The organism is Streptosporangium sp. NBC_01810 (genome assembly GCF_035917355.1).
GTDB lineage: Bacteria > Actinomycetota > Actinomycetes > Streptosporangiales > Streptosporangiaceae > Streptosporangium.
The window spans coordinates 4,973,301-5,889,463 of the sequence record NZ_CP109070.1; the positions used below are offsets into that span (position 1 = coordinate 4,973,301).

At 69.3% G+C, this 916,163-nt stretch carries 844 protein-coding genes, 2 tRNA genes, 3 rRNA genes, 1 other RNA gene, 9 pseudogenes, 2 CRISPR repeat arrays and 2 riboswitches (2 of these 863 cut by a window edge); of the genes and pseudogenes, 311 read left to right on the plus strand and 548 right to left on the minus strand.

Annotated elements, in window-relative coordinates; genetic code table 11:
• Positions 1-965, plus strand: the 3' portion of a protein-coding gene (locus tag OIE13_RS21690; RefSeq protein ID WP_326639485.1) for an IS1182 family transposase. It extends 607 nt beyond the left edge of the window; the window shows 965 of its 1,572 coding nt (coding positions 608-1,572); the start codon falls outside the window, past its left edge; the stop codon is at positions 963-965.
• An 84-nt stretch (positions 966-1,049) separates the two neighbouring features.
• Here the strand turns inward: OIE13_RS21690 and OIE13_RS21695 are convergent, their stop codons facing one another.
• From OIE13_RS21695 to dxr, 4 genes are all read right to left on the minus strand, one after another.
• Positions 1,050-1,892 carry a GNAT family N-acetyltransferase gene (locus OIE13_RS21695; RefSeq protein ID WP_326646992.1) on the minus strand — a complete coding sequence of 281 codons (843 nt, stop codon included), beginning with the start codon at positions 1,890-1,892 and terminating at the stop codon, positions 1,050-1,052.
• A 56-nt stretch (positions 1,893-1,948) separates the two neighbouring features.
• Positions 1,949-3,568: an alpha/beta hydrolase gene (locus OIE13_RS21700; protein ID WP_326636931.1), complete on the minus strand. Its 1,620-nt coding sequence runs from the start codon at positions 3,566-3,568 to the stop codon at positions 1,949-1,951.
• A gap of 403 nt (positions 3,569-3,971) precedes the next feature.
• On the minus strand, positions 3,972-5,138 hold the full coding sequence (gene ispG, locus OIE13_RS21705) for a flavodoxin-dependent (E)-4-hydroxy-3-methylbut-2-enyl-diphosphate synthase (RefSeq protein WP_326636929.1): 1,167 nt from the start codon (positions 5,136-5,138) through the stop codon (positions 3,972-3,974).
• A gap of 35 nt (positions 5,139-5,173) precedes the next feature.
• Positions 5,174-6,358 carry a 1-deoxy-D-xylulose-5-phosphate reductoisomerase gene (gene dxr, locus OIE13_RS21710; RefSeq protein WP_326636927.1) on the minus strand — a complete coding sequence of 395 codons (1,185 nt, stop codon included), beginning with the start codon at positions 6,356-6,358 and terminating at the stop codon, positions 5,174-5,176.
• A gap of 193 nt (positions 6,359-6,551) precedes the next feature.
• Here dxr and OIE13_RS21715 point away from each other — a divergent pair, with 193 nt between their 5' ends.
• On the plus strand, positions 6,552-7,658 hold the full coding sequence (locus OIE13_RS21715; protein WP_326636925.1) for a trypsin-like serine peptidase: 1,107 nt from the start codon (positions 6,552-6,554) through the stop codon (positions 7,656-7,658).
• A gap of 79 nt (positions 7,659-7,737) precedes the next feature.
• Positions 7,738-8,784: a trypsin-like serine peptidase gene (locus OIE13_RS21720; protein WP_326828628.1), complete on the plus strand. Its 1,047-nt coding sequence runs from the start codon at positions 7,738-7,740 to the stop codon at positions 8,782-8,784.
• A 99-nt stretch (positions 8,785-8,883) separates the two neighbouring features.
• Here OIE13_RS21720 and OIE13_RS21725 read toward each other — a convergent pair whose 3' ends face one another.
• Complete coding sequence (locus tag OIE13_RS21725; RefSeq protein ID WP_326636921.1) at positions 8,884-10,311, minus strand: aldehyde dehydrogenase family protein; 1,428 nt, start codon at positions 10,309-10,311, stop codon at positions 8,884-8,886.
• A 223-nt stretch (positions 10,312-10,534) separates the two neighbouring features.
• Here OIE13_RS21725 and OIE13_RS21730 point away from each other — a divergent pair, with 223 nt between their 5' ends.
• Positions 10,535-11,170: a TetR/AcrR family transcriptional regulator gene (locus OIE13_RS21730; RefSeq protein ID WP_326636918.1), complete on the plus strand. Its 636-nt coding sequence runs from the start codon at positions 10,535-10,537 to the stop codon at positions 11,168-11,170.
• A 21-nt stretch (positions 11,171-11,191) separates the two neighbouring features.
• On the opposite strand, the gene OIE13_RS21735 is transcribed toward OIE13_RS21730, so the two are convergent.
• Positions 11,192-12,658 carry a PucR family transcriptional regulator gene (locus OIE13_RS21735; RefSeq protein WP_326828629.1) on the minus strand — a complete coding sequence of 489 codons (1,467 nt, stop codon included), beginning with the start codon at positions 12,656-12,658 and terminating at the stop codon, positions 11,192-11,194.
• A 90-nt stretch (positions 12,659-12,748) separates the two neighbouring features.
• Here OIE13_RS21735 and gabT point away from each other — a divergent pair, with 90 nt between their 5' ends.
• A complete protein-coding gene (gene gabT / locus OIE13_RS21740) occupies positions 12,749-14,101 on the plus strand; it encodes a 4-aminobutyrate--2-oxoglutarate transaminase (protein ID WP_326636914.1) in 1,353 nt (450 codons plus the stop codon).
• Between the two features lie 245 nt (positions 14,102-14,346).
• The gene (locus OIE13_RS21745) at positions 14,347-14,589 is read left to right on the plus strand and encodes a hypothetical protein (RefSeq protein WP_326636912.1); all 243 of its coding nucleotides are present in this window, start codon (positions 14,347-14,349) and stop codon (positions 14,587-14,589) included.
• 134 nt (positions 14,590-14,723) lie between these two features.
• On the opposite strand, the gene OIE13_RS21750 is transcribed toward OIE13_RS21745, so the two are convergent.
• Both OIE13_RS21750 and OIE13_RS21755 read right to left on the minus strand, forming a co-directional pair.
• On the minus strand, positions 14,724-15,950 hold the full coding sequence (locus OIE13_RS21750) for a saccharopine dehydrogenase family protein (RefSeq protein ID WP_326636910.1): 1,227 nt from the start codon (positions 15,948-15,950) through the stop codon (positions 14,724-14,726).
• 180 nt (positions 15,951-16,130) lie between these two features.
• Positions 16,131-17,168, minus strand: a complete 1,038-nt coding sequence (locus tag OIE13_RS21755; protein WP_326828630.1) for an ABC transporter substrate-binding protein — start codon at positions 17,166-17,168, stop codon at positions 16,131-16,133.
• Between OIE13_RS21755 and OIE13_RS21760 the strand changes: the two genes are divergently transcribed.
• Positions 17,152-17,550, plus strand: coding sequence for a hypothetical protein (locus tag OIE13_RS21760; RefSeq protein ID WP_326828631.1), 399 nt, complete (start codon positions 17,152-17,154; stop codon positions 17,548-17,550). The genes OIE13_RS21755 and OIE13_RS21760 overlap by 17 nt on opposite strands.
• Positions 17,551-17,655: 105 nt before the next feature.
• Here the strand turns inward: OIE13_RS21760 and OIE13_RS21765 are convergent, their stop codons facing one another.
• The 3 genes from OIE13_RS21765 to OIE13_RS21775 all read right to left on the minus strand — a co-directional run bounded on the left by OIE13_RS21765 (position 17,656) and on the right by OIE13_RS21775 (position 22,088).
• A complete protein-coding gene (locus OIE13_RS21765; protein ID WP_326636906.1) occupies positions 17,656-19,161 on the minus strand; it encodes a CoA-acylating methylmalonate-semialdehyde dehydrogenase in 1,506 nt (501 codons plus the stop codon).
• A complete protein-coding gene (locus OIE13_RS21770) occupies positions 19,158-20,456 on the minus strand; it encodes an aspartate aminotransferase family protein (protein ID WP_326636904.1) in 1,299 nt (432 codons plus the stop codon). Before OIE13_RS21770 ends, OIE13_RS21765 begins: the two co-directional genes overlap by 4 nt.
• Positions 20,457-20,576: 120 nt before the next feature.
• Positions 20,577-22,088: an MFS transporter gene (locus tag OIE13_RS21775; RefSeq protein WP_326636902.1), complete on the minus strand. Its 1,512-nt coding sequence runs from the start codon at positions 22,086-22,088 to the stop codon at positions 20,577-20,579.
• A gap of 54 nt (positions 22,089-22,142) precedes the next feature.
• Here OIE13_RS21775 and OIE13_RS21780 point away from each other — a divergent pair, with 54 nt between their 5' ends.
• From OIE13_RS21780 to OIE13_RS21795, 4 genes are all read left to right on the plus strand, one after another.
• Positions 22,143-22,907 (plus strand): TetR/AcrR family transcriptional regulator, encoded by a 765-nt coding sequence (locus OIE13_RS21780; protein WP_326636900.1) that lies wholly within the window; start codon positions 22,143-22,145, stop codon positions 22,905-22,907.
• Between the two features lie 76 nt (positions 22,908-22,983).
• Positions 22,984-24,609 carry a PucR family transcriptional regulator gene (locus OIE13_RS21785; RefSeq protein ID WP_326636898.1) on the plus strand — a complete coding sequence of 542 codons (1,626 nt, stop codon included), beginning with the start codon at positions 22,984-22,986 and terminating at the stop codon, positions 24,607-24,609.
• A gap of 9 nt (positions 24,610-24,618) precedes the next feature.
• Positions 24,619-25,014 carry a cupin domain-containing protein gene (locus OIE13_RS21790; RefSeq protein ID WP_326636896.1) on the plus strand — a complete coding sequence of 132 codons (396 nt, stop codon included), beginning with the start codon at positions 24,619-24,621 and terminating at the stop codon, positions 25,012-25,014.
• Between the two features lie 599 nt (positions 25,015-25,613).
• Positions 25,614-27,077, plus strand: a complete 1,464-nt coding sequence (locus tag OIE13_RS21795) for a phosphodiester glycosidase family protein (protein WP_326636894.1) — start codon at positions 25,614-25,616, stop codon at positions 27,075-27,077.
• Between the two features lie 158 nt (positions 27,078-27,235).
• Here the strand turns inward: OIE13_RS21795 and rrf are convergent.
• From rrf to OIE13_RS21810, 3 genes are all read right to left on the minus strand, one after another.
• Positions 27,236-27,352, minus strand: a 5S ribosomal RNA gene (gene rrf, locus OIE13_RS21800).
• A gap of 130 nt (positions 27,353-27,482) precedes the next feature.
• A 23S ribosomal RNA gene (locus tag OIE13_RS21805) occupies positions 27,483-30,608 on the minus strand.
• Positions 30,609-31,016: 408 nt separating this feature from the next.
• Positions 31,017-32,540, minus strand: a 16S ribosomal RNA gene (locus OIE13_RS21810).
• The 16S, 23S and 5S rRNA genes sit together here, the layout of an rRNA operon.
• 547 nt (positions 32,541-33,087) lie before the next feature.
• On the opposite strand from OIE13_RS21810, the gene OIE13_RS21815 reads away from it, so the two are divergent.
• Entirely contained in the window at positions 33,088-34,308 is a 1,221-nt protein-coding gene (locus tag OIE13_RS21815; RefSeq protein WP_326828632.1) for an AI-2E family transporter, read from the plus strand.
• A gap of 9 nt (positions 34,309-34,317) precedes the next feature.
• Entirely contained in the window at positions 34,318-35,046 is a 729-nt protein-coding gene (locus OIE13_RS21820) for a DUF6597 domain-containing transcriptional factor (protein WP_326636890.1), read from the plus strand.
• 6 nt (positions 35,047-35,052) lie between these two features.
• Here OIE13_RS21820 and OIE13_RS21825 read toward each other — a convergent pair whose 3' ends face one another.
• The 3 genes from OIE13_RS21825 to OIE13_RS21835 form a co-directional block, all read right to left on the minus strand.
• Positions 35,053-35,499, minus strand: coding sequence for a PhzF family phenazine biosynthesis protein (locus OIE13_RS21825; protein ID WP_326636888.1), 447 nt, complete (start codon positions 35,497-35,499; stop codon positions 35,053-35,055).
• Between the two features lie 43 nt (positions 35,500-35,542).
• A complete protein-coding gene (locus OIE13_RS21830; protein ID WP_326636886.1) occupies positions 35,543-37,558 on the minus strand; it encodes a carbohydrate binding domain-containing protein in 2,016 nt (671 codons plus the stop codon).
• A gap of 110 nt (positions 37,559-37,668) precedes the next feature.
• The gene (locus tag OIE13_RS21835) at positions 37,669-38,472 is read right to left on the minus strand and encodes a cellulose binding domain-containing protein (protein WP_326636884.1); all 804 of its coding nucleotides are present in this window, start codon (positions 38,470-38,472) and stop codon (positions 37,669-37,671) included.
• An 862-nt stretch (positions 38,473-39,334) separates the two neighbouring features.
• Between OIE13_RS21835 and leuE the strand changes: the two genes are divergently transcribed.
• Complete coding sequence (gene leuE, locus OIE13_RS21840) at positions 39,335-39,988, plus strand: leucine efflux protein LeuE (RefSeq protein ID WP_326636882.1); 654 nt, start codon at positions 39,335-39,337, stop codon at positions 39,986-39,988.
• Here the strand turns inward: leuE and OIE13_RS21845 are convergent.
• Positions 39,969-40,316, minus strand: coding sequence for a luciferase domain-containing protein (locus OIE13_RS21845; protein WP_326636880.1), 348 nt, complete (start codon positions 40,314-40,316; stop codon positions 39,969-39,971). The two genes, leuE and OIE13_RS21845, sit on opposite strands and share 20 nt — an antisense overlap.
• Positions 40,317-40,608: 292 nt before the next feature.
• Between OIE13_RS21845 and OIE13_RS21850 the strand changes: the two genes are divergently transcribed.
• Complete coding sequence (locus OIE13_RS21850; protein WP_326636878.1) at positions 40,609-41,262, plus strand: VC0807 family protein; 654 nt, start codon at positions 40,609-40,611, stop codon at positions 41,260-41,262.
• A 222-nt stretch (positions 41,263-41,484) separates the two neighbouring features.
• The gene (locus OIE13_RS21855; RefSeq protein WP_326636876.1) at positions 41,485-42,114 is read left to right on the plus strand and encodes a DedA family protein; all 630 of its coding nucleotides are present in this window, start codon (positions 41,485-41,487) and stop codon (positions 42,112-42,114) included.
• Here OIE13_RS21855 and OIE13_RS21860 read toward each other — a convergent pair.
• Entirely contained in the window at positions 42,051-42,284 is a 234-nt protein-coding gene (locus OIE13_RS21860) for a lipocalin-like domain-containing protein (RefSeq protein WP_326636875.1), read from the minus strand. The genes OIE13_RS21855 and OIE13_RS21860 overlap by 64 nt on opposite strands.
• Positions 42,285-42,586: 302 nt before the next feature.
• On the opposite strand from OIE13_RS21860, the gene OIE13_RS21865 reads away from it, so the two are divergent.
• From OIE13_RS21865 to OIE13_RS21880, 4 genes are all read left to right on the plus strand, one after another.
• Positions 42,587-43,417 (plus strand): DMT family transporter, encoded by an 831-nt coding sequence (locus tag OIE13_RS21865; RefSeq protein WP_326636873.1) that lies wholly within the window; start codon positions 42,587-42,589, stop codon positions 43,415-43,417.
• An 11-nt stretch (positions 43,418-43,428) separates the two neighbouring features.
• Positions 43,429-44,652, plus strand: coding sequence for a glycosyltransferase (locus OIE13_RS21870; protein WP_442811524.1), 1,224 nt, complete (start codon positions 43,429-43,431; stop codon positions 44,650-44,652).
• A 183-nt stretch (positions 44,653-44,835) separates the two neighbouring features.
• The gene (locus tag OIE13_RS21875; RefSeq protein WP_326636871.1) at positions 44,836-45,561 is read left to right on the plus strand and encodes a DUF998 domain-containing protein; all 726 of its coding nucleotides are present in this window, start codon (positions 44,836-44,838) and stop codon (positions 45,559-45,561) included.
• A 122-nt stretch (positions 45,562-45,683) separates the two neighbouring features.
• Complete coding sequence (locus OIE13_RS21880) at positions 45,684-46,616, plus strand: acyl-ACP desaturase (RefSeq protein WP_326636869.1); 933 nt, start codon at positions 45,684-45,686, stop codon at positions 46,614-46,616.
• A gap of 59 nt (positions 46,617-46,675) precedes the next feature.
• On the opposite strand, the gene OIE13_RS21885 is transcribed toward OIE13_RS21880, so the two are convergent.
• The gene (locus OIE13_RS21885; protein ID WP_326636868.1) at positions 46,676-47,947 is read right to left on the minus strand and encodes an ATP-binding protein; all 1,272 of its coding nucleotides are present in this window, start codon (positions 47,945-47,947) and stop codon (positions 46,676-46,678) included.
• 1,048 nt (positions 47,948-48,995) lie between these two features.
• Between OIE13_RS21885 and OIE13_RS21890 the strand changes: the two genes are divergently transcribed.
• Entirely contained in the window at positions 48,996-49,547 is a 552-nt protein-coding gene (locus tag OIE13_RS21890) for a RidA family protein (RefSeq protein ID WP_326636865.1), read from the plus strand.
• A 150-nt stretch (positions 49,548-49,697) separates the two neighbouring features.
• Here OIE13_RS21890 and OIE13_RS21895 read toward each other — a convergent pair whose 3' ends face one another.
• Positions 49,698-50,915 carry an MFS transporter gene (locus OIE13_RS21895; RefSeq protein WP_326828633.1) on the minus strand — a complete coding sequence of 406 codons (1,218 nt, stop codon included), beginning with the start codon at positions 50,913-50,915 and terminating at the stop codon, positions 49,698-49,700.
• Positions 50,916-51,130: 215 nt separating this feature from the next.
• Between OIE13_RS21895 and OIE13_RS36780 the strand changes: the two genes are divergently transcribed.
• The gene (locus OIE13_RS36780; RefSeq protein WP_442816074.1) at positions 51,131-51,307 is read left to right on the plus strand and encodes a hypothetical protein; all 177 of its coding nucleotides are present in this window, start codon (positions 51,131-51,133) and stop codon (positions 51,305-51,307) included.
• Here OIE13_RS36780 and OIE13_RS21900 read toward each other — a convergent pair.
• The 4 genes from OIE13_RS21900 to OIE13_RS21915 all read right to left on the minus strand — a co-directional run bounded on the left by OIE13_RS21900 (position 51,232) and on the right by OIE13_RS21915 (position 54,896).
• Entirely contained in the window at positions 51,232-52,365 is a 1,134-nt protein-coding gene (locus tag OIE13_RS21900) for an acyltransferase family protein (RefSeq protein WP_326828634.1), read from the minus strand. The genes OIE13_RS36780 and OIE13_RS21900 overlap by 76 nt on opposite strands.
• A gap of 785 nt (positions 52,366-53,150) precedes the next feature.
• On the minus strand, positions 53,151-53,363 hold the full coding sequence (locus OIE13_RS21905; protein WP_326828635.1) for a DUF397 domain-containing protein: 213 nt from the start codon (positions 53,361-53,363) through the stop codon (positions 53,151-53,153).
• A 14-nt stretch (positions 53,364-53,377) separates the two neighbouring features.
• Positions 53,378-54,229, minus strand: a complete 852-nt coding sequence (locus tag OIE13_RS21910) for a helix-turn-helix domain-containing protein (protein ID WP_326828636.1) — start codon at positions 54,227-54,229, stop codon at positions 53,378-53,380.
• A gap of 334 nt (positions 54,230-54,563) precedes the next feature.
• Positions 54,564-54,896, minus strand: coding sequence for a hypothetical protein (locus OIE13_RS21915; RefSeq protein WP_326830338.1), 333 nt, complete (start codon positions 54,894-54,896; stop codon positions 54,564-54,566).
• Here OIE13_RS21915 and OIE13_RS21920 point away from each other — a divergent pair.
• Positions 54,828-55,238, plus strand: a complete 411-nt coding sequence (locus OIE13_RS21920; protein WP_326828637.1) for an ATP-binding protein — start codon at positions 54,828-54,830, stop codon at positions 55,236-55,238. The genes OIE13_RS21915 and OIE13_RS21920 overlap by 69 nt on opposite strands.
• Positions 55,239-55,451: 213 nt before the next feature.
• Here OIE13_RS21920 and OIE13_RS21925 read toward each other — a convergent pair whose 3' ends face one another.
• Positions 55,452-56,054 carry an ATP-binding protein gene (locus OIE13_RS21925; RefSeq protein WP_326636849.1) on the minus strand — a complete coding sequence of 201 codons (603 nt, stop codon included), beginning with the start codon at positions 56,052-56,054 and terminating at the stop codon, positions 55,452-55,454.
• Positions 56,055-56,379: 325 nt separating this feature from the next.
• On the opposite strand from OIE13_RS21925, the gene OIE13_RS21930 reads away from it, so the two are divergent.
• Positions 56,380-57,996 (plus strand): hypothetical protein, encoded by a 1,617-nt coding sequence (locus OIE13_RS21930; RefSeq protein ID WP_326636848.1) that lies wholly within the window; start codon positions 56,380-56,382, stop codon positions 57,994-57,996.
• 104 nt (positions 57,997-58,100) lie between these two features.
• Here OIE13_RS21930 and OIE13_RS21935 read toward each other — a convergent pair whose 3' ends face one another.
• Positions 58,101-58,676, minus strand: coding sequence for a GNAT family N-acetyltransferase (locus OIE13_RS21935; protein WP_326828638.1), 576 nt, complete (start codon positions 58,674-58,676; stop codon positions 58,101-58,103).
• A 106-nt stretch (positions 58,677-58,782) separates the two neighbouring features.
• Positions 58,783-60,018, minus strand: coding sequence for an NAD(P)/FAD-dependent oxidoreductase (locus tag OIE13_RS21940; protein ID WP_326828639.1), 1,236 nt, complete (start codon positions 60,016-60,018; stop codon positions 58,783-58,785).
• A 571-nt stretch (positions 60,019-60,589) separates the two neighbouring features.
• Here OIE13_RS21940 and OIE13_RS21945 point away from each other — a divergent pair.
• The 3 genes from OIE13_RS21945 to OIE13_RS21955 all read left to right on the plus strand — a co-directional run bounded on the left by OIE13_RS21945 (position 60,590) and on the right by OIE13_RS21955 (position 65,161).
• Positions 60,590-61,285 carry a hypothetical protein gene (locus tag OIE13_RS21945; RefSeq protein ID WP_326828640.1) on the plus strand — a complete coding sequence of 232 codons (696 nt, stop codon included), beginning with the start codon at positions 60,590-60,592 and terminating at the stop codon, positions 61,283-61,285.
• A gap of 369 nt (positions 61,286-61,654) precedes the next feature.
• Entirely contained in the window at positions 61,655-64,501 is a 2,847-nt protein-coding gene (locus tag OIE13_RS21950) for a PEP/pyruvate-binding domain-containing protein (protein WP_326828641.1), read from the plus strand.
• Positions 64,502-64,624: 123 nt separating this feature from the next.
• The gene (locus tag OIE13_RS21955; RefSeq protein WP_326636837.1) at positions 64,625-65,161 is read left to right on the plus strand and encodes a phosphotransferase; all 537 of its coding nucleotides are present in this window, start codon (positions 64,625-64,627) and stop codon (positions 65,159-65,161) included.
• Here OIE13_RS21955 and OIE13_RS21960 read toward each other — a convergent pair.
• Positions 65,136-65,618: a substrate-binding domain-containing protein gene (locus OIE13_RS21960; RefSeq protein ID WP_442811522.1), complete on the minus strand. Its 483-nt coding sequence runs from the start codon at positions 65,616-65,618 to the stop codon at positions 65,136-65,138. The two genes, OIE13_RS21955 and OIE13_RS21960, sit on opposite strands and share 26 nt — an antisense overlap.
• Positions 65,619-65,620: 2 nt before the next feature.
• Here OIE13_RS21960 and OIE13_RS21970 point away from each other — a divergent pair, with 2 nt between their 5' ends.
• Both OIE13_RS21970 and OIE13_RS21975 read left to right on the plus strand, forming a co-directional pair.
• Positions 65,621-65,806: a hypothetical protein gene (locus OIE13_RS21970; RefSeq protein ID WP_326636835.1), complete on the plus strand. Its 186-nt coding sequence runs from the start codon at positions 65,621-65,623 to the stop codon at positions 65,804-65,806.
• A 295-nt stretch (positions 65,807-66,101) separates the two neighbouring features.
• Complete coding sequence (locus tag OIE13_RS21975) at positions 66,102-68,030, plus strand: propionyl-CoA synthetase (protein ID WP_326636834.1); 1,929 nt, start codon at positions 66,102-66,104, stop codon at positions 68,028-68,030.
• A gap of 28 nt (positions 68,031-68,058) precedes the next feature.
• Here OIE13_RS21975 and OIE13_RS21980 read toward each other — a convergent pair whose 3' ends face one another.
• The 8 genes from OIE13_RS21980 to OIE13_RS22015 all read right to left on the minus strand — a co-directional run bounded on the left by OIE13_RS21980 (position 68,059) and on the right by OIE13_RS22015 (position 77,386).
• Complete coding sequence (locus OIE13_RS21980; RefSeq protein ID WP_326828642.1) at positions 68,059-69,048, minus strand: N-acetylglucosamine kinase; 990 nt, start codon at positions 69,046-69,048, stop codon at positions 68,059-68,061.
• 5 nt (positions 69,049-69,053) lie between these two features.
• Positions 69,054-69,941, minus strand: a complete 888-nt coding sequence (locus OIE13_RS21985; protein WP_326636830.1) for an alpha/beta hydrolase — start codon at positions 69,939-69,941, stop codon at positions 69,054-69,056.
• A gap of 189 nt (positions 69,942-70,130) precedes the next feature.
• Positions 70,131-71,525 (minus strand): NAD(P)/FAD-dependent oxidoreductase, encoded by a 1,395-nt coding sequence (locus tag OIE13_RS21990; RefSeq protein WP_326646989.1) that lies wholly within the window; start codon positions 71,523-71,525, stop codon positions 70,131-70,133.
• Between the two features lie 200 nt (positions 71,526-71,725).
• Positions 71,726-72,547 (minus strand): ABC transporter permease, encoded by an 822-nt coding sequence (locus tag OIE13_RS21995; protein WP_442811743.1) that lies wholly within the window; start codon positions 72,545-72,547, stop codon positions 71,726-71,728.
• Between the two features lie 73 nt (positions 72,548-72,620).
• Positions 72,621-73,472 (minus strand): ABC transporter permease, encoded by an 852-nt coding sequence (locus OIE13_RS22000; RefSeq protein ID WP_326636826.1) that lies wholly within the window; start codon positions 73,470-73,472, stop codon positions 72,621-72,623.
• 42 nt (positions 73,473-73,514) lie between these two features.
• Positions 73,515-74,756 carry a polyamine ABC transporter substrate-binding protein gene (locus OIE13_RS22005; protein ID WP_326636825.1) on the minus strand — a complete coding sequence of 414 codons (1,242 nt, stop codon included), beginning with the start codon at positions 74,754-74,756 and terminating at the stop codon, positions 73,515-73,517.
• A gap of 7 nt (positions 74,757-74,763) precedes the next feature.
• Complete coding sequence (locus OIE13_RS22010; protein WP_326636824.1) at positions 74,764-75,903, minus strand: ABC transporter ATP-binding protein; 1,140 nt, start codon at positions 75,901-75,903, stop codon at positions 74,764-74,766.
• Between the two features lie 25 nt (positions 75,904-75,928).
• Positions 75,929-77,386 (minus strand): gamma-aminobutyraldehyde dehydrogenase, encoded by a 1,458-nt coding sequence (locus tag OIE13_RS22015; RefSeq protein ID WP_326636823.1) that lies wholly within the window; start codon positions 77,384-77,386, stop codon positions 75,929-75,931.
• A gap of 193 nt (positions 77,387-77,579) precedes the next feature.
• Between OIE13_RS22015 and OIE13_RS22020 the strand changes: the two genes are divergently transcribed.
• Positions 77,580-78,074, plus strand: coding sequence for an Lrp/AsnC family transcriptional regulator (locus OIE13_RS22020; protein ID WP_326636821.1), 495 nt, complete (start codon positions 77,580-77,582; stop codon positions 78,072-78,074).
• 4 nt (positions 78,075-78,078) lie between these two features.
• Here the strand turns inward: OIE13_RS22020 and OIE13_RS22025 are convergent, their stop codons facing one another.
• The 3 genes from OIE13_RS22025 to rlmN form a co-directional block, all read right to left on the minus strand.
• Entirely contained in the window at positions 78,079-78,780 is a 702-nt protein-coding gene (locus OIE13_RS22025; protein ID WP_326828643.1) for a DivIVA domain-containing protein, read from the minus strand.
• Positions 78,781-78,843: 63 nt separating this feature from the next.
• Positions 78,844-79,893 carry an ATP-binding protein gene (locus tag OIE13_RS22030; protein ID WP_326828644.1) on the minus strand — a complete coding sequence of 350 codons (1,050 nt, stop codon included), beginning with the start codon at positions 79,891-79,893 and terminating at the stop codon, positions 78,844-78,846.
• A 377-nt stretch (positions 79,894-80,270) separates the two neighbouring features.
• Positions 80,271-81,395, minus strand: a complete 1,125-nt coding sequence (rlmN, locus tag OIE13_RS22035) for a 23S rRNA (adenine(2503)-C(2))-methyltransferase RlmN (protein WP_326636815.1) — start codon at positions 81,393-81,395, stop codon at positions 80,271-80,273.
• Between the two features lie 72 nt (positions 81,396-81,467).
• On the opposite strand from rlmN, the gene OIE13_RS22040 reads away from it, so the two are divergent.
• Positions 81,468-82,550, plus strand: a complete 1,083-nt coding sequence (locus tag OIE13_RS22040) for a suppressor of fused domain protein (protein ID WP_326636813.1) — start codon at positions 81,468-81,470, stop codon at positions 82,548-82,550.
• A 6-nt stretch (positions 82,551-82,556) separates the two neighbouring features.
• Here OIE13_RS22040 and OIE13_RS22045 read toward each other — a convergent pair whose 3' ends face one another.
• The 6 genes from OIE13_RS22045 to OIE13_RS22070 all read right to left on the minus strand — a co-directional run bounded on the left by OIE13_RS22045 (position 82,557) and on the right by OIE13_RS22070 (position 87,828).
• Positions 82,557-83,330: a phosphatidate cytidylyltransferase gene (locus OIE13_RS22045; protein WP_326636812.1), complete on the minus strand. Its 774-nt coding sequence runs from the start codon at positions 83,328-83,330 to the stop codon at positions 82,557-82,559.
• Between the two features lie 125 nt (positions 83,331-83,455).
• Entirely contained in the window at positions 83,456-84,013 is a 558-nt protein-coding gene (gene frr / locus OIE13_RS22050; protein WP_326636811.1) for a ribosome recycling factor, read from the minus strand.
• A 276-nt stretch (positions 84,014-84,289) separates the two neighbouring features.
• Complete coding sequence (gene pyrH / locus OIE13_RS22055; RefSeq protein WP_326636809.1) at positions 84,290-84,985, minus strand: UMP kinase; 696 nt, start codon at positions 84,983-84,985, stop codon at positions 84,290-84,292.
• A gap of 122 nt (positions 84,986-85,107) precedes the next feature.
• A complete protein-coding gene (gene tsf / locus OIE13_RS22060; protein ID WP_326636806.1) occupies positions 85,108-85,941 on the minus strand; it encodes a translation elongation factor Ts in 834 nt (277 codons plus the stop codon).
• Positions 85,942-86,049: 108 nt separating this feature from the next.
• Positions 86,050-86,991 carry a 30S ribosomal protein S2 gene (rpsB, locus tag OIE13_RS22065; RefSeq protein ID WP_326828645.1) on the minus strand — a complete coding sequence of 314 codons (942 nt, stop codon included), beginning with the start codon at positions 86,989-86,991 and terminating at the stop codon, positions 86,050-86,052.
• 228 nt (positions 86,992-87,219) lie between these two features.
• A complete protein-coding gene (locus OIE13_RS22070; RefSeq protein WP_326636802.1) occupies positions 87,220-87,828 on the minus strand; it encodes an ArsR/SmtB family transcription factor in 609 nt (202 codons plus the stop codon).
• A gap of 103 nt (positions 87,829-87,931) precedes the next feature.
• On the opposite strand from OIE13_RS22070, the gene OIE13_RS22075 reads away from it, so the two are divergent.
• Both OIE13_RS22075 and OIE13_RS22080 read left to right on the plus strand, forming a co-directional pair.
• Positions 87,932-89,194, plus strand: a complete 1,263-nt coding sequence (locus tag OIE13_RS22075; RefSeq protein ID WP_326636800.1) for an MFS transporter — start codon at positions 87,932-87,934, stop codon at positions 89,192-89,194.
• A 399-nt stretch (positions 89,195-89,593) separates the two neighbouring features.
• On the plus strand, positions 89,594-90,379 hold the full coding sequence (locus tag OIE13_RS22080; RefSeq protein WP_326828646.1) for a murein hydrolase activator EnvC family protein: 786 nt from the start codon (positions 89,594-89,596) through the stop codon (positions 90,377-90,379).
• 104 nt (positions 90,380-90,483) lie between these two features.
• Here the strand turns inward: OIE13_RS22080 and OIE13_RS22085 are convergent, their stop codons facing one another.
• The 4 genes from OIE13_RS22085 to OIE13_RS22100 all read right to left on the minus strand — a co-directional run bounded on the left by OIE13_RS22085 (position 90,484) and on the right by OIE13_RS22100 (position 93,245).
• On the minus strand, positions 90,484-91,194 hold the full coding sequence (locus tag OIE13_RS22085) for a DNA-processing protein DprA (protein ID WP_326830308.1): 711 nt from the start codon (positions 91,192-91,194) through the stop codon (positions 90,484-90,486).
• 339 nt (positions 91,195-91,533) lie between these two features.
• Entirely contained in the window at positions 91,534-91,974 is a 441-nt protein-coding gene (locus OIE13_RS22090) for a GntR family transcriptional regulator (RefSeq protein WP_326828647.1), read from the minus strand.
• Between the two features lie 193 nt (positions 91,975-92,167).
• A complete protein-coding gene (locus tag OIE13_RS22095; protein WP_326828648.1) occupies positions 92,168-92,368 on the minus strand; it encodes a DUF397 domain-containing protein in 201 nt (66 codons plus the stop codon).
• 10 nt (positions 92,369-92,378) lie between these two features.
• The gene (locus OIE13_RS22100; RefSeq protein WP_326828649.1) at positions 92,379-93,245 is read right to left on the minus strand and encodes a helix-turn-helix domain-containing protein; all 867 of its coding nucleotides are present in this window, start codon (positions 93,243-93,245) and stop codon (positions 92,379-92,381) included.
• Between the two features lie 159 nt (positions 93,246-93,404).
• Here OIE13_RS22100 and OIE13_RS22105 point away from each other — a divergent pair, with 159 nt between their 5' ends.
• From OIE13_RS22105 to OIE13_RS22185, 17 genes are all read left to right on the plus strand, one after another.
• Positions 93,405-93,614, plus strand: a complete 210-nt coding sequence (locus tag OIE13_RS22105) for a hypothetical protein (RefSeq protein ID WP_326828650.1) — start codon at positions 93,405-93,407, stop codon at positions 93,612-93,614.
• A 443-nt stretch (positions 93,615-94,057) separates the two neighbouring features.
• The gene (locus OIE13_RS22110) at positions 94,058-94,228 is read left to right on the plus strand and encodes a hypothetical protein (protein ID WP_326828651.1); all 171 of its coding nucleotides are present in this window, start codon (positions 94,058-94,060) and stop codon (positions 94,226-94,228) included.
• Positions 94,225-94,440 carry a hypothetical protein gene (locus tag OIE13_RS22115; protein ID WP_326828652.1) on the plus strand — a complete coding sequence of 72 codons (216 nt, stop codon included), beginning with the start codon at positions 94,225-94,227 and terminating at the stop codon, positions 94,438-94,440. Before OIE13_RS22110 ends, OIE13_RS22115 begins: the two co-directional genes overlap by 4 nt.
• Positions 94,427-94,741 carry a hypothetical protein gene (locus OIE13_RS22120; protein WP_326828653.1) on the plus strand — a complete coding sequence of 105 codons (315 nt, stop codon included), beginning with the start codon at positions 94,427-94,429 and terminating at the stop codon, positions 94,739-94,741. Before OIE13_RS22115 ends, OIE13_RS22120 begins: the two co-directional genes overlap by 14 nt.
• A 353-nt stretch (positions 94,742-95,094) precedes the next feature.
• The gene (locus OIE13_RS22125) at positions 95,095-95,736 is read left to right on the plus strand and encodes a type II toxin-antitoxin system antitoxin SocA domain-containing protein (protein WP_326828654.1); all 642 of its coding nucleotides are present in this window, start codon (positions 95,095-95,097) and stop codon (positions 95,734-95,736) included.
• Positions 95,733-96,101: a type II toxin-antitoxin system PemK/MazF family toxin gene (locus OIE13_RS22130; protein ID WP_326828655.1), complete on the plus strand. Its 369-nt coding sequence runs from the start codon at positions 95,733-95,735 to the stop codon at positions 96,099-96,101. Before OIE13_RS22125 ends, OIE13_RS22130 begins: the two co-directional genes overlap by 4 nt.
• A gap of 152 nt (positions 96,102-96,253) precedes the next feature.
• Complete coding sequence (locus OIE13_RS22135; RefSeq protein WP_326828656.1) at positions 96,254-96,490, plus strand: hypothetical protein; 237 nt, start codon at positions 96,254-96,256, stop codon at positions 96,488-96,490.
• Between the two features lie 173 nt (positions 96,491-96,663).
• Positions 96,664-98,139 (plus strand): hypothetical protein, encoded by a 1,476-nt coding sequence (locus tag OIE13_RS22140; protein WP_326828657.1) that lies wholly within the window; start codon positions 96,664-96,666, stop codon positions 98,137-98,139.
• The gene (locus OIE13_RS22145; protein ID WP_326828658.1) at positions 98,136-99,338 is read left to right on the plus strand and encodes a hypothetical protein; all 1,203 of its coding nucleotides are present in this window, start codon (positions 98,136-98,138) and stop codon (positions 99,336-99,338) included. Before OIE13_RS22140 ends, OIE13_RS22145 begins: the two co-directional genes overlap by 4 nt.
• Positions 99,335-101,281: a hypothetical protein gene (locus tag OIE13_RS22150; protein WP_326828659.1), complete on the plus strand. Its 1,947-nt coding sequence runs from the start codon at positions 99,335-99,337 to the stop codon at positions 101,279-101,281. Before OIE13_RS22145 ends, OIE13_RS22150 begins: the two co-directional genes overlap by 4 nt.
• A gap of 424 nt (positions 101,282-101,705) precedes the next feature.
• Positions 101,706-102,911: a Fic family protein gene (locus tag OIE13_RS22155; protein ID WP_326828660.1), complete on the plus strand. Its 1,206-nt coding sequence runs from the start codon at positions 101,706-101,708 to the stop codon at positions 102,909-102,911.
• Positions 102,912-103,012: 101 nt separating this feature from the next.
• The gene (locus OIE13_RS22160) at positions 103,013-103,177 is read left to right on the plus strand and encodes a hypothetical protein (RefSeq protein ID WP_326828661.1); all 165 of its coding nucleotides are present in this window, start codon (positions 103,013-103,015) and stop codon (positions 103,175-103,177) included.
• Positions 103,178-103,294: 117 nt separating this feature from the next.
• Positions 103,295-103,930, plus strand: coding sequence for a DUF433 domain-containing protein (locus tag OIE13_RS22165; protein WP_326828662.1), 636 nt, complete (start codon positions 103,295-103,297; stop codon positions 103,928-103,930).
• A 42-nt stretch (positions 103,931-103,972) separates the two neighbouring features.
• Positions 103,973-104,314 carry a DUF5615 family PIN-like protein gene (locus tag OIE13_RS22170; RefSeq protein WP_326828663.1) on the plus strand — a complete coding sequence of 114 codons (342 nt, stop codon included), beginning with the start codon at positions 103,973-103,975 and terminating at the stop codon, positions 104,312-104,314.
• Positions 104,315-104,514: 200 nt separating this feature from the next.
• Positions 104,515-104,799, plus strand: a complete 285-nt coding sequence (locus OIE13_RS22175; protein ID WP_326828664.1) for a hypothetical protein — start codon at positions 104,515-104,517, stop codon at positions 104,797-104,799.
• A gap of 176 nt (positions 104,800-104,975) precedes the next feature.
• On the plus strand, positions 104,976-105,389 hold the full coding sequence (locus tag OIE13_RS22180) for a hypothetical protein (protein WP_326646703.1): 414 nt from the start codon (positions 104,976-104,978) through the stop codon (positions 105,387-105,389).
• A complete protein-coding gene (locus OIE13_RS22185; protein WP_326828665.1) occupies positions 105,389-105,979 on the plus strand; it encodes a hypothetical protein in 591 nt (196 codons plus the stop codon). The genes OIE13_RS22180 and OIE13_RS22185 overlap by 1 nt, the downstream gene beginning before the upstream one ends.
• A 112-nt stretch (positions 105,980-106,091) precedes the next feature.
• Here OIE13_RS22185 and OIE13_RS22190 read toward each other — a convergent pair whose 3' ends face one another.
• The 13 genes from OIE13_RS22190 to OIE13_RS22250 form a co-directional block, all read right to left on the minus strand.
• Entirely contained in the window at positions 106,092-106,703 is a 612-nt protein-coding gene (locus tag OIE13_RS22190; RefSeq protein WP_326828666.1) for a hypothetical protein, read from the minus strand.
• A gap of 202 nt (positions 106,704-106,905) precedes the next feature.
• The gene (locus OIE13_RS22195; RefSeq protein WP_326828667.1) at positions 106,906-107,268 is read right to left on the minus strand and encodes a hypothetical protein; all 363 of its coding nucleotides are present in this window, start codon (positions 107,266-107,268) and stop codon (positions 106,906-106,908) included.
• Positions 107,265-107,846, minus strand: coding sequence for a hypothetical protein (locus tag OIE13_RS22200; RefSeq protein ID WP_326828668.1), 582 nt, complete (start codon positions 107,844-107,846; stop codon positions 107,265-107,267). The genes OIE13_RS22195 and OIE13_RS22200 overlap by 4 nt, the downstream gene beginning before the upstream one ends.
• A gap of 178 nt (positions 107,847-108,024) precedes the next feature.
• Positions 108,025-108,771, minus strand: a complete 747-nt coding sequence (locus OIE13_RS22205) for an N-acetylmuramoyl-L-alanine amidase (protein ID WP_326828669.1) — start codon at positions 108,769-108,771, stop codon at positions 108,025-108,027.
• A 2-nt stretch (positions 108,772-108,773) separates the two neighbouring features.
• Positions 108,774-109,076, minus strand: coding sequence for a hypothetical protein (locus OIE13_RS22210; RefSeq protein WP_326642845.1), 303 nt, complete (start codon positions 109,074-109,076; stop codon positions 108,774-108,776).
• A gap of 65 nt (positions 109,077-109,141) precedes the next feature.
• Positions 109,142-109,546 (minus strand): hypothetical protein, encoded by a 405-nt coding sequence (locus OIE13_RS22215; protein WP_326646697.1) that lies wholly within the window; start codon positions 109,544-109,546, stop codon positions 109,142-109,144.
• Entirely contained in the window at positions 109,539-111,308 is a 1,770-nt protein-coding gene (locus tag OIE13_RS22220) for a hypothetical protein (protein WP_326828670.1), read from the minus strand. Before OIE13_RS22220 ends, OIE13_RS22215 begins: the two co-directional genes overlap by 8 nt.
• 85 nt (positions 111,309-111,393) lie before the next feature.
• Positions 111,394-112,473, minus strand: a complete 1,080-nt coding sequence (locus OIE13_RS22225; protein WP_326646694.1) for a phage distal tail protein — start codon at positions 112,471-112,473, stop codon at positions 111,394-111,396.
• Positions 112,474-112,488: 15 nt separating this feature from the next.
• The gene (locus OIE13_RS22230; RefSeq protein ID WP_326828671.1) at positions 112,489-113,190 is read right to left on the minus strand and encodes a hypothetical protein; all 702 of its coding nucleotides are present in this window, start codon (positions 113,188-113,190) and stop codon (positions 112,489-112,491) included.
• Entirely contained in the window at positions 113,191-113,661 is a 471-nt protein-coding gene (locus OIE13_RS22235; RefSeq protein ID WP_326642853.1) for a hypothetical protein, read from the minus strand.
• Positions 113,662-113,771: 110 nt separating this feature from the next.
• Positions 113,772-114,239, minus strand: a complete 468-nt coding sequence (locus tag OIE13_RS22240) for a hypothetical protein (protein WP_326642855.1) — start codon at positions 114,237-114,239, stop codon at positions 113,772-113,774.
• Between the two features lie 8 nt (positions 114,240-114,247).
• Positions 114,248-114,496: a hypothetical protein gene (locus tag OIE13_RS22245; protein WP_326642857.1), complete on the minus strand. Its 249-nt coding sequence runs from the start codon at positions 114,494-114,496 to the stop codon at positions 114,248-114,250.
• A gap of 34 nt (positions 114,497-114,530) precedes the next feature.
• Positions 114,531-119,150, minus strand: a complete 4,620-nt coding sequence (locus OIE13_RS22250; RefSeq protein WP_326828672.1) for a hypothetical protein — start codon at positions 119,148-119,150, stop codon at positions 114,531-114,533.
• 119 nt (positions 119,151-119,269) lie between these two features.
• Here OIE13_RS22250 and OIE13_RS22255 point away from each other — a divergent pair, with 119 nt between their 5' ends.
• The gene (locus tag OIE13_RS22255; RefSeq protein ID WP_326828673.1) at positions 119,270-119,557 is read left to right on the plus strand and encodes a hypothetical protein; all 288 of its coding nucleotides are present in this window, start codon (positions 119,270-119,272) and stop codon (positions 119,555-119,557) included.
• Positions 119,558-119,933: 376 nt separating this feature from the next.
• Here the strand turns inward: OIE13_RS22255 and OIE13_RS22260 are convergent, their stop codons facing one another.
• The 17 genes from OIE13_RS22260 to OIE13_RS22340 all read right to left on the minus strand — a co-directional run bounded on the left by OIE13_RS22260 (position 119,934) and on the right by OIE13_RS22340 (position 132,762).
• A complete protein-coding gene (locus OIE13_RS22260) occupies positions 119,934-120,470 on the minus strand; it encodes a hypothetical protein (RefSeq protein WP_326828674.1) in 537 nt (178 codons plus the stop codon).
• Positions 120,470-120,958, minus strand: coding sequence for a phage tail tube protein (locus OIE13_RS22265; protein ID WP_326828675.1), 489 nt, complete (start codon positions 120,956-120,958; stop codon positions 120,470-120,472). The genes OIE13_RS22260 and OIE13_RS22265 overlap by 1 nt, the downstream gene beginning before the upstream one ends.
• Positions 120,955-121,191, minus strand: a complete 237-nt coding sequence (locus OIE13_RS22270) for a hypothetical protein (RefSeq protein ID WP_326828676.1) — start codon at positions 121,189-121,191, stop codon at positions 120,955-120,957. The genes OIE13_RS22265 and OIE13_RS22270 overlap by 4 nt, the downstream gene beginning before the upstream one ends.
• Positions 121,191-121,514, minus strand: a complete 324-nt coding sequence (locus OIE13_RS22275; protein ID WP_326828677.1) for a hypothetical protein — start codon at positions 121,512-121,514, stop codon at positions 121,191-121,193. The genes OIE13_RS22270 and OIE13_RS22275 overlap by 1 nt, the downstream gene beginning before the upstream one ends.
• A gap of 65 nt (positions 121,515-121,579) precedes the next feature.
• Positions 121,580-121,993 (minus strand): hypothetical protein, encoded by a 414-nt coding sequence (locus tag OIE13_RS22280; RefSeq protein ID WP_326828678.1) that lies wholly within the window; start codon positions 121,991-121,993, stop codon positions 121,580-121,582.
• Positions 121,990-122,382 carry a hypothetical protein gene (locus OIE13_RS22285; RefSeq protein ID WP_326828679.1) on the minus strand — a complete coding sequence of 131 codons (393 nt, stop codon included), beginning with the start codon at positions 122,380-122,382 and terminating at the stop codon, positions 121,990-121,992. The genes OIE13_RS22280 and OIE13_RS22285 overlap by 4 nt, the downstream gene beginning before the upstream one ends.
• A gap of 3 nt (positions 122,383-122,385) precedes the next feature.
• Positions 122,386-122,778 (minus strand): DUF6093 family protein, encoded by a 393-nt coding sequence (locus OIE13_RS22290; RefSeq protein WP_326828680.1) that lies wholly within the window; start codon positions 122,776-122,778, stop codon positions 122,386-122,388.
• A complete protein-coding gene (locus tag OIE13_RS22295) occupies positions 122,775-123,401 on the minus strand; it encodes a hypothetical protein (RefSeq protein ID WP_326828681.1) in 627 nt (208 codons plus the stop codon). Before OIE13_RS22295 ends, OIE13_RS22290 begins: the two co-directional genes overlap by 4 nt.
• A 13-nt stretch (positions 123,402-123,414) precedes the next feature.
• Entirely contained in the window at positions 123,415-123,750 is a 336-nt protein-coding gene (locus OIE13_RS22300) for a hypothetical protein (protein WP_326828682.1), read from the minus strand.
• A gap of 64 nt (positions 123,751-123,814) precedes the next feature.
• Positions 123,815-125,134 carry a hypothetical protein gene (locus OIE13_RS22305; protein ID WP_326828683.1) on the minus strand — a complete coding sequence of 440 codons (1,320 nt, stop codon included), beginning with the start codon at positions 125,132-125,134 and terminating at the stop codon, positions 123,815-123,817.
• Positions 125,135-125,137: 3 nt separating this feature from the next.
• A complete protein-coding gene (locus tag OIE13_RS22310; protein WP_326828684.1) occupies positions 125,138-125,326 on the minus strand; it encodes a ribosomal-processing cysteine protease Prp in 189 nt (62 codons plus the stop codon).
• A complete protein-coding gene (locus tag OIE13_RS22315) occupies positions 125,323-126,063 on the minus strand; it encodes a hypothetical protein (RefSeq protein ID WP_326828685.1) in 741 nt (246 codons plus the stop codon). The genes OIE13_RS22310 and OIE13_RS22315 overlap by 4 nt, the downstream gene beginning before the upstream one ends.
• A gap of 321 nt (positions 126,064-126,384) precedes the next feature.
• Positions 126,385-128,187 carry a VG15 protein gene (locus OIE13_RS22320; RefSeq protein WP_326828686.1) on the minus strand — a complete coding sequence of 601 codons (1,803 nt, stop codon included), beginning with the start codon at positions 128,185-128,187 and terminating at the stop codon, positions 126,385-126,387.
• Positions 128,188-128,193: 6 nt separating this feature from the next.
• Complete coding sequence (locus OIE13_RS22325) at positions 128,194-129,621, minus strand: phage portal protein (protein ID WP_326828687.1); 1,428 nt, start codon at positions 129,619-129,621, stop codon at positions 128,194-128,196.
• Between the two features lie 7 nt (positions 129,622-129,628).
• Positions 129,629-131,353: a terminase large subunit gene (locus OIE13_RS22330; protein ID WP_326828688.1), complete on the minus strand. Its 1,725-nt coding sequence runs from the start codon at positions 131,351-131,353 to the stop codon at positions 129,629-129,631.
• Positions 131,334-131,831, minus strand: a complete 498-nt coding sequence (locus tag OIE13_RS22335) for a phage terminase small subunit P27 family (protein WP_326828689.1) — start codon at positions 131,829-131,831, stop codon at positions 131,334-131,336. Before OIE13_RS22335 ends, OIE13_RS22330 begins: the two co-directional genes overlap by 20 nt.
• 10 nt (positions 131,832-131,841) lie before the next feature.
• Positions 131,842-132,762, minus strand: coding sequence for an HNH endonuclease (locus OIE13_RS22340; protein WP_326828690.1), 921 nt, complete (start codon positions 132,760-132,762; stop codon positions 131,842-131,844).
• 254 nt (positions 132,763-133,016) lie between these two features.
• Between OIE13_RS22340 and OIE13_RS22345 the strand changes: the two genes are divergently transcribed.
• The gene (locus OIE13_RS22345) at positions 133,017-133,364 is read left to right on the plus strand and encodes an HIRAN domain-containing protein (RefSeq protein ID WP_326828691.1); all 348 of its coding nucleotides are present in this window, start codon (positions 133,017-133,019) and stop codon (positions 133,362-133,364) included.
• 278 nt (positions 133,365-133,642) lie between these two features.
• On the opposite strand, the gene OIE13_RS22350 is transcribed toward OIE13_RS22345, so the two are convergent.
• The 32 genes from OIE13_RS22350 to OIE13_RS22505 form a co-directional block, all read right to left on the minus strand.
• Positions 133,643-133,915, minus strand: coding sequence for a hypothetical protein (locus OIE13_RS22350; protein WP_326828692.1), 273 nt, complete (start codon positions 133,913-133,915; stop codon positions 133,643-133,645).
• A gap of 15 nt (positions 133,916-133,930) precedes the next feature.
• A complete protein-coding gene (locus OIE13_RS22355; RefSeq protein WP_326828693.1) occupies positions 133,931-134,083 on the minus strand; it encodes a hypothetical protein in 153 nt (50 codons plus the stop codon).
• 441 nt (positions 134,084-134,524) lie between these two features.
• Entirely contained in the window at positions 134,525-134,848 is a 324-nt protein-coding gene (locus OIE13_RS22360; protein ID WP_326828694.1) for a hypothetical protein, read from the minus strand.
• A gap of 27 nt (positions 134,849-134,875) precedes the next feature.
• Positions 134,876-136,867 carry a hypothetical protein gene (locus OIE13_RS22365; protein WP_326828695.1) on the minus strand — a complete coding sequence of 664 codons (1,992 nt, stop codon included), beginning with the start codon at positions 136,865-136,867 and terminating at the stop codon, positions 134,876-134,878.
• A 62-nt stretch (positions 136,868-136,929) separates the two neighbouring features.
• Positions 136,930-137,940: a right-handed parallel beta-helix repeat-containing protein gene (locus tag OIE13_RS22370; protein ID WP_326828696.1), complete on the minus strand. Its 1,011-nt coding sequence runs from the start codon at positions 137,938-137,940 to the stop codon at positions 136,930-136,932.
• Positions 137,941-137,985: 45 nt separating this feature from the next.
• Positions 137,986-138,627: a phage tail fiber protein gene (locus tag OIE13_RS22375; protein ID WP_326828697.1), complete on the minus strand. Its 642-nt coding sequence runs from the start codon at positions 138,625-138,627 to the stop codon at positions 137,986-137,988.
• A 143-nt stretch (positions 138,628-138,770) separates the two neighbouring features.
• The gene (locus OIE13_RS22380) at positions 138,771-138,956 is read right to left on the minus strand and encodes a hypothetical protein (RefSeq protein ID WP_326828698.1); all 186 of its coding nucleotides are present in this window, start codon (positions 138,954-138,956) and stop codon (positions 138,771-138,773) included.
• A 30-nt stretch (positions 138,957-138,986) separates the two neighbouring features.
• The gene (locus tag OIE13_RS22385) at positions 138,987-139,244 is read right to left on the minus strand and encodes a hypothetical protein (protein WP_326642921.1); all 258 of its coding nucleotides are present in this window, start codon (positions 139,242-139,244) and stop codon (positions 138,987-138,989) included.
• A gap of 300 nt (positions 139,245-139,544) precedes the next feature.
• Positions 139,545-140,018, minus strand: coding sequence for a hypothetical protein (locus tag OIE13_RS22390; protein ID WP_326646667.1), 474 nt, complete (start codon positions 140,016-140,018; stop codon positions 139,545-139,547).
• Positions 140,015-140,941: a phage antirepressor gene (locus tag OIE13_RS22395; RefSeq protein ID WP_326646666.1), complete on the minus strand. Its 927-nt coding sequence runs from the start codon at positions 140,939-140,941 to the stop codon at positions 140,015-140,017. The genes OIE13_RS22390 and OIE13_RS22395 overlap by 4 nt, the downstream gene beginning before the upstream one ends.
• 188 nt (positions 140,942-141,129) lie before the next feature.
• Positions 141,130-141,393: a hypothetical protein gene (locus OIE13_RS22400; RefSeq protein ID WP_326646665.1), complete on the minus strand. Its 264-nt coding sequence runs from the start codon at positions 141,391-141,393 to the stop codon at positions 141,130-141,132.
• Positions 141,390-141,647: a hypothetical protein gene (locus OIE13_RS22405; RefSeq protein WP_326646664.1), complete on the minus strand. Its 258-nt coding sequence runs from the start codon at positions 141,645-141,647 to the stop codon at positions 141,390-141,392. The genes OIE13_RS22400 and OIE13_RS22405 overlap by 4 nt, the downstream gene beginning before the upstream one ends.
• Positions 141,648-141,743: 96 nt before the next feature.
• Positions 141,744-141,917 (minus strand): hypothetical protein, encoded by a 174-nt coding sequence (locus OIE13_RS22410; RefSeq protein WP_326646663.1) that lies wholly within the window; start codon positions 141,915-141,917, stop codon positions 141,744-141,746.
• A gap of 26 nt (positions 141,918-141,943) precedes the next feature.
• Positions 141,944-142,477, minus strand: a complete 534-nt coding sequence (locus OIE13_RS22415; RefSeq protein WP_326646662.1) for a hypothetical protein — start codon at positions 142,475-142,477, stop codon at positions 141,944-141,946.
• Positions 142,474-142,677: a hypothetical protein gene (locus OIE13_RS22420; RefSeq protein ID WP_326646660.1), complete on the minus strand. Its 204-nt coding sequence runs from the start codon at positions 142,675-142,677 to the stop codon at positions 142,474-142,476. Before OIE13_RS22420 ends, OIE13_RS22415 begins: the two co-directional genes overlap by 4 nt.
• Positions 142,677-142,988, minus strand: a complete 312-nt coding sequence (locus tag OIE13_RS22425; RefSeq protein WP_442811729.1) for a DUF7352 domain-containing protein — start codon at positions 142,986-142,988, stop codon at positions 142,677-142,679. Before OIE13_RS22425 ends, OIE13_RS22420 begins: the two co-directional genes overlap by 1 nt.
• The gene (locus OIE13_RS22430) at positions 142,988-143,419 is read right to left on the minus strand and encodes a hypothetical protein (protein ID WP_326646657.1); all 432 of its coding nucleotides are present in this window, start codon (positions 143,417-143,419) and stop codon (positions 142,988-142,990) included. Before OIE13_RS22430 ends, OIE13_RS22425 begins: the two co-directional genes overlap by 1 nt.
• Entirely contained in the window at positions 143,419-143,859 is a 441-nt protein-coding gene (locus tag OIE13_RS22435; protein WP_326828699.1) for a hypothetical protein, read from the minus strand. The genes OIE13_RS22430 and OIE13_RS22435 overlap by 1 nt, the downstream gene beginning before the upstream one ends.
• 278 nt (positions 143,860-144,137) lie before the next feature.
• Complete coding sequence (locus OIE13_RS22440) at positions 144,138-144,404, minus strand: hypothetical protein (protein ID WP_326828700.1); 267 nt, start codon at positions 144,402-144,404, stop codon at positions 144,138-144,140.
• Positions 144,405-144,529: 125 nt separating this feature from the next.
• The gene (locus OIE13_RS22445; protein WP_326828701.1) at positions 144,530-144,691 is read right to left on the minus strand and encodes a hypothetical protein; all 162 of its coding nucleotides are present in this window, start codon (positions 144,689-144,691) and stop codon (positions 144,530-144,532) included.
• A 32-nt stretch (positions 144,692-144,723) separates the two neighbouring features.
• Positions 144,724-145,623 (minus strand): hypothetical protein, encoded by a 900-nt coding sequence (locus OIE13_RS22450; RefSeq protein ID WP_326828703.1) that lies wholly within the window; start codon positions 145,621-145,623, stop codon positions 144,724-144,726.
• Between the two features lie 193 nt (positions 145,624-145,816).
• A complete protein-coding gene (locus tag OIE13_RS22455) occupies positions 145,817-146,239 on the minus strand; it encodes a phosphatase domain-containing protein (RefSeq protein WP_326646652.1) in 423 nt (140 codons plus the stop codon).
• On the minus strand, positions 146,236-146,595 hold the full coding sequence (locus OIE13_RS22460) for a DUF6221 family protein (protein ID WP_326646651.1): 360 nt from the start codon (positions 146,593-146,595) through the stop codon (positions 146,236-146,238). The genes OIE13_RS22455 and OIE13_RS22460 overlap by 4 nt, the downstream gene beginning before the upstream one ends.
• Entirely contained in the window at positions 146,592-146,888 is a 297-nt protein-coding gene (locus tag OIE13_RS22465; RefSeq protein WP_326646649.1) for a hypothetical protein, read from the minus strand. The genes OIE13_RS22460 and OIE13_RS22465 overlap by 4 nt, the downstream gene beginning before the upstream one ends.
• The gene (locus OIE13_RS22470; protein WP_326646648.1) at positions 146,885-147,268 is read right to left on the minus strand and encodes a hypothetical protein; all 384 of its coding nucleotides are present in this window, start codon (positions 147,266-147,268) and stop codon (positions 146,885-146,887) included. Before OIE13_RS22470 ends, OIE13_RS22465 begins: the two co-directional genes overlap by 4 nt.
• Positions 147,255-147,494, minus strand: a complete 240-nt coding sequence (locus OIE13_RS22475) for a hypothetical protein (RefSeq protein WP_326646647.1) — start codon at positions 147,492-147,494, stop codon at positions 147,255-147,257. Before OIE13_RS22475 ends, OIE13_RS22470 begins: the two co-directional genes overlap by 14 nt.
• On the minus strand, positions 147,491-148,015 hold the full coding sequence (locus OIE13_RS22480) for a hypothetical protein (RefSeq protein ID WP_326646646.1): 525 nt from the start codon (positions 148,013-148,015) through the stop codon (positions 147,491-147,493). Before OIE13_RS22480 ends, OIE13_RS22475 begins: the two co-directional genes overlap by 4 nt.
• 76 nt (positions 148,016-148,091) lie before the next feature.
• Positions 148,092-148,337 (minus strand): hypothetical protein, encoded by a 246-nt coding sequence (locus OIE13_RS22485; protein WP_326646645.1) that lies wholly within the window; start codon positions 148,335-148,337, stop codon positions 148,092-148,094.
• Positions 148,338-148,448: 111 nt separating this feature from the next.
• Complete coding sequence (locus OIE13_RS22490; protein WP_326646643.1) at positions 148,449-148,901, minus strand: DUF6283 family protein; 453 nt, start codon at positions 148,899-148,901, stop codon at positions 148,449-148,451.
• A gap of 203 nt (positions 148,902-149,104) precedes the next feature.
• The gene (locus OIE13_RS22495) at positions 149,105-149,317 is read right to left on the minus strand and encodes a hypothetical protein (RefSeq protein ID WP_326646641.1); all 213 of its coding nucleotides are present in this window, start codon (positions 149,315-149,317) and stop codon (positions 149,105-149,107) included.
• Positions 149,318-149,550: 233 nt separating this feature from the next.
• Positions 149,551-149,967: a hypothetical protein gene (locus tag OIE13_RS22500; protein ID WP_326646639.1), complete on the minus strand. Its 417-nt coding sequence runs from the start codon at positions 149,965-149,967 to the stop codon at positions 149,551-149,553.
• 64 nt (positions 149,968-150,031) lie between these two features.
• Positions 150,032-150,412 (minus strand): hypothetical protein, encoded by a 381-nt coding sequence (locus OIE13_RS22505; RefSeq protein WP_326646638.1) that lies wholly within the window; start codon positions 150,410-150,412, stop codon positions 150,032-150,034.
• A gap of 155 nt (positions 150,413-150,567) precedes the next feature.
• Between OIE13_RS22505 and OIE13_RS22510 the strand changes: the two genes are divergently transcribed.
• On the plus strand, positions 150,568-150,852 hold the full coding sequence (locus OIE13_RS22510) for a hypothetical protein (protein ID WP_326646637.1): 285 nt from the start codon (positions 150,568-150,570) through the stop codon (positions 150,850-150,852).
• A 27-nt stretch (positions 150,853-150,879) separates the two neighbouring features.
• Here the strand turns inward: OIE13_RS22510 and OIE13_RS22515 are convergent, their stop codons facing one another.
• From OIE13_RS22515 to OIE13_RS22590, 16 genes are all read right to left on the minus strand, one after another.
• Positions 150,880-151,104 (minus strand): hypothetical protein, encoded by a 225-nt coding sequence (locus tag OIE13_RS22515; RefSeq protein WP_326646636.1) that lies wholly within the window; start codon positions 151,102-151,104, stop codon positions 150,880-150,882.
• Positions 151,101-151,736 carry a helix-turn-helix domain-containing protein gene (locus OIE13_RS22520; RefSeq protein ID WP_326646635.1) on the minus strand — a complete coding sequence of 212 codons (636 nt, stop codon included), beginning with the start codon at positions 151,734-151,736 and terminating at the stop codon, positions 151,101-151,103. The genes OIE13_RS22515 and OIE13_RS22520 overlap by 4 nt, the downstream gene beginning before the upstream one ends.
• Complete coding sequence (locus OIE13_RS22525; protein ID WP_326646634.1) at positions 151,729-152,088, minus strand: HIT family protein; 360 nt, start codon at positions 152,086-152,088, stop codon at positions 151,729-151,731. Before OIE13_RS22525 ends, OIE13_RS22520 begins: the two co-directional genes overlap by 8 nt.
• Entirely contained in the window at positions 152,081-152,344 is a 264-nt protein-coding gene (locus tag OIE13_RS22530; RefSeq protein WP_326828704.1) for a hypothetical protein, read from the minus strand. Before OIE13_RS22530 ends, OIE13_RS22525 begins: the two co-directional genes overlap by 8 nt.
• 30 nt (positions 152,345-152,374) lie before the next feature.
• The gene (locus OIE13_RS22535) at positions 152,375-153,283 is read right to left on the minus strand and encodes a hypothetical protein (RefSeq protein WP_326828705.1); all 909 of its coding nucleotides are present in this window, start codon (positions 153,281-153,283) and stop codon (positions 152,375-152,377) included.
• 73 nt (positions 153,284-153,356) lie between these two features.
• Positions 153,357-153,716: a hypothetical protein gene (locus OIE13_RS22540; protein WP_326642966.1), complete on the minus strand. Its 360-nt coding sequence runs from the start codon at positions 153,714-153,716 to the stop codon at positions 153,357-153,359.
• 40 nt (positions 153,717-153,756) lie between these two features.
• Positions 153,757-154,146, minus strand: a complete 390-nt coding sequence (locus OIE13_RS22545; protein WP_326642968.1) for a hypothetical protein — start codon at positions 154,144-154,146, stop codon at positions 153,757-153,759.
• Positions 154,143-154,688, minus strand: a complete 546-nt coding sequence (locus OIE13_RS22550; protein ID WP_326828706.1) for a hypothetical protein — start codon at positions 154,686-154,688, stop codon at positions 154,143-154,145. The genes OIE13_RS22545 and OIE13_RS22550 overlap by 4 nt, the downstream gene beginning before the upstream one ends.
• A 139-nt stretch (positions 154,689-154,827) precedes the next feature.
• Positions 154,828-155,112 carry a hypothetical protein gene (locus tag OIE13_RS22555; protein WP_326828707.1) on the minus strand — a complete coding sequence of 95 codons (285 nt, stop codon included), beginning with the start codon at positions 155,110-155,112 and terminating at the stop codon, positions 154,828-154,830.
• A complete protein-coding gene (locus OIE13_RS22560; protein ID WP_326828708.1) occupies positions 155,109-155,285 on the minus strand; it encodes a hypothetical protein in 177 nt (58 codons plus the stop codon). Before OIE13_RS22560 ends, OIE13_RS22555 begins: the two co-directional genes overlap by 4 nt.
• Entirely contained in the window at positions 155,282-155,485 is a 204-nt protein-coding gene (locus tag OIE13_RS22565) for a hypothetical protein (RefSeq protein WP_326828709.1), read from the minus strand. Before OIE13_RS22565 ends, OIE13_RS22560 begins: the two co-directional genes overlap by 4 nt.
• Positions 155,486-155,705: 220 nt before the next feature.
• Entirely contained in the window at positions 155,706-156,203 is a 498-nt protein-coding gene (locus tag OIE13_RS22570; RefSeq protein ID WP_326828710.1) for a hypothetical protein, read from the minus strand.
• Between the two features lie 19 nt (positions 156,204-156,222).
• Entirely contained in the window at positions 156,223-156,630 is a 408-nt protein-coding gene (locus OIE13_RS22575; protein ID WP_326642980.1) for a single-stranded DNA-binding protein, read from the minus strand.
• Between the two features lie 2 nt (positions 156,631-156,632).
• Entirely contained in the window at positions 156,633-158,234 is a 1,602-nt protein-coding gene (locus OIE13_RS22580; protein ID WP_326642982.1) for an AAA family ATPase, read from the minus strand.
• Positions 158,234-159,058, minus strand: coding sequence for a hypothetical protein (locus OIE13_RS22585; protein WP_326642984.1), 825 nt, complete (start codon positions 159,056-159,058; stop codon positions 158,234-158,236). Before OIE13_RS22585 ends, OIE13_RS22580 begins: the two co-directional genes overlap by 1 nt.
• Positions 159,059-159,628: a hypothetical protein gene (locus OIE13_RS22590; RefSeq protein WP_326642986.1), complete on the minus strand. Its 570-nt coding sequence runs from the start codon at positions 159,626-159,628 to the stop codon at positions 159,059-159,061.
• 165 nt (positions 159,629-159,793) lie between these two features.
• Between OIE13_RS22590 and OIE13_RS22595 the strand changes: the two genes are divergently transcribed.
• Positions 159,794-160,042: a hypothetical protein gene (locus OIE13_RS22595; protein WP_326828711.1), complete on the plus strand. Its 249-nt coding sequence runs from the start codon at positions 159,794-159,796 to the stop codon at positions 160,040-160,042.
• 5 nt (positions 160,043-160,047) lie between these two features.
• Here the strand turns inward: OIE13_RS22595 and OIE13_RS22600 are convergent, their stop codons facing one another.
• From OIE13_RS22600 to OIE13_RS22775, 36 genes are all read right to left on the minus strand, one after another.
• Positions 160,048-161,085 carry a hypothetical protein gene (locus OIE13_RS22600; protein WP_326828712.1) on the minus strand — a complete coding sequence of 346 codons (1,038 nt, stop codon included), beginning with the start codon at positions 161,083-161,085 and terminating at the stop codon, positions 160,048-160,050.
• Positions 161,082-161,981 (minus strand): WhiB family transcriptional regulator, encoded by a 900-nt coding sequence (locus OIE13_RS22605; protein WP_326828713.1) that lies wholly within the window; start codon positions 161,979-161,981, stop codon positions 161,082-161,084. The genes OIE13_RS22600 and OIE13_RS22605 overlap by 4 nt, the downstream gene beginning before the upstream one ends.
• Before the next feature lie 189 nt (positions 161,982-162,170).
• Positions 162,171-162,449, minus strand: coding sequence for a hypothetical protein (locus tag OIE13_RS22610; protein ID WP_326828714.1), 279 nt, complete (start codon positions 162,447-162,449; stop codon positions 162,171-162,173).
• Positions 162,442-163,548, minus strand: coding sequence for a hypothetical protein (locus tag OIE13_RS22615; RefSeq protein WP_326828715.1), 1,107 nt, complete (start codon positions 163,546-163,548; stop codon positions 162,442-162,444). The genes OIE13_RS22610 and OIE13_RS22615 overlap by 8 nt, the downstream gene beginning before the upstream one ends.
• A gap of 127 nt (positions 163,549-163,675) precedes the next feature.
• Complete coding sequence (locus tag OIE13_RS22620; protein WP_326828716.1) at positions 163,676-164,512, minus strand: hypothetical protein; 837 nt, start codon at positions 164,510-164,512, stop codon at positions 163,676-163,678.
• Positions 164,509-164,934, minus strand: a complete 426-nt coding sequence (locus OIE13_RS22625) for a hypothetical protein (protein ID WP_326828717.1) — start codon at positions 164,932-164,934, stop codon at positions 164,509-164,511. The genes OIE13_RS22620 and OIE13_RS22625 overlap by 4 nt, the downstream gene beginning before the upstream one ends.
• A gap of 8 nt (positions 164,935-164,942) precedes the next feature.
• Entirely contained in the window at positions 164,943-165,113 is a 171-nt protein-coding gene (locus tag OIE13_RS22630) for a hypothetical protein (RefSeq protein WP_326828718.1), read from the minus strand.
• Positions 165,110-165,274, minus strand: coding sequence for a hypothetical protein (locus OIE13_RS22635; RefSeq protein WP_326828719.1), 165 nt, complete (start codon positions 165,272-165,274; stop codon positions 165,110-165,112). The genes OIE13_RS22630 and OIE13_RS22635 overlap by 4 nt, the downstream gene beginning before the upstream one ends.
• Positions 165,271-165,519, minus strand: coding sequence for a hypothetical protein (locus OIE13_RS22640; protein ID WP_326646608.1), 249 nt, complete (start codon positions 165,517-165,519; stop codon positions 165,271-165,273). The genes OIE13_RS22635 and OIE13_RS22640 overlap by 4 nt, the downstream gene beginning before the upstream one ends.
• Entirely contained in the window at positions 165,516-165,707 is a 192-nt protein-coding gene (locus OIE13_RS22645) for a hypothetical protein (protein ID WP_326646607.1), read from the minus strand. Before OIE13_RS22645 ends, OIE13_RS22640 begins: the two co-directional genes overlap by 4 nt.
• On the minus strand, positions 165,704-166,261 hold the full coding sequence (locus tag OIE13_RS22650; RefSeq protein WP_326646606.1) for an HAD domain-containing protein: 558 nt from the start codon (positions 166,259-166,261) through the stop codon (positions 165,704-165,706). Before OIE13_RS22650 ends, OIE13_RS22645 begins: the two co-directional genes overlap by 4 nt.
• Entirely contained in the window at positions 166,254-166,589 is a 336-nt protein-coding gene (locus tag OIE13_RS22655) for a hypothetical protein (protein ID WP_326828720.1), read from the minus strand. Before OIE13_RS22655 ends, OIE13_RS22650 begins: the two co-directional genes overlap by 8 nt.
• A complete protein-coding gene (locus OIE13_RS22660; protein ID WP_326643015.1) occupies positions 166,582-167,007 on the minus strand; it encodes a hypothetical protein in 426 nt (141 codons plus the stop codon). The genes OIE13_RS22655 and OIE13_RS22660 overlap by 8 nt, the downstream gene beginning before the upstream one ends.
• Positions 167,004-167,711, minus strand: coding sequence for a hypothetical protein (locus OIE13_RS22665; RefSeq protein WP_326828721.1), 708 nt, complete (start codon positions 167,709-167,711; stop codon positions 167,004-167,006). Before OIE13_RS22665 ends, OIE13_RS22660 begins: the two co-directional genes overlap by 4 nt.
• Positions 167,708-167,878: a hypothetical protein gene (locus OIE13_RS22670; protein WP_326828722.1), complete on the minus strand. Its 171-nt coding sequence runs from the start codon at positions 167,876-167,878 to the stop codon at positions 167,708-167,710. Before OIE13_RS22670 ends, OIE13_RS22665 begins: the two co-directional genes overlap by 4 nt.
• Positions 167,875-168,522, minus strand: coding sequence for a hypothetical protein (locus OIE13_RS22675; protein WP_326828723.1), 648 nt, complete (start codon positions 168,520-168,522; stop codon positions 167,875-167,877). Before OIE13_RS22675 ends, OIE13_RS22670 begins: the two co-directional genes overlap by 4 nt.
• Before the next feature lie 90 nt (positions 168,523-168,612).
• Positions 168,613-168,966, minus strand: coding sequence for a hypothetical protein (locus tag OIE13_RS22680; RefSeq protein ID WP_326828724.1), 354 nt, complete (start codon positions 168,964-168,966; stop codon positions 168,613-168,615).
• 80 nt (positions 168,967-169,046) lie between these two features.
• Positions 169,047-169,259, minus strand: a complete 213-nt coding sequence (locus OIE13_RS22685; protein WP_326828725.1) for a hypothetical protein — start codon at positions 169,257-169,259, stop codon at positions 169,047-169,049.
• A 159-nt stretch (positions 169,260-169,418) separates the two neighbouring features.
• Positions 169,419-170,927: a DNA methyltransferase gene (locus OIE13_RS22690; RefSeq protein WP_326828726.1), complete on the minus strand. Its 1,509-nt coding sequence runs from the start codon at positions 170,925-170,927 to the stop codon at positions 169,419-169,421.
• Positions 170,924-171,622, minus strand: a complete 699-nt coding sequence (locus tag OIE13_RS22695) for an HNH endonuclease (protein ID WP_326828727.1) — start codon at positions 171,620-171,622, stop codon at positions 170,924-170,926. The genes OIE13_RS22690 and OIE13_RS22695 overlap by 4 nt, the downstream gene beginning before the upstream one ends.
• Positions 171,619-172,041, minus strand: a complete 423-nt coding sequence (locus OIE13_RS22700) for a hypothetical protein (protein ID WP_326828728.1) — start codon at positions 172,039-172,041, stop codon at positions 171,619-171,621. Before OIE13_RS22700 ends, OIE13_RS22695 begins: the two co-directional genes overlap by 4 nt.
• Positions 172,038-172,988 (minus strand): hypothetical protein, encoded by a 951-nt coding sequence (locus OIE13_RS22705; protein WP_326828729.1) that lies wholly within the window; start codon positions 172,986-172,988, stop codon positions 172,038-172,040. The genes OIE13_RS22700 and OIE13_RS22705 overlap by 4 nt, the downstream gene beginning before the upstream one ends.
• A complete protein-coding gene (locus OIE13_RS22710) occupies positions 172,985-173,149 on the minus strand; it encodes a hypothetical protein (protein WP_326828730.1) in 165 nt (54 codons plus the stop codon). Before OIE13_RS22710 ends, OIE13_RS22705 begins: the two co-directional genes overlap by 4 nt.
• Positions 173,146-173,562 (minus strand): MerR family transcriptional regulator, encoded by a 417-nt coding sequence (locus OIE13_RS22715; protein ID WP_326828731.1) that lies wholly within the window; start codon positions 173,560-173,562, stop codon positions 173,146-173,148. The genes OIE13_RS22710 and OIE13_RS22715 overlap by 4 nt, the downstream gene beginning before the upstream one ends.
• The gene (locus tag OIE13_RS22720) at positions 173,562-174,353 is read right to left on the minus strand and encodes a hypothetical protein (RefSeq protein ID WP_326828732.1); all 792 of its coding nucleotides are present in this window, start codon (positions 174,351-174,353) and stop codon (positions 173,562-173,564) included. The genes OIE13_RS22715 and OIE13_RS22720 overlap by 1 nt, the downstream gene beginning before the upstream one ends.
• Positions 174,346-174,735: a hypothetical protein gene (locus OIE13_RS22725; protein WP_326828733.1), complete on the minus strand. Its 390-nt coding sequence runs from the start codon at positions 174,733-174,735 to the stop codon at positions 174,346-174,348. Before OIE13_RS22725 ends, OIE13_RS22720 begins: the two co-directional genes overlap by 8 nt.
• Positions 174,732-174,986: a hypothetical protein gene (locus tag OIE13_RS22730; protein ID WP_326646582.1), complete on the minus strand. Its 255-nt coding sequence runs from the start codon at positions 174,984-174,986 to the stop codon at positions 174,732-174,734. Before OIE13_RS22730 ends, OIE13_RS22725 begins: the two co-directional genes overlap by 4 nt.
• Complete coding sequence (locus OIE13_RS22735; protein WP_326646581.1) at positions 174,983-175,291, minus strand: hypothetical protein; 309 nt, start codon at positions 175,289-175,291, stop codon at positions 174,983-174,985. Before OIE13_RS22735 ends, OIE13_RS22730 begins: the two co-directional genes overlap by 4 nt.
• Positions 175,284-175,643 (minus strand): hypothetical protein, encoded by a 360-nt coding sequence (locus OIE13_RS22740; protein ID WP_326828734.1) that lies wholly within the window; start codon positions 175,641-175,643, stop codon positions 175,284-175,286. Before OIE13_RS22740 ends, OIE13_RS22735 begins: the two co-directional genes overlap by 8 nt.
• Positions 175,640-175,975, minus strand: a complete 336-nt coding sequence (locus OIE13_RS22745) for a hypothetical protein (protein ID WP_326828735.1) — start codon at positions 175,973-175,975, stop codon at positions 175,640-175,642. Before OIE13_RS22745 ends, OIE13_RS22740 begins: the two co-directional genes overlap by 4 nt.
• Entirely contained in the window at positions 175,972-176,373 is a 402-nt protein-coding gene (locus tag OIE13_RS22750; protein ID WP_326828736.1) for a hypothetical protein, read from the minus strand. Before OIE13_RS22750 ends, OIE13_RS22745 begins: the two co-directional genes overlap by 4 nt.
• Positions 176,370-176,762 (minus strand): hypothetical protein, encoded by a 393-nt coding sequence (locus OIE13_RS22755; protein WP_326828737.1) that lies wholly within the window; start codon positions 176,760-176,762, stop codon positions 176,370-176,372. The genes OIE13_RS22750 and OIE13_RS22755 overlap by 4 nt, the downstream gene beginning before the upstream one ends.
• 76 nt (positions 176,763-176,838) lie before the next feature.
• Positions 176,839-177,048: a hypothetical protein gene (locus OIE13_RS22760; protein WP_326828738.1), complete on the minus strand. Its 210-nt coding sequence runs from the start codon at positions 177,046-177,048 to the stop codon at positions 176,839-176,841.
• 13 nt (positions 177,049-177,061) lie between these two features.
• Complete coding sequence (locus OIE13_RS22765; RefSeq protein WP_326828739.1) at positions 177,062-177,196, minus strand: hypothetical protein; 135 nt, start codon at positions 177,194-177,196, stop codon at positions 177,062-177,064.
• On the minus strand, positions 177,193-177,378 hold the full coding sequence (locus OIE13_RS22770; protein ID WP_326828740.1) for a hypothetical protein: 186 nt from the start codon (positions 177,376-177,378) through the stop codon (positions 177,193-177,195). Before OIE13_RS22770 ends, OIE13_RS22765 begins: the two co-directional genes overlap by 4 nt.
• The gene (locus OIE13_RS22775; protein WP_326828741.1) at positions 177,378-177,635 is read right to left on the minus strand and encodes a helix-turn-helix domain-containing protein; all 258 of its coding nucleotides are present in this window, start codon (positions 177,633-177,635) and stop codon (positions 177,378-177,380) included. Before OIE13_RS22775 ends, OIE13_RS22770 begins: the two co-directional genes overlap by 1 nt.
• A 228-nt stretch (positions 177,636-177,863) precedes the next feature.
• Between OIE13_RS22775 and OIE13_RS22780 the strand changes: the two genes are divergently transcribed.
• Positions 177,864-178,451, plus strand: a complete 588-nt coding sequence (locus OIE13_RS22780; protein ID WP_326828742.1) for a hypothetical protein — start codon at positions 177,864-177,866, stop codon at positions 178,449-178,451.
• 27 nt (positions 178,452-178,478) lie between these two features.
• Here the strand turns inward: OIE13_RS22780 and OIE13_RS22785 are convergent, their stop codons facing one another.
• The 19 genes from OIE13_RS22785 to OIE13_RS22875 form a co-directional block, all read right to left on the minus strand.
• Positions 178,479-178,814, minus strand: a complete 336-nt coding sequence (locus tag OIE13_RS22785) for a hypothetical protein (protein WP_326828743.1) — start codon at positions 178,812-178,814, stop codon at positions 178,479-178,481.
• Positions 178,815-179,117: 303 nt separating this feature from the next.
• Positions 179,118-180,758: a recombinase family protein gene (locus tag OIE13_RS22790; protein ID WP_326828744.1), complete on the minus strand. Its 1,641-nt coding sequence runs from the start codon at positions 180,756-180,758 to the stop codon at positions 179,118-179,120.
• Positions 180,759-180,767: 9 nt separating this feature from the next.
• Complete coding sequence (locus OIE13_RS22795; protein WP_442815991.1) at positions 180,768-181,382, minus strand: DNA-processing protein DprA; 615 nt, start codon at positions 181,380-181,382, stop codon at positions 180,768-180,770.
• The gene (locus OIE13_RS22800) at positions 181,379-183,016 is read right to left on the minus strand and encodes a YifB family Mg chelatase-like AAA ATPase (RefSeq protein WP_326828745.1); all 1,638 of its coding nucleotides are present in this window, start codon (positions 183,014-183,016) and stop codon (positions 181,379-181,381) included. Before OIE13_RS22800 ends, OIE13_RS22795 begins: the two co-directional genes overlap by 4 nt.
• Before the next feature lie 50 nt (positions 183,017-183,066).
• Positions 183,067-183,420, minus strand: a complete 354-nt coding sequence (locus tag OIE13_RS22805; protein ID WP_326636792.1) for a YraN family protein — start codon at positions 183,418-183,420, stop codon at positions 183,067-183,069.
• A 197-nt stretch (positions 183,421-183,617) separates the two neighbouring features.
• On the minus strand, positions 183,618-183,941 hold the full coding sequence (locus OIE13_RS22810) for a DUF2469 domain-containing protein (RefSeq protein ID WP_030511723.1): 324 nt from the start codon (positions 183,939-183,941) through the stop codon (positions 183,618-183,620).
• Positions 183,942-183,980: 39 nt separating this feature from the next.
• Entirely contained in the window at positions 183,981-184,667 is a 687-nt protein-coding gene (locus OIE13_RS22815) for a ribonuclease HII (protein ID WP_326636777.1), read from the minus strand.
• 64 nt (positions 184,668-184,731) lie between these two features.
• Complete coding sequence (gene lepB / locus OIE13_RS22820; RefSeq protein ID WP_326636776.1) at positions 184,732-185,325, minus strand: signal peptidase I; 594 nt, start codon at positions 185,323-185,325, stop codon at positions 184,732-184,734.
• Positions 185,322-186,200 carry a signal peptidase I gene (gene lepB, locus OIE13_RS22825; RefSeq protein WP_326828746.1) on the minus strand — a complete coding sequence of 293 codons (879 nt, stop codon included), beginning with the start codon at positions 186,198-186,200 and terminating at the stop codon, positions 185,322-185,324. Before lepB (OIE13_RS22825) ends, lepB (OIE13_RS22820) begins: the two co-directional genes overlap by 4 nt.
• A 152-nt stretch (positions 186,201-186,352) precedes the next feature.
• The gene (gene rplS / locus OIE13_RS22830) at positions 186,353-186,706 is read right to left on the minus strand and encodes a 50S ribosomal protein L19 (RefSeq protein WP_326636772.1); all 354 of its coding nucleotides are present in this window, start codon (positions 186,704-186,706) and stop codon (positions 186,353-186,355) included.
• A 329-nt stretch (positions 186,707-187,035) separates the two neighbouring features.
• A complete protein-coding gene (gene trmD, locus OIE13_RS22835) occupies positions 187,036-187,827 on the minus strand; it encodes a tRNA (guanosine(37)-N1)-methyltransferase TrmD (RefSeq protein ID WP_326636770.1) in 792 nt (263 codons plus the stop codon).
• Between the two features lies 1 nt (position 187,828).
• Complete coding sequence (gene rimM / locus OIE13_RS22840; RefSeq protein ID WP_326636768.1) at positions 187,829-188,344, minus strand: ribosome maturation factor RimM; 516 nt, start codon at positions 188,342-188,344, stop codon at positions 187,829-187,831.
• Between the two features lie 93 nt (positions 188,345-188,437).
• Positions 188,438-188,680, minus strand: a complete 243-nt coding sequence (locus tag OIE13_RS22845; protein WP_326636766.1) for an RNA-binding protein — start codon at positions 188,678-188,680, stop codon at positions 188,438-188,440.
• Between the two features lies 1 nt (position 188,681).
• Positions 188,682-189,149 (minus strand): 30S ribosomal protein S16, encoded by a 468-nt coding sequence (rpsP, locus tag OIE13_RS22850; RefSeq protein ID WP_326636764.1) that lies wholly within the window; start codon positions 189,147-189,149, stop codon positions 188,682-188,684.
• Positions 189,150-189,987: 838 nt separating this feature from the next.
• On the minus strand, positions 189,988-191,547 hold the full coding sequence (gene ffh / locus OIE13_RS22855; RefSeq protein WP_326636762.1) for a signal recognition particle protein: 1,560 nt from the start codon (positions 191,545-191,547) through the stop codon (positions 189,988-189,990).
• An 85-nt stretch (positions 191,548-191,632) separates the two neighbouring features.
• Positions 191,633-192,193, minus strand: coding sequence for a GTP-binding protein (locus OIE13_RS22860; RefSeq protein WP_326646988.1), 561 nt, complete (start codon positions 192,191-192,193; stop codon positions 191,633-191,635).
• Between the two features lie 13 nt (positions 192,194-192,206).
• Positions 192,207-192,665, minus strand: coding sequence for a DUF742 domain-containing protein (locus OIE13_RS22865; protein WP_442811521.1), 459 nt, complete (start codon positions 192,663-192,665; stop codon positions 192,207-192,209).
• Between the two features lie 24 nt (positions 192,666-192,689).
• The gene (locus tag OIE13_RS22870; RefSeq protein WP_326646986.1) at positions 192,690-193,103 is read right to left on the minus strand and encodes a roadblock/LC7 domain-containing protein; all 414 of its coding nucleotides are present in this window, start codon (positions 193,101-193,103) and stop codon (positions 192,690-192,692) included.
• 43 nt (positions 193,104-193,146) lie between these two features.
• Positions 193,147-196,158 carry a sensor histidine kinase gene (locus tag OIE13_RS22875; protein WP_326636759.1) on the minus strand — a complete coding sequence of 1,004 codons (3,012 nt, stop codon included), beginning with the start codon at positions 196,156-196,158 and terminating at the stop codon, positions 193,147-193,149.
• A gap of 678 nt (positions 196,159-196,836) precedes the next feature.
• Between OIE13_RS22875 and OIE13_RS22880 the strand changes: the two genes are divergently transcribed.
• From OIE13_RS22880 to OIE13_RS22900, 5 genes are all read left to right on the plus strand, one after another.
• Entirely contained in the window at positions 196,837-197,820 is a 984-nt protein-coding gene (locus tag OIE13_RS22880; RefSeq protein ID WP_326636757.1) for an ABC transporter substrate-binding protein, read from the plus strand.
• A complete protein-coding gene (locus OIE13_RS22885; protein WP_326636755.1) occupies positions 197,817-198,605 on the plus strand; it encodes an ABC transporter permease in 789 nt (262 codons plus the stop codon). Before OIE13_RS22880 ends, OIE13_RS22885 begins: the two co-directional genes overlap by 4 nt.
• Positions 198,605-199,396: an ABC transporter permease gene (locus OIE13_RS22890; RefSeq protein ID WP_326636753.1), complete on the plus strand. Its 792-nt coding sequence runs from the start codon at positions 198,605-198,607 to the stop codon at positions 199,394-199,396. Before OIE13_RS22885 ends, OIE13_RS22890 begins: the two co-directional genes overlap by 1 nt.
• 9 nt (positions 199,397-199,405) lie before the next feature.
• The gene (locus tag OIE13_RS22895; RefSeq protein WP_326636751.1) at positions 199,406-200,188 is read left to right on the plus strand and encodes an ABC transporter ATP-binding protein; all 783 of its coding nucleotides are present in this window, start codon (positions 199,406-199,408) and stop codon (positions 200,186-200,188) included.
• Positions 200,189-200,313: 125 nt separating this feature from the next.
• Positions 200,314-201,318, plus strand: coding sequence for a methyltransferase (locus OIE13_RS22900; RefSeq protein WP_326828747.1), 1,005 nt, complete (start codon positions 200,314-200,316; stop codon positions 201,316-201,318).
• Between the two features lie 377 nt (positions 201,319-201,695).
• Here the strand turns inward: OIE13_RS22900 and OIE13_RS22905 are convergent, their stop codons facing one another.
• From OIE13_RS22905 to OIE13_RS22930, 6 genes are all read right to left on the minus strand, one after another.
• Positions 201,696-202,235, minus strand: a complete 540-nt coding sequence (locus OIE13_RS22905) for a GTP-binding protein (RefSeq protein ID WP_326636747.1) — start codon at positions 202,233-202,235, stop codon at positions 201,696-201,698.
• Between the two features lie 7 nt (positions 202,236-202,242).
• Positions 202,243-202,644 (minus strand): DUF742 domain-containing protein, encoded by a 402-nt coding sequence (locus tag OIE13_RS22910; protein ID WP_442811519.1) that lies wholly within the window; start codon positions 202,642-202,644, stop codon positions 202,243-202,245.
• Between the two features lie 9 nt (positions 202,645-202,653).
• Entirely contained in the window at positions 202,654-203,076 is a 423-nt protein-coding gene (locus OIE13_RS22915; protein ID WP_030906232.1) for a roadblock/LC7 domain-containing protein, read from the minus strand.
• Positions 203,073-205,979 (minus strand): sensor histidine kinase, encoded by a 2,907-nt coding sequence (locus tag OIE13_RS22920; RefSeq protein WP_326828748.1) that lies wholly within the window; start codon positions 205,977-205,979, stop codon positions 203,073-203,075. Before OIE13_RS22920 ends, OIE13_RS22915 begins: the two co-directional genes overlap by 4 nt.
• Before the next feature lie 194 nt (positions 205,980-206,173).
• Positions 206,174-207,580, minus strand: coding sequence for an aminobutyraldehyde dehydrogenase (locus OIE13_RS22925; protein WP_326636742.1), 1,407 nt, complete (start codon positions 207,578-207,580; stop codon positions 206,174-206,176).
• A 34-nt stretch (positions 207,581-207,614) separates the two neighbouring features.
• A complete protein-coding gene (locus OIE13_RS22930) occupies positions 207,615-208,754 on the minus strand; it encodes a glycosyltransferase (RefSeq protein WP_326636740.1) in 1,140 nt (379 codons plus the stop codon).
• 257 nt (positions 208,755-209,011) lie between these two features.
• Between OIE13_RS22930 and OIE13_RS22935 the strand changes: the two genes are divergently transcribed.
• Positions 209,012-209,620: a TetR/AcrR family transcriptional regulator gene (locus OIE13_RS22935; RefSeq protein WP_326636738.1), complete on the plus strand. Its 609-nt coding sequence runs from the start codon at positions 209,012-209,014 to the stop codon at positions 209,618-209,620.
• On the opposite strand, the gene OIE13_RS22940 is transcribed toward OIE13_RS22935, so the two are convergent.
• The 4 genes from OIE13_RS22940 to OIE13_RS22955 are packed head-to-tail and all read right to left on the minus strand — an operon-like array spanning position 209,614 to position 213,407.
• Positions 209,614-210,639: an ABC transporter ATP-binding protein gene (locus OIE13_RS22940; protein WP_326636736.1), complete on the minus strand. Its 1,026-nt coding sequence runs from the start codon at positions 210,637-210,639 to the stop codon at positions 209,614-209,616. The genes OIE13_RS22935 and OIE13_RS22940 overlap by 7 nt on opposite strands.
• A complete protein-coding gene (locus OIE13_RS22945; RefSeq protein WP_326636735.1) occupies positions 210,639-211,412 on the minus strand; it encodes an ABC transporter permease in 774 nt (257 codons plus the stop codon). The genes OIE13_RS22940 and OIE13_RS22945 overlap by 1 nt, the downstream gene beginning before the upstream one ends.
• Positions 211,405-212,286 (minus strand): ABC transporter permease, encoded by an 882-nt coding sequence (locus OIE13_RS22950; RefSeq protein ID WP_326636733.1) that lies wholly within the window; start codon positions 212,284-212,286, stop codon positions 211,405-211,407. The genes OIE13_RS22945 and OIE13_RS22950 overlap by 8 nt, the downstream gene beginning before the upstream one ends.
• Complete coding sequence (locus tag OIE13_RS22955) at positions 212,283-213,407, minus strand: polyamine ABC transporter substrate-binding protein (protein WP_326828749.1); 1,125 nt, start codon at positions 213,405-213,407, stop codon at positions 212,283-212,285. The genes OIE13_RS22950 and OIE13_RS22955 overlap by 4 nt, the downstream gene beginning before the upstream one ends.
• A 313-nt stretch (positions 213,408-213,720) precedes the next feature.
• Between OIE13_RS22955 and OIE13_RS22960 the strand changes: the two genes are divergently transcribed.
• Positions 213,721-214,686: a hypothetical protein gene (locus OIE13_RS22960; protein WP_326636729.1), complete on the plus strand. Its 966-nt coding sequence runs from the start codon at positions 213,721-213,723 to the stop codon at positions 214,684-214,686.
• Between the two features lie 26 nt (positions 214,687-214,712).
• Positions 214,713-215,672 carry an SIS domain-containing protein gene (locus OIE13_RS22965; protein ID WP_326636727.1) on the plus strand — a complete coding sequence of 320 codons (960 nt, stop codon included), beginning with the start codon at positions 214,713-214,715 and terminating at the stop codon, positions 215,670-215,672.
• A 52-nt stretch (positions 215,673-215,724) separates the two neighbouring features.
• On the opposite strand, the gene OIE13_RS22970 is transcribed toward OIE13_RS22965, so the two are convergent.
• From OIE13_RS22970 to OIE13_RS23060, 19 genes are all read right to left on the minus strand, one after another.
• The gene (locus OIE13_RS22970; RefSeq protein WP_326636725.1) at positions 215,725-216,135 is read right to left on the minus strand and encodes a DUF742 domain-containing protein; all 411 of its coding nucleotides are present in this window, start codon (positions 216,133-216,135) and stop codon (positions 215,725-215,727) included.
• A 2-nt stretch (positions 216,136-216,137) separates the two neighbouring features.
• Complete coding sequence (locus tag OIE13_RS22975; RefSeq protein ID WP_326636723.1) at positions 216,138-218,822, minus strand: nitrate- and nitrite sensing domain-containing protein; 2,685 nt, start codon at positions 218,820-218,822, stop codon at positions 216,138-216,140.
• A gap of 279 nt (positions 218,823-219,101) precedes the next feature.
• Positions 219,102-219,692, minus strand: a complete 591-nt coding sequence (locus OIE13_RS22980) for a GTP-binding protein (protein WP_326636721.1) — start codon at positions 219,690-219,692, stop codon at positions 219,102-219,104.
• The gene (locus OIE13_RS22985) at positions 219,673-220,035 is read right to left on the minus strand and encodes a DUF742 domain-containing protein (RefSeq protein WP_326636719.1); all 363 of its coding nucleotides are present in this window, start codon (positions 220,033-220,035) and stop codon (positions 219,673-219,675) included. The genes OIE13_RS22980 and OIE13_RS22985 overlap by 20 nt, the downstream gene beginning before the upstream one ends.
• A 38-nt stretch (positions 220,036-220,073) precedes the next feature.
• Positions 220,074-220,496, minus strand: a complete 423-nt coding sequence (locus tag OIE13_RS22990) for a roadblock/LC7 domain-containing protein (protein ID WP_442811518.1) — start codon at positions 220,494-220,496, stop codon at positions 220,074-220,076.
• The gene (locus tag OIE13_RS22995) at positions 220,493-223,336 is read right to left on the minus strand and encodes a sensor histidine kinase (RefSeq protein ID WP_326828750.1); all 2,844 of its coding nucleotides are present in this window, start codon (positions 223,334-223,336) and stop codon (positions 220,493-220,495) included. The genes OIE13_RS22990 and OIE13_RS22995 overlap by 4 nt, the downstream gene beginning before the upstream one ends.
• Before the next feature lie 247 nt (positions 223,337-223,583).
• Complete coding sequence (locus tag OIE13_RS23000; protein ID WP_326636715.1) at positions 223,584-225,860, minus strand: [protein-PII] uridylyltransferase; 2,277 nt, start codon at positions 225,858-225,860, stop codon at positions 223,584-223,586.
• A 3-nt stretch (positions 225,861-225,863) separates the two neighbouring features.
• Positions 225,864-226,202, minus strand: a complete 339-nt coding sequence (locus tag OIE13_RS23005) for a P-II family nitrogen regulator (RefSeq protein WP_030906290.1) — start codon at positions 226,200-226,202, stop codon at positions 225,864-225,866.
• Positions 226,199-227,512, minus strand: coding sequence for an ammonium transporter (locus OIE13_RS23010; RefSeq protein WP_326636711.1), 1,314 nt, complete (start codon positions 227,510-227,512; stop codon positions 226,199-226,201). The genes OIE13_RS23005 and OIE13_RS23010 overlap by 4 nt, the downstream gene beginning before the upstream one ends.
• 385 nt (positions 227,513-227,897) lie before the next feature.
• Complete coding sequence (locus OIE13_RS23015; protein WP_326636709.1) at positions 227,898-228,836, minus strand: sigma-70 family RNA polymerase sigma factor; 939 nt, start codon at positions 228,834-228,836, stop codon at positions 227,898-227,900.
• A gap of 211 nt (positions 228,837-229,047) precedes the next feature.
• A complete protein-coding gene (hutI, locus tag OIE13_RS23020) occupies positions 229,048-230,220 on the minus strand; it encodes an imidazolonepropionase (RefSeq protein WP_326636707.1) in 1,173 nt (390 codons plus the stop codon).
• Complete coding sequence (locus OIE13_RS23025; RefSeq protein WP_326636705.1) at positions 230,217-231,578, minus strand: formimidoylglutamate deiminase; 1,362 nt, start codon at positions 231,576-231,578, stop codon at positions 230,217-230,219. Before OIE13_RS23025 ends, hutI begins: the two co-directional genes overlap by 4 nt.
• Complete coding sequence (locus OIE13_RS23030) at positions 231,566-232,729, minus strand: allantoate amidohydrolase (RefSeq protein ID WP_326830309.1); 1,164 nt, start codon at positions 232,727-232,729, stop codon at positions 231,566-231,568. Before OIE13_RS23030 ends, OIE13_RS23025 begins: the two co-directional genes overlap by 13 nt.
• Positions 232,730-232,866: 137 nt before the next feature.
• A complete protein-coding gene (locus tag OIE13_RS23035; protein WP_326636703.1) occupies positions 232,867-233,547 on the minus strand; it encodes an SDR family oxidoreductase in 681 nt (226 codons plus the stop codon).
• Positions 233,548-233,725: 178 nt separating this feature from the next.
• On the minus strand, positions 233,726-234,550 hold the full coding sequence (locus OIE13_RS23040; RefSeq protein WP_326636701.1) for a MurR/RpiR family transcriptional regulator: 825 nt from the start codon (positions 234,548-234,550) through the stop codon (positions 233,726-233,728).
• Between the two features lie 259 nt (positions 234,551-234,809).
• Positions 234,810-236,465 carry a urocanate hydratase gene (hutU, locus tag OIE13_RS23045; protein WP_326636699.1) on the minus strand — a complete coding sequence of 552 codons (1,656 nt, stop codon included), beginning with the start codon at positions 236,463-236,465 and terminating at the stop codon, positions 234,810-234,812.
• A 587-nt stretch (positions 236,466-237,052) separates the two neighbouring features.
• Positions 237,053-237,466, minus strand: coding sequence for a hypothetical protein (locus tag OIE13_RS23050; RefSeq protein ID WP_326636697.1), 414 nt, complete (start codon positions 237,464-237,466; stop codon positions 237,053-237,055).
• Positions 237,467-237,473: 7 nt separating this feature from the next.
• Entirely contained in the window at positions 237,474-238,226 is a 753-nt protein-coding gene (locus OIE13_RS23055; RefSeq protein ID WP_326636695.1) for a hypothetical protein, read from the minus strand.
• Between the two features lie 39 nt (positions 238,227-238,265).
• Positions 238,266-238,985, minus strand: a complete 720-nt coding sequence (locus OIE13_RS23060; RefSeq protein WP_326636691.1) for a FadR/GntR family transcriptional regulator — start codon at positions 238,983-238,985, stop codon at positions 238,266-238,268.
• A gap of 64 nt (positions 238,986-239,049) precedes the next feature.
• Here OIE13_RS23060 and OIE13_RS23065 point away from each other — a divergent pair, with 64 nt between their 5' ends.
• The 8 genes from OIE13_RS23065 to OIE13_RS23100 all read left to right on the plus strand — a co-directional run bounded on the left by OIE13_RS23065 (position 239,050) and on the right by OIE13_RS23100 (position 248,714).
• Positions 239,050-240,417: a glutamine synthetase family protein gene (locus OIE13_RS23065; protein WP_442816075.1), complete on the plus strand. Its 1,368-nt coding sequence runs from the start codon at positions 239,050-239,052 to the stop codon at positions 240,415-240,417.
• Positions 240,414-241,766 carry an aldehyde dehydrogenase family protein gene (locus OIE13_RS23070; protein WP_326636687.1) on the plus strand — a complete coding sequence of 451 codons (1,353 nt, stop codon included), beginning with the start codon at positions 240,414-240,416 and terminating at the stop codon, positions 241,764-241,766. Before OIE13_RS23065 ends, OIE13_RS23070 begins: the two co-directional genes overlap by 4 nt.
• A gap of 5 nt (positions 241,767-241,771) precedes the next feature.
• Complete coding sequence (locus tag OIE13_RS23075; protein ID WP_326636685.1) at positions 241,772-242,536, plus strand: 3-oxoacyl-ACP reductase; 765 nt, start codon at positions 241,772-241,774, stop codon at positions 242,534-242,536.
• A gap of 119 nt (positions 242,537-242,655) precedes the next feature.
• The gene (locus OIE13_RS23080) at positions 242,656-243,351 is read left to right on the plus strand and encodes a gamma-glutamyl-gamma-aminobutyrate hydrolase family protein (RefSeq protein WP_326636683.1); all 696 of its coding nucleotides are present in this window, start codon (positions 242,656-242,658) and stop codon (positions 243,349-243,351) included.
• A 78-nt stretch (positions 243,352-243,429) separates the two neighbouring features.
• Positions 243,430-243,528, plus strand: a riboswitch (glycine riboswitch).
• 2 nt (positions 243,529-243,530) lie between these two features.
• A riboswitch (glycine riboswitch) is annotated at positions 243,531-243,615 on the plus strand.
• 40 nt (positions 243,616-243,655) lie between these two features.
• Positions 243,656-244,747: a glycine cleavage system aminomethyltransferase GcvT gene (gcvT, locus tag OIE13_RS23085; protein WP_326636681.1), complete on the plus strand. Its 1,092-nt coding sequence runs from the start codon at positions 243,656-243,658 to the stop codon at positions 244,745-244,747.
• Positions 244,744-245,133 (plus strand): glycine cleavage system protein GcvH, encoded by a 390-nt coding sequence (gcvH, locus tag OIE13_RS23090; RefSeq protein WP_326636679.1) that lies wholly within the window; start codon positions 244,744-244,746, stop codon positions 245,131-245,133. Before gcvT ends, gcvH begins: the two co-directional genes overlap by 4 nt.
• 70 nt (positions 245,134-245,203) lie before the next feature.
• Positions 245,204-246,580, plus strand: a complete 1,377-nt coding sequence (locus tag OIE13_RS23095) for an L-serine ammonia-lyase (protein WP_326636677.1) — start codon at positions 245,204-245,206, stop codon at positions 246,578-246,580.
• A gap of 385 nt (positions 246,581-246,965) precedes the next feature.
• The gene (locus OIE13_RS23100; protein WP_326636675.1) at positions 246,966-248,714 is read left to right on the plus strand and encodes a hypothetical protein; all 1,749 of its coding nucleotides are present in this window, start codon (positions 246,966-246,968) and stop codon (positions 248,712-248,714) included.
• A gap of 224 nt (positions 248,715-248,938) precedes the next feature.
• Here OIE13_RS23100 and OIE13_RS23105 read toward each other — a convergent pair whose 3' ends face one another.
• A complete protein-coding gene (locus OIE13_RS23105) occupies positions 248,939-249,577 on the minus strand; it encodes a DUF6286 domain-containing protein (protein ID WP_326636674.1) in 639 nt (212 codons plus the stop codon).
• Between the two features lie 149 nt (positions 249,578-249,726).
• On the opposite strand from OIE13_RS23105, the gene OIE13_RS23110 reads away from it, so the two are divergent.
• On the plus strand, positions 249,727-250,920 hold the full coding sequence (locus OIE13_RS23110) for an amino acid deaminase/aldolase (protein WP_326636672.1): 1,194 nt from the start codon (positions 249,727-249,729) through the stop codon (positions 250,918-250,920).
• A gap of 233 nt (positions 250,921-251,153) precedes the next feature.
• Here the strand turns inward: OIE13_RS23110 and OIE13_RS23115 are convergent, their stop codons facing one another.
• On the minus strand, positions 251,154-251,627 hold the full coding sequence (locus OIE13_RS23115) for a hypothetical protein (RefSeq protein WP_326636669.1): 474 nt from the start codon (positions 251,625-251,627) through the stop codon (positions 251,154-251,156).
• A 90-nt stretch (positions 251,628-251,717) separates the two neighbouring features.
• A complete protein-coding gene (locus tag OIE13_RS23120; protein WP_326636667.1) occupies positions 251,718-252,050 on the minus strand; it encodes a DUF3618 domain-containing protein in 333 nt (110 codons plus the stop codon).
• 110 nt (positions 252,051-252,160) lie between these two features.
• On the opposite strand from OIE13_RS23120, the gene bcp reads away from it, so the two are divergent.
• The 7 genes and pseudogenes from bcp (at position 252,161) to OIE13_RS23150 (ending at position 259,584) form a co-directional block, all read left to right on the plus strand.
• Positions 252,161-252,625: a thioredoxin-dependent thiol peroxidase gene (bcp, locus tag OIE13_RS23125; protein WP_326636665.1), complete on the plus strand. Its 465-nt coding sequence runs from the start codon at positions 252,161-252,163 to the stop codon at positions 252,623-252,625.
• Positions 252,626-252,996: 371 nt separating this feature from the next.
• Positions 252,997-253,137, plus strand: a pseudogene (locus OIE13_RS36785) (HNH endonuclease); the annotation flags it as partial.
• 28 nt (positions 253,138-253,165) lie between these two features.
• Positions 253,166-253,238: transfer RNA gene (locus tag OIE13_RS23130), tRNA-Leu, on the plus strand.
• A 686-nt stretch (positions 253,239-253,924) separates the two neighbouring features.
• Positions 253,925-255,124 carry a sensor histidine kinase gene (locus tag OIE13_RS23135; RefSeq protein WP_326636661.1) on the plus strand — a complete coding sequence of 400 codons (1,200 nt, stop codon included), beginning with the start codon at positions 253,925-253,927 and terminating at the stop codon, positions 255,122-255,124.
• A gap of 118 nt (positions 255,125-255,242) precedes the next feature.
• Positions 255,243-255,908 (plus strand): response regulator transcription factor, encoded by a 666-nt coding sequence (locus tag OIE13_RS23140; RefSeq protein WP_326646983.1) that lies wholly within the window; start codon positions 255,243-255,245, stop codon positions 255,906-255,908.
• Positions 255,909-256,298: 390 nt separating this feature from the next.
• Complete coding sequence (locus tag OIE13_RS23145) at positions 256,299-257,072, plus strand: ABC transporter ATP-binding protein (RefSeq protein WP_326636659.1); 774 nt, start codon at positions 256,299-256,301, stop codon at positions 257,070-257,072.
• Position 257,073: 1 nt separating this feature from the next.
• Complete coding sequence (locus OIE13_RS23150; protein ID WP_326636657.1) at positions 257,074-259,584, plus strand: ABC transporter permease; 2,511 nt, start codon at positions 257,074-257,076, stop codon at positions 259,582-259,584.
• A gap of 147 nt (positions 259,585-259,731) precedes the next feature.
• Here the strand turns inward: OIE13_RS23150 and OIE13_RS23155 are convergent, their stop codons facing one another.
• Positions 259,732-260,001, minus strand: a complete 270-nt coding sequence (locus tag OIE13_RS23155; protein ID WP_326636655.1) for a hypothetical protein — start codon at positions 259,999-260,001, stop codon at positions 259,732-259,734.
• Positions 259,998-260,747, minus strand: coding sequence for a toxin glutamine deamidase domain-containing protein (locus tag OIE13_RS23160; RefSeq protein WP_326636653.1), 750 nt, complete (start codon positions 260,745-260,747; stop codon positions 259,998-260,000). The genes OIE13_RS23155 and OIE13_RS23160 overlap by 4 nt, the downstream gene beginning before the upstream one ends.
• 108 nt (positions 260,748-260,855) lie before the next feature.
• Between OIE13_RS23160 and OIE13_RS23165 the strand changes: the two genes are divergently transcribed.
• On the plus strand, positions 260,856-261,104 hold the full coding sequence (locus tag OIE13_RS23165) for a hypothetical protein (RefSeq protein ID WP_326636651.1): 249 nt from the start codon (positions 260,856-260,858) through the stop codon (positions 261,102-261,104).
• Positions 261,105-261,269: 165 nt separating this feature from the next.
• Complete coding sequence (locus OIE13_RS23170; RefSeq protein ID WP_326636650.1) at positions 261,270-261,890, plus strand: hypothetical protein; 621 nt, start codon at positions 261,270-261,272, stop codon at positions 261,888-261,890.
• A gap of 94 nt (positions 261,891-261,984) precedes the next feature.
• Here the strand turns inward: OIE13_RS23170 and OIE13_RS23175 are convergent, their stop codons facing one another.
• Both OIE13_RS23175 and OIE13_RS23180 read right to left on the minus strand, forming a co-directional pair.
• Positions 261,985-262,308, minus strand: coding sequence for a hypothetical protein (locus tag OIE13_RS23175; RefSeq protein ID WP_326636649.1), 324 nt, complete (start codon positions 262,306-262,308; stop codon positions 261,985-261,987).
• Between the two features lie 811 nt (positions 262,309-263,119).
• A complete protein-coding gene (locus tag OIE13_RS23180; RefSeq protein WP_326830310.1) occupies positions 263,120-263,779 on the minus strand; it encodes a class I SAM-dependent methyltransferase in 660 nt (219 codons plus the stop codon).
• Here OIE13_RS23180 and OIE13_RS23185 point away from each other — a divergent pair.
• Positions 263,681-263,953, plus strand: a complete 273-nt coding sequence (locus OIE13_RS23185; protein WP_326828752.1) for a hypothetical protein — start codon at positions 263,681-263,683, stop codon at positions 263,951-263,953. The two genes, OIE13_RS23180 and OIE13_RS23185, sit on opposite strands and share 99 nt — an antisense overlap.
• Before the next feature lie 67 nt (positions 263,954-264,020).
• Here the strand turns inward: OIE13_RS23185 and OIE13_RS36790 are convergent.
• From OIE13_RS36790 to OIE13_RS23200, 4 genes and pseudogenes are all read right to left on the minus strand, one after another.
• Positions 264,021-264,170: pseudogene (locus OIE13_RS36790) on the minus strand (glycosyltransferase family 2 protein); the annotation flags it as partial.
• Positions 264,122-264,811, minus strand: a complete 690-nt coding sequence (locus OIE13_RS23190) for an arylsulfotransferase family protein (protein ID WP_326830311.1) — start codon at positions 264,809-264,811, stop codon at positions 264,122-264,124. The pseudogene OIE13_RS36790 and the gene OIE13_RS23190, both read right to left, overlap by 49 nt.
• A 1,080-nt stretch (positions 264,812-265,891) precedes the next feature.
• Positions 265,892-267,208 carry a radical SAM/SPASM domain-containing protein gene (locus OIE13_RS23195; protein WP_326828753.1) on the minus strand — a complete coding sequence of 439 codons (1,317 nt, stop codon included), beginning with the start codon at positions 267,206-267,208 and terminating at the stop codon, positions 265,892-265,894.
• A gap of 148 nt (positions 267,209-267,356) precedes the next feature.
• Positions 267,357-267,518: a hypothetical protein gene (locus tag OIE13_RS23200; RefSeq protein WP_326828754.1), complete on the minus strand. Its 162-nt coding sequence runs from the start codon at positions 267,516-267,518 to the stop codon at positions 267,357-267,359.
• 152 nt (positions 267,519-267,670) lie between these two features.
• Between OIE13_RS23200 and OIE13_RS23205 the strand changes: the two genes are divergently transcribed.
• Positions 267,671-268,492, plus strand: a complete 822-nt coding sequence (locus OIE13_RS23205; protein ID WP_326636638.1) for an XRE family transcriptional regulator — start codon at positions 267,671-267,673, stop codon at positions 268,490-268,492.
• On the opposite strand, the gene OIE13_RS23210 is transcribed toward OIE13_RS23205, so the two are convergent.
• The 9 genes from OIE13_RS23210 to OIE13_RS23250 form a co-directional block, all read right to left on the minus strand.
• Positions 268,449-269,156 (minus strand): HAD family hydrolase, encoded by a 708-nt coding sequence (locus OIE13_RS23210; protein WP_326636637.1) that lies wholly within the window; start codon positions 269,154-269,156, stop codon positions 268,449-268,451. The two genes, OIE13_RS23205 and OIE13_RS23210, sit on opposite strands and share 44 nt — an antisense overlap.
• A gap of 233 nt (positions 269,157-269,389) precedes the next feature.
• Complete coding sequence (locus OIE13_RS23215) at positions 269,390-270,610, minus strand: helix-turn-helix domain-containing protein (RefSeq protein WP_326636636.1); 1,221 nt, start codon at positions 270,608-270,610, stop codon at positions 269,390-269,392.
• 54 nt (positions 270,611-270,664) lie between these two features.
• Entirely contained in the window at positions 270,665-270,820 is a 156-nt protein-coding gene (locus OIE13_RS23220; RefSeq protein WP_326636635.1) for a hypothetical protein, read from the minus strand.
• A 76-nt stretch (positions 270,821-270,896) separates the two neighbouring features.
• Positions 270,897-272,642: a molybdopterin-dependent oxidoreductase gene (locus OIE13_RS23225; RefSeq protein ID WP_326636633.1), complete on the minus strand. Its 1,746-nt coding sequence runs from the start codon at positions 272,640-272,642 to the stop codon at positions 270,897-270,899.
• 67 nt (positions 272,643-272,709) lie between these two features.
• Entirely contained in the window at positions 272,710-273,318 is a 609-nt protein-coding gene (locus tag OIE13_RS23230) for an XTP/dITP diphosphatase (protein ID WP_326636630.1), read from the minus strand.
• Complete coding sequence (gene rph / locus OIE13_RS23235; protein ID WP_326636628.1) at positions 273,315-274,031, minus strand: ribonuclease PH; 717 nt, start codon at positions 274,029-274,031, stop codon at positions 273,315-273,317. The genes OIE13_RS23230 and rph overlap by 4 nt, the downstream gene beginning before the upstream one ends.
• A 5-nt stretch (positions 274,032-274,036) precedes the next feature.
• Positions 274,037-274,789, minus strand: a complete 753-nt coding sequence (locus OIE13_RS23240; protein WP_326636626.1) for an MBL fold metallo-hydrolase — start codon at positions 274,787-274,789, stop codon at positions 274,037-274,039.
• 114 nt (positions 274,790-274,903) lie between these two features.
• Positions 274,904-275,725: a glutamate racemase gene (gene murI, locus OIE13_RS23245; RefSeq protein WP_326636625.1), complete on the minus strand. Its 822-nt coding sequence runs from the start codon at positions 275,723-275,725 to the stop codon at positions 274,904-274,906.
• Between the two features lie 196 nt (positions 275,726-275,921).
• Complete coding sequence (locus OIE13_RS23250; protein WP_326636623.1) at positions 275,922-276,713, minus strand: thioesterase family protein; 792 nt, start codon at positions 276,711-276,713, stop codon at positions 275,922-275,924.
• 439 nt (positions 276,714-277,152) lie between these two features.
• Between OIE13_RS23250 and OIE13_RS23255 the strand changes: the two genes are divergently transcribed.
• Positions 277,153-278,961: a DUF3352 domain-containing protein gene (locus OIE13_RS23255; protein ID WP_326828755.1), complete on the plus strand. Its 1,809-nt coding sequence runs from the start codon at positions 277,153-277,155 to the stop codon at positions 278,959-278,961.
• 232 nt (positions 278,962-279,193) lie between these two features.
• On the opposite strand, the gene OIE13_RS23260 is transcribed toward OIE13_RS23255, so the two are convergent.
• The 6 genes from OIE13_RS23260 to clpS all read right to left on the minus strand — a co-directional run bounded on the left by OIE13_RS23260 (position 279,194) and on the right by clpS (position 282,250).
• Positions 279,194-280,141, minus strand: a complete 948-nt coding sequence (locus tag OIE13_RS23260; protein ID WP_326636619.1) for a PLP-dependent cysteine synthase family protein — start codon at positions 280,139-280,141, stop codon at positions 279,194-279,196.
• Positions 280,142-280,342: 201 nt separating this feature from the next.
• Positions 280,343-280,621: a MoaD/ThiS family protein gene (locus tag OIE13_RS23265; RefSeq protein ID WP_326636617.1), complete on the minus strand. Its 279-nt coding sequence runs from the start codon at positions 280,619-280,621 to the stop codon at positions 280,343-280,345.
• A gap of 88 nt (positions 280,622-280,709) precedes the next feature.
• Positions 280,710-280,865, minus strand: coding sequence for a hypothetical protein (locus OIE13_RS23270; protein ID WP_326636615.1), 156 nt, complete (start codon positions 280,863-280,865; stop codon positions 280,710-280,712).
• Between the two features lie 37 nt (positions 280,866-280,902).
• On the minus strand, positions 280,903-281,319 hold the full coding sequence (locus OIE13_RS23275; protein ID WP_326636613.1) for a M67 family metallopeptidase: 417 nt from the start codon (positions 281,317-281,319) through the stop codon (positions 280,903-280,905).
• A 9-nt stretch (positions 281,320-281,328) separates the two neighbouring features.
• A complete protein-coding gene (locus OIE13_RS23280) occupies positions 281,329-281,853 on the minus strand; it encodes a DUF2017 domain-containing protein (RefSeq protein WP_326636611.1) in 525 nt (174 codons plus the stop codon).
• Between the two features lie 109 nt (positions 281,854-281,962).
• Positions 281,963-282,250: an ATP-dependent Clp protease adapter ClpS gene (gene clpS / locus OIE13_RS23285; protein ID WP_030906445.1), complete on the minus strand. Its 288-nt coding sequence runs from the start codon at positions 282,248-282,250 to the stop codon at positions 281,963-281,965.
• A gap of 52 nt (positions 282,251-282,302) precedes the next feature.
• Between clpS and OIE13_RS23290 the strand changes: the two genes are divergently transcribed.
• From OIE13_RS23290 to OIE13_RS23300, 3 genes are all read left to right on the plus strand, one after another.
• Positions 282,303-283,580 (plus strand): nicotinate phosphoribosyltransferase, encoded by a 1,278-nt coding sequence (locus tag OIE13_RS23290; protein WP_442811741.1) that lies wholly within the window; start codon positions 282,303-282,305, stop codon positions 283,578-283,580.
• A 4-nt stretch (positions 283,581-283,584) separates the two neighbouring features.
• On the plus strand, positions 283,585-284,160 hold the full coding sequence (locus tag OIE13_RS23295) for a nicotinamidase (protein WP_326636605.1): 576 nt from the start codon (positions 283,585-283,587) through the stop codon (positions 284,158-284,160).
• Positions 284,161-284,358: 198 nt separating this feature from the next.
• Positions 284,359-284,988 carry a hypothetical protein gene (locus OIE13_RS23300; protein WP_326636603.1) on the plus strand — a complete coding sequence of 210 codons (630 nt, stop codon included), beginning with the start codon at positions 284,359-284,361 and terminating at the stop codon, positions 284,986-284,988.
• Positions 284,989-285,070: 82 nt separating this feature from the next.
• Here the strand turns inward: OIE13_RS23300 and OIE13_RS23305 are convergent, their stop codons facing one another.
• The 6 genes from OIE13_RS23305 to OIE13_RS23330 all read right to left on the minus strand — a co-directional run bounded on the left by OIE13_RS23305 (position 285,071) and on the right by OIE13_RS23330 (position 292,277).
• Entirely contained in the window at positions 285,071-286,822 is a 1,752-nt protein-coding gene (locus OIE13_RS23305) for a DEAD/DEAH box helicase (RefSeq protein ID WP_326636601.1), read from the minus strand.
• Positions 286,823-286,967: 145 nt separating this feature from the next.
• Positions 286,968-287,849 (minus strand): hypothetical protein, encoded by an 882-nt coding sequence (locus OIE13_RS23310; RefSeq protein ID WP_326828756.1) that lies wholly within the window; start codon positions 287,847-287,849, stop codon positions 286,968-286,970.
• 98 nt (positions 287,850-287,947) lie between these two features.
• Complete coding sequence (locus tag OIE13_RS23315; protein WP_326828757.1) at positions 287,948-289,336, minus strand: MFS transporter; 1,389 nt, start codon at positions 289,334-289,336, stop codon at positions 287,948-287,950.
• Complete coding sequence (locus tag OIE13_RS23320; protein ID WP_326636595.1) at positions 289,314-290,198, minus strand: zinc metalloprotease; 885 nt, start codon at positions 290,196-290,198, stop codon at positions 289,314-289,316. The genes OIE13_RS23315 and OIE13_RS23320 overlap by 23 nt, the downstream gene beginning before the upstream one ends.
• A 135-nt stretch (positions 290,199-290,333) precedes the next feature.
• Positions 290,334-290,585, minus strand: coding sequence for a DUF3039 domain-containing protein (locus tag OIE13_RS23325; RefSeq protein WP_030906465.1), 252 nt, complete (start codon positions 290,583-290,585; stop codon positions 290,334-290,336).
• 105 nt (positions 290,586-290,690) lie between these two features.
• Positions 290,691-292,277 (minus strand): MFS transporter, encoded by a 1,587-nt coding sequence (locus OIE13_RS23330; protein WP_326636591.1) that lies wholly within the window; start codon positions 292,275-292,277, stop codon positions 290,691-290,693.
• Positions 292,278-292,429: 152 nt separating this feature from the next.
• Here OIE13_RS23330 and OIE13_RS23335 point away from each other — a divergent pair, with 152 nt between their 5' ends.
• Complete coding sequence (locus OIE13_RS23335; protein WP_326636589.1) at positions 292,430-293,068, plus strand: TetR family transcriptional regulator; 639 nt, start codon at positions 292,430-292,432, stop codon at positions 293,066-293,068.
• A 102-nt stretch (positions 293,069-293,170) separates the two neighbouring features.
• Here the strand turns inward: OIE13_RS23335 and OIE13_RS23340 are convergent, their stop codons facing one another.
• The 5 genes from OIE13_RS23340 to OIE13_RS23360 all read right to left on the minus strand — a co-directional run bounded on the left by OIE13_RS23340 (position 293,171) and on the right by OIE13_RS23360 (position 298,800).
• Positions 293,171-293,749 (minus strand): YqgE/AlgH family protein, encoded by a 579-nt coding sequence (locus tag OIE13_RS23340; protein WP_326636587.1) that lies wholly within the window; start codon positions 293,747-293,749, stop codon positions 293,171-293,173.
• Positions 293,750-293,892: 143 nt separating this feature from the next.
• Positions 293,893-295,305 (minus strand): NAD-dependent malic enzyme, encoded by a 1,413-nt coding sequence (locus tag OIE13_RS23345; RefSeq protein ID WP_326636585.1) that lies wholly within the window; start codon positions 295,303-295,305, stop codon positions 293,893-293,895.
• Between the two features lie 193 nt (positions 295,306-295,498).
• The gene (locus OIE13_RS23350; RefSeq protein WP_326636583.1) at positions 295,499-296,443 is read right to left on the minus strand and encodes a tetratricopeptide repeat protein; all 945 of its coding nucleotides are present in this window, start codon (positions 296,441-296,443) and stop codon (positions 295,499-295,501) included.
• A 45-nt stretch (positions 296,444-296,488) separates the two neighbouring features.
• Positions 296,489-298,156, minus strand: coding sequence for an acyl-CoA mutase large subunit family protein (locus OIE13_RS23355; RefSeq protein WP_326828758.1), 1,668 nt, complete (start codon positions 298,154-298,156; stop codon positions 296,489-296,491).
• A 113-nt stretch (positions 298,157-298,269) separates the two neighbouring features.
• The gene (locus OIE13_RS23360; RefSeq protein WP_326636579.1) at positions 298,270-298,800 is read right to left on the minus strand and encodes a MarR family winged helix-turn-helix transcriptional regulator; all 531 of its coding nucleotides are present in this window, start codon (positions 298,798-298,800) and stop codon (positions 298,270-298,272) included.
• 342 nt (positions 298,801-299,142) lie between these two features.
• Here OIE13_RS23360 and OIE13_RS23365 point away from each other — a divergent pair, with 342 nt between their 5' ends.
• Both OIE13_RS23365 and OIE13_RS23370 read left to right on the plus strand, forming a co-directional pair.
• A complete protein-coding gene (locus OIE13_RS23365) occupies positions 299,143-300,516 on the plus strand; it encodes a hypothetical protein (protein WP_326828759.1) in 1,374 nt (457 codons plus the stop codon).
• Between the two features lie 55 nt (positions 300,517-300,571).
• The gene (locus tag OIE13_RS23370; RefSeq protein WP_326828760.1) at positions 300,572-301,249 is read left to right on the plus strand and encodes a DUF4230 domain-containing protein; all 678 of its coding nucleotides are present in this window, start codon (positions 300,572-300,574) and stop codon (positions 301,247-301,249) included.
• Positions 301,250-301,352: 103 nt separating this feature from the next.
• On the opposite strand, the gene meaB is transcribed toward OIE13_RS23370, so the two are convergent.
• On the minus strand, positions 301,353-302,297 hold the full coding sequence (meaB, locus tag OIE13_RS23375; RefSeq protein ID WP_326636573.1) for a methylmalonyl Co-A mutase-associated GTPase MeaB: 945 nt from the start codon (positions 302,295-302,297) through the stop codon (positions 301,353-301,355).
• Entirely contained in the window at positions 302,294-303,481 is a 1,188-nt protein-coding gene (locus OIE13_RS23380; protein ID WP_326636571.1) for an acetyl-CoA C-acetyltransferase, read from the minus strand. Before OIE13_RS23380 ends, meaB begins: the two co-directional genes overlap by 4 nt.
• 85 nt (positions 303,482-303,566) lie before the next feature.
• On the opposite strand from OIE13_RS23380, the gene mce reads away from it, so the two are divergent.
• Positions 303,567-304,028, plus strand: coding sequence for a methylmalonyl-CoA epimerase (gene mce, locus OIE13_RS23385; protein WP_326636569.1), 462 nt, complete (start codon positions 303,567-303,569; stop codon positions 304,026-304,028).
• A 158-nt stretch (positions 304,029-304,186) separates the two neighbouring features.
• Positions 304,187-305,467, plus strand: a complete 1,281-nt coding sequence (locus OIE13_RS23390) for a DivIVA domain-containing protein (RefSeq protein WP_326636567.1) — start codon at positions 304,187-304,189, stop codon at positions 305,465-305,467.
• A 461-nt stretch (positions 305,468-305,928) separates the two neighbouring features.
• Here OIE13_RS23390 and OIE13_RS23395 read toward each other — a convergent pair whose 3' ends face one another.
• From OIE13_RS23395 to OIE13_RS23410, 4 genes are all read right to left on the minus strand, one after another.
• On the minus strand, positions 305,929-306,720 hold the full coding sequence (locus OIE13_RS23395; protein ID WP_326636565.1) for an alpha/beta fold hydrolase: 792 nt from the start codon (positions 306,718-306,720) through the stop codon (positions 305,929-305,931).
• Positions 306,721-306,883: 163 nt separating this feature from the next.
• A complete protein-coding gene (locus tag OIE13_RS23400) occupies positions 306,884-307,597 on the minus strand; it encodes an alpha/beta hydrolase (protein ID WP_326636563.1) in 714 nt (237 codons plus the stop codon).
• A 34-nt stretch (positions 307,598-307,631) separates the two neighbouring features.
• Complete coding sequence (locus tag OIE13_RS23405; RefSeq protein WP_326636561.1) at positions 307,632-307,952, minus strand: ATP/GTP-binding protein; 321 nt, start codon at positions 307,950-307,952, stop codon at positions 307,632-307,634.
• Positions 307,949-308,251 (minus strand): 3-hydroxyacyl-CoA dehydrogenase NAD-binding domain-containing protein, encoded by a 303-nt coding sequence (locus OIE13_RS23410; RefSeq protein ID WP_326828761.1) that lies wholly within the window; start codon positions 308,249-308,251, stop codon positions 307,949-307,951. Before OIE13_RS23410 ends, OIE13_RS23405 begins: the two co-directional genes overlap by 4 nt.
• A 186-nt stretch (positions 308,252-308,437) precedes the next feature.
• Between OIE13_RS23410 and OIE13_RS23415 the strand changes: the two genes are divergently transcribed.
• From OIE13_RS23415 to OIE13_RS23440, 6 genes are all read left to right on the plus strand, one after another.
• Positions 308,438-308,878 carry a hypothetical protein gene (locus OIE13_RS23415; RefSeq protein WP_326636557.1) on the plus strand — a complete coding sequence of 147 codons (441 nt, stop codon included), beginning with the start codon at positions 308,438-308,440 and terminating at the stop codon, positions 308,876-308,878.
• Complete coding sequence (locus tag OIE13_RS23420) at positions 308,875-309,228, plus strand: winged helix-turn-helix domain-containing protein (RefSeq protein ID WP_326636555.1); 354 nt, start codon at positions 308,875-308,877, stop codon at positions 309,226-309,228. Before OIE13_RS23415 ends, OIE13_RS23420 begins: the two co-directional genes overlap by 4 nt.
• Positions 309,225-310,103 (plus strand): ABC transporter ATP-binding protein, encoded by an 879-nt coding sequence (locus OIE13_RS23425; RefSeq protein ID WP_326636553.1) that lies wholly within the window; start codon positions 309,225-309,227, stop codon positions 310,101-310,103. The genes OIE13_RS23420 and OIE13_RS23425 overlap by 4 nt, the downstream gene beginning before the upstream one ends.
• The gene (locus OIE13_RS23430; protein ID WP_326636550.1) at positions 310,100-311,254 is read left to right on the plus strand and encodes an ABC transporter permease; all 1,155 of its coding nucleotides are present in this window, start codon (positions 310,100-310,102) and stop codon (positions 311,252-311,254) included. The genes OIE13_RS23425 and OIE13_RS23430 overlap by 4 nt, the downstream gene beginning before the upstream one ends.
• A 145-nt stretch (positions 311,255-311,399) precedes the next feature.
• Complete coding sequence (gene nucS / locus OIE13_RS23435) at positions 311,400-312,059, plus strand: endonuclease NucS (RefSeq protein ID WP_326636548.1); 660 nt, start codon at positions 311,400-311,402, stop codon at positions 312,057-312,059.
• A 1,062-nt stretch (positions 312,060-313,121) separates the two neighbouring features.
• Positions 313,122-313,727: a TetR/AcrR family transcriptional regulator gene (locus OIE13_RS23440; RefSeq protein WP_326636546.1), complete on the plus strand. Its 606-nt coding sequence runs from the start codon at positions 313,122-313,124 to the stop codon at positions 313,725-313,727.
• Between the two features lie 117 nt (positions 313,728-313,844).
• Here the strand turns inward: OIE13_RS23440 and OIE13_RS23445 are convergent, their stop codons facing one another.
• Together OIE13_RS23445 and OIE13_RS23450 are read right to left on the minus strand one after the other, a co-directional pair.
• Positions 313,845-314,162 carry an STAS domain-containing protein gene (locus OIE13_RS23445; RefSeq protein WP_326636544.1) on the minus strand — a complete coding sequence of 106 codons (318 nt, stop codon included), beginning with the start codon at positions 314,160-314,162 and terminating at the stop codon, positions 313,845-313,847.
• A 257-nt stretch (positions 314,163-314,419) separates the two neighbouring features.
• On the minus strand, positions 314,420-317,575 hold the full coding sequence (locus OIE13_RS23450) for a S41 family peptidase (protein ID WP_326828762.1): 3,156 nt from the start codon (positions 317,573-317,575) through the stop codon (positions 314,420-314,422).
• Positions 317,576-317,641: 66 nt separating this feature from the next.
• On the opposite strand from OIE13_RS23450, the gene OIE13_RS23455 reads away from it, so the two are divergent.
• Positions 317,642-318,232, plus strand: a complete 591-nt coding sequence (locus OIE13_RS23455) for a cob(I)yrinic acid a,c-diamide adenosyltransferase (protein WP_326636540.1) — start codon at positions 317,642-317,644, stop codon at positions 318,230-318,232.
• A 71-nt stretch (positions 318,233-318,303) separates the two neighbouring features.
• On the opposite strand, the gene OIE13_RS23460 is transcribed toward OIE13_RS23455, so the two are convergent.
• The 25 genes from OIE13_RS23460 to thrC form a co-directional block, all read right to left on the minus strand.
• On the minus strand, positions 318,304-318,717 hold the full coding sequence (locus OIE13_RS23460; protein ID WP_326636539.1) for a DUF2550 domain-containing protein: 414 nt from the start codon (positions 318,715-318,717) through the stop codon (positions 318,304-318,306).
• A gap of 44 nt (positions 318,718-318,761) precedes the next feature.
• A complete protein-coding gene (locus tag OIE13_RS23465; protein ID WP_326636537.1) occupies positions 318,762-319,178 on the minus strand; it encodes a F0F1 ATP synthase subunit epsilon in 417 nt (138 codons plus the stop codon).
• Between the two features lie 68 nt (positions 319,179-319,246).
• Positions 319,247-320,674: a F0F1 ATP synthase subunit beta gene (gene atpD, locus OIE13_RS23470; RefSeq protein WP_326636535.1), complete on the minus strand. Its 1,428-nt coding sequence runs from the start codon at positions 320,672-320,674 to the stop codon at positions 319,247-319,249.
• 1 nt (position 320,675) lies between these two features.
• Positions 320,676-321,575, minus strand: a complete 900-nt coding sequence (locus tag OIE13_RS23475) for a F0F1 ATP synthase subunit gamma (RefSeq protein ID WP_326636533.1) — start codon at positions 321,573-321,575, stop codon at positions 320,676-320,678.
• 3 nt (positions 321,576-321,578) lie between these two features.
• Positions 321,579-323,228, minus strand: coding sequence for a F0F1 ATP synthase subunit alpha (gene atpA / locus OIE13_RS23480; protein ID WP_326636531.1), 1,650 nt, complete (start codon positions 323,226-323,228; stop codon positions 321,579-321,581).
• A 23-nt stretch (positions 323,229-323,251) separates the two neighbouring features.
• Positions 323,252-324,061, minus strand: coding sequence for a F0F1 ATP synthase subunit delta (locus OIE13_RS23485; protein ID WP_326636529.1), 810 nt, complete (start codon positions 324,059-324,061; stop codon positions 323,252-323,254).
• The gene (locus OIE13_RS23490; protein ID WP_326636527.1) at positions 324,061-324,609 is read right to left on the minus strand and encodes a F0F1 ATP synthase subunit B; all 549 of its coding nucleotides are present in this window, start codon (positions 324,607-324,609) and stop codon (positions 324,061-324,063) included. The genes OIE13_RS23485 and OIE13_RS23490 overlap by 1 nt, the downstream gene beginning before the upstream one ends.
• 31 nt (positions 324,610-324,640) lie before the next feature.
• Entirely contained in the window at positions 324,641-324,865 is a 225-nt protein-coding gene (atpE, locus tag OIE13_RS23495; protein ID WP_326636525.1) for an ATP synthase F0 subunit C, read from the minus strand.
• A gap of 64 nt (positions 324,866-324,929) precedes the next feature.
• On the minus strand, positions 324,930-325,718 hold the full coding sequence (gene atpB / locus OIE13_RS23500) for a F0F1 ATP synthase subunit A (RefSeq protein ID WP_326636523.1): 789 nt from the start codon (positions 325,716-325,718) through the stop codon (positions 324,930-324,932).
• 67 nt (positions 325,719-325,785) lie between these two features.
• Positions 325,786-326,001: an AtpZ/AtpI family protein gene (locus OIE13_RS23505; protein ID WP_326636520.1), complete on the minus strand. Its 216-nt coding sequence runs from the start codon at positions 325,999-326,001 to the stop codon at positions 325,786-325,788.
• A 71-nt stretch (positions 326,002-326,072) separates the two neighbouring features.
• The gene (locus OIE13_RS23510) at positions 326,073-326,498 is read right to left on the minus strand and encodes a hypothetical protein (protein ID WP_326636518.1); all 426 of its coding nucleotides are present in this window, start codon (positions 326,496-326,498) and stop codon (positions 326,073-326,075) included.
• 152 nt (positions 326,499-326,650) lie between these two features.
• The gene (locus OIE13_RS23515; protein WP_326636515.1) at positions 326,651-328,039 is read right to left on the minus strand and encodes a glycosyltransferase family 4 protein; all 1,389 of its coding nucleotides are present in this window, start codon (positions 328,037-328,039) and stop codon (positions 326,651-326,653) included.
• Positions 328,040-328,096: 57 nt separating this feature from the next.
• A complete protein-coding gene (gene glyA / locus OIE13_RS23520) occupies positions 328,097-329,362 on the minus strand; it encodes a serine hydroxymethyltransferase (RefSeq protein ID WP_326636513.1) in 1,266 nt (421 codons plus the stop codon).
• Between the two features lie 244 nt (positions 329,363-329,606).
• A complete protein-coding gene (locus tag OIE13_RS23525) occupies positions 329,607-329,987 on the minus strand; it encodes a hypothetical protein (RefSeq protein ID WP_326636511.1) in 381 nt (126 codons plus the stop codon).
• A gap of 42 nt (positions 329,988-330,029) precedes the next feature.
• Positions 330,030-332,225 (minus strand): hypothetical protein, encoded by a 2,196-nt coding sequence (locus OIE13_RS23530; RefSeq protein WP_326828763.1) that lies wholly within the window; start codon positions 332,223-332,225, stop codon positions 330,030-330,032.
• Positions 332,226-332,353: 128 nt separating this feature from the next.
• Positions 332,354-332,485 carry a hypothetical protein gene (locus OIE13_RS23535; protein ID WP_326636507.1) on the minus strand — a complete coding sequence of 44 codons (132 nt, stop codon included), beginning with the start codon at positions 332,483-332,485 and terminating at the stop codon, positions 332,354-332,356.
• Positions 332,482-333,165 (minus strand): L-threonylcarbamoyladenylate synthase, encoded by a 684-nt coding sequence (locus tag OIE13_RS23540; protein ID WP_326636505.1) that lies wholly within the window; start codon positions 333,163-333,165, stop codon positions 332,482-332,484. The genes OIE13_RS23535 and OIE13_RS23540 overlap by 4 nt, the downstream gene beginning before the upstream one ends.
• A 97-nt stretch (positions 333,166-333,262) precedes the next feature.
• Complete coding sequence (prmC, locus tag OIE13_RS23545; RefSeq protein ID WP_326636503.1) at positions 333,263-334,117, minus strand: peptide chain release factor N(5)-glutamine methyltransferase; 855 nt, start codon at positions 334,115-334,117, stop codon at positions 333,263-333,265.
• Positions 334,118-334,125: 8 nt separating this feature from the next.
• A complete protein-coding gene (gene prfA / locus OIE13_RS23550) occupies positions 334,126-335,178 on the minus strand; it encodes a peptide chain release factor 1 (RefSeq protein WP_326636501.1) in 1,053 nt (350 codons plus the stop codon).
• A 108-nt stretch (positions 335,179-335,286) separates the two neighbouring features.
• Entirely contained in the window at positions 335,287-335,505 is a 219-nt protein-coding gene (rpmE, locus tag OIE13_RS23555) for a 50S ribosomal protein L31 (protein ID WP_030906633.1), read from the minus strand.
• A gap of 205 nt (positions 335,506-335,710) precedes the next feature.
• Positions 335,711-336,355 carry a response regulator transcription factor gene (locus OIE13_RS23560; RefSeq protein WP_326636495.1) on the minus strand — a complete coding sequence of 215 codons (645 nt, stop codon included), beginning with the start codon at positions 336,353-336,355 and terminating at the stop codon, positions 335,711-335,713.
• Positions 336,356-336,367: 12 nt separating this feature from the next.
• Positions 336,368-337,687 (minus strand): sensor histidine kinase, encoded by a 1,320-nt coding sequence (locus OIE13_RS23565; protein WP_326636493.1) that lies wholly within the window; start codon positions 337,685-337,687, stop codon positions 336,368-336,370.
• Between the two features lie 132 nt (positions 337,688-337,819).
• The gene (gene rho, locus OIE13_RS23570) at positions 337,820-339,895 is read right to left on the minus strand and encodes a transcription termination factor Rho (RefSeq protein WP_326636491.1); all 2,076 of its coding nucleotides are present in this window, start codon (positions 339,893-339,895) and stop codon (positions 337,820-337,822) included.
• 467 nt (positions 339,896-340,362) lie between these two features.
• A complete protein-coding gene (gene thrB / locus OIE13_RS23575; protein ID WP_326636489.1) occupies positions 340,363-341,340 on the minus strand; it encodes a homoserine kinase in 978 nt (325 codons plus the stop codon).
• Positions 341,341-341,607: 267 nt separating this feature from the next.
• On the minus strand, positions 341,608-342,666 hold the full coding sequence (thrC, locus tag OIE13_RS23580; protein ID WP_326636487.1) for a threonine synthase: 1,059 nt from the start codon (positions 342,664-342,666) through the stop codon (positions 341,608-341,610).
• A 235-nt stretch (positions 342,667-342,901) separates the two neighbouring features.
• Between thrC and OIE13_RS23585 the strand changes: the two genes are divergently transcribed.
• A complete protein-coding gene (locus OIE13_RS23585) occupies positions 342,902-344,473 on the plus strand; it encodes a glycosyltransferase (RefSeq protein WP_326636485.1) in 1,572 nt (523 codons plus the stop codon).
• A gap of 44 nt (positions 344,474-344,517) precedes the next feature.
• Here the strand turns inward: OIE13_RS23585 and OIE13_RS23590 are convergent, their stop codons facing one another.
• Both OIE13_RS23590 and OIE13_RS23595 read right to left on the minus strand, forming a co-directional pair.
• Positions 344,518-346,266: a glycosyltransferase gene (locus OIE13_RS23590; protein ID WP_326636482.1), complete on the minus strand. Its 1,749-nt coding sequence runs from the start codon at positions 346,264-346,266 to the stop codon at positions 344,518-344,520.
• A complete protein-coding gene (locus OIE13_RS23595) occupies positions 346,263-347,402 on the minus strand; it encodes a glycosyltransferase (RefSeq protein ID WP_326636481.1) in 1,140 nt (379 codons plus the stop codon). The genes OIE13_RS23590 and OIE13_RS23595 overlap by 4 nt, the downstream gene beginning before the upstream one ends.
• Before the next feature lie 211 nt (positions 347,403-347,613).
• Between OIE13_RS23595 and OIE13_RS23600 the strand changes: the two genes are divergently transcribed.
• The 4 genes from OIE13_RS23600 to OIE13_RS23615 are packed head-to-tail and all read left to right on the plus strand — an operon-like array spanning position 347,614 to position 353,525.
• Complete coding sequence (locus tag OIE13_RS23600; protein ID WP_326636478.1) at positions 347,614-348,087, plus strand: hypothetical protein; 474 nt, start codon at positions 347,614-347,616, stop codon at positions 348,085-348,087.
• On the plus strand, positions 348,084-349,808 hold the full coding sequence (locus OIE13_RS23605; protein ID WP_326828764.1) for a glycosyltransferase family 2 protein: 1,725 nt from the start codon (positions 348,084-348,086) through the stop codon (positions 349,806-349,808). Before OIE13_RS23600 ends, OIE13_RS23605 begins: the two co-directional genes overlap by 4 nt.
• Entirely contained in the window at positions 349,808-351,730 is a 1,923-nt protein-coding gene (locus OIE13_RS23610; protein WP_326636475.1) for a glycosyltransferase family 2 protein, read from the plus strand. The genes OIE13_RS23605 and OIE13_RS23610 overlap by 1 nt, the downstream gene beginning before the upstream one ends.
• Before the next feature lie 58 nt (positions 351,731-351,788).
• Complete coding sequence (locus OIE13_RS23615) at positions 351,789-353,525, plus strand: glycosyltransferase (RefSeq protein WP_326828765.1); 1,737 nt, start codon at positions 351,789-351,791, stop codon at positions 353,523-353,525.
• Positions 353,526-353,683: 158 nt separating this feature from the next.
• On the opposite strand, the gene OIE13_RS23620 is transcribed toward OIE13_RS23615, so the two are convergent.
• From OIE13_RS23620 to OIE13_RS23645, 6 genes are all read right to left on the minus strand, one after another.
• Positions 353,684-354,490, minus strand: coding sequence for a polysaccharide deacetylase family protein (locus tag OIE13_RS23620; RefSeq protein WP_326636471.1), 807 nt, complete (start codon positions 354,488-354,490; stop codon positions 353,684-353,686).
• 238 nt (positions 354,491-354,728) lie between these two features.
• Complete coding sequence (locus OIE13_RS23625) at positions 354,729-356,021, minus strand: homoserine dehydrogenase (RefSeq protein ID WP_326636470.1); 1,293 nt, start codon at positions 356,019-356,021, stop codon at positions 354,729-354,731.
• A gap of 60 nt (positions 356,022-356,081) precedes the next feature.
• Positions 356,082-357,464 carry a diaminopimelate decarboxylase gene (lysA, locus tag OIE13_RS23630; protein WP_326636468.1) on the minus strand — a complete coding sequence of 461 codons (1,383 nt, stop codon included), beginning with the start codon at positions 357,462-357,464 and terminating at the stop codon, positions 356,082-356,084.
• Positions 357,465-357,604: 140 nt separating this feature from the next.
• The gene (locus tag OIE13_RS23635; protein ID WP_326636466.1) at positions 357,605-358,417 is read right to left on the minus strand and encodes a neutral zinc metallopeptidase; all 813 of its coding nucleotides are present in this window, start codon (positions 358,415-358,417) and stop codon (positions 357,605-357,607) included.
• Positions 358,418-358,460: 43 nt separating this feature from the next.
• Positions 358,461-359,117: a DALR anticodon-binding domain-containing protein gene (locus OIE13_RS23640; RefSeq protein ID WP_326636464.1), complete on the minus strand. Its 657-nt coding sequence runs from the start codon at positions 359,115-359,117 to the stop codon at positions 358,461-358,463.
• 294 nt (positions 359,118-359,411) lie between these two features.
• Positions 359,412-361,319 (minus strand): glycosyltransferase, encoded by a 1,908-nt coding sequence (locus OIE13_RS23645; RefSeq protein ID WP_326636462.1) that lies wholly within the window; start codon positions 361,317-361,319, stop codon positions 359,412-359,414.
• Between the two features lie 71 nt (positions 361,320-361,390).
• On the opposite strand from OIE13_RS23645, the gene OIE13_RS23650 reads away from it, so the two are divergent.
• Both OIE13_RS23650 and treS read left to right on the plus strand, forming a co-directional pair.
• Positions 361,391-363,049, plus strand: a complete 1,659-nt coding sequence (locus OIE13_RS23650) for an asparagine synthetase B family protein (protein WP_326636460.1) — start codon at positions 361,391-361,393, stop codon at positions 363,047-363,049.
• A gap of 475 nt (positions 363,050-363,524) precedes the next feature.
• On the plus strand, positions 363,525-365,222 hold the full coding sequence (treS, locus tag OIE13_RS23655) for a maltose alpha-D-glucosyltransferase (protein WP_326830312.1): 1,698 nt from the start codon (positions 363,525-363,527) through the stop codon (positions 365,220-365,222).
• 41 nt (positions 365,223-365,263) lie between these two features.
• On the opposite strand, the gene OIE13_RS23660 is transcribed toward treS, so the two are convergent.
• The 3 genes from OIE13_RS23660 to OIE13_RS23670 all read right to left on the minus strand — a co-directional run bounded on the left by OIE13_RS23660 (position 365,264) and on the right by OIE13_RS23670 (position 368,883).
• Positions 365,264-367,543, minus strand: a complete 2,280-nt coding sequence (locus OIE13_RS23660; RefSeq protein WP_326828766.1) for an ABC transporter permease — start codon at positions 367,541-367,543, stop codon at positions 365,264-365,266.
• Between the two features lie 102 nt (positions 367,544-367,645).
• Positions 367,646-368,386 carry an ABC transporter ATP-binding protein gene (locus tag OIE13_RS23665; RefSeq protein WP_442811740.1) on the minus strand — a complete coding sequence of 247 codons (741 nt, stop codon included), beginning with the start codon at positions 368,384-368,386 and terminating at the stop codon, positions 367,646-367,648.
• Positions 368,386-368,883, minus strand: coding sequence for a PadR family transcriptional regulator (locus OIE13_RS23670; RefSeq protein WP_326646980.1), 498 nt, complete (start codon positions 368,881-368,883; stop codon positions 368,386-368,388). Before OIE13_RS23670 ends, OIE13_RS23665 begins: the two co-directional genes overlap by 1 nt.
• Before the next feature lie 140 nt (positions 368,884-369,023).
• On the opposite strand from OIE13_RS23670, the gene OIE13_RS23675 reads away from it, so the two are divergent.
• The 6 genes from OIE13_RS23675 (at position 369,024) to OIE13_RS23700 (ending at position 375,278) form a co-directional block, all read left to right on the plus strand.
• Positions 369,024-370,280: an ABC transporter substrate-binding protein gene (locus tag OIE13_RS23675; RefSeq protein ID WP_326828767.1), complete on the plus strand. Its 1,257-nt coding sequence runs from the start codon at positions 369,024-369,026 to the stop codon at positions 370,278-370,280.
• Positions 370,281-370,382: 102 nt separating this feature from the next.
• Positions 370,383-371,702 carry an ABC transporter substrate-binding protein gene (locus OIE13_RS23680; protein ID WP_326828768.1) on the plus strand — a complete coding sequence of 440 codons (1,320 nt, stop codon included), beginning with the start codon at positions 370,383-370,385 and terminating at the stop codon, positions 371,700-371,702.
• 12 nt (positions 371,703-371,714) lie between these two features.
• On the plus strand, positions 371,715-373,196 hold the full coding sequence (locus OIE13_RS23685; RefSeq protein ID WP_326636450.1) for an ABC transporter permease subunit: 1,482 nt from the start codon (positions 371,715-371,717) through the stop codon (positions 373,194-373,196).
• Positions 373,193-374,068: a carbohydrate ABC transporter permease gene (locus OIE13_RS23690; RefSeq protein ID WP_326636448.1), complete on the plus strand. Its 876-nt coding sequence runs from the start codon at positions 373,193-373,195 to the stop codon at positions 374,066-374,068. The genes OIE13_RS23685 and OIE13_RS23690 overlap by 4 nt, the downstream gene beginning before the upstream one ends.
• A gap of 82 nt (positions 374,069-374,150) precedes the next feature.
• A complete protein-coding gene (locus OIE13_RS23695) occupies positions 374,151-374,828 on the plus strand; it encodes a uracil-DNA glycosylase (RefSeq protein ID WP_326636447.1) in 678 nt (225 codons plus the stop codon).
• A 99-nt stretch (positions 374,829-374,927) separates the two neighbouring features.
• Positions 374,928-375,278: a hypothetical protein gene (locus OIE13_RS23700; protein WP_326636445.1), complete on the plus strand. Its 351-nt coding sequence runs from the start codon at positions 374,928-374,930 to the stop codon at positions 375,276-375,278.
• 88 nt (positions 375,279-375,366) lie between these two features.
• Here the strand turns inward: OIE13_RS23700 and OIE13_RS23705 are convergent.
• Positions 375,367-376,186 (minus strand): annotated as a pseudogene (locus OIE13_RS23705) (deoxyribodipyrimidine photo-lyase).
• 171 nt (positions 376,187-376,357) lie between these two features.
• On the opposite strand from OIE13_RS23705, the gene OIE13_RS23710 reads away from it, so the two are divergent.
• Complete coding sequence (locus OIE13_RS23710; RefSeq protein ID WP_326828769.1) at positions 376,358-377,269, plus strand: MerR family transcriptional regulator; 912 nt, start codon at positions 376,358-376,360, stop codon at positions 377,267-377,269.
• Between the two features lie 137 nt (positions 377,270-377,406).
• Entirely contained in the window at positions 377,407-377,931 is a 525-nt protein-coding gene (locus OIE13_RS23715; RefSeq protein WP_326636441.1) for a sigma-70 family RNA polymerase sigma factor, read from the plus strand.
• 207 nt (positions 377,932-378,138) lie between these two features.
• Here OIE13_RS23715 and treZ read toward each other — a convergent pair whose 3' ends face one another.
• The 4 genes from treZ to OIE13_RS23735 form a co-directional block, all read right to left on the minus strand.
• Entirely contained in the window at positions 378,139-379,866 is a 1,728-nt protein-coding gene (treZ, locus tag OIE13_RS23720; RefSeq protein ID WP_326828770.1) for a malto-oligosyltrehalose trehalohydrolase, read from the minus strand.
• A gap of 3 nt (positions 379,867-379,869) precedes the next feature.
• Positions 379,870-382,374, minus strand: coding sequence for a malto-oligosyltrehalose synthase (gene treY, locus OIE13_RS23725; protein WP_326828771.1), 2,505 nt, complete (start codon positions 382,372-382,374; stop codon positions 379,870-379,872).
• Complete coding sequence (gene glgX / locus OIE13_RS23730) at positions 382,367-384,472, minus strand: glycogen debranching protein GlgX (RefSeq protein WP_326828772.1); 2,106 nt, start codon at positions 384,470-384,472, stop codon at positions 382,367-382,369. The genes treY and glgX overlap by 8 nt, the downstream gene beginning before the upstream one ends.
• 117 nt (positions 384,473-384,589) lie before the next feature.
• A complete protein-coding gene (locus OIE13_RS23735) occupies positions 384,590-388,090 on the minus strand; it encodes a BTAD domain-containing putative transcriptional regulator (RefSeq protein ID WP_326828773.1) in 3,501 nt (1,166 codons plus the stop codon).
• Between the two features lie 230 nt (positions 388,091-388,320).
• Between OIE13_RS23735 and mscL the strand changes: the two genes are divergently transcribed.
• Both mscL and OIE13_RS23745 read left to right on the plus strand, forming a co-directional pair.
• Positions 388,321-388,749 carry a large conductance mechanosensitive channel protein MscL gene (mscL, locus tag OIE13_RS23740; RefSeq protein WP_326636430.1) on the plus strand — a complete coding sequence of 143 codons (429 nt, stop codon included), beginning with the start codon at positions 388,321-388,323 and terminating at the stop codon, positions 388,747-388,749.
• Between the two features lie 141 nt (positions 388,750-388,890).
• On the plus strand, positions 388,891-389,553 hold the full coding sequence (locus tag OIE13_RS23745; RefSeq protein ID WP_326636428.1) for a hypothetical protein: 663 nt from the start codon (positions 388,891-388,893) through the stop codon (positions 389,551-389,553).
• Between the two features lie 404 nt (positions 389,554-389,957).
• On the opposite strand, the gene OIE13_RS23750 is transcribed toward OIE13_RS23745, so the two are convergent.
• The gene (locus tag OIE13_RS23750; RefSeq protein WP_326636426.1) at positions 389,958-390,557 is read right to left on the minus strand and encodes a TetR/AcrR family transcriptional regulator; all 600 of its coding nucleotides are present in this window, start codon (positions 390,555-390,557) and stop codon (positions 389,958-389,960) included.
• A gap of 55 nt (positions 390,558-390,612) precedes the next feature.
• Here OIE13_RS23750 and OIE13_RS23755 point away from each other — a divergent pair, with 55 nt between their 5' ends.
• Positions 390,613-391,416 (plus strand): SDR family NAD(P)-dependent oxidoreductase, encoded by an 804-nt coding sequence (locus OIE13_RS23755; RefSeq protein ID WP_326636424.1) that lies wholly within the window; start codon positions 390,613-390,615, stop codon positions 391,414-391,416.
• A 420-nt stretch (positions 391,417-391,836) separates the two neighbouring features.
• On the opposite strand, the gene OIE13_RS23760 is transcribed toward OIE13_RS23755, so the two are convergent.
• Positions 391,837-393,420 (minus strand): peptide chain release factor 3, encoded by a 1,584-nt coding sequence (locus OIE13_RS23760; RefSeq protein ID WP_326828775.1) that lies wholly within the window; start codon positions 393,418-393,420, stop codon positions 391,837-391,839.
• A 251-nt stretch (positions 393,421-393,671) separates the two neighbouring features.
• Here OIE13_RS23760 and OIE13_RS23765 point away from each other — a divergent pair, with 251 nt between their 5' ends.
• The 5 genes from OIE13_RS23765 (at position 393,672) to OIE13_RS23785 (ending at position 403,156) form a co-directional block, all read left to right on the plus strand.
• On the plus strand, positions 393,672-394,433 hold the full coding sequence (locus OIE13_RS23765) for a PP2C family protein-serine/threonine phosphatase (protein ID WP_326636421.1): 762 nt from the start codon (positions 393,672-393,674) through the stop codon (positions 394,431-394,433).
• Positions 394,434-394,721: 288 nt separating this feature from the next.
• Positions 394,722-395,333: a hypothetical protein gene (locus tag OIE13_RS23770; RefSeq protein ID WP_326636420.1), complete on the plus strand. Its 612-nt coding sequence runs from the start codon at positions 394,722-394,724 to the stop codon at positions 395,331-395,333.
• Positions 395,334-395,346: 13 nt separating this feature from the next.
• Positions 395,347-397,458: a flotillin family protein gene (locus OIE13_RS23775; protein ID WP_326636419.1), complete on the plus strand. Its 2,112-nt coding sequence runs from the start codon at positions 395,347-395,349 to the stop codon at positions 397,456-397,458.
• On the plus strand, positions 397,455-402,620 hold the full coding sequence (locus OIE13_RS23780; protein WP_326828776.1) for a DNA repair ATPase: 5,166 nt from the start codon (positions 397,455-397,457) through the stop codon (positions 402,618-402,620). The genes OIE13_RS23775 and OIE13_RS23780 overlap by 4 nt, the downstream gene beginning before the upstream one ends.
• 173 nt (positions 402,621-402,793) lie before the next feature.
• A complete protein-coding gene (locus OIE13_RS23785) occupies positions 402,794-403,156 on the plus strand; it encodes a DUF488 domain-containing protein (protein ID WP_326636416.1) in 363 nt (120 codons plus the stop codon).
• Positions 403,157-403,224: 68 nt separating this feature from the next.
• On the opposite strand, the gene OIE13_RS23790 is transcribed toward OIE13_RS23785, so the two are convergent.
• Complete coding sequence (locus tag OIE13_RS23790) at positions 403,225-403,830, minus strand: helix-turn-helix domain-containing protein (RefSeq protein WP_326636414.1); 606 nt, start codon at positions 403,828-403,830, stop codon at positions 403,225-403,227.
• Between the two features lie 80 nt (positions 403,831-403,910).
• Here OIE13_RS23790 and OIE13_RS23795 point away from each other — a divergent pair, with 80 nt between their 5' ends.
• Positions 403,911-404,288: a hypothetical protein gene (locus OIE13_RS23795; protein WP_326828777.1), complete on the plus strand. Its 378-nt coding sequence runs from the start codon at positions 403,911-403,913 to the stop codon at positions 404,286-404,288.
• Positions 404,285-405,115, plus strand: coding sequence for a phosphoribosylaminoimidazolesuccinocarboxamide synthase (locus tag OIE13_RS23800; protein WP_326636410.1), 831 nt, complete (start codon positions 404,285-404,287; stop codon positions 405,113-405,115). The genes OIE13_RS23795 and OIE13_RS23800 overlap by 4 nt, the downstream gene beginning before the upstream one ends.
• A 42-nt stretch (positions 405,116-405,157) precedes the next feature.
• On the opposite strand, the gene OIE13_RS23805 is transcribed toward OIE13_RS23800, so the two are convergent.
• The gene (locus OIE13_RS23805) at positions 405,158-405,961 is read right to left on the minus strand and encodes a PP2C family protein-serine/threonine phosphatase (protein WP_326636408.1); all 804 of its coding nucleotides are present in this window, start codon (positions 405,959-405,961) and stop codon (positions 405,158-405,160) included.
• An 84-nt stretch (positions 405,962-406,045) separates the two neighbouring features.
• On the opposite strand from OIE13_RS23805, the gene OIE13_RS23810 reads away from it, so the two are divergent.
• The 3 genes from OIE13_RS23810 (at position 406,046) to OIE13_RS23820 (ending at position 409,840) form a co-directional block, all read left to right on the plus strand.
• Positions 406,046-407,989 (plus strand): N-6 DNA methylase, encoded by a 1,944-nt coding sequence (locus tag OIE13_RS23810; RefSeq protein ID WP_326636406.1) that lies wholly within the window; start codon positions 406,046-406,048, stop codon positions 407,987-407,989.
• A 25-nt stretch (positions 407,990-408,014) separates the two neighbouring features.
• Complete coding sequence (locus OIE13_RS23815; protein WP_326636404.1) at positions 408,015-408,908, plus strand: serine/threonine-protein kinase; 894 nt, start codon at positions 408,015-408,017, stop codon at positions 408,906-408,908.
• A 77-nt stretch (positions 408,909-408,985) separates the two neighbouring features.
• Positions 408,986-409,840, plus strand: a complete 855-nt coding sequence (locus OIE13_RS23820; protein WP_326636402.1) for an MBL fold metallo-hydrolase — start codon at positions 408,986-408,988, stop codon at positions 409,838-409,840.
• 30 nt (positions 409,841-409,870) lie between these two features.
• Here the strand turns inward: OIE13_RS23820 and ctaD are convergent, their stop codons facing one another.
• Positions 409,871-411,571: an aa3-type cytochrome oxidase subunit I gene (ctaD, locus tag OIE13_RS23825; RefSeq protein WP_442811512.1), complete on the minus strand. Its 1,701-nt coding sequence runs from the start codon at positions 411,569-411,571 to the stop codon at positions 409,871-409,873.
• Positions 411,572-411,846: 275 nt separating this feature from the next.
• On the opposite strand from ctaD, the gene OIE13_RS23830 reads away from it, so the two are divergent.
• Both OIE13_RS23830 and OIE13_RS23835 read left to right on the plus strand, forming a co-directional pair.
• Complete coding sequence (locus tag OIE13_RS23830; protein WP_326636399.1) at positions 411,847-413,214, plus strand: NAD(P)/FAD-dependent oxidoreductase; 1,368 nt, start codon at positions 411,847-411,849, stop codon at positions 413,212-413,214.
• An 85-nt stretch (positions 413,215-413,299) separates the two neighbouring features.
• Entirely contained in the window at positions 413,300-414,448 is a 1,149-nt protein-coding gene (locus OIE13_RS23835) for an NAD(P)/FAD-dependent oxidoreductase (protein ID WP_326636397.1), read from the plus strand.
• A gap of 498 nt (positions 414,449-414,946) precedes the next feature.
• On the opposite strand, the gene OIE13_RS23840 is transcribed toward OIE13_RS23835, so the two are convergent.
• Positions 414,947-415,108, minus strand: a complete 162-nt coding sequence (locus tag OIE13_RS23840) for a hypothetical protein (RefSeq protein ID WP_326636395.1) — start codon at positions 415,106-415,108, stop codon at positions 414,947-414,949.
• 123 nt (positions 415,109-415,231) lie between these two features.
• Between OIE13_RS23840 and OIE13_RS23845 the strand changes: the two genes are divergently transcribed.
• Both OIE13_RS23845 and OIE13_RS23850 read left to right on the plus strand, forming a co-directional pair.
• Positions 415,232-416,998: a PD-(D/E)XK nuclease family protein gene (locus OIE13_RS23845; RefSeq protein WP_326636393.1), complete on the plus strand. Its 1,767-nt coding sequence runs from the start codon at positions 415,232-415,234 to the stop codon at positions 416,996-416,998.
• Positions 416,999-417,214: 216 nt separating this feature from the next.
• A complete protein-coding gene (locus tag OIE13_RS23850; RefSeq protein WP_326636391.1) occupies positions 417,215-419,896 on the plus strand; it encodes a calcium-translocating P-type ATPase, PMCA-type in 2,682 nt (893 codons plus the stop codon).
• Between the two features lie 1,668 nt (positions 419,897-421,564).
• On the opposite strand, the gene OIE13_RS23855 is transcribed toward OIE13_RS23850, so the two are convergent.
• Together OIE13_RS23855 and OIE13_RS23860 are read right to left on the minus strand one after the other, a co-directional pair.
• Positions 421,565-421,639: transfer RNA gene (locus OIE13_RS23855), tRNA-Arg, on the minus strand.
• Positions 421,640-421,744: 105 nt separating this feature from the next.
• Positions 421,745-422,905: a C40 family peptidase gene (locus tag OIE13_RS23860; RefSeq protein ID WP_326636389.1), complete on the minus strand. Its 1,161-nt coding sequence runs from the start codon at positions 422,903-422,905 to the stop codon at positions 421,745-421,747.
• A gap of 171 nt (positions 422,906-423,076) precedes the next feature.
• On the opposite strand from OIE13_RS23860, the gene OIE13_RS23865 reads away from it, so the two are divergent.
• Positions 423,077-423,466 carry a response regulator transcription factor gene (locus tag OIE13_RS23865; protein WP_326636387.1) on the plus strand — a complete coding sequence of 130 codons (390 nt, stop codon included), beginning with the start codon at positions 423,077-423,079 and terminating at the stop codon, positions 423,464-423,466.
• A 77-nt stretch (positions 423,467-423,543) separates the two neighbouring features.
• Here the strand turns inward: OIE13_RS23865 and OIE13_RS23870 are convergent, their stop codons facing one another.
• Positions 423,544-426,342 (minus strand): ATP-binding protein, encoded by a 2,799-nt coding sequence (locus OIE13_RS23870; RefSeq protein ID WP_326828778.1) that lies wholly within the window; start codon positions 426,340-426,342, stop codon positions 423,544-423,546.
• A 262-nt stretch (positions 426,343-426,604) separates the two neighbouring features.
• Here OIE13_RS23870 and OIE13_RS23875 point away from each other — a divergent pair, with 262 nt between their 5' ends.
• Positions 426,605-427,225, plus strand: a complete 621-nt coding sequence (locus tag OIE13_RS23875) for a LysE family translocator (protein WP_326636386.1) — start codon at positions 426,605-426,607, stop codon at positions 427,223-427,225.
• Between the two features lie 145 nt (positions 427,226-427,370).
• Here OIE13_RS23875 and OIE13_RS23880 read toward each other — a convergent pair whose 3' ends face one another.
• The 4 genes from OIE13_RS23880 to OIE13_RS23895 form a co-directional block, all read right to left on the minus strand.
• A complete protein-coding gene (locus OIE13_RS23880) occupies positions 427,371-428,582 on the minus strand; it encodes a hypothetical protein (RefSeq protein WP_326828779.1) in 1,212 nt (403 codons plus the stop codon).
• A 31-nt stretch (positions 428,583-428,613) separates the two neighbouring features.
• On the minus strand, positions 428,614-429,000 hold the full coding sequence (locus OIE13_RS23885; protein ID WP_326636382.1) for a Rid family detoxifying hydrolase: 387 nt from the start codon (positions 428,998-429,000) through the stop codon (positions 428,614-428,616).
• A 31-nt stretch (positions 429,001-429,031) separates the two neighbouring features.
• Positions 429,032-429,649, minus strand: a complete 618-nt coding sequence (locus OIE13_RS23890; RefSeq protein ID WP_326828780.1) for a hypothetical protein — start codon at positions 429,647-429,649, stop codon at positions 429,032-429,034.
• A gap of 419 nt (positions 429,650-430,068) precedes the next feature.
• Positions 430,069-431,592 carry an N-acyl-D-amino-acid deacylase family protein gene (locus OIE13_RS23895; protein WP_326636378.1) on the minus strand — a complete coding sequence of 508 codons (1,524 nt, stop codon included), beginning with the start codon at positions 431,590-431,592 and terminating at the stop codon, positions 430,069-430,071.
• 204 nt (positions 431,593-431,796) lie between these two features.
• Between OIE13_RS23895 and OIE13_RS23900 the strand changes: the two genes are divergently transcribed.
• The gene (locus OIE13_RS23900; protein ID WP_326828781.1) at positions 431,797-432,726 is read left to right on the plus strand and encodes a discoidin domain-containing protein; all 930 of its coding nucleotides are present in this window, start codon (positions 431,797-431,799) and stop codon (positions 432,724-432,726) included.
• 24 nt (positions 432,727-432,750) lie between these two features.
• Here OIE13_RS23900 and OIE13_RS23905 read toward each other — a convergent pair whose 3' ends face one another.
• Together OIE13_RS23905 and OIE13_RS23910 are read right to left on the minus strand one after the other, a co-directional pair.
• Positions 432,751-433,281: a hypothetical protein gene (locus tag OIE13_RS23905; protein WP_326636372.1), complete on the minus strand. Its 531-nt coding sequence runs from the start codon at positions 433,279-433,281 to the stop codon at positions 432,751-432,753.
• 362 nt (positions 433,282-433,643) lie between these two features.
• Positions 433,644-434,213: a hypothetical protein gene (locus OIE13_RS23910; RefSeq protein WP_326636370.1), complete on the minus strand. Its 570-nt coding sequence runs from the start codon at positions 434,211-434,213 to the stop codon at positions 433,644-433,646.
• On the opposite strand from OIE13_RS23910, the gene OIE13_RS23915 reads away from it, so the two are divergent.
• The 4 genes from OIE13_RS23915 to OIE13_RS23930 all read left to right on the plus strand — a co-directional run bounded on the left by OIE13_RS23915 (position 434,212) and on the right by OIE13_RS23930 (position 436,284).
• A complete protein-coding gene (locus OIE13_RS23915) occupies positions 434,212-434,394 on the plus strand; it encodes a hypothetical protein (RefSeq protein WP_326636368.1) in 183 nt (60 codons plus the stop codon). The genes OIE13_RS23910 and OIE13_RS23915 overlap by 2 nt on opposite strands.
• A 103-nt stretch (positions 434,395-434,497) precedes the next feature.
• Entirely contained in the window at positions 434,498-435,718 is a 1,221-nt protein-coding gene (locus OIE13_RS23920) for a helix-turn-helix domain-containing protein (RefSeq protein WP_326636365.1), read from the plus strand.
• Between the two features lie 96 nt (positions 435,719-435,814).
• Positions 435,815-435,967 carry a hypothetical protein gene (locus OIE13_RS23925; RefSeq protein WP_326636363.1) on the plus strand — a complete coding sequence of 51 codons (153 nt, stop codon included), beginning with the start codon at positions 435,815-435,817 and terminating at the stop codon, positions 435,965-435,967.
• Positions 435,964-436,284 carry a hypothetical protein gene (locus tag OIE13_RS23930; protein ID WP_326636361.1) on the plus strand — a complete coding sequence of 107 codons (321 nt, stop codon included), beginning with the start codon at positions 435,964-435,966 and terminating at the stop codon, positions 436,282-436,284. Before OIE13_RS23925 ends, OIE13_RS23930 begins: the two co-directional genes overlap by 4 nt.
• A gap of 108 nt (positions 436,285-436,392) precedes the next feature.
• Here the strand turns inward: OIE13_RS23930 and OIE13_RS23935 are convergent, their stop codons facing one another.
• Complete coding sequence (locus tag OIE13_RS23935; RefSeq protein ID WP_326636359.1) at positions 436,393-439,992, minus strand: DUF4153 domain-containing protein; 3,600 nt, start codon at positions 439,990-439,992, stop codon at positions 436,393-436,395.
• Positions 439,993-440,127: 135 nt separating this feature from the next.
• Entirely contained in the window at positions 440,128-440,817 is a 690-nt protein-coding gene (locus OIE13_RS23940; RefSeq protein ID WP_326636357.1) for a response regulator transcription factor, read from the minus strand.
• Between the two features lie 210 nt (positions 440,818-441,027).
• Between OIE13_RS23940 and OIE13_RS23945 the strand changes: the two genes are divergently transcribed.
• From OIE13_RS23945 to OIE13_RS23975, 7 genes are all read left to right on the plus strand, one after another.
• Entirely contained in the window at positions 441,028-441,873 is an 846-nt protein-coding gene (locus tag OIE13_RS23945; RefSeq protein WP_326828782.1) for an arylamine N-acetyltransferase family protein, read from the plus strand.
• 293 nt (positions 441,874-442,166) lie between these two features.
• A complete protein-coding gene (locus tag OIE13_RS23950) occupies positions 442,167-443,792 on the plus strand; it encodes a serine/threonine-protein kinase (protein WP_326636353.1) in 1,626 nt (541 codons plus the stop codon).
• Positions 443,789-445,750, plus strand: a complete 1,962-nt coding sequence (locus tag OIE13_RS23955) for a hypothetical protein (RefSeq protein WP_326828783.1) — start codon at positions 443,789-443,791, stop codon at positions 445,748-445,750. The genes OIE13_RS23950 and OIE13_RS23955 overlap by 4 nt, the downstream gene beginning before the upstream one ends.
• Entirely contained in the window at positions 445,743-447,314 is a 1,572-nt protein-coding gene (locus OIE13_RS23960; RefSeq protein WP_326636349.1) for a serine/threonine-protein kinase, read from the plus strand. The genes OIE13_RS23955 and OIE13_RS23960 overlap by 8 nt, the downstream gene beginning before the upstream one ends.
• An 80-nt stretch (positions 447,315-447,394) precedes the next feature.
• The gene (locus tag OIE13_RS23965; protein WP_326636347.1) at positions 447,395-447,526 is read left to right on the plus strand and encodes a hypothetical protein; all 132 of its coding nucleotides are present in this window, start codon (positions 447,395-447,397) and stop codon (positions 447,524-447,526) included.
• On the plus strand, positions 447,523-447,858 hold the full coding sequence (locus OIE13_RS23970; RefSeq protein WP_326636345.1) for a hypothetical protein: 336 nt from the start codon (positions 447,523-447,525) through the stop codon (positions 447,856-447,858). The genes OIE13_RS23965 and OIE13_RS23970 overlap by 4 nt, the downstream gene beginning before the upstream one ends.
• Before the next feature lie 247 nt (positions 447,859-448,105).
• Positions 448,106-448,297, plus strand: coding sequence for a hypothetical protein (locus OIE13_RS23975; RefSeq protein ID WP_326636344.1), 192 nt, complete (start codon positions 448,106-448,108; stop codon positions 448,295-448,297).
• Positions 448,298-448,429: 132 nt separating this feature from the next.
• Here the strand turns inward: OIE13_RS23975 and OIE13_RS23980 are convergent, their stop codons facing one another.
• Both OIE13_RS23980 and OIE13_RS23985 read right to left on the minus strand, forming a co-directional pair.
• The gene (locus tag OIE13_RS23980) at positions 448,430-448,741 is read right to left on the minus strand and encodes a DUF3817 domain-containing protein (protein WP_326636342.1); all 312 of its coding nucleotides are present in this window, start codon (positions 448,739-448,741) and stop codon (positions 448,430-448,432) included.
• Positions 448,742-448,770: 29 nt separating this feature from the next.
• Positions 448,771-449,598: an SURF1 family protein gene (locus OIE13_RS23985; RefSeq protein WP_326636339.1), complete on the minus strand. Its 828-nt coding sequence runs from the start codon at positions 449,596-449,598 to the stop codon at positions 448,771-448,773.
• Positions 449,599-449,730: 132 nt separating this feature from the next.
• Between OIE13_RS23985 and OIE13_RS23990 the strand changes: the two genes are divergently transcribed.
• Positions 449,731-449,907: a hypothetical protein gene (locus OIE13_RS23990; protein ID WP_326636338.1), complete on the plus strand. Its 177-nt coding sequence runs from the start codon at positions 449,731-449,733 to the stop codon at positions 449,905-449,907.
• A 209-nt stretch (positions 449,908-450,116) separates the two neighbouring features.
• Entirely contained in the window at positions 450,117-450,392 is a 276-nt protein-coding gene (locus tag OIE13_RS23995; RefSeq protein ID WP_326636337.1) for a hypothetical protein, read from the plus strand.
• Here OIE13_RS23995 and OIE13_RS24000 read toward each other — a convergent pair.
• Positions 450,326-452,161: a gamma-glutamyltransferase family protein gene (locus OIE13_RS24000; RefSeq protein ID WP_326636336.1), complete on the minus strand. Its 1,836-nt coding sequence runs from the start codon at positions 452,159-452,161 to the stop codon at positions 450,326-450,328. The genes OIE13_RS23995 and OIE13_RS24000 overlap by 67 nt on opposite strands.
• Positions 452,162-452,292: 131 nt before the next feature.
• Here OIE13_RS24000 and OIE13_RS24005 point away from each other — a divergent pair, with 131 nt between their 5' ends.
• From OIE13_RS24005 to OIE13_RS24020, 4 genes and pseudogenes are all read left to right on the plus strand, one after another.
• On the plus strand, positions 452,293-453,420 hold the full coding sequence (locus OIE13_RS24005; RefSeq protein ID WP_326828784.1) for a sensor histidine kinase: 1,128 nt from the start codon (positions 452,293-452,295) through the stop codon (positions 453,418-453,420).
• Positions 453,417-454,064 (plus strand): response regulator transcription factor, encoded by a 648-nt coding sequence (locus OIE13_RS24010; protein ID WP_326636334.1) that lies wholly within the window; start codon positions 453,417-453,419, stop codon positions 454,062-454,064. Before OIE13_RS24005 ends, OIE13_RS24010 begins: the two co-directional genes overlap by 4 nt.
• Positions 454,065-454,154: 90 nt before the next feature.
• Positions 454,155-454,793, plus strand: coding sequence for a Uma2 family endonuclease (locus OIE13_RS24015; protein WP_326828785.1), 639 nt, complete (start codon positions 454,155-454,157; stop codon positions 454,791-454,793).
• Positions 454,794-455,078: 285 nt separating this feature from the next.
• Positions 455,079-456,104, plus strand: a pseudogene (locus tag OIE13_RS24020) (IS701 family transposase); the annotation flags it as partial.
• 39 nt (positions 456,105-456,143) lie between these two features.
• On the opposite strand, the gene OIE13_RS24025 reads toward OIE13_RS24020, so the two are convergent.
• On the minus strand, positions 456,144-458,078 hold the full coding sequence (locus tag OIE13_RS24025) for a recombinase family protein (RefSeq protein WP_326828787.1): 1,935 nt from the start codon (positions 458,076-458,078) through the stop codon (positions 456,144-456,146).
• A 516-nt stretch (positions 458,079-458,594) separates the two neighbouring features.
• On the opposite strand from OIE13_RS24025, the pseudogene OIE13_RS24030 reads away from it, so the two are divergent.
• From OIE13_RS24030 to OIE13_RS24060, 7 genes and pseudogenes are all read left to right on the plus strand, one after another.
• Positions 458,595-458,777 (plus strand): annotated as a pseudogene (locus OIE13_RS24030) (IS701 family transposase); the annotation flags it as partial.
• Positions 458,774-458,968 (plus strand): hypothetical protein, encoded by a 195-nt coding sequence (locus tag OIE13_RS24035; protein WP_326828789.1) that lies wholly within the window; start codon positions 458,774-458,776, stop codon positions 458,966-458,968. The pseudogene OIE13_RS24030 and the gene OIE13_RS24035, both read left to right, overlap by 4 nt.
• 83 nt (positions 458,969-459,051) lie before the next feature.
• Positions 459,052-460,884, plus strand: a complete 1,833-nt coding sequence (locus tag OIE13_RS24040) for a B12-binding domain-containing radical SAM protein (RefSeq protein WP_326828790.1) — start codon at positions 459,052-459,054, stop codon at positions 460,882-460,884.
• Positions 460,885-460,920: 36 nt separating this feature from the next.
• Positions 460,921-461,826, plus strand: a complete 906-nt coding sequence (locus tag OIE13_RS24045) for a pantoate--beta-alanine ligase (RefSeq protein WP_326828791.1) — start codon at positions 460,921-460,923, stop codon at positions 461,824-461,826.
• Positions 461,823-462,962 carry a glycosyltransferase gene (locus OIE13_RS24050; protein ID WP_326636323.1) on the plus strand — a complete coding sequence of 380 codons (1,140 nt, stop codon included), beginning with the start codon at positions 461,823-461,825 and terminating at the stop codon, positions 462,960-462,962. The genes OIE13_RS24045 and OIE13_RS24050 overlap by 4 nt, the downstream gene beginning before the upstream one ends.
• Before the next feature lie 93 nt (positions 462,963-463,055).
• Entirely contained in the window at positions 463,056-464,384 is a 1,329-nt protein-coding gene (gene hisS, locus OIE13_RS24055; RefSeq protein WP_326636321.1) for a histidine--tRNA ligase, read from the plus strand.
• Between the two features lie 29 nt (positions 464,385-464,413).
• A complete protein-coding gene (locus OIE13_RS24060) occupies positions 464,414-465,637 on the plus strand; it encodes an ATP phosphoribosyltransferase regulatory subunit (protein ID WP_326828792.1) in 1,224 nt (407 codons plus the stop codon).
• Here the strand turns inward: OIE13_RS24060 and OIE13_RS24065 are convergent.
• Entirely contained in the window at positions 465,616-466,446 is an 831-nt protein-coding gene (locus tag OIE13_RS24065) for an NAD(P)-dependent oxidoreductase (RefSeq protein WP_326828793.1), read from the minus strand. The genes OIE13_RS24060 and OIE13_RS24065 overlap by 22 nt on opposite strands.
• Before the next feature lie 539 nt (positions 466,447-466,985).
• On the opposite strand from OIE13_RS24065, the gene OIE13_RS24070 reads away from it, so the two are divergent.
• Together OIE13_RS24070 and OIE13_RS24075 are read left to right on the plus strand one after the other, a co-directional pair.
• Positions 466,986-468,197, plus strand: coding sequence for a sulfite exporter TauE/SafE family protein (locus tag OIE13_RS24070; protein ID WP_326828794.1), 1,212 nt, complete (start codon positions 466,986-466,988; stop codon positions 468,195-468,197).
• Between the two features lie 100 nt (positions 468,198-468,297).
• Positions 468,298-469,710 (plus strand): SEL1-like repeat protein, encoded by a 1,413-nt coding sequence (locus tag OIE13_RS24075; protein WP_326828795.1) that lies wholly within the window; start codon positions 468,298-468,300, stop codon positions 469,708-469,710.
• Between the two features lie 88 nt (positions 469,711-469,798).
• On the opposite strand, the gene ald is transcribed toward OIE13_RS24075, so the two are convergent.
• Positions 469,799-470,914 (minus strand): alanine dehydrogenase, encoded by a 1,116-nt coding sequence (gene ald / locus OIE13_RS24080; RefSeq protein WP_326636311.1) that lies wholly within the window; start codon positions 470,912-470,914, stop codon positions 469,799-469,801.
• 73 nt (positions 470,915-470,987) lie between these two features.
• Positions 470,988-472,382 (minus strand): aspartate aminotransferase family protein, encoded by a 1,395-nt coding sequence (locus OIE13_RS24085; protein WP_326636309.1) that lies wholly within the window; start codon positions 472,380-472,382, stop codon positions 470,988-470,990.
• Between the two features lie 293 nt (positions 472,383-472,675).
• Here OIE13_RS24085 and OIE13_RS24090 point away from each other — a divergent pair, with 293 nt between their 5' ends.
• The 5 genes from OIE13_RS24090 to OIE13_RS24110 all read left to right on the plus strand — a co-directional run bounded on the left by OIE13_RS24090 (position 472,676) and on the right by OIE13_RS24110 (position 479,479).
• Entirely contained in the window at positions 472,676-474,022 is a 1,347-nt protein-coding gene (locus OIE13_RS24090) for a M20/M25/M40 family metallo-hydrolase (RefSeq protein ID WP_326636307.1), read from the plus strand.
• 268 nt (positions 474,023-474,290) lie between these two features.
• Entirely contained in the window at positions 474,291-476,084 is a 1,794-nt protein-coding gene (locus OIE13_RS24095; protein ID WP_326636305.1) for a substrate-binding and VWA domain-containing protein, read from the plus strand.
• Between the two features lie 80 nt (positions 476,085-476,164).
• Positions 476,165-477,991 (plus strand): substrate-binding and VWA domain-containing protein, encoded by a 1,827-nt coding sequence (locus OIE13_RS24100; RefSeq protein ID WP_326636304.1) that lies wholly within the window; start codon positions 476,165-476,167, stop codon positions 477,989-477,991.
• Positions 477,991-478,722 carry a hypothetical protein gene (locus OIE13_RS24105; protein ID WP_326636303.1) on the plus strand — a complete coding sequence of 244 codons (732 nt, stop codon included), beginning with the start codon at positions 477,991-477,993 and terminating at the stop codon, positions 478,720-478,722. Before OIE13_RS24100 ends, OIE13_RS24105 begins: the two co-directional genes overlap by 1 nt.
• Positions 478,723-478,732: 10 nt before the next feature.
• Positions 478,733-479,479, plus strand: a complete 747-nt coding sequence (locus tag OIE13_RS24110) for a PspA/IM30 family protein (RefSeq protein WP_326636301.1) — start codon at positions 478,733-478,735, stop codon at positions 479,477-479,479.
• Positions 479,480-479,549: 70 nt separating this feature from the next.
• On the opposite strand, the gene OIE13_RS24115 is transcribed toward OIE13_RS24110, so the two are convergent.
• On the minus strand, positions 479,550-480,074 hold the full coding sequence (locus OIE13_RS24115; protein WP_326636300.1) for a cysteine dioxygenase family protein: 525 nt from the start codon (positions 480,072-480,074) through the stop codon (positions 479,550-479,552).
• Between the two features lie 75 nt (positions 480,075-480,149).
• Between OIE13_RS24115 and OIE13_RS24120 the strand changes: the two genes are divergently transcribed.
• The 3 genes from OIE13_RS24120 to OIE13_RS24130 all read left to right on the plus strand — a co-directional run bounded on the left by OIE13_RS24120 (position 480,150) and on the right by OIE13_RS24130 (position 482,096).
• Positions 480,150-481,016: a LysR family transcriptional regulator gene (locus tag OIE13_RS24120; protein ID WP_326636297.1), complete on the plus strand. Its 867-nt coding sequence runs from the start codon at positions 480,150-480,152 to the stop codon at positions 481,014-481,016.
• 126 nt (positions 481,017-481,142) lie between these two features.
• Positions 481,143-481,787, plus strand: coding sequence for a LysE family translocator (locus OIE13_RS24125; protein ID WP_326828796.1), 645 nt, complete (start codon positions 481,143-481,145; stop codon positions 481,785-481,787).
• A gap of 87 nt (positions 481,788-481,874) precedes the next feature.
• On the plus strand, positions 481,875-482,096 hold the full coding sequence (locus OIE13_RS24130; RefSeq protein WP_326636293.1) for a type II toxin-antitoxin system HicB family antitoxin: 222 nt from the start codon (positions 481,875-481,877) through the stop codon (positions 482,094-482,096).
• Here the strand turns inward: OIE13_RS24130 and OIE13_RS36795 are convergent.
• The gene (locus OIE13_RS36795; protein WP_442811511.1) at positions 482,018-482,539 is read right to left on the minus strand and encodes a cytidylyltransferase domain-containing protein; all 522 of its coding nucleotides are present in this window, start codon (positions 482,537-482,539) and stop codon (positions 482,018-482,020) included. The two genes, OIE13_RS24130 and OIE13_RS36795, sit on opposite strands and share 79 nt — an antisense overlap.
• Positions 482,540-482,565: 26 nt before the next feature.
• Entirely contained in the window at positions 482,566-483,045 is a 480-nt protein-coding gene (locus tag OIE13_RS24140) for an NUDIX domain-containing protein (protein ID WP_326828797.1), read from the minus strand.
• Between the two features lie 256 nt (positions 483,046-483,301).
• On the opposite strand from OIE13_RS24140, the gene OIE13_RS24145 reads away from it, so the two are divergent.
• Positions 483,302-483,862: an NUDIX hydrolase gene (locus tag OIE13_RS24145; RefSeq protein ID WP_326636288.1), complete on the plus strand. Its 561-nt coding sequence runs from the start codon at positions 483,302-483,304 to the stop codon at positions 483,860-483,862.
• A gap of 155 nt (positions 483,863-484,017) precedes the next feature.
• Here the strand turns inward: OIE13_RS24145 and OIE13_RS24150 are convergent.
• The 3 genes and pseudogenes from OIE13_RS24150 to OIE13_RS24160 all read right to left on the minus strand — a co-directional run bounded on the left by OIE13_RS24150 (position 484,018) and on the right by OIE13_RS24160 (position 486,601).
• Positions 484,018-484,649: pseudogene (locus tag OIE13_RS24150) on the minus strand (mycothiol-dependent nitroreductase Rv2466c family protein).
• 811 nt (positions 484,650-485,460) lie between these two features.
• On the minus strand, positions 485,461-486,279 hold the full coding sequence (locus OIE13_RS24155) for a phosphotransferase family protein (protein WP_326636286.1): 819 nt from the start codon (positions 486,277-486,279) through the stop codon (positions 485,461-485,463).
• 28 nt (positions 486,280-486,307) lie between these two features.
• A complete protein-coding gene (locus OIE13_RS24160; RefSeq protein ID WP_326636284.1) occupies positions 486,308-486,601 on the minus strand; it encodes a winged helix-turn-helix transcriptional regulator in 294 nt (97 codons plus the stop codon).
• Positions 486,602-486,814: 213 nt separating this feature from the next.
• On the opposite strand from OIE13_RS24160, the gene OIE13_RS24165 reads away from it, so the two are divergent.
• Positions 486,815-488,023 (plus strand): cysteine desulfurase-like protein, encoded by a 1,209-nt coding sequence (locus tag OIE13_RS24165; protein WP_326636282.1) that lies wholly within the window; start codon positions 486,815-486,817, stop codon positions 488,021-488,023.
• 151 nt (positions 488,024-488,174) lie between these two features.
• Here OIE13_RS24165 and OIE13_RS24170 read toward each other — a convergent pair whose 3' ends face one another.
• Positions 488,175-488,441, minus strand: coding sequence for a DUF397 domain-containing protein (locus OIE13_RS24170; protein WP_326636280.1), 267 nt, complete (start codon positions 488,439-488,441; stop codon positions 488,175-488,177).
• Between the two features lie 128 nt (positions 488,442-488,569).
• Between OIE13_RS24170 and OIE13_RS24175 the strand changes: the two genes are divergently transcribed.
• Positions 488,570-488,956, plus strand: a complete 387-nt coding sequence (locus OIE13_RS24175; RefSeq protein ID WP_326636278.1) for a VOC family protein — start codon at positions 488,570-488,572, stop codon at positions 488,954-488,956.
• A 301-nt stretch (positions 488,957-489,257) separates the two neighbouring features.
• On the opposite strand, the gene OIE13_RS24180 is transcribed toward OIE13_RS24175, so the two are convergent.
• From OIE13_RS24180 to OIE13_RS24195, 4 genes are all read right to left on the minus strand, one after another.
• Positions 489,258-490,004 (minus strand): SDR family NAD(P)-dependent oxidoreductase, encoded by a 747-nt coding sequence (locus OIE13_RS24180; RefSeq protein ID WP_326828798.1) that lies wholly within the window; start codon positions 490,002-490,004, stop codon positions 489,258-489,260.
• 93 nt (positions 490,005-490,097) lie between these two features.
• Positions 490,098-491,423 (minus strand): FAD-binding oxidoreductase, encoded by a 1,326-nt coding sequence (locus OIE13_RS24185; RefSeq protein ID WP_326636274.1) that lies wholly within the window; start codon positions 491,421-491,423, stop codon positions 490,098-490,100.
• A 49-nt stretch (positions 491,424-491,472) separates the two neighbouring features.
• Positions 491,473-492,402 carry a decaprenyl-phosphate phosphoribosyltransferase gene (locus OIE13_RS24190; protein ID WP_326828799.1) on the minus strand — a complete coding sequence of 310 codons (930 nt, stop codon included), beginning with the start codon at positions 492,400-492,402 and terminating at the stop codon, positions 491,473-491,475.
• A 23-nt stretch (positions 492,403-492,425) separates the two neighbouring features.
• Positions 492,426-493,358 (minus strand): DUF3068 domain-containing protein, encoded by a 933-nt coding sequence (locus OIE13_RS24195; protein ID WP_326636270.1) that lies wholly within the window; start codon positions 493,356-493,358, stop codon positions 492,426-492,428.
• Positions 493,359-493,559: 201 nt separating this feature from the next.
• Here OIE13_RS24195 and OIE13_RS24200 point away from each other — a divergent pair, with 201 nt between their 5' ends.
• Positions 493,560-494,768, plus strand: a complete 1,209-nt coding sequence (locus tag OIE13_RS24200) for an acyltransferase family protein (RefSeq protein ID WP_326636268.1) — start codon at positions 493,560-493,562, stop codon at positions 494,766-494,768.
• 64 nt (positions 494,769-494,832) lie between these two features.
• Here the strand turns inward: OIE13_RS24200 and OIE13_RS24205 are convergent, their stop codons facing one another.
• A complete protein-coding gene (locus OIE13_RS24205) occupies positions 494,833-496,716 on the minus strand; it encodes a hypothetical protein (protein WP_326636266.1) in 1,884 nt (627 codons plus the stop codon).
• Positions 496,717-496,794: 78 nt separating this feature from the next.
• Here OIE13_RS24205 and OIE13_RS24210 point away from each other — a divergent pair, with 78 nt between their 5' ends.
• The gene (locus OIE13_RS24210; protein ID WP_442811510.1) at positions 496,795-497,583 is read left to right on the plus strand and encodes a methyltransferase domain-containing protein; all 789 of its coding nucleotides are present in this window, start codon (positions 496,795-496,797) and stop codon (positions 497,581-497,583) included.
• Here the strand turns inward: OIE13_RS24210 and OIE13_RS24215 are convergent.
• The 7 genes from OIE13_RS24215 to OIE13_RS24245 form a co-directional block, all read right to left on the minus strand.
• Positions 497,564-497,887, minus strand: a complete 324-nt coding sequence (locus OIE13_RS24215; RefSeq protein ID WP_326636263.1) for a hypothetical protein — start codon at positions 497,885-497,887, stop codon at positions 497,564-497,566. The two genes, OIE13_RS24210 and OIE13_RS24215, sit on opposite strands and share 20 nt — an antisense overlap.
• Entirely contained in the window at positions 497,884-498,846 is a 963-nt protein-coding gene (locus OIE13_RS24220) for a DUF3068 domain-containing protein (protein WP_326636262.1), read from the minus strand. The genes OIE13_RS24215 and OIE13_RS24220 overlap by 4 nt, the downstream gene beginning before the upstream one ends.
• Complete coding sequence (locus tag OIE13_RS24225; protein WP_326828800.1) at positions 498,843-503,039, minus strand: alpha-(1->3)-arabinofuranosyltransferase domain-containing protein; 4,197 nt, start codon at positions 503,037-503,039, stop codon at positions 498,843-498,845. Before OIE13_RS24225 ends, OIE13_RS24220 begins: the two co-directional genes overlap by 4 nt.
• On the minus strand, positions 503,036-504,355 hold the full coding sequence (locus OIE13_RS24230) for a glycosyltransferase family 4 protein (protein WP_326636258.1): 1,320 nt from the start codon (positions 504,353-504,355) through the stop codon (positions 503,036-503,038). Before OIE13_RS24230 ends, OIE13_RS24225 begins: the two co-directional genes overlap by 4 nt.
• A 403-nt stretch (positions 504,356-504,758) precedes the next feature.
• Positions 504,759-506,432 (minus strand): hypothetical protein, encoded by a 1,674-nt coding sequence (locus OIE13_RS24235; RefSeq protein WP_326636256.1) that lies wholly within the window; start codon positions 506,430-506,432, stop codon positions 504,759-504,761.
• Between the two features lie 123 nt (positions 506,433-506,555).
• Entirely contained in the window at positions 506,556-508,769 is a 2,214-nt protein-coding gene (locus tag OIE13_RS24240; protein WP_326636254.1) for an acyl-CoA dehydrogenase, read from the minus strand.
• Between the two features lie 218 nt (positions 508,770-508,987).
• A complete protein-coding gene (locus tag OIE13_RS24245; RefSeq protein ID WP_326636252.1) occupies positions 508,988-510,118 on the minus strand; it encodes a hypothetical protein in 1,131 nt (376 codons plus the stop codon).
• A 288-nt stretch (positions 510,119-510,406) separates the two neighbouring features.
• Between OIE13_RS24245 and OIE13_RS24250 the strand changes: the two genes are divergently transcribed.
• From OIE13_RS24250 to OIE13_RS24260, 3 genes are read left to right on the plus strand one after another with little or no spacing between them, the layout of a single operon-like run.
• On the plus strand, positions 510,407-510,544 hold the full coding sequence (locus tag OIE13_RS24250; RefSeq protein WP_326636250.1) for a hypothetical protein: 138 nt from the start codon (positions 510,407-510,409) through the stop codon (positions 510,542-510,544).
• 22 nt (positions 510,545-510,566) lie between these two features.
• On the plus strand, positions 510,567-510,728 hold the full coding sequence (locus tag OIE13_RS24255) for a hypothetical protein (protein WP_326636248.1): 162 nt from the start codon (positions 510,567-510,569) through the stop codon (positions 510,726-510,728).
• Between the two features lie 19 nt (positions 510,729-510,747).
• A complete protein-coding gene (locus OIE13_RS24260) occupies positions 510,748-511,875 on the plus strand; it encodes a S1C family serine protease (protein ID WP_326828801.1) in 1,128 nt (375 codons plus the stop codon).
• A 139-nt stretch (positions 511,876-512,014) separates the two neighbouring features.
• Here the strand turns inward: OIE13_RS24260 and OIE13_RS24265 are convergent, their stop codons facing one another.
• The gene (locus OIE13_RS24265; RefSeq protein WP_326636245.1) at positions 512,015-513,085 is read right to left on the minus strand and encodes a polysaccharide deacetylase family protein; all 1,071 of its coding nucleotides are present in this window, start codon (positions 513,083-513,085) and stop codon (positions 512,015-512,017) included.
• Between the two features lie 368 nt (positions 513,086-513,453).
• On the opposite strand from OIE13_RS24265, the gene OIE13_RS24270 reads away from it, so the two are divergent.
• Together OIE13_RS24270 and glpK are read left to right on the plus strand one after the other, a co-directional pair.
• A complete protein-coding gene (locus OIE13_RS24270) occupies positions 513,454-514,281 on the plus strand; it encodes an MIP/aquaporin family protein (RefSeq protein WP_326636244.1) in 828 nt (275 codons plus the stop codon).
• Between the two features lie 72 nt (positions 514,282-514,353).
• Positions 514,354-515,871, plus strand: a complete 1,518-nt coding sequence (gene glpK / locus OIE13_RS24275; protein WP_326636242.1) for a glycerol kinase GlpK — start codon at positions 514,354-514,356, stop codon at positions 515,869-515,871.
• 151 nt (positions 515,872-516,022) lie between these two features.
• On the opposite strand, the gene OIE13_RS24280 is transcribed toward glpK, so the two are convergent.
• Both OIE13_RS24280 and OIE13_RS24285 read right to left on the minus strand, forming a co-directional pair.
• Complete coding sequence (locus tag OIE13_RS24280; protein ID WP_326636240.1) at positions 516,023-516,391, minus strand: roadblock/LC7 domain-containing protein; 369 nt, start codon at positions 516,389-516,391, stop codon at positions 516,023-516,025.
• Between the two features lie 153 nt (positions 516,392-516,544).
• Positions 516,545-517,459 (minus strand): hypothetical protein, encoded by a 915-nt coding sequence (locus OIE13_RS24285; RefSeq protein WP_326828802.1) that lies wholly within the window; start codon positions 517,457-517,459, stop codon positions 516,545-516,547.
• A 479-nt stretch (positions 517,460-517,938) separates the two neighbouring features.
• Here OIE13_RS24285 and OIE13_RS24290 point away from each other — a divergent pair, with 479 nt between their 5' ends.
• Entirely contained in the window at positions 517,939-518,304 is a 366-nt protein-coding gene (locus OIE13_RS24290) for a hypothetical protein (RefSeq protein ID WP_326636236.1), read from the plus strand.
• A 206-nt stretch (positions 518,305-518,510) separates the two neighbouring features.
• On the opposite strand, the gene ssrA is transcribed toward OIE13_RS24290, so the two are convergent.
• The 5 genes from ssrA to ftsE form a co-directional block, all read right to left on the minus strand.
• Positions 518,511-518,895, minus strand: a transfer-messenger RNA (tmRNA) gene (gene ssrA / locus OIE13_RS24295).
• Positions 518,896-519,369: 474 nt separating this feature from the next.
• Positions 519,370-521,259, minus strand: a complete 1,890-nt coding sequence (locus tag OIE13_RS24300) for a penicillin-binding transpeptidase domain-containing protein (protein ID WP_326636233.1) — start codon at positions 521,257-521,259, stop codon at positions 519,370-519,372.
• Positions 521,256-521,723, minus strand: coding sequence for an SsrA-binding protein SmpB (gene smpB, locus OIE13_RS24305; protein WP_326636230.1), 468 nt, complete (start codon positions 521,721-521,723; stop codon positions 521,256-521,258). The genes OIE13_RS24300 and smpB overlap by 4 nt, the downstream gene beginning before the upstream one ends.
• A 121-nt stretch (positions 521,724-521,844) precedes the next feature.
• Positions 521,845-522,753, minus strand: coding sequence for a permease-like cell division protein FtsX (gene ftsX, locus OIE13_RS24310; RefSeq protein WP_326636228.1), 909 nt, complete (start codon positions 522,751-522,753; stop codon positions 521,845-521,847).
• A gap of 31 nt (positions 522,754-522,784) precedes the next feature.
• On the minus strand, positions 522,785-523,474 hold the full coding sequence (gene ftsE / locus OIE13_RS24315; RefSeq protein WP_184939289.1) for a cell division ATP-binding protein FtsE: 690 nt from the start codon (positions 523,472-523,474) through the stop codon (positions 522,785-522,787).
• A 236-nt stretch (positions 523,475-523,710) separates the two neighbouring features.
• On the opposite strand from ftsE, the gene OIE13_RS24320 reads away from it, so the two are divergent.
• Positions 523,711-523,899, plus strand: a complete 189-nt coding sequence (locus tag OIE13_RS24320) for a hypothetical protein (protein WP_326636222.1) — start codon at positions 523,711-523,713, stop codon at positions 523,897-523,899.
• A 75-nt stretch (positions 523,900-523,974) separates the two neighbouring features.
• Here the strand turns inward: OIE13_RS24320 and prfB are convergent, their stop codons facing one another.
• Complete coding sequence (gene prfB, locus OIE13_RS24325; protein ID WP_326636220.1) at positions 523,975-525,093, minus strand: peptide chain release factor 2; 1,119 nt, start codon at positions 525,091-525,093, stop codon at positions 523,975-523,977.
• A gap of 65 nt (positions 525,094-525,158) precedes the next feature.
• Between prfB and OIE13_RS24330 the strand changes: the two genes are divergently transcribed.
• Positions 525,159-526,268 carry a hypothetical protein gene (locus OIE13_RS24330; RefSeq protein WP_326636218.1) on the plus strand — a complete coding sequence of 370 codons (1,110 nt, stop codon included), beginning with the start codon at positions 525,159-525,161 and terminating at the stop codon, positions 526,266-526,268.
• A 197-nt stretch (positions 526,269-526,465) separates the two neighbouring features.
• Here OIE13_RS24330 and OIE13_RS24335 read toward each other — a convergent pair whose 3' ends face one another.
• Positions 526,466-531,346, minus strand: coding sequence for an NAD-glutamate dehydrogenase (locus OIE13_RS24335; protein ID WP_326828803.1), 4,881 nt, complete (start codon positions 531,344-531,346; stop codon positions 526,466-526,468).
• Positions 531,347-532,182: 836 nt separating this feature from the next.
• Here OIE13_RS24335 and OIE13_RS24340 point away from each other — a divergent pair.
• Positions 532,183-533,721 carry an FAD-binding oxidoreductase gene (locus OIE13_RS24340; protein WP_326828804.1) on the plus strand — a complete coding sequence of 513 codons (1,539 nt, stop codon included), beginning with the start codon at positions 532,183-532,185 and terminating at the stop codon, positions 533,719-533,721.
• 116 nt (positions 533,722-533,837) lie between these two features.
• Here the strand turns inward: OIE13_RS24340 and OIE13_RS24345 are convergent, their stop codons facing one another.
• From OIE13_RS24345 to OIE13_RS24365, 5 genes are all read right to left on the minus strand, one after another.
• Positions 533,838-535,820, minus strand: a complete 1,983-nt coding sequence (locus tag OIE13_RS24345) for an acetoacetate--CoA ligase (RefSeq protein WP_326636212.1) — start codon at positions 535,818-535,820, stop codon at positions 533,838-533,840.
• Between the two features lie 159 nt (positions 535,821-535,979).
• Complete coding sequence (locus OIE13_RS24350; RefSeq protein WP_326646977.1) at positions 535,980-536,714, minus strand: HAD family hydrolase; 735 nt, start codon at positions 536,712-536,714, stop codon at positions 535,980-535,982.
• Between the two features lie 228 nt (positions 536,715-536,942).
• Positions 536,943-537,575: an HAD family hydrolase gene (locus tag OIE13_RS24355; RefSeq protein WP_326636211.1), complete on the minus strand. Its 633-nt coding sequence runs from the start codon at positions 537,573-537,575 to the stop codon at positions 536,943-536,945.
• 159 nt (positions 537,576-537,734) lie between these two features.
• Positions 537,735-538,241: a DUF6912 family protein gene (locus OIE13_RS24360; RefSeq protein ID WP_326636209.1), complete on the minus strand. Its 507-nt coding sequence runs from the start codon at positions 538,239-538,241 to the stop codon at positions 537,735-537,737.
• 137 nt (positions 538,242-538,378) lie between these two features.
• On the minus strand, positions 538,379-539,023 hold the full coding sequence (locus OIE13_RS24365; RefSeq protein WP_326828805.1) for an HAD family hydrolase: 645 nt from the start codon (positions 539,021-539,023) through the stop codon (positions 538,379-538,381).
• 81 nt (positions 539,024-539,104) lie between these two features.
• Between OIE13_RS24365 and OIE13_RS24370 the strand changes: the two genes are divergently transcribed.
• Positions 539,105-540,307 carry an acyl-CoA dehydrogenase family protein gene (locus OIE13_RS24370; RefSeq protein ID WP_326828806.1) on the plus strand — a complete coding sequence of 401 codons (1,203 nt, stop codon included), beginning with the start codon at positions 539,105-539,107 and terminating at the stop codon, positions 540,305-540,307.
• Between the two features lie 539 nt (positions 540,308-540,846).
• On the opposite strand, the gene OIE13_RS24375 is transcribed toward OIE13_RS24370, so the two are convergent.
• Complete coding sequence (locus tag OIE13_RS24375; protein ID WP_326828807.1) at positions 540,847-541,608, minus strand: hypothetical protein; 762 nt, start codon at positions 541,606-541,608, stop codon at positions 540,847-540,849.
• An 82-nt stretch (positions 541,609-541,690) separates the two neighbouring features.
• Between OIE13_RS24375 and OIE13_RS24380 the strand changes: the two genes are divergently transcribed.
• A complete protein-coding gene (locus OIE13_RS24380; protein ID WP_326636201.1) occupies positions 541,691-546,151 on the plus strand; it encodes an HAD-IC family P-type ATPase in 4,461 nt (1,486 codons plus the stop codon).
• A 54-nt stretch (positions 546,152-546,205) separates the two neighbouring features.
• Positions 546,206-546,331: a hypothetical protein gene (locus OIE13_RS24385; protein ID WP_326636199.1), complete on the plus strand. Its 126-nt coding sequence runs from the start codon at positions 546,206-546,208 to the stop codon at positions 546,329-546,331.
• Positions 546,332-546,477: 146 nt separating this feature from the next.
• Here OIE13_RS24385 and nagZ read toward each other — a convergent pair whose 3' ends face one another.
• The 5 genes from nagZ to OIE13_RS24410 all read right to left on the minus strand — a co-directional run bounded on the left by nagZ (position 546,478) and on the right by OIE13_RS24410 (position 550,203).
• Positions 546,478-547,842, minus strand: coding sequence for a beta-N-acetylhexosaminidase (gene nagZ / locus OIE13_RS24390; RefSeq protein WP_326636197.1), 1,365 nt, complete (start codon positions 547,840-547,842; stop codon positions 546,478-546,480).
• Positions 547,843-547,928: 86 nt separating this feature from the next.
• Entirely contained in the window at positions 547,929-548,186 is a 258-nt protein-coding gene (locus tag OIE13_RS24395; protein ID WP_326636196.1) for an HPr family phosphocarrier protein, read from the minus strand.
• A gap of 183 nt (positions 548,187-548,369) precedes the next feature.
• Positions 548,370-548,825 (minus strand): PTS sugar transporter subunit IIA, encoded by a 456-nt coding sequence (locus OIE13_RS24400; RefSeq protein ID WP_326636194.1) that lies wholly within the window; start codon positions 548,823-548,825, stop codon positions 548,370-548,372.
• 42 nt (positions 548,826-548,867) lie between these two features.
• Positions 548,868-549,104 (minus strand): glucose PTS transporter subunit EIIB, encoded by a 237-nt coding sequence (locus tag OIE13_RS24405; protein WP_326636193.1) that lies wholly within the window; start codon positions 549,102-549,104, stop codon positions 548,868-548,870.
• Positions 549,105-549,168: 64 nt separating this feature from the next.
• The gene (locus OIE13_RS24410; RefSeq protein WP_326636192.1) at positions 549,169-550,203 is read right to left on the minus strand and encodes an SIS domain-containing protein; all 1,035 of its coding nucleotides are present in this window, start codon (positions 550,201-550,203) and stop codon (positions 549,169-549,171) included.
• A gap of 160 nt (positions 550,204-550,363) precedes the next feature.
• Here OIE13_RS24410 and OIE13_RS24415 point away from each other — a divergent pair, with 160 nt between their 5' ends.
• The 3 genes from OIE13_RS24415 (at position 550,364) to OIE13_RS24425 (ending at position 553,259) form a co-directional block, all read left to right on the plus strand.
• Positions 550,364-551,104, plus strand: coding sequence for a GntR family transcriptional regulator (locus tag OIE13_RS24415; protein WP_326636191.1), 741 nt, complete (start codon positions 550,364-550,366; stop codon positions 551,102-551,104).
• A gap of 51 nt (positions 551,105-551,155) precedes the next feature.
• A complete protein-coding gene (locus tag OIE13_RS24420; RefSeq protein ID WP_326636190.1) occupies positions 551,156-552,523 on the plus strand; it encodes a PTS transporter subunit EIIC in 1,368 nt (455 codons plus the stop codon).
• Positions 552,524-552,749: 226 nt separating this feature from the next.
• On the plus strand, positions 552,750-553,259 hold the full coding sequence (locus OIE13_RS24425) for an Rv3235 family protein (protein ID WP_326636188.1): 510 nt from the start codon (positions 552,750-552,752) through the stop codon (positions 553,257-553,259).
• A gap of 46 nt (positions 553,260-553,305) precedes the next feature.
• Here the strand turns inward: OIE13_RS24425 and secA are convergent, their stop codons facing one another.
• Entirely contained in the window at positions 553,306-556,119 is a 2,814-nt protein-coding gene (secA, locus tag OIE13_RS24430; RefSeq protein WP_326636186.1) for a preprotein translocase subunit SecA, read from the minus strand.
• A 337-nt stretch (positions 556,120-556,456) separates the two neighbouring features.
• Here secA and OIE13_RS24435 point away from each other — a divergent pair, with 337 nt between their 5' ends.
• Complete coding sequence (locus OIE13_RS24435) at positions 556,457-557,644, plus strand: winged helix-turn-helix domain-containing protein (protein ID WP_326636184.1); 1,188 nt, start codon at positions 556,457-556,459, stop codon at positions 557,642-557,644.
• A gap of 105 nt (positions 557,645-557,749) precedes the next feature.
• Here OIE13_RS24435 and OIE13_RS24440 read toward each other — a convergent pair whose 3' ends face one another.
• From OIE13_RS24440 to mtrA, 6 genes are all read right to left on the minus strand, one after another.
• On the minus strand, positions 557,750-558,454 hold the full coding sequence (locus OIE13_RS24440) for a response regulator transcription factor (RefSeq protein WP_326636182.1): 705 nt from the start codon (positions 558,452-558,454) through the stop codon (positions 557,750-557,752).
• A 94-nt stretch (positions 558,455-558,548) separates the two neighbouring features.
• Entirely contained in the window at positions 558,549-559,190 is a 642-nt protein-coding gene (gene hpf, locus OIE13_RS24445) for a ribosome hibernation-promoting factor, HPF/YfiA family (protein ID WP_326636180.1), read from the minus strand.
• Positions 559,191-559,709: 519 nt separating this feature from the next.
• Entirely contained in the window at positions 559,710-560,414 is a 705-nt protein-coding gene (locus OIE13_RS24450) for a ComF family protein (RefSeq protein WP_326636178.1), read from the minus strand.
• A 105-nt stretch (positions 560,415-560,519) separates the two neighbouring features.
• Positions 560,520-562,319 carry an LpqB family beta-propeller domain-containing protein gene (locus tag OIE13_RS24455; RefSeq protein WP_326636175.1) on the minus strand — a complete coding sequence of 600 codons (1,800 nt, stop codon included), beginning with the start codon at positions 562,317-562,319 and terminating at the stop codon, positions 560,520-560,522.
• Positions 562,309-564,045 (minus strand): MtrAB system histidine kinase MtrB, encoded by a 1,737-nt coding sequence (mtrB, locus tag OIE13_RS24460; protein ID WP_326636173.1) that lies wholly within the window; start codon positions 564,043-564,045, stop codon positions 562,309-562,311. Before mtrB ends, OIE13_RS24455 begins: the two co-directional genes overlap by 11 nt.
• A gap of 24 nt (positions 564,046-564,069) precedes the next feature.
• Positions 564,070-564,747: an MtrAB system response regulator MtrA gene (gene mtrA / locus OIE13_RS24465; RefSeq protein WP_326636171.1), complete on the minus strand. Its 678-nt coding sequence runs from the start codon at positions 564,745-564,747 to the stop codon at positions 564,070-564,072.
• Between the two features lie 619 nt (positions 564,748-565,366).
• On the opposite strand from mtrA, the gene OIE13_RS24470 reads away from it, so the two are divergent.
• The 5 genes from OIE13_RS24470 to OIE13_RS24490 all read left to right on the plus strand — a co-directional run bounded on the left by OIE13_RS24470 (position 565,367) and on the right by OIE13_RS24490 (position 570,631).
• Positions 565,367-566,410: a glycerophosphoryl diester phosphodiesterase membrane domain-containing protein gene (locus OIE13_RS24470; protein WP_326636169.1), complete on the plus strand. Its 1,044-nt coding sequence runs from the start codon at positions 565,367-565,369 to the stop codon at positions 566,408-566,410.
• Positions 566,395-567,066, plus strand: a complete 672-nt coding sequence (locus OIE13_RS24475) for a DUF4129 domain-containing protein (RefSeq protein WP_326636167.1) — start codon at positions 566,395-566,397, stop codon at positions 567,064-567,066. The genes OIE13_RS24470 and OIE13_RS24475 overlap by 16 nt, the downstream gene beginning before the upstream one ends.
• Entirely contained in the window at positions 567,063-568,238 is a 1,176-nt protein-coding gene (locus OIE13_RS24480; RefSeq protein ID WP_326636165.1) for a DUF4350 domain-containing protein, read from the plus strand. Before OIE13_RS24475 ends, OIE13_RS24480 begins: the two co-directional genes overlap by 4 nt.
• Positions 568,239-568,339: 101 nt before the next feature.
• Positions 568,340-569,263: an AAA family ATPase gene (locus OIE13_RS24485; RefSeq protein WP_326646976.1), complete on the plus strand. Its 924-nt coding sequence runs from the start codon at positions 568,340-568,342 to the stop codon at positions 569,261-569,263.
• 3 nt (positions 569,264-569,266) lie between these two features.
• The gene (locus tag OIE13_RS24490; protein ID WP_326828808.1) at positions 569,267-570,631 is read left to right on the plus strand and encodes a DUF58 domain-containing protein; all 1,365 of its coding nucleotides are present in this window, start codon (positions 569,267-569,269) and stop codon (positions 570,629-570,631) included.
• A 98-nt stretch (positions 570,632-570,729) separates the two neighbouring features.
• Here the strand turns inward: OIE13_RS24490 and OIE13_RS24495 are convergent, their stop codons facing one another.
• Positions 570,730-571,725 carry a stage II sporulation protein M gene (locus OIE13_RS24495; protein ID WP_326636161.1) on the minus strand — a complete coding sequence of 332 codons (996 nt, stop codon included), beginning with the start codon at positions 571,723-571,725 and terminating at the stop codon, positions 570,730-570,732.
• A gap of 116 nt (positions 571,726-571,841) precedes the next feature.
• Here OIE13_RS24495 and OIE13_RS24500 point away from each other — a divergent pair, with 116 nt between their 5' ends.
• On the plus strand, positions 571,842-572,939 hold the full coding sequence (locus OIE13_RS24500; protein WP_326828809.1) for an RDD family protein: 1,098 nt from the start codon (positions 571,842-571,844) through the stop codon (positions 572,937-572,939).
• A gap of 134 nt (positions 572,940-573,073) precedes the next feature.
• Here the strand turns inward: OIE13_RS24500 and OIE13_RS24505 are convergent, their stop codons facing one another.
• Complete coding sequence (locus tag OIE13_RS24505; protein WP_326828810.1) at positions 573,074-574,456, minus strand: LVIVD repeat-containing protein; 1,383 nt, start codon at positions 574,454-574,456, stop codon at positions 573,074-573,076.
• Between the two features lie 237 nt (positions 574,457-574,693).
• Complete coding sequence (locus tag OIE13_RS24510) at positions 574,694-576,187, minus strand: LVIVD repeat-containing protein (RefSeq protein WP_326828811.1); 1,494 nt, start codon at positions 576,185-576,187, stop codon at positions 574,694-574,696.
• Between the two features lie 412 nt (positions 576,188-576,599).
• Here OIE13_RS24510 and OIE13_RS24515 point away from each other — a divergent pair, with 412 nt between their 5' ends.
• Positions 576,600-577,253 (plus strand): DUF305 domain-containing protein, encoded by a 654-nt coding sequence (locus OIE13_RS24515; RefSeq protein WP_326636153.1) that lies wholly within the window; start codon positions 576,600-576,602, stop codon positions 577,251-577,253.
• Between the two features lie 162 nt (positions 577,254-577,415).
• On the opposite strand, the gene OIE13_RS24520 is transcribed toward OIE13_RS24515, so the two are convergent.
• Complete coding sequence (locus OIE13_RS24520) at positions 577,416-578,657, minus strand: adenosylhomocysteinase (protein ID WP_326636151.1); 1,242 nt, start codon at positions 578,655-578,657, stop codon at positions 577,416-577,418.
• Between the two features lie 92 nt (positions 578,658-578,749).
• Positions 578,750-580,177 carry an adenosylhomocysteinase gene (ahcY, locus tag OIE13_RS24525; RefSeq protein WP_326636148.1) on the minus strand — a complete coding sequence of 476 codons (1,428 nt, stop codon included), beginning with the start codon at positions 580,175-580,177 and terminating at the stop codon, positions 578,750-578,752.
• Positions 580,178-580,397: 220 nt separating this feature from the next.
• Between ahcY and OIE13_RS24530 the strand changes: the two genes are divergently transcribed.
• On the plus strand, positions 580,398-580,739 hold the full coding sequence (locus OIE13_RS24530; RefSeq protein WP_326636146.1) for a MerR family DNA-binding transcriptional regulator: 342 nt from the start codon (positions 580,398-580,400) through the stop codon (positions 580,737-580,739).
• Positions 580,740-580,813: 74 nt separating this feature from the next.
• Complete coding sequence (locus tag OIE13_RS24535; RefSeq protein WP_326636144.1) at positions 580,814-582,286, plus strand: Fic family protein; 1,473 nt, start codon at positions 580,814-580,816, stop codon at positions 582,284-582,286.
• A 54-nt stretch (positions 582,287-582,340) separates the two neighbouring features.
• Here the strand turns inward: OIE13_RS24535 and OIE13_RS24540 are convergent, their stop codons facing one another.
• The 5 genes from OIE13_RS24540 to OIE13_RS24560 form a co-directional block, all read right to left on the minus strand.
• A complete protein-coding gene (locus OIE13_RS24540) occupies positions 582,341-583,270 on the minus strand; it encodes a cation diffusion facilitator family transporter (RefSeq protein ID WP_326636142.1) in 930 nt (309 codons plus the stop codon).
• Positions 583,271-583,318: 48 nt separating this feature from the next.
• A complete protein-coding gene (locus OIE13_RS24545; protein ID WP_326636140.1) occupies positions 583,319-584,428 on the minus strand; it encodes an SIS domain-containing protein in 1,110 nt (369 codons plus the stop codon).
• A complete protein-coding gene (locus OIE13_RS24550) occupies positions 584,425-584,598 on the minus strand; it encodes a Trm112 family protein (protein ID WP_326828812.1) in 174 nt (57 codons plus the stop codon). Before OIE13_RS24550 ends, OIE13_RS24545 begins: the two co-directional genes overlap by 4 nt.
• A gap of 4 nt (positions 584,599-584,602) precedes the next feature.
• The gene (locus tag OIE13_RS24555) at positions 584,603-585,958 is read right to left on the minus strand and encodes a phosphomannomutase/phosphoglucomutase (protein WP_326636136.1); all 1,356 of its coding nucleotides are present in this window, start codon (positions 585,956-585,958) and stop codon (positions 584,603-584,605) included.
• Between the two features lie 130 nt (positions 585,959-586,088).
• Positions 586,089-586,457, minus strand: a complete 369-nt coding sequence (locus tag OIE13_RS24560) for a DUF3499 domain-containing protein (protein ID WP_030907363.1) — start codon at positions 586,455-586,457, stop codon at positions 586,089-586,091.
• Between the two features lie 457 nt (positions 586,458-586,914).
• On the opposite strand from OIE13_RS24560, the gene OIE13_RS24565 reads away from it, so the two are divergent.
• A complete protein-coding gene (locus OIE13_RS24565) occupies positions 586,915-587,370 on the plus strand; it encodes a metallopeptidase family protein (protein WP_326636133.1) in 456 nt (151 codons plus the stop codon).
• Between the two features lie 101 nt (positions 587,371-587,471).
• Here OIE13_RS24565 and OIE13_RS24570 read toward each other — a convergent pair whose 3' ends face one another.
• The 4 genes from OIE13_RS24570 to OIE13_RS24585 all read right to left on the minus strand — a co-directional run bounded on the left by OIE13_RS24570 (position 587,472) and on the right by OIE13_RS24585 (position 595,079).
• Positions 587,472-588,887 (minus strand): DUF5719 family protein, encoded by a 1,416-nt coding sequence (locus OIE13_RS24570; protein ID WP_326636131.1) that lies wholly within the window; start codon positions 588,885-588,887, stop codon positions 587,472-587,474.
• Complete coding sequence (locus OIE13_RS24575) at positions 588,884-591,766, minus strand: glycosyltransferase family 2 protein (RefSeq protein ID WP_326636130.1); 2,883 nt, start codon at positions 591,764-591,766, stop codon at positions 588,884-588,886. Before OIE13_RS24575 ends, OIE13_RS24570 begins: the two co-directional genes overlap by 4 nt.
• Positions 591,767-592,042: 276 nt before the next feature.
• Complete coding sequence (locus tag OIE13_RS24580) at positions 592,043-592,303, minus strand: WhiB family transcriptional regulator (protein ID WP_037969494.1); 261 nt, start codon at positions 592,301-592,303, stop codon at positions 592,043-592,045.
• Between the two features lie 226 nt (positions 592,304-592,529).
• A complete protein-coding gene (locus tag OIE13_RS24585) occupies positions 592,530-595,079 on the minus strand; it encodes a hypothetical protein (RefSeq protein WP_326828813.1) in 2,550 nt (849 codons plus the stop codon).
• A 298-nt stretch (positions 595,080-595,377) separates the two neighbouring features.
• Here OIE13_RS24585 and cofD point away from each other — a divergent pair, with 298 nt between their 5' ends.
• On the plus strand, positions 595,378-596,343 hold the full coding sequence (cofD, locus tag OIE13_RS24590; RefSeq protein WP_326636124.1) for a 2-phospho-L-lactate transferase: 966 nt from the start codon (positions 595,378-595,380) through the stop codon (positions 596,341-596,343).
• Positions 596,340-597,659, plus strand: coding sequence for a coenzyme F420-0:L-glutamate ligase (locus tag OIE13_RS24595; RefSeq protein ID WP_326636123.1), 1,320 nt, complete (start codon positions 596,340-596,342; stop codon positions 597,657-597,659). Before cofD ends, OIE13_RS24595 begins: the two co-directional genes overlap by 4 nt.
• Before the next feature lie 146 nt (positions 597,660-597,805).
• Here OIE13_RS24595 and OIE13_RS24600 read toward each other — a convergent pair whose 3' ends face one another.
• From OIE13_RS24600 to OIE13_RS24620, 5 genes and pseudogenes are all read right to left on the minus strand, one after another.
• A complete protein-coding gene (locus OIE13_RS24600) occupies positions 597,806-598,615 on the minus strand; it encodes a hypothetical protein (RefSeq protein WP_326636121.1) in 810 nt (269 codons plus the stop codon).
• 120 nt (positions 598,616-598,735) lie between these two features.
• Entirely contained in the window at positions 598,736-599,878 is a 1,143-nt protein-coding gene (tgmC, locus tag OIE13_RS24605) for an ATP-grasp peptide maturase system methyltransferase (protein WP_442815997.1), read from the minus strand.
• A gap of 178 nt (positions 599,879-600,056) precedes the next feature.
• Positions 600,057-600,407 (minus strand): annotated as a pseudogene (locus OIE13_RS36800) (MvdC/MvdD family ATP grasp protein); the annotation flags it as partial.
• Positions 600,408-600,622: 215 nt separating this feature from the next.
• The gene (locus OIE13_RS24615; RefSeq protein ID WP_326636110.1) at positions 600,623-600,835 is read right to left on the minus strand and encodes a DUF397 domain-containing protein; all 213 of its coding nucleotides are present in this window, start codon (positions 600,833-600,835) and stop codon (positions 600,623-600,625) included.
• On the minus strand, positions 600,814-601,644 hold the full coding sequence (locus OIE13_RS24620; RefSeq protein WP_326636108.1) for a helix-turn-helix domain-containing protein: 831 nt from the start codon (positions 601,642-601,644) through the stop codon (positions 600,814-600,816). Before OIE13_RS24620 ends, OIE13_RS24615 begins: the two co-directional genes overlap by 22 nt.
• A gap of 396 nt (positions 601,645-602,040) precedes the next feature.
• Between OIE13_RS24620 and OIE13_RS24625 the strand changes: the two genes are divergently transcribed.
• Both OIE13_RS24625 and OIE13_RS24630 read left to right on the plus strand, forming a co-directional pair.
• Positions 602,041-602,379 (plus strand): hypothetical protein, encoded by a 339-nt coding sequence (locus tag OIE13_RS24625; protein ID WP_326636106.1) that lies wholly within the window; start codon positions 602,041-602,043, stop codon positions 602,377-602,379.
• On the plus strand, positions 602,376-603,104 hold the full coding sequence (locus OIE13_RS24630; protein WP_326636104.1) for a hypothetical protein: 729 nt from the start codon (positions 602,376-602,378) through the stop codon (positions 603,102-603,104). The genes OIE13_RS24625 and OIE13_RS24630 overlap by 4 nt, the downstream gene beginning before the upstream one ends.
• Before the next feature lie 243 nt (positions 603,105-603,347).
• Here OIE13_RS24630 and OIE13_RS24635 read toward each other — a convergent pair whose 3' ends face one another.
• The gene (locus OIE13_RS24635) at positions 603,348-603,602 is read right to left on the minus strand and encodes a hypothetical protein (protein ID WP_326636102.1); all 255 of its coding nucleotides are present in this window, start codon (positions 603,600-603,602) and stop codon (positions 603,348-603,350) included.
• A gap of 131 nt (positions 603,603-603,733) precedes the next feature.
• Complete coding sequence (locus OIE13_RS24640) at positions 603,734-604,168, minus strand: RRXRR domain-containing protein (protein WP_326636100.1); 435 nt, start codon at positions 604,166-604,168, stop codon at positions 603,734-603,736.
• A 367-nt stretch (positions 604,169-604,535) separates the two neighbouring features.
• Here OIE13_RS24640 and OIE13_RS24645 point away from each other — a divergent pair, with 367 nt between their 5' ends.
• Positions 604,536-604,928, plus strand: coding sequence for a hypothetical protein (locus OIE13_RS24645; protein ID WP_326636098.1), 393 nt, complete (start codon positions 604,536-604,538; stop codon positions 604,926-604,928).
• Between the two features lie 130 nt (positions 604,929-605,058).
• On the opposite strand, the gene OIE13_RS24650 is transcribed toward OIE13_RS24645, so the two are convergent.
• On the minus strand, positions 605,059-607,674 hold the full coding sequence (locus tag OIE13_RS24650; protein WP_326636096.1) for a bifunctional FO biosynthesis protein CofGH: 2,616 nt from the start codon (positions 607,672-607,674) through the stop codon (positions 605,059-605,061).
• 221 nt (positions 607,675-607,895) lie between these two features.
• On the opposite strand from OIE13_RS24650, the gene OIE13_RS24655 reads away from it, so the two are divergent.
• The gene (locus tag OIE13_RS24655) at positions 607,896-608,096 is read left to right on the plus strand and encodes a hypothetical protein (protein WP_326636094.1); all 201 of its coding nucleotides are present in this window, start codon (positions 607,896-607,898) and stop codon (positions 608,094-608,096) included.
• 203 nt (positions 608,097-608,299) lie between these two features.
• On the opposite strand, the gene OIE13_RS24660 is transcribed toward OIE13_RS24655, so the two are convergent.
• The 4 genes from OIE13_RS24660 to OIE13_RS24675 form a co-directional block, all read right to left on the minus strand.
• Positions 608,300-609,394, minus strand: a complete 1,095-nt coding sequence (locus tag OIE13_RS24660; protein ID WP_326636092.1) for an NDP-sugar synthase — start codon at positions 609,392-609,394, stop codon at positions 608,300-608,302.
• Positions 609,395-609,411: 17 nt separating this feature from the next.
• A complete protein-coding gene (locus tag OIE13_RS24665; protein ID WP_326636090.1) occupies positions 609,412-610,533 on the minus strand; it encodes a glycosyltransferase family 4 protein in 1,122 nt (373 codons plus the stop codon).
• Between the two features lie 90 nt (positions 610,534-610,623).
• The gene (locus tag OIE13_RS24670) at positions 610,624-611,622 is read right to left on the minus strand and encodes a lysylphosphatidylglycerol synthase transmembrane domain-containing protein (RefSeq protein ID WP_326636088.1); all 999 of its coding nucleotides are present in this window, start codon (positions 611,620-611,622) and stop codon (positions 610,624-610,626) included.
• 28 nt (positions 611,623-611,650) lie between these two features.
• The gene (locus OIE13_RS24675) at positions 611,651-612,490 is read right to left on the minus strand and encodes a class I SAM-dependent methyltransferase (protein ID WP_326636085.1); all 840 of its coding nucleotides are present in this window, start codon (positions 612,488-612,490) and stop codon (positions 611,651-611,653) included.
• A 203-nt stretch (positions 612,491-612,693) separates the two neighbouring features.
• Between OIE13_RS24675 and OIE13_RS24680 the strand changes: the two genes are divergently transcribed.
• A complete protein-coding gene (locus tag OIE13_RS24680) occupies positions 612,694-613,890 on the plus strand; it encodes a lysylphosphatidylglycerol synthase transmembrane domain-containing protein (RefSeq protein WP_326828815.1) in 1,197 nt (398 codons plus the stop codon).
• Positions 613,891-613,912: 22 nt separating this feature from the next.
• Here the strand turns inward: OIE13_RS24680 and OIE13_RS24685 are convergent, their stop codons facing one another.
• The 5 genes from OIE13_RS24685 to OIE13_RS24705 form a co-directional block, all read right to left on the minus strand.
• Entirely contained in the window at positions 613,913-614,977 is a 1,065-nt protein-coding gene (locus OIE13_RS24685) for a glycosyltransferase family 4 protein (RefSeq protein ID WP_326636082.1), read from the minus strand.
• Complete coding sequence (locus OIE13_RS24690; RefSeq protein ID WP_326636081.1) at positions 614,978-615,916, minus strand: glycosyltransferase family 2 protein; 939 nt, start codon at positions 615,914-615,916, stop codon at positions 614,978-614,980.
• 56 nt (positions 615,917-615,972) lie between these two features.
• Positions 615,973-616,566, minus strand: coding sequence for a permease-like cell division protein FtsX (locus OIE13_RS24695; RefSeq protein ID WP_326636079.1), 594 nt, complete (start codon positions 616,564-616,566; stop codon positions 615,973-615,975).
• Positions 616,524-616,946, minus strand: coding sequence for a permease-like cell division protein FtsX (locus OIE13_RS24700; RefSeq protein ID WP_326636077.1), 423 nt, complete (start codon positions 616,944-616,946; stop codon positions 616,524-616,526). Before OIE13_RS24700 ends, OIE13_RS24695 begins: the two co-directional genes overlap by 43 nt.
• Positions 616,947-618,265: 1,319 nt before the next feature.
• Complete coding sequence (locus OIE13_RS24705) at positions 618,266-620,530, minus strand: hypothetical protein (RefSeq protein ID WP_326636075.1); 2,265 nt, start codon at positions 620,528-620,530, stop codon at positions 618,266-618,268.
• A 276-nt stretch (positions 620,531-620,806) separates the two neighbouring features.
• On the opposite strand from OIE13_RS24705, the gene OIE13_RS24710 reads away from it, so the two are divergent.
• The 5 genes from OIE13_RS24710 to OIE13_RS24730 all read left to right on the plus strand — a co-directional run bounded on the left by OIE13_RS24710 (position 620,807) and on the right by OIE13_RS24730 (position 628,287).
• A complete protein-coding gene (locus OIE13_RS24710; RefSeq protein ID WP_326646975.1) occupies positions 620,807-622,153 on the plus strand; it encodes a hypothetical protein in 1,347 nt (448 codons plus the stop codon).
• A 156-nt stretch (positions 622,154-622,309) separates the two neighbouring features.
• A complete protein-coding gene (locus OIE13_RS24715; RefSeq protein ID WP_326636073.1) occupies positions 622,310-623,932 on the plus strand; it encodes an LCP family protein in 1,623 nt (540 codons plus the stop codon).
• 449 nt (positions 623,933-624,381) lie between these two features.
• The gene (locus tag OIE13_RS24720; protein ID WP_326636071.1) at positions 624,382-626,415 is read left to right on the plus strand and encodes an acyltransferase family protein; all 2,034 of its coding nucleotides are present in this window, start codon (positions 624,382-624,384) and stop codon (positions 626,413-626,415) included.
• 100 nt (positions 626,416-626,515) lie between these two features.
• Complete coding sequence (locus OIE13_RS24725) at positions 626,516-627,565, plus strand: glycosyltransferase (RefSeq protein ID WP_326828816.1); 1,050 nt, start codon at positions 626,516-626,518, stop codon at positions 627,563-627,565.
• Entirely contained in the window at positions 627,550-628,287 is a 738-nt protein-coding gene (locus OIE13_RS24730; RefSeq protein ID WP_326636067.1) for an acetoacetate decarboxylase family protein, read from the plus strand. Before OIE13_RS24725 ends, OIE13_RS24730 begins: the two co-directional genes overlap by 16 nt.
• Positions 628,288-628,348: 61 nt before the next feature.
• Here OIE13_RS24730 and OIE13_RS24735 read toward each other — a convergent pair whose 3' ends face one another.
• Genes OIE13_RS24735 through OIE13_RS24745 form a run of 3 tightly spaced genes read right to left on the minus strand, consistent with a single transcriptional unit; the run spans position 628,349 to position 631,960 of the window.
• On the minus strand, positions 628,349-629,581 hold the full coding sequence (locus OIE13_RS24735; RefSeq protein ID WP_326828817.1) for a hypothetical protein: 1,233 nt from the start codon (positions 629,579-629,581) through the stop codon (positions 628,349-628,351).
• Positions 629,571-631,175 carry an N-acyl-D-amino-acid deacylase family protein gene (locus OIE13_RS24740; protein ID WP_326828818.1) on the minus strand — a complete coding sequence of 535 codons (1,605 nt, stop codon included), beginning with the start codon at positions 631,173-631,175 and terminating at the stop codon, positions 629,571-629,573. Before OIE13_RS24740 ends, OIE13_RS24735 begins: the two co-directional genes overlap by 11 nt.
• 20 nt (positions 631,176-631,195) lie before the next feature.
• Positions 631,196-631,960 carry an IclR family transcriptional regulator gene (locus OIE13_RS24745; RefSeq protein ID WP_326636061.1) on the minus strand — a complete coding sequence of 255 codons (765 nt, stop codon included), beginning with the start codon at positions 631,958-631,960 and terminating at the stop codon, positions 631,196-631,198.
• Between the two features lie 106 nt (positions 631,961-632,066).
• Here OIE13_RS24745 and OIE13_RS24750 point away from each other — a divergent pair, with 106 nt between their 5' ends.
• The 13 genes from OIE13_RS24750 (at position 632,067) to OIE13_RS24810 (ending at position 646,695) form a co-directional block, all read left to right on the plus strand.
• Positions 632,067-633,578, plus strand: a complete 1,512-nt coding sequence (locus OIE13_RS24750) for a M81 family metallopeptidase (RefSeq protein WP_326636059.1) — start codon at positions 632,067-632,069, stop codon at positions 633,576-633,578.
• 134 nt (positions 633,579-633,712) lie between these two features.
• Positions 633,713-634,921 carry a sugar ABC transporter substrate-binding protein gene (locus tag OIE13_RS24755; protein ID WP_326828819.1) on the plus strand — a complete coding sequence of 403 codons (1,209 nt, stop codon included), beginning with the start codon at positions 633,713-633,715 and terminating at the stop codon, positions 634,919-634,921.
• Positions 634,922-634,942: 21 nt separating this feature from the next.
• Positions 634,943-636,802, plus strand: a complete 1,860-nt coding sequence (locus OIE13_RS24760) for an ABC transporter permease subunit (RefSeq protein ID WP_326636056.1) — start codon at positions 634,943-634,945, stop codon at positions 636,800-636,802.
• A gap of 1 nt (position 636,803) precedes the next feature.
• Positions 636,804-637,571 (plus strand): SDR family NAD(P)-dependent oxidoreductase, encoded by a 768-nt coding sequence (locus OIE13_RS24765; RefSeq protein ID WP_326636054.1) that lies wholly within the window; start codon positions 636,804-636,806, stop codon positions 637,569-637,571.
• A gap of 13 nt (positions 637,572-637,584) precedes the next feature.
• Positions 637,585-638,883 (plus strand): aspartate aminotransferase family protein, encoded by a 1,299-nt coding sequence (locus OIE13_RS24770; protein WP_326636052.1) that lies wholly within the window; start codon positions 637,585-637,587, stop codon positions 638,881-638,883.
• Complete coding sequence (locus OIE13_RS24775; protein ID WP_326636051.1) at positions 638,880-640,088, plus strand: enolase C-terminal domain-like protein; 1,209 nt, start codon at positions 638,880-638,882, stop codon at positions 640,086-640,088. Before OIE13_RS24770 ends, OIE13_RS24775 begins: the two co-directional genes overlap by 4 nt.
• Positions 640,088-640,858 (plus strand): SDR family NAD(P)-dependent oxidoreductase, encoded by a 771-nt coding sequence (locus tag OIE13_RS24780; RefSeq protein ID WP_326636049.1) that lies wholly within the window; start codon positions 640,088-640,090, stop codon positions 640,856-640,858. Before OIE13_RS24775 ends, OIE13_RS24780 begins: the two co-directional genes overlap by 1 nt.
• The gene (locus OIE13_RS24785; RefSeq protein WP_326636047.1) at positions 640,858-642,363 is read left to right on the plus strand and encodes a M81 family metallopeptidase; all 1,506 of its coding nucleotides are present in this window, start codon (positions 640,858-640,860) and stop codon (positions 642,361-642,363) included. Before OIE13_RS24780 ends, OIE13_RS24785 begins: the two co-directional genes overlap by 1 nt.
• A complete protein-coding gene (locus OIE13_RS24790; protein WP_326636045.1) occupies positions 642,360-643,406 on the plus strand; it encodes a class I mannose-6-phosphate isomerase in 1,047 nt (348 codons plus the stop codon). The genes OIE13_RS24785 and OIE13_RS24790 overlap by 4 nt, the downstream gene beginning before the upstream one ends.
• Positions 643,403-644,299: an SMP-30/gluconolactonase/LRE family protein gene (locus OIE13_RS24795; RefSeq protein WP_326636044.1), complete on the plus strand. Its 897-nt coding sequence runs from the start codon at positions 643,403-643,405 to the stop codon at positions 644,297-644,299. The genes OIE13_RS24790 and OIE13_RS24795 overlap by 4 nt, the downstream gene beginning before the upstream one ends.
• A 2-nt stretch (positions 644,300-644,301) precedes the next feature.
• Complete coding sequence (locus OIE13_RS24800) at positions 644,302-645,333, plus strand: zinc-dependent alcohol dehydrogenase (protein WP_326646974.1); 1,032 nt, start codon at positions 644,302-644,304, stop codon at positions 645,331-645,333.
• A gap of 20 nt (positions 645,334-645,353) precedes the next feature.
• Positions 645,354-646,448, plus strand: coding sequence for a zinc-binding dehydrogenase (locus OIE13_RS24805; RefSeq protein ID WP_326636042.1), 1,095 nt, complete (start codon positions 645,354-645,356; stop codon positions 646,446-646,448).
• A 19-nt stretch (positions 646,449-646,467) separates the two neighbouring features.
• Entirely contained in the window at positions 646,468-646,695 is a 228-nt protein-coding gene (locus OIE13_RS24810; protein WP_326636040.1) for an alcohol dehydrogenase catalytic domain-containing protein, read from the plus strand.
• A 156-nt stretch (positions 646,696-646,851) separates the two neighbouring features.
• On the opposite strand, the pseudogene OIE13_RS24815 reads toward OIE13_RS24810, so the two are convergent.
• The 8 genes and pseudogenes from OIE13_RS24815 to OIE13_RS24850 form a co-directional block, all read right to left on the minus strand.
• A pseudogene (locus OIE13_RS24815) lies at positions 646,852-647,591 on the minus strand (MBL fold metallo-hydrolase).
• 120 nt (positions 647,592-647,711) lie between these two features.
• Positions 647,712-648,587 carry a sugar kinase gene (locus OIE13_RS24820; protein ID WP_326636035.1) on the minus strand — a complete coding sequence of 292 codons (876 nt, stop codon included), beginning with the start codon at positions 648,585-648,587 and terminating at the stop codon, positions 647,712-647,714.
• A gap of 13 nt (positions 648,588-648,600) precedes the next feature.
• A complete protein-coding gene (locus OIE13_RS24825; protein ID WP_326646972.1) occupies positions 648,601-649,482 on the minus strand; it encodes a glycosyltransferase family 2 protein in 882 nt (293 codons plus the stop codon).
• 195 nt (positions 649,483-649,677) lie between these two features.
• Entirely contained in the window at positions 649,678-650,445 is a 768-nt protein-coding gene (locus OIE13_RS24830) for a CDP-alcohol phosphatidyltransferase family protein (protein ID WP_326636033.1), read from the minus strand.
• Positions 650,423-651,463, minus strand: a complete 1,041-nt coding sequence (locus tag OIE13_RS24835; protein WP_326636031.1) for an iron-containing alcohol dehydrogenase family protein — start codon at positions 651,461-651,463, stop codon at positions 650,423-650,425. Before OIE13_RS24835 ends, OIE13_RS24830 begins: the two co-directional genes overlap by 23 nt.
• 5 nt (positions 651,464-651,468) lie before the next feature.
• A complete protein-coding gene (locus OIE13_RS24840; protein ID WP_326636030.1) occupies positions 651,469-652,203 on the minus strand; it encodes a phosphocholine cytidylyltransferase family protein in 735 nt (244 codons plus the stop codon).
• A 106-nt stretch (positions 652,204-652,309) separates the two neighbouring features.
• Positions 652,310-652,933, minus strand: a complete 624-nt coding sequence (locus tag OIE13_RS24845) for a DUF5941 domain-containing protein (RefSeq protein WP_326636029.1) — start codon at positions 652,931-652,933, stop codon at positions 652,310-652,312.
• A 201-nt stretch (positions 652,934-653,134) separates the two neighbouring features.
• Complete coding sequence (locus tag OIE13_RS24850; RefSeq protein WP_326828820.1) at positions 653,135-654,856, minus strand: CDP-alcohol phosphatidyltransferase family protein; 1,722 nt, start codon at positions 654,854-654,856, stop codon at positions 653,135-653,137.
• A gap of 155 nt (positions 654,857-655,011) precedes the next feature.
• Between OIE13_RS24850 and OIE13_RS24855 the strand changes: the two genes are divergently transcribed.
• Complete coding sequence (locus OIE13_RS24855; RefSeq protein WP_326636025.1) at positions 655,012-656,424, plus strand: bifunctional cytidylyltransferase/SDR family oxidoreductase; 1,413 nt, start codon at positions 655,012-655,014, stop codon at positions 656,422-656,424.
• A gap of 56 nt (positions 656,425-656,480) precedes the next feature.
• Here OIE13_RS24855 and OIE13_RS24860 read toward each other — a convergent pair whose 3' ends face one another.
• Positions 656,481-657,500 (minus strand): glycosyltransferase family 2 protein, encoded by a 1,020-nt coding sequence (locus tag OIE13_RS24860; RefSeq protein ID WP_326646971.1) that lies wholly within the window; start codon positions 657,498-657,500, stop codon positions 656,481-656,483.
• A gap of 66 nt (positions 657,501-657,566) precedes the next feature.
• On the opposite strand from OIE13_RS24860, the gene OIE13_RS24865 reads away from it, so the two are divergent.
• From OIE13_RS24865 to OIE13_RS24885, 5 genes are all read left to right on the plus strand, one after another.
• On the plus strand, positions 657,567-659,069 hold the full coding sequence (locus OIE13_RS24865; RefSeq protein WP_326636023.1) for an LCP family protein: 1,503 nt from the start codon (positions 657,567-657,569) through the stop codon (positions 659,067-659,069).
• Positions 659,070-659,078: 9 nt separating this feature from the next.
• Complete coding sequence (locus OIE13_RS24870) at positions 659,079-659,309, plus strand: hypothetical protein (protein ID WP_326636022.1); 231 nt, start codon at positions 659,079-659,081, stop codon at positions 659,307-659,309.
• 321 nt (positions 659,310-659,630) lie between these two features.
• Positions 659,631-660,026, plus strand: a complete 396-nt coding sequence (locus OIE13_RS24875; RefSeq protein WP_326636021.1) for an STAS domain-containing protein — start codon at positions 659,631-659,633, stop codon at positions 660,024-660,026.
• 231 nt (positions 660,027-660,257) lie between these two features.
• Complete coding sequence (locus tag OIE13_RS24880) at positions 660,258-660,488, plus strand: hypothetical protein (protein ID WP_326636020.1); 231 nt, start codon at positions 660,258-660,260, stop codon at positions 660,486-660,488.
• A 2-nt stretch (positions 660,489-660,490) separates the two neighbouring features.
• Positions 660,491-660,973, plus strand: a complete 483-nt coding sequence (locus tag OIE13_RS24885) for a Clp protease N-terminal domain-containing protein (RefSeq protein ID WP_326636019.1) — start codon at positions 660,491-660,493, stop codon at positions 660,971-660,973.
• 171 nt (positions 660,974-661,144) lie between these two features.
• Here the strand turns inward: OIE13_RS24885 and OIE13_RS24890 are convergent, their stop codons facing one another.
• From OIE13_RS24890 to OIE13_RS24905, 4 genes are all read right to left on the minus strand, one after another.
• Complete coding sequence (locus OIE13_RS24890; protein ID WP_326636018.1) at positions 661,145-662,482, minus strand: Dyp-type peroxidase; 1,338 nt, start codon at positions 662,480-662,482, stop codon at positions 661,145-661,147.
• A 22-nt stretch (positions 662,483-662,504) separates the two neighbouring features.
• Positions 662,505-663,446, minus strand: a complete 942-nt coding sequence (locus OIE13_RS24895) for a hypothetical protein (protein ID WP_326828821.1) — start codon at positions 663,444-663,446, stop codon at positions 662,505-662,507.
• A gap of 137 nt (positions 663,447-663,583) precedes the next feature.
• The gene (locus OIE13_RS24900; RefSeq protein WP_326636014.1) at positions 663,584-664,117 is read right to left on the minus strand and encodes a hypothetical protein; all 534 of its coding nucleotides are present in this window, start codon (positions 664,115-664,117) and stop codon (positions 663,584-663,586) included.
• 232 nt (positions 664,118-664,349) lie between these two features.
• On the minus strand, positions 664,350-665,513 hold the full coding sequence (locus OIE13_RS24905; RefSeq protein ID WP_326636011.1) for an acyl-CoA dehydrogenase family protein: 1,164 nt from the start codon (positions 665,511-665,513) through the stop codon (positions 664,350-664,352).
• Between the two features lie 163 nt (positions 665,514-665,676).
• Here OIE13_RS24905 and OIE13_RS24910 point away from each other — a divergent pair, with 163 nt between their 5' ends.
• On the plus strand, positions 665,677-666,978 hold the full coding sequence (locus OIE13_RS24910; protein ID WP_326646970.1) for a UDP-glucose dehydrogenase family protein: 1,302 nt from the start codon (positions 665,677-665,679) through the stop codon (positions 666,976-666,978).
• A gap of 785 nt (positions 666,979-667,763) precedes the next feature.
• Here OIE13_RS24910 and OIE13_RS24915 read toward each other — a convergent pair.
• Positions 667,764-667,868: a DUF397 domain-containing protein gene (locus tag OIE13_RS24915; protein ID WP_442811508.1), complete on the minus strand. Its 105-nt coding sequence runs from the start codon at positions 667,866-667,868 to the stop codon at positions 667,764-667,766.
• A gap of 187 nt (positions 667,869-668,055) precedes the next feature.
• On the opposite strand from OIE13_RS24915, the gene OIE13_RS24920 reads away from it, so the two are divergent.
• Entirely contained in the window at positions 668,056-668,340 is a 285-nt protein-coding gene (locus OIE13_RS24920; RefSeq protein WP_326636010.1) for a hypothetical protein, read from the plus strand.
• Between the two features lie 15 nt (positions 668,341-668,355).
• Entirely contained in the window at positions 668,356-671,106 is a 2,751-nt protein-coding gene (locus OIE13_RS24925) for a DNA methyltransferase (RefSeq protein WP_326828822.1), read from the plus strand.
• Positions 671,107-671,266: 160 nt separating this feature from the next.
• Here the strand turns inward: OIE13_RS24925 and OIE13_RS24930 are convergent, their stop codons facing one another.
• The 7 genes from OIE13_RS24930 to OIE13_RS36810 all read right to left on the minus strand — a co-directional run bounded on the left by OIE13_RS24930 (position 671,267) and on the right by OIE13_RS36810 (position 676,725).
• A complete protein-coding gene (locus OIE13_RS24930; protein ID WP_326636007.1) occupies positions 671,267-671,503 on the minus strand; it encodes a DUF397 domain-containing protein in 237 nt (78 codons plus the stop codon).
• Positions 671,488-671,676, minus strand: coding sequence for a Scr1 family TA system antitoxin-like transcriptional regulator (locus OIE13_RS36805; protein ID WP_442811507.1), 189 nt, complete (start codon positions 671,674-671,676; stop codon positions 671,488-671,490). Before OIE13_RS36805 ends, OIE13_RS24930 begins: the two co-directional genes overlap by 16 nt.
• A 100-nt stretch (positions 671,677-671,776) precedes the next feature.
• On the minus strand, positions 671,777-673,426 hold the full coding sequence (mctP, locus tag OIE13_RS24935) for a monocarboxylate uptake permease MctP (RefSeq protein WP_326636006.1): 1,650 nt from the start codon (positions 673,424-673,426) through the stop codon (positions 671,777-671,779).
• Positions 673,423-673,851 carry a DUF3311 domain-containing protein gene (locus tag OIE13_RS24940; RefSeq protein ID WP_326828823.1) on the minus strand — a complete coding sequence of 143 codons (429 nt, stop codon included), beginning with the start codon at positions 673,849-673,851 and terminating at the stop codon, positions 673,423-673,425. Before OIE13_RS24940 ends, mctP begins: the two co-directional genes overlap by 4 nt.
• Before the next feature lie 138 nt (positions 673,852-673,989).
• Positions 673,990-674,175: a CstA-like transporter-associated (seleno)protein gene (locus tag OIE13_RS24945; protein ID WP_326636003.1), complete on the minus strand. Its 186-nt coding sequence runs from the start codon at positions 674,173-674,175 to the stop codon at positions 673,990-673,992.
• Positions 674,172-676,349, minus strand: coding sequence for a carbon starvation CstA family protein (locus tag OIE13_RS24950; protein ID WP_326636001.1), 2,178 nt, complete (start codon positions 676,347-676,349; stop codon positions 674,172-674,174). The genes OIE13_RS24945 and OIE13_RS24950 overlap by 4 nt, the downstream gene beginning before the upstream one ends.
• Before the next feature lie 121 nt (positions 676,350-676,470).
• Entirely contained in the window at positions 676,471-676,725 is a 255-nt protein-coding gene (locus OIE13_RS36810; protein ID WP_326635999.1) for a DUF3311 domain-containing protein, read from the minus strand.
• 162 nt (positions 676,726-676,887) lie between these two features.
• Here OIE13_RS36810 and OIE13_RS24955 point away from each other — a divergent pair, with 162 nt between their 5' ends.
• From OIE13_RS24955 to OIE13_RS24965, 3 genes are all read left to right on the plus strand, one after another.
• Positions 676,888-678,420 carry a sodium:solute symporter family protein gene (locus OIE13_RS24955; RefSeq protein WP_326635996.1) on the plus strand — a complete coding sequence of 511 codons (1,533 nt, stop codon included), beginning with the start codon at positions 676,888-676,890 and terminating at the stop codon, positions 678,418-678,420.
• Between the two features lie 80 nt (positions 678,421-678,500).
• Complete coding sequence (locus tag OIE13_RS24960) at positions 678,501-679,034, plus strand: SigE family RNA polymerase sigma factor (protein WP_326828824.1); 534 nt, start codon at positions 678,501-678,503, stop codon at positions 679,032-679,034.
• Positions 679,031-679,333: a hypothetical protein gene (locus OIE13_RS24965; protein WP_326635992.1), complete on the plus strand. Its 303-nt coding sequence runs from the start codon at positions 679,031-679,033 to the stop codon at positions 679,331-679,333. The genes OIE13_RS24960 and OIE13_RS24965 overlap by 4 nt, the downstream gene beginning before the upstream one ends.
• Before the next feature lie 114 nt (positions 679,334-679,447).
• Here OIE13_RS24965 and purE read toward each other — a convergent pair whose 3' ends face one another.
• Both purE and OIE13_RS24975 read right to left on the minus strand, forming a co-directional pair.
• Positions 679,448-679,951: a 5-(carboxyamino)imidazole ribonucleotide mutase gene (gene purE / locus OIE13_RS24970; protein WP_326635990.1), complete on the minus strand. Its 504-nt coding sequence runs from the start codon at positions 679,949-679,951 to the stop codon at positions 679,448-679,450.
• Between the two features lie 75 nt (positions 679,952-680,026).
• Positions 680,027-681,184 (minus strand): 5-(carboxyamino)imidazole ribonucleotide synthase, encoded by a 1,158-nt coding sequence (locus OIE13_RS24975; protein ID WP_326635988.1) that lies wholly within the window; start codon positions 681,182-681,184, stop codon positions 680,027-680,029.
• A gap of 461 nt (positions 681,185-681,645) precedes the next feature.
• On the opposite strand from OIE13_RS24975, the gene OIE13_RS24980 reads away from it, so the two are divergent.
• Positions 681,646-682,179, plus strand: coding sequence for a GtrA family protein (locus OIE13_RS24980; RefSeq protein ID WP_326635986.1), 534 nt, complete (start codon positions 681,646-681,648; stop codon positions 682,177-682,179).
• Positions 682,180-682,312: 133 nt separating this feature from the next.
• On the opposite strand, the gene OIE13_RS24985 is transcribed toward OIE13_RS24980, so the two are convergent.
• The 9 genes from OIE13_RS24985 to OIE13_RS25025 all read right to left on the minus strand — a co-directional run bounded on the left by OIE13_RS24985 (position 682,313) and on the right by OIE13_RS25025 (position 689,587).
• Entirely contained in the window at positions 682,313-683,590 is a 1,278-nt protein-coding gene (locus OIE13_RS24985) for an ATP-binding protein (RefSeq protein WP_326635984.1), read from the minus strand.
• Between the two features lie 3 nt (positions 683,591-683,593).
• Positions 683,594-684,262, minus strand: coding sequence for a response regulator transcription factor (locus OIE13_RS24990; RefSeq protein ID WP_012888073.1), 669 nt, complete (start codon positions 684,260-684,262; stop codon positions 683,594-683,596).
• A gap of 251 nt (positions 684,263-684,513) precedes the next feature.
• On the minus strand, positions 684,514-684,996 hold the full coding sequence (gene bfr / locus OIE13_RS24995; protein ID WP_326635967.1) for a bacterioferritin: 483 nt from the start codon (positions 684,994-684,996) through the stop codon (positions 684,514-684,516).
• Positions 684,997-685,011: 15 nt separating this feature from the next.
• A complete protein-coding gene (locus OIE13_RS25000) occupies positions 685,012-685,215 on the minus strand; it encodes a (2Fe-2S)-binding protein (protein ID WP_326635965.1) in 204 nt (67 codons plus the stop codon).
• 171 nt (positions 685,216-685,386) lie between these two features.
• Complete coding sequence (locus tag OIE13_RS25005) at positions 685,387-686,004, minus strand: MBL fold metallo-hydrolase (RefSeq protein ID WP_326635964.1); 618 nt, start codon at positions 686,002-686,004, stop codon at positions 685,387-685,389.
• Positions 686,001-687,086: an S-(hydroxymethyl)mycothiol dehydrogenase gene (locus tag OIE13_RS25010; RefSeq protein WP_326635963.1), complete on the minus strand. Its 1,086-nt coding sequence runs from the start codon at positions 687,084-687,086 to the stop codon at positions 686,001-686,003. The genes OIE13_RS25005 and OIE13_RS25010 overlap by 4 nt, the downstream gene beginning before the upstream one ends.
• 83 nt (positions 687,087-687,169) lie before the next feature.
• Positions 687,170-688,174, minus strand: a complete 1,005-nt coding sequence (locus OIE13_RS25015) for an adenylate/guanylate cyclase domain-containing protein (protein WP_326635961.1) — start codon at positions 688,172-688,174, stop codon at positions 687,170-687,172.
• A gap of 36 nt (positions 688,175-688,210) precedes the next feature.
• The gene (locus OIE13_RS25020; RefSeq protein WP_326635959.1) at positions 688,211-688,729 is read right to left on the minus strand and encodes a PH domain-containing protein; all 519 of its coding nucleotides are present in this window, start codon (positions 688,727-688,729) and stop codon (positions 688,211-688,213) included.
• A 33-nt stretch (positions 688,730-688,762) separates the two neighbouring features.
• A complete protein-coding gene (locus OIE13_RS25025; protein ID WP_326635958.1) occupies positions 688,763-689,587 on the minus strand; it encodes a biotin--[acetyl-CoA-carboxylase] ligase in 825 nt (274 codons plus the stop codon).
• A 152-nt stretch (positions 689,588-689,739) separates the two neighbouring features.
• Between OIE13_RS25025 and fdhD the strand changes: the two genes are divergently transcribed.
• Positions 689,740-690,627, plus strand: coding sequence for a formate dehydrogenase accessory sulfurtransferase FdhD (gene fdhD, locus OIE13_RS25030; protein ID WP_326635957.1), 888 nt, complete (start codon positions 689,740-689,742; stop codon positions 690,625-690,627).
• A gap of 77 nt (positions 690,628-690,704) precedes the next feature.
• Here fdhD and OIE13_RS25035 read toward each other — a convergent pair whose 3' ends face one another.
• The 3 genes from OIE13_RS25035 to OIE13_RS25045 all read right to left on the minus strand — a co-directional run bounded on the left by OIE13_RS25035 (position 690,705) and on the right by OIE13_RS25045 (position 695,796).
• Positions 690,705-693,341: a phosphoenolpyruvate carboxylase gene (locus tag OIE13_RS25035; RefSeq protein ID WP_326635955.1), complete on the minus strand. Its 2,637-nt coding sequence runs from the start codon at positions 693,339-693,341 to the stop codon at positions 690,705-690,707.
• 65 nt (positions 693,342-693,406) lie between these two features.
• Complete coding sequence (locus tag OIE13_RS25040) at positions 693,407-695,038, minus strand: hypothetical protein (RefSeq protein WP_326635954.1); 1,632 nt, start codon at positions 695,036-695,038, stop codon at positions 693,407-693,409.
• Positions 695,014-695,796 (minus strand): ABC transporter ATP-binding protein, encoded by a 783-nt coding sequence (locus OIE13_RS25045; RefSeq protein ID WP_442811738.1) that lies wholly within the window; start codon positions 695,794-695,796, stop codon positions 695,014-695,016. The genes OIE13_RS25040 and OIE13_RS25045 overlap by 25 nt, the downstream gene beginning before the upstream one ends.
• A 107-nt stretch (positions 695,797-695,903) precedes the next feature.
• Between OIE13_RS25045 and OIE13_RS25050 the strand changes: the two genes are divergently transcribed.
• The 5 genes from OIE13_RS25050 (at position 695,904) to OIE13_RS25065 (ending at position 700,908) form a co-directional block, all read left to right on the plus strand.
• Positions 695,904-697,508, plus strand: a complete 1,605-nt coding sequence (locus OIE13_RS25050) for an acyl-CoA carboxylase subunit beta (RefSeq protein ID WP_326635949.1) — start codon at positions 695,904-695,906, stop codon at positions 697,506-697,508.
• Positions 697,505-697,711 carry an acyl-CoA carboxylase subunit epsilon gene (locus tag OIE13_RS36815; RefSeq protein ID WP_442811505.1) on the plus strand — a complete coding sequence of 69 codons (207 nt, stop codon included), beginning with the start codon at positions 697,505-697,507 and terminating at the stop codon, positions 697,709-697,711. Before OIE13_RS25050 ends, OIE13_RS36815 begins: the two co-directional genes overlap by 4 nt.
• 101 nt (positions 697,712-697,812) lie before the next feature.
• On the plus strand, positions 697,813-698,766 hold the full coding sequence (locus tag OIE13_RS25055; protein ID WP_326635947.1) for an NYN domain-containing protein: 954 nt from the start codon (positions 697,813-697,815) through the stop codon (positions 698,764-698,766).
• Between the two features lie 217 nt (positions 698,767-698,983).
• Positions 698,984-700,405 carry an AlkA N-terminal domain-containing protein gene (locus OIE13_RS25060; protein WP_326635945.1) on the plus strand — a complete coding sequence of 474 codons (1,422 nt, stop codon included), beginning with the start codon at positions 698,984-698,986 and terminating at the stop codon, positions 700,403-700,405.
• Complete coding sequence (locus OIE13_RS25065) at positions 700,402-700,908, plus strand: methylated-DNA--[protein]-cysteine S-methyltransferase (protein WP_326635943.1); 507 nt, start codon at positions 700,402-700,404, stop codon at positions 700,906-700,908. Before OIE13_RS25060 ends, OIE13_RS25065 begins: the two co-directional genes overlap by 4 nt.
• A gap of 191 nt (positions 700,909-701,099) precedes the next feature.
• On the opposite strand, the gene OIE13_RS25070 is transcribed toward OIE13_RS25065, so the two are convergent.
• The 12 genes from OIE13_RS25070 to OIE13_RS25125 all read right to left on the minus strand — a co-directional run bounded on the left by OIE13_RS25070 (position 701,100) and on the right by OIE13_RS25125 (position 712,325).
• The gene (locus OIE13_RS25070) at positions 701,100-702,044 is read right to left on the minus strand and encodes a hypothetical protein (RefSeq protein WP_326828825.1); all 945 of its coding nucleotides are present in this window, start codon (positions 702,042-702,044) and stop codon (positions 701,100-701,102) included.
• Positions 702,041-702,661, minus strand: coding sequence for a hypothetical protein (locus OIE13_RS25075; RefSeq protein WP_326635940.1), 621 nt, complete (start codon positions 702,659-702,661; stop codon positions 702,041-702,043). The genes OIE13_RS25070 and OIE13_RS25075 overlap by 4 nt, the downstream gene beginning before the upstream one ends.
• Positions 702,662-702,879: 218 nt before the next feature.
• On the minus strand, positions 702,880-705,852 hold the full coding sequence (locus OIE13_RS25080; RefSeq protein ID WP_326828826.1) for a hypothetical protein: 2,973 nt from the start codon (positions 705,850-705,852) through the stop codon (positions 702,880-702,882).
• A gap of 52 nt (positions 705,853-705,904) precedes the next feature.
• Positions 705,905-706,312, minus strand: coding sequence for a pilus assembly protein TadG-related protein (locus tag OIE13_RS25085; RefSeq protein ID WP_326635937.1), 408 nt, complete (start codon positions 706,310-706,312; stop codon positions 705,905-705,907).
• A gap of 191 nt (positions 706,313-706,503) precedes the next feature.
• Entirely contained in the window at positions 706,504-706,911 is a 408-nt protein-coding gene (locus tag OIE13_RS25090) for a TadE/TadG family type IV pilus assembly protein (protein ID WP_326635936.1), read from the minus strand.
• Positions 706,908-707,288 (minus strand): TadE family protein, encoded by a 381-nt coding sequence (locus OIE13_RS25095; RefSeq protein WP_326635935.1) that lies wholly within the window; start codon positions 707,286-707,288, stop codon positions 706,908-706,910. Before OIE13_RS25095 ends, OIE13_RS25090 begins: the two co-directional genes overlap by 4 nt.
• A 169-nt stretch (positions 707,289-707,457) precedes the next feature.
• On the minus strand, positions 707,458-707,700 hold the full coding sequence (locus OIE13_RS25100; RefSeq protein ID WP_326635933.1) for a hypothetical protein: 243 nt from the start codon (positions 707,698-707,700) through the stop codon (positions 707,458-707,460).
• A 2-nt stretch (positions 707,701-707,702) separates the two neighbouring features.
• Positions 707,703-708,638 (minus strand): type II secretion system F family protein, encoded by a 936-nt coding sequence (locus OIE13_RS25105; RefSeq protein WP_326635932.1) that lies wholly within the window; start codon positions 708,636-708,638, stop codon positions 707,703-707,705.
• Positions 708,631-709,518 carry a type II secretion system F family protein gene (locus tag OIE13_RS25110; protein ID WP_326635931.1) on the minus strand — a complete coding sequence of 296 codons (888 nt, stop codon included), beginning with the start codon at positions 709,516-709,518 and terminating at the stop codon, positions 708,631-708,633. Before OIE13_RS25110 ends, OIE13_RS25105 begins: the two co-directional genes overlap by 8 nt.
• Positions 709,515-710,816 (minus strand): CpaF family protein, encoded by a 1,302-nt coding sequence (locus OIE13_RS25115; RefSeq protein ID WP_326635929.1) that lies wholly within the window; start codon positions 710,814-710,816, stop codon positions 709,515-709,517. The genes OIE13_RS25110 and OIE13_RS25115 overlap by 4 nt, the downstream gene beginning before the upstream one ends.
• Entirely contained in the window at positions 710,813-711,622 is an 810-nt protein-coding gene (locus OIE13_RS25120) for a hypothetical protein (protein ID WP_326635927.1), read from the minus strand. The genes OIE13_RS25115 and OIE13_RS25120 overlap by 4 nt, the downstream gene beginning before the upstream one ends.
• A gap of 1 nt (position 711,623) precedes the next feature.
• Positions 711,624-712,325: a hypothetical protein gene (locus OIE13_RS25125; RefSeq protein WP_326635925.1), complete on the minus strand. Its 702-nt coding sequence runs from the start codon at positions 712,323-712,325 to the stop codon at positions 711,624-711,626.
• Positions 712,326-712,956: 631 nt separating this feature from the next.
• On the opposite strand from OIE13_RS25125, the gene OIE13_RS25130 reads away from it, so the two are divergent.
• A complete protein-coding gene (locus OIE13_RS25130) occupies positions 712,957-717,504 on the plus strand; it encodes an FtsK/SpoIIIE domain-containing protein (RefSeq protein WP_326635923.1) in 4,548 nt (1,515 codons plus the stop codon).
• Between the two features lie 154 nt (positions 717,505-717,658).
• Complete coding sequence (locus OIE13_RS25135; protein WP_326635921.1) at positions 717,659-718,660, plus strand: ABC transporter substrate-binding protein; 1,002 nt, start codon at positions 717,659-717,661, stop codon at positions 718,658-718,660.
• Between the two features lie 73 nt (positions 718,661-718,733).
• Here OIE13_RS25135 and OIE13_RS25140 read toward each other — a convergent pair whose 3' ends face one another.
• Entirely contained in the window at positions 718,734-719,006 is a 273-nt protein-coding gene (locus OIE13_RS25140; protein WP_030907662.1) for a WXG100 family type VII secretion target, read from the minus strand.
• A gap of 173 nt (positions 719,007-719,179) precedes the next feature.
• On the opposite strand from OIE13_RS25140, the gene OIE13_RS25145 reads away from it, so the two are divergent.
• The 3 genes from OIE13_RS25145 (at position 719,180) to OIE13_RS25155 (ending at position 723,196) form a co-directional block, all read left to right on the plus strand.
• A complete protein-coding gene (locus tag OIE13_RS25145; RefSeq protein WP_326635916.1) occupies positions 719,180-719,302 on the plus strand; it encodes a hypothetical protein in 123 nt (40 codons plus the stop codon).
• A 129-nt stretch (positions 719,303-719,431) separates the two neighbouring features.
• The gene (locus tag OIE13_RS25150) at positions 719,432-721,186 is read left to right on the plus strand and encodes an acetyl/propionyl/methylcrotonyl-CoA carboxylase subunit alpha (protein ID WP_326635914.1); all 1,755 of its coding nucleotides are present in this window, start codon (positions 719,432-719,434) and stop codon (positions 721,184-721,186) included.
• Between the two features lie 666 nt (positions 721,187-721,852).
• On the plus strand, positions 721,853-723,196 hold the full coding sequence (locus OIE13_RS25155) for a hypothetical protein (protein ID WP_326635913.1): 1,344 nt from the start codon (positions 721,853-721,855) through the stop codon (positions 723,194-723,196).
• A gap of 73 nt (positions 723,197-723,269) precedes the next feature.
• On the opposite strand, the gene OIE13_RS25160 is transcribed toward OIE13_RS25155, so the two are convergent.
• From OIE13_RS25160 to OIE13_RS25215, 12 genes are all read right to left on the minus strand, one after another.
• The gene (locus tag OIE13_RS25160; RefSeq protein ID WP_326828827.1) at positions 723,270-723,521 is read right to left on the minus strand and encodes a hypothetical protein; all 252 of its coding nucleotides are present in this window, start codon (positions 723,519-723,521) and stop codon (positions 723,270-723,272) included.
• A gap of 252 nt (positions 723,522-723,773) precedes the next feature.
• The gene (locus tag OIE13_RS25165; protein ID WP_326635910.1) at positions 723,774-724,253 is read right to left on the minus strand and encodes a TIGR00725 family protein; all 480 of its coding nucleotides are present in this window, start codon (positions 724,251-724,253) and stop codon (positions 723,774-723,776) included.
• Between the two features lie 132 nt (positions 724,254-724,385).
• A complete protein-coding gene (locus OIE13_RS25170; RefSeq protein ID WP_326635909.1) occupies positions 724,386-725,252 on the minus strand; it encodes an aldo/keto reductase in 867 nt (288 codons plus the stop codon).
• Positions 725,253-725,353: 101 nt separating this feature from the next.
• Positions 725,354-725,554 carry a hypothetical protein gene (locus OIE13_RS25175; protein WP_326635908.1) on the minus strand — a complete coding sequence of 67 codons (201 nt, stop codon included), beginning with the start codon at positions 725,552-725,554 and terminating at the stop codon, positions 725,354-725,356.
• A gap of 89 nt (positions 725,555-725,643) precedes the next feature.
• Positions 725,644-726,494: direct repeats of the CRISPR family, unit length 37 nt; unit sequence GTTGCGATCCTCACCGACCCCGGAGGGCCGGTGCTGG.
• 281 nt (positions 726,495-726,775) lie between these two features.
• The gene (gene cas2 / locus OIE13_RS25180; RefSeq protein ID WP_326635906.1) at positions 726,776-727,066 is read right to left on the minus strand and encodes a CRISPR-associated endonuclease Cas2; all 291 of its coding nucleotides are present in this window, start codon (positions 727,064-727,066) and stop codon (positions 726,776-726,778) included.
• 1 nt (position 727,067) lies between these two features.
• Complete coding sequence (cas1c, locus tag OIE13_RS25185) at positions 727,068-728,090, minus strand: type I-C CRISPR-associated endonuclease Cas1c (protein ID WP_326635904.1); 1,023 nt, start codon at positions 728,088-728,090, stop codon at positions 727,068-727,070.
• Positions 728,083-728,727, minus strand: a complete 645-nt coding sequence (gene cas4 / locus OIE13_RS25190) for a CRISPR-associated protein Cas4 (RefSeq protein WP_326635902.1) — start codon at positions 728,725-728,727, stop codon at positions 728,083-728,085. Before cas4 ends, cas1c begins: the two co-directional genes overlap by 8 nt.
• The gene (gene cas7c / locus OIE13_RS25195) at positions 728,718-729,596 is read right to left on the minus strand and encodes a type I-C CRISPR-associated protein Cas7/Csd2 (RefSeq protein ID WP_326635900.1); all 879 of its coding nucleotides are present in this window, start codon (positions 729,594-729,596) and stop codon (positions 728,718-728,720) included. The genes cas4 and cas7c overlap by 10 nt, the downstream gene beginning before the upstream one ends.
• Positions 729,593-731,410 (minus strand): type I-C CRISPR-associated protein Cas8c/Csd1, encoded by a 1,818-nt coding sequence (gene cas8c / locus OIE13_RS25200; protein ID WP_326635898.1) that lies wholly within the window; start codon positions 731,408-731,410, stop codon positions 729,593-729,595. Before cas8c ends, cas7c begins: the two co-directional genes overlap by 4 nt.
• On the minus strand, positions 731,410-732,033 hold the full coding sequence (gene cas5c, locus OIE13_RS25205) for a type I-C CRISPR-associated protein Cas5c (RefSeq protein WP_326635896.1): 624 nt from the start codon (positions 732,031-732,033) through the stop codon (positions 731,410-731,412). Before cas5c ends, cas8c begins: the two co-directional genes overlap by 1 nt.
• A 56-nt stretch (positions 732,034-732,089) precedes the next feature.
• The gene (cas3, locus tag OIE13_RS25210) at positions 732,090-734,342 is read right to left on the minus strand and encodes a CRISPR-associated helicase Cas3' (protein WP_326635894.1); all 2,253 of its coding nucleotides are present in this window, start codon (positions 734,340-734,342) and stop codon (positions 732,090-732,092) included.
• Positions 734,343-734,433: 91 nt separating this feature from the next.
• Complete coding sequence (locus OIE13_RS25215; protein ID WP_326635026.1) at positions 734,434-735,447, minus strand: IS630 family transposase; 1,014 nt, start codon at positions 735,445-735,447, stop codon at positions 734,434-734,436.
• Positions 735,448-735,792: 345 nt separating this feature from the next.
• Between OIE13_RS25215 and OIE13_RS25220 the strand changes: the two genes are divergently transcribed.
• Positions 735,793-735,933 (plus strand): VOC family protein, encoded by a 141-nt coding sequence (locus OIE13_RS25220; RefSeq protein ID WP_326635892.1) that lies wholly within the window; start codon positions 735,793-735,795, stop codon positions 735,931-735,933.
• Positions 735,934-736,024: 91 nt separating this feature from the next.
• Positions 736,025-742,745: direct repeats of the CRISPR family, unit length 37 nt; unit sequence GTTGCGATCCTCACCGACCCCGGAGGGTCGGTGCTGG.
• Positions 742,746-743,285: 540 nt separating this feature from the next.
• On the opposite strand, the gene OIE13_RS25225 is transcribed toward OIE13_RS25220, so the two are convergent.
• Entirely contained in the window at positions 743,286-744,584 is a 1,299-nt protein-coding gene (locus OIE13_RS25225; RefSeq protein ID WP_326635890.1) for a hypothetical protein, read from the minus strand.
• A gap of 189 nt (positions 744,585-744,773) precedes the next feature.
• Between OIE13_RS25225 and OIE13_RS25230 the strand changes: the two genes are divergently transcribed.
• The 6 genes from OIE13_RS25230 (at position 744,774) to OIE13_RS25255 (ending at position 751,150) form a co-directional block, all read left to right on the plus strand.
• The gene (locus OIE13_RS25230; protein ID WP_326635889.1) at positions 744,774-745,250 is read left to right on the plus strand and encodes a hypothetical protein; all 477 of its coding nucleotides are present in this window, start codon (positions 744,774-744,776) and stop codon (positions 745,248-745,250) included.
• A gap of 54 nt (positions 745,251-745,304) precedes the next feature.
• A complete protein-coding gene (locus OIE13_RS25235; RefSeq protein WP_326635888.1) occupies positions 745,305-745,682 on the plus strand; it encodes a hypothetical protein in 378 nt (125 codons plus the stop codon).
• On the plus strand, positions 745,666-745,977 hold the full coding sequence (locus OIE13_RS25240; protein WP_326635886.1) for a hypothetical protein: 312 nt from the start codon (positions 745,666-745,668) through the stop codon (positions 745,975-745,977). Before OIE13_RS25235 ends, OIE13_RS25240 begins: the two co-directional genes overlap by 17 nt.
• Positions 745,978-746,173: 196 nt before the next feature.
• Positions 746,174-749,551 (plus strand): pyruvate carboxylase, encoded by a 3,378-nt coding sequence (locus OIE13_RS25245; RefSeq protein ID WP_326635885.1) that lies wholly within the window; start codon positions 746,174-746,176, stop codon positions 749,549-749,551.
• A gap of 317 nt (positions 749,552-749,868) precedes the next feature.
• Entirely contained in the window at positions 749,869-750,012 is a 144-nt protein-coding gene (locus tag OIE13_RS25250; protein WP_326635883.1) for a hypothetical protein, read from the plus strand.
• 574 nt (positions 750,013-750,586) lie between these two features.
• Positions 750,587-751,150 carry a histidine phosphatase family protein gene (locus tag OIE13_RS25255; RefSeq protein ID WP_326828828.1) on the plus strand — a complete coding sequence of 188 codons (564 nt, stop codon included), beginning with the start codon at positions 750,587-750,589 and terminating at the stop codon, positions 751,148-751,150.
• 109 nt (positions 751,151-751,259) lie between these two features.
• Here OIE13_RS25255 and OIE13_RS25260 read toward each other — a convergent pair whose 3' ends face one another.
• The 3 genes from OIE13_RS25260 to OIE13_RS25270 are packed head-to-tail and all read right to left on the minus strand — an operon-like array spanning position 751,260 to position 754,647.
• Entirely contained in the window at positions 751,260-752,891 is a 1,632-nt protein-coding gene (locus tag OIE13_RS25260) for a pyruvate, phosphate dikinase (protein WP_326635880.1), read from the minus strand.
• On the minus strand, positions 752,888-753,532 hold the full coding sequence (locus OIE13_RS25265) for a transcriptional regulator (RefSeq protein WP_326635879.1): 645 nt from the start codon (positions 753,530-753,532) through the stop codon (positions 752,888-752,890). The genes OIE13_RS25260 and OIE13_RS25265 overlap by 4 nt, the downstream gene beginning before the upstream one ends.
• Entirely contained in the window at positions 753,529-754,647 is a 1,119-nt protein-coding gene (locus OIE13_RS25270; protein ID WP_326635878.1) for a TetR/AcrR family transcriptional regulator, read from the minus strand. Before OIE13_RS25270 ends, OIE13_RS25265 begins: the two co-directional genes overlap by 4 nt.
• 92 nt (positions 754,648-754,739) lie before the next feature.
• On the opposite strand from OIE13_RS25270, the gene OIE13_RS25275 reads away from it, so the two are divergent.
• Both OIE13_RS25275 and OIE13_RS25280 read left to right on the plus strand, forming a co-directional pair.
• Positions 754,740-754,922 carry a hypothetical protein gene (locus tag OIE13_RS25275; protein ID WP_326635877.1) on the plus strand — a complete coding sequence of 61 codons (183 nt, stop codon included), beginning with the start codon at positions 754,740-754,742 and terminating at the stop codon, positions 754,920-754,922.
• 185 nt (positions 754,923-755,107) lie between these two features.
• Entirely contained in the window at positions 755,108-755,944 is an 837-nt protein-coding gene (locus OIE13_RS25280) for an alpha/beta fold hydrolase (RefSeq protein ID WP_326635876.1), read from the plus strand.
• Between the two features lie 498 nt (positions 755,945-756,442).
• On the opposite strand, the gene OIE13_RS25285 is transcribed toward OIE13_RS25280, so the two are convergent.
• The 5 genes from OIE13_RS25285 to OIE13_RS25305 form a co-directional block, all read right to left on the minus strand.
• Positions 756,443-757,330: a VOC family protein gene (locus OIE13_RS25285; RefSeq protein WP_326635875.1), complete on the minus strand. Its 888-nt coding sequence runs from the start codon at positions 757,328-757,330 to the stop codon at positions 756,443-756,445.
• Between the two features lie 54 nt (positions 757,331-757,384).
• Complete coding sequence (locus OIE13_RS25290; protein ID WP_326635874.1) at positions 757,385-758,569, minus strand: hydroxylase; 1,185 nt, start codon at positions 758,567-758,569, stop codon at positions 757,385-757,387.
• 398 nt (positions 758,570-758,967) lie between these two features.
• Positions 758,968-759,579 carry a TetR family transcriptional regulator gene (locus tag OIE13_RS25295; protein ID WP_326635873.1) on the minus strand — a complete coding sequence of 204 codons (612 nt, stop codon included), beginning with the start codon at positions 759,577-759,579 and terminating at the stop codon, positions 758,968-758,970.
• 170 nt (positions 759,580-759,749) lie between these two features.
• Positions 759,750-759,962: a hypothetical protein gene (locus OIE13_RS25300; protein WP_326635872.1), complete on the minus strand. Its 213-nt coding sequence runs from the start codon at positions 759,960-759,962 to the stop codon at positions 759,750-759,752.
• Positions 759,963-760,077: 115 nt separating this feature from the next.
• Entirely contained in the window at positions 760,078-761,244 is a 1,167-nt protein-coding gene (locus OIE13_RS25305) for a Rieske 2Fe-2S domain-containing protein (RefSeq protein ID WP_326635871.1), read from the minus strand.
• A 316-nt stretch (positions 761,245-761,560) separates the two neighbouring features.
• Between OIE13_RS25305 and OIE13_RS25310 the strand changes: the two genes are divergently transcribed.
• On the plus strand, positions 761,561-763,015 hold the full coding sequence (locus OIE13_RS25310; RefSeq protein ID WP_326828829.1) for an MFS transporter: 1,455 nt from the start codon (positions 761,561-761,563) through the stop codon (positions 763,013-763,015).
• A 161-nt stretch (positions 763,016-763,176) separates the two neighbouring features.
• Here OIE13_RS25310 and OIE13_RS25315 read toward each other — a convergent pair whose 3' ends face one another.
• Positions 763,177-764,676 (minus strand): MFS transporter, encoded by a 1,500-nt coding sequence (locus OIE13_RS25315; protein ID WP_326635868.1) that lies wholly within the window; start codon positions 764,674-764,676, stop codon positions 763,177-763,179.
• Between the two features lie 583 nt (positions 764,677-765,259).
• Here OIE13_RS25315 and OIE13_RS25320 point away from each other — a divergent pair.
• From OIE13_RS25320 to OIE13_RS25330, 3 genes are read left to right on the plus strand one after another with little or no spacing between them, the layout of a single operon-like run.
• Entirely contained in the window at positions 765,260-765,502 is a 243-nt protein-coding gene (locus tag OIE13_RS25320; protein ID WP_326828830.1) for a hypothetical protein, read from the plus strand.
• Positions 765,483-767,027 carry an FAD-dependent oxidoreductase gene (locus OIE13_RS25325; protein WP_326828831.1) on the plus strand — a complete coding sequence of 515 codons (1,545 nt, stop codon included), beginning with the start codon at positions 765,483-765,485 and terminating at the stop codon, positions 767,025-767,027. Before OIE13_RS25320 ends, OIE13_RS25325 begins: the two co-directional genes overlap by 20 nt.
• Complete coding sequence (locus tag OIE13_RS25330) at positions 767,024-767,395, plus strand: nuclear transport factor 2 family protein (RefSeq protein WP_326635863.1); 372 nt, start codon at positions 767,024-767,026, stop codon at positions 767,393-767,395. The genes OIE13_RS25325 and OIE13_RS25330 overlap by 4 nt, the downstream gene beginning before the upstream one ends.
• A gap of 183 nt (positions 767,396-767,578) precedes the next feature.
• Here OIE13_RS25330 and hsaA read toward each other — a convergent pair whose 3' ends face one another.
• The 4 genes from hsaA to OIE13_RS25350 all read right to left on the minus strand — a co-directional run bounded on the left by hsaA (position 767,579) and on the right by OIE13_RS25350 (position 772,645).
• Entirely contained in the window at positions 767,579-768,814 is a 1,236-nt protein-coding gene (hsaA, locus tag OIE13_RS25335) for a 3-hydroxy-9,10-secoandrosta-1,3,5(10)-triene-9,17-dione monooxygenase oxygenase subunit (protein ID WP_326635862.1), read from the minus strand.
• 245 nt (positions 768,815-769,059) lie between these two features.
• Positions 769,060-770,094 carry a ferredoxin--NADP reductase gene (locus tag OIE13_RS25340; protein ID WP_326635861.1) on the minus strand — a complete coding sequence of 345 codons (1,035 nt, stop codon included), beginning with the start codon at positions 770,092-770,094 and terminating at the stop codon, positions 769,060-769,062.
• Positions 770,091-771,779, minus strand: coding sequence for an FAD-binding protein (locus OIE13_RS25345; protein ID WP_326635860.1), 1,689 nt, complete (start codon positions 771,777-771,779; stop codon positions 770,091-770,093). The genes OIE13_RS25340 and OIE13_RS25345 overlap by 4 nt, the downstream gene beginning before the upstream one ends.
• Entirely contained in the window at positions 771,776-772,645 is an 870-nt protein-coding gene (locus OIE13_RS25350; RefSeq protein WP_326635859.1) for an alpha/beta fold hydrolase, read from the minus strand. The genes OIE13_RS25345 and OIE13_RS25350 overlap by 4 nt, the downstream gene beginning before the upstream one ends.
• Before the next feature lie 250 nt (positions 772,646-772,895).
• Between OIE13_RS25350 and OIE13_RS25355 the strand changes: the two genes are divergently transcribed.
• Positions 772,896-773,501, plus strand: coding sequence for a flavin reductase family protein (locus OIE13_RS25355; protein WP_326828832.1), 606 nt, complete (start codon positions 772,896-772,898; stop codon positions 773,499-773,501).
• A 16-nt stretch (positions 773,502-773,517) separates the two neighbouring features.
• Here the strand turns inward: OIE13_RS25355 and OIE13_RS25360 are convergent, their stop codons facing one another.
• Positions 773,518-774,408, minus strand: a complete 891-nt coding sequence (locus OIE13_RS25360) for an IclR family transcriptional regulator (RefSeq protein WP_326635857.1) — start codon at positions 774,406-774,408, stop codon at positions 773,518-773,520.
• Between the two features lie 579 nt (positions 774,409-774,987).
• On the opposite strand from OIE13_RS25360, the gene OIE13_RS25365 reads away from it, so the two are divergent.
• Positions 774,988-776,184: a pentapeptide repeat-containing protein gene (locus OIE13_RS25365; RefSeq protein ID WP_326635856.1), complete on the plus strand. Its 1,197-nt coding sequence runs from the start codon at positions 774,988-774,990 to the stop codon at positions 776,182-776,184.
• Between the two features lie 840 nt (positions 776,185-777,024).
• Here the strand turns inward: OIE13_RS25365 and OIE13_RS25370 are convergent.
• Positions 777,025-777,927, minus strand: coding sequence for a hypothetical protein (locus OIE13_RS25370; protein ID WP_326635855.1), 903 nt, complete (start codon positions 777,925-777,927; stop codon positions 777,025-777,027).
• A gap of 55 nt (positions 777,928-777,982) precedes the next feature.
• Positions 777,983-778,384 carry an ATP-binding protein gene (locus OIE13_RS25375; protein WP_326635854.1) on the minus strand — a complete coding sequence of 134 codons (402 nt, stop codon included), beginning with the start codon at positions 778,382-778,384 and terminating at the stop codon, positions 777,983-777,985.
• A 211-nt stretch (positions 778,385-778,595) separates the two neighbouring features.
• Between OIE13_RS25375 and OIE13_RS25380 the strand changes: the two genes are divergently transcribed.
• Together OIE13_RS25380 and OIE13_RS25385 are read left to right on the plus strand one after the other, a co-directional pair.
• Complete coding sequence (locus OIE13_RS25380) at positions 778,596-779,459, plus strand: helix-turn-helix domain-containing protein (protein ID WP_326635853.1); 864 nt, start codon at positions 778,596-778,598, stop codon at positions 779,457-779,459.
• A 17-nt stretch (positions 779,460-779,476) separates the two neighbouring features.
• Positions 779,477-779,707: a DUF397 domain-containing protein gene (locus OIE13_RS25385; protein ID WP_326635851.1), complete on the plus strand. Its 231-nt coding sequence runs from the start codon at positions 779,477-779,479 to the stop codon at positions 779,705-779,707.
• Between the two features lie 89 nt (positions 779,708-779,796).
• Here OIE13_RS25385 and OIE13_RS25390 read toward each other — a convergent pair whose 3' ends face one another.
• Both OIE13_RS25390 and OIE13_RS25395 read right to left on the minus strand, forming a co-directional pair.
• Positions 779,797-780,132, minus strand: a complete 336-nt coding sequence (locus OIE13_RS25390; RefSeq protein ID WP_326635849.1) for a hypothetical protein — start codon at positions 780,130-780,132, stop codon at positions 779,797-779,799.
• A 65-nt stretch (positions 780,133-780,197) separates the two neighbouring features.
• A complete protein-coding gene (locus OIE13_RS25395) occupies positions 780,198-781,592 on the minus strand; it encodes an NAD(P)H-quinone dehydrogenase (RefSeq protein WP_326635847.1) in 1,395 nt (464 codons plus the stop codon).
• 153 nt (positions 781,593-781,745) lie between these two features.
• Between OIE13_RS25395 and OIE13_RS25400 the strand changes: the two genes are divergently transcribed.
• From OIE13_RS25400 to OIE13_RS25415, 4 genes are all read left to right on the plus strand, one after another.
• Positions 781,746-782,198: a gamma-glutamylcyclotransferase gene (locus OIE13_RS25400; RefSeq protein ID WP_326635846.1), complete on the plus strand. Its 453-nt coding sequence runs from the start codon at positions 781,746-781,748 to the stop codon at positions 782,196-782,198.
• Between the two features lie 62 nt (positions 782,199-782,260).
• Positions 782,261-783,832 (plus strand): IS1182 family transposase, encoded by a 1,572-nt coding sequence (locus OIE13_RS25405; RefSeq protein ID WP_326639485.1) that lies wholly within the window; start codon positions 782,261-782,263, stop codon positions 783,830-783,832.
• 307 nt (positions 783,833-784,139) lie between these two features.
• Entirely contained in the window at positions 784,140-784,943 is an 804-nt protein-coding gene (locus OIE13_RS25410) for a purine-nucleoside phosphorylase (protein ID WP_326635845.1), read from the plus strand.
• A gap of 181 nt (positions 784,944-785,124) precedes the next feature.
• On the plus strand, positions 785,125-786,780 hold the full coding sequence (locus OIE13_RS25415; protein WP_326635843.1) for a phospho-sugar mutase: 1,656 nt from the start codon (positions 785,125-785,127) through the stop codon (positions 786,778-786,780).
• A 104-nt stretch (positions 786,781-786,884) separates the two neighbouring features.
• On the opposite strand, the gene OIE13_RS25420 is transcribed toward OIE13_RS25415, so the two are convergent.
• From OIE13_RS25420 to OIE13_RS25485, 14 genes are all read right to left on the minus strand, one after another.
• On the minus strand, positions 786,885-787,640 hold the full coding sequence (locus OIE13_RS25420) for a heme ABC transporter ATP-binding protein (RefSeq protein ID WP_326635842.1): 756 nt from the start codon (positions 787,638-787,640) through the stop codon (positions 786,885-786,887).
• On the minus strand, positions 787,637-788,746 hold the full coding sequence (locus tag OIE13_RS25425) for a FecCD family ABC transporter permease (RefSeq protein ID WP_442811503.1): 1,110 nt from the start codon (positions 788,744-788,746) through the stop codon (positions 787,637-787,639). The genes OIE13_RS25420 and OIE13_RS25425 overlap by 4 nt, the downstream gene beginning before the upstream one ends.
• Complete coding sequence (locus OIE13_RS25430) at positions 788,743-789,720, minus strand: heme/hemin ABC transporter substrate-binding protein (protein WP_326635840.1); 978 nt, start codon at positions 789,718-789,720, stop codon at positions 788,743-788,745. The genes OIE13_RS25425 and OIE13_RS25430 overlap by 4 nt, the downstream gene beginning before the upstream one ends.
• A 611-nt stretch (positions 789,721-790,331) precedes the next feature.
• Entirely contained in the window at positions 790,332-791,075 is a 744-nt protein-coding gene (locus OIE13_RS25435) for a hypothetical protein (RefSeq protein WP_326828833.1), read from the minus strand.
• Positions 791,076-791,108: 33 nt separating this feature from the next.
• A complete protein-coding gene (locus OIE13_RS25440; RefSeq protein WP_326635835.1) occupies positions 791,109-792,188 on the minus strand; it encodes an adenosine deaminase in 1,080 nt (359 codons plus the stop codon).
• Between the two features lie 178 nt (positions 792,189-792,366).
• Complete coding sequence (locus tag OIE13_RS25445) at positions 792,367-792,720, minus strand: cupin domain-containing protein (RefSeq protein WP_326635834.1); 354 nt, start codon at positions 792,718-792,720, stop codon at positions 792,367-792,369.
• Positions 792,721-792,758: 38 nt separating this feature from the next.
• On the minus strand, positions 792,759-793,352 hold the full coding sequence (locus OIE13_RS25450; protein ID WP_326635832.1) for an AMIN-like domain-containing (lipo)protein: 594 nt from the start codon (positions 793,350-793,352) through the stop codon (positions 792,759-792,761).
• A gap of 341 nt (positions 793,353-793,693) precedes the next feature.
• Entirely contained in the window at positions 793,694-794,974 is a 1,281-nt protein-coding gene (locus OIE13_RS25455) for a thymidine phosphorylase (RefSeq protein ID WP_326635831.1), read from the minus strand.
• A 2-nt stretch (positions 794,975-794,976) separates the two neighbouring features.
• Positions 794,977-795,375 (minus strand): cytidine deaminase, encoded by a 399-nt coding sequence (locus OIE13_RS25460; protein ID WP_326635829.1) that lies wholly within the window; start codon positions 795,373-795,375, stop codon positions 794,977-794,979.
• Positions 795,375-796,664, minus strand: coding sequence for an ABC transporter permease (locus tag OIE13_RS25465; protein WP_326635827.1), 1,290 nt, complete (start codon positions 796,662-796,664; stop codon positions 795,375-795,377). Before OIE13_RS25465 ends, OIE13_RS25460 begins: the two co-directional genes overlap by 1 nt.
• Complete coding sequence (locus tag OIE13_RS25470) at positions 796,661-797,800, minus strand: ABC transporter permease (RefSeq protein WP_326635825.1); 1,140 nt, start codon at positions 797,798-797,800, stop codon at positions 796,661-796,663. Before OIE13_RS25470 ends, OIE13_RS25465 begins: the two co-directional genes overlap by 4 nt.
• Positions 797,797-799,347, minus strand: a complete 1,551-nt coding sequence (locus OIE13_RS25475) for an ABC transporter ATP-binding protein (protein ID WP_326635823.1) — start codon at positions 799,345-799,347, stop codon at positions 797,797-797,799. The genes OIE13_RS25470 and OIE13_RS25475 overlap by 4 nt, the downstream gene beginning before the upstream one ends.
• A gap of 124 nt (positions 799,348-799,471) precedes the next feature.
• Positions 799,472-800,539 (minus strand): BMP family lipoprotein, encoded by a 1,068-nt coding sequence (locus OIE13_RS25480; RefSeq protein ID WP_326635821.1) that lies wholly within the window; start codon positions 800,537-800,539, stop codon positions 799,472-799,474.
• Between the two features lie 371 nt (positions 800,540-800,910).
• A complete protein-coding gene (locus OIE13_RS25485) occupies positions 800,911-802,161 on the minus strand; it encodes a M20 family metallopeptidase (RefSeq protein WP_326635820.1) in 1,251 nt (416 codons plus the stop codon).
• Positions 802,162-802,694: 533 nt separating this feature from the next.
• Here OIE13_RS25485 and OIE13_RS25490 point away from each other — a divergent pair.
• Positions 802,695-804,146: a peptide ligase PGM1-related protein gene (locus OIE13_RS25490; RefSeq protein WP_326828834.1), complete on the plus strand. Its 1,452-nt coding sequence runs from the start codon at positions 802,695-802,697 to the stop codon at positions 804,144-804,146.
• Here OIE13_RS25490 and OIE13_RS25495 read toward each other — a convergent pair.
• Positions 804,105-804,317, minus strand: a complete 213-nt coding sequence (locus OIE13_RS25495) for an SCO4848 family membrane protein (RefSeq protein WP_326635816.1) — start codon at positions 804,315-804,317, stop codon at positions 804,105-804,107. The genes OIE13_RS25490 and OIE13_RS25495 overlap by 42 nt on opposite strands.
• Positions 804,318-804,410: 93 nt before the next feature.
• Between OIE13_RS25495 and OIE13_RS25500 the strand changes: the two genes are divergently transcribed.
• On the plus strand, positions 804,411-805,628 hold the full coding sequence (locus tag OIE13_RS25500) for a D-alanyl-D-alanine carboxypeptidase family protein (protein WP_326828835.1): 1,218 nt from the start codon (positions 804,411-804,413) through the stop codon (positions 805,626-805,628).
• Positions 805,629-805,724: 96 nt separating this feature from the next.
• Here the strand turns inward: OIE13_RS25500 and OIE13_RS25505 are convergent, their stop codons facing one another.
• From OIE13_RS25505 to OIE13_RS25515, 3 genes are all read right to left on the minus strand, one after another.
• The gene (locus OIE13_RS25505; protein WP_326635813.1) at positions 805,725-806,645 is read right to left on the minus strand and encodes a YihY/virulence factor BrkB family protein; all 921 of its coding nucleotides are present in this window, start codon (positions 806,643-806,645) and stop codon (positions 805,725-805,727) included.
• 86 nt (positions 806,646-806,731) lie between these two features.
• Positions 806,732-807,736 carry a tryptophan--tRNA ligase gene (trpS, locus tag OIE13_RS25510; RefSeq protein WP_326635811.1) on the minus strand — a complete coding sequence of 335 codons (1,005 nt, stop codon included), beginning with the start codon at positions 807,734-807,736 and terminating at the stop codon, positions 806,732-806,734.
• A gap of 14 nt (positions 807,737-807,750) precedes the next feature.
• Entirely contained in the window at positions 807,751-809,064 is a 1,314-nt protein-coding gene (locus OIE13_RS25515; protein WP_326635809.1) for a hemolysin family protein, read from the minus strand.
• A gap of 121 nt (positions 809,065-809,185) precedes the next feature.
• Between OIE13_RS25515 and galE the strand changes: the two genes are divergently transcribed.
• Entirely contained in the window at positions 809,186-810,145 is a 960-nt protein-coding gene (gene galE / locus OIE13_RS25520; protein ID WP_326635807.1) for a UDP-glucose 4-epimerase GalE, read from the plus strand.
• A 119-nt stretch (positions 810,146-810,264) separates the two neighbouring features.
• On the opposite strand, the gene OIE13_RS25525 is transcribed toward galE, so the two are convergent.
• From OIE13_RS25525 to OIE13_RS25535, 3 genes are all read right to left on the minus strand, one after another.
• Positions 810,265-811,104 carry a hypothetical protein gene (locus OIE13_RS25525; RefSeq protein ID WP_326635805.1) on the minus strand — a complete coding sequence of 280 codons (840 nt, stop codon included), beginning with the start codon at positions 811,102-811,104 and terminating at the stop codon, positions 810,265-810,267.
• A 215-nt stretch (positions 811,105-811,319) separates the two neighbouring features.
• On the minus strand, positions 811,320-812,297 hold the full coding sequence (locus OIE13_RS25530; protein WP_326635803.1) for a malate dehydrogenase: 978 nt from the start codon (positions 812,295-812,297) through the stop codon (positions 811,320-811,322).
• A 101-nt stretch (positions 812,298-812,398) separates the two neighbouring features.
• The gene (locus tag OIE13_RS25535; protein WP_326635801.1) at positions 812,399-814,816 is read right to left on the minus strand and encodes a protein kinase domain-containing protein; all 2,418 of its coding nucleotides are present in this window, start codon (positions 814,814-814,816) and stop codon (positions 812,399-812,401) included.
• A gap of 243 nt (positions 814,817-815,059) precedes the next feature.
• On the opposite strand from OIE13_RS25535, the gene OIE13_RS25540 reads away from it, so the two are divergent.
• The gene (locus tag OIE13_RS25540; RefSeq protein ID WP_326828836.1) at positions 815,060-816,619 is read left to right on the plus strand and encodes a sigma factor-like helix-turn-helix DNA-binding protein; all 1,560 of its coding nucleotides are present in this window, start codon (positions 815,060-815,062) and stop codon (positions 816,617-816,619) included.
• Positions 816,620-816,727: 108 nt separating this feature from the next.
• Here OIE13_RS25540 and OIE13_RS25545 read toward each other — a convergent pair whose 3' ends face one another.
• The 3 genes from OIE13_RS25545 to OIE13_RS25555 form a co-directional block, all read right to left on the minus strand.
• Complete coding sequence (locus OIE13_RS25545; protein WP_326635797.1) at positions 816,728-817,942, minus strand: NADP-dependent isocitrate dehydrogenase; 1,215 nt, start codon at positions 817,940-817,942, stop codon at positions 816,728-816,730.
• Between the two features lie 113 nt (positions 817,943-818,055).
• Complete coding sequence (locus tag OIE13_RS25550) at positions 818,056-818,346, minus strand: DUF3017 domain-containing protein (protein WP_326635795.1); 291 nt, start codon at positions 818,344-818,346, stop codon at positions 818,056-818,058.
• 34 nt (positions 818,347-818,380) lie between these two features.
• Entirely contained in the window at positions 818,381-819,502 is a 1,122-nt protein-coding gene (locus OIE13_RS25555) for a citrate/2-methylcitrate synthase (RefSeq protein WP_326635793.1), read from the minus strand.
• A 181-nt stretch (positions 819,503-819,683) separates the two neighbouring features.
• Between OIE13_RS25555 and OIE13_RS25560 the strand changes: the two genes are divergently transcribed.
• On the plus strand, positions 819,684-820,337 hold the full coding sequence (locus OIE13_RS25560; RefSeq protein ID WP_326635791.1) for an FHA domain-containing protein: 654 nt from the start codon (positions 819,684-819,686) through the stop codon (positions 820,335-820,337).
• A gap of 374 nt (positions 820,338-820,711) precedes the next feature.
• Here OIE13_RS25560 and OIE13_RS25565 read toward each other — a convergent pair whose 3' ends face one another.
• From OIE13_RS25565 to purN, 4 genes are all read right to left on the minus strand, one after another.
• Complete coding sequence (locus OIE13_RS25565; protein WP_326635790.1) at positions 820,712-821,572, minus strand: bifunctional methylenetetrahydrofolate dehydrogenase/methenyltetrahydrofolate cyclohydrolase; 861 nt, start codon at positions 821,570-821,572, stop codon at positions 820,712-820,714.
• A gap of 13 nt (positions 821,573-821,585) precedes the next feature.
• Positions 821,586-821,768 (minus strand): hypothetical protein, encoded by a 183-nt coding sequence (locus OIE13_RS25570; RefSeq protein WP_326635788.1) that lies wholly within the window; start codon positions 821,766-821,768, stop codon positions 821,586-821,588.
• A 162-nt stretch (positions 821,769-821,930) separates the two neighbouring features.
• Complete coding sequence (purH, locus tag OIE13_RS25575; protein WP_326635787.1) at positions 821,931-823,475, minus strand: bifunctional phosphoribosylaminoimidazolecarboxamide formyltransferase/IMP cyclohydrolase; 1,545 nt, start codon at positions 823,473-823,475, stop codon at positions 821,931-821,933.
• A gap of 46 nt (positions 823,476-823,521) precedes the next feature.
• Positions 823,522-824,142, minus strand: a complete 621-nt coding sequence (gene purN, locus OIE13_RS25580) for a phosphoribosylglycinamide formyltransferase (RefSeq protein WP_326635785.1) — start codon at positions 824,140-824,142, stop codon at positions 823,522-823,524.
• A gap of 79 nt (positions 824,143-824,221) precedes the next feature.
• On the opposite strand from purN, the gene OIE13_RS25585 reads away from it, so the two are divergent.
• Complete coding sequence (locus OIE13_RS25585) at positions 824,222-824,632, plus strand: hypothetical protein (protein WP_326635783.1); 411 nt, start codon at positions 824,222-824,224, stop codon at positions 824,630-824,632.
• A 244-nt stretch (positions 824,633-824,876) separates the two neighbouring features.
• On the opposite strand, the gene OIE13_RS25590 is transcribed toward OIE13_RS25585, so the two are convergent.
• The 5 genes from OIE13_RS25590 to OIE13_RS25610 all read right to left on the minus strand — a co-directional run bounded on the left by OIE13_RS25590 (position 824,877) and on the right by OIE13_RS25610 (position 829,912).
• Positions 824,877-826,538, minus strand: coding sequence for a cell division protein PerM (locus OIE13_RS25590; protein ID WP_326635781.1), 1,662 nt, complete (start codon positions 826,536-826,538; stop codon positions 824,877-824,879).
• A 378-nt stretch (positions 826,539-826,916) separates the two neighbouring features.
• The gene (gene sucD / locus OIE13_RS25595; protein ID WP_326635779.1) at positions 826,917-827,792 is read right to left on the minus strand and encodes a succinate--CoA ligase subunit alpha; all 876 of its coding nucleotides are present in this window, start codon (positions 827,790-827,792) and stop codon (positions 826,917-826,919) included.
• Entirely contained in the window at positions 827,792-828,973 is a 1,182-nt protein-coding gene (gene sucC / locus OIE13_RS25600; protein WP_326635777.1) for an ADP-forming succinate--CoA ligase subunit beta, read from the minus strand. Before sucC ends, sucD begins: the two co-directional genes overlap by 1 nt.
• Before the next feature lie 210 nt (positions 828,974-829,183).
• A complete protein-coding gene (locus OIE13_RS25605) occupies positions 829,184-829,591 on the minus strand; it encodes a cobalamin B12-binding domain-containing protein (RefSeq protein ID WP_326635776.1) in 408 nt (135 codons plus the stop codon).
• A gap of 150 nt (positions 829,592-829,741) precedes the next feature.
• On the minus strand, positions 829,742-829,912 hold the full coding sequence (locus OIE13_RS25610) for a hypothetical protein (RefSeq protein WP_326635775.1): 171 nt from the start codon (positions 829,910-829,912) through the stop codon (positions 829,742-829,744).
• 4 nt (positions 829,913-829,916) lie between these two features.
• Here OIE13_RS25610 and OIE13_RS25615 point away from each other — a divergent pair, with 4 nt between their 5' ends.
• From OIE13_RS25615 to OIE13_RS25625, 3 genes are all read left to right on the plus strand, one after another.
• Positions 829,917-830,042, plus strand: a complete 126-nt coding sequence (locus OIE13_RS25615; RefSeq protein ID WP_326635773.1) for a hypothetical protein — start codon at positions 829,917-829,919, stop codon at positions 830,040-830,042.
• Positions 830,043-830,266: 224 nt separating this feature from the next.
• The gene (locus OIE13_RS25620) at positions 830,267-831,157 is read left to right on the plus strand and encodes a hypothetical protein (RefSeq protein ID WP_326635771.1); all 891 of its coding nucleotides are present in this window, start codon (positions 830,267-830,269) and stop codon (positions 831,155-831,157) included.
• A gap of 207 nt (positions 831,158-831,364) precedes the next feature.
• Positions 831,365-832,327 carry a hypothetical protein gene (locus tag OIE13_RS25625; protein ID WP_326635769.1) on the plus strand — a complete coding sequence of 321 codons (963 nt, stop codon included), beginning with the start codon at positions 831,365-831,367 and terminating at the stop codon, positions 832,325-832,327.
• Positions 832,328-832,509: 182 nt separating this feature from the next.
• Here the strand turns inward: OIE13_RS25625 and pcrA are convergent, their stop codons facing one another.
• On the minus strand, positions 832,510-834,771 hold the full coding sequence (gene pcrA / locus OIE13_RS25630; RefSeq protein ID WP_442811502.1) for a DNA helicase PcrA: 2,262 nt from the start codon (positions 834,769-834,771) through the stop codon (positions 832,510-832,512).
• Between the two features lie 118 nt (positions 834,772-834,889).
• On the opposite strand from pcrA, the gene OIE13_RS25635 reads away from it, so the two are divergent.
• Complete coding sequence (locus OIE13_RS25635; protein WP_326635767.1) at positions 834,890-835,609, plus strand: PIG-L deacetylase family protein; 720 nt, start codon at positions 834,890-834,892, stop codon at positions 835,607-835,609.
• Here the strand turns inward: OIE13_RS25635 and OIE13_RS25640 are convergent.
• From OIE13_RS25640 to OIE13_RS25660, 5 genes are all read right to left on the minus strand, one after another.
• Positions 835,573-836,490 carry a CPBP family intramembrane glutamic endopeptidase gene (locus OIE13_RS25640; protein ID WP_326635766.1) on the minus strand — a complete coding sequence of 306 codons (918 nt, stop codon included), beginning with the start codon at positions 836,488-836,490 and terminating at the stop codon, positions 835,573-835,575. The genes OIE13_RS25635 and OIE13_RS25640 overlap by 37 nt on opposite strands.
• A 176-nt stretch (positions 836,491-836,666) precedes the next feature.
• On the minus strand, positions 836,667-836,945 hold the full coding sequence (locus tag OIE13_RS25645) for a WhiB family transcriptional regulator (RefSeq protein WP_326635764.1): 279 nt from the start codon (positions 836,943-836,945) through the stop codon (positions 836,667-836,669).
• Between the two features lie 220 nt (positions 836,946-837,165).
• Complete coding sequence (locus OIE13_RS25650; protein ID WP_326635762.1) at positions 837,166-838,635, minus strand: glutamate--cysteine ligase; 1,470 nt, start codon at positions 838,633-838,635, stop codon at positions 837,166-837,168.
• Between the two features lie 64 nt (positions 838,636-838,699).
• The gene (locus OIE13_RS25655; RefSeq protein ID WP_326635760.1) at positions 838,700-839,338 is read right to left on the minus strand and encodes a response regulator transcription factor; all 639 of its coding nucleotides are present in this window, start codon (positions 839,336-839,338) and stop codon (positions 838,700-838,702) included.
• Between the two features lie 175 nt (positions 839,339-839,513).
• Positions 839,514-840,728 carry an ATP-binding protein gene (locus OIE13_RS25660; RefSeq protein ID WP_326635758.1) on the minus strand — a complete coding sequence of 405 codons (1,215 nt, stop codon included), beginning with the start codon at positions 840,726-840,728 and terminating at the stop codon, positions 839,514-839,516.
• Positions 840,729-840,870: 142 nt separating this feature from the next.
• Between OIE13_RS25660 and OIE13_RS25665 the strand changes: the two genes are divergently transcribed.
• The 10 genes from OIE13_RS25665 to OIE13_RS25710 all read left to right on the plus strand — a co-directional run bounded on the left by OIE13_RS25665 (position 840,871) and on the right by OIE13_RS25710 (position 851,185).
• Positions 840,871-842,541 (plus strand): PspC domain-containing protein, encoded by a 1,671-nt coding sequence (locus OIE13_RS25665; protein ID WP_326635756.1) that lies wholly within the window; start codon positions 840,871-840,873, stop codon positions 842,539-842,541.
• On the plus strand, positions 842,531-842,737 hold the full coding sequence (locus OIE13_RS25670; RefSeq protein ID WP_326635755.1) for a hypothetical protein: 207 nt from the start codon (positions 842,531-842,533) through the stop codon (positions 842,735-842,737). The genes OIE13_RS25665 and OIE13_RS25670 overlap by 11 nt, the downstream gene beginning before the upstream one ends.
• Before the next feature lie 209 nt (positions 842,738-842,946).
• Positions 842,947-843,522 (plus strand): CGNR zinc finger domain-containing protein, encoded by a 576-nt coding sequence (locus OIE13_RS25675; protein ID WP_326635754.1) that lies wholly within the window; start codon positions 842,947-842,949, stop codon positions 843,520-843,522.
• A gap of 433 nt (positions 843,523-843,955) precedes the next feature.
• On the plus strand, positions 843,956-844,399 hold the full coding sequence (locus OIE13_RS25680; RefSeq protein WP_326828837.1) for a VOC family protein: 444 nt from the start codon (positions 843,956-843,958) through the stop codon (positions 844,397-844,399).
• 6 nt (positions 844,400-844,405) lie between these two features.
• Positions 844,406-845,338 carry a pyridoxamine 5'-phosphate oxidase family protein gene (locus OIE13_RS25685; RefSeq protein WP_326635752.1) on the plus strand — a complete coding sequence of 311 codons (933 nt, stop codon included), beginning with the start codon at positions 844,406-844,408 and terminating at the stop codon, positions 845,336-845,338.
• A 164-nt stretch (positions 845,339-845,502) separates the two neighbouring features.
• Positions 845,503-845,925, plus strand: a complete 423-nt coding sequence (locus tag OIE13_RS25690) for a nuclear transport factor 2 family protein (protein ID WP_326635750.1) — start codon at positions 845,503-845,505, stop codon at positions 845,923-845,925.
• Positions 845,926-846,029: 104 nt separating this feature from the next.
• A complete protein-coding gene (locus OIE13_RS25695) occupies positions 846,030-846,530 on the plus strand; it encodes a (2Fe-2S)-binding protein (protein WP_326635748.1) in 501 nt (166 codons plus the stop codon).
• The gene (locus OIE13_RS25700; RefSeq protein WP_326828838.1) at positions 846,527-849,097 is read left to right on the plus strand and encodes a xanthine dehydrogenase family protein molybdopterin-binding subunit; all 2,571 of its coding nucleotides are present in this window, start codon (positions 846,527-846,529) and stop codon (positions 849,095-849,097) included. The genes OIE13_RS25695 and OIE13_RS25700 overlap by 4 nt, the downstream gene beginning before the upstream one ends.
• Complete coding sequence (locus OIE13_RS25705; protein ID WP_326635744.1) at positions 849,094-849,975, plus strand: FAD binding domain-containing protein; 882 nt, start codon at positions 849,094-849,096, stop codon at positions 849,973-849,975. Before OIE13_RS25700 ends, OIE13_RS25705 begins: the two co-directional genes overlap by 4 nt.
• Positions 849,976-850,300: 325 nt before the next feature.
• Positions 850,301-851,185 (plus strand): SRPBCC family protein, encoded by an 885-nt coding sequence (locus OIE13_RS25710; RefSeq protein ID WP_326635742.1) that lies wholly within the window; start codon positions 850,301-850,303, stop codon positions 851,183-851,185.
• Here the strand turns inward: OIE13_RS25710 and OIE13_RS25715 are convergent.
• The 4 genes from OIE13_RS25715 to OIE13_RS25730 all read right to left on the minus strand — a co-directional run bounded on the left by OIE13_RS25715 (position 851,179) and on the right by OIE13_RS25730 (position 853,840).
• Complete coding sequence (locus OIE13_RS25715) at positions 851,179-851,478, minus strand: hypothetical protein (RefSeq protein ID WP_326635740.1); 300 nt, start codon at positions 851,476-851,478, stop codon at positions 851,179-851,181. The genes OIE13_RS25710 and OIE13_RS25715 overlap by 7 nt on opposite strands.
• A 29-nt stretch (positions 851,479-851,507) precedes the next feature.
• On the minus strand, positions 851,508-852,020 hold the full coding sequence (locus OIE13_RS25720) for a GtrA family protein (protein ID WP_326828839.1): 513 nt from the start codon (positions 852,018-852,020) through the stop codon (positions 851,508-851,510).
• A gap of 327 nt (positions 852,021-852,347) precedes the next feature.
• A complete protein-coding gene (locus OIE13_RS25725; protein ID WP_326635736.1) occupies positions 852,348-853,259 on the minus strand; it encodes an SDR family oxidoreductase in 912 nt (303 codons plus the stop codon).
• Complete coding sequence (locus tag OIE13_RS25730; RefSeq protein WP_326635734.1) at positions 853,256-853,840, minus strand: TetR/AcrR family transcriptional regulator; 585 nt, start codon at positions 853,838-853,840, stop codon at positions 853,256-853,258. Before OIE13_RS25730 ends, OIE13_RS25725 begins: the two co-directional genes overlap by 4 nt.
• Before the next feature lie 556 nt (positions 853,841-854,396).
• Between OIE13_RS25730 and OIE13_RS25735 the strand changes: the two genes are divergently transcribed.
• The 6 genes from OIE13_RS25735 to OIE13_RS25760 are packed head-to-tail and all read left to right on the plus strand — an operon-like array spanning position 854,397 to position 860,781.
• Positions 854,397-856,100, plus strand: a complete 1,704-nt coding sequence (locus OIE13_RS25735) for an ABC transporter substrate-binding protein (protein ID WP_326828840.1) — start codon at positions 854,397-854,399, stop codon at positions 856,098-856,100.
• Entirely contained in the window at positions 856,087-857,016 is a 930-nt protein-coding gene (locus tag OIE13_RS25740) for an ABC transporter permease (RefSeq protein ID WP_326828842.1), read from the plus strand. Before OIE13_RS25735 ends, OIE13_RS25740 begins: the two co-directional genes overlap by 14 nt.
• Positions 857,013-857,999 (plus strand): ABC transporter permease, encoded by a 987-nt coding sequence (locus OIE13_RS25745; protein WP_326635729.1) that lies wholly within the window; start codon positions 857,013-857,015, stop codon positions 857,997-857,999. Before OIE13_RS25740 ends, OIE13_RS25745 begins: the two co-directional genes overlap by 4 nt.
• Positions 857,992-859,026: an ABC transporter ATP-binding protein gene (locus OIE13_RS25750; RefSeq protein ID WP_326635726.1), complete on the plus strand. Its 1,035-nt coding sequence runs from the start codon at positions 857,992-857,994 to the stop codon at positions 859,024-859,026. The genes OIE13_RS25745 and OIE13_RS25750 overlap by 8 nt, the downstream gene beginning before the upstream one ends.
• Positions 859,023-859,922: an ABC transporter ATP-binding protein gene (locus tag OIE13_RS25755; protein WP_326828843.1), complete on the plus strand. Its 900-nt coding sequence runs from the start codon at positions 859,023-859,025 to the stop codon at positions 859,920-859,922. Before OIE13_RS25750 ends, OIE13_RS25755 begins: the two co-directional genes overlap by 4 nt.
• 10 nt (positions 859,923-859,932) lie before the next feature.
• Complete coding sequence (locus tag OIE13_RS25760; protein ID WP_326635723.1) at positions 859,933-860,781, plus strand: alpha/beta fold hydrolase; 849 nt, start codon at positions 859,933-859,935, stop codon at positions 860,779-860,781.
• On the opposite strand, the gene OIE13_RS25765 is transcribed toward OIE13_RS25760, so the two are convergent.
• From OIE13_RS25765 to OIE13_RS25775, 3 genes are all read right to left on the minus strand, one after another.
• Positions 860,768-861,730 carry a LysR family transcriptional regulator gene (locus OIE13_RS25765; RefSeq protein ID WP_326635721.1) on the minus strand — a complete coding sequence of 321 codons (963 nt, stop codon included), beginning with the start codon at positions 861,728-861,730 and terminating at the stop codon, positions 860,768-860,770. The two genes, OIE13_RS25760 and OIE13_RS25765, sit on opposite strands and share 14 nt — an antisense overlap.
• 427 nt (positions 861,731-862,157) lie before the next feature.
• Complete coding sequence (locus OIE13_RS25770) at positions 862,158-862,391, minus strand: DUF397 domain-containing protein (RefSeq protein WP_326635719.1); 234 nt, start codon at positions 862,389-862,391, stop codon at positions 862,158-862,160.
• Complete coding sequence (locus OIE13_RS25775; protein ID WP_326828844.1) at positions 862,388-863,257, minus strand: helix-turn-helix domain-containing protein; 870 nt, start codon at positions 863,255-863,257, stop codon at positions 862,388-862,390. The genes OIE13_RS25770 and OIE13_RS25775 overlap by 4 nt, the downstream gene beginning before the upstream one ends.
• Positions 863,258-863,564: 307 nt before the next feature.
• On the opposite strand from OIE13_RS25775, the gene OIE13_RS25780 reads away from it, so the two are divergent.
• The gene (locus tag OIE13_RS25780; protein WP_326828845.1) at positions 863,565-864,179 is read left to right on the plus strand and encodes an ATP-binding protein; all 615 of its coding nucleotides are present in this window, start codon (positions 863,565-863,567) and stop codon (positions 864,177-864,179) included.
• Between the two features lie 211 nt (positions 864,180-864,390).
• Here OIE13_RS25780 and OIE13_RS25785 read toward each other — a convergent pair whose 3' ends face one another.
• Positions 864,391-865,098: a PaeR7I family type II restriction endonuclease gene (locus OIE13_RS25785; RefSeq protein WP_326635715.1), complete on the minus strand. Its 708-nt coding sequence runs from the start codon at positions 865,096-865,098 to the stop codon at positions 864,391-864,393.
• Between the two features lie 172 nt (positions 865,099-865,270).
• Here OIE13_RS25785 and OIE13_RS25790 point away from each other — a divergent pair, with 172 nt between their 5' ends.
• Positions 865,271-866,953, plus strand: coding sequence for an Eco57I restriction-modification methylase domain-containing protein (locus tag OIE13_RS25790; protein WP_326635714.1), 1,683 nt, complete (start codon positions 865,271-865,273; stop codon positions 866,951-866,953).
• A gap of 219 nt (positions 866,954-867,172) precedes the next feature.
• Here the strand turns inward: OIE13_RS25790 and OIE13_RS25795 are convergent, their stop codons facing one another.
• The 3 genes from OIE13_RS25795 to OIE13_RS25805 all read right to left on the minus strand — a co-directional run bounded on the left by OIE13_RS25795 (position 867,173) and on the right by OIE13_RS25805 (position 871,345).
• Entirely contained in the window at positions 867,173-868,318 is a 1,146-nt protein-coding gene (locus tag OIE13_RS25795; RefSeq protein WP_326646966.1) for an RNA polymerase sigma factor, read from the minus strand.
• A gap of 8 nt (positions 868,319-868,326) precedes the next feature.
• A complete protein-coding gene (locus tag OIE13_RS25800) occupies positions 868,327-868,734 on the minus strand; it encodes a YciI family protein (RefSeq protein ID WP_326635713.1) in 408 nt (135 codons plus the stop codon).
• 205 nt (positions 868,735-868,939) lie between these two features.
• Positions 868,940-871,345: an FdhF/YdeP family oxidoreductase gene (locus tag OIE13_RS25805; protein WP_326635712.1), complete on the minus strand. Its 2,406-nt coding sequence runs from the start codon at positions 871,343-871,345 to the stop codon at positions 868,940-868,942.
• 299 nt (positions 871,346-871,644) lie between these two features.
• Here OIE13_RS25805 and aroQ point away from each other — a divergent pair, with 299 nt between their 5' ends.
• On the plus strand, positions 871,645-872,106 hold the full coding sequence (gene aroQ, locus OIE13_RS25810; protein WP_326635710.1) for a type II 3-dehydroquinate dehydratase: 462 nt from the start codon (positions 871,645-871,647) through the stop codon (positions 872,104-872,106).
• Positions 872,107-872,161: 55 nt separating this feature from the next.
• Here the strand turns inward: aroQ and OIE13_RS25815 are convergent, their stop codons facing one another.
• Positions 872,162-872,542: a dihydrofolate reductase family protein gene (locus tag OIE13_RS25815; RefSeq protein ID WP_326635708.1), complete on the minus strand. Its 381-nt coding sequence runs from the start codon at positions 872,540-872,542 to the stop codon at positions 872,162-872,164.
• Positions 872,543-872,658: 116 nt separating this feature from the next.
• On the opposite strand from OIE13_RS25815, the gene OIE13_RS25820 reads away from it, so the two are divergent.
• Positions 872,659-873,165 carry a helix-turn-helix domain-containing protein gene (locus tag OIE13_RS25820; RefSeq protein ID WP_326635707.1) on the plus strand — a complete coding sequence of 169 codons (507 nt, stop codon included), beginning with the start codon at positions 872,659-872,661 and terminating at the stop codon, positions 873,163-873,165.
• Positions 873,166-873,183: 18 nt separating this feature from the next.
• Entirely contained in the window at positions 873,184-873,747 is a 564-nt protein-coding gene (locus tag OIE13_RS25825; protein WP_326635705.1) for a PIN domain-containing protein, read from the plus strand.
• Positions 873,748-873,974: 227 nt separating this feature from the next.
• Here OIE13_RS25825 and OIE13_RS25830 read toward each other — a convergent pair whose 3' ends face one another.
• On the minus strand, positions 873,975-874,532 hold the full coding sequence (locus OIE13_RS25830) for a dihydrofolate reductase family protein (protein WP_326828846.1): 558 nt from the start codon (positions 874,530-874,532) through the stop codon (positions 873,975-873,977).
• Positions 874,533-874,715: 183 nt separating this feature from the next.
• Between OIE13_RS25830 and OIE13_RS25835 the strand changes: the two genes are divergently transcribed.
• The 3 genes from OIE13_RS25835 to OIE13_RS25845 all read left to right on the plus strand — a co-directional run bounded on the left by OIE13_RS25835 (position 874,716) and on the right by OIE13_RS25845 (position 883,260).
• Positions 874,716-878,894 (plus strand): bifunctional nitrate reductase/sulfite reductase flavoprotein subunit alpha, encoded by a 4,179-nt coding sequence (locus OIE13_RS25835; protein WP_326828847.1) that lies wholly within the window; start codon positions 874,716-874,718, stop codon positions 878,892-878,894.
• A 371-nt stretch (positions 878,895-879,265) separates the two neighbouring features.
• Complete coding sequence (locus tag OIE13_RS25840) at positions 879,266-882,106, plus strand: bifunctional glycosyltransferase/CDP-glycerol:glycerophosphate glycerophosphotransferase (RefSeq protein ID WP_326635702.1); 2,841 nt, start codon at positions 879,266-879,268, stop codon at positions 882,104-882,106.
• Positions 882,103-883,260 carry a glycosyltransferase gene (locus tag OIE13_RS25845; RefSeq protein WP_326828848.1) on the plus strand — a complete coding sequence of 386 codons (1,158 nt, stop codon included), beginning with the start codon at positions 882,103-882,105 and terminating at the stop codon, positions 883,258-883,260. Before OIE13_RS25840 ends, OIE13_RS25845 begins: the two co-directional genes overlap by 4 nt.
• Before the next feature lie 95 nt (positions 883,261-883,355).
• On the opposite strand, the gene OIE13_RS25850 is transcribed toward OIE13_RS25845, so the two are convergent.
• The 4 genes from OIE13_RS25850 to OIE13_RS25865 form a co-directional block, all read right to left on the minus strand.
• Positions 883,356-884,399, minus strand: coding sequence for a sulfotransferase family protein (locus OIE13_RS25850; protein WP_326635698.1), 1,044 nt, complete (start codon positions 884,397-884,399; stop codon positions 883,356-883,358).
• Between the two features lies 1 nt (position 884,400).
• The gene (locus tag OIE13_RS25855) at positions 884,401-885,411 is read right to left on the minus strand and encodes a sulfotransferase family protein (RefSeq protein WP_326635696.1); all 1,011 of its coding nucleotides are present in this window, start codon (positions 885,409-885,411) and stop codon (positions 884,401-884,403) included.
• Positions 885,412-885,436: 25 nt separating this feature from the next.
• Positions 885,437-886,450: a CDP-alcohol phosphatidyltransferase family protein gene (locus OIE13_RS25860; protein ID WP_326828849.1), complete on the minus strand. Its 1,014-nt coding sequence runs from the start codon at positions 886,448-886,450 to the stop codon at positions 885,437-885,439.
• Between the two features lie 199 nt (positions 886,451-886,649).
• Complete coding sequence (locus tag OIE13_RS25865) at positions 886,650-890,060, minus strand: bifunctional glycosyltransferase/CDP-glycerol:glycerophosphate glycerophosphotransferase (RefSeq protein WP_326635693.1); 3,411 nt, start codon at positions 890,058-890,060, stop codon at positions 886,650-886,652.
• A gap of 441 nt (positions 890,061-890,501) precedes the next feature.
• Here OIE13_RS25865 and OIE13_RS25870 point away from each other — a divergent pair, with 441 nt between their 5' ends.
• The 3 genes from OIE13_RS25870 to OIE13_RS25880 all read left to right on the plus strand — a co-directional run bounded on the left by OIE13_RS25870 (position 890,502) and on the right by OIE13_RS25880 (position 896,120).
• Positions 890,502-891,980, plus strand: coding sequence for an NAD(P)/FAD-dependent oxidoreductase (locus OIE13_RS25870; protein WP_326635691.1), 1,479 nt, complete (start codon positions 890,502-890,504; stop codon positions 891,978-891,980).
• 163 nt (positions 891,981-892,143) lie between these two features.
• A complete protein-coding gene (locus OIE13_RS25875) occupies positions 892,144-894,996 on the plus strand; it encodes a bifunctional glycosyltransferase/CDP-glycerol:glycerophosphate glycerophosphotransferase (protein ID WP_326635689.1) in 2,853 nt (950 codons plus the stop codon).
• Positions 894,993-896,120: a glycosyltransferase gene (locus tag OIE13_RS25880; protein WP_326635687.1), complete on the plus strand. Its 1,128-nt coding sequence runs from the start codon at positions 894,993-894,995 to the stop codon at positions 896,118-896,120. The genes OIE13_RS25875 and OIE13_RS25880 overlap by 4 nt, the downstream gene beginning before the upstream one ends.
• A gap of 143 nt (positions 896,121-896,263) precedes the next feature.
• Here the strand turns inward: OIE13_RS25880 and OIE13_RS25885 are convergent, their stop codons facing one another.
• Entirely contained in the window at positions 896,264-897,742 is a 1,479-nt protein-coding gene (locus OIE13_RS25885) for a hypothetical protein (protein ID WP_326635685.1), read from the minus strand.
• 247 nt (positions 897,743-897,989) lie between these two features.
• Here OIE13_RS25885 and OIE13_RS25890 point away from each other — a divergent pair, with 247 nt between their 5' ends.
• The gene (locus OIE13_RS25890) at positions 897,990-898,832 is read left to right on the plus strand and encodes a polysaccharide deacetylase family protein (protein WP_326635683.1); all 843 of its coding nucleotides are present in this window, start codon (positions 897,990-897,992) and stop codon (positions 898,830-898,832) included.
• Here OIE13_RS25890 and OIE13_RS25895 read toward each other — a convergent pair.
• The 3 genes from OIE13_RS25895 to OIE13_RS25905 all read right to left on the minus strand — a co-directional run bounded on the left by OIE13_RS25895 (position 898,736) and on the right by OIE13_RS25905 (position 902,686).
• A complete protein-coding gene (locus OIE13_RS25895) occupies positions 898,736-900,052 on the minus strand; it encodes an acyltransferase family protein (RefSeq protein ID WP_326635681.1) in 1,317 nt (438 codons plus the stop codon). The two genes, OIE13_RS25890 and OIE13_RS25895, sit on opposite strands and share 97 nt — an antisense overlap.
• Before the next feature lie 192 nt (positions 900,053-900,244).
• The gene (gene guaA / locus OIE13_RS25900; RefSeq protein WP_442811736.1) at positions 900,245-901,816 is read right to left on the minus strand and encodes a glutamine-hydrolyzing GMP synthase; all 1,572 of its coding nucleotides are present in this window, start codon (positions 901,814-901,816) and stop codon (positions 900,245-900,247) included.
• Between the two features lie 36 nt (positions 901,817-901,852).
• A complete protein-coding gene (locus OIE13_RS25905) occupies positions 901,853-902,686 on the minus strand; it encodes an SDR family NAD(P)-dependent oxidoreductase (protein ID WP_326635676.1) in 834 nt (277 codons plus the stop codon).
• Between the two features lie 147 nt (positions 902,687-902,833).
• Between OIE13_RS25905 and OIE13_RS25910 the strand changes: the two genes are divergently transcribed.
• Positions 902,834-903,580 (plus strand): SDR family NAD(P)-dependent oxidoreductase, encoded by a 747-nt coding sequence (locus OIE13_RS25910; protein ID WP_326635675.1) that lies wholly within the window; start codon positions 902,834-902,836, stop codon positions 903,578-903,580.
• An 84-nt stretch (positions 903,581-903,664) separates the two neighbouring features.
• Here the strand turns inward: OIE13_RS25910 and OIE13_RS25915 are convergent, their stop codons facing one another.
• Complete coding sequence (locus OIE13_RS25915) at positions 903,665-905,200, minus strand: DUF885 family protein (RefSeq protein WP_326828850.1); 1,536 nt, start codon at positions 905,198-905,200, stop codon at positions 903,665-903,667.
• Positions 905,201-905,530: 330 nt separating this feature from the next.
• Positions 905,531-906,925 carry a pyridoxal phosphate-dependent decarboxylase family protein gene (locus OIE13_RS25920; RefSeq protein ID WP_326635671.1) on the minus strand — a complete coding sequence of 465 codons (1,395 nt, stop codon included), beginning with the start codon at positions 906,923-906,925 and terminating at the stop codon, positions 905,531-905,533.
• 427 nt (positions 906,926-907,352) lie between these two features.
• Between OIE13_RS25920 and OIE13_RS25925 the strand changes: the two genes are divergently transcribed.
• The gene (locus OIE13_RS25925; protein ID WP_326635669.1) at positions 907,353-907,889 is read left to right on the plus strand and encodes a hypothetical protein; all 537 of its coding nucleotides are present in this window, start codon (positions 907,353-907,355) and stop codon (positions 907,887-907,889) included.
• Between the two features lie 315 nt (positions 907,890-908,204).
• Positions 908,205-909,029 (plus strand): helix-turn-helix domain-containing protein, encoded by an 825-nt coding sequence (locus OIE13_RS25930; protein WP_326646965.1) that lies wholly within the window; start codon positions 908,205-908,207, stop codon positions 909,027-909,029.
• Between the two features lie 166 nt (positions 909,030-909,195).
• On the opposite strand, the pseudogene OIE13_RS36820 reads toward OIE13_RS25930, so the two are convergent.
• The 3 genes and pseudogenes from OIE13_RS36820 to OIE13_RS25940 all read right to left on the minus strand — a co-directional run.
• Positions 909,196-909,483, minus strand: a pseudogene (locus OIE13_RS36820) (RloB domain-containing protein); the annotation flags it as partial.
• A 78-nt stretch (positions 909,484-909,561) separates the two neighbouring features.
• Positions 909,562-910,827 (minus strand): AAA family ATPase, encoded by a 1,266-nt coding sequence (locus tag OIE13_RS25935; RefSeq protein WP_326635667.1) that lies wholly within the window; start codon positions 910,825-910,827, stop codon positions 909,562-909,564.
• 604 nt (positions 910,828-911,431) lie between these two features.
• Positions 911,432-912,997, minus strand: coding sequence for a succinic semialdehyde dehydrogenase (locus OIE13_RS25940; protein ID WP_326828852.1), 1,566 nt, complete (start codon positions 912,995-912,997; stop codon positions 911,432-911,434).
• 89 nt (positions 912,998-913,086) lie between these two features.
• Here OIE13_RS25940 and OIE13_RS25945 point away from each other — a divergent pair, with 89 nt between their 5' ends.
• Positions 913,087-915,237, plus strand: coding sequence for a beta-propeller domain-containing protein (locus OIE13_RS25945; RefSeq protein ID WP_326828853.1), 2,151 nt, complete (start codon positions 913,087-913,089; stop codon positions 915,235-915,237).
• 146 nt (positions 915,238-915,383) lie between these two features.
• Here the strand turns inward: OIE13_RS25945 and OIE13_RS25950 are convergent, their stop codons facing one another.
• A protein-coding gene (locus OIE13_RS25950) for a glycerol-3-phosphate dehydrogenase/oxidase (protein ID WP_326635662.1) crosses the window boundary here: on the minus strand, positions 915,384-916,163 show its final stretch. The gene runs 963 nt beyond the window's last position; the window shows 780 of its 1,743 coding nt (coding positions 964-1,743); its start codon lies beyond the right edge, outside the window — the gene reads right to left on this strand; it ends in the stop codon at positions 915,384-915,386.

The following is a 916,163-nucleotide window of genomic DNA, read 5'->3' on the forward strand; positions in this document are numbered from 1 at the left end:
AGCAGGCGCGGGACACACTGGTCGACGCCCTGGTCACCGACGCCCTTAATCTCATCGCTCACGTGCCCGGCCAACCGCTCGGCGAGACGGCGGCAGGCGCCCTCGGACTGCTGGCACTGGTCGCAGGACAAGACGTCGAGCCCGCCGACGGCTCCGACGGCCGATGGCGGATCGCCCGGCGCACCGCCCACGACCGCATCGTGTCCACGGTCGACCCCGAGGCCCGCCACATCCACAAGAACCGCACCCGCCACCAGGACGGCTTTCGCGCACATGCCGCGTTCGAGCCCGAGGCGGGGCTGTTCACCGAGGTCGCCCTCACCGCGGGCAGCGGCGCGGACAACCACGAGGCCGCCGTCGCCCGAAGCCTCCTCGCCGGCGACGACGATGCCCTGACGGTACTGGGCGACACCGCCTACGGCACCGGCGACCTGCGACAGACCCTCCAAGCCGACGGCCACACCCTGGTGATCAAGCCGCCGCCGCTACGCCAAGCCGTCCCCGGCGGCTTCACCACCGACGATTTCCAGGTCGACACCCAAACCGGCCGCGTCACCTGCCCGGCAGGCCACACCAAAACCCTCGGCCGCCCGCTGGCAGGTGGTAACCGCCAGGCCCAGTTCAAGATCCTGTGCCGCACCTGCCCACTGCGCGAACGCTGCACCACGTCCAAGACCGGACGCACCTTCAACGTCCACCCCCACTATGACCTCCTCAAAACCGCCCGGCAGCAGGCCGCCACCAGTCAGCGATGGCAGCAGGAGTACCGCCGCTGGCGACCACCCGTCGAACGCGCCATCGCCTGGCTGGTCGCCAAAGGCAACCGTCGCGTTCCCTACCGCGGCGTCCTCAAGAACAACATCTGGCTCCACAACCGCGCTGCCGCACTCAACCTCCGCCGCCTCATCAACCTCGGACTCACCCACACAGGCGGCGCCTGGGCACTGAACCCCGCCACTGCATAAGCCGCCGGGGCGCCTGCTCCGCGCCGATATCCACTCAAACCAAGATCTTCAGTGCACTTCTAGGGCTCCGGGTCGGGGCGGAGCTCAGAAGAGCACGGACATGAAGGTGCCGACCTCGACGAAGCCGGCCCTGCGGTAGGCGGCCCTGGCCGGGGCGTTGTAGTCGTTGACGTACAGCGAGACCAGCGGCGCGAAGTAGTCGAGCGCGTGCTTGACCACCGCGGCCATCCCCGACACCGCGTGGCCGCGGCCGCGCAGGTCGGGGTGGACCCAGACGCCCTGGATCTGGCAGGCGTGCGGCGTCACCGCGCCGATCTCGGCTTTGAAGACGACCCTGCCGCCCTCGATGCGGGCATACGACCTGCCGATCCTGATCAGCTCGGCGACCCGGGAGCGGTAGAGGGCTCCCCCGTCCCCCAGTTCGGGGGAGACACCCACCTCCTCGGTGAACATCGCCACGCAGGCCGGCAGCAGGACGTCGAACTCGTCGGGCCGGACGCGGCGCACCAGCGGGTCGGCCGGGAGGGGCGACGGCTCAGCGGTCACCATGAGCGGCTGCGCCCAGCGGATCGCGCGGGCGCCCCCCCAGTACGGTTCCAGCCGTTCCCAGAGCACCTCGACCGCGTCGGCAGGGCCGACGATCGAGGAGCAGCGGCGGCCCTGCTTGCGCGCGCGCTCGGCGAAGGCGTGGACGGCGTCCGTGCCGGCGTTGACCGGAACCAGATTCGCCCCGGCGTAACAGAGGGAGGTCAGACCACCGCGCGGCCCGAACCCCCACATCTGGCCACCGAGTCTGGCCGGATTGAGCCCAACCGAACGGACCCTGGAGGCGACGAAAACGTTACCGACGGGGTCGATGTCGAGAAGCGCCAGGACCTCGTCTCGATCGTTGTCGTCGAGCACGCGCGACGCCGTTGTGCGCAGCATCACGTGCTCAGCCTACGCGACCCCCTCGATTTTGGCAGGAACCAACACAGAGCATCTCATCTACCTGCTGGATCGACTCTCCTCACCGTGTGCCCGGCGGGCACGTGGACGGACGCGGGTGCGATCACCGGCACCGGCACCGGCCTGCCGGGGCAGCGGGCGTCCGGGGTGCCGGAGTCCTGCCGTGCTCTACCGGGCAGAGTGCCGTCCCTCAGGTAGGCGACCAGGCGGCGGTCGACACAGGCGTTCCCGTTGAACGAGATCCCGTGGTTACCGCTGGACACGGCCAGCAGCCGGGAGCCCTGGAACAGGGTGCGCATCCGCAGCGCCCCGGCGTACGGGGTGGCGGCGTCGCGCTCGCCCTGGATCAGCATGACCGGCGGCAGCCTGGTGCTGTCGTGCACCCGCACGGGGGTGCCTCCCTGCACGGGCCAGAACGCGCACGGCGCGTTGTACCAGGCGTTGGGCCAGGTGAGGAAGGGCGCCCTGACGTTGGCGCTGGTCATGTCCGTCCGCCAGCGTGCCCAGTCGCGCGGCCAGGCGGCGTCGCGGCACTGCACCGCGAGGTAGACGGCGTAGCTGTTCTCATCCTTGGCGTCGTTCTCCGCGTGCTTGCGATACGCGCTGAGCAGGGGTGCCGTCTCCCCCTTCTTGACGTAGGCGGAGAAGGCCTTGGCCAGCTGCGGCCAGACGGCGTCGGAGTAGCCACCGACGGTGTAGACGTCGTCGAGTTCGCTGGGGCCGACCACTCCCGCCGCGGGGCGGCTGCCCAACCGGGCACGCATGGCGTCCCAGGCGAAGGAGACGGCCTTCTCGGTGGCGCCCAGCCGGTAGACCGGATTGTGGCGGGCGGTCCATTTCAGGAATTCCCGGTGCCTGCTCTGGAAGGCGATGCTCTGGCTGAGGTTCGAGCGGTACCAGACGCCGCGCGGATCCACCACGCTGTCCAGGACGAGCCGGCTGAGCCGGCCGGGGAAGAGCGTCGCGTAGACCGCGCCGAGGTAGGTCCCATACGAGTAGCCCAGGAAGCTGATCTTCGATTCGCCGAGCGCCGCTCTGATCGAGTCCATGTCCCTGGCGGAGTTCTCCGTGGTCATGTGGGGCAGCATCCAGCCCCACCGTTCGCCACACGCCTGGGCGTACTCGCGGGCCCGGTCGATGAGCACGCTCTCGTCGCGCCTGGTGCCCGGCACCTGGTCGGGGCGGGGCGCCTTGTAATACTCCGCGGGATCGACGCAGCTCAGCGCGGGCTCGCTGGCCCCCACCCCGCGCGGGTCGAAGCCGATCACGTCGAACCGGTCGGCCAGGCCGCCGGGAAGCCCCGCCACGACGCCCTTGACCAGTTCACGGCCGGACGCCCCGGGACCGCCCGGATTGACCAGCAGCGAGCCGAGACGGTCATGGGTGGCCCGCCCCCTGATCCGATTCAGGGCGATGTTGATGGTCTGGTATGGGTTGTTGTAGTCAAGCGGCACCCTCAGCGTGGCGCACTCCACCCGGCTGTCCGCCCGCTGCGCGGGGACCGGCGGCACCACCCCGGGCACCGAGATCCCGCCGCCCTCGCAGGGCCCCCAGAGCAGCCCCTCCCTCTCCTGGGCCACCGCCCCCTGCGGCATTCCCACCGCGGCTGCCAGCATCGCGATGCTCGCGGCAATCCCGCCGACCCTCTTCTTCACTGTGCGATCCCCCTACTCGTACGGCAGAGGCGATGGTCTCCCGGGGGCGGCGTGATCCACCCGGGACACAACCGGATATCTAGCAAAGTGTAGTCAAGTGATTGCCAAGTGTAACGATCCTGGGTCGGGAGCGCTGCCGGACAGGGCGACAGAAGAGCACAAACGACCACAGATGCCGATAAAGGCCGAAAAAGACGGAAAGGAGCGATACCGCGCCACCCGCCGAAGGAACACCCCGCGACAGGTACGCCCGATCCCCGCCACCGCGGGATCCGCCGGGAAGGACCTAGCGACGTTCCTCACCGGAAGTACAGATCCACCTCGGTCCTGGCATCAGGAAGGCAGGCCCGACAATCTCGGTTTCCCCGCAGCGCGTTCGCAACCTCTGCTGAGGAACGGAACACTAGCCGACGACGACCTGGGGACCCGTGGTGTCGTCGTCGAGATCGATCTCCACGCCCATCTCCTCGGCGAGGCGCAGGGCCTCCTCGATCAGGGTCTCCACGATCTGCGACTCGGGGACGGTCTTGATGACCTCGCCCTTGACGAAGATCTGGCCCTTGCCGTTGCCGGAGGCGACACCGAGGTCGGCCTCGCGTGCCTCACCCGGGCCGTTGACGACGCACCCCATCACCGCGACGCGCAGCGGGACCTTCAGCCCCTCCAGCCCCGCCTGGACCTGCTCGGCCAGGGTGTAGACGTCGACCTGGGCGCGCCCGCAGGAGGGGCAGGAGACGATCTCCAGACCGCGCTCGCGCAGGTTGAGCGACTCCAGGATCTGGTTGCCGACCTTGACCTCCTCGACCGGCGGGGCGGACAACGACACCCGGATGGTGTCGCCGATCCCCTCGGCGAGCAGCGCCCCGAAGGCGACAGCGGACTTGATCGTGCCCTGGAAGGCCGGGCCCGCCTCGGTGACGCCGAGGTGAAGCGGGTAGTCACACCTGGCGGCGAGCAGGCGGTATGCCTGGACCATCACGACCGGGTCGTTGTGCTTGACGGAGATCTTGATGTCGCGGAAGCCGTGCTCCTCGAAGAGCGAGCACTCCCAGAGCGCCGACTCCACCAGCGCCTCGGGGGTGGCCTTTCCGTACTTCTGGAGCAGACGGGGGTCGAGCGAGCCGGCGTTGACGCCGATCCTGATCGGCACGCCCCGGTCGGCGGCGGCCCGCGCGATCTCACCGACCTTGTCGTCGAACTTCTTGATGTTGCCGGGGTTGACCCGGACCGCCGCGCAGCCCGCCTCGATCGCGGCGAAGACGTACTTCGGCTGGAAATGGATGTCGGCGATCACCGGGATCTGCGACTTCCTGGCGATGATCGGCAGCGCGTCGGCGTCGTCCTGCGAGGGGACGGCGACCCGGACGATCTGGCAGCCCGAGGCGGTCAGCTCGGCGATCTGCTGGAGCGTCGCGTTGACGTCGGCGGTGACCGTGGTGGTCATCGACTGGACGGAGACCGGCGCGTCCCCGCCCACCGGGACGGAACCGACCATGATCTGACGAGATATGCGCCGCTCGGCGATCGGCCTGGTCCTTACGGACGGGATTCCGAGAGCAACAGAAGTCATTTTCAGCCCTTGAAGAGTCGACGACGCTCACCAGTCTAGGCAGTCCCAGTGAGCTCCCGTGCCCGTATGCGTGCCCAGGAGTCGGCATTCAGCACCTCGGCCACCGAGTCGGCCTCGGTGACACTGTGCTCGGAGACTACCGAGGCCACGGTATCGACGATGCCGAGGAACGGCAGGCGTCCGGCCAGAAAGGCCTCGACGCAGACCTCGTTGGCGGCGTTGTAGACGGCCGGTGCCGTGCCGCCGGCCGCGCCGACGTGGCGGGCCAGCGCGACGGCGGGGAAGGCCCCGTCGTCGAGCGGCTCGAACGTCCAGGTGTGTGCGGTGGTCCAGTCGACCCCGGGTGCGGCGTCGGCGACCCGCTCGGGCCAGCCGAGGGCCAGCGCGATGGGCAGGCGCATGTCGGGCGGGCTGGCCTGGGCGATGGTCGAGCCGTCGACGAACTCGACCATCGAGTGGATGACCGACTGCGGGTGGACGACGACGTCGATGCGCTCGAAGCCGATGTCGAAGAGCAGGTGCGCCTCGATGACCTCCAGGCCCTTGTTGACGAGCGTGGCGGAGTTCACCGTGATCATCGGCCCCATCGACCAGGTGGGGTGGGCGAGGGCCTGCTCGGGAGTCACCTCCGCGAGATCCGCGCGCGACCTGCCGCGGAAGGGCCCGCCGCTCGCGGTGACGACCAGGCGGCGCACGGCGGAGGCGTCGGGGCCCGTGGGACCCGCCGCCCACAGGCACTGGGCCAGCGCGGCGTGCTCGGAGTCGACCGGGATCAACTGGCCGGGCTTGGCCAGGCGCTTGACCAGCGGCCCTCCGACGATCAGTGACTCCTTGTTGGCGAGCGCGAGCACCCGGCCGGCCTCCAGCGCGGCCAGCGTGGAGGTCAGTCCCAGCGCGCCGGTGATGCCGTTGAGCACGACGTCGGCGGGCCAGGAGGCGGCCTCGGCCACCCCTTCCCGACCGGCCAGCACCTGCGCGTCCACCCTGCGCGCGGCCAGGGCCTCGCGCAGTTCCGGCACCGCGTCGGGGTCCGCGACGGCGACCACATCGGGCCTGAACTCGGCCGCCTGCCCGGCCAGCAGGTCGATCCGGCCACCGTAGGCGGCCAGCGCCGCCACCCGGAACCGGCCGGGGTTGCGGGCGATGACGTCGAGGGACTGGGTCCCGATGGACCCGGTCGAGCCGAGCAGGACGACGGAGCGGACGGTGTCTGGCTGCACCGTCCCATTCTCCCGGCTCGGGCCGCGCTGTCGAATCGGCCACATCCACACGGAAATCTGTTAGGCGTGAAACACACGATAAAAAGCGATATTTAAGTCCAAATTTAGTCATATCAATAGTCGCAAACCTTGAGAAATGCGTATGTACGGCGCACTAGCTTCCCGGAACAGCAACGGGCCTCGGGAGGTACATATGCGACGCACAACACGGCTCATCCCTATTCTCACCGCCGTCGCGGGAAGCACCCTGCTCACCGCGACGATCGCGCACGGCGCCACGGGCACGGGCGCCACGGGCACAGGCACGGCGGGCACGGGCACGGATGGGGGCGGGGGTGTCACCGCGGCGCGGGCCGTTCCCCATCCGGTCGAGAAGGAGGCGGCCGACACCAAGGCGGAGCAGCGAACCGTCCAGCGCTACTGGACGGAGGCGAAGATGGAGGCGGCACAACCACTCGCCACCCTCATCCCGAAGAAGGACGGCGCCCGCCTCACCGCGGCGGCGATCATGGCACAGGCCGCGGCCGATCCCGTCTCCGTCCCCGCGACCGTGCCGAACGGCGACACCGTCACGGCCACCGAAATGGCCGACAGGGGCTCGGCGGCCGTCCGCGCCTCCACCGGCGCGCCGTGGACCCGCGGCGGGGCGATCGCCAAGACCGCCGGCCGGGTGTTCTTCACCTACCAGGGCCGCAACGCCTCGTGCTCGGCGAACGCGGTGACGAGCGAGAACAGGAGCACCGTGATCACCGCGGGGCACTGCGTGCGGATGGGCGGGGCCTTCCACAGCAACTGGGTGTTCGTACCGGGATACGAGAACGGCAACCGGCCCTACGGCACGTGGGTGGCGACCACGCTCTACACCACCCCGCAGTGGAACAACACCGAGGACATCAACTACGACGTGGCCTCGGCCGTGCTGGCCCCGCTGAACGGCAGATCGCTGACCGACGTGGTCGGCGGCCAGGGCGTCTCCTTCAACCAGTCGCGCCGGGCGCAGATGCACTCCTTCGGCTACCCGGCGGCCGGTCCTTACGACGGTTCCAAGCTGGTCTACTGCGCCGGACGAGCCTTCGACGACTTCCTGATGTCCCGCGACATCGGACTGAACTGCAACATGACCGGCGGGTCGAGTGGCGGCCCCTGGTTCCTCGGCTTCAACGAGAGCACCGGCCTGGGCACCCTGAACTCGGTGAACAGCTTCAAGTACGACTTCGCGTCCGGCTGGATGTTCGGCCCGTATTTCGGCACCGACGCGCAGGCCGTCTACGAGGCCGCCCAGACAACCGGCGCCCCCTGAGATTCACCGAGCACCCGACGGACCCGAATGCCCTAAAAGTAATCACAGAGATACTCTCCGTAGTGCAAACTCGGGTCTCATGACCTCAAGCCTCCCCCTGCTTGCGGCCGCCCCGCTCGTCGCCGGGCTGCTGAGCGCCCCGACGACCGGCGTGACGGCCACCTGGCAGACGGCCGCCGAGCCCGGGCGGCGGGCCGTGAACATCCCCGCCCACCCTCTCACCGCGAAAGTCGCGGCGTCCGGCATGCCGGACGTCGTCGAGCACAGGACCGCTCCCACCGCGTCGGAGCGGAAGCGCGTGCTCGGCTACTGGACCCCCCGCCGGATGGCCTCGGCGCTCCCGGTCGACCGGCTCTCGAAGGCCACCGGGTTCCTCGGACGCCTCTTCGCCCGGGCCGGCCGGGGGGTCACCCCCCACCGGAGCCCGAACGGCGCCGCCGCACGCACCTCCGGCGCCCGCTGGACCTCCGGCGGGATGGTCGAACGCACCACGGGGCGGGTGTTCCTGACCATCAAGGGCAGCGACTTCGTGTGCTCGGCGAGTTCGGTCAGGAGTGCCAACAGGGATCTGGTCGTGACCGCCGGTCACTGTGTCAAGGACGGTGCCGGCGCCTGGGCCGACAACTGGACCTTCGTCCCCGGCTACTCCCAGGGCCGTCGCCCGTACGGGCAGTACACCGCGCGCCGCATGTTCGTCGCGGGTCCCTGGTCGCGCGGCGGGGACGACAGCCACGACATCGGCATGGTGGCGGTCAACACCGATGACGGCAAGCACCTCGGCGACGCCGTCGGTGGTCAACAGATCGCTTTCGGCACCCCCAGAGGGCACCTCACCAGCGGTTTCGGCTTCCCCGCCGACTCGCCCTACGACGGTGAACACCTGGTCTACTGCGCGGACACGCTCCGCGACGACCCGAACGGGCAGACCGGCGACCAGGGGATGCGCTGCGACATGACCGCCGGATCCAGCGGGGGCCCGTGGCTGAGCGGCTTCGACGCCTCCACCGGCCGCGGCACGATCGTCTCGGTCAGCAGTTTCAAGTACAGCGACGACCACCGCACCATGTACGGCCCCTACTTCGGCGACTCGGCCAAGGATCTCTATACCGTGGCCGGAACGTCGTGACACCGGCAGGAGCAGGGCCCGCGTCCCCGGTGGGAGGAGCGCGGGCACGCGGGGCGAGATGATCGCCGGGCTCACAGAACCGGGCTCATTGAGCCGGGCTCACAGGGTCAGGCCGGTGAGGACCATGACCTTCTCGTAGGTGAGGTCGGCGATGGCCGAGCGGATGCCCTCGCGGCCGACGCCCGAGTCCTTGACCCCGCCGTAGGGCATCTGGTCGGCACGGTACGACGGCACGTCACCGATGATCACTCCACCGACCTCAAGCTCCCGGTTGGCCCGGAAGGCGGCATCGAGACTGCGGGTGAACACCCCGGCCTGCAGGCCGTACTTGGAGTCGTTGACCGCGGCGAACGCCTCGTCCACTCCGGACACCGTCTGGACGATCATCACGGGGCCGAAGACCTCCTCACAGGAGACCTTGGCGTCGGCGGGCACGTCGGCGAGAACCGTCGGCGCGACGGTCGCGCCGTCGCGGGTGCCGCCGGTCAGCAGACGGGCGCCGGCCGCGACGGCCTCATCGACCCACTGTTCCACGCGTTCCGCGGCCTCGACGGACACCAGCGGGCCCACCTGCGTCTTCTCGTCGGCGGGGTCACCGACGACCAGGGCCTCGACGGCCGGGAGGAGCCTGGCCACGAAGTCGTCGTGCACCGACGCCTCGACGATCACCCTCTGGACGGCGATGCAGCTCTGACCGGCCTGGTAGTTGGAGAACAGGGCGATCCGCGAGGCGGCCCAGTCGAGGTCGGCGCCGGCGAGCACGACCGCGGCGGCGTTGCCGCCGAGTTCCAGGGTCACGTGCTTGCGCGGGACCTGCTCCAGGATCGCGTACCCCACGGGGGCCGATCCCGTGAAGGAGACGACAGGCAGGCGCGGGTCCTCCACCAGCCCTCCGGCGCGGTCGTTGGGCACCGGGAGCACCGAGAACATCCCCTGCGGCAGGTCGGTCTCGGCCAGGATCTCGCCCAGGACCAGCGCGGAGACCGGCGTCGCCGGGGCGGGCTTGACGACGATCGGGGCACCGGCCGCGATCGCCGGGGCCACCTTGTGCGCCACCAGGTTGAGCGGGAAGTTGAACGGGGTGATGCCCAGGACCGGGCCGTGCGGGACACGCGAGATGTAGGCGAGGCGGCCCGCGGAGGCGGCCTCGGTGTCCAGGCGCATGGTCTCGCCGCTGAGGCGGCGGGTCTCCTCGGCCGCGAACCTGAAGGTGGAGATCGCCCGACCGACCTCGCCGCGGGCCCAGAAGATCGGCTTGCCGTTCTCCTCGCTGATGAGACGGGCGATCTCGTCGGCGCGCTCGGCCAGGCGGCGCGAGACGTGCGCGAGGGCATCGGCGCGCACGTGGATCGGGAGCGCGGCCGCCTCCTTCCGCACGGCCGCCGCGGCGGCTACGGCCTCCTCGACCTGGTCGGCGGTCGGCACGGAGCAGACGGCGACGACTCGGCCGTCATGCGGGTTGGTCACGGTGAGCTCGGCGTCACCCGTGGCGGGGCGTCCGGCGAGCCAGAAGGGGCGCACGTCCATACCTCGACGCTATGTCACCGGCGCGGGCACGGCCTTACTCCACTCCGCACAAGAGCCCCGCACCGGTACACCTTTCCGGCCAATAGTTCATCTAGTTCATCCACCCCGGCCCTGCACCAAAAAGAGGGGCATTTGAGGATATTCCTTACATGCCGCCGGTTTAGATGATCTTCGCCGTGGCTAAGTCACCGGATGGACACTCAGAGCGGAAGGGCGTGGGCGCATGACCTCCTCGGCGCCGCGCGGCCTTCAGGGCGCCTATCTCCTCGGTGAACGGGCCTCCCACGACGAACTGCGTGCGAAACTGCTCGACGTCGCCAGCCAGTTGCTGGTCACCATCGGCCCGGAGAGCCTGTCGATGCGCCGCATCGCCACCGAGGCGGAATGCTCGACGACGGTCATCTACACCATGTTCGGCAGCAAGGAGGGCCTGGCCGAGGCTCTTTACCTGGAAGGCTTCGAGCGCTTCCGGCGGCGCCTGGAGGCCGTGTCACCGCGCAAGGACGCCCTGGAGCACCTCATCGCACTCGGCCCCGTCTACCGGGAGGCCGCGCTGGACGAGCCCGGCTACTACGCCCTGATGTTCGAGCGCGCGATCCCCGGCTTCGTACCGAGCGAACGGGCCAGGACCCTGGCCCGCGCGGCACTGAACATCGTCGACCGAGTGATCTCCGACTGCATCTCGGCCGGATACATCGTCCCCACCCAGCCCAGGAAGATCGCTGACGCCGTGTGGGCCGCCGCCCAGGGCGCGATCAGCCTGGAACGTGCCGGACACCTGCGCGACAGCAGCACCTACGACACGGTCACCTACGCCGTCCTCTCCCGCTACCTGGTCACCGACCCCTGCCGGAAGTGACCGGCTCACCGGGTGGGCCCGTCACCCGGCGACGGCCAGGGCGATCCAGAGTTCGGCGCGGGCCGCCGGGTCGTCGAGATCACGGCCGACGAGTTCGGCGACCCGGCGCATGCGGTAGCGCAGGGTGTGCCGGTGCACCCCGAGCCGCTGCGCCGCCGCGTCCCAGTGGCCGTTGCAGTCCAGGTAGACCCGCAGGGACTCCAGCAGGTCGGCGCGCGAGCCGTACTTTCTGAGCGGGGCGAGCAGAGCCGAGGAGAACGCCGCCGCCGCGCCGGAGTCGAGCAGGGCGAGCAGTCCCTGGCCCGCCAGGTCGGCGAAGCGCATCACCGGCACCGCGCCGCGCCTGGCCGCGGCGAGCGCCCGGTCGGCCTGGTCGAGTCCGGTACGTAGATCGTCGAGGCCCACGGAGTCGCCGACCCCGACGGGGCCGTGCTCGCCGAGCGCCGCGGCCACGGCACCGGCCCCCGAGGCCGGGACGAGCAGGACCACCCGGTCACCGTCGGCGGCCGCGAACGCCTCGCCCGCGGTCTCCAGCACGGCCTCCGGCTCACCGGCGCAGGCGAGGACCACCAGGGGGCCTGCGGGAAGCCGCTCCCCCAGCCGCTCCAGCGTCTCGCACCCGGCGTCCGGCTGCCCGGCCAGCAGCAGCCGCAGCACCGCCGAGCGGACCCGGCGCTCGGCGGCCAGGTGCTCCCTGCCGTGCTCGACGGCGAGCGTCAGCAGGGATCCGGCGGCGTTGACCACGGTGTGCGCGACCGGGGTGAAAGGCCGGCCGAGGCCGACGGCGAGGAATCCCCTGACGCGGCGGGCCCCGAACGGTTGCACGATGACGTTCTCCTTGGGCGAGGAGAGTGCCACGCTCGCGGGCGCGCCACGGTTGCTGACCTTTCTCAGCCGCTCCAGCTCGGGGCCGAGGCCGTCGGCGGCTCCAGCCGACCCCCTGCCCGCCGCATGCCGCACGCCCCCCGCCTCGTCGAGCAGGATCGCCCAGCCGTCCAGCTCGCGGGCCAGCCGGTCGATCACCGCGCGAGGCCCCTCGGGGCGCAGGGCGGCGCGGGTGAGGCGGCCCTGGGCGGCGAAGGCGCGGCTGAGCTCGTCGTACTGCTCCGCGGCGAGCAACTCGCTGACCGCCTTGCCGATGGCGACGAACGGGGTGTCGCGCGGCACCTCAAGCAGCGGCAGCCCCGCCCGCGTGGCAGCCTCCACCAGTTCCCCGGGGATCGTCTCGTGCCCGAGCCCGACACCGAATCCGAGGCCGGCGACTTCCCTGCCGACCAGGCGCTCGACGTAAGGCCCGGCGTTGCCCGCGTCCAGGCGCATGCCCGTGGTGAGGACCAGCTCCCCACCTTCAAGAAAGGGGGTGGGATCCTCCAGCTCGCTGACCGCCACCCATCGCACCGGCCGGTCGAGCGCGTCCCCTCCGGCGAGCACGCCGAGCCCGAGCGGCGGTCGTCGTACGACGGTGCGCAGCGTCGGCGCCACACCCACCCCCATTTTGTACGTTACGTCCAGTGTCCCCCATCAATTTTGCCATAGTGCATCATCGGCACACCGACATCCGCGACATACCTTCACATCATGAGCACCGTCACCGAGGGCGGCCCCTCGCTTCCGCAGGAACGCCGCATCGTCACCGAGATCCCCGGCCCGAAGTCCCGTGAGCTGTTCGCACGTAAGCAGGCCTCGGTACCACCGGGTATCGGCACCACGCTGCCCGTCTTCGTGACGCATGCCGGAGGCGGTGTCGTCGTCGACGCCGACGGCAACTCCCTGATCGACTTCGGTTCCGGCATCGCGGTGACCAGCGTCGGCAACGCCGCCCCGCGCGTCGTCGAGCGGGTGCGCAAGCAGGTCGCCGACTTCACGCACACCTGCTTCATGGTCACACCGTACGAGTCGTACGTGCAGGTCGCCGAGAAGCTCAACGAGATCACCCCGGGCGACCACGAGAAGCGCACCTTCCTGCTCAACAGCGGCGCCGAGGCCGTGGAGAACGCGGTCAAGGTCGCCCGCCAGGCCACCGGCCGCCAGGCGGTCGTCGTCTTCGACCACGGCTACCACGGCCGGACCCTGCTGACGATGACGCTGACCGCCAAGAACATGCCGTACAAGCACGGCTTCGGCCCGTTCGCCCCCGAGGTCTACCGGATGCCGCTGGCCTACCCGTTCCGCTGGCCCACCGGCCCGGAGAACTGCGCCGAGGAGGCCGCCGCCCAGGCGATCGACCAGATCGCCAAGCAGATCGGCGCGGAGAACGTCGCCGCCGTGGTGATCGAGCCGATCGCGGGCGAGGGCGGCTTCATCGAGCCCGCCAAGGGCTTCCTGCCGAAGATCGCGGAGTTCTGCCGGGAGAACGGCATCGTCTTCATCGCCGACGAGGTCCAGACCGGCTTCTCCCGCACCGGCGACCTGTTCGCCTGCGAGGACGAGGGCATCGTGCCCGACATCATCGTCACCGCCAAGGGCATCGCGGGCGGCCTCCCGCTGTCCGCGGTCACCGGCCGGGCCGACCTCCTGGACAGGGTTCACGTGGGCGGGCTGGGCGGCACCTACGGTGGCAACCCGCTCGCCTGCGAGGCGGCGCTGGGCGTGCTGGAGACCATCGAGGCCGACGACCTGACCGGAAAGGCCCGCCGCATCGGCGAGACCATGCTCCCCCGGCTGCGCGCCATGGCGGAGCGGAACCCGATGATCGGTGACGTACGCGGCCGGGGGGCCATGATCGCCATCGAACTGGTGGTCCCCGGCACCAAGGACCCGCACCCCACGGCGGCGGGCGAGATCGCCAGGAGGTGCCACGCCGAGGGCCTGCTCGTGCTGACCGCGGGCACCTACGGCAACGTGCTGCGCTTCCTGCCACCGCTGGTCATCCCCGACCACCTGCTGGAGGAAGGCCTCACGATCCTGGAGAAGGCCATAAGCGAGGTCTGACGGTTTAGACCCCACCAAATAGGGCACCCGGCTTGATGCTGAGTGCCCTATTTGCCGTTATACGGCCTGCATGTAGGCCGTGATTTAACCACCGCTTGACACCTACCACAGCGATCACGGGCCGTGACCGCGTTATAACGGTTCCGATATGAAAGTGCGCGATCACGACAGGGAACGTGTCGACATCCTCCCCACGGCCGAGCCGCGGGAGAGAACCAGGGGTCTCCACGCTGGAGGGATTTAAGATGAGTTGGCGGCCGGCTGGCACGGCACACGTCACGATGACCTTCGATCCCGAGGGACTGACCCGCCCCCAGTGCGAGGGCGACGCCTGCGTGGCCTGTCACAAGAAGTGGCCCCGCCCGCGCATCAGGATCGGCCGCCTTCCCGATGGCAACGCCCTCTTCGCCTGCCCCGAGTGCGCCGAGGCACTGCTGCCGCAGCAGGACGACACCCACTCCCTCCCCCGGCGCGTGGCCTTCTCCTAGGGCTCCGCCCGGCCGGAACAGCCGGCACAGCCGGAACGGCGACGGCCAGGAAGGGGACGCCTCACTCTCCCGGCTCGTCCCTCGCGGCCTGTCGGGGCGCAGCCGGAACGGTGGTCAGAAGGGGACCCGGTGCGTCAGGCCGACAGGAGAGCGGGGGTGGCCTGGTCGCGCATGCCCCACGGAGAGCCGTAGGCATTGAGCAGTTCCAGGAAGGGCACCGCGTCGAACGCCTCGGGGCCGAGCACCCCGGTGCCCGACCAGGCGCCGGTGGCCAGCAACTCCAGGGCGACCACCGGGTGCACCGCCGTCTGCCAGACCACGGCCTGGCAGCCGTACTCCCGCATCGACCACTCGTTGTCGACCACGTGGTAGAGGTAGACCTCGCGCGGCTCCCCGTCCTTGCCCACGCCCTTCACCCAGGTCCCGGCGCAGGTCTTGCCCCGCATCCGGTCACCGAGCGTGGCCGGGTCGGGGAGGCTGGCCGCGACCACGTCGCGCGGTGAGGTCTCGACCCCGCCTACCTTGATCTTGCCCACCCGATCCAGGCCCAGCTTGTGCAGGGTCTTCAGGACTCCGATGAACTCCTCGCCGAGACCGTACTTGAACGTCACCCGCCTGGCGTCGATGTAGCGCGGCACGAGGAGCACCTCCTCGTGCTCGACGTTGACGCACTCGACGGGCCCGATCCCCTCGGGGAAGTCGAACACCTCGGGCTCGCTGAACGGCTCGGTGGTGTGCCAGTCGCCGTCCTCCCAGATCACCGGCGGATTGAGGCACTCCTCGATGGTCGTCCAGATGGAGAAGGTCGGCGCGAAATCATAGCCCTCGACCACCAGGTTGGAGCCGTCGCGGACACCGATCTCCTCGATGCTCTCGAAGAGGTGCTCGGCGGCGTAGCGCGCGAACACGTCGGCCAGCCCCGGTTCCACCCCCATGCCGACCAGCGCCAGCCCGCCCCGCTCCCGCCATGCCTCGCCGAGGGCGAACTGCTCGTCGCCGAGCTTCACACCGGTCAGCTCGTACGGTCTGCGGGGATGGGGGCGCGACAGCGACATCGCCATGTCGAGGTAGCGGGCTCCGGCGTTGAGCGCCGCCTCGAACAGGGACATGGTGAAGCGGGGGTCCACCGCGTTGAAAAGCACATCGCAGCGGTGCTCGGCGAGGGCGGCCTCGACCGCCGCCCGGTCGGAGGCGTCCAGCTCGATGGCGCTGAAACGCGGATCCGCGATCCTGGCCACGACGGCGGCGGCCCGGTTCTGTTGAGAGTCGGCGACCACGATGTGTTCGAAGAAATCTCGGCGTGCGGCGATCGGGACGACGGCGGAGCCGACGCCGCCCGCTCCAACAAGAAGGATTCTCATGGCGGCTAGCCTACCCACTGACTGGTCGACCAGTCGACATTAAGAGCATGATTTTCCCACTGAATCCATCGCCAAAGACGATCAAAACAACGAAAATCGAAGCCCGTTACCGGAAATGCAGACATAGCAGATCGGGCCGGCCCGCACATCGCGTTCCGCCCCCGACGGCCGTGCGTGGCCTCAGCCGGAGATCTCGGTCTTTCCGGGCTCTGCGGACGTCAGGAGCTTCTTCCAGCGTTCCGCCCAGTCGGCGTAGTCGGTGCACTCCCCGCCCAGGCCGCCGCAGTCCCTCGCCGGGCGAGCGGCGAAGAGGACGTCGCGCAGCCGGCGGTTGTCACGCACCTGGTAGACCTCGCACATCCGGCGACCGCGCCCGTCGCACGCCTCCGGGTTGGCCGGGGCGAGACCGGTCCAGGCCGCGGCGGGGCGCTGTGCCCGCGCCGAGCTCATCCAGCTCAGCCACCGGTAGGCGCAGTTCGGGCTGGCGGGCCTGGCCGCGAGCATCCACGAATCGACCCACCCCGTCGCCGGGACCCCCTTCAACGCCTTCATCGGCCGGCCCGCGCGCCGGAAGAGGTCCAGGTGGTAGGGCAGGACCTGGGCGATCCGCACCTGCTCCGCCGACAGTGCCCTGACCAGGTCGAGCGAGCCGTCCCAGTAAACCCGGTCGGCCCCTTCGCCCTCGGCGAGAAGCCTCACCGCGGCGTCGAGCTGGGCGGGGGTGAGCTGGAACGGATCCTTGATCTTCAGCTGGGGGCGCGTCTCCCTGAGGGCGAGCGCGGCGTCGGCGATGCTCAGCGGGCTGTTCCTGATCGCCGCCGAGGCCTTCCCGTACAGGGCCAGGGGCCCCTGCGGGCCGTTCCCCTCGCGGATCACCTGGTTCACCCCCCACAGGTAGGGGATGCCGTAGACCTTGCCGTCCTCGCGCAGGCCGGGCAGCTCGCGCAGGCGCTTGGGGATCCGCCTGTAGTCCGCGACCAGCGCGGTGTCGAGCGGCGCCACCTTCCCCTGCGCCACCAGCAGACCGGCCAGGTCGGGGGCGGCCGAGAGCACGTCATAGCCGCCCCGGGCGAACCTGGCCGCCATCTCCTCGCTGGTGCGGACCCGGTCCAGCTTGACGACGCAGCCGCTCTCCCGCTCGAAGGGCGCCAGCCAGTTGACCCGCGAACTGGCCCCGCCGTACTCGACGTACCCCTGGAACGTGAGCACCTGGAGCACGCCCTCGCCCTTGCCGATGGACGCCGACGGCGCTGGGCTGGAGGTTGCGGCGGAGGTCGCCCTGGACTCGGAGCCCGGCGTCGCGACGGGAGCGGCGGAGGGCGTGCCGGAGGGCGTGGGGCTCCGCACCGGCCGGGTCGCGCTCGCGGCCCCCACCTGGGTCAAGGTTGCGAGCACCAGGCCGCCCGCCCCCAGCAGTGTCCCGAGGCGTGCGCGACGAAACCTGTCCCTGCCCACGAGGCCCACGAGGTTTCCTCCCGACGTCGCCACCGATCTGCCCGGGAGCCTACCGGCCATCCCCGGCCTCCGCGGTCCGTTGGACGTGCGTGACCCGGCCCCCCTGCGGTTCCCGCAGGCCGGGCACGCGCCGGGGCACGTGTGAGGCCCGCGCCCCGGCAGGAGGGGCGCGGGCCTCACGGTTCAGGGGCCATCGGCCGTCGACGACACACCTGGCCAGGCGGAGCCGGCCCGTCGGTGGTCGGTACAACTAGCCGTTGGTGGGGAAGCCGAGGTTGACGCCGCCGTGGCTCGGGTCGAGCCAGCGGGAGGTGACGACCTTGCCCCGGGTGTAGAAGTGCACGCCCTCGGTCCCGTGGACATGGGTGTCGCCGAAGAGCGAGGACTTCCAGCCGCCGAAGCTGTAGAAGGCCATCGGCACCGGGATCGGCACGTTGATGCCGATCATGCCGACCTCGACCTCGTTCTGGAAACGCCGGGCCGCGCCGCCGTCGTTGGTGAAGAGCGCGGTGCCGTTGCCGAACTCGCCGCCGTTGATCAACTCCAGGCCCTCCTCGTACGAGGAGACCCGGACGATCGCCAGAACCGGACCGAAGATCTCCTCGGTGTGAACCCGCGAGCCGGCCGGCACGTGGTCCAGGACCGTGGGCCCCAGCCAGAAGCCGGGGGCCTCCTCGGCGGCGGCGCCGCCCAGGACCGGGGTCCTGCGGCCGTCCACGACGAGCTTCGCACCCTCGGCGACGCCCAGGTCCAGATAGGAGACGACCTTGTCGCGGTGGACCTCGGTGACGAGGGGCCCCATCTGGGAGGACGGGTCGTCGCCGGGACCGACGGTCAGCTCCGAGACCCGGGAGACGATTCTGTCGACCAGCTCGTCGCCGACCGGGTCCACGGCCAGCACGACGGAGATCGCCATGCAGCGCTCACCGGCCGAGCCGAAGCCCGCCGACACTGCGGCGTCGGCGACCAGGTCGAGGTCGGCGTCGGGCAGCACCAGCATGTGGTTCTTGGCGCCGCCGAGCGCCTGGACCCGCTTGCCGTGACGGGTGCCGGTCTCGTAGACGTACCTGGCGATGGGCGTGGATCCGACGAACGAGATCGCGCGCACGTCCGGGTGCTCCAGCAACCGGTCCACCGCCGTCTTGTCGCCCTGGACGACGCCGAAGACGCCGTCCGGCAGCCCGGCCTGCTTCCAGAGCGAGGCCATCAGCAGCGATGCCGAGGGGTCCTTCTCCGACGGCTTGAGGATGAAGGCGTTGCCCGCGGCGATCGCGATCGGGAACATCCACATCGGCACCATGGCCGGGAAGTTGAACGGGGTGATCCCGGCGACCACGCCCAGCGGCTGGCGGATCGAGTAGGAGTCGACCCGGGTGGAGACGCCCTCGGAGAAGCCGCCCTTGAGCAGGTGCGGGATGCCGCAGGCGAACTCCACGACCTCCAGGCCGCGAGCGACCTCGCCCAGCGCGTCGGAGTGGACCTTGCCGTGCTCGGCGCTGATCAGCGCCGCGATCTCGTCGCGGTGGGCGTACATCAGCTCGCGGAAGCGGAACAGCACCTGCGAGCGCTTGACCAGCGAGGCGTCCCGCCAGGCGGGCCAGGCCGCGACGGCGGCGGCCACGGCCGCGTCGACCTCGTCCACCGAGGCGAGGTGGACCCGCCCCGTGACCTCTCCGGTCGCGGGGTTGAAGATCTCGGAGGTGCGACCGGAGCCCTCGACGGGGCTCCCGCTGATCCAGTGGGTGACGTTCTTCACGAGACGACCTCGGCATTGATGGTTTCGAGTACACCGACGATGATTCCGAGGCCTTCGGCGGCCTCCTCCATGGTCAGGGTGAGCGGCGGGGCCATACGGAGCACGTTGCCCCGCAGCCCGCCCTTGCCCGCCAGCAGGCCGGCCTTCCTGCTCTCCTCCATGAAGCGGTTGGCGAGCGCCGGGGAGGGCTCGCCCGTCGCCGGGTCGACCAGCTCGACGGCGAACATCAGCCCCCTGCCGCGGATGTCGCCGACGACCGGCAGGCGCGGCGCGGCCTCGCGGAGCCCATCGATGATCAGGGCGCCGGTCCTGGCGGCGGAGGCCTGCAGGTCGTGGTCGAGAACGTAGTCCAGGGTGGCGTTGGCCGCGGCCATGGAGAGCGGGTTGCCGCCGAAGGTGGCCAGCCCGACGGCGTGGAGGTTGTCCATCAGGTCACCGCGGGCGACGACGCCGCCCACCGCGAAGCCGTTGCCCAGCCCCTTGGCGAAGGTCATCATGTCGGGCGTGACGCCGTGGTTCTGAATACCGAAGAAGGCCGAGCCGGTACGGCCCCAGCCGGTCTGCACCTCGTCGGAGATGAACAGGATCCCCTCGGAGTCGAGGACCTCCTTGTAGGCGGCGAACAGCCCGTCGGGGGCCATGGTGAAGCCGCCCACACCCTGGATCGGCTCGGCGATCAGCGCCGCCACGTCACTGGAGACGGCGGTGGAGAGCACGTGGCGCAGGTCGTTGACGCAGGCCTCGATGTAACCGGCGTCGGACAGACCGCGGAACTGGGTGAGGTGCCGGTCGGCTCCGTGCAGGAAGTGCACGTTCAGCGGCGACAGCGAGCTGTTCTTCCAGGAGCGGTTGCCCGTGACGCCGATCGTGCCGAAGGAGCGGCCGTGGTAGCTCTGCCGCATGGCGAGCACCTGGTCGGACCTGCGCGCGTAGGTCGCCAGCAGCAGCGCGGTCTCGTTGGCCTCGGTACCGGAGTTGGTGAAGAAGACCTTCGCGTCCTGGATGCCGGAGAGCCTGGCGATCTTCTCGGCCAGCTCGACCTGGCCGCGCAGCAGGTAGACGGTGGAGGTGTGCACGACGCCGGTGGCGAGCTGCCGCTCCACGGCCTCCCGCACCTCGGGCACGTCGTACCCGATCATGTTGGTCAGGATGCCCGCGAAGAAGTCAAGGTAGCTCTTGCCCGACGCGTCGACTACCCGGTTGCCCTTGCCCGAGACGATCTCGATGGGCTCGTCGTAGTAAAGGGCCAGCCAGTTGGGCATTACCGCGCGATGGCGCGCAAGGAGGTCCGACATACATCGAGTATCGCCGCTCGGAGCCACCTACTCATACCATCAACATGTCGTCAGATAGTCACCAAACCCATCACACTGTCAGATCAGCGCGCCCACGTCGCCGAGCCGGCCAAACCCCCCTCAGCCCTCAGCCTTCACCAGGTCGGTGTCCGAAACGGCCGTGGCCACAGGTGCGGGCCGCAGCACCAGGAACGCCAGCGTGGCGGCGGCCAGGGTGAAGGCGAGACCCACCCAGGAGCCGAACGACATGGCGGAGACGAACGCCTCGCGCGCGGTCCCGATCACCCCCGGATCCCCCAGCCTCAGCGCCTCCCCGATCGACCTCCTGGCGGCGGCCGGGGCGTCCGCGGGCATCGACGAGGTGTAGACCCCGGCCAGCACGCTGCCCAGCACGGCGATGCTCAGCGCCATGCCGACCTGCTGGACCGTGTCGTTGAGCGCCGACCCGACACCGGCGTGCGCGGGCGGTACCGCGCCCATCAGCGTCGCGTAGGCCGCGGGACCCGCCAGCCCCCCGCCGACTCCCATGAGCATGAGACCGGTGATCAACGTGCCGTACCCGGTGTCGGCGGTCATGAAGGCGAGTACCCCGAAGCCGGACGCCATCACGGCGAGGCCGACGGCGACCAGCACCCGGTTGCTGACCTTCTGTCCCAGCCCGGCGCCGACCCCGTTGAACAGCGCGGCGGCCACGGCGTACGGCAGCAGCGCGAGACCGGCCTGCATGGGACCGTAGCCCAGCACGAACTGCAGGTACTGGGTGAGCATCAGCAGCAGCGCGCCCGTGCCGAACGACATCAGCACGATCGAGAACGAGGCGCCGCTGAAGTTCCGGTCGCGAAACAGCTCCAGCGGGAGCATCGGGTGGTCCGACCTGAGCTCCCAGATCACGAACGCCCCCAGCGCGACCACCGCCACACCCGCGGCGGCCAGCGACTCCGCCGAACTCCAGCCCGCCGTCGGCGCGGAGATGACCACGTAGACCAGTGCGCTCATGCCGACCGTGGACAGCACCACGCCGACCGGGTCGAGCCGCCTGGCCGGACCGCGTGACTCGGGCATCAGCAGCACCGCCGCGATGACGGCGACGATCGCGACGGGCACGTTGAGCAGGAAGATCGATCCCCACCAGTAGTGTTCCAGCAGGAAACCGCCCAACGTGGGACCGGCGATCACACCGACCATGGCCACCGCGCTCCACGCGGCGATCGCCTTACGGCGCTCCTCCTCGTCGAAGACGGTGATCAGGATCGACAGGGTGCTCGGCATCAGGATGGAGCCGCCGACGCCCATCAGCGCGCGGGCGCCGATCAGGTGCCAGGGTTCGGTGACCAGCACGGCGACCAGCGAGGCGCCGCCGAACAGCACCAGGCCGATGATCAGGAAACGCTTACGGCCGTAACGGTCCGACAGGCTGCCCGAGGTGAGCAGTAGCCCGGCGAAGACCAGGACGTAGGCGTCGATGATCCACTGAATGTCCGCGGGAGTGGCTCCCAGGTCGACCATCAGGGCCGGGATGGCCAGGTTCAGGACCGTGTTGTCCACCACCAGGACCAGCAGGCTCAGACAGAGCACTCCGAGGATCCACCAGCGCCTCGGATCGCGTTCGACTCGTACAGCGTTCGATTTCACTCGCACACTGTACGACAAGCTCGTACGGCGTACTACCAGATTTATGCTTGAAGCGTGAAACAGCACTTCAGCTCCGTCTGGACACGCGAGCCGCGCACCACCAAGAGCCCGGGGCTCGGCCGCGCCCAGATCGTGCGAGAGGCGATGGCACTGCTCGACAGCGAAGGGCTGGACGCGCTGAGCATGCGCCGCCTGGGCGCCAGGCTCGGCTCGGGGGCCACCAGCATCTACTGGCACGTGGCCAACAAGGACGAACTGCTGGAACTGGTCCTCGACGAGGTCTACGGCGAGCTCACGGTCCTGGACGTCCAGGAGACCACCTGGCGCAACTCCGCGGCCTCCTTCGCCTACAGCATGCGCCAGATACTCTTCACGCACCCCTGGGTGATCAACCTCATCGGGACCGTCCCCGGCATCGGCCCCAACGCGATACTGCTGATGACCCGGCTGGTCGCCACCTTCGACCACGCCGGCTTCCGCGGCCTCGACCAGGACTACGCGGCCTCGACGCTCATGGCCTACGTGGCCGGGGTCACCACGCCCGAGCTCTCCTGGCGGACCATGATGGAACGGACGGGCCTCGACTCCAACGAGCTGAACTCGGCACTCCAGCCGGCGGTGGAGAAGGCCGCGGCCGGCCACCCCGATCTGGCCGCCCGCTACATCGAGTTCAGGAACATCGACGTCGACACCACCAGGGCACTCAACTTCGAGTTCGGCCTTACCTGCCTCCTCGACGGCCTGGAGGCCCGGCTGAACCGCGCGGCCCAGGCTCCGGCGCCGACCCGCGAAGACGGTGTCGCGGGCCCGTTGTCGTAAGGACACGGACGGGAGGTAAGCAGCATGTAAATGGGGGGCCATACGTACTTACAATCTGATCAGATACTCTCTGTGGGTGCTCCCTACTGTCGCCGACGTCCTCGCCCTGGACACCGTCCGCCGGGGCAATCCACAGGTCGTAGCGGGGGCCGACCGGTTGGACAGCCGGGTGCGCTGGGTGCACGTGGGCGAGGTCACCGATATCGCCCACCTGCTACGCGGGGGCGAACTCGTGCTCACCACCGGTATAGCCCTCCCTGACGACCCCGGCAAGCTCGCCAACTATGTCGCCGAACTGGCCGCCGTGGGCGCGTCAGGGCTGATCGTGGAGCTGGGCCGCAAGTTCATCGGGGAGTTACCCCATGCCGTGATCAACGCCGCCGAGGTGCACGGCCTGCCCCTGGTGACCCTGGCCATGGAGACGCCGTTCGTGCAGATCACCGAGTCGGTGCACGCCCGGATCATCGACATCCAGCTGGAGGAGCTCCGCGCCTCCGAGCAACTGCACGAGGTCTTCACCGAGCTGTCGGTCGAGGGCGCCTCCCCCGCCAGGGTGCTCGGCCAGGTCACCCGGCTGTCCGGGCGCCCCGCGATGCTGGAGAACCTTGCCCATCAGGTCCTGGCATGCGACACCGCCGGGCACGACACCGGCACGCTACTGGCCGGCTGGGAGACCCGCTCCCGCGCGGTGGCACCCCAGCCGCGCACCGCCTACGACGCGACCTCCGGCTGGCTGGTCACCGTGGTCGGCGCCCGGGGGCAGGACTGGGGCCGTCTGATCCTGCTCTGCGACACCGAGCCCAGCCCGCGCGACATCGTGCTCGCCGAACGCGCCGCGACCACCCTCGCCCTGGGCCGCCTGCTGGAACGCCACCAGGAGTCACTGGAACGTCAGGCACACGGCACGATCATCACCGGAATCCTGACCCACGCGTACGCGGACCCGGAGGAGGCGGCGGCCCGCGCCCGCGCGGTCGGCGTGCCGCTCACCGGTCGCAGGCTCATGAGCGTGGTGCTGCGTCTGACCGAGGCGGCGGAGAAGCCGCTGGACGGCCAGGAGCAGCTCGCCCAGCTCGCCGAGCTGGGCGACACGGCCGCCGCCGCCTGCCGCGAGGCCCGCCTTCCCGCCCTGATCGGCGCCCTGGACCAGAATCGGGTCGGTGTCCTACTCCCCCTGCCACCGCGTGTCCTCCCCGAGTCCGCGCTGACCTTGCTCGCCGACCACCTGCGCGGGGCCTTCACGACCCCCTTCGTCCTCGCCGCCGGCTCCGTGGTCGAGTCGGTCCGCGACGTGCGGCGGAGTTTCCTGGAGGCCGAGCAGGTCGCCGACGTGGCCGTCAGGCAACCTGACGGCCGCGCTTTCTACCGGCTTCCCGACCTCCGGCTGAGGGGCCTGCTCCACCTCCTGCGTGACGACGCCCGGCTGCAGACCTTCGCCGAGCGCGAGCTTGGCCCGCTGCTCGCCCACGACGCCCAGCGCGGCGGCGATCTCACCAGGATCCTCCGGGTCTACCTCAACGCGGGCCGTAACAAGGCCCTCGCCGCGCAGAGAGCGCATCTGTCACGCCCCGCCTTCTACGACCGTCTCCACAGGTTGGAACGCGTCCTCGACACCGATCTGGACGATGTCGAGTCCTGTCTCTCCCTCCATGTCGCCCTTCTGGCGCTGGAATCCTTTCGGAGAGACAATCCCCGCCCCTGAAAGGTCCCCATGCCCGAGATTCTCGTCCCCGAGCCCGCCGACCTGACCCGGATGATCACCGCTGCCGGGGCGTTCTCCGTCCCCACCGGTGACGTACAACTCTCACCCGACGAGCTGGAACCCGACCAGATCCTGGCGGGCTCCCCGCGCGTTTCGTCCATCGAGCTGTGGTCCTCGCCGGACGGCAAGCAGAGCCGGGGCATCTGGGAGATCACGCCGGGGACCGTGGGCGATGTGGAACGTGACGAGATGTTCGTGGTTCTGTCCGGCCGCGCCACGCTGGAGGTCGACGGGGGTGCCGCCCTCGAACTCGTCCCCGGCTCGGTCTGCCTGCTCGCCGAGGGGGCCAAGACCGTCTGGATCGTCCACGAGACCCTGCGCAAGGTGTATCACAGCATGGGCTGACAGGATCACGGTCGTGGGTCGTACGGAACCTTGGTTCCGTACGACCCACGGCTGTCCGCCCGTTCACCGCGGTCACCGCTTTCCGCGGCGACCGTGTGCGGTGATCTGTCTTTTCCGGGCCTACTGAACCGACTTCGTACTTGAACCAACTGTGTCTGCACTAACCGTGTCTGTCGGATGCGATGTCCATCTGAACGGGGTCATCTGCGCAGATGTGGAGATCCCAGCGGCGCGGACGCGTCAGGATCGCCCCAAGGATGACACCGAGGATCACGCTTGCGATGATCACGATGAGAATGCTCAGCCCCATGACGGCTGCCTCTCGGAAAGATGTGCCGCTTGATCTGAGGAAATGCGGCCTACTGCACCGTAGCGTCGCATTCTCGCTGTCGCAACGAAACGGCCAGGGACTAATCCTTATTGACCAGGACCGTTGACCCGGTCGGGACCGTCACGGGCAGGTGAATTCTCCTGCAGGCAACACGATCTTGCGTGAGTAGCGACACTTTCTTGGGATGTTTCGCGTGTTTCGCTCCCCTTGCCCCGTAGATCTCGGCACGATGGTGCACGAACTCTGAGACCAACGGGGAGAGATATACATGTCGCGACGTCTTGTCGCCGGATTCACGGCCCTGGCACTCACCGCCACAGCGATTCCCGCTGAGGCCGAACAGGCGAGTTCGGGGTTTCCCTCCTCCGCGTTCCCACTGGGTGTGAGCATGGCCACGGTGAAAAACCAGCAGCGTGTGGCACCGGGCATTGATCTTTTCAGCGTGAAGCACGGCAAGTCCACCCAGGGCTGGACAGTCTCCGCCCTCATGCCCAACAGCCACGACAACGGCCGCCTGGACACCGCTCAGACGGTCGCCGAGGCCGTGGAGGCGGCGGGGTTCACTCCCAGCATCCTGCGGATCATGCAGCCCGCCGCAGCGGACGCCCCGGCCGTGGAGCGATACATGGTCAGGATCGGCCTGTGGTCATTCGGCAAGCGAGCCGAGGCCGACAAGGTCGTGAAGGAACTCAAGGAGCAGGGCATCCGGGCCAAGACCGACTATCTCGGCGACGACGGCACCGAGACCACCGGCCCATGGGACATGCGCGTGCTGATGATCGACTCGAAGGTGTTCAAGGGATCCTTCAAGACAAGCGTCGGCAAGAGCGTGGCCAAGCGCGAGAGCACCGGCTCGATGTCGAAACTGACCGGCGCCATCGCCGGGGTCAACGGCGGCTTCTTCAACATCCACACCGCCAAGGCCCTTCAGGGCGACCCGGTCGGTGTCTCCGTGGTGGGCGGCAGGCTGCTCAGTGAGGCCGTGCCCGGACGCAGCGGCCTCGTCATCACCCAGGGCCGCAAGGCCCGGATCACCGAGCTGCGGACCCAGGTCACCGCGATCTCCTCAGACGGTACGAAGGCCGAGGTCAACGGCATCAACCGGGCCGCCGGAACCGACGAGCTCGTCCTCTACACCGAGGAGTTCGGCAGCAAGACGGCCACCGACGGCGGCATCGAGGTCGTCATCGACGCCCAGGGCCAGGTCGTCAAGGTCCGCCAGGCCGGCGGCATCGTCGCCCGGGGCACCTCCGTGCTCCACGGCACCGGCCTGGCGGCCGTCTGGCTCCAGGAACACGCACAGGGGACATGGATGAAGCTGGACACCAAGGTCATCGACCTGCGGACGCAGCGGGCGATACCGCTCACCCCGGATACCTACATCATGGGCGGCGGGGTCGGGCTGGTCCGGAACGGCCGGGTGCGCATCACCGCGGCGGCCGACGGACATGCCTCGATCAACATGATGCTCCGGCGCCACCCACGCACGATGGTAGGTGTCAACAAGTCGGGCGGGCTGATCCTGGCCACAGTCGACGGACGCAACCCGGGTATCTCCGTGGGGGCCTCGATGGTGGAGGCTGCCCAGCTGATGCGGTGGCTGGGCGCCAAGCAGGCCATCAACTTCGATGGCGGCGGCTCCAGCGTGATGGTCGTCGGCCACAAGCCCGTCAACCGGCCCTCGGACGGCGCGGAGCGGACCGTGGGCGACGCTCTCTTCATCACGCCCTGACAGCCAATGGTTCAACGGAGAAGCCCCGGTCCTTGTCGGCCGGGGCTTCTCTCACTTCTCGGTTCTTGATTCTCAAGCGAGCCCCTCCTTTTCGGGGCTTCCCCTGGAAAACATGAAGGCCCCCACCACGAATGGTGGGGGCCCTCACATGAAAAATTGTCCGGCGGCGACCTACTCTCCCACACCGTCCCCGGTGCAGTACCATCGGCGCTGAAGAGCTTAACTTCCGGGTTCGGAATGTAACCGGGTGTTTCCCCTTCGCCATAACCGCCGTAACTCTATGAAACACACAAACACTGTTTGCTGTTTCAGAATTGCATAGTGGACGCGGGCAAGACCTTGATCTGGCGCTGCTCCGGACCCGGCGAAGGGACAGAGCGCTGCACAGATCAAGCATGTTGCTTTGTGGTCAAGTCCTCGGCCTATTAGTACTGGTCAGCTCCACACATTACTGCGCTTCCACTTCCAGCCTATCAACCCGGTCGTCTACCGGGAGCCTTACCCCCTCACAGGGTGGGAGACCTCATCTCAAGGCGAGCTTCCCGCTTAGATGCTTTCAGCGGTTATCCCTTCCGAACGTAGCCAACCAGCCGTGCTCCTGGCGGAACAACTGGCACACCAGAGGTTCGTCCGTCCCGGTCCTCTCGTACTAGGGACAGCTCCTTTCAAGTCTCCTGCGCGCGCAGCGGATAGGGACCGAACTGTCTCGCGACGTTCTAAACCCAGCTCGCGTGCCGCTTTAATGGGCGAACAGCCCAACCCTTGGGACCTACTCCAGCCCCAGGATGCGACGAGCCGACATCGAGGTGCCAAACCATCCCGTCGATATGGACTCTTGGGGAAGATCAGCCTGTTATCCCCGGGGTACCTTTTAGCCGTTGAGCGACGGCGCTTCCACATGCCACCGCCGGATCACTAGTCCCAGCTTTCGCTCCTGCTCGACCCGTCGGTCTCACAGTCAAGCTCCCTTGTGCACTTACACTCGACACCTGATTGCCAACCAGGCTGAGGGAACCTTTGGGCGCCTCCGTTACTCTTTAGGAGGCAACCGCCCCAGTTAAACTACCCACCAGACACTGTCCCTGATCCGGATCACGGACCGAAGTTAGACGTTCAAAACGACCAGAGTGGTATTTCACCAATGACTCCACCACCACTAGCGTGATAGCTTCACCGTCTCCCACCTATCCTACACAAGACGTTCCAAACGCCAATGTCAAGCTATAGTGAAGGTCCCGGGGTCTTTCCGTCCTGCTGCGCGTAACGAGCATCTTTACTCGTAGTGCAATTTCGCCGGGTCTGCGGTTGAGACAGCGGGGAAGTCGTTACGCCATTCGTGCAGGTCGGAACTTACCCGACAAGGAATTTCGCTACCTTAGGATGGTTATAGTTACCACCGCCGTTTACTGGCGCTTAAGTTCTCAGCTTCGCCACACACGTGCGACTAACCGGTCCCCTTAACGTTCCAGCACCGGGCAGGCGTCAGTCCGTATACATCGTCTTACGACTTCGCACGGACCTGTGTTTTTAGTAAACAGTCGCTTCCCCCTGGCCTCTGCGACCCCCACCAGCTCAGAGTGCAAGACTCATCACCAGCGAAGGCCCCCCTTCTCCCGAAGTTACGGGGGCAATTTGCCGAGTTCCTTAACCACAGTTCACCCGATCGCCTTAGTATTCTCTACCTGACCACCTGAGTCGGTTTAGGGTACGGGCCGCCACGACACTCACTAGAGGCTTTTCTCGGCAGCATAGGATCACCCACTTCGCCACAATCGGCTCGGCATCACATCTCAGGATACATGGACCGCGGATTTACCTACGATCCTCCCTACATGCTTACCCCAGGACTACCATCGCCTGGGCTGGGCTACCTTCCTGCGTCACCCCATCGCTTACCTACTACCAATTCAGGCCAGGCGTTCACCCTCACCCCAAACCCGAAGGCTCGGAGGGGTTAAGGACCCTTAGTATCACTGGATTCAGTATTGGCGCATCGTAGCGGGTACGGGAATATCAACCCGTTGTCCATCGACTACGCCTGTCGGCCTCGCCTTAGGTCCCGACTTACCCTGGGCGGATTAGCCTGCCCCAGGAACCCTTGGTCATCCGGCGCAGAAGTTTCTCACTTCTGATTCGCTACTCATGCCTGCATTCTCACTCGCACAGCCTCCACAGCTGGATCACTCCGCTGCTTCACCGGCCGCACGACGCTCCCCTACCCATCCACACACCTAAACCACAAAGGCTCAGTATACGTGTGAATGCCACGACTTCGGCGGTGTACTTGAGCCCCGCTACATTGTCGGCGCAGAATCACTTGACCAGTGAGCTATTACGCACTCTTTCAAGGATGGCTGCTTCTAAGCCAACCTCCTGGTTGTCACTGCGACTCCACATCCTTTCCCACTTAGCACACGCTTAGGGGCCTTAGTCGGTGGTCTGGGCTGTTTCCCTCTCGACTACGGAGCTTATCCCCCGCAGTCTCACTGCTGCGCTCTCACTTACCGGCATTCGGAGTTTGGCTGACGTCAGTAACCTTGTCGGGCCCATTAGCCATCCAGTGCTCTACCTCCGGCAAGAAACACGCAACGCTGCACCTAAATGCATTTCGGGGAGAACCAGCTATCACGGAGTTTGATTGGCCTTTCACCCCTAAACACAGGTCATCCCCCAGGTTTTCAACCCTGGTGGGTTCGGTCCTCCACGCGGTCTTACCCGCGCTTCAACCTGCCCATGCCTAGATCACTCCGCTTCGGGTCTACAGCATGCGACTCAAACGCCCTATTCAGACTCGCTTTCGCTACGGCTCCCCCACACAGGTTAACCTCGCCACACACCATAACTCGCAGGCTCATTCTTCAAAAGGCACGCAGTCACATCACAAACACTCCGAAGAATGTTTACGCTCCTACGGCTTGTAGGCACACGGTTTCAGGTACTATTTCACGACCCCTCACCGGGGCGCTTTTCACCTTTCCCTCACGGTACTTGTTCACTATCGGTCATCAGGGAGTATTTAGGCTTACCAGGTGGTCCTGGCAGATTCACACAGGATTTCTCGGGCCCCGTGCTACTTGGGATCCCCTCCAACAGTCCAACCGATTTCGCCTACCCGACTCTCACGGTCTACGGCGCCACTTCCCAGAAGCTTCGGCTATCGAAAGGATTTCTTACTGTCCGGAGGAACGGCAGCCCCTCCCAGAGGGTCCCACAACCCCGTAAACGCAACGCCTGCCGGCTATCACACGCCTACGGTTTAGCCTGATCCGCTTTCGCTCACCACTACTCACGGAATCACTATTTGTTTTCTCTTCCTACGGGTACTGAGATGTTTCACTTCCCCGCGTTACCACCAACCGCCCTATACATTCAGGCGGAGGCAACACCACATGACTGGTGCTAGGTTTCCCCATTCGGACATCCCCGGATCAAAGTCTGGTTGGCGACTCCCCGGGGCTTAACGCAGCCTCCCACGTCCTTCATCGGCTCCTGATGCCAAGGCATCCACCGTGTGCCCTAAAAAACTTGGCCACAAAGATGCTCGCGTCCACTATGCAAATCTCAAACAACAAACAGCGACCAGACCAGACCCGCCACCAACACCCACCCGGGTCGCACCCACGGTGCGCCACGAACGAGCCGGTATGACAGATGATCGGTCCCGCATGAGGCCCAAACAGACAGCAAGCCCGCCGCAAGCGGGCCCACCTCAAAGTCCGTTTCCTCAGGACCCAACAGTGTGTTCACCCCAGCGAAACCCCGCAACCGCCGTTCCCACTCCCCGGCTCCGAAGAACCAAGGCGGTACTAACCGATCAGCGATCCCGCCGAACCGAATAGCCAGCGCTCCACTAATGAGCGCGCCGTGTGCAGAACATACGCCTGCAGACACGACCTGAACCACGACCACCCGAAGACGACCGCAGCCGATGCTCCTTAGAAAGGAGGTGATCCAGCCGCACCTTCCGGTACGGCTACCTTGTTACGACTTCGTCCCAATCGCCAGCCCCACCTTCGACCGCTCCCCCCAGACAAGCTGGTTGGGCCACGGGCTTCGGGTGTTGCCGACTTTCGTGACGTGACGGGCGGTGTGTACAAGGCCCGGGAACGTATTCACCGCAGCGTTGCTGATCTGCGATTACTAGCGACTCCGACTTCATGGGGTCGAGTTGCAGACCCCAATCCGAACTGAGACCGGCTTTTAGGGATTCGCTCCACCTCACGGTATCGCAACCCTCTGTACCGGCCATTGTAGCATGTTTGCAGCCCAAGACATAAGGGGCATGATGACTTGACGTCATCCCCACCTTCCTCCGAGTTGACCCCGGCAGTCTCCAATGAGTCCCCACCACCCCCGAAGGAGCGTGCTGGCAACATTGAACAAGGGTTGCGCTCGTTGCGGGACTTAACCCAACATCTCACGACACGAGCTGACGACAGCCATGCACCACCTGTCACCCAGTCCGAAGAGGCACCCATCTCTGAGTGTTTCCGGGCGATGTCAAGCCTTGGTAAGGTTCTTCGCGTTGCGTCGAATTAAGCAACATGCTCCGCCGCTTGTGCGGGCCCCCGTCAATTCCTTTGAGTTTTAGCCTTGCGGCCGTACTCCCCAGGCGGGGCGCTTAATGCGTTAGCTACGGCGCGGAAACCGTGGAAGGTCCCCACACCTAGCGCCCAACGTTTACAGCGTGGACTACCAGGGTATCTAATCCTGTTCGCTCCCCACGCTTTCGCTCCTCAGCGTCAGGTAAGGCCCAGAGAACCGCCTTCGCCACCGGTGTTCCTCCTGATATCTGCGCATTTCACCGCTACACCAGGAATTCCGTTCTCCCCTACCTACCTCTAGCCAGCCCGTATCGAATGCAGACCTGGAGTTAAGCCCCAAGCTTTCACACCCGACGTGACAAGCCACCTACGAGCTCTTTACGCCCAATAATTCCGGACAACGCTTGCGCCCTACGTATTACCGCGGCTGCTGGCACGTAGTTAGCCGGCGCTTCTTCTGCAGGTACACGTCAACTTCGTCCCTGCTGAAAGAGGTTTACAACCCGAAGGCCGTCATCCCCCACGCGGCGTCGCTGCGTCAGGCTTTCGCCCATTGCGCAATATTCCCCACTGCTGCCTCCCGTAGGAGTCTGGGCCGTGTCTCAGTCCCAGTGTGGCCGGTCGCCCTCTCAGGCCGGCTACCCGTCGTCGCCTTGGTAGGCCGTTACCCCACCAACAAGCTGATAGGCCGCGAGTCCATCCCCAACCGAAAAACTTTCCACACCCACCCGATGCCGGGAGGTGTCGTATCCGGTATTAGACCCAGTTTCCCGGGCTTATCCCAGAGTCAGGGGCAGGTTACTCACGTGTTACTCACCCGTTCGCCGCTCGAGTACCCCGAAGGGCCTTTCCGCTCGACTTGCATGTGTTAAGCACGCCGCCAGCGTTCGTCCTGAGCCAGGATCAAACTCTCCAAACAATGTCTGAACAGTTGCTCCCGGCTGAAAGCACCCATCTCACATGATGGATGTTCAACCAAAGGAATCCGTCCTCCCACCCCAAAGGGCAGGTCGGACAGGGTTGTGCTTCATGCACTGGCTTTTAACACACTGTTGAGTTCTCAAGAAACGGACGCGTACACCGTCGTCCGCGGACCCGCCTTCGCGGTGTCCCAGACTTCAGGGCGTTCCATTCCGTGTCACCATCTTATCGGATCTGCCGGGCTTGTGTCAACTTGCCGATTTTCCGACCATCGACTCCAACCCGCCGAATCCGCTAGGATTGCGACCACCCTGTTTCCAGGGCAACCCCTCTAACTTACTCCAACATCCGCTTGTCGTCCAATCGGATGCCGTCGTGACGCACGCGTCCCAACGAAGGGAGATGATCAGAAGGAGGGTCCCGAGGCTCTGGCGATCTCCGCCAACCCCCTCGGGCCTGTGAACTCTATGTACGCCACCGGGTCCCGTCAAATCGAAGCGTGCCCTATGCGGACGTGTTTTCCGCCCGTTGGGTAGAGACTCGATATGACGGACCAGAGAGTGTTGCCCAGGGCACTCGTCGTGCTTCTCTGCACCGCAGGTGCCGTGGTCACCCTCGCGGGCATCAAGGAAATCGACTCGATCGTCGGACCGATGCTGCTGGCCCTGGTCCTGGTGCTGGCGGTCTCCCCGGTCAGAACCCGGCTCCACAGGCACGGTGCTCCTGGGTGGGTACTAGTCGCCGTCCCCCTGGTGATCGTGCTGCTGGTACTCCTGGGCATGGTGGCGATCCTGACCGTGGCGATCGCACAGACGGCGGTCCTCGTGCCCACCTACGACAAACAGTTCAACCAGCTCGTTCACGAGGCCCAGCAGCTGGCGGCCAGGCTCGGCATCGGCACACAGCAGATAAACGAGGCGATCAGTTCCTTCTACCCCGGAAAGATCATCGCGTTTGCACAGGAAGTCCTCAGCGGGCTGGTGGGGGCGTTCTCCAGCTTCGTTCTGATCGTCGTCCTGCTCCTGGCCATGTGCCTGGACGCGCAGGCGTTCTCCCGGATTCTCGCCATGGGGGCGGCGCACAGGCCCCTACTCGTCAATGCGCTTCATCACTTCAGCCGTGAGGTCCGCCGTTATCTTCTGGTCTCGACGGGGTTCGGGCTGATCTGTTCCGTGCTGGACGTGGCCGCGCTCTGGATTCTCGACGTACCGCTCCCCCTCCTCTGGGGCGTGCTGGCACTGATCACCAACTACGTTCCCAACATCGGCTTCGTGCTGGGACTGCTGCCGCCCGCCCTGCTCGGCCTCCTGTCAGGCGGGCTCGAAACCATGATCTTCGTGATCATCGCCTACATATTGATCAACTTCGTGGTGCAGTCGCTGATACAGCCCAAGTACCTCGGCGACGCCGTCGGCCTGTCCACGACTCTGACCTTCATCTCGCTCATCCTGTGGACGTTCCTGCTCGGCCCGCTGGGCGCGCTGCTGGCCATCCCGCTCAGCCTGCTGGCCCGCGCGCTGCTGATCGACAGCGATCCCGACGGCGAGTGGGCCGCCGCTCTCATCTCCGGGAACGTCCCCGAGGACGAGCAGCCGGCGGTAGGGCAGGACCAGGAAAAGCCCTCAGACCAGCGGGATCAGGAAAAACCCTCGGACAAGCAGGATCAGGAAAAACCCTCGGAGAAACAGGGGCAAGAAAAGCCCTCGGACAGGCAGGATCAGGGAAAGCCCTCGGACAAGGACGGGAGAGGATCTCCTCCGCCGTAGCCTGAGGCCATGTATCGCGAGTGGGCCCCGGACTCCCGCATCGCCGCGCGGGTGGCCTGCGTGTGGATCAATGAGGCGACCACCGTCATGGCCACGGGCACGACCCAGCTGGTCGTACCCGACGGCTGTGTGGATCTGATCTGGGGTCCGGGGGGAGCACAGGTCGCGGGTCCCGACACCGGCCCGAAAACCGTCCGGATGTCGCCAGGCGACCGCTACATCGGGATCCGGTTCAGGCCGGGCGCGGCGGGCGGGGTGTTCGGCGTGCCGCTCGACAGCCTGCGTGACCTGCGGGTACCGCTGTCCGAGCTGGAACCGCTCAGGGAACTGTCCGAGCTGGCCCCTTGCACGGGGCGTCCGTCGGAGCCGGTCGCCGCCGTCGTACAACGGGCTCTGGCCGTACGACTGCGCGCGGCGTCCAGACCCGATCCCGCCGCGTCGGCGATCGCCGCGGCACTGCTGGCGGGGCGGAGTGTCAGGGAGGTGGCCTGGGATCTGGGGCTCGGTGAGCGGCAGCTTCTGCGCCGGTCCCTGCGGGCTTTCGGGTACGGCCCGAAGACGCTGCAGCGGGTGGTCAGGTTCCAGCGGGCACTGCGGCTGGCCAGGCGCGGCGTCGCGGCGGCCGAGGTCGCCGTGGCCAGCGGGTACGCCGACCAGGCCCATATGGCGAACGAGGTGCGGCGGCTGGCTGGGATGCCCTTGGGCCGGCTGATCGGACGGTCGGACGACGGGTACTAGGGGGATTCAGACGATCTCCATCGCCACCGCTCCGCCACTCACCCGGCTCCGGCCGTCAGCCGAGGCGATCGAGACCTTCAGTGTGCTGGGCCGCCCCATGGCCACTCCCTGGATGACCGTGAACTCCGAGGAGCCGGAGCCGATGGTGCGCAGGTAGCCACCGAAGGCGGCGGCCGCGGCCCCGGTGGCCGGGTCCTCCACGACGCCCCCGACAGGGAACGGGTTGCGGGTGTGGAACCGCTCGTCGTTCTCCTGCCAGAACAGGTTCACCGTCGTCCAGTCCTCGCGGATCATCAACGCCTTCAGCCGCTCGTAGTATCCGACCTCGGCGGCGACGGCGAGCATCTCCTGGTCGGAGAGCCCGGCCGCGTCGAGGACGATCCCGGCGGGGTTTCCCCCCTCGGGATCATGAGTGAAGGCCGTGTAGCGCAGGATTTCCACAGTGTTCGTCACACCTACCTACCCTAACCGCCTAACCCATCACAGTGGTGACAGGTTAGGCGGAGGCCGGAACGGGCTTCAGGGATGGTGGTTCCTCGGGAGCGTCAGGCGCTTTAAAGACGCGGCGCGCCCATGGCAGCGCGAGCACCAGGATCGGCAGGAGCACGATGGAGCCCTGGGACCAGAAGACATGCAGGCTCCGCCAGGTGGCGGAGTCGAACTGGGTCATGTAGAGGTAACCGAACGCCGCCCAGAAGGACACCCCGATGATGGCCGGCCAGGCAAAACGGGTCGGACGGGCGACCAGGAACGGCATGAACCACAGGAGGTACTGCGCGCCGAGCCTGGGAGTGGCGACCATGAAGGCGATCAGCAGCGCCGTGGTGAGGTCGACCGGGTCGGCGCGGCGCCACAGGAAGGCGGTCACCAGCAGGGTGACGTAGACCAGACGGGTGCCGAAGGTGGCGATCGCCTGGTTCAGATCGTTGACGCCGTGCATGAGGATGGCGCTGTAACCCCACTGGCCGACGATCGGGCGAACGTCCTGGATCACCCGAATGACCTCGGGGATCTGGCTCAGCGAGGTGCCGGCGAAGATCGGCAGGGTGACCAGGAAGAAGATCGGCGCGATGCCGGTGGCCACGAACGCCACGACGCGGGCGCGGAAGGTGGGCAGCAGCAGGAGCATGCCGGGGATGAGCCAGATCGGCCAGCTCTTGGCGCAGAGCGCCAGGCCCATCAGCAGCCCCGCGAACAGGGCACGACGCAGGGACTGCCGGTCGCCGGGGCGCGGGGTGAGCGCCCTCCGGACCACGCCGGTGGAACCGGTGGCGTGCCGTACGGCACCGGGCAGGCCGCGGAACGCGACGCTGCCCCGCACCAGCGCGACCACGTCGGTCCGGATACCGGGCCGGTCGGGGTCGCCGGGCCCCCGGGCGACGACGAAGGCGGCGACGCCGAAGACCAGGGCGACCGGCTCGACCTGGCCGTGCACAGAGGCGACCAGGATGGCCAGCGGGTTGCAGGCGTACTGGAAGGCGCGCAACGACGCCTTGGAGCCTCCGGCGAGCTTGCCGACCAGCGGGATCAGCGCGATGTCGGCGACCACGGTGACCAGGCGCCCGCCGATCTCCCAGGGGATGCCCAGCCAGAGCAGGAAGCCATAGACGTAGGGGATGGTCGGCAGGAAGTGCCAGCCGCCGTTGCTCCCCAGGACGGGATCCTCACGGTTCAGGACCGCCTCGCCGGCGGGTTTGAAGCTGTTCACGAAGTCGACCGGCTGCCAGGTGTCCATCGCCGAGGTGGTCATGATGAGCACCCTGAAGACGATTCCGACCCCCAGCACGGCCAGCAGTGAGGGCCGCCAGCCCTTCCACTGTGCGACCAGGGCGAGCACGACACCTGTGACGAGGATGAACCCCGTGAGAATTGCGTAGTCCATGACGGCCCCTAGCCTGCCGGACCCCACCCCCAACCAGCCACCCAGTCCCCAAAACGAGACCTCTCTGCCAGTTTTGGCGACCCTGGGGATCCAGGCCGTCACGACGAGCGACCACCGCGCGTCGCGAACCACTCCAGGCTTGAGAGGGTGTACCCGCCCCGTGAGACCGGACCCCCTGAGACCGACCCATGAGACCGGACCCCCCGAGACCGACCCATGAGACCGCCCCGTGAGACCTGCGGACGCGGAGGGGGAAACCTCGCCGGTGAACGAGGTGGACAGCTGGGTGTAGGACGACGGCGAGGACCCCCAGGTGCTGGGGTCGGTCCCGCCGGTTCCGGTCGCGCCGAGGAAGACGTAGCCGCCCCTGACCCAGGCCGACAGGGTGTAGGCCGAGGACGGTCTGACGCTGACCGTCTGCTGGCATCGGGCGGTGTCGTTCCCTGCCGGGGTGGCCTGTAGCGCTTTGGTCCCGCCGTGTACGGGCGAGGAGACGGTCGTCACGCCCGAGGAGGACGAGCAGGTCCAGCCGCTCAGCCCGTCCTCGAAGCCCGGGTTCGTCGCGATGTTGGCCGCGTGGGCCGGTGTCGTGGCGAGCATCGTCCCGCCGAGCGCCGGCACGGCGGCCACGGCGAGTTTCCTGAGGTGCATCCGATTACCCCGCAAGGATTTCCAGGAGGGTGTCGTGGGGGGTACGACCCGCGCCCCGGGTGGGGTACGGGCCGTACGGATCGCACGGCTTAGAAGCCGGCGGTGACGCGGGTGAAGTCCCAGTCGGACTGAGCGATGCCGCTGCAGTTGGAGACCACGCCGCCACCGGGCAGGGTCGGTCGCGGTTGACCGCCCAGTAGGCGAGGCGGGTCAGGCCCTTGGACTTGGCCCAGTCTCGGATCTGGGTCCAGGCCGCCACCGTGGTCAGCTCCTGCTGGTCGGACAGACCGTTCATGCCGGAGATGCCCATCCGGGCGTACGCCTGCGCGTCGGTCCAGCCGTTGGCCGCCTTCAGCGCGTTCTTCAGGCCCTCGGAGGCGTTGACGGTGTCGGTGTAGATGTTGGAGGCGCCGAAGTCGAACGGACAGGGAGATCGAGGAGTTGGTGGTGCCGGTGACCGACGGGGTACCGGGCGCGCCCGGGGTGCCGGGGTTGGTGCCGCCGCCGCAGGCCGCGCCGTTGAGCGTGCAGTTGGACGGGGTGGCGCCGCCGGGGCTGCCGTTGAAGCCGAAGCTCGCGGTTGCGCCGGGCGCCAGGGTGCCGTTCCAGCCGACGTTGGTGAAGGTGAAGCGCTGCCCGCTCCGGCTCATCGACGCGTCCCAGAAGGAACCGATGTTGGCCCCGGCGGGCAGGTCGAAGGCGACCGACCAGCCGTTGATCGTGGTGGTGCCACCATTGGTGATCGTGTACTTGCCCTCGAAACCGGCCCCCCAGTCGGAGACCTTGGTGAAGACAGCGGTGGGGGATGCGGCCTGGGCGGGTAGTGCGACCGTCATCGCCAGGACGCGGGCCGCCAGGGCGACGAGAGAACGAGCGATGGCGCGTAATTTCACGTTAACCTCATGCGTTCTGTGGGGGGGTGTGACCGTACGGCCCGCGCCACGCGGGGAGGTGCGCGGGCGCGAACGTGGGTGCGTGCCGTACGGCGAGATGGGCGCGGTCCCGCCGTGCTGAGGCCGTTCCGTTGATCAGCGTGGGACGCCGGGGAGCGCCGGGCTCACCGAGTCGTGGGTGCCACTGCCGTCGCACGCGCCGGGCATCGCCGACCGGCGGATGGGACCACGGCGACGGCGGCGCCGAGAGCGGTCGGGGCGGGAGCGCCAAGCATGGCCGGGACGGGAGCACCGGGCATGGCCGGGACGAGAACGCCAAGCATGGCCGGGACGGGAGCACCGGGCGCGGGCAGGGCGCGGCGGGGGTTTGCAACCGCAGTCAGGACGAGGAGGGGAAAGGTGCGCCGCATGATCGCTCCCATGGACGTGGAACCTGGGGGGCGAGGCGTCCGGACGGTCGGACCTTCGGTTGCGACGGCTCACGCCGCCGAGTTTTCGCAGCTCATGATCTGGTCACAGGGGGCGCACGAGCCAAGGGCACCCCCATTCGACACTTCTTTTAGGAAAGTTTCCTAAGAGTTGTCGTGATCGTAGCCTTGACATGGTCCTGCCACAAGACCCAAAAACATCGGCCGCCGCCCTATCGGGCAGGAACGGTCCAAAGCGCGCACAGGGCACGCGACGGAACACTCGGCGATCACCCCGGCAGCCGTTCCCCGGCACGGCTTCGGCGTCCGGCACGGCTTCGGCGTCCGGTACGGCGAGATGACCCCATCCGCTGACCATCGGACCTGCGGAATGGTAAGGAATCTCCTGGCGGTACGGTAGCGATGCATCCCATAACGCCCCCTGGAGCACCACCATGTTCTTCGGCATCACCGACATCTGGACCTATGTGGTCGGCGCCTTCTTCATCATCCTGCTGCCCGGCCCGAACTCGCTGTACGTACTCACCACCGCCGCCCAGCGTGGGATACGCCAGGGGTACCGAGGGGTCATGGGGGTGTTCCTCGGCGACACCGTCCTGATGGTGCTCGCCGCGGCGGGGGTCGCGTCGTTGCTGAAGTCGACGCCGATCCTGTTCAACGTCGTCAAGTACGCCGGGGCGGGTTACCTGGCGTGGATCGGGTTCCAGATGCTGCGGGGGGCCTGGCGTTCACGGCGCTCCCCCGAGAGCGCGCGGGCGATGCCCCCGGAATCGGAGCGGACCGCGGAGAGCCCCTTCCGCAAGGCCCTGGTGATCAGCCTGATGAACCCGAAGGCGATCCTGTTCTTCGTCTCGTTCTTCATCCAGTTCGTGGACCCCGCCTACGGCACCCCCGCGCTGTCGTTCCTGATCCTGGGCGGGATCTGCCAGCTGTTCAGCGTGCTCTACCTGTCTGCACTGATCTTCGGCGGGACGTTCCTGGCCGGCCAGTTCCGGTCCCGCCGCGGCATGTCGACGGCACTGCGGACGGGCGTGGGCGCGCTCTTCATCGGCTTCGGCGTGAGGCTGGCTACCGCGACCCTTGGTTGACCTTGATCGCGACGCTGACGAGTGAGAGGAACAGCTCGGCGTCGGCCCGGCCCTCGATGGTCATGGCCACCCACCCGGCGTCGGCGCCGGGGGTGACCCGGTGGCAGTCGGTGAGCACCCGGGCCCACCGGTCGATCACGTCGGTGGTGAGGAGCAACTCCGCGGTGTGATCGCCGGACATCCTGACGATCTCCCTGCCTCCGGACCGGAATCCCAGCCCCCTGCGGGTGCGTTTCAGCGCCAGGTCGGGCCAGCCGATGAGCTGGGCCGCCACATTCGCAACGCCCTCGGTGGAACGGCGGGACGCGCGCGTGCTGAGCACTGCCATGCTCTCATCGTCGCGGACCGGAGCCGATCGGGAAAGCTTCCGTTTCTCAACCGTTACCGGAAAAGTGATCCTCTTCATTAATTGTAATAATTCACACTTCCTTCATACCCGATTGAGCTGGTAAAAGGCGGTTTTCACGAGAAGGTGGGCCTCGCTCAGATACGGTGAGCAGCCGGTGAACAGCCGGAGACGGCAATCTCCGCGATCGCCCTCGACATTCCCGGCATGCGTACGTCGTGCCGGGGTAGGCGCGAACGTCCAGCGCCCACCACCGCACCAGCCGTGGAGCGTCATGAGCCATCAGCCCATCGTCCTCCCCCGCCTCGCCGCTCTGGCCAGACAGGCGGCGCCGAGGCTGCTGGAGGGCGTCGTCGCCCCCCTGGCCGTCTTCTACGCCGCGCTGGCCGTCCTCGGCCTGCGGGGTGCGCTGGTCGCCGCGGTCACCTGGGTGTACGCGGGAGTGGGGTGGCGGCTGGTCCGGCGGATTCCCGTGCCCGGGACGATGATCCTCGCCGTCATCGCGATCACCGTCCGGGCGCTGCTCGGGTTCTGGACCGGGAGCGCGGTGCTCTACTTCCTCCAGCCCGAACTGGGGACGATCTGCATCAGCATGGTCTTCCTCGCCTCGGTCCGGCTCAACCGCCCACTGGTGCAGCGGCTGACCCTCGACTACATCCACCTGCCGTCGGCTGTGCTGAAACACGAGCGGGTCCGCCGGTTCTTCGCCCGCATCACTTTGCTGTGGGCCTTCGTGCTGCTGGCCAACTCCGCGGTGAGCATCTGGCTCCTGCTCCACGAGCTCCACGAGTCGATCGGCACCTACCTGCTGGTCCGTACCTCGGCCGTGGCCGTGATCAGCGGCCTGGCCGTGGCCTTCTCGCTGTACGCCTTCCGCCGGGTGCTACGCCGCCTGCACTACGATCCCCTCGCCGTCCCGCCCGCCTAGGAACGCGCCGTCCCGGCAGCGGTCCCCCGACGAAAGTCGGAGATGAGGGGGGCCATTCGGATGATGTGACCGGCTCCGCCCGGTTCCTAGGGTCGATGTGACGGATTTCGTGGTGATCTCAGGGACATGACCGGAGACCTCGGGGGTTCTCCCGGATACCCGGGGATCACCGGGGTGTCAGCGTTCCGTGCGAGACATCCCCGCCCCCGACTGGAGCCCGGCGTGACACAGGCAATCCTTGACACTCTGCACGATGCGATGGCATCTCCCTGGATCTATCTGGCACTGTTCGCGCTGGCGTTACTCGACGGGTTCTTCCCCGTGGTGCCGGCGGAGACATCCGTGATCACCGCCGGGGTGTTCGCCGCCGCCACCGGCGCGCCCGACCTGCCGCTGGTCATCGCGGTGGCCGCGCTGGGCGCGTTCGCGGGCGACCACATCTCGTACGCCATCGGGCGCGGCGCCGGCAACCGGCTGCGCAACGGCAGGCGCAGCCGCAAGACGTTCGCCTGGGCGGAGCGGGCACTGGCGGAGCGGGGCGGCCTGATCCTCGTGGTGGCCCGCTACATTCCGGGTGGCCGGACCGCCTGCACCCTCACCATGGGCGCGGTCGCCTACCCTCGGCGCTCGTTCGCCCTCTTCGACGCGGTGGCCGCGCTGTCCTGGGCGCTCTACTCGGGACTGATCGGCTACGTGGGCGGCGTGGCCTTCGAGAACGACCCGTTCAAGGGCCTGCTGCTCGGTCTGGGAATCGCCGTGACGATCACCGCCGTGGTCGAGGCCGTCCGCTACCTGCGCCGGCATCGAGTCCCGGCGGAGCCGCAGGCGAGCCTGGTCACCTCCGGTGACTGACGGCGGACCGGGACGGCGAGGCTCGACCGGCGCGCGATGGTCACGCTCATGCGGCCGTCGGGGGTGTAGCAGAGCAGCCCCACCGCGTCGGTGCCGATGGGGTGCGAAACCCTGCCCACGGCGCTGACGATCCGCCACTCGACCAGGCGCCAGGCACCCACGAGATCCATGCCCGCGAAACTACGAAAAGAGAATCCGGCTAGGGGCGTCTCCGAACCTTGACCGGGCTTTTCCGGGCCGGAACGTCTGTTCCCCGCTGCGGGTTTCCCGGTCAACGTTCGGTATGGGGCCACTAGCAACAGCCCCGATGCGAATCCCGGGGAATTCCCTGCGAAGTCAGGGTAAACCCCGATGGCTCCGGTGTCTCCTTCCACGGGACGCTTCCAGTGTTCATCGCGAGACCCTAACCGGACGCCTCCCAGAGGCGATCCGGTCATCTCGCCGTGGCTTCATCTGGTTGGGAGGAGTGCGCATGACTGTGCTGGCGGCCGGCCTGGCGTTGCTGGGGTCACTGTTCTTCGCACTCGGCGCCGCGCTGCAGCAGTTCGAGGCGGCGAGCACGTCCCGTGCCGTGCTGAGGCAGCTTGTCCGACGCCCCAGATGGCTGCTCGGCGGCCTGGCCATCGCGGCGGGCACGGCCCTGCACGTCGTCGCGCTGAAGTACGGCCCGCTCACCGTGGTCCAGCCGATGGGCGTGGCCAGCCTCCTGTTCGCCCTGCCCTGTGCCGCCGCCCTGCAACGTCGCAGACCCCGGCCGGGCGAGCTGGCCTCCGCGGCGGTGATCGCGATCGGGCTGATCGGCCTGGTGCTGGTCGTGCCCGACCACGGCGGCGACCCACACCTTGGCAGCGGGGCGGCGGCGGCCCTGCTCGCGGGGGCGGCCGCCGCCGCCCTGGCGCTGTGGGCCGCGTCCAGATACGCCTCACCCGCCGCGAGAGCCTGCCTGCTCGCCATGGGCGCGGGCGTGCTGTACGGCGCGACCGCCACGCTCACCCGTGTCCTGGTCGACGGCGACGGGGAGTTCTGGTTCCTGCTCGCCGTCCCGATACCCGCCCTGATCGCACTGGCCCTGCTCCAGCGCGCCTACGCCGTCGGCCACTTCGGCGTCGCCTTCGCCGCCCTCCAGGTGTCCGACCCCCTCACCGCCGTCGTCTTCGGCGCCCTCCTGCTCGGTGAACCACTGCCGACCGGCGTGGCGGCGGTGCTCACCGCACTGGCGGCGGCGGCGCTCACCGCCGCCGGAACCGTCTCACTGGCCCGTACCACCCCGATGTCCCCATCGCACGACGCGATAGCACGATGAACGGAGTCTTGATGGCCATGCCGTCCGCCACCGCCCTGCCGATCCCCGCGCGGGCCCCCGCCATCCTTCCCACCCGGCCTCGCCGGGTGCTGATCGCCACCGACACCTACCCACCGGACGTGAACGGCGCCGCCTACTTCACCCACCGGCTGGCCCGGGGCCTGGCCGAGCGGGACAACGAGGTCCACGTGGTGTGCGCCTCGGATTTCGGGCCGGCCAGGACCGAGCAGGTGGAGGGGGTGACCGTGCACCGGCTGCGCTCGGCGCCGACGCTGGTCCACCCGACCATGCGGCTCGCGGTGCCGACCCGGCTGGACCGGCTCATCAGCGAGATCTCCCCTGACGTGGTCCACACGCAGGGGCACTTCATCGTCGGCCGCGCGGCGATCTCCGCCTCCCGGCGTGCCGGCATCCCCGTCGTGGCGACCAACCATTTCATGCCGGACAATCTCTTCCAGTTCGCGCACATCCCCGAACGGCTCCGCACCAAAGCGGGCGCGCTGGCCTGGAAGGACTTCAACCGGGTCTTCTCCCGGGCGGACCATGTCACCACGCCCACCGGCATCGCGGCGGGACTGCTCACCGCGAAGGGCTTCGGCCCGCCGGTGGAGCCCGTCTCCTGCGGCATCGACCTGGCGAGGTTCCAGCCGCGTGCCGAGCCGAAGGCGTGGGCGCGCGGGGCTTTCGGCCTGCCCGATCGGGACACGATCCTGTTCGTCGGCCGGTTGGACGAGGAGAAGCGGCTGGACGAGCTCATCCGCGCCCTGCCGCACGTGCTCAACGGCGCCGACGCGCAGATCGCACTGGTCGGTACCGGTGGGCAGCAGGCCTCGCTCGCCAGGCTGGCCGACCGGATCGGGGTCGGCGACCGGGTGACCTTCCTCGGGTTCGTACCGGACGAGGCTCTGCCCCAGGCGTACGCCGCCGCCGACGTCTTCGCCATGCCGGGCGTCGCGGAGCTGCAGAGCATCGCCACGCTGGAGGCCATGGCCACCGGCCTGCCGGTCGTCGCCGCCGATGCGATGGCCCTGCCGCACCTGGTACGGCCCGGCGAGAACGGCGGCCTGTTCTCACCGGGCGATGTCCAGGAGCTGGCACGGCACCTGACCACGCTGCTCGCCTCCCCCGGACTGCGCGCCTCGATGGGCGCCGCGAGCCGTGCCATCGCGCTGACCCACGACCACCATGCCTCCCTGGCCAGGTTCGAGGCGATCTACCGGGAGGCGGCGCGGTGACCCCTCGAAACGAACTCCGGGGCGGGGCGCCGGGAGCCTGGGCGACGAACTCCGCGGTGATCTACCAGGACATGGCGCGGTGAACTCCGGGGCTGAGCACCGGAGGCGATCCAATGAACTCCGAGACGATTTATCGGGAGGCGGGGCGATGAACTCCACAGCGACTCACCGTGAGGCGGCGCGATGAACGAGAACCCGTCGTCCCGGCTGCCGGGCGTGGCCGGTCCGTTGCTCGCCCTGGCCGCGATGGGCTACGCGCACATGGTCTCGGCAGGCGCGGTGAACCCGACGAAGAGCCTGGTCAGCGAGTACGCACTGCGCGGCGACAGCGCCTGGGTGATGGCCGGCGGCACGATCGCCCTGGCCATGGGCTGCCTCTGGGTCGCCTACCTGCTGGCCCGGGTGGACCCGGTGCGCGGCGCCGCGGCGCGCGCACTGTTCGTCGCCTCGGCACTGGGACTCCTGCTCACCGCCACGTTCCCCACCGACGCGGCGCCCGGTGTCACCTCGATCGGCGGGGAGATCCACCGCTGGTCGGCTGCCGTGGTCTTCACCGCGCTCCCCTGCGCGGGGTGGATGCTCGGCCGCCGGTCCGGGAGCCGGGCACTGGCGGGGGCCGCTGTCGCCTCCGTGGTGCTGCTGGCCTGGTTCCTGGCCGCCCACCCGGGCTCGCTGATCTCGGATCTGATCGGCGGCCCCGACCACTACGGCCTGGCGCAGCGCCTGCTGCTGCTCGCCGAGATGACGCTGGTCTTCCTCGCCGCCCTGCGATCAGGACACCGGGAGGGCGACGGCGTGACCGGTCGCCTCGACCACCGGAAGCCGGGGAACGACCGGGGTGTGACGGTTCCCATCCAGCCCGGCCCGGACGATGCCAGGCGCCCTCACCAGCCGATAGGCCTCGGCTGACGACAAATCCCCTCCCTCCGATCGCTCACGAGCGAGCAAATGAGACGTGTCGCACGTACCCGGCAAGGTCTTACCTACGCTAACGTAGGTTACGGTTGCGTAGTCTTTGAGGGAGAGGCCTGATGCGAAAGTTCAGTGAGACCGAGCTGCTGCTCGAGCTTGAGCCCGTCGTCGCGGGGGAGCTGGACCGGCACCACAAGGTGGCCAAGGAGTGGTTCCCGCACGAGTACGTGCCCTGGTCGGAAGGCCGGAACTACGACGGCCTCTTCGACGGGGACGCCTGGGACGAGTCAGACACCAAGATCCCCGAAGAGGCTCGCGTCTCCCTCATCGTCAACCTGCTGACCGAGGACAACCTCCCCAGCTACCACCATGAGATCGCCACGACCCTGGGCCGCGACGCGGCATGGGGCACCTGGGTCCACCGCTGGACCGCCGAGGAGGGCCGCCACGGCACCGCCATCCGCGACTACCTGACGGTCACCCGCGCGGTCGACCCGGTCGCGCTGGAGCGGGCCCGGATGGTGCACATGAGCGAGGGCTTCAGCAACTCCTACGAGGGCGTGCTCGCCTCGGTCGCCTACGTCTCCTTCCAGGAACTGGCCACCCGCATCTCGCACCGCAACACCGGCAAGGCCTCCGAGGACCCGAACTGCGAGCGCCTGCTCGCCAGGATCGCCGCCGACGAGAACCTGCACATGCTCTTCTACCGGAACCTGCTCAACGCGGCCTTCCAGCTCGCCCCGGACCAGACCATGCGCGCCGTGACCGACGTCGTCACCACCTTCCAGATGCCCGGCACCGGCATCGATGGCTTCACCCGCAAGGCCATGACCATCGCCAACGCCGGAATCTACGACCTGCGCCTGCACATGGACGACGTCCTGCAGCCGGTCCTGCGCCAGTGGGACGTCTTCAACATGAAGGAGTTCGGCCCCGAGGGTGAGAAGGCCCGCGAGGAGCTCTCCGAATTCCTCGACCGCCTGGAGACCACCGCCTCCCGCTTCGTCGAGCGCCGCGAGGCCCGCCGCGCCCGCCAGGCCGCCGGCCTCTGACACCGTCCCGCCCAGAGGGACCGCCACGCGGCGGTCCCTCTCCCCCACTGTGCTCCGCGTCAGAGTCGCAGCCGCCAGAGCGCACTGACCGGCAACGCCTTCAACCTGGGACCGAAACTCAGGGACTGATCGCCGGTGTAGAGGACGACCCCCGCCGCGAACGCGTCGCCCGTCTGGCGTTCCAGCAGACGAAGGCCGCGAAAATCGCCACTCCTGACCGTGGCGCTCGCCTTGACCTCGACACCGGCGACGCGTCCGTCGGCTGTCTCAAGCACAGCGTCGACCTCCACCTGGTCCTTGGTGCGGTAATGAAAGAGCCGGACTTCTTCTTCCGCCCAACTGAGCTGCCGCGCCAACTCCATCAGGACGAAGCCCTCCAGGAGCGGTCCGAAGAGATCCCCCCCGGATGCCAGCCTGTTCTCGTCCAGCCCGAGAAGATACGTGGCGATCCCCGAGTCGGCACACGCGACTTTCGGAGTCCCGATCGTTCTGGTCGCCAGGCTGCTCGACCACGCGGGAACCCGCTTGATGAGGAAGATCTCTTCACAGAGATCCAAATATCGTTGTGCCGTTTTGGCCGAGACACTCAGGTCTGAAGCCAGATTCGCTGTTACCAGCAACTGCCCTGTCCGGGCCGCCACGAGCTGGAGCAGCCGACGTAGATCGACAGGATTTGAGATATCGGACAGATCCCGGATGTCTCGCTCGATCAACGTATTGACGTATGAAGCGAGAAAACGGCGTCTGCGCCGGGGGTCGGGGCGAGCGACCGCCTCAGGAAACCCGCCTCTAGCGATGCGCAGGGCCAAGGCGCGCCGGCTTTCACCGGGCAGGCGCGGAAGCGGGCCGTCCGCCAGATGAAAGACAGAATCCACGAAATCGTCTGCTCCGCCATCGATCTCTCCCTGTGAGAAGGGCCAGAGTTCGATCGTCTCCATCTGCCCGGGCAGTGCGTCGGGGAGAGATTTCAAACCGAGCACCCTCGCCGACCCGGTCAGCAGGAACCGGCCCGGGCGGGAGTCGGTATCCACCTGATACTTGATGGAGCTCAGAAGTTCCGGCGCGTGCTGCATCTCGTCGATGACGAGCAGACCTGAATGCTCTACGAATGTGTTCGGATCTTCCTGCGCGGCGGTGAGGTTCTCCGGACGGTCCAGGCTCCGAGTGAACGAACTCTCCCTAGAGCCCGCGATGAGAGCGGCCAGCGTGCTCTTTCCCGACTGCCGCGCTCCGTTGATCAGCACTACTCGGGTGTCGGCGAGCGCCTCACGAACCAGGCGCTCGGCATTACGACTGACCACCCTTCCGAGTGGCGTGACCAGCTCAGACATGCTCCAATCGTGCCACCATGATGACTGATCAGACGAGCATTTCATGTCCGATCAGCCGCATGATCCGCGTCCCATTGAACACACAAGTCACATCCGATCAGCCACACAACCAACGCCCCACCAAACGCACAAGTCACATCCGATCAGCCACACAACTCACATTCCATTGAACACACAAGTCACATCCGATCAGCCACACAATCCACGTCCTGCTGAACGCACAAGTCGTGTCCATTTGGACGTGTTTTCCCTAGCGTGAGGACAGGGGCGATCGCCGTCCATCCCAGACCCTCGCAGCAGGTGGAGAGCCCATGCCGTAGCAGCTTGGGTTTGCCCTGTTTCGTGGTGACACGCCGATTAAGGTCCTACCTTGGCCGGCGCGATCGCTTCAGACTCTGCGGGTGGCTGAACGGGTTCACGTACGTGAGATCGATGACGATGAAGGCAACCGGCTGCTGCGGATCGTACGGTGGGCCGGCCGGGCGGCGACTGGAGATGGTGATCGCGCCGGCCTGGCAGGCGGCGTCGGCGGTGTCGGGTGGGGTGCTGCCGGCGCCGGGCCAGCCTTAGCGTACTGATGATCAAAGGTCAACGTTACGCAGAACGCGCCTGTCACTGCAGGTCATAGGCATGATCGCGTGTCACGTCGAGCTTTCAGGTTCAGCAATCCTCTGCCAACAACCCCTAAAAGATCTTGGCTCACAGGCCTTGACTACAGCCCCGTAGCGGACAAACACTCTTCCCAAGAGTTTCAGATCTGCCGATGTGCCGGATTCGGGCAACCGAAATAACGGCCAGGAGGTCTTGGCATGGGTACGAGTCACACCAATGACTACTTACGGGTTCCCGGCTCGTCCGAGACGGTGCTGCTCTCCCCCCAGTGAGCAGCAAATCATTTTCACTCTCGTTTCTCACGAAGATTAGATTCGCCTGCGCTTTTAAATGCAGCGCAGCGCGTGTTGCGATGGTCGCCCCCTGGCTTTTTCCCCGCTGCCCATAGGAGCCGACGTCCAACAACAACACCCCTCACCACAGGAGATGCGCAAAGATGAGCTCTCAGAGCGAGTTGAACTCAAATGACGCCCTACTCAACAGCGGAGCAGTCCGCCGCCGCCTCCTGACCGGCGTCGGCGCTGCGGGAGTAGCCGCTGTCGCCAGCCAACTCGTCACCCCCGACGCGTCGGCAGCCGCGGCGTCGTCGTCCAGACGCACCGATCTCTTCTACTACTGGAAGTCCCAGCAACGTTCCCTCGGCTACTCCCAGGGCGTCCAGGTGGACAACACTCTGTGGCTATCGGGTACGGCGGCCCTCGACACGGATTTCAACCCTGTATCCCCCGGCGACCTGGCCGCTCAGATGCAATTCATCTACCAGCGCATCAAGGAGAGCCTGGCCAAATACTCCCTCGATTTTCGCCATGTCGTGCGCGAGAACATGTACGTAACCGATACATCCGCCTTGATCAACGCCTTGCCGTATCGCAAGAGCATCTACGCTAACGGGCCGTTCCCGACCTCGACGACAATCCAGGTGAGCCAGCTACTTCTTCCCGGACTCATGATTGAGATCGAGGTGACCGCTTGCCGGGCACTGCCTTGAAGCCCGGCACGAACCCGAACTACTGAGCCGATCATAAGTTCTGGGACTTTTGAGAAGATCGGAAGGCGCGTCGGCCCTGCTGGAGTGGCAGGCGGACCACCTGGACCTCCGGAAAATCTCAATATTTATGATCGCCTCAGTAGGCATGCCTCAGGCGGCTGGAGCCAGTTCGCGAGGCTGTGAGCGTTGGGTGGCGGGCCTCAGGGTTCGGAGGAAGATCAGGATGAGCACGGCCGCCAGGCCGGTGGTGATCGGCGGGACCAGGAAGGCCAGGGCCTCGCCGAAGCGGTCCACGAGCTGACCGGCCACGGCGGCGCCGGTCGCGATGCCCAGTCCGATCGCACCGGTGAGCCAGGTGAACGCCTCGGTCCTGACCTCGCTGGGCACCAGGGCCTCGACCAGCGTGTAGCCGGTGATCACGGCGGGGGCGATGACGAACCCGGCCAGAGCGGCTCCGCCATACAGCATGGGGATGGAAGTGGCGAGCGTCAGGACGGCCGTGGCTGCGGAGAGCAGTCCGACGCCCGCCACGAGACGGATCGGGGCAACCGCCCGCCAGCGGACGACGCCGTAGAGGATGCCGCCGACGAAGCTGGCCCCCGAGAAGGTCGCGTAGATCGGCCCTGCCGCTCCGGCCTGGCCGAGTGCGGCGGTGTAGGAGGTGACGCCGACCTGGAGACTACCGAAGACGGTGCCGATGGCGACGAAGGCACCCGCGAGCACGGCCACCCCCCGCAGCCGGAGCACTCCGCGCTGGGCACGGACCCGGACCGGCATCGGCTCGGGAGCGCCCTTGCCGACCAGGGCGAACAGCAACGTCCCGGTCACGATCATGACCAGCGCCAGCAGCAACGCCCAGACCGGTGAGAACCCGGTCGAGATGGCCACCAGCAGCACCGGGGCGAGGGTGAAGGTCAGCTCATCGGTGATGGACTCCAGGGCGAAGGCCGCATCGAGCCTGCCGGAGCCGCCGAGCATGTGCGCCCAGCGGGCCCGGACCATCGAACCGATCTGCGGCACCGAGGCACCGACCAGTGCCGCGACGACCACCAGCGCCAGGGCCGGAGCATGGGTGGAGGCGAGCAGGAGCAGCGTGCCCAGCGCGGCGGCATGCAGGCCGACCTGCGGGAACAGCACCTTCGCTTGACCGTACCTGTCGGCCAGCCGCCCGGTCTGCGGACCGGCCAGCGCCGCCGCCACTGCGGCGGCGGCAGCGGCGACACCCGCCACGCCGTACGAGCCGGTGGACCACTGCACGAGCAGCAGGATGCCGAGCTGGAGCATCGCGTACGGCAGGCGCGCGAGGAACGCGGGAACGAGGAAGCGCCACGCTCCGGGGGAGCCGAGCACGGCAAGGTACGACTTCAACAGATCTCCGTCCAACATCCAGACGGAAACCCCGCCCGGCTCGGGAGCCCACCGGGGGTGGTGGGCTTCGACCGGGGTGATACCGCTTTCGCGGCCGCCGAGCGGTCATTGCATGCGTCCTGTGGAACGCAACAATCACCTAGCCTATGCCACGGACCGGCCCTCCTCCTTCGCACCCCGGCCAGATGAGCGCGGACATCGAGCGCACCAGCGACATGCGGAGACTCCTCGCGCTCCTCGCGGCGCAGACCGGAGGGCTACTCAACCTCAGTCGGCTCGGGTCCGAACTGAGCATCTCCACACCTACTGTCCGCAACTACGTGGAGATCGGGGTAAGGAGCCGTTTCAACCGGGGTGCCAGCGGACGTTCGACCGCGATGTTGATGGCGTAGGCCGCCAGACACATCAGCACCAGCATCCCGACCAGCAGCACATGCCGCTGCACGATGTCACCGAGCCGGTCGAAGATAATGAAGCCGACGTGCGCGTGGATCAGGTACAGCGGGTAGGTCAGGGCTCCGGCGATGGCGAACCAGGGGCGGCCGAGCCGCTGGGTGACGCGGAGCGAGACGAGGAACATCACGATGAAGATCGCGACGATGACGGCCACCACGACGGCACTCTCGATCTCGGTGTGGTAGCGGGTGCCCACCTTGCCGGCGAACTCGATGCCCCGGTAGACGGCGTTGCCGAAGGAGATCAGGACGATCGCGCTGAGCTGCCAGGACGGGCCGAACCGGTAGACCATGCACAAGGCCATACCCGCGATGAAGTAGTGCGAGAACTGCGACTGCACCACCAGGTCGGCCAGTGAGTGGACCGAGGCGGGCAGCAGTCCGCTCTGCAGCAGGAAGGTCAACGCCAGCCAGCCCCACAGCACCCCGATGACCCGGCCTCGGGTGATGCCGATCCAGGCGAGCACGAAGATGAGCGCGTAGAACCTGATCTCGGCCCACAGCGTCCAGTAGACGACGTCGACGTTGGGGATGTCGGGCAACGAGTTGAACATCGTCAGGTTGGCGAGGTACTGCACGAGCGTGACGGGGTACTTGCCCATACCCAGCGTGACCGAGACCAGCGCGGTGATCGTGACCGCGACCCAGAAGGCCGGATAGAGCCGGACGATCCGCGAGACCAGGAAGGCTCCCGGCCGACGATCCCAGGCACTGAGCAGCACGACAAAACCGCTGATCATGAAGAACATGTCCACGCCCAGGTAACCGAACCTGGCGATCTCACCCGCGACGGGGAATTCGACCTTGCTCATGCCACCCGCGTACGCGGAGAAGACGTAGTGGTACACCACCACCGAGACGGCCGCGGTGATACGGAGTGCGTCGATTTCGTAGAGCCGGTCACGCCGCGGGGTGCGATGCCGCTCGGTCTCCGAAACCGGGCCGGAGGAACTGTCACTCTCCGCAGCCGCGCTTCGAAAGGGGGGATGATCCACTTTACCTCGGTCGCTAAACGTTAACTCCCCGTACAGGTAATCGAAGGGCAACCCCGGACCCGACACCGCCTGGACAGTTCCCCCACGCCTACCGATATCAATGAAACACTTTGCCATATCCGCCAGGGATGCGCCGACAATCGGCAGCTTTCAAGGATTTAGTCACCATTAATGGCAATTATCGGGTAGACACAAAACCTGGAACTAGATCATTGTTCGAGGGCGCCACGATCCCTGCCCCGCACGCCGGTTGATCATTCTCAATATTCGGATATCCGTTATATGCAGATGACAGGACCGAAAAAAACCGAAAGGTTATGGTCCATCCGGTGAACCGGCCTGGCCTCGATGCCCTCCCGCGCAAGCCGGCTGTTCGACTTCATGGCCACCGACATCACAGGTGGGTCCGATTCTGTCGGTCCCGCCTGCCACTCTTTCGCCAATCGATTTCTCGCCGTCAGGCAACACAAGGAGGTGTTCGCGGTGAGCACGAGTCTTTCGGCACGTCTTCTGGACGCGCTCGGCGATGACAGGAAGCACACGGCGCTGGTGGTGCAGGCCAGGTATCAGCCGGTCGGCGGTGCGGGCAACATCGTGATGCCCCGCATACAGCTCGGACCGCTCCGACTCTCCGACCTTCCGCTCCAATCCGGCCTCATTGCGGGACCCCGTCGCGGTACACGCCGTACCCGACAACCGCGCTCCAGTCCGGCCCCAGGGCCGGTCCTCCGGGCCAGCCTTGTTGCGGCTCAGAGGCCCCATCACGGTCTCGAGACCGGTCTCATTCATGCATTTTGAACGGTCTCGCCGCTCTTGAGTCCGGAGATGAACACGCTCCACTGACTCGGCCGGAAGATCAACGTGGGTCCTTGGGGGTGCTTGCTGTCACGCACGGCTACATATTCGCCGAGAAAAGCGACCTGAACGCATTGACCGTTCGAGCCGCTGAGGCTGCTGGTCCGCCACTCGACACGGGAAAGATCAAGTTCCTTGTTCACTCCCGCACCTCCTCTCAGTTCACGTCTGCGAGCGCACGAGCCAGGAGGTCGCGGCTCTCATCTGGGGTGGCTGCTATGGCCTGGAGGTGCTTGAACATCAGATTATATCGTCTTATGTCTTTCTCGCTGTCCAAAAAGAGGTCTGTTGTGCTCGCCTCGATATAGATGACATCATGCACGTCCTGAGCAAACCGAAGGATGACGAATGATCCATGCATCCCCGGATGAACACCGACTCCGAACGGGATCACCTGCAACGTCACATGGGATTGTTCGCTCTCGTTGAGCAAGCGCTGCAGTTGCTCACGCATAATCTCGGGGCTACCGACACGACGGCACAGCACCGCTTCATCGATGATCGCCTCAATGGTCGGCAACGGATCGCGCTTGGCCTGGCGAGCCATGCGGGCCGCCACCCGGCTTTCGACCTCTGCTGCCGGTAATTCCGGAGCGCCAGCTGGGATCGCCGTCCGTGCGTACGCCTCGGTTTGCAGCAGGCCCGGGACGAACGACGATTCGTAGTTGAGCACCCCTGCCGCCTCCCTCTCGAACCCGATATAGGTGGCGTACTGATCGGGCAGATTCTCCGAGGCGACTCGCAGCCAGTGCTCCTCCTTGGCCAGCTTCAAGATCGCGATCAGGTCGTTTTGGTGATCCTCCGGCACGCCATACACGTTGAGCAGCGCACGTAGCGTCCGCACCTGAGGTTTCGCCTGGGCCATCTCGATGCGGTACAGGGTGGCACGGTTGATCTCAGTGGCGTCGGCTACTTGCTCGCGGGACAAGCCTGAGCGCTCTCTGAGTTGTCGTAGTTCCATTGCGAGCCGTCGCAGGCGAGCGGTTGGAGTCTGTCGCCGTTGAGTCATGCGGCAAAGAGTAGCGGGATCGTCGCGGTCGGTGTCTACGCAACATGTTGCGTACGCTCCGTAACTTATGCATCATTTTGTGTTACCAACACGCCGCACCCCTTCACGGTAGGCAACCGAATCGATACAGATGGTCAAAGGGATCAAGCTCTCGCCATCTGAGCTCCAGACGAGGCGATCGATCAAACGTCTCGCTACCTCCCCGCTCGGGCCGACCGAGCCGACGAAGGGCAGGATCGGTGACAACACCGGATACGGAACAGCAGTTCATTCACCTGATGGAGTTGGGCTGGGAATTGAACGAGCTTGGGTTCGACTCCGTGGTCCGGCTCTCTCACGGTCGGGAGCCGAGCATGGAGATCTTCTTGTCGCCGGATCGCAGGCTCGCGGCCAGGCAGCACGGCCCCACCTCAGCCTTCACCCGGATCCGAAGCCGCCATCGGGGTGCTCGGACCAGGGCATGGGCCAGGGGAGTCTTCAAGCAGATCGTGCAGGTAGCGCGATGAGCACGCTCGGGCTGCTCGGGCAGATCGAGCTTCCCGCGTAGGTCGCCGCCGTCCCGCAAGCTCGCAGCTACGTCCGTGACCTGCTCGACGGTGTGGGCCACCCGTACGCCGACGACGCGCTGCTCCTGCTCACCGAGCTGGTCACCAACTCGGTGCGTCACTCCGACTCAGGCCGTACCCCCGACGGCCGGATCACCGTAGCCGTCGCCCATCACAATGGAACGCTCCACATCGACGTCATCGACGCCGGATCCAGCACCGGACAGCGCCCCCGGGTCTGCCCGGACACCGACCTCGACAGCGGCGGCGGACGCGATGTGGATCGCGCTGCTGTATGGACTCCTGCGATAGCGACGGGAGGTGGTCTGCGCGCCACCTCACCCACGATGCCCGCCGAGGATGATCTTCCGCATCCCGATCTCATTCAGGTAGCCCCATCCCGGTCTTCAGGACCGGTCTCATTGCGGCCGTGCCGAAGAACTCGTCGGCCTCTTGGCGCATGAGTTCATGGTTCACGCGCGGGAGCCGACGGTGGCGGGCGACCAACTCCTCCGCGGTCAGGCGCCGTCGGCGAGGCAGTGGCCGGAGCTCGGCGGCCTCGGTGTCGTCGCGAGTGATCGTGTCCCGGGGGCCTGGGTCGACACCCCCGTACGGCGCGGGACGGGACGGTATCTCGGCATCCCCGCCGTCAGGTCCCCCGGAACGCCCCTGTCGGGTCACGTACGCGCCGTGCGGATCCGGGAGTACGCGGGCGGCTGCCGGGGCACCGCGTCCAGGTCGTGCCGGGCGAACGGCAGAGCCCAGCGGCCGAAGACGACCTTCCCCCTGGCCGGTGACCGGTAGTGGCCCCACTCATCGGTGCAGACGCCGACGAGCAGCAGGCCCCGGCCGCTCTCGTCGTCCTCTCCGGCCTCGGCGAGCCGGGGTTCGCCGTCGCAACTGTCCCAGACCTCCGCGAACAGGCCCACGGTGGTGAGGCGGAGGCGCAGCACGATCGGGTACGGTTCGTCGGCCTGCGAGCAGGCGCAGGCGGCCAGGGGATGCGGGCAGGCGTAGCCGTCCGGGGCATGCGGGACGGCGGTGGCCTTGATGGCGTTGGTGGTCATCTCCGAGACGACCAGGACGCAGACATCGGAAAGCTCCCGCAGACCCCACCTGCGCAGCTGCGTGCGGGTGAAGTCGCGGGCCTGGGAGGCCGCGGCCGGCTGCGCCGCCAGTCGCAGCTCGGCCGCGTCCAGGGACAGGTCATCGGGGGCGCCCAGATCAGGGTGAAACGGTGAGTACATCGGTCCCGGCCGTTCGACGGGGAGCACGGTCATGAGATGGCTCCAGAGAGGTTCAACGGAGATTCGGTCACGCGTCCCCGGCGCAGATAGGGACGCCCCGCCCGAGCTGTGAGATCACGCGAATCCAACGGCTCCGGCGTTGTCTCAACCCTCCTGCGCGGAGCGTGCCGGAAACAGGCGACGAGACCACGTCTGTTCGTCACTGTCGGAGCTCAAGTCACTCCGTACAGCGAGGGCGTTGCAAGGATCGGCGATCTGGCCGCTGATTTCTGCACTCTGCCGTCACCGAACGTGATCGACCAGTAACGTTCGGCCCGAAGAATCGCCACCGGAGGACCCGCCGGGAGGGGCCGAGCCGATGCCACGTGCACCGCGCAGCGTCAAGCAGCAGATGGACATCTTCAGCGCTGAGCTCCGTGAGCGTGGTTGCACGTGGGCCGAGGTCGCAGCTGAATTCCAGCGGCGTTGGCACCTGAACTCCCGCCAGGGCTTCCGGGAGGCGCATCGACTCACACAAGCCAAGGTCTGCCATCTATGGAACGAGTACTGGCCGAACGAGCCACTGACGACCCGCAAGCTCGGGTCGTGGGAGGCCTGGCCCGGCCCCACCGGCAACGAGCCGCCGATCGCCGGTCTGAACCGGCTGGCCCGTATCTATCAATGCCGCACCGCCGACCTGGTCGACGGTGAAGACCACCGCGATGCCGACGAGCACAACGCCCCGGCCACCCGACTCCGGGGGCGGGAACTGGTGGCCGCGGGAGCCGCGGGCAGCCTCTGCCGCGAAGATATCCAGGGGGTGCTGGCGGCCCTGCCCGCCGGACCCGCGCCCGCCGGACCCGCGCCGGTCGGGACGAGCCGCGAGGAGGAGTACGACGCCCTCGTACGGGCTCTCGCCCAGTGGGCGGCGTCCATGAATCGGCGCGACGTGCTGGCCCTGGTCAGGGCCGCGGCGGCCGCGGCGGCGGCCTCTCCGCTGCTGGACCGGCTGAACGACGACGAGCTCGACCGGCTCGCCCTGATCGCCGCCGAGCCGTCCCGGGTGGACGAGGCGACGGTCGACCACATCGACGCGGTGTTGCACCACTGCATGCGCCAGGAGGACCGCCTCGGCCCCCAGTCGGTGCTGGGGACCGTGCTGGCCCAGCAGCACCTGGTGCGGTCGCTGATCCCGGCCGCGTCGACGGACGAGGTGCGCGAGCGGTTGCTGTACCTGCTGGCCAACATCTGCCGGTTCACCGCCTGGGTACTGTTCAATCTCAACGACTTCAACGGGGCGAACTACTACTACGAGCAGGCCAAGTCTGCCGCGCACCGGGCCGACAACGACGCGATGAACAGCTTCGTCCTGGCCAACTGGTCGCAGCTGGCCACCTGGCAGGGCGATCCCCGCCAGGGTGTCGAGCACGCTCTGGGCGCGCTGGCCTGGGGGCAGCGGGCCGGTAGCAAACTGCTGGTGTCGTACGCGTGTGACGTGGGTGCTCGCGCCTACTCGGCGGTGTTGCGCCGCTCGGCCAAGACCGATCGTCACAAGGACCACGCCCGGTGCATGAGGAGCCTGGACCAGGCCCTTCGCGAGCTCGGCCACGCGGGTGAGGGGGATGTGGGGAGCAAGCTGCTCTACTTCTACGGCGACGGGCAGCATCTGTCGACCAAGACCAAGTGTCTGCTGGACATGGGCGACGCCCAGACCGCGGTCGAGATGGCCGCCCGGTCCCTGACCCAGATCGACCCGGCGTTCGTCCGTAACCTGGCGTTCAGCCGCCTGGACCTGGCGCGCGGGTACCTGCGGCTGCGCGCCATCGACGAGGCGTGCGAGCAGATCGGCGAGGCCGCCCGCCTCACCTGCCGGAACACCTCGCCGCGGCTGGCCCGCTCGGTGGTGGAGGTCCGCGAGACGCTGAATCCGTGGGCGAGGACCCGCCAGGTCGCCGCCCTGGACGAGAAGCTGCACGCCCTCCAGCTCATCGCCTGACGAACCGGCTGACGAACCGGCTGTCCAACGGCTGACGAATCAGCCGACCAGTCGCCTGTCCAATCGGCTGACGAATCGGCTGACGAGTCGCCTGACGAACCGGCTCACCGGCGGCGTGCCGTGGGCACCTTCTCCAGCACCAGGATGTCGAAGACCGGGGCGGGGATCGGCGGGTCCAGCAGTTTGTGGGACACCTTCCGCCATCCCCACCGCCGGTAGATCGCCTGGGTCCGTGCGGCCCTGGGCTGCACCGACAGTGTCGCCCGCTCGGCACCGGATCCGGCGATCAGCTCGTCGTGGATCCGGTGCCCGATCCCGATGCCGCGCCAGCCGGGCAGCACGCCGTAGTCGATGACGGCGAACGTCCTGGTCCCGGTCTCGGTCGCGAACTCCTCGTCGACCGGTTCGGCCAGCCCGGTCCACCAGCGGGCGTCGGCGGGCAGCAGGTATCCGTACCCGAACCCGACGAACTCGGGGCCGGATCGCGCGGTGGTCAGCCGGAATCCGGGCCGGTCGACCAGCTTGGGAAAGTAGCAACGCTGGTTGGCGAACTCCGCGTCGTTCCCGCTGAAGGGCGGCAGTGAGAACACCGCCTGATAGAGGTCGCAGATCGTCCCGGACAGCGCGAGCGACTCCCGGCGGCCGCGCGTCTCTATGATCATGTTTTCGGTGGGGGCCATGCCCGCCTCCTCGCCTCCTTCGAACCGCCTTCCCTTGGGGCGGTTTCTTACCCGTGGACGGGCGGGGCAGCCGCCCCGGTTCCCGTGCCGAGGGCGAGGCGGCGGGTCAGACTTTCGTGACGTCGGTCAGCGGTACGGAGAGGTCGGCGAGCCGGTCGGGGCTGACTGTCGCACCGCTGCGGATCAGATCCTGTGCCGGTGCGATGCCCTCGTCCCACTGGTTGACGTGCATGCCCGCCACGACGCGCCCCTCGGCGAGCCAGAAGGCGTGGAAGGCCCCCGCCTCCAGGTCCCCGCGGATGACCACGGAGTCGTATCCGCCGGGCGCGAACCAGCCGGAGAACTCCATGCCGACGTCGTACTGGTCGGTAAAGAAGTAGGGCGGCCGGTCGTGGACGACCTGCCTGCCGAGCATGGCCTTACCCGCGGTCAGGCCCCCGTTCAGCGCGTTGGCCCAGTGCTCGACGCGGATGCGGGTGCCGTACAGGGGGTTGAACGCGTTCGCCACGTCACCGGCGGCGTAGACGTCGGGGTCGTCGGTGCGGAGGGACTCGTCGACGACGATCCCGTTCTTCACCGTCAGGCCGGCCCGCTCGGCGAGTTCGGTGTTGGGGCTCACGCCGACACCGACGATCACCACGTCGGCCGCGATCTCCTCCCCGTCGTCGATGGCAACCGCGGTGACGCGTCCGGAGCCCAGCAGCCCGGTCACCTCGCGGCCGAGCCGCAGGTCGACGCCGTGCCGCCGGTGCACGTCGGCGAAGAAGGCCCCCAGTTCGGGGCCGAGTGCGGCGTGCAACGGCACCGCCCTCGGCTCGACGATCGTCACCTCGCAGCCGTACTCCCTGGCGGCCGCGGCGGTCTCCAGCCCGATCCAGCCCGCGCCCACGACGGCCACCCTGCCTCCGCCGCGGATCGCCTCACGCAACCGTTCCGAGTCGTCGAGGCTGCGGAGGTAGTGCACGCCGTCCAGGTCGGCGCCGGGCACGGTGAGGCGGCGCGGTGAGGCGCCGGGAGCGAGGAGCAGCCTGTCGTACCGGATACGCCGCCCGTCGTGGAGTTCCACCTGGTGCGCGGCCCGGTCGAGGTCCGTCACGCGGCGTCCGAGCAGCGGTTCCACCGAGTTGTCGGCGTACCAGCCCTCGTCGTGGACGTAGACCTTGGCCTTCTCCTCCTTGCCGAGCAGGTAGCCCTTCGAGAGTGGGGGGCGCTCGTACGGCAGCTCGGTCTCGGCTCCGATCAGCGTGATCCGGCCCGAGAAGCCCTCCTGGCGCAGGGACTCCGCCGCCTTGGCCCCGGCCAGGCCCGCTCCGACGATGACGAACGTCTGCTCGGTAGTCATGTTCCCCTTCCTATCCGATTCCCACGCCGGTTCCAACGATCGCGAGAAGCCCGGTTCCCGTGCGTCGGGACGGAGGGCGGGGTCGACGGCCGACCGGCCTCGGGGCGGGGCATCGGAGTGGCGGGCGCCGGGGGACCCTCCGGGGAAACGCACAACCGGTTCCCGGCCCCGGTACGGGATTGAGCACGCTTGTCGGAACACGTCCCCAAAACGGACGGTAAATCAGCGAAAGAAGCGCGGCCGGGACACGATCCACTTACTCTCGGGAATTCACAAGAAAGGCATGCGAGCCGCCTGCCGGAAAAACACGCCGATCCTCCATAATCCCTTTCGTGCATGTCACACTGGGTTCCCTTGTGACCGGGCCAGGTATGCGGAATCACAGGCGGCGAGGTCGCGCAAGGCTTCCAGTCGATTACCCGAGGAAATTTTCGTTTACCCTGCCGGAAACCAGATTCCGCACTCCAGGAAAGGGGGGCCTATATATTTCCTACGCCATCAAGCTCGCACCGTGGACGGGAATGCCTATGCCCCGGCCCGCGGCGCGCCGTTTTGATAAGGAGCATGCCGCATGCCATTGAAGCGACGATTCGCCCGAGCCACGGTCAGCTGCGCGTTCGCGGCGGCCGCCGTCCTGAGCCTCGGAGCCTTCTCACCCGTCCCGCCGACCTCCCCGGACGGCTCGCCGGCCTCCACGGTCCAGCCGGCCTCCCCGGACGGCTCACCGACCTCCATGATCCAGCGGGTCGACCCGCCCCCCAGGCCCACGGCACGCGCCCTGACCGCCGACGAGATTCGCAGGAGGGGGCTGGACAAGTACATCGACATGTCCCTCCAGCAGGAAACCCCTCCCCGGATCGTCGACACCAACCAGGGCAAGTTCGCCAGCGGCATCCTGTCGCCCGCCAGGCAGTTCTCCAACACCTCCAGTAATTTCACGTCGGGCTGCTGGTACCTGACCACCACGTACGGGGCCCCCGGTCGCAACGGGGCCGCTTATCACACGTGGTGCGGCAACGGCGCCCAGGTCACGTACACCTCGGCGAGCTGCACGGGGAGCACCAACCTTCCCAGCTACATGTACGAGGGCTGCCAGAACATCCAGGCGTACGGGGTCGGCTGGAACGTCTGGGACGTCACGGACGGATGGCGTTTCTGCACCTCCTACAACCCCTACACGGGCGTGTGCTCCTCCCGGGCATACCCGTGGCAGAAGAACCGCTACGGGGCGAACGGCCAGGTCTGGCTCCTCGGATGGGGTGGCTAGGGACCGACTCCCGAACTCGCGTTTCGCGGCGGCGCCGGCCTCACCAGGCCGGCGCCGCCGCCGTGTCATCTCCCGGCTTCCCCGGCATCCCCGGCATCCCGGCATCCCGGCTTCCCCGGCTTCCCGGCTTCCCCGGCTTCCCGGCTTCCCGGCTTCCCGGCTTCCCGGCTTCCCGGCTTCCCCGGCATCCCCGGCGTGCCGGTGACGGACCCGGCGCGCGAACCCCGAGCTCCTTGAGCGTCGGCGGGACGGGCATGACGAGTCCTGGCCTGGCGGACGCGACAGATAATTCATCACTTGTTGATTTATTGGCCTCTCCGGCCTAATGTTGCAGCACGCATCAGACGCAGCGACGCAGGGAGCGGCCCGATGGACGGCATGGAGCGTGACCGGCCGGCCGACGACATCCCACCCACGACGCCTCCGGCACGGCCCCCGCTGCCTCGGGGAGACGTGCCCCCACCCCTCATCCTGAAATTTGAGGACATCGGGGCGGAGATGTTGCCGCTGGTCGGTGGCAAGGCGGCCAATCTCGGCGTGCTGACCAGCGCCGGGCTCCCCGTTCCCCCGGGCCTGTGCGTCACCACCGAGGCCTACCGCAGGGTCACCGAACGGACCGCCCTGAAGGACGTGCTCGCCGCGCTCGCCACCACGCCCGCCGGGGACATCCCCGCCCTGAACGCATTGGCCGCGAAGGCCCGCGGGATCGTGCTCGCCGCGCCGGTCCCCGACGACATCGCGGACACGGTGAGGGGCGGCGCGAACGGCCCCGTCGCGGTCCGCTCCTCCGCGACCGCCGAGGACCTGCCGCACGCCAGCTTCGCCGGACAGCAGGACACCTACCTCAACATGATCGGCGCCGACGCCGTGCTGGACGCGGTCCGGCGGTGCTGGGCCTCGCTCTGGACCGACCGGGCCGTCGCCTACCGGGCCGCGAACGGTATCGGCCACGGTGCGGTGCGCCTGGCGGTGGTCATCCAGAAGATGGTCCAGTCCGAGACGGCCGGGGTGATGTTCACCGCCAACCCGGTCACCGGGCGGCGGCACGAGGCGGTGATCGACGCCAGTCCCGGTCTCGGCGAGGCGGTGGTCTCCGGCGCGGTCAACCCCGACCACTTCGTGGTCGACACCGCCACCGGCCGGATCACCGAGCGCCGCCTGGGAGACAAGCTGGTGGCCGTACGGTCACTGGCGGGCGGCGGCGTCGAGCACGTCGAGACCCCCGCGGACCCCGTGGAGAGCGCCTGCATCACCGACGCGCAACTGGGGGCGTTGGCCGAGCTCGGCGACCGGGTCGAACGGCACTACCGGACACCTCAGGACATCGAGTGGGCGATCGACGCCGCCGGAGTCCTCTGGCTGACCCAGGCGCGCCCCATAACCACCCTCTACCCGATCCCCCACCACGCGGAGTCGTCCGGAGGTCCCGTGCCCGGCGACACCCGGATCTACTTCTGTTTCAGCCTGGCCCAGGGGCTGTACCGGCCGATCACCCCCATGGGCATGTCGGCCTTCAGGCTGCTGTCGTCATCGGTGTTCGAGATGCTGGGGACGCCGGTGGCCGACCGGCTGGCCGGCGCCCCGCCCGTCACCGAGGCGGGCGGTCGGCTGTTCTTCGACGTCACCGGCCTCATCCGCAGCCGGGTGGGCCGGGTGGCCTTCCCGAAGGTGCTCGACGTGATGGAGGCCAGGTCCGCGAAGGTGCTGCGCGGACTGTTCGACGACCCCCGGTTCGGCGTCATCCAGCCCTCGCTCCGGCCGCCCCTGCGCCGGGCGGTCAGGATCGCGGCCCGCTTCCACATCCCGCGGCGCGCCGTGCGGGCCCTGCGCGCCCCCGCCTCGGCGCACCGGGACGTGGAGCTGCTCCGGGAGCGTCTGCGGGGGCGGCTCCCGGCACCGCGGGGCGCCACCCCGGCCGAGCGTCTCGACCATGTCGAGCGGATGCTGGGCGGCCAGATCTTCCCGCTGCTGCCGACCATCGCCCCGGCCGCCGCCGCCGGGTTCGCGATGCTCGGCCTGGCCGCCCTGGTGCTGGGCGACCGGGTCAGGCCCGATGAGCTGGAGACGGTGCTGCGCGGGCTCCCGCACAACGTGACCACCGAGATGGACCTGGCACTGTGGCGGCTGGCCACCCGCGTCCGCGAGGACGGCGAGGCCGCCTCCCTGCTGCTGGGCGCCCCCGCCACCGAGCTGGCCGAGCGCTTCCACGCGGGAACACTGCCCGGCGTGCTGGGAAGTGGTCTGGCGGACTTCCTCTCCGTCTACGGCGTCAGGGCGGTCGCCGAGATCGACCTCGGGCTGCCACGCTGGTCAGAGGATCCGACCCACATCATCGGCGTCCTCGCCAACTACCTGCGGCTGGAGGATCCCGCCCTGGCCCCCGACGCGCTGTTCGCCAGGGGTGCCGCCGAGGCCACGCTCATGATCAAGACCTTGGGCGGGCGCGCCGGAGGACTGCGTGGGCGCCTCGTCCGATTCGCGCTCGGCCGGACCCGCGCGCTGGCGGGCCTACGCGAGATGCCCAAGTACGTCATGGTGACCGCCCTGGCCGCGATGCGGGCCGAGCTGCTGGCCGTCGGTGCCGAGCTGGCCTCCCGGGGCCTGCTGTCCCGCGCCGACGACGTCTTCTTCCTGACCTTCCGCGAGGCCAGGGCGGCCCTCACCGCCCCCTCCTCACGGGAGGCCGGCGCGCCCACGGCCGACGGTGACAGGCCGACGCCCGCCCCCGCCCCGGCGGAGGCCGGCGCGCACCCGTCCGAGGTGGCCGTACGACCCGCACTGGGAGATCTCGTGGCGCGGCGACGTGCGGAGGCCGCCCGCGAGCTGCGCCGCAGGCACGTCCCCCGCGTCCTGCTGTCGGACGGCACCGAACCGGAGGCCATCGCCGTACGGGCACCGGTGGACGGCGCGCTGACCGGCACCCCGGCTTCGGCGGGCACCGTCACCGGCCGCGCCAGGGTCGTCCTCGACCCGGTCGGCGCGCACCTGGAACCCGGGGAGATCCTGGTCTGCCCCTCCACCGACCCCGGCTGGACCCCGCTGTTCCTAACCGCCGGCGGCCTGGTGATGGAGATGGGCGGCGCCAATTCCCACGGCGCCGTGGTGGCCCGCGAGTACGGCATCCCGGCCGTCGTGGGCGTGAGCGGGGCGGCCAAGCACATCGTCACCGGCCAGGAGATCACCGTCGACGGCGCCTCCGGCGTCGTCACCACCTGACCGGCGGCTCAGGGCCCCTGCCGGATGAGAGGGGGAGCCGGGCCTGGATTCCGCGCCACCAGATGGAATGATCGTGAGAAGCCGTGGCATTCTCGCGGCCGGCGGGGACGAAGAAGATCACATGTGGTGCACGACGTCACCGACACCGATCTGGTGCTTCAGCGACTGCACGGGCCGACGATGCTTGAGGCGTTGCGGCGGCGGCCCCGGCGGACGACGGCGTACGGCCGGCTGCTCGGCGAGCTTCACCACACGTTGCACGCGGTCACCGCGCCCGACTGGCTCCCGCGCCGGTTCGCCGGCGAATCGGATCACCGGGTGTTGCACCTGGATCTCCACCCGGCCAACGTCATCCTCACCGACCGCGGACCGAGTGTCATCGACTGGTGCAACGCCGCCGCCGGGGATCCCGCGGCGGATGTGGCTCAGACCCTGGTGCTGGTGGGGAGCAGTGACGTGCCGGGGTTCGTCGCCCGGCTTCGCAGGCGTGCCCTCCTGCGGGCGTTCCGGCGTGAATGCCGTATCGATCCGGCATCGCGCACCGCCGAGGTCATCACGGCGCGCCTGGCGGACCCGAACATCACCGCGACCGAGGCGGCGCGACTACACGACCTGTGCCACAGCACCTCGGCCGTCAAGCGGGGTACGGCGTGGCGGTGACGCCCTCGCGGCCGGGCCGGCGGCGCCGCGGCACCCGACCGATCGTCCGGTCGCTCGAATCCCGTACGACCAACTCCGGTTCGAAGACAACCTGGCGGTGCTGGTGGCTGCTGTCCTCGGTCACCTCCTCGATGAGCAGCTCCGCCGCGGTCCGGCCGAGTAACTGCCGGGGCCGGCGGACCGAGGTGAGCGGCACCGCGGCGGCGGCCGCGAAGTCGATGTCGTCGTAGCCGACGATCGCGAACTCCTTCGGAATCCGCACCCCCGGCGGGTCCTGGTCCTCAACGAGCCGACCCGTGGCGTCGACATCGGCGCCAAGGCCGAGATCCACGCGCTCGTCAACGAACTCACCGCTGCCGGTGCGGCGGTCCTCATGGTGAGCAGTGACCTGCCGGAGCTGCTCGGCGCGAGCGATCGGATCGTCGCGACGCCGACTGATCCACCCCCTGAGGAGCAATCATGAAACGCACCACCATATCCACATTGGCCATCGCAGGCGTGCTCACCCTCGGCCTGAGCGCGTGTTCGGACTCCACCACAGCCGAGGGCGGCAAGCCGTGGCCGGCAGGCTTCGGCAACGATCACGCCGCCGACCGGGCCGCCGACCGGGCCGACGCCCTGGTGAGCCGCGAGGAGCGATCGTGAGGGCGAGATCCGCCGCTTCGGCAACCGTTACCACCTCTACGGCACCAGCTACGGCTGCGGCTACGAGTGGCAGCGTCCCGGCGCGCCGTTCTGCGGTTTCCGGTCCTACAGCTCCACGGACCTGGTGCACTGGAACGACGAGGGTGTGGGGCATCACTGGGCGCTCGGGGCCGGGAACCGGGTAGCCGAGCTGAAGGCGGTCGCGGAGCTGCTCGACATCGAGTTCCGCGAGCTGCGGGTATGAGACCGGAGGGGGGCCTCGACCGGGCGCCTGCGGGGGGAGCATGATGGCCTGATGTCGTACGCTGACGCGTTTGCCCGCAGTATCACCGACCCGGAGGACTTCTGGGCGGAGGCCGCCGAGGCGGTCGCCTGGAGCAGGCCCCCGCGCGAGGTGCTGGACGCCGGGGCTCCGCCCTTCTACCGGTGGTTCCCCGACGGGGAGCTGAACACCTGCCACAACGCGCTGGACCGGCACGTCGAGGCGGGCCACGGCGACCGTCTCGCGCTGATCCACGACAGCCCGGTGACCGGTACCGGCAGGCGCTACACGTACGCCGAGCTGCGTGACGAGGTCGCCAGGTTCGCCGGGGTGCTGCGCCACCTCGGGGTGGAGCAGGGCGACCGGGTGGTGGTCTACATGCCGATGGTGCCGGAGGCGGTGATCGCCATGCTGGCCTGCGCGCGGCTGGGGGCCGTGCACTCGGTGGTGTTCGGCGGATTCGCGCCCAAGGAGCTGGCGGTCAGGATCGACGACGCGCGCCCCAAGGTGGTCGTGTCGGCCTCCTGCGGGATCGAGCCCACCCGCGTGGTGCCGTACAAGCCGATGCTCGACGCCGCGCTCGACCTGGCCGGGCACCGGCCCGCGCACTGTGTGATCCTCCAGCGCGAGCAGGCTCCGGCGGAGCTGGTGCCCGGGCGGGACGTCGACTGGGCGAGCGCTACGGCCGAACCCGCCGAGTGCGTGCCGGTGAAGGCGACCGACCCGCTCTACATCCTCTACACCAGCGGCACCACCGGGCTGCCGAAGGGCGTCGTACGCGACAACGGCGGGCACGCGGCGGCGCTGCTGTGGAGCATGGCCAACGTCTACGACATCGCCCCCGGCGAGGTGTTCTGGGCGGCGTCCGACGTCGGCTGGGTGGTCGGGCACTCCTACATCGTGTACGGGCCGCTGCTGCGGGGCGCCACGACGGTGCTGTACGAGGGCAAGCCGGTCGGCACCCCCGACGCGGGCGCGTTCTGGCGGGTGATCGCCGAACATCGGGTGAACGCGCTGTTCACCGCGCCGACCGCGTTCCGCGCCATCAGGAAGACCGACCCGGAGGCGGCCCTGCTGCGCGACCATGACATCTCGTCGCTGCGGACGCTGTTCCTCGCCGGGGAGCGCCTGGACCCCGACACCTACCACTGGGCCGTGGAGAAGCTCGGCATCCCGGTCATCGACAACTGGTGGCAGACCGAGACCGGCTGGCCCGTCGCGGCCAACCTGCGCGGCCTGGAACCCATGCCGGTCAAGCCGGGCTCCCCCACCGTGCCCGTCCCCGGCTACGACGTGCGCGTGCTGCGGGCCTCGGGCGCCGAATGCGCCCCCGGCGAGGAGGGGGCGATCTGCATCCGGCTCCCGCTCCCGCCCGGCACCCTCCCCACGCTCTGGCAGGACGACGAGCGCTATGTGAAGTCCTACCTGTCGGCCTTCCCCGGCTACTACCTGACCGGCGACGGCGGCTACCTCGATGAGGACGGCTACCTCTTCGTGATGGGCCGCACCGACGACGTGATCAACGTGGCCGGGCACCGGCTGTCGACGGGGTCCATGGAGGCGGTGCTGGCCGCGCACCCGGCGGTGGCCGAGTGCGCGGTGATCGGGGTCGCCGACGAGCTGAAGGGGCAGGTCCCGCGCGGCTTCGTGGTGCTGAAGAGCGGGGCTTCGGTCGATCCCGAGACCCTGCGGGCCGAACTGGTCCTGGCCGTCCGCGAGCAGGTGGGCGCGGTGGCGGCGCTGAGACAGGTGGACGTGGTCCCGGCGCTGCCGAAGACCAGGTCGGGGAAGATCCTGCGCAAGACCATGCGCGGCATCGCCGAGGGCATCGACGAGCCCGTCCCCTCGACCATCGAGGACGCGACGGTGCTGGACGTGCTGCGCCCCATCGTCGGGCGCGGCGCCACCACCCGGGACGACCGGGACGCCGACCCCCTCCGCTCGGGCTCCGGCGACGGCTGATAGGCCGGCCCCGGCCGGGCCGCCGGGATCAGTCGCCGGAGACGATGCGGGCGTGAAGCAGCGCGGCGGCCGCCGGGTCCCAGCCGAACGCCTCCCGCCCGGCCAGCCATGCCGCCGCACCCGCGCCGTCACCCGCCAGGACCGCCGTGGCCCCCAGCTTCTCCCGTACGGCGGAGCCGACAGGTCCCTCGCCGGTCAGCACGCTTCCGGCCAGCACGATCGGGCTCGTCTCGCCCGCCGGGCGGACCTCGGCCACCGTCTCGCAGAGCAGCCTGGCAGCGGTGGAGGCGATCTCCAGGGCGGCGGGGTCGCCCTCGTCCGCCGCCCGGCTGACGAGCGGGGCGAGCCTGGCCAGCTCCAGCGTGGGCCGCGACTGCGCGCGGACCACCAGCCTGATCGCCGGCGCCCGTGTCTCCTCCGTCGCCTCCTCCGCCGTCCCCCCGGCCTTCCCCTGCGGGAGCGGCTCGCCCTCCAGCAGGGCACCGATGACGAGGCGGGTCAGCGTCCCGCCCGCGTCGCCCCGGCTGAGGGCGCGGGCGGCGGCGCGGGCCGCCTGTCTGCCCAGCCAGAACCCCGAACCCCGATCGCCCAGGAGCCAGCCGAGCCCGTCGGCGATCATCACGGGCTCGCGGTCCTCGATCCTGGCGGCGATCGCCCCGGTCCCGGCGATGAGCACGGTGCCGCGTGGCTCCGCCGTACCGGCGGCGAAGGCGATGCCCAGGTCGCCGGTGAGCCGGGGCCGGGCGCGCAGGCCGGCCGAGGCCCACATGGGGGCGAACACCAGCCGGTCCAGCGCCCCGGCGCCCGCCATCCCGATGACCGCCCCCGCCACCAGGCTCGGGTCGACTCCGCGCAGGGCCTGCCGCAGAGCCAGGCCGATGTTGGCGACGGCGACGGCATTGCCGTGTGCCGCGGGGTTCCCGCCCCCGGCCGTGCCGTATCCGGCCCGCCGACCGCCGGAGTCGATCAGGAGCGCGCGTGAGGACGTCCCGCCGATGTCCAGGCCGAGGACGTACATCGCGTTCAGAGGTGCTCCCCGAAGAACTTGGCGACCGCCTCGACCGCCCGGGTGACGTGCGGCTCGGTGTCGTAGAGGTCGATGTGGAGCCTGGTGTCCAGCCAGACGAGCCTCTTGGGATCGTCCATCCGCCGGTACGCCTCCTCCGCTCCCTCCGGGGAGCAGAGGCGGTCGACCACGCCGTGCACGATCAGCCCCGGCTTGGGCGACAGGAAGTCGGCGCCCGTCATGTTGTCCAGGGTGATCAGCTCGCGGAGGGAGGCCCTGGTCACCGCGTTGCTCCAGTGCGCCGAGGCACCTCGGGAGGTGCCGTAGTAGGCGAACGGCTCGTCGCCCGGCATCGCCGCCTCCCCCTCCCCCGCCACCGCGGGCAGGTACTCCACCTCACCACCCAGGTCCTGGCGCTCCAGCACCCGCGTGAAGGAGGCCAGCGCCTCCTGGTACCCGGAGGGCGACATCCCGGCGCGTACTCCGTAGGGGTTGCTGTACGCCCCCGCGATGCCCGCGAACGCCTTCACCCGGGGGTCGAAGGCGGCGAACCTGAGCGCGTAGCCTCCGCCGAGGCAGATCCCGACCGCGCCGATCCTGGCGCCGTCCACCTCCGGCCGGACTCGCAGCAGCGAGACCGCGGCCCGCAGGTCCTCCAGCTTTCCCTGCGCGTCCTCGTGGTTGCGTGGCTCGCCACCCGACTCGCCCCAGTTGCGGTGATCGAAGGCCAGCGTCACATATCCCGCTCCGGCCAGCCTGGACGCGTACAGGCCGGTGACCTGGTCCCGGGTGCCGGTGAACGGGCCGGTGAGGACCAGGGCGGGATGCGGGCCCGGCGCCGCCGGGATCCGCAGGTCGCCGGCGAGGGTGACCCCGCCGACGGTGAACTTCACCTTTTCGGACATGCTTCAAGTCTGTACGTCCCGCACGGCGGAAGCCAGCGGTTCCGTCGGCCGGCCCCGTCACGGCCCCGTCACGGCCCCGTCACGGCCCCGGCCGGCGGGGCTCCATCGGCCATTCCCCGCCCTGGCCGGCGGCGGTTCCGTCGGCCATCCCCGTCCCCGGCCGGTGTGGGCAGGGGACGGGGACGTCCCCTAGGAGTCGAACCCGAGGCCCATCCGGTCCAGGGTGCGCAGCCAGAGGTTGCGGCGGCCCTCGTGCAGGTCGGCCTGGGCGATCGACCAGCGGGTCATCTGGATCCCGACCGAGCGGACCGGCTCGGGCGGGAACGGGACGGGCTTCTCCTTGACCATCCGCAGCTCGGTCCGCTCGGTCCGCTCGCCGCTGAGCAGGTCGAGCATGACGTTCGCTCCGAACCGGGTCGCGCCGACGCCCATACCGGTGTATCCGGCGGCGTAGGCCACGCGCCCGCCGTGCGACCGGCCGTAGAAGGCGCTGAACCGGCTGCAGGTGTCGATGACCCCGCCCCACCTGTGGGTGAAGCGCAGCCCGGACAGCTGGGGGAAGGTGGTGGAGAAGTGTTCGGCCAGCTTGACGAAGGTCTCGTCGCGCTGCTCGTACTCGGGCTTGATCATGCCGCCGTTGTAGTAGACCGCGTCGTAGCCGCCCCAGAGGATCCGGTTGTCCTCGGTCAGCCGGTAGTAGTGGAACTGGTTGGCCGCGTCCCCCACCCCCTGCCGGTTGTGCCAGCCCACCGAGGCCAGCTGGTCGGCGGAGAGCGGTTCGGTCATCAGCGCGTAGTCGTAGACCGGCACGAGGAAGTGCTTCAGCCGCCGCAGCAGCGGCTGGAACACCCCCGTGCCGAGCGCGACGTTGCGCGCCCTGACCATGCCGTTCGGGGTGAGCAGGTCCAGGCTCGTCGGAGTGTCCTTCATGGTGCGTACCGGCGTGCGCTCGTAGATGCGCACGCCCACCGAGAGGCAGGCCGTTCTGAGCCCCCAGGCCAGCCGGGCGGGGTCGAGCATGGCGCAGCCGTCACGCTCCCAGTGGCCACCGATGTAGGTGGGCGAGTTCACCTCCGCCCGGACCTCTTCCGCGTCGAGGACGTCGAAGCGGGTGCCCAGCTCGCGGGCGATGTCGAGGCTCCGGTTCATCTCCTCCAGCTGCCACGGCTCGGCGGCCACGTGCAGCTCGCCGGTGCGCTCGTAACCGCAGTCGATGCCGTACCTGGCGATGGCCTCGCCGAGCTCGTCGAGGTTGTCGACGCCGAGGCGTTCGAGCGTGGAGATCTCCTCGGGCCAGCGCTCCAGCCCGTTGGCGAGGCCGTGGGTGAGCGTGGCCATCGCGAAGCCACCGTTGCGTCCGGAGGCGGCCCAGCCGATCCTCCGTCCCTCAAGCAGGACGACGTCGAGCGACGGGTCGCGTTCCTTGGCCATCAGGGCGGTCCAGAGCCCGGAGAATCCTCCGCCGACCACTGCCAGGTCGGCGCTCGTTTCACCGAAGAGCCGCGCCAGCGGCTCGGGTTTCGCCGCACTGTCGAGCCAGTACGGCTTGCGCTCCGCATCAGCAAGAGCCTTCAGCGGATCCACAAATCTCACTTCCCTACGTGAGTCAGATTATCTTTGTGTGTATCGCGTGGTCGTGAAGATCACGCGCGGGTTCCCCCCGCCTGATTCCGATCTCGCCTCCCTGTTCTGTGCCGTGGATGTCGTGCGGTGGATGTCCTTGCCGGCATCCGGATACACCGAAGCCCCGCGCCACCCGGTGAGGGCACGGGGCTTGACGGCGGCTAGGTGCGGCGGCGCGCGTTGACCGTGTTGACCACGGCGATGGCGACGCCTACTGCGAATATAAGCGTCCCGAGGATGTTGACCTGAGGCGGCACCCCGATACGGGTGGCACCCCAGATCCACAGCGGGAACGTCTGGGTGGCACCGCTGGTGAACTGGGTGATCACGAAGTCGTCGATGGAGAGCGCGAAGGCCAGCAGCGCGCCGGAGACGACGCCGGGCAGGATCATCGGGAAGGTGATCCGCCAGAACGTCGTCCAGGTGGACGCGCCCAGGTCGCGTGCCGCCTCCTCGATCGACCGATCGAGCCCGATCACCCGGGCGCGCACGGTGATCGCCACGAAGGAGAGCGAGAACAGCACGTGCGCGATGACCACCGTCGCGAAGCCGGTCTGCACACCGGCGCTGATGAACAGCGAGAGCAGCGAGGCGCCCATGACGAGCTCGGGTGAGGCGATCGCGGCGAACATCACCAGGTTGGTCGCGCCCTGCCCGCGGAAGCGGTAGCGGCCCAGGGCCAGGCCCATGAGCGTGCCGATCAGCGTCGTGATCACCGTGGCGAGCACGGCGATCTTGAGTGAGTTGAGCACTGCCGTGACCAGCTCGGGATACTCGTCCAGGCGGCCCCACCACTTGAGGGTGAAGCCCTGCCAGGTCACGTTCGACTTGCTCTGGGTGTCGTTGAAGCCGAACACGATCATGACGGCGATCGGCAGGAACAGCCAGGCGATGATCAGCCAGACGTAGACCCGGAGCAGCCGGTCACCCAGCCGCCTCGTGTTCAGCGGGGACCTCCGCCCGGCGGGCGCAGGGGCGTCCATCCCGTTCACGACATCGGGTGCGCCGGTGCTCACGGTCGCTCACCGTTCCTGGTCCGGCGGAGGGTGTCAGGGCTCATCGGGCCGCCGCCTCCAGGACGTTCTCGGTGCCGAGCGCCTTGGCGTAGGCGAAGATGCCGATCAGCATCGCCGCCATCAGCGTGAACGACAGCGCGGCGGCGGTCGGGTAGTCGTTGTTGACCAGATACTCGGTCTGGATGATGTTGCCGATCATCGTGTTCTCCGGACCGCCGAGGATGCCCGCGTTGACGTAGTCCGCGGTCATCGGGACGAACGTCATCAGCACTCCGGCGAACACGCCGGGCAGTGAGAGCGGCAGCACGATCTTGGTGAACGCCTCGTGTCTGGCCGCGTACAGGTCCTGGGCGGCCTCGACCACCTTGGGGTCCACCCGCTCCAGTGCGACGTAGATCGGCAGGATCATGAACGGCAGGTAGTTGTAGATCAGGCCGCCGATCACCGCGAACGTCGTCTGCAGCACGTGGAAGTCGTCGGGCAGCAGCCCCGCCGATTTCAGTGGCCCCAGCAGCATGCCGTCGTCGGCGAGCAGGAACCGCCACGACACGGTGCGCAGCACGAACGAGACGAAGAACGGCAGCAGCACCAGCAGCAGGTAGGTGGACTTGCGGTTGCCGCCCTTGAAGGCGATCCAGTAGGCCATCGGATAGGCCAGCGCGATAGAGACGACGGTCGCGACCAGACCGTACCCGGCCGAGCGCAGGAACTGGGTCTGGTACTGCGCCAGGGCGTCGCCGTACACCGAGAAGTTGAACGTCTGGACGAACCCGTTGACCACGTCGCCCTCCTGGGTGGAGACCGAGGCCATGAAGACCATCGGCACCACCAGGAAGATCGCCAGCCAGAGTCCGCCGGGCAGGATGAGCAGGTAGGGGGCGAGGCGCTTCACCGGCCGCTTGCCCCTTCCCGTCTGGTTCGCTCTCTCATCGGCCTAGCCCTGCGTGATCGGCTGGAAGATGTCCTCGAAGATCTTCTCCTCCGCCGGGCTCAGCTTCTTGTACGACCGCAGCTTGGCCATGTCCGCCTCCGAGGGGAAGATCATCGGGCTCTCGGCGATCTGCTCCAGCGCCGCCTTCTCCTTGCCCGTGGCCTTGGCGGCGTCGGCGAGGACCAGGTCCTTGGCGGAGGAGACCGGCGTGATGTAGTTGATGGACTCGACCAGCATCGTGGCGATCTTCGGCTGGTAGACGTAGTCCATGTAGGTCAGCGCGTCGACCGGGTTCTGCGAGGTCTTCGGGATGCACAGGTTGTCCGTCCAGATCGTGCCGCCCTCCTCGGGCACCACGAACCTCAGGTCCTTGCCCTCGGCGACCTGCTGGAAGATGTCGCCCGACCAGGCCATGGTGATCCAGATGTCTCCCCTGGCGAGGGCGTCGACGTAGTCGTTCTCGTAGTACTTGCGCACCAGACCCGCATCGCGCTGCTGCTTGAGCTTCTCCCCCGCCTTCTTCCAGTCGGCCTCGGTCGAGGTGTCGGGGTCGATGCCCAGGGCGAACATGCCGAAGTTGGCGACCTCCTGGGTGTCGAGCATCATGCCGACCTTGCCCTTGTACCTGGGGTCCCAGAGGTCGGCGATGCTCTTGACCTCGTCCACGTACTTGGGGTTGTAGGCGATGCCGGTCAGGCCGCCCGCCCACGGGATCGTGTGGGCGTTGTTCGGGTCCCAGGTGGGGTTCTTGGACACGGAGCTGGCGTTGGCGGCGAAGTTCGGCAGCTTGGCGTGGTCGAGCGGGACGAGGTAGCCCAGCGCGATGGCCTTGGACAGCTGCAGGCCGTTGGTCAGCACCATCAGGTCGTAGCCGATGTCGTTGTTGGCGGCGAGCAGCGGCTGGATCTTGCCGAAGAACGTGGGGATGTCCTGGATGGCCTCCGTGTAGGTCACCTTGATGCCGGTGTCGGCCTCGAACATCTCCAGGGACGGGTATCGCTTGCCGTCCTTGTCGATGTAGAGCGGCCAGTTGGCGAAGCGCAGCGTGCCGTTCTTCTTCTTGGAGCCCCAGTATTCGGCGACGGCGTCCTTCTGGGGCGCCTCCACCTTCTTGCCCTGCACGCCGCAGGCGGTGAGGGCGAGAGCGGCGGCCGACATCCCACCCAGGCGGAGGGCGTCACGGCGGGTGACGGAGCGGCTCTGCGTCATGCCACGCAGGAAGGCGGGGTTCGTGCGGGGATCCATAGCGTGCTCAACTTCCGATCGCATACGAGTGGTGCGGCTGCCACGACAGCCACACGGCGTCGCCACGCTCCGCCGTACTCGTGCTGTCGAGTGCGTTCTGCTGGAAGACGGTCACCTCTGCCCCCTGGGCCAGGCTGACCGTGTAGGAGTTGTAGAGCCCCAGGTAGACCACCTCTGAGACGACGCCTCGTACGACGCTGAGGTCTCCGGTGGGCTCCTCGGTGGAAATACCGATCTTCTCCGGGCGCACCGTGATCGCGATCGGTTCCCCGGCCGTGAACGATCCGCCCTCGGCGAGCACCTGGTCCTCCTCGCCCAGCTTAAGCACCGCGAAACCGGATTGGAGACGGTCGACGGTGCCGTTGAGCAGGTTGGACGTGCCGATGAACCCGGCCACGAAGGCGGTCGCGGGCCGCTCGTAGATCTCTCTTGGGGTGCCGAGCTGCTCGACCATGCCGTCGTTCATGACCGCGATGCGGTCACTCATGGTGAGCGCCTCGCTCTGGTCGTGGGTGACGTACACGAAGGTGATGCCGACCTCGCGCTGGATGCGCTTGAGCTCGATCTGCATGGCCTGGCGGAGCTTGAGGTCGAGGGCGCCGAGCGGCTCGTCCAGCAGGAGCGCGCGGGGGTTGTTGACCAGGGCCCTGGCCAGGGCGACCCGCTGCTGCTGGCCTCCGGACATCTCACGAGGACGGCGCTTCTCGCGCCCGGTGAGGTCGACGATCTCCAGGATCTCGCCGACGCGGCGCTTGATCTCGGCCTCGGCGACCTTCTTGCGCCGCAGGCCGAAGGCCACGTTCTCCCAGACGTTCATGTGCGGGAAGAGGGCGTACGACTGGAAGACCATGTTGACGTCGCGCTTGTTGGGGGGGACGTCGGTGACGTCCTGGCCGTGCAGCCGCACGTTGCCCCGCGACGGATCCTCGAACCCGGCGATCATGCGCATGGTGGTGGTCTTGCCGCAGCCCGAGGGGCCGAGGAGGGAGAAGAACTCCCCCTCGGCGATCGTCAGGGTGACGCCCCTGACCGCCTGGACGACCTCTCCGTGGGAGACATACTCCTTGACGACCCCGTCGAGTTCGATCGCGGGCACTTGGGGCGAGCGGGCGGCGGCCGCCTCCGCGCCCACCTGGATTTTGGTCATGCCAGGCTTATCCCTCTGTTCGCGGCTATTCGCCGATGTAGTGCATGACGTGCTTGACGCGAAGGTAGTCGTGCAAGCCAAAAACGGACAAATCCTTACCATAACCGGAGTGCTTGAAGCCTCCGTGTGGCATTTCTGAGACGAATGGGATGTGAGTGTTTACCCACACCACACCAAAATCAAGACGATTCGATACCCGCATCGCCCGACCGTGGTCGGAGGTCCACACCGAACCCGACAGGCCGTACTTGACGCCGTTGGCCTTGGCCACCGCGTCCGCCTCGTCGGAGAAGGCCTGGACCGTGATGACCGGCCCGAACACCTCGTTCTGCACCATCTCGTCGTCCTGCCTAAGGCCGTCGACGACCGTGGGGGCGAAGAAGTAGCCCCGCTCGCCGACCCGGTTCCCGCCGGTCAGGACCTTGGCGTGACCGGGAACCCGGTCGATGAAGCCGGTGACACGGGTCAGCTGGTCGGCGTTGTTGAGCGGGCCGTACAGGGCCTCCGTGTCGGAGAGGTCACCCGTCACGGTGCTCGCCACCGCCTCGGTGAGCGCGGCCGTGAACTCGTCGTGGACGTCCTCGTGGACCAGCACGCGGCAGGCCGCGGTGCAGTCCTGGCCGGCGTTGTACAGGCCCGCGGTGGCGATGGACTCGGCGGCGGCCTTGAGGTCCTTGACATCGTCGAACACGATGACGGGCGCCTTGCCGCCCAGCTCCAGGTGGACCCGCTTGAGGTCCTCGGCTGCGCTCCTGGCCACCGCCATACCGGCACCGACGGAACCGGTGATCGCGACCATCGACGCGGTCGGGTGGCCGACGACCAGCGCGCCGGTCTCCCGGTCGCCGACGACGACGTTGAAGACGCCCTTCGGCAGGACCTCGCCGAGGATCTCGGCCAGCTTGACCGTGGAGACGGGGGTGGTGTCGGAGGGCTTGAGCACGACGGTGTTACCCGCGGCGAGCGCCGGGGCGATCTTCCAGACCGCCATCATCATCGGGTAGTTCCACGGCGTGACCTGACCCACCACACCGATCGGCTCGTGCCTGATGACCGAGGTGTGCTCGGCGAGGAACTCACCGGAGGTCGGGCCCTCCAGCGTGCGTGCGGCGCCCGCGAAGAAGCGGAAGTGATCGGCCGCGACCGGGGTCTCGTCCTCGGCCATGCGGGCGCGCGGCTTGCCGGTGTTGAGGCACTCGGCCTCGTTCAGCTCCTCGGCCCGCGCCTCGATCGCGTCGGCCACCTTGAGGAGCAGATTGGCACGCTCGCCCGGGGTGGCCCGGCCCCACGACTCGAATGCGGCGGCAGCGGCGGCGTAGGCCGCGTCGACGTCCTCCTGGCCGGAGACGGGGGCGCTAAGGTAGGCCTCTCCGGTGCAGGGGTCGATGACGTCGGAGAACCTGCCGCTCCTGGCCTCCACGAGCTCGCCGTTGACGTAGTTTCTCAGGCGGGGGAGCTCAGGGGTATCAACCGGGGTGGTCACCGTCGGCCTCCTATGGATCGGGGCTGAGTTGTCGCGACTCTTACAGAGCAAGAACCGTACGACAAGGGATTTCGTTGTTAAGATACCAAATTGCTACGAAATCGCTTGACAGGCAGCCCGAAACTGACAACATGTCACATCGGACCCGCAACATGACGGAAACAGCCCCGCAACATGACGCCAGGGAGCGCGGATGACGACGCCGCCCAAGGTACGCCGCGACAACGACGCCAGGCCAGGACCCGTCGTCCTCGACGAGATCTCCAAGCAGATCATCGAACAACTGCAGGGAGACGGACGCAAGCCGTACGCCGCCATCGGCAAGGCCGTGGGGTTGTCCGAGGCCGCGGTACGCCAGCGGGTCCAGCGCCTGATCGACGCGGGGGTCATGCAGATCGTCGCGGTCACCGACCCGCTGACCCTGGGCTTCTCCCGCCAGGCCATGATCGGCATCAAGTGCGAGGGTGATCTGGAGATCGTGGCCGACGAACTGTCGGCCATAAAGGAGATCGACTACGTGGTGCTGACCGCCGGGTCGCTCGACATCATGGTCGAGGTCGTCTGCGAGAGCGACCAGCACCTCCTGGAGATCCTTGGCAAGATCCGGGCCACCCCCACGGTCCGTGCCACCGAGACCTTCGTCTACCTCAAGCTTCACAAGCAGACCTACTCCTGGGGCACCCGCTGACAACTCAACGGCCGGGATGGGCCTCCAGGACGCCCGCCAGGTCGGCGAGGAACCCGTCGACCTCGCTGACCGCGTAGCCCGGCCTCAGCATCACCGTGGCGAACCTCACTCCGCGCACGTCATCGGGGGTGAGGGGCCGGTCGATGGTGCCGCGCAGGGTGGCCGCGACCCGGTTGAGGAAGGCGTCGACCTGGTCCTCGTTGTAGCCCATACCGAGCCGCCCGGGCCTGAAGGCGACCCGCTCGACCCGGGCGGCGTGCTCCTCGGCCTCGTCGGCGCCGAGCGGCTCCGGTGACCCACCGGCCACCGGCTCCCGGTCAACCGCGCCGGGATACCGGGTCTCGATCGCGCCGAGCGGCTCCGGTGACCCACCGGCCACCGGCTCCCGGTCAACCGCGCCGGGATACCGGGTCTCGATCGCGCCGAGCGGCTCCGGTGACCCACCGGCCACCGGCTCCCGGTCAACCGCGCCGGGATACCGGGTCTCGATCGCCACGATGAAGGCCTCCAGCGCGAAGTCGACGGCGATCTCGTGGTAGCCGCCGGGCTTCGCGCGGAAACGGGCGTCGCGGATCTCGTCCGCGGTGATCGGCTCCCCCTCCGGGGCGCCCCTGCCGAGGGTGCCCTCGATCCGGCGGACCAGCAGATCCACCTGATCGGGGTCATATCCCGTACGTACCCCGAGAACCCGTGGAAAGTGGTTCAACCCCGCGTCCTTTCGCCTCTCGCCCATTGGCCTTTCAGCCGACGACCTCCATTCTGCTGGGAATTACCGGCTAAAAGCGACCTCCCAGAGGGCGCTCACCGGCATGGCGCGCATGCGGTCGCCGAACGGGAGCGTCTGTGCGCCCGTGTAGAGGACGATTCCCACCGCGAAATCGTCGCCGAGCCGATTCGCGAGGTGCCGCAGTCCCTTGAAGTCGTCCGGTCGCACCGTCGACGACGCCTTCACCTCTATCCCGACCACGCGCCCCTGGCGATTCTCCAGGACGACGTCGACCTCCGCCTTGTCCTTGGTCCGGTAGTGGAACAGCTCCACGCGTTCGTCGGACCATGTGAGCTGGCGAGCCAACTCCATGAGGACGAAGCCCTCCAGGAGCGGGCCGAAGGCGCCCTCGGGACGCACCAGACTCCTGGAATCCGCCCCCAGGAGGTTCGCCGCGATCCCAGAATCGACGAATGCCATCTTGGGCGTTCCGGTCGAACGGCTGCCGAGGTTGCGTGACCAGGCGGGGATCCGCTTGATCAGAAAGACCTCTTCCAGCAGGCCAAGGTAACGCTGGACCGTGCTCGCGGAAAGCCCGATCCCGTTGCTCAAGGACCCGGGAACCAGTAACTGGCCCGACCTGGCGGCCAGTAGCCGGATCAGAGCCCGCATCTCCGAGGTCCGCTCGATCTCCGCCAGCTGACTCACGTCACGCGCGATGAGATCCGCGACGTACGAGTCGAGGAATCGCTCCCGTCTGCGGATGTTGGGACGTGAGACCGCCTCGGGAAACCCACCCCGGACCAGCCGTTCTGCGTACTCGGCACGGCTGACCCCGGAAGTATGGTGAAGATTTTCAGGCTCGGCGAAGATGGCGTCCACGAATCCGTCGGCCGTGCCGTCGATCTCGCCCTGCGAGAAGGGCCACAGCTCGATGGTCTCCATCCGGCCAGGCAACGCGTCGGGAAGCCCCCGGAGCCCAAGCACGCGTGCCGATCCGGTCAGCAGATATCGGCCCGGCCTCGGATCGGTGTCCACCTGTTCCTTGATGGCGAGCAGCAGCTCGGGGGCTCGCTGGATCTCGTCGATGACCATGAGTTCGGGGAATTCCACGAAACCGGCGGGATCGATGAGCGCGGTCTGGTGACAGGATAGCCGCTGGGTTGCTGACAGAATGGTCGCTACTTTGATAGCAGATTGGTCGCCGACTTGCTGACAGGCTGGTCGCCGGTGACGCGGCAGGATCGCCGTCGATGGAGTGGTGCGGTAGTCGCCGCTTTGTGGGATGCCGGTCGATGTGGGGGTGGTCGCGACGAGGGGAACGGGTGGGAATCCGGACGAGCCATGCCGGGCCGGTTGGCGATGCGGAAGGAGTGTGGGGCGGCCGGGGAGCGCCGCCCGGCCAGGAGGGGCCGGGCGGCGGTCGGCGCCTCAGCGGGCGCAGCCGTAAGGAAAACCTCAGCGGGCGCAGCCGTAAGGAAAAGGGGAGGTTACTCGGCGGCGGCGAGTTGGCCGCAGGCGCCGTCGATCTCGCGGCCGCGGGTGTCACGGACCGTCACCGGCACGCCGTGGAACTCCAGGCGCCGGACGAAGGCCCGCTCGTCCGCCGGCCGGGAGGCGGTCCACTTGGAACCCGGGGTCGGATTGAGCGGGATCAGGTTGACGTGCACGAGCTTGTTCTTGATCAGCTTGCCGAGCAGGTCGGCCCGCCACTCCTGATCGTTGATGTCCTTGATCAGCGCGTACTCGATGGAGACGCGGCGCTTGGTTCTGGCCGCGTAGTCCCAGGCCGCGTCGAGCACCTCGGCGACCTTCCACCGGGTGTTGATCGGCACCAGGGTATCGCGGAGCTCGTCGTCGGGAGCGTGCAGCGAGAGCGCCAGCGTCACCGGAAGCCCCTCCCCGGCGAGCTTGCCGATCGCCGGGACCAGACCGACCGTGGAGACGGTGATGCCCCGGGCGGAGATACCCAGGCCGTCTGGAGCGGGCTCGACCATACGGCGGACGGCGCCGACCACGGCCTTGTAGTTGGCCAGCGGCTCGCCCATGCCCATGAAGACCACGTTGCCGACCCGCCCGGGGCCGCCGGGAACCTCGCCGGCCGCCAGCGCCCGCGCCCCGGCGACGACCTGCTCGACGATCTCGGCGGTGGTCATGTTGCGGGTCAGGCCCGCCTGGCCGGTGGCACAGAACGGGCAGTTCATGCCACAGCCCGCCTGCGAGGACACGCACATGGTCGTGCGGTCGGTGTAGCGCATGAGGACCGACTCGACCAGCGCGCCGTCGAAGAGCCGCCACAGCGTCTTACGGGTGGTGCCGGCGTCGGTGGTCATCTCCCGGACGGAGGTCAGCAGGCTGGGGAAGAGCGCGGCGGCGAACTTCTCCCTGGCCGCGGCCGGAAGGTCGGTCATCAGCGCGGGATCGCCGTTGAGCTTCTCGAAGTAGTGCCGGGACAGCTGGTCCGCGCGGAACGGCTTCTCGCCCAGCTCGGCGACCGCCGCCCGGCGCTCGGCCATGGTCAGGTCGGCCAGGTGGCGGGCGGGCTTGGCCCGGCGCGGCGCCACGAAGGTGAGCTGGCCGGGTACGGGAGTCCCGGACGGGCTGGCAGTCGACACGTCCAATGCCTTCTCTCGACGGTTACGCGAATACTCGAAGCGGTGCCCGACCGTAATCTAGAGTCCGGAGGTATGGCGACAAACCGCCCCACGGGAGAACAGGGAGACGGCGTCGAGGTCGTACTCACCGACGTCAATCCCTACGGGAGCCGCACCCTGGTGGTCGAACGCGACGAGACTTCCTCGGTAGCTTACCTGTGCGGGTCGCGAGGAAAGGTGCACGGAGCCGTCTGGCTGGCCAATCATGGCCCCGCCCCTGAGAGACTCGACCCGGACCGGCTGAACTCCGCACTGCCGCCGATCTCCCCCCGGGCGAACACCCGGCACCCTGACGGCAGAGGCCCCCTGGGCACGCTGCGGGCGCTGTGGTTCGAAGAGGGCGACGGCGTCGCCCTGTACGAGAACGACGAGCTGCTGGCGGTCATTCCCGGGTGGGCGGACATGAGCAGGGGAATGCCCGGCTACTCTCGTGACGCGTTGGGCGAGTCCCCGTTCGCCTGGTCACTGCGGGAGGCCCACGACACACTGGCCGCACGGATCGCCAAGGCCCGCGCCTACTGGGAGTGGCGCGGCGGCGACGGCGCCTGGGCATCGTTCCAGCAGTTCGTGATGGGCCACCTGGACCGCAGGGTCGGCACCGCGGGCCGGTTCTGGGACGCCGGAGGCGAGCGGATGCCCACGGTGGGCATCACCGAACGACCACCGGAGCGGGGCAGGGAGCACACGATCCTTTCCACCGTCGGGATGAGCTGCCAGCGGATGCCCACCGTCGAGCAGTACATCGACCGGCCCGACGCCTACGCCCGGGTGGAGCTCGCCGTCGCCTCATCCGGCGACGCCCGCGACGCGGCCCGGCTGTTCCTGTGGCTGGGACAGTACCCGTGGCACTCGGTCACCTGGCTGGGCCACGGCCACACCGCCAGGTGGTACCACCGGCCGGAGACCTTCCCGCTCGGCTCCGCCTACGGCGGGGTCATGATGCTGACCGGGATGCCCGGGCTGCCCGACCTGTCAGGCTTCTCCTTCGGCGGGGACTCCGTCCAGTGGCTCTGGCTCATCCCGATCACCCCGGACGAGCTACACCTGGCCTCGGCCGAGGGCTACCGGGCGGTGCTTCCGCGCCTGTCGGCCACCCGGCTCACCGAGGCGGGATGAGCCTCTTCACACCAGCAGGGTGAGTAGCACCCAGACCGGAATCAGCGTGACGACGAGGGAGTCGAGGCGGTCCATCATGCCGCCGTGGCCGGGGAGCACACTGCTCATGTCCTTGACGCCGAGGTCGCGCTTGATCACCGACTCGACCAGGTCACCGAGCGTGGCGAAGACCACCACGACCGCGCCGAGGAGAACACCCTTCCAGATGTCGTCCTTCAGCAGCCACGCCACCAGCCAGCCGCCCACGGCCATGCAGGCCAGCGCCGACCCGGCGAAGCCCTCCCAGGTCTTCTTCGGGCTGATCGTCGGGGACATCTTGTGCTTACCGAGGGATATTCCGGCGAAATATCCACCGATGTCACTCGCAACCGTGGTGGCGATGAAGACGACCACCAGGTCCGCACCCTTGATCGGGTGAGCGAGAAGCAGCGCCACGAACCCGGCGAGCAAGGAGGGGTAGACGACGACCAGGATGGTCGCGGTGATGTCACGGACGTAGTTCTCGGTGCCCAGAAGCATCCGCCAGACCATCAGCACGAGCACGGTCATCGCGAAGACGCCGACCAGCCAGGCGGCCCCGCCCCAGTAGGCGCCGGTCAGCATGGCGGCCGTGCCGACCAGAACCGGGATCAACGGAATCCTGATGTCCCTGGTCTCGAACGACCGGACCAGCTCCGTCACTCCGACACCCACCGCCGCGATCACCACGACAAGGAAGAGCTCCTTTACGTAGTAGAGGGAGGCGATGACCGACACCGCCAGGGCGAGACCTACCGCCACCGCAGCAGGAAGATTCCGGCCGGTACGGCTACTGCCCGCCGCAGGTTCCACAGGGGGTCCTACTTTCATACATACACAAAATCCTTGTCCCGCACGGAGTGCCCGCGCGGGACAAGGATCATGGCTCAAACCTCAAGCAGCTCGGATTCCTTGTGCTTGAGCAGCTCGTCAATCTTGGCGACATGCTTCTGGGTGAGGTCGTCGAGCTCCTTCTCCGCCCGGCGCACCTCGTCCTCACCGGCCTCGCCATCCTTAATCATCTTGTCCAGGGTCTCCTTGGCATTACGACGAATGTTACGGATGGAGACCTTGGACTGCTCCGCCTTGTTCCTGGCGACCTTGATGTACTCCTTGCGGCGTTCCTCCGACAACTCGGGGAAGGCCACCCGGATCACCGCCCCGTCGTTACCAGGGTTCACACCGAGGTCCGAGTTGCGGATCGCCTTCTCGATCGCGGCCATCGAGCTCTTGTCGAAAGGCTGGATGATGACCATGCGCGCCTCGGGCACGTGGAACGAGGCAAGCTGCTGAATGGGGGTGGGCGTCCCGTAGTACTCAGCGCTGATCTTGTTGAACATCGACGGGGTGACCCGACCTGTGCGGATGCCGGCGAAGTCTTCCTTCGCCACCGACACGGCCTTGTCCATCTTTTCCTCGGCTTCGAGGAGAGTTTCGTCGATCACAGCGGCTCCCTGTCTTCTCGGTCACTCACCATCCTCGCTCACTTCGCGGGACGCTCCTACCTCGCGTACCACTCCGCTCGCTACGTCGGGCTCGCTCCCTGTCTTCTGGTCGCTCTCCGCTCCTCGCTCACTTCGCGGGACGCTCCTACCTCGCGTACCACTCCGCTCGCTACGTCGGGCTCGCTCCCTGTCTTCTGGTCGCTCTCCGCTCCTCGCTCACTTCGCGGGACGCTCCTACCTCGCGTACCACTCCGCTCGCTACGTCGGGCTCGCTCCCTAATGTGCCGGACTTACCAGCGTGCCGATCTTCTCACCGCGCACGGCCCGCAGGATGTTGCCCTCCCCCATGAGGTCGAAGACCACGATGGGAAGGTTGTTGTCCATGCACAGACTGATGGCGGTGGCGTCCATGACCCCCAGCCCCCGGGTCAGCACCTCACCATATTCGAGGTGGTCGAACCGGACGGCATCGGGACTCTTTCGCGGGTCGGCGTCGTAGACGCCGTCCACCTGGGTGCCCTTGAGCAGAGCCTCGGCGCCGATCTCCAGCGCTCGCTGCGCGGCGCAGGTGTCGGTGGAGAAGAACGGCGAGCCGAGCCCCGCCCCGAAGATGACCACGCGGCCCTTCTCCAAGTGGCGGATAGCGCGGCGGGGCAGGAACGGTTCGGCGACCTGCTGCATGGTGATGGCCGTCTGGACGCGGGTGTCGATACCCCGCTTCTCCAGGAAGTCCTGGAGGGCCAGGCAGTTGATGACCGTGCCGAGCATGCCCATGTAGTCGGCCCTCGCCCGGTCCATCCCGCGCTCGGAGAGGGCGGCACCCCGGAACATGTTGCCGCCGCCCACGACGACCGAGACCTGGACGCCACCTCGGACGGCCTCGGCGATCGAGTCCGCGAGGTGACCCACGACGGCCGGGTCGATGCCCAGCGGCTCGCCGCCGGCGAACGCCTCACCGGACAGCTTCAACATCACCCGCTTCCAGCGAAGCGGATCCGAGTACGAAGAAACCGCCGACGTGGCGGGTCCTGGATTCTCCTGCACGGCGGCGGCCTCCTCGTTTGGTGCTCTACGTGAAGAGCGGGTGTCTGGAATTAGGCCTGGCCGACCTTGAAGCGGACGAAGGCCTGGACCTTGACACCATTCTCGTCCGCGAACTTCGCGACGGACTTCTTGTTGTCCTTGACGAAGGACTGCTCAAGAAGGGTGAAGTCCTTGTACCAGCCGTTGACGCGACCATCGACGATCTTGCCGATGGCGGCCTCGGGCTTGCCCTCCTCGCGGGTCATCTCCTCGAAGAGCGCGCGCTCCTTCTCGATGACGTCGGCCGGGACCTCGGCGGGGCTGAGGTACTTCGGCGCCATCGCGGCGGCGTGCTGCGCGATGTCCTTGGCGACGTCGGCGTTCGGGGTGTCGAGCTGCACGAGCACGCCGACCGCAGGGGGAAGCTGGGGGTCGGTCTTGTGCATGTAGGAGCCGATGAAACCGCCCTCGAGCACGGCGAACCTGCGGATCTCGATCTTCTCGCCGAGCGCGGCGTTGGCCTCGTCGAGGTGCGTCTTGACGCTCTTGCCGTCGAGCTCGGAGTCGAGCAGCGAGGGCACGTCGGTCGGCCTGGAAGCCAGGATGTGCTTGACCACCTGGGCCGCGAGCTCCTGGAAACGCTCACCCTTGGCGACGAAGTCGGTCTCGCAGTTGAGCTCCAGCAGCGCGGCCGCGGAGTCGCCGTCCTGCTCCAGGGCGACCAGGCCGTTGGAGGCGGTACGAGCCTCACGCTTGCCGACGTCCTTGGCGCCCTTGAGGCGGAGGAGCTCGACCGCGCGGTCAAAGTCGCCCTCGGACTCCTCAAGAGCCTTCTTGCAGTCCATCATGCCGGCGGCGGTCAGCTCACGAAGCCGCTTGACGTCGGCCATGTTCACGGAAGCCATTGTCTTTTCCTCGTGGGAATCGTCGTGGATCGGGTGGGTGCCCCCAACTGAGCGACACCCACCCGGAAGGGTCTTGCGGGTCGTACGGCGGACCGTACGAGAAAGGACCTAGTCCTGCTTCTCAGCGCTCTCGGTCTCGACCTCGGCCTCGACCTCGACCTCGGCGGGAGCCTCAGCAGCCGCGGCCTCGGCAGGGGCCTCCACGACCTCGACCTCGGCCTCGGCGGCCGGGGCGCTCTCGGCCTCAGCAGCGGGGGCGCTCTCGGCACTGCCGGCCAGCAGCTCCTGCTCCCACTCGGCCAGCGGCTCGGCGCCACCGGCGACGGCCGGCTTGTCGTCGCCACGGCCCGCACCGGCGCGGGCCATGAGGCCGGCGGCGACGGCGTCGGCGACGACGCGGGTCAGCAGGCCGACGGCGCGGATGGCGTCGTCGTTACCCGGGATCGGGTAGTCGACCTCGTCGGGGTCGCAGTTGGTGTCAAGGATGGCCACGACCGGGATGTGAAGCTTGCGAGCCTCGCTGATCCCGATGTGCTCCTTCTTGGTGTCGACGACCCACACGGCGCTGGGAATCCGGGACATGTCCCGGATGCCGCCGAGGGTGCGCTCAAGCTTCTCCTTCTCGCGGCGGCGCATGAGGAGCTCCTTCTTCGTGAGCCCCGAGGCGGCCACGTTGTCGAAGTCGAGCTCCTCCAGCTCCTTCAGGCGCTGGAGCCTCTTGTGCACGGTGGAGAAGTTGGTGAGCATGCCACCCAGCCAGCGCTGGTTGACGTACGGCATGCCGACGCGGGCGGCCTGCTCGGCGATGGCCTCCTGGGCCTGCTTCTTCGTGCCGATGAACATGATCGTGCCGCCGTGCGCGACGGTCTCCTTGACGAAGTCATAGGCCCTGTCGATGAAGGCCAGCGACTTCTGAAGGTCGATGATGTAGATGCCGTTGCGCTCGGTGAAGATGAAGCGCTTCATCTTCGGGTTCCAGCGACGGGTCTGGTGGCCGAAGTGCACGCCGCTTTCGAGCAGCTGTCGCATGGTGACGACGGGGGTGGACATTAATTGTCCTCCAGATCGGAGCGCCTATCTCTGGGCGCTGTTCTCGGTTGGCCGCGACAACCTGCGGCTGTCGCCCTGATGCCCCGAACCGGATCCAGCCGGGCTCTCACCCGGACCGAGGGATCTCGCTTCTTGACGGGGCATGCGAAGTCGGCCCATGACTCATGGGCCATCAAAAATTGTACCCGCAACCGAGCCTCTCCCTGACCTCCGGGCGTCAAGCACCCCCTACCCGTCACTGGGCAGGCCGTGTGGCCGGCGCCGGGCCCGAGGAAAGAGATTGACCTGCGCCTCGGCGATCCGAGCCCCTGACGGAGCGTCCGCCCGGGCCCTGACGGTGGTCTTGTAGGGGGCGAGCAACTCGTCGATCCGCTCGTTCAGCCACTTCAGCTCATCGGCGTCGACCAGCAGAACGGCACGATGAAACACCGCCGCCTCGCGCCACTCCCGGGACTCCCGCTCCATGTTCTCCAGGGCCCGTCTCACCTCGTCCGCCGCCTGGTCCCGCAGGGCCTTGATCAGGAACTCCTTGGCGCTGCGCACGTCCGGGCCGTCGTCCGGATCGGGGGTGACGCTCAGGCCCACGGAGCTGGAGCGCCACAGCCGTTCCCTGCCGTCGCCGCGCGCGGGCGCGTCCTCGACGAAGCCGTACTTGGCGAGCATGCGCAGGTGGTAGCTGGCCGCGCTCGGCGTGACCCCGACGACCTCGGCGACCTCGGTCGCGGTGCAGGGCCCCTCGGCATGGAGTCGGTTCAGGATCGCGAGCCGCGCGGGGTGGGCCAGCGCGCGCATCGCCGTGGGGTCGGTGAGGGACCTGTGCTTCCGTACCTCGGTCATGTGCAGACCGTACCCATTCCAAATATGAAGTATTGCCTTCATAACCATGAAGGGTTACCTTCACAGTTATGAAGTGTTCCCTTCACACCTTCCGGAAAGCGACATGACCTCCGCGCTCCAGCCGGTGCCGCTCAGGAGACAGCGCGACTACCGGCTCCTGCTCTCCGCCCGTGCCGTCACCGAGACCGGCGCCGAGGTCTCCCGGCTGGCGGTGCCGCTCACCGCCGCCGTCCTGCTCGGCGCCTCCCCCGCCCAGATGGGCGTGCTCACCGCCGCGACCTCGCTGCCCTACCTGCTGATCGGGCTCCAGGCGGGTGCCCTCGCCGACCGGCTGAGGCGGCACCGGCCGGTCATGGTCACCTGCGACCTGGTCTCGGCCGCCGCCATGGCCACCGTCCCGGCGGCCTGGATCACCGGGCTGCTGACCGTGCCGTGGCTGATCGCGGTGGCGTTCGTGGTCGGCACCTGCTCAGTGATCTTCAGGGCGGTCAACTTCCCGCACCTGGCCACCGTGGTCCACGAGAGCCAGCGGACCGAGGCGCTCGCGGGTTTCCAGTCGGCCTTCGCCGTGGCGAGCGTCGGTGGCCCCGGTCTCGCCGGGCTGCTCGTCCAGCTGATCACCGCGCCGTTCGCGCTCCTGGTCGACGCGGCGTCGTTCCTGCTCTCGGCGTTCCTGATCCGGCGGATTGGCGCACCGGAGACCCACACGCCTGCTCCCCCACGCGGCATGTGGACCGAGATCCGCGAGGGCCTGGGCATTGTGGCCCGGCACCCGGCGCTCCGCGCGCTCTGCGGAAGCGGGGTGACGATCAACTTCTTCGGCGGCGTGTACATGGCGCTGTTCGTGATCTACGCGCTCAACGTGCTCGACCTGCCCGGAGGCCTGGTCGGCGCGATCACCGCCTGCTTCGGCGTCGGCGGCCTGCTCGGCGCGGCCGTCGTGCCACGCCTGACCAGACGGTTCGGCGAGAACCGGGTGCTGGTCTACGCCGCCCTGCTCTTCCCCGTCGACTACACGGTCGCGGCGCTCGCCGGCGGCCCGGCGTGGCGCAGCCTCCTGTTCATGTCCGCCAGCGCGGTGACCTCCGGTGTGGCCGTAGTCGCCTTCGCCGTCTGTATGGGCGCCATCACCTTCCGCGAGACCCCCGCCGAGCTGCGCGGCCGGGTCAACGCCACGATGTCCTTCATGATCCAGGGCATCCTCACCCTCGGCGGCCTGGCCGGTGGCCTGCTCGGCGAGCTGCTGGGGCTCCGCCCGGTGCTGTGGATCTCCGCGGCCGGGGTGCTGACCACGATCGCGTGGATCGGCCTCTCCCCACTCCGCCACTCCGCCGACACTTCGACAGAACGATCCTCCGCACCTTGAACGCGATGTCCACCGCGCGTCCTCTCCACACGCGTCCCCTCCACATGTGTCCCCTCCACACGCGTCCTCTTCACACCACGAATGTGATGCCGTTCTGGTCGCAGGCCCAAGGTCCGGCGCGAGAGGCCGTTCCCAGACGGCGCGGCCGTCTCACCACCAGGCGGGCGGGTGCCCGCCGTTCCCCGGAGGTGGGCTCGGCCCCCACCTCGGCTGCCGGTTCGGCTGCCGGTTCGGCTGCCGGTTCGGCTGCCGGTTCGGCTGCCGGTTCGGCTGCCGGTTCGGCTGCCGGTTCGCGAACGCGTTCTTCGACCACGCGATTCCTGCACACCCTCGGCCGCCTATCCACAGAATCCCGTTCGGCCGGTATCCGTCTCACCACCGGCCCGCATGCTCACAGGCATGAAACCCTTCTACGCCATGGGACTGCGAGCCGTGCTGTGCTCGCTGATCCTGGCCGCTCCGGCAGCCGGCGCCCACCGCGCGACCGCCCCCGGGTCCCCCGGCGGAGAGACCGGCCGCACAGGTTCCTCCGGCGGAGAGACCGGCCGCACAGGTTCCTCCGGCGGAGAGACCGGCCGCACAGGTTCCTCCGGCGGAGAGACCGGCCGCACAGGTTCCTCCGGCGGAGAGACCGGCCGCACAGGTTCCTCCGGCGGAGAGACCGGCCACGCGGGTGCCCCCGGCGGGGCGGGGATGACCCGCCCGGGCCGGGCGCCCGCCCCCTCTCCGCTCTGGGGATGGCCGCTCACCGGGCGGCCACGGGTGCTCAGGGACTTCGCGCCACCGGCGCAGCCGTGGCTGGCCGGCCACAGGGGCGCCGACCTCGCCGCGTCACCCGGAGCCGAGGTGCGCGCCGCGGGAGCCGGAACGGTCGGTTACGCGGACCGGCTCGCGGATCGGGGAGTGGTGACCGTCCTCCACTCCGGTGGCCTGCGGACGACCTACCTGCCCGTTCAGCCCTCGGTGCGGCGCGGGCAGGCGGTGGCGACCGGCGAGGTGATCGGCGTCCTCCAGGACATCCCCGGGCACTGCCCCACCGCCTGCCTGCACTGGGGCCTGCTCCGCGACCGCGCCTACCTCGATCCCCTGCTCCTCCTCGGCCACGGCCAGGTCCGCCTGCTCCCCCTGTGGCCCGGTCAGAACTCCCCTCCGCGATCGCCCGCGACGGTGATCGCCAACGGATGACGATCACTAATGGGCGTGCCGACGCTCGTCCCGGGCCGGCCCGGCACCGAGGCGACCGCCTCCCCTGCGGGGGAACAGGCACACCCGGCCCGGCCCGGAAAAGGCTATCCGCCTGAAGGACGATCGGAGCGGAGGCGCCAGCCCCGGGAGACACGCTCGACATAGCCCGCGGCGGCCAGGCCGCCGAGGCAGGAGAGCACGGTCTCCAGGTCGACGCCGGCGGCGACGGCTATCGTCGCCGGGCCCACGCCGATCCGGGTGGGCATGGCCTCGACGACCTTCCTGGTCTCCGGGTCGAGCCGGTCACGGGGGAGCACCGGCCCGCGCGCCTCGGGGGCCAGGTCGGCGCCCATCGTTCCGGCAAGCTCGATCACCTCCTCGGCACCGGTGACGCAGACGGCCCTGCCCTGGCGGATCAGCCGATGGCACCCCGCCGAAGCCTCCGAGGTCACCGGGCCCGGCACCGCGGCCAGATGCCGGTTGAGCGCGATCGCGTGCCCGGCGGTGTTGAGCGCCCCGCTGCGCACCGCGGCCTCGACGACCACCGTGCTCCGTGACAGGGCCGCGATGAGGCGGTTTCTGATCAGGAACCTCGGCCGGGTCGGGTGCGCGCCCATGGGGCACTCGCTGACCAGCACCCCCTGCTCCCGAACGGCCGCGAACAACTGCTGGTGCGCGCTGGGATAGGCGACGTCGGCGCCGCAGGCGAGCACGACGACCGTCGGGGCCTCACAGGCGAGCGCACCGCGGTGGGCGGCACCGTCGATACCGTAGGCACCGCCGGATAGTGGTGCTGTAATGCGGGACGTGATGATTCAGGGGTGGCGGGATTTAGTTTCCCGATCGAGTTTCCGCAAAGTGGACGTACGACAGAAGGGCACATAAAAACCAACAAAACATGCCATTAAGTCGCAGGAATTTTGTGCATACAAAAACCGGACAGGCGTAGTGACATTAGGCGATGATCCGATTACGCTACAGAACCCTGTAGGTCATCACCTGGCCCGCAAGGAATGACGCCGCATCGTCAGCCAGTTCACTTCCGAGGCGAGACGGCGGCGATGCGGCTCAGCGAGGAAAGGCGGGCCACCCCGACAGTCATGTTGCCGGGGTGGCCCTCCCCCGGGGAGCAGTCGACTCGTGCTCCCCGAGTCTTAGGTACCCTCCGCCTCTGGATAGATATCAGACGGTACAGCGAGCCGTACCCGATCCGAGGGAATGACCTCGGGCTCCCCTTCCGGGTGTTCGACGACAAACACCGGCACCCCTGGCGGGAGATCCCACTGGCTCCGCTCTTGCGGGGTCGGCATGCGTGAGGTGACGTGGGCGCCCGCCGGCAGCGTCATGATGCGTATCTTCCAGTCGCTACGCACTCGCGTCCCCGAGCCTCTCTGCGTGACCACCAGGCCCTCGTTGCGAAGCACGCTGAGCGCGTCCCGCACGGTGTCGCGACCCAGATCGTAGATCTGCCCTAGACGTCCCTCGCTCGGCAGTTTCTCCCCGGGACCATACTCCCCCCGCTCGATGGCATCTCTCAGCAGGCTGGCCAGCCATTGGTAGAGCGCGTCAGGGGAGGGCTTGTCGATCACGATCATGAACTTAGGGCCAAGGATGGCGACCCTAAGTTGTGGCCCTAGGGCCACAACTTGATACCGACACATGGCACTGATAGGGGGACACTTCGCCTACCGTGCGCCCCCCTCAAACACGACCTACACTCGATCGTGGGTTGAATGCACGCAGAAGCCCCCCAGTGCTCGCACTGGGGGGCTTCTGCCGCGAAGCACGCTAGTCGAACTCGCCCGCCTTCACTCCGGCGATGAACATCTGCCATTCGTGCGCGGTGTAGCTCACGCGAGGGCCCCCGGGGTCCTTGCTGTTGCGGAGCACGCGTCCGCCGTCGCTCAGGTCGGCCACGTCCACGCAGCCGTCGTTCGGCCCCGAGAAAGAGCTCTTACGGAACTGAAGATCGTTTTGGGTTGAATCCACGTTCCCCGCCTTACTGTTTCAGTTCGTCCATCAGGGACGCCACGTAGCGGATCGACTCCTCAGGCGAGGCGGCCGATGCCTTAGCGCGGCTGTGAGTGAGGGTATAAGTTTCCAGGTCCTCCTCTGCCTCCAGATACATAGATTTGGTGGCCGTCTCCAAGTAGACGATGGAACGGTGCAAGTTTCCAGGGAAGTGAAGGAAGATGAACGGCCCCGTGATCGCGGCATGCGCGCCGGCCGCGTCGGGCAGCACCTGCATCGTGATGTTGGACCAGCCCGCCATCTCCAGGATGAAGCGCAGCTGCGCCATCATGACTTCCGGGCCACCAACCAGCTTCCTCAGGGCAGCTTCGTCGATGATCGCCCACAGGCATGGCGGGCTCTCCTGCCTGAGGATCTTCTGCCGCTCCATCCTTGCGGCGACTCGGCGGGCGATGTCTGCTTCGTCGGCCTCTTCGGCGAGTACCTGGCCGCCTCGGAAGACTGCCGCCGCGTAGTCGGGGGTCTGGAGCAGGCCGGGCACCAGGACGCTGTCGTAGGTCCATATCTCGCGGGCGCCGGCTTCGAGTCCCGCGAGCGGGCCGCGGAAGATGCCCTCTTCCTCGTAGTCGCGCCACCAGCCCTTGACTCGTGAGCCGCGGGCGAGGCCCAGGACGTACTCGCGTTCGTCCTCGTCGGTCACTCCGTACAGGTCGAGAAGCTGACGGATCGTGGCGAGGTTCGGTTTGGTCTTGTCGTTCTCCAGGCCGTACAGCCAGCCGCGGGACCTGTCGAGTTCGGCGCCGACCTGCTCGGTCGTGAGGCCCGCTTCTTTTCGGTGCCGGATGAGTTCGGCGCTGAGGGCGCGGCGCTGAATGGTGGGGCTGCTGCCGCTCACGGCGATCCTCCTTGTGGCTGCTGGTGAGCGCATCATACGGCTCTGTGACCGGGACGGAGGGGACAAATCTGGCGGCAAAAAATTTGTCACAAGGATTGTGTTGAAAAACTTAGGGCCACAAGTCAGTATGAGGAAACCATCACCCGTAGTGAGGTCTCCATGACGCTCGTGGAAGATCCTGTAGCTCGCCTACAGAGGCACTACCCCGACTGGACCTTCCTCCGGTCCGGCCTCGGACGCATCTGGGGACTCCGCAACGAAAGCCCCAACTACGCCATGCAACAAGCAGGAGCCGTCGCGATGCTGGGCGCCGACACCTGCGAGGACCTGGTCCCGCTGCTCGAAGAGCAGAAGCAGATCAAAGCGTGACCGGCGCCCCTTCCCCGGAAGTGCCTGCCACCTATCGGCGGATATTCCCGCCCGTGTCGCGGGTGGCAGTCCGCCCGGCGTCGTTGCCGTCGGACCCGGGGGAAGACCATCCCGGAATCCCGAGGTGCAGCAAGTGCCAGGCACCGATCGCTAAGCAGGTCACCGCATACGGGGACCTGTGGGTCAACTCACGCGGCTTCGGCCAGTGCACACAGGGCGGCCTGCACACCCCGCCTCCCTAAGCCGCCTGGCTGCCATGCGCATGGCAGCCAGGTCAAGGGAAGGCCCCGGCCTCAAGCGTCGGAGGGTGCAGGGCCGGGGCCTTCCCCCTCAAGCTCCGGCGGATGGTGCGGTGCTCCCCTGCCGGGATCCGGTCTCTGCCTGGCGTCGACTCCGGGCAGAGACCGGAGCCACCTCGGACAGTAGACGCAAAGGAGAAAGCGTTGAGCGAAAACAACGCGGAAGCCCTGGCCGACGCTCTGGCCGAAGCGCTCGCCGCCCAGCAAGAACTCGTGGCTTTCACCTCCAGCCATCGCCGGCCGACCTCCGACGAGATGCTCGCGTGGATGCGGGAGCACTCGGACCTGATGCGCCAACCCGAGGAGCGTCCATGACTGTCTTCCAGCCTGGCGATGTCGTCGTCTCACCAGACACCGGCCACACCTGGTGGGTGCACGGCCATATCGGCATGGAGTTGCACCTCACCAGCGCCACCGGAGTGTGCGCGTCCATTCCGGACGCTGAGCAGCGCTACGGGGACCTGGTCCTGCGCTACCGTTCCGCCGCCGACCACCGGCCCGTGAGGAGCAACGGTGAGCACGCCTGACGGCCAAACCGGCACGCCCGCACCGGCGACCGAGTACGGCGTCCGGTGGACGCGCAGCCCCGGCCACAAGCCAACCGTGATCCCCAGCACCGACGCCCACGCAGCCGCACAGCGTGCCCGCCGAGTCCGAGCCCAGCAGCGGGTATTCGGCAACATCGCCGACGCCATCGCCGTCTACCGGGTGGCCGGCGGGGAGTGGACCATCCTGCTGCCGACCTACGCCGACGCCCTCATCGAGGACTTCCAAAAGCGGCTGCGAGAGCAGCCCGAACACGCCCCCGACGACCAGCCCAACCCCTGAAACGCAGAAGACCCCCAAGCTCCCGGCTGGGAGGGGATTCACCCACTGCGGCCCGGCCGGGCACACCGAGGCCCCGTCGCCCATCTCACCGGGCGGCGGGGCCCTCATTTTTGGCAGCGTCAACTTCATCGGAGCAACAGGACAACCACAGCGGGCTGCCCCACGTCTAACGAACTGGTCCGAAGATGTCTATTCACCCAACTCCCACCAATGGGATGTGAAAAAGTAGGCAAACGGCGACACCTCTGACCAGGTAAAACTCAATAGTTAAGCTGGCCTATCGGGGGCGATAGTGGCCATACCGACCCCCCGAAGGTAGCGTGATGAGACGAGCTGAAAAGCAAGGAGGGATCATGGACATGCCGTCCCAGCCCTCCGACCCCTTGGTTGCATCCGTGCTGGCAGTCCTCAAGGCTGCCCGCGAACAGAGATGCGAGATCAACAAAACCAAGCTGGCGAAACTGCTCTATCTGATCGACCTGCAGGCTGTGGAAGACGGCGGCGTACAGTTCAGCGGCGCGACCTGGCGGTGGGACAACTACGGCCCCTACGACCGGGCAATCATCGACGCTGAGATGGACCTCGCTACCAGCGACATCATCGATCGCGTCGACAACCGGGCCAACGACGGCCAATGCGCGCTGACCCTCACGATCGAGATCGACGACCCGCTGCCTTCTCCGCTAATGGACATCGTCCGTCAAGTCGTTCGTGAGCATGGCTGCAAGTCCGCAACCGCCCTCAAGCAGCTGTCCTACGACACGCCTCCCATGATTGAGGCGCAGGCCGGCGGTGAGCGTGGCGTACTGCTGGACCTCAGCCGGGTACGGCGCCGCAAGCAGTTCCAGGCGATGCTGATGCGAGCCAAAGCTAGGAGGGCTTCCCGTCCGGTCCAGCAGCGCGACCCCGACGTGGGCGAGCAGTTGCTAGCCGAGCTGGCGCTCAGCGCTGAGTCGATCCGTCGGGCCAACGAGAAGGTACTAGGCGACCGGTGACGCCCCCCATCCGCAAGGGTGGCGTCTACTGGGTCTCCGATGGTTCCTTGAGACTGCCCCCTGAAGACAAGCGTGAGATCAAGCCCAAGCGCCCCATCATCGTTGTCAGCGGTGATGGCACCAACCAAGACGCCAACTGGCCAACTGCGCTGGTCATCCCTATCTCAACATCAACAACGTCAAAGACGGAGTTTTGCCTGCAACTTGGCGCCACGGTGGCCAACCTGCCTAGGAAGGGGTGGGCGCGCGTGGTAGCTGTTCAGCCGCTGGCTAAGACCGATATCCAGGACTTCATGGGGATGCTACCTGCGCAGATGGTGACATTGTTGGAAGAAAATCTCTTCACCTACATGAGCGCTGGCTGAGTGGCCGAGGATCAAACCCGTGGCTTGAAATGCGATAAGGCGCCTCGCTCCACATCGGAGCGGGGCGCCTTCGTGTATCCGGTAAGACGCCTGCCGCTACCAGATTTTACAACCAGGTTGTATTGATCTTCGTGGGCTGATAAACAAGGGCAGTGAAGGACGATCTGGAGGGAGTCAGCGACCAGATGCTCGCCGATCAACTCCAGGCAGCCGCCGATCGCGTCGAAGACGGAGAAGCGGCTCGCATCCTGCGAGGCAAACTGATCGACGAAGCGGGCCGACGGGACTGGAAACAGGAAGACATCGCCAAGCTAGCCAGAGTGAAACAGCAATCCATCTCGAAGCGGCTCAAGAAGAAACAAGGCCGCGAGCACGACACATCTGAATAACCCCAACGCGCCCCGAGCCGACGCACCAACGTCGACCCGGGACGACTTGATCCACCAGACCCCACTGCTAAGGGCAAGTCTGAGAGGACCCAATGCGCCACGATAGTGCTGCGTTGCTGGTCAGCGGTAGCCCCGCTGATCTTTTACCCGTATTTCCGCCGATCCCCTCATGGGTGCCCGACGTGGTGGCCGCTCTCGTGATCGGCCTCGGCGTCATCGCCACGCTTTTCGCCCTCTGGGAGCTCCGCAAGGGCGCCAAGGCACTCATCCGTAAGGCAAAGACCAGCAAGACCCCGGGAGAGGACCTCCTCACCTGGGTCGCCGCCGCCATCGCGACCGGCGTCTCCGCTCAGGGAATGTGGCGGTTCGCCGGCGACATCCTCGGCTTCGACGGCCCGCTACGGCTGCTGCTCTTCGCCTTCATCGAAGTCGCCATGTTCACCAGCGCCGTCCGTGCCCGCCGCAACATGCGGGAGAACTTCTCGGCGGGCATCGACGGCCTGGCCGTGTGGGTCCTCACGTGCCTGTCGGCGGTCCTGTCGTGCATGGACGCCCGCAGCATCCCCGAGGCCATCTTCCGCCTCGCCGCTCCTCTCGTGGCCGCGTGGTTGTGGGAGCGCGGGATGGCGATCGAGCGGCACCGCGCCACTGGGCGTCGACGCATCCACTGGCGCATCACCCCCGAACGGGTCCTGGTGCGCCTCGGCCTGGCGGAGGCACAGGACCGTACCGCGGAGGAGGTCGACGCTCAGCGCCGCCTCACCAAGGTCGCGCTGGCCGCGAAGAAGGCCCGCGCGTTGGAGCAGGCAGGCAAGACCGGCTGGAAGATGCGCCGCGCCATGGCCCGCCTGGAGGGCGCCCTCGACGCCGCCATGCAACACACCGTGCTCGCCCGCGACGAGGCACTACAGCGGTCGCTCCTCGACGGGGTCACCACCGCCTACAGTGCGCCGAGCCTCATGAAGCTGCCCCCGGTCGCGGCGTGGGCGCACCTCGACCACCCGGCGGTGACCGGCGCCGCTCGCCACAGCGAGGCGGTGGTGCTGGCCGAGGAGACTCGCCGGCTGACCGAGGCGATCCTCTCTGAGCGTGGCCACGACCGGGAAGTGTCCGCGGCGGTGACCTCGATGGCTGCGCTCATCACCGGCCGCCACCTGGCGCCGGACGCGACCGCCACCGGGCCTCTGGTGGCGCCTGAGGTGGCGCAGCAGGTAGCGGCCCGGGTGGCGCCCGCGATGACGCTCGTCCCGCCGATTCCCTTCCAGCTGGGCGCCGAGAGCCCCTTGGCCGCTACCTTCGGCGCCACCGACGACGCCACCTCAGGCGCCACTGCCGAGCAGGTGGCGGACGAGATAGCGGAGGCGGAGGCGAACGAGGTGATCGCCCGGCTCCGCGACGACCTGTCCGACGATGAGAGCGCCACCAGCGACGCCACCGAGACCGCCACCCCCGGCGCCACCCAGGCGATGCGGCGCTACTGGGAGCAGGAAACCACCGCGGGCCGTCTCCCGTCCGGCGCCGAGCTCGCCCGGGTGGGCGGCTGCGTCAGCAGCTGGGGCCGGGCGAAGCGCACCGAGTGGCTGGAGGCGATGGACGGCCGACGCCGCCGGGCGCTGCTCGCCCAGGACGCGAAGAAGGCGACGGCGTGACGCACTCGATCAACGACGAGCCGGCCGGGCGGGTCAGTGTCCCCGCCCAGCCGGTCGACCGCCCTGCCCCCGCTGCCCCCGTGGTCTCTGAGGGGGCCGCGCGCCCGGCCGCCGAGCCGGGCGAGGCCTCGCCCGGCCGCGCCCTGGCCCCGGTCGGGCTGATCCTGGTCATCACCGGCGGCACCGCCTCCTGGTCTCTGCTCGGCCCGTGGCCGACCGCAGGTCTGGCCGTGGGCGGCCTGGTCGCGGTCGGCGCGGTGGTCCGGTGGCGTCAGGGCGCCCGTCCGGCTCTGCCCGCAGGTCGGCCGCCGGGCTGGACCTGGTCGGCGCCGTCACCGCGCAGCGCCGGACGGCCCCGCCTGTCGAGGCCTTCGATGTCGCCCGCCCGTCCCCGCTCCGGCCGGACGCCCCAGGGCGGGCAGACCGGTCGGAGCCCGGCGTCCGCGGTGTGGAGGAACTTCCGAGCGGCCGGGCGCCCGGCCCGTGCGGCGCGGCCGCCGGTGCCCGCCCGGCCGCGCGTCCCTGACCCCCGGCCGCCACGGCGCCGCCCCAAGGGCAAAGCACCGCAGGTGAGCCCGTACGGGTGGGCCTGGTGGGGCCGCGGCGCCGCCGCCGTCACCCTCACCCCGCTCGCCCTGATCCTGCGGGGGAGCACCGAACTGGTCCGCGCGCTGGAGCCGCCGGAGCAGCCCGCCCCGGCGCCCGCCGCTACCGCGCCGAGGCCGAAGAAACCCAAGCAGAAGAAGCCCTCAACCGCGCCTGCGCCTGCGGCGCCTGTCCCTCGGCCGGGGCCCGCGATCCCCCGGCCCACCGCCGCCGCATCCACCACCAGCAGCTCGTCAAGGAGTACCACCATGTCGTCGGGGAACATCATCGCCGCCTCCGAGGCGCTGCGTGACTACATCGGGGCGTTCGTCCCGCAAACCGCTGCCGACATGACCGACTTCGTCGCCGACCTGCATGAGGTCTTCACCGCGCTCGACGAGTCGCTCGCCAGCGTCAGTGCCCGCTTCAGCGACGAGGAGCCGGTGCACCCCGTCGTGGTCGATCACCTGGGCGAGCTGCGGAGCATGGTCAGCGCCCTGGTCGACGTCGCCGCCGACGCCGGCCCGATCTTCAAGCAGGCGCACGAGGCCGACCTGGAACGCCTGGACAACCCGCGTCCGAACGAGCAGAAGATGGACCACTCCCAGCAGTGAACGACGACTGGACGCGCCCGCTGCTCATGGCGGGTGCCCTCTACGCTCTGGCCGGCATCGTGTCGATCACCGGCGCCGCGCTCATGCAGTTGGCGTGGGTGACGGTCGCCGCGGCGGCCGGGGTCGTGGTCGCGCTCGCCGTGCGCGAGGCCAGCGTGGCCGCCATGGCCTACGCCGTGGCGGTCATCGCCGCGGCCGGGGCATGGCTGGCCTACACCGTGATCGACTCGCCCTGGACGGCGACGGCGATGACCTCCTGGGCGATCGCGACGTGCTCGCTGGGCCCGATCTACCCGGCGATGCGCGTCTACCGCGCCCGGCTCGCCGCGCGCACCGAGGCCGAGCGGGAAGAGGCCGAGCTGCGAAGACACAGCAGCGAGTGGGTGCGGCTGTGGGCCCGCGCCGGTGTCAAAGGGCTGGCCGAGACCGGCCGCCAGGAGACCCGCGCCGGGCTGAGGATCTACATGGACCTGCCCGAGGACGGCAAGGTCGGCCTGGCCGCCATGGACCGGGCCTGCGGCTCGGTGGAGATCGCCCACGGCAACCTTCGCCGCGGCGCGGTCAGCGTGGAGGAGGGCGAGCTCGCCCACCAGGTGATCGTGCACGTCTCCGCGATCGACATCCTGGCCGAAACGATCCCCATCCCCGACGACGTCACCCCACGCACCGGCGACCAGCCGTTCGGCGTCGGCCGTCACGAGGACGCCGAAGAGACACTGCTGAACCTGGACAAGCACCTGATGATCGTCGGCATCACCGACGCGGGCAAGAGCAACCTGACCAACGTGGTCATCAAGGAAGCCGGCCGGATGGTGGACACCCTCATCTGGGTGATCGACCCCAAGGGCGGCCGGATGGCCTCCCCCTGGCTCCAGGCGTGGCTGGCCGGGCACGCGGACCGGCCCGTGATCGACTGGGTGGCCACCACCCCAGCCGAGTGGGACCTGATGCTCAACGCGGCCGAAGCCATCCGGGCGGCCCGCGCGGAAGCCCGGATCGGCGGCGAGAAGGTCACCGCCTCGGCGACCTGCCCCCGCATCCTGATCGTCATCGACGAGATCGCGGACGTCGTCGCGTCCCGGGCCACCCTGAAGAAGATCAAGGATCTCGTGCGGAAGGGACGCAGCGAGGAGATCAAGCTCGCGATGATCGGCCAGAGAGGCACGGTCACCATGTTCGGCGACGGCGACACGAAGAGCCAGATCGGCAACGTGATCGGCCTCGGCGTCGCCCGGGTCTCCGACGGGCAAGCCGTCTTTCCCGATGACCACACCATCGCCCGCAGCCTGGCGCGCATGCAGCACCCGGGCTGCATGTACGTGAAGGCCGGGCTGCTGTCGCGGCCGATGCCGTCCAAGGGCTACCGCATCGAGTACAACCAGATCCCCCTGTTCGCCGCCGCCCTGGCCGACCTACGCCCCGGGTTGGATGAGCTGTCGGCGGCCGCGGCCGGTGACGCTTACGCCCAGCGGTGGGAGTGGGAGCGGTGCGGCCACCTGGTCGGCGCCCGCGCCGCCTCGGCGGCCGCTGACGTCCCCGCCCCGGCTCGCTCCGGAGGCGGCGGGGTGCCAGACGGGCCGGTCGACGACGCCGCGGCGTTCGCGGGCTTGGTGTCCCGGCTCGGCCCCACGGTGCCGCCGATCCTGTCGGCCGTGGAGGGAATCTTCGAGGCGCTCGGCGGACCGGCCCGGCTGCACACGCGGCTCATCTTGGAGCAGCTCCCGCCCGGGGCCGGGGCCGGGCTGACCGCCCGGCGCTTGGGGATGCTGTTGGGCGCCCTCGGCGTCAGCCCCGTCGACGCGTGGGAAGAGCCCGACGGGACGCGTGGCCGCGGCTACCGGCGCGAGCACCTGGCCGCCGCCCGCACCCGGATCGAGACCGGCCAAGCGGTGCCGGCCGAGGTGTACGCCTGGCCCGGTCAGGCCGACCGGAGCCCGTCATGATCCGTGGCGAGACCCGTGCACGCCCACGGATCGACACGTGTCGATCACACGTCCTCCCACGGATCGACCTGCCCCCTGAACTGCGCGGATCACGTGTCCCACGGATCACACGGGTACGGCCGCACGACGCCCGGCACGCCTGAAAGCGCCGTTCGCGGCCCGTGCCGATGGCACCCGTGCGATCCGTGGCGCCGCGACCCGCTCACCCCGCCCCGCCGTGCTGCGCCTGTGCGGCTACGGCTGCGCGGCCACCGTGATGTTCGCGATCCCGGGCACCCTGTAGCCCTTATGCCAGCCGATGCCGCGCCCCGAAGAGGCGTAATTCAGGGACCGAGCTGGGGACTATCGAGGGGACCAGAGAAGGAACCAACAGTTCACTACAAAGATACTTTGACTTGGGAAAACAGGGGACTATGATCGGGCCATGAAGCGCTCCTACGAGGAGTCACACCCTTGGCTCAAATTCCGCCTGGACATTGAGACCCTCGACCACGAGACCTGGATGTTGCTCGGAGAAGCCATCTCTAAGTGCGAACACATCGCAGGCGTCCCCCTCCAGCCTGAAGTGGCTAGGGAGCTCAACTCGATCTATCTCGCCAGAGGCGCTCACGGAACCACGCAAATCGAAGGCAACACGCTCTCCGAGGAAGAGGTCCGAAAGGTCGTCGATGACAAGCTGGGCCTGCCGTCGTCACAGGCCTACCTTGAGCAAGAGGTCAAGAACGTCGTCGACGCCTACAACCTGATCGTTAACGACGTCGCCCACGGACGATCACTCAACCTCACACCCGATCGGATCGCCGAGTTCAACCGGATGGTGTTGCGTGATCTCCCCGCCGAGGAGAATGTCGTTCCCGGTGAGATCAGTCTCAACAACGTGATGGTCGGCAACTCCTACCGCGGCGCTCCCCGCGAGGACTGCGTCTATCTGCTCGACCGCCTGTGTGACTGGCTACAGCAACTCAGTGTCGATGCATGGAAGCATGAGCAGTACCGGCAGCCCGTCGCCATCCTCTCGGCCATCATGGCCCACCTGTACCTTGCCTGGATCCACCCGTACGGCAACGGCAACGGCCGGACCGCGCGGCTGATGGAGTTCCAGATGCTCGTGAAAGCTGGTGTGCCCACGCTGGCCGCTCACGTCATGTCCGACTTCTACAACCGGACTCGCGGGGAGTATTACCGGGTGCTGGCAGCTACCAGCCGGGAGCGAAACCATCCGATCGAGAAGTTCATCAAGTACGCCCTGCAGGGCTTTGTCGATGAACTGCGAGAGCAGATCACGACAATTCGTAGCCATCAGCTCGGTGTGATGTGGGTGAACTACGTCTATGAGATGTTCCATGACAAGAACACGCCGGCGTGCATCCGGCAGCGCAAACTGCTGCTTGATCTGCCCACGGACCGGATCACTGCCCGCGCGAAAGTGCAGGATGTATCGCCTGACATCGCTCGGGCCTACGCAGGGCATACGCCCAAGTTGGTCAGCCGGGACCTCAACGCACTTCACAGCATGGGGCTTGTGAAACTGGATCGTCGAGGGGTGCGGCCGAACGTTGAACTGATGCAGGCGTTCCTGGCGCTGCGAGCAGAACCCGAAGATCCCAATCATCAATCTGACGTCGCGTAACCGGCCGGAGTGACCCGCACCCCCGTCGCCCCTGCCCTTCGGGGTGGGGGCGTTGCTGTGTCTGCCTGCGAACGATCAGCGGCCGGGGCCAGCATGGCGGCATGGACACCGAGCTGAGCGCCGCGATCAGCGCGCTGCCCCGCCTCGACCGTGACGCCGCCCTGGCCCGGCTCGCCCTCGCTGCGGGTGGGACGCGGGAGGATGCGGCAGCCATCTTGAACCCCTCAACATTGGCCACAACAGGACACCTGGCGCCCCAGATGTAGGTAAACCCGAAAGAAGTCAACAACGTCTCATAACCGTGAAATTACTCCTCAGTGCTCCTAGGAGACCGCTAAGGTCCACGGTTACGATCGAGTTAAGAGCGGCGACGAGGAGCAGACATGGCTGACGCCAACGCACAGCTACTCGCCATACCGGACAAGCGGGCTGCCAAGCTAGCCGGGATCTCGATAGCGAGACTGCGGTATTGGGAGAAGGTCGGCCTGGTAGTGCCGTCCATCCGCAGCCGGGTCAGCGCCCGCAACACGGTCCGCTTGTACAAATTCGGCGATCTGATCGAACTCCTCGTTGCGGCACAGCTGCGCACGGACAAGGAGATGACACTCCAGCGCATCCAGAAGATCGTCAAGAAGTTACGGGCCCGAGGGTACGCCGCCCCGCTACGCGAGTTGCCGTTCGCGGTCGTGGGCGATGAGATCTATTTCCAGCACCCTGACGGCACGTGGGAGGGCGACCTCCAGCCGTATCAGATCGTGATGCACCGAGTGCTCAACCTCGAACCGCTACGCGCCCGCATCGGCAAGGCGACTGAGCGAGACTCAGACTGTGTCGGGAAGATCGTCAAGGTTCGCGGAGTGCACGCCAGCAACCCGGTCATTGCAGGCACCCGCGTCCGCGTATCGACCGTTCAGGCATTCCTCGATGCTGGATATGACGTCGCCGGGATCCTTGAGGAGTATCCGTCGCTGACGACCGCCGACATCGAAGCAGTACGACAGTACGCCGTAGCTTCTTAACGCCCGCCTTCAACCCCCCGGCGGTTTTTGTTGCGTTTTTTCTTGGACAATGACGTCCCAATCAGTGTCGGCCGGATGCTTCGCCGACAGGGGCACACCTGGTGGACGGCGGATAATGCCCACCTCGCAGGCGATAAGGATGATGTTCTGACCGGCTACGCCGATGACCATCGTGCTGTTCTCGTCACCTTCGATAGGGAGTTCACGCAGCGGCGACGGCGGAACTCTATCGGCCAGCACGTGAAGCTTCGCTGTGTCGAGCCGCAAGCTGCCGACGTATTGGAGACGCACCTCGACGAGGTGGTGGAACTGCTGCGGGGGCGTGAGCACGTCACTATCAAGGTGTCCAAGGACGGTGTGGTGCCAGACAGCGACTGGCAGTGATCTCTGCGCAGACACACGCATCAGCTCCCGCCCCAGGGCGGGGGCTTTCTGCTGTCCCATACTGTCCTGTTATGACCTGCAACCCGTGAGGCGTGTGGGACGTCTTGTGATCGTTGGTCCCGGCTCAGGCGACGGGGAGCCGGGGCCCTAACCCGGGCGATGTCCTGACACGCCCGCACCGATCTGCCTACCGTGGACGTATGACCCCCGATGGCTTAGAGACAGTCACCTACATCACGCCGCGAGGCAGCAAAGTCACGCTGCCCTTCCTCACCGTCGAGCAGCGAGACGCCGCGGTTGAGAACCTATCCCCGGCAGCCCCCCCTCCCGAACCTGTGACGGCGGCGAAGGGGGACACCTGCTCCAACTGCGCAGGGGCGGGCGGGTACAACGAGCAGCGGGAGCAGAAGACCGCGGGCGGCGGCACTGTCGTCGTCGAGGTGTGGGTGTCCTGCCGGCCGTGTAAGGGCAACGGCACCCGGTAGAGCCGGGCGCACGAAGAACGCCCCGCTGCCCTCCATGTCGAAGGACGGCGGGGCGTTCAGGTGTGCTCCAGTCCCCGGGGTTGCGGGGAGATCCTACGGGGTGCCGGTCCTGGGGCTCCAACCTTTTGCATACCCGCCCCTATGCAAGCCGCCTCACATAGTGCATAGTGATAGCTATGCAGACGTCGACGGTGACCAACCCCCTCGCACTCGACATCGAGTGGCGCGGCGGCATCAACCCCCTCCACGAAGCGTTCGACGCGTCCCGCGTCGCCGCCCTCACGGCCAGCATGGAAGCCAACGGCTGGGACGGCCCTCCGATCGTGTGCGACCGGGCGCTACGCGACGCCGGCCAGGACCAGGCGTACACCGGCAGCCACCGCATCGAGGCATGGACCGACGTCCAGGACGACACCCAGGCGCCGATGCCATGCGCCTACATCGAGGACATCTGCGACCGGCACGACATCGATTGGTCCGCCCTGCTGGACGACGCCGACGGCAACGGCTACGACGCGGTCATGGCAGCGATCATGCTGCTCCCCGCCGACGTCTGCGAGGCGTACGGCCTCGACGCCGGAGGTCTCTGATGTCGACCGACCCCACCACCCAGGGCTATGAGGCCGACCCCGCCGACGTCGAGGCGCTGCTCGACACCGCGATCAGCGACGCCCTGGAGGAGCCCGACCCTCTCATCCGCTACACCCTCCTGACCAAGGACTTGGTCCTCTACGAGGCACTGGTGGGCCGGATCGCCGCAGAGCGGGCACGCGCGGCGGCGGCCATGTGGTCGCCTGGCGGCATGTCCTATGCGGCGATCGGCGATGCCCTCGGTATGTCCCGCTCGCGTGCCCAGCAACTCGTAGAGCGCGGCAGACCGTTCCCCATCAACCGAATCTCCAAGGAGCCCGCCATGACCGCCACCACCACCTACGAGATCCTCGCCAGCGACGGCAGCGAGGAGGACGGGATCCCCGCCTGGATGATCGTGGATGACACCGACTGCCTGCTCGCCGGAGTTGAGTGGAAGGACGGCGACAGCATCGACGACGCCATCGCCCGGTTCACCGAGGCGGGCGAGCTGCCCGAGGGGGCACGACTGGAGCGTCAGGAGCGCATGATCGACCCGTACCCGTGGCAGCCCTCCGGATACGCCTACCGGTGGACCATCACCGCCTAACTCTCCACCGCAACGCGAGAGCCCCGCTGCTTCGGAAAACGGCGGGGCTCATCCCCGCGTGCGCGGGGCCGCCACTCCCCTGCTGGGAAGTGGCGGCGCTCTCGTGTGTGATCTACGGGGCGGGCGTTCCGCTCGGCGTCGCGGTCGGCGTGGGAGTCGCGGTCGGGCTCGGCGTGGCCACCGGGGCGCCGCCCTTCTTGCAGTTGCCCGTCTTGAAGACTGCGGGGTTCGGGTCGACGTCGGTGCAGGTGTACTGCTTTCCGCCGGGAATGCCGAGGGCTGCGAGGTCGAGGGTGATGTACTTGAGCTCCGAGGCGTCCTGCCCGTCCTTGCCATCGACGCCGTCGAGGCCATCCTTACCGGGGGCGCCGGGCTTACCGGTCTCGCCCGGAGCGCCGGGCCTACCGGCGGGACCCTGCGGGCCGGTCAGGCCCCGCTCACCCTGCGGGCCCTGAGGACCTCGCGGGCCGGTCTCCCCCTGCGGGCCGGGGCCGGCCACCGTGCTCTGCCCCTGGGTGGCCTGCTTGGTCCACCACACCTTGACCTCGGTGGGCTTGCACTTGGTGGTGGCGTTGACGAGCCGCACGTAGCCGGTGCTCTTGGCCTTGCACGCGTAGATGAGGTCAGCGGCCGACGTCTGCGCCGCTGAGGCGGTGGTGACGCTGGACAGGCCGACCGCGAGGATCGCGGTGGCCGCGATAGCGAGAGGCGTACGGAGACGCATGAGAGAACTCCAGGGAAGGAAGGGAAAGCCGTGGCGCGGCCCAACCACCGTGGCAGGAGGGAACGATCCACGAGGAACAAACCAGGGCATGAGATGAAAAAGAGATACGCCCCCGCCGCCCCGAAGGACGACGGGGGCTCCCCAACTACCATCTGCTGCCATCTGCTGCCATCTGCTGCCAGATTGGCAGTTCCCGCCCTGGTCAGGCCGCCAGATCGTAGGCGTTGCGAGGCTTCGACGTCTGCCGGATAAACAGCGCCACCGCGAGACCGATGAACGTCATCAGCGGCGCCGTCTGCTCCGGGGTGGCATCCCACCCGAACGTCACCGCCAGCGAGATAGCAGCCTGAGCGAAGCCGAGGATGGCGCCCTTGATCGACCCGCCGTTGTCGAGGCTCTTCGTGGCGAACGCCACCCAGATGCCCGCGGCGGCGAGCACCACCGCGTTGATCACCGCGACCTGTGCGTCCGACCACGGCAGGAAGAACGCGGCAACGAGCTGCACACCGGAGGCGGCGAGGGAAGCCCACAGGGCGGGCTCACCCGTCAGGTCATCCCTGGTCACGCCTGCTCACCCTCGGACGCGTCGCCCTCGCCGGGCGCCGAGGTCTCGTCCTCGACGTCGCCCGCCACCAGCTTGATCGTGGCGGTCCCCGCAGGCACCACGTCGATCGCCTCGGTGACCTCCAGGCCCAGCGACGTGATGCGGGCGGTCAGCACCGCCGACCCCGGGGCGCCGGAGACGACCGTGCACGAGCGGGTGTCCTCCGACACCGAGAGGGTGGCGGCGCTCTCGGGGGCGATGCTCCACTCGATGTTCTCGACGGTGTCGTACCCGGCGGCGTCCTCGGTGTCCGCCGTGTACGTGACCTGCTGACCAGTGTTGAGCTGCATGTTCTCTCCTTCAGAGGTTTCGGCGGGGATGCCGGAGGCCTCGTCGACGACCAGGCCATGGGTGAGATGGATTCGGGTGGTGCCGAACACGTACGCGGCGAGACCATCCGCGAGTCGGCGGATGCTCTCCTGCACGGCCCGCTCGCTGACCTGCCGGTCCACTCCCGGCAGCAGGGTCAGCGGGCCATGCAGCACCGCAGCGGCTTGGAGGGCGGCGGCCCTCGCCTGAGCACGGTCGGTCAAGGGCATGGGGGCGACCTCCAACGAGCAACGGCCGCCCGGACGCGGGCAGCAAAAAGCCCCGGCCAACAGGTCCGGGGCGTGAGGGGATCCCGCCGCGGCGGCGGGTCCGGGGAGCGTTCGACGAGGAGCTCCGGGCGGTGCGGGTCGGCACGTCTCAGCAGCAACTGCAACAGGGCCGCCTCGATCACGCCGACTTCTCGGGCGGTGTCCACGACCAGGCCGACTCCCAGGTGGCCTCGTCCACCCTGCCGGTGTCCGGCAGGCCGACAGCGCGCTGCCAGGCCCGGCATACGCCCCGCGACTGCGGGCCGTACCAGCCGTCGACGTCGATCGTCCAGCCGCGCTTCGCCAACCGGGCCTGCCACGCCTCGACGTCGGCGCCCCGCATCATCGGGTCGCGGAGCTCCAGCAGCCGGCCGGGCCACAGGGCGACACCGTCTCGGACGACGACCTTGATGGGCTTCTCCGCAAGCTCGTCGACCGGCATCCCGGCCTTGACCCACGCCCGGAGCACCGACCCCGGGCAGGAAGTCGCGTACCGGTCCCCGTGGCACAGCTGCAGGAGCTTCCGCTCGGCACGCCGGCAGGACTCCTCATACAGCCGCCGGATCGACTTCTTCGCCGCCGGGGTCGGGTTGTTGGTGCCGATGAACGCCACCGAGATCCCGGTCTGGTTGTGGCCGGGGCAGTGCGCGCCCACGACGGTCCAGCCGCGGCCCTCGTAGACCGTGCCGTCCTCGTCAACGAGGAAGTTATAGCCGATGTCGTTCCACCCGTTGGTATCCATGTGGAAGTCCTGGATGGCCCTGACCAGCTGGCTTTTCGCCCCGGCGGTGTGGTGGACGAAGAACTCGGTCCGCTGCCCCCAGGTGACGGTGTAGCGGCTGCGGGGCGGACGAGCACCCCACTTCTTGCGGGGGATGATGTCCATGGTCAATCCTCTCTGCGCTGGTCGAGAGTGACGGCGAGCGTGTTCTCCACGCGCTGCACGGACCGCTCGACACGGTCCACCGCGTCACGGGCGCTATGGCCACCGTTTGGCAGGAGCTGCGCCTCTATGGCCTCCAGCCGGGCCATCACCCCAGGACGGGCCGGAACCCCGGGGCGGGCCGGTTCGCCCTTCCAGTCGTCCAAGGCGTCGTGGCCTTTCTTGATGAGGGCGAGGAACTTGAAGACGACGGCGCCACCACCGGCCAGGACGGCTAAGGCCACGCAGATGGCAAGAATGTCGGTCACACAGGGGCTCCGTTTCCAAAGGGGTCAGATGGCGATAAATGGCCGGATCCGCCGGACGGCACGTCTTAGGTGGCGATGAGGGGTGCTGCACGCAGAGACGACAGCAGCAGGTCGAGCGCGACCTTCGTGCCGGCGGCGTCGGCACGAAGCGCGTTGATCACTACGGCGTCGCTGCCGGACGCGCTCCCCGAGGTGAAGTTCGGCGGGTTCGCAACCGCGATGCCCTGCGGGAACGGCGGGGTGATCAGCTCGTGTACTACGCCGCCACTGTCCTTCCAATACGGGTCGCCGCCGGACGCGAACAGGTGCCCGCCACCGGCGGGGGTGGGCGGCGATGCCATGTTGCCGATCTTCCAACCCGCAGACGCCGACGTGAGCGGCGACTGCTGGCGAAGCAGAGCGCGGAGCTCGTCCACCTCGGCGCGCAGCTGGCGAATCTCAGCGGACAGGTCGCCGGGAAACTTATCCACCGGTCACCTCGATTCCTTCGAAAATCAAGTCGGCTTCTTCCTTGCCGGACTCGCGGGAGGTCGGGGTAACGCCGATGCCGATGATGCGCCGCACCCGGCTGTGGGGAAGGTGCCATTCGTTGTTCAGAAAGATCCGAGCCTGATCGCCCAGGCTGTTGGGGGTGAACGTCGGCTCAGCGCCCAAGGCGACGGTGATGGAGTCCACGCGCAAAGCGCCCGGCGCGGTCGCCGCCCAGTACGCCGCGTAGTCCTCCAAAGTCTGCTGCTCGATGACCGACGAGTAGGTGAGGGTGCGGTCGATGCGCGGCCAGCCCGCCGCGAGATGCGCCTCCGCCACATGGGGGTCGGACATGAGCGGCACACTGCTGGTCGAGGCGTCAGTTGAGATGCTGCTTCCGCGGGCACGCCACGAGGTGGCGCCACGCAGCGCGTCGACCTGCTCACCCAGCTCAAGGATGTCGCCGCCGTTCGGGCTGTCAACGAACACATGGGCGACCGCATCCGATCCGAGCGTGGGGTAGCCCCACACCCAGTGCCGCTCCAACCCGGCGGGTCCGGCGACGATGTTGATGGCCCATTCGAAGCCGGACTCGACCTGTGCGAGCTCGGTCAGCCGTTGCCCGTAGGTGGCCTCGTTCGCGGCGTAGGTGCGGTCCTGGGGCACGCCCGAGCTGCCGCTCTGGAGGGCGAGGTTGAGGCTGGCGTGCGGCTGCCCCTGCATGTGCTGCAGCAGGCTGCGGGCGATATCGATCTGGTCCTCGGAGACGAACTCCAGCGCCTCCTGAAGCTCAACATGCAGCAGGTAGGCATCCATCGTGGATCCGCGCAATTGGATCGCCGGAGTGCCGCGGCGGGACCGGGACAGCTGCGTGGCGGTGATCCAGTACTCGCCCCAGCAGACCCCGCCCCGGTAGACCTCACACGTGATGACGCCGGGGCCGATGGACAGGTCCGTGATGCCGCCCACGCCTTCCTCATCGCGGGGGATGACCCGGGCGACCCGGGCGGCGACTTTGCGGGACGGGATCGGGATCGTCGCGCTGAACGTGCCCGGCTGGAGGATGCGCTTGTCGAGGCTGACGCCTCGCAGATCCAGGTCGTCCAGGTAGGTGCCGTCCCACCTGCGCAGCACATACCGGTACAGAGCGGATCCGCGGCCCGGTGTGAACGGCGGAGGCGGCTCCGGGGCAGGCCCCGCGTCGCCCTCTGCGAGGCTGATTGAGACGCCGACCCCGTACCGCTCCCCCGCCGGAAGGGAGAGCGTGAAGGACTTCGCGCCGGTCGACGTGCTGGAGGCGATCTGCTTGGACGCCGCCGCAGACGTGAGCAGGTCACCGCTTTGCCGGCTGCCGCGCAGCGCGTACCCCGGCGGCGGCGTCCAGGTGACGGTGCCGGTGATGCCGCCGGTGATGGCTCCCGCACGGATCTCCAGGTGCGTGGCCGAAGCTGCGGTGACCGGCGGGGTCACCACTTCGCCGGCGAACGTGATCACGGTAGCGACCTTGGGGGGGATGGTGGTGGAGGCGTCCCGGACACAGATGATGTGGACGATGCCGTCAGCGTTGACCGGCTGGGAGAAGCTGAAATTCGAGGACTCGCCGCCGGTTGCGGTGCGCCGCCACACCCGAGTCGCAAGCTCATCGTCAGGGTTGCGGCTGGCCATCGTTGTCCACCCGCTCGCGGACACCCCGGACAGGCCCGAGTCGCCGAAGTAGACGGCGATCAACACATCGCCCTCGACAACCCCGGACGGTTTCGTCACGCTGATGGTGGGCGCGGTTGCGGAGCCGATCGACTGAGAGCGCACACTGATCGCCACGACTCACCCCCAATCGGGTCGTCGCAGGTCAGATCCAGGCGTCCCGGTACAGGAAGACGGCCCCTCGGCCGCCGCCAGAGCCGGTGGTGTAGGTGATCGGGTTGCTGCCTCGCGCCAGCACGAAATCGCTCACTGGGGCTGAGGCGCCGGTCAGGGTGGACATGACGCTGACGCCGCCCACGGTCGCGTTACCGTCCGCCGTCTCGATCAGCAGCCGTTCCCCGTCGGCGAGGGTCAGCGAGAACGCCAGGGTGCGGCCCGTCGCGGAGTTCGCCAAGGTCGGGTTCGTTGCCGGCCCGTCCAGCCTGATGACTGGGTGGGTTGAGATGTTGCCCGCGTTGGCCAAGGCTGTGACGACCCCGACCGGGACATCCACACCCGTGCGTGCCAGGGCGTAGCGGCGCGGGTCCGCGCACGCGATCAGCACCGACACCGTCGGCAGACCTGCGTTGTAGTCGCCGTCCATGGACACGGCGCGGTCAATGACCTGGCCGTACGCAAGCTGCGGATCCCCGTGCCCGCGGATGACCAGCGGCAGCGGTGTTTCGTCCTCGGGTAGGCCGGTGACGGCGTCGATCTGCGTCAGCAGGTCATCGATCAGCGTCGGATCCGTGGCCGAGTTGGGTTGCAGGCGGATCGTGACCAGGCGCTGCTGGGCGAGTTTCCGCCCGTCCCACGCCCCGTGCTGGGCGGGTCTGGACACGTTGAGGTTGTCGACGCCCGGCAGACTCCGCCACCCGTCGACCGGCACCAGCACCCCGATGTCTGTGCCAGCTCCCCACAGGGTGGTGAGAGCCCACTCGACCTGTCCCGGCTGGGTGATCTGGTCGCCGGGCAAAGGTGGCACAGCGGCTACGAGAGTCGGGAACTCATCTTCGGTTTCGAACGCCGCCAGGGTGAAGTTCTGCCCATAGGCCAAGGTCAGCGGCGGGAACTCGTCTGAGGTCTCGAACGCTGCCAGGTACAAGTTCGCGTTCGGGGTGACCACCTGCAGCGGCGGGAACTCGTCTGCGGTCTCGAACGCGAGCAGATGCAGGTTGACCTGCAGCGTGTAGCGGCCCTTGACGACGATCGGGCGGTTTGGTCTGGTGCGGCCTAGGCGAGCCACCGGCCACCGCCTCTCTTACCAGGACGCGGCGCGGTGGACAGCAGCGGTGGACAGCACAGGGCGGCGCCCTGCAGGGGCCGGGAGGGAGGCGACGGCGACGGTGATCCCGTGCCGGTAACCGACCGTCAAACTGGCGGTGAAGTTGACTGTGCCCGTCGCCACGTTCGAGGTGAGAGCCTTGACCGCCAGGGACGCCATGGTGTTTCCACCGGCCTGCTGGTCGCTTTCCTCGCTGTACCCCGGCGGCGGCGTCCAGGTGCCGGCCTCAAAGTCGGGGTAGGCGGCAGCCCACCGCAGCTCCAGGTCGCTGGATCCTGCCGGGGTAATGCCCGGGGTGGGGGCGGTCGCGGAGAAGGCGTCGTTGCCGGTCTGCGCAACCACCGGCGTCGTGATGTCCGCTCCGACAATGGCCGCGATCGCCACACATCCTCGACCGGCCGAGTTTTGCGTGAAGGTGTAGTTCGCCGGCTCGGAGCCGCCTGCGACTTTCCACCACACTTTGCTTCGTAGGTCGAAGCTGCCGCCGCTGCCGCGGGTAGCCAGTGACTGCCAGGTGGCGCCCCCGGTAGGGGTGCCCATATTGGCCAGCGTGCCCTCGTCCGTGCTGTGGAACGCGATCAGGATGTCGTCTGCCGCCGTGCCCGCCGGTTTGGTGATGTTGCCTGAGCCGGTGGCATTGAGGGTGCCCGTCGCCACCGCCCGCAATGCGGCAGGCACCTATGCCCGCTCGAAAAACATGGTCGCCCTCACACTGACCGTGTCAACGGCGGTGAAGCGCAGCACGAACCCGTGGTCGGGGGCGCAGTCAGGGGTGTCGCCGAGCGGGATGTCGTACAGGAGGGTGCCGCCGTTCGGCGACAGTGGGATCTCCCCGATGACGGTCAGGACGGTCGGCTCGGTCGTCCAGTTCCGGGCGGCCGTGACGCCGTGCGCAATGGTTCGCCCGTACACCTGAGCTGGGGTCACGGAGGTGGAGTTGGTGCCGGGCGCGTTGGTGGCCCACGTGCAGTAGCACAGCTCGCAGACGACGGAGGCGTCCGTGGCATCCACACCGGTGAACCCCCACCACACCTTCTTCAGGTCGAGGCCGAACGCCTCCCCTGACTTGATGCCGAGCACGCTCTTAGCGGTACTCGCGACGAGAGAAACGGCGGCGCCGGTAACGACGCTGTATCCAGCCTTGGCCACAATCGGCCCCCTTACATGCGAAAACCCCGCACGCTGGCGGGGTCGAAAAGACGAAAAGAGGGGTGCATGCAAAGGCCCGGAGGACATCCCTCCGGGCCTTCCGTATGTCACTAGGCGACCTGCCCCAGGTGGGCTCGACGCCAAATCCCATCCGTATGTGGAGTGATTGAAAATACTCCGTCGGCGGTGGTGTACTGCTGGCCGAAGTAACGCAGTAGCAGAGCCAGATCGTCGCTGGCCCGGTAGATCAGCAGCCCTTCAGCGGTGAGGGTGGTTTCCGTCCACTCCAGCGGGTTGATCAGCCACCCCGACTTGCCGGGCGTGCTCACCAGCTCGGCGAACGACACCACCTCGATGGCCTGGCCGCCCGCCGAGTAGCCAGGCCCAGAGGACTCCCCGGCGTCCCATGGAGCCGCCCCATAGGCCGGGGAGGTCTGGGAAAAGTTCGGGGTCACCGACCCCGTCCACAAAGCCCCCACGAACACTCCCGGGGTGGTGTCTCCCAGGTCGAGGGTGAGGTTGCCGTTGTGCAGCTGGACCTGAGGGTCCACGAACACGGCATCACGCGTGAGCGCCACAGCGTCTCCTAAGGCAAGTTGATGTTGACGTGCTGGCGTTCACGCCCGCGGGCGGTTTCACGGATGACGTCGTTGCCGAGCTGGTCACGACGCCGCTGCCAGCGGGTGCCGTCCTCGGTTCGGCCCTCCACCACCTGGTCGCGGGTCACCCACGTGCGATCACCCACAACCACGTCCGCGGTGCGGCCCTCGCCGAGCGGAGCACCGCCGCGTAGCCACGCCCCGAACGGGCCATCGACATCGGGATCCCAAGGCATGGCGAAACCGCCCCTCCTGCTCGTGAAGGGGCGGTTAGCCGCGCCCTGAAATACGCATCGCGACCTGGGCCGCGAACTGATCAATGTCGGCTTCGGAGCGGACCGTCATGCCGTTGAGCGCGACCAGCGGGCCACCGCCCGACGACCCGCCAGACGAACCGCCCTGCCCGGCCTGACCACTGGGCGCCGCACTGGACCCGCTGGACGACCACGACGGGGACGACTGAACTGGCTTGGACACGCGCGACCAGTTGACGCTGCCGCCCAACATCGCCACCCCGGCCGTACCCCTGGCTGCCCCCTTGATCTCAGTCGGCGGCGGCTGCTTCAACGCTTGCGTGCTCCTGACCGCAGACAGCGCCGTCCCGCCGCGGGGCGAGCGCTCATCGCCCTTGGATCCGGTCGACCCCTTGGATGAGCTCCCACCGCGGGGGCTGCGCTCGTCGCCCTTGGACCCCGCGTTGCCCTTGGCGTCGGCGGCGGACGCCGCGGCGGAGATCGCCTCACCCAGCAAGGTCACCGCATCCGTCAGCGGAGGCACCTGCACGGCGATGACCTCACCCCACCCGGTCACCTCACCAGCGAGATGCCCGGCGATCTCCCCCACACCGGCCAGCGACTGGGTGAGGGTGCCGGCGTCTCCGAGAGTCGCGTCCAGGGTGGACGTGGCCCCGCCGAGACCAGCGGTCAGGTCCATGGTCGTGGTGTCCAGGGAGGAGCGAAGCGCACCAATACCGGTCACGGTGACCATGGCCCCACCAGCCGGCATCGGGATACCACCTCCGCCGGTCGTGGACCCGCCCGCGGTGTTGACGGCGACGTGTTCGGGCACCACCGCCATCCCCATGATGCCCGCAGCCTCCTGCAGGATCTGCAGGCCACGGTCACGCTTCCCAGAGGACAGCGGAATATATGCCTCCATGCCGGCCTCGCCGAACACGACGTCAGGCCCAGACCGGCCGGAAATCATGTACGGGGAACTGGCGATCATCGCTGCGGGATTCGACCCCAGAGACCGAATGCCGCCTGAGGCCATGTACTGGCGGCCGTCAGTGTTGTAGATACCGCCGTACGCCCTCGGCGCTGCCGGCGCCCTAATGCCGATGGGAAGTTCCAGCTTGATGCCGAGGAGTTGCTTCGCGAAGGCGTACGCCTTGTCCAGCGCAGCCTTGGTATCCAGTTCGATCTTGACTTGCTTGTCCTTGAGCTTGGCCAGCTCATCCTTGAAGTTCTTCGAGCCGGTAGTCGCTTTGTCCGCCATCTCCCGGGAGATGCCAAACTTCTCGGCCAGCTCATACACCCGGTCCCGGGCTTCCTTCGAGGAGCCGGCCAGCTCGAACAGCTTCGGCAGTTGCTCCGCGACCGCGATCGTCGCATCACCTGTGCGGCCGGACAATTTCTCCTGGGCGTCCGCGCCGGTCGCGACCTTTTCCAGGTAGCCGCCGAACGCTTCGCGCGCCAGTATCACAGCGTCGCGTTGCTTATCGGTCATCCGGGAGTTGATCTCAAGCTTGCCGGATGATGCCTCAACCGCCGCAGCGGCGTCCTTGTAGGCGGTCTCCACATTCCGGATCGCCTGCATGTAGTCCGTGCGGGCGCTGAAGGTGTCCATGGAGGACTGGAACCCATCGAGGCGCTGCTTGGCCTCGTCGATCCCACCGGCAGCGGTAGCCGACGCCGTCCCGGCTGCACCGACAGCCTGGGTGTACTGAGGGAAAACCTCCTTCAGCTTTTCAACTGGGACGCCCATCGCCGCGGCTTCCTTCGCAAGCCGCGTGAACGCCTGCTCGGCCTCGCCAGCCCGCCCACTGGAGACCAGGTTGGCGAGCTCCTGATCCATGAATCCGATCTTCTCGGCACTCTTGTCAAACTCCGTCGTGCCGAGCGTCACCACGTTCATCAAACCCAGGTAGCTGGTCTTGAATCCCTCCAACGGCCCGGGGTTGGCGAGACGGCTGACTGCCTCCCGGAACGACTCGCTGCTGTCACCAGCACGGCCAAGGGCCTCATCCCACGAGTCGACGTCCTTGACGACCGTGTCGAGCGAGTCGCCCCACTGCTCAGCCAGCTTGCCGCTGAGCTGCCCGGTCGTCGCGAACTCGGACATCTCCTTCGACATTCCGCCGAGCTTCGTGTCCAGCCCATTGAGATTGCTGTCCAACAAACCAAGCGCGCTGGTCACTGCGAGCACACCGCCAGCAGCACCAGCAGCCTGGCCAAGGCCAGCGAGTTTGCCCTTGTTTCGATCTGCGGCGGCGCCGGCCTTGTCAATGCCGCCGCTGAGGCTCTGCCAGAACCCCGCGGCAGCGGACACCGCCTGGTAGCCCTTGACGGCGACCACCACGGCGGCAATGGCGATTGCCGCCGCCTGGATCTGGCCGGGGCTCATCTTGCTGAGCACCTCGGCCAGCAAGACGAAGGCGCCAATCTTGATGGTGGCACCCAGCTTGGCCGCTGCGAAGATCGCCGCAACGCCCTTGGCGATGGCCTCGACCTGCTCCGGGCTCATCTCGGCGAGCTTCTCCGACAGGGTGACGAGGAAGTCCAGGGCGCCCGCTCCAGGCCCGGCTCCGGCTTCGAGGATCTTCCCAGCAAAGGTGGCGATATTGCCGAGGACCTCACCGACCTTCGGCCCGTTCGTCTGCACATAGGACATGAACGCCTCGAACTCAGGGCTGCCCTTGAGGTTCTGCCCCCAGTCTTCGAAGCCCTGAGTCATGTTCTCAAGCCACGTCATGAGCTGATCGGTGTACGGGAGGAAAGCCTGGATGATCCCAGCCAGCCCGCCCGCCACGTTCCCAGCAGCGGTGCCGAGCCCCTCGATGGCGCGAGGAGCCTGCTCAGTCAGGTCATCAAAGAAGGACGTCCACTGCTCGCTCTTCAGGCCTTCGTTGGTCTTCTTGATGAGCTCGTCGAACGCCTTCGCCGACGCCTTAATCAGCGGGGTGCCGGTCTTCATGCCCGTGCTGAGCAGGTCCATACCAGACCTGATCACCGGGAAGACGTCAGGCTGCAGCGACTGCTGCCAGTCGACGTACTCGTCCTTGAACGCCTTGATGTCCTTCGCGAGCGCCTTCTCCTGCTTGCTGAGCTTGGCAAACGCGTCAGTGAGGCCACCCGCGCCACCGCCGCCACCGGCAGACGCCATGGCTGCCTGCTGCTGCAGATGCAGCAGCTTGAGCTGCCGTTCAGCGTCGGCCACCTTGTCCTGTGCGGCCTTCAGGTCCTCCTGAGATCGCTGGTACTCCTTGGTGCCCTTGACCCCAGCGGCGTTTGCTACGGCCGTGTCCTTGCGGGCCCGCTGGGTCTTGACCTCCTGCTCGCGTGACCGCTGGTGCGCCTGCTCCACGCCGAGCATGGCCCGCTCGATGTCAAGGGCGGACGCGTCCGGATCGGCCTGGAGCTCGGCGAGCCGGGCCTCGGCCTCGCGCACCGCGAGGGCCGCGTCCTTCTGGCTGAGGATCGACCTCTCCAAAGAGAAGTTGAGATCTTCGAGGGCCCTGCGCCCGGCCTCACGCGCCCTAGTGAGGTCCTCCTGGGCCTGGCGCTCGTCCTTCTGGGCATCCGCGAGCCGCTTCTCCGCTGCCTCCAGTTGGAGGGCCTGCTGCGCTGCCTGCGCCGCAGACTGACCAGCCCCGCCTGTCGCCCCGCCAGCGGCCTTCGCGGCGCTCTCCTGTGCCGTCAGAGCCTCGTTGATCCGGCCAAGGGAGGGGACGGCGACCGCTGCGAATCCGGCCGCTCCCAGGCCTGCGGCAGCGAACGCGCTACCGAGGGCGGTCACACCAACCGCGATCGTCGTTACCGCAGGCAGGGCAGCCAGAGCCGCCCCTACCAGGGCGATGCCCGCCAGTGCGCCACCGACGTTAGCGTCCACGCTGATATTGGCGCTCTTGCCGCTGAGGCGTGAGACCTCTGCGTCGATCGCAGACAGCTCCGACAGCGCGGCGCCGGCGTCCGCGCGAATGTCGATCGTCGCGGACCTGTCCAGTCGCGACAGTTCCCGCTGAATGGCGGAAATTTCCGCCATGGCGGCGCCAGCATCCACGTCTATGCCGATGCGCTGGGCCGCGAGCGATTCCAGGCGGGAACGCAGCTCGGCAACCTGGCGCTGCGCAGGTGTGGAGTCAGCATCGATGGGAATCTTCGGCAGGGATCGGGCTGCCTGTTCAACCTGGCTGCGTAGACGCTCAGCGAACGTCCGGTCCGCCTCGATGTCGATCGTGACCGTCCGGTCGTCGATCCGCTGCATCTCCCGGGCGACGGACTCCAGGTCCGTCAAAGCATTACCGATGTCAGCGCGCACATCGAAGGACGCGCCATCCTCCAACGCCCGCAGTTCCTGCTGGAGAGCGGCCATTTCGATCAGCGCGGCGCCGGCGTCGATGTCGACACCGATCTCCTTCTGTGAGAGTGCCTCCAACTTCGCCCGAAGCGCCGCAACCTTGATTTCGGCTGGCTTACTGTTGGCGTCAATCTCGATCTTCGGGAGCTTCTTGACCGCGTCTTCGAGCTTCTTACGCATGCCCGTCGCGAAACCCGACGTCTCCGCCAGCTTCCTGTTCAGGCCCGACAGGTCCCGTCCGGCGGCCTTCGCTCCCGCCTCAAACGCGGCGATATTCAGCCTCAGCCGAACCGAAACGGAACGATCCGCCACAACGACTCACCCCGCTCCGCTGGTCACAAATCGAGTCGTTTCGGCCGCAAACCACACCAGGGGCGTGGCATCATCGCGAACGGATCGGGGGGTCCTGCCAGCAGACTTAGGAGCCCGCAGTGGCCTTGAATCAGTCCCTTGCCGTACTCATGGCAGTGGGTATCGGTGGTTTCCTCGCGTGGCGGCTATTCGTGGTGATCACGACGCGAGCGAAGAAAGCCGCTGGGCTTGGGCCCGCCGATCTACAAAGCCGCCTGAACCGGACGTTCAACGGCGCACCGCAGGTGACGTGGAAAATCCGCGGCGGCGGCATCTATCTGGAGAACCTGATCGCCGCCGCCACGTCCCGGGGCTACCGCTTCGTCACCGAAAACGGCGGGGTGGCAATTTTCGAGCGCACCAGCTAGCAATCGCAGCTCTTCTCGACGTGCCGCAGCAACGCACCCGGCCGCTTCACCTTCTGCTTATCCGCTTCGTCTTGCGCCCTGATCAGGGCGTCGCACGCCTGGCAGCGAGCCGACGCCGGCACGTGGTACCGGTGCGCCGGGCGCCCGTTCGCCATGGCAGTGGTCTCACTCAGAGGCAGCCCGCACGGGCCTGGGCACCGCTCCGCCTGCTCTTGCAGGTAAGCGGTGTGCAGGGCCACGTCTTCGTCGGTCCACTCCGGCTCCCGTGTGGTGACGGAGCGGACCAGACGGCCTTGCTTGTAGTGGTGCCGCGTGATCTCCCTCGGCTCGCGGCCGAGCAGCCTGGACCGCGGGATGCGGTAGGCGTGAGCCAGCGCTAGCTCCTCTTGGAGCTGCGGAGAATCTCGGAGGCGGCCACGGAGGAAGGGACGTCGAACTTCCTGCGGTTGAGGTAGAACACCGTCGACCACAGGGCGTCCCACTGGCCCTGGGTGAGCATCTCGTCGACGAGTTCCTCAACCTCGGGGACACTCATCTGTGGGTCCACGCAGCACGCAGCTACGGCGGCGATGGGCCCCGTCTCCATGTTGTAGGCGTTGCCCTCTTCCCGGTCTTCTGTCCGGGGCGGGTGCTTGGCCATCAGGGACGTCCACTTGCCCTTCGGCAGCGCCCGCAGGCGGAACACGGTGACATCCGCCTGCATTTCCTGACGCAGGTCCTCGATCGCCTCAGCGAGCTTGATCTCCTCCGGCGTCCGGCCGGCGCTGGCCAGAGTGCCCGGGTTCGGCTTGGCCCGCTCCTCGTCGAGCTGCCGCTCCAGATCCTCGAACTCAGCCTGAAGGGATCCGAGGTAGAGCGGGACGAGCTTCTCGGGCAGGCGGGCCTTCGACTTGATATCGGCGAATGTGGACACTACGCCGCCACGGTGGAGTCGATGCTGTACGTGGACGACGCGAACATCTTGATCGCGAACTTCTCGTACGACTCACGCTCGACCGGCAGCTTGCGCCGCTCACCGCAGGTCACGCCGAAGACGTCCACCTTCTGCCCGGCCGCCCACGCGGTGGTCGCAGCGATGCCGGTACGCACCGCCAGGTAGCCCACAGTGCCGCGGACCATGACCGACCACATACGGTCCGAACTCGGCGAGGAGTCTCGGTACCCGGTCAGCTCGATGTTCGCCTTGATGCGCCCCGGCCCCTCAAAGTCCTGGACAGACGCGAGGGTGGGGCCCATCACCACACCCTCATCGAACTCGATGCTCAGGCCGTCGTCGGTGAGGGTGTTCTCCAGGATGACCCCACCGGCTGCGGTCAGCTCGGCCACAATGGGGGCGGTGATGCTCGCCACGGCGGGCACGAACACGACCTTGGTGTTGCCGTCGGTCAAAATCTGACTCATCGACCTGCTCCTTCAACGCTCTGGGCAGGCCGGGAGGCCGCCTTCCTCGTGGTCGTGGGATTGCTGGACTCGTCCGGCGGGGCGGGCTCAGTAGGGAGCTGGGCGGACTTGACGCCAGGCTCAGGAACGGGGCCGATCACGGTGTAGCCCTCGCGGCCCTGCCAGAACGGCAGCGCCGACTCGTCGATCTCGATCTCGCGGGTGGCCGGATCCTGGACCAGGTAGCGGCCCATCAGTGGCGCTCGTAGATGAAGGTGACGTCCGCGGTGGCCGACCATGTCAGGGAGATCAGGCCATCCGCCGAGTCGATGTACTCCCTGAGCACCAGGAGCGCCTTGGTCGCCCCTGCAGCCACAGTGATCACCGGGTCCGGGTTGGGCTGACCGTAGGAGTTGTTACCGACGACGGGGATGGTCAGGGTGATCGAACCGACGCTGCCGTTGATGACGCGCAGGACGGTGTTGGTGTCGTAGTTGAGCTTGTCGCCGGACGCGGCGGTCCGCGGCGTCAGGATGGTGCCTGCGGCGCTGATCGCCTCGGCGGTATAGGTGGCCACGCGGGCTCCTTTCGGGCATGAAAAAAGCCCGCACGGTGACGGGCTGGAACGGGTGAAAGGTGAGGTTAGGCCGCGTCGCTGCGACTCACGTACTGGGCCGTCGCGAAGAACAGCCCGGTGGATTCGTCGTCCCTGCGGACAGGCTGTGAACCCTCCTCGACCGTGGGCCACACGCGGCGACCGGACACGACGGGGACAGCGGTGAGCAGCGCGTACGCGACCTTGTCCGCCATCCACTGCGCATGGTCAGGGGTAGAGCCGACAGAGGTGATTTGGTAGCGGAGCTCGTCCGGGCCGTTGTTGGCGAGAGTGCGGTTGAATCCCGACTTGATACCGCTGTCGGGGTACATGACCGCGTACGCCGGCACAGCGTTCGCGGCGGCCTGCGCCCAGAAGATCTTTCGTTCAGGTGGAACCGCGGCCTGCATCATCGCGATCAACGCGGTGATGAGCGGGGCGGACGCAAGAGGCGAGCTCACGATAGGAACCCGTCGGCGATCTTCTTTGCGGCTGCCGCGAACTGCGCTTCAATGCCCGTCGTCGCTCGCGCACCATCAAGGTGAGGCGGCTGGTTGACGCTGCCGTACTCGAAGCCGCGCCCCATGCCGCCCTGCGGCATCGCGGACTCAGGGCCAACCTCCCAGTCAGGGCCGTCGAGCGCGTACTTCTGCTCGGCGGTGATCGCCCGCGGGTAGTGCGGACCGTGCGGCAAAGCGGTCACTCGGGCGTTCCGTCGCCAGTCGCGCTGCAACTTCTCAGCGAACTTCTTGGCCACCGGATATGCCTTCTCGGCTGTCCGCTGGGCGGAGTCCTCAATCTCGTGCGGGAGCTTCAGCAACTCGGAGAAGTCCAGCTCAGCATCAGCCATGATTCACCCCTCCTTGTCCTCGACGAGGATCCGCCGAGCGGTAGATGTGCCGGACAGGGCGATGGCGATGACTTCGAGCGGCCGGCCGATTAGCCACGCGTCATCGCTGGCGGTGATGGTCAGCCGGTCCCCCCGCTGGATCTCCGGAGAGGCGTCCCACGGCAGGACGGCGACGTACGCGCCGAGCGCGACCTCCCGCTCTCCCCATTCGGCTTCACGCTGGGTGCGGGGTTTGACCCGGCACACGCCCGTGTAGACGGTTTCCCACGGCTGCTCAAGCTGACCGGTCGTCTGGTTGAGCACCGGTTCGCCGTCCTTGCGCTCCACCGTGCAGGTGTCTCGCATGAGCCGTAGGGCTGCGGCTCGTCCCTGGGCGAGGACCCCGTCGACGCTCACCCCTGCCTCACACTGAACGCTCCCGCGCGATAACGGCGCAGGGCGTCCTTGTGATCGGTGTTGAGCCGGGCACTGCCGACTGTCTCCGTGGCATAGGTGACGGTGTAGTCATCGATGGATTCGGACCGCAGACCTGCGATGTTGGTGACGTTGGTGGTGGCCAGGTCCAAGACGATGTCCATGATGTCGTCGGGGACCGAGGTGTGGCCATGGGAGTAGGTGAGCCGTACGCGAGGAGCCCACACGCCGAGTACCCGGCTCCATGGCCAGCCCATGAGGCGGGTGGCGCCGTAGGTGGGGTAGCCGCGGGTCAGTTCGTCGCCGAGCCTGATGTAGTCGGTCCCTGCTGTCAGGGTTAGTTCGAAGCTGCCGAAGTCCGCCAGCTCCACCACGGTCAGCGGATGGGTGCCGTCTACGACCAGAGGTCTTTGCGGGACTCTCAACACTCTGTCGCCGCCGGCGACCTCGATGGTGTCGTTGGCGACGAGAGTGATGGTCTGCCGGGTGTATGCCCGCACCCTGGCCGAGGCCCGCCGGATGGCGACCTCGGCCTGCGCCGGGTTGAGGCTCCGCCCGAGATGGGCTTCCAGGTCGGCCACGCTCGCCAGCGGAGGGAAAGACACGGGCGGTCTCCCCTCAGGCGGCGATCTCTTCGAGGCGCTTGAGCAGGGTGGAGCGCGGCCTGTCTTTCGTGGACTCGGCTTCGATGGCTGCCCGCGCCCGGTCGGGGTCGTCTCCGACCCATGCGAGAACCTCCGCGGCGGTGCCGTCGATGTTCAGCAGGTCAGACCTTGCCGGCGGCTCGTCCGGATCGGGTGCAGGCTTGGGCGGTTCGCCGTCGACCAGCCGCACCGGCGCCCCACAACGGAGCAGATGAGCCGCCAGGCTGCCCTTGATTTCCAGCCCTTCCGGGATCCGGAGCATCCGTAACTCGAAGTACGTTTCGAATGCCTGGTCAGCGATGACGCGCATCGGTCAACCCCTCTCTTCTGTCCCGCCCAGGCCGCACACGTCGGCCCGGGCGCGACAAGATCCGTTAGGAGGCGGAGTGCTCGATGACGACACCGCGCTTGAACAGGGCCGCGTCGTTGTTCGCGAGCGAGTCCGACGGGACGCCGTAGTCGCCGACCCAGGACCACGAGGTGGACAGGGTCTGCTGCAGGCGGTCGGTCGGCGGGCGAACGATCAGCGCGACGTCCACACCCGGGACGGGGCTGACCATGGTGATGTCGGGCACGTCTTCCACACCGGTCCCGCCGAGCATGTTGCCCATGTTCTCGAACGGGGCCGCGATAAGCGCGCCGCCGCCGAGCACGATCGGGCGGTGCACCTCGACACTGGTTCCGTCGGTGCCGGACGCCACGGTGGGGCACTCGTTGTTGCGGACCCAGTCGATACCGCCGAACCGGCCGATGGACAGGTCGGTGTAGATCGGGGAGTCGACGCGCCCCTGGAGCGCGGCCTTGAACTCGGAGTCGTCGAACAGCTGGCTTTCGGTGTCCGGGTCGATGTGGGCGACGTAGTAGCCGCCGAGGGTGGGCACGTTCATCTTCCGCAGGCGGGTCACCGCAGCGCGGAACAAGGCGAACGTCGCCTTGTCGCCCGTACCCAGGTCGAAGGCGCTGTCGTTGCCGGTGCCACCACGCACGGAGAACGGCGCGTTCGCCGCGACCACGTAGTCTCCCTGGACGTCCACGCGGGTGGTGCCCAGGGTGAGCGTCCGGGTTGAGGTGTCCACACCGGTGACAGTGTTGGCGACGCCCTCGATGCTGACGGTCAGCGGGTTCGACGCCGACACCGGGGTGGGAACGCCATTGACCAGGACATGGGTGAAGCCGTTGGTGGACTGCACCTGCATGCTGGTGTCGGTGGTGGCGGCGGTGCGGCACCAGGTCCGGCCTCCCGCGTACGCGGCGTACAGCTTGTTGCGGGCGATCTGGTTGATGGACTGGCCGGCGTTGATACCGAGGGTCTGCACGTCGGCGATGTACTTGGACTGCAGCGCCATCGCGGAGTACAGCATGTTGGTGTCGACGGCCTGGCCGTACTGGTCCATGGTGACGGACCACTGCTCGATGCCGTACGTGGCGGCGGAGGTGTCCGACCCGGTGATCGCGGTCGTCGCGGGCGCCAGCAGACCCTTACGGGTGAACGTCTTGGTGTCACCCATCCCGGACGTCCATGGCTCGCTATCCGCGATTGCCGGGAAGATGAACTCCGGCTTGAGCGCGTCCAGGAACACCCGGTCGAGGATGCCGTTCTGCAGCATCGCCCGGATCAGCGCGGGCACGTTGGACCGCACGTCGTGGCGGCCGAGGTCGAACCAGGCCCGCGGGCGGGCGGTCAGCGTGGTCATGAGTTACTCCTGTGTGATTTCGATGGACACGAGGTCCGGATGCTGTCGGGCGATCTCTTCGAGCCCGAGCAGCGCGGTTTGAGTGATGGCCGACACGGCAGCGCACACGCGGCCCTGCACTGCATGGCCCTCGTGTCCGTCGACCTCGATGGAGGTGTGTCCGTCACCCAAGCGGGCACGGATGTGGATCACGAACGGACCCGCACACCCAGCCGGGCGAGTTCGGCGTCCACGGTGGCCTTGTCTGCGGTACGGAAGTCCACCGGCCCGGGCTCCTTGCGCGGCCCCTGGCCGGGGTCCGGCTTCGGGGCAGGCTTAGACCTCTTCTGGGTCGGCTCCGGCTCTGAGACCTCTTCCGGCTTACGCCAGTGCGGCTTACGCTCCAGCAGGTCATCAAGGTCAGCCTTGATCCGCTCGACGTCGATGTCTCCGTCGTCGGAGACGTATACCGTCAGGTCGCCGATCGCATCAGCGTCGGTGGGATCACGGAACGTCGCCGACGCGATGGCCTTGATCTCGGACTTCACAGCGCGCTCTGTCGCAGCCTTGGCGCGGGCCTCGGCCTGCTCCGCCCTCGCGGCGAGCTTTTCGGCCTCGGTCTTGTTCGCCTCTTCGAACTTGGCGACCTTCGCTTCGGCTGCCGCGGCGCGCTTCTTCGCTTCGGCGGCTTCTTTCTTGGCGTCCGAAGCTTCCTTCTTGGCTCTGTTGCGTTCGGCGCGGGTCTCCGCGAGCGCCTTCTTGCCTGCGTCACCGAGTCCGTCGTCGGACGTGTCGTCCTCAGCTTCGGTGGTCGAGTCGGCGGCGATCTCTTCGGTTTCCGTGGTGTCGGTGTCGCCGGTCTCCTCGGACGTCGCGTCCTCGTCGTGCCGGTGAAGGTCGAACCACGGGTTGATCAGGATGGACGTCGCGTCCATCTCAGTGGGTGCCATCGCGGCAAGCCCTTTCATCGGGTGGGTAAGTTGGCGCCGATGCGCCGATCCCGCCGGTTGACGGGAAGTCTTAGGCATGCGAAAGCGCCAGGTTGGACGCCGGAGGTCAAGAAGCGTCGAGGCCCATGATTCGGCGGGCCCGGCGATGGAACTCGTCCTCAGCGGCGGATGGCGGGTTCACATCCAGGAAGTGGAGGTTGTAGTCAGACGGGGTCGGGCGCCCCTCGGGGGCGAAATCAGCGTCAGCGAGATGCCGCTCCACCCACTCGTCATGCATGGCGGCGAGAGCCCGCAAGCGTGCGATGCGCTGAGCGCTGGGCTTCACCGGAGCCATTTCACTCCTGCCCATTCCGTGTCCAGCATGGTGCGCTTGCCGATCCACGAGTCCGCGCCGGGCGTGCGCCCGACCTGGCCAATTTCGAGTGCGGTCGGGAAGTTGTCATCGCCGAACTCCAGGGTTCGGCCGCGCTCCACGATCTCCTCAGCGGCCTCAATTTCGCTGTTGAGCCGGGTGATGGACGCTGCCAGTTCAGAATCTCCTGGCGTGTCGAACTCCTGCGCCTGCAACTCCCATAAGTCCTCCTTCGACGACCACACGGTGGTGTCGAGGGCTTCTATGATCGCCTCGGCTGAGTCTGCGTCCGCGAAGTCGTAGCCCGACCGCGACCAGGCGTATCCGCCGACGTCGATGTTGGCGTGCAACTCGATGCGTTCCACGCCCGACTCGACGTACCAGGACTCCATCGCGGCGTTGAACTCCCGCGCGAACCCCTGCCCCTGTACGGAACTGTCCAGCTCAAGCTTGGCGTGCTCAACGAAGATCGCGCCGTCGTAGTCCCGGTGGAACACGCGCAGGAACTCGCCAACCTCAGTGCCATCCGGGCCATGGACGGCGCCCCACACCTCGACCTTGTTGTTCAGGGGGAAGACGCGGAAGACGTTGACGTCCAACCCTGCATATGAGCCGTTGACCTGTGCGGGAATCGCCGCTTTGATGTCGTCCTCCCGATTGGCCGCCTCGCGGTAACTGTTCGGGATGAGATCGCTGATGCTCGGGCGAGGCGTAGCGACCCTCGGGGCGTTGGGAGCGTCGGCGGCCACACGCTCAGGCGCTGCCTGGGAAGCCTGCTGTGCGACAGGCTCAGGAGCCTGTGTCACCCGATCCCGGGCCGCCGCAGTCCTTCGTGTACTCGCACCGTCCAGGTAACCGAACTGCCTCAGTCGGCGGATGGCCTCGTCCCTGTCGCCGCCAGCGTCAGCGATGAGCTGCTCAGGCATCGGCCTGACCGCCGACTTACGTTTGGACGTGGAGCCCATCTTTCGGCCGGCGACTCCGCGGCGGGATGTACCCTCCGTGGTCACCAGACGACCGCCGACGGTTTGCATGCCACGACGGGCGTTGACCACCTGGCCGAGGTCCGCGCCGAGCCGAATCGCCTCAGCACCACCAACGGTGAACGCCTTGGCCTGCTCCTCTGGCGTCATCTGCGCGAACAGTTCCTCGGGGGCAGGAGGCCGCTCGTCACCCGCGCGTCGCGGCACCATCGTGCAGTCGCAACGCTCGTGCCTGAGGAACCCTGTACTCCAGGAGTACTCCCGCCCGGCGAGGATGATGCACCGCCCGCACGCGGGCAGCGACACATGCCGCACGTACGTCACCCAGCCGCGATTGGCGACCATGCCGACCTGATCAGCAGCCCGGGACGCATCAGAAATCTCGGTGTCGACGATGCGCGTCAGCGACGCCAGCCCAGACAGCAGGGCACTCTGGTCATCAGCGCCCGTCGCGAGGAGGCCGAGGGTACGGAGCGCGGGCTGCATAAGCAGGGACGTGAGCGCGCGACCGTCCGCAGCGACACCGGCGAATGCCGCCGGGTTCACACCCCCGACCGGCGGGATGCCCTGCTGCACGGCGAGCGCCTCAACGTACGGCTGGGAGAGCGCCGCCGCAGTGGTCTGGCCGAGGATGAGCACGCGCAGCATCGCCGCGAGTTGCCCGACCCACGAGTCCACCACCGCGGCAGGCTCGACCTCAGACCACAGTGTCTGCGCCTGCTCGACTGCCTGGCGGGCGATCGTCTGCTGTGCCTGGTAGTGGTCCGCCGCGATCTGCTCGACGGACACCGGCGATCACCCCACGAGTTCGGGTTCCGGCACGGGTTGCTGCTCAGTGTCCTCACGTGGCGGCTTCGGCCCGGACAGGGCGGCCAGGTCGCCAGCCATGACCCGAGCGAACGCGTTCTCGGCCGCCTTCTCGTCCTCGTCTTCCATGCGGTCGATCTGGACCTGCGTGTAGCCAAGATCCTCGCGCGTCTGCCGAAGAGGGATGATCTTCGCCGTGTGCAGTTTCATCGCCGCGTCCGCCTTCTGAGCGACCGTTGGTGTTGACGCGTCCCGCCACAGCGTTTCCAGGTTCCCTGCCTGCTCTGGAACCTCGCCGTCACGGACCAGCAGCACCAGCCGCATGACCCGCTCCCAGGATCCGCCGAACGCCCTCTGCTTGCGCTCCGAGCGCTTCACCAACCGGCTCTCGTCGGAGCGGATCGCGTCAGCGGAGGCGGGGTTGTCGGTGGCGTGACCCAAGAACCGCGACGGCAGACCGGCCAGCGATGCGACCAGCATGGCCAGCAGCTTCAACGTGTCGTGGAAGTTCGACAGGTTCGCCTCGGGGAACTGGCCGAGTTCGACACCGTCGTCCTTCTTGTTCTTCGCGATCGCCCAGATCCGGCCCGCGATGCGCTTCAGCGCCGAGATAGGGCGGCCGGTCTCGTCCTCGAAGTCCTCGGGGCCGACGCCGATCGCATACCGGCGCGGGATCGCGTGAAACTCGCCGCTGATCATCATGTCCGTGGCCATCTTGCAGGCCGCGTCACTGATGGAGATGATCGGCTTCAGCTCCGACACCCCGCCGGTCCGCTTCAGGCGCGGCCGGTTCACGATCGGCTCGACCAGGACCTCGCCCAGCATGTGGTCGTCGCGCTCATAGTCTGGGTCTTCGACCCAGTCGCCCTTGGGGCCCTTAACGAACCAGACAGTCGCATCCGGCACGTACAAGGTGGCGTGGTCGACCTTGCCGTCCGCGTCCTCCTCACACCACCGCTTCACCGCCGCGATGACCTTCCGCGTGCGGGGATCCCGTTCGGCGTACACCTCCAGCGGCGACTCCACCGTGATGATCGGCGTCCGCTCGTCATCGGAATTCGCGCCCACGATCGCGTAGGCGCGCTTCATCACGAGCGCGTCGACATGACCCTGCTGCGACTGCTCGTCCATGCCGTTGGCCTGCCAGATCCGCCACAGCTCCGCATCCGCGTCCGCCTGCCGCCCGAAGCGAAACCCCTCGACGTCCAGGCGCTCCTCGACCGAGTCCACGACCAGGCGAGGCCACTCGATGACGACCTGGCGGACCCGGTCGTCCAGCTCCTGGATCAGCTCCGGAGCCATGTACGACAGCGGCTGCTCGCCCTCGTAGTACTCATCCAGCCGCCGGAGATCCTTCAACTCCTTGTCGTGACACTTGACGAGGTGGGTCAGCCACTCCAGCTCAGAGCGAGCCATACGCACCTCATCTCATGACGATCACCTTGGAGGAGCGGTTGGACTTCTTCGGCCGACGCACGTACCCATCCAGGCCAGTCACGCAGGCCTGAATGCCATCGATGCGGGTCACGGCCTGCTGCCGGTTCGGCTTCACCGGCCGGATGTTCTCGTTGTCGTCGGTCTTCACTTCGACGCAGGTCGCCATCCACCGCGCGATGGGGTTACCGCCGTGCCGTACGACCGTCTGGCCGAGTTGCCGCTCCAGCTCCTTACACGCCGGCGACAAGCCGAGCCAGGTCTGATTGACCGGCACCACCTCGACACCCTTGAGGTCACCGTCGAGTTCCTGCACCAGCTGCCCGGCGAACATGCGGTCGTAGCCGACGCGCTGCATGTCGAAGAACCGGCAGTCCTCAAGCGCCCGGTCCTTGACCACCGAGTAGTCGATGACATCGCCCTCGGTCAGCTCCAGCCAGCCCTCGCGAGCCCATTGCCGAAGTGGAACCTGCATCTTGCGTTCCAGGTCATCGACGCGTTCCTCGGGCAGCCAGAACCGCCACAGGAACTCCAGCTCCGCGCCGGGCTGCTGCGACTCCACGCCGACCCACCAAGCCGACAGGTCAGAGACCGCCGACAGGTCCAGGCCTGCCCATGCTCTGCGGCCTTTGAGTTTCTCCCGCTCGACCATGCCCGCGTTGGCATCCCACTGGTTGATGTCCAGCCAGCGGGTCGTCTCCCGCATCCGCAGGTTCAGATGCAGGCGACAGAACGTCGGGTAGTAGCTGGGGGTTGAGCGGGCCTTCTCGGCTTCACGCCGGAAGTACGCTATGGTCGGCGACTTCCCGAGCCCAGGGTTGGCTTTGCGCCAGGTGGCTTCGGCGAACGGGTCGTCGTCCTTCTCCGCAGCCCAGATCACGCCGTAGTGCGCCGCGTCCATCACCACGCGCCCGGACACCTTGCGGGTGTACTCGTGCTTCTCGTCGTAGATGGTGCCCGGCTCGGCCTCGTCCGCGGTGGTGATGAAGATGACCAGCGGCTGGTCTCGCGCACCCGTACCGGTTTCGATTGCTTCGACCAGGGCGCGACGGAGCTTCAGCGTGTGAACCTCGTCGACCACACCGCCGGACACGTTCAAGCCGTGGGCGGTCTCCGCAACCCTGGACAGGGCGCGGAAGATGCCTCCGGTCTTCGGGACCTTGATGACCTCAGACAGCGGCTCCACGCGGGAGCGCGCGACCTTCGACGTCATCACCATCCGTCGGGCGTCGTCGAACACCCTGCCGGCCTGGGCGGTGGAGCCCGCCGCGGCGTACACCTCAGCGCCCATCTCGCCATCGGCGAGCAGCAGCACGTTCGCCACCGCCGACGACAAGGTTGACTTGCCGTTCTTCCTAGGAATCTCGATCCACACGGTGCGGATGACCCGCACCACCCGGTCGGCTTCCTCGTCGTAATGCACCCAGCCGAACACCGGCGCGAGCACCCACACGACCTGCCACGGGTCCAACCCCTGACCGATACGCAGCGGCTGCCCGGCCCAACGCCCCTTCGTGTGCTTGAACGACGCCAACGCCTTGAGCGCCTTCTGCGCCCGCCCGACGTCGAACCAGGCGCCCGGGTGCTCATCCGCCTGGAACGCCACGACCAGCGGGCGAACCGCTTCGGCCTCCTGGATCTGCTCCTCGGTCAGGCCAAGCTCAAGCAGCGCCTCGCGAGGAACCGGCAGCGTTTCAGTCGAAGGGGTCGTCATCGACGTCGCCATCCCCTGGGGGTTTGATCCCCGCACGGGCCGACGGTGAGAGTCCGAGCTCTCGGACGTAGACCTTCAGTTGCGCCCGGTACTGCGACACGATCGTGGTGGCGCCGTTCTTCTGCCAGCCACGCTCGCCCTCCAGCAGGAGGCCGTTGGTGGACAGTTCACGCTCGCACTGGTCGATGCGGGCGACGCAGACGCAGTAGTCCTGCAGCACGGTCACGTCCACCTCGGCTAAGCCGGCGGTGTACTTGAGGACGGGCACGATGCGGCGCCACTCCCGGCGTGCGACTTCGCGCGCCCGGCGGTTGAGCGCCTGCTGCGCCTTATCGGAGACGACCGGAAACGTATCGCTCCAGTCCGGCTCGTCGAGGTCCGCCTTGGGCAGCACCACGCCCATTTCGACAGGTCGCTTGCCGGGGTTGCCCTCGCGGACCACAGCCAGCGGAGGCCGCTTACGGTGAGAGTCGGCCATGGTCCACCTCCTATCCAGTCAAGACGAAGCGCTCGTCGTCGAGTCGGTCGCCCTTTGCGGTGTTGCACACCAGGTGCGCAAGCTGCACGTTCGAGGGATCGTGAGCGCCGCCCTTGGTGAGCGGGATCACGTGGTCGAGGCTCGGGCTCATCGGATCCGGGTAGAGCGTCTTCGGATCGACCGGCTTATCGCAGATCCCGCACACCCATTCGTCGCGCTCGGCAATCTCACCGAAGCGGACCGGGACGCCCGTCGAGGCCGCTTTCCTCAGTGCACGTCGGCGGTGGTACGCCTCACGTCGCTTGTCACCCCACGGCTCGCGAACTTCCTTGCCGGCGGCCCGGTACAGGCGATGAGAGTGGATCTTCCCGTGGCGTTCACAACAGCAGCGCTGCCGCTTGTGCTTGGGCTGGAATTCGACATCGCACTCTTTGAGAGCACAGCGACGCATCGGCAATGGCTCTGCGAGACGCGCCCCGCGTGCGATCTCTCCGCATCGCAAAGAGCAGTACTTCTTGCCCGTTCGATGCAGGACGACACCGCAGTTCGCACACTGCGCGAGCGGTGGAGTGGGCACACCCGGATGTGCTGCACCCCAGGCCCTGCATCGGCCTGAACACCAAAGCGGGATCGGGCCCGTCACCCGAACGGGAATCTGAGCGCTACATCCTGCGCACACGACGATCTCGGGCCTTATCCGCCGAAGCGGCGGAGCGCACCCATCACATGAAAGGCGCTGGCGTCCAGGGTGGACAGGAACAGCGTGGCCGCATTTCGCGGTACGTGATCTCGTGGCAAGCAGGGCGGCGACGTCGGCGAAGTGAACGTGAGCTTTGGGCTCGTCGTCGAACCGCGCTTCACACTGATGGCCGTCGATGTCGCGGTATCGCACTCGAATGATGCCGTCGCCGGAACGCTTGGTGCTGGGCATTGAGGAGAACTCCTGAGGAATGCGAAAGCCCCGGCGCTCAGGAACGCCGGGGCTTTCTACCTGCGGGGATCAGCCGCAGGGTGCTCATGGGATTAGAAGTTGATCTTCGCGCAAGTTCGTTTGGCTGCGGCGCGGGCAGTTCAGCTCTCCCACGGTCCGCTAGAATCGGACATAGGGGACATTTCCCCACCCCTGTGCTGGGGTGCTGATCCGATTCGCCTGACATGTCGATCGTGTGCTGCTTTGCTCAGCGCATGCATGTCGAATACACGGCGGTCAAGCTGAGGGGCGCCAAGTACAAGGGCGACAAGGTCAAGTACATCAAGCCCGGTAGTGAACTGGTCTTGCGTCGCGACTTGAACAACATCTACGACACCAACGCTGTGCTCGTGCTCGGCGTTGTACCGAGCGAGGGTGTGGAGCCGGCCCCTCTCGGTTACCTACCGAAGGGGCTGGCATCCAAGCTCGCACCGCAGATGGATGCGGGGCGTACGTTCAACGCCGTGTACGTGGGTGGTGCGGAGGACTTCACCCCGTACCTGATGGTGCTGGCTGCTGGGGATGGGGAGGAGTTGAAGCTGACCAGGATGAAGCACCGCTGAGTCAGGCTGCTGCTCACCCGTGTTTCGTCATCCCGCGGTGTGAGCTTGAGCGGTGTGAGCTTGAGCGAGGTGGTGTGCTGCTGCTTCCCACAGAGCGGGGATGGTGGTCACCTGGGGGACAGTGGCGTCTGGGTAGCCGGTGCCTTGCGGGTCGTAGTAGGCGAGAGGCCGGCCGCTGTCAAAGCAGTCCGAGCAGCCCAGCCCTACGCCTCCGTCTTCGTCACCCACCAGGTGGAAGCGGGGATTGAGTAGGGCTGCGATGAGGGGATTCGTGTCAGTCATCGGTCACCTGCTGGCGGGGTCCAGCCGAGTTTGATCAGAGCGTCACGTGCCCCATCCGGCATGGACACCAGCAGCTCGACTTCCTTGGCGCCGAGCTGTGTCACCTCGACGGTGGACATGGCGAGCTCGACCTGTACCCGGGGGATGCGGCCCGCCTGGTACTCGACGGATATGGCGCGTACGCCGTGGCTGATGTCGTGGTCGTCGACTTCGATGCGGGGGGACCACGGGTGTTCGCCTGGGAGGACGGCGACCTTGTGCTTGGGCATGGGGTTCCTCGGGGGTCAGGAGGTGATGATGCCCGTGTTGGCGAGCACCAGGAAGAACACGCCGGCGCAGAAGAGGGCGGCGACCCATAACTTCTGAATCACGGCGACGACGACAGCGGCGCCGAAGCTGATGAGGGCGAGGAGAGTGAACAGGCCGTGGACGCTCAAGGTGATCTCCAGTTTCCTGGGATGATTACGAACGGTAGCCGTTTCGGGTTATCCCGCCGGTGACGAGTTGTACCGAGAGTGATCAGTGGGCGTTCCAGCCGCCTCGCTGAGAGTCGATCGCCTGAGTCGCCTTGCCGTGGCACGTGGCGCAAAGGCCCCGTCCGCGCGTCGGGTCGTTGGGGTTGAGCCCTTGCCGTACGAGTTCCTTGCGGTCGATCGGCCAATGGTCAGCGACCGTGCTCGGCGCCCCGCACAGGCGGCAGGAGGGTTCCCGGCGAAGCACCGCGTCCCGGAACTCCGACCTGTGGCGTGACCCGTAGCCTCGGCTGGATGCGCTGCCTCTCAGCTTCTCTGCCTCGGCCTTGCATTCGGCACACCTGCCGCCTGGGGTGAGGGCAGGGCATCCGCTCGTAGGACACACAGAGAGAGCCTTGTGCGGCATCAGGTGTCCATGATGGTGATCCACCCGTGGATGGCGGGCTCGGTGTCTTCGCCCGCTTCCACCACGATCTTGTAGTACCAGGCGCCTGGGTGCTGGGTGACAGCGGTGGGGATGCGGATCCTTACGTGGCCTTGTGCCGCGTCCACGATGGTGAGCCCGTCGCCTTCAGCGAAGGTGTGGGCCGCCACGTCATCGTCGTCCACGTGCGTGTTGGTCTTGATAACTGCCGTGACCGTTGCCGAGGTCAGGTTGGCCGGCTCATCGCCTGAAGTGACCTGCCACGTGCGGGAGGTATCGGCGCCCTGGGAAAGGGGGACGTTCACGATGGACGGGGACGGCATACGCACCTCCTAGATCAGGCGTCCGCCATAGGCAGGGCTGGTGACGGAACCGCCGAGCGGGGCATCCACCAGGGATCCGCCGTACCCGGCAGGCAGGAGAGAGCCGCCAAGGTTGGTGATGTCGCCGGGGCTTGTGTCGCCGACGGTCGCCTGGGCGGTGGGGAGTGCGTAGCTGGTGCCGGTCGCGTGTGAGACCCGGCGCGCGGTCGCTGCGGCGGCTACGGCGAGGACGGCCCGACTGGTGGCCGAGGCGGTCTTGCCGGTGCTGCTGGCCGCCCAGGGCGTAGCGGTGGCGGTGGCGTGGGCTGCGGCCAGGTGTGCGGCCACGGCGTGGCTGTACGGGATTGTGTGGGCCCGGCTGGTGACCGGAGTGGTCTTGGCCGCCTGCGCGGTGGGCGCGCTCAGGGTGTGGCACCAGGCGGTGACGGGGCGGCTGATGATCTGCGAGTGGTAGCCGTAGGCCAGGCCGTAGCAGGCGCCGGTGACCGCGGTACGTTTCCCGGCCGTGGTGTGAGTGCTGGCCTGCAGCAGACACCAGGTAGCTGAGCTGATCGTCTTGGCCGTGGTGGAGCTGGCCGCGGCGGCGGCGTGGGCGCGGGGTACGGCGCGGACGGTCTTGGTCGTGGTGGCGTGAGCGGTCGGCGCGGTGTGGCAGGTTCCGGTCACCGTGACCGGGACGGTCTTCCCAGTGATCGCGTGCGCCCACACGGTGGTCGGCGACACCCCGGAAGCGGCGACCGTCTTGGACGCGGCCCCATACGCCCACCCGGCTGCGCTGCAGGAGGCGGTGACGGACCTGGTGATGACCTGCGAGTGATACGCCCACACCGCGGCGTAGGACGCCCCGGCCGCCGGCGCGGACTTGGCTGCCGTGCCGTAGGAGACCGCCAGCGTGGAGACGGTGCCGGCCGCGGTGACCGTCTTGGCCGCCGAGCCGTGGGTGCTAGCGGCCGAGGTGGCTGCGCCTGAAGCGGGCACGCTCTTGGTGGCCGCCGAAGACGCCCCGGCCGCTACAACGGACCTGATAGACGCGGGTGCGGACTTCGCCGCTGTCGCCGTCGCTGTCGCCGTAGCCGTGCTCGCGCCGGTGGCCGGCGCCTGCTTGGCGGCTACAACGGACGTTACGACGGCCGTCGTGCTCGCCCCCGCCGCGGGGACGCTCTTGGACGCCGAGGCGCGGCCGACCGTACCTGCTGAGCAGACCGCGGTGACGTTGACGGTCTTGGATACGGCGACGGCCGCCGCGGCGGCGGCGGAGCAGGCCGTGGTGGCGCTGACGGTTTTGGCCACCGTGGCGGACGTCGTGGCGGCCGACCGGGCGGAGGCGGTGACAGCGGTCCCGCCACCGCCGGCCTGAGGAGGCTGGATCGCGAGGAGGAACGACACGTTGTCGCGTGACCCGGCCAGCGTCGCCGTGAAATTCCCGGTCGCCCCGGTGACGGTTTGGGGGGCGGTGGCGATGGCGGACGCAGCGTCGGCTCCGCCGGACGACAGCAGGTCCGTGCGCTCGGTCAGGCTGGTGGGGTTGGTGGCGCACGCCCACGACACGTCGCCCACGAGCTGGTTGTCGTCGGTGGCCACGGCGGCGACGATCAGGCAGTCCGCCGCCGTGGTCGTGATGCTCGCGCAGGCAGGGTGGCCGTCGGCGGTGGCCTGGGCGCGGGAGGCGTGGACCGGAGTGGTGGTGTCGGCGCCGATGACGCCGACCATCGACCCGGCGCACGAGTCCGTGAACCCTGACCAGGTGTAGCCCGATGGCTCGGTGGTGCCGTCGGTGACCTTGTGCTCATAGACGCCCGCCCAGAACGTCGTCGAGATCGAGCCAGAGGCGACGAGCTCCCACCCGGACGGCACCGTGGTCGGCGCGGTCGAGGCGCCGCCGTTGCCGACCAGGGCGTACAGGGTGTCGCCGGTGGCGGTCCCGGGCGGTTTGGCGATCGTTGTGGAGGTGGTGGTGGAGGTGCCGCCGAGGCCTGCGGCGCGGAAGGTAGGGGCGGCCACGTCATGCCCCCTCACACCTCAGGTCGCGGGCGCAACCACTCCGACCGGCTCCTAGCGAAAGGTCAGGGAGCGCAGGTGAGATTGGCGTACCCGAGTGCCGCACCTGTGACTGTGTTGTCGCAGTGCACGACGTTTCCGGTGGTGGAGGGGTCGTGGACGTAGAAGCCGCGGCCCGGCCCCTGCACGTCGGCGACGTTGCCGGTGAAGACGTTGTTCAGGCCCCAGTTGCCGAGCCCGTTCTTGGTGAGGTTGCGGTGGTGGGTTTCATATCCGTTGAGCAGGCTGTGAGCGCCGGTGTTCCCGACGATGGTCCAGCTGTTGCCTTTGGCATCCACCCAGGAGTCGGCGCCTTCCTCGGTCTGTCCGGCCCCGTCCATGAAGTTGCCGGACACGACGCCGTCCGACGTGCCCTCCTTGATGTCGATCGCTTCGGCGGTCGTGTCGTAGATCGTGTTGCCGACGATGGTGTTGCGGTCGGAGCGGTCGGGCTGCCCGCCGGTCAGCACACCCCAGTTCGCGTCCGAACTGCCGATGTAGACGCCCTCGCCGAACTTTTCCCTGCGGTTCCCGGTGTCGTGGATCGTGTTGCCGGTGACGAGGCTGTCGACGGTGTGGGAGCGCAGGTGGATGCCCTCGTCGCCTACCCCGTGCACCGTCAGGGCCTCGATGGTGACGTGCTCGGCGGCGTCGACGATGACGCCCTTCTGCGCGTCGGCGACCGTGAAGCCGTACAGGTGCCACCAATCCGCACCGTCCAGGTGCAGCCCGTACCCGCCGGTGATCCCGTCGTTGGTGAGGACAGCCGCCGAGGACCCGCACAGCCAGATCGGCTCCTCAGCCGTGCCCGGGGTGGTCGCGGTCCAGTTCCCGTCGTAGGTGCCATCCTCCACGCTGATCACGTCGCCCGGCTGGGCGGCGGCCAGCGCGGCGGCGAGCTGGCCGGGCGTGGCCACGGTGACGGTCGGCGGCGGGCACTCCGAGTCCGCGCGAGCGGGGCTCGGCGAGGCGACGGCGGAGACGATGAGCACCAGTACGGCGGCGATGGCGAGGCGGCGGATGCGCGGCAACGACACAGAGCGTCCTTCGAGGGTGTGGTGTGGCTGGTGATGGGGGTGGCGCTAGATGCCAGTGTTGTCGAGCACCAGGGCGTCGATGGCGACGGTGATGGTGCCGTCCGCGCCAAACGTCTCTGGGATGACCTTCTGGAAGAACAGCTCGCCCTGCCCCGTCACGTTGACGGAGGAGCCACCCAGGGTGGCGGACACGTCGAACGTGTCGGTTGTGGCGGACACGACGTAGTAGATGGTGCCCTCGGTCAGCCCGGTTGGGAGGCTCTCGCCGAGGACGTTGAACACCATGACGCGGTCGCCGTCGGCGAGGCCGTGGCCGGCGGATTGGATGGCGTCGGAGGTGATGCCCGCCGTGTCGACCGTTCCGAAGCCCTTCACCGTGGAGTTGATGGGGGCGTAGCCGCGGTAGTTGCCGGAGTTCGCCGACGAGGCATTCCAGAACGTCAGGAACGCATAGCTGCCCGCGGGGACCGGGATGGACAGGGCGCCGGAGTTCGACTTCTGCCCCCCGGAGGCAGCAGCCCAGGTGACGGCCTGGCGGGCGTAGGAGCCGCCCGTGGCCTCACCAGAGTTGGCGTCGGCGCCTGTTCCGGGATCCGTGACCGTGTGGGCGCCGATGTGCGTTATCTGGGTTGCGGACTCGTCGAGGGCATCGAGCATGACGTTCTTCGCCGCGATGTTGAACGGCATGGCGAAACCTCCTACGGGCATACGGAAAGGGCCGTCCGGTGGACGGCCCTTCAGGTCAGGTCAGGGTGGGGACGGCGGAGTAGTCCTCGCCGGGGATCTTCGCGACCCGGTCAGCGGTCTCCCAGCGTTCGACGACGTAGCGGTCACGTCGTCACCGTACCGACAGCGGCGGCGTCCGCAAGCCCCCGCTTGTGTCCCTCCGCAGCGCAGTCGTACGCGTCCTCAGCAGCGCACAGCAGCAACGCCACACAGTTGACGCGGTCCTCTTCAGAGGCTTGGCGGAAGCCTTCGATCCACTCGCGGGCGCGCTGGCGGAGATCAGTCGACATGGGCGTACTCCCTGGGGGACGGGAAGGGGGTCAGATGTCGTTCTCGTAGAAGATCTGCGCCTGCCGCAGCAGCCCGAGGACCTTGTAGTGCGGGAGGCTCCCGCCGGGCATCGCGCAGAACATCTGCGTCTCACCCTCATGCTCATCAGCCATCGACACAGCGACCCCGGCGACGACGTAGTCCGTGATCAGCTCATGGTCTGGCGCCAACTCGAACGCCCGCACGACCGCTTCGATCGCGGCGCGAAGCTGAGCATCCGCTTCGTGCTGCTCAGGCGTGAGAGGCACTGGCCCTCCCGGTCAAAGGTCGTGTGCGCAGTGGGCGCACGCCGTGATCTGGGCAGGGTCGGTCTCCGTGAGCAGGTCGGCGGCGGCCGGAGGAAGGATTAATCGCGATCCGGCCAGTTCCAGTCATCGTCTCCGGCGGTGCCCTCGGGTGTCATGAAGCTCCATGGGTTCGGTGGTGGTGCCAGGCGGGCGGCCCAGGAGGCCGCGTCTCGAATGAGGAGGCCGAAGCCGCCCGCCCGGGTGTTGCTCGGTCCGGCCAGACCAGATGTGGACCTGCATGGCCGGACCGAAGATCACGAACTACTCGACGCTGGCCGACTCCCACGGATCAGGACCCTCATGGCGGCCTCCCTCGATCACCCTCAGGCCCGGCGTGATCTCGGAGCCGCCGACGTACTCAGGCTCTTCCTCGTCGTCCTCACCAGCGAGGGCGTACGAGCCGCACATGCGAAGCAGGTTGCGCACGATGGCCTTGGTTTCAGCGTTGGTGAACTTCGACGGGGCGCGCTCCAACTGGAGTCCGAGGGCAACCCACGCGTGGTTGGCGCCGGACTCTCGCAGGTGCTTGGCGCCGCAGTCGCCGTGCCACCACCGGAAGAAGATCTTCGTGATGATCTCGCCCTCGACCGGAGGCTGACCGCAGCCAGGGCACGCCGTGGCGCGGCCTTCGCTCTTGTACTCGACCGTCTCGCCAGTCGGGTCGGTGTAGCGGTTGAGGCGGGCAGGGATCGGCCCCTTGGACTCGCTGACAGAGAGGGTGACGTCGCTGTTCACGCGACACCTCCGAGGGGCTTGCGAAGGGAACCGGTCTCGTCGAGGCGCTTCACGGCCCGGTCCCACGCCCATCCGTCGCCGGGCGGGGTGAGGCGGGAGGAGTAGCTGATCCGCAGGTTGCCGTTCTTGTCCTCGTACTCGGTTTCCTTCTCCCGGATGAAGTCCCGGTCGGTGGCGAAGGACTTGGGGCGGTTGTTGCGGATCGTGTTGCCTCGGCAGATGAGGCCGATCTCGCCGAGGAAGTCGAAGACGTCCTTCTGGAGGATGCGGATCCCGAGGTTCTGAATCGACCACGCCTTGAGCTTGTTCGCGAAGTCCGACAAGGTCATGAGCCCGTCGGCGGATCGGTGGTGGTCAGCGGCGGCGGCCTTCGGCCCGAGGATCTGGATCTCTTCCTCGGCGGCCTCACGTCCGGCGGCCTCGATCATGCGGGCGGCGTGCTCCCTGTCGGCACGAGCAGCCTCAAGCTCGGCGCGCTCCTCGGCTTCGTACCACTGGCGAGCGAGGTCCTTGCGGCTCAACTGCTGGCGGTACTGCCCGGTCTTGCGGATCGACGGGATCACATCGTGGAACACCCATCGCTGGAAGCGCTCGACCTGATCCTTGACAGCGGGGTTCTTGATCCGGCCAACCTGGCGCTGTCCGATCAGCCGGTAGAAGCCGGGTTCCTTCGCGTGCCAGACGGTCTGCTCGCCGCCGGGGGTACTGGCTAGAAAGTACCCCTTCTCATCCTCGTCGAGGTTGGCCAGCATGTTGCTGGCGTCTCGGTTGCCGAGTGCCTTGGCGAGGCCCGGCGCGTTGACGATGAAGCTGTCGCCAACGATGGTGATCTCCAGATGGAACTCTCCGTTGTCGAAGATCTGGAGTTCCTGATTTTCACCCCGGTTGTCGTCCTCGGGGTTGAAGGAAGTACCGTTGTGCACTGTCGATCTCCTACGTGGATCGGCCATACCCCGGGACGGCTACCACCGTCGCCGGGGTTCTTCGTGTTGAAGAACTGTCGTTCTAATTCTACCAGTCGGACCCGCTATGGACTGGGCTGAAAACGGCTTAGCGGGCATTTCGAGTGGGCGTTTTGTACACCGAAACGGATCAGCGGCAGGCAGATCGCTCAGTCTTCGGTGCCGCGCACCCAGTCCACGAACTCCGACCTCCACACAGCCTGTCCCCCGTCGAGCAGCCCGAGCGTTTCCATGCTGCGGGCGCCGTTGTTGGCGGAGAAGATCATGCGGTGACCGCCGTCCTCGTCGATGCTGGTTCCGACGAGAACGAACTTGTCAGGCATGCCGCCACCGGGGATCTCCCCCGCCTTAATGGCTTCCGCCAAGGCGTGGGAGATCCGCTCGCTCAACGCGTCAGCGTCGGCTGTGCTCACTCATCCCTCCCGTAGACGGAGTCGCGGGCCTTGCGCAGGGACCGGATGATCCGGTTGATGCCTTCGCGGTCGAGGGTGGCGTGCCAGCCGTAGAACAGCCCTTCGGGGTTGTCCGGGGTTCCGCCGTCTTCCAGCTTCATCTCGCTGCTCTGGTTGATCGTGGCGATCTGCACGTGCCCGGTGTCGCCGGGCCACCAGCTGACTTCGGTTCGTAGTCCGGTCCCGGCGATGCAGTCGGTGTTCTCCTTGGGCATCTTGCCCTCCTTGTCATCTCGACGGTGCGCATCTCGCGCGGTTGGAGCGCTGCCATCACGGCAGCGCGGATCCGCTTTCGCGGAAGCTCTTGGGGGTCAGCGGAGGGTGAGGCGTCGGATGGAGTCAGCCTCGTACACCAAGGGCCGCCCGGTCGTCTGCACGGTGATCCTCGGTACGGGCGCCACCTCGACGTCCACCAGGTCGTCTGGGCGCCACCGCTTGATCCACGCCGCGACCTCGCGGACGCTCCCCGGTGTCAGGACGGTCATCGTTCGTTCACCGCCATCCACTCGGCTCACCATCCTGGTGGGCGGTCTGGTCGGGCTCTCTTCAACACCTCAGCGTCGCTCTGGACGATCTGTAGCCCGTGCTCGTCGACGTCGACCTCGCGGCGCGCTCGCCAGAGCTTCAGCAGCTTCACGACTCCCCCACGGCGCGGCACTGCGGGGTGCCGTGCGAGACGTATTTGGGTGGCCAGGAGATACCCGAGCTGCCGGTGCACCTCCAAGGCCTCCATGATTGTGACTGTGTTCTCACAAACGCTGGCGGGTCCGGAGATCACCATGGTGACTTCCGAGCCGTCGAGCCGGGAGTCAACCAAAATATGATTCCCCAGCTCGTTGACGAAGGAGCATTCCGTCCGTCGCGCACCTCGGGCGGCCGGCTCGCCAGGCGCGGCTTCCTCACGGATGACGGTGTCCGACATGTTGACCGTCACCAGTTCGCTCTGGCCCATCTTGAGCGCGGTGTGCAGCCGGGTCCAGGCGTCGGCGGCTTTGCTGGTGGGCGTGTCTGCGAGGACACGCCAAGCACGGCGGAGGACGTTCACGGCGTGTCCATGTCTTCGACGACGTACACCAGGAGCGCCCGGCAGATAGCCCGGTCCCGATGCCGCATCAAGTCGGGGTCGGCCCGATCGAGGACGGTGATCGTAGGGTTGTCGCCCTCGGTCACGTACAGGAGCGCGGGGCCGGGCGGGAGCGTGATGGTGCGCAACGCTTCCTCTACGGAATCGGCGTGGATGGCCATCAGCCCTGCCCCTGCCCCTCACCGCTGGGCACCTCGTACAGGTGCCAGACGAGCCCTTCCGGAGTGCGGGCGGTGGTCCCCCACCAGCGTGCCCCCTCGGGCAACGGGTGACCGGTGCCGAATACCTGGAACGTCCGCTCGATCTCCGTGCCGTCGAGACGACGACCTTCTGCCCAGAACTCCACGAGATGCTGAGCCTGCGGTCCAGCGCCGAGACGTGCGGCTTCCACGTGAACCGGGTTCCCGCCGAGCTTGAACCCCTGCGGCCGGTCGTTCACGACCACCTGGTAGCGGAGCATGCAGCGGGCCATCACGCGTCGTCCTCGGAGCGGTCCCGATGGAGTTTCGGCCACCCAGCGGTCAGCTTCCCCGCGTCACGGTGATGAGGCAACTCGCCGAGCAGCCGCATGGCCACATCCACGATCGTGCCGCCACCTTGAGCGGCGCCGTCGGGGAAGTTGTCGTACACGTACTCGGCGAGGCGTGCCAAGTCCCGCAGTGCGTCCGCGTTGCCCGACACCGGCTCTTGCGGCGCTGCGGGTTCTGCGTACCGGTCTACGACCTCGACCGTTTCCGGGGTCACGAGCACCGCGCGGGCTCCGCACTCCTGCTTGAAGTGCTGCCACCGGTCGAACTCTTCCTCGGTGGTCGGCGCGTCGTACTGGTCCACGACGAGCGCGAACGGCTGCTCAACAACCTCGCCGACGACAACATGAGGCAGGGGAAAGATCTGAATACGCATCAGGCGTCCACCTCGCCGATGAGCGAGGCCAGCGCTTCCGGTGTGAGAGGGCGCCCGCACACCTTGCAGTCGGGATCCCACACCATCGGACCGTCGCCCTCCGCGAGGCCATGGCCCTGCGGGTTGAGACAAGAACACAGCGAAGGATCGGCAGGCTCAGGGGCGGGATCGAACCTCTCGGCGAAGTCCTCAGCCGAGCACCAGATGAACCGGCCGCCACCGAGGTAGACCACGTAAGCGCCGGTCGGGACGCTAGCGACACCGGACCACGTGGGCAGGAACACCCCCGACGCTGAGGGGATGGACCCGAGGCGGCGCAAGGTACTGGCGTGTTCGCTGAGCTTCAGCATCCACTCGTGAACGTCGGCGAAGTTGTGCTCTGTGACGAGCGCGGCTTCCAGCGGCTGGGGCTTGGTCTGGTACCGGGATGCGGTGAGCATGGTTGATCTCCATGGGGGGTTTCGGGGGGTTGTGTGGCCCGACCGCAACACCCCCCGGTCGGAGCGGTCGGGCCACGGTGCGCGGCGAGCCGTCGCTTGGGGGCTCCTGCTCAGCGTCGCGCTGCACACCCACCCCACAGGGAGGGTGCGCGTTCTTGGTGGGGGCTGGCACCCTCGCGCAAGGACCAGCCCCCAGAGGCTCGACGCGCGTACGGGGAAGTCCACGCGGAGCCAGCGCACCCTCGCCAGAGGAGCGCGATCGGGAAATCTAAAGGAATCTAGGCCGCAGCTGCGCGGGGAGCCTTACGGGCCCGCCGCCACTCATCGCGCTCTTCCGGTGTCGGCAGAATCCTCAACCCCAGGTTCTTCAGCGCGTCGATCGTCGACAAATCCCAGAAGTCGTAGAACACGACCCGACCGACCTTGCCGACCTTCCGCGCCTTGTACCGCGCCGGCCAATCCCGGAGCGTCGACCACTCCCGGCCGAGTTCCTCTGCGGCTTCCTGCAGGGCGATCGGGTCGAGGCGCTCTTCGTCGGCGTGCACGGGATCACCTCCCGGGCAGCAAAAAGCCCCCGACACCTAGGGTGTTCGAGGGCTGGCAAGGTCAAGCTTCGAATCAAAGTGTCGCAAAACATGGTCAGTTAGGCAAATAGCGGCGCGCCGAAACGTCAGCCGGTGGGCGCAGCGACCGCGAGCCACTCCGCGACGGTCAATCCCAAAGCCTCTTTCGGCACGTCAATCGGCAGCAAGAACGGGACGACGTAGAAGCCGCCGTCAGCGCGCGGCATGACGTCGGCGACATCACCGAGGCAGGGAGGGGAGGTGGCCATGACGGACCATTCTCTCCTGCCCCTCCGACGCTTCAAGCCCGCCGAGCCTCGGTGTCGTCGAGGTAGCCGGGTACGGCGAGGCTGCGCCGACGAACACCGGCTCGGCGGATCATGTCTCCGGTCGCGGCGACGAGGTCCCGGTACTCCTGCGCCGTGTACACGACACCGCACTGACGGCATTTCGCGCCGTCGAACTCGCCGTCGCCGTTGAGGACCTCGTACAGCTGCTTGTACCCGCACGGCGATTGGCACGGTGTCGGCAGATGCCGGGCCGAGACGCTGGTCTCTCCGACGTGGCGGCGGCACCGGTAGTGCAACTGCAGCATCTCCAGGCCCGCGTCGGCACCGTCGAGGTCGAGCAGGACGTCGGCGTACTCCGCGGACCGGTGCACCAGCCCGGTGGTGCCGGCGGGCAGGTCTGCGGCTTCCCGTAGGGACAGCGACCGCATCATGGGTTGGGCTTCCAGGGCGAGCAGGGCGTCCACATGGGCGGCGAGCACTGAGCAGGCGGCACGGACCGTGTCGTAGGAGACGAGTCTCTGCGACGCCCCAGTGTCCGGGAGTCGCAACCGGGCGACCGTGGCGACGCGCTCCCACCACGACACCACCACTGAGGCCACGTCACGCAGCAGCTCGTCCGCGGCGAGGGAGATCGGGATGGGCGCGGACTTGGAGATGCTCACCTTCGGGCCGGCGGACTGGCCTCGCTGCCCGAGAGTGGCGTAGACGCGCCCCCAGTAGGCGGGGAGCTCGCGGATCGCCCGCTCGATGATGCCGCGGCAGGAGTCGCAGTAGGCGCGGGGGGTGAAGGCGCCGCGGCGGACCGTCTTGCCGCCCACGGTCTCCAGGCGGGGATCAGCACACCGGTCGGCGCGGGCGCACTCCCGCAAGTCGTCGAGGTCGTCAGGTGCGGAGTGAATCCAGTAAGGCATCGCGGTCTCCCCGAGGTCGTACGCTTACGGGAGACCATTGGGGATGATGGGGTCTGACGAGGTGGGGCGGGCGGCTCTCCGTGTGGGATCGGGGGGCCGCTTTCGTGTCTCAGCGATCAGCCGAGATAATCTATTCCGGGTGTCGTGTTTCCGCAGTTCGCATTCGTGCCACCTGCGACTTCTTGGCGCTTCGTCAGTAGTTCCCCTCGGCGACTTGTAGGACGGTCAGGCCCAGCTCTTCACGCCACATGCGGACCACGGCCGCGCGGTCGTCGATGACTCCGGCGATCTCCCGGTGGGCGAAGTGCTCGGTGTAGATGTCGTGCTTCACCTGCACGTCGGGCCGGTTGTCGTGGTCGGCGCGCATCCACAAGCCTTCGACGTCGTCCCAGTAGCCGACGTTGGCGCACAGCCACACCTCGGTCTGGTATCGGCACTGCTCCTTGCGTCCGGACACGTACGCCACCGGATGCCCGGCGAGGATCAGCGCCCGAACGACGGCGACGACAGGCGGGTTCGGGGCGTCCTCCCCTACCCGGTGCCAGTCGTACGGGTCGCGGTCTCCTCGGAGAGCGAGAGTGCCGTCGAGGTCGACGATCCACAGAGCCTTGCTCACGTCTCCTCCTCGGTGATGTTGTAGCCCTTGGCGAGGTCCGTGATCGTCGCTTCAGCCAGCCGGGTAGCGTGCCACATCAGCATGGCGAAAGACTCCTCTTGAGGAGTGCCTAGGTACTTTTCGCAGCGGTCGAGGGTGTCAAGATCTGCCTTGCATCGGGCGAGGACCGCGCTCGGCTGGTTGGCCACGATGTGCGCTTGGTCTTCGTCCTGATAGACGTGGTCGACGATTCCGTTCATCTCGTGGCCGACGTAGATGCCGCCGTCGTCGATCCACTCGCCTTGGGTGGCGGCTTCGGCGAGGGCTTTCCTCTGCTCGATCGCCGCGCGGAGTCGGGCGGGCAGGTCCTCGTTCAACGGTCCTCCTGGGGGTCGGCGGGAATCCTACGCCCGCCCATCAGCAGCATGAGGGCAGAACCGACGAGCACGCCGCCGCCCGCGATAGCCACCGCCGCTTCCACGCCCGCAGGATCACGGCCAGCGATAGCGGCGAAGCCGAACAAGCCCACGGCGGGGCCAACCATGAGCAGTGTGCTCGCAGCGACGCAGACCAACCATGCGAGGGCCACACTCAAGACTCGGTGGTGCTGGTCGAGGGCACGGAGGCGGTCGAAGAATGCGGCTTCACGGTCGTACCTGGAGCGGCTCACAGGGTCTCCTTGGTGGTGGCGATGACGGTTCCGGGCAGTGCTCCAACGGCCTCAATGCCGAGGAGGCACCCGTCCTCGTCCACGTAGAAGGCGGTCTCTTCGCCATGCTCGGCCACCGTGCGCTCCATGTACTCGCGCGGCCCATCGGGGAAACTGTTGAGCAGGTAGGCGCCCCACGGCTGGCCGTAGCGCCGTACCTCTACCACGGCGGGATCTGCCCCGACGATCACGTACTGCCACTCGGGGAGATCTGTGTTTGGCACAGTTGTTTCGGCGGTCAGGTCCAGCTCGTCGGGCGCCCACCTCATGGCGTCGGGGCCGACGTCGTAGTCCTCAAGACAGGCGTCGATCGCGGCGAGGACGCCGTCAGAGTTGGACATCGATCTTCTCCGGGTCGTCGAGCATGTCGCGGATCTGGTCGGCCAGCAGGCGCAGTTCGTCGGGCGTGGTCTTCACCACGATGCACCGCTTGTACCGGGAGCGGGTGTGCATCTCCAGGAAGACGCGTCCACCAGAGGCGGCCAGGGTGATGTCGTTGGCCCAGACGTCGCGGAACATCCACCACCAGCGGGCGCGGTCCAGCAGGGGTGGGCGCTTGGCTCTCACGTCGCCTCCCAGGCGGCCTCGATCGTGGGGCAGGCGGACAGGTAGGAGCACATGCCGCACAGTTCCACACACGAGCACAGCCCCGCCCGGTTGTGGTTCACCGCGTGTTGCAGGCTCCCACGGGCGGGACACCACAACTCGTCAGCCATCATCGGCCACCCACACAGGGCTTTGCCGATGTAGGAGCCGGGGCCAGCCTCCCGCACATCACCCGACAGGTAGCGTCCTCGGCGGGTCGTGGGCGGCGCCAGGTGCGGCGGCACGGCGGGGTCGCGGACGTGGAGGGTGCCGAACGCCGGGCCGTCGCCATCGACAACGAGCCGGTTCGTGGGCGCCATCCACTCGGTGCGCGCCGGCGGTTTCGCGGCCCGGCGAGTCCACTCCCGCATGATGCGCTCACGCTCCCATGTCACCTGCTGGGCGGCTTCCCGGGTCAGGCGGGTGTTCTCGTCCAGCAGCCATAAGACCTCCTGGCGGAGCGTGTCCTTGGACGCTTTGGCTGCCTGCTCAGCGGTTAGCATCGGGTCGGTTCTCCTCTGCGTGGGGGTTGGGTTCAGTGTGGCGTGTCGGCCCGCAGGAGGCGGGCCGACAACGACGTCAGGGGCGGGCGGGCGAGTCAACGACGGCCCACTCGTGGACGGGGCGAGACACCACCACGGCGTCCACGGGGAGGCCCTGGGCTGCCTGCCAGCGGCGCAGGGGCGTGATGGCCTCGCGAGCCTCCAGCAGGCCAGCATCGCCCTCGCCGGCGACTTCGTAGACGACGGCTGGTGCCTCTTCGCCCGTGGCGGGGTCGGTTCCCCAGCCGGTGTAGCGGCAGGCGTACTCGATCCGCTCGGCCACGGGTCAGCTCTCCTCTTCGTCGAGGTCCCAGCCCGGGTTCTCCGGGCAGTCCCTGTCGTGGTCCTCAGGCTCGGCGTCCTCGGGAGCCCAGCAGGTGCACTCAGACATGGCTCAGCTGTCCTCTCGGTGCGGCAGGTACTCCATCGACCGGTCCCCACGACATGGCGCCAGCGCAGGGTCGTCCGGGTCCACGCCGTTGGCGACCGCCATCTGCCGGTAGTCGTCGTACAGGTCAACCGTGGAGTGAACTCCGGAGTAGTCAGCGGCGCTCATGCGGACGGCGAGGTTGTCGGATGCGCCGCGCAGCAGGAAGCCGGCACAGGTCTTCGGCCGTTCGCGGCCGGACATGTGGCAGGCGAACTTGCTGGTGGCCAGGTCGTAGGTGGTGCGGGCCGAGTGGCGGAACGCCTCGGGCGGGAAGACGTCTGTGGGTGCGTCTCTGCGCCAGGGGCACGCCGGGCAGGGGTGGGTCTGGTGGGCGCGGTTGCCGCCGACGAGTGTCGTGACGCCCCACTCGCCGTCGCCTCCGTCGTGGACGCCCACGACTCTGGGCTTGCTGGTCATCGGTCAGGTCTCCTTGGAGGTCAGGGGCGGGTGACGAGGCGGCGGAGTTCGGCGAGCCCGGCGACGAACGCGCGGACGAACTGGCGGGGTGAGCGAGGGATCAAGTTCACGAGGGGGCTCCGTTCAAGATCGTTGGTGTCAGGGGAGGCGCCCTTCCCGCGCCGCGAACGCGAGCCCGGCAGACCGGGAAAAGGGCTGAGGGGTCAGCAGCGGGCGTGCTCGGGGCAGAAGTCGTGCAGGGAACGCGAACCCTTGCCGCGCGGCGGGGGCACGTCCCATCCGGCGTCGCCCGCCGCGAGACGGGCCTGGCGGGCGTGGCGGCGGGAAAAGGCGCTGTCGGGCGTGAAGGTCGCCTCACACTCGGGGACGTCGCACCGGACCTCGAAGATCGGCGCCTGTGCCTCGAAAGCGGTCATCGTCGGTTCTCCTTGCTGATCGGTTGGAGGTCAGGTGGTGGCCGGCTGGACGCTCGGCGCCGGGTGCGGGCACCCCTGGGAGCACCTCCAGGCAGGGACGGGTGAAACGTCGGACGGCTGCGGGGTGGTGCCGCACAGGGCACACGTGGGGCTCAAGTCGTACCTCTCGGAGCGGGTGGGGCGGTTGGTCTGGCGGAGTGGAGGGGACTCCCAAAGGAGCCCCCTCCGCAGCGTCAGCGGGTGGTGAGAGCGCCGGGCAGATCCGCGAGAGCGGCGAAGAAGCTGGACGGGCGAGTCTCGGCGAAGATCGTCGAGAAGTGAGCAGTGCGAGCGGCGTCGATCGCGGCGGCGGTCTCCTCCTGCGCCGCCTGCGCGGAGTCCCGACCGGAGGCCAAGTTCTTCGCGGTCACCGCCAAGATGTCCGCGGAGCGCGCCGCCTCGTAGGCGACGCTCCCCCAGAGCTCGTCCTCCATCCCCTCGGCGGAGTTGGCGACCACGTTGAGGGCAGCGCCCTGGTCGCGCTGCGCGTCCGCGAGATGGCCGAGGACAGCGGCGAAGTCTCCGTCCCAGTCGCTGTTCTCATCGGTGATCGCGGGGGCGAGGAGGGCGGACAGGCGGGCGATCTCAGCGGCGATCTCGGTGGCGTTCAACGGGGTCTCCGTTCTCGGATGCGAAGGGGGGAGGGTGGCCCGGATTGCCCCGGGCCGGGGCGGGTTAGAGGGTGGCGAGGGCGGCAGCGACCGCCAGGTCCTTGGAGGACCAGGTGGTGTTGTCCTCGCCGGCGATCGAGGCCAGGTCCACGCTGGCCGTGTCGATCCAGCAGCCCTCGGTGTCGAGCACCAGGCCGGTCGCGGGGTGGTGGATCTGCCAGCCGCCGTGGTCGCAGGGGACGACCGTGATCTCGCCCATCTGCTCGATGTCGTCGGTGAGGGCGTTCGCCCGGCGGGGCATCCGGTTGGCGGCGGCGTAGGCGGCGCGGCGGTCCTCGACCGACAGGTCTCGGATGAGCTGGTCGCGGGCGCCGGCGGGGAGTTTCGCGAGGAGGGCGGCGGCGATGATGTCAGCGGCCTGCTGGTCGGTGATGGTGGCGGTCATTTCGTTCTCCTCTGTGTGCTCCCTGCCGATGACCCAACACTATCGGATTTGGCTTATCCGACAAGCCATAAATGGCCTAGTCGAAGAGTTGTGACCTATCCGTGACTAAGCCACTGGTGGCTGGACAAGGTGACCACTCGTAGTACGCTGACGACGTGACCAAGAGGCATGACATCGTCGGATACGCCGAGATCATCGAGCGCGCACGCGAAGACTTCGGCGCCGAGTTCCCGGTAAGCACCGTCCGCAACTGGGAGAAGTACCGCCGCGCCTGGGTGGCCAAAGGCTCCCCCACCCGCAGCGAGACACGCCCGCGAGAGACGCCCATGCCCGAGCCTGCGACCACAGTCAATGGCGCACCCGGCTGGTCCTGGCGAGAGGTCAGCAAGTGGCTGATTTCCAGCGGGCGAGTCAACGAGAAACCTCCCGCCGAGGACTGACCGCGCAGCAAGCTCTTTCCCGCGCTCTCACTCCTCCGCCTCCTCCGCGAGGAGGTCGCCCTGCCCCTCGACGTCTCCGCCGGCCCGGGGGTGAACTGACACGCCCCGTGAGCGCGGAGCGGGGATGAGACCGAGCTTCTTCGCGCAGCAACGCCCCCACCCGAAGGCGACCCACTTCGGGTCGGTGAGCATCCGAGGGCACGCCCTGCACTTGACGCGGCGGGGCGTGCCCTCCTCGGCGAACAGGGTCACCGGGACTCCGGAGGAGCATCAAGGAGCGCGAGAGCGGCGCCGGGCTTGCATTCCCCCGCCACCCCAAGGATCGTTTCCGCGATCAGGTCCGCGGTCTTCGGATCCGTCTCCGCGAGGCGACGGGCCAGGGCAGCGACACGGGCGAGCGCTTCCTGGGCGCCGTCCAGCGCCTCCTCGGCAGCGTGGGCGCCCTCCAACTCCTCATCTCGGACGGCCAGAACGGCGTCGGCGATGGCATGCGGGGTGCAGTAGGCCCACGCGACCGCCGACGCGTACCGGTCGCGGAGCGCTCTCCTCTCGGGGTGTACCGGCTTGGGGGTGTCCCGGCATGTCGCGCAGCCATGCCGGCAAGCGGCAGCGTTTTCCCGGTTCTGGGAAATCGGCTGGTCAGAGGCTCCCGACAGGATCGCCATCGGGTGGCCCGCGTCCCAGCCGAGCAGGTTCGCTACAGCCGCCAGGGAGCGTGGGCTGACCGGCGTCCCCGACTCCACGCGCTGCCAGGTGTTCTGCGACATCCCAGCCCGCCAAGCAGCGACTTCCTGGGTCGGAATGCCGAGTTCTCGGCGGCGGTCTCGTACGGCTCGGGCGAGTGCGGGCCAGTCTTCCTCGCGCTGGCGGAGGTCGTCAGCCATGGTGTGCGCCCTTCCCGCCGCGCCCGCTGTACCAGGGCAGGGCCAAGCCGTCGCTCTCCTTGCGGGGCACGATGTGCAGGTGCAGGTGGAACACGCTTTGCGTGGCCTCACGCCCTGCCGAGGTGATGATGTTGTACGGCGGGACGGCCAGCTCAGCGGCGGCGCGCATCACGACCGCCGACACGGCGGGGTCCTCTGCCGCGTCGGCGACGTGCCGCTTCGGGATGACGAGCACATGGCCGTCGGTGACCGGGTTGAGCGGGCGGATCGCGAGCGTGTCGTCCCACTCAGCGACGATCCTTGCTGGGGCTTGTCCGGCGACGATCTGGCAGAACACGCAGGCGTCAGGCATTGGGCTTCTCCGTTCCAAGAGCGGCAAGCAGCGCGTTGAGCCCGTCCACCTCGCGCAGCAGGTTCGTGCCGTCTCGGTTGACGTACGCGTCGAGGTCGGCACGGGCTACGACGACCAGGCCGTGCTCGGCGAGAGCGGCCAACACCCGGTCGGCGATGGTCTGGCGGCTGGTCAGCTTCGCCCACAGGCCGACGGTGCGGAGGGCGGGGCCGACGGCGTTGAACGCGATGGCGCGGGCGCGCTGCTCAGGTGTCACGGCTGGTCTCTGGGGTGTCGAGGGCAGGCATCAGGAAGCCTCCCCGGACTGGTCAGCGGGTGCTCCCGCATCAATGCCCAGCTCGTCGCGTAGGCGTCGCAGCCGCTCCCGCGGCCAATGGGCGAGCCGGGTCTCATCGGCCAGGCTCCGCATCCTCTCGGTGCCGGACTGGTGAACGGCGGCGAGGATGCGCAACCACGCCACATCAACCCACTCAGTGACGGAGTGGGGGTAGCAGCGGTGCCGGGCTGCACGTTCGGAGCCAGTGGTGGGCGGGCAGCCGACCTCGATCAGCGGGTAGGAATAGCGGCCGATCAGCAGGTCACAGTCCGGGTGGCCGTCGATGCCTGAAGCGATTGCGGCGACGGCCGATTCGGGGCGGTCATACTCGGCCTCGGTGGTGATGGCCGGGTCGTGGGAGAGGCAGAGAACGCGGTAGATGCTGCTCACCGGTGGTCTTGTCCTTTCGGGGTGCCCCGCCCAGACGTGCAGGGCGGGGCGGAGAGGGGGTGGGTCAGGCAGGGGTGTAGAACTCGCCGGTGGAGGTGAAGACATCGCGGCCTCGCAGGGCCAGCCGGTGGCGGTGCCTTCGTCCCAGCAGACCGCGCACAGCCACGCATTCGGCTCGCCGTCGCCGTCCCAGCGCGGGATGTGGAACCGGCCCGGGAGCTGCTCTTTCTCCTCCAGCGTCAGATCAGTCAGCGCTTCGTAGCCAGGGTGGTCGGCGGCTTCGAGGAGAACCGCTCCGAGTCCGGCCGCCTGGCAGATCCGCTCAGCGAGGCTGCGGGTGTACCGGGCTGACGCGTGGTAGGCGTCGCCGTCGTTGATGGTGAGGGTTGCGCAGCCGTTGTTCGTCTGCTCGCAGTCCGCGTTCGCGGCGATGCGGAGCTGGGCGCCGTTGTGCCCGATGTGGGTCGTGGTGGTCTCGTGGTTCGACATTCAGGGGGTCCTTGTCGTTGATCTTGTTGGGGGTTGGGGTGCCTGCCCGGTAAGACACCGGGCAGGGGGTGGGTCAGGCGGAAGTGGTGCGGATGCGCTTGGGCTCGACGCGCTCGGTGTCGTCCACCGCACCGAGGCCGTTGAGGATCTCCACGAGTCCGGCGAGCGTGGTCGGCTTCGCATCGCCGACCGTCTTGAAGAACTCTGGGATCTGCTCGAACGCAGCGAATGCTTCGTTGAAGATGCGGAGGCGGATCGAAGGTCGCCTTGGGCCAAGGTCGGCCTCCTCGGCGATGAACTCCCAGGCGCAACCTCCGCCTCGGGAGCTGGCCACGATGCTCAGTCGCGGGACGTCGATCACTCCGGGGACCTTCGCGTACCACGCCTCGTGGGCGATGACGTAGGTCAGGTAGCAGTCGTTGGGCAGGTCCATCAGGGGTTCCTTTCGGGGAGTCGGGGCAGGGCAGAGCGGGTCAGTGGAACTCGGCCGCGCAAGCCCCTACGCCGTGGATCTCGCCACAGCCGAAACAGCGGTCATCCGGGTCGGCGACCTTCGCCTTAATGTGGGCGAGGTGGTCGGCTCGCGCCTGCCAGTACTCGCGGTCAGGGCCAGGGCCGACGACCTCGCGGAGGCTGCCCGACTGCCAGCGCCCGCAGGAGCAGGAGAGGACGGTCCACCTGCTCCGGTTGCGTCCCATGCCCTGGTAGCCCCAGGTGGCCGACATCTCGTGGGCGGCGATCACGGCTGCATGGGCAGGGCACCCGTGGGAGTAGTTGATCTTGACCCAGCCGGGGGTCTCCGCCAGGGCGGAGGCGTCACAGCTGGCGTCGCAGTGCCACACGGTGAACGTGCGCGCGGTCACAGCCAAACCTCGTCGTCGATGTCTGGCTGGCTGACTTCATGGCGGGCACAGCCGCAGTCGTCGGACTCGGTGCCGTGGCACTTGCCGGTCGCGCAGTCACCGCACGTCCCGTCATCCCAGGGCGCGAGGCCGGACGGGGCGGGTGCCAGCGGAGTGGCGGCAGGCAGGTCCAGGCCATCGAGCAGCCCGTCGAAGTCAGCGGCGCGCTCGCTCAGCACCCGGACCGCGGACACGGGTCCGTGCTTGTGGGCGATGAGCAGGACGGCGCGGACGAGTTCGGAGAGCAGGTCGGTGTTGCGGGCGCACTCCCGAGCAGCAGCAGAGGACCGGTGCAGCTCAGGGGCGATGACCGCGGCGCACACGCCGGCGATCGCTCCCGTGTCGCCCTCGATCCATACGACCTCGTTGTCCCGGCCCTCTCGGGCGCTTCCGGCCCAAGTGATCGGCGCCCGACAGTCGTCTTCGGAGAGTCCGCATTCGCCATCGCAGGCGTAGGCGGAGGCCTTGAATGCGTCGTTGAGACGCTGGCGGAGGTCGGTCATCGGAGCCCTTTCATAGCTGCTTGTCGATCTTGTTTTCGGTTGGAGCCCCAACCTGCGAACTGCTGCGCGGCTCAGAAGGCCGTAGAAGCCCGGACGAATCCGGGTGGAAGCCGTAGACCCGAGACGCGTGCGCGCCGCTCTACGGCATCACTGGGGGCTCTCCTGAGGCATCTGAGACAGGAGAGGCGAGAGCGACCCCCAACGGGAACACCTCGTCCACGTACTCCAGCGCCACCCGCCACTCCAGCGGGTCGGAATCCACGTCGCTGGCGTTGAGCCAGCGCTCGGCCACGTCCTCGCTCCACTGGGAGGCCGTGGCGTCGTCTCGCTGGATCACCCCGTAGGTGTCCCCTACGCGGATGACCAAGACGGTGCCGTCGGCGGGCTCGGGCAGCAGGTCCGCGAGGTGGCGTTTCGTGCTCATCGGGCTTCTCCTTCGTTGATGTTGTTGGTGGCTTCCCGGCGGGCGAGCATCCGCCCCTTGATCAGCTCCTGCGACGGCGCCACCCAGCGATGCCAGCCCACCGGCGGCTTCCACCGCTGAACGTGCTCACGCGCCTCTACGCCGCAGTAGGCGCAACCATTCGGGGTCGTCATCGGGGCTCACCTCCGGGCTGATGGCGCGGTGTCCACCGGGTCTCGCCGGGCTTGATGTCGAACTCCCGGCGGAGGGCACGCACCTGGCTGACCGGGATGCTGAGGTGGGCAGCGATAGTCGGATCGTCGCGGCCGAGGTGGGCGAGCCGGGCGATGAGCTCGGCTATGGCCTGGCGGGATGCGTCGTTGAGGCGGGTCATGCTTTCTCCTCAGCTTCACGATCTTGGGCGGGGTCCGGAGGACCAGGACGAGACAGCAACTCCGCGAGCGTCCCGATCAACTGCCTCATCGCGGGCACCCACACCGGGACCAGGCCGGGCTGAGCCCAGTCCGTACCGCACGTACACACCAGGTCATCCGGGCCGTAGCCCGGCATGCACCCCTGGCATGCCGGGCACGGGTCAGCGATCTCAGCGATGGTCATCGACTGCCAACCCGAGAGCGGATACTCCACTGTTTGGCTGCGACAGGACCGTCAGCCTCACACCAGACAACGTGATCGTTGAGGAGCAGCGCCCAGCCTCGGTGCTGGATAGGACTGAGCTCCCCGACGCCGAGTTGCCCGAGCATTCTGGCCATCAAGTCACCGCCGTCACGTTCGGCGAGGGCTACGAAGGGAGAAGGGCAGGTGAAGATCTTCAGCCGCCCGTAGCCTTGCCAGTAGACGTGGGTGTAGTCCACTGCTTGTGCGACCCATGAGGTGAATTCCCGCGTGTCACTCCCGGCCGTGGTCAGCTTGAACTCGACGCCAAACACGGGTGCATCGTCCTTCCATGCCGAAGCGTCTCGGGGCTTCATGACCGCGTCGATGCGGAGTCGGCGTCCACCACAGTGCGCGCCCCACACCTCGCGATCGACGTGGAACCACTGGCCGAGGTAGCTCAGCGCCCACTCGGCGCGCTCCTCGGTCTTATGCACCGGAATTGGCAGTCGGGGCCTAAAACGGAGGGGCATCAGGGACGCCTCCGTTCGCCCACGGGTCTGCGGCCGGAGCCGACGACGAAGCGCGATCCGCGGGCTTGGCCCAGCGGAGGTTCGCGCCGGCGGCTTCGACCCGCACCTCGATGCGGGACTTCTTCTCGCCGTCCGTCTCCCAGTTGTTCTGGTAGGCGGCGCCGGTGACGACGACCGCGGAGCCCTGCCGGAAGTTCTCACACACCTGCTCGGCGAGCTGGTCCCACGCGGTGCACGGCCAGAACGTGGTGTCGACGTCTTCCCACTGGTCGCCGTTCTTGCGGCGGCGGGAGGTGGCGACGGTGAAGCGGGCCACGGCCTTGCCTGTGGGCGTGAACTTCAGCTCGGGGTCGCGAACTAGGCGGCCGTTCAGGGTGATCGGTGCAGACATGATCAGTTGTTCCTTCCGTTGGGTTCCCAGCCCTTGGGCGGGGTGTGGATGCGGTCGGGGGCGATCTGCCATGGCCAACTTCCTTCGCCGCCCCAGGTGAGCTGGGTTGGCCAGTCGCGTTGGTCGCGGGCTCCGCGCCACGCCTTGACTTCGACCGTCCGGCACGGTTCTCCCGGGTCGGGCTCGTAGGCGGGGGCGATGCCGAATCCGAATTCAGGCCAGCGCAGAAGGAGGCTGGAGCCCACAGGTCGGACGGAGCGGTTCTTGCCCTGCTCTCCATGACCGGCGTGGGCCTCGATGACCATGGCGCAGTTGGCTGCGGTGCGGGCCATGTCGAGGATGCCGACCGTGTGGCGGGCCGCGGACTCGTCGTTGATGTTCCCCGCGTGCAGCCGGTAGAAGGGGCCGATGAACAGCACGTCCGGCTTGTGGGCGGTGACACGCTCCAGCAGCCAAGCCGCATCGTCCGGGCGGGAGACGTCAATTCCCGCGGGCTTGTGGATCAGGCGGAGGGCGCCGTCCGGAACGCGATGCCGGGAGCTGATCGACAGGTCGGCGAGTGGCCGGAACTTGCGGCGCGACTGCTGCTCAGAGTTCTCACAGTCGATCAGCAGGACCCGCATCTTGGGGATTTCGGTCCACTTGAACGGGTGAAGTCCTGCGGCGATCATCACGGCCATCTGGCGGATCGCCATGGACTTGCCCAACCCCTCGAAGCCAGTCCACACCAAGCGGTCGCCGCGCTCCAGCAGGCCGGGGACAACCCAGTCGTACTCGGCGTCCTCGACCGCGAGGAACTCCCACAGGTCCGGCGCAAGATCCGGCTTGATCTCGACCTCGCTGGTCCAGATCTCCACGAAGTCCTGGAGTTTCTTGCCCGCAGCGATGTGATCGGCGGCGTCCTTGCCAACCACAGGCTCGTAGATGCGGATGGATCGGGCGATCCCGTGGAGCATGTCGCGCACCTGGCGAGCGTGGGCGTGGCCGGGGTCGTCTCGATCACAGATGATCGTGACGTCGGCGTCGCGGAACATCTCGCAGTACTCGGCACGCCACTTGCCACCACCACCGGGGTTGCAGGTCGCAACGAGCTGGTGGGATTCGAGAGCGTGGACGTCCTTCTCGCCCTCGACGATGAAGATGACGTGGCCATCGCGGATGCCCTCGATGACCTTCGGCAGCCGGTACAGCACCCGGCGGGTGTCACCGAGCCGCCAGTTCCAGCCCTTCGGCCGGGACAAATCCGGCACCCGGCAGGGGAACTGCTTGTCTGCCGTGCGGAGCACCTGGTACAGCAGATTGCCCTGCTCGTCGACGTAGTCGTAGACCGCGATGGCGTCGCCCCGCGGGGTCCACTCCCCCTTGGGTCGGGTGTCCTTCTCGCTGGCCTTGCAGACGTCAGCCCAGGTGAGGCCGATGCCAGCGAGGATGTCGTCGCGCTCGCATCCTGCGTGACAGTGGAACACCACGGGGTGTTCCTTGCCGACGGTCAGGGACAGACTGGCTTTCCCGTCGTCGTGGGCAGGGCAGCGGGCCATGAAGCTGCCGTGCTGGGCGCGGACACCTTCGAGCTTGGGCAGCACGATCTCGCGGAGGATGTCCATCAGTTGTTCCACCACCCTCCGCCGGAGGGCTGGTACGTGACGTCCTCGCGGGCTGGGGCCTGGTCTTTCCAGCGTTCGCCGTTGATCCACGTGGCAGGGTGGGCGATGAACTGCTGGTCGCGGGACCGGGTGGGGTCCATGCGGAATCGCTCGGCGCCGACGATGACGTCCTCGGGGTCCACGCCGTCAGCGACGGCTTTGGCCCATGCCTTTTTGGCGTGGCCCTTGCCGACCTTGCGGGGGTAGGTCTCCCAGAATCGGGCGAAGCCGGGGTCGTCATCTCCGACGCGGCGCGAGCCGCGTTTCCCCCTCTGGGGGGTAGGGGGGTTATTTCCCTGCTCCCTGCTCCCTGCTCCCTGCTCAGGGCCGAAGGTCTCCGGAGGATTCGCGAGGGTCTCCGGAGATTCTCCGGAGGATTCGTCAAGGGTCGCGTTGTCGCAGGCCAGCATGAACGCGATCGCTTCCTCGCGCTCGATGTCCTCCTGCGAGGGGCGAACATAGCGAGGCTTGCCGGGGTGGGACACCTTCTGGTGTTCATCCCAGCCTTTGACGAACAGGAGAGCCTTTCCGGAGGCTTCGTAACGCACGATCAGGCATGCCTCGGAGAGTCTCTGGAGATCCTCGCGAGTCCTCACGAGAGCTTCCATAGGGTCGTCTTCGAGCGGCCAGATAGCCGCGGTGATGAGTCGGACGTTGTCCGCCGCGACTCCGTTGTCGTCGACATGCGTCCACAGCCCGATGAACGTGAGGCGGGCCGACATGGGCAGTGCGGCGATCTTCTCCGAGGTGAAGAAATCCGGCTTGACGGATCTGATCCGCGCCATCTACTTACCGCCCTTCGAGCCGACGATTTCCGGCCTGGGCGCACGGGTCATGGTGAAGGTGCATCGACCTTCGTTCACACCCGTCGCCACGGTGGCCGGGTAGTACAGCGGGTGGTCGCCGCCGCCCTGGTGGCGACAACCGATACGCCAGCAGCGCCCGTCTTCTTCGACCCAGGTGAAGTTCTGGCATCCGCCACAGTCGGTGAACCACACCTCGCGGCTGTCATCGGGTGCGCGCCAAGAGGCTGCGTCTCCCGGGCCGGCGGCTTCGAGGATCACGACGTGGACGTGACGGAACCAGTCGGGCCAGTCTGTGTCCACCTTGAGGGTGTCACGCAGCTCGATGGCCTTGTCCAGGCGCTCCCAGTGGGGGCCTTTCACTTCTGCCCACGTGTGCAGGGTCGGCAGGAAGAAGTCGGGCAGGTAGAACTGTCCGCTCGGCAGCTGGAGAGCCATGGGCTCGTAGTTCCAGTACAGGCCGACGGCGTCGAACGTTGCCGCCCAGTCAGCTTCGAGACTGCTGCGGAACTTGATCCCCTTGTAGGTCAAGGGGACGGCCTTGAGGTTCAACGAAGGTGGGACCTTCCTTGCTTGTGCGCTAGCTGTGAAGGGAGGGACAGCGCTCTCTAGATTATACGTACTCAGTGCGTGTTAGTCTCACGGGTTTCGGATGCGCGAACAAGTTGCGTGTCTTATCATCGGGTTGTGGTAATGGGCACATGAGACGCTGAGAAGGTGGATGCCGAAGTGACCGCTGAACTCCTGGAAGCCGCGCACGCCTACAACGAGGCGCCCAAGCGACTGCGCGAGGCGATCATTAAGGCTGCCCAGCAAGGTGAAACCGCGACCGACATCACGAAGATGATCAACTTCACGTACTCCATGGACTACGTCGCGAAGATCGTGCGCGAGGCGCTTGGCCCCCGGCCCCGCGGCCGGCGCAAGACCACGCCCGACTCCTCCGGCTCCCCTGCTTCTGAGTGAGGGGCTCACGCTTTTCCGCCTCCAGCGAGGACTCGGAATGTGTCGCGGAACTGGTCGAGCTGCGCCTTGTACTCGTCTCGCTCCCCGCGGACCTTCGTCAGCTCCTCCTCCAACATGGCGGCCATCAGCTCTGCGTCGTCGGCGCGGGTTTCGGCGTCGGAGACGCGTTTGGCGACGGCCTGGAGCATCGTCAACGGGTCCGCGGCGTCCGCCAGGCCCGCGGCCAGGGCAGGTTCGGGTGTCTTCGGCTTGGGCGTCGCCTTCGCCTTGGCCGCGGTCTTCGTCACAGTCAGTCCTCCGTTGTTCCACTCAGGTCGCACCCACCACACCGGCGGGTTCGCGTTACGCGACTGGCACTTCATATGGCCTGAGCGCTCCAAATACACGGACACGTCTTTGCGGTAGTCGTCCGCCCACTGCGGCATTGCCTCCCGCACCACACGGGCCAGGGCGCCGCGCCACATAACGCCCTGGACCCCGGCATTCGGGTGCGCCTCGTCGCCCTGCTCTGCGGCCAGGCCGCGGATGATGCGCCACAACTCCTGCGCGTCGCCGGCGACGTTCCTCACCGGGGCGGGGATGTCGATGTGGGCGACGTCTCGGATCTTCGGCACCTCGACCTCACTTTCAACTCGGGGGGACAAATGGGCGAGCACCTCAACGGAGCGATCCCGTAGCAGGCGGGCCAGAGGTTCAGCGTCGAACGGGCCGGACACGGCCAGCAGGCCGCCGCGGACCTCCGCCCGCACGCCCTGCTTCGCGGCGAGCCCCAGCAGCTCCTCAACCGGCATCGCCACGTCGTACTCCTCCTCCACACGGGCGGGCGCCACCGCAGCAGCCATCGGCGCCGGCGGCTCCGCGAGGCGCCGTAGATCAGCGCGCAGGTGAGACAGGCTCCGTCCGGCGCCCTGCGTCGGCACTAGGACCCGGCCGCCGGTTTCCGGGTTCGTCAGCTGCCACTTCCGGCCCTGCAACTCGGCGCGCAGCCCGGCTTTCCGGGCGTCGCGGATCAGCTGATTCACTTCTTTCCGGGCGCTGTTCACCACCACGCCTCCTCCTCCAACTCGGCGAGAAGCGCCACTGTGTGCAGGCTTGGCTCGTGTCCGAGTGCTTGGTGAGCGAGCCGGTTCAGCGGCGCCTGGATGGTCTGCTCGGCGATCTGCATGAGGGCTGCACGGAGTTGGCGGTTCTCCGCCGACAGGCGGGCCAGTTCTACGGCAACGGAGTCTGCTTCTCTTCTGCTGACTTCTAGCAGGCTCTCCGCCAGGTCACGGCGGGCCTCGTAACGCAGCCTCCGCAGATACTTGGAGGTCACCCCAAGACGTTCTGCGGCTTGCTCCCACGTGTGGCCCTGCTTGACGATCTCCGCGCCGTTTTCCAGCAGCGCTTCTGCCCGGGAAGACGTCTCTTCCGGCGTCTCGTCAGGAGCGCCGGGCTGGTCGCCTTCCCATTCCTGCGGATCCTCCGCACAGTTCGCCTGGCGGCCACGGCGGCGGAGCGCTCGCAGCTCGCGGTCGCTCACCTTGAGCTGCTTAGCAGCTACGGCCAAGGACAGCTTGCGGCGGTCCATGAGGAGGATGCTCGCCTCGTACAGGCCGGCGTCGCGTTTGCTGAGCTTGTGCGGGGCGGGCGGGGCCGGCGCGGTTCGGCGGGCCTCTCGGCGACGAGCATTGGCGCGCTCTTCCTCGCTCATGCCGCCGTAGAGGCCGTACTTCTCTGGACGGGACAGCGCGTAGTCCAGGCACTCGGCCCGAACAGGGCACTGGGCGCAGATCGCCTTGGCCTTACGCTCGCGGACGTCACGCCCGGGCTGACGCTCACCGTCAGGGCCGAAGAACAGCGCGAGGTCCTCGCCCCAGCACTGCGCGTCATCGTGCCAAGACCACGTCAGCCGGCGACTCGCGCGGGCGCCGCGGTGCACTCCTGCTTTCGCGCTCATCGGCCGCCTCCCTGCTGCTTGCGGGGAGAGCTCGTCAGATGCCAAAAGATGCCGCACTGGTAGGCGCGCATACGCGCATCCGGGTGCAGGGCACGGCCAGCTCGTTTCGCGGCGCTGCGGGTCCCGTAAGACTTCTTGCCGCATGTGGCGCACGTGCCGATCTGCAGGCTGAGAGAGGAGATGTTCCAGCTAGTCACGGCCCACCTCCGCGAGGGCGTCCGGGGCCGTCCGCCCCTGTCCGGCGTCCAGGCCGGCGAGCATCAACACCACCCGGGCGGCAGCGTCGAATGCTGCGGCTGCCGCCCGGGTGGCCTCGTCGTGTACCGCGGGCCGCATCGCACGCAACGTGCGCGCCGCGTCCCGGGCGAAACGCTGCCGGGCGTGGGCCTCATGGGCGGCGTACGCCTCAGCCACCAGGGCAGCGACGCTCACAGCACTCTCAGGGAGCGTCAGGGTGGACTCAGGCATGGGCGACCTCTCCGAACAAGTCGAGCTGCGCCGTGACCACCGTGCGAGGTCGAGGCGAGACAGGGGCGGGTGCGGGCTTCTCCGCGGGGAGGCCGAGGTTGTGGACGTCGGCCAGGGCTGGGTGGACTTGGGCGTACTCCTGCTCTGTGGCCACGCCCGCGAGCAGGGAGTCGCCGACGACAACCCGCGGATGAAACCGCGGGATGGTGTCGAGGCGCAGGACGGGCAGCAGGCCGGACCGGTGCATCAGGTCACCGACCGCGACCACGACCCGGAGTCGGGCGACGGCGGCGGTGAGCGGGTCGATCTCGCAGCCGTCGACACCGGCGAGGATGCGGCGGATCGCCTCAGCAGGCTCCAGCACGGGGCCGCCGGACACGCCTTCCTTCTTCATCTGACGGCAGGCGAGCGCCCCGGTGGTGTACCACTCCCACAGGTAGTCGATGGTGCGGGTCAGCATGTGGCCGGTGCCGCACGTCGGGTCGATCGTGCGCAGCAGCTCGCCGCGGAACTCGCCCGCGGCGGGGACGAGGGTGAGGTCGAGGATGCCGTCCGCGATCCACCACGGCGTCTGAGCGAACGCGAACGTCTTGACCCGCTCGGCGGACAGTGCTTGAAGCAGGTCGCCGGGCAGCCACCCGGAGATCGACGTCGGCCCGTCCTCAACCTGGTAGGCGAGACTCGGAGCGTCGCTGCTCCACCACTCGATGAGGTCCCGGCATGCCTCGTCGGACGGTGTGTGGTCGCGAAGCTGGGAGTAGCGCGGGTCCAACAGGCACTGTGTCGCCGGGTGTGCGGCGAGAGAGTTGATCGCCGCAGACAGCCAGCCGAGCGCGCCGCCGGGCCGATTGAGGACGGCGGAGCGGAGCTTCGGGGTGACGTCTCGCAGCCACGGGTTCACGAGCTGGTGGTCCTCGGCCCACGCCACCAGGACGGAGTAGTACACCCAGGCGACCGCGGCCGGGCGGACCGCTTCGAGGCGACCGTGTTGGCCATGCATCGGTCCGCTGCCGGCCATGGAGGCGGTGACCGCGTCGACATGGCCGCGGAGCGCTTTGATCAGCGGGCGGGTGTGCGAGGCGTTGTCTACCGGATTCACGACGCCACCTCGTCTGGGGTAGCGCGCTCGGCGACTTCCTCGGCTCGCCTCTCTGGGCACGTCCGGGCATGCTCGGCGTCGGAGCCCTCCCACTCCGCGAGGGAGCAGCAGTACGGGCGGGAGGTCATCACGCGGCGGCTCCGGCTCTCGTCTTGGCCTTGCAGCGCCGCGAATGCTCGCGAGCACCCGCGGCGATCAGCACCGACTTTTCGCCCTGCCTGTAGCAGGCGACGGCGCAGCGGGACACCTCGGCGTCGTCCATGAGCGCGACCAGCCGGTCCAGCTCGGCCTTCAGCGCGTCGTCGGGGAGGTCAATGAGGTCGTCGTCCCATGCCTGTGGCGGCAACCAGCTCTTGGTCGCGGCGTGGTTACGGGCACGGGAAGCGGCGATCTTGTCGCGGTGGGTGCCCTCCGGCGGCGCCTGATCCCACAGCTCGTCGTACAGGTCACGTACGGCGCGAGCCGTGCCAACGAGGACCTTGGCGCGACGCAGCATGCTGGAAAAGTTCTGCGGATCGATCCCGAGCCGAACGCCTAGCTTCGACTGGGACCATCCCGTCGCGACCAGCGCTTGAAGACGGCGCCGCGTCCCACTGGCATCGATCGACACCGCAGCCCCGAGCAGGTCGAGTGTGGGTTCGATCGCCAAGATCTTCACGGCGGCCTCGGGGCGGATCCGCTTCGAAGGATCACGCCCCTGACTGGGGACGCCGTACAGGAGCTTAGACATGCTGCCGGAAGAGATCCCGGCGAGAGCGGCCACACGCTTCCAGCCGATGCCGAACTCAGACAGCGTCTTGACGTGGACTCGAACAGGCTCGGCGTCCACATACGGCTCCCACCGACCGTAGGCGATGGCACGCTTACGGTTGCGGACATAGTCGCTCATGGCCGCAGCACACGGGTAGCAGCGGCAGCCGTCCAGCTTGTAGCGGGCGTAGCCGTGTTCGCGGTCGGACATCATGCCGTCTCCTCCTCGCCGAGCGGCTCCAGGGTGATCTCGCATCCGAGGACGCCGAGGTACTGCACAGCGGTGGTGAGCCGTGTCCGCGGGCCTGCTTTCTGTTCCACCTCATGCGCCCAAGAGTTTTGGACGTACAGGCAAGCGGCCACGTCCGCCCGGCTGAGCCCCGCAGCCTCGCGCAGCTGCCCCGCCGTGGGCCAGACGTCGAGGAAGTCACCAATCACCGTGCCGTCGCGCTGGACGACCGCGCGGTAGCCGACGGCACGGGACCAGCCGCAGGTGTGGCCGACGTTCGGGATCGCAGTCCCAGCCACCCAGGCGCTCACCCTGGTCGGCCCGGCTTTCGCGCCGAGACCGAGCTCCGCGGCGATGTGCTGCTGCTGGATTCCGGCCGCTCGCCCCAGTGAGACGAGACGGGACACGAGGGGCATCATCCGGCCAGTCCCGCCTCGATCAGCCAGGCGCCAGCCGCAACGACGGCGGTGACAGTCAATGAGAACGCCCAGCAGGCAGCCGTGAACTGCCATCCCACGTCTCGCACCATGACCGTGACGATCACGATGAACGGGAGGGCGATCAGCGCGATACCAGCGGCGATCATTGCTTTTCCTCCTTCGGGGTGCAGGTGATGGTGGGCTCCAAGCCGTCAACCTCTGCGTGGAGCGCGGCGGCGAGGGCTTCGGTGAGCGGGTCGTCCGGGGAGAGGCGGGCAGCCAGGAAGCCGCCCGCCAGCACCAGGGCGCCGAAGGTCCAGGCGCTCAACGAGGTCTCCACCCGTTGAGTCGGTGGTCGACGACCAGCCCGCCCACCGACTCGTCGTCGAGGTCGGGGTTGTAGTCGGGGTCTGTGAGGAGTTCCAGCGTCGGCCGAGCCGGGACCAGGCGGTCTCGTCGGCGGCGGGCGAGGCGGATCTCGTCGGCCAGCATCGCTCCGGCGAAGGCGACGACGACGGCGCCGATGAGCGCCAAGGGGATGCCGGGGATGAGGAGCCACAAGGGGACGTTCATCGACGCCCCCAGCGGGCCAGGATGAGATGCCACACGCCGGCCGCAGCCGCGAGCACGAGGCTCGCGACGGCGACGTAGACGAACGGTGAGAAGTCCAGGCTGGCGGGCTGCATCAGGCGCAGCACCAGCACACCGAGGCCCGCGGTGATCCCGCCAGCCAAACCGACCACGAAGGGACGGAGCCTCACCTCTCCCCCTCCCCTGCGGCTGCGTGCTCGGTCAGCCATGCGGCGGCTTCGGCGAGGTCGTCGTCAGTGATGCCGAGCCCGTCATCCACGTGGATGATCAAGAAGTCGCCGACGCCTTCGTGGTCACGCAGGTATGCCTCGTCGCGGTCGGTGAGGTAGTCGTCCAACCAGACGAACGGGCGACCCTTCACCCAGGCGGCGACGTGCGGTGTTTTGTGGCGGACCGGGTCGTGCAGGTGGAGGTGCTGGTTGTCGCGCTCCACCTCGATGACCGGCAGCCCGGGCAGGCCGATCTTCGGGCTGATCTCCCGGTTGGCGTCGTGTTCCCACGTGGTCGCCCACACGAGTTCCGCGCCGGTCTCAGCGGCCACCGCGAGGAGTTTCGGCCCGTGCTCGGGGTTGAGGATCATGTTGTAGGAGCGTCCGCCGGCCGAGCACTTCGTGCGGATCCACTCGGGTCCGGGCTTGCGGAACGGGTTCAAAACTCCATCCACGTCGATCAGGATCAGCGGGCGGATGGCGTCCAGTTCGGACGCGGGCAGGGGCTCAGACATCGGTCGTCTCCGTCGTGGCGGGGGTGTCGAGTGCCTCAGCGAGGACGTCAGCGGGCACAAGGCGCTCGTAGTAGGAGCGGTAGAGCGCGGTATCGACGTGGCGGACCAGAGCGACCAAGGCGCAGCGGTAGGTGTCGCGCTCGGTCTCGGCGTCGCGGAGTCGGGTGAGGACGTTGTCCTGGTACTGCACGGCGCCGTCGAGGGCGTCCACCGCGACGCGGTACTGGACGCCGTCGTTGAGGAGGTGCGGCCAGTGCTCGTTCAGCCTCTCGCCAACGGCGCGGATCAGGTCCGGGTCGTGGTCGCCAGGGTTGATCGGCTCAGCCACGGGTGTCCGCCTCTCCGGTGTCGGACAGGGAGGCAGCGAGGTCGAGCGGCGCCCACATGGAGGTGATGGTCTTCGCCCGATCGGCCAGCCACGCGCGGACAGCGGGCTCGTCCTCGTCCGTGATCTGGATGGTCGCGCTGCACAAGATGGCTTTGCGCTGGAGCACGAAGAACAGCTCAAGCTCGTCCGGGGAGTCGCTGCGCAAGTCCGGGTCAGGGTGGCGGCGCCAGGAGTGCCAGTCCCAGCGGAACACCAGGTTCTGGTCGTGGTCGCCGCTGTAGAACAGCGTCTCGGTGAACTCCGTCCACGACTCGAACCTGTTCGCCAGGCCGACCTTGTAGAAGTTGCCCTCGGAGCAGTAGTACGGGTGGTCGATCTCCCACAGGTGCGTCACCTGCTCGGGCGTCTCGGTGCTCATCGGGTCTCCGCCTCTCCGGTGGACGTGGGGCGCTTCACGTTGAACCGGATGAGCGGCCTGTCCTTGTCGTCGTGGATCGTCATCTCGTGCCCGGACGGGTCGTCCGTCCAGGCGACGCTGCTCGCCTTACGCACCTCGTGGATTGCGTTGTGCAGGTCCCAGCGGACGCGCATTCCAGCGCCCATGCCGTGTCCGGCGACCATGCCGTGAATGAGCGTCCGCCCCCAGTCGGGGGACAAGTCGTCGGTCACCTTGTGGGCGGCGGCGGTGATGGCAGCGACCGCTTCGTCTGCGGTGATGCGGATCAGGGTGTCGCCGGTGTCGCTCTGGGCGGCCTCAAGGTCGAAGTCCAGGTTGAGGATCTGCTCGCGAAGGGCGGCGATGTGGGCGGGCCACATCTCGGGGGCGGCGAAGCCCAGCTTGTTGATCGCGTTGTCGAACCGCTCGTTGATGCGGCGCTCGAACGTGGCGCGGTCGAACACGATCGGGGTCTGCTCGCCCTCGACGACGACCGCGCGGAAGTGGACGGCGTTGTCCTCGTCCTCGTCGCCGTCCTCGTCGGTGGGGGTCACCTTGATCTCGACCACGTTGCCCTTGGCGGTCAGGGACGGCCAGCCGTTCAGTCCCTCGCGGAAGGAGTTGTCAGCCGAGGTGAGGAAGTCGGCGACGCCCTGCGGGGTGGGCGGAGTAAGAGGGCTGCTCATCGGTTCTCCTGCGGGTACGGGTTACGTGCAAGGGCGGGGATAGGGATGGGGGCGGTGTCGTCCGAGACAGCCGCCGACGCGGCCACCCGGGCGGGGTGGTGGCGTCCTTTGGGGGCGGGCAGGATCACCGAGGCGAGGGCAGCGAGGAACGCCTCCAGGCGGGTCACCGGAGAGGTCCGGGGGTGTCGCCGAGGTCGGCCACCTGATTGGGGTCGTTCGTGCAGGACGCGCCGAAGCCGTGCTTGGCGCCCTTCGGCGCGTTCTCCGGATGCACCGGTTCGCGCCAGGCGGGCTCTCCGCAGTTGATGCAGTAGCCATCGGCGGGCCGCTCGGCGTGCGGCGAAAAGGCGCCGCCGAACGCCGCCGCGTGCTCCTGAGGATCGCCCTGCGGAGAAGCCGCCAGCGTCTGGTGGAATCCGGTCGGCGCCATGTCCGCCCATGCCGCCGCGTGCGCCGCAGCCTCCAACGGCGACATGCCCGGCGTCCCCGCCACGAGACGGTCCTGGAGAGGAGGGAGCTGCTCCCCCAACGCTGCCAACGCGATGGCGAACCCGTCCGCTGAGGTCTGCTCCAGTCCGGCGTAGTGGTCTTGCTTCTGCTTCTCCTGGATGAGCGCGTCGATCTTCTGGCGCAGCTCCTCCAACTCCTGCGCCTTGACTCCGATCTCCATGCCGAGCCTTTCGGCCTGCTCCCGGCGTCCGCGAGCGGCCTCGGTATGGCGGTGCCACGCGGTCTGGTTGTGCTGCACGACGGTGCGGCGGGCCTCGTCGGTCGGCCACTCCACGGGGGCCTGGTCGTTGCGGGACTGCATTCGGATCTCCGTTGTTCGGGGGGTGGTTGGATTGGGGGGCGGTCCCGGATCTCCTCGCCTCAATCGGGGAGATCCGGGACCGTGCGAGGTTCAGAAGTCTTTGATCACACGGACGGCAGCCGGAGCAGGCTCCCTCTCACCGCCGACGCGGATGGTGATGGGGGCGACGGTGTACTCGGTGGTCACCTCGACGCCGCCCTCGACGGCGTACAGCTCTTCCGGACCGCCGGGCACGGTCGGGTCCTGCTCGTGCCAGAAGAGCTCGACGTCGCCCTCGTACTCCTCGCGCTCTGTCTTCTCGACGAGCTCACACGCCTCCTCGCGGCTGTCTCGCATCGCGAGCGGAGCGCAGTAGGCCGACACCAGCCACCGGGTGACCTCGGTAGCGCCGGGCGGGATGGTGATGGAGAGCGTCTCCCGCTCAACACCGGTGTTCTCAGACATGGAGGTGGTCTCCGTTCAGGAGGAAGGGGGAAGTGGGAAGGTGTCGAGGATGTGGCGGGCGACGGCCATGGCGTCGGCGCTCACTGGATGCTCCCGGCAAGAAGGTCGCGCAGCGATTCGAGATCCACGCCCAGCATGTCCAGCAGATCCCGGAATTCGGCGGCGTCCGTCGCCCACTCCGCGATGCGCAGTACGGCCTCGGCCTGCTCATGGCGAGCGAGAACCTGGCCCCGCTCATCCAGGTAGGGGATGTAGGTGAGGGCGGGTTCGCGTGCGGTGTCGCCGTGGATCACACCCCACGGGGAGGTGGGCTCGGCGGAGGTGAGCAGGACGCCGCCGCAACAAGAGCGGCGGAGAGGACCAGGGCTTTCACGGAGATCTCTCCAAGGAGGTAGGTGGGTGGGTGGGTGGTGTTGGCCCTGCACCCCCGAGAGCGCAGGGCCACCATGGGGTCAGAGGATGGGGAGCTGTAGATCTTTGGACAGCCGATGCATGATCAGCGGCAGGTAGTCGGCTTCCTGCTCCACCCCGATGGCGTGGAAGCCTTCAGCGAGTGCGGCTTCCAACGTGGTGCCGGAGCCGGCGAACGGGTCGAGCACGACCCCGGCGGGCGGAGCGATGAGGCGGCACATCCAGCGCATGAGGTTGAGGGACTTCGTGGTGGGATGTGCGACGCCGCCGACCTTCGGCCGCTCGCTGGCGGGGGCTTTGGCCTGGTAGCGAAACGTCGGGTAGAAGCGGGACGCGCCGCCCTCGTCTCGGTGTTTAGTGAAAGGGACGCGGGCTTTGATCTCGCTGTAGGTGTCGGTGAAGCGGGTGCTCGGCTCGTTGCCTGAGACGTCCCCACCGGAACGCCGTACCCCGCTCTGCCTGTCGAGTTCGCCGACCGGGCAGTCCGCCTCACACACCTGCCCCTCGGCACAACCCGCCGAATGAGACAGAACCAGGTTCGTCGGCCAGCGCCCCTCATCGTGCGACTCGAATACGGCGGGCGTTGGCTGCCATCCGTCATCGTTCATCACGCCGAGCGCGGTGTTGCGCGTCGTACGGACCTTTTCTCCAGCGGTCCGGCAGGCGTCGATGTTGAGTGCGCCTGTGCCGTACGTCAGCACCGTGTTGGCCACGGTCCCCACGAGGGGCTTCCGAATCAGCCACCAATGCTCTTGGCCTGGCTTGAGCGCTGTCCCCCACCCTTCCCACTGTTTCGACGTTTCCGTCGCCGCCGCGGTGAGAGCGCGGTCTTCGCTGTCGCCGATGTAGGCGACAGCACCACGTCCCGTACCGATCCCGGTGGTCCGCTCGCCGATGACCTCCCGGGCCGCCCACGCATCGCCGGGCTGCCCCTTGCGCCCGTTCAGCCGCCACACATCGACGTCCATGTCGTCGCCGAACTTGAGTAAGCCTTTGAGCTTGAGCCACTGCTCCCAGTTGGGTACGGCGGGGCTTTCCTTTACAGTGGACCAGCGCCATGCCATGCCATTGGTACCGAACGCAGCATCGATTTCAGCGATGGTCACACCGGACGACAAGCGGGCCTGACGAACGAACGCGGTGACGCCGACGATCACGTCGCGGTCGTTGCGCTGCCGGTCGATCGCCTTGCCCACGTCCAGAGACTTGGGAAACCCCGACCCGTAGATGTGGACAATGCAGTCGCGGATCTCGAACCCAGCGTCTTCCAACGCGGTCGCGGTCCAGTGCGAGGTGCGGGGCAATGCCCATACGAGGGCGTGGCCTCCCGGCTTGAGGACCCGGTACGCCTGCTCCATGACGTCGGTGAGCCACGCGATCCACTGGCGTCGACCGCCCTTGTTCGCGTCCCAGGTACGGCCCATGAACGCGATCCCTGCGGGCGGGTCGGTCACCATGGCGTCGACCGACGCGTCGGCCAGCAAAGGGAGGATCTTCTCGCTCTTGCCGTGATACACGGTCACCGCGGCGTCCTCGTAGTAGGGCTTCACGCGGGCACGTCCAGGTCCGACGGAGACCCATACCTCGGGTCCGCCTGCGTAGCGGCGTAGCATCCGCGGCAGGTGCCGCAGACGATCCCGTCGCGCCGGTTCAAGCAGCGGGTACCCGCGTCGACCACACACGGGTGAGCAGCCGGCAAGGTGGCCTTACACCACGGGCAGAACACGACCTCGATCACTGGCACCACCAGCGACGGATTCACCCGCTGCACTGACGCGCACCGGATGCACGCCGCGGTGTCGCACTCGAAGTGGTGAAGCTTCACCACCCGGCAGTCAGGGCAGAACAGCAGGTCCTGGAACTCGACCGCGTCCGCCGGCGGATCGTTGCTGAGCCCGCCATCCGCGGTGAGCCACACCTTGGAGGTGCCGAACTCGCCCACCACATGCACGGGGACGAACCGGGGGTCGATCTCCGGCCACTCCGAGATGACGTAGCCGAGCGTCTGCCCCTCCGAAGCACGCGACTCCATCCGCAGATGACACCCGCCGGGCGAGGTCGCCGACCCGCACAAGGTCACGAGGTTCTGCGGCTGGTCAATCCACGACAGGCGGCTTCCCCCGCGTTTCCGAGCACGGCGGTGCTGCAGCGAATACTGGCGGCCGATGATCGACCTGCCGCACGCAGCACAGGCGTGGCCGTCGCGCTCCAGCACGGCCTGGCGAACCTTGTCAGAGACACTCACCGGCCGCCGCCGCTGGAGTTGTACAGCTCCTTGGCCGCGTTGTTCAGCGACTGAGCGATGGAGACCTGCTTGCCGACGGTGTGCAGGTAGTCCTCAGCGTTCTTCCGCTGGACCTGGGACGACTCGTACGTCCAGTGGCAGGGGATGCGCGCGTTGATCCACAGGTCACGCTCGTCGACCGTCACGTGACCTTCGCCGCGGCCGACCTGGGGGCACTCCGCCGAGAACATCAGTGCCGTTCTGGCCTCGGTGTGCTCCTTCTTGAGCTTCAACTCCGCATACCGCAGGCGTCGAAGCGAGATCTGCGCACGAGCCAGTTCGTTGCGGACCTGCTTCAGGTACCGCTCCGCCTCGGGCGGGGTGAGGACAGCGTCCTCGTCGAGGAAGTGGAGGTCAGGCTCCACGGGCATCTCGGTCATGAGGCACCGCCTGCGGCCCACTGGTCCTCAACCGCACGCCCACGCTCAGCGGTCTTCGGGGTGGACATGACGTCCTTCACAAGCCGGTTGTGGTCGCTCTTCTCCGGGCCTGTCATCGTGCCGACCGCGGCGAGCTGCTCGTCGGTCACCTGACGGCGGGCGATCGTGCCGTCCTGATTCCGCGGCAACCCATCGGCCGGCGCGTTCAACGCCTGCTGCTTCTGCCTCACGAGGTCCAGCAGCCGGTTCGCCGCGTCGGCGTTGAGCCGCTCGGCGCGCATGGCGTCCATGACGTCCTGGCGGAACCGGGGAACGTTGTCCAGGTCGGCTTCGGCAAGGCGCTTTTCGAACTCGGCGACCCACTCGGTGTCCACGACGATCCGGGCCTGCGCCGCCTGGTGCTTCGGCGCCGCGCGCTGCCCGGGATCAGCGACAGGGTTCTCCGCGGCGGGGTTGTCGCGGTCGCCTTTCTGCCACTGGGCCAGCGCCACACCGAACCGCTGCGCGGCGTTCCTCAGAGCGTCACCGATGAGGATCTTGACCGCGTCGTGCTGGCCTGAGGGCACCGAGCCGTAGCCGGGCCGGGTGACGCCGCACACGGTGAGGCGGATCCACATGCCGACCGGGGCGCCGAACTGGTCGGTGTCGAGCGAGGGCAGCCCGGTCTCGTCGAGGGCGAACGGCTCCCATGACCAGAACGGGTCCACGTCCAGCAGGCGCTCGGTGACGTCTGCGTGGCCGACGTAGTCGATGTGGATGTGCTTGTTGAAGGTGTAGGCGTTGCAGATCTGGCACCGCTCCTTGCGGTGCCCCTTCTCCGTGCAGGCCCTCCGCGGGCTTGAGCAGTCCGGGCAGGTGACGCGCGGGAGCTTGCCGATCTGCTCGTCTGGGAACGGCTCCCTCAGCTTGAGCAGCGCTTCCCGCTGCTCAACCTCGACCATGGTCACTGCTGGTCGTCTCCTTGATCGTCGTAGTCGTGGCGGTCGTCGGCCCACTCGATGAGCCGCTCGTAGCGCTCAACCGGGTCCGTGACCGGGTCCGGGAGTGAGACGATGGGCGGCCACTCGCGGGCGAGGTAGGCGCTCATGGCGTCTTCGTCGTGGTTCATGCAGCCCCCTGGTGGAGGCGGCGAACGAGCCGGTTACGGCCGGTCGCGATGACCTTGGCGTGGCCGTGGGCTGCGACGTCCTGCCAGCGGACGTGCATCCTGTTGCGTCCGCTCGGGGTGACGTCGAGCACCCGGACGGGACCGCCGTCGTGCCATGCCGGGCAGGACACGATGTCCCCCGCGGTGAGGCGGCCAGTGGTGGCCGCCTCCCGGAGGAACGCCTCAACGTCCTCGCGGGTGAAGCGGCGATGCCCGCCCTCGGTCAGTGCCGACGCGGTGATCAGTCCGAGGGTCTGCCAGCGCGCCACCCGGCGCGGAGTGACCTCCAGCAGGGCGGCAACCCCGCCGGAACGCAGATGCGTCACACCCTGCGGCCAGGAGACCGCGGCGGGAAGGACAGCGGGGGCGCCCACTACTGCTCACCGCCCTGCACAGCGGCGGCCCGCTTCCGGCGGTAAGCGATCAGACGGCAGTTGATTCCCCACCACGTGCGGTGGTGCGGGCTGTCGCCGATCTCGTCCCACTCGGCGTCGAGCAGGTCGAAGAAGTCATCATCGCCGCAGCATCCGCCGTGGGTTTCGCCGACGTAGACGAACAGGTCGCCCTTGTGGGAGGCGAGGGCATGCGCGGCCCACGGGCCGCCGCACGACGGCCAGGACATGAACAGCGCCCGGTCGGGGTGCCTCCCGGCGGCAGAGGCGTCGTCTCGCAGCAGTGGATGGTAGGGCTCGATGACGCCGACGAATTTGTTGTCCGCCGCCTCGTTCGGCTCGTAGGCGATGACATCCGCCCCGGCCTGGGAGAGCTGCCACGCCCAGTACCCGGACCCCGCGCCGACCTCGACCACGCCACGCCCGGCGAGGACATCCGTGATCCACGTGATGTCGCCAGGGCTGGGGATCGACCACGAGTAGGTGGAGACCACGTCGTTGCGGCTGATCCCGAGATCCCGCTCGTACCCGTACGGGGTGACGCCCTGCCAGTGCCGCTCGTCCGTCGAGGGCATCTGGCGGATCACCTCCCAGTACGGGTTCGCGATCCCGTCCGGGACGAGCTGGTCATGCACGGTGCCCGCGATCCGGAACATGGGCTGTCCGAGCCGCATCTCGGTGGCGCCGCGCCTCCAGTAGGAAGCGCAGGCGTCCAGAGCCCGCTCTGTGAACAGGCGTGCCACGTCGGGCACCTGCGTCATCACCTCAGACATGGGTGCCCTCGACGCGGACACCGACGGCGGTCCACCGGGTGGCGCTGTAGTAGGTGAGTGCCTCGTAGCGCACGTAGACGACGGACGCGGCGCTCAGCGCTTTCGCCGCCGCGTGCCAGGCGTCCCGGTCCAGGCGGTGACGCCCGTTCCGGACCCCGGTGAGGGACCCGTACCAGCCGACGTTCCACCCCCACCCGATCGCGGAGTTGTCGCCGGGAACCACCACGTAGTACGGGATGTCGGGAAAGCCGGGCGTGTACTCGCGGGTCCTGTCCGGGTGGTGCACGCGGGCCAGCGACCCCGGCGGCAGATGGAGCACAGCCACCTCAACCGCCGACGGGCGGGCCTCCACGACGAGGCTGGACACGGTCAGGGCGCTCACGCGACCACCCGCGCCTCAGCCTCATCGAGCAGCTTGCGCCCCTCGTTCCACGCGGCGCGGGCATCGGCGTCCCACATCCCGTTGGCGGCGGTGATCACCGCCTGCTCCGAGGTCAGCTCAGGCTGCCGGCGAGCGAGCACAGCGGCGGCCATGATGACGCGGTCATGCGGCACGTCACCTAGGTAGACGAGCACCTGAGCGACCGCAGCCAAGACACGGTCAGCGGGTTGCGGGGCGGCTTCGGTCCTCATGCCTGCTCCTCGTTGGTCTGCTCGGCGCGGTATTCGGCCTCGGTGGCGTCGCGCACGGTCGGGATGGCCGGTAGCGGGAGGGTGCGGACCCGCCGCAGCCAGGAGCAGATCGTGGCGACGACGGACGGGTCCTGGTTGGCGAGCCAGCCCAGGAGCTCGTCATCCCAGTCACCGACCTCCATGCCGCCCATCTCGCGCAGCAGGGCGGTGCGGCACGCGGCGGTCAGGGACTCGCCGGGGGCGGTGCGGATCGCGTCCCACGGCTCGGTCTCGATCGGCCCCTCGGGGATGCGGATCTCAGGCATCAGCCACCGCCAGGGCCTGCTCGGCGTCGAGCTCGGCGCCGTCCGCCTCCGTGAGCGTGACCCACACCCGGATCCGCGCGCCGAGGTACTCGGCGTCCACGCCAAGGCGCCCGGCGTGGTCAGGGGTCGGGTTGCGGTAGCGGTGCACCTCGGGGGTGGCGTCGAGGACCTCCGCGTAGCGGGTGATGGCGGCCCGCCGCTCGCTGAGCGGCGGCTGGTGGTCGGTCTGCCCGCTGAGCAAGCCCGTGTAGAGGCAGAGGGTCCAGGTCGCGCCCGGCAGGTCCTGGCCCAGCAGGTCGAGCAGGGCGTGGGCCGCGATTTGCTGGCCGGTCAGCGTCGGGTTGGCGGTCATGCCGTCACCGCCGGGGCCTGCTCGGCGGCGGCGCGCATCTGCGCAACCATCTCGACGCGGCTGTAGACGGTGCTCCAGCGGTCCAGCGCCTTGGGGTCCTCACCCAGCTCCCGCCGGTGAGCGGACAGGGCGTCCAGGGCGTCGCATGCCAGGTGGTAGGCGGCGGACCGGTCGCCGGGCAGCACTCGGTCAGCGGCCTCGATGACCACGCGGGTGATGTCCACCGACGTCACCCGGGGCGCCTGATAGGTCGTCTCCAGCAGGTCGGCGGCGGCGGTGAGGACCTGGCGGGCGGCCAGCATCGTGACGGCCTCCAGGGCGGGAGCGCTCACGACTGGCCCCCGTCCTGGGACTCGGCCAGCAGCGCCGTCAGCGGGGCGATGGCCACCTCGGGCCGCACATCGTTGCCGTCGACCACGCCCCACAGCTCCGTGATGGGCAGGTCGCCGTCGTCGGTCGCCGGGTACCAGAGCCACTGGTCCGGCTCGCTGCCGAGCGACGCCGCTCCCAGGCGCTCGGCGACCGCGACCGCGCGGCCCTCGTAGGACACCGGCAGGATCGGCTGCCAGCTGGTGACGTCGCCGTACACCGGGCGCCCGTCGGGCGTCGTCTGGATCTGCTCGCGGTGGCCCAGCAGCACGACCCAGGCCAGAGGCAGGGTCGAGCCGTCGGGCACGAGCAGGTCGAGCATGGCCAGCGGCAGGCGCACGGTGATCGGGGAGTCGCTCATGCCCGGCCTCCGCCCTGTGCGGCGAGCGACGCGAGACGGTCGAGCTCCTCGACGGCCTGCGCCGCCTCTCGGAACCCGTCCCGAGCCTGCGCCAGCAGCCCCGCCGCGTCCGACGCCTCGAACACCGCCTGCCCCTCCAGCGGCAACACCCCGTCCGGGGAGGCCAGCAGACCGCAAACCGGTGTCTCTTCGGTGATGCCGTAGGTGATCGTGTTGGCCGTGGAGGCGATCGCCTCGACCGCCTCCGCGAAGAGGCTGAACACGAGGCGCCGCTCCTCCGCGGCGATGGGCAGCGTCGTGAGCCGCTTCGCGAACGCGGCCAACTCCTCGGCGGTCATCACGGCGACCGACGGGGCAACCGCCGGCGCGTGGGCGATACTGGTGGTCATGACTTCCTGCTCCTCTTCTGAGGGTCTTTGAGCGGGTGGTCAGCGGGTCTGGTCGGTCGCACGGCCAGGCCCGCACTTAGTTGGGGGCGGGGGTAAGGCCCGCCCGGCGGGCCTTACGCCGCTCCGCCTCACTGCGGCGCACGATCGCCACCCCTTCACGGCGGAGGACGTTCTCCAGCGACTGGCCCCGCTCCTTCTTCTGCACGCGGCGAGACTGACGCGGGGTAAGCGCGTTTCGACCGGTCTGGGTCAGGTAGCGGGTCATGCGCTGCTCCATGTCGAGCATGTGAATCTCCAGTTCAGGGGGTAGGGGTGGGCTCGCGGTCGGCCTCACGGTCCAGCGCGGCCAGCTCACCGGCGCGGGCGAACACCCCGATGGAGCAGTAGGCGCCACCGATGGCCTGCATCTCGCACGGGCTCAGCGCGGCGTTCACGATGCCCTCCTCTCTGGGACGCCGCCCGGCTGGATGAAGCCCTTTTCCAACAGGTAGGGGCGGACCAGAGCGGCGATGGTGGCGAGCACAGAGGGGTCTTCAACCACGGGGGGAAGCCCCTGCTCGGCACGGGTTCGGCGGACCCACTCGGCGACCCATTCGCGGTCGACTTCGTAGGCCATCAGGTGACGCTCACTTCGGCGGTGGCGGAGTTTTCGGTCTGGGCGTCACGGTCGATGGCGGACATGCTGATGGAGAGGACCCTGCAGAGGCGGGCGGCCTTGACGACGGGGAGCGCCTTGTTTTCCAGTTCCCAGTTCCGTAGGGCTGGCGCGGTGACCTCGGCCCGTTTGGCCAGGTCAGCGACGCTCAGACCCCGCGCCTCGCGGAAGGCTCGTAGTGCGGGTCCGTTCTGGCGGACCGTGGAGGTCGGCGGCATGTTGGAAACATTAGGAACCAGTAGGAGCGACGTCAACCCCTATAAGGGAATCAACCAGAACCAATAGGAATCAAATTCCTGTCCGCACCAGGAGCCCCAACCGCTTCACGTGACGCACTGAACAGGGACGCCACGTTCCGACAAGAAACGTTGACGTTTCCTAGTGCTTCCTTCAAGCTCCTCTTGGAGCACACTGAGTCCACCGGCCACCCACACAGGGAGCGTGACGTGAGTACCACCGAAGCCGCCTGGCATCGCCTGGGCGACCTCCTGGTCACCCGCCGCGTACAACTAGACCCCCGCTACGCCAACCGGCGGCTCTTCGCCGCCGATACACACTCAGGCAAGGAGGGCAGTTGGTACCGGATGATCACCAGCGTTGAGAACGGCGGACGAGACAACTACTCCCGTGAGACCAAAGCCGCCCTAGAAAGGGCCTACCAGCTCCGTCCAGGGTCTTTCGATCACAGTCTCCGCAGCGGAGAGCTGGAGGTGCTACGTGAGCCGGCCATGACAGCTCCTGCGGCCACTGGAGAAGGCCACTCTCCGTCCGACTTTCGTAAGGCGCTGGAAGATCTACGTACCTACGCGACCGAGGAAGGCAAGACCGTAGGCGAGGTACTTATTGACTACGGCCTTGATGTTGCAGACCTCGTTGTGCCGGATGCGCTACCACCAGACCCGATCCTCGCGGAGATCGACGCCTCGGATATCTCAGAAGAGACCAAGGCCACGCTGCGCGGGCTGCACCTTGAGAACCGGGCGAAGCGGTTCGAGGAAGCCCGTTTGGCACGAAAAAAGCTGAACGATGAGTAAACCGTTCAGCTTTTCGCGCGTCTGTCGCTAGCTTGGGCGACCTTCGGTCTGGACTGGGTTCGCACCGAACCCGTTCATGCTGCGGGTTGCCGCCACATCAAGCCTGGCGATCAAGTCGCTGCGCACTCCCAGGGCGAAGAAGCGATCGATGGTGAGGACCTGCTTGGCGATCGTTTCGGCGTGCGTTTTTGTAATCTGTTTCACACACTGAGAGTGGTACATCATTATGGCCCACCCGGAAACCGTCAGGGCGATGCCCAAAATGGCGTCGAATGCCTTAGGGGATGTGATGTCCAGGAGAGAAACCTCAGCCCCGACCGCAGCCCACATCGTCAAGGACAGGCACGTCAGGGCGAGTGCCATACCTGTTGGATAACTCTTCAAAAATCCTGCCTTCCAGCCGCGTTCCCCACGTGCGACCAAATCGCGATTCGTTCCGAGGCGAGACGCGATAACCCCTCACACCCTAGGCGAGGTCACCGACAGATGGAACAGCCCAATTCCCCATATAGCGGCTGGTCGACTCTCATCCCACCTGCCCGTTCATAAAAAATCACCGACAGTAATTGAAAATACAAACTTCCCCGCCGGGATGACCCGTTTTCCCCAAAGGCCGGAAGGCGAGGTAGCATGCCCCTAACTATCCCGACAGCGCCCAGACCCCCACTAGAGCCGCCACAGAGGATTAAGCCTCGACGGGTCGAAGATCTTGCTCCCCCGCAGGATCGCCGAGCGCACGAAAACCCGCTCCAGGACCAGTGCGATCACCGCGCGCCGCCGCGACGCCTCCAACTCCTCATCGAGCAAGAACGCCTCCATGCCCGCCGGATCGTCGGGCAACCCGTCCAAAACCCTCGTCACATCCGCCCTGCCCAGCAGCGACCGTGCGGCCTCCATGCGGGCCTGAAGCGGTTTACGGGCGGCCATCCACTCCATTCGGGAGATCTCCCCCGCCCCATGGTCGGCGGCCAGTGCCACCAGCTCCTGCTCACACTCCGCGATCTCCGCGAATACTTCCGTCTCGTCTGGCCCCGACTGGTCATCCCGCAGAGCGCTACGAAACCCCGGCGTCGTCAAGATCTGCGCTGCGCCCGCCGCGATCACCACGTCCACGTACTCGGTGCGTACAGCCATCCGCCCGCAGCCAGGCCGGCCTGGCTGCCCATCGCACAAGTACATGCGTTTGCCGCCAGACTTACTGCGGCCCGTCATGCGGTTCTTGCACAAGTCGCAGTAGATGAGCCCTGTCAGCAGATACCGGCCGGTGGCTCCCGGGGAAAGCCTGCGCGCCGGATCGCTCAGGAGCGCGCGAAGCCGCGTGGAGTCAGCGAGGCTGATGATCGCAGGCCACTGCCCCACCCCGGTGATCTCCCCCAGGCGCACACGGCGCGTCTCGTGGCGGGAACGAGGCCGGTGTTCTCTCATGCCGGCGATCCTGGCTGAGGCCAGAACCCGGGCCAGCGTCCCGGTGCTCCACTCTCCAGCAAAGGCTGTCGGGACGCCGCGTTGGCCGAAATCGCGGGCGATCGCGGCAGCGGTCTCGTCCTCAGCGAGGCGGCGTTGAATCTCCTGCGCTATGTCGCCTTGGCCGACTTCCGCCAAGGAACGCACCTGTGCGGCCGTCCAGATGCCCGCAGAGCTCGTAGGGATGCCCCGCCGGTTCAAGTCCCTACACACGCCCGCCAACGCCTCTCCGGCCAGTACGCGCCGCGCGCATTCCCTAATGATCTCCGCCTCCTCGGGGATGATCTCCTCCCGAACAAGTCGGTGCGGCGGCTCCGGCCGGTCATAGATGCGGCGATACCCGTACGGGCGATATCCGCCCCCCGTCGACTTCCCTTCCTTGGCCAGCACCAGATGCTTCGTCTTGAGCCGGTCGGCTTTGTGCTCGGACTCGAAGCGGGCCACAGCGCCGAGTTGCCGGGCCACCATCCGCCCCGACGGGGTCGACAGGTCCAGCGGCCCGGCCTTCACCGTGTGGGTGACAATCCCGCGGGGGTCGCAGATGCTGATGTACTCCTCCAACTCGGTGGGTGAGCGGTGGAGACGGTCAGTGTGCCAGGCCAGGACCGCGGCGGCTTTGCCGTCCTGGAGGTCGGCGAGGAGTCTGCGGTATTCCGGTCGGGGTTTGCCGCTGTAGGCGGACAGGTCGTTGTCGACGTAGACCTCGATGACGTCCCAGCCGAGTCGGGCGGCGAGTTTACGGCAGTCGCTGGTCTGGCTTTTGACGCCGAGACCTGCGCCTTCGCGGTCATCTGAGATACGGACGTAGATCACACAGGAGGGGTGTTGAGGTGCTGGGGTCATGTCCCCTATTTAAGCACCGCCGGAGACGACCCCCCATCCTCTCTCGCTCAGTCCCGCCCCGAGTTCCGCCGCCACATGCGCGCCGTATGGCGTGGCGGCGCGGGAACCGACGACCGCGACGGATCTGAGGCAGGAGAACCGCAGGTCGGCGTCACCGCGGAGCCAGAGCCCATGGGGCCGGGAGCCTCCCAGGTCATCCAGTTGGCTCGGCCACTCGGCGTCGCCGGGAATCACCAGCCTGGCCCCTATCCGCTCGCCCTCGGCCAGGTCGCGCTCGGGATCGGCCGTCCTCAGCCGGGCCGCCCAGGAGGCGACCGTCCGGTCGAACCTGGCCGCGAGCCGCCCGTCCCACGCGGCTCCCCTGCCGTCGCCCGCCCCTGACCCGACGTCGGGCGCGCCGGAACCTCCTCCACGTGGGTCCGAGTCCCCGCCGCATGGACCGGAGCCTCCAGCCGGGCGGCCGTGGGTATCGGCGAACCAGCGAGTGAAATCCGCGTCCGCGCCGCCCTCCCGGACCAGGGTGACGGCGGCCTGCGGTCCGCGCAGGGCGACGAGCGCGCCCAGCGCGGTGTCACCTGGTTCGGCCAGGCGCATCAGGGTGAGCCGAGCGAGCCTGTCGTTCAACGTTCTTCCCCCAGCCACAGCCCGAGGGCGGAGTTGGTCTCGTGGAGCTCCGGCCGGTCCTTGCCGGCGAGATCGGCCAGGGTCCAGGCCAATTTGAGGATCCGGTCGAGACCCCGGGCGCTCAGCAGGCCGCTGTCGAGATGCCGGAGCAGCGGCGACATCGCCGCGGGTGGCGGCCGGTATTCGGTGTGGAGGGCGCGGGCGGGCATCTCCGCGTTGCAGCGCCACGGCGTGTTCGCGAACCGCTTGGCGGCGCGCTCACGGGCGAGCAGCACCCGCTCCGCCACCACCCTGCTGGGCTCGATGAAACGGCGGTCGGCGAGGAGCTCACGCCGGGTCGACCGGAACAGGCCGACCTTGACGTCCACCCGGTCGAGCAGCGGGCCGGAGAGCCGGGCGAGGTAGCGGCGGCGGGCGGCGGGAGCGCACGCGCACGGGTCGTCGGGGGTGGAGGGCCGCGCACACGGGCACCTGTTGGCCGCCAGCACCAGGGCGAACCTGGCGGGAAAGGTCACCGCCCCCAGCGCCCTGGAGACCGTCACCCGGCCCGATTCGAGTGGCTGCCTGAGCGCGTCGAGGACCGTCGTCGAGAACTCTGGCGCCTCGTCGAGAAAGAGCACCCCTCGGTGGGCCAGTGAGACCGCACCCGGGCGGATCATCCCGCCGCCCCCACCGACGACGGACGCGACGGTCGCGGTGTGGTGTGGTGCCACGAACGGCGGGCGGACCAGCAGGGGGCGGTCCTTGGGCAGCACCCCGGCGACCGAGTGTATGGCGGTCACCTCCAGGGCCTGATCCCATTCCAGAGCCGGGAGCAGGGTCGGCAGCCGCTCGGCGAGCATGGTCTTGCCGGTGCCGGGAGGACCGAGCATCCACAGATTGTGACCACCGGCGGCGCAGACCTCCAGCGCACGGCGGGCAAGGGGTTGCCCGGCGACGTCTCCCAGGTCGGGAACGACCTCGGCACCATCCCCGGCACTGTCCCCGGCACTGTCACCGAGATCGTTTCCGAGGCCGTCCCCGGTGCCGTGGACGACCTCGCCGGGGCGTCCCGGGGGAAGCGGGCGCGCACCCCGGTGGCCCAGCCCTCCCGCACCCTCCGGGACGCCTTCCGGCGACTCGTCGCTCCGCAGCCAGCTCACCAGCGCGCCCAGGGTGGTCGCGGGGATCACGGTCACGCCCGGCACGAGACCCGCCTCGGCGGCGTTGCGCGCGGGGACGACGACGGTGCGGGCACCTGCGGCGACGGCTGCCAGCACGGCGGGGAGAACGCCCCGCACCGGCCTCACCGAGCCGTCGAGACCCAGCTCACCCAGGAAGAACGGCTCGGCGACCCTGGCCGCGGGCACGAATCCGGCCGCCGCGAGCAGGGCCACGGCGATCGCGACGTCGAAGAGGCTTCCCCGCTTGGGGAGGCTGGCGGGAAACAGGCTGACGGTGATCCGGGTGTCGGGCCACGCGTATCGGCTGTTGACCAGGGCGGAGCGGACCCGGTCGCGGGCCTCGCTCAGCGCGGTGTCGAGCATGCCGATCAGGTGCAGACCCGCGACGCCGCTGCCGACGTCGGCCTCGACCTCGACGAGACGGCCGGTCACCCCGACCAGGGCGACGCAGCGCGTGCGTGCGACGGCCATTCACCCCACCCCCCAAGGGGAGCGAATGATCCCGGACAGGCCAGGAGACATCAGCACACCCCCCGCTCGTAGCGGATGGCGAAATCCCCGGCGAACCGCTCAAGGGCGACGACGTCGACGCGGATCGCGTCGAACCTCTCCTGGTGCTCGGCGACCCATCTGGCCACGAGCACGCGCAGGCGAGCGATCTTCGCATCGGTGACCGCCTCGTAGGCGGTGCCGTGACGGCGGCCGGAGCGGGTCTTCACCTCCACCGCGACGAGCGTGCGCCCCTCCCGGGCGACGACGTCGATCTCCCCGTCCGGGCACCGCCAGTTGCGATCCAGGATCTGCAGGTCGTGCGCGAGCAGATAGTCGACGGCGATCTGCTCGCCGTACTTGCCGAGCTCATCCTTCGCGGCCATGGAACCACCTCCGGTTCCCGACCTTCGCTCAGCTCACCCCACCTCCAAGGAGCCGAACGAGACTCTGTGGACAACCGGCCGGACACGGGGCGCGCCTGTGGACAACACCTCAGGGCCCATCCCGCGAGCCCTTCCCCACTCCGGCCCGCGGACAGTGGTCTCTCAGCTCACCAATGGTCAAAACACCGCAAAGCCTCTCAGGAGGAGAAGCCCTCCTTCGGCATCTCCAGATCGGGCTTGGCGAGCTCCTCAACGTTCACGTCCTTGAAGGTCACCACTCGGACATTCTTGACAAACCTCGCTGGCCGGTACATATCCCAGACCCAGGCGTCCTGCATCTTCACGTCGAAGAACACGTCACCGTTCTCGGCGGTCCGCACGTCGAGATCGACGGAGTTGGTGAGATAGAAGCGCCGCTCAGTCTCCACGACGTATGTGAACAGGCCGACAACGTCGCGGTACTCACGGTAAAGCTGCAGCTCCATCTCGGTTTCGTACTTTTCGAGATCCTCTGCGCTCATACCGGTCCTCCTGTTAAACGCCCACCCCGGCCCGCCCGATCAGACGGCACCGGCCCCCACTTCATTCTCACCCATCACCTCGCCCGCTCCTGACCGTGCCACCGTCGAGAACGAGAAGCGGTGGTCCGGACACGGCCCGTAGGTGCTGAGAGCCCTGCGATGATCGACGGTGCCATACCCCTTGTGCACGGCGAATCCGTACCGGGGATGGCGTTCGTGCAACGCGACCATCATCTCGTCCCGCGTCACCTTGGCCACGATCGAGGCCGCGGCGATGCAGGCCGCGACCTGATCTCCCTTCCACACCCCCAGTGACGGTACGGGCAGTCCGGGAACGGGGAACCCGTCGGTGAGCACGTAGCCGGGGTGGCATGGAAGCCGTGCCACGACCCTGCGCATTCCATCGATGTTGGATCTGTGCAGACCACGGGCGTCGATCTCACCCGGCGGGATCACCAGCACGCTCACCGCCTCCGCGGTCACCGTGATCCGCTCGTACAGCGACTCGCGGCGGGATGCCGTCAGCTGCTTGGAATCACCCAGGCCGTCGATCCGGCCGCCCAGCACCACGGCGGCGATCACCAGAGGCCCGGCACAGGCGCCCCGGCCCGCCTCGTCGACCCCCGCCACGGGACCGAGCCCGCGGCGGTCAAGAGCCCGCTCGTAGCCGTACAGCCCTAGATCGCGCCGGACCACGCTGGGTTTGGGGCGAAACGCAACCGTCATGGCACCTCGGGTGACACAGCGACCATGACCAGAGAGTACGCCCCCTCCGGTGCATTCGGTACCGCTATCCCACCTTGAGAAAGCTCTCCGGCCTCGAAAGGATCGTGGCCCTGGAGAACGGCCAGTAGATCGCCACGGCACGGCCGATGACGTCGTCCTCGGAGATCGACCCGTCCCCCTGCCGCTTCTCGTGGGCGCGCGAGTCGGCGGAGGCGGTGCGATGGTCGCCCATCACCCACAGGCGGCCCTCGGGTACGACCTTCTGGAACGCATCCCCCGAGGGGAAATCCTCGGAGTACAGGTAGGAGCCCTCTTCGAGCGGCACTCCGTTGACCGTGATCCGCCTCTTGGCGTCACAGCACTTCACCGTGTCACCACCGACCCCGATGACCCGCTTGATGGTGTCCTCGCCGTTCCAGCCCTTGAAGACCACGATGTCGCCACGCTCGGCGTCACCGTGCAGCTTGTTGACGACCACCCGGTCGTCCACCTGAAGGGTGTTCTCCATCGACTCCGACGGGATGTAGAACGACTGGAAGACGAAGACCTGCAACAGCAGCGCCACCACCACCCCGCACGCCAGCAGGAACAGCGACTCACGCAGGTTGCCGCCCTTGCCGGACTTCTTGTTCTTGTCAGCCTCGGGTTCCGCGGTCATGAGGTTCGGTCACCGCCTTGAAGCCGGCGACGACGCCACAGCACCAGCGGCACGGCGCCCACGAAGCCTGCGAGGAACGGGGTCGCCCCTCCCACCGCCGCGGCGGCTTTGAGGGCCGGCTGACCGAAGGTGTCGGGAATGGGAATGGTCGCGGCCCTGGAGAACGGCCACACCTTCACGAAGGCCCGGCCGATCACCTTGTCCACCGAGATCGTCCCACCACCGGGATCGCCCAGGTGGGAGCGGGAGTCGAGGGAGACCATCCGATGGTCGCCCATCACCCACAGGCGGCCCTCGGGGACCTTGGCCTCGAAGAACTTCTGGGACGGCACGTCACCCGGGTATAGGTAGTCCTCGTTGATGGGGACCCCGTTGACCGTCACCCGCCCCTGGGCGTCGCAGCACTTCACCGTGTCACCGCCGACGCCGATGACCCGCTTGATGTAGTCCTTCTCGCCGGGGACCAAGCCGAAGGCGGTTCCGACCCACTGGAAGAAGCCCGCGACCGGGTTGGACGGCTCCTCAAGGTCGATCTCGGGATCCCAGGAGTCGACACCGGAGAACACCACCACGTCGCCGCGCTCGATGTCGCGGACGCGGTAGACGAGCTTGTTGACCAGGACCCGATCGTTCGTGAGGAGGGTGTTCTCCATCGACTCCGAAGGGATGTAGAACGCCTGGATCACGAAGGTCTTGATTATGAGGGCGAGCACCACAGCCACGACGATCAGGACAGGCAGCTCCTTCCAGAAGGAGCCCTTCTTCTTGTCCTTGTCGCCCTCGGCGTTCTTCTGAGTGTCTTCGGCGACCACGTCCACCTCGTCCTCGACAGGTCGACGCGAGACTGCGCCGTACTCCCGGTCTTCGCTAGTCATCGCTGACGAGCCTAGATGATGGGCGGTACCAAGTGGTCGAGTGACGGGGTACCGCATAGCCATGCGTATTGCCATAGGAGGTCAAACCTCCTCACATGCGACTGGCCCGCTCCCCGGAAAGGGCGCGGGCCAGTGCGGCGACTACCGAACGCCTAGCGGGCGTCGCGCTTCTCGCGAATACGGGCGGCCTTGCCGCGCAGGTCACGCATGTAGTAGAGCTTGGCCCGGCGGACATCGCCACGGGTCACGAGGACGATCTTCTCGATGACCGGGCTGTGCACCGGGAAGGTGCGCTCGACGCCGACGCTGTAGCTGACCTTGCGGACCGTGAAGGTCTCGCGGGCGCCACCGCCCTGGCGGCGAAGAACGAAGCCCTTGAAGACCTGGACACGGGACCTGCTGCCCTCAATGACCCGAACGTGGACCTCGAGCGTGTCACCGGGCCGGAAGTTCGGGATGTCGGTGCGGAGCGCGGACTTCTCGAGCTCGCTGATCAGCGTGTGCATGGCAGTGGTACCTCATTTTTAAACGCACACGGAGGTCCATCCGGCCGCGACGGAGCGGCGTCGTGATGGACACGCGTGCTGACGTGGACTGTGTCTCGGAGCCGGAACCGTCTACCCGGCGGCGCATGCGCCGCGCTGAGACCGGCCTGGAGGCCGGAAGGCAGTCGGCGGCAACGCTTCAGTCTGCCATATTTTCCCGACCGATCGGAAATCAGCCGGTCAGAGCGGCCGGGCCTGCCCCCTGTCAGCGCCGTATCGGCCCCACATCGGCCTCACATCGGCCCCATGTCGGCCCCGTGTCGGCCCCACCGGTCAGGGGACGGAAACGATCAGGGGGCCGGGTTCGCGGGGCCGGTCCCCGGCAGGTCGAGCTCGGACAGGAGCTGCCTGTCGTGCTTGTCCAGGCTCTGTGGGTCGAGCGCCGCCAGCAGTTCGGGCCGGTTCCTCGCGGTACGGCGCAGCGCCTGGTCTCGCCGCCACCGAGCGATCTTTCCGTGATGCCCGGAGAGCAGGATCTCCGGCACCTCGTGCCCCCGCCACTCGGGCGGTTTGGTGTAGACGGGGCCCTCTAGGAGGTTCTCCATCGCGCCGGGCGCGAAGGAGTCGTCCACGACCGAGTGGACGTTGCCGAGCACGCCCGGCAGCAGCCGCCCGATGGCCTCGATCATCACCAGCACGGCCACCTCGCCCCCGGCGAGCACGTAGTCGCCGATGCTGACCTCGTCCACGCGCACGCGCGCGCCGTACTCGGCCATCACTCTGGAGTCGATGCCCTCGTAGCGGGCCGGGGTGAACAGCAGCCAGGGCTCGGCGGCGTACTCCATCGCCAGCCTCTGGGTGAAGGGCACACCGCTGGGGGTCGGCACGATCATCCGCGGCAGTGCCGCGGGGTCCGCGGAGAGGACCTCGTCGAGGGCCTCCCCCCAGGGTCCGGGCTTCATGACCATGCCGGGGCCGCCCCCGTAGGGTGTGTCGTCCACGGTGCGGTGCACGTCGTGGGCGTGGTCACGGAGCTGGTGGAGATGTACGTCGAGGATGCCGCGCTCGCGGGCCTTGCCGATGAGGGAGACGTCGAGGGGGGCGAAGTACTCGGGGAAGATCGAGATGACGTCGACGCGCATGTCAGACGATCTCGTCCGGATCGAGCAGTCCCGCCGGGGCGTCCACGACGAGGATGCCCTCCTCAAGGTCGATCACCGGGACCAGCGCCTTGACGAACGGCACGTAGACCTCGGCCTTTCCACGCCGTACGACGAGCAGGTCCTGGCCGTGGTGGAGCACGTCGGACACCTCGCCCACCCGCTCGCCGTCGGGCTTGACCACGGCGAGGCCGATGAGCTGGTGGTCGTAGAACTCGTCGGGGTCGTCGGACGGCGGGATGTCCGCCGAGTCGATGACGAGCATGGTGCCGCGGAGCTCCTCGGCGCGGTCGCGATCACTCACGCCCTCGAACCTGACCAGCAGGATCCCCGAATGCCAGCGGCAGGACTCGACGACCAGGGGGCCGGTCGACGCGGGGTCGGTGGCCAGTGCGGTGCCCGGGGCGAAGCGCCTGTCAGGCTCGTCGGTGCGCACCTCCACGGACACGTCTCCGCGGAGTCCGTGTGGGCGGCCGATCCGCCCTACGACGAGCTGCACGCCCGCCTCCTCACATAGTGGTGCCGGTAGAAAGCAGACGGGCCACCCACGCTGGGCGGGTGGCCCGTTCGCTCGATTGGACGCGTCCGCCGGCTAGCGGGCCTCGTTCAGGTCGATCAGATCGACCCGGACGTACTTGCCGTCGCCGAGGGCGTTCACGACCGTGCGAAGCGCCTTGGCCGTACGGCCACCGCGGCCGATGACCTTACCGAGGTCCTCGGGGTGCACCCGGACCTCAAGCACACGCCCGCTGCGGATGCGGCGAGCGTGAACCTGGACATCGTCGGGGTATTCGACAATGCCCTTCACCAGGTGCTCGAGGGCCTCCTCAAGCACCTCAGGCCTCGCCTTCCGGCTTCTCCTCGGCGGCCGCGGTGGGCTCAGCCGGGGTCTCGGCGGGGGCCTCTTCAGCCTTGGGAGCCGCCTTGCGGGGCGACTTCTTCGGCGTGGTGGCGGCTTCCAGAGACAGTGCCTCCTTGGCCGCGGCCTCGTAGACGGCGTGGCGGTCGGCCTTGGGCTCGGCGACCAGGAGCGGAGCCGGGGCCGACTCGCCCTTGAACTTCTGCCAGTCGCCGGTGAGCTTGAGAAGCTTGAGGACGGGCTCGGTCGGCTGTGCGCCGACACCCAGCCAGTAGGCCGCCCGCTCGGAGTCGACCTCGATGCGCGAGGGGTTCTCCTTCGGGTGGTAGAGGCCGATCTCCTCGATCGCCCGGCCGTCACGCTTGGTGCGGCTGTCGGCGATGACGATGCGGTACTGCGGGTTGCGGATCATGCCGAGCCGCTTGAGCTTGATCTTGACTGCCACTGGTGTGGTCTCTCCTGCATTAGAGCGTGGGTGAGCGGCGTCTCATCGAGTGGGGCACGAGGAGAGGACCGATCGAGGGACAGGCATGGCACGCGGGAGTGAGAGGGCAACCACGTGTCACGATGTTCCAACATGTCATTGTGCCAGACGTGCGCGGGTGCCCGGCCAATCAACGACCATCCCCTGCGGCGGCCGGAGGGCAAATCTCGGTAATCCACGTGTGTCCGGACCCCTGGTGAGTCCGGCCTGCTGCGCTAAATGGCCGCCGTGGCAACCACCCTCAGATCTCTGCTGCTGACCGCGACCGGATCCATCACCGTGCTGGGAGCGGTGCTGACCATCAGGGCGACCCCTGCCGGTCAGGCCGACGCGCCTCCGGCGTCCTCCTCGTCTCCTGCCGGAACCCCGGAAACCGGCCACGGCGGCGCCCCCCGGCCCTCTCACGTCCCGCGAGGAACGTCCGTGCCACCTGGAATGCCCGTGCCGCCTGGAACGTCCGTGCCGCCCGGGGCTCCGCTCCTGCCCGGGGCTCTACTCCTGCCCGGGGCTCCGGCACAGCCGGGAGCGCCCGCCCCGCCGGGGACGACCTCACGGCTCGGAGCCCCCCTCCTGCCCGAGGCACCGATCCTGCCGGGAGGCGCCCAGGCGCCGGAGATCCCCGCACTCCCGGGAACACCCGCGTGGCCCGCGTACCCGCCGTACGGTCCGTCGGCCGGGATGCCGTGGTGGGAGCCCTATTTCGGACGCACCCCGAGCAGTTCGAGCGCGGCCACGAGGATGAACCCCACGACGATGACCACCCAGATCCATCTGGCACGCCTGTGGAAGGAGCCGTCGCTCATTTCTGACCGGGGAGCTTGAACTTCGAGGGGTCGAAGCCCGGCGGCAGCTCCAGGCCAGGAGGCGGCTGCTGCCTGGAACCGAGCTTGCCGAGGAGGCCGTTCCCGGCCGGGGTCGCGGGTTCGCCGGTCTCGGCGGGGGCGGCCTTGCCGAGCGCCGCCTTGCGCGGGTCACCGCTGACCCTGCGCCCCTTGGCCGCCTTCTTCTGCGCGGCCTTGGCTCCCTTGCGACCGCCGGGCATGCCGGGGATGCCCATGCCGCCGGCCATCCGCTTCATCATCTTCTGAGCGTCGAAGAAGCGGGTGACCAGGCCGCTCACCTCGGTCACCGTCACGCCGGAGCCCTTCGCGATACGGGAGCGGCGTGAGCCGTCGATCATCTTCGGGTTGTGGCGCTCGGCGGGGGTCATGGAGCGGATGATGGCGGCGATGCGGTCGAGGTCGCGGTCGTCCACCTGGTTGAGCTGATCACGCATCTGTCCCATGCCGGGCATCATGCCGAGCAGGTTCTTGATGGGGCCCATCTTCTGGACCATCATCATCTGCTCGAGGAAGTCCTCCAGCGTGAAACCCTCGCCCGAGGTGAGCTTGCTCGCCATCTTGGCGGTCTCGGCCTCGTCGAAGGTCTTCTGGGCCTGCTCGATCAGGGTGAGGATGTCACCCATGTCGAGGATGCGGGAGGCCATCCGGTCCGGGTGGAAGGCGTCGAAGTCCTCGAGCTTCTCACCGGTGGACGCGAACATGATCGGCCTGCCGGTGATGTGGCGGACCGACAGTGCGGCGCCACCGCGGGCGTCGCCGTCGAGCTTGGTCAGCACGACACCGTCGAAACCGACGCCCTCCATGAATGCCTGGGCCGTGGTCACGGCGTCCTGGCCGATCATCGCGTCGACGACGAAGAGGACCTCGTCGGGCGAGACCGCGTCACGGATGTCGGCCGCCTGCCTCATCAGCTCCTGGTCGATGCCCAGGCGGCCCGCGGTGTCGATGATGACGATGTCGTGCTGCTGCCGCTTGGCGTGGTCGATCGACTGGCGGGCCACCGCGACCGGGTCGCCGACGCCGTTTCCCGGCTCGGGCGCGTAGACCGCGACGCCCGCACGCTCGGCCACGACCGAGAGCTGCTGTACCGCGTTGGGCCGCTGAAGGTCGGCGGCGACCAGCAGCGGCGTGTGGTTCTGCTCACGCAGCCAGCGGGCGAGCTTGCCGGCCAGGGTCGTCTTGCCCGCGCCCTGCAGGCCCGCGAGCATGATGACGGTCGGCGGGTTCTTGGCATGGCGAAGCCGCCGGGTCTCTCCGCCGAGGATCCCGATGAGCTCGTCATTGACGATCTTGACGACCTGCTGCGCCGGGTTCAGCGCCTGGGAGACCTCGGCACCTCGTGCGCGCTCCTTGACCTGAGCGACGAATGCCTTGACCACGGGCAGCGCGACGTCGGCCTCGAGAAGCGCGATGCGGATCTCGCGGCAGGTCGCGTCGATGTCGGCCTCGGAGAGCCGACCCTTGGATCGAAGGGAGGAGAAGACCGATGTCAGCCGGTCGGAAAGCGTCTCGAACACGTGATTGGCCAGCCTCTGCGCTACAGGTCTGCGACTCGACCTCCCAGCCTATCCGCTGGGAGGTGCGACTGACGCCCTCCCGCGGTCAGCGGCCCCAGCCGGGAAGGGCCATCCGCACGGTGAGCGCGTGCTCCACGAGCGTGATGAGCGTGGTCTTCACCGCGTCGCGCGAGCGGGCGTCGGTCCTGGAGATGGGGATGTGCGGCGCCAGCGTCAGCGCCTCGCGTACCTCCTCCTCACCGTGCAGGTAGTTACCGTCCCACCCGTTGACCGCGACGACGAAGGGGAGCTTGGCCTCCTCGAAGTAGTCGATCGCCGGGAAGCTGTCGGCCAGCCTCCGGGTGTCGACGAGCACGACCGCGCCGATCGCACCGCGGACCAGGTCGTCCCACATGAACCAGAACCGGTGCTGGCCGGGCGTGCCGAACAGGTACAGGATCAGGTCGCGGTCCAGCGAGACACGGCCGAAGTCCATCGCGACCGTGGTGGTGGTCTTGTTCGGTGTGAGGTCGAGATCGTCGATCCCGGCGCTGGCGTCGGTCATCACCGCCTCCGTGGTCAGCGGCAGGATCTCCGACACCGCCCCCACGAACGTGGTCTTACCGACACCGAATCCCCCCGCGACAACGATTTTCGTCGATGTCAGGCCGCCGCCGCGGCTAGAGCCTGCGAAGTCCACTGAGCACCCTTTCCAGCAGGTTGAGATCCGGCTTGCCCGCGTCCAGCTGAGGCTGATGCAGCTGGACCAGACCCTCGGCGGCCATGTCGGCGACGAGGATCCGGGTCACGCCGAGCGGGATGCGGAGCATCGCGGAGATCTCAGCGACCGAACGCACTTGCCGGCACAGGGCACTTATCGCCTGATACTCCGGAGTGCGGGTGGATAAATCGTGATGTATAGAGGTCGCCGAGGAGACCAGAGCCTCCAGGGCGAGTTGGATCCGAGGGGCGGTACGCCCCCCGGTCACTGCATACGGGCGGACGAGGGAGCTCTGCTCCGACGGCGCCGGCTGCATGAGATGCGAAGGACCACCCTGTTGCCGGTGGGGGTCGTCCATCGATTGGTAGGGAAACCCGCCGTGCGGGTCACCCTCACCGGTCCAGCCGCGGCCTGCCACGGCAGCCTCCTAGCGTCATCGCCGTCACCGTGAGTGGGAAGACTGCAGTTCCGCACGGACGGCCGGGGTCAGCACCTGACCTGCCCGCTCGACGAGCATCGTCATCTGGTAGGCCACCAGTCCCATGTCACAGTCGGCGGCGGCCAGCACCGCCAGACAGGAACCGTCACTGATGGACATGATGAGGAGCAGCCCTCGTTGCATCTCCACCACGGTCTGGGTGACCGCGCCGCCTTCGAAAACCCGCGAGGCGCCCTGGGTCAGGCTGATCAGGCCGGCCGCGACCGCGGCCAGCTGGTCCGCCCTGTCCCTGGGAAATCCGTCGGAATACGCCAACGGCAGACCGTCCGCCGACACGACGACCGTGTGCGCCACACCTGGGACGTTGTTCACAAAGTCAGTGATCAGCCAATTGACCCCCCGGGCGGCCTGGCTCATTTCGCGCACGTGTCATCCTCCTTGGCGACCATGATGAGCTCGCTCACCGGTCCTCCTTGTTTCCTTCAACGTCCCGGCCGAAGTCGGGATACGGCCGTCCGTCTCCGGCTTCGCCCCTGGCTGCCGCGCGGCCCTGCCGTACTCCCTGCTGGAAGCTCGCCAACCTGTTGCGCACCGCCTCCGGGGAGACAGTCGGCCGGAGCACGGGAGCTTGGGGAGCCGCGCTCAGGTCGGGCGCGGCCGTACCGGGCACCAGGTTCGCCTTGGGCACCCGCTTGGGCAGCCCGGAACCGGTGATCCCGCCACGTGTGGGCTCACTGGCGGCCTTGGCCGCCTGCCAGCCCACATCGGCGGGCGACGACCAGCCGTTCCCCTGCGCGGGGGCGACCGGTTGTGAGAGCTGGACGGTCTCCTGAACGGCCTGGACCGGCTGAACCGGTTCGACCTCCTGGCCCCGTTCCTCGACGGCCGGGACCGGCTCGACCTTCTTGAACCAGTCGGACTCGACGGCCGCGAAGATCGGCAGAAACTCCTCCTTCGCCTCTTCCATCGGCGAGGAGTCGGGGATCACCGGCAGCGGGCCGGTGTTGTCCGCCGGGTCGAACGGACGCCGCCCGAACAGGCCGGAGTCGCCGGTGGACGGCCATCCTCCGGAGTCTCCGCCGCGGAGCGAGGAGTCCGACCAGGCGTCGGGGCCGCCGTCCCTGCTCTGCCCGCCGGGCCAGACGGGGGCGTCACCGCGCGCGGGCGCGCTCGGTGCCCCGGACCACATTCCCGCGTCGCCGCGGGGCGAATTGCCCTGGCCTTGCCGCCACGCGGTGGGGTCGGGCGGGGGGGCGTCCGGCCAGCCGTGACCGGGAGTGGTGCCCGGCGGCGGAAGCTGTCCCGGCCACGGGGTGTCGACGGGCGCCTGCCCGAACTGGCCGCCTCCGAAGGGAAACTGCGAGGCCTCGAAGGAGTTGAACTGCTGCCCCATGTCGAAGGAGGAGAACGAGTTCTGGTGAGCGGCCTCGAACGAGGCGAAGGACGGCATCGGGGGGGCGTCGGGGCTTGCCAGCACGGGCGGGCGGTCCATGGACACCATGGAGTTGGCCCAGTCGCCGCTCTGCGTCATGGCACCGGGAGGGCCTCCCGGGCGGGCGGTGACGGCGAGCAGGTTCTCCGGGAGCAGGACCATGGCGGTCAGGCCGCCGTTGTCCTGCTGCCTGAGCTGGACTCGGATGCCGTGCCGCAGGGCAAGACGGCCGACCACGAACAGGCCCATCCGGCGGGAGACCGATACGTCCACCACCGGCGGGTTGGCCAGTCGCCAGTTGGCCTGGGCGAGTTCCTCGGCGGTCATGCCGATGCCGATGTCGGTCACCGAGACCATCACGCCACCACCGTCGATGCGGTTGCTGGAGACGATGACCTTGGTCTCCCGGGGGGAGAAGGAGATCGCGTTCTCCACGAGCTCCGCGATCAGGTGGACGATGTCGTTGACGGAGGTGCCGACCACGGCCACGCCCGCGGACAGTTGCAGGTCCACCCGCTCGTAGTTCTCGACCTCCGACAGCGAGGCGCGGACCACGTCGATGAGCGGGACCGGCTGGCTCCACCGGCGGGCGGGCTCCTGGCCGGCGAGGACCAGGAGGTTCTCCGAGTTGCGGCGCATACGGGTGGCGAGGTGATCGAGGCGGAAGAGGCTGCCGAGCCGGCCCTCGTCCTGCTCGCCCTGCTCCAGGCTCTCGATGAGGGAGAGCTGGCGCTCCACCAGTGTCTGGCTGCGCCGGGAGAGGTTGACGAACATCGAGTTGACGTTGCTCCGCAGCGTGGCCTCCTGGCCCGCCAGTCGCACGGCCTCGCGGTGAACCTCGTCGAAGGCCCGGGCCACCTCACCGATCTCGTCGTCGGAGGCGACACCGATCGGGGTGATGTCGGTGGTCGAGACCTCGCCGCTCTCGCGCATGCTCTGGACGGTCTCGGGCAGACGCTGACCGGCGATGGAAAGCGCCTCGGTGCGGAGCCTGCGCAGCGGCCTGACCAGCGACCGCGCCATGATCGCGGTGATGACCAGGACGAGGATGAGCAGTAGCGCGCTCAGCCCGGCGGCGATCAGCGCTCCGCGCTGCTCGGACTCCTGCAGGACCCGGCTCTGCGTGATGAGGGTGTCGGCGACCCCCTTCTCCACCGTGCGCATGCGGTCGACGATGTCACTGGAGGCGTCGAACCAGGTCGTCTGGTCACCGAGTCCGGTCCTGGAGACGTCGACGTTCCTCAGCGGCTGGCCGTTGAGGGCCAGGAAGATGGCGCGGGCGCGCAGTGCCGCCGCACGGTCCTTCTTCTGGCTGCTGACCGTGTCGTCGTAGAGCTGGCGCTGGGCGACCGAGGCCTCGGAGCGGAAGGTCGCGAGCTCGCCGTCGAGCTGCGCCCGGGCGGCCAGCATGGCGTTGAGGCCTTCCGCGCTGAACCCCCTGACGGCGAGGGCGACGGCGAGGTTCGCCCGCTCCCTGGACATCTGTTCCTTGGCCCTGGCCAGCGCGGCGAACGCGGCCGCGCTGGAGGTGATCTCCTGGTCCGCGCCGCCCTGAATGATCTCGTCGTGCAGGGCCAGCAGGTCCGCGATGGTACGGGAGTACGCGGCGATCGTGGGCTGGGCCGGTAGCTGAGTGGCCGTCACCGCGTCACGCAGGCTCTTGAGCTCGTCGATGCGGCTGCGGATCTGCGTGAGCTCGGTCCTGCTCCGGGTGCTGAACGTCTCCACGACGCCGTTGTCATTGATGACGCCGTCGATGCTGGTGCGCAGCTCGCGGGCGACACCGTCGACGCTCTCGTACTGCTTGCGCAGGTTCGACTTGCCAGTGCTCAGTCTGCCCTGTGCCACGTACCGGCCCGACAGGTCCCGCTCGACCTGTAGCTCGTCGACCAGGTGGCTGAGGCCCGCGGTGAGTTCGGCGGTGGTGCGCACGCGCTCGTACTCGGCGGCGCTGCTGATCGAGGTGGTGACCCGCAGGCCGCCCAGCACGATGGCGGCGGCCGTGGGGATGACGATGAGCGCGATCAGTCGCGATCTCACCCGCCAGTTCTTGAGCGCGAGCTTGCCTCCGTTCCTCGCGGACCTTTCGGAGTCAGGACCGTCCGGGTCCGAGCTCGGGCCGCGCTGCGGCCGCCTCCCCTGGTTGTCGAATCCCCGGGCAGGTGCCGGCCCGGATTCGCGTTCGCTGGGGATTGACGCTGTCCTCACTGGCCTCCGCTGCCTCTCCTCGGATCGTCTGCTTGGAGGGGATCGCGTCACGCAATGATGTGCAGGTGACGCCGACGCATCCATGGGGTAGGGGTTATTGGAGCACAGCCGGAAGAGTTCGGCCAACAGCACATAACTCACATTTCCGCCCGAACGGGCACATGGCATCCGTAACCGGGCGATGACTCTCCGCCTCATAGCCACAAACTTCCACAAAATTGCGGATCAGGTTTATTGACATCTTTGACTACGCCCGCTATGCGGATCTATCTGTTGATTGTTACGGGTGTGACAACTGGGTGGCGTGTGACTTCTTTGTGGCTTAGGGGCGAAAGGGGCGAAAGGGGTGGTACTTGTAATTTGACTGATCTACTCCGCTACTCTGATCCGCGGTCGGCAAACCCCCCTTGACCAACATGCCTCCCGGGACCACCTCCATGTCGCCCGATGAGTTACCGCGAGCTCCGGCAGGGGCGGTCAAATGCAGCTAATGCAGCTAAAAGGAGACCCATGAGGTTCACACTTGCGAGCCGGGCCGTCATTGCAGGAGTCGCCGCCGCCCTGGTGCTGAGCGCCTGCGGAGGTTCCGACAAACCCGCTGACACCGCCGCGAACGCGGGTGGTCTGGAGAAGACCCAGATCAAGATCGGCGCGCTGCCGATCCCCGACTCGGCCGCGCTCTACATCGCCAAGGACAAGGGCTACTTCAAGGCCGAGGGGCTCACCGTCAACATCGAGCCGGTGGTCGGCGGTGCTCAGGCCCAGCAGGCCCTCGTCGGCGGCTCCCTGGACGCCACCCAGACGAACTACGTGTCGGCCTTCCTGGCCGTCGCGGCCGGCAACAAGATGCAGATCATCTCAGACCTCTACCAGGCCAGCCCGAACTCGTTCAACATCATGGTTCCCAAGGACTCATCGATCAAGACGCCCGCCGACCTCAAGGGCAAGAAGATCGCGGTCAACAGCCTCAAGAACATCGGCACCCTGGCGGTGACCACGGTGCTCAAGACGCACGGCCTCACCGAGAACGACGTGCAGTTCCTGGAGTTCCCCTTCCCCGAGATGGGTGCCCAGCTGGCCAACAAGGTCGTCGACGCGGCCTGGATGACGGAGCCGGCCCTGACCGCGGTGCAGAAGAACCTCGGCGCCCAGAAGCTCGCCGACACGATGGTCGACTCCACCGCCGACTTCCCCATCGCCGGCGTGATCGTGATGGAGAGCTTCGCCACCGAGAACCCCAAGACCGTCGCCGCCTTCCAGCGTGCGATCGCCAAGGCCCAGCAGATCGCCGCCACCGACCGCAAGGCCGTCGAGCAGATCCTGCCGACCTACACCAAGATCGACGCCGCGACCGCCGCCGTCATCACCCTCGGCTCCTTCCCCACCAGCCTTGACGAGACCCGCCTGCAGCGGGTCGCCGACCTGATGGTCGAGCAGGGCTACCTGAAGAGCCCGATCCAGGCCAAGACCATCCTTCCTGGAAACCTCGGGTGACACGGCGTAACCCGCTCGACAGCAGGCTGCTCTGCGGCGCCCTCGGCACCGCAGGGCTGTTCTGCGTCATGGAGGTCGCGGGCCGGGCCGGGCTGATCAGCTCGCTCTCGTTCCCGCTGGCCTCCACGGTGCTCGGTCGAGCAGCCACGCTCGTGACGGACGGGGAGTTCCTCTCCGACGTCGCCTCGACCCTCGGCGCCTGGGCCTTTGGATTACTGATCACGGTCGCGCTCGCCGTACCAGCCGGGTTCCTGCTCGGCAGCCTGCCCCGCGTGGAGGGCGCGCTCCGGCCGATCCTTGAGTTCCTGCGCCCGATCCCGTCGATCGCGCTGATCCCGCTGGCGCTCGCCGTGTTCTCCGACAGGTTCGACATGAAGGTCACCCTGATCGTCTACGCGGCGACCTGGCCCGTTCTGATCAACACGATGTACGGCCTCAAGGACGTCGACCCGCTCGCCAAGGAGACCCTCCGCAGCTTCGGGTTCGGGAAGTCCGCGGTGCTGTGGCGCGTCTCCCTGCCGAGCACGGCGCCCTTCATCGCCACCGGCGTCCGGCTGGCGTCGGCGATCGCGCTCATTGTGGCGATCAGCGCGGAACTGCTCGGCGGCGGCGCCCAGGGCATCGGCAGTTACGTCCTGGAGAGCGGCGGCAGCGTGGACGCGGTGGAGTACATCATCGCCGCCGCCATCTGGACCGGGATCATCGGCGTGGTCACCAACAGCCTGTTCGTGCTCGCGGAACGGCGGGTCTTCCGCTGGCACACCGCCCGTACGGAGGTGGCCTGATGAACGGCCTGCTGCGCGGCGCGGTCCGGCTGTGGCCGGTGCCCGTCGTTCTGGTGCTGTGGGAGCTTCTCACCCGCGGCATCGAGATGCTGAGCTTCCCGCCGCCGTCGCAGATCGCGACCAGCATGTACACGATGTGGCTGACCGGCCCCGCGGAGCGGCTCTGGCTGACCGACGCGGCGCTGACGAACATCCCCGTGAGCGTCGGCCGGCTGCTGGCCGGATGGGTGCTGGCCGGGGTCGTCGGGATCGTCCTCGGGGTCGCCCTGGGCCGCTCCCCCCTGCTCTTCCGCTTCGTCGACCCCCTGATCCAGTTCGCCCGCGCCATCCCGCCGCCCATGCTGCTGGCGTTCTTCATGGCACTGTTCTCCATCGGCCCCCGGATGCAGATCAGCTTCATCGCGTTCGGCATCGTCTGGCCGATCCTGATCAACGCCTCCGAGGGGGCGCGCCAGGTCGACCGCCAGCACCTGGACACCGCCAGGGTCTTCGGGCTGTCGGGCGGTGAGCGACTGTTCCGGATCATCCTGCCCTCGGCCATGCCGAAGATCTTCGCCGGACTCCGGGTCAGCCTGTCACTGGCACTGATCCTCATGGTGCTCTCCGAACTCGTCGGCAGCGTCGACGGGATCGGCTTCCAGCTTCTGGACGCCCAGAGGTCGTACGACTTCCCCGGCGTGTGGGGAACCATCGTGGTCCTCGGTGTCCTGGGATACGTGTTCAACTCGGCGTTCCTGGCGACCGAACGACGTGTCCTGTCCTGGCACCGCTCCGCCAAGCAGACGACCTGAGGACCTGCTGTGCTTGAGATCACGAATCTGTCCCACACCTACGGCAGCGGGCCGACCGCCCACAACGCGCTGGGCGGCATCGACCTGAAGGTCGCCCAGGGTGAGCTGGTGTGCATCGTCGGCCCCTCCGGGTGCGGCAAGTCCACACTGCTGCGCTCCATCGCGGGGCTGCTCCGGCCCAGCGTCGGCCAGGTCACGCTCAACGGCGCCCACGTCGAGCAGACCCCCGACAACCTGGCCGTTGTCTTCCAGGACTACAGCCGCTCCCTGTTCCCCTGGATGTCGGTGGCCGACAACGTCTCGCTCCCGCTGCGCCGCAGGGGACTGGACAAGCGGCAGCGCGGGCAGGCCGCGCTGGAGGCGCTGGAGGAGGTCGGCCTGCACGGCGCCGCGGCCAAGTACCCGTGGCAACTGTCGGGGGGCATGCAGCAGAGGGTGTCCATCGCCCGCGCCCTGGCCTACCGACCGGCCCTGCTGCTGATGGACGAGCCCTTCGGCTCCGTGGACGCCCAGACCCGCGAGGACCTGGAAGACCTGACCCTGCGGGTCCGCAACCTGCACAACATGACCATCGTGCTGATCACCCACGACATCGACGAGAGCGTCTACGTCGGTGACCGCGTCGTGGTCCTGTCCAAGGCCCCGGCCGGGATCGTCGGTGACCTGCGCGTGGACCTGCCGGGACCGCGCGACCAGATCACCACCCGCGAGCATCCCGACTTCGTGCACCTGCGCGCCGAGGTCGGCCGCCTGGTGCGCGGCATGCGGAGCCCGTCGGCCTCGACCCCCTGACACCCGACCCCTGAGAACACCCGCCGGAATCCACGCCCCCCGCCCGGGCCGCGGGTCCCGCGCACGCTTGCCGGGGCGTACCCGGTCCCCCCCTCAGGACCGCACGCCGCAGAGAGAGGATTTTCATGAGCGACCCACAGGCACCCGTCTGGGATGCGATCGGTGGCGTCTCCCGTTTCGCCGCCCTGGCCACGATGGCCGAGCTGGGCTGCGCCGACCAGCTGCGAGACGGCGCCCTGAGCGTTGACGAGCTCGCACTGCGCTGTGGCGCCGACCCGTCCGGGCTCGGCAGGGTGCTCCGCCAGCTCGCCGCCATGGGCATGGTCGCGACCGCGGCGCCCGACACCTACGAGCTGACCGAGGCGGGTGCCACCCTCCGCGCCGACGTGCCCGGCTCGCTCCGCTCCGCCGTACGGATGATCGCCGAGGACGGCTTCTGGTACGGCATGGGCAAGCTCCCGCAGACCGTGCGCACCGGCAGGTCGGGCTTCGTCGAGCGACACGGGCACTTCTACGGCTACCTGAAGGCCACCCCCGGGGCCGGCGCGCTGTTCGACGACTACATGGTGGTCAGGGCCCAGCCGTTCGCGGACGCCGTGGCCTCCCGCTATGACTTCTCCAGCGTGCGGACCCTGGTGGACGTGGCCGGCGGCAAGGGGCACATCCTGGCCGCGGTCCTGAAGGAACACTCAGATCTCAGCGGTGTGCTGTTCGACCAGGAACAGGTCGTCAGCGGGGCCAGGGAGTTCTTCGCCGAGGCCGGCCTTGAAGACCGGTGCGAATTCGTGGACGGCGACTTCTTCGCCTCGGTACCCGCCGGGGCGGACGCCTACCTGCTGAGCAGCGTGATCCACAACTGGTCCGACGAGGACTCCGTACGGATCCTGCGCAACGTCAGGGAGGCCATCTCCGACGACGGCCGTGTGCTCCTGGTGGAGGCCGTGGTGCCGGACGACGACAGGCCGCACATCAGCAAGGACGTCGACATGCGAATGCTCGCCCTTTTCGGCGAGGGCATGGAACGCAGCACCTCCGAGTACGCCGAACTCCTGGGCAAGTCCGGTTTCCGGCTCAGCCGGCAGGTTGAACTGCCCGGTGGCGCCTCAATCGTGGAGGCCCTGCCGATTTAGGGCCGATTCAGGGGCCGACTCAGCCCGATACAGGCCTGATGCGGGGCTCGATACAGGCCCGATGCGGAGCCCGACTCAGGGCCCGATACAGGCCCGATGCGGGGCCCGCGAAAAAGCGGCGGCCGGTGACGTGAGGTTCACGTCACCGGCCGCCGCTTTTCCAACCACTTTTCGCACAGAAAGGAAACGACCACCGTGAGATCGGTGGTCACCTGCTCAATCGGCACGGCAGGCGACCGGTACATCTGCCCGGAGGACGGACGCCCTGGAGGGAACGGCACGCGATGCGGGGGCGGACACCGGAACGGGGTTGGGAGCGGGTGGGGGCGGGAAAGACGTGGGCCTCGCCCCCTCGGGGCGAGGCCCACGTCAGGAGGTCAGACCCTGAGCGTGAGAACGTGCTCGACCAAGGTGATCAGGGTCGACTTCACGGCGTCACGGGACCGGGCGTCGGTCCGGACGATGGGGATGTGCGGGGAGATCGTCAGAGCCTCCCGCACCTCCTCCTCACCGTGGACGTGCGATCCGCCGAACCCGTTGAGGGCCACGACGAACGGCAGTCCTGCCTCCTCGAAGTAGTCGACCGCCGGGAAGCTGTCGGCCAGCCTCCGGGTGTCGACGAGCACGACCGCGCCGATCGCACCTTTCACGAGGTCGTCCCACATGAACCAGAACCGGTGCTGACCAGGCGTACCGAACAGGTACAGGATCAGGTCACGGTCCAGCGAGACCCGGCCGAAGTCCATGGCGACCGTGGTGGTGCGCTTTGTCGGGATGTGCGAGAGGTCATCGACGTCCGCACTGGCCTCTGTCATCACCGCTTCCGTGGTCAGCGGCATGATCTCGGAGACCGCGCCGACGAAGGTCGTCTTGCCGACACCGAACCCGCCGGCGACGACGATCTTCGTCGACGTCATCCCGGCGTCAGAGCCTGCGAAGCCCACTGAGCACCCTTTCAAGCAAATTGAGATTCGGCTTACCCGCATCCAGCGACGGCTGGTGGATCTGCACCAGGCCCTCGGCCGCCATGTCCGCGATCAGTACCCGGGTCACGCCGAGTGGCATGCGTAACAGGGCGGAGAGCTCGGCAACCGAGCGCACCTGCCGGGACAGCGAAATGATCGCCTGATATTCCGTGGAGAGCGTGGTGGGATCCACTCCCGCCAACGTCGCCGAGGAGACCAGCGCCTCGAGAGCGAGCTGCATCCGAGGGGCGGTCCTGCCCCCGGTCACAGCGTACGGGCGAATCAAACGGTCTCGCCCGCTCTTGGCCTTGGGCGTGTTCGGGGGTTCCTCCCCGGGCCCACGCCAACCTGGTGCCTCCATATCACCCCCCTATCGCTGAACCGACTGCAGTTCGGCCCGTAGCGCAGGCGTAAGCGCCTGACCGGCACGCTCTGCGAGCAGTGTCATCTGGTAGGCCACGAGGCCCATGTCGCAGTCCGGCGAGGCCAGTACGGCCAGCGCGGAACCATCACTGATCGACATGGTCAGCAGGAGACCCCGCTGCATCTCGATCACCGTCTGTGCCACAGGGCCGCCCTCGAAGACTCGTGAGGCACCCTGGGTGAGGCTGATCAGACCGGCCGTGATCGCGGCGAGCTGATCCGCTCGATCTTTGGGAAACCCCTGGGAGTAGGCGAGCGGGAGCCCATCCGCGGAGACGATCACCGCGTGTGCCACTCCGGGCATCTCCTTGACGAACTCGGTGATCAGCCAGTTGAAGCCACGGGCGGCCTGGCTGAGTTGGTTGTTCACTGCTGGTTCTCTCCCTCGACGGCCTTGGCGCGTTCGCTCATCTCAGCGCGCCCCTGCCGTACGCCTTGCTGGAAACTGGACAGGCGGCTGCGCACCCGATCCGCCGATATCGGCGGCATCGAGAGGGGCTGCGCAGCCGGTGCCGCCGAAGCGGCTCCGGGAACGAGGTTCGCCTTGGGCACCCGCTTCGGCAGGCCCGATCCGGTCACGCCGCCCTCCATGGGCTTCTTGGCGGCCTCGGCGGCTGCCCAGCCCTGATCTGAGGGGGTGCTCCACGGCTGCCTCTCGGCCGCCGGCATGACCGGCTTGATCGGCTGCGGCTGCGGCTGCGGCTGCGGCTGCGGCTGCGGCATGGAATCCGAGACCTTCGGGAAGTTCTGGGTCTCCAGCCCCTGCGGCCCCCGCCTGACCCGTGGCTCCAGCGGCCGAGGCCTGGTCTCGGCGACAGGCTCGGGATCGGGATCGAGATCGGCCCCCTGCTCCTGCTCGGGTGCGACGGACGCGCTGCTGCGGAACCAGTCGGACCCCACCGCCTCGAAGATCGGAAGGAACTCCTCCGGCTCCGGTTCCGTCGGCGACACCTCGACCACGGGAAGGGCCTGGGTGTTCTCCACCGGCTCCAGCCGCTGCGGCGTCCACAGCTCGGACGAGGAGGTCTCGGACCATGCCGAGGGGAACGACGGCGCCGGGGTCGGCGTCAGCGGCGACGACCACAGGTCCTCCACCGCGGAGGCGGGCACCACCGGCCCCGACCAGAGGTCTCCGGACATCGGCGCCGGCACCTGGGGCGGCTGGGGTGGCGCCTGGGCGGGCTGCCCGAGGCCGGCCTGCGGTCGGCCACCGGGCCCGGCACCGGTCCCGAACGGGTCCAGGTTCGGAACGGAGCCGAACGGGTCGGGGTTGACGGAGGAGAACGGGTCGGGGTTGACGGAGGAGAACGAGTTCGCGGGATCACCGAAGAAACCGGGCGGCATGCCGCCCTGTCCGGCCATCGCCATCTCGGGCATCACCGTGCCCTGGGCCACCACCTGCGCCGGCAGGAGCACGACGGCGCTCAGGCCACCGGTCTCGGGGCGCCGGAGCTGGACCCTGATCCCGTGGCGCGTGGCCAGCCGGCCGACCACGAAAAGGCCCATCCGGCGGGAGACCGACAGGTCCACCGCGGGGGGCTCGGCCAGCCGCCGGTTGGCCTCGGCCAGTTCCTCGTCGCTCATGCCGATGCCCGCGTCGGTGACCGCCAGGATGACGGCGCCCATCTCGTTGCCGTTGCTGGTCACCGTGATCTTGGTGTCCTGCGGCGAGAAGAAGATCGCGTTCTCGACGAGCTCCGCGACCAGGTGGACGATGTCGTTGACGGCGTGGCCGATGATCGAGATGCCCGACTCGACCCGGAGGTTCACCCGCTCGTAGTTCTCGACCTCCGACAGCGAGGCGCGGACCACGTCGCTGAGCGGAACAGGCTCACTCCACCGGCGGCTCTGCTCCTGACCGGCGAGGACCAGGAGGTTCTCGGAGTTCCGGCGCATGCGGGTGGCCAGGTGGTCCAGCTTGAAGAGGCTGCCCAGCCGGCCCTCGTCCTGCTCGCCCTGCTCCAGGTCGTCGATGAGGTCGATCTGGCGTTCCACGAGCGACTGGGTGCGCCGGGAGAGGTTGACGAACATCGCGTTGATGTTGCTTCGCAGCCGGGCCTCGTCACCCGCCAGCCGGATGGCCTCGCGGTGAACCTCGTCGAAGGCCCTGGCCACTTCCCCGATCTCGTCGCGGGAGGCCACCCCGATGGAGGGCACCTCGATGTTCGGAGCGTGGTCTCCGGACTCCCGCAGCGCCCGGACGGTCTCGGGCAGCCGGCTGTCGGCCACCTCAAGCGCCTCGCTGCGCAGCTTGCGCAGCGGCCGGACGAGCGTGCCGGCCACCCAGGCGGTGATGAGCAGGATCAGGACCAGCAGGACCAGGATCGAGGCACCGGAGATCGCGGCGCTGCGCTGTTCCGCGGCCTCCATCTCCTGGCTGCGGGCCACCACCGCGGCCGACAGGCCGCGCTCGACGGTCCGCATGTTGTCCACGATCGCGGAGGAGGCGGTGTACCAGGTGTCGGCGCTCCTGAGCCAGCCGGTACCGATCCGCTCCAGCGGCTTGTTCTCCCGAATGAAGGACATGACGAGGGCGCGCATGGAGTCGGCCTGGTCGATCTTGGGGCCGTTGACCACATCGCGGAACTTCTTGACGTCGGCGGCCGAGGCGGTCGCGCGGAAGGCGTTCTCCTCGCTCTGCTGGCTCCGGTACGCGCCCAGCAGGTCGGCGGGGTCGTCGAAGTCGAACTTGCGGTCCAGGAAGCTGACGAGGAGGGTGCCCCGCTGCCTGGCGACCTGTTCCTTGGCCCGGCTCAGCGCGCCCAGCGCGAGCGCGTCACCGATGAGGCGCTCGTCACCGCCACTGCGCCCCAGGTCGTCGTGGAGGGTGATGAAGTCGGCGATCATCCGGGAGTACATGCCGAGGGCCGCCCGGGGCAGCACGCTGCCGTCGGTCATCAGTCTGCGCAGGCCGGGGAGACCGTCGAGCCAGCCGCGGATCTGGGTGACCTCGGTACGGACACGGGCCGCCTGCGACTCGTCGAGGGCTTCCACGGCGGCCAGCGTCTGCTTGCTGCTCCGGTCGACCACCCCACGCTGTTCCCTGACCTTGGTGAGCCGGGTGCGGTTGGCACCGGCGACGTACCAGGCGGTGAGGTCGCGCTCCTCGGCCATCTCGTGGGAGAGCGTGCCGAGCGACTCGACCAGTGAGGCGACCTCGGTCATCCGGCGGTACTCACCGGCCGTGGAGAGGGCGGTGGTCAACTGGAGGCCGGTGAGCAGGATGGCCGCGGCGGTCGGGAGCAGGATCAGCGCGACCAGACGTGGACGCACACGCCAGTTCGCCGGCAGGAGTCGACTGCCCCCTGACGCGCGGTGGCTTCGGCGGTCTTGTGTCATCACTGGCCTACGTAACCCCTCGCCGAATTCGGAAGCGGCGAAAGCAATTTGAGCACATCCTTTATGTCACTTCGAATGGAGTAAAAGCCGATAAATCCCCAAAAAAAGGACATACGGCTACAAAGCTTTCAGGCCGGTCTGAAGGAATCCCTCACCTCCGGAGCCTGGTGCTTGATCATCAGGTGGCGGGTCACAGAGTATTCCCCAACCGCCTCCTGACTCATGTCCTTGCCGAAGCCACTCCCCTTGACCCCGCCGTGCGGTGCCTCAGAGGCGATGGGCAGATGGTCGTTCACCCAGGTCACGCCCACATCGAGCCGATGCGACACGCGCAGCGCCCTGGCCACGTCCGCAGACCAGACCGACGAGGCCAGCCCGTAGACGGTGTCGTTGGCCAGCCGCACCGCCTCGTCCTCTCCGTCGAAGGGCAGGGCGACCAGCACCGGGCCGAAGAGTTCACCCTGAACGATCTCACTGTCCTGGGTCGCACCGGAAATCAGCGTCGGCGGGTAGTAAAATCCGGGCCCTTCGAGCGGGGCGCCGCCGCAGAGCACGGAGGCACCCGCGGCGACGGATCGCTCCACGAAGCCGTGCACACGGTCGCGGTGCCCCGCGGAGATCAGCGGGCCGATGTCGGTGGCCGGGTCCCAGGGGTCGCCCACCCTGATCCGCGCCAGCGTCGCGTGGAGCGCCTCGACCGCCTCGTCGTACACCTCCCGGGAGATGTAGACACGGGTCGCGGCCGTGCAGTCCTGGCCGGTGTTGTAGGTGGCGCCCATCGCGACGCCCCTGGCCATCTCGGACAGGTCGGCGTCCCCGAAGACCAGCGCCGGAGCCTTGCCGCCGAGCTCCAGATGAACCCGCTTCAGGGAGCCCGTGGCACCGCGCATGACCGCGCGGCCGGTCGCGGTGGAGCCCGTGACGCTCACCATGTCGACGCCCGGGTCGGTGACGAGGGCCTCGCCCACCTCGGCGCCGCCCAGCACCACCTGGAGCAGGCCGTCGGGCGCGCCCGCGCGGGCGAACAGCTCGGCCATCCGCAGCGTGGTGCCGGGCGTCTGCGGGGCGGGCTTGATGACCACCGCGTTCCCCGCGGCGAGCGCGGGGCCGATCTTCCACACCGCCATGACCAGGGGAAAGTTCCACGGGGCGATCGATCCGACGACGCCGACCGGGCGGCGCACGAGCACCGAGGTGTAGCCGGAGCTGAGCACCCCCGCACCGGTGCCGTCCAGCGAACGGGCCGCCCCGGCGAAGAAGCGGAGGTTGTCCGCCGCGAACGGCAACTCGCCGTCGCGGAAGACCGGCGCGGGCTTGCCGCTCTCGGCGACCTCCAGCCGGGTGAGCTCCTCGGCGTCGGCCTCGACGAGATCGGCGAAACGCAGCAGCACCCTGGCCCGCTCGGCCGGGGTCGCGGCGCTCCATTCCTGGAACGCCACGCGGGCCCGCCGCACGGCGGCGGCCACCTCCTCGACAGGGGTGTCGGCCGGCTCCCCCAGGAGCTCGCCGGTCGCCGGATTGATCAACTTGCCCATGGAACTTCCCTCATCGTGGTGGTGCGGAGAGCCGTCAGGCGCCGGCCCGCTCGATCAGGTCGGCCGCCCTGCGCAGGCCGTCCCGTCCGCGGATCTCCTCGCCCGCGGCTGCCAGGCGCTCGCGGAGCGCGCCGTCGCCCAGGAGTCTGTCCAGCGCGCCGGTCAGCTCCTCGGCGGAGAAGGCGTAGGTGGACAGGCGCACACCGTAGCCGAGTTCGTGGACGCGCTGCGCGTTGTCGTACTGGTCCCAGAACAGGGGCAGCAGGATCATCGGCTTGCCGAAGTGCAGCGCCTCGGTGGTGGTGTTGTTGCCGCCGTGCGTGATGACCAGGTCCGCCAGAGGAATGATCTTGGTCTGCGGGACGAACTCGGCGCCCCACATGTTGGCGGCCAGCTTGATCTCCTCGTGCAGCGGACCCATGGAGACGATGAAACGGTACGGGGTGGTGGCCAGCACGTCGATGACCCGCTGCATGAGCGAGACGTCGGCCGAGCCGAGCGAGCCCAGCGAGAAGTAGACCAGCGGGCCGTCCTGCCCGGCCAGCGACGCGGGGAGCTCGAAACCGCCCTCCGTCTCACGCACCGAGGAGTCCAGGCGGTGCCAGGAGTCGCCCAGCGGCCGGGCGTCGACGTAGTCGGCGATCTCGGGGAAGACGTAGAGGTTGAGGTCACCCTCGTGGATGAAGTCCAGGTCCGGCAGCGGGTCGGCGCCCTGCTCGACGACCCACTCGTTGAAGGCGGTCCAGATCTCACGGTGGGTGCGGTCGTGCTCGGCGTTGAAGGCGGCCCACTGCGACCGGTCGTCGGCGGGCAGCCCGGAGAAGACCGGGGCGACGCCCTCGCCGCGCACCTCCAGCGGGTTGCAGGAGACGATCCGGACGAACGGCTTGCCCGCCGTCAGCAGCGCGGGGAAGGTGATGACGTTGTCCTCGACGATGACGTCCGGCTGGACGCGCTCGATAATCCCCTTCAACTGAGGCTCGCAGTACTTGACGCCGTCGATAAGCGCGTCCCAGATCGGCTTGGTGACCGTCTCCAGTTGCTCCAGGGTCGACTTCCGGTATTCCGGGGCGGTGTCCCTGATGAAGTCCTTCCAGAACTGCCCGGCGTCCTGCTCCTCTTCGGCCGGCGGTGCGAGATCGACCAGGTCCTCCTCGAATCCGAGGGCCGCCAATTTCCCCTTCCAGGAGGCCTCAGCTGCGAAAACAACTCTATGTCCGCGCTTACGAAGAATGTCACCGATGCCGATACAGTTGTTCGTCGGCCCGTAGGCACTCTCCGGCATGAACAGGATCGTGAGAGACATCACGCCTCCTTGCGTCTAGAGGTTGCGGCTTTTGAAGAATGGTGAAATTCTCGGCTAGCAAAAATGCGGGAAAACGGTCACTACGGCCCCCGGCACAGAGCATGATTTTCAACGAGCGGGGGAATATGACGCGCAAGGGACGGGCGGACCGGCGCCTGGATCTCATCGCGGCCGCGCATCGGGCGATCATCCGGCACGGCACCGATGGGGTGCACCTCAACCATGTCGCCGAGGAGGCCGGGCTCACCTCCGGCGCCGTCCTGTACCACTACCCGCGCCTCAGCGAGTTGCTGGTCGACGCCCACCATGCCGGGATGGAGCGCTTCTACGAGCAGCGACTCAAGCGGATCAAGGGCACGCGCGACCCCGCGGAGAAGCTCGTCGTGACCATCCGCTCGGGACTGCCGCACGGCCCGGACGACCCGGACGTCCGGCTGCTCAACGAGCTCGGCGGCGCCGCGCCCCGCAACAGGATGTACGCGCTCCTGCTGACCACCCTCTACGACCGCCAGGTCTCGCTCTACCAGAGCATCCTGGACACCGGGGCCGCGCTGGAGACCTTCACGCTCTCCGGCGACTCCCTGCTCATCGCCCGCAACCTGGTCGCGCTCGAAGATGCGTACGGCTATCGCATAACGGCCCGCCACCCGATGATCGGCCCGCAGGAGGCGGCGGAACTCATCCTCGACTACGCCAGGACCGCGACGAACAACCCGCTCGACTCGTCTCATTGAGGGATCAGCACTCCGTCCCCCTCCGCCCAGCCGAGCGTCACCTCGGAGCCCGCCTGGACCTGGGTGGCCCCCTGGGTGGCCACCAGCACGGGCTCCGGACGCCCGCTCACCTGTACCGACACGTGCGAGACGCCGCCGTAGAAGCTCACGTCGACGACCTCTCCGCTCAGCACGCCCTCGTCGCCCAGCCTGAGCCGCTCCGGCCGTACGGCGAGCAGCGCGGGCGTGCCGTCGGGCAGGCCCGACGTGCCGGGAAGGATGCCGAGCCCCTCGCTGGCCAGGCCGACCGAGCAGGCCCTGCCCGCGAAGATGTTGTTGGCCCCCACGAAACCGGCGACGAACGGCGTGCGCGGACGCTCGTACAGCTCCACCGGGGCGTCCACCTGCTCGACCCCGCCGGCGTTGAAGACCGCGATCCTGTCGGCCAGCGACATGGCCTCCTCCTGGTCGTGAGTGACCACGACGAAGGTGATGCCGACCTCGTTCTGCAGCCGTTTGAGCTCCAGCTGCATCTCCGCGCGCACCTTCTTGTCCAGCGCGGACAGCGGCTCGTCCAGCAGCAGCAGGCGTGGCCGCTTGACGATCGCGCGGGCGAGCGCGACCCGCTGCCGCTGGCCGCCGGAGAGCTGATGCGGCCTGCGCCCGGCCATCGCCGCCAGCCCGACCTTCTCCAGGACCTCGTCGACCCTTTTGCGGATCTCCGCCCTGCCCAGCCTCTCCCGCTCCAGGCCGTACGCGACGTTCCTGGCCACGGTCATGTGCGGGAAGAGCGCGTACGACTGGAACATCAGGTTGACCGGGCGGCGGTGGGCCGCCTGGCCGAGCAGGTCGTCGCCGTCGAGCGTGACGGTGCCCTCGTCTGGCGACTCGAAGCCGGCCAGGATCCGCAGGAGTGTCGTCTTACCGCAGCCGCTGGGGCCGAGCAACGCGAAGAACTCGCCCTGCCGGATCTCCAGGGAGACGTCCGACAGCGCCGTGACGTCACCGAACCGGCGGCTGACACCCGTGATCTTCAGCATTAGGACAGCGACTCCGTCAGTCGGGTCATCCGCTGGGTCACGATCACCGCGGTGAAGCTCACGAGCAGCAGCAGCGTGGCCAGAGCGTTGATCTCGGGGGTGACCCCGAAGCGGACCATTGAGTAGATGACGATGGGCAGGGTCGGCGTGGTTGGCGCCGCCGTGAAGAACGCGATGACGAACTCGTCGATCGAGAGGGTGAACGCGAGCAGCGCGCCGGCACCGATGCCCGGTGCCAGCTGCGGCAGGGTGATCCGGACGAACGTCGTGAACGGCGTCGCCCCCAGATCCCTGGACGCCTCCTCCAGGGAGGTGTCGGCGTGGGTGAGCCGGGTGCGGACCACCGCGGCCACGAACGCCATGCCGAACACCGTGTGGGCCAGCAGCACCGAGTGCAGCCCGAGGGTCGACTTGATCGTGGCGTAGAACACCAGCAGGCCGATGCCCAGCACCAGGTCGGGAAGGACGGCCGGCAGCACGCCGAGCGCGTCGAGCACCCGCGACCTGGTGTGGCGGGCCAGGCCCACGGCCAGCAGGGTGCCGAGCACCGTGGCCAGCGCCGTGGAGCCCACCGCGACGATCAGCGTGTTGACCAGGCCCTCGCGGATGCCGGCGTTCCCGGCGAGCACGCCGTACCACTCCAGGCTGAAACCCTCGTAGACGTAAGGGGACTCGCCGGCGTTGAAGGACATCGCGACGAGCACGACGATCGGCGTGTAGAGGAAGACGTAGGTCGCCCAGAAGGGGACGTACAGCAGTCGGGGTCTACGCACGTCGGGCACTCCATGCCTGCAGGAGCAGCAGGACGATCAGCACGGCGAGCAGCGCCAGTGCGAGGGTGGACCCGAACGGCCAGTCGCGCGCCTTGAGGAACTGGTCCCTGATCAGGTTGCCGACCATGATGGAACGGCCACCGCCGAGCAGCTCGGGGATGATGAAGTTGCCGAAGCTCGGTACGAACACGAACAGGCAACCGGTGAACACGCCCGGCAGGGTCAGCGGCAGCGTCACCGAGGCGAACGTGCGGACGGGCCCGGCTCCGAGGTTGGCCGACGCCTCACGGAGCTGCGGGTCCAGCTTCTCGATCGCCGCGTACAGCGGCAGGACCATCAGCGGCAGGTACGAGTACACCAGGCCGGTGACGATGGTGCCCTGGTTGTAGAGCAGCTCCAGCGGCTTGTCGATCAGCCCCAGGTCCATCAGGGTGCTGTTGACCAGCCCGGGACCGCTCAGCAGGACGATCCAGGCGTAGATGCGCACCAGGAAGTTGGTCCAGAACGGCAGCACGACCGCGACCAGCGCGATCGTCTTCCACTTCCGCGGGAGCTGGGCGATCAGGTAGGCCGTCGGGTAGCCGACCAGCAGGGCGATCAGCGTGGCGATCGCGGCCAGTTTCAGCGAGCCGATCACCACGTCGAGATAGAGGGGGTCGAGCAGGCGGGTGAAGTTCTCCCCCGTCAGCTCGTAGACCACCCCGCCGAACCGTCCCCGGCGAAACACCGTGAAGCCGATGAGCAGCGCCAGCGGGATGAGCAGCAGGACGATCAGGTACGTCAGTCCGGGCCCCAGAAAGACGAGCCTTCCCAGGGCACGCGATCGGCGCGCCCGTGATCGCACGGACGCGCCGGAGGTGGTGGAGCGTGTCACTGCTGGGCCGCGACCTCGGTCGCGAGCTTGGTGAACTTCAGTGAGTCCTCGCCCAGGTCGATGATCGACTCACCCTTGAGCAGGTCGGACGGGCTCATCTGCAGCGGGGCGTTGGCAGCCTTGAGCTCGGGGTTCATCGCGTCCATGGCGGCCTTGTTCGGGACCTTGTAGAGGATGTTCTCCGCGGCCCAGCCGTGCACCTTCGGGTCCAGGATGTAGTTGATGAAGGCGTGTGCCGCCTCCTTGTTCTTGGAGGACTTCAGCACGACCATGGTGTCCACCCACAGGTCGCTGCCCTCCTTCGGCACCGCGAACTTGATGTTCTCCTCGGTGGTCGGGCACCAGCCGTCCCACGCCTCGACCATCACGGCCTCGCCGCTCTTGAGCTTGTCGCCGAAGGTGGTGTCGTCATAGCCGAGCAGCTTCGGCTTGGCCTCCAGCAGCTTCGCCTTGACCTTGGCGATCTCCTCGTCGTTCTTGGTGTTGACCGAGTAGCCGAGCGCCTTGATGGCGGGCAGGGCCAGCCAGCGCTCGGTGGTCATCATGGTGACCTTCTTCACCGCCTCGGCGGGCGGGTCGAGAAGGTCGTTCCAGCTGGTCGGAGCGGTCTTCATCAGGTCGGTCCGGTAGCAGATGCCGGTGGTGCCCCAGGTGTAGGGAACCGAGAAGACGTTGCCCTTGTCGTAGGAGAGCTCCTTGGCCTCGGGATAGAGGTTCGCGAGGTTCGGGATGAGCTCGGGGTGGAGCGGCTCCAGCAGGCCGGCCTCGTTGAGGGCCTGGGCGTACTGACCGGAGACGAAGGCAACGTCGAGCCCGGTGTCGGCGCCACCGGTGAGCTTCGCCATGATCGCTTCGTTGGTGTCGTGCAGGGTGACCTTGAGGTCGGTCTTGAGCTTGTCCTTGACCTCGGCGGCCAGTTCCTTGGGGGTGTAGCCGTCCCAGACGGAGATGGTGAGGCTCTGCTTGGACAGATCGGCGTTGGGGTTGAGCTGCGCAGACGAGGCGCTGGCGGCGGGTGCGGCGGTGTCCGCGCCCCCTCCTCCACATGCGGAGACTGCGAGCGCGAGGCCGGCGGTCAAAGCGACGGCCGGGAGACTACGGGTATACCGAGTGCGGGACACGGCCGCTACTCCTTCGAAATTCAGCGTAAGTGGGGTAGACCGGCCGTAGGGGACACGGCAGACCAAACCAGGAGTGTTGCAGTCAACATTATCTTGAGCAAGACTTCCCACGACATCATCCCTGGAAAGTTGGGTCCGCTTGTTAAATCCAGCTTCAATCTGGAACCGGCTCGACACGGTTCCCCGAGCCGGCGACGGCCGGAGCAGCGCGCTCCTCAGCGCTCTGACCAGCACGGATACCTCCCCCTTCAGCGTGCGCCGGTTCCATCCGCTTCCCGACCCGGCTGTCCCGGTTTTCTCAACCGACACTCAATTGTCATTGATCGACAGGGGTGCCCGGACGGGTGAGCGAGGGTTCGACGTCGACCAGACCAACCACTCGGTGGTCGTCGGCGAGAGGGTGGTTGTCAAATGGCTCACCCCGCCCGTACCGCTCCCGGCGCCCGCGCCCGACGTGTTCGCGCACCTGACATCGGTCGGCTTCACCGCGACCGCCACGCCCTACGCGTCCCTCTCCCGGCGCGCGGACGACGGCTCCGAGACGCTGCTCGCCCTCGTCACCGCCTACCTCCCCGAAGCGAGGGACGGCTGGGAGTGGTGCGTGGACGAGGCCGTCTCCTTCGGGACCTCCTTCGCCGCCGACCTGGGCGTCCTCTCGGCCGACCTGCACGCGGCGATGGCGACCCCGTCGACGACCTTCCCCGACCCGGTACGGACGGCGGAGGGCCCGTGGTCACTCCGGGCCGGCGAGGCGCTGGAGGAGGCGCTGGCACTGACCGACGGCGAGGACGGCGAGTGGCTCGCGGCCCACGCCGGCGCACTCCGCGCCGAACTGGCACCGCCGGCCGCCACGGGCGCCACCCCGCTGATCCGCATCCACGGCGACCTGCACGTCGGCCAGATGCTCCGCTGGCGGGACGGGTACGCGGTGATCGACTTCGACGGCAACCCGACCGTCGCGGACGCCAACCCCTTCCAGCCCGCCGCCCGCGACCTCGCCCAGCTCACCACGAGCCTCGAACACGTCGGTCAGGTCGCGGTCAGGCGCCGCGACGCCGACCCCGCGATGATCGCCGAGTGGGCCGTCGCGGCCCGCGCCACCCTGGAGTCGGCCTACCTGGGACGCCTGGCCGAGTTGGGGCACGCCACCCTTTTGGACCGTTCCCTGCTGCGCCCTTTCGAGATCGAGCAGGAGTGCCGCGAGCTGGTATACGCCGCCCGGCACCTTCCCCGCTGGCGCTACGCCCCGATGGGCGTGCTGCGGTCGCGCTACCGATGACCGTTGGAACCGATGAAGGAGAGCACGTGATTCCCGAGCTGTACCTCGCCGATCTGGAGGCCAAGCCGGCCGCGCTGACCGGCCTGGCAAGCGCGCTGGAGGCCGACGACCCGTATCCCGGAATTCCCTCCGGGATACGGCGGGTGGTCTTCCTCGGCATGGGCAGCTCCCGGTACGCCGCCCGGGTGGCCGCGCTGCGCCTGCGGGCGGCCGGAGTGGACGCGGTGGCCGAGTACGCCTCCGCCGCCCTGACCTACCCGCCGAGCCCGGACACCCTGGTGGTCGCCATCTCCGCCACCGGTGGCAGCAGGGAGACCCTCGACGCCCTCGCCCGCCACCGTGGCCGGTCCTTCGTCGTCGCGCTGACCAACGTGCCGGGCTCGCCGGTCACCGAGGGCGCCGACCTGGTGGCCTTGATGCTGGCCGGCGAGGAGCGCGGTGGCGTGGCCTGCCGGACCTTCCAGCACACCCTCGCCCTGCTCCTGGCACTCGGAAACCGCCTCACCGCCTCCGGCGGGGATGTGCCCGCGCTACTCCGCCGTACAGCCGAGGCCACCGCCGATCTGCTGGAGCGCCGCGGCGAGTGGCTGGAACCGGCGGCGGCACTGCTCGACGGCCCGCACGGCGTCTACACGATCGCCCCCGCCGAGCACCTGTCCTCCGCCGAGCAGTCGGCCCTGATGTTCCGGGAGGGACCACGCAGGGCCGCCGACGCGTGCGAGACCGGTGACTGGGCCCATGTGGACGTCTACCTCACCAAGACCCTCGACTACCGCGCCATCCTGTTCCCCGGCTCCCGCTACGACGAGCAGGCCATGGAGTGGATTCGGCAGCGCGGCTCCACGGTCCTGACCGTCGGCGGCGACCTTCCCGGCGCCAAGGCCTCCATCCGCTACCGCCACGACGACGATCCCGACGTGGCGCTCCTGACCGAGACCCTGGTGGCCGAGCTCGTCGCCGCCCGGTGGTGGCTCGCCCCGAGCTGACCCGCCGTCCCCGGCGGGCCCCGCGACCGGCCCCGACCGGCCCCGACCGGCCTCAGATCTGGTCGAGGCCGCTGAGGACGCGTTCGAGAATGTCGGGACCGGGGCCCGCCGCGTCGACCTTGGGGTGGTGGATCCGCACCAGGCCCTCGGACTCCATGTCGGAGACCAGGACACGGGTCACACCGAGGGGGACGCCCAGGAGGGCGGAGATCTCCGCGACCGAGCGGACCCGGCGGCACAGATCGCTGATGAGGCGATACTCCCGGATGTAGGACAGGCCGAGCTGGGCCGTGGTCGAGGTCGAGACCATCGCCTCCATGGCGAGCTTGGCGCTCGGCACGATCCGCCCTCCGGTCACGGCGTACATCCGGACCAGCGAGCTCTCCTCCTCGACCGGCTCGCCGTACTCCGGCTCGTCCCCGAAGCGCCTGTCCTGCCCACCGTCGGAGTTGTCGGCCCGCACGGCTACCGATCCCCGTTCGAGAGCTCGTTGCGCGCCCTGTGCACGCCCTGCTGGAAGCTCGATATCCGGTCGCGGAGCCGCTCGGCCGAGACCGGGGCCGGGGCCGCGCCCGGTTCCGGGTGCGACTGTGCCCGCGCGAGCGGCGCCACGGAGCCGGGCACCAGGTTGGCCTTGGGAGTGCGCCTGGGCAGGCCGGCCGCGGTCGTACCGCCGTGTGCGGGGGCGCTCGCCGCCTGGGCGGCCTGCCAGCCTCCGTCACCTGGCGAGGACCACGCTTCGGGCTCGTCCCGGAGTTTCCCCGGGACGGGGTCGCCAGGGGCCGCGGCAGCGGAACCGTCTGGCTCCGCGCCGGGTTCTCCGGAGGAGGCGGCGATCCTGAACCAGGCGGACTCGACCGAGGCGAAGATCGGCAGGAACTCGTCCCGCTGTGCCGGCGGCGAGGCCCCCATCCTGGGCAGCGGCCCTGTCCCGTCCGCCGGAACCTGACCTGGAAAGGAGTCGAGCGGGCCGGGAAGGCTGCCGAAGAGGCCGGAGTCCGGCTCTGGGAACTCCCCCCGCGAGCGGGACCGCTCCACGGGCGGGCTCCACACGCTCGGCGCGTTCGCGTCCGGCCGCCTGTCCCACCCGGGTGCGGGGGATGCCTGTGCGGGGACCTGCGCGGTGGGGGCCGCGAGCACGGGGGCCCTCCGGGACAGGCCCTCGGCACCGGCGGGGAACGACGGGCCGGTAAAGGGCGAGACACCCGCGGGGAGGGCGCCGGAGAGTTGCGGGTAGCCGACCTGCTGGGGCGCGTCGGGCGGCGTGACGAGGAGCGTCTCCGGGAGGAGGATCATCGCGGTCAGGCCGGACTCCTGGTGGCGGAGCCGGACCCGGATGTCGTGCTTGACCGCGAGGCGGCCGACCACGAACAGACCCATGTGGCGGGCGACCGACGCGTCGGCGGCCTGCGGGTTGGCCAGCCGCCAGTTGGCCTGGGAGAGCTCGTCCGGCGTCATACCGATGCCCTGGTCGGTCACCGAGACCATCACACCGCCGCCCTCGATCCGGCTGCTGGACACCGTGACCCTGGTGTTCGTCTGCGAGAACGAGACGGCGTTCTCCACCAACTCGGCCAGCAGGTGGACCACGTCGCTCACCGCGGGACCCTCGACGGCGACCTCCGACTGGACCCGGTTCGTCACCCGCTCATAGTTCTCCACCTCCGACAGCGCGGCCCTGACCACGTCCATCAGCTCGACAGGCTGCCTCCAGCGCCGTGCCACCTCCTGCCCGGCGAGGACGAGCAGGTTCTCGCTGTTGCGGCGCATGCGGGTGGCGAGGTGGTCGAGCTTGAACAGGTCCGCCAGCCGCTGGTCGTCGCGCTCGCCGCGCTCCAGCCGCTCGACCAGGCTGAGCTGGCGTTCCACCAGGTTCTGGCTCCGCCGGGAGAGGTTGACGAACATCGCGTTCACCGTGTTCCGCAACTTGGCCTCGTCGCCCGCCAGCCGCACCGCCTCCCTGAGTACCTCGTCGAACGCCCTGGCGACCTCGCCGATCTCGTCTCGGGACAGCACCCCGATCGGCGGCACGTCCGCGACGACCTCCCCCTCGCGCGACTCGCGGACCCGCTGGACGTACGCGGGCAGCCGCTCCCCGGCGACCTCCAACGCCTCCCCGCGCAGCCGCCGTAGCGGGCTGACCAGCGAGCGCGCCACCCAGATGGTGATCACCAGCACGAGCGCCAGCAGGGTGACGACGGCCATGGCGACCATCAGGGCGCGGCTCTGCTCGGCGTCACCGAGCTGCTGGCTGCGTACCACGATGTCCCGGGCGTGCCGTTCCTCGACCCCGCGCATCTGGTCGACGACGACGGTGGCCGCATCGAACCACTCCTCGGCGTCGTCCTTCTCCGCCGGGTCCAGCCCTTTCAGCGAGACGCCGGAGGCCACGCGGAGCAGGACCAGCTCGCGGAGGAACTCGGCGCGGTCGGCGGTACGGCCGTTGACCGCCTCGTCGAAGAGGCGGCGGTCCCGGCTTCCGGCCTCGGCGGCGAAGGCCTTCCTCTCGTTGCGTTCCGTGGAGAGCGCGCCGAGGAACTGCTCCATCTGCTCCTGCTCGAACCGCCCCGCCACCAGCACCACGGTCAGCAGCGCCCGCTGGAACGAGACCGCCTCCTTGGCGCGGGCGAGCGCGTCCAGGGTCAGGGCCTGGCCGAACAGGACGTCGTCGGCGGTGCCCTTGCCGAGCTCGTCGTGGAGGGAGATCAGATCGGCGATGACCGGGGTGTAGGCGGCGATGGCCGCGTCGGGTAGCAGCGTCGACCCCAGGGCCTGGGTACGCAACGGGGGGAGGTCGTCCAGGCGGGTGATCGCGGTCTCGACCTCGTCCCGGGTACGGCCGCTCACCTCCCTGCCGAGCAGGGCACCGCTCTCGCGAACGCGTGTCACGGCACCGTCGACCAGGTCCATCTGGGCCCGCACGTTCTTCACCCCGCTCGCGGGGCGGCCGAGGGCGATGAACCAGGCGGTGTGGTCACGTTCCTTGGCCAGTTCGTGGGTGAGCGCGCCGACGTGGCCGGAGAGCCGGGCCAGGTCGTTGATCCGCCGGTAGTCGTTCGAGGCACTCATCGAGGCGAGCACCTGGACCCCGCCGAGCAGCACCGCGGCGATCGTGGGCACCAGGATGAGCGCGACAAGGCGCCGCCTCACCCGCCAGTTCCGCGGGCGTAGGCCGCTGCCCGCGGCTTGGATCCTCTGTGTGCTCACCGAACGCTGCCTCTCGGTGGATGAACCACCGGTCGAATTTCCTGCGGTTCTCGGCAATTCGAGCACATATCGACCTATGGGGCCAAGCGAACACAGCTCAATAAATGCGTATTCCTGGCGAAGCGGTGACTGGAATCTGGAGCTCCAACTACGGATGGAATACCGGTTTTATTCACCTACGAGATGGTCGCGGACCACGAACCCACCCGGATGCGGCAGGGGCTACGCAGACGTGCCGTAGGCCGCGCGGACCCGCAGAACATGCTCGACCAGAGTGATCAGCGTGCCTTTGACGGAGTCGCGGGAGCGGGCGTCGGTCCGCACGACGGGAATGTGCGGGGCCAGCGTCAGAGCCTCCCGCACCTCGTCCTCGTTGTGCGGGAACTCCCCGTTCCAGCCGTTGATACCGACCACGAAGGGGAGCTTGGCCTCCTCGAAGTAGTCGATCGCGGGAAAGCCCTCGGCCAGTCGCCGGGTGTCGATCAGGACCACCGCGCCGATCGCGCCGCGGACCAGGTCGTCCCACATGAACCAGAACCGGTGCTGGCCGGGCGTGCCGAACAGGTACAGGATCAGGTCGCGGTCCAGCGAGAGACGGCCGAAGTCCATCGCGACCGTGGTGGTGGTCTTGTTCGGTGTGAGGTCGAGATCGTCGATCCCGGCGCTGGCGTCGGTCATCACCGCCTCCGTGGTCAGCGGCAGGATCTCCGACACCGCCCCCACGAACGTGGTCTTACCGACACCGAATCCCCCCGCGACAACGATTTTCGTCGATGTCAGGCCGCCGCCGCGGCTAGAGCCTGCGAAGTCCACTGAGCACCCTTTCCAGCATGTTGAGATCCGGTTGTCCCCCGTTGAGACGTGGCTGGTGGATGCGGACGAAACCCTCGTCGACCATATCCGCCACCAGAACGCGGGCCACGCCGAGCGGGACCCTCAGCAGAGCCGAGATCTCAGCCACGGAACGATACGAGCGACAGAGCCTGATGATCGCATCCTGCTCGGGGCTGAGCAGAGCCAGGTCCTCCTCCATGATGAAGGAAGAGGAGACCAACGTCTCCATCGCCAGGTGGAAACGGGGCTCCGACCTGCCACCGGTGACGGTGTACGGACGGAACAGGGGCTCGTCGTCCTCGGTTCCGTCAATCCCGCGCACCGGCCTCCCCACGGACGACCCCGACACGGACCCGGTCACTACCGGCCCCGGAAAGACTGCAGCTCGGCACGGAGCGCGGGGGTGAGCACCTGACCGGCCCGCTCGACGAGCAGGGTCATCTGGTACGCCACCAGACCCATGTCGCAGTCGGGAGAGGCCAGCACGGCGAGCGCGGAACCGTCGCTGATCGCCATGACCAGCAACAGTCCGCGCTCCATCTCGACCACGGTCTGGGTGACGGAACCTCCGTCGAACACGCGGGAGGCACCCACGGTCAGGCTGAGGAGACCCGCCGCGACCGCGGCGAGCTGGTCGGCCCTGTCGGCCGGAAACCCTTCCGAGCCGGCGACCCTCAGCCCGTCGGCGGAGACGCACACCGCGTGCGCGACACCGGGTGTGCCGCGGACGAACTCGGTGATCAGCCAGTCGAACCTGCGTGCCTCATGACTCAGGGTCGTCACGAGCCCTCCTCCTTGTCCATAAGGCTCCCGGTAGTGGCTTCGGCCACTTCGGCGCGACCTCGTCGCACCCCCTGCTGAAAACTCGTCAGACGGTTGCGCACCCTGTCCGGGGACGGCGACGGCATCGGGCTGGACGGCGTGGGAGCGGCCGTGCCCGGTACGAGATTCGCCCTTGGAATGCGCTTGGGCAGGCCCGCGGCGGTGATCCCGCCGAGGGTGGGGGCACTCACCGCCTGGGCGGCCTGCCAGCCGACGTCGGAGGGGGTGTCCCAGCCGTCCGGGTCGCCCGCCTCCGCGCCCGCCGGGGGCATGGACTCCTCCGCCCAGGCCGCCTCCGGCTCTCCGGACCTGCTCACCGGTGCGGAGGACGTGGGCACCTTGTCTTCCACCGGCCCGTCCTTCTGCTCACCCGGCCCGTCCGCGCGGCGGAACCAGGCCGACTCGACCGAGGCGAAGATGGGCAGGTACTCCTCCTGCTCGGGTTCGAGCGGGGAGACGCCCACCGTGGGCATCGTCCCAGCCGCCGGCCCCTCGTACTCGTACTCGTACTCGTGCTCGTATGAGGACTCTCCCCGGGAGGGGGAGCCGGGAGCGGAGACACCCCCGTTGCCTTTCATCCCGCCGACCTGGCGCTTGGGCAGTGGCGCGCCACCTGCCGGAGCACCTGACGAGTCGATGTGACCGGCGGAGTCCTGCCGTCCCGGAGCGGTATGGTCACCGGGCAGCGAGGTCGAACCGAACGAGGGTGCGTCCGGGATGGACGCCTGCCCGAACGAACCCTGTCCGAACGAGCTCTGCCCGAACGAGGACTGCCCCTGTCCGAACGAGGACTGCTCGAACGAGGGCTGGGCCTGTCCGAACGAGGACTGCCCGAATGAGGGCTGGGCCTGTCCGTACGAGGGCCGCTGGACGGGCGGACCGCCGGTGGGCGCCTGGGCGGAGAAGTCCCGCGAGACCGCCTGCTCCGTCCCCCAGGAGGGCGTCTGCACCGGCTGGACCTCCTGCACGAGGATCTCGGGCGGGAACAGCACCATGGCGACGAGGCCACCGCCCTCCTGCGGGCGCAACTGCACCCGGATGCCGTGGCGCAGCGCCAGGCGGCCGACCACGAACAGGCCCATGCGCCGCGACACCGAGACGTCGACGACGGGCGGATCCGCCAGCCTGCGGTTCGTCTCGACCAGTTCCTCGTGGGTCATGCCGATACCCGGGTCGCTGACCGCGAGCAGCGCGCCACCGCCCTCGATCGCGCTGCTGGAGACCACGACCCGGCTGGCCCGGGGAGAGAACTGGACGGCGTTCTCCACCAGCTCCGCGACCAGGTGCACGATGTCGTTGGCGGCACTGCCCGCGACCGAGATCGTACGGTGCACCTTGACCTGGACCCGCTCGTAGTCCTCCACCTCGGATAGGGAGGCGCGCACGACGTCGACGAGTTTGGCGGGCCGGCTGCGCCTGCGGGGCGGCTCGTGACCGGCGAGGACCAGGAGGTTCTCGGAGTTGCGCCGCATACGGGTGGCCAGGTGGTCGAGCCTGAACAGGTCGGCCAGGCGGCCGCCGTCCTCCTCCCCCTTCTCCAGGCCGTCGATCAGCGAGATCTGCCGCTCGACCAGGGTCTGCGTGCGACGCGACAGGTTGACGAACATCGCGCTGATGTTGGAACGGAGCTCGGACTCCTCGGCGGCCAGGCGCACGGCCTGCCGGTGGACCTCGTCGAAGGCCTTGGCCACCTCGCCGATCTCGTCGGTGGTCTCGACCGAGATGGGGGCGATGTCGGGTGTCCTGGTGTCGCCGGAGACCCGCAGCCGTTGCACGACCTCGGGAAGCCTGAAGCCCGCGACCTCCAGCGCCTCGGCTCGCAGGCGGCGCAGCGGCGTCACCATCGAGCGGGCGATGACGACGGTGAGGCCGAGCACCAACAGGAGCAGGAGCAGGATCAGAGCCGATGTGATGATCGCGGTGCGCTGCTCGGTGTCCTCCAGCACCCGTGCCCTGGCGACCACGTCACCGGCGACCTTGGTCTCGACCTTCCGCATCAGGTCGAGGACCGCGGTGTTGTCCGAGAACCACTGCTTGACCTCGTTGGAACCCGGCAGCAGCCGCCCGGTGTAACGGGGGTCGCCGGCGAGCACGATCGCCCTGGACTTGGTCAGCTCGGCCCGGTGCACCCTTTCGTCGATCATGGAGGTGACGAGAAGCGAGCTGTTGGCCGGGCTCGCCTCGACGCTGAAGTCCGCCTCGAACTCGTTCATGCGGGAACGGGAGGCGATGAACTTCTCGATCTCCTGCGGATTGATCAGCGAGGGCGCGTAGTAACCGGCCAGCAGGCGGGCGCGCTGCCTGGAGACCTCCTCCTTGGCGTACGCCAGGGCGCTCAGCGCGCGGGCGTTGCCGATGATCTCCGAATCGTCACTGACCAGTGTGAGCTCCTCATGGAGCTTGAGCAGCGGGGCGATCATGTGGCTGTAACGTTCCACACGGGTCGTGCCCGGCAGGCGGCGCAGCTCGGAAATGCCCTCCAGCTGGTAGGCGACGCTCTTGGCCGCCTCGACGGTTCGGGACCCGTAGGAGTCGTCTATCGCCTGGACCTCCAGCAGCACCTTCTTGACCAGCGCGTCGACCACCTTCCGCTGGGCTTCCTCGCTCTCTTCCAACCCCTTGTTCGAGGGCTGGAACGACGCCCAGGCGCCTCGGTCACGTTCCAATCCAAGCGCCTGGGCCAGATCCCGGAGGCCGCCGGAGTACTCCGCCGCGGCGGCGGTCCGCTGGTATCCGGCGACGCTGTCGACGGAGGCCACCACGCGCGTACCGGCAAGCAGGACACCCACCGTGGTCGGCACCAGGATCAGAGCCGTCAGACGCGAACGGACACGCCAGTTCCTCAGGCCGAACCGGGCGGCAGGCCGCTTGCCACGGTCGGGTGCCGAAGCACCCCCGCTCTCGGATGTCGCCGTCGCCAAAGCTCTCGCTACCCCTCAATCACGACACAGGTGGACAACATCAGACCACAAGGTCACGTGAGAGAGTCGACAAAACCGACATATCACCTTTGATTGTTACGAAGGCGACAAAAGCGATCATCCACGGCTACCGCAGGGCAGCCAGCACCTGGTCGCGTATCTGAGCTCGCTGGACCTCGTCGGTCAGCGGGCGGCCGGCTCTGTCGACCACGTAGAAGACGTCCACCACCTCTGCGCCGAGAGTCTCCACACGGGCAGCCCGTACGTCAAGGCCACATTCACCAAACGCTCTACCAATGCGCCACAAAAGTCCCGGACGGTCATGGGCTCGCACCTCGATGACCGTCGCGGTGTTCGACGCGTCGTCCAGCAGGTTCACCCTGGGCGGCGCCACCGGCACCCGGGTCGGGCGCAGCGACCTGCTCCTCCTGGAGAGACGCTGCTCGATGTCGAGGCGGCCGGCCAGGACCAGCCGCAGGTCCGCCTCCAGCGTCGCGGGGTCGGGCGGCGAGCCGTACTCGGGGACGACCGAGAACTCGATCACGGCGGTCGCCCCCGCCGAAGCGGCCGACGCGGCGCGGACCACCATCCGGTGCGCGGCCAGCACCCCGGCCGCACGCCAGAGCAGCCCGGCGCGGTCCGGCGCGACCACGGTGACCGCTCCCCCGTTGATCCGTACGGCGCCTCCGCCGTGGCGGGCCAGGGACGCCTGCTCCACCGAGAGCGAGGGCGCGGGCCGCAGCGGGGTGCCCGAGAGCACCGAACGGACCCGGCGTACCAGATCGGTGACCAGCGAGGCCTTCCACGAGTTCCAGGCGGCGGGCCCGGTGGCGTGGCCGTCGGCCACGGCGAGGGCCGCCAGCAGTTCGAGGACCTCGCGCGTACCGACGGCCTCGGCCACCCGGGAGATCGTCACCGGGTCGTCCAGGTCGCGGCGGGTGGCCGTCTCGGGCAGCAGGAGGTGATGGCGGACCACGGTCTCCAGGGTGTCGACGTCCGCCGGGGGCAGGCCCATCCGGGTCCCGATGTCGCGGGCGACGACGGCGCCGGTGGTGGAGTGGTCGCCGGGATATCCCTTACCGATGTCGTGCAGGAGCGCCGATATGAGCAGCAGATCGGGCCGGGAGACCTCGCGGGTGAACGAGGCGGCCCCGGCCGCGGCCTCGATCAGGTGCCGGTCGACCGTGTAGCGGTGCACCGGGTTGCGCTGCGGGCGGTGCCGCACCCGCTCCCAGTCGGGCAGCAGGCGGACCAGCACTCCCGCCTGGTCCAGCTCCTCCCAGACCGGCACGGCCGCGCGCCCGGCGCCCAGCAGGGCCACCAGGGCATCGCGCGCCTCGTCCGGCCAGGGCACGGGGAGTGGTGGCGACTGGGCCGCCAGCGTGGTGACCGTGGCGGGTGCCAGCGGCAGTCCCGCCTCTGCGGCGGCGGCGGCGGCGCGCAGCACGAGGGTCGGGTCCTTGCGGGGGTTGACCCCGCGGGCCAGCACGACCTCTCCGCCGTGCTCGACGACTCCGTCGGCGAGCGGGCGGCGGCCACGGGGGGTGGGACCGGTCAGCAGCCGGTCGACGGTGCGCCAGGTGGCGTCGAAGGCGTGCCCGATCGTCCTGGCGGCCTCGGCGAGCCTGCGCATCAGCGCCTCGGCGTCGAGCAGGCCGAGGATCCCGGCGACCGCGTCCTGCTCCTGGAGCACCAGCCGGTCGACGCCTCGGGCGGTCACCAGGTGCAGGCCGTGCCGGATGTCGAGCAGCAGCTCGTAGGCCTCGCGGACTCGCGGGCCGGGAGCCGAGGCGACCCAGGCCGCAGCCACGGCCTGCATCGCCTGCACGTCACGGATGCCGCCGCGGGAATCCTTGATGTCGGGTTCGAGGAGGAACGCCAGCTCCCCGCTCGCCTCCGCACGCTTGTCTGCGGCGTCGCGCAGCTCGCCCAGGCGGCGCCGGGAGTCGGCCCGCCACTCGGCGAGCACGACCTCGCGCGCCGACCGCGTCAGCTCCTGGTCTCCCGCCACGTGCCGGGCCTGGATCAACCCGAGGACCGCCTTGAGGTCCTCCCCGGCCACCCTCGCCGCCTCGTCCACGGTCCGCACCGAGTGGTCGAGGCCGATCCCGGAGTCCCAGATCGGATACCAGATGCGGTCGGCGATACGCGCCACGTCATCTCGCCCGTCGTGGAGCAGGACCAGGTCAAGGTCGCTGCCCGGCGCGAGCTCCGAGCGGCCCAGGCTCCCGACCGCGACGAGCGCGACTCCACTGAGGGCGCCGCGCTCGTCGTTTCTCGTCGTTCCCCCGTTGTGCCCGTACGGCGTGCCGCAGGCGGTCCTGACCAGGTCTGTCAGCCAGCGGTCGATGTCCGCGGCCCGTTCCTTACGGGCCGCGGCGTACGAGCGAGTGTCGCCTCTCACCGGTTAGAGCGCCTCAGGTCCGCGTTCCCCGGTGCGGACGCGGATCACCGTGTCCACCGGAACGGACCAGACCTTGCCGTCGCCGATCTTGCCGGTCTGCGCGGCCTTGACGATGACGTCGATGACGTCCTCGGCGTCGTCCTCCTCGGTGAGCACTTCGAGGCGGACCTTGGGCACCAGGTCGACCTGGTACTCGGCACCGCGGTAGACCTCGGTGTGGCCGCGCTGGCGGCCGTAGCCGCTGGCCTCGCTGACCGTCATGCCCTTGACCCCGAACTGCTCCAGGGCCGCCTTCACGTCGTCGAGTTTGAACGGTTTGATGATCGCGGTGATGAGTCTCATGCGTCGACCTTCTTAGACGCCGGGGTGGGAGCCGGACCGTTGACGGCGGCCACACCTGAGGAGTGGATGGTACCGAGGTCGTAACCGGTCTCGGCGTGGGAGGTGATGTCGACGCCGGCGATCTCTTCCTCGGCACCGATCCGGAAGCCCATCGTCTTGTCGATGATCTTCGCGATGATCCAGGTGATGATGAAGGAGTACGCGCCGACCGCGACCGGGCCGAGAATCTGCAGGCCCAGCTGCTTGATGCCGCCGCCGTAGAGGAGGCCGGTGCTCTGCTGCTCCAGGAACGGGTAGGCGGCGATGAAGCCCAGGGAGACAGCGCCGATCACACCGCCGACCAGGTGCACGCCGACCACGTCGAGGGAGTCGTCGTAGCCGAACTTGTACTTCAGGCCCACCGCATAGGCGCAGGCCGCACCGGCGACGAGGCCGAGGATGAGAGCCGCCCAGGGGTCCACGAAACCACAGGCCGGGGTGACGGCGACCAGACCGGCGACGGCACCGGAGGCGACACCGAGGCTGGTGGCGTGACCGTCGCGGATCTTCTCGACCACGAGCCAGGCACCCGCGGCGGCGGCGGTGGCGATCTGGGTGTTCATGAACGCCAGGCCGGCGGTGCCGTCCACCGCGAGCTCGGAGCCCGCGTTGAAACCGAACCAGCCGAACCACAGGAGACCGGCGCCGAGCAGGACCAGGGTCAGGTTGTGCGGCCGCATCGGCTCCTTGCGCCAGCCGGCGCGCTTGCCGAGCACGAGCGCGAGGGCCAGGGCCGCGGCTCCGGCGTTGATGTGGACCACGGTGCCACCGGCGAAGTCCTCGATACCGAGGCTGAACAGCCAGCCGTTGCCCCAGACCCAGTGGGCCACGGGGAAGTAGACAATGGTCGCCCAGACGATGGTGAACAGCACCCAGGCGCCGAACTTGGCGCGGTCGGCGATGGCACCGCTGATCAGCGCGACGGTGATGATCGCGAAAGTGAGCTGGAAGGCCGAGAACACCAGGCTCGGCATACCCGTGCCGTCGTCCTTGGTGGCGGTGTCGACCAGGCTCTGCAGCCCGAGGGCGTCGAAGCCGCCGACGAACTTGTTGACGAGCTCGTTGCCGTTGTCGGTGAACGTCAGCGAGTGCCCGTAAAGCACCCATGCGATGGTGACGGTGATGATGCTGACGAACGACATCATCATCATGTTCAGGACACTCTTGGCCCTGGTCATTCCCCCATAGAAGAACGCAAGGCCGGGAGTCATCAACAGCACCAACGCGGTGGCTGTGAGCATCCAGGCAGTGGTGCCGCTATCGATCTTCATTCGACGCGACCCTCCCTTACAAATGGCGTGTGGCCGGTTTCACAGTCGCAGTGATCGCTTCCTGGGCTCCATCGACCGGCCGCGCACTGACGTTGCGCCACAGCGTGTTCTTCCGCCGTTTCAAGGCGCGACTCTGCGTGTTTCGCATCTGTGAATCTCGGCCGCATGATGTTTCCATCAAGTTTCGGACCGGGCGTGCCTTGACTTATAGATGACCCAAAAGGTGCCCGGGCGAGCAACCGCCGGGCTCTTCAGCGGGCTGCCGATGACCACACGCATGACCGCCGCCACGCCCGCCATGTCCCCTCGTCCGGGCGAAGCAGCGCCGGCCCCGGGAAAACGAATCCGGCACGCCCCACAGGGGGCGTGCCGGATCGCGGGTCGTTCAGGCGGCCGTGGCCATCTTCCGCAGCCGGGCCAGGGCGTCGCGCTCGATGCGACGGGCACGGTCCCGGCCGATGCCGTAGCGCTCGCCGACCTCGGTCAGCGTGTGCTCGCGGCCGTCCATCAGGCCGTAGCGCCAGCGGAGCATCTCGCGGGTCTGCCCCTCCAAACCCGTCAGCCACTCCTCCAGACGCTCACGTTCAAGGACGTCCATCGCCTGCTGCTCGGGATCGGCCCACGTGTCGTCGGCGATCATGTCGCCGAGTTCGGTCTCGTCCTCGTCGCCCACACCCAGCTGCAGGGAGACGGGGTCGGAGGCCCAGCGGCGAAGCTCGCGGACCCGCTCGATGGGCAGTTCGAGCACCGCCGCGAGATCGGCGTCGGTCGGCTCGGCGTCGGACTCGGCCAGCATGTCCCGGCGGACCCGCATCAGCCTGGTCATCTGCTCACCCGCGTGGGTGGGCAGGCGGACCGGCCGGGCCTGCTCGTGGATGGCGCGCCCCACGGACTGCCGGATCCACCAGGTGGCATAAGTCGAGAACTTGTAACCGCGCCGGTAGTCGAACTTCTCAACCGCGCGGACCAACCCCAGGTTGCCCTCCTGAACCAAATCGATCAGCGGCATTCCCCGCCCCGAATATTTGCGCGCCACCGCCACCACAAGACGTAGATTGGCCTGGATGAATTCATCCTTGGCCCTTCGCCCGGAAACGGCCAGTCGCTCAAGCTCCTCATCGGCGGCGTCCGCGATCCGCGGCTCCGTCAACCCGCCGTCCAGCAACTGCTCCGCGAAGAGACCTGCCTCGATCCGCTTGGCGAGTTCCACCTCCTCCTCCGCGGTGAGCAGGGGCACCCTTCCAATCTCTGCCAGGTAGGTCCCGAGCAGGTCTCTGTCAGAGACGTGCTGATCCTGCGTCCGATTCCCCGTCGGCCTTGCCATCCGATGGCACCTCGCTCCGGCTGCTTATGACGTGTCCACCCGCTCGCTCAACGCCCCAATGCGCGCGGACACGTCGCTTGACTTTTCAACGGCTGGATCAGAGCAAAGATTCCCTCAAGAAGTACGCCTGGAGAATGGTTTCGAATTCCTCCTCAGGGAGGATGTCCCCCGACTCCGTGACAAGGCCGACGGCTGCCCCTGGCAAAAATGGTCAGACCAGACGGCGCCCCTCCTTCCACACCTGTGTCACCAGCGGCACCCCCGGCCGGTAGGCGAGATGGACGTACGTCGGGGCGTCCAGGATCACCAGGTTCCCCCTGGTTCCCACCCGCAGCGTGCCGACGTCCCCGCGGCGCAGCGCCCTGGCCCCGCCGTACGTGGCCGCCCTGATCGCCTCCAGCGGCGTCATCCGCATCTCGCGGACCGCCAGCGCCACGCAGAAGGGCATGGAGGAGGTGAAGGAGGAACCCGGGTTGCAGTCGGTGGCCAGCGCGACCGTCACCCCGGCGTCCAGCAGGCGACGGGCATCCGGGTAGGGCGAGCGGGTGGAGAACTCCGCGCCGGGCAGCAGGGTGGCCACCACTCCCGCCGACGACAGCGCCGAGACGTCGTCGTCGGTCAGGTGGGTGCAGTGGTCGGCGGAGGCCGCGCCCACCTCGGCGGCGATCCGCGCCCCGGGGCCCTCGCCCAGCTGGTTGGCGTGGATCCTCGGCAGCAGCCCCGCCTTCATCCCGGCGAGAAGGATCTCCCTGCTCTGGTCGGCGTCGAAGGCGCCGCGCTCGCAGAACACGTCGACCCACCGGGCGTGCGGCGCGCAGGCCTCCAGCATCTCCCCGGTGACCGTGCGGACGTACTCGTCGGCCGAGGAGGCGTCGGGGGGCACCACGTGCGCGCCCAGGTAGGTGGTCTCCTCGGTGAACCCCCGCGCGATCTCCAGGGACCTGCGCTCGTCCTCTACCGTGAGGCCGTAACCGCTCTTGATCTCCAGCGTGGTCGTCCCCTGGGTGAGCATCTCCGAGACCAGGGCGGCGGTGCGCGTCACGAGTTCGACGTCGGAGGCGGCGCGGGTGGCCGACACCGTGGTGCGGATGCCACCGGCCGTGTAGGGCCGGCCCGCCATGCGGGCGGCGAACTCGGCCGTGCGGTCGCCGGCGAAGACGAGGTGGGCGTGGCTGTCGACGAAGCCCGGGATCACGCAGCGCCCCTCGGTGTCCACCCGCTCGTCGGCGCAGGGAGCCGCGCCGGTGGGCCCCACCCACACCACCTCGCCGTCCTCCACCACCAGCGCGGCGTCCTCGATCTCCTCCCGCGCCGGATCGCCCGTGTAGAGCAGTCCGATGCGATCGAAGAGGATGCTCCTCACCTGCCGGTCCTCGCCCGTCATGCCGACCTTCCCCCTCGCGCCTCGGTGATCGCCTCGGTGAGCATGCCGCCCACGTCACCGAGGGCGTGCCTGCCGTCGGTGACCACGCGGCGGCCACTCGACACCACGGAGTGCACGTCGGCGGCCGCGGCGGCGAAGACGACGGTCTCGGCCAGGTGCGCCGGGGAGGCGCCCGCCGTACGGACCGAGTCCAGGCGCAGCGACACCAGGTCGGCCCACGCGCCGGGGACGAGCATGCCCGCGCAGGCGAAGCCGAGCGAGTCGTGTCCCGCGGCGGTGGCGGCGTGCAGGAGCTCGGCGGCCGACCAGTGGCCGCGCCGCTCGGTGGCCAGCCGCTCGTCCAGCTCGACCGCGCGGGCCTCCTCGAACAGGTCGACGACCGCGTGGCTGTCCGAGCCGAGCGTGATGGGCGCCCCCGCGTCGAACAGCGCCCTGGCCGGCCCGATGCCGTCGGCGAGGTCGCGCTCGGTCGTCGGGCACATGCACACGCGTGTGCCGGAGCCGCCGAGCAGCGCGACGTCCACGTCCGACAGGTGCGTGGCGTGCACGGCGGTCGAGCGGGGGCCGAGCGCGCCGTGCGCCTCCAGCAGCTGGACCGGGCTCGCGGAGTACGCCTCCACGCAGGCGGTGTTCTCCGCCCGTTGCTCGGAGACATGGGAGTGGAGCGGGACCGCGTGGTGGCGGGAGAACTCGGCGACCACGGGTATCTGCTCGGGCCTGACCGCGCGGACCGAGTGCACTGCCACGCCGATCTCCACATCCGGATCGCCCCGGTAGTGGGCCGTGAGCGCCTCCGCCCGGGCGGCCCACCCGTCGGCGTCGCCGTCACCGAACCGCAGCTGTACACCGCTCAGCGGGGTGCCGACGCCGCCTGTCAGGTAACAGGCGTCCAGCAGCGCGATGCGCAGCCCCGCGTCGCGCGCCGCCTGGACGAGCGCGTGGCCCATGACGTTCGGGTCGTCGTAGCGCCTGCCGCCCGGACCGTGGTGCAGGTAGTGGAACTCCCCGACGCAGGTGATGCCGGCCAGTGCCATCTCGGCGAACGCGGCCCTGGCGAGTCTGAGATAGGACTCGGGGTCGAGGGTCCCCGCCACCCCGTACATCTGCTCGCGCCAGGTCCAGAAACTGCCCTTCTCACGTTGCGTCACCCCGCGCAGGGCGCGATGGAAGGCGTGGGAGTGCGCGTTGGCCAGACCGGGGATGGTCAGCCCGGCCAGCCGGACGGCTCCGGCCGGCGGGGTCGCCACACCGGTGACGATCTCGGAGATCACGGTGTCGTGGACCTTGACGAGCACCCCTGCGACGGCCTCGCCCGGTGGCAGCCAGGCCAGCTCGCACCAGTAGTTCAGCTCGCGCACAGGTCCTCCAGCGTCGCGGCGAGGACGGTGACCCCCGCATGGCAGTCGGCCGTCTCCGCGTGTTCGTCCGGAGAGTGAGAGATGCCCGTCGGATTGCGGACGAACACCATCGCGCTGGGCACACCCGCGGACGCGAGAATGCCCGCGTCGTGTCCGGCCCCGGTCGGCAGGACGGGTGCGCCCCCCGCGGCGGCGGCGACCCGCTCCCGCAGGACCGCGTCGAAGTCCACGACCGGGGTCCACGACTCGACGCTGACCTCGGCACCGGAGAACTCGGTCAGTTCGGCGACCAGCGCCCTGACCGCGTCCTCGTCACCGCCCCTGGCATCCAGCCAGGCGCTGACCAGTCCGGGGATGGCATTGGCGTTGTTGGGCGACACACGCATCCTGCCGAAGGTGGCGACCACGCCGCCGCGCTCGGCGGCCTGGCGGGCGTGGAGCACGGTACGGGCGAAGGGCAGCATCGGGTCGTCGCGGTCGGCCAGCCTGGTGGTGCCGGCGTGGTTGGCCTGGCCGTGGAAGTCGAACCGCCAGCGGCCGTGCGGCCAGATGGCCGAGGCGGCGCCGACCGGCGCGTCCCGGTGGACCAGGTCCTTGCCCTGCTCGACGTGGAGCTCGACGAAGACCCCGATGTGCCGCAGGGTCTCCTCGTCCCGGCCCAGGGCGCCCGGGTCACGCCCTGCCCTGCGCAGCACCTCGGCCAGCGAGTCGCCCTCGTCGTCGGTCAGGGCGCGCGCCTTGTCAGGGTCCAGGATCCCGGTCAGCAGGCGGGAGCCGACGCACGGGACACCGAACCTGGCGCCCTCCTCGTCGGTGAAACAGGCGATCCCCAGGGGGCGCGCGGGCCGGAAGTCCCTGGCCCGCAGCAGGTCGAGGGCGGCGAAGGCCGACACGACCCCCAGGGGGCCGTCGAAGGCACCGCCCTGCCTCACCGAGTCGAGGTGGCTGCCGGTGACCACCCCGGGCCGCGCCGACGGGTCACCCCACCAGGCCCACAGGTTGCCGTTGCGATCCTCCCTCAGGTCGAGGCCGCGCCTGGCCGCCTCCTGTCCGAACCAGCGCCGAAGCTCCAGATCCGCCGGCGACCACGCGTCTCGCAGGTAGCCCCGGGTCCGGCCATCACGTCCGAGGTGCGCGATGGCACCCCACATCTCGTCGAACACCCTCCCATTATCTGAATGATTCCATTCAGATGCGAGTCCGCCGCACCCTCAACCGATTCCCCCCTTGCCGCACAGGCCCACTCCGGTCGCCGGGCGAGGAGCCGGGCGGCGACCGCGCCCTCAGCTCAGAGGCCTGCGGCGGGACGGACGGTGATCTCGGTGACGTGGGCGTCGGGGGACGCGGTCAGGGCCGCCTGCACCACCCTGGCCACCGAGTCCGCGTTCAGATACTTCTCCGGCTGGTAGGGGCCGCCCTCCCGGACCCGGACCTCACGCTGCATGTCGGTGTCGACCCGTCCCGGATAGATCGTCGTCACCCGGAGCTCCGGCTCCTCCAGGCGGAGCGCGTCGGCGAAGGCGCGCAGCGCGAACTTGCTCGCCGAGTAGGAGCCCCAGCTAGCGCCGGCCCGCTGCCCGGAGCCGGAGTTGATCAGCACCACGTGACCGTGCCCCGCGCGCAGGGCGGGCAGCAGCAGCCGGGTCAGCTCGACCACCGCGATCACGTTGACCTCCATGGTGTGACGCCACACCTCTGCCGGGGTCTCCGCCACCCGCCCCAGGTGCAGCACGCCCGCGCTGTGCACCAGCACGTCGAGCCGGTCGACGGCGGCGACGTCGGCCTCCGTGACGGCGGTGAGCTCCACCGGCCAGGGCCGCGCGCCGGGCAGGGCGGAGGCCATCTGGGCCAGCGCCTCGGGGTCGCGGCCGCCGAGCAGCAGGTCGTGGGTGGGGGCCAGGGCGCGGGCGATCGCGGCACCGACCCCTCGCGAGGCGCCGGTGACCAGCGCGGTCGGACGTACAGGCATGTCGATCACCTTACTCGCTGGAAGATCTCCGGCCGGCGGCACTCCGGCGGCACGGCGACGGTGTTCTCGCCCGGGTGGCGAAAGCCGTACGGGCAGCGAAAGCCATTCGGGCGGACCGTGCCGGCCTCGGCGAAACCGGCGGCCGGATGCTCCCGCCGCTCTCACCCGGGCACGGATGTCAGTCGAACCGCTCGGTGAAGACCCCCGCCTGGTCGGTCATCCGTTCGTACTCCTCCAACCGGGCCTGCGTGCGCAGCGGCGCCGCGTCCGCCATGGCCTCCACCAGCACCATGGCCAGGGTCAGCGGCGCCGCGTGCGAGTCGAAGACCAGCCGTTCGCCGACGGGGGCGGCCAGGATCACGTCGGCCTCGAAGGGCACGTCCCGCCGGTCGGTGATCACCGCCGTACGCAGGCCGAGGTCCCGGGCGCCGCGCAGCGCCTGTACGGCCTCGGCCGGGTAACGGGGCAGGATCACCGCGACCAGCCAGCTCGCTCCCGCGCGGCGCGCGGCGTACAGGCCGTCGGCCAGCTCGGAACCGCCGTGGGTCAGCAGGCGGACGTCAGGGTGGATCCGGCGCGCGAAGTAGGCGAACGTGGTGGCCAGCCCGCTCGACACCCGCAGGCCCAGCACCGGCAGCGGCTCGCATCCCGCCAGCCTGACACCCAGCTCCGAGATGTCGGCGGGGTCGCCCAGTGCGTCGCGTACGCTCCGCAGGTTGTCGATCTCCACGTCTATGGCCGTCTGCAGGTCGTTGGCCCGCGACGGTTTCCGCCCGCCCACCACGAGGGGCCGTAGCGCCTGTCTGAGCTCGGGAAAGCCCGCGAAACCGAGCACCATCGCGAACCTCGTCACCGACGGCTGGCTGACCCCTGCCCGCTCGGCCAGCTCCACGCTGGACAGGAAGATGGCCTCGGACAGGTGATCGCCCAGGTAGCGTGCGATCCGCCGCTGCACGGGCGACAGCCGCCGCCCCCCCAGAAGCTGATCGAGTCCGTCCCCCACGTCCTCTCCAACCGCTCGATGCCCCACGAGCATTCCCCTCCCCGTCCCGCTGTCGTTCATACACCCGGGCGGGACGGGAGGGAGCGGCGCCGAAGGGATCCGCGCCCCCGAGATCGGGACACGGTACGCGGATCGGTGCCCGGTCGGGTACTTCCCGTTCGACGGGAGACAACGCATCCGACCAGGGCCGGCACGCCCCCGGCCGGAGCCCGGCTGTCCGGCCGGGACCCGCGTGTCCGGCCGGGACCCGCATGCCCGATCAGGACTCGCGCATCGGGATGCGGACGTCTCGCTCCTCGGCCACGGCGACGGCCTCGTCGTAGCCGGCGTCGACGTGACGGATGACCCCCATGCCCGGGTCGTTGGTGAGCACCCGGTTGAGCTTCTCGGCACCGAGCCTGGTGCCGTCGGCGACGGTGACCTGGCCGGCATGGATGGAGCGGCCGATGCCGACACCGCCGCCGTGGTGGATGGAGACCCACGCGGCACCGGAGGCGACGTTGAGCATGGCGTTCAGCAGCGGCCAGTCGGCGATCGCGTCGGAGCCGTCGGCCATGCCCTCGGTCTCCCGGTACGGGCTCGCGACGCTGCCGCAGTCGAGGTGGTCGCGGCCGATCACCAGCGGGGCCTCGATCTCCCCCGAGGCCACCATGTCGTTGAACCGCTCTCCGGCCAGGTGGCGCTCGCCGTATCCGAGCCAGCAGATACGGGCGGGCAGGCCCTGGAAGTGGACCTTCTCCCCGGCCATCCGGATCCACCTGGCAAGCGGCTCGTTGTCTGGGAAGAGCTCCAGGATCGCGCGGTCGGTCTTGGCGATGTCGGAGGGGGAACCGGAGAGCGCGGCCCAGCGGAACGGGCCCTTGCCCTCGCAGAACAGCGGCCTGATGTAGGCGGGCACGAAGCCGGGGAAGTCGAACGCGCGACCGTAGCCCGCGAGCCGGGCCTCGCCCCGGATCGAGTTGCCGTAGTCGAAGACCTCGGCTCCGGCGTCCTGGAAGCCGACCATGGCCTCCACGTGAGCGGCCATCGCCTCGCGGGCCCTGCGGGTGAAACCCGCCGGGTCCTTCTCCCGTTCGTCGGCCATGTCCTCGAAGGCCACACCGATCGGCAGGTACATCAGCGGGTCGTGAGCGGAGGTCTGGTCGGTGACGACGTCGATCTCGGCGTCCCTGCGGAGCAGTTCGGGCACGATCTCGGCCGCGTTGCCCTCCACCCCGATGCTCAACGGCCTGCGCTGGTCGCGGGCCTCGTACGCCAGGCGCAGCGCCTCGTCGAGGTCGGCGGCGCGGACGTCCAGGTAGCGGTGCTCGATCCGCCGGTCGATCGACCTGGGGTCGCAGTCGACGCAGATCACCACGCCGCCGTTCATGGTCACGGCCAGCGGCTGCGCGCCGCCCATGCCGCCGAGCCCGGCGGTCAGCGTGATCGTCCCCGCGAGGCTCCCGCCGAACCGCTTGGCGGCCACGGCGCCGAAGGTCTCGTAGGTGCCCTGCAGGATGCCCTGGGTGCCGATGTAGATCCAGGAGCCCGCGGTCATCTGCCCGTACATGGTCAGTCCGGCGGCCTCCAGGCGCCGGAACTCCTCCCAGTTGGCCCAGTCGGGCACCAGGTTGGAGTTGGCGATGAGCACCCGGGGTGCCCACTCGTGGGTGCGGAACACGCCGACGGGACGACCGGACTGCACCAGCAGCGTCTCGTCGCCCTCCAGGGTGGTCAGAGTGCGGGTGATCGCGTCGAAGGAGCGCCAGTCGCGGGCGGCCTTGCCCGAGCCGCCGTAGACGACGAGCTGTTCCGGATGCTCGGCCACCTCGGGATCCAGATTGTTCTGGATCATGCGGAGCGCCGCTTCCTGCGGCCACCCCTTGGCGGTGAGCATGGTACCGCGCGGCGCGCGCACAACCCGGCTGCCGGTCATGCCCGGACCTCCCCATCAGGAATGAATGAATGCATTCATATTTGTCACCTGGAGGCTACAGGTCAACTCGGGAGAGGGGTACCACGGCAAAGGGGTGTCGCGGGCGACATGCCCGCGACACCCCCCGGTGGTAGCCGTAACGATCGTCGCGCCCCGATCTTCGTCCCGCACGGACGGGATCGGGAGATCGAATGCGGCGCGCGCCCGATGGGGCACCCCGGCGCGAAGGAGAGGCTTCGCACAGGCGGGGATGCCCGGTTCGCCGAACAGCGAATCAGACCATCGACCCGGCGCCCGAATTATTCCTTTGTGAACGATATGAATTTACACAACCGCGCCAGTACCACCGCGATGCCTTCACCCTGACGAACGGCAGGCGGACGGCAGGCGAGCGGGCCTCTGACAATGCGGCCCCCTTCGAATCGACGCGGTCGACCCCGGCCGCCTCTCCTGCTTACCCGGTATCATGATCAGCACTCCTTCGGCAGAGAGGGCCGTCACCTGCCCGGCGGGCGGGCGGGTATGCGCCCTGCCTCTTTCCGGTTTGAAAGCTCACCACGACCGTGCCGCCGCTTTCCCCGCGTCGCTCAGTCCGGGTCGGGGACGTCGTCGTAGTCGATGTCGCCCTCCTCCGCGCGGCGCAGCCCGATGTCCTCCACCCAGGCACCGGCGAACCGGCGGATCTCCCAGAGCCGCTCGCCCTGCACGCCGTAGGCCTCGAAGTCCTCGTCGGCGATCAGGTCGACGAACTCCAACCGCATCACCAGCTCGGCGAGCGAGAACCCCCCGTCGTGCAGGCGGGCGAGGTGTTCGAGTTCGCGGAAGCCGTACGGCTGGGAGACCGAGGCGACCTCGACGACGTCATGGGCGAGACCGCGCTCGTGCAGGGCCCACACCCGCGGGCCGACCTCGGCGCCCGGCCCGAACATCGGCGACATCGGCCACGTCGGTGGCGTCGGTGGCGTCGGTGGCATCTGGGGCATCTGGGGCATCTGGGGCATCGGTGGCTCAGTGGCGGGAGCGGCGGCGGGTGGAGGGGAGGTCATGGCGGCCTGAGACGAACTCCTGGAAGGCGATCTTGCCGCGGATCACCGGGCGGCGCCAGCGCTCCTCACGACGCTCGGCCCTGGCCATCTTGCGGAGCCGCGGATGCCGGGCGCCCGGGGCGAAGAACCAGTGCGCCCAGGGCGATCCCGGGCGTGCCAGCCGCAGGGCGCCGGGCACCAGGAGGACCGGCACGAACAGTCCGACCAGGCCCGTCCAGATCTTGCCCTTGAGCAGCGTGACCACGGCGAGCCCGAGGTTGGTCACGATGAGGCCGACGGTCAGCCAGGTGCCCCTGGGGGTGCCGTCGGAGTTCTCCCAGCCGAGAGGGCGCAGGCCGAGCAGGAGCAGGCCGGTGATCGCGATGGCGATGAACACGGTGTCGACGGAGGCCCGGCCCTCCTCCTCCCAGTAGACGTCGCGCAGGTGCAGGATCAGCGCGAACTCGTCGAGGATGAGGGCGGCTCCGATGCCGAAGATCGCCGCCGTCACCGCGTACCAGCCGTCGGAGACCCCCGAGACGATGAGGCCGGACACCCCGCCGAGCAGGGTCAGCACCACGCCGAACACCACGTGGTGGATGTGCATCTCACCGACGTTGACGTTGCGGAACCAGCCGATCTTGGCTCGGATGAGCCTGACGTTGATCCTGGTGAACACGAAGGCGACGATCAACGCGACGAAGAAACAGAACAGCGGCAGCCGTCCTGTTTCCATGATCCGATCTCGAAACACATCTCCCACCGACTCATCAGGCTATGCGAGGAAGCCCCGGAGCAGCGCGGCGGTGCCCTCCAGGTGCTCGGCCACGGCGCGGCGCGCGCCCTCGGGGTCGCCGGCCAGGATCGCCGTCACGATCGCCTCGTGCTGGATCACGGCGTGCTCGATGTTGCGCCGGAGCACCGGGATGGCGTTGAGCAGGTCGGTGACCCTGAGCCTGGCGTCGGCGCAGGCCGCGGCGAGCAGCGGGGAGCCGGTCAGCTCGGCGATGGCCAGGTGGAAGGCCGTGTCGAGACGGCGGTAGTCGTCGGGCCCCGCCGAGTTGACCTCGCGCAGCCGCTCCCGCAGGGCGTCGCGCCGTTCTTCGGTGAGCGCGGTGGCGGCGAGCACCTGGGCGGCGCCGCACTCCACGGCCATCCTGAAGGTGAGCGCGTCGCCCAGGTCGTCGGTGCCCATGTCGGCGACCGCCCTGCGCAGGTCGTCGCGGCGCGGGCGCGGCGGGGCGTAGGTGAGAAACGCGCCGCCGTACCTGCCGCGGCGTACGGTGAGGTAGCCCGCTTCGGCGAGGGCGCGGATGGCCTCGCGCAGGGTGACCCTGCTGATCCCGAGCTGGGCGGCGAGTTCCCGCTCGGGCGGCAGCTTCTCGGCCACCAGCCCCAGCTTGATGACCTGTAGCAGGCGTTCCACGGTCTCCTCGAACGCGTTGCCCGCGCGCACCGGCCGCAGCACGGTGGCCAGTCGCGACACCTCGTCCAATTGATCTCCTCCGACCCTTGACAACGCTCCCCCCGCTACACGTCAATGGTCTGACACTAGCCCAATAAGACTCCGGCGAGGAGGGCGTGTGGACGTCCGCGAGCTTCACGACGAGGTGCGGGCAGGACGGATCGACACCGTGCTGCTGGCGATCGTCGACATGCAGGGCCGCCTACAGGGGAAACGCCTGTCGGCACGTTACTTCCTGCAGGAGGTGCTGGGGCATGCCTCCGAGGGGTGCAACTACCTGCTCGCGGTCGACGTCGACATGAACACGGTCGACGGCTACGCGATGTCGTCCTGGGAGCGAGGATACGGCGATTTCATCATGAAACCCGACGTGTCCACCCTGCGCCGGGTGCCGTGGCAGGAGGGAACGGCCCTGGTGATGGCCGACCTGGTCTGGGAGGACGGCTCCGACGTGACCGCCTCACCGCGGCAGATCCTGCGACGGCAGCTCGCCCGGCTGGCCGAGCGGGGCTGGGGGGCGTTCGTGGGGACCGAACTGGAGTTCGTGGTCTTCAACGACACCTACGAGGACGCCTGGCGCAGCGGCTACTGCGACCTGACGCCCGCCAACCTCTACAACGTCGACTACTCCCTCCTCGGCACCGCCAGGGTCGAGCCGCTGCTGCGCAGGATCAGGCTCGGCATGGAGGGCGCGGGCATGTACGTCGAGTCGGCCAAGGGCGAGTGCAACCTCGGCCAGCACGAGATCGCCTTCCGCTTCGGCGAGGCCCTGTCCAGCTGCGACGACCACTCCGTCTACAAGAACGGCGCCAAGGAGATCGCTTCCCAGGAGGGCATGTCGATCACCTTCATGGCCAAGCCGAACCAGCGCGAGGGCAACTCCTGCCACATCCACATCTCGCTCAGGGACACCGCCGGGGAGCCGATCATGGCGGGTTCGGAAGCGCACGGACTGTCCGTGACGGGACAGCACTTCATCGCCGGTCAGCTCGCCCTCATGCGCGAGCTGACCCTGCTGTACGCGCCGAACGTCAACTCCTACAAGCGGTACGTGCCGGGCAGCTTCGCCCCCACCGCCGTCAAGTGGGGCGTGGACAACAGGACGTGCGCGCTGCGCCTGGTCGGCCACGGCCCCTCGCTGCGGATCGAGAACCGGGTGCCCGGCGGCGACGTCAACCCCTACCTGGCGGTCTCGGCGCTGGTCGCGGCCGGGCTGCACGGCATCGAGAACGAGCTGCCGCTTCAGGACGCGTTCACGGGGAACGCCTACACCTCGGGCGCGGAGACCGTCCCGCACACCCTGCGGGACGCGCTGGAGCTCTGGGAGGGCTCCGCGTTCGCGGCCTCCGTCTTCGGCGAGGACGTCGTGGCGCACTACGCGAACAACGCCCGGACCGAGCTGGCCGCCTTCGACGCGGCGGTGACCGACTGGGAGCTGTTCCGAGGATTCGAACGGATGTGACAGTGAAGATCATAAATCCGGCGACGGAAGAGGTGATCGCCGAAGTCGAGATGGCGGACGCCGCCGAGGTCGACAGGGCGGTGGAGCGTGCCAGAAGGGCCTTCGCCACCTGGCGGAGCGTCGGCCCTTCGGACCGGGCCCGGCTGTTGCGCCGGTTCGCCTCGCTGGTGCGCGAGCACGCGGAGGAGCTGGCCCTGGCCGAGGTCGCCAACGCCGGGCACACGATCGGCAACGCCCGCTGGGAGGCGGGCAACGTCGCCGACGTGCTCGACTTCTACGCCGGGGCGCCGGAGCGCAACCACGGCCTGCAGATCCCGGTGCCCGGCGGCCTGGACGTCACCTTCAGGGAACCCCTGGGCGTCGTCGGCGTGATCGTGCCATGGAACTTCCCGATGGTCATCATGACCTGGGGGATGGCCCCGGCGCTGGCCGCGGGCAACACCGTGATCGTCAAGCCCGCCGAGTGGACACCGCTGACCGCCCTGCGGGTGGCCGAACTGGCCCTGGCCGCCGGACTGCCCGAGGGGGTCTTCCAGGTCCTGCCCGGCGCCGGAGAGGTCGCGGGCGCCCGGCTGGTCGAGCACCCGGACGTGACGAAGATCGTGTTCACCGGCTCCACCGAGGTGGGCAAGGAGATCGCCGCCGTCTGCGCCGGGCAGGTCAAGCGGCTCACCCTGGAGCTGGGCGGCAAGAGCGCCAACGTGGTCTTCGCCGACGCCGACCTGGAACGGGCGGCGGCGACCGCGCCGTACGCGGTGTTCGACAACGCGGGCCAGGACTGCTGCGCGCGCTCCCGGATCCTGGTCGAGCGCTCGGCGTACGACGAGTTCCTGGCCCGGTTCGGCGAGGCCGTGCTGAACGTCCAGGTCGGCGACCCCCGCGACGAGAGCACCGAGATGGGCCCGCTGATCAGCGCCGAGCACCGGGAGCGGGTGGCCTCCTTCGTCACCGAGCCGCCCCATCTGCGGGGCGCTTGCCCGTCGGGGCCGGGGTTCTGGTTCCCGGCGACGGTCCTGACCCCGCGCTCGGCCGACGACCGGGCATTCACCGAGGAGATCTTCGGGCCCGTGGTGTCGGTGCTGCCGTTCGACGACGAGGCGGACGCCGTGCGGATCGCCAACGACACCCCGTACGGCCTGAGCGGGTCCATCTGGACCCGTGACGTCGGCCGGGCGCTCCGGGTGGCCAGGGCCGTCGAGGCGGGCAACCTGAGCGTCAACTCGCATTCGAGCGTCCGCTACTGGACCCCGTTCGGCGGTTTCAAGCAGTCGGGCCTCGGTCGTGAACTGGGACCCGACGCCCTGTCAGCGTTCACCGAGACCAAGAACGTCTTCATTTCCGAGGAGTAGAAGCGATGCTGCGTTTGCAGGACCGGGTGGCCGTCATCACCGGCGCCGGTAGCGGGATCGGCCTGGCCACCGCGCGCCGGTTCGCCGAGGAGGGCGCCCGCGTCGTGTGCGTGGACCTGGACGAGACGACCGGCGCGGCGGCCGCGGCCGAGGTCGGCGGGCTTTTCGTGAAGGCCGACGTGACCAGCGAGGACGACGTCGTCCGAATGTTCCAGACCGCGTTCGACAGCTACGGCAGCGTGGACATCGCGTTCAACAACGCGGGCATCTCACCGCCGGAGGACGACTCGATCCTGGAGACCGGCATCGACGCCTGGCGCCGGGTCCAGGAGGTCAACCTCACCTCCGTCTATCTGTGCTGCAAGCACGCCATCCCGTACATGCGGCGGCAGGGCAAGGGGTCGATCATCAACACCGCGTCGTTCGTGGCGGTGATGGGCTCGGCGACCAGCCAGATCTCCTACACCGCCTCCAAGGGCGGGGTGCTGGCGATGTCGCGCGAGCTGGGCGTGCAGTTCGCCCGCGAGGGCATCCGGGTCAACGCGCTCTGCCCCGGCCCGGTCAACACCCCGCTGCTGCAGGAGCTGTTCGCCAAGGACCCCGAGCGGGCTCGGCGCCGCCTGGTGCACATCCCGATCGGCCGCTTCGCCGAGGCGACCGAGATCGCCGCCGCGGTGGCGTTCCTCGCCTCGGACGACGCGAGCTTCATCACCGGCTCGGAGTTCCTGGTGGACGGCGGCATCTCGGGCGCCTATGTCACGCCGCTCTGAGCGTTCCCCGACTCTGACCGTTCCCCGGCCGGTTTTGCCCAGGCCATACCTCGGCCCCGATAACGTGCCGGGACGTGGGGTGTCACCCCACATCCCGGCGTCCGCGCGAGAAGGAGACCATGTCCCGTCCCGTCATCGGCATCACCTGCTACGTCGAGCCCGCGAGGTTCACGGTCTGGGAGACGAACACCGCGCTCCTGCCGTACGACTACGTCGACCACGTGGCCCGCGCGGGCGGGCAGCCGGTGATCCTGCCGCCCGCGGGTGACCCCGCGGCGCTCGTGAACCGCCTGGACGGGCTGATCCTGGCCGGCGGCGGGGACGTCGGCCCGGAACGGTACGGGCAGGAGCCGCACGAGCGGACCGGCTACGTCCGGCCGTTCCGCGACGACGCCGAACTGGGACTGGTCCGGGCGGCGCTGGAGCGGGACCTGCCCTTCCTCGGCATCTGCAGGGGCATGCAGATCCTGAACGTCGCCCTTGGCGGCGGCCTCCACCAGCACCTGCCCGACGTGGTGGGCCACCAGGGGCACGCCCCGGCCCCCGGCGGCTACGGCAGGATGCCGGTGCGGCTCGCCCCCGGCAGCCTGACCTCGAAGGTCTTCGGAACCGAGACCGTGGACGTGGCCCACTACCACCATCAGGCCGTTGACCTGCTCGCTGATGGCCTGATCGTGACCGGCCACGCCGAGGACGGCACGGTGGAGGCCGTGGAGGTGGAGGATCATCCGTTCGCCCTCGCCGTCCAGTGGCACCCGGAGACCGACGACGAGTCGGCCCTGTTCGAGGCACTGGTCCGGCACGCCCGCCGCTGAGTGATTCGTGAAGGCCGGTGCGCGCCTGGGGATTTCGCTCGGCCGGTGCGGGCGGTTAGGCTGGCCAGCGACACCGATGAACCCCGCGCGGGAGAGTGTCCTGACATCCAGGCCAGGACCCCTGAAGGAGCAAGCCCTCCCCGCGAACCTCTCAAGGCAAAGGACCGTGCGGGTAGGTGCCTCTGGAAAGCAGGTCCCACGACCTCGCCGAAGGTGAAAGTCCGGTAAAACCCGGATGAAACTCTCAGGCACCAATGACAGAGGGGGAGGATGATCTCATCTGTCCCTTGTCTGAGGTGCGAACATGTCCCGACCTACGCCGCTGCGCGGCGTGCACGAGTCCCTCGGCGCGACGCTGACCGACTTCGCGGGCTGGCTGATGCCGCTCCGCTACGGCAGCGAGTCCGCCGAGCACAACGCGGTCCGCCAGGCGGCGGGCCTGTTCGACCTCTCCCACATGGGGGAGATCCTCGTGACCGGCCCGCAGGCCGCCGAGGCCCTCGACTACGCGCTGGTCGGCCACCTCTCCGCGCTGGCACCCGGCCGCGCCCGCTACACGATGATCGTCGACGCCGGGGGCGGCGTGCTGGACGACCTGATCGTCTACCGGCTGGCCCCCGAAGAGTTCATGGTCGTCGCCAACGCCTCCAACTACCCCCGGGTGGCCGCCGAGCTGATCGAGCGCGCCAAGGACTTCGACGCCGCGGTGCAGGACCGCTCCGAGGAGTACGCGCTGGTCGCGGTCCAGGGACCGCGCTCGGTGGAGATCCTGAGCGCCCTCACCGACGCCGACCTGGACGGGCTCGGGTACTACGCGGGCCTGCCCGCCGTCGTGGCCGGACACGAGGCCCTCGTCGCCCGCACCGGATACACCGGCGAGGACGGCTTCGAGCTGTTCGTCGCGGCCTCGGCGGCGGAGTCCCTCTGGTCCGCCCTCATCGAGGCGGGCGCACCGCATGGGCTGATCCCCGCAGGTCTGTCCGCGCGCGACACCCTCCGCCTGGAGGCGGGCATGCCGCTCTACGGCAACGAGCTCTCGGCGGACCTCACTCCGTTCGACGCCGGGCTCGGCCGTGTGGTGAGGTTTGACAAGCCGGGCGACTTCGTCGGCCGGGCCGCCCTCGAACCGTTCAGGGACGTCCCGCCGGCCCGTCGTCTGGTCGGCCTGGTCGGACGCGGCCGCAGGGTGCCCCGGCACGGGTATCCGGTGGTGGTCGCCGGTGACGGCACGGTCGTCGGGGAGGTCACCAGCGGGGCGCCCTCCCAGACACTGGGCAGGCCCATCGCCATGGCCTACGTGGACAGCGGCCTGTCGTCAGGACTGGCCGTCGACATCCGGGGCAGCCGCGAGCCGGTCGAGGTCGTCGAACTGCCTTTCTACAGGAGGAAAAAATGAGCAGCATTCCCGAGAATCTGCACTACACCAAGGAACACGAGTGGATCGGCGGCGTCGACGACGGCCTGACCCTCACCGTGGGCATCACCGCCTACGCCGCCGAAGCGCTGGGCGACGTGGTCTACGTGCAGGTACCCGAGGTCGGCGCGTCGATCGCCACCGGTGACGCCATCGGCGAGGTCGAGTCGACCAAGTCGGTCAGTGACATCTTCGCGCCGGTCACCGGCGAGGTCGTGGAGGTCAACCAGGCGGTCGTGGACGACCCCTCGCTGGTCAACAGCGACTCATACGGTGACGGCTGGCTGTTCCGGGTACGTCTTGAGGGCTCCGCCGACGACCTGCTGTCGCCGGAGGAGTACACCGCGCTCACCTCGGGTGAGTCATAAGTTCGACGCCTCGCGTCACGGTCACGCGCGTCCCCGGGCACGCGTGACCGTCCACGCTGGAAGGATTCAGATGACGATCAGTGTCTTCGATCTCTTCAAGATCGGAATCGGCCCGTCCAGCTCGCACACCGGCGGCCCGATGGCCGCCGCCCACAAGTTCGCCCGGGGCCTGCACCAGGACGGGCTGCTGGAGAAGACCGTCCGGGTGAGCGCCATCCTGTACGGCTCGCTTGGGCTGACCGGCAAGGGCCACGGCAGCGACAAGGCGGTGCTGCTCGGCCTGTCCGGCGAGAAACCCGAGCTGGTCGACGTCGACACGGTCGACGAGCGGCTGGCCGCCATGCGCGAGTCCGGCACCATCTCCCTGTACGGCTCCCACGAGATCCCCTTCGTCGTCGGCGAGGACCTCGTCTTCGAACGCAAGATCTCGCTCCCCGGCCACCCCAACGGCATGCGCTTCACCGCACTGTCGGAGTCCGGCGAGACGCTACGGGAGAAGGTCTACTACTCGGTGGGCGGCGGCTTCGTCGTCGACGAGAACGCCACCGGCGCCGACCGGATCAAACCCGACGACACGGTCCTGCCGTACCCCTTCACCACGGCCGCGGAACTGCTCGCCCAGTGCGCGGAGACCGGGCTGTCGATCTCCGGGCTGATGCTGGAGAACGAGCGGGCGTTCGGCCGCACCGAGGCCGAGATCCGCGCCCAACTGCTCGTCCTGTGGCAGGTCATGAGCGAGTGCGTGCGGCGGGGCATCGGCAAGGAGGGCGTGCTGCCCGGCGGGCTGAAGGTCCGCCGCCGCGCCCACCAGCTCCACCGGCAGCTGCGGAGCGAGCCGGCAGAGAAGGACTCGCTGCAGACGATGGACTGGGTCTCGCTGTTCGCCCTCGCGGTCAACGAGGAGAACGCCGCCGGCGGCCGGATCGTCACCGCGCCCACCAACGGCGCCGCGGGCATCATCCCCGCCGTGCTCACCTACTACGACCGCTTCGTCCGCGAATCCGATGACGAGGGGGTGATCCGCTTCCTGCTGACCGCGGGGGCGATCGGCGTGCTGTTCAAGGAGAACGCCTCCATCTCCGGGGCCGAGGTGGGCTGCCAGGGCGAGGTCGGCTCGGCCTGCTCGATGGCCGCCGCCGGGCTCACCGAGGTGATGGGCGGCACCCCCGAGCAGGTCGAGAACGCCGCCGAGATCGGCATCGAGCACAACCTGGGGCTGACCTGCGACCCGATCGGCGGCCTGGTGCAGATCCCGTGCATCGAGCGCAACGCCGTCGCCTCGATCAAGGCCATCGCCGCGGCCAGGATCGCGCTGCGCGGCGACGGCCGCCACTTCGTCTCGCTGGACAAGGCCATCAAGACGATGCGCGACACCGGCCGGGACATGCTCGACAAGTACAAGGAGACCAGCCGCGGCGGGCTCGCGGTGAACGTCATCGAATGCTGAGCGGGAACGGCCGGGGCCCTGACGGACAGGCTGTCAGGGCGGCCTTCCCGATGCCCGGGGCCGGTGGATCCGCGCTTCCAATGAGGAACGCCCGAGAAACGCCCGAAGGCACCCGAGCTCAGGGACACCCGAGCTCAGGGACACCCGAGCTCAGGGACACCCGAGCTCAGGGCACCTGGGCTCAGGGCACCTGAGGAACGTCTGAGGAACACCGCATAAAACTCGATCACCACCAAATTTCGCATCACGTATAGGCCCCTCCTGTCCCGCGCCTATGCTGGGTGGCCATGTCCGCGGGACTTGGGAGGTCGTCGTGGTAACGGGAGCGCATCCGGCGAACCGTTCCTCGCGAGTGCTCCGTTTTCTCGGGTCACACTGGCTCTTCATGGCCGCCCTGCTGGTCGGCGGCGGCCTGCGCGCCCTGGCCGTGCTCGGCTACCGGCCCGCCCTGTGGTTCTGGGCCGACTCCTTCGTCTATCTGAACGCCGGGCTCGACCCCCGCCCCCTGGAGTCCCGCCCCGCGGGCTACTCCCTGTTCCTGTGGATCCTCAAGCCGCTGGCCAGCGTCCAGGCCGTGGTCGTCGTCCAGCACCTGCTCGGGCTGGCCGTCGCGCTCTGCGTCTACCTGCTGCTGCGCAGACTGGGCCGGCTGCCGGGATGGGGCGCGACGCTCGCCACGCTGCCGGTGCTGCTGGACGCCTACCAGATTCAGCTCGAACACCTCGTCATGGCTGACCTGCTCTTCCAGTTCCTCGCGGTGCTGGCGGTCACGCTGCTGCTGTGGCGGCGGCGCCCGGCCGCCTGGGTCGCGGCGCTGGCCGGCCTGCTGCTGGCCGCCGCGACGGTCACCCGTACCATCGGGCTGCCGCTGATCGCCGTGGCACTGGTCTGCCTGGTGATCCGCCGGGCCGGGTGGCGGGCGGTCGTCTCCGCGACCCTGGCCGCCGCGATCGGCCTGGGCGCGTACGCCGCCTGGTTCGAGTCCGAGCACGGCGGCTACGCGCTGACCCGGGGAAACACCTTCCTGTGGGCGCGGACGATGACCTTCGCCGACTGCGCCAGAATCCAGCCGACCGGACCCGAGGCGGCCCTGTGCCCCGTCGAGCCGGTGGGGCAACGCGCGGCACCGCCGGTCTACATCTGGGGCGACGCCTCACCGCTGACCAAGGTCGAGGGCAGCTGGGCCGAGCGCGACGCGCTCGCCGGCGCCTTCGCCACCCAGGCCATCACAGCCCAGCCGCTGGACTTCCTGCGGGCGGGCCTGGACGACGCGGCCCACATCTTCGACTGGACTCGGCGCGTCTACCCGACCCCCGGACCGCAGAGCGCCTACGTCTTCCCCGACACTCTGCGCCCCTTCCCAGCCGGGGCCGCCTCCCAGGGGAAGACCGCCGAGCAGCTGACCGTGGCCTACCAGGGTGCCTCGGGCGCGCCGACGATGGCCGAGCCGTACGCGGGCTGGCTGCGCGGCTACCAGGAGTACGGCTTCGTGCGCGGCCCGTTCCTCGCGGTGATCTGCCTGGTCGGCCTGGTCGGTGTGCTGATGCGGCTGCGGCGGCTCGGCGGCGCGGTGCTGCTGCCCTGGGCCGCGGGGACCATGCTGCTTCTCCTGCCGCCCTTCATCGCGGCCTTCGACCACCGCTACGTGGTGCCCGCCCTCCCGTTCCTCTGCCTGGCCGCCGGACTGGCCTTCGGCGTCCGGCACCAGGAGAGCGCCCCCGAGGAGGTGGAGGACGAGGAACCGGACGAGGGCCCGGACGAGGAACCGGTGTACGGCAGGACCGCCGGGCATCCGGCGTACGGCAGGACCGCCGAGCATCCGGTGTATGCGAGCCCCATCGAGGAACCGGCGTACGAAAAGTCAGCGGCGGTGGACGTGCAGGCGAATCACCGTGCCGAGTTCTACCTCCCCGAGAGCCCGTCTGACCTTCCCCACCGCGTCCTTGTTCAGCCGCGCCACGAGCTTGCCGACATCGGTCCCGGGCGCGCAGCCCACACTGATTCGCAACCGCTCATGCCTTACGTACCTGACCCGAATCCGGGCGAGCCCTTCGACTTCTTTAAGGGCAACAGCGAGCATGGCGGTTCCCGTTCCGGTCCGCCTGCCCCACCGTCCCCATCCCAGGGCGTGTAGCAGCCACCTCACCGCCAGCAGCGCGAGCACCGTCAGCAGCAGCGCGACCAGCCACCCCAGCCACGGATGTGCGGCCAGCCAGCCGGGGAACCCCCCGCGCACGAGCCTGGCCCCTGGTGGCTGGCCGGGGAGGTCACCACGTCCCCGTAGGAAGGCGTAGAGACCGGCGCAGACCAGCACCGCGCCGGTGACGGCCAGGCCGATCCGGTTGCCGACGTACGGTCTCATCGGACCCTCCGCCCGCGCAGCCGCACCACGACGTCGCCCGCGCACATCGCGCCCAGGCCCGCCAGCCGATCGCCCACCGCCGCGCCCACTCCGCGCAGCACCGGCCCGGTCCGCTCGGCCTCGGTGAACACGGTGACCTCGACGATCCGCGGCGCGAGCCGGACCCGCGCCCCGCTCACCTCCTCCACCGAGGCCGCTGCCTCCCCCAGCGTGCGGCAGAGCCCGGGCCTGGTGATCCCGATCACCATGTGCGGATCCCCCGATTCCAGCGGCACCAGCCTGGGCCGCCCCGGCAGGGCGGCGAACCCGAGCATCAGCAGGCCCGCCGCCATGGCGAGCACCGCCACGGCGAACACGGTGGGATCCGACCAGTTCCACGAGCCGGCACCGTTGACGAGCCGCCGGTAGGGCATTCGCGCGACGGGCGACTCCAGCAGCAGGCCCACGGTCACCGCGGCCGCGGCCGAGAGCACGACGGACGCCGCCAGCGCCGCCGGCACGCCCATCGGGGTCCTCCCCGGCCTGAGCATCCGCACCGACCTGCGGCGGACGTCCTGGAACTGCTCGGCCGCCCTGCCTCCCGAGCCTCCGGTGCTCCCCGAGCCCGCCAGGACGTCCTGGAGAGTAGTCGTCATTCGGTCAGGTGTACGCGTTCCGGCAGGGGCGAGGCCGGGATCAACCGCCCTCTTGCGCGATCTTGGAACCCTCCTGGCAGGAGCATTGACCACCCGTCCAACAACATGAACATTGCTCACATTATCCCGAGCCGGGTTATCCTGCGAACATGGACGACCTCCAGCGCTACAACCGGGCCACAGCACACCTGGACCCCCCCTTCGCCGTCCTCGATCTGCCCGCCCTGCACGCCAACGCCGAGGGAATGCTCCAGCGGGCCCACGGCAAACCGATCAGGGTCGCGAGCAAGTCCATCAGGTCCAGGGCCGTGCTCGAACGGATCCTCGCCATGGACGGCTTCACCGGGATCATGGCCTTCACCCTCCCCGAGGCCCTCTGGCTGGTCTCCACCGGAATACGGAACGTGCTCGTCGCCTACCCCACGGTGGACCGCGCCGCGCTCGCCGAACTGGCCGCCGAACCGCTCGCCGCCCGGGAGATCACCATCATGGTGGACCGGATCGACCACCTCGACCTCGTCGACTCCGCCGTCGCCGGCGTCCACGACCGCCAGGAGATCCGGGTCTGCCTCGACATCGACGCCGGCTACCTCACCTTCGGCGGCCGGTTCCGGGCCGGCGCCCGCCGCTCCCCCGTCCGCGAGAGCGACCAGGCCGCCGACCTGGCCACTCAGATCGCCAAACGCCCCGGGTTCCGCCTCGTGGGCGTGATGGCCTACGAGGCGCAGATCGCCGGGGTCGGCGACGACCCTCCCGGCAAGCCCGCCCTCACCCGGGCCATCCGCCTGATGCAGACCCGATCCCAGCGCGAACTGATCACACGCAGGGGCCGGATCGTCCAGGCGGTCCGCCAGATCACCGACCTGGAGTTCGTCAACGGCGGCGGCACCGGCAGCATCGAGAAGACCGCCGGGGAGAGGGCCATCACCGAGATCGCCGCCGGCTCCGGCTTCTTCCACCCCCGCCTGTTCGACTTCTACCGGGGCTTCACCGGCCACCCCGCCGCCCTCTTCGCCCTGCCCGTCGTACGCCGCCCCGCCCCCGGCGTCGTCACGGTCCTCGGCGGCGGCTACCCCGCCTCCGGCGTCCCCGGCGACGACCGCCTGCCCCAGCCCTACCTGCCGTGCGGGCTGCGCTACGACTCCGACGAGGGAGCCGGCGAGGTCCAGACCCCCCTGGTCGGTCAGGCCGCCGAGGACCTGCGCACCGGCGACCGGGTCTGGTTCAGGCACGCCAAGGCCGGCGAGCTCTGCGAGCGCTTCGCCGGCCTGCACCTGATCGACGGGGACAGGCTCGTGGACGAGGTCCCCACCTACCGGGGCGAGGGCCGCACCTTCCTGTGACCCACCGCCCGCGCGAGGGCATGGCCCCCGCACGCGGAGCGGGCACCCGTCGCCCACCGGCGGGTGCCCGCTCGTGTCTCATCCCCACCCTCCGGCACCGGAAGCCTGCGCTGCTCCCACGCCCGGAGAGGCCCCTGTACCGGGTGAGGCCCCTCCGTGAGGCCCCTCCTGATGAGGCCCCTCCGTGAGGCCCCTCCTGATGAGGCCCCTCCTGATGAGGCCCCGAGAAGACCTCAGAAGCCCAGGTCGAGCTCGTACCACCTGCTGCACTTGTAGGTGGACCAGCCCCGGTAGCTGATCTGGCAGGTCCTCACCTGTACCTCGCTGACGTCGTGCGCCGTGACGCGGAAGTACTTGATGTCGTCATAGCCGCACTGCTTCACACGCTTGATGACATTCCAGTCCTCGTCATCGGACGAGGCGGCCCGAACCTCGAAGTAGCCACACCGGCCGCCCCGAGCCAGAGAACGCCTGTCACCGTCGTACAGCCCGCCCCGCAGCACGAACGTGTTCTCATCCTCGTCTTCGCCCTCGACCGAGTACTCGGCCTCAACCGTGGCCAGACCGTTCCTGGACTCCTGATCGAAGCTGTCGTCGAAGTCACGCGCGGCCGACGTCGGCGCCGCCGCGAAGGCGGCCGGAACCACCGTCAGCATGAGGCCGGTGGTCGCCGCCACCGCGACCGCAGCGCGAATGATGCTTTTCACGGATTTGCCCTCCCTTTTCCTTGCTCGCAATGTTCCGCGAGCAGGGAAAAGGGCACATGAGTAAACCCCTACTCAATTCGGGACCGCCGATCACCGGCGACGGCGCCGCCACAGCATAATCACCGCGCTGACCGCCAGCACCGCACCCACACCGATCAGAATCGGCGCCAGATCCGGCCGGTCATCCGCCCACAGATCCTCGGGCTCGCCGTCCAGCCTGACCGGTTTCGGCCCCGCCGCACCGGTCACCAGATCACCGACCTGGGCGACGAAATGCTCCGCGTTCGCCCTGACCTTCGCCACACCACGCTCCGCGACCCGCTTGGGGTTCACCCGGTCCGCGATGGCGTCCACCGTCTGGGCCAACTCCGCGCGCGTGCGCTCGATCCGCCGCTCCAACTCCGCGGGATCGGTGTCCGCCATGGCTCTCCTCCCCTACTCCTTGACATCGATCAGTCTGTCAGGTCCGGCCCACCCACGGCACTTCGGACAGGCCGGTAAGTTGACCTGGGAACCATTCCTCGGAGGGACATATGAAACTCGAGCCGGGCGACGCCGCCCCGGACTTCACGCTTCCGGCCGCCGACGGCACCACCGTGTCGCTGGAGCAGTACCGCGGCAGGCGCGTCATCCTCTACTTCTACCCAGCCGCGATGACCCCGGGCTGCACCAAGCAGGCCTGCGACTTCCGCGACAACCTCGCCTCGCTCACCTCGGCCGGCTTCGTCGTGCTCGGCGTCTCGAAGGACACCCCCGCCAAGCTCGCCAAGTTCGTCGAGCGCGACGCGCTGACCTTCCCGCTCCTGTCCGACCCCGCGCTGGAGGTCCACAAGGCCTACGACGCCTACGGGGAGAAGATGATGTACGGCAAGACGACGGTCGGGGTCATCCGCTCCACCTTTGTCATCGACGCCGACGGCAAGATTGAGAAATCCCTCTACAACGTGAAGGCGACCGGCCACGTGGCCCGGCTCCGCCGCGAACTCGGCGTCGATTAAATCCCTTTTTTAGCTATTTATCGTGATGTCGGCACGCGTCGAGAATTGTCGTACCCGTTACCTAGGCTTGGCGCGTGCCTGTCAAATACAAATACACTCCCGAAATGCTGGCGGAGGCCGCGGCCGACTCCCTCAGCATCGCCGACGTCCTCCGCCGCCTCGGCATCACCATCGCGGGCGGCAACCACGCCCACATCAGCCGCCAGCTGAAGCGCTTCGGAATCGACACGTCGCACTTTCGCAGGGTCTCCCCCAACAGAGGGAAGCCCTCACCACGACGCAGTCGCCCGGAACAGGTTCTCGCCATACGATCGGAGGGCAGCCCGCGCTCGAACCCCGGGCAGCTCAGGCGCAGCTTGATCGAGATCGGGATGCCATACCGCTGCGCGGGCTGTAGGATCGAGGGCGCCTGGCAAGGTCAGGCATTGATACTGCACGTTGACCACATCAATGGCAACCGGCTGGATAACAGAAAAGAAAACCTGCGCCTTCTCTGCCCAAATTGCCATTCACAGACAGAGAATTTCGCAGGCAAGAATAGGGGTCGTAGCCCAACGGCAGAGGCAACGGTTTTAGGAACCGTCCAGAGCGGGTTCGAATCCCGTCGACCCCACAAAACAATTCAAAGCCAACCGGTCGACATGAAATCGATAGACACCAGCATAACAATATCGGCCCAGGATTCATTCTTCATAGAATATTGCCGGACCGAAAGACGCTTCGCATCGAGATCTGCGGTCATACGCAGAGCCATTCAATTACTGCGCGAATCCGTCCTCGCGGAAGACCGTGCCGCCGCGTCCGGTGTGGCGGGTGAGGCCGGGGATGCACGTTCGGGTGGCTTCGCCGTGGGGAACGGCTTCGGTGAGTCACCCGCGTGAGCTCCGGTCGACCGCTCATGGGACCGGCGTCGCCCGGAACGGCACGATGTCCACCGCTGGACGGGAAAAACCCTGTGGATCCGCGCGGGTAAGCGGGTGATTCGGGTGAGATCACCGAAGCATCCGAGCGGGCGCGGAGCGGTATCCGGTGTGGCGGCTCTATCCGGTATGGCGGGGGGAACGGGGGAAAAACGTCAGGTCGCGCGGCTTGGTCTGTGTGCCGCGCGACCCGGCGTCGTTGTGATTGATCACCACAAACTATCTCCCTTTACTCACCCCGAAGGGCGCTCCCATAAACCATGGTGCCACAGGGGCCGTAAAGGCTCTGTAAGTCGTGCCGGATGTGCGACCTGGGTCGTACATCGGGCTCCGCCTTCAGGGGGAAGGGGCGTGATCTGCGTATACGTATCGTGGTGGTGTGTTCGGCAGATTACGCGCCTGGAGCAGGCGCCATCCCAGGGTTACGGACGCGCTGTGGCTGAGCCCGTTCCTGCTGGTCTCGGTGCTCAACGTCTGGGCCGTCGGGACGGGTGACCTGGCGGCGTTGGGGGCGACGAGGCTCGGGCACTGGGGGTTCGCGGGGCTGGGGTTGCTACTGTTCGTGCCTCTGCTCTGGTTGCGGCAACGTCCCGTCACGGTCTTCGTGATCATCTCGCTGACCTGTTTCCTGCAGTGGCTGTTCGGTATGCAGCCACTGTTCTTCAACGTCTCGGTGCTCGTCGCCATGTACGGTGTGGCGTCGCGGCGCCCGCTGCGCTGGGCGGTCGGCGCGGGCCTGGTGGTGGAGTTGGGGCTGGCTCTGGCGTTCGCGCGGCCGGCACTGCCCCTTGACCTGAGTGCCTTCGCCACGGCTTCGGCGTTCGCGGTGGCGATCTGGATCGCGGGCATCTATACGAACACCCGTCGCCGCTACCTGGAGGGGTTGGAGGAGCGGGCCGAGCGGGCGGAGCGGGAGCGCGACCAGCAGGCCCGGTTGGCGGCGGCGGCGGAGCGGGCCCGGATCGCCCGTGAGCTGCACGATGTGGTCGCGCACAATGTGAGCGTGATGATCGTTCAGGCGGACGGGGCGGGTTATGCGATCGAGCATGATCCGGAGCAGGCGCGTCAGGCGATGCGTGCGGTCTCGGCGACGGGGCGCGGGGCGCTGGCGGAGATGCGGCGGATGGTGGGTGTGTTGCGGGCCGACGGTGTGCAGGAGGAGTACGCTCCGCAGCCGAGCCTGTCGCAGCTGGACGATCTGGTGGCGCGGGTGCGTGCGTCCGGGTTGGCCGTGGAGTTGCGGATGCTCGGTGTTCCTCGGGAGCTTCCGGAGGGGGAGCAGTTGACCGTTTATCGGATCGTGCAGGAGGCGCTCACCAATACTCTCAAGCATGGCGGTCCGGACAGCCACGCCGTGGTGGAGATGGAGTACGGCGTACGGGAGTTGCTGTTGCGGGTGACCGACGACGGTCGTGGTGCGGCGGCGCCGGAGCGCGAGGGCGGGCACGGCCTGGTCGGCATGCGGGAGCGGGTCGCGCTGTTCGGTGGGAGTGTGGAGGCGAGGCCCGGTCCCGGTGGCGGTTTCCGGGTGGTGGCGCGGCTGCCGATCGGTGAGGCCGGGGCGGGCCGGGCGGCTTGAGGGCGGGTGTCCGTGTCGGGCGTGGTGGCGATCGGGCGCGTCCCGCAGGGTGTTCTGTGGAGAGCGACCGGGCGTGTCCGGTGGAGAGCGGGACGGGTGTGGAGTGGTGAGCGATCAGGTGATTCGGGTGATGCTGGTCGACGATCAGGAGTTGCTGCGTACCGGGTTCCGGATGGTGCTCGGTGCCCATCCCGGCATCGAGGTCGTCGCGGAGGCGGGCAACGGGGCCGCCGCGGTGGAGGCGGTGCGGGCGGTCGAGGTCGACGTGGTGCTGATGGATGTGCGGATGCCGGTCATGGACGGGGTGGAGGCGACGCGGTTGATCTGTTCGGTGGCCGGGGGTCCTCGGGTGCTGATCCTGACCACGTTCGATCTGGATGAGTACGTGTTCGCGGCGTTGAAGGCGGGTGCGTCGGGGTTCCTGCTGAAGGATGTGCCGCCCGCCGATCTGGTGAGTGCGATCCATTCGGTGCACAGTGGGGACGCGGTGGTGGCGCCGAGTACGACGCGGCGGTTGCTGGAGCGGTTCGCGGTGCATCTTCCCTCGGCGGGGGCGGTCGAGCCTGCCGCGTTGTCGGGGTTGACGGCGCGGGAGCGTGAGGTGCTGGTGCTGGTGGCGAGGGGGTTGTCGAACACGGAGATCGCCGGTCGGCTGGAGTTGGCGGAGGCGACGGTCAAGACGCATCTGGGCCGGGTGCTGGCCAAGCTGGGTCTGCGGGATCGGGCGCAGGTGGTCGTGTACGCCTACGAGTCCGGTCTGGTGACCCCGCATTCGGCCGACTAGTGCGACGTTCCGCACCGAAGGTACAGATCCACCTCGGTCCTGGCATCAGGAAGGCAGGCCGACAACCTCGGTTTCCCCGCAGCGCGTTCGCAACCTCTGCTGAGGAACGGAGAGCACTGGCTCCGCTGGCCGACATCGGGGACAGTGGTCGCAGATCAATATCGGCATGTTCGAGGTGCGCCGACCGTTCTCATCCTTCCGTCCCGGCCGGCCCTCGTGGATGTCATCGGCCGAATGGCCGAGGTGGTGCTGCGACGTAGGTGGTGTCTCCTCTTCTGGGTACGCCCTGCGTAGGGCCGCAGGCCAGGCCTAATTCATGATGGATACCGCTTTTCCCGCCAATAGCGTTTGGTGCGTCATAACGCCACACGTTGTTGAGGAGAGCGAACCGTGACCATCACCGGAGAGGTCGGCACGTGGGACACGCGCGGAAAAGGCGCGGAGCCGGCCGTGACGGCCAGGGGTCTCACGAAGGTGTACGGCCGGGGGGACACCGCGGTGCACGCGCTGCGTGGCGTGGACGTCTCGTTCTCGGCCGGTGCCTTCACCGCGATCATGGGGCCCTCGGGGTCGGGCAAGTCCACGTTGATGCACTGCCTGGCCGGGCTGGACACGGTGAGCGGCGGGCAGGTGCGCATCGGGGACGTGGAGCTCACCGGTCTCAACGACAGGCAGCTCACCCTGCTGCGCCGCGAGCGGATCGGTTTCGTCTTCCAGGCGTTCAACCTGCTGCCGACGCTGACCGCCGAGCAGAACATCCGGCTCCCGCTGGAGATCGCCGGGCGGCTGGCCGACCCGGAGCTGTTCGACCTGGTGGTGGAGACCGTGGGGTTGCGCGACCGGCTGGGGCACAGGCCCTCGGAGCTGTCCGGTGGCCAGCAGCAGCGGGTCGCGGTCGCCCGTGCCCTGATCAGCGGGCCGCAGGTCATCTTCGCCGACGAGCCCACCGGCAACCTGGACTCGCGCAGCGGTGCCGAGGTGCTGTCGTTCCTGCGTACGTCGGTGCGCGAGCTCGACCAGACGATCGTGATGGTCACCCACGACCCGGTGGCGGCCTCGTACGCCGACCGGGTGGTCTTCCTTCGGGACGGCCTGCTGGTCAGCGAGTTGGTGGGGCCGACGCCGCAGTCGGTGCTGGACACGCTGATGAAGCTGGAGGCGTGAGGTGCTGAGGACGACGCTGGCCGGGCTGCGCGCGCACCGGCTGCGCCTGATGCTGACGTCGCTGGCGATCGCACTGGGTGTGGGCTTCATCGCGGGGACGTTCGTACTGACCGACACCATTGAGGCGGGTTTCACCCAGAAGTTCGCGGCGGCGGCCGACCGGATCGACGTCGCGGTGCTCCCGGGGCCGGACAAGGGCGACGAGCCGTCGGCCGTCTCCGACGCGACCCTGGAGAAGATTCGCGCCACGGCGGGTGTCGCCGACGCCCAGGGGCTGGTGCGGGGCACGTCCGCCCTGATCGGCAAGGACGGCAAGGCGGCCGGTGATTACCCCACGGCGGGGATCTCCCTGCCCGAGGGCGCGCTGAACCGTACCTCGATCGTCAGCGGTGCGGCGCCGAGGACCGCGAGGGAGGCGGTGCTCGACGAGGGTACGGCCAGGACCCGTGGTTTCAAGATCGGTGACACCGTCGCGGTGCTCGACTCGGAGAACGCCAGGCACGAGTTCACCCTGGTGGGGCTGTTCGACATCGGCCTGGACCAGGAGATCGGGTACACCGGCGCGGTCGGCTACACCACCGACACCGCCAGAAAGATGACCGGGCAGCGGGGGTTCCGGGAGGTCGACGTCGTCGCCGCCGAGGGTGTCTCCCAGGAGACGCTGCGCGCCTCGGTCGCGGCGGCCGTGGGGGCGGATCACCAGGTCAAGACCGGTGAGCGGTACGCGGCGGACCTGGCCAAGGCCAACGGTGCCAGCAGCGAGTTCCTCACGCTGGGTCTGCTGCTGTTCGGCGTGGTGGCGATGTTCGTGGCCGCGCTGGTCATCTACAACACCTTCAACATCCTGGTGGCCCAGCGGACCCGTGAGATGGCACTGCTGCGCTGCATCGGGGCGACGCGCGGGCAGGTCTTCGGCTCGATCGTGCTGGAGTCGGCGGTGGTCGGCCTGCTGTCGTCGGTGCTGGGCCTGCTGCTCGGCTACGGCATGGGTGCGGGAGCGCTGGCCGTGCTGACCGCGCTCGACGCGCCGCTGCCGTCGGTCGCGGCCTCCCTGACGCCTCGTACGATCGTCCTGGGCCTGGTCATCGGCCTGACCGTCACGGTCGGCGCGGCGCTGCTGCCCGCGCGGTCGGCGACGCGGGTGGCGCCGATCGCGGCGCTGCGCTCGCAGGCCGAGGAGCAGACCTTCAGGGCCGGCCTGATACGGATGATCTTCACGGTGCTCTTCCTGGTCTCGGGCGCGGGGGTCACCGCGACGGGAATGGCCATGGAGCCCGGCGAGACCGCGCTCGTCGTGGTCATGGCCGGCTGCTCGCTCGTATTCCTGGCGGTGCTGACCCTCGGCCCGGTGATCGTGAAGCCGCTGTCCGCCTTCGCGGGCTGGGTTCCGGCCAGGCTCTTCGGCGTGCCGGGCAGGCTGGCCGTGGACAACTCCCGGCGTAACCCGAAGCGGTCGGCGACCACCACGGTGGCGCTCACCGTGGGTGTGACGCTGATGACCGTCATCTCCGTCCTCACCGGCACCATCCGGGTGACGTACGCCCATCAGCTCGACGAGCAGTTCCCGGTCGACTACCTGGTGCAGAGCCAGGATCGCAGCTCGGAGTTGCCCCGGGCGATCGCCGAGGACCTGCGGACCAGGCCTGAGCTGACCGCGGTCGTCGCGTTCCGCGGGAGCACCGCCAGGCTCGGGACCGGGGACGAGAAGTACGAGGTGGGGACGTTCACCCCGGCTCCGGGCTTCGTCCCTAAGCTCGACGCGGGCTCGATCGACCGGCTCGTACCGGGGACCGCGCTCGTCGCGGACCACGTCGCCGAGCGGCTCAAGGTCGGGGTCGGTGACCGGATCACCGTGCGGACGGCGAAGGCGGGTGCGGTCGAGCTGTCGATCGTGGGCGTCTCCGGCCCGGAGGCGGGCCTTTCCGGTGTGACGGTGCCGGAGCGGGAGTTCGACCGCTACTTCGGCGAGGTGGGCGACAGCCGGGTGATAGTCAACTACTCCGACGGGGTGGATCCCGACCGGGCGCTGATGGTCGTCGAGGCGGCGACGCTGCCGTATCCGACGGCGAAGGTCGCCAGCTCGACGGAGGTGCGGGGCGAGTTCGACGAGGCGCTCGACATGATGCTGATGATCATCACGGGGCTGCTCGGCCTGGCGGTGCTCATCTCCCTGCTGGGCATCGCCAACACGCTCTCCCTGTCGGTCCACGAGCGCACCCGCGAGTCCGCGCTGCTGCGGGCACTCGGCCTGACCAGGCCCCAGCTGCGGCGGATGCTCTCGGTCGAGGCGCTGGTCCTGGGGCTCATCGGCGCGCTGGTCGGCGTGGTGCTGGGCATCGGGTTCGGCTGGGCCGCCGCGCGGACGATGACCGAGAACGTCATCTTCCAGTTGCCGGTGCCGCAGATCCTGTCGTTCGTGGCGCTGTCCGGCCTGGCCGGGGTGCTCGCCGCGGTCCTGCCCGCCCGGCGCGCGGCCCGCGCCTCGGTCGTGGGCTCGCTCGCGAGCGGCTGAGCAGGCCGGAGCGCGACCGAACGGGCTGAGCGAGGCCCGGCAAGACCGCGATAAGGCACGGCCAGGCGGGTCGAGCGGAGCCCGGCAAGGCCACGATAAGGCCCCGCAAGGCCGGACGGGTCGAGCAGGGTGGCCGGGACGTCTCCGTTATCGGGGGCGGCGTCCCGGCCACTGCTCCGCCACCGTCTCGGGGTTGAGCAGCGGCCGGATGACGATCTCACCGGTGGCCCGGTCGACGACCACGCACCCGGAGCCGGCGGTGTCGGGCAGCACGCTGGGATCGTCGGACTCAGGCTCGTTCGCCCAGGCGACATAGCCCTCTTGAAAGGCATAAATCCTGATATCGACGGCGGCGCCTGCGCTGCGGACACCGTTGAAGTACTCCTCCGCCACCGCCCTGGCCTGGTCCGGGTTCACAGCCGCCGCCCCTCCCTGTCGATCACGACGCAGAACACGCCGGTCACCGACTCGTACGGCGGCTCCACCGCCATGTGCCCCCGCTGCCCGTCGATCCAGATCACCTCGCCGTCGAAGTTCACCGCGTTCCAGGCGTGGCTGCCCCCGGCCGGCCAGCGGTTGATGACGACGGCCGAGGAACCGTGCCCACCGGCCAGCAGCGCCTGCGCGATCGGGAGGTAGGCGTGGCGCCCCTGCCCCACGTACTGGAAGCGCTGTCCCAGCCACCGCTCCGCCCTGGCCACTCCCCCGGCCTCGCCGCTGAGCAGCGGCCTGCCGACCCGGTCGTACTCGGGCCGCCGGGGCGCGGCCACCGCCGGGGCCCCGTACCAGGTGGAGAGCACCGACAGCGCGCAGTCGATCGCGTTGGTGGCCCGGAACGGGTCGTCGGCCGGCCCGGTCCCGTTGATCAACCTGATCCACATGCCGCGCGGGTCGGGGAAGCGGCGCGGGGTGCCCTGCTCGGTGAGGGGGACGGCCCGCAGCATGTCCTCCTCGGTCTGCGGATCAGGCCTGGCCAGCCCGCCCGCCACCCCGTACGGCCGGCACTGGTCCAGCCGGGCCGGCCCCCAGCGCATCCGCTCCCGCTCCAGAGGCGCCGCCGCCGAGGCCGCCACCTGAAACTCCAGCTCGAAGTCCCGCCACCGCTGCCCGTCCACGGTCACCACGGGGTTGTAGACCCCCGAGGCCAAACTCCACTCGCTCACCGGCTCCCCCGTCCCCGAACCCCTGGGAGCCAGATAGTAGAGCGGCCCACCCACCCGACACGGAGGAGTTGACCATTTAAAGGCCAGGGTTAACGGCCCTGCGGCCTCGTGGAGCGGCATCGAGGTCGCCGACACCGCCCTGACCTTCTCCGTTTCGGGCTCGCGCACGCGGGCGGCACGAGCGCCCTGCCCGCCGAGGCACTCGCCGCCGGCCACCGTCCCACCGCGCCGTGGCCCGGTGCCGACGGCTACGGGATCGGCTGGGGCGTGCAGCGCCACGGCGACCTGTCCATCGCCTTCCACGGCGGCAGCATGGGCGGGGTGGCCCGACGCCGGCTACGAGGAACATCGCACTAGGAGCTGTTTGAGGTTCGGATCTAGGTGAGGCCCGGCCGCGGTATCTTTCTCCCGTATTCCGGACGCCCCCGGTACGAGGCGAGAGCCAGAATGTAACCTCGACAGCGCCGATACCAAGTCGTACCGTTCAGGGTCTGTGCCGGAACAATCACGGGAGCGGCCTCAATGATCAAAGCTGTCATCAGCCCGGACCAGTACGGCACCAACCCGTACTCGGTTCCCACCGCCAAGTACCGCATCGAGAATCCGCACATCACGCCGGGCCAGAACATCGCGACGTTCCACCTGACCCGGCGGCGCGACATAGACGACCAGGGCACCGTCACGGACTGGTTGTCTCCCGCCGAGTACCCGGACCGGCTCATCACCGTGCCCAGCCTGGGCGTGGCGTTCAAGCAGGACGTCGGCATCCGCGGGAAGACCATCACCCTCAACACCAGCCATTCGGAGTATCAGCTCTACCAGCACAACCAGGAATTCGTGGCGCTGCGGGAAGCGGAAACCTGGCCCCGCTACTACGTCATCGACTGGGTCTTCACCGAGCGGCCCGCCTGTGGCGCCAAGTTCCACAACTGGAAAGTCGTCGCGGGTGGCTGTGAGCGCCTCCTCGACCACTGCGAAGACCAGCAGAGCCTGCGCCTGTGGGACCGCGACAAGGGTGGGGAATGGCCGTACAGCAATCGCCCCGACATGCAGATCACCGTCCACAGCATGTTTGACCCCGGCACCGCCAGCAGTGCGATCAAGGCTGCTGCCGCCGCCTACAAGAAGTCCCTGCAGAAGTAGTCTCTCGCACCGGGGGTAGCCCAGACCACCGTCGTGCTGGTCTGCCCCCGCGACCAGTGAGACCGCCGGGTACCTGATTCGGGCTAGCGGGGGCTCAAACGCGCTCAGATGCGCCAGTCGGCGAGAGGGCTCTAGGCACTGCGGCTTGACGCTGGAGTTCGGGAAAGCGAGCGCCCCAGAGAACGCGGACGGGCGGCGGTAGCACCACCTCCGGCCACAGTCTGCGCAGCATCGCGGCGTTGAGGAACTGCCGTAGATCCGCAGGAGTCGCGCTTTCCCGGATCACCCGCATGTACAGCAGGCGCGCATCGGCGAGCTGATCCAGGTGGTAACCGCGCTTCGGCCCCCAGTCGAGATGCCTGGGCAGCATGACCACACCGTCGACCGGCCCGACGAGCTCCTCCAAGGTCGTGGGCACGACATATGGACGGAGCGCTCCATATCCCCTGGCATGCATAACCTCAGCGTGACCGATAGAAGCATGATCATGCCTGGCCCCGGGATATGGCCGGCGGGAACATGACGGATCCCCCGCTCGATCAGCAGTAGCTGCACGACCGCCAGCGCCCTGTCATGACTTTCCGCCGTAGCCTCATCGACCACCTCAGAAAAAACCGACGAAACCACGCGCTTCGCCATTTACCCTCCAAGGTCGGAACCATCAGATTCGGACCGCGAATGCCTTGCCATTCGCGCCGCTTCCGACCTTATGAATTGCCAAGAGGGCTGACTTTCACTTTTTCAGTGAAAGATCTCTCCGCGATAATTCCCTAGAGTGCCATTCTGTTTTCGAGCCGCCGCAGGGATTCGGGGACGGTTCGATAGTGGGCGAAGAGTTGCCTGGCAGTACTTCTGGCAGTGGGATGGAAGTACGTCATCTCAGGCGCGACTTTTTCGGCCACAACAAGCCGTTTCAATGCCTTTTCCTCCTTACCCACCCAGGCCAGGGTTCGCACAGGTCAGCCCTCGCGTGTTGGTGGCTTTGGTCGGCCGATCTCAGCCAACCGGCGTGCGGGGGCCTATTGCTGCACCTGCTGAGTCATCGAGGTCATCTTGCGTTGGCCGGGGAACCGTTCTGTGCGGGTGTCCCGACAAAGGCCGCGATGTGCTGGATACCGGGGCTGTAGCCGTTCGCGGTGTCGACCATCAGTGTTGGGACGTCCAGCGAGATCGGCACGAAGGACTCGAGTGAGTGTTGCCCTGCCGCGATCGCTTCGAGTAGGTCTTGATCAGCGTGCGCCGCTCGGTGGTTGCCGTGCTCGGCGCGTTGGGCGATCCGAGCGTGGGCGATCGCTGCGGGGACCCTGCAGCGGATGACTCGGATGTGTGCGAGATCGGCGAGCGGTTCCAGGTTCGGGCGCCATAACCGGTCCTGGAAATTTGGCGTATTCGGCCGGGTACCGGTGGGCCATTTCCGGTACGGGCCGGTGTTCCACCAGGTGTTCGATGGTGAAGTCTGCGGCGGTGAACTCCTCGACCCAGTGCTGGAGGGGTTGCCGCCAGTATCTGTGGAGCAAGCCGCAGGACCAGGTCTCGTCGACGTGCCGGGCGTCGAAGTAGCTGCCGCCGTCGGCGAGCCAGTCGGCAGCCGGGTGGCTGGTGGACAGGACGAGTCGTCCCTGCGGGCGTAGGACGCGATGGAGTTCGCGCAGGGCGGCGACGCGGTCGTGGACGTAGTGGATGACCAGCGTCGCGAGGATGAGGTCGATGGTGGCGTCGGGCAGCCAGTCAAGGGGTTCGTCGAGGTCGTGCCGGCGCACGGGCACGGCGGGGCCGAGGCGCCTGCGGGCGTGTCGGACCATGTCTGCGCTTTGGTCGAACCCGATGGCGTCGGCACCGCGCGCGATGAGCTCGGTCAGATACAGGCCGGGCCCGCATCCGGCGTCCAGGACGCGCCGACCGTCGACGTCGCCGATGAGATCGAGGACGGTGGGCCGGTCGTAGAGGGCGTTGTAGGCGCTGCCGGCTGCTTCGTCGGCGAAGGTCTCGGCGAAGCCGTCGTAGGCCGCTGCCGCGCTCAGGCGAGCGCGGGCGAGCGTGAAGCTGGCGGGGGTCGACGTTGAGCAGCGTCAGCCGCAGGTCGTACCTCCAGCTGTCCACGACCGATCGCGGTGATCGACCACCGTCGCGTACGACGATGACCTCGAAGTCGCGCAACCTCTGGCGCGACAGGCTGCGTAGCGCCCGGTGCAGCGGACCCGGACGGTCAGCCGTGGGGATGATCACGCTGATCACGGGACGCTCCTGAGATCGAGGTGGACATCGTCGCTGAGTTCGCACCGCACCCGTGCGCTGGCCAGGCGCCGTGCTGGTTCGTCGCCACCGCGCAGGGTCGCGGCGGCCGGGGCGGGTACCGCTGAGATCCGGTAGAGCTCCGCGCGGGAGGCGGTGGTCGACGATCGGGTGGTGCGGATCTGGACGGCCCATACGGTTCGCCGGTCGCGGGTCACCTCGATGGCCCGTCCGGCTTGGGCGTCGCTGATCAGTATGTTGCCGCCCGGGAGTCGTTCGCAGCCGCCGGCCATCGCGCAGAACAGGTCTTGCGGCGGGTCGGCCGTGTACTGCCACACGATCGCGTCGCTGCTGGGGTCGATCTCCAGCACGCGGGAGCGGCCTACGGCGTGACCGTTGTCGAAGACGAGCACGGTGCCGCCGGGCAGGGCGGAGGGCTGGTGTTGGCCTGAGAGCTCACCCGGCCCCCAAAACCACCGCACCGACCGGGCTGCCAGGTCCAGCACCGCGATCATGTTGAGTTCCCGCAAGGAGACCAGCACATCGCCCTGACTCCATACCCCGCCAGGATGGGCATCGAGGATCTCGACCGTGTTGGCGTGCAGAACGTCGCTGGGCGAGCCGGGTAGGTCTCGCAGCAACCGGGAGACCTCTCGTCCCCGGTGATGGCCGCTCGACCGGTTCGGCATGCAGGAGCGTGCCGCGTCGAGGTTCGGCGAATTCGCTCTGCGACGCCCGATCTCGTCCTCGATTAGCGAGCGCGGGGTGTGGTGGGAGGTGAGCGCGTCGTACAGCGAATGGGCCGCGAGGATGCCACCGTCGCGCCCAAGGATCGTCACCGTGTTGTCCAGCAGGATGTGGGTGCCGCCGCGCCACTTTGTTGCAGCAGCCGCTGGCCGCCTCGCACAGTGCCCACCGCTCAGGGCGCAGGCTCAGCTCGAACCCCGGGTCCAAGACGTTGCCGTAGGAATGCCGGTCCAAGACCGCGTACCTCGAACACCGGTAGGTCTGGCCATGGATGTCGATGAACAGGTAGTCGTGGCCGGCCCGGCAGGGCCGGCCCAGCGGGGAGGTCAGGCCCATCAGGGCGACCTCGGTGAGCGCGCCGTCTCCGCCACAGGCGACCACCGTGCTCAGCGCGTCGGCGGTCCGCATCAGCGGAACCGCGGCAGCGGCGTCGCCGGTGTGCTCAAAGGCCTTCGACGGGGCGAAGGGGTCGTAGCCGAGGTCGACGTTGAACCGCAGCCCCGCCTCCAGCGCTGCGCTCTTCACCCGTTTGACCGTCTCGCTATCGTCGAACAGCAGGGCGTTCACCACGACGAAGCAGCCGTACTCCTCTTGCGCGAAGCGGGCGGCGCAGATGAACTTCTCCAGGCTCATCTGACTGTCGTGCCAGGTGAGCCAGAGCGACAGCTTCCCGAGGTTGGCCATGGATTCGATCGTCGGCAGCCGCTGCTTCAGCAGGCAGGCGTTGGACAGCAGTTCCACGTACCGCACACCCGGCTGCCGGGTGAGCCAGCCCGCCCTCTTGAGGAAGAACGGCGAGGCGAAAGGCTCGCCCAGGCTACCTAGACGCACCTCGACCTCGAAGGGCCGCGACCCCAGCCAGCCCGTGATGGAGGTGAACGTGTCACGGTCACCAGGGTCCTTCCAGTCATACCTGCGGCTCTTGGCCCAGGACCCGACGGACACGCAGTACGGGCAGTCGAAGTTGCACAGCCGCTGGGCGGCGACGTACCAAATCCTCACTGGCTGCGACATGGTCCCCCTCATCCGAAGGTCGCGATGGGCCGGAAGTCCCGGCCGGGAAAGTCAAGCTTCTGGTTATGACAGCGCCGGCACAGAAAATCGTCGGCCGCCTCGGCCACCCCGAACACACGCCGCCGCAGGCGCACCGCGATGTCGCTGGTCATGAGGTCGTCGACCGAGCCGTCGCGGATGTTCCCGAACACCTCCCGCTGGTAGTAGTCGTTGCAGCACAGGAACAGGTCACCGCGAACGCTGACGTTGGCGTGCTGGACTGGCCACCCGCATCCGGTGAGCCGCCCGTCCACCCGCACGTCCCGGAAGTACTCCGCCCCCACCTCGCCCACCCGGTCGCACGTCAGGCTCGGATAGATCTCCACCCCGAGCGGCTCGTACCGGCGGGCCACCCCGGCGAGGTTGCGCACCAGGCGCTCACCGACGCCGTTCACGACGATCTGGACGCGGAATCCGGCGCGGATCGCCCGCTCCAGGTTCTGCACGGTGTGCGGGTAGCTGCGCGAGCCGGTCAGCTCTGCGAACTCCCGCGGGTCGGTGCTGGGCAGGTTGACAATGAGGTGGCGAAGAACGCCGTGACGGCTCAGCGCGTCGATCTTGTCTTGGGTGAGTCCTGAGGCGTTGGTGTAGAGCGCGAGCTGGAGCCTGTACTGCGCCAGCACAGCGAGGCGGTCGGTGAAGTACTTGTCCAGGGTGGGTTCGTTGAAGAACTGGAAAGTCACGTAGTCGATCGTTGCGACCTCGGCGAGTTTCGCGATGATCTCCTCGAAAAGGTCCATCGGCATGGTCTGGCGAGGCTTCGGGTCGGTGGCGACGGGACAGAAGCGGCAGCCCCAGTTGCAGTGGGCGGTAACCTCGATCTCCCCCGACACCAGCCGGTACTCCCGGCAAAGATCGTCGGGTGTCTGCAGCCAGGTGCGGTCGACGGCCGCGCCGACCCGATCGGCACCGAATCGCCCCACCAGATGCTGAACACTGCAGGGCTCCTGCGCGCACGCCGTGAGCATCTCCAGCACCCGGCGGTCGCTCTGCCACACGATTTGACGGTCGAGCCCGACGATCCCGAACACCACGTCAGCCGCCGGAGGATCACCCTGGGGGAACGTCGGACCGAAGGTGTCGGTCAGGTAGATGACCGGTGGATCGGCGCCCGGCGCGACATGGGTGAGATACGGCGATGTCTGAAGCAGCTCCGGCAGCATGATCCTTCTCGGGCGCGTCCGCCCCGAGGCAACGGTGAATACCTCGGGGCGGACGCGGTCCAGCAGGGCGGAATCGATCGCCGCGGTAGTGCAGGCCACCTGCTCGGCCCGTTTGGTCGTCATGGGCTCAAGGCTCCCTTCATCCTTGCGGAGGAGGCCGACATCGCAGTACGGGAGTGATGTTCGCGGTCGGGGGTGTTCAGCCGGGCCAGGGCGTCGGCGAGGTCTTGTGCGACCTGCTCAGCCGTGAGCGGATCAGTCGGGTGCCGGGTCATCGAGCCGCTTCCAACCGCAACTGGTCGCGCAATGCGACCATCGTCGGCGCCTCAACGCATCCCTCCCCGTGCGTGGCTCGCCATTGGTCGCCCACCCGCTCCAGGTGCCAGCCCGGAAACTCCCCCAGGGCCTCGCCCGTCACCTCTACGCACGTCATCGGATGCTCCTCCTGGCTTGCCCTACTGCGCACGTCGCCGCTTCGACCAGTGGAACGCGGACAGGACGGACGCGGCCACCTTGTAGCCGAGACGTTGCGAGGCGTAACGTGAGACCGCCAAACGTCCCCCAACGCCCTGAGGGGATCGCCTCATGGTCAATGAGCGCCTGCGCAACACGCTGCTGTCCAGCCCCTACACCGAGGCCTCTCTCGCCGCCCACCTCGGCCTGGACACCAAAAGCGTGCAGCGGTGGATCACCAAGAACATCACCCCCCGCCGGGCGACCGCTCACCGCGCCGCGCAAACCCTGAACGTCCCCCTCGCCTGGCTATGGCCCGAGCTTGCCATCGAGCCGACCGCGGCGGCGGAATCGGAGATTGTTCGGCTATATCCGCATCGCTCCGACACTCCCCGCCAGATGTGGCTGGATCTGCTCACCCAGGCGCGCAGCCAGGTATGGCTGTTCGCCAACGCCAGCCTGTTCCTGCCCGAGGACAACCCCGACTCCATCACGGTCCTCAAAGACAAGGCAGCCGCAGGAGTGAGCGTGCGCATCATGATGGGCGATCCCGACTGTCCGGAGATGACACTCCGCGGCGTGGAGGAACGCCTGTATGACGCGATCCCCGCGCGGATCCGGATGGCTCTGGCCTACTACAGCCCGCTGTCGCAGGCCCCCGGCATCCAGTTCCGTCTCCACCGCACCTCTTTGTACAATTCGATCTTCCGCTATGACGAGGAGATGCTGGTCAACCAGCACATTTACGGGACCTACGGCTACATCGCGCCGATCTTGCACCTGCGGCGTGTCGACGGCGGTGACTTCTTCGACACTTACCTGCGCAGCTTCGAGCGCGTCTGGGAGAGTGCCTATCCGATCCAGGAGTCGAACTTCTACCAGCAGCGGCAGATCTTGATCGAGGAGAGCATCAGGCCTTCAGGTGCGCCGAAATCTGAGCCTGAACATCGGTGACCGCCTTCACCACGGCGGCGGTGTCGGCCAGATCCGCCAGCGCCACATCCGCCCCCTCCGCGAGCAGTTCGGCCACGGTATTCGGCCCAGAAGCCACCCCGATGGCGACAGCTCCGCCGCGGCGGGCGGCTTGGATGTCGCGGATGGTGTCGCCGATCAGCACCGTGCTCGACGCGTCGAGCATGACCTGGTACTTGGCCCTGGCCCGGTTGCGGGCCACCTCCACCAGGTGGGCCCGGACCAGGTCATCAGACCCATATCCACCCACCTCGAAATCCAGCCCACCGTGTAGATTGAACACCTCCACTTTGGTGAACGCGTTGGGCTGCACGTTCCCGGTCAGCACGGATTGGATGACCCCGGGCATCTGGCCCAGCGCGGCGATCGCCTCCCGCGCGCCCGGCAACGCGTGGCCACGTTGACGCAGCCGGTCTCGTCTCGCGGCCAGGGCACAGGTCAACACCTCCGGGAACCGGGCCAGATGCGCCGGCGTGACCTGCACGTCATGCCGCTCCAGAAGATCGCGCATGATCTCCGGATCGGTCCGGCCATCTGTTCGGGCACGGTGCTCGGCAGGCCGGCCGGTCAGCAACTCGAACGCGGCCGCGTAGGTCTCCTTGCTGACGCCTGCGTTCTCGATCAGAGTATGGTCGACATCCCACAAGACAAGCACGCAAGCCGGTACCGAATCCACCCGCGGGTCTCCGATCAGAGAGAAGGTTCACATGGTAACGCTCACCTGCCCGGCCTGCCGAGAGCGGCTCTCATAAACGAAGGTTCGCGATACACAAAGATCAACATGGCGTTCCCGTAGGTCGCCTCTGTAACGCATGCCGTGTACGCGCCTATGTAACGTGCAAAGCTTGTGCGCAGCAGCCCCCTTGACACACCGACCCTTCAGACGGTCATGCGCCCTTGCAGCGCACGCAGTGGTTCCGGAATCCTGCGATGGACTCGTACGAGCTGGCGGACCGCCTCTCTTGCCGAAGGGTGGAAGCGCGTCATCTGCGGCGCGACCCGCTCAGCGTTGATCATGCGCTTGAGCGCCCTGTCGTTGTCGTTGACCCACAGATGAGCCCTTGCCATGTCGATCTCGTGGTGCGCCCGGCGCTCGTCATTGTTGTCCGGTCCGGATAGGTCGACACCCTGGTCCAGCCGAATGGCTTGATCGAAATCACCCAGTTCGACGGCCACCGCACACCCGTGAATTGAGGCGTTCCCCGGGTTCATCTGCAGGCCGTAAGGGTCGCGACGATCTCTTGGGCTGATCCGTGCCGCCGCCTCGGTCGCGGTCCCGTGGTGCTCCCAGGCATCCGCTGTCTTCCCCGCTCTCGCGGCGGTGATGGCCGCGTTCAGATGCAGCGCCCCGAAAACCTCCGTTGACACCGGGTTATCCTGATCGACTTTACTCATGGCCTGCTGGACCATTTTGAGGGCGACATCCCAGGAACCCATGGTCATCAGCAACCGTGCCCGGCCCAGGGTGACCACATACGGCAGATATGGATCTTCCGCGCGCTGCGCGGAGAGCGTCGTTCGTTCCACCACGACCTGTGCCAGGTCGTTGTAGCCGAGGCGGCGTACCAGGGATCCAGCCAGCGCTTGAGCACGGTTGAGCAGACGCCAGGCACGAACCGTATCCAGTTCCATGACCTGAATCGTCAATTCCTCCAGGAGCGCAGGCAGCAGAGCGCCGAGCTGGGCGTACGACACAGATTTTTGAAGCTTCTGAAGCGCGACCACCTCAGCGGCCAACTCGTCGAGCGTTCGGGGAGGCATGCCCAGTTCGGGTGCGACGTCCACATAGGCCAAGGCCACACGAATGGCAGGAATCGCCGCGTGCACGGCGTCACTGCGTTCGTCGGTGCCCCGGTATGGTTGCCCGTTGATCTCCGCCGGATCCACCGAGCAGGCCCGTGCGACAGCTGCGACAAGAGACGGGGTGGCGGGCCTGGCGCCCGACTCGACCTTGGCGATCAAGCTTCGAGAGACATGCGCGAGCCCGGCCAAGCCTTCCTGGGTGAGATTTCGGAGCTTCCGCGCCTTGGCTATCCGGTCCCCGGTGTGCTCGCTACGCTCGGCGTACGTCAGGTCGGGGTTCCAGTCCTGCCCGGTCATCTCGGTGCCCTCCTCGCGACTGCGCGGCGTCTCCACGATAACGAGCCACCCCTGTCAACGAGGGAAAGATTCCCCTTCCGCCAGGTGATAGCCGACCGCATACGCATCCAACTCGGCTTCGGCAGCGGCCTGCCGCTCCGGGTCGGCCATCTCGGGATACAGCCGGTGTGCCTCGGCCTTGACCTCCTGCCAGCGGCGTACAGGGCTCACCGGCGCACCATCCCTATGTCGGTGGTCGAAAGACTACTGATCGAGAGCCACCGGGATGGTTCGAATACAGCCTGAGTCAGCTGACCCGCACCTGGATGGTGTGCCAGCCGGTGGCACCGTCGGGGGCTATCGGGGCTCGGTCGGGGGTCTGGGTGTAGCCGGTGGCGTCGGTGGCGCGGACCTCGATGGTGTGGCTGCCCGGGGTGGCGTCCCAGTCGTCGAGGACCCACTGGCGCCAGGTGTCGGCGGTGGGGGCCTCGGCGAGACGGGCCTGGCGCCACTGGCCCCCATCGACGCGGACCTCGACCGCGTCCACACCCTTGTGCTGGGCCCAGGCGACGCCCGCGACGACGGTGCGGCCCGCCGGGACGCTCGCGCCGTCCCTGGGCAGGTCGATGCGGGACTCGGTCTTGACCGGGCCCTTGGCCGACCAGCCCCTGGGCGTCCAGTAGGCCTCGTCCTCGTCGAAGCGGGTGACCTTGATCTCGGTGACCCACTTGGTGGCCGAGACGTAGCCGTAGAGACCTGGGACGACCTGGCGGACCGGGAAGCCGTGGTCGACGGGAAGCACCTCGCCGTTCATGCCGAAGGCCAGCAGGGCGTCGCGGCCGTCGAGGACGACGTCGACCGGGGTTCCGGCGGTCCAGCCGTCGGCGGAAGTGCTGAGCAGCATGTCGGCGCCTTTCTGGACACCCGCGTCGCGCAGCACGTCGGCCAGCCTGACGCCCAGCCAGCGGGCGTTGCCGATGTAGGGGCCGCCGACCTCGTTGGAGACACAGCAGAGCGTGACGTCGGCCTCGACCACGGTGCGCTTCATCAGGTCGGCGAAGGTGAGCTCGACCGGGCGGTCGACCATGCCGTGGATCTTGAGAGTCCAGCTGCTCGGGTCCACCTGAGGGACGACCAGGGCGGTGTCGACCCGGTAGAAGTCGTTGTTCGGGGTGACGAACGGCGACAGGCCCTTGATTTTGAGGTCGACCCCGGTGGGCAGCGGCGCGAGGGGGGTCGTGGGCCGGGGCAGCGCGATGCTGTTGCGCGCCACGCTCACCTCGGCCCGCCCCGACAGCAGGCGTCCGGCGAGCCCGGCCACCCCGGCGACGGCGACGCCGCCGAGCACACCGGTCAGCAGGCCCCGGCGGTCGAACGCGCGCAGGTCTCTCCCGGCCCGCATGACCGGCGGCGTGGCCGGCTCGTGCCGTTCCCCGGCCTCCGGCAGAGGCTCCGGCGATGAATCCGGCGCGTCCTTCCGTGGCGCCCCCTGCGCGATCTCCCACGGTCCGGCGCCGTGCGCGGTCCCCGCCGCGCCCGCGGCGCCGCCGGGCATCGGGTGCTCCCGGTCGCCGTACGGACCGGTCGAGGCGCCGGCGAACTCTTCGACGGGCACGAGGGAGCGGCGGATGATCCGTCGCAGCGCGAACATGCCCGCACCGACGCCGACCACGGTCGGCAGGACGTCCGCGAGCCCGGAGTCCGGCCGGGTCAGCACGGCGACGACTCCGACGAGGCCGAAGGCGGCCAGGCCCACCAGGCCGTACCGGACGTCGTGGGCGGCGGCGATGCCCAGCGCGGCGGCGATGAGCGCCATGACCACGAAGATCCCGCCGAGCAGCACGACCTTGTCGTTCTCGCCGAAGGTGCGGATCGCCCACTCCTTGAGCGCGGCCGGGGTGAGGTCGACCGCCGAGTTGCCCACCGCGACGATCGGGAAGGCGGAGGGGTTCACCAGGCCCGCGACGAGCAGGGACACCCCGACCGCCACCGCGCCGGACACCAGGCCGATCAGCGCCGCGGCCCACGAGGGCATGCGCCTGTTGCTCTGCATACCTTCGACGCTACGCCCATCCGGGCCGCGGGTTCTTACACGCCGATTACAGACTCGCCGGGATAAGTCAGACGAGCACTTCGGCGAGGATGGGGGCCAGGGCGCGGAAGGCACGACCCCGGTGGCTGATGGCGTCCTTCTCCGCGGCGGACAACTCGGCGGTGGTACGGGTCTCACCCTCGGGGAGCAGGATCGGGTCGTAGCCGAAGCCATTGGTGCCGCGCGGGGTATCGATGATCACGCCGTGCAGCGCGCCCTCGATCACCCGTTCCGCTCCGGAGGGGAGCGCCAGCGCGGCGGCGCAGGCGAAGTGCGCGCCCCGGTGCTCGGCGGGCACGTCGGAGACCTGGGCGAGCAGCAGGTCGAGGTTGGCCAGGTCGTCGCCGTGCTTTCCCGACCAGCGGGCGGAGAAGATGCCCGGCATGCCGTTCAGCGCGTCGACACAGAGGCCTGAGTCGTCGGCGATCGCCGGCAGGCCGGACTGCCGGGCCACCGCGTGCGCCTTGAGCAGGGCGTTCTCCGCGAAGGTCAGGCCGGTCTCGGCGACGTCGCCGATCTCGGGGAACTCCTCAAGCCCGACGATCTCCACCGGGACCTCGGCATCGGCCAGGATCCGGCGCAGCTCGGCGATCTTCCCGGCGTTCCGGGTTGCGAGGACGACACGGGGCCTGCTCATGCCAGGGCCTCCCGCTGCAGGCGGGTGAGCTCGGCGCAGCCGGCCGCGCCGAGGTCGAGCAGCTCGTCGAGGGCGGCACGGTTGAACGGCTTGCCCTCGGCGGTGCCCTGGACCTCGACGAACTCGCCGGAGCCGGTCATCACCACGTTCATGTCCGTCTCGGCGGCGACGTCCTCGGTGTAGCAGAGGTCGAGCAGCGGCGTGGAGCCGACGATGCCGACGGAGACGGCCGCGACCGAGTCGATCAGCGGGTCGGCGCCGCACATCTTCCGCTCGCGCATCCAGGCGATCGCGTCGGCCAGCGCCACGTACGCGCCGGTGATGGCGGCGGTGCGGGTGCCGCCGTCCGCCTGGAGCACGTCGCAGTCGATGACGATCGAGTTCTCGCCCAGGACCTTGTAGTCGACGCAGGCGCGCAGCGAGCGGCCGATCAGGCGGGAGATCTCGTGGGTACGACCGCCGATCTTGCCGCGTACCGACTCGCGGTCGTTGCGGGTGTTCGTGGCGCGCGGCAGCATGGCGTACTCGGCGGTGATCCAGCCCTGACCGCTGCCCCGGCGCCAGCGCGGCACGCTGTCCTGCACGGAGGCGGCACAGAGCACCCTGGTGCCGCCGAACTCGACGAGCACCGAACCCTCTGCGTGGGTGATCCAGTCGCGGGTGATGGTGACAGGGCGGAGCTGATCGGGAGAACGTCCATCTGCACGAGCCATGAAGTTCACCCTAGGTCATACCGGAGCCCGCTTCGTGCGAGTTCCATGCGCCCGCCGAACCCACCGCGGGAGGCGTCCTCCCTGACGCGGTCGTGATCGTTCCAGGGCACCAGGTGGGTCAGCACCAGGGTGTCCACCTCCGCCCTGGCCGCGTGCTCGGCCGCCTGGCGGCCGCTCAGGTGCAGGCCGGCGGGGAGTTCGGGCCGATCGAGGTGTGACGCCTCACACAGGAACACGTCCGCCCCGGAGGCGAGCTTGACCAGCTCGGCGCTCTCGCCGGTGTCGCCCGAGTAGGCCACCGAGCGCCCGCCGTGGGAGACCCTGAACCCGTAGGTCTCCACCGGGTGGTTCATCAGCGCGGTCGTCACCTCGAACGGGCCGACCTCGAACGTTCCCGGCATCAGTTCCACGAAGTCGAAGGCCGTGTCGAGCGACGGTTCGTCCGGCATCGCGTAGGCCGAGTTCAGGCGCCGGCGCGCGTCGGCGGGCGCGTACACCGGCACCCTGGGCAGCGGGCCCTCGGGCGAGTAGGTGCGGACCACGTGGTACGGGCACATGTCGAGGCAGTGGTCGGCGTGCAGGTGCGACAGGCAGATCGCGTCCACGTCGTACAGGCCGAGGTGCCTCTGGAGCGCGCCGAGCGCGCCGTTCCCGAAGTCCAGCAGCATGCGGAACCCCTCCGCCTCCAGCAGATAGCAGGAGGAAGGGCTGTCAGGGCCGGGAAAGCTTCCCGAGCACCCGATGATCGTCAATCTCACGGCGGCCTCCTACGGTTCACAGTGCGGCGCCGCGCCGCGCCGCGCGGCACGGCGCGGGCGCCGGTGGCCGCCCCGCCCTTTCCGGCGCTCCCCCTACGGAACGCCGGAACACCGTCACGCGCGATGCCCGTTGTTCGAAACATCACCCACCACCGCCACCTCGACCGCATCGATCTCCGGTCCGAGGAAGCGTCGTCCGAGGTCGGCGAAGAGGCCCGCGTCACCGGTGGCGCGGAAACGGTGTCTGGGCGCACCCCCTACGGCGGCCAGACCCCGGTCGTGCAGGATGCGGTACACGTCCTTGGCCGTCTCGTCGGCGCTGGACACCAGCGTGACGCCGTCTCCCACCACGTAGGAGATCGGCCCGATGAGGAGCGGGTAGTGCGTGCATCCCAGGATCAACGTGTCGCACCGGTCGGCGAGCACCGGCTCCAGGTATTCGCGGATGACGTCGATGAGCTCCTCGCTCATGGTCTCCCCGCGCTCGACGAACTCCACCAGGCGCGGCGCCGCCACTCCGGTCAGCCGGACGTCGGGGGCCGCGGCGAACGCGTCGTGGTACGCCATCGACTCGATGGTGGCCCTGGTCCCGATCACCCCGACCCTGCCGTTACGGGTGGCACGTACGGCACGGCGGGTGGCCGGCTGGATCACCTCGACGACCGGCACGTCGTAGCGCTCGCGGGCATCGCGGAGCACTGCCGCGCTGGCGCTGTTGCACGCGATCACCAGCATCTTCACGTCGTGCTCGACAAGGTGATCCATCACCTCCAGCGCGTAGGCGCGGACCTGCGCGATGGTCTTGGGGCCGTACGGCTGCCTCGCCGTGTCCGCCACGTAGAGGATCGACTCGTTGGGCAACTGGTCGATGATCGCCCGAGCCACCGTGAGGCCGCCGACACCGCTGTCAAAGATTCCAACACTCGCTTGCGACACAGTTCCCAAGGCTAGGCGACCTGGGACGATCGAACACGGTAAGAATCCTCACAACGCCTATTACCGATTCGGCCTTGTGTTTTCCCGCTCTGCGGGGCCGCTCACCCGGCCGGCCCCGCGGGTGTCAGATGGCGTAGTCGACATGGAAAGTCGCGCGATAGGCGCGGGGCCGCTCGCCCGACCGGCCCTGCGGGTGTCAGCCCCGCCCGACGCGAGCCAGCTGGCGGGACTGGGCGACCAGGCGGCCCGCGGAGTCCCAGACCTCGACGTCCTCGTCGAACCAGCCGTCATTGATCAGCCTGCCTCCGGCGATGAGGGTCAGCCAACCGGGGGCGGGCAGGGCGCGCAGGTGCCAGGTGAGGTCGACGGTGGGGGCCCAGCCACGCTTTCCGGCGGAGAAGACCACCGGCGGCAGGCAGTCCACGGCCAGTGCCAGCACGTACGGGTCGGGGTCCTGTGGCTCGGCCATCCGGAAGTAGGCGCGGGCCTCGGGGCGGCCGCTGGGCTTGCCGTCGAGCCACCCGATGGTGGGAGGATCGAACGCCAGGTCCATCTGGGCGTTGAGCGTCATGTTCGACTCGGTCTTGGGAGCGGGCAGCCGGAGGCACCGCTCCATCGGCGGCATCGCCGCCGATGGTCCGTCCGTCCAGTCGGGGGCGGCGCCGTCGAGGGTCGCGGTCGTGACGAGGGACTCGATGATGGAGTCGCCGTCCCTGACCAGGCTGGCCCGGGTCATCGTGACGGTGCGGCCGGTCTTGATCTGCTCCAGGCGCACCTGCGCGGGGCCTGGGACGGCGGCGCGCAGGAACTGGGCGCCGGTGGTCACCGGGTGCTCATGGGGGGAGGCGTCCACGACCGCGCGCAGCAGCACGGCCATCAGGTAGCCGCCGTTGAGGGGCCCGCCGACTGAGTATCCGGGGTCGAGGCACACGTCGTAGGTGGTCTCGTCCACCCGGATCGCCTCTGTCGCCTCGTCGAACTTCGTCATCCACACTCCCGAACCTTGTTCTAGAGAGCTCACTTTACCTACCCCCCGCGACCTCCGTTTCCCCGCCCCCCTGACGCTTCACCAGCCGAGCCGCACCCGAGCCGAATCCGAGCCGTACCCAAGCCGCACCCGAGCCTGACCCCGAGACCGATCCGAATCCAAACCGAGCCCGAAACGGGTCTGAAGGCAACCGGGTCGCGAGATTCCCCACGGTTTCCGGAGCCGCCCGAGCCCCAGGAAAGGTCAGAGCCGGCCGGAAGAAGGCCTGGCGACCACCTGCGGAAATAGCATGACAAAGCCCATAAGGCCGAATGAAGCCCCAGAGAGCGGGCTCGATCCCGCTTAGACGTACCAATCACATGGTTAGTTCAATGCAAGCGGGTTGCTAGCAATGTGCACTAGCTTCTTTATATCCACGAAGTCCACATTGTGAGTGATCATGCCTGCCAACAATCCCCCCGACCAGTCGCCCACCCCGGATCAGCAACCCGACAGGACGATCGCCTACCGCTGGAATGAGGGCGCGCAGCGAAGCGACCAACCGCACACGCAGGCCTATCCTCAGAACGGCCAGCCCGGATACCCCCAGCCCCAGCAGGGCTACCAGCAGGGGCAGCCCTACCCGCAGCAGGGCCAGCCCCAGTACAACCCCCAGCAGAACTACGGCCAGCAGAACTACGGCCAGCAGGCCGGCCAGCCCTACGGCCAGCAGCAGCAGAACTATGGCCAGCAGGCCTACCAGCAGCAGGCGGGGAACTGGCAGCAGGGTCCCGACTTCCTGGGCTCGGGGCAGCCGACCGGAGCTCCCCCGCGCAAGGGCGGTAAGGGCTGGCTGCTCGCGGCGATCGCCGCGCTGGTCGTGGTCCTGGTGGGCGGCGGCGGCGTCTTCGCGGTCAACCTGCTCAGCGGCGGCGGCACGCAGCCGCACGACGTGCTGCCCGCCAACGCCATCGGCTACGTACGCCTTGACCTCGACCCGGCCGCGAACCAGAAGCTGGCGCTGTTCGACATCGCCAGGAAGTTCACCACCACCAAGGACTCCTTCAGCGGCGACGACCCGCGCCAGGCCATCTTCGACCTGCTGAAGAAGGAGTCCGACAGCCTCAGCAAGGTTAACTACGCCACCGACATCGAGCCGTGGCTCGGCGTTCGCGTCGGCGTGGCCGCGGTGCCGCCCGCCAAGGGCGCCAAGGAGCCCGGCGCCGTGGTGGCCGTCCAGGTCACCGACCAGGACAAGGCCAAGGCGGGCATCGCCAAGCTGATGGGCGAGGAGAAGTACGGCATCGCCTTCCGCGACGACTACGCGCTGCTCAGCCCCACCCAGGCGGAGGCCGACCAGGCCGCGGCCGCCGCGCCGCTGTCGGAGAACGCCACCTTCTCCGAGGACCTGAGCGCCCTCGGCGAGACCGGCGTCCTCTCCTTCTGGGCGGACGCCGGCAAGATCGCCCAACTGGCTCCCGAGCTGACGACCCAGGACCCCACCGCCCTCGCCCAGATCAAGAACGTCCGGGTAGCCGGCGCCCTCCGCTTCGACAGCGGGTACGTCGAGCTCGCGGGCATCAGCCGCGGCGCCCAGGACCTGGACATGGGCACCCTCGAAGCCTCCCGGATCAGCGCGCTGCCGGCCTCCACCGCCGGCGCGGCCTCGTTCTCCGGTCTCGGCGAGATGATCGGCAAGCAGTGGACGCAGCTCATGAAGTCGGCCGACACGGCCGGCGGCGGTGGCGTGCAGCAGCTCGTCGACCAGGCCCAGCAGCAGTCCGGGCTGGCGCTTCCCGACGATCTGGTGACGCTGCTCGGCAAGAACATCACCCTCGCGCTGGACGCCAACGGCCTCGACGGCGACCAGCCGAAGTTCGGCGCGAAGATCGTCACCGACCCGGCCAAGGCGCAGGAGATCGTCGGCAAGATCGAGAAGTACCTTGCCGGCACCGGGACGACCGTCCCGCAGCTCGCCAAGGTCCCCGGTGACGGCACCTTCGTCCTGGCCAGCTCGCAGGAGTACGCCGCCGAGCTCGACAAGGACGGCACCCTGGGCGACAGCGAGACCTTCCAGCTCGCGATCCCCAACGCCGACGAGGCGACCTTCGCCGTCTACGTCGACCTGGACAAGGTGGAGAAGCTCTATCTCAACGGCCTGCAGGGCGACGAGAAGGCCAACCTCCAGGTGCTGCGCGGCATGGGCATGAGCGGCACCCAGTCGGGCAGCGAGGCGACCTTCTCGCTGAGGCTCCTGTTCAACGACTAGCTCTCCGAGGCTCCTGACCGATCAGACCTCCCCCGATCCCCGGCCGGGCTTCCGCCCGCCGGGGATCGGTCCCCATCGTGAACGGCGAAGGGCGGGCGTCCCACCGGGACGCCCGCCCTTCGCCGTTCACCTGCCATTCGCCGCCCGGCCCCATGCCCACCGATCCCGGCTCCGCTTCCCACGACGGGCCTCACGGATCCGGCCGCTCCGGTCGTCCGCCGCGGAACTCGCGTCAGGCCCAGAGCTGGCCTTCGAGCCGCTCCTCGGCCTCCTCCAGCGTCCCCTCGTAGGCGCCGGTGGACAGGTACTTCCAGCCGCCGTCCGCGACCACGAAGACGATGTCGGCCCGTTCACCCGCCTTGACGGCCTTGGCCGCCATGCCGAGCGCGGCGTGCAGCGCGGCCCCGGTGGAGACCCCGGCGAAGATACCCTCGGCGGCCAGCAGTTCCCGGGTGCGCCGGAGCGCGTCGGCGGAGGAGACGGAGAAACGCGTGGTCAGGACCTCGGCGTCGTACAGCTCGGGGATGAAGCCCTCGTCGACGTTGCGCAGGCCGTACACCAGCTCGCCGTAGCGCGGCTCGGCGGCGACGATCCGCACGTCGGGGACCTGCTCGCGCAGGAACCGGCCGACGCCCATCAGGGTGCCCGTGGTGCCCAGACCGGCCACGAAGTGGGTGACGGACGGCAGGTCCGCCAGGATCTCCGGCCCGGTCGACTCGTAGTGCGAGCGCCAGTTGGCCGGGTTGCCGTACTGGTAGAGCATCACCCAGTCGGGGTTCTCGGCGGCCAGGCCCTTGGCGACCCTGACCGCCTCGTTGGAGCCACCCGCCGCGGGCGAGGAGATGATCCGCGCCCCCCACATGCGCAGCAGCTGGCGGCGTTCCTCGGAGGTGTTCTCCGGCATCACGCAGATCAGCTTGTAACCCTTGAGCCGGGCGGACATCGCCAGCGAGATGCCGGTGTTGCCGCTCGTGGGTTCAAGAATGGTGCAGCCCGGCTGGAGGAGCCCGTCCTTCTCCGCCTGCTCGATCATCCACAGCGCCGGACGGTCCTTGATCGAACCTGTCGGGTTGCGGTCTTCGAGCTTGGCCCAGATCCGCACGTCCTCCGAGGGCGAGAGCCTGGGCAGGCCGACCATCGGGGTCCGGCCGACCGAGTCGATCAGTGAGTCAAAACGCATGGTGTACGGCTTCCGCCTCTGTAGTCCTACCAACGACAGCGAGGTGCGCCGCCCGCCTCTCGCGGGACCCTTCGAGGTCCCGCGAGAGGCGGGCGGCGCCGCGCGGCTAGCGGGGCGTCTCCGAACCTTGACCGGGCTTTTCCGGGCCGGAACGTCTGTTCCCCGCTGCGGGTTTCCCGGTCAACGTTCGGTGTGGGGCCACTAGCGGGAGCCGCCGGCCACGGCGGGCAGAACGGTGACCGTGTCGCCGTCGGCGACCGGGGTCTCCAGCCCGCCCAGGAAGCGGACGTCCTCGTCGTTCAGGTAGACGTTCACGAAGCGGCGCAGCGCGCCCTTGTCGACCAGGCGCTCCTTCAGCCCGGGGTGCCGGGCCTCCAGGTCGCCGATCAGCTCCTCAAGCGTGGCGCCCTTGGCGTCAACGGCCTTGGCACCGTCGGTGTAGGGGCGCAGGATCGTCGGAATGCGAACCTCAATGGCCATCGCGGGTCAATCTCCTTGTGTCGTCATGGGAGTAAGGCCCACCGGTTTCAGAACACCGGCGAGCACCGGAGGATTCCAGAAAAGCCGGTCAGCGACAGTCGTAGACGACGACGAAGGGCGTGTGCGCGAACAGGAAGTTCTGCACGGGCGCGACGTCCGCGTGCCGTGCCCATAGGCCGGGACGCGAGAGCACGACGTCCTCCTGGCTCGGGGCGGCGGTCAGCATGCCCACCAGCTTACCCAAAGGGACAATCCACCTCACGGCCGTACACCCGGGACGGTCACCCGGAGGTGATCGTCACCTTCTCCTCGCTCACGACACCGTCGACGATCCGGTACGAGCGGAACTCGGCCTCCTCACCCAGTTCCTCGCGGGTGGAGACCAGCACGTAGTGGGCTCCTGGTTCGGAGGCGTAGGAGATGTCGGTGCGGGAGGGGTACGCCTCGGTGGCGGTGTGGGAGTGGTAGATGACCACCGGCTCCTCGTCGCGGTCGTCCATCTCCCGCCAGACGCGCAACTGCTCCAGAGAGTCGAACCGGTAGAACGTCGGCGACCGCTCGGCGTTCTCCATCGCGATGAAGCGTTCGGGGGAGTCGGAACCGACGGGCCCGGCGATCACGCCGCAGGCCTCGTCGGGGTGGTCCGCCCGAGCGTGCGTGATGATCTTGTCAACCAGTTCCCGAGAGATCGTGAGCATGTCTGAAAGCTACCAAAGGGCTCGGACCAGGGTGTCTTGGAGGTAGGTCAGCCAGTCGTAGATGACGTACGCCGGGTAGCGGGGGTCGTGCTCCGACATGTCGGCGATCTCGTCGTGCACCTCCTCGGTCACCTCCAGCCGGGTGCCGAGCGCGAGCCGCACGTCGTTCAGCGCGCGCATCCACGCCTGCGCCTGCTCCCTGGTCAGCTCGACCTGGCCGGGCTCGGCGCTGTCGAGCATCGCCTTGGCGTCGGCCCGCTTGCCCTCGCGCAGCGTCACCTCGGTGTACCGGCGAAACTCCGCGGCCGCCTCACCGTCCTCGTACGCGGAGGGAAACAGCCTAGCCAGCACCGGATCGTTGGACTGTTCGGACGTGCCGATGCCGAGCGCCTTCTCCAGAGGGTCGTCGCCGGTCTCCCCCGGCTCTATCAGGCCCAGGATCTGGGTGACCAGCGAGCGCAGGATCGACACCTCGGCGGCGTCGAAGCCCGTGATCACACCGCCCTCGCGCCCTGGCTTGAACCCCGAACTCATCTCTCGCCCACCATTCCTCGTGGATTCCGCCCAAGACCCGCCCGTCGCCCAGAACCGGCCCGCTGCCCGCCACCGCACGGCGCCGGGTGGGGGCGGACCGCCCGCCCGCTCACGAATCCCGCTGGACCGTGGCCCACAGCCCATAGGAGTGCATGATCTGCGCGTCGCGCTCCATCTCCTCACGGGTGCCGCTGGAGACCACGGCTTTACCCTTGTGGTGCACGTCGAGCATCAACTTCTCCGCCTTCTCCTTGGAATATCCGAAGACGGTTCGGAAGACGTACGTCACGTAGGACATCAGGTTGACCGGGTCGTTCCAGACGATCGTCAACCATGGCAGATCGGGCCTTACGTCGATTGACGGACGCTCGACCTCTGTTGGAGCGGTGCTACCCACATTCACCAGTCTGCCCTACCCCGGGATTAGTCTTCGACTCGTGACAAAGAGCATGAGCACCGCGTTGCTTACCGATCACTATGAGCTGACGATGCTGGAGGCGGCGCTGAGAAGCGGCGCCGCCTCCAGGCGTGCGGTCTTCGAGGTGTTCGCGAGGCAACTGCCCGGTGGACGGCGCTACGGGGTCGTCGCGGGCACCGGACGGGTGCTGGAGGCGCTGGAGTCCTTCCGCTTCGACGAGGAGTCGCTGGCGTTCCTCGAAGACAATCAGGTTGTCGACGAGCCCACCCTGGCCTTCCTCGCCGGGTACCGGTTCTCGGGGGACGTGGACGGCTACGCCGAGGGCGAGTGCTACTTCCCCGGTTCCCCGATCATGACGGTGGAGGGCACGTTCGCCGAGTCGGTGCTGCTGGAGACCGTGATCCTCTCGGTGCTCAACCACGACTGCGCGATCGCCGCCGCCGCCGCCCGCATGGTCGGCGCCGCCGGGACCAGGCCGATCATCGAGATGGGCTCGCGACGCACCCACGAGGCGGCCGCTGTGGCCGCCGCGCGAGCCGCCTACCTCTGCGGGTTCTCCTCCACCTCCAACCTCATGGCGGGCCGCGTGTACGGCGTGCCGACGGCCGGGACCGCGGCCCACGCGTTCACCCTGCTCCACGACTCCGAGGAGCAGGCTTTCCAAGCCCAGATCACCTCCCTCGGTACCGGCACCACGCTGCTGGTCGACACCTACGACGTGGCCCAGGCCGTACGGACCGCGGTGGAGCTGGCCGGCCCCTCCCTCGGCGCCGTCCGCCTCGATTCCGGCGATCTCGTCCAGGTGGCCCACGAGGTACGCGAGCAGCTCGACGCGCTCGGCGCGCACAAGACCCGGATCATCGTCACCAGCGACCTCGACGAGTACGCCATCGCGGCGCTGTCGGCAGCGCCCGTGGACGGCTACGGCGTCGGCACGTCGCTGGTCACCGGCTCCGGCTCGCCCACCGCCGCCCTGGTCTACAAGCTCGTCGCCCGCCAGGACGCCGACGGGGTCATGCGGCCGGTGGCCAAGAAGTCGGTGGGCAAGCCCAGCAGGGGCGGCCGCAAGAACGCCTTCCGCAGGCTCGACCCGGCGGGCACGGCGGTCGCCGAGCTGGTCACCACCTCCGGTGACCTTCCCCCCGACGCCCGTCCGCTGCAGGTCCCGCTGGTCAGGGAGGGCGAGGTCGTCGGCCGCGAGAAGCTGGACGCGGCCCGCGCCCGGCACCGCGTAGTCCTCGCCGAGTTGCCCGCCAACGCCCACCAGCTGTCCCGGGGCTACGCCGCGCTCCCCACCGTGTTTGACTGACCACATGCCAACCGCACTGATCATCGTTGATGTCCAGAACGACTTCTGCGAGGGCGGCAGCCTTCCGGTCGGCGGCGGCGCCGAGGTGGCCGCCGCCATCTCCCGGCACACCGCATCGCACGGCTACGACCACGTCGTGGCCACCCGCGACCACCATGTGGACCCCGGCTCCCACTTCGCCGCCGAACCCGACTACGTGAACTCCTGGCCCGTCCACTGCGTCGCCGGGACGTCCGGCTCCGACTTCCATCCCGCCCTCGACACCGGACGGGTGGAGGAGGTGTTCAGCAAGGGCGCCCACGCCGCCGCCTACAGTGGCTTCGAGGGCGTCACCTCCGACGGTACGAGCCTGGCCGACTGGCTCGGTGAGCGCGGCGTGGAGGCGGTGGACGTCGTCGGCATCGCCACCGACCACTGTGTGCGGGCCACCGCCCTGGACGCGCTCGCGCACGGCCTCTCCGTCCAGGTGCTGCTGGACCTCACCGCCGGGGTGGCGGCCCCGACCACCGAGGCCGCCCTCGCCGAGCTCGGCTCCGCCGGGGCCCGTCTCACCGGCACCCCCGTGGTCCGCCCGGCCTGACGGCTCCCCACCCGAGCACCGTGGCCGCGTACCCACCGCGATCTCGGTACGGATCACCCCGGCCGGCACCCGTCCCGGATGAGCCCTGAGCATTCGAACGACTACCGGACCGGCATGGGTGGGTAAACACAACCACCACCCGCCGCGACAGGAGTATCACGGAGAGCTGAGACCTCTTACTCCCGGTGGTGACCTCATATGTTCGTGCTCGGTGTCTCCTGGCTGGTCCTGACCCCGCTGTGCCTGTGGAACCTTTTTCGCGGCGGGACGCTGGTGCGGCTGACGAGCGTGCTGGCGCTGGTCTCGCTGGAGGTGGCCACGATCTGGACCACCAGCACAGTCCAGATCCCGCCGCGGACCCTCATCGCCGCGCCCCCGCAGCCGGCGGCCCGAACACCGGCCCCGGCCCCATCCCCGGCCCCATCCCCGGCACCGTCCCCGTCCGCGCAGGCGGCTCAGCGGGGTGCGCGGGCAGAGCCTGCCGGTCAGGACCGGCAAAGCGCATCCTGCCCGGGCAGGATGCCCGCTCCCGAGCGGGTGCGTCTGGCCCGCCGCCAGGGCGCGCTGCGGGGCGTGACGCTCTTCTGGACGGCCAGGACCGACGAGTGTGACACCGCGACCGTGGTCCTGCGTCACCGGAACCGCACGATCAGGGTCTGGATGCGCGAGGGCGAGGCGGAGAGTCGCACCTCGGGCGCCACTACGCGGCCGGTGAGCGTCACCGGCGGCGTCGCCTCCCTGCAGGTACCACTCGCACAACCGGTGCGCGCCGAGGGAGGGTTCCGGGCGATCGACGGCCGGACCGGCAGGCCGATCGCCCTCGGCTGACCCGATCGCCTTCGGCTAACCGGTCGCGCATGGCTGACCGGTCGCGCACGGCGCCGGCGCCGTGCGCGACCCGGTGGCCGGGTCAGTGGGAGCGCTGGGTGGCCCAGTGGCGGATCTTGTCGATCCGCTCCTGGATCTGCTCGGCGGAGGCCTGCGCGATGGCGGGGCCACCGCAGGACCTGCGGAGCTCGGCGTGGATGACGCCGTGGGGCTGGCCGGTGCGATGGTTCCAGGCGCCGACGAGGCCGTTGAGCTCCTTGCGCAGGTTGGCGATCAGCTCGTGCGGGGCAAGCTGAGGCTCCTTGGGCTCGGGCCTGGTCCGCCTGGCCTTCAGCTGGTCGGACTGGCGCTTGCTCAGCAGGGTCCGGACCTGGTCCGGCTCCAGCAGGCCCGGCAGGCCGAGGAAGTCCTCCTCCTCGGGGGAGCCGGTCTCTGCGGCGCTGCCGAACTCGCCGCCGTCGAAGAGCACCCGGTCGAAGGTGGCGACCGCTTCCAGGGTCTCGAACGGCAGCTCGTCGCCCAGCACGTCGGGGTTGTCCTTCTTGCGCTGGGCGTCCTCCAGGAGGAGGTCGTCCAGTCCCTCCTCGGGGGGTTTGCGGTCGAGCACATGGTCGCGCTCGGCCTCCAGCTCCGCCGCCAGCCCCATCAGGGTCGGCACGGAGGGCACGAAGACGGACGCGGTCTCGCCTCTTTTACGGGCCCGGACGAAGCGGCCGACGGCCTGGGCGAAGAACAGCGGGGTCGAGATGCTCGTGGCGTAGACGCCGACGGCCAGGCGCGGGATGTCGACGCCCTCGGAGACCATCCGGACGGCGACCAGCCAGCGTTGCCCGGAGGCGGAGAACTCCTTGATCTTCTTGGAGGCCGCCGGGTCGTCGGAGAGCACGACCGTGGCGCCCTCACCGGTGATGGTCCTGATGTGGCGGGCGTAGGCGCGGGCGGTCTCGTGGTCGGTGGCGATGACCAGGGCCCCGGCGTCCGGTACGCCCCTGCGCACCTCGGTCAGGCGCCGGTCGGCCGCCCGGAGGACCTGGCGAATCCACTCGCCCTTCGGGTCGAGCGCGGCCCGCCAGGCCTGGCCGAGCTGGTCCTTGGTGAGCGGGGTGCCGAGGGTCGCGGCGATCTCGTCGCCGGCGCGGGTCCGCCAGCGCATCTCACCGGCGTAGGCGAGGAAGATGACCGGGCGGACGACACCGTCGGCGAGCGCGGGACCGTACCCGTAGGAGTAGTCGGAGACGCTGCGCCGGATCCCGTCGCCGTCCTCGGCGTAGGTGACGAAGGGGATCGGGTTGATGTCGGACCTGAAGGGGGTGCCGGTCAGGGCGAGGCGCCGGGCGGCGGGCTCGAACGCCTCCCGTACGCCGTCGCCCCAGGACTTCGCGTCGCCCGCGTGGTGGATCTCGTCGAAGATCACGAGTGTCTTGCGCGCCTCGGTGCGGGCGCGGTGCAGCGCCGGATGCATGGACACCTGGGCGTAGGTGATGGCCACCCCGATGTAGTCGCGGGAGGTCGCGCCCTGGCTGTTCTTGAACTCGGGGTCGATCGCGATGCCGACCCTGCCCGCGGCGTCCGCCCACTGCTGTTTGAGATGCTCCGTCGGTGTGACGATCGTCACAGCCCGGATCATCCCTCTCGACAGAAGGTCGCCGGCGATGCGGAGCGCGAAGGTCGTCTTGCCCGCGCCCGGCGTGGCGACCGCGAGGAAGTCGCGTGGCTCACGGCTGGAGTACAGGTCAAGGGCCTCCTGCTGCCACGCGCGAAGCTTCGGCGCGGTGCCCCAGGCGGCACGGTCCGGATATGAGGGCGAGAGGTGGGATGCGGCGAAAGTGCTCACAGTGTCCCCAGGGTAATCTGCGTCGCCGACAAGACGTGCCGATCGGCCGAGATCCTCGCCAAGGTCGTCTCCACGTGCTAGGCCCTGTCCTGCAGATCTTTTGCCTACTGTGGTCGGTCAGGCGGCGGCTCGCGGAGGCCGGGCGTCAGCGCAGGCCCCCGATCACCGTATCGATCTCGGCCCGCGACACGGGGTCGTCCGGCTGGGTCATCGCGACCACGACCACCGGGCGCACTCCGGCACCTGTGAGGAAGACCACGCGAAGGTAGGCCGGCCGGTTCACCACATCCAGGTACTCGGCGCGCAGGGAGCGGGCGTGCCCGGTGCGCGCGCCCACGGTGATCTCCGTGTCGTCCACGACCTTCACCTTGTCTCCGTGGAGCAGGAGCCTCTCGTACAGGTCACTGAGCTCGGCCACGGTGGCGCGCACGTCGGCCGCGGGCTCCGCCGGCATGACCATCACCGTCGTGTTGACACCGTCGCCCGCGGCCGAGCTGAACGCCGTGACAGGCGGTGCCGTGCCCACGCGCCAGCCGTCGGGCAGCGGGTAGCCGACCCCCGCGACCGGATCGATCACCTGTCCCGGCGGCGGGGCGGGCACCGATCGCAACGCCACCGCGACCGCGCCGGCGACGACGCCGCCGCCGACGGCCAGGGTGAGCAGTACGAGCAGCAGGCTGCGCAGACGCCCCGGGCGGGGCCGGGGCGGGGCGATGGGCGTGCCGTACCAGCGGGCCGAGGGTGGGAGGTCGTCGCCGGGCTCGGGTATCCGGGGAGGCCAGGTGAGGTGGGAGCGGTCATCGGACGGCTCGGACTCCGGCGGCGGCCAGGGGCGGCGCTCGTCGTCGAGGTCCGGATCTCCGGGCGGCCAACCCTGGTCCTCGGCTTCCCGTGCGGCCTTCCGTGCGGCCTTCTGGGCGGCCTTCTGGGCGGCCTTCTGTTCGGCCTTTCTGGCCCGCCGGGACCGGTGCTCCCCGTCATGGCCGGGCTCGTCCAACGGGTCCGACCGGCGAGGTCGTTCGTGCACTGGGCCTCCTCCCGGCGGTCACGGTCCTACCGTCCTACCATGCATCCCGCGGCGTGGTCCGGCTATGGGTGATCGCTGTTACAGGAGTGACCAATGAGTCATGAGATGTCACGCATGCGCCGTGCCGCGATCACCCCGAAGAGCCCCAGGGAGGCCATCAGGACGACGATCGTGGTGTAGCCGGTGGCGATGTCGTCATGGCCGATCAGGTTGATCAGAACCCCGCCGAAACCGATGGTGAGCGCGCCGCCCAGGGTGTCGACGACCTGAAGCGCGGCGGAGTTGGCGCCCTGCTCCGCATCGGGCGACTGGCGCATCGCGGTGATGTTGACGCTGGTCGTGCCGATGCCCATGCCGAACCCGGCGACGACCCAGGCGGGCACGGTGACCCAGCCGGTGATACCGGGTACGAGCGCGAGCAGGGTCAGCAGGATGCCCGCGGTGATCGCCGCGGAGCCGACCCCGACCAGCAGGGGACGATCGTATGAGCGGCGGCTCTGCAGGTAGGAACCGGTGGTCCAGCCCAGGGCACCGGTGGTGAGCGCGACCCCCGCCTCGGCGACGGAGAAGCCTCGCACCTCGGTCAGGAGCAGCGGGATGAAGGAGTTGACCGCGAAGAAGGCCGAGGCGAGCACCCCGCGCATCATGATCGTGGTGGGCAGACCGCGGCCGAATCCGAGTGCCCTGGGCGGCAGCAGCCTGGGCAGCCCCACGGCGAGGAACACCAGCCCGGCCACGACGGCGACCCCGGCGGGCACCGGGGTGTCCTGCAGGCGGTCCACGCCGTACAGTAGCGCCCCGCCACCGCCCGCTGTGGCGACTGCGGCCAGGGTCATTGCCAGCGGCCTGGACCGGGGCCCGGTGGAGGGCTCGGGTGTCCGGCCCTCCCGGGTACGCAGCGCGGGCAGCAGCATCACGAGGGCGGGGACGACGAGCGGCACGATGCCGTAGAAGACCCACCGCCAGCCGACCGTCTCGGCGATGATCCCGCTGAGGGCCGGCCCGAGCAGGGCGGGGAGCACCCAGGCGGCCGACAGCGCGGCGAACACCCGAGGCCTGGTCTCGGGGACGTAGACCCGCGCGATCATCACGTAGATCGCCACGATGACGGCGCCGCCACCGAGGCCCTGCACCGCCCGCGCCACGATGAACAGTTCCTTGGTCCCGGCTGCTCCGGCCAGGACCATACCTGCGGTGAACAGTCCCACGCCGAGCAGGAACGGCCAGGCGTGTCCCCGCCGGTCGGACCAGAGGCCGGCCACGACGTTGGCGAGCAGGCCGGAGATGAGAAAGGCCGAGAAGCTCATTCCGTACAGGCCCAGGGCGTCGAGATCCGCCGAGACGGCGGGCATGACCGTGCCCACGGACATGCCCTCAAAACCGATCAGCGTGACGACGAGCAGGATGCCGAGGGAGGCGGTGCGGTACTCGGGGCCGAAGAGCCGAGGGGATTCGTATGGAGCGTCAAGTGCCTTCGGTACTGTCACCTGTCAAGGGTAGTGTCCGCCCCGCATCTCGGTGGACGACCCACATCTCCTGCATCCTGAGAGCCTGACCGGGCGTGAACCCGGACATGCAGCGGTCGTCGGAGTAGTCCATGAAGTTGTGGATCGGATCCGGCCCACCCCCCTCACAGGTGTCCTTGACCAGCGGACAGCCCTCGGTGGGCTGCCCCTCGGGCGAGGTGTCGGCGACGCCGTCGCCCGCGGCCTCGCAGCCCTTCTCGAAGGTGTGCAGCAGTCCGAGCCAGTGGCCGATCTCGTGGACCCCGGTGAATCCCTTGTCGAAGCTGCGCATCGCCCCGCCGGGCAGGCTGCGCCAGTCGACGACCACGCCGTCGAGAGCGGGCGCCTTCCGGTATCCGTGGGGGTAGGTGGAGTAGCCGAGCACCAGCTCGCTGAGCTGGGCGAGGTAGAGGTTGAGGGTCTCGGGGCCGCCCCTGCGCATCTGTTTGATCGACCGCTCGTGGGTGACGGGGGCGCGGAACCAGGTCGCGTTGACGGTGCGGGTGATGCCCTCCAGCCTGAACCGGATCCCGGTGTCCGCCCCGCCGAGCCGCCCGGAGTAGGCGGCGTTGAGCGTGGCGACCTGGTCGCGTACGGCGGCGTCGGACGCACCGAGGCGACCGTCGGTGATGACGTGCACCCAGGTGGGCACCGTGATGGGAAGCACGAGCGGGAGCGGTCTCGACCGGGACCCTCCGTCGACGGGCACATGGGCGAACGGCACCGGAGACGGCTCGGGAGACGGCACGGGCCGGGCCGCCCCCCGCACCATGACGTGAGCGGCTCTGGAGGCGAGGACGCACCCGGGCGCGGCGGGTTCCCTGCCGGGGGTGGGCGCCGTCAACAGGCATGCGGAAACAACGGCGATCGCACGCCGAAACATGGATTCCCCCGACAGATCCCAGCCACTGGTCGCTCGCCGCCCCCCGGCGACATCCCGACCGTAGCCTCATCGGTGGCGATCACCCACGAGCAACACTCACTCCTTGTTGCCGTCTTCACCCTTCGGCAGACCCGAGTAGATCTCCTTGCACTCCGGGCAGACAGGGAACTTCTGGGGGTCGCGGTTGGGCACCCAGACCTTCCCGCAGAGCGCGCGGACCGGGGTCCCGCTCAGCGCACTCTCCATGATCTTGTTTTTCTCGACGTAGTGGGCGAAGCGCTCGTGGTCGCCGTCGCCGTGCGACAGGTCCGGCCGGACGTCGCTCTCAGGGAGAATCTTCGTACTCACCCTGGTGATTTTATGCCCGCACCGCCGCGCCCCGGTCATCGGCGCGACATCCCGGGCCCGGCGATCGAGCGCCGGGCCCGGGATGTGAGCCGTGTTCGAGGGCCTTCAGCCCATGTGGATCGCGGCACCCTCGCTCTTGCGGCCCGCCCTGACGAAGAGCGCGAGCAGCGCCGCGAGGACGGCCACCCCGGTGCTGACCGTGAAACCGAGGTGCATGCCCTCCAGGAAGGACGAGTGCACGACGCCGGTGATGGCCTGCACGATCGGCTCGGGCGTGCCGGGGGCCGCGCCGGCCTGAGCGTAGGAGGCACCCTGCTTGACCAGCTCCATCTGCTCGGCGGGGAGTTCCGGGAGCTTGGCGGCCGTCCAGTAGCCGGGAAGCACGTCGGCCACCTTGGCCGCGACGATCGCGCCGAGCACCGCGGTGCCCATCGAGCCTCCGACCTGCATCGCCGACTGCTGCACGCCGCCCGCCACGCCGCTGAGCTCCTCCGGCGCGTTGCCCACGATGATCTCGGTGGCGCCGACCATCACCGGGGAGAGTCCGAAGGCGAGCAACACGAACGGGATCGCGCTGTCGACGTAGCCCGCGTCCATGCCCAGGCGGGAGAGGAGGAACATGGCCACGGCCGTGATCAGCATGCCCGCCGAGATCGTGATCTTCGGGCCGAGTCTGCCGATCGCCAGACCCGCCAGCGGTGAGGCGACGATCATGCCCGCGCTCATCGGGAGCATCCGCATCCCCGAGTCGAGCGGTGACAGGCCGTGCACGCCCTGGAAGTAGAAGGTGAGGAAGAACATCGCGCCGAACATCGAGAACGCCACCAGCACCATCAGCACGGTGCCGATCGCGACCGAGGCGTTGCCGAACAGGCTGAGCGGGATGAGCGGCTCGGCGGCCTTGGTCTGCCAGTAGACGAACGCGGCGCCGAGCACCACGGCACCGGCCAGGAAGCCGAGCGTCCTGGTGTCGCCCCAGCCGTACTCGGGGGCCTTGATGATCGCCCAGACCATGCAGAACATGGCGCCGGAGAGCAGGACCACGCCGAGCCAGTCGATCCTGGACAGGGAGGCCGCCTTGCTCTCCTTGATCACCAGGAACCCGACGGCCAGGGCGACGATGCCGACCGGGACGTTGATGAAGAAGACCGACTGCCAGTTGACGTGCTCCACCAGCAGGCCGCCGACGATGGGACCGGCGGCGCTGGACAGGCCGATCACCGCGCCCCAGACCCCGATCGCCATGTTCAGCTTCTCGGCGGGGAAGGCCGCGCGGAGCAGGGCCAGGGCCGCGGGCTGCAGCAGGGCACCGAAGAGCCCCTGCAGGACGCGGAAGGCGATCAGCCAGGTGATGGAGTCGGACAGGCCGATGGCCAGGGAGGTGAGCGCGAAGCCCGCGATGCCGATCACGAAGATCCGCTTGTGCCCGAACAGGTCACCGAGCTTGCCGGCGGTGATCAGGAACACGGCGAGCGCAAGGAGATAACCGCTGGTCACCCACTGCAGGTCGGCGAGGGAGGCGTTGAGCTCCTTACCGATCACCGGATTGGCGATGGCGACGACGGTGCCGTCGAGCATCACCATCATCACGCCGAGGGAGACCGCCAGCAGCGTCAGCCACGGGTGCCCCTGCCTGGATGATCTGCCCGGATCCGGTGGTGGTGTCGCGGCCACCGTCTTGGCCTGTGCCATGGAAGGGTCCCCCTCGATCTTTCGTCCGCCCCCGCGTGGGACGTCAACCCGGGGTAATTTATGACAGTCACTGACAAATGACAAATTCTTTCAAAGGGCAGACCACGACTTATGGCAGACTATGAACTATACGTTTCGAGAGGATGGCGAGTATGGGTCGGCTCGGCCTACGCGAGCGCAAGAAGCAGAAGACCCGGCTGGCACTCATCGACGCCGCCCTCTCCCTGTTCCTTGAGCAGGGGTACGAGGCGACGACCGTCGACCAGATCGCCGCGGCCGTGGACGTCTCACCGCGCACGTTCTTCCGCTACTTCGCCACCAAGGAGGCCGTCGCCCTCTCCCTGCCCGCCGACGGACAGGAGATCGTGCTCGCCGAGCTGACCGCCCGCCCGGACGACGAGTCCCCGTTCACCGCGCTCTCACACGCCGCACGCGCAGTGGTCACCATGCTGGAGAAGGGGGACCTCGACGACACCGCCAGGTTCCTCAGAGCCCGCGAAGTGATCGACGGCACCCCCGCGCTCTTCGCCGGAAGCGTGCGCCAGATGATGGAGAACGAGCAGCGGCTGATCGCCGAGATCGCCCGGCGCCAGGAAGCCAGCCCCGACGACCTGCTGCCCCACTTCGTGGTGGCACTCTTCACCACCGTCACCCGGGTCGGTTTCGAACTCTGCGATCCCGCCGACATCAACAACATCACCGCCCTGTCCGCCCGCCTGGAGACGACACTCGCTCTCGCCGAGCGCTCCCTGCGCCCCGGTTGGGACCGCCCCGGGCACCCGGCGGGCTAGGTGTACCCGCCCAGGCGGGTCAGTGACGCGGCCTGCGAGTGGAAGTCCCTGCGAGACACCACCTGACCGATCCTCGCCACGGCGAGATCCGCCAGGCAGGGCCTAGTTCATCGACGGGTCGTCGGGGCAGGTGGCCACGTAGGCGAGCTCGCCCCGCTGGCGGCGGAGCACGGCCCGCCAGAGCGACTCGGGCTCGTGGTGGAAGGTGTCGCCGGGCTCCGAGTCCACGACGTACCAGGCGCCCTCGCCGATCTCACTCTCCAGTTGCCCGGCCGACCAGCCGGCGTACCCCGCGAAGATGCGCATCTCGGCGATCTCTCCGGCGAGGATCTCCGGCGGCGCGTCGAGATCGACGGTGCCGAGCCTGGAGACCGCCGCGGTGCCCGCGTGCAGCCGCCGCCAGCCGAGCGGCTCCTGCCCGCTCGGAACCGCGGCCAGCGCCAGGGCACTGTCGGTCTGGACAGGCCCCCCCTGGAACAGCACGGACGGACCGGTGACCATGGTGTCCCAGGTCGGGAGCACCTGGGTCACCGAGATGTCACTCGGTCTGTTGAGCACCACGCCCAGGGTGCCGCCATCGAGGTCGTGTTCCAGCACCAGGACCACGCTGCGCCGGAAGTTGGGATCCTCCAGCTGCGGCGTCGCCACCAGAAGCCCACCGACGTAGATCGCCTCCGCCATACCTCCATCATGGGGGGTGAACACCCCTTCGCGCTGCTCCCCCCGCTCTTCCAATGACCCGGACCTCACGTGCTCGTCACGCGACGCGCACGTGAGAGAACTCCTTGGAGCGAGGGTCGCGGAACGGGGCGGGAACGACGGCCTCAGGCCTCCGTCATGCCGGTACGCGCACGGCCGCCGGCCGACTCACGCACGGCCGCCGCGACGGCACCCGACACGTCCGGGTGGAACACGCTGGGGACGATGTAGTTGGGGCCGAGCTCCTCGGTGGTCACCACGTCGGCCAGCGCCTTGGCCGCGGCCAGCAGCATCTCCTGGCTGACCACGGTGGCCTGCGCGTCGAGCAGACCGCGGAAGACGCCGGGGAAGGCCAGCACGTTGTTGATCTGGTTCGGGTAGTCGGAGCGGCCGGTGGCGACCACGGCGGCGTACTCGCGAGCGATGTCGGGCGAGATCTCGGGCTCGGGGTTGGCGAGCGCGAAGACCACGGCGTCCTTGGCCATCGTGGCGATGTCGTCGCCGTTGAGGATGCCGGGTGCGGACACACCGATGAACACGTCGGCGCCCTTGACCGCGCCGCGCAGGTCACCCGCGTAGCCGGCGGCGTTGGTGTGGTCGGCGATCCACCGGAGCGAGTCGTCCAGGTCCTGGCGCCCGCGGTGCACCGCGCCCAGATAGTCGCAGACGACCACGTTACGGGCGCCCGCCGCGAGCAGCAGTCGCAGCACCGCCGTCCCGGCCGCGCCCGCGCCCGCGAGGGTGATGCGGACCTCGCCCAGATCCTTGCCGACCACGCGCAGCGCGTTGGTGAGCGCGGCCAGCACGCAGATCGCGGTGCCGTGCTGGTCGTCGTGGAAGACCGGGATGTCCAGCAGCTCGCGCAGCCGCCGCTCCACCTCGAAGCAGCGCGGCGCCGAGATGTCCTCCAGGTTGATGCCGCCGAAACCGGGAGCGATGATCTGCACGGTCCGCACGATCTCGTCGACGTCCTGGGTGTCCAGGCAGATCGGCCAGGCGTCGATGTCGGCGAACCGCTTGAACAGCGCGGCCTTGCCCTCCATGACGGGGAGCCCGGCGGCCGGACCGATGTTGCCCAGGCCGAGCACCGCCGAGCCGTCGGTGACGACGGCGACGGTGTTGCGCTTGATGGTCAGGCGGCGGGCGTCCTCGGGGTTGCGGGCGATGGCCATGGAGACCCGGGCGACACCGGGCGTGTAGGCCATGGAGAGCTCGTCACGGTTGCGCAGCGGCACCTTCGAGCGCATCTCGATCTTTCCACCGAGGTGCATGAGGAAGGTCCGGTCGGAGACCTTGTGGATGACGACGCCCTCGACGCCCTCCAGCTTGTCGACGATCGCCTGCGCGTGATCGGTGTCACGCGCGGCGCAGGTGACGTCGATGCGCAGCGTCTCATGCCCGGCCGTGGTCACGTCGAGCGCGGTGACCACACCTCCGGCGGACTCTACGGCGTGGGTGAGCTGGCTGACGGCCTTGCCGCCGGCGGGCACCTCCAGGCGCACGGTGATGGAGTACGACACACTCGGCACGGTGGCCACAGCCAATCCGCTCCTTTGCGACTGACTTTGGATGGGATGCCTCCATCGTGCCATCACCGGGGGAGTATATGCACCGGAGGTGGCGGACCCGCACGTGTGGATACGGCCACAGAGCCGCGCTCATCCTCCGGGGACGGTTCCGGTGGACGGCGCCCGCCCCGCCCCACGGCCGGCAGGCCGCCGGGCCGGGTGCTCAGAACAGGGCGCTGGCCAGATTCCTGCGGGCCCTGGCGATGGACGGGTCGTCCCCGGGGAGCGTGTCGAACAGGCCGAGCAGGTGCACCCTGGCCCTGTCCCGCTCGGCCCCCGAGGTGCGGCGCACCACGTCGACGAGCCGGTCGAAGGCCCTGTCCACGTCGCCGGAGAGCGTCTCGAAGTCGGCGGCCAGGAGCTGGGCCTCGATGTCGGCGGGATCGGCCAGCCGGCTCTGCAGGTCGGCCGGATCGACGTCCTGCGTCCGGCGGATCAGACCGAGCCCGGCCAGGCCCAGCTTCGCGTCCTGGTTGTTCGGCGAGCGAGCCAGCAGCCGCTCGTACGCGGCCACCGCGCCGTCGAGGTCGCCGGCGTCGACGGCCTGCTCGGCGGCGAGCACGTCCGGGTCGACCGGGGGCTCCTGCGGCTGCTCCTGCTGGTCCTGCTGGTCCTGGGCCTCCTCGCCCGGGGGCGGGAGATACTGCGCCAGTGCCTCCATGAGCTGCGACAGCCAGTCACGGAGTTGCGGCTCCGTGGCGATGCCCGGGACGACGGCCACCGGCTGTCCCTGGAAGATGGCGTACAGGGCGGGCACGTTCTGCACCCGGAGCGCCTGTGCGATCTGCTGGTTGACCTCGACGTCGACCCTGGCCAGGACCCACCGGCCGGCGTTCTCGGCGGCCAGTTTCTCCAGCAGCCGGCTGTACTGCTTGGCCTGCTCGGCACGGGTGACGGTGAGCTCCAACAGCACGAGGCCGTTCATGGAGCGTTCTACGACCTCGGTCGCGAAGTTGGCGTCGTCGACGTCGATGACCGGCGCCGGAACACCGCCGGTTTCCTGCGCGGCGCTCTCCCGCCGCGCCTGCGCCTCCAGTGCCTGCTTACGAGCGCCGAGATCGACGGCGCCGTAGAGCGATCCGGGTCGAGTGAAGTCCGCTGGGCTCATACCCCAATCCTGCCGTATCCCGGTCGGTGCCCCGACGCGCCCTCGCTAGAAACGGGCCGGTTCCGTGTAGACGCCCCACTCGTCGCGCAGCGCGTCGCAGATCTCGCCCAGCGTGGCCTCGGCCCTGGCCGCGTCGAGCATGGCGGGGATCATGTTGCCCTCACCCCTGGCCACCTGCGTCATCGTGGCCAGGGCGGCGTCCACGGCCGTCTGGTCACGGGCGGCGCGGCGCTCGGCGAGCACGCGGTTCTGCTCGCGCTCGACCTCGTGGCCGACCCGGAGAATTTCCAGCGGCTCGTCGATGGACGCCGTGTGGCAGTTCACCCCGATGATCCTCTTCTCACCCTTCTCCAGCTTGCGCTGGTAGTCGAAGGCGGCCTCGGCGATCTCGGACACGAACCAGCCGTCCTCGATGCCACGCAGGATGCCCGAGGTCATCGTGCCGTCGGCGCCCATGTCCCGGATCCTCGTGAAGATCGCCTCGGCCTCGGCCTCCAGCCGGTCGGTCAGCGCCTCCACATACCAGGATCCGCCGAGCGGGTCGGCGACGTTGACGACCTCGGTCTCCTCCATGAGCACCTGCTGGGTGCGCAGCGCGATCTCCGCCGCCCTCGTCGAGGGCAGCGCGAGGACCTCGTCCAGCGCGTTGGTGTGCAGCGAGTTGGTGCCGCCGAGCACCGCCGCGAGCGCCTCGACCGCGGTGCGCACCACGTTGTTGTACGGCTGCTGCGCGGTCAGTGACACGCCCGCCGTCTGGGTGTGGAAGCGCAGCCACTGGGCCTTCTCCGTAGTGGCCCCGTAGACGTCTCGCAGCCACCGCGCCCAGATCCGTCGGGCGGCCCTGAACTTGGCGATCTCCTCGAAGAAGTCGATGTGCGCGTCGAAGAAGAAGGACAGGCCGGGGGCGAAGACGTCGACGTCCAGGCCGCGCGACAGGCCGAGCTCCACGTAGCCGAACCCGTCGGCCAAGGTGAAGGCCAGCTCCTGGGCGGCCGTGGACCCGGCCTCGCGGATGTGGTAGCCGGAGACGCTGAGCGGCTTGTACGCGGGGACGTCCGCCGCACAGAACTCCATCAGGTCGCCGATCAGCCGCAGGTGCGGCTCGGGGGCGAACAGCCACTCCTTCTGCGCTATGTACTCCTTGAAGATGTCGGTCTGCAGGGTGCCGTTGAGGTCGGCGGCCGGCACCCCCTGCCGCTCGGCGGCCACGACGTACATGCAGAAGATCGGGACGGCCGGACCGCTGATCGTCATCGAGGTGGTGATCTCGCCGAGCGGGATTCCATCGAAGAGCAGATCCATGTCCAGCGCGGAGTCGATCGCCACGCCGCAGTGGCCGACCTCGCCGAGCGAGCGCGGGTCGTCGGAGTCGCGGCCCATCAGCGTCGGCATGTCGAAGGCCACGCTCAACCCGTCGCCGCCGGCGGCGAGGATCATCTTGTAGCGCTCGTTGGTCTGCCGTGCGTTGCCGAACCCGGCGAACTGCCGGATGGTCCATGTCTTGCCCCGGTAGCCGGTGGGATGCAGACCGCGGGTGAAGGGATACTCCCCCGGCCAGCCGATGCGCTCCATGCGCGGGTCACCGCCACCTGGCCCGTAGACCGGCTCGACGTCGAGCCCCGACAGGGTGCGGAACTCGGACTCACGCCTGCGAGCCCTGTCGAACCGCGCCTGCCAGCGCGCACGCCCCACCTCGACCTGCTCGGCGTCCATGGCCAACCCCCTTGTACGGCAGCGGCTCACACCCGGCTTGTGGCCTCCCTCAAATACTAGGACGCCCTACTAATTCTTGGCCGACGTGAGGCCGCACAACTCGCCATCAGCACTTACTGGAAATCGCCGGCGGCGACGCGGAGGGTTCTGAGGAGGCCGAACATCTGCTCCAGGTCCTCCTCGCCGTACATGGGCATGGCGAAGTCGGCCTCCATCAGGTCGGCGGTCGCCCCGCGGGCGACCTCCCGGCCCCGGTCGGTGATCTCGGCGAGCACCCCCCGGCCGTCCTGGGGGTTGGGCATGCGGCGTACCAGACCGGCACGTTCCAGGCGGCTCACGGTGTTGGTCACGCTCGTGGGATGGACCATCAGACGCTCACCGATCCTGGAAAGCGGCAGCGCTCCAGTCCTGCTGAAGGTCAGCAGCACCAGGGCCTCGTACCGGGCGAAGGTCAAGTCATGCGGTTTGAGCAGCGTGTCCAGTTGCGACAGCAGGATCTGATGCGCTCTCATGATCGATGTGACGGCGGCCATGGCCGAGGAGGGCCCGAAGTGAACGCGCCACGTCTCCGCGGCACGTTCGATGGGGTCAAACGGGAGATTCAGCCGACCTGTAACCACAGGGCTACGGTAGCGCGACCTCATCCCGGTTCGCCCATATACGTAGAGTCACCAGACTGATGGCTTCACCAAGAACCCGGACGCCAAACGTCACGCTCCGTTATGGTTCCCACATCGAATGGTGAGGCCGTGGCCAAGTGGCCACGCTGACTCAGTCCGGCCTGCGGGGGACGCGAGCCGGACCGGTGCCGAGGGGACCGGCATCCGCACATTCACGGCACGGGGGGTGCTTGATGAACGACAACTTGACGGCGTTCGAACGCCGGACGCACTTCGGCTACACCGGCTCGGCGTGGGTTCTCACCACGCCCACCGGTGCGTGAGCACAGGGGCGTTTCACGCGAGGAACTCCAGCAGAGTGGGTTGATGGCGGTCGCCATCCTGCTCGTGCTCGGGGTGGTCGCGGCGTGGAGCGTCCTGGTTCCCGGTGTCAGCGCGTGGGAGAACATCGTCGTCGCGGTGATCGGCTCGCTCCGGTTGACCGGCCCGGTGGCGGCCGCGTTCGCCGCGTGGGTGGCGGTGCGCAGGCGGCGTGGAACGGGCGGCCGATCGCTGACCCCGTGGCAGGCGGTGCGTGCGCCGCTGGCGATCCTGGTGGTGACGGGAGGCGCGTTCACCGCCACCGTCATGGTCCTGGCGGTCAGAACCATGATCACCGAGCAGGCCGGGCGGCTGCTGCCCAGCGGCCTGGTGATGGGCGTGGCCGGGCTGGCACTGTACGTCGTCATCGGCTGGGTCACCGGCTGGCTGATGCCGTGGACGATCACGCCGGTCCTGGCCGGGCTCGGCTGCTACAGCCTGTTCACCTGGCTGTGCCACGGCCCGACCTGGGGTGACCGGCTCGCCCCCGCCACCCGGGAGCCGTACGACCCGTTTCAGGGGCTGAACGCGGCGGCGTTCACAGACCAGACGCTCTGGCTGGTGGGGATCAGCGCGGCTCTCCTACTCGGCTGGGCCGCGGTCGTGACACGCCAGGCGCTGGTGCTGGCCGCCGCGCTGATCGCGGTGCTGGCGGCGGGGACCGGCATGGCCCGCCTGTTCACCGAGGAGCAGCCGGTCTCGGCCCAGCAGATCGTCTACAGCTGCCAGGAATGGCCGATCATGGTCTGCGTGCACCCGGGGATGCGCGCCGGACTACCCGATCTGGGCTCGGAGTTCATCAAGATCGCCTCCCGGCTGGCCGGGACCCCCGGGGAGTTCTCCCGGGTGGAGCAGCACCCCAGGCGTGACGCTGCCGCCCCCTCCGCGGGCGTGATCTCGATCCACGTGGACGATCTGGCCACGGGGTTCGCCGAGAAGGCGGCCGACGAGTTCGTCGACGGCCTGGCCGCGCGGTGCGACGCCACTCCGGCGGCGGGCTACCGCGACATCGTGGCCGCGTGGCTGCGGGGCGAGCCGCTTCCCGGTGGGCCGCTCGCGGAGCACCGATACGCCGCGGCGTGGTTCTCGGGGCTCACAGACGTCCAGCGACGCGACTGGCTCCGGCTCTACTACACGGACTTCACCGGCTGCCGGTTACAAAGCACTCACTTCGGGGGCCAGTCCGAGCAGACCGCCCAGACAGGGCAGTACGGCCTCCCGGGGCAGGGTGCGGGTGGCACCTCGACCGGGCCCGAGCCCAGGTCAGGCCCCGCCCCCCAGGCACCCGGCAGCCCGCCACCGCCCGGGGCGGGCAGCTCGCCCGCCCCGTGGCGCCTCCCCTTCGCCGAAGGCGGCACGCCGCCGTCGCCACGGGGCTGACAAGATCGGCATAGGCTCGGCGTGAGAAGGTCGCCCCCCGGGGAAGGAGAGCTTCGTGAAAGCCTCCCAAGAAGCTCCGCCCGAGGCCCCCCCGGCGGCGCCTCGCAGGCGCCGCCGGCGTTTCCTCGCCGGACTGCTCGTCGTCATGGTCCTCCTCGTCGTGGGCGCTCGCGTGACCTGGTCGTGGTTGAACCCGTTCGGTGAGGCCACGATCGACCGCAGCCAGCCCGTGCTGCTGGAGTCCATTCACAACCTCAGCCGTTTCGAGGCCGCCACCGGCAACTTTCAGGTCGTGGTCGACCTGGAGAAGGACGCCGCCTTCCTGCCCGACGCGGTCAAGGGCAGCCGGACGCTCTTCGTCGGTGCCGGTGGCGTCGACGCCTACGTCGACTTCGGCGGCATCGGCAACGGCGGGCTGACGGTCTCCGGGGACCGCACCGAGGTCACGGTCAGGCTGCCCCGCGCCCAGTTGGAGAAGCCGAACCTCGACAACAAGCGCTCCTACGTCTACGCCCAGCAGCGCGGCCTGCTGGACCGGGTCGAGGATTTCCTGTCCTCCTCCCCCTCCGACCAGCAGGAGCTCTACGTGCTGGCCGAGAAGAAGATCGCCGAAGCCGCTCAGGCCAGTGATCTGCGCAACCGCGCCGACCAGAACACCAAGATCATGCTTGAGGGCATGCTGAAAGGCCTCGGCTTCGAGAAGGTCACCGTCAAGTTCGCCGACGAGACCTGACCGTTCACCGCGTGCCGGCCCTTCGTGACCGGCGCGGCCGTCGGGTCCGGTGCGGCCGTCGGGTCCGGTGCGGCCCCGGGCGGCGGCGCGGGCAGGAGTGGGATCAGCCCACGGCCGTCAGAAGCTCGTCCGCCGCGGTGTAGGGGTCGAGTTCCGCGTCCAGGACGCGGGTGGCGAGGGCGTCGAGGCGCCGGTCTCCGTGCAGGTGGGCGAAGCGGGAGCGCAGGGCGGTGAGGGCGATCGCCTCGATCTCGTCCCTGGCCCTGGCGTGGCGGCGGCGGGCGAGCTCTCCCGACTCCTCCAAATAGGTCAGGTGGCCGTCGAGGGCCGCGACCACCTCCTCGCCCCCTTCCCCCCGAATCGCCACGGTCGGCACGATCGGCGGCCTCCATGGCCGCTCGACCAGGGCGATCATGTTGCGGAGCTCGCGAATCGTGGCCTGGACGTCCTCGCGGTCGGCCTTGTTCACCACGAACACGTCGGCGATCTCCAGGATGCCCGCCTTGGCCGCCTGGATGCCGTCGCCCATCCCCGGGGCGAGCAGCACGACCGTGGTGTCGGCCAGCGAGGCGATGTCGACCTCCGCCTGGCCGACACCGACGGTCTCGACGAGGATGACCTCGCAACCGGCCGCTTCCAGGACGCGCAGCGCCTGGGGCGCGGCCCACGACAGCCCGCCCAGGTGCCCCCGGCTCGCCATCGACCTGATGAACACGTCCGGATCGGTGGCGTGGTCCTGCATCCGGACCCGGTCGCCCAGCAGCGCCCCGCCGGTGAACGGTGAGGAAGGGTCGACGGCGAGCACGCCTACCCTCATGTCCCGCCCGCGGAACGCGTGGACCAGCATCCCGGTGGAAGTCGACTTGCCGACACCGGGAGGGCCGGTGAGGCCGATGATCCGGGCCCGGTGCGGCCGGTCGGCGCAGAGCAGCTCGGTGATCTCCCTGAGCCCGGGGGAACCGTTCTCGACCATGGAGATCAACCGGGCCACGGCCCGGGGCCGGCCTTCCCTGACCGTCGCGACCAGGTCGGAGACCTCCGAGGTCATGCCGATGGAATGCGGATGATCAGAGCGTCACCCTGCCCGCCGCCGCCGCAGAGGCCGGCCGCGCCGAGGCCGCCGCCCCTGCGCCTGAGCTCGTGGGCGAGGGCGAGGACGATGCGGGCGCCGGAGGCGCCGATCGGGTGGCCGACCGCGATGCCGCCGCCGTTGACGTTGACTTTGTCGAGGGGAACGTCCAGCTCCTTGACCGACTGGAGGACCACCTGGGCGAAGGCCTCATTGATCTCCAGCAGGTCGAGGTCACCGGCGACGAGCCCCTGCTTGCCGAGGGCATGCTTGATCGCGTTGGCCGGCTGGGACTGGAGCGAGTTGTCGGGCCCGGCGACGTTGCCGTGGGCGCCGATCTCAGCCAGCCAGTCAAGGCCGAGCTCCTCGGCCTTGGCCTTGGACATCACGACGACGGCGCAGGCGCCGTCGGAGATCTGCGAGGCGGACCCGGCGGTGATCGTGCCGTCCTTCGCGAACGCCGGTCGCAGCCGCGACAGGGCCTCGGCCGTGGTGTCCCCGCGCACGCCCTCGTCGGCGGAGAGGACCGTAGGCTCGCCCTTGCGCTGCGGGATCGCCACCGGCACGATCTCGTCGTCGAAGGTCCCGTTCTTGATCCCGGCGGCGGCGAGCGCGTGGGAGCGGGCGGAGTACTCGTCCTGCTCCTGGCGGGTCAGGCCGAAGCGCGCGTTGTGCCGCTCGGTGGACTCGCCCATGGCCACCTGGTCGTAGGCGTCGGTGAGGCCGTCGAAGGCCATCGAGTCGATGATGCCGGCGGCGCCGTACTTCACTCCCTTGCGCAGGCCGGGCAGCAGGTGCGGGGCGTTCGACATGGACTCCATGCCGCCCGCGACCACGATGTCGAACTCACCTGCCCGGATGAGCTGGTCGGCCAGGGCGATGGCGTCCAGGCCGGAGAGGCAGACCTTGTTGATCGTCAGGGACGGCACGGTCATCGGGATGCCCGCGGCGACGGCGGCCTGGCGGGAGGGCATCTGACCTGCCCCCGCCTGGAGCACCTGTCCCATGATCACGTACTGCACCGCCTCCGGAGCGACGCCGGAACGCTCCAACGCGGCTTTGATGGCGATGCCGCCCAGCTCGACGGCCGACAGGCCGGACAGCGAGCCGAGCAGGCGGCCGATGGGGGTTCGAGCCCCGGCGACGATGACGGAAACGGACATAACAGGGGGCCTCCCTGACAGAGCTTGGAACGACTTTGCAACCATACCCGTGAGTACCTTGGTGACCTTGAAGGAGGATGGCCCTATGTTCATGCGCATCGACCATGTGGGAATCGCCTGTCACAACCTTGAAGAGAAGATCTCTTTTTTCGAACAGACTTTCGAACTTACGGTGGTGGCCCGCGAGGTGAACGCCGAGCAGGGGGTGAAGGAGGCGATGCTGCACATCGCCGACGGTGAGGGCGGTGGGTCTTACATCCAGCTCCTCGAACCGCTCGCCCCCGACACGCCGGTCGGCAAATTTCTCGCGAAGCGCGGGGAAGGCGTTCATCATGTCGCCTTCGGCGTTCCGGATGTCGTGCAGACCCTGGAGACGATCGGTGGCAGGGGAATCCGGTTGCTCGACGAACGGCCGCGCCACGGCTCCATGGGTTCGTCCATCGCCTTTCTTCACCCCAAAGACGTGGGCGGAATGCTTACCGAACTCGTCCAGGCTCCGGAAAGGCAAGCTGGGACCATGTCGAATGCAAGAAACGCTGATACGTAACAAGTCGCGCATAAAGTCGGACGAGACCGCCAACTCGGCAACGGCGGAGTACGCTGGCGTACCACCGGACGTGGATCCCGCCCCGGCTCCCGCTTCGGATGCCTGAAACCCCCCGTCCGGCCCGTGTAGCCGTCTCGACAACCCAGGATCGAGCCTCCATGCAGTCCGACATCGACGCCCAGCTCAACAATTTCTTTGAAGACGCCCCCGCTCGGGAATTCGACGTGGTGCTCCGTGGCTATGACCGGCACCAGGTCCACGACCATCTGAAGCAAATCGACGGTGAGCTTCGGCAGTCCCGTGAGCAGGTTCAGGGCCTGCAGCGGGATCTGTCCGACTCCCAACGCCAGCTTCAGGAGCAGGAGCGTCCGACCTACTCCGGCCTCGGCGCCCGGATCGAGCAACTGCTCCGCCTGGCGGAGGAGCAGGCCACCGAACTGGTCCAGGCAGCCAGGTCCGAGGCGAACGAGATCAAGGCGGCGTCCAAGGTCGAGGCCGCCGACCTGCGCGCCGCCGCTGAGAACGAGGCCGCGGAGAAGCGCGCCCTCGCCACCCGCGAGGTCGACGAGATGCGCACCACCGCGGAGCGCGAGGCCGAGGAGATCCGCTCGACCGCCCGCCGCGAGGCCGACGAGCTGACCGCCACCACCGAGCGCGAGGTCTCCAAGCTGCGGGCCACCGCCGACCACGAGGTGGCCGAGAAGCGCGCCGACGCCGAGCGCGAGATCGCCAAGCTGCGCACCACCACCGAGCGCGAGGTGGCCCAGCTGCGCGCCTCGACCAAGCGTGAGCGCGATGAGGTCCTCACCACCGCCAAGCGCCAGGCCGACGAGATGCGCGCCCAGGCCCAGCGGGTGCTTGAGGAGTCCGAGGCCAAGCGGGCCCAGGACGAGGCGGAGTTCGAGATCCAGCTCGCCGCCCGGCGCGAGGAGGCCGAGCGCCAGGAGGCCGAGCGCCACGCCACGGCGCAGGCCGCCACCCAGAAGCTGGTCGCCGAGGCCGAGCAGCGTGCGGCCACCGCCGAGCAGCGCGCCACCAAGGCCACCCAGCAGGCCGAGCAGACCCGCCGTGAGGCCGACACGCACGCCAAGCAGCTGCTGGCCAACGCGCGTAAGAACGCCGACCAGGTCGTGTCCGAGGCCAAGTCGAGCGCCGAGTCCATCGTCTCCGAGGCCAAGTCGGAGTCCGAGCGGAGCCGCTCCGTCGCCCAGCGCCAGGTCGACGAACTGACCCGCCAGCGCGACAGCATCACCAGCCACCTCGCCCAGCTGCGCCAGCTGCTCGGTGGCGCGCCGCTCCCGGCCGCCGACCCGGAGCCCGCGATCGCCGCGGCCCCGCCGAAGCCGGCCATCCCCGCCGCCACCAACGGCGCCGAGAAGCCGGTTCCGACTCCCGCCAGAGCGGAGAAGGACGACGACGCGGAGTGGTGGCAGGAATAGGCAGCCGCTGACTCCGGGGCGTTGACGACGGCTGTCGAGAGCCTGGCGACCTTCACGGTCACCAGGCTTTCTTCCCGTCTACCGCCCCGCTTACCTACCCCCTTACCCACAGTCAGGAGCGGTCGTCCCCGAAGCGTCACCGGTGTCCGACGACCCTGGGGCTCCCGCCCCGAGTCAGGAGCCGGTCCCGCCCTCCGGGGGCCCGATCCGCGCGCAGCACCCGCCGGTGTCCCGTACGTCGAGAACTACCTGATCCATCCCCGGGTGATGAGGCACTCGGTGGACGTGACCCCGGCGGTCACCGTCATCGCCACGCTGTTCGGCGGCGCGCTGACGGGCGTTCCGGCACCGTCACCGCCGCGCTGACGGGCATTCCCGCACCGTCACCGCCGCGCTGACGGGCGGTGCGCTGACGGGCGGTGCGCTGACGGGCGGTGCGGTGGACGCGGCGATCGCCCTGCTCATCCGCGAGGTGGTGATCCCCCGGCAAGCTCGGCAATGAAGTCCGACACCGCCCGGTTGAACGCCTCGGGCTGCTCGATCGCGCTGAGGTGGCCGGCCTTCTCGATGACGGCCAGCCGCCCGTCGGGCACCGCCTCGACCATCGCGCCCGCTTCCGCCGGCGGGGTGATCTCGTCCTCCTCGCCCACGATCACCAGGACGGGTGTCTTGATCGCCCGCAGCGTGTCGAAGGAGTCGGGACGGGCGGCCATGGCCCGTTGCGCCCAGGCCGCGGCCGTCGGCGGAGCCGACTGGACCAGCCCCCGTACCCGGCCGAACACCATCGCCCTGCTCCGCACCGTGGTCTGCCCGACCAGCCCCGGCAGCAGCTCCTTCAGCAGGACGGACGTGCCCTCCCGAAGCACCGCGGCGGCGATCCGCTCGCGGTTGGATCTCGCGGCCTGCGGGTCGGCGCCCGCCTTCGTGTCGGCGAGGATCACCCCCAGCAGCCGGTCGGGGTGGCGGCGGCACAGGGCCATCGTCACGTAGCCGCCCATGGACAGGCCGCCGACGACCGCGCGGTCGACGCCCTCGCTGTCCAGCAGGCGCACGACGTCGTCGGCCATCACGTCGAGGGAGGGATCGTCCCCGCCCAGCAGCGAGCCACCGAAGCCGCGCAGGTCGGGAGTGATGACCTTGCAGACCGCGGCCAGGCCCTCGCGCTGGGCCAGCCACATGGCCGACGACAGGGGGAACGCGTGAAGGAGGACGACCGGAAGCCCCTCTCCAGCCGATCGCGTGTACAACTGCACGCCGTCCACCGTATTCCCGGAGCCCCCATCTGGCACCCCCGCTTCCACAACCGTTTATGACGTTGCGGTAACTCCGAGGTCAACGAACGGGACCCGACCGGCGATACGGCGACGAGGCTTCCGGGACGGGTCCGAACCGGACGGGTCCGAACCGGACGGGTGCCTACGAGTCGGCGACCTCGGTGGGGAGGGGGTGGGCGGCCGGATTGACCCGCAGGACGATCTCGTTGAGGACGATCCGCACGTACGGCTCGCCGACCCACAGGTGCTTGGCGTCGTCCACCCCGACGACCTCGGCCTGGGGCACCCTGGCGAAGCGCTCGCGGGCCTGCTCGGGGCGGAGGTAGTCGTCGAACTCCGGAACCAGCGCGGTCAGCGGCCGCCCGAACTCCGCCCACCCGTCGAGGTCTGCGTCGGTAGCCCTGTGCAGCGGCGGGGAGAGGAGGATCGCCCCCTCCACCAGCGGGTCGCGGCCCCACTTGAGCGCCAGTTCGGTACCGAAGGACCAGCCGAGCAGCCAGACCCGGGGCAGGTCGTGGAAGTCGGCGTACTCCAGGGCCGCGGCGACGTCCAGGCGCTCGTCCTCCCCCTTGCCGAAGGCGCCCTGGGATGTTCCCCGCTCGGAGGTGGTGCCGCGCGTGTTGAACCGCAGCACGGCCAGGTCGGCGAGGGCGGGCAACCGGTTCGCCGCCTTCTTGTAGACGTGGCTGTCCATCATGCCGCCGTGGGTGGGCAGCGGATGCAGGCAGACCAGTGTGGCCGCCGGAGGCCGGTCGGCGGGAAGGGCCAGCTCGCCGACGAGCGTCAGCCCGTCACCGGTGTGCAGCTCGATCGGCTCCCTGCGCGCGGGCAGCACCGTAGAGGCCCGGATCTCCATGTCTCTCCTCACCACGACCGGCGATTCACGCCGGTCAGTATCTGCTTCTGCCAGGACCGCGCCTGACCCGGTTGCGCCAGCACGCGGTGTGCCAGTGCCTGCGTTCCTGCTCGCCGCCCTGCCAGGCGGGCCAGCTGACCAGGTGCGGCAGGCCCGGCCTGATCTCCTGGTCGCAGCCGGGGCAGCGGTAGACCTTGTCCGCCGCGCCACCGGTGACCCGGCGTACCTGCCAGTCTCCGTCGGGCCACTCTTCCGTCTGGTCGGCACCTGGCACGGATCCGCCGACGGGACGAGCCGACCCCCGGTTGCCGCCGCGGTCGAACGGGTCGGCCCGACGGGCCCTGCGGGGGCTCACGGCAGGTCTCGGAGGCTCCGGACCCCCGCCGCGACGAGCTGCCCCGGCAGCGGTACGGGCGCGAGGAACGGTTCGCGGCACTTCGCGTACTTCGCATACTTCGCATACTTCGCGTACTTCGCGCACTTCGCGACCGCGCGGCCCGTGGAGTCCTCCAGATGGCCCCGGCCTCGCGTCAACGTCTCAGGACCGGCCTCCGCCCCGATCACAGCGATCCCGGCACGGGCGAAGCACTCGGCGATCCCGGCGCCCATAGTGCCGAGGCCGGCCACGCCGACCGTCTCAAAACTGCCCGTCATCGCTCTCCCCACCCTGCCTGCGGATCCCGCTCCGCACGACAAACCGCCCGTCCTCGAACCGCAACAGTCTCCCAGAGAGGGATCGGCTACCCAAAAGCCGGGCATGCACCGCGGGAGGGGAAAGAAAGTACTTGAATGGAAGTTGAGTAGTAATTACTATTTGAGTACATGAACAGAGGAGGAGGCATGGGAGACGACCTGACGCCGGAGGAGGCTCTGCGGCAGATCGGCGAGGTCGACCGGCGCCCCCGGCGGCCGGCGCGTGTCGCCGGCCTGCTCTACGCGCTCCTCGGCCTGGGCACGATCGCGTACTGGCCGATCATGTATCTCGGCCCTGGCTGGTCCCGGGCCACGGCCGGGGTGGCGTGGATCGTCCTGACCTTCGTGTTCGCCTGGCACCTCGGCCGCATGCGGGTCCAGGACCGCGAGGTCACCTGGGTCAACAAATTCACCGGGCCGGTGACGGTCACCTACTTCGTCGCCTTCCTGGCCGTGTTCGTGTTCGGGACGTTCTTCCGCCCCGACGACCCGGACGGCGGCTGGATCGCGACGCTGGTCACGCTGGCGGCCTGTGCGAGCATCCCGCCCTTCTACGCGGCATGGCGCGTGCTGCGGGCGGAGCGGTGAGCGGCAGGAACGGAGCCGGAGAGACGAGTCGTGCCGGGGATGGTACGGGCTCGCACCCCCGGCACGACCTCGACGACGTCATCCACGCACCCGTCCGACTGTCGATCATGGCCGCCCTGGCGGCCACCGACAGGGCGGAGTTCCGCTTCCTGCGCGACACGATCGAGGTCAGCGACTCCCTGCTCTCCAAGCATGTCATCACCCTGGAAGAGGCCGGCTACGTGCGCGTGGAGAAGGCCTTCGTGGGTAAGCGCCCACGCACCTGGCTGGCTCTCACCGACGAGGGCCGCCAGGCGTTCCACGACTACGTCTCCGTGCTGAGGCGCCTTACCGAAGGATCTCCCCCATGATCGAGATAGCCGACCTGCACAAACGATACGGCGACAAGACCGCCCTGAGCGGGGTGACGTTCTCCGTGAAACCCGGCGAGATGTTTGGTTTCGTCGGAGCCAACGGCGCGGGCAAGACCACCACGATGCGCATCCTGATGGGCGTGCTGACCGCCGACTCGGGCTCGGTGCTCCGCGACGGCCGGCCTCTGACGTTCGAGGACCGGCGCCGGTTCGGTTACATGCCCGAAGAGCGCGGCCTCTACCAGAAGATGAAGGTCGCCGAGCAGGTCGAGTACTTCGGCAGGCTCAGCGGCCTGACCGCGAGCGGGACGAGGAAGGCCACCGGCGACCTGCTCGAACAGCTCGCACTCACCGAACGCGCGAACGACACGGTGGACGCGCTCTCCCTGGGCAACCAGCAGCGCGTGCAGCTCGCGGTGGCGCTGGTGCACGACCCCGAGGTGCTCGTGCTGGACGAGCCCTTCTCCGGGCTCGACCCGCTCGCCGTCGACGCTCTGGCCGAGGTGCTCGCCGCGCGGTGCGAAGCGGGCGTGCCCGTGCTCTTCTCCAGCCACCAGCTGGACCTCGTCGAGCGGCTCTGCCACTCGGTCGGCATCATCTCCGCGGGCCGCGTGGTGGCCAGCGGCACGGTCGAGAGCCTGCGCGACCGGGAGGGACGCGGCCGGCTCAGAGTGATCGTCAGGGACGCCTCCCCCGGCTGGGCCGCGTCCCTGCCGGGGGAGGTCGTCGAGACGGGCGACGAGGTCCTCGTCGCGGGCGTGGACGGCGACGGCCAGGAGATCCTGCACCTCGCGGTCAAGGCCGGAAAGGTCGAGCACTTCGGCTGGCAGCGGCCCACACTCACCGAGATCTTCAGGGAGGCGGTCGCGTGAGCGGGCTGTGGCTGGTCGCACGGCGGGAGATCATCACGCGCGGCCGTACGAAGGCGTTCGTCATCGGGCTGGTGGTGAGCGCCGTGCTGGTCGCCGCGCTCGCGTTCCTGCCCAAACTCTTCTCCGGGCCCGACTCCTACACGGTGGGGCTCGTCGGAGCGCAGTCGCAGGTGCTGCGACCGGCTCTGACCGGCACGGCCAAGGACGTGACGATCACCGTCAGGGAGTTCCCCGACGAGGCCGCCGCGAGCGGCGCGGTCAACGCGGGCGATGTGGACGCCGCGGTGGTGGACGGCCGCAGGCTGCTCGCCGACGGCGAGGTCGACCGCGAGCTGGGCCTGCTGCTGGAGAATGCGCACCGGGCCGCCCAGACCCAGCGGCAACTGGCCGACGCGGGCCTGGACCCGGCCAAGGTGGCCCAGGCGATGCGGGTCACCCCCCTGGAGACGGTCTCGGTCGGCGCCGACGCCCGCTACGCGGGCGTGCGGGTGGGCATCGCGTCCCTGCTGGTCATGGCCCTGTTCTTCCTGATCATCTACTCCTCCATGTACGTCGCCATGGGGGTGATCGAGGAGAAGGGCAGCCGGATCGTGGAGATCCTGCTGACCTCGATCCGCCCCTGGCAGCTGCTCGGCGGCAAGATCGTCGGGCTGGGCGCCCTCGCGCTGGCCAACCTCGTCGTGATCATCGTGGCCGGTCTCGGCGCGGCGGCGGCGACCGGCTTCGCGGCCGACCTGCCTCCGGGCATGACGGGCATCGTGATCAGCACCCTGTTCTGGTTCATCCTCGGCTACGCGTTCTTCGCCGCCCTGGCGGCGGCGCTCGGGTCGCTGGTCTCCAGGCAGGAGGAGGCGAACAGCGTCCTGACACCGATGACGATGCTCATGATGATCACCTACGTGGTGGCCTACTTCGCGGCGGTCCAGCCGGGCAGCGCGGTGGCCAGGATCCTGTCGCTGGTGCCGCCGTTCTCCTCGATGGTCATGCCGGTCCGGATGGCCGGGGGCGAGGTGCTCGCCTGGGAGATCGTGGTGGCGGCGGTCCTGATGTTGCTGGCCACGGTGGGCACGCTCCTGCTCGGTGCGCGCATCTACCAGCGCGCGGTCCTGCGTACCGGCGCCCGCGTCAAACTCTCCGAGGTGGTCCGCTGACCGCACCCGTGACCGCCCGTGACCGCCCGTGACCGTACGCGTGAGCCGCCCACCGGCTCACGCGTACGGTCACGGGCGGTGCGATGGAGACCGCCGTGGCCGGATCACGGGGATCGGGGCACCGTCAGGCCGATAGTCTTCGGTAATGCGTCTGGTCATCGCGCGGTGCAGCGTGGATTACGTCGGAAAGCTCACCGCCCATCTTCCGATGGCGCCTCGGCTCATCCTCATCAAGGCCGACAGCAGCGTCTCCATCCACGCCGACGACCGGGCTTTCAAACCGCTGAACTGGATGAACCCGCCGTGCAGGCTCCGCGAGGAGGAGGGCACCTGGACGGTGACCCACGGCAAGACCGGCGAGAAGCTCGTCCTCACCATGGAGGAGATCATCCACGACACCAGCCATGAGCTGGGCGTGGACCCCGGGCTCATCAAGGACGGCGTCGAGGCCCACCTACAGGAGCTGCTCGCCGAGCACATCACCACCCTGGGTGCGGGCTGGACGCTCGTCCGCCGCGAGTACATGACGGCCATCGGCCCGGTGGACATCCTCTGCCGCGACCAAACGGGCGCCTCCGTGGCCGTGGAGCTCAAGCGCCGCGCCGGCATCGACGCCGTGGAGCAGCTCACCCGCTACCTGGAGTTGATGAACCGCGACCCCCTGCTCGCCCCCGTGACCGGCATCCTGGCCGCCCAGAGCATCGCGCCGCAGGCCAAGACGCTGGCCCAGGACCGCGGGATCCGCTGCGTGACCCTCGACTACGACGAGCTACGCGGCATCGAGCGCAACGACACCCTGTTCTAGCGGGGCTTACGGGTCGAGCGTGCCAGGCTACGGGCCGGGCGCGGTTTCCCACCGCCGCCGAGGCCCGGCCCGCCACCGGAATTCCCATCTTCGAGCTCTTGCAGCATGCCGTTAAACGGTATTGCCCTCAGGCCTCATCCGGAGACGTGATTTCCGGCGTCGAGAACAGGTAGCGCACGGCATCACAGTCCATACTCTCCGTGCCGCACCAGTAGAAGTGAGACACATGAAAAACTGGAGAAAGGCCACCACCGCACTCGTGCCATGGTCACGCCGACCGGATTCACTTTCGCCCCGACAACCGCATCGACCGCCCGGGAGAACGCGCTGGACTGTCGGCAGACAAGCAGATCCGTACGGTACATATTCTACAGATCCGATAACAACGTCGGGGCGTTGCTCAGGGGGTGCAGCGGATTCCACTCGCCGAACTCCAGGGGATACCGCGTGGAGGCGGGAGGCCGATCCGGATACATCGAGCACAGAGACGGTTCGACAACGAAATTCTGTGAATGGGACAGCCTCTCCCTGCGAAACAAAGCCCGGACCTCGGGCCTCTGCATAAGCGCCGGGAGGGCAGCCTGGTGTAGATAGGCACGGCGGCGCGGGTTCACCCGCCGGGGCCTCGCGGGCCGCGGCCCGTCAACCGACCCGCGGCGAACCGGCGGCGGACCCGCACGAGAAATCCGGGGCACCCGAGCGGCGTTTCGCCTTCCGGGGCACCCGTCACGGCACAGAGTAGACGACCTTGACCGCGGCGACCGGACAGCGCACCTCCGACTGGGCCGCCAGGAACGCGCACAGGGTGCTCGGGTCGCGGCAGGTCCCCCTCATTCACCCGCAGCTAGAAGGAACTTGACCGACTAGTCAGACTTGTCACCTTCCCGCATGGGCAACGCAGGTAATAGCACAATGCCCCTTCCACAAAAAGGATCTTGCACCCATAATGGTTAATTCTGGGGGCTAGAACCATGAGATGGTTGATTCTGGGGGCTAGAACCATGAGGTGGAAGTGACAAAGCGATTATCCGTCAACCCCACACCGACTCTCAGGGGTTTGACATGAACGGACGGCCGTATCGTGGAATGTCAGCGGAGGAGCGACTGGCGGAACGCCGGGAACGTCTGATCTCCGCGGCGTACATCCTTTACTCCGATATCGGATTCCCCGAAACCACGATTGAGAGGTTGTGCGCCGCGGCACGTATCTCCAACCGCGCCTTCTACGAGTGCTTCTCCGGGCGCAACGAGTTGATGCGGGCCGTGCACGACCGGTGCGTGCACGAGACGCTGCAGTCGGTGGCGAAGTCCATAGAGCAGGCCACCGACACTCTGACCACCCGAGTTGAGGCGGGAATCTCCGGATACATCAACTTCGTCACCGAAGACAGGCGTCGCGCCAGGATCATGCACCTGGAGGTGCGCAGGGCCGGTGACTGCCTCGTCAGCTCACGGCAGCTGGCCGTCACGGCCTTCACCGACATGATCGAGCTGAACGTCGCAGACCTGCCGGAAGCGGTCAAGGCCAACCGGCATCTGCTCGCGCTGGGCATGATCGGGGCGATCCAGGAGCTGCTCATCGAGTGGGTGCTGGCCGACGACCCGCCCTCGACCGAGAGCATGATCAGCACTGCCGTTCACTTCTTCTACCGGTTATTCACCGCGTAACCGGATCACCTCGGCACGAAATCGACAAGGCATGGGCGAGGACGGGCCTCAGCCGACCCGTCCTCCGATATGTTCCGGCGGCACCGACGTCATCCCGCACTTCGACGGGCGGCCGGATCAGGCCACCGTGGCCACGGGGAGTTCGACGGTGAGGACCCGGTTGAGCCGGGTCACCGCCAGCACCCGCATGATCCTCGGTGGCACTCCCCTGAGAACAAGGCGGCGTTCCGCACCCACAGCGCGGCGATGCGTACCCACCAACACCCCCAGCCCGGTGGCGTCGATCATTTCCAGCTTGGAAAGATCCACGATCAGGTCGCCGCGCCCGGAGTCGACCGCCTCGTGCAGCCGCGGGCGTACTCCGGTGACGGTTCCCACATCAAGACGGTTCCCGACAGCGACCACCTGGGCCTGGGGGTTACCAGGGACGCGCATACCTCCCCCTCACACCTGGCCACGGAGTAGACGTGGCCGGGCACAACGGCGGTGCGTCACCGCAGCCAGTCGATCACGCACCGCATCCATATGATGGCACAGCGTGTAAGAAGCCGTGAACCTCCCCCGCTTCCGAATTCACCCTTCTTACACACATGAGAACCCCTTGCCCGAATGAACGGATAAAACGCGGCCCAAAGCCAACCTTTTCCCTGAGCCAACCGGATGGCGATGATCCGGTTGGTCACGCCTGTCGCCTATGGGCGGGGTGGCAGCGCGGGGCGGCGACGGGACGGCCGGGTGGAGGCGTCGGGCGGGGTCGCCGCCGGACGCTCGTCCAGCGCGGCCAGCGCGAGCCGTACCGCCTCCTCGACCTGCGGATCCCTGCCGGCCGCCCAGTCGTCGGGGGTGATGTCGATCTCGACATCCGGATCGACGCCGTAGTTCTCCACCCCCCAGCCGAATTCCTCGAACCAGAAGGAGTACCTGGGCACGGTGATGTGCGACCCGTCGACCAGCCGGTGGCCGCCCTCGATGCCGATGACGCCACCCCAGGTGCGGGTGCCCACCACCGGCCCGAGCTTGTAGATCTTGAAGGCCGCGGTGACGATGTCGCCGTCGGATCCGGCGTTCTGGTTGGTGATCGCGACCAGCGGTCCGCGCGGCGCGTCCTCGGGATAGGTGATCGACGTCATACCCCTGGGCAGGTCCCAGCCGATGACCCGGCGGATCAGCCTCTCGATGACCAGCTCGGAGGTGTGACCGCCTCGATTCCCCCGCACGTCCACCACGAGCCCCTCGAAGGTCATCTCCCTGCGCAGGTCGCGGTGGAACTGCGCCCACCCCTCGGCCACCATGTCCGGGATGTGCAGGTAGCCGAGGCGGCCATCGCCGAGCTCCCTGACCCGCGCCCGGCGCCCGGCCACCCAGTGCTGGTAGCGCAGGCGCCTGTCGTCACCGAGCGGCGTGACGACCACCCTCCGGCCACCACCCAGGGTCAGCTCGACCGGCTTGTCCGCGGCGCCGACCAGCAGCCTGGCCGGACCCTGCGGCGGCACCGGGCGGCCGTCGACCGCGAGCAGCGTCTCTCCCTCCATGACCGTCGCCCCAGGCCCGGCCAGCGGCGAGCGGGCGTGCACGTCGGAGGACTCGGCGGGCAGCACCGTCTCCACCTGCCAGCGGCCGTCGGCCCCCCTGGAGAGATCGGCGCCGAGCAGGCCGACCGGCTCCGAGGCCGGGTAACCCCAACCGGCCGCGTCGACATAGGCGTGCGAGCTGCCCAGCTCCCCCACGACCTCCCAGAGCAGATCGGCGAAGTCGTCGGCGGTGGCGACGCGGTCCACCAGCGGCAGGTACTCCTCCAGCACTGCCTCCCACTCGACGTCGGCCATGTCCTCGACCCAGAAGTCGGCGCGCATCCGGCGGCCCGCCTGAGCGTAGGCGTGACGCCGCAGGGCCCGAGGGTCGCCGGTGATCCGGATCCTGGACAGGTCGACGGTCGCCTCGTCGCCGTTCTTGGCGCCCGCCTTGCCACTGGCCGGCCGGACCGTGAGCGTGCCCTTGTCACTGACGACGAGCTGCGTGCCGTCACCGCTCACCCGATACCAGTCGAGTTTGTCGACCACCTCCTCCCACTTGCGCTTGTCCAGGTCGTAGCGGTCCAGCGCCGCCCGGGGCGCCTCGCCTCCCACCTCGTCCCTGTCCTCGCCGAGCTCCCCCGCCAGTGGCTCGCGCAGCCAGACGAACCCGCCCTTGACCGCCCGCAGGTCCGAATAGCGCCCCTCGGGCACCGGCACCCGCACGACCCTGGCGGCGATGCCGTCCAGGTCCACGGTGATCGCGGCCTCGTCCCGCTTGTCGTCGTCACCGGAGTCGGCGATGGGCCGCCCCGCGGCGCTGGGCGCGAACGGGGACGGCGTGGACGCGGCCAGCGGCACCAGATAGGGCCGGTAACCGAGAGGGAAGGACATGTCGAAGGAGTGCGCGTCATAGATCGGGTCGAAACCACGCCGAGACAGGAACGCCAGGTAGTCACCCGCGAAGGCGGGCGAGGTGTCCAAGAACCTGCCGTCCGTGACATCGGTCATGACCCGGTCCGCCACCCTGGCCAGCCTGATCCTGCGCAGTTGCGGGCCGTCCGGGTGCGACCAGGCCAGCCAGCCGGAATCCGGCGACCAGGCGAGGCCGTGCACCTCGCCGTCGGCCCTCGCCAGCTCCACGACCTCGCCGGAGGCCACGTCGACCAGGAGCAGCCGCCCGTCCCTGGCGCTCACCGCGATCGTGTTCCCGTCCGGCGCGACCGCCAGGTCGCCGACCTCTCCCAGCCTGCCCTCGGCGATCCTGCGGCTCTCCCCGCCCCCGGTGGGAACGATCTCCAGCCCCTGTGTCGCACCGTCGTCGAAGACCCACACCACCCGGTCGTCACCGAGGACGCGGGGCCGCCCCGCCGACAGGCCGTCACTGAGCTGCCGCGCCGGTCCGTCCCGGTGGGTCACCCAGTGCACCGTCCCCTGGACCTCCACCGCACTGGCCCGCCCGGTCGCGTCCACGGCCAGGTCGTGCAGCCGCCTGCCCGCGTTGACCTGGTAGGGCTGCCGTCCCCGCAGCGGGGAGCCGAGCGTGACGTCGAGCTTGCGGGCCTCGGCGTCAAGATCGTCCAGTAGGTAGAGATCACCGGCGTTCTGGTAGACGATCCGCCTTCCGTCGGTGGTGGCGTGCCTGGCGTAGAAGGCCTCGTGGTCGGTGTGACGGCGCAAGCCGGTGCCGTCCAGCTCGCAGGAGTAGAGGTTGCCGACGCCCTCGTGGTCGGAGAGGAAGGCGAGCCGCCCGCCGACGAGCATCGGGCCGGCCAGGTGGCCGTTCAGGTCGGCCAGGAGCCGGGTGAAGTCCCCCTCGCCACGCCGCACCCACAGGCGACCCGCCGTACCGCCTCGGTAGCGCTTCCAGACCGCCGGATCGCGGGGCAGCCCCCCGGCGAGCAGTGCCACCGCCTCACCCGTGACCGACAGGTCGTTGATCGGACCGTACGGCAACCGCTCGACGGCTCCGTCTCCGAGCGCGTAGGCCCAGGTCTGCCAGATGAACGGCTGGCCGGTCGCGCTGATCGCGAGGATCTCCCCCTCCGGTGTCCAGCCGCGCGTGCGCGTCCGCGCGTCACCCCAGTAGGTCAGCCGCTCGGCGGACCCGGAGTCCAGATCCGCCAGGTAGATCTCGGGGGCGCCGTCGCGAACGCTGGTCCAGGCGACCCTGGTGCCGTCGGGCGAGAGACGGGGATGGCTCGCGGGGGCCCGGTCGGCGGAGAGGCGCCACGCCCGGCCGCCGTCCGCCGGAGCCATCCAGACGTCGTCGTCCGCGACGAACGTCAGCGTCTCGTGGGAGATGTGGGGGAATCGCAGGTAGAAACCAGAAACCATTGACAAATCATATTGTCCACTATCAGGTAAATCGGGGGCAATTTTCGCACCGATAGGCTGGACGGCATGACGCGAGCTGACAGAGACAACCCGGTGGTGCTCTCCAAGATCTACACCCGTACCGGGGACGACGGCACGACCGCGCTCGGCGACATGAGCCGCACCCGTAAGACCGACCCGCGCCTGGCCGCCTACGCGGACGTCGAGGAGGCCAACGCGGCGATCGGCGTGGCACTGGCCACGGGTTCCCTGGAGGCGGACGTCACCGCCGTTCTCGCCCGGATCCAGAACGAGCTGTTCGACGTCGGAGCCGACCTCTGCACCCCGATCACGGAGAACCCCGAGTTCCCGCCACTGCGGGTCGAGCCCTCCTACATCGAGTGGCTTGAGGGACGCTGCGACGAGTTCAACGAGCGCCTCAAGCCGCTGCGCAGCTTCATCCTGCCCGGCGGCACCCCCGCGGTGGCCTGGCTGCACGTCGCCAGGACCGTGGTCCGGCGGGCCGAGCGGACCGTCTGGTCGGCGCTTGAGGCCCACGACGACGTCAATCCGCTGACCGCGAAGTACCTCAACCGGCTGAGCGACCTGATGTTCATCCTCTGCCGGGTGGCCGCCGGCGGCGACGAGATCCTCTGGAAGCCCGGCGGCACCCGCTGAGGGGCCCGCCGTCCTCTGGAAGCCCGGGCACCCGCTGAGGGGCCCGCCGTCCGGTAGGACGGCGCGGGAGATCAGGCGACGTCGAGATGGGCGCTGGGCGGAGCGGACTCCAGCCAGGCCACGAAACCGGTCAGTGCGCGGTATCCCATGGCGAGTTCGAAGGCGCTCTGCCCGTTGCGGCACTCAAGCGCCGTCACGCCCTCGATGAACCCGAAGAACTCACCGGAGCCGACCCTACGACGACCGGAAACGACAAGGCCGCGCCTCACGATAACGTGGCGCGGCCTTGGAAGCAGACCTATGAGCGGGATCCAGTTGAGGTGGCCGTCGGCGTAGCGGGCCACCCCGACCCGCCACCCCCGCTCCCTCGACATGGGGCGCAGGCAACACAGCACCGATCCTCGGAAGCGGGTCAGGATGAGCACCCGGAGTGCCAGGAGGGCGACGAGCAGCCCCACCACGATGAGTACGTCCAGCACTACCATGTCTGCCCGCCCCCCAACAAGCCCTTACCGTTAAGAAGCCGAATTTATCCGACTTCTTCTCCGGCCGCGCGCAGCCGGGCCCTGGCACGCTTGGCCTCGGCGGCCGCCTCTGCCGCCGCGTCCGCGTCCTCCATGCCGGCCTCGACCGAGGCCTGAGCCCGCTCCAGCGCACTCTTGGCTCGGGCGACATCGATCTCGGAACCAAGCTCGGCGATCTCGGCCAGGATCGACACCTCGTCGTCGGCCACCGAGAGGAATCCTCCGTGGACGGCGGCGACGAGGTCGGCCTCGCCACCTCGCTTGATCTTCAGCAGCCCGCCCTCGACGAGAACGCCGAGCACGGGTGCGTGTTTAGGCATGATACCGATCTCGCCGTCGACGGTCTTGGCAATCACCATGTCGGCCTCGCCGGACCAGATCTCCCGCTCCGGGGAGACGACGCCTACTCGCAGCTTCGCCACTTTCTCTCCAGTTCCTTATCGAACCAGGCGCCGGTACGGCCGCATGACCGCACCGGCACCGAAGGCGACTAGCGGGCGAGTTCCTTGGCCTTGGCCACGGCCTGGTCGATGCCACCGACCATGAAGAACGCCTGCTCGGGCAGGTGGTCGTAGTCGCCGGCGCACAGACCCTTGAACGAGGCGATGGTCTCGTCCAGCGGCACGTTCTCGCCGGGCTGACCGGTGAACGCCTCGGCGGCGTACATCGGGTGGGACAGGAAGCGCTCGATGCGACGGGCCCGGTTGACGGTGACCTTGTCCTCTTCGGAGAGCTCGTCGATACCGAGGATCGCGATGATGTCCTGCAGTTCCTTGTACTTCTGCAGGATCCGCTTGGTCTCCTGAGCCACGCGGTAGTGCTCCTCGCCCACGATCAGCGGGTCGAGGATCCGCGAGGTGGAGTCGAGCGGGTCCACCGCGGGGTAGATGCCCTTCTCCGAGATCGGCCGCGAAAGCACGGTCTGCGCGTCGAGGTGCGCGAACGCGTTGTGCGGGGCCGGGTCGGTGATGTCGTCCGCGGGGACGTAGATCGCCTGCATGGAGGTGATCGAGTGACCGCGGGTCGAGGTGATGCGCTCCTGCAGAACACCCATCTCGTCGGCCAGGGTCGGCTGGTAACCCACCGCGGACGGCATGCGGCCGAGCAGGGTGGACACCTCGGAACCGGCCTGGGTGAACCGGAAGATGTTGTCGATGAAGAGCAGCACGTCCTGCTTCTGCACGTCACGGAAGTACTCCGCCATGGTCAGGGCGGAGAGCGCGACGCGCAGACGGGTGCCCGGGGGCTCGTCCATCTGGCCGAAGACGAGGGCGGTGTCCTTGAGGACGTTCGCCTCCTCCATCTCCAGCCAGAGGTCGTTGCCCTCACGGGTGCGCTCGCCGACGCCGGCGAACACCGAGGTGCCACCGAAGTTACGGGCGACCCGGCGGATCATCTCCTGGATCAGCACGGTCTTGCCCACGCCCGCGCCGCCGAACAGGCCGATCTTGCCACCCTGCACGTACGGGGTGAGCAGGTCGATGACCTTGATGCCGGTGGTCAGCATCTCGGTGCGCGACTCAAGGGTGTCGAAGGCGGGCGAGGGACGGTGGATGCCCCAGCGCTCCTCGATCTTGAGCGACGCGGTGGGCACGTCCAGTGCCTCACCGAGCGTGTTCCACACGTGGCCCTTGACGACGTCGCCGACCGGCACGGAGATGGCCGCGCCGGTGTCGGCCACCGCCGCGCCACGGGTCACGCCGTCGGTGGGCTGCATGGAGATGGCCCGGACCAGGTTGTCACCCAGGTGCTGGGCGACCTCCAGGGTCAGCAGCCTGACCTCCCCGCCGAGGGTGACCTCGGTGGTGAGCGCGTTGTAGATCTCGGGCATCGCCTCGACGGGGAACTCCACGTCGACGACGGGACCGGTGACCCGCGCGACGCGGCCCACGCCGGTCTCAACAGTCTGTGCAGTCATTTCACTCTTTCCCCGCTGCGGCGTCAGCCAGCGCGCTCGCGCCACCGACGATCTCGCTGATTTCCTGGGTGATCTCGGCCTGGCGAGCTTGGTTCATCTGCTGGGTGAACGTTCGGATGAGCTCGTTGGCGTTGTCGGTCGCCGACTTCATCGCCCGGCGGCGCGACGCCTCTTCCGAGGCCGCCGACTGGAGCAGCGCGCTGAAGATGCGCGACTCCACATAGCGCGGCAGCAGCGTGTCGAGAACATCGGCCGCGCTGGGCTCGAACTCGAAGTACGGCAACGGCGTGTCCACCGGCTCGACGGTCTCCTCGACCTCCAGCGGCAGGATTCGCTTGATCACGACTTCCTGCGTCAGCATCGAGACGAACTGGGTCGAGACGATGTGGATCTCGTCCACCCCGTCCTCGGCCGAGAACGAGTCGATCAGCACGCCGGCGATCTCCTTGGCGTCCGAGTAGGAGGGCTTACGGGAGAACCCCGTCCACTGCCCGCTCATCTCGCGGCCACGGAAGCTGTGCCAGGCGACACCCTTGCGGCCGGTCACGAAGGGCACGGGCTCGATGCCCTTGTCCTTCAGCAGACCGGCGAGGGCCTCGGCCTCACGCAGGATGTTCGCGTTGAAGCCGCCGCAGAAGCCGCTGTCGCTGGTGACGATGAGCACGGCGGCCCTGGCGGGCCGCTCCTTCTCCACGGTCAGCGGGTGGTCGACGCTGCCGGTGTTGCTGACGACGCCCGTCACGGCACGAGTGATCTCGCGCTCGTACGGTACCGCCGCCTGCATCCGCAACTGCGCCTTCACGATGCGCGATGAAGCGATGAGCTCCTGGGCACGCGTGATCTTCGCCGTTGACTTGACCGACTTGATCCGCCGCCGCAGCAGTCTTAGCTGGGCACCCATCGGCTACTTCTTCTCAGCCGGACGGACGCGCTTGGTGATCTTTTCCTGGCCGACCGCTTCGGCGCCGAGCGCCTCGATCGGCTCCTCGTTGACCAGCAGCTCGCCCGCGGAGGTCTCGAAGGTCTTCTTGAACGCGGTGACGGCGTCCTTGAGAGCGGTGACCGTGTCCTCGGACAGGGCCTTGGTCTCGCGGATGCTGTCGAAGATGCCCTTCCTCTCTCGACCGATGTAGTCAAGGAAGTCCGCCTCGAAGCGGCGGATGTCCTCGACCGGGACCTCGTCGAGCTCACCGGTGGTGCCGGCCCAGATCGAGACGACCTCGTGCTCGACCGGGAAGGGGCTGTACTGCGGCTGCTTGAGCAGCTCGACCAGGCGCTGACCGCGCTCCAGCTGAGCCTTGGAGGCCGCGTCCAGGTCGGAGGCGAAGGAGGCGAAGGCCTCCAGGTCACGGTACTGGGAGAGCGACAGGCGCAGCGTGCCGGCGACCGACTTCATCGCCTTGGTCTGGGCCGAGCCGCCGACTCGGGAAACCGAGACACCGACGTTGATGGCGGGACGGACACCGGCGTTGAACAGGTCCGTCTCCAGGAAGACCTGGCCGTCGGTGATGGAGATGACGTTGGTCGGGATGAACGCCGAGACGTCGTTGCCCTTCGTCTCGATGATCGGCAGACCGGTCATCGAGCCGGAACCCATCTCCTTCGACAGCTTCGCGCAACGCTCCAGGAGGCGGGAGTGCAGGTAGAAGACGTCACCGGGGTAGGCCTCACGGCCCGGCGGGCGACGGAGCAGCAGGGAGACCGCGCGGTAGGCGTCGGCCTGCTTGGTCAGGTCGTCGAAGACAATGAGAACGTGCTTGCCCTGGTACATCCAGTGCTGGCCGATGGCCGAACCGGTGTAGGGGGCGAGGTACTTGTAACCGGCCGGGTCGGACGCCGGAGAGGCGACGATGGTGGTGTACTCCAACGCGCCCGCCTCCTCAAGGCGAGCCTTGACCTGGGCGATCGTGGAACCCTTCTGGCCGACCGCGACGTAGACGCAGCGGACCTGCTTGTCGGGGTCGCCGGAGAGCCAGTTCTCCCGCTGGTTGAGGATGGTGTCCACGGCGATCGCGGTCTTGCCGGTGCCACGGTCACCGATGATCAGCTGGCGCTGGCCACGGCCGATCGCGGTCATCGCGTCGATCGCCTTGATGCCGGTGGCGAGGGGCTCCTTCACCGGCTGGCGCTGCACGACGGAAGGCGCCTGAACCTCAAGGGGACGAACGCCCTCGGACTCGATGGCACCCTTGCCGTCCAGCGGGATGCCCAGCGGGTCGACCACTCGGCCGAGGAAGCCGTCGCCGACCGGCACGGACAGGACCTCGCCCGTCCGGCGGACCGACTGGCCCTCCTCAATCTTGCTGAAGTCGCCCAGAACAACGACACCGATCTCCCGGACGTCCAGGTTCAGTGCCAGGCCACGCGTGCCGTCCTCGAACTCAAGCAGCTCGTTCGCCATCGCCGAGGGAAGGCCGGAGACATGGGCGATACCGTCGCCGCAGTCGACGACGGTCCCGATCTCCTCACGCGCGGCGCCTTCCGGCTCGTACGCCTGGACGAAGCGCTCAAGGGCGTCCCGGATCTCGTCCGGCCGGATCGTAAGCTCCGCCATCTCTCTTCAGTCTCCCTATTCGCCTAGCCGGCCAACCGGCGGCGGACTTCTTCGATTCGTCCCGCGATGGTGGTGTCGATGAGATCGTCCCCGATGTGCACCGAGAACCCTCCCAGCACCCGCGGATCCACCTCGACGTTCAGATGAACGTCGCGGCCGTACGAGGTGCGCAGCCACGTGGCGAGACGCTGCTTCTGCTCCTCTGAGAGCACGATGGCGCTGCGCACCACCGCGACGAGGCGCTGCCGCTGGGCGGCGACCAGCCTGCCGAATTCCTCCAGCCCACTGTCCAGACTACGTCCTCGCGGATGTACCACGAGCTGCGTGATCAGGCGGAGAGTGGTGGGGGCGACCTTGGCGGCGAGGAGGGAGCCCAGCAGCTCCCGCTTGGCCTGCTCCGGTGCCGCCGAGGAGGTCAGAGTCCGGTGCAGTTGCAGGTTCGAGGCGACGATACGCCCGAACCTGAACAGCTCGTCCTCGACGTCGTCAAGCCTGCTCTGCGCCTCGGCCTCCGCGGAGGCGGCGATGACGCCGAGACGCTCAAGGGCGTCGGCCAGGTCGCCGGATCGGGCCCACCGTGCGGACACGGCCGCGACGACCGTCTCCAGTGCGGCATCGCTGATCTTGCCCTCCAGCAGCACCCGTACGACCTGCGCCTTCTGGGCCGCGGGCCGGGCGGGGTCGGAGAGGTTGCGGCGGAGCCCGTGCTCACGGTCGAACAGGTCGGCGACCGAGAAGAGCTCGTCGGCCAGCGTGCCGAGGTCGGCGCTTCCCGCGACGGCGTTGAAGCGCTCTTCGACCTCGGCCAGCGAAGCCCTGCTCAGACCTCTCATCAGCGGACCGCCGCGCTGCTCGACTCGAGCTCCTCAAGGAACCGGTCCACGGTGCGGCGCTGGCGCGCCTCGTCCTCAAGGGACTCGCCGACGATACGGCCGGCCAGATCGATCGACAGACGGCCGAGCTCGGTACGGAGCTGGGCGAACGCCTGCTGACGGTCGGCCTCGATCTGCAGGTGCGCGGCCTCGACGAGACGACGGGCCTCGGCCTGCGCCTCCTCGCGGAGCTCGGCCTTGATCTGCGCACCCTGCTCGCGAGCTTCCTCACGCAGGCGGGAAGCCTCGTGACGAGCCTCGGCGAGCTGGTCCTTGTACTGCTTGAGCAGCGCCTGGGCCTCGGTCTGGGCGTCCTCGGCTCGCTTGATGCCGCCTTCGATCGCATCGGTCCGCTCGGCCAGGGTCTTCTGGATGCGCGGGGTGAGGATCTTACCGACGACGAAGAGGACGACGAAGAACGCGAAACCGCCAACGACCAGCTCGTAGAGGTGCGGCATGATCGGGCTGGTGCCCTCTTCCGCCGCCAGGAGCGTAGCTGCGGTTGTCATCGATGCAGCCTTCCGTCAGAGGTGTTTTCGATCAGCCGTAGATGAACGGCGCGACAAGACCGATCAGAGCCAGCGCCTCGACGAGCACGAAGCCCAGCAGCATGTTCTGGCGGATCAGGCCGTAGGTCTCGGGCTGGCGGGCGATGGCCTGCAGACCGTTACCGAAGATGAGGCCGACACCGATGCCGGGGCCAAGCGTGGCGAGACCGTAACCGATGGAGCCGATGTTGCCGGAGACCTCAGCGAGGATGCTCATTGCTGTTTCCTTTACGGGACGGCCGGTGAACGGATCTCACCGGTCTGAACTGGAGAAAAGAGTCTTAGTGCTCGGCGTGCAGGGAGTTGCCGATGTACATCGCGGCGAGCAGCGCGAACAGGAAGGCCTGGAGGAACTGGATGAACATCTCGAACCCGGTCATCGCGATCGTCATGATGACGCCGACCACACCGACCGGGGCGCCGAGCGGCGTGAGCTTCTCGAAGAGGAACCAGAAACCGACGGCACTGAAGAAGGCCAGGATGATGTGGCCCGCGAACATGTTGGCGAAGAGTCGCACGGCGTGGGTGAACGGCGCCACGATCATGGTCGAGAGGAACTCGATCGGCGCGAGCAGCACGTAGATCGGCTTGGGCAGCCCCGGGGGGAACATCATGTTCTTGAAGTAGCCGACCGCTCCCTGGTGCTTCATGCCCAGGTAGATCTTCAGCGCGTAGACGCTGATCGCCAGGACGATCGGGAAGGCGATGTGCGAGGCGATCGGGAACTGCAGGAAGGGGACGACACCCATCAGGTTCCAGACCCAGACCAGGAAGAACAGGCTCAGCAGCAGGCCCATCCAGCGGTCGGCGTCCTTACCCAGGAAGGGGCGGGCGACCTGGTCGCGGACGAACATGTAGCCCATCTCACCGATGTTCTGGATGCCCCGGGGCACCAGCTTCGGGTTGGCGAAGGCCGACCAGCAGAAGGCCACGACCACAAGCGAGCTCAGCAGGGCGAGCAGCACCGGCTTGGTGAACCAGGTGACGCCGGCAATGATCGGGGGGAAATCGAACAGCTCAAGCCCTGGGGCCTTGAACTCGTCGGCGGCGAGGACCGTCAGCGCCTTCACGCGGCGTTCCCTTCAACGTGGTAGTGGATCAAGATTGCTTCCTCAGCGAAGCGACCGCCGCGCGAGGTCAGCGACCGTATTTCCGGTAGACCAGGTAGATGGCGAGAACGGCACCGACGATCACTCCGATCGGTGTGAACACGGCCACGCCAGTCCAACGGCTCAGCAACCAACCGCCGCCGCCGTAAAGGATGATCCCGGAGAGAATGTAACTGGGAACCGACCAGGCGGCGTTGGCGAAGTCGCGGCCATCGCTCTCGGGCCTGCGTTCTTGTTCGCTCATTGCGGGCATGACAATAGCAGCCGGGGAGATGACTAGTCATATCGGGTCCCGTAGCCCGGTCATGATACGCCTCATCGGGGGCCGCCCTGTCCGGGAACCGCGGCACCCGGGTCAACGTAGAGCATCTTCGTTTTCACGAAGCCCCACATCTCGCCGGCCGTCCAGACGACGGTGCAGATTATCGTCGACCAGCCGAAGGCGCGCGACTCGAACGCCGTGGCGCTCTCGAACATCTTCAGGAGCGCCATGATGATCAGGACCTTCACCGCGTAGCCGACGATCGCGGTGACCATCATCACAACGGGAGAGACCCGGCTCGCGGAGGAGACCGCGACCAGACTGACCGTGAAGAAGACCGCCACCACCAGGAGGCCGATCACGGCCCCCAGAGCGCCCTTGGCCCCGGAGAGCAGAGCCGCCGCGAGGATGACGACCGCGCCCGCGGCGGCGGTGGGTATCACGGCCCCTTTGAGGACGCGCACGTCGTTGGCCTGCATCGGCACTCCCAGTGACTGTTATCAAGCGAGCGATTGCTACCTCGCAGATCCAGCTAAACCATGGACCCGTTAGTGAAAGCTATCACAAGCTCATGGAAGAGCGCCTTTACCTGCCGTTTCAAGTAAACGATCAAAGGGCTGACGCGGGCGGCTCAGCTCCGCGTCTCAGGGTTTGAGAAACCTTGCCGGGGAGCGGTGAGTGACAGGTCGGGCAGCGCCGACAGCGTGGCGGTGTCGTCACCGTCGTCGTCGTCGGCGGCGACCGGACGGGGCCCCTGCGTCTCCGACGGGTAGGGGTGCGGCCGGACCCGGGCCGGCGGCTCGCTCGGCCACACCTGCCGCCCCGGCACCTCGGCGGGGTCGCTGGATCCCGTGGGAGCCGAGGGGCCGGCAGGCCCGGCGGTGCCGGCCGGGCCTGCCGGCCCCCCGGACCCGCCGACGTCGCGGCGGGCCCGCCAGCGGGGCAGCGCCATCATCACCAGCACGCCGATGGCGAGCAGCACGGTCAGCGGGAACAGGATGAGCGGGACACCCTCGATGGACAGTGCCACGACCGCGAAGGCGAACAGGAAGGTCCACGCATACATGATCATGACGCTACGACGGTGCGAGTGGCCGATGTCCAGCAGGCGGTGGTGGAGATGCCCTCGGTCGGGCGCGAACGGCGACAGGCCGTTGGACGTGCGCCGGACCACCGCCATGATCAGGTCGAGCAGCGGAAGCACCAGGATCGCGACCGGCACGAGCAGGGGGAGGATGACGGGGAAGCGGTTGATGCTGCTGGAGTCGAGCGGCGTCACCAGAATCATCGTGGAGGCGAGGACCAGGCCGATCAGCATCGCCCCCGTGTCACCCATGAAGATCTTCGCCGGGTGGAAGTTGTGCGGCAGGAAGCCCAGGCAGATCCCGATGAGCACCGAGGCGATGACCGCCGTCGCGTTGATGCTGGTGTTGCCGTAGTCCTTCGACAGGGCCACCGAGTACGTCCACGTGGCCATCGCGGCGATGCCCACGATCCCGGCGGCCAGCCCGTCGAGCCCGTCGACGAAGTTGACCGCGTTGATCATGACGACCACGATCAGGATCGTGATCAGCGGGCTCAGCGTCGAGTCGAGGATGGTCTGCCCGCCCAGCGCCGTGGGCAGCGGGAGCCACGGCAGGCTGACGCCGAAGGCGACGAGCACACCCGCCGCGCCGATCTGCCCGGCGAGCTTGACGAGGGCGTCCATGCCCAGCCAGTCGTCCAGAAAGCCGGTCAGCGTGATCAGACCGCCTGCGGCGATCAGCGCGATCACGGTCTTGCCCTCACCCTCGGCCGCCAGCTTGCCCCCGGCGTAGGGCAACTCGCCGGCGATCAGCAGGCCGGCGACGAGACCGCCGTACATCGCCAGGCCACCGAGTCTGGGCGTTGGCGTGGTGTGCACGTCACGGTCGCGGACCTCGGGCATGGCACCGATACGGACGGCGAAAACGCGGACCAGCGGGACCAGCAGGTATGTCACCGCGGCCGCGACGAGCGCCATGAGTAGGTATTCGCGCACGGAACCAGTTTCGCGGATAGTCCGGCCACCTGTGACCGGAAAACGACACAGAACAACTCATAGTTCGCTGGGATATATCTGATGGAGCCTCGTCAGCACCGCGACGCGCTCCCGTATTTCACCCACTGTGTCGGGGTTGCGGATGGCCTGTGCCACCATCGAGGCCACCGCCTTCATCTCCTCGGGCCCCATCCCCTGGGTCGTGACGCAGGGGGTGCCGACCCGGATCCCGGACGTCACCGTGGGCGGCTCCGGGTCGTAGGGGATCGCGTTGCGGTTCAGCGTGATCCCGGCCGCGCCACACCGCTGCTCGGCCACCGCGCCGGAGACCCCGACGTCACGCAGGTCGATCAGTGCCAGATGGCTGTCGGTGCCCCCGGAGACGGGCCGCATCCCCTCGGCGGCCAGGGCGTCCGTCAGCACCTGGGCGTTGGCCACCACCTGCCGCGCGTACAGCGCGAACTCCGGGCGCAACGCCTCGCCGAACGCCACGGCCTTGGCTGCCACCGCGTGCATGAGCGGGCCGCCCTGCACGAAAGGGAAGACCGCGCGGTCGATCCTGGCGGCCAGCTCCCGCGTGCACATGATCCCGCCACCCCTCGGGCCGCGCAGCGCCTTGTGCGTGGTGAAGGTCACCACATCCGCGTACGGCACGGCGGACGGCAGGGCATGCCCGGCCATCAGGCCGATGGTGTGCGCGACATCGGCGAGCAGCCAGGCACCCACCTCGTCGGCGATCCCCCGGAAGGCCGCGAAGTCGATCTCCCGGGGATAGGCGGTGGCACCACATATGATCATTTTGGGCTGATGTCGCAACGCCAGCTCCCTGACCTCGTCATAGTCGATCAGTTCGGTGTCCCTGCGCACGCCGTACGCCACGACGTCGAACCAGCGGCCGGAGAAGTTGACCTTGGAGCCGTGCGTGAGGTGGCCGCCGTGCGACAGCGCCATCGCCAGCGCCGTGTCGCCCGGCTGGAGCAGCGCCGCGTAGGCCGCCAGATTCGCCGAGGCGCCGGAATGGGGCTGCACGTTGACGTGATCGGCGCCGAACAACCGCTTGGCCCGGTCGATCGCAAGCTGCTCGGCCCGGTCGACGACCTCGCATCCGGCGTAGTAGCGCCTGCCGGGGTAGCCCTCCGCGTACTTGTTGGTGAGCGTCGAGCCGAGCGCGGCGAGCACGGCAGGCGAGGCGAAATTCTCGCTCGCGATCAGTTGGACGCCTCCGCGGAGCCTGTCGAGTTCGTCGAGGAGTACACGTGCGATCTCGGGGTCCTCGCGCTGCAGGAGGCCGAAATCTGGCCCGTAGTACGGCTCTGCGCCCATGGCTCACATCCCGAAGATGACAACTCACCCCCACTGTAAGCCCGGCCGCCCCGGTTATCCCAGGTCAGGGAGCTGTCGCCGCGGAAAGGCGTGTCGCCGTACGGAACGAACGCCCCGGGAAAGCCCCCTGGTCGTCGTCCGCGCGGGGAGACTTGGAAGACCACCCAGGGAGGCTTGGAAGACCGCCCGGCCCGCGAACCTCGCGCCGAAGGAGCCGACCGGTGGGTTTGAGCCGGGAAGGACGTCAGGAGAAGGCATGCGGAGCCCCGGCGCCCACGGGCACCCATCTCGGCGTGTCGGCCGCCTGGTCGCTGATCGAGGTCAGGATCGCCTGCCGGTAGAGGCCGAGACGGGTGCGCCACTCCGTCATGTCCTCGACGTAGCGGCCGGAGACCGGGGCGTCCCAGACGTCCCTGCTCCTGGCGAGCTGGTAGGCCTTGTCCAGACTGGCGGCCAGCGTGTCAAGCTCGGGAAGCACCTGCCTCCACATCATGACCAGCCGCTGGTAGTCGGGGTTGAACTCCCACGCCGTGGCGGCGTCCGAGGACGGCAGCCCGCTGCCGGCCGAGGCCGGTGGGGTCTCCCCCGGCTGCAGCGGCTGCGGTGCGGGTGGATCCACGAACATCACAGGCTCCTCACCCTCGCTGACACGGTCCTTGCACCCCGCTCACTGCCCGCCTCCGGGGGGCGGGATCGGCCGCAGCGGATTTCCCGGCTCCACGTCGCCCGCCGGCCCGTCGGGCCCGATGTCCATGGGCGCCCAGGCTCCCTTGCCCCAGGTCTCCCCATCCGGCACCTGCACGCCGGGCATCTCCAGCGGTTCGATCTCCCTGGCGTTGTCGGCGAGCGTTCTGAGGGCGTCCAGATCGAGGGGACCCGCCTCCGCGGTGACGACGTCGCTGCCGTCGCCCGCCCACCGGGCGACCGAGCCCTCATCCGGACCCCCATCCGGTGGGGCGGCCACACCCCCGGGAGCCACCCCCGCCGCCTGCCCCGCGCCCCCGGCGGCATCCTCCGCCCCTCGCGCCTCGCTGAAGACCGCGTCGCCGATGGATGGCATCCCGACGTCTCCTCGCGGCGCCACAGCGGGCTGCGAGGCCGCCTCACCGGAGGTCGTCGTACCCGCCGTCTGGACGGCGGGCTCAGCGGAGGTCGTGGCCGGCGGCCGAACGGCCGCCTCACCGGAGGCCGTGCCCGCGGGCTGGGGAGTGGCGTCACCACCCGTGCCCGGCGGCTGGACGGTCTGGTCGGTGGTCGGTCCCGCGGTGTCGAGGAGCGGATAGTCGGGCTTGGCCGAATCGAGCGGGCCATGCGGCTCGACCCAGCCTGGCTGCCCCGCCGTGGCGGAGACGTTGTCGACCCCCGGCATCTCCAGCGGCGGGATGTCCTCGATGTTCTTCAGCAGCTCGTCGACCTCGGCCGCCGTGGGCGAGTCGAGCGGGATCTGGAGCACCTGCACGCCGTCGACCTCCACGACCCTGGCCCTGTGATCGCCGCTCTGGTCGATGTCGTCGGGATGGTCCTTCTTGGAACTGTCGAGGATGTCGTTGCCGGACGTGCCGCTCTCCTGCCTGGGCGAGCGCTCATCGCCCTTGGAACCGGAGTCACCCTTGGCGTCGGGATCGTTCACCGGCGTGTCACCCACGGAGCCGTCCCCACGCGGCGTCGTCTCATCGCCCTTGGAACCGGAGTCACCCTTGGCGTCGGAATCCTCCCCACCCGGCATCGTGTCGTTCACATTGACGATCTCCGGCCGCGCGTCATCGCTTCTGGGCGTCTCCGGCGCGGGTGTGGAATCCCCCTGCGGCACCTCCGGCACGGGGGCGGCATCCGGGCTGGGAGCCTCGGGGACGGGCGTCTCGCGTGGCACGCCGTCAACCGGCCGCCCTCCGTCCTGAGGCCCCTCACCGGGCCCCGGAACCGCGGGTTCCAAATCCTCGACCTTCGGCGTCTCCGGCCGCGCCCCCTCAGCCCTGGGCGCCTCCGGCGTGGGATCAGCCTTCGGGGCCTCACGTGGCGTGTCGTCGGCTCTCGGCGCCTCCGGCATGGCATCCGGCTTCGGAGCCTCCGGCACAGGCGTGGGATCAGCCTTCGGGGCCTCACGTGGCGTGTCGTCGGCTCTCGGCGCCTCCGGCATGGCATCCGGCTTCGGAGCCTCGCGTGGTGCGGTGTCAACCGGCTTGACGCTCTCCTTGGGGGTGTCCTCCCCGCGTGGGGAGGTCTCGTCACCCTTCGAACCCGTTTCCGGCTTCCGCTCGTCGGCTCCGGACGTCTCCGGCTTCGGCGTCTCCTTCGAACCGTCCCGTGGGGAGGTCTCGTCGCCCTTCGAACCGGTCTCGGGCTTGGCCTCGTCGGCCTTCGGGGTCTCGGGCTTGGCCACGTCACCCTTCGAACCCGTCTCGGGCTTGGGCGAGTCCTTCGGATCGTCACGCTGTGTGCTCTCGGCGGACTGATCACCGACACGGGGCTTGTCGTCCGCTCCGACCGCCGGTTTGAGACCGTCGGCCTTCGGGGTCTCGGGCTTCGCGTCATCGCCCGCCGCACCGGTCTCGGGCTTCGCGCCGTCGCCCGCCGAACCGCTGTCAGGCTTCGTGTCCCCGGCCCTCGGCTCGGCGGGAGGTGCCGTCACGTTCTGGTTGATCTTCTTCTCCAGCAACGCCACACGAGCGGAGACGTCACGGACCATCACGTCGCACGCGTCGGCGATCTGGACGGGCCTGTGGGTCGACTGCGAGGACAGGCCGGCCCCGCTCATCAGCTGGGTGACCTTGCCCTCGGCGTTCCGCATCTGATCAGCCGCCCGCCGTACCTCGGACAGCAGGTCGCGGACCAGCTTGGGGTCCATTCCTTCGAACTTGCCCATGGACGTCTCCCAGAAGTGTCGGCCCACCTCAAGGTACCGGGGAGACGGCCTCACGTCACGGTGATAATCAGATGGCATGGATCATGGACATGGGCCACGCCACGCCAGCCCCGTGAACCCGCCGAGGATCACGTCCCGGAGTGGACGTGCACAGCGACCCCGAGCCGTTCCAGCGTCCGCACAACGCCGGCCGCACCGTGGTGGAGCGGATAGTGCCCGATCTTGTCGAGCAGGACGGGAACACCCGGGTCCACATTCACTCGCCGGACTCTGTGCCACCGTCAGGCTCGGGACCTTCGTCGGTGGCGACGTAGCCGATCACACCGCGCAGCTTCTCCACCGTGATCGCCCCGCGCCGCAGCAACCTGGGCACCGCGGTGGTCAGATCCAGGATCGTCGAAGGAGTGCCGCTCTCACACGGTCCGGCGTCGAGATAGACCGACACCGAGTCGCCTAGCTGCTTCTCCGCGTCGGCGGCGCCGGTCGCTGCGGGGGCACCGGAGCGGTTGGCACTGGAGACGGCCATCGGGCCGGTCTCCTTGAGCAGGTCGAGGGCGACCGCGTGCAGCGGCATCCGGATGGCGACGGTGCCCTTGGCGTCCCCCAGGTCCCAGGAGAGCGACCGGTTCGCGCGGCAGATCAGCGTGAGCGGCCCCGGCCAGAAGGCGTCGACGAGATCCTGGCCGTAAGGACCGAGATTCTCCACCAGGGCGTTGGCCGCCCGGACGGTCCCGACCAGCACGGGCACCGGCATGTCACGGCCGCGCCCCTTGGCCTCCAGCAGGGCGGAGACCGCGGCGGGCGTGAAGGCGTCGGCGCCGATGCCGTAGACGGTGTCGGTCGGCAGCACCACCAGCTCACCCCGCCGTACGGCGGACGCGGCCTCTACCAGGCCCGCTGCTCGCTGCTCGGCGTCGATGCAGTCAAAACGTCGGCTCACTTTGCCTCCTGGAGATCACTCGCTACGCTCACTCGCGTGCCTCCTCGCCCACCGGCACATCGCCGACGGCCAAGATCCCTCGCTCACGGCGTGCATCCTATTCCCGGCCGAAGCGGGCGGTGACGAAGCGGTCCCTGCGCGTCAGATCCTGGCGGCTGCGGACATCGCGCCAGCCGTTCTCCTCAGAGAAGATCAGATAGACCGGGGTGCCCTGCTGATCGGCGTGCTCCACGGCGACGAAGCCACCGGGACGCAGCAGGCGCCTGGCGGTCCTTTCGACGGCCCTGACCTCGTCGAGGCCGTCGCTGCCCGACCCGTACAGCGCGCGGTGCGGGTCGTAGTCGCGGACCTCGGGGTCACGGGGGATCGCGCCGGGCGGGATGTAGGGCGGGTTGGAGACCACCAGGTCGACCTGGCCGTCCAGCTCGGAGAGGGCGTCGGCCAGATCCTCCGGGTGCAGGTGGACGCGGCCCTGGCCGTGCTCGATGATGTTGCGCTTGGCCCAGCCGTAGGCGTCCGGGTCGACCTCGACCGCGTGCACGGTGGCCAGCGCGACCTCCTGGGCGATGGACAGCGCGATGGCACCGGACCCGGTGCCGAGATCCACGACCACCGGCGAGGCAACGTCCATCTCCCGCAGCCGGTCGATCGCCCAGCCCACCACGATCTCGGTCTCCGGACGTGGCACGAACACCCCTGGCCCGACCTCCAGGGACAGGTAGCGGAAGTAGGCCCGCCCGGTGATGTGCTGGAGCGGCTCGCGGGACTCCCTGCGGGAGACGCCCTCCCAGAACAGGGCGTCGAAGTCGGAGTCCTTCACGGTGTGCAACTCACTGCGCCGTACACCGTGCACACATGCGGCGATCTCCTCGGCGTCGGTGCGCGGCGACGGCACACCTGCCTCGGCGAGCCGAGCGGTGGCGAGGGCGATCTCGTCCAGCAGAAAGGTCATGGCGCGTTCTATGAATGGTTGGCGAGCTTCTCCGCCATCTCAGCGTTGAGCAGGGATTGGATGACGGCGGTGAGATCCCCGTCGAGCACCTGGTCGAGGTTGTAGGCCTTGAAACCGACGCGGTGATCGGAGATGCGGTTCTCGGGGAAGTTGTAGGTGCGGATGCGCTCGGAGCGGTCGACGGTGCGGATCTGGGACTTGCGCTCGGCCATGGCGGCGGCGTTGGCCTCCTCCTCGGCGATCGCCTGCAGGCGGGCCCGCAGGATGCGCATGGCCGACTCCTTGTTCTGGAGCTGGCTCTTCTCGTTCTGGCAGGAGGCGACCACTCCGGTCGGGATGTGCGTGATCCGCACGGCCGAGTCGGTGGTGTTGACACTCTGACCACCGGGACCGCTGGAGCGGTAGACGTCGATGCGGAGGTCGTTCGGGTCGACCTGGACGTCCACGTCCTCGGCCTCCGGGTAGACGAGCACCCCGGCTGCGCTGGTGTGGATGCGCCCCTGGGACTCGGTGACCGGCACCCGCTGGACGCGGTGCACACCGCCCTCGAACTTGAGCCTCGACCAGACGCCCTCGTCGCCCCTGGCCTTCAGGGCGATCGTGACGTCCTTGTAGCCGCCGAGGTCGGAGTGGGTGGCGTCGATGAGCTCGGTCTTCCAGCCGATCCGCTCGGCATACCGCAGATACATCCGCAGGAGGTCTCCGGCGAACAGGGCGGACTCCTCACCGCCCTCGCCCGCCTTGATCTCCATGATGATGTCCTTGTCATCGTTGGGATCACGCGGGACGAGCAGGTTCCTGAGCTTCTCCTCCAGCTCGGGAACGCGCGCTTCGAGCTCCTTGGCCTCCTCCGCGAACGCCTCGTCCTCCGCTGCAAGCTCCCTCGCCGTCCCGAGGTCGGCCTGGACGCCTTCGAGCTCGCGGTAGGTGTTGACGATCGGGGTCAGCTCGGCGTAGCGCCTGCCGAAGGTGCGTGCCTGCTTCTGGTCGGCGTGCACGGAGGGGTCGGCGAGCTTGAGTTCCAGCTCGGCGTACTCACTGAGCAGCTCGTCGAGGTTCACCGTGCGTCCTTCCTTGAAAGCCCTTTACAAGCCTGCCTCATCACCACGAACGCCGACCCGGGCACCCCCTCCGCAGGAGGTTGTTCCGAGCCGGCGTCGGGATGGGGGCTACTGGCCCGTGGACTTCTTGCCGAAGCGCTTCTCGAAGCGCGCCACCCGGCCGCCGGTGTCCAGGATCTTCTGCTTGCCCGTGTAGAAGGGGTGGCAGGCGGAGCACACGTCGGCGTGGATCACGCCGTTCTTGGCGGTGCTGCGGGTGGTGAAGGAGTTACCACAGGTGCACGTCACCTGAGTGGCGATGTACTCCGGGTGGATGTCGGGCTTCATGTCGTCTTTTCCTCTCCAAAACGCGGTCGCCGGGTCGCCACTGTCTCTCGCCGCTGAGGCTTGCGCGCTGGCACACCAAGGTGCGCGCGGGCGGGAACCGGAACCGCTGCGGTTCGGCTACCAGTGTGCCAGATCCTTCAACCATCCCAGGCCACAAGACATTCCCCGGCATCCGCCTCCCCCACGGGACCGGGGCGGCGGGCGGTCACCTGCCCAGATACGCGAGCACGGCGAGAACCCGGCGGTGGTCGTCGGTGGCCGGTTCCAGGCCGAGCTTGCCGAAGATACTGGAGATGTGTTTCTCCACGGCGCCCTCGGTGACGAGCATGCGCCCGGCGACCGCGGTGTTGGAACGGCCCTCCGCCATCAGGGCCAGAACCTCGCCCTCCCTCGCGGTCAGGGACTCCAGGGGATCTCCCCTGCGCCGGCGGCTCAGCAGCTGCCCGATCACCTCCGGATCGATGACCGTCCCCCCGGCCGCCACCCGGCGCACCGCGTCGAGGAACTCGGCCACGTCCGCTATCCGCTCCTTGAGCAGGTAGCCGACCGCTGCGGCGCCGCCGCCGATCAACTCGGTGGCGTACTGCTCCTCGACGTACTGCGACAGCACGAGGATCGGCAGCCCCGGCCTCCGGCTCCTGGCCTCCAGTGCGGCGCGCAGTCCCTCGTCGGTGTGTGTCGGCGGCATCCGGACGTCGACGACCGCCAGGTCCGGATCGTGCTCGATGACCGCGGCCACCAGCCCTGGGCCGTCGCCCACGACCCCGACGGTCTCGATCCCCCCGTCGGCCAGCAGCCTGGCCAGCCCTTCGCGCAACAACACCGAGTCCTCGGCGATCACCACCCGCATGTGTTCGAGCCCTCACCATTCACAGGGCAACTCGGCCCTGATCGTCGTGGGGCCGCCGAGCGGGCTGTCGACGCTCAGGGTGCCGTCGATGGTCGCCGCCCGGTCGGCCAGCCCGGCGAGACCGCCTCCGGGCTGTGGCACCGCGGCGCCGACCCCGTTGTCGTAGACCTCAACGATCACACGCTGCTCCTGACGGCTGACCCGGATGAACGCCTCGGTGGCCTCGGAGTGCTTGGCCAGGTTGGTCAGGCATTCGGCCACGACGAAGTACGCGATGCTCTCCACCGCGGGCGGGGGACGATGCGAGACCTCCACCGCCAGGTCCACCCGCACGGGCGCGCGCGCGGCGAGCGACGACAGGGCGGCGCTCAGTCCCCTGTCGGTGAGGATCGCCGGATGGATGCCCCTGGCGAGATCGCGCAGCTCGGCGATGGCGGCCTTGGTACCCCGGTGCGCCTGGTCGAGGAGCTCCCGGGCCGCCTCCGGGTCGGAGTCCAGCTTGGCCTGGGCCCGGCCCAGGTCCATGGCCACGGACAGTAGCCGCTGCTGGGCACCGTCGTGCAGATCACGCTCGATCCTGCGCCGCTCGGCCTCGGCCGCGTCCACCCCACGGGCCCGACTGGCCCGCAGGTGCGCGGCGCGGGCCGCCAGCCGGTTCTTCTCCCCCGCGCCCAGCAGGGCGGTGCCGAGCAGGCCGTGCAGCCAGGCCATCCCCCGGGTCGCGTACAGGGCCGCGAGGAGGAATCCGACCCCGATCAGGGTGCACAGCAGCGCCTTCGGCCCGCTGTCGATCGGCAGCGGGCCGATGGGTGTCATCGGCTCCCCCACCAGCAGCAGTGGCAGTGGCGCCACGGTCAGGCCGAGCCCGAGCGTCCACAGGACCACCGATACCGTGAACTCCCCGATCCCGATCGGCAGCAGCAACAGCAGGTAGAGCAGATCCTTCCAGGTGGCGGGGTCGACGAACATGTCCTTCCAGCGCAGGAACAGGTTGTCGCCCTCGGACGGCCGGTAGGGGTTGGGGATGTCGACGCCGAAGGCCAGCCGGAGGAGGCGGCGCTCCAGCATCGCCACCCCCCGCCAGGCCAGCATGGTCAGGGCGAGGAGCGGCAGCCCGATCCACACGATCACCAGCACCAGGGAGAGCGGGATCACCGAGGCGAGCAGCGCGAACCAGGCGAGGCCGTGGAACAGGCTCACCAACAGGTAGGGAACGGCCCGCCAGGTCATCGGGTCGACGAACATGCCGAGGGGGCCGTTCGGCCCGAAGGGCACACGCCGCCGGAGCGGTTTCCTGACCACAGGCGTGCTCAGCACTGTCTCGGCAGTCATGCGCCTCCCCCTGTCGCCCGCGAAAAGGCGTCCTGAAGTAGGGATATCCCGAAGTCCGGGGTCGGACAAGCGCTTTGGAAACGCCGAACGCCCCGGCCTGAGTGGCCGGGGCGTTCCACGTGCGGTGAGCGGTCAGTCGCGCTCAGAGCTGACGGTCGTCTTCTGCACCTGGAGCAGGAACTCCGCGTTGGACTTGGTCTCTCTCATCTTCTCCAGGAGAAGTTCGAGAGCCTGCTGCATGTCAAGGGCGTGCAGCACGCGGCGGAGCTTCCAGATGATCTGGAGCTCGTCCTTGCCCATGAGGATCTCCTCCTTGCGGGTGCCGGACGCGTCGACGTCCACCGCGGGGAAGATCCGCTTGTCGGCAAGTTGCCGGTTGAGCTTGAGCTCCAGGTTGCCCGTGCCCTTGAACTCCTCGAAGATGACCTCGTCCATCTTGGAACCGGTCTCGACCAGCGCGGTGGCGAGGATCGTCAGCGAGCCGCCGTTCTCGATGTTGCGGGCGGCGCCGAAGAAACGCTTCGGCGGGTAGAGCGCGGTGGAGTCGACACCACCGGACAGGATGCGGCCGGACGCCGGGGCCGCCAGGTTGTAGGCGCGACCCAGACGGGTGATCGAGTCGAGCAGCACGACCACGTCGTGGCCCAGCTCCACCAGGCGCTTGGCGCGCTCGATGGCGAGCTCCGCGACCGTGGTGTGGTCCTCGGCCGGGCGGTCGAAGGTCGAGTGGATGACCTCGCCCTTCACCGACCGCTGCATGTCGGTGACCTCTTCCGGACGCTCGTCCACCAGGACGACCATCAGGTGGCACTCGGGGTTGTTGTGAGTGATCGCGTTGGCGATCGCCTGAAGCACCATCGTCTTGCCCGCCTTGGGCGGGGAGACGATGAGACCACGCTGGCCCTTGCCGATCGGCGCCACCATGTCGATGATCCGGGTGGTCAGGATGTTCGGCTCGGTCTCCAGGCGCAGGCGCTCCTGCGGGTAGAGCGGGACGAGCTTATTGAAATCGGGGCGCTGCCGCGCCTGCTCCGGGTCCATGCCGTTGACCGTGTCCAGACGGACGAGCGCGTTGAACTTCTCACGGCGCTCGCCGTCGCGGGGCTGGCGGACGGCACCGGTGACGACGTCGCCCTTGCGCAGGCCGTTGCGGCGGATCTGGGCCAGCGAGACATAGACGTCGTTGGAACCCGGCAGATAACCGCTGGTCCTGACGAACGCGTAGTTGTCGAGGATGTCGAGGATTCCGGCGATCGGGATCAGGACGTCGTCGTCGCCCACCACGGGCTCGTTGCTGTCGAAGCGGTCGCGGCCACGGCGGTTACGCTCGCGGAACCGGCCGCGACGGCCGCGACGGTCGTCGTCGTCGCCCACACCGTGCTGGTCGGTGCGGTCCTGCGGCCCCCGGTTCTGCGGGCCGCGGTCACCACGGTCGCCGCGCTCACCACGGTCAGTGACACGGTCACCGCGCTCACCACGGTCAGTGACACGGTCACCGCGCTCACCACGGTCAGTGACACGGTCACCGCGCTCACCACGGTCAGTGACACGGTCACCGCGGTCGTTGATCCGCTCGCCACGGCTCTGACCGGCGTCGGCGGCGCGGGAGTCGGTGCGGCCGTCGCCGCGGTTGTCGGCACGCTGGTCGCCACGCTCGCGGCGGTCATTGGTGCGCTCGCCGCGCTCGCCACGGCCGCGGCGCTCGCCACGCTCGCGACGGCTCTCACCACGCTCGCCACGGCCCTCGGCCGGGGCGGCGTCGATGGTCTGCTGCTCCACGACGGGCTCGGGCGCGACGACGGCGGCCACGGGCTCGGGAGCGGGGGGCGCCTGCTCCACGACGGGCTCGGCGGCCACGACGGGGCGGGAACGTTCCCTGCGGGTGCGCGCCGGACGCTCGACGGCCGGCTCGGCTGCGGGTGCGGGGACGGCTGCGGCCGGAGTCTCCTTGACGGTGACGGAAGCCTGGGCACTCTCGGTGGAGACGCCCTGCTTCTCCTGGATGGCCGCGATGAGCTGGCTCTTGCGCATCCGCCCGGTCCCGCTGATGCCCAGCCCGGAGGCCATGGCCTGCAGCTCGGGCAGCACCATGGCGGACAGGCCGGTGCCGGAGCGACGGCGCGGCTTGGCCGCTGGGCGGGTGGGGGTGTCGCCGGACGCCGGCGCCGTGCCGGTGACGTCGGAGAGGAGTTCGGTGGTGTCGCTCACTAATGGGTCCTTCCCAGGGGTCGGGCGTGGCCATGATCAGCCAATCGTCCCGGTGGTGCGATCGACCCGGTGGGACAGACCGGGTCGGGTTGCACGTTGCGATCCTCGACGGCCCATGGAGGGCCGCCGCCACTGTCGGAGAAGGGCTGGTCCAGGCCGTCACCATCGAGAATCGCCGACGGTGGGACTTGGAGGACACCCCCCCGGATTGCTACCGGCAACCAGATGTCGAGGTAGATCGAACGCGCATGTCCCCTAAAACGCCGCCTCTTCGCTGCCCCAGCCGAATGTGGAGCATTCGGAGGCGACGGATTCGGGGAGGCCACTGCGGCGCTCACGCCTCACGGAGTGAGACACGATGCAGCGATGTGTGGCTGACAAGCACGCACCCAACGCGGGGCACCTGGTGCGGCTATCAGCCTAACATCACCAGCGCACACAGCTATTCCCTGAAGGTCGAAGAGATGTCAGCGTGTCTCAACAGAAACAACGCGGGCACCCCGGGTTTCGACATCCAGTGGCTGGATGTGCCAGTCATTACCCACTTCTGCTGCGATCAAATCCTGCGTATTCGCCGTGGAAAACGCAAGAACCGTGGGCCCCGCCCCCGAAACGACCGCGGCGACGCCCGCCCCGCGCAGCCGCCGTACCAGATCGGCGGTGAGTGGCATCGCGGGCGCGCGGTAGTCCTGGTGGAGTCGGTCCTCGGTGGCGGCCAGCAAAAGTTCCGGCTCCGGTCTGGCCGTCAACGCCGCGACCAGCAGCGCGGCCCGCCCCGCGTTCGCGGCCGCATCGGCGTGCGGGACCTCCTTGGGCAGCAGCCCTCGGGCGACCTCGGTGGACAGCCGGTATCCGGGGACGAGGACCACGGGCCTGACGTCGGAGTGCGGGAGCAGCCGAACCAGGTACGGCGCGCCCGTTCCGTCCGTCCACGCGATGGTGAGCCCGCCTGCCAGGCACGGCGCCACGTTGTCGGGATGGCCCTCGATCTCGGTGGCCAGCGCGAAGACCTCGTCGTCGGTGAGCTCGGGTCGCGCCCTCTGCGGGGGGGCGGGGACGGAGCCGTCCGGGTACGGGGCCGCGGCCAGCGCGCGGGCGGCGAGGATGCCGGCGCAGATCGCCGCGGAGGACGACCCGAGACCGCGGGCGTGCGGGATGCGGTTGAGACAGCGCAACCGGATCCCGGACGGCTGCCCAAGCCCCATCCTGTCGAAGGTCGCGCGCATCGTGGCGACGATGAGGTGCCCCTCGCCCGCGTCAAGCTCGCCGGCGCCCTCCCCCTCGACCTCGATGACGACGCTCCGGGAGCCGGAGCCCTCCGAGGGCTCGAACAGCTCGGCCTCGACCTCGTCGTGGAGGCCGAGGGCCAGCCCCAGCGTGTCGAACCCCGGGCCGAGGTTCGCCGATGTCGCGGGGACCTGGACGGTCACCTTACCGCTGGTCATAGATCTCCCGGGGCACGGCTCGATGGCGTGGCCATGGCGGACAAGTCGCTTCTCCTATCTGCCCGGCGCTACGGGGTGTCTGCCCGCGACGCCGGGACGGTCGCGGCGTGCCAGGTTCACCGGGCCCCGCCCCTCGGATCTTCTGCCCACCGCAGTCAGGCGGTGCCTCTCCGCGTTGTCGCCGGTCACCGCGGCACGCCCATGGCCCCCGCCTTGTGCGGCAGCGCCTGACCGATCCTCGCCACGGCAAGACCCGCGGGATGGAGCCTAGGCGAGTTCGAGGGCGACGGCCGCGGCGTGCGCGTCGATCGGGATCGTCACCGGGGTGGGAGCGCCCGAGATGGCCCAGTCGGGGTCCTTGAGGCCGTTTCCGGTCACCGTGCACACGATGCGTTGCCCGGGCTCGACCAGACCCTGGCTGTGGGCCTGGAGGAGGCCCGCCACGCTGGCGGCGGAGGCGAGTTCGACGAACACGCCCTCCTCCTGGGCGAGCAGCTTGTACGCGGCGGCGATCTGACGGTCGGTGACGGCCTGGATGACGCCGCCGGACTCGTCGCGGGCGGCCTCGGCGAGCTGCCACGAGGCGGGGTTGCCGATGCGGATCGCGGTGGCGATCGTGTGCGGGTGGGTAACCGGCGCACCGTTGACGATCGGCGCGGCGCCGCTGGCCTGGAAGCCGAACATGCGGGGCGTCCTCGTCGCGACGCCGTCGCCCGCGTACTCGGTGTAACCCATCCAGTACGCCGAGATGTTGCCCGCGTTGCCGACCGGGATGCAGTGGATGTCGGGAGCGTCCCCGAGCGCGTCGACGATCTCGAAGGCGGCGGTCTTCTGGCCCTGGAGCCGGAACGGGTTCACCGAGTTGACCAGCGCGATCGGGTAGTTCTCCGAGAGCTTCCTGGTCATCTCCAGGCAGTCGTCGAAGGAGCCCTCGACCTGGAGCAGCCGGGCCCCGTGGACCAGTGCCTGAGCCAGCTTGCCCATCGCGATCTTGCCGCGGGGCACCAGAACGGCGCAGGTCAGGCCCGCGCGGACCGCGTAGGCGGCGGCGGAGGCGCTGGTGTTGCCGGTGGAGGCGCAGATGACCGCCTTCGCCCCGTCTTCGACGGCCTTGCTGATGGCCATGGTCATGCCACGGTCCTTGAAACTTCCGGTCGGGTTGAGGCCCTCGACCTTCAGGTAGACCTCGCAGCCGGTCAGCGCCGACACCCGGTTCGCCGGAACGAGCGGGGTGCCGCCCTCCAGGAGCGTGACGACGGGCGTCGCCGTGGTCACCGGAAGTCGGTCACGGTACTCCTCGATGAGGCCACGCCACGCCCTGGTCATGATTGCTCCTCCCGCGCGCGGCCAATCCGTGCGCGTGCTACCTGCGGTGTTGAAAAGAGTCTACGGGCAACCTGTTCGACCTTGGGATGCACTGTCCACCGAATGGACACCTGGGGCGTCCTGCCTACAGGAAACCCTAAGAATGGGCCGGTATGGTCTGCGGAGCTTGACAGGCCTTGACAAGCGACAGGCCAGACACATGACAGGCAACGAACCAGACAAGGGGTGCCACATCATGACGGGCGGCACGGCGGCGGACCTGCCACCGATCCGGCACAACGACTACTCCCCCCTGGATCCGCCCGCGCTCGGCGCGTGGGATCCGGAACTCTCGGTCAGCGTGATCATCCCGGCCCGTGGCGGGCAGCACAGGCTCGATCTGACCCTTGCCTCCCTGGCGGCGCAGACCTACCCGGACCACCTCATGGAGGTGATCGTGGTCGACGACGGCAGCGAATCTCCGCTGCGGCTGCCGGAGATCGTCCCGCGGAGCACCAGGATCGTGACCACCGGCACCTCGGGCTGGGGCATCGCCCACGCGGTGAACACCGGCGCCGCCCTCGCCGACGGGCGGATCATCCAGCGCCTCGACGCCGACATGGTCGTCTGCCGCGAGCACATCGAGGCGCTGGCCCGATGGCACCATCTGGCCGGTTACCTGGTCACGATCGGCGCGAAGAGGTTCATCGAGGAACCGTCGCTGACCGCGGCCCAGGTGCACGACGGCGTGCTGGCGGGCCGGCTGGAGTCCGTCTTCGACCTGGCGAGCGCCCTGCCCAGCTCCACCGAGCAGACGATCTCCCGGACCAACGGCCTGCGGGCCAGCCGTAACCCCTACCACGTGTGCACGGGGCCGACGGTGTCCATGCGGCGCGAGATCTTCCGGGCTGTGGACGGAGTGGACACGGAGGTGCTGCGGGGCGAGGACACCGAGTTCGCCTACCGGCTGGCCGCGCACGGCGTGGTCTTCATCCCCGACATGACGGCACAGGCCGTACACCTGGGACTTCCCGCCCAGCGCCGCAACCGGCAGCGGGCGGTACAGATCGTCGCCCCCTACCTGGCCCACCGGGTGCCGCTCCGCCGCGACCTGCGTAAGGACCGGGGCCGCCACTGGCTGGTTCCGTACGTGGAGGTGGTGCTCCACGTCGACGAGCCGGGAGGACAGGTGCGCGAGGCGGTGGGCGCGGCGCTCGACGGGTCGCTCGGCGACGTGGTCGTCACCCTGGTCGCTCCCTGGTCGAAGCTGTCCGCGGACCGCCGGCCGGTGCTGGACGATCCCCTGTTCGACCTGCGACTGCTGCGCGAGCACTTCGCGCACGACGAGCGGGTGCGGTTCGCCGACGAGGTCTCCGGCACCCCCGCCCCGATCCCGTTCCGCTACACGGGTCCGGTCTCGGTCCCGCTGGGACATGACTCCCTGGAGCGGATGATCGGCGCCATGCAGGACGACCGTTCCGGCATGCTCGTCGTCGATCTCGGTGGCGACGGCGAGGCGACGCTGGAGCGGACCGAGGCGCTGGGCCGGGCGAGGCTGCTCGGCGCGGACGATGTCGCCGCCGTCGCCGCCTCGATCATGACCACCCACGGTGTGCGGCGCGGCGACCGGCCGGAGTTCTGGCCGGTCGAGACGGCGCCCACGGCCTCGACCGCCGCCCAGGCCGCCGCCTCGGCCCAGGAGCGGGTTCCGGCCCCGGCTCCGGAGCGGGAATCCGCGCCGCCCGCGGCGGGGCAGGTCCAGCGGCGCCAGGTCCAGGGCGGGCTCGTGTCCCTCCTCGGCAGGCTCCGTACCGTCCTCAGGAGCTGAAACCGCGCGGTTCCCGCCGGTCAGGCCGGAGGGGGCGGCAGTGGTCAGCGGCGGCGGGTGATGGCCCGTTTGACCGAGGACAGCAGCCCGTACTGGACGACCTTCCTGGCGGCGGCCAGTTCCCTGCGCAGGGTGCCGACCTCGCGCCGCAGCTCGACCGCGCTCCTGCGCCAGCGGCCCGCCTCGTCACGCCATCTGGTCACCTGGCCGCGGAGCCGCTCGGTCTCCCTGGTGAGGCGGGCCACCTCGGCCTCGGCCTCGATCCTGGCCCGGTGGGCGCCGCGGCGGCCGCTGATGTGGCGGGCCTCGGACGCGAAGCCGTAGGTCTCGCCGTCCACCCAGATCACGCCGAAGGTGTCCTCCACGGCGTCGTCGAGGTCCTCTCCCTCCTCCAGCACGATCGCGGCGCGCGCGAACGCGGCGGTACGCTCCAGCCGTGCCGCGACGATCACCCGCTCCGGGCCCGCTCCGAGCCTGTCGGCCGCACCGTCCTGTCCCCCCTCCGCTCCCCCCTCGGCCAGCAGCACCGAGACCAGGCCGTAGCCGTCGTCCCCGGCCAGGTCGAGCAGGCGGGCCAGAGTGTCGTCGCCGGGCACCCACCCGGCGGGCAGCCTGAGCCGGTAGGGAACCGCCAGGCCGGCCGAGCTCGACCGCGGGGAGGCTTCGGATGGAGCTTGGGTGGCGGGGTCCTCGTCGGCGAAGCGGACCCTGGGCTCGTGGGCGTAGTGGCCGCGGATCAGCACCAGATCCAGGTCGGGATCCTTCAGGGGAGCGCGCCCCTCGGCCCCGATGCGCTTCCACGGGCCGGTGAGGGTGACCGCGACGTCGGGCACGGTGCCCGCGAGGACGGCGTCGACCGTGGCGCGGACCTCGTCGTAGGAGTATCCGGGATCTTCCTGCCCCGTCCTCCCCCCGGGCTCGACGACCACCTCCACGTACGGCACCTTCCACTGCCTGCTCGGATGGGAGCGGAGCCAGCGGTAGGCGGGGATCCGGTCGGCCACGAACGCGTGGCTGACCCGGTCGATCGGGGCCTTGCCGCGCATGCGCATGGTCGGGCCCAGGTGGAAGGCGCGCGACAGCGGCTCGGGGACGAAGACGGCGCCCGCCTGGGCGAGCCGGTAGCCCATCTCGGTGTCCTGGCCGAGGATCAGGTCGGTGTCCATCGGCCCGGCGGCGGCGAGCAGCGCGGCGTTGACCGATGTCGCGCCACCGACGTGCAGGCTGAACGCGCGGCGCGGGTTGGCGGTGAGGCCGTCGGTGCGCTCGACGAGGTCGACCAGCCAGGCGTGCGGCTCCGCGGGCTCGAAGAGCCTGGCCAGGTCGTCGGCGGCGGCCACCGCCTCGGGGGCGGGCAACCGGGCCGGAGTGAAACGCAGGTAACCGGTGACCGCCAGGTACGGGGCTTCGTGGTGCCAGCGCATGTGCGCCTCGACCGACCTGCGGTCGAGGACCACGTCGGAGTCGAGCCAGTGGATCACGTCACCGGTGGCGGCCGACAGACCCGCGTTGCGGGCGTGGGCTCGACCGGGGACCGGGCAGATGATCAGGCTGGTGCCCTCCGGGCGGAGTTCGGGCAGGCGCAGCGGCGGGCTGCTGCCGTTGTCGACCACGATGACCTCGATCAGCGCGGCCGGGTAGGTCTGCACGGCCAGCCCCGCGAGTGTCAGGTCGAGTTTCTCCTGGTCACCATAGGCGGGAACGACGATGCTCACCCGGAGCGAGGGCGTCCAGGCGCCCAGGGCGGGCGGTGTGAGGCTCCGGTAGTCGTTACCGGCGATCCGCGCCGTCATCGTGCTTCCAGGATCAGGCTCGGGCGGAAGCCATGCCACTGGTTCGACGCGACGCGCAGGAAGTGGGCGAGGGAGAGCCGCCAGGTGTGCTCGGCGCCGACCGAGCGCCGCAGCACGTAGCCCAGGCCGTGGGTGCGGTAGACGCGTGCCCCCGCGGCGTGCGCGGCCTTCAGCAGCCCGGCGTCGACCCCCCGGGACAGCGGGGGGAAGCCTCCCGCGTCTCTGAAGGTGTCCCCGGGAAGCAGGATCGTGCCTCCGGCGACGTGCTCGGACCAGGTCTCGCTGATGTAGTCGGTACGGCGGACCGTGGTGTTCAGCGGCTCCAGATAGAAGAACTCGGCCGCGGTGCCGACGATGTCCGCTCCGGCGTAGGAGCGGGCGAGCAGCAGGTCGGCCAGGTGCTCGGGGCCGTACCAGTCGTCGTCGTCCCACTTGGTGAGATAGTCGCCGCCCGCCCTGGACGCGGCCAGGTTGAGCACCTCCCCGAAGGGGGTCTCCTCTCCGGCCTCGACCACCGTGACGGGCAGGGCGCACTCACGCAGCGCCCGCCGGACATCCTCGTGTGCGGCGGGGACCCCGTGCAGGCCCAGCAGGACCTCGACCCGCACCCGGCGCTGCCCGGCGATCTGGCCGAGCGCGGAGCCCAGCAGGTGCGGCCGCATGCTGGACATCACGACGCTGACCGTGGGCGGTGCCGTCTCCGTCCGGCCCGTCCCGGCCTGGTCTCGGAGCCCGTGGCGGCGTAGCCGCACGCTGTGCTCCTCCCTGCGCAGTGCGGTCACCGACCGGAGACCTCCGCCGTCGTCCTCCTCCGGCGCCCAGGCCGCGAGCAGGCGGGCCAGTTCGGGGTCCACCCAGCCCGGCGAGACTGCGGCGTACAGCGGCACCCCGGCCGCGGCCAGGCCGGTGACCGCGCCGAGGGGCACCTCGGAGGCGGGCCACCGGACGGCCAGTCCCCGCAGCGGGCGCAGGCGGGTGATCTCCTCGGTGTCCGGCCGGTCACCGAGCGGCGAGCCGGCCGCCAGCCAGCCCTCACCCGTCCAGGACAGCTCGGCCGTCTCCCCTGCCGCCGAGCGCAGGAAACCCGCCGGTGTGGTGAGAAAGGGCGGGGAGAGGGAGATCGGCTGAGCGGGCACGACCGAAGGATAGCGAGGCAGGAAGATCCCTTCTCACTGCACTTCCCACTTGGCTTATGTGATCACCTTCAATCATTCACAACTGTCACACAGGTCACAGGAACCTTGGAATTTCCTATTCATCGACGTATTCGCACTTGAAGAGCAGATAGCCTCATTTATCCCCCCTCAATGACAGGTAACGACAGAGCGGCACGGAAGGTAAGCGCGGATGCCCACGCCCCGAAAACTGACGCTTCTGGCGGCGACCATCGGTCCGGTGGTTCTGATCGCGCTGGCGCTGCTCGCGGGCACCGATGTCATCTCGGTCACGGCGGCCATCGTGCTCGGCGCGATCGCGACGGTGTTCGCCGTCCAGATGCCGGCGATCGCGACAGTGCGCAGGGTCGACGGCAAGGCCCTGCGGATCGACAACCGCATCAAGCGCTACGAAGCGGAGATGACCACGGTCAAGGCCGCGACCGAGCGGCTGGACCGGCGACTGGACGAGATCGTCGAACTGCTCAGGAAGCACGAGCACAAGCGGGACGAGGACCTGCAGGCGATCCTGGTCTCCCTGGGCGAGGACCGGCTGGTCTCCATACCGCAGCGCCAGGAGATGGAGGAGATGGTCCACGACCTGCTGCCGCGCCTGGCCGCGGTGGAGGCCAGGACCGAAAGGGCCGCCCCGGAGGGAGAGGCGTGAGCGGGGCCGGGCACGGCGACGGCCAGGCCGCCCGGACCGGCGTCCCGCGCGCCGGGGTCAGGCAGAACGACTACGGGTCACTGCTCCCGCCCGACCTGGGCCGATGGGAACCCAGGCTCGGGGTGAGCGTGGTGATCCCGGCGCACGACTGCCAGGAGGCGCTGGACCGCACGCTCGCCTCCCTCGCCGCGCAGACCTACCCCGCGCACCTGATGGAAGTGGTCGTCGTCGACGACGGCAGCGACCCGCCGCTGCGCGTCCCCGAGATCACCCCGGCCGATACCCGCCTCGTCCGGGTGCCGGAAGGCCGCTGGGGACGGGGCTGGGCCCGCCAGACCGGTGCCGCCGCGGCGGGCGGCGACGTCCTGCACTGGGTCGACTCCGACATGATCCTCAACCGGGAGCACGTCGAGGCGCACATGCGCTGGCACCACCTCGTCCGCTACGCCGTCGTGATGGGCGACGTCCGCTTCACCCCCGACGGGGCCGGGCCCCGCGCCGGGGAGGTCCTCTCGGCCGTGGAGTCCGGGGACGCGGAGAAGCTGTTCGACGAGTCCGCGCCGCACGGGTGGCGGGCGACCGTGCTGGAGGAGACCCGGTGGCTGCGGGACGCGGGCGCCGGGGCCTACCGGCTCCACTCGGGGGCCAGCACGTCGGTCCCCGTGGCGCTGCTCCGCTCCGTCGGCGGCGTGAACACCACGCTGAACATGGGCGAGGACACCGATCTCGGCTTCCGCCTCGCGCAGGCGGGCGCGGTCTTCATCCCCGACCCGCAGGCCCGAGGCTGGCACCTCGGCCCGTCCACGGTCATGCTCAGGGAGAAGGAGGTGCACCGGCACAACTGGTCGGTGCTGCCCGACCTCATCCCCGATCTGCGCTGGCTGCGCACCCACCCGCGTAGGAACTGGCTGGTGCCGTACGTGCACGTCGTCGTCGACGCCCGCGGCGCCTGCTACGAGGACGTGCGGGTGAGCGTGGACGCCGCGCTCGCGGGCACCCTCGTCGACGTCGCCGTCACCGTGGTCGGGCCCTGGGCGCGGCTCCCCGCCGGACGCCACTCCTCCCTCGACGAGCCGCTGCTCGATCTGCGCCTGGTGCACAACCTGTACGTCCACGAGCCACGCGTCTCCTTCGCCGAGGAGGCGCCCTCGGGCTCGGCACCCGCGCCGTTCCGCCTCACCTTCCCCGCCGGGTGGGCGCTCGGTGCCGGCAGCCTGGCCGAGCTGGTCGAACTCGCCGAGCGCGAGGGGTACGGGCTGCTGAGCGCTGTGCTCGACGAGGGGGCCACCGGGGTCAGGGCGGCCAGGTTCGAACGCACCGCCGCCTTCGCCAGGGCCGCACTGGTGACCGGAGACGCCCCCGACGGTGACATCGGCAGTGACACCGGCGACGACATCGACAGCGACATCGACATCGACATCGACGGTGTCGTCCACGAGCTGTTCGGCTCCCTGTGGGTGAGCGCCGCCGAGTTCGGCGTGACGACCGCCGGGGAGGCGGAGCCCGTCGCCGGGGACCCCGCGAAGTGGCGGGCCGAGGGCACCAGGTGGAAGCGCGAGGCGGAACGGCTGCGGGGCGAGGTGGAAAGCCTCCGCGCCGAAACCGAGCGCCTGCGGGAGGAGGCCGGGCGCCTGCGGGAGGAGCGGCGGCGCGGTCCCCTGGGCGGGATCATCTCGACGGCCAGGCGGCGGACGGCCACGCCTCGCGGGAAGAGCGGCTGATGTCCCCTCTGATCGATCTTGTACGCACCGCCAGGGAGCGGAACGGCAAGCGGCGCGTCCTCGTCTACTGCGCGGGCTTCGAGGCACTCGGCGAGCTGGAGTCGTACGGGGCGATGGACCTCGACGGCGACCTCGACGGCATCCCTCGCGCAGAGGAGGGCGCCGCGGAGATCCTGGTGCTCGCCCGCACGCCGACCGACCTCCGCAGGGCCGCGAGCCTGCAGTCACTGCTGGCCATGGCCACGCGGGTGGTCGTCGCGGTGGAGGAGACACCGCACTGGTACACCGCGCCGGTGCCTTCGCCCACCCCCGCCCACCGCTGGCGGTCGCTCGTCGAACTCCGTGTCCACCAGCCGGAGCAGCCCGCCTGGGTGATCGAGGCGCGGTTTTCCAAACCGGCACCCGCCGGGCGGACGCTCGCCGCGACCGCCAGGGCGTTCGCGGGACACCGGATGGACGCCGTCGCCGCACCCGTCGCCGGTCTGGCCGGCCCCGGAGCGGTCCACTGGCGTCCCGGCGACCCCAACGCGGCCCCGTCCTCCCCGACGGGACCGGTCCCCGACAGGTTCGGCGCCCGTGGCGCCGACCTGGTCGTGCGTGCGGTCGGCGAGGAGCCGCCCCCCTGGTCCGGCGGCGAGAACCCGGCGGACCGCCCGGTCGCCGAGCTGATGAGCTGGGAGCGGCTCGGCCGCCCCGGCGGTGGCAGGATCCTCCAGGCCGGCCTCGGCGACCTGTCGGAACCCCGGACCATCCCCCCGGTCGACGACCGCTCGGTCAACCCCATGGGCTTCGTCACCGTTCCGTCCCTCGGTATGGCCGACCTGTCCGTGGAATCCGACCGCTGGGCGATCACCTGCGGGGGCGGGATCCTCACCGCCTTCGGAGCCTCCGGCGCCGTCACGGACGTGGACGTCAACCGGATCAGGCAGGTCAGAGGGGTACGGGTGGACTGGCGGCGCGGCCACAGCGGCCCGGTGGCCGCGCTGCGGGTCGTCACGGGGCTGGCCGCGGCCGGGGTACCGCTGGTCTGTGAGGCCGTGCCGCGCTGGGCGGGCGCCCTCGGCCCCGAGCTGGCCGCTCTGATCACCTCGGTCGGCGAGACCGCGCTCAAGGACGACCTGGAGCGCGAGGAGCACAGCATCCGGCTGCGCCGCGAGGCGCTGCGCACCCACGGCGTCCGCGCCCGCTGGGAACAGCTCGGCGCCCCCGCGGCGCCCTCTCCGCCGGTGTCGGTGCTGCTCGCCACCCGCCGCCCGGAGATGGTGGGCTTCGCGCTGGAGCAGCTGTCCAGGCAGCGCGGCGCCGAGTTCGAGGTGATCCTCGCCCTGCACGGCATCCCGGCGACGCATCCCGGCGTGGCCGAGGCGCTGGCCTCCTTCGAGCGGCCGGTCACCGTGTTCGAGGCGGGCGGGGAGGCCGTGTTCGGGGCCGTGCTGAACGAGGCCGCGGCCAGGGCGTCGGGATCGTTCCTGCTGAAGATGGACGACGACGACTGGTACGGGCCCGACTTCGTCTCCGACCTGCTGCTGGCCCACTCCTACTCGGGGGCCCAGGTGGTGGGCATGGTCCCGGAGTTCGTCTACCTCGCCTCGATCGGGGTGACCGTCCACCGAGAGCAGGTCACCGAGCAGATCACCAACTTCATCGCCGGAGGGACCATCTTCGCCGAACGCTCCGCCTTCGAGGCCGTGGGCGGCTTCCGTCCCCTGCCCGGCACGATCGACGCCCAGTTCCAGCACGCCGTGCAGGCCGCCGGCGGGCAGATCTACCGCACCCAGGGCCTGGGTTACATCCTGCGGCGCGGCAACGTCGCCGACCACACCTGGCGCGAGCCGATCGGCACGTTCCTGCGACGCAACAAGCGCCAGTGGCGCGGCTTCCGGCCGAGCGCGCTCATGGAACTCCCCCCGGAGGCGCCGTGAACGCGCCGCACCCCCTCGGGAGGCACCGTACCCGCCGCAGGCCTCTGCCGGAGAGACCGTGAACGCGCCGTACCCGCCGCGGGTTCCGGTCCAGGCCGCCGCGCCGCGGATTCCCGGAAACGACTACGGGGTGCTGCCGGCGCCCGTCCTCGGCGCGTGGGAACCGCACCTGCCGGTGAGCGTGGTGATCCCCGCCAGGGGAGGGCAGGACCGGCTCGATCTCACGCTGGCCGCGCTCTCCGCGCAGACCTATCCCACGCACCTCCTTGAGGTGATCGTCGTGGACGACGGCAGCGCGCCCCCGCTCCGGCTCCCCGAGATCGCTCCCGAGCACACCCGGATCGTCGTCGGCACCCCCGGCCGCCGGGGCATCGCCTGGGCCCTGGAGGCCGGCACCGCCGTCGCGGACGGCGAGGTGATCCACCGGATGGACGCCGACATCGTCTCCTACCGGGAGCACGTCGAGGCGCACATGCGCTGGCACCACCTGGCCGGCTACCTGGTGGTGCTGGGGACGCTGCGCTTCACCCCCCTGGCGGGCACCCCGCCCACCCCCGCCGAGGTCCAGATCGCCGTTTCCAAGGACAGGGCGGACTCCCTCTTCACCGAGGACCCCGAGCACGGGCACGACTGGATCGGCGAGCTCGTCACCGCCCACCGCGGCTTCCGCGACGCGCCCAGCTCGCTGCTGCACCGCGTCCACGTGGGCGCGACGGTCTCGCTGCCGGCCGCCCTGCTGAGGGAGGCCGGAGGGCTGGACACCTCCCTGACGCTCGGCGAGGACACCGAGCTCGGCTACCGGCTCACCCAGACGGGCGCGGTGTTCGTCCCTGACGCCGAGGCGCTGAGCTGGCACCTGGGCACGACGACCGCCATGCGCAGGCCCGCGGACGTCAGGCGGCACAACGACCCGTTCATCGCCGACCGGGTCCCCTACCGGCGCCATCTGCGCACCGACGCGGGCCGGCAGTGGCTGGTCCCCTACGTCGACGTGGTGGTGGATGCCCAAGGCGCCTGTTTCGAGGATGTCAGGGCGAGCGTCGACGGGGCACTGGCCGGCAGCCTGCCCGACGTGCACGTCACCCTGACCGGGCCGTGGGCGTCACTGGAAGGCGAGCGTCGCGCCCCGCTGGACGACCCGCTGCTCGACCTGCGGCTGCTGCGCGGCCAGTACGCCCACGACGGCCGTGTCTCCTTCGCCGAGCGGGTCCCGGTGACCTCGGCGCCCGCGCCGTTCCGGCTCGTCTGCCCGGCCGGATGGGTACCGGGGACGGAGTCCGTGGCCATGCTGGTCGAGCGGGCGGAGCAGGACGACGAGGGCCTGCTGCTCGTGGCGCTGGACGAGGACGAGTCCGGAGTCCTGGCCGCCCGTCTGGAGCGGACCTCCTCCGTCGCGAGGGCTGGGCGCGTGGCCCGCGAGGGCGAGTCGCTCGACGACGTGATCGCCGACCTGCACGGCGCGACCTGGCTGGACGCGGAGTCCTGGCGGCTGCGGCCGGCGGCGCGCGCCTACCCCTACTGGGCCACGAACCGCAACCGGGAGGCCGTGCGCTGGCGCGCGGCGGCCGAGTCGCGCGCGCGGGAGGCCGAGCGGGCCCAGCGGCAGGTCGCCAAGCTCAAGGCCGAGCTCAAGGAGTTGCGTGCCGTGGCCGCCAAGGGCCACCGCGACACCGTCAGGTGGAAGGAGAAGGCCGAGCAGCGCCGCCTGGAGGCGGTCGCCCTGCGCCAGGCCCGGCAGCGTTCCCTGCTCGGCCGCGCCGCCCGCGGCCTCCGCAGGCTCACCGGGGGCTCCTGACCGCCCTCACCCGTGCCGTTTCCGGGCGACGGCCCACCCCGCGCCGTTTCCGGGCGACGGCCCACCCCGCGCCGATGCCGGGCGACGACCCTCCGGCCCGGTCCTCCTGCCCGGCCCTCCGCGGATCCGAGGGGTCCTGACCGCGCCCGGGTCGCCGCTCAGCCGGGCAGGGGGCGGTAGCGGGCGCCGACGGCGCTTTGCAGTGTCTTCACGACGGTGCCGCGGGACTTGCGGGCCGCCAGCCAGTCGAGGAACCCGTTCAGGCGTTCGGGAGCCACCGAGTAGAGCCCGCAGCGGTCGCAGACGCGATGGAACACCAGCGGAACCAGGCCGCCACCGCCCTTCTCCGCGTTGAGGACCTGCTGTTTCATGTGTCGCAGCAGGGTGTCCTCACGGACGGAGCCGGGCGTGCGGATCTCGTAGCGGTCCCTCGGGCGCATGGTCTCGCTCGCCGGGCAGCCGGGGCACCCCCACTCCCTGAGCCCTCCGACCGAGCGGGCCGCGTCGTAGCCGCACCGCCTCGCCACCGCCTTGGCGTCGGCGTCGACCGCGCCGAACGGGTAGGCGAGGGTGGCCGGCCGGTACCCCCACGCCACCAGCCTGGAGCGGTCGTCGCAGATCTGCCCCTCCTGCTCGCTCCGGGTCAGCTCGGTGAGGCGGACGTGGGTCAGCGTGTGACCGCCGATCTCGTGGCCCTTCTCGGCTATCGCGGCGAGCCGGCGCCGGGTCAGCTTGAGCTCGCCGCCGATGGTGTCGGTGTTGACGTAGAACGTTCCACGCATGCCGTGTCTCTCCAGCATGCGGGCCACGGCCAGGTGTGTGGAGTCACCGTCGTCGAAGGTGAGCGAGACGACGGTCCCGGCCTTCTTCGAGGGTTTCGCGGTCTTCGCGTGAGCGACCGGTCCCGGCGCCATCGCGATGGCCAGCGCCGTGGAGAACACAGCCACCCGACGAAAGATCTTCACGGTGGGCTCTCCTTCCCGGAATAGCAAATAAAGCGTAAAAAAACACCATATAAGCCTATAGAGACCACCGAATTATCCGTTATCAAATCCCCAGGAACCCGATACCGACCCGGCATGGCACCGCCCGGTGAGTCTGCCGCAAAGAGCTTTGCGGCAGACTCACCGGGCGGTGCCGATCATCGAAGTCCCGGGGGCGTGTGCCGGGAAGGTTCACCCGGCCGGAGCGGCGGTCACCGCGCTACGGAGTCTCCTCGCCCTCCACCCGCATGACGCTCACCACGTCGCGGACGATGTCCAGCTCGCGCAGGCCCTCGATGGTGGCCGAGAGCGCGGCGTCGCCGGCCCGGTGGGTGACCAGCACGAGCTGGGCGTCCGCGCCGTGCCCCTCCTGACGAACGGTCTGGATGGAGACGTCCTGCTTGGCGAACATGTCGGCGACCCGGGCGAGCACACCGGGCTTGTCGGCGACGTCCAGCGAGACGTGGTAGCGCGTGACGGTCTCGCCCATCGGGTGCACGGTCAGGTCCGCGTAGGTGGACTCCTCCGGGCCCCGGGTGCCCGCCAGCACGTTGCGGGCCACCGCCACGATGTCGCCCAGCACCGCGCTCGCGGTCGGTGCGCCGCCGGCGCCCGCGCCGTAGAACATGAGCTGACCGGCGGACCGCGCCTCGACGAACACCGCGTTGTACGCCTCGCGGACCCCCGCCAGCGGGTGCGTCCTGGGGATCATGGCCGGATGGACCCGTACGCCGAACGACCTGCCGTCCTCCGAGCGGGCACAGATCGCCAGCAGCTTGATGACGTAGCCCATCGCCTTCGCGCTGGCCACGTCCGTCGCGGTGATCTCGGTGATGCCCTCGCGGTGCACGTCGGCGGCCGTCACCCGGCTGTGGAAGGCGATCCCGGCGAGGATCGCGGCCTTGGCCGCGGCGTCGAAACCCTCCACGTCGGCGGTGGGGTCCGCCTCGGCGTAGCCCAGCGCCTGGGCCTCCCCCAGCGCGTCGGAGAACGAGGCTCCACTGGAGTCCATCTTGTCGAGGATGTAGTTGGTGGTGCCGTTGACGATGCCGAGCACGCGATGGACGTGATCCCCGGCGAGCGACTCGCGCAGCGGGCGGACCAGCGGGATCGCACCCGCGACGGCCGCCTCGAAGTAGAGGTCGGCGTTGCCGGCCCTGGCCGCGGCGTGGATCGTCGCGCCGTCCTCGGCGAGCAGCGCCTTGTTGGCCGTGACGACGGACTTGCCGCTGTTCAGCGCGGCCAGGATGAGCGCCCTGGCCGGCTCGATTCCACCGATCACCTCGATGACGATGTCGATGTCGTCTCGGGCGACCAGGGCCTCGGCGTCGGTGGTGAGCAGGGCGGGGTCCACGTCGGCGTCCCGCCTGCGGCCCAGGCGCCGCACGGCGACCCCGGCCAGCTCCAGCGGTGCCCCGATACGGGCGGCGAGGTCGTCGGCCTGCTCGTGCAGGAGCCTGACCACCTGGGAGCCGACGACTCCGCATCCCAGAAGCGCGACTTTCAGCGCCATACGATCACGCTCCCCTCTCGCCCACGCCACGCACGGGTTTCTCGGCCGCTCCTGGTCGTTTCACAGCTGTCCTCTCAGCAGGTCGTCCTCGGTCTCCCGACGGACGATCACGCGGGACACCCCGTCCTTGACCGCGACCACGGCGGGCTTGGGGAGGTAGTTGTAGTTGTTGACGAGCGAGCGGCAGTAGGCGCCGGTGCCCGCGACGGCGATCAGGTCGCCGGTGGCCAGGTCGGCGGGGAGCCACAGGTCCCGCACGACGATGTCGCCGCTCTCGCAGTGCTTGCCGACCATACGGGAGAGCATCGGCTCGGCGGCGCTCTCCCTGGAGGCCAGGCGCGCGGTGTATTCGGCCCCGTAGAGGGCGGTGCGGAGGTTGTCGCTCATGCCGCCGTCGACGCTGACGTAGGTGCGCAGCCCCTCGACGTCCTTGATCGTGCCGACCTCGTAGAGCGTCACCCCCGCGCGTCCGGCGATGGCCCTGCCCGGTTCGACGGTGAGCTTGGGCACCGGCAGGCCGGCGCCCCTGGCCACCTTGCTGACGATCTCCCGAAGGCTGTCGGCGATCTCCTTGACGTCGGGTGCCGTGTCACCGTCGACGTACGGGATGCCGTAGCCGCCGCCGAGGTCGAGCTCGGGCAGCACGACGTCGTGCTCGTCCTTGATCTGCACCAGGAGCTTGGCCAGACGTGCCGCGGCCACCTCGAACCCGGCTGTGTCGGTGATCTGGGAGCCGATGTGGGAGTGCAGGCCGACGAGCTCCAGCTGGGGCAGGGCGAGGATCCGCCTGGCCGCCTCGGCCGCCGCGCCGGAGCTCAGCGAGAAGCCGAACTTCTGGTCGTCGTGGGCCGTCGCGATGAACTCGTGGGTGTGGGCCTCGACACCCACGGTGACCCGGATCATCACCCGAGGGCGCCTGCCGTGCTTGTCGGCGAGGAAGCCCAGGCGGGCGATCTCCTCGAAGGAGTCGGCCACGATGTGCCCGACACCGGTCTCGACGGCCCTCTCCAGCTCGGCGAGCGACTTGTTGTTGCCGTGCATGGTGATCCGCTCGGGCGGGAACCCGACGCTGAGCGCGACGGCGAGCTCGCCGGCGCTGCACACGTCGAGGCCGAGGCCCTCCTGCATGATCCAGCGGGCGACCTCGCGGCACAGGAACGCCTTGCCGGCGTAATGGACCTCGCCCCCGGAGAAGGCGCTCGCGTAGTCGCGGCAACGGGAGCGGAAATCCTCCTCGTCCACCACGTAGAGCGGGGTGCCGTGCTCGGCGACCAGGTCCCTGACGTCCACGCCGCCGACCGTGATCGAGCCGTCGGCGCGGCTCGACGTTCGCGGCCAGATGGTCGGGTCGAGCGTGTTCAGGTCGGCGGGTGCGTGCGGAGGGCGCTCCTCGGGCAGCACTTCGGCATGCCGGTCACCGGCGGGATGGGCGAATCGACTCACCCGATCGAGGCTATCGGACCCGGTGATCCCCCTGAGACGATTGCCCACCTATCGAGACGCGGCCACCCTCGAATACGCGAATTTTTTACGTTATTGACCACTTTCGCGACATATTTTAATGTCGCACCGCGATCTGATCTTCAGGAGACCTGCTCGGCGGGAGCGCCCCAGGTGTTGCAGGCCGCCACCGTGCCGCCCTCCTGGCCGTGCCGCATCCACTCGGCTCTGCTGGCGCCCGAGCCGTGCGACTGCCGGTAGGCCGCCTCCGTATCGTCCTCGGCGCCGGAATCGCGCCCGGCGAAGCCGCGCAGGCTCTTCAGCCGGCGTGGCGCGGCGATGCGCAGCGTCGCCGCCGCCAGGCAGTCCGCCTGGAGTTCGAGCCGCCGCGACCACGCCTCGTCGAAGGCCTCGGAACCGCCCTGGTCGGCGATCCCGCTGACCTCCTGAACGTGGTGGGCGTACTCGTGCGCGAGCGTGAACATCATCGGGAAGACCCGCTCGTCCTCGACCAGCACGTTGACGACGTGGGAGTCGGGACAGTAGACCCCGGCCCAGTCGTAGTCGTCGATCCCGCAGGCGGCCTCCTCGGAGGCGGCGATCAGCCGCACCTCCTCCGGCGCCGCGTAGTCGATGCCCGCCTTCGCCAGGGTGACCGCCCACATCCGGTCCAGGCACCCGGAGAGGGCCTTCAGCGACGCGCGGGCGTCGGCGTCGAGGTTTCGCGGGAGTGTGCCGCAGCGGGCGTCGATCGGCCCCGTCTCCTCGTAGAGGCGGTGCTTCGCCGCGACCGAACGGGGCGAGCCTGGCGCGGTTCCGAGGAGTTCACGCAGATCGTCGCCGAGGTAGACGAGCCCACCGGAGATCACCGCGAAGGCGAGCAGGGTCGGCAGCACCCGCCGGATCATCCCGGGGCGGCGCGGCTCGTACGCCTCCCAGTCGCGGGGACCGCCCATTCGCCTCTCCCCTGATCCCTTTGATCTTCTTTGAGAGGGTCTATCACAATCTGTCGGGGGCTGTCTCACCAAGCACGGCCAGCGCCTCGGCCAGCACGTCACGTACGGCCCGCGCCAGGCGCACGCGGGCGGCGTGCAGCTCCGACGGCTCCTCGTCACCGACGGGAAGCGCGGCGGCTCCCTCGAAGGCGTCGTGGTAGGCCAGGGCCAGGTGCTCGGCGTAGGCGGCCCACCCGGGATCCCGGCTCACCCGCCTGCCGGGCACCTCGGCCAGCGACCTGAGCACCGCCCTGTCCCTGCGGCCGTCGAGCAGCTCGGGCCTGAAGGCTCCGCCGACGCCCAGTTCCACCGCCCAGCGCTGCACGGCGACCGCCCGCGCGTGCGCGTACCTGACGACGAATCCGGGGTTGGCCCACGTCCTGGGGAGGTCGGCCCACGGGGATGTGCCCGTGACGGGCGGGACGCGCGCGCCGATCTCCGTGACGAGCTCGCCGGGCACGGACACCGCGATCTCCAGGAAGCCACCGGCCAGGACCCGGACGGCCGCGATCCCCGGCAGCGCGCGGAGCCACCCGGCCATCTGTTCGGGGGCCTCTCCCCGGCGCAGCGCGGCCGGGGAGACGTAGATCGCCTCCTCGGCCCACGTCCCCCTGGGGATCGGCGGCAGGCCGAGGACCTCGCCGAGCGCGCCGGGCGTCATCCCGGCAGCCTAGCCGTCCGCCGCCCACAGATCCCGTGCAGATCCCGTGCAGATCCCGCCCGGACGGCCCCGGCTCCCGCCGCCGCAGGGCCGGGGCCCGACTCCGGACCCTTGCCTGGCCCTTCCCTGGCCCTTCCCTGGCCCTTGCCGCTACCTGGCCCTTCCCAGGCCCTTCCCTGGCCCTTGCCGCTACCTGGCCCTTCCCAGGCCCTGACCGGCCCCTTGCCGCGCTCTCCCGCACCCTTCCCTGGCCCTTGCCGCGCCCTGACCAGGCGGACCGAGGATGTACGACGGTCAGATCAGGGCGTGCGGGTCGGCCGGGCCGTAGTCGACGAGCTGGGCCGAGCCGAGCAGCCAGCGGTCGCGGTCACGGAGGCAGACGTAGCCGAAGCGGTCGGCGGAGAAGACCTTGATCCCGTCCGCACGGCACTGGCGCATCAGCACCTCGGCCCAGTTCTCCGAGACGTCGGCGAAGCCGATGCCGCGCAGCACCGTGCGGCGGGCCAGCAGGGTGGCACCCGCGACATCGGGGAGGTAGGAGTACTCCGCCGAGGGCTGGCGCAACACCGTCGCCGCGACGTCGCGCAGGTGGGCGTAGTAGGCCGCCTTGCCGACGATGTCGGCGCTCGTGAACAGGAACGCCCGGCTGAGATCGGTCAGGTAGTGCTCTCCGTACCGGTCACGGGCGTCCATGACCGCCACCAGGTCGCCCTGGCACAGGTCGAGGGCGCGGTTGAGCATGCCGCCCGTGGTGAGTCCGGGGTCGGGGCGGCGTACCGTGACGTGCACCTGTTCGGGCAGCGCGGCGCGGGCCCGCGCCGCGGCGTCGGGAACGTCCGACAGCAGCACCAGCTGGACGACTCCCTTCTGCGGCGCGATCTGGGCCAGCGTGTGCTCCAGGTCGCCCCGGTCGATCATGATCACCGAGATGTTCAGGGTGGCCCGGCCGCTGGGCAGGCCGATCGCCTCCAGCAGGTCGTCGACCTTGTTGGTCATCGTGCCCGAGGCGTACGCCTGGCGGAGCGCCAGGTGAGCCCGGCGCGGGTCGGGATCGGTGCCGATGGAGGTTCCACAGGCGGCCAGCTCGGCCATCCGCCAGGGCTCCGTGCCCGGCGGGCAGTCGACCGCGACGGGCCAGCGGTAGGAGGTGAGCACGTCCGGATACGACAGATGCCCGGGGAGCAGCTCCTCCAGCGAGAGCACCCGCTCGAACCGATCCCCGACCAGTGGCAGCGGGTTGTGCACACGCGGCTGGATGGCGAAGGGCAGGATTCCCAGTGAGGGCGCCCGGCGGCCCGGCTCGGGCTCCTGGGCCGCCAGCGCGGCGCCCCAGGCCCTCACGGACTTGGGCAGCGCGGTCACGACGTGCTCGAACAGCCTGGCCGCGGCGGTGAAGTCGGCCGCCTCGCCCCCGGTGTGCCAGAAGACCGTGCGGATGCCCCGCTCCCCGCACCAGGACAGCAGGGCGCGCAGCCCCTGCCCCGGCCGGCGCAGCTCCTGCGCCCACGGCCCCTCGGTCACCGACTCGACCAGCAGCAGGTGCGGGACCTCTGCCGCCAGCACCCGGGCGAAGTCCTTCGGCGTGAAGCCGGTGCTCTGGCGCCACTCGTAGCGCAGCAGTGCCTCGCCGTGCGGTGAGGAGATCACGGCGGCGGTCAGGTGCGGGCGGGTGTTCGGCCCGGTCGGGACGCGGAACGGCTTGAGCTTGACCGACCTGCCGCCGACGGTTCTGACCGAGCTGGTGGCCTGGAAGGACGCCCCGGGCACCGGCGCCTTGTCACCGCTCTTGCGCGGCACCGGCTGGCGCTTGGGAGCGGTCGGGCGTTTGGCGGGCTTGGCCGCCCCGCGCAGGCCCCGCGCCAGCCGCACCGGGTTGCTCTTGCCGGTCTTGATCGCGTCGCCGAGCCGGGACCAGCGGGCCACCTGCACCGAGGAGAGCTTCCACCTGGCCACCTCGGCCTGGTAACGCTGCTCCGCCAGGTCCCTGCGGAGCTTCTCCTCGGCCGCGTTCGCGGCCTCCAGCCGCTCCTCGGTCTCGCTGAGAAGTTCTCGCACCCCGCGCAGTTCCTCGGCCACCCGCTCCGCGTCAGCGATCTTGGCCTGTGCCGCGTCAAGCAGCCGGGCCAGCTCGGAGGCCCGTTCCGCGTGAGCCACCGCCTCCCGTAACGCCTGCCGTGTGCTTTCGAGTTGGTCGCCCGCCACGCCGTCCTCCGTTTCCTCAGCCGGGCGAAAGGATACCCTTTGCTCAATCGCGACACAGAGGAGTCAGCACGGTGCAGTGGCCGACGTTCAATGTGAGGCCGTACGTCTGCGGCGGCATCGGACACCTCGACGAGGCCGTCCTGGAGACGCTGCGCGGGGCGGGGCCGCGGGTCAGACCCGCCGTCCAGGACCAGGGCGCGGCCTTGTTCAGTTCCTCCCCGCTGCCGCCCTATCAGCGGGACGAGCACACCTGGGCCTTCGCCTGGGGGGAGCGCAAGCCCGGTGGGGCGGCGCCGTGGATCACCGTGGCCGAGACCTACGAGACGCCCGGCCTGATCGACGACGGCGAGCGGATCACCCTGCACGCCGGTGGCCTCGGCCTCGTGGACGTCTACTACCTGTTCCGCGGCGGGGCCCTCTACTTCTCCTCGCTGCTCGAACCGTTGCTCTCCCTGGCGCGCACCCCGTACGAGATCAACTGGGACGCCTGGGCCTCGATCATCCAGCTGACCTTCCCGCTGCGCGACGACACCCCGTACACGCAGGTGAAGCGGCTGGCCGGGGCGAGCGCGATGGTCTTCGACCGGGCGTCGGGCCGGATCTCCGTCGAGCGGATGCTGCCCCGGTGGCTGCGCGAGGAGCCGTACGAGGCGGGCAGGTCCGCCGGGGAGATCCTGGAGATCCTGCACGAGGTCTACAAGGAGCTCGACGGGCGCCCGCTGCTCGTACCGGTCAGCGGCGGCTACGACTCGCGGCTGCTCTGCTCGGTGGCGGTGGCGCGCGGCGCCGACGTGGAGTCGTGGACGACCAGCCCCGACGACGGCACCGACACCGACATCGTCTTCGCCAAGGCGATAACCCGCGAGCTGGGCGTGCGCCATCGGGTGATCCCCCAGGACGCCGCCGCCTACCCCGACGACGCGCTGGCCGCGGCGCGGCGGCTGGAGTTCCTCACCCCGCACCACGCCTGGTACACCCCTTTCGCCCGCGAGGTGCACGGGGCGGGGCGGACCCTGGTCGACGGGCTGGCCGGAGGGCCGCTGCTGAAGAACTTCATGGTCAGCGGGGCCGCGCTGGAGGCCTCCACGCAGGCCGAGCGCAAGGCCGCGCTGCTCGGCTCGCTGGCGCTGGGCTCCCCCTCCACGCCCTTCCTGTCCGAGCGGGCCGAGGAGTGGATCACCGACAGCGTCGGGCACGCCTTCACCCAGTCGACCTCCATGCTCAACGGTCACCGGGCGGAGTTGCCGCTGTCGGTCCTGCACACCAGGACGGCGCGGGGCATCGCCCGCTCCCCGGTCAACCTGGTCGGCCCCGAGGTCTCGTTCACGGCGCCGTTCATGCACCCCGACTTCTTCGACGCGGCGCTCTCCGTGGGGGTGAACCGCAAGGACCAGGGGCGTTTCTACCGCGAGCTGCTGTACGCGGCCGACCCGCGCGTGGCCGCGCTGCCCTCCACCAACGTGGTCAAGCAGCCGCTGGTGCGGGTCCCGCTCCGCTCGGCCGCCGCACCCGCCAGGGAGTACGGCCACCGGATGCTCACCCTCGTCGCCGACGCCGTGCCCTCGCTGCTGTCCGAGCGGTTCCACGCCGTGATCGCCGAGGGCCCCGACGGCCTGACCCGGTTCAACGGCTGGAACGACCGCTTCTGGGTACGCGGCCTGGTGCTGTTCGGCGCCTGGCTCGGCGACTACCGGGACCGCCTCCCCGACCTCACCCCGCCCTGGGACTGACCTCCCGACGCCGTCCACCCGCCGGGTCCGTACCACACGGCCCGGCTGAGCCTTCCCGCGCCCCCGGAATCGGATTCCGCCCCCTCGCAGAAGACTGAAACGCGTCCCCGTCCGGCGACGCGCGCGCCTGCCGGGTCCGCGGACATAAGCCGAGGTCACCCCCTTGGGGCGTGTCATGTTTCGCGCAGGAAAACGGTGAGCGACGCGGCGATTACGCGGGCACGGCGCGATGCGCGCCGCGATTCCGTGGGGCGGGGGCGGCGTACCACGCCAAGGGGGCTTCGAGAGGTTCGGTCGGCTGGTAGTGTTCGGCCCAGAAAGCGCCACAACGGATGGCTCCGAATCACAAATTCGGCCCATCCAAGGCCATGGAGCTCGTGGGGATGACGGCTCCCGGCGGCGCGGTCACCAAACATCATCAGCCGGAGCTTCCGGTGACTTCGTCCTGCCCTTCATCACCGTGAGCGAGAACACGATGAATCCATCCCCCCTCCCCTCCCCTTCCCCGGAGTCAGTGGCCGAGGACTTCGTCTCGGCCGACCCCCGGTGGTACAAGCGCGCGGTCTTCTACGAGGTGCTGGTCCGCGGGTTCAAGGACTCCAACGGCGACGGCACGGGTGATCTGCGCGGCCTCATCGAGAAGCTGGACTACGTCCAGTGGCTCGGCGTCGACTGCCTGTGGCTGCTTCCGCTGTACGAGTCTCCCCTGCGTGACGGCGGTTACGACATCTCCGACTACATGAAGATCCTGCCGGACTTCGGCGATCTCGGAGACTTCGTGGAGCTGATCGAGTCGGCGCACCGGCGGGGCCTGCGCATCATCACCGACCTGGTGATGAACCACACCAGCGACAAGCACCCCTGGTTCCAGGCGTCCCGGCACGACCCCGAGGGCCCGTACGGCGACTTCTACGTCTGGTCCGATCATCCGACCGGGTATCCCGACGCGCCGATCATCTTCGTCGGCGCCGAGGAGTCCAACTGGACCTATGACCCGGTCCGCAAGCAGTACTACTGGCACCGCTTCTTCCACCACCAGCCGGATCTGAACTACGAGAACCCGGCGGTCCAGGAGGCCATGCTGGAGGTCCTGCGTTTCTGGCTGGACCTGGGCATCGACGGCTTCCGTCTCGACGCGGTGCCCTACCTCTTCGAGCGCGAGGGCACCGACTGCTCCGGCCTGCCGGAGACCCACGCCTACCTGAAGAAGGTCCGCGCCGAGGTCGACCGCCTCTACCCCGACCGGGTGCTGCTGGCCGAGGCCAACGGCTGGCCCGAGGACGTGGTCGAGTACTTCGGAGATCCCGCGGCCGGCGGCGACGAGTGCCACATGGCCTTCCACTTCCCGCTCATGCCGCGCATCTTCATGGGCGTGCGGCGGGGCAGCCGCGAGCCGATCTCCGAGATCATGTCGCGGACCCCGAAGCTCCCCGAGAGCGGCCAGTGGGGCATCTTCCTCCGTAACCACGACGAGCTGACGCTTGAGACGGTCACCGAGGAGGAGCGCGACTACATGCACTCCGAGTACGCCAAGGACCCGCGCATGCGAGCCTACCTCGGCATCCGGCGCCGCCTCGCCCCGCTGCTGGAGAACGACCGCGACCAGATCGAGCTGTTCACCGCACTGCTGCTCTCGCTGCCCGGCTCCCCGGTCATGTACTACGGCGACGAGATCGGCATGGGTGACAACATCTGGCTGGAGGACCGCGACGCGGTCCGCACCCCGATGCAGTGGAGCCCCGACCGCAACGCGGGCTTCTCCACGGCCGATCCCGGACGCCTCTACCTGCCCGCCGTGATGGACCCGATCTACGGCTACCAGGCGGTCAACGTGGAGGCGCAGCAGCGGAACCCCGCCTCGCTGCTCCACTTCACCAGGAACATGCTGGCGATCCGCCGGGAACACCCGGTCTTCGGCACCGGCGTCTACAACGAGCTGTGGTCCAGCAACCCGGCGGTGCTCAGCTTCGTCCGTGAGGACGGGGACGATCTGATGCTCTGCGTCAACAACCTGTCGAAGTATCCGCAGCCGGTCGAGCTCGACCTGTGCCGCTTCGCGGGGATGACCCCCGTCGAGGCCAGGGGCGGGGTGCACTTCCCCTCGGTGGGCACCCTGCCGTACCTGCTGACCCTGCCGGGTCACGGCTTCTACTGGTTCTCGCTCAGGCCCTGAGAACGGCTTTCGAGGGTAGCCCCGGGACACGTGTTCCGAGGCTACCTGGCCGTTACCGGGACCTGGGCGCGGGCCGCGCGGGCCGCCGGGATCAGCGTCACCAGCAGGGCGGACCCGACCGCGACGAGCACCGCGACGGCGAGCGTCAACGCCGAGGGCGTACGGCCGATGCCGGCACCGACGCCGCTGGTGTGGCCCTGCAGGTCGATCAGCCCACTGACCAGCGAGGCCCCCGCCGCGGCGCCCGCGACCACGCCCAGCACGATCAGCAGGCCGGTCCCGGTGACCAGGGTGGCGGCCACCTGTCTGGGCGTGAGGCCCATGGCCTTGAGCACCGCGAGGTCCAAGGCGTGGTCGCGCAGGCCCAGGGCACCGGCCGTGAGGAGGTTGGCCAGGCCCAGCAGGGCGAGCACGCCGATCAGCGCCACGATCACCACCCGGATGATCGCGAGCCGCTCCGCCGGATTGACCACCCGGTGCACCTCAAGGGTCTCTCCCGAGGCGGCCAGCAGCCGTGCCCGGACCTCGGCCGGGTCCGCCCCCTGCCTGAGCACCAGGCTGTAGAACTGCGGCGGCTCCGCGTCCTTGGCCGCGAGACTGTCGATGCCGAAGGAGAGCACCTCTCCGTCCTGGTCGGGCTCCACCACCCGGCCCACCAGGTGCACGATCAGCGGGGTGCCGCCCACGGTCAGCCGGACCCGGTCGCCGATCCTCACCCTCAGCAGGTCGAGCAGCCCCTGCCCGGCGACCGCCTCTCCCCTGGCGGCGTACATCCGGCCCTCGACCACCGAGAACGGGTACGGCTCGGCCGAGGTACCCGCGGCGCGGGCCAGCACGCTCCTGGTCTGCTCGGGCTCCAGGGCGAGCACCTCGGCGCCGGGATAGGCGGCCAGCACCTCGGGGTCGGCCCTGGCGATCCTGAGGGCCTCGTCGGCGGGGAGGTTGTCCGGGCGCACCGTGAGCGCCGCCGCCTGGCCCACCCGCTCGGGGTGGCGGCGGAAGTCCTCCAGGGTGGCCCAGCAGCCGAGCCCGATGGTGATCATCATCATCGGGATCGCGACGCCGAAGATGCTCAGGAACGCCGGGCCCCGCCTGGTGAAGGCGTCGCGGGTGCCCAGGACCAGGGCGGGCGGCAGCCGCAGCAGGAGCGCCAGCCTCGCCAGCCTCGACAGGTGCCCCCGGGGCGGCGCCGCAGGGGCCGCGGGGATGGGAGGGGTGCGCCCGCCGCGCCAGGCCGGCAGGGCCACCGCCACGCAGACCACCACGGCGGTGCCACCGGCTATGGCGAGCAGCGGGACCGGCGAGAGCGGCAGGATCGGCACCCCGTCCAGGACGAACGAGGCGGCGACCTGACCGCAGAGGAGTCCGATGACGATGCCGAGCAGCCCGAGCGCGCCGTGCTCGGCCATGAGCACCGCGAAGACCTGGCCCCGGGTGTAGCCGAGGGACTTGAGGGTGGCGATGTCGCGGGTCTGGGCCAGCACCCGGCCGCCCACCGCGTTGGCGATGGCGAGCGCGGCGGCCACCAGCCCGGTGATGCCGAACAGCGCGAGCAGCAGGCCGAGCAGCCGGTTGTCCAGCTCCATCGAGGCCCGGACCTCGCGCCAGGTGGACATCCGCTGGATCTTCCCCTCCAGGAGGGTGACGGCACCGTGGGCGGCGGGCAGCGTGGCCTCGCCGTCGGCCAGGCGCAGCCCGGTGACCGACTCGCTGCGGCCCAGCGCGGGCTCGACCCGCGCCAGGACGGGCCCGAGCGTCCAGGCCAGGCCGGGCGTCCACTCGGGGTAGAAGCCCTGGTCGGCGCTGTCGGCCAGGCCGACCACGATGAGCGGGTGGGTGGCGCCGTTGAGCCCCGTCACCGGGAAGGGGCCGCCCACCCTCAGGTCGAGCGCCCTGGCGAAGGAGCGCTCGACGACCACTCCGTCGGTGTCGCCGGGGCGGAGCGGGCGCCCCTCCCGGATCAGGGGGACCGCGACCCTCGGCGGCGTCGCGGACATCTCGCGCAGCGCCACCGGCGACTTCTTCCCGTCCAGGGTGAGCGTGACCGGGGCCGACCGGTAGGGGCCGGCCACCTGGACCACGCCGGGGAGTCTCGACAGCGCGGCCACCTCGGGGGCGTCCCTGGTGTGTATCCACACGTGCGCTCCCCTGGACTCGGCGAACAGGCCGCGCCACGGGTTGGTGCCGTCCTCAAGCAGGGTCGCGGAGGTGATCAGCGCCGTGACGATCCCGGCCACGGCCAGCACCGTCAGCAGCGCCTGTGCCCTGCGCGCCCGCAGGTCGGCCCGGATCCACCGGTAGGAGGCGCGGACGGTGCTCATCGCGACGCGCCGGCCGGGGAGGCCGCGAACCCGGCGGGCCGCGAGAGCGCGGGCCGGACGGTCCCCGCGGGCAGGATCCGGGGAGAGGGGGGGGCGCATCGGTCAGCCTCTCAGTTCGACGACGTCGCCCGCGCTGCCCTTGGGACGGCGGCGGACCAGGCCGGCGCCGCCGTCGTCGACGACCTGACCGTCCAGGAGGGAGACCACCCGGTCGGCCAGGCTCGCCACCCGGGCGTCGTGGGTGACCATGATGACGGTCTGGCCCTCGCGGTGGACCTCGCCGAGCAGGCGCAGGACGTCGCGGGTGTTGCGGCTGTCGAGGTTGCCCGTGGGCTCGTCCGCGAGCAGCAGGCTCGGCTTGTTGGCCAGCGCGCGGGCCAGCGCGACCCGCTGCTGCTCGCCTCCGGCGAGCTGGGCGGGCGCGGCGTCGGCGCGAGCGGTCAGGCCGAGCTCGCCGAGAAGGTACTCGCGGCGCCGGCGGGCCTCGCGCGCGCTGACCCCGGCCAGCAGCGCGGGCAGCTCGACGTTGTCGGCCACGGTCATGTTGGCGACGAGGTTGAAGAACTGGAAGACGAAGCCGATCTTCCGGCGGCGGAGCAGCGCCCAGGCGCTCTCGTTCAGCGTGTCGGCCCGCTGCCCGTCGAGCCAGATCTCGCCGCTGGTCCTGGCCTCAAGACCGCCGATCATGTGGACCAGCGTGGATTTGCCCGACCCGGACGGCCCCATGACCGCCACGAACTCCCCCGCGCTCACCCGCAGGTCGACCCCCCGCACGGCGGGCACCGGCACCCCGCCGTCCTGGTAGATCTTGACAAGGTTGACTGTGTCGACCACGGGAGAAATCAACTCAGGTCCTCCTGGCAGCGTTCGAGCCAGTCGAGGTCGGCCTGGAGGTGCAGCATGGCCCCCTCGACCAGCAGGAGCGCGACCCGATTGCCCGGATCGGTCTGCTGCGCGAGTTCGTTGAGGTCACGCATGAGTCCGAGGTAGTGACGGCGCTGGCGGTTGATCATCGCCATCCTGTCGGCGATGCCGGTCATCGGGGCCAGCACGAGTTTCATGAAGAACTCGTCCCGGACCCGGGGCCCCTCGGTGGGCTCGTCCACCCACGTGTCGAGGATCTCGCGGCCCGCGGCCGTCAGGTAGTAGACCTTCTTGTTCGGCCGGTTGGACTGCTCGACGTCCACGGCGCGCACCAGACCGTCCTTCTCCAGACGGCCGAGCGTAACGTAGATCTGCCCGATGTTCGGTGAAGGGTAGGCGCTACCGAAGATCTGTTCAAGCGCCTGTTTGAGCTCGTAGCCGTGGGCAGGTTCCTTCGCGAGGAGCGCCAGCAGCATCAGCCGCACGCCCCACCTCCTCGGAAAGCTCGTTACGTGAGCGTTACGTGTTCATCCGTTGACGATGATGTTATCGCTATGCATAACATGCATGCATCTACCTAACGCGTATGTAAACAGCTGGAAATCAGGAGGAAACGGTGCGCCGACTCATCCCCATCGCGCTCGCCGTGCTTCTCCTGGCGGGGTGCTCGGCTGCCGGCACGCGGGAGACCGAGCGGTTCGGTGGAACCGGCCCGTTCACCCTCGTCATCGGCCGCGACACGACGGCGTACCTGCAACCGCTGCTGGACCGGTGGAACCAGACACATCCCCAGGAGCGGGTGAGCCTGCTCGAACTCCCCGAGGCGGCCGACGAGCAGCGCGCCCAGATGGTCGCCAACCTGCAGGCCAAGAGCGACCGCTACGACGTGCTGGCACTGGACGTGGTCCGGACCGCGGAGTTCGCCGATGCCGGCTGGATCCTGCCACTGGAGCGCACGATGTTCCCGCTCGACCGGTTCCTACCGCCGGTCGTCGACACGGCGGTCTACCAGGGCAAGCTCTGGGCCGTGCCGTACACCAGCAACGCGGGGCTGCTCTACTACCGCAAGGACCTGCTGGCCAAGCAGGGTTTCAAACCGCCGAAGACCTGGGAGGAACTCCGCACGCAGGCGCGCACCCTGCACGAGAGGTACGACATCGGCGGCTACGCGGGCCAGTTCCTGGCCTACGAGGGCCTGACCGTCAACTTCACCGAGGCCGTGCAGTCGGCGGGCGGGCAGATCCTCAGCCCGGACGGCACCGAGGTGACCATGGACGTGGCCAAGGCGAAGGCCGGCCTGGACTTCCTGGTGGACGGGTTCCGGGAGGGGTGGATCCCGCCCGAGTCGCTCTCCTTCAAGGAGGAGGAGTCGCGGCTGGCCTTCCAGGAGGGCAGGCTGGCCTTCGCCCGCAACTGGCCGCACGCGTACGGGCCGGCCACCCTCTCGTCCATCGCCGACAGGTTCGGGGTCACCAGGCTTCCCGGGCTGAGCGGCCCGGGAACCGGCTCGCTGGGCGGCTACAACCTCGCGGTGAGCGCCTTCTCCAAGCGGCAGAAGTCGGCCGTCGAGTTCATCCGCTACTTCACCGGCCTGGAGAACCAGCGGCGGGTACTCACCGACGGCTCGTTCCCGCCCGTGTGGGCCGAGCTGTACGACGACCCCGCCCTGATCAAGCGTTTCCCCTACCTGCCGGTCCTGAAGCAGAGCATCCTCTCCGCCCGCCCCAGGCCCGCCAGCGCCAACTACAACCAGCTGAGCCTGGTGATCGCCAGCGCGGTCTCCAACGCGCTCACCCCGCCCTTCGAGGAGGCCGGCGACGACGTTGTCGCCTCCATGAAAGGCCAGCTCGTCGAGATCATCCGGGCTCAATGACGCCGGCCCCCCGGCAGGAGCCGCCATCCCCATCTCGACCACTTGCACGTCCCCATACATCCCCTGTCTCCAAGCCACGACATATCAGGAGGTCTGTTCAGCATGCGCAGAACCATTGCAGCGGTGACCACGGCGGGACTCGCCCTGGCACTCGCCGCGTGCAGCGGCGAGTCGGCCGCTCCGGCACCGGCCGGGAGCGGTGGCGCGTCCGCACCCGCCGCCAAGACCCTCGAAGGGGTGTCCATCGAGGTCGCCGCCAAGTGGACCGGCCCCGAGCAGACCAACTTCCAGGAAGTGCTCAAGGCGTTCGAGGCGAAGACCGGCGCCAAGGTCACCTACGCCTCCACCGGCGAGGACACCGGCGCCTACCTCGGCCCCCGCATCCAGGGCGGCAACCCACCGGACATCGCGATCCTGCCCCAGCCGGGCCTGGTCAAGCAGTACGCGGACCAGAAGGCGCTCAAGCCGCTCACCGCCGAGGTCCTGAAGCAGATCGACGACAACTACACCCCGTACTGGAAGGAGCTCGGCTCCGCGGGCGGCCAGTCCTACGGCGTGCTGGTGAAGGCGGCTCACAAGTCGCTCATCTGGTACCGCGACCAGGCGTTCCAGGACGCGGGGGCGCAGCCTCCGGCCACCTGGGACGACCTGATCAAGACCGCCCAGACGATCGCCGACTCCGGCACCCCGCCGTTCTCCCTCTGCGGCGCCTCCGGCTGGACGCTGACCGACCTGTTCGAGAACGTCTACCTGTCCAGCGCGGGCCCGGAGAACTACACCAAGCTCTCCAACCACGAGATCCCGTGGACCGACCCCAGCGTGACCACCGCGCTGGAGAAGATCGGGCAGCTCGTCGGTAAAAAGGAGTTCCTGCTCGGCGGCTCCTCCGGCGCCCTGCAGACCGACTTCCCGACCTGCGTGACCCAGGTCTACGGCCAGGACAAGTCCGCCATGGTCATCGAGGCCGACTTCGTGGGCACCACCGCCGAGGAGTCGGGCGCCAAGCTGGGCGAGGAGGCCAAGTACTTCCCGTTCCCGAAGGCCGGTGACACCGAGCCGGTCGTGCTGGGCGGCGACATCGCGGTGGCGCTGAAGGACTCCGAGGGCGCGATGGCCCTGCTGGAGTTCCTCGCCTCCGCCGAGGGCGGCGAGGTCTGGGCGAAGCTTCCCGGCTACCTCTCGCCCAACCGCAACGTCTCGCCCGACAACTACCCCGCCGAGCTGACCAAGCAGCTCGCCCAGACGATCATCTCCGCCGGCGACGCGGTCCGCTACGACATGTCCGACCTGGCGCCGAGCGCCTTCGGCGGCACGGACGGCAAGGGTCAGTGGAAGCTCCTGCAGGACTTCGTCCGCGACCCCTCGGACGTCAAGGGCATCCAGGAGAAGCTCGAAGCCGAGGCCAAGAAAGCCTGGAAGTAAGGGAGAGAGGCCGTGACCGACCGGTTAGACGGCCCGCAGGGCCCGCACGGCGACGCCGCCGGCGGGTCCTCCCCCGGACCGAACGACACCCGGCGACCGGCGCCCGACGCCGGCGCCGGGGTCCGCACACCCCAACCCGCCGCTCCCGCCGGCCAGGCGCCGAAGCCCTCCGGCCCCTCCTGGACCATCGCGTCGGCGAAAAGGGCCACCCGGCTGGGACCGCCGCCGAGCATGGCGATCTGGTTCCTGCTGCCGGGGGCGCTCCTGCTCGGCGTGATGGTGATCTACCCGATCATCTACTCGATCTTCCGCAGCCTCTACGACGCCAACGGCGACGGTTTCGTCGGCGTGGGGAACTACGCCACGATCTTCAGCGACTCCGCCACCCTGGTCACGATCAGGAACAACCTGATCTGGGTGGTGGTGGCCCCGCTCCTGGTCACCGTGATGGGCCTGATCTTCGCGGTGCTCACCGAGCGGATCCGCTGGGCCACGGCTTTCAAGCTGATCGTGTTCATGCCGATGGCCGTCTCCCTGATGGCCTCGGGCGTCATCTTCCGCCTGGTGTACGAGCAGGACCCCGACCGGGGCGTGGCCAACGCCGTGATCACCTCGGTGACCGGCCTCTTCGGCTCCGATCAGGGCTACCCGGACGCCCGTCCCAGGGAGAACGACCAGGCACCGGTCATCGCCGCGCAGGGCGCGGTGCTGAGCAGGCAGGCCGCCGCTCCCGGACAGGCGGTGCTCGTCCCGCTGGTCGGCGTGAAGCCGGACTCCCTCGCCTCGGCCGCGTCGGCGAAGGCGGCCCAGCCGGGTCCCGGCGAACTGGCCGGGACGGTGTGGGTGGACTTCACCCAGGGCGGCGGCGGAGCGGTCAACCGGGTGGATCCGACGGAGAAGGGGCTGGTCGGGGTGACCGTGGAGGCGGTGCGGGACGGTGCCGTCAAGGCCACCGCCCGCACCGAGGCCGACGGCACCTTCCGCTTCACCGGCCTCGCTCCCGGTGACTACCAGGTGCGGCTGCCGCAGTCGAACTTCCAGGCGGCCTTCAACGGGATCCCCTGGCTGGGACCGGCCCTGATCACCCCGGCGATCATCGGGGCGTTCATCTGGGTCTGGGCCGGGTTCTCCATGGTGCTGATCGCGGCGGGCCTGTCGGCCATCCCGCGCGACGCGCTGGAGGCGGCCCGCATCGACGGCGCCACCGAGTGGCAGGTGTTCCGCAAGATCACCGTCCCGCTGCTCGCCCCGGTGCTGCTCGTCGTGTTCGTCACGATGATCATCAACACGTTGAAGGTCTTCGACCTGGTCTTCGTCATCGCGCCAGGATCGGTGCAGCCGCAGGCCAACGTGATCGCGCTGGAGATGTGGCGGGTCTCCTTCGGTGGCGGAGGCAACCAGGGACTGGGCAGCGCGCTCTCCATCTTCCTGCTGATCCTCGTGCTGCCCTTCATGATTCTCAACATCCGCCGGTTCAGGAGGGACAACCAGTGACCACCTCCACCCTCGGCGCTCCACCGCGCAGCGCGGCGGGCCGCGTCGTCGACCGGATCGGCGGCGGCCTGGTCCAGGCAGTGCTGGTGCTGATCGGCATCTTCTGGCTGGTCCCGACCCTCGGGCTGTTCGTGGTCTCGCTCCGTGAGGAGACGGCCAACAACTCCACCGGCTGGTGGACCGCTCTTGTCAAACCCGCCGAGTTCACCCTCAAGAGCTACACCGACCTGCTGGCGAGCGGGTTCACCGCGTCGTTCTGGAACACCGTGTTCATCACGGTGCCCGCGACGCTCCTGGTGATCGGCATCGCGGCCATGGCGGCGTACGCGTTCGCCTGGATGGAGTTTCCCGGCAGGGACGCGCTCTTCCTCGTGGTGGTCGGCCTGCTGGTGGTGCCGATCCAGATCGCGCTGATCCCGATCGCGAAGCTCTACGGCACGGTCGGCATCTTCGGCTCCATCGCGGGCGTGGTCCTGTTCCACGTCGCCTTCGGGCTTCCGTTCGCCATCTTCCTGCTCCGCAACTTCTTCGCGGGTATCCCCCGCTCGCTGCTTGAGGCGGCGCGCATGGACGGCGCCGGCGAGTGGAAGATCTTCTCGACCGTGGTGTTCCCGCTGGCCAAGCCCGCGGTCGCCTCGCTCGGCATCTTCCAGTTCCTCTGGGTCTGGAACGACCTGCTCGTCGCCCTGGTCTTCGCCAACACCGAGAACCAGCCGATGACCAAGGCGCTGCAATCCCAGATGCGGCAATTCGGGACCAACGTGGACATTCTTGCGCCAGGCGCTTTCCTGTCGCTGATCATCCCGTTGATCCTCTTCTTCGCCTTCCAGAGGTATTTCGTCCAGGGGATGATGGCCGGCTCGGTGAAGTAGAAACAGGGGCAGGCCCGGTGCGGCGCGCGCTGATTTCCGGCACGCGCCGTACCGGGCCTAAAACATCGATAGGGTCCTGCACATGGCCGCACGTCCCTTGAACGAAGTTGTGGAAGCCGGGTGGGCCAAGGCCCTGGAACCCGTCGCCGAGAAGATCGCCGAGATGGGCGAGTTCCTCCGGAGGGAAGTGGCGGAGGGCAGGCAGTACCTTCCGTCCGGGGCCGATGTGCTCCGCGCCTTCCAGCAGCCCTTTGACCAGGTCAAGGTGCTGATCGTGGGGCAGGATCCGTACCCCACGCCGGGTCATCCCATCGGTCTGAGCTTCTCCGTCGCCGCGGACGTACGCCCGATCCCGGCCAGCCTGCGCAACATCTACAAGGAGCTCACCGAGGATCTCGGACTGCCGATGCCGGGCAACGGCGACCTGACCCCCTGGACCGAACAGGGCGTGCTCCTGCTCAACCGGGTGCTCACCGTCATGCCGGGCAAGCCCGCCTCGCACCGGGGCAAGGGCTGGGAGGAGGTCACCGAGCAGGCCATCAAGGCCCTCGTCGCGCGCGAGCAGCCGATGGTGGCGATCCTGTGGGGGCGTGACGCCCGTAACCTGCGCCCGATGCTCGGCAAGGTCCCGGCCATCGAGTCGGCCCACCCCAGCCCCCTGTCGGCCCGCAGCGGCTTCTTCGGCTCCCGCCCGTTCAGCAAGACGAACGAGCTTCTCCAGCAGCAGGGCGCGCTCCCCGTGGAGTGGAAGCTCCCCTAGCCCGTCCCGCGGATCCTACGGCGAGGAGCAGCAGGCAAAAGATCCAACGGACAGGTCCCAGGCCCTGTCCGACCCTAACCAGGCACTAGGATTTCCACCATGAGTGATGAATCGGGCACCGAACGCTATCTGCGTCTGACTGTTGAGCTGACCGTGGAGGTGCAGGACATCGCCTCCCTGCAGGCCGCCGCGTTGAAGGAGATCAACCACCCTGACGCCGATTTGGACGACGACGAGCGCAAGGAGCAGGCCGAACTGGTCTCGGCCGACGAGACCGGCGCCACGGCGCTGCAGTGGCTGATCGAGCCGGATCACGTCCTGGGGTTGATCGAGCACGTCGAGCAGATCGAGCCCCGCGAGGCCGTGCTGGGCGTCGAGCCCTCCGACGGCCCCTCGGATGAGGACGAGGACGAGGACCACGAGCACGCCGGTCACGACCACCGGCACTGAGAGCGCCCCCGTAACCCCGCCGGTGGGCGGCCTTTCCGGCCGGAAAGGCCGCCCACCGGCGGGGTTTTCGGTACCGGAGCACTCAACTTCAGTTCACGGAGACGAGCGGCGCGGGGTAGCCGGGGAGGCCCGAGGGCAGTTTCCACGGCTCGTGGATCACCCGCTTCGGCAGGGCGGCGAGCTCGGGGACGTAGCGGCGGACGTACTCGCCGTCCGGGTCGTACCTCTTGGCCTGCCGGATGTGGTTGACGGGCCGGTTGGGCCGGGTGTCGTTGCCGGTCCCCGCGACCCACTGCCAGTTGCCGTAGTTGTTGGCCACGTCGCCGTCGAGCAGCCGCTCGAAGAAGTGGTCGGCCCCGACACGCCAGTCGATACGTCTCGTGTCCGGGCTCGGGTAGCCTGCCGGGGCTCAGGGCCCCGGGGACACGGACCATGCCGGGCGCCTTGAGCACCTCCCGGCGTGGTCGCCGGCTCCAGGCCCGCCAGTAGGGGGTGAAGACCCGGTAGTGGTCACCGCCGCCCGACGGCCTGAGCGCGTCCGGCGGCACGACCGTCAGGCCGGGAAAGGCGCGGAACTCCACCCCCGCGCGCTCGCACTCCGCCGCCAGGCGCCGTTGCCTGCGGTGCGCGAGGGCGCTGACGTCCATGGCGGCGTGGACCGCCCCGGCCCCCGACTCCCTCGCCAGGCGTATCGTCTCCGCGACCGGATCACCCCTGCGCACGACCAGCTCACCGCCCCGCTCACGGAGCGATCCGCGCAGGTCGGCGAGGCATTCGGCGAGAAATCCCAGACGGTTGCCAGCAGGTATGTCGGGGTCGATGACGAAGAGTGGTATGACATGGCGTGCGCGCTCGCACGCAGCGGCGAGCGCCGGGTGGTCGTGCACCCGGAGGTCGCGGCTGAACAAAACGATCACAGTATCGGTCACGTTTTCCTTTCGCCGGGTCACGCTCCGCCGGTTGCATCCGCCGGGGGCTCGGAACTCGAAGGAATGTCCAGGGAGCGACCGCTCATGTCGCCTGTCACGCTGGTAGGGCAGTAGCGGGCTTGAAATGGGATGATGGAAAAGCAGCGACAGGTGACCGCTGATGAGGAGCCGGGATACGGCATCGGCGCCGTCTCACGACGCCTCGGCGTGCCCGCCCCCACGCTGCGGACCTGGAACCTACGCTACGGCGTGGGCCCGAGCCGCCGGAGCCCCGGGGGGCATCGACGCTACGACACCCGCGACCTGTGGCGCCTGGAGGAGATGAACCGGCTCATCAGGAGCGGAGTTCCCCCCGCCGACGCGGCACGGGAGGTCCTGCGGGTCGAGGCCGTCCCATCGGCGGTTCCGGAGGTGCGCACCGAGGAGATCCCCTCCCCCCTGGCGGAGCGGCCCGGCATCCCCACGGCGGCGATGCTGGCGCGGGCGGCCATGACGCTGGACAGCCGAACCGTCTACGACTGGATGGAGGCGTCGCTGGCCAGGAACGGCGTACCGTGGACCTGGGAGCGGCTGGTGATGCCGGTCTTCGAGACGATCTGCGACCGCCAGGCCGAGAGCGGCGCGAGCGTCGAGATCGAGCACCTGTTCTCCGACCGGCTGCTGGCGGCGCTGATCCGGCTCACCGCACGCCCCGCCCGGCCGGTCAACACTCGCCCCGTGCTGCTCGCCTGCGCCGAGGACGAGCAGCACAGCCTGCCGATCTACGCACTGGCCGCCACGCTGACCACCGACCATCAGGTGGAGACCCGGGTGCTGGGCGCCAGGACCCCGTACCCGGCGCTGGCGGACGCGATGCGCCGGCTGGGCCCCTCGGTGGTCTTCGTCTGGTCCCAGCTGCCCGCCACCGGTGACCCTGCCCCTCTCGCGTCGCTGCCCGTGCTCCGTCCGCCGAGCCTGGTCGTCGCGGGCGGTATGGGCTGGCGGGAGGGGCTGCCGACATCGGTCCGCCACGTCACGTCGTTCCAGGACGCGCTCACCCGCGTCCTCACCGCCCTGGCCTAGGCACGGCCTTTACCTGCGGGCCGGATCCCCCTTCTCCCTCCCATTGATCGGCGTGCCACCGTGCCCTGCTTGCGATCATGTCGACCGGCCAGGTATGAATAGGTTTTGAATAAGTTTTCTCGGTGAGCGGAGGCGTCATGACGGACACCCTGAACATCCGGTTCGCCGAGGGCGACGATGCGGCCCTGGCCGAGTGCTTCCGCGCCCACGGTTCCCTCATCCGCTCCTACCTTCGGCGATTCGTACCGCAGCAGGAGATCGAGGACCTTCAGCAGGTCGTGTTCGCCGAGGTCTGGCGGTCACGGCACCGCTTCGACCCGGCCCGCAGCCTCCCCGCCTGGATGCTCGGCATCGCGCACAAGCGCGCGGTCGACCGGCTTCGGATGCGCACCCTGCCTACGGTGCCGCTGGACGTGGTGGCGGATCCGGCCGGCGACGACGGCAGGGTCGACGGCGACGGCATGGCCGAGCGCGACCAGGTGCGCCGGGCGCTGGCCAAGCTGCCCGAGTCACAGCGCCAGGCGATCGAACTGGCCTACTACGGCGACCTGACCCAGCGGGAGATCGCCGAGAGGTTGAGCGTCCCGCTCGGCACGGTCAAGGCCCGTACCGCCCGCGGTCTGCGCCGCCTGTCCGACATCCTCACCCCGGCCGCGGCGTGAACGGCTGTCATGGAGCGGATCTTCGCCCACCTCCGGCTCCGCGCGCTGCTGGAGAGCGACCGGCGACCCCGGGACCCGGTGTCCTTCCACACCCGGCACAGGATGCGGCGGCCGGCCCACACCACCCCGTGGCCTACCGGCGGGCGGGGCGGGTGGTGGCTCAGACGGGCGCCAGGTGACCGTCTGAGCCTCCGGCCACCGCGGTGGTCAGCCGGGCGGATCCAGTCTCACCACCGCGAGAGAGCGGGCGGGCAGGGACAGCTCCTCTCCCCGCACCGTCGCCGACGGGTCAGAGGCGAGCAGGATGTGGCCGGGCGCGAACCGTCCTGGCCCGAGCCTGACGGTGAGCGGGACCGGACCGAGGTTGGCCGCCACCCTGAGCCCTCCCCGATGGACGACCAGCCAGGACTCGCCGTGGTCGACCCGGACCCGATCCAGCCTCGGGTCCGTCAGCTCGGGATGCGCCCGGCGCAGCGCGATCAGGGCCCGGTACCAGTCGAGGTGGGCCCGGTGGGCGTCGTCGTCCAGCTCGCTCCAGTCGAGCTTGGAGCGCAGGAACGTCAGCTCCTCGCCGGGGTCGGGGGCCTTCTCCGCCCAGTCGTCGTAGCCGAAGCCGACGAACTCCCGTCGCCGCCGGTCGGCCTCGCCCTCGCGCAGCTGCGGCTCGACGTGATCTGTGAAGAACAGGAACGGCGTGCGCGCCCCCCACTCCTCTCCCATGAACAGCATGGGGGTGAACGGCGAGGTCAGCAGGAGCCCGGCGGCCAGCCGGAGCACCCCGGGCGCCAGCCGGTCGCCCTCCGCGCGGTTGCCGATCTGGTCGTGGTTCTGCGCGCAGCAGACGAAGCGGTAGCCGGGCAGGTGGGCCGCAGACCGGCCGTGGGATCGCCCCCGAAAGGACGAGTAGGTCCCGTCGTGGTAGTAGGCGCGGGTCAACACCTTGGGCAGTGCCCCGTAGAAGTCGTCGTAGTAGCCGTGCCGCTCCCCGCTCACCGCCACGTGCAGGGCATGGTGAACGTCGTCGTTCCAGGCGGCCGCCAGGCCGTACCCCCCGGCCTCGCGGGGGGACATCAGCCGGGGGTCGTTGAGGTCGGACTCGGCGATGAGCGTCAGCGGCCTGCCCACGGCCGCTGACAACGCCTCCGTCTCGGCGGCCATCTCCTCCAGCAGGTGGACGGCCCGGTCGTCGTGCAGGGCGTGCACGGCGTCCAGTCGCAGGCCGTCGATGTGGTAGTCGCGCAGCCACTGCATCGCGTTGCCGACGAAGTAGGCACGCACCTCGTCGGAGCCGGGGCCGTCCAGGTTGACCGCCTGTCCCCAGAAGGAGGAGGCACTGGAGTGGAAGTAGGGGCCGAAGGGGGCGAGGAAGTTGCCCGAGGGGCCGAGGTGGTTGTAGACGACGTCGAGGATCACCCCGAGCCCGCGCCGATGGCAGGCGTCCACGAGGCGCTTGAGCCCGTCAGGTCCGCCGTAGTTGTCGGTGACGGCCCACAGGTCCACGCCGTCGTAGCCCCAGTTGCGCCCGCCGGGCACCGGCGGCACCGGCATGATCTCCACGAAGTCGACGCCGAGCTCCGTCAGGTGTTCCAGCCTGCCGATCGCCGCGTCGAAGGTGCCCTCGGGGGTGAAGGTGCCGATGTGCAGCTCGTAGACGACCGAGCCCGGCAGGTCACGCCCCCGCCACAGGGCGTCGCCCCACTCGAAGCGGTCGTGGTCGTAGACCCGGCTCGGGCCGAAGATCCCCTCCGGCTGCCAGCGGGTACGGGGATCGGGCAGCGCCTCGCCCCCGTCCAGCCGGAACCGGTAGTCGGTGCCGTGCCCGGCCCCGGGCACCTCCGCGAACCACCAGCCGCCGCCCGCGGACGACATCGGGTGGCGAACCTCGCCGATCTCCACGTCCACCGTCGTCGCCCGCGGTGCCCAGACCTCGAACATGGATCAGTCCCTTTCCAGAAGTGCGACGGGGTGAACCGACAGCAGATGGGCGAGCGGGATCCTGCCGGTGTGCTCGGCACCGGAGAGCAGGTCCCGCCAGGTCCCGTGCGGCAGGGTGAGCGTGCTGCTCCCCCAGCCGCCGCAACGCTCCAGGCCGACCGGCAGCCGGGTGGCCACCGTCACCGCCCGATCCCCCCGGGCGAAGGCGATCGCGTGCTCTCCGGCCTCGATCGGGACGTACGGCGCCTCGGGGTCCAGCCTCCGCCGCAGATCCAGCGCCCGGCTGGTGACCGCCAGCTTGGCCTCGTCCCATGACAGGCCCTCCGTGGCGGGACTCGGGTGCTCCTGCTCCGGGTGGGCCCGGCTCGCGTGCGCCTGCGCCGCCGAGAGCATCCGGCGGCGCAGCGGGAAGTCGACAGGACGGCGGTTGTCCGGGTCGACCAGGGAGAAGTCGGTGATCTCGTTGCCCCAGTAGAGGTCGGGCACGCCGGGCAGCATGAGCTGGACGAGCTTCTGGCCCAGCGAGTTGGACCTGGCATACGGCTCGATCCTCGCGGCGAACTCCTCGACCGAGGCGCCGCACTCCTCGATGGCCCGGGTGACGAAGTCGCGGATGCCGCGCTCGTAGGCCGGGTCGGGGGTGGCCCAGGAGATCGAGGTCTTGGCCTCGCGGGCCGCCTTGAACAGGTAGTCGAAGAACCTGTCGGGACCGATCGGCCAGGAGGCCATCAGATTCTGCCAGGCCAGGTAGTCCAGGGCCGGGTCGAAGGAGACCTTCGAGGACCACTCGCCGACCGCCGCCGCCCACTCTCCCGGAAGCTCGGACAGCACGGCCAGCCGGGCCCGTACGTCCTCTGAGCGCTTGGTGTCGTGGGTGGACAGCGTCGTCATCGTGCCCGGCGACATCCGCCGGCAGAACGCGTGGAACTCCTCGACCGGCTCGCCGAACCTGTCGGGCTCGCCGCCCACCTCGTTCAGGCAGGCCAGCGGGTACCAGCGGTAGAGGGCGGTGTCCTCCACCCCCTTGGCCATCACCGGACCGCAGGTCTGCTGGAAGCGGGTGATCGCCTCGGCGGGCCCGGCCAGCACCCGCCGGACGACCTCCGCCACCGGAGCGCCCTCGGGCAGCCGCCCCGCGGCGACCCGTCCGGCCTCCTCGACGATCTCGGCCGAGATCTCGGGCACCGGCTCGCCCGGCACCGCGTAGGCCCGGTAGACCGGCATCGCGGCGAGCAGCTCCACCAGCGTCCGGCGGTCGGAGCCGACGACGGCGTGCAACCTGTCGATCTCCGAGCCGAAGAACAGGCTCAGCACCTCCGCCTTGGACTCCCGGACGACCGCGGCGTAGCCGGCAGGCATGCCGGTCTGCCGGGTGAACAGCTCCACCAGCGGCTCCCTCCCCGACGGGTCGACGAACAGCCCGGTGATCCGGTTGAGCACCTCGTAGCCGGTGGTGCCGTCGCACTCCCAGTCCGCGGGCAACCGCTCGGAGCCGATCAGGATCTTCTCCGCAACGGTCCACACGCCCGAGACGGCGCGCAGCCGCGACAGGTAGCCGCGCGGCTCGGCGAGCCCGTCGGGGTGATCCACCCGCAGCCCCTTGATGATCCCCTCCTGGACGAGCGAGAGGATGACGGCGTGCGTGGCGTCGAACACCTCCGGGTCCTCCACCCGCAACCCGATCAGCGAGGACACGTCGAAGAACCGGCGGTAGCCGGGTCCGCGCCGCCAGTCGACCAGCCGGTAGTTCGCGTCGGGCAGCGGGAAGACATGGTCGTGGTAGCGCAGCACGTCGCCGTCGACCACCGCCTCCCCCGAGTCGCCGAGCACCGGCATGTTCACCCTGCCGTCGCCACCGGACCAGTCGATGTCGAACCAGGGCGCGTACGGTGACTTCCGCCCTTCCTTGAGCACCGACCACAGCTGCGCGTTGCCCGACTCGGGCACCGGGACCGTCATGTGGTTGGGCACGATGTCGACGACGATGCCGATCCCGTGCTGGGCGAGCGTATCCGACATCCGCCGCAGGCCCTCGATGCCGCCGAACTCCTCGCGGACGCGCGAGTGATCGGTCACGTCGTAGCCGTGCCGCGACTCCGGCACGGCCTGCAGGATCGGCGACAGGTAGACGTGGCTCACCCCCAGGTCCCGCAGGTACGGGGCCAGCTCGGCCGCCTTGTCGAACCCGAAGTCGGGGGTCAGCTGGAGCCGGTAGGTCGAGACCGGCACCTCGTACGAGCCGGGCGACGGCGGGGGCTCGGGCACCTCCTCGGGGAGCTCCACCGGATCCGGCACGTCCTCGCCGAACAGTGCCCCGGATTCCAGCAGGATCTCGTCGTGGGCGACCTGCTGCGGGATCACACCGGGCGCCGGCTCTCGCGGTACGACACCGGGCACGGGCTCGGGCGGGACCACGCCGGGCACGGGCTCGGGCGGGACCACGCCGGGCGCGGGCTCCAGGGGAGCGGGCACGGGCTCGGGCGTGGGCTGCTTGACGGGCTCAGACACGGCGCAACACCCGCACCGAGCGGCCGACCACCGGCACGCTCTCTCCGGCCCGGCAGACCCGGCTGTCAACCATGATCGGCATCGCCGTGTCGATCTCGGTCAGCCACATCTCACCGTAGTCCTTCGGAAGGGTGAACTTGATGACGTCGTGGTGGGCGTTGAACAGCAGCAGGAACGAGTCGTCGACGATCTGCCGCCCCCTGCGGTCGGGCTCGGTGATGGCCTCACCGTTCAGGAAGACGGCCAGCGACCTGGCGTAGCCAACGTTCCAGTCGGCATCGGTCATCTTCTCCCCTCTCGGAGTGAGCCAGGCGATGTCGCTGAGGTTCTCCTCCGAACCGCGTACGGGCCGCCCGTAGAAGAACCTACGCCGCCGGAAGACCGGGTGGTCGGCGCGGAGCTTGGCCAGCCGCCGGGTGAACTCGAGCAGCAGCCAGTTCTCCCTGACGTCGGACCAGTCGACCCAGCTCAGTTCGTTGTCCTGGCAGTACCCGTTGTTGTTGCCCCGCTGGGTACGGCCCAACTCGTCACCGTGGGAAATCATCGGAACGCCCTGGGACAGGAAAAGAGTGGTCAGGAAGTTGCGCTTCTGCTGCTCGCGCAGGGACTCGACGGCCAGCGAGGCTGGCCCTTCCTCACCGCAGTTCCAGGAGCGGTTGTCGTCGGTGCCGTCCCGGTTGTCCTCGCCGTTGGCCTCGTTGTGCTTGCCGTTGTAGGAGACGAGATCCTGCAGGGTGAACCCGTCGTGGCAGGTGACGAAGTTGATGGAGGCGGCGGGGCGTCGGCTGTCGTCCTGGTAGAGGTCGCTGGAGCCGGTCAGCCTGGAGGCGAACTCGGGCAGCGAGGCGGGCTCACCCCGCCACAGGTCGCGGATCGTGTCGCGGTACATGCCGTTCCACTCGGTCCACCTGGCGGGGAAGTTGCCCACCTGGTAGCCGCCGGGGCCGAGGTCCCACGGCTCGGCGATCAGCTTGACCTGCGACAGCACCGGGTCCTGCTGGACCAGGTCGAAGAAGGCGCTCAGCCGGTCGACCTCGTGCAGTTCCCGCGCCAGCGTCGCGGCCAGGTCGAACCTGAAACCGTCCACGTGCATCTCGATGACCCAGTAGCGGAGCGAATCCATGATCATTTGAAGCACGTGCGGGGAGCGCATGAACAGGCTGTTGCCGGTGCCCGTGGTGTCCAGGTAGTAGCGCTTGTCGTCGTCGACCAGGCGGTAGTAGTCGGTGTTGTCGATGCCCCGCATGCTCAGCGTCGGGCCCAGGTGGTTGCCCTCGGCCGTGTGGTTGTAGACCACGTCGAGGATGACCTCGATGTTCGCCTCGTGCAGGGCCTTGACCATGGCCTTGAACTCCAGTACCTGCCCGCCGCGCTGCCCGGTGCTGGAGTAGGCGTTGTGCGGGGCGAAGAACCCGATGCTGTTGTAGCCCCAGTAGTTCGTCAGCCCCCGATCGGCGAGGACGTGGTCGGTGACGAACTGGTGTACCGGCATGAGCTCGATCGCCGTCACCCCGAGGGCGGTCAGGTGATCGATGATCTCCGGATGCCCGATCGCCGCGTAGGTGCCGCGGATCCGCTCGGGGATCTTCGGATGATTGATCGTCAGACCCTTGACGTGCGCCTCGTAGATCACCGTGTTGTGGTACGGCGTGCTCGGCGGCCGATCGTGCCCCCACCCGAAGAACGGATTGATCACGATGGAGTGCGGCATGAACGGGGCCGAGTCGTCGTCGTTACGGCTCTCCGGATCACCGAAGCGGTAGCCGTACACCGCCTCGTCCCAGTTCACCTCCCCCTCGATCGCCTTGGCGTACGGGTCGAGCAGGAGCTTGGCCGGATTGCACCGCTGCCCCCTCCGCGGATCGTACGGGCCGTGCACGCGGTAGCCGTACCGCTGTCCCGGACCGACGCCGGGCAGGTATCCGTGCCAGACGAAACCCTCGCATTCGGTGAAGTTGACCCGCGTCTCCCGGTTCTCCTCGTCGAACAGGCACAGCTCGACGCGTTCGGCGACCTCGGTGAAAAGCGCGAAGTTGGTCCCCGCGCCGTCGTAGGTGGCCCCGAGAGGATAGGGATCACCCGGCCAGATCTCGATCATTACACCGCCCTTCAGCGGTGAACAAATATGCCCTGTTTCAGCCGGGACATGCGCACATTTTCACTCCTGTAACAGTGATCTCGGAGTTACCCGGCGGTATGCGGCGACGAGCCCGGGTCAGGTCGGCCGAAGCGCACCGGCCAGCGCGCGGAGCGCGGGTTCGTACACGCGCAGCCCCGCCGCTGCGGCGAACGCCTCCGCCGCCCGCAGATGGGCCCCGGCCCGCTCCTCGTCACCGTCGAGCAGGGCCAGCCGGGCCAGGCACAGGTCGGTCAGCGACCAGCCCAGCAGCCGGCCCGTGTTCGGGGCGAGCCTGCGGTACAGGACCTTCCCCGCGGCCTCGTCGCCGAGCGCCGCGCAGATCTCACTGACGGCGTCCGGTACGAACCGGTAGGCCAGCTCGGGGCCGAGTGCCGCGAAGCCGTCGCGGGCGAGTTCGGCGAAGGCCTCCCGCGCCTCGTCCGTCCTGCCCAGGTCGATCAGGGCCAGGCAGCGCAGGATCCGCCAGGGGCTCTGCCCTGGGCGGTGGGCGAGCATCTCACCGGACAGCGCGAGCGCCTCGCCCGCCTCGCCCGCCGCCCGCAGGGAGAGGAAGCGGAACGTCTCCCGCCGCAGCAGCGCGTCGCCCCGGCCCAGCGCCCCCTCCGGGTGTGCCGTGCCGGACGCGTCGGCCTCGGCGAGCGCGTCGGCGAACCGTCCGGCCAGGTAGGCGTGGACCGCGCGCTGCCAGGCGGCCAGGCTGACCATCGAGGGGAGCCTGAGCCTTTCCGCGCTCTCCCGCAGCCAGGCCAGCGACTCCGCGGCCGGCCCGGCGGCGCCCTGGGCGTTCAGCTCGACGTACTCGCTCTCCCTGCCGATCCACTCGGTGGCCAGGTCGCCGGTGCGGCGGCCGATGTCCACGATCTCGGCGACGACCGCCCGCCGGTGGTCGTGGTCGTGGCCGGAGCGCAGCAGGATCTCCAGGGCGATCAGCGTCCTGGACAGGGTCTGGTCCTCCCCGGTGCGTCGGGCCAGCCGCACCGCCTCCTCCGCCATCTGCACACTCTGCTCGACGGGCCGCAGGGTGGAGCCGGTCAGCGCGGCGGCGGCGAGCAGCTGGGCCCGCCACGGCGAGTCCCCGGCGAGGTCGGAGGCGAGCACCCGGTCGATGCGCCCGGCCAGCCTGTCGATGCCGGTCATCTCCTCGTACATGGCCAGATAGATCGGGTTGGAGAACCCCAGCACCGCCCTGGCCAGCCGGTTGTCGTCGCCGAGCTCCTCGGCGAGCTGCGCGGTGGCCTCCAGTGAGGCGCGGGCCGCGCCGCTCATCCCCGCGGCCGCCTGCGCCTCGGCCAGGTCCAGCAGGAGGTCGCAGCGGAGCCCGTTGTCGGGCCCGGGCAGCCAGTCGATCATCGCGATCGCCCGTTCCAGGCTTTCCGCCGCGTCCTCGTGGGCGAACTGCGCGGTCGCCTGGGCCGCCGCGCGCCGGGTGTAGCCGATGGCCCTGCCCGCCATCGCGGGGGTCAGCAGGCCCTCTCGGTAGTGGTGGGCGATCTCGGTCAGCCGCGTCCCGTTCCGCTCCTCAAGCACCTCGGCGATCCGTGCGTGCAGTCTCCTGCGACGCAGCGGCGGCAGCGCCTCACGCAGCACGTCACGGACGATGTCGTGCACGAACCGGCAGCTCGGCCCCTCCCCCTCGACCAGCAGCCGGGCCCCCACGGCGGCGTCGACGATGTCGAGCACCCGCCCCTCGGGCAGCTCCGCCACGCGCGTCAGGATGTCGGTCGCCGCCTCTCTGCCCAGCAGCGCCGCGACGGTCAGCACCTCCTCGGTGTCGGGCGGCAGGTGGGCCATCCGGCCGCGCACCACGTCCGAGAGCGCCTCGGGGGTCTCCCCCAGCTGCAGCACCTCGCCCAGGAAGAACGGGTTGCCCGCGGTCAGCCTGCCCATCTCCGCCGCCCGGCCGGGGTCGGCGCCGGCCCGTCCCAGATACTCGCGGATCTCCTCATCTGCCAGGCCGCGCAGCAGGAGCCGCCGCACGTGCGGCAGCCGGCGCAGCACGCCGAGGGTGTGCTCCAGCGGCTCGCCGGGGCGTACGTCGGTGTCGCGGTACGTGGCCACGACCGTCAGCTCCGGGCAGAGCCGGGTGGAGGCCAGGAACTCCAGCAGCCGCAGCGACGAGGTGTCCGCCCACTGGAGGTCGTCGAGGACCACCAGCACCCGGCCGTGCTCGTTCAGCAGCCGGGCGAACGCCTCGTACAACGCAAACCGCCCAGACTGCCCTCTTTGCCCCGCTTGCCCGGTTCGCTCGGCCCACCCTTCCTTCCCGATCCGCCCGATCTGCCCGCCTCCGGCCTGCCCGGCTCCGCTCCCGGTCCCGGTCCCGCCTTCGATCTGCCCGGTTTCGCTCCCTGCTCCGGTCCCGGTTCCGGCTCTGGCGAGTTGCGCCAGTTCGCCATCCCTGCCGACCAGGTCCTGCACCGCCTGCGTCCAGGGCCAGTAGGGTGGCGCGCCGGTGCCGTCCCAGCAACGGCCCCACACCACCCGCCGGCCCCGCGCCCGCGCGACGTCGGCCGCGTGCTCGGCGAGGCTGGTCTTGCCGATGCCAGGCTCCCCGGCGAGCAGCACCACCCGGTGCCCGTCCCCGGAGACCGCCCGCGCCAGCACCCCTGCCTCCGCCCCCCGGCCCACCAGTCCGGTGCCCTTCTCCTGCCCGGCCGGCTCCGCCGCCGCTTCCCCGGCACCCGTCGTCTCCGCCGTACCGGCCTTCTCCGCCGTATTGGCCGCCTCCGTATTGGCCGCCTCCGTCACGGCGGCCGTCTTCCCCGCGTCGGCCGCACCCGCCGCCGCGCCCACCTCCGCCGTACGCCTGGGCCTCAGCTCGGGATCCTGGCCGAGGATGCGCCGCTCCATCTCCCTCGACCAGGGGTCGGGGTCCAGTCCAAGATCCTCCATCAGCACCCGGCGCCCCTCGGCGAGCAGGCCGAGCGCGTCCGCCTGCCGTCCCGCCTGGTAGAGCGCGTGGGCGGCGAGCGCCCGCAGCCGCTCCCTGAACGGATGGGCACCGACCAGCTTGGCCAGCCCGGCCGTCACCGACGCCCCCCGGCCGAGCGCGAGCTCCGCCTCGGCCAGGTCCTCCTCGATCGTCAGTCGCAGCTCGACCAGGTGCGCGCTCTCCTCCGCCGCCCAGGAGGAGCCCGGGAGATCCTCAAGCGGGTCCCCGCTCCACTCCCCCAGGGCCAGCCGCAGCTCCCGCACCGCCCCCTCGTGGTCACCCGCCGCGCCCAGGCTCCTGCCCCCGGCCACGTGTCCCCGTACCCTGCCCAGGTCGATCGCGGTTTCGGGGACGTCCAGGACATATCCTCCCGGCCTGCTGGTCAGGACCTTCGGGGGCACCTCCCTCGGCCTGCCCGGCTCGAAGACACGGCGGAGCTTGGAGACGTACGCCTGCACGGTGTTGAGCGCCCCCGGAGGGGGATCGCCCTCCCAGAGCGCGTCGATCATCCGGTTCGGCCCAACCGGCCGCGGGGCCGAAAGGACGCACATGGCCAGCACCAGCCGCTGCTGATAGGGGCCGATGTCCACCGCCACCCCACCATCGGCGATCACCCCGACCGGGCCAAGCACACGAAAATCCATCCGGCCACCTCGCTCGCGAACTGCGCCGATAGTAACCTTTCGTACCACCTGTCCCGTCCAACTCGTGACGGCGCCGAGGCGTGCATCCCCGCATATCCTCAACCGGACGCGTTAACCTCCGTCCAGACCACCCATCAGGGGCCCTGGTGGACTGCCGGAAAAACAACGGAGCTCTGGTCGCCGCCCTCCCCGGGCAGCGGCCCTTCTTTACGAGTAGAGGACATGAGGAAATGGGTGGATTCAAGAAGTTCCTACTGAGAGGGAACCTCGTCGAGCTGGCCGTGGCGGTCGTGGTCGGGGCGACCTTCAGCGGGCTGGTGCAGGCTCTGGTCAAGGACCTCATCACGCCGTTGATCGGGGCGATCACCGGCGGCCGGGAACCAGACTTCTCGGAGTACGTGTTCACGGTCAACGGCGCCCAGTTCATGTACGGCGACTTCATCAACCACCTGCTGAGCTTCCTGATCATCGCCGCGGTCATCTACTGGCTCGTCGTGATGCCGATGACCCGGCTGATCGGCTTCTTCGACCGGGACAAGGAGGCCACCGAGAAGCAGTGCCCGGAGTGCCTCAGCGACATCCCGATCGCCGCCAGGCGCTGCGCGTTCTGCACCGCGGTGCTGTCGCAGGTCCCCCTCGCCGACCAGCCCTCGGCGTAGGTACCCTCTCCTCCAGCGCTGTACGACCGGCTACGGCGAGGCCAAGCGCAAGGCGGTGTTAGCTCGGCGTAGGTGCCCTCTCCTTCAGGGCTGTACGACCTTCCGGTCCGCCGGAAGAATCCTTCGGAGGACAATGGGGGCGTGAGCTTCGAACTGGCCGTCTGGCACGAGCCCAAGCCGATCACCAGGGAACACGCGGAGGACGTCTTCCAGACGTTCCGCCACGGGAAGTCGCATGGCGTGAGCCTTCGCCCCGAAGAGCCGGGCGCCTCCCTCTCCGGGGAGCAGGAGCCCGCGGAGACCCACCCGGGGGTGGTGGCGTTCGTCGAGCGGCTTCCCGAGGCCGAGCCGCTCTCCGCGGACTTCGCCCTGGTCACCGTGGACCTGGAACGGGCCGACGAGGTGGCGGCCGAGGTCTTCGCCCTGGCCGCCGAGTGCGGGCTGGTCTGCTACGACCCACAGCGCGGCCTGGTGCACAACCTGTCTCCGCGTGGCGTCTATCCCACCATGGAGATGCGTACCGGCGACGGGATGATCGTGGTCGCCCCTGATCTGGGGCTCATCTCCGACGCGCTCGCCACCATGTCCCCGCAGAACCCGTTCACGGCGCTGGTCGTCTTCGGCGAGCACTTCGTCCAGAGTTCCCCGGAGATCTCGGGCTACGAACTGGAGTACAAGGACAGCGTCCGGGACCGGATGTTCCGCACTCACATTCCCGACCTGGAGGCGGTTCAGACCGCTTTCATCGAGTACGCCACTGGAGAGCGCGCCTTTCTGGAGCGTCACGACTGGCGTCTAGTCTGACTTTTCCGGGTGCGGATTGTTTGCGGTTGTTCGCTGTGCCCGCTGCGGTGGGCGGGTGTTCCGGCCGGCCGTCTCAGTGACCGTCTGGTGATTTCGGCCTCCGGCCTGCTCGGGCGCGGTGGTTGCGGGCTCTTTTTACGCCGGCCGGAACACCCGCCCACCTCCGCTGCACGTGCTTCGGCCGTACGGCGTGCAGGCCGTAGCCGCTCGCTTTCCGGCCGCCCAGATAACGCACCGTCGCTGAAGCGTCGCTTGAGGATCGTCCGGAGCTGGTCACCGTAGCTGAAGCGCGACCGCATGACCCAGTCCAGGGCCGGGCGCCGTAAATCGTGCTACCGCTGTTTTCTCCCCTGCCTCTACCTCTCCTCGGCTGTTTTCCAACCTCAGCCTGGGCTGTTTTCTTTTCAGTGGCATTCGCCCATTGCGGCGTGCGTCTGGGCGGGGGACATGGGTGGGGCGGGGAGGGGGTGGGCAGCGGTGGCGCGTAGGCCGTCGAGGGTCAGGGCGAGGTGCCGCCGCCAGACTCCGGGAGCGACGCGGAACGTCGCGCGTACGGTCGCCGCGACCCCCCAGATCACGAACGCCATGTCGGCCAGCGTGACATCGTCCCGCAGGGTGCCCGACTCCTGGGTGCGCTCGATGATCTGCTGCATCAGCGCGTATCCCGTGTCCGTGCCAGCTGTTCCTCCGCGTATGGCGAGGTCGTTGTAGCCAAGGTCGGCCGCCTGTAGCTCGCACACGCCGGTGATGAACGCGACGAATCCCTCCCAGGCGTCGTCCATCGCGAGCGACCGCTCGGCCAGCTCGGCGACGGTCGCCACCCGGTCCTCGAATACCGCTTCCACCAGCTCGGTACGCGTGGGGAAGCGGTTGTACAGCGTCCCGATGCTCACCCCCGCCGTACGCGCGATCTCTTCGAGCGGCACGTCGAGTCCCCGGTCGGCGAAGAGGCTCCTGGCCGCCCGCAGGAGGCGCTCACGGTTGTGGAGGGCGTCCTTGCGCATGCTCGAAAGCCTAGCTAAGTTGAGGTGAATCTCAACTTGAGGAAGGCCTCAACTTATGCGGCGGACGATCGTGATCACCGGCGGCACGGACGGCATCGGCAAGGCCCTCACCCGGCACTACGCCGAGCAGGGCGACCTGGTCATCGCCGTGGGCAGCGGCGAGGTGGGCGGGCGGCGCCTGCGGGAGGAGGCACCCGCGGCCCGCTTCGTCCAGGCGGATCTCAGTTCCATCAGGCAGACACGCGACCTGATCCGGGAGCTCCGTGACGAGCATCCGGTGATCGATGCACTGGTGCTCGGGGCCTTCAGGTACAACCCGACGAGGATCGAGACACCGGAGGGCTTCGAGCACACCTTCGCCCTGTACGTGATCAACCGCTGGCTCATGGCCGAGGGCCTGCGCGAATCACTGGAAAAGGCGCGAACACCTGTGATCGTCAATCTGTGCGGGGTCGGGGGCATCCCCGCGGGAAAGATCCACTGGAATGATCCGCAACTGACCGAGGGGTATCGGCCTTTCAGAGCGACCATGCAGGGCGCCAGGGCCGTCGAGTTGCTGGGCATGGCCTACGCCGGCGAGCGGACGAGCTACGTGCTCTACAACCCGCTGTTCGTGGCGACAGGGATGTTCAAACCCTTCCGGCAACCGGTACGCGGCCTCGTCCGGCTGATGTCGGCGATGTTCGCTCAACCGGCGGCCAGGGCGGTACCCCCGATCGCCGCCCTCATCGACCGTCCGCCGACCGGCCCGCTCACCGCCTACCGGAAGGGCAGGCCCGTCGAGCTCACCATGGATCGCGACCTGGCGCTGAGATTCGAGAAGACCCTCCACACGATGGCATCGTCACCCCCCGAATGATCCAGACATTCCGGATTCTCGACCTCCCCACAATCGGCTACCGGTAGCCGTTCGGCGACGGCCCAACCTTGGACTGGTTACGGCGCCCGGCCCTGGACTGGGTCATGCAGGCGCGCTTCAGCTACGGTGATCGGCCCTGATCGGCTCCTCAAGGGACGCTTCAGCGACGGTGCGTTATCTGGGCGGCCGGAAAGCGAGCGGCTACGGCCTGCACGCCCTACGGCCAGAGCACGTGCAGCGGAGGTGGGCGGGTGTTCCGGCCGGCGTAAAAAGAGCCCGCAACCACCGCGCCCGAGCAGGCCGGAGGCCGAAATCACCAGACGGTCACTGAGACGGCCGGCCGGAACACCCGCCCACCGCAGCGGGCACAGCGAACAACCCGGGTACGGCTCTCAGGGAAAAGGGCCGTACCCGAGCCGGTCAGCCGCGGGTGTCGGCGAGCAGGGCGTTCAGCACCAGGTCAGGGTGGTCGCGCATGACGCCGCGCATCCGCCACTCGTCGGTGAACAGCGCCAGCAGGGCCCCGTCCAGCGAGCGGGCGAAGACCTCCACCCCACGCTGGCGGGCCAGGATCGGCGCCGACTCGGCGTCGGTGAGCCTGGCGATGCCGAAGTCGAGCCGGTCCATCAGGATCTCGGTGTTGAACTCGGTGGCCATCCGGTGCTTGACCACGTCGAACTGCATCGGGCCCACCGCGGCGAGCACCGGCGACTGGTCGCCTCTGACGTCGGAGCGGAGCACCTGGACCACGCCCTCGGCGTCGAGCTGCTCGATGCCCTTGCGGAACTGCTTGGAACGGCTGGAGTCGCGGACCCTGGCCGTGGAGAAGTGCTCGGGGGCGAAGCTCGGGATCTTCGGGAACTCGACGGGCGAGCCGTCGTACAGCGTGTCGCCGGGACGCAGGGCGCTGGCGTTCACCAGTCCGACCACGTCGCCGGGGTAGGCCTCGTCGATCGTGGCGCGTTCCTGGCCGAAGACCGACTGGGCGTACTTGGTGGCGAACGGGCGGGCGGTGGCCGCGTGGACGAGCACCATGCCGCGCTCGAACCTGCCGGAGCAGACCCGGACGAAGGCGATCCGGTCGCGGTGCGAGGGGTCCATGTTGGCCTGCACCTTGAAGACCAGGCCGGAGAACGGCTCCTCCAGCGGGCGCGGGTCGTCGTCGACGTCCGGGCGGGGCGCGGGGGCGGGGGCGATGTCGACCATGGCGTCCAGCAGCCGGCCGACGCCGAAGTTGGACAGCGCGGCCCCGAACAGCACCGGGGTGGACTCGTGCGCCTCGAAGGTCTTCTGGTCGTGGTCGGCGCCGATCGCGGAGAGCAGGTCGATCTCGTCCTTGGCCCGCTCCCAGTCGCCGCCCAGCTCGGTCAGGGCCTGCTCGGCGTTCAGGTCGGTCTCGATGGCCTTGGTGGCACCACCGGGGGTGCGGGTGTAGCGGACGATCCGGTCGGCGGCGCGGTCGGCCACCCCGTGGAAGAAGCCGCCGGTGCCGATCGGCCAGGTGATCGGCGTGGGCTTCAGGCCGGTCTTCTCCTCGATCTCGTCCAGCAGTTCCAGGGCCTCGCGGCCCGGCCGGTCCCACTTGTTGACGAACGTGATGACGGGGATGCGGCGGTGCCGGCAGACCTCGAACAGCTTCAGCGTCTGCGGCTCCATGCCCTTGGCCGCGTCGAGCAGCATGACCGCGCAGTCGACGGCGGCCAGCACCCGGTAGGTGTCCTCGGAGAAGTCCGCGTGACCCGGGGTGTCGACCAGGTTGAACATGTGGCCGCGGTATTCGAACCTGAGCGCGGCGGAGGTGATGGAGATGCCTCTGGCCTTCTCCATCTCCATCCAGTCGGAGGTCACCCCGCGCCGCCCGGACTTGCCGTGCACCGCGCCCGCCTGGCTGATCGCGGAGGCGTGCAGCGCCAGCGCCTCGGTCATGGTCGACTTGCCCGCGTCGGGGTGGCTGATCACCGCGAACGTGCGGCGACGTGCCGCCTCCTGCATGATCGCGGTCATTCCTGATCTCCTAGCGGTGCGTAAAGTGGGGGACTACGGGCACAGTGCGGAGGCACTGAGGAGGCACTGAGTGGCCACTGAAACAGCTTACGCGCCACCACCGCTGTCAACAGATGTGGCAACACTTCCCCAGGCCGCTTGCGCCACCATGGTGTTAAGTGGATCGTGGAACATCTCGGTTCGCCCTAGGCCCATCCCAACTGTCCGAAAGCGGCTCAGCTCGTGCAACTCGACGATCTAGTGATGTGCAGATGATCACGCTGCGCTATGCGGCAGGGTCCGATGTCGGCCGGATCCGGCAAGGCAACGAGGACGCCGCCTACGCCGGCGCCCGGCTTCTCGCCGTCGCCGACGGAATGGGCGGTCACGTGGGCGGGGAGGTCGCCAGCTCGGCGGCCATCGCCATCGTGGCGTCCCTGGACCAGGAATGCCCGGGCGACCTCGCCTCCGCCGCCGAGGCCGGGGTCCGCAAGGCCAACCAGCGCCTGCGCGAGCTGGTCGCCGAAGACCCGTCGCTCACCGGCATGGGGACCACCCTGACCCTGATGCTCTGGAACGGCTCGCGCGTCGCCCTCGCCCACATCGGCGACTCTCGCGCCTACCTGCTCCGCAACGGCGACCTCTATCAGATCACCTACGACCACACCCTGGTCCAGACGCTGATGGACGACGGCCGGATCACCGCCGAGGAGGCCGCCCGCCACCCGCACCGGTCGATCCTGCTTCAGGTCCTCGACGGCAACGAGAACCTCGAACTCGACCTCTCCCTACGGGACGCCGAGGTCGGCGACCGCTACCTGCTCTGCTCCGACGGGTTGTCGGGGGTGGTCGAGGCCGAGCGGCTCCGCCAGGTGCTCGCCGAGGTCGACGACCTTCAGGAGGTCACCCGGCAGCTGATCGCGCTCGCCTGCGAGGCCGGAGGGCCTGACAACATCACCTGCGTGGTCGCCGACGTGGTCGAAGGGGAGATCACCGACAACCCGGTGGTGGTCGGCTCGGCCGTCCCCTCATAGGCGCGCACAGAGCCCGGTGCGGGCCGTCCGCTCGTGGCCGATCACCGCTCGTGCGGGCAGGCCACGGCAGCGAGGCCCGCCTCCGCTCCCCGGCTCCCTCGTGCCCTCGGGCGATTCCCACCCCGCCCGCGCATCGGCCCCCGGAGAACCCGCAGGTAGAGAGTTTAATACGAATATTTCTCCAATTTGGGAACTATTCCCTTTAATCAATCTTTACCTGTATATAGTCGCTTACGCGCGCTCGGGGGAGCGCGATCCGGTACGCCAGCAGGGGGACCTCACACGCCGATGGGCCAGTTCGTCGATGCCGCGCTGTCTTTTCCGACCGTCCTGTTCACGTTCCTGCTCCTGGTGATCATCGCGTACTGGGTGCTCGTCGTGTTCGGTCTGTTCGGTTTCGACGGCGACGCCGGCGACGGCTCCGAAACCGCGGGAGCCACCGGCCTCCTGAGCGGTCTGGGACTCGGCGGGGTCCCGGCCGCACTGGTCGTCTCGCTGCTGGTCGTCGTCGCCTGGTTCGCGAGCCTCGTGGGCGGCGCGCTGTTCACCGGCACCCCCGCCCTGGTGGCGGTACTGATCGCGGCGCTGATCTGCGCCTGGGCATGCACGCGCCTCATCGTGCTGCCACTGCGACGTCTCATCCCGAAGGAGCGCGTCCCCTCCCGCGCCGACTTCGTGGGCCGTGCGTGCGTCATCCGCACGAGCCGGGTCGGCACTGATTTCGGCCAGGCCGAGGTCACCGCCCCGGACGGCTCCTCCGCGCTCGTTCAAGTGCGTCAGACCGGCGACGACGCCTTCGCCGCCGGAAGCACCGCCCTGATATTCGCCTATGACTCCCCGGGCGAGTTCTTCTGGGTGATGCCGTACGCCGCGGAACTCGACCCTGATCGTCCTATTTAACCGAGGGACCATTTTGGACGTCATCTCCACCGGACTCGGCATCTTCCTCGCCGTCGTCCTCCTCGTCGTCGTCGGCCTGCTCATCATGATCAGCCGCCTGTTCAACAAGGTCGAGCAAGGCAAGGCCCTGATCGTCTCGAAGATCAACAAGGTGGACGTCACCTTCACCGGGGCCATCGTGCTGCCCATCTTCCACAAGTCGGAGCTGATGGACATCTCGGTGAAGACCATCGAGATCGCCCGGACCGGCCGTGAGGGTCTGATCTGCCGCGACAACATCCGTGCCGACATCCGCATCACCTTCTTCGTCCGGGTCAACAAGACCGTCGAGGACGTGGTGAAGGTCGCCCAGGCCATCGGCACCGCGCGGGCGAGCGACCAGGAGACGCTGCAGGAGCTGTTCAACGCCAAGTTCTCCGAGGCGCTCAAGACGGTCGGCAAGCAGCTCGACTTCGTGGACCTCTACACCCAGCGTGACCGGTTCCGCGACGAGATCATCCAGGTCATCGGCACCGACCTCAACGGCTACAGCCTTGAGGACGCGGCCATCGACTACCTGGAGCAGACCTCGCTGATGTCCCTGGACAGGAACAACATCCTCGACGCGCAGGGCATCAGGAAGATCACCGAGCTGACCGCCATCGAGCACGTGCGGACCAACGAGTTCCAGCGGCGCGAGGAGAAGGAGATCACCCGCCAGAACGTGGACGCGCGGGAGGCCATCCTGGAGCTGGAGCGCCGCCAGGCCGACGCGGAGATCAAGCAGAAGCGCGAGGTGGAGACCATGCGCGCCCGCGAGGAGGCGGAGACCGCCAAGGTCCAGGCCGAGGAGCGGCTCAAGGCACACGCCGCGAATCTCCGTACCGACGAGCAGCTCGGCGTCCAGCAGGAGAACCAGGCCCGCGAGATCGCGGTGGCGGCGAAGAACCGTGAGCGGGTCCTCGCCATCGAGACCGAGCGGATCGAGAAGGACCGCCTGCTGGAGGTCATCGCCCGCGAGCGCGAGACCGAGCTGTCGCGCATCTCCAAGGACAAGGAGCTGGAGGGCGAGAAGCGCTCCATCGCCGAGGTGATCCGCGAGCGGATCGTGGTGGAGAAGACGGTCGCCGAGCAGGAGGAGAGCATCAAGCGCCTGCGGGTGGTCGAGGAGGCCGAGCGGACCCGCCAGGCCGTGATCATCCAGGCCGAGGCCGAGGCGCAGGAGAGCCTGGTCAAGGACATCAAGGCGGCCGAGGCCTCCGAGGCCGCGTCCAAGCACAAGGCGCGCGAGGCGCTGGTGCTGGCCGAGTCCCGGCAGCAGGCCGCCGAGCTCGACGCCCGCGCCAAGATCCGCCTCGCCGAGGGCGTCCAGGCCGAGATGGCCGCCGTCGGCCTGGCCGAGGTGCAGGTGCGCGAGCGGGACGCCGCGGCGATCGAGAAGGTCGGCCGCGCCGAGGCCGCCGTCGAGCGGGAGAAGGCGCTGGCCGTCGCCGAGGGCGATCAGGCCAAGGCGCACGCCGTGGCCACCGCGGTACGCGAAAAGCTGAAGGCGGAGGCCGAGGGCGAGCAGGCCATGGCACTGGCCGCCGCCGCGACGGTCGGTGAGAAGCTCAAGGCCGAGGCCGAGGGTCTCACCGAGAAGGCCGCGGCGATGGCCGCGCTCACCGACGCGACCCGCGCCCACGAGGAGTACCGCCTGCGGCTGGAGGCCGAGAAGGAGATCCGCCTCGCCGGGGTGAACGTGCAGCTCAAGATCGCCGAGGCGCAGGCCTCCGTGGTGTCGGCCGGCCTGTCCAAGGCCAACATCGACATCGTCGGCGGCGACACCGTGTTCTTCGACAAGCTGATGAGCTCGATCACCATGGGCAAGGCCGTGGACGGCTTCCTGGAGCACTCCGACGTCGCCCAGAGCCTGGCCGGGCCGTACCTGAACGGCTCGGCGAGCATCCCCGCCGACCTGGGCAGGGTCCTCGGCTCGATCGACACCGCCGACGTGCGGAACCTCTCGCTGTCCGCGCTGCTGGTGAAACTGATCAAGGATGGCGGTCCCGACGCCGACAGGCTCCGCGGCCTGCTGAGCGAGGCCCATGCCGCGGCCACCGGCACCGAGGTCCCGGTCGCCGCGCTCAACTCCGCCGGCAAGTGACGTCCTCCACGGCGGAGGCCGTCACCGACGCCCCCGGCGCGGAGGGGGCGGGACTGGACGCGGGCACCTACGAGGTGCTCCGCGCCCGGCTGGCCGAGCAGGCCGCCGAGCTGGCCAGGCAGGCCGACGCGCTCAACGCCGAGCGCCTGGCGGTGTTCGGCGGGGCCGAGCTGCGCCTGATCGGCACCGAGCGGATACGCACCGAGAACAACTGCGTGCCACGCGACATCGTGTCGGTCGGCGGGCTCATGCTCTTCGGCTACAACGTGTTCATCGGGTTGAAGCCGGAGACGGCCGTCGCGGACGTCTTCTCCATGCACACGTTCGTCAGGAACCCGGCGGAGGGGGAAGGCGGCGCGTTCCGGTTCGATCCCGCGCCGATGTTCCGCGACCCGCGCTTCGAACGGGACTTCGCCGAGCTCTACCGGTACTACCGGGAGACCAGGCTGCTCCAGCTCCGCCGCGTCGAGGACAGGCTGCTGGCCGTCTTCCAGACCGGCCCGCAGGACACCCGGGTGCTGCGCTGGCAGGTCGGGACGGACGGCACGCTCACCTACATCGACGACCGGGGGGAGCGCGACCACACGTTCCCGCCCTCGCACGACTTCGAGTGGACTCCCGCCACCCGCGACGACCACGTGCTCGGCCGCCACCCGCACATCTCGATCGAGGGCGAGGTGTTCGTCGAGACCGTCGGCGGCGACCTCACCATCAAGATCGAGAACAACACCGAGAGCGGCGAGGGCATCTACCGCGAGCCCGTCGCCGAGCCGCTGCAGAGCCTCGCCGACGCGGAGGTCCAGCACACCAGGATCGGCCCGCTGATCCTGCTGCGGGTGCGGCCGTACAAGGAGCCCGAGTGGCGGCACCTGGTCTTCAACACCCGGACCAAGGGCGTGGTCCGTCTCGACGGCATCGGGCAGGCGTGCCAGCGCCTGCCCGAGGACCAGGGGATCATCTTCCCCGGCGGCTACTACCTGTCCACCGGGATCAGCAAGACCTTCGACACCGACGTGTCCGAGTTGGAGTTCGAGCGGGTCATCCGCTCCCCCAACGGCGAGGACGTGCTCTACGTCTTCCACGCCCGCGCCGAGGGGCGCTCGCTGCTGCTGCCGTACAACGTGATCCGCAAGCAGGTGGCGAATCCGCTCTCCTGCCACGGCTACTCGCTGTTCGACGACGGCACGCTGGTCGTTTTCAGGGCCACCTCCGACGAGCCCACCCGCGTCCACCCGATGCAGGTCTGGCAGACGGCGTACCAGTCGGACCTCTACGCCGCCGGCCGTCCGGCCGGCACCGGACCGCTGGAGCGGATCGGTAACGCGGAGCTGGTCCGGGGCATCTCCGACTGCCTCTCGGTGGCCAGGATGGTCGATGAGATGGCGCCGTCGATCCCGGTCTTCGAGGCGCTGATCGCCTCCTGCGTCCGGGCCTTCGACCACTACCACTGGCTGGGCGAGCACCGGCTGCGCGGCCCGCTCGCCGACGTGCGGGCCACCGCCGAGCAGGTGCTGGACGAGTTCGAGAACGTCCAGTCGCTCACCCGTCAGGCCGCCGAGGCGCTGGAGGCCGCCGCCGCCGACATCGCCGCGCTCGTACGGCACGCACGCGGCGAGGCGCCCAGGTCCGCCCAGGGCTGGGTCGACCGGCTGTCGGAGCTGCGCCAGTCCCAGGGGCACCTGGTGACCCTGCGCGAGCTGCGCCACGTCGACGTCGCCAGGATCGACGCGCTCGACGCGGAACTGGCGGCCGAGCTGGACAGCACCGCGCAGCGCGCCGCGGGCTTCCTTCGGGGCGAGGACGCCTTCGCCGGATACCACGCGGAGGTCGAGCGGCTGGTCTCCGACGCGGGCGCCATCGCGACAGTGGCCGAGGCCGGGCCGATCGGCGAGCGGCTGGAGCGGCAGGCGCGGGGGCTGGAGATCGTGGTCGAGGTGGTCGGCACGCTCGACATCGCCGACGCCACCGTGCGGACCGCCATCCTGGAACGGGTCGGCGAGGTGCTCGGCGGTGTCAACCGCGCCCGCGCCACGCTGGACGCCCGGCGCGGGGAGCTGCTGGCCGGTGAGGGCCGGGCCGCCTTCGCCGCCGAGTACGCCCTGCTGGGGCAGGCGATCACCGGGGCACTGGCGATGTCCGACACCCCCGAGCGCTGCGACGAGCAGCTGGGCCGGCTGATGCTCCAGCTGGAGAACCTGGAGTCGCGCTTCGCCGAGTTCGACGACTTCCTGGGGCAGCTGACCGCCAAGCGGGAGGACGTCTACGAGGCGTTCTCCTCGCGCCGCCAGGCGTTGCTCGACGAGCGGGCCCGCCGCGCCGACCGGCTGGCCGACTCCGCGACCCGGATCCTGTCGAGCGTACGGCGCCGCCTGGCCGGGCTGAAGTCGCTGGACGAGGTCAACACCTACTTCGGGTCCGACCCGATGGTGCTCAAGCTCAAGGGCGTGGCCGGGGAACTGCGCGCGCTGGGCGACCAGGTCCGCGCCGAGGAGCTCGAAGGCCGGATCAAGTCGGCCCGCCAGGAGGCGGGCCGCGCCCTGCGCGACCGGCTCGACCTTTACACAGACGGCGGCGAGACCATCCGGCTCGGCCGCCACCTGTTCGCGGTCAACACCCAGCCGGCCGACCTGACCCTGGTCCCGTACGAAGGCCGGATGGCGTTCGCCGTCACCGGGACCGACTACCGCTCCCCGGTGCTCGACGCGGCCTTCGAGGAGACCCGGCCGTTCTGGAACCAGCTGACGGTCTCGGAGTCGCCGGAGGTCTACCGGGGCGAGCACCTGGCCGCCTCCATCCTGGCCGCCGCCGAATCCGGCGCTCTGGCCCTGGGGGCCTCCGGAACCTCGGGCACCCCGGGCACCCCGGCCTCGGGCGAGCGCCGGATCTCGCTGGACGCGCTACACGAGGCCGCGGTGGCCGACGGCGAGCTGCTGGAGATCGTCCGCCGGGTGGCGGAGACCCGCTACGACGAGGGCTACGAGCGGGGCGTCCACGACCACGACGCCACCGCGATCCTCCAGGCCGCGCTCCGCCTGCACGCGGGCGCGGGACTGCTCCGCTACCCACCGGCGGCGCGGGCCGCCGCCCAGCTCTTCTGGGCCTTCGGCACCGACGAGGCCGCCCGCGCGACCTGGACCACCCGGGCGACGTCGCTGGCGCGGGCACGGGCCCTGTTCGGCCAGGTGGAGGCGGTGCGGGAGACCCGCGCCGCCCTCGGCTCGGCGATCGCGTCCTTCGTCCGGGGCCTTCACGGCCATCCGGAGGGCCCGACGGGTGCGCTCGCCGTGGCCGCCGCGAGCACCGCCGGGGCGACCGGGACCCGCGTACGGGAAGACGAGGGCGTCTCCGAACTGGCCGGGGAGTATCTCTTCGAGGAACTGGCGAGCAAGCCGTTCGGGTTCGTGACGAGCGCGGGGGCGCGGTCGCTGCTCGACCGGTTCGACCGGGCGCTCGGGCCCGCGCGCCAGGAGTTCGAGGACGACCTGCGAGCGCTTGGTGACGACCTCCCCGGGCGTCACCGCCTGGCCGAGGCATGGCTGTCCGCCTTCGACGCCTCGGCCCCGGCCGCCGGCCTGAGCTCGGGACCGGGCCTGGTGTCGGCCTCGGGACCAGGCCTGGTGTCGGCCTCCGGATCGGAGCCGGGCGCGGGGCGTGCCTCGGGGGCCGGATCGGCGGAGCTGGTGGAGGCGGTGGCCGTACTGCTGTGCGAGGTGGCGCGGCACGACTCGTCGGCGGCGCTGACCGCCACGGTCGAGGGGCTGCTCGGCGCGCACCCCCGGATCTCCGGGCGCGCGATCCAGCTGCGGCTGGACGAGTTCCTGGCCAGGAGCCGGCACTTCCGCGACCACCGTGTCCCCGCGTACCGCGCCTACCAGAAGCGGCGCAACGAGCTGGTCGCGGCCGAGCGGGCGCGGCTGCGTCTTGAGGAGTTCCAGCCGAAGGTGATGACCGCCTTCGTCCGCAACCAGCTGCTCGACGAGGTCTACCTGCCGCTGATCGGCGACAACCTGGCCAAGCAGCTCGGCGCGGCCGGTGACGCCAAGCGGACCGACCAGATGGGCATGCTGCTGCTCATCTCCCCGCCGGGCTACGGCAAGACCACCCTGATGGAGTACGTGGCCAACCGGCTCGGGCTGATCTTCGTCAAGGTCAACGGCCCGGCTCTGGGCCACCTGGTGACCTCGGTGGACCCGGCGCAGGCACCCGACGCCACGGCACGGCAGGAGATCGAGAAGATCTCCTTCGCGCTGGAGATGGGCAACAACGTGCTGCTCTACCTGGACGACATCCAGCACACCTCCCCGGAGCTGTTGCAGAAGTTCATCTCGCTGTGCGACGGCCAGCGCCGGATGGAGGGCGTCTGGGAGGGCCGGACCCGCACCTACGACCTGCGCGGCAAGCGCTTCGCGGTCTGCATGGCGGGCAACCCGTACACCGAGTCGGGCAAGCGCTTCCGCATCCCCGACATGCTCGCCAACCGAGCCGATGTGTGGAACCTCGGCGACGTGCTGTCGGGGCGGGACGAGCTGTTCGCGCTGAGCTACATCGACAACGCGCTGACCTCGAACCCGGTCCTGTCCCCGCTGTCCACCCGCGATCGAGGCGACATCCGCCTGCTGGTACGGCTGGCGCGGGGCGACTCCGGGGTCCGGGCCGACCAGCTCTCCCACCCGTACTCCTCGGTGGAGCTGGAGCAGGTCCTCGCGGTGCTGCGCAAGCTGCTCCGGGTCCAGAAGGTGGTGCTGGCCAACAACCAGGCGTACATCGCCTCGGCCGCCCAGTCGGACGCCTCGCGGACCGAGCCTCCTTACCAGCTGCAGGGCTCGTACCGGAACATGAACAAGCTCGCGGCCCGGGTCGTCCCGGTGATGAACGACGCCGAACTGGAGGCGGTGATCAACGATCACTACCTCGGCGAGGCCCAGACCCTCACCTCCGGCGCCGAGGCCAACCTGCTCAAACTCGCCGAACTACGCGGCACCCTGACCCCGGTGCAGGCCGCGCGGTGGGCGGAGGTGAAGACGGCCTACCTGCGATCCCAGGCCCTGGGCGGCGCCGAGGACGACCCGATGACCCGCGCGGTCGGCGCGGTCGGCCTGCTGGCCGACCGGGTGAGCACCGCCATCGAACACGCCGCCGACCGGCTCTCCCCCGAACCATAAAACCCGCTCACGGGGGCCCAGGGCGGAAAGGGGCGCTTTGACCCCCCTTTCCGCCCTTACCTCTGTGAAACGGAACAATGTCGCCCAGCTGACCGACGGACCGACTCCACCCGGGGCTGGACCGGTGGCTGGACCGGTGGCTGCCGTCACCGCCGTCTGGGAATGACCACGGTATGGCTACCAAACCAAAAGTACGGGTGCGCCGGGTCTACGAGGAGCCGACAGCCTCCGACGGCGCCCGGGTGCTGGTCGACCGGATCTGGCCGCGCGGGCTGTCCAAGGAGAAGGCACACCTGCAGGAGTGGTGCAAGGCGGTGGCGCCCTCGACCGAGTTGCGCACGTGGTACGGCCACGATCCGGCTCGGTTCGAGGAGTTCGGCCGCCGCTACCGGGCCGAGTTGAAGGATCCCGAGCGGGCCGCCGCGCTGGAGCACCTGCGGGAGATGGCGAAGCAGCGAACGGTGACGCTCCTGACCGCGACCAGGCGTGCCGACATCAGCGAGGCCGTGGTCCTCGCCGACCTGCTGCGGGGTTGACCGCGGCGTCCCACGTGGTCATGGAAGTGCTTCGCGGTCCGCGTGGCGGGCAACCGGCACCCGGCGGCTCACCTGTCGGAGGGGCGGGCGCGGACGTGCAGGCGTTCGCCCTGGGGGCCGAACAGGCTGAGGGCTTCGGCGGGTTCCGGGCCGGGATTGCTGAAGGCGTGCGGGATGTGGGTGTCGAACTCCGCCACCTCTCCGGGCATCAGGACGATCTCCTTCTCGCCGAGCGACAGGCTCAACCGCCCGGACAGGACGTAGAGCCACTCGTACCCCTCGTGGACCCGCTGTTCCGGCCCGACCCCGGGCCGGCTCGCCGGAATGATCATCTTGTATGCCTGGAGCCCGCCGGGCCGGCGGGTCAGCGGGATGAACGTCCTGCCGTTGCGGATGATCGGGCGCTGGTGGACGCGTGGGTCGCCGGTCTCCGGCGCGCCGACGAGTTCGTCCAGGGGGATCTGGTGGGCTCGGGCCAGCAGAAGCAGGAGTTCCAGGGTGGGACGACGTTGGCCGGACTCCAGGCGGGACAGGGTGCTGACCGAGATCCCGGTGGCCTCGGAGAGCTGCGCCAGGGTCGCGCCGCGCTGCCGGCGCAGTGCCCGCAGGCGCGGGCCTACCGCGTCGATGACCCTGTCGAGGGCTTCGTCTGAGGTGAGAGCGTCGTCGTCCATGCCATCTATTTGCTACTCCGGCAATGGCATTTGTCAAATCAGCCACCGTAGACGGATAGTCCTGCGACAAGACGGCCGACGTGCTCGTCTCCCTCGGGCTGGAGCCGGTCGAGCAGCTGGTCGGCGGCCACGTCGTCGGCAGCTACCTGCCCGCCGATCCCACCGGGGCCACCTCGGTGCCCGGGGTGTGGGTGGCCGGCAACGTCGCGGACCTGCGTGCCCAGGTGATCGTCTCCGTCGCCTCGGCGCTGAACACCGCCGCGGCCATCAACGCCGACCTCATCGCCGAGGACACCCGCCACGCCGTGGCCGCTCACCGCGGCAGGCCCGAGCCCCTCTCCGGCCACGCGGGCGGGCCGGTCGTCCGGCAGGGCGGGCACGGCCCGTCGCCGGATGTCGAATACGGTGAGCAGGTGTCGGTCAGCGACCGGGTCGAGCGAGAGCAAGGAAAGCCGTGAAGCTTCTTCATTCAGGGAAGGTCCGCGACGTCTACGAGGACCGCGGGGACATCATCCTCGTGGCGTCCGACCGGGTGTCGGTGTACGACGTGATCCTGCCCACACCCGTCCCCGACAAGGGGAAGATCCTCACGCGGCTCTCGCTCTGGTGGTTCGAGCAACTCGCCGACATCGTGCCCAACCACGTGATCTCGGCGACCGACGTACCCGCCGAGTTCGCGGGCCGTGCGGTGCGGTGCAGAAAGCTGGAGATGGCGAAGGTCGAGTGCGTCGCACGCGGCTACCTGACCGGCGGCGGGCTGAAGGAGTACCGGACGCACGGGTCGGTCTCGGGCGTGCCGCTGCCGCCCGGTCTGCTGGACGGTTCCAAGCTCCCCGAGCCGATCTTCACCCCGTCCACCAAGGCACCGCTCGGGCAGCACGACGAGCCCATCTCCTTCGACGGGGTGGTCGCCCTGGAGGGCGCCAAGGCCGCCGAGGAGTTCCGGCGGATCACGCTGGAGATCTACCTGCGAGGCTCCGAACTGGCCGCGGAGCGGGGCATCATCATCGCCGACACCAAGATCGAACTGGGCCGGGACTCCGACGGCGCGCTCGTGCTCGGCGACGAGGTGCTGACCTCCGACTCCTCCCGCTTCTGGCCCGCCGACCGGTGGGAGCCCGGCCACGCGCAGTTCTCCTTCGACAAGCAGTACGTGCGCGACTGGGCGACCGGCACGGGCTGGGACAAGAAGGAGCCCGCTCCCGAGATGCCCGCCGAGGTCGTGGAGGCCACCCGGGCGCGCTACATCGAGGCGTACGAACGCATCACCGGCAGAACCTGGTAGGACCGAGCGAACTCCCCGACGCTCGGGGAGGCACCGAAGTCCCTACAGGGAGAGTTTCCTCTCGACCGCGGCGCCCACGATGGTCGGTTCCACGGGGGCGGAACCGGTGGGCGTCCCGAAGTCGGCCACGATGCAGGTGATGTTGTCGGGGCCGCCCCCCCGGTTGGCGAGGTCGATGAGCCAGCGGGCCGCCTCGTCGGGGTCGGAGATCTCGGTCAGCGTGTTGAACAGGGTCTCGGGACCGACCACGGCGGTCAGGCCGTCGGAGCAGAGCAGATAGCGGTCTTCCGGGTAGGCCTCGCGCAGCGACAGGTCCAGCTCACCGTCGCCGGTGCCCTCAAGGACCCGCAGCACCATTGACCGGCGCGGGTGCTCGGCGGCCTGCTCGGGGGTGATCCGCCCTTCGTCCACCAGTGACTGGACCAGGGTGTGGTCATGGGTGATCTGGTAGAGGGCGCCGTCGCGCAGCATGTAGGCCCGGGAGTCCCCGACGTGGGCCAGGGCGAAGGTGGCGCCGTCCCAGAGCATGGCGGTCAGAGTGGTACCCATGCCACGGAGCGTGGGATCCTGCTCGCTCATGTCGCGCAGTGTGTGGTTGACGTCCCTGGCGGCGCCCTTGAGCGCGGCGAGCAGGTCGACACCGCCCGCGGGAAGGGTGTCGTCCAGCGCCACCATGGCGGTGACGGCAAGTGAGCTGGCGACCTCTCCACCCGCATGACCACCCATACCGTCCGCTATGGCGAGCAGGCGTGCGCTCGCGTAGCCCGAATCCTCGTTCGCCTCACGGCGGACTCCCACGTCAGAGCGGGCCGCGTAGCGCAGTGCCAGTGGTTGGTTCAGTGCCATGAAGGCAGTAAATCATTGGTTGAAGCACTTCACAAGCAAAGGCGTTGTAGACCGTTGCGGCACAGTCAACTACTGTGGCCCAACATGGAGGAACGCCAGGAGATCACCGTGAACGCGGGCGACATCGCCCGGCTTGCCGGGGTCGGCAGGGCAGCGGTGAGCAACTGGCGCCGCCGCCACGAGGACTTTCCCCAGCCGGTGGGCGGCACCACCTCCAGCCCGCTGTTCTCCCTGCCCGAGATCGCCGTGTGGCTGCGCGCGAACGGCAAATCCTTTGAGGTCTCGCTCGGCGATCTGGTCTGGCAGCGGATGCGCACCTCGGTCGACGACCTCAGGCTGGGCGAACTGGTGGCCAAGGTCGGCGCGTTCCTGCTGTTCCTGCGCCGCGAGCCCACCGCCTGGCGTGATCATGGAACGAAGTCTCTCACCCATATGGCCGAGGTGACGACCGATCTCCCCGGCTCCGCAGATCTCCGCCTGGACGACCTGGCCCTCGTCCGGCTGGTCGCCGAGCTGGCCACCGAGCGCGACCCACTGGAGGTCTTCGAGTTCCTGTTCGAGCGCTACGTCGAGGCCCACTCCCGCCAGCTCTCGGTCACCAGGGAGGATGTGGCCGAGCTCATGGTCCGGCTGGTGGTGCGGGAGGGGGACGTCGTCCTCGACCCGGCATGCGGTGTCGGAACGCTGCTGCTGGGCGCGGACGCCTCGACGGCCCGGCGGGGAAGCGCTTCGACAGGCGGGAAGACCCTCCTGACGGGGCAGGAGATCAACGAGACGAACGCGCTGCTCACCGCGGTTCGGGTGCTGCTGCGGGGGACCGAGGCCCGGATCGTCGCCGGTGACTCGCTCCGCGAGGACGGCCTGGCCGGTGAGGCGGCCGACACCGTGGTCTGTGACCCGCCGTTCAACGAGCGGGTCTGGGGTCACGAGGAGCTCGCCGGCGACCCGCGCTGGGAGTACGGCCTGCCGCCGCGCGGGGAGTCCGAGCTCGCCTGGGTGCAGCACTGCCTCGCCCGCGTGAGGCCGGGCGGCCTGGTGGCGATCCTGATGCCCACCGCCGCCGCCAGCCGGCGTCCGGGCAAGCGGATCCGTGGCAACCTGCTCCGGGCGGGAGCGCTGCGGGCCGTGGTGACGCCGGCGCCCGGCGGTCCCGACCTGTGGATACTCCGCAGGCCCGACGGCGGACGCCCGCCGTCCCAGCTGCTGATGGTGGACGCCGGCGAGGACCTGTCGAGCGTGGAGCCCGCCTGGCGCGCGTACCTGGAGAACCCCGAGGCCGAACTGTCCGGCGAGAGCCGCACGGTGCGCATCATCGACCTGCTCGACGACGAGGTCGACCTCGCCCCGGGCAGGCACCGCCCGCAGCACAGCGGCCTCGACTTCCCGCGTGACTTCACCGAGGCCCTGGCCAGGTTCATGGAGACCTCGGCCACGCTGTCGGAGGCCACTCCCGCCCTGGAACTGCTCGCCGAGCGGCAGGACCTGCCGACCACCACGGTCGGCGAGCTGGCCAAGGCAGGGCTGATCACGATCCTGCAGGCGCCGCCGAGGATGTCGGCGGACGAGGGCCCGCTCCCGGTGCTGACCGCCGACGACACCGCGGCGGGCGCCTCGCCCTCCGGCCGTACCACCCTCGACCCGGCACTGGTCATGATCAGGCCCGGCGACGTGGTGACCACGGTGCTCGGCGCGGTCAGGCTGATCACCCAGAGCGGGGCGGCGCTCGGCCCGCAGCTCACGCTCTACCGGGTCGATCCGCAGCGGCTCGACTCCGGGTTCCTGGCCGGTTTCCTGCGCTCGGCCGACGCCGCCAGGGTCCATCCCAGCTCCAGCCGCCTCGACGTGCGGCGGGCGAGGGTGCCCATGCTGCCCCTGTCCGACCAGCGGATGTACGGCACGGCCTTCCGCGAGCTGTTCGAACTGGAGGACAGGCTGCGCGCGACGAGGGCGCTGGGGGAAACGCTGATCCGGCTAGGCTTTGACGGACTGGTCGACGGCCATCTCCGGCCATGCGACCAAGGGGCGTGACGCCCGCACGTCCAGGGGAGGGTCGATGGTCATCGGCGACCGATACGTACTCGACGACCTCCCTCTCGGCCAGGGGGGCATGGGCGCCGTCTACGGCGGCCATGACAGGCATCTCGACCGCAGGGTGGCCGTCAAGTTCCTGAGGTTCCTCACCGGCCCCGACGAGGAGTTGAAGCGGCGTTTCCTACGCGAGGCCCGCATCCTGGCCAGGCTGGAGCACCCCGGCGCACCGGTCCTGTACGACTTCGGCACCTTCGACCAGCGACTGTTCCAGGTGATGCAGTTCATCGAGGGCGTCACCGTGGCCGACGTGGTCAGCGAGCACGGCCCGCTCCCCGTGCCCTGGGCCGCGGCGATCGCCGCCCAGGCCTGCGCGGTGCTGACCGCCGCCCACGCGCTGTCCGTCTACCATCGCGACCTGAAGCCGACCAACCTGATGCTCTGCCCTGACGGGAGCGTCAAGGTCCTCGACTTCGGCCTGGCCGTGCTCCGTGAGGCCGACTCGACGCAGTTCACCCGGGTCGGCCAGATCCTCGGCACCCCGTCGTACATGGCGCCCGAGCAGATCCAGCGCGGCCTGTCCGGCCCTCGCAGCGACCTCTACGCCCTCGGGTGCGTGATCCACGAGATGCTGACGGGCCGCCAGCTGTTCACCGGCCCCACCGAGTACGCCGTGTTCGAGCGCCAGGTGAAGGAGCGCCCGCCCGAGGTTCCGGGGGTCCCCGCCGAGCTGAACCGACTCGTCGCCGACCTGCTGGAGAAGGATCCCGACAACCGTCCCGCGGGCGCCGACGTCCTCTACGAGCGGCTGCAGCCCTTCGCGGTGGACCTGCCGATGCTCCCGGGCTTCCTGCACCCGTCGTCGGTGCCGAGCCCGGGTCGGATGTACGCGCGGATGGTCGGCCGGGTCCTGGCCTGACGGCCCTTTCCCGACGGTCACCAAACGTATGGCAGTCGCCTCGACCGGCCTCGGTGATCAGGGGGAGAATACGAGCCGTGGAAGGTCGATGGGTCGAGGTGGCGGACCGGGTGCTGGTGCGGCGGTACGCCGAGCTGGACCTATCGGTGGGGCTGGTTGTGGGCGACGGCGGCTGCCTGGTGGTCGACACGCGGGGAGACGAGCGGCAGGGGGCGGAGTTGCTCGCGGAGGTCAGGCGGATCACCCGTGCCCCGTGGACGGTGGCGATCACCCACTCGCACTTCGACCACAGCTTCGGCACCCGGCCGTTCCTCGGCTGCCCCGTCTGGGCGCACGAGGGCTGCCGCACCGACCTGGTCGAGAACGGCGGCCGTGCCAGGGACGAGTGGGCACGCCACTACCGGGATCGGGGACGTGCGGACATCGCCGGTGACATCGCGAGGACCGAGATCGCGCTGCCGGACCACCTCGTGACCGACCGGGCGGAGCTGGTCGTCGGCGGTCGCCCGGTCGTCCTGGCCCACCTCGGCCGCGGCCACTCAGGCAACGACCTGGTCGTCCACGTACCGGACGCCGGCGTGGTCTTCGCCGGGGACCTGGTGGAGAACGGCGCCCCGCCCGCCTACGAGGACGCCTACCCTCTCGAATGGCCGGCCACCCTCGCCGGGTTGCTCGACCTCCTCGGCGACAGCGACAGCGACACCGGCGGCATCATCGGCGGCGACGACATCGGCGGCATCGGCGGCGTCATCGTCCCCGGCCACGGCGACCCGGTCGACCGTGCGTTCGCCGCCGCCCAGCACGCGGAGGTCGCCGCCCTCGCCCGCCTGTGCGAGCGGGTGGCGGCGGGTCTGCTCTCCCCCGCCGACGCCGTGCGCCTGTCGCCGTACCCCGAGGAGACCACCAGGACCGCCCTCGGCCGCCCCTGCTGACGGCGAGGAGACCGCGAGGACGCGGACCGCTCAGATCTCCTCGTGGAGCCCGGCCGTCGGGTCGAGCCGACGTGGCCGGTCCCCGATCCTCGGGTGATGCAGGTCGAAGGCGGGCCGCTCCGAGCGGATGGTCGGGATCGAGGCGAAGTTGTGCCGGGGCGGCGGGCAGGAGGTGGCCCACTCCAGCGAGTTGCCGAAACCCCACGGGTCGTCCACGGTCACGCGCGGGGCGTGGCGTGCGGTGTACCAGATGTTGTAGAGGAACGGCAGCGTGGAGGCGCCGAGCACGAACGCGCCGATCGAGGAGACCAGGTTGAGCGTGGTGAACCCGTCGATCGGGCTGTAGTCGCCGTAGCGGCGCGGCATGCCCTGCGCACCCAGCCAGTGCTGGACCAGGAAGGTGGCCTGGAAACCGATGAACAGCAACCAGAAGTGCAGCTTGCCCAGCTTCTCGTTCAGCATCTTGCCGGTCATCTTCGGCCACCAGAAGTAGAAGCCCGCGAACATCGCGAACACCACGGTGCCGAAGACCACGTAGTGGAAGTGCGCGACCACGAAGTACGAGTCGTGCGCCTGGAAGTCGAGCGGCGGGGAGGCCAGGATGACCCCGGTCAGCCCGCCGAGCAGGAAGGTGACCAGGAATCCGACCGCGAACATCATCGGCGAGTCCATCGATATGTGCCCGCGCCACATGGTGCCGGCCCAGTTGAAGAACTTCACACCCGTCGGGATGGCGATCAGGAACGACATGAAGGAGAAGAACGGCAGTAAAACCTGGCCGGTGGTGAACATGTGGTGCGCCCACACCGTCATCGACAGGCCCGCGATCGCGATGGTCGCGCCGACCAGGCCGATGTAGCCGAAGATCGGTTTGCGGCTGAAGACGGGGATCACCTCGCTGATGATGCCGAAGAACGGCAGCGCGATGATGTAGACCTCCGGGTGGCCGAAGAACCAGAACAGGTGCTGCCAGAGCAGCGCTCCCCCGGTCTGCGGGTCATAGATGTGAGCGCCGTGCCTGCGGCCGGCCTCCAGGGCGAGCAGCGCGGCGGACAGCACCGGGAAGGCTATCAACACCATCAGACCGGTCAGCAGCACGTTCCAGGTGAAGATCGGCATGCGGAACATCGTCATCCCGGGGGCCCGCATGCAGATGATCGTGGTGATGAAGTTGACCGAGCCGAGGATCGTGCCGAGGCCGGCCATCACCAGGCCTACGATCCACAGGTCACCGCCGACCTGCGGGGAGTGCTGCGCCGTGGAGAGCGGCGTGTACGACGTCCAGCCGAAGTCGGCGGCACCGCCGGTGGTGAGGAAGCCGAACAGGACGATGACGCCACCGAAGAGGAAAAGCCAGTAGCTCACCATGTTGAGCCGGGGGAACGCCACGTCGGGCGCTCCGATCTGCAGCGGCATGACCACGTTGGCGAACCCGGCGAACAGCGGGGTCGCGAACAGCAGCAGCATGGCCCCGCCGTGCATGGTGAACATCTGGTTGTAGCGCTCCAGGCTCACCACCTGCATGCCCGGCTGGACGAGCTCCGCCCGGATGACCATGGCCATGAGCCCGGCGATCATGAAGAAGACGAACGAGGTGATCATGTACAGATAGCCGATCACCTTGTGGTCGGTGCTGGTCAGCCAGTTCACGACCAGTGAGCCCGGCTCTCCGTTGCGCGATGCCGACGGTGAGGTCAGCGGCCCCTCACGTGACTGCTCGGAGGTCGTCACAGCCCACCCCCCTCGGGAACCGGCTCGTCCACGAACCGGCCCGTCCACGAACCGGCGCGGCATCCGATCCCCGCCGCCTTCCACCCCGCCATCCCCAGGAAAAGCCGCTCCCACTCGCACCCTTCCGCCATCTTGCCCGCGCGCTGACCTGGCGATTAATCGCCCTCATCCGGACCTCAAGGTCCGCGTGGGCAACGTCGGACGACACGCCGTGCTTGACCCGGGGGCGCAGGGGGCACTCCGCTGGAATACGGAGCGTCGAAAGGAACAACCTCATGGCCAAGCGACAGCGAGTCGTCGTGATCGGAGGAGGGTTCGCGGGCTTCACCGCGGTCCGCGCCCTTTCCGGAATCGCGAAGGGCGCGATCGAGATCGTCCTGATCAACCCGACCGACTACTTCCTCTACCTGCCGCTGCTGCCCGAGGTCGCGGCAGGGATCCTCGACCCGCGCAAGGTGGCGATCCCGCTGTCGGGCAACTACCCCGGTGTGCGGCATCTGCTCGCCTGCGTGGACACCGTCGACATCGAGGCGCGCCGCCTGAAGTGCACGGACGCCGAGGGCAACCCCCGCGAGCTGGGCTACGACCGCCTGGTGGTCGCGGTCGGCAGCGTCAACAAGCTGCTTCCCATACCCGGCGTCGCCGAGCACGCCCACGGTTTCCGCAGCATCGCCGAGGCCCTCTACCTGCGCGACCACCTGATCCGCCAGATCGAGCTCGCCGCCACCTCCGACGACCCCGAGGAGCGCAGAGCCCGGTGCACGTTCGTGGTCGTGGGCGCCGGATACACCGGAACCGAGGTGGCGGCTCAGGGCCAGCTGCTCACCCTCGACACCCGCAGGAGACAGACCGCCCTGCGTGACCAGCCGGTGCGCTGGATCCTCGCCGACGTCGCCCCGCGCATCCTTCCCGGGCTCGACGAGCGCCTGTCGCGGACCGCGCACCGGACGCTGTCGGAGCGAGGCATGGAGATCCGCACCGGTACGAACGTGGCCGAGGCGACGGCGGACGGGGTCAAGTTCTCCGACGGCGAGTTCGTGCCGACCCGGTCCCTGATCTGGTGCGTCGGCGTGCGCCCCGACCCGATGGTGGAGTCGCTGGGGCTGCCGACCGCGAAGGGGCGGCTGCTCGTCGACGAATACCTGCGGGTGCCCGGACATCCGGAGATCTACGCCTGCGGCGACGCGGCCGCGGTGCCCGACCTCACCCGGCCGGGCGAGTACACCCCGATGACCGCCCAGCACGCCGGCCGCCAGGGCAGGCGCGCCGCCCACAACATCGCCGCCTCGTACGGTCACGGACGGCTCCTGCCGTACAGGCACCACGACCTGGGGTTCGTCGTCGACCTGGGCGGGGCCGCCGCCGCCGCGAACCCGCTGGGCGTGCCGCTGTCGGGTGTGGTCGCCAAGGCGGTAACCCGGGGTTACCACCTGCTGGCCATCCCGCACGGCCGGGCGCGCATCGCCGGGAGCTGGCTGCTGGATCTCGTGCTGCCTCGCCAGATCGTCCAGCTGGGCACGGTCGACGGCTCGGAAGTCCCGCTCGCCTGCACCACCCCCGAGCACCCCCACAGCCCGAGCGCCCCGCGGCCTGAGCCGGTGAAGCCGGTGAAACTTAAAGGACGGCGAGATCCTTCGGCATGAACTCATCCGAGCCGACAGGCCCTCCCCTACGGCGGAAGTGACGGCAAGGCGATTCCGCACGGGCGTACAGGGAAGGCTCACCAGAGTGGATGACGTGTGGGACCTGGCGGTCGTCGGCGGTGGGCCCGCAGGGGCTGCCGCGGCGCTGCGCGCGAGGCAGCTTCGGCCTGACGCACGGGTGCTCCTGCTCGATCGGGCCGACTTCCCCCGCGACAAGGCCTGCGGCGACGGCATCGCCGCCCACGGTCGTGACGAGCTCGCCCTGCTGGGCATCCCCGACCTCATCGCCGACTACCGGCCGACGCAGCGCCTGACGGTGATCTCCCCCGGTGGCGAGCGCGTCTCGGCCACCTCCGCCCGACCCAACCACGTCGTCCCCCGCAGGGTCTTCGACGCCCGCCTCGTCGACGCCGCCCGTGCCCGCGGTGTCGAGGTCCGCCGCCACCGCGTCCGCTCGCTCGCCGTCCTCGGCGGCCACATCGTCCTCGACGGCACCGTCACCGCCCGCGCCGTCGTCGCCGCCGACGGGGCCAACTCGACGGTGCGGCGCCTCATCGGCATCTCCCCCGCCCCTGACAGGCACACCGCGATCGCCGTGCGCGGCTACGCCGACGTACCCGCCGACGACGACGTGCAGTCCATCTTCATGCAGCAGGACGGGTGGCCCGCGTACGCGTGGTCGTTCCCCATCGGTGACGGCACCGCCAACGTCGGCTTCGGGATGCTGCTGCCTCGGTTGCGCGCCACCGGCCTGCCCGGCCGCGAGGTGCTGCACGGCAGGCTCGCCGAGTTGCTGCCCCACCTGAGCGCCCACGACCTGCGCGCCCACCATCTGCCCCTGTCCCCGGGGCGGCCGAGGCCGGGCTCGGGGCGGGTGATGCTCGCCGGTGACGCCGCCGGTCTCATCAACCCGCTCACCGGCGAGGGCATCTACTACGCCCTGGTCTCCGGCCGCCTCGCCGGCGAGGCGGCCGTGCGGGCCGCCGCCGACCCGCTGCCCGCCTACCGGCGCGAGCTGAGAAAGGCACTCGGACGGCACCTGCGCACCACGGACGTGCTCGCCCTCGCCGCCCAGTCACCCGGCTTCATCGACGCGGCGATCGACACGGCCGCCCGCCGCAAGGAGGTGTTCGACCTGCTGGTCGACGTGGGTCTCGGCGCGGGCACCGTACCGCTCCCACTGGCGCTGGCCGTGGTCCGCCGCTGGATCGCGGGCGGCGTCCGACGACGCTGAACACCACACGCGCACGCTCCCCGGGTGGTGCGCGCGGAGCAGGGCGAGCCCGCTGGTGGCGAACCGGGTCTGCACCACGGAGCGCTCGTCGGCGAACTCCAGCGCGATCACCGTCTTCGCCAGGCCGGACACCGGGGCCGCGGGATCGGCGGTGACGGCGACCGTCGGGATGTCCCCGGCCACGCCGAGGGCGTGCAGCACCTCCGTGGTGGTCCCGGACCTGGTGATCGCCACCAGCCGGTCGTAGCGGCGTGCGGGCAACTCGGAGGCGGGGAAGGCGTCGGTCTCCCCCTGCCCCGACCGCTCGCGCAGGACCGCGTAGGCCTGTGCCATGTAGAGCGAGGTGCCGCAGCCGATCACGGCGACCCGCTCGCCCGCCTCCGGCAGGCCCGCCGGACTCGCAGCGCCGAGCTCCAGCGCCCGCCGCCAGCACTCGGGCTGGCTGGCGATCTCCCGCAGGACGTACGTCACATGCACCTCACCTGTCGATGCCTATGTTCACGCCTGCAACATGCCACAGTCGCCCACCGACCGCCAGGAGGGCTCTTTGCCGAACCCCGCCCCGGTGCCGTCGGCGAAGGAGACGGGCTGCCGGGGCCCCGCGCCGTTCTGATCAGGCATGACGATCCCGTCGAGCAGTGTGGCGGCGGTACCGCCCAATCAACGCACTCTGATGCTTCACCCTCGCCATCCCAAAAAACTCGTGACTGTAATTCACACTATGTTTCACTGTGTTGCAACGCAGAAGCACCTCTCGGCTTCCCCCACACCTAGGAGAGTGCGTTGAGCCAGTCCCCCAGCACCGAGTTCACCGGGAATTTCGAGGTCGTCCGGCTGTCGGCGAGCCTGCTCGACCATCGGGAGGGCGACTGCGGAGACTTCGCAGCCGTCAAAGCTCGCCCGCAGCTGTGGTCACGGGTCTCCGAGAAGCGCAGGTACGCACCATGGGAGACCTTTCCGCTCGGCCTGGTGATGGACGTGCTCGACGCGGTCGAGTTCGAGGCGGCCCAGGTCGACGAGGCCCTGACGAGAACTCTCGCAAACACCCGCAGCACCGTGCATCCGGGGGTCGCCAGCTGGGTCTGGCACGCCTGCCACACCTATCTGGAGGTCTCCGAGAGCCTGGCCGCCACGCTCGCCTCCGAGGGGGTGGAGCTCCACCCCGAACGCAACCCCCGGATCGTCCAGGGCGGCCGATCCGCCGCGGAGATGCGCTCCCTCACCGTGTGGGGCCGGTGGTACGGCTCGCCGGACGGCACGACGGTGGAGTTCCGCCGGATGCGCCTGCGCCGCCCCCTGGGCAGTGCGGACAGGCCGTCCACCCAGGCGATGGCGTATGTGGCGGCCGTGGGCAGACAGGTGGAGGACCCGTCGGAGCTGTATCGCGCCATCCCCGTCCCGGTGCGACCCGTTCCCGTGCCGGAACGGGTGCGAGTGGTCGAGATCGGACTGACCACCGGGACAGACGAGGTCCTTCTCGACACGACGGACCTGGAGGAGATCCGCGGCGCGTACGCCTCGAACGTCAGACCCGCGACAGCCCGGCTGCTGGCCGGTGGCGACCGGATTCCGGGGCAGCACTGCGCCGAGTGCAAGGCGCGGGCCTCCTGCGGAGATCTCGCGCACGCTCCGGGCCTGCTCGGCCTCGACGACCGGGGCACACATCGGCGAACGTGGTCGATCACCACGTCCCGCTACTACCAGGTCTGCCCGGCGCAGGCTCACCTGCGCGAGCTCCGGCTTCCCGGCGACTGGGAGACGAGCCCGGCGGCCGAGCGCGGTCAGCACGTGCACGCGTGGCTCGAAACCGCGCACACCCGTGGCAGGCCCTGCACCCTGGCGGACCTTCCGGAGTCAGGCGCCGATGACTGCGGCCTCGCCGACGCGTTGATGGAGCGGGAGGAGTATCACCGGGCCCGGCCGTACCTGCTCCGGCATCTGGAGGTATGCCCGCTGAACGGCCCTGGCGAGGCCTCCGAGGTCAGGCCCGAGCCGAAGGTCGCCGCGTACGACGCGCGGGCCGATGTGGTGGTGCTCGCCCACCCGGACCTCCTCCGCCGGGTGGACGGGCGTCTCGTCTACCGCGAGCAGAAGACGTCGGCCGTACCGCGCGGGATCACCACGGAGAACGCGCTGGAGATGGTTCCCCAGCTCGCCCTGGCGGTCTGCCTGATCACCGCCGGCGTCTTCGAGGACACCGATGGGCTGGTCGAGCTGGAACAGCTCACCCCGGCCTCCGCCGAGGTGCTCACGTTCGACGCCGCCGACCCGGCGATCGTCTCCGCCGCCCGCGCGGTCGTCCTCGACCGGATCCGGCCCTGGCACCGCGACGTCGCCTTCCGCGCCACTCCCGGCTCCTGGTGCCGGTTCTGCCCGGTGGCCCGCTGGTGCCCGGATGCCTCCCGCTCCACCGCGCACGTGGTGGACGGTCTCGCGTTCGACCCGCTCACCGGAGAGATCCTGGCAAGCCCCGGACGGTTGGACGGCCGCGTCGAAGCGATCGCGGCCACCCTCGCCGATCCCGACCCCGACGACGAGCCACCATATTGATGTCCTCCCTCTTGATGTCCTCCCTCTTGATGTCCTCCCTCGCACACGAGCGGATTCCCACGGTCACCTGTGCACTCGTGCTCCCACGGTCACCCGTGCTCCCTTGGGAGAAATCGCCCCCTTCAGGCTCCTTCCTCGCCTGCGACTGCGAATCCGTCAGATGGCCGCGGTCATCTGACGGATGACGGCTTGGAATCGCCTACCTAGGGTTGCCACATGAGCGACATCGCCTGGCACGCGGCCGGCCCAGCCGAAGTGGCCCGGAACTACGGCACGGACCCTGCCGAGGGACTGACCGAGGCGGAAGCCGTACGGCGGCGCGGCGAGCACGGGCCCAACCGGCTGCCCGAAGCGCAGCGTGAGCCGCGCTGGCACGCGTTCCTGCGGCAGTTCCAGGATCTGCTGATCCTCACCCTGATCGGCGCGGCGCTGGTGAGCCTGCTGGTCACAGGGGAGTGGGAGACACCCGCGATCATCGTCCTGGTGGTCCTGCTCAACGCGACCATCGGCTTCGTCCAGGAGTCCAAGGCGGAGGCGTCGCTGGAGGCGCTTCAGAAGATGCTCCACACCGAGGCCACCGTGCTCAGGGACGGCTCCGCCATACGCCTGGACGCGGCCGACCTGGTGCCCGGCGACATCGTCGAACTGGAGGCGGGCGCCCGGGTGCCGGCCGACGGACGGCTGCTCTCCTCCGCATCGCTGGAGGTCCAGGAGGCGGCGCTGACCGGCGAGGCCGAGGCCACCGCCAAGTCCGCCGAGGCCGAGGTCGCCCCGGACGCGCCGCTGGCCGACCGTGTCACCTCGGTCTTCATGAACACGATCGTCACCCGCGGCCACGCCCGAATGATCGTGACGGCGACCGGGGCCGCTACGGAGATCGGGCAGATCGCCGGGCTGATCCAGGAGACCGAACCGGCGCCCACCCCGCTGCAACGTCAGATCAACGCCCTGGGCAAGACCTTGGCGCTGATCGCGGGCGTCGTCATCGTGATCGTGTTCGTGCTGGGTCTGCTGCGCGGGCAACCCGTCGGCGACCTGTTCATCACCTCCGTCTCGCTCGCCGTGGCCACCGTGCCCGAGGGGCTGCCCGCCGTCGTGGCCTTCACCTTGGCCATGGGTACGGCACGCCTGGCCCGCCGCGGGGCGATCGTCAAACGCCTGGCCTCGGTCGAGACGCTGGGCAGCACCTCGCAGATCTGCACCGACAAGACGGGCACGCTGACCCTCAACCAGATGACGGCCCGCGAGGTGCGGCTGGCCGACCGCCGCTTTACCGTGTCGGGTCAGGGATACTCCGCTGAGGGTCGTATCCGCAGCACCGACGACTCCCCCGCCGAGGGGCCGGCGCTCCACGAGGCGCTGGTCGGCATGGCGCTCTGCACCGACGCGTTGGTCCACGGCGAGGACGACGTGGTCGGTGATCCGACCGAGCTCGCGCTGGTCGTGCTGGCGGAGAAGGGCGGGGTGGACGTCACCGCGCTCCGGCGACGGCATCCGCGCATCGCCGAGGTGCCGTTCGACTCCGACGACAAGTTCATGGCCGTCTTTCACCAGACCGGCGACCGGGTGCGCTGCTTCGTCAAGGGCGCGCCCGACGTGCTCGCCGCCCGCGCCGACCGGTACCTGACGGCCGACGGCACCCGGTACTTCGACGTCGCGGCGCGCGAACGGTACGCCGACGGCAACCGGGAGCTGGCCGAACAGGGGCTGCGTGTGCTGGCGATCGGCGTCAAGGACCTCCCCGGCCTCGACGCGGAGACCGACCTGAAGGGACTGGTCGACGGCATCGTGATGCTGGCGCTGGTCGGCATCGTCGACCCGCCGCGCCCTGAGGCCGCCGAGGCCATCGCGCAGTGTCACCAGGCGGGAATCCAGGTCCGGATGATCACCGGTGACCACGCGGTGACGGCCGCGGCCATCGCCCGCCAGCTGAACATCCCTGGCAAGGCGATCACCGGTGCCGAGCTCGACTCGATCTCCGACGAGGAGCTGGCCCGGGAATTGCCGGAGATCGGGGTCGTCGCCCGGGTGACCCCACAACACAAGATTCGCATCGTGCAGGCCCTGCAGGACTCCGGCCAGGTGGTGGCGATGACCGGAGACGGCGTCAATGACGCCCCCGCCCTGCGCAAGGCGGATATCGGCGTCGCGATGGGCATCACTGGGACAGAGGTGAGCAAAGAAGCCGCCACCATGATCCTCACCGACGACAACTTCACGACCGTGGTGGACGCGGTCCGTGAAGGCCGCGGCATCTACGCGAACATCGTGAAGTTCACCCGCTTCCAGCTCTCGACGGCCTTCGGGTTCGTGCTCACCTTCCTCGCCGCTTCATTGACCGGGCTGGCCGGAGGCGCTCCGTTCACCGCGGTTCAGATCCTCTTCGTCAACCTCGTCATGGACGGGCCGCCTGCGCTATCCCTCGGGGTGGACCCGGCCGGCCCGGACGCGATGAAGCACCCGCCGCGGCCCCGGGACGAGCGCATCCTCACCACCACCCGGCTGTTGCGCATTCTGCTGGCGGGAGCGGTCATGTCGGGTGGCACACTCGCCGTCCTGATTCTGGCCCCCGGGCACGCCGCGGCGGCCGGGCAGGTGTCGGTCGCGGGGACGATGGCCTTCGTCACCTTCGTCTTCTTCCAGATCTTCAACCTGATCAACGTCCGTGACGACCTGCGCAGCGCCTTCCACCGCAGTACTTTCGCCAACCCCTCGACCTTCGTGGCGATCGGGGTCGTGCTCGTGCTCCTGGTCGCCATGGTGGAGTGGCCGGCCCTGCACGCCTTCTTCACCGTCACGAACCTCACCGCCGGTCAGTGGTTGGTCTGCGCGGCCGTCGGCTCGGCGATTCTCTGGGCGGGCGAGCTGGTCAAGTTCATCCTTCGCAGGAGAACGTGACTCGTCCACGTGATGTCCCAGCGCTGCGCGGTGAGTTTGTCGCGGATCTCATCCGGGCGCCGCTCGATCCGCTCACCAGAGGCTCGAAGCCCGCGGCACACCCGATCGCTCCACGGGATCACGCCAAGCGCGTCGAAGGTCTCCTTCGCGGCCCTCAGGAGCGGCCTGGCCCGAGAGGTGTGACGACGGTGACTTCGCGGAAACGCCTTGGACGGGAGCAGACCGGATCGCCATCGCGGACAGTGAGCCGACATCGCTTCGCGCGCCAATCCGGTCCCCACGATCGCACGGTGGCCCGCCGCCGAAACCCCGGCCGGCGTACTGCCGCAAGCGCGCGGGCCACGGCCCTTTTTGACCGTATTCCAGTGGCACCCATGGTGGAGCAGGTCAAAAGTCCTAAATCTCCGCTTCACCTTCTTTAGACTCCCCCCATGTCGTATTCCCCCCCTCCCCTCTACTCCCCCCCTCCTCTACAAGGCGACGTCCAGCAATGCCACCTCGCCGCAGACATACGGCAACGATTCATCCAATACCACTGGGATGACATGACGCCCAATCGGGTGCGGCGGATCCTGGACACCAAAACCAGCGCCGCCTGGTGGATCGACAACCGAAAAAGGCTGACCAGCCAGATAGCACGGGAGCTGGGGGATTTCTTCTACCTCGTACGCTCGTCTTCCACCACGATGCCCCCCCGCGGGCGCGTGCTCGTCCCCCCGCCTCACCAGCAGTCGTGCGGAATTCCCGGACACGGTAACTGTCCGGTGTTCGCCGAAGAATGGAGCAGTGGCTACCGAATAAGGCGCTACTCAGGCGGCACATCCATGGATGCAGACGGGATGGGCCTCACACCTTGCGGAAAGGCAGGCAGGGAACAAGGCTACGAAGCCGGGTTCGAGGACGGTTTGGATGCTCGGGCTCGGTTAATGAGCAATGCAGGCCGCGTCAGTTTCGCACAGGCGTGGCACTACACCTTCTCCGATAATTTCAGGAACAGATATTACGACTGATCCTGGTGAATTAGGAGGGCGACAGGAAGGGACCGCACAAGCTCGGGGGCTGACCAATATGGGGTGCGGCCGAAATACGCCAGAAAGACACCGTGAGCCGGGGCGATGTACCGGATAAGAGACCGTTACCACGTACATCGCCAGGCAGAGATCAAGGCTGGCAAGAGATTTCACTGGCAGACGGTGCGCGACTGCCACATGTGATTCGGTACATCATCGCCCCTCTGACCAGCGGAAACAGCCCCACCGTTACACTTGGCGCCGGCGCCGCGAGGAAGCGGCCTGGTCTCCTGCACGCGCCAGTTGATCCGCCCTTCCCGTGAAAGGTCGCCCCTGATGACTCGCCCAAGGTCGGCCAGTGCCTTTGTATTGGGAAACAGGTATCGGCTCCACCCCTGGCCGTATGCGCGACCGGTAGAGAAGTCCGAAGAGATGGTCGAGCTCGTGGCAAACAAGTCGGGCTATCGGCCCCTCGAACCAAGTCGGGCTATCGGCCCCTCGAACACCGTGATGCGAATGTCCCCCTCGATATTCGGTACGCCCCTGGTACGCGACCAGTGGCACACGGCCGGATTTGGTGGCATAGGACGGCACAGCCAGGAAAGCGAAACGACCCGCGTTCCCGCAGGTCGTTGCTGGGTTTCCCCTGGTAGATCGCTGGTGCCCCCTGCAAGATTCGAACTTGCGCTCCCGGCTCCGGAGGCCGGTGCTCTATCCCCTGAGCTAAGGGGGCCAACGTGTGATTACACTACCAGCTTCCTGGGGCTGACCGACACTCGTGGCGGGAACGGGGATCTTCGGAGAACACTCGGGAACGGAGGGTCATCGGGTCGGCTGGTCAGCTCGGGGAGGGGCGGACGGCGCCCCGATAGCGGGAGAGGTAGTAGGCCGAGGCGGCGAAGTCGGTCGTCCTGACGACGTCACCGGTTCCCGGGGCGTGGACCATGACGCCGTCCTTCACGTAGACGCCCACGTGGGTGGGGTCTTTGACACCTCCGCCGAAGAAGACCAGGTCTCCTGGCCGGAGCTGCGAGAACGGCACCCGGCGGCCCTGCCTGAACTGGGTTCCGGTGTAGTGGGTGAGCCTGGCCCCGGCCCTGGACCAGGCGTGCAGGGCGAGCCCTGAGCAGTCGAAGCCCCCGCCGGTCGGGCCGGCGCTCGAACCGCCGCCCCAGACGTACGGCCTGCCGACCTGGCGGAGCGCCGCGACCGCCGCGATCTGCCCCCGCGTGGGCGCGCCGCGTCCACGCGAGACCGCTGCCTGCCCGCGCGCAGACGCTGCCCGCCCCTTGGGTGGGACTTTCCTTCCGGGTGAGGACGCCGCCCATCCGCCGGATGGCGTTTTCCTCCCGCGTGGTGGGCGCTGTGACCGCTCGGCGAGCGCTCGCGAGGATTCCGGGCGGGAGGATTCCGGGCGGGAGGAGGCCCAAGGAGCCTTCCGCTTCGCTGAAGGAGCGGAAGCGGAACTCGAACCGACGGGAGAATCTGCCGAAGCGCCGGCGAGAGAGCCTGCGGCAGCACGGGCAGGGGAAACCGGAGGGGTGGCGGGCCCGCGGGAGTGGTCGTCTCCCGGAGGGCCGTCGCTTCCCGGCCATTCGTCATGCTCGCCCTGGAAGTGGGCCATCAGTCCGCCATCAGGGCTGTGAGGGGTTCCTGTCCACTCACCGTCCGCCCCCGAGAAGTCCATCGGCCATCCGCCGCCCGGATCCGAGAAGGCCGTCGACCGGTTGCCGTCTGTGTCCGGGAGGGCGGCACCGGGCGGCGTCGACGCGGGGCGATCTGTCAAGGTGGCTCCGGTATCCGGGAGAACGGTGCGCCGAGCCTCGCAGACGGCGGTCAGGGTGACGCGGACCTCCTCCGGCAGCCAGTGCGGGGCCGTCGTGGAGAGAAGGCCGGCCCAGGCGCCGCAGGCTTCCGGGGAGAGGCGGGGCGCGGGGACCTGGAAGCTCCCCGCGAGGACCGCCGAGAGGATGGAGACGGTGACGAATGCCGTGATCACGCACGCCCTCCTTGGGCTCGATGAAGGATCGAGGCCCCAGGATCGGCGTGCAGAAGTGATCGCCAAGGAGCCGAACGCGGTTCTGTGGAAAACCCGTCGCCTGTGGACAGCTGTGCGTACACATCCGCGGAAACCCGCGCGGGAGCGGGGAAGAGGGGTTAGCCTCACGCCGTGGGAGAGGTTCTGGGCAGGGTGTTGGTAGTGGATGACGACGACGTCATCCGGCAGCTCATCGCGGTCAACCTGACCCTGGAGGGGTTTCAGGTCGACACGGCCTCCGACGGGCAGGACTGCCTGGACCGGGTGCTGGACGTGATGCCAGACGTCATCACGCTGGACGTCATGATGCCCAGGCTGGACGGTTGGATGACCGCCACCAGGCTGCGAGGCGACAAGGGGACCAGGCACATCAAGGTGGTCCTGATCACCGCGCGGGCGCAGGAGGACGACAAGCGGCGAGGCCTCGGGATCGGGGTCGACGCCTACCTCACGAAGCCCTTCGACCCTGCCGAGCTGATCCAGGTCGTCCGCGATCTGGCCCTGACCGCGCGCGGCGGTTAGAGCGGATCGGGCACCGGCCACGGGTCCCGCCCGTGGTCAGACCAGATGCCCGCCGCCCCTGTCTCGACGGCCCGTGGTCAGAGCAGGCCGTCTCTGCGGGCCACGGCGGCGGCCTGGGTGCGGGAGGAGACGCCCAGCTTGGAAAGAATGTTGGAGACGTGCACGCTCACCGTCTTCTGCGCGATGAACAGCCGCTCACCGATCTCGCGGTTGGACAGCCCCTCGGCCACCAGGGCGAGCACCTCCTGCTCACGAGCCGTGAGCAGGGTCGGCGACGCGGAGACGAAGCGCGCCCTGCGGCCCAGCTCGGCCAGGGCTGCGCCGAGCGGCCTGGCGCGCAGTGACTCGGCGGCCTCGACGGCCAGTTCCCATTCCTTCAGGGCCTCGGCGCGCTCGCCCGCGACGAGCAGCGCCTCGGCCAGCCGCCACCGCGAGCGCGCGACCTCGTAGACGAATCCAAAATCAAACGCCTCGACCACCGCGCGCCACGCCGCGACGTCGAACCGGCCGTGCGCGCGGTGCCACTCGGCCTCGGCCCTGGCCAGCCAGGCCAGCCCCTCGGACCCCAGCGGGCCCCGGCGGACGGAACCGGGGCCTACGGCGGCGGGCACCCTGGCCCGTTCCAGGAAGGCGTCGGCCTCGGCCGCGCGTCCCAGGTCGGTCAGCGCCCACAGGGCGGTGCTGCTGAGCCGGATCACGGCCGGATCGTTGGGAACAAGGGCGTCGAGTCCCGCGAGGGCGTGTTCGAGCGCGCTCTCGGGGTCTCCGCGCCACAGTGCGTGCTCGGCGGCCAGGCCGCGGCCCATGGAGGTGACCGTGACCTCGTCGGGCCAGAAGGGCTCCAGCCAGGACAGGCGTTCCTCGACGGCCGGCAGGCCCCTGGCCACCTCGACGAAGAGCGCGAAGGACGACAGGAGCGCCTCGGCCGGGGTGCCGACGCGGACGCCGAACCCGGCGGCGACCTTCTCCGCCTGGTCCCACTCCCCCGCGACGTAGTGAACCAGGAGCCGCAGAAAGCGCAGGTCGGTGCCGAAGGTGCTCCAGTTGAGCCCGGTCTCCCCCGCCACCCGCAGCCCCCGGTCGGTGGTGACCGCGGCCTCGGCCAGGTCTCCGTTCTCGTACTGGACCCGGGCATGGTTGAAGATGGCCCGCAGGTCGATGGCGAGGTTGCCCGAACTCTCCGCGGTGGCGCAGGCGAGCAGTTCCTTGGCTCGGGGGATGTCGCCGGCGAGGGCCGCGAGAGCCGCGAGGGTGATCAGCGCGCTGGTCTCCGCGTCGGCGGCGCCGCTCGCGCGGGCCGCCTCCAGGGCTCGGCCCGCCAGCGCCTCGACCTCGTCGTGCCGCTCGCTCCAGTAGAGCGAGCGTGCGTAGGTCGCGAGCGCGCGGGCGAGCACCGGCCCCTCTGGTGCCGCCTCGACCGCCGCGTGCGCGGCGACGATCGCGCCCTCCAGGTCGTCCGTGTCGATGAGGACGTACGCCAGACGCTCGTTGACCTCGGCGGAGGGCGGCAGGCGCCGGAACTGGGAGACAGCCCGGTGGTTGTCGCCGCTGTCGGCCGCCGCGTCGGCACTGCGCCTGGCGAGGCCGACGTGGTCGATCCCGGCCAGTCGCTCGGCGTCGGGGACCCGGTCCCAGAGCCCGAGCGCCCGGTCGAAGTGGCGGTGCGCCTCGGCCGGGGCGCCCAGCCGCTCGGCCCTCCGCCCGGCCTCCACCGACGCCACCAGCGCTCCGGGCAGATCGTGTCCCGCCAGGTAGTGGTGGGCGAGCTCGGCCGCGGAACCGCCTCGGGCGGTCAGCAGGCGGGCGAACTCGGCGTGCGTCCTGGTCCGCTCGCCGGGCAGCAGGTCGTTGTAGACGACCTCCTGCAGGAGCGCGTGCCGGAAGGCGTAGCCGTACTCCCCGTCGGGGCGGAGCAGGCCACGCGAGACGATCTCTCGCATGGCCCCATCGAAGGCCAGGTCGTCGAGGCCCGATGCCTGCTGGAGCAGATCGTGGTCGGCCCGGCGACCCGCGACGGCCGCGCCGCGGAGCACCCCCTGCGCGGGGTCGGAGAGCAGCTCCACCCGGGAGAGCAGCAGGCCGGCCAGACCGTCGGGCATCGAGCAGCCGGCGGAGACCGCCTCCAGCAGCTCCTGGGCGTAGAAGGGGTTGCCCTCGGCCCTGTCGACCACCTCCCGCATCACGCGGGCGTCGGTGCCGCCGAGCGTGGCCAGATAGTCGGTCATCTCGTGACGGTCGAGGGGATCCAGCTCCACGGACGTCACCGAGGGGAGCCGCTTGAGCTCGGCGAGGACCCGGCGCAGCGGGTGGCGGCGGTGGAGGTCGTCGGTGCGGTAGGTGCCGACGAGGCAGACCGGCTCGGTCTGCAGCATCCGGCTGAGGAAGACCAGCAGATCGCGGGTGGACTGGTCGGCCCAGTGCAGGTCTTCGAGGACCAGCAGCACGGGCCGTGCGGACAGGAAGCCGAGCATCGAGCCGAAGAGCTGCTGCTGTGTCAGGCCCGACGTGCTCTCCCTGCCCGGGTCGGTGCCGCCGGGCAGCAGCCTGCCGAGGACCGGTCGCGCGTTGAGCTCCGCGCGCAGTTCCCCGCGCACGGAGCGCAGGGCGTCGGCGAGCGGGAGGTACGGAAGGGCGTCGCCGAGTTCGGCGCACTGCCCGACGAGCACGGCGAATCCAGCGGCCTCGGCCCGCTCTGCCAGCTCGGTGACCATCCGGGTCTTGCCGATGCCCGCGTCGCCTCCCAGGAGGGCGACTCCCGCCTGCCCCGCGGCGGCGGTGTCGAGCACGGCGGTCAGGCGATTTAGCTCTGCCGATCGCCCGATAAGAACGCTTTGCGTGCTTTGCCACCCCACGTCGGCGAGTATCGCACGAGGCACCGACGGGAATGGACGATCGACGTCGCACCGGCTCGGGGGTCGATCACCCGAGACGTCTCGTGTGAGGCACCGGCGGAGCCGATTCCGGCCGGCTCCGCACCGCGGCCGACGTCGCGTCGGCGCCGGGATCGATCGCCTGGCCGGAACGCTTCACAAGGCGTCGGCGGGGCCGGTTCCGGCGGACGCGGGGCCCGATTGGTACCCCGAGGCGTCCGCCCATTGGCCCTGACGACGGGGAGACGGACGCCCCTAAGGTCGGAGCATGGTCTCCCCGTCCACATTACTGATCTTCTCGGTCGCGTCGCTGGCACTGGTCCTGGTGCCAGGCCCGAACCACATCTACATCATCACCCGCGCCGTCTCGCAGGGCCGCGCCGCCGGTGTCGCGAGCGCGTTCGGCGTGGAGGTCGGCACGCTGGTGCACATCGCCGCGGCGGCGGCCGGTCTCTCGTACGTGATCGCACAGTCCGCGACCCTGTTCAACGTGATCAAGTGGGCCGGTGTGGCCTACCTGGTCTATCTGGGCGTCCGGGCGCTGACGAGCAGGCAGGAGCTCACGGCGCAGGAGGCGGCCCCGCAGCCGCTGCGGGCGATCTTCCTTGAGGGCATGGTCGTCAACCTGCTCAACCCCAAGGTCATCCTCTTCTTCCTGGCGTTCCTGCCGCAGTTCGTGGAGCCGGAGGCGGGTGCGGTTCCGCTGCAGATCGCCATCCTGGGCACGACCCTGCTGGTCCTGGGCCTGATCTCCGACCTGATCTACGCCATGGCCGCGGGCGCCCTCGGCACCCGGCTGAGGATCAGGTCGACCTTGCTCGGCCACTTCAGCGGGGTCGTCTACCTCGTCCTCGGCGTCGCGACCGCGCTCTCCGGCCGCTCCGTCTGAACGTACGAAGCCTGAACGTACGAAGCCTGAACGTACGAACCCAGCTGGCCGCACAGGTCCCCCACCAGGCGAGCCAGACGACTTCGCCGCCCGGGCCGTGAGCGCCGTCCTGGACGGCGCCCTCGCCCGGTGAGGTCAGGTGAGGTCAGGCGGAGAGCGCGCCCCGGATGCGCTCCAGGATCGGGTAGGGCATGAGCCCGTACGCGTAGAAGTCGACCGCGTCGGCCCCCGAGGCCCGCACGGCGCGGACCTTGGCCGCGAGGCGGTCGGCCGAGTCGGTGTCGGGGAGGCCCGGACGGAGAACGACCCGCAGTTCCCTGTCCTTGCCCGTCGAGCGGCGGTAGGCGACCACATCGTCCGCCACCCTGCCCGCGTCGCGGGCGTAGGCGAGCACGCCGAGCGAGGGCACCAGGTCGCCTAGGGCGACCAGGTCGACGCCGAGCTGCCAGGAGTCGTGCGCGGCGAGCCCCGGCGAGGGCAGGCCGTCGGTGTAGCCCTTGACGGAGCCTGTGGCGTCCAGGAAGACCAGGCGCGACCCCTCGGCCGCGACGGCGCCGGAGACGTCGGAGACCAGCGAGGTCACCACCTCGGAGCGGGCCCGCGCGTAGGCGACCACCTCCGGGCCCGCGTACGCGGTCAGGGCCGCGCGGGTCACCTCGCCCTGGGCGGGCGGATCGCCGTCGAGGACGGCGTCCACGATCCTGGTGCACTCCTCGCGCGCCACCTCGGCGTTGACCCCCAGGTCGGTGGCTCGGCGCATGCAGAAGTCGCAGAAGCACAGGCCGAGCAGGAACGCGTCCATCGGCCCGAGCGGGACGAAGCTGCGCTCGTGGTGGTAGCCGTGGCCGAACGTCGAGAAGTGCAGCGCCTCGGCCACCACGCTGTCGACTCCCTGCCTGGCCACCGCCCTGCCCAGCGCTACCGCGTACAGGCGCACGTCGGGGTGGGAGGGGCACAGGTCCACGGGCGAGCTCCGGTCACCGAAGCAGTTGCGTACCGTCACATCCGGGTTGGCCAGGCCGAGCGTGGTGTTCTGCAGGAAGACGGTCCAGCCGTGCAGCGCGAGCCCCCGCTCGGCGGTGGCCAGGCGGAGCGCGGCCAGTGGCTCGTCCTCGGCCCCCTCCTGGACGGGCGGGACCAGTCGCAGCCCGCCGAAAAGGTCGGCGGGCGGCATGAAGTGCGCGCCGTCGCTGCGGAGCGTCACCCGGGAGCGGCCGTGCGGGGTGACGTCGCGGGCGCGGCGGTATGCCGCGGCCACGGTCACCCCCGTCAGGCCGTATCCGGTGATCCGGTCAAGGACCGCCTCCATGCCCTCCCCGCGTACGTCCTCGACGTAGACGTATAGCGAGCTGTCCAAGCCGCCGCCCTCCCACGAAGTCGGTCAGACTCTAACGCGGCCTGTAGGCCACGAAGTCGATCTCGACAAGGATGTCCATCAGGTCGGAGCCGACGGTCGTGCGGACGGGATAGGGGCGGGTGAAGTAGGACTTGTACGCCTCGTTGTAGGCGGCGAAGTCACGCTTGAGGTGCTGCAGGTGCACCGTCGACTTCACCACGTCGTCGAAGCCGAGGCCGTGCGCCGCGAGGACGGCGGCGAGGTTGCGCATCACCTGATGCGTCTGCTCGGCCACGTCGGTCCCGACGACCTCGCCGGTCTCGGGGCTCAGCGGCCCCATCCCCGAGGTGTAGACGAAATCGCCGACCACGAGGCCCTGCGAGTACGCCCCCACGGGCGCCGCGCCCTCGTCGGTACGCAGCTCCTGCTTGCCGCTCATCTCGTCACTCCTCAAAAGGGGAAACAGGGGATCAGAAAAAGGTGTTTATCAGGTCGACGACGACGTACTCCTCGTCGACCACCGGTATGACCCGCCACTTGTCGAAGGCGGTGCACGGGTGGGAGATGCCGAACGACACCAGGTCTCCCGGCCGCACCGGCGAGCCCGGCGCAGGCCTCAGGACCGTGTGCTGGTCCTGGACCTTGAGCACCGTCGCGTCCGCGACGGCTCCGCGCGGGATCGGCAGCCCCTCATCGAAGGGGGCGTCGCGCTTGCCGAACCCGACCACGGCCAGGCCGGGCTCGGGAACGCTCAGCACGTGTGCCCAGATCTCCAGCGCGGCGCGCAACTCCCCGTCCATCCGGGTGTACGGGGTGCGCTCGCGATAGTAGCCGTCGTCGTGGGAGATGTAGGCACCGCTGCGCAGCATGACCCTGGCCCGGCAGGTGGCGAGCTCGCGGCCGATCACGTCGAACCACTGGCTGCCGCCCACGGACAGGATCGGATCGCGCACCCGCAGGTGTTCCAGTGCCTCCAGCAGCCGGTGCAGGTAGGCCCGCACCTCGCCGGTGGATCCCAGCGACCCCTCGTACCCGGCGACGCCGGCCAGCTCCACGCCCTCGTACCCGGCGACGCCGGCCAGCTCCACGCCCTCGGCCCGCTGCGCCGCCGAGGCGACCTCCAGCAGCTCGGCGAGGGTACGGCTGCCGCCCCGGCCGCCCTCATGGCCCAGTTCCGCCAGGACAGCGAGGCCCCCAGCGCCCTCTCGGGATCCACGATCCCCTTCACGTTCCGACCCTCCCTGTGGTCACCTTTGCGGATTTACCGGACCATCGGCCGTTGAATCCGGGCATGGGAGATCGCGCCCCGTTGGTCACCCTGAGGACCCTATCCTCACGGCGCCCTCTCCGGTGCCGTGACCTCGAAGACGCCACCCCTGCCGAGCCGCGTTGCGCGCTCTCAAGACTGCGGCGCCCTCACCACGCGCCGTTCAGAACCACATTCTCGGGGCCGCACTCTCCTCCCAAGGCTGCGGCGCCTCACCACATGCCGTTCAGAACCGCGCTCTCAGGGCCGCAGCGCCCTGCCGGGGGTGGCGCCGGTGAGCTGCCCCCCGGCGAGGGCCGGAACCCCGGAGACGAGGACGTCGCCGATCCCGGTGGCCGGGGTCCGCGGGGCGGCGTAGGTGGCCAGGTCGGCGACCGCTCCCGCGTCGAGGACGACCAGATCGGCGACCTGCCCTGGACGGACGAGGCCGCGCCCTTCGAGGCCGAAGCGGCGGGCCGGGTGCGAGGAGAGGTGGACCGCCGCCTGCTCCAGGGTCCAGTCTCCGGTCTCGCGGACGTGGTGGCCGAGCATCCTGGCGAATGCCCCGTAGCCGCGGGGGTGGGGGTGGCCGCCCACGTAGATGCCGTCGGAGCCGCCGGTGTGCGCCGGGTGACGCAGGATCGCGCGGACCGACGCCTCCCCCTCGGGGCCCTCGTCAGGGCGGGCCACCATGCATCCGGCCTCCAGCCGGGTGTCGATCAGGATCCGGCGGCAGAACTCTCCCGGCTCCAGCCCCGCCTCGGCGGCGGCCTCGGGCAGCGTCAGCCCCTCGGCCCACTCGGCGCCAGGTACGTGGGAGAAGGTGATCCTCGGCCAGAGCATCTCGTCCCACTCGATCCGCTCGGACTCCAGCACCTCCAGCGCCCGGTCGGCGTCGGCGTCCGGGACCCAGGCCGGCAGCGCGACCATCGCCAGGATCGTGCTGCCCCGCAGGTAGGGGTAGGTGTCGAAGGTGATGTCCAGCCCTCGGAGCCGAGCCTCGTCGACCAGCGGCAGGAGGGTCGTGGCCGGGCCGTGGTAGTGCGAGACGTGCACCGCGGCGCCCGAGCGACGGGCGATGTCGGTCACCTCGGCCATTCCCGCCGGGGCCGCCGCCCCGTACCCGCGCATGTGCGTCACGTACGGCAGGCGGCCGAGCGGCGCGCAGAGCGCGGCGATCTCGGCGGCGTCGGCGTAGCGGCCCGGGGCGTACTCCAGCCCGGTGGAGAGGCCGGCCGCCCCCTCCGACAGGCCGCGCTCGACGCGGGCCAGCATCGCGGCCACCTCGTCGGCGGAGGCGGCCCGTCCGGCGGCGCCCATCACGTCGTGCCGGATCGTGCCGTGCGGCAGCAGGTAGGCGGTGTTCAGCGCGGTCGTCCTGTCGTAGCCGTCGAGCAGTTCCCCGACGCCGATCGGCCCGTCGGCCGAGGGGTGGACGCCGTTGACCGCCGCGAAGTAGCGGGTGGCGTAGGCGAAGGTCTCCTGGGTGGTGGAGGGGGCGAAGGAGAGCCCGTCCTGGCCGAGGACGAAGGTGGTCACCCCCTGCCGGAGCGCGGCGAGCTGCACCTCCTTGTCGAGGACGATGGCGTCGCCGTGGACATGGCAGTCAACGAGGCCGGGCATGACGTGGCGCCCGGCGGCCTCGACCACCGTCGTGGCCTCCGCGGCGTCCAGGCGGCCCACGGCGGCGATCCGGTCACCGGTGACGCCGACGTCGGCCCGGCAGGCCGGGGCCCCGGTGCCGTCGAGCACCCAGCCATCCCTGATCAACACATCGAACGACATGCCCGGATTCAATCATTCGGGAGGTGTTCAAGGCACCCCATGTCGGCCTTCGTTCTCCCTGTCCATGTCCCTGATTTCCCCCGCATCGCACGTAACCGGGAATTTGGACCCCCGCCCCCTTGACCATGACGCGTCATGGATGGTGACATCTTTTTCTAGTTAGGAATCTTTCCTAACTAAATGATCGCAGAGAGGGCACCCCCTGTGCATGCGAGACCGCGTCTCCAACGCCCCTCGACCGTCCTCGTCCTGGCACTGGCATCGGCACTGATCGCATCGGTGTTCGTGCTGGCGGCCCCACCCGGCTTCGCTGCCGACTCCCTGCTGTCCCAGGGCCGTCCGGCCACCTCGTCCTCCAACGAGGACGCCACGTTCCTCCCCTCGGCCGCCTTCGACGGCAACACCACCACCCGCTGGGCCTCCGCCGAGGGCCACGACTCCGGCATCGGCCGCTACGTGCGGATGTACGGCACCGCGCACGGCTACTCGCTGTACGAGATGGAGGTCTACGGCAGCACCGGCGGCACCACCCCGAGTCCCACCCCGACGATCACCCCCGGCGGCCCCGGCGTACCGTTCGGCTCGCATGCGATCCCCTACGCGGCCGGGATACTGCGTCCCAGCGGCGCCCAGGCCACGCTCGACCAGAAGGTGATCGACTACTACCAGCGCTGGAAGGCCGCCTTCGTCAAGCAGAACTGCGGCAACGGCTGGTATCAGATCATCTCCCCCGACGCCGACCACCCGTACGTGGCCGAGGCGCAGGGCTACGGCATGGTCATCACCGCCACGATGGCCGGGGCCGACCCGGATGCGAAGAAGATCTTCGACGGCCTGGTGAAGTACGTGCTGGCCCACCCCTCGTCGATCACCCCCGGCCTGCTCGCCGCCGAGCAGAACACCGCCTGCCAGAGTGTCAACGGCGGCGACTCGGCCACCGACGGCGACCTGGTGGTGACCAGCGGCGACGCCAAGTCCCTCGCCGCCGCGCGCAAGCTCAACACCTGGATCAAGAGCAAGCCTGTCAGGAGTGCGCGGGCGTCCCCAACCGAAATCACCCCCCGGACGACCTCGGCCCGCTTCAATCCGGGCCGGCGTGGCATGGAGCTTCACAGGAAACCGCACGTAGCCTGAGGCGGCCCGGCGCGGCGGACCTTGTTACGCGGGCTCCAGGTGTCCCACGAACCGGTAGGAGAATCCCTTGCCGGCAGGGGAGTAAGCGTCGATGTCCTGATAGCCGCCCCTTGCGGTCACCGGGATGCGCAGCAGCAGGTCGTCGCCGATGTAATCGTCCTCCCACACCTCGATGGTGAACGATCCTCCGGCGACGGTGGTCTGGCTCTTGTACACCCCGGCGGCGCGCTCTGCGGAACCGGCGGAGCATACCGAATACTCCCATACCCAGCAGGTTCCGGCCTTGGTGTCGACCTCGTCACCGTTGGTGGGCCAGCCGAGGTACTCAGCGCCGTTCTGACCTATGATCCGCACACGGATCTCATCCTCGCCGCTCTCCTCCAGATCGAAGGCCTGAAGCGAGCCGAACACGATCTTGAGGAGGGGGCCGGCGGCGGCCGTAGGGGAGTCGCCGCCGAGAGCGGGGGGCTCGGCGGCCTGGGCCGGGGACGCAAGGGCCGCGACGAGTGTCAGCCCGGCGGCCAGAGTGCCGACCCTGGACAGGATGTTGTTCATGCGCTCCTCGTTTTCCGTTGGCAGGCGGGCTCCAGGCGGGAATTGAGCCTGTAGTGGTAGCCGTTCATGTCGACCCTGTGAGTGGTGATGACGTTCGCCATACAACCTGTCGGGGACGTCTTGTCGATGGCTTGGAGCCTGCTGGTGGCGGGAGACCGGCACGTCCGCTCGCGCATGAGATGCCCTGGCCGCCGCATGCGGACGCCACCGCGACGGCCGCACCACCACCTCGTCCCCTACTACACCTGGGACCACGAAGCCCGCGCCGAAGCCGCCATACGTGACGCGGGCAGGCGCTCCCGCCCGCGGCCTCTTTCAGAGGTCGGAGCAGGTGACGGGAAGTGAATCAGCCGGAAACCACCTCACTCGACCCACCACCAGCCCTTGCCGAGATCATACGTTGGGCTCCCTATGTCGCCCTCCGTGGTTTGAATGATCGTCTGAGAATCGGCCTTGCCCGGTATGTAGGCGAACCCCGCACCGGATTCGGCACGCCACTTATCGACGAAAACCGGGAAATAAAGGCCGTTCTTTTGGGCTTGTACATCCCCCTCTATCGACAGGTACTCCATCCACGAGGGAACCTCAAGCAGCCGGCCACTCTCGTAGGAGGAGGCGAGGTCGGCGAATGTCTCATGATGCAGCCGAAGCTGACTCTCCAGATAGACTATTTTCCAGTCTGTCGTCCAGATCAGCGCTCCCAGGATCGAAGTAGCCGTCAACACCGCCACCGAGCGTCCGTACGCTTTGACAGCCAGGTAGGACATCACCCCGGCGAAAGACCACAACAGCGACCACAGCCAGCCCCATAAAAGCGGCAGCATATAAAGCAGAGGGTTCTCCAGAAACAGTGGTATCCGAAGGTAGGAAACGAGCGCCAGAAGAAACCAGCCGGCCGCCACCAGCAAGGAGAGCAGCCACAGTTTCTGCATGGCAGGAGGAATCGGCACCGAAAAAGTGGGGCGCCGTCTCCACATTGCTCGCCATGCCTTGCTCGACGTCTCTACCAAAGCTGCACAATCTCCACACAAGCTGCCGCCGACGGTCTGGATGAAAAGCGCCGGGCTCCGGGTTCGCCTGATGAACCGAGAACAGCTGAGCGCACCGGGGTGAAGCAGCCGGGCTCCGGCCGGCGGGGCGTTCCCCTGACACGGCAAAAGCACCGCACGTAGCCTGAGGTTGTCGGGACCAATACGGATACGGGTGGGGCCTGCTCATGCGCGACGGCAGTACGAATGCCCCAGCCGCCGAAGAAGGCATCGGGCGGCGGATCGCTCAGGCTCGCAAGCTGCGCGGCCTGACACAGCAGCAGCTCGCCGACCGTGTGCCCTGTTCCAAGAGCCTGATCGCCCAGGTCGAACGAGGACACAAGCCGGCCACTCAGGCCCTCATCACCGCCGTGGCACGAACCCTGCGGATCGAGCTCGGTGAGCTGACCGGTCAGCCGTACCGAGATCCCGGCGCACGAGAGGACCGGATCCACGACTGCGTCCCGCAGATCCGGCAGGCACTCCTGTCGTGGGACCTCCCCGACGAGGACGTCCCGCCACCACCGATGGAGCAGCTCCGCACGGACGTGCGGCGTGCGTCCGCACTGGGCAGACAGGCCCGGTACGTCCAACTCGGGGAGATGCTTCCGGGCCTGCTGGAGGAGCTGACCCGCGCCGTCCACGTCAGCGAGGGAACACGCCGCGACGAACTCTTCGGGCTGCTCTCCGAGGCGTACACCGGAGTGACGGCGATCGCCTACACCCTGGGCTACTTCGACCTGCGCGGCCTCGCCATGGATCGCGTGGCATGGGCGGCCCAGGCGTCACAGGACCCGCTGCGTGTCGCTCGCACGCAATGGCAGCGTTCGACGCTGTTCCTGGCCACGGCCACCTACGACAAGGGCCTGATTCTCCTGGATCGGGTGCGGCGAGACGTCGGCGAGGATCTCGGCCGGCTGACCGTCGCCGAACTGAGCGTGTACGGCGCGGCTCATCTCCGATCCGCGATCTTCGCTGCCCGTGCCACTGACCGGCAGAGGGCATTCGAGCACATCGAACACGCCCGCGAGGCCGCCCGCGTACTGGGCCAGGACGCGAACCACTACGGCCTGGAATTCGGCCCCTCCAACGTGATCATGCACGAGGTCGCAGCCGCGGTGGAGATGTACGACGGCGGCGAAGCGGTCCGCCGCGCTCGGCATGCCGTGCTCCCTCCGGCGGTCGCACCGGTCCGGCTCGGCCACTACTACATCGACCTGGCCCGCGGCTGGCTCTACCACGGCGACCGCCAGAAGGCCCTGGAGACACTGCTCGCCGCCCGCCGGGTCGCCCCTCAACAGACCCGCAACCATCCGATGGTCCGCGAGACCGTCCGGATGCTCGTCAACCTCGAACGGCGACGCCCCCGAAGCCTCAGCACCTTCGCGAACTGGCTCGGCCTGCCGTAGTGGATCCAAGTTTCACGAACTCGTGATACTTCACCGTCTCCCATGACGGTCACGCTGTCTGCATGCATCGAGACACGGAACCACCGCACACGTCGGATGCCGGGCAAAGCCTCGCCCTCCGCACTGGCCGCGTTCCATGCCGGTGCCGAGCGGACCGTCGACGCCGACAGCCTGGAGGCCCTGCGCGCCGAGACCGACCGGCAGGAGGCCATCGCGCAGGAGGCACAGGCCGGGCAGGTGGTCTCATGATCCGCCGCTGCCTGGCCGCCGCCCGCGGCCGTCACCGCGACGGCCAGGCCGCCGCCCCAGTCCCGCACTACACCTGGGACCACGAGGCCCGTGCCGAAGCCACGATGCTGCAGATCACCTGGCCCGGCTGGGCCGTGTTGTACGGAACCGGCAGCCGTCTCTTCCACGCCATCGCCACCTGGCCCACCCCCGAACCACTGCTCCTGTGCGACCGGACCGTCGACGGGCTGAAGGCGCAGATGCGCGAGGCCGAGATGACCTCACTCCTGCAGCGTTGGGCGCTCACCTCCACCTCGGCCACTATCGGCCGCTTCTGAGCAGGCACGGCGGCCCCGTCCCTTCCCCGGCCCAGGGCCGCCGTGCCGTTGACGACGTACCGTACGTGACGCGGGCGAGACGTCCGGCTCGGCGGCCCTCGAAGTCGCTCAGTCCTGGTTGGGGATCTCCAGGCGGGAGAGGGTCTGCGAGCACGAGGCGTTCCTGAGCACCGGTCGCCGGGCCAACAGTTCCCTCGCCTCGCGCCGGGCCAGGTTCCAGCCGTTCCAGGGGTCGGGTCCGGCGAGGTCGTTGGCCGCGATCACGTCCAGCAGGACGCAGCTGCGGGACGGCTCGGGCAGCCTGTCCAGTGCGGGGACCGCCTCGGCGCCGAGGTCGCCCAGGTATTCGAGGTCGACCCGGTCCACGCCCCGTACCGCGATCTGGGTCTCGGCGACCCGCAGGTCGGGGTTCCACACCGCGAACGCCAGCAGCGAGGCGCTCGTCATCAGCACGAGGGTCCTGGGCAGCCAGCGTGCGTGCCCTCGCCCGGTGAGCCGGGCCGCGCCCGCGGCGAGGACCAGTGCGAAGACCCCGCCCAGCCACCAGACCGTCGCCTCCACCGAGGCCCGCAGCCGGGAGAGCCCGTAGGCGTCGGCGTACAGGTCCAGGCGGTGCAGCGCGGAGAAGAGGATCACCAGGGTCAGCACGCAGAGCAGGCCGAGCAGCCCGGCCATCAGCCACCGGTCGAAGCCCTTGAGATCCAGCGTCCCCGAGGCGACCGCGACGATCGCCAGCACGAACACGCTGACGATGACGAGCTGGAAGAACCCCGAACGCGCGTACTCGGCGTAGGTCAGCCCGGTGGCGGAGACCACCCACCGGGTGCTGCCGAACAGCACGGTGAGCTGCATCCCCACGAACGTGGCGAACAGCAGGTTGAGCGCCGTCAGCGGGGTCACCCAGAGACCGCGGCCGACCGTGACCTTCAGGTCGGGGGCCTTCGGCTCGGCCACCGGACGCAGGCCGACCAGCACGGCGGAGGCCACCACGGCCGCGAAGACCACGAAGAGGAGGATCCGCAGCGGCAGCGACTCGGCCCAGTCCTGCGCGCTGAACACCTGCTGGACGGCCTCGGCGAAGACCGCGTCCGCCGAGGCGAACAGCGCCCCGAACACCGCCAGCAGCACGACGGTCAGCCCGCCCCCGAACAGCAGGGGGACCACCCTCCTGCGGTCCGCGAGACCCTTCAGCCTCGCTCCGAGGAACCATGGCACCGGCAACAGGCTCAGGAGCACGGACGCACCTCCCCTGAGCACCCCGAGCCAGCCGCGCCCGGCCCCCGACAGAGCGAGCGCGGCCAGCAGGAACCCGGCCGGCAGGAGCATCCCGACCAGCCAGTCGGCGTCCCTGAACATCACCGTCGCGACCAGCCCGTAGGCGATCGCCCCCATCCCGGCCGACCACGGGGTGATCCTGGCTCGCACCGCCGGGATCGCCGCCGCCCCCATGGCGACCGACACCAGCACGAGTCCGAGACCGGCCCTGCTGTACGGCACCGCGACCGCGGCGAGCAACCCGACGGCAGCGGAGGCCGGCAGCACCCACCGGGGGGTGTCCGGCAGGTCGGGCCGGGGGAAGAGGGGCGGCGCCTCGTACCCGCCGGAGCCTCCAGCCCCCTCGGAGACTCTGGAGGCTCCGGGTTTTCCGGATCCTCCCTGTGGCTGAACAGCCGTTCTGTATTCCTCCCGGATCGGCGCGAAACCCCCCGGGGCTCCCGAGGACCCGCTCCTGGCGCCCACCGGCTGCGCCGCTCTCTCCTTCTCCTGGACCTCCGGTACGGTGACGCGCTGCGCGGCGGGTCCCCGCGCGGGAGGCCGGTGCGGGAGCGGTTCGCCGGCGGACCAGATCTCGTTGGTGGGCGTGGTGGCGCCGATGACCGTGCCGACGAACACGCCGATCATGAAGAGGACGGCACCGACGAACGCGGCCAGCAGGACGTCGAAGCCCGCGAGGCCGATGCCCACGATCACCGCGCAGACCAGCCCGGCGACACCCCCGAGGAAGAGACCGAGGAACGCCCCGGACCAGTTCCGCACCACGACCTGCTCCCGGCGCACGTCCCCGTCCCGCCTGTCCCGCACGAGGACCGGCTGGGGGGGAAACGGCTGCGCGGGCGAAGAGGGCAAAGAGGGCGAAGGAGGTGGCACGGCGGGCGCGTCGGACTCGGGAGTGGAGGCTTCGGAGTCCGCAGGGGCGGACATGGGGACGGACACCACCTGGCGCCCAGGCTCCCCGGCGGTGACCTCCCGCCGAGGAGGCCCGAATGCCTCACCGGTCACGGTCGGCCCGGAGACCCCGGATACCTTTTCGACCCCGGCTGGTTCACCGGAACCGGAGTCGATGCCGGCGGCCTCGCGAGGATCCGGCTGCTGAGCATCCCCTGAGATCTCATGAGGTTCCTGTTCCTGAGCGCTCCCGGTGACCTCGTGACGCTCGCCGGCCCCTGTCGGTGTGCCGCTCGCGTGCGAGGCGGCAGACGAGGAGGCGGCAAGGTCCTCGGGGGCCTCGCTCACCTGGGCCTTTCCCGGGGCGGAAGGCGTCGAGACGACGGGATTCGCGACCTCGTACGCAGAGGTCTTGTCCGATACAGAAGGCGTATGAGCCTTACTCGCAGGGGCCTTGTCCGGGGCGCCGCCATGCACTGCCGTGGAGTTCACCTCAAAGGAATTCGCTCCGGAGGAGGAAACGTCCTTGGCAGGCGGAGACGGGGGGTTCATCTCAATCCTTTCCGGGAGGTCGGTCACGATGTGGCAGCCGAGACCGTCTTCGACGTGGATGGAGCCGCCGTGGAGTTCGACGATCTCCTTGGTGATGGCCAGGCCCAGCCCGGCGCCGCCGTCGTCGGCGGTCCGTCCCGCGTCCAGGCGGGAGAAGCGCTCAAACGCCCGCGCCCGGTCCTCGGCCGCGATCCCCGGTCCCTGATCGCTCACCCGGAGCCGGACGCCCTCTCCCCTGGCCACCGCCGCCAGCACCACGGTCCCGCCGTCGGGACTGTGCCGCACCGCGTTGTCCAGCAGGTTGGCGAGGACCTGCGCGAGCAGGTCGGGGTCGGCGCGCATGCTCAGTCCTTCCGGGACCTGGCAGCGGGCCGTCACGTCCTCCCTGGCCAGTACGGCCTCCCGAAGGGCCTGCTCGCAGAGCGGGCGCAGCTCGACGTCCTCACGTTCGATCAGCCGGGCACCCGACTCCAGCCGGGACAGGTCGAGCAGCTGCGCGACCAGCCGGCCCAGCCGCTCGGTCTGGGCGAGCGCGGTGCCGAGGGTGACGGGATCGGGCTCCGAGACCCCGTCGACCACGTTCTCCAGTACCGCACGGAGCGCGGTGATCGGCGTGCGGAGCTCGTGGCTGACGTTGGCCACCAGATCCCGCCGCTGCCGGTCCACCTCGCCCAGATCGGCGGCCATCGCGTTGAAGGCGCGGGCGAGCTCGCCGACCTCGTCACGGGAGGTCGCGGTGACCCGCAGGCCGTACCGGCCCTTGGCGATGGTCTGCGCGGCGGCGGCCATCTCGCGCAGCGGCTTGGTCATTCCCCGCGCGAGCAACTGCACCATGATCAGCGCGAACACCACGGCCACCGCGACGCGCACGTTGCGCGAGTAGCCGGCGTTGAGGCCGACCTCGTTGACGACGAACGCCGCCACCACGGCCAGCAGGATCACCATGCCGAGCTTCGCCTTGATCCGGCCAAGGAAGTCGAGAGGTCTCAAGGGTCGGCGCATCCAGGTGTCGGAGGGAAAGGGCATACAGAGGTTGACTGCCGGGAAGGGCGATCGGTTCTCGTACGGGTACGCTCACCTCCGGCCGGACGCGAGCGCGTTCCGGGGCCGTACCGGAAGGCGCGTTCACTGCCGCACCAGGGCGTAGCCGACGCCGTGGACGGTACGGACGACGCCGGGGCCGAGCTTGCGGCGCAGGGCACGGACGTGGCTGTCGACGGTACGGGTCGCCGCGGCCTCGGAGAAGCCCCAGATGTCCGCCAGCAGCCGCTCCCGCTCGAAGACCTGACCTGGGCGCTCGGCGAGGCGGCAGAGCAGGTCGAACTCGGTCCTGGTCAGCTGGGCCTCGTCGCCCCGCACGTAGACCCGGCGCTCGGCGGTGTCTATCTCGACGTCGGCGACGCGGATGACCGTGTCGGCCACGGCCAGCTGGGAGGCCCGCTCGACCCGGCGGAGCAGGGCGTGCACCCGGGCGACCAGCTCGCGCATGCTGAACGGCTTGGCCATGTAGTCGTCGGCCCCGACCCCGAGCCCCACGAGCAGGTCGGTCTCCTCACCCAGTGCGGTGAGCATGAGCACCGGAACCGGCCTGGCCGCCTGCATCCGCCGGCACACCTCAAGACCGTCGAGGCCGGGCAGCAGCCGGTCGAGCACCACCACGTCGGGCCCCGTCTTCGCGTAGGCGACCAGCGCCGCCTCCCCGTCCCCGACGACCAGCACGTCGAAGCCCTCGGCGGCCAGCCTGTGGCGTACGGCCCGCGCGATCGTCTCGTCGTCCTCGACCACGAGGACACGTCGTTGCTGAGGGGTTGCCATGCTCGGCAGCGTAGACCGGAGCCGTGCAGAAGACCTGCGGTGAATTGTGAAGGTTCTGCGCACTCACCAGGCGCGCCATCTCCAAACGCTTCGATGGCCAGGTCGTCGGCGTGGCCGTGGCCTGGTGGGCCGGGTCCGCCCTGACATCACCGGACGCGCCGCGCCCCGGCATCGCTAGGTCCGCGACCGTCCCGGCGTTACCGTGACGGAGTGATCGATGTCACCGCGTACCTCCGCAGGATCGACGTCAGGGTCGACGGCCCTCCGAGCGTGGAGTCGCTGCACCTGCTGCACCGGGCACACGTGCAACGGGTGCCGTACGAATGCCTGGAGATCTGGCTGGGCCGGCCGACGACCGTCGACCCCGCGGAGTCGGCCGCGCGGATCATCGGTGGCCGGGGTGGCTACTGCTACCACCTCAACGGGGCGTTCTCCTTGCTGCTGGAGGCGCTCGGCTACCGGGTGCGGAGGCACGTGGGCGGGGTGCAGGGCAAGGCCGAGGGGCCGCCGAACGTGGACGGCGGCCATCTCGTGCTCACCGTCTCCGGTCTGCCCTGCCCGGACAATCCCGACGGTGAGTGGCTGGTCGACCAGGGCCTCGGCGACGCGATCCACGCCCCGCTCCCACTCGTCGAGGGCGTCTACCGGCAGGGCCCCTTCACCTACGGCCTGCGCCCCTCCGAGGTGGAGCCCGGCGGATGGCGGTTCGACCATGACCCGCGCGGCAGCTTCCTCGGCATGGACTTCCGCGCCGGACCCGCCGAGATGTCGGAGTTCGCCGCGATGCACGAGTTCCTGTCCACCTCTCCCGAGTCGGGCTTCGTACGGGTGGCCACGGTTCAGCGGCGCGACGCGAGCGGTGTCGACGCGATGCGGGGCCTGGTCCTCACCCGTATCGGCGACCGCGAACACACCCTGACCGCGCAGACCGAACGCGACTACTTCGAGATACTGGCCGACGTCTTCGCCCTCCCCCTGGCCGACGTCACCCCCTCCGAACGCGCCAAACTCTGGCAGCGCCTGTGGACCGCCCACGAGAGATGGTTTGAATCCTGAGATTCAAACTCTCCACGGCCACTCGGTCGAACCAGGAGACATGATCGCCCCCGCCCGTACGGGCGCCTGACCTCGACTCCGGGGCGTCGGCGGCACGCCCTCCCCACGGCCACTCGGTCGAACCGATTTTCCGCCCGTACGGGCGCCGGCTCTCGGCTCCGTCGCGTTGTGAGGACGCCCATGACACCGCGTAAGCGGAAACCAGGTCTCAATGCGGCAGGCGGAATCCCTTTTCATTGGTTCATGTGCCGCTAAGTGACTATGTTGCTGTCCGCGATGGGATAGCGAACGGGGTGAGCAGGATCGACACTCAAGTGCTGGCGGACCGCTATCGGCTACTCAGCCCTCTCTCCGGGGGCGGGGCAGGCACGGTCTGGCTCGCCACCGACGAGATGCTTGGCCGTGACGTGGCGGTGAAGGAGGTTCGGCTCCCGCCTGACCTCGATCCCGCCAGGCGGCGGGAGGTCCTCGCCTCGGCGCTTCGCGAGGCCAACCTCGCCGCCAGGCTCAAGCATCCCTCGATCGTGACCGTCCATGACGTGGTCATCGACCAGGAGCGGCCCTGGATCGTCATGGAGCTTCTTTCAGGCGCGTCTCTGGAGCAAACGGTCCGCGACCGGAGCCCGCTGCCGCTGCACCAGGTGGCCAGGATCGGTGTGGGCATCCTCAGCGCGCTCGGCACCGCCCACGCCGCCGGTGTGGTCCACCGCGACGTGAAACCGGGCAACGTCTTTCTCACCAGGACCGGCAGGGCGGTCCTCACCGACTTCGGCACCGCGGTCGTCGACGGCGAGGTCACCTCAGGTCGGACCGGCCACCTGATCGGCTCGCCCAACTACATCGCGCCGGAACAACTGCGCGGCGAACGCAGCGGCCCCGCCTCCGACCTGTGGTCTCTCGGCGCCACGCTCTACTTCGCCGTTGAGGGTATGCCGCCGCACCCGGCGGAGACCCCCATCGCGGCGATCGACCGGGTGCTCACCGAGCCGCCCAGGCCGCCGGAGCGCGCGGGCGGGCTGGGCCCGCTGCTGATGCTCATGCTCGACCCGGTTCCCAAGGCCCGGCCGTCGTTCGACGCCGTCGCCCGCTCCCTGGCCGAGCTGGCCACCGGCCGTACGGTCGCCAAGGCCGACAGGGCCGGCGGGATTCCAGCCGCCGCACCGCACCACCCCCTACCGCCCGCCGTCCCCGCCTCTGCTCCCGCCTCTGCCCCCGTCTCCCCCTCTGTCCCCGTACAGCCGTCCAAGCCGGGCCGGGGACGTGCGGCGCAATGGGCCGCCGCCGAGATGGCCGGGATCGCGGTGGTCATCGGGGTCACCTTCGGGGTGACGTTCCTGCTGACCCCGGCCCCGACGGCCGCCGAGAGAGGGATCAGGCTCAGCGAAAGTCCCGGCGCCTTCAGCACTCCTGTGGACGTGTGCAGGCTCATCCCCGGCAACAGGGCCAGGCAACTGCTGCCCGCGCTGACCGGCGAGGGCAAGCCCACCAACGACGGGGGCTGCCAGTGGGCGGTCAGTGGCATGGGACTGGAGGTGCGTCTTCCCGATAGCAAGCAGTGGGGCAAGAGCCCTCAGCAGGCCCACGAGCTGTTCGTGAACCAGCACCAGAGCACCATACCGAGCGGGGAGAACGCCTGGAGCTGGCCGGAGATCCAGGCCGGTATCCGCTCCGCCCGCTCCACGGCGCCGACGGCCGTGAAACCCGTCGGGGACGAGTCGTTCGGCTACGACGTCTACGAGAACCGCAGGACAGGCAGGCTGGAGCAGAGCTATGTGATCATCCGTGTGGACAGCCTCGTCCTGGAGGTCGGTTACACCGTGGTGGACGGCAGCAAGGACGGTCCTGCGATCCAGGCGGGTGCCCACACCACCGCGACGTGGGTCGCGAACGCGTTGAACAATCAGAAAGCGGGCGAATGAACCATCCAGACGTCCCCTCATCGCAGGGCAGGCACGCGGGCGGGCACACCGCCCCCGCGCCGGGGCCGGGGCCGGGGCCGGGGATCGCCGGAACCGGGGGCCCGCCCATGCTCGAGCAGAGCTCGCTGGAGCAGGTGATCACCCGGTTCGGGCCGATGTCCCCGCAGCAGGCCGCGATGGTCGGCGTGGCCGTGCTGGACCAGCTCGTGGTGATACACAGGCAGGGCATGCTCCACGGGGATGTGCGACCGGGCTCGGTGTTGCTCGGCCCGTACGAGCAGATCGTCCTCACCGCGCCCTCCCTGCCGTCCTCGCTCTTCACCTCTCCCGAGGGCGTGACCAGCCCTGCCGCCGACCTGTGGTCGCTCGGCGCGACCCTCTACACCGCGGTCGAGGGCCGCCTGCCGTCGCCGGGCGGCTCCCTGGACAACGCGGGCCCGATCGCACCCATCCTGTTCCGCCTTCTCGCGGGCGACCCCACCCAGCGACCCGATCCCGACACCCTGCGCAATGCCCTGCTCGACGTCTCCCTGTACCGTCCCGAACCTCCCGCCCCCCCACTCCCCTGGGGTGCGCTCTCCCAGGTTCCGGGACCCACCCCTTCCGCTCCCTCCGGCCCCTCCTCCCCTTCCGCTCCCTCCACCCCTTCCGCTCCCTCCGGCCCCTCCACCCCTTCCGCTCCCTCCACCCCCTCCGCTCCCTCCGGCCCCTCCACCCCCTCCACCCCCTCCGCTCCCTCCACCCCCTCCGCTCCCTCCGGCCCCTCCGGCCCCTCCGGCCCCTCCACCCCCTCCGCTCCCGGAGCACCGGCGGCCTTCGGGCAGGCGGCCTTCCCGACCCTCGCGGCACCGGTACCCCAACCGCTCAGCGGCCCTGAAGCACCAGGAACGGCGGGAGCCTCCGGGGGGCAGGAGGGCGGGACCGTTTCGATCACCGAAGCGGAGGTGACCACGCCCTTCAGGAAGAACCTGACCGAGCAGATATCCACAGTCACCGCCGGGCTCGCCCCCCAGGACGTCTCGGCCCCCCAACAGGCCGCGCCCCCTGCCCCGAACGCGCCGACCGCCTGGCCGGGACCGCTCCCTCCCCTGGACACACCGGCCGCCTGGCAGGACCCGCCCTCAAGCCCGCCTCCCCAGGGCTCACCTCACCAGGACCCGTCCCCCCCCGGCGGGCCCTTCCAGCACGGTCCCCCGCCAGCCCACTCGAACCCCCCGGACACCCCCACCTCACGCGAGTTGGTCCCCACCCCCGACGCGGCACGGGAGATGGCGGACGAGCCCACCGGGCGTTCCGCGCGGGCGACGGGGGTGCTCGTGCCCCGGCCGGTCGTGGCACTGACCGGGGTGCTGCTCTTCGGCATGGCGGTCAGCATCGGCGTCCTGCTCACCTCGGTGCTCGCCAACGCCGACGGCGACATCTCCGTTACCCCCTCCGGGGCCAAGGGGCGCTTCGCCACGGCGCCCCGGGCCTGTGGCCTGCTCGACGACAAGCAGGTGAACCAGCTGGTGCCGGGATTCAACAGCTCGGAGGTCGAACACTCGGCGTGCGACTGGCTCAACCGGTACGACTGGCGCAAACCCAACGTGGAGAAGTACGACCTGCGGGTCCGGCTGATCGCCCAGAAGCAGAACGGGTCGGAGGTCGCGAGAGCGAAGGAGTATCTGGCCGGCAAGAAGAAGGACACCCTCGACAAGGGCCAGTTCGCCACCCCCAAGCCGACCCCGCCCAAGGACCTGCGAGGGATCGGCGAGGAGGCCTTCACCTCCGGCGGGCACAACTCCATCAACCTGTACGGCGGGTCCTACAAGACAACGGTGGTCTTCCGGATCAGCAACCTGATCGCCGAGGTCGACTACGAGCGGGGCGGTGTCAAGGATGACCCGGACGGCAAGATCGCCGAAGGCGCGTTGCAGGCCGCGCGCTGGCTCGCCGAGTCCCTGAAGACCGATGAGTGATCCGGCGTCCGGCCCGCTGCCCGTGCTGGCGGGCCGCTACCGGGCGCTCGCACGGCTCGGCGCGGGCGGGATGGGCGTGGTGTGGCGGGCCCGTGACGAGCTCCTCCACCGCGAGGTGGCGATCAAGGAGGTCACGCTCGCCCCGCACCTGCCCCAGGCGCACCGCGACGAGATGCGGGAGCGCACCATGCGCGAGGCCCGCGCCGCCGCCAGACTCGGACATCCGTCCATCGTGGCCGTCCACGACGTCATCGCCCAGGACGGCCGCCCGTGGATCGTGATGGACCTGGTCAGGGGCCGTTCGCTGGACGACGCGATCCGCGCCGGCGGACCGCTCCCGCCGCACCGGGTGGCCGTGATCGGCCTGGCCGTGCTGGACGCGCTGACCCTCGCGCACAGCCGGGGCATCATGCACCGCGACGTGAAACCGGCCAACATCATGCTCGCCCAGGACGGCGGGGTGTTGCTGACTGACTTCGGCATCGCCACGCTGGAGGGCGACGCCCAGCTCACCTCACCGGACGCGCTGGTCGGCTCCCCGGGCTACATCGCCCCCGAGCGGCTGCGCGGCGCCGGCGACGGCCCGTCCGCCGACCTGTGGTCCCTGGGCGCGACCCTGTACGCGGCGGTCGAGGGCCAGGGGCCCTTCCGGCGTGACACGCCGGTCGCCACCATCGGTGCGGTGCTCACCCAGGACACCCCTTTCCCGTCCCGGGCCGGGGAACTGGCTCCCGTACTGCTGGCCATGCTGGCCAAGGAGCCCCGGCAGCGACCGGGAGAGTCCGGGCTGCGCACCGCGCTACGGCAGGTCGCCCAGGGACTGCCCGCGGGACCGCTCTCCCCGACGACCGCACCGCAGGTACCGCCGCCCCAGACCGCGACACTCCAGATCGCGGCCCCGGCACCGGCCAGACCGCGCCGTACCGGCCTGATCGTCGGAGCCTCGCTGGCCGTGGTCGCGGCGGCGGTGGCCGGTACGGCGGCGGTGGCCGGTACGGGGCTGCTGACCATGGGCGGGTCCGAGACGTCCGGGACACCGCCGCGGGCGGCGGACGCCGGCCGGTTCGCCACCGCCCCCGACCCGTGCACGCTGCTGGCCGGGTCCCAGGTCGAGGTCGCGGTGCCGAGTGCGTCACCGCTGCCCATGGAGGGCAGGCAGGGCCACGAGCCCTACTGCAGCTGGGACAGCTCCCTGGGCGATACCCGTACCGACCGCAGGCTGCAGGTCGCGGTCGGTCACATGGCTCCCACCCCCGGCAAGAGCGGCCCCGACACCGCCCACGCGTTCTTCGTCTCCGAGCGCACCAGGACCATCGCCGACCAGGGCAACGGCCTCCTGGGCTCCACAGGCCCGCTCAGGAACATCGGCCGGGTCGGGGCGGAGGCGTTCTCCTACGACATCGTCGCCCTGGACCGGATCCACTCCCTGATCCGGTTCCGGGTGAGCAACCTGCTGGTCGAGGTCAACCTGTCGGAGGTGGGAAAGCGTGCCGGAACCGCGCTGCGACGGGACGCTCTGAAGATCGCACGCCAGGTCTCCGAGGAGCTGAACAGCCGTGACTGAGGAACGCGTCCGCCGGGACGGCTCGCGTTGACCGACGCCGAGAAGCACACCGGACAGCACACCGGACCGGGAGGGTTCGCATGACCGATCCCGGCCTTCTGGCCGGGCGCTACCGCATGCTGGAGCGCCGCGACCGCGCGGGCACGAGCTGGCGCTCGCGCGACGAGCTGCTCCGCCGTGACGTCACGATCACCGAAAGTACAGCCTGGTGATCTCCACCTTCGGCTTCGTCTCCGACGAGGCGGCCCGGCGCACCTACGCGAGGTTCCTCAAGGAGACCCGCGAACGGACCAGGACGGACGTGGGAGCTCCGGTCACCCACGTCAAACCGGCTGAGGCACTGGCCGGGATCGGCTCCGAGGCATATGCCGACGAGGTCACCAACGAACTGACCTACACCGGCTCGGTGGTCTTCCGTGCGGCCAACCTCGTGGTCGCCGTCCAGTACCAGCGCGGCATCGCCGAGGACGTCGACGGCAGTACGAGCAGGGGCGCGCTCAAGACCGCCCGGTGGATCCTGGAAAGGCTCAGCCGGGAGAAGTGAGCCCCGGACCTGGCCTCAACGGACCTGACCTCAACGGACCTGACCTCAGCCGGGCAGGCGGAACGGTCGTCTCGGGAGAGTCTGATGGACGAGATGGCCCCGGCGTGGCGGCGCTCAGGGCACTGGCGGAGCAGCGGGAATCACGATATATCTCGGCTGGAACCGCGCGGTGTGTCCACACGTTGGACTGGCGACGCACAATGAAATACAGACGGGGCGTCCGCCCCGCGTTCGGAGGATGTTGAGGATGTCGCCTATCCAGAAGTACGCGATCGGCGCCGGAGCAGTGGTGTTCCTGTCGTGGCTGTTCCTGCCGGGTTTCCTGACGCTGCTGATCCTCCTGGGCGTCGTCGCCGCCCCGGTCGTCGGCTACCTGATGCTCGATCCGTCCCAGCGCGAGCGGCTCAAGCGCGCCCGCCGTCGTGGTCTCGGCCGCTGACGCGAGGACTGTCCCACCCGTCGCGGCCCGGCCTCGCGAGCCCACGTCCACGGGCCACGACAGCCGGGCCGACGGGGACCGGATCGCGAGGGGCCCTGCCGGCAGGGACCGGACCGCGAGGGGCCCGGCCGATCAGGCGGCGGCGGTCGCGAGCTCTGATTCCACCCGGCGGGTGACCCTGCGCTCGAACACGAACGAGAGCAGCGGCACGGTGCCGGCGAGCATCACCCCGAGGATGTACTGCCACGTCCAGCGCGCCTTCATGCCCAGGTTCATCGCGGCCACGAGATAGAGCATGTAGAGGAAGCCATGGATCGGGGAGACGACCTTCGAGGGCTCCTCGATGCCGAAGCCGTACCTGAGCACGATGCAGGTGACCAGGACGAGCAGCATCACGCCGACGATGTAGGCCAGGATGCGAAAGGGCTTGAGAGCGGATTCCACTGTCGGTTACCTCGGTCTTGGGGTTCGGTTCACGGGGTGGTGTGAGCTGGCAGGGCGGGGGTTTCGGGCGCGGCGGCGGCTCCGGCGTCGAAATCGGAGTCCGAGCCGGAGTCTGAGCCGGAGCCGGGGGTGCTCTCCCGCACGCGGCCGCGCAGCGCGTCGCGTACGAAGTGCCACCACATGAAGACCGCGAACAGCCCGAAGATCCACCACTGGGCGGCATAGGCGAGGTTGCGCCAGGTGAGCACCCCCGACTCGGTCGGCGGGGGGACGTTCACCGGCCTGGCCGCGACCGCGGGAGCCGGTGACTGCTCGCCTGCCACCACGAACCCGTTGCGCAGCTTCGTGTCCCGCCAGAGGTTGATCAGTTCGGCCGACGACACGGTCAGCACCTGCCCCTGCGGCAGCTGCCGGGTCCGGCGCTGGACACTGTCGGTGGCCTCCGAGGGCTGCAGCCGCCCGCTGACGGTCACCCTGCCCTCGGGCACGGCCGCCACGGCGGGATCCTGCGCCGTGGCCACCCAGCCACGCACGATGGGAACGAAGGTTCCGTCGCCGAGATCGAGCGCGGTGAGCAACCACAGGCCCCCGTCGCGCTCGGCCACCAGAAGCTGCTTCGAGGCGTCGAAAGTGCCTTCCGCGGTCACCCTGTGGCTGACCGCATCGGCCGTTATGTGCTTTCCGGGCGTGGTGAGGGTGGTGACCGCCACGGGGGCGGGGTCGACCAATGCCCGGGGCCCACCGGACTCCTCGAAGACGCCGAGCTGCCACCTGCCCAGCAGCCCGCACACGACGAGGGCTCCGACCGCGAGCAGGTGGAGCGCCACCACGCGGGCGGAGAACAGGATCCGGAGCATGACACCACGCTATCCGCCCCGGTAGGCGGTCCGGCCCTCAGCACCCGCCTCGGCCCGGCGCGAGGACGGCCTTCCCGTGAAAGTGGACAAATCAGTGTTGGGGAGGCACCCAATATCGCTAAAGTCATCCCCATGTCTGATCCTCAGCAGATTGACCCTGCGGGCAACACCCAGGCGTTCCGCGCGTTCGCCCAGCGCAAGGACCCGGAGGCCGCCCCCGAGAAGCGGTCGCTCACACTGCCGATCACGGCGGCCGTGGTGGTCGCGGTGCTGGTCATCGTCGTCGTGGCCGCATACCTGCTGCTCTAACAACCGAACGGTACGAAGCGCCGACGGCACCGCCCTCGGCGCTTTTCGCGTTCCCGGGCGACGGGAACGTGCCGACCGGTTGGTGTGATGAGACTCACCGCACCCCGAGTATGGACGGTGCGGCCACCGCTCACTAAATTAGACAGGAAATCCAATAGTAACGAGCGTGGAACGCTCTCATCGCCACAGCAGGAACCGGGGGAAAGTCTGTGCCGCCGGAGAGGTCGCCGACGGCAGAGGCCGGCAAGGAGCTCGAGGTCGACGTGATCGTCTACGGCACCGGCTTCAAGGTCGTCGAGGCGCTGGACGGGCAGCGGATCATCGGCAGGAACGGCCTGTCGCCGGTCGCCCGGCCGCTGAAACCGGTGGCGCGGCCGGGGCCGTGCCACCGGGCGTCCGTGTGTACCGCCGCGAGAGGCTACCTGCGCTCGCTTACCACCAGCGCGCTGCCACCGCCGCGCCGGGTCGGTTCCGCGACCGCCTGAAGCCTCCCGTTCCGCAGGAACTCGACAGCCGTGGCCGCGCCGATCTCGGGGTTCAGCACGAGGCTGTGGCCCTGGAGCGTGAGCTCGGCGCCGTAACGATCGATGAACGCCTGCTCGGCCTGGGTCTGGGCGGTGTTGCGCTGCGTGGCCCGGGGGGCGGCGAGCGCCTCGGGCAGCGACATGCCGAAGTCCCAGCGGTCGAGGAGGATCTGCAACACGGTGGTGATGATCGTCGAGCCGCCGGGGGAACCCAGCGCGAGCAGTGGCCTGTCATCGGCCAGGACGATCGTCGGCGCCATCGAGGAGCGGGGCCGCTTGCCCGGCGCGGGCAGGTTCGGGTCACCGGGGGCGGGGCCGAAGGTGAAGTCGGTCAGCTCGTTGTTGAGCAGGAAGCCCCTGCCGGGGACGACGATGCCGTTGCCTCCGGTCGACTCGATGGTGATGTTGTAGGCGACCACGTTGCCCCACCGGTCCGCGACCACCAGGTGCGTGGTCTCCGGCCCCTCCTTCGCCACCTCTGGGGCCGTCTCGGCGGCCTCGGCGGACGGCGCCGCCTGGCACGGCCCGTACACCCCGTCGGGGGCGCCCGGCGCGGCCGGATGCGGCATCGCCCGCTCGCCGATCAGGCAGGCGCGCTCCTTGGCGAACCCGTCGGAGAGCAGCTCCTTCAGCGGGACGCCGGGGATGTCTCCGACGTACTTGCCCCGGTCGGCGAAGGCGAGCCTGGACGCCTCCAGGTACTCGTGCTCACCGACCTCGGGCAGGGCCTCAAGGATGTTGAGCGCCTCACCGACCGTCGAGCCTCCCGAGGACGGCGGCGCCATGCCGTACACGTCCATGCCCTTGTACGTCATCTTCGTGGGCGGCCGTTCGAGCGCCCGGTACGCCTTCAGGTCGGACAACTCCATCAGCCCCGGCCGCACGTTACGGGTGGAGCCAGGGGTGATGGGCGGCTTCTTGACCGTGGCCACGACCTCGGCGCCGAGGGCACCGCCGTACAGCCACTCCCCTCCCTGCCTGCCGAGCCTGCGGTAGGTGTCGGCCAGCTCGGGGTTGCGGAAGGTGGAGCCGACCGGCGGCGGGGCGCCGCCAGGCAGGTAGAGCTTGGCCGTGGAGGTGAAGTCCTTGAAGCGGGCGGCGTTGGCGGCGGTCTGGTCGTAGAAGGTCTGGTCGACCTTGAACCCCTTGGAGGCGACGTCGATCGCGGGTTTCAGCGCCTGGCGCAGCGAGAGCGTGCCGAACCTGCGCAGTGCCAGCTCCCACTGGGCCACGCTGCCGGGCACCCCCGCAGACAGTCCGCTGGTCACGGCGTCGTCGAACGGGATGCCCTCCAGGGACGTCGGTCCCATCGCCTTCGGCGCGGTCTCCCGGCCGTCGATCGTGTGGACCTTCTTGCGGCGCGCGTCGTAGTAGACGATGAACCCGCCCCCGGCCAGCCCCGCCGAATAAGGCTCGGTCACGCCCAGGGCGGCCGCCGCGGCGACCGCGGCGTCCATGGCGTTGCCGCCCTCGCGCAACACGCCCAGCGCGGCCTTGCTGGCGTCGAGGTCGACGGTCGAGACCGCGCCGCCGGACCCCTCGGCGACGGGTTTCTTCTCCAGCTGCGGCGACAGCGGCGGTGACAGCAGCGGTGACAGCGGCGGTGACAGCGGCGGCGGCGACACCGGCGGAGAGACCGCGGATGGAGATGCCAGCGCGGGTTGGACGAGCAGTAAGGAACTTCCCACCAGGATCCCCGCCAGGGGGGTGGCGACGCGACGACTGATCATGAAGACCTCCCGCAGACAGCTTGACTCAGCCGGTGAGCCTTGTCAGCCCCTTCCCTAACCCAAGGGATGTAGTGCCACATACCTCACTGAACGGACGTAACCGCTATGGAAGCGCACGTACAGTGCTGAGCGTGCGTGCCAAACCCCGCTGGGTCGACCTTCTCCTACCGCTGTTCGTGGGGGCCCTCCAGGTCGCGGGCACACTCGGCGTGCAGTGGTCGCAGATCCACGACACCGGCATGCTCCGCGTCCCGCTCGATCCGCTGGGCTACGTGCTGCTGCTGGCCGGGCCGCTGGCCCTGACCGTCCGGCGCCGCCACCCGGCGCTCAGCGTGGCCGTCGCGGTGGGCTCGACCCTGCTCTTCATCGGCCTGGGCCACGCCTACGGCCCGGTCTTCCTCAGCCCGATCATCGCGTTCTACACCGCCGTGGTCGGCGGCCACCGGCGGGTGGCCTGGCCGCTATGGGGCCTGGCCTACGTGTTCTTCGTGGTCTACACGTCCTGGTTCGCCCCCGCCCCCTCTCCCGGCTGGTTCCACAACATCGCGATGGCCGCGCTGATGGGCCTGGTACTGGCGGTGGCGGAGTTCGTACGGGCCAGAAACGAGCGGCAGGCCGAGCACAAGCGGGTGGAGCGGGAGGAGGTGCGGCGGCAGGCCAGCGAGGAGCGGCTGACCATGGCGCAGGAGCTGCACGACGTGCTCGCGCACAACATCTCCCTCATCCACGTCCAGGCCTCCACCGCGCTGCACCTCATCGAGGACCACCCCGAGCAGGCGCGGACCGCGCTCACCACGATCAAGCAGGCGTCCAAGGACGTGCTGACCGAGATGCGCTCGGTGCTCAACGTGCTCCGCGACGGCGCGCCCCGCTCCCCGACCGCCGGCCTGGACCGGCTCGACGAGCTCACCGAGCGCAGCGGGCTGCGGGTCGTCAAGAACGTCACCGGCGAGGTCAGGCCACTGCCTCCCGGGGTCGACCGGGCCGGCTACCGCATCGTTCAGGAGGCCCTGACCAACGTCACCAGGCACGCCCCGGGCGCCTCGGTCACGGTCGCCCTCGACTACGGCCCCCGCGCGCTGACCCTCCGGGTCACCGACTCGGGCGGCAACGCCCCCGGAGAGAATCTCGGCAGTGGCAACGGCGTCCCCGGCATGCGGGAACGGGCCTCGGCCCTTGGGGGAACGCTGACCGCCGCACACCATGGAAGGGGCTTCCGCGTCGAGGCCCGGCTGCCGATCCCGGAGGAGTCCGAATGATCAAGATTGTCCTCGCCGACGACCAGGCCCTCGTCAGGGCCGGGTTCCGGGCCCTGCTGGACGCGCAGCCGGGGATGACCGTGGTGGCCGAGGCCTCGGACGGGGCGCAGGCACTGCGGCTGGCCGCCGAGCACGAGCCGGACGTGGTCCTGATGGACATCCGCATGCCCGGCATGGACGGGCTGACCGCCACCCGGGAGATGCCTCCCGGGCCGAGGATCATCATCTTGACCACCTTCGAGCTCGACGAGTACGTCTTCGAGGCCCTCCGCAACGGCGCCAGCGGCTTCCTGGTGAAGGACACCGAACCGGCCGAGCTCATCCAGGCCGTCCGGGTGGTGGCCGGAGGCGACGCGCTGCTCTCCCCCGGCGTGACCCGCCGCCTGATCGCCGAGTACGCCAGCCGTGCCAAGGAGCCGCACCGCAGCCGCGATCTCGACCTGCTCACCGACCGGGAGCGCGAGGTCCTCGCCCTGGTCGGCACCGGCATGACCAACGACGAGATCGCCGGCAAGCTCTGCATGAGCCCCGCCACCGCCAAGACCCACGTCAGCCGGACCATGATGAAACTCCATGCCCGCGACCGTGCCCAGCTCGTCGTCATCGCCTACGAATCCGGCCTCGTCCGCCCCGGCTGGGTCTGATCCTCTCGCTTTTTCACCAGAATTCCGCGCTTCACCCCCTCACTCTGGAAAACTCAGCGTGTTCACAACAGCACGGAGGGGCATATGGGTATGGAACTACGACGGCGCCACGCGGATCTGCGGCCATCACCCGAGACCGCGTCCCGACCCCTGCCGCACACACCGCGCGAGCTCTTCGACGCACTTCCCTCCCTTCCAGGGTTACGTGCCGAGGTGATCGGCGGAAGGTTGGTGGTGAGCCCACTGGGGACCCCCGAATACGCCCGAGCTGCGATGCTCCTTTCCTTACGGCTCCACCCACTGATCACGGATGGCGATCTGGAGGCTTACACGAGCAACGTCGCGGTCTGCGTCGACGGGTCCTATGACCCGGTTGTTCCCGACTTCGTGCTGGCCCGGGTCGACTGCCCGCGCTGGGGCGACCGCGAGCTGCTCTCCTCCGGCCTGCTCATGGTGGCCGAGATCGTGTCGCCGGGAAGCGTCACCGACGACCGCGACCGCAAGCCCGACATCTACGCCTCCGGCGGCGTCCCCGTGATGCTCCTCATCGACCCCGTGGCCACCCCCGCCACCGTGACGGTCCTCAGCGACCCCAAGGAAGGGGCGTACCGGACCTCCACCCGGGTCGAGATGGGCTCGCACCTGCACATTCCAGAACCGGTCGACTTCACCCTCGACACGTCGATCTTCGCGACCGCCCAGGGCACAGTGTCAACGACCCCCTCCTGAGGGAGGGGGCTTGAGGCGCGGTAACGCGCCTTGAAGCCCCGCGTTGACCAGCCCTGGCCGTCAGCTCAGGGAGGTGCGTTTTGATGGCTACGTTGGACACGAGATCGCAGACCCACCGGCGGGTGCTTCCTCAGCCTGCCGCTCTGGAATCCGTGGGAGCGGACACGCCCGAGGGTGGGCACGAAACGGCTCACGGACACCGCCTCGCCTTGCATTCCGCACGTGACCCCGGTACTACATTCGTAGATCATGGAATGAGTGCCGGGTGTAGCCCGTTGACCAGGGATGATGGACATCATCACCTACGATCGGATCGTGGCCTGGGAGGAAGATCTTCGCGAGTTGAGTGAGGAGATCGCCGGGCCGTTGTTCACCCGTCCGGAGCCGAGGGCGACGTTCGCGGATCTGGTGCGCGGCCTGCTGGCCGATGTGGCCCGCAAGAACTCCTGGCAGCTGGCCGATCATGTCGGGCATGGCACGGCGTATCGGATCGAGTGGCTGTTGAACGGCGCCAAGTGGGACGCCGACGCGTTGCGCGACCGGGTGCGGGATTACGTCGTGGTCGGTCTGCGGCCCGAGGCGGCGGGTGGCGGGCCGGCCGTGCTCGTTGGCGACGACACCGCTGTGATCAAGAAAGGGGATCGGTCGGTCGGGGTGGCCCACCAGCATTGCGGGTTGACCGGTCAGGTGGAGAACTGCCAGGTCATCTGCATGCTGTCGTATGCCAGTGAGCGCGGGCACGCCTTCATCGACCGAGAGTTGTACCTCCCCCAGGGCTGGGCCGCCGACGCCGAACGGCGCGCGCGGGCCGGAGTACCCGCAGACCGCGACTTCCTGACCAAGCCGCAGCTGATGGCGTTGATGCTGGAGCGGCAACTGGCGGCCGGAGTGGGACTGGACTACTTCGCCGCCGACGCCGGCTACGGCCGCGACCCGGACCTGCGGGAGTTCTGCCATCGGCGTGAGGTCGCCTACGTGCTGGCGGTGCCGGTCGATCTTCCCCTGGTCGGGGTGCGCGGACAGAGCGAATGCGCGGGCCATGTCCTGGATCGGCTGCTGGCTCTGGGGAAGAGGTCGGTGTGGGAACGCCGCTCGTGCGGGGCGGGCACCAAGGGCGCCCGCGTGTATGACTGGACCGCGATCGCGGTGACGGTCACCGACCAGGCGCCCGCTGCCGGATTCACCCATACCCTGCTGCTGCGCCGCTCGATATCCAACCCGGCCGAGGTGAAGTTCTTCCTGGCCCACGCCCCGGCCGGCACGGCCGTACCGGAGTTGATCTCGGTTGCCGGAATGCGCTGGAAGATCGAGATACGCCACCTGTGGTGCCCCTCAAGTCGTGTTCGTCTTTCACTGTGGGACTCCGTCCTGCGGGGATGGTTCGTCGGGGGGCTCGGTCCAGCGGGCGCGGGTGTAGAAGCCCGGCGGCCGACTCCGGCGCTGGTGTAGCCGCCGCAGTTCCGCGGCGTCGGCTGTGATGATCCAGTAGTTGCCTTCGGGGGCGTGCCGGGCGGTGATCCATCCTCGGTAGATCCAGTTGTAGACCGTGGCCAGGGGCATCTCCAGGGCGGCGGCCAGGCCCGGGACCGTCCACTCGCCGGGGTCCAGGTCAGCCAGGGCAGTGGGTCGATCGCGTCGCCGCGGGGCGACGATGCGGTACTGGTTCAGTAAAGTCCGGATCTGGGCGGGTTCGAAGCGGCTGGTCCGCTTGGGCGGCCGGAGCCCTTCGGCGTTGAGCGTGTCGGCGATCTGCCGGGTGGTCTTACCCTGTTCGGCGAGCTCGGTGACGCGGGCGAGCAGCCGCGGGTGGTACGACAGCTGGTCCAGACGGGCGACGGGCCGGATGGCCTGGCCGGTGGTGTGGTGCCCGCCGGCCCAGGTGATGGTGACATCCACCAGTTCGCTGTTCCCGATGACCGCGACGGTGATCTTCTCGATAAGGGTGCGCAGGAGTTCCTTGCGGTCTGCCTGGCCAGTGGTGGGCGCGTTCCAGATCTGCGGCAGATCGCCGGCCAGCTCCCCGATCGCCTGACGTTCTGCGTCAGTGAGTGTCATCGGCAGGGACTCGGTGAACCGCTGGTAGTCGGTTTGCAGGTGGTCGGCCTCGGCCAGGGCGGCTTCCCATTCCTTTTCCAGCTGCCGGACGACCAGGCGGTTCTCCGGTTCGGCCAGCTGGTACTGGCGGCGGGCCCGGTCGGCGGCGTACTGTGCCCGTTCCAGGCGCTGGCGCCAGAGCTTGTCGAGCATGGCCCGTTCGGCCTCGGCCTGGGCCGCCGCGTGGATCGAGATCTCCAGCGCGGCCGGCGCCACCGCGGCCAGCACCTGGCCGGTGACATAAGCGTCCAGGGCGGGCCCGGCGATGTGCTGGCAGGGCCCGCCGGTGCCGTAATTGACCTGGTTGTAGGCGCATACGTAGCCGTGGGCGGGGTTGCGGCTGCTGGGGGTGTGGTAGCGCACGCTCATGCGATGCCCGCCGCCGCATCGGCCGCATCGCAGCAGCCCGGCCAGCAGCGCCGAGCCGTCCCGCGGGGCTCCGGGCGAGGCGGCGGTCTGCCGGTTGGCCGCCATCCGGGCCAGATTCGCCTCATACCGCTCGATGGTGATGTAGGCGGGCATCCGGTCAGGCAGCAGCACCAGCCATTCGTCGCTATCACGGACGATGCGCCCGGTGCTGGGCCGACCCGGTTGCTTGCGGCGCGGGTCGACCCGGCGCCGCCCGTAGGCGTAGTATCCGGCGTAGATCGGATTGTGCAGCATGATCTGCAACGTCTCCCGGGTCGGGCGCCGCCACTCCAGCTCGCCCTTGGCCAGGCCGCCACGCACCCGGACCGGCAACTGGATCTGGTGGTCGACCAAGTAGCGCAGCACCGCGTTCAGCGTGCCCAGCCGGGTGAAGGTGTCGAAGACCAGGCCGACCACGTGCCGGGCCTGCTCATCGGGGTCGAAGACGACCTCTCCCGACGGGCGGCGAACATACCCGATCGGCAGTTGGAAGGCCAGCTCCCCACGTTCGGCCTTGGCCAGCCTGCCCGACAGCATCCGCTGCCGGATCAGGTACAGCTCGGCCTCGCTCATCGTGCCCTTCAACCCCAGCAGCAGCCGGTCATTGTAGAAACTCGGGTCGTAGACACCATCTGGGTCGGCCAGCAGCGCCCCCGACAGCGAGCACAGCTCCAGCAGTTGGTGCCAGTCTCGGCCGGTGCGCGCCAGCCGGGACATCTCGATGCCCAGCACGATGCCCACACGTCCCATCGTGACCTCGGTGACGAGTTTGGCAAAGCCCACCGGGCATCGGCCATCGCGGCCGAGACCCCTAGATCGTCGTCGATCACCACGATCCGGGAACGGGCCCAGCCCAGCGCCGCCGCGCGCTCGACCAGCGCGTACTGCAACCGGGTCGATTCGGTGTGCTCAAGCACCTGCTGCCGGCTGGATTGGCGAACATACACCACCGCCGTCCGGTCCCGATGCTCCGGGCGGATCTTCTCCTGAGGCTGGCCCCAAGGCCGATACCCCGCCAGGCTCATCACGCCCGCCTCCGCTCCGGCCGACCACGGCCCGAGCCGCCAACACGGCCAGCAACCTCACCGTTGCTTGCCGGCTCTCGATCGGTAACCTCACCCAGATCCGGGATCGGGGGGCTCACCGCGCTCACCGGGCACTCGGCCTCACCTGCCTCACCAGACACCGGGGACCGCAACCGGTCGACCAAGGCCACCAGTCGCAGCAACGCCTCCACGCTGAGTATCGCCCCAGGCCCAGACGGTGCAATAGAGAGCAGTCCAGCTACAGGTGCATCACCGGTGGCGGATTGAGGAGAACAACGAGTCCGGCAAGGACCTGCTCGGCCTGGATGAGTACCAGGTCCGCAAGTGGACCCCGTTCCACCGGCACGTCACCACCTCCATGCTCGCTCTGGCCTGGCTCGCCGTCACCCGCGCCCGCCTGGGAAAAGACCCACGGACGAAGGAGAGGAGCAGTTGACGACACCGCGGCTGATCCCTCTCTCCCTGGCCGAGATCCGCCGCCTGCTCGCCCGTACCCTGCTCGCCGCCGTCACCTGCGTCGAGCATGTGCTGGCCTGGTCACGCTTCCGCCGACTCCACCAAGCCCGCGCGCTGATCAGCCACTACCGAAGGCGCGGCGACCCACTACCCCAAGATCTGCGAATGTAGTACGAGGTCGAGGCATTTGCCGCTCTGCTCGCCAAGGATCCGGGGAAATCGACGTGACCTCCGCCGGTGAATTCAGGATCAGTTTGGTAGATCTCTCAGGCGAGACGAAGATTGCCTACACGCCCCTGGGAATCATGCTGCTCAACGCGGCTCTGGTCGGCGATGAACGGCTCAGGGACAATGTGGAGATCTCCCTCCACACGTTCCTGTCGGGTACGAGCCTTGCCTCGATCATCGAAGAGATCCGCGCAGCCCAACCAGATCTTCTGGGCTTCTCCTGCCAGGGCTGGAACGTGATCGCCTACCGGCAGATGCTGCCCACCCTCCGCCAGCTCCTGCCCGACGCGGTCATCGTGTTCGGTGGCAACCACGTGTCCCACCAGGGCGAACGCTGGCTTCGTGAACTCCCGGAACTGGATTTGGTGATCACCGGGGAGGGCGAACGGACGATATGCGAACTCGTCCATTCGATCCGCGACGGCATTCCCGCGTGGGCGGACATCGAGGGTCTCGCCTTCCGGCAGTCAGGCACGGTCGTCGCGACCGCTGATCGACCTCGGATGGCGTCCCTCGACGAGACACCGTCTGCCTACCTGCGGCCGGGCCTGGACCTGACACAGTTCGACGTCGCGCTGTGGGAGACGAACCGGGGATGTCCGTATCACTGCGCGTTCTGCCACTGGGGCGGAGCCGTGGGCCAGAAGCTGACGAAGGCCGCATCTGATCGGCTCGAAACAGAGATCGACGTCATCGGCAGTGCCGGAATCGACACGATCTTCCTCTGCGACGCGAACTTCGGCATCCTCCGCCAAGACGTGGAAGTCGCCCACATGCTGGTGCGAGCGCTCCAACGGCACGGCTCTCCCCACACCGTTCATGTGAACTGGGCCAAGAACCACGCGAAAACTGTCGAGGAGATTCTGGCCGTCTTCCAGGCCGGGGGCATCCACACCAACGTGTACCTGGCGCTGCAGACGATGAGCCGTCCCGCCTTACAACTCGCCGGCAGGTCAGAGCTCGGACGCTCGGAGATGACCGCGATGGCCCAGCGTGTGATCGCCGCCGGTGGCCATGTCGGCGCAGAACTCATCTTCGGGCTCCCCGGCGAGACTCTGAGTGAGTTCCGGGCCGCCTATGACGAACTCTTTCTGTCCTTCCCGAGCCTGCTGATCCACCCGCTGTGGATCCTGCCGAACACCAGCTATGACGCTGACCGCGAGAAGCTCGGGCTGATCACGATCCGCCCGGATCCTTCGGTCGACTACGAGGGAGTCCTCCAGCACACCACCCTCGACATCGAAGAGAACCGGGCCGGCCTACGACTCCTGCTCGCGGATGAGATCTTGATCGGCTCCGGCTGGGCCCGCACGACCGTCCGGGGCATGGCCCACTGGGCCGGTCTGCGGCCGACCGAAGTCCTCGACGCACTTCCGGCTTTCGTCGCAGGGCAAGAGGGACGGCTCGGCCGGGTCCTGTCCAAAGCCTTCGATGAGATCCACGCCGAGTGCTACTTCCACCGGATCCTCCGTAGCCGAGTCCGTAGCGCGATCTACACCGACCGTGACGAGAGCCGGGAGTTGTTGATCGCCTTTCTCGATCACCTCATCGACGACACCGCGCTTCGGGACACGTGCCGACAACTCGCGCTCCACGACACCACGCTGCTTCCTCGCGCCGACCTCGAAGCACGAGCTTCGGCTCCAACTGCCGACAGCCATTTCGAAGCCGCCTACGACACGCACGCCGCAGCGCAGGCCCTGCTGAGCGGGTCCGTTCCGACAAGGCCCTCAAGACGAAGCGTGCCGGTCAAGATCCGCGTGCGGCATCCTTCGGGCTTCGCCGACCACCTGAACGACGCCATCGACCTGTCCGCTCGCTGGGGAGGGCAGGTTGCCGAGGTCTCTCCCCATTCCTGAATCGTCTACCGAGATCCCTTTGCCGAGAGGTGCGCGTTGCTGCACATCAAGTCCGTCGCCGACGCCCGCCCGATCCTGCGAGAGCTCGGGGGAACCGGTCAGTCGATCGGCTCCATCCACACGCTCGGCGCGCTGCACAACGCCCACGGCGAACTCATCCAGCGGTCGGCGAACGAAAACGATCAGACGATCGTGACGGTCTACCCCAACCGGATCCAGCTCTTTCCCGGCAGCGTCTACCAGTACGACCTCGACGCCGACATCGCCCTGGCCGAGTCCCGCGGTGCCACCATCGTCATCTCCTCCGACGACCAGGAGATGTACCCGCCGGAGTACGCGACCTTCATCGACCAGGGCGAGCGCCACCAACGGCTCAACAATTCCGTCTTCGACTTCGCCTCACGCGGCCAGGTCACCGGCGCCATCCGGTGGATCTCCCTGTGCCGCCCGACGGCCAGCTACTTCGGAATGAAAGACATCGAACAGGCCCTGCTGGTCCAGCGTGCCACCCAGGACCTCATGATCGACTGCGAGATCAGGCACGTCCCCTGCGTCCGGCTGAGAGGCAGCGGAGTCCCCCTCTCCTCCCGGCTGCGTTTCCTGCCCGCGGAGCGGCTCGCAGAGGTCGGAAGCATCTACACGGCGCTGGAAGCAGGCCGCCAGGCCGTCCAGAACGGCGAACATGATCCCGGTAAAGTCGTCTCCCTCGTCCGTTCTCTCCTGCGGCAGAGCCTGTCGACGTTCAAGGTCCTCTACGTCACGGTCGTCGACGTCCACACCTTCGGGCCGGTCACGACCATCGAAGGACCACCGTTCATCCTGCACTGCGCGGTGACGGACGGAGACCTTTACCATTTCGACGGCTTGTGCATCAGGACCGCGGATGAGCTCGCCCACTCACCAGAGGTGATCTGGATCGACTCAGTCAGTGATCAGCCATGACGCTCCGGATCCTGGTCGGCCTCCCCAGCTTCAACGAGGCCGAGACCATCGCGACCGTGACCCGGGACATCGATGCCGCTCTGAGCGCGGCGCCCTTCCCGGTCACCGCGTTGCTCGTCAACGCAGACAACTCCTCCACAGACAGAACCGCGGAACAGTTCCTGACCACGGCCACCCAGCATCCGAAGCGGGTACTGACCACCGCTCATGCCTCCGGCAAGGGTACGAACTGGCAGGCGTTGTTCCGGCTTCTGGATGAGGGCGAGTTCGACATCGGTGTGATGGTCGACACGGATCTCGGGGGCGTGCCCGCCTCCTGGATCCACAAACTGATCATCGCCGCCTCGGACAGCGACTTCGCTTTCCCGCTACGCCCGCCCACCTGGAACGGCGGCGACCTCACCTACCAACTCGCCTATCCCATGCTCGCCGGCGTCTTCGGAGCAGATCTCCGGGAGCCGCTCTGCGGCGACATCGCCCTCAGCCGCCGCGGTGCGAAGCTCGTCCTCGATCAGAACTGGACGGACAGCGCGCACAGATTCGGCGTCGACGCCCTCGTCGCATCCGTGGCCCTGTCGTCGTCTTGGCGGATGGTCCCGCTCCAGGAACGGCGCCGCAACAAGCTACGCAGCTTCTCCGGCGGCTTCGGAATGGGACCCAAGTTCGCGGAGGTCGCGATCTCTCTCCAGGAACGCTGCCGCCTCAGGCTGGGGCATCCGCCTCCGCAACGGTTCGACGCCGCACCCATGGCGACTCCAGCCGGTGACAGCCGACCTGTCCCTGCACAAGACGCGGACATCTCCCAGCTCGCAGCAGAAACCAGTCTCCGCCTGGCGGCCGACCTCGGCACAGGAGCCACTAACCATCTGCCCGAGGCCCTTACCGACCAGCTGCGGGAGCGCAGTTCCTCGGGTGCCTTGCCTCAAGGTCTGCCCTGGCCGTTGTGGAGGGAGGTCCTCCTCGCATGGATCAGGGACCAGCATCGAGAGATCCCCATCAGCCTCTTGGAGACCCTGTTCCTCAGTCGTGTGGTGGGGCATCACCACGAGATCAAGGGACGTGCCGACTGGTACGGCACGGTCCGCGACCAAGCACGGGACCTCTTTGATCACTGTCGGTCACTATGGTCATCGTGATGCACCAGGTGGGCTTTAGACTTTGGACGGTGCCGCGCTCAAGGTAGGTACCGGCTCCCGTCCACCTTCAAAGACGAGAAGAGATCACCCGGAATGACCGACGAGCAGATTGTCCGGCCGGCCCCCATCAGCGGATTCACGGAGTGGCTTCCCGAGGTCCGTCTGATCGAACTGGCTTGGCTCGACCAGATTCGCGACGCCTTCGAGCGGTACGGATTCTGCTCGGTCGAGACCCCGTCGGTCGAGGTCCTTGACGCGCTCCTGGCCAAAGGCGAGACCTCGCAGGAGGTCTACACCCTGCGTCGCCTTCAGGGCGGCGAAGACGACAGCGATGCCCGTCTCGGTCTGCACTTCGACCTGACGGTGCCGCTGGCCCGCTACGTCGCCCAGCACTTCAACGACCTGGTCTTCCCGTTCAAGCGGTACCAGATCCAGCGGGTCTGGCGCGGTGAACGGCCTCAGGAGGGCCGCTACCGCGAGTTCACCCAATGCGACATCGACGTGATCGGCGTCGACAGCGTGCCGCTGCACTTCGACGCCGAAATGCCGCGGATCGTGCACGAGATCCTCACCGGTCTGCGCGTAGGCCCGTTCAGCATCAACATCAACAACCGCAAGGTGCTCCAGGGCTTCTACGAGGGTCTGGACATCGACGACCCGATCGCGGTCATCCGCGCGGCCGACAAGCTCGACAAGATCGGCGAGGAGGGAGTCGCCCAGATCCTCACCACCCAGGTCGGGCTGACCGCCGAGCAAGCCACAGCCTGCCTCAGCCTCGCCCGGATCCGCGGAACCGACAGCTCGGTCGTCGAGCAGATCGCCGCACTCGGCCCCAAGAGCGACCTGCTCACCGAGGGCCTCGACGAACTCGCGTTCGTGCTGGACTCACTGGCCGACCTGCCCGAGGGCGGCATCTGCGCCGACCTGTCCATCGCCCGAGGCCTCGACTACTACACAGGCACCGTCTACGAGGGCAAACTCCTCGACTACCCGACCTACGGCAGCATCTGCTCCGGCGGCCGGTACGAGAACCTCGCAGGCACGTTCATCCGCCGCAGCCTGCCCGGCATCGGCATCTCCATCGGCCTCACCCGGATCTTCGCCAAACTCCTGGCCGAAGGGCTGCTGCCCGTCGACGGGCCGAAAAGCCCCAGCGACCTCCTGGTCGTGGTGCCCAGCGACGAACGCTCCAAGCTGGCCAACGCCACCGCGGCCCAGCTCCGGTCCCGCGGCTTCAAGGTGGAGGTCTACCACCAGGCCGACAAGCTCGGGAAACAGATCCGCTACGCCTCCCGCAAGGGCATTCCGTTCATCTGGTTCCCGCCCTTCGAAGACGGCAAGCCGCACGAGGTGAAGGACATGACCAGCGGCGAACAGGCCCCCGCCGACCTCGAGAGCTGGTCACGGCCTACGCAGCCATGACCTCGCGGCACCTCGGCCTCCCCCGGGGGATGCACGACGTCACCCCGGAGCTCGCGGAAGCCCACAATCAGATTCGTCACGACTGGTTTGAGACCTGTCGATTGTCAGGGTTCCAGCCTGTCGAGGTACCGCCTGTGGGTTTCGCGGACACGTTCACCGCCGGGCACCACGCGGCGGGGGAGCGGACCTACCATTTCCCTGACCGAGCCGGCCGCGAACTGGCCCTGGTCTCCGACAGCCTTCCTTCCCTCCTCCGACTCACCGCAGGACGGAAGGCCGTTGACCAGCGGATCGCCCACTGCACCCCGGTCTTCCGGTACGAGCGCCGCCCACGTCGGCACTTCCACCATCTGGGCCTCATGGAGGTCCATTTCCGTAGGCTCACCCCGCCAGAGCACCAGGCGGCCACCGCCCGTCTCCTGTTCACGCTTGCCGACTTCCTCACGGGCAGGCTCAACTTTACCGTCACCCTCTCCAATCCCGGCCTATGGCGGGGCCTGATCGCCAGCGGGACGGCGTCACCCGAACTCAGCGGTGTGCTCAACCGCCTTCGAACGGCTCACGCATCACAGCGGCCGTCCCTCCTCCACGAATCTGGCGCAGATGACGCCGCAGTCCTCCTCGCTGAGCAACTCGTCGCTGCCCCCTCCGGTGCCGAACTCCTCCGTAACGGAGGACCAGCATCAGAACAGGTTGCCGCCTGCCACTCCCTGGCCGAACAGCTTCGAGCCCGCGGAATGAACGCGATCATCGACTTGTCCGAGCTGCACGCCAGCGAGTTCCACGACAGCACCGCATTCCTGCTGCGACCTGACAACGAGCCGAGGCTCCTTGGAGACGGCGGCTCCTACGGAGCGTTCGCCGAGGCGTTCATCGGAACACCCACCAGCCTTCACAGCGCTGTCATCGGCCTCGAAAGGCTCGCTGATCTCCAAGGCCCCAAAGTCGCGGTGCCACCGGCCGTCATCGCCCTCCTCGCCGAGCCCCATGACGAGATGATCAAGATTGCTGACAGCATCTGCAGAGAACTGAGAGGCCAAGGCATCGCCGTCTGGGACGTCCTGATCTCCAAGCCCCTCCGGCAGCATCTACGGGACTTTGCTCGGCTGGGCGTGCCGTACTCCGTGCTCATCGGCGAACGCGAACTGGCGGACTCGCTGCTGACCATCCGGGACCAGGACGGCCGGCACCACAGGGTGGCGAGAACGGATCTGGCTGGTTGGCTGGCCACTCAAGCCAACGGCCGAACCTGACCATCCCGCTGCCCCGTCCGCTCAACCGGATGCCGGAGCGGGGAACCGAGCACGAACCGTTCGAGCTGCTCGTCAACGAACGCCGCAGCGCGATCCCAGAAGTCCCGGGTATTACCGCCGACGTGAGGACTGATCAGCACGCCGGGGCAGGCCCACAACGGATGACCGTCCGGCAACGGCTCCGGATCGACGACATCCAGACCCGCACGCAGGCGGCCGGAGGAGACCTCGGCAAGCAGGGCATCGGAGTCGACCACCGGCCCCCTGGCAACATTGATCAGCAGCGAGCCGTCCTTCATCCGCCCCAGCAGATCCTGATCGACCAACCCTCGCGTCTCATGAGACAACGGCACCGAGACGACCAGCACGTCGACACCCCCGACCAGCTCGGGCAGATCCACGACCCCATGCACACCGGGCCGGGAACGACGCGCCACGGGGAGGACACGCACATCGAAGCCCGCGAGCATTCCGGCCAGGGCCTGCCCCACCGCGCCGAACCCCAGAATGGCCACCGTCTTGCCGACCAGGCCAACTCGCGGACCTGGATCGGACCACACCCCACGCCGCTGGGCCTCCGACCACGCCGGCACGTTGTTCAACGACGCCAGCAGCAAACTCATCGCCGTCTCAGCCGTGGCTCTTGCATGCAGACTCGGGGCGTTGAACAAGGGCACATGTTCCGGCACAGCAGCGATCACGTGATCGACGCCTGAGCTCAGAGCCTGCAGGAACTTCAGCCTCCGCATGGTGGAAACCAAATCGAGGCTCCCCGCGTCGGCGGGATGCGGCAAGACAAAGATCTCCACATTCGACTCTTGCCTCCTCAATCCCTGCGGACCCGGGTAGGTCTCGATCCGAAGGGCTGTGTAAGACCTCACCCGGGTGATCAGATCAGCCGGAAGCCAAACCAGGGGTGCCGTCATGGCCGCACTCTGCCATATGCGGCAGGCCCGGGGAGAAGTTCGTTTTCGAGGCAAGCTGTGAGTGTAACGGCGTGCACGGCTCGCTCGGGGTCACGGTCCTCGTACCCGTCATCTACCTGCCCCTCTTCGTTACCGCAGTGCCTCCTGCAGCTCGGCTTGAAAGGCTGGTCTCTACCGCGCCCCCGAATGGCACCTCGCGACCGGTCGATTCTGTCAGTGGCGGATGCCAGGCTGGGGTCGTGGCAGATCTACTCTCGATCAGAGCCCGCCGACTCTAGCCGTGTTCACCGACCGGGCCGGGAGCCGGGCCGGTGCCGGATGGCGATCGGCTCCCGACGGGAGGGGACCGAACGTCCGGTAAGGGCGGCATGAGCACAGGGTAAGGAAATGTCACTGTCGGTTGGCCTCCGGCGGGATTAGGTTTGCTCCGTGGGGATCTGGAGTGGTACCGGAGACATCCGCTGAGCGCGGGGGCGGCCACACTGTTCGCCGGAGGGCTCGCCGCGGGGCTGGTGGCGGGCACCACCTCGTGCGCGGCCGTGCAGGGCGGCCTGCTCACCGGGCTCTCCTCCGGCGGCCGATCGGCCTGCTCCGGCGGGCGCGGCGGGCTCGCCGCGGGGCTGTCGAGCCCGGCGGCCGTCGCGCTCTTCCTGGCCGGGCGCTCCGGCTCCCACGTGGCGGCCGGGATCCTGCTCGGGCTGGTGGGGTCCGCCGTACAGCTGGGTCCTCAGCTCAGGGCCGCACTGCTCGTCGTGGCCGGGATCGTGGTCATGATCTTCGGGATCCGCACGTTCGGCCGCGAGCGGGACCGCGAACCCGAACCGGACGGGCACGAGTGCGGACAGGCTCAGGGATGCGGCGGGTCGAGCGGTGAACACGGCCCCGACGAGGCTGCGGACGGGCGTGCCCCCCGGCGCGACGCCGCCCCCCGGCGCGGAGCCTTCTCCCGGATCACCGCTCCCGCGCCCAGGGCGGTGGCGCTGGGCGCGGCGACGGTCCTGCTGCCGTGCGGGGTGACGCTCAGCACCGAGATGGTGGCGGTCTCCAGCGGGTCGGCGCTGGGCGGGGCCGCGGTGATGGCGGGGTTCGTGGCCGGGACGGCACCGGCGTTCGCACTGCTCGGACTCATCCTGCGGCGGGCCGCCGCCACCAGGCTGGCGGCGCTGGCGGGGGTCGTCGCGCTGGCGGCGGGCCTGTGGACCGTCTCCTCGGGGCTGCGCCTGGGAGGCTGGCTGCCCGGATCCGGCGGCCCGGCGCCAGCCGTGGGCCATCCGGTGCCGGCAACGGACGGCCCGGCGGAGATGACGGGCGGCCGGCGAGGGACGACGTCAGCCGGCCCGACAGGCGCCCCGGACGGCCCGGCGGGAACGGCCACGCGCACCGGCGGCGTGCAGCGGATCGAGATCTGGGCCACCCGCGACGGCTACCGTCCCGGTGTGGTGACCGCCCGCGCGGGAGTGCCCACCGAACTCGTCTTCCGCCTCGCAGGCGACCCCGGCTGCAACCGGACGCTCACGATCGACGGCCGCGACGTGGCGCTCCCCGCCACCGTGCGGCTCGGCGCACGGGGCGCGGGTTCCCTGCGCTACATCTGCTCGATGGGGATGTACATGGGATTCGTGCACTTCGTCTGAGCCGGACGCGAGGCGGAAGTCCATGATTACCCTCCGCTGTCGGCCGGTTACATGGCACTCTGTGATCTGTCGGCTGCGTGCCGTCGGCAAGGAGGGGGACATGGGGTGGTGGCCTGACGACCCGGAGGCGAGCGCGGGGCTGATACCCACCCCCCGGAGCACTGAGCACGAGAACGATACGGACGGCGAGACGGAGCTGCTGCTCTCCGCGCACGGCGGTGACGTGCAGGCCGCTCACCTGCTCGGCCGCCACTTCGCGCAGCGGGGCGACCGCTCGGCGGCGCGGCACTGGTGGGAGCGCGCGGCGGTCGCGGGCAACCTCGACAGCGCCTACAACCTGGGTGTCTGGCACGAGAAGCACGGCACCCCCGCGGAGGCCGCGAGGTGGTACGAGTTGGCGGCCGACGCCGGCGACGTCGAGGCCGCGGTGAACCTGGCGACGCTCCTGCTCGACCAGCACGGCGACGCCCCGGCCGCCCGGCGGTGGTACGAGACGGCGGCAAGGGCGGGTTCCCGTGCCGCGGCCAGGAGGCTCGCGCTGCTCTGCGAGGACGCCGGCGAGGCGAAGTCCGCCGGGGAGTGGCACCGCAGGGCCGCGATGGACGGCGATCTGGCCTCGGCTCACGACCTGGGTTTTCTCGCCTACGCCTCCGGCGAGGATGACGAGACGCTGCGCTGGTGGGAGCTGGCCGCCCGGGGCGGTCACGCCGACGCGGCCTACCACCTCGGCCTGTTCCTGCAGGCCAACCGTGATCCGGAGGGGGCGGAGGCGTTCTACCGGCTGGCCGCCAGGAACGAGCACCCCGGAGCCGCGTCCCAGCTCGGCGGCATCGCGCTCTCCCTCGGCGACCTGCGCACCGCTCGCGCCTGGTTCGAGCGGGCCGCCTGCACCGGCAGGATCGACGACCAGCGGACCGCGGGGTTCGTGTGCGTGGAGATGAGCGACGCGCGTGGGGCCGGCCACTGGTTCAGCCGGGCCGCGGCGGGTGGTGATCCGGAGGCCGCTTTCAATTTCGGTCTGCTGCTCATCGCCGAGCACAGCGACCTGCGGGGCGGGCAGCACTGGTTCCGCCAGGCGGCACAGGCCGGGCACCACAGGGCCGCCGTCGAGCTGGCCGCGCTGCTGTCGGCCGCGGGTTTCTCCCGCGAGGCGGAGCGGTGGCTGTCCGATCCGCCGTCCCCCCTCTGGGATCGGGCCACCGAACCCGAACTCGTCGCCCGCGCCGAGCTGGCCGCGGCCGCCGTGGCCCGGCGGGGCGGTGCCCCGCTGAGGATCGGCGACCTGACCGAGCTCCTTGGCACCTGGGATCTCGTCACCCGGCCGCTGCGTGACCACACGGACGTCACGGCCTGGCTGACCGAACGGAGCGGTCTGTCACCGGGTGCGATCGAACACCTGGCGTCCATCCGGGCCACGCTGCTCCGTCCCGGCGGTGTTCCCTGGCCGACCCCGGCGGAGGTCGAGCAGGCCCTGGTCACCGTTCGCGCCCTGCGCTCCGCCTGGTCAACGTGACCGATGCCGTGCGCTCCCCCGGTCAACGTGACCGATGCCGTGCGGCCCGCGTCCCAACGGGATGGGACGCGGGCCGCACAGGACCGGTTCAGGCGGCGATGACCTCGGAGATCGGCACGTAGGGCAGGTCGAGGGCGATGGCGACCTGCTCGTTGGTGAGCCGTCCCGCGTGGGTGTTGAGGCCCAGCGCGAGGGAGGCATCCTGCTTGAGCGCGTTCTCCCAGCCGAGGCCGGCCAGCTTGACCGCGTAGGGCAGCGTGGCGTTGGTCAGCGCGTAGGTGGAGGTGTTGGCGACCGAACCCGGCATGTTGGCCACGCAGTAGAAGATCGAGTCGTGGACCCGGTAGGTCGGCTCGGCGTGCGTGGTCGGCCGGGAGTCCTCGAAGCAGCCGCCCTGGTCGATGGCGATGTCGACGAGCACGGAGCCCGGCCTCATGGAGGAGACCAGCTCGTTGGAGACGAGGGTCGGGGCCTTGGCGCCGGGGATCAGTACGGCCCCGATGACCAGGTCGGCCGTCACGACCTCCTTCTCGATCGCGTACGAGGTCGAGACGAGGGTCTTGAGCCGGCCCTGGTAGATGGCGTCGATGAAGCGCAGGCGATCGACGTTGAGGTCGAGGACCGTGACGTCCGCGCCCATGCCGACCGCGATCTGCGCGGCGTTGAGCCCGGCCACGCCGGCGCCGATGACGACGACCTTGGCGGGGGCCACGCCCGGCACGCCGCCGGGCAGCACGCCGCGCCCGCCGTTGAAGCGCATCAGGTTGTAGGCGCCGACCTGCGGGGCCAGGCGGCCCGCGACCTCGGACATCGGGGCGAGCAGCGGCAGGGTGTTGCCGACCTGGACCGTCTCGTACGCGATGGCGGTGACCTGCCGCTCCAGCAGGGCCTCGGCGCACTCGCGGCCGGCCGCGAGGTGCAGGTAGGTGAAGAGCACCTGGCCGGGGCGCATGCGGTGGTACTCCTCCGCGATGGGCTCCTTCACCTTGAGGATCATCTCCGCCTGGCCCCACACCTCGTCGGCGGAGTCAAGGATCTTGGCTCCGGCGGAGAGATAGTCCTCGTCACCGAGGTGCGAGCCGATGCCCGCGCCGCGCTGGACGTAGACGTCGTGGCCGTGCCGGGCAAGTTCGTACACACCTGCCGGGGTCGCGGCGACACGGTACTCATGGTTCTTGACCTCGGCAGGCACGCCGATTTTCATGGAGGTTCCTTTCGACTTCTCGATGGGGGATGTCACGGCGGGCCTCCGGCGAGCCGTGCGCGGCCGCTCATGCTCAGAGCCGGCTCCACGCCTCCTTCAGCACCGAACGGAGGATGGACCCGATCTCGTCGAACTCCTTGGGGCCGCAGATGAGCGGCGGGGCGAGCTGGATGACCGGGTCGCCGCGGTCGTCGGCGCGGCAGTACAGGCCCGCCTCGTACAGGGCTCCGGAGAGGAAGCCCCTGATGAGACGTTCCGACTCGTCGGCGTTGAAGGTCTCCTTGGTGGCCTTGTCCTTGACGAGCTCGACGCCCCAGAAGTAACCGGAGCCGCGCACGTCGCCGACGATCGGCAGGTCGAGGAGGCTCTCCAGGGTGGAGCGGAAGACCGGCTCGTTGCGGGTGACGTGGCCGAGCAGGTCCTCCCGCTCGAACAGGTCGAGGTTGGCCAGCGCGACGGCCGAGGAGACCGGGTGACCGCCGAAGGTGTAGCCGTGGGCGAACATCTCGGTGCCGTTCTTGAACGGCTCGAAGAGGCGATCGGAGGCGATCATGGCGCCGATCGGCGAGTAGCCGCTGGTCATGCCCTTGGCGCAGGTGATGATGTCGGGGACGTAGTCGAACTTCTGCCCGCCGAACATGGTACCGAGGCGGCCGAAGGCGCAGATGACCTCGTCCGAGACGAGCAGGACATCGTACTCGTCGCAGATCTCACGGAGGCGCTGGAAGTATCCGGGCGGCGGCGGGAAGCAGCCTCCGGCGTTCTGCACCGGCTCGACGAAGACGGCGGCCACCGTGTCGGGGCCCTCCATCTCGATGGCGCGGGCGACGCGCTCGGCGGCCCAGTAGCCGTACTGCTCCGGTGTCATGCCGGGCACGCCGGTGATCTCGTCGGCACGGTAGTGGTTGGTGTTGGGCACTCGGACCGAGCCCGGGACCAGCGGCTCGAACATCTGCTTGAAGGCGGGGATGCCGGTGATCGACAGGGCGCCCTGCGGGGTGCCGTGGTAGGCGATCTGGCGGCTGATGACCTTGTGCTTGAGCGGCTTGCCGGTCAGCTTGAAATACTGCTTGGCGAGCTTCCACGCGCTCTCGACGGCCTCGCCGCCGCCGGTGGTGAAGAAGACCCGGTTGAGATCGCCGGGGGTCTCGGCGGCGAGACGCTGGGCCAGCTCGACCGCCTTGGGGTGCGCGTACGACCAGAGCGGGAAGAACGCCAGCTCCTGGGCCTGCTTGGCGGCGGCCTCGGCCAGCTCGCTGCGGCCGTGTCCCGCCTGGACCACGAAGAGCCCGGCGAGGCCGTCGAGGTAGCGCTTGCCGTGCACGTCGTAGATGTGGGAGCCCTCGCCCCTCACGATCATCGGAACCTCGGCGCCCTCGTACGAGCTGTGCCGGGTGAAGTGCATCCACAGGTTGTCCTGCGCGGCCTTCATGAGCGAGGTCACGTCGGTGTTTTCAGGGTGCTTCATCACGATCTTCCCTCGTTTAGCTGAGCTCCCACCAGTCTGCCTGCCAGAACCTCTCTTGCCAAGCGAAAACATGGCATTGAAGTGTTTAGTTCGCCGAAATCCGCAAAACATGCATGCAACAACGACGAAATCCGTCATAGGGTGACGGCGCCCGACAGTGGCGCCCGGAATCTTACCCAACCCCCTGTTCCACTTGGCGGAACCCTGGTATGCCGACGCCACGTGCGAGCGCCTCCGCACCGGCGGCTGTGATCCAATAGGACGGACCAGATATTCAGATGCGAGGGAAAGTCGTGACTCCTGACGAGATCGAGAACGCCGTCACCGCCGGTCTGCCCCAGGCGATCGCGGACCTCAAGAGGCTCGTCGCCATCCCCTCCGTGGCCTTCCCCGGCCACCCGGAGGAGCCCGTGCACGCGGCCGCCGCGGTGACCGAGGAGCTGCTGCGGAGCACCGGCCTGCCCCGCGTTCAGCAGATCCCCGTCGCGGGGAGCTTCCCCGCCGTCTACGCCGAGGCCCCTGCCCCGCCGGGCGCGCCGACCGTTCTCCTGTACGCCCACTACGACGTGCAGCCCACGGGTGACCTCGCACTCTGGCGCACCCCGCCCTTCGAGCCGACGGAGATCAACGGCGCGATCCACGGCCGCGGCGCGGCCGATGACAAGTCGGGCGTCATCTCTCACGTCGCGGCGCTCCGCGCCTTCCAGGGCCGCTTCCCGGTCGGCGTCAAGGTCATCATCGAGGGCCAGGAGGAGTACGCCGGCGAGCGCCTGGAGTCCTTCGTCGAGCACAACCCCGAACTGTTCCGCGCCGACGCGATCGTGGTCGCCGACACCGGTAACCCCCGGGTGGGCGACCCGTCGGTGACGACCTCGCTGCGCGGCATGGGCGCCTTCACCGTCGAGGTGCGCACCCTCAAGGAGTCGCTGCACAGCGGCTCGTTCGGCGGCGCCGCCCCGGATGCCCTAGCGGCGCTGATCCGGATGCTCGCCGCCCTGCACGACGACCACGGCGACATCCGCGTTCCCGGCCTGCCGCGCGGCAGATTCCTCGGCTCCGGCCCGTCGGAGGAGGACTTCCGGTCCACCGCGGGTGTGCTCGACGGCGTCTCCACCATCGGCTCGGGCTCGCTGGCGGACCGCCTGTGGGCCTCGTACGCGATCACGGTCACCGGCCTGGACGTGCCGCCGCTCTCCGGCGCCGTCAACGCGGTCCAGGCTGTCGCCAGGGCCCGGGTGACCGTGCGGGTTCCCCCGGCCGGCGACCCGAAGACGACGGTCGAGGCGGTCGTCGACTTCCTGCGGCAGGTCGCACCCTGGGGCGTCCAGGTGGACGTCGGCGACTACACCATGGGCTCCGGCTACCTCGCCGACACCGGCGGCGCGGCCCGCTCCGCGCTGAACCGGGCCATGGAACGCGCCTTCGGCCGCCCGCCGCGCGACGTCGGCGCCGGCGGCTCGATCCCGCTCGTCTCCACCTTCGCCAGGCAGTTCCCCGCCGCCGCGATCCTGCTCTTCGGCGCCGAGGACGACGACGCGGCGATCCACGCCCCCAACGAGCGGGTGAACATCGAGGAACTCCGTCGCACCGCCACCGCCGAGGCGCTCTTCCTCCAGGAGTACGGCTCCGCGACGGCCTGATCGCCCGGGTATCCGGCACGACGCGCCAGGCGTGTCGTGCCGGATGCGATACAGGACCGATACGACACGGGAGGCGTACGGCACGGCCGGCTGTCCGGCTGAGTCCCGTCTTTTCGGGCTTTCCCGAAGTTCCACGGCCCGGCGAAAAAGTCCCGTCTTTTCGGGCTTTCCCGAAGTTCCACGGCCCGGCGAAAAAGTCCCGTCTTTTCGGGCTTTCCCGAAGTTCCACGGCCCGGCGAAAAAGTGCTGAAGGTCGTACGATCATCCAGTGGTCTATCCCCCCGCAAGACCCCGCCGGCGTGTCCTGCCGTATCTGCTCGCCGTGGTACTCGCCATCGCCCTGATCGCCGGACTGCGCTGGTACTTCAGCGGCGGCCCGGGGGACGAGCCGAACGAGCCCGGCGCCTGTTCCGGCGAGTCGACGCAGATCAGGGTGGCGTCCTCGCAGGACAAGATCTGGATCCTGCGCGAGGTCGCGAAGGAGTACAGCGGCCGTACCGTGGCCGGGCGCTGCGCCGACGTGGTCATCGACGAGGCCAACTCCGGCACCGCGATGCGGGCGCTGGCCAAGGGGTGGGACGAGAAGACCGACGGCAGGCGGCCGGACGTCTGGTCCCCCGCCGCGTCGGCGTGGGTGACGCTGCTGCGCCAGCAGGCCTCCAGCACCGACGGCACCGTACCGGTCGCCGACGGCAAACCGAGCCCGATCGTCACCGCGCCCCTGGTCTTCGCGATGCCCAAGCCGATGGCCCAGGCACTGGGCTGGCCCGGCAAGGCGATCGGCTGGTCGGAGCTGGCCGGGCTGGCGGCCGACCCGCGAGGGTGGGCGAAGTACGGCCACCCCGAGTGGGGCCGGTTCAAGCTGGGCAAGACCAACCCCAACTTCTCCACCAGCGGCCTGAACGCCACCATCGGCGCCTACTTCGCCGCCACCGGCACCACCTCGGACCTGACGGCCCGTGACGTGGCCGACGCCAAGACCAGGAACTTCGTCCAGGGCGTGGAGCAGTCGATCGTGCACTACGGCGACATCTCCATGACGTTCCTGGGGAACCTGCTGCGCGCGGACGACCGAGGCGAGTCGATGGCCTACATCTCCGCGATCACCGTCGAGGAGAACTCGGTCACCGACTACAACCGGGGCAACCCCTCGGGCAACCCGGCGACCCTGGGACGGCACGCCCCGCCGCGCACCCCGCTGGTAGCGGTCAACCCCAAGGAGGGCACGCTCTACTCCGACCACCCCTACGTGCCGCTGACCTGGATGGACGCGGCCAAGAAAGCGGTCGCCGACGACTTTCTGACCTACCTGCACAGCCCCGAGGCTCAGGCGAGGTTCCAGTCGTACGGCTACCGCTCCTTCGAGGGAAAGCCGGGCCCGCAGGCCACGGAGCAGAACGGCGTCATCCCCGACGCCAAGATCACTACGCTGAGCCCGCCCACCCCCGCCGTCCTGGACAGGGTCCTGCGGAGCTGGTCTGAGCTGCGCAAGCGGGCCAACGTACTGATCGTGGTGGACAAATCGGGCTCGATGGAGGAGGAGGCGGCGGGCACCGGCGAGACCCGCCTGGAACTGGCCAAGAAGGCGGCGATCAACGCGCTGCCCCAGTTCCGGGGGGACGACAAGGTCGGTCTCTGGGCCTTCTCCACCGCGCAGGACGGCGAGAAGGACTATCTGGAGCTGGTCCCGATCGACCGGGTGTCGAAGATCGGTGACTCTCTCCGCGACCAGTTGAACGGGCTGGCCGCCGGGGGCGGAACCGGGCTGTACGACACCACGCTGGCGGCCGTCGAGCGGATGCGCGGGGCCAAGGACGAGGGGGCCATCAACGCGGTGGTCTTCCTCACCGACGGCAAGAACGAGAAGAACGGCGGCAGCGATCTGGACAACCTGCTCGGCAGGCTCACCCCGGACGTGCGGCTGTTCACCATCGGGTACGGCGAGGGCGCGGACCAGGGGGTGCTCAAGCAGATCGCCGAGGCCACCGACGGTGCCGCCTACGACTCGTCGCGAGCCGACACCATCGACCAGGTCTTCACCAGCGTGATCTCCAACTTCTGATCGCGAGGACTTTTGACCGGGGAGAACTCCGAAGGCGGTTCATTCGTCGGATAAGTACAGACATCCCCCGGGAGGCAGGGTTGTACCAGCAACCGCAGAAGCGGCGTAGGAACTTCGCCCCGTTCATCGTCGCGATCATTCTCGCCGGAGCTCTGATCGTCGCCCTGCGGATCTTTGTCGGCGCGAACGGGCCCGGAGGCTCGGGCGCGTCGCGCGAGGCCGGCGAGCAGTCCAAGGCGTGTGACGACGGCGTCACCCTGACCGTCGCCGCCTCGTCGGAGAAGGCCGAGTTGCTCAGGGAGATCGCCTCCGGCTACAGCGGCAAGACCGTGGAAGGGCGCTGCGCCGATGTCGTCATCGAGACCAAGGCGAGCGGCGGCGCACTGCAGGCCCTGGCCAGGGGCTGGGACGAGCGGCAGGACGGCCCCCGCCCCGACGTGTGGTCGCCCGCCGGCAGCGGCTGGGTCAGCCTGCTCCAGCAACGCGTCTCGGAAAAGGACTCCGGCTCCCTGGTCGCCGCCGAGAACCCGTCGATCGCCAAGACACCCCTGGTCGTGGCGATGCCCATGCCGATGGCCCAGGCGCTCGGCTGGCCGGACAAGAAGCTCGGCTGGTCGGACCTGCTCGCCGTGTCGGCCGGGTCGTGGGCGAAGTACGGCCACCCCGAGTGGGGTCGGTTCAAGCTGGGCAAGACCAACCCCAACTTCTCCACCAGCGGCCTGAACGCCACCATCGGCGCCTACTTCGCGGCGACCGGCCTGTCCGGCGACCTGTCGGAGAAGAACGTGGCCGACGCCAAGACCAGGGACTTCGTACGGGACGTGGAGCGTTCGATCGTGCACTACGGCGACACGACGCTGACGTTCCTGTCCAACCTCCAGCGGGCCGACGACGCGGGCGCGGGCCTGAGCTACATCTCCGCGGTGGCGGTGGAGGAGAAGTCGGTCTGGGACTACAACCAGGGCAACCCGACCGGCGCCCCCGCGACGCTGGGCAAGCACGCCAAACCCAAGGTGCCGCTGGTGGCGATCTATCCCAAGGAGGGCACGCTCTACTCCGACAACCCGTACGCGGTGCTGACCGCCCCGTGGGTCGACGACACCAAGCGTGCGGTGGCGGCCGACTTCCTGGCGCACCTGCGGGCTCCCGAGCAGCAGGCGCGGTTCGCCGAGTTCGCCTTCCGCTCCTACGACGGCAAGGCGGGCAAGCTGATCACCCAGGCGAACGGGCTGCTGCCCGCCGAGCCGAAGGCGACCCTCAGCCCGCCCGCGCCGAACGTGCTGGACAAGGTGCTCGCCAGCTGGGCCGACCTGCGCAAGCCCGCGAACGTCCTCATGGTCATCGACGTCTCCGGTTCGATGGGCGCCACCGTGTCCGGCACCGGCAAGAGCAAGCTCGACCTGGCCAAGCAGGCCGCGATCAACGCGCTTCCCCAATTCGCCTCGCACGACAAGGTCGGGCTGTGGATGTTCTCCACCAAGCGTGACGGAGAGCGGGACCATCTGGAGCTGGCCTCGCTCTCCGCCGTCGACAACGCCCAGCGCAAGAAGCTGCGCGCCAGGCTTGAGGGCCTGACCCCCGACGGCGGCACCGGTCTCTACGACACCGCCCTCGCCGCCCACGAGCAGGTGCGGAAGCTGCGGAGCGGTGACGCGATCAACGCGGTGGTCTTCCTGACCGACGGCAAGAACGAGGACCCCGACAGCCTCTCCCTGGAGAACCTGCTGCCCGACCTGCGCACCGAACCCGGTCAGGAGACGGTGCGGATGTTCACCATCGCCTACGGCCAGGACTCCGACCTCGACGTGCTGCGCAAGATCTCCGAGGCGACCGACGCCGCCGCGTATGACTCTCGCAAACCTGGAAGTATCGACCAGGTGTTCACCGCAGTGGTATCCAACTTCTGATGGCACGCTTCGTCGACGAACTCAAGGACCCCTGGGGCCTGCTGCTGGCCGCGACCGCCGGCGGCGCCGCGTGGGCCGTCAGCGTGCACCCGGTCGCCGCCGGGTTCGTCGGCGTCGTCGTCTGGCTGGCCAAGGCCGGGATCTCGGCGTTACCGGAGCGCGGGAGCCGCGACCGGCCCGCCGTCACCCCCGGCAGCCAGGAGGAGTACTGGCTGAGACGGGCGGGATCCGCCGCCTACGGCTTCGCCGAGCTGAGCGCCTCGATGGGGCAGGGCCCGCTGGCCGAGCGGATCGCGCTGATGCGCCCCCAGGTGGACGACTCGACGGCCACCCTGGAGCGGCTGGCCGAGCAGGCCTCGCTCACCGGCACCGCGCTGGCCAGGTTCGACCTCGACAGGCTCGGGCACGAGCAGGCCCGGTTGACGCGGGCCCGCGCGGAGGCCAGGCAGGACCTGGTCGCGGACCTCGATCGTGCCCTCGCCTCGCTGGCCTCCCAGCGGGCCGTGGTCGACCGGCTCTCATCGGCCAGGGAGCAGGTGCTCGCCCGGATGGAGTCGAGCGCCATCAGCATCGAGGAGCTCCTCGCCCGTGTGGTGGAGCTGTCGGCGGTGTCGGCGAACGGCCGGTTGGAGCCGACCCGGGTGCTGGACGAGCTCGCCGACGCCCTCGAAGGAGTCCGCCAGGGCCTCCACGAAACCGAGCAGATCACGCGCGACGCGCTGGATCGATAAGGAGCCCCCCATGTTCAAGGTCATCCGTCGGGCCTGGCGTTACCTGGTCTTCGCCCTCTCCGGACGGCTGGACGAGCTGGCCGACCCCCGCGTGCAGATCGAGCAGGCCATCGCGGAGGCCAAGGAGCAGCATCAGCGGCTGAGCCAGCAGGCCGCCGCGGTCATCGGCAACGAGCGCGAGATGGAGATGAAGCTCGCCCGCTCGACGGAGGAGACCGGGAAGCTGCAGGCCAACGCCCGCCAGGCCCTCCTGCTGGCCGAACAGGCGCGGTCCGCGGGCGACGAGCGCAAGGCCCTGTCGTACGAGGACTCGGCCCGTGCCTTCGCCTCCCGCCTGGTGGCGGCCGAGGCCGCGCAGCAGGAGTCGCAGCTGACCTACGAGCGGGCCAAGCAGTTCTCCGCCCAGGCGCGCGCCTCGGTCGAGAACAACGCGATGGCCCTGCAGAAGAAGATCGCCGAGCGGATGCGGCTGCTCTCCCAGCTTGACCAGGCCAAGGTCCAGGAGGAGCTCAACAAGGCCATGGGCGATCTGTCCGGGCTCACCCCCGCCGGTGAGACGCCCACCCTGGACCAGGTCCGCGACAAGATCGAGAAGCGTTACGCCCGCGCACTCGGCGAGGCCGAGCTGACCTCCGGCTCCGTCGAGGCCCGCATGATCGAGGTCGAGCGCGCCGCCATCGACGTCGAGGGCGCGGCCCGCCTGGAGGCCATCAGGGAGAGTCTGAACAGCGACCGAAAGCCCGAGATCGGGAAGTAGGCGACGCTCGCCTTCAGGCCGGGAAGGACGTCAACGGCCTTCGGGCCGGGGAGGACGTCCACGGCGTGGTTCAGCGGACGGGCAGGTCGTAGACCCGGCGCACGCTGGTGGGGGCGGCGCTGAGGTCGGCCCCGTAGATGTGAAGTGAGATGGCCGTCTCGTCCCCCGTGTTGTGGACACGGTGAATGTCGCCGGGCGGGGCGAAACCGCTGACCTCCCCGATCTGGTTGGCGGTCCGGCCGATCTCGGTCAGGTGGTCGCCATGGTCGCGGTAGAGGGTCTCGTACTCGACACCCCGCAGCACGCCGAACACGCACCAGGCGATGTGGTCATGGATCACGGTCTTCTGGCCTGGCCGCCAGACCACGGCCACGATCGAGAAGCCCTCCTCGGCGTGGAGGGTGTGGCCGATGTAGCCGTCGGGGTCGCCGAGACGCTCTTCCTCGGTGAGGATCTCGAAGGACGGCAGCCGTTCACGCAACAGGTCCGCCACCGCGAAGGCGGTCGCCCGGGGGTCGGCAGACGGGTCGACGAGTTCCCTGACCCCCTCAACGATCTCGGCCAGGCCCGGACGGGTGCGCGTCAACGTCTTCATGCCTCAAGGATGCGCCGAGAAGATATATAACGTCTAATGCCCATCTTCCCGTTCATTCATCGATAAAGTTAATACATGCTCGATATCGTGCGGCTTCGTGTCCTCGCTGCGGTCTCCAGGCACGGCTCGGTGACCGCGGCGGCCAGGGAGCTGCACTACTCCCAGCCCTCGGTGAGCCACCACCTCGCGAAGCTCGAAGCCGAGACCGGGGCCAAGCTCATCCAGCGGGCCGGCCGGGGCATCCGGCTGACCGAGGCGGGCCGCCTGCTGGCCGAGCGGGCCATCGAGATCATCGGCCGCCTCGACTCCGCGTCCGCCGAGCTCTCGGCGCACGTGGGCCTGCACTCCGGACGGGTCAGGCTGGCCGCCTTCCCCTCGGCCCTGGGGACGTTCGTGCCGCAGGCCGCCGCCGCCCTCGCCAGGGAGCACCCCGGCCTGGAGCTGCGGCTGACCGAGACCGAGCCTCCCGACGCGCTGCGCATGCTCCGGGCGGGCTACGTGGACGTGGCGGTCATCTTCCGCTTCGAAGGCACCGGCCCCGAGGAGGATGGCATCCGCCTGCTCCACCTGCTGGACGACACCAGCTACCTGGTCACCTCCGACCAGACCGGCGACCTGGCCTCGCACCGCGACTCCCAGTGGATCGGGGGCTGCGACCGGTGCCGCAGCCACCTGCTGGAGCTGTGCGCCAGGGCGGGTTTCGAGCCGGAGATCGCCTTCACGACCGACGACGCCGTCGCCGTCCAGGCCCTGGTCGCCGCCGGGATCGGGGTGACCGCCCTGCCGGGGCTCGCCCTGCAGGCCCACCGGAACCCGGGGGTCACCGTGATCGAGCTCCCCGGCTCGACCCGCCGCGTCTACGCCGCCACCTACGGCGCGCCCCCCGACCCCCCGGCCACCACCGCCCTGCTGGCCACCCTGGCCTCGGTGACCCGCCCGTAGGGCGACCGACCCGACGGGGGGGCCTGGCTCCACGGCGACCGACCCGACGGGGGCCTGGCTCCGCGGCGTCGGCACTCGGCGGAAACCCGTTGGCGACCGAGCATCGGGCGCACCTAGGATCCCTATATGCCAGATTTGACGATGCTTGCCCTTTTTGCGGCGGCGACCCTTGCCCTGCTGCTCGTGCCGGGCCCCGCGGTGCTCTACATCGTGACCCGCAGCGTCGCCCAGGGCCGGGGGGCCGGACTGGTGTCGGTGCTGGGGATCCACCTCGGGTCCCTGGTCCACGTGGCCGCCGCCGCCCTGGGCATCAGCGCCCTGCTGGCCGCCTCGGCGACCGCGTTCGCGGTGGTCAAGTATCTGGGCGCGGCCTACCTGGTCTGGCTGGGCGTCCGCAAGCTGATGACCCGCCCCGACCCGGACGGGGTGGCCGAGCCGTCGGCCGCGACGAGAAGCAGGATCTTCTGGGAGGGCTTCGTGGTCAACGTGCTCAACCCGAAGACAGCGATCTTCTTCCTCGCCTTCCTCCCCCAGTTCACCGATCCGGCCGCCGGCCCGATCGCCCCGCAGATCGTGCTCCTCGGCCTGATCTGGACCGTCCTCGGCATGGCCAGTGACGGTGTCTACGCCCTGCTCTCCTCGGCCATGGCCGGTCGCCTGCGCCGCTCGGCCCGCGCCCGCCGCCGCCTCGACGTCACCAGCGGCCTGGTCTACCTCGGCCTGGGCGCCGTCGCCGCGTTCACCGGCGAGAGCGCCGCGGCAAAGGCCTGAGCCCTTATTTCGGAGCCTCCCCGCGCAGGAGCGCCCAGGCCTGGGCTTTACGCGACTTTCCCAACCGCCCTGACGTACGCTGACGGCATGAGCGAGATTGCCAGGTTCACCGCGATCATCACTCCCGATGACGAGGGGTGGTATGTCGCGCGCTGCCTGCAGGTCGAAGTGACCAGTCAAGGCCCCACAGTCGACGAGGCGCTGGCCAATCTACGGGAAGCGCTGGAGCTCTATTTTGAGGATGAGCCGGCTCCGGAGATCTTCGAACAACCCATTGTCGCTCCGCTCGAGATCCAGCTCTCCGCGTAAGCCCTCGCCAGTTTCCCGTGTGCTCGGGCGCCCAAGTCGTGCGCGCGATTGACGGCGGCGACCGACGGATCCGACAGCGCCAGGGCGGTGGAAACCGCGTCGATCGCCGCTGGAGAGACGAACGGCTCGTTGCCCTGGACGTTGAGGTAGCCGTCCACCTTCAGATAACGGAGACATTCGGCGACTCGATCGGTGCCGGCGAGGTGGTCTCGGGTCAGCAGGCAGGCCATGTCGAGCCGACGGCATACCTCCTGAATGCGCGCGTCATCAGTGGCGATGAAGGTTTCCGCGATGCGCTCAGCCTTCTGGCAGCGTTGGTAGACATGCCACATCAGGGGCTTGTCGCCCAGGAGCGCGAGAGGCTTTCCGGGGAAGCGGATCGAGCCGTACCGGCAGGGGATCACGACGACATGGCGCGGGGTGGCGCCTCCTGACGAGTGCATGGGGATGGCTCCTGGATAGAGAAGGTCTACGAGGACAGGAACGTCGCGAGCTTCACCGCGACACTGGGTGAGGAGCAGTCGATGGGCTTCAACCAGCGATAACCGCCGACCTCCTCGGACTGCAGGGTGATGTGGAGGCCCTGTCGGCCGGTGGCCCGGAACGCGAAGCGGAAGTCGAAGTGCGGCTGCTCGGGTTCGGCCTTGGCCGGATTGGCAGGGGTGGTGTGGATGTTGATGTCCAGCTGTACCCCATCCATGACAGGGTCCCGGTTGGCCATGTCTGCGAGAATGCCGGTCTCTTCGGTGAGTTCACGGAGCGCCGCGGCCTGGAGGTCGGCATCGGCGTCTTCCAGGTGACCGCCTGGCAGGAGAAGTAGGCCCAGGGTGTTGTGGTGAATGTGCAGGACCTGTCCACTCAGGTCGATCAGTACGGCGCTGCAGGTCACGTGACCGGTGAAGGTGCTGCGACTGACGAGGGGATCCGGCCTGGCCAGACCGTCGATCAACGGGCTGAGGGCTACACGCTCGCTCGTGTCCCGCTTGAGCTTGGCACAGAGAGATCACGCCTTGGACGGAGTGTGGGTACCTGATGTGTGCCTGCTCGGCGTGGCATGCGCGCACCGGTGGGGCCCAACCTGTACGGTGCGAACCTCCTCGTAGGCCGCGTGCTTTCTAAGGAGCTGACTGTGTCAGTGCTCGTCGCTCACATCCGAACAGCCGGTCACGGAGGGCTTTGCTCTCCGGCTGGTGTGGGGGTGCCCCGTGGCGATCAGTGACTCGGACATCTCGAGCGCACTTTCCGCCTACCTCGAGCGCTACCCGGACGAGGCCGCGCTGCTGGCTGGGCCGGTGCAACTGCTGTGTCAGGGAGGGGACTTCGCCTCGCGGCGGAATTTTCCGATGCACGTGACTGTCGGTGCGCTGCTGGTCCGCGGTGACGCCGAGATCCTGCTTGTCGAGCACCGCGCGTACGAGATCACGTTGCAGCCCGGAGGTCACCTCGAACCGACCGACACCACACTGATCGACGCGGCAGTGCGCGAGTTGGCGGAGGAGACCGGTCTTGACCCCGGCAAGGTCTTCCCGGCGTCGCAGACCCCCGTCTACGTCGAGTACGGCAGGGTTCCGGCACGACCGGAGAAGAACGAGCCGGATCACTACCATCTCGACATCGGGTACTCCTTCGTGACAGCGCATGCGGACGTGGGGCGCATCCAGGAGTCCGAGGTGACGGGTGCCGCCTGGTATCCGCTCGCCGTGGCCGAGCGCCTTGTCGGGCACCGCATTGCGCGAGCGGTCAGCGCACCGGCCCGGATCGGTTGACCGGACCCGTCGAACGCTTCCGGTCGGCAGCTGCACCGGATCACGGTGCGTACCGGTCGAGACTCCGCGGTCGTTGTCCCTCTCCTTGTCGAACCGAACGCGGGAGCCTCGACGGTCGCAGCCTCAGCCGACGTCGGCCGAGCTGCGGTGTCCACTCACTGAAAGGATGGTTTGCGGTCCCGGCTCCGCTTGAGCTCAAAGAAGCCGTCCGTCCCGGCGACCATGACCAGACCATCCCAGAGTCGTCCGGCAGCTTCACCGCGGGGGCCAGCGTGATCACGGGGCCGAACAGGGCCGTGCCGCCGATGCGGAGAACGGGCGTCCCGACATCGAGGCCGACCTTGTTGAACGCCTCGTTGTGCGAGTCCCTGATGAGCTGATCGAACTCCGTGCTTATGGCGGCTGCGGCCAGCGAATCGGGCAGGCCCGCCTCCGCGAGAGCTTCGGTGATAACGATGGGATCGTCGCGACGTCTTTGGTTGTGAAGCCGGGTGCCGATGGCGGTGTACAGCGGTCCGAGGACGCCGCGGCCACCGTGCTCAGCGGCTGCCGCGCAGACCCGCACCGGACCCCATGCCTTCGTCATCAGGTCCAGGTAGTCCTCGCTGAGTCCCTTGCCCTCGCGCTGGACGAGGTTCAGGTGGGCCAGCGACATGATCCGCCAATCGGCGCGCACCGGCCGAACCTGCTCGACCTCCAGGAGCCAGCGCGAGGTGATCCACGCCCAGGGGCACAGCGGATCGAACCAGAACGGGACCTCGTCGCGGTCCGGCTGTTCCTTGATCATCAGAATGAGCACCGTCCTATCTCAGACCGGTTTTGCATATGCCCTCTCCCGCCGGAAGGTTAGATGTTGAACAATCCGTCTTGGGCGGGCATGTTGCACTTGGCTGTGCGCCCCGCGATTTTCACCAGAGCCGCGAGATCGCTGAGCTGAGCGTCCTCGTCCGCGGCGCTAATGCTTCGTTCCTCAATGGAGGTCACGAACGCGCGGTCGAGAATTCTAGGCTGCCAAAGCGGCCTTTCCAGCCCTCGGCGTCCCGAGCCGGCGGGGATCTGCACTTCCCATGAGGAACGTCGCACTAGGGGCCTGCCTGACCTGCTCGGGGGTCAAGCCGGTTTGGGCCGTAACGGCTGGCGTCACCGGGGCGAACGCGGGCGGCCGGATGAGAGATGCGCTCCTGCCGACCACCGTCCACACGCCTTCCTCGTAGCGGAGTGCGAGAGCGGCGACCTCGATGGGCTGGGCCGGGTAGCCCGGGGGGTCGTCGCCTCGAAGTCGATGACCACGAACGTCGTCGCCAGGAAGGCGGGGTCTTCTGTCAAGCCACCCATGTATCCACCGTCCTCGCGGGTTCCGTGGCGTTGCCGGCCCACGCCCGCCCCATCGAGCAGAGCATGCCTGAGTGCCAGCCGCCGTAGTTCTTCTTTACGCGTGATGATGGCGAGCGTCTGCCGGGGTTAGTACACCGCGCAGCATAAGCAGACGGACATGACAGATCGTCTTCAGCGAGAGCCTGAATGGCCACGCGGAAGGCGTCGACCTCGTGGTAGGCGGTCCTGACCTGCCGAGCCTCGTCGGCTGAGAGCTAAGGGCCTCAGCCGAGCAGATGCAGAACCCTCTCGGCTTGGCGCTCCAAGGTGCCGACGGGGTTGTGAGGTGTCGCCGGGCCATCGGGGCCGAGCTGGAGGAACCAACCCAGCGCGATCAGGAGGCGAAAGTCCCGTACACGCTCGGCTTCTCCCGGCGCCAGGTCGATGTGGGCCAGCAACCGCTCGGCGTTCAGGGTGCCGTCGACGCGCGAGATGTGCTCGGTTACCTCGCCAAGTTCGAAGGCGCGATCACTGCGGCCGGAGTCTTCCCAGTCGATAAGCCACACGCGACGCTCGTGATCATCCCACAGGACGTTCGCGTGATTCCCGTCCGCCAACCCGAGAACGGGCGGCAGAGGGTTCGTGGTGAGCTTGTCAGGGGTGGCGGAGGCCAGCCAGGCGGCGCCCGCTTGGAATGCCCGCCGTACGAGGAGATCTTCGCCGAGATCGGGTTGTTTGTCTGCCAAGGTGCGGACCTTGTCCACGGCTACGACAGGTCCCCAGGGAGCAGGCTCGACGGCTTCCACTACCTGGGCCGGGATCTGGTGCAACAGGTTCAGGGCGGTGGCGAGCGCGGCGAGCTGCTCGCCGGTGGCGAGCGTGCCGCGCAGAACTCGGCCGGGCAGTCTGCTCATCGTGATCACAGGCGGATCGGCGTCGAGCGCGGCTTCGATAGGTGCGGGCGCGAGACCAGGTGCGTATTCGGCCAGGAGCGTCAGCGCGGTCCACTCCCGGTGCGGCTCTCCTCGGTCCCACGATGCGTACCGCTTGATCACGACCTCGTCGCCGAGCTCGAGGTGGTGGGTACTGAAATTGGGGTCCAAGAAGGAAGCATGTCACCGGAAGTAGCGGCTACAGCCCAGCGCGGTCAGGGGTCTGGGTGCGCGGGGTGTTCCCGGCTCTCACGCCGCGCCCGGTCGGCGAGTGGGCGCCGACGCGGGCCTCGCCGCCGCAGTGGCGGCAGATGACCATCGCGTCGAGGGTCTCGCCGCAGGAGTGCTGCCAGCGGACCGGAGGGTCGTCGGGATGCAGGTGGCGGTCGCCCCACCTCATGAGCGTGATCAGGACGTCGCACAGTTCGACGCCCGCGGGCGTGAGGTGGCACTCGAAGCGTACGGGGTGGTCGCTGTAGCGCTCCCGCCGCACGACAGCGATTCAGCTCGCGGCGTCGGTCAGGTGAAGCCGCCGGTGCGCGAGAACGGCGCAAGGGAAGGACGGACCTCGCCCGTAGATCCCACATGGGTTACCCAGGAAACCCGCGGAACACCAGCCTGGATAGGCTACGACCGCACGACCGGGCCGTTTTCTGTCGGGCCGCCGGACAGAGCGCCGGTGGTCGACAGCGATCAGGGAGGTCTGATGGCATACGACGTGGCAGCCGTACGGGCGCGTTTCCCCGCCCTCGACGAGGGCGCGGCGCACTTCGACGGGCCGGGTGGCTCACAGGTTCCCGAGCAGGTGGCGGACGCCGTGGCCGGCACCCTGCGGGCCGCCGTCGCCAACCGCGGTGCCGGAACCGTCGCCGAGCGCCGGGCCGACCGCATCGTGGTCGAGGCACGCCGGGCGATGGCCGACCTGCTCGGCGGCACGCCGACCGGCATCGTGTTCGGCCGGAGCATGACGCAGCTCACCTACGACATGGCCCGCACGCTCGCCAAGGGGTGGCGTCCCGGTGACGAGGTCGTGGTCACCAGACTGGACCATGACGCGAACATCCGGCCCTGGGTGCAGACCGCCGAGGCACACGGGGTCACCGTCCGCTGGGCCGACTTCGATCCGGAGCGCGGTGAGCTGGACGTCACCACGATCGCCGGCCTGCTCACCGAGCGCACCCGGCTGGTGGCCGTCACCGCCGCGTCGAACCTGCTGGGCACCCGCCCGGACATCCCGGCGATCGCCGAGCGGACGCACGCGGCCGGAGCGCTGCTCTACGTCGACGGCGTGCACCTGACCCCGCATGGCCCGGTCGACCTCGGAGGGCTCGGCGCCGACTTCTACGCCTGCTCACCGTACAAGTTCCTCGGCCCGCACCTGGGCGTGCTCGCCGCCGACCCCGCGCTGCTGGAGACCCTCCGCCCGGACAAGCTGCTCCCCTCCAGCGACGCGGTACCGGAACGCTTCGAGCTGGGCACCCTCCCCTACGAGCTGCTCGCCGGTACGACGGCGACGGTCGACTTCCTCGCCGGTCTCGTACCGGGCGAAGGCACCCGGCGCGAACGCCTGACCCGCTCGATGGCCGCGCTGGAACGGCACGAGGAGGCCATGCTCGGGCGGCTCGACGCGGGTCTGGCCGAGATCGGCGGAGTGACCTCGTACGGCGCGGCCTCACGCAGGCGGACCCCCACGACACTGTTCTCCATCGGCCGCGTCAGACCCGCCGACGCCTACCTGTCCCTGGCCGAACGCGGCGTCAACGCGCCCGCCGGCCACTTCTACGCGCTGGAGTGCTCCCGCCGCCTGGGCCTCGGCGACACCGGCGCGCTCCGCGCCGGAATCGCGCCCTACACCAACGAGTCCGACGTGGACCGGCTACTGAAGGGCGTCCACGAGCTGACCCGGCGAGCCTAGCCCCGCCGCGTGAAGCCCGCCCCGATCACCGACGGTCGGTCCTCAGCCGCAATTCGCGAAGATACGAAACCCAAGACTGATCTGCTGGTATTTCGCCAATTCGACCGCTCAGCCGGGATGGTGGAGCCGGTCCGCCACAGCCGAATCCCGGTCAGTCGCGCAGCACGGTGGGATCGAACTCACCGTCCTTCACCCCGCCGATGAAGGCCGGCCACTCACGCTCGTTGAAGGCCGGCTTCGGGCCGTCCGGGTTCTTGGAGTCGCGCACCAGATATAACTCGTCGGCATCGGTCTTGTGCGGGGCCAGCGCTACATCAGCCGGAACGATCGCCACTTCCACGCAGTCGGCGCCGCCGTTGCCGGTACGGCTGCTCTTACGCCAGGTGACGCCGGAGAGGTCCTCTGATGCCCCGATCACGCCCCCAAGCCGCAGGAAGGTTCGGCCCGGCAGTGAGGGACGAGCCATGGACGCGACTCGCCACGCCAGCTGCCGGGTAGGAGCCTCAGAGGCCGACCGTCTCGTCCGCTTCGGGGAAGGATTCCAGCATGTCAGTTGAGTTGAACCACACCATCGTGGCGGCCCGCGACAAGAAGGCGTCCGCCGAGTTCCTGGCAGGCGTCCTGGGCCTTGAGGTCGGGGCCCCCTACGGCCCCTTCATCCCGGTGGCGACCGGCAACGGCGTCACCCTGGACTTCGCCGACAGCCACGAGGACCGGATCGCCACCCAGCACTACGCCTTCCTGGTCTCCGAGAAGGAGTTCGACGTCATCTTCGGACGGATCCAGCAGGCCGGCATCACCTACTACGCCGACCCCTTCCACCGGCAGGTCGGGCAGATCAACCACCACGACGGCGGCCGCGGCCTCTACTTCGAGGACCCGAACCACCACAACCTGGAGATCATCACCCGCCCCTACGGCAGCGGCGGATGACGCGGGGAGCACCGACCTCTACCGATCCGGCGGAGCGCGTCGGAGATCAGGTGGGATGAGCACCATCGTGGAGATCTCCCCGGTGTGCCCGCCCGCCTCGGTGCCCTGCGCGACGACGATGTCCCGGCAGTGGCTGAGTCCCGGCGGTGGCTGAAAGCGAATATCGGGAGTTCGATCCCGAGCATGTCCGTGACACGTGTCCGCATGCGCCCACGGTACGACCCGCTCCCGGCAAATTGCAACGCGTTCTAGTACAGAACATTTAGTTGGTATTGTCGAGCAACTACAACAAGAACCTGTTTCACCGAGGCGTCCGGCGCCAGATCGCGCGCGGCAGCACGCGCATCACCGCGAAGAACACCCGCAGCCTGCCGGGGACCCAGACGACCTCGGCGTCGACGCGCAACCCGGCGATCACCGCGTCGGCGACCCGGCCCGGAGTGGACGACATCGGTGCGGGAGACATGCCCTCGGTCATCCTGCCGATCACGAAACCAGGCCGGACCACCATCACCCGGGCACCCGATCCGTGCAGGGCGTCACCCAGCCCCTGCGCGAACCCGTCCAGGCCCGCCTTGGCCGAGCCGTACACGAAGTTGGCCCGGCGCACCCGCACCCCGGCCACCGAGGAGAGCACCACCAGCGTGCCGTGGCCCTGCTCGCGCAGCCGCCGCGCGGCGAAGAGCCCGGCGGACACGTGCCCGCCGTAGTTGACCGCGACCGCCTCGGCGGCGGCCACCGGGTCGGCGTCATAGACGTCCTGGCGGCCCAGCACGCCGAAGGCGGGGATGACCACGTCCAGGTCGCCGACCAGCTTCGCGGCGGCCTCGATCACCTCACCGTGCGTCTCGGGGCGGGAGGCGTCGAAGTCCAGCAGGTGCACCTCGGCGGCCCCGATCACCGGGGGCGGCCCGGCGGTGGCGGCACGGGCGGCGAGCACGACCCTGCGGGCACCGTCACGGACCAGCCGCTCGACGATCGCCAGCCCGATCTCGCTGCGCCCGCCCAGCAGCAGCACGGTGTCCACCGCGCCCAGCGCGTTCTTCATCGAACCGACCTCCTCATCGGCGTCCCGGAACCGGAACGTGTCCGCTCGCCCACCACGGGGGCCGAGTCGCACGGCACGTCACACGAACGCGGCTCAAAGGGAGAGTCTCCTGGCCAGGTCCGAGCAGAACACCCCGGCCGGATCCACCTCGTCGCGGACCTCCCGCCACTCTGCCAGCCGGGGATACATCGCGGCCATCGTCTCGGCCGACATCCGCGAGTCCTTGGCCAGGTAGATCCGCCCGCCCGCCCCGGCCACCCAGCCGTCGAACTCGCGCAGCAGCCCGGCCAGCCCCCGCCGGCCGGCGGGGATGTCCAGGGCGAGCGTCCAGCCGGGGACCGGGAAGGACAGCATCCCCGGCGTGCCCGGACCGAACCGCTTGAGCACGGTGAGAAAGGAGACCACCCCGTCGGCCGACAGCCGCGAGACGATCCGGCGCAGCGTCGCCTCCTCGCCGAAGGGCACCAGGAACTGGTACTGGACGAAACCGCGCGAGCCGTAGACCCGGTTCCAGCCGTTCACCGAGTCCAGCGGGTGGAAGAAGGGCGCGAGCCCCTGGATGAGACCGGTGCCGGGGCGCGACCTCCGGTACCAGGCCTCGTTGAAGGCCCGTACGGTCACCTGGTTGAGCAGGCCGTTCGGCGCCCAGCCGGGGGCCTTCACCGCGAAACCGGGAGCGAACGCCAGCGGGTCGGCACCGCGCGGCAGCTCGTCGCGGGTCGCGTGGTCTCCCCTGGTGAGCACGCTGCGGCCCATCCGGCCGCCGGAGGCGAGCAGGTCGATCCAGGCGACCGTGTAGCGGTAGCGGTGATCGGTGGCCGCCATCGTCTCCAGCGTGTGGTCCAGGTCCCGGGTGCGCTCGACGTCCACCCGCACCCGGGAGGTCTCGATCGGCAGGCACTGGAACACCGCCTCGGTGATCACACCGGTGAGCCCCATCCCGCCGACCGTGGCCCAGAACAGGTCGTCGCCCGGGGTCAGCGTACGGCCGGCGCCGTCGGCCGTGACGAGGGTCAGGGAGCGCAGGTGGGCGCCGAAGGAGGAGTCGGCGTGGTGGTTCTTGCCGTGCACGTCCGCCGCCACGGCCCCGCCGACCGTCACGTGCCTGGTGCCCGGGGTGACCGGGACGAACCAGCCCAGGGGCACCAGGGCGCCCATCAGGTCGTGCAGGCTCAGCCCGGCGGCGGCGACGACCAGGCCGGTTGTCTCGTCCAGGGACCACGAGGTCAGCGCGGTGCAGTCGAGGACCAGACCGCCGGAGTTCTGCGCGGCGTCGCCGTAGGAGCGGCCGAGTCCCCGGACCGCGACGCCCCGGCCCGGCGCCCGCCGCACCAGCTCGGCGACCTCCTCGGCGGAGCGGGGCCTGGCCAGGCGCGCGGGGGTCGGCGCGGTACGGCCCCAGCCGGTCAGGAAGGTCATCGAATCTCCTTGGGCATGGAGACCTCGGGCTTCGGCGCTGGAGAGGGGGTCAAGGCGGGTAGATCCCGAGGGCGAGCGAGACGAGCAGGAGCGCGACGAACACCTGGGTGGGCCGGTCGCGCAGGGCGAGCTCCTCCGGCTCCTCCCCCACTCCCCGGTCCACCAGCAGATTGTGCCGCAGCACGATGAGCAGGAAGGGCACGATGCTGATCCCGTAGAACGGTCCCGGGTGGTCGTTGAGCGCCCACAGGCAGTAGGTCACGATCATGGCGCCGGACGACATCATCCGGACACCGGCCAGGTAGCCGGGGGTGTAGGCGGCCAGGATGGCGCGGGTGGAGTTGCCGCCGGCGGAGGCGCGCAGCTCGGCCTCCCGTTTGCCCGCCACGAGCTGGAGCGAGCCGAGCGAGATCACCACAAGGAACCAGCTCGTCACCGGCACATCCACGGCGACCGCCCCGCCGAAGGCGCGGATCACGTGGCAGCCCGCGACCGCGACCAGGTCCACCACCACCTCGTGCTTGAGCCAGTAGGTGTAGGCGAAGGTCAGCGCCAGGTATCCGACGACGACGGCCGGCAGCCGCCAGTCACCCGACAGCGCGGCGAACGCCGGGGCGAGCACGATGAGCAGGACTCCGACGGTCCACGCGAGCCGTACCGAGACCAGGCCCGCCGCGACGGGGCGGTGGCGCTTGCGCGGGTGGCGGCGGTCGGCCTCGACGTCGGCGGCGTCGTTGAGCAGGTAGGTGCCGCCGGCGGCCAGGCAGAACGCCACGAAGGCGATCAGCGCGCCCAGCAGGCCCTGGGCGGTTCCCAGTACGCCGGCCGCCGCCGGGGCCGCGAACACCAGGGCGTTCTTCAGCCACTGGCGCGGGCGGCAGGCCCGGGCAAGGGCGACGGGCGAGAACCTCCGGGCGCCTGGGAGGGTGGGTTCCGGAGCGTCAGGGGAGGTGTGCCCGGCCACCGCTTTCTCGTTCACCGGAGCTCACCGCATTCCGATCGTCAGCCCCGGCCGGTCCGGCGGACCAGGAGGAATCCGGTGACCAGCAGGGCGAGCCCCAGCAGCACCAGGATCGCCGGGATCGTCACCTTGAGCAGGGTGATCTGGTTCTTGCCCTCGGTGGCGTTGCGCACCAGCTCGTCGACGGTCTGGGAGGTCATCTTGACCGTCGCCGCGAAGGCGACGATGCTGTGGGCGCCGTCCTGGGTCCTCAGGACGTCGTTGCGCTGCTGCTCCTGCTTGACCGGTGAGCCGGTCACCGGCTCGATCCAGTAGGTGTTCTTGCCCTCGTAGAACCGGTCCACCTGGACGTCGCCCTTCACGTCCTTGCCCTTCGCGTCCTTCACGCCCATGATCGAAGCGGGGATGCCATGGGTCTCGGTCTTCGTCTCCGGGGCCACCTGCTCGAACTTGTACGCCGGCAGGCCGTTGACGTCCTCCTCGCCGACGAAGGTGGCGTCGAAGGCCACGCCCGCGACGGAGTTGAAGACCTTGTAGGTCTTCTTCTCGACGTCGAAGGGGAACTTGTAGATCTGTCCCTCAAGCTTGCTGGGCTTCTTGTCGATGTTCACCGCGCAGCAGTTGATGCCCTCGCCGGTGTACTTGTTGAAAGCACTGCGCCGCTGGCCGAACGAGAAGCTCGGGTTATCGTTCGTCGGGTCGTTGACCACGGTGAACTCGTCCCAGACGACCCGGTCGCCCTGGAACTGGGACACGTCCCCGCGGGTGGTGACGGTGATGGTCAGGTCGCCGGTCATCACCTTGAGCTCCTTGGCGCTGAAGTACTGCGCCCCGGTGGCCTCCAGCTTGCTGATCCCGTATTGGGCGGCCGGAGCCGCGATCAGGTTGCCGCCGATCTGGAACCGCACCAGCGGCGCGAGCACAACGAGGAACGCCCCGACGGCTAACAGGGTCACTCCGACGACCCGACGCATCTACCCTCCTGGGGGATTACAGCATGGGGGGTTTAGGGGGAAATAAGTGGATTGACAAGACTACTGACCAGTATGTTAAGTGCAGCGACTGATCGACGCCACCGAGGGATGCGGAAAGTGACCGAAACAAGTTCTAGATCGGAACGGCTTTCTCCGCAGCCTCCCCCTAAAATATCCGGACATCTGGCCACTCTTGACGGTGTGCGGGCCATCGCCTCGTTCGCGGTGCTCGTCTTCCATGTCGCGAGCGAGTCCGGTGCCGCGCTGCGCGACGGCTTCGGCGGCGCGTTGCTCTCCCGCGGCGACGTGGCGGTGCCGATCTTCTTCGCGCTCTCCGGGCTGCTGCTCTACCGCCCCTACGCGGCCGCGCTACTGTGCGGGACCCCCGACGTCCACACCCGTTCCTACCTGTGGAAGCGGGCGGTGCGCATCCTGCCCGCCTACTGGCTGGTGGTCGTGGTGACCATGTTCATCTGGTCGCGCGACCACGTCTCCGACGCCTGGAGCTGGCTGACGCTCCTGACCCTCAACCAGAACTACGTCACCGAGCCCTGGTGGTTCGGCCTGGGGCCCAAGGGCCTGGCCCAGATGTGGAGCCTCTCGGTCGAGATGGCCTTCTACCTTCTGCTCCCGCTGCTCGCGGCGGGCCTGGCCGCCTTCGCCCGGCGCGGCGGGGCGGACGTGCACCGGCGGGCCCGGCGGCTGCTGATGGGCCTGGGCGTGCTGATCGCACTCTCCTTCGCCTGGACGCTGCTGACCTACTATCCGGAGTACCGGCCCTTCCTGAACAGCTGGCCGCCCCGGTCGATGATCTTCTTCGCCGTGGGGATGGCGCTGGCCGTGGTGCTGGCCTGGATCCGCGCCACCCCGGACACCGACTCCCCCGCCCGGCGTTTCGAACGGGCGGTGTGGGCCTCCCCCGGCTCGTGGTGGCTGGTCGCCGCCCTGGCGTACGCCGTCGCCGCCTCCCCCGTGACCGGAACCCGCTTCCTCGGCATCGACGGCGTCTGGTCGGGCCTGTTCGAGCTGGCCCTCTACGCGATCGTGGCCCTGTGCCTGCTCGTCCCGGCCACGCTGCCACCGCCGGGCGACTCACCGGTGAAGGCCCTGCTCGCCAACCCGGTGATGGGCTTCCTCGGCCGCATCTCCTACGGCGTCTTCCTCTGGCAGTTCGCGGCCATCTACCTGTGGTACGGCTTCACCGAGCAGCAGCAGTTCTCCGGCGACTTCCTGGCCAACCTGGTCCCCATCACCGTCATCACGCTCGTGATGGCCACCCTGACCTACCTGTTCGTGGAACAGCCCGCCCAGCGTCTCAACCGCCTCGTGCGCCCGCCCCTGCGCCCGGAGCCCGCGGAGGGATCGGACCTGCAACCCGTACGGCGGACCCCGGAGACCTCCAAGGGCTAGGAGGGCTGCTCACATGTACGACCCGACCCGGTACGGTGGCCGGACCCGAGAGACCTCCAAGAGGCTAGAAGGGCTGCTCGCCCTCGGCGACCGGCGCCCCGAGTGCGACGCCGGTCAGGCAGAGCGGGGCCGTCGGGTCGTCCATCACGATGTTCATCCCCTTGCCCACCCCCGTCACCGGGAAGTGGACGAGGCCGTCTGAGGTCTTCTTCAGGCTGAGCACGATCCGTTCCTCACCGACCTGCACGGTCACCGAGACCGGCCGGTCGGAGACGTAGGCCAGCGCGCCCGCCGTGGCCTTCCCGCCGAAGGAGACCGCGTCGGGGAAGAACGCGGTGCCGTCCAGGGTCCGCATGCACCGCTCGCCCTCGCCCCTGGTGGCCAGGAAGCCGAAGATGCTCATCCGCACCAGCCTGCCTTCCCGGTTGAAGACCTTGGCGTCCTCCGAGGGTTCCGGGTGCGCCATCCTGACCCGTACGGTCGGGCGGGCCAGCGGGGCGAGCAGGTGGCTGCTGAGCCGCCGTTCACCGTTGACCGGGAGCACGATGTCGTCGGGGAGTGTGGTCGGATAGATCACCACGTTGTCCGGCGCCGCGGCGAGCTGAGCGGCGGCCGTGTCGAGGTAGGAGCGGACGCGGTCGCCGGTGAGGGTGTCCCGATAGGCGCCGATCGAGATCGTCGACAGCATGAGGTAGGCACTCGAGGTCAGCCCCGCGGCTAGGACGAGCGCGGACGGCGCGGGCAGCGCGTGGCGGTAGGCGCCGCTCTCCCCCCTGACCGGCAGCAGGGCGAGCCCCAGGCAGATCATCAGGACGACCACCGCGTCCGCGACGTAACGGCTCTCCAGGCCCACCAGCGACGTGTAGTTGCCCCGGGCGATCACCGTGGGGATCGCGTCGGCGAGCAGCAGGTAGCCGCCCAGGACGAGCCACGCCCGCAGCGCGCGGCGCCGGTAGAGGACGGTGATCACCAGCAGGACCGCCAGGACCGCCCAGGAGACGGCGACGAGGACGTCGGAGGGGGCGGTCAGGCCGCCGGTCGGGGTCGGCGCCCAGTCGACAGGACCGCCGATCGCCCCGCTGGGGAACGTCCGGCCCAGCAGGAGCGAGAACAGGTCGGCGGCCACGCCGGGATCGGGCACCGAGGCGCCCTCCCCCGGCGCCGTTCCCATCCTGGCGAGATAGACGATCGTGTAGGTGGCGAGCGCCATCACGTGCACCGACCAGAGCCGCCAGTGCCGCCGTACCTCGCCGAGCATCGAGGAGATCCAGCCCGTCTCCCTCTCCCGCAGGAAGGCGGTGGTCAGGGCGAAGAGCAGGAAGGTGACGAAGACCCCCTTGGTGCTGAAGGCCATGCCGACCACGCACCACGCCAGCGCGTGCCGGCCGTACCGGGCGCCCTCGCCGTGAGCGAAACGGACCTGGCCGGTCAGCGCGAGTACCAGGGCGAGCTGGAGCGGCACCGCGTTGATGGCGGCCGCCCACCAGCCGAAGGCCGGGATCGTCAGCGGGGAGAACAGGAACAGGGCCAGCAGCGGCAGGATCGCCGGCCGGGTGCCGAACAGGATCCGCAGCAGCCTGAGCGCCAGCACGCTGAGCAGCGCCTGCGCGACGAACGTGACACCGGCCACCAGCAGCCAGTCGTAGGGCGCGATGCGCGAGAGCACCCAGGTCAGCGCGAGGGCGCCGGGCATGAAGTGCCCCTTGTGCACCCGGGTCACGAAGTCGAGGGTGAGGTCGCTCTGGTAGGCGTCGCCGACGAAGAGCAGGTCGTCCTCGACGAAGTAGGAGTCGCGCAGGATCAGCACCCGCAGCACGAGCGACACCACGATGAGCAGGGCGGCGCCGAGCAGCACCGGGCTGCGGAGGGCCGCCGGCCAGCCGGGCAGCACGATCCGCAGCGCCGACGGCTCCGGCCGCTCCGGGCGTTCCGTCTCCGCGGCCTCCACCGGCCCTCCCCCTTCTAGCTCCCCGTGTTCCGGCAAAACAGCCTACGAGTGTGAAAAGTTCGCTGGCAACGCGGTGTTATGCTCCGCTCCACCTGGTTCGTTCTACTCCGTGGAGGAGCAGCATTGGAGACCTCCCGGGCACCGTTCCGTGCCACCCTGGGCCGGTCCATCGCCCTGCTCGGCGGCTTCCGCAAGGAGCAGAGCGATCCGGACTTCTTCTACGGCATGCTGGCCCGGGACACGGTGGCCCAGCTCGCCTCCTACACCGAACTGGACGGCGCGCTCGTCGCCGACGTCGGTGGCGGCCCCGGCTACTTCACGGACGTGCTGCGGTCCGTGGGCGCCCGGCCGGTCTGCGTGGACTGCGACGCGGGCGAGATGACGGCCCGCCAGGGCGCCGCTCCGGAGGGCGCGGTGCTGGGCAGCGCGCTCGACCTGCCGCTGGCGACCGGCTCGGTGGATGTCTGCTTCTCCTCCAACGTGCTGGAGCACGTGCCGGAACCGTGGCGGATGGCCGACGAGATGGTCCGGGTGACCCGCCCCGGCGGTGTGATCTACCTGTCCTTCACCAACTGGCTCTCGCCCTGGGGCGGCCACGAGACCTCGCCCTGGCACTACCTCGGCGGCCACCGCGCCGCCGAACGCTACACCCGCAGGTACGGCAGACCGCCCAAGAACGTCTACGGCGCCGGCCTCTATCCCGTCTCGGTCGGCGCGGCGCTGCGCTGGGCCAGGCGGCAGCCGGACGCCACGGTCCTGGACGCCCTGCCCCGCTACCACCCGCGCTGGGCGACCCCGGTGATCCACGTTCCCGGGCTGCGCGAGATCGTGAGCTGGAACCTGCTGCTCATCCTGCGCCGCCACTGACCGCCTCCTCCGGTACCGCCATGCCGAGCACCACCGCGCGCAGGCAGACCCCGTCGTCCTGGACCGAGATCCGCCCTGGCCCCGATGCCGCCGCGGCCGGCAGGTAGACCCGGTCCCGGCCGGCCCTGAGCGGGACCTCGGCCCGCCGCCCGTCCCCGAGCACCGTCGCGCGCGTGTCCCTCGGCACCCGGTAGTCGATGTGGAAGATGTTCCCCTCGTACCCGGCGGGCAGGTCGGCGACGGCGGTGCGGTCGCTCAGCGGGAGGCAGCCGCCGTCCCAGGCCGCCACCTGGGCGCCGCTCATCCGTGCTCACGCTCCGGAGCGGCACCGACGGGCTCCGGAGCCCGGGGAGGTCTTCGAGGACGCAGGCCCCAGAAGACCAGCGCCAGACCGGCGGCGAGGAAGACCCCGGGCAGCAGATCGCGGACGACGAGGACCCAGCGGGTGAAGGCACGGACGTCGGAGACCCGGGCGGCGACGTCCTCATCGGACATCACCAGGTCGGCCCTGAGGCTCTTCTTGCGCTCGATGCCGTCGGGGGTGCGCAGGCCCTGGCGGTGCCGTTCCCTCACCTTCACGGTCAGGCCGCTCTCCGGCTCGACCCAGAGCGTGCGGGTCACCTGGGCGTAGCGGGAGACGCCGATGGCCCGCCAGCCGGGCAGGCCCAGCACCTTGCCGGGGAACTGCTCGGGGAAGTCCTCGATCTTCACTGGGCCGGCCGTGTAGGTGTAGCGGTAGGTCCGCAGACCGTTGATCTGCTCCTGGCGCTCGTAGCGGAGCGGGACGGCCAGCCGGAGCGTCGTGTCGTACATCGGGTACGAGCGCGGCTCGGCGCGGAACGGCAGGCGGAAGGCCAGGCCCGACTGCCGGGCGTCGGGGTCCTCGTCGACGTAGGTCTCGCAGCAGTCGACGACCATCCCGGTACGGCGGTCGAAGGCGGTCCGACGCTCGTGATAGTCGATCCTGTCCCCGGCGGAGGTCGTTAATGAGGTGAACTCCACCCACACCGCCGTGTCCGCGGTCCCGGCTCCGGCGTCCCCGCTCAACGTCGTGGTGGACACCAGCGGGACACCCGTGTGCGAGGTCAGCGTGCCCATGTCGAAGTAGTCGGCGTCCAGCGCGACCATCCGGTAGGTCCTGCCCTGCTCCAGTGGCAGGACCAGCACGCTCTCGTAGACGTAGAAGCGGAGCAGCGCGGCGAGCGTGAGAAGGAAGGCGCCCGCGCCCGTGAACACCGCCCGGGGGATCCTGGCCCGGGTCACCGGCCCACCACCGTCGATTCGGACTCGGGTGCCGGCCGCCGGGCCGACGCGCGGCGCGGCGGCGCGGGCGCCTCGGCCGGAGCGCGACCGGCCACCTCGGCCGGAGCGCGACCGGGAAGCGCGGCCGCCAGCCAGGCGAGCACCAGCAGGCAGAGCACCTGCGGCACGACACCGGTCAGCGGCCCGGTGAACACCTCGGTCGCGTCGAGGCCGCCGTACCGGGTGCCGGCGGCGAGCGCGAGACCTGCCAGGCCGATCGGCACGACGAGCGCCCAGGGGGTGGCCGCCGCGCCCGCCAGCCCGGGGAGCACGCCGAGACGGGCGTGCCTGGCCTGGGCCACCGCCTCCAGCCAGGCGAACAGGGCCGTCGCCCCGGTGATGATCGCCATCCCCGCGAAGCCTCCGGTCCACAGGCCGAGGAGCGGGACGAGCGGCCAGACCCAGGCCGCCCGGATCACGGCGGGCCTCGCCCCCCGCGACTTGGCCGGCCAGGCGGAACGGATGAGCGCCAACGCCGCCACCGGCAGCACCAGCGTCCAGCCGCCGACCAGCGCCATACGGTAGGCGGAGTCGGGCTCGTAGCGCATGGTCACGACGCCCTGGCCGGCAGGAAGTTCCCACGCCTGCCGCCAGCCGTCCAGCCTGACCGGTGTCAGCCGCCTGCCGCCGAGGGAGGCCTGCCAGCCGACGTTGTGGTTCTCGTTGACCACCAGGTAGGAGGGGCCCGTGGTGGAGACCCGCACCCGGCGCTCCTCCTGCCCCCATGCCTGCGCGGTGGCGGGCGTGGCCGTGATCGCGCGCCGGGCATCGGCTGCGGACGTCCGCACGACCATCGACTCGATCCTGAAGGCGTCGCCGGGGGACGCGCTGATCCGCACCTCCCCTGCGCCCGGCTCGACCGGCTCGCAGGCCCGGTAGCCGAGCGGGCGGCCGTTGACCACGTCGTCCAGCGTGCCGCTGACGATCTGGGTGGCCACCGGGTTGCCGTTCACGGTGAGCGTGGGACCGTAGCCGCAGGGCAGCCTCAGCGGGAACGGCCTCAGCGAGCCGAACGGTTTCACTCTCGGGATGGTGATCTCCGAGACCTCGATCGGCCGGGACGCCGGGGCGGTGAAGCCGATCTCCAGGCGGTCCGTGCGGATCGGCGCGAAGGAGACGCGCCCGTTGGCGCCTACCCAGCCCTGCGCGGTACGGCCGCCGCCACGCACGCTCACCTTGATCGGCGGCTGCCCCACGAAGGAGTCGGGAAAGAGGACCATGATCTGCGAGATCGTGGTCTTCTTGCCGAGCTTGACGGTCAGCGTCGGGTGGCGGTCGAAGGTCTGGGCGTACCAGGCCGTGTCCAGATCGCCGTCCATGGCCGCGCGGCCGAGCACGGCCGGATGGTCGACCAGCGTGGAGGAGGCGCTCACCTGGGGGTAGGCGCCCGGGATGGTGGTGAGCAGCTGGGCGGAGGCGGGGTCGGTGAGCACGGTCCTGCCGGTGACGACGCGTTCCCCCGCGCTCTGGACCGTGAAGATGCGGTCGAAGCCGGAGCCGTCCTCGCCGGTGATCTCCAGGGACGGCGAGCAGGTCCAGGTCGCCGAGCCGTGCATGCACGGCGACGCGGTCCCCTGGCGGGTCAGCAGCACCGTGTCGGGATCCCGCTCACCGTCGGCGGGAACGACGATGCTGCGTGTCGCCCGCACACCGGGAATCGCGACCTCGGTGATGCCGACCCGGGTGCCGACCCGCGACGCGGGCTCTGAGACCAGCTTGGTGACCCGGATCCGCAGCCGGGAGGTCTTGCCGGCCGGCGGGTTCAGCAGCTGCGGTTCCGCCGAGTCCGCGACCGGTACCAGCCGCGTTCCCGCGTCGGTCTCCAGGGCGACCTCCGCCACGGCGGGCCCGAGCGTCCCCTGCTCGAACGCGACAGTGATCTTCGGCATGTCGACGGGCTCGGCGAGGCGCACCTCCAGCCACTCCCCGACGGCTCCGTTCCAGCCGTCGGAGCGCCATCCGGTGCGCGGGTCGGCGTCCAGCGCCGCGTACGGCTGCCGTCCCGGGTCGCGCCGGTCACCGGCCCCGATCTGTGACTCGGCGGAGGAGGCCCGCACGTCAAGGATGCCGGAGTAGCGGGCGGTCGCGGTGGCGGCGGTCCAGGCGGGGTCGGTGAGGTCGCTCTCCCCGTCGCGTTCCGGCGACTGCTCCTCGGTGAGCGTGGCGGTGCCGATGCGGCGCAGGTCGCCGAAGACGATCTCGCGGCGGCGCAGCGTGTCGGTCACCACGGTGTTCTCCGGAGACGTCGCGCCCGCTCCGGACTCGTCGCCGACCACCATCGGCCGGTCGTCGTCGAGCAGGCCCTCCTCCGCGAGGGCCAGCGCCGCCTCCGGTGCCCCGGTCACCCGGAGGACCCCCTCGCGGGGCACCGTGGCGACGAGCGGCGCGGGGTCGGGGACCGCGTAGACCTCCAGAGCCTGGTAGGGCTGCTCGAACCAGCCGGCGGCCGTCGTGCTGGCCCTGGTCCCGATCTCCGGGCCGAAGGCGGCGACCCGTTCCAGGCCGGTGGACTCGGCGATGGTCTCGTGGACCCGCGCCGGCCAGGCCGTGCCCAGGCTCTCCCTCGCCAGGTCGTTGCGGACGAGCAGGTAGGTGACCCCGATCCGGCGCAGCGCCGAGGTGAGACCCGGCGAGCCCCGGCCGGTGGCGAAGCGCTCGTCCACCGCCTGGATCAGGCGGGCCAGCCCCGGCGACCCCCAGGGCACGTTGGTGTGGGTGGCCCAGCGCACGGTCAGCAGCGACTGCATGGGCTCGTCCATCGGGCGGCCCCACAGGTATTCGCCCCGGCGCGATCCGGGCGCGGCCAGCACCATGCCGTCCCCGGTGTTCCGGTTCAGCCAGGTCGCGGCGTCCCGCCAGTAGGAGGGCACCTCGTCGAAAGCGCCGGCGGGGGTCGTTCCCGCGGTGGCGACGGGCAGCGCGCTGAGCGCGACGAGGACCGCGGACGCCGCGAGGACGGGTCTGCGCAGCCGCACGGGAGCGGCCAGTGGCAGGGCGGCCAGGCCGAGGGCGAGCGGTAGCCGCAGCAGCGCGTCGAATTTGTGCAGGTTGCGGAAGGCCGCGAGGGGACCGTCGAACAGCGCCCTCACCTGCTCGGTCCACGGGTGGGCGAGCACGTCGGTGTGCCCGGCGGAGACGATCACGACCCCGGCCAGCAGGCTGATCGTGAGGAACGCCCGCTCCGGGGTGGCGCGGGCGGCGATCCCGGCGAGGCCGAGCCCGGCGACCAGCGCGGTCAGCGCGATCAGCGCGGGAGATGTCGCCTGCTCGAACGCCGCGGGCAGGAACGCCTCCCCGTCGACGGGCAGGAACGAGAGCCAGCCCGAGGTGCCGCGCAGGACATTGATCAGCGAGGTGACGTACGTGGTGGCGGAGGCGGTCTCGATGAAGGGCAGGAAGGAGAAGATGTAGCGGCCCATCACCAGCAGGGGCAGCAGCCACCACATCGACACCGCGCCCACGCAGCCCAGCCACCACAGCAGCAGGTGCCTCATGCGGGGTCCGCGCTTCCGGGTCAGCAGGTACAGCAGCGGCACGACGAGCACGGCGAGCACGGCCACGGCGTTGATCCCGCCGGCGAACAGGAGGGCCAGCGCCGACAGGGCCGCCGCCCTGCGCGGGCTCGCCCGCTGCCTGGCGCCGTGCACGAGCGGCAGCAGGATCCAGGGCAGCACCGCGCTCGGCTGGAACTCCGAGGAGTTGATCCCGATCAGCGCGACGGCGTGCGGTGCCAGGGCGTAGGCGAGCCCGGCCAGGACGCGGGTGGCGGGGGTGCCGATGTCCATCGCGCGGGCCACCCGCTCGACGCCGACGAACGCGGCGCACAGCACCAGGGTCATCCACAGTCGCTGGATGTTCCAGGGGGGCATGTCCAGCGCCTCGAAGAGCGCGTAGAACGGGCCCATCGGGAACAGGTAGCCGTACGCCTGATTCTGCAGGTGGCCGAAGAACGCGCCGTCCCACAGGTGCATCGCCCGGGCGAGGAAGCCGAGGGGGTTGAGCGCCATGTCGAGCTTGGTCTCGGAGATGACCTGGCCGGGCGAGGTGTTGAACGCGATTGCCCCGAGCAGGAGGCAGCCGGCCAGCAGATGCAGCCGGTGCCGTAGCCGGGCGGACCCGCCTTCCGTGCTGTCAGGGGTCAATGCGGTGCTCAAATGGGGTCGGTCTCACCCATGGCGAGATGGAGGTCGGAGGTCCGGACCGGCGAGCTCACGGCGCTCACAGGCTGCTGTCGACGGACTGCTGCGGGGAGCTCTGTGGCGATAAGTCTGGTCATAGTAGCGCCAGTTCTTCCCCAGGTGAACTCACCTGCCCAGGTCCGGCAGGCCTGCTGGATCGCCGTGCGCCGCACGGGGTCGGCCAGCTCCTCGATCGCCCGGTCCACCGCGTCCGCGAGCGTCTCACCGTCACGGACCAGCCAGCCGGTCACGCCGTCCTTGATCGAGTCACGTAGCCCGGCGACGTCGTAGGCGACCGTGGGCACGCCGAAGGCGGCCGCCTCGATCACGGTGAGACCCCAGCCCTCGAACTCCGAGGCGGTCACGTTCAGCAGGGCTGAGCCGAGCACGGCGTTCTTGCCCGATTCGCTGAGGAATCCGTGCAGATGCACGCGGTCGGCGACGCCCAGCTCGGCCGCCGTCGCCAGCAGGGCGTCGGTCTCCGGCCCGCGGCCCACCACGTGTACGCGCAGGTCCGGACGGCTCTCGGCCAGCTCGGCCGCCAGGCCGACGACGCGGTCGACCCGTTTGTGGCCGACCAACCGGCCCAGGTAGACCAAGGCGGGGTCGCCGGGCAGGGTGTGCCGCGCGGCCGAGCGGGCCACCGAGCTGCCGTTGGGGACGACCTGGATCGGGGCCAGCCAGCGCAGCCTGGTACGGAGGTCCGTCCTGGACGACTCGGAAACCGTGATCGTGGTGCGGCGGCGGTAGAGCAGCCGGGCCACGGGCCCCTCGATGAAGCAGCCGATCCTGGCCAGCCAGGAGGGCAGGAAGGCGTGGAACTGCCGGTCGTGCACGTGGTGCACCAGGCAGAGCACCGTGGTACGGCGCCGCACCACGAGGGGGGAGAAGAACGGGATGCCGTTCATCGAGTCGATGACCACGTCGAAGCGGCGGCGGTGCAGCAGCAGCCAGAGCGGTACGAGCAGGTAGACGAGGTAGCGGTTGCCCATCCTGCGCAGCTCGACACCGTTGCGCCGCTCGGCTCCGGCCTGGCCGGGCTCGCGGCCGGTCACGAAGTGGACCGAGGCCCCCTGCGCGATCAGGTGGCGGCTGACCTGCCAGGCGTATTCCTCGGCACCGCCGGCCGCCGACTGCTGTGGCTCGCGAAAGTTCAGCACCGCCACCCGGACTCCGCGCAGGGACGCCTCGGGGGTCTCGATGACCTCCACGCTCAGGTTGGGCCACGACGGGTCGAACAGACGGGATCCGGCGTTCACGTCCCCGCCGGAAAAGGCCACGGTGTCGGCCACATTGTCTCCTCGGTCCTCTGCGGCGGCACGCGCCCGACTCGGGGCATGGCAGAGCCACACCCCCTTGTCTCCCAATGACGTTCAGCCTGAGTGGCTGGGAAAAACCGTGTCCGAGGGGCCCTTACCCGGCCCCCCGGATCACCTGTCGCCGTAGTTGTACAGAGGCCTGTTGGGCGGCTCCGGCGTGGGCGCGGCCACGTTCACCATTGCCACGGAGGCACCTACCGCAAGCACCGCACCAACGGCCAGGGCTGCGATCACTCGTAACACTGAGCTCTCCCTCCAGAATTCGGACAGTGTGCCGAGAGTAGGACGCGATTCACCTCATAATCCATAGTTTTGGGAAAAATGTGACGGATAAGGTTACCGCCGGGTAGCGCGAAGAGTTGAGGGTATGCCCAGCTCAGGCGGGTGCTTCGAGGCGCAGGAGTCGGAGTTCGTGCCCCTGGAAGACAGTCGTCGAACCGTGGAACGGGTCACCGCCCCCTGGGATGTGAAATGAGTTGCCACCCCCATAAATAAGAACATAACGGATATTTAACCCTGCTAGCGCCACCATTCGCCCACCCGGCTCGGCGCCCAGCGCCGCCTCCACCGCGGCGGACGCCGGACTCTCCGCCCCGACCCGCAGCCTGCCACCTCCGGGCAGCCCCACCAGCAGCGCGTCGTTCCAGAGCACCCGGCGCCGGAACATCTTGGTCGCGGGATCGAGGATCACCCGATGGCCGTTCCAGCCGAACGCCCGGTGCGCCCCCCACGGCAGCGACAGCAGCGCCCCCGGCGCGGGGTCGGCGTTCACGATCGCCTGGACCTCCCGCCACTCGTCCGGGTAGTCCACCGCCGACAGCCTGCCGAACACGCCGAGGGCGAAGGTGGGCAGGACCAGGATCGGGACGGCCACCGCGACGGCTGCGACGGCGCGCGAGTTCCAGCGCGCGACGACCGCGGCCAGGCCCACCGCCTGCAGCAGGACGAACGGGGCAAGGTACAGCTGCCCGTCGCGGAGCGGCCCGAACCCGGGCCACCAGCCGATCAGGCCGCCCAGCGCGCCGGGCGCGAAGGCTCCCGCCAGCGCCACCGCCAACCCGGCCACCGCCGCCACCGCCAGCCCCGCCCGGTACGACTTCGCCGCCCCGGCACCGTGGGGCGCCGGCGAGCCGGAGAGGCGAAAGAACCCCCAGACGGCGACCGCGGCGAGCACCAGTCGTACGATCGCCGACCACCAGGTCTCCTGGCCCGGCAGGACGGCGTGGGCGTTCCAGATCCCGCCGAGCGAGAGCAGGCTGCCGACCGTACCCAGTGGACCGTCGGCCCGGGCCGCGAACGCCCAGGCCCCGGCCGGATCGGTCACGGCCCGGCTACTCAGCGCGGGCACCAGCCACGGCAGGCTCAGCACCGCCATGACCAGCGCGACCTCCACCACCCGCCGGACCCGCACCCTCCTGGCGGAGGTCGCGCCGGCCCCCGGCGCGGGCGTTCCCCCGGTCACCACCGACGCGGGCGTTCCCCCGGCCGCCACCGACGCGGTCGCCCCCGGCGCGGTCGCCGCCGTCGCGAGCAGGGCGGGCGCGGCGACCAACATCGCCTGGAACCCGCCCACCGCCGCCGGGAGCAGCGCGGCGACCAGCCGCGACCGCCCGCCGAGCGCCACCGCGCGCACCGCCCAGGGCAGCCCCGCGACCCCCAGCAACAGTGCCCACTGGCCGAGCAGGAGCCGCTGGGCGAGGTAGGCGTTCCAGGTGTAGAAGGCCGCCGCCGCCAGGCGGGGCCCCAGCTTCCCCGAGGGCACCAGCGTGGCCGCGCCGGACGCGGCCAGCACGAAGATTCCCAGCAGGACGACCTTCTGGACCACCTGCTCGGGGACGATCCAGGAAAGGAACGCGACCACCAGGTCACTGGGCACCGCCCGGGGAAACCCCTCCCCGGGAAGGACCGGCGGCGGATCGGGCACGAACACCATGTCGTACCTGAGCACGAATCCCGGCCCCAGCGCGGGACCGAGAGCGAGCAGCCCGAACAGCAGCCCGAGCAGGGCGGGCGCGAACCGCTTCGCTGTCTCGCCCCAGTCGCCGCCCATGCTGACCGACTTTATGTGCTTGCTCCGGATATACATGCATATATCCGGAGTCACGGACTACTTGCCCGGTTCCGGATCGCCGGGCAGCCGAGCATGCACTCACCGATGATGTTGAGCCGCGGACTACTTGCCCGGTTCCGGATCGCGGGGCAGGCCGAGCATGCGCTCACCGATGATGTTGAGCTGCACCTCCGTGGTACCGCCGTAGATCGTCATGGCGCGGGTGGCGAGCACGGCGCGGTTCCAGTAACCGGCGTCGCCGAGCTTCATGTCCGCGGCGACGACGGCCGAGGAGCCGAGCAGCGAGACCGCGCACTCCGAGACGTGCTGGGCGTGCGAGGTGGACAGCAGCTTGCGGACCGAGGCGTCGGCGCCGGGCTCGGCGCCGGTCAGCTGCTTCAGGGTCACCCGCAGGCCGAGGGCGGCGATCGAGTGCCCCTCGCAGACGACCCGCGCCAGCTCCTGTCGCTCGGCGGCGGTCAGTTCCCGGCCGAGACGTCCGACCAGGCCGAGCAGGTCGGGAACGGACGCGCCGGTGCCGCCCGAGCCACCCGAGAGCGAGACCCGCTCGTTGGACAGGGTGTTCCTCGCCACCTTCCAGCCCTGGCCCACCTCGCCGACGACCATCTCGTCCGGAACGAACACGTCGTCGAGGAAGACCTCGTTGAACAGGTTCTCACCGGTCATCTCGGTGAGCGGCCTGACCGTGACGCCGGCGGCCTTCATGTCGACGATGAAGTAGGTGATGCCCTCGTGCTTGGAACCCGCCGAGGAGTTGCGGGCGATGCAGATGCCCCACTCGGCGACGTGCGCCACGGAGGTCCAGATCTTCTGGCCGTTGAGCCGCCAGCCGCCCTCGACCTTCTCGGCCTTCATCTGCAGGGACGCGAGGTCGGAGCCGGCGCCGGGCTCGGAGAAGAGCTGGCACCAGATCATCTCGCCGCTCAGCGTGGGGAGCAGGAAGCTCTCCTGCTGCTCGGGGGTGCCGTACGCGACGATCGACGGCACCACCCAGGCACCGATGATCATCTGGGGTAGCTTGACCCCGGCGGCCTTGAGCTCCTGGAAGATGAGAACCTGCTCCAGCGGCTTGGCGTCGCGGCCCCACGGCCTGGCCAGGTGCGGCATGACGTAGCCGGCCTTGGCCAGCGCCCGCTTCTGCTCCTCGCCCTCCAGCGCGGCGAAGGCGGCGACCTCGGCCCGGATGCTCTCGCGCAGCTCGGCGGCCTCCTCCGGCAGCTCGATCTCCAGCTCCCTGCTCACACCGTTCAGCGCCAGCTCGGCGACCGACTCGGCCCACTCGCTGGAGGGGCCGAGCAGGGCGCGCAGGGTCAGCGCGCGGCGGTAGTACAGGTGGGCGTCGTGCTCGTAGGTGTAGCCGATGCCGCCGAAGATCTGCACGGCGTCCTTGGCGCAGAGCACCGCCGCGTCGGGGGCCATCACGCCCGCGATCGCGGTGGCGTAGGCCGGTTCGTCCGCCGAGACGCCGCCGTCCGCGGCGCGGGCGGCATCCCACACCGTCGCGCGGGCCTGCTCCAAGGCGACGAGCATCCGGGCGGCCTTGTGCTTGACACCCTGGAACTGCCCGATCGGGCGGCCGAACTGCACGCGGACCTTGGCGTACTCCGCGGCGGCGGTCACGCACCACGACGCGACGCCCGCGGCCTCGGCCCCGAGCAGGATCGCGGCCAGGTTGAGCACCTCGGGGCCCTGCAGCCCGTCGAGGACCCGCCCGGCCGGTACGGTGACCGCGTCCAGCTCGACCTTGGCCACGCCCCGGGTGATGTCGAGCGAGCCGACCGGCGTCACGGTCGCCGCGGAGGCGTCCACCGCGACCCACTCCTCGCCGCGGTCCGTGCTCACCGGGAGCACCAGGACGTCGGCCAGTGCGCCGCCCAGCACCAGATCGGCGGCGCCGCCGATCGTCAGGGCGCCGTCCTCGCCGTGGGTGCCGGTGATCGAGGCGGTCAGCGCGACCGCGCCGGTCAGCGTGCCGTCGGCGAGGCCGGGCAGGAGCTCGGCGTGGGCCTTGCCGTCGGAGGCGAGGATCGCGGCACTGGCGAGCACCGTGGGAACGTAGGGACCCGGGGCGACGCGCTCGCCGAGGGCCTCGACGGCGACGGCGGTCTCCAGCAGGCCGTAGCCGCTGCCGCCGTGCTCCTCGGGAATGTGCAGGCCGAGCAGGCCCTGGTCGGCCAGTCCCGACCAGAAGCCGGGGCGCTCCTCGCCCTCTGCCGCGATGATGGCGCGCACGACCTCGGACGGGATGTTGCGCTCCGCCCACCCGGTCACCGATTCCCGGAGCGCCTCGTGCTCCTCGCTCAATCCGATCGCCATTACAGCCTCCAGACGCGATTCAATGCCAGAACCATATTCTAGAAGGTGCTTCCATCACAACGCGTGAACCCTTACCACCGGGTACGCCGCCCCCTGCCGTCGCGGCCCACCGGCGACCACGGAGGGCCCGGCTCCCACGGAACGGGATGGCCGCACGCCACCGGTCTCCGGCCGGGGATCGGCGGTCCCCCATCGGTCCTTTGAAGAAGGGCGGCGCGTCAGAGAGCTCGGACGCTCGCCATCAGGGGTGCGATGTCGGCCCAGAGCCGCTTGCGCGTGTCGGGCACGGTCACGAAGAGCACCGAGGGCTTGCGTCGGCCGATGTCGATCACCGCGAGCGCCGCCCGGGAGGAACGCTCCTTACCCTTGACCTGGTAGTTCACCCGGTAGGCCAGCACCCACCCCTTGCCGGTGGCCAGGCGCTGCGAGGCGGTCCAGGTGACCCTTCCCCCCTCGGGGTGGTGGTTGCGGATCGTCCACTTCACCGCGCTCAACGCCGCCTTGCGGTAGTCGGCGTCGCTCTTGAGCGGCTTGGCCGGGGGGGCACCGGGCAGCGGCCCCGAGGCGATGACCGTGCGCGGCAGCCCGGCCGAGCCGACCTGCTGGCCGACGGAGAACGACGGCACGGCCTTGGCCGCCCACGGCTTGCCCAGGCTGGCATAGGTCACCGCGGATTTGGCATCGGTCACCGCGCCCAGCACCACGCTCGGTGTGCCCGGCAGCGCCTTCAGCGCCGTCGCGCCCGGCAGTGCGGGCAGCGTGATCGGAGACACGGTCGGCGAGGGCTGCGCCGTGGGCGCCACGCTCCGACCGCCCCCCGCCGGGTCCGAGGGCTCGTCGCCGGAGAAGAGTATGAAGATCAGGACCACGATGACGCCGGTGACGACGGCGGCGCCCAGGCTGTAGGCGACCCGGATCGGGATGTCGCCGATCCGCATCAGCAGGCCACCGGACTTCCGTCCCGCTCCGCTCGGCACACCGGGCCGGGCCCGCACACCTGATTGACTCTGCGTGCCCGGCTCGCCGAACACGCCGGGCCGCTGCGACGCGCCGGGCCACCCCGTCGCGACGCCCCCGTCCGCCCTGCCCCCCGCATCCGTCCGACCGGGCGCACCCATCCGACCGGACGCATCCGTCTGACCAGGCGCACCGGGCCTGTCGGGACGCCAGGGGCCGGCGGAGCCGCCTATCCGCCTGACCGGGATCGTCCCGAGCCCACCAGACTCGCGCACCTGGTCGGCGTCCGCCTCCGGCTCGTCCGCCCGGCCGCCGGAACTCTGCCCGGAACGGCCGGGATCGGGCGGCGGCGAGTGGGGGAACGATCCAGGCCGCTTTGGTCTGGAGACCAAAGCGGTCTCCTCACCGTCACCGATGGGGAATCTTCTGGGCACCCGAGGGCTGATGACCGAACCGTCTTCAGCGGGGATGGCGGGGATGGGAGCCGTGGGCGCGTCATATGAGGGGATGTATCTCTCGTTAGAGCGCCCGGAGGAGTTACCGCCGACGTCCGCCATACACGTCAGGGTATGTCACCTGGAAAAGATTCGACGCATCGTCGTTTATTACGCTTCGGCCACGGGATGTACATCAGCCCAGGTAACAGTGTTTCCCCTGCCACGAACAAAATGTGGTTCTGTATGGCCGCGCTCATGAGGGGCTTCTACGAGATCGCGACGACCGACCCCAAGTGGGGCCGGCGCATCGTCGCACTGATCCGGCCCTCGGCGGAGAAGCCGTGCACTGATCCGGCCCTCGGCGGAGAAGCCGTGCACTGATCCGGCCCTCGGCGGAGAGGCCGTGCCCGGCGCGGACCTCACCGGCGAACCACTGGCCCACTGCGCGACCCGGCCGGCACGTCTCAAGCACCCCCGAGTGATCGAATATCACGACCGGCTGCCGCGCACCCCCACGGGCAAGCTCGGCCGCGGCGACCTTCGTGAGACGTATCTTCCTGCCTGAGCTGGGAAGATACCCATGCATGGGACGATCAAAGACAGGCGTCGCGCTGCTTGCGACCGCCGTCATGACGCTCGCGGGCTGCGGCCAGGGCATGAGTCTGCAACCACCCGGGACGGCCGGCTCCCCCAGCGCCTCGGTGAGCACCTCCGTCGGTGCCTCTGTCGGCGCCTCTCCGGGAGGCTCGCCCGGGACCACACCCGCTCCCGGAAACGGACTCGGTTCCCTGGAGACCGCCTACGAGCAGATCATCACCAAGGCACTGCCGTCCATCGTGCAGATCACCACGAGTGAGAGCCTCGGCTCGGGAGTCGTGTTCGACACCGCCGGGCACATCGTCACCAACGCCCACGTGGTCGGGAGCAGCAGGCGAGTCGAGGTCACGCTCGCCACGGGAGGCACCCCCCGGACGGCCAGACTGATCAGCTCGTTCAAGCTGGGCGACCTGGCCGTGATCAAGGTGGACGACCCGACCGGGCTGCAGCCCGCCGTCTTCGGCGACTCCACCAAGCTGCGGGTCGGCCAGATCGTGATGGCCATGGGAAACCCGCTGGGCCTGTCCGGCAGTGTCACCAACGGGATCATCTCCGCGCTCGGCCGCACCGTCACCGAGCCCTCGAACGACAACTCGCCCGGGGCGACGATCAGCGGGGCCATCCAGACCTCCGCGCCGATCAACCCGGGCAACAGCGGCGGCGCCCTGGTCGACATCGCGGGCGAGGTCATCGGCGTGCCGACCCTGACCGCCGTCAACCCCGAACTCGACAACGCCCAGGCCGCGGGCATCGGCTTCGCGATCCCCTCCAACACCGTCAAGGACATCGCCACGCAGATCATCAGGGACGGCAAGGTCACCAGCACCCACCGGGCCGCGCTCGGCGTCGTCGTACGAACCGTGATCGACATGAGCGGGCAGCCGGCGGGCGTCAGCGTCGTACGGGTGCTGAAGAACAGCGGCGCGCAGCGAGCGGGTCTCAAGGCCGGGGACCTGATCGTCTCGATCGACGGTACGCCCACCCCGTCGACCCAGGACCTGTCGACGGTCCTGTCGGGCCTCAAGCCCGGCGAGGACGCGAAGGTCGAGATCATACGCCCCGACGGCTCAAGGACCACCCTCTCCGTTCCCCTTGAGGAGCTCCACGGGGGCTGAGCCGGGGCGGGACCAGGATGCTCCTATGGATGTCAGGCGGCTGGATGTCAGGCGGCCGATTTAAGATCATTTGAGGACCCGAGGTCAGCCGGTAGTCGGGTCAGACCCCACCGGGAGGCACTCACCCACGTCATCACCGTCAGTAGGGCAGAACGCGATCGCTGAAGGACTTGGCCACGAAGGGCGCCTTGAACTTGGGGAAGGCGATCGTCTTCGCGTCGCCGTCAGAGGTGTAGCGCTCGTCGGCGTTCGCCTTCAACCAGTCGAGCCAGGCCACGGAGCAGAACTTGGCGCAGTCGCCCGTCTTGTCCATCGAGCGGATGCGCGGGATGCCGAGCGGGTCGAACTTCTTGTTGAACGGCGACAGCGCGGGGGTGTAACCGGCGAGGAACACGCCGCCGTAGTTGTAGGAGACGTCACCCGAGGAGCCCTTGAGACCCCACTCCTTGGTGTCGGGCTGGTTGCCGTACGGCAGCGCCAGCGTGACCGGGGGCGTCTTGATCAGCCCGGTGATGAGCCGGTGGCCCGCCGCCACCTCCTCGTTCACCGCCTTCTTCTCCTTACCGCGCAGGTTGAGGTGGTCGCGGGTGTGGTTGCCGATGTCGAAGCCCTTGTCGGTGAGCCAGAGGAGCATCTGTGCCCCCTCCTCGGGCGTCTCCTTGCCGAACATGTCGCGCGTGACATAGAACGTGCCGACCGGGCGGAAGCCGGGGTGGGCCTTGGCGACGCTCTGCAGGATCGCGACCGCGGTGTTCGGCCGGGGGAGGCCCGTCCCGTCCAGCTCGAACTGTGAGGGTGAGGAGTCGTCGAAGGTGAGGACGACGGGGTGCTTTCCCGCCGGGATGTCGATGCGCCCGGTGACGAACTCGGCCGCGGTGACGGGCACGTAGTTCTCCCTGGCCAGCCGCTCCAGCTCGGTGCGGAACTGTTTGGGAGTGCGGTCGTCCTGGGTCGTGGGCTTGTCGACCACCCGGTGGTACATGAGAACGGGGATCTGCCCGAGCTCGTTGGCCTTGACCTTGGCGGCAGCCGCCGCCCTGGTCTTGAGGAGGTTGGCCTGCGAGGCCGCCGCGGCGGCCGACGCCTTGGCCGCGGCGGCCAGCTTCGCCTTCTGCTCGTCGGCCCCGTCCTGTCCCGATCCGCACCCGGCCAGCACGACTCCTGCCGCGACGACCACCACACCGGCCCTGCCTATTCTGAGACGGCCCATCGAATCCTCCAAGCGCGCTGACGATACGCTTCTCATCCCCCTCTGACCTGCGGGTTGACCTCCGTCACTGGCAAAGGTTCCCGCCGGAGCCACTCTCGGCGACGTCGCGCGGACCCTGCCCTCTCCGCGTCGCACCGGCTCCGCCCAGGAGGGCGTCTCCCGCGTGAAACCCGGCCTGGAGCGGGATTCTCCCCCGGCGGAGATATCGCGGACGCCAGGCGTCATCTCGTACTTTGATGGCCTTACCGATGACTTATTTTGTTGACCATTATTCAACAATTCAGTCATGTTACCGTTGACCCCCCCTCCATTCCGCGCCTACCGTCCGGGCATCCGAGCGGCTCAGAACGGCATCGTGAGGAGGAGAGATGGCGGAGCGCCTGAAAAGCCGTGGGCTTCTCGGGGAGATGGCGGCCGAGTTCACCGGCACCATGATTTTGATCCTGTTCGGGGTGGCGGTGGTGGCCCAGGTCGTGGCGGCCGGGATCGGCGACCACGACAGCATCGCCTGGGCGTGGGGGCTCGGGGTGATGCTGGGCGTCTATGTCGCGGCGCGCACCAGTGGTGCCCACCTCAACCCCGCCGTCACCGTCGCGCTGGCCGCCTTCAAGGGCTTCTCCTGGCGCAAGGTCCTGCCGTACTGCCTGGCACAGACCGCAGGCGCGTTTGTGGCGGCGCTCATCGTCCGCTTCAACTACGGCGAGGTGCTGGAGAAGGCCGACCCCGGGCTCACGATCAAGACCCAGAGCGTCTTCTCGACCCTGCCGGGCAACGGGTCACTGCCCGTCGGCACCTGGGGCGCCTTCCGCGACCAGGTGATCGGCACCGCCATCCTGCTCCTGCTCATCCTCGCCCTCTCCGACGCGCGCAACACGGCGCCCATGGCCAACCTCGCCCCCTTCATGATCGGCCTGCTGGTCGTGGCCATCGGCATGGCCTGGGGTAGCAACGCGGGCTACGCCATCAACCCCGCCCGCGACTTCGGGCCGCGGCTCGCCTCGTTCCTGACCGGGTACGAGACGGCCTGGCAGGACCAGTACGGGCAGCTCTACTTCTGGGTGCCGATCGTGGCGCCCCTCATCGGGGGGCTGATCGGGGCGTTCCTCTACGAGATCCTGGTGGCCGGATTCCTTCCTTCCGAGGAGACCGGCCCCGAGGTGGGGCGGGTAACGCCCGAAGACCCGCGCCACCCCTGAACGGACGCGCGACAACCGCGGGTAAGAACAGCAGCAGATCCCCGGAGAGTCTCACCAAGGAGGCACCACGCAATGCCTGACTTCGTCGGAGCGGTCGACCAGGGCACGACGAGCACCCGTTTCATGATCTTCGATCACGGCGGCAACGAGATAGCCCGGCACCAGCTCGAACACGAGCAGATCCTGCCGCGGGCGGGGTGGGTCGAGCACAATCCCACGGAGATCTGGGAGCGCACCAGGGCGGTGATCGAGACGGCGCTGAACAGGGCGGGCCTGGTCGCCGCCGACCTCGCCGCGCTCGGCATCACCAACCAGCGCGAGACCACGGTGGTCTGGAACCGGACCACCGGACGCCCGTACCACAACGCGATCGTCTGGCAGGACACCCGCACCGACCGGATCGCCTCGGCCCTGGACCGCGACGGCAGGGGCGACGTCATCCGCCACCGGGCGGGCCTCCCCCCGGCGACGTACTTCTCCGGCGGCAAGATCCAGTGGATCCTGGAGAACGTCGACGGGGTACGCGAGGCGGCCGAGGCCGGAGAGGCGATCTTCGGCAACACCGACACCTGGCTGCTGTGGAATCTCACCGGCGGTACCGACGGCGGCGTGCACGTCACCGACCCCACCAACGCCAGCCGCACGATGCTGATGAACCTGGAGACCCTCGACTGGGACGACGAACTGCTGTCGTTCTTCGGTATCCCCCGCCGAATGCTGCCTGCCATCGCCCCCTCCTCCCATCCCGGCCTCTACGGCACCACCAGGAGAGGCGGCCCGCTACGTGGCGAGGTCCCGCTCTCCGGTGACCTCGGCGACCAGCAGGCCGCCACAGTCGGACAGGTCTGCTTCGAGGTGGGCGAGGCCAAGAACACCTACGGCACCGGCAACTTCCTGCTGCTCAACACCGGCACCGAGTTGGTCCGCTCCAAGCACGGCCTGCTCACCACCGTCTGCTACCGCTTCGGCGAGGAGCCGCCGGTGTACGCGCTGGAGGGTTCCATAGCCGTGACCGGTTCCGCCGTGCAGTGGCTCCGCGACCAGCTCGGCATCATCTCGGGGGCGGCGCAGAGCGAGTCACTCGCCCGGCAGGTCGAGGACAACGGCGGCGTCTACTTCGTGCCCGCCTTCTCCGGCCTCTTCGCGCCGTACTGGCGGTCGGACGCCCGGGGCGCCATCGTCGGCCTGTCGCGCTTCAACAACAACGCCCACCTCGCGCGGGCCACCCTGGAGGCGATCTGCTACCAGAGCCGCGACGTGGTCGAGGCGATGCGGCAGGACTCCGGCGTCACCCTCGACGTCCTGCGGGTCGACGGCGGCGTCACCGCCAACAACCTGTGCATGCAGATCCAGGCCGACCTGCTCGGCGTACCCGTCTCCAGACCCGTGGTGGCCGAGACGACCGCGCTGGGGGCCGCCTACGCGGCGGGGCTGGCCGTCGGCTTCTGGAAGTCGAAGGACGAGCTCAAACAGAACTGGCAGGAGGGCCGCCGCTGGGAGCCGCAGTGGTCCGAGGAACAGCGGGCCGCCGGCTACGCCGGCTGGAAGAAAGCGGTCGAACGCACCCTCAACTGGGTCGACGTGTCCTGAACGCAGCCGGATCACCACCGGCGAACCCGCCTCGCGCCGACGGCCGGGGCCCGCCCTGTCTCCCCCTGTCTCCCCCTGTTTCGCCCACCCCGCGCCGCACACCGCCCCTGACCGGTGGTCCCTCGAACACCGGTAACCCGCCGGCCCCCGGTCAGGCTCCGGTGAGCAGCTTGCCCAGCCGCTCCACCGTGGGCCGGGACTCCACGTGCAACCGGGAGACGTCCAGCCCCTCGTCGGCGAGCACGACGAGCAGCGCCTCCTGGCGGACGGCGTAGACGACGATGTATCCGCCGCGGCAGCGGGTCACCACCTCACGAAGCTCCCCCATGCCCACCTCGTAGCCCGTGCGTTTACCCAGCCCCAGCGTGGCGGCGGCCAGTGCGGCCAGCACCTCGGGCCGCGAGCCCTCGCTGTCGGCCGCGACGAGCAGTCCGTCCACCGACGCGACGGCCGTCTCCAGCACGCCGGTCACCTGCTCACGCAGGATCTTCAGCTCGGCGAGCACCGCCTGCTTGCTCATCAAATACCTCCAGCGTGAAAACCCCGGGACTCAGCCATGGGGTGCGAAAGCGGCGCGGTGCCACTCGATGTTCTCGGAAATCTGAGCAGGCGCAGCCTGTGCGGCGGCCGTTCACGGCCTGCCGCCACCCTGCCGCCGAGCGGGTCCATGATCTCATCCCCCCTCGGGGCCGGGGTCGCCCGTCTCCTGCGGGGGCAGGGACCTGAGGGCGAGAAGAGGCCGGGGCGGGGCCGGGCCTCCCCCTACGGGGGCCAGCACTTCGTTGATCCTGCTGGTACCCGGGCGGCGGCGGGGCAGCCGGGCAGCCGGGTCCTCGTCCTTTCCGCCGGGCTCGGGGACGAGCGCGGCTCCGCTCGGCGCGGCCCCGGAGCCGTCGAGGTCGAGCGCTCCTTCCTCGACCATCCTGGCGATCTCGCTCATCACCGCGAACAGGCCCTTGCCCAGCACGAAGGCGATGTCGCGCGGTGTCCTGCGGCCGTTCGCCCGTTCCAGGACGGCACGGCGGGTGCGGTCGGAACCGAGCATCGTGGGAACGGGGACGGCCGGGGGCACGGGCCTGACCCGCATGGACAGGTCGAGCCGGCGCCAGGCCGCCACGTGCTCCATCCGGCGGGCTGTCTCCCGCGCGAGCCGCTCGGGCCCGACGCCCGGCAGGATGGGCAGCAGCGGCAGGGGGCCGCCGGGCCCGGCCGGTTCGGCGACGCACGACTCGACGCCGTAGAGGGTCATCGCGAACACCGCGTCGAAGAGCGCGGCCATGCACACCGCCTCCAGGCCCGCCTCGCCGACGACGCCGCGCCCGGCGAGTTCCGCGGCCAGCCGGTCGGAGGGGGCACCGGCCGCGTACGCGTCGGTCCACTCCTTCTCCGACACCCGGCCCGACCTCAGCAGCAGCGACTCCGGGCCGGGTGCGGCCGGTGTCGCGGCGGCCACCACCAGGCCGTTCCTGATCCACAGGGTCCCTCCGGGGCCGCCCTCAACGCGGAGCACGCCGGAGAATTCCTCCCGGGAGAACCGGAGCAGAAACGTCCCGATCTCCCCCAGGACCTCCGGCTCCCCGGTGGTCACGCCGCCATCCCGCGCCGTGGCAGGGAACGGTCCACCGCCCCGCGGGGCGGATTCGGCTGAGTCACGGCCGATGACGGCACGAAGTCACCTCTGGTTCCGCTCGCGGCGGCCGAGCCGTTCACGTACGGAATGCGGGTCGGCCTTCACCACTGTGTTTCCTCCATCTACCCCTGGCGGGCGCGCCCAGCCGGGAAAAGATGCCGCCGCACACGCCCCTGGCGAGCCGGGAGGCGTCCGGGCACGGCGGACCTCCCACTCCGCGGACGGGACAGGTCATGCCCTCGGCCGTGGGATGGAGCTCCAGGTATCTCCCCGAATGAACCGGGCATCCGGCACTACACCCTACTGCATTTCACTAACAGTAGTAGGTAAGTGTACTTTACGTATCTACAGTCACAAATGACCTCGCCTGTATATGCGATACCTCCGTACTACGAGGCGTCAAGGCCCGTACCGGTCCCCCGGGGGGAAAGAAGCTCATGAACATCGAAACCGCCCTCAAGGAAGCCATGACGATCGACGGTTCGGTCGGTGCGGCACTGGTCGACTACGAAAGCGGCATGTGCCTCGGCACGATCGGAGGAAGTCGCGACCTGGACCTGGAGGTGGCGGCGGCGGGCAACACCGAGGTCGTCCGCGCCAAGGTCCGGACCATGGCTGCGCTGAACGTCAACGACTCGGTGGAGGACATCCTCATAACGCTGGCCAGGCAGTATCACATCATCAGGCTCCTGGCCGACAGCGGCGGCCACACCTTCCTCTACCTGGTGCTCGACCGGGACCGTGCCAATCTGGCCCTGGCCAGGCACCACCTCCGGCGCATCGAAAGCTCGCTCACCATCTAGGTGTACGAGGAGCGCGGCCACACGCCGAAGGGCGGCCGCTCCGGGCGGAGAGGTCCGGCGAGCCTCCTGCGACCGGCCGCGGCAGCGGATGACCCGCACGACACACCGGGGATCCACGCACACGAACGAAGGGCGGTCAGGACGGCGGTGGAGCCGACCTGACCGCCCTTCGGCGATCTGTCCCGCACGCCAGGCGTGCGGGACGGGGGTGGAGGTGGCGGGAATCGAACCCGCGTCCTTCAACTTCAAGACAGGGCTTCTCCGGGTGGAGCCTGCTGTGCTTTTCTCAGCCCCGGCAATCACGCAGGCAAGTCGCCGACGGGCTCAGCCACTGTAAGATTTCCCGATCTTCCCCGTGGCCGGGTCGATCGGTTGAGCCTCCTAGCGATGCCGGATCCGGGCCGGAGGCGCTCCCGGGCCGGCAGAAGTCACTCGCTGCTTAGGCGGCGAGTGCCAGGTTGCCCTGGCTGACTTCGGAGTGCGTCTTATTGGCACTTGTTGGTCGCGGTCACAGTGTTAACGAGGTTATGTCCGCAGTCCTCGACCCGCTTCACCTGGCTTGCAAAGCCAAAGTCGAAACCAGTCACCCCCTGTTGAATTTTCAACCCGTCCCCAAGGGGGCGAGCTATCCGAAGATACCCGTTACAACAGAGGTAACGCCAATCGAATTCCCGCCCGACGCGCCGGGCGAGGTGGCGAAGGCACCGTACGAGGCGGTGCGGGCTCAACGGGGTGGGGACTCGACAGGGCGCGGGCCCAGCGGGGCGCAGGCCCAGCGGGGCGCAGGCCCAGCGGGGCGCAGGCTCAACGAGGTGTGGGCTCAACGAGGTGTGGGCTCAACGGCCTGGGAACGCCGAAACCCCGGGGACGTCCGCGAATCGCGAGCGCCCCCGGGGTCGACCGGCAGGGTCGAGCCGGTCCTGACGGCAGGGCCTCCCCCGAGATGAGGCCCTGATCTCATCACAGCGACCGAGCCCGCAACCCCCCAAGCAGTGCTCGGTCACTTAGAAGGACGCAAACGAGGCACCCCATGGTTGCTCAGGGTGAAAAGAATATTCCGGGAGGTCACAGACCGGCGTGGAGCCCCTGGAAGAACCGTCCCGCGGCGGCCGCCCCCGCTGTGGGGTCGGGGCTCTGCATCAGCACGGCGACGGCCACGTCCCCCTGCCACCCGACGAACCAGGCGAGCGGCTTGCGGTTCTGCGAGGCGGCGGCCGTGATGCCGTGGACGGGATCGCCGGGGGCCGTGGCTGCGCGTGCCGAGCCCGCGGTCACGCCACTGCGCATGAAGGCGCGGAGGGTGCCGACGGTCTTGTCGTCCAGCTTGATCGGGTCGGGCGCTTTGTAGGGCTCGGTCTCCGTCGTGGCGTCGGCGGTCCGGGGGTCGGTGACCAGGACCGGCGGGCGCCAGGTGCCCGAGGCGGCGGCCCCGGCGACCAGTGCCATGGAGAGCGGGCTGACCAGCACGTTCTGCCCGGCGAGTGCCTTCGCCGTGGCCGCGTCGTTCTTGAGCGGCCTCATGGAACCGCTGAACCCCTTCAGCGGCAGGGCCCAGGGGGACCCGATGCCGAACTTCGCGGCGGCGGCCGCCAGTTCGGAGCCGTCGATCCTGCGGGCCAGTGCGGCGAGCGCGGTCACACAGCCGGTGGCGAAGTTGGCCTGGAGGGTCGGCGTCCCCCCGATGGGCGCGCCCTCCTGGTGGAACTCGGCACCGCCGACGGTCCTGTCCGCCGGGCAGGCCAGCTTCTGCCTGGGGCTGATCCGCGCCTTGAGCATGCCCTCGACGGACATGATGGAGAACGCGGTCCCCGCGGGGAACCTCCCGGCGAGGGCGTGCTTCTCCTGGTTGTACTCGTTGGTGCTGGACACCGCCAGGATGTCGCCGGTCGAGGCCTGAACCGCGACCAGCATGCCGGACCCGCCCAGCAGAGCGCTGTCGGCGGCCTTCTGGTGGGCGCGGTCGAGCGTGGTCTGGACCGGCGAGGTGGCACGGTCGGGCCGCCACTTCTTGAGCTCGGTCACCTTGAGCGTCTTGAGATCGACAGTGATCACGCGGGTGTCGGTCGAGCCGGTCAGGTGCTCCTGGTACGCCTTCTGCAGACCGGCCCTGCCGACCGTGTCCCCGGCCCGCTGCGGGCCGCCGAGCTGCTGCTCGGTCTCGGGGGTGACGGCGGTGACGGTGCCGACGATCTGGGTGGGCGAGGCGGGGGCGACCGCCTGCTCCTGCTCGGTGAGGATGATGCCGGGGATCGCCTCCAGCTGGGCGCGGAGCTGCCCGAACTTCGCACGGCCGAAGGTGACCAGCGGTACCTGGAGGTTGGGCTGGGCGGAACGGATCCGGCTCAGCAGGCGGTCATGCGGAAAGCCGGTGATCTTGGAGAGCCGCTGGCAGAGCCTGTCCGCCTCGTCGTTCTTCAGATTGGCCGGAATCACGCTCGCCACGTGCAGGACGGCCTTCTCCTGCAGCGGGTCGCGGTTGCGGTCGAGGATCGGCTGGCGCCCCTCGGGGGTGACCTTCACCGCGAACCGCTGACCTTCGCGCAACTGGGGGTGGAGAACGCTGGGCGACCAGCGCACCTTCCAGTGGCCGTCGACCAGGTGGAGCGGGAGCTTGCCCTCGTACTCCCACAGGGGGTTGTTCTCCCCCAGGTCGACCTCGGCGTCGAAGTCGGCCTCGACCTCGTCCGCGGCGCGCCGCATGCTCTTGACGTTGAAGCGGAACGAGGCCGCGTCGAGCTGGAGTTTGGCGTCTTGGAGTGCCCGGCTGACCACCTTCTCGTCGCCGTCCGTCCGCCTGGCCGCCGCGGCGTAGTCGCCCGTCTGCCAGCCGATCAGGAAGTCGCGCACCGCCTCGTGGGCCGAGGGCTCCTCGAAGCAGGCGGACAGCATGGGAGCCGTCACCGCCAGCGCGAGCGCCGCGGAGACGGCACGCCCGGCCTTCCCTCTCGTGGTCATCTGTTCCTGTGCCTGAGCGCGCGTGCCATCTCCCGCTTGGCCTGGTTCTCGGCCAGCGTCTGCCGCTTGTCCCAGTCCTTCTTTCCCTTGGCGAGGCCGATCTCGATCTTGGCCCTGCCGTCCTTGAAGTAGATGGCGAGCGGCACCAGGGTCAGGCCGCCCTCCTTGGTCTTGGCGACCAGCTTGTCGATCTCCTTGCGGTGCAGCAGGAGCTTGCGGGTACGGCGCGCGGCGTGGTTGGTCCAGGTGCCCATGGTGTATTCGGGGATGTGGACGTTGATCAGCCATGCCTCGCCGTCCTTGATGACGGCGTACCCGTCGAGGAGGGAGGCACGGCCGAGCCGCAGCGACTTGACCTCCGTGCCCTGGAGCACAAGACCAGCCTCGTAGGTGTCCTCGATGTGGTAGTCGTGCCAGGCACGCTTGTTCTGGGCTATTACCTTCCGCCCGGTCTCACGTGGCATGTGTTGAGCCTACCGGTCACCGGGGCCGCGAACCGCGCCCGAGAGCGCGGCCTCGGCCGCGCGCGGTGCGCGGGCGCCGGGCGCCCGCGCACCGCGCGACGGTCACGGAGGAGCGGGGGCGTCACACACGCAGGTAGCGGCGGAGCGTGACGAAGGAGGCCAGCACACAGATGAGCACGCCGAAGACCATGGTGACGCTGATCACCGAGGCGACCGTCTCCCAGGAGAGCTGACTGTTGGGAGAGAGGTAGAGCTGCACCCCGTCGAAGAGGAAGACCTTGCTGACGATCAGCAGCATCGCGGCCAGCACACCGCCGATCAGGCCGGCGATGACGCCCTCCATCACGAACGGGAGCTGGATGTAGAGGTTGGAGGCGCCCACCAGGCGCATGATGCCGGTCTCGCGCCTGCGGTTGTACGCCGAGAGCCTGACGGTGTTGCCGATCAGGAGCGTGGCCGCGAAGACCAGGATGATCGCCACCACCAGGGCCGCCCAGCGGAGCTTCTCCAGCAGCCCGAAGAACTTCTCCAGGAGCTCCTTCTGGTTGACCACGTTGGAGACCCCAGGCGCGCCCTTGAGCGCCTCGATCACCGGCCCGTAGGCCTCCGGGTCCTTGAGCTTGACCCGCAGCGACTCGGGCATGTCCTCGACCTGGATGGCGGAGAGCAGCACCGTGTTGTTGGCGTTCTGGTCCCGGAAGTTCTTGTAGGCCTCGGCCGCGTTCTCCACGGTGACCTGCTGGACCTGGGGCATGGCCTCGACTGTCGCCTTCAGCTCGGCCTGCTCCTGAGCGTTGACTCCGCCGCTGCCCTTGCACTGCGGGAAGGGGTCGTTCTTCTTGCACAGGAAGACCGAGACCTCGACCTTGTCCGCCCAGAAGTCCTTCATGCTGGAGATCTGGGAGTTGATCATCAGACCGACGCCCAGCAACGCCATGCCGATCGCCACGGTCACGATGACCGCGATGGTCATCGTGAGGTTGCGGCGGAGGCCGATCCAGACCTCGGAGAAGATGAAGTTTGCCCGCATGCTCTTCCTGTCGCTCTTTCCGGTCCTGGTGTCAGTACGCCTGGCCGTACACGCCCCGCGACTGGTCACGGACGATCTTGCCGTCCTCCAGTTCCACCACCCGCTTGCGCATGGAGTCGACGATGGCCGCGTCGTGCGTGGCCATGACGACAGTGGTGCCGGTCCGGTTGATCCGGTCGAGCACCTTCATGATGCCGATACTCGTCGCGGGGTCGATGTTTCCGGTCGGCTCGTCGGCCAGCAGGATCATCGGCCGGTTGACGAACGCCCGGGCCATCGCGACCCGCTGCTGCTCGCCACCGGACAACTCGTCGGGCATCCGGTGTGCCTTGCCCTCAAGGCCGACGAGCTCGACGACCTCGGGGACCACCTTACGGATGAAACGCCGGGGTTTACCGATGACCTCCAGAGCGAACGCGACATTCTCATACACGTTCTTGTTCGGGAGCAGCCGGAAGTCCTGGAAGACACAGCCGATCCGGCGGCGCAGGTGCGGGACCTTGAAGTTGGACAGTCGGGCGAGGTCCTTGCCGGCCACGTGGATCGCGCCCGAGTTGGGGCGCTCCTCCTTCAGGACCAGGCGGAGAAAGGTCGACTTCCCGGACCCCGAGGGGCCAACGAGGAATACGAACTCGCCCTTGTCGACATCGACGCTGACGTGGTCCAGCGCGGGCCGGTTCTGGTTCGCGTAGACCTTGGTGACATTATCAAAATGGATCACGGGCGCATCACGGCATGCCAGTCTAGGGGGTAGGACGGTCGCAGGAGTGGCAGAGGACCACTTCCACCTCTCGCCGATCGGGGGGCGCCGGTCATTTACGCTTGATCGACGTTCCGGTTGGCCGGTGCCCAGTCTAGGGGGAAGACCGGCATGGAACGTCCATAACGGAAACAAAACGATTCGGCGCCCGGTAACGAGCGGATAAAGTGGTTCTGACCTCGAAGAGGGAGGACGGCATGAGCTGTGAAGACCTGGTCTGCGCGGGGTGTGCTCACCCCGTGGCCGAGGGCCGCTGCCCTCGCTGCCGCGCGTACCGCGCTCAGCACCACCACGGCCTCGGCGGCATGACCCCCGCGTTCGTCGCGCTGGTGCTGATAGCGCTCTTCTTCCTCACCCTGGCCCTGAGACATCTCAGCGGGGCCTGAGCGGCGCCCCCCGGGGACACGCCTCACGGACGCCGGGCGTCCGTGAGCTGTGCCCATGAGGCGAGGGCGCGGGCTTCAGCCCTCGACACCCGCCTCCTGGCGGCGGGTCCAGCGGATCTCGGCCTCGATGAAGCCGTCCAGGTCACCGTCGAGCACCGCGCTCGGGTTGCCCGCCTCGGCGCCCGTCCGCAGGTCCTTGACGATCTGGTACGGGTGCAGCACGTAGTTGCGGATCTGGGTGCCCCACGACGTGGTCGACTCGCCACGGATCTCGTTCAGCGCCGCCGTCTCCTCCTGCCGCTTGCGCTCCAGCAGCTTGGACTGCAGGACCGCCATCGCGGTCGCCTTGTTCTGCAGCTGCGAGCGCTCGTTCTGGCAGGAGACCACGATGCCGGTGGGCAGGTGGGTCAGCCGGACCGCGGAGTCGGTCGTGTTGACGCCCTGGCCGCCGGGCCCCGAGGAGCGGTAGACGTCGACGCGCAGGTCGTCCTCGTTGATGTCGATGTGGTCCGTCGTCTCGACGACCGGCACCACGTCGACGCCCGCGAAGGAGGTCTGGCGGCGGCCCTGGTTGTCGAACGGGCTGATCCGGACCAGGCGGTGTGTGCCGTGCTCGCCACGGAGGGTGCCGTACGCGTACGGCGCCTTGACCGTGAAGGTCGTCGACTTGATCCCGGCCTCCTCCGCGTAGGAGGTCTCGTAGATGTCCGTCGGGTAGCCCTTGCGCTCGGCCCACCGCAGATACATCCGCTGAAGCATCTGGGCCCAGTCTGCGGCGTCCACCCCACCGGCCTGGGACTGGATGGTGACGACCGCCTCGCGGGCGTCGTACTCGCCGGACAGCAGGGTGCGGACCTCCAGCGCGCCGATGTCGCTCTTCAGGGACGCCAGCTCACGGTCGGCCTCGGCGAGGGTGTCCTCGTCGTCCTCGGAGGCGGCCAGCTCGTACAGGACGGAGAGGTCGTCCAGCCGCCGCCCCAGCGACTCGACCCTGTTGACCTCGCCCTGAAGGTAGGAGAGCCTGCTGGTGACCTTCTGTGCCCGTTCCTGGTCGTTCCACAGGTCCGGCGCGGCGGCCTGATCCTCCAGCTCCTCGATCTGCTTGCGTATCGCGCCGAGGTCGAGCACGTCCTGGATGCTGTTCAGCGTCCCGGTAAGCTCGTTGATCTGTTCTGCCGGATCGATGAGTGCCACGTCTGTAGAGGGTACGCGACCTTCACACCCGATCGTGTACAGCACTCTCCCCCAGCATGGCTAGCATGGCCCGCATCGGGGAACATCGGGAGGTGGACGTGCGCGGACACGGGCGATGGGGCGTGCTCGCGCTCGCGCTGGCGTTGACCACCGCGACCGCGGCGTGTTCCGATCCCCGTTCCGTTTCCGGGAACGCGCGGCCGAGCCCGCCGGGACCTCCGGCCGGTGACACGTCGGCCGCCCGCCCCACGACATCGCCGTCGCCGTCGCCGCTCCCGCCGCCCCCGGTCACGCTCGCCGGGGCGGCGAAGGCGCTGGCGGGCATCCTGGGCGCCGACGGGGTGCTGGGAGCGGCGACACCGCACCTGGACGCCGACCGCAGGATCATGCTGGCGCAGACCCGCGACGGGCAGGAGGCGCTCACGGCGGCGGCCTTCAACGGTTCCGCCGAGGCACTTCCCCCGTACACGTGGGGCACCCCCGAGCTGCTGGTCCCGCGCGGGCAGAACGGTCCCCTCTGGTTCGCCGCGATCGTGGACCGCAGGGAGCCCTCCGGCGGGGTCCGAACCGCCGTGCTGACCCTCATGCGGCCGCATGGGGAGGACTGGCGGCTCAGCTCGACCTCGCTGCTCGATGAGGGCACCCGGCCCCCTGAGATCGCCAAGGACGCCGACGGGTACGCGACGGCGCTGGGCGAGGAGGACACGAGCGTGGCGATCAGCCCGCGGCTCATGGCCCCGCTGCACGCGACCTCGGCCGAGGAGGGCGAGCGGGGGTTCGCGGCCGGGCTGATCGAGAAGGGCCCGCACACGACCGGCTTCGCCGACGAGATCACGAAGAGGCGCAGGGACGGGAAGAAGAAGTGCCTGGGCTATGACTCGATCTTCGCCGCGAGCAACTACCCGGTGCACGCGCTGCGCACCGCCGACGGCGGCGCGCTGGTCGTCTACGCGCTGATCAGGACGACGACCAGGAGCGCCAAGATCGATCCGTGCGCGTCGGACGCCCGTATCCCGTCGGACGCCAGGAAGCTGACGACCGAGCGCTTCATGCGTGAGGAAGTGCGCACCGTGGAGACGCAGCTGTACGTGAGCACGGTCCCGGCCAAGGAGAGCGGCCGGCCCGCCAGGGTCATCGGCTACCTGGGCGGCCTCACGAAGGTCAGCGTGAGCTGATCCGCTCCTCCTCCGGAGCCGCCATGCCACGCGCCGCCCAGGCCCCGCGAAGGAGCCCGGGTGGCGCGTGGCGTGGCGGCCGGACCCCGCGAGGAGCCCGGGTGGCGCGTGGCGTGGCGGCGGGCCCGTGAAGGAGCCCGGGCGTGCGGATCACGCGCCGCAGGCCCGGGTCCCCGCGAGGAACCCGGGCGGGCGGCTCACGCCTCGGCGTGCGGGAGGTTGACGGTGGCCGCCAGCGTGCGGACCGCGCGTAGCGCCACCGACAGGGTCGCGAGGTCGAAGTTGTCGCTCTCCCAGATCTCCGACAGGGTCTGTTTCGCCCGCGAGACCGCGGCCGAGTTGGTCTCGGCCCAGCGCGCCAGACGCTCCTCGGGCGACAGTCCCGGCGCGCTGTGCACCAGGACGTTGTGGGTGAGCGTCGCGTGCGCGGCGTAGAGGTCGTCGCGGAGCGCGGCCCGCGCCATGGAGTTCCAGCGACTGTCCCTGGGCAGCGCGATGACGCGCTCGCGTAGCCTGGAGAGCTGGAGCCGGTCGGCGAGGTCGAAGTAGACCTCGGCGACGTCGTGCACCGGCCTGTCGCTGCGTACGGCCACCTCGACCAGGTCGAACGTGGAGTAGGCGGGCACCATCGCGGCGACCCGCTCGGCCAGTTCGGCGGGGACGCCCCAGGAGACGAAGCCGTCGCGCCGCTCCTCGAACGCGACCAGGTCCGCCCCGGTCAGCAGCTTGGGCAGGTGTGGCAGCAGGCCGTTCATGCTCTTGGCGAAGAAGTCGACGGTGGAGGCCAGGTCCAGCGGCGGACGCCGGTTGCCCAGCAGCCACCGGGTGCCTCGCTCGACGAGCTTGCGCGCCTCCAGCTCCATGGCGATCTGGGCGGAGGTGTCGACCTTGTTGTCCAGTTCCTCGATCTGGCGCCAGAGGCTGGGCAGGTCGAAGACCTCGCGGGTGACCAGGTAGGCGCGGGCGATGTCGGGAGTGGACGCGCCGCTCTCCTCGCCGAGGCGGAACATGAAGGTGGTCCCGCTGGAGTTGACCAGGTCGTTCACCACACCGGTGGTGATGATCTCTCTCCGTAGCGGGTGGGTGTCCATGTAGGCACGGACCTCCCCGTCGCGCAGCGCCGAGGGGAAGTAGGACACCAGCCAGGACGCCAGGTAGGGATCGTCCGGCAGGTCGGAGGCGAGGATCTCGGCATCGGTCACCAGCTTGGTGTAGGCCAGCAGCACCGAGAACTCCGGCGCGGTGAGCCCGATCCCGGACTGGCGGCGCTCGGCGAGCGTCTTGTCCGACGGCAGGAACTCCAGCTCCCGGTCGAGCAGTCCGGCCCGTTCCAGCCTGCGTAGCTGGCGCGAGTGGATGTGCAGCATGTCGGCCGCCTGCTCGCGGGCGGCGGCCAGCACCACGTTCTGGTCGTAGTTGTCGCGCAGGACCAGCTGGGCCACCTCGCCGGTCATGTCAAGGAAGAGCTGGTTGCGCCGCTTGTCGGTGAGCTCCCCGTCGCGGATCGCCCTGTCCAGGAGGATCTTGATGTTGACCTCGTGGTCGGAGGTGTCCACACCGGCGGAGTTGTCTATGAAGTCGGTGTTGACCAGCCCGCCGTTGAGCGCGAACTCTATCCGGGCGAGCTGGGTGAAGCCCAGGTTGCCGCCCTCGCCGATCACCTTGCAGCGCAGCTCGCCGGCGGTGACCCGCAGGCCGTCGTTGGCCTTGTCGCCGACGTCGGCGTTGGCCTCGCTCGACGCCCTGACGTAGGTGCCGATGCCGCCGTTCCACAGCAGGTCGACCGGGGCCCGCAGGATGGCGCTGATCAGGTCGGCCGGGGCCAGCGACGTCACCTCGTCGTCGATGCCGAGCACGGCGCGCATCTGCGCGGAGACGGGAATCGACTTGGCCGTACGGGGCCAGACGCCACCTCCGGCGGAGATGAGCGAGGTGTCGTAGTCGGCCCACGAGCTGCGGGGCAGCGCGAACAGCCGGGCGCGCTCGGCGTGGCCTCGTGCGGCGTCCGGGTGGGGGTCGACGAAGACGTGACGGTGGTCGAACGCCGCGACCAGCCGGATGTGCTGGGAGAGCAGCATGCCGTTACCGAACACGTCACCGGACATGTCACCGATTCCGGCCACGGTGAAGTCGGTGCTCCGGATGTTGACGCCGATCGTGCGGAAGTGGTACTTGACCGACTCCCAGGCGCCCCGGGCGGTGATGCCCATGGCCTTGTGGTCGTAGCCGATCGATCCGCCGGAGGCGAAGGCGTCGCCCAGCCAGAAGCCGTACTCCTTGGACACGGCGTTGGCGATGTCGGAGAACGTCGCGGTGCCCTTGTCGGCTGCGACCACCAGGTAGGTGTCGTCCTCGTCGTGCCTGACCACGTCGGCGGGCGGGACCACCCGGCCGTCGGCGAGGTTGTCCGTGAGGTCGAGCAGGCCGGAGATGAACATCCGGTAGCAGGCGATGCCCTCGGCCAGGGTGTCCTCCCGCAACCCCGACTTCGGTAGATTTTTGACGACAAAACCACCTTTGGAGCCGGTGGGAACGATGACGGTGTTTTTCACCATCTGTGCCTTCACCAGCCCGAGCACTTCGGTCCGGAAGTCCTCCATCCGGTCCGACCAGCGCAGCCCACCCCGCGCGACCTTGCCGAAGCGCAGGTGCACACCCTCGACCCGGGGCGAGTAGACGAACACCTCGAACTTCGGCCGGGGCAGCGGCAGCACGCTGATCGACGGCGAGTCGAGCTTCAGGCTGACGTACGGCTTGCGCTCGCCGTCGATCCGCTGGAAGTAGTTGGTCCTGAGCGTGGCCCCGATCATCTCCAGGTAGGCCCGCAGGATCCGGTCCTCGTCCAGGGAGGCCACCTCGTCCAGGGCGGCGAGGATCTCCTCATGCAGCGCGTCGGCCAGGTCCGAGCGGACCTCCGCCGGGCGCCGGGGGTTGAGCCTGGCCTCGAACAGGCGCACCAGCAACCGCGCGAGCCGCACGTTGCCCATCAGCACCCGCTCGATGTACTCCTGGCTGAACGTGGTGCCCGCCTGGCGCAGGTACTTGGCGTAGACGCGCAGGATCTCGGCCTGCTCCCAGGTCAGCCCGGCGGTCAGGACCAGCCCGTTGAACCCGTCGCTCTCCACCCGCCCGGCCCACAGGGCGCCGAACGCGTCCTGGAAGAGCCGTTTGAACTCGTCCCTGTCGACCTCGGGCGAGGGCGTGTAGCGCAGGCCGAAGTCGTAGATCCAGGCATCCTTGGTCGCCGGGTCGTTGTCACGGTCGATCTCGTACGGCCGCTCGTCGACCACCTCCACGCCCATCCGCTGGAGCAGCGGCAGCACCCTCGACAGGGAGACGGGCGCGCCGAGGCGGTAGAGCTTGAAGCGGCGCTCTCCCTCCGAGGCGTCGTAGGGCTCGTAGAGGTTCATCCCGATCTCGTCGGAGGAGTTGGCCAGCGCCTCCAGCCGGCGCAGGTCGGCGACCGCCATCCGGGCGGGGAAGTCGGCCTTGTACCCCTCGGGGAACGCCGAGGCGTAGCGGCGGACGAGCCCGGGGGCCTCGTCCTCGGGGCTCAGCTCGGTGATCGCGGTGACCAGGTCGTCCTCCCAGGACCTGGTGGCGGCGGCCAGCCTCGCCTCCAGCTCCTCGACGTTCACCGCGTCCGCGTGCAGTGGCCTGCCGCGCTCGCCGCGCACGACCACGTGCAACCGGGCGAGGGCCGACTCGCCGACCATCGCGCTGTAGTCGAAGGAGGTGCCGCCGAGCGCTCTGAGCAGGATGTCCTGCATCTTGAGGCGGATCTTGGTGGTGTAGCGGTCGCGCGGAAGGTAGAGCAGGCACGAGATGTAGCGGCCGTAGTCGTCAGGGCGGAGGAAGACCTTGACCTGCTTGCGCTCGCGGAGCCTGAGCACACCGAGCGCGATCGGCAGCAGCTGCTCCACCGAGGTCTGGAAGAGCTCGTCCCTGGGGAAGGTCTCCAAAATCTCGATGAGGTCCTTGCCGTCGTGGCTGTCGGCGGTCAGGCCGGCGAGCACGATCACCTCGGCCAGCTTGCGCCGGAGCACCGGGACGCGCGAGATCGACTCACTGTAGGCCACGTGTGTGAAGAGGCCGAGGAAGCGCCGCTCACCGATGACCTCACCCGAGGCGTCGAAGAGCTTGACGCCCACGTAGTCGAGGTAGGCGGGTCGGTGGACCGTGGCGCGGGTGTTGGCCTTGGTGATGATCAGCATCTGTTGCTTCTCGCGGGCCTTGGCGCGCAGCTCGGGAGGGAGCGCGGCGAAGCTGCCGGAGTCGGCGCTGTCGTTGCGGAGGATGCCCAGCCCCGTCCCCGGAATCGGGTGCAGCCTGTCGCCCTCCGCGCTCTCCTCCAGACGGTACTCACGGTAGCCCAGAAAGGTGAAGTGCCCGTCGGCCAGCCAGCGCATCAGCTCCAGGCTGTCCTCCACCCCGGCCGGATCGAGGGGCGGCGGGTTGACCGAGATGTCCTCGGCGGTCCGCAGGGTGAGCGCACGCATCTTGACGAAGTCCTCGACGGCGCCGCGCACGTCCTCCAGGACGCGCTGCAGGTCGGCCTCTATCGACCTGAGCACTGAGGGGTCGGTCTGCCTGTCGATCTCGAAGTGCATCCAGGACTCGGCGAGCGCCTGCCCGGTGACGTCCTCCTGGCGGTGCCCGAGCAGCTTGCCGGTCATGTCCCTGCGCACCTGCATCTGCGGGTGGATGACCAGGTGGGTGCCGATGTCATGGCGGTCGAGCTCCATCGTCACCGAGTCGACGAGGAAGGGCATGTCGTCGGTGACGATCTCCACGATGGAGAACCCGGGATCCCAGCCGTGCTCCTCCAGGCTCGGCGTGTAGGCCCGGACCAGAGCTCGGCCCTGGGGGCGCTCCCTGGCGAGATGCCTCTGCGCGATCGCCGGGCCGTACAGGTCGACCGGGTTCCGGCTCAGCAGGTCTTCCGGGGCGACATGCCGGTAGTAGAGCCGTAGGAAGGCGAGCGCCTCCTCCACGCTCACGTGGTCGCTGCCCGGTGTGTGCGCGCACGTCTCGGCGGCACTCCTCAGCAACTCGTCCTTGGCCTCGTCGAGCGGCATGTCGCTCTCACTCCTTTGTGAGGGATTTTGCATATTTTGGTGGGGGTCCATGTCAAAACTCATGGTTCCCGGCGGGGAGAAAGTGATGTCACCACGCACGCCCTCCGGGGTGCGGTGCCCTCTTGGGGCCACCCGCTCCCGGCCACGCCCCTCTTCCCCGGACCCGGGACCCGGGGCGTGGAACGCCCGCCACACAGTGGTTGCCTCGTCACGGGTGGGTGGGTTCCGGCCAGGTGCCACGGCTCATCATGTGAGCCGAGATCTCTCGCCGCTGCCCGCGGGGAACGGAAGGTCTCCGGGTCGGAGACGGCGGGCTCTCCCTGGGAGATGGCGGTAGGGCAATCATCCCACAGAGTCGCCTCAGTGAGGCTACGGCGCAGCCGGGCGAGTCTGGGCTCGCTCCCGGCACCTCGCCCGGCGGGCCGGGCCGTCCGGCCCGCGCTCCGCCCATCGGGCTTGGCCCGTGGCACGACACCTCCAGTGGCCCTTTGCCCCGATCCTCGTTGACCGGGGCGCACCACCGTTACTGATATCACCCGAAAACCGACCAAACGTCAATGTGACACTCGACCGTCGTCCATGGAGGAGGATTTCCACCGCCTCGTTAATCGTACGGTCCCGTAGGTAGGTCTGCTCGACGACTTCGCGGTGTTCTGGGGACGGTTGCGGATGACCCACAGGGCCGTCGAGATGTGTCCCGCCCTCGCACCGCGCGTGGTGCAGGAGACCTGAAGCCGTCGAGACCCGTCGTACGAACGGTGACGCAAATGTGACCAACCAGGCGGGCAGCGCGGTCGTCCTACCGGGTAGTCGACACGGAACCTCGGGGAGAACGCATGCGGACCGCTCCTGACAGGCGGGCATTTCTTCGTACCGGCGGCCTGGCCGCCCTGGCACTGAGTGCTCAGAGCCCCCCCGCCCTGGCACTGAGTGCTCAGAGCACCCCCGCCCTGGGCGCCACCGGCGTGACCGGCCGGAGTGCCACGGGCGCCGCGAGCGGGCCGCGGCCCGCCGACTGGCGGGCCCTGGCCGACAGGCTGGCCGGCAAGGTCATCCGGCCCGGCGACGCCTCCTACGACAGCGCCCGGCGGCTGTTCAACCCCACCTTCGACGCGGTGCGGCCCGCGGGCGTGGCCTACTGCGCCAACCCCTCCGACGTCGCCGAGTGCGTCGGCTTCGCGCGCCAGCTGAACGTGCCGCTGGCCGTACGGTCCGGCGGACACTCCTACGCGGGCTGGTCCACCGGGACCGGCCTGGTCCTGGACGTGTCCCGGATGAGCAAGGTGAGCCACTCCGCCGGGCGGGCGAGGGTCGGGGCGGGCGCCAAGCTGATCGACGTCTACGACAGACTCGCCGCGAGCGGGGTCAGCATCCCCGCCGGGACCTGCGCCACGGTCGGGGTGAGCGGGCTGGCCCTGGGCGGCGGGATCGGCGTGGTCTCCAGGAAGTACGGCCTGACCTGCGACGTGATGGAGTCCGTCCAGCTCGTCACGGCCGCAGGACAGCTGCTGACCTGCGACGCCAACCAGAACGCCGACCTGTACTGGGCCTCGCGGGGCGGCGGCGGAGGCAACCTCGGCGTGGCGGTCTCCTTCGAGTTCCGGACCCACCCGGCCCGCGAGGTCACCGTGTTCTTTCTGCACTGGCCGTGGTCGAAGGCGGTCCGGGCGCTGCGCGCCTGGGAGGCGTGGGGTCCCTCGGCCCCGGACGCCATGTGGTCGGGCATGCACCTCAGCCGCGACGGCGGGATGGACGTGCAGGTCGTCGGGCTCTACCTCGGCGGCAGGGCCGGCTGCGAGCGGCTGCTCGACCGGCTGGCCGACGCGGCCGGGTCTCCCTCGTCGAGTTACGTCAGACAGACCTCCTACCGCCAGGCCATGCTGACCATGGCGGGCTGCGGCTCGCTCTCGGTCACCCAGTGTCACCTGGGCGGGTCCCTGCCGGGGCAGACCAGGGGCGGGCGGCTGTCCAGAGACACCTTCACCGCCAAGTCGCACATGGCCTACCGCCCGCTCTCCGAGGCCGGGGCCAGGGCACTGATCGCCCAGGTCGCCCGCCCCGGGCAGCACACCGTGCTCCTGGACGCCCTCGGCGGCGCCGTCGCCCGGGTCCGCCCCGACGCCACGGCCTTCCCGCACCGGGCCGCCCGCTACAGCGTGCAGTACTACGCCCACCGTGCCGGAGCGGCCGGCTGGGCCAGGACCGCGCACGCGGCGATGCGACCCCACTTCGGCGACCACGCCTACGTCAACTACATAGACCCCGAACTCGGCGGCTGGCGCGCGGCCTACTACGGGGCGAACGCCACCAGGCTCGCCCAGATCAAGGCCGCTCGCGACCCGGGCCGCCTGTTCCGGGTCCCCCAGGGAATCTGACCTCGGGGACCGCCGGCGGGAGCCTCGCCGTCCGAGACGCCCGGTCCTTACCGGGCCGCCGGGTCTCCCGATCGGCGAACTCCGTCCCGAGACGTCGTCCCCGCGGGTCAGGACGGTCAGCGTCGCGCGGTGTCGGCCTCCGGGACGAAGTGGGAGAGGACCTCGGGGTTGGCCATGGCGTCGAGGTTGGCGGCCTTCTCCGGGGGGACGCCGAGGAGGATCTTGCGGATGGGAACCTCAAGCTTCTTGCCGCTGAGGGTACGGGGGATGCCGGGGACCTCGATGATCTCGTTCGGCACATGGCGCGGGGAGAGCATCTCCCTGAGCTCCCGGCGCAGGCGCATCACCAGGTCGTCGTCCAGGGGCACCCCCGGGGCCATGGTGACGTACAGCAGCAGGCGGCCCTCCTGCCCGAGCTGACCGGTGTCGATCACCAGGCTGTCGGCGATCTCCTCGAAACGTTCCACCACACGGTAGAACTCGCTGGTGCCCATCCGCACCCCGCCCCGGTTCAGTGTCGAGTCGGAGCGGCCGTAGATCACGGAGCCACCGTCGGGAAGAATCTTGATCCAGTCGCCGTGCCGCCAGACTCCGGGGTACTCGGAGAAGTAGCTGTCGCGGTAGCGCGACCCGTCCGCGTCGTTCCAGAACATCACCGGCATCGACGGCATCGGCAGGGTCACCACCAGCTCACCGACCTCGCCGATCACCGAGGCGCCCGACGGGTCGAGGGACTCGACCTTCGCCCCCAGGCAGCGGCACGGGATCACGCCCGCCCGGACCGGGAGCAGCGGGACGGCACCGACGAAGCCGGTGCACACGTCGGTGCCGCCGGAGAACGAGCCGAGCTGCACGTCCGGCAGCGTGTCGTGCACCCAGCCGAACCCCTCGGGCGGCAGCGGCGAGCCGGTGGAACCGAGCCCCCGCAGCCGGTCGAGACCCGACGGCTTGAGGCCGGCCTTCATGGACGCGATCACGTACGGAGCGCCCGTACCGAAGTAGGTGACCCCCTCCTCGGCGGCCAGCCGCCAGAGCTCGTCGGTCTGCGGGTAGGTCGCCGCCCCGTCGTAGAGCACCACCGTCGAGCCGACCAGCAGGCCGCCGATGAGGTAGTTCCACATCATCCAGCCGGTGGTGGTGTACCAGAAGAAGACGTCGTCCTCGCCCAGGTCCTGGTGGAAGGAGATCGCCTTGAGGTGTTCGAGCACCACACCGCCGTGGCCGTGCACGATCGGCTTGGGCAGCCCGGTGGTGCCCGAGGAGTAGACGATCCAGAGCGGGTGCCCGAACGGCACCGGCTCGAAGTCGAGCGGCCCCGCTACGGAGCGCAGCTTTGCCCAGCTCACCGTACGAACCGCTGATTCCGGCGCCGGAGCGTTCTCGGACGCGTCCTGCGCGTCCTGCGCGTCCTGCTGATCCTGAGCCGAGATCTGCACCCGCGCCACCAGGGTCGGCAACTTGGCGGCGATGTCCTGGACCACCGCGGCGCGGTCGAAGCTCCTGCCGTTGTAGTCGTAGCCGTCGACCGCGACGAGCACCTTCGGCTCGATCTGGGTGAAACGGTCGATCACACTGGAGGCCCCGAAGTCGGGCGAGCAGGAGGACCAGATGGCTCCCAGGGAGGCCGTCGCCAGGAAGGCGATCAGCGCCTCGGGGACGTTCGACACGTAGGCCGCGACCCGGTCGCCCCGCCCGACGCCCAGCGCGGCCAGGCCCGCACGGACCCGCGCCACCTCCTCGGCCAGCTCGCCCCGGGTGAACGTCCGCCGCCCACCCGCCTCGTCGCGGGCGACCACCGCGAGCCGCCCGGGGTCGGACGCGGCCCCGCGCAGCGCGTTGGCCGCATAGTTCACCGTCGACCCGGCGAACCACTCGGTGCCGGGCATCTCCCCCGACATGACGGGCCCGTCACCACGCTCCCCCACGACCCCGAAGTAGTCCCAGATCGACGTCCAGAACTCGGCGGGGGCGTCAACCGACCACTGCCACAGGGACTCGTAGTCACCGGCCCGGCCCAGCCGCTCCGCATAGCGGGTGACCTTCGCGTTCCTCACAACCTCCGGGGAGGGCTCCCAGAGCAGCGCACCTTCCTCAACCATGGCCCCATCCTCTCGGCGCCCCAACCGAATGTCATCCCCCGGGTTCACACATCGCCCCGGCAATCCATGTGGATCAGTCATATACGTCCTTGCCGCCGCACCCAGAAAGTACGTCACCACCAGCATCGATATCCATCCGGCCATCGATGCGGACAGGAGTCAGCGGCCGGCGGGGAAGTGACCGGCGCGGCGGGCCGGGGAGGTGAGGCCGGCCACGGCGGCCACCACCTCGGAGGGGTTGGAGAGGTCGGGCAGCACCAGGTCCGCCCCGGCCTCGTGCAGTTCGGCCGCCAGGGAGCGCCCGGAGGCGACGCCGATCATCGCGGCCCCGGCGATCCTGGCGGCCTGGACGTCCCTGGCCGAGTCGCCGATCAGCACCGTGTTGCTCCCGTCGAAGGTCGCCCCGTACTTCTGCTTGGCCCGGCCCTGCGCGACCTGCAGGAGGGTGGCCTTGGGATAGACCTCCTCGCCGTAACCGCCGATCTCGAAGTCGACGTACCGCTCAAGGCCGAACGCGGTCAGCTTGTGCCCGGCGTTGCTCTTGATCGTGCCGGTGAGCACCGACTGGACCACGCCGTCGAGCCTCGCCACGGCCTTCAGCGCGTCGCGGGCCCCGGGCATCATCCGGCCGTCCTTGGCCAGGCGCCTGCGCCGGGCTCCGAAGGAGGTGGCCAGCGTGTCGAGGAATCTGGGGAGGTGGTCGTCCTCGGCGACGATCCCGTTGATGGCGAGCATCTCGAAGACGATCTCAGAGTCCGGGCGCCCGTTGGGCTGGGTCAGCTTGACCAGGGGCCTGCCGGTGACAGCGAGGAAGGCCTCGGCGTATGCCTCGCGGGTGACGATGGACACGTCGACCAGGGTGAGGTCGATGTTCCAGAGAACGAGGCGGTTGATCGGAGCCTCCCGGAATGGGTGCGGATGCCCAGGGTACGGCCCGAGGCGCACAACGACCGCCTCCAATGCCGAAAACATTAGTTTTGGGTGGGGTTGCCCTGCACTGGTGCCCCATTTGCAGTGAACATCCCAATCAACGAAACTCCACCCCAATTCCCCGTCGTTCATATACCCGACTTGTAGCTATTTTTCGGATACGGTGACCTATCCAGATCCAAGGGACAGGGTCTAGGCGTGGTCGAGGGCGTTCGCGAGGGTGTCGACGACCGGGACGCCGCAGGCCATCAGGTCGGATCGGCTGGTCATGCCGCCGGTGTAGAGGACCGCGTGCGCGCCGACGTGCTGGGCGGCATGCGCGTCGTCCAGGCTGTCGCCGATCACGAGAACGTCGGCCGGGTCGATGCCGAGCGCGGCCAGGTGTGCCACCATCGACTCGGCCTTGTGCCCGCCGGACGCACTGCGCAGACCGTCGATCCGGGCGAAGTGGTGGTCGATGCCGAACTCCGCGATCTTGGGAAGCAGCCGGTCATGCGCCCACATGGACAGCAGCGACTGCCTGCCTCCCGCGTTCCCCCAGCTTTCCAGAGCGAGGAGCGCGTCGTCGGCCAGCCCGCACTCCAGCATCAGCCGGTGGTAGTTGTCGTGGAAGCCCAGGTCGAGCATCTCCCACTCGCCCTCGTGGAGGGCGCGGCCGAGCATGCGCTCGTAGGCGGCCCAGATCGGGCGCGTGTAGACGGCACGGAAACGGTTGACGTCGTAGGAGCCCAGACCGTACGGCTCGAACACCGCGTTCGTCGCACCGACGACGGCGTCGATGTCGTGGAACAGGGTGCCGTTCCAATCCCAAACAATGTGTCTCATATCGCCTTCCAGGATAGCGAAACCCCCCGCTGGAGCGGCGTAGCGACAAGGTAGTCGGCCCGCTCACCGGACGCTCACGACACGAAGCCCCCCGCCTCTCCCCCGGACCCCGAACAGGGGAAAGGGACGGCCGGCGGTGACCGGGAGGCGGGGTGAAGGTCAGCCGACCAGGTCGGGGATCTCCTGGGTGGCGTACCAGAGAAGCTCGTTGGCCTCGGCGCCGTCCACGGTGAACCGGGCGTCGTCGTCGCCCCGGTCGGCCGCGGGCAGCGCCGCGACGGCGGCCTCGACGTCCTTCACCGCCGACAGGTCGTCCACGTGAACGGCGGCGATCCGCGCCAGCGGGACCGCCGCGGCAAGCCGTACCCGGGCGCGCTCCTCCAGGTCGGCGCTCGCGCTCACGTCGCCCTCCGGTACGTCGACGGCGACGACCACCCGCCGCGCGACGACCTCCACCCCGTCGGCACGGTCGGCGGCCAGCATCCGCAGGGAATCCCTGGCCGCCTCGGTCAGTGCGACGTACTCCAGTTCCTCGGTGTCACCCGAGACGTACCACTCGATCAACGCGGGTGTCACCGCGTAGCCGGTCAGCGGGGCCGGGCCGAGCTCTCCGACGGTGGCCACGCGGGCCAGCGCCGGGAGCGTACACGGCAGGTAGACGCGCATCCATGCCTCGATCTATCTCTCCGACATCGGCTCCGGTTCGGCGCCGATTCACGCATCGAGTGTGCCAGTACCGGCGACCCGCGGTGGCACTGCCGGCGCGAAGTGACACGATCCGTTCCCGGCCGGGCGAGCGGGCGTCAGCGCAACGGGACCCGCAACAGGATCTCCAACTCGGCGATGGTCACCTCGGGGTCGCGGTGGTGCACGCCGACGATGCCGAACTGCCGGGCGGCCTCGATGTTGGCCTCGATGTCATCGACGAACACGCACTCCTCACCGGTCAGGCCGATCCTGCCGAGCGCGTGCTCGAAGATCCTCTGCTCGGGTTTGCGCATACCGATCTCTCCCGAGATGACGACCTCGTCGAAGACGTCGTCCCAGCCCTCGCGGGGATACTCGTTCGCCCAGGAGTTGGAGAGCAGGCAGGTGCGCAGCCCGGCGGCGCGGGCCACGCGGAGCATCTCGTACATCGGCTCGACCCGGTGGAAGCGGGAGAACATCCTGTCCAGCAGCCCCTCGGCGGCCGGCGGCACGCCGTCCGTCGTGATCAGCCGGGCGGCCAGGTCGCGTTCGAAGTCCAGCCCGGAGATCTCCCCTCGCTCCAGAGCGTGGATCACGTTCTCGCCGTTCTCCGAGCCCTCGTACGCGTGGATGACAAGCTCGCGCATCACCTGCCGGTAGTGGGCCGCGTCGAGCCTCTCGTCGACGATCCACTCCGCGACCGCCTCGGAAAGACCGACGGTGAGCACGCCACCCCAGTCGATCAGCACGCCCTTGAACATCTGTCCTCCTTAGTGGAACGGGTTCCAGGCTAAGTGTGGCCGGTGAGCAACCGGAGGAGGGGTGGTGCCAAACTTGCCGCCATGGACTTCGCGCTCAGCGACAAGGCTCAGAAATACCTCGCCAATCTGACCGATTTCATGGCAACTCACATATACCCGGCGGAGCCGGTCTACCGTGCATGGCGCCAGGCCAGGGGCTACGACAACCACGAATTACCACCGGTAGTGGAGGAGCTCAAGTCCGAGGCGCGCGCACGCGGTCTCTGGAACCTGTTCTTGCCCGACGAGTCGAACATGTCGGTGCTCGACTACGCCAGCCTGGCCGAGGTCACCGGCCGCTCCATCGACCTCGCGCCCGAGGCACTGAACTGCGCGGCCCCCGACACCGGGAACATGGAGGTCCTGCACATGTTCGGCTCGCCCGAGCAGCGGAACCGGTGGCTCAAGCCCCTGCTCTCCGGCGAGATCCGCTCGGCATTCGCGATGACCGAGCCCGCCGTGGCCTCAAGTGACGCGACCAACATCGCCACCTCCATCCGGCTCGACGGCTCCGAGTACGTGATCAACGGTCGCAAGTGGTTCATCACCGGAGTCGCCGACCCGCGCTGCGAGATCCTGATCGTGATGGGCAAGACCGATCCGGACGGCCCCCCGCACCGCCAGCAGTCGATGATCCTGGTCCCGATGGACACGCCGGGCGTGGAGGTCGTCCGCCACCTACCGCTCTTCGGCTACCAGGAGCAGCACGGCCACTCCGAGATCGTCTTCACGGACGTCCGGGTGCCCGCCTCGAACCTGATCGCGGAGGAGGGGGACGGCTTCCGCATCGCCCAGGCCCGTCTCGGCCCCGGCCGCATCCACCACTGCATGCGCGCCATCGGCATGGCCGAGCGTGCCCTGGAGCTGATGTGCACCCGTGCCGCCAACCGGGTGGCCTTCGGCCAGACGCTGGCCCAGCAGGGCGTGGTGCAGCAGCAGATCGCCGAATCACGGCTGGCCATCGAGCAGGCCAGACTGCTCACCCTGAAGGCCGCATGGATGATCGACACGGTCGGCGTGAAGGCGGCCGCCTCGGAGATCTCCGCGATCAAGGTCGTCGCTCCGAGAATGGCGTGTGAGGTCATCGACCGCGCCATCCAGGTCCACGGTGGCATGGGGCTCGCCGACGACGTCCCGCTCGCCTCGATGTACGCCCAGGCTCGCGCGATGCGCATATTCGACGGCCCGGACGAGGTTCACATTCGCACCGTGGCCCGCCGCGAGCTCAAGCCGTACCTCTCCTAGAACGTTCCGGAACGAGGGGGCATACGGCCCGATGGAGCGGAGATTCCTCCCTCAATATCCGATTCACTGGCCAGTACAAGTTTCACGTCTCTAATTCGAGGAAGATTACGAGCATGGCACTCAGGCCATATAAACGCACGTAGAAGGCGTGATCGGCCTCCTGCGGGCTCCATTTGCACCTTCCCTCGGTTCCCATGAGGAGGGATCATGGCAGTAGCTCAGGCGAGCCGGTCACGCGCCCGTACGGCGCGGAAGCCGACCACACCCGCCGCGTCCACCGCGCACGCACCGTCAGTCCGGAAGCAGACCGGCCATTCGTTGAAGCTGGACCTTCCGATGATGACCGTGCAGTTTCGGCCGCCGCATGTTCACATGCCTCACGTCAGCCGGCAGGAGGCGGGCCAAGCCATCGACACCGCCAGATCCTTCCTTCCACCGCCTGAGCGCATCGCCTACTACGGAGGGCTCGGCGCCCTGGCTGTGGTGGGGTTGATCGAGTGGCCGGTGGCGGCCGCCATCGGGGTCGGGACGATGATCGCTCAGCGTGCCCGAGGGAAGGGCCGTTCCCCAATCTCCGTACCCCGGACTCCGGCACCCACCGCCCGGGCCGCGAAACCCGCAGCACGAGCCGCAAGAACCACCACCCGGCCCGCAAGCACCACCGCACGAACCACCAAACCCGCAACACGGGCCACAGGCACCACCACACCGGCCGCCAAACCCGCAACGCGAGCCGCAAGCACCACCACACGGGCCGCGAAACCCGCAACACGGACCGCAAGCACCACCGCACGAACCGCGAAACCCGCAACACGGGCCACAGGCACCACCGCACGAACCACCAAACCCGCAACACGAGCCACCAGACCCGCATCCCGGGCCACAGCCACCGCGCGGACAGCCAAACCCACCACACGGGCCACAGGCACCACCGCACGAACCGCGAAACCCGCCTCCAGGGCCACCAAACCCAAGTCCCGGGCCACAGGCACCACCGCACGAACCACCAAACCCGCAACACGGGCCACCAGACCCACATCGCGAACCTCGGCGTCCGCCTCACGGACCACAACCAGATCCCGGACAGCAACCGGATCCCGGACCACGAAACCCGCCTCCAGGGCCACCAAACCCAAGTCCCGGGCCACAGGCACCACCGCACGAACCACCAAACCCGCAACACGGGCCACCAGACCCACATCGCGAACCTCGGCGTCCGCCTCTCGTACCGCGAACTCCGCCTCCAGGGCCACCAGGTCCGCCGCCCGCCCGAAGACCTCGACTCGCAGGAGCGTCTCCAAATGATCACAGTGATGGGGCCGATCGGGCCACGTGTAACCACGGCCTGATCGGCCTCGTCATCTCGTCTGCTGGAGATCCGGAATGTTCGTGCCCCGTCTGCTCTCGCTTCCCGCGGAAACTCTCTGGGGCGCCATGCCCGACGTGATCCGCAACGCCCTGCAGCAGTCCCGGGGGAGGCAGATCTGTCCCGGTGGGCTCCGTATCGACCTGTACGTGATCGGCGGTCCCGGCAGCGGGCGCACGGTGCGACGGCTGGAGAACGCGCTGCTGAAGGTGGAAGGAGTCGAGCGGGCGGAGGTCAACGGTGCCCTCGGGACCGTGTTCGTGGGGTGCGACCCCGGCTCGGTCGACCTGGAGAAGCTGGTGGCGGTCGTCGAGTCGTTCGACGACGGCGACAGCAACAGCAACGACGGCGAGCCGGGCGAGGACGAGGACGAGGAGTTTGATGACGACTCGCTGCCGGGCCCGGCGTTCCTCGTTTCCGAATACGCGGAGCACCGCATCGCCAACCCCGCCAGGAGCCACACGCGCATGGGCATCCGGCTCGGCGCGAGCCTGGTCGGGACGGGTATGGCGCTCGCCGGGCGGGTGACGCACGCGCTGCCGCTCCCTCCGATCATTCCCGCCCTGCTGAGCCTGGCCGAGTCCACCCCGAAGGTCCGCACCGAGCTGGACCGCCGCCTCGGCGTTCCGGCCACCACCTCCCTGCTCGAGACGGCGGACATCGTCACCTACACGCTGGCGCTGCGGCCGCTGGGAATGCTCGTCCAGTCGGCCACCGCCGTCGGCCGCTACCTTGAGGCACGCGACACGCGACGGGCCTGGGAGAGGCACGAGCACGAGCTGGGTTCACGGGAGGGCTCCTACCACCACATCCGCGCGGTCAGGAAACCACGCCCGACCCCCATGACCAGCAGCCCCGTGCGAAGGTTCGAGCACGTCGCGAGCCAGGTGGCGGTGGGCGCCACCGGGCTGACGTACCTCCTCGGCAACAACCGGGAACGGGCCATCGCCATGCTCACCGCGGCGACCCCCAACGCCGCGAAGCTGGGCCGCGAATCCTTCTCCTCCGCGATCGGGCGTGCCCTGGCAAGGCGCGGGGCTGTCGTTCTCAACAGCCGCGCCCTGCGCCACATGGACGGCATCGACACGGTCATCATCGACGCCGACGTGATCGACACGGGTGCCTGGGAGATCGACCGCGTCGTACCCCTCGGCGGTGACGACTCCGACGGGCTGCACGCGCGGCTCTACGCCCTGCTCGACCTCACCGACCCCGGCACGCGGCGGGAACGCGACGGCTGGAAGGCCGAGCCGGTGGCGGGCCCGGCCGGGCTCATCGCGGCGGAAGCCGAGGAGTGGGAGGCTCGGGGGCTCCGGGCCGTCCGCGTGACGAGGCAGGACGTTCCCGTCGCCCTGGTCGGTATGGCGCCACAGGTCGACCCGCTGGCCGACGCGATCGTCGCCGCGGCCAAGGGCACGGGCACCGTGATGCTGGCGGGAGGCGATCCGGGGCTCGGTCTGCGGCTCGGCGTCGACGAGTTCGTACTGGGCGACTCCCATCTGACCCGGTCGGTCCGCGCGCTCCAGGCGGACGGCCACGGCGTCGCCGTGGTGTCGGGACGCCGCATGACCGCGCTGGCCCACGCCGACCTGGGTGTCGGCGTGCTGTCCCGCTCGGGCCGGGTGCCCTGGGACGCGGACGTGATCGGCGAACTCGAGGAGATCCACCTGCTGCTGAGCTGCCTGGCACCGGCGAGGAAGACGAGCGAGCGATGCGCGTGGCTGGACGCCGCGGGAGCGACCACCGGAGGCGCGCTGACCGCCCTGGGGCCGCCGTCGCGGTCACTGGGCAGGGCGCAGCTCTCCAGTGACTGCACGGCGATGGCCGCCATCGTCACGGGCGTGTGGGCGGGCTGGCACGCCGGGCGGGAGACAGCGCCGGTCCGGGTGGACCGGACCCCCTGGCACGCCATGTCGACCAAGGACGTCCTGGCCCTGCTGGGCTCCTCGCCCAGTGGGATCACCGAGGCCGAGGCCACCCGGCGCAGGACCTCGGCGGGATCCACGGGACCTGAGGGTCCCGCCTCGCTGCTCCGCGTGTCCGCCGAGGAGCTGGCCAACCCGCTGACCCCGGTCCTGGCTGCCGGGGCGGGTCTGTCGGCCCTGGTCGGCTCGATCTCCGACTCGGTGATGATAGCCACGGTGGTGCTCGCCAACGCGCTCATCGGAGGGGGCCAACGGTTCACCGCCGATCGGGCGCTGCACCGCCTGACCGAGGAGGTCGCGATCCGCGTGCGGCTGCGCCGCCCCAACGAGGGCATGAGCGTGACGGTCGAGGACCTCGTACCGGGCGATGTGCTCGAACTACGCGCGGGCGACACCGTGCCGGCCGACTGCCGGGTGCTCAGAGCGTCGGGCCTGGAGATCGACGAGGCCGCGCTGACCGGCGAGTCCCAGCTCGTCGCCAAGTCACCCACACCCGTCAACGCGCCCGCCGTCGCCGACCGGAGCTCGATGGTCTACGAGGGTACGACCGTCGCGGCCGGCAGCGGGCTGGCCGTGGTGGTCGCGGCGGGCGAGGCGACCGAGGCGGCCAGGACCGCCAGGCTCGCCAAGGAGGGACCTCCGGCCTCGGGCGTGCAGTTGCGACTGCGGGAGCTGAGCCGCCGGGTCCTTCCAGTCGCGCTCGGCTCCGGCGTCGTCCTGCTGGTCACCGACCTGTTGCGCGGCAGGTCGGTGGTCGAGGCGCTCGCGCCCGCGGTGAGCCTCGCCGTCGCCGCCGTGCCCGAGGGGCTGCCGTTCGTCGCCTCGGTCGCGGAACTCGCCGCCGCCCGGCGGCTGTCGACCCGCAACACCCTGGTGCCCAACCCCTCCACGATCGAGGCCCTCGGCCGGGTGGACGTGCTCTGCTTCGACAAGACGGGGACGCTCACCGAGGGACGCATCAGCCTGCGGTGCGTCTCGGACGGGCAGGACGAACGTCTCGTTGAGGCGTTGACACCCGAGTTGAGGCGCATCGTGGCCGCGGGGCTGCGCGCGAGCCCGCGGCACGACGGGGGACGCCCCATTCCGCACCCCACCGACCGGGCCGTGGTGAACGGGGCCGAGCGGGTGGGCGTGGTACCCGAGGAGGGAGAGGGAGGCTGGGAAAGGGTCGACGAGCTTCCCTTCGAGCCGGGACGCGGTTATCACGCCGTACTCGGCACGAGCGGCTCGGGGCCGCTGCTGAGCGTCAAGGGCGCTCCGGAGGTCGTGGTCACCCGCTGCACGTCCGTACTCCGCGACGGCCTGGTGGTCTCCCTCACGGATTCCCTTGAGGCGGAGCTGGAGAAGGAGCTCGACCAGCTCGCCCGGCAGGGCTACCGGGTGCTCGCGGTCGCGGAGCGCCCCGCCTCCGACCGTCGCGATCTCGACGAGTCCCGCATCCAGGGCCTGTGCTTTCTGGGCTTCCTCGGCCTGGCCGACCCGGTAAGGCCCACGGCGGCCGAAAGCGTCGACCGGCTGACGCGGGCGGGCGTACGCATCGTCATGATCACGGGTGACCATCCGAGCACGGCGGAGGCGATCGGCGCCGAGTTGAACGTGCTGAACGGCGGGCAGATCATGACGGGGCCCGAACTGGACGAGATGGACGACGACATCCTGCTGGAGGCTCTGCCGGATGTGACGGTCTTCGCCAGGACCACCCCGGCCCACAAGGCCAGGATCGTCGGCTGCCTACGCCGGGCCGGCAAGGTCGTGGCGGTCACCGGAGACGGCGCCAACGACGCCCCCGCGATCCGGCTCGCGGACGTGGGGATCGCCCTCGGCTCCCGCGCGACCCCGGCGGCCAGGGCCGCGGCCGACATCGTGGTGACCGACGACCGCATCGAGACGATCGTCGATGCGATCATCGAGGGCAGGGCCATGTGGGGGTCGGTCCGCGACGCCCTGAGCATCCTGCTGGGCGGCAACATCGGCGAGATCGTCTTCACGGTCGGATCCAGCCTGCTCAGCGGCCGGAACGTGCTGAACGCCCGGCAGTTGCTGCTGGTCAACCTGCTCACCGACATGCTGCCCGCGATGGCGGTGGCCGCCAGGCCGCCGACCGCGACCAGTCCGGAGAAGCTGCTGGAGGAGGGTCCGGAGGCCTCGCTGGGAGCCTCCCTGACCCGTGACATCTACCTGCGGGCCGCCACCACGGCGAGCGCGGCGGGCGCGGCCTGGGCGATCGGCCGGATGACCGGCACGCGCAGGCGGGCGGACACGATCGGACTGGTCGCGCTGGTGTCGACGCAGCTGCTGCAGACCCTGGCCCTGGGCAGCCGGGACCGCACCGTGGTGCTGGCCTCGCTCCTGTCCCTCGGCGTTCTGGGCATGACCGTCTCGGTTCCCGGGCTCTGCCGGTTCTTCGACTGCCGCCCCCTCGGGCCCGTGGGGTGGATCATCGCGCTGGGCAGTGCCGCCGCCACCACGGCCGCCGGGGTCGCCTTCCAGGCATCCAACCGCAGGATGTCACCGAACGTTCACCAAACGGTAATCTGCCAGCCGGTGACTTAGTCATGTTTGGCGTGGATTATCGCATTAAGCGATCCTTCTCCCTGTGAGGTTGTTATGTCCGGATTCCTCTCCACGGTGCTCGCCAAGACGGCGGTCATGCTGATCGAAGCCCTTCTCATGCGCGTCATCCAGTCGCTCGTCATCTCGCTGGCCAGGACCGGCAGGCTCCAGGCCGCCTGACCCGGTCTCGCGGCACGGACCCGGCCGTGACCACAAGGAGACCGTGACCGGGAACACGACCGTGACCGGAAGCACGACCGTGACCGGAAGCACGACCGTGACCACGGCGACCGGGGCCCATGCCGCGGTCGCGACCGGAAGCTCGCTCAGCGGGCCCGCGCGTTGATGAGCCGGGCGACCTTGAGATGCCCGGCCGAGCGCAGTACCCGCTCGGCCCTGGCCACCTCGGCGACCGGTGCCCTCTCCAGCAGGCCGTGGGCGGCCTTCAGCTTCAGCAGGCGCCGGACGGACTGGTCGAGCCGCGCCTCCGAGATCTTCCCGGACTTCACGGCGGCCAGCAGCGCCCGATGGGCCTCGCGGTAGTCCGGCGGCATGAGCAGCAGGTCGACCCCGGCCTGGATCGCACGCACCGCCACCTCCCCGTCGCCGTACCTCTTGCGTACCCCCGCCATGTCCAGCGCGTCTGTCGAGACGACCCCGTCGAAGCCGAGCTTCTCCCGAAGCAGCCCGGTCAGGATCGGCCTGGAGAGGGTGGCGGGATCACCTGAGGGGTCGAGCTTCGGCATGACGACGTGCGCACTCATGATCGCGTCGACGTCCTTGCCGATGGCGGCTGCGAAAGGCGGGGCGTCCAGCCTTTTCCACTGGGACAGTGAGTGCCTGATCACCGGTAGACCGGTGTGGCTGTCGACGTTGGTGTCGCCGTGGCCGGGGAAGTGCTTGGCAGTGGCCGCGATCCCCGCGTCGTGGAAGCCCTGGACCGCGGCGGCGACCATCGGCACGACCTTCTTCGGGTCCGAGCCGTACGCGCGCGGGCCGATCACCGGGTTGCGCGGGTTGATGTTGACGTCGGCGACGGGGGCGAAGTCGAGGTTGATGCCCAGGGCGCGCAGCTCGGTGCCCGTCACCTCCGCGGCCCGGCGGGCCAGCGAGGGGTCGCCGGTCGAGCCGACGACGGAGGCTCCTGGAAGGTCGGTGACCAGCGGGGCGAGCCGGGAGACCCTGCCGTTCTCCTGGTCCGCGCCGATCAGCAGCGGGATCTCCGGCGACGCCTCCTGCAGCCCGTTGGTCAGCGCCACGACCTGCCTGACGTTCTTGACGTTGCCCGCCCAGGGGAACAGGATCACCCCGCCGGGACGGTAGCGGGCGACCATCTTCGCCGGGGTGTCCACGCCGAACCGCGCCTGGTTCTCCCCCGACACCGTGTCGGCCGCCTCGCCGTACAACACCGGCATGAAGAGCTGGCCGACCTTCTCCTCCAGGCTCATCGAGGCGAGGACGGTCTCCACGCCGGTCTGCTCTGCCGCCCCGGGCTCTGCCGCCCCGGGCTCTGCCGTCCCGGGCTTCGCCGTCCCGGAAGGCTCGGCCGCCGAGTTCGTGGGCTCCGCCGGGGCCGCGTTCGCGGACGCCTCACCGCCCCGGGCCGCACCGGACGCCTGTGAAGCGGTCCTTCCGGTGTCGGCACACCCGGCCGCCATCGTCGCGATCACTGCGATCCCCGTCACACGCATCCACCGAACCATGCCTCTTACGCTATCCGGGCGAACGCCCCGGTGCCCGCGCAGCAAACCGTCCGGCGCCCCCGGGGCACCTCCGCTCACGGCGCCGACGCGATGTCCGCCAACCGGTCGAGAAGCTCCTCGGCGCCCTCACCCTCTGCCCTGATCACCACCACCTCCCCCCTCCTGACATCGAGTGCGAGGACCGACAGGATGCTCTTGGCGTTCACCGGCAGGCCGGCCCCCTTGGCGATGGTGACGTCCAGGGACGCCTTAGTCGCCGTCTGCACGAACGTCGCGGCGGGCCGGGCGTGCAGGCCGACCTTCGACATGACGGTGACATGGCGCTCGGCCACGTGTTCCTCCTCAGAGTCGACCGTGCGGTCTAGACCGCACGGCGTATTTTTCTTCCACTGTGCCATCTGATGACCTCAACGACTTCCCCAGTGCCATCTGATGACCTCAACAACTTCCCCTATGCCCTCTGATGACCTCAACAACATTTCACATTCTTCGCCATTTTCCGGTTCCGCGGACCGTCAGGCCGGATCGCCCCACTCGAAGAGCCGGTCACCGGCGTCCACGACCCCCTCGGCGAGGCCGGTGACGGCGCTCGCGACGGCGTCCAGCGCCACGACCGGGCAGATCGGGCGGCGCCCACCCGCTTCGATCCCGGCCGGATCCCACGCCACCACCGGCTGCCCGGCGCTCACCCGGTCGCCCTCCGCGACCAGCGGTTCGAAACCCTCGCCCCTGAGCTGGACCGTGTCGATGCCCAGGTGGACGAGGACTCCCCTGTCGTCGTCGCCGACGACCACGAACGCGTGCGGGTGCAGCTTGACGATGGTGCCCGCGATGGGAGAGAACACCCGGCCGGGCGCCCTGTCCGGCTCGATCGCCATGCCGGGCCCGACCAGGCCCTCGGAGAAGACCGGGTCGGGTACCGAGTCGAGTCTCACGGCCACCCCCGTGACCGGCGCCAGAACCGTGGTCACCGCACTCCCCTCGGCATGCCTCCGTCCGCGAGAACACCTCCCTCAGCCGATGATGTCCTCGATGTCGCCGGCGATCATGTCGGCCTCGGGACCCACCACCACCTGCACGACGCAGCCCGCCACCATCACGCCGTGCGCGCCGGCCGCCCGCAGGGCCGCCTGGTCGACCTTGGAGGCGTCACGCACCTCGGTGCGGAGCCGGGTGATGCACGGTTCGATCTCGATGATGTTGTCCACACCACCGAGTCCAGCGATGATCGCGTCGGCGTCGGCCGCCATGTCGCCCTCCAGTTGTGATCACCCTGTCCCCAGGGCTATGGGCAGGCTAGGGGAGGTACCGCGATCAGTCGGTCTGAGTCACCTTGTTGAGACCGCGAGGGGCGTCCGGGTCGATCCCCAGCCTGCGCGCGAGCGCCTCGGTGAGCAGCTGACCGGGGACGATCAGGCCCAGCGGCGCGACCCATTCGGGGAGGTCGGGGCCGTTCAGCGCGGCGGTGGAGACCGAGGAGAGCGCGGTACCGCCGCCGACCGTGTAGGCCGAGGCGCCCGCGCCGGTCACCCGCTCGGCGAGCGCCACGGTGCCGGCCAAGGTCGGCCCCTCGCCCGCCGCGACCAGGATGGCCGGGGTGTCGGAGTCGACCACGGCGATCGGGCCGTGCAGCAGGTCCGCGTACGACAGGCCCATGGCGTGCAGGTAGCACGCCTCCTTGAGCTTGAGCGCCAGCTCCAGCGCGGTGGAGAAGGCCAGCCCCCGGCCGGAGACCACGACGCCCGGCTTGTCCGCCAGGCCCTCGACGATCGCCTCCATGTCGCCCGGGTCGTCGACCAGCTTCTCGACTGCGTCCGGGACCCGTCGCAGGTCGCCGGGGTCGACGTCCGCACCGAGGCCGAGGGCGAGCACGGCGAGGGCGGCGAGCTGGGTGGTGTAGGTCTTGGTGGCGGGGACGGCCTTCTCCTCGCCCGCGACCGTGCACAGGGCGAGGTCCGCGGCCTGGGCCAGGGGGCTCTGCTCGCCGCCGTTGGTGATGGCCACGGTCCTGGCACCACAGTCCTTCGCCCAGGCGAGGGTCTCGACGATCTCCTCGGTCCTGCCCGACTGGGAGAGTGCGACGGCCAGCACACCGTCGAGGTCCAGCCTGCGCCGGTAGGTGGTGGCGATCGAGGGAGCGGCGAGCGTGGAGAGCCTGCCCGTGTGCGCCTCGGCCAGGTAACGGCCGTAGACTGCGGCGTTGTCGGAGGTGCCACGGGCGATGAACAACAGCTGGCGGGTCTGCCCCGCGAGCCGCTCCACCTCCCCGACCCTGGGGAGGAGGGCGTCAAGCGTGGCTCGCAACGCGGCGGGCTGCTCGGCGATCTCGCTGCGCATCTTGGTCGTCATCTCGCGCTCATCCTTCGGCTCGGACGGACGAGATCGGGCCGTTATCGATCCGTCTCCGGTCCGTACGTTGACACCCTTTTCCGGCCTGTGGTCTAGTCCGGACTAGACCAGTACGAACCATAACTCATTTAGACATCCCAGATCGAGAGGGGAGGATCCCGTGGCCCAGATCGATCCGGACAGCCCGGTGCCCAAGTACTTCCAGCTACGGGAGATACTGCTCGATCTCATCGAGAACAACGAGCTGGCGATCGGTACGGCGATCCCGTCCGAGCGCGAGCTCTGCCAGCGCTTCGGACTGTCCCGCATGACCGTCCGGCAGGCCGTCGACCACCTGGTCTCCGAGGGCAGGCTCCAGCGGGTCGCGGGCAAGGGCACCTTCGTGGCCCGCCCCAAGATCGAGATGGCCCTGCGGCTGACCTCCTTCAGCGAGGAGATGCGCACCAGGGGCATGGAACCCGGCTCCCGTGACCTGGACCGCCGGGTGGTCAGGGCCAGCGCGCACCTGGCCAGGGAGCTCGGCATCCAGCCGGGCGACGAGGTCCACTTCATCGAACGGCTGCGGACCGCGGCGGGCGAGCCCATGTGCATCGAGCGGGCCCACATTCCCGTCTCCATCGCGCCCGACCTCGACACCCACGGCCTGACGGGCCGCTCCCTCTACGCCCTTCTGGAGACCCGTTACGGCCTGGTGCTCGATGCCGGCGAGCTCACCATCGACGGCGGCATCGCCGACCCCGGTGACGCCGACCTGCTGAAGCTGCCACGCGGCGGGGCCGTGCTGCTGCTACAGCGGCGCTCCTTCGCGGGAGGTGTCTGCGCCGAACTCGGGGTCTCCACCTATCGCGCCGACCGCTACCAGCTCCGTACGATCCTGGAGCTACCGACTCGCCGCGCCTGACCCCCTGCCCTTCGCCGCACTCCTCCCTTCCACCCCCTGGAGGAAAGCCCGATGAGTCCCCCCTCGGCGGACGCGGGCCTGCCCGCCGCCCACCGGTCCGGGTCCGCCGCGATGAGCGTGCTCCAGCGCCTGGGACGTTCTCTGATGCTGCCGATCGCGGTCCTGCCGGCCGCCGGCCTGCTGTTCAGGCTCGGACAGGACGACCTCCTCGGCCGGACCGACAGCGTCCTGCTCGACGATGTGGCCCGTGTCGTCGGCACCGCGGGCGGAGCGCTCTTCGACAACCTGCCCATCCTGTTCGCGATCGGTGTCGCCATCGGGTTCGCCCGCAAGGCCGACGGCTCCACCGCCCTGGCTGCGCTCGTCGGCTATCTGGTCTTCCACGCCGTCAGCATGAACATGTTCTTCATCCTCTTCGACGCCGACCTGAGGGAGTCCATCACCACGGAGGTGTTCGAGCGGGCCACCCCGGGCGTTCCCGACGTGGTGCTCGACCTCGGCGCGCAGAACCCGACCAGGGTGCTCGGCGGCATCGTCATGGGCCTGGTCTCGGCACTGCTCTGGCAGCGCTACCACCGCACCAAGCTGCCGACCTGGCTGGCCTTCTTCGGCGGGCGCCGCCTGGTGCCGATCCTCACCGCCTTCGCCGGGCTGGTGATCGGGGTGTTCCTTGGCCTCGTCTGGCCGGTGCTCGGCGGCTGGGTCCGCGCCTCCGGGACCTGGCTCGCCTCCAACAGCGAACTCGGCGCCGGGGTCTACGGCATGGTCAACCGCGCCCTGCTCCCGCTCGGTATGCACCACATCGTCAACAACGTGATCTGGACCCAGGTCCCCGAGTGCGTGGTCGACGGCAAGAAGCTCGCCGGGGACCTGATCTGCTTCAACAACGGCGCCGTCGGCTACGGCGGATTCGAGGCCGGTTTCTACCCGGTCCTCATGTTCGGCCTGCCGGCCGCCGCGATCGCCATCTGGCGGGCCGCACCGCCGCACCGGCGCACCGCGGTCGGCTCGATCATGATCTCCGCGGCGCTCACCGCCTTCCTCACCGGGATCACCGAGCCGATCGAGTTCGCCTTCATCTTCGTGGCTCCGGTGCTGTTCGTGATCCACATCGTGCTGACCGGCATCTCCATGGCCCTCGCCTCCGCCCTGGGTGCCAAGCTCGCCTTCGGCTTCTCCTCGGGGCTGATCGACCTCGGCCTGTACGGGACCGCACCCAACGCCCAGGGGATACCGATCATCATCGTGATGGGGCTGGTCTACGCGGTGATCTACTACTCCGTGTTCAGCTTCCTGATCAGGAGACTGAACATCATGACCCCCGGTCGCGAGCCCGAACCCGACGTCGACTCCGGCGAGTCGGCCGTACCTCCAGGCACGGCGCCGGGTGGTCCTGACGCCGGGCCGTCCGGCTCCTGAACGACCCGCCGAGTGGTTTCGGCCGTCCAGCGAAGATCACGACTCGGGCCGGAACCCGCTTCCCTCGGGAATGGACCACTCCAGCCCAAGGTCACCTTCTCCGCCCCAAGGGAGGAAACAACCCGGATTTTCAGAAAGTTGGCGGACCACGTATCTGGGCAGCGGGCCGGAAACTCCTTCATGCGTCAGTTTCCCCGCCCGTAAGCCGAGCACAATCGGAGTCCCCATGTCGCCCCCACGACGTCCGGCACCACTCCCCCGGATCGCGCCGTCACCCGCCGCCGAGCCACCCTACGACGATGACCGCCCCGCGACAGACACCCCGGCCATGCCTCCGTACGTGCAGGGAACCCTGGCCCTCACCCTCGAACCCGAGGTGCCGGCACCTCCGACCGGGAAGCCGCTGATCTGGGGCCCGCCGGGGGCGATCCCCGACGAGCGGCGGCTGCGGGCACTCGCGCAGGCCGTCGCCGAGATCCTGTCCGGCAGGCGGCCCCCGGCGAGCGTCTCCTGTCACATGACCGGCAGGGCCCAGGCCGAGCTGGCCAGGAGCGGGAAGATCATCAACAGCGCGCGCCCGCCCCGGGCGGGCAGAGCCCATGTCTCCCAGCCCGAGGACGGGGTGGTGGAGATGTGCGCCGTGGTCGACTGCGGTGACCGCTCGCGCGTCCTGGCGCTGAGGCTGGAGCGCAGGGGCGTGCGGTGGCTGTGCACCGAGTTCGAGACGACGCCCTGACACGCCGCAGGGCCCGCACCACGTGTGCGGGCCCCGCAGGCGGCGATCAGGTCTCGACGTGCCTGGGGTCGCCGTGGCAGCGCTTGTACTTCTTGCCGGAACCGCAGGGGCACGGGGCGTTGCGCTCGACGTTGCCGTACGCGTCACGCTCGGCCTTGCTGCTGATCCGGGTGTGCTCCACCTCACCGCTCTCGCCCGGAGCCGTGTACTCCAGCTCGGTGGGACGCTGCGGGCCGCGCAGGCCGCGGGCGATGATCGAGCGGGTCTCCGCGACCGCCGCGTCCTCGGCGGGGTCGGCCTCCTCGACGATCGGGTTGCTCTGCACCTCGACCTCAAGGTTGAACAGGTAACCGACCGATTCCTCCTTGATGCCCTCAAGCATCTGGGAGAACATCTCGAAGCCCTCGCGCTGGTATTCGATCAGCGGGTCGCGCTGGGCCATCGCGCGCAGGCCGATGCCCTCCTGAAGGTAGTCCATCTCGTAGAGGTGCTCGCGCCACTTGCGGTCGAGAACCGACAGGATGACGCGGCGCTCCAGCACCCGCATGCCGTCCGGGCTCATGGCCTGCGCGTTGATCTCCTCCTCGCGACGGTCGTAGGCGGCCATCGCGTCGGCCTTCACCCGCTCGGTGAGGATCTGGGCGGTGAGCTCCTCGCGGCCTCCCACCTCCTCGATGAGCTCATCCGCGGTGATGCCGATCGGGTAGAGCTGGCCGAGTGCCTTCCACAGCTTGTCGAGGTCCCACTCCTCGGCGAAGCCCTCCGCGGTGGCACCCGCGATGTACTCGTCGATCACGTCGTTGACGAAGCCGCGAATCTGCTCGTGCAGGTCCGCGCCCTCCAGCACCCGGTGGCGCTCGGCGTAGATCACCTTGCGCTGCCGGTTCATGACCTCGTCGTACTTCAGAACGTTCTTGCGGATCTCGAAGTTCTGCTGCTCGACCTGATGCTGGGCGGAGGCGATGGCCTTGGAGACGATGCCCGACTCGATCGGGACGTCGTCCGGGATGTTGAGGCGCGTCATGATCATCTCGACCCTGGCCGAGTTGAACAGGCGCATGAGGTCGTCCTCGAGCGAGAGGTAGAAGCGCGACTCGCCCGGGTCGCCCTGGCGGCCCGAACGGCCGCGGAGCTGGTTGTCGATGCGCCGCGACTCGTGCCGTTCGGTGCCCAGGACGTAGAGGCCACCGAGTTCGGTGACCTCGTCGTGCTCGGCCTTCACGGCCTCCTTGGCCTTCTCCAGCGCCTCGCCCCAGGCCTTCTCGTACTCCTCCGGGGTCTCGACCGGGTCGAGGCCGCGGCTGCGCAGCTCCAGGTCGGCGCGGAAGTCGGGGTTGCCGCCGAGCATGATGTCGGTGCCTCGACCGGCCATGTTGGTGGCCACCGTGACGGCGTGCTTGCGGCCCGCCTCGGCGATGATCGCGGCCTCACGGGCGTGGTTCTTGGCGTTGAGGACCTCGTGCTTGACGCCCTTGCGCTTGAGCTCCTTGGCCAGGCGCTCGGACTTGGCGACGCTCGTGGTGCCGACCAGGACCGGCTGGCCCCTCTCGTAGCGCTCCTTGATGTCCTCGACGCTGGCCAGGAACTTGGCGTCCTCGGTCTTGTAGACCACGTCGGCCTGGTCCTTGCGGATCATCGGCCGGTTCGTCGGGATCGGGACGACACCGAGCTTGTAGGTCTGGTGGAACTCGTTGGCCTCGGTCGCCGCGGTGCCGGTCATGCCGGAGAGCGTCTCGTAGAGGCGGAAGTAGTTCTGCAGCGTGATCGTGGCGAGAGTCTGGTTCTCGTCCTTGATCTTGACGCCTTCCTTCGCCTCGATGGCCTGGTGCATGCCCTCGTTGTAGCGGCGGCCGTGCAGGACGCGACCGGTGAACTCGTCGACGATCAGGACCTCGCCGTCGACGACGATGTAGTCCTTGTCCTTCTTGTAGAGTTCCTTGGCCTTCAGCGCGTTGTTGAGGAAGCCGACCAGGTGGGTGTGCTCGGGCTTGTAGAGGTTCTCGATGCCGAGCCAGTCCTCGACCTTCTCCACACCGGACTCGAAGATGCCGACCGTGCGCTTCTTCTCGTCGACGGCGTAGTCGCCGGTGTTCTCCTCGCCGTCCTTGCCCTCGGTGCCCCTGCGAAGCCGGGGGACGATCTTGGCGAACTCGGAGTACCACTTGCCGGACTGCTCGCCGGGCCCTGAGATGATCAGCGGCGTCCTGGCCTCGTCGATGAGGATCGAGTCGACCTCGTCGACCACGGCGAAGTGGTGACCGCGCTGCACGCACTCTTCCAGCGACCACGCCATGTTGTCACGCAGGTAGTCGAAGCCGAACTCGTTGTTCGTGCCATACGTGATGTCGGCGTTGTACTGCCTGCGGCGCTCGTCGGCGGGCATGTTGGCCAGGATCACGCCGACCTCGAGACCGAGGAAACGGTGGATGCGGCCCATCTCGTCGCCGTCCCGCTTGGCCAGGTAGTCGTTGACCGTGATGACGTGGACGCCCTTGCCCGAGATGGCGTTGAGGTAGGTGGGCAGCGTGCAGGTGAGGGTCTTGCCCTCACCGGTGCGCATCTCCGCGATGTTGCCCATGTGCAGGTTGGCCCCGCCCATGATCTGCACATCGAAGTGGCGCTTGCCCAGCACGCGCCGGGAGGCCTCACGAACGGTGGCGAAAGCCTCGGGGAGCAGGTCGTCGAGGGACTCGCCGTCGACGTAGCGCTGCTTGTAGTCGGCGGTCAGCGCGCGAAGCTCGGCATCGGTCAGGCTCGTGAAGTCGTCTTCAATGGAGTTGACCTGGTCGGCGATCCGCTTGAGCTTACGCAGAAGCTTGCCTTCGCCGGCGCGAAGAATCTTATCGAGAAAGGCTGGCACTTTAGGTAAAGCTCCTCGCAGGTCTTCCGCGGCCGGACCGGCCCGGCTGAGGACGAGACATGGTTCTCCGCTGCCATCGTAGGCGGTTCCGCCACCAGACACAGCCACCCTGAAAGACGCTCTTGCGGCCTGTGGAGTTCCTTGCCCGCTTCTTTGAGAGAGTACGACCGAGCTCCAAAGGGTATGTCGTCTTTTGCCCTGTCCGCAGCTGGTAGTCGTGTGAAGACGGCACCACCCCGGGGATGTTCAGGGATGTTCAGACACCGGCATAGCATTTTTGTCGGTGTCAGGCGCTAGCCTCAGCCGCACACCGTGTTGTCTTCCCCCGGGGCGGTCAATGAAGCTCTCCCTCTCCTCAGACGAGGCCCGCCGCGTCATCCTGCGCGCCCAGGGGTTCCTCGGCGCGCAGTCCCGGCGCGGCGGCGCGGGCGCGGCCCTGCGCCGCCTGGGGGCCGTCCAGCTCGACACGATCTCCGTGCTGGCCCGCTCCCACGAACTGGTCGCGTACGCACGCCTCGGCGCGGTCGGCAGGGCGGAGGTCGAGCGGGCCTACTGGGACGAGCCCGCCAGGGCCTTCGAGTACTGGTGTCATGCCGCCTGTGTCCTGCCGATCGACGACTGGCCGCTGTACGCCTTCAGGCGGAGGTATTTCCGGGCCAGGAAGTTCCGCTGGCACGAGGTGCCCGACAGTGTCGAGGCGGTGCTGCGGCGGGTCCGCGAGAACGGCCCGATCACCACCGCCGACATCGGCGGCGCCAAGAAGGGCGGCCCGTGGTGGGACTGGTCCGACTCCAAGATCGCCATTGAGTGGCTGCTCGACACCGGCGAGGTCGTCTGCACGCGCAGGGTGGGCTGGCGCCGCGTCTACGACCTGGCCGAGCGCACGGTTCCCGCACACCTGCTGGCCGAGGAGCTTTCCGACACCGAGTGCGTCACCCGGCTCGCCGGGATCGCCGGGCGCGCGCTCGGTGTGGCCACCCGCGCCGACCTCGTCGACTTCCTGCGTCTGAAGGCGCCCGCGGCGCTGCTGCTCGACGGCTGCCTGCGCGACGGGTCCGCCGGGCTGGTCCCCGTCCGCGTCCCCGAATGGCCCGAGCGTGCCGCCGACGCCTGGGCCGATCCCGTCGCGCTGGAGACCGGGCCCAGGGGCCGTCACCGTACGACCCCGCTCTCCCCGTTCGACTCCCTTGTCTGGGATCGCGCGCGCACCGCCCGCGTGTTCGGTTTCAACCACCGGCTTGAGGCGTACGTTCCCAGGGAGAGGCGTGTCCACGGTTACTTCACGATGCCGGTCCTGGCCGGAGGCCGGCTGATCGGGCGCGTCGACCCCGCCCGCGAGGGTGCCACGCTGGTGGCCCGCCAGGTGAGCCTTGAACCCGGCGTCACGCCCGGCAGGGGCGCGACCTGGATGGCCGAGGCGCTCTGGGAGGCGGCGAGCTGGGTCGGCTGCGACGCCGTCCGGGTCGAGCGGGTGGATCCTCTGCTGGCCGGCCCCCTTCAGGACGCCCTGGGCCGGGCGCGCTGAGCCATCGGTCCAGTGGGCCGCCGAGGCACCGGGAGGCACCGGCCGCCGCGCCCGCTCGGCGGCACGGGTGCGGTGACCGTCCTGCGGTCACCGCACCGGGGCGGATCAGGTGATCTCAAGCATCCGCTCACGGACCGCGTAGACCACCGCCTCCATCCGGGAGTGGAGCTGGAGCTTGTCCAGGATGTTCCTGACGTGGTTCTTCACTGTGTTCTCGGAGATGAACAGCTGCTTGGCGATCTCGCGGTTGTTCATCCCCTTCGCGACCAGACGGAGCACCTCCATCTCCCGCTCGGTCAGGCGCGGGACGGGGAGCTGCGGGGGCCGCTCGGCCTCCTTGCGGCTCATGTTGGCGAACTCACTGATGAGTTTGGCGGCCATCGCCGGATTGATCAGCGACTGCCCTTCGTGGACGCCGCGTACGGCCTCCGGCACCTCGTCGAGCTGGACGTTCTTCAACAGGTAGCCGGTGGCACCCGCCTTGATCGCCTCGAAGAGATCCTCTTCCTCGTCACTCACGGTCAACATGATGATCCGCGTACTCGGTACCGAGGCCTTGATCTCACGAGTGGCCTCGATACCGCTCCTGCGTGGCATCCGGACGTCCATGAGCATGACATCCGGAGTGAGGCGGTCGGCGAGTTCGACCGCTTCCTGCCCGTCGCTCGCCTCGCCGACAACCTCGATGTCCGTCTCCGCGGCCAGCGCCATCTCCAGACTGCGACGGATCAGCGCGTGATCGTCAACGATCAGCACGCGGATCGGTTCGCCGTGCCCGGTCGGGCTGGTTGCGTCGTCGGGTTCCGTCACGCCTCCTCCTCGGGGGGCCAGAGCCGGTGGACCGCCATGATTACACGGGTTTCATGGTCCTCGGTTGGTCGGAGAGGATCTTTGAGCGCGTTCGTCAGGGCTCGACGAGCCGCAGCACGCCGTAGTTGTACCCCTGACGCAGGTATACGACGCTCGGCTGCCCGCTCTCCTTGTCACGGAATAGGTAGAAGTCGTGTCCCACCAACTCCATCTCGAGAAGTGCCTGGTCGATCGTGATGGGATCGGCCTTGTGGAACTTCTCCCTGACCATCAGCGGCCCATCCCCGTCCATCTGGATCGGGATGATGTCCTTGTCCTCGGGAGGTTCGGCTTCGGCCTGCTCGGTGAACGACCGGGCCGGGGCGCTTTCGAACGTCTCCGCGAGCGCGGTGGCCGTCAGTTCGGCGACCGAAGGAGGGCAGTGGTTGCCGTGGTGGATCTTCCTGCGGTCGGCGAGGCGCCGCAGCCGTCCTTCGAGCTTGCCGAGTGCGATGTCAAGGGCGGCGAAACGGTCGTCGGCCGAGGCCTCCGCCCGGACCGCTGGACCACGTGAATGGATGGTGAGCTCAACACGCTCTCGCTGATCGACGATACGGGGATTACGTTCTTTGGACACCTCCACGTCAACGCGAATGAGCTTGTGATCCAAACGCTCGATCCTGGCCAGCTTGGTGTTCACGTGGTCACGGAATCGGTCACTCACTCCGGTGTGCCGACCCTTGACGATGATCTCCATGCACAGCCCCCTTCGAATCTCGACGGTGGTATTTCGGCACCCGCTCGGCCGACCTGGTCTTCGTCCCCACATCCGCCTGCTGAGGGTTTCGCAGCTCTTTGCCACTACATGCCCTTCTCTTCTGGCGAGGAACATCTGGCTCCCCGGGAAGGCAGGACTTACCTCTAAGCCGCACCGTGATCGATCGACGAAAAGTCGTCTTACGTGGACCGTTTGGCCTGCGGCTGGCATCGGCTAGCCGGGCCGGCCTCCTGTCGGAGGTCGGTCCGGCGCAACCACGGACCCGAGCGGGTGCCATGGCTCAGACGCTATCCGCATCCCGGCCGAATGTCAGCTTGGTGGTCGGGCCGAAAATCACTTTGTGTGGTTCACGGCCGGGCTGCCGATCTTCAAAGACCCCTGCCCCACGCGCGGGCACCGCCGGGTGTGAGGGCTTCTCACATCCGTTGAGCAGCTCAGAAGGCACGATCGAGACAGTGATGTGTGGCGCCGGAGTGAGACGGGGCGTCAAATCGCCCCTTACTCTCCGTCATGGTTGTGAGTTCGGACTCTCCGGCGTGTAGCGGCGACCGTGGCGGCGAGGGAAGGCGTCACGCCCACCTCGCGCATCGCCCTCGCCGCCTCCGCGAGCGTCGCCCCGGTGGTGACGATGTCGTCGACCAGCACAATCACCTCTGTGCCACCCCAGGATCGCGGCACAGGCGCGTTGCGGCCGAGCGTGACAGAGAAGGCCGCGGACAGGTTCTCGGCCCGCTGGAGGGAACTCAGCCCCGCCTGGTCGGCGACACGGCGACGCTGGGCGAGAACCCTCGCCACCGTCGCGGGCCAGCCGGCCTGGCGGAGGCAACCGGCCGCCAGCTCCGCGAGCCGGGCCACCGGGTCGTGCCCGCGTCGCCTCAAGGCCGGGCGGGCGCTGGGCACCGGCACGAGCAGCACCGGCCGCTCACCGGCCGCCGTGGCGACGGCCAGGGCCAGCGCCCCGGCCAGGGGAGAGGCGAGGGCCGTGCGGCCGCGCTCCTTGTAGGCGATGACCGCCCGCCGCACGGCGGGGGTGTACTCGGCCGCCGACCAGCACTCCGGCAGGCCCGGCGGGGCGGGGTCGGGCATCCGGCGCGCGGGCCTGCCGTGCAGCTCGGCCGCGCAGCGGGGACAGACGAGGGAGCCCGGCGCGTCGCATCCGGCGCAGCGGGGCGGCAGGATCAGGTCGAGCATGGCGGTCGTCACCCGTCCAAGATGTCATGTCACACCGACAAAAAGCCCAGCCCAGGGCACCGGCGGGGATCCCCGCCCCGCTGCGAGAGGCCGGAGGCGGCCCGCGGCGAAGGCGGTTCAGCCCAGGGGGAAGGCCGGCGAGGACGGGCCGTTCTCCGTGAAGTCCGTCGAACCGGTCTCGTTCTTGACCAGCGGTTCCCACTTGGTGGAGTTCCAGTACAGGACCTGCCGGTTGTCCTGGTCGTCCTTGGCTCCGGCCAGCAGGATGCCGTCCAGCGCGGTGATGCTCTCTATCCCTATCCGCGAGTCGAAGGCCAGGGGCTTCGGCTCGGCGGTGACCGACGCCTCCAGCAGCTCCGACTTACCGGTGAGCGCGTAGAGGGTCTTGCCGTCCTTCCAGGCGATGTCCTCGATCGTCCGCTTGTTCTCACTGTCCACCACGACCTGAAGGTTGGTGATGCGCGTGTTCTCCCGCTCACCGATGACGGTGCCGACGTGGACCTGCTCGCCCAGCCCGTCCTTGACGACCACCGCGACGTGCACGCCGTCCCGCGCGACCTTCAGCGACTTGACGTAGACCGTCTCCAGGTCGGGGGCCGACACCCGGTAGCGGTGCTTGTTGTCGCCGTCGTGCCGGGTCACGATCGAGGCGTGGTCGTTGGGCCGGTCGACGGTCCAGAGCGTGTGGTGGCGGTCCCAGGACGGCGGGATGAGGGATTCGCCGGTGGTCCACACCCGCCACTCGCCGCCCGCGGCGAGCGGCGCGACGGAGACGCTCCTGCCGTCCCGGGAGAGCGCCGCCACCTGCTGCACCGACTGGCCGCTGATCGCCGGGCGGGTGAGCCCGCTCTCCTTCTGGCCGGCCCTGCCCGGCACGGGTCGCCCGACGTTCTCCTTGTCCAGCAGCCAGAGCGCGCCGTCGGCGAGATAGAACGAGGCGGCGGTGTCGGGGCTCGTCCACGGGTCGAAGTTCGACTGCTCCTGGGCGTCGATCTGCAGAGGCGTGTCGGCGTAGTACGACTCGCCGTTCACCTTGACCTCGAAGCCCCAGCCGCCCTGGGTGAGCGCGGTGAGCGTCGCGGCCAGCTGGGCCGACATCGGGTCGATCAGGCCGGGGTCCACCCGCTCGGTGAGGTCGACGACGACCCGGTTGTTCTCGGTGGTGACGTCGATGAGCTCGGTGCCGGCGAAGGCGGAGCGCACCGCGCCCTTGAGGGAGCTGCTCGGCCCCCGAAGCAGCCGCTCCACGGTCGTCTTGGCGAAGTTGGCGCCCGGGTCGATCGGTACCCGCACCTGATCGACCACCAGCCCCTTCCACTGGGAGTCGAGAAAGTAGAGATCCACGGGGAGGTAGCCGCGGGCGACGTCGGCCTCGGAGAGCAGGAGACCGTCGGGGGCCGCGCTGATGCGCCACTCCCCGCCCGCGTCCTTGGCGAGCGTGAAGGGCTGATTCAGGAGACCGCCGCTCGGACGGTAGCGACCGTCCTGATCGATGACGGCGGTTTTGGTGCCCTTGAGCGTGACCTGGGCATGCTTGTCCTCATCCCGCAGCGGCGCGAACCTCTCGTAGTCGCCCTGCCGGTAGACCGTGACACCGCTGTGCGGGTTCCACTTGTCCGCGAAGTCGTCGGTGAGGTATTCGCGGGCGACCCGGAAGTCGGGGTCGTCGGGGCTCGCCATCGCGGCGCGGAAGCCGGTGACGACCTCCTGGGGCGACCACGCGGCCTTCGGCGGCATGGCGATGACCCGCGCGTATGGGTTGTCCAACGGGTTGCCCTTGCGCTCGTTGTCGACCGCGACGACGGACTTGCCCCCGGTGGGGATGACCGAGCAGGCGGTCACCCCGAAGACCAGGGCGACGGCCAGGGCGACGGCCAGGGTCGCCGTCCCCGCCTTCCGCATGCTCTCAGCCGGCATCGCGTCCCCCGTCGGCCACCGCCGGCGACAGCACCGGCGTCATGTGTCCCCGCCACGTGCGGCGCATCTCCACCTCCGGCGGGACCAGCGGCAGCGGCGAGCCCCGAAGCACCGCCCCCGCCACCCTGGGCAGCGAGAGCCGGAACTGCGCCCCCTCCCCGTGCGAGCCCCAGGCCTGCAGCCAGCCGCCGTGCAGGATGGCGTCCTCCCTGGAGATGGCCAGCCCAAGGCCCGTACCGCCGATTGTGCGCGCCCGAGACGGGTCGGCCCGCCAGAACCGGTCGAAGACCAGGTTCTCCTCGCCGGGTTTCAACCCCACCCCGTGGTCGCGTACCGCCACCGCCACCGCGTCCCTGTCGGCGGCGACCGAGACGACGATGTCCCGGCCCTCGCCGTGCTCTATCGCGTTGAACAGCAGGTTGCGCAGGATGCGCTCGACCCTGCGGCTGTCCATCTCCGCCATGCAGGGCTCACCGGGCAGGCGCAGGTCGAAGCGGGTGGCGTGGCGCTCGGCCAGCGCCTCGGAGTCGGCGACGGCGCGGAGCACCACGTCCCTGACGTCCACGGGGTCGACGTCGAGGTCGGCCGCGCCCGCGTCGTAGCGGCTGATCTCCAGGAGATCGGCGAGCATCGCCTCGAACCGGTTGAGCTGGTTCTGCATCAGCTCGGCCGAGCGCGCGGCCATCGGGTCGAAGTCCTCACGGGCGTCGTAGAGCAGGTCGGCGGCCATCCGCACGGTGGTCAGCGGGGTGCGCAGCTCGTGCGAGACGTCCGAGACGAACTGCCGCTGTACCTGGGAGAGCTCCTCCAGCTGGTGGATCTTCAGTGCCAGGTTGGCGGCCATCTCGTTGAAGGAGGTGGCCAGGCGGGCCAGGTCGTCCTCGCCGCGGACCTTCAGACGCTCGTCCAGGCGCCCGGCGGCCAGCCGCTCGGCGGCCTGCCTGGCCAGCCGCACCGGCGTGACGACCTGGCGGGTGACCAGGGAGGAGATCGCGGCCAGCAGCAGCACCAGGCCGGCGCCGACAAGGATGAGCATCTGCTGGACGTAGGCGAGCGTCTGCTCCTCCTTGTCCAGCGGGACGAGGTGGTAGATCTCGTACGACGAGTCGAGCCTGGTCCCCCAGGTGTCCAGGCGGGTGCCGATGATCATCCCGGGCACCGGATCGGGCTGCCCCTTGTAGTACAGCGGGGTGTACCAGGTGCTGTCCTTGCCCGCCTCCTTCTTGAACAGCTCGTCGCGCTGCCTGGGCGGGATGCTGACGGGGTCGATGTTCGTGGTGCCGTAGAACTCCCCCGGTAGCCCCTCGTTACGGATGATCACCGAGTAGCGGCTGGCGGACCCGGCCCGCCGCGCGAGCGCCTCGGTGGCCTGGCTGAGCGGGCCGCTCCCCCCCGGCTGGAGCACCTGGCCCGGCTCGACGGGCTGCTTGGCGGCCTCGGCCGGCTGGTTGAGGTAGCCGAGCACCGCGTTCCTGTCGGCCTGGGCCTCGCTCTTCGCCGCGCTCTCCCTGGTCTCCAGGGTGGCCCTGACGATCTGCTGCATGAGGAAGACGCCGAGCACGACGACGACCACGATGGAGATGACCATCGTGCTGGTGACCACGCGCAGCTGGAGCGAGCGCCAGAAGACACGGCGCACCCGCCCGGCCGCCCGCCGGGTACGACGCCGGACACCCCGCAGCAGCTGGCGCGGGGTGCGGCGGCGTTTCTTCGGTGCGGGAGGCATCTCGGGATCCGGGGGGAGTCTCGACTAGGCCGGGCCGGCCTTGTAACCGACTCCCCGGACCGTCACGACGATCTCGGGATGCTCGGGGTCCTTCTCGATCTTCGCTCGCAGCCGCTGGACGTGCACGTTGACCAGGCGGGTGTCGGCCGCGTGACGGTAGCCCCAGACCTGCTCCAGCAGAACCTCGCGGGTGAAGACCTGGCGCGGCTTGCGGGCGAGGGCGACCAGCAGGTCGAACTCCAGCGGGGTGAGGTTTATCGTCTCGTCCTCCCGCTTGACCGAGTGCCCGGCGACGTCGATGGTGATGTCGCCGATCTGCAGGATCTCCGGCGTCGGCTCGTCGGTGCGGCGCAGCCTGGCTCGCACCCTGGCGACGAGTTCCTTGGGCTTGAAGGGCTTGACGATGTAGTCGTCGGCCCCGGACTCCAGCCCGAGCACCACGTCGATGGTGTCGCTCTTGGCCGTCAGCATGACGATCGGCACCCCGGACTCGGCCCGGATCCGGCGGCAGACGTCGATCCCGTCGGCGCCGGGCAGCATCAGGTCGAGCAGGACAAGATCCGGCCGAGTATCACGGAACGCGTCAAGCGCCTTGTCACCATCGGAGACGAAGGAAGGTTCGAAACCCTCCCCGCGCAGCACGATACCGAGCATCTCAGCGAGAGCGGCGTCGTCGTCGACGACCAGCACGCGTCCTTTCATGGCCCCTCATTCGGTTTACGCAGTTCGGGAGTTATTGGGATAAACCGCTCGGTCGTCGAAGATTACCCTTGTCCGTCAAGTAGATGACACCAGCTGACCACCAGGCATCCAAACGACGAACTTCAGGCGCACACAACGTGAAACGCACAGTAGTGCCCCCCGTACGGCCGCCACCGGCCCCGGCGACTGCGAACGCCGGGCGGCGATGACCACGGTCCCAGTCTGCGGTAAACGACGGCGTCTCGGCCATCCCTCCGGCATCTCCACCGCTCTGCGGGAGACGAAACATCCGCGTGATCGCCCGATCACCACAAACAGTGTGGCCACATGCCAGGATTGGGATATGTCAGAAGGTCACGGCTCCGCTCCCGGTACGCCTCCGGGCTGGGCGTCCAACCAACCTCCGCCGTACGGCGATGCCCCGGGGTCACCGTGGACCGCACCCGGCTCGGTGCCCGACTCCCAGGCGGGCCCACCGCCGCCTTCCGGGCCGTTCCCCGGCCGGCCCCAGGATCGGCCTCAGGATCGGCCCCACGGCCAGGCACCGCACGATCGAGGCCCCTACGGCCAGGCACCTTACGGCCCGCCGCCTTACGGCGTGCGCCAGGAGCCCCCCGCGATGCGCCCCGGGATCATCCCGCTGCGCCCGCTCGGCCTGGGCGACATCCTCGACGGCGCGATCAAGCTGATGCGCTCCAACCCCAAGAGCGTCCTGGGCCTGTCCGCGATCGCCGCGGCGCTGAGCGCGATCCCCGTGGCGATCGGGCAGGCGCTCATGCTGAGCTCCACCGCCTCGTTCCTGGAGAACCCCACCGAGACGGCGAACCTCCCGGAGGCGAGCTTCCTCTCCCAGTACGGCGGCACCCTGCTCTCCTACGCGCTGCAGCTCGTGGCGGTGACGCTGCTGACCGGCGTGCTGACGCGCATCCTGGGCCGCGCCGTGTTCGGCGGCAAGATGACGGCGGGCGAGGCCTGGACGCTGACCAGGAGCCGGGTACCCACGCTGTTCGGGCTGGTGATCGTCAGCACGGTGGCCCTGCTCGCCCCGATGCTCCTGATCGTCGGGCTGTTCGCCACGCTTGACGCGGCCGGTGCCGGACCCGCCATGGTGGTGATCGCGGGCGTGTCTGCGCTGCCGGCCTTCGTGGCGTACGCCCTGTTCATCACCACCCGGCTGGCGCTCGCCCCCGCGGCCGCGGTACTGGAGCGGCGCGGCGTCGTCGACTCCCTGCGCAGGTCATGGAACCTGGTCTCCGGCGGCTTCTGGCGGACGCTCGGCATCCTGCTGCTCACCCAGATCATCGCCGCCCTGGTCGGCACGCTGCTCTCCCTCCCGTTCACCCTCGGCGGGAGCCTCCTCGCCTTCCTGGGCGGGGGCTCCACCGGTGCGCAGATCGCCACGGCGGTCATCATCGCCGTGGGCGTCACCGTCGGCTCGATGATCACCTATCCCTTCCAGGCGGCGGTCAACGGCCTGCTCTACGCCGACCGGCGGATGCGCACCGAGGCGTTCGACCTGGTGCTCCAGACCGCGGCGATCGAGCAGCGGCGGCAGGGCTGGGTCCACGCCTCGGCCGACGACCTGTGGGACCCCGCCGTCACGCCCACCGGCCCCGCGCGGCACGGGTTCCCCGATCAGGGAGCTCCGTGGTCCCAGTCCTGACGCCCCCACTCCCGACGTCCCCGTTCCCGACGTCCCCGATCGACATCGGGCGTGAGGAGGCGCGGCGCCAGGCGATCCAGGAGCTGCTCAGACCCGAGTACGCCAAGGAGTCCCTGGTCGACCGCCTCTGGCGGGGAGTGAACCAGTTCCTCGGCGACCTGCTCGACCAGGAGTCCGCGGGCGTCGTCGGCAGCCTGGCGGCGCGAGCCGTCCTCATCGTGATCGTGATCGGGATCATCGTCGCGGTGTTCCTGGTCGCCCGCAGGACCGCCAGGGGCGCCACCGCGCGCACGGAGGGGCTCTTCGGCGACCGTCGCCTCACCGCCACCGAGCACCGCGAGGCCGCCGAGCGGCTGGCCGCGGAGGCACGGTGGTCCGAGGCGGTCCGCGAGCGGCTCCGGGCCGTCGCCCGCGACCTGGAGGACCGCGTGATCATCGACTTCACCCCCGGCCGCACCGCCGGGGAGCTGGCCACGGAGGCCGGGCGCGCGCTGCCCGCGCTCGCCGCCGAACTGGCCGCGGCGGCCCGGGTGTTCGACGACGTGACCTACGGCGAGGTCCCCGGCACGCCCCAGGCGTACGAGATGATGTGCGCTCTCGACGAGCACCTGCGCACCACCCGCCCGGCGCCGGTCGTACGGATGGAGGCGCCATGAGCCTGGCCGCGCCCGAGCGTGCCGGGTCGACCTCCACCTCGCCGACCGCCCGCGGCCTCTGGCTCGGCGGCAGGGGCGTTTTCCTGGTGGCGCTCCTCGTGGTCGCCGTCGCCGTCACCGGCGTGCTGCTCGGCGGCTCCGGCCAGGAGGGGAGGCCCCTCGATCCCGCCGACACCTCGCTGTCGGGCGGCAAGGGCCTGGCCCGGCTGCTACAGACGCGGGACGTGCGGGTCGCCCGGGTCACCTCGGTCGCCGAGGCCGAGTCCCAGGCCAGGCAGGCCGGTTCCGCGGGCAGCACCCTGCTGGTGAGCGACACCTCCCCGCTCGACGAGGCGGAGGCGGAGCGGCTCGCCGCGACACCGTCGGACCTGCTGCTGGTGGGCGTACGGTCACATCTGGAGCGGCTCGCGCCGGGGGTGAGCCCGGCGCGGGAGGTGCGGGCGCGCTCCCGCGAGCCCCGATGCGCGCTGCCGGCCGCGACGAGAGCGGGCAGCGCCCACATCGGCGGCATGGCCTTCACCCCGCCCGCCGGGGCGACCGGCTGCTACCCCGCCGACGGACGGCCCACCCTGGTCTCCCAGACCACTGGGGACCGGCAGGTCACCGTCATGGGCGACGGGCAGTTCATGACCAACCTGAGGCTCGCCGAGGACGGCAACGCCGCGCTGGCGATGAACCTCGCCGGCGGGCGGCCCACCCTGATCTGGCTGACGGCCCCCGAGACCGCCCCTCGGGCGGACGGCACGGCCGGTTTCTACGATCTGATCCCCGAAGGGGTCAGGTGGGCCGTGGTGCAGGTGCTCGTCGCGGTGCTGCTGCTGGCGCTCTGGCGGGGCCGCAGGCTCGGCCCCGTGGTGGCCGAGCGGCTGCCCGTCGTCGTCAGGGCGGCCGAGACCGTCGAGGGACGTGCCAGGCTCTACCGTGCGAGGCGTGCCCGCGACCGGGCCGCCGCGGCCCTGCGCACGAGCTTCATCGACCGGGTGACCCCCCGGCTCGGGCTGCCCTCACGAGCGGGAGCCGACGCGCTGGTGAACGCGATCGCCGAGCGGACCGGCCAGGCGGCGCCACATGTGGGCGCCGCCCTGTACGGGCCCCCGCCGGTCGACGAGGCGGGGCTGGTAGCCCTGGCCGAATACATGGACATCGTGGAAAGGCAGGTCGGAAAGTCGTGACCACACCACCGGGGAACGGCGATCTCGCCGAGGCGACCTCCGTCGTCAGGACCGCGCCCGGCGCACCCGCCGCGCAGAGCGCGGACGGCGCCAGGGAGGCGCTGGGAGCCCTGCGCGCCGAGGTCTCCAAGGCGGTCGTCGGCCAGGACGCCGTGGTCACCGGGCTGGTGATCGCACTGCTCTGCCGGGGCCACGTGCTGCTCGAAGGCGTGCCTGGCGTCGCCAAGACCCTGCTGGTGCGGACCCTGGCGGCGGCGCTCTCCCTCGATTTCAAGCGGGTGCAGTTCACCCCCGACCTCATGCCGGGCGACATCACCGGTTCGCTGATCTACGACGCGAGGACATCGGAGTTCGAGTTCCGTGAGGGGCCGGTCTTCACCAACCTCCTGCTCGCCGACGAGATCAACCGCACACCCCCGAAGACTCAGGCCGCGCTGCTGGAGGCGATGGAGGAGCGCCAGGTCAGCGTGGAGGGGGCGGCGCGCGGGCTGCCGGACCCGTTCATCGTGGCCGCCACCCAGAACCCCGTCGAGTACGAGGGCACCTACCAGCTGCCCGAGGCGCAGCTAGACCGGTTCCTGCTCAAGCTGACCGTCCCGCTGCCGCCCCGCGACCAGGAGATCGCGGTGCTGGAGCGGCACGCGCTCGGCTTCGACCCGCGCGACCTGTCGCACGTCAGGGCCGTGGCCACCGTCGCCGACCTCGCCGCGGGACGCGCGGCCGTCAGCCAGGTGCACGTGGGTCCCGAGGTGCTCGGCTACATCGTGGACATCGCCAGGGCCACCCGTCAGTCACCCTCGCTCCAGCTCGGCGTCTCGCCGCGTGGCGCGACCGCGCTGCTGGCCGGAGCACGAGCCTGGGCATGGCTGTCGGGCCGCGCCTACGTGACGCCCGACGACGTCAAGGCACTGGCCAGGCCCGCACTGCGGCACCGGATCCAGCTACGCCCCGAGGCCGAACTGGAGGGCGCGACCGCCGACGGCCTCATCGACGCCATCCTCGCCTCCGTCCCCGTCCCCCGCTGACCCATGGCGTTGACAGGACGGGCCGCGCTGCTGGCCCTGCTGGGCACCCTGGTCGTGCTGTTCGCCCCCCGCCCGGGGCTTGCCGTGGCCGGGGTGGCGCTGCTGATCGCGGTGCTGGCCGTGATCGACCTGCTGCTGGCCGGGAGCGTGCGCCCGCTGCGCCTCACTCGCTCGGGCGAGCGGCTGGTACGGCTCGGCGAGTCGGTCGCGGTCGAGCTGATCGTGGAGAACCCCGGCTCCCGAAGGGTGCGCGGCGTGCTCAGGGACGCCTGGCCTCCGTCCGCCGGGGCCACGCCCCGGCACCTGCCGCTGAACGTGCCCGCCGGCGAGCGCCGCCGCCTGGTCACGACGCTCACCCCCACCCGCAGGGGGGACCGCGAGGCGGTCACGGTGACGGTGCGGGCGCTGGGACCGCTGGGCATCGCGGCCCGCCAGGGCTCGCACCGGGTGCCCTGGTCGGTCCGGGTGCTACCGCCCTTCCTCAGCCGCAAGCACCTGCCCGCCAAGCTGTCCAGACTCAGGGAGCTGGAGGGCCGGCACCCGTCGATGGTCAGGGGACAGGGCACCGAGTTCGACTCGCTGCGGGAGTACGTGGTCGGCGACGACGTCCGCTCGATCGACTGGCGGGCCACCGCGCGCCGCAACGACGTCGTGGTCCGCACCTGGCGGCCGGAGCGCGACCGGCGGGTGCTGATCGTGCTCGACACCGGCCGCACCTCGGCCGGGCGGGTGGGCACCGCCCCGATCCCGCTGGCCGGCGAGGTACCAAGGGGCGGCCGGGGCGAAATGCCGAAGATCGTGCCCGGCTGGCCCCGCCTCGACTGGTCGATGGACGCGGCACTGCTCCTGGCCGCGCTGGCCTCCCGCGCGGGCGACCGGGTCGACCTCCTGGCCCACGACCGCGCGGTGCGCGCCTGGGTGTCCGGCACCGACCGTACGGAACTGCTGTCCTCGCTGGTCAACACCATGGCTCCGATCGAGGCCGAACTGGTCGAGGCCGACTCGGCCGGGATGGTCGCGGCGGTCATGTCACGAGCCAGGCGGCGCTGCCTGGTCGTCGTGCTGACCGACCTCAACCCGGCGGCGCTGGAGGAGGGCCTGCTGCCGGTGCTGCCCCGGCTCTCCGCGCGGCATCTGGTGCTCCTGGCCGCCGTCTCCGACCCTCAGGTGGCCGAGATGGCCGCCGGGCGCGGCACCTCCGAGCTGGTCTACGGCGCGGCCGCGGCCGAGCAGCTGAGCGCGGGGCGGCGGCGGATCACCGCCCTGCTGCGCCGCCAGGGCGTGGAGGTGGTGGACGCCGCCCCCGAGCAACTCGCCCCCGCCCTGGCCGACGCCTACCTGGCGCTGAAGGCGTCCGGGCGGCTCTGACGGTCGTCCGATCGGTCTGACAGTCGTCCGGGCGGCTCCGACCGTCGTCCGATCGGCTCCGACCGTCGTCCGATCGGCTCCGACCGTCGTCCGGGCGCTCAGCCGACGCTCGGGGCGAGGTCGGGGGCGCGCTCCACGTCGCCGGTCTCGCCCGCGGCCACGGCCCGGCGGCCAAAGAAGATCACGTAGGCCAGGAAGGCGACCTCCGCGACCACCCCGATGCCGATCCGCGCCCAGGTGGGCAGCCCCGAGGGGGTGACCAGCCCCTCGATCAGCCCGGAGATCAGCAGCACCACGACCAGGCCGAGGGCCACGCTCATCACGGCCCTGCCCTGCTCGGCCAGGACCTCGACGCGCCTGCGCGGGCCGGGGTCGACGACCGTCCAGCCGAGGCGCATGCCGACGGCGGCGGCGAGGAACACCGCGGTCAGTTCCAGCAGGCCGTGCGGGGTGATCAGGCCGAAGAAGATGTCGAGCTTGCCGCGCGAGGCCATCAACCCCGCGGAGACGGCCACGTTGACCGCGTTCTCCCACAGGACGTACGGGATCGGCAGGCCGAGCAGGATGGACATGATGATGACCTGCATCGAGACCCAGGCGTTGTTCACCCAGACCTGGCCGGCGAAGGAGGTCGCCGGGTTCTCCGAGTAGTAGTCGGCGAAGTCGTGGTCGACGAGCTGGGTGATCTGTTCCGGGGTGGCGATCGCCGCCTGGACGCCGGGGTTTTCCGCCACCCAGACGGCGACGACCGTGGAGACCAGCAGGAACGCGGCGGTGGTGGCCATCCACCACCAGCGGGCCCGGTAGGCGACCACCGGGAAGGAGACCGTGAAGAAGCGGATGAACTCCCGCCAGGCCGGGGTGTGCGCCCCGGTCACCGCCGAGCGGGCGCGGGCGACGAGTGCCGACAGGCGGCCCACCAGGATCGGGTCCGCCGAGGCCGAGCGGACCAGGGACAGGTGCGTGGCCACCCGCTGGTAGAGGTCGACGAGCTCGTCGACCTCGGCGCCGTCCAGCGAGCCGCGCCGCCGGACCAGATCCTCAAGGCGGTCCCAGACGGGCCGGTGCGCGGTGACGAAGGCGTCGATGTCCACGCGGGCAGCCTATCCGTTGACCTCTTCCCGCAGCGCGAGACCATTTCGGATCCGTACCGCCCCGGGGGACGATGTCCGAGCCGTTCGAAAATCCAGGTCGAAGGTAAGGTCTGAGTGTGTCCGATGTCGTAACCGGCGAGGCCGTGGTCGTCGAGGTCCGCGTCGCCCAGCTCCCGAGCAGGGCCGCGGCGCTGCTGATCGACATGACCGTCCAGGTCCTGACGCTGCTGGGCGTCTCCCTGCTGGTCGGCAGCCTGGCCCTGCTGAGCGACCCGGCGCTGACGACGATGGTCTACATCGTGCTCACCGTGCTCGTGATCGTGGGATACCCGGTGGCGTTCGAGACGCTCACGCGCGGGCGCAGTCTGGGCAAGCTCGCCCTCGGACTCCGGGTCGTCAGCGACGACGGCGGTCCCGAACGGTTCCGGCAGGCCCTGTTCCGCGGGCTGGCCGGGGTCCTGGAGCTCTGGATGCTCAGCGGCGCCCCCGCGCTGATCAGCTCGCTGATCTCGGAGAAGGGCAAGCGGCTCGGCGACGTCTTCTCCGGCACCATCGTGATCTCCGAGCGCGCTCCGCGGCAGTACGGGCCACCGCTGGACATGCCGCCGCAGCTCGCCCCCTGGGCGGCGACGCTGGAGCTGTCACGGCTACCCGAGCAGGTCGCGGCCACCGCGAGGCAGTACCTCATGCGCTGGCACGACCTGGCCCCCGCCGTGCAGCACGGTATGGGAGTGCGCATCGCCACCGAGATGTCGGCCTTCGTCTCCCCGCCCGCCCCACCCGGCGTGCCGCCGTTCGCCTACCTGACCGCAGTCCTGGCCGAGCGCCGGCGCCGCGAGCAGGCTCGTCTGGCGCAGCAGATCGGCACGGGGTGGGCCGCCCAGCAGTGGCCCGGCCATGCCTCGCCCCAGTCCCACCCGCCCGTGCCACCACCCCAGCCGGGCCCGGGCACCCAGCCCTACCCGCCCGTGCCACCACCCCAGCCGGGCCCGGGCACCCAGCCCTACCCGCCTCCCGGAGGCGGAGGCCGGCCGTACGCACCTCCCGGGTCCGCTCCCGAGCCCTACGCCCAGCCCGCCTACCGGCCCGCACAGCCGCAGATCCCGCTCCCGCCCCCGGCCGGGTCGCCATACCCGGCACCCCCGCCGCCCGCAGCCCGGCACGCCGAGCAGGCGCCCGGCCCCACACCGGGTGGTTTCGTCCCTCCCGCCTGACCTTCTCGCCCGGCACGCGGTGCCACGGGTGCCCGGCAGCCGAGGAGGGATGGCGGGAGACCCGCCATCCCTCCTGTCACGAGACCCGCGAACTCGCCACCGGTCTCTCACTGTCGACCGGCCTCAGGGCGCGGTCAGTGCCCTCCCCGGTAGGAGGCCTGGGTCTGCACGTTCAGCCGGTCCAGGTGAACGTTCCTGGCCGGGTCGGTACGGCGGTCGTCGATCTTGATGACCTCCAGGCCCCGGTAGAAGTCGCTGGCGTAGACATAGCCGTTGTAGTAGTACGCCGACCAGATGCCGCCGCCTCCGCCACTTGGCTCGGGGCCGCGCTCGAAGAAGCCGAACTCCTGCGGGCGGGCCGAGTCGGTGAAGTCCACGAAGGAGACGCCGCCCTGGTACCAGGCCTGGACCAGGATGTCCTTGCCCTTGACCGGGATCAGCGAGCCGTTGTGCGCGACACAGTTCTCCGTGTCGGCCTGGTAGCGGCCGATCTTGAAGTAGCTCCTGAAGACCAGCTTGCCGCGGACGATGTCGTAGATGGCGTCGGCGCCGCGGTTCGGGCCGACAGTCTCGTTGCAGGTGGCCGCGCCACCGCCGCCGAGCTCGTCGGTGAAGATGACCTTGGTGCCCTTGTTGTTGAACGTCGCCGAGTGCCAGAACGCGAAGTTCGGGTCGGTGGTCCGCGCGGTGACCACCGGGTTCTCCCGGTCGGAGATGTCGAACAGGACGCCGTCCCCCATGCAGGCTCCGGCCGCGATGTCCTTCTCCGCGTAGACGGTGATGTCGTGGCAGCCACTGGTCGGGCGCAGCAGGCCGGGCTGCGTCTCGTTGCCGCCGTCGGGGAAGACGACCGGCGTGCTGACCACGGCCGCGTCGGTCGGCTTGCGCAGCGGCACCTTGATGATCGAGATCTTGTCGTGCGGCGGCCGGCAGTCTGGGAACGACTCGCTCGGGGCGTAGGAGGAGACGTAGAGATAGACGTTCTTCTTGTCCCTGCCCTTGCCGGGAACCAGCGTCAGGGTGTGCGAGCCACAGGCGGTTTCCACCGCCTTGATGTACTTGGGGTTCTTCTTGTCACTGACGTCGAAGATCCGAACCCCTTCCCACGACTCCTTGATGTCGGCGCCCTGACCGACGCTGTTGCACGAGTCGTCGCTGCGGGAGTTGTCGACCGCGCTGAACAACAGGTCGCCGTAGACGGAGACGTCCATCTGGGAACCGGGGCACAGCACGCCGCTGACCAGCTTGGCCCGCTTCGGGTTCCTGATGTCGTAGATCGAGAAACCACCGTAGTTGCCGACGTAGGCGTAGTCGCCTTGGAAGGCGATGTCGCTGTTGACGGTGGCCTCAAGGCCGGGGAGCTTGGGCAGGGTGGCCACATGCGTCACGTTTGGGCTGGTGACGACCTCACCGGGCGGGGGAATGTCGGCGGCCTGCGCGGAGATCGTGGTCATCAGCATCGCGGCGGCCGTCGCCGCCATGACCAATGCCCTGACGGTCCTTCGTGGAGTGAACACTCGGGTGCCTCCTTGGAACGGACATAAGGCATGCATAAATTAGCAAACCATCCGCACTGACACCCAGGCCAACAAAGCATGACTTTGTCACAATAAAATGTGATTCAAACCCTTTACTGAGGACCCAGAAAAGTTTACGGTCTACCTCCTTTTTTCGATTCGCCCCGGCACTCCACCCCGTCACGGGTGATGGTCACCGGGCGCCCGTCGGGCGCCCGGTGACCATCACATCAAAGGTCAGTGATCGCGGCCGTTGTCGCGGTCATCGTCATCGTCATCGTCGTCGTCGTCGCGGTCGTCGTCGTGGTCGTCGTGGTCGTGGCCGCGGCCACCCTCGTGGTAGGAGGCCTGGGTCTGTGCGTTCAGGTCGCCGAACTTGACCTTGTCGGCCTTGCCCGTGCGCCGGTCATTGATCTTCAGAACGTCAAGACCAAGGTTGAAGTCGCTGCCGTAGATGTGGCCGTCGTAGTAGTACGCCGACCAGAAGCCACCGCTGAGCCTGTGGGCGCTGTCGGGGCCACGCTCGAAGAAGGCGATCTCCTTGGCGTTGGCCGAGTCGGTGAAGTCCACGACCGAGATGCCACCCTGGTACCAGGCCTGGACCATGAGGTCCTTGCCCTTGACCGGGATCAGCGAGCCGTTGTGCGCGACACAGTTCTCGGTGTCGTCCTGGTGGCGGGAAATCTTGAAGTAACCCTTGAAGGCGAACTGGCCGTCCTCGATGTCGTAGTAGGCGTTGGCGCCGCGGTTCGGGCCGATCGCCTCGTTGCAGGTGGCCGCACTGCCGCCGCCGAGCTCGTCGGTGAAGATGACCTTGGTGCCCTCGTTGTTGAAGGTCGCCGAGTGCCAGAACGCGAAGTTCTCGTCGTCACGGACCGTGGCGGTGACCTTCGGGTCGACCGGGTTGGAGATGTCCATCAGGACGCCCTCGCCCATGCAGGCGCCGGCCGCGACGTTCTTCTCCGGGTAGGCGGTGATGTCGTGGCAGCCGCTCGTCGCCGAGGTGCGGTAGGGGTACGGCTGGCTCTCGCCGGGGTTACCACCGTCCGGGAACAGGACCGGCGTGGCGACGACCGCGGCGGACGCCGGGTTCTTCACCGGTACCTTGATGATCGAGATCTTGTCGTGCGGCGGCTGGCAGTCCGGGAACGACGCGCTCGGACTGTAGGAGGAGACGTAGACGTAGACGTTCTTCTTGTCCCTGCCCTTGCCCGGAACCAGCGTCAGGGTGTGCGAGCCACAGTTGGTCTCGACCGCCTTGACGTACTTGGGGTTCTTCTTGTCGCTGACGTCGAAGATCCGGACGCCCTCCCACGAGTCCTTGTTCGCGGCACTCTGGCCGACGCTGCTGCAGGAGTCGTTGTTGCGGGAGGAGTCGACCGCGGCGAAGAGCAGGTTGCCGTAGACCGACAGGTCCATCTGGCCGCCGGGGCAGACGACCGAGCTGACCACCGAGGTCTTGCTCGGCTTCTTGATGTCGTAGATCGAGAAGCCGCTGTAGTTACCGACGAAGGCGTAGTTGCCCTGGAACGCCATGTCGGTGTTGATGTCCGTCAGGGGGGCGGGCTTGGGCACGTTGAGGACGTGCTCGATGTTCGCGCTCTTGGCGATCTCGCCCGGCGCCGGAATGTCGGCGGCCTGCGCGGGTACCGCGGCCAGCACCGTGGCGACGGCGACTCCGGCCACGAACAGGAAACGGCCGGTCAGGCCCTTCCCAGAGGGGGTGAACACTCGCTGAACCTCCTAGCTACCTGCACCAATAAAGGGTGCATAAATGCCTAAATCGTTCATCCTGTGTGGTCGGTCAGGCAAGCCATCACTGTGTCAGCAACTGTTTTCGATATGCCGCCTTTACGGACCGCCCCGACAGGGGTTACGGTCTTGCGGCACTGGACATACAGACCGAAATACCCTGCAATTTCGGTGCGGGGCCCCTCTAGTCGTATCAGCCCGACCCATTAAGGTTGGGGTGTTCCGCGACAGCCACGTTGGACATGGCATTCAAAAACGAGGTAGGACGTGCCGTGTCCAGGCGAGGAGGCTTCGGGCGTGCCCGACCTGTGAACCGGCAGGTCGGGGGCTTAAAAACCCCAGGCTCTCAAGCCGTTGAAGGACGTCAATGGACATTCACCAAGGAGGCCGGGTGCGCGTCGCGCTCATCGCCGTGATCGCCGCGCTGTCTCTCAGCGCGTGCACCTCGGAGCCGGAACCGGCCGCGGCCCCCCAGGCCGGCGCCCAGTCCCAGGCCTCGGCCTCGGCGCCGGTGATCGCCCCGGGCAGGCCGGGTGAGGTCGCCAGGACCGTCGACCCGAGCGAGGCCGCCACGCTCGTGCCCCTGCCCACCGCCAACGCGGCCGACGTGAAGTACGTCCAGGACATGATCGTTCATCACCGTCAGGCTCTCGACATGTCCTCCCTGGCCCCGACCCGGTCCGAGCACACCAAGCTGAAGGGCCTGGCCTCCCGGATCAAGGACGCGCAGGGGCCGGAGATCCAGTACATGACCTCTTGGCTCCAGCAGCAGGGTCAGCGGGTTCCCGAACACCACGCCGGGCACGGCGACATGCCCGGCATGGCCACGCCGGAGCAGATGGAGGCGCTCAAGGCCGCCTCGGGCAAGGATTTCGACCGGCTCTTCCTCCAGCTCATGACCGCGCACCACCAGGGCGCCATCACGATGTCCGAGCAGGTCCTGACCTCCGGCTCACACGTGCGGATCGAGGAGCTGGCCAACGACGTCTCGGTCACCCAGAGCGCCGAGATCCGCAGGATGCGGGAGATGCAGGCCGGGCGCTGAACCGCTTCCCTTCGGGAACGACTCCGCCGGCTCGGGAACGACTCCGCCGGCCGATGCGGGGCACCCAGGTCGCGAGGAGGGCGACAGAGTCATGCACGAGGAGACTCCTCCCCTGTGCGGCCTGCTCGCCCGTTCAGGTCGACGCGTGGATCGCGGGCGTGACTACGAGCCGAGCCGCCACGAATGGAGATACTCCTCCTGCTCGGGGGTGAGCTCGTCCACCTCGATCCCGGCCGCGGCCAGCTTGAGCCGCGCCACCTCCACGTCGACCTCCCCCGGCACGTCGTAGACCCCCGGCTCCAGCCGCGCCCGCTCGCGGGCCAGCCACGCCACCGAGAGCGCCTGCGCGGAGAAGGACATGTCCATGACCGCGGCGGGATGCCCCTCCGCGGCCGTCAGGTTCACCAGACGGCCCTCGGCGAGCAGCAGGATCCTGCGACCGTCCGCGAGAACGTACTCATCGGTGTTGGGACGTACCCCCCGGTGGACCGCCTGTGCCAGGTCGTCCAGGGCACGGACGTCGATCTCGACGTCGAAGTGTCCGGCGTTGGCCAGGATCGCGCCGTCCTTCATCTCCACCAGGTGCTCGCCCCTGATCACGTCGCGGTTGCCCGTGACCGTGACGAACACGTCTCCGGCGCGGGCGGCCGCCGCCATCGACCGCACGTCGTAGCCCTGCAGCAGGGCGTCCAACGCCTTGACGGGGTCGATCTCGGTCACCACCACCCGCGCGCCCAGGCCCCTGGCCCGTTCGGCGACGCCCCGGCCGCAGTAGCCGAAGCCGGCGACCACCACGGTCTTACCCGCGAGCAGGGTGTTCGTGGCGCGCATGATGCCGTCCATGGTCGACTGGCCGGTGCCGTACCGGTTGTCGAACATCCGCTTCGTCCGCGTGTCGTTGACCGCCACCACGGGGAACCTCAGGGCCTTCTCCGCGGCCATCTGGCGGAGCCGGATGATGCCGGTGGTGGTCTCCTCGCACCCCCCGGACACCGTCTCCAGCAGTTCGGTCCGCTCGGTGTGCAGGATGTTGACCAGGTCGCAGCCGTCGTCCAGGACGATGTCGGGGACGATGTCGAGCGCCTGGTGGATGTGGCGGTAGTAGACGTCCCTGGTAACCCCCGCCCGCGCGTGCACGACGACGCCGTAGTCACGGAGCGCCTCGGCGACGTCGTCCTGGGTGGACAGGGGGTTCGACGCGGCCAGGGCGATCTCGGCCCCGCCCGCCCTGAGCGTGCCCATGAGCACGGCGGTCTCGGCGGTGACGTGCAGGCACGCGGCGATCCGCAACCCTTCCAGCGGCCGCTCGGCGGCGAACCGCTCGCCGAGGGCGGTGAGCACCGGCATCGCCCGCGCCGCCCACCCGATCCTCCGCTCACCCGCGGCCACCAGAGCGCCGTCCACGTCCCTCCCCACATTGCCCGCCAGATCGCCCGCCAGATCGCCCGAAGGCCCCCGCGAAGCCGCGGGGGCCCGATGAACCTCAGCCGCAGGTATCAGTAACGGTAGTGCTCGGGCTTGTAGGGACCCTCGACGTCCACGCCGATGTATTCGGCCTGGGCCTTGGTGAGCTTGGTGAGCTTCACCCCCAGGGCGTCGAGGTGGAGGCGGGCGACCTTCTCGTCCAGGTGCTTGGGCAGCACGTAGACGCCGATCGGGTATTCGTCGGTCTTGGTGAACAGCTCGATCTGCGCGATCACCTGGTTGGTGAAGGAGTTGGACATGACGAACGAGGGGTGGCCGGTGGCGCAGCCCAGGTTCATCAGGCGTCCCTCGGCGAGCACGATGATCTGCTTGCCGTCGGGGAAGCGCCAGGTGTGGACCTGTGGCTTGATCTCGGTCTTCTCGATGCCGGGAATCCTGGCCAGGCCGGCCATGTCGATCTCGTTGTCGAAGTGACCGATGTTGGACACGATCGCGTTGTGCTTCATCTGGGCCATGTGGTCGGCCGTGATGATGTTGAAGTTGCCGGTCGTGGTGACGAAGATGTCGGCGAGGCCGACGACCTCGTCCAGCGTGGTGACCTGGAAACCATCCATGGCGGCCTGAAGCGCGCAGATCGGGTCGATCTCGGTGACGATGACCCGGGCCCCCTGGCCCTTGAGCGCCTCGGCGCAGCCCTTGCCGACGTCACCGTAGCCGGCGATGACCGCCACCTTGCCGCCGATCAGCACGTCGGCTGCACGGTTGAGGCCGTCGAGCACCGAGTGCCGGCAGCCGTACTTGTTGTCGAACTTGGACTTGGTCACCGAGTCGTTGACGTTGATCGCCGGGAAGAGCAGCGTGCCGGCCTTGAACATCTCGTACAGGCGGTGCACACCGGTGGTGGTCTCCTCGGTGACACCCTTGATGCGCGAGGCGACCTGGGTCCAGTGGCCCTCGTCGGTGACCGTGCGGCGGAGCAGGTCGAGGATGATGCCCCACTCCTCCGGGTCGTCCTCTCCCGCGCTGGGCACGGCGCCGGCCTTCTCGTACTCGGCACCCTTGTGGACGAGCAGGGTGGCGTCGCCGCCGTCGTCGAGGATCATGTTGGGGCCGTCACCGCCGGGCCATGCCAAGGCCTGCTCGGTGCACCACCAGTACTCCTCGAGGGTCTCGCCCTTCCAGGCGAAGACCGGGACACCCTTGGGGTCCTCGGGGGTGCCTTCGGGGCCGACGACCACGGCGGCGGCGGCGTGGTCCTGGGTGGAGAAGATGTTGCAGCTGACCCAGCGAACCTCCGCACCGAGCGCGACCAGGGTCTCGATGAGCACGGCGGTCTGGATGGTCATGTGCAGCGAGCCCATGATCTTCGCACCGGCCAGCGGCCGGGCCTGGGCGTACTCCTCGCGGACGGTCATCAGACCCGGCATCTCGTGCTCGGCGAGCTGGATCTCCTTGCGCCCGAAGGCCGCAAGGGAAAGGTCGGCGACCTTGAAGTCCATGTGTGGTTACCCCTCTGGTTGATGGGCGGCCGCTGCCTCACACCCTCGCCGATCGCGCTCGTCTCGCGACCGTGCTTCGCTCTCGGGCCGGGCTCACCGCTCCACCGGAAAAGTCGACGATTGCGAGTTTAGGCGGCTGGAGAGACTCCGCGCACCCACTGAGCGGGTAACCTGACACAAGAATGTAAGATTTCCCGGAAATCCTCAGAGAGGGGCGGCGATGCGGATCACCGAGGCCGCCAGGAGACTGGGCATGTCCCCCCGGATGCTCCGCTACCGCGAGGCGCTCGGCCTGCTCCCGGAGATCAGGGGCCAGGGCGCGCACCGGCGGTTCGGCCCCGAGGAGCTCTCCGCCGTCGCTCAGGGCGTCGAGCTGGAGAAACGGTTCGACATCTCCCCCGCCGAGCTGGCCTTCGCGCTGCGAACGCTGAGCGAGCCCGCGGTCGCCCAGGCCGTACGGGACCTGGGGCTGCGGATCGGCCGGCTCCAGGCACCCCGCAGGGCCCTGGACTTCGAGAAGGAGAAGGCGCTGCGACTGCTCCAGCACCGCACCCAGCGGTGACGCCGCGCATCCCATTCCCTCCAAGGGGCACGAAGCACGGCTCGTTGTCCCCGCCGAGCCCTATCCTCGACCGTATGCGTTGGCGAGAGGTCGAAGCCCTTCCAGAGCTCAACGGTGGCGTCGCGGCGATCCTCGCGTCGGCCGACGCTCTGAAGGGCGCCTGGAAGGACTGGCTGAAGCATGCCCCGGAAGAGGAGTTCCGTCAGGCTCGACGCCGCAGCCTGCGCAGGCACGCCATCGAGACCGGCATCATCGAGCGTCTCTACGACGTCGACTGGGGTGTGACACTCGCTCTGGTCGCAGAAGGGCTGACGCAGGAGGTGGCCGCCAGAGAGGGCGGCATCAGCGATGACACGCTCGCGGTCATCCGCTCGCAGTACGACGCCCTGGAATTCCTCGCCGACGCCGCCAGGGGAGGCAGGGACCTGAGCGTGCACTTCGTGAGAGAGTTGCACCAGGCCATCGCCCGAAGGCAGAACGTCTACGGCGCCACCGACACATTGGGCCGTACATTCGACGCTCCCCTTCGGCACGGAGAGTGGAAGAAGCACCCCAACCACGTCATGCGTCCAGACGGCACGTTGTTGGAGTACACCCCGCCGGAGCACGTGCAGGCCCAGATGGACCATCTGATCACGCTCTACCGGACAATGGAGCGGGTCCACCCCATCGTCAAGGCCGCGTGGCTGCATCACCGCTTCATCTGCGTTCATCCTTTCGAGGACGGCAACGGCAGGGTCGCCCGAGCTCTGACCCTGCTGGTTCTCCTGCGGGACGACTACGCCCCCCTTGTCGTGGATCGATCCCAGCGGGCCAGATACATCGACGCGCTGGACCAGGCGAACGATGGCGACCTGGCGCCTTTGGTCCGGCTCTTCGCCCGGCTGGAGATCAGCGCGCTTCGGTTCGAGTTGGAGGCTCCCGCCGTGCTCCGGGAGGCCGCGAGCGGGGCGGCGGAGGTGGCACGCGCGCACGTCGACCGGCTCCGGGCGAATCTTTCCAAGGACGTCACGAACCGCGCGGTTCCCGCCGTCCACCTGGCCGACTCACTTCAGACCAAAATCATCCATTACCTGCGAAAGCAGGGGGACGCCCTGCGTGACGCCTTCTCGGCCATCGCCCCGGAGACACTCGTTCTCGTCGAGCAGGCTCAGCCACCGAATCAGCGCTCTCTCCTCAGGAGAGACCACTTTCGGAGCATGGCGAGCGGTGCGGGATTCCGGCCCAACCTGACCGAAGGCGTCTGGTGGGGACAGCTCTATATCGAGATCATGGAATACGTGCTGCATTTCGACACCGCCATCATCAAGGCCGGGGCTGCGGAGACGGGAGCCCTCGTCTTCACCGTCTCGGCCGCCGTGTCACCACCCGGGGAGCCCGAGAGGACGGAGCCCCCGGGACCGGTCTGGGTCTGCCATCCGACGCCGGACGACAGCGTGACACTGGTCTTCAGCGACACACCCGACGCGCGCTGGTCCGAGATCACCGAGGTCATCGACCAGGTGCTGACCGCGGCCGTCGATCAGTTGGGTCAGCAGCTCGGCTGATCCTCCCGGGAGGTGGTCCGGAGCCTGTCACAGCCCCGGACCACCCGGTGAGGCTCAGACTGAGCCGTTGACGCCGGCTCTGTCCAGGTCGGGCTCCAGGTAGATGACCCGGGCCTCGGGGACGGCGTCGCGGATGCGCTGCTCGGCCTCGTCGATGCCCCTGGCCACATCCGCGGCCGTGTCGTCGTGCGCCACCGCGATCTTGGCGGCGACCAGGATCTCCTCCGGGCCCAGGTGGAGCGTGCGCATATGGATGACCCGGGTCACCTCGGGAGCGCTCTCCAGGGCCTGCGCGATGCGCACCTCGACCTCGGGGCCCGCGCCCTCGCCGATCAGCAGCGACTTGGTCTCGATCGCCAGCACGACCGCGATGACGGCGAGCAGGACACCGATCATCAGGGTGCCGATGCCGTCCCAGACGGGGTCGCCGGTCACCACGGCCATCGTCACGCCGAAGAGCGCGAAGATCAGGCCGAGCAGCGCGCCCAGGTCCTCAAGCACGATCACCGGCAGCTCGGGCGACTTGGAGCGGCGGATGAACTGCACCCACGACTGGTCTCCCCGGACGTGGTTGGACTCGATGATCGCCGTCCTGAACGAGAACGACTCGGCGATGATCGCGAAGATCAGCACGCCGAAGGCCCAGATCGGGGACTTGAGCTCCTCAGGAGCGGAGATCTTGTGCCAGCCCTCGTAGAGCGAGAACACCGCGCCGATGGTGAACAGCACGACCGCGACCACGAACGCGTAGAAGTAGCGTTCCCGGCCGTACCCGAACGGGTGCTGCGGCGTGCGCGCGCGCTGCGCGCGCTTCCCGCCTAGCAGCAGCAACGCCTGATTACCCGAGTCGGCCACCGAGTGGACCCCCTCGGCCAGCATGGATGACGACCCCGTGAAGAAGGCCGCCACGAATTTGGCCACCGCGATCGCCAGGTTGGCGGCCAATGCCGCGATGATTGCCTTGGTACCGCCGCCCGCGCTCACGGCAGCCTCCGCTCAGCTCATTTGCTCCGGTAAAGACGAGACATGATCCTATTGCGAAATCCTCGCCTTGACTTCTGTGATCGCCGACACAGGGGTCGGATCGATCCCGTACCCGAGAGCGAGGTACGTACTTGCGAAGTCTCCGAGTGCGATCAGCGCGGCGAGCCGCTCCAGCGGGTGCTCCCCCTCGGCGACGATCTGTGTGACCGGAACACCGCGGCTCTCCGCCAGGCGCACCGACGCCTCCCGGTGCCGTACGACCCGGGGGTGCTCCTCCACGTCGCGCAGCACGAACAGCCGGAGCGACCTGCCGCTCTCGTCGGCGAAGATGTCGCGGTGGGCGAGCGGGCCGTCGAGGGCGACCACCTGGTTGTGGTCGACCTCGGGGAGTTCTCCCCACATCGCCGGATATTTACCGTTCGTATTGAGCTGACAGGCCCACCAGTGGGCCGCGACGGCCGCCACCGGGGAGGACCCCCAGATCATCGGCACGGTCTCGGCGATCTCCATCGCGAGCGACTTGCCCGGATTGATGAACGACTCGCTCGTCGGACGGCAGCGGTGTGCGAGGTCCTCAAGGCGCTTGGCCACCCCCTCGAACACCTGCTCATCCGCCTCCTCGACCAGGCCGAGCTCGGCGGCGGCGACGACCAGCGGAACCGATAGCGCCCACACCTCGGCACGCGGCCGGCCGCCGTCCGTGACGGGCACGAACGGCGCCCCCGCCTGCCTGGCGATCGCGTGGAGCGGCGAATCGGGTGCGCCGACGGCGAGCAGGCGGCAACCGCGGCGGACGGCCTCGGCGGCCACCGTGAGCGTCTCCTCGGTCCTGCCCGAGCGCGACACCGCGATCACCAGGTCGGTCGCGCCGATCCAGCCGGGCAGCCGGTAGGACCTGACCGTCACGATCGGCAGCGGGGCACCGTGACCGCACACCACGTTGAGAATGTCACCGGCGATGCCCGAAGCGCCCACACCGGCGACCACGACCGCCCGGGGCCGGCCGTCCCTCGCGAGCGAGGACAGGCCGGACTCCATGGCAGCCCGGTGAGAGGTACGGACCTGCGCGGCCGAGTCGGCCACCGCCCGCAGCATGTCCGACGGGTCATACTCGGCCAGCCGTTTCCGATCGTCGAGCAGATCGGGCTCCCAATTCACGACTTCCGGGCCTCGTCGACCAGCAGGACCGGGATGTCGTCCCGGACCGGGTAGACCAGGCCACAGGAGGCGGAGGTGCAGAACAGCTCGTCCACCTCGGGCTCGGCTCGCAGGGGAGACTTGCACTTGGGGCAGGCCAGGATCTCCAGCAACCAGTCGTCGATCTTCACTCGTTCAGCTCCTCACGACAGCAAGGACCTCGTCCCTGATCGCTGCCATCTGCATCTCGTCTGCCGCCTCGGCGTTCAGCCTGAGCAGCGGCTCGGTGTTGGACGGACGGAGGTTGAACCACCATCCTGAGCCGGAGACGGTCAGGCCGTCCAGCTCGTCGAAGGTAACGCCGTCGCGGGCCGCGAACGTCTCGCGAACCCGCTCCGTCGCCGCTGCCTGGTCGGCGACCGTACTGTTGATCTCTCCGGAGGCCGCATAGCGGGTGTATTCGGTCAGGATCTCCGAGAGCGGCTTCTCCTGCTCGCCCAGCGCGGCCAGCACGTGCAGCGCGGCCAGCATGCCGGAGTCGGCGAACCAGAAGTCCCCGAAGTAGTAGTGGGCGGAGTGCTCGCCGCCGAAGACCGCGCCGGTCTCGGCCATCTCGGCCTTGATGAACGAGTGACCCACCCGGGTACGGACCGGCCGGCCACCGTGCTCGGCGACGATCTCCGGAACGCCCATGGAGGTGATCAGGTTATGGATGATCACAGCGCCGGGGTGCTTACCCAGTTCGCGGGCGGCGACCAGCGCGGTGATCGTGGACGGGGAGACCGATTCGCCTCGCTCGTCGACGACCCAGCAGCGGTCGGCGTCGCCGTCGAAGGCCAGCCCGATGTCGGCGCCCACATCGAGCACCGCCTTCTGCAGGTCGCGCAGGTTGTCCGGCTCGATGGGGTTGGCCTCGTGGTTGGGGAAGGTGCCGTCGAGCTCGAAGTAGAGGGCGGTCAGCTCGATGGGCAGCCCCTCGAACACGGTCGGGACCGTGTACCCGCCCATCCCGTTCCCGGCGTCGACCACGACCCGCAGCGGCCGGATGCCGGAAAGATCGACCAGGCCGCGCAGGTGGTCGGCGTAGCCGCGCAGCAGGTCGCGCTCGGAGAGCGTCCCGCCCCCCTCGCCGCCGAGAGCGCCCGACGCCAGGATCGCGGTGGCCCGGTCACGGATCTCGACGAGTCCGGTGTCGCCGCCGACCGGCACCGCGCCGGCCCTGCACATCTTCATGCCGTTGTAGCGGGCCGGGTTGTGGCTGGCCGTGAACATCACCCCGGGCAGGCCGAGACTGCCGCTCGCGTAGTAGAGCAGGTCCGTGGACCCCAGCCCCGCGCAGATCACGTCGGCCCCCCGCGAGGTGGCCCCCCTGGTGAAGGCCGCCGCCAGGGGCGCCGACGACTCGCGCATGTCATGTGCCACCACGACGGTCCCGGCCCCGGTCACTTCCACGAAGGCCGCGCCGACCGCCTCGGCGGTCTCCTCGTCGAGCTCGTCCGGCACGACGCCACGAACGTCGTACGCTTTGAAGATCTTGACAAGGTCGCCCACTTCAGCTCCGCCCTTTGCGTCGTGTCCGCTGCCTCCAGCCTAGGCCCTGTCCCCTGGATCTTTTGCCCACAGCGGCCGGTCAAACGGCGCCTCACCGCGCCAAGGACCCACTGGGCAGTGCCCGGCAGGGTCAGCGGTCGCGCTGGGGCTGAGCGGAGCGAAGCACCCGCAGATGACCTCGGCGTCCGACCTCGACGCCCTGGCCGACCGGCTCGGTACCGCCGCTGGGGGCGGGTCTGGCGGCCTCGCGGACCGCGTTGGCGAGGGCCTCCAGGTCGTCCGTACTCGGTGTGGCGCCGTCGGTCGGCAGGCGGACCACCTCCCAGCCGCGGGGGGCGGTGAGCCGCTCGGCGTGCTCGGCACACAGGTCGTAGCAGTGCGGCTCGGCGTACGTAGCCAAGGGCCCGAGAACAGCGGTCGAATCGGCGTAGACGTACGTGAGCGTGAAAACGGCAGGCTGACTGCACGCGGTGCGGGAACAGCGGCGGACGGGGCTCACGGTGGGACCGTATCCGGTAAGCGTCCGGGGCGCCACTATCTGAGCGCTCTTAACGAGCGTGTCGCCACAATTCGGACACGTGTCCCGGCTTCCACCCGCCTGTATGGCTACGCCCCTCCTCCGCACTCCCGCCGTGCGACCTATCTCGCCCACGTAACCGGTACGCCACCTTCCGTCCTCCGCACCCCCGCCATGCGACCTATCTCGCCCACGTAACCGGTACGCCACCTTCCGTCCTCCGCACCCCCGCCATGCGACCTATCTCGCTCGCATACCCGGTACGCCACCTTCCGTCCTCCGCACCCCCGCCATGCGACCTATCTCGCTCGCATACCCGGTACGCCACCTTCCGTCCTCCGCACCCCCGCCGTGCGACCTATCTCGCCCACGTAACCGGTACGCCACCTTCCGTCATCGGCACTCCCGCCCCCGCTCGGGTCACGTCTAAGCTGGGGCCGTGAGCCCGGCACCCGGCAGACCTCGTTCTCCTCGCAGACGCGACAGGCACGGCCGCGGCCTGCGCGGTCCGCTCGCGCCCTCGCACGTGCCGATCGCCAAGTCCCGCAGCGAGCGGTTCGACGATCTCGTCCTGGACGCCGTCGACCGGCTCAAGCCCCGCTGGGCCAAGCAGCTGGCGGCCGTGGAGTTCGCGGTCGAGGAGGTCCCTCCGGTCAGCGAGCTGGGCGACGGCCCCGGGCTGCTGACCGGCGAGCCGATCCCGTTCGGGCGGGCCGAGCCCGCCGACGGGAGTCACCCGGCCGTTGTGATCATTTACCGTCGCCCCCTGGAGAGCCGGTCCCGCGACCGTGACCACCTGGGCGCGATGGTGCACGAGGCGGTGGTCGAGCAGGTCGCGGGTCTTCTCGGGCTCTCTCCTGAATCGATCGACCCCGGCTTCGACGACCACGACTGATCCACCGTCCCAGCGCCCCCGGCCACCCGTCTCACCGGTCGCGACCTGCCTGCCACGATCTGCCTGCCGCGACCCGCAACGCCACGCCTCGGAGCGGGGTCTCAGGGCAGGACCGTCGCGGCGGACTCGGCGATCGGCGGGATCAGCGCCCACATCCGGGCGGCGGCCAGTGGCTGCACGGTCAGCGCCGGCCCGCCCTTCCGCCGCTCGTCCATGACGCGCCCGCCGTAGACCGGCCCCGAGCCGGGCAGCGGCTGCACGACCACCGCGAAGACCCCGTCCACCTTGGGCAGCTTGACCTGCTTGGTACGCGAGGCGGAGATGTCCACCTGGAACGGCTCGTGCGGCTCGCCCTTGCGCGGAACCACCTGCACGCTCACCTTGCCCGCCGTGTCCGGCGCGGTCAGCAGCAGCCGGGAGGTCGCCTTGCCTCCCGTCCGGTTGTCGGCGACGACGCTTCCCAGATCGACGGGATCCGCCCCGGCGGTGAAGGCCACGTCGACCTTCGCGCCGGTACCCGTGGCGACGAGCCCCGCGACGATCGGGGTTTCCGAGGTGAGCACCAGCGCGGACGGCTGGCCGCCGACCCCGGTGGACACATCGAGGGTGGCGACGGAACCGGCGGGCACCTCGACGAACTCGCTGCCCTTGAGCGCGTACGTCCCGTCGGGGGTGAGTGCCCTGACCTCGACCAGCGTGTCGGCCTCGGCGTCGGAGGCGACGAGCAGCTCACGTTTCCCGCCGCCGCCGGGGATGCCCGGCACGACGACGCGGGTGGCGGGGGCCGTGGAGGCCGGCAACCAGTCGACGCCGCGCCCGCCGTTCATGATCGCCCTGGCCGCGGCGGTGACCCGCCCGGAGCTGGTGCGCACCTGGATCGCCAGGACGAGTGCCGAGGGCGCGAGATCCACGACCTTGACCGCACGGCTCGCACCGGGTTTCAGGGTGAGCACTCCGCCGCTGTCGGCCACCACGGGCCCCTCGCCCGAGTAGACCATGATCTCCGCGATGGCTGGGGCGAGGTCGGCGTTGGTCAGGTAGAGCGTGACGTCGGCCGCGGCCGGCCCCGGGCCGACCAGCCAGGTGCTCGCCACCGGCTCGGTGCAGCGCACCCCGGCCAGCCCCCGCTGCCTGCCCGACTTCTCCCCGCGGGTCTGCGCCACCTCCAGCCCCGCCGCCATGCTCCCGGTGGCCGTGATGACAAGGGGCGGTGACGAGGCGGGGACCTTCTCGTGCCAGAGACGGCCGGGGGTGTCGAGGGTGGCGAGGGTCTTGTCGCCGGTGACGAGGGCCGCGACCCCCTGCTCCCGGCTGCCCGGCGGGGCCACCACGCCGACCGAGGTGTCGCCCGGCGACGGGCAGACCGTCGTCACCGAGGCGACCGGGACCTTCTGAACCTGTGGCGCGGGGGTGGCGACCGCCTGCGGCTGGGTGGCGGAGGCCACCCCGTACAGGGCGAGCAGGGCCACCAGGACCAGCACCAGCAGGCTGAACCGATTCTCGATCAGGGATTTCACCGGCCGGCCAGCTCTCTACGGGAATCGGGCAGGTCCTGTGGTGCGGCGGGCTGGTCGGGCTCGGTACGCGAGCCGGGCGCTGCCAGGACCGAGACGACCAGCACCAGCGCGGCCTGGATCCAGAGCCAGCGGCTGTGCCAGGGGTCGCCGGGCGGGGTGACGGGAACGGCGATCGGCTGGGTCAGCCGCCACACGCCGACCGAGCGGGACAGGCTCATCCTCGCCAGCGAGGGCTGTGAGTCGAGGGCGGCGCTGACCTCCGCGTCGACGGGCGCGGTCACCACGACGAACCGGACGCCGTGGGCCGCCAGCACCCGGGCGTCGTCACCGCCCCTGCCGGACACCAGCCCGGCCGCGGCGATGCGGACCCGCTCCCTGGGACCCTCGGGCGTGGGGATGTCGGCCTCGCCGATCACCGGGGTGCGCCCGCGCAGCACCGTGAAGAGCAGGCCGTTCGGCGAGGTGCGCAGCAGCAGGGTCCGCTCGCCACCGGCGGAGTTGTCCGCCGCGAGGGCGGGCATGACATCGCGTACGGTTCCGCGGATCGGGCCGTCCACGCCCTCGACGATCCACATGCCCGCGGCGAGCAGCGGCGTGGAGAACGCGACCAGCACGACCCCGAGCGCGGCGAGCCTGCGCAGCCCGCCGGCCGCCCGGAACTCCACGACCCGGTCGGAGGTGAGCGCGGCCACCACGAGCATGCCGGTGGCCGCGAAGGCCAGTGGCACGCCCGGCCACGCGGGGGCCTCGACGTCGCCGTTGACCGAGGTGACGGGGGTCCTGCTGACCAGGATGGCCACCAGCACCCCGAAGAGGGCGACGCCCCAGCCGACCGCGATGACCATCCGGTTGCGGCGCATCAGCAGCGCGAACAGGCAGGCGGCGATGAGGCCACCGGTCACCCAGAGTGGCGGCATGCCGGGGCCGCCCGGGCTGAGCAGCAGCAACGACAGCGCGGGCAGTCCGGGGTCGACCAGCGCGGGCTGGTGCAGCCCGGCCTCCAGTAGCAGCCGCCTGGGATCCGCGACCATCTGGGCCAGCCAGGGGAACAGCAGGACCACGGGCACGGTGAACGCCACGAGCATCGAGACGGCGACGCCCCTGCGCGGGAAGGCCAGTGCCGCCAGCGCGCCGAGGATCGCGGTCAGCGGGTAGACCAGCGGGGCGAAGGCGGTGCCGACGGCCAGCAGGAGCCCCAGCCCCCAGGCTGCGCGGCGGGCACGGCGCCGTTCCCCGGTGAGCACCGTGGTGGCGAGCGCCGCGTAGACGGGAAGCAGCACGAAGACCACCGCGGTGCCGAGCCGGCCTGCGGCGACCGCGCCGGTGGCCACCGGCAGGAGGGCGTAGGAGGAGGCCAGCCAGACCCGGGTCCAGTGGCCCGGGATCATCGACCGGGTGGCCGCGTACGCGGAGATCCCCGCCAGCGGCACGCAGCCGAGCAGCAGCAGCGAGACCGCGAGCCACGTCTTGCCGAACAGCACAGTGGAGAGCACGGCCAGCACCGCCACGTACGGCGGAGCCCACGCGTCGGTGCCCAGGCCCGTCTGGTGGCGGCTCTCGAGGTAGAGATCCCACAGGTCGGAGGCCCCGCCGATCACCGGGACGAGCGCGCCGCCGCCCAGCCTGGCGCCGCCGGTCAGGGCGCGCTCGGCGACCAGCGTGACCGCCGCGAGCGCCAGGAAGAGCAGGACACCCGGGTTACCGAAGAGGCGCTGCGTCATGCCGGCGTCGGTGAGCAGCTCCTCGCCGTCCTCCTGCGAGTGCGGCGAGGCGGCCATCGCGTGGTGGCGCCCCGCGGACTCCACGAACCCGCCCCCGGCCAGGTAGTTCTGGGCCCGGTCGACGAGCCGCCGATAGCCGGCACCGGGCGGGGTGAGCAACCGGCTGATCGCCGCGTACCCCTGCCTGCGCCCCTTGGCCCGTGCCCGCCGAGCCTTGACCATCCGAATGGGATGGCCGAACACCGAGCCGAACGCGAGAAACTCGTCCAGCGCGTTGGCGGGCTGCTTGGCCACGAGGAACAGCAGCGTGCGGAAGATCGACCCGAACGCGTTACGTACCAGCGCCCACAGCAGCGGCCTCAGCGGCAGGTTCGCCATGACGACGAAGAGGGCGTTACGCCGGTCCAGGCGGCGGGGGTGGTCACCGCTGGCAGTGATGCGGCGACGCCGTCTGGCGGCGGCCTCGGCGTGCCAGGCGACCGCCCGGGTGACGTTCTGCACGCGGTATCCGGCGGCCCTGACCCGCCAGCACAGGTCGAGGTCGTCACGGAAGAGCGGCAGAGCGGGGTCGAGGCCGCCGACCTCGTCCCAGACGTCCCTGCGGATCAGCATGCCCGCGGTGGAGACCGAGAGCACGTCCCTGATCCCGTCGTACTGCCCCTGGTCGAACTCGCGGGCCTCCAGCTCGGTGTTCCTGCGGCCGGTGCGGTCGACGGTGACGCCGACCTCCAACAGGATCCGCCGGTCCAGCCAGTCCCGCAGCATGGGGCCGAGCACCACCGCCTTGGGATCCGCCTCGGCGGCCTCCAGCAGGATCCGCAGGGCGTGGACGTCCGGCGCGCAGTCGTCGTGCAGCAGCCAGATCCACTCCTGCCCCCCACCGGGACCGAGCCTGTCGAGCACCTCGGCGACGGCCTCACCGAAACCGGTCGAGCGCGGCAGGGTGAGTACGGCCCTGGAGCCGAGAGCTCCGGTCAGCAGCGCGGCGCTGCCGTCCCTGCTGCCGTTGTCGACCCCGACGACCCGGTCCGCGGGACGGGTCTGCCGGAGCAGGGCTTCCAGGGTCTCCCCCAGCCAGCGGGAGCCGTCGTGGGAGACGACGATCGCGGTGACCGTGTGGTGGGGACGGTGGGGGCGCTGGGAGTCGGTGATGGACATACGTCCCGTGTTCAGGAGGTGGTAGTGATCGGCGCGACAACGATACGACACCCTGTGTTGGACTATGTCTTATACCTGGTCGCGCAACCGAAAAAGGGTCACGTGACCGATGGTCACGTGACCCCGTGGACATATTCGTCAAGCGCCCCCGAGAGGGCGTCACGTACTTGCTGTCAGATCATTCGAACTTCTTCAGTGCTTCTTCGGCGGCCGGATTTCCAGACCGCCCGGACCTCGAAGCGCCCAAGCCTTCCAGCCATCCGTTTCCCGGACGACTCAGACCGCCTCACGCTTGATCCGCCGTCGTTCCCGTTCCGACAGTCCACCCCAGATTCCAAACCGCTCGTCGTGTTCCAGCGCGTACTCAAGACACTCGGCACGCACCTCGCAGGAGCGGCAAACCTTCTTGGCCTCGCGGGTGGAGCCTCCCTTCTCCGGGAAGAACGCCTCCGGGTCGGTCTGCGCGCACAAGGCGCGCTCCTGCCAGCCAAGCTGCTCTTCAGCGATGCTCTCCTGTGCGATGACCAGGTCGGCCACTGCACACCTCCCTGCCGCACGCCCGCAAATGGAGCCCCCCTATGAACGCCTCCCCCTTACCCACCCAGAGAAAGGCGTAACAACACGTGTGTAATTACACGCGCGTGCCCGGTGTGGCGTCAAGCGGCATGCTGGTATCCGGGGAAAGACCTGCTCTCCCCGGTTGTGGGTCGTGTGCCTGCCACGACGGCAATTGCACCAGGTGATCGCCTCGATCGCCAGGGGCTCAGTGCTCTCGGCGGTCGGAACCGTACCAGGACATGTTCTGATCCTGACCGGGGCCCACCCTCTCTCTATCCGGGCTTTCCTCATCCATGCCCTGACCTGGGCGTTGTTCGGGCTTGTAGATCGCCGTGGGGTCTATCGGCTGCGAGTCCCACGTCCTGACGGGGAGCGCGGGGTCGCTCAGCGGGTCTCCGGAGTAGGCACTCGGGTCGAACCTGAGCGTCGCCTCCGACCGCGGGTCCCACTGGTGCCCGCCGCCCTGCGGCTGGTACGGGGCCTGCGGGGCCTGGAGGTTCTGTGGAGCCTGGAGGTTCTGTGGAGCCTGAAGGTTCTGCGGAGCGGGGACCTGGGGTGCCTGCTGCGGATGCCCGAACGGGCCGTCGTAGCCGGAGGAGCCGTACTCGGGGACGCGAATCTGCGGCTCGGTGCCCTGGGCCTGCTGCTGGTAGCTCTCCGCCTGCTGGTAGGCCTGAGCCATCTGCTGTGACCTGAGGTCCACCGGGTCGGGCGCGGGATACTGCGGGTCCGGCTCGGCCGACCGGCCGAACTCCGCGCCGGGGTAACCGCTGAACGGCTGACCGTAGTTCTCCGGAGGCTGCGGGAAGGACTGCGGCGGCTGGCCGTCGAACGCCGGGCTCTGCCGGCCGTCGGCCGGCGGGTAGGGCACGGGGGCCTGCTGCTCGGACTGGTGACCGTAACCGGGCGGCTGCGAGTCCTGCTGCCCGAAGCCCTGTGGCTCAGGCCGCTGGTAACTCAGCGGCTCGGACTGCTGGTAGCCCGGCGGCTCAGACTGCTGGTAGCCCGGCGGCTCAGACTGCTGGTAGCCCGGCGGCTCAGACTGCTGGTAGCCCGGCGGCTCAGACTGCTGGTAGCCCGGCGGCTCAGACTGCTGGTAGCCCGGCATCTGCGGCTCCGAGTGCCAGCCCGAGTTCGCCGGCTGCGGCTCCTGACCGTATGCCGGAGAGTCGGCCTGCCGGCCGAAATCATGCGGCTCGGACTGCCCGTACGCGGGAAGATCGGCCTGTCCGTAGTCCGGCTGCCGCTGCTCCGAGCGGAGGCCGTACGCCGAGGAGTCGGGCTGCCGGCCGAAGCCCTGCGGCTCGGGCTGCCCGTACGCCGGGGAGTCGGGGAACTGCGGATAGCTCGGCAGCCTCGGGCTGGAGTGCCGCCCGGAACTCGCCGGCTGCGACTCCTGACCGTACGCCGGAGAGTCGGCCTCCCGGCCGAAGCCCTGCGGCTCCTGACCGTACGCCGGGGAATCGGGCTGCCGGCCGAAGCCCTGCGGCTCGGGCTGCCCGTACGCCGGAGAGTCGGGGAACTGCGGATAGCTCGGCAGTCGGGATTCCGTCTGGGGCTGCTGCTCCACGTGAGCGGCGTAGACCGGCGGGTCATAGGCAGCGGCCGGTGGGTCGTAGGCGACGTCCGGCGGCTCGTACGGCTTGGCCGGGACCGGGGGCTGGACATCGGCCGCGACGTACGGGCTCGGGGTGTAGCCCCCGGGCTGCGCGGCGGTCGGGGAGGCGGGCTGCGGTGCCTGCGGCACGGGCTGCGCGTAACCCTGCCCCTGCGGCTCCGGCTGCTGAGGTGACGGCGCGTAGGCGCCAGGCGGGGGAGCGTAGGGCTGGCTCTCGGCGGGCGGCGTGTAGGGCGGCGCCTGGGGGTGCCCGTCGCCCGCCTGCGGCGTGGGCGGCGCGTAGGAGGCCGCCTGCTGCCCGTACCCCTCGGGGACTCCGGCGGAGCCGTGCGCGGGCGCGGGCGGAAGCGCGGGGAGGTTGTGCCGGGGCTGCGGGTTCTGGACGGGCGGCGCCTCCTGCGGGTAGCCGTGGCCGCCCTGCGAAGCCTGGTCCTGCGGGTGGTGAACGCCCTGCTGCGCCATCTGGCCCTGCGGGTAGCCGTGGCCGCCCTGCGAAGCCTGGTCCTGCGGGTGGTGAACGCCCTGCTGCGCCATCTGGCCCTGCGGGTAGCCGTGGCCGCCCCGCAGAGCCTGATCCTGCGGGTGGTGAACGCCCTGCTGCGCCATCTGGCCCTGGGGGTACGCGCCCTGCCCCTGCGGATGCTCCTGGAAGGAAACCGGCCCCTGTCCGGGGACGGGCGGCTGGTAGGCGTACCCCTGCTCCCTGGAAGGCTCAGGGGAGCGGCCGAAGCCGTCCTCGGCGCGGAGGGACCCGGCGCGCGAACCGGCGGGGACCGCCTTCGGCAGCACGTAGAGCAGTGCGACCGCGGTCAGCGCGAGGGCGGGCAGGTGGACGAGGAGGAGTTCGATCTTCTCTCGGAGGTCCGTCGCACCACCGAACAGCGCGGTGAGCAGGCCGATCACGCCGAAGAGCACGGAGAGCACGAGCGTGCCGGCCGCCACGAGGGCCATCGGCTTCAGCCGCTCGATCACCGGACCGAGGTGGGTGGCCAGCAGCACGGCGCCGACGAGCAGCGCGGCGGCGACCGGCGAGGTGAGCTGACCCAGGTAGCCCGCCGCGCGCGCGGCGAAGGACGATCCACCGAACAGCAGGCGTTCGATGCCGACGAGAACGCTCGCGGAGGCAACGGCTACCATGAGCCACGCCGCCGGTTCTCGGAGCCGGCCCGCCTCGACATTGATCACAACTACCCCCATAGGGTCTTTAGGTAAACCCGGGTCAGTTTTGCACATGGCTGACTTTGAGGTTGGTAGTCCCAGGAAGCCCACCAACCTCATAAGTGCTCCATTGCACCTTATACATCCATAATTCGGACATCGGGTTAGGCGATTCCGCCAGCGCGGACGACCATCATAACGATCATGAAAAGACTGCGCCGCCTCTTTCCCGGCACCCCGCCGACATCCGTGATGACCTAATGGAACACTGAACGGCATGCGCATCGTGTCCCTCGCCGGCGGAATCGGTGGCGCCCGCTTCCTGCGGGGTCTCCTCACCGCTGCCCCCGACTCCGAGATCACCGTCATCGGCAACACAGGTGACGACATCAGTCTCTACGGCCTGCGGGTCTGCCCCGACCTCGACACCGTGATGTACACCCTGGGCGGCGGTATCGACGAGGAACAGGGCTGGGGGCGGCGGCAGGAATCGCACGTCGTCAAGGAGGAGCTGGCCGCCTACGGCGTCGAGCCGCAGTGGTTCGGCCTCGGCGACCGCGACTTCGCCACCCACATCGTACGTACCCAGATGCTCGACGCCGGATATCCGCTGTCGGCGGTCACCGAGGCACTGTGCGAGCGCTGGCAGCCGGGCGTGCGCCTGATCCCGATGAGCGACGACCGGACCGAGACCCACGTGGTCGTCACCGACGAGCGGGGCCGCCGCGCCGTCCACTTCCAGGAGTGGTGGGTGCGGCTGCGCGCCTCGGTTCCCGCCGAGCAGATCATCCTGGTCGGCGCGGACGACGCCACCCCGGCGCCCGGCGTGCTTGAGGCCATCGCCGCCGCCGACGCGGTCATCCTCCCGCCGTCCAACCCGGTCGTCAGCATCGGCACGATTCTGCAGATCAAGGGCATCCGCGAGGCCCTTGAGCGCAAGACGGTCGTCGGTGTCTCCCCCATCGTCGGCGGCGCCCCCGTCCACGGCATGGCCGACGCCTGCCTGGCCGCGATCGGCGTGCAGACCACCGCGCAAGCGGTCCTGGAGCTGTACGGGTCGCCACTGGTGAACGGCTGGCTGGTCGCGGAGGAGGATGCCGGGGTGACCCTCGCCGACGTCGACGTCGAGGCCCGCCCGCTGATCATGCACGACGTCGAGGCCGCCGCCGCCATCGCCCGCGCCGCCCTGGACATGGCCGCGCGGCTCGCGTCCTCCTCCGCACACGGGGAGGGTTCGCGATGAGCCGCGTCGGGCGCGGACGGCGGAATTCCGCCGACGTCAAGGTGGAGATCTTCGCCGTTCCAGGCATACCCGAGGTCCGCGAGGGCGACGACGTCGGGGAGCTGATCGCAGCGGCCCTGCCCGACCTGCGTGACGGCGACATCCTCGTGGTCACCTCCAAGATCTCAAGCAAGGCCGAGGGCCGGGTCCTGCACGGCGTGCCCCGCGCCGAGGCCGTCGGCGCGGAGACGAGGCGGGTGGTCGCCCGCAGGGGCGACACCGTGATCGCCGAGACGGCGCACGGGTTCGTCATGGCCGCCGCCGGGGTCGACGCCTCCAACACCAGGCCGGACACGGTGGTCCTGCTACCCGTCGACCCGGACGCCTCCGCCTCGGCCGTCAGAGCGCGTATCGCGGAACTGCTCGGCGTCTCGGTCGGGGTGGTCCTCTCCGACACCTTCGGCCGCCCCTGGCGCAACGGCCAGACCGACATGGCCGTCGGCCTCGCCGGGGTGACCCCCGCGCTCGACTACCGGGGCATGTCCGACGACTACGGCAACGCGCTCGAGGTCACCCTGACCGCCGTCGCCGACGAGTTCGCCGCTGCCGGAGACCTGGTCAAGGGGAAGGTCGCGCAGACCCCGGTGGCGGTGATCAGGGGCCTGGCCGAGTACACCACCGCGGATGACGGGCCGGGCATCCGCGAACTGGTCCGCCCGTCCGCCGACGACATGTTCCGGTACGGCTCGCGCGACGTGGTCTTCGCCCGCAGAACCATCCGCGAGTTCTCCGCCGAACCCGTGGACGGCGCCAAGGTCCGCAGGGCCGTCGACGCCGCGATCGCCGCGCCCGCCCCGCACCACACGACTCCGTGGCGGTTCGTCCTGCTGGAGTCCGCCGGCGCCCGGGAGAAGCTACTCGACGCCATGCGCGAGGCCTGGATCAACGACCTGCGCGGCGACGGCTTCTCCGAGGAGTCGGTGGCCAGGCGGGTCAGGCGGGGCGACGTGCTGCGCGCTGCCCCGTACCTGGCGGTGCCCTGCCTGGTCATGGACGGCTCGCACACCTACCGCGACGACCGGCGCAACGCCGCCGAGCGGGAGATGTTCGTGGTCGCGACCGGCGCGGGGGTGCAGAACTTCCTCATCCAGCTCGCGGTGGAGGGTCTGGGCTCCGCATGGGTGTCCTCCACCATGTTCTGCCGCGACGTGGTCCGCGAGGTCCTCGACCTGCCCGCCGGCTGGGACCCGATGGGGGCCGTCGCCATCGGCCACCCCGCCGCCCCACCCCGCGACCGCGCCCCCCGGCAGGCGTCCGACTTCGTCGTCGTCCGCTAGGGTCCGCGGCGGATCCTCCGCTCACCCGGCCGAGGTCGCGTGACATCGCGGTGGTACCGCGAGTACCACCGCGATGTCACGCGACCAGGCCCCGACGACCCGCCCCGGCGCATCCGCGTTGTCGGCCTCACCCTGCGGCCCCGGCCTCACTTCCCCTTCGGGGGAGCCTCGATCGTCACCGGCGGCTCCCAGAACAGGCCTTCCTCCTCGGGAAGGTCCTCGGCATCGACGACCCGGTCCTCGGGCGGCGGCTCGATCGTCACCTTGGTGCCCCAGCCGGTGAAGCGCAGGTCGGAACGGATACCCAGCTCGTAGTTGTCGTTCGTCTGCTGAGAGGTCGTGGTGGTCAGGCGGGTGACCCTGCCCTTGGCGTCGAACCAGAGCGCCCAGGCGACCTTCTCCCCGCGTCCAAACCACCCGCCGAGGGGCCGGCCGGGGATCTTGGAGGCATAGATGGTGCCCTTGGCCGCGCGCGGGCCGACGGAGGAGGCGGTGGCGAGCAGCGCCCGCAGCGTACCGGGTTCGAAGAGATCGACCGTGACATCCATGGGACTGGACTCGGGCCATCGGCTGCGCACCCACTGCTTGCCCAGCGGCAACGTGCCGATCAGATCACCACCCGAGGTGTAGTACGCGCCGTCGACTTTGATGAGCAGCACCGGGAAGAGGACGGAAGAGTCCAATTCCGGGGTCTCAGAGCGGATCGGCGAGGAGAGTGTGCTGATGTCGTCCGTTTCCACCAGCCCCCCCTTACGGAATCCGGCGACCCGCGTGGTCCGGCTGGTGAACAGGTGCTTGCCGTCGGCCAACATGCGGGTGACCGCGGAGACGGTGACGCCCCTGCCCGGTACGACCTGGGCGCGGAGCGCCTTGATCGGATCGGGCGCGTCGGCACGGGCGGGCAGCGGCGTGAGCAGGAGGAGGCTCACGACAAGACCGGTGGTGATCCGTCTCATTCGATTTCCTTTGGCGCCCGGAGGGAAAGAGGATCCTTCCAGGCAAAGATCACGTCGCCGTCTCAAATCTTCCCGATACGTTCGAGCGATACGGAAATGCGGAACCTTCTCAACCGGCCGCTACGCGGGCAGGTCCCAGCTCGGGCCGTCCGGGTCGCCCAGCCAGACGTACTGGCGATCATGGGTGACGGTGAGCCCGAACCCGGACTGATGCGGACGCCCGGCCTCCTCCCAGACCAGGAGTGCCTTCTCCGCCTCGTCCCACAGCTTGATCGGCCCGTGCTGATGCACCGTCCACCCGCCTGCGGGATCTGGCGTGGTGTCAGCCCACGAACCGGTGCTGACATCCAGCAGGATCGTTTTGTCCTCACCCCAGGAGCACTGAACCTGCGGGGCTGCGAGTTGGGCGACCCACAGGGCCGTATCGTCGTCCCTGAGAATCGACGGGTCAATCCTGCTCCTGCGGGCATCTCCGAAACCGGTCGTCACCGGCGGCCGTGGCGGTGGCAGGTGGGAACGGGCGGTCATGAAGTACAGATCGTCCTTGAGGAAACGACCGCTGGCACTGCCGTCGTCAGCCAAGGTCAGATGGGCAAAGGCAACCCCGCCCATCCAACCCCACATGGGGGCGGTGATGGTTCCCCCTTCGCGGACCTGCCACATCCACGCCCACGGAATGGTCCGCACCGAGCACGTGGCGATCAGCCGGTCGTATTCGGCGTCCTCGCCATACCCGAGCAGTCCATCCCCTACCACGAGGGTCGGCGCGTACCCGGCCTCGGTGATCGCCTTCCTGGCCCGAGCGGCGACCTCCTGGTCGTACTCGATCGAGGTGACGGCCTCCTCGCCGAGTCGCTGACACATCAACGACGTTGAGTAACCGGTGCCCGTACCGATTTCCAGCACCGTGTCGCCCTCGCTGATCTGGGCGGCCTCCAGCATCCGTACGACCAGGCTCGGGAAGGTGGAGGACGAACTGGGTTGTCCCACCATGACGCCGGTCGCGTCCCCGGCCATCACTCCGTCGATCTGCGTCACCCATGTGGCGTCGGTGTAGGCCAAGGAGAGCCACTCGTCCACACCCACCTCCGCGCGCCGGACGGGAATCCACCGATCACCACGGCTCTCATCTGCCCGGTAAACGGCATCGCCCAGGAACAACTCTCGCGGCACCGCTTCCAGCGCCTGCCCCCAGCCGGGAGAACCCACATGATCCGCCAGTGCGAGGCGAAGTTTTGCGGCCGTATCGCTCACGGCCACCATCCTTCCAGCAGTACATCGGCGAAGGCGTCCGCCATCGCATCGGAATCAGGCAGCCAGCCCCACTGCCCGTTGGGGTTGCATTCTTCGATACCACCGTCGGGGGCACCCGCAGCCCCAGCCTGGTAGCCACCTGTAGCTGCGTGACTTTGAAATCAGCCCTTCCGATATTGGCGGGATGGTTGACGTAGCGACAGTTCGGCAGGCTCGCCAGCAGCCCGCCCAGCCCATGTCTGGCCTCCGTCACGGCGAAATCCCGAGCCGGCTTTTCCAGGCTCTCGAAACGCCAAGAGCTGGGGCGGCGGTAATACACCGCCCCGACGTCCTCCAGCGCGATGTCACGACTCGGCGAACGGAGCCGACCGATCCACTCCGGGCGATGGCTATTGATGTAGGCGCTGAACATCAGCTCGGGGCCGACATCGGCGGGATCGACGCGGGCGACGTACGCTTGGCGCTCGTTCAGCGCTTCGATGACCAGATTGGCGGTGACGTCCTCCGCCGACGTGATGACCAGTACGATCTGCGGCAAGTTCCGTTCGACATGTCATGCGCTCCTTCGTCAGGCGGCGCATGGGGCGCCGGCGAACAGATCTCCGTGTGGGGAACGGATCTCCACCGACGCTAGGGGCGAGCAGTGGGGCATGCCAGGTGTCGGCCGTGTCTGTCGTACGACAGACACGGCTGTGTGATCCAAAACGAAGACCCCCGGCCGCACAGCCGGGGGTCTTCTCAGCTTGGGGAGGCTTAGAAGTCGAATTCGCCCTTCTTGGCACCGTCGACGAACGCCGCCCAGACCTCGCCCCGCACCACATAGGGGGCCTGGCCAGGAGCTTCCGTGTCACGGATGGCGACGCGGCCCTGGGACAGCGGAGCGACCTCGATGCAGTCGCCACCGTTACCGGTCGAGCGCCTTGCCTTGCGCCAGGCCGCCGTCTCTAGTTCAGCCGTGAGGTCCACTTCTCCACCATCTTCCCGATGAACTCGACCGACGCGCTGTGAGGGAGGGATTCCGCCCTGATGATGTCCATCTTTATGGTAACCGCATTGACTACCTCGGGATTGCTGGTCACGACGGGCTCCGCAGCAGTTTCCAGGTAGACCGTGTGACGGTGACCCTTGGGAGCTTGCGCGATGACGATACCGCCGCTCAGACCGGGGTTGGCGCCCAGTGGCGTGATCTGGATGGTGATGTGTGGGAGATCAACGACTTCCAGGAGTCGTTTTAGCTGCTCACACATGACCTTCGGCCCTCCAATGGGGCGACTCAGGACACCCTCGTCGAGCAGCACGAGGTAGCGGGGCGGGTTGGTACGGGTGAAGATCTTCTGTCGGGCCAGTCGGGCCGCAACGAGGGCTTCGATCTGATCATCACTGTAGCGACACTCGCACTTCAGCAATGCATGTGCGTAGGCCGCAGTCTGGAGGAGTCCCGGGACGACCAGTGGTTGACATGTCGTGATCGACAGCGCCTCCGCTTCCTCCTCCAGCCAGGGTCGGAACCATTTGGGCGCTTCGTCCCTGTGTTTTGAGAGATCGGCCCACACTTCCCGCAGCCCCGGCCCGAAGCCCACCTCGCACCCCGCAATGAACGGCTCCGTGGGAGCGCGCTTCCCGACTTCGACGGAACCGACCTGGCTCGTCGAATATCCGATCCGGTTCCCCAGTTCTTCCTGGGTCAGGCCCGCCCCTAAACGCAAGCGCCGCAGTTCAACGCCGAATGCCGCGTTTCTCCCCGCCTTTGGGTCCAGCTCGCGTGGTGCAGGCATAGCTACCTCCCGGTGGGGTATCCGGCGACATCCAACACATCCGTCAGACATCTAAAGCACAGCTTGCAGGGCGATTGCCCTTTCGAGTTTTCCCACAAAGTACTCCCCAAGCAGCAAGCTATGAAGGGGAAGCGAGAAATCGGCGGACGCCATAAGTCTCGTCCCACACCGAAATCTACTGCCGATGCGGCACCTGTAAGCCGTTTATCGGACATAGAGGACAGGTGCGGCGATGCGCTTATTCAGAATCAAAGCCGACTGAGGCCGGCGTTCTGAAACCCCGCGACGACGTCGCAATTCACCGGCTCAATGTGGAGGACAGAAAGGGCAGGGAAAGTGACCACCAGACAGGAAAGAGCAATGGTCCCCGCAAGGGGAACGGATCAAAAAACCGCCGTGACCGACGCGACGGCGGAGAACCACGACAGGGCACTGGCTGTCGTGCAGAAGCTGCTGAAGGCGAAGGGAGTTCATTCCTACGCCGTGCACACGATCGGCTTGAAGCTGTCCGAGGGCGGGAAGCCATGGCCCTTGGGACAGCGCACCCGGTATGCCCCCGAGTTGGTGGCCTGCGATGAGGGTGGGCGAGCGGTCGCGTCGGTGACCATAGGGCCGCGTCCCGGCGGCTATCTGGTGTCCCTTCCCAACGTTCCCGGTCTCCGGAACATCAGGAGGGAGCGGCCCGAGAAGGTGGCGCAGCTGATCCTGTCGGCCCATCCCGAAGGAAGGCCATGACCGGTGCGACCGGCCCTCACGAGCAGGTCCGGGGAAAGAGCGGGCCGGGCGAGGCAGCCTCTGACGGCTCGCCTGGAGGAAAGAACGAGGTGACGACGCGGCTTCGCGTCCCGTACGTCATCGCACATGCCGACGAGGCGCTGCCACACCCCCTGCTGTTCGTACGCAGGCCGTTCACCACTCCACGACTCACCTACGTCACCCCACGCCCTGGAGACCGGGCCGACAACGGGGTGCTGCGCGCTCGCATTCTGGACAACCGTCAGGGTGCACCGCTGTGGCGGATGCTCAACACCGCCCGCCAGTGGCGATGCATGGAACGCGCCCTCTGCCAGCTCTGCGGCCAGGAGGCGACCGACCCGGAGACCGGGCGTATCCCCTGGATCATCACCGCCACCGCATTCCGCGCGATCCGAGGGGTTGAGGGCAGCGGCTACACCAGCGCCCCCGCGACCTGCCGGGACTGCATTCCCGAGGCGCTCGCCACCTGCCCGCAACTCCGCAAGTCCTCCGCCGTCGCCACGGTGGCCCGCAGCGAGCCCGCCGCAATCCTGGCCGACGTCTTCCGTCCCGGCCCCGACAGAACGGCGATTCACACAGAACGGCACAACGTCTTCGTCGGCCTGGACGAGACCGCCCTGCTGCGCAGGGTCCTCGCCACCCAGTTGATCGTCCGTCTTCACGACCTCCAGCCCGCGCCGCGCCTGGCGAGCAAGACCGGTTGAGACCCCCTCGGTAGGGCTCCTTCCCACAGGACGGTCACACCCGATCGACCACGCCCTACCGAGGGCTCCACTTCTCCCCGCTCACAGGCGCATTCCCGCGACACCGATCCCCCATGCCGCGCAGCGCGAAGAGGGGGAGCGATCAGGGGCCTTGTCGGTGCGACCAGGCGCCCGGCCATCACAGGAGCCGACACCGGTTCCGGTCACCGCAAGGCTCCGGGGCCCAACCTGGGATTCGGCGGCTCAGCCGTAGCGGATCACGTTCACGGCCGCCGCGAGCACGATCAGTGCTATCAGGCCAACCCCGATCATGCGGCGGACCGCCTTCCAGGCCGCCGACTTGGCGTCAGGGATCTTCGATGCGGCCTCGGCGGCCGCTTTGATCGCGTTGCCCCATCCCGCCCAGGTGTCCATCGTCCGCTGGAAAAGCCGTCCGACGGCGAACACGATCGCGGCCACTACGACAAGGGTCAGGATCCGGCCGTTCGAGCTGTCCACGTCGCACTCCTACCGGGGGGAAGCAGGGTCCTCATCACTGCCGGCATACGGGGGCTGTCAGAGCTGTGAGACGGCGAACACGATCATTGCGATCACGATGAGCGCCATGATCCGACCGTCGGCACTTTCCATCAGATACCTCCAGCGTGGATACCCCCGCCTTCAGGCGGGGGAGGAAACGCGGCACGGTGCCGCGCTTCCGGATGGGTGGTGTAGCCGTAGCCATCGGCTCGTTGGAGCAGGCGGACGTGGCGGTGGCCGATGCCCTGCACGGTGCCGTGCCGGGTGGTGATGTTGAAGCTTCCGGTGGTGCGGACCGCGACCCGTCCGGTGTGGACTCCGGCCTTCTTGCCGGTCGGGACGGTCGCGCGGACCAGGTCGCCGGTGGAGTCGGCGGCCACGCGGTCGCGCAGCCGGATGACGAACGGGGTGTGGCGGACCACCACCGCCCTACCGGCCGCCAGCAGACGGCGGGCGCGGGCGGGGTGGCAGGGGTCGAGCGGGTGGCCGCGGGCGTCCAGGACGAACACGACCGGGTGAACCTCACGGTTCGCTCCCTCGGACACCGCAGTGTCTTCAGGGTGACGCCGCGGCAGACGGGTGCCGTCTGCCGTGGTCTCCCCTCGCCCAGGTTCCACGCCGGTTACCGCGCTGAAGCGGTGTCCGCGTCCCGTTTCGTGCCCACCCTCGGGCGTGTCTGCTGACGCGGATTCCAGAGCAGCCCGCTGAGGAAGCACGGACTGGTGGGTCTGCTGACCTACGTGAAACGTAGTCAATCGAATGCACCTCCTTCAAGACGATCGACTTGGGCTGGTCAACGCGGGGCTATCAGTGCGCGGTGTGGCACCTCAAGCCCTGGCCTTTGGGCCAGGGTCGTTGACCGATGTACTCCTACCTGAAGAGAAGCAGGATTTCGTCACCAAGAGTAAGTCAATGACTACCGAAACTCCAGGCACCCTCTCCGATCTCCTCGCCGGAACGATCCAGACCTCCGGCCGGAGCAACCGTCCGCCACCCGGCGACAGCTGGTTACGGGGCCTTGGCACAGGTGGGGTGACAGAGGCGGCGGGCCAGGGCGGAGAGGAAGACGTCGATGATCTCCTCTGGGCGCCGGGCTCCTTCGGGTCGGCGCGCAGGGTCTGGGTCAGCTCCTCCAGGCGGCTGCGCCGGATGACCTGGCCGCCGTCGGGTTCGGTGATCGGGCCGAGGCGCACCGGGTCGCGGGTCGAGCACGAACCCCCCGCCTGGTCGAGCACCAGGACGGCGCCTCCCGCCGGGGCGACCGCCATCGCGACCACCGCCGGCGACAGACGCAGCAGAACCTGACGCCGACGCCGCTCAGCGCCGACGGCCACACGGTGTCGACCGGAGGAGGGCACGCGGAGACCTCTCGCTAGAGGAGAAAGACGACTGTGTCAACGAACCCCTCACGGAAGGCAAGCAACTATAGAACTCGTTACATTTTTGTCGACGCCTCCAGCGGGAGCAGTGGAAGGGCGTTGAGGCGGACGCTCCGGCAGACCCCGTCGCTCGCCCTGGCCGCGGCCAGCCGTCCGGCGTCCGGTACGCCGTAGGAGGTGGTCCGCTGCCGGACCGGCCGCCCGGTCGGGGCGACCATGGCCTCGATCTCGCTGATCGTCTTGAAGGAGCCGTTCTCCGACCCGGCCATCCTGCTGATCGTCTCCTCCATCAGCGTGCCGCCGAGGTCGTTGACCCCGCCCAGGAGCACCTCACGGCAGAGACCGTCCTGGAGCTTCACCCAGGAGCACTGGATGTTGGCGATCGCGCCGTGCAGCAGGACCCGGGCCAGCGCGTGCACCGCCCGGTTCTCCCGCGCCGTCGGCCCCGGGCGGGCGATCCCCGCCAGGTAGATGGGCGCGCTGTGGTGGACGAACGGCAGCAGCACGAACTCGGAGAACCCACCGGTCTCCTCCTGGATGCGGCGGATCAGCCGGATGTGCTGCACCCAGTGCGCGTGGTTGTCCACGTGGCCGTACATCATCGTGGAGGTCGTCGGGATGCCGACCCGGTGCGCGGTGGAGATGACCTCGACCCACTCGGCGGTGGGCAGCTTGCCCTTGGTCAGCACCCAGCGGACGTCGTCGTCGAGGATCTCGGCCGCGGTGCCCGGCAGCGAGTCGACACCCGCCTCCCTGGCGGCGACCAGCCAGTCCTTGATGGACAGGTTGGTGCGGCTGGCCCCGTTGATGACCTCCATCGGCGAGAACGCGTGGACGTGCATCTCGGGCACCCTGGCCTTGACCGCCCTGGCGATGTCGAAGTACGCGGTGCCGGGCAGGTCGGGGTGGATGCCGCCCTGCATGCACACCTCGGTCGCCCCTGCCTGCCAACCCTCCCCGGCGCGGTCGGCGACCTGCTCCAGCGAGAGGGTGTAGGCGTCGGCGTCGGTGCGGCGCTGCGCGAAGGCGCAGAAGCGGCAGCCCGTGTAGCAGACGTTCGTGAAGTTGATGTTCCTGTTCACCACGTAGGTGACGTCGTCACCGGCCGCCTCCCTGCGCAGGCCGTCGGCGATCCGGCAGAGCTCGTCCAGCGCGGCGTCGTCGGCGCCCGCGCCCGACGGGTCTCCGGCGAGGTCGAGGAGGACGAGCGCCTGTGCGTCGCTCAGCCCCGCCGGGTCGCTTTCGGCCTGCCGCAGTGCCTCCCGCACATCGCCCCTGACGGCGCCGCCGCCCACGGCTGCGGGCAGGCGCTCCTTCAGCGCCTCCCAGTCTCCGTAGACGTGGTCGAAGTCGTCACGGCGGTCGGCGGTACGGCCCTCCGTGTCGACCGCCGTGTGCAGGTCGACGCGGCCCAGGGAGACGAAGCCCCCGTCGGGCTCCTGCCAGGGACGGCCGGTCACGACCGCGTCCTCGCGGGCGAGGCCGGTGTCGGGGTCCGCCAGGGCGGCCACGTGCGCGTTGAGCCTGGGGTCGAGCCAGGGCTCCCCCGCCAGCACGAACTCGGGATAGATGGTCAGCCGCTCGCGCAGCGTGAACCCGGCGGCGGCGGTGCGGGCGGCGAGGTCGTCGATCTGCGGCCAGGGACGCTCGGGGTTGACGTGGTCGGGCGTCAGCGGCGAGACACCGCCCCAGTCGTCGATGCCCGCCCTGATCATCAGCTCGTACTCGGAGTCGACCAGGTTCGGCGGGGCCTGCACCCTCATCTTCGGCCCCAGCACCAGCCGGGTCACCGCGATGGTGGCGGCCAGCTCCTGCAGGTCGGCGTCGGGCATGCCGCGCATCGCGGTGTCCGGCTTGGCGCGGAAGTTCTGGACGATGATCTCCTGGATGCCACCGTACTCGCGCGCCACCCTGCGCAGCGCGAACAGCGACTCGGCGCGGTCGGCGACCGTCTCCCCGATGCCGATGAGGATGCCGCTGGTGAACGGCACGTTCGTCCGCCCGGCGTCCTCCAGCACGCGCAGCCGCACGGCGGGGTCCTTGTCGGGCGAGCCGTAGTGCGGCTGCCCCTTCTCCTCGAAGAGCCGCCGCGAGGTCGTCTCCAGCATCATGCCCATGGAGGGCGCGACCGGCTTGAGGCGCTGCAGGTCCTGCCAGGTCATGGCGCCCGGATTCAGGTGCGGCAGCAGCCCTGTCTCCTCAAGCACCCGCACGGCCATCGCACGGACGTAGGAGAGCGTGTCGTCGTAGCCGTGCGCGTCCAGCCACTCGCGGGCCTGGTGCCAGCGGTCCTCCGGCCGGTCCCCCAGGGTGAACAGGGCCTCCTTGCACCCGATGGCCGCGCCCTGCCTGGCGATCTCCAGCACCTCGTCGGGGCTCAGGAACATGCTCTCCAGCTTGTGCGGGGCGGTGGCGAACGTGCAGTATCCGCAGCGGTCCCGGCAGAGCCTCGTCAGGGGGATGAAGACCTTGCGGCTGTAGGTGATGATCCCTTGCCGCCCGACCGCCTCCAGGCCCGCGTCCCTGACCCTCCCGGCGTGATCGAGGAGGGTCTGTAGATGCGTGTCCCGGGCGTGCAACAGGGTTGTGACCTCGGCGACATCGAGAGCTTTGCCGTCGCGGGCCCTAGCCAGAGCCCGGCGCATCGCGTTGTCGGTGGGGTTGGCGCTCATGACGGCACAGTACGGCGCGGCGGCGGCGCACGGAGCAGCGGGTGCCCTGCCGTGGCCCAACGATTCAGATCTGCTAAACAGTTCGGTCAAGCAGATCTCGATGGACATAAATGCTTGCATATACATAAATTGGATGCATCAGCCGGAACCCCCGCATCCGCAGGAGCCCCCGGCCTCTCTCCGGGGCACCCCGCCTCGGATCCCACCCTCAGGAGCCGAAAATGATCTGGTTTCTTCTCGCCCTCGTCGCCGTCGCCATCCTCGCCCCGCTGGTGGGCGCCGACACACGCGACAGCCTCGACTGGCATCACCGGGAACCCTCCCCCGACGAGGGGATGCTCGACACGACCGCCGGCCACGCGCGGGTGCCCGCGGCCCGCGAGCGGGTGGCCGCACACCGCCCGACTCCGGCAGCCGGCTGACCCGGCCCCGGCGAAGAGCGAGCACGACGAAGAGCGAGCACGACGAAGAACAAACACAGCGAAGAGCGAGCACGACGAAAAGTGAGCACTGCGAAGAACGAGCACGTCAACCCACCGGGTGCGAATCCGTGTCAGAACGCGACCGGCCCGCCGTACACCGTACGGCGGGTGCGGCGGAAGGAGCCGGCCGTGCCGCGGTGAGGTCAGATGTCGCTGGAGAAGCGGATCGCGGACTCGGGGAGCACGACACCGGGCCAGACCCGGCTGCCCGCGAGCAGTTCGTTTCCGGGGCCGACCACGGCGCCGTCGCCGACGACCACGTCTCGCAGGACCGCTCCACAATCGACGCGCGCGCCGATGCCGACCACCGAGTCGACCACGACCGCCCCCGAGTGCACGATGCAGTCGTCTCCGAGCACGCTGCCGGTGACCTGCGCCCCCGACTCCACGATCGCGCGGGCGCCGATCACGGAACCTCCGGAGACCTCGGCCTCGGGCGAGATCATGGCACCGGGCAGGGCGAGGAAGTCGCCGGTGGGACCTGGCAGCGCGGGTGAGACGAGCCGGCCGAGGACCAGGTCGCGGGAGCCCTTCACGAAGGCGGCGGGCGTGCCCACGTCGAGCCAGTAGGACGCGTCGGCGTAGCCGAGCACCAGGGCGCCGTCCTCGATCAGGCCGGGGAAGGTCTCGCGCTCGACCGAGACGACCTGCCCCTCCGGGATCGTGTCGATCACCGAACGGGTGAAGACGTAGCATCCGGCGTTGATCCGGTTGGTGACCGGGTTCGGGGTCTTCTCCAGGAAGGCGGTCACCCTCCCGTCGTCGTCGGTCGGCACGCAGCCGAATCGCGAGGGGTCGTCCACCTCGGTCAGGTGCAGGGTGAGGGCCGCCCCCCGCGAGACGTGCGTCGCGATCTGGTCGCCGATGTCGTGACCGGACAGGATGTCGCCGTTGAGCACCAGCACCGGATCGTCCGGGCCGCAGGTCAGCGCCTTGGCGGCATTGCGGATGGCCCCGCCGGTGCCGAGCGGGACCTCCTCCGTCATGTATTCGAGTTCGAGGCCGAACGCCTCACCGTTCCCGAACGCCTCGGAGAACATCTCCGCGCGGTAGGAGGTGGCGAACACGATGCGCCGCACGCCGAAGGCCCTGGCGCGGGCGAGTTGGTGGGAGAGGAAGGGGACTCCCGCCGTGGGCAGCAACGGTTTCGGGGTGTCGAGCGTCATCGGACGCAGGCGCGTCCCTCGTCCACCGACAAGGAGAATCGCCTCCAGATCCGGCAAAGGGGTCTCCATCATTCCGCGAGGTTAACTCACTACTCGGCCGCACGTTGGTAAGAGAGCATGTGCGCCTCGGCCGAGGCGTCCCAGGTGAACTCCTTGGCACGGGCGATGCCCGCCGCGGACAGCAGGTCCCTGCGCTCGGGTGAGGAGAGCAGCGTGCGCAGCGCCGCGGCGATGCTGTCGGCGTCCGGCTCAGTGTAGGCGACCGCGTCGCCACCCACCTCCGGCAGCGAGGTGCGGTGCGTGGTGAGCACCGGCGCGCCGCAGGCCATGGCCTCAAGCACCGGAAGCCCGAAGCCCTCACCCCGCGAGGGAAAGGCCGCGACCACCGCTCCTCCGAGGAAACCGCACAGGTCGGCGAAGGAGAGGAAGCCGGGACGGAGCACCCGTACCATCGAGGGGACCTGCTCCACCGCGGCGTCCACCTCGACGTCGCGGACGCCCCCGGCGAGCACCAGGGCGGGCGGGGAGGAGGCGTCCTCGACGGCGCGCACGAAGCCACGGATCAGGTTCGGCACGTTCTTGCGGGGCTCCAACGGGCCGAGGAAGGCCACGTAGGGGGTGCCGTGCAGGCCGAGCCGGTCGGAGGCGTGCTTGACCTCGCGCTCGGACGGCGGATGGAACAGCGCCGGGTCGACACCGTGATAGGCGACGTCGATGCGGGTCGGGTCGGCCGAGAGCAGCCTGATCAGCTCGTCCCTGGTCGCCTTGGAGGGCACGATCACCCGGCTGGCGTGCCGGACCGCCGTGCGGGTCGCCGCGCGGAAGAACGCCGCCTTGACCGCGTCGTGCTGCAGGGGCTCGGTGAAGCAGGTGAGGTCGTGCACCGTCGCCACGGTCGGCAGGCCCGAGTTCAGCGGGATCGAGTAGTAGGGGGCGTGAATGACCTGGGCGGCGACCTTCCTGGCGAGGAACGGCAGCCCCGTCTGCTCCCACGTCAGGCGGGCGGCCCTGTTGGTGATCTCATGAGGCCCCGGCACGATCCGCGCGGAGGGCGCCAGTCCGGCATATCGGGCGGCGTCGGCGCGCTGGCAGACGATCACGAGATCAGCGCCCGCCCTGTCCAACGCGGCGACGAGCCCATCGACGTACCTGATCAGCGCACCGCGATCGGCCGGAACCGCGGCCGCGTCGACGAGCACTCTCGGCGTCAAGAAGGATCGCTCCCCTCATGATTCACATGGGACGGCCGTCCCCTTCTTCCGTTCACTCTATTGCCAGAGTCTCCGAAATCATGGAGGAAATCACACGGCTTTTCCCGAAGCGTGGTCCTTCTTGGAAACCGTGGCGCGGCGCGCGGCCAGACCCGCGAAACCCGCGCAGACGAGATCGCCAAAAATGATCACGATCCGGGAGCAGAGCGCCGCCGCTATGGCCGATCCCTGATCCAGGACCGGCGCCAGGACGGCCACCATGGCCACCTCCCGCACACCCGCCCCTGCGGGGACGACGAACGTCATGATCCCCAGGCACCACGACAGGGCGAACGCGCCGACGGAGAACAGGACCGCGGAGAACCCGGAGGGTCCGAGGTCGTGGACGATCGCCGCCAGGTGCAGCCCGTACGCGATCCAGCCACCCAGTGCCCAGCCCAGCGCGGTGAGCATGCCACGGCGGCTGAGGGGGCGCTCCAGCGGCTCGCGCCCCAGCTTGCGAAGCCCGAACCCGAGGACCGCGTTGACCACCCTCGGCTCGAAGGCCACCGCGAGCACGGGGATCAGCAGGAAGACCCACGCGTACGGCGCGGCCGCCCCCGGCCGGGCCGCCAGCAGCGTCACCCCCGAGACCACCAGCCCGCTGCCGAGCTGCACCGGCAGCGTCAGGAAGAACGCCGCCGCGCTGCGCGACCGGGGAACGCCCAGCTCCCGCCCCATCTCCATCTGAGCGATCACCGGCCAGAGCGAACCGGGGATGTACTTGCCCAGCTGGCCCACGAAGAAGACCCGCGCCCCCGCGCGCAGCGGCAGCGGCGAGCCCAGATCGGCCAGCAGCGCCCGCCACGTCATCATCCCGCCGCACAGCGCGGCGAGCACCGCGACCAGTGACAGCATGAGCGACACTCCGGACAGCCGGGCGAACCCCGCGCGGATGTCGTCCCACTGGCCCACCACCACCCACGCGCCGAACCCGAGGGCGAGGAGCAGGAAGGCGACGCGCGCCAGCCGCCTCACGGAGGACGTGCGGGTGGCGCCACCCACCGGGGACGTGCCTTCTCCGGCCTCCGTCGCGTCGTCCTCGGTCACGGAAGACTCACCTCGGGCTCCAGCGGGCTCACAGAGGACGTACCGGCTCGGGCGGCTGCGGCAGCGACCGCCCGGCCGGGCGGCGGTCGCCCCCGGTCGCCACCCACAGGTAGGTGGGCACCACGGGCAGCAGGGCACGCAGCACCGGGCGGGGCAGCCGCGACAGCACGCCACCGGCCACCCGCCCCGCCACGCCGCCGAAGAGCTCGTCGCCCGCGAACGCCGCCGGGGTGGCGAGCACGGGGAAGGTGTAGTCCCACACCCGTAGGCCGCGCACCATCCTGCGCAGGCCGCGGCGGGTGCGGTAACGCTCGTAGTAGTTGTCCGCCCGGCCGAAGAGCCGCACATAGCGGTCGGCCGCCGCGGGCGGCAGATATGACAGGAACGGCAGCTTGTAGTGCGGCTCCATCACGCCGAGCCTGTTGCCCAGCCCCAGATAGAGGACACCGTCGTCGGAGAGCACCCGGCGCATCTCGGCCATGATCGCGTCCGGGTCGACCACGTGCTCGTAGATGTGGTTGAAGACCAGCACGTCGATCGAGCCGTCGGGGAAGGGCAGCGCGGTGCCGTCCGCGCACACGAACTCGACCCGCTCGCCGAACCGCTGAGCCGCCCTGCGCAGGCCCGGCACGTCGATGTCGACGCCGAACGTCCGGCTCGCCCCCGCCGCGGCCAGCTCGTCGGCGATGAACCCCGCCGAGCAGCCGATGTCGGCGACCGTCAGACCGGCGAGGACGCCTTCGTCCCTGCCGAGGAAGTGCCCGAGCACCGCGACGATCTTCGCGGCCTTCCTGCGGCGCTTCTCCTCGTCCAGCATCGCCGCCTGGAACTCGGAGTACTCAAGCTGCGCGACCCGCTCGGCGCTCATCACTCGCTCACCGCTCCTCTTCCCTTTCGCGTGATACCGGGACTTCCCTTCCGGAGGGTCATGTATCTCCCTTCCGGATGGTGCCGGACGACGTGCCGCTCCCGGCTGCGCGCGACGCCCTCGGGCGCTCCACCACGCCGCCCAAGAGTACCGGTGACCCGTGCCCCTACCGTCGAGTAAGGAGAGCGTCGTACCCTGGGCGGATGCTCAGCCGACTGCGGTCAAGCCGCCTCCTCCGCGTGCTGCTCGCGCTGGTCGCGGTGGGTTTCCTGGGCTACGGACTGCTCAGGAACGGCGAGGAGACGGCGGCCGCGATCTCCCGGCTGTCATGGTGGTCGCTCGCCGGTTCCTACCTGTCGGTGATGGCCGGGATCTGTCTCATGATGCTGGCCTGGCGGGCGCTGCTGGCCGGAATGGGCTCCCCGCTGCCCCCCGGGATCACCGCGCGGATCTTCTTCATCGGCCAGCTCGGCAAGTACGTGCCGGGCAGCGTCTGGGCGTACGCCGCGATGATCGAACTCGGCCGCGACCACCGCGTCCCGCCCCGGCGCATGTTCGGCGCCATCACCCTCTCGGTGCTGGTCTCCCTGGGCTGCGCCCTTGTCGTGGCCGCGGTGACCCTGCGCGAGACCATGCCCCAGGCGTGGTACCTGCTGGCGCTGATCCCCGTCATCGCCGTCTGCCTGCACCCCGGAGTGCTCACCTTCGGACTCAACCTGGCCATGCGGATCGCCCGCCAGGAACCGCTCGGGCCGGGCCGGTTGCTCAGCGGCCGCGCCGTGCTCACCGCGGTCGCCCTCACCGTGGCAGGCTGGCTGACCTACGGCCCCCACCTGCTGCTCCCCATGGCCGACCTGGGCGCCTTTGGCGACTCCCGCTACCTGGTGGCGACAGGCGCGTACGCGCTGGCCTGGGCGACGGGCATCCTCACGGTGGTCGTCCCCGCCGGGATCGGCGTCCGCGAGGGGGCGATGGTGCTCGCCCTGGCACCGGTGCTCGACTCCCCCAGCGCTCTGGTGGCCGCGGTGGTGTCCAGGGTGATGTTCACCCTCGCCGACGTGAGCTGGGCCGGGATCGGCTTCCTGTGGGGCAGGGTCTCCGGCCCCCCAGGGGAGCCCATCCGGAAAATACAGGAATCCGTCCGGGAAGCAGGGGGGTCCGTCCGGGAAACACGGGAATCCGTCCGGGAAACACGGGAATCCGTCCGGGAAACACGGGAATCCGTCCGGGAAACACGGGAATCCGTCCGGGAAACACGGGAATCCGTCCGGGAAACACGGGAATCCGTCCGGGAAACACGGGAATCCGTCCGGGAAACACGGGAATCCGTCCGGGAAACACGGGAATCCGTCCGGGAAACAGGCCCCGAGCCCGTGACGGCACGAGAGGGCAACGCCTGAGACCCCCCGCACGGGTCCCGGCTCAGCGCGAGACCAGTGCTTCCACGTAGGAGGTCCAGTACGGCTCGGGGTCGACCGCCTTGACCCCGGCGCGGAGCCGCTCGGGCTCGCCGGGGCGGTAGAACGCGGCCAGCGCCGCGCGCAACTCCTCCGCCGAACCCGGCTCGACCAGCAGCCCGTCCACCCCGTCGGTGACGTGGTCGCCGAGCGTGCCCGCCCGGCTGGCGATCACCGGCACCCCGTGCTCGTGGCCGAGCCACACCTGCTGGCTGGCCGTCCCGCTCCGGTAGGGCAGGACCAGCGCGTCCACGTCCGCGAACAACCCCGGCACGTCCGCCGCCGCCACGTAGCCTGGCCGCAGCTCCACCCGTCCGGCCAGTCCCAGCTCGGCGACCAGTGCCCTCGTCGTCTCCTCCAGGCCGCCCCAGAACTCCCCCGCCACCCGCAGTGACACGCCCTCGGGCAGCGCGTGCAGCAGCAGGTCAAGCCCCTTGTACGGGCGGACGAGGCCGAAGAACAGCAGCCGGTCGTGCACGCCCTCGGCCGGGCTCCCCGTCGAGGACGGCAGGTGCGGGGCCATCTCGGCCACTCGCACGGGTGCGGCGGCCAGCTCACGTGCCTTCTCCGCCTGCCGCTCGGAGTGCACGAGCACCGCGTCCACCCTGCGCAGCAGCGCCTTCATCAGCGGCGTGTCGTACGGCTTGCGCTCGTGCGGCAGGACGTTGTGGCAGAGCGCCACGACCCTGGTTCTGCGGCCCAGGCCGGAAAGGATGCCCAGGTAGGGCGGGACCTGCACCGGGCTGAGGACGGCGAGAACCACCAGGTCGGCGTCGCGCAGCCGCCTCCCCGCGCGGACCCAGCCGTCCGGGCGGCGCCAGTCGAGGTCGTGCCGGACGTGCGGGAACGGCTCGCCGTCGGGGGTGTCGACGGTCTGCTGTCCCGGATACAGGAAGGAGGGGTACTGCGCCCGCCACGACTCGATCACCACGTCGTGCCCGGCCGCTTTCAGCCGGTGGGCCAGCTCTGTGGTGTGCGCGGCGCCGCCGCCCTTGTATGGGTACGTCGGCCCGACGACGGCGATCCGCATCTACTCGCTCCTGGAACGCACGATGAGGTCGGCCAGCAGCGCCAGCGAGCCGATGAGCAGACCGGAGATGAAGATCACGATGGTGTTGCTGGTCAGGTAGAACCCGTAGCGGACGATGTCGACGACGCCCTTGACCAGGCCGATGCCGATCAGCCAGAGCGCGGGCGGCATGAGAACCTTGAGCGGGTTGAAGTACATGACCATCCGCAGCACCTGCAGGATGTAGCGGTAGGCGTCGGAGACGAAGCTGAACTTCGACTTGCCGGCCCGCTTGCTGTAGCCGATCGGCAGGTAGTAGACGTCGTGCTGATTCGACAGGAACGACAGCGTGATCGTGGTGACGCAGGAGAAACCGGGCGGCAGCAGCCGCAGGTAGGGCTTGGCCACCGACTTGCGGAACGCCCGCAGCCCGCTGTTGAGATCGGGGATCTTCTGCCCGGCCAGCCGTTCGGCCACCTTGCGGATGAACCACTTGGCCGGGACCCGCAGTAACTTGTGGGAGCCCTCCTCGCTGGTCCGCGCGCCCACGACCTGGTCGATCGTCGTGTCCTTCTCCAGGATCTGGACGAGCTCGGGGATGCGCTCGTTCGGGTAGGTCATGTCGGCGTCGGTCCACACGACGATCTCGCCGCGCGCCTCCTGGGTGCCGATCCTGCGCACCGTGCCGGAGCCGCCGTTGCGGTGGAAGGCCCTGATCCGCATGTTCGGAAACCTCGGCGCGGCCTCTTCGAGCCTGGCCAGGGTCTCGTCCGTGGAGAAGTCGTCGACCGCCACGAGCTCGTAGGTGTATCCGCTGTGGTCCATCGCCTCACAGATGCGCTCGACCTCGGCGATGACGTGGTCCTGCTCGTTGTAACAGGGCAGGACGATGGTCACGTACGGTGTTGCGTCCACAGCTGATCCACTCTCGGGCTCTCGGGCTCTTGGTCTCTCGGGCATGCTCTCGACGGGCGAGGATACTCTGCCCGGCCGGGAACCGAGCGCACATCACGTTCTCAGGACAGCTCCCCGGAGCATTCCTGGGTGAATCCCAGCCAGGAACAGCCTCCGTCCAGGCGCCTGACGGATCCGACGCCCGACATCCCCTCGACCGCGTCGATGACCGCAGGCACACTCGCCGGATCCATGAGCTTGACGTGGTAATTCTCCGAGATGAGGACAATACGGAGAGTGCTAGAGGTGAGCTTGCCCATCAGGAGATGCTCGAAGACCCGGCGAGCATGGGTGGCGTCTTCGAAGTAGACACGCTCGATCCCTTCGAGCTCTGCGAGCCTGGCCTCGATGGCCTTCTTCTCTTCCTCCGTGGCCGCGCCTCGGCCCACACAGGGATCGGAAGCCTCTTCCGTCTCCTTGGTTTCTGAGTTCTCGGCTTCACACAACCCGATGGAGAGGTCCGCCTTATCCTCCCAGAAGTTATTGCCGAGGACGTATCCGTAGGAGACACCCGGCGCGTTCTCCACGGTGGCTGCGAACAGCTGGAAGTCGGCCCGGCGGTGGAGTCTGCCCTTGAACGATGTCGGCAGGTCCTCAGGCTGAATGGTCGAGGTCAGAACCCAGTTGTCGGCTTCTCGTCCACGAAGTTCGCCCACACCGTCTCCTGGGATCTAAATGTCACCTCCGCGACCTCAGGCGTCGCACGCAGCCTCTCCTCAAGTGCCCGCTTCTGCTCTGGAGTGATCACCCGCTTGCGACACCTCCCGGAGGGGTCGTCATCCCTGCAGAGGGAGATGGTGAACGTCGCCCCCTCGGGCCAGGGGCCATCCGGTGGCGGGAGCACCCGGCCGGGGTTCTCGTACCCACCGCTTCCGGCCACCCCGAGCACCAGGGCGACGACCGCCACACCGGCCAGCAGGACGCGGCGGGCTCCGGCCCGTCTCCAGGTGCGCGCTCCCCGCTCCGAATCCCCGGAAGACAGTTCTTCGACGTCGGCCCCATCGTTTCGGCCGTCCGAGCCAACCACCGGATCCATCGCATTCAACGCATCACCCACCGCAACAATCCGGCATTTGCCCCAATATCCTGACACAGATACTCAGGATTTGATCACCGAAAATAGAGCGGGTCTCTCCCTTGGAACACATGGACTCCGGTATCGGTGGGCATCCCGTCGGGCAGGAAACCTTCCCCGCCGTTCCGGCAACGACTGCCCGAATGGCTCGGGAATGGAAGACGGTGAGGAAGGCGGTTGGCGTGGGCGAGACGGCGGGCGGGCAGGTGGTCGTTGAGGTCCTGGGGCCGAAGAATGCCAAAAGACTCTGCGGCACCGGCTGGCCTGGCAAAAGCGTCTGGTTCGCCCTCCCGGTGAAGCATGCACCGAATTGACTCCGAGGTTCGGGTCATACGGAAATCAGAGCGGGCCGGATCAGTGACCGGGCCGCGTCGAGAAGTATCGCGATGTCACCCGGGTCCGAGATGAGGGGGCGCGTCCACGGACGTGGTGTACGAGCATCCGAATCCGGTAAGCCGGTCACGGTGGAAAAGCGCGGCGTCGTCCGTGGGGAAAAGCACGCCGAGGGTGGTGGAGCGGTTCAGGGCCGCTCGCTGATGTCGCGTCGTACGGGGTCGAAGGTCAAAAGCGCGCCGAGGGCGGTGGAGTGGCCCAAGGCCGCCCATCGGTACGGGTCCGCCGCGGTGTGGAAGGATCCGGGGCCGCTCCTCGCCGCTCCTCACCGCCGCCTCGTGCGGGGCTCTCGCCGTGCGGGGTACGAAGGTCCGCGGGATGTCCGGTCAGGGGTCTCCCTCGGCCGGGCGCGGGGACGAATCGGGCCTTCCACCACGAAAAGCGGCCCACCCGAGGGGCGGGGAGTGGCGCCTTCCTTGATCTGGGTGAATCCGCACGCCCCCAGCGTGCCAACTCATCCAGATCATGGAAAATCCCCGATCGTCACCGCCACGGCCCCGCCTCCACGCCCGCCATGACCCGCTTTGCCCCCTCCCGGAGCTCCACCGGCCCGCCCCCGGTCACCCACACCCGGCCACCGCCCGCCACCACCCCGCACGATGCGTTACCGGTGAGCGGCCCCCAACCACTCCACCGCCCTCGCCGCGCTTTTGACCTTCCACCCCGCACGACGCGACACCGGTGAGCGGCCCCCAACCACTCCACCGCCCTCGCCGCGCTTTTCCCCACGGACTACGCCGCGCTTTTCAACGGCGATCAGCCAGGCGCGACGCAGGTACCGATCTCAAACACTCGTACACCACCTGCGCGGACGCGACCAGATGAGGATGCTCGCTGGGCCTCGGATCGTCATGGCCCTGGGTGGGCACCGGGACGGGCACGAGTTCTCAGGTTTTCGGATCCGCGCGGGGAACGGTCATCCAGACATCGGCGGCCAGGGACCAGGTGCCGTTGGGGGGGTCGACGAGGGAGCGCTCGTCCTGGCGGGTGCGGAGGTTCATGATGTGGACGGGGGTGCCGTACCGGGCGACCTGGCGGGCCTCGGCGGCCAGCAGGACCGGGACGCGGCCGGCGGCGCGGATGCGGGCGGCCAGGCGGGTGACGTCGCTCGCCCTGGGAACGTTGGTGCGATAGAGGGGGAGCCTGGCGGCGGGCAGGCCGCAGGTGCTCCGGACGAGCTGGGTGAAGCGGGCGGCGGTGACGCGCTCGACGACGAGCACCGAGGCACGCGCGGGAAGGGCCGCGCACAGTGCCTCGACCGCGGCGCGCTCGCCGCGCTCGATCGGGGTGAAGGCCGTCCCCGCCGAGACGAACGCCGCCGGGACGAGGAGAAGGACCGCGCCGGCGGTGGCGAGGCCCCTTCGGGCGGCCGGGCCGTACCCGGATCTGCGTGCTCTGTCGCGCACCCGGTCCAGGCCCCAGACGGCCAGCAGGATCAGGCCGGGGATGACGACGGGGACCAGCCGCCGGGCGGCCCACGGCTGGTCGGGGGTGATACCGGGGCGGTAGAGCGTGGTGACCGTGGTCCAGGCGATGACGGCCAGCGGCAGTAGCCACTCCGGAGCCGTCCCCCTGACGAGCCTGCGTGCGAGCAGCGCCGCGGCGAGGGCGGCCAGCAGCGCCGCGGGGAGCCCGATATACCAGATCACCCAGTACGCCGAGTTCTCGTAGTAGAGCCGGGAACCGTTGATCGGCAGGCCGTTGACCCGCTGGACCCCCTCGACGAAGCCCGCGGTCAGCCGGTCCTCCGCCGTGACGGGTGGCCGGATCACGGTCTCCAGCCAGGGCCGGGCCGCAAAGGCGGCCGCGACCGCCGCGACCAGGCCCCCGGCGATCTCGGGCAGCCTCCGAACCCGGGCGGCACGCCGCAGCGGCGCCGCGAGCCGGGGGGCGAGCGCCGCCACCGCGACGGTGAGCACCACGACCACGCCGCAGATGGCCAGCAGCGGGACGAGCGAGCCCGACAGGTATTTCAGGTAAGGCCGGGAGAGCAGGTAGGCCGCGGCGAAACCCAGCCCGGCCCCCACCGCCAGCCCGCCGAGCAGCGGCACGCCCAACCGGCCCCCGTCGCGGTTCCCGGCCCGGCGCACGGCGATGAGCAGTCCGGCGTAGACGAGCACGGGAAGCACGTCGCGCAGCCCGTCGATCCTGACCATGACGGCCAGCCCGAACACCAGCCCCGCCAGGGCGGCACCGGTCCGCGCGGAGCGGATCACCGCAGGATCGGTGCCGGGGGGCACGGGCGGCGGATGACCGACACCGGCGGCGCCGTAACGGACCGCTGTCGGGTCGATGCCCGAGTGCACGAGTGGCGGATCGCCGACACCGGCGGCACCGGAACGGACCGATACCGGGTCAATGCCCGAGAGCACGGGCGGCGGGGACCCGATGGCACCGAAGCGGAGCCTGGCCTCGGCGTCGTACAGCAGGGCGAGGCCGCCGAAGAGCAGGATCAGGGACGGGATCTCGCTGAAGGTGGTCCGCGAGGTGTAGAGGATCGGGAGGCTGACGGCGAAGAGCAGCGCGGCGAGCGGCGCCCAGCGGGCCCCGACGAGCCTGGCGACGACCCCCGCGAGGACGAGCACGGCCGCCGCCCCCAGCACCGGCGGCACCAGCAGCAGCCCGGCGACGTCACCTAGCCAGGCGCCCACCGCGTGGAGCATCGGCGCCCCAGGCATGAACTGTGGCACGACCGCGCCGTCGAAGCCGTAGAAACCCATGCTGTCGAAATGGAGCGCCGGATCGGCGCCGCCGAAGGCACCCTCCTGGAAGGGGACCGGCAGCGAGCCGTTCCTGGCCAGCCAGATGCCGTACTGCGCGTAGGTGGCGGGGTCGCGGCGGACGATCAGTTGCTCGCTGCGGAACAGGCCGTTGAAGACTCCCGAGGCCAGTGCGACCGCGATCACCCCGGTGACCTGCCAGGCGGTCGCCGGAGTGGTCTCCGGCAGGCGTCGCAGGCCGTACCGGCAGAGCAGCGCGGCGGCCGTCAACCCCAGCGGGACCGCGGCGAGCGGCCGGAACCAGCCGAGCAGCAGCAGCGGCAGCCCGGCCAGCAGCCAGCCCGCCAGGACGAGCGCGGGCACGGCCGAGACCACGGCGAGCACCCTGCCCGCCGAAGGCCTGCGCGTACGATCCAGCCAGCCGATGGTCATGACTCGAACCGAGCCTAGTGGCATCCCCGGCAGGTGGCGGCGGACGCGCGGAGAGCTTCCGGGCATGGACGAGAGGTCCGGAAGAACGGACGCGAAGTCCATGTCAGAGGACGCGAGGGCGAGACACCGGACTGGGCGGGAGCCGGTAGCGTACGCGCAGCACGCGAGGACGGGGGACGAGTGGTCGAGTGGGCACGGCGGCGGCATCGCCGGCTCTTTGAGCATCACAGGCTCTTTGAACATCACAGGCTCTTTGAGCATCGGTGGTTCTTGGGCGTGCTGGGCGCGGGGGCCGCGCTGCGGGTGATCGCCATGCTCGGCTACCGGCCCGCGCTCTGGTTCCCCGACTCCTACACCTACGTCGTCACCGCGCTGAAACCCCGGCCCGACCTGGTCCGCCCGGCCGGATACCCGATGTTCCTGCGACTGCTCGAACCGTTCCACGACTTCGCCCTCGTCGTGCTGGCCCAGCACCTGCTGGGGCTGCTGGTCGGCGTGCTGGTCTACCTCACCGCGCGGCGGCTGGGGGCACCCGCCTGGGCCGCGACGCTCGCGTCCGTCCCCTCCCTGCTGGACGCCTACCAGATCGAGCTGGAACACCTGCTGGTCTCCGACACCCTGTTCACGGTCCTGGTCATGTCGGCGGCCTGCCTGGCCGTGCGCCGATCCGTCGGATGGCGTACCGCGTGCGGGATCGGGCTGCTGCTCGCGGCGGCCACGTTGACCAGGACCGTCGGGCTGCCGCTGGTCGCGCTCTTCGCGGGCTGGCTGATCTTCAAGCAGCGGGGCCGGGTGGCCGTGGCGGGGGTGATGATCGCCGCCGCGACGGTGCCGATCCTCGGGTACGGGGCCTGGTTTTACGCGACGTACCACCGGATCGGCATCGTGGGTGCGAACGGGGTCTTCCTCTACGCCAAGACGATGACCTTCGCCGACTGCGACGTGATGCGCCCGCCGCCGGACCTGGCGGTGCTCTGCGACCCCCGCCCGCCCGCCCTGCGCCCGCCCGCGCAGGAGTACGTCTGGGCACAGGACTCACCGCTGGTCAAACTGCCCGGCATCACCTTCAGCCGCCGCAACGACGCGCTGGCCGGGCGGTTCGCGTCGCTGGCGATCCGGAGCCAGCCGCTGGACTACCTGGGCTCGTTCGCCTCGGAGCTGGCCCGCTCGTTCACCGTGGGCCGCCCGGTCTACCCGGATCAGGAGATCTACGACTACTACCTGTTCCCCGCGGCGCCGCCCGCGCCGCCCGGGCGCTACCCGGCGACGGCGGGTGCCCAGGCCGCGGAGCACTACCAGCGGGGTCCGATCACCACCCGGATCGTCGAACCGTACGCGGGCTGGATCCGTACCTATCAGGGAATCGCCGGACTGCCCGGCGCGGCGGTGCTGGTGATCCTGCTGCTGCCGCCCGCGGCGGCGTGCGTCCGGCGGTTCCGCCCGGACACCACGGCGTGGGTGCTGCCCTGGTCGGTGGCGGTGGTGCTGCTGGCGATGCCCCCGGCGGTGGCGGAGTTCGACTACCGGTACGTCCTGCCGGCCGTGCCCGCCGCCTGCCTCGCGGCGGCACTGGCCGTGCGTAAACCTAATTTCAGTAACATTCCATTAAATGTCCGGATTTGAGTATGCTAGCCGCCGGATCATCACGGCGGCGGCAGGGGGCGGTCTTGGCCAAGTTCGCATCATCACGGCTCCTGGTGCGCACCTCGTGATCTACTCTCTGGGCGCGATGATCGAGCTGCGCGAGAACCGGACGATGCCGCCGAGCAGGGGAATCGTATGAGCGACCACCGGCAGGCCGCCGTCAGAGACCGTCGGCCCGAACCCGCCTCCCACGGCCGCAGGGGAGCTCGGCGCGCAGGCGGAGATGGTCCTCCGCCACAGAACCCGGAGCCAGATCTTCCGCCACGGCCACAACCGAAGGAGACTTCGCCGAGAGGCAGGGGCCGCAAGCAGAAACGGCTCAGCATCGGCGCCTGGGCGGGCATCGCGGCGACCGGCCTGCTGGTGCTCGGCACCCTGGGCGGCTACAAGGTCTACCGGGACACACTCGGCGAATTCCGGACCGTCGACCTCGCCGGCAAGCTCGGCAAGAACCGTCCGGTGAACGCCACGGGCGCGCTCAACGTGCTGATCGTGGGCTCCGACACCCGTGAGGGCGACAACCTGAAGTACGGCCAGAAGATGGCCAACGACGGCAAGCGCACCGACACGATCATCCTCATGCACATCGCGCCCGACCGCGACAAGGCGACGTTCGTCAGCTTCCCCCGTGACTCGGTGGTCGCCATGCCCGCCTGCACGTCCGAGACCGGCGCGCAGGTCGCGGCCCGCACCGAGATGATCAACGCCGCCTACAACGAGGGTGGCATCACCTGCACGATCGCCACCGTCGAGTCGCTCACCGACATCCGGATCGACCACTTCGTCGAGGTCGACTTCACCGGTTTCAAGAACATCGTGAACGCCCTCGGCGGTGTCAGGATCTGCCTGACCAAGCCGGTCGACGACAAGAAGGCCAAGCTCACCCTCCCGGCCGGCTGGCACCTCCTGGCGGGCGAGAAGGCGCTGGGCTACGTCCGGCTGCGCAACTACGGCGACGGCAGCGACATCGGCCGGATCAAGCGCCAGCAGGTCTTCCTCAGCCAGGTGGTGAAGAAGGCCACCAGCAGCGAGCTGCTGACCGACCCCGGCAAGATGCTGAACTTCATCCAGACCGCCGCCAAGTCCGTCCGAATGGACAAGGCTCTGGCGCAGGACACCGCCACCCTGCTCCAGATCGGGCAGAGCGCCCAGAAGCTGACCGCGAGCGGCGTCAAGCTGATCACCGTCCCGTGGGCCCCGCACCCGGACGACCCGAACCGGGTCGCCTGGACGCAGCCGTACGCGGACCAGCTGTTCGCCGCGATCAAGAGCGACACCGAGGTCACCCCGCCCCCCGACACCACGGTCAAGACCGTCAAGCGCGAGCAGGTCAGGCTCCAGGTGTTCAACGGCACGGACACGCCGGGCCGGGCCAAGCAGGTGGCCGACGAACTGGCCGAGCAGGGCTTCGTGGTCACCCACGTCGGCAACGCCCGCCCGGCGGCCGGCAACGTGCCCACCACCACGGTGCGCTACGCCAAGAAGGACACCGCGGACGGCCCCTCCTACGGCGACGCGGTGGCCGCCAGGCTCTCCGGTGACAAGCGCACCCCGGTCGTGGGCAAGGTCAGGCCGGTCACCACCGACAAGTACACGCCTGCCGTGGCCCCCACGCCCACCCCGGGCGCCACCGCCCCGACCGGACCGGTCATCCAGCTGATCATCGGCGCCGACTGGCCTGGCGTCCGAGTCCTTCCCAAGATCCCCGACGCCCTCACGGACAAGGTCGTCGACAGCAAGACCAACCCCTGCACCTGACCCCCTCGCCCGGCGAGTGGCCGGGCGAGGCGCCCGGGCCGAGCGCCACGGCCGGGCCGAGCGCCACGGCCGGCCGGGCGACAAGCTCGGGCCAAGCGGAAAGCCCGGGCCAAGCGACAAAGCCGGGCCGAGCAGCGAGGCCACGGCGTCCGGACGGCCGGGCGCCACGACAAAACCGGGCGAACCGAACACCCGCCCCCGGGCAACGGAGCGCCACCACCGGGAAAGAGCGCGAGCACCGGCCGTTCCCGGGTTTTGGACAGTCACGATTACCCGAGAACCTCCCGAATCAGAGTGCGTGAGTGCGACAGCGGGCTCACAGTCGGTTTAGGGTGGTCAAGGCGAAGAGGCGAACGCTTGCCCGGCCCTCCCCCTGGCCCGCCCCGGGCGCCTCCGCCAGTCTGCCCGACTACTCCCCGGTCTCCGACAGATAGCTGAGCCTTCCCCTCGTGAGCGACATCCGACCCTTCCAGGTGCCGGCCCCCCAGGACGACGGCGATTCCGACGGCCCCGGCAGGTCCGCCGGCGGACAGGGCCGGAAACCCGCCCCGTGGCCGACGCCCGGCCAGACGCAGCCGCCCGGCGGGCATCAGCCCACCTGGCCGGAGCCACCCGGCGGCTCGGCCGCCCCCGGCAGTCCGTCCCGGTACGAAACCTGGGCCCCCCGGGAAGAGGAGAACCCCGGCGAGGTCACCGAGTGGGGCGGCTACCCGGCATATCGGGAGCCCCACCCCAACGATCCACTCGACCTGTCCAAGCCCCTGGAGCCCGAACCGGTGCCGCAGGAGTCCATGTGGGCCCGTGAGAAGCCCTCGTCGTGGACTCAGGACGGCCCGGCCTGGGCACAGGAGAACACCGCATGGGCACAGGAGCCGTCGCGGGCACAGGAGAACACCGCATGGGCACAGGAGCCGTCGCGGGCACAGGAGAACACCGCATGGGCACAGGAGCCGTCGTGGGCGAGGGAGGCCCCTGCCCCGCAGGGGGCTCCCCAGGTGCCCCTCCCCCGTCCTGACTGGGCCCCACCGCCCGTTTCGCAGCCGCAGACGGGCACGCACCCCTACGCCGCCCCCCAGCCCCAGGCACCCGGCCCCGGACAGCCCCTGGCTCCCGGACAGCCCCTGGCTCCCGGACAGCCCCTGGCTCCCGGACAGCCCCTGGCTCCCGGACAGTCCCCGGCTCCCGGACAGCCCGCGAGTCCCGGGATGTTCCCGGGCGCCGGGCCCCCGCAGACCGTCGCACCCCCCCGGCAGGCGCCGCCCGCGGGCGGAGAGCGCCCCTTCTCCTACTGGGAGAACAACCACCGGGAGAGCGAGCCCTCGTTCTGGAACCAGGGCCCGCAGGCCGAGCAGGAGCTGCGGGCGGAGCTGGAGCGCGAGTCGCGCGTCGAGGAGGAGCCCCCCGCTTCCCCCGCCAAGAAGAAGCGCGAGCCGTATCTCGACAATGTGAAGTTCGTCCTGATCGCCCTGGTGGTGGTGGGCCACTCGCTGGTTCCCACCCTGAAGGCGGACTCGGCGAGCGCGGCATACCTGTTCGTCTACATGTTCCACATGCCGGCGTTCGTGCTGATCAGCGGCTACCTGGGCCGCAACTTCTGGCACTCCAACGCGAAGATCAACAAGCTGGTCGACACACTGCTGATCCCGTACGTGGTCGTGGAGATCGGCTACGCGCTGCTCCGCTACGGGCTTGGCCAGAAGTGGACGCTGACGATAATTGATCCGGCCTGGCTGAACTGGTATCTGGTGGCCCTGGTCCTCTGGCGGATCTCCACGCCCATCTGGACCCGGATGCGGCAACCGCTGCTGGTCGCGGTGGTCATCTACATGGCGGCGGGCTTCTCCGAGATCTCCGGGGACTTCAGCATCGACCGATTCTTCGGCCTGCTGCCGTTCTACGTGTTCGGCCTGCTGCTCAAGCCCGAGCACTTCGACCTGCTCAAGCCCACCTGGGTCAAGATCACCTCAGCTGTCGTCCTCGTCGGAGCCGCCGGGGTGGCGATCCTCATCGCTCCCCACGTCCCGCGCGACCCGATCTACTTCCGCTACAGCTTCAAGGCCATGGACATGTCCTGGTGGACGGGCTTCGGCGTGCGCGCCGCCGTGCTGGTCGCGGCGCTGATCATGACGGCCGCGGTGCTCGCGCTGGTGCCCCGCCGCGAAACCTGGTTCTCCGACCTCGGCACCCGCACCCTGTACGCCTACCTGCTCCACGGCGTCGTGGTGGTCATCGCCAAGGACCAGGGCTGGCTGAGCTTCCCCTGGCTGTACGGCCCGCTGGGCGTGGCGGCGATCGCGTCGAGTTCGCTGGCCCTGGCCATCGTGCTCTGCCTGCCGGAGACCCGCAAACTCTTCAAGTGGCTGCTCGAACCCAGGCTGGTATGGCTCTACCGGCGGCCGTCCCCGGCACACGCCGCCAAGGCCGTGCCCACCACCGAGGCCGCACCCGCCGCCAAGGAGAGTTCAGCGGCAGTTCCCCGGTAATTAACGCAACACCTCCGGTGATGACGGAACAGACGCCCAGCATCGGCATATGCGGGTATGCGTCGCGACAATCGTTCATCATCCAGAAGACGCCCGGATCATGCATCGGCAGGTCCGGGCGCTTCTCGACGCCGGGCACGACATCACCTACGTCGCTCCCTTCACCGACTGCAACGTAACCCCGGATCCGCGGATCCGCGCGATCGACGTGCCCAGGGCGATCGGCAACCATCGCGGGCGCGCGCTGAAGGCCGCCAGAGGAGCTCTCAGGCGCGGGGTCGAGGGCGCCGACCTGCTGGTCGTGTACGACACGGAGCTGCTCTCCCGCCTGCCCAGGCACCGCCCCGCCACCGTCTGGGACGTACGCGGTGAAGCCGGCGCCACACCTGCGCGCCGGGGCCTGCCCGCGCTGGTACGCCGGACCGAGGCCCGCGCGGAACACCGCCTGCACCTGATCCTGGCCGACGACTCCTACCGGGACCGGTTCTCCCTTCCCCACCCGGTCGTCCCCAACACCGCCTGCGTACCCGAGAGCCCGCCTGCGCGGCCCGGCCGCGACCGGGTGGTCCACATCGGTCACCTCTCCGAAGCAGGTGGCGTGGCCGAGCTGGTCGAGACGGCCAGGCGGCTGCTCCCCCACGGGATCAGGCTCGACCTGATCGGCGCCGCCGACGCCGGGGTCAGGCCGCTGCTCCGGGACGCGCAGCGGGAGGGCCTGCTCGACTGGTACGGCTACGTGCCCAACCGGCACGCGCTGCGGATGGCCGAGAGGGCGATCGCCGGGCTGTCGTTCCCGCACGAGGTGCCCGACGATCGATCCGTGCCGGCCAAGATCATCGACTACATGTCCCGGGGCGTCCCCGTGGTCACCGTACCCCTGCCCGCCGCCGCCTCCCTGGTCGAGCGGACCGGCTGCGGGGTCGTCGTCCCCTTCGGGGACGTCGGGGCGGCGGTACGCGCGGTGCTGGCGCTGCGGGACGATCCCACCGGGGCGGTGGAGATGGGCGGGCGCGGCCACGCCGAGGCCCTGGCCCATCACAACTGGCCGGACCACGCGGGTGCGTTCGTCGAGCAACTGGAGGAATGGGCGGCCGGACCGGTGACGTCCGGCCTGGAGGTTGGTGTACTGGAGGCATGGCACGCCATCTGATTCAGGGACGCGAGATCACCATGCCGGTCCGCGTCCGAGACGCCATGGTTTGCGGCGCTTCCTACCTGGTCCGGGCGGACGCCGCACGGGCCGTGATCGCCTACTCCCACCTCGACGTCGCCGAGGTGCTGCCCGGCAAGGCCCTGTGCACGCTGATGTTCGCCGACTACCTCGACGGTGATCTGGACCCCTACCACGAGTTCGGCATCGCCTTCCTGGCCCGGCCACCCGGCGCGGACCACGCCCCCGGCGGGGGCCTGCGCGCGAACCTGTCCGAGCTACGCAGGACCGGCGCCGGGGCGTTCATCCACTGGCTCCCGGTCGACCAGGGCTTCACCCTGGAGGCAGGCCGCACGATCTGGGGTTTTCCCAAGGAACTGGCCGACATCGACCTGCGCACGTCCTCCCCCTACAAGCGGTGCATCCTGCGCCAGGACGGGCGGCTGGTGCTGGACCTGTTGATCAAACCCGGCCTGCCGGTGCCGGGCACCGGCATGATGACCGCCCTCGACGCCTACAGCCACCTGGACGGCGTCACCCGCCGCATCCCCTGGTCGATGTCCCCCCGCGGCATCCGCACCCGCCCCGGCGGCGCCCTGATCCGGCTGGGCAACCACCCGATCGCCAGGGAACTGAGCGAACTCGGCCTGCCCAGACGAGCCCTGGCCACGGCCACGGTCTCCCACATGGCCATGACCTTCAACGAGGCCAAGGAACCCTGACCGCCCACTGTCAGGCCCGATCGCCGGGCCCCGGCGGAGATGGTCCGCGGTTCTTCAATGATCAGAACCGGGTGTACGCCAGTTCGGTCACCGTGCAGTCGGCGTCGATGACCGGGATGACCCGCCACTTGTCGAACGTCGTGCACGGGTGGGAGATGCCGAATGCGATCAGGTCACCCACCGCGAGCGGCCGGTCCGCCAGTATGGCGAGATACGCGTGCTGGTCGTTGACGGCGGTCACCTGTACCTCGCCGTTGAGCCGGGTGGTCCGGCCGGTGCGGTCGCGCACCATGCGGGGCACCGGCAGTCCGTCGTCGGCGGAGGCGTCCCGTCGGCCCAGCCCGGCGAGCGCCAGCGTCGGCTCGGGGCGTGACAGCACCGGCGCCCAGATCCGCAGCGCTTCGCGGAGCCGGTACGGGGCGCGTGGCCGGGCGCCGAACGGCGAGATCGCGTCGTAGCCACCGGCGTCATGGGTGACGTAGCACCCGCTGCGCAGGACGGTCCGGTACGGCGTGCCGGCAAGGGCCGTCGGCAGTCGCCGTACCACCCGGTCGAAGTAGGCGCTGCCGCCCACCGTGACGATCGGTGGTGGTCCAGCGCCGAATAGCCCGTCCGCGTACGCGGTGCGCGCCACGCCGGACAACCGGTCGAGGAGCCGGTCGACCAGCGCCAGGGTGCCGGCCAGGTCGGCCCCGTGCAGGATGCCCTCGAAAGCGGAGAATCCGGCCAGCCCCATCGGGCCGCCCGCGGTCCTGGCCGCCAGGGCGAGCACGTCGCGGTCGTCGCGCAGACCGGTCCGTCCGCCGGTCACCCCGAGCTCGACGAGAACCCCCACCCGGCCGCGCAGGCTCGCGTCGATGCCGGTTTCCAGAGCGTGCAGTGCGGTCGGCGAATCGGCGTAGCAGTAGAGTTCGAGGTCGTCGTAGCCGGCCAGCACGCCGTTGAGGAGCCGGAGCGAGCCGGGGTCGACGACGGGGTTGGCCAGCAACAGGCGGCGCACGCCCATGTCGGCTACCGTCCGGGCCTGCCACGCCGTCGCCACGCTGATCGCCCACGCCCCGGCGGCGAGTTGCCGTTCGATGATCTGCGGGCACATCGTCGTCTTGCCGTGCGGGGCCAGCAGCACGTCGTGGGCCGCGCAGTAGGCGGCCATCGTGGCGACGTTGTGCTCTAGTTCGTCCCGGAGCAGTACGGCGGTGGGCAGCGGGAACGTGCCGTCGAAGAGCCGGGCTCCGCGCGGGTCGGCGACGTCGGGCAGCCCTTTCGCCGGCCTGACCGTCGGCTCACCCGGCATGGCGCAGCACCTTTCCCGGGCGGGCGGTGCGGAGCACGCCGTCCCGTACCACGATCTGCCCGCCGACCACGGTCAGCGCGATCCCGACCGGCGCCTGCCGGGGCCGTTCGAAGGTGGCCCGATCAGCGACCACGGCCGGGTCGAAGGCGACCAGGTCGGCGACGAACCCCGGGCGGATCTGCCCGCGATCGCGCAGGCCGAGCCGGGCCGCCGGGGCGGCGGACATCTTGTGTACCGCGTCGGGCAGGGCCAGCACGCCGAGTTCGCGGACGTAGCGCCCCAGTACCCGGGCATTTGTGCCGTAGGCGCGCGGGTGCGGCTGATCGGCGCCGGCGTGCAACGGCAGCGCGTTGCCGTCCGAGCCCACGATCGAAAGGGGGTGGGCGAGGAACGCGGTCATGTCGGTCTCGGTGCGGTAGTGCAGCACCACCTGAGCCGCGCTGCCCAACTCGACGCACAGGTCGAGTAAGACCTCCTCGGGCGGCCGCCTCCGACGCCGGGCGATCTCGGCGATCGAGCTGCCGGGCAGGTCGTCGTGCGGCCCGGCTGCGGTGATCACAACCCGGTCCCAGTGCCAGGGAATCCCGCCGAAGAAGCCAGTGCGAATGTCGCAAAGCGCGCGCTGCCGCCATGCGACGTCGCCGGAGCGCCGGCGCAGTCCCGCACTGCCGTCCCGCTGTACCCACTCGGGAAGGTACTGCACCAGCGCCGAGGACGAGGCGTCGTAGGGGTAGACGTCGAAGGCCACGTCGAGGCCCTGTGCCTCGGCGGCGTCGAAGCGGGCGAGCGCATCGGCGGCACGGCCCCAGTAGGCGGGATCGTTCAGCGCGAGGTGAGAGAACTGCAGTCGCCCCCCGGTGCGCCTGGCGGTGTCGACGGCCTCGTCGACGGCCTCCAGCTCCCGGCCCGCCGAGGCCCGGGCGTGGGTGGCGTAGACGGCGTCGTGCCTGGCGCAGATCTCGACCAGCGCGGCCACCTCGCCGGGGTCGCCGAGCGAGGACGGCGTGTGGGTGAGCCCGGTGGACAGACCGAACGCGCCGGCCGCGAGCGCCTCGTCGAGCAGGTGCCGCATGCGCGCGACGTCGTCGGCGGTGGCCGTCCCGTACGGGTCGTCCATCGCGGCGATCCGCAGCGCGCCGTGCCCGGCGAGGGCGGCGACGTTGATGGCCGGTCGCACGTCGGCCAGGGCCTCGGCGTACCCGTCGAAGTCGGTCCAGGTGACCTGGGCGGGGCCGTCACCCAGGCGGGCGAGGTGGTCGGTCAGCAGGTGGTGACGGGCCGGACGCACCGGGAACGCCGAGTACCCGCAGTTGCCAACCACCTCGGTGGTCACGCCCTGCAGGGCCTTGCTCTCGCCGCGCGGGTCGAGCAGCAGGCTGACGTCCGAATGGGTGTGGATGTCGATGAAACCGGGAGCGAGGGTGAGCCCGGTCAGGTCGACCGTCTCGACTGCCGTCGTGCCGTTCGCCGCAGAGGCTTCCGGTGCCTCCAGGTAAGTGATCCGGTCCGAGGTCACCCCAATGTCGAGCCGGCGCGCCGGCGCGCCGGCGCCGTCCAGCACGGTGGCCCCGTGCAGCCACAGGTCGAAAGCCATCGGGACTCCCCTTCCAGGGATCACGTGAGCGCGTTGCCGAGCTCCACACATACGTCGGCCAGGCGCTGCCCCACCGCGGCCAGGGTCTCGCCGGTCATCCGCGAGGTGGGCGCGGAGACGCTTATCGCGGCGACCGGCCGGCCCTCGCCGTCCAGGATGGACGCGGCCACACAGCGGGAGCCCACCTCGTTCTCCTCGTCGTCGACGGCGTAGCCGAGCCGGCGGAAGGCCGCGAGGCTCTCCAGCAACTCGTCGGCCGAACCGGCGGCGTTGGAGGTGAGCTGCGACCAGTCGGCCTCGGCGAGCTGCTCGCGGGCCTCCTCTTCGGGGAGCGCGGCGAGGACCGCCTTGCCCAGCGCGGTGGTGTGCACCCTGTCGCGCAGCGCGATCTGCACCGTCGTGCGCAGCCGCTGCACGCTCTCCACCGCGTCGAGGTAGACGACCTGGCCGTGACTGACCACACCGAGGTTGACGGTCTCGCCGAACTCCTCGTTGAGCGACTGCATGGCCGGGCGGATCAGCCGGACCAGGTCGGTGGAGTTCCGCGCCGCCCGGCTCAGGCCGTAGAGCGCGGGGCCGAGCGAGTACTCCCGGCGCACCTCGTCGCGCACCACGTATCCGCGCTGATCGAGGGTTTTGAGTATCCGGTACGCCGCGGGCTTGGTGATCCCGGTGTGCTGGCAGAGATGTGCCACGGTGCAGGGTGCGCTGGTCGCCATCCGGTCGAGGATGTCGAGTGCCTTGACGAGGACTCCCACCTCGTCGGACCGCCGTTCGCTACTCACCGGTACCTACTCGCTCCTTCCGGGCAGCCGCCCGCTCATTGATAAGTACGTTATACGGAATTAGATTTCGCTTATCGTACATCAGGGTGATCGGAAGGGCAAAGTGATGACGGTGCGGATCGGGCTGGGCGGAATCTGGCAGGAGACGAACACCTTCGCGGTCGAGCCCACCACACTGGCGGACTTCCGCCGGTACCAGTTCTTCGAGGGGCCGGAGCTGGTGGCCTCGCTGCGCGGTACGGGCACCGAGCCGGGTGGGGCCATCGACGCCGCCCGGCAGCGGTCGGCGTACCCGGTGGGGCTGTTCTTCGGCGCCGCTCTGCCCTCCGGCACGGTGCGGTCGCAGGCGTTCGAGTCGATGCTGCGCCGGCTGGTCGCCATCACCCGGGCGCGGCTTCCACTCGACGGTCTGGTGCTGTCGCTGCACGGCGCGATGGTGGTCGACGGCCATCCGGACCCCGAGGCGGAGATCGTCACGGCGCTGCGTGCCGTCGTCGGCGACATCCCGATCGGCGCCACGCTGGACTACCACGCCAACGTCGGCGCGACCCTGCCCGAGGTCACCGACATCCTGGTCGGCTACCGCACCTATCCGCACGTCGACATGGCCGAACGCGGCGCGGAGGCGATGGAGGCGGTGCTGCGCCTGCTGCGCGCGTCGCGGACGGGACGCCGCCCGGCCCGGCACCTGGAGAGGCTTCCGCTGCTCACCGTGCCCCCGGCCCAGGAGGATGTGGCCGAACCGATGCGGTCCATCCTCGCCGCGGCCGAGCAGTTACGCGCCGAGCCCGGTGTCTGGGCCGCCAGCGCGCTTCCCGGGTTCGCCTACGCCGAGAGCGGCCGGCTCGGGTTCGCGGTGTATCTCGCGGCGGAGACGCACGCGGTGCCGCGCGCCCGGGAACTGGCCGCCCACGTGTGGCGGGAGCGCGACGCGTTCTCCGCTCCGCTGGTCGGCCCGGCCGACGCGGTGGCCGCGGTGGCCGGCGTCCGGGGGCCCACCGTACTCGTCGACGTGGCGGACAACGTGGGCGGCGGCTCACCGGGCGACGGTACGGCGCTGCTCCACGCGTTGACCCGGGCCGGGGTGTCGGGCGTCGTCGCGGTCATCTGGGATCCGGTCTCGGTCTCCGCCGCACACGCGGGGTCCGCCGACCGGATGGAGCTGTGGGTGGGCGGCCACAGCGACCCGGCGATGGGACCGCCGTTCCGCGCGTCCGGGCCGGTCCGCCGCTTCGGCTCCGTGTCGTACCTGCGCACCGGCTCGTACATGCGCGGCCAGCGGGTGGAGATGGGCCGGGTGGCGGTGATCGAGGCGCCGATCGGCGCGATCGTCCTGACCGAGAACCGGGTGGTCCCGTTCGATGACGATCATCTGCGCGCGCTGGACCTCGCACCGCGCAGCGCCCGCGTGATCGTCGCCAAGGGGGCCATCGCCTGGAAGGCCGCGTTCGCCGGTTACGCCGCGCAGACCGTCTACGTCCGCACTCCGGGCTACTGCCCGGCCGCGCTCGACCAGCTCGACTACCGGTCACGCCCGGCGCCGCTCTACCCGCTGGAACGTGACCCGGCCTGGGAGTCCGCGGTGGCCGCCGGGCTGACCTCGGGGAGCCTTCCGTAACCTGCCCGGTCACAACTCGATACCAGTCGGAGATCACGATCCGTTGAGTGATTGACACAGAGTTGCGACATTCCTAGCTTGGTCCGCATAGCAGAAAGACAGTCCGCATAGCGGACTAACCCTAAGAGGTGGCAATGCCTGACGCATCGAAGGGCCCAGGGCAGTTCAACCGGCGCGATCTACTGCGCCTCAGCGTCATTACCGGAGCCGGGCTCACTGTCGGTGCGCCGCTGCTCAGCGCGTGTTCGGTCGACAGCGGGTCGGGCTCCGGCTCGAAGCAGAGCGCTGGGTCGGGTGCCACCCAGAAGGCGATCGGCAACGGCATCACCGAGAAGAAGAAGCTGGCGCCCTTCCAGTTCGGCGCTCCGGCGGGAGAGAAACCCTCGATCCCGAAGCGGATCGCTTGGGCCAACACCTCCGATGCCGAGTTCTTCCTGCAGATCACCCGATCCATCGAGCTGGCCGCCACGGCGCGCGGGCTGGAGTTCGTGACGGCGATCGCCAACGACGACTCGGCCAAGAACGTCGAGCAGATCGAGACCTTCCTGCAGCGCGGCATCGGCGCGCTGTGCATCCAGCCACTGGACGCCAACGCCCAGGCTCCGCTGATGAAGCGCGCGATCGAGGCGGGCGCCGCCGTGATGTCGCTGGTGACTCCGCCGAGCACCTCACAGGCCGTCGCCGACCAGTACAAGGTCGGAAACACCCAGGGGCTGGCAGCCGCCAAATACATCACCGAGAAGCTGGGCGGCAAGGCCAATGCCGTCTACTTCAACATCGACACCATCGAAGTGCTCAAGGCCCGGCACCAGGGCGTGCTGGACGGTCTGAAGACCGCCGGACCGGGCGTGAAGATCATCGCCGACGTCCAGCCGCCGGCTCTCACGCAGGATGGTGGCTTCAAGGCGATGAACACCATCCTGCAGGCCCACCCCGACGTCAACGTCATCCTGGGCGGCGACACGTTCTGCCTGGGCGCGCTGTCGGCGCTGCAGGCCGCGGGCAAGGACCGGCCGGAGATGTACCTGTCCGGGATCGACGGCGACGAGCAGGCACTGGCCGAGGTCCGCAAGAGCGGAGCGTACAAGGCCAGCTTCGCCTTCGCCTACCCGCTGATGGGCTACGCCTGGGGACAGTTCGCGGCGGACTGGCTGGAGGGTAAGCCGATCCCCCAGGTCATGCAGTTCAACGCCATCGAGCTCAACTCGGCCGAGACCATCGACAAGTACCGGGCCGACATGAAAGCGGTGGCCGAGACCTGGCAGAACGCCGGCACCTACTTCACCCTGCTGGGCTCCATCCGCTACCAGGAACGTGACCAGTTCATCAACTACGCCGCCTGAACCGCCGCCTGAGGGGTTGCTGTGTCGATCAGTTCCGTGCTGGTGAACCGCCGTTACCTGGTTCCCGGCGAGCCCAGCCGGCGTACCGGGCTGGCCCTGCTCTGCGTCGTCCTGGTGGCCTACTTCGGGTTCGCCTACGACAACTTCTTCACGGTCTCCAACGGTCTCGCCATTCTGATGAACATCTCGGCGATCGCGATCGCGGCGGTCGGCGCGATGTTCCTGGTCGTCTCAGGGAATGTCGACCTGTCGATCGGCGGCCAGTACGCGCTCATCTCGGTGATCATCGCGTACTTCGCCCAGGACCAGGGCAGCGTCTGGGTCGCGGTGCTCGCCGGGTTGGTCGCCGGGCTGATTCTCGGCCTGACCAACGGGATCCTCGTGAAGTACATGAAGATCTCACCGCTCATCGTCACGCTGGGCACCATGGCGGTCTTCAAGGGCCTGGCCTACCTGGTCAGTGAGGGCAAGTCGGTGTTCGGCTTCTCCGACGCCTTCATCTTCCTCGGCCGTGCCCGGATCGACAACGTGCCACTGCCGGTCATCATCGCCACGGTCGTCTTCGTGGCCGGCGGCTTCTGGCTGCTGCGCGCGGCCACCGGTCTGCGGCTGTTCGCCATCGGCGGCAACCAGCAGGCGGCCAGGCTGACCGGGATCGACGTCGACTGGGTGATCGTCCGGCTGTACGTGCTCAACGGCCTGTTGATGGGCGTGGTCGCGCTGCTGACCACCGCCCGGCTGGGCAGCGGCACCCCGCAGATCGGCACCGCCTTCGAGCTGGACGTGCTCACCGCCGTCATCCTCGGCGGAGTCGGGTTCGCCGGCGGCAGCGGGCACCCGGCCGGCGTTTTCGTCGGCGTCGCCACCATCGGCATCCTCAGTTCCGGTCTGATCTTCGCAGGGCTGGCGGACTGGTGGCAGCAGATCAGCAAGGGTCTGGTGCTGCTGCTGGCCCTCGGCGCCGACCAGATCGCCGAGCACCGGCGGGCGCGATCGGCGCGCGACGACGCGCCCCCCGAGGCGGGCGAACCGGTGGCGGCAGGCGTGTCGCCACCCACCGACTCCGACGACGAGTACGGCCTGGGTGTGCAACGAACCCGCGAGCCGGGCGACGTGGTGCTCACCGCGACCGGCCTGTCCCGCCGGTTCGGACCGGTCTTCGCACTGCGCGACGGCACGTTCTCGGTGCGCGGCGGCGAGGTCGTCTGCGTCGTCGGTGACAACGGCGCCGGCAAGTCGACGCTGATCAAACTGATCTCGGGCGTCTACAAGCCGGACGCCGGCCGCATCGAACTGGACGGCCGGCCGGTCGAGTTCGGCGGCCCGATCGACGCCCGGCGGGCCGGCATCGAGACGGTGCACCAGGATCTGGCGGTCTGCCCGAATCTCGGGGTGGCCCACAACCTGATCCTGGGCGACGAACCACGGCGCCGGATGTTCGGGCTGATCCCGGTACGCGACGACGCCGCCGCCGTCGCCCGCACGAGGACGCGGCTGGCATCGCTGGGCATCACGCTGACCGACATGAACCGGTCGGTGGGGCGGCTGTCCGGCGGCCAGCGCCAGTCGGTCGCGATCGCCCGTGCCATGAAGGAAGACGTCAAGCTGGTCATCCTCGACGAGCCCACCGCGGCGCTGGGTGTCGCGCAGACCCGCAACGTGCTGCGCATCACCCGGCAGGCCGCGGAGAACGGCGCCGGTGTGATCCTGATCAGCCACGACATCCGCACCGTCTTCGCCGTCGCGGACCGGGTGGTGGTGCTGCGGCTGGGCCGGGTGGTGTACGACGACTCGGTCCACCGGATAACCCACACCAGGCTGCTGCACCTGATGGCCGGCCTGGAGGACGTCGACGATTCCACCAGCAGGATGGGGAAGTGACATGGACGACTTCGACCTGACCGGCCGCCGGGTACTGGTCACCGGTGGCGGGGACGGGCTCGGCCGGCAGATGACCGAGGCGTTCGTGGACGCGGGTGCCGACGTGGTCATCTGCGGGCGCCGCCTGGAACCGCTGGAGCGGACCGCCGCCGAGCTGGCCGAGCGCGGTGACGTCCGGCCGGTCCGGGCCGACGTGACGGTCCCCGCCGACGTGGACGCGCTGGTCGCCGCGGCCGGCGAGATCGACGTGCTGGTCAACAACGCCGGACTGGCACACCGGACCCCCTGGCAGGAGGTCGACTCCGCGGAGTGGCGACGGATCATGACACTCAATGTGGAGGCGCCGTTCTGGCTCTGTCAGCGTTTCGTACCCGGCATGATCGAGCGCGGCTGGGGCCGGGTGATCAACGTCGCCTCGGTGTACGGGCTGGTCGCCGGCGATGCCGGCCGCTATCCGGGCCTCGGCCTGGACATCGCGTCCTACTTCGCCAGCAAGCACGCCGTCATCGGGATGACCAGGTTCCTCGCCGCCCAGGTCGGGCCGACCGGGGTGACGGTCAACGCGCTGTGCCCCGGCATGTTCCCCAGCCCGGCCAACGACGACGCGTTACGACCCGAGGTGATCGCGGCGTTGTCCGACGGCACCCCGATGCGCCGGCTGGGGACCGACCGGGAACTGCGTTCGGCCGTCCTGTTCCTCGCGGCGCCCTCCTCCTCGTTCGTCACCGGGCAGAGCCTGGTGGTCGACGGCGGATGGACGATCTGGTGAAGGAGAGCGACTGATGGAATTCGACGTGTCACGCGCACAGATCGAACACGCCTCGGCGGTGGTCGCGGGTGGGGTGAACAGCGCCTTCCGGCTCGGAATACGCCCCCATCCGCTGGTCTTCGCGTCGGCGGACGGCCCGATCCTGACCGATGTCGACGGCAACCAGTTGATCGACTACTTCCTCGGCATGGGACCGATGCTGCTCGGCCACCGGCCACCGGCCGTCGTCGAGGCCGCGCGGGCGCAGCTCGACCGCAGCATCCTCGTCGCCGGGCAGACCGAACTGGAGTACGCCGCCGCGCGGTTGCTGGTCGAACTGGTGCCCTCCGCGGAGCTGGTTCGCTTCTCCGTCTCCGGCAGCGAGGCGGTACAGGTCGCGCTGCGGGTGGCGCGGGCGGCCACCGGGCGGTCGACGGTGGTCAAGTTCGAGGGCCACTATCACGGCTGGTTCGACAACGTCCTGTGGAGCGTGGCGCCGGACCTCTCCGAGGCCGGCCCGCGCGAGGCACCGGTGCCGCTCCCCGGCTCTGCGGGCCAGATACCCGACCGGAACATATCCGTACTGCCCTGGAACGACACCGAGGCCCTACGCGACCGGCTCGGCTCAGGCGACGTGGCCGCCGTCATCATGGAGCCGGTCATGTTCAACAGCGCCGGTATCGTTCCGGCGCCGGGATATCTCGAAGCGGTCCGCGAGGCCTGTGACGCCGCCGGGACCGTGCTCGTCTTCGACGAGGTGATCACCGGTTTCCGGGTCGCCCCGGGCGGCGCGCAGCAGCGGTTCGGCGTGCTGCCCGACCTGACCGTCCTCGGTAAGGCGCTGGCCAGCGGGTTCCCGGTGGCCGCGCTGGTGGGCCGGCGGCGGTACATGAACCTGGTCGCCGACCGGCAGGTGCTGCACGGCGGCACCTACAACACCCAGTCCATCGCGATGGCCGCCACGCTCGCCACCCTGACCCAGATCCGGGACGGCGCCCCCTACCGGCGGATCGACCAGGTCGGCACCCGGTTGATGGCGGGGCTGCGCGAGGAGTTCGCGGCAGCGGGGGTGGACGCCCGGATCGTCGGCTATCCGGCCGTGTTCCACGTGCGGTTCGGCACGGTGCACCCGCGCGACTACCGCGAGGCGCAGCAGGCCGACACCGCGCGGTACGCCGACTTCGCGGCGGCGCTGCTGCGCCACGGGGTGCGGGTGCTGCCCCGAGGCACCTGGTTCGTGTCCGCCGCGCACGAGGACAGCCATGTCGACGCCACCCTTGCCGCGGTTCGCGCGGTACTCGCCGGCGCCCGACCAGAAGGGAACGTCTCTTGAAGATCGTTGACATTCGTGCGACCCCGGTGACGGTGCCGCTGCGCCGGCCGCTGCGCTGGTCCTTTGGTGTAGAGGTGTCCACCACCCGTACCATCGTCGAACTGATCACCGACGAGGGACTGATCGGCGTCGGCGAGACCCGGGGTGGCGATGAGATCGTGCGCGCCCTCATGCTGCACCGCGACCTCTACATCGGAGTCGATCCGATGGAGGTGTGGCGGATCACCCGCCGCTTCAGCGTCTTCCGGATGACCAGCGAGCAGTTGGCGCTGGTCGGCGCCGCGAAGCTGGCCGGTGCCGCCGTGGAGATGGCCTGCTGGGACCTGGTCGGCAAGGCGCTGGGCAAGCGCTGCGGGGATCTGTGGGGCGGCATCGAAACCGAACAGGTGGAGTTCGCCGCATATGTCTTCTACCGCTACGCCTCCGCGGGCGAGATCGGTAACGGCGACCGTCCCGAGGACGCCGCCGACCATGCCGAAGAGCTGTTCGACACATACGGTTTCTCCGACATCAAGTTCAAGAACGGGGTCCTGCCGCCGGAGCAGGAGATCGCGTCGGTCCGGATGATGCGGGAGCGGCTCGGTTCGCGGCTGCGGTACCTGCGGATCGATCCCAACGCGGTGTGGTCGGTGGAGACCAGCATCCGGGTGCTCAACGAACTGGCCGACTACGGCCTGGAGTTCTGCGAGGATCCGACCTGGGGGATCGAGGGAATGTCGCTGGTCCGGGAGCGCACCCCGGTGCCGTTGGCCACCAACATGTGCTGCGTCACGTTCGAGCAGATCCCGCTGTCGGTACGGCTGCGCGCGGTCGACGTGATCCTCGGCGACGTCCACTTCTGGGGCGGCCCCAGCTCGGTGCTGCAACTGGCGAAGGTGTGCGAGACGTTCAACCTCGGGCTGAGCATGCACAGCGACCGCGAGCTGGGCATCTCCACCGCGGCGGTGCTGCATGTGGCGGCCGCGGAGACGATGGTCAGTCACGCCGTCGACTCCCACCTGCCGGAGCAGGCCGACGACATCATCACCGCGCCGTTCACCTTCCGGAACGGGCGGATCCAGGTGCCGACCGGACCCGGGCTCGGCGTCGAGATCGACCAGGACAAGCTGCGGTTCTACGCGGACTACCACCGCAGGAACGGTGAGGGCAGCGAGTTCGCCGACGCCGCGCAGCCCGGGTTCCGCGCGAAGTTCCCGAGGTTCTGATGTCGGCACGGCCATTGGCCGGCCGGGTGGCCGTGGTGACCGGGGCGGCGGGCGGCATTGGGCAGCGGATCGCGCAGCGGCTGGCGGCCGACGGCGCGGCGGTCGCGGTGAACTACCACCCGGCAGCCGGCGAGGAGGCCACCGCCGAGGCGCTGGTCCGGCAGATCGGTACCGATCGGGCCACCGCGATTCCCGCCGACGTGTCCGATCCGGACCAGGTTGCGGAACTGATGAGCACGGCACGCGACCGGTTCGGGCCGGTATCGGCGCTGGTGTGCAACGCGGCGACGTCGGTGGCCGCGCAGGGCGACTGGCGACGGCTCACCGCCGAGGACTGGTCGCGGGTGCTCGCGGTCAATGTCACCGGCGCCTTCCTCTGCGTCCAGGCGGCCTATCCCGACCTGGTCGCCGGCGGCCACGGTGCGGTGGTGGTGATGTCGTCGGTCACGCCGTTGCTCGGCCGGACCGGGAACCTGCACTACGTGACCTCGAAGGCCGCTCTGGTCGGGCTGACCCGGGCGCTGGCCCGGGAGGCCGGTCCGGACGGCGTGCGGTTCAACGCCATCGCGCCTGGTGCGATCCGTACCCCGGCGGAGTCGGTGTACGGCGATGAGACCGAGCTCGCCGCGGCCATGTCGGCGGTACAGTCGCTGAGCCGGCGCGGCGAACCCGCGGACGTGGCGGCGGCGGCGAGCTTCCTGCTGAGCGACGACGCGTCGTTCGTGACCGGGCAACTGCTGGTCGTCGACGGTGGCTGGGTGATGCACTGATGCCGGCCCGGATCGCCGTCGCGAGTCTCATCCAGGAGACCAACACCTTCTCCCCGCAACCGTCCGCCATGGACGACTTCCGGGCGCAGGGGCTCTGGCTCGGTGCCGAGGCCAAGGCCCGGTCCGCCGGCACCAACACGGAGTTCGCCGGTGCGGTCGAGCGGATCGAGGAGGCAGGAGCACGGCCAGTGCCGATCATGCGTGCCTGGGCGATGTCCGGCGGCGTCCTCGACAGCCGCGCCTTCGCCACCCTGCGGGGCCTGCTGTCCGACGGCCTGGTCGCCGCCGGACCGGTCGACGCGCTGGTGCTCTGCCTGCACGGCGCGCTGGTCGCCGACGGCGCGGCCGACGCCGACGCCGTGCTGGTCGAAGCCGCGCGCGCGGTGCTCGCTCCCGGCGTGCCACTGATCGTGACACACGACCTGCACGCCAACGTGACGCGGCGGATCGTGCGCACCGCCACCGCGCTGATCGGCTTCCACACCTACCCGCACGTGGACCAGGGCGACACCGGGCGGCGCGCCGCCGACCTCGCGCTGCGCGCGGCGGCCGACGGGCCGCGGCCGGGTACGGTGGTGGCCAAGCGGCCCATGCTGGTGCCGGCCGAGTCGCAGGCCCTGGCCGACCCGCCGATGGCACGGCTGCGCGCGCTCGCCGACGCGGCGACCGGCGGGCCGATCCTCGATGTGTCGCTGTTCCCGGTGCAGCCCTGGCTGGACGTGCCGGAGCTGGGGTTCGGCGTAACGGTCACACACAACGGAGCGCCGGGCGCCGATTCCGCGGCCGAAGCGGTCGCCGAGCGGATCGCCGGCGAGGCGTGGGACGGCAGGGCCGGGTTCGCGGTCGAGCCGGTACCGGTCACCGAGGCCATCCGCCGGATCCGCCCGGGTACCGGACTCGGGCCGGTGCTGCTGGTCCAGTCCGCCGACTCGCCCACGGCGGGGGCCACCGCCGACAGCGCCGCCGTGATCGCCGCACTGCGGGAGCACGGCCGGGGCCTGCGGGCGTACGCGACGGTGGTGGACGCGCCGGCGGTGGCCGCGTGTTTCGCCGCAGGCCCCTGGGCCACGGTCGACACCGTGGTCGGCGCGACCCTGGACCCGCGGTGGTCCGCGCCGGCGCCGCTGACCGGAACCGTACGGCGGCTGGGCGCGGAACCGGTCATCCTGACCGGTGACTCGATGACCGGCCAGCCTGTCTCCATGGGCCGCTGGGCGACCGTGGACACCGGCGAGGGCTTGGTGGTGCTGGTGACCGAGCGACCGGCACCGACCTTCGATCCCGCCGGATACCGGCATGCCGGGCTCGAACCCGCCGACGCGGACACCGTCGTGGTCCGCTCGGCCACCATGTATCGGGCCGGGTTCCGCGGCATCCACGCCGGCGCGATCCTGCTCGACCTGCCCGGCGCCAGCACGCCCCGGCTCGACTACCTCGAGTTCCGGCACGCGCCGCGACCGCTTTATCCCCTCGACGATCCGCCCCCGGCGGGAGGCAGCCGATGAACGCCACACCAGCCCCGCTGCGACTGGCGGACAACCGGATACCGGTCTACTACTCAGGCGGCGAGCGGATCACCGAGTTCCGGGGCGGCGGTGCCGGCCCGACCGGCCCGGAGGACTGGGTCGGGTCGCTGACCGCCCTGCCCGCCGCCATCCTGCCGCCCGGGTACCCGTCGGACACAGGGGTCTCGCGCACCGACCGCGGCTCGCTGCGCGACCTGGTGGCAGCCGACCCGCAGGCCTGGCTGGGGCAGGAGCTCGCCGCCGCCTACGGCACGGAAAGCGGGCTGCTGGTCAAGCTGCTCGACGCGGGCGAACGGCTGCCGGTGCACTGCCACCCGACGCGCGACTTCGCCCGTGCCCACCTGGGCAGCCGGTTCGGCAAGACCGAGGGCTGGATCGTGCTGGCCGCCGCGCCCGGCGCCCGGGTCTGGCTCGGCATGCGTGACCGGGTCGGCACCGAGGAACTGCGGCGCTGGATCGCCGCCCAGGACAGCACCGCCATGCTCGCCGCGATGAACGAGATCCCGGTGACCGGCGGCCAGGTGTTCTACGTACCCGCCGGGCTGCCGCACGCGATCGGCGCCGGGGTAATGGTGACCGAGCTGCAGGAGCCGACATCGTTCTCGGTGCTCGCCGAGCACGACGCGTTCGGGCTGGGACCGGCGGCGGCGACGCTCGGACTGGGCTGGGATCTCGCGCTGACCTGCTTCGACCTGAATGGCTATGCAGACCGGCTCGGCGAGCTGACACCGGCGCCCCGTGACCTCCGGTCGTCCTCCGGCGGCCGGCTGCGCAGCCTCTTCCCCGCCGACGCGGACGCCTACTTCCGCGCATGGCAGGCGGAGTGCACCGAGGAACAGGCACTGCCGGTCGCCGGCTTCGCCGTCCTCGTCGTCACCGACGGCGCAGGCACACTGGTCTGGAACGGCGGAAAAACCCCCATCGCGCGCGGACAGACGCTGGTGGTGCCCGCCGCGGCCGGACCGCTGCGCCTGCGGGGCACGGTCCGGGTGATCGCCTGCCTGCCGCCGGAGTGCCGATGAACCTCGGCCGCCTGCCCCGCCTCCCCGCGCGCACCGTACAGGTCGTCGACAGCCGGTGTGCGCTGGCGGAGAGTCCGCTGTGGATGCCCGACACCGCGGAACTACGCTGGGTCGACGCGGTACGCGGCGAGCTGCACACGCTGCGTCCGGGCGGGCACGAACACCGGCCCGTCGCGGCCGGGGTGGTCAGCGCGGTCGCCGCCGAGACCGGCGGCGGTCTGGTACTCACCGTCGACCGGCAGGTTCTTCGCCGTGCGGACGGGCCGGGCGGACCGGCCACCGTACTGGCGCGGATCCCCGACCGGCCCGCCGGGATACGGTTCAACGACGCGAAGGCGGGCCCGGACGGCCGACTCTGGGCCGGCACGGTCTGTCCGGGGCAGCCGGGCGCCGCCGCACTGTGGTCGATCGACCCGACCGGCGAGACAGTCCGGCACTGGACCGGGATCAGCCACGGCAACGGCATCGCCTGGAGCCCGTCCGGCGACACGATGTTCTTCGTCGACAGCGGCGAAGGAACCGTGTCCCGCGCCGCGTTCTCCCACAGCGGCGGGGTCGGGGCGCGCGAGGTCATCGCTCGGATCTCCAATGGCATCCCCGACGGCCTGACCGTGGACGCGCAGGCCGACCTGTGGCTCGCCGTCTGGGGTGCCGGCTGTCTGGTACGGCTGCGCGCCGACGGCACGCCGGTCGGGCGGGTCGACCTGCCCGACCGGAACGTCACCTCGTGCGCCTTCGCCGGCCGCGACCTCGACCTGCTCGCGGTGACCACCGCCGCGGACGACGTCGACCCGGCCGGCGGCGGGGGGTCGGTCTACCTGCTCGACGTCGGCCGGTGCGGCATCGCCGGTTATCTGTTCGGCACGACCGCGGGAAGGAGCGGTGACCATTGAGCATGCGACAGGTGTGGATCAACGGGCCTGAACTGGTCGAGGTGCGCGAAGTGCCGATCCCCCGGCCAGAGGCGGGCGAGGTTCTGGTACGCATGGCCTACGCCGGTATCTGCGGCTCGGACCTGCACACGCTGCGGCGCGGGCATCCATGGCTGCCCTACCCGATCGCGCCGGGCCACGAGGCGTCCGGCGTGGTGGCCGAGGCCGGCCCCGGCACGGCCGGGCTCGCGGTGGGCGACGCCGTCTACCTGCGCCCGAGCCTGCACTGCGGACAATGCTTCTACTGCCGGCGCGGCCGGGAGAACCTGTGTGCCAACCTGGTCGGGATCGGCTCGCACCGGCCCGGCGCGTTCGCCGACTACTTCGCGGTGCCGTACGCCGCGCTCGCACCGGTCCCCACCGGCGTCTCCCTGCGTGCGGCGGCGATGACCGAGCCGCTGGCCACCGCGGTGCACGCGGTCGGCCTGGCGGCCGGGCGCGGCGGGCGGCTCGACGGGTGCACGGTCGCCGTGCTCGGCGGCGGCACGATCGGGCAGTGCGTGCTGCTCGCGGCGCTCGACGCGGGGGCCGGTGCGGTGGCGGTCACCGATCCGGTCGCGGGCAAGCGGGCGCTGGCCACCCGGCTGGGCGCGGTGGCGGCCCTGGACGCGGCCGACCCGGCGCTCGAAGCCGGCCTCGCCGGCGTTCTCGGCGGCCGGCCGGACGTGGTCTTCGACTGCGTGGCGACCGCGGGCTCGCTGGGTGTCGCGATCTCGCTGTCGTCACGCGGCGGCAGCGTGATCGTCGTTGGCGTCGGCCACGGTCCGCTGGAGGTCGCCATCGAGGCCATCCAGGACCAGGAGATCCGTATCGCCGGCTCGGCCATGTACGTACCGGACGACTTCACCGCCGCAGAACGGCTCATCGCCGCCGGAGCGCCGGTCGACCGGCTCGTCACCTCGGTATGTCTGGTCGGCGACGCGCCGGACGCGCTGCGCACGGCGGCCACCGGTACCGAAGTGAAGATCCACATATCCGGGCCGGCCGCCGGCTGACCGTTGAAGGAGGAAACCCGATGCGCGTAGCCACGCCGGTGCTGTTTCAGGCGGGTACCCCGCACCGCGTCGTCGAACTGGACGTCGACGAACCCCGCGCGGGCGAGGTACGGGTACGGATGGCGGCCTCCGGAGTCTGCCACAGCTGCCTGTACACGATGAACGGCCAACACACGGGGATCCCGATGCCGATCGTGCTGGGCGACGAGGGGGCCGGGGTGGTCGAGTCGGTCGGCCCCGGCGTCACGTCGGTCGCCGAAGGCGACCATGTCATCGTTTCCTGGGCGCCCGGCTGCGGCCGGTGCCGGACCTGCCTGCGGGGAGCGCCCGCCCTGTGCACCGCCCAGCCGCCCCTGGGCCGGATGGCCGACCACACCACCCGGTTTCACCTCGACGGCGCGGAGGTCTTCCACTATGGCCCGGCCACCAACGCGCCGCTGACCGTGCTGAACGAACGCGCCGTGGTCACCGTCGACCCGCGGATCCCGCTGGACCTGGCCGCGCTGATCGGATGTGCCGCCGCGACCGGGGTGGGCGCGGTGCGCAACACCGCGCGGGTGCGGACCGGCGAGAGCATGGTGGTGGTCGGATGCGGCGGGGTCGGCATCAGCGCGCTGCACGCGGGCGCACTGGCCGGCGCGTACCCGATCGTGGCCGTCGACGTGGTGCCGGAGAAGTTTCCCGCGCTCACAGCGCTCGGCGCCACGCATTGTGTGGACGCGACAGCGGACGACGCCGCCGAGCGCATCCTCGACATCACCGGCGGTGGCGTGGACTACGCGTTCGTCACCAGCGGTGCGCCGTCCGCGTTCCCGATCGCGACGCGCGTCCTGGCCGCCCAGGGCACCTGCGTGCTGATCGCCGGGTATCCGGACGGTGCGACTCTCTCCTTCGACCCGGGACACCTGCTCAACGGGGAACGCCGGATCATCGCTTCCAAATACGGCTCGTCGAATCCACCGGTCGACTTCCCCGATCTGGTCGACCTCTATCTCGCCGGGCGGCTGCGCCTGGACGACCTGGTCTCCGGAAGATGGCGGATCGATCAGGTGGACGAGGCGTACGACGCGCTCAGCTCCGGCACGCAGACCCGCGGCCTGATCGTCTTCGCGTGACCCGAACGAGGAGGAGCCAATGTACGCCGTAGTGGTAACGGCACCGGACCGGCTCGCCGTGACCCAAATGCCCGATCCGACGCCGGCACCCGACGGCGTGGTGATCGCCGTCCGTTCGTGCGGCATCTGCGGCACCGACCTGCACCTGGTCAGCGGCGACCTCGGGGTGGACCGGCTGCCGCTGATCCCCGGGCACGAGCCGTACGGCGAGGTGGTCGCGGTCGGCGCCGGCCTCGTCTACCGCTGACCCTGTAGCCCATCCGTTCCCACCTGGAGAAACGTTCATGTACCTGATGCGCAGTCGCCGTCGGCGGCCGGGAGTATCCGGCTGTGGAGTTCCGCGAGGGGGACCTGCCGGCCCGCAGGACCTGAACCGCTCCGGCGTACGGGACGTCGGAGCATTTCACGCCCGTCTGCGGGGTGGGACTGGAATGCGGTCGAGGTCGTGGGCGACGACGATGTCGCCACGGAACGCGGCGGCCGCCTGGTCGGCGAAGCGGTGCTCGTCCTCGGCGCGGTACCGCTCGGAGAAATGGGTGAGCCCCAGCCGCCGGACGCCGGCCTCGGAGGCGACCCTGGCTGCCTGGCCGGCGGTGACCTGGCCGTCTTCCCGCAGCCGACGTATGGCGAGGCCGTGCACGCCTCGGGCGGCGAGTTCGTCCGGCAGCATGGTGATGCCGTCGGGCTCGACCAGGCGATAGCCGTACGCCTCCACCGGATGGTCGAGCCGGCGGGCCGTCAGGATGAACGGCGCGCCGGTGGTGTCGAGTTCCGCCACGGAGCCGCCGAGCGGCTGCTCGCGGATCCGGATGGTGTCGTGGAAGATCGTCGCATGCCGCAGCCGCTCCCAGTAGAGCGCACCACTGGCGGGAAAGGCCGCGTTCGCCTCGGCCACCCCGTCCCGTGACATCCGCTGGACGATCCCGGCACGCCGAGGCAGTGGTCGCCGTGGAAATGGGTCAGGCAGATCCAGTTGATGTTGTGCACGCTGAGCCCGGCGTGAATCATCTGCCGCTGCGTCCCCTCTCCCGGGTCGAACAGCAGGCCGTGTCCGTCCCAGTGCAGCGGATAACCGTTGTGATTACGGGTACGGGTGGGAACCGCACTGGCGGAACCGAGCACAACAATCTCACGTGCGGACATACGTCAATGATCACTTAACGGGGGGCGGCGAGCGACCGAATAACGACCGGGTGAACGGCTCCGGCTCGTTCGGGGAGGCCCGCGCCCGGGTGAGCGCACCCCGGCGGTCCAGGTACGAAGTCAGCCGTCGAGTTCCAGCAGGGGCAACTCGGCCCTGGTCGGGAGACCCTGCCAGTCGCTGGGGCCCGAAGAGGCGAAGGCGGAGAGCAGGAATCCACGCCGCAGCCGGTCGGTCGGGTGCAGTCCTTCCAGCGCCGCGCTGAGATAGCCCGCGACGAAGGCGTCCCCCGAGCCGTTGGGATCGACCACGGGTGCGGAGACTCCGGCGGCGTCATGACGGACGCCGTCGACCCGGACGCTCGCCCCCCGGGTGCCGCGCATCACGATGACCTCGCGGTCTCCGGCGAGCGCGGGCTTGACCAGGTCAAGCTCGCTCTGCCGGACGAACAGCACGTCCGCCGAGCAGGCCAGCACGCTGAGGATCTCCTCGGCCTCCCGCAGGTCGGGCCAGAGCTGGTCGTGGTAGTCGATCGCCACCGAGACGGGGACCCCCGCGGTCCGCGCGGCCCGTACCGCGGCGTGCATGGCGTCGCGCGCGCTCAACCCGGCGGTGATCCCGCTGACGTGCAGGACGCGCGATGCCGCGACCCGGTCGACGGGAACGTTCCCCTGGGCGAGCCTGACGCCGGTGCGGTAGTAGGTGACCCTGGCGGCCTGACCGAGCCTCGACTCCTTCAGGATCATCCCGGTCGGCGACCCCTCGTCCACCCGGGCGTCTGAGACGTCCACCCCCTCGCCACGCAGCACGGTGAGGATCCGTGCCCCCAGCTCGTCACCGCCGACCTTGCCCAGCCAGCTCACCCGGTGGCCGAGCCTGGACAGCCCGATCGCGACGTTGAACTCGGCGCCGGCGACGTCCAGCCTGGCCTCGTGCTCGTGGCGGATCCGGCCGCTGGTGACCACGCCGAACGCCTCGCCGAGGGTGTAAACGTCCATGCCTGACCGGGATTCAGACGATAGGTGGGCGGCCGAGGCGCAGCATGCGCCAGGCGGTCTTCCAGCCCATCGGGCGGCGCTCCCCCGCAGGCTCCCTGAGCCCCTCGCCGAAGCCCTTGAACCAGGCGCGCAGGGCGGGCCCCGAGCGCTCGCGGAGCAGGGTCAGGATGATCCAGTTGAGCAGGTAGAGCGTCGCGAGCGCCCAGGGAAGGTTGCGGCGGGCCAGCCAGACCCGGTTGCGTGCGTTGAGCCGGTAGAAATCGGTGTGCCTGGTCGGAGGGACCTGCGGGTGGTACATGACCGTCTTGGCGTCGTACTCGATGCGGTAGCCCTCGCCGAGCAGCCGCCAGGCCAGGTCGGTCTCCTCATGAGCGTAGAAGAAACGCTCGGGAAGCCCGCCGACCTGGAGGAACGCCGACCGGCGGATGGCGCACGCGCCGCCCAGGAAGGTGGTGACCGGGGAGGAGCGCTCGGGGTCGCCCGCCCGCAGACGGGGAACGTGGCGGCGCTGGCCGATACCGCCGTCGGGGTCCTTCACCCGGAAGGAGACGACCGCGAGGTCGTGCTCGGTGGAGAAGCGCTCTCGCAGGTGGGAGACGAGCCCCGGGTCGGCGTACCAGCCGTCGTCGTCGAGGAAGAGGACGACATCGCCCGTACACTCCTCGACGCCCCGGTTGCGTCCCGCGGGAATGCCCGTGTTGTGACTCAGCCGCACACTTCTGATCGAGGCCGAGGACCCCTCGGGCACGGTGACCGACAACTCGGGCACATCGACGCCGTTGCCGACGATGACCACCTCGACGTCGCCGTCGACCTGGTTCAGCGCGGACTCGACCGCCCGGTCCAGCTCGGGGATCCGGTTACCCATGGTGAGGATGACGCACGAGATCTTCAACGGGTCATCGCCTTGACGCGTCGAGAGCACGTACGGAGCATACGTTCATGATCACCGAGTCTGCTGGGTCGGGCAATTCTGGCAGGGTCAAAGCTTCCTTGTTTACCGGAAACAAGCGTATCGGAACCGTCGGCGAACACCTGCCAAACAGTAAGGTGTTCGCACCTACGACGCGCCCGAATGCCATCCGGTTCCTCATGAAAGCCGCCTGGACGCCAGAATACTGATCAGATGCAGGATCATCTGCAGCACGGCGACCACCACGCAGGCCACCACGAGCACCCTCGTCGCGGCCAGACCCCCGTTGATCGCGTCCCAGATCGCCGCGACCACCACGAGAAGCGACAACTCGACCGCCTGCACGATCCGGTGGAACCTCAGTGCCGCGGCGGCCTTACGCGCCAGGCCCAGCCCGCGCGACTGGAAGTGCTCGGCCGAGGCCTCGGTCGCCGCGACCAGCCCTGAGCGGGCGCGGGCCACGTCGACCAGATCGGTCTCCGCCTTGATCAGGATGGCGCCGAGCGCGGCGGCGAAGCCCACCACCGTGTACCAGTCGGGCAGGATCTCCGACGCCCGGAACCCCAGCCCGATGAGCAGGGCGGCCTCGGCGAAGTAGTGGCCGACCCGGTCGAGGTAGACGCCGGTGATCGAGGTACGGCGAGTCCAGCGGGCCAGCTCGCCGTCGGAGCAGTCGAGCAGCAGGTAGAGCTGGACCAGCAGTGCCGCCAGCACGGCCGCCCAGAGGCCGGGCAGCGCGAGCACCACTCCGGCCAGCAACCCGGTGAGGATCATCAGCCAGGTGGTCTGGTTGGGCGTGATCGGCGTCTTGGCGAGGAACCAGGTGACGTAGATCGACAGCTTGCGCATGTAGAGCACGCCGGCCCAGTGCTCGCCGCTGTTGCGTTCCATGGTCGAGTGCGGCTGGGCCACCGCACGGAGCTCAGCGACCGACGGCCCGGACATAACCCTCCACCCGATCGCGAATCTCCGGCTCTGACAGGCGCAGGTGCTCAAGGATCGTGTAACGGCCGGGGCGGGTCGACGGCGCCAGCATGACCGCCTCGGCGAACTGGGCCGCGGTCAGCCCCACGTCGGTGGGGCTGACCGGCAGCTCGTGCCCACGCAGGCAGTCGACGACCTGGTCGAGCCTCCGCGAGTCCTCGCGGAGGAAGAAACAGAACGCGGCACCTATCCCGGCGAGCTCGCCGTGGTTGGAGGTGCCGGGAAAAAGCTGATCCACGGCATGCAGGATCTCATGGTCTCCGCCACTCGAAGGACGGGAAGACCCGGCGACCACCATCGCCATGCCCGACAGGATGAGCGCCTCGGCCAGCACGGTCAGGAACGCGTCGGCCTCGATCGAGTCGGACCTGCCGATCACCGCCTCCGCCGCGGTGCGGGCCATCGCGCAGGCCAGGCCGTCGATCGGCTCCCCGCGCTCACTCGCGCCGAGCTGCCAGTCCTCGATCGCCGACAGGTTGCTGACCACGTCGCCGACCCCCGAGCGGACCAGCGAGGCAGGCGCGTCGTGGACGAAATCGAGATCCACCATGATGGCCAGCGGCATGGGCACACCGAAGGAGCCCTTGCCGCCGTCGTGCGTCAGCGAGGCCACCGGCGAGCAGATCCCGTCGTGCGACAGGTTGGTGGCCACCGCCACCATCGGGATCCCGGCCAGCGACGCGGCGTACTTGGTCACGTCGATGGTCTTGCCACCGCCGATGCCCACGACCGCCTCGTACGCGCCCTTGCGCAGGTCCGCGCCGAGCGAGATCGCCTCGTCCACCGAGCCGTCGGGGACCCGGAAGAACCTGGCCTCGTCGAGCGAGGGAGCGATCACCGAGGTGATCCTGTCTCCCTGGCCCGGCCCCACCGCCACCGCCACCCGCCCGGAGGTCGCCACCCGGCTGTCGGCCAGCAACGATCCGAGCTGGGCGATCGCGCCCCGCCGCACCTCCATGGACAGGGGTGCCGGGAGCATCCTGGCTAGTATCGGCACGCGATCTCCCGCGCCTTGGCGAGGTCGTCGTGGTTGTCTACCTCAACCCACGGGACGTCGCCGATCGGGGCGACCGCGATCTTCTCGCCTCGGGCGACGAGTTCCTGGTAGCCGTCCTCGTAGTAGAGCTGCGGGTCGCGCTCGAAGGTGGCCTGGAGGGCGTCGGCGAGGCGCCCACCGATGCCGGGACGGATGAGCGTGGCGCCGATGTACTCACCGGCGGCCTCGGCAGGGTCCATCAACTTGGTGATCAGCCGCAGGTGGCGGTCACCGTCGAGGGTGACCTTCATCTCCTCGTCGGCGAGCTTCTTGACGTCGTCGACCGCGAGCAGGATGTCGCTGGTCGCGGGCGCGGCCAGCAGCGTCTCCTCCACCGAGACGGGGTGCACCGTGTCGCCGTTGACCAGGATCACGCCCTGGTCGAAGTAGTCGCGCGCGCACCACAGGGAGTAGGCGTTGTTCCACTCCTCGGCCTTGTCGTTGTGCACGAGGGTGAGCTTCACGCCGTGCCGCCGTTCCAGCTCGGCCTTGCGCTCGTGTACGGCCTGCGCCTGGTAACCGACGATGACCACGACATCGCGGAGATCGGCCGCCGCGAGGTTACGCAGCGAGATGTCCATGATCGTGGTGTCGCCGTCGACCGGCACGAGCGCCTTGGGCAGCGTGTCCGTGTACGGCCGCAGACGCCGTCCGGCCCCGGCGGCCAGCACCATTCCCAGCAACGCGCACTCCTCATTCGGGTGAGAGCCTCCCGGCGGGCACTCCTAGGCCCCAAAGGTTAGTTGCCTTCAGGCCCTGATCGTGTAATCGAGGGTTTGCCGGGCGTTCTCAATCGTGTGCGCCGAGGTCGGCCGCGTCCACCCCGAGCCTCGGGGCCGCCAGCCAGCAGGTGATGCTCTCCCAGCCGAAGAGGCACCACAGGTACAGCGAGAGCAGCACGAACACCAGCGTGACCTGCCCGGCGAGGCCGCCGAGGGCGACCAGCAGCATCCTGCCGTCCCAGCCGAGGCCGGATGTGGCCAGCCAGGCCGGCGGGTAGACCCGCTGCCGGAGGCGGTAGACGACGTCGTAGTGGTGGAAGGCCATCGCGCCGAGCAGCACGAGGATCAGCCACGGCGGCACGTCGTGCGCGAAGCCCACCGAGGCCACGAAGCCGTACTCGGTGAGGCGCAGGATCGGCGGCACCAGCCAGTCGAGCCGGCCGTCGTGCGGGTGGGAGCTGCCCGGACCGGCGAGCAGCAGCGCCACCGCGGGGGCGAACACCGCCAGCCCGTCGGTGCCGGCCACGCCGACCAGCAGCAGCACTCCGGTCACGAACATCCCGACGATCGCGGGCGGCAGCGGCGGGAGTTGCCCGGCGACCAGCGCGCCCATGGCCCTCGATGGCACCCCGTCGTCCCGGTAGGCGACCACGGCGCTACGCGGCACCGGCGTCATATGCACAGAAACCATGATCACACCCGTTTTCCACTCGCCTCAAGAAAAGCCGCCCGGTCCCGCCCGCCCCGCGACAGGCCCCGCCCGCCTCACGGAGGGCCCTGCCGACCCGATGGCAGGAAGCACCGCCCCGCCGAGGTCTCCCGTCTCGTGGCGGGCAGCCCCGCCCTCCCGCCCTCCCGTGCGCCCGTGCGCCCGTGCGCCCGTCGTCTCCGGTCACCGGCTCAGCGACCTGCCCATCCGGCCGGCGAGGATGTAGGTCGCGGCGATCCCGCCCCAGACCAGCAGCGCGACGAAGGTCACCCTGGCGTTGAAGAGGGCGGCGGTCACCGCGATCAGGGCCATCCGTTCCCCGATGGGCAGCACGATGATCTTTTTGAACCAGCGGGTCGGGGACGCCTTCTCCATGGTCCGCGAGAGCCGCACGATCGCATTGCCCGCACCCGGCCCGCCGCCGTCCCCGGCCCCTTTCCCGGCACCCGGCTCAGCCCCGGCACCCGGCTCAGCCCCGATATCCGGCTCAGCCCCGGCACCCGGCTCAGCCCCGGTATCCGGCTCAGCCCCGGTATCCGCGGCCTGCCCGGCCCCGGGCGCACGCATCACCTCGGCACCCGCGAACGCGGCCTGCCGTTCCGGCTCGTGGAGCGGCACCGGCCGCCTGGCGCCGGCGTCGGCCGGGTCGCTCAGCGAGCCCGGCGTCCTGGCCCAGGCCGCGCCCACCCGGCCGGCGTCGGCACGCGCCCCCGCGTACGAGAAATCGATCATGTGGCGGAGCAGCTGCAGGATCATCGCGGCCACCGCGAGCCCCCAGATGCCGTCGGGCCCGCCGCCGGTGGCGTCCAGCCCGGCCGCGTACCCGAAGGCGAGGCCCACGTAGACGGCGTACTCCTTGACCCGGTCGAAGGTGGCGTCCAGCCACGCCCCGAACGGCGAGAAGGCGCGGGTGTAGCGGGCGAGCTGGCCGTCGACGCAGTCGAGCACGAACGACAGGTAGAGCAGGACCGCCCCGGCGATCAGTGCCTGCCGGGTGCCCGCGGAGAACCAGACCGCGGCGAGCGCGGCCAGGCCGACGGACATCCCGGTGATCGCGTTCGGCGTCAGACCGAGCCTGGCGGCGAGCTTCACGAGGTGCCTGGACCAGGAGCTCACCCCGTACGTGGCGAAGAAGCCGTCGTTGGTCTTGACCGCGCCGTCCAGCCTGGCCTCGGCCTCGTCGACCTCCGCCAGCCTCGGCACCGCCGAGTCGACGTCCGCCTGCTCGGCCATCCGGTCGCCGTGGAGCCGGCCGAGCCCGGCCGCGTGCACCGGGACACCGGAGCGGACCAGGCCGACCAGGAGCAGCTGCGGGGCCTCGCCGCCGTCCATCGGGCCGAAGCCGCCCGCCTCGGCGAGCTCGGCGAGCGTCTCGGCGGTCTCGGCGAGGCGGGCCAGGTCGGACACGCCCACCTGGAGCGCGCCCCTGAAGGTGCCGCACGCCTCGCCCACCTCGTGAAAGGAGGTGCCCGCGGCCACCACGAACCTGCCGTCGATCCTGATCGGCGGGCGTGACGGCCCCGGCGCGTCCCTGCCGTCGTCGCTCACCAGCGCGCGGGTGTCACGGGCCGGATGCTCCACGAGCATGGCCAGCGCCTCGGTGTGCGCCACCAGGTCGCCGGCGACCAGCAGCACGGGGCCGATGGACGAGCGAGCCACCTTCGCGACCCGGCGCAGGTCGTCGGCGAGCCCCCGCGACCCCTCGGCCCCGATCATGTGGGTGCCGCCGGGCGCGTGGATGATGTCGCTGGAGCGGGCCACCACGTGCACCTCCCGCACCGGGAGTGTGGCAAGCTGACCGGTCAGCCTGTCGAGGAGTGTTCCGCCGGGACAGCGCAGGGCGGACGCCTCGGTGGTGGCGAGCACGACCGCGGCCGTCTGGGAGGTGGCGTGAGAGTCAGGCAATCCGGGCTCCTTCGTATCCGACGGGATCACCGTACGAATCGGGGAGTGCGCACTCAGGGTAGCTAGATCTTGACGGGATAGCACGGGAGCACGCCGGACGATCGGGTACGCACCCATTACGCTCGCCATATCCGAACTGTCAAAGGAATCTGATCTTGGCCGAACGTGAACCGCGTCTTCGAACCGTCGGAGTGGTCCTGGCAGGCGGCGTCGGCCGGCGCGTCGGCCTCGGCACCCCCAAGCAGCTGCTGGAGGTGGCGGGCCGGACGATCCTGGAACACACCCTCGCCCTGTTCGAGGGGGCGCCGGAGATCGACGAGGTCATCGTGCTGATGGCGCCCGGCTTCACCGGGGAGGTGGAGCGGATCGTCGAGGCGGGCGGCTTCGCGAAGGTCACCCGGATCCTGGAGGGCGGCCAGAGCCGCCCGGAGACCACCTGGCGGGCGCTGCGGGCCCTTGGGTCGCAGGAGTGCGACGTGCTGCTGCACGACGCCGTACGCCCGCTGGCGGATCGGAGGATCATCGCCGACTGCGTCGAGGCGCTGAGGACCTGCTCGGCCGTCGAGGTGGCGATCCCGAGCTCCGACACGATCGTGGTCATCTCGCGGGATCCGGATGGGGAGATCGTCCGCGACGTCCCCGACCGTTCCACCCTGCGCCGTGTCCAGACCCCGCAGTGCTTCCGGCTCTCGGTGATCCGCGAGGCGTACGAGCGGGCCTTCGCCGACCCCGGCTTCGGTGACCGGCCGCCCACCGACGACTGCGGCGTGGTGCTGCGCTACCTGCCCGAGGTACCGATCCACGTGGTGCCGGGCAGCGAGCGGAACATGAAGGTCACCCACCCGGTGGATCTCCTCATCGCCGACACGCTCCTGCGGCTCGCCGCGAGCGAGGTTCCCTCCGTCTCGGCCCCCGCCCTGCGCGAGGCGATGGCGGGCAGGACCGTGGTGGTCTTCGGCGCGGGCGGCAGCGCCGGCGCGGAGGTGGCGGAGCTGGCCGGACGGTACGGCGCCCGCGTGTTCTCCTTCCCCGGATCGTCCGATCTCTCCGGGCCACTCGAAGAGGTACGTGTCGAGGACCCCGGCGCCGTGGCCGACGCGCTCGCCCGCGCCGCCAAGGAGACGGGCGGGATCGACTACGTGGTCAACGCCGCGGGCGCCCCGTACCCGGGCAGGCTCGACGCGGTGGACGACACCGCGATCGCCGAGAGCGTGAACGTGCACCACCTGGGCCCGGTCAACGTCGCCAGGGCCGCCCTTCCCCATCTCCGCGCGACCGGGGGCCGCCTGCTGTTCCACGCCCCCTCCCGTACCGAGAGCACTGAGGGTACTGAGAGCACTGAGGGCGCCGAGGGCGCCGAGGGCTACGTGGGTGACAGCCTGAGCTCCGCCGCGGGTGCCGCCGTGGCCGGTCTGACCCGGTCGCTGGCGAGGGAATGGGCCTCCTGCGGGGTACGGGTCAACTGCGTCGTTCCCGAACGGGGCGACGCCCCGCACACCGTGGCCCGTACCTCGCTGGACGTGCTCGCCTCCGATGTCACCGGTCAGGTGGTCGACGCCCGCCCCTGACGGGTGCCCGCCTCGGTGAACCTGACGGGTGCCCGCCTCGGTGAAAGGTGAAAGGGTCAGCCCGGCTTGCCGAGCCTTCTCGGGCTGGTCAGGAAACCCCAGCCCCACGACATGTGCATGGTGACGTAGACCAGCGGCAGTCTCACCAGCGCCGGGACGGGCAGGCCGATGCCGGTGACCGCGGAGCCGGCCAGGATCGCCGCCAGGTAGCCGCCGGGGATCAGCAGACCCGGCCAGAGGAAGGGGGAGATCACCAGGCCGGCGAGGATGGCCAGCACCGCCAGCGGCGGCGCCAGGTAGCGCAGGTTGATCGTGCCCTCATGGGTGCGGGCGACCACCCTGCGCCAGCGGCCGTAGTGGAAGTACTGCTTGGCGAGGGCCTTGATGTCGGGCCTTGGCCGGTAGGAGACGCGCATCCGGGGCTGGAACCAGACCAGGCCGCCCGTCTCTCGGATGCGGTGGTTCATCTCCCAGTCCTGGGCCCGCTGGAAGTGCTCGTCGTAGCCGCCGACCCGCTCCAGCGCCTCCCGGCGGAACACGCCGAGGTAGACCGTGTCGGCCGGGCCCGCGGTGCCGCCGGTGTGGAACCTGGCGCCGCCGACACCGATCTTGGAGGTCATCGCGCGGGCCACGGCCTGCTCGAACGGCGTGACGCCCTCGGCGGCCATGATGCCGCCCACGTTGTCGGCGCCGGTCTCCTCAAGGGTCTCGACCGCGACCCGGAGGTAGTCGTCGGGGAGCATCGCGTGCCCGTCCACCCTGGCGATGATCCTGTTGCTCGACGCGGCGATGGCGGCGTTGAGCGCGTTGGGAGTGCGGCCCGTCGGGTTGGGAACCACGATCACGCGGGGGTCGTCGGCGGCGATCGCGTCGGCGACCTCCTGGGTCCGGTCGTGGGAGGGGCCGATCGCGAGCACGACCTCGATCGGTCCTTCGTACCACTGCGACAGCACCTGACGCACCGCCTCCCGCAGATGGCGCTCCTCGTTCAGCACCGGGATGACGACGGAGATCGGAGGCCAGACGCGTGTCTCGGAAGACGACGCCGGCGCGGGCGAGTCGGGGAACTGCTTCATGGCGTCGCTCACGCTACTGTACTAACGGGTACCTCATCGACCCAGCAGGAGCCTAGGGGGCCATGCATGCGTGACCCGCATGAGGATTCGGGTGTGCAGGTGGGCGGCGACGCCTACGGCAGCATCCGATTGAACCCGAGACGTGACCGCAGGTCAGCCAGGGGTGCCCGCACCAGGCGACGCGGCCTCGTCATCGCGGGCACACTCTCGTGCCTGGTCCTGGGCAGCTCCGGAGTGACGTGGGCGCTGACGAACTACGCGACGACGAAGATCAAGTCGGTCGACGCGGGGTTGCAGGGGTCGCGGCCGAGCACCGGCGCGATGAACATCCTGGTGGTCGGCGTCGACAGGCGCGACGACCTCACCCGCAAGCAGCAGAACCAGCTCAAGCTGGGCCGCGAGAGCGGTGAGCGCACCGACACCATGATGGTGATGCACCTGTCGGAGGACCATCGCAGGGTCACCGTGGTCAGCCTCCCCCGCGACACCTGGACGACGATCCCCGGCAAGGGCCAGCACAAGATCAACGCGGCCTACCAGCTCGGCGGACCCAAGCTCGCGACACGCACGGTGCAGGCGGCCACCGGCCTGACCCTCCACCACTACGTCGAGGTCAACGTGCTCGGCTTCATCAACGTGGTCGACGCGCTCGGCGGCATCTCGGTCTGCACGCCGGTCCCGATCAACGACCCGAAGACCGCGCTCAACCTGGAGCCGGGCACCTACTCCTTCGACGGCGTCAAGGCCCTCGCCTATGCCCGCACCCGTGCCACCGCCCGCTCCGACCTCGACCGTATCGACCGCCAGCAGCAGGTGATCTCCGCACTGCTGAACCAGGCGCTCAGCGGCGACACGCTCACCAACCCGGTCAGGCTGGCCTCGTTCGTCGACACCGCCCTCGACACGGTCCGGGTGGACGACGCGCTCCGCAAGGACCTGCTCGGCCTGGCCGACCAGCTCAAGAACGTCTCCACGGACGACGTGACCTTCGCCACGGTCCCGCTCGCGGACGTCGACCACCGGACGCCGACCGGCGAGTCCGCCGTGCTCTGGGACTCCGAGGCGGCCAAGGAGCTGTTCCGCCGGATCGCCGCCGACGAGACGCTCGTCAAGCCTTCCAAACCCGTCAAGTCCACGCCCACCCCGAGCGCCTCGGCCTCCCCCTCGGCTCCCGCGCTGACCGTGCCGCCCGCGCGGATCTCCCTCAGGGTTCTCAACGGCACCACGATCAAGGGGCTGGGCGCGCAGACCAGGACCGAGCTGCAGCGGGTCGGATTCCTGGTGCCCGAGACGGCCGGCAACACCCCGCAGAAGGGCTTCGAAAAGACGGTCGTCCGGTACGGCCCGGGCCGCGAGGACTCGGCGCGCACCGTCGCCGCCGCGCTACCCGGCGCGGAGTCGCGCCGGGTGGAGAACCTCGGTGACACGATCGAGGTGGTCGTCGGCCTGAAACACGCGCCGGCGAAGAAGGTCACCGTGAAGGGGACGGCCACGCCGTCGACTCCGACCGCCTCCCCCTCTGCGACTCCGACGGCGAGGACGGCCACGGAGAACATCTGCAAAAAGTGATTTATGCGCATGACAATCTTCGGTCAGGGCAGTCAGTGGCGCACGGAGGTGATGACCGTGATCTCAACATTCGACGTTCAGGCGTGGCGCAGCGGTCCCTGCGCGGTTGTGCGGGCGACAGGCGAGCTTGACCTGGCCGTCGCTCCCCGGCTGCGCGCGGAGATCGACCGGCACTTCGAGGTGCGCGGCAGCCTGCGCGAGGCGCTCGACACCCTGACTCCGAGCCACTCGCCGAACTGAATCTTCCCAGCTCAGAGCGGCTTTCAGTGCCGACCCGCACCCCCTTTCCCGCCCCTCGGACCGAGGGCGGACAGGCGCCACCCGCAAACTGTTTCCTTGAATAGCTGGCACATATACGGGTAGGCATCTACACTTCGCTTCGAAGCTATACGATCACGGAAAGCGATGGTTCGCACCGTTGAGGAGTATCGTGGCTTCAGATCGTCCATCCTTCTTCGCGCCAGGTAAGGCGCGACCGGGGAGACGAGCTGGGGCCGGACGTCAGAGTGACGCTCTCCGGCCGGATACGTACATTCACGTGAGCCTGCAGGGAAGTGGGCGATGAACGCACTTCAACTCACGAGCGAACACGCGAGCGGCTTCGTGGTCATCACGGTGGCCGGTGAGCTCGATCTGGCCACCAGGCCGGAACTGTCCGACTGCGCACAGGAAGCCGTCGACGCCTGCCCCGGCACGGTCATCATCGACCTCTCCGGGGTCACCTTCATCGACGCCTGCGGCCTGAGCGCGCTGATCGGTATCAAACGGTACGCACGCGAACACGACACACCGCTACTCCTGGCCGGAGCTCCCCCCGTGGTCCTCAAGCTTCTGAAGCTCACCAACCTTGAGGCCTCCTTCACGGTGATCTCTCGCTCGGAGACGATGGGTCCCCCGCCGGGCTGCCCCCAGTCCGCACCACACGTCCGGACGGTCATCCCCCTCGCCGACCGGTAGGAACCCCCGCACGTCGACGGAGGCGGCCACTCCGGCCGCCTCGCGCCCCCTCAGCCGCCGTACCGGCCACGCGAGGGCGATCGCCCCCGTCCGCTCTCCTTAAGCGTGGAGACCCCCGGCCCGAGCACGGCGGCGCACTCGTTGTCGGCGCTCCCCTCGGCTGGTGCGGTCGGCGACACTCTTAGCAACTCATGTTGACCAATCGAGAATTAGTCAACTAGGGTTGCTTGCATGTCCGACGTTGAGAGTCCCGCTTCCCGGGAGCCCGCTGACGCGCTGGCGGCCGTGGCGGCGTTGAGACGCCTGGCCGACCAGATAGAGGACGCCGCCGTCGAGCAGGCGATGCGAGCGGGCTGGAGTTGGCCGCAGGTCGCCGAGGCGCTCGGCGTGACACGCCAGGCGGTCCACAAGAAACACGCCAAGCGGCTCATCACCGCGGGCGTGACGCTGAGGAGGCGCTGACGATGGCCGCCATCGACGAGTACATCAACACCATCATCGAGCGGGGAGGGCGCGCCGCGCACCACGACAGATCGGCGACGATCGAGGCACACCATCTCCTGCTGGCGATCGCCGCCGAGCGGGAGACCACCACACATCAGGTTCTGGCCTCGGCCGGGCTCGACCGTCGGGCGATCCGCGAGGCGCTGGATCGCGAGTTCGAGCACAGCCTGAACGGGGCCGGGGTGTCTCTGGCCACCTTTGACCTCCCTCGGCCGAGCGACATCGGCAAGCCTTCGACGCACTTGGGGGCATCGGCCAAACTCGCGCTCGAACGAGGCTTCTCCTCCGTCGGCTGCAAGAAGGATCTACGGCCGGCGCATCTGCTGCTCGGAATCCTGCAGGCGCAGGTCGGCACCGTGCCGCGCTCGCTCGCCCTGGCCGGTGTCGACCGGGAGGAACTGAAGGCGCGCCTCCTGCGGACACTCACCCACGAGGGCGAGTAACGAGCGGGCGCGGCTTAGGCCGTACCTCCCTCTGCACGGTTCGCGTCACTCGAAAGGAAACACCCTCATGCGTACCCGGGTGATCGGCCTCCCGCCGAATCGCCGCGCCCTCCGCACGCCGCCACGTTCACCGGTCGAGGTTCGCTGCCAGGGCGACAGCGCCGCCGTACCTCAGTCCTGGAGATCGCCGAGCCAGCGCAGGGCGCTCAGTCCGGGCATGAAGCAGTACTCGCCGCCGCGCGTGACGACGAACCGCGGAAGCTCCGGCAGGCGCCGCCGTACCGGCCTCCGGGGAATGATGAAGTCACCGGAGCCGTCATTGGCCCCGATGACGGGATCCCTCGCCTTGCCCGCGCCGAAGAAGACGCCGTCGTTCATCCATTCGGACTGGACGAACTCGAACTGCCGCCCGAGGTGCGCGCCGACGAACGCGAACATCAGCCCCCGATCGGCCCCGTCGTCCACCAGGACTCCCTCGGGCAGCGGCGGGCCGTACGCGGTGCCACGTCTGATCATGCGGTGCAGCCTCGGTGCTCCGGCCACCGACGCGTCGCGGGGATTGCCCCGGCGGACGTGGCAGCCGCCGGGAGTCGTGAAACCCGCCGGATCGTCCCGCGCGTACAGGAAGTCGTTGTTGCGGTGTCGGTCGGCGCCAAGGTCGGGGTCGTCGTGCAGCGGGCTGAGTGCCAGCGGCGCGCCGCTGCGCCAGCGTCCCATGATCTTCGCCGCCAGCAGCTCCTCATCCTCGGGGCAGGTGGAGTTGTCCTTCAGATACTGCCGGAACAGGGCGACACGCTGGTGAAGCTTGCGAAAGACCACATAGGTGCCGTTGCGTCCCAGCACCTCGGGCTCCGTGGTCTGGAGGCCGCCGATCTCATCACGGTAACCGAGCACGAACTCACCGGCCTTGAGCGGCACTTCCAGCTTGTTCGACCCGGCAATGCCACTGCCCTCGACCGCAGGGTGACTGATGCCGTCGCGATAGCCGAAGGGTTCGGTCTCGGTAGGCAGCGCGTGGCAATTCTGCCGCCAGATCGCCGTCACACCGGGGAGGCCGTCGTATACCGGGCGGGCGCGATCGATGGCGGCCTCCAGCTGCACGCTGTCAGGCGCGAGCGCCACCAGCACCACGTGGACATCGGGCGTGCCAAGCGGTGCCTCCCAGTTCTCGGGGCTGCTCTCGTCGATGTCGCCCAGCACTTTCGCCCGTGCGGCCATCCCCTGCCGGAACTCCCAGGCGAACGTGTCCAGCGATTCCTGTGGCACGCCCAGCGCCTTGAGGCCGTGATAAGTGACCGCGACGCTCACCCAGGTCTCGCCCAGGGGACTCATCGAATCCGCGGCCGAGGTCACCACCGCGCTCGCGCGCCGCATCAGCTCCCGCCCGTGCACGCGGTCGTCGATGCGGAACAGGACGTAGGTGGCCGCGTACGGGGTCGGCCGAGGGCTGAGAACCCCGCGTTGGATATCGTCGAGTTCAAGCGCGACATGCTGCGTTTGTTCGGCCACGAGAACCCACCTTCCTGCGGCGCTACTTCGACGAGACGATGTTTCCCCAGAAGGCGCGCAAGCTCTCGTCGACGCCGAACAACGAGCTGAAGATCGTGGTGTCCGCCATGAGCACATCACCGGCCCGATCACCGCTCGGCGGCATCCACAGGAACATGTTGAACTCGGTGTTGCCGGCCTCGGTGAACGGGTGTGGCTTGGACATGTCGATCGGCTGCCTGCCCAGCACCTGGATGACGTTCGGATCGTCGGTGGTCACCGCGTAGTGCGGTAGGTGCATGTGGAAGTTGAAGTGGGTCACCCCTGCCAACCAGCCCTTGGTGTCCAGATCCCGGACAACGGACAACGGGGTGATCTTTCCTGCTTCCCGCACCGCAGGACGCAACCCGTAGCGGTTCTCGACGGGCACCCCGAGCCCTTCCATCAAGGACCGGGTGTACCTGCCGAACCGTTGCTGGCGCGGCACCAAGGCGTCGCCGTGATGGTGGTACTCCATGTCGCGCACGGCCAGGTCGTCCGATGCCCCGACATCGTGATGCGGCCCCAGGACCAGGCAGGTCCCTTCCCGGGTGAGGAACCGCCGCAGCGCCTCGATCTCCTCGGGTGCGGCATCCTGCCCAGTGATCATGTGATCCAGCCCCCACACGAACAACGTGTCGGTATCCGCCAGCACCCGCTCATCCAGCGGAGTATGGAAACCGGCTTGATCGACGCGTTGGTACACGGGTACGGCGTATCCGGTGGCCTCTTCGACGAACTGCTGGAACGGCAGCCAGCCCCAGAAGAACAGTTCCAGTCCTCCTGATATGCCCTGCTGGAACCGGAGCGGGTCGGACCACTGTGGCTCCTCATAGGCCGGCCAGGTCACGCGCCGCACTTCGGTCATCGTGGAGAACCGGTTGTCGAGCTCGGCCGGGTTTCTGCCGGCCTCGGCCGGATAGCTCCACGAAACGTATACGCTCAATCGCCGCCGACCAGGGGCATACGGGCGCGGCGCATGATTCTGGTTGTACGTGCGTGCACTCCTGAACTCGTCCATCTCATCTCCGAACAGGTCATGCGGGTGAACTCACTGCAGCCGATCGAGCACCTCCGATGAACTCACTGCAGCTGATCGAGCATCTCCGACAGAGCGCCCTTGATCCGCAAAGCCTTCTTGATCTCGTCGGCGGTGAAGTACGGATACTCCCCGTACTCGATGAAGCTCGGGCACTGGTGCTCACGGACGAACCTGACAAACGCGTCAGGGTTGGTCTTCCAGTCCTCGGGGAACCCCTCCAGGTTCTCGAAGGCCGTGTTCACCCCCGCCTGCGAGAAGAGCGCGATGGCGTCTTCGGTGTACTTGTCGAAGTCGGTGTCGAAGATCCCCTGGTACATGAATCGCGTGTCGTCGTCGAAGAGCACCCAGCGCAGGTAGTGCAGCTTGAGCGGGGCGAGGATATGCGGATCGGCTTCCAGCGCCTTGGCGAGCGTGTAACCGTAGTCGCGGATGGTGCCGGCCCGGCCGGGCTTGACCCTCGCGATGATGGTGAACCCGTAGCACGCGGGCGTCTTCGGAAAGATGGGACCGTATTTCCCCTGTTCGAGGTGGTCGGTCTCCTTGGGGATGACGACTGCTTGTGGCGTGATCTCCATACCTGTCCCTTCCGTCACTTAGCCCGGGGGAAAGGCCAAAGCTGCCTAACTGTGGAATTATCGCACAGTGCGATCGATGAGTAATGAGGGGGCAGATGGTCACTCATGTACCGCCGCATCTGTTCTGCGGTGTGGCCGACCTGCTGTGGACCGTCTCCCGCCGGCCCTGTAACGGCACATGCGAGGTCCGGTCCGAGAGCCTCGCCCGGACCGGACCTCCGCTGTTCAGGCCCTACTTCAGCAGCTGGCGGGCCATCACCACGCGCTGGATCTGGTTGGTGCCCTCGTAGATCTGGGTGATCTTGGCATCGCGCATCATGCGCTCGACCGGGTAGTCCCTGGTGTAGCCGTACCCGCCGAGGAGCTGGACGGCGTCGGTGGTGATCTCCATGGCGGCGTCGGAGGCGGCGCACTTGGCGGCGCTGGAGATGAAGGTGAGGTCGGCCTGAGGCTCGCCGTGCATGGCACGCTCGGACTTGGCGGCGGCGACGTAGGTGAGCTGGCGGGCGGCCTCCAGCTTCATCGCCATGTCGGCGACCATGAACTGGACGCCCTGGAAGTCGGCGACGGCCTTGCCGAACTGCTTGCGCTCCTTGATGTAGCCGATCGCGTAGTCCAGCGCGCCCTGGGCGATGCCGAGCGCCTGGGCGGCGATGGTGATGCGGGTGTGGTCCAGGGTGGCCAGGGCGGTCTTGAAACCGGTGCCGGGGTCGCCGATCATCCGGGAGGCGGGAATCCGCACGTTCTCCAGGATGACCTGGCGGGTCGGGGAGCCCTTGATGCCGAGCTTGCGCTCCTTGGCACCGAAGCTGACGCCCTCGTCGGCCTTCTCCACGACGAACGCGGAGATGCCCTTGGCCCCGACGCCCGGCTCGGTGACGGCCATCACCGTGTAGTAGTCCGACACACCGGCGTTGGTGATCCACATCTTGGCGCCGTTGAGCACGTAGTGGTCGCCGTCCGCGACCGCGCGGGTCTTCATGGCGGCGGCGTCGCTGCCCGCCTCCGCCTCCGACAGGGCGTACGAGAACATCCCGTCACCCCGCGCGACCGGTGGAAGGTACTGCTGCTTGAGCTCCTCGGAGGCCGACAGCAGCAGCGGGACGGTCCCGAGTTTGTTGACGGCGGGGATCAGTGAGGACGAGGCGCAGGCCCGCGCCACCTCCTCGATGACGATGACCGTCGCGAGCGCGTCGGCACCGGCGCCGCCGTACTCCTCGGGAATGTGCACGGCGTGCAGGTCCGCCGCGACGAGGGCCTTGTATACGTCCGAGGGGAACTCCCCGGTCTCGTCGGCCTCGGCGGCGCGAGGGGCGATCTTCTCGTCGGCGAGGGCGCGGACCGTCTCGCGGAGCATCTGGTGCTCCTCGGGTAGTGCGTAGAGAGGGTAGCTCATAGGGAAATAGTAGGACGTCCAACAAACGCTGGAGCGCTCCACCCCATGTGGTATACCCCTCCACGTTTACGCAGGTGGCAAAGTGGAAGTGTTAGATGCCGATACTCTGGCGGCAAATAATCGGGCAGAACCGAAAGGAGCACCAGTGGCCTACCGCCTGACGATGGTGGGAACCGGATACCTCGGTGCGACGACGTCCGCCTGCATGGCCGAGCTGGGCTTCGAAGTCCTCAGCCTCGACGTGGACGCGGAGAAGATCGGCCGCCTACAGGCCGGCGACCTGCCCATCTACGAACCGGGCCTGCAGGAGATGCTGCGGCGCAACCTGGCCAACGGGCGGCTGCGCTTCACCACCTCGTACGAGGAGGCCGCGGCCTTCGGAGACGTGCACTTCCTGTGCCTGGGCACCCCCCAGAAGCCGGGAGAGTACGCGGCGGACGTGTCCTATCTGGACGCCGCGATCGAGTCACTGGCCCCTCACCTGAGGCGCGAGTGCCTGGTCGTCGGCAAGTCCACGGTTCCGGTCGGCACCGCCCAGCGCCTGGCCGACAAACTCGCACAGCTGGCCCCCATCGGCGCGGGCGCCGAGCTGGCGTGGAACCCCGAGTTCCTCCGCGAGGGCTTCGCGGTGAAGGACACCCTGCACCCCGATCGGATCGTGCTCGGCGTCGCCTCCGACAGGGCGGAGAAGGTCATGCGGGAGGTGTACGCCTCCATGCTGGAGATGGACATCCCGATGGTGATCACCGACTATCCCACGGCCGAGCTGGTCAAAGTGGCCGCCAACGCCTTCCTCGCCACGAAGATCTCCTTCATCAACGCGATGGCCGAGGTCTGCGAGGCCGCGCACGCCGACGTCAAGCAGCTCTCCCTGGCGCTCTCCTTCGACGACCGCATCGGCGGCAAGTTCCTCAACCCCGGGCTCGGCTTCGGCGGCGGCTGCCTGCCCAAGGACATCCGCGCCTTCATGGCCCGCGCCGGAGAACTCGGCGCCGACCAGGCGCTGACCTTCCTGCGCGAGGTGGACGCGATCAACATGCGCCGCCGGGCCCGCATGGTCGACCTGGCCCGCGAGCTGGCCGGAGGCTCCTTCCGCAACTGCACCGTCGCCGTGCTCGGCGCCGCGTTCAAGCCCAACTCCGACGACATCCGCGACTCCCCCGCCCTGGATGTCGCCGTCAAGATCAGCGAGCAGGGCGGCCGGGTCACCGTCTACGACCCCGTCGCTCAGGAGAACGCCCGCCGGGCCCACCCCGGGCTCTCCTACGGCATCTCCGCCCTGGAGGCGGCCAGGGACGCCCACGTGGTGCTGCTGCTGACCGAGTGGCAGGAGTTCATCACCATGGATCCCGAGGAGCTGGGCTCCGTCGTGGCCTCCCGCAAGATCGTCGACGGCCGCAACGCCCTCGACGCCGAAACCTGGCGAGCCTCAGGCTGGCACTACCGCGCACTCGGCCGCCCCTGACCGCACTGTTCCTCCGCCCTTGCGTCGGTCACCGGGAGGATCCTCAGAGTGGGAGTACGGCGCGAACCGTCTCCGAACACGGCGACGGGTTCCCGGCATGTGCCGGGAACCCGTTCGAATGCGCGTTGACCGTCCGGGAACCTCGTCGACCGTCCGGGAACCTCGCCGCTCCGCACCGTGCCGCGCTCACCACCACCAGTCCCAGTAACGCCTGCGCCAGCGGCGGCGACGCCAGCGGCGCCTCCAGCGACAGCATTCGGCCCGGCCCGCCCCAGGAAAGATCATGTTGAAGTTCATAAGCCCTCCTCATGTCAATCCTCCGAATCCACCAATAATCACAATATTCGCCATATCCACACAAGCTCATAAAAACACCCCCAATTTAGTATAAGAATACTTTTGGGGAATATTGTGTTTTCAAAAAACACGCGGTCGATCTCACGCGCATGGCCGGCCCCCTCAGGCCCGGCTTTCACGACCGATCGGACATTTGCCCAGGTCAGAGCGGGATATCCGGATTCCGGAGGCACGGGTCGCGGGAGCGTCTCCCCCTTCAAGGCCAGGGAAAAGAATCGCACTGGAGGAGCCAGGCAGGACCCGGACACACAGACCCGGAAGGCCAGATTGGCCTCCATGCGGACATCGGCCACGTCGCCGAAGAAGTCGGTGAGGAAGAAGTACAGGCCCGGCCACCCGGACCGGAAAGACCGGGCCGGGACCGGCCGCCATGGACCGCCGAACGAAAAGACCCCCGTCCCGGACGGGGGTCTTCGGGCCTGACTCCGTCAGTTGTCGAACTCGCCGAGCTTCACGCCGCCGACGAAGGCGTCCCACTCCGAGCGGGTGAAGAACAGCTTCGGGCCGTCCGGGTTCCTGGAGTCGCGCAGCACGTAGAGCGGACCGCCCCTCGTCGAGGTCGTCGACCGTGGTCACACTCACCTCGGACGGGCCGCGCGGCAACAGTGATCCGGTCCGGGGCGGGTGGTCGCCTTGGGGGAACATGAGGGTCGTGTGCGCGAAGTGAGCCGAGGTTCCCAGATATGGTGAAACCGCTCGACAAGCATGAGGGGGAAGACCGTGAAGCAGCCGCCCGAACTGAGGCCATTGATCGACAACTCCGCCGACGTACGATCCCCGGCGCAGTACGCCGACGAGCAGGCGATGGGCGAGATCTCCGGGACCATATCGGGAATCGAAGATGCCATCCGGCGTGCGGACGCGGCGCGCAAGAATGTCAGTCGCACGGTAGACAATCCCAACCTGGTGGTCGCACTCGACACGGCGATCAACAGATTGGAAGCGATCCGCAAGGAGCTGTTCCAGTCCACCTACTTCGGGGGCGACCAGCAGCGGATGTTCTGATGCCAGGAGGCGGCGTTGCGCAGTGGTGAAGAGATCCAGTCCGCCCTACGGGACTTCGTCTCTCGCTGGAAGGACTTCCAGGGCACCGAGCGGTCGGAGGCCCAGACCTTTCTGAACGATCTCTTCGCCTGCTACGGCAGCGATCGCAGAGCGGTCGGCGCCACGCTTGAGGACAACCAGTCCTCGCAGGGCTTCATGGACCTCTACTGGCGCGACGTCTGCATCATCGAGATGAAGGCTCCTGGACAGGCCGGCCGTCTCGACCAGCACCGCCCACAGGCCCTGACCTACTGGCGGGAGTCGTCCGACTCCGACACCAACCGCCCGGCGCCACCCTACGTGGTCCTCTGCGCCTTCCACCGCTTCGAGGTATGGGAGCCTGGGCGCTATCCGAAGGCTCCTCGGGCGGTCCTGTCGCTCGACGAGCTTCCCGACAAGTACGAAACCCTGCTGTTCCTCGCCGGTCCTAGCGAAGAGCCGATCTTCGACATCGCCGACCGGAGCCTGACCACCCAGGCCGCCACCACCATGGCGAAGCTTTACCAGAGCATGGTGTCCCGGCAGGCGGCCTCACGGGAGAAGATCGGCGCGTTCGTCCTCCAGACCGTCTGGGTCATGTTCGCCGAAGACTGCGGGATGCTCCGGGGACATGCCATGGAGCACCTCGCGAGGGCAGTGCTCGACCATCCGAAGGTGTGGAACACCTACATCACCCTGGGAAGCCTGTTCGACGCTCTCGGCGACCCCGACTACCGGCCCCGTACCAGCCTCCTCAAGGGGACCCAGTACGCGGGCGGCGACCTTTTCGCCAGACCCGCCAAGATCGACCTGGTGGAGGGGGAGCTGAGGATCCTTCTCGAAGCGTGCGGATACGACTGGCGAGAGGTCAACCCCACGATCTTCGGTTCCCTCATGGAGGGTTTCCTCAGCAACGAGGGGCGCCACGAGCTCGGTGCGCACTACACCCACGAGTCGGACATCATGAAGATCGTCCGCCCTGTGATCGTACGGCCGTGGACCGAGCGGATCGAGGCGACGACGACCCCGGCCGAGGCCCGGCAGGTGCTCGACGAGCTGTGCGAGTTCCGAATCCTCGATCCCGCCTGTGGCTGCGGCAATTTCCTCTACGTCGCCTACCGTGAGCTGCGCGCCCTGGAGTACGAGCTCAAGCAGCGGATGGTGCGCCTGGCCGACGAGACCGGGCTTCCGGTGCCACCTGGCGTTCCGCCGTATGTTCCGCTGCGCAACATGCTTGGCATCGAGGTGAACGGCGTCGCCGTCCAGATCGCCCGCCTCACCCTGTGGATGGGCCAGCGGCAGATGATCGAGAGATTCGGCCATGCTGAGAATCCCCTGCCGCTGCCCGAGCTTCCCGGTATCCAGCGCAACGACGCATTGCGCGTGACCTGGCCGGAGGCCGACTGTGTGATCGGCAACCCACCGTTCCTGGGCTCTCAGCAGCTCCGCGCCTCGCTGGGCGACGAGACGATGAAGTGGCTGCAACGGACCTTCAAGACCGGCATCAAGGACTACTGCGTCTACTGGTTCCGTAAGACCCACGACCATCTGAAGCCGGGCCAGCGCGCGGGCCTCGTCGGCACCAACTCGATCTCCCAGAACCGGGCGCGATCGGCCAGCCTGGAATACATCACCGCTCATGGCGGCGTGATCACCGATGCGGTCTCGACCCAGAAATGGCCAGGCGAGGCCAAGGTCCATGTCAGCCTGGCCTCCTGGGTCAAGCGCCCGCAGTCCCCACCGGCCGAATTTTTGCTTGATGGTCAGCCGGTGTCGGGGATCACCGCCGAGTTGCGTTCGACGGAAGATTCCACTGGGGAGGCACAAATACTTGCCTCAAGCAAAGGCTACTGTTTCCAAGGACCGATCCCCAATGGGGACTTTATTCTTTCGGACCATGAGGCAGAAGCAATTCTTTCTGACAAAAAGGCCGACTATCGGGAAGTTGTTCGCCCGTACCTTATTGGCGACGACATCGCCCATGACCCCAAGCAGCACCCCCGCCGTTGGATCATTGACTTCGGACAACGCCCTCTGGAGCAGGTGCTCAAGTACCCCTCTGCCGAAAAAATCGTTCGCGAGCGAGTAAAATCTTTTCGGGAAACCAAAACTGACAAGCGCCTTCGCGAGCTGTGGTGGCAGTTCGAGCGTCCCCGCGTCGACATGCGCAATTCACTGGACGGCAAGAGCCGCTACATAACAGGTATTCGCGTGGGTAAGCGGCCGCTGTTCTCATGGACAGACGCATGGACTTGCCCCAGCGATCTCACGAATGTGTTCGCCTTCGATGATGACTGCACAATGGGAATTCTCTCATCATCTGCGCATGCCGCATGGGCATGGGCTAGATCATCGACGCTGAAAGGCGACATCCGCTACACCCCGACCACGGTGTTCATGACCTTTCCCTGGCCGGATCCGATCAGTGGGGAGATCAGGGAACGGATCGCGCAGGCGGCGCAGAAAATGGTCAAGCGGCGGCAGGAGATCTGCGCGGCGGAGAACTTCGGGCTGACACGGCTCTACAACCTGGTCGATGAAGGTGCCTACGCCGACCTCAAGGCGCTTCATCGGGAGCTGGACGAGGCTGTTGCCACCGCGTACGGCTGGCCGAAGAACGTGGCCCAAAATCCTGACGAGATCGTCAGCCGACTGCTCCAGCTCAACAAGGAGATCGCCACCGGTCAGCGCCCGTACGAGCCGTTCGGCTCCCGGGACGACCAGGGCACGCTGGACATCGGAGTCTGAGCGTTTTCCGGTGCGATGTGTGTCTTCACCACGATGACGACACACATCGCACCGGCTCTGAATGCTTCCTCTGGGCCACCAGGAGGCACCCGGAATATGTCCGATCAAGCCCCGGACATCCCTCAGAGCCGGGAGCCGAGGCCCCCGGCTCCCGGCTCTGTCAGTTGTCGAACTCGCCGAGCTTCACGCCGCCGACGAAGGCGTCCCACTCCGAGCGGGTGAAGAACAGCTTCGGGCCGTCCGGGTTCCTGGAGTCGCGCAGCACGTAGAGCGGACCGGCTCCGGCCTTGTGCCCCTCGTCGAGGTCGTCGATCACGGCCACCTCGACACAGTCCTCACCGCTGTCGCCCCCCGGAGCCGCCTTGCGCCAGACGGCATTGCTCAGGTCCGCGTCCATGTGTCCATCACCTTCGTCAAGAGGTCGATGCCCGCTCGCGGGGGCAGGGCCTCCGTGCGGAGCTCTTCAAAACGGGTGCAGATCCAAGCGACGTCTCGGGGATGGTCGGTGACATGCCCTTCGACGGCGCGGTCCACATACACAGTATCCGGACCGCCCCGGCAGGTCTCCAATATCGGTACCGCTCCCAGACCTCGTATAAAAACGCGTGGAAAGCCTCGCCTGGACGGCCGGAGAGCCTTCGGACAGCCCGCCGGCAGCCAGGAGTCCCCGTCACCGGATGAGCTCCCGGAGGGGTTCGACGCTCGGGTCGTCGACGTCCGCGTGGTAGTCGTCGGCCGAGGTCTCGTCGCGACCCGCCGGCCGTTTCGCCGCGCGGAACGCGAAGGTGGCGGCCACGCTGACGACCGCGTTCAGTACGCAGGCGGTCAGGGCGATGTAGCCGAGACGGCCGTCGCCTATGACCGGGATCTCCGCGAGCGATCCACTGAAGTGCCTGCCGGTTCCGGGGTTGACGATGCCGTAGGCGGTGACGGTGCCGTATGCCATGCCGAACGCCCAGCCGATGAGCAGCGCTCCGGGGTGGAACCAGCGGGTGTAGAGCCCGACCACGATCGCCGGGAAGGTCTGCAGGATCCAGATTCCGCCGAGGAGCTGGAAGTCCAGCGCGAACTTCCTGTCGAGGAACAGCACGAAGACCAGCGCCCCGAACTTGACGAGAAGGGAGGCTACCTTGGAGACGCGCAGCTCCTCCTGGGAGCTCGCGCCCGGCCTGATGAATTCGCGATAGACGTTACGGCTGAAGAGGTTGGCGGCGGCGATGGACATGATCGCGGCGGGTACGAGTGCGCTGATGACTATGGTGGCCAGGGCGATGCCGGTGAACCAGCTCGGGAACAGGTCCGCGAAGAGCTGCGGGATCACGAGTTGGGGGTTGAACTGACCGTCCACGCCGACAGGGCGCGTACCGGCCGCGATCGCGAAGAAGCCGAGCAGGGCGAACAGGCCGAGAACCAGCGTGAAGGCCGGCAGAAGTGCGGCGTTGCGGCGCACGACGTCGCGGCTTCTTGTCGCGAGCACGGTGGTGACCGTGTGGGGGTACACCACCAGTGCCATCGCCGACCCGAGAGCCAGCGTGGCGTACGGCCAGAAGCCGCTCTCTCCCGGAATGAAGACCCCGGTGGGCCGCCCCGTCTTCGGGTCGGGCGCCGCCATCTTCTCCTGGGCCGAGGCGAAGATCGCCTCGAAGCCGCCCAGCCGATGGAGCAGCACGACGAACGCGGCCGTCACGACGAGGCACAGCAGAAATGCCTTCAGGACCGCGATGAGCGCGGGTGCCCGGAGCCCGCTGACGTAGGTGAAGGCGGCCAGCACGGTGAAGGCGACGGCGAGAGGCAGGTCGTTGATGAGGGGGTTGCTGCTCCCGAGGCCGAGCACCTCGAACACGGCCTGGATCCCCACCAGTTGCAGCGCGATGTAGGGCAGGGTGGCCAGCAGTCCGGTCAAGGCCACCGCCAGCGCGAGCCCCCTGCTCCGGTAGCGGCCGCGCACGAAGTCGGCGGGAGTGACATAGCCGTGACGATGGGCCACCGACCACAGGCGTGGCATGACAATGAAGATCAACGGATACACGATGATGGTGTAGGGGACGGCGAAGAAGCCGCTCACCGCGCCCGAGGCGAACATCGCCGCCGGTATCGCGATGAACGTGTAGGCCGTGTAGATGTTGCCGCCCAGGAGCAGCCACGAGGAGAGGGTGCCGAAGCCCCGGTCGGCCAGCCCCCACTGGTCCAGCGCGTTCACGGTGCCCGTGATGTGGCGGCCCTTCCTGCCCTGGACCGCGGCGAACCCCATGAAAGTGACGATCAGAAAGAAGATCACGAGGACCGTGAGAGCGGTCATGTCGATGTCGTCTCGGTTCATCGGAGTCTCTCTCCGCGCTCTCCCCGATCGGCGCGGCCTCCGCGGTCGGCGTGGTCTCCGTGATCGGCGCGGCCTCCCCGATCAGCGCGGCCTCCGTGATCGGCGTGGTCTCCGCGGTCGGCGTGCTCTCCGCGATCGGCGGGCCGGTGCGCGCCGGTGCGCGCCGGGCGGGTGGGGCGGGTGGGGCGGGTGGGGGTCGTATGGAGGTAGGCACACCAGGTGAGGCCGGCGGACAGGAAAACCCACAGGAACTGGTACCAGTAGAAGAATGGGAAGCCGAGCAGCCGTGGCTCCGCACCCGCGTAACCTCCGACCCAGAGCAGCGCCGGGAAGGGCATCCACAGCGCCACGGTGCTCAGCTTCGCCCAGGGGCTTGAGGTCCTGGACCTGACCGGCCGGGCCGGCGGTGACGATGGAGCTGCCACGTCGTCTCCTGAAGTGTCGTCGTCTCCCCCGAGGTAGGACAGGACGCCGGCCCCCTCCAGCCCGCTCACCCTAATGTGGTGGGCGAACGGGCGGGAGGGGCCGGCGAGGATGGCGCGGATACGGTGACGGATCCCGCCTCAGCAGCACCGGATGCCGGGACTCTTCTCCCGCAGGTCGGATCGGCGCCGCTCGAACTCCCGCCGTGATGGCGGCGGCGAGTGCGAATGGGATCGGTGCTGGGCGAGGTACCGGTCGTATTCACCGGAACCGGTGAGTTCGCGCAGGTACCAGCGGGCGAAGCGCAGCAGTGCAGCCACGGTCATGATCGCTCGCTGTCCGCTCCGTTGTTCCCCGCCCCCACCTCGGCCAGCTCGCGCCGTTCCGCCGCGGTGGCGAACAACCCTGCGGGTGCCACGATGCTGGATTCGACGTAGGGCGCCTCTGCCGTCGACAGGAGGTCACGGGACCGTATCGCGCGCCGGCACACGACCACGGCGTTGACGAGGACGATGATGACCAGCAGCGCGAACATCGCCGCCAGCACGCCGTCTACGGTGGAGTTGACGACGACCGCCTGCATGTCGTCGAGGTTCTTGGCGGGCGCGATCACCTTCCCCTCGGCCAGCGCGTCGGCGTACCGCTCCCGCTGGGCGAAGAAGCCGATCTTGGGGTCATCGTGGAAGACCTTCTGCCAGCTGGCGGTCAGCGTCACCGCCAGGTCCCAGGCCAGCGGTATGCCGGTGACCCACGCCCACTTGAGCTTGCCTGACTTGATCAGGAGCGTGGTGCAGAGGGTCAGCGCGATCGCGGCCAGCAACTGGTTGGCGATGCCGAACAGCGGGAAGAGCTGGTTGATGCCACCCAGCGGGTTGGTGACACCGGTGTAAAGGAAGTAGCCCCAGGCCAGCACGACCGCCGCGCTGGTGCCCCACAGGCCGGGCTTCCAGCTGACACGCCCGATCGGCTTCCAGATGTTGCCGAGCATGTCCTGCAACATGAAACGTCCGACACGCGTGCCCGCGTCCACGGTGGTCAGGATGAACAGCGCCTCAAACATGATCGCGAAGTGGTACCAGAAGGCCTTGAGGGCCGCGCCGCCGAAGACTCCGGACAGGATCTCCGAGATCCCCACGGCGAACGTGGGTGCCCCGCCCGTACGAGCGATCACGCTGCTCTCCTGGACCGCCGCCGCCGCGGCGCGCAGATCGTCCGGGGTGATGGTGAAGCCCAGTTTCGCCACGGCGGCGGCGGCGCTTTCCGGCGAGGTGCCGAGCAGACCCGCGGGAGCGTTCATCGCGTAGTACAGACCGGGGTCCAGCACGCAGGCGGCGATCAGCGCCATGATGGCGACGAACGACTCCATGAGCATCGCACCGTAGCCGATCAGACGGACCTGCGACTCCTTCTGGATCATCTTCGGGGTGGTACCGGAGGCGATGAGCGAGTGGAAGCCCGAGAGGGCGCCGCACGCGATGGTGATGAAGAGGAACGGGAACAGCGACCCGGCGAACACCGGTCCGGTACCGCTGACGGCGAACTTGGTGATCGCCTCGTTCTGCAACGGGGGCGCCACGATGATCACACCGACCGCGAGCAACCCGATCGTCCCGACCTTCATGAACGTCGACAGGTAGTCACGTGGGGCCAACAGCATCCACACCGGCAGGACGGAGGCCAGGAACCCGTAGATCACCAGGCAGATGACAAGGGTCTGCGGGCTGAGGGTGAAGGCGTCCGCCCAGGCCGACTCCTGGACCCAGCTGCCGCCCACGATGGCCAGCAGCAGGAGCACGACCCCGATGACCGTGGTCTCCATGACCCGCCCCGGCCGCAGAACGCGCTGGTAGAAGCCCATGAAAAGGGCGATGGGGATGGTCATCGCGATGGAGAACGTGCCCCAGGGCGACTGCGCGAGGGCGCTGACCACGACCAGGGCGAGGACCGCGAGCAGGATGATCATGATGGCGAACACCGCGATCAGCGCGGCGGCGCCGCCGATCGGGCCGATCTCGTCCCGGACCATCTGGCCGAGGCTCTTGCCGTCGCGGCGCATCGAGAAGAACAGGGTGACCATGTCCTGGACCGCCCCGGCCACGATGACCCCGACGATGATCCAGATGGTCCCCGGCAGGTATCCCATCTGCGCGGCGAGGACCGGGCCCACCAGCGGCCCGGCACCGGCGATGGCGGCGAAGTGGTGGCCGAGCAGCACCCGCCGGTCGGTCGGTTGGTAGTCGATCCCGTTGTCCAGCCGTTCGCCGGGAGTCGCGCGGCGGTCGTCGACGCCGAGCACCCGGCGGGCGATGAACCGGGAGTAGAACCGGTAGGCGATCGCGTACGAACCGAGGGCGGCGGCCACCAGCCAGATCGCCGAGATCTCCTCTCCTTGGGACAGGGCGATGACCCCCCAGGCGGCCGCGCCCACCAGGGCGACCGTCGTCCATATGAGTATCGACTTGGGAGTCGACCTCGATTTCGTGGTGCCGGTTTCGGACATGGGTGTGATCCTCCTGAACTCAGGGCATGGCAGAACAGCTCGGTACTACACATGGCAGAACAGCTCGGTACTACGAGGGGAAAAGTCGCCCGGAGATCCGAACGGAGTGACGTGGTCGGTACTACCGGCGATGCCGGTCGCAGGTGGGATGACGATCGCGAGGCGGGCGATCCGCGCCACGTCTCAGGACGTAGGCGATGGCCATGAACACCACGCTCCCCGGCACCCAGATGAGCTGGTACCAGAAAAAGAATTTCATCCCGGCCAGCTGCGGCGCGTCATGGGAATACCAGGGCACCCATAGGAGTGCCACGATGGGCAGGGCCAGACAGATACCGGCCGCGAAACGTCGCGCCCGCCGTGTCGGCTTCACCATCGTCGTCCTCCGGAATGTTCCCGCGTTCTTGTTGCAAGGGTTGTCGACAGGTCCGGTCTGGTTTACACAGATTTCGGGGAGGTTTCGTGTCAACCGATTGTGCGGACTACGCAACCTAGGGGTACTGCCCGGCGTAGTGGACGGTGGCCGATGATCGATCCGATGAGTACGGCGACGTTCCTCGTCGTGCTCGGCAGCACCTCTCTGCTCGCGGTCGCCGCGCGCTGGTTCCGGCCTGCTCCCGAACTGCCCACCCTGGAGGACTGGGCGCTGGCGCACCGCCAGTTCGGCACCCCGACGACGTGGTTCCTGCTCGGCGGGACGATATACACGGCCTACACATTCGCCGCCGTACCGGGCCTGGTGTACGGCACGGGTGCGCTCGGGTTCTTCGCCCTGCAGTACACCGTGATCATGTGCCCGCTGGCGTTCGTGCTGCTGCCCCGGCTCTGGTCGGTGGCACGCCGGCACGGGTACATCACCCCCGCCGACTTCGTCCGGGGACACTACGGCTCCCCCACCCTCGCCCTGGTCGTCGCGGCGACCGGTGTGCTGGCGACCATGCCCTACATCGCGCTGCAGCTGGTGGGCATCCGTTCGATCCTGGCCGCCGTCGGCCTGTATCCGAGGGGGGTGCTCGGCGACCTCGCGCTGGTCGCCGTGTTCGCGGTCCTCGCCGTGTCGACCTACCGGCACGGGCTGCGCGCGCCGGCGATCATCTCGCTGATGAAGGGCGCGGCCGTCTTCTGCTCGATCCTGGCCGTCTCCTTCCTCGTCCTCGACCGGTTCGGCGGGCCCGGGCCGATGTTCGACAGCGCGGAGCGCGCGCTGTCCGGCGGGGAGACGACCCAGGCCACGTTGACGCTCGATCCGAGCCAGTTCCCCGTTTACGCCACCCTGGCTCTCGGCTCGGCCCTCGCCCTGCTGATGTACCCCCACGTGCTGACGGCCGCCTTCGCCGCGTCCGGCCCGGACACGCTGCGCCGCGCGGTGGTGGCGCTGCCCCTGTGGACGGCGGTGCTCGGGCTGTTCGCCATGCTCGGCGTCGCGGCGCTCGCGGCGGGCATCCAGGCCCCGTCCACCGGCGCGGAGACCGCCGTCCCCCTGCTCGTCAAGGACCTGATGCCCGCCGCCCTCACCGGTCTGGTCTTCGGCGCTCTCGTCGTGGGCGCGCTCGTACCGGCGGCGGTCATGTCGATCGCGGTGGCGACCTCGTTCGTCCGCAACATCTACGTCGAGTACTTCCATCCGACCGCCACGCCCAAGCACCAGACACGGATCGCCCAGATGGTCTCGCTCAGCACCAAGGTCGGGGCGGTCGTCTTCGTGTTCGGACTGCGCAACCAGGACGCCATCAATCTTCAGCTGCTGGGCGGCGTCTGGATCCTGCAGACCTTCCCCGCCGTGGCCCTCGGGGTGTTCACCCGCCGCCTGCATCCCCGAGCATTACTGGTCGGGTGGATGAGCGGCATGGCCGCGGGCACCCTCCTGGTGGTACACAGCGGATTCTCCTCGTTGGTGCCCTTGGGCGTGGGCGGCCAAGAGGTGCAGGCATACGCCGCGGTGGTCGCCATGACACTGAATCTCGCCGTCGTCGTGACGCTGACCCCGCTCTTCAACCGAGTGGGCAGATCACACGTTCCGAAACCGAGCTCTCCGGTCCCCATCCCCCCCGAAGCGGAGACGATCATATGACCGGAATCCGGCCACATGCACCATTAACGACGTTCGTCGAATCCGGCTCCGTATCGGTTGACATGCCGCCCCCGGCACGGATGGACGGGCCGTCCGCCGAGGGACCGCAGGCACCCGGCTCGCCGGACACGGGACGTGAGGCCGCCCTGACCCAGCTGTTCGAGACGCACTACACCGGTCTGCTCCGGCTGGCCGTGTTGCTCGGCGCCGACGACGCGGAGGACATCGTCGCCGAGGCGTTCTGTCAGCTGCACCGCCGCTGGAACCGGCTGCGCTCGGCCGAGGCCGCCCTGCCGTACCTGCGCTCGGTGGTCTGCAACCTGACCCGCATGAGACTTCGCCACCTGCAGGTCATCCGCAAGCACACGGATTGGACCACGGGCCTGGAACGGTCGGCTGAGAGCGTCGCCCTGCTCCACGACGATCAGAAGGCGCTCACCGAGGCCCTGCAGCGGCTCTCGACTCGGCAGCGAGAGGCCCTTGTCCTACGCTACTGGCTCGGTCTACGCGAAAGTGACATAGCCGAGGCCATGAGCATCTCCTGCGGTGCGGTCAAGGCGCACACCAGCCGGGGCATGGCCACTCTCACCAAGATCATGCAGGAGCGACGATGACGACCGGCCCCGCCAGCACCGAGGATCAGTTGCGTGAGGTTCTCGACAAACTCGCCAACGGCGTCCAGCCGGCCCCGGACGCCTACCGCCGGGTCCAGGGCGAATGGCGGCGGCGCGAGCGCAGACGCCGGATCATCCTGGCCATCCTCGTGGTGCTCGTCCTCACGATCGCCGACATCGTGGGGCTGTGGGCACTGAACCAGTACCAGGACCAGTCGCGCATCGCCCCCGGGGAGCCGGTCCCGGCCAGGTCGCACGCACCGCCTGCCGTCGACCTGCGATACCTCCCGGTGGGGTGATCGAGGCCAGGCCCGCACAGTCCCACGCTGCCCGAATCCGCGCGGGCAGAGCCTGATGTCCGGCACCGGGGTGCCCTCCACCACGTCTCAAGCTATCGGGCAAAGATCGCGATATCAGGCACCTAGCTGGGCGGCCTCGGCGCGGAGTCTGGCGCCCTTGGCGTGGGCCTGATCTTTAAGGGCGAGCTGGAACGCCTCCATTTTCGTCCGCAGTTCCTCGTCGGCGGTGGCGAGGATCCGTACGGCCAGCAGTCCCGCGTTGCGGGCGCCGCCGACGGCGACCGTCGCGACCGGGACCCCGGCGGGCATCTGGACTATCGAGAGCAGGGAGTCCATGCCGTCGAGGTACTTCAGCGGGACCGGGACACCGATCACCGGCAGGGGGGTCACCGAGGCGAGCATGCCCGGCAGGTGGGCGGCTCCCCCGGCGCCCGCGATGATCACCTTCAGCCCGCGCCCGGCTGCCTGCGCGCCGTAGGCGATCATCTCCTCGGGCATTCGGTGCGCGGAGACCACGTCGGCCTCGAACTCCACCCCGAACTCGGCCAGCGCCTCGGCGGCGAGTCTCATCACCGGCCAGTCGGAGTCGCTGCCCATGACGATGCCAACGGTGGTCATCTTCTCTCCCTGCCTCGCGGCCAGAAGGCCGCACGCGTTCTTGGTGGTGCCGTGGCCCGCCGCCGGTACGGTGGCTCAGGTGTATCTTCCCTCGGTGAGGTAGACGGCGGCGTGCCGGGCGCGCGCGCGGACCTCCTCCAGGTCGGTGCCGAGCGCGGTGACGTGGCCGATCTTGCGCCCCGGCCGCACTTCCTTGCCGTAGAAGTGAATCTTGATCCCCGGGTCGTGGGCCATCACGTGCTCGTACCGGGAGAAGATGTCGGAGTCGTCGCCACCCAGGAGGTTGGCCATCACCACAACGGGGGCGGCCGGCGCGGGCGAGCCGAGCGGGAGGTCGAGGACCGCGCGCAGGTGCTGCTCGTACTGGGAGGTGCGGGCCCCCTCGATCGTCCAGTGACCGCTGTTGTGCGGGCGCATGGCCAGCTCGTTGACCACCAGGCCCGAGGAGGTGGCGAACATCTCCACGGCCAGCAGCCCGGTCACGCCCAGTTCCTTGGCGATGTTCAGGGCGATCCGCTGGGCCACCGCGGCCTGCTCGGGATCGAGGCCGGGGGCGGGGGCGAGGACCTCGACGCAGATGCCGTCACGCTGGACGGTCTCCACCACCGGGTAGCTGACGCCCTGGCCGTGCGGCGACCTGGCGACCAGCACGGCGAGTTCCCGCTCGAACGGCACGAACCCCTCGGCCATCAGCGGCACCCCGGAGGCCAGGGGTTCGGCCGCATCGCCCGCGGAGCGGCAGATCCAGACGCCGCGCCCGTCGTACCCACCCCTGATCGCCTTGAGCACGACCGGCCAGCCGTTCTCCGCGGCGAACTCCTCGACGTCGGCGGCCGTCCCGACCCGCCGCCAGGGCGGGCACGGGGCGCCGATCTCGGTCAGCCGCTCGCGCATCACCGCCTTGTCCTGGGCGTGTACGAGCGCGTCGGCGCCGGGGTGCACGGCGAAGCCGTCCTCGACCAGGGCACGGATGTGCTCGGTGGGCACGTGCTCGTGATCGAAGGTGATCGCGTCGCACCCCTTGGCGAGGTCACGCAGGTCCGCCAGGGACCGGTAGTCGCCCAGGCGCACGTCGGCGATCACGCGGGCGGCGCTCTCGTCCGAGGAGTTGGCCAGGACCCGAAGCTCGACGCCGAGGGCGATGGCCGCCTGCTGGGTCATCCGGGCCAGCTGGCCCGCTCCGATCACGCCGACGACGGGTCCGATGGGACTGGCCAAGGAAGGGCTGCTCACGGGGGTTGAGTTTACCGTCACGCGATACGGGGACGGCCGCCGGATGACAGGAGGAGGGACCGGGAGCGGCTGGTGAGGGTTCCGCCTCGGGGACGGTGCCCCGCATGTCTCTCTGCGCGCCGCAACCGGTCATCGTCGACAGACCGAGGATCAGAGCGAGGAGTCGGCGGCGCAAGGGTTGATCCCCGGGGTAGTGGCCGACGCGTACGGCAGTCCGTCAGGACCGATCACGATTTTCCAGAAGCTTTCCGTGATCTACCGGATTAGCGTAACCTCGGACGCGCCGATTTAGTCGACGTTATGCGATATTTATTGAAATAGCGCCTGATAGCGGCTATGTGGACCACCGGAGCCACGTCGCGCGAATCGCGGCCGGGCACCGGTAACCTGGCTCGACAGTGTTCGAGGGCCTCCTCCGTGGCGGATCAGTGGCCGACCCCCGAAAGGACCGTGCAGGAAACGTGGAGTTTCTCCGACACGCCTACCGGCGGCTCGCCGAGCTGGCGCGAGAGCTGGCCAAGTTCGGCACGATCGGGGCGGTCGCCTTCGTGATCGACGCGGGCGGCACCAACCTGCTCCGGTTCGGCCTCGACTGGGGACCGCTCACCTCCAAGGTCATCGCCACGATCATCGCGGCCACCTTCGCCTACCTCGGCAACCGCTACTGGACGTTCAGGCACCGGGAGCAGAGCGGTCTGGCCCGCGAATACTTCCTGTTCTTCGTGCTCAACGCCATCGGCCTGCTGATCTCAGTGCTGGTGATCGGCTTCGTGACCTACACCCTGGACCTGCAGGACGCGCTGAGCTACAACATCGCCATGCTCACCGGCACCGCCCTCGGGACCCTGTTCAGATTCTGGTCGTACAAGAAGTGGGTCTTCCTGCCCGGTGCCGACGCGGACCTGCCGATGGCGTCGAAGAGCCAGGTCAACGGCCACGTGTACCTGCTGAACAAGAGCACGGAGGAGAACTCGCCACCGCCCCTGCCTCGCTAGGACCCGGAGGAGAATCTCGCCGCCGCCCCTGCCTCACCAGGACAGCCGCCCCTGCCTCACCAGGACACGGGAGAATCTCGCCGCCGCCTCTGCCCCGCCAGGACACGGCCCCGCCGGCACCGCGAGAGCACACTCAGGCAGGCCCCCGGACGACACGGTTCCTGCCCGTCTCGCCCACCTGGCGCAGGAAGAACGCGAACGCCGCGGGACGCGGCCGTACGAGCTCCAGGCGCCCTCCGTCGGCGGCGGCCAGCGCTCTCGCGAGGGGCAGGCCGAGACCCGTACCGCCGGCCCCGCTCACGTTGCGCTCGAAGACCCTCGGGGCGAGGTCGTCGGGTATACCCCTGCCCTGGTCCGCCACCTCGATCACGACGGACCTCTCCTTGGCGCTGGTGGTCACGATCACCGTGCCGCCGCCGTGCTCCAGCGAGTTCTCCAGCAGGGTGGAGATCACCTGGCTGATACCGCCGGCGGTGCCCAGCGCCTGGAGCTCACGCGTACCGGCCAGCCTCAGCTGCCGCCCGGCCCTGCGGAACGCCGGGCCCCACTCGATGAACTGCTGGTCGAGCAGTGCGTCGAGCCTGACGCTCTCGGCCTGCGCCTGACGCTGTCGCCTGGCGGTGGCCAGCAACTCGTCGATCACCGCGGTGAGCCGCTCGGCCTGCACGATGGCGGCCTCGCCCTCCTCCTTGACGATCCCCGGCTCGTCCGCGGCGGCGACGATCTCCTCAAGCCTCATGGTCAGACCGGTGAGCGGGGTGCGGAGCTGGTGGGAGGCGTCGGTCGCGAACTCCCGTTCCCTCGCCAGGAGGTCGGAGATGCGGGTCGCGCTACGGTCGAGCACCTCGGCCACCCGATCGAGCTCCTGGATGCCGTAGCGGTGCTTGCTCGGCCTCGCGTCACCGGAACCGAGCCGCTCAGCGATCATCGCAAGGTCGCTGAGCGGTAACGTCAGGCGGCGCGACTGCACGATGGCAAGCCCGACCGCGACCGCGAGAGCAGCCGCGGCGAGCCCCAGGATGAGAAAGAGCCATGCGTGGATCTCACGCTCCACCCCCGTCCTGTCCCGGCTGACCGCGACGTACACGCCGTTCTCCGACTGTGCGTCCGCGGTCATCTTCTGGCTCTCGGGGGGCTCGGTGCCCACCGTTATCACCTGGGGAGGTGTCCCCTTCGCGTAGATCTGAATGTAGAGATGGGAATACTTACGTTCCAGTTGCTGCTCGTCAATGGGCTGGTCCTGGATCCGGGCGTACTCGACCTCCCCCAGCAGGCTCTTGGCATGGGAGGCGAGCTGCTGGGTCGCCTCCTCCTCGATGAGCCTGTTGACCGCCACGGCGAGGGGGATGCCAAGCAGCAACACCCCGATGACCGCGACAAGGAGGGTTGAGGAGAGCAGGCGTCGGCGCATTTCCTACTCGCGCTCGAACCTGAAGCCGACCCCTCGAACCGTTGTGATGTATCGGGGCTTGGCGGCGTCGTCACCGAGTTTCCGGCGTAGCCACGATATGTGCATGTCCAGGGTCTTGGTCGAACCCCACCAGTTGGTGTCCCACACCTCGCGCATGATCTGCTCGCGAGTGACCACCTTTCCGGCGTCGCGGACCAGGACCCTCAGCAGGTCGAACTCCTTGGTGGTCAGATGCAGTTCCTTGTCGCCCATCCACGCCCGACGGGAGTCGGCGTCGATGCGCACGCCCTGGACCACGGGCGTCTCGGACGTGCCGCGCCGCAGCAGGGCGCGGACACGCGCCAGCAGCTCGGCGAGGCGGAACGGTTTGGTGACGTAGTCGTCGGCCCCGGCGTCGAGGCCCACCACGGTGTCGACCTCGTCGACACGGGCGGTGAGGATCAACACGGGAGTTCCGTGGCCTTCGGCGCGGATGCGCCTGGCCACCTCCAGGCCGTCCATCTCGGGCAGGCCCAGGTCGAGAACAATCAGGTCGATGCCACCCGACAGAGCCCGCTCCAGAGCCTGCGGGCCGTCAGGGCTCACCTCTACTTGATAACCCTCGCGGCGCAGAGCTCGCGCCAGTGGCTCGGAAATCGAGGTGTCATCCTCGGCGAGTAGTACACAGGTCATGTTGCGATCGTAGGACCTTAGAGGATCGTTTCCCGGGTACAGCGCGCGGTTTGACTCGTCGTTGACCTATCCATTGACCTGGGCAAACACTGATAAATCCCGGATAGTCATCCCGCAACGGCCGAGGGTTCCGGAGTAGGTCTCCCGCCTTGGAAGTCCCTCGAAAGCACAGGAGCCCCAAAGGATTGACCGGCAAAGCAGAACACGCCCTACCAGAGGGGATCTGGTGGGCGTGTTCTTCTTAATTCACCTCAAGACGCCGAGGGCGGCTCGGCGTAGCGGGCGAGGTAGAGCTGCTCCCCGAGACTGTCCATGAGACCCAGCTCGGTCTCCAGGTAGTCGATGTGGTGCTCCTCGTCCTCAAGGATCTCCTCGAAGATGCGGGCCGAGGTGACGTCGCCCTTCTCGCGCATCAGGATGATGGCCGGCCTCAGGCGGGTGACCACCTCAAGCTCGATGTCCAGGTCGGCGCGGAGCTGCTCCGCGACGGTCTGGCCGATATGCAGGATGCCCAGCTTCTGGTAGTTGGGCAGTCCTTCGAGGAAGAGAATTCGGTCGGTGAGCTTCTCCGCGTGTCGCATCTCGTCCATGGACTCTTCGCGGGTGTACTTCGCCAGCCTGGTGTATCCCCAGTTCTCCTGCATCTTGGCGTGCAGGAAGTACTGGTTGATCGCGGTCAGTTCCGCGGTCAGCTGCTCGTTGAGCAGCTCGATGATTTTCTTGTCGCCCTGCATGGCGGGCTCCTCGTGCTATGCGGTCGGCATCAAGTCTTCAGACCGCTTCAGGATCGCACAGATCTTGCGCACGCAAGAAGCACAGTCGCCACCGGCACCCGTAGCGTCGCGAATCTGGCGCGCGCTCTTCGCCCCTGCCGAGATGCAGTCGTGCACCTCGTTCTCGGTGACCGCGCGGCAGACGCATACATACACGGGGGTGCGACCTTTCAGCAGCATAGCATAGGTTAGGCACACCTAAAGTACCTCATTTGGTTAGGCTTGCCTATGTGAAGTACGGCACACAGCCCCAACCTCATCGTCATCGCTACGAAGCACCCATTTCACACGGCTCCGAACACGCGAACGCGCCCCGGCGCGGGCCGGGGCGCGTCGCGGCGGACGTGCCGGTCAGTGTCCCCTGGCCAGCCACTCCTCCAGGTGCCCTGCCTCCTCGCCGATGGAGGTGGAGTCGCCGTGGCCGGTGTACACCGTCGTCTCCGGCGGCAGGGTCAGCAATCTCCCCTTGATCGACTCGATGATCGTGTCGAAGGAGGAGAAGGACCTTCCCGTCGCGCCGGGACCGCCGTGGAAGAGGGTGTCGCCGCTGAAGAGGGCGCCGATCTCCGCCCCGTACAGGCAGACCGCGCCCGGAGCGTGACCCGGCGTATGCAGCACGGTCAGATCGACGCCTCCGGCCGAGATCATCTGACCGTCCTTCAGCGGGGTGTACGGCAGGTCGGCGTAGACCATCTCCCACAGCACCCGGTCTGCCGGGTGGAGCAGGATCGGCGCGCCCACCCGCGCGGCGAGGTCTGCCGCCGCGTCGATGTGGTCGTTGTGCGCGTGGGTGCAGACGATGGCCTTCACCTCTCGGTCACCGACCCGCTCGGCGATCGCGGCAGCGTCGTGCGCGGCGTCGATGATGACCACCTCGCTGTCCGAGCCGACGATCCAGACGTTGTTGTCGACGTCCCACGTCCCGCCGTCCAGCGAGAAGGTGCCGGAGGTGACCACCTTGTCGATCACAGGATCACCACCGAGCGCAGCACCTCACCGCGGTGCATCTTCGTGAAGGCCTCCTCGACGTCGCCGAGGCCGATCGTCTCGGAGACGAAGCGGTCGAGGTCGAGCCGCCCCTGCAGGTAGAGGTCGATGAGCATGGGGAAGTCGCGGCTGGGCAGGCAGTCGCCGTACCAGGAGGACTTCAGCGCGCCGCCGCGGCCGAAGACGTCGAGCAGCGGCAGCTCCAGCGTCATCTCCGGGGTGGGCACCCCGACCAGGACCACGGTCCCGGCCAGGTCACGGGCGTAGAAGGCCTGCTTGTAGGTCTCCGGGCGACCAACCGCCTCGATGACCACGTCCGCGCCGTTGCCTCCGGTGAGCTCCCTGACCGTCTCGACCACGTCCGAAGTGCGGGAGTTGACCGTGTGGGTGGCGCCGAACTCCTTGGCCCAGCCGAGCTTGCGGTCGTCCACGTCCACCGCGATGATCTTCGAGGCGCCCGCCAGCCTGGCGCCGAGGATGGCCGCGTCGCCGACGCCGCCGCACCCGATGACCGCCACGCTGTCGCCGCGGGTCACGCCGCCGGTGTTGATGGCGGCGCCCAGGCCCGCCATCACGCCACAGCCGAGCAGCCCGGCCACCTGCGCCGGCGCCGACGGGTCGACCTTGGTGCACTGCCCGGCCGCGACCAGGGTCTTCTCGATGAAGGCGCCGACGCCCAGGGCGGGGCTGAGCGGTGTGCCGTCCTCCAGGGTCATCTTCTGGGTGGCGTTGTGCGTGTTGAAGCAGTACCAGGGACGGCCGCGCCGGCAGGCCCGGCAGTTACCGCAGACGGCCCGCCAGTTCAGGATCACGAAGTCACCGGGCGCCACCTCCGTGACCCCCTCACCGACGGCCTCGACCACTCCGGCGGCCTCGTGGCCGAGCAGGAACGGGAAGTCGTCGTTGATGCCGCCCTCGCGGTAGTGCAGGTCCGTGTGACAGACACCACAGGCCTGTACCGTCACCACGGCCTCGCCCGGCCCCGGATCGGGCACGATGACGGTCTCCAGCGAGACGGGCTCGCCCTTGCCACGCGCGACCACGCCTTGGACGGTGTACGGCATGTCCTGCACCTCATCTGTTGTGAAACTCTCCGAGCCCCCAGGGCTCGGCTTACTGGTTGAACGGCCTTGGAGAGGCCCCCGCCTCAATCATTACCAGCCCGGCGCAGCACGTACGGCTGCACCACCCCCAGACCGCGGGCCGGCCGCCGCCGGATGCGGCCGACCTCGACGCCCGGCGCGCCCTCCAGCGCCTCGGCCAGCTCGCTGTCGACGACGATGGTGCCGGGGCGGGCGATGGCCGTAAGCCTGGCCGCCAGGTTGACCGTGGTCCCGAAGACGTCGCCCATGATCGGCAGCACCGGGCCGTACGCCAGCCCGATCCGCACGTCGGGCCCGTACCGGCGGATGGCGCTGACCAGGTCCAGGGCGATCAGGGCGGCGGCCCGCGGGTCGGCCGCCGTGAAGAGCACCTCGTCGCCGAGCGTCTTGACCAGCCGTCCCCCGTGCCCGGCGACCACGTCGGAGGCTCGCGTCTCGAAGCCCTCGACGAGCTCGGCCAGGCCCCGCTCGTCCAGCTCACGGGAGACCCGGGTGAAGGAGACCAGGTCGGCGAAGCCCACCGTGAGGGTGAGCCGGGTCGGCACGATCTCGTCGGTGATGTCGGCGATCGTCAGCAGGCGGGTTCCCGCGGCCGCGAGCTGGGCGCGCCAGACGTGGATCAGGACCCGTTCGAAGCCGGGGAGCAGCCGGCGCGAGGTCTCCATGACCCCCGCCAGATCCTCGTCCGTGGGCCGGCGGCCGGGGTCGAGCAGGGCGCTGACTATGATCTCGGCCTGCCAATGCGCGAGCCTGGCCGTTGTCTGGCCGAGTGCCCTGGCCATCTTGATGACGGTCCGGTCGTCCAGCAGACCGCTCTCCATCATCGTCCGGACCTGTTCGAGCGCCGCCACGTCCGCGTCGGTGAAGGCCACGGCGTCGTCGGAAAGCGTGGCGAACCCCAGTGCACGCCAGATCCGCTCGGTGAGCTCCTGCGGGAGCCGGGCGAGGCTCGCCACCTGGATCCGGGTGTAGCGGGGAGAGGTGCCGACGAACAGGTGCTCGATCTGTTCGGCCGTGGGGCGTCCGGTGAAGACTTCCTCTCCGCCCACGCCTTCCCCCTGGCCCAGAGGGTCATGCCCCACCGGTCACCGCCCGCCGTGTTCCGAGGGCTCCCCGTCGATCGCGTCGTCGAGCGCGCGGAACACCTCAGCCCGCACCTCCTGGATCCGCGGGATGTCCCGCAGCGTGATCCGGCCGTGGTCGCCCGCCGACTCGACGACGAGCGTGCCGCAGCCGAGCATCCTCTCCATGAGGGTCTGGTCGGCGCTGACCGTGTTGACCTTGGCCATCGGGATGTCGTCTATGGACTTGTTCAGCACCCCCGTACTGATGGTGAACCGGTGCGTGGTGAGCACGTACGAGGTGTTCTTCCACCTGAGGTACGGCACGAACGACCAGACGGTCAGCAGACCGACGGCGAGCACGGCCACCGCGATACGCGCGTAGGAGTCGTAGGCGAAGGCGGGCATGAAGAAAATGGCGGCACCGGACCCCGCGATGATCAGGATCATCGCGAGGAACGGGCCGATCAGGCGCTTCCAGTGCGGGTGGAACGACCGGATTCGCCGCTCCCCCTCCGTCATGTGGTGATCGGGTAGACCCATGTGGCAAATCGTGACACGCCTTCGTGCCCCACGTCATGAGCTGTGCGGACGAACATGCACGACGTCTCCCGCGCTGAGCGCGTGCTGCTGTCCCTTGGAGCTGACCAGCAGGTGGCCGGCGCCGTCGATACCGGTGGCCGTGCCGGTGAGCACCCGCTCGCCGGGCAGCTCCACCCGGACCTCCTGTCCGACCGTGGCGCTGATCGCGAGGTAGGCGGCCCGCAGGCCACACGCCTCGGCGTCGCCGTCCGCCTCCGACCACTCCCGGTAGTGGAGCTCGATCTCCCGAAGCGCCGCCCGCAGGATCGGGTCGCGGTCGACGCAGGCGGCCTTCTCGATGGCCAGGGAGGTGGCGGTCTCCACCGGCAGCTCCTCGGCTCGCACGCTCACGTTGAGCCCGACGCCCACGATCACCGCGTTGTCGATCCGCTCGGCGAGCACCCCGGCGAGCTTGCGCCCGCCGACCAGCAGGTCGTTGGGCCACTTGAGCCGGACGTCGACCTCCGCGACCTTCCGCACGGCCGACGCGACCGCGAGGGCGACGAGCAGGGACAGCCAGCTCTGCCTGGCCGGGGGCGGGTCGGGACGCAGGAGCACGGAGAAGGTCAGGCCGGAGCGCGGCGGCACGCTCCAGACCCTGCCGAGCCTGCCACGCCCGGCGAACTGGGCCTCTGCGACGACGACGGCTCCCTGCCGCGCACCGTCGCGGACGGCCTGCGCGAGATCGGCGTTGGTCGATCCGGTCCTGGCGACGACGGCGATGTCGGACCAGAGGCCACCGGGACGGACCAGCGCACGGGTGAGCGCCGCCTGTGAGAGCGGCGGGCGGTCGAGATCAGTGAAGGGCGAGTCGAGCACTTAGCCATCTTGCCTCCCTTAACGACCCCCTGTTACCGAATTAGGGCAATGACCAGGGAATACTATTAACGAAGTCTGGGTGCGCAGGCGAAGCCCGGCTTTCCAACCGGGGAGGAAACCGTTTGGAATGTGGCGAAAAGGAAGATACCCGCATGAGCAGACACCTTGCCCCGCGAGACGGTACCGAGGTGGAGGCCGTGCACAGACCCGGGCCCACCACGCGGGCGCGGATCGGGCAGATGCGCTCGGGGACGCTCCACGAGCGCAGGGACGACCTGGCCACCGAGGAGCCACTGGAGATCCGGATCCAGGCGGGCGAGGAGCGCCGCACCGTCGCGATCACCATGCGCACCCCGGGGCACGACTTCGAACTGGCCGCCGGATTCCTGTACGGCGAGGGCGTCGTGGCCCCCGCCGACGTGGCCTCCATCGCCTACTGCACGGACGACGACGTCTCCCCCGAGGCTCGCTACAACACGGTGACCGTGCGGCTGCGCGGCGGCACCCTGCCTGATCTGCCCTCGCTCGACCGGCATTTCATGACGTCGAGCGCGTGCGGCGTCTGCGGCACCGCCAGCCTCGACGCCCTGCGTGGCCGCTGCTCGCCGCTGCCCGCCGCCGATGACCTGCTGCGCGTCTCCCCCGAGGTCCTGTACGGCCTTCCTGACCGGCTGAGGCGCGCTCAGGGGGTCTTCGGCAAGACCGGGGGGCTGCACGCGGCCGGGCTGTTCACCGCCGGGGGCGAGCCGCTCGCGGTCCGTGAGGACGTGGGGCGGCACAACGCGGTGGACAAGCTGATCGGCTGGGCCATGATGACCGGGAGGCTGCCGCTGGGCGGGCACCTGCTCATGGTCAGCGGGCGGACCAGCTACGAGATCATGCAGAAGGCCCTCACCGCGGGCCTGCCGGTCGTCTGCGCGGTCTCCGCGCCCTCCTCCCTGGCCGTCGACCTGGCCGGTGAGTTCGGGATGACGCTGGTCGGCTTCCTGCGCGAGGAGCGCTTCAACGTCTACGCGGGGGCGCACCGCATCGGCCCGTGAACACCGCACCCACCGGCCCCTGTGTGCCGGGGACCGGCGGGTGGCGGGTGGCGGGTGGCGGGTGGCGGTGCGGCGGATCAGCCCGTGTTCTGCAGACCGGCGGCGACCCCGTTGACCGAGAGCAGCAGCAGCGTGGACAGGCGCTCGCGCTCCTCCTCCGACAGCCCCTCGTCCGCGCGGAGCGTGGACAGGGCGCGGAGCTGCAGGTGGGAGAGCGCGTCGACGTACGGGTCGCGGAGCTGCACCGCGCGGGACAGGACCTTGCGGTCCTCCAGCAGGCGGGTGTGGCCGGTGATCTCCAGGACCAGACGGCGGGTCAGGTCGTACTCGGCCAGGACCTGCTCGACGAAGTCGTCCCTGGCGCCGAGCGCGAGGTAGCGGGCGGCGATGTCGCGGTCGGTCTTGGCCAGCGACATCTCCACGTTGTCCAGCAGCGAGGCGAACAGCGGCCACTCCCGGTAGGCGGCGCGCAGCTCACCCAGGCCCGCCTCGGAGATGACCGCCTCCAGGCCGCTGCCCAGGCCGTACCAGCCGGGCAGGTTGACCCTGGTCTGTGCCCAGGCGAACACCCACGGGATGGCCCGCAGGTCGTCCAGGGACCGGGGCGCGCCGAGGCCGCGCCGGGCCGGGCGGGAGCCCAGGCGGAGCGAGCCGATCTCCTCCAGCGGGCTGACCAGGGAGAACCACTCGGGGAAGCCGGGGGCCTCGGTCAGCAGCCGGTACGCCTTCTCCGAGGCGGAGGCCACCTGCTCGGCCACCCCGCGGAAGCGTCCCGCGGCCTCGGCCGTGCGCGCCTCGATGGACGGGGTGGAGGCGAGCAGCACCGCGGAGGTGACCTGCTCCATGTGACGGCGGGCGATGGCGTCGTGGCCGTAGCGGGCGAAGATGACCTCGCCCTGCTCGGTGACCTTGAACCTGCCTCCCACCGAACCCGGGGCCTGCGCGAGCACCGCCCGGTTGGCGGGACCGCCGCCCCGGCCCAGGGCGCCGCCCCGGCCGTGGAAGAGCGTCAGCGGCACATCGTGCTCGGCCGACCAGGCGGCCAGCGCCTCCTGGGCCTCGTAGAGCTTCAGTGTCGCCGCGGCCGGGCCGAGCTCCTTGGCGGAGTCGGAGTAGCCGAGCATGACCTCCAGGCGCCGGTCCTCGGCCAGCCTGGCCTGGACCTGTGGGATCTGGAGCATCCCCGACAGCACGGTGGGGGCGGCCGCCAGGTCGGCTCCGGACTCGAACAGCGGGACCACGTCGAGCCGTGGCGCCCGCTCGCCCAGCGCGTGCGCGGCCAGCGCGTGGACGGCGGCGATGTCGTCGGCCGAGCGGGTGAAGGAGACGACGTAGCGGGAGCAGGCACCCACCCCGAACCGCTCCTGGATCCAGGCGATCGTGCGGATCGTGGCCAGGACCTCCTCGGTCCGCTCTGAGGTTCGCCCGGCGGCGATCTCCTCCAGCGCGGCGGCGTGGACCTGCGAGTGCTGCCGGACCTCCAGCTCGGCCAGGTGGAAGCCGAACGTCTCCGCCTGCCAGATGAGGTGCTGCAGCTCCCCGTACGCCTGCCGCTTCGCCCCGGCCGCGACCAGCGAGTCCTGGGCGATCCGCAGGTCCTCCAAGAGCTGCTCGGGCGAGCGGTAGGCCAGGTCGAGGCCGCGCTGCCTGGTGGCCGCGATGCGGGCGGCGACGAACATCAGCCACTGCCGGTGCGGCTCCTGCGGGGAGCGGGTGGCCAGCTCCGAGACCAGGTCGGGGTGGCCGTTCACCGCGGCGGACAGCTTGGCCCGCAGCTCGGGCGAGGCGGGGGCGTAGCCGGCGGCGAGGGTCAGGGAGCGGCCGATCCGGCCGGCGGCGTTCTCCAGGGCGAACAGCACGTGCTCGGACTGGATGAGCACGGCGTCCCTGGTCACCTTGGCCGTGACGTTCGGGTTGCCGTCGCGGTCGCCGCCGATCCAGCTGCCGTACCTGACGAAGGCGCGGGCCCGGGGCTTCTCGGTGCCGCCGCCCCCGCCGAGCGCGGCGTCCAGGGCGCGGTAGACCTGCGGGACCACCCGGAAGAGGGTCTCGTCGAAGGCCGCCATGGCCGTGCGGACCTCGTCTCGCGGGTCCAGCTTGGTGGATCTGAGCTGGGCGGTTCGCCAGAGCAGGTCGATCTCCTCCAGCAGCCGCCGGCGGGTCTCCGCCCGCTCGGCGGCACCCCGCTCGGGGCTGTTGTACGTGGCGAGCCGGCCGCTGATGCGCTGGATCGCGGTGACCACGGCGCGCCTGCGGGCCTCGGTGGGGTGCGCGGTCAGCACCGGGTGCAGGCGCAGGCCCTCGACCAGGTCGGCGACCCTCTCGCCGCCGAGCTCCTGGACCGCCTGGGCCAGGGACTCCGGCAGCGGCTCCTCGCCGGTGTCGCGGACCCTGAGCGTGCGGATTCTGAAGTGCTCCTCGGCCAGGTTCGCCAGGTGGAAGTAGCACGTGAACGCACGGGCGATCTGTACCGCGCGCTCGACGGGCCACTCGGCCACCATCGCGGTGATCTCGTCGACCGACACCTGCCTGCGGCGGGCACCGATGACCGCCTTACGCAGCCGTTCGACGTCGGCGAGCAGGTCGTCGCCACCATGCTCGGCGATGACCTGCCCCAGAAGCTCACCGAGCAGTCGCACGTCCGCACGCAGCTCGTCGGGCATCTCGGTGACAGCGGAGGAGCGCTCTACCTGATGAGACACGGTGGCTGGCATGTTCGTCAGCGTACCCAGTCCGTTTTCTCCGGCGGAGACCGGTCTCACCCATTGGACTAGACCATTCAGGTGGCCCTGGAGGTCGCCTGCAGCAGCTCTGGATACCTGGCGAAAGCAGCTTTACCTGCGATTCTTCGGCCGCCCCAGGAGACCAGCACTCCGTACGGCACCGCCAGCGCGGCGACCCAGGTGAGGCCGAGCAGCATCGGCAGGACGATCGGCAGCGCGAGCAGGCCGGTGCCGATCAGCGCGCCGAACGACGCCACGAAGGCGATACCGCCCTGCCCCGGGGCGGCGCCGGTGAAGGCGTTCAGACGCTCGGGCACGCTGTAGGGCAGCTGCACGCTGGTCAGCGCGCCCACCCCGAGCCCGACCCCGAGGACGCCCCAGGCGGTCAGCGTGGCCGGGACCGCCCAGACGACGTCTCCGGCCCGCAGGGCCGCGACCGTGGCGAGCGCGATCAGCAGCGGGAGCGCGATCGTCGCCACGGCCAGGTGCCGCCCCGCCATGTCCGTGCGCCAGTCGCGGTCGGTGCCGTAGGCGACGGCGTTCATCCACAGGGAGCGGCCGTCGATGCCGAAGGCGTTGCACCACTGCATGCCGATCAGCGCGGCGCCGATGCAGGCCGGAACGACCGCCAGGGCGACCCCGGTCGGGCCGCCGCCGTCCTGGTTCAGCGAGAAGGACATGATGCCGGCCACCGCGACGGCGGCGAACCAGCCGACCCTGCCGCGCGGGTCTCGGCGGGCGTACCTGAGCTCCTTGCCCGCGACCGCGGCGAGCGGGCCGTCGGGCAGGACGGAGGCCAGCAGGCCCCGGGAGTTGCGCACCGAGGAGCTCTGGGTGGAGGCGTCAGGGGAGACCAGGGCGCGGCGCAGCGCCGCGATCCACAGCCATCCCACCCCGGTGACCAGGGCGGCGAGCACGACGATCGCCAGGAGGGCCGCCGCGCCTCCTGTCGCGACGGCGTGCGCCGCCATGCCTGACGGGGTCCAGCGCAGCACCGAGGCGACGCCGGCCAGCATCGCCGCCGGGTCGGCCGACAGGCCACCGTTGAGCAGCAGGTTGGGCAGCTGGGCCGCCAGCACAACGAAGATCACCGAGACGGCCAGCACGTCGCGGCCCCTGCGGGTGCGCAGCACGCCCGACAGCGCCGTGGTGACCAACCGGGAGAGAACGACACAGAGCGCGAAGTGGAGCAGCACCGCCACCGTCCCCAGGAGCACTCCGCCGACCCCGCCTGCCAGCCCGGCCACGGCCCCGATCATGACGACCAGCGTGGCGACCGGCCAGACGCCGGTGACCGAGGCGGCGAACATGCCGGTGGCGAGCCGGCCGGTCCGCAGCGGGAAGAGCGCCAGCCGCGACGGGTCGAGCGTGTCGTCCAGCCCGAACGCGAGCAGCGGCACGACCGCCCAGCCCACCAGGAAGGCGGCGAACAGCACGGTGACGACGTCACCCGCGACGTCGGGGGGCATGAAACGCAGCGTGCTCATGGCGAGGAAGCCCAGGGCGGCGAAGACGATCGCGGCGATCACCGTGAAGACGAACCCCAGCAGGTGCTGGACGCTGCCGCGCAGGTTGCCGGCGACGAGCCGGAGCTTGAGCCGTACGAACACCGAGGGCCCCACCCGCACCGCCCCGGTCACGGCGTTCTCCCGGTTCACCGCGCTCATGCCGGGGTCGTGCCCAGCCACGACAGGCCCTCCTGCCCACTCGCGCCGTCACCACGGACGCCGACCAGCCCCAGGAACGCCTCGTTGAGGCTGCGGCCCGCCCTGATCTCGTCCAGCGGCCCCTGGGCGACGATCCGCCCGCCGTCCATCACCGAGACCCAGTCGCACAGGCGTTCCACGAGATCCATGACGTGGCTGGAGAAGACCACGGTCGAGCCGGAGGCGGTGTAGCGCCTGAGCACCTCGACGAGCGTGTTGGCGCTTACCGGGTCGACGCCCTCGAACGGCTCGTCGAGAAAGAGCACACCGGGGTTGTGCAGCAGCGCGGCCGCCAGGCCGATCTTCTTACGCATGCCCGTCGAGTAGTCGACGACGAGCTTGTCCGCCGACTCGGTCAGGCCCATGACCTTCAGCAGCCCTTCCGCCCGCTGCTCCACCTCAGCCCTGGGGATGCCGCGGAGCTGGCCGTTGTAGGACAGCAGTTCCCTGCCCGACAGCCGCTCGAACAGGCGCAGCCCCTCGGGGAGCACACCGATGCGGCTCTTGACCGCGACCTGGTCGCGCCAGACGTCGAGGCCGCCGATGTGGATCGAGCCTCCGTCGGGACGCAGCAGGCCGGTGACCATGCTGAGCGTTGTGGTCTTCCCCGCCCCGTTGGGACCGACCAGCCCGGCGAAGCTGCCGCCGGGCACCACGAGGTCGACGCCTCCCACGGCCACCTGCTGCCCGAACCTCTTGAACAGCCCCTGCGTTCTCACCGCCTCGATGGCGTCCGGCATGCTCCCCCCTTCCAGGATCACGACTCCGGCGATCAGCCGGCTCACCCGGGAAACGAACGGTCGCCCCCGATAGTTCGCACTGTCAGAGGGCGGTTTACCCTGCTGGCATGAGCGAGCCCCTGAGCGCCGAAACCACGGCCGCCGCACCCGACGTCCGTACGACGGCCGGCAGACTGGCCGACCTGGAACGCCGTCTGGACGAGGCCACCCACGCCGGTTCCGCACGCGCCATCGAGAAACAGCACGCGAAGGGCAAGATGACCGCCAGGGAGCGGGTCCTCGCCTTCCTCGACGAGGACAGCTTCGTGGAGTTCGACGAACTCGCCAGGCACCGCTCCACGAGCTTCGGCATGGAGCGTGCGCGTCCGTACGGCGACGGGGTCGTGACCGGGCACGGCACCGTCGACGGCCGCCCCGTGGCGGTGTTCTCCCAGGACTTCACGGTCTTCGGCGGCTCCCTGGGCGAGGTCTTCGGAGAGAAGATCGTCAAGGTCATGGACCACGCGCTGAAGACCGGCTGCCCGATGATCGGCATCAACGACTCCGGCGGCGCGCGCATCCAGGAGGGCGTCGTCTCGCTGGGCCTGTACGCCGAGATCTTCAAGCGGAACGTCCACTCCTCCGGGGTGATCCCGCAGATCTCGCTGATCATGGGCCCGTGCGCGGGCGGTGCCGTCTACTCACCGGCCCTCACCGACTTCGTGCTGATGGTGTCGGAGAAGTCGCACATGTTCATCACCGGCCCCGACGTGATCAGGACCGTCACCGGCGAGGAGGTGACGTTCGAGGAGCTCGGCGGCGCACACACGCACAACTCCCGCTCGGGTGTCGCCCACTACGAGGCCTCCGACGAGGCCGACTGCCTGGAGTTCGCCAGGGCGCTGCTCTCCTACCTGCCGTCCAACAACATGGACGAGACCCCGGTGTTCGACGCCGAGGTGGTGCTGGAGACCACCGACTCCGACCGCGAACTCGACACGCTGATCCCCGACTCGGCGAACCAGCCCTACGACATGCACTCGGTTCTCGAACACATCTTGGACGACGGTGAATTCCTGGAGGTACACGCGCAATTCGCGCCCAACATCCTGGTGGGTTTCGGCCGGGTCGAAGGGCGCTCCGTGGGAATCGTCGCCAACCAGCCGATGAGTTTCGCCGGCACGCTGGACATCGCGGCCTCGGAGAAGGCCGCGAGATTCGTACGTACCTGCGATGCCTTTAACATTCCGGTGCTGACATTCGTCGATGTCCCTGGATTCCTTCCCGGCACCGACCAGGAATGGAACGGGATCATCCGTCGCGGCGCCAAACTGCTCTACGCCTACGCCGAGGCGACGGTGCCGCTGGTCACGGTCATCACACGCAAGGCGTACGGTGGAGCGTACGACGTCATGGGTTCCAAGCACCTGGGCGCCGACATCAACCTGGCCTGGCCGACCGCGCAGATCGCGGTGATGGGGGCGCAGGGCGCGGTCAACGTCCTCTATCGGCGCGAGCTCGCCTCGGCCGATGATCCGGACGCCCAGCGGGCCCGGTTCGTCACCGAATATGAGGACACGCTCGCCAACCCGTATCTCGCGGCCGAACGTGGGTATGTGGATGCGGTGATTCGCCCTTCCGCCACCCGGGTTCAGATCGTCAAGGCGCTCAGGGCCCTGCGCAACAAGCGCGCGACCCTGCCCCCGAAGAAGCATGGGAACATCCCGCTGTGAGACACCTGAAGATCATCAAAGGGGACGCGACACCCGAGGAGATCGCCGCGGTGGTGATCGCCCTCTCCGTCCATGCCGCGGCTGCGACTTCGGGCCATAAAGTCCCACAAACGCCGAAATCATGGAGCAATCACTCACATCGCATGCGAAAACATCTGCCTACCGGACAAGGCGCGTGGAGATCGAGCGCACTGCCGAGATAGATCCTCAGAACGGGGTGTCAACTTGCACGAGAGTTGGGACCATCTAAGAAATGGGCGCATATAGTCAGCCGATCAGCTAGTTCCGAGGCCTGGAGGACGACATGACCATCCTGGACCTCACGTCACACCCCATCGCCGCGAAGTACGCCGTCCTGGTCGACGTCGGATACCTGTACGCCGCGGCGGGGGAGGTGCTTCTGAGTGCCAAGGAGCGCAAGGAGTACCGGGTGGCGGCGGACGAACTGATCCAGGCGTTGCAGAAGCACGCGGAGGAGCGGATCCACGGCGAGCTGCTGAGGATCTACTGGTACGACGCCGCCCGTGACCGGGTGCCGACCGTCGACCAGCGGGTCATCGCGCAGCTCCCCTGGGTCAAGGTCCGCCTGGGCAACCTCAACGCGAGGGGCCAGCAGAAGGGCGTGGACGCGCAGATCAGGAGCGACCTGGAGGCGCTGGCCAGGCACCACGCGGTGAGCGACACGATACTGCTGGCCGGGGACGAGGACATGGTCCCCGCCGTCGAGGCCGCCCAGGCCTACGGTGTGCGGATCCACCTGTGGGGGGTGGAGCCGCCGTACGGCACCAACCAGGCCGAGCGCCTGGTCTGGGAGTCCGACACCGTCGAGATCATCAGTGCCGACTTCCTGCGCTCCTTCTTCAGCCGGGCCCCCGCGCCGGTCCCGGTGCCGGCCGCCCCGATCGCCCCCTCCCCCGCCCAGGTCTTCGCCGGGCGCACCGCCGCCACCGCCACCGCCAAGCCCAAGTCCCCGGCGGGCCAGGTCACCAAGCTGGGCCCGAGCCGCCCTCGCGTCGAGGAGGTCGGCGAGCACGTGGCCCAGAAGTGGATCCTCACCCGCGGCCGCGACAACATCCGCGACCTGCTGCCAGGGCCGATCCTTCCCACGGTCATCGACACCGAGTTGCTCATCGAGGCGGAGAAGGAGCTGGGTCACTCCCTCCGCCCCTACCCCGAGGCGCGCGTCTGGCTGCGCGACGGATTCTGGGCCCGTGTCTACCGGGAGTTCGAGATCGGGGTCGGCGTCTCCTCCAAGTGACACCTCGTCGCGCGTGTCCCCTGCCGCCCGAGACGTCCGGCACGCCCCCTGGGTGACGCCTCCCCCCGGCCGCGCTTTCGGTGAGGCACTTCCCATGCTCCCCGGCCCCGGCCCGTCACGGCCCTTCCACGGGCCGTTCCCGCTCCGCGACGGGCCACCACGACCATGTCCGATTCCCGCCAGCAGGATGACTTGGGCTGCGAGTAGCGTCGTCAGCATGTCCGTGAGAGAGCTCGACTTCGATGCCTGTTACCGCGCGGTGGCCGCCAGGGACGCCCGGTTCGACGGGCGGTTCTACACGGCGGTCACCTCCACCCACATCTACTGCCGGCCGATCTGCCCGGCACGCACCCCTTCCAGCCGCAACGTGCGGTTCTATCGCCACGCGGCCTCCGCCGAGGCGGCCGGGTTCCGGCCGTGCAAGCGGTGCCGGCCCGAGCTGAGCCCCGGCGATCCCGGCTGGGACCACCGGGGCGACCTGGTCGGCAGGGCCCTCCGGCTGATCGACGAGGGCGTGGCGGACGACGGCGGGATGGCCCGGCTGGCCGCGCGGCTGCACATCACCGGGCGGCATCTGCACCGGCTGTTCACCACGGAGATCGGCGTGGGGCCGCTGGCCGTGGCCAGGACCAAGCGCCTGCTGCTGGCCAAGCAACTGCTGACGGAGACCGGACTGCCGATCGTCGACGTGGCGTTCGCGTCGGGTTTCGGCAGCGTCCGGCAGTTCAACGCGACCATGAAGGACACCTACGGCTTCACCCCGGGCGAGCTGCGGGCGACCACGCGGCACAGGGCCGGTGTCCCGGGCGACGCACTGACCCTGCGGTTGCACCACAGGGAGCCGTACGACGCCGCGACCCTGATGCGGTTCCTGGCCGCGCGGGCGATCCCCGGCCTGGAACACGCGGACGGCACGTCCTACAGCCGCGCCGTCCCCGGCGGCACGGTCACCCTCACCCCCGAGGTGGACCACGTCCGGCTGGACGTGCGCGTCGACGACACCGGCCGCCTGGCCAGGATCGTCGCCCGCTGCCGCCGCCTCCTCGACCTCGACGCGGACCCCCAGGCCATCTCCGCCGCCCTCGGGGAGACCTCGCTGGAACCGCTCGTCGCCGCCCGCCCCGGGCTGCGGGTGCCCGGCGCGTGGGACGGCTTCGAAATGGCCGTCCGCGCCGTGATCGGCCAGCAGATCTCCGTCGCGGGCGCCCGCACCATCCTCGGACGCGTCGCCGCCCGAGCCGGCCGCCCGCATCTCGAAACAGGCGGCGACGAGGGGCCGGCCCACCTGTTCCCGACCGCGGCGCAGCTCCACGAGGCGGATCTGGGCGGGCTGGGCCTGACCGGGCGGCGGGTGGCCACGCTGAAGGCACTCGCCGCCAGGGTGGCGGACGGCGAGATCGACCTGGACGGGGCGCAGGAGCCCGCCCAGGCGGTGGCCGGGCTGCTTGAGGTTCCCGGGATCGGGCCGTGGACCTCGGGCTACATCGCGTTGCGGGCGCTGCGTGACCCGGACGCCTGGCCGGGCGGAGACCTCGGCCTGCGGCGGGCCATGGCCTGCCTGGGCATCCCGGAAGAGCACATCGAGCGGTGGCGTCCATGGCGGGCGTACGCCGCACTGCACCTTTGGAGTTCGGAATGATAGAGGCACAGGTACTCACCACCCCGACCGGTCCGCTGGCACTGCTCGCCCGCGAGGGCGTCCTGGTCGCGGCGGGCTTCACCGACGCCCCGGACGAGATGTTCGCGCGGCTCTCCCCCGGCCTCCGGTCGGAGGGCCTGGCCCTGACCGACGACCTGGGCCACCCGGCGCGGGCCGTACGCGACTACCTGGACGGCGACCTGAAAGCCCTCGACTCCGTGGCACTGGAACAGCCGGGCACGCCCACGCGGCAGCGGCTGCTCACCGCCCTGCGTGAGGTCCCGCCGGGCATCACGATCGGCTACGCCGAGCTCGCCGAGCGGGCGGGCCTGCCGAGGACGGCGGCCAGGGCGGCCGGGAGCGCGTGCGCGCAGAACCTGATCGCGCCGTTCGTCCCCTGCCACCGCGTCCTGCCGGCCACCGGCGGGTTCGGCGGCTACTACTACGGCACGCCGGTCAAGCGGTGGCTGCTCACCCACGAGAAGGCGATCGCCGGCGAGTAGCGCGGGCGGAGGTGTCCGGCCAGGCGCCGACCGGGAGTCCTCACCGGCTTCCCGGGAATCCCTGCCGGGGCCGTCTCCGACGGCCTCCTGCCGTCGAACCAGGCGAACATCGGCGGTCACCGCACGTTGGCGTCGAGGCCGGCCCGGATGGTGCGGGTGGTCGGACCGGGTGAACATGGGCGGTCACCGCCCTAGCCGGTCTTCCTGACCGTACTCTGCACCTCGCCCACCGGGACGTCTCGGGTGACCCCGACCTCGATCGGATCGTAGGCGAAGGGGACCACGTCGTCCTCGATCTCGATGGGCCAGACCGAGGTGACCGTCAGCACGTAGGCGTCACGCGGCTGGTCGATCGAGGCCCGCAGGTAGCGCACGCCGCAGGTGAACGCGGCGCCCTTCGCGTACGGCTTGCCGCCGGGGCCGCACTCCTCCTTGACCTCCGCCCGGTCGGCGGTGGTGCCCGCGTCGATCTGGATGTCCTCAAGGGTGGCGGTCACGGTGGCGCTCATGATCCCGGGCAGCGTCGCCGTCACCGACCTGGTGGTCTCGCCGATACCGCTCAGCCAGACCCAGGTCGGCAGGTTGACGTAACTCTTGGCGTCCGGGTTGAGCTCGATCTTCGGCTCGGGCACGGTCAGCGCGGCGCGGGCGATGTCGACCAGCTCGGCCATGGTGATCCCGGCGGGCGGGGTCGTGCCGGGCGGCACGAACACGTAGGTGTCCAGCGCCATCTGGCAGCTCACCCCGTTGGGATCGGACGAGTCGTGGGCGACCGTCCACCAGCGTCCCTCCTCGCCGAGCTTCTCCACGAACGGCTTGAGGGTCTCCTGCCGGGACTGTGGCGCGTCCGGGTCCACCCGGGTCGACCGCTGCTGGAAGTCCAGCATCTCCTCGGCGTTCTGGCTGGGTTCGTACCAGCAGGGACGCTTGAGCCGATAGCCGTCGCTCCTCCCCCCGCGGCCGTTCCCGCTGATGATGATCTGGGAGTTCTTCAGGCTGATCTCCGCTTTCCTCCCGCTCTGGCTGCCCCGGGCCTCGACGCTGGAGACCCCACCGCCACCGCCGGCGGTGTTCGGATTCGGATTCGGATTCGGATTCAGCAGCAGCAGCCCGGCGACCACCATGTTCATGATCATCGAAGACATCCCTTCGAGGCCTCACTGAGAGGTTCGGCATGCTGGAGCAACTTGATCCGCCAGATCCCGTCGTCACCCCGCCGGAGCCCGGCGATCTGGAGGAAGGGGTGCCTGGTCCAGTCGGGTTGCCGGCGGACCGCCTTTCCGGTCTCCGTGTCCAGCAGCCGCATCCCGGTCTCGTCCACGCACGCGTTCAGCTCGGCCCCCCTGCCGGTGACCGAGACGATATTCAACGCGTACAGCCGGGAGGTCCCGCGCACCGAGCGGCGCTGGTTCAGGAACTCCTTCACCCACAGGTACGCGTCCGTGCTCGCCCCCTCCTGGACCGTCGCGTGATACGCGGTGTCCTGGCCACCGGTGACGACCGCACGGAACGATCCGGCCCGGTAGTCGCGGAAGGTGTTGATCATCCCGATGGCGTCCCTGTCGGCCGTGGCCGGCCACTCGACCACCACCCGCACCCCCGGAGCGACCTGGACGGTCTCCGCCCTTGGCGCCGTCTGCGTGGGCGCCGGCGAGGAGGTCTCGACGGGAAGGTCGGAGGGGGTGAACTGCTCAGCCTCCGACGGGGCACAGGCCGCCGACAGGAGCACGACCAGCGCGATCACAACACGCACACCGATCACGCTAGGAGCACCCGCCCGCCGAAACCACCGATATGCACGATTCGGCATGACTCCCCTCCTGGCCTCGCCCCTCACCCTGCGGCCCACCACGCCACTGCTCCCACCGCGGACCGCCACGCCACCACCCCCGTGGTGCCCCTCCGGCACGGCACCGGCCCCGCCGCGCCCCCGCGTGACCCCCGGCTCGCGGACCGGGCCCGCCGGGCCCGTCATGCCGTCGGGGCCGAGCGCATCCGCCACGAGGGCAGCAGCTCGTCGATGAGGGCCTCGGTCTCCGGCGCCATCCCGCCGCCGTAGGGGTGGGAGGCGGCCCGCCGGTGCAGGGCGTCGGCCACCGCACGCAGGCGGACGGGGTCGTCGGTGAGATGCGTGGCCCGCAGCAGGTCGCGCCAGAGCCCCTCGTCGTCGGCGGCCAGCAGCAGCCCGGCCCGTACCGCCGCCACCGCCTGGTCGGTCTCGCCGCGGGCCAGCCGCACCTCGCAGAGCCGGTGCGCGGCGTCCGCGACGCCCGCGGTCACGTTGTACTCCAGGTCGTCGGCCGCCAGCCAGGCGTAGCGGCCCCGCGGGCGGCCGTTCAGCAGCGGCCCCCGTACCAGGCCCAGTGCCCGATCGAGCAGCGCGGCACGGCCGCCGGGGTTGGCGTGCGACTGCCGGACGAGGTCGCGGAAGAGCATCCAGTCGGTGCGCACCTCGGGGCCGAGCCGCAGCCGCCCCGACTCGTCGGTGCAGAGGTTGGGCCGGCCCTGGCTGTCGGTGCCCAGCCACGCGACGACCCTGGCGATCGTGGCGTCCCTGACGACCGCCTGCACACCACGCGGCCAGAGGATGCCGCCGAGCACCACGGGGTGGACGCCGCCGGGGTGCGTCGCCAGGTAGACGACGAGCTCGACGGCGATCACCGCCCGCCCCTCCTCCATCGGCGAGGGGCCGGCGACCTCGGCGGGGCCGAGGATCCGCACCTCGACCGAGGGCGTCTGGGTGACCGGTTCCGGCTCGTCGGCGAGCGGCTCGCCCTCCAGCCGCTCGGCCGCCAGGAACAGCTCGATCAGCGCCCGGTACTGCCGCCGGGGCAGCAGCTGCGCGGCCACGTCGAACCCGAGCGCGTCCACCTCGGCGCGGCCCTCCTCGGTGATCGTCCAGTTCCAGGTGGCGTGCGGGACGTCGCCCGCGATGACGTATCCGGCGGCGGTCCTGACGCCCTTCCTGGCGAGCAGCGCCAGACGGCGGCCCTCCTCCTCGGTGGGGGCGATCGCGGACAGCAGGTAGTGCGGGGTGCAGACCGGGTCGGCGGCGCGTCCGTGGATCCTGCCGGTGAGCACCTCGCCTCCGTGACCGCGGCCTCCTCCCGATGCCTCCAGCTCGGGCAGGATCTCCGCCAGGCTGCCCACATACCTGATCCGATCGGAGGCGATCACGGTCAGCTCCTCGCCGAAGCCGACCAGCGTGACGCGCATCCGGTCCGACCAGCGGTTGGTCGCCAGCTCCACGGCGAGCGCCGCCAGAGCGGCGGTGGCCTGCGTGCCCCCGATGCTGATCGGACCGTGGGCGGCCTCCAGGTCGACGAGCACCCGGCCCTCACCGCTGGAGCCGAGCGAGACCAGCCCCGGGTACGGCGCGGGCGCGTCGGCGAGCGCCTGCTCGTCGAGCATCCGGCCCTCGTGCGCGGGAAGCCGCCAGACCTGGCCTCCGTCGTGGGCGGCCCAGGGCGCGGGCGCGTCGGGGTCCGGCGGGTGGATCCACAGGTCGAGGGTCTGCGCCGACAGGTGGGCCGCGTAGACCGTGGGCGGGACGCGGTTCTGGGCGGCCAGGGACCTGCCCAGCAGCCGGAGCCCGACGTCGAGCATCCGGCTGCCGGGGGCGTCCGCGCCGAGCCTGAGCGCCAGCTCGGCCTGGGCGGCGTCGTCCCTTGGCCGGGTGATCCGACGCCCGAACGCCCGGTGCCAGAGCTGCCGTCTGCGCCTGCGGCCGAGCGCCACCAGCAGCCCCGCCGCGGCCAGCGAGGCCCCGGCCAGGTAGTCGAGCATCTCCAGGCCGGTGTTCTGCCCCGTGTTCTGCCCGTTCTCCGCGGGCCCCGCCACCGCCGCTCCCGGGTCCGCCGCGCCGGGGTCCTGCCGCTCGGCCCTGGCCCCGCCGGTGCCCGGCGCGTTGGTGGCCGCCGTGTCCGGGCCGCGCTCGGCGGCCGGGCTGGGGGCGGGCACCTGGCGTGGGTCGTGGGTGCCGCGCTCGGCGGCGGTGTCAGGACGGTGCTGGGCCGCATCGTGGCGCCCCTGCTGTCCCCGGCCGGTCTCCCGGGCCCGGTCCGCGTCCGACCTCTCGCCGGGGGTGGAGATCTCGGGTGCGGGCTCCGCCGGAAGGTCCGCGTCGCCCGGGGTGAGGGCCTGAGTACGGCCGTCCAGCTCGGCGGGCTTGCCTGGGTGGTCCTTGAGGGTGTCGTCGCGCGGCTGGGACGCCGGGACGATGTGCACGTTGCGCGCGTCGTCCGGCATGTCCAGGACCCAGCCGGGCCTGATCAGGTCGGCCATCCGCAGACGGCTGCCGTCCGGCTGCTCCCTGTGCTGGTTGAGCCGGTAGATCTCCGGATACCGCCGTCCGTCACCGAGGCACTTCTCCGCGATCTCCCACAGGCTCTCGTGGTGGCGGCCGTGCGGCGGCTGCACCACGTAGACCTTCTTGGCCTTCTGCACCGGCTCCAGCTCCGCCCGCTCGGCGGCGGTCGGGGCCGACGCCGTGGACATCCCGGTCGAGACGATGGCGGAGGTCGCGGGCGGCAGGCTGGTCAGCTTCGCGATCGGCAGGGCCACCGCCGAGACGGTGAACAACAACATGGCCGCCGAGACCAGCCGGTTGGCGAACATCTGGGTGCCCCCGGAGAACGGCACCCGCGCCGGCATCCCGACCCGGCGCAGCCCGGCGTAGATCTCGACCAGCACGCAGACCACCACCTGCAGCCAGGCGAGCCAGACCAGCAGCACGAGGATCGCGACGATCGTGCTCGTGCCCACCTGGCTGGTCAGCAGGTCGAGGTCGCGCAGCTCGGCCGGGAGCGGCGGCCCGGCCAGCCGGAACAGGGCGTAGGGGACCCCCGCGATGAGCGCGACCAGGACGATCAGCGCACCGAGGCCCGCCAGCAGGTCTCCCGGTGTGCGCCTGTCCTTGATACGCACGGGCTGTCGCGTGGGCATTCGTCTCCCTCCTCGTCCAGATTCGTCGTCGGTCAACCGGTGGGCCGGCAATTCACGGCAATTGGTCTGCCCCGGTGTCCGGCCCCGCCGCGGCCAGGGCCTCCATGTCCGAGCCGGGGAAGCCGAACGCGGCCAGGAAGAACGCCTTCCAGGTGACGGAGACGTTCACGGTGACCTCGGCCTGGGCGCCGCCGAGCGCGCACTGGGTGAGCTGTACGTCGCCGGAGCCGTGGGCGGAGACGATCTCCTCGGCCTTCGCGCACACCTCCCCCTCTCCCAGCAGCCGGGCCTGGCCGGTGGCGCGCAGGTGCTCGACGTCGATCTGGTCCGCGGCGGCCCTGGCTGCCTGCTCGGCGACGTCGGCGGCCCGCAGCCGGGCGTTGATGGCGGCCCCGCCGTCCACGAGCAGCCCGGCCAGCAGGAACACCACCACCGAGAAGATCACCGTGAAGATCGACATCGACCCCCGCTCGCCGTGGCGTCCTCTCCCCGCGCCCGAACACGCCGGACGCCCGGACGTCCGGTACGCCACGGGCAGGGGTGCGAGGCGACACGGAGCGTGCGAGTGCCCGGACGTCGGGCATGCCATCGTCGGGCATGCCATCGTCGGGCGGGGGAGGCTCCGGCACCGCGAGGGTGGGTTCACGAGGTTCACTCGACTCTCCGGAACTGTTCCAGCGGGACCACCGAGTCGCCCTTCATCTCCTTGGCGGCGCCGAAACCGAGGAACTCCAGATCCAGGGAGCAGGTCACCTGGGCGTGGACCCGGCCGCCCTCCTGCCAGTCCGTACCGGCCAGGCTGACCTCCGGCTCACACTCGCCCGACAGGGCGGCGCGGGCCACCTCGGCCGCGGCGTCCTCGGCGTCGGCCAGCGTGCGCTCGACGGAGGCGGCCCTGGCGGCGTCCCTCGCGGCGCCGTTGACCTCGCCCTGAGCCTCCACCACCCTTCCCGCGCCGACCAGGAACAGCAGGAACAGCAGGAAGACCGGGGCCAGCAGCACCGTCTCGGCACTGAGCGACCCTCGATCGTCCCCGGCCGCGGGAATCCGAGGGTTCACTCGCATCCTTCGCTTCCGTCGTCGGGCCGGAAGCACTCGACGGGACCGCCAAAGCGCGCGGTGACCGTGAACGTGGTGGAGGGCAGCAGCGGGACGACCTGGACCGCCGAGGCGGTCACCTCGACACCCCGCTGGTCGCCCTCCGCCCAGGCGGTGACCGTGGCGCCCTCCAGGAGCTTCGGGCCGACGGTCCGGATCACCTCCTGGGCGCGGGACTCGGCGTCCTGCTGCCAGGACTCGGTGTCGACCCGGGCCAGCCGCGCCCCCTCCCTGGCCGCGGCGTCGGCGATCTGGCGCCCGTGGAACCAGAGGGCGGACTGCACGATGAGCAGGATGACGACCAGTACCACCGGCATGATGATCGCCAGCTCGATCACGGTGGCGCCGCGCTCACCGCCCCGGCCTCGTCTGCGCGTGGCCGAACGCGCACCGCGTTCCGTGGCACCGCGTCCCGTGACATCACGTCCTGTGGCGCCGCGTTCATCACTCCGGCCGCCGTCCCGGCCGGGCTCGGCCCCCCCGTTCCCGGGGCGGCCCCGCTCACGGTCACGGGTCTCCAAGGTCGCCGCCCCCGCCGCCCCCGCCGCCGAACTGGCTGGAGATCTCCGCCTGCTTTCCCTCGACGAGGCTCTTGATGAGCGTGGCGAGGCCGAGCGCCACCCCGGCGATGATGGCCGTGATGATGACCCACTCGACGGCGGAGGCCCCCCGAGTAGGGGCGTTGCGCGCCTTCTCGATCCGGACGCTCAGAACGGCGGTCGCGTAAGTGATCCACGGATGGCTCAGCATGGTCAGGACCCCAACATCTTCATAGCGGCCGGAAAACTCAGGAAAATCACGAAACCCGCGCAGAGCAGGAGCTGGGCGACGAGCATCGACTGGGAACGCTCACCCGCCTGCCCCTCGATCTCGGCCAGCTCGCGGCGGCGCATGGTCGCGGCGCGGGCGGTGAGGGAGGAACGGACCTTGGCACCGTCGTCGGCGACCAGCCCGAGCGCCGCGGACAGGTCGCGCAACTCGTCGACGTTGATCTCGTCACCGAGCTGGCCGAGGGCCTGCCAGGGGGTGATGCCGACGATCCTGGCGTTGCCGAGCGCCTGGCGGATGCGGGACATCGCCCAGTTGGCCCCCTCCTCGTCGGGTCCTGGGCTGCCCACGGAGACCGCCATCATCAGCGCCTCGGGCACCCCTCGCCCGCCCGCCAGGTTCATCGCGACGAGATCCAGGAAGGAGCCGACGACATGCCGGAAGTCGCGGCGCATCCGCGCGGCGTCCCGCTTGACCTGCAGGTCCGGCAAGACGAAGAAGACCCCGGCGACCACGAGCGCCGCCCAGAGCGGGACGGTGACGGAGATGCCCCAGTCCATCAGCACCAGCCAGCCGACCAGCAGCGGGAAGGCCAGCAGCCCGGAGACCGCCAGCAGCACCTTGGTGGCCAGGAAACCCTCGAACGACCTGCCGAGCAGCGCCAGGTCGGCCCTGGCGGAGCGCGCCTCCCAGCCCCTGGCCGCGTAGAAACGGGCCATCCGCTCCCCCAGGCCGCGGCGGAAGGCGCTGACCTCCTCGTCGGGCAGGATGAGCCGGGCGCGAGGCGCGTCGGTGCCCTCGCGGGCGGCATCGAGCGCCAGCAGCCGCGTCACCAGCCCGGGGCGGGCGGGGAACAGGGCTCGAAACAGCAGGAACAGGCCCATCCCAAGCACGGAGCCCGCCAGCAGTGCCTCAGTCATCGGACACCTCACCCCCGGAAGGCAGGCCCAGCAGGCGGGCGGGCTTGTCGAAGCGGGCCAGGCGACGCATCCAGGCGAACCCGGCGCCGAAGAGCCCGGCGACCACCACGAGCACGGCCTGGCCGAGCGCGTTGTCGTACTCCTCGACATAGGAGGGGTTGAACACCACGAGCATGACGGCGAAGGCGATGGCCGTGCCGACCACGATCTGCACGCTCCGCCGGGTGGAGCGGCGCTCGGCCTCGACCCGGCGGCGCATGTCGAGCTCCTCGCGGGCCGAGACGGCCAGCGCGCCGAGCACGTCGCGCAGGCCGGGACCGCGCAGCTTGGAGTTGAGGATGAGGGCGGCCACGACCAGGTCGGCGGAGGGGTCGTCGAGCTCGTCGGCGAAGCGTCTGAGCGCGTCGGGCAGCGCCATCCTGGTGTGCAGGCGGTCGACCAGCGACCTCAGGTGCGGGCGGAGCGTGGGGGCCGCCGCCCGGATCGAGGACGGGATCGCCTGCTCCAGTCCGGCCGCTCCGGCGATGGTGTCGCGGAGCGACTCGGTCCAGGCGGCCAGGGCCTCCAGCCGTCGCATCGCGGTCCGCTCCTCCGCGGCGCCGCCGGACAGGCCCCGCCAGGCCAGGGCGAGGAGCACGGCTCCGACCGCCATGACCGGCCACCCGGTCACCACGAGCACGACCGCCCCGACTATGGCCCCCACCGCGGTCCGGGTGGACAGGGCGCGGAGGAACTTGCGCCTGCCCGCCTTCCTGCCGGGGGCCGACGGGCGGGGGCGCACCCCGTACAGGGCGACGACGAGCAGGAACAGCCCTGCGCCGACCGCGATGCCCGCCAGCAGCACCAGCGGGTCGAACAGGCCCTGAGGTAGGGAGGTCATGTCCAGCCTCCCGGGTCGTAGCCGAAGTGGACGAGCTCCTCCAGGCACGACAGCGGCGCGTGCGGCACGACCCGGCCGTCGGGCGCCGTGGCGAACACCTCCGAGGAGAGCACCCTGCCGTCCACCCCGGCCACCTCGCGCACGCTCGACACGAAACGCCGCAGCCTGCCTCCCACCGCGTAGTCGTTGCGCTTCTCGATGAACACCACGAAGTCGATCGCACCCGCGATGAGCATGTGGGTGGCCTCGATCGGCAGGCGCTCCGTGGCCTGGAGCGCGTAGGTGGCGATGCGGTTGAAGACCTCCATCGAGGAGTTGGCGTGAATCGTCGACAGTGAGCCGTCGTTGCCCTGGGTCATCGCGTTGAGCATGGTGACGATCTCATCGCCGAGGACCTCTCCGACGATCACCCTGGACGGGTTCATGCGCAGGGAGCGGCGGACCAGTTCCGCCATGGTGATCTCGCCCTGGCCCTCGGAATTGGGGAGCCGCTGCTCGAAGGCGACCACGTTGGGGTGTAGTTCTGGAAATTGGTCGAGGCCGAGTTCGAGGGCGCGCTCGACGGTGATGAGCCGCTCGGAAGGCGGAATCTCGTTGGCGAGGGCGCGCAGCAGCGTCGTCTTCCCGGCGTTGGTCGAACCGGAAATCATGATGTTCTTCCTGGCCGCCACCGCCGCCGCCAGAAAACGCCCCAGCTCCGGAGTCAGGCTGCCGTTTCCCACCAGGTCGCTGATGAAGACCTTGCCCAGCCGGGAGCGGCGGATGGAGATGGACGGGCGGACCGTCACGTCCATCACGGCCGAGAGCCGGGAGCCGTCGGGAAGGCGCAGGTCGAGCTGGGGGTTGGCGGTGTCGAACGGCCTGCTGGACAGGCCGCTGTAGGCGGCGAGAATCTGGATCAGCTCGACCAGCTCATCGTCGGACTCGGCCACGGGGTCGCGCATGAGCTCCTGGCCGTCGGCGTAGCCGACGAACACCCTGTCGCAGCCGTTGATGTCGATGTTCTCGACCTCGGGGTCGTCGAGCAGGGGCTGGAGGCGGCCGACGCCGAACAGGGCCGCGTGGATCCCCGCGGCCAGCGCCTCCTCCTCCTCGGCGGTGGGAGGGGTCCTGCCGACGCCGATCTCGCCGCGGGCGAACTCCTCAAGGATCTGGGCGATCAGCGCGCGGGCGAACTGGCGCTCGTCCTCGCCGGTCATCGGCTGCAGGCCGCTGGCCTGGTCCAGGCGGCGCTGGTGGGCCAGCCTGTCTCCGACGTCCTGCCGGAAGCGCTTCACCAGCGTGTGGTCGATGGTCACGGCCTGGCTCCGCTCGGCGGCTCGACGGGCACGCCCACGACCGGCTCGGGAGCGCCGACCTGGGCGGGAGCGCTGACCTGGGCGGCGAGGCGGCCGCCCAGCTCCCGGGCGGTGCGGATCAGCAGGGAGCGGTCCAGGCGCCCGCCCCACTGGCCGCGCAGCAGCTCCGCGCCCTTGGGATCGTGGGCGAGCCCGCTCACGAAGGCGAGGTTCCTGCCGGTGCCCACGACGATCCTGCGGACCTCCTCGATCGTCGTGCGGTACTGCCGGGGGTCGGCGATCACGACCACGCCCACCTGCGGCTCGCGAGGCATGATCTGCAGGCGTTCTCGCAGGTGGGCGACGTGGTCCAGGCTCGCCCTGGTGAACAGCACCACCAGCGAGGCCTCCGCGGTCAGTTCGGCCAGCTGCGGGTGGCCGCCGAGGCGTCCGCAGTCGGCCAGTACGTCGGCGCCCGGCATCGTGGCCAGTGCCCGGCCGAGCGGGCCCCAGAGCCAGGTCAGCCCGGCCGCCTGCTCGCCGTGGGTCAGCCCCGCCAGTATGTCCAGACCACCGATGATCTTCTGGGTGTGCTCGTGGATCTGTTCGGGGTGCAGGCCGCGCCGGGCCGTGGCCCCCAGGGTGAGCAGGCCTCTGGCCGGGTTGAGCACGCCGCCGTCGGCCGCGGGCAGGCGGTAGGCGAGATCGCCGCCCGCCGGGTCGCACTCGGCGAGCAGCACCGGACGCGGCCAGATGGCGCCGAGCGCGGTGGCCGCCGTGGTCACGCCGGGCGCGCCCTTGTCCGCGGCCAGCACGATGAGCGCCACGTCAGCGCGCTCCCGGCAACTCGGCGAGCGCGATCTCACCGGTGGAGGCGTACGCGGCGACCTCCGGTGAGATGGAACTGTCCACGATGATGGTGACCAGGCCGTTCGCGCCGCTCCTGCCGGGCGTTCCGATCTGGTGGACCAGGGCGCTCTGCGCCAGCACCCGCCGCTCCTGGCCCACGCCGCCACCCCTGCTCGGCACATAGACGACCTGGACCCGGTCTCCGCGCTCCAGGGTGCCCGGTGACTGCCCGGGTTTGAGGGCGAGACCGACCTGCGCCTTGCCGGGGCCCTGCTCCCTGCTGGAGGAGACCACCATCTCGCGGGTCAGGAGCGTTCCCGGGATGAGGGTGACGCGGGCGAAGTTCTCCGCGACGCGGGCGCGCTGGGACCAGGCCACGTAGCCGATGCCGGTGTCGGCGATCTGGACCTCCTTCAGCATCGCCTCGGTGAACTGCTGGCCGGCGCCGATCTGCTGGGAGACGGCGATCGCCGAGACACGATCGCCGCTGCGCAGGACGAGCAGGGTGGTGGCGAGGGCGCCGCCCAGGATGAGGAGGACGGCGAGGGCGGCGAGAGCTGGTTTGCGCTCGCGTGGGGGCACGGGAAGCTTGCGCGACGCCGGCCCGGACAGAGTGCCCGCCGACGACTGGCGCTCGGCGTTCACCGGGACACGGCCCGTTGGCTTCTCACTGGTCCTCATGGGTAGGGGGACTCCCAGAGTGATCATAAGTATGGGGACTACTGGTCGAATTTACGCCATTATGCGCACCATGCCGACGGGCTGCCGGACAAAAACCAGAACCCATGCTCGTTTGATAGGAACACGTCTGTCAACGCCACTTCAGAAGAACATGGCGGTTTCGCTAGATGACGGAACACTTATCTAGGTGATAAGGACGGTAATTAACTCTTACACCAATCGTCCCAGCGTTTACCTACCTCTATCTACCTCTACCTACCTCATTCCGGCCCCCACCCCCTCCTTCACTTCGCCGCTCGCGGGGGTGTGCGCCCCGCTTAGCCCTGGACCTGTTCACAATGTGGAACCCTGGAAAGATGGCCACATCATCCGGGCGCGGCCCGCCGCCCCCCGGTTCTCCGAACAGGTTTTCCACAGCCCCGCACGACAGGCAGGCCGACCCCAGGAGCTGATAAATCATCAAATATCCCCATAAAACGGTATAAGTAGCCGCCACTTCCGGGGAGTTATCCACAGGCTGGGACGTTTTCCACATACCGGGTCGCGAGCCATGAGATTGCCGCGAACACCCTCTTGGAGACCGTTTCCACTCTGTACGGTGGATCCGGGGCCTGACCCGAGGAGAGCGTCAATGCGGATCATGCTCACCGTGCTCAGCGAGCACGCCGACCGCGATGTCGTGGTCGAGGGCGACGAGACGACCACAGTGGCACGGCTCGCGGAGTCACTCGCGGGCCAGGGCGGCGAGCGCCCGAGCAACGTGGTGCGGCTGACACGCAGCAAGGCGCCGTACGGGCTGGGCCGCGACTCGGCCGGGGCCGACCCCCCGGCGCTCTGGCTGGACGGCCGTCCCCTCGACCCCACCGCCCCCGCGCTCGGCCTGCTCCGCGACGGCGACCTGGTCACCCTGGAGCGCTCCCTCGCCATGGCCACCCTCGCCGAGGAACCCGGCGGGATCGTGGAGATCCGGGTGGTCGGCGGGCCCGCCGCCGGGTCGGTGCACCGACTCAGCCTGGGCGTGCACACCATCGGCTCCGACCCCGCCTGCTCGGTGGCCGTGTCCGACCCCCGGCTGCCCGCACTGGCCGCCGTGGTGCGGCTCACCCCGGACGCCATCACCGTGGAACCGGGGGAGGTGGCCGGCGCCCTGCTCGACCGCGACCCCCTGGAAGGTCCGCTGCCCTGGCCCGAGCACGCCCTGCTGAGCTGCGGCGGCACCGTGCTGACCCTCAAGGCGGTGGAGCCGCCCGACGCGCACCTGGACGCGCAGCCGGACGGCGGCCTGGCCTACAACCGGCCGCCCAGGTTCCGCCCGCCGGGCGGCGCGCGGCGTTTCGAGGTCCCGGCCGAGCCCAGGCGTGCCGAGACCATGCGGCTGCAACTGCTGACCGCGTTCCTGCCCGCGGCGCTGGGGATCGGCATGGCCTGGGCACTCAATACGTGGTACTTCCTGCTGTTCGCGCTCATGACACCGCTGATCATGATCGGCCAGTGGTGGAGCGACCGGCGGCACGGCCGCAAGCAGTACCGCCAGCAGGTCAAGGAGTACCGGGAGCGGCTGAAGGTCTTCGAGGCGGCGGTGGAGCGCGCCCGCGCCGACGACGAGACCGCCCGCCGCGCCGCCGCGCCCGACCCCGCCGAGGTGCTGCTCACCGTGACGGGCCCCCGGCGGCGGCTCTGGGAGCGGCGCGATCACGACCCCGACGCGCTGCGGCTGCGGGTCGGCCTCGCCGATCTCCCCGCCGACCTGGAGTTCTCCCCCGAGCGCTCCGCGCCCCTCGACGCCCCGATGCCCGCCCCGCCCACCTGCCAGGCGGTGCCGGTGGCGCTGGCCATGCGCCGCCTGGGCGTCGCCGGCCTGACCGGGCCCAGGGAGACGACGGCCGGGCTGGCACGCTGGCTGGTCGCCCAGGCCGCCGCCCTGCACAGCCCACGCGACCTGGCGATCGTCGTGCTCTCCGCGCACGGCGACGGCGAGGAACGCTGGGGTTGGGTGCGGTGGCTGCCGCACTGCGCCCCGCGCGGCGGCGAGGACTGCGTGGCCCTGATCGGCGCCGACCCCGAGGCCGCGGCCCACCGGGTGAGCGAGCTGGCCGCGCTGATCGACGAGCGCCTCGGCGACGACGCCGCCGCAGGACCCGCGGCCAAGCTCGGCCGCGTTCCGGCCGGCTGGGGCGACCTGGGAAGCGGCGGCTCCGAGCAGCCGTACGCCGCCCCCGTCTACGACGAGCGCCCCTACGACGTGCTGGTGGTGCTCGACGGCGCGCAGGTGCTGCGCGCGCTGCCGGGGATGCCCCAGGTGCTGCGCCAGGGACCCCGCGCGGGCGTCTACACCCTGGCGGTGGACGGCGACCAGCGGCTGCTGCCCGAGGAGTGCGCCACCGTCGCCGCCATGGAGGCCGACGGCACCGTGCGGCTGCGCGGCGGCGGCCTGGACGACCTCGGCGAGATCCTGGCCGACCAGGTGACGGCCACCTGGTGTGACCGGCTGGCCCGCTCGCTGGCGCCGATCCGCGACGTCAGCCGGGACGACGCCGGCCTCGCCCTGCCGGGCTCCGCGCGACTGCTCGACCTGCTGGCGCTGCCCTCGGTCTCGGGCACGGTCCTGGCCGAGCGCTGGGGCCGGTCGACCGAGGCCGCGGTGGGGGTGGGCCCCGAGGGGCCGTTCTCCGTCGACCTGCGCAGGGACGGGCCGCACGCGCTCATCGCGGGCACCACCGGCGCGGGCAAGTCGGAGCTGTTGCAGACCCTGATCTGCTCGCTGGCGGTGGCCAACAGGCCGGACGAGATGACGTTCGTGCTGATCGACTACAAGGGCGGCGCCGCGTTCAAGGAGTGCGTGCGGCTGCCGCACACGGTGGGCATGGTCAGCGACCTCGACGGTCACCTGACCCAGCGGGCACTGGCCTCCCTGGCCGCCGAGATCCGCCGCCGCGAGCGCCTGCTGCTGGCGGCCGGGGCGAAGGACATCGAGGACTACCACGAACTGCGCGACGCCCGCACGGCTCGCGCCTCCCGCGACCTGCTCGTCGCCGGGGGCGGTGCGCCGGTCAGGCCGCTGCGCGGGCGCGCCGAGCCTCCGGCCCCGCTGCCCCGGCTGGTGCTGGTCATCGACGAGTTCGCGGCCATGGTCAGCGAGCTGCCCGACTTCATGACCGGACTGGTCGACATCGCCAGGCGGGGGCGCTCGCTCGGCATCCACCTCATCCTCGCCACCCAGCGCCCCGGCGGGGTGGTGACCGCCGACATCCAGGCCAACACGTCCCTGCGGATCGCACTGCGGGTCACCGAGGCCACCGAGTCCGCCGACGTCATCGACCGCCCGGACGCCTCGTACATTCCCAAGTCCGCTCCCGGCCGGTGCTACGTGAAGTCGGGCGCGGGCGCGGCGACGGCGGTGCAGACCGCGCGGATCGGCGGCCGGAGCCCCGGCGCCTCGGGCGGCGAGACCAGGGTGCGGGTGACGGAGATCGGGTGGCAGGCCCTGGGGCGCCCCAGACCGGCGCGCGCAGGGGTCGAGGGGGGCCACGTCACCGACCTGTCCATACTCGCCGACGCCCTCGTCGAGGCGGCCCGCGTCGCCGGAGTCGCGGAGCAGCCGAGCCCCTGGCTCGAACCGCTCCCCGAGCTCATGGTCGTCCCCGGCCTCTCCGCGGCGTCCGGCGGCCTGCCCTACCGGGCGGGGGTCGAGGAGGTGCCGCCGCTGGCCTTCGGGGTCACCGACATGCCCTGGGCACAGGACCGGCGGGCACTGGCGCTCGACCTCGCTCAGGGAGGGCACCTGCTCGTCGCGGGCGCCGCACGGAGCGGGCGGTCCACGGCGCTGCGCACGCTCGCGGGGGCGATCGCCGGCCAGACCTCCCCCGACGACGTGCACCTGCACGCGATCGACTGCGGCTCGGGTTCGTTGCTGCCCCTGATGACGATGCCGCACTGCGGGGCCGTGGTGACACGCGACCAGCTCGACCGGGTGGAGCGGCTGCTGGCCCGGCTCCGCGCGGAGGTGGGGCGGCGCCAGCAGCTCCTCGCCGAGGCCGGGTACGCCTCGCTGGCCGAGTTGCGCGCCGGCACGGACGGGCCTCGGCTGCCGTGGCTGGTCCTGATGCTCGACCGGTGGGAGGGATTCGTCGCCGCGTTCGAGGGCTACGACTACGGACGGCTGATCGATTCGCTGATGCAGTTGCTGCGGGAGGGTCCCGCGGTCGGGCTGCGGGCCGTGGTGACCGGCGACAGGTCCGTGCTGCTCGGGCAGATCTCCACGGTCTTCGACGACCGGCTGATCCTGCGGCTGGCCGACCCTTCCGACTACGGCCTGGCCGGGCTGCCCGTCAAGGACCTGCCCACGACCCTCGCCCCTGGCCGCGCGCTGTCCACCGGCGAGCACGGCATGACCGAGAGCCAGATCGCGCTGCTCTGCGACGACCCCTCGGGACCGGCGCAGGTCGCCGCGCTCCAGGCGCTGGCCCGCTCGGCACCGGAGATCACCGCCGACCCGCCGATGCGGGTGGACGCGCTGCCGATGCGCGTCACCGCGGCGCAGGTCCTGGATCTGGTGCCCTCCTTCCGGCCGCCGTCGCCGCTGTGGGCGCTGTTCGGCGCCGGGGGCGACTCGCTGGCCCCGCTCGGCGTCGACCTGCTCGCCCACGGCCCCGGCGCGGTCGTCGCGGGGCCGCCCAGGTCCGGCAGGTCCACGGCACTGCTGACCGCCACCCACTCGCTGCTCTCCCAGGGCACCCCCACGGTCCTGGTGACTCCCCGGCGCAGCCCGCTGTGCACGCTGGTGGACACCCCGGGCGTGCTGGCCGTGCTGGACGCGAACGGCGACCTGCACGAGGCCGTCGCGGGACAGGACCGCTACGTCGTGATCGTCGACGACGCCGAGCTGATCTCCGCCGACTCCCCGCTGGGCACCGCGCTCGAACAGGTGCTCCGGAGCGGCAGGGACGGCGAGCACGGCATGATCATCGGTGGTAGCACGGGCGACCTGACCACCGCCTACCGAGGTTTCGCGGCCGAGGCCCGCAAGGGTCGCACCGGCCTGCTGCTCTCGGTGCAGAGCCCCGCCGACGGCGATCTGTTCACGGTCCGGCTGCCCCGCGGCGCGGTCGGCGGCCCCCCGGGGCGCGGCCTGCTGGTGACCCTGGGCTCGGTGACCCCCATCCAGGCCGCCATCACATGAAAATGCCCAGAACGGCCGAGCTCGACCTCATGCCGGGCGTGCCGGTGGTCCGAGTTCTACGGACGGTTTACGACTCCGAGAATCGGCCACTGGAGGTTCAAGAGTCGATCGTGGCCGCAGACAGCCACGAGTTCCGATACGAGGTGAAGATGCGGTGGCGACACTCACCATCGGCGCCTGCCTGTCCCTCTCCGGCAAGCATGCCCGCTTCGGCAAGCAGGCCCGGCTCGGTTTGGAGATCTGGCACGCCTCAGACAGCACGCTGGACCTGGTGATCCGGGACGACCAGAGCGACCCCGCAGTCCTCCAGGCATCGCTCCGCGGGCTGTCGGATCGCTGCGACATCCTGCTCGGTCCGTACTCGACCCAGCTGATGCGCAGGGCAGGCCGCCTCGCCGCCGAGCTCGGCCGCCTGATCTGGAATCACGGCGGGTCGGGTGACGATGTCGAGGCGGCCCACCCTGGACATGTCGTCTCGGTTCTGACGCCTGCCAGCCGATACGCAGAGCCGTTCCTGTGGCATCTGGCCGGCACCGAGGCGCTCCCCGTATGGATCGTCCGCGGCAAGGGTGGTTTCGGCCGGCAGGTGGCCGCCGGCGCCGAGGTGATCGCGCGTTCCCTCGGCATCGATACGGTCCTGCTCGGCCCCGGGGACGGCCTGCCGCAGACAGCCGGAGGCGCTTGGGCTCTCCTCTGTGCCGGCGCCTTCGAAGAGGACATCGAGACGATCAGGCGGGCCAGATCGCTGCCTACGCCACCACGGGCGGTGTGCGCGGTGGCGGCGGGCGTCCGCGAGTTCGGCCAGGCGCTCGACGACCCCCACGGCATCTACGGGGTCGGCCAATGGTTCCCCGGCACCGGAGACTCGGCCGAAGTGGGCATCGGCGAACCTGACTTCCTCGCCGCCTATCAAGACCGCGCCGGGGTGCTCCCCGACTATCCAGCCGTTCAGGCGGTGGCCGCCGCGATCATCGCGACCCACTGCGTGACGGCGGCCGGCGACACGGGACGCGATGCCTTGTGGTCGGCTGCCGCGTCGTTGGAGACAACCACGCTGTTCGGCGCCTTCAAGATCGACCCCCACACCGGTATGCAGCTCGGCCACCGACCGGCGCTCATCAGATGGAAGTCTGACGGACCTGCGATGGCCGGGTGACCTCCGGCCCAGGCGCCAGCACATGAAAATGCCCCGGCCTGTCAAGCACCGGGGCATTTCGGCGGGCCGTTTCCTATCGCGTGGCGGACTCGATATTGCCGCGATAGGTGTTGATCACCCGAGAAGCCTCACCGAGCTCCTCGGACATGCGCTGGAAAGCGGCGCGATAGTTCTGCCATGCCTCGCTGAAACGCTGGGCGCCGGGCCCCGTCCAGGCGGTTCCGACCTTCGCCGCCTCCCTGTCGAGGGCGGCCACGGTGGCTCTGACCTGGTCGGCCTGCTGGGTGAACTGGGTGGCCATCTGCTGCATTTCCGCGGGGTTGCCGCCGAGCAAGTTCTGGCTCATGCCAGTCTCCTTCGGATCGATGTCGGGGGTTGGTCACCAAACGAAATCACGATAGGCGTACGGATCACAGGGGTATCCGGGATATACCGAGCGGCTATGGACGTTCCCCTACCTACCGAGAGGCTAACGTTCTTTATTGTCTTGATTTTTCATGATTCAAGGAGCTATGGACAGTGGGTGAGATTGTGGTAACGGGCGGAGGCACCGGGATCGTGAGGTTCGTCGCCGCTCCCGAGGCACGCCACCTGACCGGGCAGGTCCTGCACGTCAACGGCGGCGCATACCCAGGCAGGTAGGACCCATCCTCTCCCCGGCCATCAACTGGGCAGGTAGGACCCACCTCTCCCCGGCCATCAAGCGCCGCCTACACTCCGTGAAAGGCCCGCCAGCCCCCCTGCTCGCACGTACTGAAGGGAACGACGTCGGTGCATAAGGTCCTGATCGCCAACCGTGGTGAGATCGCGGTGCGAATCGCCCGCGCGTGCAAGGACGCCGGGCTGACCAGCGTCGCCGTCTACTCCGACCAGGACTTGGACGCGCTCCATGTCCGGGTCTCGGACGAGGCGCACGCGCTCGGTGGCCAGACCCCCGCGGAAACCTACCTCGACATCACCAAGCTGCTGCGGGTCGCCGCCGAGACCGGGGCGGACGCCGTGCACCCCGGCTACGGCTTCCTGGCCGAGAACGCCGACTTCGCCCAGGCCGTGATCGACGCCGGCCTGACCTGGATCGGCCCGCCGCCGGCCGCGATCACCGCGCTCGGCGACAAGGTGCAGGCCCGCCACATCGCGCAGAAGGTCGGCGCGCCGCTCGTGGCCGGCACCAAGGACCCGGTCTCCGGGAGCGACGAGGTCGTCGCCTTCGCCGCCGAGCACGGCCTGCCGATCGCGATCAAGGCCGCCTACGGCGGCGGCGGGCGCGGGCTGAAGGTGGCGCGCAACGCAGAGGAGATCCCCGAGCTGTACGACAGCGCGGTCCGCGAGGCGGTCACCGCGTTCGGCAGGGGCGAGTGCTTCGTCGAGCGCTACCTGGACCGTCCCCGGCATGTGGAGACCCAGTGCCTGGCCGACGCCCACGGCAACGTGGTCGTGGTGTCCACCCGCGACTGCTCGCTGCAACGCCGCCACCAGAAGCTGGTCGAGGAGGCCCCCGCCCCCTTCCTGACGCCCGAGCAGCTCGACCTGCTCTACACCAGTTCCAAGGCGATCCTGCGTGAGGCGGGCTATGTCGGGGCCGGTACCTGCGAGTTCCTGGTGGGCCAGGACGGCACGATCTCCTTCCTGGAGGTCAACACCCGCCTGCAGGTCGAGCACCCGGTGACCGAGGAGGTCGCCGGCGTCGACCTGGTACGGGAGATGTTCCGCGTCGCCGACGGCGAGAAGCTGGGCTACGGCGACCCCGTGCTGCGCGGCCACTCGATCGAGTTCCGGATCAACGCCGAGGACGCCGGGCGCGGCTTCCTGCCCGCCCCCGGCACGATCACGCGTATGAGCGCCCCCTCCGGTCCCGGGGTGCGCCTGGACGCCGGTTACGAGGCCGGCATGACCGTCCCGCAGTCCTTCGACTCCCTGGTCGCCAAGCTGATCGTGACCGGAGCCACCAGGGCGCAGGCCCTGGAGCGCTCGCGCAGGGCGCTGGCCGAGTTCGAGATCGACGGCATGCCGACCGTGCTGCCCTTCCACCGGGCCGTGGTGGCCGACCCCGCGTTCACCGGCGAGCCGTTCTCGGTGCACACCCGGTGGATCGAGACCGAGTTCGACAACACGATCGCGCCGTACGCCGGAGGGCCCGGCGAGGCCGGGGAGCCGGGCGAGCGGGAGCGGATCACCGTCGAGGTGGGCGGCAAGCGGCTGGAGGTGGTGCTCCCCGCGGGGTTCGCCGTCGGGAACGCCGGCGCGGGCAACGCGGCGTCGAAGGCGCCTCGCCGGGGCGGCGGCGGGGTGGCCAAGAAGGCCGCGAGCGGCGACTCCCTGGTCAGCCCGATGCAGGGCACGATCGTCAAGGTCGTCGCCGCCGACGGCGACACCGTCGCGGCCGGTGACACGATCGTCGTGCTGGAGGCGATGAAGATGGAGCAGCCGCTCGCCGCGCACAAGTCGGGCACCATCACGGGACTGGCGGCGCAGGTCGGCCAGACCGTCACCGCGGGCGCCACGATCTGCGAGATCAAGGACGTCTGAGTTCCCACGATCTACGAGATCAAGGGCATCCGAGTTCCCACGATCTACGAGATCAAGGGCATCCGAGTTCCCACGATCTACGAGATCAAGGGCATCCGAGTTCCCACGATCTACGAGATCAAGGGCATCCGGGTTTCAAGGACACCCGGCCCCCGAGCGCGTCCCAGAACGCGCTCGGGGGCCTGCTCGTTCGGCCCGGCGCGCGCCCGGCCGAACGGCGGCGGCGGCGGCGGCGGCGGCGGCGGCGGCGGCGGCGGGTGTGACGGTCCACACGCCGAATGCCCCGGTAGGTGCCTGACACGATTCGGAAGAGATCGTGACGGTCCACACGCCGAATGCCCCGGTAGGTGCCTGACACGATTCGGAAGAGATCGTGACGGTCCACACGCCGAATGCCCCGGTAGGTGCCTGACACGATTCGGAAGAGATCGTGACGGTCCACACGCCGAATGCCCCGGTAGGTGCCTGACACGATTCGGAAGAGATCGTGACGGTCCACACGCCGAATGCCCCGGTAGGTGCCTGACACGATTCGGAAGAGATCGTGACGGTCCACACGCCGGATGCCCTGGTAGGTGCCTGACACGATTCGGAAGAGGATACGGTCAAGATGTAGGAACTCTGCCGTCCGCTCATTCGTCTTCAGGACGAAGGAGGCTTTCTGCCGTGACCACGATTAGAACCGCGCCAGGCCGTTTCGGTGCCATGCTCATGGCACTGTTCGCCGGGCTGCTGGCCGTTTTCATGCTCGCCCCGGCGGCCCACGCCGCGGCGCCGGACCCCAGTGCGATCGTCTCGGAACTGAAGGACGGGGACCACTTCTACGCCGATCCCGCGGCGGGCCTGCCCGCCAACGCCGTCGATGCCATGCGCGGCGCGGCCGAGCAGACTTCCTCCGTCTACGTGGCGATGCTGCCCGACGGCTCGGTCACCAGCCAGTCCCAGGCGAGGACCCTGCTGAGCTCGCTCCTGAAGGGCGTCGGTTCCAAGTCGACGGTCCTGGTGATGAACGGCAGGACCCCGTTCGGCGTCACGAACATCAAGGGTGTCGACGTCGACGAGCTGCTCGGACGGGCCAAGGCCAACAGCCCGACCGACAGCGTGATCAACTTCGTCAAGCTGGCGGACGACGCGGCGTCGGGCGCCGGCGTGCCCGCCAACTCCTCCAGCTCCAGCTCCTCAAGCGGCTCCAGCACCGGCGTGCTGGTCGGCATCCTGGTGCTGGCCCTGGCCGGTGGTGCGGGCATCTTCCTCTACTCCCGCAAGAAGAAGAAGGATCGTGAGATCCGTGAGGCCGCCGAGCTGGCCGCGGTCAAGCAGACCGTGGACGAGGACGTCACCAAGTTCGGTGAGGAGATCACCGACCTCGACACCGACGTCAAGCTGCTCGGCGACGGCGCCGACCACCTGGAGGACTGGCAGCGCGCCCTGGACTCCTACGAGCGGGCCAAGGTGGAGCTCGCGGCGGTCAAGCGCCCCGACGAGTTCCGCGGCGTGACCACCGCGCTGGAGGAGGGCCGCTACGCCCTCGCCTGTGTGAAGGCGCGCGTCAACCACCAGCCGCTGCCCGAGCGGCGCTCCCCGTGCTTCTTCAACCCGCAGCACGGTCCCTCCGTCCGTGACGTGCGCTGGGCCCCGCCCGGCGGCGCGCTGCGCGACGTGCCCGCCTGCGCGGCCGACGCCGAGGCCGTCGATCGCGGCTTCGAGCCCCAGACCCGCGAGGTCATGGTCAACGGCCAGCGCCGCCCGTACTACGACGCGGGACCGGCCTACCAGCCCTACGCCTACGGCTACTACGGCGGCTTCGGCGACGTCATGACCGGCATGCTCGTCGGCACGATGATGGGCAGCATGCTGAGCGGCGGATTCGGTGGCTACGGCGGCTACGGCGCCGGCGCCGACAGCGGCACCGACTTCGGCGGTGGCGGCGACTTCGGCGGCGGCGGCTGGGGTGACTTCGGTGGCGGAGGCGACTTCGGCGGCGGAGACTTCGGCGGGGGCGACTGGTAGCCCCACCCACGGCAGTACGCCGAGCCGCACGACGATGGGCGCGCTTCCCCTTCGGGGGGCGCGCCCATCGGTGTCACCGGAGCCCGCCGCCGTATCCCCGGCCTCCCCTGCGCAGCCGGCCGTCGAGGGTGATCCCGGCCCCGACCCCGATCTCGCCGATGAGATAGACCAGGTTGGCCGTGCCGGCGGCGCCGGGAAAGGACCTCCGCGCGGGGACGAGGCCCGCGACTCCTACCTGAAGGTCCTGCGGGACAACGGCCGTGCTTAGCGACCACGCGAAGACCGGACCGGCGGGTGACCTGACCTCACCCGCCGGCACCGGCACCGGCACCTCCAAGGATGTCCGTAAAGGGGGGTCGAGGACAAGCCGGGCGCGCCCGCAACCCTTCGGATCGCGTCTGAAACGTGACTGGCAGCTGCTGCTGATGGCGCTGCCGGCGATCGGGCTGCTCATCCGGTTCCGCGGCTGACCTCGTCCACGGTTTCCGTACCGACAGGGGCTACGACGCGGACTGAGCACATGGGAATCCCCTGCCGCCGGCCATTGCCCGGCTGGGCCGGGCAATGGCCGAAGGAGTCAGTGGTCAGGCCAGAGCCCGGTGGCCGCCAGTGCCTCCTGCGGGGACGAGACGTACCTGACACCGGCGACCTGATGCCCCGCACGGTCAACCAGCCGCCAGCCGCCGAGCTGGACCACGGGGGCACGGCCGTGGCGCATCGCGAGCGCCAGTTCCGACAAGGTGCCCCACGATCCACCGACGACGATCACGGCATCACCCGAGTTGACGATGATGTTGTTTCGCGCCTCCCCGACGCCGGTCGGGATCACGATGGAAAGGTCCGGGTTGGCGTGCTCCCGGTCCGCTCGGGACAGGATGCCGACCACCGTCCCGCCCGCCGAGCGGGCACCGGACGCCACGGCGGCCATGACTCCCGTGTAACCACCGCAGATCACCACCGCACCGCGCTCCGCCAGCAGCCGGCCGATCTCGCGGGCATTGGACTCGTCCTCGCCGGTGCAGTCACGCGGACCGCAAACCGCTATCTGGATCGTCACGATGAGACCTTTCCAGCGGGTGGCGACCACCGGCCGGGGATCTCCAGAGCGAACCGAGCCGGTCGTACATCGACATCACGGCGGGCGAGGAACGTCGCCGCCGGCAGGACCGGCGGCGTCCGTCCTCCTCTCTCAGGCCCCCTTGGACAGGGCCGCGAACTCCTCGTCGGTCAGTTCGACGCCTGCGGCGGCGACGTTGTCCTCCAGGTGGGCGACCTTCGAGGTGCCGGGGATGGGGAGCATCACCGGGGAGCGCTTCAGCAGCCAGGCCAGAGCCAGCTGCGACGGGGTGACGCCGTGTGCCCTGGCCGCCTCGGCGAGCGGGCCGCCCTCCTCGGCCAGCTTGCCGGTGGCGAGCGGGAACCACGGGATGAAGCCGATGCCGTTGGCCTCGGAGTACTCCAGCAGCGGCTCGGCGTCGCGCTGGGCGAGGTTGTAGAGGTTCTGCACCGAGACGATCCTCGCGAACCTGCTCGCCTCCTCGACCTGCTCGACGCTGACCTCGCTGAGGCCGATGTGCCGGATCTTGCCCTCCTGCTGCAGCAGGGCGAGCTCCCCGACCTGGTCGGCGAGGGGCGCCTTCGCGTCGATGCGGTGCAGCTGGAACAGGTCGATCCGCTCCACGCCGAGGTGGCGCAGGCTCAGCTCGGCCTGCTGGCGCAGGTACTCGGGGCGGCCGACCGGGCGCCAGTCGTCGGGGCCCGACCGGGTGAGCCCCGCCTTGGTCGCGATGACCAGGTCCTCGGGGTAGGGGTGCAGCGCCTTCCTGATCAGCAGCTCGGAGACGAACGGGCCGTAGGAGTCGGCGGTGTCGATGAAGTCAACACCCAACTCGACGGCGCGACGCAGCACGCGGACCGCCTCCTCAGGGTCGCTCGGTTCTCCCCACACGCCTTTCCCGGTGAGCTGCATCGCCCCGTACCCCAGGCGGTTGACCGTGAGGTCGCCCCCGATCGCGAACTGGCCCGACGCCTCGGCGGGACGTTCCGTACTCGTCATGGTGTTCTCCTCATAATTGATCAAAATCACGGTTCGAAACGGCCACCGCGGCGTCTGGGCCGATGCTTCCCCTTGCAGCGCCCGTACCCGGAAAACCGCTTTCAACCACGTACGGCCGTGGCGGCCAGGATGAGCCCGATGAGCGTCGGGACGATACCCTCTCTGACCAACCCGCGATCACCCACCACCCGTACGGCTCCGGAACGGTCCTGTACGTCTCCACCCACCTGTCCGACGCCGCCTACGCCCGCCTGCTGGGCCTGGAAGTTCGTACGACGCGGCGACTGGCTCTTCGCGATCAACCACAGCGACCAGGAACACGAAGTGGATGGCCTGTGCCCGCCGCCCGGCGGTTTCGCCGAAGAACACGCGGCGACTCAGTGCCCTGATTGCTGCGCCCCTCACCGACCCCGGAGGGCCGGTGCTGGGACCAGATCGAGGCCGTCTACCGCCTGTATGAGTCCACGTTGCGATCCTCACCGACCCCGGAGGGCCGGTGCTGGCCGACCAGCTCGACCGCGACTTCCCCGATTTCGACCAGGTTGCAATCCTCACCGACCCCGGAGGGCCGGTGCTGGTCGTGTGCTGCCACACCCTGACTGCCTCCGTTGTCTTGTTGCGATCCTCACCGACCCCGGAGGGCCGGTGCTGGAAGTCGCGAGCGGTGCGGGGCTCGCCGCTGTGGTTGCGGTTGCGATCCTCACCGACCCCGGAGGGCCGGTGCTGGGCTACGACACGTTGCCCGAGGCCCAGGGCGAGTACCCGTTGCGATCCTCACCGACCCCGGAGGGCCGGTGCTGGTACGACCTCGGAGGCGGCGACGGCTGGAACATCCGCGTTGCGATCCTCACCGACCCCGGAGGGCCGGTGCTGGCCGTGATCGACACCAGCGGCATGACGACCTCCATGGTGGTTGCGATCCTCACCGACCCCGGAGGGCCGGTGCTGGATCAAGAGCATGCTGCACGCTCACATCGCTGACGAGGTTGCGATCCTCACCGACCCCGGAGGGCCGGTGCTGGCATGCATTGCTCCATGGGCTCCCCGTCCGGTCCCTGGTTGCGATCCTCACCGACCCCGGAGGGCCGGTGCTGGCGGTGCTGGCCGCTCTACCGGGGCACAACCCCCTGGCTGTGGGTCCTCACCGACCCCGGAGGGCCGGTGCTGGCGGTGCTGGGGAGCGGGGCAGCGGTGTGCCGTCCTGCGTGAAGAGCCTCACCGACCCCGGAGGGCCGGTGCTGGCGGTGCTGGGTGAGCACGTTGTTGCGGATCCGGGCCTTGGGGCCGGCTCACCGACCCCGGAGGGCCGGTGCTGGCGGTGCTGCCCTGCAAGGGCCGGGAGAGAGGCGACAGCGATGGTGGCTCACCGACCCCGGAGGGCCGGTGCTGGCGGTGCTGGGTTCTTGAGCTGGGATTTTAACCATTTCTCAACGAAGAAGCATCCGACAGGTGGGGAGAAATGCCCGATTGGTGTTGATTTCCGGTTCGGAACAGGTGGCGTGTCGCGGGCATACCGGAGGTTCCTAGATCACCAAGGGGCCTCGGGGGTCAATGGCCCGTCTGATGCCCAGGTGTTCGACGTCGTCCAGCGCCTGGGCGGGGAGGCGGTAGATGCGCACCGTGTCGCTGCTGTGATCGATGGTATGGGTAAGAGCTGCGACCAGGCGGAGCTTGTCCGCCTCGGAGCACACGATTTCGAAGACCGATTTCTGGACGCGGTGGCCGTAACCCTCGCAGATCTTCGCGACCCGGCGCAGCCGTGCCTGCCCCTCCTTTGTGATGGTCTCCACGTCGTAGGTCACCAGCAAGTCCATGTCAGTTCACAGTCCATGGGAGGTATTCATCCAGATCACCGCGCAGGTGTCGGGCCAGCAGCCGGGCCTGAATGAGGGGCAGAAGTGCGGCGGGCACCTCGCGTTGCAGGTGAGCATGTGGCCAGGTCCGTTGGCGGCTGGTCTGCCAGGCGTTCAGGACGGTACGCCGGGCGTTGTCGGTGAGACGGACCACGTCCCCGGGTAGGCGTTCGAAGTCGCCTTCGCTGAGCTCTTTGCGGTTGAGCATGGTCATGACGAGCCTGTCGGCCAGCAGCGGCCTGAACTCCTCCATCAGGTCCAGCGCCAGAGCGGGCTTTCCTGGCCGTACGCCGTGCAGGAACCCGATGTAGGGATCAAGTCCAGCCTGTTCCAGGGCTCCATGGACCGCGACGCGCAACATGCCGTACAGAAATGACAGCAGGCAGTTGACCGGGTCGGCCGGAGGGCGGCGGGTACGTTGGAAGGGCGTGGCGGCGCTGGGACACATCGCGGGCAGGGCTGCGAAGTAGTCACGGGCGGCCATGCCCTCGGTACCCATCAGGACCGAGATGTCATCGGCTTGGCCCGTTTGGGTCAGCGCGACGGCGTTGCGCTCGGCGGCTGCGCGAAGAGTGCTCTGTTTGGCGCCGCTGGCGTCCCGAGCGGCACGGAGGAGCACCTGCCGGCTGTTGTGGATCTTTCCGGCGACCATGCGCTGAGCGATGGAAAGCCGCCAGGCTTCATCGTCATGGGCACGATGTTGGGAGCGGCGCAGCAGTGGGTTCCCCGCTGTGGGGCCACACACGCGGGCGCGGAAACGTCCGAAGCCGGTCAGCCAGCTGATACTGCGACGGTCATCGGCGCAGCGCAGCAGCAGATCATCGGTGATGGTGACGCCGCCGAACAACACCAGATGGTCGATGCGCGCGAGCGGCAGAATCTTACGGCCGGGCTGGTCGGGGTGAACCACTCGGAGGGTGTCGTTTTCCAGGTGCAGGCTGCTACCGGGCGTCTGGACGTACAGGGTGTTGAGGAGTTCAGTCACGCCAGGTTCCCAACGGACGGATTTCAAAAGGGGTGGTGGTCCGGTGCGATGTGTGGGTGAGTTCGGGCATGCAGTCATCGCGGAGCGAGCAGCGACGGCAACGGCGGTCGTTGTGGGCGGGAGGGAGCCTGTCCTGGAGCAGGAGATCACGCATTGCGACAGTGGCTTCGAGGGTACGAGTGATCAGTTCAGGGGTGATAGGTATCTGGTGGCGACGACGGTCGGCGGCGGAGTAGATGTAGCCCTCGGGTACGGCGTAGCCGGCTTCCGCCAGGCAGACGGCCTGACCTGCGAGTTGGAGGTCGGCCGGCCCCTGAGGATGGTAGGGGCCGACCTTGTACTCCACGGGTGTGGCGTGGTCGCCTTCGATCTCCACCAGGTCGCAGACACCGTGCAGGCCGTGAACACGGCTGCGGACCGGCAGAGAACGCACCAGGGCCACACTGCGCCGCCGACGGGTACCCGGTAGGTCGACGACGGCGTGTGCGAGTTCGCCGCGTACGGTGTCGACGTTGTCGGTCCAGGTGGCCTCGACGTGGATCAAGGCCGCCTGGCGTCGGCAGTAGGTCAGGTGTTCCAGCGCCGACAGCGGGATGCTGACCAGTTCCGCGCTCCCGTCATCGGTGGTCAGGGCCACAGATCCACTGCTGTCCAGAAGGTGACGCCTTCTGGCAGGTCGTCGTTGGCGATGACGCGCCGGTAGTCGGTGTAGTGGCGCGGCGGCTTTTCAGTGTCGGAACGCTCCACCCGGATGCGGCTGGAAAGGGCCGCCGCGGGTGCCACGCCGAGGGCGTTGGGGTGGCTGTAGACGTACAGGCCGCACAGTCTCATCTCTCCGCGTGCGGCGGAGCGGTCATGGTCGAACATCAGGGTCAGGGCCGTCCACAGGGTTTGCAGGTCTTCGCCGGTGACGCCGGTCTTGGCCGCGCGTCCAGCGGAGTAGAAGGCGTGGGCTCGGTAGAGCCCGTAGGGAAGGGTCCATTTGGAACCCATCTCGGTGCGCTTACCCGAGTCGAGGTCTTCTTGCCGAGTAGGGGTGACGCGGGTGATGGCGTTGTCACTGGGCAGTACCGGGTCCAGACTGCGTGCGAAGGTGAACTGCAGGGGGCCGCGTACCTGTCCCGCTCCGGCGGTTTTGCTTCCCTCTTCCTTCTTGCCGGTACTGAGCACCGCGCCGAACAGGCGGATGTCAACATAGCGGTCACACAGCCAGCGCTGCTGTTCCTCGGTCGTGCCCTTGGTGATGGTGCGGGCCTGCTCGATGCGCGGGTTGAGGGCGTGTCCGGCTTCGACGAAGATGCCGTAGCGATCGTCTGCGGGCTTGATCTGGGGAATGACGTCGCGGATCTTGCGCTTGAGCGCGACATCGGTGACCAGGCCCTGGCCGGTCTCGTCGTCGGTGCGTGGCTGGTTACCCGCGTCCGGGTCGCCGTTGGGGTTGCCGTCGGTGACGTCAAACAGCAACACGATGTCGTGCCGGACGGCCGGGTCCAGGTGTGCGCTCATGCGCGAGCTCCTTCTTGCGGGTCGAGCTGCTGGTTGGAGGTTTTGGCTGCTTTGCTGGCGATACGCTCGGCTCGGGTGGTGGCGCGCTGGTGGTGGTAGCCCAGGATGAAGGCCGCCTGGTCGGCCAGGACTGCGCCGTGCGGGACGCCCCCGGCGACTACCAGCTGGGAGAACAGATCGTCCAGGGTCTCTTGGGCGCGCTGGGCCCAACCGGGCTGGTCGCGGCGCAGTCGTTTGAGCCAGGCACGCGCGTCTTTTCGGCCGGCGACCAGAGCGACGGCGGGGCTGGTCACCGCTCGGCTGAAATAGCGGTCGGTGAAGGTGACGTTGGGGGCGTCGTCACCGCCCGCGCGAGAGGCCGAGAGTTGCACGTCTTCGAGAACGGCGAAGAGCCGACCGGCCAGGTAGGACGGCTGATGATGATCGGGATTGAGCAAGGGCATGTATGCCTCCGGATGGGAGATACCGGGTCGCCGGACCAGTGCCAGGCGCAGCAGGGCCGCGCGTTCGGTGTCCAGGCGGCCATCGGCTCGGATTCGGTGGACCACGTGGGCCAGCAGCTTGGGCGGCAACGGTTTGTTCAGCAGGGCGGCGCGAAGCAGTCCTTGATACAGGCCGTCGGGGCGATCGGCTCCGGAGGCACCGAAGGCGGCATATATTTTGCGGTCGCCCAGCCAGCGGCCACCGGCCAACGCCATCCTGCCAAGCCCGGTGTGGCGAACCTCTCCGGTCCAGGCATCGGTGATCGCGTGGTCGGTGAACCAGGCCGCAAGGTTGTCCTGGATATCAGCCAGGGGCAGTTCGATCCAGTCGCGGACCATGACCCGTGAGACGTTGCCCCCGATGGTGACCGCGCAGAAGGTGCTCAGGTCCTCCTGAGTCAGTGGGGCCGCCTGCCTGCCGCGTGCTGCGGCGCCCAGGATGCGGGCCACCTGTTCGGGGTGAGCACGAGGGTCGTCCAGCGGATCCAAGGTGAGGTCGCTCTCTCCGGTGACCCACCAGGCCAGGCGAGTGTTCTGCCCGGTCAGCGCGCTTCTCCACTGATGGTCCAGCAGGCTTTCCAGCGCACCCATCGCCGCCAGACCGCACTGTACGCAGATCGGAGTGTGGGTGAGTTGCTCCTGCAGGGCGAAGCCGTGGGTGGCCTTGTTCACGCTGACCAGGGACGCGCTCTGACTTGCTTGTGGCACCAGCCTCGCGGGTAACTGCTGGGGAATGGTTTTCAGCAGTTTCCCCATGCTGCCACAGACCAGGCAGAGCCCACTGTTTCCTAAACCTTTTCGCGAATAAGCCACCGTGTCCCAGAACTGGTGGGCCGATTCGGTCTCGTGCAGGAAGACACCCCCAGGTACCGAATCATCATGGATCCGTACCAAGATCAGGTCTCCCCGGCCCCACCCTTCCTGCTCGGTGAACCGCTCAACATGTCCCTCGGTCAGGAAGCGGTGCAGTGTATGCGCGGGAGAGTCAGGATCAGATTTCACCCACTGGTCAGTCAGGTCGATGAATGCCTGATGGGCTTTGGCCACCCGATCAGGTTTGGCAACTTTGGCGATCCAGCCCAGCAGGTATTCCGGGTTGTCCAAGGCAACCTTCGGTTCGATGCCCACAGTTTTGGTGATCGAGGGCACCACGTACTCGACGCCGTTCTTACGCAGCGGATCGCCAGGGTCGACCAAGGGCGTCAGCGTGGGCGACAGCGGAGAACCATCGGCCCGCAGTTCCAGGATCCATTGGGCTTTCTGTGCTCTGTAGAACGGCGGTGGCGATATCAAGCGGTCTCTGGCGTACTCCACCAGGCGTGCCAGCAGCATCAGCCACCGCCGGTCGAGACCGCTGGGACGTGGATTCCGCGTTCAGGCACGTACAGCACACCATTGTCGAGTCGGGCGGTGAACCACTCCATCTGGATCGGTGGCCCGAAATGGATGGTGTGCAGCATCACCCCCAGATCCTCGGTCCGGTTGATCGGCGGTGTGTCGTCGGGATCGCCGAAGTCCGCGCTGAACTCCTTGGTGCCCAGGAACGGCTGGTGGAAGCAGGAGCCTCGGGTAACCCTGCGCCGGAACTGGTCCCGGTAGGCTGCGGCGTTCTTGTTGGCCTGCGTACCGGCCTCGATATGGGCGTGGATCCGATAGGCCACATCACGCAGGCACACAGCGTTGCGTTGGTCCCGATTGGCGGCGGTGTCCACCCGATCCCCGCGCAGCGCCCCGGCCATCGACACCACCTGATGGGTCTCGTTGCGCCGGATGGTGAACTGTTTGATCGGTTTGAGCACTTCGACGGCCACCACCCGGTAGCGCATCTGCGGCTTCCAGAAGATCGCCTCCAGCACTCCCCTGGCGGCAGTCGGTGTCATCACCGGATAGGTCAGCCGCTCGGCCTTCAACTCCGGCCGCGAGAACAACGCGGCCTCACCCGCGACCTGCACCACCACCGGAGGTGAACCGTCAGAGGAGCGCGGCAACTGTAATGAGGGTTTGACCGTGTTCAACAGATGAACTCCTCGGTGCGGGGGTCGAGTTCGATACCGGTGTGAGAGTCGTAGTCGCCGATCCACTCGGCAAGAGAGCCGGCGCGTCCGGGCTCACCAATGATTGGTTTCATCAGGGCGACCACTCCGGGCTTTCGCAGTGCGGAGGGGTGCACGGTGGTCACGTACGGCTGAAGCAGTCGCAGGTCGGCCCCGTCGGGGCGGGCGGCGGTACGAACCCGTTCCACGACCTGATCGATGAGTTCCCGCTGCTCCTCATCGACCGCTCCTCGTGAGGTCACCACGCTGACACCGTCATCGGTGATCATACGGAAGGCATAGCGGCGATCACGGATACCGGTGACAGGGTCGGCCGGCCCGTCGGTCACAGCGGGGAAGTCCAGAATGCCTCTGGCGTCCTGAATTCGCTGACCGGCGCTGCGTGAATCCTCCAGGTTCAGTGCGCCGTACACCGACCGGTAGTAGCCGCGTAGCGCAGCGAGATTGTCGGGATCGGCCTTGCCTGGACCGAAATACAGGCGGGTGGCAGCCAGCAGGGTTTTGTATGCCTGTGGATGGCCGGCGTCCTCGGGATCAACAATGACCACCTTTCCCAGGCCGAGCAGATTGCCTTCACGGTTGGCTCGTCCCGCCGCCTGAAGCAAGGAATCCGCCGGCGCCATGACCCGGTAGACGAGGGGAAAATCGACATCGACCCCGGCCTCGATCAGCTGCGTCGACACCAGAAGAACCGGCATCCCCTCAGCTAACCGAGTACGGACCGTTTCGAGCACGCGGCGCCGATGTGCGGCGCACATCCGGGTCGACAGGTGCCAGGCCACACCCTCGGGAACCTGCGTACGCCAGATGTTGAACACCGTACGGGCGTCGGCGGTGGTGTTGACCACGACCAGCGCCTGCTCCTGGGCGGCCGCCTCATCGGCGAGTTCGTCCAAGGTGGGGCTGGGATCGATTCGCCAGTCGAATTCGACTCGCCGCAACCGGGATACCAGCGCGGCGGGATCAGCAACGATCTCGGTCGCCGGAAGGGTTTCGAAAGGACTCAGGTGCCAGAAGTCCGGCTGGGTGGCCGAGGTGAGGAGCACGGTCGTCCCGAAGTGGTCGACCAGCGTTCGAAGGGCGTCCAGAATCGGCACCAGCATCTGGTGCGGTAGTGATTGAACTTCGTCCAGCACGATCACCGCTCCCGCCAGCCGGTGCAGTCGGCGCATGGCAGCGGGTTTCCGGTCGAACAAAGCCTCGAACAGCCGGACGGTGGTCGTCACCACGAACGGAGCGTCCCAGTTTTCCGCGGCCAGACGTGCCCAGCGGTTGGACGGTTCGTCCAGATTGACCCCGCTGTGATGCTCCAGCACGACCTGTGCCCCCTGCGAGGTCTCCAGCAAACTCCGGTAAACACCGGCGTTCTGCTCAGTGATCGTCAAAAAGGGGACCGCCACGATCACTCGGCGATGTCCGCGCAGAGCGGCGTGGTGTAGCGCGAATCCTCCGGCCGAGATGGTCTTGCCCACCCCCGTGGGTGCGGCCAGCCGGAAAACGCCGGGCTTGGCAGCAGCGGCACGTACGCATGCTCGATAGACCTCCTCCCGCTCGGCATCAATGACGGAGCGGACGAGACGATCTTCCAACAGAGCTGTACGTCTCTTCTCGAACCGATCACGTAAATATCCGAAATCAGCGTCGGGGCGTACGACAGGACCGGAGGCATCCGCGAAATGGGCGGCGGTGTCCAGGAAATCCGCATCGCACAGCGCGCTGAAAGTCAGCCGCAGTGCCATCTCTCGCACCAGCGGTTGCCTCCATGCCGGGGGGATCACCACGCGATCGGTATTGTCCAACTCCGGGAGTATTCCGCTTTCCAGCACAGCGAGTGCATCGGATTCCCGGTCGCGATCCGCTTTCGTCGGGTTGTCCAATCGCTCGCGCAACGCCTGCGGATCCACGAGCCCACCATGATGACCGGCGATCGCCAGAGCAAAGGACCCCAGCCCTCGCTCCCGGGCCATGCGGGCACCCAATGTCTTGTGATCGATGCCCACCGGGCGCCCGGTTCCCGACACCTCTGCCAGGCGTTCCTGCCAGTCACACGAGGCCTTGCCGCAATCGTGCAGCAGGCCAAGCCACCAGGCGATGCGCTCTCCGCCGAACCTCTCAGCGAAGCGGGCCGCCAACTCCGCCGTACCCCGTAGGTGATCGGTCAGCAGATGCCAGTTCCGTAGCCGGTCACTCTCACTATGAGCAAAAACCACAATGATCCTCAGCTAACACCTTCACATCCCTACCTGGGAAAACAACCGGTTCACCATACTGAGCCGATCATAAGTTTTGGGACTATCGGCGTTATGCGCCGATGTAGGTCAGGTGCGGGTCGGTGAAGAAGGCCCGGACGATGTCGGGGCGTTTCTGTAGCCGGTGCATGCCGCTGTGCATGGCCGCGGCCAGTTCGTGTTCATCGGCGACCGCCTCACGAGCCACCCGGGCCTTGATGTTTTGGTTGACCCACTCATCAGGGTTGAGATCGGGGGCGTAGGCGGGCAGGAAGAACAAGCGCAACCGGCCGCCGGTACGTGCGATGAAATCACGCACCGCGGCGGCGGTGTGGATCGAGGAGCCGTCGACGACCAGGAAGATCGGCCCGATGACGGTGCGCAGCAGCTGCGCGCAGAACCCGAGAAACGCCCAGCGGTCCATCGAGCCGTGCCACAGCCGGTAGCGCAGCGTGCCGTCCGCGGCGACCGCCGAGAACATCTTCACCGACCGGCGCTGCGCCCCGGCGCACACCACCGGGGTCTGTCCGATCAGTCCCCAGGTGGTCCCGGCGCGGTGATCGACGCGCATGCTCATCTCATCGGCGAACAACACCAGCGCCCCCCGTGCCCGGGCCAGGCGACAGATCTGCGGCAACAGCACCGTCGTCCACCGGGTGACGGCCGCCGGATCACGCCGCCATGCCCGATAGGCCGGGCGTTGCGGCGACAGGCCCAGCCCGCGCAGCAACCTCCCGGCCGCCGCCACCGACAAACCGATCCCGAACCAGGCCGCGATCACCAACGCCACCAGCGCCCGCGTCCACAATGCCACCGCCGTCCCCAGTACCTGACGGGGGGTGACATCACGCACCACCGCCTTGACGCTCTGCTCCTGCCCAGGCGTCAGCCGCCGCGGCCGACCCGGCGCCTTCTTGATCCGCAGCGCCTCGTCACCACCTGCCCGGGCCTGGCGTTTCCACCGAAACACCGACTCACGGCCCACCCCCAGCGCCTCGGCCACCCGATCCGGTGACATGCCCTCCTCCAGCAACCGGAGGGCGAAAACCTTCTCCTCGAACGTCGCTCTGCGACCTTTTCTCGCCATACCCCCAGCATGCGCCTGCCGGAACTCGATCTCCCACCGCTACCCAACACGTACCAAAACTTACGATCGGCTCAGTAACAGGAAAAGGAGGCGTTAACCACGCCAAAGCAGAACATGAAAACTATTCAGTACACCACATCCGACAATTGCGACTTATATTTATAAATATGACAAAATAGACATAAAGCGCAAACCCGAAAACCATGGTGAGAGGGCGATTAAATTTCCCGATAATTCACGTTCCCCCCGCCAAAAATCATGGGAGTCATGGGAAATATGTGTTCGAAGAGCCGTACACGCAGGCCGCCGACAGAGCTTACGATCACGAAGACGCGAGTCGAACCGGTGGCGATTATCGTGGAGGACCACGACCAGGCCATCGAGTTCTTCGCCAACGCCCTGGGCTTCGAGTTGGTCGAGGACTCGCCGTCGTTGACGAACAATGGTCGCCCGAAGCGGCGGGTCGCGGTCCGGCCGGCGTGGTGACGGTCCTAAATATGCCGTTGCGATCCTCACCGACCCCCGGGGGGTCGGTGCTGGCCGCCTACCCGGGCGTGCACCTGATGTTCCGGGTCCCGTTGCGATCCTCACCGACCCCGGAGGGTCGGTGCTGGTCTGTGGACGAGGGCGGGACGGCGGGCGCCGTGGCGGTTGCGATCCTCACCGACCCCGGAGGGTCGGTGCTGGGGGCGGGGTCTGCTCGACACCGGTCAGAACCTCGGGGCGTTGCGATCCTCACCGACCCCGGAGGGTCGGTGCTGGCCGGCCGACCGCCGGCCGGAGGCGACATCCCACAGCCGTTGCGATCCTCACCGACCCCGGAGGGTCGGTGCTGGGTTGTCCTCAACGCCGGTCACCGCGACCAACGCCACGTTGCGATCCTCACCGACCCCGGAGGGTCGGTGCTGGGCCCGCCGCGACCCGCTCAAGGTGGCGTTGTCCTGGTTGCGATCCTCACCGACCCCGGAGGGTCGGTGCTGGTCAGCTTCCGCCTGGCCTTCCGGACGCGCTTGGGCTCGTTGCGATCCTCACCGACCCCGGAGGGTCGGTGCTGGCCGAAGGACATCGCCCAGTGAGCATCACCCGCACGGAGTTGCGATCCTCACCGACCCCGGAGGGTCGGTGCTGGTACCTGCTGCGCGCCTTCGAGGTGTCCGACATCGTGTTGCGATCCTCACCGACCCCGGAGGGTCGGTGCTGGCAGGGCGAGGTCGCCAAGCAGCGCGACCGCGCCGAGTTGCGATCCTCACCGACCCCGGAGGGTCGGTGCTGGGCGAAGCCTGGCGGGGTGTTGAAGGAGGAGCCCCTGTTGCGATCCTCACCGACCCCGGAGGGTCGGTGCTGGCTCGAAGTTCGAGTTACTCCCCCTGGGGACCTGCAAGTTGCGATCCTCACCGACCCCGGAGGGTCGGTGCTGGCCCCGAGCAGGTGTCGGCCGCTGCTCTCGCCCGTTGGGTTGCGATCCTCACCGACCCCGGAGGGTCGGTGCTGGGGGACACCCCCGGCCGGGAAACCGTCCGGGAGATCGGTTGCGATCCTCACCGACCCCGGAGGGTCGGTGCTGGGGTCCAGCGTTGCGCGCTCTGGCCTGCCTGTAGTCACGTTGCGATCCTCACCGACCCCGGAGGGTCGGTGCTGGGGACAGCGGAGCGTACGAAGTCGAGATGTCCGCACCGTTGCGATCCTCACCGACCCCGGAGGGTCGGTGCTGGACCCCGGCCCCGCGCGGTCGAGCTGGTCGAGGTACCCGTTGCGATCCTCACCGACCCCGGAGGGTCGGTGCTGGGTCAGCGCCGGTGATCTTGATGCAGCAGTCACGGCAGTTGCGATCCTCACCGACCCCGGAGGGTCGGTGCTGGTATCTGGAGGCTTACGGCTCCAAGCAGCTCCCGGCGTGGTTGCGATCCTCACCGACCCCGGAGGGTCGGTGCTGGTCTACACCCGGATCACACTCCTCACCGACGGCCCGGTTGCGATCCTCACCGACCCCGGAGGGTCGGTGCTGGGTGCCCGCCCGGCCCGCATTTCCCCCGACCACCACAGTTGCGATCCTCACCGACCCCGGAGGGTCGGTGCTGGTGGAACTCAGCGTCACCCAGTTCGCCATCCGCGTCGCCGTTGCGATCCTCACCGACCCCGGAGGGTCGGTGCTGGCCCCGTTGATCAGGCGCCGTCCTTCGTGCTCAGAGACCGTTGCGATCCTCACCGACCCCGGAGGGTCGGTGCTGGCATAGGCTGCCCGCCCCTGCGCATGCGACGTGGCTAGTTGCGATCCTCACCGACCCCGGAGGGTCGGTGCTGGAAAGTCTGGTCGCTCCGGTGGCATCCGGAGGTCGAGGTTGCGATCCTCACCGACCCCGGAGGGTCGGTGCTGGCGCGAGACTCTCGCGTCATGGGCAACGGCTAAGCGGGAGGTTGCGATCCTCACCGACCCCGGAGGGTCGGTGCTGGTGCCCCCTCCACACCCCAGCCGCACTCGCCGGCCAACCCGTTGCGATCCTCACCGACCCCGGAGGGTCGGTGCTGGTCGGTGCGGTGTCGCGCAGCAGGGAGAGAGCCTCAGGTTGCGATCCTCACCGACCCCGGAGGGTCGGTGCTGGTTGTAGCGGCATGGAATTGGAGACCGGATTCCGTGGTTGCGATCCTCACCGACCCCGGAGGGTCGGTGCTGGTCCAACCCCGGATTCGCCAACGCGCGTGCGGAGCTGAAGTTGCGATCCTCACCGACCCCGGAGGGTCGGTGCTGGTCAGGCGAAGATCAGCGCCGGGGTGCCGGTGCCGCAGTTGCGATCCTCACCGACCCCGGAGGGTCGGTGCTGGCTATCGATTCGATCCCTCACCGCTCACCCTTCCTATCGTTGCGATCCTCACCGACCCCGGAGGGTCGGTGCTGGTCGACCGCGCCGCGTCGTCGTTCTCTCCAGTACCGCTGTTGCGATCCTCACCGACCCCGGAGGGTCGGTGCTGGCAGCGGTGACCATCACCTCAGCTCGGAACCAAGCATCTGTTGCGATCCTCACCGACCCCGGAGGGTCGGTGCTGGAACCATCGCCCGGCGCCGGTCGGCTCGTCATACACTGTTGCGATCCTCACCGACCCCGGAGGGTCGGTGCTGGCACCTCCTCCTCTTCTACCCGCGCGCCATCCGGCAGGGTTGCGATCCTCACCGACCCCGGAGGGTCGGTGCTGGTACGGGGGCCGTACGGGCAGGTCCAGCGGCGTACACGTTGCGATCCTCACCGACCCCGGAGGGTCGGTGCTGGAGGCCGGCGCGGCCGGAGTGGAGACCGGTGGCAGCAGTTGCGATCCTCACCGACCCCGGAGGGTCGGTGCTGGCAGCTGCCAGGAGTAGACGGTGCCGCCGCCCATCTTGTTGCGATCCTCACCGACCCCGGAGGGTCGGTGCTGGCGCCGGAGGAGAGCAGGTCGGTCCGTTCAGTCAGGTTGCGATCCTCACCGACCCCGGAGGGTCGGTGCTGGCACCTGGCCGCCTCGGATGTCGCGGAGGATGTCGGCGTTGCGATCCTCACCGACCCCGGAGGGTCGGTGCTGGGAGTCGTCCTCCTTCGTCGACTCGAGGGTCTCCTTGTTGCGATCCTCACCGACCCCGGAGGGTCGGTGCTGGCCGCCGACCAGTCGGTGTAGTAGGTGGTGGCGTTCGGGTTGCGATCCTCACCGACCCCGGAGGGTCGGTGCTGGGTTCTGGGCGGCGGCGGCCTTGTCCTTCAGGCCAGTGTTGCGATCCTCACCGACCCCGGAGGGTCGGTGCTGGAGGCCGAGAAGGAGGCGTGATGGAGGAGAAGCCCGAGTTGCGATCCTCACCGACCCCGGAGGGTCGGTGCTGGGTGCTTCTGGTCGGCGCTGACCCCGGGGGAGCTCACCTGTTGCGATCCTCACCGACCCCGGAGGGTCGGTGCTGGTCTCCTCTCCGACGATAGGAGAGGAGATCATCAGGGCGTTGCGATCCTCACCGACCCCGGAGGGTCGGTGCTGGTTGGCCGTGTCGACCAGCAGCGGCGCGTTGTCGTCCTGGTTGCGATCCTCACCGACCCCGGAGGGTCGGTGCTGGTCATGACGGCGTTCGCTGTCATCGTTCCCGAGAAGAGGTTGCGATCCTCACCGACCCCGGAGGGTCGGTGCTGGGCGTTCGCGACGGGCGAGGTCGGGAGCTTCGATCGAGTTGCGATCCTCACCGACCCCGGAGGGTCGGTGCTGGTCGATGGGCGCACCCCGGATCACTAGCTACGGGTTGAGTTGCGATCCTCACCGACCCCGGAGGGTCGGTGCTGGCCGCGCAGGGTCCGTGTGTCGCTGCCGTTGCGCATGTTGCGATCCTCACCGACCCCGGAGGGTCGGTGCTGGCCCGCCCCCAGCTCCACCACCGGTCCCGTGCCACAGTTGCGATCCTCACCGACCCCGGAGGGTCGGTGCTGGACGCGCGTGCTCGGATGCGTCCGGGCCGGGGAGCGAAGTTGCGATCCTCACCGACCCCGGAGGGTCGGTGCTGGTGCTGTCGGCGGCCACCGACCTGGAGAGCGAGGCGAAGTTGCGATCCTCACCGACCCCGGAGGGTCGGTGCTGGCCCACCCCGCCCGACCCGGCGGCGGGCAGGCGCCCGGTTGCGATCCTCACCGACCCCGGAGGGTCGGTGCTGGCCCGCAAGTCGCCCTGGCCGAGATCCGTGCGATGAGCGTTGCGATCCTCACCGACCCCGGAGGGTCGGTGCTGGGATGCCGTCAGCGGCCGGGCGCATGGCCCTGGTCGAGTTGCGATCCTCACCGACCCCGGAGGGTCGGTGCTGGCCTCACTCCCGAAGGCCGTCTTCTGCTCACAACCCATGTTGCGATCCTCACCGACCCCGGAGGGTCGGTGCTGGCGGTTTGACCTCCTCGACCCCGCGGCTTCCGCCCTGGTTGCGATCCTCACCGACCCCGGAGGGTCGGTGCTGGTCTCTTCCAGCTCGGCGGTGAGGCGGCCGCGGCCACGGTTGCGATCCTCACCGACCCCGGAGGGTCGGTGCTGGCCGAGCCGAGACGGCAGGCAAAGCACGCTTCCCGCAGGTTGCGATCCTCACCGACCCCGGAGGGTCGGTGCTGGCCCAAGCAAACGGCTGGCCGTAGCGAGCACATCATCGTTGCGATCCTCACCGACCCCGGAGGGTCGGTGCTGGAACACCAATTCCATGCGCTGGTCCGCCGCACTTGATGTTGCGATCCTCACCGACCCCGGAGGGTCGGTGCTGGAAGCCCCTGATTGGGCGGCCGAGGGTGCTAAATGTTTGTGTTGCGATCCTCACCGACCCCGGAGGGTCGGTGCTGGCCTAAGCAACCGGACATCCTGGCTGGCCTCGAAGAAGTTGCGATCCTCACCGACCCCGGAGGGTCGGTGCTGGACCGAATGGTCAGACGGCTGGAAACGTCGACAGGACGGTTGCGATCCTCACCGACCCCGGAGGGTCGGTGCTGGCCCCGGTAGTTGGGCGTCGGCATCCGGGTCTCCTGTTGCGATCCTCACCGACCCCGGAGGGTCGGTGCTGGGTGAACCGCGACACGGCCCGAGTGCCGGCCGATGACGTTGCGATCCTCACCGACCCCGGAGGGTCGGTGCTGGACCCGCCCCCAGCTCCACCACCGGTCCCGTGCCACAGTTGCGATCCTCACCGACCCCGGAGGGTCGGTGCTGGAGGCACGCAGACGCCCCCGGTGTCGAGGGTGAAGTGCGTTGCGATCCTCACCGACCCCGGAGGGTCGGTGCTGGACGGGCACCCGGTCACCAAAGTCGGCGCCGGGCAGGTTGCGATCCTCACCGACCCCGGAGGGTCGGTGCTGGCAAGGAGTGCCAGCGTGAACACCATGGTGGTTGACGTTGCGATCCTCACCGACCCCGGAGGGTCGGTGCTGGCAGCATCATCCCTGACCAGCTCCCCACCCACGGCCTCGTTGCGATCCTCACCGACCCCGGAGGGTCGGTGCTGGCCTCGATGAGGTACGCCGTACCTGCCGACAAGCCGACGTTGCGATCCTCACCGACCCCGGAGGGTCGGTGCTGGCCCGCCCCAGGGCGGTGCGACAACCGCCCAGCCGGGGTTGCGATCCTCACCGACCCCGGAGGGTCGGTGCTGGCTTGATGCGCGCGCCGCGGCGTGCGGCCTCGGCCAGGTTGCGATCCTCACCGACCCCGGAGGGTCGGTGCTGGAGCCGTTCCCGGTGTTCCCACCCACGGCCGTTACCGGGTTGCGATCCTCACCGACCCCGGAGGGTCGGTGCTGGGTCCAGGACCAAGCCCGTCAGCTTCGCCCGACCGCGGTTGCGATCCTCACCGACCCCGGAGGGTCGGTGCTGGGTGGCTTTCGTGCGACGGGGGCGTGATGGGGTTTCAGTTGCGATCCTCACCGACCCCGGAGGGTCGGTGCTGGCGCGCATTCGCCGACCGGCGGGCCAAAGTGCGCGAGTTGCGATCCTCACCGACCCCGGAGGGTCGGTGCTGGTTGGCGGTCAGGGACGGCCAGCCGTTCAGTCCCTCGTGGTTGCGATCCTCACCGACCCCGGAGGGTCGGTGCTGGGGGAGGCCCTGGCCGGCGGGAGTCACGATCCCATGGTTGCGATCCTCACCGACCCCGGAGGGTCGGTGCTGGACCGGCCCCCAGGCCGCATGCCCGGACGCCTGGTCGCCGTTGCGATCCTCACCGACCCCGGAGGGTCGGTGCTGGTCGCGCTCGGCGCCGCGCTGGACCCGGCCACCGAATTCAGTTGCGATCCTCACCGACCCCGGAGGGTCGGTGCTGGGGGGCGGACGCGGGTGTGCTCGCGCCGCTTGTCGCCGTTGCGATCCTCACCGACCCCGGAGGGTCGGTGCTGGGTCGAGGCGTTCATTGCTGCGGGCTTCCTCACCGCCGTTGCGATCCTCACCGACCCCGGAGGGTCGGTGCTGGGGGGCGGACGCGGGTGTGCTCGCGCCGCTTGTCGCCGTTGCGATCCTCACCGACCCCGGAGGGTCGGTGCTGGAAGGATCTTCACTTCCTCGGTGCGCAGCAGTTCGAGGTTGCGATCCTCACCGACCCCGGAGGGTCGGTGCTGGAAGACGATCGAGTCGCTCGCATTCGACAACCGCCCCGTTGCGATCCTCACCGACCCCGGAGGGTCGGTGCTGGAGGCGGGGCTTGAGTGGTGTCCGGGGTGTCGACGTCGTTGCGATCCTCACCGACCCCGGAGGGTCGGTGCTGGGAGGACGCCGACGTGGAAGACACCTACGACCTTGAGGTGTTGCGATCCTCACCGACCCCGGAGGGTCGGTGCTGGCGTTCTTGAGCTGGGATTTTAGTCTTTTTCGGGGGAGAGACGTCCAGCAGGCAGGGAAAAATGTCTGATTGCTGATGATTTCCGGTTCGGAACAGGTGGCGTGTCGCGGGCATACCGGGGGTTCCTAGATCGTTAAGAGGCCGAGGGAGGTAACGGCCCGCGTGATACCTATGTCCGGCATCGTCAAGTACCTGAGCAGAGAGATGGCAGGTGTGCATCGCAACACCTTCATGACCTCCCCTGCTCATGGTGAACAGGAAAGTTTCTGCTGTCTTGCCGACTCTCGGATTAGGTCACAGTGGTGTACTCCGAATGCTTCAAGCAGGTGGCGCCGTACCGTGTCTGAAATCTGGGCGTTACTACGGTGGGTCGGATAGGACGGTGCCGGTCTCGGCGATGAGTCCGGCTGGGAGTCCGGGCTGGTATTTCATGAGCTTAAACCAGTTCTTGATCAGAGTGGTGAGTTGGCCGAAAACTCAGCGGGGGAAGCGGCGCCCCGTCGGTCAAGCCTGGCATGCGGGACGTTGAATCGAATGATGTCTATCTCACGACCTCAAGAGCCAGAACTTCACGAAATTCGCCAATGGCCGGACGGTTTCGCTGGTCGGGGGGAACAGCGCGCAGCAGCATCCGCCCGGTTTCAATGATGTAGCGGCTGCGGTAGGCGGGCGAAAGGGCATCGATCACTGTTGCCGCGCGTTGCATACCCTCGTCAACACCCCCATTGACGACCGTGCAGAGCGCCTCATGGAGCATGACGTTGGTTCCGTATTGGTACTCGGGGGTGAACCCGAGCACATTCTCTCGGGCCGCGTCTGCCTTGGCCTCGTCACCCGCACCGGCGTAAACCCAGCTCTCGGCGAAATGGATCTGATCTGGCTTCCAGAAGCCGAGAGAATCTCCAGCGGCACCCTTTTCCGCCAGATCGACAAGAGCGTTCAGTGTCGTGCGCGCATCATCGTGCCTGCCGAGCAGGGAGAGTGCCTTTGCCCGGGTGGTCATCAAGCCGACGGAAGGTTCGCCGGCGATCCGCTCCGCGTCGTGAATAAGGCGGACAACCGTCTCCGGGGCGCGCTGTCCGTACAGGCCCGTGCCCGCTTCCGACACACGAACCAGCAGTCGCACTTCCCGATCGCCGGACGCATCGGCCGCATGGCGAGCCGTGTGCCACCACCGGATGGCCGCCCCGTGGTCGCCCAGGCGGGTCAACGCGTTGCCGTGGATGGCGGAGAGTGTGGCTAGGACCCGCTGCAGTTCGGCGACCTCGGCGGGAGGCGACACTTCCATCTGCCGCCGTACCAGGAGCAGGTCGATGATGAGGTCGGCCGCCACCTGCGCGGGAGGCCGGGTCCGAAGCGCGTGCAGGTGGTCCTCGCGAGCCAGTTCCCATTCCTCTGCACTGCGGAAATCGTGATCGAGGGACAGGTCGAGGAGCTGGCGAACCGGCTCGCCGGAGATGCCGAGTATGCCGATTCCGGCACCGGCGGCAAGCCGTAAAAGTCGTCGGCGTTCCATGTCGTCGTCTCCATCTGACGCCTTCTGGATGAGACTATTCTGTGACGCTTTCCCCGGTTCGGGAACATCCAGCGAGTCGGCGAACAACTTCTCCTCGCTGACCCCGAAGGCCCGCGCGAGCAGCCGCGGGTAGGGCTCGTTGGGACGGTGCTTACCCGACTCCCACGCCCTGAGCATCCTGGTCAGTGACTCGCGGGTCGGCAGGTGTGCCCGCGTGGACTCGTCGGCGGCTTCGGCCAGCCGCCGGATGGTCCCTCTCTGTGACCAGCACCGCTCATTCCTCGCCGCTCGGAGCCGGGCGGCCCATGCCGGTACGTCAGCCATGATGCACCTCCGCAAGGGGCGGACACACCAGAGGACGTCCGCTTTCCATCCTCCATCGTCCTCTAGCGGATACCAGTGGCGCTGCGTTCTGATGATTTCACTCAGTGACATTACGACTACAAAAAGCGGGACCCGCAGGCGCTCACAACGCCGTACGGGTCCCTTGATCAGGAAGGGAGTCCTGACCCGATGCATAACCCTAGTGCTCCGGTTCTCGACCGGGCCGTGGTGAGCGGCTGCGGCTGTTTCGCGGAGAGGCCGCCGCTGCCGATGGGGTGCGCCGTTTGTGGGCACGCGCCGTACGCGCACGGCTGCCCCGGCCAGGCCGCCGACCACGAGTACGCGCAGCCGTCCGGTGAGCTGATGGCCGAGCGCCTCGATGTGCGCCGCCGACTCGGCCTGGGCCGGACCCTGCCGACCTTCGAGCCCGCTCACGAGGTCACCGCGCACCTCGTTCCGGTCGTGCCCGCGCCCCGCCAGGCCGAGCGCGAGATTCCATCGGCCCACACTCGGCCTTCCGGGCGTACGGACACGCGCCGCCCGGTAATGCCCGGCACCGGCCGTCCGCACCGGCCGGAGCTCACCATCGCTCCCGGCCGGGACCATTCACCGGACGCCCCTTCGTCCTGGCGACACCACCCGCACCACCAGGGGGTCGCGGCATGAACACGACCCCTGAGCGGGACGACACCCTCGCGTGCGGGTGCGATTGCAGGTGCGGTGGCGAGCCCGCGTCCCAGGCGATCGCCGCCGCGCCGCCGACCGCCGTGGAGTACGCCCAGGACCTGGCCGCCGTACTGGCCTGAGGTTCACCACATCCACGCGGACGTCCACGAACTCTCCTCCGGCAACGCCATCGTCTCCGTCCACTACGGGCTGCTGGCCTACACCGACGGCGAAAGCTTCTGGTGGACCGGCCCCGAACTCAACCACGCCGGCAGCCCACTGCTCAGCTCCGAGCCGACACTGCTCGCGGCTGCCAGACAGCTCGCCGAACACCACGCCATCCTGCGCACCAAAGACGCAGCCGATGTGGTGCGCAACGGGCTGCCGCTGCCGGCCGATGTGATCCTGGCCGAGCATGTTGACCCTCGCTGACCTCGACGCGGCCCGAGCCGCCCAACAGGTCCAACAGCACGCACCTGACTGGTTCGTCATCTGGAGCCTGCGCCACCGCCGCTTCGAAGCCTGGCAATGCACCGACCCCAACGAGTGCCGCATCGTCTGCGCAAGCAGCGCCACCGCCCTGTGGAACCTCATGCAACAGGCAGAACTCGACCTCTGGCGGACCTCACCACCCGCCCCCACACCGCCCACACCCGGCGCGGCCAGCCGTCCGGACCCGCCGCTCTCCGCAGCCCCGCCCTCTCTGTCGGACTCTCGTGAGGCATAGGACATCTAACTCCTTTTAGTGCGAAGTAGGGCGAGGCAAGGCGATCAAGACCATGCGCCGGTGTTTGCCTGGCTCGACGGGCGGCGCTACGGCCTGGCCCCGCCATGGTCCGGGCCACCGGATTGTGCGATGGTCTGTTGCAGGGTCTGGCACGTCTGGCCGAGACCTCCCAGCGCAAGGAAGGCTAGGTCCCCCCATGTTCAGCAAAGTCCTCGTCGCCAACCGAGGCGAGATCGCCATCCGTGCCCTTCGCGCGGCGTACGAGCTCGGGGCCGAGACGGTGGCTGTGTTCCCGTTCGAGGATCGGGGTTCGGAGCACCGGCTGAAGGCGGACGAGGCGTACCAGATCGGAGAGCGTGGGCACCCGGTACGGGCGTACCTGAACCCGCGGCTGATCGTGGAAACGGCGCTGTCTGCGGGTGCGGACGCGGTGTATCCGGGCTACGGCTTCCTGTCGGAGAACCCTGAGCTCGCCGAGGCGTGTGCCGCGGCGGGCATCACGTTCGTGGGCCCGTCGGCCGATGTGCTCACCCTGACGGGCAACAAGGCGCGCGCCATCGCCGCGGCGAAGGCTGCCGGGGTTCCGACGCTGGCGAGCATCGCACCGTCGACCGACGTGGACAGTCTGGTCGAGGCTGCCACCGCGATGCCCTATCCGCTGTTCGTCAAGGCGGTCGCCGGTGGCGGTGGCCGGGGAATGCGCCGGGTCGATTCGCCCACTGGTCTACGTGACGCGGTGGAGACGTGCATGCGTGAGGCCGAGGCCGCGTTCGGGGACCCGACGGTGTTCATCGAGCAGGCGGTGGTCGACCCCCGCCACATCGAGGTGCAGATCCTGGCGGATGCCACGGGCGAGGTGATCCATCTGTTCGAGCGGGACTGCTCGGTGCAGCGGCGGCACCAGAAGGTGGTCGAGATCGCGCCGGCACCGAACCTCGACCCGGACTTGAGGGACCGGATGTGCGCCGACGCGGTGCGGTTCGCGCGCACGATCGGGTACGTCAACGCGGGCACGGTGGAGTTCCTCCTCGACCGGGCAGGCACGTATGTGTTCATCGAGATGAACCCGCGGATCCAGGTCGAGCACACCGTGACCGAGGAGGTCACCGACGTCGACCTGGTGCAGGCGCAGCTGCGGATCGCCTCGGGTGCGACCCTGGCCGACCTCGGGCTCTCCCAGGACTCGGTGCGGCTGCGGGGCGCGGCCCTCCAGTGCCGGATCACCACAGAGGACCCGGCCAACGGGTTCCGTCCCGACACGGGCACGATCACGACATACCGCTCGCCGGGTGGGGCCGGGGTCCGCCTCGACGGGGGTACGACGTACACCGGCGCGGAGGTGTCGGCGCACTTCGACTCGATGCTGACCAAGCTGACCTGCCGGGGCCGCGACTTCGCCACTGCCGTCGACCGGGCCCGCCGCGCGGTCGCGGAGTTCCGCATCCGCGGCGTCGCGACCAACATCCCGTTCCTCCAGGCGGTCCTGGACGACCCCGACTTCCAGGCCGGCCGGCTCACCACCAGCTTCATCGAGACCCACCCGCAGCTGCTGACCGCCCGGTCCAGTGCCGACCGCGGCACCAAGCTGCTGACCTTCCTCGCCGACGTGACCGTGAATCAGCCCCACGGCCCGGCACCGACGGCCGTCGACCCCCTGGCCAAGCTGCCCACCGGGTCGGGCGCCCTCTCCGACGGCTCCCGTCAGCGGCTCCTCGAGCTCGGCCCCGTCGGGTTCGCCCGGGCGCTGCGGCAGCAGACCCCGGTGGCGGTCACCGACACCACCTTCCGCGACGCCCACCAGTCGCTGCTCGCCACCCGGGTGCGGACCAAGGACCTGCTCAACGTCGCCGAACACGTGGCCCGCACCACGCCCCAGCTGCTGTCAGTGGAGGCCTGGGGCGGAGCGACGTACGACGTGGCGCTGCGGTTCCTGTCCGAGGACCCCTGGGAACGGCTGGAAGCGCTCCGCGCAGCGATCCCCAACATCTGTCTGCAGATGCTGCTGCGCGGCCGCAACACCGTCGGCTACACACCGTATCCGACCGAGGTGACCGAGGCCTTCGTCCACGAGGCCGCCGCCACCGGCATCGACATCTTCCGGATCTTCGACGCCCTCAACGACGTGTCCCAGATGGCCCCCGCGATCCAGGCCGTCCGCGACACCGGAACCGCTGTCGCCGAGGTCGCCCTCTGCTACACCGGCGACCTGTCCGACCCCCGCGAGACGCTCTACACACTGGACTACTACCTGCGCCTGGCCGAACGCATCGTCGACGCCGGCGCCCACATCCTGTCGATCAAGGACATGGCCGGTCTGCTCCGCGCCCCGGCCGCCCGCACACTGGTGACCGCCCTCCGCGAGCGCTTCGACCTGCCGGTCCACCTGCACACCCACGACACCCCCGGCGGCCAGCTCGCCACCCTCCTCGCGGCCATCGACGCCGGGGTCGACGCCGTCGACGCCGCCTGCGCCGCCATGGCGGGGACCACCAGCCAGCCGGCGCTCTCCTCGCTGGTCGCCGCGACGGACCACACCGATCGCGAGACCGGGCTCTCCCTCGCCGCGGTCTGCGACCTCGAGCCCTACTGGGAGGCCACCCGCCGCCTCTACGCACCCTTCGAGTCCGGACTGCCGTCCCCCACCGGCCGCGTGTACACCCACGAGATCCCCGGCGGCCAGCTGTCCAACCTGCGGCAGCAAGCCATCGCGCTCGGTCTGGGCGAGAAGTTCGAGCAGGTCGAGGGCATGTACGCCGCCGCGAACGGCATCCTCGGCAACATCGTCAAGGTCACCCCGTCGAGCAAGGTCGTCGGCGACCTCGCCCTCCACCTGGTCGCCGTGGGAGCAGACCCCGCCGCCTTCGCCGACAACCCCGGCGCGCACGACATACCCGACTCCGTCATCGGGTTCCTGGCCGGGGATCTTGGCGACCCGCCCGGAGGCTGGCCCGAACCGTTCCGCACCAAGGCACTGGCCGGCCGCACCCAAAAGGCCCCCACCGTCGACCTGACATCCGACGAACGCCGCAGCCTGGAGAAAGACGCCAGGCTCACCCTCAACACGCTGCTCTTCCCCGGCCCCACCCGGGACTTCCTCGAGTCCCGCGAGAAGTACGGCGACATCTCCACACTCCCCACGCTCGCCTACCTCTACGGACTCAAGCCCGGCGAGGAGCACGAGGTCGTCATCGACGAGGGCAAGACCCTCATCCTCGGCCTGCGGTCGATCAGCGACCCCGACGAACGCGGCATCCGCACCGTCATGTGCACGATCAACGGCCAGCTCCGCCCGATCAACGTCCGTGACCGGGCCGTCTCCGCCGAGGCACCCGCCCAGGAGAAGGTCGATCCGGCCTACCCCGGGCACGTCGGCGCACCGTTCGGTGGCGTGGTCACCCCGGTCGTCAAGGTCGGTGACATCGTGGCTGCCGGCGACACCGTTGCCACCATCGAGGCGATGAAGATGGAAGCCTCCATCACCGCGCCGCTCTCCGGCACCGTGCGGCGCATCGCCCTCAGCGGCACGCAGCAGGTCGACGGCGGGGACCTGGTCCTCGAGATCACCCCCGCTTGAGGCGCGCCTGGCGAGTCAGGTGACGAGCCGCGTCCCGAGTGTGCTGGGCTTAGAGGTCACACGCGATGATCGCTTGAGCCTAAGAGCCTGCTGACAAAGGGATCTGGCGTCGAGGTTCGAGTCAGGAGACCGCCGGGGTGTGGTCATTTCCGGGTCGTTGACCCGTGAACGGGAGCGGGCTCCCGGTAGCTGAGGTGTTGTCCAAGCAGCTCAGCTACCGGGAGCCCGTGGTTGTCCGTCTACACGTCCGCGCCGGCGTAACCGCGAGACCGCCCCCGGTCCCGGTTTCGCCGGGGGTGTCGTCGGAGGTGTGGTGGATGAACCGGCCGGCGACCCTCGCGCAGAAGTCCCGGTACTCGCGGGTGTACATCAGGAACGTGTGCCAGCCGATGTCGACCTGCTCGGACGGCCCGAGGCCCGGCACCTATGGCGTGCCGGTGAGCCTGCTCAACACCTCGTAGACCTGTTGCGGTGTCGCTGGGCCGATGGGGAGCGGATGGCGGGCGGCTTCGGTGCGCAGGCCGTCGAGGAGGAACGTGATGCTGCGACGCCAGGCGTCGGGGGCGGCATCGGCTCCGGCGCGGGCGAGCAGGGCGATGGCCCCGAAAGTGAACGCGAGGTCCCCCGAGTGCCCACTTCAGCGGCCCGGGCCCGGTGATGGCCGCGGCCCGCAACTACCTGTACTCGCTCAGTGGATTCGGGCGCGGGTGTGTCCAGTAGTTAACGGTGTAACTCGATGCGGCCTCCTTCATCTCTCGCCTACTCAAATGTTGTGACCATTTGGATTTTGTGAATATCCTAATTTGGGTTGCCTGGGGAAGGAGCAGGGATGGTTCGGCTGACTCGGAGTGCTCGGCTGACTCGGAGTGCGGTGTGCTCGAACTTTCCGGGCAAGCCAGCACCGGATGGCGGGGACGAGCGTCGGCTCTTTCCACGCGGTATGGATGGAGCCGCACGAGGATCCGGCCACCGCGCTCGGTATGCGGCGCGGATTAGGCCCGGGGTCTGACAATGGCGACTCGGCACTTGTACGTGATGAGGCACGGCGCGGCGGACCCGTTCGGCGAGTTGACCGATGTTGGGCAGCGGCAGTCGGAACTGGCCGGGGAGCGCCTGGCCGACCTGCCGGTCGATGCCGTGTGGCATTCGCCCCTTCCCCGGGCAGTGCGGTCTGCCCAGATCGTGGGTAAGCACCTGCCGGGCGCCGCCGTGCGGGAAGCGGCCGAGCTGGTTGACCACGTGCCGCATGTGCCGAACGAGATGCCCCCCGCGTGGGCGGGGTTCTTCGATGGGTACGACGCCGCGGAAGCCGCTGCGGGCGCAGGCCTTGCGGATGCACTGATCGACAGGTTCGCGCGCCCCGCCGAAACCGAGACCCACGAGGTCCTGGTCACCCATGCCTATCCGGTGGCCTGGCTGGTGCGGCACGCCCTCGACGCACCACCGGCGCGGTGGCTGGGGCTGAACTGCGGAAACACGGCGCTGACGGCGATCGAGTATCGCGACGGTGTAGCACCGACGGTGTTGTTGTACAACGACATGGGTCACCTCCCGCCTGACCTGCGTTGGACGGGGTTCGGGCCCGGCGCGCGGCCATGAGTGGCGGTGTGGTCGCCACGCAAGGCCGGACCGGCGCGCCGGAGCGGTCCAGCCGTGACGATCCAGCTGGCGGATGCGCTCGCGCGTCAGGCCGACCAGCCGGAGCGGTCTAGCCGTGACGAAGTACGGCATGGGCGGCACCGAGGCGCTGGGCTTCATCGCGTTCGGAACGGTCGCCCGATACGTCGTCGGCCCATTCGAGTAGTCGATGCAGGTGGACGTCGGCTGTGGTCGTGACGATACGGGGGCTGCCGAGGGCGACTTCGCCACCGGTCCCGTCGATGGTGACGAGGGTGCCTTCACCGATGGTGCGTCCACCGGCTCTCACCGAGGCGTCGGCGACGTCAACGGTGAGGTCGGTGATCCCCACGACGGCGGGCTTTCCCATCGCTCGTGCGACGACCGCGGCGTGGCTGGCCGGCCCGCCACGGGCGGTGACGATTCCGGCGGCAACCGCCAGGCCGCGCATGTCGTGCGGGGAGGTCTCCGGCCGTACCAGGATGACCGGGCCGTCCGCGGCCATGCGCACTGCTCCGTCGGCCGTGGTCGCCACCTTGCCGACCGCGACACCGGGACAGGCGCCCAGCCCTCGGGCCAGGATGTCGACCTTCTCGGTGGTCGCTATCCGGGGTGTGCGGACGTGCTGGAGATGCCGCGGTGAGATCCTGAGCAGCGCTTCGTGACGCCCGATCACACGCTCGTCGGCGAGGTCGGTCGCAACGCGGACGGCGGCACCCCCGACGAACCGGCCGGGCCGGACCTGCAGAATCCACAGCTCCCCGGCCTGGAAGGTGAACTCGACGTAGCACGCGTCGCGGTAGTGCCCCTCGACCCGGCTCAGGGCATCGAGGAGGCCGACCCACACTGCCGGTTCTCGGCCGGCGAGTTCGTGCAGGGGCCGGGTCAGTGATCTGCCGGAGACGACGTCTTCGCCTTGGTGTCCGAACAGGACCTCGCCGAACGGGACGTTCTCCCCGGTGTTGGGGTCGCGGCTGAACGCGACTCCGGTGCCGCTGTGGTCATCGCGGTTCCCGAACACCATCGTCTGTACGATCGCGGCTGTGCCGAGGTTGTGCGGGACGTCATGCAGTTCGCGGTAGGTTCGTGCGCGCGGTGTGTCCCAGGACGAGAACACGGCCTTGACCGCCAGCTCCAGCTGCCGGGTCGCGTCGTCCGGAATCGGCCGGCCACCTCGTTGCCGGATGAGGTTCTCGACCGCTCCGATCGCGCTGGTGATGTGTGCCTCCTCGTCGCCGGTTCCTTGCCCCGGGGCTCCGCTGAGGACGGTCCCCACGCCGTCCACGTCCAGGTTGGCGATCGCAGCGGCGAAGCCGGACAAGAACCGCAGCCGCGAATTCAGCGCGAACCGCGAGTCGCCCGTCTCGGCCGCCAGCCCGGCTGTGGCTCCGGTGGTGAGGCCGAGGTTGAGGATCGTGTTCATCATGCCGGGCATCGACACGGCGGCCCCGGAGCGAACGGACACCGCCAACGGCACCTGTGATCCCCCGAAATGGCGTCCGGTGGAGGCTTCGAGGTCGGTGATGGCCGTCGCGAGTTCGTCGTCGAGTCCGTCGGGAAGACTCCCGTCACGCAGGAACGCGCGACATGCCTCCGTGGTGACGACGAACCCGGCGGGCACCCGCAACCCGAGACGCTGGAGGACCAGGAGGCCGTGGGCCTTGCCGCCCAGCATCTCCGCTGTCTCCTCGACCTGCGTGGAGAGCCGGCGAATCCATCTCATCCCCATCGGGGGATCCCGAGTGTGGCGAGCAGGTCTTCGTGAAGCTCGAACCACACGATGTGGTACGACGCGGTGTTGTCGGCCACGTACTCCAACGCGCCGGCGGTGGCGCGATCGAGGGCTTCGGTGAGGCGGGTCCGGTAGCGGCCGAATCGAGGCAATGCCGCGGACAGCTCGGCGCCGACAACGGCGGCACGCTGGTCGAACTCGACGAATCGGGCGAGGACGCGGGCGTCGTAGGAGGGATCTCCGTGGTCGTTGGCGGTCATGGCACCGTCGATGGATCGGAGTTGCCATGCCGTGCAGAGGTCGAGCAGTTCCGGGTTGAGCACGAGAAAGCCGTCGAACGCCGCTGTCACGGCGGCGCGAGCACCGGCCGACTCCAGCTCGTCGGTGATCCGTTCGGCATCTACGGCACGGCCGGTGTCCGACAGACTCCACCCGCCGAAGTCGCCGGCCATATGCGTGACGAGACCGGCGACCGCGAGATCGATCAGCTCGGACTCGACGTCGGATTCACCGAGACCCGTGGCCTTGGCCAGGCGGGCGAGGCCGGCACCGCCGCCGGCACCGCCGCCGCAGCGCAGGGCATGGAGGACCAGCAGGCCGGTGTCGGTCGCAGGAAGCTCGGGTCGGGTCATGTCCGGGCACTCCGCGGCCGCGTGCCGTTCGAAGCGCCGGCGGTCGATGCCGCGTACGCGGCGCCTCGCCCGTGGGCTCGGGCGACGATCGCACCACCCTGGACGCGTACCGCGGCCTCTGTCTCGTCGTCGAGGTCCGTCAGGCCGATCGCCGACGCCGTCAGGGCTTCATCATCGAGGACCAGCCGAACGCACCGCCAGACCTCGGGAGCGAACACCCGCCGCAGGCAGCCGATGAGGTCGGTGATCCTGAGCCGTACGAGGCGGCCCGTCTCGGCGGCATCATTCGCGACGACGACCACCGTCACCTGCTCGCCGGGCCGAGCGGAACGGACGGCTTCCTCGGCGGCGGCAAGGCGGCCGGCCCCCAGCACCGCGATCAGCCCATCGGCGCCGAAGTCGACCTGATCCCCGCTGATCCGATCCGCGAGTCCCGTGGGCGGATCCCACGCGTCCCCACACGGTCGCGCCGGAGCGACATAGGGCAGATACGGCGGCGTCCAGGTGTCAGCGAGATCGATCCCGGCCAGATGCTCACACGCACGCGCCAGGTCGAAAGGGTCACCGAATCCCGGTGCGGTCTCAGCCAGGTGACCCGAACCGTCCAGCAGCGTCAGCACCAGCTCAGCCAGCCGTACGCGCCGTACCGGCGTCGCATGGGCCGGTTCGCACGATTCCAGCGCGATGGCGAGCAGCAACGCCTCCAGCCGGACGACCTGCGCCAGCACCGTGCGCCCGTGCTCGTCATCGAGGACGCCGACCAGCGAGCGCAGGTGCAGCCGCCCTCCCGAGGCCGTGTCGTCGACCAAGGGCAGCCGTTCAAGCCAGGCCCGGGCGAACACGCCCAGCGCGTCGGCCGACGACACCGACGGCACCGGCGGCACCGGCGGCTCACCCGTGCCGGCGTTCTCCACCATGTCGATCAGCACCGCCAGATACAGCGCGCGCTTGCTCGGGAAGTTCGAGTACACCGCCCCGCGGGTCAGTTCGGCCCGCTCGGCGATCCGATCAACCTTGGCCAAGGCGTAGCCGTGCTCGGTGAACTCCTCCCTCGCCGCCGCCAGCACGGACGCCCGAGTGCGCTCCTGCTGCTGCACCCGAGTCAGTCGAACCATCGCAATTCCTTTCCCTAGAGCGCCGATATCAGGATACTCTCAAAATTCAGATGTTAGAAACATCTGAATCGCCGGAGTGGCCGAGGTGAGGGATGGTGACGGTGAGCGATCACGGGTTCGAGACCGAGGGACTGGCCGAGGTCTTCGGTGCGGCACTCCTTCTGGATGAGGTTGCGTTGTGCGAGGAACACTACGAAGCAGTGGCGGGTAATACAGGTGTGGGTTCCGGTGAGTGGGAGGCGGAAATCGAGACCTCCCATTCGTGCTCCTGGTGAACGGATTGGCTTTGGAACCCCGATGAGCCGGTCGTCGAACTCCTCGCGAGATCTCCCGGTGAGTGGGAGGAGTAATGGCCGCCTTCTCAGCGAAATACCTAGCATCACGACCCAGCGGCGACCGAGCGTCGCATCCGCGGGTGTCCCTGCGGGGTTCCTCATCGAAGAGAAGGTGGAAACCACCGATGACGACAGTCGAGATCGCACCAAAGGTGAGCCGTGGCACCTACGAACTGACCTACCGCGAGGCCGGCACCGGACCCGTGGTGGTCATGCTGCACGGTTCGGGCCCCGGCGTCTCCGGCATGTCGAACTTCGCCGCCAATCTGGCACCTCTCGCTGAGACGTTTCGGACGATCGTCATTGACATGCCCGGTTTCGGTGACAGTCCCGAAGTGCCCTATACCCGCCCGTATCCGGAGCACGCGGCCGACGCCGTCATCTCCCTGCTCGACGACCTGGGCATCGCCAAGGCCCATCTGGTCGGCAACTCGATGGGAGGCTTCGTCGCGCTGGAGACCGCGTTCGCCTACCCCGACCGGGTCGATCGGATGCTCATGATGGGCCCCGGCGGGATCGCGGCCGAGATCTTCGCCCCGCCGAGGTCGGAAGGGGCTCGACGGCTGTTCGATTTCGTCGCCTCTCCCTCCCCGGCCGCCATGCGGGCGTGGGTGGACACCATGGTCTCCGATCCGGCCGGCGTGTCCGACGAGTTGATCCAGGAACGCACCGACCGCGCACTCGCGCCCGGCGCGATCGACCGGATGCGCAACATCTTCGGCAGCCTCGCCATCCCGTCCGTCCACGGTCCGATGTGGACGCGAACCGGGCAGATCCACCACCGCACGCTTGTCACCTGGGGCCGTGACGATCGGATGCTGCCGCTGGAGGGCGCCTTCTTCGCCACCCGGCGCATGCCCAACGCCGACCTGTACGTCTTCTCCAACTGTGGCCACTGGGCCCAGGTGGAGCGCAAGGCGGCGTTCGAGGCGCTGGTCCGCGACTTCTTCACCGCAGCCTGAACAAAAGGCGCGTTCTGGGGGCACCGCTTCACTTCACCGCCCGCGCCTTCGGCCTGATCGGGTCGACCGGCGGCGGCCGAACCCCCGGCCGCCGCCGGCGCCTGTTTCCCGCTCCCCCGGCGCACGTACCTCGCGCTACCGGGCGCGGGCGTGTCGAGCACACACCCGCTCGTCGAGGTACGCCGTAAGTCCGCCCTCGGCGACGTCTTCGGTCGGTGGGCTGATCGTGGACGAGGAGTACGGCGAGGTGCGCCGCAAGAACGGCACCACAGTCCGCGGACCGCGAGAACGGCACCACAACCCGCGGACCGCGAGAACGGCACCACAGTCCGCGGACCGCGATGCCGTCGGAATCCGCTCGCTCTCCTACGTCAGCGGGCCTTCTCTCACCGACTGTGTCTTCAACGCCGCAGCGTCAGCCGACTGTCCGGATCCATCAGACTCTCCCGAGGCGGTTCGGATCCCTGTCCGGGGCGCGCCCGCCGGGCGGACGAGTGGTCAGGTCCGGTCCCACTTGTGACCCCAGTAGCTGTCGGCGGTGATCTCCTCGGCGGTGTAGGAGGTCTCGTCGACGAGCATGCCCTCGCAGCCGACCTCAAGGTCCCAACGGCCGGGGGTGCGCACGTAGAAGGAGACCATCTTGTCGTTGGTGTGCCGGCCCAGCGTCGAGGAGAGGTGGTAGCCGCCCGCCGTGACGCGGTCGAGTGCCCGGCCGACCTCATCGAGGGTTTCACACTCGACCATGATGTGCACCAGCGCCGGCGCCTTGAGGTCCGGGGTCGGCAGGATCGCCAGGCTGTGGTGCCGGGCGTTGACGCCCATGAACCGCAGCCGGATCGGGCCGTACTCGGGCGGCACCGGAAGGCGGTACGCCCCGCGGGGCAGGAAACCGAGGGTTTCGGCGTAGAACCGGTGGTCGCCCTCCAGATCGCTCACCGGCACCACCACGTGGCCCATGCCGAGCCGCCCGGCGACGAAGCGGTTGCCGAACTTCGTCGCGATCGGGCTGTGGTCCAGTGCGGGACCGTGGAAGACCTCCAGTGGAGTCCCACCCGGGCTCTGGAAGGCGATCCCCGCCTCGATCCGGCGGGCCTCGGCGTCCTCCAGCGACAGCGGCTTCGTCGCGATGCCGGCAGCCTCGACGGCCGACTGCACGCGCCGCAGCGCCAGGTGGTCGCGGACCTCCCACCCGACGGCCTCCACCCGGTCCTCCTCGCCGGGCAGCAGCACGATGCGGGCGTGCCGCTCGTCCATGCGCAGGTACAGCGCGTCGGATTCCGGCCCGGTACCTTCGGCGAATCCGATCGTGTCGAGGGCGAACGTGCGCCATGCGTCCAGGTCCGTGGCTCGGACGCGCACGTAACCCAGCGAGCTGATGTCGGTCATGCCCATCTCTCCTGAATCGATTGAGGTGTTGGTCGAGATCGTCCGGAGCGGGGATCAGATCAGCGCGCGCAGCGCGCCCTGCGGCTCGACACCCATCTGGGTCAGTGCCGTCGCCTGGTAGGCGTTGCCGGGAATGTGGATGGCGTGCTGCAACCCGACGTGCGCGTCGCGCCAGAACCGCTGCATCGGGTTGTTGCGGCGCACCGCGTTGCCGCCGGACCGCGCGAAGATCTCATCGACCGCCGACACCGCCCGCCACGCGCAGCGAACCTGGTTGCGCCGGACCACGGCCCGATCCGCGAAAGTGATCGGCTTTCCGGAGTCGGCGAGGTCGTAGAGCCGGCTGATGCCGTCGAGCAGTTGCAGCCGCGAGGACTGGATGTCGGACGCGGCCTCGGAGATCGCGTACAGCGTGTGCGGGTCTTCCTTCACCTTTGCGCCGGAGGCCGTCACCCGGTCCCGCTGGTAGTCCAGGTGCGTGGCGAGCACGCCCTCGCAGATGCCGATCACCGCGGCGGTGATGCCCAGGGGGAACATCGACCAGAACGGCAGCCTGTACACCGTCTCGGTCCGGCCGGCCCGCTCGGCCGCGACCTCGCCCTCGGCGACCTCCGCGGCGTCGATCGTCCGGTAGGCGGGGATGAACGCGCCGTCGACGATGATGTCCTTGCTGCCGGTCCCGCGCAGTCCGATGACGTCCCAGGAGTCCTCGACGATCGTGTAGTCGGAGCGGGGCAGCACCACGTGCATTCCCTTCATCGGCTGCGCCGGCTTGCCCTCGGCGTCTCCGAGCAGCGCGCCGAGGAAGATCCAGTCGCAGTGGTCGGTGCCCGAGGAGAACTGCCAGTGGCCCTTGAGGATGTACCCGCCGTCGGTCGGCGTCGCCACCCCGCTGGGCATGTACGGCGAAGCGATCCACGTGTTCGGATCGGAGCCCCACACCTCCTCCTGCAGCCGGCGGTCGCACAACGCCATCTCCCACGGGTGCACTCCACCGACCCCGCACACCCAGCCCGTTGAGCCGCACGCCTTCGCCACCGCCATCACCGCCTCGGCGAAGTCCCGGGGGTGCGCCGCGTATCCCCCGAAGTCGGTCGGCTGCAGCAGCCGCATCACTCCGGTCTCGCGGATCAGCTTCACACTCTCATCGGACAGCTTGCCCAGGCGCTCGGTCTCGTCCGCGGCCGCGGCCAGCTGACCGGCGATCTCCTCTACTCGGGAAACAACTTCATGCGCCATCAAGGCACCTCCGGACTGAATCTGAGAGAGTCGCAATCCGCCGTTTCTGCGGCGGCTCGCTGACGCTAAGTCGCCCTCGACCACCGAGTCCACGGCACATCCCGCTGGCCGGGACTGGACAACGGGGTACGGCGGGCAGGTCCGTCATCCTCTTCGGGGGAGACTCCGGCGGGCACCGCGCCGCGTCGGGAAAAGACGCGGCCGACGACCGGGGACCGGCGGTGGCATGGGGGCGACGGCAACGGTCGCGAGGTTCCGGTCACCGGGACTCGCGGGGTGACCTGGGGCGGGTTCCCAACGCGGTGACAGGCGAAGGGAACCGGCCCGGTCACCGGGACTCGCGGGGGTGACCGAAGGCGGGTTCCCAACGCGATGACAGGCGAAGGGAACCGGCCCGGTCACCGATCGTCGGAGTACGGCGCGAGGAGCAGCCGCGCGGCCAGCCGGATGTCGGCATCCGCCCTCGGCAGGGTCGTCTGGCCCCCGAGGGTCGAGATCAGCGCACCCCACCAGCAGTGCGTGAGCAGCCGCACCACGCTCAGATCCTGCCTGTTCGGCTCCTCTGCCCCGATGATGCGCAGCAGAATGCGGCCGAGCTCGGACTTCGTCGGTTCGACCTCGTCCATCGTTGCCGTTACATATACGGCGCTGGTGCCCTGGAACATCGCGGCGGCCAGCATCGGCCGCACCAGCAGATGGCGGCTCAGCCCCACCAGGAAGTCGGTGACCTGGTCGACGAGGTCCTCGCCCTCGCCGGGCCGCCTGCTTTCGCCGAAGGCTTTGATCTCCGCCCAGAAGACCGCGGCGAACAGCGCGTTCTTGGAAGGGAAGTAGCGGTACAGGGTCGCGATCGCCACGCCGGCGTCCTTGGCGACCTCGTGCATCTGCACCACGTCGACTCTCTTGCGGGCGCCGAGCTCGGCCGCGGCGTCCAGAATGCGCTTGTACCGGGCGATCTGGCTCTCCGAGGTCGGCGACGCCGGAGCCCGCGCTTCGGCGATTCTCGCCACGAATTCCCCTTGTCTTGCCTGTCTACTCCCGAGCGAACCGTGTGTGAGTACCGATCTCAGGATATCGGCCCCCCAACGGACATGGGCTCCACCGCGTCATCGGAGTGGAGCCCATGTCTTCAGCGCCCCTTGTACCGAGTGGTCGGCGGGGGGCGGTCTCGCCGGCCGTCTCAGAGGTCAGGAACCGGGATGGCCCCGAGGCGGACGGAGTTCTCGATGCTGTCGCGCAGTCGCGTGCAGGTCGGGACGACACCCCGGTCGGTATCCCGGCTCAACTCGACACACTGATCGGTCTCTGTGGTCCACTGGACGAGCGTGTGCGCCAGGCTGTGCTTCTTGACCAGGACGCACGAGCCGCAGCTGCTGCAGGACACGGGGCGCACGGAATATCTCCTCGGTTGCGATCACTAACGTTCCTGACGGTGGTGGCGCGTCGTCGCGAAGCGCCACCGCCGGTCCGTCCCGGCCGATCGGCCGGGACGGGCTAAGCCGGACGGGCTAAGCCGGGGCCGGGGCCGAGGTGACGATCCGACCGTTGGCGATGTTGTCGTCGACCTCTTTCTGCCAGAACTGGTTGGCCCGCTCGGTGTCGATCTCGAACTCGAACCGCTGGGTCATCTCCGGGGCGACGTCATCGACGTCGACGTAGAACTGGTCGTACCAGCGGCGCAGCTGGTAGACCGGGCCGTCCTCCTCACACAGCAGCGGATTGTCGATCTTGGCCTTGTTCCTCCAGATCTCCACGTCCTGCATGAAGCCCGTCTCCACGCCCGCCGCGAAGCCCGCCGCCATCGCCTGCGCCGCGTCGTCGGAGACGCCCTGGGGCTTCTTGACCATCGCGCCCCACTGGAGCACGAAGCTGGTCGGCGACACCGGGTAGTGGCAGTTGATCAGGACGGACTCGATCGTCTGCCCCGCCACGGTGTGCCACAGGTAGTCGATCATGTACGACGGGCCGTAGTACGCCGCCTCCGAACGCCCGTCGGTCCTGTCACCGGAGTAGTTCGTACCGATCTGGATATCCGGACGGGGCCGGCTGTTCATGTACTGCGCGGCGACGTGCCCTTCGAAGACGTTCTTGAAGTACGTCGGGAAGGCGAAGTGGATGTAGAAGAAATGGGCCATGTCGACCACGTTGTCGACGATCTCACGGCAGTTGGAGCCCTCGATCTTGATCCGGTTCCACGTCCAGGAGGTCCACTCCGATGTGTTCACACCGGCGATCTCCGGGATCGTCACCTCCGGCGGGGGCGGGTTGCCCTGCGGGTCGTGCCAGACGTACAGCTGCGCGTTGCGCTCCAGGGCCAGCCATGTCCTGGTGCGTGCCCTCGGCGGCACCCGGCGGGCGTACGGAATGCTGGTGCACCGGCCGTTGCCCGCCCAGCGCCAGTCGTGGAAGGGACAGGCGAGCGAGTCGCCCTTGACCTCCCCCTGGCTGAGGTCGCCGCCCATGTGCGGGCAGTAGGCGTTGAGGACGTTCAGCGTGCCGGTGCTGTCGGCGAACACCACCAGCTTGGTGCCGAATGCCTCGATCTTGTGCGGTTTGCCGTCCCTGAACTCGTTCGCCAGGCCCAGGCAGTGCCAGCCCCGGGCATAACGCGCCGGAGGTGGGGCCGCCTCGATCACTCGAATCTCGTCATCACCGGCGGTCTGTATCGACGTCATGAAGTCTCCCTTGCCGTCCAATGCGCCCGGGCCGAATCGCCCTGCCCGCGGGATCCTCATCATGCGAAGCCGACGGTGTGCGACACCTCCCCTTTCCCACTGACCGGGACCTCGTCTCGCAAGTCACGGCAACGCGTTCCGCGAAACACCGGTCTCCGGTCTCCGGTCTCCCGTCGAGATCGAGCAGTTCGAAAGCCCGTCCCGCTCGCCGGGAGGACGAGTTGTGGGGCACCTCGGGCATCGACACCGTGGGGTCGACCGATTCGGGCGAAGGAAATCGTCCGATCCGGGCGAACGAAGGAGACCGAAGGCCGATATGACCACTCACCAGATCTTGTCCGGACCCGGAAGCGGGGATTCGACACGCGCTCCGGATCCGGCCCCCACCGTGGTGAAGCACCCGTTGCGGGTGGTCCTCGTCGTCGCCTTCGCGACCCTGGTGACCACGCTCAACCAGACGCTGGTCGTCCCGGTGCTGCCCGAACTGCCCGGCCGCCTGGGGGTGACGCCCTCCATCGCCACCTGGCTGGTCACCGCGACGGTCATCGCCGGCGCGGTGTCGCACCCGGTGCTGGGCAGGCTGGGCGACCAGTTCGGGATGCGCAGGATGATGATCGTGGCGCTCGGCGCCATGATCCTCGGGTCCCTGATGTGCGTGATGAGCGACAACATCGGCGTCCTCATCGCCGGGCGGGCGCTCCAGGGGATCTCCAGTGCGACGATCCCGCTCGGGATGAGCCTGGTGGGGGTGGTCCTGGAGCCAAAGCGCCGCGCCTCCGCCATCGCCTCCGTCAGCGCGATGATGGGGGCCGGCGGCGCGCTCGGGCTGCCGACCGCCGGGCTGGTCTCCCGGCTGTGGGGCTTCCACGGGCTGTTCGCCGTCTCGGCGGTCGCGGGTGCGATCGCGGTGGCCGCCCTGCTGCTGGCGGTCCCGGCGCCGCCCCGGCGCGAGCACACGCAGCGGGTCGACCTCTTCGGCGCGGTACTGCTCACCTGCTTCATCGTCACCCTGCTGGTCGGGCTCGACCGCGGCGGCGAGTGGGGGTGGACGAACGCGCTGACCATCGCGTCCTTCCTCGCGGCGCTGGTGTCCGGGTGCCTGCTGACCCTGGTGGAGCTTCGCCGCCATGCTCCGCTCATCGACCTCAGGGTGGCGGTGAGCCGCTCCTCCGCCACGATCAACGGAGGGTCGATCCTGATTGGTTTCGCGCTGTTCACGAACTTCCTCGGGATCGTCGGACGCCTCCAGGCGCCGGTGTCGACCGGTTACGGGCACGGGCTGTCGGTGCTGATGACCGGTCTGTGCCTGCTGCCCGGGGGGCTGCTGTCGGCGGTTGTGGCTCCGCTGTCGGCCAGGCTGAGCGCGATCGTCACCCCACGGGTGACGATCGCGCTGGGCTGTGCGATCTCCACCGCCGGGTTCGCGGCCCAGATCCCACTGGGACACGGATCGCTGTGGGTGCTCGTCTGCGTGATCGCCGTCGTCTCGGTCGGCAACTCCATGGTCCTGGCGAACCTGCCCGCACTGATCCTTCAGGTCACGCCGGAGGCGAACATCGGTGTCGCGAACGGGCTCAACTCGCTGGCCCGCGCCGTCGGCATGTCGGTGAGCAGCGCGGTGTTCGGCATCGTCACGACGATTCCCGCCGGTGTCGCGTTCGTACCGCGCGGCTCCTACGACGCGTTCACCGCCGCCGGCGCTGCCGCGGCGCTGGTCGCCCTCGTCCTGTTCCTCCTGCAGCGCCCCCGCCGCAGCGCCACGGCCCGGTGAGAAGCCGGTGAGAAGAAAGCAGCCGCTCCACCGATCCGAAGATCGGTGGAGCGGCTGTCCCTGGTCCACCGGGCGGTCGGCGTCCGTTGTCCGGACCCGCCGCCCCTGGCCGGGCGGTCAGCGCCCGATGGCCGGACCCGCCGCCCTGGTCCGCCGGGCGGTCAGCGCCTGCTGTCCGGACCCGCCGCCACGGTGACCGCAGGCGGATCGAGCAGCGAATCCGGGTCCTGGCTGATCATCGCATCCTGCTTGGGGATCCGCAGGACCGTTGAGGCGAGGAGCAGCCCGAGGGTCACCAGGCCTACCAGGAACACTCCGCCCGCGTTGATGGCGCCCTCGGGGTACCGGATGGCACCGTCCGGGGTGCGCATCGCGAGCTCCCCCATGATGACGAACAGGATGACCGGCGCGGTGCTGGCGAAACCGCTGTAGCTCACCTGCACCATCCCGGCGATGGAGCCCTGCTTGTCGGCCGGGGAGCCGGCGATGACCAGGCCGGGGACCGAGCCATAGGCCAGGCCCGTTCCGGCGCCCACCAGCAGGGCGGCGATGAGGACCTGCACGTAGCTGCCGTGGTTGAAACCGAGCTGGATACCGCCCACCAGCAGGAGCAGCAGGCCGATCCTCATCATGGTCGCGCCGCCCACACGGCTGAGCAGCTTGCCGACGACGACGCCCATGACCACCATGGCCACCGACTGGGGTGCGGTGATCATCGCGTACTCCGACGCGGTCATCCCCAAGCCGTAACCGAGCCCGGCGGCGCCCGGCGTCATGCCGATCATTGGAAGCATCGAACCGGTGATGGCGGTCGACCCGTACGCGGTGGCGGCCGTCACCGCGGCGAGCACGATCGGCCGGCGGGTGAAGATCCGCAGGTCGACGATCGGCTGGGCGAAGTTCAACGACCGCTTGACGAACCCGAACAGAAGCAGCAGGCCGACCGCGAACGCGCCCAGCGTGGCGACCGAGCCCCAGCCCCACTTGCTTCCGGAGCTGATCCCCAGGAGCAGGATGCCCAGGCCGAAGCCCAGCATGCCGGCGCCCAGGAAGTCGACCTTCGAGGGGACGCGGAGCCGCGTCTCCGGGGTGGTGATCAGCAGCAGCGGCGTGAGGATGATCATCCACAGCACGTCGAAGGCGAACAGGCCGCGGAAGCCCCAGTTGTCGAGCAGCCAGCCGATGAGGAACGGCACGCCGATGGAGAAGACCCCGATGCCGGTCATCGCGATCGCACTGGCCAGCGGCAGGATCCGCCGAGGGTACACATCGCGCATCAGCGAGTAGCTCAGGAACATCGTGGGCAGCACGGCGCCCTGCAGCATCCGACCCGCGATGAGCACGCCGAAGGTCGGCGCGACAGCCGCGACGACCGAGCCGACCGTGCTCGCCATCAGACAGACGATCATCATCCGCCGCTTACCGTGGATGTCGGCCAGCTTCCCCACCAGCGGGCAGAGGACGGCCCCGGCGAGGATGAAGCCGGTGAGGAGCCAGCCTCCCTGGTCCGTCTTGAAGTGGGTGGTGATCGCCGGCAGCGCGGTCGTCACAAGGCTGTACCCCAGCGCGGTCCCCTCCATGATCATGACCATCGTCAGCATGGAGAGGGCGAGCCGCGGGGTCCACCCGCCCTTCTCCGCCGTCGTATCTGTCGTACTCATCGTCAGGCCTCCAGAAAAACGTGATATTTCAATGAATCTCGGCGTGGCCGCGGACCCCGGCGTCTTCGTGGCGCAGGTCCCGGCGGGGGGATGCTGTTCCTCCTTGGCACCACGCGGACACCACGGTGTCACGCACGTTTTCCGGTCGATAACGGACCGCAGGTTCCCCCACGACGGGGGTGCGGTCATCCCGGCCCGGCGGGGAACCGCCGGGGCTCGGGGAGATCAAGGGCGGCGCGGAGCACGACCGGCCCGCCTGGCTTCAGGTCGTGCACTGGCGCAGACGCTAAGTGCCCGGTGACGTAGATCACGTCGGGCATCCCAATGAGCGGGACCCGGCGGTGAGAAGGCGGTGACACACATCTCATCCGCACTGCGACGTCCGTACCCGGCGGCCGGTCGGAACCGATGATCGGCAGGTCGTTCACGCCGCCGGCCGGCCCCTCACCCCGGTCTTGCCCCGCGCGTCCTGCTGAGCGGGATCGGCCCGGGAGCGCGGCGAGACCGTTGATTACGGTCCGGTTACCCGGAAGGCCACGCCCCCGGGTTCCTGCGGGCCAATGCGGACGGAAGTGATGATTCGGTGAGCTCCACCTGTAGCCGGGCGAAGGACGGTGGGTTCCACATCGCCGACACCCTCGCCTTCGGACAGGTCAAGGACGGTGGGTTCCACATCGCCGACACCCTCGCCTTCGGACAGGTCAAGGACGGTGGGTTCCACATCGCCGACACCCTCGCCTTCGGACAGGTCGCCGGCCGCACGGCCGCCGCACCGCCCGCCAACACGAGCGATCTGGAGGAGATCAGTGCCAGTTCAGTGGGATGAGACGGCCGACGTCGTCGTCGTGGGATCCGGAGGCGCCGCGCTGACGGCGGCCTACACAGCGGCGGCGGGCGGATTGCGCACCCTGGTGCTGGAGAAGACCGAGTACTTCGGCGGCACCAGCGCCTACTCCGGGTCGGGCCTGTGGCTGCCCGGCAACCACATCCTGCGCCAGGCGGGCGTCGAGGACAGCGTGGAGCGGGGGCTGGAGTACTTCCGGGCCGTCGTCGGCGACCGCACACCGGCCGCACTGCAGAAGGCCTACGTCTCGACGGCGCCCGAGCTGGTGGAGTTCCTGGACCGCGACCCGGTGCTGGAGTTCGAGTACCTGCCGTTCCCGGACTACTTCGCGGCTCCGGGACGCGCCCCCGGCGGCCGGGGAATCCGCCCCAAGCCGCTGCCGGCGCACCTGCTGGGCGCCCGGCTCGGTCAGGTGCGCCCGCCGATCTCGATCGACCAGTTCGGCGTGCCATACGACCGGGAGACGCTGACCGGCGGTCAGGCCCTCATCGGCAGGCTGCTGCTCGCCCTGGACGGCACCGGGAACGCCACGTCGCGGACCGAAACGCGGATGCGCTCGCTGGTGGTCGAGGACGGCCGGGTCGTCGGCCTTGAGGCCGAGCATGAGGGCCGCACACTGATGATCCGCGCCGAGCTCGGCGTGATCGTGGCCGCCGGCGGGTTCGAGCGCAACGCGGAGTTGCGGCGCGAGCTACAGGACCTGCCCGGCGCGGACTGGTCGTCGGCGGCGCCCGGGTCGAACACCGGGGACGCGCTCGCCGCGCTCCAGGCGGTGGGCGCCGCGACGGACCTGACCGACGAGGCGTGGTGGTGCCCGGCCGTGCTGTTCCCCAACGGCCACGCCGCCTTCACCCTCGGCCTGCGCGGAGGCGTCTTCGTGAACGCCGCGGGCGAGCGGTTCGCCAACGAGTCGCTGCCGTACGACCGGATGGGCCACGAGATCCGCGCGGGGCACGCCACCGGTGTGTCGCACCTGCCGGTGTGGTGGATCTTCGACGGGCGCTTCGCCAACGTGCCGGGGATGTCCCAGCCCGCGCCCGATCCCGAGGCGTTCCAGGCTGCCGGCCTGTGGCGCACCGCCGACACACTCACCGCTCTCGCCGAGCGGATCGGCGTGCCCGCCGACGTGCTGGGCAAGACCGTCACCCGGTTCAACGGGTTCGCCGCCTCCGGCGTGGACAGCGACTTCCACCGGGGCGAGGACCCCTACGACCGGTTCTTCGCGACCGGTGACGGCCCGAACCCCGCCCTCGTCCCGATCGAGCGGGCCCCGTTCCACGCGGTGCAGGTCGTGCTCGGCGACCTCGGCACCAAGGGCGGCGCGCGGGTCGGGGAGGACGGGCAGGTGCTCGGCGAGGACGGAAACGCGATCCCCGGCCTGTACGCCATCGGCAACTCGGCCGCCTCGGTGGCCGGGCATGTCTACCCGGGCCCCGGGGTCCCGCTCGGCTCCGGCATGGTCTTCGGCTACCGCGCCGCCACCCGAATCCGGACGGCGGACCGATGAGCGCCGAGAAGATCAACGATGCCGTCGTCCGTTACCTGGACGCGGTGGCGAACGGGACCGCGGACGACTTGGCGGCCTGCTACGCGGAGGACGGGACGCTGGAGGACCCGGTGGGCAGCGAGCCGCGCCGGGGCCGCGCCGCGATCCGCGAGTTCTACTCGGCGCTCGAAGGCGCGCGCCGGAGCACGGAGTTGCTGACCGTCCGCGTCGCCGGCGACAGCGCCGCCTTCCACTTCCGGGTACGGAGCGAGCGGGGTGACCGGGCGTTCGAGATCGAGCCGATCGACGTGATGACCTTCGACGAAGAGCAGCGGATCACCAGCATGCGGGCGTTCTGGAGCGGCGACGACATGCGGGAGGCACAGTGAACCCTCGGTGCGCGGCCGGCCGGGCCGTCGTCCTCCGCCGCAGGGCGGACCGCCCGGCCGCATAGGCCGAAACCGTTCATGCCACAGGCCCGGCGCATCGCGCGCCGGGCCTGTGGCCGTTCCACCCGCCCGTCCTGGTCCCACCGGGATGCCCGCCGGGATGCCCGGCGGGACCGGGTGGCATCAGACCAGGTTGTCCTCGACGGTCAGGCCGAACTCGCCCTTGCCGTACATCCCCAGGGCGCGCTCAGCGTCGTTGGCGACGTGCACGCTGCCCGCGTGCGCGTCCCGCCAGGCCCGCTCGATGGGGTTGCCTCGGCCGAGCGAGTTCCCTCCGGCGGTCTTGAAGAGACTGTCGATCGCCTCCACCGCCCGCTCGGTGGCACGGACCTGGTCCCTGCGGACGCGCAGCCGCAACTCCATCGGAATTCGTTCGCCCCGGACGGCGTACTCGTACACCCGGCGCACGTTGTGGTCCGTCTGCAGCACCGCCGCGTCGATCTCCGAAGCGGCCCGGGCCACCGCGACCTGGGCGAACTGGTCCTCGGCGAACCGGCCGCCGCCCAGGCTCAGCCGTACCCGGTCGCGCATCGCGGTGACGTAGGCCCGGTAGCAACCGGCCGCCATGCCGACGACGGGAGCGGTGATCGCGTTGGTGAAGACGGTCGCGAACGGCATCCGGTAGAGCGGGCCGGTATTCACCTTCTGGCCGGGACCGCGCAGTTGTGCCTGCTCGTAGTTGCGCATGGCGCGGTGCTCGGGCACGAACACCCGCTTCACGATGATGTCGTTGCTGGCCGTGCCGCGCAGTCCGATGACGTCCCAGACATCCTCGGTCACGTAGTCGGTACGGGGGACGAGGAGGGTCATGAAGTCCACCGGCCTGCCCTGCTTCCCCACCACCAGGCCCCCGACCAGTGCCCACGACGCGTGGTCGCAACCGGAGGAGAAGCGCCACCGGCCGGAGAGCTCGTATCCGCCCTCGACCGGAGTGAGCCGCCCCACGGGAGCGTACGACGAGGACACGAGCGCGTCCGGGTCCTCCCCCCAGACCTCGTCCTGCGCTGCCTCGTCGAACAGGGCGAGCTGCCACGGGTGGACGCCGAGCACGGAAACCAGCCAGCCTGTGGATCCGCAGACCGCGGAGATCTCCCGGACGACCTCGAAGAACTTCACGGGGTCGCTCTCGGCGCCGCCGTACCTCCTGGGCTGCAGCATCCGGAAGACCCCCGTCCGGATGAGCTCCCGTATCGTCTCCTCGGGCACCCGCCGATTCACGTCGGCTGCGCCTGCCCGCTCCCCGATCGTCGGCAGCAGTGCGCGGACCGCGTCCAGGACCTCGTCGCCCGGGGGAGACATAGGAGAGTCGCGTTCGCCCGGCCCGTGCCGTTCACGCCGGTGCGCCGTACCGATTTTCACCTTACCTCCAGCATTCGGTCCTCCCGAGTTCGTGTCCCGCGTCGTGCTCGGGCAGTGCGGGCGGTTGAGAGATGGGGATGGTCAACGGTGCTGCGGGGTTTCCGTGACGGCTCTCCCAGCGGTGCCCGTCTCCCCCTCGGCGAAAGGGTTCCGGGCCCGGACGAGGTTCACTCGTCGTAGGTGATCCTGAGGTTCACTCGTCGTAGGTGATCCTGAGGTTCACTCGTCGTAGGTGATCCTGAGGTTCACTCGTCGTAGGTGATCCTGAGGTGCTCGCTGAGCGGGGTCGCCTGGCAGGAAAGGATCAGCCCGTCGGCGAGGTCCTGCGCGTCGAGGACCGTGTTGCGCTCCAGCGCGACCTCGCCCTCCAGCAGCACGCAGGCGCAGGCGCTGCAGGACCCCTCACGGCACGAGTACGGCGCCTCCATGCCGGCCGCCAGTAGCACGTCGAGGAGCTTGTTGCCCTTCGGCCAGGTCAACGTCCTCTTCTCACCGTCCAGCTCGATCTCGAGCGTGCTGCCGGGGCCCGAGGAGTCGACCGCGACACCGGGCCCGGCGAAGGGGTCGGTGGCCAGCGACTCGAAACGTTCGACGTTGACCCGCCGCCTCGGGACACCCAGGTCGGCGAGGACCTTCACGGCGAGGTCCATGAACGGGCCCGGGCCGCAGATGAACGCCTCCCGGTCGGTGTACGGCCGGGTCAGCGCGGCCAGGCTGCTCGCGCTGGGCAGGCCCTGCACCGACTCCAGCCAGTGGACGACGGTCAGCCTCTCGCCGTACTCGGCGGTCAGCGCCACCAGTTCGTCACGGAAGATCACCGAGTTCTCGTCGCGGTTGGCGTACAGGAGGGAGACGGCGCCGGTGCCCCCGCGCAGGCACGATTTGAGGATCGACATGACCGGTGTGATGCCGCTGCCGCCGGCGAGCAGCAGCAGGTCCTCGTCGAGCGAGACGGGGACGAACGTGCCCGCCGGCCGCAGCACCTCCAGCACGTCCCCCTCGATGACGTCATCGCAGATCCAGTTCGACCCGTAGCCGCCCCGGGTGCGCTTCACCGTCACCTTGAGCTTCTCGTCGCACACCGGTGAGCTGCTCAGGGAGTAGCAGCGCGCCGCACCCTCGGGGCGGGTGGTGGGCACCCGGATGGTGAGGAACTGGCCTGGCCGGTAGCCGAACCGGGTGTGGTCTCCGTCGGCGGGCTCCAGCACCAGCGAGTGCGCGTCGGAGGTCTCCCGGATGACCTCGACGACCCGCGCCTTCAGTGGTCCCGGCTGGGTCATGCTCCCCACTCCTCCCTGATCGCGGAAACGGTCTGGTGGGATCGACCCGCCGCGTGCCGGGCGGCGATGTACCCGAAGACGATCGAGGGGCCGATCGTAGCGCCGGGACCCGCGTACTCGTTGCCCATGACCGATGCGGAGGTGTTCCCGGTGGCGTACAGCCCTTCGATCACCGAGCCGTCGGATCGCAGCACCCGGCTGTGCTCGTCGCAGACCAGCCCGCCCTTGGTGCCGAGGTCGCCGGCCTCGACACGAAAGGCATAGTACGGCGCCTTGTCGATCACGTCGAGGTTCGGATTCCTCAGCGTGGGATCGCCGTAGTAGCGGTCGTAGGCGCTGTCGCCCCGGCCGAAGTCCTCGTCCTTGCCGGCCCTGGCGAACCGGTTGAAACGCTCGACGGTCTCGGCCAGCGCGCCGGCGGGCATGCCGACCTTTACCGCCAGCTCGGCGAGCGTGTCGGCGCGGAACGCCACACCCCGCTCGTAGAACGCCTCCGGTATCGGCATCCCGGGAAGGATCTGCGCGAACGGGTACCGCGTCCGGGCCTTGGCGTCCATCACGAACCACACGGGCACGTGCCCGCCGGCCAACTGGTCGTGCACGAAGTTGACGTATGGGGCGGACTCGTTGGTGAACCGCCGCCCCTGCTGCGACACGATGACCGACGGCGGGATGCACCGCTCGGACACCAGCGGGATGGTCGCCCCCGCCGGGTGCCGTACGGCCGGCATCCACCAGGCGTCGTCCATCAGGTCGAGGGCCGCGCCGAGCCGCTCGCCCGCCAGGATGCCGTCGCCGGTGTTCTCCGTGGCCCCCATGCCGAAGTCGGTTCGGCCGCCGGCGGGCAGGTACTTGTCGCGCATTTCCTGGTTGTGGTCGAAACCACCGGTCGCCAGCAGCACCCCGCGCCTGCCGCGGATCCGGACGGTCTTCCCGTCGCGCCGAACGACGACGCCGGTGACGGCGCCGCTTTCGTCGGTGACGAGTTCGGTCATCGGCGTCCGCAGCCACAGCGGGATCCGCGCGTCCTTCAGCGCCATCCGCAGCCGGGCGACGAGCGCGCGCCCGCCGGTGGACATGTGGCGGCGGCGGAACAGGTTCGACCAGACCCGCCAGGCGGCGACGATCGACGCCCGGCGGCCGCTCCAGGTGCGCTTGACCATGGCCAGGTCGTGGTAGTCCTTGCTGGTGACCCAGAGCCCCAGCGGGCCCTTCATGCCGTTGGGACGCTGGTACTTCTCGTCCTCGCCGAGCGCGCGGGTGTCGAACGGGATCGGCTCGATCGACCGGCCCAGCGGCCTGCCGCCTTCGAACTCGGGGTGGTAGTCGGCGTAACCCCTGGTCCAGAAGAACCGGATCCACTTGCTCCTGCCGAGCAGTTCCATCGCGGCCGGACCGTTGTCCACGAACGCGTCGAGCCTGGCCGCGGGGACCCGGCGCTCGGTCAGCAGATCGAGGTAGCGGCGGATGGACTCGCGGCTGTCGTCGTGCCCCTCGGCCCGCAGGGTGGGATTGTTGGGGATCCAGATGCCGCCACCGGAAATCCCGGTGCTGCCGCCGAACGCCGCACCCTTCTCGACCACCACCGCGGACAGGCCGCTGTCGTGCGCGGTCAGCGCCGCCGTCATGCCGCCGCCGCCGCTGCCCACGATGACCAGGTCGAACTCGTGGTCCCACCCACTCACCGCTCGTCCTTCCTGGTCAGGAAGGCCAGCACGGCGCTCTCCCAGGCGGCTTTCTGCTCGATCATCACCCAGTGACCGCAGTCGGGGAAGATGTGCACCTCGACGTCGGGGATGGACCGCATCGGCAGGATCGCCATGTCAAGCGGGCTGACCCGGTCGTCGCGGCCCCAGGTGATCAGTGTCTTGGCCTTGACCTTGTGCAGCATCGCCCAGTACGGCGGGGCGTCCGAGGCCGCCGCGGCCGCGGCACGGGCGGCGAACGCCGCCTTGCCGTACATCTGGCGGGCGCCGGCCAGGGTGGCCGGTTCGGTGGCCAGCGCCCAGCGCTCCTCGATCAGTTCCTCGGTGACCAGGGACCGGTCGTAGACCATGGAGTCCAGCCACTGAACGAGCCGCTCCCGGGTGGGCTCCTCGGTGAAATCCATGAGCAGCTTGATGCCCTCACCGGGGCCCGGGCTGAACAGGTTCCTGCCGATGCCGCCGATGGTGACCAACCGGCGCACCCGGTCGGGATGGGCCATCGCCACCTGGGCACCGATGGCTCCGCCCATGGAGTTGCCGATCACGTCGGCCTGATGGAGCCCGAGCCCGTCAAGGAAGCGGATCACCGCGGTCTGCGCCCCCACCATGGGATGCTCGCCGGTGGAATCGCTCACCCCGAAACCGGGGAACTCCAGGATCAGGCAGCGGAAGTGCTCCGCCAGGACCGCGAGGTTGCCTCGGAAGTTCCGCCAGCCGGTGACTCCGGGCCCCGAGCCGTGCAGGAGCAGCAGCGGCGGGCCCTCGCCGGCTTCGTGGTAGCGCAGTACACCCTGGTCGGTCGCAAGTTCCCGCGCCGTCGACTCATAGGTCAGCTCGGTAAGCATTCATCCGTCCTGTTCATCGCGGAGTATCGGCTTCGGGGAAGGTAGCCCGCGAGGGCCGGCGAGCGGGTCGCCTCTCCCGATGAGTGAGACCCGGCCCACCTCCGCCCGGGATCGGCCGGGACACCGGGTCGCGCCCCGAGCCCCTTCCGCTCAGCGGGATCCAGCCCTGGTGAAGCCCACCGGAGGTCCGTAACTTCGTTGCCCGAGGCCGCCGACGGGGCGGCGCCCGACGTCACCCGAGGTGAACCGCATGACAGCCGAGACCTCCGAGCCCTCACTAGCTCCGGACTTCACCGGGGTGACACCACCCGATCCCGCGGAAATGCGGCAGGCGATGGGCATGTTCGCGAGCGGCGTGACGGTCATCACCGGCATCGACGGCGGAGAGCCGGTGGGATTCGCGTGCCAGGCGTTCGCGTCGGTGTCCCTCGAACCGCCGCTGATCCTTTTCTGCGCCGACCACAACAGCCGCACCTGGCCGAGGATCAGGAGGTCCGGGAGGTTCAGCGTGAACGTGCTGGGCGAAGGGCAGTCCGACCTCTGCGGCCGGTTCGGCTCCAGCAAGGGCAGGAAGTACGACGGGCTCGACTGGGAGCTGTCCCGGTGGGGCACTCCGGCGCTGCGCGACGTGCTCCTGCGCGTCCACGCCGAGGTCGCCGACGTGCACGTCGCCGGGGATCACGATGTGGTGATCGGCCGGGTACTGGAGGTGGAGCGGGACGTCGAGCGGCGTCCCATGGTGTTCTTCCGCGGGCGGTTCGGCATCGACCATGAGACGGACACCGAACAGGCCCTGTTCGCTCCCGGTCTGTGGGGCTGGGCGGATCAGTGGGACTGGAATCGGGCCCGGGAATGACGCCGGGCCGCGCGAATCACAGCCAGCCGTCGTTCCCGCCCATGGTGAGCAATCGGTTCATGGTCTCCGTCGACCAGTTGCGGTCCGGCATCCGAGCGGCTTGACGGGATCGCCCCCGCTGGCTGTCCAGGTCGGGGAAGAGGGCGAGTGAGGCCTGCCGTGCCGCGTCGACCACCAGCGGGGCGACGTTCTCCAGCGGCGTGCGGGTGTCGCCGACGAGAGAGATGCTCGCCACCGGGCCCTCGTGGCCTCGGATCGCCGCGGCGGCACACGAGATGCTGGGGACGTTCTCGCCCCGTTCGAAGGCCAGCCCCTGCCGCTGCCGGATGCGGTTCAACTCCTGGTGCAGGGTGCCGATGTCGCCGATGGTGCGGCTGGTGAGCCGGCTGACCTTGCCTCCGACCAGTTCCTCGACCCGCTCGGGCTCCAGCCAGGCGAGGATCGCCTTGCCCAGCGCGGTGGAGTGCGCCGGGGCACGGCCGCCGACTCGGGAGGGCACGGACAGGGCGAACCGCCCGCCGGCCTTGTCCAGGTAGAAGATCTCCGAGCCGTCCAGGACCGCCAGGTGGACGACCATCCTGGTTCTCATCTGCAGGTCGTGCAGCAGCGGCGCGGCGGCCTCTCGGATCTCGCCGTGGCTGCCGTCGCCTCCGCCGATTCCGAGTGCCCGCTTGCCCAGGCTGTAGCCGAAGGACGAGTGCTCCAGCCAGTTCAGTCGTACGAGCTGGTCAAGGATGCGATGCGCCGTCGAGCGCGGCAGGTGAGTGCACCGAGCCACGTCCTCCAGGGTGAGATGGGTGAAACGGCCGTCGAACGCGTCGATGATCAGCGTCATTCGCTCGACCATCGAGGGCGGGAGCTCTCGCCGCGCGGACGCGGCCTGGCCAAGCTCAGAGAGAGCGGTCATCACATCTCCCCAAAACTGAAATAAATTCTTGTTTTGGAATGTAGCAACGGGACGAGCAACAGGGAAGAGAGGGAGAAAGATCGCCGAATAATACTTTTTGTTCGGTTCTTCCTGCGGGATGTCCGGTTCGTCCCGTGGGGCACGGGAGCCCGCCCCCCTCCACGCCGGGAAGACTTCCGCGAGGAGCGCCGGGGTACGAGAAGCCGCTCACCACACTGCGGAGGAGCGCGGCGGCGCGCCGAATCAGATTCATGCCATATGTAACATGTGGCCAATAAGTGCGTCAACGGACACAACCCCGCCATACTCCCGCAACAAGCCTGTGTAAGCCCGCCCCTCGCCTGACCGCCTCTCAGCAGCGTGTTCAGCTGAGACGGACCCCCGGAGCGCCCCATCGAGGACTCGCCGTCGCTGACGAACGACGGCCGCCCGAAGCGGTGGATCGTGGTCCGGCCGCCGGGTGGTGAGACCGGCATGCTGCTCGCCCGCGAGCACCTGGTAGTAAAGGTGCAAGTGATTGTTTAGCGTGATGCAATGATCTGCTGACACGATCGGGGCCGGTTTGAAGGAGGCTCCCCCTTGCGTCGTTCCATCCCCCTGGCTCTCGTTGTCGCGATCTTCGCGCTGTCGGGGACGGTCATCTCCCCCGCCCAGGCCACGGCCGGGCCGTGCAAGCCCGGCCAGGGTGCCAACCTGCGCGGCAGGGACTTCACCAGGGGCGCCCGGCTCCCCGACGACCTGCGCTGCGCCGACCTGACCAAGGCCAAGCTGAACGGCGTGGAGCTCATCCAGAAGGACCTCACCGGAGCGATCCTGCGCGGCGCCTCGCTCAAGCAGGCCAACCTCACCCAGGCCACGCTGAAGTACGCCGACCTGCGGGGCGCCAACCTCACCGAGGCCGACCTGGGCCAGATGCACGCCGACCACGCCGACCTGCGAAACGCGATCCTGGTCGACGCCGAGGCCGGTCAGGCGGAGTTCCCGCACGCGAACCTGACCGGGGCGAAGCTGACCAGGGCCGAGCTGACCCAGGTCAACTTCACCGGCGCCAAGCTCATCGACGCCGACCTCGACGAGAGCACCCCCGGCCAGCTCAAGGCCCGCAAGGCCGACTTCACCCGGGCCAAGCTCCGCGAGGCCAGGCTGAGCCAGTCGAACCTGCGCAACGCGACGTTCAAGTACGCCGACGTGAGCGAGGCCCAGTTCACCCAGGCCGAACTGAACGGCGCCGACTTCACCGGCGCGCTGGTCCAGGGCGCGTCCTTCACCCAGGCCGACGACGTCGACCTCACCGGTTCCCGGGGCACCCCCACGGGTCTCACCATCTCGGTGCCGACCTCGGTGCCCGGCTCCGACGCCCCCGAGATCGAGAAGACGGACACCTCGCAGGCCGAACCCGCGCGAGGCGGCGGCTTGTCCGTGGGCCTGGTCATGGTCGTGCTCAGCGCGGTGGGCCTGGCCCTGACCGTGGTGGCCTGGGGTGTCAGCACCCAGCAGCGTACCCGGCGCAACGCCCGGTTCGCCGTGGCGCGGCGGGGTGCCGAGGACGACATCACCCGGCTGGGCGAGGAGATCGACCAGCTCGACTACGAGTTCCAGGTCAGCGGGCGCGGCGGCATAACCGCCGACCACGACTGGCGGCACGCGCTCGACGCCTACGAGGCCGCCAAGCAGGCCCTGTCGGTCGCCCGCCGCTCCGAGGAACTGCACTTCGTGGCCCGCGCCGTCCAGGACGGCAGAGCCGCCCTGGACCGCCTCCGCTCCCGCGTCCGCTGACGCCCATCAGCGGAACTCGGCTCGGCAGATCCACCACGCAACCTTCGGCAGATCCACCACGTATCCCTCGGCAGATCCACCGGTCGCGTCCGCGCAGGTGGTGTACGAGTGTTTGAGATCGGTACCTGCGTCGCGCCTGGCTGATCGCCATTGAAAAGCGCGGCGTAGTCCGTGGGGAAAAGCGCGGCGAGGGTGGTGGAGTGGTTGGGGGCCGCTCACCGGTGTCGCATCGTGCGGGGTGGTGGCGGGCGTTGGGCGGGTGTGGGTGACCGGGGGCGGGCCGGTGGAGCTCCGGGAGGGGGCAAAGCGGGTCATGGCGGGCGTGGAGGCGGGGCCGTGGTGGTGACGATCGGGGATTTTCCATGATCTGGGTGAGTTGGCACGCTGGGGGCGTGCGGATTCACCCAGATCAAGGAAGGCGCCACTGCCACCCCTCGGGTGGGCCGCTTTTCGTGGTGGAAGGCCCGATTCGTCCCCGCGCCCGGCCGAGGGCGACCCGTGACCGGACGCCCCGCGGACCTTCGTACCCCGCACGGCGAGAGCCCCGCACGAGGCGGCGGCGAGCAGCGGCGAGGAGCGGCCCCGAATCCTGCCGCACCGCGGCGGACCCGTACCGATGGGCGGTCTTGGGCCACTCCACTGCCCTCGCTGCGCTTTTGATCTTCGACCCCGCACGACGCGACACCGACGAGCGGCCCTGAACCACTCCACCACCCTCGCCGCGCTTTCACCACGGACAACGCCGCGCTTTTCCACCGTGACCGGCTTACCGGATTCGGATGCTCGTACACCACATCCGTGGACGCGACCACGGGGGACAGATCTTATCGACCGGCTCGATTACGAGTTCCAGATCAGCGGGTGCGGCGGCGTACCAGAGCGGGCAGCCAGGGCGCGATGCCGATAAGGACCAGCAGCGAGAGCAGTGGCATCCGCCACCACCACGAGATGCTCGCCGGTGGCGGGGGCGGCGTGGGCGTCCCCCATGGAGGTGCCTCTGGCCACCTCGGCCGGCTCGCCGGTGTCGGGGTCGACCCGGTGCGGGAGCAGCCTGGTGCGCGGGTCGAGCCGTCGGCGCGCCTCCCGCAGCCAGCGTTCGGCGGTCCCGGCGAACCGGGCCGGCAGCAGCGTGTCGTGCAGCCGCAGCGACGCGATCGCCACGGTCGAGTCGACCGGCCACGCCTGACCGGGATAGGCGGTCAGGTAGGGCGACGCCGAGGCGTCGAACGCCGCGCCGAGCGCGGCGGAGTCGTCGGCGAAGCGGCGCAGCTCGCCCGGATCGCGTTGCCCGGCCGGTTGCAGGCTCAGCACCTGCCCGCGCAGCCAGTTGCTCCAGCCTCGGTAGAAGACACCGTACGAGGGGGTGAGGTCCGGGCTGAACGGGTCGCGGCCGGACGGCGAGTCCAGCCGCTCCAATGCCCACCGTGCCTCCCGCAGCGCCGACGCCCGCTCGCCGGCCGGTTCGCGTATCCCGATCTCGGCCCAGCTCAGGCCGTACAGCGCGTGCAGGAAGAAGTACCCCTCCGGAAACAGCCGCTGCGCCTCGTCACCGGCCCCGCCGTCCAGCGCGGCGCGCAGGAACGTCAACTGCCGCCTGACCCCGGCCGGTTCCTCGGTCGTCCCCGCGGTGGCGGGCGCGACCAGCCGCACCGCCCCCACCAGCGCGCAGACGCCGATCACGACGGCGACCAGCCGACGCGCCCAGCGCAGCACCCGGCGCGTTGTTGATCGCGGCTTGGACATCCGCCGATCTTAGTCCGGCACGCAGAGGCGACGGGAGGCTCCTCGTCCTCGTCCGCTAGCACCTCTCTTGGGCACCCCACTTGAGCTCCGCCCACACAGTGCGGCCTTCCTCGTCGCCCTCGGTGCCCATGTACGTGCTTAACGCAGCGACAATGGCCAATCCCCGCCCGCCTTCGAGCATCTCCCCCCGGACGGGAGAAGGAAGAGCCGGCACCGTAGGCCCTCCGGCGTCCGTTACGGCGATCCGGACGGAATCACCCACCAGCCGGAGCTCGACCGTGAACACGTCGCCACGCGACTTGGTGTGGACTACCGCGTTCGAAGCCAGCTCGGCAAGGCAGGCGATCGCGTCATCCAGGACGGGGCATTCGGCCAGGAGTGCTCCAACAAGTTTGCGGACATCGTGGAGCTGGGCCGGATCACCGGGAAAAGATCTACGCCACGTTACGCCGATCATGATGGGGCCTCCTCGGCACAAGGAGCGCGGTTAACGCACGCCAACGTTCTCATGTCGTTCACAACCTCTCGAACACGGAGAGTAATGAATTGAACACGATGAACTATGGCATGCGCTCTGCAAACCTGCACAGCGGAATCGTGAACTCCTCCCATATGCGTGACAGAGGTGTAACCTTCGACCACTGTCCGTGTATGAGGAAGGAACGGCTGTGAACGCCAAGCGCGGCGTAACCCTGCGATCCCAGTGGCTGGGCAAGCAGCTCCGTGAACTACGGGAGGCGGCCAACCTCACCCTCAAAGAAACCGGCGAGTTCCTTCAACGCGACGGCTCCACGGTCAGCCGCTTCGAAGCCGGTCTGTACCCTGCCCGGACACCGGATGTCATCGCGCTGCTCGACCTGTACGGCGTCACAGGGGAACAACGGCGAGAAGGGCTCATCCGGCTGAGCCGCGACGTCTGGCAGAGCGGCTGGTGGGACAACTACTCCGAGGACCTGTCCCTGAACATCGTCGACTACGCCTGGCTGGAGTCACGCGCTCAGAGGATCAGGTCGTTCGACGCATTCGTCATCCCAGGGCTGCTCCAGACCAGGGAATACATGAACGCCATGATCCGAGCCGAGGAACCCACGGCAGATCCGGAGCAGGTCGACCGCTGGATCAGGTTCCGGCAGACCCGCCAGCAGGTCTTGACCGTGGAGAACGCGCCAAACCTCATCGCGGTTCTCGACGAGGCCACGCTGCGCCGCAGGGTAGGCGGGTCCGAAATCATGTGTGATCAGCTCGCTCAGCTCGTCGCCTCCGCGAACCAGACGAACATCGAGATCCGGGTATTGCCCCTGACCGCGGGCGCTCACGCCAGCCCTGACGGGGCCTTTCGAATCTTCGAACTCCCTGGCCCCTACCCCGCAGTCGCCTATGTCCCGAGCCCCGCTGGTGCGATATACGTAGAAGCCGGAGCCGCCGACAGGCTTACGTCTAAGTTCGACCGCATTTGCAATGATTCGCTCAGCCCAAAGAGGTCCATCGAGCTGATCACAGCGATCGCGGAAAAGTTCCATCAGCCCGCATGAATGGAGCCGCACCGCTCATGTCTGCTCCCGAGCACGCCCCGATTTCCTGGCACATCAGCAGCTTCAGTGCCGACGGTGGCGGCAACTGTGTCGAAGCGGGTCCCGTGAACGACGGCACCGGACGTGTCGCCGTACGGCACAGCAAAGATCCCGATGGACCCGTGATCCACTACACCCGCACGGAATGGGACGCCTTCGTCTCCGGCGTCCGTGCCGGAGAGTTCGACTTCGGTCCGGGACCTGTCTGAAGAACCAAGACGGTTGAGCCGGACCGATTCCGCACCGGTAAGGTTCATCGGGTTCCTCCGGAGCCGCCCACCGGTTCGGGAGCACTCGACTACAGGGACGACGCCTGGCGGTCACTCCCGTGCTGAGCGGGCACCTCGGCCAGTGAGGCCGAGACGGCTGAGGTCTCCTCCTGGCCGAAGGTGATCACCATGTACCTGCCGTTGGCATAGCTGACCACAGGCCGCCCGAGCGTCTCGCCCACCCGGCGGGCGACCGCCTGGAACAGCTCCACCATCTCCGGCGTGTCGGCGCTCACCCTGAACCATCCGTTGGCGACGAGCTGCTGGGCGACCAAGGGGGCGAAGTTCGCCTCGCTCCGGACCCTCTCCTCCGCGCTGAGAGGGGTGCGCCGAGGCGCGGGCGGCGTGCCGAGAGGGTGGGGCATGGCTGATCTCCTTGTGATCGCGGGCCTCCCAGGATGCCAGCCGTGCCTCCCACCCGGGGGCCACGTCAGATGCCGCTGGGGGTCATGGGCTGCATGAGGCGGCGGGCGGCCTCGGTGATGGAGCCGGACAGGGAGGGGTAGACCGCGAAGGTGTGCGCGATCTGGTCGACGGTCAGGCGCTGCTGTACGGCCACCGAGACCGCCAGGATCAGCTCGGAGGCTCGGGGGGCGACCACGACACCGCCGAGGACGATGCCGGTGTGCGGGCGGCAGAACAGCTTCACGAAACCGTCGTTGAAGCCCTGCATCTTGGCGCGGGCGTTGGTGGCCAGCGGCAGCTTGACGATGTTGGCCTCGATCTCGCCGGCCTCGACCGCCCTCTCGGCGACGCCCACGGCGGCGATCTCGGGGTCGGTGAAGATGGCGGAGGCCACGGTGGCCAGGCGGAGCGGCTGCACGGCCTCGCCGAGGGCGTGCCAGACGGCGATCCGGCCCTGCATGGCGGCGACCGAGGCGAGCATCAGGACCCCGGTGCAGTCCCCGGCCGCGTAGACGCCGGGCGCGGAGGTGCGGGAGACCTTGTCGACCTGGATGAAACCGCCCCGATCGAGGGTGACCCCGGCCTCCTCAAGACCGATCCCGGCGGTGTTGGGGACCATGCCGACGGTCATGAGGCAGTGGCTGCCCTCGGCGGTCCGGCCGTCCTCCAGCGTGACGACCACACCGTCCGCGGTGCGCTTGACGGATTCGGCGCGCGAGCGGCCCATGACGTTCATGCCTCGGCGGCGGTAGACCTCTTCGAGGACCTCGGCGGCGTCGGCGTCCTCATTGGGCATCATCCGGTCGCGGGAGGAGACGAGCGTGACCTCCGAGCCCAGCGAGCGGTAGGCGCCCGCGAACTCGGCGCCGGTGACGCCGGAGCCGACCACGATGAGGTGCTCGGGCAGTTCCTCCAGGTCGTACAACTGCCGCCAGGTGAGGATGCGCTCGCCGTCGGGCTCGGCGCCGTTCAGGATACGCGGGGTCGCGCCGGTCGCCACGATGACGACGTCGGCGCGGATCGTCCTGTCTCCGGCCCTGACCACCTGCGGGTCGACCAACCGCCCCGGGGCCTTGATCACCTCGACGCCCTCGGCGGCCAGTCGCGCGGCGATGTCGGCGGACTGCGCCCTGGCGAGATCCTTGACGCGCTTGTTGACCAGCGGCATATCGGCGATGACGCCGCCGACCTCGCCGTCGGGGCCGCCGGTGAAGTGCACGCCGAGCATGCTGGCGTCGAGAAGCGCCTGCTTGCGCGCGGAGGTGGCGATCAGCGTCTTGGAGGGCACGCAGTCGGTGAGCACGCAGGCTCCGCCGGGGCCGTCCTGTTCGACGACGGTGACCTGCGCTCCCAACTGGGCGGCGACCAGCGCAGCCTCGTATCCACCGGGCCCGCCACCAATGATCACTATCCTCGTCACGTACCCTATTCTCCCGCATGGCGGGACCGGCCATCGCTCAGCATCCCTCCCAAAACGCGAAAGTCCTCCAAAACCGCCGTAATTCCACGGGACACCGGCGTGGCTTCGAGGCTGGGTGAGCGTCTCGCGGATCTTCGATTAGTGTTGGCCAACGTGCCTGTCTACGCCGCTTACGGCAGCAACATGGACCCGAAGCAGATGGCCCAGCGGGCCCCTCACTCCCCGATCAGGGGAACGGGCTGGCTCCAGGGCTGGCGTCTGACCTTCGGCGGGAACGATCTCAGCTGGGAGGGCGCCCTCGCCTCCATCGTCGAGGACGCAGCCGAGCAGGTCTTCGTCGTCCTCTACGACGTGCCCGAGTGGGACGAGAGCTCTCTCGACCAGTGGGAGGGTGCGGCGCGCGGCCTCTACCACAAGGTCAGGCTCCGGGTGCAGACCCTGGAGGGCGAGGTCGTGGCGTGGTTCTACGTGCTCGACGGCTACGAGGGTGGGCTGCCCTCGGCCCGCTACCTCGGCATCCTGGCCGAGGCCGCCGAGCGCGCGGGCGCCCCCGACGACTACGTCAAGGAACTACGCGGCCGCCCCTGCACCTCCCTGGGGAGCTAGAAGTGCACTGAAAATCTTGCGTTCTGGTCCCGCCTCGGATGATTCGGGGCCAGACTCGTTGCGTGCAGGGTGAATGGGCTGGAGAACCGGTAGGGCCGGATGTGTGGCAGACCTGCCGGGAGCTGATCCCAGCCGGGAGCGTTTTCGCGTTCCTGGCCGAACATCGGCAGACGCTGTTCCCAGCAGACATGTTCACGGACATGTATCCCTCGGCGAACGGGCGGCCGAGCATGCCGCCGCAGGTGCTCGCCACAGTGATCGTCCTGCAGAGCCTGCACGGGCTGTCGGACTTCGAGACGGTTCAGGAACTGCGTTGTGACCTGAGGTGGAAGGCCGCCTGCGGCCTGGGTCTGTACGACACCGCGTTCGACCCGTCGCTGTTGACCTACTTCCGACGGCGCCTGCAGCGCTCGGCCGATCCGAACCGGCTGTTCACCAAGGTCAGGGAAGTCGTCGCGGCCACCGGCGTCCTCAAAGGCAGGCAGCGCCGGGCGTTGGACTCCACCGTGCTGGACGACGCGGTCGCCACCCAGGACACCGTCACCCAGCTCATCGCCGCGATCCGCCGGGTCATCCGCGACGTCCCCGGCGCCGAGCCGGTCGCCGCCCAGTGGTGCACCGCCCACGACTACACCGACCCCGGCAAGCCGAAGATCGCCTGGAACGACCAGCAGGCGCGGGACACACTGGTCGACGCCCTGGTCACCGACGCCCTTAATCTCATCGCTCACGTGCCCGGCCAACCGCTCGGCGAGACGGCGGCAGGCGCCCTCGGACTGCTGGCACTGGTCGCAGGACAAGACGTCGAGCCCGCCGACGGCTCCGACGGCCGATGGCGGATCGCCCGGCGCACCGCCCACGACCGCATCGTGTCCACGGTCGACCCCGAGGCCCGCCACATCCACAAGAACCGCACCCGCCACCAGGACGGCTTTCGCGCACATGCCGCGTTCGAGCCCGAGGCGGGGCTGTTCACCGAGGTCGCCCTCACCGCGGGCAGCGGCGCGGACAACCACGAGGCCGCCGTCGCCCGAAGCCTCCTCGCCGGCGACGACGATGCCCTGACGGTACTGGGCGACACCGCCTACGGCACCGGCGACCTGCGACAGACCCTCCAAGCCGACGGCCACACCCTGGTGATCAAGCCGCCGCCGCTACGCCAAGCCGTCCCCGGCGGCTTCACCACCGACGATTTCCAGGTCGACACCCAAACCGGCCGCGTCACCTGCCCGGCAGGCCACACCAAAACCCTCGGCCGCCCGCTGGCAGGTGGTAACCGCCAGGCCCAGTTCAAGATCCTGTGCCGCACCTGCCCACTGCGCGAACGCTGCACCACGTCCAAGACCGGACGCACCTTCAACGTCCACCCCCACTATGACCTCCTCAAAACCGCCCGGCAGCAGGCCGCCACCAGTCAGCGATGGCAGCAGGAGTACCGCCGCTGGCGACCACCCGTCGAACGCGCCATCGCCTGGCTGGTCGCCAAAGGCAACCGTCGCGTTCCCTACCGCGGCGTCCTCAAGAACAACATCTGGCTCCACAACCGCGCTGCCGCACTCAACCTCCGCCGCCTCATCAACCTCGGACTCACCCACACAGGCGGCGCCTGGGCACTGAACCCCGCCACTGCATAAGCCGCCGGGGCGCCTGCTCCGCGCCGATATCCACTCAAACCAAGATCTTCAGTGCACTTCTAGCCCTGTATTCCGCACATGACCCCCGATCGACCTGGGGTGATTACCTGCTGCACTGGATCAGGTATAGCTGCTGACCTGCAACGACGCGGCACATACGGAGAACGGGGCTAGCCGTGCTGGAAGAGGACGGACGGGGCGCTCTTCGGCGCCTGTCCGCGGCCGTCCGCCGGACGGCCATGGACAGGTAAGCAGAAAGCGGTACGGAGCGGACGAGACGCCACCGTCGGCCGGTACGCTCGGTGAGGTGAGCAATGATCCCTATGCACTCGCCACGGACGCCGCGGACACGCTGAGGAGCACCGTCGGCGTGGACTCCTTCGACGTCGCGCTGGTGATGGGTTCGGGCTGGGTCCCGGCCGCCGACGCGATCGGCGAGACGATCGCCGAGATCCCGGTGACCGACCTGCCCGGCTTCGCTCCGCCCGCGGTGGCCGGCCACGCGGGCCGGATCCGCGCCGTGCGGACCGGGTCGGGCAAGAACGTGCTGATCTTCCTCGGCCGCACCCACCTCTACGAGGGCCGCGGCGTGGAGCCGGTCGTGCACGGGGTACGGACCGCGATCAGGGCCGGGGCGGGCACGGTCGTGCTGACCAACGCCGCGGGGGGCCTGCGCCCCGAGACCCAGGAGGTCGGCGAGGCGGTGCTGATCAGTGACCACATCAACCTGACCGGTGCCAGCCCGATCACCGGCGCCACCTTCGTCGACCTCACCGACGTCTACACCCCGCGCCTGCGCGAGCTGGCCCGCGAGGCCGACCCTTCGCTGGCCGAGGGCGTCTACGTGGCCTTCCGCGGCCCGACGTACGAGACCCCGGCCGAGGTCCGCATGTGCCGCATCCTCGGTGGCGACATGGTGGGCATGTCCACGGTGCTTGAGGCCATCGCGGCCCGCGAGGGCGGCGCCGAGGTGCTCGGCATCTCCCTGGTCACGAACCCGGGCGCCGGTCTCGTGGGCGAGCCGCTCAACCACGAGGAGGTGCTTGAGGTCGGCCGCGCCACCGCCGCACGCATGGGCGGCCTGCTGGCCAAGGTCGTCGGCAAGCTGTAGGCCCCACAGCCCGGACCACACGGTCTGAGACCACACGGACCACACGATCTGAGACCACAGCCCGGACCACACGGTCTGGGACCCCCTGGCCGGGAACCGGTCAGAGGAAGCACCCGGCTTTCAAGAATCACCCTGGTTTCAAGGGTTCAACCGGCGACGGGCCCAGGCCCGAGAGGTGACAATGAGCAGCGATCTCGCGGGGCTCGCCCGTTCCTGGCTGGCCCAGGACCCCGACCCCGACACGCGCGCGGAGCTGGCCGAACTGCTGGAGAGCGGCGACGGTGACGCGCTGCGCGAGCGGTTCGGCTCGAAGCTGGAGTTCGGCACCGCCGGGCTCCGCGGCGAGCTGGGCGCCGGCCCCAATCGGATGAACCGGGTGACGGTCATGCGTGCCGCCGCCGGTCTGGCCCGCGTCCTCGGTCCCGGCAGGCATGTCGTGATCGGCTACGACGCCCGGCACAAGTCCGACCTCTTCGCCCGCGACACCGCGGCCGTGCTCACCGGGGCCGGACTGCGCGCCTCGGTCCTCCCGGCGCCGCTGCCCACGCCCGTGCTGGCCTTCGCGGTCCGCCACCTCGGCGCCGACGCGGGCGTGACCGTCACCGCCAGCCACAACCCGCCCCGCGACAACGGCTACAAGGTCTACTGGGGGGACGGCTCGCAGATCGTGCCGCCGATCGACGCGGAGATCTCCGCCGCCATCGACGCGGTCGGGCCGGTCTCCGAGCTGCCCCTCGGCTCCCCTGACGACCCCGCCTGGACCGCGCTGGACGACGGCGTCGTGGCCGCCTACCTGGAGGCGGTGACCGCGCTCCCGATCGGCGGCGCCCGCGAGCTGCGGGTGGCGTACACCCCGCTGCACGGCGTGGGCGGCGACACCCTGGCCAGGGCCTTCGCCGCCGCCGGGTTCGACGCGCCGGCCATCGTCGAGGCCCAGGCCGAGCCCGACCCCGACTTCCCCACCGTCGCCTTCCCCAACCCGGAGGAGCCCGGCGCGATGGACCTCGCACTGGAGCTGGCGGAGCGGGTCGGCGCCGACCTGATCCTGGCCAACGACCCCGACGCCGATCGCTGCGCGGTCGGTGTGCCGCTGCCTGGCGGTGGCTACCGGATGCTGACCGGCGACGAGGTGGGCGCCCTGCTGGGCGAGCACGTGATCGGGCAGACCTCCGGCGAGGACCGCCTGGTGGCGACCACCATCGTCTCCTCGTCGCTGCTCGGCAAGATCGCTGCCGGGCACGGGGTGCGCTACGCCGAGACCCTGACCGGCTTCAAATGGATCATGAAGGCCGGCCCGGGCCTGCTCTTCGGGTACGAGGAGGCGCTGGGGTACAGCGTCGGCTCCGACCTCGGGCTGCCCGTGCACGACAAGGACGGCATCGGCGCGGCGCTGACCGTCGCCGGGCTGGCCGCCCAGGCCAAACTCGACGGCCGTACCCTGCTCGACCTCCTCGACGACCAAGCTCGCCGCTACGGCCTGCACGCCACGTCCCAGCTCTCGGTCCGGGTGGACAACCTGTCCCTGATCACCGGCGCCATGACCCGCCTGCGCACCACCCCGCCGGTGGAACTCGGGGGCCGCAAGGTCGAGTCCACCGACGACCTGATCGAGGGCTCCGCCGACCTCCCGTCCACCGACGGCCTGCGCTACCGCCTGTCCGGCGACGCCCGCGTCGTCGTCCGCCCCTCGGGCACCGAGCCCAAGCTCAAGTGCTACCTGGAGGCCGTCGTCCCGGTCACCGGTGAGGTGTCCGAGGCACGGGAGCGGGCCGCGCGGGACCTCGACGCGCTGAAGTCGGGCCTGGCCGACGTCCTCGGCCTGACAGCAGGACAGTAGCCGCAGTCGGGCCTGGCCGACGTCCTCGGCCTGACGGCGGGACAGTAGCCGCCAGGCGCGACAGGCCGGGGGCCGGGGTCGGCCATCCGGTTCACGGGCCGGGGTCAGACGGCGCGGCGGGGGGCGACCAGCAGCGCGCTGCCGTTCCGGTGGACGTCGATGGCGCAGCCGTACACCTCGCTGAGGGTCTCCGAGGCCAGGACCCGGTCCGGGGAGCCGTCGGCGACGAGCCGCCCGCCGGACATGACCAGCACCCGGCCGGCGTAGGCGGCGGCGAGGTTGAGGTCGTGCAGGACGACCACCACCGCGTCCCCCGCCGCCGCCCGCTCACGGGCGACGCACATGACCTGCTCCTGGTGGCGCAGGTCCAGGGCCGCGGTCGGCTCGTCCAGCAGCAGGATCGGGGCACTCTGGACCAGGACCCGGGCCAGTGAGACCCGGGCCTGCTCACCGCCCGACAGGGTGGGGTAGGTCCGCCCGGCCAGGTGCGCGACGTCGGTCACCTCCATGGCCCGGGCGAGGATCTCCTCCTCCTCGTGGGCGGGACGGCGGGAGCCGTACAGGCCCATGGCGACCACCTCGGCGACGGTGAACGGGAAGGCCAGCGTGACCCGCTGCGGCAGCACCGCGCGCAGCCGCGCCAGCGCGGCCGGGCGCAGCGCGCGCACCGGCCGGCCGGCCAGGGTGACCGCGCCGTGTGTCGCGGGCACGTCCCCGGCCAGGACGGACAGCAGCGATGACTTGCCTGCGCCGTTCGGCCCGGCGATCGCCACCAGTTCGCCGGGCGCCACCCGCAGCGACACGTCGTCGAGCAGCCGGGCGGAGCCTGCGGTGAGGGACACCCCGGAAACGTCGATCATGCCCATCCTCCCTGCTGGGATCGGGTACGGCGGAGCAGCCAGAGGAAGAACGGGCCGCCGATGAGCGCGGTGAGCACGCCGATCGGCAGTTCGGCGGGGATCGCCAGCGTCCGGGCCGCCAGGTCGGCCGCGAGCAGCACGACGGCTCCGGCCAACGCCGAGGCGGGCAGCAGGACGCGGTGCCCCGGCCCGGCGGCCAGCCGGATGAGGTGCGGGACGACCAGGCCGACGAAGCCAATGATCCCGGCGGCCGCGACGGCGGCGCCGGTCAGCAGCGCGGCCAGCAGGATCACCCCGACGCGGACCCGCTCGGTGTCCACTCCCAGGTGCCGGGCCCCGCGCTCCCCCAGCGCCAGCACGTCCAGCGCTCGCGCGAAGAAGGGGATCAGCACCAGCCCCGCCGCGGTGAACGGGGCGACCGCCGCGACCACCGGCCAGGTCGCGCCGCCGATGCTGCCCAGGCTCCAGAAGGAGATCGAGCGGAGCTCGGCGTCGTCGGCCAGGAAGGTCAGCAGGCCGACGATCGCCCCGGCGACGGCATTGATCGCGATACCGGTGAGGACCAGGGTGACCACCTCGGTCCTGCCTCCGGACCGGGAGAGCAGGTAGACGGCGAAGGTGGCGATCAGACCGCCGAGGAAGGCGGCCACGGTCACCGACCACTCCCCGAAGGCGCTCACGCCCAGCACGATCGCGCCGATCGCACCGACGGCCGCGCCGGAGGAGACGCCGATGACGCCGGGTTCGGCGAGCGGGTTGCCGAAGACGCCCTGCATGGCGGCCCCGGCGACGCCGAGCGCGGCCCCGATGAGCACGGAGAGCACCACGCGCGGGAAGCGGATCTGCCAGAGCACCGCGTCGTGCGGTCCCGAGCCACCGAAGACCGAGGCGGCCACCTCCCCGAGGGGGACCGGGACGGCGCCGATCCCCGCCGACGCGACGCAGAGCGTGGCGAGCAGCACCGCCAGGGCGGGGATCAGCGCCTTCCTGAGCACCACGCGGCCGGATCGGGGTGTGGACGGCCGCGCCGGCGTCCCCCCGGTCTGGCCGCGGGCGGCGGCGGGTGCGCTGTGGGACGCCTCCGCCACGGTCTGTGCGGGGTTCACTTCGCCTGGAAGGCCGTGACGAGCTTGCCGATGGCCTGCCCGGTGCGCGGGCCCATACCGAGCAGTTCCAGGTCGTCCAGCGACACGATCCGCTTGTTCTTGCCGGCCGGGGTTTCGGCGACGCCGGGCAGCTTGAGCAGGCCGTCCACGCCGCCGACCGACTCCAGGCCCATCTTCATCACCAGGATGTGGTCGGGGGCGGCCTTCACCATGGCCTCGGCGGTGATCGGCTTGTATCCCTGGACGCCGGCGCCGGTGCCCGCGTCCTCGGCCCCGGCGGCGGCGATCATGGCGTCGGCGCGGGTGCCCGTGCCGCCGATCTGGTAGGTCTTGGACTGGCCGCGCAGGTAGAGGAAAGCGACCCGGGGCTTCTCCGTGCCCGCGGCCGCCGCCTTGGCCCTGGCCGCGTCGATCTCGGACTTGGTCTTGGCCGCCAGCTCGGCGCCCTTGTCCGGCACACCTAGCGCCTTGCCGATGAGCTCGATCTTGGCGGGGACCTCGTCCACGCCGCCGGCGCCGGAGGGCACCATGACGACAGGGATCCCGGCCCCCTTGAGCTGCTCGATGACCGGCGGCGGGCCGGCCTCCTCGGTGCCGAGTAGCACGGTCGGCTTGAGCGAGAGGATGCCCTCGGCGGCCAGCGCGCGCTGGTAGCCGATCTGCGGCTTCTGCCGCGCCTCGGGCAGCCCCATCGCGGACAGGTCCACGCCCACGACCCGGTCGGCCAGGCCCAGCGCGAACACGATCTCGGCCACGTCGCTGGTCAGCGGGATGATCTTTGAAGCGTCCTTGACCTCGACGCTGGATCCGTCTGCGGACTGCACGGTCACCGGAAGCCCCTGGGCCGCGGGGGCAGTCGAGGCAGCCGGGGCCGATGTCTCGGGTGCGGCTTCCGCCGAGGTCTCCGCCGTGCTCCCGCACCCGGCCAGGACGACCGTTCCCACAGCCAGTAGGGCGATCAAACCGCGCTTCATGCTTCTGCCTTCCCGCGGGCCCGCACATCGACGGACTCGCCGACCCCGATGTCCGCCGTACCGCGGAACGTGACGCCACCGTCGTCGAGCGGCAGCTCGGCCGGGAAACCCGCGAACTCGGCGGGCCGCCGGCAGATAGGCGCCTTGACACGTTCCAGAAGTACGACTTCCGGGTCATCTCACTTAAAAGTTAAGGTAAGCCTAAACTCAATTAGGCAAGCCTAACCTAATCAGGCCGCCCTCTGAGCGTCAAGATATACGGCCAGAAAAAGGATGAAACGCCCATATCCTCCTCGGGCGGTATTCGAGCACCAAGACGGGCGACGCACCGCTCGCGGAGCACCGCGGCGGGTGGTCCACCGGGTTCGAAGCATCGGGACGCGCGGTCTACCGGCTGCGGAGCACCGCGACAGACGGACCGTCGGTCACGAAAGCACCACGACAGACGGCCCGCCGGTCACGAAAGCACCACGACAGACGGCCCGCCGGTCACGAAGGCACCAGGATGGACGGCCCGCCGGTTGCGACGTATCGGGACAGGCCGGAACGGCCGCCCCTCCGGCGCCTCGGCCCGCTCAGTGAGCGGCCTTCAACGGCCGCGGGAGGAGCCGTCAGGCGACGAAGGCGGCGACCACGAGAGCGAGCGCGAGCACCAGGGCGACCAGGGCACTCGGCGCCCAGGTGACTTTGAGCCCGTCATTCCCGGTTCCGGTCTCGGACCCGTTCTCGGTCCCGGTCTCGGACCCGGTCACTGCCGCAGCCCCGTTCCCGGTTCCGTTCTCGGTCACTGCCGCGGTCCCGGTCCCGTTCTCGGTCTCGGGCACTGCCGCGGTCCCGGCCACGGAGGCCGTCCGCTGGGCGGCCTCGGCGCGTTCGGTGATCTGCTCGGCCACCCAGTCGGCGTGCGTCTTGCCCGCCATCGCCTCGTCAGCAGCCTGCTCGGCCTTCGAACGGACCGGCTCGGTCCTGAAGCGACCCCGGGCGGGCGCGGGCCTTCCCTTGCGCGCGGCCGCCGCCCGCTCGCGGGCCGAGGTCTGCGGCGCCCAGCAGCGGACGCTCCGGCCGCCGGAGGTGATCGTGATCGAGTGCGAGACCGTGACCTCGTCCACTCCGCTCCAGGGTACGAAGGCGTTCCGCAGCGGGTTGCGGACCAGCACCCCCTCCTCGGACATGACGATCACCGGGCGCAGGCAGGTGACGAAGACCAGCGCGGTCAGCACCCCCAGCACCGCCGCGGCGACCATCGAGGGACGGCCGTTGTAGCGGACGACCAGGTCCACCGCGTTGTACGCGGCGAACACCATCCAGAGCCAGCCGACGATCATCGCGAGGTTGGAGCGGAACACCTGCTTCATGGGAGAAGGCTCACTTCACTCGTACGAGCCCGGTCACGCCTGCCACTTGAGGCGCGCGAAACCGGGCTTGATGACGCCGTTGATGAGCGCCAGGCGCTCGTCGAACGGCAGGAACGCGGACTTCATGGCGTTGACCGTGAACCACAGCATGTCGTCCCAGTCGTAGCCGAACGCCTCCGACAGCTTGGCGAACTCCTCGGAGAGGCTCGTACCGCTCATCAACCGGTTGTCGGTGTTGACGGTCACCCGGAAGTTCAGCCGACGCAGCAGGCCGATCGGGTGCTCGGCGATGGAGGCCGCCGCACCGGTCTGCAGGTTGGAGGTCGGGCACATCTCCAGCGGGATGCGCTTGTCCCGGACGTAGGCCGCCAGGCGGCCCAGCTTGGGCTCGCCGTCATCGGAGACGGAGATGTCGTCGATGATCCGGACGCCGTGGCCGAGCCGGTCCGCGCCGCACCACTGGATCGCCTGCCAGATCGACGGCAGGCCGAAGGCCTCACCGGCGTGGATGGTGAAGTGGGCGTTCTCCCGCTGGAGGTATTCGAAGGCGTCGAGATGACGGGTGGGAGGGTAGCCCGCCTCCGCGCCGGCGATGTCGAACCCGGCCACCCCGGCGTCGCGGTAGCGGACCGCCAGCTCGGCGATCTCCATGGACCTGGCCTGGTGGCGCATGGCGGTGAGCAGGGTGCCCACCCGGATGCCCCGCCCCTTGGAACCGGCCCTGAAACCCTCCTGCACCGCCTCGATGACCTCTTCGAGGCTCAGCCCCCTGGAGGTGTGCTGCTCGGGCGCGTAACGCACCTCGGCGTAGACGATGCCGTCGTCGGCCAGGTCCTCGGCACACTCGGCGGCGACCCTGACCAGCGACTCGCGCGTCTGCATGACGCCGACCGTGTGGTCGAAGGTCTCCAGGTAGCGCACCAGCGAGCCGGAGTCGGCGGCCTCCCTGAACCAGGCGCGCAGGCTGTCGGCGTCGGTCGTCGGCAACCTGTCGTAGCCGGAGTCGCGGGCCAGCTCGATGATGGTCTCCGGCCGGAGCCCTCCGTCGAGGTGGTCGTGGAGCAACACCTTCGGAGCCAGACGGATCTGCTCAAAAGTGGGTAGCTGACTCATCTACATCCTTCCAGCGGGGAGACCTCGACTTTAGTCACGGGGACGGGGTGCGGCGCGGTCCCGCGTGTTTCGGGTGACGTGTTCACGACCGGCCCATCGCGCGTAAGGGCCGGGACCCTCGGCTCTGGCATGGCCGAGGGTCCCGGAGCCGCGGACCTGGTCGACGTCGTACGGGCGGCTAGTCGTCGCGGTTGGCGGTCTCGGGAGAGAAGGCGGGCAGGCAGACGGCGACGTATTCGGCGCCGTCGGGGCCCGAGCTGTAGCGGATCCGCTCCCCCGGCTCGCACGTGAACACCTGCCCCGCGCCGACCTCGGTGGTGCCCCCGTCGTGCTCCACGACGACCGTTCCGCTGAGCACCAGGGTGTACTCGGCGAACTCCGGGGTCTGGGCGGGCTCCTCCCACCCCGCTGGGGCGATCATGCGTGCGATCGAGATCCGATCGTCGCCGCTGTTGACCCGGCCGACGTATTCGTCGATCGTCTTGCCCCCCGGAACGGGAATCCGCGTCGCGCTGTCGATTTTGCGTACCATCAGACCAGTCTGTCACTGGTCTCGGGGTGCGGCGCCTCTCAGTTCGCGACGTCGATGACCAGCCGGTTCGGGCTCTTCTGCTCCAGCACCCGGAACGGCGCCCTGCGGTCGAGGACGATGCCCACGCTCACCACGGCCTCGAAGTCGCCCGTCTTGACCACGTGCTGGACGTTGCCGAGCTGCGCCTGGAACACCGGCCCGCCCGTCCAGGTCGTCTTGCCCGCCTCGGTGTGCGCGACGGCGGGGTTCATCGTCAGCTGGAGGTAGGCACCGCCCTTGACGTCGACCCGGTCGCCGGAGCCGTCCTGGACGAGCTCGGGCACCCACCGCACCGTGTAGCCGGGCAGGTCTCCCTTGAGGTCGATCACTACGCGGTCGAACCCCTGATGCTGGGCGAACCGGGCCCCGGTGACCGTCGGCGGGGTGCCGGCGGCGCGGTCGACCTTGATCTCCTTGGTGCTCATCGGGGGCTGCAACTCGGCCGGCGCGGCGGAGGGCGTGGCGGTCGGCGTGACCACCGGGGCCGTGGCCGCCGGGGCCCCGGTGGACGGGGGCGCGGTCTGGGTGGCCGAGCCGCAACCGGCCAGCAGGAAGAGGGGGACGAGCGCGAGGGAAACGAGGGTGCGGTTCATGTTGAGCCTCCTGCCCCGTTAGATGCCCAGGTCTCCGGAGAGGTTCACCCTCTGCCGTCCACATGCGCCCCGAGAAGATCCTGACAGCTTGTCGAAGGGCGAGTCAAGTACCGCGATCATGGTAAGACCCGCGGCGATTCGCGGCACACGGCCGTGAAGTCGGGGCGAGCGGTGCGGAGGCAGCGGGGATGCCGCCGCCGGGCCCCGGTATCCGGCGGTTGAGCAGGCCGGAGGCCAGTCCCTGCTCGTCGGCGATGTGGTCCCAATCGGGGTATGTGGCCCGGGCTCGGTCGTCGGTGAACACGAACCTGACTCGGTTCGGCGGCCGGGCGGCCAAACCGTCAGGCCGTGATGCGGTCGATCACCAGGGGGAGCAGGTCCGGATCGGCGCTCTCCCCGACGGTGTAGGCGCCCTCCAGGGCGGCGAGTGCCCGCTCGAAGCGGAAGGTCTCGTCCGCGTGCAGCGTCATCAGCGGCTGCCCCTCACGGACGAGGTCCCCCGGCTTGGCGTGCAGCACGATGCCCGCGCCGAACGACACCGGGTCCTCCTTGCGCTCCCGGCCCGCGCCGAGCCGCCAGGCCGCCAGGCCCACGCCGTACGCGTCGAGCCTGGACAGCACGCCGGACGCGGGCGCGGTGACCTCCATGGTCTCGGCGGCCCTGGGCAGCAGGGCGTCCGGATCGCCCCCCTGAGCGGAGATCATCCGGCGCCAGGCGTCCATCGCCGAGCCGTCCGCGAGGGCCCGCTCGGGGTCCTTGCCCCCGGACAGGCCCGCCGCCTGAAGCATCTCCCGCGCCAGCCGTACGGTCAGCTCGACCACGTCGGCGGGCCCGCCTCCGGCGAGCACCTCGACCGACTCGGTGACCTCCAGCGCGTTGCCCACGGCCCTGCCCAGCGGCCGGTCCATGGCGGTCAGCAGCGCGACCGTGTTGACTCCGGCGTCGGTGCCCAGCGCGACCATGGTCATGGCCAGCTCGCGGGCCCGCTCAGGAGTCTTCATGAAGGCCCCGGAGCCGACCTTGACGTCGAGCACCAGCGCACCGGTACCCTCCGCGATCTTCTTCGACATGATCGAGGAGGCGATCAGCGGGATCGACTCGACCGTACCGGTGACGTCGCGGAGCGCGTACAGCTTCTTGTCGGCCGGGGCGAGCCCGTCGCCCGCCGCGCAGATGACCGCGCCGGCCTTGCCGAGCACGTCGAGCATCTCGTCGTTGGACAGGGACGCCTGCCAGCCGGGGATGGACTCCAGCTTGTCCAGGGTGCCGCCGGTGTGGCCGAGCCCCCGGCCGGACAGCTGGGGCACGTGCCCCCCGCACGCGGCGACCAGCGGAGCCAGCGGCAGCGTGATCTTGTCACCGACGCCGCCGGTGGAGTGCTTGTCCGTGGTGGGTCCCGGCAGCGCCGACCAGTCCATCCGCGCCCCGGAACGGATCATGGCCTGGGTCCACTCGGCGATCTCCCGCCGGTTCATACCGTTGAGCAGGATCGCCATCGCGAGCGCGGACATCTGCTCGTCGGCGACGACGCCCTTGGTGTAGGCGTCGATCACCCAGTCGATCTGCTCCGCCGACAGCTCCCCGCCGTCCCGCTTGGTGACGATGACGTTGATCGCGTCCATGCTCAGGCCCCCCGGCTCAGGTCGTCGGGCCCGAAGGCGTACGGAAGGATCTCCGACATCGTCTTCGGGCCGTCGATGGTCTCCAGCAGCAGCTCGGGACCGCCGAACTCGTACAGCAGCTGGCGGCACCTGCCGCACGGCATGAGCAGTTCCTCGTGCCCGTCGACACAGGTGAACGCGACGAGACGGCCGCCGCCCGTGGCCTGGAGCGCGGAGACCAGCCCGCACTCGGCGCACAGTCCGATGCCGTAGGAGGCGTTCTCGACGTTGCAGCCGGACACGATCCGCCCGTCGTCCACCAGGGCGGCGGCGCCGACCGGGAACTTCGAGTAGGGGGCGTAGGCGTGCCCCATGGCCCGCACCGCCTCGGCCTTGAGGGCAGTCCAATCGATCGACACCATCAGTGTTGCTCCCCCCGGCGGTAGCGCACGCCGTCCGCCTGTGGCATGCGCAGGCTCTGCGAAGCCGCGGAAAGCACCAGCAGGGTCAGCACGTGCGGTGTGATGAAGACGAATTCGTTGGGCAGCTTGTCGACGGTCATCCAGAGCCAGATCAGCACCACGGCGGCGAGCACGGCCGCCACCGCGGCCGTGTACTGCCTGACACCGGGCTCTCCCGCGGCCAGACGCCTGCGGACCTCGTGGCCGGTGTAGATCAGCAGCAGCAGGGCGCCGAAGAGCAGCAGGCCGGTGACCGCCTGGGAGCTGCGGAGCTGGAGGCCGTCGGCATAGCCGAACAGGGAGGCTCCGATGGCGAGGCCGCCCGGCCGCCAGTTACCGAAGATCATCGCCGCCAGCCCGATGAACCCCCGGCCCGCGGTCTGCCCCTCGACGTACTTGGTGGTGACGAAGACCAGGAACACGCCGCCGAGACCGGCCAGCGCGCCGGAGATGACCGTCGCGACGTACTTGGTCCGGTAGACGTTGACACCCAGCGACTCCGCCGCCCACGGGTTCTCGCCGCACGAGCGCAGCCGGAGCCCGAAGGAGGTACGCCACAGGACGAAGAACGTCAGCGGGATCAGGGCCACGGCCAGGATGACCAGGACGTTCACGTCGTGCGTGAGGCCGCGCAGGATCCCGGCGACGTCGGAGAGCAGGAACCAGTGCGTGTTCTCCAGCTTCCCGAGCAGGTCGGGGCCGTCGGAGAGGATCGGCAGGCTGACGCTCGGGGCGTCCGAGGAGAGTGTGGGCGAGGAGGTGATGCCCGCGCCCTTCTCGCCCGCGACCGTGCCCTGCGCGTACAGCACCTCGGACAGGAAGCGGGTGACGCCGGGGCCCAGGAGGTTGATCGCCACACCGCTGATGATGTGGTCGACGCCGAACGTCACGGTCGCGATCGCGTGGATCAGGCCGCCGATCGCCCCGCCGGCCAGGCCGGCGAGCAGCGCCGCGGTGGCCCCCCACTGGTAACCGGCCCATCCGGCGAACCAGGTGCCGAGCACCATCATGCCTTCGAGACCGATGTTGACGATGCCCGCGCGCTCGGCCCACAGCCCGCCGAGACCGGCCAGCCCGATGGGGACGGCGAGCAGCAGGGCCGCCGAGAAGGTTCCCGAGGACGTGAGTTCGGGCGCGCCCGCCACGGTCCGGGCCAGGGAGAGCAGCAGGATGAGCGCCGCCACCCCGAGGAGCGCCAGGTGGTAGCGGCGTACGCGGCGGGCTTCCGAGGATGCCACGGACGTGGTCATGCGGCCACCTCTGCTTGCTGAGTGGTACCGAGTTGGCGGGCGGCCCGCCGTTCTTCCTGACGTATCGACATCCTGCTGGTGACCTCGTTGGCGATCACGACCATGAGCACGATCGTGCCCTGGATGATGGCGACGACCGAGGGCGGGATGTCGGCGAACTGCAGGGGCGCGGCCGCACGGTCGAGGAAACCGAAGAGCAGCGCGGCCACCGCGATGCCGACGGGCTTGTTCCTACCCAGCAGCGCGACCGCGATACCGAGGAAGCCGAGGCCCGCGGTGAAGTTCGAGCCGTAGGCGTGGGTGCGGCCGAGTATCTCCGGCAGGCCGATCAGACCGGCGATCGCGCCGGAGAGGACCATCGCGGAGATCACCATGCGCTTGGGGTCGACCCCGGAGGCGAGGGCCGCCGAGGCGTTGAGGCCGCTGGCCCTGACGTCGAAGCCGAACCGGGTGCGTTCGAGGACCACCCAGATGACCACACCGACACCGATCGCCACCGCGAGGAATCCCCACAGCCCACTGCGCGGGGCCGGCAGGCCGAACATCTCGAACAGGAAGTTCAGGTTGGGGAACCACGCGGACTCCGGAAGTTCCGGAGTGGACGTCGTCAGCTTCCCCTCCGTGCGCTCCCCCGCGAACGGGCCTCGGACGAGGAAGGCGGCGAGGTTGATCGCGATGTAGTTGAGCATGATCGTGGAGATCACCTCGTTCACCCCCCGCGTCACCTTGAGCATCGCGGGGATGAACGCGTAGAGCCCGCCCACCAGCATCGCGACCACAATGATCACCGCGATCTGGATCGGCGCGGGGAGCATGAACTGGGATCCCACGAAGGCGGCGACGATCGCCGCGATCCGGTACTGCCCCTCGACACCGATGTTGAAGAGGTTCATCCGGAAGCCGATGGCGACCGCGAGGCCCGCGATGAACAGCGGGACGGCGCGGTTGACGATGAAGGTGAGGGAGTTGACCACCTGTGGTTGGGTGTCGCCGAAGTCGAACATCGCCCCCAGAGCGGTGACCGGGCTGGCGCCGGCGGCCAGGATCGCGATGCTCGAAACCCCGACGGCGAGCAGCACCGCCACCACCGCACCCGCCACGGTCAGCAGCGTGCGTTGCAGCCTCGCGGGCATCATGACCTCTCCTCCGCGATGGCACCGGTCATGTATCCGCCGAGTTGTTCGGGGGTGACCTGGCCTGGGTCGAGGCGGGCCACCATGCGCCCGCCGTAGATGACGTGGAGGGTGTCCGACAGGCCGATCAGCTCGTCGAGGTCGGCCGAGATCAGCAGCACCGCGAGGCCGCCCGCGCGGGCGGCGCGCAGGTGGTCCCAGATAGCGGCCTGTGCGCCGACGTCCACTCCCCGGGTCGGATGGGCGGCGATGAGGAACTTCGGGTCGCCGCTCATCTCACGTCCGACGATCAGCTTCTGCTGGTTTCCGCCGGAGAGCGCCAGGGCGAGGGTGTCGATGCTCGGGGTACGGACGTCGTACTCGCGCACGATGCGCTCGGTGTCCTTGCGCGACGCCGCGCGGTTCACCCAGATTCCCTTGCGGGCGGGCTTCCTGGTCTGGTGGCCGAGCACCCGGTTCTCCCACAGGGACGCCTCAAGCAGGAGCCCCTGGCGGTGCCGGTCCTCCGGAATGTAGCCGATGCCGGACTCACGGCGGCGGAGCGTGGACCAGGCGGTGATGTCCTCCGCACCGAGGATGATCTGCCCGCCGTCGAGCGTCTGCAGGCCCATGATGGCCTCGATCAACTCGGACTGGCCGTTGCCCTCGACCCCCGCGATGCCCAGGACCTCACCGGCGTGGACCGTGAAGCTGACATCGGAAAGGAGAGGTTTGGCTCCCGCTCCCTGAAGCGTCGCGTCACGCACATCGAGGACGACGCGGTCGGTGACCGTGGAGTCCCTGGTCTCCGGGGTGGGCAGCTCGCTGCCGACCATCAGCTCGGCGAGCTGCCTGGCCGTCACGGAACCGGGGTCGACGCTGGCGACGGTGGTGCCGCGCCGGATCACCGTGATGGCGTCGGCGATGCTCAGCACCTCGTCGAGTTTGTGCGAGATGAAGATGACCGTGAGGCCGTCGGCCTTGAGCTCGCGCAGGTTGGCGAAGAGCTCCTCGACCTCCTGGGGTACGAGGACGGCCGTCGGCTCGTCGAGGATGAGGACGCGCGCGCCCCGGTAGAGGACCTTGAGGATCTCCACCCGCTGCCGGTCGCCGACGCCGAGTTCCTCGACCATCCGGTCGGGGTCGACCCGCAGACCGTGATCTCCCGCGAGCTGGACGATGCGCTTACGCGCGCCCTTCACATCCAGGACGCCGGCCTTCGCGGGCTCGGCGCCGAGGATGATGTTCTCCAGCACCGTCAGGTTGTCGGCGAGCATGAAGTGCTGGTGCACCATTCCGATCCCGGCCGCGATCGCGTCGCCGGGGGTCCGGAAGGTGACTTCCGCACCGTTGACGTAGATCTTGCCCTCGTCGGGTCTCTGCATGCCGTACAGGATCTTCATCAGCGTGGACTTGCCCGCGCCGTTCTCTCCCACGATGGCATGCACGGAACCGGACTCGATGACGATCCGGATGTCGTGGTTGGCGACGACGCCGGGAAAGCGCTTGGTGATTCCCTCCAGCTGTACCGCGGGGGGCGCCTCGGCCGGGGTGTCCGAGCTCGTCGACAATGCGTTCTCCTGAAGAACCAACCGGCTCACGGATCGTGATCAAGACAGGGAGAAGCCCGGGGTCACCCCCGGGCTCTCGAAAGTCGTTCCCCGCCCCCTTTTTCCGAGGGGGCGGGGAACAGGCTTACGGCTTCGAGGGAACGGTGATCGAACCGTCGACGATCTTCTTCTTGGCCTCGTCGACCTTGGCGGTGACGTCGTCGATGAAGCCACCGGAGGTGGACAGGCCGACGCCGTCGACCTTCAGGTCGTAGATGCTGTTGGTGCCACCCTTGGCGCCACCCTGGAACGCCTTGATGAACTCGAACACGCCGACGTCGACCCGCTTGAGCATCGAGGTCATGATGACCTTCTTGAGGTCGGCCTCCTTGACCGTCTCGTACTGGTCGGAGTCGACGCCGATGGCCTGCTTGCCCGCCGCGGCGGCAGCCTGGAAGACCCCCAGGCCGGAGTCGCCGGAGGCGTGGTAGACGATGTCCGCGCCGTCCTGGTACATCTTCTCCGCGGCGATCTTGCCCTTGTCCGGAGCCTTGAAGCCGCTGAAGTCGCCGTCGGGGGTCAGGTACTTGATGTCGACCTTGATGTCCGACTTGATTGACTTCGCACCAGCTTCGAACCCGGCCTGGAACTTCTTGATCAGGTCGTTCTCGACGCCGCCGACGAACCCGAGGTGCTTCGCCTTGCTCTTCTCGGCCGCCGCCACACCCGCGAGGTAGGAGCCCTGCTCCTCCGCGAAGAGCAGACCGGTCACGTTCGGCCCGTTGGAAGCCGAGTCGACCACCGCGAACTGGATGTCGGGGAACTCGGCGGCGGCCTTCTGGATGTCCTCGCCGTAGGCGAAGCCGACGCCGACGATCGGGTTGTAGCCCGCCTCGGCCAGCTGGCGAAGCAGCTCACCGCGGTTGGAGCCGTCGGCCGCCGGGCTGAGGTCCTTGATCTCGGCGCCGAGTTCCTTCTGCGCGCGCTCCAGGCCGGCGTAGGCGGAGTCGTTGAAGGACTTGTCCCCGCGACCGCCGACGTCGTAGGCCAGGCCGACCTTCAGTCCGGACGCCTGAGGTGCCTCGCTGCTCGCCCCTGCGCTCGCCGCCGGGCTGGCCGCCGTATCCGTACCGCCGCCACAGGCGGCCGCTGCCATGAGCATGGCCCCCGCCGCGGTGGCCATCGTCATCTTGCCGAACTGACTGCGGAGCAAGGTGACTCCTCCGTCCTCTTCGCCGTACCGAATTTGTGCACGCGCGAAGAAACGCACGGCAACCCTGGACGGAATGTAGTTGGTCGGATAGAGCACTCCAAACCATCACTCAAGTCCGCAACCTGCCTGTTACCGACCTCAAGCGAGACTGTGACCAGAGAGGACTTCGCCCCCGACATCTTTTCGGAGGATCAAGGCTCCGAACATCGGCCCACCGGCCTCTCCCCCCCGGTCGCCTCCCCTTCGGAAACGCCCGGTGCTTGTGACCAATCTCTCCGTTCCGGCTCCTGGTTCGGCCGTCGGTTCCGTGGGATGCACAACGGGCCCGGCGGGGCAGCCCAACCCCACCGGACCCGTATGGTCTCAACGCGTCAGTTGTCGGCCTTCAGTGCCTTCAGCGCCATCAGGGCCTCGCCCGCGACGGGGCGCTGCCCCTCCCAGAGCGCGGTCAGCGCGGTCGCCGCGAGGAAGCGCACCCCGGTGCCGATGGCACTCTCGTCCACATCGAAGGTGCCCTGGTGGATGTCGGCCAGGTGCGCCGTCCCCGGCTCGCGGGTGCCGAGCCTGGCGAACGCGCCGGGGATGGACTCCAGGTACCAGCCGAAGTCCTCACCCCCCAGGCTCTGCTCCGTCGGCACGGAGGAACCCTCGCCGAGCACACCCTCCGCGGCCTCGGCCAGCATCTGCACGCTGACCTTGTCGTTGACCACCGGCGGCACGCCGCGCGCGTAGTCCATCTCGGCCTCGACGCCGTACGCGCCGGCGACCGACTCCAGCAGCGATTTGATCATGTCGGGGGCCGCGTGCCAGGCCGCCTCGTCCAGGCAGCGCACGGTGCCCTCGGCGATGCCGTCGTCCGGGATGGCGTTGGCCACCGAGCCCGCCTCCACCCGGCCCCAGACCAGGCTGAGCGAGGATCGGGGGTCGACCCGGCGCGAGAGCGCGGCGGGCAACTCCGTGAGGATCTTGGCGAGCGCGAAGACGAGGTCGGCGGTGAGGTGCGGCCTGGCGGTGTGCCCGCCGGGACCGCTCACCCGGATCGTGACCCTGTCGCAGGCCGAGGTGATGGGACCGGCTTTAAGGCCGACCTTGCCGACGTCCAGCCGGGGGTCGCAGTGCAGGCCGAAGATGCGGTCGACGCCGCTGATGCCGCCGGAGGCCATGACCTCCAGCGCACCGCCGGGAAGCTCCTCGGCGGGCTGGAAGATCAGCCGGACCCTGCCGGGCAGCAGGCCGGCCTCGGCCTGCTGGGCGAGGAAGAGCGAGGTGCCGAGCAGGACCGCGGTGTGCACGTCGTGGCCGCAGGCGTGGCACACGCCGGGGACCGTCGAGCTGTAGGAGACGTCTTTCTCGTCCGGCACCGGCAGCGCGTCGATGTCGGCCCTCAGCGCCACGGTCGGGCCGTCGCCGCTGCCGACGTCGCAGAGCAGGCCGGTGCCGCGCGGCAGCACCGAGGGGGCCAGTCCAGCGGCGGTCAGGCGCTCGGCGATGCGCTGCGTCGTGCGGTATTCGGCGAACGCGAGCTCGGGATGCATGTGCAGGTCTCGACGGAAGTTGATCAGTTCCTGCTCGCGACCGGCGAGGAACGTGTCGAGTTCTCCCCGCAAATTACGCCCCCGCATTGCTCACCGTCCTATTCCGCGCCGGCGGTCCGGAATCCTCGACGCACCGTGCCACTGCCCAGGATCTCGAAACCCATGAGGCAGTCTCGAAAAAAGCGATCGCCGCACCGACGGGCCGGAGTGGGTCTCACGGGCCGTGTCAGCGCGGGCTGGTTGACGCCGCCGCGGGAGCTGCGGGCCTGTTGTCCGGGGCAGCCGTCGCATTGGCGATGACAACGACTTTATCTCGCCCCGCGAGCAACTCGCCGACATCCACACCAAATGTTTTGCCGTCCCATACCCCCCTCGTACATCTCCTGCCCCGAAAGAACCAGAAGGGATGACTCGTATTGACCACGAGACGTTAGTCACGTTGGGTGACGGCCGGGCCGGAGGGTGGCAGCCCCGGACCACTTCCAAACATCGCCGACCTGGCAACTTACCTGACCTCCGGTGCCGGTCATCGAACCCGGCGGAGTGATGCAAACGGGAGGAATGCATGTTTCACTCCTCGCATGATCACTAACATCCCATTCGGGGAGAGGCAGTCGCGTTTGAGCATATTTGAACCGAACGAGGGCACGCTGGTGGTCCTTCCCTCGTTGTCGCTTCCCCAGGATGAACTGCGCAGGATCACCGGAGCCCTCTGCTACGAGGAACGACTGCTCTTTCTTCTCCTCACCCTGAGAGAGCCGAAGGTAGAGGTCGTCTATCTCACCTCGACGCCGGTGAACGACGCGGTCGTGGACTACTACCTGAGTTTCCTCGACGATCCGGACGAGGCCCGTACCCGCCTGCAAATGATCAGTTTGGATGATCCTGACACGCACCCGCTCAGCGAGGCGCTGCTGCGCCGTCCGGACGTGATCGAGCGCATCCGCACCGCACTCGGAGACCGCCGGAAGGCCCGCGGGGGCGGCGGGGGCGGCGGGGGCGGCGGGGGCGGCGGGGGCGGCGGGGGCGGCGGGGGCGGCGGGGGCGCCTGGATGGTGCCGTTCGTGGTGAGCGAGTACGAGGAACGCCTCGCCGGGATACTCTCCCTGCCGGTGTACGGCCCCGCCACCTCCCTGACCCACCTGGGATCCAAGAGCGGCGGACGCGTGATCGGCGACGAGGCCGGGGTGCCGACGGTCAGGGGCTTCGGCGACCTGCGTTCGCTGACCGAGGTGGAGCACGCCGCCCGCGCGATGGGCCCCACGACCAGGCTGATGGTCAAGCTCAACAACAGCTACTCGGGGCTCGGCAACGCCATCGTGACCAAGGACGACCGGCCGCTCGTCTCCTGCCCCACGAGCTTCTCCGCCTCGGACGAGAGCTGGACGACGTTCGCCGAGAAGATCGCCGAGCGGGGAGCGGTGATCGAGGAGTTCATCGAGGACCGGCCGCTGCGCTCACCCAGCGCGCTGGCGAGGATCACCCCCGGCGGCGCCTACGACGTGGTCGCCACCCACGAGCAGGTCCTCGGCGGCCCCAACGGGGACGTCTACCAGGGCTGCAGCTTCCCCGCGCGGCAGGAGTACCGGGCCGAGCTGGGCGCGCACACCGAACGGATCGCCAGGGCCCTGGCGGCCCGTGGCGTGGTGGGACTGTTCGGCGTCGACTTCTTCGCCGTCAAGACCGACGGCGGCTACCGGACGTTGCTGTGCGAGATCAACCTGCGCATCGGCGGCACCACCCACCCGCTCGGCGCCGCGATCCTGACCACCGGCGCGTCGTACGACCCCGGCACCGGCACGCTCATCCGCGACGGCCGGCCGAAGCACTACGTGGCGACGGACAACTGCGCCTCCCCCTCACTGAAGGGCCGCACCCCCGGGGAGGTCGTCAAGCTGGTCCACGACGCGGGCCTCGGCTTCGACCGCGAGAGCCGCACCGGGAACGTGCTTCACCTGCTGGGCGCGGTCACGGAGTTCGGCAAGCTGGGGTTCACCAGCATCGGCGACTCCGCCGATGAGGCCGCCGAACTACACAGAAGAACCCTGCTTACCCTGCGACCAACCGCGTAGGCCGATCACACCGAGCACGATCGCGAGCACGATGTTGACGGCGATCAGAATTCCGTGGACCACGTAGAAGGCCGTCGGATGGCCGTCCGCGAGGTTGAAGCCAAGGTTGATCCATTCGAAGATCATGAAAGCGGCAAGGCCGATCAGAAAAGCGGCGATCTTTCGTGACATTTGCATGATGTCAGTATCCCTCCGAGTGGCCTGTACCTGGTCAGGGCACCTCTAACTCCATGCGAACCGGCACGAAGCTACCCTGAGATCATCATGGGGACCAAACATCTCGCGCCCGTCGGGGTGCTGCTCGCGGCGACCACTTTTCTCGGCGCACCCGCACAGGCCAGGACCGCGACCGTGCCCGCGACCGGTTCTCCGGCCGGTCCGCATGGCGCGGATCTCCTGAACGACCTCGGGGGCCTGCCGTCGGGCACCGGTTCGCTGGGCCCGCGCGCGCGGGGCGAGAGGGAGCCGGTCGGCGGATCCCGGCTCGGTGAGCGGGGCCTCATCGTCCCTTCGGGCGCGAAGGCCCCTCCCAAGACCGCCGCGAAGGCGTACGTGATCGCCGATGCCGAGACCGGCGCGGTGCTGGCGGCCAAGGACGCCCACGGGCGCTATCTTCCGGCGAGCACGCTGAAGGCGCTGACCGCGCTCACCCTGATCCCCAAGCTGAACAAGAACCGGAGGATCAGGCCGAGCGCCCGCGCCGTGAACGAGGAGGGCAGCGCGGTCGGTCTGGTCACCAAGCCCCTCTACACCGTCGACGACCTGTTCAAGGCGCTGATGGTGGTCTCGGGCAACGACTGCGCGATGGCGCTGGCCGAGGCCAACGGCGGCCTGACCGCGACCCTGGCGGACATGAACGCCGAGGCCAAGCGCCTGCAGGCTTTCGACACGGTGGCCAAGACCCCGAGCGGGCTGGACAAGCCCGGCCAGAGCAGCTCGGCGTACGACCTGGCACTGATCGCCCGCGCCGGCCTGGCCAACGCCGATTTTCGGCGATATATCAGCACGAAGACCGATAAATTCCCGGCGCCCAGGGGCTACTACGAGATCGGCAACCACAACAAGCTGCTCTGGCGCTACAAGGGCATGATCGGCGTCAAGAACGGCTGGACCTCCAAGGCCCTGGGCAGCTTCGTCGGCGCCGCCAAGCGCAACGGTCACACGATCATCGTGTCGATCATGCGCCACGACGGCTACTTCTGGGAGGAGGTCTCCGACCTGCTCGACTGGGGCTTCGCCAACCGCGGCAAGGTGACCCCGATCGGACAGCTGGTCGACCCGATCCCCGAACCCACCCCGCTGCCCGCTCCCCCGACCGCCTCGGCGTCTCCCGCCACCCCCGCACCCGCCTCCGGACAGAACCCCGACGCGGCCTCGAGACCCGCCGCCGAGGGCGTCCCGATCGGCTACTACGTCCTCGGCGCGGGCCTGCTCGGCGGCCTGCTCTGGCTGGCGTACGGCCTGCGCAGGCGCTTCCGCTAGGCGCCCCCGCCCGGGGAAAGGTCGCGGAATCGTCCTCTCGCCGGTCTTCACGGGTTCGCCGGCGTGTCCTTCGATGCCCCGGCCTCACACCGGTGGTCAGGTGGGGATGGCGTTGGCCGGGATCGGGGTGGGAGAGGGCGGGGGGCCGAGGGAGGCCGTCGCGGTCCAGGCGGCGGCGTACATGATGACCCGGGCCGAGAGGTTGATCCACACCAGCAGGCCGACCACCACGGCGAACACCCCGTAGACGGGATTGTTCAGGGTGTGCGCCAGGATCAGCGCCGCGAGCTGCTTGAGCAGCGCGAAGCCGACCGCGCCGAACAGGGCGCCGCGCAGCAGCACCCGGAGCGGCTGCCTGGAGCGCCCCAGCCAGCGCAGGATGATCAGGAAGACGACGACGTCGGCGAGCACGCTGACCGCCACGCCCACCAGCCGGATCGTGACCGTGCCGACCACCGACTCCGACAGGCCCAGCCATCCGGCCACGGTCCCGCTGGCCTGGGTGGCGAAACCGCCGACCAGCACCGAGACGACCATGGTGGTGCCGAGGAGGACGAGCGCCGACAGGTCCCTGAGCTTGGCCAGGAAGAAGTTGAGCGGCGGCTCGGTCGTCATGGAGATCTCACGCAGCGCGCCGCGCAGGGCGTCGACCGCGCCGAGCCCGGCGTAGAGCAACCCGAGCAGGCCGATGACGCCCGCGCTCGCCCGCGAGTCGGCGATCTCCTGGATCGGCAGCTTGTCGGCGAGACCCGGCAGGTACTGGTTGATCGCCTCCCGCAGGGGCGCGGTGGCGTTGGGCCTGACGGAGAGGAAGTAGCCGAACACCGCGAAGGCCAGCGCGATGATCGGGAAGAACGACAGGAAGGCGAAGTAGCTGATCGCTCCCGCGAGCCGGTCGCCGGACTGAATCTGGTAGCGATGGAAGGTCCTGACCAGATGGTCGAACCAGGGCCATCTGATCCGGGTCGCGTTCAGCACCGCTCTGAACCGTTCACGACCCGCTTGCACACGTTCCATCACACTTGCCACGTGCGCCCCCTACCCAATCACCGCCGTACCGATCGTGGACGGCGGTGAAAAAGCAGCCGTGCGTGCACGGAGGATCACGGGGTGGGCAGGAAGCCCACCCGGTCGCGGACCTTGGCCATGGTCTCGGCGGCCACCGCGCGGGCCCGCGCGGCCCCGACGGCGAGCATCCTGTCGAGCTCGGCCTCGTCGGCGAGCAACTTCTCGGTCCGCTCGCGGATCGGGGTGAAGGTGTCGACCACCAGCTCGGCGACGTCCTTCTTGAAGGTGCCGTACCCCTGCCCGGCGTAGCGGGCCTCCAGCTCACCGATGGGGGTCCCGCTCAGCGCGGACTGGATGCGCAGCAGGTTGGTGATGCCCGGCTTGTTCTCGTCGTCGGCGAGGACCTCGGAACCGGTGTCGGTGACCGCGCGCATCACCTTCTTGCGGAGCGGCCCCGGCTGCTCCAGCAGGTCGAGGATGCCGGCGGGCGAGGAGGAGGACTTCGACATCTTCGCCGTCGGCTCCTGAAGGTCGGTGATCTTCTCGACCCCCTTGACGATGTGCGGCTCGGGCACCGTGAAGGTCTCGCCGAAGCGGTGGTTGAAGCGCTGCGCGAGGTCGCGGGTGAGCTCCAGGTGCTGCTTCTGGTCGGCGCCGACCGGCACCTTGTTGGCCTGGTAGAGCAGGATGTCGGCGGCCTGCAGGATCGGGTAGGTGAACAGCCCCACGCCGGCCGAGCTCTCGCCGTGCTTGGCCGACTTGTCCTTGAACTGGGTCATCCGCCCCGCCTCGCCCATGCCGGTGAGACAGATCAGCACCCAGGCCAGCTCGGTGTGCTCGCGGACGTGGCTCTGCACGAAGACCGTGGACCGCTCCGGGTCGAGACCGGCGGCGAAGAGCTGGGCGGCGGCGACCCTGCTGCGCCTGCGCAGCTCATCGGGGCGGTAGTCCACCGTGATCGCGTGCAGGTCGACGACGCAGTAGAAGGCGTCGTAGCCCTCCTGCATCGCGACGTACTGCCGCACCGCACCGAGGTAGTTTCCCAGGTGGAAGGAGTCGGCGGTGGGCTGGATTCCCGACAGGACGCGAGGACTGGCCATAGCCACCAATTCTGTCAGCTGTCGGGAGTGGTCGGTGCCTCGGTGCGTGAAGTGCTCCGCTTGATCCTGACCCTGGCGACCCGGCGGCCGTCCATGCCGGTGACCTTCATCTCGAACCCGGGGATCTCCACCCGCTCCCCCAGCGCGGGCAGGTGGCCGAGCTTCGACATGACGAACCCGCCGAGGGTCTCGTACGGGCCGTCGGCCAGGCGGATCCCGCTCTCGGCCGCCACCTCGTCGAGGTTGGCCAGCCCGTCGATCTCGACCTCCCCTGCGGGCAGCACGACGTGCTCGTTCGCCACGTCGTGCTCGTCGCGGATGTCGCCGATCAGCTCCTCGACCAGGTCCTCCAGGGTGACGATGCCCGCAGTGCCGCCGTACTCGTCGACCACGATCGCCAGGTGGTGTCCCTCCCTGCGCATCTCCGACAGCGTGGCCATCACCCGCTTGCTGGTGGGGACCAGCTTGATCGGGCGGATCGGCACCAGCTCGCTGATCGGCTCGATGGACCCGGTCAGCACCGGGTCGAGCAGGTCACGAATGTGGACGAAACCCACGATGTCATCATAGGAGTCGCGGTAGACGGGGAAGCGGGAGTGCGGCATGGCCGCGGCCAGGATCGCCGCCTCGGCCAGCCGCGTGTCGACGGCCATGAACTCCACCTCGGTACGCGGCAGCATCACCTCGCGGAGCTGCCGCTTGCCCGCCGCGAAGACCTCGCCGATCAGGTGGCGCTCGTCGTCGGTGAGCTCCTGGTGGCCCACCACCATCTCGCGCAGTTCCTCGGTGGAGATCTCCTCCCGGTCGGTGCCGGGGTCACCGCCGAGCAGCTTCACCACCCCGTCGGTGGACTTGGACAGCGCCCAGATGATCGGCCGCGAAAGCGCGGCCATCCTGTCCAGGAACGGCGCGACCAGCAGGGAGATCCCCTCGGCGCGCTGCCGGGCGATCCGCTTGGGCGCGAGCTCGCCGAGGACCAGCGAGGCGTACGAGATCACCAGCGTCACCAGCACCAGGGCGAGCGGGTCCGCCACGGCCCCCGGCACCCCCCAGCCCGTCACCACCGGGATGAGGTCCCTGGCGAGGGTGTCGGCGCCCAGGGCGGCCGAGAGCATGGTCGCCACGGTGACGCCGATCTGCACCGCGGACAGGAAGCGGTTGGGGTCCCGGGCGAGCTTGGCGGCCCTCGCCCCCCTGCGCCCGCGAGTGTCGAGCCGACTGACCTGGCTCTCCCTGAGGGAGACCATGGCCATCTCGGCTGCGGCGAAGAAGCCTCCGATCAGTACGAAGAGCATGACCAAGGCGATGTTCGCCAGGACGCTGTTCACGAGATCGTCTCCGTCATGGCGCTCGCCGGTTCCGGCGGTGGCCGATATTTGATGTGCCAGCATATGCTGGCGTAGAGTTACAAAAATAAACAAGTACAAACAACATCAAACAGGAGGCCTTGTGAAGCTGCTCGTCACCGGAGGCGCCGGATACATAGGCAGCGCCGTGGCGGCACAACTCGTCGAGGCGGGCCACGAGGTCACCGTGCTGGACGACCTCTCCACCGGCCACGCCGACGCGGTGCCACCGGGCGCCCGCTTCGTCGAGGGGTCGATCACCGAGGCCGCCGGAGTGCTCAACGGCATCGACGGCGTGCTCCACTTCGCGGCGAGGTCCCTGGTCGGCGAGTCCGTGGAGCGTCCCGGCCTCTACTGGGCGCACAACCTCGGCGGCACCCTGACCCTGCTCGACGCCATGCGGGGCGCCGGGGTGGGGAGAATCGTCTTCTCCTCCACCGCCGCGACGTACGGCGAGCCGGAGCGCTCCCCGATCTCCGAGACCGACCCGACCCGGCCCACCAACCCCTACGGCGCGTCCAAGCTCGCGGTCGACACGGCGCTGAGCACCTTCGCCGGGCTGTACGGCCTGGCCGCGGTGAGCCTGCGCTACTTCAACGTGGGCGGCGCCTACACCGCCGGGGACGGCAACGTCTACCGCGAGCGTCACGCCGTGGAAACCCACCTGATCCCCAATATCCTCGCCGTCCCGCTCGGCGAGCGCGAGTCCGTCAGCCTGTTCGGCACGGACTACCCGACCCCCGACGGCACATGCGTGCGCGACTACATCCACCTGGCCGACCTCGCCAGGGCCCACCTGCTGGCCCTGGATGCCTGCTCGCCGGGCGAGCACAAGATCTACAACCTGGGTAGCGGGACCGGCTTCTCGGTCTCCGAGGTGCTGTCGGTCTGCCGCGAGGTGACCGGCCACGAGATCCCCGCGGTCGTGCGCGAGCGCCGCGCCGGTGACCCGGCCGTGCTGGTGGCCTCCTCCGAGAAGATCCAGCGCGAGCTCGGCTGGAAGCCCGAACACCCGTCGGTCCGTGACATCGTCGCCGACGCCTGGGCCGCCCTGATCCGCTGACCGTCTCCCGCCGCACCCGCTCCCGCCATACCCAAGGCGCCCGCCCACCGCGGCCGGGGAGGTGACCTCCGGCGACGTACGGCCGGAACCCGGCCACACGCCGCCCGGGGGTGCCACGCCTACCTCAAACTGAAGCGAGCCGTGTTGTTGGCCGGACGGCGGTCACCCAGCCGCAGGGAGTAGACGGTCGCCTCGGCCCGCGGCGCGTGCCTGCGGGCCACGAAGGCGAGCATGAAACTCACCCGCCTGCCCGCGCCGACCGTACGCAGCCTGCAACCGACGTAGGCGAGCTGGGAGTCGCACCGCGCCCCCCTCGCCGACATGAGGCGCGCGCCGCCGGTGTCGAAGAAGACCCCGGCGTCGTGGACACGCCGCGGTCCGCGGTTGCGCACCACCGCGGCCACGGTGACCAGACGGCCCGCGCGCGCCGCGCGCGAGAGCCTGACCGCGAGGTCCGTACCGTCGTCCACCTCGGTCAGCGTCTGGGAGCGGTTGTTCGTCTCGTCGTCGTCCACGACCTCGGAGGAGAGCGTCGCGCTCGCCCTCAGCGGGCCCCGCGCGCCGGACCTCACCACCCCGTTGATCGCCACCCCGCCGCTCTGCCCGGCGGGAACGTCCTTCGTCGCGGCGCAGACCACCTCACCGGCCATGGCACCGGGGAGACACTCGGCGACATCGACCCCGATCACCTCCACCTGCTCGGGCAGCCGGACCGTGAGCAGCGGCAGCACCGCGTCTCCGGGGCCGGCGTTGCGCACCTCGGCCCGGTAGGTCAGCGGCTGTCCCGGTTGCGCGCGCTTCGGGGAGACAGTCAGCCGCACCGACAGGTCGGCGCCGCCCCAGCCCTCGTCCTCCGGCGAGGCGAGCGCCGTCCGGGGTACCGCCGCGAGCACGAGACAGATCACCCCTGCGACGACCTGTACCGCGACGTGCTCCCTGAACAGCGATCCCCCGACCATAGGTGATCATTGAACGCCGGGACACACCGCTCCGCGATGATCGACACGCCGCCTTTTCCCGCTGCCGTCCGGGCGTTCCGGGAGCCTGACGCACTCCGGTGACCTGAGAGGTGAAAGGGCCCCGGCATGCCTCGGTTCAAGAGGTCGTTGCGACACCCCGACGCAGGGGGACGCAAAAGGGCCCCGGCACGCCGGGGCCCTGTTCGAGTTCCGACTCAGATGAGACCGAGCTCACGCACCGCGGAACGCTCCTCCTCAAGCTCGCGCACCGTGGCGTCGATCCGCTCGCGGGAGAAGGCGTCGATCTCCAGGCCCTGGATGATCTCCCACTTGCCGCCGCGAGAGACGACCGGGAAGGAGGAGATGAGCCCCTCGGGCACGCCGTACGAGCCGTCGGAGGGGATCGCGGCCGAGGTCCAGTCGGCGCCGTTGACCCAGTCGAAGACGTGGTCGATCGCCGCGTTGGCGGCGGAGGCTGCCGAGGACGCGCCACGGGCCTCGATGATCGCGGCGCCGCGCTTGGCGACGGTGGGGATGAAGGTGTCGCGCAGCCAGGTCTCGTCGACCAGCTCGGCGGCGATCTTGCCGCCGACCTCGGCGTGGAAGAGGTCGGGATACTGAGTGGCGGAGTGGTTGCCCCAGATGGTCATCTTCTTGATCTCGCTGACCGGGACCTGGAGCTTGGCCGCGAGCTGGGACAGCGCGCGGTTGTGGTCGAGACGGGTCATCGCGGTGAAGCGCTCGGCCGGGACGTCCGGGGCGTGCTGCTGGGCGATGAGCGCGTTGGTGTTGGCCGGGTTGCCGACCACCAGCACGCGGATGTCGTCCGCCGCGTTGTCGTTGATCGCCTTACCCTGCGGGCCGAAGATGCCACCGTTGGCCTGGAGGAGGTCTCCGCGCTCCATGCCCTTGGTCCGGGGGCGGGCACCGACCAGCAGTGCGACGCCGGTGCCGTCGAACGCCGTGTTCGCGTCGTCGGTGACCTCGATGCCGCTCAGCAGCGGGAACGCGCAGTCGTCGAGCTCCATCGCGGTGCCCTCGGCGGCCTTCACCGCCTGCGGGATCTCCAGGAGACTCAGCTTGACCGGGACGTCGGCGCCCAGCAGCTGGCCCGAGGCGATGCGGAAAAGCAGCGCGTAGCCGATCTGACCGGCGGCGCCGGTTACGGTGACCTTTACGGGAGTCTGGGCCATGACCTTCCCCCACTCGAAGGATGAATTGTGACGCTCGGATGTTACCCGTCCACGCTGGACGACCATCCGGCGAGTGCCCTGATCCGACGAGGAACGTCGCGCTAGGAACAGGCGGCCATGGCGGGGAGGTGGTTTTCCCGTCCGGGGAACTCGACCCTGGAGAAGTGCTTGTCGAGCAGCCTGCGGACCGTGCCGTCCTGGTAGAGGGCGGCGATCGCTCCCCTGACGGCCTCGCAGGCGCGCCCGTCGCCCTTCTTCAGGGCCACCGCGTAGCGCTCGTCGGTGAGCTTGAGGCCGAGCAGCTTGTAGCGGATGTTCTCCCGGTTACCGAAGCCGGCCAGCAGCAGGTCGTCGCCGGGGATCGCGTCGATCTCACCGGCCCGCAACTTGTCGACGCACTCGGAGTAGGTCTCGGCGGGGACCAGGGTCAGCCGCTCGACCGCGCCCTGGATCGCGGCCACGGAGACGCTGGCGGCCGGCTGGCACATCCGGCTGCCCTCCAGGCCCTTCACGGTCACGATCGGCGAGCCGTCCTTGACGAGGGCGTCGACGTGGGCGAGGTAGTAGGGACCCGCGAAGGTGACGTCGTCGGTGTCGTTGATCGAGTAGGTCGCCAGGACCAGGTCGATGTCACCGTCCGCCAGCAGTTTCGGCCGCTCGGAGCGGGCGGTGGACCTGAAGGTGACGCCGCTCTCCGGCACCCCCAGGGCCTTGGCGATCTCAAGGGCCAGGTCGATCTCGAAGCCGCCCCACTTCCCGCCGTTGTTCAGTGCGATGCCGGGAAGGAAGCCACGCACGCCGATGGTGAGCTTGCCCGTCTTGGCCGCCTTGTCGACCACCGAGGTGTATGAGGGGCGGGCGGTCTCGGCCGGCTCGCCCTGGGAGACGGTCCTCGGCCACCAGCGAATCGCGGCGACCGTCGCCCCCGCGATCAGCAGTACGGCCACCCCGACGGCGATCCAGCGCCTCCCGCGCGGGCGCCGCGGCGCCTTCGGCTCACTGACACGGGTCGCGGACACCTGCCAGCTGGGCGGCGGCACCTCTCCGGCCTGTTCCGGGGACACCGGGCTGTCGCCGTAGCCGGGAGCCGAAGGGTGTTCCCGGTAGCCGTGTTCCCGGTAGCCGTGTTCCCGGTAGCCGGGAGAGGACGGGTACTCACCGTAGCTCGGTGGGCGGCGCTCCGAAGGGCGGTGGTCGGGGTGGGGCGGGTTCTCCGCGGGGCCGTGCGAGGACGGGAGATCACCCTGGTCGGAGGTTTCACGGCGTTCGCCCTGGCCTGACCGCCCGGTCCGGCCCCCCTGACCACCCGTACCGCCGGCACCCTCCTGTCCAGGCCGGAAGGGCTGGTCCTGGGCGGAATATCCCATCCGGAACCCGGTGGACGGAAGAACCGGCTCACCTGGGACGTTCGTCCGGTGACTCGGGGTGCGCATGAGACTGGTCGCGTCGTCGTCGACCCCCTGATCCTGGGCACGGGACCGGGGTTGGTCGCGGCCTTGATCACGAACCTGGGGCTGATCGCGGCCCTGATCACGGTTCTGGGGCTCATCATGGCCCCGATCACGAACCTGGGGTTGGTCGCGGCCCTGATCGCGAACCTGGGGCTCGTCGCGGCCCTGATCACGGTTCTGGGCGCGAGATCGTAGTTCGTCGGGGGTGGCGACCTTGACGCCCTGGGTGAGGATCGCGGGCGAGGCGTTCACCGTCTCGGGGTGACCGAGCATCCTGAGCAGGATCTGGTCCGCCGAGGGCCGGGCGGTGGGTGACTTGGCCAGCGCCGAGGTGACCACACCGCGCAGCGGCTGCGGCAGCGAGCCGAGGTCGACCTCGTGGTTGAGGATGCGGTTGAGCACCACGGCGATCGATCTTCCTTCGAAGATCGTCTCGCCGGTCGCGGCGAACGCGATGGTCGCCCCCCAGGCGAAGACGTCGCTGTGCGGCCCGACGGCGGAGCCGGAGATCTGCTCGGGCGCCATGTAGGCGGGAGTGCCGATGGCCCGGCTGGTGATCGTGCCGGTGGAGTCGAGAATGCGGGCGATGCCGAAGTCGACGACCCTGGGGCCGTCGGCGGCGATGAGCACGTTGTCCGGTTTGAAATCGCGGTGCACGATCGAGGCGTGGTGGATCGCGGTGAGCGCGGTGGCCGTGCCGATCGCCAGCCGCTGCAGCGCGGCGCCCCGCAGAGGACCGTCGGTCTCCACGACCTCGCGCAGCGACCTGCCCTCGATGTACTCACTCGCGATGTAGGGGGTGTCGCCCTTGAGGTCGGCGTCCAGGACGCCCGCCGTGCAGAAGGACGCGACCCGCTGGGCCGCCCGCGCCTCCCTGGCGAACCTGGACCTGGCGACGGCGTCGCCGGAGAACTTCACGTGCAGCAGCTTGATCGCCGCGCGTTCCCCCGCGGCGTTGATCCCTAGGTAGACGATGCCCTGTCCGCCCTCGCCTATCTTCCCGACGACACGGAACGGCCCGAGCTGGCGCGGCTCTCCCGCTTCCAGTGGCGCGATCTCCGACATCATCGTCCCCACGGTCTCGTAATCTCCGACATGGCAAACTTTACGGCGCCATGACCCGCCCCCTCCCTTTGTTATCCCGACGTGACCTCAGTTTTCCCACAACGTGGCCATGTCTCCAGCCCGTGTCATGGTGAGATGCCAGACACACCCACTCCCCAATCTCCGACATTCACCCCAATCTGGCGCTCCAGCCGCTTAGATCGCTACCGTTGTACGTCCCTCAGGCAAGCCGGAGCAAAAACTTCCATGCGCCGATATATCGGTTATCGCGAGTTCGTGCAGCGCGATCAGCGTTCCCTCGTCGGCACCGCCCTTCTTCTCACCGGTAGCCACGAGCAGGCCATCCGTCTCGCCCTGCGCTCCTTCCACACGGTCGCCCTCTCCTGGCCGCCGCCGGTGTGGGAGAACCCCACCACGCATGCCCAGATCGCGCTCTACCGCCGCTTCCTGGCACGGCCCAGCGCCGCCGGATCGACCGCTCTGGTGCGGCTCCCGCCCCGGCAGCGGCTCCTCATCGTCGCCTGCCTGCACGACGGCAGGAGCCGTGCCGAGATGGCCACCGTCCTCGGGATGCCGGAGAAGGCCGTGCAGACGGAGATCGCCGAGGGGGTCGAGGCCCTCACCAAGGGCAACGAGAGCCGTCTCGTCAACAGGATGGCCACCGCGGCGGGCGAGGCGTCCGTCCCCGACCTCGGCGCCCGGGCCATGCGCACGCTCAGGCGGCGCCGCAACCGGGGAGCCCTTCTCGCCGTGGCGGCGGCGCTCGTACCGGTCGGCCTGATCGCCGCCTTCGTCATGCTCCAGCGCGCGGAGGTGTGGAACTCGGCGCTGGGCGAGCGGAACCGGCCGCACGCGGCACAGGCCCAGGAGCCCGTACGAGCGGTCTCCAGCCCCGAACCGAGCACCACCCCGGCGCCGTGGCAGGCGCCGCGGACCTCCTCGGTGATCCGCTACGCGGTTCCCGGACGGTGTCCCGGCCCGGGCGTCCAGACGGATGGCACGCCCCCGGCGCGGGCCGGTGACGTCACCTGCGCGGGCTGGACCCTGGAACTGGTCCCCAGCGGCTCTGAGGACTCCACTCCCGGCCTTTCCGGGTGCGAGGGCTCGGATCCCTGCGAGTCGACGGTGAGCGTCCCCGACGCCGCCCAGCGCCTCGCGCGCGGCGACGGCGGGGAGCACCCTCGGCTGGTTCCCGCCATCAGCCACGACGGGCGCCGTATCGCCTACCTCAGCGCGGCTGAGCGCCGCTATGTCGCCCACGACCTCGGCAGCGGGGTGAAGCGCTACCTGTCGCCGGTTCTCGCCTCCGCCGACACCGAGAACGGCACGCTGGTGAGCGTCTCCTCCAACGGCCGCCACTTCACGGTCACGCTCGGCGAGCGTCGTCTGCGGACCGACTTCACGACCGGCGACCTGACGTCCGTGTCCGCGGGGCAGCTGCCCCCGACCGAGAAGGCCGCCGCCTGGCTCGGCAAGAGGTACGACACCTGGGCCGACTCTCCCAGCGGGAGATACTCCGCCGCGATCGTCACCGGGAAGGGCGAGGAGCCCCACAGCCTCCATGTCATCGACACCGAGTCGCGGCGGGTCTTCAGGCGGCTCCCGCTCCCCAAGACGGAACAACCCGCCGGCGCCGAGATGGTGAGCTGGCTGGACACCCGCGAGGTGGTCGTCAGGATGAGCGCCAGGGCCGGCGGCGAACCCCTCGGCCTCTTCCGGGTGGACGCCGTCACCGGACGGGCGCGCCCCCTGCCCGGCCTCCCCGCCGACGCCCCGATCGTCCTGGGGGCCGTGGCGGCCCCGTGACCCTGCCGCCCCCGTGCCCCCGCCGTACGGCGAGAGCACGGGAGAACGCGGAAAAGGGCCGCCGTGGGGCGGCCCTCTCCTTGCTGCCGGGGGTTGACCGGATACCGGTCAGGCCATCTTCTTCTTCAGGTTCTCGTCCAGCGCCGCCAGGAAGTCCTGGGTGGTCAGCCACTTGGCGTCGCCGCCGACCAGCAGGGCGAGGTCCTTGGTCATCTGACCGCCCTCGACGGTCTCGACGCAGACCTGCTCCAGCTTGTCCGCGAAGTCGATCACTGCGGGGGTGTTGTCGAGCTTGCCGCGGTGCTGAAGGCCCCGGGTCCACGCGAAGATCGAGGCGATCGGGTTCGTGGAGGTGGGGTTGCCCTTCTGGTGCTCACGGTAGTGACGGGTCACCGTGCCGTGGGCGGCCTCGGCCTCGACGGTCCGGCCGTCGGGGGTGAGCAGGACCGAGGTCATCAGCCCGAGCGAGCCGAAGCCCTGGGCGACGGTGTCGGACTGGACGTCGCCGTCGTAGTTCTTGGCGGCCCAGACGTATCCGCCCTCCCACTTGAGCGCCGCGGCGACCATGTCGTCGATCAGGCGGTGCTCGTAGGTGATGCCCGCCTTCTTGAAGTCAGCCTCGAATTCCTCTTCGAAGACCTCGGCGAAGATGTCCTTGAAGCGGCCGTCGTAGGCCTTCAGGATCGTGTTCTTCGTGGAGAGGTAGACCGGGTAACCGCGCGACAGGCCGTACCGCATGGAGGCGCGGGCGAAGTCGCGGATCGAGTCGTCCAGGTTGTACATCGCCATCGCGATGCCGGGGCCGGGGAAGTCGTAGACGTCGAGCTCGATCGGCTCCGAGCCGTCCTTGGGCGTGTAGGTGAGGGTCAGGGTACCCTCGCCGGGGATCTTCAGGTCGGTGGCGCGGTACTGGTCGCCGAACGCGTGACGACCGATGATGATCGGCTTGGTCCAGCCGGGGACGAGCCTCGGCACGTTGGACATGATGATCGGCTCGCGGAAGATGACGCCGCCGAGGATGTTACGGATGGTCCCGTTCGGGGACTTCCACATCTTCTTGAGGCCGAACTCCTCGACCCGAGCCTCGTCAGGGGTGATCGTGGCGCACTTGACGCCGACGCCGTACTGCTTGATCGCGTTGGCGGCGTCGATCGTCACCTGGTCGTCGGTGGCGTCACGGTGCTCGATCCCGAGGTCGTAGTACTTCAGGTCGACGTCGAGGTAGGGAAGGATCAACTGGTCCTTGATGAACTGCCAGATGATCCGGGTCATCTCGTCGCCGTCAAGCTCGACGACGGGGCCCTCTACCTTGATCTTGGGCATGCGTGTGGTTCCCCTTCTGAACTAAATTGGCCAGACAGTCCTTTTTGAGGCTCACTGGCCGTTGAGGCTATCGGACGGGGCCGGCCGCCTTGCGGCGTACCCGTTCCTCCGACCTATCGCATCGGCATGAGAGCCGGAAACTCGAGGATCAGCCCGCCCGCCATCAGGGCGATTCCGAGGACGGCGAGGGTGAGGGCGTCCGTGGCCTTGCGGCGCACGGCGAGCCGCCCACCTCCGGCCAGCCGGGCCAGCGCCCCCAGCGTCATGACGGCGCCGAGGGCGAAACCGCCCCATTCGGGCATGTCCAGCAGCACGGCGAAGACCATTGCGGCGGCCGCACCGGCCACCACCAGCGGATACGGCCCCCAACGCTCCTCGCTCGCGTTCACCGCTCGCGCGTTCATCGGCCCACCCCCCGCTCTCGCATCTGATTCCGGCTCATCGCTCGGCGATCGGCTTCCACTTCTGGTCCCGCTCGCCGATGTACTCGCTGTCCGGGCGGATCAGCCGGTTGTCGGCGTGCTGCTCGATGACGTGCGCGGTCCATCCTGACATGCGGCTGACCGAGAAGACCGGGGTGAACAGGTCCGTCGGGATGCCGAGGTAGTGGTAGACGGTCGCCGCGTAGAAGTCGACGTTCGGATAGAGGCCCTTGGTCTCGAAGACGACCTCCTCCATCTCCTTCGACATCCGGTAGTACGTGTCGTCACCGGAGGCCTCGCCGAGCTCCCGCGACATCTGGCGCAGGTGCGTGGCGCGCGGGTCCTCGGTCTTGTAGACGCGGTGCCCGAAGCCCATGATCTTCTCGCCCGCGGCGAGCCTGTCGCGTACCGACTGGGCGACGGTGCCCGCGTCGAGCGACTCCAGGGTGCGCATGACCTGCTCGTTGGCGCCGCCGTGCAAGGGCCCCTTGAGAGTGCCGATGGCCGCCACGATGGCCGAGTGCATGTCGGACAGGGTCGCGGCGCAGACACGGGCGGCGAACGTGGAGGCGTTCATCGTGTGGTCGGCGTGCAGGACCAGGCAGGTGTCGAAGATCTCGACCTCGCGCTCACCGGGGGTACGGCCGGTGATCTGGAGGAGGAAGTTCGCCGCCACGCTCAGCTCGGGGTCCGGGTCGGGGATGACGGCACCGGTCCTGGCCGCGTGGTAGCGGGCGACGAGGATCGGCTGCTGCGCGGTCAGCCTGGCGGCCTTGCGCAGGTTCGCCTCGGGGTCGTTGGAGTCCTTGTCCGGATCATCACCTCCGGCCAGCGAGACCAGTGTGCGCAACGCCTCCATCGGGGCCTGCTTCTCCGCGATCTCCGGGATGTTGGCCTCGACGAGTCTGCCGAGCGTACGTCCTCGAACCAGCTCCTCCTCGTACGCCGACAGCTGTTCCCCTGTGGGGAGTGCGCCGTACTGCAGAAGGTGGGCGATCTCTTCGAAGGTGGTGCGGTCGGCCAGATCGTGGATGTCGTAGCCACGATAGAAGAGGCGACCGGCCTGACCGTCGATGTCACTGAGCGCTGTGGACGCGGCTACGACATCGGCGAGGCCTTTGGTGGGCTTGTCCGCCATGAGTGTTTCCTCCGCTTATCTGTGCCCGAAGTCTACCTGTGAGCAGCGGAAACCCTCCCAAGAGGTCCAGGCCAATTTCAGGAATGATTCTCTTTCTGGCAAAGGCGATTCCCCATCACCTCGTTTGGGTAAGCCGGAGCTGTAGGAATAGTTACGGCGGGCTACCTGGGGAGGAACTGCCGTGGAGGGGCCGTTCATACGCATCGAGGACACCGGCGAGGTGGTCCCGTTGCGCCCCGAGATCACGACGATCGGACGTGGCCGTGGAGTGGACATCCGGCTGACCGATCCGAGTGTGTCCCGGCTACACGCGGAATTCGTCCGGCGCGGCCCCTACCTGTATGTCGTTGACCTGGGCCTGTCCCGCAACGGCACCCGGGTCAACGGCCGGCCGATCGCCCGGAGGGTGCTTGATGACGGTGACGTGGTGTCCTTCGGCGCGGCACGAGGCAGGATCGGCGGGGTGCCGCGCGAGGACTTCGCCCCGGAGGTCGAGCTCCGCCGCGCCGCGGCACCGGAGCTGACCAGGCGGGAGGTGGACGTCCTGACATCGCTCTGCCGTCCGGCGCTGTCGGACGAGGCGTTCGTCGCACCGGCCACGGCCAGGGAGATCGCCGACGACCTGGTGGTGACGGAGGCGGCTGTCAAGCAGCACCTTCTGCGTCTCTACCAGAAGTTCCGGATCCCGGAGGGGACCAACCGGCGCACCAGGCTGGCGAACGAGGTCGTCGCCCTGGGGCTGGTGAGGCCCACCCCCGTGGTGCCGCCGCAGCGCGCGACCGGCGCCGCGGAGTCCCAGACGGCGGCCACCGCCGCGAACCGCAGGGCGTCGTAGTCGGGCCGCCCGGGAGACCGAACCACCCGAGGAGCCGGTCCCTCCCCAGGGACCGGCTTGCTCGGTGAGATCGGTCTGCCCCGCGAAGCCGGCCCTGTTGGATCGGCCCTGTTAGATCGGCCCTGTTGGATCGACCCCGCCAGACCGGCTCTGTGAGATCGGCTCTGTGAGATCGGCTCTGTGAGATCGGCTCTGTGAGATCGGCTCTGTGAGATCGGCTCTGTGAGATCGGCTCTGTGAGATCGGCTCTGTGAGATCGGCTCTGTGAGATCGGCTCTGTGAGATCGGCTCTGTGAGATCGGCTCTGTGAGATCGGCTCTGTGAGATCGGCTCTGTGAGATCGGCCCGCACGCGGGGCCGGCCTGCCGGCGGGGTCAGCCCCGCTCGCGAGCGCGCCTCTCCGCGGCCTCGACCACGTTGGTGAGCAGCATGGCCCGGGTCATCGGGCCCACACCGCCGGGGTTGGGGGTGAGGAAGCCCGCGACGTCTCCGACGCCGGGGGCGACGTCACCGGCGATCTTCCCGTCGACCCGGGAGACACCGACGTCGAGCACGGCGGCACCTGGTTTCACCATGTCCGCGGTGATCAGATGTGGCACCCCGGCCGCGGCGACGACGATGTCGGCGCGCCGGGTGTGGGCCGCCAGGTCCGAGGTGCCGGTGTGGCAGAGGGTGACCGTGGCGTTCTCCGAGCGGCGGGTCAGCAGCAGGCCGAGCGAGCGGCCCACGGTGATGCCGCGGCCGACCACGACGACCTCCGCCCCCTTGAGCGGCACCCCGTACTCCTGCAGGAGCACGACGATGCCGTACGGCGTGCAGGGCAGCGGCGCGTCGACCATGTGGACCAGACGACCCAGGTTGGCCGGGTGGAGGCCGTCGGCGTCCTTCGCCGGGTCCATCCGCTCGATCAGCGCCTGCGTGTCGAGGTGACGGGGCAGCGGAAGCTGGACGATGTAGCCGGTGCACTCGTTGGAGGCGTTGAGCTCGTCGATGACCGTCTCGACCTCGGCCTGGGTGGCGTTCTCCGGCAGGTCCCTGCGGATGGAGGAGATGCCGACCTCCGCGCAGTCGCGGTGCTTGCCCGCGACGTAGATCTGGCTGCCCGGGTCGTCTCCCACCAGAACCGTGCCGAGTCCGGGGACGATGCCCCGCTCCCGCAGCGCGGTCACCCGCGCCGTGAGGTCTGCCTTGATCTTTGCCGCCGTGGCCTTGCCGTCGAGAATACGCGCACTCATGATGCCAACCCTCTCACGAGGACGAACCGCGCTCCGCTTCCTTACGCTCGATGATCCTGCGGGTGAAGGGGATCCACTCCATGGCCCGCCCGCCGAGGTAGGCCGCGCCGAGCGCGACGATGATCATCATCAGTGGGCTGCCCCAGAAATCCTGCATGATCACGAAGGCGTGCAGGGCGTGGTCGAGCAGTGGCATGAGGGGTCTCCGCGGCAGGAAGGAAAGGGACGCTTCAGACTAACCGCAGGTCAAACCTTTTTCACCCAGGTAATCCTGTCTAATTGGCCACTCTCCTATCTCCCGTGTACGGCTGCCACACCTGTGCGGCAGCCGTACGGAGAGGACGGCCGACAGGGGAGATCAGTGGAAGAAGTGACGGGTGCCGGTGAAGTAGAGGGTCACTCCCGCGGCCTCGGCCGCGGCGATGACCTCCTCGTCCCTGATCGAGCCGCCCGGCTCCACGACCGCCTTCACTCCCGCGTCGATGAGGATCTGCAGGCCGTCGGCGAAGGGGAAGAACGCGTCGGAGGCCGCCACGGCCCCCTGGACGCGCTCGCCCGCCCGGGAGACCGCGAGCCGCGCCGAGTCGACCCGGTTGACCTGGCCCATGCCGACGCCCACGCTCGCGCCGTCCGCGGCCAGCAGGATCGCGTTGGACTTCACCGAACGGCACGCCCGCCAGGCGAAGGCCAGATCCGCGAGGACCTCGGCGGAGGCGGCGGCCCCCGCCTTCAGCTCCCAGGTGGACGGGTCGTCGCCCGGGGCGTCGACCCGGTCGGCGTTCTGCACCAGCAGACCGCCGTCGATCCGGCGGAACTCCAGCGGGTTGGACGGCCCCCGCGGGCAGGCCAGCAGCCGGATGTTCTTCTTACCGGTGAGCTGCGCCAGTGCCTCGGCCGTGTAGGAGGGAGCCACCACAACCTCGGTGAACACCTCGGCGATCTGGCGGGCCAGCTCCTCGGTCACCTCCGCGTTGACCGCGATCACGCCGCCGTACGCGGAGACGGGGTCGCAGGCGTGTGCCTTGCGGTGCGCCTCGGCGACGTCGGCGCCGACCGCGATGCCGCACGGGTTCTGGTGCTTGATGATCGCCACGGCGGGCCCGTCGAAGTCCCACGCCGCCCGCCAGGCGGCGTCGGCGTCCAGGTAGTTGTTGTAGGACATCTCCTTGCCGTGCAGCTGCTCGGCGTCCGCCAGGCCGGCTTTCCCGCTCGAGTACAGGGCCGCGCCCTGGTGCGGGTTCTCGCCATAGCGCAGCGGCGACTTGAGCTCCCAGGCCGCGCCCAGGTAGCGCGGCCACACGCCCTCCTCCGCGGCGTAGACGTCCGCGAACCAGGTGGCCACCGCGGTGTCGTAGGAGGCGGTGTGCGCGTACGCGGCGGCGGCCAGGCGGCGGCGCTCGGTGAGGGTGAAGCCGCCCTCGGCGACCGCGGCGAGCACGTCGCCGTAGGAGGCCGGGTCGACCACGACCGCGGCGGTGCTGTGGTTCTTGGCCCCGGCCCGGATCATCGCGGGACCGCCGATGTCGATCTGCTCCACGCACTCGGCGTCGGAGGCACCGGAGGCCACGGTCTCCTGGAACGGGTAGAGGTTGACCACCACCAGCTCGAACGGCTCGATCTCCAGCTCTTCGAGCTGCTTGACGTGGGAGGGGTTGCCGCCGTCGGCCAGCAGGCCGGCGTGCACGCGCGGGTGCAGGGTCTTGACCCGGCCGTCGAGGCACTCGGGGAAGCCGGTAAGCGACTCGACGGGAGTGACGGGGACGCCGAAAGAGGTGATCTTCGCGGCGGTGCCCCCGGTGGAGACGATCTCCACCCCCGCGGCGTCGAGCCCACGGGCCAACTCCTCCAGCCCGCTCTTGTCATACACCGCGATCAACGCGCGCCGGATGGCGATGCGGGTCACTTCGTGCTCCTCCTGGTTGGTTCCGGTTTTCTCCGGGGCGCCCGGCTCATTCGCCGGGTCGTCCGAATCGAACAGTCCTGCCGGTGACGGTCCAGCCCTCGCGGGCCATCCGGCCGACGGTGTCCACGAGCAGGTGACGCTCGACGGACTTGATGCGCTCGTGCAGTGCCGCCTCGTCGTCGCCGTCCAGCACGGGCACGGCCTCCTGGGCGATGATCGGCCCGGTGTCGACCCCCGCGTCGGCGAGCATCACGGTGCAGCCGGTGACGCGCACACCGTACGAGAGCGCGTCGCGGACACCGTGCGCGCCCGGGAACGAGGGCAGCAGAGCGGGATGGGTGTTGAGGACCGGGAACGCCTCCAGCGTCGGCTTGCCGAGGATCTTCATGAACCCCGCGCAGACCACGAGGTCCGGCCGGTACTCCGCGATGCGGGCGGCGAACGCCCGATCCCACTCCTCACGGCTGGGATGGTCGGACACCCTCTCCACGAAGGTCGGCACTCCCGCACGCTGCGCGCGGGCCAGCCCTTCGACACCGTCGCGATCGGCACCCACCGCCACCACGCCGGCACCGTAGGTCTCGTCTGCCACAGCGTCCAAAAGGGCCTGTAGGTTGGTCCCAGAACCGGACACGAGGACCACAAGCCGAACGGCCTGGGATGACACCGACGCACTCCATTCGGACGGGGACTCACGCCGCTGCAAGGGTATCGGCCTGTCCGCACGAACGATGCAAGGAGGTCAGGTGACACTACCGGTCCAGGTGCGGTCCACCGAGAGCGCCGGTCGAAGGGCGCTGTGGCTCACGGTCACCGCGGTGGTGATGACGTTGGTACTCCCCCTCGCGGGACTCGTCATGGCGATTTTCGCCCTTGTCACCTCAGTTCGCGCCATCCGGACACTGCGTTCCATCCCCAAACCCGCCGGCACCGCCGTGGCGGGCGTCGTGCTGTCGGTCGGCGCTCTGCTGGTGTCGACCTCGGTGACGGCCATGCAGTTCTACTTCGGTGCCGAGCTGACCACCTACACCGAGTGCGGTAAGGGAGCGGGCACCGTCTCGGCGCAGAACGAGTGCGTGGAGCGGCTTGAGCGGGCCATGGAGAAGAAGATGCCCTTCGTCCAGCCCGGCCAGCTGCAGTTCCCCTTCCCTCCCTGAGCGGATGAGGAGGGCTCACCAGGCCTGATCGAGGCGCCTGGGGCGGGGCGGCCGGGCGCGTGATCCGCGACGGCGCTCAGTCCACGGCCCCAGGCGTAGGTCACGCCCCCAGGCATAGGGGGTCACGGTCCCAGGCGTATCAGTCACGGCCCCAGGCGTATCAGTCACGGCCCCAGGCGTATCAGTCGCGGTCCCAGGCGTATCGGTCACGGTCCCAGGCGTATCGGTCACGGCCCCAGGCGTATCAGTCGCGGTCCCAGGCGTAGGGGTCAACGTAGATCACATGGCCGCCCTTGTCGTCGGTCTCGTCGACGATGTCGCGCCGGGGCGGGCGCGGCGGCTCCGGACGGCCGGCCTTCGGCGAGCTCTCCGCGGCGGCCGAGGCGTGCTCGTCCTCCCAGTCGTCCCTGATGACCGGGATCGGCTGGGTGTCGCATTCCGTGGCATCCAACCAGTAACCGGGGAGCTTGCGGAGCTCCTCCGACTCGGCGAAACCGACCTTGCTGGCCACCGAGCCGGCGGCCTTGGCAATCTTGACCCCGGCCTTGCGGACCGGCGCGGTGGCCGTACCGACCCTGGCCGCCGCCTTGGTGACCGCCGCGTTGTGCCCCCGGAAGATCAGCCACCAGTTGGCCAGCCCGGCGGCGATCCCCGCCGCGACACCCACCTCCAGCGTCACCGAGAGCATCACCTCCCACCCGGCCGGACCCACCTCGGACAGCCTCGCGCCGCCGAGCGAGCCGCCGGAGAGCGCCGCCAGCAGACCCGCCACCGCCCCGGTCGCCAGCCCGCAGACGAACCCCCACAGCGGTGCCCCCTCGTACGAGGGGGAGGGCGAGATCCGGACGACCAGGATGCCCGCCACCGCCCCGGCCAGGAAAGGCACCGCGATCACGACCATCACCCAGACGGGGGTCGGGCCCGCCTCCGGCAGCGCGCCCAGGATCGGCAGGCTGGGCACCGTGCCCAGTTGCACGCCCGTCGGCGCGACCAGCGTGCCGGTGCCGACCGCGAAACCGGGTCCCGCGATGTAGGCCATGCCCCAGATGACGGCGTTGAGCAGGTAGAGCCCCTGGATCAGCAGGAGCAGCAGACCGCCGACGAACCCCGGCGACAGGACCCCCGACAGCTCCCCGACCTGCCCGAAGTTGACCGCGACGGCCCCGAGAACTATGACGGCACCCGCCACAAGCATGATCACCAGTGCGGCGGACGTGCCGACCACCACCGAGCGCAGCCGCTCGGGCAGCAGGCGCAGCATCGATCGCCAGGGCCCGATCGTCCTGGCGACGGCCACGGAGCCCGCGATGAAGGCCAGCACCAGGTGGCTGACCAGCACTTCACCGAGGAATGGCTGGGTGATCTCGTTCCTGGCGACCAGCGCGATGATCCCGGCCAGCAACGCGTACGGTGCCGCCAGTGAGATTCCCGCCTGGGCGATCAGGATCAGCTGTGCCCTGCGGCGGGCGTTGGACACCTGCCTGGGGGTGTTCTTGGGCAGCCGGGCGGGCAGCCGGAGCCGCAGGTCCGCGTCCCTGGCCATCCATATCCCGGCACGGTAGAGCAGGAAGGCGGGCAGGACCGCCAGTCCGAGCGGGAGCAGGCCCACCGAGCCGCCGGGGATCGCGAAGCCCGCGTGGTGCGCGGCCAGCCAGAGCTGCGAGGCCGTGCGGAACACCGCGGGCAGTCCCGAGCCGAGCGCGCCGCGCGGTGCGGCGATCCAGCCGACCAGGGTGAGCGTGGTGAGCACCGCCAGCCCCACGCCGAGCGTCCAGGCGGCCGCGAGCATCCCGGAGACGGGAAGCGGCCGGCGGACGTCGTCGTCGTCACCCGTGAGGCCGGGCAGGGGGATACGGCTGAGGACGTTACGGGGAGCCGTCCGGAGCTGATCGAAGAGGGCCGTCACAGTAGTCGATGGTCTCAGGATCTTCGGTGCGGAAGAGACTTCCGCGCCCCGCGTGTCGCGGACGGCGTGACAGAAGCGGCCTGTGGTATCCGGGCGACACCGGCCCCCGAGACCCCGCACACCGCGTTCGGTCTTCCTCGCGCCGTCCCGACAGTGCCGATACGGGGAGTCGGCAGGACATCGGTGACATCCGGGACGACCGTACTCCGAGACCCCGGACGGCGAAGGGCGCCCGGCGGAATGCCGGGCGCCCTCGGTCGTACTCGACGCGGCCTCGACGTGGCGGAATCCGCGCGAGGTGCCGGCGACGGGAGTGCCGCCGGATCGCGCGGCACCGTGCCGCGTTCGCCCACCCGGGACTCGCGTCCCGGACCCTCGCTAGAGGGACTCGATGACCTCGCGCATCAGACGGGCGGTCTCGCTCGGGGTCTTGCCGACGCGAACGCCGACCTTCTCCAGGGCGTCCTTCTTGCCCTGGGCGGTACCGGCCGAACCGGACACGATCGCGCCCGCGTGCCCCATGGTCTTGCCCTCGGGGGCGGTGAAGCCCGCCACGTAGGCGACGACCGGCTTGGTGACGTGCTGCTCGATGTAGGCGGCCGCGCGCTCCTCGGCGTCGCCGCCGATCTCACCGATCATCACGATCGCGTCGGTGCCCGGGTCGTCCTGGAACGCCTGCAGCGCGTCGATGTGGGTGGTGCCGATGACCGGGTCGCCACCGATGCCCACCGCGGTGGAGAAACCGATGTCACGCAGCTCGTACATGAGCTGGTAGGTCAGCGTGCCCGACTTCGAGACCAGGCCGATGCGGCCTGCGCTGGTGATGTCGGCCGGGATGATGCCCGCGTTGGAGGCGCCGGGCGAGGCGATGCCGGGGCAGTTCGGCCCGATGATGCGGGTCTTGCCGCCCTTGGCGATCGCGTAGGCCCAGAACTCGGTGGTGTCGTGGATCGGGACACCCTCGGTGATGACCACGCAGAGCGGGATCTCGGCGTCGATGGCCTCCTTGACGGCGTCCTTGGTGAACGCCGGGGGCACGAAGACGACCGACACGTCGGCGCCGGTCTCCTTCATGGCCTCGGCGACGGTACCGAAGACGGGCAGGCCCTCGTGGACGGTGCCGGCCTTGCGGGCGTTGACGCCGCCGACGACACGGGCACCGGAGGCGAGCATGCGGCGGGTGTGCTTGGTACCCTCACCGCCGGTCATGCCCTGAACGATGATCTTGCTGTTCTCGGTCAGCCAGATGGCCATTACGCACCTACCGCTGCGAGCTCGGCGGCACGCTTGGCCGCATCGTCCATGGTGTCCACCAGTTCGACGCCGGACAGCTTGGCGTCGGAGAGAATCTGACGCCCGAGTTCGGCGTTGTTACCGTCCAGCCGGACGACCAGCGGGCGGCTCACGCTCTCGCCGCGGGACTCCAGCAGCTGGAAGGCCGAGACGATGCCGTTGGCGACCTCGTCACAGGCGGTGATGCCGCCGAAGACGTTGACAAAGATCGACTTCACCGCGGGGTCGGAGATGATGATCTCCAGGCCGGCCGCCATCACCTCGGCCGAGGCGCCGCCGCCGATGTCGAGGAAGTTGGCGGGCTTGGGCCGGCCGACGAAGGACTCGCCCGCGTAGGCGACGACATCCAGGGTCGACATGACCAGACCCGCGCCGTTGCCGATGATGCCGACAGAGCCGTCGAGCTTGACGTAGTTGAGGTCCTTGGCCTTGGCCGCGGCCTCCAGCGGGTCCTCGGCGGCCTTGTCCTCGAAGGCCGCGTGGTCCGCCTGGCGGAAGGACGCGTTGTCGTCGAGGGTGACCTTGCCGTCGAGGGCCTTCACCTGACCGTCCGCGGACAGGATCATCGGGTTGACCTCGACGAGCGAGGCGTCCTCGTCGACGAAGGCGCACCAGAGCTTCTCGATGAGGTCGGCGGCGCCGTCGAGCGCCACCTCCGGCAGGCCGCCTGCCTGGGCGATCTCGCGGGCCCTGGCCCGGTCGACACCGTCCAGAGGGGAGATCGGAACCTGCGCGACCTTCTCGGGATTGGTGTGCGCGACCTCTTCGATCTCCATGCCGCCCGCGGCGGAGCAGATGGCGAGGAACGTGCGGTTCGCGCGGTCGAGCAGGAAGGAGAAGTAGTACTCCTCCGCGATCGCGCTGGCCTCCTCGATCAGGACCTTGTGGACCGTGTGGCCCTTGATGTCCATGCCGAGGATGTTGGTGGCCTTGCCTGCGGCGTCGGCGGCGTCGTCCGCCACCTTCACGCCGCCGGCCTTACCTCGGCCACCGGTCTTGACCTGGGCCTTGACGACGACACGGCCGGTCAGCTGCTCGGCTGCCGCCCGTGCCTCCTCCACGGTGTGCGCGACAATGCCGCGCGGCACCGGGATGCCGTACTCCGCGAAGAGCTCCTTCGCCTGATGTTCGAACAGGTCCACGAGGGTCCGTCCTTGCTTGTCCGGCTGGTGTATAGATGTGAGTGGGCCGGCTCCACAATCCAAGGGGGAGCTCGGCGGTTTTGCGCCAATGAAGCGTAGCCCGCCTTATGGCATGGCCAGGTAACCGGGTCCCAGATCACGCATCCCGAATGTTGTTCGCCACCATGACCGGACGTTGCCGGCACCTGTCGTCGGGCCGGTCAGACCCCGTCAGGCCGGCGAGGGGATCGCACTCCGCACCCAGTCGACGATCTCCTGGGTGGTGGCCCCCGGGGTGAAGATCCGCGCGACGCCCATCTCCTGGAGCGCGGGCATGTCGGCCTCGGGGATGATCCCGCCGCCGAACACCACGATGTCGCTCGCGTCGTTCTCCTCCAGCAACTCCAGCACCCTGGCGAAGAGCGTCATGTGCGCGCCGGACAGGATGGACAGCCCGATCGCCGCGGCGTCCTCCTGGATCGCGGTGCGCACCACCTGCTCCGGCGTCTGGTGCAGGCCCGTGTAGACGACCTCCATCCCGGCGTCCCGCAGCGCCCTCGCCACGATCTTCACCCCCCGGTCATGGCCGTCCAGCCCCGGCTTGGCGATGACGACGCGGATCCTCGGCACGGCGTCCATCCAGACCTCCCCATCCGCGCTCTCCTCGCAACGTGAACTCTGTCGGCAGCGTAACCGGCCTCCATCTCGCCGAAGCGTTCCCGCCGCCGCGATTCTCAGCCCCTCGGAGCTGCGCTCGGGCACGTTCGGCGCCGTGACGCTGCGCGCGCTCTAGGATGCCTCCCCCTCGCTCCGCGACAGGCCGGCCGGGCCACCCAAGGGCAGGAGCGCCAGGATCCCGGTCGGCTTCAGGCTCTGGCTGGACCGCTCGAACCTGGTCCGCAGGCTGAGCACCACCTGGCGGCAGCCGCTCAGCGGCAATCCCGGGAGGTACACGAGCACGGTCGTGGACACCCGCTACACCGGCTGGGGCTCGTCTGTCACCCTCGTTCCGCCGCCTCCCGAGGACACCGCCGACGCCGGCCGGGTCGGCGCCGTTTTCCCCGGGCCGACGGTCCTGCCGATCGGCTGAATCGCGAAAAAACAAATCTGACGGTCCGTGATTGGCCGGAGATAAAATATCCGCACCGACATGCCCGGCGGCCTTCCGACGCCCGAGGAGACGTCTCTGCATGAAATATGCACGTTTAATTCAAGGCAATCCTCCAAATGCGCTACCCTTTCGTGATCTTGCGCAGCGAGAGTGTGTAATCCCCTCCCCGACGGGGCGGAGGGGTCAGTCAGGAGGATTTTCCTTTGAAGCGATACATCGCCGGACTGGCGTGCGCCGCAACGGCCGTACTCGGCGCTCCGGCGCTGGCATCGACCGCGCACGCACAGGCCGCCGATCCGATCACCGCGCTGAAGGGCCAGCTCAAAAACGGCCATGGCGTCACCTACGTCGACATCCTGAAGACGCAGGGCAGCTCCAAGAACACGATTGCCGGCCACCGTAGGGGTGAATTGCAGTTCAGCACCTCCGGGATCAGCGCGTCGGACCACACCACCCAGCTGCGTTTCGATGAGGGTGCCTTCGCATTCAGCGCCGGAGAAGACGGCACCGAGGAAACCGAGGAGCAGAAGAAGTTCAGCAAGCTGCTCGCCGGACTGGCCGAGCCCGAACGAGTTGTCCGGGTCAAGAAAAAGGCGTACCTCTCAGGCGGGGCCTTCGGCCAGTTTCTGCCGCAGGACAAGCCCTGGCTCGGGTACCCGGGGGACACGCTCGGCGTGACCGGCTCGATGGGCCAGCTCATCAACGTCGCCGAGCCCGCGACCCTCAAGACCCTCCTCGCGCACGCCACGCTCAAGAAGCCGATCGCCTACGCCGGGAAGATCACTTTCGGTGAGCTACAGAAGGTCTCGCCGTGGTTCCGCGCGTCACACGATGGGGGGAAGCTCTCCGGCGAACAGGCCAAGACCACGATCAACTGGAAGCTGTTCCTAAACGCCGACCGGCTCCCCGCGAGACTGGCGACCTCGTACACGCAGTTCTCGAGTGGGCCGGCCTGGACCGTCGACACCCGCTACACCAACTGGGGTTCGAAGGTCACGATCGACGCCCCGCCGGCCGACCAGGTCGCCACGGTGAAGGAACTGCAGGCGGGCTTCGAAGCCGACACGCCCATCCCGCTGCTGACCGTCAAGTGATCCTTCCGCGCTGATCACACCCGGCACCGGACGGCCGTGCCCGGCAGGCTGCACCTGCCGGGCACGGCCGCGCTTCGCCCACCGGGCGCCGGTTCCCCTCAGCCGCGCGGGGCCCGGTGATTCTTGATCCAATATTTCGGCATATAGGGAAGAATCTTCTTTCCCCCCTCCGCGACGACGCGAGGACACATACGGGAGGATCTCTCGATGAGGCGAACGATCGCCGCCCTGACCGGCGCCACCGTGGCGGCCCTGATGGTTCCCACGCTGGTGACCGTCACCCCGGCGAGCGCCCAGACCACGAAGACCGCCCAGGCCGCGAAGACCGACCCGGCCGCGAAGACCGACCCGGCCGCGAAGACCGACCCGGCCGCGAAGTCCGACCCGGTCTCGGCGCTGAAGCGCCAGTTCAGAACCCACAGGGGCGTGAAGCTCACCGAGAACACGAAGATCGTCGGTGAGGGCAAAAAATATCGGACGATCTTCACCCGGCGCAACGGTGTGCTGGAGTTCGGCAGGCCGGGTCTGGTCGCCTCGGACCTGACCACCACGTTCAACCTGCCCACGCAGGACGGCGAGTTCAAGGGCCTGTTCACCCCATCGCGGACGATCTCACTGAAGGGCGTCTCCTACACCTCGGGCGGTTTCTTCGCCGACTCCATGCCCGAGGGCAAGAAGTGGCTGCGCGTCCGCGGCGACTCGCTCTCCCTGGTCAGCGCCGTCCAGCAGATCATCAGCACCGTCGAGCCCGGAACGCTGAAGGCGACCCTGGCCCACACCGGCGCCAGGCGCCCCGGCGGGACCTGGGACGGCACCCGGACCACCGTCCACTCGGGCACGATCACGCTGGGCGAGCTCTTCAAGGTCTCCCCCTCGGTACGCGCGATGCTGGGCAGGAAGCCCACCGGCAGGTCCGCCGCCCTCCCGGTGACCTGGAAGATCTACATCGGCTCCGACCAGCTGGTCCGCCGGGTCGTGTCGTCGTACACCGAGTCCACCCAGGGCCTCAACAGCACCGAGCTGACCTACGTCAACGACACCCGCTACACGGGCTGGGGCACCAAGGTCACCGTCAAGGCGCCGCCCGCCGACCAGGTGGCCGACTTCAACGAGCTCACCATTGGCGCAGACCAGCCCGAGGACCCCATCAGGGAACTTCTCACGAACTGATCCGGGGGATCGAGGAGCATGGGAAGGGCACGGTGAGCGGCAGCCGCCGTGCCCTTCCTACGAGGCCGGTCCCGCTCCGTCGCCACCGTGCCCCTTCCTACGAGGCCGGTCCCGCTCCGTCGCCACCGTGCCCCTTCCTACGAGGCCGGTCGCTCCGTCGCCGCCGGGCGCCCCACAGGACCTCAGAGCTTCTCCAGTTGTTTCGCGTACGCCAGCAGCAGGACCTTCTCCCCCACCCCGCCACCAAAATCGATCTTGGCCTTGGTCTTCTCCGCGACACCGTCCACGGACACGACGGTGCCCAGGCCGAACTTGTCGTGGGTGACCCGGTCCCCGGGGGTCAGGTTGGGGATCTGCCTGCCGTCGGACTTCCTGGCCGGGGCGGGGCGGGAGTCACGGCGGGTGGCAGCGCCCCAGGCGGTCTTCTCCGAGGTGCCGCGCCACTCGACCAGCTCGGCCGGGATCTCCGCGACGAACCGGGAGGCCGGGTTGAAGGCGGGCGAGCCCCAGGAACTGCGGACGGCGGCCCGGGAGACATAGAGGCGCTGCTCGGCGCGGGTGATGCCGACATAGGCCAGTCGGCGCTCCTCCTCCAGCTCCTTCGGCTCGCCGAGTGAGCGCATGTGCGGGAAGACCCCGTCCTCCATGCCGGTGAGGAACACCACGGGGAACTCCAGCCCCTTGGCCGTGTGCAGCGTCATCAGCGTCACCACGCCCTGGCCCCCGTCGGCCGCAGGGATCTGGTCGGCGTCGGCGACCAGGGAGACCTGCTCCAGGAACTCCACCAGCGTGCCCTCGGGGTTGGCCTCCTCGAACTCGGAGGCGACCGAGATCATCTCGTCCAGGTTCTCCAGGCGGCTCTCGTCCTGCGGGTCGTTGGAGGCGGTGAGCTCCAGGCGGTATCCGGTGCTCGCCAGCACCTCCTGGGCCAGCTGCGAGGGCGACATGTCGTCTGCCTTCACCATCAGCTCGTCCATCAGCTCGACGAACTCGGCGATGGCCTTGAGCGAGCGGGTGGCCATGCCCGGCGCGTCGTCCGCCCGGCGGAGCCCCTCCCAGTAAGGGATCCGCTCCCTGCTCACGAACGCCTCGACCATCGCCTCGGCCCGCTCGCCGATGCCGCGCTTGGGCACGTTGAGGATGCGGCGCAGCGACACCACGTCGTTCGGGTTGGACAGGAAGCGCAGGTAGGCCAGGAGGTCGCGGACCTCCTTACGCTCGTAGAAGCGCACCCCGCCCACCACCTTGTACGGCAGGCCGGTCCGGATGAAGATCTCCTCGAACACCCGGGAGGCGGCGTTGGTCCGGTAGAACACGGCGACCTGACCTGGTACGACGTCTTCGTGGTCGGTGAGCCTGTCGACCTCCTGGGCGACGAACATCGCCTCGTCGTGCTCGTTGTCCGCGACATAGCCGATGATCTTCACCCCGGCTCCCTGGTCGGACCAGAGGTTCTTGGGCTTGCGGCTCTCGTTGCGCGAGATCACCGCGTTGGCGGCGGACAGGATCGTCTGGGTGGAGCGGTAGTTCTGCTCCAGCAGGATCGTCCTGGCCTCCGGGTAGTCGCGCTCGAACTCCAGGATGTTGCGGATCGTCGCGCCGCGGAAGGCGTAGATCGACTGGTCGGCGTCACCCACCACACACAGCTCGGCCGGGGCGACGCCACCCTCCCTGACCAGGTCTCCGTCGGCGGTGCGCAGCTCGGGACGGCCCGCCAGCTCGCGGATCAGGGTGTACTGCGCGTGGTTGGTGTCCTGGTACTCGTCGACCATGATGTGGCGCCAGCGGAGCCGATAGTGCTCGGCCACGTCGGGGAAGATCTGGAACAGCGTCACCGTCAGCATGATGAGGTCGTCGAAGTCCATCGCTCCGGCCTCGGTGAGCTTCTGCTGGTAGTTGCGGTACGCCTCGGCGAGCTTGCGCTCCAGATGTGTGGAGGCCTGGGCCGCCGCCGTCTCGTAGTCGATCAGCTCGTTCTTGAAGTTGCTGACCTGGGCGGAGAACGACCTCGGCGGGTAGCGCTTGGGATCGAGGTCCATCTCGCGGCAGACCATCGCCATCAGGCGCTGCGAGTCGGCCTGGTCGTAGATGGAGAAGCCCGAGGGGAAGCCCAGGCGCTTGGCCTCGCGGCGCAGGATCCGCACGCACGCGCTGTGGAAGGTCATCACCCACATCGCCGCCGAACGCGGGCCGATGAGCTTGTCGACCCGGTCCTTCATCTCCCGCGCCGCCTTGTTGGTGAAGGTGATCGCCAGGATCTCCTGCGGCTGCACACCCCGCTCACCCAGCAGATAGGCGATGCGGTGGGTCAGCACCCGGGTCTTGCCGGAGCCCGCGCCCGCGACGATGAGCAGGGGGCTGCCGTGGTGCACGACGGCCTCGCGCTGCTGAGGATTGAGCCCGTCGAGCAACGGGTGGGTCAGAGAGGAGGCTGGGATCGACACGTCCCCTAGGTTAGAACGACCGGCCGACAACCGGGTCCAACGGCCATAAAGGAATGTGGGCGGGCTTCGCTGCGGTTGTGACGATCGAGCGTACGCGGAAAAGACGGAAGGGCGTTCCATGCTGTCCGAAGATGAGATCAACCGTGTACTCGCGGTCGCCGCACATCCCGACGACGTCGACTTCGGTGCCGCGGGCTCGATCGCGCGATTCACCGACCGGGGCGTCGAGGTCACCTACTGCGTGGTCACCGACGGCGACGCGGGCGGCTTCGACCGCGAGCTGGACAACGGCGGCATGGCCGAGCTCCGCCGCACCGAGCAGTCCAACGCCGCCAAGGCCGTCGGCGTGACCGATGTGCGCTACCTCGGCTACCACGACGGGACGGTGACGCAGAGCCTGGAGTTGCGGCGTGACATCGCCCAGGTCATCCGCCAGGTCAAGCCCGATCTGGTGATCACCCACAGCCCCGAGCGCAACCACCGGTTCATCGCCCCCAGCCACCCCGACCACCGCGCGGTCGGCGGCTGCGCCCTCGACGCCGTCTACCCCGACGCGCGCAACCCCTATGCCTTCCCCTCGCTCCTGATCGACGAGGGCCTTGAGGCATGGACCGTCCGCGAGGTCTGGCTGAACGGCGGCCCGACACCCGACCACTACGTGGACATCACCGACACCTTCGACCGCAAGCTCGCCGCGCTGCGCGCCCACGCCAGCCAGATCGGTCACCTGGAGGACTTCGAGAACTTCCTGCGGGATCGCTTCTCACGGACCGCCGCGGAGGCGGGCTTCGGCGAGGGCCGCTACGTCGAGGCCTTCCAGCGGGTCTTCACCGCCTGACCTCCCAGGAGGTCACCAGGGCCCCGCTCCCCTTGAACACCGTCGACCTTCGTTCGCCACCACCGCCGCCCGCCCGCCCGCGTCGCAGGCGGGGCGGGATCCTCCCTCGCCGCCGGGTCCGGCGGGGCCAAGCGGGCGAACAGGTAGCCCAGGGAGTTGGTCGCGACGTGGAACATCGCCGGCGCCATCAGGCCGCCCCGCCTGCGCAGCTCGGTGAAGAGCACACCGGCGAGGCCCGTCGCGACCACGGAACCGGCCACGACGCGCGTCACCTGCCATCCGGGCGCCCCCGCCGGGGTGCCGGGCGCCCCGGAGTCACGGGTGGGAGCCTCCCCGGAGGCCAGGCGGCTCAGGGCGGGGTTGGCGGCCATCATGTCCACCGCGGGGAGGACGTGCCAGAGGCCGAAAAGGATCGAGGAGGCGGCGGTCGCCGTACCGTGACCGTGGGAGCGGGCAACGAGGGCGTGCACCACCCCGCGGAAGCCGACCTCCTCCAGCAGTACGGTGCCGACCGGCACCTGGACCAGTGCCTCCTCCAGCGCGCGGGCGTGGGACAGGGACAGGGCGCGCTCGTCGCGGAAGAAGCGACGGGTGACCGGGACCGTGACGCCCACGGCGTAGACCCCCGCCACGGCGGAGGCGAGCACGCCACCTATCCGCAGGCCCCGCGAGCGTTCGTGGAATCCCAGCTCGGACCAGGAGATCCCGGAACGGCGGGCCAGGAGGAGCAGCGCGCCGGTGGCCACGGCCGAGGTCAGCGGTGCCAGCCTCGGTGCCAGGCGGTTGTTGAGCACGTTGGCCCCCACCAGCACCGCCACCACCCCCGCCGAAACCCCCGGCCGAAACCCGGCACCGGCGTCCCGCGTCGGCTTCCGCTCCACCCCTTCAGCCCCCTCGGACGTCGGTTCCACGCCCGGCGTGCCGGGCCGCGCCGCGGATCGTGAACCGCGGAGATCAACTCGTACACCACCTCCGTGGACGCAACCGTCCACGCCCGGCGTGCCGGGCCTCGCCGGGGACCTCGGACCGCGGAGATCCTCTCGAATCCGGTTCGAGGCTACGCGACCGGGGCCCGGTCCGTGGCGGTCTGGCGCCAGCCTGCGGGGAAGCGCAGGCCGCGGCGTTCCCGCGCGGTCAGGCCGCCCCAGATCCCCTCGGGCTCGGCCGCCCGGACCGCGTATGCCCGGCACTCCTGGAGAACCGGACACCGCTCGCAGACCGCCTTCGCCCGCGCCTCGTGCTCGGCCGACTGCGTCAGCGGAAAGAACAGCTCGGGATCGCTGGTACGGCAGGCACCCCGCACGGCCCAGCCGATCTCCTCGACCATTACCCGCATGGCATCACCCCCTGATGGCTCGGCCCTCAGACTAGGTGGATCGCGGCGTCGGGACATCAACCTCCCGACGGATTCATACGTACTCATCGCGACGTACCGGGGAGAACGCGTCGACGACCTCCTCCCCCGGAGTCGTCGACGGCCTCCTCCCCCGAGGTCAGGGCCCGAGGGCTCCACGCTCAGGGAGATCCGGTGACCTCATCATGAGGAGTCGGTGCGATCAGAGTGACGGCCAGTTGTGGACCGGCTCGTTGGTGTGCATGTTCTCCATGTACCGCAGGGTCATCCGGCGCAGCGCCTCGTGCCTTTCGAGGTGGCCGAGCGCGTTCACCGCGTCTATCTGCCAGCTCGCCCCGGTCCTGCCGGTAAGGCAGCGCCGCTCGACGATCCCCAGCAGCCGGTCCCTGGCCTCGGGGGCCACGCCCCACTGGTCGAGCCCCTCGTAGGCGAGCGGCAGCAGGCGGCGCAGGATCAGCTCCGAGGCGGTCACCTCGCCGAGTTCCGGCCAGAAGAGCCGGGCGTCCAGGCCGTACTGGGCGGCGGCGCGCAGATTGTCCCTGGCCGCGGCGAACGACATGCGCGTCCACACCGGGCGCTCGGTGTAGGGGAGGACCCGCATGAGCCCGTAGTAGAACACGGCGTTGGCGACGACGTCGGCCACCGAGGGCCCCGCGGGCAGCACCCGATTCTCCACCCGCAGGTGCGGGGTGCCGTCCACCACCGCGTAGACCGGCCGGTTCCACCGGTAGACGGTGCCGTTGTGCAGGGTCAGCTCGCCGAGCCGGGGGGTGATCCCGCACGCCAGCTCCTCACGCGGGTCGGCCTCGTCGCACAGGGGAAGCAGCGCGGGGAAGTAGCGGGTGTTCTCCTCGAAGAGATCGAAGACCGAGGTGATCCACCGCTCGCCGAACCACACCCTGGGCCGCACCCCCTGGATCTTCAGCTCCACCGGGCGGGTGTCGGTGGCCTGCTCGAACAGCGGGATCCTGGTCTCCTGCCATAGCCTGCGGCCGAACAGGAAGGGCGAGTTGGCCGCCAGGGCCACCTGCGGGCCCGCGATGGCCTGGGCGGCGTTCCAGTTGGCGGCGAACGCCTCCGGGCTGACCTGGAGATGGAGCTGCAGGCTCGTGCAGGCGGCCTCGGGGGTGATGCTGTCGGCGTAGGTGTCGAGGGACTCCTCCCCCTCGATCGACAGGTGCATGTCCTCGCCCCTGGCCGCGAAGATCTGCTCGTTGAGCAGCCTGTAGCGCGGGTTGGCCGACAGGGTGCCCTCGTGGACGTCGCTCTCCCGCAGCGTGGGCAGGATGCCGACCATCATCATGTGCCCGCCGACGGTGCGGGCCCGTTCCTCTGCGTGGTTGAGGCGGTCCCTGATCACCTTCTCCAGCCGGGCCGCGCCCTCATCCGCCAAGGACTCGGGCAGGACGTTGATCTCCACGTTGAACTGGCCGAGCTCGGTGGCCCAGTCGGGCTGGGCGATGGCCCCCAGCACCTCGGTGTTCTTCATGGTGGCCTCGCCGCGGTCGTCCACGAGGTTGAGCTCGATCTCCAGCCCGGCCCTGGGCCGATCGAACTCGAACCTGGACTCGTGGAGCATCCACGCGAAGACGTCAAGGCACTGGCGGACCTTGTCCCGGTAGCGCCGCCGGTCCTCGCGGCTGAACACCATCGCAGGTACGTCGCGTCCCATACTTCGCAGAGTCGCACACAAGTCACTACTCGTACAGAAGCCGCCGGTCCGGAAGACCGGCCGATCAGACCAGGCGCCGCGCCGTGGCCCAGCGGGAGAGCTCGTGGCGGTTGGAGAGCTGGAGTTTGCGCAGCACGGACGAGACATGGGTCTCCACCGTCTTCACCGAGATGAACAGCTCCTTGGCGATCTCCTTGTAGGCGTACCCTCTGGCGATCAGCCGCAGAACCTCGCGCTCGCGCTGGGTCAGCGAGTCGAGCTCGGGGTCGATCGGCGGGGCCTCGCTGGAGGCGAACGCGTCCAGCACGAACCCGGCCAGCCTCGGAGAGAAGACCGCGTCGCCGTCGGCCACCCTGCGGATGGCGTCGGTGAGCTCGCGCCCGCTGATGTTCTTGGTCACATAACCCCGGGCACCGCCCCGGATCACGCCGATGACGTCCTCCGCCGCGTCGGAGACCGACAGCGCGAGGAAGCGGACCGTGGAGCCTGAGCCGAGGACCCGGCGCAAGACCTCCTGGCCACCGCCACCGGGCATGTGCACATCGAGGAGGACCACGTCGGGCCCCAGCTCGGTGATCGCCCTGACCGCGGACTCCACGTCCTCGGCCTCCCCGATCACCTCGATGGAGTCGCCCAGCTCGGCCCGGACACCGGAGCGGAACAGCCGGTGGTCGTCGACGATCAGGACCTTCACCGCGCTCATCGGGCTCCCCTCGCCGGTCGCGTCTGCGTACCCTCGCGCCTCACGGCCCGGTCCACGGCTCGCCGTGATCCCGGAGACGGGACCCCGGCTCGCTGTGATCCCGGAGACGGGACCCCGGCTCGCTGTGATCCCGGCGACGGGACCCCGGCTCGCTGTGTCGTGACTCGCTCGCTACTCACACCTTCTCCAGCTTCATGGTCAGCATCACTTCCGTGCCCTCGCCGGGCTCGGTCCGCACCCGGGCGCTGCCCCCGTGGCGCTCCATCCTGCCGACGATCGACTGGCGGATACCCATACGATCCTCGGGCACGTCCTCCATGTCGAACCCGACCCCTCGATCCCTGACGAAGATGGTGACCTCTTCGGGTTCCGCCTCGGCGTAGACGGAGATGACCTCGGACCCGGAGTATTTCGCGGCGTTGACCATCGCCTGCCTCGCGGCCTGCACCATCGCGGACAGCTCGGGGGTCAGCGGGCAGTCGCCCACGCAGACGACCTCGATCGGCACCCCGTGCGCGTCCTCCTCCTCGGCCGCCACCCGCCGCACGGCCGCGGCCATCGACGCGTCGGCGTCCTGCTGTGGTTGGTAAAGCCAGTTGCGCAGCTCCCGCTCCTGGGATCGGGCGAGCCTCATCACCTCGCGCGAGTCGGAGGCGTTGCGCTGGATGAGCGTCAGCGTGTGCAGCACCGAGTCGTGCACGTGGGCGGCCACCTCGGCGCGCTCCTCCTGCCGGATGCGCTCGCGGCGCTCGCGCTGCAGTTCCTTCCACAGGGCCGCCAGCCAGGGGGCCACGATCAGCGCGACACCGCCCACGACCACCAGCGTGAACATGATGCCGGAACGGGCCTCGACCAGTTCGTCGTTGGCCACCAGAAAACCGATCGCGCCGACCATGACGAGCACCAGCCCGGCGACGGTGCGGACCCGGTTCCGGCGAACCTGTCCGACGGTGGTGGTCATCCAGCGCTGCCGCCGGTCCGGATCCGCCTGCTGCCACAGGATCAGCGAGCCGATGCCGCCCACGGCGATCGGCCAGGCCCCGATCCCGGCCCCCGAGGTTCCGGTGAGCCAGCCCAGGGCCAGCAGCGCCAGCCCGATCGCGGTGTACGCGGCGAGCTGGCTCCAGTCCCTGGCGGGTTCCTTGCCCTCGTACGGTTCGCGCGGGGTGAACATCCACAGGGCGGCGTACGCCACGGCTCCGAACCCGTCCAGGACGGTGAGCAGCACGAAGGCCAGCCGCAGCACGACCGGGTCGAGCCGGAGCTGGGCGGCGGCCCCATGGGCCACCCCGGCCACCAGCCGCCCCTCCACCGGCCTCATCAGGCGAGGGAGAGGCGCATCCTCGGAGGTCACGGGCGCCGTGTCATGAATTGTCGTTCGGTCAGCCATATCGTCAGCATCGTCACACGAACCACCCTGCCAGCACATCAGGCGTTCCCCTGAAGCGACCCTGAGAGAGGTGTTTCCCCTCCGGGACGACTCAGGGGTGTCCCGGATGCGGCACGAGCCGGGGAAAGGCCACCATGGATACATGAACGACACCGATCCGGCGAGCGCCACGCCCGGCTCACCGCCCGGCTCCCCCGCGGAGGATCGCTGCCTGCGGCGCAGCGACGAGGGGCGCATGCTGACCGGCGTCTGCGCGGGTCTGGGGCGGTACGCCGGAATCGACCCGGTGCTGTTGCGGGTAGGTTTCGCGGTGCTGGTGCTCGGCTCGGGAATCGGCATCATGCTCTACATCGCGGCGTTCCTGCTGATGCGCGAGACCAACGGCGGCCCCGGCTACGTGGAGCAGTGGAGTCGGCGCGACTTCGACAGCGAGACGGTCCTGACCCTGCTGACAGGCCTGTTCGCCCTCGGGCTGGTCGTCAATGTCTCCTCGGACGGCGTCGGCACCGCCACGGTCGTGGTCGGCACGGTGTTCGCCATCGCCCTGCTCGCCGCCCACTCCCGCGGGGTGGACCTGCTGGCCGTGGCCAGGTCGCTGCCCGACCGGCTGCGCAGGCGCCGCGCACCGCGCCCGGCGGACCAGTGGCCGGGCCCGTTCGCCCACGGGCCGGGCACCGCCGCCGTCCGGCGTCCCGTCGGGGAGCAGGATCCGGCCTCCCGCACCACCGCGCCGCCGGCCTCGGGCCTCGGGGCGTACGCCACCCGCCCGGGCGGCGAGACGGTCACGGAGCGGTACGCGCCCGCCGCGGAGGCCGGGCCGTGGTCCGCGCCGGAGCGGCCGTCCCCCGCCCCCGCCCCCGCCCCGGAGGCCCGTGCCGGGTCAGCCCCGGGCACGCCGCCCGGCCCAGGTTCCGAGGCCGGTCCCCAATCCAGTCCCCAAGCCGGTCCCGAGAGCGCCTCCGAGACCTTCGCCGGGGCTGTCCCGGACTCACCTGCCCGTCCTGCCCCGCCACCCGGAGACATCCCACCGGATCCGTACCGCACCGCGAGACCGTCGTTCGACTCCTCCGGTGAGCCTTTCTCGCCGTACGGCCCCTACCGGCCGCTTGACCCCCGGAGGCGGCAGCAGCCGTACTCCCCCTACACCCCTTACGCCCCGTCCGGGCACGGCGCGACGGCGATGAGGCCCCCCAGACCGCGACGGCCCAGATCGCTCGTCGGGGTCGTCACCATCTTCCTGGCCATGATCGTTGGAGGGATCACTGTGGCGATCCAGTCCGCTTCAGGACAGGTCAACATGACGGTCGCGGGCGGCGCGGCGCTCGTCGTCGTCGGCGTCGGACTGCTGGTCGCCGCCTGGTTCGGCCGGGGAGCGGGGCTGGTCGCGACCGGCACCGTTCTGTCGATCGCCCTGGTCGCGGGGCCCATGCTGGGCGGTGTGCCGAAGAGGTACGGCAACTACCACTGGGAGCCCACCTCCCTGTCCGAGATGGCCCGCAGCTACTCGGTGGGCGTGGGCGAGGGCGTGCTGGACCTGAGCGAGCTGGTCCTGCCGCCGGGCTCGCGAACCGTTGTGGACATCTCGGTCTCGGTCGGCGAGATCAGCGTGATCCTGCCGGCGACGGCCAGGATCGAGGTGAAGGGCCGCACCAGGTTCGGCGACGTCAAGATCGACCACACGGTGGAGGGGGGTGCCGACATCCGGCACGACAAAATCCTGGAGCCCGAGGTGGCCCCCAAGGGCGACGTGGCGACCATCGTGCTGAACGTCAAGGCGGGCATCGGGGACGTGGAGGTGCGCCGTGCTGCCTGACCACGACCGGCCCGAGCCCCGGAGCGTGCATCGCACCGACTGGATGGCCCTGCTCAGCGGCATGTTGTTCATCGCGGCCGGGATCGTCTTCATCATCCGGCCGTCCGTCCAGCCGCTGGGCATGCTCACGGTCCTGGTGGGCGGCCTGGGCCTGGCGGGCCTGGTCGCCATCCTCGCCAAGGTCATCCGGCGCTAGCCCCGCACTCCGCACGCGACCCCTACCCGGAACGGCTGGATCTCGCGTAGTCGCCGGCCTGCGACGATGTCGCGTGCGCGGTGAGCGGGGCCGGTGCACACCCACGTTGGCCCAGGTCCGTCACCGCGGGGCGGAGATACGGTACGCGTGGAGATCAGGACGGTCCGGACCTCACGGCAAAGGGTCAGATCGGGCATTAGGCTCGAAGCATGTCGGCCCTGGAGTTCGTCAGTACCGTCCGCGCAACGCGGACCGGTCTGACGGACCTGCTCGCCGACGTCGAGGGCATGACCGCGTGGGCCCGGGCACACGCCGCCGAGCTGGGCATCGGCCCGGACTTCACCGCCTCTGAGGGCTTGCGGCGCGAGGTGGTCGAGCTGCGGCAGGCCGTGCGGGCGCTCTTCGCCAGGGCCGTGGCGCCGGGCGCCGCGAGCGACGCGGACGCGCACCGGCTCCCGGACTTCGCCGAGTCGCTCGACCTGGTCAACGCCGTGGCGCTGGCCGTGCCGTCGGCCCCGCGATTGGAGTGGCCCGCCGGAGAGGCCCCCCGGGCAGGGACGGTCCCGGGTGTCGGGGCCACGGAGTCCGAACGGATCCGGGCGGTCCTCGCGACGTCGGTGATCGAACTGCTGGCCGGACCACGGCGCGAGCAGATCCGCGTCTGCCCCGCCCCTCGCTGCGTGCTCTATTTCGTCAAGGAGCACGCCCGGCAGGAGTGGTGCTCGGTCGGCTGCGGCAACCGGGCCCGCGCCGCCCGCCACTACCGCCAGCACCGGGACGGCTGACCCGCCCGGTACCGGGCGGCCTCACCTCTCCCGTCTCCGCATCCGGCGACACCTGCCTTCACATCCGTCTCCACGCCCGTCTCCACGCCTGCCTTCGCACCCGTCTTCACCTCTGCCTTCACATCCGTCTCCACGCCTGCCTTCGCACCCGTCTTCACCTCTGCCTTCACATCCGTCTCCACGCCTGCCTTCGCACCCGTCTTCGCGCCTGGCGGCGTGGTCCCGTGTGGTCCCGTGTGGTCCCGCGCCACGCCTGCCGTGCACCCATCCGGCGGGTTCCACCTCGGCTGCCCCTCTCATCCAGGCCCGCCCCCAGCTAATCAATAGTGATTTATGCCACATATTTCTAACGTGACAAATATCCATTTCGCGTTAGATTGTGAGCAGCGAACCTAACGGATCCAGCCGTTAGAAAACGTGAGGGAGAGATCAGATGACCTTCCAGACCGGCCATGTCGGCCTCAACGTCTCCGACCTCGACAGGTCCACGGACTTCTACTCGAAGATCTTCGGCTTCGAGGTCCTCGCCGAGTCCGGCGAGGCGGATCGCCGGTACACCTTCCTCGGCCGCGACGGCGAGCTGGTGCTCACCCTCTGGCAGCAGAGCGACGGCCGCTTCGCCACCGGACTGCCCGGCCTGCACCACCTGTCCTTCCAGGTTCCCGACATCGAGACGGTCCGCAGGGCCGAGGAGGCGATCAGGGCGGTCGGCGCCACCATCCACCACGACGGCGTGGTGGCGCACGGCGAGGGCGCGTCCTCGGGAGGCGTGTTCTTCGAGGACCCGGACGGAATCCGGCTGGAGATCTACGCGCCCACCGGCGCCGAAGGCTCCCCGGTTCCAGTGGCCACCGCCCCCACCTGCGGCTTCTTCTAGGCGATCATGAAGCACGCCGGAGAGCTCGCCGTGCAGCACAAGGCCGGGGTCCGCGCGGTGGCACTGGGTTCGGCCAGGGCCCGGCCGGAGGTCCCGGCGGTGGCGGCCGAGTTCCTGGGGCGACAGCGGATGCTGCTGATCGGAGCCCTGGGGCGGAACGGGCTCCCGTGGGCGACGGCCCTGACCGGTCCCGAGGGGTTCGCCGAGGCCGTGGACGAGCGGACCGTGGTGATCAAGGCGGTGCCGGGTGGGCACGACCCGCTGGCGGGGCTGGACGAGGGCGAGATCGGGATGCTCGCGATCGAGCCGTGGAGCAGGCGCAGGATGCGGGTCAACGGCACGGTCCTGCGGGACGGCGGGCGATTGGTCGTCCGCACCGAGCAGACGTACGCCAACTGCCCCAAGTACATCCAGGCGCGGGACGTCGTCGCGGAGGTCACCGGGCCCGCCACCGGCTCCTCCTCGGCGACCGCGTTCGGCGACGGCGACCGCGCGTGGATCGAAGGCGCCGACACGTTCTTCATCGCCACCTCGGCCCCCGGCCTCGGCGCCGATCTGTCGCACCGGGGCGGCAACCCGGGGTTCGTCCGGGTGATGGGCGACCGGCGGCTGGTCTGGCCGGACTACGTCGGCAACTCGATGTACATGACGCTCGGGAACCTGGAACTGGACGAACGCTGCGGCCTGCTCTTCCTCGACTGGGAGAACGGCGACGCCCTGCACCTGACCGGGCGTGCCCGCGTCGACTGGGATCCGGGCGGCGTCCCGGGGGCCCAGCGGCTGGTCGGGTTCGAGCTGGACCGGATCATCCGCGTACAGGGAGCCGGCCCGCTCCGCTGGCGGCTCGGGGAGTACTCCCGGCACAACCCACCGGCGCATGCCGCCCTCACGGCGGGCTTCGGCCTCACGGCAGGCCCCGGTCGGGGAGAGGGGCCGTGACGAGGGTCGTCATGGACCGGGCGGCGTGTCCGTCACGCCCAAGCCGTTCGACCTGGGCGATGATCGGTTGGTCGGCGTCGCCGAACCGGGCGGCACGCTGATCGACGAGGTCAGGGACCCGCGCTTGCCTGTCCCGCGCGGGCGATATCTCTGGAGGAAGTGTGATGTTCACCGAGGAGACCGCCAGGGCGAAGGTCCAGGCCGCCGAGGACGCATGGAACACGCGTGACCCCGAGCGGGTCTCGCTCGCCTACACGCCCGACTCGGTCTGGCGCAACCGGGACGAGTTCCTCACCGGGCGCGAGGAGATCAGGGAGTTTCTGAGCCGCAAGTGGGCCAGGGAGCAGGACTACAGGCTCCGCAAGAATCTGTGGACGTTCGGCGGCAACCGCATCGCCGTACGGTTCCAGTACGAGTGGCACGACGCGGACGGTCAGTGGTGGCGCAGCTACGGAAACGAGCTGTGGGAGTTCGCCGACGACGGGCTGATGCGGCGTCGTGAGGCGAGTATCAACGACCTCAGAATCGACGATGCGGACCGCCGTATTCTCGGCGGCCGCGGACCGGAAGAACTTCCGTTGGCGTGAGACCGGCGTGAGACCAGGGGGTTGACCGGGGAGAACTGGGGCGTAAGTTCTCATTTATCGGTTCTCACTTCTCCCGTACCCCTGTGGTTGCCCTTGGAGGACGTATGCCCCGAATAACCGTCAACGTCGATGGAATCGCATACGAGGAGGAGGTCGAGCCGCGCCTCCTCCTCGTCCATCTGCTACGAGATCGACTCGGCAAGACCGGCACGCCCATCGGCTGTGACACCAGCAACTGCGGCGCCTGCACCGTGATGCTCGACGGCAGGAGCGCGAAGAGTTGTTCCGTGCTCGCCGTGCAGGCCGACGGGAGCGACATCGTCACGGTTGAGGGCCTGGCGCGGGGAGGCGAGTGGCATCCCATGCAGCAGGCCTTTCACGAAGAGCACGCCCTGCAGTGCGGGTACTGCACCCCCGGCATGATCATGGCCGCGATCGACCTGCTCAGGGACGATCCAGACCCGTCGGAGGAGGCGGTCCGCGAGGGACTGGAGGGCAACCTGTGCCGGTGCACGGGGTACTGCAACATCGTCAGGGCGGTGCGGCGCGGCGCGGCGGAGATGTCGCGGCGGAGCACATCCGAGCAGGAGGTGCCAACGCCATGACCGAGCAGCTCGACGCCGGCCTGGTCGGTGAGCGGATCGCCGAGAGCGACCGGCTGAACAGCCCGTCCGCCGCCCACGAGGTCGGCAGGGCGCGCAGGCGCAAGGAGGACGCCCGGCTGGTCACCGGCCGGACCACCTGGACCGACAACATCCAGCTCCCCGGCATGATGTACGTGGCCTTCCTGCGCAGCCCGATGGCCCACGCCAGGATCACCCGCGTCGACACCTCGGCCGCGAGCGGCCGGCCGGGCGTGGTCGCCGTCTACAGCGGGCGCGACTTCGCCGACGAGCAGGGCAGCCTCCCCTGTGCCTGGCCGGTCAGCGAGGACATCGTCATCCCCGACCACCCGCCCATGGCGGTGGACGAGGTCCGCTATGTCGGCGAGGCGGTGGCCTGCGTGGTCGCCACCGACCGCTACCGGGCGGCCGACGCCCTGGAGGCGATCGAGATCGACTACGAGCCGCTGGAAGCGGTGCTCGACATGACCGAGGCGCTCGCCGAGGGGAGCCCCAAGGTCCACGAAGCCGGGAACCAGGCGTTCACCTGGAAGTTCGCCGGAGGCGACATCGAGGAGGCGTTCCGCGACGCCCCCGTGGTGATCGAGCGCACCTACGTGCAGCAGCGGCTCATCCCGACCGCCATGGAGCCTCGCGCGGTCGTGGCCACCACCGACGGCGACACCTTCACGCTCTACTCGTCCACCCAGGTCCCGCACATCCTGCGCGTCATGCTCGCGCTGACGACGGGCATCCCCGAGCACAAGCTGCGCGTGATCGCCCCCGACGTGGGCGGCGGCTTCGGTTCCAAGCTCCAGGTCACCGCCGAGGAGGTGCTCGCGCTGCTGCTGGCCCGCAGGCTGGGCAGGCCGGTGAAGTGGACCGAGTCCCGCTCCGAGGGCAACCTGACGGTGCACCACGGCCGCGACCAGCTCCAGCGGATCTCCGTCGCCGCCGACCGGGACGGGCGGGTGCGGGGCGTCAAGGTGGACCTGCTCGCCGACATGGGCGCCTACCTGATGCTGGTCACGCCGGGTATACCGCTGCTCGGCGCGTTCATGTACAACGGCATCTACAAGATGGACGCCTACGACTTCACCTGTACGGGCGTCTTCACCACCAAGATGCCGACCGACGCCTACCGGGGCGCGGGCCGCCCGGAGGCGACGTTCGCGATCGAGCGCGCGATGGAGGAGCTCGCCCACGAGCTGGGCATGGACCCCATCGAGCTGCGGCGCCGCAACTGGATCACCCACGAGGAGTTCCCGTACACCACGATCTGCGGGCTGACCTACGACTCGGGCAACTACGAGGCGGCGACCGAGCGGGCTCTGACCCTGCTCGGCTACGACAAACTCAGGGCCGAGCAGGCGGACCGGCGCGACCGGCGCGACCCGGTCCAGCTCGGCATCGGCGTCTCGACGTTCACCGAGATGTGCGGGCTGGCGCCCTCGCGGGTGCTCGGCAGCCTCCGCTACGGCGCGGGCGGCTGGGAGCACGCCTCGGTCAGGATGCTGCCCACCGGCAAGGTCGAGGTCATCACCGGCTCCTCACCGCACGGCCAGGGACACGAGACGGCCTGGAGCCAGATCGTCGCCGACGCGCTGGGCGTGCCGTTCGAGGACGTCTCCGTGCTGCACGGCGACACGTCCGTCTCGCACAAGGGCATGGACACCTACGGCTCCCGCTCCCTGGTGGTGGGCGGCGTCGCCGTGCTGGCCGCCTGCGAGAAGGTGAAGGACCGTGCCAAGGATCTCGCCGCGCACGTGCTTGAGGCCTCCGCCGACGACATCGAGTTCACCGACGGCACGTTCAGGGTCAGAGGCACCGAGGCGGGCAGGACCATCCAGGAGCTGGCACTGGCCACCTTCGCCGCGCACGACCTCCCCGACGGTTTCGAACCCTCGCTGGACGCCGACGCGACCTTCGACCCGGACAACTTCTCCTTCCCGCACGGCACCCACCTGTGCGCGATCGAGGTGGACACCGAGACCGGCGCCTCGAAGATCCGGGCCTACGTGGCGGTCGACGACGTGGGCTCCGTGGTGAACCCGCTGATCGTCGAGGGCCAGGTGCACGGCGGCATCGCCCAGGGCATCGCCCAGGCGCTGTTCGAGGAGGCGGTCTACGACACCGAGGGCAACCTGCTCACCACGACGATGGCCGACTACCTCATCCCTTCGGCGGCCGACCTGCCCGACTTCGTCACCGACCGCACCGAGACCCCGGCGACGACCAACCCGCTGGGCGTCAAGGGCGTCGGCGAGGCCGGGACGATCGCCTCCACCCCCGCCGTGGTCAACGCGATCGTCGACGCGCTGCGCCCGTACGGCGTGCACGACGTGCGGATGCCCTGCACCCCGGAGCGGATCTGGCGAACCGTCACCGAGGCGGACCCGGCGATCTGGCCGGGACCGGGATCGGGACCGGGATCGGGACCGGGATCGGGATCGGGACCGGGACCGGCATCGGCACCGGCACCGGCACCGGCACCGGCATCGGCATCGGCATCGGCATCGGCATCGGCATCGGCGGGGAACGACACGACCACCGAGGGGGGCGCGCGATGATCCCCGCGTCGTTCGACTACGTCAGGCCCTCCTCGGTGGAGGAGGCGTGCCAGGTGCTCGGCGAGGCCGCGGCCGCCGGCGACGACGTCAAGGTGCTGGCCGGGGGCCAGTCGCTGCTACCGCTGCTGCGGCTGCGCCTGGCCTACCCGTCGGCGCTGGTGGACCTCGGGCGCCTGCCCGGGCTGCGCGGCGTCGAGGACCGGGGCGACCACGTGTTCGTCGGCGCGCTGACCACCCACGACGAGGTGCTGCGCTCCGGGGTGATCAGGGAGCGGGTCCCGCTGCTCGCGCTGGCGACGGCCACGGTGGCCGACCCCGCCGTACGGCACCGTGGCACGTTCGGCGGCTCCATGGCCCACGCCGACCCCGCGGGGGACCTGCCGGCCGTGGCCCTGGCGCTCGACTGCGTCTTCGTCGTCCGCTCCGTCGACGGCGAGCGGGAGATCCCCGCCGCGGACTTCTTCGTCGACTACCTGGAGCCCGCGCTCGAACCCGGTGAGGTGCTGATCGGCGCCCGGGTGCCGGTACTCGGCCCCGGATGGGGTTTCCACTACGAGAAGTTCCACCGGACGGCGCAGGCGTGGGCGATCGTCGGCGTCGCGGCGGCCGTACGGCGGAGTGGCGGGGCCGTCGAGGAGGCCAGGATCGCGCTGACCAACATGGGCCCCACCCCGGTACGGGCGAGTGCGGTGGAGACGGCGCTGCGCGGGGTGGACCTCGCACCCACCGGTTCCAACGGCACCGACCCCGTCGCAGAGGCGTGCGCCGAGGCCGACGACGGCACCTCGCCTCCCGCGGACCTGCACGCCAGACCCGACTACCGCCGCCATCTGGCCCGGGTGCTGACCCGCAGGGCGGTCAGAGCCGCGAGCGGCTGAGTCCCGCCGTGACGGGGTGAGAACCCGGCGGGTTCTCACCCCGTACCCCCTGACGAGCCTGCGAGTTTCCTCGCCGTGAACGGCGGGGAGGGTGGCAGATGAGCCCCCCTCACATGGGAGCCCGAGAGCGCCTCCCCGTTCCGCGGGCGAGAGCGCCTCGCGGGGGGGCGGAGGCATCATTCCCGCCCGGAGGGGCAGTGGTAACGGATGTGGACCGACACGTACCGACGTGTGGCGGTCAACCGGCCCCGTGGCGGCATACTGGTAATACGCCCCCGTGTAGTCGTAATGTCGCAACAGCGGCCGACCGACAAGGAGCGGATCGATGGCGATGCGGTTCGAGCACGAGTTCACGGTTCCCGTGCCTGTCGAGCAGGCGTGGCCGGTGCTGCTCGACGTCGAGCGGGTCGGCCCCTGCCTGCCCGGTGCCACCGTGGACGAGGTCGAGGACGACTCCTTCACCGGCAGGATGAAGGTCAAGGTCGGGCCGATCACGGTGACCTATCAGGGCCGGGCCTCCTTCGAGAAGGTGGACGAGGACACCCACTCCATGACCATCAAGGCCTCCGGCAAGGAGGCCAGGGGCTCGGGCACCGCCGGTGCCACGGTCGTCGCGCGCCTGCACCCCGAGGGACGGAACACCAGGGTCACCGTCGACACCTCCTTCAACGTGACCGGCCGCCCGGCCCAGTTCGGCCGGGGTGTGATGTCCGAGGTCGGCGAGAAGCTGATCGACAGGTTCGCGGCCAACCTCTCCCTGCTGCTGGGCGAGGGCCCCACCGTGGAAACCGCCGCCGAGGCCCCTTCCGGGACGCCGGGCGTGGGCGGCTGGAGTGCTCCCTCCCAGCCTGGCCCGGCCGACGAGGTTCCAGTGGTCTCGGCGGCCTCGGGCCCCGGCCCCGCGACCCCGGCCGGCCAGGAGGAGCTGAGCGGGGCAGGAGCGGGTCCGACATCGGGCGCGTCCGGGCGGCATCTCAGCGCGGTGCCGACACCGCCCGGCCTCGTCGTCGACGAGAAGTCCGGGTCCCGCCAGAGCCACCCGGCGGGCACCTCGCGCACCTCGCTCAGCCCCGACGAGGAGGCCATGAATCTCCTGGAGGTGGCGGGCCTGCCGCTGCTCAAGCGCGCCGCCCCGCTGCTCGTCGCCCTGGTGGGCCTCGCCCTGACCGCCTGGCTGATCCGCCGCACCCTCCGCCGGAAGCGTCAGTAAACACACCTCTTGGCGTCGTCCGACGTGCAGCCCTTGGGTATACGCGGCGACGTATCGGTCCAACCGGACCTCTGAACGGTGATCGTCGTCGTCACGGTGCCCGACGGCATGCCGTCCCCGGCCGTCACCGGCATCTTGCGAAGGCCGAGCGGGTCACCGGTGGAGGGGTCGATCAGGATCCGGCTCTCCATACCCTCGTGGGAGGACGTGCGTGCCAGCGCGATCGCCGCACGCCCATAAGGCCCCTGAACCGTGCCGATGATCCGGGCAAGGGAGCCTCGATGCAGCAGCACCGCGGCTACCCGGCGAGTGGAGGGTTGGATCAGGCCGCCTCGTCCTTGGGCTTGGGAGCTGGAGCCGGCCGCACGCGGCCGGGGTGGGCCTCCTCGTCGGGGAAGACCCACTTCCGGAACGCCCAGAAACGGAAGACCATGGCGATCAGCGTGCCAATGACCTGCGCGCTCATGAAGTCGGCGATCTCCTGGGTGACCAGGCTCACGTCCGGGGTCTCCAGCAGGAACACGTACCGGGAGATCCATAGCGGCACGGAGCTGAGCACCAGGCCGACGCCACTGACCAGGAAGAACAGCGCCGCCTCGTGATGGCGCTCGCGACCGCCCCGGGTCCGGAACGACCATTCACGGTTCAGCACATAGGACACGATCGTCGCCACGAGTACCGCGACGACCTTCGCAGTCACCGGCTTCTGTTCCAGAATAGTTAGTTTCAGCCCATAAAACACCGTGTTGTCCACCAGGAACGCTGTTCCACCCACCACCGCGAACTTCAGCAGCTCACGGTGCTTCAGCGCAAGGGCGGGCAGCGGACCTGGCAATCTTGCGAGTACTGCTTTTGCTATTTCGAAGCATCCCGATCTTCTCACCGGCCGGACACCCTGGTCTCAAGACTCACTGACACGGCCTTTCCGGCTCGGGCGGCTGGAGCCGCACCTGTCGACATCTGGTATCAATCCTCACTCACACCACAGTCGAGTACTTCGCGGTGGAGCGCCCGTCAGGGGCAGGACCGTCTCGGTGACCGGATGAGCCACCCAGCAAACTCCAGCCCGGACACGACGTTGGGATGACTCCCCGCCGAAAGAGGAGTAGGCAACCGGCGGCACTCAGCAACTGTCCCTTGCCCTTGCCCTTGCCGGCCAGGGTTACAGCGGGTCTCCGAGGGGTCCGTACTGCTCTTCCAGGTTCTTGGCCCAGTGGGCGGCGAAGTCCGGTTGTGTGCCGTCGGCATCGGTGAAGCCGTACTCCTGGTACAGGCCCCAGGTGGCCAGGGCCCGTCCGGTCTTGGCCATGATGTCGGGGTCGGCGGCCAGTGCGGCGACGGCCCGGCCGAGGTAGACAGGGGTCTCGGAGTGGGCGAAGTTCGGGTCCTGGGCCGCGCCGTCGCGCCAGTTGGCCTCGGTGACACCGAAGTGTTCCAGCAGGGCCTCCGAGCGTAGGAAGCCAGGCGTGATGGCCACGGCCGCGACGCCATGGGGCTTGAGCTCGGCGGCCTGGGCGACGGCGAGGCGGATGACTGCGGACTTCGCCAGGTCGTAGAAGAACGTGCCGCGGTAGCGGGCGGTGTTGCCGTCGGTGACCTCCACGACCAGACCGTTCTTGCGGGCGACCATGAGGGGAAGCGCGAACCGGCTGGTGATGAGGTGGGTCTCCACCGCCTGTCGAAGCAGCCGTAGACCGGTGTCCAGATCCTGCTCCCACAAAGGGTGTTCCCAGTCGGTCAGCGGGTCTCCGCCCCATACGGAGTTGACCAGGATGTCGAGCTGTCCGTCCTGTTCTGCGGCGATCTTGTCGACGAGGGCCTGGACCTCGTCGGGACGGCTGTGGTCGGTTCGGGCGGGAATGCCCAGGCCGCCTGCGGCGGTGACCTTCTCGGCGGTCTGCTCGATGGTTTCCGGGCGGTCCAGGTCGGAGCGCCCACCGGTGCTGCTGCGACCGGTGACGTACACCGTCGCGCCGGCGGCGCCGAGCTCGACGGCGATGCCCCGTCCGCCGCCCCGGGTACCGCCGGCGACCAGAGCCACCTTTCCGGCCAGCGGGCGTGCGTCAGTCGTCATGATTCCTCCGGGTCGTGGCCGTGTCGGGGCGGAAGGTGAGGGGACAGCACGACGTCGAGCTCTTGCCGGAGCCGCTGTTCAAGGGTGCCTTCGCGTTCGAGTGCCCAGGTCAGGCCCGCACCAGCGATGATCGCCTGTACGGTGCGGGCCAGCGCCGCGGCATCGGCTCCGGCGCGGAGCTCGCCCGTACCGGCCGCCTCCGTCAGCAGTTCCTCGATCGCCCGCTTCTGAGTACGGTGAATGGCCAGCGCACGCTCGTAGAGCTGCGGATCGCCAAGATCCATGCACAAGAACGCCAGATGATTGGCGAAGCTCTCCGGCGTGGCCATCGCAGCCGCCGACTCCACCGTCAGCGTCGCCAAGGCCCCGAGCGCCGAGTCGTGCGACTGACGCACTCGCCCAGCCATCTCGCTCGCGTCCTTCTCAGACCGGTCGGCGAGTGCCAGAAGCAGACCATGCTTGGAACCGAATCGCTGCACCAGGGTTGCCGGCACCAACCCGACCTCGCGCGCCACGGCGGCCAACGTGAGACCCGCGGGACCCACCCGGCCCATGACCTGCGCCGCCGCACGCAGGATCACCGCATCCTCGACCCCTCGGGGGCGTCCCACCACCGCCACCCCTCGTTAATAAATGTTCGTTCATTTATTAAATCATGCAGGGGTCACCCCTGGCGAGTTCCGGTCCCGGCCACGGCCAGTCGGGGAGGAGTGAGGCATGATCCCTATCTGGGGCATTTTGATCTCTATAGCTGTTTCGTCCAGCGAATGTGAGTGTCGCGGGCATGACAATGGCCCGTATGTCGCTACGGGTGGGCGCGGTTCCAAGGCCGGGGCGGTGGGGACGACCCTCCTCTGTACAGGGCGTTGATACGAGTGTTGTCGGCGAGGGAAATCGGCGCCATGGGGCGAACGCCGGGTCCCGCCCGCAGGTGTGCGCCACGGTCTTCCAGCCACCGGGACCGCCGGACTATCGTGGACGCCGGGCGCGTAGATCTCCGCGATCTTTCAGATTTTCTGAAAGGTCCCCTGTAGAACTCCTCGATGGACGCGCGCTCTCGCCCGCCAACAGACTCCCTTCCTGAGATCCAAGCAGCGGCCCCGACCGATCGGGACCGCCTCACAGGAAGCGCGATCTATGGCGAATCGATCCCGGAGAGTGGTGCCCGCAGGGCTCGCGCTCGTCCTGGCCCTCGTGACGGCGGGCTGCAACGCGAACTCGCAATCCACCGAGCCGACGAAGGACAAGAACACGACGGCGCTTGAGTCCGTGTCCCAGGGCGGGACCCTGCACTACCTCTCGCGGCGCGCGACCGAGTCCTTCGAGACCGCCAACGCGCAGATGGTGCCGACCAGCCGGCTGCGGTGGGTGCACCGCGGGCTGACGTCGTGGCGGACGTTCCCGGACAAGGACACGATCCTCGTGCCGGACCTCGCCACCGACACCGGTACGACGGACGACGGCGGCAAGACGTGGACCTTCACGCTGCAGGAGGGCCTGAAGTTCTCCGACGGCAGCCCGATCACCGCGCAGGACGTGAAGTACGGCATCGAGCGGTCGTTCGCGCCGATGTTCCAGGGTGGCCTTGGCTACCACAAGACGCTGCTGGTCGGCGGCACCGACTACGACGGCCCGTACGACGGCAAGGAGCTCGACTCCATCGAGGTCGTCGACGACCACAAGATCGTCTTCCGCCTGAAGCGTCCGTTCGGCAACTGGCCGTGGATCGTCAGCATGCCGGCCTTCGCGCCGGTGCCGGCTGCGGCCGACACCAAGCCGGAGACGTACGGCGAGCACCCGGTCGCCAGCGGCCCGTATCAGGTGACGAGCTTCCGCAAGGGCTCGCAGGCGGTGCTGGTCCGCAACCCGAACTGGAAGGCCGACACCGACCAGGCACGGTTCGCCGGCCCGGACAAGATCGTCCTCGACATGGGCCTGAACAACGACACGATCGTGCAGCGCCTCATCGACGACAAGGGCGAGGACGAGACCGCGATCAGCAACGCGCTCATCTCGCCGTCGCAGTTCCAGCGGATCGAGTCCGACCCGTCGATCTCCGACCGCATGGCCAACAGCCCGTCGGGCTACTTCCGCTACCTCGCCATGAACGTCAAGCGCCCGGGCCTCTCCGACGTCCGCGTGCGGCAGGCGATCAACTACGCGATCAACAAGGCCGAGGTGCAGAGCGTGTACGGCGGCCCGAAGTTCGGCGGCCAGATCACCTCGACCATCATGACGCCCGGCATCCCCGGCTACACCGAGTACAACCTGTACGACGGCGGTGACACCGGCAACGTCGACAAGGCGAAGGAGCTGCTCGCCGACGCCGGCGTCTCCGACCTGAAGCTCACGCTGACCTACCCGACCGACGTGAGTGCGATCGAGGAGAAGGAAGCCCAGAGCATCAAGAACTCGCTGGCGCGGGTCGGCGTCGAGGTCGAGCTCAAGGGCCTCGACGGCGACACCTGGTACGAGCTCATCTCGTCCGCCGACGGCGACTACGACATGACGACGAACGGCTGGGGAGCGGACTTCCCGAGCGGCATGAGCACCATCCAGCCGCTGTTCGCGTCGAGCGAGATCGACAACGGCGGCGGCAACGCCTCGAAGTTCTCCAACCCCGAGGTGGACGCCGCGATCGACGCCGCGACCGCGGAGCCGGACCTCGACAAGGCCGCCGAGATGTGGGCCGCGATCGACAAGCAGATCATGGAGGACGCCCCGGTCGTGCCGATCCTCGTGCAGCGCACGCAGGCCCTGGCCGGTTCGAAGATCCTGAACTACTTCATCCCCGCCTACCCGCCGTTCACGAACGAGCTGGTCGTCGGTGTCGATCGCTGAGATCCAGCAGGCGAAGGGCCGGGGTACCTCGGTCCTTCGCCGCTTCCTCCGGAAGCGGTCCGGCGTCGCCGGCCTGGTCATGCTGGTCGTACCGCTCGTCGCGGGGCTCTGCGCCCCGCTGCTCGTGTGGATCGAGGGACAGGACCCCAGCACCTTGCACACCGACCTGCTCGACCCGGACGGCGGCCGTCCGCTGGGCGCCTTCGGTGGCGTCAGCGCCGACCACTGGCTCGGCGTCGTCCCGGTGACGGGCGTCGACCTGTTCGCCCAGATCGTCTACGGCATCCGCTCGTCGCTGTTCATCGCGTTCGGGGCGAGCATCCTGTCGATCGCCTTCGCCGCCGTCCTCGGTACGGCGATCGGGTACTTCGGCGGCTGGCTCAACGCCGTCGCGGGGAGGGTGATTGACTTCATGTTCGGCTTCCCTGGCCTGATGTTCGTCATCGCGATCATGGCGATCGTGCCGCCGGAGATGCCGCGGGGCCTGGTCCTCGTACTGGTACTGGCCTTCTTCGGCTGGACCGTCCCGGCCCGGATCATCGGCGCCCAGGCCGGCGCCGTCAACGCCCGCGCCTTCGTCGAGGCGGCGCGCGCGACCGGGGCTCCGCCCTGGCAGATCATCCGCCGTGAGATGCTGCCGCACCTCTTCGGCCTGGTCATCGTCCTGTTCGCGATGTCACTGCCCGGCAACGTCAGCGTCGTCGCGGGACTGTCGTTCCTCGGCGTCGGCCTGCGTGGCGACGTCCCCGACCTCGGCAAGCTGCTCTCGGACTCGCTGCCGTGGATCTACAGCGGTGCGGACGTCTGGTACATGCTCTTCCCGGGCGCCGTGGTGTTCCTGATCGTATTCGGCGCCACGCTCGCCGGTGACGCGCTCCGCGACGTCCTCGACGTGCGCACGGAGGATGCTGCATGATCGTCTACATCGCCCGCCGCATGGTCACCGCGGTGTTCATGCTCCTCGCGATCGCCTTCGTGACGATATCCCTCTTCTTCGGGGCCTCGAAGGACCCGGCCCGCGCCATGTGCGGCAAGCCGTGCCCGCCCGAGACTCGGGCCAAGGTCAGCGCCTACATGCAGACCGACCAGAGCACGGTGTGGCAGTACACCGAGTTCGTGAAGGGCCTCTTCGTCGGCCGTACGTACGGCGAGGGCGCCCAGCAGGTGCACTGCCAGGCACCCTGCTTCGGCTACTCGTTCCCGAACCGCAGCGACGTCACGACGCTCATCGCCGAGCGGCTGCCCGTCACGTTGTCGCTCGCGCTCGGCGCGGCCGTCCTGTGCCTCGTCGTGGGCATCGGCCTCGGCGCGTTGTCGGCGATACGCAAGGGCGGGATCGTCGACCGGTTCTCGACCGGCTTCGCGATGTTCGGGTTGTCGGTGCCGACCTTCCTCGTCGGCCTGCTCGTCGTCCAGGTCTTCGGCTTCATGCTCAACGCGCTGCCCTACTCCGGCTTCGTGTCGTTCTCGGAGTCACCGACGGACTGGGCCTGGCACCTGATCGGCCCGTGGATGGTGCTGTCGTTCATCCTCGCCGCCGGCTACATCCGGGTCACCCGCACCCAGCTCCTCAACGAACTCTCGGCCGACCACCTCGTCGCGATGACCGCGCGCGGCGCGTCGGCCCGGCAGGTGAATCGGCACGCCGTCCGCGGCGTGATGGTGCCGGTCGTGGCGATGTTCGCGCTCGACGTCACCGCGCTCCTGGGCGGGTCGGTGATCGCGGAGAAGGTGTTCAGCCTGCACGGGCTCGGCGACCTGCTGCTGTCCGGCGTGAACGAGTCCGACCTGAGCATCGTCGTCGGGGTGACGCTCTTCTCCGCCTTCCTCATCATCGTCGGCAACCTGATCGCCGACCTGCTGATGCCGCTTCTCGATCCGAGGATCCGCCGTGCCTGACCCCGTACTCCAGGTCGAGGACCTGTGCGTCTCGTTCACCGGCGGCGGCGTCACCGCCGATGTCGTCCGGGACCTCTCCGTAAGGCTGGACGGCGGCCGCACGCTCGCCGTGGTCGGCGAGTCGGGGTCGGGCAAGACGATCACCGGCCGGGCGATCATGCGGCTGCTGCCGCGCGGGGCGAGCGCCCGGGGCCGGATCGTCGTCGCCGGCCGGGAGATGCTCTCCGCCGACGAGCGCGAGCTGCGCCGGGCCCGCGGCTCCGACGTGGCCATGGTGTTCCAGGACTCGATGTCCGCGCTCAGCCCGTACCTCGACATCGGCGCGCACATCGCCCAGGCGGTCCGCCTGCACGACCCGTCGGTCACCCGCCGCGCTGCGCGGGCCCGTGCGGTCGAGATGCTCGACCGGGTCGGCATCCCCGAGCCCGCGGACGCCGTACGCCGCTTCCCGCACGAGTTCTCCGGCGGCATGCGGCAACGCGCGGTGATCGCGATGGCCCTGGTGAACCGGCCGGCGCTCCTCATCGCCGACGAGCCGACCACCGCGCTCGACGTGACGGTGCAGGCGCAGATCCTGGCCCTGCTCCGCGAGCTCCAGCAGGAGTACGGCATGGCGATGCTCCTGATCAGCCACGACTTCGGGGTGGTGGGGAGCGTGGCGGACGACGTCCTCGTGCTGTACGCCGGCCGCCAGGCCGAGTACGGCAGCCTCCGCGACATCTTCGATCAGCCCGCCCACCCGTACACCGTCGGTCTCCGCGCGGCCACGCCGCGGCTGGACGCCCGACTCGACACTGGAGGGGAGCGGACCCGGCTCCGCGCCATCCCCGGCGCGCCCACGTCGCTGCGCGACGCCGGACCGGGTTGCGCCTTCGCGCCGCGCTGCGGCCTCGCGGACCAGGTCGGCGAGCGCTGTGTCGTCGAGGCACCGCTGCCCACCGTCCGCCCGACCAGCGAGGGCGGCGGCCTGCACCTTGCGGCCTGCCACCTCGATCGTCTCCCCGCACCGCAGGAGGTCGCCCGGTGAGCGAGCCGATCCTGGAGATGACCGACGTCAGCAAGCGCTACCGCACCGCCGGTGGCTTCGGCCGCGGGCGCAAGGGCTTCCTCGCCGTCGACGGCGTCTCGCTCCACGTCGAGCGGGGCGAGGCGCTCGGCCTGGTCGGCGAGTCCGGCTCGGGCAAGTCCACGCTGGCGCGGATGGCCAACGGCCTGGTGATGCCGACGTCCGGCACCGTCCGTACGGGCGGGCAGGACGTCGCCTGCCTCAGTCGGCGAGGACTGCGGCGGCTGCGGCGCAACGTCGCCATGGTCTTCCAGGACCCGTTGGCGTCGCTGAACCCGCTGCAGACCGTGCGGCAGACGCTGGAGAACGTCTTCCGTGCGCACGGCGAGACGACGTCGACCGCCGAGCTGGTCGCGCTGCTGGAGTCGGTCGGCCTCGGCGCCGACTACCTGGGGCGCTACCCGCACGAGGCGTCCGGCGGGCAGCTCCAGCGCGTCGCCGTGGCGCGCGCGCTCGCCCTCAAGCCGGACCTGATCATCGCGGACGAGCCGACCTCGGCGCTCGACGTGTCGGTGCGTGCCCAGATCCTCAACCTACTGGCCGACCTGCAGCGCGACCAGGGGATCTCGTTCCTCCACGTCAGCCACGACCTGGCGGTGATCCGGCTCTACAGCGACCGCGTCGCCGTCATGCAGCGCGGCCGCATCGTCGAGACCGGCCCGTCCGACGAGATCTTCCGCTCCCCGCAGCACCCCTGCACGCGCGCGCTGGTCGAGGCGACACCGGAGGCGGAGCTGCCGGCCTGGCCTGCGGGAGCGTTGCGCGACGCCGACCAGGCGTGCCACGATCATGACCATGGCTCACCGAACGACCACCCCGCCGTGAGCCGGCCGGAGGCCGGCGCGACAGAGTACTGAATGAGGACACGTGGGAACCGACCTGTTCGTCCGAGAGTATGGGCGGGACGCAGCAGATGCGCCCGCCATCCTCATCCTGCACGGCGCCGTGGAGTCCGGCGCGTGCTACGGCGACGCCGTCGACCGCTGGTGCGGCGACTACCACATCGTGGCGCCGGACGCCCGGGGCCATGGGAAGTCGCCCAGCCGCCTGCCCGAGCACGAGGGCGTTCCGTCCACCGACGTGATGGTGCAGGACGCGATCGACATCCTCAAGGACATGCTCGACGAGACCGGGCGCAAGACGCTCGTCGTCGGGCACTCCATGGGCGCGCGGATCGCCGCCTTCGTCGCCGCCGACGCCCCGCACCTCGTGGCCGGCGTCGTACTCGAGGACCCGCCGTGGTGGGTGCCGGAGGCCGGCCCCAACCCGTGGCTCAGCGTCGAGCAGACCGTCAAGGACCCCTTCGACTACGCCGACACGGCGTCGGTCGAGGAGCTCATGGACATGCAGCGCGAGCTCAAGCCCCACTGGGCGGAGCAGGAGCTGCGCCCGCTCGCCGAGGCGATGAAGGCCGTCAACATCGACTACATGGAGCAGCGGGTCCACGAGAAGCGCCGGATCTGGACGCCGACCGCGCGGCAGATCACGGTCGGCCCGGCCGGCGTACCGGCGCTGCTCGTCACCGGCACCGGCGACGTCATCGTCGACAAGCACTCCCGTGAGCGCCTCACCGCCGTCGCGCCCGGCTTCGACGTCATCGTGATCGAGGGCGCCCACCACTGCGTGCGCCGCGACAAGCCGGACGAGTACCACCGGCACGTCGACGCCTTCCTCCGCGAGAACGCGCCGTCGGCCAGAGCCGTCACTCGACGCTGAAGGTGTCGGACCGCGCGAGCGGGCCGTAGATCTCCGAGTCCGGCTCGGCGACAACGGCCCGCATCGCCTCCAGCCCCGCGCGTACGACGGGGTGGCCCTGGTTGTCGCGCCGCGTCGTCATGATCACCTTGCGCAGCGGCGCGATGCCGCGCGTCGGCAGGATCGTCACCCAGTCGGCGTCGCGGGCGGAGAGCGCGGACTCCGGTACCAGGCAGATCCCCGCCTCGGCGGCGACCAGCGCCAGCGCGGCGCGGTAGTCGTCCGAGACGTGGGTGATCGGCGGGTGGAAGCCGAGCTCGGCGCACGCCTGCAGCACCATCGTGCGGCACGGGTTACCGGGCGAGGGCATGATCCAGCCCTCCTCGGTGAGCTGGGTGAGCCCGATGCCCTCCTCGCCGGCCAGCGGGTGCGCGTGGGGGAGGACGGCCTTGAACCGCTCGATGTAGAGCGGGAACTTCACGATGTCGGGGGAGTCGCGCTCGGGGTCGGACTCGTACTCCATGCTGACGGTCACGTCGATATCGCCGCGCATCAGCATCCGGTGGCTCATGTGCGCCTCCGCGTCGACGACCGTGACGTCGACGCCCGGCGCCTGGCGGCGCAGCTCGACGATGGCGGGTGCCACCAACCAGCTGATCGCCGTGGGGAAGGCGCCGATCCGGAGCTGCCCGAGGACACCGCCCGCGTGCGCGGCCAGGTCGGCCTCGGCGATCTTCAGCCGGGAGCTGATCTCCTCGGCGTGCCCGGCGAGGATGCGCCCGGCCGGCGTGAGCGCCAGCTTGCGCCCCGTGCGTACGACGAGCGCGTGGCCGACCTCGCGCTCGAGCGCCGCGAGCTGCTGCGACACCGCGGACGGCGTCAGGTGCAGCGCCGCCGCGGTCGCGGTGACCGAGTCGGACAGCACGAAGGCACGGAGGACGAGGAGACGTCGGGGGTCGATCGTGGGCACGCGGGCTCCGTCGCGAGTCGGCCGGGCGTCCGTCGCGGTGGGGGCATCCGCGAGGCGGGACAGGGGGACCCCGATGCTAGCGGGCGCATCCGGACGCGGGACGCTCCGGCCTGGGGTTTCCTGCCGCCCGCGAGTGTTCTCCGGGGAAGTCGGTGCGAGTCCGACACTGTCCCGCAACCGTGACACGACCTTGAGCGTGAAGCCGGATCGCCTGAGCACGCTCCGGCCTTTCAACCCTGTCGAGGACTGCAGGTGGTCGCGCGCTCCAGTAAGAAATAACCGCGGTTAAAGCAACGCAGCCACAGCCCAGAGCAGCGGAGCCGGTGAGTGCCCGGGTCAGTGAGTCAAGCAGCAGTGGGTCGGCAGTGGTGCAGGACATTGCCGGAGCCGAAGGTCCCGGTCTTCAATCGAACAGGCCCGTACTTCTTCAGCGCGGGTCGAACTCTTGGTTCTTGACGCCGCCGATGAAGGCCGCCCACTCGGCAGGGGTGAACACGGCGGTTCCGGCATCGGGATGGTTGGAGTTACGGACGGCGACAGCGCCACCGCTCAAGAAGGCGACTTCTACACAGTTATGGTCACTGCCGCTTAGGCTGCTCTTGCGCCAGGTGGCGTCGGACAGATCTGATCGGGACACGCCGCTATCATCTCCTGTCGTCATAGCTGCTTGGCTATATCCTCAATCATCACCCGGGAAGCCGCCGCGGACTTCGCTGAAGCGCGTAAATGGTTGAAAATAGTCCTATAACGGCGGACTTCTTCCGCTTGTTCCAGATACAGCCCGCTGGTCTGGCTCTCCAGGAGTACGACGTCCAAGTCCGCGATCTCCGGGAACTCCAGGATGGTGAACGGACCATTGATGCCGGCGTGGGCGCCCACGGCGTAGGGCAGGACCTGCAAGGTGACATGGCTGCTTCCGCCAACCTGGACCAGGTGCTGCAACTGAGAGCGCATCACCTCTCGTCCGCCGATATGACGATGAAGTAATGCCTCATCCACGATCGCCCAGAGGGTGAGGGGATGATCACGGCTGAGGACTTCCTGACGGGCCATACGCACTGCCAGGAGTTGGTCGACGTCGCGAGCGGCGCCATCGGTGTCGGGGACCGCCGCGATGACCGCTCTGGCGTAGTCCTGGGTCTGCAGCAACCCGGGGACCAGGCCGGTCTCGAAGGTGCAGATCTCGGCGGCGTCCGCTTCCAGGCTGATGAAGTCCAGGTAGGAGGGGGACAGCACATCGCCGTAGCGCTGCCACCAACCGCGTTTGCGGGCATCCCGTGACAGGAGAAGCAGCGCCTCTCTGGCTGGTTCCTCATTGACTCCATAGAAGTCGAGGATGACCCGCAGATCACGGGGCGGGATGCGAACCCGGCCATTCTCGATCTTGCTAAGCGAGGACAGGCTGCGTTCCAACTGAGCGCCGGCCTCCTCCAACGTTAGATTCGCCGCTTCCCGCAAGCGGCGCAAAGTCGCGCCCAGTCGACGTAGCCGCACCGTCGGCGTCGGCGGTAGAGACTCACCGGCCACGACAACCCTCCGTCAATCTCACGCGACACAGTGTGCCGCATCCATGCCCCTCCGGAAGGATGGTTTTCCCGAGAAAATTTTCTTAGAAACGACTTGCCTACTCCGAACCGAGAGGCCATCGTGAGGGAACGACCCCCCTCCGTGCCCATTTGACTTCAGAGAGTTACAAGCGAGGGGTTGGCTTCGAGAATTCGTACAACCAGTACGCAATCTGGAGCAAACATGACCAAAAGTCAGAGCGGATGCACAGCTACACAAAAGCATCGTCCGTCGCGCCGTTCCGGGCGCCATGCAAAGGAGTACGGCAATGCGCTGGTGTAGGGCCTTCCCCGGCGCTCAGGAGCAGATCGGTGAAGCTCGGCGCTTCGTTAGGACACTGCTGGCATCCAGCCCTCTGCTGGACGACCTGATCCTGATCACCTCGGAACTGACATCAAACGCGATCTGCCATACGGCCAGCGGGCGTGGCGGAGTCTTCGTTGTCGAGGTAACCCAGTTGCCGCTCGGCAAGGACGGGTTCAGAGCGAGAATCGCGGTTCTGGACGGCGGCGCCCCCACCGACCCTGTAGTGCGCTGCCGGGACGAGAACGCCCCCGGTGGGCGCGGGTTAGCACTGGTGGCCGCGCTGGCGGTCCGCCGGGGCATCGACGGCGATCAAACGGGCAGGGTGGTCTGGGCCGAACTGGACTGGCATGCCCCCGCCTCTCAACAGTTCATGGATGGTTCTCCACTGGTTCCCCAGACATCCGTTGCCGCCGCCCAGGCCGAGATGAATGCTCGTTACACCGACTGGCTGATCTGGTTCGGACCGTGGAGCGGGTTCTGGTATGGGGTGCCGAAGGACACCGGCGTCCCCGCACTAATGCTCGTCGCCGTCTCAGCTCAGGCCCTGGCCGACGACATCGACGCCGCTTTCAACTGACCTTCGAAACCTGCTGATGCAAGATCGTCGTCGACCATCAGCGGTTCCCATAAGGACGGCGCGACCATGCCTTACCGGTGATCAAAAGCGATCGTTACCCGGAAAATTCTCGTCGCGACAGGCCAGAGGCGCGACCACAGACAAACCCGACCCACCACGCCCAGTACGGATAAGTCAGCAATCCCGACTTTTTATCCGTCACGCCTTAGACTCAGTGCGTCTCGCTGAGAACAGCCTTCACGTAATCGACTCGCTCTCTGATCTGTACCGCGAATTCCGCGGCGCCCGCCATAGCCAGGGGCTCGTTATACACAACTCCCTCATCTGTGACCTTAGTGGTCACAAACCAGCCGGCCTGGTATATGCGTTCCCTGACGAAGCGTTTAGCCATCTCCTGGTAACGCTCGTTGTAGGACATGCCATCAAATGCCGGATCGGTCGGAAAGAGGGTCTTCGTTGATCGGTTCCGTTGTTCGGTCTCGGTTGTTTCCTGCAGGACGAACACGTACCCTAGCCAGGGAGGAATCTCGCCATAGATCCCGTTCTTGATGTGTGCCGCGTGAGTGTCCGTCGCGGTTCCCAATGCCTCTTCGAATCGGTTGTTGATGTTCTTTCCGACGCTGCCGACCTGCGACTTGAACTCGATCGCCGCAACGAGGACGCCTTCCCATACGATCGCCAGGTCCCACTGCTTGCGGACCCGATAGTAGCCGGGCAGGTAAGGCTTGCCCGTTTTAATGCACTCCGCAGGGACTCCAGCACCGACGAATTCTTGAGCGACCAAGTTCGTGAAGCCCCCCATATGACCGTTGGCGCGGGCGGCACCACCGGATTTCCCTTGATCTTTAAGCTTTTCTATCTGCACCCGTCGCTCTGACCAGAACTCTTCGACTGCCTGCTGAACCGCTTCCTTGCGCACTGCCAGCGCTCTCCTTGCCCCGATTCGGGTTTTGAATCCGATCAAGGTAACAGGGAAAAGCGCTGCATCACGCTGGTTCGTCCACTCGTCCCGCCCCGTTATCGTCCTGTGCTCTGGCCAGCCATGGGCACGTACGCGATCGTGGATCACCACCCCCTCGTAAGGTGGCATCGTGAAGACTCTTGCCCTGGACATCGACCTCGTCCCCCGAGCCGCGCCGGCCGACATACCCGACGAGGCGGTGGAGCACGGGGAGGTGTTCACCCGTAAATGGGTCGTCGAGATGATCCTTGACCTGGTCGGCTACCGTCCAGATCAGGATCTTGCCCTGCTCCGACTCGTCGAGCCCGCCTGCGGCAGTGGGGCGTTCCTCGGTGTGATCGCCCAGCGGGTCAGCGCCTCATGCCGCAAGCACGGGCGAGACATCACAGCCGCCCTGGACGCGGTGCGGGCCTTCGATCTTCTTCCTCGGAACGTGGCCGCATCCCGCGCTCTGGTCGAGCGCATTCTGACGGCGGAAGGCTGGGCGGCCGATGACGCCTTCCATGTGGCTCAAGCCTGGGTGCGACGAGCCGACTACCTGTTTGAGCGGCCTGCGGGCACCCCTGGAGTGGATGTCGTCGTCGGCAACCCGCCCTACATCCGCCTGGAGGACCTGCCTGAGGAGCGAATGAGTCTCTATCGGGCTCTATGGCCCACGATGGTGGGACGGGCAGACATCTACGTCGGCTTCTTCGAGGCCGCTCTCCGCTCTCTCCGTGCGGGAGGCCGACTTGGGTTCATCTGCGCGGACCGGTGGATGCGCAACCAGTACGGCAGGGAGCTCCGCAAGCTCGTCGGTGATGAGTTCGCACTGGATGCCTGCATCGCGATGCACGACGTCGACGCTTTCGAGGAGCAGGTCGCGGCGTATCCGGCGGTGACGGTGCTACGCCGGGGCGTTCAGGAGTCCGCAGTGGTCGCTGACACGACAAGCCGCTTCGGAGAGACCGCGGCTCAAGACCTTTTCTCCTGGATCAACCGCCGAGAGGACCAACCCCTCCGACGGGGAACCTTCGAGGCCGCGAGGATGCCTCACTGGTTCTCCGGTGATGACCTGTGGCCGACAGGCTCACCCGCACGGCTCGCGGTCCTGGAAGACCTTACAGAGCGGTTCACGGTCATGGGCCAGACGCCTGGGGTCCGGGTGGGAATCGGTGTCGCGACCGGGGCCGACAAGGTCTTCATCACCCGTGATTCCGATCTCGTCGAGGCTGATCGGCTTCTTCGGATGTCAATGGTCCGCGACACGACCAGCGGCCGGCTCGAATGGTCCGGGCACTACCTGGTCAACCCGTGGGACGACAACGGCCATCTAGTAGATCTTGAGCGGTATCCGAAGCTTCGGGCGTACTTCACACGGAACGCTGCCGCTCTCAGGGGACGCTACATCGCCAGAAAGAACCCCGAAAAATGGTACAAAACTATCGACAAGGTTGAAACTGGTCTCAGGCAGCAACCCAAGCTGCTGTTTCCTGACATGAAGCTCAGTAGTCATCCGGTTCTCGACGAGGGTGACTTCTACCCGCATCACAACCTCTACTTCATCACCTCCGATGTCTGGGACCTGGAGGTCCTCGGTGGGTTGCTGCTGTCCAAGGTGGCAGAGGCCTTCGTAGACGCGTACGCGGTGAAAATGCGCGGCAAGACGCTCCGGTTTCAAGCTCAGTACCTCCGACGCATCCCTTTGCCGACCCCTGCGGCAATCACCCCGACGCAGCGGGAACGACTGATCACCGCCTTCAGAAACCGCGACGCGGAGGCCGCGACATCGGCGGCTCTGGACGTGTACGGCCTCACCGAATGGCCTGACTGACGAGGCTTATGAATCGACCCTCCGCGGGTCCGGACAGCGAAGTCGCCAAGATCAGCCCGGTCTGGCCTGCACGGTCGCGGTTGCTCGATTCAACGTCGGCCCGGACGTCGGCATCGGCCTGCGATATCCCGGCGAAGGTGCCGTCCGGCGCCCAGCGAACGATTGGGCATGGTGAGATCGTCGGGCGTCTCCCTCACCCGCAGGTCCGAGCGCGACCCGTCAGCTGCACCGGCGGGCGTTGAGCCGGGCGGCCTGGCGTGTCAGGTGGTCGCGCTCGGCGAGGTTGGGGGCCTTTTGGGCCGCCTCGGCGTACAGCCGTGCCGCCGTCGCCAGGTCGCCGTCGCGCTCGTGGAGGTACGCCGCCACCGCGGCGTGGCGGGGCAGTGAGTTGTCCAGCGCCACGAGCGCCGCCAGGCCGACGCGCGGTCCGTCGGCCTCGCCGACGGCCACCGCGCGGTTGAGCCGGACGACCGGGCTGTCGGTCAGGCGCGCGAGCTCGTCATACCACTCGACGATCTGCACCCAGTCGGTCTCCTCGGCGGTGGGCGCGTCAGCGTGGAGTGCCGCGATGGCGGCCTGGGCCTGGAACTCGCCCAGCCGGTCGCGGGCGAGGGCCGCCTGCAGGATCTCGACGCCCTCGGCAATCGACTTGGTGTCCCACCGGCCGCGATCCTGCTCGGCGAGCGGCACCAGGCTGCCGTCGGGCGCGGTCCGGGCGGCGCGCCGGGCGTGGTGGAGCAGCATGAGGGCGAGCAGCCCCGCCACCTCGGGGTGGTCGATCGCGGCCGCGAGCCGCCGGGTGAGCCGGATGGCCTCGGCGGCGAGGTCGACGTCGCCGGAGTAGCCCTCGTTGAAGACCAAATAGAGGACGCGTAGCACGGTGGCGACGTCGCCGGGCTGGTCGAACCGCATGCCGGAGACGGTGCGCTTGGCCCGGCTGATGCGCTGCGCCATGGTCGCCTCGGGCACCAGGTAGGCCTGGGCGATCTGGCGGGTGGTCAGCCCGCCGACGGCGCGCAGCGTGAGCGCGACCGCGGACGACGGCGTCAGCGACGGGTGGGCGCACAGGAAGTAGAGCTGGAGCGTGTCGTCCACCGTGGGCACGGACCCGGGCGCCGGCTCCTCGTCGACGAGGTCCTCACGCCGGCGGCGGGCGGCGTCCGCCCGGGTCGCGTCGAGGAACCGGTGCCAGGCCACGGTGACCAGCCAGCCCTTCGGGTCCCTCGGCGGGTCGGCCGGCCAGACGCGGACCGCCTCGACCAGCGCGTCCTGCACGGCGTCCTCGGCCGCCGCGAAGTCGGCTCCGCGGCGGACGAGGATCCCGAGCACGCTCGGCGTGAGGCTCCGGAGCAGGACCTCGTTCACCTCGGAGGTCACTCCGTGATGGTGGGCGGCGCGGCCAGGAACGGGCGCACCTCGAGCCACTCGTGGATCGGCTCCCCGCCTGCCCCAGGGGCGGCCGACAGGTCCCCGGCCAGCTCGATGGCGCGCTCGTAGCTGTCGACGTCGATCACCATCCAGCCGGCGATGAGGTCCTTGGTCTCGGCGAATGGGCCGTCGGTGACCGGCGGGCGACCCTCGCCGTCGTACCGGACGAACATCCCCTCGGGGGCAAGCGCCTGACCGTCGACGAACTCGCCGGTCCCCTCAAGCCGGGCCGCAAAGTCGTGCATGTACTGCACGTGGGCCGAGATCTCCTCCGGCGTCCACTGGTCCATGGGCACGTCGTTGACCGAAGCCGGGGCGCCGCGGTAGTGCTTGAGCAGCAAATACTTGGCCATCGTGTTCTCCTCGGTGCTGGTGCCACCCATTTTGGTCGCTTTCATTGCGGGGACGGAGCCAGTCACGAATTCTCGACATCGCCGTCCGAATCTTTTTGGGTCTCGTAGATGAACCTGGGTGAGCCGTCTCGCGGTGTCCGGGTCCGCGCCGTGGCGCAAGGGCGAAACGCGCACGACTGGACAAGTGGCTCCCGCGAGGTTTCCTCTACCCGCCCGCACCGTGGCCGACCGGGCGTTCGGCCTCTCGCCGAAGGCCGTCGTCGGCCGCGCGGCCGTCCATCGGGGTGATCTCGACGGTGAGGTGTTTGGCCAGCGGCTGCCCGCTCTGCGGGCTGAAGTCACCGAGCGCGCAGAGCACGTTCAGCTCGGGCATGTAACCGATCACGCTGCCGCGCGGGATGTCGTAGCCGAAGGCCCGGTAGCCGTAGACGCTGCGCCTGCTGCCGTCCTTGGCGATGCTGGTGATGTCGACGAGGTCGGCCTCGGCGAGGCCCCGGTCCCGCATGTCGTCGCGGTTCATCAGCACCAGGGTGCGCAGGTTCTTGACGCCCCGGTAGCGGTCGTCGTCGGAGTAGACGGTGGTGTTCCACTGGTCGTGGGAGCGCACCGTGCCCAGCGTCAGGCGGCCCGCCTCCGGTATGACGTTCGGAACCGGGGCGGTGCAGAATTCGGCGCGCCCGGACTCGGTGAGGAAGACCCGCTCGCGGGCGGGCTGGCGGATCCGGAAGCCCAGCGGCATCCGGACCCGGCGGTTGAAGTCCTCGAACCCGTCGAGGACCTGGGCCATGGTGTCGCGGATCCGGTCGTAGTCGTCGACGTACTCCTGCCAGGGCGTGGCGCTGTCCGGCAGGGTCGCCCGCGCCATCCCGGCGATGATCGCCGGTTCGGAGAGCAGTTGCCGGGAGGCCGGGTTCCGCATGCCGATCGACATGTGCACCATGCTCATCGAGTCCTCGACCGTGACCCCCTGCAGCCTGCGGCGCTGCCAGTCCTTCTCGGTACGGCCGAGGCAGGGCAGGATCAGCGCCTTCTCGCCGTGCACCAGGTGGCTGCGGTTGAGCTTGGTGCTGACCTGCACGGTCAGCTCGCAGCCGCGCAGCGCCTGGAAGGTGCGCGGGGTGTCGGGCGTGGCCAGCGAGAAGTTGCCGCCCATGCTCACGAACACCTTGACGTCGCCCCGGTGCATCGCCTCGATGGTGCCGACGGTGTCCAGGCCCCAGGCCCTCGGCGGGTCGATGCCGCACACCTCGGCCAGCCGGGAGAGGAACCGCTCGTCCGGGTGGGAGTTGACCCCGCAGGTGCGGTTGCCCTGGACGTTGCTGTGCCCTCGGATGGGACACGGACCGGCACCCTCGCGGCCGAGGTTGCCGCGGAGCAGCAGCAGGTTGACGATCTCGCGCACGGTGTCGACGCCGTGTTCCTGCTGGGTGACGCCCAGGCACCAGCTGATGATGGTGCGCTTGGAACGCAGGTAGACGTCGGCGAACTCGCGGATCCTCGCCTCGTCCACGCCCGACTGGCGCTCCAGTTGCGGCCAGCCGGCCTCGGCGCACGCCCGCCGGTAGTCCTCGAAGCCGTGCGTGTGGTCGTCGACGAACCCCTGGTCGATCGCCTTCGGGTCGGTCTCCGCCGCCTCGAACACGGCCTTCGCGACCCCGCGCAGCAGCGCCAGGTCACCGCCGATCCTCGGTTGCACGTTGAGGGTGCCGGTCCTGGTGGCGTGAAAGGTGCCCATCGCGAGGAGCTCGTGCGGCACGATCGTCTTCCCGGCTGCGGCCTCGACGAGCGGGTTGATGTGCACGATCTGGGCACCGCGCTGGTAGGCGTCGACCAGCGCGGTCAGCATGCGCGGCGCGTTGGAGGCCGCGTTGGAGCCAAGAAGGAAGATCGCGTCGGCCTTGCCCCAGTCGTCCAGGTCGACGGTCCCCTTGCCGGTACCCAGCGCGGCCTTCAGCGCGCGGCCGCTCGCCTCGTGGCACATGTTCGAGCAGTCCGGCAGGTTGTTGGTACCGAACTCGCGGACCCAGAGCTGGTAGAGGAATGTGGCCTCGTTGCTCAGCCGCCCGGAGGTGTAGAACGACGCCTGATCCGGGCTGCTCAGCCTCCTGAGCGTCGAGCCGACCAGCTCGAACGCGTCCGGCCAGGAGATCGGCCGGTACTTGTCGGATTCCGGGTCGTAGACCATCGGCTCGGTCAGCCTGCCCTGGTCCTCCAGCGCGAAGTCGCTCCAGCCGGACAGCTCGGTGACGGTGTGCTCGTCGAAGAACCGGCGCCCGACGCGCTTGGGGGTCATCTCCCAGGTGACGTGCTTGATGCCGTTCTCGCAGATGTCCAGGCGCAGGCCCTTCCTGTCGTCCGGCCACGCGCATCCCGGACAGTCGAAACCGTGGTTCTCGTGGTTCATCCGGAAGATCGCGCGCGTCCCCTCGACCGGCTCCCGCGTCTTGGCCAGCACCTTTCCGACGCTGAGCGCCGCGCCCCAGCCCGCCGCCGGATGCCGGTAGTCACGCCTGGAGAAGGGCTCGCCGGTGTTGGGCCCGCGCCCCCGCGCCGGAACCCCCGGCATCCCCTGTCCGAAGTTCTCTCCTGCGGCAAGAATGTCGTCGGCCATGAGTGGTCCCCCCGGGGTGGCACAGTCGAGCCCGACATGCGTGCACATGCCGCGATATTCCCGGTCTACCGCCCCCGCCCCCACCCCAGCCCCAAACAACCTCCCGGCCTTCCCCAAGCTTGAGCCGTCGGGCGACTCCGACACGCTTCAGAACCGTCGCGGGCGGCCCGGATGATCTCGGGGACGTACTACAGACGGCTGTTGAAGATCCGCCCCCCGTACCGGTGTGGGTGGCCGGTTCCGTACTGCCCCCCGCACACCCTCACTGCCGACACCGCCGGTCCCGCCGATGAGCGAGAATGATCCTCGTGACCTGCGTACACGTGCTCAACGGCCCGAACCTGAACCTGCTCGGCACCCGCAGACCCGAGGTCTACGGCACCATGACGCTGCCGGACGTCGAGGAACTGTGCCGCGAGGAGGCCACTCGGCTCGGCCTGGACCTGGTCTTCCGTCAGTCCAACCACGAGGGCCAGCTGATCGACTGGATCCATGAGGCCGGGGCACGCGTCAAGGCCGGTGAGGTCATCGGCGCGGTCTTCAACCCCGGGGCCTACACCCACACCTCGATCGCCCTGCACGATGCCATCGAGGGCACCGAACTACCGCTCGTCGAGGTGCACATCTCCAACGTGCACCGCCGCGAGTCCTTCCGCCACCACTCGTACATCTCCCCCGTCGCGCGCGGCACCATCGTCGGCCTCGGCGTGGACGGCTACCGCCTCGCCATCGACGCCCTGCACCGGATGTCCCCGAGGTAGCAGGCAGCGCCCCGTGGAGGGCAGCAGTGCCCAAACCGCGCGGCGGCCGTCGATCTCACGTACCCCCCACTTGGCCGAGCACTGGTTGAGGCGCCCTCGCTGCGCTTCTGCCCCTGGTCGGCGCGTCAGACAGTGGCGGGCCGGTAGAGGTGTCGGCCCACTCGGCCCTGTCCGGCGTTCGTGAGGCGACGATCTTGTCCGTGCCGTTCATCCTCGCCGCGACCGCCGGATCGGCCTTCTCCCCCTCGGGCGTCGGCCAGAAGCCCGCCATCAGCCGGTAGGTGACCCGCCCGAACACGAGCGTGCCGCTCTCGTCGAGCTGGCGCGCCGCGAACTCGCCGAACTCCTCATCGACGTTGTGCCAGCCGAGGTCATGGTTCCGCCCCTCGAAATACCCGTCGAGGGTGGTCATCATGAACGAGAAGATCTTTCGCACCGTAGCCTCCGCCAACCATCGTTCCACCACTACCGTTGATCAACGAAGCAGGTTTTCATTAGTTTCGTTTTGGGGTACTGTTCACGTACAGCAACGCGCGGTGACGGAGGACTCACATGGGCGACACGTCGTTGGCCGCGGCAGACGCCAGGACGTTCCTCCCGGAAGAAGATCCTCAGACTCAGGCGGCCATCGTTGATCTGGTCGAGGAGCTGCGCAGGCGAGGGCGATCGGTAGCCGACTGTCCAGCACTACTCACAGGTCCAGATGGATCACCATCCCTTCCGCTGCCAATGCAGGTCTATCAGGCTCTTCTGCAAGTAGCGGAGGCCCTGTCAAAGGGCCTGGCTGTCACTGTCGCACCACAGCACATGACAATGTCCACCTATGAAGCGGCCGAGCTGCTGGGAATCTCCAGGCCGACTCTGGTCAAACTCCTAGAAAATGGGGAAATTCCCTACCAACGTGCGACAGATCGCCCTGGAGCACATCGGCGAGTAAAGCTCAAAGATGTCCTTGCCTTTAAGGAAAGGCGACGCACAGAGCGGCGACGGCTGCTGGACGAACTCACCGCGGATTCCGTAGATGCGGGTACGTACGACAAGCCCGCCGGCGAGTTCTGAACAGCCTATGCTGTTCCGGTGCCGTTCTCTGCCGTGCTCGATGCCTGCGTGCTCTATCCCAACGCACTGCGAGACACTCTCTTAAGAACCGCGGAAGCCGGCATCTACCAACCCCTGTGGAGCGAGCGGATACTGGCGGAGGTTCGAGGCGCCCTGGTGAGAAACGGACGCTCCGAACAGCTTGTAGACCGTACGTTGTCATTCGTCCGAGGCGCCTTCCCCGAAGCCATGGTCAAGGGATGGGAGCCTCTCGAGGACTCGATGGGGAACCACGTCAAGGATCGCCACGTCCTGGCCGCTGCGGTTCGTGGCCATGCCGATGTGGTCGTGACCCTCAACTTGCGCGATTTCCCAAGCTCGGCATGCGACCATCTCGATGTTGAGGTCCAACACCCTGACACATTCCTGTGTTACAACCTGGAGCAGGCGCCAGACATCATCCTCCAGGTACTGCGGGAGCAAGCGAGTTCAACCGGCAAACCACCTCATTCCTCTATGTCCATCGAGGATGTACTGAGTTCGCTGGAGAACTGTGGAACCCCTGTTTTCGCCGCCACCGCACGTTCGCTGTTTAAAATGTAAGAATCCTTACACCTGACCACGACCGCGCCGGAACACGGGCCCTCGGCAGCACAAAGAGACCGCGTCTCGCCGCCGACCACTTCGCAGAACGCAAAAAAGTGTCAGGTAGTTCCATTTCCACGCCCGCCTCCGCCTTCCGCGTGACATCGTGCGTGACGAAAGCGCAGCAAGGGAAGAGGAGGATCCCGGCCCCCTCTGCGGACCCGGTGAACGTTCGGGGCAGCGCGTCAGACAGCGGGCCGGTAGTGGTGTAGGACGTTGCCGGAGTTGAAAGTTCTGGTTTTCAGTAGTTTCAGGTCGATCCTGCCCATCACGGTCCCGAAGAGCGGGGTGCCCTCGCCGAGGACGACCGGATTCACCATGATCCGCAGCTCGTCGACGAGCCCCAACCGGAGAAGACTCACGGTCAGGTCGGAACTGCCCAGGATGGCGATGTCCTTGCCGGGTTCCCGCTTGAGCCTGGTGAACTCCTCGACGAGATCCTGTTTGATCAGCCGGGTGCCGGCCCACTCGACCCTGTCCTGCGTTCGTGAGACGACGATCTTGTCCGTGCCGTTCATCCTCGCCGCGACCGCCGGATCGGCCTTCTCCCCCTCGGGCGTCGGCCAGAAGCCCGCCATCAGCCGGTAGGTGACCCGCCCGAACACGAGCGTGCCGCTCTCGTCGAGCTGGCGCGCCGCGAACTCGCCGAACTCCTCATCGACGTTGTGCCAGCCGAGGTCATGGTTCCGCCCCTCGAAATACCCGTCGAGGGTCGTCATGATGAACGAGAAGATCTTTCGCACCGAAGCCTCCACTGATCGTTGTCCCACCGCCACCGACCATAAAGACCACCCACGACAATCCACGGAAACAAGGGTTTCGATCGTGCGGTGCGGGAAGCGAAACATCGGAAGCCACTCCATGTCACCTTCGTGTTACGGATGTTTCCTATGGTCGACGCTGATCTCTGTCGGGGAGGGGCGTCCATGGCCGCAGGAAGCGCGCAGCCGAGCAAGTCGCGGGTTCGCACCGTCTGTTCCTACTGCGGGGTCGGTTGCGGCATCGTGTTGGACGTTGCGGTCGGACCGGACGGGCGGCGTTCCGTCCGTAAGGCCTCGGGCGACAAGGACCACCCGGCGAACTTCGGGAAGCTGTGCACCAAGGGCGTGACCACCGCGGAGATGCTGGCGGCGCCGGGACGGCTCACGACGGCCCTGATCCGGCCGGAGCGGGGAGCCGAGCCGATCCCCACGGACCTGGAAACGGCGATCGCCGAGACCGCCCGCCGGTTTCGCGCCGTCATCGACGAGCACGGCCCGGACTCCTTCGCCCTGTACGTGTCGGGTCAGATGAGCCTGGAGGCCCAGTACCTGGCGAACAAGCTGGCCAAGGGCTTCATCGGCACCAACCAGATCGAGTCGAATTCGCGGTTGTGCATGGCCAGCGCCGGAACCGGCTACAAGCTGTCCCTCGGAGCCGACGGACCTCCCGGCTCCTACCAGGACTTCGAGAAGGCCGATGTCTTCTTCGTCATCGGATCGAACATGGCCGACTGCCACCCGATCCTGTTCCTGCGCATGATGGAGCGCGTCAAGGCCGGCGCGAAACTGATCGTCGTCGACCCGCGCCGCAGCGCCACCGCGGATAAGGCGGACCTGTTCCTCCAGATCAAGCCGGGCGCCGACCTCGCCCTGCTGAACGGGCTGCTGCAGCTGCTGGTCGAGAACGGGCACACCGATCCCGGCTTCATCGCCGACCACACCGAGGGCTGGGAGGCGATGCCGGAGTTCCTCGCCGACTATCCGCCCGCCGCGGTGGCCGAGCTCACCGGCATCCCGGAGGCGGACATCCGCACCGCCGCGCAGTGGATCGGCGAGGCCGGGGAGTGGATGTCGTGCTGGACGATGGGGCTCAACCAGTCCACGCACGGCACCTGGAACACCAACGCCCTGGTCAACCTGCACCTGGCGACGGGCGCGATCTGCCGCCCCGGCAGCGGCCCGTTCTCGCTCACCGGACAGCCCAACGCGATGGGCGGCCGCGAGATGGGCTACATGGGCCCCGGGCTCCCCGGCCAGCGGTCCGTGCTGGTCCCCGAGGACCGCGCCTTCATCGAGGACCTCTGGGACCTGCCGGTCGGCGCCCTCCGGGAGGACGGCGTCGGCAAGGGCACGATCGAGATGTTCGAGCAGATGGCCGAGGGCCGCGTCAAGGCCTGCTGGATCATCTGCACCAACCCCGTCGCCTCGGTCGCCAACCGCAAGACCGTGATCGCGGGGCTGGAGGCCGCCGAGGTCGTCGTCGCCCAGGACGTCTTCACCGACACCGAGACCAACGGCTACGCCGACATCGTCCTGCCGGGCGCCCTGTGGACCGAGACCGAGGGCGTTCTCATCAACAGCGAACGCAACCTCACCCTCGCCCAACCCGCCGCCGACCCGCCCGGTGAGGCGACCGCCGACTGGCTGATCATCGCCAGGATCGCCCAGGCCATGGGCTACACCGACGCGTTCGCCTACACCCGCGCCGAAGAGATCTTCGAAGAGATCAAACGCGCCCGCAACCCGAAGACCGGCTACGACCTCAGCGGCGTCAGCTATGAACGGTTGCGCGAGACGCCCGTCCAGTGGCCCGCCGAGCCCGGCGGCCCCGACCGCAACCCGATCCGCTACCTCGGCGAGGACGGGCGGCCGGTCTTCCCCACCGCCTCAGGCCGGGCGGTGTTCTTCGCCCGGCCCCATCTGCCCGCCCGGGAGATGCCGGACGACGACTACCCGTTCGCGCTCAACACCGGCCGGCTCCAGCACCAGTGGCACACTCTCACCAAGACCGGAAAAGTCGACAAGCTCAACAAGCTCAACCCCGGCCCGTTCGTCGAGATCCACCCCGACGACGCCCGGAACCTCGGACTCACCGACGGAGACCCGGTCGAGATCGCCTCCCGCCGCGGCAAGGCGGTCCTGCCCGCCGTCGTCACCGACCGGGTCCGGCCCGGCTGCTGCTTCGCCCCCTTCCACTGGAACGACCTGTTCGGCGAGTACCTCAGCGTCAACGCCGTGACCAACGACGCCGTCGACCCCCTGTCCTTCCAGCCGGAGTTCAAGGTCTGCGCCGTGTCCCTGGCCAAGTCGGCCATCCCCGTCGTGGTCACCGGGCCCGAAGGCGAGACCGCCGAAGGCGAGACCACCGAGGTCGTGCCCGCCCAGCCGTCGGCTCCGGCGGCCTTCGGCGCGGATCACCCGGTGCTCGCGGACGTCCTCGGCATCACCGACCTCCGGCCGCCCGTCTTCGACGAACACGAACGCCACTACCTGGCCGGATTCCTCAACGGAATCGGGGCGGACCCGGCAGGGGTGCCGGTCCTGCCCCCCACCGCACCGCTCCGCCGCGAGCACGCGTTGTGGGTGGACGGGCTCCTGGCCGGGCGGTTCTCCCGCGCCGCCTCTCACCCGGCCATCGAACCGGCCGAACGCCCCGGCCACAGCTCACCCGTGCAGGGCCGCATGATCACCGTGCTGTGGGCGTCGCAGACGGGCAACGCCGAGGAGTTCGCCGCCACCGCGGCGCAGCGCCTCACCGCCGCCGGGCACAAGGTCACCCTTCTCGGCATGGACGACGTCGACCCCACCGCGTTGCCCCCCTCCGACACCCTCCTGATCACCAGCACCTTCGGCGACGGCGACGCACCCGACAACGGAAGCGGCTTCTGGGATGCTCTCGCCGCGACCGACACGCGCCTTGATCACCTCTGCTACTCCGTCCTGGCCTTCGGTGACTCCTCCTACAGCGACTTCTGCGGCCACGGCCGCCGTCTCGACCAGCGCCTTGAAGAACTCGGCGCCACCCGGCTGTCCCCCCGCACCGACTGCGAACCCGACTTCGAGAGTGCGGCCACCGCCTGGCTCGACCTGGTCCTCGCCTCGCTGACCGGCGGCCTTCCCGAGGCTCCCACGACGGCATCCGCGACCGTCACGCCCCAAACCGAGCCGTCCCCGGCCCGGACCGAGTCGTCACCCCCGCCCCGGACCGAGTCGTCACCCCCGCCCCGGACCGGCCCCGTGGCGGTGACCGCTCCGCTCGTCGGGAATCAACTACTCAGCCTTCCCGGCGCCGGAAAGGAGGTCCGCCGGTTCACCTTCGACCTCACCGGGAGTCCGCTCGCGTACCAAGCCGGAGACGCGCTCAGCGTCCGGCCCGCCAACGACCTGGGCCTCGTCGCCGAATGGCTGACGCTCACCGGCATCGACGGCCAGACCCCCGTCGACCTCGACGGCCCCGGCACCGTCCCCTTCGGCGAGGCACTGCACCTGCACCTCGACATCACGAAGATCACCCCAGGCCTGCTCGGATTCCTCGCCGACCGCACCGGCGACAGGCACCTGCGCAAACTGCTCCGCCCCGACAACAAGGGCGAGCTCGCCCAATGGTCCTGGGGACGCCAGGCCGCCGACGTCCTCGCCGAACACCCCGTCAAGGCCACCGCCCAAGAATGGGCCACGACCCTCAAACGGCTCCAGAACCGCCTCTACTCCATCTCCTCAAGCCCTCGCACCGACCCCGACAAGGTGTCCCTGACCGTCTCCGTCGTCCGCTACGAAAGCACCCTCGGTCAGGCCCGCAAGGGCGCCTGCTCCGCGTTCCTCGCCGACGCCGAACCCGGAACCCCCATCCCCATCCATGTCCAGCCCTCCCCGCACTTCCGGCCACCCGCCGACCCCGCCACCCCCATGGTCATGATTGGCCCCGGAACCGGCGTCGCCCCCTTCATCGGCTTCCTCCACGACCGCCGCGCCCAAGGACACCCCGCCCCCAACTGGCTGTTCTTCGGAGAACAGCACCAGGCCACCGACTTCTACTACCGCGACGGCCTCACCGAACTCCGCGACGACGGCACCCTCGACCGCCTCGACACCGCCTTCTCCCGAGACCAGCGCAACAAGATCTACGTCCAGGACCGCATGCACGAACACGGCCACCGCCTCTGGACCTGGCTGGAGAACGGCGCTCACCTCTACGTCTGCGGCGACGCCTCCCGCATGGCCAAAGACGTCGACAAAGCACTCCGCGACATCATCACCACCCATGGCGACCTCACCGAACAAGCCGCCGACACCTACGTCAAACGCCTGTCCACCGACAAACGCTACGTCCGCGACATCTACTGAAAGGGCGGAGCGGTGGACGCCACTCCAGTCGGACCACGCGAAGCGGCCGGCGATCCGGCCCCCTAGCAATCCGGCCCCCTAGCACTGTGCCGCTGAGCATCGACCCGCTTGCGTCCGGCGCATACCCCGAACTCCTGAGGATCCGCGTGAGGCCGTCTAATGCGATGTTCCTCATCGGAAGCACAGATCCATACCGGCCCAGGAGGCCGGGGAGGCTGCCCTGACAGCCTCAGGTTTTCGGCCGCGCGTCGTGCCCTCCTTTGAGGAACCGAGCACTAAGCGGGAGTGGCCACCCCACAGAACATCAAAAAGAGTGTTATCAGTGGACAAGTAGGACAACCAGTTATTTTTTCGCGGGGATACCTCGGGATGTGATCAATGTCCCGGAGTGCAGTGTTGTGGTGATTACCTACAACGATGCCGCGCGGCTGCCCAGGGCCGTGCGGTCCGTGCTCCGGCAGTCGCTGCGCAACATCGAGGTGATCATCGCCGACGACGCGAGCACCGACGAGACGGAGCAGGTCGTCCGGGAACTGCAGCGGAAGGACGCGCGGGTCCGCTACCTGCGCGGGAAGGTCAACAGCGGAGGGTGCGGGACCCCGCGCAACAGGGGCGTGGCGGCCGCGCGGGCGCCGTACGTGATGTTCCTGGACAGTGACGACGAGCTGACCCGGCACGCCTGCAAGAGCATGCTGCTGGAGATCGAGCGGACCGGCGCCGACTTCGTCACCGGGCAGATCTCCCGGCTGTACGAGAGGAGCGGGAAGACCTCGCGCTACTACCCCGCCCTGTTCGCCAGGCGCAGGACCGTCGAGGGCATCGTCGAGGAACCGGAGATGTTCCTCGACTCCTTCAGCACCAACAAGCTCTACCGGGCCGAGTTGCTCCGGCGGGTGCCGTTCCCCGAGGACATGCACTACGAGGACCACGTCTTCAGCACCGCCCTGTACTGCGCGGCGCGTCGGTTCGCCGTGGTTCCCTGGGTGGTCTACCTCTGGCACCGGGCCTCGGAGGAGAGCGACGCGCGGCTGTCGATCTCGCTGAGCCTGACCGACATGTCCAACGTCCGCTCCAGGATCAGGGCGGCCCGGCTGAGCGACGACATCCTGCGTGACAACGGCCTCGGTGACCTCATCAACGAGCGGCAGCGCCGGTTCGTCCGCCAGGACCTGCGGGTCTACCTCAACCCGCTACCCGCGCGCGACCCCGCGTGGGTCGAGGAGTTCATCTCGGTGATCCGTCCCTACCTGTCCGAACTCGACCCGGCGGTGTTCGAGACGATCGATCCGCTCATCCGGGTCTGCTGCAGCTTCATCCTCGACGACAGGCCCGACGAGCTCGTGGTGGCCGCCCGCTCGCTGAACGGGCCGAAGGCCCCGCCGCGCGTCGCCCTGCGGGAAGGGGGGCGCACCTACTGGGGCACGGTCCCCGACGAGATGCGGGAGATCACCTCGCTCCGGATGGCCGAACTGCCCTTCTCCGCCTCCCGGCTCCGCCACGAGGCGGCCTTCACCGGCGAGGGCACGGTGCTCAGACTGGTGATCAGGACGTACGACCCGTTCGGAGTGCTCGCCGCCACCCCTGGCTGGACCGCGTTCCTTCGGTTCGGAAACCACCGGGTTCCGCTGGCGCCCCGCGGACAGGACGACGGGAGCCACCTGAGCGAGGCGGCGGTCGACCTCGCCGCGCTCCACCCCGGTCGCGCGGGCCACCTGGGCCGGCTGGGCTTCGACGGCCACCACGACCCGGCGGTCGAGATCGTCAACCCCGACGGGAGGGTCACCTCCGACCGGCTGCTCGTCGACGCGTCCACCGCGCCGTTCACGGTCGCCGTCCCGTGGCACGAGGTCACCGTCATGCCGGAGGGGACCGCCGCGTTCCTGCGGGTGCGCTGGCGCCGCGGCGGACTGCTGCGGCAGCTACCCCGGCTGCGGCGGATCGGCGCCCGGCTGCGGCGGAAGGTGAGCGGCCCCAGCACGAAGCTCCGCGTCTACAAGGGGCTGATCTCCGTGCTGCCGCCCCGCGGGGACCTGGCCCTGTTCGAGTCCGACGTCGGCGCCGGGTACACCGGGAACCCGCGTTACATCTACGAGGAGCTCAGGCGGCGGGGCGCGTCGCTGGAGATGGTGTGGTCGGTCGCGGGGTCGGAGAAAGACTTCCCCGCCGACGCCAGGCTGGTACGGCGGATGAGCTGGCGCCATATCTGGACCATGGCCAGGGCGGGCTACTGGATCGACAGCCACGGCATGCCGCTGCCCTATCCCAAGCCACCGCGCACGCGCTACCTGCAGACCTGGCACGGCCAGGGCATCAAGTCGGTCGGCTTCGACGCGCCCGACCTGCGCGCCGACTTCGACGGGCCGAGGGCGACCTGGCGGGCCGCGGTGGATCGCTGGGACGCGCTGATCTCACCCAGTGCCGAGTTCGAGCGGGTGTTCGTGCCCTCCAACGGCTACCGTGGGCGACTGCTGCGCCACGGCTCGCCCCGCTGCGACGTGCTCGTGCACGGCGACCGGGAGGCGGCCAGGCGGGCGCGGAAGCGGCTGGAGATCCCGCACTGGTCCAGGGTGCTGCTGTACGCCCCCACCTACCGCGACCGGGCCAAGGGGTCCGGCGAGTCGGTCAGGGCCGACCTCGCCGCGATGGCCGACGCCCTGGCCGGCGACTGGACGGTGGTCCTGCGCACCCACCCGGTCGAGCGGTTCGAGGTGCCCGAGCACCTGCGCCACTTCGTCCGCGAGGCCGGGTCCTACCCCGAGGTCAACGACCTGATGCTGCTCTCGGACGCGCTGCTGACCGACTACTCGTCGCTGATGTGCGACTACGCGATCACCGGGCGGCCGATGCTGTTCCTGATCGACGACTGGGACGAGTACCGCAGGGTGGAACGCGGGGTCTACCACGACCTGCCCGCGATCGCCCCCGGCCCCTGCCTGACCACCACCGAGGAGCTGATCGAGGCGCTGCGCGACCTCGACGGCATGACCGTGTCCTTCGCCGCCAGGTACATCGCGTTCCGCAGGATGTGGTGCGCCGACGAGAAGGGCCACGCCTCGGCGAGGGTGGTGGACGCCTTCTTCGACCCTCCCTCGGTCCGGGTGCCCGCACAGGTTCCCCGGGTGCCCGCCGGGCGGGAGCGACGTACCCCGGCCGGGCTGGGACACCTGCCGGGGGTGCGGCGGCCGATCCACCCGCCCAGGTGGTCGGGATGAGCGGCGGACGCGCGGGGGCGGTCGTGTTCGCCTGCGTGGACGCCGACACCCTGGGCGGCGTCCAGCGGGTCACCCACACCGTGGCGCAGGGGCTGGCCGAACGGGGTCGCGAGGTGCACGTGATCGGGCTGCACCGCGCCAGGAATCCGTTCCGTTATGTGGAACAGCCGCGCTACACCAGCCACGTGATCCACCGCGCTCCGGTGAGCACGCTGTCGATGCTGGGCCGACGCCGAGAGCACCGGGCGCTCGACAGGCTGCTGCGACAGGTGGGGCCGGGGTTCGCCGTGCTCTCCTCGCCCAGCGTGGTCGCCCGGATCAGGGCACTGCTGCCCGAGCGGCTGCTGCCGATCGGGCAGTACCACGGGTCGTACGAGCACGCACGCGGATCCTGGCATCTCGACTCGGTCCGCGATCACTACGGCACCCTGGAGAAGGCGGTCTTCCTCAGCGAGCGGGACGCGTGGCTCTTCTCCGAGCACGCGCTGCTGCCCAACACCTGGTCCATCCCGAACCCGCTGCCCGCCTGGCCGTCGGGGACCTCGGAGCTGACCGCCCGCCGGGTGCTCGGGATCGGCAGGCTGGAGGGCGTGAAGCGGTTCGACCGGCTGATCTCGGCCTTCGCCCAGGCCTGTGGCCGCTCGGTCCCCGGCGAGCCCGAGCTCCGGGCGGGCCTCGCCGAGGCCCGTCGCGAGGCGGGTGAGGGCTGGGAACTACACCTGATCGGTGAGGGGGGCGAGCGGCAACGGCTCACCTCGCACGCCGCGGCGTGCGAGGTGAGCGACCGGGTGGTCTTCCGCGGCACGGTGCCCGCCCCCCTGATGGGGGAGGAGTATCTGGGCGGGTCGGTGCTGGCGCTGGCCAGCGAGCACGAGGGGCTGCCGCTGGTGGTCGGCGAGGCGGCGTCCTACGGGGTTCCCTCGGTGGCGTTCGACGTGTCGGGCGGGCTCAGATCGCTCGTACTGGACGGGGAGACCGGGGTGCTGGTGCCCCCGGCCGACGTGACCGCGCTCGCCGCCGCGCTGGCCCACCTGATGGCCTCGGCCGAGGAGCGGCGGCGGTTGGGAACCGCCGCCCGCGCTCACGTCGGAGCGTTCCGGCCCGATCGCGTCCTGGACCGCTGGGACGCCCTGTTCGAGCAGGTCACCCGCTGACCGCCACGGGCTGCCAGGTCAGCGCGCCCTCGTTCGAGCGGGCCACCCGCTGATCACTGCGGCTCGCCGGGTCACCGCGCCCCTGTTCGAGCAGGTCACCCGCTGACCGCCACGGGCTCGTTGCGCGGCATCGGCACCCCCGCCAGCACGATCTGGGCGGAGGTGAGCCGCGCCCCCAGCGGGTTCGGCTCGCGGAGCCGCATCAGCCGGTCGAACGTGACCCGCTTGACCCGGGCCAGCTTCCGCTTGGCCGCGGTCCGCTCGTAGGAGACCAGCCGCGAGGTCTCGATCCTCGGCGCCCCGCTGAGCTCGTACCCGTAGGTCTCCAGGCGGTCGCCGAGCACGCTCTCGCAGAGCGAGATCTCGCCGGGGTCGAGCCGCTCGCGCCAGGAGCCGGTCCGCGCGGTGGTCACCTCACCGTGGGTGCGCACGTGCCAGGTCTTTCTGGCGGGTACGGCGATGCCCGCCACCGCGGCCGGGTCGCACATGGCCGGGTGGAAGTCCTCGCCGAGGAACTCGCACAGCCTGCGCAGGTGAGCCTCGGGCTCGGCGGTCAGGTCCTCGTAGCGCAGCTCGTGGTAGCTGCCCTCGGGAAGCCTCGGCGCGCCGTGCCTGGCGAAGTCGATCGCCTCGGCCCAGGCGGAGACCGCGCTGTAGACGCTCCCGTTGTACCAGGGCATCTCCTTCAGCGACGCCACGCAGTCGCGGCCGTCCCTGACCAGGTGCACGAACTGGGCGTCGGGGAAGAGTCGCAGCAGCACGTCGGTGTACTGGAAGTACGAGGGCCGTTTGTCGCCCCAGCGCGGCTTGCCGTGCCTGGCCGCGTAGGCGCGCAGCACGATGCCCAGCGCGGAGCCGAGCGTCGGCGGCCCGTCGACGATCTGCCCGAGCACCTCGTCGCGGTCCAGGTTCAGCTCGTGGAAGCGCGTCTGGCGCCGGTCGACCACCCATTCGGCCAGCTCGCGCCGGTGCTCCGCGTCGTTGAGGTCGCCGAACTGGAGCCGCCGCTGGTAGGTGGAGACCATGAAGCGGGTCTCCGGCGGGATGGCGACGCGCGGGTGGGCGTGCAACATCAGCTGCAGCATCGTCGTCCCCGAGCGGGGACAGCCCAGGACGAAGATCGGACGGTCGGGCTTCATGTCAGACCTTCGCCAGTTCGCCGAGCTGCCGGCTGGTGAGCCTCGCGGCCACCGGGCTCGGCTCGCGGAACCGGTTGATCCGGTCGCGGAACTCCTTGCGCCTGCGTGCCCAGCGCCGTTTGGCGGCGGCCTTCTCGCACGCCTGGACGTGGGCCTTGCCCGCCTTGGGCGCGCCGCTCAGCTCGTAGCCGTTGGCGGTCAGCCGCTCGGCCAGGACCGTCTCGCAGACCGAGATCTCCCATGGCTCCAGCCTGGCCTTCCACGAGCCCGCCCTGGCGGTCGTGACGTCGCCGTGGGTGTTGCTGTGCCAGACCTTGTGCTGCGGGATCGCCACCCTGGCGACGTGGTACGGCTCGGACATCGCCGGGTCGTAGTCCTCGCCCAGGAACTCGCAGAGCTTGCTCAGCTCGGTCTCCGGGTAGGCGGTCAGATCCTCGTAGCGCAGCTCGTAGTAGCTGTCGGCGGGGAGCTTCCTGGCGTGGTGGCGGCCGTAGTCGATCGCCTCGCTCCAGTTGACCGCCGCGTGGAAGACGTCCTTGGTGTACCAGGGCATCTCCTTCAGGGACGCCACGCAGTCGCGGCCGTCCCTGATCAGGTGCACGAACTGGGCGTCGGGGAAGAGCCGCGTCAACAGGTCCACGTGGTGGTAGTAGCTGGGCCGCTTGTCACCCCAGCGGCTCTTGCCGTACTGCTCGGCGTACGAGCGGAAGGTGATGCCCATCGCCGAGCCCAGCGTCGGCGGCCCCGCGACGATGTCGTCGATCAACCTGTCCCCGTCGAGCTTGAGCTCCTTGAACTTGGTGTCCTTGTCGCTCACGATCCACCGGCCTACCCTGCGCCGGTTGCGCTCCTCGCGCAGGTCCCCGAAGGAGAACCTGCGGTAGTAGCCGGGCACCACGAACCGTGTCTCCGGAGGAACCGCGATGCGTGGATGCGAGTGCAGCATCAGCTGCAACATGGTGGTGCCTGAACGTGGACAACCGATCACGAAGATCGGGCGGTCGGACTGCATGACAACGAACCCCCGTAAAGCTTGGTCAAACAGATACGCGTGGCACCTTCTCCACCAGCGGTGCGGCGGGCACCACCCGGGAGAAGAGCCACATTCGATAGATCAGGAAGACCTCGTTCAGTAGAAGCAGCGCCCCGGAGGCGACCGCGAGGGGCACCAGGGCGCCCCTCCCGACCAGCGGGGCGACCACGAACACGGCGGCGTGGAACTCGATGCCGCTGATCAGATGGGTCCGCACCCGGTGGCGGGCCAGCAGGCGGCCGAACCTGCGGGGCAGCTTCGGCCGCCTGCCGCCCCGTGGCCTCGGTCTCCGGTCCTCGAAGGCGACGACCCGCATCGGCTCGCGGGGCGTGATGACCTCGCGGGGCATGACGGCCTCGCGGGGCGTGACGGCCTCGCGGGGCGTGATGACCTCGCGGGGCGTGACGGCCTCGCGGGGCGTGACGGCCTCGACGGGCCTGACGTGCCCGGCATGCCCGGCGGCCACCACGGCCTCCGCGGGCCTGGCGTGTCCCGCGGCCACCACGGACTCGACGGCCGTCAGGCTCCCGAGCCGGTTCTCCTTGACCACCTCGCGCACGCGCTTCATCTGCGGCGCGTTCACGTAACGGAACAGGTCGAGCACCGCCACCCCCGCGCCGAGCAGGATGTAGGCGATGTCCCCCGTCACCGCGTACTGCCCGGACGCCAGCCCCGCGGCGCAGCAGACCACCCTGATCCGGTCGCCCACGTAGTCGAGCCAGAGGCCGAACGCGGTCCCCGTCCCCTTGAGCCGGGCGATCTTCCCGTCCATGCAGTCGACCATGAAGCTCACGTAGAACAGCAGGGCCCCCGCCACCAGCCGTCCGGACGCGAAGCAGATCGCCGAGCACATCCCGAGAATCAGGGAGAAGCGAGTGAGCCCGTTGGGGGTGATGGACGTGTGGTTGGCGATGAGCAGGGTGAGCCTGCACGCCACCGGGTCAACCAGGAAAACGGTCCACCAGGAGTCTTTTCGTTTCCGGGTCGCGTGGACGTCGTCCAACGAATAGGCCCTCATGCGTCCCAGCATGGCCACGCCACATCTCCTGTCGCCTACGCTCTGTAACTACTAGAAGATCTCCATGCCACTTCTTGACCGACCCGCGTCACAGTGATCGGCCGCTTTGGAGACATGAAAGGCCGAGGAGGGATTCCCCGGCCTTTCGCAGGGCCCGCCGCCGCCTTCTCCGTGCCGGCCCGCCCATTTCACAGGGCGGCTACCGGAAGATCCGGTCCACCGCCCGCGCCGCCGCGCCGCCGTCCTCCAGCGGGCAGAACCTGGCGGTGAAGGCGTCGTACAGCCTCCGGTACTTGGTGTGCACCTCGTCGATGTCCCGTACGGCCTCCACGACCTCCTCGGTCGTGCGCAGCAGCGGGCCCGGGGCCTCGGCCTCGAAGTCGAAGTTGAAGCCGCGCACCTCGTCGCGGTAGCGCTCCAGGTCGTAGGTGTAGAAAAGCATCGGCTTCCCGGTCACCGCGAAGTCGAACATCGCCGACGAGTAGTCCGTGATCAGCATGTCCGCGACCAGATAGAGCTCCTGAATGTCTGGATATATGGAGACATCGAGGATGAAATCTCTGCCGACCCGAGGCACCCTGTCGGTGACGCTCGGGTGCTTACGGATCATGAGCACATGGTCGTCACCGAGCTCCTCGAACATCCGCTGGAGGTCCAGGCGCAGGTCGAGCCGGTAGCGCCCCCTGCTGTAGAACTTGTCGTCACGCCACGTGGGGGCGTACAGGACCACCTTCCTGCCCTCGGGCAGGCCGAGCCGCTCCCGGATCTCCGCCGCTCCGTCGCGGCGGAGCAGGTCGTCCCGGGGGGAGCCGATCTCCAGGACCTCCCCCTCGAACCGCAGCGCACTGTCCAGGACCGAGGTGCACCAGGGGCTCGGCGAGATCAGGTGGCTCCACCGGGCGACGGTCCTGGCCAGCCGCTCGTGACGGTCGGGCCTGGCGAACAGCATCTTCTCGACGTCGAAGCCGACGCGCTTCAGCGGGGTGCCGCGCCAGGTCTGCAGCACCGTCTGGTCCGGCCTGCGCTCGAACCAGGAGGGCAGATGGCCGTTGGTGACCACGTACCGGCAGCGAGCCAGCGCGTCATAGAACTCCCGCCCGTACCGCCGGATCGGCGTCACCCCCTCGGGCAGCTCCACCTGCCCGTCCCTGACCACCCACATGAACTCCAGATCGGCGCCCCGCCTCACCAGCTCCTCGTAGATCGCCTTCGGGCTGTCGGAGAACTGCCTGCCGTCGTAGCTGTCGAAGAGGACGGCGGGCCGCAACGCCTCCTGGCACTTGGCGGGATAGAAGTCCTCGCGCAGCAGCCGCTGCTGCTTCGGCCTGCCCGAGGCGCGCAGGTCGTCACTCACCGTGAAGACGGCCTCGGAGGTCAGGTCGGTGTCGAAGGTGAAGGTGCGGGTGGCGGATACGTGCTCCAGCGGCGCGGACAGGCGGAACTCCATCCGCATGTCGCCCGCGTCGGTACGGATCGCGAAACCGTGCGTACCCGCCGGCAGCGGCAACCACCCGCCGAGCGTGGCGGTCCCCTCGGGCGTCACCGTGGCGCTGCCGCCGACGATCGGGAAGAGCCGTTCGTTGAACCGGTTGCGCGAGGTGAGGACCAGCCACGCCTGGCCGTCGATCGGGCGCATCGGGGCCCCGGTCAGCGCCAGGTGGCCCCGTTCGTTCCACTCCACCCGCTCCACGTAGAACGTCGGCCGCTGCTCGCGCAGCACCAGAGCGCCCGTCCGCGACCTGTCGAGCACCACGTCCCGGCCGCGGAGCCGGTGCAGGCCGCGCTCCACGTCACGGTCGACGACCAGCGGCCGGGCGGCGCCCTGTTCCGGGAGGACCTCGAAGTGCCATTCGGTCCCGGGGTTGAGCGCGCTCATCTCCAGGCTCGCCGGGTCGAGGCCGGGCCAGCGCTCGGACAGCACCTCGTCGAGGTCGATCACCGCTTCGAAGGTGCCGTCCGACACGGCCATCGGGTAGCGCCGGTCGCGGCCGCCCTGCGGCCGGGTCAGCCGCAGCACCGGGGCGGCGCCGAGGTCGTCGCCGCACCGGCCGATGATCCGCAGCCTGCCCTCGGCCACCCGGTGACCGGTGACCCGGCCGCCCGGCCGCTCCACCCGGAGTCTGAACTCCTCGGCCGGCGTCCACTCCGTCCACGCCACGGTCCCCGACTCGCCCTCGGTGAGCTCCAGCCGCCGCGCGGCCGGGCTCGGCTGGGCCAGCCTGCCTTTCCGCAGGAGACCCCGGGACAGCACGCGCAGGTCGATGTGCCAGGACGAGCCGGCGGGAAGCCCGGCCGCGTCGACGGTCAGCCGGAACCCGCACCAGTCCTTGCGCCTGCGCGGGCCCGTGTCCACCAGCGACAGAGCACGTTTGACCGTGACCGGGAGCCGGATCCCGCGCCCGGCCCCCTCGGGGACCAGCCAGGCGAAGACGTGCTGCTGGATCCGCCGGCGGGGACGCAGGTAGCGCAGCGAGACCCTGCCCTCGACGACCAGTCTGTCGTCCTTCCAGTCCAGGCTGTCCACCCGCTGCCGCAGGTCCAGCTCCTCGCGCATCCGGGTGGCGGACCGCTCGACCGGTACGGGGCTGTTGAGGTGGTATCCGCGTATACCGCCGCCACCGACCCGGACCGTCGGCTTGACCGTCCTGTCCCACTCCAGCAGCTGGACCAGGTCGTCCATCCGGCGCTGTCGTACCAGAGCCCACTTCGCCCGGCGCTGCGCGGGGATGAGCGAGAGGACCTTCGGCCCCGCCTGGTCGAGGTAGGCACACGCCAGGTCGAGGAAGCGCTGCTGGAACGCCTCACCCGCCTGGTCCAGCACCTGCAGGAAGTTCGGCAGGTCGCTGTCGAGGACCATCCGGTCCCAGGCCGGCAGGTGCTCCGCCCTGCCGGTGTCGGTCAGGAAGCGGCGCACGGAGTTGACGGCGGCGAACCGGTCCTCGACCCCTTTGACGTGCCCCCGGTTCTGGGTGATCGAGACGCTCTCCCCCTCCCGCTCCCGCCACAGGTAGACCGGGGTGGAGAGCACGTCCACCGACTCGGCCAGAAAGTGCGCGGGCAGGGAGACCGCGATGTCCTCCCAGAGGACCCCCTCGGGAAAGCTCAGCCCGTGCTCGTCCCAGAAGGAGCGGCGCCAGAGCTTGTTCGTGACCAGCCGGTCCTTGAGCAGGATCTCGTCTCGGGTCACATGGGTACGCCGGACGGAGTCAGCGAAGATCACCTTGTGCATCGCGGACTGGCGCACCCCCTGCCCGCTGAAACGCAGCACGTTGCCGGTGGCGAAGTCGGACCCGCTCTCCCGAAGGCTGCACACCATCGTCTCGATCGCCGTCAGCGGGAGCATGTCGTCGCTGTCGACGAAGGCGAGGAACTCGCCGGTGGCGTGTCCTATGCCGGTGTTGCGCGCGGTGCCCAGGCCCGCGTTCTCCTGCCGGATCAGCCGGAACCGCGCGTCGCGCGCGGCGAAGGCCTCGGCGATCTCCGCACTGGAGTCGGGAGAACCGTCGTCCACCATGACGACCTCGATGTCACTCCAGGTCTGCGCGACCAACGACTCCAGACACGCCTCAAGGTACGGTTCCACGTCGTAGATGGGCACGATGATGCTCACTGGGGCCACGATCGGTCCTCCGGTAGTCGAAAGCTCACAGTCCGGTTCCGTCCGCGCGAACGCCGGACACGTCACGCGGGTGAAGATCCACTCATCGTGGAAGACGTCCCGGGCGCGTGACGGGGGCCGGGCGGTCATCCGGGCGCGGCCATGAGCGCGAGGTAGACGTCACGTCAGCAGCATGGCCTCGCGACCGGTGGGGCGCGCCCAAAATATGACCGCGATGGACTGAGCAGACCGAGACTTGACCATCCCCCGCACCCGGCCGTTCCCGCCTCCGGCCCGCGGTGCGGCAACGCCTTCACCATGCCCTGGTCAAGGCTGGGAATGCACACGTCCTAGTAAGTCGTGATGACCCTTCGGTCCCCCCTGGCCGTCCGACACGATCGGGTGACCGAGACGGGCGAGATCGCAGCAAACGGCATTCGCGGGGGGAAGCGCATGGACTCAACAGTCATCGTGGGGGCGGGGCCCGCCGGGCTCACCGCGGCCTACGAGCTGACCCGGCGAGGACACCCGTGCGAGGTCTTCGAGGCCGACCGGGTGGTCGGCGGGATCAGCCGGACCGAGGAACGCGACGGCTGGCGCTTCGACATCGGCGGCCACCGCTTCTTCACGAAGGTGTCGCGGGTGACGGACTTCTGGAACGAGATCCTCGATGAGGAGGACTTCCTGCTCCGGCCGAGGATGAGCCGCATCCACTACGGGGGCCGTTTCTACGACTACCCGCTCAAGGCGTCCAACGCGCTGCGCAACCTCGGTGTCCTCGAATCCGCGCGGTGTGTCGGCTCCTACGTCTGGGCCCGGATCAGGCCGCCCGCGGACCAGTCCACCTTCGAGGGCTGGGTCACGGCCAGATTCGGCCGACGGCTCTACGGAATCTTCTTCAAGACCTACACCGAGAAGGTGTGGGGCGTTCCTGCGGAGAGCATCCAGGCCGACTGGGCCGCGCAGCGGATCAGGAACCTCTCCCTGGGCAGGGCCATCGCCGGCGCGCTGACGCCGGGCAGGAACAGCAAGGAGATCACCAGCCTCATCGAGGAGTTCCGCTATCCCAAGCTGGGGCCGGGCATGATGTGGGAGGCCTGTGCCGACCGGGTCCGCGAGCGGGGTTCCACGGTGCGCCTCGGCACCCGGGTCGAGCGCATCCGCCGCAACCGGGGCCGCCTCGCCCTCACCGTCCGCACGGGCGAGGGCGAGGGCACCACCCGCGAGGTGTACTGCGACAACCTCATCTCCTCGATGCCGCTCAGCGCCCTGATCCACGCGTTCGGGCCCGATGTGCCGGACATCGTCGCCGAGGCGGCCGCGGGGTTGAGGTACCGCGACTTCCTCACCGTCGCGCTGGTCGTCCCCGAGCGGTTCTCCTTCCCCGACAACTGGATCTACATCCACTCCCCCGAGGTGCGGCTCGGCCGGGTGCAGAACTACGGTTCCTGGTCGCCGTACCTGGTCCGGGCCGGACGGACCTGCCTTGGCCTGGAGTACTTCGTCAACGAGGGCGACGACCTGTGGCGCATGCCCGACGACGACCTCGTCGCGTTCGGCACCCGGGAGCTGGAGCACCTGGGCCTGGTCACCCCCGGTGAGGTCCAGCGGGGCTACGTGGTGCGGATGCCGAAGGCCTACCCGGTCTACGACGCCGACTACGTCCACAACGTCGAGGTGCTCAGGAAGTATCTCGACGTGGAGTGGCCGCGGATCCACCCGGTCGGCCGCAACGGCATGCACCGGTACAACAACCAGGACCACTCCATGCTCACCGCGATGCTGACCGTGGAGAACCTCGTCGAGGACGCCCAGCACGACGTCTGGGAGGTCAACGTCGACGCGGAGTACCACGAGGAGCGCGCGGGCCACGGGTCCGCCAGGGGCACCGGCCGCGATGCCCCCGTCGTCCTCGGCCCCATGGCCTCCTGACCGGACCGGCCGCTCACCCACCACCCGTCACCGACGGACGCCGACAGATACCGGCGGAACACCGAAACCGGCAATCCCATGACGCCTTGCCCGGCCGCTGCCCATCGGGCACGAGTCGCCGCAGGTCAAGGCTCTCCTCCCAGCCGCCCTGGAGTTGCGCATCATGACACAGCCCTACACGGCCCCGGACGTCAGTGTGATCGTCATCACCTACAACGACGCGTCCCGGCTACCCCGGGCCGTACGTTCCGTACTCGGCCAGACACTCAAGAACCTCGAAGTGGTCGTCGTGGACGACTGCTCGGGCGATGACACCCCCGCGGTGGCCAAGGCGCTCGCCGAGGAGGACGGCCGGGTCCGCTATCTTCGGCTGCCCGCCAACAGCGGCGGCTGCGGCGCGCCCCGCAACGCGGGCATGGACGCCGCCCGCGCGCCCTTCCTGATGTTCCTCGACAGTGACGACGAGCTGCCCAGGCACGCCTGCAAGAGCCTCCTGCTGGAGGCGGAGACGACCGGTGCCGACTTCGTCATGGGCACCGTCGAACGCGTCGACGAGGCGAGTGGCGCCGTCACCCTCTGGTACCCGCGGCTGTTCGCGGAACGCCGGATCGTGGACGACATCCGCGCCGAGCCCGAACTCCTCTTCAACTGCCTGGCCACCAACAAGCTGTACCGGCGGACCTTCCTCGACGGCACCGGCATCCGGTTCCACGAGGACATCCACCACGAGGACATCGTCTGGTCGACGGAGCTGTTCTGCCGCAGCAAGCTGTTCGCCGTCGTGCCGTGGCCCGTCTACCGCTGGCTGCTCGCCGCCACGCCCGCGACCAGGTCGATCTCGTCGCGGCGACATGAGCTGGAGAACGTGCGCCAGCGCGTCACGGCCGCCGTCCTGAGCGACCGCGTGCTGGCCGCCACCCACTCCCTCGACCTGAAAGGGGACAAGGACTTCCGCTTCCTCTCCCACGACCTCCGCCTCTACCTGGGCGACCTGCCCCAGCGCGACCCGGCGTGGATCGCCGAGTTCGCCGACCTCGTCATCCCGTACGTGGACACGCTCGAACCCACCGCGATCGAGCGCCTGAGCAGGGCCGAGCGGGTCTGCGTCCAGCTCGTCCGCGAGCGGCGCGGCGCCGAGGCGGCGTTCGCCGCCGTCGAACTGGGGTACAGGCACTCGATCCCGCCCCGGGCGGTCACGACGGAAGGCGGGCGGGTGTTCTGGGGGACGACGCTCCCGACGGGCGAGCAGGGCAGGAGCGAGCTTGACGTCACCGAGCTGCACCTGGCGGAGCAACCGCTGGCCGGCGCGCTGCTCCGGCACGAGCTCGTCGACCTGCAGGCGTCGAGGGACGAGGTCCGGTTGCGCCTGCGCACCTACGATCCCGGCCGGGTACTCGACGGCCGCTCGCTGACCGCGTGGCTGCACATCGGCGGCAGGAAGAAGAGGATCACCTCGATCCCCTTCGAGCCGGTGCCCGTGGTGACCGGGCCGCCGGAGGGTGCGCGGGAGCGGCGGGGACTCGAAGGACAGTGGGACCCGGAGGAGGCGGAGTGCACGGAGGTTCCCGAGGGAACGGGAATCCTGGAGGCGACGGTGTCGATCTCCCTGCCCGAGCTGGACTGGCCGGACAACGCCGTCAGGCCGCAGGCGGTCACGATCTCGCTCCACGAGGGCGAGCGCCGCAACGCCAGGCCCCTGCTGGCGCTCCCCGGCCTGTCGTTCACCTCGGTGGGCACGGTGGGCACGGGCCGCCTGGTCCTCGAAGCGTCCGCCGACATCCCGTTCCGGCTCATGGCCCGCAGGATCGGCCACGTGCCCGGGCGGCGCCTCCCGAGCCTGGCGGAGCTCTGGCAACACCTGCTGTCCGGCCTCGCCACCCCCCGCAACCTGGGTCGCTTCTACCGGCTGGTCAGCGCGACGGTGCCGGTCAACCGCCGCCTGGTGCTGTTCGAGTCCACCGAGGGCGGCGGCTACACCGGCAACCCACGCTATGTCCACGAGGAGCTGCAGCGGCGGGCCACCGGCCTGCGCGCGGTCTGGTCCCACGCGGCCGTTCCCGAACGCTTTCCCGAGGACGTCGACCTCGTCCGGCGTGACACCTTCCGCTACGCCTGGACCCTGGCGCGTGCCGGCTACTGGGTGGACAGCCACAACCTCCCCTACTGCTACCGCAAGCGCAAGAGCACCCGCTACCTGCAGACCTGGCACGGCCAGGTGTTCAAGAAGATGGGGCTTGACGAGCCCCGCCACCGGACGCAGCCCTCCCTGGCCAGGAAGTACGCCGAGGCGGTGGCACGCTGGGACGTGCTGCTCACGCCGGGCCACGACTTCCGCCGGGACTTCGCCGAGGCCAGCGGGTTCGAGGGCGAGCTGTTGCACGCCGGCTACCCGCGTACCGACGTGCTGGTGCGGCACGCCGAACCGGCGCAGCGCGAACGGGCTCGGCGGGTCCGGGAGTTCTTCGAGATCCCGGCGGGAAAGCGGGTGATCCTCTACGCGCCCACGTACCGCGACGGCGGGCGGTTCAGCGGCGAGTCGTTCCGGATCGACCTGCCGGCCCTCGCCGCGGTGCTGCCCCCGGACTGGGTGATCCTCGTCCGCGCCCATCCCTACGACCGCTTCACGGTGCCCGACCCGCTCGGCTGGCTGGCCCGGGACGCCTCGGAGTACCCCGAGGTCAACGACCTGATGCTGGCCTCCGACGTGCTGGTGACGGACTACTCCTCGATCATGTTCGACTACGCCTGCCTCGGCCGGCCGATCCTCTACTACGTCGACGACCACGAGCGCTACGCCTCCGCCCAGCGGGGGGTCTGCTTCGACCTGGCCGAGGTCGCCCCCGGGCCGCTGCTGCGCGACCCGGGCGAACTCGCCGCCGTGCTGGAGGGACTCGGTGAGATCACCGAGCGGTACGGGCGGCGCTACGCGGAGTTCCGCGACCGCTGGTGCGGCCTCGACGACGGGCAGGCGAGCGGCAGGGTCGTGGACGCGTTCTTTCCGGAGGCCGTGCGATGAGATCGCGAAACGTCTTCTTCCTCAGCACCGACGGCGACTCGATGGGCGGGTCCCAGCGGGTCATCCACACCCTGGCCCAGGGCCTCGCCTCTCGCGGGCATCGGGTGACCCTGGTCAGCATCAACCCCTCCAGGCAGCCGCAGACCTATTTCGCCGACCCCGTCTACCGGCACGCCACGTTGTACGACACTCCCGCCCCCGAGGCCGTCTCCCGCTCGCTCCCGTGGCGCAGGGCGAAGGCGCGGCGGACCCCGGAGGAGATCGCCACCGCCAGGCAGCGGCTGCTCCGGCTGACGGACCGGATCGACGGCGGCTACCTGGTCATCGCCTCGCCCTGGGCCGCCCACTGGATCGCCGACCTGCCCATGCCGCACGTCGCCAAGATCGGCCAGTACCACCAGTCGTACGCCGAGGCCGTAGACTCCCCGAACCTACGTCTGATCAAGAAGCACTTCGCGCACCTCGACAAGGCGCTGTTCCTCTGCGACGACTACGCCGAGGCGTTCACCAACCACCGGCTCGCCAACTGCGGGACCATGCTGAACCCGGTCGGTGTCTTCCCCGAGAAGGCGGCCGCGCTGCGCAACCCGCGGATCGTCTCGGCGGGACGGCTGGTCAGGGTGAAGCGGATCGACCTGCTGATCGACGCCTTCGCCGCCGCGGCCCCTGCCGTCGCCGAACCGTGGGAGCTGCACATCATCGGTGACGGGCCGCTTCGGGCGGCTCTGGAGGCGCAGGCCGCGAAGACCGGCCTCGGCGGCCGGATCGTCTTCCGCGGGCAGGTCGAGAACGTCGAGGCCGAGTACCTCGACGCCTCCATCGTCACCCTGAGCAGCGACTTCGAGGGCTGGGGGCTGGTCCTCGCCGAGGGCGCGGCCTGCGGGCTGCCCGCCGTGGCCTGCGACGCCTCCGCGGGGGTCAGGACCCTGGTCGAGGACGGCTACAACGGCGTGCTGGCCGAACCGGGGAACGCGGGGAGCTTCGCCGCCGCCCTGGAGCGCCTCATGTCCGACGCCGAGCTACGCGGGCGGATGGGGGCCAGGGGCAGGGAGCGGATGAGGGCCTACCGGCTGCCCCGCGTCCTGGACCGCTGGGAGGCGCTGTTCGACGAGATCGACCGCTGACGCGGGCGGTCACCGACACGAGCGGTCACTGACATGAGCGACCACGCCCGCGTCAGTGGCCGCTGACACGAGCGACCACGCCCGCGTCAGTGGCCGCTGACACAAGCGGCCACGCCCGCGCTCCCGCACGTCCGAGGACTCGCTCATCGCCGGGGCAGCAGGGTCCGCGCCTCCCGCAGGAGAAGCGGCACGAGCAGGACACCGACGAAGATCGGCGCCACCATGAACCGGAAGTCCGGCGCGGTGTTGGTGAGGATCACGCCGATCTGCTGCCCCGCGACCACGGCCGTCCCCGCGAGCGCCGCCACGCTCCCCGTCCGCCGCCACGCGAGCGCGGCCGCCGCGTAGCCGAGGTAGCACCAGAAGGGCGCCCGCCAGAGCAGCCACTCAAGCTGCCTGATCGTGCTCGCGTCCAGCACGGACAGTCCCGCGGCCCGCAGACCTGCGGAGAACGGCCGCTGCCGCATCGCCGAGGCCGCCGGGCTGCCCTCCCAGCCGTCGGGGAGCCGGGGATCGCGCAGGGAGAAGCGGTAGAGCTCGCCGCCGGGCTCGCCCGAGGTCGAACCGACCTGCCAGGCGAGCGCGGCGCGGCAGACCCGGGCGCTCAGGATCACACCGGGCGCGCGGACCAGCAGCCCGCGCCAGAGTTCCAGGACGTCGGAGATCCGCTGCTCGGCCCGCGTGTGGCTGAAACCGGGGGCGAAGAAGACCCGCGCCATGGTCTGGCAGGTCGCCCCCCGCTGCCAGGCGTGCAGCGGGGCGATCGTCGCGAGGAGCGCCCGCTGCTCGTGGTCGAAGAGCCGGGGGCGCTCCCCGTACGCCACGGCGAGATCGCCGAACACCGTCTGGTAGGCGAACGAGCGGGACGGCGGCGCGATGCCCATCGCCGGGTAGCCGGCACCCAGCAGCAGCAGGGGCGCCGCCACCGCACCCGCCGCCACCACCGCCAGCAGGCGGCGGGCCGAGGGCAGGAGCGGGAGCAGCAGGATCGCGGCGATCAGCGCGACGAGGAAGCCGTTGTTCCTGAAGAGCCCCAGCCCGGCGAGCTCGGCACCGAGGGCGGCCAGGCGCGGATCCCAGCTCCACCCGCCCTTGAGCACGCCCCGCTTCCCGGCCCCGGCCGCACGTCGTACGGCGGCGGGCCCGGTCGCGAGCCGCACGGCGGTGCCCGCGGCCAGCACCGCGCACACCGTGAACGGCACGTCCTTCCACATCGTCACCGTGAAGGCGCCGAGCGGCGGTGACAGCGTCGCGCACCCCACCGCCACGAGCAGCCGGCGCCCGCGCACGCCCGGCTGCCGGAGCGCGCCCGCGAGGTGGGCCAGCGCCGCGGCCATCGCCGCCGTCTGCGCGAGGGTGACCGGAGACAGGTCGCCGGTCACCCTCAGGCAGAGGCCGAGCAGGGCGTCGTAGGCGACCGACTGGCCGGCCACCCAGGGCCCCGTCGTGACGTGCGCGACGTAGGTGACGGAGTCCGGGCTCATCAGCCCGGGGTGGAAGGCCAGCCACCAGCCGAGCAGCACGAGCTGGCCGATCGCGTAGCAGGCGAGCGTGAACCGCCGGTCGCGCGTCCTACCTCGCTCCTCGCCGGCCGAGGGCGGCCCCACCGTGGCGATCGTCATGCTCTCCCCAGCGTTTTCCGGCAGGGGGCCGCTGCCCATCATCGGGCACGAGCGGGGCGCGCCCGCACCGCTATACACAGCCATGACCTGGGGAAACGTCAAGTTTGTGACAGGCATGCCGCCGTGCTGCGATCATCGGAACACATGGGCTTTCACAGGACATTGTGACGCTTCAGCCCCAGGAGCCATCAGACACCTCGATAGGATGCCCATTCGACCGACGTCGATTTGACCCGGAGCTCCCCTCATGAAGTCTCCTGTCCGAATGCTGCTGGCCACATCCTGTGCGCTGGCCATGATTGCCACCCCGACCGCCGCGTGGAGTGCGGACCAGCCCAAAACGACGGGCACCACCAAGGCGACGGGTAAGGCCAAGCCCGCCCCCAAGCCGGTGCCCGTGGACTGCGCGAAGGTCAAGTGCATCGCGCTGACCTTCGACGACGGTCCCGGCAAGTACGCCGACAAGCTGCTCGACACCTTCAAGAAGTACAAGTCCAAGGCGACGTTCTTCCTTGAGGGCCAGTACGTGAAGTCCCGCCCCGCGTTCGCCAAGCGGATGGTCGCCGAAGGCCACGACATCGGCAACCACAGCTACAGCCACCCGCACCTGCGGGAGGTGTCCGAGGACAAGATCCGCGAGGAGCTGGACAAGACCCAGGACATCGTCAAGAAGGTCACCGGGAAGTACCCGGCGGCCATCCGCCCGCCGTACGGCGAGTTCGACCAGCGGGTCACGGCGATCGCCATCGAGATGGGCATGCCGATCTACCTGTGGAACGGCGGCTCCCGCGACTGGGCGACCAGGAACGAGAAGGCCATCTACGACGAGGTGCTCAAGAACGCCAAGCGTGACGGGGTCATCCTCATGCACGACTGGGTCGAGCAGACGGTCAAGGTGATGCCGAAGCTGCTGACCGCGCTGCAGAAGCAGGGCTACCACGTGGTGGCGATCTCCTCGCTGCGCGGCGCCAAGGCCACGAAGGCCGGGGAGGTCTACCCGGTCGGCTCCGAGAAGGACGACGGCCTGATCTCCGACTCGCCCACCGGCGACCCGGACGACTTCGCGGAGTCGCCCGCGGACGGCACCTGAGCCACCTCGCCCGCGGACGGCACCTGAGCCACCTCGCTCAAGGAGGGCCGCCGAGCCCACCGCCTGCCCCACCGCTGCATGGGAAGCTCCACGTAGCGGTGGGTGAGCAGGCTCAGGCCGAGCACCACCAGCACGAACGCCGCGGACAGTGACAGCTGCACCACCGGCCCCGCGGCCCGCACGTCTCCGACAACGGCGGACACGAGCCGCAGCAGCGGGTGGTGCAGCAGGTAGACCGAGTAGCTGACCAGGCCCAGCCAGACGAGGAACCGGGGCAGCCTGCGCTCGCGCAGTGCCATCGCGCCCGCGAACGACGCCCCGGCCAGCGCCATGGTGGCGAACCACGGCCCCGGCCGCACCCACCACCAGCCGGCCTGCTCCGACCAGACCGGGGCCAGCGCCACGAGCACCGTCACGACCGCCACCGGCCAGAGGGCTCCCTCGCCGTGCTCCCAGCGGCGGATCGCGGTCCCGGCGAACATCACCGCGAGGATCGCCGCCCCCAGCCACGGCACGAAACCGGAGAAGATCAGCAGCACCACGGCCATCGCGCCGAGGACATATGCGGCGATCTTCGTGAACCGACCGCCGATCAGGCATGCCAGGCCCGCGAAGAACACCACGCCGGACACGTACGCGGGCCAGGGCCCCTTCAGCAGCGGCGCCGTGAGCACCAGCCCCGCCACGACCGCGACCGCCCCGAAGCCGATGGCGAAAGTGCCGCTCGCGCGGTGCACCCCGCCGACGAACAGCGCGGTGACGATCAGGTAGAAGACCATCTCGTACGAGAGCGTCCACATGGTGTCGGCCAGGCCGCCCAGGTGCACCACGTCCAGCAGCATCGTGGCGTGCGCGAACACCGACGACAGGTCCCTGGGCACCTGCTCACGGACGGGCATCCAGATCGCCATGACCAGGACTCCCACCGCGACCAGCAGGTAGATCGGGTAGAGCCGGAACACCCGGCTGATCCAGAAGGCCCGCACGTCACCGCGCCGCTCCAGCGAGACCGGGATGATGTAGCCGCTGACCAGGAAGAACACCAGAACGCCGTACATCCCGAGGTTGAACCAGTACGGCCTCAGGCCGGGCATGAACCAGGGCAGCATGTGCTCCAGCAACACGGCGACCGCACCGATCCCGCGCAGCGCGTCGAGCCACGCCAGGCGGGGGGCGGGGGTCTTGGTGGAACCTGCGCCGATCAGGGTGGAGGAGGACACCCGCCCCAACTTACCGTTCGGCACCCCGCGAAACCCCGCCATCGGCGGTAACCTCCCCCCGTCGGACGGCGATCGGCGCCATCCGGACCGCGACCACCCGCTGTTCCGGATCCGGACCTCGACCACCCGCTGTTCCGGCCCGGCGGACGGGGGCACCGACCCGCTGATCAACCGCGTTCCGGCGGCGGCCTCCTACTCCCACTCGATGGTGCCCGGGGGCTTGCTGGTCACGTCCAGCACCACTCTGTTGACCTCGCGGACCTCGTTGGTGATGCGGGTGGAGATGCGGGCGAGCACGTCGTAGGGGACGCGGGACCAGTCGGCGGTCATCGCGTCCTCGCTGGAGACCGGGCGCAGCACGATCGGGTGGCCGTAGGTGCGGCCGTCACCCTGGACGCCCACCGAGCGGACGTCGGCGAGCAGCACGACCGGGCACTGCCAGATCTCCCGGTCGAGACCGGCGCGGGAGAGCTCCTCGCGGGCGATGGCGTCCGCCTCGCGGAGGATCTCCAGGCGCTCGCGACTGACCGCGCCGACGATGCGGATGCCCAGCCCCGGGCCGGGGAACGGCTGGCGCCAGACCATGGAGGCGGGCAGGCCCAGTTCCTCGCCGGCCCGGCGGACCTCGTCCTTGAACAGCGCGCGGAGCGGCTCCACCAGCGAGAACTGGAGATCGTCGGGGAGACCTCCGACATTGTGGTGGGACTTGATGTTGGCGGTGCCGGTGCCGCCGCCCGACTCGACCACGTCGGGGTAGAGGGTGCCCTGGACGAGGAAGTCGACGGGGCCGTCGGCGATGATGGCGCGCTGCTCGTCCTCGAAGACCCTGATGAACTCGCGACCGATGATCTTGCGCTTCTCCTCGGGGTCGGTGACCCCTTCGAGCGCCTTCAGGAAGCGCTCCTGGGCGTCGGCCACCCGGAGCTTGACCCCGGTGACGGCCACGAAGTCGCGCTCGACCTGCTCGGCCTCGCCCTTGCGCAGCAGCCCGTGGTCGACGAAAACACAGGTCAGACGGTCACCGATGGCCCGCTGGACCATGGCGGCGGCCACCGCGGAGTCGACGCCGCCGGAGAGCCCGCAGATGGCGCGGCCCTCGGGGCCGATCTGGGCGCGAATCGCCTCGACCGCGTCCTCGACGATGTTGAGCATCGTCCAGGAGGGGCGGCAGCCCGCGGCGTCCAGGAAGTGCCTCAGCACCGCCTGGCCGTGCTCGGAGTGCAGGACCTCGGGGTGGAACTGGACGCCGTACAGGCCCAGCCCGGGGTTCTCGAAGGCGGCGACGGGCGTCTCGGCGGTCGTGGCGGTGACCGTGAAGCCCTCGGGGGCGGCGGAGACGCTGTCCCCGTGGGACATCCAGACCGACTGCTTCGCGGGCAGCCCCGCGAAGAGCACGCCCTGCTCGCTCACCTCCAGGTGGGTGCCGCCATACTCGGCGGTCCCGGTCCTGGCCACCTCCCCGCCCAGCTCCTGGGCCATGACCTGGAAGCCGTAGCAGATGCCGAAGGTCGGCACGCCGGTGTCGAACAGGCCCTCGGGGGCGGCCGGGGCGCCCTCGGCGTACACCGACGAGGGGCCGCCGGACAGGATGATGGCCTTGGGCCTCTTGGCCATCATCTCCTCCACCGGCATCGTCGACGGGACGATCTCGGAGTAGACGTGGCATTCACGCACCCTTCGCGCGATCAGCTGCGCGTACTGCGCGCCGAAATCGACGACCAGGACCGTGTCGAACTCAGACACCAAGACCCCCAAAAGGAACAGAGCGGTGATGCCAGTCTATCGGCGCCCGTCAGCGCGCTACTCGTAGATGGGAAACGGGGGCAGAGCCCCGGCGAGCAGGGCCTCGGTCTGCTCGCGCAGGCCCGCCGCGTAGCCGGGGTGGGTGAAGACCAGGAAACGCTCCTCGCGGATGGCCGCCACCGCGGCGAGCGCCACCTGTTCGGGGTCGATGCCCCGTTCCACCAGGCCGTCGATCATCCCGACGGAGGCCATCTCGTCCTCGGTCGGCCCGGCGACCGCGAGATTCTCTGGCCTGCCCCGTTCTGAGCGGTTGATGCCGGTCCGCACCCCGCCCGGGCAGAGCACGGTCACCCGGAGCTTGGAACCGGCCATCGCGAGATCCTGGGCGAGGGACAGCGAGGCGGCGAACGCGGCGTACTTCGAGACCGAGTAGGCGCCGGAGAACGGCGCGGCGAACAACCCCGCCGCCGAGACGGTGTTGAGGATGTGGCCCTCGGTGTCCTGGGCGATCATACGGGGGACGAAGGCCCGGATCCCGTGGAGCACACCCCACAGGTTCACCCCGAGCAGCCAGGCGAAGTCCTCGGGCCTCCTCGTCCACAGCCGGCCGCCCTGGAAGACCCCCGCGTTGTTGCACAGCACGTGGACCGCGCCCAGCTCACCGAAGGTCCGGTCGGCGAGGTGCTCCACGGCCGCCCGGTCGGAGACGTCGGTGATCTCGGTGATGACCTTGACCCCCTCCACCAGCGAGGCGGTCTCCGCGAGAGAGTCGGGGGCGACGTCGGCGAGCATGAGGGCCATCCCCTCCGCGGCCAGGACCAGCGCGAGCGCTCGGCCGATCCCGCCGCCCGCCCCCGTGACGACCGCGACCTTGCCTGACAGTTCACGCATGGCGTTTCCTCCAGCCTGACGGTTCCCGCATCGTGTTACCACTGAACCGACGGTTCACACATCGCGCCGTCTCCGGCCGCACCATACCTAGCGGCCGTTTGGTCACAAAGCTAACGTTCAGCTCACCATCAGTCGAGGAGGCAGGCCATGACAGGCACCGGAGTCGTCGTCACCGGCGGAGCATCAGGGATCGGGCGGGCCTGCGCGCTGGCGCTCGCCGAGGCCGGACGCCCGGTCGCGATCTGGGATCTTGACGAGACGGGCGCCAAGGAGACCGCCTCCTTCGTCGCCATGAACGGCGCCCCCGCGATCGCCGTCACCGTCGACGTCACCGACGCCTCGTCCTTCCCCGCCGCGATCACCACCAGCCGCGACGCCCTCGGCTCGATCGGCGGCCTCGTGCACGCGGCCGGGATCGCGGCCCCCCTGGGCGTCGGTGAGCTGACCGAGGCCGCCTGGGACGCGGTGCTCAACGTCAACCTGCGCGCCCACGCCATGCTGGTCAAGGCACTGCTTCCGGACCTGCGCGAGCACGAGGGCTCCGCGGTCGTCGGCATCTCCTCGGTCGAGGGCCTGGTCGGGCAGGCGTTCATCCCGGCCTACTGCTCCTCCAAGGCGGGCCTGCTCGGCCTGACCCGCTCCATGGCCCACGAGCTGGTGCCGATCCGGGTCAACGCCGTCTGCCCCGGCTACATCGACACCCCCATGCTCGTCAACGCCACCGGCGGCGACAAGAGCCTCGTGGAGTCCTTCAAGCACAAGTCCCCCTTCCGCCGCCTCGGCCGCCCCGCCGAGGTCGCGACGGCCGTACGGTTCCTGCTGAGCGACGAGGCGTCCTTCATCACCGGCACCCACCTGGTCGTCGACGGCGGCGCCACCGCCGTCGACCGCTGACGCCTCGGCCGGAACTCCCCACCAGGCCGGTGTCGGCGGCCGCGCCGCCCTTGACCCGGACCTGAGCGGCGGCGCCGGGTGGACCTACCGGGCGCCTGGACGGTCCTGAAGGGCGTGGTCGAGGAGGCCGAGAGGTGGGGAGCCGAGGTCGAGCATGGCGGTGTGGAAGCGTTTAAGGCCGAAGTCGGAGCCCCAGACGGTTCTGGCGCGCTCGCGGAGGGCGAGGATCTCCAGCTTGCCCCAGGTGTAGCGGCCGTAGGTGGGGTCGAAGGTGGCCCGCGCCGCCTCGGAGAGGGCCGCCGGGCCGGCGATGTGGGTGTCGGCGGCGAAGCGGCGGGCACCCTCCTCGACGGTCATCGCGCCGGAGTGCACGCCGATCGCGCAGGCCAGCCGGGTCACCCTGATGAGCGCCTCCAGCCACACGCCGATCTCGAAGCGCGGGTCCTCCGGCGCGAAGCCCTCCTCGACGCAGAGCTCTTCGGCATAGTGCGCCCAGCCCTCGGCGAAGGCCGTCGACATCAGCGTCCGCCGCACGTCGGAGCGGGCGCGGCGGAGCGCGCGACCGTGCGAGAAGTGTCCGGGGGCGACCTCGTGCACGTTGATCGCGGGGAGTGTGGTCTCACTGAAGACCTCCAGCCACTCCTCGATGTCGCCCTGCGGCCACGAGGGGTCGGGCGGGGTGACGTGGTACCACGAGGGGCCGTCGGGCTCGCCGGGCGCCGACCAGCTCATCATGGCCATGGCCCACCGGCGCGACTCGGGCGCGATGCCGACCAGGCACTCCCCGTCGTGGTAGGGCACCAGGTCCTTCTCACGGGTGAAGGCGATGGCGCTCTCGGTGCCGATCCTGGCCGCCTCGATCACGCCCTCCGGGCCGGGATGCTGCCTGACCAGCTCGCGCGCGACGTCCAGCGGCGGCCGATCGGCGAACCCCAGCGCCGCGCAGGACTCCGCCAGCCGGGCCATCAGCCGGTCGCGTTCGGCGTCGGCGCGCTCGGCGAGCCGTCCCAGGTCGACCGGGAGACCGTCGCCGGCGCTCATCAGCCTGGAGAGACCGCCGGCGCCGAGCGAGGCGTCCGGGTCGCCGGAGTGCGCGGCCTTCTCGACGTGCTCCACCAGCCGGGCGTGTGCCCTGAACGCCGCCTCGCGCACGCTCTCCTTCGCGTCGCGGGGCACCCCGGCGGCCAGGCCGCGTACCGCCCCGAGCAGCGCGGTCGCGACGGGGGCGCTGAGCAGGTCGAGCGAGGCGACCGCGTTGTCCACCGCCTCCGGCCAGCGGGCGAGGTGTGCCTGCTTGGCGGCATCCCGCTCGGCCTCGGGGGCGTACTCGCGGTCGTAGGTGGCCAGGTCCAGGTTGCCCAGGTGCTCCATGGGGCTGCGCCGGTGCAGCTCCAGCTCGGCGAACTGCACCCGCGCGGACTCCTCGAAGATCTGCAGGTGCGCCGCGTCGTACGGATCGGCGGGCAACGCCCCCTGGCCGAGCGCGGCCGGCCCGGCGCGCACCCCCGTCGGCGACAGGTCCTGGATCAGGCCGTCGTACTCGTGCCGCCCGGCCATTTCCCGGACACCGGAGACACTGAGGTCGCACACCGCCCGGAGGCGGCCGTCGAGTTCGGTCATGGTCGCGACGCTATATCAGGACGGCGTTTGTCGCCCCGGCCCGCTGCCGGGTAAACGCGTCCGGCTCTCCCCGACGTACGCGCTCAGCGGCCCGGCCCCCACCGGGCGGGGAGCGCCTCCGTGCCCGTGTTCCGCACGTGATCCAGGCCGACCCAGGACGATCATGGTAACCGACCTGCGGAGAACGGTTCCAGGTGGCAGCCCGGCGACGGTCGCGCCGCCGCTGGGACGCCGCCAACCCCGACTCCGGGATCCGCTGAGAACCGGCCGGGCGTACGCTCCGGACCCCGCGGAGAACCGGCGTCGAGGCCCGGCCGTACCCTCCGGGACTCACCGGAGACCGGCCGGGGCCTCCAGTTCGGTGATCCGGTCGAGCAGCGCCTCCAGTGTCTTGTCGTCCGTGGCGGGGGCCATGACGGTGACCCGCAGGTGGCGGACCCCGCTAACCTCGGCCGAGGTCAGCGCGAACGCGCCGTCCTCCATCAGGCGCTCGCGGATATCCGCCTGGTCGGCGGTGCCGTACCTGAAGCAGACGATGTTGCTCTCCGGCTCGTACGGGCACTCGAAGCCCGGCCGCTCGCGGGCCAGCTCCCAGAAGCGGTGCGCCGTGGCGTACTGCCGCGCGACGTGCTCGCCCAGGCCCCGCTCGCCCCGCCAGGCCAGATTGAGGAAGATCTTCAGGCCCAGCTCGGCCTTGCTGCACTCCACGGTCCTGCCGATGAGGTCGAAGCCCTGCTCGCCGTAGAACAGGTAGCCGGCCCGCTGCCGGAAGGCCGCGTCCAGGTCGCCCCCGCGCCGGGTCAGGACCGCGGCGGCCAGGCTGGAGGTACGCAGCATCTTGTGCGCGTCCCAGATCAGCGAGTCGGCGAGTTCGATCCCGTCGAGCAGGTGACGGTGCTCGGCGGCCAGCAGCGCCGAGGCGCCGTGGGCGCCGTCCACGTGGAACCAGACGCCGCTCGCCGTACAGAACTCGCCGATCCCGCGCAGGTCGTCGTAGAGCCCGGTCCCGGTCGCGCAGGCGTTCGCCACCAGGGCCATCGGCCGCCGTCCGGCCTCGCGCACCCGTTCCAGGGCGTCGGGCAGGCGGGCGACGTCGATCCTGCCGAGCTCGTCCACGTCCAGCGGCATGACCGCGCGCTCGCCCAGCCCGAGGATCGCGGCGGCGCGGGCCAGCGAGTAGTGCGCCGAGGCCGGAGCGAGCAGGGCGAGGCCGCCGGGGACGCCGTCGGTCCACGCGTCCGGGGCGACCGCCGCCCGCGCGGCCAGCAGCGCGGTGAGGTTGGCCAGCGAGCCACCGTGGGTGAGGACCCCGCCGCCCGCCTCGCCGAACCCGACCTTGCCCAGCATCCAGCGCAGCACCTCGAACTCGACGGTCGCCGCCGAGGCGCCCATCTCGTAGACGGCCATCGGGTTGTTGGTCGCGCCGTGCACGAAGTCGGCGAGCGCGGCGGGGAAGTCGGGCGCGGCGATCTGATGTCCCAGGTAGGCGGGGTGGTGCATCCGGGTGCCCTCGGCGAGGTAGCCGCGCAGGAACTCCCGGTGGCTCTCCGCCGTCATCCCGCCCTCGCGGATCCACCGGGCGAGCCCGAGCCGCTCGGCCAGCTCCCCCGGGGGCCTGCGCCGGATGACCGGCGCCGCCCCCTGCTGGCTCTCCGCCACGTAGGCGGCCAGCTCCTCGACGGTCACCCCGGCCGCGCGCACGAACTCCTCGACATTCCAGGTCACACCGGAATCCTGGTCGAATTCACCACACCCCGCCAACCGAGCCGTATCCCGGAGGATCATGCCCGGACGAGATCGGATCCATCGAGACGGCCCATGTCTACGAACCGGCCTTCCGCCCGATCAACTTACGCATTCTGTAGAATTAACTCTACGTCAGGCATCGTCATCTCCGCATGGATCGGCATCCCAACAAGGAGATACGAGCGGCGATCGACTACATGATCGCCGCAGGCTGGACCATCGAGAAGGCAGGAGGTCACGCATGGGGACGCGCCTCATGTCCCGGTGGACATCAGGGATGCAGACCTCCCACGTCCGTCTGGTCGACACCGCGCTCACCGGAGGTGCACGCCAGGCGACTGCGGCGTCTCGTCGACCAGTGCCCGCATGGGTTTGAGAACGATTTACCAGAGGGAGTATGAGCCCCGTGACCGTCTACAGTTTCGAACTTCACTTCACGGCCCCGAGCGGCGAAACGGTGATCGACGCGCTGTACGAGGCTGGATGGGACGACGCCACGGTGTCACTCGACCCGGCCACGGGCGGACCCGGCATCGCCTCGTTTGATCGTGAGGCGACCGGGGCGGTGGAGGCGATCGCGTCCGCGATCGCCCAGGGGCGCTCAGCGGGAATCGAGGTGACCGGGGTGAGCGAGGATCTCGTGACGCTCGCCGAGATCGCCGACCGTACCGGCCGGACCTTCGCCACGGCCGACCACTGGGCCGTCGGCCGCCGCGGGCCGGGAGACTTTCCCGAACCGAAGGTGCGGCGTCCCCGCGTGAGCCTGTGGTCGTGGGCGGAGGTGGCGACCTGGCTTCACAGGAATCGCCTTGCCGAGGTCTCGCCCATGGAGGTGGAGCTCGCCGAGGTGTGCGAGATCGCGGATTCACTCATCCGCGCCCGACGCCTCCAGCGGCGGCTTCCGGAAAAAGATCGCGAGCGCCTCCGCCACGCGATGGCCTGACACCGGCCCATGATCGTCGACCCGCCATCCATCTTCGCGTGCCGTGTCAGACGAAGTACTTCCAAGCGATGCCGACGACGGGAAGGCACCGGTCGAATTCACCGCCTACGGTCGGCCGGGACGCGACCGCCGCGACCGTCCACTGCCCCCCTCGGACTCAGGACGGTGTCCGGATGGTCGGGTGAGTCGTTCAGGAGGGAAGCCACCAGCGGGCCCAAACGGTTTTGCCGGGATGGTCGCGGAGCGGGGTGACGCCGGAGTCGTGGGCGAGGGCCTCGACGATCGTGAGGCCGCGCCCATGACGTCGGCGGTGTCATCAGGTTCGCGCGGCAACTACAGAGCTGGAAACAAGTCGACCTGGGGAAAGCCTCGGGTTACTCAGCCTCGACGATCTCCCGGCTGGAGACGGGTCGGCGTGCGGGGGTCGACCTGCATGTGCTGCGCCGCGTCGCCCACGCAGCTGGGGTACCTGGTCATATCCTCAGCGCGCTGATCAATCCGGTTACGGTGGCCGAAACGATGGGTCAGCTCGCGAAAGAAGACTTGATGCGCCGCCGCACTCTGCTGTCCGCCGCCGGACTCGCTATCCCTGCTCATCTGCTGGCCAGGCTCGATGACGCGCTGGCCATCCCGCCCGCATCCTCCAGTCCTCCCCTGCCCGAGCAAATTGCCTCCCGTCTGACCTGGGCGCGAAGTCGCTTCGACAGCGGTGATCTGGCTCGGCTTGTCGCTGATCTGCCTGATCTTCTGGCCCTGGCTCACGAAGCGGCCGATAGCCGAAGAGCGGATGCTTGCGCGCAGGCGGCCGCCTGCTATGACCTGGCGACCGAGGCCTTGGACAAGATCGGGAGGTATGAGGCGAGCAGGATCACCGCAGACCGCGCCAGCGTGTTCGCGGGCCTGTCCGGCTCCCCGATCAGCATGGCCGCCTCGGCGCGCTCCCTGGGCATCGTGCTACGCCATGAGGGCCGCCAGAAAATCGCCGACCAGCTCACTCTGCAGGCCACCCACCGCCTGGAGGCCACAGGGCTCGGCACGCCCGCCCACGCCGCCGCCTACGCCCAGATGCTGTGCACCTGCGCCTACAACGCCGCACAAGCAGGAGTTTGCCGGGCTTCCGCCCATCGATGCCCAACGTGACCAACAGCCGCCACACGTCGGTGGACGGGTCACGCTGGAGGACCAGGCACTCCGGGGCATGCCCGGAACGGGCCGCCCACTCTTGAGGAGACTCCGGTTCGGCCTGGCGGTCGACCGGCCCGGTCTTCGCACGATCGGGCTCACAGAACCCCTGGGCGCAGGAGGCCACCAGACTTCGGGCATGCGCCACCGCCTTGCCCTCCCGTCCTTTCAGGGCATCGCGCCGAGCGCCCTTGATGCTCTTCTCTCCCTTCCTGCCATAGTCCTTGAAGGCGTCCGTACCCCTGACCTGCCGCAGCTTCTCGACCACGAGCTTGCTGCTGCCGCTCTGTGCCCCTCCGAACGTCTGGAAGTGCAGCAGTAACCACAGGTCGAACGACGGGTGTGAGAACGCGAGCTCGACCCTGGACTCGGCGGCGGCCTTGACCGCCTGCGGGATGTCATTCCACCGATCACGGTCGAAGAGCTCTACAAGCCCTCAGACGCAACCTCGTGATCCCACACCATCGGTGGCTGTCGTACGGGGGGAACCTCACTTCGCCTCTTGCCTGGACAGTTCACGGACGATTTTTCCGGCGGTGACCCGAGGCACTCCGCCGTAGCGGCCACGTAGATAACCGCGCTCCAGGTTCTCCTCCTTACGCGGCTTGGCCTCTGTCAGCGGGTACAGCTCGGTCTCTCCTGAGCGTTGCTTCACCGTGATCCACACCTGATCACGGTTGAGCGGCCTGTCGAGCACCTCGCTGCCCAGCAAGGTCGCGTCGTGCGTCGTGAAAATCAGCTGTGCATCATGCGGGTTGGATGCAGGGTCCTGGAAGACCCGTACGACCTCGGCTGCGAGTGTGGGGTGCAGGCTCGAATCCAGCTCGTCCACCAGCAGGACCGATCCCTGGTCCAGCACAGTGAGCATGGGCCCAAGGAAAGCGAACCAGGCGTGGGTGCCCAGCGACTCTTCCGTGCGAAAGTCCAGCGGTGTCTCTCCACCATCCGGCGTACGGTGCCACAATCTGATCTCACCGGTCTCAGGGTCCGTGTCGAGGCGGGTGACCCCCAAGTCGGCCGATTGCAGCAACCGCGTGATCCGTTGGTGGTAGCTCTCCTCCTGATCCGAGCGCGTGAGGAGCCGTTTGGTCCAGTCCACCCGGGCGCTGAGATCTCTTCCCGGTGTCACCAGCCACAGGTTGTCGAGGAACCACCTGTGTATCGCCGACAGCTGGGGATCGTTGAGAGTCGCACCGACGGACAGGAACAGAGCGTTTGGACGGGTCAGCCTGACCAGGGGTTCCCGTCCCCCTTTAAAACCTTCCCCCCTGAAGATGAACTCCCCACCCTCTGATTCCGGACGGCCTGCCTCTCGGTCGAACCAGACGTTGCGGCGACCATGCGGATATGAGTGAAGCCACTCCGCCTCCACTCGCTCATCCGACAGCTCGAAGCCATAGGTGTAGCGGACAGGATCCCCGCCAAGGGCAAGATCCACCTCGAACAGGGTTGTCTCCTCACGAGATGCGGGATCTAGCTTGAAGGGCTGCCGGGGAACCACCTCCGGCGCCTTGGCCCAGTCAGCGAAAGAGTCTCGCACCGCATCGCGCATGAGCCGGAAACCACTGAGCAGGTTCGACTTCCCCGACGCGTTGGCTCCGAACACACCCGCTACAGGTTGCGCCGAAACCTCTCGTCCACGGTGCTTGAGGCCGGTCCTGCGTCCCGCACTCTCATCGAACTCAGTTGCGATCAGAGACAGCTCATGCTCATTACGGATGGACCGGTGGTTGGCCACCCGGAAACGGATAAGCACCGTAGACCTCCTACCGAGACAGGGCTTTCTGCACTGTCATCTACGTCCTGGTGCATAGAGCCTGCACGTAACAGCCTATGACGCTCCCTCAATGGATGCCAGCATAGGATTACCATGTTCTCTGGAGTCCGGCCTGATGGTATGAGGCCCGCGGCGATATGAGATCTCAGGACATGCTCGGCCGCCGCGCCGGCCGAGGCATCTGGATTCGACGGCAGCGGTGAAGGCACCCCGAACATTAGAAGCGAAGGCGCATACCGGGCCGGTGCGATCCCTGCCGTCCCGAACAGCGCAACGCCCGTCGAAAGAACGGCGACTTCGCCGTAGTCGAACCCGCGGCAGATCGCCGGTTGTGATGAGTTACGTAGCGTCCCGTCAGGTGATGCCGACGATGGGGAGGCGGAGGGCGCCGGAGCCGATCACCAGCACGTCATGGTCGAACACGGCGACTCCTTCTCAGACGACGGTTTCAGACGACGGGCCTCGATGACGACCTCTGACGGCAGGGCGCGCTCGTGCCTCGCGCGATCGGCCGTCGTGCCCCCTCACGACCTCCCCGGTCTCCCGGCCCGGCTCGAAGACGCCGGGCCGGGCTCCCCGGGCCTCACTTCAGGTGGAGCGCCTTCATGACCTTGAGCGCGCCCGCGAGGGTGTCGGCGTACTTCTCGTACGCCATGCCGAGGATCGGCTCGAAGCCCAGCCAGGACGCCTGACTGGAGATGGTCTGCGCCTCGGTGTACCTCAGCAGCCCCTCGGCGCCGTGCCGGCGGCCAAGCCCCGAGGACTTCATCCCGCCCATGGGCGCGTCGTAGGAGGCGTAGGCCGAGGCGTACCCCTCGTTGATGTTGACGGTGCCCGCCTTGATCCGGGAGGCCAGCGCGCGGCCGCGGGACAGGTCGCGGGTCCAGATGGAGGCGTTGAGCCCGTAGGAGGTGTCGTTCGCCTTCTCGACCGCCTCGTCGTCGTCGCCGAAGCGGTAGACCGCGACCACGGGGCCGAAGGTCTCGGCGCGGCAGAGCTCCATGCTCTCGTCGACGTCGGCCAGGACGGTGGGCTCGTAGAACAGCGGGCCGAGATCGGGGCGGGCCTTCCCCCCGGCCAGCACCCTGGCGCCCTTCGCGACGGCGTCGTCCACCTGGGCGCCGACCGCCTCCAGTTGCCGCAGCGAGGAGAGCGAGCCCATCTGCACGCTCCAGTCGAGTCCAGCGCCGAGCCGCATGTTCCTGACCTGCCGGACGAACTTCTCCACGAAGGCGTCGTGCACCGAGTCGTGGACGTAGAGCCGCTCGATGGACAGGCAGAGCTGCCCCGCGTTGGTGAAGCAGGCGCGCAGCGCGCCCTGGGTCGCGGTGTCGAGGTCGGCGTCGTCGAGTACCAGCATCGGGTTCTTGCCGCCGAGCTCCAGCGAGCAGCCGATCAGCCGCTTGGCGGCCTCCTCGGCGATCTTCCGGCCGGCCCGGGTGGAGCCGGTGAACGCCACGTAGTCGGCGCCGTCGATCAGCGGGTCGCTCACCTCGGCGGGTTCGCCGAGGACGACCTGCCAGATCTCGCGGGGCATCCCAAGGGAGACCAGCAGGTCGATGGTCCACAGCGTGGACAGCGCGGTCTGGGTGTCGGGCTTGTGGACCACCGCGTTCCCCGCGAGCAGCGCGGGGACGGCGTCGGTGACACCGAGCGAGAGCGGGTAGTTCCACGGCGAGATCAGAGCCACCGTTCCCCGGGGCCGACGCGCCTCGACGGTCCTGGTGGCGACGGGCAGTATCCCGGCCCGCGATCTGGTCTCCAGCAGGCCGGGGGCCCGCCGCGCGTGGTAGAGGGCGCAGCCCGCGACGTCGAGCACCTCCTCGAAGGCGTGCCTGCGTGCCTTGCCGGTCTCCCACTGAACCACGTCGAGGATCTCCTCACGGCGGTCGAGGATGGCGTTGTGCAGGCGGAGGAAGGGCTCGGCCCGCTCCCGCACGGGCAGCACCGCCCACGCCCGCTGCGCCTCCCGCGCCGTGGCGTACGCGGCGCGGACGTCGTCGGCTGTGGAAATGGGCAACTCGGCGAGCACCTCGCCGGTGAACGGCGCCGTGATCTCCTGCGTCTTGCCGGCGGAGGTCACGTGCGATACGACACGTTCGATCATGCGGGGGTTGAGGTCCCGTGTCATTTCAAGGGGAACGGCCATGTCCGCAGGGTAATCGCGGGAGGCGGGCCGTGGCTACTCACGGGTAGCGAAGCAATGAACCACACACACCTCCGATCCGTCGTAGTGGCATGAGGACATCGATTCGTACAGCCGGCGCGGTCACCCTCGCCGCGGCCCTGCTCGCCACGGCGTGCAGTTCTACGGAGACGAAGAGCGGTGCCGGATCCGCGGCACCGGTCACGTTGGGGAACATCAGGCTGGTCTCCTACAGCGGCTGCGACGACATGCTGGCCGGGCTGCGCGCGGCGACGGCGAAGAACGTCGGCCCGTGGGGCCTCGGCGGCCCCCCGATCCTGTACGCGGAGGCGCGGTCGGACGTCGCCTCCGCCAAGGCGGGCGCGGCGCCGCCCGAGCACTCCACCACGAACACGCACGAGGCCGGGGTCGACGAGCCCGACCTGGTGAAGACCGACGGCGACCGGGTGATCACCGTCAACCGCGGTGTGCTCAGGGTGGTGGACGCCGCGACCAGGAAGGTCACCGGCACGCTCAAGCTGGTGGACGCCGAGCAGGCGTGGGCGCCGGCCGACCTGCTGGTCAGCGGGGACAGGGCACTGGTGCTCTTCTCCGGCGGCGGAATCATCCCGTACGGCGCGACGGCCAAGCGCGCGCCGAGCCCGGGACCGCGCTACGTCCTCGTCGACCTGTCCGGGGAGCCGAAGGTGATCGGCTCGCTCACCCCGGACGGCTCCCACGTGGACGCCAGGATGGTCGGCTCGACGGTGCGGATCGTGGTCCGCAGCCAGCCGCGGATCGAATTCCCCGACGCCGGGTCCGACATCGTGGACAACGAGCGCACCCGGCGGAACATGGAGGTCGTCGCCAGGGCACCGATCGAGGCATGGCTGCCGAAGTACGAGCTGACGTCCGCGACCGGCGTGACCTCGGACCACGCCGTCGGCTGCGAGCGGGTCAGCCACCCGGCGGAGTACACCGGGACGTCGATGCTGACGGTGCACACCCTCGACCTGTCACAGGCGCTCGCCGAGACGACCCCGATCAGCGTGGCGGCCGACGGCGACACCGTCTACGGGACGGGCTCCAGCCTGTACGTGACCAGCAATCCGCGCTGGTGGTGGGCCAGGCCGATCGACTCGGTGATCGTCGATGAGGCCCCGGCCACCCCGGTCGCCAGTCCCCCGGTCGCCACTCCCACGGCCACCGCGACCCCGGCCACCACTCCTACCGTCATCGCGACCCCGGCCACCGCCGCCTCGGACCTCGACCCCGCTCCGACCCTGCTCCCGGAACCGCCCGAGGCCCGGACCAGCCCACCGCCTTCGACCGACACCCCGCCACCGACCGACACCCCACCACCGAGTGACACCGCCTCGCCGACGCCGACGGCGACCCCTGAGGAGCCTCCGGAGGAGACCGAGGTCCACAGGTTCGACATCACCGCCGCCGAGGCACCCCGCTACGTCGCCTCGGGCAAGGTGCCGGGAAGGCTGCTCAACCAATACTCCCTGTCCGAGCACGAGGGGCACCTGCGGATCGCCACCACCTCGACCGCCGGGCAGGACAGCTCAAGCGCCGTCTACGTGCTCAACGCCGACACCCTGGCCAAGGCCGGTGAGGTCGGCGGCCTGGGACAGGGCGAGCGGATCTACTCGGTCCGCTTCATCGGCCCGGTCGGCTACGTGGTGACGTTCAAGCAGGTGGACCCGCTCTACACGCTCGACCTGCGCGACCCTGCGGCGCCAAGGAAGACCGGCGAGCTGAAGATCACCGGCTACTCGGCCTACCTGCACCCGGCGGGCGACGGACGACTGATCGGCGTGGGCCAGGAGGCCAGTGAGAAGGGCCGCACGCTCGGCACCCAGGTCTCCCTGTTCGACGTCGGCGACCCGGCCAACCCGCGCCGGCTGTCGCAGATGTTCCAGAAGGACTCGGGCTCGGAGGCCGAGTGGGACCCGCACGCCTTCCTGTACTGGGCCAAGACGGGGACGGCGGTCCTCCCGCTGAACTCCTGGACAGGCACCGAGCAGACCAACGGCACAGCTCTGGTCCTCAACATCGGTGATTCAGCCGTCACCAGGACCGGCACGGTCGTCCACCCCAAGCCCAAGCCGGTCAACGACACCCGCTTCGCCCCCTACGACCCGGGCATCCGCCGCTCGGTGGTCATCGGCGACAGCCTGTGGACGCTCTCCGACCTCGGCCTCAAGGTCAACGACCTGAAGAACCTCGCCGACCAGGCCTGGATCCCCTTCTCCTGACCTTTTGAAAGCACCTGCCCTCCGCGCCCCCGCCTCGCCACCGGGGGCGCCCTAAATATCCTATTACACCGACATATCAACCTTTACAAGATCTTGTCATGATGTCTGGGGAGCGAAGGTCTGGGGCAAGGTCCAGGGAGTGGGCCCTAGACCGGATGAACCTCCGGACCGGCCACCGGAACGATCTCCGGGGCACCGAGGCGGATGGCGTCGGCCTCCTGGTCGGTGTCCTGCTCCTGGGAGAGCCGCTCCGACTCGACGCGCTTGGTGTAGTACTCCACCTCGCGCTTGATCTGCTCGGCGTCCCAGCCCAGCGGCCCGGCGAGCAACTGGGCGGCCTCCTCGACCACGGCCACGCCACGGTGGAAGGTCTCGATCGAGATGTGCGTACGCCGGGTCAGCACGTCGTTCACGTGCCTGGCCCCCTCGTGGGTGGCCGCGTAGACCACCTCCGCCCGGAGGTAGTCGTCCGCTCCGGTCAGCGGTTTGGCCAGCGACGGGTCCCGCTCGATCAGCTCCAGCACCTCGTCGATCATCGAGCCGTACCGCTGGAGCAGGTGCTCGATCCTGGCCACGTGCAGCCCTGAGGAGTGGGCCAGCCGCTGCCTGGAGTTCCACAGCGCCTGGTAGCCCTCGGCCCCGGCCAGCGGGACGCGGTCGGTGCAGGAGGGCGGGACCCGCTGGTCCAGACCGTGCGCCACCGCGTCCACCGCATCCTTCGCCATAACGCGATATGTCGTGTATTTCCCTCCGGCTACCATGACCAGCCCCGGGACCGGGTGGGCCACCACGTGCTCGCGGGAGAGCTTGGAGGTCTCCTCGGACTCCCCCGACAGCAGCGGGCGCAGCCCCGCGTAGACGCCCTCGACGTCCTCATGGGTGAGCGGGACCGAGAGCACCTCGTTCACGTGGTCGAGGATGTAGTC

Excerpts from the sequence above, each read along its gene's own strand:
- OIE13_RS21695 (WP_326646992.1), bottom strand. The coding sequence starts at position 1,892 with ATGCTGCGCACAACGGCGTCGCGCGTGCTCGACGACAACGATCGAGAC.
- ispG (WP_326636929.1), bottom strand. The coding sequence starts at position 5,138 with ATGACTTCTGTTGCTCTCGGAATCCCGTCCGTAAGGACCAGGCCGATC.
- OIE13_RS21715 (WP_326636925.1), top strand. The coding sequence starts at position 6,552 with ATGCGACGCACAACACGGCTCATCCCTATTCTCACCGCCGTCGCGGGA.
- OIE13_RS21720 (WP_326828628.1), top strand. The coding sequence starts at position 7,738 with ATGACCTCAAGCCTCCCCCTGCTTGCGGCCGCCCCGCTCGTCGCCGGG.
- OIE13_RS21725 (WP_326636921.1), bottom strand. The coding sequence starts at position 10,311 with ATGGACGTGCGCCCCTTCTGGCTCGCCGGACGCCCCGCCACGGGTGAC.
- OIE13_RS21730 (WP_326636918.1), top strand. The coding sequence starts at position 10,535 with ATGACCTCCTCGGCGCCGCGCGGCCTTCAGGGCGCCTATCTCCTCGGT.
- gabT (WP_326636914.1), top strand. The coding sequence starts at position 12,749 with ATGAGCACCGTCACCGAGGGCGGCCCCTCGCTTCCGCAGGAACGCCGC.
- OIE13_RS21745 (WP_326636912.1), top strand. The coding sequence starts at position 14,347 with ATGAGTTGGCGGCCGGCTGGCACGGCACACGTCACGATGACCTTCGAT.
- OIE13_RS21750 (WP_326636910.1), bottom strand. The coding sequence starts at position 15,950 with ATGAGAATCCTTCTTGTTGGAGCGGGCGGCGTCGGCTCCGCCGTCGTC.
- OIE13_RS21770 (WP_326636904.1), bottom strand. The coding sequence starts at position 20,456 with ATGTCGGACCTCCTTGCGCGCCATCGCGCGGTAATGCCCAACTGGCTG.
- OIE13_RS21790 (WP_326636896.1), top strand. The coding sequence starts at position 24,619 with ATGCCCGAGATTCTCGTCCCCGAGCCCGCCGACCTGACCCGGATGATC.
- OIE13_RS21795 (WP_326636894.1), top strand. The coding sequence starts at position 25,614 with ATGTCGCGACGTCTTGTCGCCGGATTCACGGCCCTGGCACTCACCGCC.
- OIE13_RS21815 (WP_326828632.1), top strand. The coding sequence starts at position 33,088 with ATGACGGACCAGAGAGTGTTGCCCAGGGCACTCGTCGTGCTTCTCTGC.
- OIE13_RS21820 (WP_326636890.1), top strand. The coding sequence starts at position 34,318 with ATGTATCGCGAGTGGGCCCCGGACTCCCGCATCGCCGCGCGGGTGGCC.
- leuE (WP_326636882.1), top strand. The coding sequence starts at position 39,335 with ATGTTCTTCGGCATCACCGACATCTGGACCTATGTGGTCGGCGCCTTC.
- OIE13_RS21845 (WP_326636880.1), bottom strand. The coding sequence starts at position 40,316 with ATGGCAGTGCTCAGCACGCGCGCGTCCCGCCGTTCCACCGAGGGCGTT.
- OIE13_RS21850 (WP_326636878.1), top strand. The coding sequence starts at position 40,609 with ATGAGCCATCAGCCCATCGTCCTCCCCCGCCTCGCCGCTCTGGCCAGA.
- OIE13_RS21860 (WP_326636875.1), bottom strand. The coding sequence starts at position 42,284 with ATGGATCTCGTGGGTGCCTGGCGCCTGGTCGAGTGGCGGATCGTCAGC.
- OIE13_RS21865 (WP_326636873.1), top strand. The coding sequence starts at position 42,587 with ATGACTGTGCTGGCGGCCGGCCTGGCGTTGCTGGGGTCACTGTTCTTC.
- OIE13_RS21870 (WP_442811524.1), top strand. The coding sequence starts at position 43,429 with ATGGCCATGCCGTCCGCCACCGCCCTGCCGATCCCCGCGCGGGCCCCC.
- OIE13_RS21875 (WP_326636871.1), top strand. The coding sequence starts at position 44,836 with ATGAACGAGAACCCGTCGTCCCGGCTGCCGGGCGTGGCCGGTCCGTTG.
- OIE13_RS21880 (WP_326636869.1), top strand. The coding sequence starts at position 45,684 with ATGCGAAAGTTCAGTGAGACCGAGCTGCTGCTCGAGCTTGAGCCCGTC.
- OIE13_RS21885 (WP_326636868.1), bottom strand. The coding sequence starts at position 47,947 with ATGTCTGAGCTGGTCACGCCACTCGGAAGGGTGGTCAGTCGTAATGCC.
- OIE13_RS21890 (WP_326636865.1), top strand. The coding sequence starts at position 48,996 with ATGAGCTCTCAGAGCGAGTTGAACTCAAATGACGCCCTACTCAACAGC.
- OIE13_RS36780 (WP_442816074.1), top strand. The coding sequence starts at position 51,131 with ATGCGGAGACTCCTCGCGCTCCTCGCGGCGCAGACCGGAGGGCTACTC.
- OIE13_RS21910 (WP_326828636.1), bottom strand. The coding sequence starts at position 54,229 with ATGACTCAACGGCGACAGACTCCAACCGCTCGCCTGCGACGGCTCGCA.
- OIE13_RS21925 (WP_326636849.1), bottom strand. The coding sequence starts at position 56,054 with ATGACCGTGCTCCCCGTCGAACGGCCGGGACCGATGTACTCACCGTTT.
- OIE13_RS21930 (WP_326636848.1), top strand. The coding sequence starts at position 56,380 with ATGCCACGTGCACCGCGCAGCGTCAAGCAGCAGATGGACATCTTCAGC.
- OIE13_RS21935 (WP_326828638.1), bottom strand. The coding sequence starts at position 58,676 with ATGGCCCCCACCGAAAACATGATCATAGAGACGCGCGGCCGCCGGGAG.
- OIE13_RS21940 (WP_326828639.1), bottom strand. The coding sequence starts at position 60,018 with ATGACTACCGAGCAGACGTTCGTCATCGTCGGAGCGGGCCTGGCCGGG.
- OIE13_RS21945 (WP_326828640.1), top strand. The coding sequence starts at position 60,590 with ATGCCATTGAAGCGACGATTCGCCCGAGCCACGGTCAGCTGCGCGTTC.
- OIE13_RS21950 (WP_326828641.1), top strand. The coding sequence starts at position 61,655 with ATGGACGGCATGGAGCGTGACCGGCCGGCCGACGACATCCCACCCACG.
- OIE13_RS21970 (WP_326636835.1), top strand. The coding sequence starts at position 65,621 with ATGAAACGCACCACCATATCCACATTGGCCATCGCAGGCGTGCTCACC.
- OIE13_RS21975 (WP_326636834.1), top strand. The coding sequence starts at position 66,102 with ATGTCGTACGCTGACGCGTTTGCCCGCAGTATCACCGACCCGGAGGAC.
- OIE13_RS21980 (WP_326828642.1), bottom strand. The coding sequence starts at position 69,048 with ATGTACGTCCTCGGCCTGGACATCGGCGGGACGTCCTCACGCGCGCTC.
- OIE13_RS21985 (WP_326636830.1), bottom strand. The coding sequence starts at position 69,941 with ATGTCCGAAAAGGTGAAGTTCACCGTCGGCGGGGTCACCCTCGCCGGC.
- OIE13_RS21995 (WP_442811743.1), bottom strand. The coding sequence starts at position 72,547 with ATGGACGCCCCTGCGCCCGCCGGGCGGAGGTCCCCGCTGAACACGAGG.
- OIE13_RS22005 (WP_326636825.1), bottom strand. The coding sequence starts at position 74,756 with ATGGATCCCCGCACGAACCCCGCCTTCCTGCGTGGCATGACGCAGAGC.
- OIE13_RS22010 (WP_326636824.1), bottom strand. The coding sequence starts at position 75,903 with ATGACCAAAATCCAGGTGGGCGCGGAGGCGGCCGCCGCCCGCTCGCCC.
- OIE13_RS22020 (WP_326636821.1), top strand. The coding sequence starts at position 77,580 with ATGACGACGCCGCCCAAGGTACGCCGCGACAACGACGCCAGGCCAGGA.
- OIE13_RS22040 (WP_326636813.1), top strand. The coding sequence starts at position 81,468 with ATGGCGACAAACCGCCCCACGGGAGAACAGGGAGACGGCGTCGAGGTC.
- pyrH (WP_326636809.1), bottom strand. The coding sequence starts at position 84,985 with ATGTTGAAGCTGTCCGGTGAGGCGTTCGCCGGCGGCGAGCCGCTGGGC.
- tsf (WP_326636806.1), bottom strand. The coding sequence starts at position 85,941 with ATGGCTTCCGTGAACATGGCCGACGTCAAGCGGCTTCGTGAGCTGACC.
- rpsB (WP_326828645.1), bottom strand. The coding sequence starts at position 86,991 with ATGTCCACCCCCGTCGTCACCATGCGACAGCTGCTCGAAAGCGGCGTG.
- OIE13_RS22070 (WP_326636802.1), bottom strand. The coding sequence starts at position 87,828 with ATGACCGAGGTACGGAAGCACAGGTCCCTCACCGACCCCACGGCGATG.
- OIE13_RS22075 (WP_326636800.1), top strand. The coding sequence starts at position 87,932 with ATGACCTCCGCGCTCCAGCCGGTGCCGCTCAGGAGACAGCGCGACTAC.
- OIE13_RS22080 (WP_326828646.1), top strand. The coding sequence starts at position 89,594 with ATGAAACCCTTCTACGCCATGGGACTGCGAGCCGTGCTGTGCTCGCTG.
- OIE13_RS22090 (WP_326828647.1), bottom strand. The coding sequence starts at position 91,974 with ATGATCGTGATCGACAAGCCCTCCCCTGACGCGCTCTACCAATGGCTG.
- OIE13_RS22105 (WP_326828650.1), top strand. The coding sequence starts at position 93,405 with ATGACGCTCGTGGAAGATCCTGTAGCTCGCCTACAGAGGCACTACCCC.
- OIE13_RS22115 (WP_326828652.1), top strand. The coding sequence starts at position 94,225 with ATGACTGTCTTCCAGCCTGGCGATGTCGTCGTCTCACCAGACACCGGC.
- OIE13_RS22125 (WP_326828654.1), top strand. The coding sequence starts at position 95,095 with ATGGACATGCCGTCCCAGCCCTCCGACCCCTTGGTTGCATCCGTGCTG.
- OIE13_RS22155 (WP_326828660.1), top strand. The coding sequence starts at position 101,706 with ATGAAGCGCTCCTACGAGGAGTCACACCCTTGGCTCAAATTCCGCCTG.
- OIE13_RS22160 (WP_326828661.1), top strand. The coding sequence starts at position 103,013 with ATGGACACCGAGCTGAGCGCCGCGATCAGCGCGCTGCCCCGCCTCGAC.
- OIE13_RS22165 (WP_326828662.1), top strand. The coding sequence starts at position 103,295 with ATGGCTGACGCCAACGCACAGCTACTCGCCATACCGGACAAGCGGGCT.
- OIE13_RS22175 (WP_326828664.1), top strand. The coding sequence starts at position 104,515 with ATGACCCCCGATGGCTTAGAGACAGTCACCTACATCACGCCGCGAGGC.
- OIE13_RS22180 (WP_326646703.1), top strand. The coding sequence starts at position 104,976 with ATGCAGACGTCGACGGTGACCAACCCCCTCGCACTCGACATCGAGTGG.
- OIE13_RS22185 (WP_326828665.1), top strand. The coding sequence starts at position 105,389 with ATGTCGACCGACCCCACCACCCAGGGCTATGAGGCCGACCCCGCCGAC.
- OIE13_RS22190 (WP_326828666.1), bottom strand. The coding sequence starts at position 106,703 with ATGCGTCTCCGTACGCCTCTCGCTATCGCGGCCACCGCGATCCTCGCG.
- OIE13_RS22200 (WP_326828668.1), bottom strand. The coding sequence starts at position 107,846 with ATGCCCTTGACCGACCGTGCTCAGGCGAGGGCCGCCGCCCTCCAAGCC.
- OIE13_RS22205 (WP_326828669.1), bottom strand. The coding sequence starts at position 108,771 with ATGGACATCATCCCCCGCAAGAAGTGGGGTGCTCGTCCGCCCCGCAGC.
- OIE13_RS22245 (WP_326642857.1), bottom strand. The coding sequence starts at position 114,496 with ATGCCTTGGGATCCCGATGTCGATGGCCCGTTCGGGGCGTGGCTACGC.
- OIE13_RS22265 (WP_326828675.1), bottom strand. The coding sequence starts at position 120,958 with ATGAGTCAGATTTTGACCGACGGCAACACCAAGGTCGTGTTCGTGCCC.
- OIE13_RS22270 (WP_326828676.1), bottom strand. The coding sequence starts at position 121,191 with ATGGGCCGCTACCTGGTCCAGGATCCGGCCACCCGCGAGATCGAGATC.
- OIE13_RS22285 (WP_326828679.1), bottom strand. The coding sequence starts at position 122,382 with ATGGCTGATGCTGAGCTGGACTTCTCCGAGTTGCTGAAGCTCCCGCAC.
- OIE13_RS22300 (WP_326828682.1), bottom strand. The coding sequence starts at position 123,750 with ATGCGCGTCATCGCTGACCAGGCATTCGAAACGTACTTCGAGTTACGG.
- OIE13_RS22305 (WP_326828683.1), bottom strand. The coding sequence starts at position 125,134 with ATGACCACGCTGACCGCCCGCCCGCGGGCCTGGTTCGACCTCGGCCGC.
- OIE13_RS22315 (WP_326828685.1), bottom strand. The coding sequence starts at position 126,063 with ATGGCACCCACTGAGATGGACGCGACGTCCATCCTGATCAACCCGTGG.
- OIE13_RS22325 (WP_326828687.1), bottom strand. The coding sequence starts at position 129,621 with ATGGCTCGCTCTGAGCTGGAGTGGCTGACCCACCTCGTCAAGTGTCAC.
- OIE13_RS22330 (WP_326828688.1), bottom strand. The coding sequence starts at position 131,353 with ATGACGACCCCTTCGACTGAAACGCTGCCGGTTCCTCGCGAGGCGCTG.
- OIE13_RS22335 (WP_326828689.1), bottom strand. The coding sequence starts at position 131,831 with ATGGCCGACTCTCACCGTAAGCGGCCTCCGCTGGCTGTGGTCCGCGAG.
- OIE13_RS22340 (WP_326828690.1), bottom strand. The coding sequence starts at position 132,762 with ATGCCCAGCACCAAGCGTTCCGGCGACGGCATCATTCGAGTGCGATAC.
- OIE13_RS22345 (WP_326828691.1), top strand. The coding sequence starts at position 133,017 with ATGCATGTCGAATACACGGCGGTCAAGCTGAGGGGCGCCAAGTACAAG.
- OIE13_RS22350 (WP_326828692.1), bottom strand. The coding sequence starts at position 133,915 with ATGCCCAAGCACAAGGTCGCCGTCCTCCCAGGCGAACACCCGTGGTCC.
- OIE13_RS22375 (WP_326828697.1), bottom strand. The coding sequence starts at position 138,627 with ATGCCGTTCAACATCGCGGCGAAGAACGTCATGCTCGATGCCCTCGAC.
- OIE13_RS22380 (WP_326828698.1), bottom strand. The coding sequence starts at position 138,956 with ATGTCGACTGATCTCCGCCAGCGCGCCCGCGAGTGGATCGAAGGCTTC.
- OIE13_RS22405 (WP_326646664.1), bottom strand. The coding sequence starts at position 141,647 with ATGCCCAAGGAGAACACCGACTGCATCGCCGGGACCGGACTACGAACC.
- OIE13_RS22410 (WP_326646663.1), bottom strand. The coding sequence starts at position 141,917 with ATGACCGTCCTGACACCGGGGAGCGTCCGCGAGGTCGCGGCGTGGATC.
- OIE13_RS22420 (WP_326646660.1), bottom strand. The coding sequence starts at position 142,677 with ATGGCCATCCACGCCGATTCCGTAGAGGAAGCGTTGCGCACCATCACG.
- OIE13_RS22425 (WP_442811729.1), bottom strand. The coding sequence starts at position 142,988 with ATGGCCCGCTGCATGCTCCGCTACCAGGTGGTCGTGAACGACCGGCCG.
- OIE13_RS22430 (WP_326646657.1), bottom strand. The coding sequence starts at position 143,419 with ATGCGTATTCAGATCTTTCCCCTGCCTCATGTTGTCGTCGGCGAGGTT.
- OIE13_RS22435 (WP_326828699.1), bottom strand. The coding sequence starts at position 143,859 with ATGCTCACCGCATCCCGGTACCAGACCAAGCCCCAGCCGCTGGAAGCC.
- OIE13_RS22445 (WP_326828701.1), bottom strand. The coding sequence starts at position 144,691 with ATGGCCACCTCCCCTCCCTGCCTCGGTGATGTCGCCGACGTCATGCCG.
- OIE13_RS22450 (WP_326828703.1), bottom strand. The coding sequence starts at position 145,623 with ATGCCTTACTGGATTCACTCCGCACCTGACGACCTCGACGACTTGCGG.
- OIE13_RS22470 (WP_326646648.1), bottom strand. The coding sequence starts at position 147,268 with ATGTCCAACTCTGACGGCGTCCTCGCCGCGATCGACGCCTGTCTTGAG.
- OIE13_RS22480 (WP_326646646.1), bottom strand. The coding sequence starts at position 148,015 with ATGCTAACCGCTGAGCAGGCAGCCAAAGCGTCCAAGGACACGCTCCGC.
- OIE13_RS22490 (WP_326646643.1), bottom strand. The coding sequence starts at position 148,901 with ATGACCAGCAAGCCCAGAGTCGTGGGCGTCCACGACGGAGGCGACGGC.
- OIE13_RS22495 (WP_326646641.1), bottom strand. The coding sequence starts at position 149,317 with ATGACCGCTTTCGAGGCACAGGCGCCGATCTTCGAGGTCCGGTGCGAC.
- OIE13_RS22505 (WP_326646638.1), bottom strand. The coding sequence starts at position 150,412 with ATGACCGCCACCATCACCGACCAGCAGGCCGCTGACATCATCGCCGCC.
- OIE13_RS22520 (WP_326646635.1), bottom strand. The coding sequence starts at position 151,736 with ATGGCTGACGACCTCCGCCAGCGCGAGGAAGACTGGCCCGCACTCGCC.
- OIE13_RS22525 (WP_326646634.1), bottom strand. The coding sequence starts at position 152,088 with ATGCCTGACGCCTGCGTGTTCTGCCAGATCGTCGCCGGACAAGCCCCA.
- OIE13_RS22535 (WP_326828705.1), bottom strand. The coding sequence starts at position 153,283 with ATGTCGAACCACGAGACCACCACGACCCACATCGGGCACAACGGCGCC.
- OIE13_RS22540 (WP_326642966.1), bottom strand. The coding sequence starts at position 153,716 with ATGGACCTGCCCAACGACTGCTACCTGACCTACGTCATCGCCCACGAG.
- OIE13_RS22550 (WP_326828706.1), bottom strand. The coding sequence starts at position 154,688 with ATGACCGACCTCCGCCAGCGTCTCAACGACGCATTCAAGGCCTCCGCC.
- OIE13_RS22555 (WP_326828707.1), bottom strand. The coding sequence starts at position 155,112 with ATGAGCACGAAACGCCACCTCGCGGACCTGCTGCCCGAGCCCGCCGAC.
- OIE13_RS22560 (WP_326828708.1), bottom strand. The coding sequence starts at position 155,285 with ATGACGACCCCGAATGGTTGCGCCTACTGCGGCGTAGAGGCGCGTGAG.
- OIE13_RS22565 (WP_326828709.1), bottom strand. The coding sequence starts at position 155,485 with ATGACCCGCCTCAACGACGCATCCCGCCAGGCCATAGCCGAGCTCATC.
- OIE13_RS22575 (WP_326642980.1), bottom strand. The coding sequence starts at position 156,630 with ATGTCTGCACCGATCACCCTGAACGGCCGCCTAGTTCGCGACCCCGAG.
- OIE13_RS22580 (WP_326642982.1), bottom strand. The coding sequence starts at position 158,234 with ATGGACATCCTCCGCGAGATCGTGCTGCCCAAGCTCGAAGGTGTCCGC.
- OIE13_RS22585 (WP_326642984.1), bottom strand. The coding sequence starts at position 159,058 with ATGGCGCGGATCAGATCCGTCAAGCCGGATTTCTTCACCTCGGAGAAG.
- OIE13_RS22605 (WP_326828713.1), bottom strand. The coding sequence starts at position 161,981 with ATGAGCGCGAAAGCAGGAGTGCACCGCGGCGCCCGCGCGAGTCGCCGG.
- OIE13_RS22610 (WP_326828714.1), bottom strand. The coding sequence starts at position 162,449 with ATGCCTGAGTCCACCCTGACGCTCCCTGAGAGTGCTGTGAGCGTCGCT.
- OIE13_RS22620 (WP_326828716.1), bottom strand. The coding sequence starts at position 164,512 with ATGATGTCCGACCGCGAACACGGCTACGCCCGCTACAAGCTGGACGGC.
- OIE13_RS22630 (WP_326828718.1), bottom strand. The coding sequence starts at position 165,113 with ATGATCGCCGCTGGTATCGCGCTGATCGCCCTCCCGTTCATCGTGATC.
- OIE13_RS22640 (WP_326646608.1), bottom strand. The coding sequence starts at position 165,519 with ATGAACGTCCCCTTGTGGCTCCTCATCCCCGGCATCCCCTTGGCGCTC.
- OIE13_RS22650 (WP_326646606.1), bottom strand. The coding sequence starts at position 166,261 with ATGTCTGAGCCCCTGCCCGCGTCCGAACTGGACGCCATCCGCCCGCTG.
- OIE13_RS22660 (WP_326643015.1), bottom strand. The coding sequence starts at position 167,007 with ATGAGCACCGAGACGCCCGAGCAGGTGACGCACCTGTGGGAGATCGAC.
- OIE13_RS22665 (WP_326828721.1), bottom strand. The coding sequence starts at position 167,711 with ATGAGCAGCCCTCTTACTCCGCCCACCCCGCAGGGCGTCGCCGACTTC.
- OIE13_RS22675 (WP_326828723.1), bottom strand. The coding sequence starts at position 168,522 with ATGCAGTCCCGCAACGACCAGGCCCCCGTGGAGTGGCCGACCGACGAG.
- OIE13_RS22680 (WP_326828724.1), bottom strand. The coding sequence starts at position 168,966 with ATGTCTGAGAACACCGGTGTTGAGCGGGAGACGCTCTCCATCACCATC.
- OIE13_RS22700 (WP_326828728.1), bottom strand. The coding sequence starts at position 172,041 with ATGACCGAGATGCCCGTGGAGCCTGACCTCCACTTCCTCGACGAGGAC.
- OIE13_RS22710 (WP_326828730.1), bottom strand. The coding sequence starts at position 173,149 with ATGAACCACGACGAAGACGCCATGAGCGCCTACCTCGCCCGCGAGTGG.
- OIE13_RS22720 (WP_326828732.1), bottom strand. The coding sequence starts at position 174,353 with ATGTCTGAGGTGATGACGCAGGTGCCCGACGTGGCACGCCTGTTCACA.
- OIE13_RS22730 (WP_326646582.1), bottom strand. The coding sequence starts at position 174,986 with ATGAGGACCGAAGCCGCCCCGCAACCCGCTGACCGTGTCTTGGCTGCG.
- OIE13_RS22735 (WP_326646581.1), bottom strand. The coding sequence starts at position 175,291 with ATGCCTGAGATCCGCATCCCCGAGGGGCCGATCGAGACCGAGCCGTGG.
- OIE13_RS22740 (WP_326828734.1), bottom strand. The coding sequence starts at position 175,643 with ATGACCGCCAACCCGACGCTGACCGGCCAGCAAATCGCGGCCCACGCC.
- OIE13_RS22750 (WP_326828736.1), bottom strand. The coding sequence starts at position 176,373 with ATGAGCGACTCCCCGATCACCGTGCGCCTGCCGCTGGCCATGCTCGAC.
- OIE13_RS22755 (WP_326828737.1), bottom strand. The coding sequence starts at position 176,762 with ATGACCACCAGTATCGCCCACGCGCCGGCGGTTGCCCCGTCGGTCGCC.
- OIE13_RS22760 (WP_326828738.1), bottom strand. The coding sequence starts at position 177,048 with ATGCTCGACATGGAGCAGCGCATGACCCGCTACCTGACCCAGACCGGT.
- OIE13_RS22770 (WP_326828740.1), bottom strand. The coding sequence starts at position 177,378 with ATGGCCTACGAAGTCGACCGCGAATGGGTCGCCGAGTGGGTCCGCCGA.
- OIE13_RS22775 (WP_326828741.1), bottom strand. The coding sequence starts at position 177,635 with ATGCCGCCGACCTCCACGGTCCGCCAGAACGGACCCGCACTACGAGCC.
- OIE13_RS22785 (WP_326828743.1), bottom strand. The coding sequence starts at position 178,814 with ATGGCACTCGCCCTGACGTGCCTGTCCTTGACGATGTGGGCTGCGGTC.
- OIE13_RS22790 (WP_326828744.1), bottom strand. The coding sequence starts at position 180,758 with ATGACCCCAGCACCTCAACACCCCTCCTGTGTGATCTACGTCCGTATC.
- OIE13_RS22800 (WP_326828745.1), bottom strand. The coding sequence starts at position 183,016 with ATGGCCGTCGCACGCACGCGCTGCGTCGCCCTGGTCGGGGTGACCGGC.
- OIE13_RS22805 (WP_326636792.1), bottom strand. The coding sequence starts at position 183,420 with ATGGCCGCGAAGGATGAGCTCGGCAAGTACGGCGAGCAGATCGCCGTC.
- OIE13_RS22810 (WP_030511723.1), bottom strand. The coding sequence starts at position 183,941 with ATGAGCGCAGAGGATCTCGAAAAGTACGAAACCGAGATGGAGCTGCAG.
- OIE13_RS22815 (WP_326636777.1), bottom strand. The coding sequence starts at position 184,667 with ATGACGGTTGCGTTTCGCCCCAAACCCAGCGTGGTCCGGCGCGATCTA.
- lepB (WP_326636776.1), bottom strand. The coding sequence starts at position 185,325 with ATGACCGCGGAACCCGAGGCTGACAAGAACAAGAAGTCCGGCAAGGGC.
- lepB (WP_326828746.1), bottom strand. The coding sequence starts at position 186,200 with ATGACTAGCGAAGACCGGGAGTACGGCGCAGTCTCGCGTCGACCTGTC.
- rplS (WP_326636772.1), bottom strand. The coding sequence starts at position 186,706 with ATGCACACGCTGATCAGCGAGCTCGAGAAGTCCGCGCTCCGCACCGAC.
- trmD (WP_326636770.1), bottom strand. The coding sequence starts at position 187,827 with ATGCGCGTCGACGTCATCTCGATCTTCCCCGAGTACTTCGCCCCCCTC.
- OIE13_RS22870 (WP_326646986.1), bottom strand. The coding sequence starts at position 193,103 with ATGAGCCAGGCCGCCCGGGGGGTCAATTGGCTGATCACTGACTTTGTG.
- OIE13_RS22880 (WP_326636757.1), top strand. The coding sequence starts at position 196,837 with ATGAGGTTCACACTTGCGAGCCGGGCCGTCATTGCAGGAGTCGCCGCC.
- OIE13_RS22890 (WP_326636753.1), top strand. The coding sequence starts at position 198,605 with ATGAACGGCCTGCTGCGCGGCGCGGTCCGGCTGTGGCCGGTGCCCGTC.
- OIE13_RS22900 (WP_326828747.1), top strand. The coding sequence starts at position 200,314 with ATGAGCGACCCACAGGCACCCGTCTGGGATGCGATCGGTGGCGTCTCC.
- OIE13_RS22905 (WP_326636747.1), bottom strand. The coding sequence starts at position 202,235 with ATGACGTCGACGAAGATCGTCGTCGCCGGCGGGTTCGGTGTCGGCAAG.
- OIE13_RS22910 (WP_442811519.1), bottom strand. The coding sequence starts at position 202,644 with ATGGAGGCACCAGGTTGGCGTGGGCCCGGGGAGGAACCCCCGAACACG.
- OIE13_RS22925 (WP_326636742.1), bottom strand. The coding sequence starts at position 207,580 with ATGGGCAAGTTGATCAATCCGGCGACCGGCGAGCTCCTGGGGGAGCCG.
- OIE13_RS22935 (WP_326636738.1), top strand. The coding sequence starts at position 209,012 with ATGACGCGCAAGGGACGGGCGGACCGGCGCCTGGATCTCATCGCGGCC.
- OIE13_RS22940 (WP_326636736.1), bottom strand. The coding sequence starts at position 210,639 with ATGCTGAAGATCACGGGTGTCAGCCGCCGGTTCGGTGACGTCACGGCG.
- OIE13_RS23005 (WP_030906290.1), bottom strand. The coding sequence starts at position 226,202 with ATGAGACTCATCACCGCGATCATCAAACCGTTCAAACTCGACGACGTG.
- OIE13_RS23010 (WP_326636711.1), bottom strand. The coding sequence starts at position 227,512 with ATGAAGATCGATAGCGGCACCACTGCCTGGATGCTCACAGCCACCGCG.
- OIE13_RS23015 (WP_326636709.1), bottom strand. The coding sequence starts at position 228,836 with ATGGCAAGGCCGACGGGGAATCGGACGCAGGATCAGCACGTCTCTGAC.
- hutI (WP_326636707.1), bottom strand. The coding sequence starts at position 230,220 with ATGACGGGCGAGGACCGGCAGGTGAGGAGCATCCTCTTCGATCGCATC.
- OIE13_RS23030 (WP_326830309.1), bottom strand. The coding sequence starts at position 232,729 with ATGTGGGGTGCCATCGCGCACCTCGGACGTGATGGCCGGACCCGGGGC.
- OIE13_RS23035 (WP_326636703.1), bottom strand. The coding sequence starts at position 233,547 with ATGCCTGTACGTCCGACCGCGCTGGTCACCGGCGCCTCGCGAGGGGTC.
- hutU (WP_326636699.1), bottom strand. The coding sequence starts at position 236,465 with ATGACCGGCAGCCGGGTTGTGCGCGCGCCGCGCGGTACCATGCTCACC.
- OIE13_RS23050 (WP_326636697.1), bottom strand. The coding sequence starts at position 237,466 with ATGCCCCAGATGCCCCAGATGCCCCAGATGCCACCGACGCCACCGACG.
- OIE13_RS23055 (WP_326636695.1), bottom strand. The coding sequence starts at position 238,226 with ATGGAAACAGGACGGCTGCCGCTGTTCTGTTTCTTCGTCGCGTTGATC.
- OIE13_RS23075 (WP_326636685.1), top strand. The coding sequence starts at position 241,772 with ATGCTGCGTTTGCAGGACCGGGTGGCCGTCATCACCGGCGCCGGTAGC.
- OIE13_RS23080 (WP_326636683.1), top strand. The coding sequence starts at position 242,656 with ATGTCCCGTCCCGTCATCGGCATCACCTGCTACGTCGAGCCCGCGAGG.
- gcvT (WP_326636681.1), top strand. The coding sequence starts at position 243,656 with ATGTCCCGACCTACGCCGCTGCGCGGCGTGCACGAGTCCCTCGGCGCG.
- gcvH (WP_326636679.1), top strand. The coding sequence starts at position 244,744 with ATGAGCAGCATTCCCGAGAATCTGCACTACACCAAGGAACACGAGTGG.
- OIE13_RS23095 (WP_326636677.1), top strand. The coding sequence starts at position 245,204 with ATGACGATCAGTGTCTTCGATCTCTTCAAGATCGGAATCGGCCCGTCC.
- OIE13_RS23100 (WP_326636675.1), top strand. The coding sequence starts at position 246,966 with ATGGCCGCCCTGCTGGTCGGCGGCGGCCTGCGCGCCCTGGCCGTGCTC.
- OIE13_RS23105 (WP_326636674.1), bottom strand. The coding sequence starts at position 249,577 with ATGACGACTACTCTCCAGGACGTCCTGGCGGGCTCGGGGAGCACCGGA.
- OIE13_RS23110 (WP_326636672.1), top strand. The coding sequence starts at position 249,727 with ATGGACGACCTCCAGCGCTACAACCGGGCCACAGCACACCTGGACCCC.
- OIE13_RS23120 (WP_326636667.1), bottom strand. The coding sequence starts at position 252,050 with ATGGCGGACACCGATCCCGCGGAGTTGGAGCGGCGGATCGAGCGCACG.
- bcp (WP_326636665.1), top strand. The coding sequence starts at position 252,161 with ATGAAACTCGAGCCGGGCGACGCCGCCCCGGACTTCACGCTTCCGGCC.
- OIE13_RS23170 (WP_326636650.1), top strand. The coding sequence starts at position 261,270 with ATGATCAAAGCTGTCATCAGCCCGGACCAGTACGGCACCAACCCGTAC.
- OIE13_RS23190 (WP_326830311.1), bottom strand. The coding sequence starts at position 264,811 with ATGCCGAACCGGTCGAGCGGCCATCACCGGGGACGAGAGGTCTCCCGG.
- OIE13_RS23195 (WP_326828753.1), bottom strand. The coding sequence starts at position 267,208 with ATGACGACCAAACGGGCCGAGCAGGTGGCCTGCACTACCGCGGCGATC.
- OIE13_RS23200 (WP_326828754.1), bottom strand. The coding sequence starts at position 267,518 with ATGACGTGCGTAGAGGTGACGGGCGAGGCCCTGGGGGAGTTTCCGGGC.
- OIE13_RS23205 (WP_326636638.1), top strand. The coding sequence starts at position 267,671 with ATGGTCAATGAGCGCCTGCGCAACACGCTGCTGTCCAGCCCCTACACC.
- OIE13_RS23215 (WP_326636636.1), bottom strand. The coding sequence starts at position 270,610 with ATGACCGGGCAGGACTGGAACCCCGACCTGACGTACGCCGAGCGTAGC.
- OIE13_RS23225 (WP_326636633.1), bottom strand. The coding sequence starts at position 272,642 with ATGCAGAGCAACAGGCGCATGCCCTCGTGGGCCGCGGCGCTGATCGGC.
- OIE13_RS23230 (WP_326636630.1), bottom strand. The coding sequence starts at position 273,318 with ATGAGCAGGCCCCGTGTCGTCCTCGCAACCCGGAACGCCGGGAAGATC.
- rph (WP_326636628.1), bottom strand. The coding sequence starts at position 274,031 with ATGGCTCGTGCAGATGGACGTTCTCCCGATCAGCTCCGCCCTGTCACC.
- OIE13_RS23250 (WP_326636623.1), bottom strand. The coding sequence starts at position 276,713 with ATGACGAAGTTCGACGAGGCGACAGAGGCGATCCGGGTGGACGAGACC.
- OIE13_RS23255 (WP_326828755.1), top strand. The coding sequence starts at position 277,153 with ATGCCTGCCAACAATCCCCCCGACCAGTCGCCCACCCCGGATCAGCAA.
- OIE13_RS23260 (WP_326636619.1), bottom strand. The coding sequence starts at position 280,141 with ATGCGTTTTGACTCACTGATCGACTCGGTCGGCCGGACCCCGATGGTC.
- OIE13_RS23265 (WP_326636617.1), bottom strand. The coding sequence starts at position 280,621 with ATGGCCATTGAGGTTCGCATTCCGACGATCCTGCGCCCCTACACCGAC.
- OIE13_RS23275 (WP_326636613.1), bottom strand. The coding sequence starts at position 281,319 with ATGCTCACGATCTCTCGGGAACTGGTTGACAAGATCATCACGCACGCT.
- OIE13_RS23280 (WP_326636611.1), bottom strand. The coding sequence starts at position 281,853 with ATGAGTTCGGGGTTCAAGCCAGGGCGCGAGGGCGGTGTGATCACGGGC.
- OIE13_RS23290 (WP_442811741.1), top strand. The coding sequence starts at position 282,303 with ATGAGCACCGCGTTGCTTACCGATCACTATGAGCTGACGATGCTGGAG.
- OIE13_RS23295 (WP_326636605.1), top strand. The coding sequence starts at position 283,585 with ATGCCAACCGCACTGATCATCGTTGATGTCCAGAACGACTTCTGCGAG.
- OIE13_RS23300 (WP_326636603.1), top strand. The coding sequence starts at position 284,359 with ATGTTCGTGCTCGGTGTCTCCTGGCTGGTCCTGACCCCGCTGTGCCTG.
- OIE13_RS23330 (WP_326636591.1), bottom strand. The coding sequence starts at position 292,277 with ATGGCACAGGCCAAGACGGTGGCCGCGACACCACCACCGGATCCGGGC.
- OIE13_RS23335 (WP_326636589.1), top strand. The coding sequence starts at position 292,430 with ATGGGTCGGCTCGGCCTACGCGAGCGCAAGAAGCAGAAGACCCGGCTG.
- OIE13_RS23340 (WP_326636587.1), bottom strand. The coding sequence starts at position 293,749 with ATGGCGGAGGCGATCTACGTCGGTGGGCTTCTGGTGGCGACGCCGCAG.
- OIE13_RS23350 (WP_326636583.1), bottom strand. The coding sequence starts at position 296,443 with ATGAGCCCAGCGGACTTCACTCGACCCGGATCGCTCTACGGCGCCGTC.
- OIE13_RS23355 (WP_326828758.1), bottom strand. The coding sequence starts at position 298,156 with ATGGACGCCGAGCAGGTCGAGGTGGGGCGTGCGCGCTGGCAGGCGCGG.
- OIE13_RS23360 (WP_326636579.1), bottom strand. The coding sequence starts at position 298,800 with ATGAGGTCGCGCTACCGTAGCCCTGTGGTTACAGGTCGGCTGAATCTC.
- OIE13_RS23365 (WP_326828759.1), top strand. The coding sequence starts at position 299,143 with ATGGCGGTCGCCATCCTGCTCGTGCTCGGGGTGGTCGCGGCGTGGAGC.
- meaB (WP_326636573.1), bottom strand. The coding sequence starts at position 302,297 with ATGACCTCGGAGGTCTCCGACCTGGTCGCGACGGTCAGGGAAGGCCGG.
- OIE13_RS23380 (WP_326636571.1), bottom strand. The coding sequence starts at position 303,481 with ATGTCCGTTTCCGTCATCGTCGCCGGGGCTCGAACCCCCATCGGCCGC.
- mce (WP_326636569.1), top strand. The coding sequence starts at position 303,567 with ATGTTCATGCGCATCGACCATGTGGGAATCGCCTGTCACAACCTTGAA.
- OIE13_RS23390 (WP_326636567.1), top strand. The coding sequence starts at position 304,187 with ATGCAGTCCGACATCGACGCCCAGCTCAACAATTTCTTTGAAGACGCC.
- OIE13_RS23400 (WP_326636563.1), bottom strand. The coding sequence starts at position 307,597 with ATGGAGATCCGGGCCTCTACGGTGCTGCCCGCGCGCAGGGAGCCGATC.
- OIE13_RS23410 (WP_326828761.1), bottom strand. The coding sequence starts at position 308,251 with ATGACGGGCAGTTTTGAGACGGTCGGCGTGGCCGGCCTCGGCACTATG.
- OIE13_RS23415 (WP_326636557.1), top strand. The coding sequence starts at position 308,438 with ATGGGAGACGACCTGACGCCGGAGGAGGCTCTGCGGCAGATCGGCGAG.
- OIE13_RS23425 (WP_326636553.1), top strand. The coding sequence starts at position 309,225 with ATGATCGAGATAGCCGACCTGCACAAACGATACGGCGACAAGACCGCC.
- nucS (WP_326636548.1), top strand. The coding sequence starts at position 311,400 with ATGCGTCTGGTCATCGCGCGGTGCAGCGTGGATTACGTCGGAAAGCTC.
- OIE13_RS23440 (WP_326636546.1), top strand. The coding sequence starts at position 313,122 with ATGAACGGACGGCCGTATCGTGGAATGTCAGCGGAGGAGCGACTGGCG.
- OIE13_RS23445 (WP_326636544.1), bottom strand. The coding sequence starts at position 314,162 with ATGCGCGTCCCTGGTAACCCCCAGGCCCAGGTGGTCGCTGTCGGGAAC.
- OIE13_RS23450 (WP_326828762.1), bottom strand. The coding sequence starts at position 317,575 with ATGGTTTCTGGTTTCTACCTGCGATTCCCCCACATCTCCCACGAGACG.
- OIE13_RS23455 (WP_326636540.1), top strand. The coding sequence starts at position 317,642 with ATGACGCGAGCTGACAGAGACAACCCGGTGGTGCTCTCCAAGATCTAC.
- OIE13_RS23460 (WP_326636539.1), bottom strand. The coding sequence starts at position 318,717 with ATGGTAGTGCTGGACGTACTCATCGTGGTGGGGCTGCTCGTCGCCCTC.
- atpD (WP_326636535.1), bottom strand. The coding sequence starts at position 320,674 with ATGACTGCACAGACTGTTGAGACCGGCGTGGGCCGCGTCGCGCGGGTC.
- OIE13_RS23475 (WP_326636533.1), bottom strand. The coding sequence starts at position 321,575 with ATGGGTGCCCAGCTAAGACTGCTGCGGCGGCGGATCAAGTCGGTCAAG.
- atpA (WP_326636531.1), bottom strand. The coding sequence starts at position 323,228 with ATGGCGGAGCTTACGATCCGGCCGGACGAGATCCGGGACGCCCTTGAG.
- OIE13_RS23485 (WP_326636529.1), bottom strand. The coding sequence starts at position 324,061 with ATGAGAGGTCTGAGCAGGGCTTCGCTGGCCGAGGTCGAAGAGCGCTTC.
- OIE13_RS23490 (WP_326636527.1), bottom strand. The coding sequence starts at position 324,609 with ATGACAACCGCAGCTACGCTCCTGGCGGCGGAAGAGGGCACCAGCCCG.
- atpE (WP_326636525.1), bottom strand. The coding sequence starts at position 324,865 with ATGAGCATCCTCGCTGAGGTCTCCGGCAACATCGGCTCCATCGGTTAC.
- OIE13_RS23505 (WP_326636520.1), bottom strand. The coding sequence starts at position 326,001 with ATGAGCGAACAAGAACGCAGGCCCGAGAGCGATGGCCGCGACTTCGCC.
- OIE13_RS23510 (WP_326636518.1), bottom strand. The coding sequence starts at position 326,498 with ATGCAGGCCAACGACGTGCGCGTCCTCAAAGGGGCCGTGATACCCACC.
- glyA (WP_326636513.1), bottom strand. The coding sequence starts at position 329,362 with ATGGGCGCAGAGCCGTACTACGGGCCAGATTTCGGCCTCCTGCAGCGC.
- OIE13_RS23525 (WP_326636511.1), bottom strand. The coding sequence starts at position 329,987 with ATGTTCGTGGATCCACCCGCACCGCAGCCGCTGCAGCCGGGGGAGACC.
- OIE13_RS23530 (WP_326828763.1), bottom strand. The coding sequence starts at position 332,225 with ATGGGCAAGTTCGAAGGAATGGACCCCAAGCTGGTCCGCGACCTGCTG.
- prmC (WP_326636503.1), bottom strand. The coding sequence starts at position 334,117 with ATGACCTTTCTGCTGGACGAGATCGCCCTCGCCACCGCTCGGCTCGCC.
- rpmE (WP_030906633.1), bottom strand. The coding sequence starts at position 335,505 with ATGAAGCCCGACATCCACCCGGAGTACATCGCCACTCAGGTGACGTGC.
- OIE13_RS23560 (WP_326636495.1), bottom strand. The coding sequence starts at position 336,355 with ATGCGGGTGGTGATCGCCGAGGACTCGGTGTTGTTGCGCGAAGGGCTG.
- OIE13_RS23565 (WP_326636493.1), bottom strand. The coding sequence starts at position 337,687 with ATGACTGCCGAGACAGTGCTGAGCACGCCTGTGGTCAGGAAACCGCTC.
- thrB (WP_326636489.1), bottom strand. The coding sequence starts at position 341,340 with ATGACCAGCGGTAAGGTGACCGTCCAGGTCCCCGCGACATCGGCGAAC.
- thrC (WP_326636487.1), bottom strand. The coding sequence starts at position 342,666 with ATGACCAGGGCGTGGCGTGGCCTCATCGAGGAGTACCGTGACCGACTT.
- OIE13_RS23585 (WP_326636485.1), top strand. The coding sequence starts at position 342,902 with ATGACGGGCGGCACGGCGGCGGACCTGCCACCGATCCGGCACAACGAC.
- OIE13_RS23590 (WP_326636482.1), bottom strand. The coding sequence starts at position 346,266 with ATGACGGCGCGGATCGCCGGTAACGACTACCGGAGCCTCACACCGCCC.
- OIE13_RS23600 (WP_326636478.1), top strand. The coding sequence starts at position 347,614 with ATGCCCACGCCCCGAAAACTGACGCTTCTGGCGGCGACCATCGGTCCG.
- OIE13_RS23610 (WP_326636475.1), top strand. The coding sequence starts at position 349,808 with ATGTCCCCTCTGATCGATCTTGTACGCACCGCCAGGGAGCGGAACGGC.
- OIE13_RS23625 (WP_326636470.1), bottom strand. The coding sequence starts at position 356,021 with ATGGCGCTGAAAGTCGCGCTTCTGGGATGCGGAGTCGTCGGCTCCCAG.
- OIE13_RS23635 (WP_326636466.1), bottom strand. The coding sequence starts at position 358,417 with ATGGGCGGTCCCCGCGACTGGGAGGCGTACGAGCCGCGCCGCCCCGGG.
- OIE13_RS23640 (WP_326636464.1), bottom strand. The coding sequence starts at position 359,117 with ATGACGCCCGGCGCGCTCGGCGAGGTCCTCGGCCTGCCGCCGATCCCC.
- treS (WP_326830312.1), top strand. The coding sequence starts at position 363,525 with ATGAATCCATCCCCCCTCCCCTCCCCTTCCCCGGAGTCAGTGGCCGAG.
- OIE13_RS23660 (WP_326828766.1), bottom strand. The coding sequence starts at position 367,543 with ATGAGCACCGTCCGCGCCTCCTACCGGTGGATCCGGGCCGACCTGCGG.
- OIE13_RS23670 (WP_326646980.1), bottom strand. The coding sequence starts at position 368,883 with ATGCTGCTGGCGCTCCTCGCGAAGGAACCTGCCCACGGCTACGAGCTC.
- OIE13_RS23680 (WP_326828768.1), top strand. The coding sequence starts at position 370,383 with ATGCGCAGAACCATTGCAGCGGTGACCACGGCGGGACTCGCCCTGGCA.
- OIE13_RS23695 (WP_326636447.1), top strand. The coding sequence starts at position 374,151 with ATGGCCGCACGTCCCTTGAACGAAGTTGTGGAAGCCGGGTGGGCCAAG.
- OIE13_RS23700 (WP_326636445.1), top strand. The coding sequence starts at position 374,928 with ATGAGTGATGAATCGGGCACCGAACGCTATCTGCGTCTGACTGTTGAG.
- OIE13_RS23715 (WP_326636441.1), top strand. The coding sequence starts at position 377,407 with ATGACGGACACCCTGAACATCCGGTTCGCCGAGGGCGACGATGCGGCC.
- treZ (WP_326828770.1), bottom strand. The coding sequence starts at position 379,866 with ATGTTCGAGGTCTGGGCACCGCGGGCGACGACGGTGGACGTGGAGATC.
- glgX (WP_326828772.1), bottom strand. The coding sequence starts at position 384,472 with ATGATCGAGATCTGGCCGGGTGATCCCTATCCTCTCGGGGCCACCTAC.
- OIE13_RS23735 (WP_326828773.1), bottom strand. The coding sequence starts at position 388,090 with ATGGATTTTCGTGTGCTTGGCCCGGTCGGGGTGATCGCCGATGGTGGG.
- mscL (WP_326636430.1), top strand. The coding sequence starts at position 388,321 with ATGGGTGGATTCAAGAAGTTCCTACTGAGAGGGAACCTCGTCGAGCTG.
- OIE13_RS23750 (WP_326636426.1), bottom strand. The coding sequence starts at position 390,557 with ATGCGCAAGGACGCCCTCCACAACCGTGAGCGCCTCCTGCGGGCGGCC.
- OIE13_RS23755 (WP_326636424.1), top strand. The coding sequence starts at position 390,613 with ATGCGGCGGACGATCGTGATCACCGGCGGCACGGACGGCATCGGCAAG.
- OIE13_RS23760 (WP_326828775.1), bottom strand. The coding sequence starts at position 393,420 with ATGACCGCGATCATGCAGGAGGCGGCACGTCGCCGCACGTTCGCGGTG.
- OIE13_RS23765 (WP_326636421.1), top strand. The coding sequence starts at position 393,672 with ATGATCACGCTGCGCTATGCGGCAGGGTCCGATGTCGGCCGGATCCGG.
- OIE13_RS23770 (WP_326636420.1), top strand. The coding sequence starts at position 394,722 with ATGGGCCAGTTCGTCGATGCCGCGCTGTCTTTTCCGACCGTCCTGTTC.
- OIE13_RS23785 (WP_326636416.1), top strand. The coding sequence starts at position 402,794 with ATGGCTACCAAACCAAAAGTACGGGTGCGCCGGGTCTACGAGGAGCCG.
- OIE13_RS23790 (WP_326636414.1), bottom strand. The coding sequence starts at position 403,830 with ATGGACGACGACGCTCTCACCTCAGACGAAGCCCTCGACAGGGTCATC.
- OIE13_RS23805 (WP_326636408.1), bottom strand. The coding sequence starts at position 405,961 with ATGGCACTGAACCAACCACTGGCACTGCGCTACGCGGCCCGCTCTGAC.
- OIE13_RS23810 (WP_326636406.1), top strand. The coding sequence starts at position 406,046 with ATGGAGGAACGCCAGGAGATCACCGTGAACGCGGGCGACATCGCCCGG.
- OIE13_RS23815 (WP_326636404.1), top strand. The coding sequence starts at position 408,015 with ATGGTCATCGGCGACCGATACGTACTCGACGACCTCCCTCTCGGCCAG.
- OIE13_RS23830 (WP_326636399.1), top strand. The coding sequence starts at position 411,847 with ATGGCCAAGCGACAGCGAGTCGTCGTGATCGGAGGAGGGTTCGCGGGC.
- OIE13_RS23850 (WP_326636391.1), top strand. The coding sequence starts at position 417,215 with ATGAGCGACATCGCCTGGCACGCGGCCGGCCCAGCCGAAGTGGCCCGG.
- OIE13_RS23875 (WP_326636386.1), top strand. The coding sequence starts at position 426,605 with ATGGTCTCCCCGTCCACATTACTGATCTTCTCGGTCGCGTCGCTGGCA.
- OIE13_RS23885 (WP_326636382.1), bottom strand. The coding sequence starts at position 429,000 with ATGAGCGGCAAGCAGGAGCTGCGTACCGACGAGGGCGCGGCGCCCGTG.
- OIE13_RS23895 (WP_326636378.1), bottom strand. The coding sequence starts at position 431,592 with ATGTCGTTCGATGTGTTGATCAGGGATGGCTGGGTGCTCGACGGCACC.
- OIE13_RS23905 (WP_326636372.1), bottom strand. The coding sequence starts at position 433,281 with ATGAACAACATCCTGTCCAGGGTCGGCACTCTGGCCGCCGGGCTGACA.
- OIE13_RS23915 (WP_326636368.1), top strand. The coding sequence starts at position 434,212 with ATGGCAGGAGGAATCGGCACCGAAAAAGTGGGGCGCCGTCTCCACATT.
- OIE13_RS23910 (WP_326636370.1), bottom strand. The coding sequence starts at position 434,213 with ATGCAGAAACTGTGGCTGCTCTCCTTGCTGGTGGCGGCCGGCTGGTTT.
- OIE13_RS23920 (WP_326636365.1), top strand. The coding sequence starts at position 434,498 with ATGCGCGACGGCAGTACGAATGCCCCAGCCGCCGAAGAAGGCATCGGG.
- OIE13_RS23925 (WP_326636363.1), top strand. The coding sequence starts at position 435,815 with ATGCCGGGCAAAGCCTCGCCCTCCGCACTGGCCGCGTTCCATGCCGGT.
- OIE13_RS23930 (WP_326636361.1), top strand. The coding sequence starts at position 435,964 with ATGATCCGCCGCTGCCTGGCCGCCGCCCGCGGCCGTCACCGCGACGGC.
- OIE13_RS23940 (WP_326636357.1), bottom strand. The coding sequence starts at position 440,817 with ATGGCAACCCCTCAGCAACGACGTGTCCTCGTGGTCGAGGACGACGAG.
- OIE13_RS23955 (WP_326828783.1), top strand. The coding sequence starts at position 443,789 with ATGAACCATCCAGACGTCCCCTCATCGCAGGGCAGGCACGCGGGCGGG.
- OIE13_RS23960 (WP_326636349.1), top strand. The coding sequence starts at position 445,743 with ATGAGTGATCCGGCGTCCGGCCCGCTGCCCGTGCTGGCGGGCCGCTAC.
- OIE13_RS23965 (WP_326636347.1), top strand. The coding sequence starts at position 447,395 with ATGACCGATCCCGGCCTTCTGGCCGGGCGCTACCGCATGCTGGAGCGC.
- OIE13_RS23975 (WP_326636344.1), top strand. The coding sequence starts at position 448,106 with ATGTCGCCTATCCAGAAGTACGCGATCGGCGCCGGAGCAGTGGTGTTC.
- OIE13_RS23985 (WP_326636339.1), bottom strand. The coding sequence starts at position 449,598 with ATGCTCCGGATCCTGTTCTCCGCCCGCGTGGTGGCGCTCCACCTGCTC.
- OIE13_RS23990 (WP_326636338.1), top strand. The coding sequence starts at position 449,731 with ATGTCTGATCCTCAGCAGATTGACCCTGCGGGCAACACCCAGGCGTTC.
- OIE13_RS24000 (WP_326636336.1), bottom strand. The coding sequence starts at position 452,161 with ATGATCAGTCGTCGCGTCGCCACCCCCCTGGCGGGGATCCTGGTGGGA.
- OIE13_RS24010 (WP_326636334.1), top strand. The coding sequence starts at position 453,417 with ATGATCAAGATTGTCCTCGCCGACGACCAGGCCCTCGTCAGGGCCGGG.
- OIE13_RS24015 (WP_326828785.1), top strand. The coding sequence starts at position 454,155 with ATGGAACTACGACGGCGCCACGCGGATCTGCGGCCATCACCCGAGACC.
- OIE13_RS24050 (WP_326636323.1), top strand. The coding sequence starts at position 461,823 with ATGACGCTCCGGATCCTGGTCGGCCTCCCCAGCTTCAACGAGGCCGAG.
- hisS (WP_326636321.1), top strand. The coding sequence starts at position 463,056 with ATGACCGACGAGCAGATTGTCCGGCCGGCCCCCATCAGCGGATTCACG.
- OIE13_RS24060 (WP_326828792.1), top strand. The coding sequence starts at position 464,414 with ATGCACGACGTCACCCCGGAGCTCGCGGAAGCCCACAATCAGATTCGT.
- OIE13_RS24075 (WP_326828795.1), top strand. The coding sequence starts at position 468,298 with ATGGGGTGGTGGCCTGACGACCCGGAGGCGAGCGCGGGGCTGATACCC.
- ald (WP_326636311.1), bottom strand. The coding sequence starts at position 470,914 with ATGAAAATCGGCGTGCCTGCCGAGGTCAAGAACCATGAGTACCGTGTC.
- OIE13_RS24085 (WP_326636309.1), bottom strand. The coding sequence starts at position 472,382 with ATGAAGCACCCTGAAAACACCGACGTGACCTCGCTCATGAAGGCCGCG.
- OIE13_RS24105 (WP_326636303.1), top strand. The coding sequence starts at position 477,991 with ATGGCACGCTTCGTCGACGAACTCAAGGACCCCTGGGGCCTGCTGCTG.
- OIE13_RS24110 (WP_326636301.1), top strand. The coding sequence starts at position 478,733 with ATGTTCAAGGTCATCCGTCGGGCCTGGCGTTACCTGGTCTTCGCCCTC.
- OIE13_RS24115 (WP_326636300.1), bottom strand. The coding sequence starts at position 480,074 with ATGAAGACGTTGACGCGCACCCGTCCGGGCCTGGCCGAGATCGTTGAG.
- OIE13_RS24120 (WP_326636297.1), top strand. The coding sequence starts at position 480,150 with ATGCTCGATATCGTGCGGCTTCGTGTCCTCGCTGCGGTCTCCAGGCAC.
- OIE13_RS24125 (WP_326828796.1), top strand. The coding sequence starts at position 481,143 with ATGCCAGATTTGACGATGCTTGCCCTTTTTGCGGCGGCGACCCTTGCC.
- OIE13_RS24130 (WP_326636293.1), top strand. The coding sequence starts at position 481,875 with ATGAGCGAGATTGCCAGGTTCACCGCGATCATCACTCCCGATGACGAG.
- OIE13_RS36795 (WP_442811511.1), bottom strand. The coding sequence starts at position 482,539 with ATGCACTCGTCAGGAGGCGCCACCCCGCGCCATGTCGTCGTGATCCCC.
- OIE13_RS24165 (WP_326636282.1), top strand. The coding sequence starts at position 486,815 with ATGGCATACGACGTGGCAGCCGTACGGGCGCGTTTCCCCGCCCTCGAC.
- OIE13_RS24175 (WP_326636278.1), top strand. The coding sequence starts at position 488,570 with ATGTCAGTTGAGTTGAACCACACCATCGTGGCGGCCCGCGACAAGAAG.
- OIE13_RS24180 (WP_326828798.1), bottom strand. The coding sequence starts at position 490,004 with ATGAAGAACGCGCTGGGCGCGGTGGACACCGTGCTGCTGCTGGGCGGG.
- OIE13_RS24185 (WP_326636274.1), bottom strand. The coding sequence starts at position 491,423 with ATGACCTTCCTGACCGGCTGGGGCCGTACCGCGCCGACCCCCGCGCGC.
- OIE13_RS24195 (WP_326636270.1), bottom strand. The coding sequence starts at position 493,358 with ATGCGTCGGGTCGTCGGAGTGACCCTGTTAGCCGTCGGGGCGTTCCTC.
- OIE13_RS24210 (WP_442811510.1), top strand. The coding sequence starts at position 496,795 with ATGCTCCGCTCCACCTGGTTCGTTCTACTCCGTGGAGGAGCAGCATTG.
- OIE13_RS24215 (WP_326636263.1), bottom strand. The coding sequence starts at position 497,887 with ATGAGCGGCGCCCAGGTGGCGGCCTGGGACGGCGGCTGCCTCCCGCTG.
- OIE13_RS24235 (WP_326636256.1), bottom strand. The coding sequence starts at position 506,432 with ATGGGCGGCGACTGGGGCGAGACAGCGAAGCGGTTCGCGCCCGCCCTG.
- OIE13_RS24240 (WP_326636254.1), bottom strand. The coding sequence starts at position 508,769 with ATGGCGATCGGATTGAGCGAGGAGCACGAGGCGCTCCGGGAATCGGTG.
- OIE13_RS24250 (WP_326636250.1), top strand. The coding sequence starts at position 510,407 with ATGGCCGCGCTCATGAGGGGCTTCTACGAGATCGCGACGACCGACCCC.
- OIE13_RS24260 (WP_326828801.1), top strand. The coding sequence starts at position 510,748 with ATGGGACGATCAAAGACAGGCGTCGCGCTGCTTGCGACCGCCGTCATG.
- OIE13_RS24265 (WP_326636245.1), bottom strand. The coding sequence starts at position 513,085 with ATGGGCCGTCTCAGAATAGGCAGGGCCGGTGTGGTGGTCGTCGCGGCA.
- OIE13_RS24270 (WP_326636244.1), top strand. The coding sequence starts at position 513,454 with ATGGCGGAGCGCCTGAAAAGCCGTGGGCTTCTCGGGGAGATGGCGGCC.
- glpK (WP_326636242.1), top strand. The coding sequence starts at position 514,354 with ATGCCTGACTTCGTCGGAGCGGTCGACCAGGGCACGACGAGCACCCGT.
- OIE13_RS24280 (WP_326636240.1), bottom strand. The coding sequence starts at position 516,391 with ATGAGCAAGCAGGCGGTGCTCGCCGAGCTGAAGATCCTGCGTGAGCAG.
- OIE13_RS24290 (WP_326636236.1), top strand. The coding sequence starts at position 517,939 with ATGAACATCGAAACCGCCCTCAAGGAAGCCATGACGATCGACGGTTCG.
- OIE13_RS24300 (WP_326636233.1), bottom strand. The coding sequence starts at position 521,259 with ATGACCACGAGAGGGAAGGCCGGGCGTGCCGTCTCCGCGGCGCTCGCG.
- smpB (WP_326636230.1), bottom strand. The coding sequence starts at position 521,723 with ATGCCACGTGAGACCGGGCGGAAGGTAATAGCCCAGAACAAGCGTGCC.
- ftsX (WP_326636228.1), bottom strand. The coding sequence starts at position 522,753 with ATGCGGGCAAACTTCATCTTCTCCGAGGTCTGGATCGGCCTCCGCCGC.
- OIE13_RS24320 (WP_326636222.1), top strand. The coding sequence starts at position 523,711 with ATGAGCTGTGAAGACCTGGTCTGCGCGGGGTGTGCTCACCCCGTGGCC.
- OIE13_RS24330 (WP_326636218.1), top strand. The coding sequence starts at position 525,159 with ATGGCCCGCATCGGGGAACATCGGGAGGTGGACGTGCGCGGACACGGG.
- OIE13_RS24335 (WP_326828803.1), bottom strand. The coding sequence starts at position 531,346 with ATGCCGCTCGACGAGGCCAAGGACGAGTTGCTGAGGAGTGCCGCCGAG.
- OIE13_RS24340 (WP_326828804.1), top strand. The coding sequence starts at position 532,183 with ATGCGGACCGCTCCTGACAGGCGGGCATTTCTTCGTACCGGCGGCCTG.
- OIE13_RS24345 (WP_326636212.1), bottom strand. The coding sequence starts at position 535,820 with ATGGTTGAGGAAGGTGCGCTGCTCTGGGAGCCCTCCCCGGAGGTTGTG.
- OIE13_RS24355 (WP_326636211.1), bottom strand. The coding sequence starts at position 537,575 with ATGAGACACATTGTTTGGGATTGGAACGGCACCCTGTTCCACGACATC.
- OIE13_RS24360 (WP_326636209.1), bottom strand. The coding sequence starts at position 538,241 with ATGCGCGTCTACCTGCCGTGTACGCTCCCGGCGCTGGCCCGCGTGGCC.
- OIE13_RS24365 (WP_326828805.1), bottom strand. The coding sequence starts at position 539,023 with ATGTTCAAGGGCGTGCTGATCGACTGGGGTGGCGTGCTCACCGTCGGT.
- OIE13_RS24370 (WP_326828806.1), top strand. The coding sequence starts at position 539,105 with ATGGACTTCGCGCTCAGCGACAAGGCTCAGAAATACCTCGCCAATCTG.
- OIE13_RS24380 (WP_326636201.1), top strand. The coding sequence starts at position 541,691 with ATGTTCGTGCCCCGTCTGCTCTCGCTTCCCGCGGAAACTCTCTGGGGC.
- OIE13_RS24385 (WP_326636199.1), top strand. The coding sequence starts at position 546,206 with ATGTCCGGATTCCTCTCCACGGTGCTCGCCAAGACGGCGGTCATGCTG.
- nagZ (WP_326636197.1), bottom strand. The coding sequence starts at position 547,842 with ATGCGTGTGACGGGGATCGCAGTGATCGCGACGATGGCGGCCGGGTGT.
- OIE13_RS24405 (WP_326636193.1), bottom strand. The coding sequence starts at position 549,104 with ATGGCGGCCGACGCCGACGCGATCATCGCTGGACTCGGTGGTGTGGAC.
- OIE13_RS24410 (WP_326636192.1), bottom strand. The coding sequence starts at position 550,203 with ATGACGACCAAGATGCGCAGCGAGATCGCCGAGCAGCCCGCCGCGTTG.
- OIE13_RS24420 (WP_326636190.1), top strand. The coding sequence starts at position 551,156 with ATGAGTCCCCCCTCGGCGGACGCGGGCCTGCCCGCCGCCCACCGGTCC.
- OIE13_RS24425 (WP_326636188.1), top strand. The coding sequence starts at position 552,750 with ATGTCGCCCCCACGACGTCCGGCACCACTCCCCCGGATCGCGCCGTCA.
- OIE13_RS24435 (WP_326636184.1), top strand. The coding sequence starts at position 556,457 with ATGAAGCTCTCCCTCTCCTCAGACGAGGCCCGCCGCGTCATCCTGCGC.
- hpf (WP_326636180.1), bottom strand. The coding sequence starts at position 559,190 with ATGGAGATCATCGTCAAGGGTCGGCACACCGGAGTGAGTGACCGATTC.
- OIE13_RS24455 (WP_326636175.1), bottom strand. The coding sequence starts at position 562,319 with ATGCCGGCTGAGAGCATGCGGAAGGCGGGGACGGCGACCCTGGCCGTC.
- mtrB (WP_326636173.1), bottom strand. The coding sequence starts at position 564,045 with ATGCCTCCCGCACCGAAGAAACGCCGCCGCACCCCGCGCCAGCTGCTG.
- mtrA (WP_326636171.1), bottom strand. The coding sequence starts at position 564,747 with ATGAAAGGACGCGTGCTGGTCGTCGACGACGACGCCGCTCTCGCTGAG.
- OIE13_RS24470 (WP_326636169.1), top strand. The coding sequence starts at position 565,367 with ATGCGCCCCGGGATCATCCCGCTGCGCCCGCTCGGCCTGGGCGACATC.
- OIE13_RS24480 (WP_326636165.1), top strand. The coding sequence starts at position 567,063 with ATGAGCCTGGCCGCGCCCGAGCGTGCCGGGTCGACCTCCACCTCGCCG.
- OIE13_RS24490 (WP_326828808.1), top strand. The coding sequence starts at position 569,267 with ATGGCGTTGACAGGACGGGCCGCGCTGCTGGCCCTGCTGGGCACCCTG.
- ahcY (WP_326636148.1), bottom strand. The coding sequence starts at position 580,177 with ATGGACTTCAAGGTCGCCGACCTTTCCCTTGCGGCCTTCGGGCGCAAG.
- OIE13_RS24530 (WP_326636146.1), top strand. The coding sequence starts at position 580,398 with ATGCGGATCACCGAGGCCGCCAGGAGACTGGGCATGTCCCCCCGGATG.
- OIE13_RS24535 (WP_326636144.1), top strand. The coding sequence starts at position 580,814 with ATGCGTTGGCGAGAGGTCGAAGCCCTTCCAGAGCTCAACGGTGGCGTC.
- OIE13_RS24575 (WP_326636130.1), bottom strand. The coding sequence starts at position 591,766 with ATGTCCATCACCGACTCCCAGCGCCCCCACCGTCCCCACCACACGGTC.
- OIE13_RS24585 (WP_326828813.1), bottom strand. The coding sequence starts at position 595,079 with ATGGTAGCCGTTGCCTCCGCGAGCGTTCTCGTCGGCATCGAACGCCTG.
- cofD (WP_326636124.1), top strand. The coding sequence starts at position 595,378 with ATGCGCATCGTGTCCCTCGCCGGCGGAATCGGTGGCGCCCGCTTCCTG.
- OIE13_RS24595 (WP_326636123.1), top strand. The coding sequence starts at position 596,340 with ATGAGCCGCGTCGGGCGCGGACGGCGGAATTCCGCCGACGTCAAGGTG.
- OIE13_RS24600 (WP_326636121.1), bottom strand. The coding sequence starts at position 598,615 with ATGAGACGGATCACCACCGGTCTTGTCGTGAGCCTCCTCCTGCTCACG.
- tgmC (WP_442815997.1), bottom strand. The coding sequence starts at position 599,878 with ATGGTGGCCGTGAGCGATACGGCCGCAAAACTTCGCCTCGCACTGGCG.
- OIE13_RS24620 (WP_326636108.1), bottom strand. The coding sequence starts at position 601,644 with ATGCCTGCACCACGCGAGCTGGACCCAAAGGCGGGGAGAAACGCGGCA.
- OIE13_RS24630 (WP_326636104.1), top strand. The coding sequence starts at position 602,376 with ATGACCGGTGCGACCGGCCCTCACGAGCAGGTCCGGGGAAAGAGCGGG.
- OIE13_RS24645 (WP_326636098.1), top strand. The coding sequence starts at position 604,536 with ATGACTACCGAAACTCCAGGCACCCTCTCCGATCTCCTCGCCGGAACG.
- OIE13_RS24650 (WP_326636096.1), bottom strand. The coding sequence starts at position 607,674 with ATGAGCGCCAACCCCACCGACAACGCGATGCGCCGGGCTCTGGCTAGG.
- OIE13_RS24655 (WP_326636094.1), top strand. The coding sequence starts at position 607,896 with ATGATCTGGTTTCTTCTCGCCCTCGTCGCCGTCGCCATCCTCGCCCCG.
- OIE13_RS24660 (WP_326636092.1), bottom strand. The coding sequence starts at position 609,394 with ATGATGGAGACCCCTTTGCCGGATCTGGAGGCGATTCTCCTTGTCGGT.
- OIE13_RS24675 (WP_326636085.1), bottom strand. The coding sequence starts at position 612,490 with ATGAGCGCCGAGCGGGTCGCGCAGCTTGAGTACTCCGAGTTCCAGGCG.
- OIE13_RS24680 (WP_326828815.1), top strand. The coding sequence starts at position 612,694 with ATGCTCAGCCGACTGCGGTCAAGCCGCCTCCTCCGCGTGCTGCTCGCG.
- OIE13_RS24685 (WP_326636082.1), bottom strand. The coding sequence starts at position 614,977 with ATGCGGATCGCCGTCGTCGGGCCGACGTACCCATACAAGGGCGGCGGC.
- OIE13_RS24690 (WP_326636081.1), bottom strand. The coding sequence starts at position 615,916 with ATGCCCGAGAGACCAAGAGCCCGAGAGCCCGAGAGTGGATCAGCTGTG.
- OIE13_RS24700 (WP_326636077.1), bottom strand. The coding sequence starts at position 616,946 with ATGGATCCGGTGGTTGGCTCGGACGGCCGAAACGATGGGGCCGACGTC.
- OIE13_RS24705 (WP_326636075.1), bottom strand. The coding sequence starts at position 620,530 with ATGACCATCGGCTGGCTGGATCGTACGCGCAGGCCTTCGGCGGGCAGG.
- OIE13_RS24715 (WP_326636073.1), top strand. The coding sequence starts at position 622,310 with ATGAGCGACCACCGGCAGGCCGCCGTCAGAGACCGTCGGCCCGAACCC.
- OIE13_RS24725 (WP_326828816.1), top strand. The coding sequence starts at position 626,516 with ATGCATCGGCAGGTCCGGGCGCTTCTCGACGCCGGGCACGACATCACC.
- OIE13_RS24730 (WP_326636067.1), top strand. The coding sequence starts at position 627,550 with ATGGCACGCCATCTGATTCAGGGACGCGAGATCACCATGCCGGTCCGC.
- OIE13_RS24735 (WP_326828817.1), bottom strand. The coding sequence starts at position 629,581 with ATGCCGGGTGAGCCGACGGTCAGGCCGGCGAAAGGGCTGCCCGACGTC.
- OIE13_RS24740 (WP_326828818.1), bottom strand. The coding sequence starts at position 631,175 with ATGGCTTTCGACCTGTGGCTGCACGGGGCCACCGTGCTGGACGGCGCC.
- OIE13_RS24750 (WP_326636059.1), top strand. The coding sequence starts at position 632,067 with ATGACGGTGCGGATCGGGCTGGGCGGAATCTGGCAGGAGACGAACACC.
- OIE13_RS24755 (WP_326828819.1), top strand. The coding sequence starts at position 633,713 with ATGCCTGACGCATCGAAGGGCCCAGGGCAGTTCAACCGGCGCGATCTA.
- OIE13_RS24765 (WP_326636054.1), top strand. The coding sequence starts at position 636,804 with ATGGACGACTTCGACCTGACCGGCCGCCGGGTACTGGTCACCGGTGGC.
- OIE13_RS24770 (WP_326636052.1), top strand. The coding sequence starts at position 637,585 with ATGGAATTCGACGTGTCACGCGCACAGATCGAACACGCCTCGGCGGTG.
- OIE13_RS24780 (WP_326636049.1), top strand. The coding sequence starts at position 640,088 with ATGTCGGCACGGCCATTGGCCGGCCGGGTGGCCGTGGTGACCGGGGCG.
- OIE13_RS24785 (WP_326636047.1), top strand. The coding sequence starts at position 640,858 with ATGCCGGCCCGGATCGCCGTCGCGAGTCTCATCCAGGAGACCAACACC.
- OIE13_RS24790 (WP_326636045.1), top strand. The coding sequence starts at position 642,360 with ATGAACGCCACACCAGCCCCGCTGCGACTGGCGGACAACCGGATACCG.
- OIE13_RS24795 (WP_326636044.1), top strand. The coding sequence starts at position 643,403 with ATGAACCTCGGCCGCCTGCCCCGCCTCCCCGCGCGCACCGTACAGGTC.
- OIE13_RS24800 (WP_326646974.1), top strand. The coding sequence starts at position 644,302 with ATGCGACAGGTGTGGATCAACGGGCCTGAACTGGTCGAGGTGCGCGAA.
- OIE13_RS24805 (WP_326636042.1), top strand. The coding sequence starts at position 645,354 with ATGCGCGTAGCCACGCCGGTGCTGTTTCAGGCGGGTACCCCGCACCGC.
- OIE13_RS24810 (WP_326636040.1), top strand. The coding sequence starts at position 646,468 with ATGTACGCCGTAGTGGTAACGGCACCGGACCGGCTCGCCGTGACCCAA.
- OIE13_RS24820 (WP_326636035.1), bottom strand. The coding sequence starts at position 648,587 with ATGGACGTTTACACCCTCGGCGAGGCGTTCGGCGTGGTCACCAGCGGC.
- OIE13_RS24830 (WP_326636033.1), bottom strand. The coding sequence starts at position 650,445 with ATGTCCGGGCCGTCGGTCGCTGAGCTCCGTGCGGTGGCCCAGCCGCAC.
- OIE13_RS24835 (WP_326636031.1), bottom strand. The coding sequence starts at position 651,463 with ATGCTCCCGGCACCCCTGTCCATGGAGGTGCGGCGGGGCGCGATCGCC.
- OIE13_RS24845 (WP_326636029.1), bottom strand. The coding sequence starts at position 652,933 with ATGGTTTCTGTGCATATGACGCCGGTGCCGCGTAGCGCCGTGGTCGCC.
- OIE13_RS24860 (WP_326646971.1), bottom strand. The coding sequence starts at position 657,500 with ATGAAGCAGTTCCCCGACTCGCCCGCGCCGGCGTCGTCTTCCGAGACA.
- OIE13_RS24865 (WP_326636023.1), top strand. The coding sequence starts at position 657,567 with ATGCGTGACCCGCATGAGGATTCGGGTGTGCAGGTGGGCGGCGACGCC.
- OIE13_RS24870 (WP_326636022.1), top strand. The coding sequence starts at position 659,079 with ATGACAATCTTCGGTCAGGGCAGTCAGTGGCGCACGGAGGTGATGACC.
- OIE13_RS24875 (WP_326636021.1), top strand. The coding sequence starts at position 659,631 with ATGAACGCACTTCAACTCACGAGCGAACACGCGAGCGGCTTCGTGGTC.
- OIE13_RS24880 (WP_326636020.1), top strand. The coding sequence starts at position 660,258 with ATGTCCGACGTTGAGAGTCCCGCTTCCCGGGAGCCCGCTGACGCGCTG.
- OIE13_RS24885 (WP_326636019.1), top strand. The coding sequence starts at position 660,491 with ATGGCCGCCATCGACGAGTACATCAACACCATCATCGAGCGGGGAGGG.
- OIE13_RS24900 (WP_326636014.1), bottom strand. The coding sequence starts at position 664,117 with ATGGAGATCACGCCACAAGCAGTCGTCATCCCCAAGGAGACCGACCAC.
- OIE13_RS24905 (WP_326636011.1), bottom strand. The coding sequence starts at position 665,513 with ATGAGCTACCCTCTCTACGCACTACCCGAGGAGCACCAGATGCTCCGC.
- OIE13_RS24910 (WP_326646970.1), top strand. The coding sequence starts at position 665,677 with ATGGTGGGAACCGGATACCTCGGTGCGACGACGTCCGCCTGCATGGCC.
- OIE13_RS24930 (WP_326636007.1), bottom strand. The coding sequence starts at position 671,503 with ATGGACGCGGACCTGAGCAATGCCGTCTGGCGCAAGGCGGCTCCGGGG.
- mctP (WP_326636006.1), bottom strand. The coding sequence starts at position 673,426 with ATGAACCGAGACGACATCGACATGACCGCTCTCACGGTCCTCGTGATC.
- OIE13_RS24945 (WP_326636003.1), bottom strand. The coding sequence starts at position 674,175 with ATGACCGTGGCTGCACTGCTGCGCTTCGCCCGCTGGTACCTGCGCGAA.
- OIE13_RS24950 (WP_326636001.1), bottom strand. The coding sequence starts at position 676,349 with ATGTCCGAAACCGGCACCACGAAATCGAGGTCGACTCCCAAGTCGATA.
- OIE13_RS36810 (WP_326635999.1), bottom strand. The coding sequence starts at position 676,725 with ATGGTGAAGCCGACACGGCGGGCGCGACGTTTCGCGGCCGGTATCTGT.
- OIE13_RS24955 (WP_326635996.1), top strand. The coding sequence starts at position 676,888 with ATGAGTACGGCGACGTTCCTCGTCGTGCTCGGCAGCACCTCTCTGCTC.
- OIE13_RS24960 (WP_326828824.1), top strand. The coding sequence starts at position 678,501 with ATGGACGGGCCGTCCGCCGAGGGACCGCAGGCACCCGGCTCGCCGGAC.
- OIE13_RS24965 (WP_326635992.1), top strand. The coding sequence starts at position 679,031 with ATGACGACCGGCCCCGCCAGCACCGAGGATCAGTTGCGTGAGGTTCTC.
- purE (WP_326635990.1), bottom strand. The coding sequence starts at position 679,951 with ATGACCACCGTTGGCATCGTCATGGGCAGCGACTCCGACTGGCCGGTG.
- OIE13_RS24985 (WP_326635984.1), bottom strand. The coding sequence starts at position 683,590 with ATGCGCCGACGCCTGCTCTCCTCAACCCTCCTTGTCGCGGTCATCGGG.
- OIE13_RS24990 (WP_012888073.1), bottom strand. The coding sequence starts at position 684,262 with ATGACCTGTGTACTACTCGCCGAGGATGACACCTCGATTTCCGAGCCA.
- bfr (WP_326635967.1), bottom strand. The coding sequence starts at position 684,996 with ATGCAGGGCGACAAGAAAATCATCGAGCTGCTCAACGAGCAGCTGACC.
- OIE13_RS25000 (WP_326635965.1), bottom strand. The coding sequence starts at position 685,215 with ATGCTGCTGAAAGGTCGCACCCCCGTGTATGTATGCGTCTGCCGCGCG.
- OIE13_RS25010 (WP_326635963.1), bottom strand. The coding sequence starts at position 687,086 with ATGCCGTACACCGTCCAAGGCGTGGTCGCGCGTGGCAAGGGCGAGCCC.
- OIE13_RS25020 (WP_326635959.1), bottom strand. The coding sequence starts at position 688,729 with ATGGGTCTACCCGATCACCACATGACGGAGGGGGAGCGGCGAATCCGG.
- fdhD (WP_326635957.1), top strand. The coding sequence starts at position 689,740 with ATGAGCAGACACCTTGCCCCGCGAGACGGTACCGAGGTGGAGGCCGTG.
- OIE13_RS25035 (WP_326635955.1), bottom strand. The coding sequence starts at position 693,341 with ATGCCAGCCACCGTGTCTCATCAGGTAGAGCGCTCCTCCGCTGTCACC.
- OIE13_RS25045 (WP_442811738.1), bottom strand. The coding sequence starts at position 695,796 with ATGCCGGACGCCATCGAGGCGGTGAGAACGCAGGGGCTGTTCAAGAGG.
- OIE13_RS25050 (WP_326635949.1), top strand. The coding sequence starts at position 695,904 with ATGAGCGAGCCCCTGAGCGCCGAAACCACGGCCGCCGCACCCGACGTC.
- OIE13_RS25055 (WP_326635947.1), top strand. The coding sequence starts at position 697,813 with ATGACCATCCTGGACCTCACGTCACACCCCATCGCCGCGAAGTACGCC.
- OIE13_RS25060 (WP_326635945.1), top strand. The coding sequence starts at position 698,984 with ATGTCCGTGAGAGAGCTCGACTTCGATGCCTGTTACCGCGCGGTGGCC.
- OIE13_RS25065 (WP_326635943.1), top strand. The coding sequence starts at position 700,402 with ATGATAGAGGCACAGGTACTCACCACCCCGACCGGTCCGCTGGCACTG.
- OIE13_RS25070 (WP_326828825.1), bottom strand. The coding sequence starts at position 702,044 with ATGATCATGAACATGGTGGTCGCCGGGCTGCTGCTGCTGAATCCGAAT.
- OIE13_RS25080 (WP_326828826.1), bottom strand. The coding sequence starts at position 705,852 with ATGCCCACGCGACAGCCCGTGCGTATCAAGGACAGGCGCACACCGGGA.
- OIE13_RS25085 (WP_326635937.1), bottom strand. The coding sequence starts at position 706,312 with ATGTCGATCTTCACGGTGATCTTCTCGGTGGTGGTGTTCCTGCTGGCC.
- OIE13_RS25100 (WP_326635933.1), bottom strand. The coding sequence starts at position 707,700 with ATGCTGAGCCATCCGTGGATCACTTACGCGACCGCCGTTCTGAGCGTC.
- OIE13_RS25105 (WP_326635932.1), bottom strand. The coding sequence starts at position 708,638 with ATGACTGAGGCACTGCTGGCGGGCTCCGTGCTTGGGATGGGCCTGTTC.
- OIE13_RS25110 (WP_326635931.1), bottom strand. The coding sequence starts at position 709,518 with ATGACCTCCCTACCTCAGGGCCTGTTCGACCCGCTGGTGCTGCTGGCG.
- OIE13_RS25125 (WP_326635925.1), bottom strand. The coding sequence starts at position 712,325 with ATGAGGACCAGTGAGAAGCCAACGGGCCGTGTCCCGGTGAACGCCGAG.
- OIE13_RS25130 (WP_326635923.1), top strand. The coding sequence starts at position 712,957 with ATGCGGATCATGCTCACCGTGCTCAGCGAGCACGCCGACCGCGATGTC.
- OIE13_RS25140 (WP_030907662.1), bottom strand. The coding sequence starts at position 719,006 with ATGAGCCAGAACTTGCTCGGCGGCAACCCCGCGGAAATGCAGCAGATG.
- OIE13_RS25170 (WP_326635909.1), bottom strand. The coding sequence starts at position 725,252 with ATGACGAGTACGGAACGTCCCGCCGAGGCGTCGGGCCAGTTCGCGATC.
- cas2 (WP_326635906.1), bottom strand. The coding sequence starts at position 727,066 with ATGGACTTGCTGGTGACCTACGACGTGGAGACCATCACAAAGGAGGGG.
- cas7c (WP_326635900.1), bottom strand. The coding sequence starts at position 729,596 with ATGAGCGCACACCTGGACCCGGCCGTCCGGCACGACATCGTGTTGCTG.
- cas8c (WP_326635898.1), bottom strand. The coding sequence starts at position 731,410 with ATGCTGCTGGCACGCCTGGTGGAGTACGCCAGAGACCGCTTGATATCG.
- OIE13_RS25215 (WP_326635026.1), bottom strand. The coding sequence starts at position 735,447 with ATGGCGAGAAAAGGTCGCAGAGCGACGTTCGAGGAGAAGGTTTTCGCC.
- OIE13_RS25225 (WP_326635890.1), bottom strand. The coding sequence starts at position 744,584 with ATGGCTGACGTACCGGCATGGGCCGCCCGGCTCCGAGCGGCGAGGAAT.
- OIE13_RS25230 (WP_326635889.1), top strand. The coding sequence starts at position 744,774 with ATGCATAACCCTAGTGCTCCGGTTCTCGACCGGGCCGTGGTGAGCGGC.
- OIE13_RS25240 (WP_326635886.1), top strand. The coding sequence starts at position 745,666 with ATGTTGACCCTCGCTGACCTCGACGCGGCCCGAGCCGCCCAACAGGTC.
- OIE13_RS25245 (WP_326635885.1), top strand. The coding sequence starts at position 746,174 with ATGTTCAGCAAAGTCCTCGTCGCCAACCGAGGCGAGATCGCCATCCGT.
- OIE13_RS25250 (WP_326635883.1), top strand. The coding sequence starts at position 749,869 with ATGAACCGGCCGGCGACCCTCGCGCAGAAGTCCCGGTACTCGCGGGTG.
- OIE13_RS25255 (WP_326828828.1), top strand. The coding sequence starts at position 750,587 with ATGAGGCACGGCGCGGCGGACCCGTTCGGCGAGTTGACCGATGTTGGG.
- OIE13_RS25260 (WP_326635880.1), bottom strand. The coding sequence starts at position 752,891 with ATGAGATGGATTCGCCGGCTCTCCACGCAGGTCGAGGAGACAGCGGAG.
- OIE13_RS25265 (WP_326635879.1), bottom strand. The coding sequence starts at position 753,532 with ATGACCCGACCCGAGCTTCCTGCGACCGACACCGGCCTGCTGGTCCTC.
- OIE13_RS25270 (WP_326635878.1), bottom strand. The coding sequence starts at position 754,647 with ATGGTTCGACTGACTCGGGTGCAGCAGCAGGAGCGCACTCGGGCGTCC.
- OIE13_RS25275 (WP_326635877.1), top strand. The coding sequence starts at position 754,740 with ATGGTGACGGTGAGCGATCACGGGTTCGAGACCGAGGGACTGGCCGAG.
- OIE13_RS25280 (WP_326635876.1), top strand. The coding sequence starts at position 755,108 with ATGACGACAGTCGAGATCGCACCAAAGGTGAGCCGTGGCACCTACGAA.
- OIE13_RS25285 (WP_326635875.1), bottom strand. The coding sequence starts at position 757,330 with ATGACCGACATCAGCTCGCTGGGTTACGTGCGCGTCCGAGCCACGGAC.
- OIE13_RS25290 (WP_326635874.1), bottom strand. The coding sequence starts at position 758,569 with ATGGCGCATGAAGTTGTTTCCCGAGTAGAGGAGATCGCCGGTCAGCTG.
- OIE13_RS25305 (WP_326635871.1), bottom strand. The coding sequence starts at position 761,244 with ATGACGTCGATACAGACCGCCGGTGATGACGAGATTCGAGTGATCGAG.
- OIE13_RS25310 (WP_326828829.1), top strand. The coding sequence starts at position 761,561 with ATGACCACTCACCAGATCTTGTCCGGACCCGGAAGCGGGGATTCGACA.
- OIE13_RS25315 (WP_326635868.1), bottom strand. The coding sequence starts at position 764,676 with ATGAGTACGACAGATACGACGGCGGAGAAGGGCGGGTGGACCCCGCGG.
- OIE13_RS25330 (WP_326635863.1), top strand. The coding sequence starts at position 767,024 with ATGAGCGCCGAGAAGATCAACGATGCCGTCGTCCGTTACCTGGACGCG.
- OIE13_RS25340 (WP_326635861.1), bottom strand. The coding sequence starts at position 770,094 with ATGACCCAGCCGGGACCACTGAAGGCGCGGGTCGTCGAGGTCATCCGG.
- OIE13_RS25350 (WP_326635859.1), bottom strand. The coding sequence starts at position 772,645 with ATGCTTACCGAGCTGACCTATGAGTCGACGGCGCGGGAACTTGCGACC.
- OIE13_RS25355 (WP_326828832.1), top strand. The coding sequence starts at position 772,896 with ATGACAGCCGAGACCTCCGAGCCCTCACTAGCTCCGGACTTCACCGGG.
- OIE13_RS25360 (WP_326635857.1), bottom strand. The coding sequence starts at position 774,408 with ATGACCGCTCTCTCTGAGCTTGGCCAGGCCGCGTCCGCGCGGCGAGAG.
- OIE13_RS25370 (WP_326635855.1), bottom strand. The coding sequence starts at position 777,927 with ATGTCCAAGCCGCGATCAACAACGCGCCGGGTGCTGCGCTGGGCGCGT.
- OIE13_RS25375 (WP_326635854.1), bottom strand. The coding sequence starts at position 778,384 with ATGATCGGCGTAACGTGGCGTAGATCTTTTCCCGGTGATCCGGCCCAG.
- OIE13_RS25385 (WP_326635851.1), top strand. The coding sequence starts at position 779,477 with ATGTCTGCTCCCGAGCACGCCCCGATTTCCTGGCACATCAGCAGCTTC.
- OIE13_RS25390 (WP_326635849.1), bottom strand. The coding sequence starts at position 780,132 with ATGCCCCACCCTCTCGGCACGCCGCCCGCGCCTCGGCGCACCCCTCTC.
- OIE13_RS25415 (WP_326635843.1), top strand. The coding sequence starts at position 785,125 with ATGAGCAGCGATCTCGCGGGGCTCGCCCGTTCCTGGCTGGCCCAGGAC.
- OIE13_RS25420 (WP_326635842.1), bottom strand. The coding sequence starts at position 787,640 with ATGATCGACGTTTCCGGGGTGTCCCTCACCGCAGGCTCCGCCCGGCTG.
- OIE13_RS25430 (WP_326635840.1), bottom strand. The coding sequence starts at position 789,720 with ATGAAGCGCGGTTTGATCGCCCTACTGGCTGTGGGAACGGTCGTCCTG.
- OIE13_RS25435 (WP_326828833.1), bottom strand. The coding sequence starts at position 791,075 with ATGAAGCAGGTGTTCCGCTCCAACCTCGCGATGATCGTCGGCTGGCTC.
- OIE13_RS25440 (WP_326635835.1), bottom strand. The coding sequence starts at position 792,188 with ATGAGTCAGCTACCCACTTTTGAGCAGATCCGTCTGGCTCCGAAGGTG.
- OIE13_RS25445 (WP_326635834.1), bottom strand. The coding sequence starts at position 792,720 with ATGGTACGCAAAATCGACAGCGCGACGCGGATTCCCGTTCCGGGGGGC.
- OIE13_RS25450 (WP_326635832.1), bottom strand. The coding sequence starts at position 793,352 with ATGAACCGCACCCTCGTTTCCCTCGCGCTCGTCCCCCTCTTCCTGCTG.
- OIE13_RS25455 (WP_326635831.1), bottom strand. The coding sequence starts at position 794,974 with ATGGACGCGATCAACGTCATCGTCACCAAGCGGGACGGCGGGGAGCTG.
- OIE13_RS25460 (WP_326635829.1), bottom strand. The coding sequence starts at position 795,375 with ATGGTGTCGATCGATTGGACTGCCCTCAAGGCCGAGGCGGTGCGGGCC.
- OIE13_RS25465 (WP_326635827.1), bottom strand. The coding sequence starts at position 796,664 with ATGACCACGTCCGTGGCATCCTCGGAAGCCCGCCGCGTACGCCGCTAC.
- OIE13_RS25470 (WP_326635825.1), bottom strand. The coding sequence starts at position 797,800 with ATGATGCCCGCGAGGCTGCAACGCACGCTGCTGACCGTGGCGGGTGCG.
- OIE13_RS25485 (WP_326635820.1), bottom strand. The coding sequence starts at position 802,161 with ATGCGGGGGCGTAATTTGCGGGGAGAACTCGACACGTTCCTCGCCGGT.
- OIE13_RS25495 (WP_326635816.1), bottom strand. The coding sequence starts at position 804,317 with ATGTCACGAAAGATCGCCGCTTTTCTGATCGGCCTTGCCGCTTTCATG.
- OIE13_RS25500 (WP_326828835.1), top strand. The coding sequence starts at position 804,411 with ATGGGGACCAAACATCTCGCGCCCGTCGGGGTGCTGCTCGCGGCGACC.
- OIE13_RS25505 (WP_326635813.1), bottom strand. The coding sequence starts at position 806,645 with ATGGAACGTGTGCAAGCGGGTCGTGAACGGTTCAGAGCGGTGCTGAAC.
- trpS (WP_326635811.1), bottom strand. The coding sequence starts at position 807,736 with ATGGCCAGTCCTCGCGTCCTGTCGGGAATCCAGCCCACCGCCGACTCC.
- OIE13_RS25525 (WP_326635805.1), bottom strand. The coding sequence starts at position 811,104 with ATGGTCGGGGGATCGCTGTTCAGGGAGCACGTCGCGGTACAGGTCGTC.
- OIE13_RS25530 (WP_326635803.1), bottom strand. The coding sequence starts at position 812,297 with ATGGCCCAGACTCCCGTAAAGGTCACCGTAACCGGCGCCGCCGGTCAG.
- OIE13_RS25535 (WP_326635801.1), bottom strand. The coding sequence starts at position 814,816 with ATGATGTCGGAGATCGCGCCACTGGAAGCGGGAGAGCCGCGCCAGCTC.
- OIE13_RS25540 (WP_326828836.1), top strand. The coding sequence starts at position 815,060 with ATGCGCCGATATATCGGTTATCGCGAGTTCGTGCAGCGCGATCAGCGT.
- OIE13_RS25545 (WP_326635797.1), bottom strand. The coding sequence starts at position 817,942 with ATGCCCAAGATCAAGGTAGAGGGCCCCGTCGTCGAGCTTGACGGCGAC.
- OIE13_RS25550 (WP_326635795.1), bottom strand. The coding sequence starts at position 818,346 with ATGAACGCGCGAGCGGTGAACGCGAGCGAGGAGCGTTGGGGGCCGTAT.
- OIE13_RS25555 (WP_326635793.1), bottom strand. The coding sequence starts at position 819,502 with ATGGCGGACAAGCCCACCAAAGGCCTCGCCGATGTCGTAGCCGCGTCC.
- OIE13_RS25565 (WP_326635790.1), bottom strand. The coding sequence starts at position 821,572 with ATGAGTGCGCGTATTCTCGACGGCAAGGCCACGGCGGCAAAGATCAAG.
- OIE13_RS25570 (WP_326635788.1), bottom strand. The coding sequence starts at position 821,768 with ATGCCACTGCTCGACCACGCCCTGCACGCCTTCGTGATCATGCAGGAT.
- sucD (WP_326635779.1), bottom strand. The coding sequence starts at position 827,792 with ATGGCCATCTGGCTGACCGAGAACAGCAAGATCATCGTTCAGGGCATG.
- OIE13_RS25605 (WP_326635776.1), bottom strand. The coding sequence starts at position 829,591 with ATGGACGCCGTGCCGAGGATCCGCGTCGTCATCGCCAAGCCGGGGCTG.
- OIE13_RS25625 (WP_326635769.1), top strand. The coding sequence starts at position 831,365 with ATGAGGCGAACGATCGCCGCCCTGACCGGCGCCACCGTGGCGGCCCTG.
- OIE13_RS25635 (WP_326635767.1), top strand. The coding sequence starts at position 834,890 with ATGCTGTCCGAAGATGAGATCAACCGTGTACTCGCGGTCGCCGCACAT.
- OIE13_RS25645 (WP_326635764.1), bottom strand. The coding sequence starts at position 836,945 with ATGCGGGTAATGGTCGAGGAGATCGGCTGGGCCGTGCGGGGTGCCTGC.
- OIE13_RS25650 (WP_326635762.1), bottom strand. The coding sequence starts at position 838,635 with ATGGGACGCGACGTACCTGCGATGGTGTTCAGCCGCGAGGACCGGCGG.
- OIE13_RS25655 (WP_326635760.1), bottom strand. The coding sequence starts at position 839,338 with ATGAGCGCGGTGAAGGTCCTGATCGTCGACGACCACCGGCTGTTCCGC.
- OIE13_RS25660 (WP_326635758.1), bottom strand. The coding sequence starts at position 840,728 with ATGGCTGACCGAACGACAATTCATGACACGGCGCCCGTGACCTCCGAG.
- OIE13_RS25665 (WP_326635756.1), top strand. The coding sequence starts at position 840,871 with ATGAACGACACCGATCCGGCGAGCGCCACGCCCGGCTCACCGCCCGGC.
- OIE13_RS25675 (WP_326635754.1), top strand. The coding sequence starts at position 842,947 with ATGTCGGCCCTGGAGTTCGTCAGTACCGTCCGCGCAACGCGGACCGGT.
- OIE13_RS25680 (WP_326828837.1), top strand. The coding sequence starts at position 843,956 with ATGACCTTCCAGACCGGCCATGTCGGCCTCAACGTCTCCGACCTCGAC.
- OIE13_RS25685 (WP_326635752.1), top strand. The coding sequence starts at position 844,406 with ATGAAGCACGCCGGAGAGCTCGCCGTGCAGCACAAGGCCGGGGTCCGC.
- OIE13_RS25690 (WP_326635750.1), top strand. The coding sequence starts at position 845,503 with ATGTTCACCGAGGAGACCGCCAGGGCGAAGGTCCAGGCCGCCGAGGAC.
- OIE13_RS25695 (WP_326635748.1), top strand. The coding sequence starts at position 846,030 with ATGCCCCGAATAACCGTCAACGTCGATGGAATCGCATACGAGGAGGAG.
- OIE13_RS25700 (WP_326828838.1), top strand. The coding sequence starts at position 846,527 with ATGACCGAGCAGCTCGACGCCGGCCTGGTCGGTGAGCGGATCGCCGAG.
- OIE13_RS25705 (WP_326635744.1), top strand. The coding sequence starts at position 849,094 with ATGATCCCCGCGTCGTTCGACTACGTCAGGCCCTCCTCGGTGGAGGAG.
- OIE13_RS25710 (WP_326635742.1), top strand. The coding sequence starts at position 850,301 with ATGGCGATGCGGTTCGAGCACGAGTTCACGGTTCCCGTGCCTGTCGAG.
- OIE13_RS25725 (WP_326635736.1), bottom strand. The coding sequence starts at position 853,259 with ATGACGACTGACGCACGCCCGCTGGCCGGAAAGGTGGCTCTGGTCGCC.
- OIE13_RS25735 (WP_326828840.1), top strand. The coding sequence starts at position 854,397 with ATGGCGAATCGATCCCGGAGAGTGGTGCCCGCAGGGCTCGCGCTCGTC.
- OIE13_RS25745 (WP_326635729.1), top strand. The coding sequence starts at position 857,013 with ATGATCGTCTACATCGCCCGCCGCATGGTCACCGCGGTGTTCATGCTC.
- OIE13_RS25770 (WP_326635719.1), bottom strand. The coding sequence starts at position 862,391 with ATGACGACAGGAGATGATAGCGGCGTGTCCCGATCAGATCTGTCCGAC.
- OIE13_RS25780 (WP_326828845.1), top strand. The coding sequence starts at position 863,565 with ATGCGCTGGTGTAGGGCCTTCCCCGGCGCTCAGGAGCAGATCGGTGAA.
- OIE13_RS25800 (WP_326635713.1), bottom strand. The coding sequence starts at position 868,734 with ATGGCCAAGTATTTGCTGCTCAAGCACTACCGCGGCGCCCCGGCTTCG.
- OIE13_RS25805 (WP_326635712.1), bottom strand. The coding sequence starts at position 871,345 with ATGGCCGACGACATTCTTGCCGCAGGAGAGAACTTCGGACAGGGGATG.
- aroQ (WP_326635710.1), top strand. The coding sequence starts at position 871,645 with ATGATCCTCGTGACCTGCGTACACGTGCTCAACGGCCCGAACCTGAAC.
- OIE13_RS25820 (WP_326635707.1), top strand. The coding sequence starts at position 872,659 with ATGGGCGACACGTCGTTGGCCGCGGCAGACGCCAGGACGTTCCTCCCG.
- OIE13_RS25835 (WP_326828847.1), top strand. The coding sequence starts at position 874,716 with ATGGCCGCAGGAAGCGCGCAGCCGAGCAAGTCGCGGGTTCGCACCGTC.
- OIE13_RS25845 (WP_326828848.1), top strand. The coding sequence starts at position 882,103 with ATGAGCGGCGGACGCGCGGGGGCGGTCGTGTTCGCCTGCGTGGACGCC.
- OIE13_RS25850 (WP_326635698.1), bottom strand. The coding sequence starts at position 884,399 with ATGAAGCCCGACCGTCCGATCTTCGTCCTGGGCTGTCCCCGCTCGGGG.
- OIE13_RS25855 (WP_326635696.1), bottom strand. The coding sequence starts at position 885,411 with ATGCAGTCCGACCGCCCGATCTTCGTGATCGGTTGTCCACGTTCAGGC.
- OIE13_RS25860 (WP_326828849.1), bottom strand. The coding sequence starts at position 886,450 with ATGAGGGCCTATTCGTTGGACGACGTCCACGCGACCCGGAAACGAAAA.
- OIE13_RS25870 (WP_326635691.1), top strand. The coding sequence starts at position 890,502 with ATGGACTCAACAGTCATCGTGGGGGCGGGGCCCGCCGGGCTCACCGCG.
- OIE13_RS25875 (WP_326635689.1), top strand. The coding sequence starts at position 892,144 with ATGACACAGCCCTACACGGCCCCGGACGTCAGTGTGATCGTCATCACC.
- OIE13_RS25880 (WP_326635687.1), top strand. The coding sequence starts at position 894,993 with ATGAGATCGCGAAACGTCTTCTTCCTCAGCACCGACGGCGACTCGATG.
- OIE13_RS25885 (WP_326635685.1), bottom strand. The coding sequence starts at position 897,742 with ATGACGATCGCCACGGTGGGGCCGCCCTCGGCCGGCGAGGAGCGAGGT.
- OIE13_RS25890 (WP_326635683.1), top strand. The coding sequence starts at position 897,990 with ATGAAGTCTCCTGTCCGAATGCTGCTGGCCACATCCTGTGCGCTGGCC.
- OIE13_RS25905 (WP_326635676.1), bottom strand. The coding sequence starts at position 902,686 with ATGCGTGAACTGTCAGGCAAGGTCGCGGTCGTCACGGGGGCGGGCGGC.
- OIE13_RS25910 (WP_326635675.1), top strand. The coding sequence starts at position 902,834 with ATGACAGGCACCGGAGTCGTCGTCACCGGCGGAGCATCAGGGATCGGG.
- OIE13_RS25915 (WP_326828850.1), bottom strand. The coding sequence starts at position 905,200 with ATGACCGAACTCGACGGCCGCCTCCGGGCGGTGTGCGACCTCAGTGTC.
- OIE13_RS25940 (WP_326828852.1), bottom strand. The coding sequence starts at position 912,997 with ATGGCCGTTCCCCTTGAAATGACACGGGACCTCAACCCCCGCATGATC.
- OIE13_RS25945 (WP_326828853.1), top strand. The coding sequence starts at position 913,087 with ATGAGGACATCGATTCGTACAGCCGGCGCGGTCACCCTCGCCGCGGCC.